This is a genomic window from Lichenihabitans psoromatis (genome assembly GCF_004323635.1).
Lineage (GTDB): Bacteria > Pseudomonadota > Alphaproteobacteria > Rhizobiales > Beijerinckiaceae > Lichenihabitans > Lichenihabitans psoromatis.
Map to the genome: position 1 here is coordinate 113,786 of NZ_CP036515.1, position 922,746 is coordinate 1,036,531.

Sequence of the window (922,746 nt, forward strand, 5' to 3'; positions counted from 1 at the left end):
ATAGATCGATATGATCGGTCTGCAGGCGACGGAGCGACCCCTCCACGGCCTGCGTGATCCAGCGCCGCGAACTGCCCTGCTGGTTTTGCTCTTGCCCCATCGGGCCGTGCACCTTGGTGGCCAGAACGACCTTATCGCGGCGGCCTTTCAGCGCCTTGCCGACGATCTCCTCGGACTCGCCCTGGCTGTATCGATCGGCCGTGTCGAGAATGTTGATGCCGGCATCCAGCGCCTTGTGAATGATGCGGACACAATCGTCGTGGTCGGAATTGGCAATGCCACCGAACATCATTGCGCCGAGGCAATAGGGGCTGACCTTGATGCCGGTGCGGCCCAGATTGCGGTACTGCATGCTCGTCTCCTTCGTAACTGGCGCCGTCGGTCGCATCGCGCTATACCGACGAACCGGAACGTTGTTCATCTTTATACGGAACGTTGTTCCGTTTTGCAATGAGGTTGGGCGTGAACGACGAGCCATATGCCGTGTCGGTTGAGCAATCTCGTATCGACGGTCGCCAGGAGCGGCCTGCTCGGGCCGATGCGCGACGCAACATGGATGCGCTGCTGCGTGCCGCGATGGCGGTGTTCGCGACGTCGGGCGTCGACGCGCCGGTGCGGGAAATCGCGGAAAAAGCCGGTGTGGGTGTGGGGACCGTCTACCGCCATTTTCCGCAGCGGTCGGACCTGATCAAAGCCATCGTCCGTCAGGAGGTGGAGACCGGCGTCGGGATGGCGGCTACCCTTGCGGCAGACCTCGGGCCTCTCGACGCCCTCTCGGCGTGGATGCTCGGGCTGGTCGATTTCGCCCTGAAAAAGCGTGGTTTGGCATCGGCACTCCATTCCGGCGACAAGGCCTACGAGGCGTTACCGGCCTATCTCGAAGGGCGATGGGGCCCCGCGCTTCAGGGGCTGCTCGACGCCGCCTCGAGGGCGGGCGCGGTACGGGACGACGTCGATGCAGGCGAATTGCTGATGGCCGGCATGCGGCTCGCGATGCCAGCGGGCGACGGCGATGTCGGGCAGGCCCGTCGTATGGTGGCCCTGCTGGTCGATGGCCTCCGCCATGGCGCTCGGCCATGAACGGCACGCGCTCTGCCACGCGGCAGCAGCGACCCTCGGCCGACGACGCCCGCAGAAGGTGCGGCGCACGCGGGGATTTAAGAGAGCGGCGACGTCAAAGCGCGATTTAAGCCGCTCTGACATCTTTGATTGGACGGATCCAGACTGGCTCGGCCTCAGCGTTCATTTCGTCGAGCAGACACACGGTGTCCTCGGCATCGCTGACGGGCCGAGCGTTCGTGACCGCCTTGGCTTTGTCGATCGCCTCGAGAAGGCTGTCGGCGAAGATCGCTTCAGAATGGATGAGAGTTGTGATGTCGGACCCTGTTCCGCCGCCAATTTGATATGTGTAAGCTCGCAAGGTTGGCCTCCTATCCTGATGGAATTGGAGCTACGCGTTTATCGCAACTTTGGTCAACCTGAGCGCGGGCCGGACTTTTCGGATGGATCGTTCCCACATTTGCTCTTTCGGGCAAGACTATCTTCGATGGCAGATGGAGACTCGCGCCCTATAATCCGATTGGGGATCACGCAACACCAATTCGAAGTCAGTTTGGCGTTGATGATCTGCAAGGCGGTAAGGCGCGGACCTCAGTAGGAATTGCGGACTATGTTGAATGCAGCCGTCCCGGCCATCATGTGCGCGCTCGCAGCTTTCGGCGTCGGTTGCTATCTGTTTCGGCGGGGATGAGCGTTCGGCCAAGACACCGTTTCGCGTTCACCACGGCCGATAATTTGATCGTCGCTCGACCTCGACAAGCACACGCGTCCACGAGCCGCGTTTGCCCGATTCGCCGGCTCTAAACACAGCGTGTCGCGCCATGAAGAGAGCTCCGTTTCCGTGGCAACGGATCAGCCGTTCGCACCCGCGTGACGCAGAGTAATCCAAGACCAAGAAGATGAGGCGACGAAGCGTGTTGGCGGCCATAGACCCCCCTTCGGATCTTCAGCACCTCAATCGCTTACTCAACCAAGACATTCAAAGCGCGGATCGTCACAGGCGGACACGGCAAAGTCGAAGGGCTTTGTCACGACGCAGAACATGCATCTGCAGCGCGGGTTGATCGGCCCCCATCGGGTGGTCCGGGTTGATTGTTAGTTCATGGTCGGCCTGGGCGCCACCCTGAGCATGGCCGGCGGAGATGGTCGGGGTTTCGCAGCCGGCCATGCGGCGAAGGCGGGCACGAAGACCTCCGGCGCCGGGGGCTTGTAGCCGATTGATCCGTGCGGGCGCACAGTATTGTAATGCCTTCTCCAGCTTTCGATGATGACCTGAGCTTCCTTGAGCGAGTAGAAGATCTCTCCGTCGAGCAGCTCGTCTCGGAAGCGAGCGTTGAACGACTCGACGTAGCCGTTCTCCCACGGGCTGCCTGGGGCAATATAGGCGGTCTTTGCTCCAACCGCCGTGATCCAGTCTTGCACAGCCTGGGCGATGAACTCGGGGCCGTTGTCCGAACGGATGTGACCAGGCACGCCGCGCAGGATGAACAGGTCGGACAGAACGTCAATGACGTCGGTCGAGTTGAGCTTGCGCGCGACCCGGATGGCCAGGCACTCCCGGGTGAACTCGTCGACGACATTGAGGGTCCTGAACTTGCGGCCGTCATGCGTGCGATCCTCGACAAAGTCGTACGACCAGACGTGATCGCGGTGCTCGGGCCGGAGGCGAATGCAGGAGCCGTCGTTGAGCCAGAGACGTCCCTTCTTCGGCTGCTTGGCCGGCACCTTCAGCCCTTCGCATCGCCAGATGCGCTCGACCCGCTTGTCGTTTACCAGCCACCCGGCATCGCGCAGCAACGCCGCGATCTTGCGATAGCCGTAGCGGCCGTACTGCCGCGCCAGCTCGATGATGTCGCCCGTCAACGCCTCTTCGTCGTCAAAGCCCCGCGGCGCCTTGCGCTGCGTCGAGCGGTGCTGACCGAGCGCCGCACAGACGCGGCGCTCGGAGACAGGCAAATGCTGTCGCACATGCTCGATGCAGACGCGCCGGCGCGCGGGGCTCAGAAGTTTCCCGAGGCCGCCTCCTTCAGAATCAGCTTGTCGAGCGTGAGGTCGGCGATCGCCTTGCGAAGCCGCATGTTCTCCGTCTCCAGCTCCTTCAGGCGCTTGACCTGGTCAAGCTTCAAGCCGCCGAACTCCTTCCGCCACCGGTAGTAGGTGACCTCGTTCACCCCGATCGAGCGAACCGAGTCCGCAACGGTCTTCCCCTGTGAGACCAACACGTCGACCTGACGCAGCTTGCTCACGATCTCTTCAGGCTTCGGTCGTCTTCCCATCGATCCATCCTCCAGGCTCGAAAGCCATACATCGGGATGGACCACTTCAAGGGGGGACGATCAGGGTCCAACGATGACGTGGCCGAATACGCAGTCTTAGGATACTGACTGTGCTTCACTTCAACATCGGCCGAGCACTGCCACCTAGATGCCGAATCCGAAGGCAGCGTCGGACGGTCGAGTGGCGGGCCCAAACTGATGCGGGAACGGGCTAAAACTGGACACCTTCAAGAACCTCGCGGTTTTGGCCGGACTATGATTCTCTGTCGATGATGGGGTTGGAGGCGGGGCGGGACTCAGAGCCCGGTCGCTCACATGTTCGCTCGGCAGGTGGCGCAGATCCCGAGCGAGCTGCAATCTCGATAAAAGTTAACTCGTCATCTTCCGTTTATTGTCCCCGGACTGCTCCCTCAAAAGCCCGCACTTTTTCTACAGTCCAAGCCGGTTCGTCGGCATCCTTAGTCGCACGTTCGCGCGCCTGCACCGCCATCCAGCGACGATATCTCGGTTCGGGATGTTCCGCCTCAAGAGCTTTGATCGCTTGATAGGCCTCGGAGCCTGGAACTTCCACGAGCATATTAAACAGCATACTACGCGCTTCCTGCGCATCATCCCGCAGCGTAGGCGAATAGCTACCCTTACCCGCGCGTTCTATATCCTCAGCAACCCGAATGAAACGATGCATAAGGATGTACAAAGTTTTCAAATATTTCGCATTTCGGTAGGCGCCAACTCTCATTCCAGTGCCGTGCCGATCGCTGTGAAGTTCAATGATAAAGTCCTGCGCGAAATCCGAAGCAATTTTAGGGGAGAGCCTCCCAAGCACCAGATCAAGCTGGGGAATGGCAGAGGCGGGATCGGTATTCACCCAAAGCGCAAACCAACTTGGACGCTGTTCAATGCACGTCGTGTTCTCCACTTTTGCGGCCGCCAATTTCGCTAGCGCTTGAGGTGAAGTTTCACCGCTCGTAAGAATGTTAAGACAATATCGCAGCCGGTCCGCGTTTTTTACCTCATTATTAGTAAGCCATTCAATTATCACAAGCGAAACATCTCTGTGAAGCCAGGGTGCGTAGTAAAAAATGTCGTGGATGATACTGTGGGCGGCACGATCAGCCGCACCATGTTGTAACTCCCACCTCAGTTCTAGCTCTACCGCCTTCCGACCAACTTCAGGAAAGACGCGATATAACTGTTCGAACCAGGGAGGAAAGCCGTTAAGCTCCCATGTAATATAACGGAACGCCAGCCGCGCCTCGTCCTGCGTCAAGCGCAGGGCGAACGCGCTATCTTCACTAGCTTCGATAGCCAAGCCCGTTATCGCAAAGATCAGCGCGTAGGGGGTAGAGCTGCTATTGGCACCCTCGGAACGCAACTCGGGACGATAGGCGCGCCAATGTGCAACCGAGGCATCCCGATATGCTCTTGCAACAGGCATTCCGAATTCCGGAATGAGCCCCTGCCAGTCGGCAGACCCGTGACGGTTCGTCGAGGTTGTGGTGGTGCTCATGCTGCTGACAAGCAGATGATATTGATCGCTGCTTAACTCTCCGGGCTTAATTCCGGAGGGATGAAGGATCCGATCGGGGTTCGCCTCTAGAGCGCGTATCCAGCCTGCACGGCCCTTTTTTTGCCTGCGCTCCAACAGTTCGTGCTTCCGCTTCCATCGACTGTCCTCCGCATCCAAGTCATACCAATCGGGCGAAAGCTTTGGATTGAGTCGAGTATAAAGAATCGTCTCAAGATGCTTGTCATCGCCGACTGCGCCTGTAAGCGCTGTAAACCAAGCTGCCGGGCGATCCCTATCGATGTATATTCGTACGCATAGGGAGAAAGCCACAAACCTGTCATCGCCTTTTTTCGAACCCACCCATTCGAGACAGCGCTCGAAGTCTTCCGGCCCAAAGCCCCAAAAATGTCCTAGGTAAGACACTTGCCAGTCATCTACTAGAGGCTGATTTTGACGCGCTAACAGAGCTCGTTTATCTGCAATGCTGGCCCAATAGAGAAGGTCGTTGAGAACAGGCCAACGCGGTACATTTTTCGAGAGTGCGTTTTCATATTCTCCGACAAATCTGTTCCTGTACTTGAGCGTGGACGCCATGAGCAAGACAGAGATCGCCGCTGGAGAAAGCGCCGGGAACGAACGAGCAGCCACTAGTCGGTCTACAGCATGGAGCGCTGGGGGGAGTAGCCAAGCGAACTCTTCGGATACATGACGCTCGCCGTACTCAATCAAGGAGTTACGCTCAAGGATGCTGCTCAGACCCTCAACTAAGCATCCCAATGGATGATGCGGCGCCTTGTCGGACATAAGCGGTAAACGAATGATGAGCCCTTGAAACCGAAAATCTACCCCGCGCGTGTTGAACTGCTGTAATGGCGCGGCATGCTCAATCGCGCGAAGCAGCATTTCAATCCCACGTAAGGTCGGCGCCACCCAATCAAACAACTCAGCGAGAACAGCGCGATGAAGCGGCCCCGAATCGGCGGCGATCGTTTCCCACAACCTTTCCTTCTGTCCGGCATCGCCGACAGCCATTACGCCTCGTATCGCGGCAATGCGTGCGTGTTCTCTTCTGGACGGATCTCCCGCGATCAAGGCGAGAGCCGGTGCGCAGTCCACCATCGCGCCTTGACACACCAGACGGCCGAGGAAGAAAATAACATCGTCATTCGTGCTGTAGGCTTCGATAAGTGCAAGGGCGTCGCTCGTAAGATCGGGGGTAGCGATTCTTTCGATTGCGCTGCTGTCCAGAACGCTCATTCTTCCCGTTCCTTCGCCATCCGCTCAACGAGTTCTCTAAGCATCGTCCGCCGTACCTCCAGCGGGAGCTGGGAAGGGTCACCTCCTTCGCTTGCGACCTCCGGCGCTAATGCAAGCGCCTTATCCCGCACCGCGTCGTCGAGCAGGATCAGCCACGTTAGCGTTGGTCGCATGCGCGGCACGATGATCTCTTCACCGTAGCTGTTGCGGAAGAAGAGGTGCTCAACCCTACTCCTTCCGTCCGGATAGCAAAGCAAGCCGTTCGCCCACTCCGCGCTTAATAGCTCGCGGATCTCACGGTGGCGGAACCGAACGGTCGTATAGACAATATCGTCGAACAGACCAGTGCGCAGCAGAACGTCAATCTCTGACTCAGTCCAGTCCGGCAACAGCACACGAGGGTCGATACGATCAGGGCTTTGCACGCCGTTTGGCAGGCAAATTACGGCCTTCCCGGTGAGCATAACCGCGCCTGCAAGTGTTCGAGCACCGTCTCGCGCTTTCGCCGGATCAATCCGCAACTGCGCTCTCGCGCCTGACATCGGCTCTAACTGAAGAGTAATCATCCTCTGCAAGACCTCGAAGCGGCTGCCGAGCTGGTGGTCGGCAATCCAGACACCAATGAGTGCCTTGAGGTCAAAGGGACGTTCGGCGAGCATCAACAAATTGCAGCGCTTTACGGTGTCGACAAAGCTGCCGACATCGCTGATGCCGTATTGACTAGCGAATAGCGCAATCTCATCCTCGGTAAGGCCGGCAAGCCGGAACAGCTTGAGCATGGGGTCGCGTTTACGGGCTATATCGGTTTCGTCTTCAGCAGGCAGGGGCTCGCCGAATGGCAGATGCTGTTCAATCAGCGTCTGATCGGGAAGGGCGCGCCAGGCGTCCTCGCGGCTGGTTATGAAGATGTGCGTTCGTTCAAGCGCGCTATGAATCCTTGCCCCGAAGACGCGCACGGCATTTTCTAGAGCCCGAGGGGTTTCCAGCTGCGCCTCATCGACGGAGTCGAGGAAAAACCAACCTTCTTCGGTTGAGCCTAGCCACGTGGAAAATTCTTCCGCTGTGCCGATTTCGAAGGCCCGGTCAAAGTCGATGTCAATTTTCTCGATCCGTATAAAGAAAGCCTTTTTGCCACGGGTCCGCATCTTTCCGGCGTGGGTCTTTGCCTCGAATGTTTTGCCCGCGCCGGGATCGGCGATGATCAATACTCGGTGCTCGTCCTTGATCTCTTCCCACCACTGCGACTGTCCGGTCCCTGGCGCGAGAAAATCCCACTCCCAGGAGCGCGACGACAGCGGCTTAAACCGGCGAATGAGTTCGACCGTCTCCTCTACCATGGTCGCAATCCGATGTTGGCAGGGTAGAGATTGGGGAACCAGCGCTCAGCAACGTCGGCAGGGAAGGCAAGGCGCAGCGGCGCGCGGTGGGTTGCTGCCGTTAGCATTCGGCGATCGACCAGCGCCGAGGTTACATTACGCGCGGTTCGTTCCCCGAAACCTATGAGCGCAGGAACCTTTGAGCGTTCGATCTCACCGCTCATGACGGCCTCACGCAGAACAGCGAAGCTTCCACGCAGTAAGCGTTTGGTCCGGACTTCTTCTTCGATATGGATTTCTATCCGTGTCAGCAACGTCGCGGGTTCCAGCAGATGGCTCATGAAGCGTATCTGGTCCACAGACTGCTTGATGAAGAACTTGCAGAACTCGATCAGTCCGCGTTCGGTAAGATTACCGCGACCATCGCGATCACCGTCGCGCGGTCCATCTGCCTGAGCAAGCAGCGCCTTGTAGCGAACCTCATCGCGGGCTAGCCCGCGAGCGACCGACCATAAACTCGTGCCGATGTCTAGCCGCTTAAAAAGAGCATGCGACATAAGCCGCGCCACTCGCCCGTTGCCATCAAGGAAGGGATGTATCCACAAAAAGCGATGATGAACTGCGCCCACGGTTTGAATCTGACGAGTCTTGCTTAGCGGCGGAGACCCGTAGGCGGTATTGAAGCGCGCCATGAAACGCGGAAGCTGGTCGTATTCCGGAGGAAAGTGCCGGCCGACCTGAACATCCCGCTTTCGCCACTCGCCAGGGACGATTTCAATCCGTTGTCTCGTTTTTTCGTCGGTGACAAATAGCATCTCAGGCGGAAGGCGTGAGCAGAATTCTTTGTGCAGCCAGGAGGCATAAGCTGCCGAGGCGGGCCATGCGTCCGGATCCCGACCGGCATCGATTAATTGCTGTACATGTATGTGGGCAACTGCTTCCTTCTGCAAGTCGCGCATTGTTGGCTCGGAGGAGAAGTCGTTGGCCAATGCGCGGTCAATGTCACGCGGGTGCGTATCGTGACCTTCGATCAGATTGGAGTAGTAACAATTCATCGATCGCACGAGATCGCCTATCGACTCGCGCACGATAGGATGCATTCTAGCTGCTAGTGCACTCGCATCGGCCACAAGAGCGAGGAAATCGTCGTCAAGCGCGCGTGACGCTTCGTCCGGGACCATCGGTTCCATGCTGCCAATATCCATCACCCGCTTATACCGGATGTTTTTCCGTTTCGAAAGTCACCTAGCTGACGCAAATTGCAGAAGATTCTGACTTCGTCGCTCAACTAAATTCCGGTTGTCTTGCCGGTTGACGATTGAAGTTAGGTGGTCGAGCGTTGCCGGGAGCGCGTCAATCAACACGTCTGCCGATTGCCTTGCGTTTTTCGACTCACTCCTGATGCCCGCGGCCAGTATACAGTCGTTCGCGGCAAGCGTGATCTGAACAAACGTCGCGGCCCGCATCGCAGCAGACTGTATGAGGCGCTCGACGGCCGGTGCCGACCATCTTGCCGTAATGATTGCTCGACTTTGCGCGCGTGGGCGGCAAACTTGTAACGCCGCTGCGAGCCCGATCGACGAGGGTGCTCATCTTGGTCTCCTTAGTCTCCAAAACGCCGCCTGTGACGCCAGATGGTCGATATTTCGTGGTTCGTGGACGCTTTTGGCGCACTTCAAACCCGGACCTGTCCGCCGCCGATCGCACACGCTTGGTCGCAGCTCTGATGTCGGCCCGACGAGCGGTCGCAGCCGCAAGACGAGACGCGGACGTCGATCAAGAGGCCCGAGCACACGCGGCGGTCGATCAAGCAAAGCACGAACTCGGCGAGCGAGGACCGGTTTGGTGGACGGACGGCGCACCCGATCTCAACCGCCACATGGTGCGGACGACGATCTATGCCGACTGGTTCGCAACGATGGCATGATCGGCTGTCGCTGATGCCTCCGAAACCAGGAAGGCAGAACAACGATTTCAGCAACGAGATACAAAATAGGGCTTGGGAAGCCGACTACTTCGCTGAAACTATCTGGTGCGCCCAAGGGGAATCGAACCCCTGTTTTCGCCGTGAGAGAGGGGAAACATGGGCTTTCTTGATCTATGGCGAACACCCGCGAACACCTGAACGCTTTGTAATATTTTGCTTATCCGTTCTTGATCGTTCGCAGGCATTCGCGTACATCCATTCCGTACATTTTCCGTACGCTCTGATTGGTAGCCAGTGGCCCGCACCGTCAAGAACCCAAAAACCGACTCTCGATCGGCCCGCACTAAGCTACCCGAGCGTCGCGAGCCGTATTGGACGGTCGTTTCCGCTGGCTGTGCTTTGGGATACCGGCGTGGCGCAAACGGCGGGACGTGGCTCACCCGATTCCGCGATGAAACCGGCAAGCAGCACCATGGCTCGCTCGGCGCTGCCGATGATGGTCGCGACCCTGACGGCGTCACGGTCTTTTCGTTTGCTCAGGCTCAGGAGCGCGCTCGTGACTTCTTCGGCCGAAAGGCGCGTGAACTGGCCGGCCACACAGAACCCGATGAGGGACCCTATGCCGTCGCCGCGGCTCTGGCTGACTACTTCGCTGAGCGGGAGCGTAAAGGGTCCAAGGGGGTCAGAGCGGATCGGTATGCGGCAGATGCTCGAATCTTGCCACCGCTCGGGACTGTCGAGGTTGACAGGCTAACCACCAAAGCCATCCGGGCTTGGCTGCTCAGCGTCGAGAAGGCGCCAAAGCTGCTCCGCACCAAACAGGGATCCGCGGTGCGCAAGACTGCGGATATTGACATCAACGACCCGGATGCCGGCCGCGCACGTAAGGCGACGGCAAACCGGCTCCTCACGGTGCTGAAGGCGGCACTCAACTTTGCCTTTCACGAGGGCAAGGTTGCCTCCGACGAGCCCTGGCGCAAGGTAAAACCTTACCGGGAAGCAGACGCGCCGGTGATCGCCTTTCTAAGTTCGTCGGAATGCGTGAGGCTCGTTTACGCCTGCCAGGGATCATTTCGAGATCTGGTTCGCGGCGCTCTTGTGACCGGCTGCCGTTATGGCGAGCTCACCCGCATGCACGTCGCCGACTTCAATCCAGACGCCGGCATGATCACCGTCCGGCTTTCCAAATCCGGCAAGTCACGACACGTCGCGTTGGCTGATGAGGGGCGCCAGATCTTCAACAGCCTCACTGTAGGGCGCAAAGGCCGTGACCTGATCTTCAAGCGGAATGACGGCAGGGCTTGGGGAGCGTCGCACCAACAGCGACCGCTCGAGGAAGCGGCTAAAGCAGCCCGGCTCGATCCGGCGCCGACGTTCCATGTTTTGAGACACACCTACGCGTCGTCTCTTGCCATGAAGGGCGTCTCGATGCGCGTGATAGCAGACCAACTCGGGCATGCCGACACGCGGGTCACGGAACGCCACTATGCCCGATTGGCGCCGTCATATGTCGCTGATGTCGTTCGGGCTGCCCTGCCCTCTATCGGAATCGCTGAAATGTTGGCAGCCGGCGGTGACGTCACGAGGATGAAACTGGAGTGAGGCCATTAGGACCTAAATGCGGCGCGGCTGATCGCTGTTTGATCTCTGAGGTCGTCATCGCGCCACACCGGCATGAGAGTGTGTCTGCCGATCGTTCATGTGTAAGATCGGCTTGAAGCTCTTATTTGGTTCCATCATCGCCGGTTGCTCAACATGACCACCATGCAATCGCTTTGGCTGGCCGGGCAGGCAGGGCTGGTGGGTTGGCTAACATAGCATGCAGCGACCGATCCGGATCCTCCGTACTCCCGTCCAGTCGCGATCATCGTCGGCTTCATCATCGCCTGGAGCGAAGGAGCATTGGCCTGTCCTACGGTTGGTGGTAGGAAGAGGGATGCGCAACGGCATTATGCGGCTGGCTCAGCGAGCCTTTTGGATCGTGTTTCAGACGTTTTTCACGGTTGAAGGGTTTATGGCTGGGTGGAACGGGACGCTCATAAAAGGATGGTCCCGCCCAGCCTGTCTTATCCTCGAAACAGCAACAGGCTTCTTTATGGGGCTTGCCCTCACGGTGGCCTGGGTCCTGCTTTACGAACTATTCCGCTTTACGCTTCCCCGCCTGTTGTGCAGCGGTGTTCAAAAGATACGCGCTGGCCATGTTTCGCGCCTGCGTGCTGGAAGGCCCCATGTGAGCGATCTTCGCAAAGACCTTAGCGGCATCGGGCCGGGTGAGAGCGGCGGCTAACTCGGCTGTGTTCTTACCGTAGCGCCAATTATCGTAAAGCTCTTGCGCTTTCCCCATCATTTTCGATGGCGATGCAATGGTCGCAGCAATCTCGCCCACGGGCGTGCCTTTTTGAAGCTCTTTCGCGATCTGCCTGTTCGGCTCCGTCATGGACCCTGGCGCTTGTCGACGCCCCATAGCCTCGAACACGTCAAGCGTCTTCTGGAAATTCGCCCATGTACCTGGACCTTGAAGGGCCTCAACGGCAGATTTCAGGTTGTCGGCCTGCTGGCTGTTCCCGCGCACGACCGCGTTAAACTTCGCGCCACCCCATTGGTTCGGGCCGCCCATGTTAGTTTGCGTCGCTTCATTGAAGATCTGGCGAATACGCTGTCCGGTCGTGCTGTTGAGCACGTTTGACGCGTTCGTAGCACCTTGCGAAATGTTGTTCTGCGCGATTTGGCCGTAGCCGGTCAGCGTCCCGTCGTTCGCCGTGCCGACCGCCTGAGAATAGCCGTTGGCCTAAGAAGTAGCGGCATTCTGCTGCGCGTTCGAGTTAAGGCCGAGCAGTGAGTCGAGAAAGCTCACGGTCAGGCCCCTACGGCGGAGATTGCCGGGCGGCTTCAAGATAGCAGTGACGCGCGCCTCAATAGCTTGACGGATCAGATCGGCCGACGTGGTGCGCTCGGCCTCGGCAGCTTGGCGAAGGCGCGTGCGCAGGCCGATCGGGGCCGCGACCGTGATTTTATCGGGAAAGCGAGGCGGCTCTGGATTGGGAAGGTTCAGCAAGTATGACATGCGATCTCCATGCATCTGGCATTAGAAAATCGCGGTTTTTGCCGATCATGAAAGGCCGAAACTGTCAGTTCTGTCAGCTCTGTCAAAGTTGTCGATTTTGACGGTGGATGCTTCAGGCCGCCGCCTCAGGGTCGTTATCTTCTATCGACTTCGAAACAGGCTTTGTCATGCGGTCGAAAAGGCTTCCATCAGCCAAACGAGCCGTCGACCTTTCTTGGGCAGCCTCATCAGCTATCGCCATTTCTTCAACGGAAATTGCCCATTTCTGGCGAGCCTTGTCTCTCATTTCGTCGATTGGGTCGACTCCCATAATGCGAGCCATCAGGATAACCGCGCGCCGATATACGTAGCGCGCAGCCCCCGTGCTTTTCGGCCAAGGCTTGCCGGTGATTGTCTGATTCACGGCGATCGAGATCCCGATCAAGTCGGCTAGCTGCTGTGTGTCCCGATCTATCAACTCATGACGAAATGACTGCTCAAGCCGGTGCTCTACTTCTTGCCCCAACGAGCGTCCCGAATCAGCAGCAGCCTGCTCTAGCTGCATGCGCAGCGCCGGTGTTGTGCGGCTGAGAAGAGCGATGCGCTTCCCCTCGCCCGTAGGCTTAGCTCTCCGTGCCACTCGTGCCTCTCCCGTTTTTCTGGTGAAGCGTTTCGCATATCATTCGCTTTCCTTGACCACAAGAACCGTCATGTGCTCTAACGAAGCGAATGACAGGAGATACGCTCGTCATGGATAACGATTTGAAACAAGATCTACTCAATAACCGGCCGGTAAGGGTAAAGCCGCTGGCAAGGGCTCTCAATCGCTCGGCTAACGCGATCTATCTCGCGATAAACCGAGGTGAAATTGCCTCGAGCCGCATCGGTAAGTCAGTCCGTGTCCCGCACCATGAAGCTGAGCGTCTGCTTGGCATGCAGGAAACATCAACGTCTAAGGCCGCCGCGTGAGCGCGACAGTCCCTGATACGGGGAACCTAACGTTAGCCGAGTTTCTCGCCTGGGCTCGTATTGGCAGAACGGCCACTTACCAAGAGATCCGAGCGGGCCGTCTCATCGCGATCAAGTGCGCCAAGCGAACCCTAATCCGACGCGAAGACGCTGAGGCTTGGCGATCTAGCCTTCCCCGCGTCGCTCCACGACCCTGAAACGAAACAACCTCCCAACGCGTGGCGTCAGAAGGCTGCTGTAATATCTCGTCTCGGCAAACTCGGGATATCAACATACGGCAGAACATTCAAGCGCCGCGCTCTAAAAAAGGCGCACCGCATGTCCGTCGTAACCTCATCTCCCCGCATCACCGAACCCCTTCATGTCGCAAGTCTTTGCGTTGCTGCACTGCGCCGTCGCATCGCCGCGTCCGAAGCAGTTGAGCGCCTGCTCGTCGAGCTCTGTTTCGGCACCCGCGGAGAAGCCCATGCAGCTCGTGCCGAGATGATGGGAGGCCGCTGATGAGCGAGATCAATCACATTGCTCGGCTTAATCGTGAAGTCGAGAAACTGCTCGCCGAGGCTGTCGCGCAGCGATCTGTGCGGCTGTGCCAGGACGGGGGTCGCAGGATCGGGCAGCTCGTCTGCAGGATCCTTAGTCAGCATAGGATGACAGCCGACACCCTCGACGGTGTCAGCGACACGATCGAGTTGTCGAAATCGTTCGTTGAGGCACGGTGCGCAGCGGAGCAAGTGCCGGAGAGCCTAGCTCGGGACTTCGCCGACGCCCCAGGCTCGGGGTTCTGGCGCATTGTCTCCCCTGCTATCGCTGCGTCTGTTCCGACAGGTGGCACAGCATGACCGCCACCCTTCACGCTCTCCCGTCGCGAAACTCGCGTGGCGAGCTGCTGGTCTACCCGTGTGAGGATGCCGGCGGCTCATGGGCCATCGACCATGTCTCGCGCACCGGCCGAACGTACCGCATAGGCGAGTGGCTGGCTCTTGACGCTGCAATTAAGGCAGCAAAGGCCGCCGCCGCCAAGCTCGGGGCCGACTTCATCGAAGGGGTGACACTATGAGCGACGCGGCCGCATCAGGCGGCGTCGTTCAAACCTTCTTCGCCAACATCCATGCGCCGACGCAGAGCCAGCTCGACATGCTGACAAAAAAGCTCGGCATCCCGATTATGGCGTTGGCACACGACCGCGATAGTGGCGGCACCTGCATGGGCATGATCCGGGTCGAGCGTTCCGGGCAGCGCTTCGCTTTCAGTGACGATCCTGTGCTTCGACCCATCTGCGGCTTCATCGCGTGGAACCGCTGGGACGAGCCGGAGGACATCGTGGGCTGGTCGCCCCGCGATGATTGGACCGGGAGCTGGCAAGGTCGAGCCGTGCTGTTGGGCGAACACGAATTGCAGTTGCCCCGGCTTGGAACACCGATGCCGGTCCACATCAATGTTGTATCGTGGCTACGCTCTCATCGCGAAGGTGTGGTCGCCATTGACCGCAAGCGGGCTTGGCGCACGCTGGACGGCTTCACTTTAGCCGCCGAGACAGTCGACGCCAGCCTACAGCTTCGCAAGCTTCTGACCCGTCCCGAGCCCCGCATCGTCGTGCGAGCACAGGCGATCGAAAGGGCGGCGGCGTGAGCAAAAACTTCATAGAGCTCACCGGGGCAAGGCGACAGCGAGCGAAAGCAAAGCCGGCCGCCGCTCCGCCGCGCGCCTTCTGGCTGAAAGAGATGATTTTGGACTGCAAAGGCCGGCCTTTACCGGTCCTGGCAAACGCCATGACAGCGCTTCGCGCGGCGCCGGAATTGAAGGAGGCTGTCGCCTTCGATGACATGCTGAAGGCTCCCTTGCTGATGAGCGCCTTGCCGATCGTGGAAGGGTCTGAGGCGGATTGGAACGACACCCTTGGGCGACCGGTTCGCGACACCGACGTGAGCCAGTTGCAGGAGTGGCTGCAGCACGCCGGCATCGAGAAGATCAGTCGCGAGGTCTGCCATCAAGCGGTTGACCTCCGGGCCAAGGAAAAGGCGTTCCATCCCGTTCGATCATGGTTGAACGGGCTGCGGTGGGACGGGAAGCGCCGGCTCGATCGCTGGCTATCTTGTTACCTTGGCGCGGAGTTGACGCCGTATCATGCCGGCATCGGTCGCCTGTTTATGATCGCCATGGTGGCGCGCATTCTCGATCCGGGCTGCAAATGCGACTACATGCTCGTTCTCGAGGGTGCGCAGGGCGCTCGGAAATCAACGGCATGCGCCATCCTTGGCGGAGAGTGGTTCTCCGACAACCTGCCGGACGTGACCGAGGGCAAGGATGTTGCCCAGCACCTGCAAGGCAAGTGGCTGATCGAAATCGCGGAAATGTCGGCCATGAACCGAGCCGAGGACGCCGCGCTCAAGGCGTTCGTCAGTCGCCCGGTCGAGCGCTACCGACCACCCTATGGGCGGAAGGAAGTCATCGAGCCGCGCCAGTGCGTGTTCATCGGCACCACGAACAAGGCAGCCTACCTGCGTGACGTAACAGGTGGGCGCCGCTTCTGGCCGGTGAAGGTCACCACTGTGGATACTGACGCCCTGTCCCATGACCGTGACCAGCTTTTCGCCGAGTCCGTCGATGCCTTCCGCAAGGGTGCGAAATGGTGGCCTGACGACGTCTTCGAGCGCGAGCACATCCGGCCGGAGCAGGACGCTCGGTTTGAAGCCGACGTTTGGGAAGAAGCCATACGCAAGTTCCTCGCGGGTCGAACCGTCACGACCGTAAGCGAGGTCGCGAAAGAGGGGCTGCTGATCGAGACAGCCCGTGTCGGCACGGCTGATCAGAGACGCATCACAGCAATCATGGAGCGTATTCGATGGCATCGTTTGCCGAAGGACTGTCGCGGGAACCGGCCTTGGGGGCCTGTGCAATGACCACGGCTCACGGCACACCACGGCTGACTTACTCAACTGACCCTATGTGTGCGCGCGCATATAGGACCTCTATGGAAAATGCGCCGAAAGCGCCGTGGTGCGCCGTGTGTGCCGTGGTGTCAGATCGAGGGCGGCTCGCATGAACATACTCGCGATCGACATCGGTAAGACTGGCGCCCTTGCGCTGCTGAGCCCGGCCGGCGACCTGATCGATATAGCCGACATGCCGACGCTCTATGGTGACGGCCCCGCTGATCGGCCTGGCATCAACGCTGCCTTGCTGGCCGGTATCGTCCGACGCTGGAACCCGACAAGCGCAATTGCCGAATATGTCTCGGCACGTCCCAAGGAAGCCCCGTCAGGCGCATTCTCGTTCGGCCGAAGCAAAGGCGTGATCGAAGGCGTGCTTGGCTCTCAGGCTGTCCCGGTGCGGTTCGTGACGCCAGCCTGGTGGAAACGCCGTGTCGGCATCCCGCCCGGCGCCGGCATGAAAGATCTCGCCCGCTCAAAGGCCATCGCGCATTGGCCTGCTCACGCCGATCTGTTCGCCCGCGTCATGGATCACGATCGCGCCGAGGCGGCGCTGATTGGGCTCGCCTCGCTTAAGGAAAGGAAAGCCGTATGAAGCTCTCAGTTTGCTTTCCCTTCAGAGCCTTGCGGCAATGGTTCGGCAATCAACAGAGCGCCTTCGATAGCAGCTTGCAGCGCTCGCAACCCATGCAGATTGGTGCGGAGGTAAGCTGTGACCTGCTCATCACTCTTGACCGTTCCATTCTGACCACGCCGCATCAAAATTGCCGACAGCGTGATGTGCCCAATGCCGTTGTAGGCACCGAACGTTCCGGCTTGATCAAAAAAGATGATCGGAGCGTCGCGATCGTCCGCAACGGGCGGGAGACTTTCATTTGCGGGATCAACCATAGCGTTCAGTCCTTCGTCGCGCAGTCTAATGGGGCTTTCGATCAACGCCAGGAAGCGATTGCCTCGGCCAACCTCGGCTCGGACGGTCAAGGTCTAGAGGACGCTTCGACCAGAGGCTCATTTGACAATGACTGGAGCGGAGCATGAACCGAACCAATGTAGCCGCGTACAACGCCGGCGTTCGTGCCGTGCTCGACCTGGCAGAGCGGACGGCCGCTCGCTTCGAAGCGTCCGGACAGCGGCAGCTCCATATCGGGTTCGCTGTGGAAGCTCTCCGGGCGCTGGTGGCCGAAGAGCCTGCCCTGCGGCTCAACGACCAGCCGGCCGCCACGATGGAGGAACGACATGATGCGAGGTGAGCCGCAGATCCTCGTTCCATATGACGCTCGCGAAGCTGTCTGCCTGAAAGAAGCGGCTGCGCAGGCCAGCCGAAGCCAGACGACCGTGAAGTCGTGGTGCGCCTTGCATTATATCGGCCGGCGCGTTGCGGGCGGCCCTTGGCAGGTGTCCCGCGTCGCCCTGGCGATGCTGCTCGACGGCGACCGGCCGGCGCTCCAGGCTTATTTGTCCGGCGACCGCGCTGGCTCGCTAGTGACCCCATATTTTGATCGAGCAGGACTGTCGAAAATCAACACGGATCGGCGTGTGTCTTAATTGAGTATACCTCAGCGCGACAAACGCATGAGACACTATTTGTGTCGCAATAGGGTTGTATTCCAAAATTTGCAACGATACACAGGAAGGGTCTAAACTCTAATGCAACAGAGACCCCCGATGATCTACGGCTACGCACGCGTCAGCACGACAGGCCAGGACCTTTCAATTCAGGAGGCTGCGCTCGCCGGCGCTGGATGCCAGGAGATCCGATCCGAGAAGGTATCTGGCACCAGCCGCGAGGGTCGGCGCGAACTCGACGCGCTGCTGACCTTCACGCGCAAGGGCGACACCATCGTGGTCACGCGTGTCGACCGCCTGGCGCGCTCAATCGGCGACCTACAGGACATCGTCCGGGCGCTGAAGGCCAAAGGCGTCGCGCTGAAGGCGACCGAGCAGCCGATCGACACCGGCACGGCCGCCGGCAAAGCCTTCCTCGACATGCTGGGCGTCTTCGCTGAATTCGAGACCAACCTGCGCAAGGAGCGCCAAATGGAGGGTATCGCCAAGGCCAAGGCCGAAGGCGTGTACAAGGGGCGAAAGCCTTCGGTCAATGGCGCCAAGGTGCGCGAGTTGCAGGCCGCCGGCCTCGGCCCGACCGAGATTGCGAAGCAGCTCAGCATCAACCGCGCGAGCGTCTATCGGGCGCTCGCAACCCAGACCACAACCTGAAAGAAAACCACCATGACGATTGGTAGGAAGACGGGCGGACGCCAATTAGGGACACCCAACAAAGCGACGGCGGACCTGAAAGCCGCGGCCGCTTTCTACACCAAGGAGATGCTGATCGTTCTCGTCGAAATTGCGAACAAGGGCGAGAGTGAAGCCGCTCGCGTCGCAGCCGCAAACTCGATCCTTGATCGCGCGCATGGCAAGCCGACGCAGACGATTGCAGGCGATAAGGACAACCCGCTGCTAGTTCCGGTGCTGAATGTCACGATCACCAGCCACGCTTGACCTCCAGCTCCACCCGAAGCAGGGCGATGCGCTGAACAGTCTGGCGACGGAGGCGCTGTACGGTGGCGCGGCAGGTGGCGGCAAAAGTCACCTGATGCGGGTGGCTGCGATCCTATGGTGTTCTGCGATCCCCGGCTTGCAGGTCTACCTGTTCCGACGCATTCGCGACGACCTGGTCAAGAACCACATGGAAGGTCCTAAGGGGTTCCGCGCGATCCTGGCGGGCTGGGCACTATGCGGCTTCGCCACGCTGGTGGAGGACGAGATCCGCTTCTGGAATGGCGCGAAGATCTATCTCTGCCACTGCAAGGACGAGAAGGACGTCTACAAATACCAAGGGGCCGAGATCCACGTTCTACTGATCGACGAGCTGACGCACTTCACTGACAGCATGTATCGGTTCCTGCGCAACCGTGTTCGCATGGTCGGCGTCACGATCCCGGACGCCTACAAGGGCCGCTTCCCCCGTATTCTGTGTGGGGCCAACCCCGGCAACATCGGCCATCTCTGGGTCAAGCAGACTTTTGTGAACTCCGCCGAGCCGATGCAGGTCACTCTCCGACCCGCCAATGACGGCGGCATGGTGCGCCAGTTCATTCCCGCGCGGCTCGAAGACAATCCCAGCATGGGGCAAGACGATCCCGGATATGAGAACCGCCTCGAGGGCCTCGGGTCTGAAGCCCTGGTCCGCGCAATGCGGTGGGGCGATTGGGATGTGGTCGAAGGCGCTTTCTTCGACTGCTGGGACCGCAATCGCCACGTAGTTCGGCCTTTCATGATCCCCAGGTCATGGACGCGGTTCAGGTCAGGCGATTGGGGCTCGGCCAAGCCGTTTGCATTCTATTGGTTCGCCGTGGTCTCCGATCCGATCAAGGCGGGTGACGTCCTGCTACCGCGCGGCGCTTTGGTGGTGTATCGCGAATGGTATGGTTGCCAGCATGGGAAAGACAATGTCGGGCTCAAGCTGACAGCCGAGGAAGTTGGGGTTGGCGTGCATCAGCGCCAAGAAGGTGACAAGCCAACCTACAGCGTGCTCGACCCAGCGGCCTTCTCGCATGACGGTGGACCTTCGATTGCAGAGCGCATGAACACCGGCGACCGGCCTGCCGATAACAAGCGCGTGGCCGGGGCTGGTGCGATGGGTGGTTGGGATCAGATGCGGTCCCGCTTCAAAGGCACGGAAGACGGTCCCATGCTGGTGTTCTTCTCGAACTGCCTGCATGCCATTCGTACTATCCCAGCGCTGCAACACGACCAGAGCCGCCCCGAGGATTTGGACAGCGACGCTGAGGACCACGCCGCCGATGCTGTGCGCTACGGCTGTATGAGCCGACCTTGGGCCGCGGTCGGAAAAAGCGAAAAGCAGCGGCGCCCCCTCGATTATGCGGAGCGGCTCGATGATGATGATGAGGAAGAAGTAGGCGACTGGCGCACCATGTGACGACCATTCGCAGTCGTCTACTCCCGTCTATTTTGGATGTGCGCCGCCGATGGGAAGTCGCTCCACTCTCCCTTGGTTATCTTGGCTGCTCGAATGCCTAATCGTTAGTTCGGCGAAGGGGGATTATCCGCTCGATACGGTTGCGATCCTTGTAGGCGTTGAAGTCGTAAGAGAGGGGCCTGCTTGCGGTTGGCCCTGGGCGGGATGATGTGTCGGTTCCCTTCATAAAGAGACTGCAGCGAACCGCGTCACTGTCGTAGCCCGTGTCGGCCAGCATCAGCCAAGGCTTTTCGACTGGCATGCGGACGAGGCGCTACACCGCTTTGTAGTCGGCAACTTCGCACAGGTCACCAAGACGCCAAGAGGGCATCCTTGACCGTCCAAAAGGGCGTGGATTTTCGACGTATAGCCGCCGCGGCTTCGACCAAAGCCCTACTCACTCTAGTCGACTTCCGCTCCGAGCCACTCGTGCGGCTCGCAAATTCTCCACTCCAATCTAATTTTGTCATCTAAGACCGCAAAGGTCGGAGTGTCACGCAAGCCGGCGAGGCTGGCCCTTTTCGCCAAGCGCGCACTCGAGGGCAGCCCGATCCCATCTTCCAGCATCGGCTGCTGCCGCATAGGAGGCCTGCAAAAACCCAAGTAACGCTGCGTCAGGGTCCGCAGCGGTGCGGACTGCCTCATATGGTAGGAGAAATTCACCCATCGCAGTCTCGAACCGTGCGAGCCCTGGCATTTTGGCGTCTCTAAATCCTGGCGGTTCGGGGTAGGCGTAGGAGTAGAAGGCAGCCTCTGGAAAGGCGTCGCTGCCAGGCCAGAAGCCCGCGCTGCTGACCTCGTGCGAGTAGGCCTCGCGTGTGACAACGTCAGGAAGACCTGGCACACCGCCGGGATGAAGTGGTGCTGGCCGACCCGAGAATCTGGTGACGGCGAGGTCGAAGCTCCCCCAGAAAAAATGGACGGGGCTCGCCTTGCCCACAAAGCCAGTGCGGAAGAGCTTCAAGATACGATCTGCTTGCAGGAGGGTCCGCCAGAATCGGTGCGCCGCGTCAGCATCATAGGTCTGGTGCCGATGATCATCCTGGAACCGCACTGGTTCCGACACTTCGTTTGGCATCGTGTCGATTGCGACCTGAATTCCCAAGACAGCTAGCATGGCCATGAGGCGTCGGTAGAAGGTGGAGACACTTTGCGGCTCTAAAAGCATCTTCGTTTGGTCGCCCCGGCTCGTTCGGCACGTCAGCCAATGAGCAACGAAGTCGAACTCGATCTCCAAGATTTCGTGAGCAATGGGGACCGGGGATGTTCCGAGACCTCTGGCCGTGACATAGAGCGGGACGTGCCAGCCATGATTTAGCCAAGGCGTGCAGGCCAGCCGCACCTTGCCGACCACCTGGGTCCAAAGCTGCAGGGTCGCCAGTGTGTCTCGCCAGGCGAGATAGTCTAGTCTCGGCCAGTCTTCCAACACTCTACCTCCTAGTCACGCAATGTGACCGTCACCGAGCCTTCGATCAGACGGTCGGCAGACCGCCTTCTTGGCAGGACGGCCACGTCTCTTAGCCAGAGGTTCGGCCACTTGAGCGTCGGTAGCCAAAGCATGCGCGGCCGCTTTCTGAAGCGCAACGGCGGTCTTGCGACGCGAATTGCCAAGTCCATTCCCCTTCGCAAGTTCCGAGCGAATAGCCGCATATCCGTGAGACACCATCGGATAGTCGCAGGGTAAGCCCCACTCAGCGCGATCCAGGTCGATGATTAGGCCAAAGGCGGTTTGCAAGTGACGCTTCAGCGACTTAAATCGCTTCCCGTGCTCTAGGCAGACTAAATTGTCGTTGGTGACGGACTTCGTTATCGGCACGGCTGGTCCGGCCACTTGAACTTCCGACACCTCCTCCTTTAAACTCATAACGCCCACGAGTGAAGAGTGTACGATTTCAATGAGCTCGGGGAAGGCGCTAACGCGCCCGACATCGTTGCTCACGAATGCCGCCACGCTATCAACAGTCATTTCCAAAGTGTGACCTGTGTCTGCCAACGGCGTCTCGATCTGTTGACACCCCCCCTTTTGGGTAAGTGCAGCGACGACAAGCCATGTATGCATGCTTTGGAGCGGGGAGAAAGCGGCTGGGTCCGGCAAGCTCCGAGCAATACGTCCGAAACAGCAGTTTTTCTCAATCTTTTAGCAACGGTCGTTAGTCATCTTTGGCGGGATTGCCATACCGGAGCAGAGCTCAATCAAGGTTAGTACGGGACCTGTTCAAGGCTAGGAAATCAGGAGGGCATGATGCGCGTTGATCACGATCCGACCTGCGTCGAGGGAATTTCAGAACGACCGCGGGCCTTGCTCAAGCTTTCCAGCATCACGTCACTCATGCAACCCATTGTGGAGCTGTCATCCGGACGCGTCGTTGGCTTTGAAGCGTTAGCTAGACTTCAAGACGGCAACCTTCTACTTGCCCCTGACCAGTTTTTACCCGAGCTTTCCGACGAAGAGCGGGTCTGGCTCTTTCGTGAGATGTTGCGCCAAGCCCATGACTTTGTGACAGCAGCACGACGGCGACGTCCTGATTTGATCATCTCGGTCAACGTAGAAACGTCGATTGTAATGCGAGATGATCTACCAGAGTTGATCGAGATGACCTTGGGTGCAGAAGCTAGCACAAAGGGTATTTACTTGGAACTTTTAGAGAGCGAGAAGATCCTCGATCTTAAAAAAGCTATGGTAAATCTGACGCGGCTTAAGAAGATGGCCATTGGCCTCTCGCTGGACGACGTCGGCTCTGCTTACTCGTCCCTTATCATGCTCAAGCGTCTTCCCATTGACGTGATCAAACTCGACCAAGCCTTTGCTCGCGAGCTTGCTCGCAAACCATCAGATCTGCAGTTCGTTCAAAGTGTGATGTCGCTGTCACGTGGCTTGCGTAAAAAGCTCGTGGTCGAAGGTGTCGAGACCCTCGAGATTTTGGATGCTCTCACCGTGTTGGGCGTCGACTATGTGCAGGGATTTACGATCGCCAAGCCGATGCCGGCTATTCGCGCTTTGGAATGGCTGGACGAGGCTCGGGAGAAGAAGCGGAGCCGCATACCCAACTCCTTGCTCGGCTGCTATTCCGCTCACCTGCTCGTTGTTGAGACCTGCCGCATCATTGATGATCAATCCTTGCCAATGCGATGGGATCGGCATGCCAAAGATCCGCATGCGTGCGGGATTGGCATTTACCTCAATCAGCGTGGATTGCACGACACTTCCTTTGGCGTCGCCCACAAGGCATTTCATGACGTCATCGATCGGTATGGATCAGATCGGGAAATCTGGGAGACCGCCGCTGAATTGTTTCGCCGCGAGTTAGAACACGCCATCCTAGCTGGCACTGCGGAGCAAAAAAGCGGCAGCGTAGTGCCCCTTCGTTTGATCCCCGTCTGTAGCTGTGTCACCTTCACAGAATCGGCGACCCGCCCGGATACTCAAACCATGAAGAAGACCGAGCCGAGTCGATTTGCCCCCGCCTTTCCTACGAGCCTTTTCGCACAACTTGCGGAAGCTACCAACGACGTCATCATCGTCACGACGCCCGACATGGAGCTCCCTGGGCCTCGGATCGTCTACGTCAATCCGGCTTTCACAAGACTGACGGGGTACACCGCTGACGAGGCGATTGGACGCTCTCCTCGCATGTTACAGCGGTCTGGCACTGACCGTGTGACGCTCGATGCGATCAAGCGTCGCCTTTTAGCGGGCCTGGAAGTCCATGAAAAACTCCTCAATTATGCAAAAGGGGGAGAGCGCTACTGGCTGGACCTCCGCATCGTCCCCTTGCGCGACGAAGTCGGCAAAATCACCCACTTTGCGGCGATTGAACGCGACGTCACGATGGATAAGCGGCGGCTGGATGAATTGGAGATGGTCGCCGATAGAGACGGTTTAACCGGGATACCCAATCGGCGAGCGTTGCTCCGCGTCATCGAGTCCGAAATCGCGGCATTGCGATCGCGCTCCATTGCGAGACCTTATGGCCGCGACGCCTGCTTGGCCTTCTTTGACGTCGACCATTTTAAGAGCGTCAATGATGCGCACGGACATGGCGTTGGAGATGCAGTGCTTCTCGGCATCGCCGACCGGCTCACCGAGAACCTACGTCGATCGGATGCGCTGGGCCGCATGGGCGGGGAGGAGTTCGCGCTGTGGATGCCGGGCGTCACTCTTCGGGATGCACAAGAGCTGGTCGACCGACTTCGCCGCATTGTATCAGAGCAGCCGTTTGAGACACCATCAGGTCCAGTGACGGTCAGCGTAAGTATTGGAGTTACGGCTTTCCAGCCGATCGATAACTTGGTCCACCTCATGAACCGTGCCGACAAAGCAATGTATTCTGCGAAGAAAGCGGGGCGCAACAGGGTAGTAGCGCTCGAAGGAACTTAGCGCCTGCGCCGCATTGAATGCGACTAAGTCTGGGCGTTTCAATGGAAGAGCAAGACGCCGATGTTCCGAGCCGCACCCACGTCGCGTTCCTGAGCCGGACCCCTGGCCCGTTACCGTTCTCAGCTACGAAGATGACGCCGGCGGCCTCAAGGGCATGCTGCAAACTTCCGACTGCCTCGGACGAAGCCTTCCTACGCTCCCTTTCGAAGCCCTATATTTTGGACCCGGGCTATTCACTGCAGCGTCACCATGGTGCGCCGAGTTGGTCTTCGCTTGGCACGCGGATCGTTCTCGATGCGAAGGGTGAGCCCTACAGTATTGAGCAAGTTGGCCAATGTCACAGCGTCCGCGAACTCGGTGCAGGACCGCAGCTCTATGGAGATGGTCCGCCCAGGCAGCCCGATGTCGTCATAGGCCACGAAGCGGACCACGAGCGGTTCGCTGTCTTCCTCACGGTTCATAGTCGCTACAAAATTGCGGTTCCCACCATCGGCGTCGAACTGCTCTTGATCCCCAACCATCATCTTTGTCCCTTCAACAGTGGCAGCCCCAGAACTATATTAAACGTCTCGTTTTCAAGGGGGCCGGCATGAACATCTGCGGTATTAGGTAGCAAAAACACCAAGGGCTTTCACGCCTGAAAGTGCCGCTCCAGGCTGCTTCGATAATGATCGGTGAGGTCAATGCCGCCCGTGAGGTTGCGATGGACAGACGTGATTGTCTTAATCGGTCCCCAGGGTAGTCCCCACCAGCCGGCGAGTAGGGTCAACACCGTCCACGGCAGGCCCGCCGTCAGCACGCTATCCGACGCACGAACTAGGTAGGGGTCTGTGCTACGGGTGAAGGTCAAGATTATGACCGAATAGCTATATGCGAATCTGACTACCCGACCTCCGGTTCTGAGTGCCTCGAAAATCTCTTGGCTTGATAACGATTTGACGTTTTCGGCCACGCGGCTCTCCACCCTCGTTCGCCTGTCATCACTTTAGACAGTGTACCCACCATAGCAGAAAGCCCCGGGCTTTCGGCCGGGGCTTTGTTGCGCTTCCTACGTAGAGACGGGTGCTGATCGAGCCGGTTCGGCCCGGCCCCCAAAGAAAGCGTCACGGAAAAGATTGGAGCCTCGCTGTATCCCGTCATGGTGGCGGAGCAGGTAGCCGAACTCCTCATCCTTGGCATACACTTGATGGGCTGCATGCAGGATGATCGAGCCGTTGATCTTCGCCAGGTGTGCCGGATCAATGTCGATCACAACACCGGGCTTCAGTTCGAAGCCGCCGACGATCGCCAAGTCGCTGCTGAGCGGCACCAGGATCTGCGTGTTCTTCAAGCCGAAGCTGATCGTCCCCCCTTGAAGTGGTCCATCCCGATGTATGGCTTTCGAGCCTGGAGGATGGATCGATGGGAAGACGACCGAAGCCTGAAGAGATCGTGAGCAAGCTGCGTCAGGTCGACGTGTTGGTCTCACAGGGGAAGACCGTTGCGGACTCGGTTCGCTCGATCGGGGTGACCGAGGTCACCTACTACCGGTGGCGGAAGGAGTTCGGCGGCTTGAAGCTTGACCAGGTCAAGCGCCTGAAGGAGCTGGAGACGGAGAACATGCGGCTTCGCAAGGCGATCGCCGACCTCACGCTCGACAAGCTGATTCTGAAGGAGGCGGCCTCGGGAAACTTCTGAGCCCCGCGCGCCGGCGCGTCTGCATCGAGCATGTGCGACAGCATTTGCCTGTCTCCGAGCGCCGCGTCTGTGCGGCGCTCGGTCAGCACCGCTCGACGCAGCGCAAGGCGCCGCGGGGCTTTGACGACGAAGAGGCGTTGACGGGCGACATCATCGAGCTGGCGCGGCAGTACGGCCGCTACGGCTATCGCAAGATCGCGGCGTTGCTGCGCGATGCCGGGTGGCTGGTAAACGACAAGCGGGTCGAGCGCATCTGGCGATGCGAAGGGCTGAAGGTGCCGGCCAAGCAGCCGAAGAAGGGACGTCTCTGGCTCAACGACGGCTCCTGCATTCGCCTCCGGCCCGAGCACCGCGATCACGTCTGGTCGTACGACTTTGTCGAGGATCGCACGCATGAAGGCCGCAAGTTCAGGACCCTCAATGTCGTCGACGAGTTCACCCGGGAGTGCCTGGCCATCCGGGTCGCGCGCAAGCTCAACTCGACCGACGTCATTGACGTTCTGTCCGACCTGTTCATCCTGCGCGGCGTGCCTGGTCACATCCGTTCGGACAACGGCCCCGAGTTCATCGCCCAGGCTGTGCAAGACTGGATCACGGCGGTTGGAGCAAAGACCGCCTATATTGCCCCAGGCAGCCCGTGGGAGAACGGCTACGTCGAGTCGTTCAACGCTCGCTTCCGAGACGAGCTGCTCGACGGAGAGATCTTCTACTCGCTCAAGGAAGCTCAGGTCATCATCGAAAGCTGGAGAAGGCATTACAATACTGTGCGCCCGCACGGATCAATCGGCTACAAGCCCCCGGCGCCGGAGGTCTTCGTGCCCGCCTTCGCCGCATGGCCGGCTGCGAAACCCCGACCATCTCCGCCGGCCATGCTCAGGGTGGCGCCCAGGCCGACCATGAACTAACAATCAACCCGGACCACCCGATGGGGGCCGATCAAAGCCAGGCGAGTGCATACGGTTGCCCCGCAACGCCGGGTTACACCACATAAGACATACGGGATGATCTGACGTTACGAACCCTGTCGTTTTTAAAGGCGCACGGATTAGCATCCACTTGCGGTCAGCCAGCAGCCCTAGAATGGTGTCAAAGGCCTCGGCCTCGAACCCAAGATGCGCTTCCGTCGTGACATCGACCCTATAGGCGTCCGTCTGAAACTTCCGGGCGTGCTCGTGGTCAAGCTCGGCATCAGCGGGGACGGCTCCCGCCGCTTTGGCTCGCCGCATTTGCGACGCCCATCGTTCAGGCGTCGCACTGGCAAGATCCATCATCATTTTAATAATGTCCTCATGAAGCTGGCGCGTTGCTTCCCTCCGCTCCGGGTTGGCAGAGGCCATATGAGCGATCAGGTTTAATACGTAGTTCATGTCATCGCGGCTCTCGATCGATCGCGCTTCTGCGATGCGCCTCAGAGCAACATCGAGCTCGCCTTCGAACTTCGCGAACTCCTTTTCAACGGCATCGGAAGGGTGCCCTTCGACATTGACCGTGTTGAAATCGCGCTCCTGCGCGACGTTTTTCGTGTGAGAAACGAAGGCCCGCTGTGTGCGAAAATCGACCGCGTAGACTTGGGGCTTATCGCGATCTGTCACAAATCCCTTCATATAACACTGCGGTACGTAGTGGTGCATCCGGGCTACCATGGCTACGCTCCAGCCATCCGCAAACGCACCCCCGCCCCGCCGCCATTTTCAGGAATAAACTCGACCCCAGCCGCTTCAAGGGCGCGAGTGATCACCACAAGCGTCGCATGGCGTGGGTCCGCGTTCGCACCCTCAAATTGTCGAATTGTGACGATGCCGACCGTGGCTGCTTTCGCAAGTTGGTCTTGTGTCCAATTGAGCAGCGCTCGAGCTGCACGGCACTGCGCGGGAGTGATCATGTTCTCACATGACCCATCTATCTATTTTCGTCAACTACATCGTAAATAGATTGACAACATCCAATCCGTATCTTATAAATTTATCTGTCGATTATAGATGGATTAAAGATCCCCTGCTACTCACTCCCGCTAATACCTACGACCACGCCGCCATCATTCGAGTAGCATAGTCGAACGCCAGATCGCCGAGGCCTATCTAGCCGCCACGAAAGCCATTCAGAAGCGCGGAAAGTCAGTAACGATCGCAGAAGAGCTTGCAGCAATCGTCAAATCCTTGAAATGGGCCGATGCCATCTACCCGCCTGACCTTCTCCCGGACGCCGGGCCGGTAATCCGAAATCAAACTTAGGAACCCGCATCATGTCGACCAATACCGCTTCGGCAGTAGCCTACTTGCCGACCTACCACAGCCTTTCGAATTTTCAACCAAGCGCCTACATTGCCGATCTTCGGTTGGCAGGGTTCGATCTGACCTTGCTGCCCGAACCAAACTTCGGGATCACCTATGCGATTACGCCGCGTAAGGGGCACGGGTTTGATCGTACCTTCCGCCAAGTTCTTGAGAAACACGGTTTTGCCAGCCGGACTAACCCCGACCTCGTTATACGCGTTTGCGAAGCGCTTCAGGATGAACAGTCTGACCTCTTGCTTGCCTTACACGGTACAGTCGTCAAATTGTAATCATCGTTTGCATCAACCTCGGGGCGTGCAAACGTTCGAACAATCTACCACCACATTGCGGGGCCGTTCCTCGCCGCTTATGCCGGTAAGATGCGTGGCGTGAGGACAGCCGGCGCGTGTCGAACGGTGAGCAGTCCGGCAGGCGGGTGATCTGAGCACCTAATTGAGTTCGCAGGCGTTCTTTGCCTCAGATCAGGTCGTTGTGACCTTGATGGCGTCAAGGAGTTTTCGATGCATCTTCCCGATGGAGCGACGATTGTCGTTGCCGATGGCGAAAAGCTCAAGGTGTTCCGTAATACCGGGCACGAGGGCAACCCGAAGCTGACCGCCGAGCAAGAGCCGAAAGTCGAACAGGATAATCATGGATCGGGAGGTCGGCATCATCTTAGCTCCGCCAACCCCGATCACGGCCAGGTCGAGGAGGATAGCCACTCGGCAGGGGTGGCCGCCATGCTGAACAAGGAGGCCGTCTCGGGAAAGATCAAGCACCTCGTGGTCATCGCCTCGCCAAGAGCTCTCGGCGAACTGCGTAAGCACTACAGCAAGCAGCTTTCGGCAGTGCTGGTGGGCGAGATCGCAAAGGACCTCACGGGACACTCGATCCACGATATCGAGAAGGCAATCGCTGCGGCTTGAACCATGCTGGCCGCGGGAGCGATTAGGCTCGATCAGGATCGTCCCGCGTGCCCTGCTCACTCATCATCATGGCGTCGGGCTCGCCATGACTCACAACCGATCGCGGATCGTCAAATGCGGTTAGCGACGACCGCTCTACCAGGGTCACCTTTGACGGGGTGAAGGGCCCGACCATGATCCGGCCGAGCATCGATACGGAGGAGGTCGGTGCCGAACGCTCTTGGTCCGCATGCGTACAGCAACTATTCAGTGCTTCGGACTGTAGCTTTACATCAACCAACTCAGAATCAGAGGAAGTGATGCCTCGTTTCTTCTTCGACATACACGACAGCGTTATGCGTATCGATAAGGTTGGGCTTGAGTTGGGAGATGTCTCGGACGTTCGCGGCGAAGCGATGCGGGCACTGCCATCGATCGCAAAGGACGAGATCCCGAAGGATGGCGACAAACAAGTGTTTACGGTGTTTGTTCGCGACGAGGACAGCCGCCCGATCTATACGGCGACGATCACCTTCGCTGGCTTGTGGGTCTAAGGCGGACGGCCGAAGTTAAGCCGGGTGAACTCTGTTGGTTGATATAGGCGATGGAGCAGCAGCGATAGTTGCTTATAGCGCGGCAGTTTCTGCCCGCGGCATTGCCTCACCGGCGCTCAGGCTGCATGCTACCGACATGTGGATAAAGCGCGTCAATCGATGGGGTGTCGGCCAAGCTAGGGCGCGCACCGAAGCCGAGGATCTTGTCACGAGCAGCGGCGATCTGGCCTCCGCGGTGGCTCGACGACTGGCCCGCGGCGAACGGCTTGGACGAGTTTCGGTCGTAGGTGTCCCGTTTGGGCACTGTGCTCGGGTCCGGCGAAAGGTCAAGCAGCGGGGACGCCGGCGACAATGATCAGATTATCACCATCGCCGGACCGTGATCGGATAGTCAGCGGTGTTTTTCGCCGATGGCGGTGACATCTGGTGCGTCTTTTGCAGGCGTGGAGATCGATCCACTCGTTCGGTGAGAACCGCTGACAGACCTGACGCGATCTAAACGCTTTGCTTCTTCGACACTAACAGCCGTGTCTCGGGCTCGGGCGTCTGCCGCCCTCGGAGTTGGGGTCATCTGTTCGATTGGCACGGCATTTTCTTCCTTACGGTTGGGTACGTCTTTTTTTGACTTATCGAAGACGACGAACTTAAGACTAAGGCGAGCATCGCTGTGTGGCTTCACTGCTAATTCGCATAGTGCATATTCGAATTAGCTTCGGTCGGAGCGACGCCTTTCCCCTCGTCGTTGCGTTGCGACGTACGACATAAGGCTGACACGGATGTTCCATTTGCTGCGACAACCGAACGGTCGATTATGCCGCTATATTTCTTCGACGTCCATGACGGCAAGATCGTACCGGATGAGGTCGGCACAGAACTCGCTGACCTTGATGCGGCCCGAGATTTTGCCTGTCACATGGTCCTCCGCATGGCGGCGAGCATGTCATTGAGACGAGACGGCGTTCAGATCAGGGTCAACGTGCGCGATGCGGCAGGCGCTCGCGTCATGACTGGGACTCTGATGTTCTTAATCGAGAAGACCGAGTGAGACGCAATCCATGGTTGATCGCGGAGACGTTCAGTACACTTCGTTGTGCATGACCGTTCTCTTACACGTCGCGCGTCACAGTCTGCAGCGCGGCCGGGTAACGTGAACGAGGCGACCTCGAGTTTCAGCGGGCCTTCCAAGCCCAGTGAGCCATCGCTGAACATGACATACGCCCCTAGCGGCTGATGGTTGGTACGAGTTGGTAGAAGGATTTCCGTGATGCCAAATTCAGAAACCGTCGTAACGCCGCCAAGCGTAGAGACGCGCGAGGGTCGCAGACGGCTTCCCGCCTTCATGTCCGAGAACATCACTCCGATCGTTGCCGAATGGGAAAACTTCGCTCGAACGTTGACGCCGACATCCGACGGTATGACCCCCTTGGCGTTGCGGGATCACATCCATCAGATCCTGCAATTCGTCGTCGTCGATATCCAGTCGGAACAGACGCCTAAGGAAGAGACGATAAAGTCTATGGGAAACAAGGCCCGCAAACCTGATAGTACGGCTGCGGAAACTCACGCAGCACTGCGTCTTTCGGGTGGCTTTAACATCGGCCAGATCACATCCGAGTACCGGGCCTTGCGGGCTAGCGTGATCAAGCTTTGGAGGAGAACGAACCCTCTGATGGACGAGAAAGATTTCGAGGATCTGACGAGGTTCAACGAGGCGATCGATCAAGAATTGACGGAGTCCGTGACCTACTACACCGACGAAGTTCTGAGGTCGAAAGACCTTTTCATCGGCATACTAGGGCATGACCTTCGCAGTCCCGTTCAGGCGATCACGTTGTCGGCCGAGTTGATGTCGCGTTTGGGGTCGCTCAACGAACGGCAAATCATGCTCCTGGGGAACATGTCCGACAGTGCCGGACGCATCAACGCGCTGATCGACAACCTCGTTGACGTCACGCGAGCGCGGTTCGGCAATTCACTCGCAATCATCAGATCCGTTATGGATTTTGGCTACGTCGCCCATCAGCTTGTTGACGAGACTCGGGCCGTGAACCCGTCGCGAGATATTAAACTTGATATCTCGCCCGGCAGCCTGAAGGGTGAATGGGACAAGGCCCGAATCGGGCAGGTCTTCTCGAACCTGCTCGGTAACGCTTGTCAATATGGCTTCAAGGACACCTCGATCGAAGTGGGCATCGCGAGCGACAGGGAGTCGGTTACGTTGACGATTAGTAACCGAGGCGTCCCGATTCCTGCTGAAAGAATAAGCTCGATCTTCAACCCCCTGACCCGCGCGACCGCAAAGACGGGTCAGCATGCGTCGATGAATTTGGGGCTTGGTCTCTACATAACAAATGAGATCGTTGCAGCCCACGGCGGGACGATCGAGGTCACATCGTCCGAGGACCAAGGAACCACTTTCACCTTATGGTTTCCGCGCTATCGGTCGAAACCAGCCTTACACTTGGCTTGAGCCGCGATCGATTTCGAGTTTAGACGACGCGGCAGCGTCGGCAGGACTATGCTGCAGCCTACTGCCGAGTACCACATGCCGAGGATGGAAAAATCTACCAGGTCCTCGGTCGCGATCATCTGCAAACCATGTGGCCGGAGAGGCGTCCTAAACGTAGCGGGACTGCTTGCCCGGCAAGGACTTGATCTGCCACTGACAGTGCTGATCAACATCTTGTCGGCCGACTGCCCAGGCCGACGTGAACACACGCCACGATGCAGCACGGTCTTCGAGGATCTGCCGAAACAGCGGTCATTCGTAGAGGCGATATCTGATCACGTCGGCTCCGTAATCCTTACCCCCGGCTGCTCGCCATTCACGAACTCGATCCCAGCTGCTCGGAACACCCGCTGCAACGATTTTTCCGCTATGGCCGAAATGGGATCATATGAGTCGCGAGCTTCGATGAGGACGATCGCATTAGTTTTTAAGTTCGACCGGCTGGCCAGTCCGTTGATGGACCACTTGAGGAGCAGACGAGCGGCTTTCACTTGGCCGCAGGTGAGGGTCACGGTGCCGTCCTCAGCCGAACGCCGGGATCGCGCTTGCTCGCCGTATCGGGTGATCGGTGCTTCCATAAGATAGTGGCCACTCCAGTGGTGCAGCCCGTCAGCACTGCGTCTGGCATCTCGAGTGCAGTTCAAGGCTCATCAATCAACAATCGTTCCAAATCGATACGCCAGCGTTCGTTTCCGGTTTGAGCGATACATTGAGAAGAGCTAGCGAGCAATGGTCGACCCCTTTTCGGACACTCCGAGCTGTAGCTCAGAGACCAGCGATCGTGCTCGCATCATCACTGCGGCTCAGCTGATTTACGCCCGCGGCGGCATTAACCTTCTCCAACGAACGACAGTTGCGAGGTTGGCGGGCGTGACCCCCGACACGGTGAGCCGACACTTCCGCAGCCGCTCACTGCTGATGGATCGCCTTACTCGCGAGGATTAAAGCCTGTCAAAAGCTTCGCTTCCGCAGCCAGGTAAGTGCTCACGGCGGCTTCCTCAACCGCACGCCGGGCTGGCCGTCAGCGAATTCGACGCCAACCGCCTCCATAAGCTGCTGCTAGGCCGCCAGTGCGTTGCCGTTCGTCCTCGTTCAAACACAGCTTTTCCGTATATTTTCCGTACGATGCACGAAGCCGTCAAATTTCGCGACGTAAGCCATTGAAATGACTGGTGCGCCCAAGGGGAATCGAACCCCTGTTTTCGCCGTGAGAGGGCGACGTCCTAGACCGCTAGACGATGGGCGCGGGCGCAAAGCGCAATGTCGATACAGCTCCGAAATACATCCGCCGCATCGATCTGCTGGTGCATAACCGGATTTCCACTGCTTCACAAGAGGCGCCCGCCACATGGGTGTGGAGCATCACGCGCGAGCCGGTTGCCGCCCCGGCAAGCGCGACGTGCCTATCATTCGTGCCGAATGCCTCACCTATCGGGTTGCGGAAAGTAGCGAACCATGAGACCGTCGAATTGTCATCAAACAAAGATGCGGGAGAGATCGCGTCCAGTTCGACAGAACAGGACGAGGCGCCGACGGAGCAACCACCCCGGAAACTCTCAGGCAAACGGACCGCATCCGAGGACAATCTGGAGAGAGGCGCTTGACTGCGTCCGCCGAAGGGGAAGCTCGATGGTTCTGCCCGACTGACGTCGGACAAGCGCCGCGGGTAAACTCTCAGGTACCCGTGACAGATGGGGATCGCGAAAGCCGGCCGCTCGACGGCTGTTTTCTGGTCCACCTGTCTACGGAAGTTATCCTCTCATGCGCCACATCGCCGTCATCGGAGCCGGGGTCACCGGCATCACCACCGCCTATGCGCTGCTCGAACGCGGCTATGCGGTCACGGTCTTCGACCGTCAACGTTACGCCGCGATGGATACGTCCTTCGCCAATGGCGGACAGCTCTCGGCCAGCAATGCCGAAGTCTGGAACGGTTGGTCCACCATCCTGAAGGGGATGAAGTGGATGATGACCCGGTCGGCGCCCCTGCTCGTCAACCCCAAGCCGAGCTGGCACAAACTATCTTGGATGGCCGAATTCATCGCCGCCATTCCGCATTACGAGCGCAACACGATCGAGACAACGCGGCTCGCGATCCTGGCGCGCGACCATCTCTTCGCCATGGCAAAACGCGAGCATATCGACTTCGATGCTGTCTCGCGCGGCATCCTGCACATCTATCGCGACAAGGCCGGGTTCGACCATGCCGACAAGGTCAACGGTCTGTTGCGCCAGGGTGGTCTCGAGCGACGGGCCGTCTCGCCCGATGAAATTCGCAGCATCGAGCCGACGATCCACGGCAGCTATTTCGGCGGCTTCTACACGGCCAGCGACACGACCGGCGACATTCACAAATTCACGACCGGCTTGGCCAAAGCCTGCGTCCGCCAGGGCGCCCGGATCGTCTATGATGCCGACGTCGATCGCGTGGCGGCCGATGCCTCGGGCGTTACGATCCAATGGAGCCCGGCCTCGGCAATCGGCATTGAGCCGAAGGTCATCGAAACCGTGCAGGCCGACGGGGTCGTGATCTGCGCCGGCGTCGGCAGCCGGGCGATCGCCGCGAGCCTTGGCGACCGGGTCAACATTTATCCCGTTAAAGGCTATTCGATCACGGTGCAGCTCGATGACGAGGTGAGCCGCCGCGCTGCGCCGACCGTCAGCCTGCTCGACGATGCCACCAAGATCGTGACGAGCCGCCTCGGCGACAATCGATTCCGGGTTGCCGGAACCGCCGAGTTCAACGGGTATAACCGCGATATTCGCGCCGACCGGATCAAGCCGCTGGTCGATTGGACCCGCCAGTTGTTTCCCGCCATCGATACCGAGAAGGTCGTGCCTTGGGCCGGTCTGCGCCCGATGCTGCCCGACATGCTGCCCCGCGTCGGCGCTGGCCGGAGGCCGGGGGTGTTCTATAACACCGGACATGGGCACCTTGGCTGGACCCTGTCGGCCGCCACCGCGCAGATCGTCGCCGAAACGATCGCGACCCAGATGCCGGTCGAAGGTCTGCTGGCCGCCGCTTGACGCGGCTCGCCTACCCGACGCGCTCGATCAGCCCCATGGCGGCGGCGGGCGCGCGGTGCTTGGCACCCGAAATCACATAGGCGAAGACGTCTCGCGTTTTAGCAAAGGTCTTCAGTCGCTTGGCCCATGCGTCGAGCGCCTCGGGTTCATAGCCGGCGGGCTGCTCGTCGACAGTCCCCTGAAGGCGCAGATAGACGAAATCGGCGGTAATATCCTCGCGCGGCGCGACGCCCTCCTTGTCGAGGATCACGCGGGCAATCCCGCGCTCGGAGAGCAGCCGAGCGACCGCTTCGGTGCCGAAACTCTCATGCTGCGCTTCCAGCGCATGGCGAAGTTTGATCCCGTCTCGCTCGGCCGGCAGCAGATCGAGAAAGCGGGGCAACGCCTCGGCATCGAATTTTCGGCCACCCGGCAACTGCCACAAGATCGCGCCGAGCTTGTCGCCGAGTTCCGTCACACCCGAGCCGAGGAAATGCGCGATCGCGGGGGCGGCCTCGGCCGGGTCCTTGCGGATGGCGGCGGCGCGATTGGCTTTGATCGAGAACACGAAACTATCGGGCGTGCCGTCGCGCCAGGACCGGAAGGTCTCGGGTGTCTGCGTCCGATAGAAGGTGCCGTTCACCTCGATCGAGGTCAGATGGGCGGAGGCGAAGCCGAGTTCCTCCGCTTTCTTCAGTCCCTTCGGGTAGAACAATCCGCGCCAAGGCGCGAAATCCCAACCACCGATCCCGATCCGCACGTCATGCATTCCGTTCGCCTCGCGCCTTGTCACCCACCCTAACGCCGCGAGGGCGCGCAGCGAAGCACGCGACCGTCACGGTTTATCGAGCAGCGCCACATAGAGATCGTCGACCATCAGGTCGGCATGTCCGTCGACCAGCAGTTCGATCGTGGCCGGCGTGTCGGCCTCCGCACCGCCGCGCCAAGGAATGTCGAAGCCAAGGCTGGTCCATTGCCCCGTGACGGTGACCGCATGTTCGATCCGCTGCGGCGGCTGGCCATCGGGGTGGAGCGTCAGCACGAGTTTGGCCAAGACAGGCGCACCGCTCTGGCTCTCGACCGACGCGCCCCAATGCAGCCCCGTCGCGGCACGGCCCGGTGGCACGACGATCTCCTGCCCGACGCCGGCCCCGGAGCAATCGACGCAATCGATCCGGAGGGCCGCATTGCCGGTGCGCGGATCGCGAGCGACATCGAGGCGCTGCCCCACGCCCTCCGCACGCCACCCTTTGCGGCCATCCGCGATGGTTCCGTTCGTCACAAGGTTGCGGTTGAACACATCGCCCGGCGCCGCATCATTGACGAGCGGATTGAACGGCTTGTCCGCGGTGGCGACGTAATAGGTCGAATCCCGGCAATCGAGCCGGAGATAGGCTTTGCCGAAGAAGGTGGCCTGATTGTCGCCGTTGCACATCGTCAGCGGCGATGGGGTACAAAGGTCGGCCACGGGCTTGCCGGCCTTGGCGGCGCGCTTCTGGCACCCGGCCGGGGTTTCCCACGCCTCCCATCGCGAAAAGCCATATTCGCGGGTGAAGTAAAACTTCTCCATACTGTCATTGTCGTGCGCGGGATTTTCGGGGTCGCCATAGGCGAAATGTTCGGACGTGATCGTGTCGAGCACCTTGCCGCTGGTGTAGTGGATCGGCTCCAGCGGGCGCTCCCAGGTGGTTAAATCCGGCGCGATGAACAGCAATTTCATGCGCGGACAGGCGGTCGACGGACCCGGCGTGATCTTCAGGGTGGAGCGCGCCTCGCCGCGCTGCCCGCGCTTGAGGCCAGGCGGAAACATGATCCAGCCGTCGGTTCGTTCGCAATTGACGTTGCGCCAGAAAATCTGGTCGCCGCCGCCCGGATCGCTGGTGCGGATGCCCGAAATATAATCCGGCCCGACATTCAGGAGATCGTAGCCGCTGCGGATGCCGAGATCGCCATAGGAGCCGCTCGTGTCGTTGCCACCAAACACCTTCTCGGCCACGGCCCGATATTCGCCATCGAGGCCGCGCACGGGATAAGAATACAGCGCCTGCCAATTGCCGGCATCGACCCGGCGATACGGGATGGCTTCGCCGACGCGGAGCTTGCGGCGTTTGCCGCAATGAGCCGGATCGCCGGTCACGGCTCGGTCGGCACCATCGACGCAAACCTGCTGGACGATGAAGTCATCCGGCTGATCGGCCCAGGCCGGCGCCCCAACCGGCAGCAGCATCGATATCGCGACCCAAGCCCATGTCCACGCCATGCAGTGAGTGTCCTTCGCGTTCGGCCGATCGTGTTTGCTCGCCCTCTATACGCCAACCGGTCATTTCAGGTAATTCGATGGTTCGCGGGCCCGCGCCCGGCCGTTTCGTTCGTCCCCTATCGGAGATTACGACCATGCAGACCCGTGCCGCCGTCGCCTGGGGCGCCAATCAGCCGCTTACCATTGAAACGGTCCACCTCGAAGGACCGAAGGCCGGCGAGGTGCTGATCGAAAACAAGGCGACCGGCATCTGCCATACCGATGCCTACACGCTCTCGGGGCTCGACTCGGAAGGGCTGTTCCCGGTCATCCTCGGACATGAGGGCGCGGGGATCGTGCGCGAGATCGGCGCGGGGGTAACGTCGGTGAAGGTCGGCGACCACGTGATTCCGCTCTACACGCCGGAATGTCGCAATTGCAAAACCTGCCTCAGCCAGCGATCGAACCTCTGCACCGCGATCCGCGCCACCCAGGGCAAGGGTGTGATGCCGGACGGGAGCAGCCGGTTTTCCTGCGAGCCGGCGGGTGGCGGCACGACGCCTTTGTTCCACTATATGGGTTGCTCAACCTTCTCGAACTTCACGGTGCTGCCCGATATCGCGGTCGCTAAAGTCCGCGAGGACGCTCCCTTCGACAAGATCTGCTACATCGGCTGCGGCGTCACGACCGGCATCGGCGCTGTCGTCTATACCGGCAAGGTCTGGCCGGGTGCCAATGTCGTGGTGTTCGGGCTCGGCGGCATCGGGCTCAACGTCATCCAGGGCGCCCGCATGGTCGGGGCCGACAAGATCATCGGGGTCGACATCAACCCAGCCAAGGTCGAGATCGCCAAGAAATTCGGCATGACGCATTTCATCAATCCGAACGAGGTGGGGACCGACAAGGTTGTGGCCGCGATTGTCGATGCGACGGATGGCGGCGCGGACTTCACATTCGATTGCACCGGCAACGTCAATGTCATGCGGCAGGCGCTCGAATCCTGCCACCGGGGTTGGGGCACTTCCATCGTGATCGGCGTCGCGCCGTCCGGGGCCGAGATCGCGACCCGTCCGTTCCAACTCGTTACCGGGCGCAACTGGCGCGGCTCGGCCTTTGGCGGCGCGCGGGGCCGAACGGACGTGCCGAAGATCGTCGATTGGTACATGGAGGGGAAGATCAATATCGACGATCTGATCACCCATACGATGCCGCTCGAGGAGATCAATACGGCCTTCGACCTGATGCATGAAGGCAAGTCGATCCGCTCCGTCGTGGTGTTTTGATGGACACGGTCTCGATCGCGAAGGCGCATGGTGGTCAGCAGGGTGTCTATAAACATGCGGCGATATCGACCGTCTGCCCCATGACGGTGTCGGTCTTCGTTCCGCCCCAGGCGGCGCATGGGCCGGTGCCGGTGTTATGGTTTCTCTCTGGTCTGACCTGCACGCATGCCAACGTGACCGACAAGGGGGAGTATCGGGCGGCGGCGGCCCGGCATGGTGTCATCGTCGTGGCGCCCGACACGAGCCCGCGCGGGACCGATGTTCCGGACGAGCCGGACAATTGGCAATTCGGCTGTGGGGCCGGGTTCTACCTCGATGCGACGCAGCCGCCTTACGCGACCAATTATCGGATGTATTCCTATGTGACGGAGGAGTTGCCGGCCCTGATCGCCGCCAATTTCCCCGCCGACATGGGTCGGCAGGGAATCTTCGGGCATTCGATGGGTGGCCATGGCGCGCTCACGATCGCGCTGCGAAACCCGCAGCGTTACAAGAGCTGTTCAGCCTTCGCGCCGATCGTGCAGCCCTCGACGTCGTTCTGGTCGCGCCCGGCGCTGGAGAAATATCTTGGACCGGACGAGGCGGCGTGGCGGCCATATGACGCCACCTTGCTGCTGGCCGATGGACACCGCTTTCGTGAGCTTCTGGTCGATCAGGGCGACGCCGACCCATATCTCGACAATGGCCTGAAGCCGTGGCTGCTGAAAGACGCCTGTGCGGCCGCAGGCGTGCCGCTGACCCTGCAGATGCGCGACGGCTACGACCATTCCTTTGCGTTTATCTCGACCTTCATGGCCGAGCATATCGCCTGGCACGCGGCACGCCTCTGAGACCGCGGCACGATTCCATGCTCAAGTTAGGGCTAGGCGCGCTCTCTTCGCTGCGTCACAACTATCGAGACCGATAGAAACCTGGCGCGTGCTGTCGCGTTGTCTTTCTTTTCGGCGTGTAAGGACGGGACCATGGCACACGACATTGAGATCATCGACGCGGAGCACACCCGCAAGAGCAAGTCGGGGGAGCGCCATCTCGCAAAAGGCCAGTCGATCTCGATGCGGATGTGGGACGCGGAACCCGCCGGCATCACCAAGGAGCCGATTCGCAGCGACTACGAAACCGTGGGTTACGTGATTTCAGGCATCGCCGAGATCACCATCGAAGGCGACTCCGCTGTGCTCACACCCGGATCATCATGGGTGGTGCCGAAAGGGGCCGAGCACACCTATCGCATCATGGAAACCTTCACGGCGATCGAGGCCAATTCGCCCCCGACGAACCGTTAAGACGACGCGTTAACGCGCCTTTGCGAAGCCCCGCTGTGCCATGATCTGGCGCAGCGGTCCGGCCACGACGCTGGCAAGGTAGATCACGCCAGACAGGATCGTGATCCAGAAACTCGTCGGCCAATCCGTATACCAGGCCAGAACGATACCGCCCCAGGACTCGATCAAGGCGAGGCCGGCCGCGAGCGCAATGCCGATGCCGAAGCGCGATGACAAATTATGAGCCGCGGCGGCCGGACCCACCATCAGGGTAAAGACCAGCAGAACTCCGACGATCTGAGCCGACTCGGCGACCGCAACGCCCACCACCGCCAGAAACGCAACCGACAGCAAGCGCATCGGCACACCCTTGGCTTCGGCCAGTTCGGGCTGGAGGCTCGAGAAGAGCAGAGGCCGCGCCATCACGCCCAGCGCCGCCAAACTCAAGGCCGCCAGGATCACCAGGCTGAGCAGCGCGGACGAACTGACGCCCAGCACATTGCCGAACAGCAGCGCCGTCGCCTGGGTCGCAAAGGCGGTGTAGAAATGCAGGAATAGCAGACCGAAGCCGAGCGCGAGAGACAACATCATCCCGACCGCGACATCCCGCGACGCTAATTTTTCGCCCAAGGCCCCCATCGCAACGCCGGCCAGAAGCGTGAAGCCGACGAGGCCCGCCAACGGCGACACACCGAGCAGCACCGCGCCGGTCGCGCCCGTAAAGCCGACGTGCGACAGGGCATGGCCCGCGAAGGTCTGACCCCGCAACACCAGGAAGTAGCCGACGATTCCCGACAGGATGGCGACCACGCCGGACGCCATGAAAGCGGTTCGCATAAACTCGTAGTCAAGCATCGTGCCGAACCGCTCCGACGCCATGAGCCGCGTGATGATCGTGACCGTGACGATCGTCATGGTCGTGGTCGTGGTCGTGCTGATGAGCACCGGTCTCGGCCTCGATGCCGCCGCTCATCACGAAGATGCGCGAGCCGAGACGAAGCACTTCGATCGGCGACCCATAAAGCGAAGACAAGATCGGCGCGGTCACAACGGTCTCGACATCGCCGAGCACCGCCCGCCCCTGGCCGAGATACAAGACGCGATCGATCGCGTTCAGCAGAGGGTTCAATTCATGCGCGCTGAACAGCACCGCCATGCCGAACTGCCGTTGCAATCGCATCACGAGATCGACGATGCTTTGCTGATGATGAGGATCGAGGCTGATCAGCGGTTCGTCGAGCAGCAGCAATTTGGGCCGTCCGAGCAATGCCTGCGAAATGAGAAGACGCTGACGCTCGCCCCCCGACAAGCTTCCGAGCGGGCGGCGGGCGAGGCCTGACGCCTCGACAGTATCGAGCGCCCAGGCCACATCCTCGCGCTCCGTCGCATTGAGGGTCGGCAGGCCCCACCGCCATCCCCCAACCGCGCTCGCAACGAAATCCCAGCCGGTGAGGCCTTGTCCGGAGGCGAGCTTGCGATGCTGCGGCATGTAGCCGACCGCCCGATTGCCGCGTGACGCCGGGGCGCCCATAACCCTGATGGTGCCACGGGACGGCGCGACCAAACCCAGGATCGCGCGGATCAACGTGGTCTTGCCGGCCCCGTTGGGGCCAAGCAAACCGATGAATTCGCCCGGTCGGATCGCAAAGCTGACGTCCGATAAAATGACGCGTTTGCCGAGCGACAGCCTGACCTGATCGAAGCTGATCGCTGTCAAGGTTTGGGGCTCGCCAGGGCCTTTTCGAGATCGGTCAATTGGTCGAGCATCCATGCCTCGTAAGTCTTGCCAGCCGGCTCGGTTTCGCTGACGCCGACAACCGGCACATGCGCCTCCTTGGCGATCCCGACAAGTCGCTTGACTGCCTGATCGTCGGCTTGGCTGTTGTACAGCATGGCTTTGACCTTGTGACCCTTGAGGTCGTCCTCGAAGGCTGCGACGTCGGCCGGGCTCGGCTCGGTGTTGTTCATCACGGCAAGCTGAAAGGCCTTATTCTTCATATCGAGACCCAGCGCGTCGGCCATGTAGCCAAACACCGGCTCGGACGCCGTCACGGGTTGGCCACCAAAGCGAGCCTTGATCTCGGCCATCTTGGCTTTCAGCGGTTTTAGTCCGGCCACAAAGCTTTCGGCCCGCCGGTCAAATTCAGCCTTATGGGCTGGATCGACTTTCCCCAGATCATCGGCAAGCCTGTTGGCCACAGCCTTCATGGTGGCAGGATCGTACCACAGATGCGGATTGTCGCCGGGCTTCTTCCCGACGAGATCGGCCGCGACGATCTCGATCCTGTCTTTGGCCTTTGAGGCGCTTAGCAATTTTTCCATCCAAGGATCGTAATCCGCGCCGTTTGAAATCACGGTCTTGGCGTCCGTCAAGGCCCGCGCGGTCGATGCGTCCGACTCGAACAGATGCGGGTCCTGGTCGGGGTTCGATAGGATGCTGGTCACTGTCGCTTGAGGGCCTGCGATTCGCTGGGCCAAATTGCCGTAGAAATTTTCAGCCGCCACGATCGTGATGGGCGCATTGGTCGCTGACGCGACGCTGCAGGACGCCGCGAGGATCGCGACGGCGGCCAAAAGGGAAGCTCGCATAGGGATCTCCTGGGGGCGGCGCCATCGACGGGCGCCGGGCCCAGACTGTTAGGTTATTACATTACACCGTACAAGGTATCATTTTGGCTCGAGTGGCTGGACGAGCGCACTCACGCTCTCCATGTCATGCTATAACGCCAGAATGCGATCGACGACCTGAGCCGAGAGACCCAACGGCTCGGTCCGGTTCGGCAACATAGAGGGTCATGTGTCCACGTCCCACGTCAACTCTCATGAGCCGAAGGTGACCGGCGGCTGGCTGCATCGCGTCGAGGAACTCTGTGGCAAGCGGGGCCTCCAATTGACGGCCCTGCGCCGTCAGGTGACCGAAATCCTGGCCCGCGCGCCCGCCTCGCTGACCGCCTATGAAATCATCGACGAACTCGGACGAGTCCAGGGCCGCCAAATTGGTCCGCCGACCGTCTATCGCACGCTCGATTTTCTGACCGAGAACGGTTTCGTCGTGAAGATCGAGAGCCGCAACGCCTTCGCGCGCTGCGATTGCCCGGGGCATCATCATCATGGGGCTTTGCTGATCTGCTCCACCTGCGGGCGGACAGATGAAATCGACAGCGACGCGCTCGATGGCGTGCTTCGGTCCGTCGCGACCGACAGCGGGTTCACGATCAAGCGCCAGATGGTCGAGCTCGAAGGGCTGTGCGACCGCTGCCGTCCGGCCGTTTAGGCTCGATCGCATCGCGCGACCGTCGAAGACCGGCCGATTTCACGGCACGTAGACCTCGATAGCGCGCGGCAGTACGCGAAACCGCGCCGGTGTCTTCGTGGTGATTTCACCATCGGTGTTGACCGACCGTTCGCGGCGGGTCCGAACGGTGATATCGGCGCTCGCCAAGGTGCGAACCTCTTTCCACCGTCCCTGCCGGCCATGCCGCATCGAGGGCAGCACCAACATCAATTGCCAGAGCTTGCGGACCTCGAGGCTGTAGACATTCAGGCGGCCATCGTCGATTGCGGCGTCTTCGGACACCGTCATGCCCCCGCCGTAGTGCCGGCCGTTGCCGATCGCGAGATGGATGGTGCGGCCACGCTGGACGGTGCCTTCCTGCTCGATCTCGATCGTGAAGGATCGCAGACGCTGGAGCGCGCGGACGCCCGCCACCAAATACCCTAACGTTCCCCATCGCTTTTTGGCATCTCGCGTCAGCGCGCGCGTCAGATCCACCCCGAACCCGATACTGGCCACGTTGAAGAACGGAACCTCATTGGCTTTGCCGATGTCGATCCGTTTGCTGTTGCCCGCCGCGATCACCTGAGCCGCTGCGACGGGATCGATCGGAAGTCCCAAGGTGCGAGCCAGATCGTTGGCGGTGCCGAGCGGGATGATGCCGAGTGGAAGACCCGTATGGAGCAGGCCGGGCAGCGCCGCGTTCAGCGTTCCATCGCCCCCGCCAAGCACCACGCGGTCGACCTCGCTCGCAAGAAGGCGGATCATGGCCGACACTTGAGACGCCTCTTCGCAGGCCTCCCGGCGGACCGGAATGCCAGCCGTTTTCAGGGCGTCATACACACGATCCGAGGCCGCCGCGCCATTTCGGCTTTTCGTGTTGACGATCAACAAAGCCGGTTTTGTCAGATGGTCGCTGGCGCTGGACGATGTGGGTCCGCTCGTGTCGTCATGCTCGTTCATGGCTGCCGATCGGGGCTCGTGCGGAGCATATCGATCCGGATGGCCTTCCCCCGATCGCTGCGGCGGGTCTCGCTGGTCGACCCCAAACATAGCGTGAGCTTGTCAAGGATCGTCCTCTTCAACCTGAGCGCCGCATCTACGAGGACTGGACCCTGTTCAAACATTGCCCGCTCTTTCCGTTGATCGCCCAGGTCAAACGTCCCGCTGTCGCATTAGCTGCATGCGAGAAGCCAGCGGCATTAACCGTGCAATGGTTTAGGCCGATTGTGCCGAACTCTGATGGCATGCAACGCGTTCCCAGTGTAAGCTCACGCTTGATTTTAAGCTTTGACGATATTGATGCTTTTCAACCGCCTGGCATCGGTGAGGATGCGCGACTGATATCAGGACCTCGCCAAGTGACCAATTGCGCCGAGACGACGATCGATATCGAGCGTGGTGTCGCGCTCCTCCGAACCTGCTTCGATCAAACCCGACAAGGCTTTCTGCTTCTCGACCAAAACAGAAACATTCTTGCTTTTAACGAGCATTTTCAAACGCTCGTCGGATATCCGCAAGACGTTCTCCACGTCGGAACAGCAAGTCTTGCGCTGATCGACTCGGCATTCGAGCTCGGATATTACCCAGGCCTGACGATCGACGAGGCGCGGTCGGGATGGGAGACCCGCTTCATCTCGCCTTTCGCGACCGAGCATCAACGAACCACCGCAAGTGGTAAAACGCTGTCCTTGTCCTGTATTCCGACCGAACAGAATGGTTGGTATATTATAACCTGTCGGGACATTTCGGAAGAACTCAACACACAGCGTGCTCTCGTGGCGCAAAACGATCGTTTCGACGCAGCGCTTAGCAATTCGCCACATGGGCTATGCATGTTCGACGAGCATAATCGGCTTATCCTCTGCAATCCGGCCTATCGGAAGCTTTACAATCTTCCCGAGGACCTTCTTCGTCCCGGTACGGCGCTGCAAGACATTCTCGCGTATCGCGCCACGATCAATAGCGGGCCTCGCAGCCTGCAGACCTATTTCGATGTCACGATGGCGGCGCAAACGCGCGGCGAGGCCGCCAGCACCCGCGTCGAACTGCAGGATGGTCGCACTATCCGCATCACGCATAACCCCATGCCGCACGGCGGCTACGTCGCCTCGCATGAGGACGTAACAGCTGCGATGGGCTCGGAGGCTCGCATTCGCTATCTGGCGAACCACGACAGCCTGACCGGCTTACCGAACCGGATCGCTTTGCGAGAGCGTCTCGAGGACGCCATGGGAGACGTGCGGCGCGGCGAGAAACTTGCGGTTCTATACCTCGATCTCGATGCGTTCAAAACCGTGAACGACACCCTGGGTCATCCGGTCGGCGATCGGGTCTTGATCGAGGTGACGACACGCTTGAAGCGCTGTTTGCGGGACGTCGACTTCGTCAGCCGCATCGGTGGCGACGAGTTCATCGTGCTTCAATTCGGATCGAGCACGGCCGAGCAGGCGACCGTGTTGGCGCTTCGCCTGATCGACGCGGTCTCCAACCCCTATGATATCGACGGACATCAAATCGTGATCGGCGTGTGTATCGGCGTTGCGTTCTGTCCGGCGCACGGTTTGACAAGCGAAGCCGTCATCAAAAACGCCGATCTCGCGCTGTATCGAGCGAAATCGGGCGGTCGCAATACGTTCCGGCTGTTCGAACATGCGATGGACATCCCGGTCCAATTGCGCCGCCAATTCGAAATCGATCTCAGAGCCGGCATCGCGAATGAAGCGTTCGAGCTTTACTATCAACCGTTGATCGAGATCGAGACCGGCGTCATCAAGAGCTTCGAAGCGTTAATTCGATGGAAGCATCCCGAACGCGGTTTGCTCTCCCCGATCGATTTCATCCCCCTGGCGGAAGAATCCGGCCTGATCGTTCCGCTCGGCGAATGGATTATTCGACGAGCCTGTCTCGATGCCGCCGCCTGGCCTGCGGAGATCGGTGTGGCGGTCAATCTATCGCCGGTTCAGTTCAAAGCCGGAAATCTGTTGCGGGTCGTCCGGGCGGCGCTCGCGGATTCGGGCCTTCCACCAACGCGTCTTGAGGTCGAAATCACAGAATCGGTGCTGCTGGTCGATAACGAGGTCACGGCCGCCTTGCTGCATGAATTTCACAATGTCGGGATCCGCATCGCGCTGGATGATTTCGGCACCGGCTATTCGTCCCTGAGTTACTTGCGGTCGTTCCCGTTCGACAAGATCAAGATCGACAAATCCTTCATCCGCGAACTCGGCGAGCGGCAAGACTGTGCCGCCATCGTCAAGGCGATCGCCGATCTCGGTTTGGCGCTCGGAATGGTGATCACGGCCGAGGGCGTCGAAACCGCCGAACAATTGAGCCTCGTTCGCCGGCAGGGTTGCGGCGAGGCTCAGGGCTACCTCTTCAATCGCCCCCGCCCTATAGCCGATATGCCTGCCATGCTCCGCATGGACGGCAGTTGGCGCGACGGCGTATCGTAATGTCCTGGTTTCGTGCCGCTGGTTGAATGCACGAGGCGATCAACTCTTCTTGCTGGCCGTCCCAACCGTCGAGGCCTTGATCAGCACATCGATCCGGTCGCGCCGTCGCGCGAAGGTCGCCAGAGCCTCGCCTTCGAGAATGCGGCCGGCCGAGAGCTTGATGCGAAGCGGATCGACATTGTGGTCGTTGATCTTTACTTCGTAATAAAGATGCGGTCCGGTCGAGAGGCCGGTCGAGCCGATATAGGCGATCGTTTCTCCCTGCCGCACCCGCGTGCCGACCCGGATGCCGCGCGGATATCCAGAAACATGCGAGTAGGTGGTCTCGTAGCCGAGATCGTGCCGCACGCGAATATATTTTCCGTAGCCGCCCTCGTAATCGATCTTCTCGACGACCCCTGCCCCGGCAGCAACGACGGGTGACCCATAAGGGGCCGCATAATCGACGCCCTGGTGAAACCGGCGGTCCCCCAGGATCGGATGCGTGCGCCAGCCGAAGCCGTCGCCGAGCCGTCCGTTGGCGACCGGCTTTCGCAGCAGAAATTTGGTCACGGAATGGCCATCGCGGTCGTAATAATCGACACTGCCATCGTCGGATGTCTCGAACCGATAGAAGCGATGCGTCTCGCCATCGATCGTCAGGCCGGTGAAATCCAGCACTGGATCGGTGTCCGGATCGGGCTTGTCGACGCTGTAGAGAAATTCGGCCGTATCGTCCGACGAGACCGGAACTCCCAGATCCGTATAGGCGCTCGATAGCCGCACCAGCTCATCGACCAAAGGCTGATCGGCGATATTGTGGCGCGATAACGCATAGAGACTGTCGCGCACGGATCCTTGGTCGGCGCCATCGTCGTCAGCGGCTTGAGGGTCCGTCTTGAACGCCACGGAGCGGATGCCGGGCGCAGCTTGGATCGGCACGGCGACACGCTCGTAATGGCCCGCATCCGACAGGGCCGCCTCGCCCACAGAGCCATCCGTGCGCTCGATCCGGATCGTCACGGGCCGCGCGGAGCTCGGCTGCGCGGTCGCCGCATTCTGGCGGATCACGATCGTTTCGCCGCCAACCAACACCATGCGGCTGAGGCCAGGCGGAGCGACGGCGGTCGCGATATCGGCCGCGTCGGTCTGCGACAAGCCGAGCAGCAAGAGCATCGGTTCGATCCGGTCGCCGCGTTGCGCCAAGATCACGCGATCGGGGTCGTCCGGCAGGTGGCGGGTCCCCACGATCGTGGTCACGTTCAGCGGCGTGCCGCGCGGACCCGTGTCGAGATCGAACCGCGCCTTGGCCGCATAGGCCGAGACGCCGACCGGTGTCGTGCGCGCCAGCCCCCCCATCAGAATTTCGGGCGGCAGGCTCGGAGCCGACGGCTCGGGGAGCGCCGCCATCGGGGTTGCGGGCTTGGGGCCCGGCGCTCCAACTTCGGTTGGGGCGTTCTTGCCGAGATGCGCCACGAGATAGGTGAACGGCACCACGGCCGAGCCCGAGGACCGGACCTGCTCGACGTGGACCTGCACGTTCCGCGAGGTCGGGGCGGGCGCGGCGGCGGTCGAGAGGCGGTTGCCACGGCCGAGCCCCTCGCCGGGCGCCAACTGGGCATCGGCCGAAACCGCGATCGTCGGCGCATAGGCTTTGGCCGTGCCACGCAGCGCGGCATGGAGAACCCCGAGCAGCAGGGAGGCGGATGCGATGGCGATGAGGCTCGTCGCCACCAACCAACGGATATTGACCGAGCGTCGATCGTGACGCGGATCCCAGCGCTCGCGCGCGGAAATCGGCGGCGTTCGATCGACAGGCGCCAGAAAGCGCGGAGACGACGCATGGGACGAGACGACGGCGCTCAAGAGATCGCGATGCTCCGCGATGCACGATCCCGTGTTCGGCTGACCGATACGGGCTGATGCCCCGGCAAGATGATGCAATCCGACATGTCGGCTCTTGGGTGATCCGTCGATCCGTCTACGCTGTGTGGCCCAAGCTTGACCTCAGCGCGGCAGGAAGCGGACGATATTGGGGCGCGTGGGCCGACGCAATCCCGCGCGCCCGCTGCAGGGCTGCCTTGCCGTGACAGCGCCGTCACCCTGGGATAGGACAGCGCCTCGCTTCGCCCCGGCGCGGCTTGTCGCAGCTTGATGACCATGACCTATTCGGTAAAAGAGATTTTCTACACGCTTCAAGGCGAAGGCCAGAACGCCGGCCGCGCTGCGGTTTTCTGTCGCTTTGCCGGCTGTAATCTGTGGACGGGCCGCGAGGCCGACCGCGCCACGGCGGTTTGCACGTTCTGCGATACCGATTTCGTGGGCACCGACGGAACGGGCGGTGGCAAGTTTCCCGACGCCTCGAGCCTCGCGGACGCCATCGCCACGGCTTGGGGTGCGGGGCGGGAGCGCCGGCTCGTCGTGCTGACCGGCGGCGAGCCTTTGCTGCAGGTTGACGAGCCGTTGATCGCCGCCCTCCACGCGGCTGACTTCGAGATCGCTGTGGAAACCAACGGCACCCTTGCGGCCCCGGACGGGATCGACTGGATCTGCGTCAGCCCCAAAGCCGATGCGCCCGTGCGGCTCGCTCAGGGAGACGAGCTGAAGCTCGTCTACCCGCAAATCGGGCAGGAGCCGGAGCGTTTCGCCGCGCTCGACTTTCGGCACTTCCTGCTGCAACCGATGGATGGCCCGAACCAAGCCGCCAATACGGCCAGCGCGGTCGATTATTGCATGGCCCATCCGCAATGGCGGTTAAGCTTGCAGACCCATAAGTTCCTCGGCATCCGGTAGATCGCATGGCTGAACACGCTCTCGTTCTCTTCTCCGGCGGGCAGGATTCGACCACCTGCTTGGCCTGGGCGCTGGACCGTTTCGATCATGTCGAGACGATCGGCTTCGATTATGGCCAGCGTCACCGCATCGAACTCGACGTGCGAGCGCCCGTGCTCGACGCGCTGCGGCTGCGCTTCCCGGTCTGGGGCGAGAAACTCGGCCAGGATCACATGATCGATCTCGCGGTGCTCGGGCAGGTCAGCGACACCGCTTTGACGCGCGACGTCGACATGGCGATGCAGACAAACGGCCTGCCCAACACCTTCGTGCCCGGCCGCAACCTCATGTTTCTGACCTTCGCTGCGGCGGTGGCCTACCGGCGCGGCGCCAAGCACCTCGTGACCGGCGTCTGCGAGACAGATTATTCCGGTTATCCCGACTGCCGCGACGACACGATGAAAGCCATGCAACTTGCGCTCAACCTAGGCATGGAGAGCCGGTTCGTCGTCCACACACCGCTGATGTGGATCGACAAGGCCGCCACCTGGGCGACGGCGCGGGATCTCGGCGGCGAGCCGTTGGTCGATCTCGTCCGCACCGAAAGCCACACCTGTTACGCGGGCGATCGCACCCATTGGCACGATTGGGGCTTCGGCTGCGGCCATTGTCCCGCCTGCGACCTGCGCGCCAAGGGATGGGACAAGTTTCGGATCGAGGCGGTTTAAGCCGCCTCGATCAAGGGTGGCTCAATTCTTCGGCGTTGCCGGCGGCGTCACGTTCGGCGTTGCCTGTGCGGCCGTGGTCGCAGGGGCCGGGATCTCGGTGATTGATGTCATGGAGTCCGGTCCGATCATCATCTCGACAGGGTCGCCCTTCTTATTGACGGCCTGCACCACGAAAGAGGATGGCATGACTTTGACGTTGGTATACCCACTCTTGGTCAATTGATCCTGGATCTGCTGTCTCATGCTCATCTGCGGCATGGCGGCCTGATCATCGGCCTTCATGGCCTGGGAATTGGCCTTCACCGGCCCGGCATCCACACCGGCCGCCTGCGCCGATAGACCACCGGCCAGCAACAGCAACGCCGCACCCGCGCTCATCATAATCTTGTTCATGTCTGTCTCCCGTTCGTTTGTCCCCTCGGATTGTAAACGGCGAGCGCGGACGACAGTTCTGCGTTCAAACATTAAAGGTTGGAGAGATTCAGACATGACGTTGCTGAGGTTGAGCTTGCATTAGCGTAGCTATAGTCACCTCGATCAAAGGCTCGCCGGAGATGACTTATGTCTGTCTTGTGTCGTCAACAGCCGATCTGATCCAATAACGAGCGCGACGCGTCGTGAATGATCAGTGGTGGCCCTATCAGATTGACATCACCAGTTGGAGAAACCTGTCTTGATTCAGACTAATGGATGGTCCATTTTCGTTGAATGACAGTGCCGATCTCCGAGGCAAAGGCTCAGTTGACCGAACTCGTCCGGCGTGCCGAAGCCGGTGACGACATTGTCCTGACCCGACATGGCCACTCTGCTGTTCGCCTGGTTCCAATTCGGACCGTTCCAGACAGGATGTCGCGACGCGCCTTGCTGGACGACGTGACGGCAGCAGGCGCCGCCAAAGCATCGTCCGGCGTCGGGGCAGCGCGAATGACCTCTATGGCCCGGACGGCCTACCAGGTTGATTGCAGTCGACACCTCCGCCCTGATGGCTATCGTGCTCGATGAACCGCAAGCGGACGCCTGCATATCGGCACTCGATCGCGATTTGGATTGTGTTATTTCGGCCGGGACGGTCTCAGAAGCCTTGATCGTGGCGGGCCGTCATAACGTCAAAGCCGAAGTCGCCCGCCTGATCGACGGGCTCGGAATGGAAGGTGTGGCCGTGACGCACGAGACCGCTCGTCGGGTTGCGGACGCCTATGCCGTGTGGGACACAGGCATCCACCCAGCCGGGCTGAACTTCGGCGATTGTTTTGCTTATGTGATGGCGAAAGAGCGAAATTGCCCTCTGCTCTTCGTCGGGGACGACTTCACGAAGACGGATGTGGAAAGAGCCGCTTAGAAGGATCGAGACCTTTTTCGGCGAGAAGCCTCGTGGCGGACGGACCGTCCCGATCAAGCCGCTCGTCCTAGGGCGCGACTAACCTCACCGCCGCCCCCGGCCCTTCTTCCACTGCGTCACGCCGGGATCGGGCTTCTCACGGCGGACACCCTCGCCGGAGAGCGGACGCGACTCGGTGTTTGGCCCCATCTCGTCGAGATTCGGCTTGCGGGCGCGGGTAAGCGGCGCGGCCTCGCCACCGCCCATATTATGCGGGCCCATTTCGCTGCTGCTGGGCTTGTGGGGCCGCGTCTCGGAGCGCGCATCGCCCGCTTTCGGACCGGACGGCATATTGCCGGCGCGGCCGTATTTCCGCTCGCCCGCATAGGAACCGGCCTTGTCTTCCACGGCTTGCTGGCGCGCCATCGGGTCGCTGCCGATGGTGAGTTCGGCCACCTGCATGCGCTTGAGTTCGTCACGCAGCCGCGCCGCTTCCTCAAATTCGAGGTTAGCGGCTGCCGCGCGCATCCGCTTTTCGAGATCCGCCACCGTGGCCTTGAAGTTGTGACCGATCGCCGGGGTCGCGAGCCCGGTATCGACTGTCACATGGTCGGCCTCGTAGACCGAACCGAGGATGTCCTGAATGCCGCGCTTGATGGTGGCGGGCGTGATGCCGTGCTCGGTATTATATTCGACCTGCTTGGCGCGGCGGCGCGTCGTCTCCGCCATCGCGCGCTCCATCGAGCCCGTGACCTTGTCGGCATAGAGCACGACACGGCCATCGACGTTGCGGGCCGCGCGGCCGATGGTTTGCACGAGGCTGGTCTCCGATCGGAGAAACCCTTCCTTGTCGGCATCCAGCACCGCCACGAGCGCGCATTCGGGGATATCCAGACCTTCGCGCAGCAAGTTGATGCCGACCAACGCGTCGAACACGCCAAGCCGCAGGTCGCGAATAATCTCGATCCGCTCGATCGTGTCGATATCGCTGTGCATGTAGCGCACGCGCACGCCATGCTCGTGCAGATATTCGGTCAGGTCCTCGGCCATCCGCTTGGTCAGCACTGTGATGAGGCTGCGATAACCGGCCTGGCTGACGGTCCGGACCTCGCCGAGCAGATCGTCGACCTGCGCGCGGGCGGGCCGCACCTCGACAGGCGGATCGATCAGCCCGGTGGGGCGGATCACCTGTTCGACGAAGACGCCACTGGTCTGGTTCATCTCCCAGGTGCCGGGGGTCGCCGAAACATGCACGGTCTGCGGGCGCATCGCCTCCCATTCCTCGAAGCGGAGCGGCCGGTTGTCGAGGCAGGACGGCAGGCGGAAGCCATATTCGGCGAGGGTCGCCTTGCGACGAAAGTCGCCTTTATACATCGCGCCGATCTGGGGCACCGTGACGTGACTCTCGTCGGTGAACACCAGCGCATTGTCGGGCAGATATTCGAAGAGGGTCGGCGGCGGCTCGCCCGGCAGCCGGCCGGTGAGATAGCGCGAGTAGTTCTCGATGCCCTGGCAGGAACCGGTCGCCTCGAGCATTTCGATATCGAAAGTGGTGCGCTGTTCGAGCCGTTGCGCCTCGAGCAGGCGGCCGGTCGCATGCAATTCGTCGAGCCGCATCTTCAGCTCGGATTTGATGGCCTTGATGCTTTGCAGCAGCGTCGGGCGCGGCGTCACGTAATGCGAATTGGCATAGACCTTCACGGCCGACAGATCGTTGGTCTTTTTGCCGGTCAGCGGATCGAATTCGACAATGCTTTCGATTTCGTCGCCGAAGAAGTCGATGCGCCAGCCCCGGTCTTCGTTATGGGCCGGGAACAGTTCCAGCGTATCGCCGCGCACCCGGAATGTACCGCGCGTGAAATCGATGTGGGTGCGCTTGTATTGCAGCGCCACGAAATCCGCGATCACCTGCCGCTGGTCGACCTTGTCGCCAACCTTCAGGCTGAACGTCATGGCCGTATAGGTCTCGACCGAGCCGATGCCGTAAATGCACGATACCGACGCGACGATGATGCAATCGTCGCGCTCGAGCAAGGCACGCGTCGCCGAGTGGCGCATGCGGTCGATCTGCTCGTTGATGGTGCTTTCCTTCTCGATATACGTGTCCGACCGCGGCACATAGGCCTCGGGCTGGTAGTAATCGTAGTAGGAGACGAAATACTCGACCGCGTTGTCGGGAAAGAAACTCTTGAACTCACCGTAGAGCTGCGCCGCCAGCGTCTTGTTCGGCGCGAGAATCAAGGCCGGCCGATTGGTGCGGGCGATCACCTGCGCCATCGTGAACGTCTTGCCCGAACCGGTGACGCCGAGCAGGACCTGATCGCGCTCGGAGGCCTGGATGCCCTCGACGAGTTCGCGGATCGCGGTCGGCTGATCGCCTTTCGGCTCATATTCGGATTGAAGCTTGAACTGGATGCCGCCTTCGGATTTCTCCGGCCGCGCGGGACGATGCGGCACCCATGGTCGGTTGGCGAGGCGCGGGTCGCCGCTCTCCAGCAGTTGCTTCAGCACGTCGGCGGTGGCGGCCGAGCCGCTGATGCCGCGCGGATGCTGCGGCTCGTCGGCGAGCGCCACCGCGCCACCGGCCGGCTCAAAGCGCGCCTGCGGCGCTTCGGCGAAACCGGAGCCGCGCTTCTCGTTCAAGGCCGGATTGAGCAACGCCGCGAGATGTTCGTCGAGCGGCTTCACGTCCGGACGCGACGCCTTGGGGCGCGTCGGGCGGGAGCTAGCGGGAGACTTGGTCGGCGCTGAGGTCGTCGGGGCGGGCTTGGGCGGCTTGGGCATGCGCTCAATATGGAATGTCCCGCCGCTTCCGGAAAGGCCGCGCGCGTCAGCTTTGGCGAGTCGATCGCATTAAACGCCGGGCAGCAACACGCCGAGCGTCAGAACCGCATAACCGGCTACGACCAGCCAAAACCGATGCTGGTTCACGAAACCGAGGCTGGCGGGCAGATGCGTGTAGAGCGACACCACCGCCAGGAGGACGAGCAGCAGCGAAATCACGAAGGTGACGATCTTGGGGGCGCTGAGCCCACCACCGCCGCCTCGGCGCGCAAAAGCCATCGTGGTCTCCCGTTTCACATTGTCCTGCGGCTCGGGCGAATCATCCTGCCCCACCGTCGCCATCTTATATTCATGCTGCAGACAGGCTGATGTCGCTAGGGTCGTCTTGTCTGCAAGGGAGGGCGTCATGGTCGACACCGCACCGGGACCCGGCTTAATCCTCTTCAATCGCTTCGGCATGGGCGCACGCCCGGGCGATCTCGCTGGCCTGCGACTGGACCCGCGCGCGGCCCTTAAGGCTGAACTAGCCAAGGCGGATGTGGCCCTGGTGTCGGAAGCGGATGCCTCGGCCCTCGGCCTGATGAGCACGACGCCCAATATCCAGGCCGCCTATGCGGCGCAGGCGGAGCGCAGCTTGGATAAGAAGCAGGCCGAGGATGCGACGCGGCTCGGCACCGCTCCGCGTGCGGCCCTCTGGGGGATCGGCAGCGATGCTGTGGCGGAGGCTCGCCCAAACGCGATGGCGATGACGGCCGCCCGACCGCCTGCCAAACCGGGGCCCCGCATCGAGCAGACGATCTACAATGCCGAGGCGCTGGCCAGGATCGACATGGCGACGCGGGCCGAGATCGGCTTCGTGGAGCGCCTCGTTGCTTTCTGGTCGAACCACTTCTGCGTCTCGGTCCGCAAAGGCGACATCATCCGGGTCACCGCCGGCTCGTTTGAGCGGGAAGCCATTCGGCCCAACGTGCTCGGCAGCTTTCTCGACATGCTGATGGCGGTCGAACACCACCCGGCCATGCTGTATTTCCTCGACAACAACCAGTCGATCGGGCCGGATTCGATCGCCGGTCAACGGCAGAAGCGTGGTCTCAACGAAAATCTCGCCCGCGAAATCATGGAGTTGCACACGCTCGGCGTGGGCAGCGGTTACGCTCAGGCCGATGTCACGTCTCTGGCTCGCGTCTTGACGGGCTGGACCTATGCCGGGCGCGAGGGGCGGCAGGGCGAGCCGGGGTCGTTCGTGTTCAACGTGCGGGCGCATGAGCCGGGCGACCAAATGGTCATCGGCAAGGCCTATCTGCAAGGCGGGCTCGGCCAGGGCGAAGCGGCTCTGACCGACTTAGCCCGTCACCCGGCCACCGCTCACCATATCGCCACCAAATTGGCCCGTCATTTCATTGCCGACGATCCACCACCCGCCATCGTCGACCGCCTCGCCAAGGTGTTTCGGGATCGCGACGGGGATTTACGCGCGCTCGCCGTGGCATTGATCGACAGCCCCGAGGCGTGGAGCGTGCCGCTGACGAAGATCCGCAACCCCTATGATGTCGCGATGGCCTCGGCGCGGCTCAGCGGCGCCGTTCCGCAAGAAGCCGGTCCCTCGCTCAACATCATGCGGAATCTCGGCATGCCGTTATGGGAAGTCGCCGATCCGAACGGCTATCCCGATACGGAGGCGGCCTGGGGCTCCCCCGAAGAGATGAAGCTGCGGCTCGACCTGTCGGTGCAGATCGCCCACGGGGTGCGGTCGGCCAAGGCGCCGCTCGACATGTTGGACGATCTGGCCGGACAGGAGGCGTCGGCAGATACGCGGCTTGCCGTGTCGCGCGCCGAATCGCGGGAGCAGGCGATGGCGCTGCTGCTCATGTCACCTGAATTTCAGCGGAGGTGAGGTCAATGGTTCAGCTTTGCGAGACCCCCAATGCAGCGCGCCGCGCGCTTCTCCAAGCCGGCGGCGCCATGTTCGCCTGGGCCTACATGCCCCGCTTCGCTTTGGCGGCAGAAGGGCGCGACCCGCGCCTCGTCGTCATCATCCTGCGCGGCGCGCTCGATGGTCTCTCCGCCGTGGCGCCCGTGGCCGACCCTGATTACGCGGCACTGCATGGGCAACTCGCCCTGTCGCTCTCGGGAGATCACCCGGCGCTGCCGCTCGATGGCTTCTTCGCGCTCAACCCGGCCATGCCGATCTTCGCCGCGCTCTTCGCGCAGCGCCAAGCCGCGATCGTTCATGCGGTCGCAACACCCTATCGTGATCGATCCCATTTCGATGGGCAGGATGTGCTGGAAAGCGGTCAGGCCGGCCCTGGCCTCGTCGATTCGGGGTGGCTGAACCGCGCCATGGCGGTGTTGCCGAAAGGCGACCGCATTTCAAAGATCGACGGGCTGGCTGTCGGCGCGACGACGCCGCTCGTGATCCGCGGACCCGCTCCCATCGTCGGCTGGGCACCTCAAATTATCCCGGTCGCCAACGAGGATCTCGCGTCGCGCGTTCTGGCGCTTTATCAAGCCCGTGATCCGCGGCTCGCCGATAGCCTCGTGCATGGATTGTCGCTCGACCGGATCGCCGGCAATGCCATGACCGACAAAACGATGCGCGGCGGGATGGATACGCCACAAGGGATGCGCCAAGCGGCGATCGGAGCCGCGCGGCTGCTGGCCGCAGAGGATGGCCCGCGCGTCGCCGCGCTCGCGTTCGATGGATGGGACACCCATGTCAACGAGGGCGGCGCCACCGGACGTCTCGCTCAACTGCTCGGCGGTCTGGATGGCGCAATCGGCGCGTTCCGAGATGGGCTAGGCGAATCCTGGCGCGACACGGCCATCGTGGTCGCAACGGAATTTGGCCGCACCGTCCACATCAATGGCACGACCGGAACCGATCATGGGACCGGAACAGTCGCGTTTTTAGCCGGCGGAGCGATTAAGGGTGGCCGTGTTTTGGCTGATTGGCCGGGGCTTGCCGCGGCTCGTCTCTATCAAAGCCGCGACGTCATGCCGACAACCGACCTCCGCAGCGTCTTTAAAGGGCTGCTTCAGGATCACTTGGGTCTTCCCCAAACGATCCTCGATACCACGGTCTTGCCTGGATCGATCGGGGTTCGGCCAATCCAAGGCCTCGTGGTCTGAAACTGATCAGCTCCGGTCCGGCTCGCCAGACTTCATTGCGGCATTGAAGTTGTGGTGACCAACCGCAGCAGCGTCCGACATGCTGGCCCGCTGGCTCGACACATCAAACCCCGTGGTCGGGCGGATCGCGAGGGCCGATCCACCGATCGCAAGGGCCAGCACAGCAACGACACCGAGCGACACACGAAGCTGTCGGCGCGCCGACAGCGGGTCGATGCTGCGGGTGAAACCGGGATGAGAGCTGTGATCAAAGTTCTGAGAGAGCGACATGGGAGCCCGTGCGAGGTCAATGACTGTTCACGCGCAACAAACGGCCGGCGCAAACCTGATTAAACTGTCAACATAGAAATCCTAAACAAGTTCCGATTTCCGGGGTCGGACGCATAAATGTCTCGGTTAGCCCGTAAACAGCCCTAACGAATTCCCTCGGGTTGCGACTTCGGTCCGCAGCCCATATGATAACAATCAATCGTTTTTTCAGCTTTTTGGTCAGTCATCGATGTCAGTCAACAACACCAGCCGGACGCTCCTGAACAGGGTCGGAACGACGGTTATGTCCAGCGGCGCGACGCCCGCTCAGGTCATGCAGGGCTGCCCGGTCCATGATCTCCGCGTAAAATTGCGTGACGCCGGGCTTCGGCCGACGCGTCAGCGCGTTGCGCTCGGCTGGCTTCTATTCGCCAAGGGCGATCGACATATCACCGCCGAAAAGCTGTACGAGGAGGCGACGGGCGCGCGCGTGCAGATTTCGCTCGCGACCGTGTATAATACGCTGCATCAGTTCACCGAGGTCGGTCTGCTGCGCGAAATCGCGGTCGACGGGTCGAAAACCTATTTCGACACGAACATCTCGAACCACCATCACTTTTTGTTCGAAGAAACCAACGCACTGGTGGATATTCCGGATTCGCACATCGCGGTTGGTGCCCTCCCCGAATCTCCCGAAGGCATGGAAGTGTCGCGCGTCGACGTGATCATCCGCCTCACCAAGAAGATTGCGTCGGCCTAAGCTGCGGATGATCTGAGCTCGCTGCCCGTGCTGGCGGCGAGCGGACGCGGCTTGCTGAGCCGAGCCTTCGGCCTCAGTCGATGTGTTCGTCCGGGTAGACGCCCCAGAGGTTTGTCTGCTGCATGTAGCCGTCGAACCCTTCACCAAAAATTCGGCACCAATGGCCGTCGCATCGCTTGACGTTGCCAAGCACGCCGGGCTGCAGATTGGCAACGACCCGCGCATCCTCCGCCGGGTTTTGGCGCAGCGGGAGCACGATATCCTTCTTCCATGGCGCAATCAGCGCTGTCCGGCGTCCGGAGAGAAGCGAGTGCAGCACCCAGCCCTCTGACCCTTCCGAGTCGCGGATCTTACGCCAGGTGTCGAATTCGGCCGTGATTTCGACCGGAAGACCGGCCCGCTGAAATACCCAATTGGTGCGATGGTCCTTCGAGGGCCCCTCGCGCAGGTTCACGCGATCCGATTTCAGGCTGACATAGCGGGGAAGTGCCAGCCCGGTCGATGTGCCGAGCTGTTCGGCGCGCGCCGGCGTCTGTCCGGCCAGCAGGACCACAACAGCCAAGCCCTGCAGAAAAGCTCCGATCACCCGTTTCGCCCCCGCGGCTCCACGTCTCCGCACCGTCGTGGCTCCCTCGTTCCGTCGCATTCCGGTTCCGTTCCACTTGATCGATCCGGCGATCATCTCGCTGGACACGCGCCGGCGGCCGATCGACACGGTCCCCTTCTGGCAACCTGATTTGTTATGCTTAAGGCAGCGTAAACGGCGCTGCCGATTGCGCCATGTTCGAGGTTGCCCGGGCTTGAACCCAAGCGGCCAACAGGTCTAATGCGACGAGACGCCGGACGAGGCGACCCTATCCAAGGCATCTCATGGCGCGCCATCGGCCTCTCGTCATCGTGACCCGTAAACTGCCCGAGAGCGTCGAAAGGCGGATGGGCGACTTATTCGACCTCCGACTCAACCCGGACGACCGGCCGATGAGCCGGGAGGCACTAGCCGATGCCATGTCGCAGGCCGACGTGCTGGTTCCCACCATTACCGACCGGATCGATGCGGCGCTTCTCGCAGCGGCAGGCCCGCGCCTGCGGTTGATCGCCAATTTCGGCACCGGACGGGACAATATCGATGTCGTGGCGGCGCAGGCGCACGGTATTACGGTCAGCAACACCCCCGGTGTGCTGACCGACGACACCGCCGATATCGTGATGGCGCTGATCCTGTCGGTGGCGCGGCGCGTCGTGGAAGGGGCCGCCATCCTTCCGAACGAGACCTGGGACGGCTGGTCACCGACCTGGATGCTCGGTCAGCGGATCACCGGAAAAAGCCTCGGAGTTCTCGGCATGGGCCGGATCGGCCAGGCGGTCGCGCGGCGCGCCGCAGCCTTCGGCCTGTCGATCCATTACCATAATCGCACGCGGCTCCGAAGCGAGGTCGAGACCGCTCTCAAGGCGACCTACTGGCCCTCGCTCGACCAGATGTTGGCCCGCATGGACATCGTGTCGGTCAATTGCCCGCATACCCCGGCGACCTATCACCTTCTGTCGGCACGACGCTTGGCCCTGATGCGCCCAACGGCGGTGCTGATCAATGCGGCGCGGGGCGAGATCGTCGATGAGGCCGCGCTGATCCGCATGTTGCAGACCCGCAAGCTCGCCGGGGCGGGTCTCGATGTGTTCGAGCACGAGCCGGCCGTCCCGGCCAAGCTGATCCGGCTCGCGAAGGCCGGCAAGGTGACGTTATTGCCGCATATGGGCTCTGCCACGATGGAAGGCCGGATCGAGATGGGCGCGAAGGTGATCGTCAACATTCGCGCCTTTATGGACGGCCATCAGCCGCCCGACCGCGTGTTGCCGATCGACCTTTGACGCATGGCCGCATGCAGCGTCGGTCATCTTGACGAAGGCGGCAGACGCCACCAACTTTCCAGCAACGGTGCGGTGCTGGCGCCCTGATGACCCCTCGCGGGACGACAGGCCAACACCGACAAAGAGGTTGCGGCCGCGACGAAATCGTGTGGCGGCAGCCAGCGGGTCCTCCGGGACCGCAAAGGAGCAGTTATGGAAGAGTTCAAGACCATCAATCCGCTGACCCCCGACGAATTCGCCCATCTCGGCCAGGGTGCGATCGCCTATGTGAAGCCGATCAAGTCCGACGAAGTGCCGCTTTTGTTTCCGCAGGCGCCTTCCATCCAGCCCGGCCTCGATCTGTTCATGCTGCTCGGCGCCGACGGTATTCCGATCATGTTGACGGATTCAAAGGATGCGGCCTTCGCCAATGCGTGGGAAAACAAGCTGGAGACCGTCAGCGTCCATTGACGGACGACAGTGCAACACATCCGGTCTTCGGGCGCACCGGACTATTGGGCGCCCGAAATCGGTGAGTCGAGACGATGAATTCCAAGGCGAAACAGCGCGCGGCAGCGACCGGAAGCGGCAAGCGCGTCGACTATGTCGAGGTCGAGGAGGCGCCGGCTCTCACGCCGGTTTGGGTCCCCCGCCCCGACACAACGACGAGCCCGACCGGCCTGCATGTTTTCGACATCCAGCCGGATGACCGAACCAAGCGGCTCGATCGCTTTCTGGCCGAGCATTTCACGGGCGATGCGGGCTTGTCGCGGACGCGGCTCCAGTCGCTGATCGGCGACGGTGCAGTGCTGATCGACGGGAAGCCCGCGACCACATCGAGCCTGAAGCTCGAAACCGGCACTCAGGTTTCGGTCGATATTCCGCCGCCGATTGCGGCCGAGCCCGCAGCCGAAACCATCCCACTCACGATCGTGTTCGAGGACGAGCATCTGCTCGTGATCGACAAGCAATCCGGCCTTGTGGTTCACCCCGCCTCCGGTCACGAGACAGGGACACTCGTGAACGCGCTTATTGCCCATTGCGGTGACAGCCTCTCGGGCATCGGCGGCGTGCGGCGGCCGGGAATCGTGCATCGTCTCGATAAAGATACCACTGGGCTGATGGTGGTGGCGAAGACCGATCCGGCGCATCGCGGCTTGGCCGACCTGTTTGCCGATCACGGCCGGTCCGGATCTCTCGAACGCGCCTACACGGCCTTCGTCTGGGGTAAGCCGCAGATGCAGCATGGCACGATCGACATGCCGCTCGGCCGTCATGCTCATCACCGCGAGAAGATGGCGGTTGTGTCCGAAGAGCGCGGGCGTCACGCTGTGACGCATTGGCGCCTCGATCAAAGCTATGGCGATGTTGCCAGCACGATCCATTGCGAACTCGAAACCGGCCGAACGCATCAGATCCGGGTTCATCTCACCGAACTCGGTCATCCGCTCATTGGCGATCCGGTTTACGGCACCGGATTCAAGACGAAGGTGGCGCGTCTTCCCGAGGCAGCCCGCGCAGCGGTGACGGCGCTCGGTCGCCAGGCTCTTCACGCCGCCGTGCTCGGATTCGATCACCCGATCACAGGGGAAACTCATTCGTTCGAGAGCCCGCTGCCGCCTGACCTCATCGCGCTGCAGGCCGGGTTGGAGGATTGATGATGGCGCGCCGGATCGGGCGCGCCACCGAAGGCTGAGCGCTAGTCTTCGTCGCCGTCGTGATGAGCCGGCTGCTTCGAAAACACGGATGCGAGATCGACACGCTCGTCATCACGCTTTTCGGCTTTCGCCGACGCCCCGAACACCTCGGCCTGCGTCGAAGCGGGCTTCTGGGTCGTATATTCGGCCGACAGAAGGGTCTGTCCGCGATCGGCCTCCGTGGCCGGTCGATCCTTGGCGGCGCGATTGACCTCGAAATCAAGATCGATCTGCGAGCAGAGGCCCAGCGTCACCGGATCCATCGGCGCGAGACCGGCCGAGTTCCAATGGGTCCGTTCGCGGATGGCCTGAAGCGTCGTCTTGGTGGTGCCGACGAGACGCATGATCTGGGCATCTTTCAACTCGGGATGGTTCCGCACCAGCCATAGGATCGCGTTTGGCCGATCCTGCCGACGCGACAGCGGCGTGTAGCGCGCGCCGCGGGTCTTCTTGGCCGGCGGCAGACGCACCTTCGAGACGGCGAGCTGCAGGTGATGGCTCTTGGTGCCTTCGGCCAGAGCGATTTCCTCGCGGGTCAGCTGGCCCGACGTGATCGGGTCGTGACCCTTGATGCCGGTCGCGACCTCACCATCGGCGATGCCCTTCACTTCCAGTGGGTGCAGCTTACAAAAATCGGCGATCTGCTCGAAGGTCAGCGAGGTATTTTCCACCAGCCAGACCGCGGTGGCCTTCGGCATCAGAGGTGCATTGCTCATAGTCGGTATCCTTTTCAGCCTGCGAGGGCATGGTCCCGATATCCTTGAGCCGAGCGAACAGGCGCCCCGGCCAAGCCGAGGCACAGCCTCTAACGTGTATCCATGAATGGGAATAACCCAATATAGAATCGCTCCTACAGGAACGCAAACCCGTTTGTGATGCGCCGCGCAGCACCTAAAGAGCGGTCGATTGACTTCGATTGGCAAGGCTTTTACGCCTTGAGTGATCGATGTGACTTCAACGAACAGTCAGGGCGACTCATGTCTCTCCGCGTTTCGGGCAAGAACCTTCAGATCGGCGAAGCACTTCAGGAGCATGCGCGCTCGAAAGTGGCAGCCGTTTTCGATCGCTACGTTGAAAGTGCCATCAACGGACATGTGACGGTCGAGCCGGAAGGCTCAGGCTATCGGTGCGAGATGATCCTGCACCTCGATTCGGGCATGACGCTCCATGCCGAGGGCCGCGCGCAGGAGCCCTACGCGAGCTTCGACCAAGCCAATCATCGCATCGAGACACGTCTGCGACGGTATAAGCGTCGCCTTAAGGGACGTCATTCCGTCGTCGATGAGATGCCCCGCGAGCCGATGATTGCCGATTACATGATCGAAGCGCCGGACGCCGACGAGGAGGAGCCGCAGGGTTTCGTGCCCATCGTTGTGGCGGAAGGGCGGGCCCCCTTCAAAACATTGTCGGTCGCGGCGGCCGTGACCGAACTCGATCTGTTGGGCGCGCCTGTGCTGGTGTTTCGCCACTCTGGAAACGACAACGTCAATATCGTCTATCGCAGAGCCGATGGGCATATCGGTTGGATCGATCCGTCCAGCCTGTCGGTTGCGCCTTAAACCGGGGAGACCATCGCGGTCTAGGCCGATGGATCAGGGGAGACCTCGACCGCGTTGACGTGCTACAGCGACGCGCGACGTGGGCCGAAGCCTCATACGAGCCACATGTCGTGCCTGGCCCGTATGTCCGCTGTCGAGCCACAAAGACGAAATTGGATTGTATGCCATCATGGCTTTGACCGACCTCATATCCGCCGCCGCGATCATCCCGGCACTGCGAGCCAATACCAAGAAAACGGCTTTGCAGGACTTGAGCGAGCGGGCCGCCACCGTGTCCGGCCTTCCGGCGCGCGACATTTACGATGCCGTTCTCCAGCGAGAGAAGCTCGGGTCGACCGGCGTTGGGAAAGGCGTGGCGATCCCGCATGGCAAGTTGGCGACCTGTGGCAAAATCTTCGGCGTCTTTGCTCGTTTGGAGCGCCCGATCGAATTCGATGCACTTGATGGCGAGCCGGTCGATCTCGCTTTCCTTCTGGTCGCGCCAGAAAGCGCCGGCGCCGATCATCTCAAGGCTCTCGCCAAGATCGCGCGGGTCCTTCGCGAGCCGCATGTCACGACCAAGCTTCGCGCCGCCCGCGACGCCGCCAGTATCTATGCGATCATCATGAGCGACGATCTCGCGGCCTCGCACGCGGCATAGCAGACGCTTGCTGGGACGGGGCCCGCGATCGTCTCGCCCTAGTCTGTCCCGAGTGCGCCCTTAGCGCCAAGCCAACCGGTCGTAATCCAGCGCATAGCCTTCCGGGAACGTCGCGATGGCGGACATGCCATCGAGCACGGATTCGCCATGGGTCACGAGCCTTGTCGGAATTCGCTGGGCCAGCGCTTCGACCGGCGCCTTGGCCTCGAAGGATTGACGGAAGCTCACGGGATCCAGCAGATCGGTGATCCGGGGCAGAATGCCTCCCGCCAACGTCACGCCGCCGGTCGCCTTGAAAGTGATAGCGATGTCGCCGGCGAAGCGGGCCACGAGGCGCCAATAGGCCGCCAGGGTCTCGGCCTCATCCGACATGCGGTTGACCAGCGCCATCGCGGTGATCTGGGCCGGTGTCTCAGACGCGATCGTCCGGCCGACCGCGGCCATCCGCGCACGATGTACACGCTCGATGCCGATGCCCGACAAAACGCTTTCGGTCGTGATGCGGCCATGCGCCCGCTCGAGATAGGGCCAGAACCGTGCCTCTTCTTCGGTTTCAGGCGCAAAACCGATGTGACAGGCCTCGCTGGCAAGCGCCACATAGCGACCACCGGTCTCGATCAGACAGCCGATGCCGAGCCCCGTCCCCGGACCGAGGATCGCTCGGGGCCCCTTCTCCTGGACCAGAGCCGGCCCGATCTGCAGCACCCACTCGGGTTGCAGAGCCGGAAGCGACAGAGCCTGGGCCTCGAAATCGTTCAAGAGCAGGCCCTGCACCAAGCCGAGGCGTGCCGCGATCGCCGGGCCATCGATGATCCACGGTGCGTTGGTCAATTTGAGCTGACGCCCTTCGACCGGCCCTGCCCCGCAGGCGATGACGGATTTCGGCACCAGTCCGGCTGTTGTGCTCGCGAAGGCGACGGCCTCGCCCAAACCCTCGAAATCGCCGGTCTTGAGCATGGCGATGGTTTCGGTCGGAGCCTCCGGATGCATCTTGACCGCAACGCGGCAATTGGTGCCGCCGACGTCGCAGACAACGACCGGGAAGGGAAATTCCACGACGGCACCTCTTGGCTTGGCTTTCGATGGTCCGATTAGGTCGGCCCGACAGAGCCTGTCAATCCGTATCAAGAGGTTCGGCAAGCCCCTCCGGTTCATTCGTCGAACCTCGAGCCTTGCGCGGGCCATGTTGCTGCCATCAACCGTCAGCATGGTTCCTCCATCGCTTGGGGTCATAGAGACGGGGTAAGCATGATCGGAACGAGGGCTCGCTTGGCCTCCAGTCTGTTTCGCTGGGTCAATCAAATCGCCATCTCGGTCCTCGCGACCGTCATTGCGACCTCGCTCTACTCCGCTTGGCGTCCGCCCGTGTCGCCGGCAGCCACATCTCAGATCATGGCTCCGCTCATGACGGCGGCCGGTAAGTTCGCAACCCGGATCGAAGGAGCCGAGACGGCAGAGGCGGCCTCGCCACGGCCTCCGATCCTCAGCATCGTCAACCCGGGATTGACACCGACCCGGACGAGCGGGCTGATCGACGAGATCGCGCGACAGCCGGCCTATGGGGAGTTGGCAGCCTCGGTATCCGCGGCAGCGGTGGAGGCTTCGCCCGCCCAGAAAATCGTCCGAGCGGCGAGCCACGAACCAAAACGCGCGGCGGCGGCGGCAGAGGTCGCTGTCGCGAAACGCGTCGCCAACCTCCCGCAACTCGACCTGCATACGATCCCTCTGGTCGACGTCGCGGCAGAGGAGCCTCACGGTCTGTGGTCGATGGCGCGCTCGGCGGTCGGGTTGGCTACGTCGATCCGCGGATCGCTCCTGACGCGCTTCATTCCGTAGATGGCGGTCCGAGCCGTCGCGGACACGACCGAGACGGCGCGTGAATCTAAACAAACGTTCATCTGGCAGCGGCTTGCCAAGCCTTGTAGGCATCTCTGGATCACGCCATATTCGAGGACGTGACGGTCGATCGCGTTTCGCATCGGCCGTCCAGTCAGGCAGGCATGTCGCTTTGTCTGCGCCAATGTGAGGGATCAATGTCCGACTTCGACCGCAACGCAACGACCCGCTTCGGCGGCAGCGTCGCCCGAGCCGGCGCTGCCGAGATCGACCAAGGGCTGCGCACATATATGCTCGGCGTCTACAACCACATGGTTCTGGGTCTCGCCATCACGGGCTTGGTGGCACTCGGCGTCAATATGTTGGCGATCGCGGCTCCGGCCGATGCGGTTGCACGCATGGGGAGCATCGGGCTGACCAGCTTTGGTGTCGCCCTTTACGGGAGCCCGCTCCGCTACGTGGTGATGTTGGCGCCGCTAGCCTTCGTGTTCTTCTTCTCGTTCCGCATCAACCAGATGTCGGCCTCGTCCGCCCGCACGATGTTCATGGCGTTTTCGGCCGCCATGGGTCTGTCTTTGTCGTCGATCCTGCTCTTCTACACCAAGACGTCGGTGTCGTTGGCCTTCTTCGAAACCGCGGCGGCCTTTGGTGCGCTGAGCCTCTACGGCTACACGACGAAGCGGAGCCTGTCGGCCATGGGCTCGTTCCTGATAATGGGCTTGTTCGGCGTCGTGATCGCCAGCGTCGTGAACATCTTCGTCGGCAGCACGGCGATGCAGTATGGCATCTCGATCTTGTCGATCTTGATCTTCTCGGGCCTCACGGCTTGGGACACGCAGACCATCAAGGAAATGTACGATCCGCGTGATGGCGTGGACGTCGCAACCAAGAAGTCGGTCAATGGTGCGCTGATGTTGTATCTCGACTTCATCAACATCTTCCAGAGCCTGCTCTATCTGACGGGCAGCCGGAACAACTAAATCGATCGGTAAAGATCGGTCGACCAAACGAAGCCCCGGAGTGATCCGGGGCTTTTTTTTAGATCACCACCAGCTTGGGGCGCTTGTCGATCACGCTGATGACCTTCGCAAGGTCCTGCCCGCGCTTGAGGATCAAGCCGGTCGCGGTCACGACCGAATAGGCGCCTTGTTTGCGAGCTAGCGTTGGGTCCTTTTCGATCCTGTAGAGCGGGACTTCGGAGGCACGGCGGTACACGCTGAACGTCGCCTTATGGGTTGTGAACGAGATCGCGTAATCCTTCCATTCGCCTTCCGCAACACGACGACCATAGAGGTTGAGAATTTCCCGAAGCTCGAGCCGGTCGAAAGAGACGACAGGCGGCGCGGCCGCCGGGGCCTTGTGCGGTTCGGTCTTGTGCGATTCGACGGCCGAAGACATGTCCCGGCGTGGAAACGGGTGGATGGCGGCCGATGTGGGGCCACTCTCTCGTTCCGGCACACGCGATCCCGATTGTTCATCCTGGCTCATTGGCCCTCCAACATGATCTCTCCTCAGATTAGGCCGATCGGCGGTCGGTTCAAGGAAGAGCCGGCACATCTCGCGCCGGCCGCGAATTTGTGAGGCCAGCCGCGCCGATAGGCTTGCATCCAAAACCCCGCGCGACGATATCGGGCGTGGTGGCGCGCAAGCGTCGTGGATCAGGCACGCAACGCGTGCCGTTCGGAAAGGTGGATTCGTGACCATGAACGAGGCTGAAGTGGCATCTGGTGGCTCCGCGCCCGACACTCACGTTTTCCAGGCCGATGTTGCCCGTTTGTTGGATCTCATGGTCCACTCGGTGTATTCCGAGAAGGACATTTTCCTCCGCGAATTGATCTCCAACGCGGCCGACGCTTGCGAAAAACTTCGCTATGAGGCGATCGCAAACCCGGACCTCATCGGCAATGGCGGCGCGTTCGGCATTACGATCTCGGCAGACAAGGACGCCAAGACCCTGACGGTCGCCGACAACGGCATCGGCATGAATCGCGAGGATCTCGTCTCGGCGTTGGGCACGATCGCGAGTTCGGGCACCAAGGCGTTTCTCGATAAGATCAGCCAATCCGGCGAGGCCCAGGGCAACCAGAATCTCATTGGCCAGTTCGGGATCGGCTTCTACTCGGCCTTCATGGTGGCCAGCAGCGTCCAAGTCGAGACGCGTCGCGCCGGCACGGACGAGGCGTGGAGTTGGACCAGCGACGGCAAAGGCTCGTATCAGATCGCGGCATTGCCGCTCGATGCCGCCCCGGTGCATGGCACACGCGTCACGCTCCACATCAACGACGACAATACCGAATTTCTCGAGCCCTACCGCATCGAGAGCCTGATCCGCGAACATTCCGGCGCGGTGGCGGTTCCGATCTCGGTCATCGACAAGCCGGGCGAGGACGCCCGCACCTTGACCGACGGCGCGGCGCTCTGGGCCAAGTCGAAGCAGGACATCACACCCGAAGACTATACCGAGTTCTATCGCGGGCTCGGCGGTCATTTCGACGAACCGGCGCTGACGATTCATTGGCGCGCCGAAGGTCGCTACGAATATAACGTGCTGGCCTTCGTGCCCGGCTCCAAGCCGTTCGATCTGTTCGATCCCGCCCGCAAGGGGAAGGCCAAGCTCTACGTCCGTCGCGTACTCATCACGTCGGATGCGGACCTTCTTCCGGGTTGGCTGCGGTTCGTGCGTCTCGTCGTCGACACCGCCGACCTGCCGCTGAATATGTCGCGGGAGTTGATCCAGCAGAGCCCCATCTTCGCGGCGATCCGCAAGGGCGTCACCAACCGCGTGCTGCAGGATCTCAGCAAGCTTGCGGAGACGGATGCCGAGACGTTCAAGACCGTCTGGGAGAATTTCGGCGCCGTGCTGAAGGAGGGTCTTTATGAGGATCCGGAGCGACGCGATGCCATCTACAAACTGGCGCGGTTCGCCTCATCGACCCATCCGGATGGCGATCGCAGCCTCGCCGATTACGTCGCCAACCTGCGGCCGAACCAGACCGCGATCTACTATCTTCTCGGCGATGATCTGAAGCGCCTCGGGATCAGCCCACAACTCGAAGGCTTCAAGGCGCGCGGCATCGAAGTGCTGCTGCTGCCCGACGCCGTCGATGCGTTCTGGGTTTCGACCGCGGCGGGCTACGAGGGCAAGCCGTTCAAGTCGGTGACGCAAGGCGCAGCCGACATCAAGCTGGTGCCGCTGAACGAGGGCGAGACCGAGAAGACCGCAAGCGACATCAGCCCGGAGGTCGCGACCTTGCTGGCCTTCATGAAGCAGACGCTTGCGGATGCGGTGGAGGATGTCCGCGCCTCGGACCGCCTGTCCGAAAGCCCGGTCTGCCTCGTCGCGCCCGAGTTCGGCCCCGACCGTCGGATGGAGCGCATTCTGGCGCAACATGGCAAATCCGGCGCCCTGTCGAAGCCGGTGCTGGAGATCAATCCGACTCACCCGCTCGTCACCTCGCTGGCGGCCCGTGTCGCAGCCGTTGGCGATAAGAGCCTGATCGAGGATGCGTCTTGGCTGCTGCATGACGAAGCGCGCATCATGGACGGCGAGATGCCGACCGATGCGGCAGCTTTCGCAGGCCGGTTGCGGCGTGTGCTCGAACGCGCCAGCGCCTGAACCATGGCGGCGCCGCGTTTCGATCCGTCGATCACGCGGCGCGACGCGTTACGGGAGGTTGAAAGCCTCCTGCAACATGCTGGGGTCGGCGAACCATCGGCCGATGCCGGCATCTTGGTGGAAGACGCCTTGGGACTGACGCGCTCGGCCCTGCGGCTTTCGGGTCACCTCCTCCTCGGCTCCGACGCAGCGCGGTCCCTCGAGGTGTCCGTGGCACGACGCTTGGCGCGCGAGCCCGTCTTCCGCATCATCGGACGGCGCGAATTCTGGGGGCTCGACCTTGCCATCGATGCGGCCGTGCTCGACCCACGACCGGACACGGAGACGATCGTGTCGGCGGCGTTGCGGGCCCTGTCGGCGCGACGGGCCGAACCGCTCCGAATTCTCGACCTCGGCACCGGCTCGGGCGCGATCCTCCTCGCACTGCTGACCGAACTACCGGGGGCGACCGGACTAGGGATCGACGTGTCGGACGCCGCCTGCGCGATGGCTCGCGCCAATGTCGCAGACTGCAGGATGAGCGACCGGGCCGAAATCCGACAAGGCGTTTGGACCGATCGCCTGTCGGGCCGGTTCGACCTGATCGTCTCGAACCCGCCCTATATCGAAACGGCCGTCATCGACACGCTTGAGCCGGAAGTCCGCCAGCACGACCCGCGGCTGGCGCTCGACGGCGGCCCGGATGGTCTCGATGCCTATCGTGCAATCTGCCCAGCCGTGCCGGCGATCCTGGCGGAGAGTGGCGTGTTGGTCCTCGAGATCGGCGCTGGTCAGGCGTCGGACGTCTCCCGCCTCATCGAACGATCGGGCATGACCATGATCCGCACCGAACGCGATCTTGGCGGACATGACCGCGCCCTCGTGGCAGGGTGGCCGACGCAACCACCAGGAACCTGCCCGCTAGGAACTTGCCCGCCAGGGCCATAACCGCAAGGGACGCCGCCATGACGCTCGCCCAGGCCAAACCCGCCGAAAGACCCCGTGTCGTCATCGTGGGTGCAGGCTTTGGGGGACTCGCGACCGCCAAAGGTCTCGCGGGCGTTCCGGTCGATGTGGTGGTGATCGACAAGACCAACCACAATCTGTTCCAGCCCTTGCTATACCAGGTCGCCACCGCGGCGCTTGCGCCCTCCGACATCGCGGTTCCGGTTCGTAGCATCTTCTCCGATCGACCCGAGGTCACGGTGCTGATGGACGAAGCCACCGGCATCGACACGAACCGCCGCGTGGTGCGGCTTGCCGAGGCGGGCGAGATCGGCTTCGACATGTTGGTGCTGGCGACCGGCTCTGTTTATTCCTGGTTCGGCCACGACGAATGGGCCGACCATGCCTACGTCTTGAAAACGCTGGAAGATGCGCTGATGCTGCGCGGCAGCCTTCTGGCCGCCTTCGAATGGGCCGAGAGTCGCACCGATCCCTCCGAAATCGAACGGCTTCTCACCTTCGTGGTGGTTGGCGGCGGGCCGACCGGCGTCGAACTGGCCGGCGCCATCGCGGAACTCGCCCATTCCAGTTTATCGCGAGACTTCCGCCATATCCGCTCGTCTTCCGCCCGTATCGTGCTTTGCGAGGGCGGCCCGAATCTCTTGGCAGGCTTCCCGCAGCATTTGTCGGATTATGCGCGCAAACATCTCGAGGATCTCCATGTCGAGGTGCTGACCAACACGGCGGTGCAAAGCGTCGATCATGACGGCGTCGTGGCGGGGGGGACGCGGATCAACTCCGCCAACGTGCTCTGGTGCGCCGGAACCGCCGCGACGCCGGCGGCCGTCTGGCTGCAGGCGGACAAGAGCCGGAATGGCGCCGTCAAGATCGCTCCCGACTGCACCGTGCCGGGCCATATCGACATTTTCGCGGTGGGCGATGTGACCGATATGACGGGGCCGAACGGCAAGCCGCTTCCAGGCGTCGGGCCCGTGGCCAAACAGCAAGGCGCCTATGTGGCCGAGGTGATCGCGGCGCGTGTGGCGGGCCGTCCCGCTCCAGCGCGCTTCGTCTACAAGGACGCCGGTTCGATGGCGATGGTGGGACGCTCGTCGGCGGTCGCGGATCTCGGCAAGGTCAGGCTCACGGGTTTCGTGGCATGGGTGCTGTGGAGCGCCGTCCACCTGTTCTTCTTGATCGGAACGCGGAACCGGATCGCGGTCTACCTGAATTGGGCCTGGGCTTGGCTGACCTACGGACGCGGCGCCCGATTGATCACGCGCCTCGATCCCCGCACGCGCCTCGAGTTGAAACAGCAGAACGACACGGGAAGCCGTCCCGTCTGATAAGATGGGCTCTTGCCGTCAGGTCAGTTCCCAGACCCGATCGGCCACGCCGTCGAGATCGTCTTCGGTCACATCGGCCAGTCGCTTCTCGACACGGAACAAGAGGCTCGTTCGCCCCTCGCGCATGATCAGAACGACGGTTTCGAGATCGGGTGAGCCAGGGTCGGAGCAGTCGACTTCGCTGACCTTGACGACATCATCTCGATCTAAGACCAATTTGTCGTGGAGAGACGTTGCGAGATCCGCACAATGCAACCGTGCGGCCAGAGGAGAGACCCGACGCTGCACAACTTGAAACATCTCGGGCCCCCACCGCCGATGTACTCCGCATCAAGATGTCGACCGCAATATACTGGTTTGTCAAGGCCATCGCAGCACAAAGCAGCGCAGGTCAGTAATGCGGGGGTGGAACCTGCGGATGCCCTGCCCCCGCGTCGCTTTCGGTTGCCTTCACCCGATCGCCGAGAGCCGCGACCTGTCGCGACAAGCTTTCGATGCGGCTCCACAGCATCGTGATCGTGTCGCTCAAGTCTTCGATCGCCTGCTCCTGGTAAGCGAGCCGCATCTCCAGCGTCTCGACACGGTTCGGCAGTGCCGTCGTATCAGTCATCAGCGGGTGATCCGGATTTGTCGCGACGCGTTTGTTGAAGACCATGCCCCAGGGCGACCCGCTCGTCGAAGACGAAACAGTCGCCCGACCACCGGCTGTTGGCCGGCTGTACCGTTTCAAGATATTTCAGGATCCCTCCCTTGAGGTGAAACACCTCGTCGAAGCCAAGCGACAAGAGATAGGCACTCGCCTTTTCGCACCGGATACCGCCGGTGCAGAACATGGCGATTGTTTTGTGCTTCTGAGGATCGAGCGCGCGCGCCGCGAAATCGGGGAATTCACCGAAGCGACCGATTTTCGGATCGATCGCACCGACAAAGCTGCCCATCTCGACCTCGAAGCCATTGCGCGTGTCGAGGACGAGGATATCGGGTCGATCCAGAAGGGCGTTCCAATCGGCGGGCTCGACATAGGTGCCGACACGAGCCGTCGGGTCGCCGCCTGGATGCCCGAGCGTGACGATTTCGCGCTTGAGACGGACCTTCAGGCGGCCGAACGGCATGGTCGCGGCGGTCGAATATTTTAGGTCGAGCCGATCGAGGCGGCCGCCGAACACGCCATCGCCTTGTAGCGTCTCGACCAAAGCCGCGATCGCCTCGGGAGAGCCGGCCACGGTTCCGTTGATCCCCTCGCGGGCCAACAGCACCGTCCCGTAAATCCCGAGGTCCGCACAAACGGCGAGCAAAGGCGGCCTGAGGTCGCGCCAATCGGGTAGCGGAACGAATTGATAGAAAGCGGCGACCCGGATCGGCATCGCGGCCGTATCGTCGTGATCAGCCGCCATGGGTCGGCGCCTCTCTGCCGTAAGCCTCGCCCATCGCCCGGATCGCGGTGATCTTGGCTTCGAACATCGACCAATCGTCATCCTTGTCGACGGCACCGAGGATCGTCTCGACCTCATCATGCTGCATGGTGCAGGGCGTGGCGCCGGCGAAATAGGCATGATCGAGCCGCAACCCCTCTGCGGGCGACGCATCCGCGAAAGCGGACCGCACCGGCGCGAAAGCGTCGGTCGCGTAAATGTGTCCGACCGGTCCGTGCACGGCCTTGTCGAACCTCGCCGTGCCGCCGTAACAATCGAAGATGACTTGCTCGAATGGCGCCTGGCTGGAAGCGAGGAACCCCCAGAAGGCATGGACGAGGTCGTCGTCCCGCTCATCGCCGCGCGCCGCAATCCCAAGCCGCCGCAACGATTGCTCGACGAACGCCCGGCGGAACGCTGGGGCGAACTCCGCCAGCGCTTGTTCGAGATCGGCTTGTGGCGCGAGCGGGAGAAGGCATTCGGCCAAACGCGTCAGGTTCCACAACAGAACGCCGGGCTGCTCCCCATAAGCGTATCGGCTCGTGTGATCGAAATAGGCGGCCGTAAAGCCCGGATCATAGGTGGGCAAGAACCGCCACGGCCCGTAATCGAAGCTCTCGCCATTGACGTTGATGTTGTCGGTATTCAGCACGGCATGGACGAAACCCGCCACCATCCATTGCGCGCCCATGCGAGCCACCTTGCCGCCGACGGCACGCAAAAATGCGATCGCCCTGCCAGCGACGGTCGCGGCCTGCACCTCCGGCATGTAGGTCGCGATCGTATAGTCCAGCAATCGCTCGATATTGCTCGTTTCGTCGAGCGCCAACAGGCGTTGGAACGTGCCGATGCGAACATGCGAATGGCCGAGCCTCACTAGAACCGAGGCGCGCGTCGGCGATGGCTCGTCGCCCCGCTGGAGCGCCTCGCCGGTCTCGATCAGGCTGAAGCTCTTCGACGTGTTGACGCCGAGCGCCTCCAGCATTTCGGTCGCCAGCACCTCGCGGATGCCGCCGTTCAGCGTGAGCTTCCCATCGCCGCCGCGCGACCAGGGCGTGCGCCCACTCCCCTTGGTGGCGAGATCGAGCAGCCGACCGTCCGTGTCATACAGTTGCGCGAACAGAAAACCGCGTCCGTCGCCGAGGTCCGGATTGTAGCTGCCGAACTGGTGACCGTGATACCGGAGGGCGAGCGGCTGCGGGAAGCTGCCTGGCAGCGGCTCGAACCGGGCGAAATGCGCAATCCATTCGGCGTCGGTCAGGCCCTCGAGCCCGACCCGCGCAGCCCATCGATCATTGCGGAAACGGATGCGCTGCGCCGGAAACGGTGCCGCCGACACCTCATCATAGAAGTCCGTCCCGAGCGCGGCGTGGCTGGTGGCGGGGCGGAAGGCGGGTGAAAAGACCATGGCGTGCTAGATAGACACCTGCGCGATCATCGGCAACGTGACGCATGACGATGGGGGTCGGCACGATCTCGGGTGGAAAGTCGGCCTTCGTTTGGCGTAGAAGAGCGGAGGTGATCGCGGGAGTGTCATGGTGGGTGCGGAACTGGATCTCGTCTGTCTCGGCGAACCGATGCTGGAATTCAACCAGCAGACCCGCTCCGCGGCCGAGCCGCAGATGTTTATCCAGGCGCACGGGGGCGACGCCTCGAATGTCGCCATCGCGGCCGCCCGTCAGGATGCGCGGGTCGCTTTCCTCTCGGCTGTCGGGGACGACATCGCAGGGGCGAGCTTTCTCGATCTGTGGCACCGCGAGGGCGTCGAAGCCGCTGCCGTTCAGACCGACCCGGACAACCCGACCGGCGTCTATTTCGTCCAGCATGACGAGAGCGGCCATCGCTTCTCCTACCTGCGGCGCGGGTCGGCCGCGAGCCATTACCGGCTCGACCAACAGGGTCACGCCACGATCGAACGGGCTCGCTTCACCTTCGCATCGGGCATCAGCCTCGGCATTTCGGATCAGGCTGCCGACACCGTGTTCGAGGCGTTCGCAAGCGCCCGACGCCACGGCCGTCAGATCGCATTCGACACCAATTATCGCCCCAAACTGTGGCCTGCCGCACGGGCCTCCGCCGTCATCCAGCAGGCCCTCCGCCACGCCGACATCGCATTCCCAGGAATCGAGGACGCGCAACTCCTGCTCGGGCTCTCCGATCCGGACGCGATCGTGGACCTCTGCCTCGACATGGGACCCCGCATCGTGGTGTTGAAGATGGGGAGTGCCGGATGCCTTGTCGCGACGCCCGAGGGGCGTAAGCTCGTGGCGCCCTTCCCGTGTCGGCCCGTCGATGCGACCGGCGCGGGCGACACGTTCTGCGGCAGCTTCCTCGCCGAAGCGGCGCGCGGCGCCTCGATCGAGGACGCCGCCACCTATGCCAATTGCGCCGCGGCGCTCGCCACCATGGGCTATGGCGCCGTCCCGCCCATTCCACGGCGACGCCTGGTGCTCGACACGCTTGCCGGCAAGCCGGCGTCCCTTTCTTTTTAGGAGTTACGAATGACCCCCACGCTTACGGCGCGACTCGACGCCATCATGACGGATGGCCCCGTCATCTCGGTCGTGACGATCGACGACGTCGCTCATGCGGTGCCGCTCGCGCGCGCGCTGATTGCCGGCGGTGTCCGCGTCATCGAGGTGACACTCCGGACCCCGGCGGGGCTCGAAGCCATTCGCCGGATCGCAGCGGAGGTGCCGGAGGCGGTGCTCGGCGCCGGCACGGTCCTGTCGGGCCAGCAGGCGCGTCAATCCGAGCAGGCCGGCGCCTCCTTCCTGGTGTCACCGGGCCTGACCGAGCGCCTTCTGGGCGAAACGGCAGAATTGTCGATCCCCTTGCTGCCGGGCATCGCCACGGCTGGCGAGGCCATGCTGGCGGCCGAGGGCGGCCTCACCCGGCTCAAGTTCTTCCCGGCCGAACCTGCGGGCGGTGTTCCGATGCTGAAGGCTTTGCATGGCCCTCTGCGCGATCTGGTCTTCTGCCCGACCGGCGGCATCGACATCGCCAAAGCGGCAAGCTATCTCGCCTGCCCCAACGTGGCTTGTGTCGGTGGCTCGTGGTTGACCCCCTCTCGCGCCATGGCGGCCGGTGATTGGGCCGCCATCACGGAGGGCGCGCGCCAAACGGTGCTGCAACTCGGCCCCAAGGCGGCCTGACCCCCGCTACGCGTCCGTCGCGACCGGCCGACGGTCGATCGCGACCCGCTTTCGCAGGAACACAGACAACCCGCTGCCGATGATGATGGCGATGCCGATCAGGATCGAGGGTGTCGGCACGTCGCTCCAGAACATCCAGCCCATCAGCACAGCCCAGATGATCGACGTATATTGCAGCGGCGCCAACAGGGACGCCGGTGCAAGCGCCAGCGCCTTGGTGATGCACATGAAACAGGCCGACGACACGATCCCGACCAGGAACATCAGGCCGGCGTCGACGAGACTTGGGGTCACCCACACGATAGTGCAAGTCGCGGCGCCGAATAGCCCCGTGCCGATGGTCTGATGCGTCACCAGCGTCAGCCAATGGGTGCCGCGGAGCTTGCGGGTGATCGTGATCGACAAAGCGAACATCGTCGCGCCGAATAGCGCCACCAGGGCCGATGGCGACAGGGCGTCACCGCTCGGATGGAGCGCCACCATGACACCCGCGAAACCGACCACGACCGCGGCCCAACCGCCGATGCCGACGCGCTCGCCGAGGAGTGGGGCCGAAAGCGCCACGATGATGAGCGGTGCCGCGAGATAAAATGTCATGACATCGGCGAGGGGGAGCGCCCGCGTCGACAGATAAAACGAGTAGGTATCGGCGATCGAGCAGACGATCCGCGCGGCGTGAAGCCAGAGTTGCCCATCGAGGCGAAGGCCGACGCGCTGGCGCAGCAGCATCGGCACCAGAAGCATGCTCGCACCCACGGCGCGCAACATCATGATCTGTCCGACGCTGTAGTCGACCACCAGCCATTTTCCGAGCGCGTCATTGACCGCGAAGAAAAACAGCCCAACCACATATAAGCTCATGCCGACGGTCGATCCCGCCGGTCGCACCATCTGCATGACCGTTACCGCGTTGAAAGTTCGGGGTCGATGCGAGGCGTTGTCCGGACCAAGCTTGGTTCGGACGAGGCTGATTCGCGACGTTCGACGGCCCTAGCATGGAAAGCTGCTCTGCGGCGGTGCAAGTGCCGATAAACAGGGCACTGGCTGATAGGTCGCCGTTCTCGGCCGCGAGAAGACGAAGCTTTCGCGAATCGCTTCTGTTAAGAAGATGGGCATGGGATATGTCGCATCGCTTCTGCAACGGCAGGTCGCGCCTTTCCGCGAGCGCGTTCTTCCGCCCGACATCCGTCGCGATCTCGCTCGCCTCCTCTTCAGCACCATCGCGCCGATCATCATCATGACGGTGATCTTCGCATCCGTGACGTCTCTGGTGGCAGTCCGGCTGGGCGATCCGATTCTCTGGATCTTGATGGCGGCCGGCGTGATCGCGGGTTTGGCGCGGCTCGCCGTGACGATTGCCTACCGGCGGGACAACAGCGCCGATGCGACACCGCCGACCTCGAAAGATCAGACTCAACTGGTTTGGGAACATCGCTACGCGACCGCCAGCTTCGTCTTCGCGGCAATTCTGGGTGTTACCGGCGCCCGAATCCTGTCGACGACAGACCCGGTCTGCCAGATGCTCTTCACCGGGGTGATCTTCGGATACGGATCAGGTGCGGTCTCCCGATTATCGATCCGTCCGTGGATCTGCATCCCCAGCGTGTTTCTCGGCGTCGTCCCGAGCATCGTCGCGATGTGCTGGCATGGCGGCCTGTACGACGTGGCCAATGGCCTTGTCATGGCGGCCTTCATGCTCGGAAGTCTCGAAACCGTGCGGCACATCCATCGGTCGGTGTTGGACGAGCTCTTCAATCGGCGAATTCATGCAACTCTGGCCCGGCACGATGCGCTGACGGGGTTGGCGAACCGCATTCAACTAACCGAATCGCTCAATGCCGGAATGGCGGCTGCGGCCAAAAACAACGTGCTGCTGGCGGTTCACGCGCTCGATCTCGACCGCTTTAAACAGGTCAACGATACCTATGGGCACACGGTCGGAGACGCTTTGCTGTGCGCCGCTGCTGATCGGATCGCCGCTAATTTACGAAACGGCGACCTCGTGGCGCGGATCGGTGGCGACGAATTTGTGATCGTACAGGTCGTCATCCACCACGCGACCGATGCCGAAATGCTGGCGCGCCGCGTCCTGAAAGCTTTGCGTTCGCCGTTTTTGATCACCGGCCATATGGTCCAGATCGGGACCAGCATCGGCATTGCCGTGGCGCCCCTCGATACGAGGGATCCGCTGGAGATCGTCACGCTGGCCGATCAGGCCCTCTATCGCGCCAAAACCGGCGGACGCAACACCTTCGCTTTCTATGCCGATATCGCGTCTCTGCCGACCAGCAAGAGCGCTGCGTCGTGACCGTTCGTCAGCCAGGGGACGCTGCCGTCAAACAATCGTGATCGTGGCCGGGAAAGCTTCGCTTGCCTATCTTCAGGATTCGTTTATGGTTGGCTTATCGATACTAGGCTGACGACTTGGCCCTCCGCGTCTTCGAACGCGCATGCTGACGAACTCCCTCGAAACAATCGATTGAATTTATGCTTCGCGGCATCTCGCCGTGTGGCATGTACGTACGACAAGGGTTTGTCATGAGCACTGGTACAGTTAAGTGGTTCAATGCCCAAAAGGGCTTCGGTTTCATCCAGCCGGACGACGGCAGCCAGGATGTGTTCGTACACATCAGCGCCGTCGAGCGCGCGGGCTTCAATGACCTTAAGGAAGGCCAGAAGCTCAGCTTCGAGCTCGCCGAAGACCGCAAGAGCGGCAAGAAGTCTGCTGATCGTCTTCAGGCTCTCTGAGCTTCTAGGTCGGTCATGATCGACGCCAAGCGCGTCGCGACTGGTTGATCAGAATCGTAAGTCTAAAGGGTCGGGGTTCACTCCCCGGCCCTTTTTCCGTTTGCGCGATGGTCTGTCGGCACAAACCACGATCGCCAGCCGAAAAACACGCATGAGCGAGTTTCCTAGAATGGCGATCGGGATCGCGAAGCACATATAGGCTGCAGGGTATGCGTGTGATCGCTCTTCGTCAGACGATCATGTCGCAATGTCGAGAGGGTAAGGGACCATGACCGAAATTCATTATGTGATCGTCGAGCACGATGGCGGCTGGGCCTATAAGATGGGTGACGTCTTCTCCGAAACCTTCCCGTCGCATGACCAAGCTCTCGAAGCCGCAACGGCAGCATCGCATCGCCAGGAGATCCCAGGCGAAAGCGAAGGCATTTCCTATCAGGACGCCAAGGGCACGTGGCACGAGGAACTCGCGCCCGGAAATGATCGACCGGAGGCGGACGTCGTCGACTAAGCGTTTGGGGCTCGCTTGGTCGCGGTATTGAACGTCTCGCGGGGCAGTCATCTCGCTTGATCACCGATCTAAGACACACCCGCCCTCGACCGTCTGGTCGAGTGTGACGCTTAGGCGAGGACCGGGTATCCGAGCGCCACTGCGTCGCGCTCCATGGTCACGCAAATCTCGTATGCTGATGGATCGACGCGCGCGAAGCCGGCCAGCATCAGGTCGGCACGTGCCGCCGCGAGATCGGGATCGGTCATCGCGCCCTCGATGGCGCGTCGCAATCCCTCGGCGTCCGCGGGCGACGTGCCGAGCGCTGTAATCAGCGGGAGAGAGGGAGCTTGCCCGGTCATACAAAGCACCCGTAGCCCTGCGACCAAATCGGGTTCATCGCGCTGCAGGAGTGCATAGGTCACGCAATCGATACTGGCGATGTCGGCCGAGCCACCCTGCACCGCCTCGACGGACCCTCGATGGCCACCGGTCTGCATCGTGGCTCCAAAGAATGCGCCGTTTCTCGCGTAAGGCGCCACCAGAGCCCGCAGGGTGTTGTAGCCCGATTGCGAGTCGATCGAATTATAAGCGACGCGGCGGCCCCGCAGATCGCCGATGGTCCGCGCGGGCTCGCCCTGCCGCACCACGACAAGGCTTCGGTAGAACACGCCATCGCATCCTGCCGCCGCATAGCATGGCGCGCCAAGAAGCTGGACACGCCCGGCCAGCGCGTGGGTCAATGGAAATCCGCAGGTCTGGCTCAGCAGCAGGTCTGGGTCGAGCCAATGGGCATCGAGATCCTCCGGTTCGGCCGGTCTCTCCGGCACATCGTCGAATCCCGCCGAGATCAGATGTCGCCGCAACCCACCCCAAAACGCGTGTTCGGCCCCCGCTGGCGCGCGATACATCGGCAACGACATCATTCGTCGAAACACTCGCGACGCTCCCATGGCCTACGATCCTTGTCGCGCTCTAATCGAGAGGACAGCCGACCGCAAGTGCGGCGCGCGATCCGCGTTTCTACTCCCATCAAAAACGTCGGCGACAATGACGATAGGCGAGCAACTTCAATTCCTAATAATGTATTAAAATAACTCTGCCATTATTTCGCAGCATTTTAGAACAACAAGGACCGCCCGATCGTAATTCGATCAGCATCGACCAGCACGATCTTGTGTTGAATTAAATGATGAAGAGGCCCCCGATTTTCAGATCATCAGAAATAACAAGGCGAGCATCACTCTCCCCCATGATGATCTTGGCGGCCTGATTTTTCCTGAAAGGTTAGTATATGCGTCACCTCGCCCTTGCGGGATCAATCCTGCTTGTCTGCCTCCTGGGCTTGGCATCGAGCGCCTCGGCGCGCGATCGCTATTCGGCCGTGCGGGACGCCATGCCGGTCGCCAGCGATAACCAACCCGACCTGCTGAGCAACCGGACGATCGAGCAGCAGCCTCCGCAGCGCCGATACCGCGCGCCTCTCTCGATCGCGCCGCGTGGTGCATCGATGGCCAATTACGTTATTGCGGCGGCGCGTCGTCACGGCGTTCCCGAAGCCCTCGCCTACGGGGTCGCGAGTGTCGAGAGCGGCTTCAACCCGCGAGCGCGTTCGCGGGCCGGTGCCGTCGGCCTGATGGGGATCATGCCGGCAACGGCACGAGGACTCGGCTGCAGCGGCGCCTTGACCAACCCGGCCGCTAATGCCGAATGCGGCGTGCGCTATCTCGCTTCGATCCTGAGCGATCAGGGCGGCGATTTGCACCGTACGGCGGCGCTCTACAACCAAGGCCGCTATGCTCATCGCATTTCCCGAGGCGGTTCTCGCTATGCGTCACTTGTCATGTCACGCGCCCGCCGTCTGTCTTGATCGGCATCGACGTGCTGGCACGCGGCAGCCGATTGGCGGAACCTTTTGCGGCTCGGCGCTGTTTTATGACTGTAAAACGACCACATGGGAGTTCAAATTATGGGCAGCACGTCAGACAAGGCCTCGGGTCTCGCTAACGAAGCAGTTGGCAACATCAAGCAGGGCGTCGGCAAAGTTGTCGGCTCCGACAAGATGCAGGCCGAAGGCATGGCACAGGAAGCCAAGGGCCACACTCAGAAGGCCGTTGGCGATGCCAAGGACGCCGTGAAGGACACAGCCGATAAGGTATCGGACGCGGCCCACAAGAAGCTCTGACCTCGATTATCGTCTCGACGATGGAAAGCCGGCCCTCAGGGCCGGCTTTTTTTATGTCGCCGCTGGTGCGAGAGAGATCGACCGAACAGGCAGCGGCGCGAACTTTCTCGAGCCATGGCCTCAATGCGAGGCGCGCTGATAGTCCTTGATGTCCGCAAACACGATGCCGGGCCACCGGTCCTGCTCGTATTTCAGCGTAAAGGCGGAAGAGGCCAGAAACACCGGCGCGCCGTCGAGATCCGTGGCGGTCGAAGACGGGTACGCATCCATGAACCGATCGAGTTCGGCCGCGTCGTCTGCGGTCACCCAGCGGCAAATCTCGAACCGGCTCTGCTCGAACGAGACCGGCAATCCGTATTCGGCCTGCAACCGCTCAGCCAGCACGTCGAGCTGAAGCGCTCCGACCACGCCCACCATCGCGCCAGAGCCGTCATGCGGCACAAACGTCTGCACGACGCCTTCCTCGGCCATCTGCTGAAGCGCTTCGCGTAATTTCTTGGCCTTCATGGCATCGGTCAGCTTCACGCGGCGCAGGATTTCGGGCGCGAAACTCGGCACGCCGCGGAACACCAGATCCTCACCCTCGGTCAGCGTGTCGCCGATTCTCAACGTGCCGTGGTTCGGAATGCCGACCACATCGCCCGGATAGGCCTCCTCGGCCAAGGCGCGTTCCTGCGCGAAGAAAAATTGCGGAGCATTCAGCGCCATCGGCTTGCCGGTCCGCACCAGCTTGGCTTTCATGCCACGCGTCAGCTTACCGGACGAGACCCGCATGAACGCGATGCGATCGCGGTGGTTCGGATCCATATTGGCCTGGATCTTAAACACGAAGCCGCTCATCTTTTTCTCATGCGCGTCGACGAACCGGCTTTCGGCCTGCAGCCCTTTGGGCGGCGGCGCGAAATCGCCGAGCGCCGCGATCAGATCCGCAACCCCGAAGGTGCGGAGCGCGCTGCCGAAGAACACGGGCGTCAGATGCCCCTCGAGATAAGCCGCGGCGTCGAAGGGGCGGCATGCCTCATGGGCGATCTCGAGCTCATCGATCGCCGCATCCGCCTCGAACTCCGACAGCAAGGCCCGGATCTGCGGATCGCGCGGGCCCGACACCGGGATCGTCGGAGCGGTGACGTCGGCATCGAGCTTGCGGATGACGTTACGAGTGAGATCGTAAGTGCCGGCGAAGGCGCGGCCTCGGCCGATCGGCCACGTGATCGGCGCCGTGTCGAGCGCCAGGACCTTTTCGATCTCGTCGAGCAGATCGAACGGATCGCGCGTTTCGCGGTCCATCTTGTTGATGAAGGTTACGATCGGAATGTCGCGCAAGCGGCAGACCTCGAACAGCTTCCGGGTTCGGGATTCGATGCCGCGCGCCGCGTCGATCACCATGACGGCCGAATCGACCGCAGACAGGGTTCGATAGGTGTCTTCGGAGAAGTCTTCATGGCCCGGCGTGTCGAGCAGATTGAAGACATGCCCGGCATGTTCAAACGTCATCACAGAGGTGACGACCGAGATGCCGCGTTGGCGTTCGATATCCATCCAATCGGATCGGGTCTGCCGCCGATTGGCCTTGGCCCTCACCTCGCCCGCGAGTTGGATCGCGCCCCCGAACAGCAACAGCTTTTCGGTCAGCGTCGTCTTGCCCGCGTCCGGGTGCGAGATGATGGCAAAGGTGCGCCGGCGCGCGACGGGATCGTCGATGGAGGTCATGGCCTGAACGTTGGAGACTGTCGCTCCGACCTAGCAGGGCCGGCCGGCGCCCGCAATGGAGCAGCCGCGATCAGGGTTGCGGTGCGACAGTCGCAGAAGCGTCGATGCGCTCGACCAGGGTCGCGCTTGCCGCGTTCAGCCCGAACACTTCCACCGCAACGCCGTGAGTGACAAAGCGTTGACGGACGCGATCGAGAGCCGCCACGGCGGTGATGTCCCAGAAATGCGCGTGCGACAGGTCGATCAGGACAGATCGGCCCGTAGCGTCCCGGATGTCGAACGCGTCGACGAAGAGATCGGCCGAGGCAAAGAACACTTGCCCGACCACCCGGTAGGTGAGCCGCTGCGCGCCATCGTCGGGCTCCTGCGTGATCCGCAGCAGGCGCGCGACCTTGAAGCTGAAGAAGACGCCACTGAGGAGCACGCCCACGGTGACGCCAAGCGCGAGATTGGACGTCGCGACCGTCACGGCCACGGTCGCGAGCATCACCGCGCTCGACATCTTCGGATGACGGACGACCGTCCGCAACGACGACCAGTCGAAGGTGTCGATCGACACCATCACCATCACGGCCACCAGGGCCGCGACCGGCACTTGCGACACCCAGGGCTTGAGCAACACCATGAGAATGAGCAGGAACGCCCCTGCGAAGAGCGTCGAGAACCGCCCGCGTCCGCCATATTTCACGTTGCTGACCGTCTGGCCGATCATGCCGCAGCCCGCTATGCCGCCGAACAGGCTGGAGGCCAGATTGGCGAGGCCGAGACCCGTGCATTCACGGTTCTTCGAGCTCGGCGTATCGGTCAGATCGTCCACCACGCTGGCGGTCATCAGGGATTCCAGCAGACCCACCATGGCGATCGCCAAGGCCGGTAAGGCTATGATCTGCAGCGTTTCAAGCGTGAGCGGCACCTGAGGCCAGGCGAAAACCGGCATGCCGTCGGGGAGATGACCGAGATCCGCGATGGTCCGTAGGGGCAGATGCAGCGCCATCGCGGCCGCCGTCAGCACGACGATGCAGATCAACGGTGAGGGGATCGCGGTCGTGAGGCGCGGCACGAGATAGATCAGCGCGAGGCCGGCCGCCAACACCGCATAGGTGAGCCACCCGCCTCCGATGATCTGTGGCATCTGGGCCGAGAAGATCAGGATCGCCAGGGCGTTGACGAAGCCGGTCCGCACCGATTTCGACACGAACCGAAGCAGCACGCCAAGCCGCAACAGACCGAACAGGACCTGCATGAGGCCGGCCAGGAGCCCGGCGGCGAGTAAATATTGCAGGCCATGGCTGTGAACCAGGGGCGCGGCCACGAGAGCGACCGAGCCGGCCGCGGCCGAGATCATGGCGGGCCTGCCGCCCGCGAAGGCGATCACGATACCGATCACGAAGGAGGCGAAAAGTCCGACCTGAGGGTCGACCCCGGCCGCGAACGAAAAAGCGATGACTTCGGGAATGAGAGCGACGGTGGCGACAGCCCCAGCCAGCATTTCGCGAACGGCATTTGTCAGCCATTGCTGGCGAACGGACGTCATGGTCATGAGGATTGATCTCGCAAGGGACAGCCGCCTGCTGTGCGATGAAGGAGCACAATCTGCGGGACGGGTCTGTTGCGTGGTCCGGCGGATTGGCGGCCGGAAGAGCCACCCGGAATTGCACCGGGTCCGATCGAATGGCGCGACCTTACGGGTTTATTGCTGCGGCGCAAGCCCCGATGCGATCGTTACTCCGCCGCGCGCGCCAACCCGTCGGGGCTGCTGGCCGGCACAATCAGATCGGCCCGGCCTCGGCCACGATTGTGATCGCGGGCCACGATCGTGTAGACCGCAGGCGTGACGAACAGCGTGAACAAGGTGCCGACGCTCATGCCGGCCGCGATCACCACGCCGATCGAGAACCGGCTCTGCGCGCCCGCTCCCGCCGCGAGGATGAGCGGGATCATCGACACGACCATGGCGGCCGTCGTCATCAGGATCGGCCGCAGCCGCACGCCAGCCGCATGTTCGATCGCGGCGCGACGCGACATGCCTTCCTCCTCCTGCATCCGGTTGGCGAATTCGACCATCAGGATGCCGTGTTTGGAGATCAGCCCGATCAGCGTCACGAGCCCGATCTGCGTGTAGATGTTGATCGAGGTGGCGCCCACCACGCCGCCGATGTTCAACGGCAACAGAGCGCCGAACAGCGACGTCGGCAAGGCGATCAGGATGATGAGCGGATCGCGGAAGCTCTCAAACTGAGCCGCAAGCACGAGATAGATCACGACGAGCGCGAACCCGAACGTCACCACCAGCGCAGACCCCTCCTGCTCATATTGCCGGCTATCGCCGCCAAAATCATAGGTATAGCCAGCCGGGAAGATCTCGGCCGCCTTTGCCTTGAGGAAATCGAGGCCCTCGCCGAGCGTGTGGCCCGGGAACGGCACGCCCGACAGGGTCGCCGAATTAAGCTGTTGGAAGCTCGTCAAGGCATTCGGTTGCACCGATTGCGACACCCGCCCAACGGCGGACAACGGGACGAGATCGCCGCCGAGCGAGCGCACCTGATAGCGGAGCAGCCAATCGGGCGTGTCGCGGAACTCGCGGGGTACTTGCGGGATGACCTCGTAGCTGCGGCCGTAGAGGTTGAAGCGGTTGACGTAATTTCCGCCCAGCAGCGTCGCGAGCGTTCCGCCGATATCCGACATGTTGATGCCGATGCGGTTGGCCTTGTCGGCGTTGATCTTGAACTCGATTTGCGGCGTGTCGAATTTCAGATCGGTATCGGTGAAGATGAAAAGACCACTGGCCTGAGCGGCTTTCTGGATCTGCTCCACCACGTCCGCGAGTTGCCGATAGTCACCCGTCGTCCGCACGACGAATTGCAGCGGTGGCCCACCGGTCGAACCAGGCAGGGGCGGCGGCGAGAAAGCCAGCACCTGGGCCGAGGAGATGCCGCCGAATTTAGGCTGCAATTCGGCCAGCACTTGTTTCTGGTTGCGGGTGCGCTGCTCCCACGGCTTCATCAGCAGGCCCGAGAAAGCCGCATGCACGCCACCCGACCCGTTGATCGTGAACACATGGGCTTTTTCGGCCACCGTATTAAAGACGCCGTCGAGCGCCTGCGTCGATTTCTCGAGATAGTCGAGGTTGGCATATTGCGGGGTTTTGACCAGCGTGAAGAGGATGCCCTGGTCCTCGTCCGGCGCCAGTTCCTTCGGGGTCGTGACATAGAGCACGCCCGTCAGCACCAAAACGCCCAACAAGATCAGCATCGTCAGCGCGCGAAAATTCAGGGTTCGGTGAAGCCGCCGCTCATACCGGCGACGCAGGCCCTCGAACATGCGATCGAGAAATCGGACAAAGCCGCCCTGCCCCTGCTGCGAGGTCAGCAGTCGCGAGCACATCATCGGCGACAAGGTGAGCGCGACAACGCCCGACACCACCACGGCACCCGCGAGCGTGAAGGCAAATTCGCGGAAGAGCGCACCCGTCAACCCGGCCACGAAGCCGATGGGCGCATAGACGGCCGCGAGCGTTATGGTCATCGAGATGACCGGGCCAGCGATTTCGCGTGCGCCTTTGAGCGCCGCGTCCCGCGGCGTCATCCCGTCCTCGATATGACGATAGATGTTTTCCACCACGACGATCGCGTCATCGACCACGAGCCCGATCGCGAGCACCAGCGCCAGCAAGGTCAGGAGGTTGATCGAATAGCCGAGCGCCAGCAGAACGATCATCACGCCCACGAGCGAGAGCGGGATCGTCACAATGGGAATGAGGGTCGAGCGGAGATTTCCGAGAAATAGGAAAATCACCACGATGACGATGACGGCGGCTTCGCCCAGGGTCTTGGCAACCTCCGAGATCGAGGCACGGATGAATTCCGTCGAATCATAGGCGATCGCGGCGCTGATGCCCGGCGGCAATTCGGCCTTGAGGCTCGGGAAGGCCGCGTTGACGTTCTCGATGACGGTCAGCGGATTGGCGGTCGGGGTCGCATAGATGCCGACGAACACGGCCTTCAACCCATCGAAGACCGAGGAGGATTCGACCGACTCCGGCCCGAGTTCGATGCTCGAAATATCGCCCATCCGGGTCAAGGCATCGCCACGCGACAGCACAACCAGTTGCGAGAAAGCTTTGGCGCTGTCGAGCGAGGTCTCGGCATTGATGCTGGTCTGGGTATAGTCCCCTTTGATCTGACCGGCGGCCGAGATGAAGTTATTGGCCACAAGCGCGACCCGTACGTCGTTGGCGGTCACGCCGCGCGCCGCCATGCGATTGGGGTCGAGCCAGATCCGCATCGCGAAGGTCTGGCCGCCAAGGATCTGCGCGTTGGCGACCCCGTCGATGGTTTGCAGCTTCGGCTGAACCACGCGGGTGATGTAATCGGTGATCTGCGCCGAATCGAGCACCGGCGAATTGAACGAAATATACAGCAGGGCGAACCCCTGCCCGGTTTGCTTCACCACCACCGGATCATTGGCGTCGCGGGGCAACACACCCTTGACCTGCCCGACCTTGGACAACACGTCCGACACGGCCCTGTCCGGATTGGCGTTGAGCCGCAGGTTCAGCGTGACGGTTGAGGTATTCTGCTGGGACGACGAGACCAGCGTATCGATCCCCTCCGTGCTGGCCACGGCCTGCTCGATCGGGGTCGTGATGAACCCCTTGATCAGATCGGCATTCGCGCCGGGATAGCTCGTCGTGATCGTGATCGTGGTCGATGATAGTTCGGGATATTGCCGGATCGGGAGCTTGGTATAGGCCACGTAGCCGACCAGCAGGATCATCAGGCTGACGACGCTCGCCAGAACCGGACGCCGGATGAAGAGGTCGGTGAAAGCCATGGATCTCCCCTCCTGCGGGACGTTACTGGCGGGGGAGTGTATCGCGCGGCGTCAGGCCGCCTGTCGTCTCAATCGTCACATGGGCGTTCGGCTGCAACTTGATCTGGCCTTCGGTCACGATCGTGTCGCCGGCCTGGAGACCGTCCGTGATGGCGATCCGGTCGCCCCGCGCCTCGGCGGTCCGCACAAAACGTCGCTCGACGATCAGGTCCGCGGTCGGGTCGATCGGTGCAGACGGCGAGGTGGCGGCGGGCGGCGTCGCGGCCTGAGCCGAACCACTGTCGGCCGTAGCGGGGGCGGGCTTCACCACATAGACGCTATCGCCGTAGAGCGAGTAGGTGACGCCGGTCTTCGGAACCGTCACGACGGCGCGCGCCTTGCCGGACAGAACCGACACGTTGGCGAACATGCCCGGCAGCAACAGCTTATCCTTGTTGGCAACCTCCGCCCGAACGATCACGCTGCGCGAGTCGGTGCTGACGCGGCTGTCGATGGACTTCACTACACCCGTAAAATTGTCGGATGGGAATCCATCGACCGCGACGTCGATCGTCTGGCCGGTCGAAACGAGCGACAAGGCTTGTTCGGGGATCGGGAAATCGACGTAGATCGGATCGAGCTGCGTCAGCGTCACGATCGCGGTTCCCGGCGACAGATATTGCCCGACATCAACCTTGCGGATGCCGAGACGCCCAGCGAACGGGGCCGCGAGGGTCTTCTGAGCGATGATCGCCTTCGAACGGTCGACACTGGCGGCAGCGGTGTCGCGGGTCGCCAGGGCAGAATCGACCGTCGCCCGGCTCGTATTGCCACCAGAAATCAGTTCCTGCTGACGCGACAGCGCGAGATCTGCGTTCCGCATGGTCGCGAGACCTGCCTTGAGATCGGCTTGTTCGGTCGAGGAATCGATGTCGACCAACACGGTTCCTTTGGTGACCTCCTGCCCGGACTCGAAGCGGATCGTCTGCACGATGCCGCCGACCTGAGCCGCCAGATCGATGCCCTGGTAGGGCTTGAAGCTGCCGATCGCGGGCACGCGCCTTACCCAGCTTTCAGTCGTGGCTTGTCCCACGACGACCGAGGTCGCCGGGTGTTTCATGCCACCGATGATGGTCTTGATCATCTGCGGCTTGAAAACGAACTGGAAGAACGACAACCCGCCGATCACCCCGACCAGCAGGATCAAAACGGCCACGAAGGCTATTGCGCGCTTCACCGATCAGCATCCTTCGCGTTAGGCGGGTCGCTTAGACCCTCGCCCCGATCGACGCGTCGCCCCTTGCGAGGCCACGACGGATCACGGGGTTGTGGCCCGGCCCATGTCGCGGCATCCTGATCCCATCGACCGCGTTGTGGTTTACCGCTCCGACGCGGCAAGCGCAAACGCCACGGTCAAGATCAAGCCGCGCGGCGCCCATAAGGACAAGAGGAAACAATGGCTCAACAGGCAGACGCGTCACACACCCATCCGGTCGCCATGGTTCGCATTCCGGACCTCGCCGGCAAGGCGGTTCTGATCACCGGCGCCTCGACCGGCATCGGCGCGGCCGTTGCCCGCGCTTTCGCGCAGCAGGGCGCCAAGGTCGGCGTGCACTATAACGCCAGCGCCGACGACGCCAAACGGCTGCAGCAGGAGATCGAGACGAGCGGCGGCACCGCCGTCCTGATTCGCGGCGATGTATCGGCGGAAGGCGAGACCGAACGCGTTGTCGAGGAGGCCGCCAAGGCCCTCGGCGGCCTCGATGGGCTCGTCAATAACGCGGGCGGCATGCTGGGCCGCGTGCCGACCGCCGACATGACCGACGCGCATTATGAAAAGGTGATGAACCTCAACGCTCGGTCAGTGCTGGCCGCGACCCGTGCGGCGCACCCGTTCCTGAAACAGCGCGGCGGGTTCATCATCAATACGACCTCGATCGCGGCCCGCAACGGCGGCGGCAATGGCGCGATCCTCTACGCGGCCTCGAAGGGCTTCGTCTCGACCATCACGCGCGGTCACGCCAAGGAATTCGTCGGCGACAAGATCCGCGTCAACGCCGTCGCGCCGGGCGTCATCGCAACGCCGTTTCACGAGCGCTACACGTCGGACGAGCAGATGGAGATGCAGCGCAAGACCATCCCGATGGGCTTTGTCGGCACGTCTGAGGATTGCGTCGGGACCTATCTCTTCCTCGCCTCGGAGGCGATGTCGGGCTACATCACCGGCCAGATCATCGAGGTCAACGGCGGACAACTGATGCCATGAGCGATCCAATCCTATCGGATGGCTTCACCGACGTTCCACACGGCAAGATCGTCTGTGTGGTCACCAATCTCGAAATGTGGGCACGGCCGGACATGACCGTGCTGCCGGCGCCGCCCGGCGTTCGGCTGCGGCACGTCGCAGATCCGGACCCCGATTGGTATCGCGTGCTGTTCCGGCGTGTCGGCGAGAACTGGCTCTGGCACGATCGTCTCGAATGCGACGACGTTGGCTTGGCTCAGATCATCGCCGACCCCGCCGTCGCGGTCTATGCGGTCGAGATCGAGGGTGTCGATCAGGGACTTCTCGAACTCGATTTCCGCGAGGCGGACACCTGCGAGATCGCCTATTTCGGGATCGCCGCTCCACTCTCAGGCCAAGGCATCGGGCGTTGGTTGATGTCGGAGGCCATCGATCGCGCGTGGTCGAAGCCGATCCGGCGGTTTTGGGTTCACACCTGCACATTGGATGATCCAAGCGCCGTGCGCTTCTACATGCGAAACGGTTTCGTGCCGTTTCGCATGCAGATCGAGATGACGGACGATCCGCGGCTCAAGGGCATCCTGTCGCCGGATGCAGCGCCGTTCGTGCCGCGAGTCTGAAAGACGCCGACCGTCGATGAGGCGGTCGGGCTTGGATCAGCGTCGCAGGGACGCTCCGGTTTTTTTCAGCACGTCCGCTTCGATCTTGAGGCTGATAGCCTCGAGATCCTGCTCCGTCATGGTGCGGTCGCGCGGCTGAAGCGTGACCGCGATCGCCACCGATTTCCGACCCTCCGGCACACCTGCGCCGCGGTAGACGTCGAACACGGAGGCATCCACGATCGAGGCACGGTCGGCGCCTTGCACGGCCTTCAGGATGTCGGAAGCCGCGACGGCCTCACCGGCCAGGAACGCGAAATCTCGCTCGACCGGCATCAGGTCGGGCAGATCGAGCTTGCCGCGCGCCTTGGTGGGTTTGGCTTTCGGCGGCGGCAAGGCGTCGAGCACGATCTCAAACACCGCAACGGGCCCCGCGCATCCCATCGCCTCGAGAACGGCGGGATGCAGTTCGCCAAACGATCCAATGACAGTTTTGGGACCGAGTTGCAGCGTTCCCGAACGGCCCGGATGGAGCCAGGCGGGGCCGCCGGGCACGACCTGGATGCTGGCCGCCGGGATGGCCAGGCTCGCCAGCAGCGCCAAAGCGTCGGCCTTGGCGTCGTAGACATCGACCGGCGTGTTGGCAGCGGCCCAATGGCGGCCCGCGCCGCCAATCTTCGCGGTACCGCGACGGACCGCAGCGGCTGCGAACCGCTGGTCCGTCTCACCATCGCTCAGGAAGATCTGACCGACCTCGAACAGGGCAACATCCCCGATGCCGCGATCGGCGTTTCGCTGCGCTGCCGCGATCAATCCCGGCAGCAGGCTCGGGCGCATGTCGGAGAGGTCCGCCGCGATCGGATTGGCCAGCGCCAGGGCGGCCGAGCCGCCGCCGAAGAACGTCGCGCGTTGCTTCGACACAAACGACCACGTGACGGCCTCGAGCAGCCCGCACGAGGCGAGCGTCCGCTTGGCCAGCCGCGTCCGGCGCTGCAGAAGCGTCAGCACGGGCTTCGGAACGCCGTCAACCAGCCGAGGCAATGGCACGGGGACGACGTGATCGAGCCCCGCCAGACGAAGCACCTCCTCGACGAGATCGGCCTCGCCGGCCACATCGGGACGCCAGGTCGGGACCCGCACGCTCGCGGTCGTCTCGCTGGTCTGCTCGACCGCAAAGCCGAGCCGTTCGAGGCTGTCGCGCATCGTGGCTTGCGGCAGATCGAGCCCGGTGAGGCGCTTGACCTCCGACCAGGGGAAATCGATCCGCAAGTCCGGGTCAGGCACGCGGCCGACCAAGACGAGATCGGATGGCATGCCGCCGCAGAGCTGCATCACGAGCGTCGTGGCCCATTCGGCGCCTGAGACGCAGAAGGCCGGATCCACCCCGCGTTCGAAGCGGTAGCGCGCATCCGTGTTGATGCCGAGCTTACGGCCGGTCTGCGCGATATTGCCCGCGTCCCACAAGGCACTTTCGATCAGAACGTCGGTGGTGTGCTCGTCGCAGCCGCTAGCCTCGCCGCCCATGATGCCGGCAATCGATTCCGGACCGCGATCGTCGGCGATCACGACCATCGTGGCATCGAGCGCATGGGTCTTGCCATCAAGCCCGACGATCGTCTCGCCCGCTTCGGCGCGACGCACCCGCAGGGTGCCCTGCACCTTGTTGGCATCGAAGACGTGGAGCGGGCGGCCACGATCGAAGGTGATGTAGTTGGTGACATCGACAAGAGCGCTGATCGGCCGAAGCCCGATCGCGCGCAACCGGCGCTGCATCCACTCCGGCGACGGGCCGTTCTTGACGCCGCGGACGAGGCGCAGCGCAAAGGCCGGCGCGAGATGTGCGTCGCCGTCCGAAAGATCGAGCGACACGGTGGCGGGGCACGGAAACGCCCCCTCGACGGGCGCAACAGGCACGGTCGTCATCGTGCCGAGGCCGGCGGCCGCGAGATCCCGCGCGATGCCGTGGATGCTCGCCGCATCGGGGCGGTTCGGGGTCAGGTTGATGTCGATCACCGGATCGTCGAGCTTCGCCCAGGTCGCATAAGGCTGACCGACAGACGCATCGGCGGGCAGATCGAGGATGCCGTCGTGATCATCCGAGAGGCCGAGTTCGGAGCCCGAACACAACATGCCGTTCGACTCGACTCCCCGGATCACACCCGAGCCGAGCGTGATGCCCTTGCCCGGAATGAAGGTGCCGGGCGGCGAGAAGACCGAAAGCATTCCGGTGCGCGCGTTCGGCGCGCCGCAGACGACCTGCACCGGCGTCCCCGACCCCGTATCGACCGAACAGACCCGCAGCCGATCGGCATTCGGATGCTGGACGGCTTCGATGACGCGGGCGATCACGAAGCCGCTGAGCTGCGCGCTTGGATCGTCGACCCCTTCGACCTCAAGCCCGATCTGCGTCAGCTTATCGACGATCGTGTCGAGCGAAGCCGTCGTGTCGAGATGGTCCTTGAGCCAGGACAACGTGAATTTCATGAGACTGACTTCAGCAAGACGGGACGGATGAGGCGGGTCGGCATGAGGTTGGGCAGACGCTGGCCCTGCTCTCCCCTCACCCGCTGAGCCCGCCAGCGAGCGACGGTACGTCGAGCGGCCGAAACCCATAGTGGCGAAGCCAGCGCACATCGCCGTCGAAGAACGGGCGTAGGTCCGTCATGCCGTATTTCAGCATCGCGATCCGGTCGATGCCCATGCCCCAGGCAAAGCCCTGATACTCGTCCGGGTCGATGCCGCAATGGCGGAGCACATTGGGGTGGACCATGCCGCAGCCGAGGATTTCCAGCCAGTCTTCACCCTGGCCGAAGCGAATCTCTCCGCCCTGCCGCGAGCATTGGATGTCGACCTCCATCGAGGGCTCGGTGAACGGGAAGAACGACGGACGAAACCGCATTTTCACAGTATCGACCTCGAAGAACGCCTTGCAAAACTCCTGCAGGATCCACTTGAGGTTGGCGAGGTTGGCGGTCTTGTCGATCACCAGCCCCTCCACCTGATGGAACATCGGCGTATGGGTCTGATCGGAATCGTTACGGTAGGTTCGGCCTGGGCAGATGATGCGGAATGGCGGCTTGCCGCCCATCATGGTCCGGATCTGCACCGGGCTCGTATGGGTCCGCAGCAACTTCCGGTCGCCGTTTGCATCCGGCGAGAAGAAGAATGTGTCGTGCATTTCACGCGCCGGATGGCCGGGCGGGAAGTTCAGCGCGGTGAAATTGAAGAAGTCGGTCTCGACGTCGGGGCCTTCGGCCACCGAAAAGCCCATGTCGGCGAAGATCGCGGTCAGTTCATCCGTCACCTGCGTGATGGGATGGATGCGGCCGGTGTTCACCGCGGCATCGCGCACCGGCAAGGTCACATCGACCCGCTCAGCCGACAGGCGCGCCGTCAAGGCGGCTTCGGCCAGCACGGCCTTCCGCGACGCAAGAGCCTCCGTGACGCGGTCCTTCACGGCATTGATGGCCGCGCCCTGCGTTTTCCGCTCGTCCGGCGACATCTTTCCGAGCGTCGCCAGCAGCGCCGAAACGCGACCCTTCTTGCCGAGAGCCGAGACCCGGACGGCATCGAGAGCCGCTTCGCTCGACGCGGCGGCGACCTCGGCCAGCACCTGACCCTCGAGTTCGATCACGTTGGACATCGGAACGCCGTTTCTGGACAAAAACCAAAACGCGGCCTCGAATGGGCCGCGCTTATCTTGCATCGGTCAGAACCGAAGGCCGGACCGGCCTCGGGCCGCCCCGACCAAACGTCTGCTTAGTTCACGGCCGCGACCGGAAGCGCGCTCTTGGCCTTCTCGAAAATGGCCTTGAAGGCTTCGGGTTCGTGGATCGCGAGATCGGAGAGGACCTTGCGATCAATCTCGATACCGGCGCGAGCCAGACCGTCGATGAAGCGGCTGTAGGGCATGCCCAATTCGCGGACAGCCGCGTTGATGCGCTGGATCCACAAGGCGCGGAACGTGCGCTTCTTGTTCTTCCGGTCGCGATACGCATATTGCATCGACTTTTCGACCGCCTGCTTGGCGATCCGGATGGTATTCTTACGACGGCCATAGAAGCCTTTGGCGGCCTCGAAAACCTTCTTATGCTTGGCGTGAGACGTTACGCCACGTTTAACACGTGCCATGGAAATTATCCTCGATCAAAAGCGGATTGGGTCGGCTGCGATCAGCCGTTCGGCAGAAAATACTTGATGATATTGTCACCATCGCTCTTGAAGAGCACGTTGGTGCCGCGATGATTGCGGATCTGCTTGTTGGTCCGTTTGATCATGCCATGGCGCTTACCGGCCTGCGTATAAACGACCTTGCCGGTTCCGGTGATTTTGAAGCGCTTTTTTGCGCCTGACTTCGTCTTCAGCTTGGGCATTTGCTCTCTCCACATAGGACGCGAGCCTCACCACCGGATGGTAGCGGGACGCGAGTATCGTTCGTTTTTGGACGAGCGAAGGAACCGCCACGGCAGCCCTGATGAGCCGGACGGTTCGAAGGGACGTGTTTATAGCCGCAACACCGCTTTTGGCAACACTCTTTCGCGGGGCTTGGGCGACTATGGTGCGGCGAGCGCGCTGAGCACGTTGGCGCCCCCGGCCATCTGCGGGTTCGACGGATCGAAGCCATCCTTCACTTCGCGGGCTCGCACGAGTTCGGCCGCATGGGCGAACACGCGGTCGAGCGGCTCCCGGCCCGCCAAGGATTGGCGCAGCGCCTGATTGAAGAAGGCATCGCCGAAATAGGTCCATCGTGCACCGGCCTGGCACCCGAAGGAGGGATGATCGGCATCGGCCGCGGTGATCACCACCATATCCGGATCGGCCAAGGACGTGTAAACGCCCGCAAAACACGCCGACACGATCAGGACCTTGCGGCGGATCTTGCTCGCGGCGAGCAGCCGCCCGAGCGCGGCCGGCGGCAGAATACCTTCCTGGTCGCCCCCCTTCTCGGCGATGCCCTGTGGCGAACCATGCGAGGTCAGAACTACGAAGAGGACATCGCGCGCTGGATCGAGGCCGCGTTCGGCGCTCCGAATGGCGCGCGCCATGCCGACCGGACCCGCGGCAAAACCCGTTCGGGTGTTGGAGCGGATCTCGACCGGGCCGCCGTGGCCATAGCGCGCCGCCAGCACGTGCGCGGCGCCCTTGGCTTCGGAGAGAAACACGCCTTGTTGGCTCCAGAGCGCCAGCGCGACCACACCTGCCTTGAGGCTCGGCGCCGCGAGGGCGCCGCTGACCGGATCGATCGACAGAGCGACAAGCAGACCGAGCACAGGCTTGCGGACGCGAGCGAACAGCCAAAACAGCATCGACGATCTCCATGGACGCGTGAACCTTAGGACCACATGCGCGACGCAGCCAATCGGAATCCACGAGATCACCGCCGCTCAAAATCTGGCCAAATTCGGAACAGCCTGTGCAGTTTTCGCCACAGATCCACGGACAGAAGTCGATTACTGAATTTATTCAAAGGTTTACGACCATACTGGCTTTCTTGACATGCCTATTGTCCGTCCATATGTTGCCGCCCGAAGCGGAGGAGTGTCGACGATCGCGACGCTCTGACGCCTGATAAGACAATGCTGCTGAATGCCGTCCGACTGCACCTTGGGGTTGGATGTCGACTTCGGCGAAAACACGGGCGTGGTTGGGAGGACATCCGGTGGCTGAACCCGACGATCATCGGGGCTTGCATGACGATGACGCCATGCGGACCCGTCTGTCGGAGTTGTCGCGGGATTTGTCGCGCAACGCGCCGAAGAAGCCAGACCTCTCATCCGGGTCGGGTCCCTCGGCGAACGGCATGGGACAGGCCATCAGCCTCGGCGTCCGGGTGACCTCGGAATTTGCTGCGGCGGTTGTGGTCGGGGCCGTCATCGGGTGGCAGATCGATCGATGGGTCGGTTCATCGCCTGCGGCACTGATCGCGTTTGTCGCGATTGGCACAGCGGCCGGGTTCTGGAACGTTTATCGCGTGGCGACGAAGACGGGCGGCAAGTAGCCGCTTCGAAGTTGGGTTAAGGCGGGTTGAGGCCCGTTTGTAGACGTGAGTGGGCGCGAGCCCACGGACTTTTTGCAGGTCGGGCAACGGTAACGATGCATCGACGTTTGGGAGTTTCGGCGTGCCGGAAAATGCGATCGATCCGATCCATCAGTTCAATATCGAGCGGCTGTTCACGCTGCATCCGTTCGGCATCGATGCGTCCTTCACGAATGCGTCGCTCTTGATGGTGATCATCCTCGGCCTCGTCACCATTCTGATGATCGTCGGAACGTCGCGTCGGTCGATGGTGCCGGGCCGGCTCCAGGCCGCAGCCGAGATGTCCTATGAATTCGTGGCCGACACGGTGCGTGGCACGGCAGGCGAAGAGGGCATGCGGTTCTTCCCCTTCGTGTTCAGCCTGTTCATGTTCGTGCTGTTCGCCAACATCCTCGGTCTGCTGCCGTTCAGCTATACGGTGACGAGCCAAATCGTCGTGACCTTCGCGCTCGCCGCGCTCGTCATGACGGTCGTGATCGCCTACGGCATCTTCAAACACGGCACGCATTTTCTGAATCTCTTCGCCCCTTCGGGCGTCTCGATCTTCATTCTTCCGTTCATCATCCTGATCGAGGTGATCTCCTTCGTGGCGCGGCCAATCTCGCTGTCGGTTCGTCTCTTCGCCAACATGCTGGCGGGTCACATCACCCTAAAGGTCTTCGGTGGCTTCGTGGTCCTGCTGCTGGGTGCCGGCGGCGCAGCGGCGCTGATCGCGCCTTTGCCCATGCTCGCCATCATCGTGCTTACGGCGTTTGAACTTCTGGTCGCGGTATTGCAGGCCTACGTTTTCGCCATCCTCACTTGCGTCTACCTGAACGACGCAATCCATCCGGGCCACTGATAAAGATCCTAACAACAAACGTTGCCCGATCTACCATCCGAACGGAGTTTCAAATGGATCCCACAACCGCCAGAGAACTTGCTGCCAGCTACATGGACGCCGCCAAATTCATCGGCGCAGGTCTTGCAGCGATCGGCATGGGCGCCGCTGCTATCGGCGTCGGTACGATTTTCGGCAGCTTCCTGACAGGCGCGCTGCGTAACCCCTCGGCCGCCGACGCTCAGTTCGGTCGGGCCTTCATCGGCGCAGCGCTGGCCGAAGGTCTCGGCATCTTCGCGTTCTTGGTGGCGATCCTGCTGCTGTTCGTGAAGTAACACCGACGCTTCGGGCCGACGCTCCTTATGGGGTGTCGGCCCCTTTCGCGTTATCGGATCGTGCGTCGTGGCACCCTGTTGCCAAGCACGCGATGTCGCACTCCTCCGACCACCGGATCATCGAAGGACCTCCATGGCCGCCCCCGTCTCCTCAGAGTCTCTGCCCGCCGGCATCGTGAACAATCCCGACGCAGGGCATCAGGTCGGGGTTTTTCCGCCATTCGATGCACATAATTTCGTCCCGCAGATCATCTGGCTCGTGATCATCTTCGGCGCCCTCTACTGGTTGATGTCCCGCATCGCTCTGCCGCGCGTCGAGAATATTTTGGAAGCCCGCCGGGGCCGGATCGAGGGCGACCTCTCCGACGCGCGATCCATGCAGGATCAGGCTCACGCAGCCGGCGTCTCCTACGACAAGACCCTTGCGGATGCCAAAGGCCGCGCGCAGGCGATGGCTCAGCAAACCCATGACGCGCTCCATGCCGAATCCGAGGCAAAGCGTCATGCGCTGGAGACGGCTCTGAATGCAAAGCTCGCGACGGCCGACGCTCAGATCAACGAGACCAAGACGCGCGCGATGAGCAATGTCGAAACGATCGCGCGGGACACGGCATCCGCCATCGTCCAGCATCTGACCGGGACGGCTCCGAGCGCCGAGGCCGTGGCTGCTGCCGCCGCCAAGCCGAACTGAGGCAGGATCACCATGCATTTCGACGCTGAATTTTACGTCGCCATCGGCTTTATCGTTTTCGTGCTCGGCCTGGGTTATCTCGGCGTGCATAAACAGCTCAGCGCCGCTCTGGACGGACGTGCCGATAAGATCCGGGCTGAACTAGCTGAAGCCAAACGTCTCCGCGACGAGGCCGATGCGGTGTTGCAAAGCTTTAAGCGGAAGGCCGAACAGGCCGGGGTCGAAGCGGCCGCGATCGTTGCCCAGGCGCGTGACGAAGCGGCCATGTTGGCGACCGAAACCGAAGCGCGTCTTGTCGACTTCGTGGCACGACGCACGAAACAGGCCGAGGCCAAGATCGCCATGGCGGAAAGTCAAGCCGCGGCCGACGTTCGCGCGGCAGCGGCTGAAGCTGCGGTTGCGATCGCGGGGCGGGTTTTTAAGGCCGATCCTCAAGGAACCGGGGCAGCTCATTTGGTCGATGCTGAAATCGGCCGGCTGCGCGCCAAGCTCAACTGATCGACGAGCCAGCGGGATCTGACGCTGGGCCTGGGGCCTCATACCGCATAAAAAAAGCCGGCCAATTGGCCGGCTTTTGCATCTCAGAAGGCAAAACCGTTACGGCTGCAAAAGCGGCGCTGCGTGATAGGCCGTCACCGCCGCCTGAAGCAGAATGACCGAGCCAAGGAGAGCCAGAAGAGCGCGTCCGGCGTTTGCGACGCGATCGGTCGCATTCTGGGATGCCGCAATCGCGATCGCGCGAGCGGGACGGCGGTGATTGGTGTGGTCCATTCGTCTACCCTCTCGAAGCGCACAATCGCGATGTCAAAGCGTAGACCTTGATATGGTTCCGGCGCAAGCGAACAGAAGTGACATTCTGACGCCTTGAAGCGGATGCGGTCAACGCCGTTAACGGGGTCCTGTTCCGGCGGGTTGACGCGAGCGCGTCACCGCATGTGCCGCCGACTTTTCTTGGCGATCGGTGCGGCGCCAGCGCCTTTTTCGTCGAAGCCGACCACGACCGTGTAGTCTTCCTGTGCTTGCGCCGAGACGAACTGAACCGCGATCGGGTCCGACACAAGAGAAAAGTCTCCCTGACTCTGGCCGCCCGGTACCGTCACCGGAATGCGATAGAACTTCGAAAGAATGACCTGTTGGGTCTTTTCGTTACGGATCGCGATGCGGATCGGCGCCGTGAACGAACCAGCCGTTCCGGCCGGGCCGATCAACACACGCCCCTCGAGCCCGACTTTCAGCACGAGATTGCTGCCGACGTGGGAGCATTCGCGAACGACGTCGCCAAGCGAATATTGATATTTGACCGACGCATTGGATTGGTCAGCGCCCGCATAGGTTCGGAGCGATGCCGTGCCGTCCAGTACCTCGACGTTCGGACATTCGAGCTTTTCCTCGATTGCGGCCGGCTTCGCCGGTCCCACGTTCAAGTTATTGAACGCAATCAGGTTGCCCAGCATCGTGCCGTTATCGGAGGTCTTCGGCTCGAAGCCGCTCGTCCCGCCGCACCCGCTCAGAACGATCGGGATGATCGTGCAAAAACCGATCCTGGCAATCCGCCCGGCAGCACCACTAACCGTCATCCTACGCTCCCGATTCCGACATCCTTGGGGGTCCGGCCAATCAGAAATCAGCCCGCCGCCAAAGGCTCAGCTTACGCCTCGCATCAGGCCCTTATACCAGCTTTGCGCCGCGTCACCAGACGAGGCCGTCGCGCTTGGTTGATTCTTGGCCCTGGCGAGCGACAGGCAAATCGCCTATATGGCCCGATCATGACATCAGCCGCTGCAGCGATCGACGCGCCTTTGCGCTTCGCGAAGATGAACGGAATCGGCAACTCGATCCTGGTCGTCGACACACGCGGCCATGCAGCGCTCGACGAGGCGACGGCGCGATTCCTCGGCGCTCGACCGGGGCTCGGTTTCGACCAATTGATGGCGATCGGGGATGGGCGCGGCGCGGGCCGCCCGCCCTTCGTCGATATCTTCAACCAAGATGGGTCAAAGGCGGGCGCTTGCGGCAATGGCACGCGTTGCGTCGCATGGTTCCTGCTCGAGGGGAGCGCCGACCAGTCAGTGACGGTTGAAACGGTTGCGGGCGAGTTGGTCTGCAGGCGCCAGCCGGACGGCCTTTTCACGGTCGACATGGGGGTCCCGCATGTCGGATGGCATGACATTCCGCTGCGTGACGCGATTGAGGACACGACATCCTTCGCCCTGGAGCCGACCTCGGCCTGGATCGAGGCGCTCGGACCGGTGTCGGCTGTAAGCATGGGCAACCCCCATGCAGTGTTCTGGATCGCCCCCGATGCTCCGCAGCCTCCGCTCGCGACGCTCGGCCCTGCCCTCGAACATCATCCCATGTTTCCGGACCGGGCCAATATCTCCTTCGCCCGTGTGATGTCACCCACCTTGATCCACCTCGATGTGTGGGAACGCGGTGCCGGCTTGACCAAGGCATGCGGCTCGGCGGCTTGTGCGACACTGGTTGCGGCGGTGCGTAACCATCGTGTCTTGCGGCGCGCCGATGTGGTGCTGCCGGGCGGAACACTGACGATCGAGTGGCGTGACACCGACCAGCACGTCTTGATGACAGGGGCGGTCGAGCTCGAACATCGGGGTCTGGTCGACCGGAATGCGACGGCTTGACGGCGATCGATGGCGACGCGCGCTCTCGCGCCTCTGTCGAGGTGGTGACGTTCGGTTGCCGCCTCAACATCGTCGAATCCGATGCCATGCGGTCGAGCGCGTCGCGAGCCGGTCACGCCAATCTCGCGATCGTGAACACCTGCGCCGTGACGGCAGAGGCCGTGCGACAGGCGCGGCAATCCATTCGGCGGCTGGCTCGCGACAATCCCGAGCGTCCAATCGTCGTGACCGGATGTGCGTCAGCGATCGATCCGGATGGATTTTCGGCGATGCCGGAGGTCAGCCATGTCGTGGCCAACAGCACCAAAACCGCTCTCGCCACGTGGTCGGGCCTTCCGCGAACGCAGGCAACCGCATCGAACGTCAGGGGTTTGGCGGCGCCGATCGAGACGATCCACACGCGAGGATTTCTCGAAATTCAGAACGGCTGCGATCATCGCTGTACGTTCTGCGTCATTCCATTCGGCCGTGGAGCGTCGCGCTCCATCGCACCCGCCACGATCCTCGAGCGCGCCCGAACCATGCTGGAAAACGGCATCCGCGAGATCGTCTTGACCGGCGTCGACATCACATCTTACGGCAGCGATCTTCCAGACGAACCGAAGCTCGGAACACTCGTGCGGACGCTGCTCGCCGCCCTGCCAGACCTGCCGCGCCTGCGGCTATCCTCGATCGATTGCATTGAGGCGGATTCCGACCTCATCACCGTCATCGCCGACGAGGATCGGTTCATGCCGCATCTTCACCTATCGCTGCAATCGGGCTCTGACCTGATCCTCAAGCGCATGAAGCGGCGGCACGGGCGCGGCGACGCGGTCGCGTTCTGCCAAAAGCTCAAAGCGCTGCGGCCCGACATGGTGTTCGGCGCCGATATCATCACCGGATTTCCGACCGAAACCGAGGCCCACTTCGCCGACAGCGTGGCCTTGATCGAGGATTGCGGGCTGACGCATCTTCACGTCTTTCCCTATTCGCCACGGCCCGGCACACCGGCGACCCGCATGCCACAGGTCCCGCGCGACACCGCGAGGGAACGGGCCGCGGCCCTACGCGCGGTCGGTGATGCAGCGCTCCATCGTCATCTGGCGGCTAAAATCGGCCGAACGACCGTGGTGCTCATGGAACGCGGTGGCAAAGGCCGCGAGGCCGATTTTACCGGCGTGCGCGTCGGCGCCCCGACCGATACGGCAGCCGTTGTCCCAAGGGCCGGGAGCTTCGTGCCGGTGCTGATCACGGGTCACGATGGCCGGAACCTCGCCGGCGTCCCTCTGGATCCCTGACGACCGGCAACTTGTTTAATGCGTCCTGAACCCTTTTGCGGCAAACAGATTGCGTTTCGATTCGCCGACGACGCGTCGTCGCGGGATTGATCTCAACCAAGTCGGCCGATCAGAAGGATCTTCCATGGCGGACGCATGCACCGCGGGCCTCGATACGGGGTTCGTCAGTCTCGGTTATGCCCGCGTCGCATTCCTGGGCGTTGTCCAGGGCCTGACGGAACTGATGCCCATTTCGTCGACGGCGCATATGCGGATCGTCCCCTCCCTCCTTGGTTGGCAGGATCCGGGGTCAGCCTTCTCGGCCGCCATGCAACTGGCCGCCCTCGCGGCCGTGGTCTGCTATTTTTGGAAGGACGTGCGCGGGCTCGTCGGCGGATCCATTTCGGCGGCGGTGCGCGGCGACTTTCAAGCCTGGGATTTCCGCTTCGCGATGTGGATTGTGCTCGCCACGATCCCGATCGTGCTGGCGGGCTTGGCGCTCTCGTCTCGTCTAAACGCCTGCGGATCGTCCTTGCGCAGTCTGCAGGTCATCGGCTTGTCCTGCATCGTCATGGGCATTCTATTGGCGGTTGCCGAACTCTACTGCCGGCACAGGCGCGTTCTGGCCAACATCACACTTCTCGACGCTATGGTGGTGGGGATCGCGCAGATCGGTGCGTTGATTCCCGGCGTTTCGCGCTCGGGCTCGACCCTGACCGCGGCTCTCTTCCTCGATCTAAAACGGGAAGAGGCCGCGCGTTTTTCGTTTCTGCTGGGCCTGCCGGCGATCGCGCTCGCGGGGCTCAAAGAACTCTACGAGTTGCATAAGGCGCATCTCGACGCGCATGGCTGGTCGATTCTCGCTGTCGGGCTCGTGGTCGGCTCGATCTCGGCCTTTCTGGCCATCTTCCTGCTGATGCGAATTCTAGAGAGGTTTTCGACATGGCCCTTCGTGGTCTACCGCATCTTCATCGGCATCGTGCTGCTCGCCGGCTCGGCCATGGGCTGGCTCGCCTGATTGTCAGACTCTGACGGCGCGATCTCGATAGCCGGCAAGGTTTGATTTAGGCCGCGTCGCGTTGCTGCGCCGGCGCGTCGGTTTCTCCTCCGAAGAAGGAGGAATAACGGCTGGCGATCTGCGCGATCGGCATGACCACGAAGACATCCGTCGTCCCGAATTGATGATCGACGACGGCCCCCTCCCCGAAGGTCGCGCCGCAGCGAAGATAACCTTTGACCAGGGGCGGGAGCGACGCGAGCGCCCGACGTGGATCGACGCTCTCCTTGGCCTGCATCCCCATGGCGACATAGCGCGACGGAAGGGCGCGGGCGTGCCATTCGGGCGGCGCCGACGCGTGATGATGCAGGAAGCTCAACTGCGTCGCCAGAGCCTTCACATCGGTGCCCTCGAGACTGGCGCAGCCAATCAGGGCATCGACGTGATAATGCTGTACGTAAGCCCAGATGCCGCGCCAGAGGAGCTCGATCGTTCGCTTCGTGCGATAGACCGGGAGGACGCAGGACCGGCCCAATTCCAGAAACTGGCTGCCTGGATGGCGGGCCAGCAAGGGGCCGATGTCGAACTCCCGTGAGGAATAGAATCCGCCGTGGCGCTGCGCCACATCCTGCCGCAACAGCCGATACGTGCCGACCACCTTCGGCCGCGCGACACCGAACTTGTTGAGGGCCGCGTGATCGACAACGAGGAGATGATCGGCGATTCGATCGAAGGCGCAGCGGTCGCGCCGCGTGAGTGCCGTCGTCCGGTCCGGAATGGCGCCGCCTTCCTCGTAGAAGGAGCGATAGCGGACACGCTGGGCGCGACGGACGTCCTTCTTGCTGGCCGCGAGCCGAACTTCGAGCGACCCGATGCGACCGAGCGAACCTTGCAGGTCGGGCCATCGACGCAACCCGTTCCACGCGCGGAAACGGCTTCCTGCCCATGCGATCGGTGCCGACGGGGAGGTCACACCATGCGGATGGAACATCGCGTTAAATCCTGGGGGCGTGAAAAGCCAAGCCAAAGCTCATCTGAGACATCACGATTCCGCCAAGCTTTTATGACGAGGCCGCCGAGAGTGCTGTCGCAGAGGGTCAATTGCGCCTGATGGAGGCGAGCGCCGCGTCACCAACCTGCATCCATCCACCCGTTGAAATGGCGGCTACGGCCGTCAGATCGCGGCTTGGCTTGGCTCGGGGTCCCCGACGGGCTTCTGCTCGGCCGGGCGCAACGCGGCGCGCAGGCGGGCGAGGTCGATCGGTTTGGTCAGGAACTCATCGATCCCGGCATCGAAACAAGCTTGGCGATCATCCTCGAACGCATAGGCGGTCAGCGCCACGATGCGGGTCGGCGAGGCGCCTGCGCCTTGTTCGGCCCGGCGCAGCAGACGAGCCGCCTCCTGCCCATCGAGACCCGGCATGGAGATATCGAGCAGGATCGTGTCGAACGGCTTGGTCTCACCCCGCATGGCCGCCAGCGCGGCGTTCAGCGCCACCGCGCCATCTGCCACATGGGTGACCTCCGCGCCGATGCGATCCAGCATCTTCAACATCACGAGCGTGTTGAGTTCGTTGTCCTCGGCCAGCAGGATTCGCAGGTCCTCGACGGAAGCTGGGGGCGTTGAAGCGAGCGGAGAACTGGCGGGCTCGGTCACCGGCGCGGCATCGCCGGTCGCGGCCAATCGTGTGGCAAGCGAGCGTGCCCGCACCGGCTTCACCAGCCAACCGTCGAAAATGGCCGTGAGTTTTTGACCGAAGGCTCGCCGCTCGAAGGGGGAGAACAGCAGGAATCCCCGCGCCACATGAGCCGCCACGGACGCATCGGCCAAGCGATGGGTCGCCTCCTGCCCCAAACCGCAATCGACGAGCAGAAGATCGAGCGGCGCATCGGCCCGGATCAGGGGCAGCGCCTGGGCCACAGAGGACACGATCGTCACCCTGGCGCCAGCCGCCCCGAGATTTTGCGCCAGGAACGGCGCCTGAAACGGCGAATCGGCGACGATCAGCGCCGTCGTTCCCTTAAGATCGGGCCAGACGATCGTTCGGTTCTCGATCGTCACATCGGCGATCGGGAGCTTGATCGTGAAGCCGAATACGGTTCCGCCGCCCGGACGATCCGACAGCGTCAAGCCGCCGTCCATCAACCCGACGAACCGGCGGGCGATCGACAGCCCGAGGCCCGTGCCACCGCTGCGGCCCGCGCGGGAGGCCGGACCCTGCTCGAATTCCTCAAAGATGGCGGAACGCCGGTCAGCCGGCACACCGGGGCCGGTATCGGCCACCGTGAAGGTAAACGCGCCATCCGCCGCAGCGGCGACCCGCACCCCGACCCCGCCTTTTTCCGTGAATTTAACCGCATTGCCGGCGAGGTTGATGAGCACCTGCCGCAACCGTGGGGCATCGCCGACCAGCATGGACGGCACGCCGGGCTCGACGTGAGCCGCGATCTCGAGGCCTCGTTCTTGAGCACGTGGACCGAGCAACTCGACCACGTCATCGACCAAGGCCTGCACCTCGAACGGCGCGAGCGTGAGTTCGAATTTGCCGGCCTCGATCCTCGACAGATCCAGCACCTCGTCGATCAGAGACGTTAGCGCGCGGCCGGAGGAATGAATCGCGTCGACATAGGCCTGCTGTTCGGGGTCGAGCGGCGTTGCGCCAAGCAATTCGGCCATGCCGAGAATGCCGTTCAACGGCGTCCTGACTTCGTGACTGACGGTTGCCAAGAAACGGGATTTCGCCTGCGTCGACGCTTCGGCCCGCGAGCGAGCCTCGCCGGCCGAGCGGATTTCCAACATATCGTCGGTCAACTTGTCCTGGGCGGCATCGATTTGGCGGCGGTCCCGTCGCAGACGTGCCCGGTCGAGCAACGAATGCAGGAACAGCACCGTTCCGATGACACCGATAATCCACGCCAAGGTGAGGCTACCGAAGAACGCCGCTGCGATTTTGAGCATGAGACAGATCCAAACGGCTTGGCGCGCCGCAACCGATAGGTTGCGTCCTAAAGCTTGCGATTACGTTGAGACGACGCTCTCCCACGGTCTGATCGCCTCACATGATCTCACTTGCGGTCATCCTATCGTGGCTGCTCGATGGTCGAGCGGGTTTGACGGCCTTGGCTGCGCCCGCCGTGTTCCGGCATCTTGGTGAAAGTGGTTCCCGACGCTAACTAGAGCCGAGACACAGGGGTATGCCCCGCAGGAGAAAGCTTTGAACCAAGCGATGTCGATGGAGAATGGCCTGACGGATCGGCAATTCGGTGTGATCTCGCGCGCGTTGGCGGAGCCACGGCGGTACGAGATCCTGAAGCAGATCGCCGGATCCGACGAGCCGACGGCCTGTACATGTCTCATCGGGTCGCATCAGGTCAGCCCCGCGACCATGTCTCATCATCTCAAGGAACTCGAAACCGCCGGTCTGATCCGGGTCGTGCGCGAAGGCAAGTTCATGAAGATGATCCTGCAGCGCGACATGCTCGATGCCTATCGTCGCCAACTCTCGCTGCTGTGACGATCGTTTCCGCCGGACGCGATAAAACGCGGAGCGCGGACTTGTAACGCTTCGATGCTTATCTAACTGTCTTACCATCAACCCATGTCAGGAGACGGAAAATGAGCAAGCTTACGGGTAAGGTCGCGGTCGTGACCGGTGCGTCGAAGGGGATTGGAGCCGGCATCGCCAAGGCTCTTGCGGCGGAAGGTGCTTCGGTCGCGGTGAATTACGCGTCGGATCGCGCCGGAGCCGAGAAGGTCGTGGCCGATATCGTCGCCAAGGGCGGCAAAGCCGTTGCGGTGCAGGGCAACGTCTCCAAGCTGGACGACGTGAAACGCTTCTTCGCCGAGGCCAAGACGGCTTTCGGATCGCTCGATATTCTGGTCAATAACGCGGGCGTCTACGCGTTCAGCCCGCTCGAGGCGATCACGGCTGAAGAATTCCACCGCGAATTCGACATCAACGTGCTCGGCCTGCTGCTTTCGACGCAAGAAGCCGTCAAGCATTTCAGCGCGGGTGGCGGCAGCGTTATCAATGTCGGCTCGGTCGTGAGCCGGATCACGCCGCCCATGTCGGCGATCTATACGGCTACCAAGGCGTCGGTCGATGCGATCACGCATGTGCTGGCCAAGGAGCTCGGACCGAAGAACATCCGGGTCAATTCGATCAACCCCGGCATCGTTGAAACCGAAGGCACGCATACGGCCGGCTTCATCGGGAGCGAGTTCGAAAAGCAGGCGGTGTCGCAGACCCCGCTCGGCCGATCTGGACAGCCGGGTGATATCGCGCCGGTCGCGGTCTTCCTCGCCTCGTCCGACTCGGCCTGGATCACGGGCGAGACGCTCGTCGTCTCGGGCGGTGTCCGCTAAGCGTCACACGACATCCGCGTCACGCCATCACCGCCGATCGGCGTTGGCGCGGTACGAGAGCGCTTCGGCCAGGTGCGCCCGGTTGACCTCGCCCGAGCCGTCGAGATCCGCGAGGGTTCGGGAGAGCTTCAGCACACGGTGAAAGCCGCGTGCTGTCAGCCGCAGCTTTTCACTGGCCTGCCGGAGCAGATCGAGGCCTTTTGCATCGAGCTTGGCGACACGTTCGACCACCGAAGCCGGCGCAGCCGCATTGGTCGACACCTCCGGCATTCCCAACGCCTCGTAGCGCGCGGTCTGCATGGCGCGAGCAGCGGCGACGCGAGCCGCAACCTCGGCCGACCCTTCGGCCGGCGGCGGTAGCATCAAATCGGCCGCCGTCACGGCCTGAACCTCGATGTGAAGATCGATGCGGTCGAGCAGCGGCCCGGAAAGTCGCGCCGCATATTGGGCCATGCAGCGCTCGTTCGGCTGTCGCTTGCAGGCATAACCGGGCTCGAGCGCATGCCCGCAGCGGCACGGATTCATGGCGGCCACCAGTTGAAACCGCGCCGGATAGGTGACGCGGTGATTGGCTCGCGCGATCGACACTTCGCCGGTTTCGATCGGCTGGCGGAGGCTATCGAGCACCGTCGTCGCAAATTCGGGAAATTCGTCGAGGAACAGCACCCCGTGATGGGCGAGCGATACCTCGCCGGGCCGGGCGCCCGCCCCGCCGCCGACAAGCGCGGGCATCGAGGCCGAATGATGCGGCGCGCGAAACGGCCGACGCTCGGTGAGTTCGCCGCCGCTGAGATGGCCGGCGACCGAGTGGATCATCGAGACTTCGAGCAACTCGCGCGGGGTCAGCGGCGGCAGGATCGAGGGCAGCCGCGCCGCCAGCATGGATTTTCCAGCGCCGGGCGGCCCGTTCATCAACAGATTGTGGCCCCCGGCCGCCGCGATCTCGAGTGCCCGCTTGGCGCTTTCCTGTCCTTTGACGTCTCGAAGGTCGGCCCCGCCGATCCCCTTCTGCCGCATCGCCGGTTCGGGCCGGCTCAAGACCTGCGTGCCCTTGAAATGATTGGCGAGCGCAATGAGAGAGGCGGGCGCGAGAATATCGAGATCGCGGCTGGCCCAGGCGGCTTCAGGCCCGGAGGCGCGCGGGCAGATCAGCCCATGGCCCCGGCCATTGGCCGCGACAGCGGCCGGCAGCACACCTGCGACAGCCGTGATGGTGCCATCGAGCGCGAGTTCGCCGATTACCGTGTAACCGGCGATCGCATCGGCCGGGATGGCCCCGATCGCCGCCATGATGCCGAGCGCGATCGGGAGATCGTAGTGGCTGCCCTCCTTGGGGACATCCGCGGGCGCGAGATTGACGGTGATGCGTTTGGCCGGCAGCGCCAAGCCGGACGCGGTCAGCGCGGAGCGGACCCGCTCACGCGATTCTCCGACCGCCTTGTCGGGCAGGCCCACGATCATGAAGACCACGGAGCCGTTGGCGATCTGCACCTGCACGTCGACGGGACGCGCCTCGATGCCTTCGAACGCCACCGTGGCGACCCGCACAACCATGGAGCCTCGCTTCATCCGCAGACGCGCGGCGCAGCAACTTAACCGAGGCGGGACGTAACGTCATGCACCGACTTGAGCCGAGGCGTGATGCCTTACTCGGCTTCGGCGGCGGCCTGCTGTTCCGGGGTGCGGAAATAGGGCTCGACGACGCCCTTCAGCTTGATGGTCATGGGATTGCCGAACCGGTCCTTGGCCTTGCCGGCCGTCAGTTTCACCCAACCTTCCGAGACGCAATATTCGTCCACATTGGTCTTTTCGTTGCCATCGAACTTGATGCCTACGCCCCGTTCGAGGATCGCGTCGTCATAGTGCGGGCTGTTCGGGTTGATCGAGAGGCGATCGGGCGGCATGTCGGTCATGATGTGTCGGTGTCCGGTGAACGTCTGCGGGGGAGTAGCCGCTGGGGCGACCGGGCGCAACATGTCGACGGCGCCCGCAGGCGTCTTCGCGCAAACGACGGCGGGATTAACCCTTGCGTTCCATCATAGTGGATATATTATCTACTATATGAGTATCACTGATTCATCGATCGACATCCAGATCGGACAACGCGTCCGGCAGTTGCGCGTGTCGCGCAATCTCACACTCGAGGATCTGGCCCAATCGGCCAAGGTCAGCCGTGCGATGCTGTCGCGCATCGAACGCGGAGAATCGAGCCCCACCGCGCAGCTTCTCGGGAAGATCTGCGTCGGGCTCGACGTGACGCTTTCGGCCCTTTTCGCCGAAGCCGCGACCCCGGCGCGCCCCTTGTCGCGTCGTGACGACCAACCGACATGGCGCGATCCGGCGACCCATTACCTTCGCCGCAGCGTTTCGCCGCTCGGTACCGGGTCGACGGTCGATATCGTCGAGGTCGAGTTCCCGCCCGGCGGCCGCGTGGCCTTCGATGCCCAGCGGCTTGCCGGCACGGATCAGCAGGTCTGGGTGCTTGAGGGCACGCTGGAGATGTCGCTCGGCGACGAGGTCTTTCGGCTCGATCCCGGCGACTGCCTGTGGATGCGCTTCGATCGACCGATCCAATTCCACAACCCGACGGAGCGCCCGATCCGCTACGCCGTCATCATCGCGCAGGGAGCGCCACGATCATGAACTATCCAGCCTCCGGGGCATCGCCGATCGCGATCCGCAGGCTCGATCCGGTTGAAGCGGAGGCCCGGATCGACGAGCTGGCCGACATCCTGGTCGACGCCGTCGAGGGCGGTGCCTCGGTCCATTTCATGGCGAATGTCTCGTTTGACGAGGCCCGACGCTTCTGGCGCGATCAAATCGATGGCCTCAAGGCCGATCACAAACGCCTGTTCGTCGCGGATGACGGGACGCGGCTGGTCGGCACCGTGCTGCTGATGTTCGCGCAACAGCCGAACGCGCGGCATCGGGCCGATATCGGCAAGATGCTGGTGGCCTCGTCGGCGCGGCGGCAGGGGCTCGGCAGCAGGCTGCTCGAGGTGGCCGAGACCGCCGCAGCAGAAGCCGGTCGCACGCTTCTGATGCTCGACACCGAAACCGGCAGTGCCGGCGACCTTCTTTACAGACGGTGCGGCTGGAGCGAGATCGGCGTGGTTCCGGGCCATGCGTTCAAACCGAACGGACGACTGGCCCCGACCACCATCTTCTACAAATCCCTGGCGTGATCGCCTCAGTGCAGGCGCACGCCCTGGCGGATGAGCTCCGCCTGCACATCCGCGAGATTGACGGCATCGAGCGCCCGCCCGCTGCGAACCGAGATCGCGGCCGCGACGCCTGCCCCCTGCCCGGCCACCGCGCAACAGGCCATATTCCGCGTCGCCGCGTGAGCGACCCGACTGCCACCGATCGCGCGGCCGGCGACCAGCAGAGCCTGCACGCCCTTGGGGAGCATGGCCCGATACGGCACGTGCATGTAGCGCCCGGTCGTCGGCAGAATGAGAATGCCGTAGCCATCGATGAATTCGGGATAGATGCCGATCGAATCCTCGAAACGGCCCTCGTGCCTCACATCCCGCTCGGTCAAATTATAGACCGCGTCGATCTTGCGCGTGTCGCGGATCCCGATCGTCATGCCGAAATTACGAAGGCGCGCGCTTTCGCAACCGGGCGTGTAGCGGCGCAAGACCTCGATGGCCGCCATGGCCTGGCTGCGCCCCTCCATTTCGAAGGCGGTGAGGTCGTCCGGATCGGTCCCGTCGCATTCCGCGAGGTGCACGAGGTTCATATAGGTGAGTTCGCCGCTATCGTGCGCCGCGCCCCAGGTGCTCGAGATCGTGTTGAGATGGGCCGGTAAAACGCCGTCGCGGATCGCCTGGGCGAAGGGCTTGCCCAGAAAGGGGGAGAACATGGCATCCTCCTTGCCGTCGGTCTCGACCTGCCATTCGCCGGTCGACCAGTCGCGATACGTCTGCGGATCAGCCCTCACGCCGTCCATGAAGGCGCGTTTGTCGACGCCGGCGAGGTGGAACATGACCGAGGCGGCCTGCATCTGTTCCTTCGGCGTCTTATGGGTCGGTGCGCCTGCCCGGTGGGCCACGTCCGCGTCGCCGGTCGCATCGATGACCCGCTTGGCCAGGATCGCTTCGCGACCCGCCTTCGACTCCGTGATGATGCCGACGATCGTGTTGCCCTCCATGATCGGCGCGACGAATTGCCGATGCAGCATCGGCCGCACGCCAGCTTCGCCGACAAGCCGGTCGGCGACGAGCTTGAAGCCTTCGGAATCGAGCTCGAAACTCAGCGACTGGCTTTCCGGTACGGCCGCCCCCATCGCCTTGGCGCGGTCCTCGAACTCCCGCCCGATGCCACCGGCCTCGATCGTCGCCTCGTGCCGATACCAGGCGAAGCCCTCGACCCCGACCGCCGTGATGTTGCCGCCGAAACATCCGAAGCGTTCCACCAGCGCGACCTCGACACCGGTACGGGCCGCCGCCAGCGCCGCCGCCAAACCGCCAGGGCCGGAGCCGACGACCAACACGTCGGTGTTGTGGATGACATCGATCTCGCGCGCAGGCTCGGAAATGGTCTTGGTCACGGGAGGGAGCTCATCCGTTCGATGATGAAAGCGCGTTCCGATCATCATAGGGATGCTCCGACGAGCGGCATAGCGCTTCCGCAACGGCCGACGACGAGGTCGCCTTCGCACAACCACGCGACGCCCTTGCGACGGCGGCATGGGTCCATGACCTTTACGCTTTGGACATGTTCCAACGTTCGTGTTTCCCTCGATGGGAACGCACCAACCCGCCGGGCCAGCCATGACCGCACGCCAAGACATGATTTCGCTTCTGAAGAACCGGAAAGTCGGCTTCTCGCTGCCGCAGCCGTTCTACAATGACCCGGAATTCTTCAAGCTCGACATGGAGAACATCTGGTACAAAGATTGGCTGTTCGCCGGTCACGATATCGAAATCAACGAGCCAGGGCAGTGGTTCACGATGCAGGTCGGCGCTTATCCGCTGATCATCATCCGTGGCCGGGACGGCGAAATCCGTGCCCTCCACAATTCCTGCCGCCATCGCGGGTCGATCATCTGCAAGACCGAGCATGGCTCATCGAAGCGGCTCGTCTGCCCGTATCACCAGTGGTCCTACGACACCGACGGATCGCTGCTCCGCGCCCGCCACGCCGCAGCGGATTTCGACAAATCCGGCTATGGCTTGAAGCAGGCCCATTGCGAAACGGTCGGCGGATATATCTTCGTCTGCGTCGCCCAGAACGCGCCGGATTTTGCTCCGTTCCGCGCCCAGGCGCTCCCCTATCTCGCTCCGCACAAGCTCGGCGGCGATGTTAAGATCGCGACCCAGAACACCATCGTCGAGAACGGCAATTGGAAGCTCGTGTGGGAGAATAACCGCGAATGCTATCACTGCGCCGCAAACCATCCGGAATTATGCCGCACCTTCCCCGAGGCCCCGACCGTTACGGGCGTGACGGGCGCGATGGATGATCCGATCATCAAGGCGCATTGGGACAAGTGCGAGGCGGCCGGCCTTCCCTCGACCTTCGTGATCAACCCGACCGGCCAGTTTCGCCACACCCGCGCGCCGCTGATCGAGGGCGTCGAGAGCTATACCATGTCGGGCAAGACGGCCGTCGCTCGGCCGCTCTGCGACGACGTCACGACCCCGCAGATCGGCACAATGCTGATGTTCCACTATCCCACCAGCTGGAACCACGTGCTGGGCGACCATGCCATTTCGTTCCGGGTGCTGCCGATCGACGCCACCCACACGGCCGTGACGACCAAATGGCTGGTCCACAAGGATGCCCAGGAAGGGGTCGACTACCATCTCGACGAATTGACGGCGGTGTGGAACGCCACCAACGATCAGGATCGCCGCGTCGTCGAAGACAACCAGTTCGGCATCAACTCGCCCGCCTACGAGCCCGGCCCCTACCTCGAGCCGGACGAAGGCGGAGTGGCACAATTCGTCGAGTGGTACACCAATGCAATGGACCGCTCGCTCAACGGCGATCGGGCGACGCTTAGCCGCGTGGCCTGAGACGCCGACGGCTTGCGAGAGAGCGGAGCACGAGTCGGGCCGTTGCCTTAGCGACCGAAGAAGCTCTGCTCGATCGCGATCCATTCGGGGCCGCTCGTGATTCTGATCAGAGCCTGATCGATCGACCCCTTGAGCGCGCTCCCCCGCGGCAGCGCGAACGCCATATAGGCGGGGGCCAACAAGCCGCGCGGCATCTCGAGCCGCCCTGAATATCGTTTGGCCACGCCATAAGTGAGGGCGCCGACGCTGTTGACGACGGCATCGGCGCGATTGTCGGCGACGGCGTCCAGCGCCTCCGGCAGGTTCTTGTAACGCGTGTAGGGCAGGCGGAGGCCGTCGAGATATTCGGCGCCCGAGGACTGACCGACGGCCGCGAGGTGTCGCCCCTCGAGATCGATCGTCGAACCCGCCGTGTTCCCCTCCACCCGCTCGGCCGTCAGGCGAGAAACGAGGCTCGTCGACAGCAGCGAGACGAGGATCAGGCTGCCGAACATCCAGAGCGTCGCCATGATCCGACCGGAGTTCGTCTTCGGCGTCTTATCGCCATAGCCCACCGTCGTCATGGTCACGACTGCCCAATACAGGCCATCGCGCAAGGTCGTGATGGCCGATTCTCCATGGTCGGCGGATCGACTCGAGCGCTCGACGAGCCACATGCCGAACCCTGCCGAGATCAGCAGAAGCAAAATGCCGACGAACATGATGCCGAGGTCTGAGACTGCGGCCCCATAGGCCATGACGGCCGACAGGGGGCCGGTGGCCTTGCGAACCGCGACGGCGACCCCGGACCGGTGCGCCGGATAGGAGAAATCGACGCGTGCATCGCGTTCCGGCGTAATCGTGATCGCGCCGATCGCGACATCGAAGCGATTCTGTTCCAGTCCGCCAAGAACGGCGTCCATGTCCGAAACGGGCGTCAGTTCGAAGGTTCTCTCGAGACGCTCCGCGACTCGGCGCCAGAGGTCGACGCTGACGCCCGCGATCGACCCATCCGGCTCTACATATCCGTAGGGCGGCACATCATAAACGGCGACCCGTAGCGGTGGCAGTCGCGGCTGTTGGGCCGAGCAGACTGAGACGAAGGCCAGCCCCGCGAGCAGCCCAATCACGACGCTGCACCCACTGGCCTTGGCCCACCGCACGGCCGCTGATCACGCGATTCTGCAGGACGCCACCGGCTACTCGATCGCCGCGATCTGATCGTGGCTTTTCACCCAGACATGAGCCGGGAGTTCGACGAAATGCTGGTCGTCGAGCGTCTTCTTGTTGGCCTCGTCGGGCGCGATGGCCCAGAGAAGGAAATTGCGGATGGCGGCTGCCGTCGCCTTGTCCTTCTGCTTTGTCGAGACGATCGCATATTCGTAATTGATCAGCGGGTAGCAGTTCTGGCCCGGCGCATTAACGAGGGTGAGACGCTCATCATCGGGGGTGCGCGGCGTCAGCGCATCGGCAGCCGCCTCGATCGTCTCGGGGGTCGGCAGGAGAAACTGTCCGGCGAAGCTCTTGACCGAGGCCGTCCCGAGCTTGGCCGCCTCGATCTGCTTTTCGAAGCTGACGCCAACGTAACCAATCGAATAGGGGCTCGCCGCGATGGTTGCGACCATCCCGTCGTTTCCGGTTGCATCGCGGTCGCCCGGCACCTTCGGCCATGCCACTGAGGTGCCGAAGCCGGTTTGGTCGCCCCAAGCGGCGCCCGGCAGTCGAATGACCGTCGAGGTATCCTCGTCACGCCCGGCGGTCGTAAAGGAGAGATATTGCGTGAACACGAACGTGTCCCCCGATCCTTCGGCCCGGTGGACCGGCACAATCTCATGATGGGGGAGGCTGACCCCAGGGTTCAGTGACGCGATCGCCTTATCGTCCCAAAAACGGACCACGCCGGCGTAGATCGCAGCCAGCGTCGGCCCATCGAGTTTCAGCGAGCCCGTCACGTCGGGAAGGTTGTAGTTGATGGTCAGGGCCGAGATCGCCATCGGCACGTCGACGATCTCGGGATGCGCGAGCGCATCGTCATCCGACATGTAGGCGTCGGATGTGCCGATATTCACCGTCCCCGAGACGGCTTCCGCGATCCCCTTGGCCGACCCCGTCCCGGCGGTCGCAATTGTCACGCCTGGATGCGATGCGGCGTAATCGGCCGCCCATGTCTTGAACAGCGGCAGGATCAGCGTCGACCCGGTCTCGGTCAGAGCGGTCTCGGCCTGAGCCGGGGCGCAAGCCATGAGAGCCGATGCGACCAACATCGTCGCGGCGAGCGTGGCAGTCGTATGGTTCAGAACCATGTCGCGGTTCCCGTGAGACCCATTCATTGCTGTTCCAACTCGTCGAGGTTGATGCCCGTGGTCTCGATCTTGAACAGCCATGTCACGATCGCTCCGAGGATCGATGTCACGATCAGCCCATAGAGGAGCGCAGTCGTTCCGATACTGGTCAGCAGGATCGGGAACAGGAAGGCGGTCAACACCGCGCCGACTTTGGCGAAGGCGGCCGCGAAGCCCGCGCCCTTGCCACGGATAGCGGTTGGGAACACCTCGCCGGCGAGCAGGTAGGTCTGCGCGTTCGGGCCGAGATTGGTCATGAAATTGAACAGCATGAAACCCGCAAAGATCAGCAGCGTGCTGGCCCCTCCGGACACCATCGACGAGAACGAGGCGAGCAGCAGACCCGCGGCACAACCGATGAATCCCAGCACCTGCAGCCGGATGCGGCCGACCACGTCGGCAAGCAGAACCGCAAAGATAATGCCGACGATCAGCAGCGTGGTGATCAGGGCCGCGCCTTTGGCGGCCGTGATGTCGTTCGCGATAATGTCGGCGACGCTCCGGGCATGGTCGGCATTGGCCCCGACGGCGGCGGCCAGAATGGTCGGCGTGAAAATACCGATGCCGTAGGTGCCGAGATCCTGGAGGAACCAGGGTACGGATGCCAGGATGGTGGCCCGCAGGTTGGTCTTGTTGAACAACGCCGCGTAGGACGTGCCTCCCCCGTGTCCGGAGACGGAAGCACCATCGCGTGTGATCAGCTTGATATCGGTCGGATATTGGGGCGTGCGGACGAGCAGGCGCTTGACGGCGGCCTCGGCGCGCTGGGCCTCACCGCGCGCGAACAGCCAATGGCGCTCTCGACGATGTAGAAGCGGCCGATCAGCACCAGGATGGCCGGGATGAGCGCGGAGGCATACATCCAGCGCCACGCTGAGAGTTCGGGCAAGGTCGCCAGGACCCCATAGCCGACCGCCGTTCCGGCCAGCGCACCCACGGCCTGGAACGCAAAGGCACCGAGCACCAGCTTGCCGCGCATCAGGCTCGGGATGCTCTCGGAAATGATCATATGGGCCGTCGGATAGTCGCAGCCGAGCGACAGGCCGAGGCCGAACAGGAAGATCACAAGGAGGTAATAATTCGGCGCGACACAGAGCGCCGCGAGAAAACCAACGAAGATCACCATCTCGATGATGAACATCGGCTTGCGGCCGAACCGGTCCGACAAGCCCCCGAGCGCGACAGCGCCGATCAAGATGCCGAACAAGCTCGCGGCGCTGATGATCCCATGCTCGGCGGCGCCGATGTGGAACTCGGCCGAGAGCAGCGGCAACGCGACACCGGTCATAAAGACAACGAAGCCTTCGAAGAACTTGCCCGCTGCGGCCAGCCCCCAAATCAACCATTGCATCGATGTCATGGGGACGGACGGGAGGCTCGTGCCGTCCGGCCAGATCGGACGCTCGTCGATCCAGCCCTGGACGGTTTTGGCGGATGGCGTTTGGCTTACGGTCGCGTCAGTCATGAGCGTCCCCCAACTCGCGCCCGTCGTCACCAGAAGCTGCGACGGTTAGACCGAGTGGGTAGAGCATCACCTGACTTGCTAACACGGATGTGACGTCGCCAAGCGGGAGCTAATCGGTCGCAGGCCGCCTGGCCTCAGCCGCCCTCGACACGCATCGGCGCGTCTTCGGTTTCGAGCGCGCGCTGGCGGCACAAGGCAGCTTGACGGGCGCGATGGTGCGCGCCCCAAGCGGATTCCCTTCCAAGGCGTCTCGCTCTAAGATGACCACCAGGACACGGGGAGGAGACGACACCATGACCGCAGACGCGGGCGCGACGCGCTGGCATCAGTTCAAGCCCGTGATCCAGGTCGCGAGTGGCAATTTCCTCGAAATGTACGACTTTTTCGTCTTCGCCTATTACGCGGCGGCGATCGGTCGAGCCTTCTTTCCCAGCCATGACGCCTTCGCCTCGCTGATGTTGTCGCTGGCGACCTTCGGGGTCGGGTTTTTGATGCGGCCGCTCGGCGCGCTCGTGCTCGGCGCCTATATCGACCATCATGGCCGCCGCGCGGGCCTGCTGCTCACATTGGGACTCATGGCGGTCGGCACCGTGTCGGTGGCGGTGACGCCGGGCTATGCGACGCTCGGCATCGCGGCGCCCCTGATCGTGCTTGCCGGCCGGTTGATGCAAGGCTTCTCGGCCGGGGCGGAGCTGGGTGGCGTGTCGGTCTACCTCGCCGAGATCGCCACGCCCGGCCACAAAGGGTTTTACGTCAGTTGGCAATCGGCCAGCCAGCAGGTCGCCGTCATCGTGGCGGCGCTGCTCGGGGTCGCGCTCCAGCAGGAATTGACGCCGGCCCAGATGGACGACTGGGGCTGGCGACTGCCGCTCTTGCTCGGCTGTCTCATTATCCCGATTCTGTTCCTGCTCCGGTCGGGTCTGCAGGAAACCGCCGAATTCGCGACCCGGAAAAAACGCACCGCATCGCTGTCGGATGTGTGGCGGTCGGTCGCGGCCAATTGGCCGATCGTGCTGGTCGGCGCCATGCTGGTCACGATGACGACGGTATCTTTTTACCTCATCACGGCCTACACGCCGACCTTCGGCAAGGAAACGCTCAAGCTCGACGCCATGGCGGCCCTGATCGTGACGCTGCTGGTCGGGGTCTCGAACCTGTTCTGGCTGCCGGTCATGGGCGCATTGTCGGACCGGATCGGCCGTCGACCTCTGCTGATCGGCTTCACGCTGCTGGCCCTCGTGACGGCCTATCCGGTGATGTTGTGGCTGACGGCCGCACCCTCGTTCGAGCGGCTGCTGGCGGTCGAACTCTGGCTGTCGTTCATCTACGGCAGCTACAATGGCGCCATGGTGGTCTATCTGACCGAACTGATGCCCGCGGATGTCCGCAGCGCCGGCTTTTCACTGGCCTATAGTCTGGCGACCGCGATCTTTGGCGGCTTTACACCGGCGATCTGCACCTGGCTGATCCACGTGACCGACAATAAAGCCATGCCGGGCGTCTGGCTTTCCTGCGCGGCGCTGATGGGCCTCATCGCCGCCGTGCTGGCCGAACGCGTCGGCACAGCGGCGGCGAACTCCCGACCGGAGGCGATGGGCGCAGAGCTCAGCGCGCGCCGCGCATCGTGAGCAGCCGCATCACGAACCAGATCGGCACGACGATAACGGCTCCGGCCAGCACGTAGCGACCCGCCTGCCCGAACGCGTCAAACCCCATGGCCCAGAGGCGTTCGCCCGCGCGCAGAGCGCCGCGAACGACCTCCATCGGCTCGACATTAAGCCACATCAGCAAAGCCCCGACGACGAGGCAGATGAAGATCAACCGGATCAGCACCGTCACCGGCGGGCCGCCGAAGAAGCGGTGGGCCAACGAAGGGGGCCGCCGATCGTGTCCGAACTCGACCTCTCTCACCGAATCATTCTGCATGGTCGATCTCCCTCGCCCTCATGTGTCGGCTACGATGGCCGTAGACAAGCTGAGCGGCCGTCGATGTTAAAGGGATTTACAAAATGTGAACCTATGCGGCTTAATTTTCGGCTATCGTGCCGCATCGTTTGACATCGTCGAGATCGGGTCGCGGAGGCTAGAACGCATGGGGCGGAAATATTTCGGGACGGACGGCATTCGCGGACGCGCCAATGGCCTGATCACCCCCGATCTCGCCATGAGGGTCGGTCAGGCGACCGGGCTGCTGTTCCAGCGCGGCGATCATCGCCACCGCGTCGTTATCGGCAAGGACACGCGCCTCTCCGGCTATATGATCGAATATGCGATGGTGGGCGGCTTCACCTCGGTCGGCATGGACGTGATGCTGCTCGGCCCGGTCCCGACGCCGGCCGTCGCCATGCTGACGCGTTCGATGCGGGCCGATGTCGGCGTGATGATCTCGGCCTCGCATAACCCCTACGAAGACAACGGCATCAAGCTGTTCGGGCCAGACGGGTTCAAGCTGTCGGATGAGGTCGAAGCCGAGATCGAGCGCCTACTCGACTGCAATCTTGGATCGCGGCTGTCGAAATCGAAACATCTCGGCCGTGCCAAACGCATCGAGAGCGTGCACGCCCGCTACATCGAATTCGCCAAGCGCACCCTGCCCCGCAACCTGTCGCTTGACGGCCTCCGCATCGTGCTCGATTGCGCCAATGGGGCCGCCTACAAGGTCGCGCCCGAAGCGTTGTGGGAACTCGGCGCTGAGGTGTTCTCGATCGGCATCGAGCCGGATGGCTTCAACATCAACCACAATGTCGGCTCGACCGCGCCTGACGCCCTGGTCCGCAAGGTCCGCGAAATGCGGGCTGATGTCGGCATCGCGCTCGATGGCGACGCCGACCGGCTCCTCATGGTCGACGAAAAGGGCAATGTGATCGACGGCGACCAGATCATGGCCGTGATCGCGCAAAGCTGGATGGAGGACGGCCGCCTCAGCAAGCCCGGCCTCGTCACCACCGTGATGTCCAACCTCGGGTTGGAGCGCTACCTGCAAGGGGTCGGGCTCGGCATGGTCCGCACCGCGGTCGGCGATCGGTATGTGCTCGAACACATGCGTCAAAATGGCTACAACGTCGGCGGCGAGCAATCGGGCCACATCATCCTGTCGGATTATTCGACGACCGGCGACGGGCTCGTCGCGGCCCTGCAGGTCATGGCCGTGGTCAAGCGCTCCGACAAACCGGTCAGCGAGGTGTGCCATCGCTTCGAGCCGCTGCCGCAGATTCTCAAGAACGTGCGCGTCAGCGGCACCGTCTTGTCGCAGCCAGGCATTGCCGAGATGATCGAGAAGCAGCGCACGCGGCTTGCGGCCTCCGGTCGCTTGCTCATCCGCCCCTCCGGCACCGAGCCGGTAATCCGCGTGATGGGCGAAGGCGACAACAAGGATCTGGTCGAGAGCGTCGTCGACGACATCTGCGATGCGCTGACCGCGAGCGGAACATCGTTGGCGGCGGAGTAAGGCAAGCCGATCGTTTCGACCGGCGGTCCAGCGCAGCGACCAGCGCAGCGCGTGACCGGACACGCCGGCTCTGTTAATCAAAGCGTCATGACCACCGACCCCGATTCCGCCTTGTCCAGCCCCGATCCGGACGCCCGCCACAAGGCCAAAATGGCCAATCGCAAAGCGGTGCAGGATGCCGAGGTCGCGTCCAAGACCATCACCGAGAAGGGTCTGCTGATCGTCCATACTGGCCCCGGCAAGGGCAAATCGACGGCCGCCTTCGGGTTGCTGCTCCGCGCGCTCGGCTACGGCTGGCCGGTCGGCGTCGTGCAATTCATCAAGGGCGCGTGGGACACCGGCGAGCGCCGCATGATCTTGGAGCGGTTTCCCGAGGTCCGATGGCATACGATGGGCGAGGGCTTCACCTGGGAAACGCAGGACCGCGCGCGTGATGTCGCTGCCGCCGAGGCCGCTTGGGCCAAGACCGTGGACCTGATGGCCGACCCCACGATCCGGCTGATCGTGCTGGACGAACTCAATATCGCGCTGCGCTACGATTACCTGTCGCTCGAGACCGTCGTGGCGGCGCTAAAGTCTCGGCGGCCAGACCTGCATATCGTCGTGACAGGCCGAAACGCCAAGCCAGCCCTGATCGAAGCGGCCGATCTCGTGACCGAGATGACGATCGTCAAGCATCACTTCGCGGCCGGCGTGAAGGCTCAGGCCGGCATCGAGTTCTGACCATGACGGCGCGCGCCCTGATGGTGCAGGGCACCGGCTCGGATGTCGGGAAAAGCCTGATGGTGGCGGGGCTCTGCCGCGCCTTCACGCTGCGCGGCCTTCGCGTGCTGCCGTTCAAGCCGCAAAACATGTCGAACAATGCGGCCGTGACGGCGGATGGTGGCGAGATCGGGCGGGCGCAAGCGTTGCAGGCGCGGGCCTGCCGCGTTCCGCCGACTGTGCATATGAACCCGGTTCTGTTGAAGCCGCAGAGCGAGATCGGCAGCCAGGTTGTGGTGCAGGGTCGCGCCATCGGCAACGCCAAAGCGCGCGAGTACCAAAGCTGGAAGCCTCGTCTGATGAGCGCCGTTCAGGAAAGCTTCGCCCTGCTGCGGCAGGAGGCGGATCTCGTCCTCGTCGAAGGCGCGGGCAGCGCCGCCGAGGTCAACCTGCGGGCCAACGACATCGCCAATATGGGATTCGCGCGGGCCGCCACCGTGCCGGTGGTCCTGCTCGGAGACATCGACCGGGGCGGCGTGATCGCCCAGATCGTCGGCACCAAGGCAGTGCTGGACCCTGCCGACGCCGCTATGGTGGCGGGTTTTATCGTCAACAAATTTCGCGGCGACCCGAGCCTGTTCGCATCCGGCATGGATCTGATCGCGCGCCACACCGGTTGGGCCGCGATCGGCCTCGTGCCGCATTTTTCCGAGGCCTCGCGCCTTCCGGCCGAAGACGCAATGGCGCTCTCGGCGAGGGCGGCCGGGCCGCGCGATCCGCAAGCCCCCGTTACGATCGCGGTGCCGACATTGCCGCGCATCAGCAACTTCGACGATCTCGATCCGCTGCGGCTCGAACCGGGCGTGACCGTCGTCATGGTGCGGCCGGGGGACACGATCCCGCTCGCCGATCTCGTCATCCTGCCGGGCTCTAAGGCCACGATCGCGGATCTCGCCGATCTACGGCGCTTCGGATGGGACATCGACATTTTGGCTCATTCCCGACGCGGGGGGCGCGTTCTCGGCCTCTGCGGCGGCTACCAGATGCTCGGACGCAGTATCGCCGATCCGAACGGTGTCGAGGGACCGCCGAGCACCGCCGTCGGCCTCGGGCTGCTGGACGTGGAGACCGTCCTTGGCGGCCTGAAGACGTTGCGGCGTGTGGCCGGACGATCGGTCGACGGAGGCGCGGCCTTCGAGGGCTATGAAATGCACATGGGCCGCACGCAAGGCCCGGACTGCGAACGCCCGATGCTGCGCTTCGAGGACGGCCGCCCCGATGGCGCCACCTCGCCGAACGGGCGCGTGTCGGCCGCCTATGTGCATGGCCTCTTCGCCGACGACAGGCAGCGCGCCGATTGGCTGTCGCGGCTTGGCGCTGCTCCGTCGACGCTCAACTACGAGGCCGATGTCGAGCGCGTGCTCGACGCCCTCGCGGCTCACCTCGAAACCCACCTCGATCTCGACCGGCTGCTCAGCCTCGCGCGATGAGCGCGAGCATCAGCAGCAAAGCATATTGAACGCCGCATGCGACACGATAGAGCCGCAAGGCGCGCCGAATATCGGCGGCGGTCGCATCCGCCCGGCCTGCCCCCATATAGCCATCCGCGATCAGGTCAGCGCCATAAACGCGCGGCCCGCCGAGCCGGAGCCCGAGCGCGCCCGCCATGGCGGCCTCGGGCCAACCCGCATTGGGCGAGCGGTGCTGGCGCGCATCGCGAAACACAGCGCGCCAGGCTTCCGCCGCCTCCTGGCCGGTCAGCGCCGCGGCGAGCACAAGCCAGAGGGCCGACAAGCGCGACGCCGGCAGATTGACGAGATCGTCGAACCGCGCTGCTGCCCAGCCAAAGGCGGCGTAGCGATCGTTACGATGGCCGATCATGCTGTCGGCCGTGTTGGCGGCCTTGTAGAGCGCAGCGCCCGGCAATCCCGCGACCGCCATCCAAAACGTCGGCGCCACGACCCCATCGGAAAAATTTTCGGCCAGGCTCTCGATCGCGGCCCGGGCAACCGCGGCCTCGTCCAGCGTCTCGGGATTGCGGCCGACGATCATCGCCACGGCCGAGCGGCCCGCCGCAAGGCCGCCCGTCTCGAGCGCCCCTGCGACAGCGCGGACATGTGTGTCGAGGCTGCGCTGCGCCGGCAGGCTGGCACAGAGCATAACCACAAGCATGAATCCGGCCCAGCCGCCCGGCACCACTGCGACGACGAGACCGGTGACGACGCCTGTCGTACCCAAGAGCAGGATCAGGGCCGCTACACCAGCGGCGCGCCTTTTTGCGAAAGACGCGTTCGACTGGTTGAGATGGCGATCGAGCCAGCCGATCAGCGCGCCCATCCAGGTGACGGGATGGCCGATGCTGCGATACACGACATCCGGATAGCCGAACGCCGCCTCGATCGCGAGGGCCGCGCATGTCACTGGGAGCGTGGGTTCGAACATCATGGCTGAGACGGTGGTAAGCAGAGTGGAGCGCGGGCGGTTGGCGCAACACGGTGGCGACCTCGCGGCGGCGCGCAACCTGTTTCCGGGCGCGCCCCTCCCGTGGATCGACTTGTCCACCGGCATCAACCCGCGCCCCTACCCGATCGGTACGATCACGCCGGATGGCGTCGCCCGTCTCCCCGGGCTCGACGCCCTGGCGGGTTTAGAAGCCGCCGCCGCCGAAGCTTACGGCGCGCGGGATGTGGCACAGGTCGTCGCCGCGCCGGGCACCCAGGCGTTGATCCAGTGGCTGCCGCGTCTCCTGCGGCCGGCCCGTCGCGTCGGGATCCTCGGTTTTACCTATGGGGAGCACCAGCGGGCCTGGGGCGCCGCCGGGGCGGAGGTCGTCACGGTCGAGGACGTCGACGCGCTTGCGACAGTCGACGTCGCGGTCGTGGTCAATCCGAACAATCCCGATGGGCGGCTGGTCGCGCCGGAGCAACTCCGGAGGCTCGCCGCCACACTGTCCGCGCGCGGCGGGCTCCTCGTGGTCGACGAAGCCTTCATGGATGTGATCCAGCCGGGCATGAGCCTCATCCCAACGCTGCCCGACCTTGGCGCCCTCGTGTTGCGATCGTTCGGCAAGACCTATGGGCTCGGCGGCCTGCGGCTCGGTTTCGCAGTGGCGTCGGACGATCTGGCGCGGCAGATCCGGACGGCCCTCGGACCCTGGGCCGTGTCGGGTCCCGCGATCGAGGTCGGCACCCGCGCGCTTTGCGACACCGCTTGGCTCACCGGCGAGACGCTGCACCTGAGCCGCGCGAGTCGGCGTCTCGACGATCTGCTGGCGTCCGCAGGCTGCGACATCGTCGGTGGCACCCCACTGTTCCGGCTCGCCCGATCGCCGGACGCGCCGTCCATCTTCGAGCATCTGGCGCGGCGCGGCATTCTGTGTCGCCCCTTCGCGCATCGGCCGGACTGGCTGCGCTTTGGGCTTTGCGACGGAGAGGCGGCCTGGACGCGCCTGTCCGATGCGCTGATGAAGCGTTGAGCCTTACGGCTCCTGTTCGAGGCGACGCCTCGCCTCGGCAAAGCTCGCGACCTGCTCGTCGGTGGGCATCACGGTCTTCAGGGCGAGCGCCTCCAAGGCGTCGTTGATGGCCGCGACGATCACGAGGCGCATGAACCATTTCTGATCCGCCGGAACGACGAACCACGGCGCCTGTTCGGTTGCGGTTGCGGCGATCGCTTCCTCGTAGGCCGCCATATAGTCGGTCCAATAGCCTCGTTCTTTCAGATCGCCGATGTCGAATTTCCAGTTTTTATCGGGATGGTCGAGGCGTTCGAGAAAGCGCTTCTTCTGCTCGTCTCGGCCGACATTCAGGAAGAACTTCAGCACGATCGTCCCTTGTCGTGCCAGATGCCGCTCGAAGCCTGCGATATCCTTCAAGCGATGATCCCAGAACTTCTTGCCGTCGATGAGCGATGGCGGCAGCCCCTGCTTTTCCAGGATGTCGGGGTGGACGCGGGTGACCAGCACCTCCTCATAATGCGAGCGGTTGAAAATGCCGATCATGCCGCGAGCCGGTAGTGCGCGATTGATCCGCCACAGAAAGTCATGCGCCAGATCCTCGGGGCCCGGCGCCTTGAAGGAGGTCACCTGAATCCCCTGTGGGTTGACCCCGGACATGACGTGTTTGATCGTGCCGTCCTTGCCGGCGGCGTCCATGGCCTGAAACACGATCAGCAGTGACCATGACGCATTGGCGTAGAGCAGTTCCTGCAGGTCCGATAATCGCTGCACACCTTGTTGCAGCAACGCCTTGGCCTGCGACTTGTCGACGATGTCCGGCAGAGGGTCGTCGGTCGCGTAATGTTTCAGTTTGAAGTCCGCCCCATCCGTCACGCGAAATCGGTCGACGATCTTGCGGATCTGCTTCGGGCCGAGTTCGGCTGGCTGGACCTCCGTGTCGGTGCTCGGATCGGGCATGGTCTCGGTCTCTCCTGGTTACGGGCTAACCACAGCTTACGACATGGAAGCCATGGCGTGGCTGCGCTATTCTCGAACGGTTTCGCGGCGTATAGCTTGTGGGATCAACGACGCGACCGTCCCGGACCATCTGTCCGGGACCCGAAAGTGATCTCCATGTTGGACGCCTCCTCCGGCCCATCCACCACCCCCCCGTTCGCCAAAATTCCGCCGACCCGAAACTTCCGAACCATCGCGCTCATCATCGCCAGCGCCATGTTCATGGAACAGCTGGACGCGACCGTCTTGACGACGGCCCTGCCGACGATGGCGCGCGATTTCGGCGTGACGGCGACGAGCATGAGCGTGGCGTTGACGTCCTATCTGCTGAGCCTCGCGATCTTCATCCCGGCCAGCGGCAAGGTGGCCGATCGCTTCGGCTCGCGTGTGGTGTTTCGCGGCGCGATCGTGGTGTTCACGTTGGGATCGATCTTCTGCGCGCAGGCCCCCAACCTGACCTTGCTGGTGCTGGCCCGCGTTTTCCAAGGGCTCGGCGGCGCCATGATGATGCCGGTCGGTCGGCTCGTGCTGCTCCGCAGCGTCGAGCGCCGCAACATGGTGTCGGCCATGTCCTGGTTGCTGGTGCCGGCCTTGATCGGGCCGATCATCGGGCCGCCTGTCGGCGGTTTCTTCGTGACCTATCTCGATTGGCGCTGGATTTTCTATATCAACGTGCCGATCGGTATTCTGGGGGTTGTCCTCGTCAGCTTGTTCATCGACGACGTCCCCGGCATCTCGATCGGGCGCTTCGACACGCTCGGCATGCTGCTGTCCGGTGTATCGCTCGGCTGCCTTTTCTTCGGCTTCGAGATGACGAGCCACGCGGGCGAGGGCTGGGTCGTCCTCATGATGTTAACGATCGGCTTGGTGTCGGGCGCCCTCTACGTGCGGCATTCCCGCCGCGTGACCGACCCGATCCTCGATCTTTCCCTGATGCAGGTGCCGAATTTCGGCCTCTCGGTCATCGCGGGCTCCTTGACGCGCATCACCCAGGGCGCTCAGCCCTTTCTGCTTCCGCTGATGCTGCAGATCGGCTTCGGCCTGTCGGCCGCCACCAGCGGCACGATCGTGATCGCCACCGCGATCGGCTCGATGTCGATGAAAGGGCTGGCGCCTCGCATCCTGCGGCGCTTCGGCTTCCGCACCAGCCTGATCGTGAACGGCATCGTGGCTAGCTTTGGCTATGCGATCTGTGCCGCCTTTCGGCCCGGCTGGCCGCATTGGGCCATGTTCGGGATCCTGGTCTTCTGCGGATTCTTCATGTCGTTTCAGTTCACCGGCTACAATACGGTGGCGTTCGACGAGATTTCCAATGCGCGGATGAGTTCGGCCACGAGCTTCTACACGACGTTTCAGCAGCTCATGCTGTCTGTCGGGATCTGCGTCGCAGTGCTGGCTCTCCAAGGATCCATGGTGGCGCGCGGTCACACGACGCCGCAACTCGGCGACTTCTCGGCCGCGTTCCTGATCGTCACGGCGATCTCGTTGACCGCGACGATCTGGAACCTCCGTTTCTCACCCCATGCGGGCGCGGAGATCAGCGGCCATCGGTTGCAACAGCAATCCGCCACCGACGTGACGGATGCGATCGACTGACACGACGATGCGTCTACTCGAGCGGAGCGACAGGCACATCCTTACCGGCGGGCTTGCGCGCGGCCGACGATGCAGTCGCGGTCCCCTTGCTTTTGTCGTCCTGCTCGCGTGTTCCCGGCAAGCTCAGCGGATTGGTCACGATGGACCGAACGGGCCTGTCGCCCGCCGGAGCCGCGACGGTCGGCGCCGATGCGGCGGGAGCGGAGACGGCGGGGGCCGAAACCACGGGCGTCGATGTCGCGGCTGGCGAAACCGACCCAGTTGCCGGAGCCGGTTGCTGATCGGGCGCCGCCAGGGGCGATGTTTCGATCGGGGATGACCGCGCGGGCTCGGGCGTGCGCTCGACCACACGCGGGGCGCGTTTGACGCGCGGCGGCCGTGGCTGCGCCGGGACCGGCAGTTCATGACCCTGGCTGGCGTTCGGTGGCTGCTGGTTGGTGTCGTCGTTGCCGCCCCCGAACAGCCGCGTGAACATGTTAGGCTGATTATCCTCGCTGGGGATCTGAGCGGGCGGCACCGGGCCGCGCGGGATCGTCGGATCGATGTTGCGACGGAAAGCGCGACGATCGTCCATCACGAACCGCTGGAGAATTTCACCATTGTCGGCGCTGACGACCAGCCGCTCGCGCCGACCGCGACGGTCGACAACATCGGCCAAGTAGACGCCTTCGTTGCGGACCGGCGGCGCCAGCGGTCGGAACCCCTTATCGATCACGGACCCTGCTGCATCGTCGGCCGACAGGCGCGGCTGATCCCAAAAGAATTGCGCGCTGGCCGGCTTCGGCGCCAACACGCCGCCCAGAAGAGCGGCCCAACTCGCGATCAACACCAGCTTCACGGTCTTGCCGGACAGGTCAGAGACCCGGGCACCATCACGCATCCGTCACTCCATCGGCCGCGCCTCAATCCCACGGTGGGGCAGCACGGCAGTTCACCACAAGCGTTGACGATTCATTACGGCGAGGATGCGACGGTTCATCGAGCCCCGCCGGCAATACGGATAAAATCGTCGACCTCTTGCTCGAGCGTCTCGAAGGAGCAGACAAGCCGGATGAAAACCTCACCGGCGCGTGGCACGTCGTCGGCCGATAGCCCAAGGGCGTCCCACTCGTAATAATGGGCGCCGGCCTGCTTCAACGCCGCGTCGATGTCTCCAGGCAGAACGGCGAAGATCTCGTTGGCCTGCCGGCTCCAAGGCAGACGGATCCCCGCAATTTCGATCAGGCCGTCGGCCAGCCGTTTCGCCATCCGGTTGGCGTGACGGGCGAGATCGAGCCAATGGTCGTCGGCCAGATAGGCATCCATCTGGGCGCCGAGGAAACGCCCTTTCGACAGGGTGTGGCCGGCGCGCTTGCGTTGAATCTCGAGGATTTCGGCCTTGCCCGGATCAAAGGCGATAATGGCCTCGCAGGCCAGAGCGCCGTTTTTCGTCGCCCCGAACGACAGGATGTCGACACCCGCTTTCCAGGTCATTTCGGCGGGCGTAGAGCGCAGGTCGACCAGAGCATTGGCAAAGCGCGCGCCATCCATATGGACCGAGAGGCCGGCGCCCCGCGCGACCTCGGCCAGAGCGCCGATCTCCTCGCAGGCATAGGCCGTGCCCGATTCGGTCGCCTGCGACAGACTGAGGGTTGCGGCGTGCACATGCCGCGTGCCGCCGCGCGGAAAGCGCGCCAGCGTTTCGGTCAGAGCCCGTGCGGTCATCTTGCCGCCCGGCCCCGCAACACCGATCAATTTGCCACCGGCCGTGAAAAATTCCGGCGCGCCGCATTCCTCATCGTTGATATGCGCCATGTCATGGCAGAACACGCCGCCCCACGGCGGCGTGACGGTCGCGAGCGACAAGGCATTGGCGGCCGTGCCGGTCGTCATCAACAACACCGACAGCTTGCGCTCGAACAGATCTTCGAGCCGCCGAACCGCCGATTGCGTCCAACGGTCGGACCCATAGGTGCCCTCGCGTCCCGCCCGCGCCGCCACGGCGATCGCTTCGACGATCGGGGCGCTCGCCCCAACCACATTATCGCTTCCAAATTCCATTCTGTGCCCGCCGCGTGTTTCGAGATTGGCGCCAAGCATCATGCACGGGCGACGGTGTCCAGCCTCAAGCCTTTTTGAGCGCTTCGGCTTTATGAGCCGCCTTGGCACCGGTCTTGTCGCTCTTGACCAGAAACTCCGGATTTTCGGGCGAGGCCGCCACCTTGTGGGTTTTGATCTTGGTCGGTTTGGTGAGCTTTTTTTCCACCGTTCCGGTGACCTCGCCCTGCGAGGACGACCAGGTGACCTTGTCGCCGGCTTTCGGTTCTTTCGTCATGATGGACCTCCTGAAAGACCAGTCAAACCGTCGATGCGCCAGCCGGTTCCGCGCGCAGATCCAAGCCCCGCAGCCGATAGCGTCGCACGGCTGTCGCCGTGCGTCGTTTTATTCGTGCGGACCGTCTTGTGCCACACATGTGATGCTGTAAAAGTCGAAGTCCTGATTTAGGACAGGACTACTGACCATTTCGGCTGACGGGCCTCTTCGACGGAGAGGGGCGGTGAGCGCGACATGTCAGGCGGCCCTGTCCCATGAGCCATGGGGGCAACGTCGATGAGCGAGAGCAGAGCAGCGGAACTTGCGGTCTTGATGACCACGCAGGCCGACGCCAAACGCGTCGCTGGTTCGGCAAAGACCCCGCCTGTGGTGCCGATGTACCGTGATCCCGGCTTGCCGGCCGCGCAAGGTCTTTATGATCCGGCACGCGAGCACGATGCCTGCGGCGTCGGCTTCGTGGCGCATATGAAGAACCAGAAGTCCCATTCCATCGTGAAGATGGGGCTCGAGATCCTGCTCAATCTGGATCATCGCGGTGCGGTCGGGGCCGATGCTCATGGCGGCGATGGCTGCGGCATGTTGGTGCAGATCCCGCATGACTTCTTCTGGTCCGAAGCCGAGCGGCTGGGCTTCTCGCTGCCGGAACCCGGTCACTACGCGATCGGCTTCATGTTCCTGCCGCGCGATGCGGGCGGGCGCGCCCTGATCGAAGACATCATCAGCCAAGTTGTCGCCGACGAAGGTCAGGTGCTGCTCGGCTGGCGCGACGTGCCGACCGACAGTTCCTGCCTCGGCGAAAGCATCAAGGCGAGCGAACCCGTGTGCCGGCAGGTGTTCATCGGGCGTGGCGAGGGCATCACGGATGATGCGACCTTCGAGCGACGACTGTTCATTCTCCGCAAGGTCATATCGGGAAATGTCTACAAGCTGACCGACGAGCGCGTGCGTGGCTTCTACCCCGTCTCGATGTCGTCGCGTACGCTCGTCTACAAGGGCCTTCTGCTGGCGACGCGTCTCGGCGCCTATTATGCCGACCTGACCGACGAGCGGTTCACCTCGGCGCTGGCGCTCGTGCATCAGCGTTTCTCGACCAACACGTTCCCGGCTTGGTCGCTCGCCCATCCCTACCGGATGGTCGCCCATAATGGCGAGATCAACACGCTGCGCGGCAACGTCAACTGGATGGCGGCTCGCCAAGCGTCGGTCGAATCGGTGCTGTTCGGCAAGGACATCTCGAAGCTCTGGCCGATTTCCTACGAAGGCCAGTCCGATACCGCCTGTTTCGACAATGCGCTCGAGTTCTTGGTCGAGGGTGGCTATTCGCTCGCCCATGCCATGATGATGCTGATCCCGGAAGCTTGGGCCGGCAATCCGCTGATGGAAGAGGATCGGCGCGCGTTCTACGAATATCACGCGGCCTTGATGGAGCCGTGGGACGGACCGGCGGCAGTCGCCTTTACGGATGGCGTGCAGATTGGTGCGACGCTCGACCGGAACGGCCTCCGGCCGGCGCGCTACCTCGTGACCGACGACGACCTCGTGATCCTGGCGTCGGAAATGGGCGTGCTGCCGATCCCGCAGGAGAAGATCGTCAAGAAGTGGCGGCTGCAGCCGGGCAAGATGCTGCTGGTCGATCTCGAACAGGGCCGCATCATCTCGGACGACGAGATGAAGAGCCAGGTTGCCGCCTCGCACCCCTATCGGGAGTGGCTGAGCCGCACGCAGATCGTGCTGGAAGATATGCAGCCGGTGGAAGCCCGCGCGGCCCGGACGGACGTGTCGCTGCTCGATAAGCAGCAGGCGTTCGGCTATACGCAGGAGGATCTGACGACCCTGTTGGCCCCGATGGCCGCGACGGGCCAGGAAGCCATGGGCTCGATGGGCACCGACACGCCGATCTCGGCTTTGTCGGACAAGCCGAAGCTGCTCTACACCTATTTCAAGCAGAATTTCGCGCAGGTCACGAACCCGCCGATCGACCCGATCCGCGAGGAACTCGTCATGAGCCTCGTGTCGTTCATCGGTCCGCGCCCGAACATCTTCGATCTCGAGGGCAATTCGAGCAAGAAGCGGCTTGAAGTGCGCCAGCCCATCCTGACCAACGACGATCTCGAGAAGATCCGCTGCATCGGGTTTCTGGAAGAGGCGTTCGACACGAAGACGCTGGACACCACCTATGCGGTCAAGCACGGCGCCGAGGGGATGGAAGCCATCCTGCAGCGCCTCTGCGAGCGGGCCGAGGCCGCCGTGCATGGCGGCTATAACATCATCATCCTGTCGGACCGGATGATGGGGCCGGACCGCATCCCGATCCCGGCTTTGCTGGCGACCGCCGCGGTTCACCATCACCTGATCCGCAAGGGACTTCGCACGTCGGTCGGCCTCGTGGTCGAAACCGGTGAAGCGCGCGAGATTCATCATTTCGCCTGCCTTGCCGGCTACGGCGCCGAGGCCATCAACCCCTATCTGGCGTTCGAGACCCTCACGGCGCTCGCGATCGAATTCCCCGAGGAGATCGACGGCACCGAGGCCGTGAAGCGGTTCATCAAGTCGATCGACAAGGGCTTGCTGAAGGTCATGTCCAAGATGGGCATCTCGACCTACCAATCCTATTGCGGCGCGCAGATTTTCGATGCGGTCGGGCTGGCCGACAGTTTCATCGATCAATATTTCCGGGGCACCGCGACCATGATCGGCGGCATTGGCTTGGCCGAAATCGCTCGTGAAACGGCGCGGCGTCACGCCGATGCCTTTGGCGACGCTCCGATTTATCGCAACGCGCTCGATGTCGGCGGCGATTATGCCTATCGCATCCGGGGCGAAGCACATTCGTGGTCGCCGCAGACCGTGTCGCTGCTGCAGCATGCCGTGCGCGGTAACAGCCAGGACAAGTATCGGGCCTATGCCAAGCTGATGAACGAGCAGGACGAGCGCCTGCTGACCGTGCGCGGGCTGTTCCGCGTGAAAGGCGCGGCCGAGGACGGCCGCACCCCGGTTCCGATCGAGGAGGTCGAGACCGCAGCCGAGATCGTCAAGCGCTTCTCGACCGGCGCCATGTCGTATGGCTCGATCTCGCGCGAGGCCCATACCACGCTGGCGATCGCCATGAACCGGATCGGTGGCAAGTCGAACACCGGCGAGGGGGGCGAGGAATCCGATCGCTTCAAGCCGATGGCGAACGGCGACAGCATGCGCTCGGCCATCAAGCAGGTGGCGTCGGGGCGCTTTGGTGTCACGACCGAATATCTCGTCAATTCCGACATGATGCAGATCAAGATGGCGCAGGGCGCGAAGCCCGGCGAAGGCGGTCAATTGCCCGGCCACAAGGTCGATGCGATCATCGCCAAGGTGCGTCATTCGACGGCCGGCGTCGGCCTGATCTCGCCGCCGCCCCATCATGACATCTATTCGATCGAGGATCTGGCGCAGCTCGTCTACGACTTGAAGAACGTCAATCCGGAGGCGCTCGTTTCGGTCAAGCTGGTGTCGGAAGTCGGCGTCGGCACGGTCGCGGCGGGTGTCGCCAAGGCGCGCGCCGACCATGTGACGATCGCCGGCTTCGAGGGCGGCACAGGGGCGTCGCCGCTCACCTCGATCAAGCATGCCGGCAGCCCGTGGGAGATCGGCCTCGCCGAAACCCACCAGACGCTGGTGCTGAACCGTCTCCGCTCACGCATCACCGTGCAGGTCGATGGCGGCATCCGCACGGGGCGCGACGTCGTCGTCGGCGCTCTGCTCGGCGCCGACGAATTCGGCTGTGCAACCGCGCCGCTGATCGCGGCTGGCTGCATCATGATGCGGAAGTGCCATCTCAACACCTGCCCGGTCGGGGTCGCGACCCAGGACCCGGTTCTCCGCAAGCGTTTCGTCGGCTTGCCCGAACACGTCATCAATTACTTCTTCTTCGTGGCCGAGGAAGTGCGTGAGTTGATGGCCGCGATGGGCTATCGCCGGTTCGACGAGATGATCGGCCAGATGCAGATGCTCGATCGCGAAACCGCGATGGATCACTGGAAGGCGAATGGCCTGGACTTCAGCAAGCTGTTCCACAAGCCGGATGCGCCCGAGGGCGTCGGCATCCGCTGCACCGAGACGCAGAACCACAATCTCGGCAAGGTGCTGGATCAGACGCTGATTGCCGAGACGGCCGAAGCGGTGGCCAATCGCACGCCGATCGTGGTGCAGAAGACGATCGCCAACACGGACCGCACCACCGGGGCGATGCTGTCGGGCGCAATCGTCAAGCGTTACGGTCACGCCGGGCTGCCGAGCGACACGATCCACATCAAGTTCGACGGCACCGCCGGGCAGAGCTTTGGCGCCTTCGTGGCCAATGGTGTGACGCTGGAACTCGAGGGCGAGGCCAACGACTATGTCGGCAAGGGCCTCTCGGGCGGCAAGATCATCATCTATCCGCCGAAAGCCGCGACCCAGATCGTCCCCGAGCAATCGATCATCGTGGGTAATACGGTTCTGTATGGCGCGATTTCGGGCGAGTGCTACTTCCGGGGCGTCGCGGGCGAGCGCTTCGCGGTGCGGAACTCCGGCGCGATCGCGGTCGTCGAAGGCACCGGCGATCATGGCTGCGAGTATATGACGGGCGGCATCGTCGTGGTGATCGGCGAAACCGGGCGCAATTTTGCGGCCGGAATGTCGGGTGGCATCGCCTATGTGCTCGACCAGGATGGCTCCTTCGCCAAGCGGTGCAACATGGCGATGGTCGATCTCGAACCGATCGAAGCCGAAGAGGACGCCAACGAGCGGTTCTACCACCAGAGCAACGACCTGCAGTTCCCGCGCCCTGTCGACATCATGTCCGACATGACGCGATATGATGCGGAGCGGCTGCGTCAACTGGTGGCCAACCATGCGCGTTTGACCGGCTCAACCAAAGCGAAAGCATTGCTGGACGACTGGGCGGCGGTGTTGCCCCACTTCAAAAAGGTCATGCCGACCGACTATCGTCGCGCGCTGGCCGAACTGGCGCCGCAGATGCAGAGCCGGCCCGTGTTGGCCGTGGCGGGGGAATAGAGCTGATGGGTAAGGTCACCGGCTTCATCGAGATCGATCGGCACGATCGGCGCTATGCGCCGGCTTCCGATCGCATCCGCCACTACAAGGAATTCGTGCTTCCGATGTCGGAAGCATCGACCAAGGACCAGGCGGCACGCTGCATGAATTGCGGCATTCCGTTTTGCCACAACGGCTGCCCGGTCAATAACCAGATCCCGGATTGGAACGACCTCGTCTATCGCGGCGACTGGGAGGAGGCGGCCAGCAACCTCCATTCGACCAACAACTTCCCGGAATTTACCGGCCGCATCTGCCCTGCCCCCTGCGAGGCCGCCTGTACGCTGAACCTCAGCGACTCGCCCGTCACGATCAAGACGATCGAGAACGCCATCATCGACCGCGCCTGGGAAGAAGGCTGGGTCAGACCGCAAAAGGCGACGCGCCAGACCGGCAAAACCATCGCGATCGTCGGCTCGGGGCCGGCCGGCCTCGCCTGCGCACAGCAACTCGCGCGGGCCGGACATGACGTCCATGTCTACGAGAAAAACCCCAAGCCCGGCGGCTTGCTGCGCTATGGCATTCCGGACTTCAAGCTGGAGAAGCGGCACATCGACCGGCGTGTCGCTCAGATGTCGTCGGAAGGCGTCACGTTCCATTGCGGCGTGAATGTCGGCGTCGACATCACGGCGCAGGAACTACAAGACAATTACGACGCCGTGGTTCTGGCAGGCGGATCCGAAAAGCCGCGCGACCTGCCGATCCCGGGCCGCGACCTCAACGGCATCCATTTCGCAATGGATTTTCTGCCTCAGCAGAACCGCCGCGTTTCGAAGGAGCCGGTTCGCTCCAACACGCCCATCCTGGCCTCCGGCAAGCATGTCGTGGTGATCGGCGGCGGCGACACGGGATCCGATTGCATCGGCACCTCAATCCGTCAGGGCGCCTTGTCGGTGACGCAGCTCGAAATCATGCCGCGCCCGCCCGAGAAGGAGAATAAGCTTCTGACGTGGCCGGATTGGCCGCTGAAGCTGCGGACTTCCTCGAGCCAGGAAGAAGGCGCCGAACGCGACTTCGCGGTGTTGACCAAGGAATTCACCGGCGATGGCGGCCAGGTGAAGCAACTGCATATCAGCCGAGTCGACGGCAAGATGCAGCCCGTGCCCGATAGCGGGTTCTCGCTGCGGGCCGATCTCGTTCTGTTGGCCATGGGGTTCGTCTCACCCATCGAAGATGGCTTGTTGGCCGACCTTGGCGTGCAACTCGATGCACGCGGCAATGTCGCGGCCGACACGAAGGTCTATCGCTCGAGCACCGACAAAGTCTTTGCCTGCGGTGACATGCGTCGCGGGCAATCGCTGGTTGTTTGGGCTATCCGCGAAGGTCGTCAAGCTGCTTCGTCGGTCGACGCCCATCTGATGGGATCGACCACGCTGCCGCGCTAAACGGGTCGAAATGGCGGATCTTTCCTCCTACCGCTACAATCCTCGCGCGATCGCCTTTCAGGGTCATCGCGCGATCGGGCGCTGGCGTGTCAAGGCGCATGTCATCACGGTGCGCGGAACGGCTGCTCACTTTCCTGACATCGTCGAGGCGGCTTGGGACAAAGTTTCGGTTGTGCTCGCCGAGGCGCCGGACCAGGGTCTCGATGTCGGGGTCGCGTTCGTGACGCTGCACCTTGGCCTCCAAGGGGTTTGGCTTCTGCTCGACTGGTGGCACCGCGCCGACATGACGATCCATCGGCACTTCCGCGCGCCCTTTGACGACCCGACGCGCTTCGTCGATGTCGGCGCGGAGCATCTTGGCCCATGCGTGTGGGAAATCGCTGTCGCGGCGCATGAACGACAGGCCTGGATCACGCATGTGCTCGACAACCGCGCGGGGGCCGACATCGACGCCTATCTGGACGACGGCCTCACTGCGACGATATAGGTCGCCTACCCTTGCGCGATACAGGCAGCCCCGATCGCAATCACGAGGCAGGCGGCGATCCGCTTCCCCGTGAGGGTTTCGCCGAGAAAGAGGCGCCCGAGAACGGCCGCGAACACCACGCTCGTCTCCCGCAAGGCCGAGACGGAGCCCATGGCGCCCATCTGCAACGCCCAGATCACGACCGCATAGGCCGCGAAAGAGACCGCGCCTCCGGTCGCCGATTTCAACACCTCGGGTGCCGGCGCATACACCGCCGCAACGCCTCTGCGCCAGACGAACCAGAGCGGCAGCAACAATTCCAGCGCAAACATCGCCCCTGAATAGGCGAGCCAATCGCCCGATAGGCGCACCCCGATGCCATCCACCACCGTGTAGCTGGCGATGGCGGCCCCCGTCGCAAGCGCGATCGGTAGGCTGCCCGCATGCAGGCGGCCCTTGGCCAAAGCGAGCAGCAGAATGCCGCCGGTGATCAGCAACACGCCCGCGATCGCGGCCACGCCGGGGTGCTCGCCGACCAGCACTAGGGCTCCGAGCGTCACGAGCGCGGGAGAGGAACCACGGGCGATCGGGTAGATTTCGCCGAGATCGCCTGTCCTGTAACTTCGAACCAGCAGGATATTGTAGAGGAAATGGAGCAGGCCCGAGGCGATCACATAGGGGAGGCTCGCGGCGGATGGCAGCCCGGTGAACGGCACCACGATGCAGCCGCCGGCCCCGAGCACGAGATCCATGATGGCCATGGACCAGAGCCGGTCACGACCGCCTCGAAGCAGAGCATTCCACCCGGCATGCATGAAGGCCGCAAGCAGGACCAGACCGATGATCGGAAGCGACATGCCTATTGTCGCGGCCAGGAAAAATCGTCCATCCGGCTCGGCTTGGGTTGGATCGGCTGGCCCTGAACCAAGGCACGCTCGGTCAGACCTTCCGCATCGCGATCAGCCGATCGTGGCAAGCCGGATGTCGCATCCGCGAGGCGGCCGCCGATCGTCACAACGGGCGCCGTGAGGCTGATGATTGGACCGATTTGCGGCGCGCCGGTTGCGCCCTGCGGCGCCGGGTCGGAGGACGGCAAAGCCGGTAAGCCCGCCTCCCGCCGGATCTGCGCGTTCACATCGATTTGCAGTGCGTTATCGAAGCCCGGCTGCGTCGGGATCATGACGGCGGACACGTTTGGCGCATCGGGCTTGGCTTTCTCCCGGTCGCGACGAAGATCGGCCTCGACGAAGCTCGCGAGCTTGCGTTCACCCGCGCGGGTGAAATCGATTCCATCGGACGCGCGCAGTTTCGCCGGCTGGCCATTCAGATCGGGACCGGACGCCGCATATTTGCCGGCCTCGTCCACGAAGGCTTCCCAACTGTCGACATAGGTCGCGCCGGCCTTGACGGCCCGGTCGCGGACGATCTCGTTGAGGGCGACGAATTGTGCCGAGAGTTCGTCGTCTTGCACGATCGGCAGGCCGACCCAGATCACGGGGATGCCCTTGTCGCGAAACAGCGCCACGACTGCGTCGACCCGCGCGCCATACATCTGGCGCCAGCGCGCCGTCTGCGGCTCGACTGTCGTCACGCCATCTTTGATCGGCATCGTATCGTTGGCGCCCATCATGATGACGGCAGCGTCGATCGGCTCTGAGGCGGCAAACATATTGCGAATGGCGATCGGCCACTCGAACCGGTCATCCTGTGACAAGCCATAGGGCGCATGCGTCTTTTGCAGGATGGACATGCCGGACGGGCCGGCAGCGTTGAGGCTCAAACCTTCCGCAAGCGCTTCGGCGAACCCATCGCCCAGCACCGCGACACTATAGGGTCGCGTTTGTGCGTCGGTCGATCCAGCCGTCGTCGGACGCAACTGATCCGGGCCGCGTTGCGGGCCAGGACTGTTGCGCCGCGCCGCCAAACCACCATCAGCGTCACCAAGCAGCAGGCAAAACGCCAAGGCCAAAGCGCCCACGCGGCGCTCGACGGGTGTTGCGGAGGCTGTGAAGAAATGACGAACGAGAGGCCACTGCATCCTCTCGTTTAACAAAGGTCGAGGCGGCCCGCATCCCCTATGGTTTGATCGAGGGCGATCACCCGTCAGCGCGACGCCATCGGCCATTGTCCCTTCAACGGGCCCCATCCGGCGATGCGATCACTCAGCAAGGCCACGCCAAGCGCATAAGCGGTCGAATTATTGTAGCTTTTTATCACCTTGAAATTTGGCGTGACCAGGAAGGCCGGTCCGCCGGCCCCCGCCGGCATCAGCAATTCCGCCTTACCGCTCCGAGGCATCTCGCCCCCATCTGCCCGCTGCACGCCGCGCTCGCCCCATGAGGCGAAACTCTTGTAACCGGCCTCCCCCGGGTGGCCAAAGCCGTTCGGCAGTTGAACCTCGTAGCCCCAGGTCTCGCCTGGGATCCAGTGATGCTTGTGCAGATAATTCGCGGTCGAGCCGATCGCATCCGGCACGCTGGTCCAGATATCGCGGCGCCCGTCGCCGTCGAAATCGACCGCATAGGTCTTGAAGCTGGTCGGCATGAATTGGGTCTGACCCATCGCCCCGGCCCAGGAGCCGAGCATATGGGCCGGATCGACATTCCGTTCCTGCAGAATGACGAGAGCCGCGATCAGCTCCTTCCGGAAATAATTGCCGCGATAGCGTTGGTAGGCCAGCGTCGCCAGCGAACGCACCACGTAATCATTCCCCGCGAAGCCGCCGAAATTGGTTTCGAGCCCCCAAACACCGAGCACGATGTAACGATCGACGCCATAGTCGTTCTCGGCTTTGACGATCCATTTCTCCCAATCGCGCGCTTTGGAGCGGCCGGTCTCGATCCGCTTTTGCGAGACGGCGGATGTCAAATAATCGCCGACCGGCTTGACGAACTCGGCCTGCTTGCGGGTCTTGTCGATCACGGCGGGATCGAGTGTGACGCCGGCCATCGCCGCATCGAATGTGGCTCGGCTGACGCCGCGACGCGACGCTTCAGGCCAAAGGGACGCCACGAACGACTCGAAGCTTTGGGTGCGGGACTGGAGGGCCGCATGGCTCGGGCGAACCACCATGTTGGCCTCGGCCGCAGCCGAGAAGCCCAGCGCCAGCGCCATCGCCCCAGCAAGAGCCCGGAGCGACGACGTCATCGCGAATGCGCCGAATTTGCGCGGGTCGATCGTCACCTGGTTGCTCCCTTGCCTTGCCGATCCGGGCGTCGCCTCAATCGAGACACGACGTCAGCAAGGTTTTAAGGTGAACAGGTTTCCGCTTGTTTACCACGTCGCGGCATCGACCCGGTCGCGTCAGCCGATCCCGATCCCATAGAGATCGTGAAGATGGAGGATGCCGATCGGCCTCTTGTCGTGATCGGCCACGATCAGTACGGACCGGCGGGTTTCCGTGAGCAACGCCAGAGCTTCGACGGCCAGCGCATCGGGATCGATCGTGGTGGGTGTGCGGGTCATGATATCGGCCGCGACCTGATGCATCAGAGTCGGGCCCATATGCCGCCGCAGGTCGCCATCCGTGATGATGCCGACCAGCAAACCCGCAGTGTCGATGACGCCGACACAGCCGAAGCGTTTGCCGGACATTTCGACGATCGCCTCCGACATGGCGGCCTGTGTGGAGACGCAGGGAATCTCATCGCCCTGGTGCATGACGTCGCGCACGAACGTGAGCCGCGCGCCGAGCTTGCCGCCGGGATGGTAGACCTTGAAATCGGTCGCCGAAAACCCGCGTGCTTCCAACAACGCCACGGCAAGCGCGTCGCCTAAAACGAGCTGCATGGTGGTGGAGGTGGTCGGCGCGAGGCCGTTCGGACAAGCCTCTTCGGCGCGCGGAAGCGTGAGACAGAGATCCGCCTCGCGGCCGAGCGCGCTATCGGGGTTCGAGGTGACGGCCAGCAGAGGGATGCGAAACCGCTTGGCATAGGTGATGATGTCGGCGAGTTCGACGGTCTCGCCCGACCAGGACATGGCCAGCACCACATCGCCTGACCGGATCATGCCGAGGTCGCCGTGACTGGCTTCGGCCGGATGAACAAAATAGGCCGCCGTCCCGGTCGAGGCCAGCGTTGCGGCGATCTTGCGTCCGATATGGCCGGATTTGCCCATGCCGGTCACAATCACGCGTCCATCAATCCCCCGCAGCAGATCGACCACCGCGGCGAAAACGTGGCCGAAATCCTGAGGGCCGGTGGCCGCCACGGCGGCCTCCATGGCGGCGATGCCGGCGCGCTCGGTCGCCAGCGTCCGCAATGCCGAGCTAATCGCAAGGGTGGATGAGGGCTGGAAGCCCGGCCCGACTGCACGCTGTTTCATGCTCATCGCCCCTCACTATCACCTTCGCGGCGGACCTGCATCCAGCGACAACTGAGCTCGCTAACGCGGCCTTAACTACAATTCCATTAACCATAGACCATGAATTTCGGCGGAGTGACCGAACGGACAGGACGGAACGTGGGTTCGAGGACCTCTCGCCAGACAGGAACAACTTGGGTGCTCCGCCTGCTTCGCGCAGCGGTGCCGCTGGTGCTTTGCGTCGCTCCGGTCGGGTTTGGGACGCGGCTTGCGCTCGCGCAGGATGCGACGCCTGCTCCCGAGGGAAGCGGCTTCGGCCCGGACACGTTTACAGGATCCGGCCTCCGCGGCAGCGGAGCCTTGACTGATGACGCTGGAACACCGGCGCCGCCTGCCGCGATTGACCCGAATACCGGCCTGACCCCTCCCGATGCGACGGCACCACAACGCCCGGCCCTTCGGTCGACCATCGCGCCCCAGCCATTGAGCACCGCGAAAGCCCGCGTCGGACCACCAAAACTTCCGGCTCTCGCGGCCTACCCGAGCCTGTCGGACAGTGCCAAACTGCGCGCGGCCACACTCGGCGCGTTCGTTCCCCCTGTCGGTCCGACCACCGCAGCCCTTCCGCTCGACGTCCGGCGGCGCCCGAAGCCGGATCCCGCGCCATTCGCCCCGATCGGCTATACGATCGGCACGGTGAGGCTGACACCCTTTATCGAGCAAAGTCTCGGGTTCGACAGTAATCCCGATCAGACCGCCGTTGGCGTGAAATCCTCGGCGTTCAGCCGCACCGAAGGCGGCTTCGACCTCTTGTCCTTGTGGTCGTCGAACGAACTTCGCGCCAATATGCATGGCGCTTACGACGATTTCTTTTCCAATCCTGCGGCGAACCGGCCGGATGCGGCCGGCACGATCGACTACCGCTTTGACGCAACGCGGGATATCGCGCTCGATGCCGAGGGCCGCTTTGCCATCACGACGCAGCGGCCGGGCTCGCCCGAGCTGAACGTCGCCGTGAAAGACCGGCCTCTCGTCTCAAGCTTTGGGACGAGCATCGGCGGCAGCGACACATTCGGGCGCCTTACCTTGGCGCTCCACGGCACATTCGATCGCACCATGTACGAGAATGGCATCCTGCCGGACGGTACCGTGATCCCGCTCGGCGACCAGACGTTCAACGCCTACGGGGTCATCGGTCGCGCCAGCTATGAGCTCACACCAGGGTTCAAGCCTTTCGTCGAAGTCGGTGTCGATACGCGTGTGCATGATCAGCGCATCGACAATTCCGGCTATGCGCGGGATTCCGAGGGGATCCTCGGCCGAGTCGGCTCAACCTTCGAGTTCTCGCGCCTGCTGGTCGGACAATTATCGGCCGGTTACGAAAACCGAAGCTACGACGATCGCCGCTTGCGCGACCTCAAGGGTCCGTTGGTCGATGGGTCGTTGAGCTACTTCGTCACCAATTTGACGAGCCTGACCCTGCTGGCCGCCACCAGCTTCAACGAAACCACCGTGGCTGGATCGCCCGGGTCCGAGTCGCGAAGCGTTTCGCTGCAGGTGTCCCATGCCCTGATGCGAAACCTGATCCTGACCGGGACGCTCACCTACCTGAACACCAATTACATCTCGTCTCCGATCGTCGAAAACACGCTGTCGGAGACCTTCAAGGCGAGTTACAGCCTCAATCGCTCCATCGTGCTCGACGCGACTTACAGCCATCAGCGTCTCAACAGCACGGCCGTTGCGTCGAGCTTCAGCCAGGATGTGTTCATGGTCGGGCTTCGGCTGCAGCACTGAGGCGAGACAATCTCGGCCGATCATTGACATCCTCATGAAAAAGGCCGGCTTGCGCCGGCCCTTTCGGTTTCAGATGCTGCTTGCGACGACTTATGCTGCCTCGTCGACATCCCCGCCGTCGGTCTCGGTCTCGGCATCAGCGTCGCCCTCGGCTTCACTCTCGGCATCGGCCTTGCCGGTGCGACGCGGGCCCTTCTGCAACTGCTCATCGAGCAGCTTCAGAGCTTCGCTGTCGGTCAGCTTTTGCACGGCCGAAATCTCACGGGCCATCCGGTCGAGCGCGGCCTCGTAAAGCTGCCGCTCGGAGTAAGACTGTTCCGGCTGTGCGTCGGAGCGATAAAGATCGCGGACCACTTCGGCGATGCTGACGAGATCGCCGGAATTGATCTTGGCTTCATATTCCTGCGCCCGTCGCGACCACATCGTGCGTTTGACGCGCGCCCGGCCCGTCAACGTGTCGAGCGAACGCTTGACCACATCCGGCTCGCTGAGCTTCCGCATGCCGACGCTGTGGACTTTGGGAACCGGCACCTTCAACTTCATCTTGTCTTTGGCGAAGCTGATGACGAACAGCTCGAGCTTGAAACCGGCGACCTCTTCCTCTTCGATCGCGACGATCTGACCGACACCATGCGCCGGATAGACGATGAATTCCTGCGCCTTGAAGCCATGCGCCTTTCCGGTCGGCTTGATGACCGGCTTGGCGGTCAAATCAGGCTTGAAGGCACCCGGCTTGCCGCCCATCGGTTGCCGGAACGTCGACATCCGATCGCCACCGATCTTATTGGCCGGAGCCCGTACGCTCTCACTCTTGTCCGTCATCGATTTCATCTCCGTCGCCGCATGCGTTCGCCTCGGCGATGCCATCACGCGGCGTAGCTGTTGTTCATCATTCAGGGCCGACTCTCGTCAGCGCCCCAGTTGCTCGATCCGTCCCGTCATCCCCACGTCCGGCATTCCCCCTGCCCCGCTCACCCCACATTCGATGTCGCTCGTCACCGTCTGGCGGACGACCCCTCGCCGCTGAACCTCATCGACCCCTGGAGCCCGCCGACGCGATGTCGAACAGGAGCCACGTCATTGCTCGGAAGGTCTTGCTTTCAGACTCAACATGCCGCATCTGCCGTGTGGACTGAGGAAGCGGACGCGAATCGCCTGGAGTGGCATCGAGCGTCTTCAGATCGTCGAACGAGCCTGCTTGACGCATCGTCGCGTCATGACGGCACCGTAACCGCTCCCAAGCAGATTGAGCTTGGTTGACATATGCGGTTGAACCACCTGAAACTGAACTCAAGAGCTTATGACCGAAGCGGGCGGGAAAAAGCCCGCAAAACTAGTTTTAAGTTCCTGTTGCTACCACAACACAGCCCGAAAATCAAAGGTTTTGCTGATCTCGATTCGGTTTCTCCATGTCGAGCGAGCTTTCGGTCCTGTGCGACAGCGCGCATTGCTTGCAAACTCACCCGGCATCACGGTCGGGCCATCGCATGACAGCCCTTGGGTCATGCTGCAGCAGAGGTCCGAGAAGAGGATGAAGCGGTTCGCTCGATTTTGAGCGATGCCCACCAACCGGGCGCTAGAGGCGCCGCCGCGCCGCCTCGGCCAGGTCGCGTAGAACGGCCCGAAGCGCGCCGGGATCGGTCACGCGATTGGGAAACACAACCCGCGCCGACATGTCGCCACAGATGAGATCGATCCCCTCCGGATCGATCCCGCTCGCTCGCCACGCGCCATCTTTGCCGCGCGCCAAGGCGGTGGCGTAAAGACGGAGCGCCTCGGTGTGGTCGCGGTTCATGTGATCGACCGCATCGGCTTCGGCCGCGAGCAAAGGTGCGCAACCTGCAAGATCGGTCAGCACCTCGGCCCCCGTGAACCGCGCCGCCCGGGCGAAGCCGCCGTTCAGATGCACGGCCGCGAGATCGAGCGTCCAGAAACCGAAATCCGGAAAGTCGACATAGAGCGCGGCCTTTGGGTTTCTGGCGAGAAAGCGTGCGCGAGCCTGTGCACGCTCACCCTCCGGCTCGAGCCGTCGCGCGCGGCCGACGATGCTGATCCGCGGATGCGCCAGCGGATCTCCCTTGCGGGTTTGGGTCAAGAGCAGTGAGCAGCGCGGATCAGTGTCGAGATGCCCGGTATGGGCCGCCAGCCGCGAGAGAAGCAGGAGTGGCGCGCCATCGGCCGCGGTCGCGACCGTGACGAGGCTCACAAACGGCTGATGATCGGCGTCCTGCGTCGCCAGAGCACCGGCCCGGACGTCCCGAAGCAGGCGCTTGGCTTCCCCCAGCGCATCATAAGCAGCGGCCGGCGGGGATGGATTGGGCTCAGTCGCCGGTTGGTTGTCGGGCATGGACAATCGATCCGGTTCCCATCAGTGGCGTTGCGTGCCGGAGATGAATTGCGTGAACCGGGGCGACGCACCGCCGCCGAAGAGCGCTGCGGGAGCACCATCGTCGCAGACATGGCCATGATCGAAGAACACCACGCGATTGGACACATCGCGGGCGAACCCCATCTCATGCGTCACCACCAACATCGTGCGCCCTTCGTCCGCGAGGGCGCGCATCACCCGCAGCACCTCGCCGACGAGTTCGGGATCGAGGGCGGATGTGGGCTCATCGAACAGCATCACGTCCGGTCGCATCGCCAGGGCGCGCGCGATAGCGGCGCGTTGCTGCTGCCCCCCCGACAGGTGCGCTGGATAGAAATGCCGTTTGTCGGCGATGCCGACCTTGGCCAGAAGCGCCTCCGCCTCTTCGATACATTCGGCCTTCGGCCGCTTGAGAACGTGCAACGGTGCCTCGATGACGTTCTGCAGAATGGTCATATGCGACCAGAGATTGAATCCCTGGAACACCATGCCGAGGCGGGTTCGGATGCGATCGACCTGACGGCGATCCTTCGGTTCGCTGGTGCCGCCGCTCCGTTTCCGCATCACGATGGTCTCGCCCGCGACCGTCACGGCGCCGGCATCCGGCGTCTCGAGCAAATTGATGCAGCGGAGGAATGTGCTCTTGCCCGACCCGCTCGCCCCGAGAATCGAGATGACGTCCCCCTTATGGGCGTCGAGCGAAATCCCTTTCAAAACTTCGAGCGCCCCAAAGCTCTTGCGAAGGTCTTTGACCGACAGCGCGATCGGGCTGGTGCTGTTCATAGGGGCTCCGAACGAAGTCGCGGTTCAACGAGGCGGCGAAGAAGCAATGCGCCGCGTAGCGGCGACATGAGACTGTCATTTATTATGCAAGCCGCTTGCCCGTAGCCGCCGACGATTCGCCCATAAAGCTGCAATTCGGACGCGCCGCCAAGCGCAGACATGGACCAATACGCGAATTTCCAGGTAGAATCCGGAGATTAACGTTTTGTAAGCATATCCAAGCGGTAGATCGTGTAGGATGCGATTTCGAAAGGCTGTCACATTTCAGCCTCACTCGAGATTGAGTCTTCGCGGCTCGTTCGACGCCGCACCCTCCCGGGCGATGTGGCTCGACGGCTTGTGAGAAGGAAAGTTCATGCCCGCCATTGCCCTCGTGGACGATGACCGCAATATTCTGACGTCCGTGTCGCTCTCCCTCGAGGCGGAAGGCTACCGCGTTCAAACCTACACGGATGGTGCGGCGGCGCTGGACGGTCTCAAGGCAAGCCCACCCGATCTCGCCATCTTCGACATCAAGATGCCCCGCATGGATGGCATGGAGTTGTTGCGTCGGCTGCGGCAGAAGTCCGATTTGCCGGTCATCTTTCTCACCTCGAAGGACGACGAGATCGACGAACTCTTCGGTCTCAAGATGGGCGCGGACGACTTCATTCGGAAGCCCTTTTCGCAGCGCCTGCTGGTGGAGCGCGTCAAGGCGATCCTCCGCCGCGCCAATCCAAAGGAAGCTGCGGCCCAGAAGGAATCCGAAGCCAAGCAACTCGAGCGCGGCGCCCTGAAAATGGACCCTGAGCGGCATACCTGCACCTGGAATAACGATCCGGTTACCCTCACCGTGACCGAGTTCTTGATCCTGCAGGCGCTCGCAACCCGTCCTGGCGTTGTCAAGAGCCGCAACGCCTTGATGGATGCGGCCTATGATGATCAGGTCTATGTCGATGATCGGACGATCGACAGTCACATCAAGCGCCTTCGCAAGAAGTTCAAGCTGGTCGACGATGACTTCGAGATGATCGAAACGCTGTATGGCGTCGGCTATCGCTTCAAGGAAGGCTGAATTTGCGCTTTTTGGGCGGTCACCTGCCGGGTTCGCTTCGGACGGTTCTGCTCGATCGGCATGGGGGAGATGGCGCGGGGTCTGCGACCGGCGGTCGCGACCGGCGGAAGATGAGACGAAGCGTCAGCCTCCGGATGCGGCGCTTCGTCAGAAGCGTCACCACACGCCTCTCGTCGTCGCTGACGCGCCGCATCGTGGTCTTGAACCTCGGCGGCCTTCTAGCGCTGTTGCTCCTGTTTTTATATCTCAATCAGTTCCGCGAAGGGCTGATCGACGCGCGGGTGCAGAGCCTGCAGACGCAGGGCGAGATCATCGCGGCTGCGATCGCGGCGTCCGCAACAGTCGAGACCGATGCGATCACGGTCGATCCGGAGAAGCTGCTGCAGCTCGCACCCGGTCAAAGCACCGGCGCCCCGGACGAAGACGCTTCGTCGCTGCAATTTTCCATTAACCCGGAAAAGATCGGCCCGGTGCTGCGTCGGCTTGTCTCCCCGACGCGGACCCGCGCCCGTGTGTTCGACAGCGAGGGCGAGTTGCTGCTCGACTCTCGATCCCTGTCCTTGCATGGCAACATCCTGCGATCCGATCTGCCGCCCCCCGATCCAAATGAAGCAACGCTGATCGAGCGCACCTGGAGCGAGGTCAAGCGCCGCTTCGGCCATACCGACGTCTCCCTGTTCGACGATGGCCGCAACGCCAAAGGCGTCGGCTTTCCAGAAGTCGCCCGCGCCCTCAAGGGGGCGACGCAATATGTCGTGCGGGTCAATAAGAAGGGCGAGACCATCGTCTCGGTCGCGGTGCCGATCGAACGCTTCAAAAACATCCGCGGCGCGCTGCTGCTGTCGACCCAGGGCGGCGATATCGACGCCATCATCGCGTCCGAACGATGGGCGTTCTTCCGCGTCTTTCTGCTGGCGGCCGGCGTGACCTTTCTGCTGTCGCTCCTGCTCGCCAATACGATCGCGGGTCCCATGCGCCGTCTCGCCGACGCCGCCGATCGGGTGCGCCGCGGCATCAATTCTCGCGAGGAAATCCCCGATTTCACGTCCCGCTCCGACGAGATCGGCCACCTCTCGGGGGCGCTCCGCGACATGACGGGCGCACTCTACCTTCGCATGGAGGCCATCGAGAGCTTTGCGGCCGACGTCGCCCATGAGCTGAAAAACCCGCTCACGTCGCTCCGAAGCGCCGTCGAAACCTTGCCGCGCATCAAATCCGAAGAATCGCGTGAACGTCTCATGTCGGTCATCCAGCACGACATCAGGCGTCTCGACCGTTTGATCAGCGACATCTCCGACGCGTCGCGTCTCGACGCAGAACTGGCGCGGGGCGCCACCGCCCAGGTCGATGTCAAACGCCTGCTGACGGCCGTCGTTGAAGTCGCAAATGGCGTGTCCCGCGATGACGGCGTGACGATTGCGCTCACGGTCGAGCCGAAGGCGACGGGCGAGCAGGATGACGACGCTTTCAAGGTCGAGGGCCATGATTCGCGCCTGGGCCAAGTCATGAACAACCTGATCGACAATGCCCGCTCGTTCTCGCCTGAGGGCGGTGTCGTCAACGTTCTGCTTCGCTCATGTTGTCTCGACGACGGTGACGAGGGAATAGCAGGCGTCGAAATCGTCGTAGAAGACGCCGGGCCGGGCATTCCGGCGGATGCGTTTGAGCGCATCTTCGAGCGCTTCTATACCGATCGCCCCGAACATGGTTTTGGGCAAAATTCCGGTCTGGGCCTCTCGATCTCACGTCAGATCATCGATGCACACGGAGGCCGCATCTTTGCGCGCAATCGGGAACCGCAGCACGACCTAGCCACGATGGGTGTCGACGATCATCCGGAGTGGAGCGACGAGTTCAAACGCGACATCGACGAGCCGGAGCAGAGCACGACAATCCCGAGGACCGCCGGTGCTCGCTTCATCGTCTGGCTGCCGCAGAGAGCCATTTGACCGACGACGCGACCCTCACATTCGTTCATGCGACGGCACTCGTGGTCGGCGAACAGGGCATTCTGATCCAAGGCCGCTCAGGAGCCGGCAAGTCCAGCTTGGCGCTGGCGCTGTTGGCGGAGGCATCGCACCATCATCGCTTCGCCCGCCTTGTCGGCGATGATCGCATCGGGCTAAGCCAGCAGAATAATCGCCTCATCGCACGACCTCACCGATCGATCGCCGGATCGATCGAATGGCGCGGGCTCGGCATCTGCGCAATCCTGCACGAGCCTGCCTGCGTGGTCAGTCTCGCGATCGAGCTCGACACCGAGGGTTTGATGCAGGCCGACCGCATTCCCGAGGCAACGCCGACGCTTTGCTTACTCGGCGTAAAGGTTCCACTGCTGACACTTCGCGCGACAGCCGGTTCACATGAAAACAGCTCTATAACGTTTCGTTATTTGGACCTGTGGCCTTCGCGCTGACAACGGAACAGTTCTAATATGCTTGCCAATTTCGCCGCAATGCACAAGATAGCGCCGGATAATCGGCGCGGGCGAGCATCTGGCATATTCGAGAATGATTGGTAACGCGCAATGATCGGGATGGTCCTGGTGACCCACGGCCGCCTCGCGACCGAGTTTCGGGCCGCACTTGAGCATGTGGTCGGCCCGCAACGATGTATCGCGACGATTACGATTGGACCGGACGACGATATGGAAGCGCGTCGGCAAGACATCGTCGATGCGGTCGCTGAAGTCGATCAAGGCAGCGGCGTGGTTCTGTTGACCGATATGTTCGGAGGAACCCCGTCGAATCTTGCCATTTCGGTGATGTCAGGCAACCACGTCGAGGTCGTCGCCGGCATCAACCTGCCGATGCTCATTAAACTGGCGTCCGTTCGGGACGTCGTCAATCTCGAGCAAGCGGTCATCCAAGCGCAGGATGCCGGGCGCAAATATATCAATGTGGCCAGCCGGGTGTTGAACGGCAAATGAGCCAGACCAGCGACGACGCGGTGTCACGCGAGCTCCCCATCATCAACCGGAAAGGGCTTCATGCGCGCGCGACGGCGAAATTCGTCCATTGCGTCGAGGCCTATGATGCCGAAGTCCGTGTCACCCGCGGGACCGACACTGTCGGCGGCCTGTCGATCATGGGCATCTTGACGCTCGGCGCCGCCCAGGGAACCAGCATCCTCGTCAGCGCCACGGGGCCCGATGCGGCTCGCGTCCTTCAGGCTCTCGCTGATTTATTGGCCAATCGCTTCGGCGAAGACGAATAAAACCTGTCGTTCGCAACATTGCAGCAAACAAAAAGGGCGCCCCTTTCGGGACGCCCTCGACACCGGTCTGACCGGGTCAGGCAGCTTTCGCCGCGACAATGCGCGGCCCGCTCGATCCGATGGCGATCTGACGCGGCTTCTGCGCCTCCGGGATCTCGCGGACGAGATCGACGTGCAGGAGACCGTGCTCGAGGATCGCGCCCGTCACCTGAACGTGGTCGGCAAGCTGGAAGCGTCGCTCGAACGCCCGTGCCGCAATGCCCTGGTACAGCACCTCGACCTTGACGGCATCGCCTTCGACGGGGGCCTTGGACCCGCGAATCAAAAGCGTGTTCTCACGCGTCTCGATCGTCAGGTCGTTTTCGGAAAAGCCGGCAACCGCGACCGAGATGCGATACGCGTTTTCGCCGGTCCGCTCGATATTGTAGGGGGGGTAGGATGGCGCCGCGCCTTCGACACCCGACATCTGATCGATAAGGGAAAACAACCGGTCGAAACCGACGGTCGAGCGGTACAGCGGTGCAAGATCATATTGACGCATGACATATCCTCCGAAAAGCGACATGTGCCCCGGGGCTTCGTGCTCCGAAGCAATCAGGTAAGCGCGTCCATTACGGCCCGCGCAAACCAGATTTAGGTGTGTCGATCCGGTGGTTCAAGAGGGTCGGATTGCACAAATTTCGCAAGCCGACCCTCACGTCAAACGTGGATCAGCCGACGTTTTCGCGCAGGAACGGCAAGGTGCGGCTCAGCGCGAGATCGGCACTGGCCTTATCGTAGCTGCCACGTTCATCGCAGTTGAAGCCATGCCCGGCCGGGTAGGTGAACACCGGTACGGAGGGCTCGGCGGCTTTGATTTTCTCGATGTCGCTCATCGGGATATGATCGTCGTGCTCGCCGAAATGCAGCATCAACGGCACGGTCGGCTTCTCATCCAGCATGTTGACGATCCCGCCGCCGTAATAGCCGACGGCCGCATAAACGCCCGGCAGGTCGCAGGCCGCCGCATAGGCCAGGGTCCCGCCCCAGCAATAGCCGATGACACCGACCCGGCCGGCTTCACTGGCCGCCGCGACCGCAGCCGCAATGTCCTTCATGGTATCCGCATGCTTGGTCTGCTTGTTGAGCGCGATGCCCTCCTGCATCCCATCCTGATCGTAGTTCAACTGCACGCCGGGCTTGGCACGATCGAAGATCGCCGGGGCCACGACGAGATAACCCTCAGCGGCAAAACGGTCCGCGACCGAGCGGATGTGATGATTGACGCCGAAAATCTCCTGCAGCACCACGAGGCCGCCCCGCGGCGTGGTGGTCGGCACGGCCTTATAGGCATCGAGCACAAAGCCATCGGAGGCCGTCAGCTTGATATCCTGTCCCATGATCATCTCCATTGGTCGGTCGCGCAGGAATTGCGCGAATCTAGGTCCTGCCCCGGCTTCAGGCTTTCGTGCCGAGCGAGGCTGCGGTTTGGCCGAACAGAATTTTCTTCTGCTCGTCGGTCATCTCGGCCGGGCGGTTCACAGCATCGCCTTTGGCATAGGCCGCCACCGTGGCCGGCTTGGCCTTGATGGTCTCGTGCCAGCGCTTCACGTTCGGGAAATCATCCAGCTGTTGACCCTGCCGCTGCCAGTTGACGGTCCAGGGATAAGCCGCCATGTCGGCGATCGAATAATCCCCCGCGACGTAATCGGCGGCCGCCAGCTGTCGGTCGAGCACCCCATAAAGGCGGTTCGTCTCGTTCACATAACGATCGATGGCATAAGGGATCTTCTCGGGCGCGTAAGCCGAAAAGTGATGATTTTGCCCCGCCATGGGTCCAAGTCCGCCCATCTGCCAGAACAGCCATTCGAGGACTTGCGTTCGGCCACGGAGATCCTTCGGCAAAAATTGCCCCGTCTTCTCGGCCAGATACACGAGAATTGCACCGGATTCGAACACGGAGATCGGCTCGCCGCCGCCGTCCGGCGCGTGATCGACGATCGCGGGCATGCGATTGTTCGGCGCGATCGTTAGAAAGTCCGGCTTGAACTGCTCGCCGGTTCCGATGTTGATGGTTTTCAGCGTGTAGGGGAGACCCGTCTCCTCCAAAAACATCGTGATCTTATGTCCGTTCGGGGTCGGCCAATAGAAAAGATCGATCATTCGGGGACCTCGCGCGGTGTCGATAGCCGGATCTGAAGCGTGCCTTTAGCACCGGATGGCGACGGCTTGAAGCCCGCGCTTGCGCGCCGAGGCGCGGCTGATCGCCCGACAGGCAGCGCGCCGTTGCCGAGGTGACCGATGGCGCGGAATCTCATAATCGTGGCACAACACCGCCGCGACGGTGACCCGATGGGAGGACCAGCCATGATCGACGGACGCAGTGAGACTTCAGGCCGACGCATTCGCCTCGGGATGGTGGGGGGCGGCGAAGGCGCCTTCATTGGCGCAGTCCATCGGATCGCCTCCCGCCTCGACGATCGCTTCGAGGTCGTGGCTGGCGCGCTGTCGTCCACGCCCGAGAAGGCCATGCGCTCCGCCGCAGCGCTCGGGCTCGCACCCGACCGGAGCTATGGCGATTTCGCCACCATGGCGCGGGATGAGGCCGCTCGCCCCGATGGCATCGAGGCGGTCGCGATCGTGACGCCCAATCATATGCATGCACCGGCGGCACGCGCCTTTCTCGAAGCCGGGATCCATGTCATCTGCGACAAGCCCATGACGACGACGCTGGCTGAGGCGCTCGACCTCAAGGCTTTGGCCGAGCGGTCCGGCCGCGTGTTCGTTCTCACGCATAACTACACCGGCTATCCGCTGGTCCGACAAGCCCGCGCCATGGTCCGCGACGGCGAACTCGGCGACATCCGCATCGTTCAGGTCGAATATCCGCAGGATTGGCTGGCTGAGAAGATCGAGGACAGCGGCCACAAACAGGCCGAATGGCGGTCCGATCCGGCGCGGTCGGGCGCGGGAGGCTGCATCGGCGACATCGGGACCCACGCGTACAATCTGGCCGACTTCATCACCGGCATTCCGGTCACATCGCTCTTGGCCGACTTGACCACCTTCGTGCCGGGACGCCGGCTCGACGACAATGCCCAGATCCTGCTCCGCTATGCAAATGGCGCGCGGGGCATGCTGTGGGCCAGCCAGGTTGCGCCGGGCCATGAGAATGGCCTGAAGGTGCGGGTCTACGGTAGCAAGGGCAGTCTCGAATGGGTCCAGGCCGAACCCAACCGGATGTTATGGTCGCCGCTGAACCAACCCCAGCAGATCCTGACGCGCGGAGGCCCGGGCACCGGCCCGGATGCCGCACGGGCGACGCGCATCCCACCCGGTCATCCCGAGGGCTACCTCGAAGCCTTCGCCACGATCTACTCGGAAGCCGCCGAGGCCATTCTGGCGGCGCGCGACGGCCATACGGCCGGACATGACGTCATCTATCCAACGCTTGACGATGGGGTGAAGGGACTGGCTTTCATCGAGGCCGCCCTGCGGTCGTCGCAGTCCGGGGCGACCTGGGTCGAACTTTGATGTCCTGGCTTCGGCGGGCCGTCATCGCCGGAGTCCTCGTTACGGCCGCGGCGCTGCCGGCGCGGCTCGATGCGCGTGAGCGGGCAGCGCCGGAACTCGCGCCGGAGCAGATGCGAATCGCCGGGGGGCTCCTGCCTCTCGCGATATCGGCGGATTGGTCGCGGCCGCTTCCAGCGATCACGCGCGCCGTCATCATCGTGCATGGCAAGAACCGCGATGCAGTTCCGTACTTCCAGTCACTCCAAGCTGCGGCGCAAGATGCAGCGGCAACAGCCGACACCTTGCTGATCGCGCCGCAATTTCTACGCGGCCATGATGAGCGTCAGATCGATCTGCCGCCCGGCACCCTTACGTGGCGCGGCAACGATTGGATGGACGATGCGCCGGACGAGACAGCCGGTGTCGCGAGTTTCGTGGCGCTCGACGCTATCCTGGCGCGGCTGGCGGATCGCGTACTGTTTCCACATCTCACCCGCATCGTCGTCGCGGGTCATTCGGGTGGCGCCCAGATGGTGCAGCGCTTCGCCATCGTCACGACCAGCCCGGAGACCCTGTCCAAGGCCGGGGTGGCAGTGCGGTTCGTCGTGGCCGATCCGTCATCCTACGCTTATTTCGACGAGGCGCGGCCCGTGACGACCGGCGGTTTCGCAGCCGCGGACACGGCCATGTGTCCAGCCGTAAACCGTTGGAAATATGGCATGGCGGACAGGCCGCCCGCGATCGCATCGCTCGACGTGCCGGCGCTCGAGCGCCGCTATATCCAGCATGATGTGACGATGCTGCTCGGGGGTGCCGACGACGATCCGGATCAGGCGGCACTCGACACGAGCTGCGCGGCCGAAGCGCAAGGCCCCGACCGCCTTGCGCGGGGGCGTCATTTCGCGGCGTATCTCGAAGCGCGACATCCAGGCCTGACCATCCCGGTGCTGATCGCACCCGGCGTCGGGCATGAGGGCGGCGCGCTGCTTCGTTCGTCCTGCGGGCTGAAGGCTCTGTTCAGTGTCGGACGCTGCCCGGACTAGATGTCCGGCTTGGGCCGGACCCCGAAGATCGCGCTGCCAACCCGCACATGCGTCGCGCCGAGTTGGATGCCAAGCTCGAAATCGTGGCTCATGCCCATCGACAGGTCGGATACGCCGTTGCGCTTGGCGATCTGAGCCAGCAACCCAAAATGCGGCGATGCCTGCTCGTCGGCGGGCGGAATACACATCAGACCCGACACGGTCAGGCCATAGCTTTGCCGACACATGGCGATGAACGCATCGGCGTCTTGCGGCAGTACCCCGGCTTTTTGCGGCTCGGCTCCGGTATTGACCTGCACGAGCAAGCGCGGGGTCTTTCCGAGGCGCGCGATCTCCGCCGCTAGCGCTTCGGCGATCTTCGGACGATCCACCGTTTCGATGACATCGAAGATCTCGACCGCCTCGCGCGCCTTGTTGGATTGCAGGGGACCAATCAGATGCAGCACGAGGTCGGGCGTCTGCTCCCGCAGCGCCGGCCATTTGGTCTTGGCCTCCTGCACCCGATTTTCGCCGAACACGCGTTGCCCGGCCCCGATCAGCGGCAGCATGTCGTCCGCCCCAAAGGTCTTGGAGACGGCCACCAAAGTCACGGTCGACGGATCACGGTCCGCGTCGCGCGCGGCCTGCACGATGCGGTGCTGGATGCCGTGAAGCCGGTCGAGGCTTGTTTCCGCAATCGACATGAGAGGCCGTCCTGATCCGTGACACGAGCCGAGACCTCAACCGGCATTTGGCTGGGGCGTCAAGGTCTGGCCGGGATCGGGCCGCTCGCGCGCACCGCCTCTCGCCAGGCGATCGCCGAATTGACCCGGCACCCCTTTCATGCTCACTGCCGCTGACAGCCACCACCACCAAAGTCCGGGTGCCGAGCACCCTCCGGGGATCGATTGACCGAACGTTACAACGCCCGCGAAGCCGAACCGCATTGGCAACAGGTTTGGGCGACGCGCGAAATTTTCCGCGCCTCGAACGACGATCCGCGCGAGAAATACTACGTCCTCGAGATGTTCCCCTACCCGTCCGGCCGCGTCCACATGGGCCATGTGCGGAACTACGCGATGGGCGATGTCGTGGCGCGCTACCGTCGCGCAAAGGGCTACAACGTCATCCATCCGATGGGCTGGGATGCGTTCGGCATGCCGGCCGAGAATGCGGCGATGCAAAACAAGTCGCATCCGGCCGCATGGACCTACGCCAATATCGCGACCATGAAAGGTCAGTTGAAAAACATCGGCCTCTCGCTCGATTGGTCGCGCGAGGTCGCAACATGCGACCCGTCTTATTACAAGCACCAGCAGCGGATCTTCCTCGAATTTCTCAAGGCAGGCCTCGTCGATCGTCGCAAGTCCAAGGTGAATTGGGACCCGGTCGATCAGACCGTTTTGGCCAATGAGCAGGTGATCGACGGTCGCGGGTGGCGTTCAGGCGCACTCGTCGAGCAGCGTGAACTGGTTCAGTGGTTTTTGAAGATCACGGATTATGCAGAGGATCTGCTGGTCTCGCTCGACCGGCTGGAGAATTGGCCCGAAAAAGTACGGCTGATGCAGCGCAACTGGATCGGCAAGTCGGAGGGGCTGTCGGTCCGCTTCGCGCTCGATCCGGCCACCACGGTCGACGGCGCCCCGGATGTCGAGGTCTATACGACCCGCCCCGACACGTTGTTCGGCGCGAGCTTCATCGCGGTCGCGGCGGATCACCCGCTCGCCGCAGCGGCGGCGGCCCGCGATGCGGCGTTGGCCGCGTTCGTCACCGAATGCCAGCGGCTCGGCACGTCGGTAGCGGCGCTGGAGACGGCCGAAAAGAAGGGCTTCGACACCGGCATACGGGCCGTGCATCCGCTTGACCCGAGCTGGACCCTGCCGGTCTATGTGGCGAATTTCGTGCTGATGGAATATGGCACGGGCGCCATCTTCGGTTGCCCGGCGCATGACCAGCGTGATCTCGACTTCGCCCGGGCCAAAGGCCTGCCGGTCGTCGCGGTCGTCTGCCCGCCCGATCAAGACGCCGCGACATTCGCGGTCGGAGCCGAGGCCTTCACGGGCGACGGCCTAATGATCAACTCGCGATTTTTGGACGGACTGACGACGGATGCGGCCTTCGATCAGGTCGCCTCGCGGCTCGAAGCACAAGTGATCGGCAATGCGCCGCAGGCCAAGCGCCAGACGAATTACAAGCTGCGCGACTGGGGTATTTCGCGGCAGCGCTATTGGGGTTGCCCGATCCCGATCATCCATTGCGATGCCTGTGGCACCGTACCGGTTCCGGTCGCCGATCTGCCGGTCAAGCTGCCCGAGGACGTCACCTTCGACCAGCCGGGCAACCCGCTCGACCGGCATCCGACGTGGCGGCACGTCGCCTGCCCGCAATGCGGCGGGCCCGCCCGGCGCGAAACCGATACGATGGATACGTTCGTCGATTCGTCCTGGTATTTCGCCCGCTTCACCGACCCGTGGAACGAGACGGACCCGACCACGCCAAGCGTCGCCAATCGCTTCCTGCCGGTCGATCAATATATCGGCGGCATCGAACATGCGATTCTGCATCTGCTCTATTCGCGCTTCTTTACCCGCGCCATGAAGAAGGTCGGGATGCTCGACCTCGACGAGCCGTTCGCCGGCCTGTTCACGCAAGGCATGGTGGTGCACGAGACCTATCGCTCCGAAGCGGGCGCCTGGGTCTCGCCGGAGGAGATCAATATCGAGGGCGTGGGCGCCGACCGGCGCGCCACCCTGATCGACGGCGGCGCTCCGGTGCGGATCGGCGCTATCGAGAAGATGTCGAAATCGAAACGCAACATCGTCGATCCGGACGACATCATCGCGACCTACGGGGCCGACACGGCTCGCTGGTTCGTGCTGAGCGATAGCCCGCCCGAGCGCGACGTGATCTGGACCGAGGAAGGCGTCCAGGGCGCCGCTAAATTCGTGCAGCGCCTCTATCGCCTGTCCGGCGAGCTGGCTGAACTCGGCAAAGCGGCAACCTCCGAGGACGCGTCGGTATCGCCCAGCGTCGAGGCGCTCGGCGTGCGGAAGGCTGCCCACAAGGCTGTGATCCGGATCGAGGAGGATCTCGCGCGCCTCCGGTTCAATCGATGCGTCGCGCATATCTACGAACTCTCGAACGCGCTGTCGGCCGCGATCGCCGCGATCGAGACGCCGGAACTCGCGTCAGGCCTCGCCGCCGCCTTTCGAGAGGCGGCCGACATCCTGGTGCTGGTGACCTCGCCGTTCATGCCGCATCTCGCCGAGACGCTGTGGGCCGCTCTCGGCCATGACACGCTGGTGTCCGCTTCGCCCTGGCCGGTTGCCGATCATGCGATCGTGGTGGAAGACAGCATCACCTTGCCGGTGCAGATCAACGGCAAGAAGCGGGCCGATGTCACGATCGCTCGCGACGCCGACAATGTCGCCGTGACCGCAGCCGCCTTGGGCCTCGAGAGCGTTCAGCGCGCGCTGGAAGGCCGGACACCCAAAAAGGTGATCATCGTGCCGATGAGGATCGTCAATGTCGTGGTTTAATCGCCGGATCGCCCTGTCGCGCTCCCTCAAGGCTGTCGCGGCGCTCGGATTGTCGCTCTCGCTGGCGGGCTGCTTCACGCCACTTTACGGCAGCATGAACGGGCACCTGAGCAGTGAACTCCAAGCCATCGCGATCGATCCAGCACCCGAATTGCTCGGCCATTACGTGGTCGATGAATTGATCACCGACCTCAACGGCACGGGGTCGAGCCCGGCGCCGAAATACCGTCTCGCCCTCACCACGAAGGAACGCGTGCAATCGGCGTTGATCGATACGGTGACGCGCCGCGCCTCCGCCGCCACGGTCGTGACCGATATTAATTACGTGCTGACCCCCGCCGGCGGTGGCAAGCCGATTACGCAAGGCACGGTGACGAGCGCCGCGACCTACAACCGCTCCGAACAACGCTTCGCCAACATTCGCGCCGCGCGCGACGCCGAGATCAGGAACGCCAAGGTGATCGCAGACCAAATCACCATCAGGCTGTCGACGGCGCTGGCGACGCGCAGCTAAAGCGCGCCGGAACACAGCGGAATGGTCGCGATCAAAAGCCACGAGGCGGACCGGTTCATGGCTCGCGATGTCGCGGGCTTTTCGGCCTATCTCGTCTTCGGCACCGACCTCGGCCTTGTGAGCGAACGTGTGCGCCGGATCGGCAAGCTGCTGGTCGACGATCCGAACGACCCGTTTCAGATGGTGCGGCTTTCCGGAGACGATGTGGCGAGCGATCCGGGCCGCCTCGCCGACGAGGCCAATACGATCCCCTTGTTCGGCGGCAAGCGCGCCATTCTGGTCGATGCGGGCGCCAAGGCGCTCGTTCCAGCGCTCGAGCATCACCTTGGGTCCGGCTCCCCCTGCCCGGTTCTGGTCGAGGCCGGCAACCTCAAGAAGGACGCGCCGCTCCGCAAGCTGTTCGAGCGCGGTCGGACCGCCGTCGCGATCGAATGCTATCCGGACGAGGAGCGCGACGTGCTTCGGCTGATCGACGCCGAAGCGGCCGAGGCGGGTATGACGATCGAGCCCGCCGCCAAGCAGATGCTGGCGGCTCTGCTCGGCGCGGATCGGCTGGCCAGCCGATCCGAGATCGCCAAGCTGACGCTTTATGCCCACGGCCGGCCCGCCATCACGCTCGACGATGTCGAAGCCGTGGTGGCCGACGCATCCGCCATCGCGACCGATGCGCTGATCGACGCCACCTTCACCGGCAATCTTCCGGCCATCGAACAGGCGGCCAGGCGGGTGCTTGGCCACGGCGGGGAGGCCGGCGTGCTGCTCGGCTTCGCCTTGCGACACGCCACATGGCTGCATCGCGCCAAGCTTGACCTCATCGGGGGCGCATCGCTGGATCAGGTGATGGGCACCGCGGCCCGCGTCGGCATCTCGTTTAAACGTAAATCGGCGATCGAACGCCAATTGAAGCTCGGCAGCGGCGAAGCACTGGGCCGCGCCGTGATGCGGCTCGGCGAGGCTGTCGGAAAGGCGAGGCGCGAACCGGGCCTTGCCCAGAGCCTCGCACTCCGCACGCTCTGGGCCATCGCCCTGTCGATGCAGGGCCGTCCCGGCGCCGGATGACCCAATCTCTCACGTCGGAACCCTGAATGATTCGATATCTCGCACCTGCCGTGCTGGCCAGCCTGCTGCTGCCCCAAGTCGCCAGAGCGGAGCCGCTGCGGCTCGACACGTTCTTCAAAGGGAGTCTCAACGGAACCGGCAGCGTCGATAACAATCGCGAAAGCACGCATCGCGAATTCAAAGCCACCATGAAGGCCAATTGGGACGGCCCGCGCGGTACGCTGATCGAAGACCTCCTCTATACGGACGGCGAAAAAAAACACATCGTCTGGACCTTCGAGAAGACCGCCGACGGGCGCCTCGTCGGTCACCGCGACGACCTCATCGGCGAAGCTGCTATTTCGCAGGAGGGAGACACGATACGGATGAAATATACCGCGAAGACGCGGCTCCCGACCGGCAAGATCTGGACTTTGTCGTTCGACGACCGGCTCGAACAAATCTCGTCCACGACCGTAACGATGACGGGCGACGTGTCGTATCTGTTCATAGGGGTCGGCACGACCAGAATGACGATCGTCAAATCGGGGCATTGAGCCGCAGCGGTGGAATAAACGCCACGTTTGCGCGTTTCTATTCAAGGCCCAACGTCAGCGCGCTTACGAGGACCAAAGATGCTCATCCGTCACCGTGAAACATGGTCGATCGCCGAGCGCGACGCCACACCCGAACACGTCTTCCTCAATCGCCGGTCCTTCGTGGCTGGTGCCGCCCTCGCAGGTGCGGCCATCGGCACCGGAATGATCGGGCTTCCCAGAAGCGCCATGGCGGCCGGCGAAGTCGATCCGTCGGCCTCGCTCTACCCGGCGAAAGCCAACCCGGCCTATACGATTTCGCAAGCTGTGACGCCGGAAGCCGTCAACACGAACTACAATAACTTCTACGAATATGGCGAGACCAAGCATATCGCCGATGCGGCGCAAGCCTTGAAGATCAGGCCTTGGATGGTGTCGATCGATGGAATGGTCGACAAGCCGAAGGAGATCGCGATCGACGATCTTCTCAAGGCAATGCCGCTCGAGGAGCGATTGTACCGGCACCGTTGTGTCGAAGCTTGGTCGATGGCGGTGCCGTGGACCGGCTTTCCGGTCAAGGCCCTAGTCGATTTCGCCAAGCCGCTCGGCTCGGCCAAATATATCCAGGTGCAAACGTTCCTGGATCCCAAGATGGCGCCGGGCCAGCGCGGTTTTGTGTACACGTGGCCCTATGTCGAGGGTCTGACGATGGCAGAAGCCACCAATGACCTCGCCTTCATGGTGACGGGCGCCTATGGCAAGCCGCTGCCGAAAGCCATGGGGGCGCCGTTGCGTTTGGCGCTGCCGTGGAAATACGGGTTCAAATCGGCGAAATCGATCGTCAAGATCACATTCACGGACAAGCGCCCGACGACATTCTGGCAGGGACTCGCCAGCAACGAATACGGCTTTTGGGCCAATGTGAACCCCGGTGTGCCGCATCCACGCTGGAGCCAGGCTACCGAGGAAGTGCTTGGAACGAGCGAACGCCGCCCGACGATGATCTACAACGGCTACGCTGAGAAAGTCGCGGCGCTTTACACCGACATCAAGGGCGAAAACATCTTCATGTGAGGATGGTTTCTGCCGCCGAGGCACGTCGGGTCGCGCGCCCGGCCGCTTCGGCGGCGGATTTCGAGACATGCGAGGCCCGGTTGATGGCCTGAAGGTTGGGGAACCCCCAATAGGCGAGAAGCGCGGGCCACTTCACCTCCCGGTGATCGCGCCACACCTCGAACAGCGGCGTCCGGTGATCGACCTCGGCGGCGCGCAAAAGGCGCGTTCCGGTTTCCGGGCATTTCCGCTTCTGCAGCCGCCGCAGCACTTTCGCCTGCGCGGTCGGCGCGAGCCAAAGACGCCAGGCTTCCACACAGCAGGCATGCCAGCGGGCACGGGTATTGGGCTTTCCATCGCCCCATAGATCTCGGTGCCAGCCAAATTTAAAGACCGGTTGACCGCAGACGCAGCAATGGCCCGCCCCGCGTGTCAGCGCGCTCTCGCGATAAGGCGCCGGCGGCACGCGAAAGCTCATCGGCAACCCCGATTCCGGCGCGGTCGACAGTCGCCACGTCCAGCCCTCGGGCGCGCCGCTGCGCTGCGCCAAAGCCCGCGACAACCGGTCGGCCCGCACCGGATGCGCGCGCCAATAACTCGCGACGGCGAGGCGCGGCAGCGGCGGAATGAGCGACCGGCCGAATGCGTGGACCGACACCGCCGTGGGAAAGATCGGCGGCATGGCTTTCAAAAGCCGTGCGCGCGCCTGTTCGTTCTTCTGGTCTCGCCATTGCGACATCGCGAATCGCCTTGATGCTGTTGCGCTCGTGCTTACGCCAGCAGGTCGCCTCGTCGCAACGCATCGTCTCATCCGTTATCTGGTTGACTCATCATACCAGTTTTGAATACGGTTGATGAGAGGCGCAAGAGCGGTGCCGAACAGGGATCGTGCGCCAAGCCCTCCCCGTGACACTCCGCTCGATTGTGCAGCATCGAGCGCAGCCGCCACGGCGATGCGCTTAGGGAGCGAGACGCGATGACCGTGATTGCATTGTTCGGTGCCGGCGGCAAAATGGGCTACCGGCTCGCCAGCAACCTCAAGGGATCACGGTTCGAGGTCAGGCATATCGAGGTCAGCGACGCTGGCCGCACGCGGCTGAAGAATGACCTTGGCATCGATTGTGTGCCGCAGGATCAAGCGCTCGACGGCGCGGACGTCGTCGTCCTCGCGGTTCCCGACACGATCATCGGCAAGGTGGCGCATGCCATCTCGCCCAGCCTCAAGGCGGGCACGATGGTGGTGGCGCTGGACGCCGCCGCGCCCTTTGCAGGGCATCTGCCGGAGCGCGCGGATCTCATTTATTTCGTCACCCACCCGTGCCATCCGCCGATCTTCAACGACGAAACCGACATGGAGGCGAAGACCGATTATTTTGGGGGCGTCGCGGCCAAGCAGCATATCGTCAGTTCGCTGATGCAGGGTCCGGATAGCGCCTACGCGCTCGGCGAGGAGATCGCCAAGGTGATTTGGGCGCCGGTCATGCGCTCGCATCGCGTCACCGTCGAGCAGATGGCATTGCTCGAACCTGGCCTGTCCGAAACGGTCTGCGCCACCTTGCTGGTCGTCATGAAGGACGCGATGGACGACGTGATCGCCCGCGGCGTGCCGAAGGATGCCGCCCGCGACTTCCTGCTCGGTCATATGAACGTGCTCGCCTCGGTCATCTTCGAGGAACGGCCAGGATTGTTCTCGGATGCCTGCAACAAGGCCATCGAATTCGGCAAGCCGGTGCTCATGAAGGATGATTGGAAACGCGTGTTCGAACCGCAGGAGATCGCGGCGAGCATCCAGCGCATCACCTGACGCGCCGGCACCGACCAAGCGGCCTCATCCCACGAAGGCCCGACAAGACAACCCACAACGATCATCACGGGAGGACCATAACAATGTTGAAGCGGGCAATTCTCGGTGCGCTCATGGCCAGCACCGTCCTGTTCGGGGCACAAGCCCAGGCCAAGGATCTCATCGCCATCATCACGCCATCGTTCGACAATCCGTTCTTCAAGGCGGAAGCGGATGGCGCCAAGGCCCGGGCCGAGGCGCTCGGCTACGACACGATCGTGCTGTCGCATGACGACGACACCAGCAAGCAGCTGCAGATGATCGACAGCGTCGTGACGCGCGGCGCAAAGGCCATCATTCTCGACAATGCCGGATCGGACGCCAGCGTCGCGGCCGTCCAGAACGCCAAAAAGGCCGGCGTTCCCTCGTTTCTGATCGACCGTGAGATCAATGCGACCGGCATCGCAGTGTCGCAGATCGTGTCGAACAACTACCAAGGCGCCCAACTCGGCGGCCAGGAATTTGTGAAGACCATGGGCGAAAAGGGCGGATACGTCGAGCTCACCGGCCGTGACGCCGACGTCAACGCGCATATTCGCTCAAAGGGCTATCACGACGTGATGGACGATTATCCCGACATGAAGATGTTGGCGACGCAATCGGCCAATTGGAGCCAGCCCGAGGCTTTCACCAAGATGGAAGCCCTGCTGCAGGCGCATCCCGACCTCAAGGGCGTCATCGCCGGCAACGACACGATGGCCATGGGCGCGCAAGCCGCTCTGAAGGCCGCGAACCGCCCGGACGTGATCGTGGTCGGCTTCGATGGCTCGAACGACGTGCGTGACCAGATCATGGCCGGCACCATCAAGGCGACCGTCTTGCAGCCGGCATTCCGCCAAGCCCAGATGGCCGTCGAGCAGGCCGACCAGTATCTCAAGACCAAATCGACGGGCCAGCCCGAGAAGCAGCTGATGGATTGCGTGCTGATCACCAAGGCGAATGCTCCGATGCTCGAGACCTTCCAGCTCAAGCCCTGAGACGTGACCGGGAGGCGCCCGTGCGGCGCTTCCCTCCCCCGCCCCTAAGCACGGTGATCGATGCGCGTTTTCCTTCTGCCCTGCCTCGGTGTCGCGGCCTTGCTTGCGGGTTGCAAGATCGAGAAGACGGCCGTTGTCGACCCCTCGCAGACCGCGACATCGGTCTTCATCAACGATGCGTCCTTCGATCCGGCCAAAATGGTCGATACGGATTGGGACACGACGATCCTTCCCGCGCTGCGAACCAAGGCCGGCCCTTATGATGAGGTCGCCGCTGCGATTGCGGCCAATCCAGATGCGGCCGGCGACCGTTTCGGCTTTCGCGAGACGGCAACGGGTGGCCCCTGGACCTATGTGGCCAAGCTTGACGGAACCGTGACGGCCGCCAACACCGAGTCCCGCGCCGCGACGCTCGACATCAAGACGGCAGCGGGGAAGCTCGTGACGGTGCAGATCGGGCCGGTGGTGCGCGGGACGACGATCCGCGACACGGTCACGACCAGACCGTTCGGTTCGTTCAAGAACCAGGTCGATTACGCCCAATTCGGCAAGTCGCTCAATGCGAAAGCCAATGCGACGGCGCTCGCCAAAGTGCCGCGACAGGATCTCATCGGCGCTCACGTGACCGCCCTCGGCGCGTTTCAGGCCGGAGCTGCCGGCGCCGCGCCGCTCTTCACCCCGGTCGAGATCACGGTCGGGGCCAAGCCGTGAGCGCGTCCGACCAGACAAGCGCCACGGCGGACCTCGATCTGAACGGCATCATCCTAACGCTCGATGACGTCTCCAAAGCTTACTCAGGCACGCTGGCGGTCAAACATGCGACGTTCCATGTCCGTAAGGGCTTGGTCAACGTGCTGGTGGGCGAGAATGGCGCCGGTAAATCGACCCTGATGAAGATCATTGCGGGCGTCGAGCAACCGACGCTCGGCCGCATCATGCTCGATGGCAAACAGGTACATTTCAACAAGACAGCTGATGCGGTGGCCTGCGGCATCGGCATGGTGTTTCAGGAACTCAACCTGTTCGGCAATCTCTCGGTGGCCGAGAACATCTTTGCGACGCGTGAAATCCGGCGCGGGTTGCGCGGCATCGATCATGCCGAACAGATTCGCCGCGCCGGCGATCTGATGAGGCGGCTCCAAACCGACATCGATCCCCGCGCTATGGTCGAGGATCTGCGGATCGGCCAGCAGCAGCTCGTCGAGATCGCCAAGGCGGTGTCGCAGAACGCCCGCATCCTCATCATGGACGAGCCGACCTCGGCGCTCAGCGCCACCGAGGTCGAGGTGCTGTTTCGCGTCATCGCCGACCTCAAGCGACAGGGCGTCGCGATCGTCTATATTTCGCATCGCCTCGAGGAATTGATCCGCATCGGCGACACCATCACGGTCCTGCGGGATGGTCGCATCACCGGCCACGACCGGATGGCCAACGTCGACACGCATTGGATCGTCCGCCAGATGATCGGGCAAGACGCGAAAGATTTCGCCAAAGGCATCGGCCATACGATCGGCGACGTCGTGTTCACGGCCGAGGATATCAGCCTGCCGCGCATCACCGGCGGCCTCGCGGTCGACCATGTGTCGCTCGACCTGCGCGCCGGGGAAATTCTCGGCGTCTACGGCCTCATGGGGGCGGGCCGCAGCGAATTGCTCGATTGCATCATCGGACGTCAGCGCAACTCAACCGGCAAAGTCACGGTCGAGGGCAAGGCCGTGCAGGCGCTCGATGTCGCAGGCCGCATCCAGTGCGGTATCGCGCTGATTCCGGAAGATCGCCAGCGCGAGGGGCAGGTCGGGATCCTGTCGATCGCCGAAAATCTGACCATGGCGAGCCTGTCACGCTACGTCCGTGGCATCCACATCCAGCGCGCCGACGAGCGGGCCGCCGTCACCGGCATCATCAAGGATCTGTCGATCAAGGTCGTCGACCCGGCGCTGCCGGTGAGTTCGCTCAGCGGCGGCAATCAGCAGAAGGTGGTGATCGGCAAGGCCCTGCTGACCCGTCCCAAGGTGCTGCTGATGGATGAGCCGAGCCGAGGCATCGACGTCGGCGCGAAAGCGGATGTGTTCCTCACCATGCGGCGGCTCGCGGCGCAGGGGCTCGGCATCATCTTCGTGACGTCCGATCTCGAAGAGGTCATGGCCCTCTCGGACCGCATCGCCGTCATGAGCAACGGCAAATTGACCGCCTTGTTCGACCGGACCGACGCGACCGAAGCCAAGGTCGTGGCCGCTTCGGCGCAGGGCCACGCACCCGCCCCAACGCCGCCCTCGATCGCTGTTGAAGGACCTTAAGATCATGACGGCAGTGCCGCAGGCCAATCCCCGCGCAAGCGCCACCAGCGGTTCGCTGCTGCTCAATGTGATGAAGCTTCGCACCTTCATCGCCCTTTTCGCCGTGCTGATCGTTTTCTCGATCCTCGCACCGAACTTCATGTCGAGCGCCAACCTGATCTTGATGGCGAAACATGTCGCGCTGAACGCTTTCCTGGCGATTGGCATGACCTTCGTGATCGTCACCGGCGGCATCGACCTCTCGGTCGGCTCGATCGTCGGCCTCTGTTCGATGGTGGCCGGCGGACTTCTCTTCAATGGGCTGGTGCTACCGGTCGGCTACACGGTCTGGTTCAGCGTCCCCGAAACCGTGCTGGTCACCCTCGCGGTCGGCATCTTCATCGGCTGGATCAACGGGCTTCTGATCACCCGGCTGAACGTGGCGCCGTTCATCGCGACGCTCGGGACGCTCTATATCGCGCGCGGGGCGGCGCTGCTGCTTTCGGACGGTCGAACGTTCCCCAACCTCGCCGGTAAGCCGCAACTCGGTAACCAGGGCTTCGACGTCATCGGCGGCGGCCGGTTCCTCAACCTGCCCTATGCGGTCTGGGCGCTGCTGGTCGTGGCGCTGGTGGCCGCCTATGTGGCCCGCTCCACACCGCTCGGGCGACATATCTTCGCGGTCGGCGGCAACGAACGCGCCGCGGCGCTATCGGGCATCCGGGTCAATTCCGTGAAGATGTTCGTCTACATGTTCTCCGGTTTCTGTGCCGCCATCGTCGGCCTCATCATCGCGTCCGAGCTCATGGCCGCTCATCCCGCCACCGGCGAGACGTTCGAGCTCAACGCCATCGCGGCGGCCGTCCTCGGCGGCACCTCCATGTCGGGCGGTCGCGGCACCGTCGGCGGCACGGTCATCGGCGCCTTCGTGATCGGCATTCTCTCGGATGGGCTCGTCATGATGGGCGTCAGCTCGTTCTGGCAAACCGTCATCAAGGGCCTCGTCATCGTTGCGGCCGTCGTGGTCGATCAAGCCCAGCGCAAGCTGCAGCAGCGGGTCGCCCTCATGCAGGTCGCCAAGCAGTCATGAGCACCCCTCTGCGCGGCGCCGTCATCGGCTGCGGGTTCTTCGCACTCAACCAATTGCACGCCTGGCGCGATCTTCCGGATGCGACGATCGTGGCGATCTGCGACCGCGATCCCGCGCGGTTGGTCGAGGTCGGCGACACCTTCGATATCGCAACCCGCTACACGGATGCGGCGGAGCTGTTCGCCCGGGAGCGGCTCGACTTCGTCGACATCGCCACGACCGTGCAAAGCCACCGCGCCCTGGTCGAACTCGCGGCGGCCCACCGCGTCCCGGTGATCTGTCAGAAGCCCTTCGCGGCGTCGATGGCGGATGCACGCGCCATGGTGGCGGCCTGCGACGCGGCGGGCGTGCCCCTGATGGTGCACGAAAATTTCCGCTGGCAGAGCGCCATCATGGCCGTGAAAGCCGCTATCGAGACGGGCCGGATCGGCCAGCCGTTTTGGGGGCGCGTGTCGTTTCGCTCCGCCTTTGATGTGTTCAGCGGCCAGCCCTACCTCGCGACGGGGTCGCGCTTCATCATCGAGGATCTCGGCATTCATGTGCTCGACGTCGCCCGCTTCCTGTTCGGCGACGTCACCCGCCTCACGGCCCGAACACGGCGCGTCAATCCGGCGATCGCGGGCGAGGACGTCGCCACAATGATGCTCGATCACGTCGACGGCCTGACCTCGATCGTCGATTGCTCTTATGCGACCCGACTTGCGGCCGAGCCCTTCCCCGAGACGTTTGTCGAGGTCGACGGATCGCTTGGCACAATCCGTCTTTCGCAAGGCTATTGCCTGACTATCACGACGGTGGACGCCACGAGCGTGGAGGATGTGTCGCCCCCGCTCCTGCCCTGGGCGTCACGCCCTTGGCACAATATTCAGGAGAGCGTGATGCTGATCCAACGTCACTGGCTCGCAGCCCTTCGCACAGGAACGGAGCCGGCCACGTCGGGCCGTGACAATCTCAAGACCCTGGCATTGGTCGAAGCCGCCTATGCCGGAGCATCCGAGGAGCGGTGGATCGCGACCGCTGAGATTTAAGACGATCGCTCAGGATTGCTGCCATGGTGGGTATAGAGGCCGCTCGATCGATCGAGATGACGGATCATCGCGGTTTCCGCCTGGTCGGGGTCACGTGCCGCGATCGCCGCGATGATTTCCGCATGTTCGGACAGGGTCAGGGTTTCTTTGCCGGTCCAGATCAGCACATGGGTGTGGTAGTGTTTCAGCCAGTTCAGCATGGCTTCACTGACGCCCGCATAGATCGGGTTGCCCGACAGCGCGGCGATTTGCGTGTGGAATGCCATGTCGGCGGCAATGAACGCCTCGGCCTGACCGAGGCTTTCGCGCTGCCGATCAACCACGGCGTCGAGCTGCGCGATATCGTCCGACGTCGCGCGCAAGGCCGCCTCCCGCACCATGCCGCGTTCGAAAAAGCGGCGCGCATCTTTAAGATGATCCAACGAGTCCGGCGATGTGGTCAGCATGATATTGGCCGCCATATCGACCTGCTGGATCAACGACCGAGCCGTCAATTGACGGACCTTCGCACGCTCACCATGCGAGATCGACAAGAGCCCCATGTTGCTGAGTGCCTGCATGGCTTCGCGGATCGCGGGACGCCCGACGCCGAACCGCTCCATCAGATCGCGCTCGGAGGGAATGGCCTCGCCCGGCCGGACGTCGCCACTGGTGATCATCGCCTTCAGTCGATCGAAGACCTCGTCGGACAATTTGCGCCGGATGATGGGATCGGGAACCGACATGGTTTGCGGCCTTGATTGATGCGGTCGACCGTCTGGACGGCGTCCGGTGCAACGATCGTTTATCGCGAAAGCGAGCCGAGACGCTATGCCGATCCTCGTTGACACGGGAGGAGCGGCTCCATCACAAAAGGCATGGTCATCATACCAGCGATGCGACCGGTATCGTCAAGGCTCGGCACGAGAATGGGAGGAGATCATGCCATCACCGCAGCCACACGAGGTGATCCGCGTCACCTACCGGCTCGAAACGTCGGGCGACATCGCCGCCATCGCGGCCAAGATCGCCAGCGATCAGTCGACCGGAACCTTCGTGGACGTGCCCGGCGAAACGCCTGAGCTCAAAGCCCGCGTCGCGGCCCGGGTCACGGCCGTCCGTCCGCTCGCATCAGTGGATCGGCCTTCATGGCCCGAGGCTTGCGCCACAGGCCCCGTTCGGCGGGCCGATGTCGACATCGAATTCCCGCTCGATGCCGTCGGGACCGATATCGCGGCGCTCACGACGATTGCGCTCGGTGGGGCCTTCTCGATCAAAGGTCTATCCGGCCTTCGCATCGTCGGCCTGACGCTGCCGGCCGCCTTCGGCCGCGATCATCCCGGCCCGCAATTCGGCATCGCGGGCAGCCGCCGACTGACCGGGGTCTACGACCGCCCGATCATCGGCACGATCGTCAAGCCCGCCCTCGGCCTCCGGCCGCTCGAGACCGCTGCTTTGGTGCGCGACCTTGTCGAGGCGGATGTCGACTTCATCAAGGACGACGAGAAACTGATGAGCCCGGCCTATTCCAGCCTGGAAGACCGTGTCGGTGCCATCATGCCGATCATTCTCGACCACGAGCAGAAGACCGGAAAGAAGGTGATGTATGCCTTTAACCTGACGAGCCACGACCCCGAGCGGATGGTGCGGGACCACGACATCATCGTCAAAGCCGGCGGCAATGCCGCCGTGGTGGCGATCCAGTCGATCGGCTTCGGCGGCATGGCCTTCCTCCGCAAACGATCGAGCCTCGCGCTCCACGCGCATCGCGCCGGATGGGACGTGCTGACCCGGCATCCAGGGCTCGGCTTCGATTTTGCGGTCTACCAGCAACTCTGGCGGCTGCTCGGCGTCGACCAATTCCAGATCAACGGCATCGGCGTGAAATATTGGGAGCCGGACGAGTCGTTCGTGGCCTCGTTCGAGGCCGTGACGACGCCGATCTTTTCGGACGCCGATCGGGTGCTACCGGTCGCGGGCTCGGGCCAATGGGGTGGGCAGGCGCCGGAGACCTATCGGCGGACCGGCCGAACGGTCGATCTCATGTATCTCTGCGGCGGCGGCATCGTCAGCCACCCCGGCGGCCCAGCCGCGGGCGTGCGGGCCGTCCGGCAGGCGTGGGAGGCCGCCGTGGCCGACATTCCGCTCGCGGTCTATGCCGAGACTCACCCGGACCTCGCCCAATCGATCGCAAAATTCGGAGGCTCCGCCAAGGATGCTTGATCCACATGCGCCGCTTCTCGCCTTCTACGGCGACGATCTGACCGGCTCGACCGACGCCATGGAGGCGCTCGCCCAGCATGGCGTGCCGACCGTCCTGTTCATGCAGCAGCCGACCGTCGAGCAACGCGCACGGTTCAGCGAGGCCCGTGCGATCGGCCTCGCCGGAACCAGCCGCAGCGAAACGCCCGACTGGATGCAGCGGCATCTCACGCCCGCCTTCGCGTGGCTGCATGGGCTCGGCGCAGAGATCTGCCACTACAAGGTCTGTTCCACCTTCGATTCCAGCCCGGAAATCGGCAGCATCGGATGCGCCATCGAGATCGGCGCCGAGATTTTCGGCCAAGCCAACGTGCCGTTGGTGATCGGCGCGCCGGAGTTGAAGCGCTACACGGCCTTCGGAACGCTTTTCGCGGCCTATCAGGGCGCCACCTATCGGATCGACCGCCATCCCGTGATGAGCCGGCACCCGGTGACCCCGATGCACGAGGCGGACCTGCGCCTGCATCTCGCCCGCCAGACGGAGCGCCGGATCGCTCTCGTCGATCTCGCCATGCTCGCGGCCGACGATCGATCGGCTCGCGTCGACGCGTTGCTGGCGGCTGGCGACGGTGTGGTGATGTTCGATGTCGCCGATGCCAGGACACAAGCAGCGGTGGGCCAAGAACTCTGGCGGCTGCGCCGGAAGGCTTCGTTCGTGGTCGGCTCGTCCGGCGTCGAATATGCGCTGCTGGGCGCCTGGCGCGCGGCAGGCTTGATCGGCGGCAGCATGGCCTTTCAGCATCCAGGCCGCGCGGAGCGGATCGCCGTCGTGTCCGGGAGTTGCTCCCCCACCACCGCACGCCAGATCAGCCATGCGGTCGACCACGGCTTCATCGGCCTTCACATCGACGCGCAAAGCCTCAGCGGCCCGGACCGGGAGACCGCGATCGCCAATGCCATCGATCGTGGGCTGGCGGTGCTGCAGACCGGCCGCAGCGTGATTCTCTATACGGCTCTCGGGCCCGAAAGCGACCTTGGCGCGTCGCTCGATCCAGCCCAGGGCGGCCGCCATGCCATCGGCGTCGCCTTGGGCCGTATTCTGCGTCGGCTCGTGGAAGCCGAAACGCTGACACGCGCCGTCATCGCAGGTGGCGACACGTCGAGCCATGCGTTGCGGGAACTCGACGTCTTCGCGCTCGAAACCAAGCTACCCTTACCTCAAACGCCGGGATCCCCGCTGTGCAAGGCGTTCAGCGACCAAGCGGCTTTCGATGGTTTGGAGATCGCGCTCAAGGGCGGGCAAGTCGGCAATGACGATTATTTCTGTCTGATCCGCGAGGGGGGAGCGTCTGCGCCAACGCCCTAAGGGGCAATCGGCGGTTTTGACCCGCTCGCTTCACGCCGGACAGGTGCGATCGGATTTGTGGTCACGGTTCCGCTTCAAGGCAAAGCTTGACGGAGCAGCCGGGTTGGGTGCCGAAGCTGGCTTGCTTTATCGACAATGTCGGTCAAACGACTATGTCTTGCCGGACTAGCGGCTGATCGGGCCACGAGCAGGTAGAAAAATGAGCGCACAATCGACGTTCCTCGTGTTTGGCGCCACGGGCGGGACGGGACAGCATTTCGTGTCGCTGGCGCTGAAGGACGGGCATTCGGTCAAAGCTTTTGCCCGTAGCCCGGCGAAACTCACGGTCCAGAACCCGAAGCTCAGCATTCATCAAGGGTCGATCACCGACATTGCCGATATCGACAGCTTGCTGGCCGGGGTCGATTTTGTTGTCGCGATGCTGGGAGACGTGGCCGTCCAACGGGTCACGAAGATCAACACGGCCTTCGTCCATACGCTGGTCCCCGCCATGCGGCGACAGGGCGTCAAACGCTTCCTCTATCAGGCCGGCGGCTTGAGCAGACCCTATAAGGGACACCTCTCGCCCATTCTATGGACCATCCGAAACACGCTCGCTCGCGGCTTCATCGGCCAGCACGAGGATAATGAAGCCGTGATGCAATATCTGGCCGAAGACGCCAGCGACTTGGAGTGGATGGTGCACCGGGCCGGCATCGGCTCCAACGGCGCCTCGAAAGGTGTGTTGAAGCGATCCACGTCGAAGTTCAGCGTGGCGACCTTCGGCGATTGCGCGGCTTACAACTACCGCACGGTCCAGGACGCGGCTGCGATTCATACGTGCGATCTAAGCTGCTATGCGAAGGGGGACCAACCTTAGAAGGTCAGGCGCGATGCAGGGATCGTCGACCGATCGACCGTCTCGTTGCATCGCCAGGCGCCCGATCGCCTCGATCTAGACTCATGCCGATCCCGGGAGGTCGCCGAGCGTGACGGGCTTGGCCCGGACCTCCTCGAGTTCGATCAGCGTACCGGCGCAATCCTTCGGGTGCAGGAACAACACCGGGCGGCCATGGGCGCCGATGCTCGGTTGGCCATCGCCAAGAACGCGCAGACCCTGCGCGAGCAGCCGGTCGCGTGTGTCGATGAGATCACCCACCTCATAACAAAGATGATGCATGCCGCCCTGCGGATTGCGGGCCAGAAACGTCGCGACCGGCGACGCATCGCCCAGCGGCGCGACCAGTTCGACCTTGCTGCCGGGCAGATCGATAAACACCACCGTGACGCCATGCTCCGGCAGATCCTGGGGTGCCGACACATGCGCCCCGAGCACGTTCTGGTAGAGCGACACGGCCTTGTCGAGATCCGGCACCACGATGGCGACGTGGTTCAAGCGTTTCAGCATGGTCGACCTCGTGGACGCGGCAGCGTTCGGCTGCTCTAGCAGAAGCCGCGCGAGCGCTCTACTCAACCATCCGTCGCGGGTACGACGCGAGAGGCCGTCAGGGTCGCGCCCGCCGAGGCGAGGATCACACAAGCGATGGCGATGAATTGGCGGAGCGTCAGATCCTCGCCGAGGATCAACCAGCCGAACAGCGCGCCCAAAGCCGGCTCAAGGCTCATCAGCACGCCGAACAACCGCGTCGGCAGCCGCTTCATCGCAACCATTTCGAGGTTGTAGGGCAAGGCGCTGGAGAGAACCGCGACCAGAAGCCCGATTGGCAACACCGACCACGACAGCAGCATGCCGCCCGCCTCGGCGACCCCGAACGGCAGCACCAGAAGCGACGCAATCCCGAGCCCGATCGCCGTGGCGCGTCCGCTCGGGACCGTCTCGCCCGCTTTCTGGCCATAGAGGATGTAGACCGCCCATGCGGCGGCGGAGCCGAGACAATAGACGACACCGATCGGGTCGAGCGCCGCAACGGACCCACCAATGGGGAACAGCAAGGCGATCCCGCATGCCGCCAAAATCACCCAAAAGCCGTCCAGCCACCGCCGCGAATAGCCGATCGCGACCGCGAGGGGCCCGATGAAGTCGATCGCGACCGCAATGCCGAGCGGAATGCGCTGCACCGCGAGGTAAAAGAACGAGTTCAGCGCCGCAAGCGCGATGCCATAAACCAGCAGCGATCGCGTTTCGGATCGGTTGAAGCGGCTGCGCCAGGGCGTCGTGAGACCCCAGAGAATCATGGCCGAGAGCCCAATTCGCAGCAGGGCCGCGCCTTGCGGACCGACCAGCGGAAACAGCTGCTTGGCGAGCGCAGCGCCGAGTTGAAACGAACTCATCGCCACGATCACGATGCCGATCGACACCGCACGCGAGGGGCCGCCGGCCGTTCGGATGTCTGCCGCGGATGCGTCCACGAACGTCAGGACACGATGTCGGCGGCCGTATAGCCCTGGGCGTAGAGAAGCGCCGAGAGATCGCCATGGTCGATCCGCCCATGCGCCGCCGCCGCGACGGCCGGCTTGGCGTGGAAGGCGACGCCGAACCCTGCCTCGTCCAGCATCGCGAGATCGTTGGCACCATCCCCGACCGCCATCGTGGCGTCGGCCGTCAGCCCGAGCCGATCCCGCAATTCGATCAAGGCGTGCAACTTGGCCTCGCGCCCGAGGATCGGGTCCGCCACCTGCCCGGTGAGCGTCCCATCCTTGATCAGCAGCACGTTGCCGCGGTTCTCATCGAAACCGAGGCGCTCGGCCACCGGCCCCGTGAACAGGGTGAAACCGCCGGACACGAGCGCGCAATAGGCGCCATGCGCCCGCATGGTCTGCACCAGCATCCGTGCGCCCGGGGTCAATGTGATGCGCTCGGCCAAGACTGTCGCGACAATCGAAACAGGCAGCCCGGCCAGCAGCCCGACGCGCTCACGCAAAGCGGGCTCGAACGCGATCTCGCCTCGCATGGCCCGCTCGGTAATGGCCGAGACATGCGCTTTCAGGCCGGCGAAATCGGCCAGTTCGTCGATACATTCCTGACCGATCAGGGTTGAATCCATGTCGGCGAGCAGCAAGCCTTTTCGTCGAGTTGCCTGGGGCTGCACAAAGACGTCGACCTCGTGTGATCGTCCCCAATGCTCCAGCCGAGACTTCACGGCCGACATTGTCTCATCGCCCGGCGTGAACGCGATGTCTGCGGCCTCGGCTGGCGCCAGCCATGTCGGTTCCGCCGCGTCGGGAAGCAGAGCGAAGGCCTCGGCGATCCGGGATCGATCGAGAAGACCCGAGCCTTTACGAGCGACGATCGTGGCGACACAAGGGGGAGTGATCGATGGCATGAAACAGGACGGCTCGATGAGGCGGGATGGGAACGGCGCAGCGGAGGCCATCCTCATCGCAGGCCCGACGGCCAGCGGCAAGTCCGCCCTCGCGATCGCGCTCGCGCAACGATTTGGCGGGACGATCATCAATGCCGACTCGATGCAGATCTATGCCGATCTCACGGTGCTGTCATCCCGCCCGGGAGCCGTCGATCTCGCCCAAGCGCCGCATCGCCTTTTCGGCCATGTCGACGGGGCCGAACCCTATTCCGTGGCGCGGTGGCTGACCGAGGTCGCAAGCGAGATCGAGGCGGCCCGCCAGTCGAGCAAACTCCCAATCGTGGTCGGCGGCACCGGCCTCTATTTTAAGGCGCTGACACAAGGGCTGTCGGCGATTCCGACCGTGCCGCAGGCGGTGCGCGACAGGGTCCGACGCGAGGCGGAGAGCCTGCCGGTCGCGACGCTTCATGCCCGCCTGGCGTTGCTCGATCCGGCCACGGCGGCTCGCTTGCGGCCAACGGACCCGCAACGCATCATCCGCGCGCTTGAGGTCTTCGAGGCAACGGGTCGATCCTTGGCGAGCTTCCAGGGTGATCGGGAGCCCCCCGTTTTACCGACCACCGCCGTCATCGGCCTTTGCCTGACGCCGGAGCGAACCGCCCTCAATGCCCGCATCGATGCCCGGTTCGACCGCATGGTCGCGGATGGGGCGCTCGATGAGGTCGCGACGCTGGGCGAGCGGCGGCTCGATCCGGCGCTCCCGGTCATGCGGGCACTCGGCGTCCCCTCGTTCCTGTCCTACCTCGATGGATCACTGACGCTGGACGAGGCGATCGCGGCCGCCAAGCTGCAGACCCGACAATATGCCAAGCGGCAGATGACCTTCGCGCGGCATCAATTGAATTTTACGGCGGTGCAGCCTGACGATGCGGCCGCTCTCGCGTTGCTGTTGGGCAATGTCGGCTCAGCGTCGAGCTAGTCGCACTTGGCCCTCGACCGAGACGTCCAGCCTCTGCTCGCGAAAGCCGTCGAAATATCGCCGGTCCAAACGGAGCGCCATCGGGGTCGGCCAGCCCATCTCACGCGCCACGATCAAGCCGAGCAGCAAGATCGCATCGGGTTCGTGCAGGATCAGAGCGGCCGGGGCGCGTTGGCCATAGACGAGTTCGAGCAGCACCGCCGCGGCCGATGACGAGCCGATCGTGCCCGGCAGACAGAGCACGAAACCTTCGATCGAGCGCCCGTGTTCGGGATGGCGAACATCCGCGATCAGCGCGGTCTTCGGATCGACCCCGCCCCAGAAGCTGATCGGCCCGCTGAGGACCAGCGCCGCCGCGCTCACGGGAGCTCCTGGCACCAGAATGTCGGCCGCGACCGTCTCCAACGTCGAGCCGCTCATTGCAGCGCCTGGGTCAAGACTACACGGCCGAGGACGGCGCTCTCGATACAGTCCGCCAGCGAGCCGTAGATGACGCCATAGCCGGTGTTACCGGGTGCGTAATGAGCGAATTTGCCCGAATTCGTCATCAGCACGGCGCCGGGCTTTTCGGGCAGGATCGGCGTCACCACCACGCAGGTGTCGGCCACGATCACGACCCCGGCGCGCTCGAGGGAATCGCGACGTCCGTTCGCCTCCAGCACCGCAAGGGCGTGGCGGCCGGTGCAGGCATAGAGCGGAACCGCGAGCCGTCGCCCCGCCAATCTCGCTTCGAGCCGGTCGAATTCGCCGACCGAGAGATGCGGACTGCCGATTGCGACCGCATCGATCGCGCCGGCTGCCCCGACGGTCGAGAGCCGCGTCCGCGCATCGGCCATCATGGCGGGCGTCACGACGATCAGCGCCTCGGGTGGTTCATGGCCCAGTGCTGTCTCGAGGTCCGGCGCCTCCGGCGTCACGCCGGCGACATGAAACAGCCCGACCGAACCGGCCGAGGCCGATGCTGCTCCGAAAGCCTTGAGCGCATCCTCGCCCGGATGACGCTGGACACCGGTCACGACCCCGACGCTCTCGCCGACGGCACGGCCGAAGAAGCTGCCAAGGATCGGCCACGCGACATCGGAGGCGAGGAACGCCGCTCCAAGCGCCGAGACGTCCACCACGACGCGCGCGCGGCGGTTCTCGGCGCGGTGCAGTCCGTAATCGGGCGCGCGGCCGGCGATCGCGCAGGCGATGTCGAGAAAATCGCCATAGCGGTTGGTGCGCGCGCCCAGCACCGAATTGCAGAACACGACGGCATTGGATTCGCCCCAGGCGACGTCGCTGCCCTGGGCCGGGCGATGGCCGGCCTGATAGGGCGCGCAGGTCCAGGTCGGCTCGCAGCCGAGTGTCCGATAGGCCGTCATCATCCGCCGCGCCATGGCGCGTTCGGCAGGCGGCAAGCGGTTTTGTGAGCAGCCGGTCAGATCGAGCGACCCGACGTTCAGGGTGGCCCGCACCGCGACTTTGGCGCCGCCTTCGACCAGTCGCTCGGCAAAGAGCGTGCCTGAATCGCCATGGTAGAGCGCACCGTCGATATGGGCGGAGGCGATCGGGATCAAGCGGGGTGCGCCCATCAGCCGAGCCGTTTCGACCACGATCCGCATCGCGATGGCCGGGCCATCGGCGCCAGCCGCGACCTCGCGTTCATGGTCGGAGAGGTGGAGCGCCATGCCAACAATCCTCGGTCAGCGGAACGGCGGCTCGTCGAAACTGCGCAGCTTGCGCGAATGGAGCCCCGACCGATCGAGCCGCAAGACGTCGAGCGCCGCGAGGCCGATCAGCAGATGTTCGGCGACCGCACGCTCGTAAAAAGCGCTGGCCGAGCCCGGCAGTTTGATCTCGCCGTGCAAAGGTTTGTCGGAGACGCACAACAGCGTCCCGTAGGGGACGCGTAGGCGGTAGCCCTGCGCCGCCACGGTCCCGCTTTCCATATCGACCGCGATCGAGCGGGACAGGTTGATGCTGCGACGCTCCTGCGAAAACCGGAGTTCCCAGTTTCGGTCGTCGTAGGTCACCACCGTCCCGGTCCGCAGCCGCTGCTTCAGATCATCCGGTGTCTCGCCCGTCACGGCGGCAGCGGCGGACTGCAGCGCGAGTTGCACCTCGGCGAGGGCCGGCACGGGCACGTCGGTCGGCACGAGGTCGTCGAGAATGCGGTCGCGCCGCAGGTATCCATGCGCCAGCACGTAGTCGCCGATGGTCTGCGATTGCCGCAAGCCGCCGCAATGACCGACCATCAGCCAGCAATGCGGACGCATCACCGCCAGGTGATCCGTGATGGTCTTGGCGTTGGACGGCCCCACCCCGATGTTGATCAGCGTCTTGCCATATTGTGCGCCCGAGGCGTCCCGCCCGACGAGGTGATAGGCCGGCATCTGGTAGCGGTGCCACGGCGAGGCGGCGATCACGGCATCCGGATCGGCGCCGGCGGCCTCGTGCTGCTCGACCGTCACGCCGCCCGGCAGGATCAGCCGATCGAACCCACCCTCGCCCCGCGCCAAGGTGGCGAGACCGACGCGAACAAATTGATCGACATAGCGGTGATAATTGGTCAGCAGGATCCAGGGCTGGGTGTTGCGCCAATCCGACCCCGTGTAATGAACGAGCCGGCGGAGCGAGAAATCCACCCGGACGGCGTCGAACAACGCCAGAGGCCGCGAATCGTCCCCTTCCGGGATCTGCCATAGCCCGTCGGCGATCTCGTCTCCCACGGCCGACAGGAGCGGGGTCGGAAAATGATGGGCGAGATCGGCCGAGGTCTTGCCGCTCCGGGCCAGATCGGCGCCGGGCTCGACCACGTAAGGATAGGGAATTTCCTGCGCGCTGACGCCGACCTCGAGCGTCGCGCCATAGTCGTTCACCAGTGGGTTCAATTGATCGAGCAGATAGGGCGCGAAAAAATCCGGCTGTGTGACCGTGGTCGAATAAATGCCGGGGCCCTGAAACTTGGCAGTCGCCCGCTTGATGCGCGGCATCGGGCCGCCCGGGGCGTAAGTGACGCGAAGCTCGGGATACCGAAACGTGAGGCGGGTGGTGTGATCGGGCGCTGCCCCACCATCGAGGAACGTCGCCAGCGATGACCGCAGCGCCTCTGTCGCATTGGCGTAGAGGGAGCAAAGCCGCCCGACCGCTTCGGCGGGCGAGTCCATCGTCTCCATCGGCCTGAGTTCGTCGGTCCGCACCCGCGCCCCCCTCTGGTTTGTCCCGCCGGATCGAAGTCGGTCCGACCACAACAACGAGCGCGGCCGCGTCGGGTCGCGCGCCAGAGGGATGCACCGGACCGAGCAGTGACGCAAGCCGCGCGCAAATGGCTGCGATGGTACGACATGGCGTTACTTGTCCGCTGCTGGTCCGCCGCATGTCTTTCGGGCTGGCGTCAGGAGACTATCGTGGCATGATCCTCGAACAAAGGTTCACGCTCATGTCGGCCCACGATACCGCGCTGCTCGTCATCGATGTCCAGCAATCCTTCCTGCATCGCCCCTACTTCGACGCGGCCGACGTCCCCGCCTTCATGGCCGCGGTGCAGGCCCTCGTCGATGGCGCGGTGCGCCAGTCGATCCCGGTGCTGCAGGTCTTTCATGTGGAGAAGGAGGGCGTGTTCTCACTCGCATCCGGCCACGTCCAGACCCTGTCGCCGCTCGCGATCAAGCCCACGGCGATCTTCCACAAGCAGCGGCATAGCGCGCTCGTCGGAAGCGGGCTCGACGTTTGGCTGGTGGAGCACGGCATTCGCCGGTTGATCGTTGCGGGCATCCGCACCGAGCAATGCTGCGAAACGACGACGCGGCAGCTGTCCGACTTCGGCTATCAGGTCGATTTCGTCTCGGACGCGACCCTGACGTTTCCAATGACGAACGCGGCCGGCAAGGTCTGGACCGCCGCCGACATCAAGGCACGAACCGAACTCGTTCTCGCGGATCGCTTCGCCCGGATCGCGACTGTCGATCAGGCGCTTGCCGGGGCCGGGATGCCGATCGCCGCATGAGCAGCGTTCGGCACATCCCCGTCATCGTGGTGCTCCCCCCGCGCACGCTGCTTCTGGATGTCGCCGGGCCGATCGAGGTTGTGCGGAAAGCCAATCTCGATCAGGCCGCCGTCGCATTCGACGTGACCTACGTCGGGCCGAGAGCCTCGCTCCCGACCTCGATCGGGCTGGAGATCGGCGGGATTGCACCTTTGCCGGACCGGCTTCCCGATGGTGCGATTGTGGTGCTGGTCGGCAGCGCCGATGTCATAATGAACGTCGGCGCCGCCGACGTCAGCATGCCGGCCCTGGACGAGCGAAGCCTTGCCGACCACGCCGACGACGGCCTGATCGTGACATGGCTGCGCGACACGATCAGGGATGGCCATCGGCTTGTGTCTATCTGCTCGGGCGCTCTGCTGGCCGGCCGGGCGGGGCTGCTCGACGGCTATGATTGCACGACGCATCACGCCTGCTGTGCCGACCTTGCACGGCTCGCGCCACGCGCCCGCGTCATCGAGAATCGCCTTTTCGTTGAGGATCGCGACCGGCTGAGCAGCGCCGGCATCACGGCCGGCATCGACCTCATGCTTCACCTCGTGGCGCAGCTCATCGGACCGGCCTGCGCGCTGGCGGTGGCGCGATATCTCGTCGTCTATCTCAGGCGCGGCGGCGGCGATCCGCAGCTCTCGCCCTGGCTGGAAGGCCGCAATCACCTGCACCCCGTGGTGCATCGCGCCCAGGATGCGATCGCCAGCGATCCGGCGCGGGCCTGGACCCTCGCGGACCTCGCGGCCGTCGCTTACGCGAGCCCGCGCCACCTGTCCCGTCTCTTCAACGACCATGCCGGCATGAGCCTGACGGATTACATCAATCGCTTGCGCGTCTCGCTCGCGCGCGAATTGCTCGGGCAGACGCGGCTCGATCTCGAGCATGTCGCCGAACGATCCGGTTTTGCATCGGCGCGCCAGTTGCGCCGCGCCTGGAGCCGTTTCGACGCGACGCCGCCAAGCCAGGCGCGTCGCAGCGCGGGTTAGGCGCGCCGCGCCAGGACGAGGCGCAGCCCGAAGGCGACGAAGACGAGGCCAGTCAGTCTGTCGAGCCACGCCACGATAGCGGGCCGCTGCAATTGCGGGCGGAGCCGATCCATGCCGAGGATCAGGAGTGACAGCCAAGTGATGCCGATGAGGTCGTGATAGATCGCGAGGCCAAAGATGTAGGGGGCCGGCGCATAGCCCACCGGCACGAATTGCGGCAGGAACGACACGTAGAACACGCCGATCTTTGGGTTGAGGAGATTGGTCAACAGCCCGCGCCACAGCCATGTCGTGGCCGGCATATGAGCCGGAGCATCGGCACCGATCGCGAACGACTGCCGCGGTCGCACGAGCAGCGTGACGCCGACATAGACCAGATAGGCGGCGCCAACCCAGGTCAGCGCCGTATAGGCGAGCGAGGAGGCCTGCAGCAGAGCCCCGAGCCCGACCGCGACGGCCGCGCCCCAGATCAAGCACCCAAGCTGGATCCCCACCATAGCCATCACGGCTGCGGTCCGTCCCTCACTGGCTGCCGTCCGCAGCACCAGCGCGGTGTCGAGCCCCGGCGTGATGGTCAGCAAACCGCCCGCCAGCAGGAAGGCGGCGAGCGATTGGACCAGGGTCATGACGCGACCTCTCGGATCAGATGTGGATGGCGCGCTTCTCGACCGCCATGGCGGCCTCCTTGACGGCTTCCGACATCGTGGGATGGGCGTGGCAGGTGCGCGCCAAATCTTCGGACGAGCCGCCGAATTCCATCAACAAGGTCGCTTCCTGGATCAGTTCGCCGGCCACCGACGAGATCATGTGAACGCCGAGCACGCGGTCGGTCTCGGCATCGGCAAGCACCTTGACGAATCCGTCGGGATGGCGCGTCGCACGGGCACGACCATTGGCCGTATAAGGGAACTTGCCGACCTTATAGGCGACGCCCGCCGCCGTCAGATCTTCCTCGGTCGCACCCACCGATGCGACTTCCGGCATGGTGTAGACGACCGACGGGATCGCGGCGTAGTTCACGTGCCCCGCCTGCCCAGCCAAGATTTCGGCGACCGCAATCCCTTCGTCCTCGGCCTTGTGGGCCAGCATCGGGCCACGCACCACATCGCCAATGGCATAAATGCCCGGGACATTGGTGGCGAAATGATCGTCGATCACTACGCGGCCGCGATCCATCGCGACACCGGCGTCATCGCAGCCGAGGCCGTCCGTATTGGGACGACGACCGATCGCCACCAGAACGACGTCGGCATCGATCGTCTGAGCGTCTCCGCCGGCCGCCGGCGCGAATGAGACCGTCGCGCCACGCTCGTTCGAGCCTTCCGGCTTCAGTGTCACGCCCGACACCTTCTGGCCGAGATGGAACGTGATGCCCTGCTTGGCCTGGATGCGCTGGAATTGCTTTGCGGTCTCGGCATCCATACCGGGCAAGATGCGATCGAGATATTCGATTACGGTGACCTCGGCCCCAAGGCGGCGCCAGACCGAGCCGAGTTCGAGCCCGATGACGCCGGCCCCGATCACCGCCATCGTCTTCGGTACGCCATCGAGCACCAGAGCGCCGGTCGACGACACGATCGTCTTCTCGTCGATGGTGACGCCCGGCAGCGGCGTGACGCTGGAGCCGGTCGCGATCACGATCGCCTTGGTGTCGAGGGTCGTGACGGTGCCGTCCTCGGCCGTGACCTCGACGGATCCGGCACCTTTCAGACGGCCAGTGCCGATCACACTGTCGACTTTGTTCTTCTTGAACAGAAAGGCGACGCCGCTGACGTTCGACGCCACTGTGTCGTCGCGATGCTTCGACATGGCAGCCCAATCGAGCTGCGGCGGCGGCGTCACGATGCCGAGCGGCGCGAATTCGTGGCCGGCCGCCTCGAACATTTCCGACGCATAGAGCAAGGCTTTCGAGGGAATGCAGCCGATGTTGAGGCACGTGCCCCCGAACGTCTTGTTCTTTTCGACCACCGCGACTTTGAGGCCGAGTTGGGCCGCACGAATGGCGCACACATAGCCGCCCGGGCCAGTGCCGATGACAACGAGATCGTAGGACATGAGTTGGATCTGCCTGAACGTTCTGAGCGGTCTCGGGAGGCGAGGCCGGAAGGACACATGCGCCGCAAATGGGCGCGAGCATGAGCCCCAGGGCGGGGCGCAGCCCTCATATACGCGAAAGCCGCGTCAGGTTTTAGGTGGGGACGGGTCGAATTCTGATGGTTCGAAGTCACGGTGCGTGCCACAGAACTCGCAGGTTACGCCGATCAGCCCGCTTGCACCGACCATGTCGTGCCGCTCGGTCGGCGTGAAGCTCTTCAGCATGGCAGCAATGCGGTCGCGCGAACATCGGCACGAGTCGCGCAAATCATGCGGGTCGAAGACTGTCACGCCACGCTCATGGAACAGCCGATAGAGCAGCCGCTCGCTCGAGAGCTGCGGATCGACCAACTCGTGATCCTCGATCGTGCCAGAAAGCGCCTTTGCCTCGGCCCACGCATCATCGTCGGCTAACGGCTCGGGCACGATACCACCCGGTGCATCGCCAGGCGGCAGATCGGATTGGCGTCGGCGATCGTCCGATTGCGGCAGGAACTGCACCAGGAAACCGCCCGCGCGCCAGGCTGTGCCCTCGCCTGTGACACTCTGGGCGACCGCGAGACGGACGACTGTCGGGATCTGTTCGGACTGCTTGAAATATTGGTCGGCGGCCGCTTCGAGCCCCTGCCCTTCGAGCGGCACGATGCCTTGATAGCGGCTCTGCTCGCCCCCTTGCTCGATCGTCAGCGCGAGATGGCCCTGACCAAGCAATTCGGCCGATGACAGCCGGCCGTCGGCCTCCGTCAGCCGATCCGCATCGAACCGCGCGAAAGCACGCAAGCGATCCGGCGCATCGAAATCCACCACCAGCATATCGACGATACCATCGGTCCGCGTCTGCAGCTGGAAGCGGCCATCGAATTTGAGAGATGTCCCAAGCAATGCCGTGAGCGCCGTCGCCTCGCCGACGAGCCGCGCCACCGGCTCCGGATAGCCATGCTTGCGGAGGATCTGGTCCACCGACGGACCGAGCCGCACGACGCGACCGCGCACGTCCAGCGGCGTCACGGTAAACGGCAAAGCGATGTCGTCCCGTCCGCTATCGGACACGGGACGCGTTTCGGCCGGCGTCATGGTCATGCTGGGACGACCCTTGACGCATGGCTGGCCCCGATCGACGGGACGGCGCCGAGGCACCAGGCCAGAATGCCCTTCTGAGCATGGAGGCGGTTCTCGGCTTCGTCGAACACCACCGACTGCGGCCCGTCGATCACCTCGTCGGTGACCTCTTCGCCGCGGTGCGCCGGGAGGCAATGCATGAAGATGGCGTCCTTCGCGGCTGCGGCCATCAGCTTGGCATTGACCTGATACGGCGCCAGCAGATTATGCCGGTGGCTCTCGTCTTCGTCACCCATCGACACCCAGCAATCCGAAATGACCGCCGACGCGTTGCGGACGGCCTCGAACGGGTCGTTCATCACCGAGAGCGCCGCGCCTTCACGGCGGGCCCAGTCGACGAGTTCCGTCGAGGGAGCGAGTTCGGGCGGTGTCGCGACGTTGATGGCGAAATCGAACTGCTTGGCCGCATGCACCCAGCTCGCCAGCACGTTATTGGCGTCGCCGCTCCACGCCACGGTTCGACCCTTGATGGGTCCGCGATGCTCCTCGAACGTCATGACATCAGCCATGACCTGACAGGGATGCGACGTCTTGGTCAGCCCGTTGATGACCGGCACGGTCGCATGAGCCGCAAATTCGGCGAGGTCCGCCTCGTCGAGAATACGCAGCATCACCGCATCGACATAACGCGATAGCACACGGGCCGTATCGGCGATCGTCTCGCCGCGCCCAAGCTGCATTTCGGCACCAGTCAGCATGATGGTCTCGCCGCCGAGCTCCCGCATGCCGACGTCGAAGGAGATGCGGGTGCGGGTCGAGGGTTTGTCGAACACCATCGCCAGCACCTTGCCATCGAGCGGGCGCTGCTTATCGAACCGGCCCTCGCGAGCGCGGCGGTGCTTCATCGCCGAGGCGAAGTCCAGCACGGCGCGCAGGTCTTCGGCCGGGATGTCGTTGAGGTCGAGAAAATGCTGCGCGCTCTTGCCTGCGTCCATCACGCGGCTCCCTTCGGCTCGGCCAATTCGAGATCGAGCATGGTGGCTTCGATATCCGAACAGGCCGCATCCATGCGCCGGACCGCTTCGGCGATCTCGGCATCCGTCACGATCATCGGCGGCAACAGCCGCACCACATTGTCACCGGCCGCGATCGTCAACAGGTGACGGGCTCGCGCCGCCTTGACGAAATCGACGTTGGGAACCCGCATCTTCAAACCCATCAACAGCCCGACGCCACGCACCTCCCCGACGACACGGGGATGGCGGTCCTGAAGTTCCGCCAGCCGCTGCTTCAGCGCCAATCCGGCCTGTTTCACGCGATCGAGAAATGCCGGTTCCAGCACGACGTCGAGTACGGCGTTGCCGACGCTCATGGCGAGCGGATTACCCCCGAACGTGCTGCCATGCGTCCCGACCGTCATGCCCCTGGCGGCCTCGCGCGTCGCCAGACACGCGCCCATGGGAAAGCCGCCGCCGATGCCCTTGGCGACCGACATGATATCCGGCTCGATCCCGCTCTGCTCATAGGCGAAAAAATTGCCCGAGCGGCCGACGCCGGTCTGCACTTCGTCGAGGATCAGCAGCAAACCGTGGCTGTCGCACAAGGCCCGGAGATCCCGCAGCATCTGGGCCGGCACGACGCGCACGCCGCCCTCGCCCTGCACCGGCTCGATCAACATCGCGGCCGTCTCCGGGCCGATGGCGGCCTTGAGGGCAGCCTCGTCCCCAAACGGCACCTGATCGAACCCATCGACCTTCGGCCCAAATCCATCGATGTATTTCTGCTGTCCACCGGCCGCGATCGTCGCGAGGGTCCGGCCATGAAAGGCGCCCTCGAACGTGATGATGCGGAACCGCTCGGGATGGCCTCCGGCCGCATGGTATTTGCGCGCCATCTTGATCGAGGCCTCGTTCGCCTCTGCGCCGGAATTGGTGAAGAACACCACATCGGCGAAGGTCGCCCCGGTCAGGCGCTCGGCCAGCCGCTCGCCATCCGGAATACGGTAGAGATTGGACGTATGCCAAATCTTGCCGGCCTGTTCGACCAAAGCCGCGACGAGATGCGGATGCGAGTGACCGAGGCCGGTCACCGCGACGCCGCTGCCGAAATCGAGATAGCGCTCCCCATCCGTCGACGTCAGCCAAGCGCCGTCTCCCCGCTCGAAGCTTAGTTCCGCTCTGGCATAGGTGGGCAGGATGACTGAAAGCACGGCTGGACGCTCCATTTGATGATCCAGAGATCGAAAGACCCCTGAGCCATGCCGCAAAAACCAATTTGCCGCCCGAGAGGACGGCAAAATGCTAGTCGGCATGATTACGGGTTTCACCAAGCGCCGTCAAACCTTTGTTCGCGCTCGGATTAATTCAAAAATCCCGGAGACTTGGCGGTCTTCGGCCCGCAGCCGACTGTTGAAAACTACAATGAAGTCACGCGGACTCTTGCGCCCGATTCGCGCCTCGGTATAGATTCTTGACAGCCGCATACGGGTTATGCGGTCACGTAAAAACAATCCCGAATAATTGCGTTGCGTGACATCGGCGTGAGCCGGTGCGGAGTATGATTCTCTTTTTCCGTGCGTAATCAACCACAGGAGAGGCCATGTCCTGGAATGATGAACGCGTAGAACTCTTGAGCAAATTGTGGCTCGAAGGGCGAAGCGCAAGCCAGATCGCAGCAGAACTGGGTCTCGGCGTCACGCGAAACGCTGTGATCGGTAAAGTGCATCGGCTCGGCCTGTCGGGTCGCGCCAAGATCGCGGCGCCAGCCGCGACACAGGGACGCTTGCGGCCCAAGGCTCCGCAAAAGGCGGAGCAGGATCGCATGCCGTCGCCCTTGTCGGCCCAACCGCTGGTCGAGCCGGAACCCGAGACCGAGACCGTCGCGGCGCCCGTTGCCACGCCGATCGCCGATGTCGTCATACCGTTTTCGACCCGGGTCACGATCATGGACCTGCGCGAAAGCATGTGCCGCTGGCCGATCGGCGATCCAGCCAGCGCTGAGTTCCGCTATTGTGGATCGAAGTCGGCGCTCGGGCCCTACTGCATGGACCATGCGCGTCTCGCGTTCCAACCAACGCAGGAACGCCGTCGCGTTGAACGTTTCGCTCGCATCGCCTGAGCCTGCGCGTCGGCTGCGCTCTCGGTTCGTTTGCGGCACATACGAACCGAAGGCGCCGTCCGACGCGACATCAGCCTGACGCGTGTCACGACAAACCGTGTGCCGGTATTTTGGCCGAAACCTTTTTCGGCTAGAACCGGCGCATGGCCGACCCGATCCGAACAGCTATGACCGAAGCCGACGCCAGCGCGGACCATGCGCGGTTGGCGGCCGAGATTGCGGGGCACGACAAAGCCTATCATCAGGACGACGCGCCGACGATCTCGGACGCGGATTACGATGCTTTGCGCCGCCGCCTTGTCGCATTAGAGACCGCATTTCCGGCCTTGCGGCCGCCGCCTGACGAGCGGGTTGGTGCGGCGCCGTCGGAAAAATTTGCCAAGGTTCGCCATAAAGTTCCGATGCTGTCGCTCGGCAACGTCTTCGCGGACGACGAGGTGACGGATTTTGTGGCGCGCGTTCGCCGCTTTCTCGGTCTCGCAGCGGACGCACCGCTTCCGATCACGGCCGAGCCGAAGATCGACGGACTGTCTTGCGCCTTGCGCTACGAACAGGGTGTGCTGGTTCTGGCGGCCACCCGGGGCGACGGATATGAGGGCGAGGATGTCACGGCCAACATCCTCACCGTGAAGGCGATCCCCAAGCGGCTGACGGGTCGCGACGTTCCACCCATCTGCGAAGTGCGTGGCGAGATCTTCCTGACCAAGGAGGATTTTGCGGCCTTGAACCACCGCCAAGCCGAGGCCGGCAAACCCACATTCGCCAATCCGCGCAATTCGGCCGCAGGCTCGCTGCGCCAACTCGATCCCGCGGTTACGGCGGACCGGCCGCTCAAATTCTTCGCCTATGCCTGGGGCGAGATGACGTCGCTTCCCGCCCCGACCCAGAGCGGCATGGTGGCGGCCTTTCGCCGATGGGGTCTGCCGACCAATCCGCTGACGGCGGTATGCGCCTCCGCCGACGATCTCATCGCGCATTATCGGGCCATCGAAACCCAGCGTGCGACGCTGCCCTATGACATCGATGGCGTCGTCTACAAGGTCGACGATCTCGCCCTGCAAGGCCGGCTCGGCTTCGTGTCGCGCGCACCGCGCTGGGCGGTTGCGCATAAATTTCCGGCGGAGCGCGCCACGACGCGGCTTGAGGCGATCGACATCCAGGTCGGCCGCACCGGCTCCCTGACGCCGGTTGCCCGGCTACACCCCGTGACGGTCGGCGGTGTCGTGGTGGTGAATGCCACGCTGCATAACGAGGATGAGATCGCTCGCAAGGATGTGCGGATCGGCGACATCGTCGCGGTGCAGCGGGCCGGCGACGTCATCCCGCAGATTATCGGCCCCGTGCTGGCCGAGGGCGAGGTGCGCGGCGAGCCGTTCCAGTTTCCCGACACGTGCCCGGCTTGCGGTTCGGCCGCCTTGCGCGAAATCGATCCGAAAACAGGGGTCGCCGACGTTGTCCGCCGCTGCACGGGGGGCCTGATCTGCCCGGCCCAGGCGGTCGAGCGTCTGAAACACTTCTGTTCCCGCAACGCGCTCGACATAGAAGGGCTCGGCGACAAGCAGATCGAACTCTTCTACGGCGAGGGACTGATCCGAACGCCGGCCGACATCTTCACCCTGGCGACACGCGACAAGGCGTCTCTGACCAGCCTGTCGGAGCGGCCGGGCTTTGGCAAGACCTCGGTCAAGAACCTGTTTGCGGCCATCGACGAGCGTCGGCGCATTCCGGTCAATCGCTTCATCTATGCGCTCGGTATCCGCCACGTCGGTGAGACCAACGCGCGGCGGCTGGCGCGGCATTGCGGCAGCTTCGATGCACTTCGTGCCTTGGCCGAGAGCGCCATCGAGCCGGGCTCGGAGGCATGGGCGGAATTGCGCGATATCGAGGGGCTGGGCGACGTGGTGGCGCAAGCCCTGGCCGACTTTTTTGCCGAGCCGCATAATCAAACTGTGGTCGATGCGCTTCTGGCCGAGGTGACGCCCGAGCCGATGGAGGCTGTCGCCTCGCAAAGCCCGGTGGCGGGCAAGACCATCGTGTTCACCGGCGGCCTCGAAAAGATGACGCGCGAGGAAGCCAAAGCGCGCGCCGAAGCGCTGGGCGCGAAGGTCTCAGGGTCGGTCTCCAGGAAAACCACGCTTGTGGTGGCCGGCCCGGGTGCGGGCTCGAAACTCGCCAAGGCGGCGGAATTCGGCATCGAGGTCATCAGCGAAGAGGATTGGATCGCGCTGGCGTCGGGATGATCGCCGCAAAAGCTACATGCCTGTCTTGCGGGCCTGACACAGAATGATCGGGCTCGACAGAGCATAGGTAAATCCATTGCCCGTGTAGACGGTCTGATTGGACGTCCCCGGCTGAAGCAGGAACGAGCCTTCGACGATGCTCTGCCCATTGCTGGTGGTCATCATGGCCCAACTGAAGGTGCAGAATTGCGCCGGAGCGTCAGGATTTGTGTGGCTGCACACGAGTTGCGCGCCGCCCATCATCGCAAAGCCCCCGCAGGTGAAGGTTGGCGCTGCGCCAGCCGGCACGCTCCAGATCGGCAGTTGAAGCAGCGTCAACGCGAGGCCGGCGCAGGCCCGCTGGGCGGTCGTCCATGTCGATGTCATCGCGTCCGATTTCCCAAGCCACGTTACCCCTCGGTTCAGTCGATATTCGTTTCTATCGACACCATAAGCTTGTATATGATTGAGGTCGCACTAAGTGGTTTACAAGTTTGTTGATGACGCGGCCGGCGCGCGGAGGAATGACGACATCCATGTCTACTGGGTCCGCCACAGTTGGTTTTCTGCTGCATGACATCGCTCGCATGATGAGGAAGCGCTTCGAGCAGCGCGCCTCGTCGCTGGGGTTCACGCGCTCGCAATGGCAGGTGCTGGTCCATCTCGCCAAGAACGAAGGCATTCATCAAGCGGGTCTGGCCGACATTCTGGAAGTTGAGCCGATCAGTCTCGTCCGCATTCTCGATCGCCTCGCGGCACGCGGTCTAGTGGAGCGTCGCCAGCATCCGACGGATCGTCGCGTCTGGCTTCTCTACCTGACGCCGGCGGCGCATCCGAGCTTGTCGCTGCTGCGCGAGATCGGCGAGGTAACGCGAGCCGAAACGCTGGCTGGGCTGCCCGACGAGGATCAGGTGCGGCTCGTCACGATGCTCAATCGTCTAAAATCGAATCTGGTCGTTGCCTGCGCGTCTCCGGTCGACGCCAAAGAGGTCAGTCATGGTTGACGGCGCACATCCCAATATCGCGGACGATCATCCCGATCTCGTCGACCTCGATGAGCGCGTCAGCCGGCTCGAAGGTCGGAACGAGTTGGCCACTCCGGTCCCTAACGCCCTCCGCCAGGACCCGAAGCCCGCCACCCCCGAGGCGCCCATGGTGGCCGAAGCCGTACCGGCCGAACCGGTCCCGCATGGCCCACCCGTCACCGAGGCACCTGTCAGTACGCCGAAGCGCAAACGACGTGTCTTGCGGCCGCTTCTGTTCGCGGCTTTGCCGGTGGCGCTGATTTACGGCGGTTACGTTTATGTAACGGGTGGGCAGATCATGTCGACCGACAACGCCTATGTCGCGGCTCAACGGCTTGGTGTCTCGACCGATGTGTCGGGGACCGTGGCGGCGGTCGCGGTTCACACGAACGAACATGTCACCAAAGGCGAGGTTCTGTTCCGGCTCAAGAGCGACAGTTTTCAGATCGCGCTCGATGCTGCGGAGGCGCAACTCGGGACGGTTCGCAATCAGGTCCTGACCCTGCAGGCGAGCTACAAACAGTCCTTGTCGATGATCGATCAGGCCAAGGCCGACCTGCCGTTTTACGAAACGGCGTTCAAGCGCCAAGTCGATCTCATGAATTCGTCGGTCGCCTCGAAAGCGATCTACGACCAAGCGCAGCATGATCTCGTTGCGACGCGGCAGAAGGTTTCCGTCGCGCAGGCGCAAGCGCAGGCCATGTTGGCGCAGCTCGGCACGGACGAGAACCAACCCGTCGAGCAGAACCCGTTCTACCTGCAGGCGAAGTCGGCCGTCGACAACGCCCGGCGTGACCTCAACGATACGGTCGTCAGAGCACCCTTCGACGGCATCGTCACCAATGTCGACGCCTTGCAGGTCGGCGGCTACCTCAAGGCGTCGCAAGCTGGATTCAGCCTGATCTCCGAAACCAATATGTGGGTCGATGCAAGCCCGAAGGAGACTGAACTGACCTATGTGCGGCCGGGGCAAAGCGCGAGCGTGACGGTCGACACCTATCCCGACGTCGTGTGGACCGGCACAGTGGAGAGCATCAGCCCCGCCTCGGGATCGAGCTTCTCGCTGCTCCCGGCACAAAACACGACCGGCAATTGGGTCAAGGTGGTGCAGCGCATTCCGATGCGGGTGCGTCTCGATCTCACGCCGGGCAAACCGCCGCTCCGGGTCGGCATGAGCGTCGTGGTCGATGTCGACACCGGACATGCGCGCGGCTTGCCCGATCTGATCAAGACCCTCCTCGATCGAGTCCACATCCATCATGGCTAGCGCGGCGAGCGGCAGCGGTTCGTTCGCGATCGTCGCCAATCGCGGCGCCATCACGGCCTCGATCATCCTGGCCGTGATCATGCAGGCGCTCGACACGACGATCGCCAACGTGGCCCTGCCCTACATTCAAGGCAGCGTCTCGGCGAGCGCCGACCAGATCAACTGGGTGCTCACCTCCTACATCACCGCCGCCGCCATCATGACGCCGCCGTCTGGCTATTTCGCCTCGCGGTTCGGTCGCAAGCGCGTCTTGCTGGTCGCGATCGCCGGCTTCGTGGTCGCCTCGGTGCTTTGCGGCATCGCTCAGTCGCTGCTGCAGATCGTCGGCTTTCGCTTGCTGCAGGGCTTCTTCGGCGCGGCCTTGGTGCCGCTGTCGCAATCGATCCTGCTCGATATCTACTCCCCCGAGGAGCGCGGCTCCGCCATGGCGGTCTTCGGCGTGTCGATCATGGTCGGGCCGGTGCTCGGCCCGGTGATCGGCGGCTGGCTGACCGATCACATCAGCTGGCGATGGGTGTTCTACATCAACGTCGGAATCGGCGCGATCGCGTTCGCGGGCGTCAGCGCCTTCGTGACCGAAACCAAGCTGGATCTCGCCGGCAAGCTCGATTGGCTCGGATTCGGGACCCTCAGCGTGACGATCGCGGCCTTGCAGATCTTCCTCGATCGTGGCGAGCAGCTCGATTGGTTCTCGTCCGGCGAGATCATCATCGAAGCGCTGATCTGCGCCTGCGCGTTCTATCTTTTCCTGGTCCATACGTTCACGGCCAAAGGCAACAGCTTCGTCAAGCCGAGGCTGTTCCTCGATCGCAATTTCGCGCTCGGCATGATCTTTATCTTCATCGTCGGCGTGACCTATCTAGCCTCGATGGCGCTCATGACGCCCTACCTGCAAAGCCTGATGGGCTACCCGATCGTGACGGCCGGCCTCGTCATGGGGCCGCGCGGCATGGGAACGATGGTATGTATGTTTGCGGTCGGCAAGCTCATCGGCAAGGTCGAGACGCGCTGGCTGCTGCTGATCGGCCTGGGCCTGACGGCCTGGGCCATGTGGGACATGACCGGCTGGACCCCCGATGTGTCGCAGGGAAGGATCGTGGTCACGGGCTTCATACAGGGTGCCGGCCTTGGCTTTCTCTTCGTGCCATTGTCGGTCGTGACCTTCGCGACCCTCCCGGCCTCGAGCCGTGGCGATGCGACGGGCCTTTACAATCTGTCGCGCAACATCGGCTCGAGCGTCGGGATTTCAGTGGTATCGGCGCTGCTGACCGAAAACATCCAGGTCAACCACGCCGACATCGCCAGCTACGTCACCGCCTTCAATCCAATGTTCCGGTTGCCGGCCGTGCTACAGACGCTCAGCCCGTTCACGGCGGCGGGACGTGCGGCGCTCGATAGCGTCATCACCGAACAAGCCACGACGATCGGCTACATGGACGATTTCAAGCTCATGATGATCATGGCGCTGGCCGCGATGCCGCTGGTGTTTCTGCTCAAAAAGGCAGCGCAGCCGGCGGCGATCGACCACAGTGCCGTGATGGAATAAGGCAAGCGCCGATCAAGCTTCCGCGAGCGGCCGGGTCGCGTGCTCCAGCCAGGATCTAACATCCGGCTCGACCAGCGGCGACACGATCGCCCGTACGGTCTCGTGATAGGCGTCGAGCCAGGTTCGCTCCTCCATCGTGAGCAGGCCCGCCTCGACGAGCTTGAGGTCGATCGGCGCAAACGTCAGCGTCTCGAACCCGAGCATCGGACGCTCCGCCCCTGAGATCTCCCGCGATTCGACCAACAGCAGGTTTTCGATCCGAATGCCCCAATGGCCCGCTTTGTAATAGCCGGGTTCGTTGGACAGGATCATACCCTCGACCAGTGCGACCGTGCCGGTTTTGGCGATGCGCTGCGGTCCTTCATGCACCGACAGATAGGCGCCGACGCCGTGGCCCGTGCCATGGTCGAAGTCGAGCCCGGCCTGCCATAGGAACTGCCGGGCGAAACTGTCGAGTTGGGCGCCCGATACGCCTTGCGGGAACACCGATCGGGCGATCGCGATATGCCCTTTGAGCACGCGGGTGAACCGATCGCGCATCTCCGCAGAGGCATCCCCCACCACCACGGTGCGGGTAATGTCGGTCGTGCCGTCTTCATATTGCGCGCCGCTGTCGATCAGAAAGATGCCCTGCCCGATCGATCGGTTCGACGCCGTCGTGACGCGATAATGCGGAATGGCGGCATGTGGGCCGAAGCCGGCGATCGTCGGAAACGACACATCCTTGAGAAGCCCCGTATCACGCCGGAAGCTCTCCAGCGCCTCGACCGCGTCAATCTCGGTCAAGCCGCCCTTTGGCGCCTCGCGATCGAACCAGGCTAGAAAGCGGACGACGGCTGCGGCATCGCGGCGATGCGCGTCGCGCGATCCCTGCCGCTCCGCCTGTGTCTTCGCCGCCTTCATCAAGGCAATCGGATCCGCCACCACATCGGCGCGACCGCCCGCGTCGGTGACGGCCGACTTCAACTTTTGCGGCGCCGTCGCGGCGTCGAACATCACGACACCGCCGCCGGCACCGAGCGCCGCGAGATCACCCGTCAGGCGCCTCGGCTCGACGATGTCGGCCAGAGCCTCCAAGGCATCGCGGACGCTGTTGGAAAGCTTTCGCCCATCGAGATAGAGGGTCGGGCGTCCCTCACGCGGCAGCAGCGCAAACCCAAGCGGCAGCGGCGTATGCCCGACGTCATCGCCTCTGATGTTGAAGGTCCAGGCCATTGCATGCGGATCGCTGACCAAGAGCGCAGCGGCGTCTTTCATCGCGCCACGAATGTCGGCGAACTTGCCCGAGACGTCCCGTCCGGCCAACGCATCGCGATACAGCGCGATCTGACCGAAACGCGGCGCGGGGCGATCCGCCCAGACGGCATCGATCGGATTACGGTCCAACGCCACGAGGGTCGCACCGGCTCCCGTCACCGCCTTGTCGAGCCGCTCGACCTGAGCCGGCGTGTGGAGCCATGGATCGTAGCCGAGCCGGTCCCCTTTTTTGAGATGGGTCGACAGCCATGTCTCCGGCGGGTTGTCGATCAGCGACTGCGGCGCCAACACCGTTCCATCGACCTGATCGACGACCTGGATCGTGTAGCGTCCGTCGACGAAGATCGCGGCACTATCGCGCAACACGATCGCGGTCCCGGCCGAGCCGGTAAACCCGGTGAGCCACGCCAGACGCTCGGCGCAAGCGGGTACATATTCGTTCTGATGTTCGTCGGCGCGCGGCACGATAAAGCCGTCGACGCCATGGCGCGCCAAGGCGGCGCGGAGCAAGGCAACGCGCGGGCCGCCTTGTGTCGGATCGGCGGTTTCGTCAAAGGATTGGAACTGAGCTTTGGACATGCGGTCAGATTAGTGCAGGTCCAGCCCAAGCGAAACGCCAATCGGCGGAAGGCCGTCACGATGCTCAACGCAATCCACCACGTTGCCCTGATCGCCTCCGACTATGAACGATCCAAGCGATTTTACAGCGAGACCCTGGGACTGCCGATCATCCGCGAGGTGTGGCGGGAGGCGCGCCGCTCGTGGAAATGCGATCTCCAGGTCGGCTCGTCACAGATCGAGTTATTCTCGTTTCCAGAAGCCCCGCCCCGGCCCTCATGGCCGGAAGCCTGCGGGCTGCGGCACCTCGCTTTTGAGGTTGACCGGCTCGACCCGATCATTCAGCGGCTCGACGATGCCGGCGTCACCGTCGAACCGGTTCGGATCGACGAGCACACGGGTCGGCGTTTCACCTTCTTCGCCGACCCGGATGGGCTGCCGCTCGAACTCTACGAACGGTGAGCCTTGGGCCCGGTCCCCGGTCGTTTCAGGATCAGCCCGGAAGCTTGTCGGCGAGGATTTCCATCTTGTGGATCTGCGGCGGTTCGGCGAAGAGATCACCGGCCGCAGCCTTTTCCATCAAAGCGGCAGCGACTTTGCCATTGAGATGAGCGTCGCGACCGGCTTCATCGTCGAACGTGTCGAAGATCGCGAAGGAGGACGGACCCTCCTTAATGGCGAACCAGGATCGGGTGCCGGGCTCCGCATTGACCAAAGGAAGAGCGGAGCGGAGAAATTCCGCGACTTCGTCTTCCTTCCCGGGCTTGGCTTTCAGCGGAACATAAAGTGCAAATTTGGTCATGGCGTTGTCCTCCAAGAGACACGATGAGCATAGGGCGGTGACACGCGATTGAAAGGCGCCCCGGTCCGAGCAGCGTCTTGACGCTTGCGCCGCAACCCCGTATAGACCCGCCTTCTGGGACGTGGCGGGCTCGTGCTCGCGACATCCCTATTCACTCGATTTTCGTGGCTGATAGGTCCCGGGTCACCGGTCCTTCGCATTTTTTTGCCGGCCGCAAACAACTGTCCCGAAGGATGAAGTCCATGGCCCGCCGTTGTGAACTGACCGGCAAAGCCGTCCAAAGCGGCAATCTCGTCAGCCACTCCAATCACAAGACGCGCACCCGGTTCCTCCCGAACCTGTGCAATGTCACGCTCATCTCGGAAGCTCTCGAGCGTTCGGTTCGCCTCCGTGTCGCGGCAGCTTCGCTGCGGAGCGTCGAGCATCGGGGCGGCCTCGATGCCTTTCTGATCAAGGCGGATGACAGCGATCTGTCGCAAAACGCCCGTGTGTTGAAGCGCGAAATCAAGAAGCGGACCGCCGCTTCCGCAGCGACCGCGTCGGCATCCGAAGCCGCTTGATCTAAAGCGTCTCAAATAAAACGGCCGGACTTGCGTCCGGCCGTTTTGCGTTGTTTCCGGTGCCTTACATGCTCTGGCTATTCGGCGCTTGTTGCTGCTGACGCTGCTGATCCTGCATCCGCTGCTGGTTGGCACGATGGCGACCATAGGCGCAACCCGCCGCTGCACCGAGAAAGCCGTGATGGCCGGCGTAATGCCCCGCGATGCCGCCGACAATCGCGCCTTTAATGCATCCCTTGGCCTGAGCCTCGGTCGCCACGAAGGCCGAGCCCATCATGGCCACGACCGCAATCCATTTCATCATGACATTCCCCCTGGTTATGTCTGGCTGGACAACGCGCGAGCGGCTCGAAATATCCGGCCAAGGCGCAGCTTGGATTTAAGCGTCCCGCATGTCGGATAAGGCGGCCATGAGGTCCTTCGTCTGCTGGTAGAGGGCCTTGTAGATCGGGAAGCGCCGATCATAGATCCTCTGCGTGCTTTCATCCGGCTGTTCGACCCGCACAGTTGCGTTCCATCGTTCGATGTCGCCCAGCACCGCATAGCCCGTGGCGACAGCGGCCAGGAACGCATCCCCGAGGCTCGCGCCCGTCGTCACCTCACGAAGAATTTGGGCATGGCCGCTCGCATCGGACACCGCCTTCAACCACACCGCATTGTTGGTGCCGCCCCCGACCGCGATGACGCGCTCCGGCGGCTGGCCGACGTCGGCATAGGTCTCGGTGATGTGACGGACCGCAAATCCGATTCCCTCGATCATGGCGCGATAGACATCCGCTCGCGTATGGGTGAGATCGAGGCCGAAAATGCAGCCCTTTGCCTTGGTGTCGTGGATGGGCGTTCGCTCACCGGAGAAATATGGCAGGACGACCAGCCCCTTCGCCCCGGGCGGGGACGTCGCGCCCTCCCGCGCCATAGTTTGCATCACCTCGGCGGGATCGATCTCACGGGCGAACTGGTCGGCAAACCACCGGGTCAGGGTGCCGCTCGTTGCCAACCCGGCCTGGCTCGCCTCGAGCCCTTCAAACAACCAGGGCGCGTACCACAGACGCGAGTCGCGCACCGGCTTGGCCGTCACCAAAATAACAAAGATGGTCGAGCCATACATCAGCATCATGTCGCCGGGGCCGGTGACCCCGACGCTCACGGCTTCGGCTGCCGCATCGATGGTGCCACACAGAACCGGCGTCCCCACCGCGAGGCCGGTTTCGCGTGCGGCCTGCTCGGTGACCGTACCGGCGATGTCGCTGCTCCAGATCAGGCGTGGCAGGTAAGCGAGGTCGACGATGCCGTCGGCGAAGTCCGAGCTCCAGGCATTTGCGGCGGCATCATAGAGCGGCGTGAACCCCGCCGCCGTAAAATGGTCCATCACATAGTCGCCGGTCAGGCGATACGTGATGTAGGGCGTCGCGCTGAGAAACATCCGGGCCCTGGCGTAAAGATCCGGCCGCTTGTTCTTCAGCCACAGGATCTTCGGGCCGACAGACTGGCTCGTCAGCGCGTTGCCGCAGCGAGCCAGCAGGGTGTCGCGTCCGATCGCCGTGGTGAGCTGTTCGATCTCGTCGGCCGCGCGAGTATCGACGCCGTAGAGCACGCCGTTGCACAAGGGCTGTCCCGCCTCGTCGAGCGGCAGCATGCACGGCCCGATGGCGCTTGCGGCCACCGCCTTGACGTCCGAAGGATCGACGCCGCTCTCGGCCAGCAGCTTGCGCGCGATGACGGTGAAATCCCCCCACCAATCCTCTTCGGCCCGATGTTCGGCCCAGCCCGGCTGCGGCACGATCATCTTGTGTGGCTGCATGGCGCGCGCGACGATGCGGCCATCCGCCGTGGTGAGGACGCCTTTCGACTCGAACGTGCCGATGTCGACACCCATGAAATAAACCATTCCGCCCTCCGTCAGCACCGGCAGCTTTACGGCGTTCGGGTCGGCGATCCAAGCCACACGACCCCATAAGGGCCGGCAAGCCCGCATGGTAACGACATGTTGACGGTGATCCGAAGTCGCGCGTCGCCGGTAACCAGCCGATCAGCATCGCGCCCGCATGACTAGCGGGCGATAGGCGATCCGGTGGGACCTGATGACGTCGATGAGGATCGAGACAGACATGTTGGACGGCTCGTTCGGGAGCCTCGGACGACCTGTGCGTCGGCGATCGCGCCTGCCTCTGGCGTGGCTGCTTGTCTTCTTCGCAACATTGCTCGGGCTTGTGAGTCTGGCGGCGCTTCCGTCGTTGAACGCCAGCGCCCGCGGCGTCGAGCCGGAACCCGCGCAAGCGGCCGCGATCCCGGCGTCGAACCCCGATGTCACGGCCGCGATCCCCAACGCGAGTCGAAGCTGGGTCGAGGTCAACCGGCCGATCCCGCTGTTCGAACTGGCCGGATCCGACTTTGCGAAGCTACCGGTGGTTTATGCGGCGCGGCGCAAGCCGGCCGGCACGGGGCGGCAGGATATGCTTCGCTTCGGCAGCTTCGGCGGCGAGGGGCCCTATCTCGATCTCTCGATCACGCGATTGGACGGCACGGCCGATGCGGCTCCGGGCTTGTTCGTCGACATGGCGCGGCTGGCGGCCAGCAGCAATCTCGCGGTCGTCCGAAGCGGCCTTGCGACCACGATGCCGACACGGTTCGGCGATGTCTCGGCCGCCGACCTCAGCGTGGCGCGCGGCACGACGATCGCTCCCTGTCTTGGTTTCCGGCTCGTGCAGGGAGCGGCCGACACCGGTCCGGTCGCGATCCTGGGTTTTGCCTGCGGAACCGACGCCAAACCGATGGACCGACACACGCTCGCTTGCGTCATCGACCGCATCGATCTCATCTCGGCGGGGGATGACGTCGCGCTCCGTGATTTCTTCGTTGCGGCGGAGCAGCGGCGCGGTCAGGAATGCGTGAGCCCTCACCTTCTTGCGGCCGGCTCGATCACGACATGGCTGGACGACAATGCTCCGACACCGCCGCTCAAGCGTCTTTCAGGCGGCGCGAAACGGCGCCGCTGATGGTGCGACGCAACGGAACCAATCAGGCAGTGGCCTGTTGACTTCACGAAAAAGACTTGGATTGGGGAATCTGACGATGCGACTCACATTGAAATTGACTGTAGCCAGCGCAGCTTTGGCGCTCACTTTGGTGTCCGGTGCCGCGATCGCGCAGAGCCGCACGCAGCTTCCCGGCCAGTATTATGATCCGATGAACCAGGCTCCCCCGCTGACGGTTCGCAAGCGCGCGTTCACCGATAGCGGCACGCAGGTGCCGGTTGGGTATGAGAACGATTATATGGTCGAGCAGACGACCCTGAATGAGCCGACCTATTCGTCGTTCCGTCCTGATCAATTCGGGCAGGATGTCCTGCCCGGACGCTTCGGTGGCATCGGCAACTGATCTTTTTCGATCTGTCGTCGGCTTTCTATCAAAAGCTCATCGAGCCGAAAGCTCGTTGAGCTTTCTGACGATTGCGTCCCCCATTTCGGTGGTCGACACCGTCGCCTGTGCCTTGCCCTTGATATCGGCGGTGCGGATTCCGTCGTCGAGAACGGCCGCAATGGCGCGATCGACCAAATCGGCTTCTGTGATGAGGCCGAACGAGTAGCGGAGTGCCATCCCGAACGACGCGATCATCGCGATTGGGTTTGCGATCCCTTTGCCGGCGATGTCGGGAGCCGAGCCATGCACCGGTTCGTAGAGCGCATGGCGCTTGCCGGTCTTCGGGTCGAGGTCTCCCAACGAAGCCGACGGCAACATGCCAAGCGAGCCGGTCAGCATCGAAGCGACATCCGACAACATGTCCCCGAAGAGATTGTCGGTCACGATCACGTCGAACTGCTTCGGCCATCGTACCAACTGCATGCCGAGCGCATCGGCCAGCATGTGGTCGAGCGTCAAGTCGGAAAATTCGCGAGCGTGCAGCGCCTTCATCGTGTCGTGCCAGAGCACGCCCGACTTCATCACATTGCGCTTGTCCGATGAGGTGACACGACCGCCACGCTTGCGGGCCAGGTCGAAGGCGACCCGACCGATCCGCTCGATCTCGTAGGTGTCATAGACCTGCGTATCGATGCCGCGCTTTTGCCCGTTTCCGAGGTCGATGATCTGTTTGGGTTCGCCGAAATAGACGCCGCCCGTCAGTTCCCGCACGATCATGATGTCGAGGCCCTCGACGATCTCGTGTTTAAGCGACGACGCGTCGGCCAGGGCCGGATAGCAAATTGCCGGCCGCAGATTGGCGAAGAGTTGCAGATCTTTGCGAAGCCGCAGCAAGCCGGCCTCGGGGCGAACCTCATAGGGGACGCCATCCCACGCGGGACCGCCCACGGCAGCCAGCAACACCGCATCGGCAGCTTTGGCTAAAGCCATGTCGCTGTCGCTGATGGCCTGACCATGCTGATCGTAGGCACATCCGCCGACCAGACCCTTCTCGATCTCGAAATGCGCAATCCCAACTTGCCCGAACCAAGCCGCGACCTTTTCGACCTCGGCCATCACCTCGGGGCCAATGCCATCGCCGGGAAGCAGCAGGAGACTATGGGTTGCCATCGTGGTCCTCGGAGGGGTTCGGCGACGCCGTCGAAAACGCCAGTGTCGCTCTTTGAAAGGAGCATGGGACAGCCGTGGTCGCCGACCCTGTGATCGACCTCGGTCTAATGACGTCTATAAAGGTTGGCAACATCCCGGCCGCCAACGCGGAAAACGATCGTTCGATGGAGAAACAGCATGCGGCTTCCCACCACCATGACGGCGATCGCGATCAGCGAACCCGGTGGTCCCGAGGCTCTCAAGCCGCAGACCCGCCCGCTGCCGCAGCCGGCGCCCGGCGATCTCGTCATCAAGGTCTTGGCCGCCGGGGTGAACCGCCCCGATCTCATGCAGCGGAGCGGGCAGTATCCGCCACCGCCCGGCGCATCGGATCTTCCGGGCCTCGAGGTGGCCGGCGAGGTCGTCGCGCTCGGCGAGCGCTCGACACGCTTCCGCATCGGGGATCGCGTCTGCGCCCTGACACCCGGCGGCGGCTATGCGGCCTATGCGGCCACCCATGAGGCGACGACGCTGCCGATTCCTGCCGGATTGTCTGTCGAGCAAGCCGCCGCCCTGCCGGAGACGTTTTTCACGGTCTGGGTCAACGTCTTCATGCGATCGCGCTTGAAGCAGGGTGAGACATTGCTGGTTCACGGTGGCACGTCCGGCATCGGCACGACGGCCATCATGCTTGGAAAGGCCTTCGGCGCCACGGTCCTCACGACGGTCGGATCGCGCGAGAAGGCGGATTTCTGTCTACGCCTCGGGGCCGATGTCGCGATCGACTACACGCAACAGGATTTCGTCGAGGAGGTCGGGCGCGCCACCAACCACAAGGGCGCCGACGTGATCCTCGACATGGTGGGCGGAGACTATATCGACAGGAACTATCGCGCGGCGGCCGAGAGTGGCCGCATTGCTCAAATCGCGTTCCAGAAAGGCCCGAAGGCCGAGGTCGATTTCACGCGGCTCCTGATGAAGCGTCTGGTCCATAGCGGCTCGACGCTCCGGCCTCGAACCGTCGCCGAAAAAGGCGAGATCGCGCGGGAACTCGAACAGAAGGTCTGGCCTCTGCTCGCGGCCGGAACTGTCAGCCCTGTGATCGACCGGGTCTTCGCCCTCGCCGACGCGGCAGCGGCGCACCGCTACCTCGATGGCGGGACGCATATGGGAAAGGTCGTGCTCGACGCCAAGTCCCTTCATGATTAACGCTGCATTAACCGTCCGGCGTTAATCTCACCTTGTTCGAATCGATGGGCTGAGAAGCGTGCGCTTTGATCCCTCCCCTGTTCGACGCCTTCCTGTTCAACCTTGAAAGACCGCCTTTGGGCGGTCTCTTTTTTGAGCGTCACCGGTTAAGGTTAACAAGACATAAAGGTTAACCGGTAACGGTTTGGCGTTAGATTTGCGGCATGATTCTGGTTCGGGGCCATCGGTCCCGAACTGGCACATGAGCCGATCGACGGGGGTCGCGGCAAGGAGCGCTTGGATGTCATTGTCGGTCAATCGGGTCGCGGAAGCCGACAACACGATCTCATTCGTCCACATCCTGGCCGGATCCGCTCGCTTTACCGAACTGTTCAGCGAGGGCATGCGCCTCGTCGAAGAGGCGGCCGCCTATCTCGACGGACCGGGTCGGGAGGAGGCGGACCTTCTGTCCAAGCCGCTCTCCAAAGCCTATTCGGCTGAGAGCATGCGCCTGACTACACGGTTGATGCAGGTCGCGTCCTGGCTGCTGATTCGCCGCGCCGTCAGCGCGGGCGAGATGTCACCGATCGTCGCCTCGACCGAGCGGATTAAGGTCCGGGTCTCCGCCCAGGCGATGGTGTCATCGCCCGCCATCTTCGCGCAGCTACCCGGCAACCTCCAGGCGCTGACGACGCGATCGCTCCGCCTCCAAACCCGTATTCTCCATCTCGACCGGATGGTCAACGGCACAGCCGACGACGCCGATCCGCAGATTGCCCGACGGGGGTTGGACCAGCAGTTCGACAAGCTGCGCCTCGTCTACCGCTCGCCGGCCTGACGATCTCGCGACAAAAAAAGCCCCGCACCGGATCCCGGTGCGGGGCTTTTTTCATGGGTCGTTTGTGTCGACCGTTATTTCTTGCCGAACGAAATGCCAGCGAAGCGCGAGTTGAACCGCGAGAGACGGCCGCCGCGGTCCATAAGCTGCTGCGTGCCGCCGGTCCAAGCCGGATGGGTGTTGGGGTCGATGTCGAGGTTCAGCGTGTCGCCATCTGCGCCCATCGTCGAGCGAGTGGAGAATTCGGTTCCATCGGTCATGACGACTTTGATGAAATGGTAGTTCGGGTGGGTATCGGCCTTCATGGTCGGTCCTTACAAAATCGCGAGCGATGGTGGAGGCCGGAAGGCACTCTCTGCTGACTGAGCTTGCGCGTGAAGCGGGCCTATTACCGCACCCTGCTTGAACCTACAAGGCCATACGGTGATTTAAGCGACATGAGCGTGTCGGAGCGCTTGGATCCCCAGCGTTTCCATCGCTCTCGATATTGCTCTAAGGGAAGGCTAGTCCGGCCCATCATCCGTACGCTTCTCGCCTCGATCGGGTCGGTTCGGTTGCTCAGGATAAGGCACAGATGTCCAAAACTGAAAAGCGGTCACGCGCGTCCGCCGCCTCGCTCCGTTCGCTCGTTCCTCTCCTGCCTTATGCCAAGCGATATAAAGGCCGCGCGGCTTTGGCGGTGCTGGCCCTGGCGGCTGCATCGGCCGCCACCCTGACGGTGCCAGAAGCGGTCCGTCGCATGATCGACTTCGGATTTTCTTCCGATAAAGCCGGGCTCATCAACGCCTATTTTCTGGCCCTGCTGGCCGTTGTCGGCGTGCTGGCCCTGGCGTCGGGCAGTCGCTACTACCTCGTCATGACGCTCGGCGAGCGCATCGTCGCCGATCTTCGTACCGCGCTGTTCGGCCATCTCAGCGGTCTCGACGCGCATTTCTACGATACCGCCCAGACCGGTGAGCTCGTCTCGCGCCTCACGGCCGATACGACGCAGCTGAAGGCGACCTTCGGGTCGTCGGCGTCGGTGGCGCTCCGAAACGTGTTCCTCTTCGTCGGCGCCATCATCATGATGGTGATCTCGAGCCCGAAGCTATCGGCGCTCGTGTTGGTGGCGATCCCCCTCATCGTTCTGCCGCTTGTGTTTTCAGGCCGGACGGTCAGCCGCCGCTCGCGTGCCGCGCAGGATCGTCTGGCCGAAGCCACTGCCTTCGCGTCGGAAAATCTCGGTGCGGTTCGGACCATGCAGGCCTTCGGCCAAGAGGCGGCGACCCGCTCGCGCTTCGCTGGCGCCGTGGAAAACAGCTATGACGCGGCCCGCGACGCGACCTTGGCGCGCGGACTGCTGACGACGGTCGCGATCTTTCTGTCGTTCGCCAGCGTCGTGGGTGTGCTGTGGCTTGGCGCGCATGACGTGATGAGCGGCGCCATGACGGCCGGCCTCCTGTCGCAATTCGTGCTCTATGCGGTGTTTGGAGCCGGCGCGCTCGGTGAACTCAGCCAGGTGTGGAGCGAAATCTCGGCAGCCGCCGGTGCGGCCGGCCGGATCGGCGAGTTGCTGGCCATCGCGCCCACCATCAAGGCCCCAGCCGCGCCTTCAGTGCTGCCGCAGCCCGTGCATGGGACTGTGCGGTTCGAAAGGGTCGCGTTCGCCTATCCGACCCGAGCCGCCGACGCGGTCGTGCGCGATGTCGATTTCAGCGTTGCACCCGGCGAGACTGTCGCGATCGTCGGCCCCTCGGGCGCCGGCAAGTCGACGATCTTTCAGCTGTTGATGCGGTTCTACGATCCCACGTCCGGGCGGATCCTGCTTGACGGCGTGCCGATCGACAGCCTCGACCCCAAGGCGCTGCGCGCGCAATTGTCCCTCGTGCCGCAGGATCCGGCGATCTTTTCGGGCACCGTCATGGATAATATCCGCTACGGCCGCGCCGAAGCGACCGACGCCGAGGTGCGCGCCGCCGCCGAACGGGCCGCCGCACATGGCTTCATCACGGCGATGCCGCAAGGCTACGAGACTCTGGTCGGCGAGCGCGGCGTCACCCTCTCGGGCGGCCAACGGCAGCGTCTCGCGATCGCACGCGCCATCCTCAAGGATGCACCCGTACTGCTCTTGGACGAGGCGACATCGGCGCTCGATGCCGAGAACGAGACGTTAGTGCAAGGCGCGCTCGATGATCTGATGGGAACCCGCACCACGATCGTGATCGCGCATCGGCTCGCGACGGTTCGCAAAGCCGATCGCATTCTGGTGATGGATGCGGGCCGCATCGTCGAACATGGAAATCACGCGACGCTGGCGGCACAAAATGGGCTTTATGCCCGGCTCGCGCGGCTGCAATTTGACGTTCAGGACGAACCGCATTCGGCGGCAGCAGCGGCGGAATGAGCCGTCGCGGCAAGGACGGTCGCGGATTCGCCGGAATTGACGGCGAAGACCTTCCGGTTCACAGGTCGGACCCTCACCGCTCGCATTGCCGGACCCATGCCTGAATTTATCGCCCGCCTTTTCCTGATCACGCCCGTGCTGACCGAGGCGCCCAGCTTCGTCGAGCAGTTTGCAGCCGCCCTGTCGTCTGCCGACGTTGCCTGTGTGCTCGTGCGGCACGGCACTCGCGATGATCGCGCCGCCAAAGCGCTGCTGCGGGAACTCGCCTCCGTGGCGCAGCTGCATGGCGCGGCGCTATTGGTCGATAGCGACCCGCGATTGGCCGCGCATGTGGATGCCGATGGCGTCCATATGGACGGTATTGGCGATGACCTCGCCGAAGCGATCGAACGCATGAAGCCGGACCGCATCGTCGGCTGCGGCAGTCTGCAATTGCGGGACGAGGCCATGACGGCCGGCGAGGGCGACATCGACTATGTGATGTTCGGGGAGCCGGACCGCGACGGCGCGCTGCCCACCCAAGCCGAGACGCTGGAACGCGTGCAATGGTGGGCCGAAATCTTCAACGTTCCCTGTGTCGGCTTCGCTCAGACGCTTGCCGATGTCACGCCGCTCGCTGAGGCGGGTGCCGAATTCATCGCGCTCGGTGATGCCGCATGGGGTGACCCGCGCGGAGCGCCGGTGGCGCTGAGCGAAGCGGTCGATGCGATGCGGGCGGTCGCCATGGCGGCCCGCGCGGCCGCCGCTAGCGAGGGCGCCGGCGCTTGAAGGCGATCCTGTCGTCACGGTTCAGCGGTGAGGCCCGGGCCGCCGCTTTGGTGCTCGCCCTGAGCAGCGCCCTCATCGACACGGCTGACGCACAGATCCCGACCCTGGCGCAGGCGCAGCAGATCCCCACTCTGGCGTCACCCACCCCGACCCTTGCGCCACCGATCGGCAACGTTCCGTTGGCGACCGCGCCCCTCCCCTCGGGTATCCCGACCCTGCCGTCGACCGTGTCGCCTGGCGCCGACAGCAATTCGCGCCCCGTGCCTCCAGATGCGGATCTCGCTTTCGGGGCGTTTCAGCGCGGATATTTCGCGACGGCGCTGAGCGAGGCCATGAAGCGACTGAAGCGAAACCCGAAAGATGCGCCCGCGATGGCGTTGATCGGAGAGATTTACGCGCAGGGTCTCGCGGTTAAGCCCGACCTGACCGAAGCCGCCAAATGGGACAAGCTGGCCAGCCAGCTCGGCAATCGTGAAGCGACGTTCTCCTACGGTCTGGCATTGCTGCAGGGCAAAGGCGTGCCGAAGGATAGAGCCGCCGCCAAGGCGATGTTCGAGAAGGCCGCCGCGCAGGGGCACCCCGGCGCACTTTACAATCTTGGCGTCATGGCGGTCGAGGGTGACGGCAAAGTCCGCGACTTCGGGCTCGCGGCGGCCTTTTTCCAGCGGGCCGCCGATGCCGGCGACATCGATGCGTTGGATGCGCTGGCGGCCTTCTTCAAGGCTGGGCGCGGGGTGGCGCAGGATACGTCCAAGGCAGCGGCCTTGCTCAAACAAGCAGCGGACCGGAAACATGCCGGCGCGCAGGTCGAATATGGCATCATGCTGTTCAATGGCGACGGCGTCGAGAAGAACGAGGCGGAAGCCGCGCGATACTTCCTGATGGCCGCCTACCAAGGCAATCCGGTGGCCGAGAACCGCTTGGCACGTCTCTACGCGGCGGGTCGGGGGATCGGCCGCGACCCCATCGAGGCGGGGCGCTGGCACATTCTGGCGCGGGCGGCCGGCATCGGCGACGCTTGGCTCGATAGTCAGTTGACAGCGCTCTCCCCTGGCGACAAAGCCAAGGTCGAGGACTTGGTCCGCAAGCAGCTCGGCCAATAGTCGCGATCCTCGCGCTTCGAAACTTTGCTCACGCGTCCGAGCACGACTCTGGAATGACCCGATGATCCGCTCCGCCCTCATGAACGTGATGACTGCCGCAGCCATCAAGGCGGGGCGCGGCCTCAAACGCGACTTCGGCGAGGTCGAAAACCTGCAGGTTTCTGTGAAGGGACCGGGCGACTTTGTGTCGGCCGCCGACAAGAAGTCGGAACAGACGCTGTTCGAGGAATTATCGAAGGCGCGGCCGGGCTACAGCTTCATCATGGAGGAAGGCGGCATCGTCGAGGGGACCGACAAGAGCCACACGTGGCACATCGATCCGCTGGACGGCACCACGAATTTTCTCCACGGCGTGCCGCTTTTCGCCATTTCGATCGGGCTCGAACGCGAAGGCGTGATCGTGGCCGGGGTGATCTACAATCCGGCCACCGATGACATGTTCATCGCCGAACGTGGCCAGGGCGCCTATCACAACAATCGCCGGATCCGCGTCGCGGCGCGGCGCGACCTCGACGACAGCCTGATCGCCTGCGGCATTCCCCCGCTCGGAGCCGCCGCTGGCCATCCGTTGTTCAAGGTCGAACTCGCGGCAGCGTTGGCGCGGGTCGGCAATCTCCGTCGCCTCGGGGCGGCAGCCCTCGACCTCGCCTATGTGGGGGCGGGCCGGTTCGACGCTTATTGGGAGCGCGGCATCAAGAGCTGGGACATCGCGGCCGGCATCGTGCTGATCCGCGAAGCGGGTGGGTTCGTCAGCGACGCTGACGGCACCGATAAGATGCTGACGAGCCGCAGCATTTGCGCCGGCAATGAAAACATCCACCGCCACCTCCTGACGCTGCTGCGCGACGCGTCCTGAGGGCGTGGTTTTTGCTGATTGATCGGCGAAAATCTGCTACGCACGGAAAAGTGTAGCCCGATGGGGCCGCGGGTCACGGGTAAGCCGGAATGGCGCAAGCAAACCGATCGTTGAGATTGTCGTCCCCGCACGTATTCCTGCTGCGTATGGTGGTGTTTCTGATCCTGGCCGGCTTCGTGGCCTTGATCCTCTATCGCCAGATCGCCACCGCGTTCATGGCCAACCCCGGCCTTAACGGTCTCATTCTCGGCGTCTTGCTGATCGGTATCATTCTTGGGTTGCGTCAAGTCATCCGCTTGATGCCAGAAATCCGTTGGGCCAACGGTCTCGTCGGCGTCGGCAAGCCGGGTTCGAGACCCCCGGTTCTGCTGGCCCCGATGGCGAGCACGTTCGGCGAAGGCGACGGTTTCCGCTCGATCTCGACCCTGACGCTTCGGGCGCTTCTCGATTCAGTCGGCACCCGTCTCGACGAATCGCGGGAGATCGCCCGCTATCTCACCGGCCTGCTCATCTTTCTCGGCCTGCTCGGCACGTTCTGGGGTCTTCTCGAAACGGTCGGGTCGATCTCCGGTGTCATCAAGTCGATGGGCGGCAGCGGCGACGCCGCCGTCATGTTCGACGACCTGAAAAACGGGTTGGCGGCCCCCATCGCCGGCATGAGCGTCTCATTCACCTCCTCCTTGTTTGGCCTGGCGGGATCGCTGATCCTCGGCTTTCTCGATCTCCAAGCCGGGCAAGCGCAAAACAGGTTCTATAACGAACTCGAGGATCTGCTGTCGGCCTCGACCGACAACACCTTCAATTCAGAGACGATCTCGACCGCCATCCCGCCCGACCTTCGGGCCGCGCTCGACAAGATCGCGGCCAGCACCGACCAATCCAATTCCCGGGCCGCCACAGTCGCGATGGCCAATCTCGCCGAGGGCATTCAGGGCCTCGTTCTCCACATGCGCTCCGAGCAGCAGTTGATCCGCGACTGGGTCGAGGCGCAAGCCAGCCGTGATGGCGAGATCCGCAACCTGCTCGAACGCCTGACGACAGAGCGCGAGTTGCGCTGATGGCGCTGGGCCGCGCGCGCCGCGTTCAACGCAGCATTGATTACTGGCCGGGCTTCGTCGATGCGTTGACCACGATGTTGCTGGTCATCATCTTCCTGCTCTCCGTCTTCATGTTGTCGCAATATTTTATGTCACGCGAAGTGACAGGTAAGGATACGGCGCTCACCAAACTGAACCGTCAGATCGAGGAACTGACATCGCTGTTGGCGCTCGAACGGGCCGGCAAGTCGGAGGCGCAGGCGAGCCTCGCCTCTTTGAATGCGACGCTGGAGAGCAGCGACAAGGAGAAAGCTCGCTTGCAGGGCCTGCTCGCCACTACAACGGGGAGCAATGCTGCGGCCGATGGCCGGGTGGCCGCCATTGGACGCGAACTCGATGTTCAAAAGGACGTCGCGTCCCGCGCCCTCGCCCAGATCGATATCCTCAACCAGCAGATTTCGGCGTTGCGTCGCCAGCTCGGCGCGATCGAGGATGCGTTGAACGCCTCGGAAAGCCGCGACAAGGAATCCCAGGCCCGTATCGCCGACCTCGGCTCACGGCTCAATCTGGCGCTCGCCCAAAAGGTGCAGGAGCTCGCACGCTACCGCTCGGATTTCTTTGGCCGCTTGCGCGAGATCCTCGGCGCCCGTCCCGGCATCAAGGTCGTCGGGGATCGATTCGTCTTCGAGTCCGAGGTGCTGTTCGACGTCGGTCAGTCGACCATCAACCCAGACGGCCGCTCCGAACTCGACAAGCTCGCGAGTGCCGTGATCGAGTTGGAACGTGAGATTCCGCCTGAAATTCCGTGGATCATGCGGGTCGATGGGCATACCGACAAACGACCCATCACCTCACCGCAATTCAAAACCAACTGGGACTTGTCGGCCTCTCGCGCCATTTCGGTGGTCGAATATCTCGTCACCAAAGGCGTCGACCCGACGCGGCTGCTGGCTGCAGGCTTCGGCGAGTTCCAACCGATCGATACCGGCGACAGCGACGAAGCACTCCGCCGCAACCGACGGATCGAGTTGAAGATCACAGAGCGGTGAGTCGAGGGCTCGCGGGAGTTCAGATCGCCCCCGTGGCAGATCTGTCGCCCAAGGCGCGTGAAGCGGTGCTGGATCTCTGGGTCGCGGCCTGGACGGATGCCATGCCGTCCATCGATTTTGCGGGCCGCCGACCCTGGTTCGCCACACGGCTCGATGATCATCTGCGCGATGGTGATCTCATGATCACGGCGGACTCCGACCAGGACGGCCTTCTCGGTTTTGCCCTGGTCGCGATCCGGACCGGCTATCTCGATCAGCTTGCGGTGGCCCCCCTCGCTCAGCGGCAAGGGGTCGCGTCGGCGCTCGTCGTCGATGCTCAACGGCGCTGCTCCTGCGGCCTCGACCTCCACGTCAATCAGGATAATGTCGGCGCGGTCGCGTTCTACCAGCGCCACGGCTTCGAGGTTGTCGGCACCGGCGCCAATCCGCGCTCCGGGCTTCCGATCTGGTCGATGGCGTGGCGCCCGCCGTCGACGTGACGAGCCGTCTTGTCGCACCGCTTTTGGCAGCGCTTGCGGCTATCGTTCAGCGAAGTTTGGAGACAACACCATGAAAGCCGTTTGGAACGACACGATCATCGCCGAATCCGACGACACCGTTGTGGTCGAAGGAAATCACTATTTCCCGATCGGTTCGGTCAAGCCCGGCCTCTTGAAGCCTAGCTCCCGCACCAGCGTCTGCCCCTGGAAGGGGACAGCCACCTATTTCACGATCCAGGCCGGCGGCGCCGAGAACCCCGATGCCGTGTGGCAATATGAGAGCCCGAAGGAGGCGGCCGCCAACATCAAGGGGCGCGTGGCGTTTTGGAAAGGCGTGACGGTAGCGTAACGACCGGCTTTTCGGACCGGCCGGCGGCAGGAACCGCCGGCGGCTTGTCGTCGAGCCGGCGGATCAGCCGAAAGCCGATGCTTTGATCGGCAGCGCCGGTCTCGTGAGCCGTGCAGGTGTTCAGGCTCACGACACCATCCACCGTCTCGTTACAGACGAAATATCTTGGTTTGCCGTCTCCGATCGCCATCGAGCTCGAGGTCCACTCAGCCAAGGGGCCGGACGTGTCGATCAGCCCGAGCGCATTCGGGGTAGGCACCGGCAAGGCTCCATAGGTGCCGTCAGTCAGCGCCTTGTCGGCACCCCGGATCGCGATCTGCCATTCGGGGATCGTCGGCAAGCGATAGCCCGTCAGGGTCGGTTCGATCACGGCGCGATCGATCCCCTCAGGCGGGACCGACGATCGGATCGGCTGACCGTCCTGACTGCGATAGACCGCGTCGAGCCCCTGCATCTCGCTCAGCGCATTGGCCCAGACGGCTGCGTCGCGCCACGACACGTGGGAGACGGGCTTGGCCGGATCGCTCCGGTCGCAAGCGCCACACGGGGGCTCGAATTGATAGCCGTGCAGGATGGCCCAGACCGTCACCTCGTCGAATAGGCGTGCTCGCACCTCGCCGCGCATCACGCGGTATCCAGCCGTATCGGCGTTGAACAAGGCGCGATAATCGCGCATGCCGCTGGCTCGACCCACGTAGTAACGGCCCGCCGGCACCGTATCCTCAACCACGCGCGGCTCCGGCGTCTCGGGCTTCGCGAGGGCGGGCTTTGGCTTGGCAGCCTTGAGATGCGGCTTCTGCTTGACCGTGATCGGTGGCGGATTTTGCCCCACAGCCGCGGCCTCCTTGGCCCAGGCCACGGATCCGCCGGTCGCCACGTGGAGCAGCGCCACCAGAAGAACGGACGCGAATGGCCTCATGCGGGCCGATTGTCCCGCAGGAAGGTGGCGATCCGGTCGAGCGCGATCTCGATATTGGCCGTGGAATTGGCGTAGCTGAGCCGCAGATAGCCTTCGCCATAGACCCCGAAATCCGGTCCGCCGATGGTGGCGACACCGGCCTGCTCGAGCAGCGCCGAGGCGAGCGGCTTGGCGCGCCATCCGGTCTCGGTGATGTTCGGAAAGGCATAGAACGCGCCTTTCGGCACGATGGCGCTCACACCCGGAATGGCATTGAGCCCGGCGACCGTCACGGCACGCCGGCGATCAAACTCGGCCACCATGTCGTGCGCCGCATCCTGCGGGCCCTCCAGGGCCGCGATCCCGGCCCATTGGGCGGGCGCGTTGGTGCAGGAAAAGCTATTCACGACAAGCTTTCGAGCCTTGTCGTAAAGCACCTTCGGCCAAACGCTGTAGCCCATCCGCCACCCCGTCATCGCATAGGTCTTCGACCAGCCGTCGAGAAGGATCAGCCGATCGCGGATTGCGGGATAGGACAGCAGGCTGCGATGCTCCAAGCCATCGTAGATCATCTGGCCATAAATCTCGTCCGACATGATCGCCACATCGGGAAACCGCGCGAGTCCCTCGACAAGCGCGTCGATCTCGGCCTTCGGTGTAACGCCACCGGTCGGGTTGGCGGGCGAATTCAGAATAAGCAGTCGGGTCTGCGGCGTGATGAGGCTCAGGGTTTCCTCGGCCGAAAACGCGAAGCCATTCGCCTCCCGCATCGGCACGGGAATCGGGCGTGCGCCCGTAAATTCGATCATCGAGCGATAGATCGGAAAACCCGGATCCGGATAGAGGATGTCGGCCCCCGGTTCGCCGAACATCAGGATCGCCATGAACATCGTGACTTTGCCGCCCGGCACGATCATGACGAGATCGGGCGACACCTCGACGCCGAGGCGGCGATGCAGGTCGGCCGCAACGGCTTCGCGAAGCGGCAGGATGCCGGTCGCTGGCGTATAGCCGTGATGGCCGTCGCGCAACGCCTTGATGGCGGCCTCGACGATATGCGGCGGTGTCGGAAAGTCGGGCTGGCCGATACCGAGATTGACGATGCTGCGGCCCTGACGCGCCAGCTCAGTCGCGCGAGCCAGCACCGCGAAGGCGTTTTCCTCGCCGATCCGATCGAAAGCCGCGACTGTTGACAGCAATGACGCCTCCCCGTTGTTCGTGCCGCACAATCGCGATTGATCAGGCGGAACGCAAGCCGGATGGCGACCCGTTGAGGGTTAGCCGGCTGGTTCAGCCGGCGCGGTGTACCGTTGCTCGATCGCGGTTCGGATCAGCTTGCGGGCCTCGGGGATCGCGATGCCCTCATGGGCTTCGATCCCGGCGACCTCGTCGGCGAGGTCGCCGTCCTTGATCGAGCTTCGCATCCAGGTCGAAAAATCCGCGTGCTGCAGGTGATGACGATAGGTCTCCTCGTCGACACCTTCGCCGATCTGCAGAAACAGCATCAAGTTCTGCGCCCTCAGATTGAGCGCCGCATGCTGGCCGCGGAAGAAAAAACTACGATCTTCGCCGAGCGTGCCTTCCGCGTATTTCCGCGTATGGCGCTTCATCGCGTTGCGGGGTTGGTCGACGCGGACCAGAAGTGGAGGGTTGTCGGTGCGGCATTCCCAGTAATAAGCCTCGCCCCTGTCGGGCGTGCGGTCGGGCATCGGCGGGCATGGCCGCCCGAGAACCTTACTGAGGCTGTCGATCAGCCCGGCGCTGTCCCGACCGATGCAGAGCACGATGCCGATGTTGCGCAGCACCTGCTTGGCCAATGTGTCTGGATGCACGGTGACGAAAATCGCGGGGATGTGCTCGCGCAGGTTCAGCCCGTCCCCCGCATCTTCGGTGCGGGGGAGCATGTGATGCGCCTCGTCGACCAGCACCCAATGCGGCCGGCCATATTTCGCATGGATGTCGAGGACCGGTGGAAACAGGCTGGCGAAGATCTGCGGACGATCCTCGACGCTGGATGCCAACAGATTGACGCAGACGTTGTTGCCGAGCTTCCGGACCGCATCGAGGACAGGCTCGGGCGTCACGACCGTCTTCGCGTCGCCGAAGGTGACGACGTCACCAAACTGGCCGTAATCGCCTTCCGGATCGAACAGGCAAAGCTGAAAGCCCGCATCCGACAGATGCTCGAGCAGAGCCGTCGCGAGGGTGGACTTGCCGCCGCCCGAGGTGCCGGTGATGAGGACGCTGCCTCGGTCGGGGCGCAGCAGGATATCCCGCTTATCGCCCGGTGTTTCGCCAATCCGAACCGAATGGCGCAGAATTGCCGCATCGATCAGGGCAGCCTCGTCGCTGAGCCAGGTGGCTATAACTTCGGCGACGCCGGCGCCCCGTGCCGCAGCCGTCACCACATCGGCCGCATCCTTCACGGCCGGAAGCGCATTGCCGACCGCCACGGCGCAACCACAGGTCCGCATGAACGCCAGATCATTCTCGGCATCGCCGGTCGCCACGACGTTATGGGCCGACAGGCCGAGATCCTCGAGCGCAGCGCCAAGGCCGGACGCCTTGTTGATGCCGCTCGGCAGCACCATCACGGCGCCCTTGTTGAAGATGATCTGCAAATCGAGCCCGAGGTCGCGGATCGCTTCGAGCACCGCGCCCTCGTTGGGCTCCCAGGTCGCCACGATCACCTCGCCAACCGAGAGCGGCTGGATCGACAAGCTCCGCAGCCGCTCGACGAATTCAGGTGGGGGCGGCGGCCCGAGCGGCCGCTTGTCCTTGGTGGCCGGTGTGTACAGCAAGGCACCGTTCTCGGCGACGACCCGGTCGAAGAGATCGAGGCGTGGACAGACGCGTTCAAGGTCCGGCAACTCCCGCCCCGTCACCATGATGAGGCGCCGACCGGCCTGCTTCAGGGTTTCAAGCGCCGTAACGGTCGCGCCGTCGAGCACGCCGTCATGCGCGATGGTTCCGTCGTAGTCCGTCGCCAAAGCCAGAAAATACGCCATACGGTCCGATTCCCAGCGCGACGACTTGCGCTCGTGCATCGTCGGCACGCCATCCGAACGGGGTGATGCTCAATCCGCTCGACAGGAACCAGGGCTCGACGCAAGACGCGATGCTGCCCAGTCTGCTGTTTCTTCATGACGCGCGAGCGACGTGCGGCGAACCGATGCGGACCCGTGCCGGAATGACGCGCGGAGCAGGTTCAATCCCAGGTGCCGGATCGAGCGCGCCGATCCGCTAGGGTTTCGCCAACCATGTCGATCGTCACGGACAGCGCTCGCGCCGCCGCAGGGTCCAGGCTTTCGAGATCGGCGCGAAGATAAAAAAGCGTCGTCAGAACAGTCTCCAGACGATCATCGTCGCTCATCGGCTGCGATGATTCATGCTCGGCCTCATCATCGTTCACCGCGTCTGTCCCCCGCGACCGCAATGACTAGGCCCAAACAACCCACTGACATCATGGCGGTCCCTGCCCTCATGTGGATGAATATGCCAGCGCGATGGGCAAACTGCTATCGGAGAGAGGAACAAACTCGTTTATCATTCGCTTGCGTTTTATTCTCACCACGAAGCGTCCGTAGGAGTGGCGCATAAGGCGCGGCACGATCTTTGCTGCCGCGTCTCCTGCCGCAAGCCGGCCTGGAGTCGCCTTGAACCAGAGTTTCGACATATCTTCGTCAACGACGAGCGGCTTGAAGCCTGTGCTGATCATCCTGCATCAGCCAACATCCACGCCTGGCCGGATCGGCCGCTTGTTGCGCGGGCTGGGCTATCGGTTGGACATCCGCCGACCTGTTCTCGGAGATCCGCTCCCCGACACGATGAAACACCATGCTGGAGCGATTATCTTCGGCGGCCCGATGAGCGCCAATGATCCGGACCCCTTTATCCGAACCGAGATCGACTGGATCAAGGTTCCGCTGCGCGAGAATGCGCCCTTTCTCGGCGTATGCCTCGGCGCGCAGATGCTTGCGTCCCACCTCGGCCAACGGATTTATCCCCATCCGGAGGGGCGCGTCGAGATCGGATATTACCCGATCACGCCGACACCGGCAGCCGAGGCGATGTTTGGCGGCGCCTTCCCGCGGCGTGTCTACCAATGGCACAACGAAGGCTTCGACAAACCAGCCGGGGCAACACTGCTGGCGACCGGGCTCGATTTCGAATGCCAAGCGTTCTGCCACGGCCCTGCCTTCGCGGTGCAGTTTCACCCGGAGGTCACCTACGCGATGATGTGCAAGTGGACCGTGATGGCGGCGCATCGGCTGACCGATCTTGGGGCACGCCCGGCCCGCGTGCATCTCGAGGGCTGGTTCCAATATGATGCGGCGGTGGCCCGCTGGTCCGAAGCATTTCTGCGCTCCTGGGTGTCGGGTGGGCGCGTTCCCGCACTCCCCGACCGGGCGATGCATGCGGAACATGCTTTTGCGGCGGACCCGGACGACGGCTCCGTGCTGATTCCCTAGGCCACGCGAGACAAGGTCTCGCCGTCAGTCGTTGGCGGCGGCCCGTTGCTTCTGCGGCATCTCGCTGACCTTGGCCGAGAGCCAAGCATCGAGCTTGTCGAGCGCCGGACTGGTGACCACCGGAGGCGGTGCGGGCACTCCGATGCCGATTGCCATAAAGCCTTTGTGGATCTCGAAAAGCAGATCGCTCGTGATCCGCTGCGACATCTCGACATCCTCGATGAAGCACATGAGCTCAAGCTTCATATTGGCTTCGCCGATCGACGCAAACACCACCTGCGGTGACGGAATGGACAAAATATGATCGTGGTCTTTCGCGGCTCCGATCAGGATGTCGCGGATCTGCTCGGGGTCGACCGCGATACCGACTGTGAATGGAATTCTGATCCGGCCAACATGGTCGTTCCGCAACCAGTTCTTGACGACGCCGCTCACCAGATTGGCGTTTGGGACAATCACGGTCGCGCGATCGAAGGTCTCGATCTCGGTCGACCGCACGTTGATGCGCCGCACATAGCCTTGCTCGTCGCCCACCACCACCCAATCGCCAACGCGGATCGCCCGCTCCCACAGGAGGATCAGGCCGGACACGAAGTTGTTTACGATCGACTGCAAGCCGAAACCAATACCGACCGACAAGGCGCCGGCGACGATCGCGAGTCGCTCGACACTCAAACCGAGTTGGCTGAGCCCGAGCGACACCGCCACCAGGAAGCCGAGATAGCCGAGACTCGTCTTGATCGAATTCTGCAGCCCGGTGTCGAGCCGCGTGTGCGGCAGGAACTTGACCTCGAGCCAGCGTTGAACGGCGCGGGTGACGCCGATGCCGCCGAGAAACAGCACGATCGCGATGGCGATCGAGGATGGCGAGATCGTCACGTCGCCGATCGAGAAGCCGAAGAAAGCAGCCTGGACGGTCGACAGCATGTCGCCCGATTCAATCCGCCATGGCGCGAGAGCCAGCAGGATCGCGATCGTGATCAGCACGACCCGAATAGCGCCGCTCAACAAAATGCCGATCAGATCGAGCGAATCGCGCCGTAAGCCGAGCGTCTGCGTCATGGCGCGCCCAAGCCGATGGTTGGGCAGGAACCCGGTCTCGATCCCCTCGTCGGTCAGCGTCAGCAACATGTAGAGCAGGATGCCGATCGCTGTGACGACCGCAATCTGCAGGACCAGAAAGGCCGCAAAAGCGATGAACCCGGTCAGCAGCGCCGAGACCAGAATGGCAATTAACAGCCAGAACAGCAGGCGCAGCGGATTGGACCAATCGCGTCCGGCCGTCTTCGCCCGCGGCGCCTTATCGGACGCATCGCTTGGCCCGAGCCCAAGCCGCTCCAAGGTCAGCAGGATCATGCCGGTCGCCGCGGCGGTCAGGAGCCCGCGCGACGCGATGGCGGTCGGGAGGCCGACCGAGATCGTGTCGTTGAGGGCTTCGACGAAACGCGTCAGAGCCACAATCGAACTGACGGCGATGACGAGATTGTAGAGGCGGATGGCGCCATTGTCGCTGATCGGCGGCAGGCGCCAGTTGCGACGGCGTGGCGACAGGAAACCTCTCGCGAGCCCCACATTGATGGCGACGATCAGCACGGCGCGGACGAAGGCCGATGCCATTCCTTGCAGCCGCGCGTTCAGAAGATCAAAGCCGATCAGCAAAGCCCCGATCAACATCAGAGCCATGATCGGGACGACGGCGGTCACGAACGCCACCCAGAGCGCCGCCGAAACCTTCCGCAGGCGTGAGGGGCCGACCGTATCGGTGTGACGCGCCGACACGCGTCGTCCGATCCGCTGGGCCGGTTCGTAAGCCGCCGCGATCAAGACCAAAAGGGCAATCACCACGGCGAGTTGCCAAGGCTCGATCTTTGCGGCGACGCCGGCATACCAATCCTGCGCCAGAAATCCGATCGCGCGGGCATCGGACGGCAATTCCGAGACGACCGGAATCCACAATCGTGGATCGAGCAAGCTGTAGGATTGGGCCAGCACCGACCGCGTGAACAGGCCACGACGCAGCGAACTCACCGTCGTTTCGAGCTGCGTGCTCTGGACGATCAGAACTTTGGCGCGTTTCAGGGTCGCGTCGAGGTCGTTGTAGAGCTTTTCCTGCGCGACCCGGTCGGCCGTAATGTCCGGCGACTCGGGCGCCGCTTTGGCGTCGGGCTTGGGACCAAGCTGAGCCAAGCGCGCTTTGGCGGCTTCGGCGCGCGGGGTCAATTCCGTCACGACCGCCTGAAGATCCGTCGCGACAGGGTCGATATCGTTTCGCAGCTTCTGCAACGCGGCATCGGACACATTGCTGCGCGTCAGAGCCGCTTCGATCTGGTCGAGCGTATTCTTAGCCGTATCGAGACGCGCGATGGGTGTTGCGGCCGGCGCCGACCCTTCCTGAGCCGACGCGACGAACCCCGAAACGAGGCACGCCAGGAGCGACAGGATGAGCAGAAGGGAGGAACGTTGCAAGGCACATCCATGACTGAGACGCGCGGCTTGCGCCACGATGACGCGACACGCGGGAGAGACCCTCCGCTTAAAACCTGCTCAATCGGGCGATCTTGCGACCGTTCACCCTTTTGGCGCAACCGAAACGACCAGCGCTTCGACGCTGGGCAGAATGTTTTGCACCAGCACGGCGACGCCCGCCTCGTTGGGATGGAGACCATCGGCGAGCTTGAGCTGCGGGTTTTGCGCGACGCCGTTGAGGAAAAACGGATAGAGCGGAACCCCGTGTTGTTGCGCCAAGGCCGGATAGATGGCTTGAAACTCATCGCCATATTGCTTCCCGAGGCTTGGGAGAGCCATCATTCCGGTGAGCAACACTTTTATTCCCCGCGCTTGGAGGCGGGTGATGATCGTGTCGAGCGTCTGCTTGGTCGTGGCCGCGCTGAGGCCGCGCAGCATGTTGTTGGCCCCGAGTTCCAGGATCACGGCATCGGTGCCATCCGGCACCGACCAGTCGAGCCGCTGCAGGCCGCCCTCCGCCGTATCGCCCGACACCCCGGCATTGGCGACCGTCACGTCGAGGCCGCGCGCCTGCAGCGCTTTTTGCAGGACGGCTGGAAAAGCCGCATCGGCCGGCAACATGTATCCAGCCGAGAGGCTATCGCCGAGCGCCACCACCTGCACGGGCCGTCCTGCCGCCTCCGCGGTCGAGGGATGCGCGGAAGCCGCACCAGAAACGAGGAGCACGACAAACGCGCGCAGCGCCTGACATATCGCCAAGGCTCCCCCATATGGGACACGAGCCGATCGGACGGCCGCGCTCCCGCACGGGATCGAAGCGGGGCGAGAGGATGCGGCAGGACAGGATGGCATGATGGCGGACCCGGTCGTTGAACTCGATGACGTCCATGTAAGTCTCGGACGCGGAGCCGCCAGGGTTCATATCCTCAGGGGCGTGAGCCTGAGCATCCCGCGCGGCCAAGCCGTGGGCCTCACCGGCCCGTCCGGTTCGGGCAAATCCACGCTGCTGATGGTGCTGGCGGGGCTTGAGCGCGCCCAATCCGGAACCGTGACGATCGACGGCACCGTTCTCAACCGCATGGACGAGGATGCACTAGCCCGGTTTCGTGGCGCGCGGATCGGCATCGTGTTCCAATCGTTCCACCTGATCCCGACCATGACGGCGCTCGAAAACGTCGCCGTGCCGCTCGAACTCGCCGGCGATCCCAAAGCTTTCGACAAGGCGCGCGCCGAACTCGCGTCGGTGGGGCTCGGCGAGAGGTTCTCGCATTATCCGGCGCAACTCTCCGGCGGCGAGCAGCAGCGTGTCGCGTTGGCTCGCGCCCTCGCGCCGAACCCCTCCATCATCGTGGCGGACGAGCCGACCGGCAATCTCGACGATGCGACGGGACAGTCGATCATCGATCTGATGTTCGCGACCCGCCGCGATCGCAATGCCACGCTGATCCTCGTGACCCACGACACCGACCTCGCGGCGCGCTGCGATCGCTCGATCCGCCTGCGTTCGGGCCTGATCGAGCCTCAGGCGACCCAGTCGGCAGATGCGGCGACACGCGTTGCGGCCCAATGACGGCCGCCTCGCTGCCCCGCGCAACGCCTGGTCGAACAGGGTCGTCGCTCGCGACGGTTCTCCGGCTTGCTGTCCGTGACCTGCGCGGCGGGCTGAGCGGGTTCTGGATTTTTCTCGCCTGTATCGCGCTAGGCGTGACCGCCATCACGGGCGTCGGCTCGGTCGCGGACGGCTTGGCGGAGGGGCTTGCTGTTCAGGGTCGCACGATCCTCGGCGGGGACGCCTCCTTCTCCCGGGTCGGAGCATTGTTGAGCCCGGAGGAGACCGCGCTCATCTCCGCTCGTGGTCGAACCTCGACGATTGGCGAAGTCCGCGCCATGGCGCGGCGGGCCGATGGCAATGCCACGCTCATCGACATCAAGGCGGCAGACGCGAGCTACCCGCTCGTCGGATCCGTGACGCTCGACCCACCTCAACCCCTTGCGGCCGCGCTCGACAAAGGCCCGGATGGCCTCTTCGGTATCGCGGCGGACGCCACGATTGCGGTGCGGCTCGAGAGCAAGATCGGCGACATTCTCGATATCGGCACCGGCCGTTTCGTGCTGCGCGCCACCTTGCGCCAGGAGCCGGACAAGCTTGCGGGCGGCATCGCACTTGGCCCGCGCGTGCTCATGTCGGCCGATGGCCTGCGGGCCGCCGGCCTTGCGGGTCCCGGCTCCCTCGTGCGCTGGACCACGCGCGTGGAACTCGCCAAGGCCGATGCGGCCCCGGTTGGTGACGCCGATCTCACGCGGTTCGTCGACACCGCCAAGGCGGCTTTTCCTCAAGCCGGATGGGACATTCGCACCCGCCGCAACGTCTCGCCGGAATTCGACCGCAACCTTGGACGGTTCACCCAGTTCCTGACCCTCGTCGGTCTCACCTCTCTGGTGATCGGCGGAGTCGGCGTTGCCAATGCGGTGCGAGCCACGGTCGAGCGGAAGCGCGCCAGTCTCGCGATTCTGAAATCGCTCGGCGCGCCCGGCGGGCTCGTCTTCGCCATCAGTTTGACGCAGGTGCTTGCAGTCGCGGCTGTCGGCATCCTGGCCGGTCTTGCGGCGGGCGCGGCGCTGCCTTTCGTGATCCTGGCTCTGTTTGGGCAATATATTCCGTTCCCGCTCGACCCGTCCGTCTATCCTCGCGAGTTGCTGCAGGGCGCGCTCTATGGCTTCCTGACCACCCTGGCATTTTCGCTCGGCGCCCTCGGCCGAGCGCATGACATTCCGGTTTCGGCTCTGTTTCGCGATCAGATCGACCCTGACCAGACGCGCCTTCGACGCCGGTATCAGATCTACGTCGGCCTCGCTGTCGCGGCATTGATCGGAACGGTGTTTCTTTTCACGCCCGACTGGCGGCTGTCGGCCATCTACATGGGGGCCACGCTGGTGGCGTTCGGCTTGCTCCGGCTCGTCGCTTTAGCCTTGATGCGGCTCGCGCGCGCCCTGCCCCATCCGCGCCGGATGGAAACCCGGCTGGCGCTCGGCAACATTCATCGGCCCGGCGCGCTCACGCCCTCCGTCGTGCTATCGCTTGGCCTCGGGCTCGCGCTTCTTGTCACGCTGACGCTGATCGACGTGAATATTCGCCGACAGATCGCCGATGCGGGTACCGGTGACGTGCCGAGCTTCTTCTTCGCCGACATCCCGAGCGACCAGCAGGACGCGTTCAAGCAATTCGTGACGACCCACGCGCCGGGCGTCAGCGTCGCAGCCGTCCCGATGATGCGCGGCCGGATCGTGGCGCTGCGGGGCGTGCCGGTGGCGCAGATCAAGCCGAAGCCGGGATCCGCCTTCGCGCTCGAAGGCGATCGCGGCATCACCACCTCGGATGTCGTGCCGGATGGCTCGACCCTGACGTCCGGCGCATGGTGGCCGGTCGGCTATAGCGGGCCGCCGCTCGTGTCCTTCGACAAAGGTCTGGCGGAGGGCCTCGGGATCGGGCTCGGCGACACGATCAGCGTCAATGTGCTCGGGCGCACCGTCACGGCCAAGATCGCCAGTCTCCGCCAAATCGAATGGGAAAAGCTCGGCATCAACTTCTTTATGGTGTTCTCGCCCAATACATTCGCGGGGGCGCCGCATTCGGATCTCGCGACCGCAACCTTCGCCAAGGGCGGCGGCGACGCGCCGGAAGTCGCCTTGCTGAAAGCCGTGGCTGGGGCTTATCCGACCGTGACGGCGATCCGCGTGAAAGACGTGCTGCAGACGCTCGATCATCTGGTCGGCCAACTCGCCTTGGCGATCCGGGGTGCGTCCGGTGTCGCGATCGTGGCCTCGATCCTGGTGCTGGCGGGCGCCCTGGCGGCCGGCCGCCGCGCACGCGTCTATGACGCCGTGGTGCTGAAGGTTCTCGGCGCGACGCGGCGCCGGCTTTTGGCGTCGTTGCTGATCGAATATGCGATCCTCGGCGGCGCGACGGCGCTGTTCGGCATCTTGGCCGGCGGCGGGGCGGCTTACTTCATCGTGACGCGCGTCATGGATTTCGGCTTCACCTTGGCGTGGGGTCCAGCCATCGGCGCGGCGCTTTCGGCCCTGGTGCTCACGGTGGTGCTGGGTCTTGCCGGCACATGGCGCATTCTTGGCGAGAAGCCGGCTTCGTTCCTCCGCGCAAGCTGACGACGCGGGCTCCTTCCAAACGCAGCCTGACGTGTTATGCGATGGGCCGCACCGCATCATCGAGGAGCCTAGCATGACGACCCCGCCCCGCCCCGTGATGCTGGTGATCCTCGATGGGCTCGGTCTGCGGAGCGATCGGGACGACAATGCGGTGTTACAGGCCCGCACGCCGACGCTCGATCGGCTTCGCGCCGGCGGACCGTCGGCCACATTGCGGACCGATGGTTTGAACGTCGGCCTGCCTGAGGGGCAGATGGGCAATTCCGAGGTCGGGCATCTTAACATCGGAGCCGGCCGCGTCGTGATGCAGGAGCTGCCGCGCATCACCCTGGCGGCGCAGGACGGGTCTTTGGCCCGGATTCCGACCCTCCGAGAGTTCATCACACGTCTGCAGCAGACCCGCGGTCGCTGCCATCTCGTCGGTCTCGTGTCGGACGGCGGCGTTCACTCGCACCAAACCCACGCCGTGGCATTGGCCGAGATCCTCACCCAAGCCGGGATCGGCGTCTATGTCCACGCCTTCACGGACGGACGCGACACCCCGCCCCGGTCCGGCGCGCACTATCTCGCGGCGCTCGAAGCCGCTCTGCCAAGCGGCGCTCGGATCGCGACGGTCTGCGGACGTTTCTATGCGATGGATCGCGATAATAGGTGGGAGCGGGTCGTCCAGGCCTATGATCTTTTGGTCGACGCCAAGGGTGCTCATGCAGCCGAAGCCGGCTCCGCGATCGTGGCAAGCTATGCGGCTGGATCAGGCGACGAATTCGTCCCCGCGACCGTGATCGGCGATTATGCGGGCATGCGCGATGGCGACGGTCTGCTGTCGTTCAACTTTCGCGCCGACCGCGTCCGCGAGTTGCTGGCCGCGCTTCTCGATCCGGCTTTCATCGGCTTCCCGCGCCAGAGGCAGGTGCGCCTCGCGGCGGCGGTCGGTGTCACGTCCTACGGCACCGAACTCGACAAGCATGTGGAAACGCTGTTTCCGCCACAGAACCTCGACAACGTTCTTGGCGCCGCGGTCGCCAAACTCGGCAAGACGCAGCTTCGCATGGCCGAGAGCGAAAAATATCCGCATGTGACCTATTTCTTGAACGGCGGCGAGGAGACGCCTTATCCGGGCGAGGAACGCATTCTGGTGCCGTCTCCCAAAGTGGCGACCTACGATCTTCAGCCCGAGATGTCAGCACCCGAACTGACCCAGAAAGCGGTCGACGCGATCGACGGCGGGCGTTTCGATCTGATCGTCCTGAATTTTGCCAATCCCGACATGGTCGGCCATACGGGCGATCTCGCCGCAACCGTCAAAGCGATCGAAACCGTCGACACGGGCCTCGGCCGGATTGCCGATGCCATCGCGCGGGCCGGCGGCGCCTTGCTGGTTATCGCCGATCATGGCAATTGCGAAGTGATGCGCGATCCGGTGACGGGGCAGCCGCATACAGCGCATACGACAAATCCAGTGCCGGTGATCCTCTCGGCCGGCAACGGGCTCTCCATCACCGACGGCAAACTGGCCGATGTGGCCCCGACCTTGCTTGACCTGATGGGCGTCGTTCAACCGGCCGAAATGACCGGTCGATCGCTCATCACGCGCGTTTAGGCCGTTTTCGGCGGTCAAATCCCGGCAAACCGACTGTGATGTCTTCCAAAGCGCACCATATTGGAGTAGCAGGCAATCGCGGCGTCGAGTCTGCGGCGAACGATCGCCGCCCGCTTTCCCATCGACCAGCACGCTAATCCAGGGACAATCTTGGCCAAGTTCAAAGACACCAATTTCACCGATCGCCAGCAGACGGCAGCTCAAGCCAAGCAGGCGCTGCTCGAAAAATTCCGTACGAAGCCGGCTGACGACGATCCAGAAGTCATCGCGCAGCGGGAAGCGCGCCGCGCGGTTGTCGAAGCGCGCGAGGCGCGTCAGGCCGCCAAGGAAGCCGAGCGCGTCGAGCGCGAACGGATTGCCGCCGAGGAACGAGCCGCAATGGAGGCTCTCGAAGCCGAGGAACGCGCCGCCCGCGCGTTGGCCGAAGAAGCCGAGCGTCTTGCCGAAGAGCAGGCGCGCGAAGCCACCAAGGCAGCCGAGGAAACGGCTCGTCTCGAACGCGCCGCCCGGATTATCGCCGACGAGGTATCCCGCAAGGCCCAGCGCGATGCGAAATATGCCGCCCGCAAAGCACGCGTGAAGTAAGGTTGGCTGACACTGGCGAGTTCGTCGAGAACGAACCCGCGGTCCTCGGTTGCGGCGGGCGTTAAGCGAAGATCTGCGGGTCGACGTTTCCGCCACAGAGCAAGACACCCACGCGCTCGTCTTGGTCCGGCTGATACACGCCGGCCTGCAAGGCCGCCCAAGCGGCGGCCCCGCCGGCCTCGGTGGCGATCCGCCATTCGTCCCAAAGAGACTGACGTGCCGCGATGATCTGCTCGTCGGACACGAGCGCGATGTGGTCGACATAGAGCTTGGCGATCGCAAGATTGAGATCGCCGGTGCGCTTGGCCCCAAGCGAATCCGCCGCGACCGATTGCACGGTCACATCAACAGGATGCCCTGCCTGCATCGCGGCATGCAGCGCGCATGACCCGGCGGGCTCGACGCCGACGACTTTGACGCGCCCCGCGAACCAGGCCGCGATCCCGGCGATCAATCCGCCACCGCCCACCGCGATCAACACCGTATCGAGCGGTCGGAGCCGCAGGCGATCGAGATCCTCCTCCCATTCCGGCGCAATCGTTCCCTGCCCGGCCACTGTCTCGGCGGCATCGAAAGCATGGATCTGCTTCGCGCCGGACGAGGCCGCATGCGCTTCGCAGAGCGCCAGAGCGTCGGCATAGCGGTCACCCTCGACGAGCACTTCGGCGCCATAGTGCCTGATCCGCGAAATCTTCACCGGCGACGCCATCGTGGGCACGAAAATCCGCGCCGGCACTCCGAGGCTCTGGGCCGCGCAGGCCACGGCAGCGCCGTGATTGCCGCCCGAGGCCGCGATCACCCCGGCCTTCGGCACCGTCCCCGAGAGGATCGCGTTGAAGGCGCCGCGCGCCTTGAAACTGCCGGTGCGCTGGAGCGATTCGAGCTTGATTGAGATCGGCGGCCTTCCGTCCTGGGCCGCAATCTCGAACAGTGGCGTTCGTCGGAGGTGAGGCGCGATCCGTGCCCGAGCGGCCCGAATATCGTCGTGGTTCAGCATCACATATTCCGCGTTAGACGTTGACGTTGGTGTTCCATCGGCGCTTTGGCACGTCATGGCAACTTCACCTGAAAGCCGACACCCATGACGATCCGTCTGCGTCGCAGTGCGCTCTATGTTCCCGGATCGAACCCGCGTGCCATCGCGAAAGCCGCCACGCTCGACGCCGATGTGATCATTCTCGATCTCGAGGATGCCGTCTTACCCGACGAGAAGGTGCGGGCTCGCCAAGCGGTCGAGACCGCCGTGCGGGCGCGGGCCTTCGGGTCGCGCGAGGTCGTGGTTCGCCTCAACCACGCCACCACCCGGTGGGGCGCGGACGATCTCACGATCATCGCAGCAGCGGCCCCATCCGCAATTCTTCTGTCGAAAGTCGAAACCAGCCTCGATATCCTGAACATCGCCCGAAGCCTCGGCGACATGGGTGCGGCCAAGGATGTCCGGCTCTGGGCGATGGTCGAAACACCAGCCGCCGTCGCGGAGATCGGGGCCTTGGCGGGCGCAGCGGCCGATCCGGCATCGCGGCTCGATGTCTTGGTGATGGGCCTGAACGACCTCGCGCGCGCGACCCGCGTCCGGTTTGTGCCGGGCCGGGCGCCGATGCATGCGTGGCTTTCCGCTTGCGTCCTCGCGGCACGGCGCCACGGCCTCGCGATCATCGACGGCGTGTGCAACGACCTCGACGATCCCAGCGGTCTGCGCGCCGAATGCGTCCAGGCGAGAGACTTCGGGTTCGACGGCAAGAGCTTGCTCCACCCCGGGCAAATCGGCATCTGCAACGCTGCTTTTTCACCGACCGACGCCGATCTTTCGGAGGCTGCGGCGATCGTCCGCGCCTTTGACGAGCCGGCCAACGCGGGCCGCGGGACGTTGCGGGTCGGCGGCCGAATGGTGGAGGTGCTGCATGCCGAGATGGCACGGGCGACCCTCGCGACGGCGGCCGCGATCACGGCCCGGAACCAAATCGAGACGCCCAACGTCAGGAGCGGGCTTTGACCCCGTGTCGCTTATCGCGGTAGAGAACACGGGAGAATGAATGCGATTTGGGGAGGATGAGCGCATGGCGGATGAAGAGGTTCGGGTCCCCCCGGAACCGCGCCCGTTCGGCCAGGCGATGCCCAACCGCGGGAAGCCGCGTGATGCGGCCGTGATCGAGGGAACGGCCGAAGAACTCTTGCCGGCCGACGTGCGGGCCACCGACATCGCGGCGAACGATATCAAGGCCGAGCAGGATGAGACGCTCCATCGCGTCGAATCCGCCGCCCCGACTGACGACATGCTGCGCGATGCCGGCGAACCCCCGACAGAACCCGCTCGCTCCGGCGCGTTCGGCTCGGTTCCGCCGACCGGCACAGCTTCCGGCACCGAGCGGGTGTCGACGTCACCCATGGTAGAGCCCGCGACACCGCGCCGCTCCCGCATGCCGCTCTTGCTATCGCTCCTCGGCCTTATGTTGATTCTGATGCTCGGGGCGTTGCTGTACCGTCTCTACGATCCAGCGCCCGACGACAGCGTCGCAGCTTTGACGACAGAAATGAGTGGTTTGAAGCAGCGTATCGCGGCGCTCGAGGCCCGTCCGACTGCCGTGTCGGCCGCGCCGAACTTGGCGCCGCTGCAGGACCGCCTCAGCGCGATCGAGGGGACGGTCGCGCAGCTGAAGACCGATCTGGCCGACACGCAATCCGCACGCGACGCGTCGAAGACTGCCGCGCCGGCCGAAACAGCCGCCAATGCGGCCCCCTCAGTCGATCTCGGCCCAATTCAATCAAAGCTGGCCGACCTTGGCCAGTCCATCACGGCCCTCCAAGGCACCGTTGCGGCGCTGCCCAAGGTCGATCTCGGGCCGATCGACGCGAAAGTGGCCGATCTTGGCCAGACCGTGGCGTCGCTGCAAGGCGCAGTCGCGGCCCTGCCGCATGTCGATCTCGCGCCGCTAAGCCGCGACATCGCGGCCCTCAATCAACGCGTGACGCCGCTCGAAACGGCGCTGTCGGCGCCGAAGTCGGACGCGCGAGCGACCGAAGCGCGGCAGGAGGGGAGCGCGGCCGAAACGCGCGCAGCTCCCATCGCGGTGACGGCCCAGGTGATTGAAGGCGCGTTGCATGACGGCCGGTCGTTCATGCCGGAAGTGACGGCTTTGAAAGCGCTTGGGGTTTCCGAGAGCAATCTCGCGCCTTTGACGGCCGTGGCCGATAAGGGTGCCGCGACCGACGCGATGCTGATCACCCTGTTCGGGCAGGTTCGCGACAAGATGCTGGGCGCGGGCGCACCGAAGCCGACCGGCAATGTGCTCGACCGGATGTTGGCCAGCGCGCAAGGCTTGGTCAAGGTTCGCCCAGCCGGAGAGACGGCCGGGAACGATCCCGATGCGGTCGTGTCCCGCATCGACGCCGATCTCAACCGGGCCGACCTGAACGGGGCACTGGGCGAATGGCAGAAACTGCCGGACGATGGCAAGGCTGCATCGCAGTCCTGGGCGGATCGATTGAAGGCTCGGGTCGACGCGCAGGACGCCGCCCGCGCGATCGTGGCGGGTGCGGTCACGGCGTTCGGATCGACGAAATGAGCCGATTGCCGGCGCGCTCCCTTAAGACGAGACCGCACACCAGCAAGGTTGGACCCCGATGATCCGTGCGCTTGTCTTCTTCGTCGTCGTGGCCGTGCTGGCCCTCGGTGCGACATGGCTCGCCGACCATCCCGGCACCGTGCTGGTGACCTGGGGCGGCCAGGATTACCAGTTTTCAACTCTCGTCGGCCTGCTGGCGGTGCTGGTGCTCGCTGTCGTTCTGATGATCGCGTGGGCGATCATTCGATTCGTCTTCAATGTGCCTGCTGTCTTGTCGGTCGCCAGCCGCACCCGCCGTCGCAATCGCGGCCTCAAGGCCCTCTCGCGCGGCATGGTCGCGGTGGGCTCGGGTGACGCCGCTGCGGCCAAGCGTCATGCCGCCGAGGCCGGGCGGTTCATGCAAGGCGATCCCATGACGTTGTTGCTGAAGGCGCAAGCCGCGCAGCTTGCGGGGGATCGCGATGCGGCGCAGGCGATCTTCACGCAGATGCTCGACACGAGCGAGACCCGCGCGCTCGGCTTGCGCGGTCTGCATATGGAGGCGCATCGCAAAGGCGACCACCATGCGGCCTATATGTTCGCGTCCGAGGCCCAAAAAGTGGCGTCGCTCCCCTGGGCCGGGCAGGCCGTGCTGCAACATCGCGCCGCTCAACGCGATTGGGCAGGCGCGCTCGCAGCCGTGGAGCGCAACGCGGGAGGCGGCCTGATCGACCGGCCGACCGCCAACCGCCAACGCGCCGTCCTGCAGACCGCCATCGCTCAGGACTGTGCCGAGAGGAGCCCAGACGAGGCCATCCGGCTTGCGCGCGAGGCTCTTCGCGTGGCCCCGACGTTGGTTCCGGCCGCCGCTTTGGCTGGACGTTTGCTGGCCAGCAAGGGCGACCTTCGGCGTGCCGCGAAAATTATCGAAACCGCCTATGCGGAAACGCCGCATCCGGACCTCGCCGCGGCCTACATCAATGCGCGCGTCGGCGATTCGGCTCTGGATCGACTGGGTCGTGCCGAGACGCTGGCCAAACGCGCCGCGGGTCAGCCGGAGAGCCGTTTGATCGTCGCGCGGGCGGCGTTGGAGGCGCGCGAGTTCGACAAGGCGCGACAGATTATGGCGCCGCTCATCAACGGCGAGGAGGGCAGTCGTCCGACGGCCCGGACCTGTCTGATGATGGCCGATATCGAGGAAGCGGAACATGGCGAAACCGGCGCCTTGTTCGAGTGGCTGCAGCGTGCCGCCCGCGCCCCACATGATCCGGCCTGGATCGCCGATGGCATCATTTCGGACACGTGGGCGCCCGTCTCGCCCGCGTCGGGCAGGATCGATGCCTTTGTGTGGGAAATACCGAACGAACAGTTGAGCGCGCCCGAGCAACGCCGCATGGCGCTCCCGCATGATCGACAGAGTGGCCCCGGCACGCCACCCGAAGCGGATGGTCCTACGCGCTCGATCGAGCAGTCCAGTTCTGCCGCACCGAGTAACGACAGCACCACGCCGATCCCAGAACGTCCGATCGCTGGTGAATTGCCCCCACCGGTGCTCCCCACCGGCCCCGTCGAAGCCGCTTATTTGCCGCCCCCCATCAAGCGCCAAGGCTATCGCTCTGTCGTGTTTCCGCTCGCTGGTGCTCCCGACGATCCCGGACCCACGCGGAGCCGATATGGGGCCAGCGGCCCGCGTGACGGTCTCGATTTCAATTGAGCCAAAATCACTCCATCAGGGTTTGATTTTGTCGTGATGGTCGGTTAGACGAAGGAATGGTTGTTCGAGCCGACCGTCGCTGAAGCGGCAGTCGTCGGACGACCGAGGACGTGAGCGGGCGTGGTGGAACTGGTAGACGCGCCGGACTCAAAATCCGGTTCCGAAAGGATTGTCGGTTCGATTCCGACCGCCCGCACCACGTTTCTCGTCTGATCGTCCCGTTCTCCCGCCCTCCTCTTCCGAAGCCTGTGATTGTCGAAGGTTTGCGGACCGTCAACGCGTCGGGTTCAACACGTCGGGATGAAGCCATGAGCACGATCGAATCCGCCATCGACATCAACGCCGATGCTTCTGCGGTCTGGTCCGTGCTGACGGACTTTCTGCGCTATAAGGACTGGAATCCGTTCCTGACCGCGGTGGACGGCGTCGCGACAGTCGGCGACATCGTGACGGTTCACATCAAGATCCTCGGCGCTCCGTCGGTACCGGTCCGGGCCGAGATCGTCACGGTGAGGCCCGAGGCTGAGCTGATGTGGCGGAGCCATTTTATCGCGACGGGCCTCTTCGATCGCGATCACGTGATGCGGATTGCGCGGACCGAGGGTGGCTGCACGGTCACGCAGGTCCAGACGTTTGGTGGTCCGTTTGCCGCCTTTGCGAGTCTTGTGACCGAGCAGGCCGTGAAAAGCGGCTTGAGCGACATGAATAAGGCGCTGAAGGCCCGCGCCGAAGCGGGCGCTTGATCGCTACTGAAGGATTTCCCACCGCACGCTGACGGTCGCCCGCAGTGTGAGAGCGCCGGGCTCGACTGGAATTGGGGGCGCAGGAGCCGCCATGATGGTCGAGCGCGCCATTTTCGAGGCCATCATCGGCGTGTCGGCCGAGGTGTTGCCCGGTACGATCTCGAGAACTCGCCCCAATCGCAGCCCGAGCGCCCCGACGTAGATTTGCGCTTGCCGCATCGCGTCCCGCGTCGCATCGGCCTTCAAATCGTCGAGCTGCTTGGCCTGCTGGCTCGACGTATAGGCGATCCCCTCGATCGAATTAGCGCCTTTGTCGACCAGATGCGACACGATCGCGCCGGCTCGCGTCGCTGGTTTAACCGTGATGCTGAGATCGGTCGAGGCGCGAAACGAGCGCGGTGCGCGTGAGGTCGATCTCGCCAGCGCGACGTCGTCAGGGTAAATTGGGGTCAACGCGATCGAGGTCGTGGTCACGTCTTTCGCATCGATCCCATCGGCCGTGATCTGGTCGACGATGGCTTGCGCTGCCTTGGCGACATCGCTTGTCGCGGCTGTCGCGGTCGGCCGATCACTGACGACACCGAGTGAAACGGTTGCCGTATCCGGCGTGATCTCGGCGGTGGCCTGCCCCTCTGTCGTGATGAATGGCGCGGGTGTGGGTCCGACCTGCTGCGCCTCGACCGGTGCGGCAGACAAGACCACCGCCACCGCACAGCCGCTCAACAGAATTCGTCCGATCATCGAGACCCCCGCGACTATGAAGCGATTGTCGCCGTTCGGACCAGACCGACCGGCAAACTGTCCTGTCCGCAAGGGCGGCCGGGGCCGCCCTCAACGATCAAGCCGCGCTGGCTTGCTTCGGGGTGATGAGCTTGCGGTTCACCAGCACCTCGGCGATCTGCACGGCATTCAGAGCCGCGCCTTTCCGCAAGTTGTCGGAGACGCACCAGAGCGAAAGGCCGTTCTCGACCGTCGGGTCTTCGCGGATGCGCGAGATATATGTCGCATCCTCGCCGGCCGCCTCGTGCGGGGTCATGTAGCCGCCGGGCTCGTGCTTGTCGATCACGAGGCATCCCGGTGCTTCGCGCAGAATGTCCCGCGCCTCTTCGGCCGAGATCGGGTTCTCGAACTCAATGTTGATGGCCTCCGAATGGCCGATGAACACCGGCACGCGGACACAGGTGGCGCTCAACTTGATCTTGGGATCGAGGATCTTCTTGGTCTCGACCATCATCTTCCACTCTTCCTTGGTCGAGCCGTCTTCCATGAAGACGTCGATTTGCGGAATGACGTTGAAGGCGATGCGCTTCGGGAACTTCCTGGTTTCGAGAGCATCCGACACGAAGACGGCGCGGGTCTGCGCGAAGAGTTCGTCCATCGCTTCCTTGCCGGCGCCAGAAACGGACTGGTAGGTGGCGACGACGACGCGCTTGATCTTGGCCTTGTCGTGCAGCGGCTTGAGCGCGACGACGAGTTGCGCGGTCGAGCAATTCGGGTTGGCGATGATGTTGAGCTTGCTGAACCCCTTGATGGCGTCGGCATTCACCTCCGGCACGATCAATGGGACATCGGCATGCATCCGCCACGCGGAGGAATTGTCGATGACGACACACCCTTGCTGGCCGATTTTCTGCGACCAGGCCTTGGAGATTTCACCACCGGCGGACATCAGGCAAATGTCGGTCTTGGAGAAATCGAAATTGTCCAGCACCTTGCATTTCAGGGTCTTGTCGCCGAACGACACCTCTGTTCCGAGCGAACGGCTGGACGCGAGCGCCACGACCTCGCTGATCGGAAAGGCCCGCTCGGCCAGGATGTCGAGAATTTCGCGTCCGACATTGCCGGTGGCGCCGACGACGGCGACCCTAAAACTCATTGATTCGATCCTTAAAGGCTGTTGCGCCACGATGACGCCGGCTGATCCATAGGCGAGAGCACAGGCGCAAGCAACGATGGCGCCCGTGAGGCGCACCTCGTCGGAAGAGATATCGTGACGGCGCAGCATGGATTAAAGAAGGGTCGGCGACACTCAGGGACGACCGATGACACTCCTGTTCCGCATGATCTTAGCCGGGCCTCTGCTTCTGCTCTGCCCCATCACGGCCGGAGCGGCGGAGCGCAGCCCGCTCAAGGCCTCGGCGATCCTGCCGCTTGAGGATTGTGCCGGATTTGGCATCGCGATCCCTGGGAGTTCGACCTGCCTGCGTTTTTCAGGCGACGTTCGAGCCGAGACGATCGTGCGCCCTCGCACCGCGCCATCGAAACTCACAGGACGGGATCTTACCCATAGCCGCGTTGAGGGACGGATCAATCTCGACGCCCGCGCGCCGACGGAGTTCGGTCCGATCCGGGCCTATGCGTCGGTCCGGGTCCCGCATTCGAGCGCGCCCGATCTCGTGGCGCGCTGAGGCGACAGGTGGCGCCGTCGATCCTGTGCGCCGTCCCTAGCGCAGCGAACGGAGTTTCGCGCGTGGGGCCTTGGCTCCGCCGTCATCGACGAGGCTCCGGGTTTGATGCGGCGAAGGGGGCAAGCACGTCTTCGGCACGCGTCCAGGCCCTCGTGCCGTAACGATCATTGTCGAGGGACGCGAGTTTGCCGCGACCGCTCGACATGTCGCGCATATATTGCATTCCCTGCCACACTGGGAATGGCGTGTCGGTTTTCGGGGTGAGCGTCCGGGCTATCGTAATGACCGCGCTCAGCAGCCCGATGCCGCCGGCACGAAACAGCTTGTAGGGATCACCGGTCAGCCGCTGCATTGTGATCGCAAGATCGCGCGCGCTCACGACATCTCCGGCTATGCGGAGAAAGCGGGGCGCCGCGGCATCCAATGCTGCATCCGCCGTGTAAGCGGCGACATCGTCCTTCGCCGTAAAGTCGAGAGCTTGATCTGCATCGCCCCAGTAGAGGATGCGACGGATTTTGGGCAGAACGATCGGAGCCTCACCCGTCAGCAAATCCGCGAAGGCGCCGTTCAATATCGAGGTCGCGTGGATCGGCGACGCATCGATACGCGCCATGAAGGCGCGTCGCAGGTCCATGTTGCGATTGTCACCGGGACGCGTCCGGGTGAAGTCGAGCGAGAAATCGGACGGGATGAAGCGCGGCACGCCCGCCGCGACGGCTGCATCGAGCAAACGGCCCTGCAGGCCAAGGATGGTCGGCTCGAGCCCATTCAGGGACGAGACGACGCAAGCCGCACCCGTGAGTGCGGTTTTCAGCGCCGCGGCATTTCCGAAATCGACCTCGACAGGCGTCGCGCCCGTGGCGCGGAGTCGGGCTTGTTTCTCGCCCGAGGTGCCGACCCGGATCAGCGCCTGGACCACCACGCCCTTCCGACTTAAAGCGGCTGCGATCCGATGACCCAAGTCGCCTGTCGCGCCGACAAGAGCGACGGTCTGAACAGTGTCGCTCATGATGCCGATTTCCCTCTCAAGCCAAAACTGAACGACATCGTTCAGTTTTATTCTGGCGCTTGATGGCGTATGTGATCCGGCGATGCAAGCGGAAAATACCTCCTCAGAAGAAACCAAGACCACCAAGCGGCGCCGAGGTGGCCGACCCTCCGTCGAGCAGGTTGGCGAGGTGGATCGACGGATCTTGGACGCCGCCCATCGTCTTTTTCTGCGTCTCGGGTTCGAGGCGGCAAGTTGCGAGCAGATCGCGGTCGAGGCCGGCGCCGGCAAAGCCAGCATCTACGCGCGCTATGCCAACAAGGAAGAGCTGTTCGCCGCTGTCGTGCGTCGCAATGTCGAGGGCTCACTGACGCCGTCGGGCGAGGTTCCGCTCGATCTCCCTCTGCACGCACGCTTACGTGCGGTGGGACATAGCATCCTGACCCATGCGCTTCGCCCCGAAATCGTGGCCTTCATGCGGGTCGTCATGACGACAGCCTATCGTCTTCCCGATCTCACGGTCTTGACGGACCGGATCGGACGGGATCGAGGCGTTCGTCGGATCGCCGAAGCGATCGTCGGTGATGCGTCGCACGAGGCCGACGCCATCGAAGCCGCGATGCCGGTCGCGGCGAAATTCATCGAGATCACCTTCGTGCCGCACCAGATGCGTGCGCTCGTCGGCGATGATCCGGGGACGTTGGAGGCGGACGCGCTCCGCCGGGTCGATGAGGCGATTCATCTTCTGTCGAAGGGCGGCTGGCTCGATCGGTGGGAATCGCCTGCGTGATCGAGCGATAACAAAAAAGCCGCCCCAGATGGGACGGCTTCAATCGGCAGGTCGAACAGACGTTTACTTCGGCTGCGCGTTTTGCTGCTGCTTCTTCTTGTTGGCGTTGTGGTGGCCAACCGCGCAACCGGCCGCCGCGCCAACTCCGCCATGGCCGACCATGTGACCGGCTACGCCGCCAACGATGGCACCGGTGATGCAGCCGGCCTGAGCCGTCGCAGCCGAACCGAGGAGACAAAGGGCCGCCGCCGACATGATGATGAACCGCATGATGCTTCCTTTCAGTGCGGGCGGCAGAGGATCATCTGCCGGCCGTTCTGATCATCAACGCGGCGCAACCAAAACCGTTCAACTCCGGCTGGCGCGTCGCAACGGTTAGACGAAAGCCAGACGCATCATGTTGGTGGCACCCGGCGAACCGAATGGAACGCCCGCCACGATGACGATGCGCTCGCCCTTCGAGGCAAAGCCCTCGTCGACCGACGCCGTGCAGGCCCGCAAGGCCATGTCGTCGACGTCCCGCGCATCGTCGGTCACCAGCGCGTGCACGCCCCAGACGATCGACAGGCCGCGAGCGGCGTCGATGTTCGGGGTGAGCGCGAGGATCGGGATGCTGGGTCGTTCGCGCGCGATGCGAAGCCCGGTCACGCCCGATGACGTCCAGGCCACGATCGCCTTGAGGTCGAGGGTTTCGGCAGCCGTCCGCGTCGAGTAGGCGATCGCATCGGCTCCGGTCGCCTCAGGCGGGGTACGCTGCGCCGAGATGATGGTCTGATAGAGGGGATCGCATTCGACCTCCTCGGCAATCCGGTTCATCGTCGCGACCGCTTCGATCGGGAATTGCCCCGAGGCGCTTTCGGCCGACAGCATGATCGCATCGGCGCCCTCGAATACGGCCTGCGCCACGTCCGACACTTCGGCGCGGGTCGGCACCGGGGACGAGATCATCGATTCCAGCATCTGGGTCGCGACCACCACGGGTTTGCCGAGGCGGCGCGCCATGCGGGTGATGCGCTTTTGAAGACCAGGCACCTTTTCGAGCGGCATTTCGACGCCGAGATCACCGCGCGCCACCATGAGAGCATCCGACGCCTCGATGATTTCGTCGAGGCGAGCGATCGCCTGCGGCTTCTCGATCTTGGCCAACACCAGGGCGCGGCCGCGCGCGATCTTCTTGACCTCCGCCACATCGTCGGCCCGCTGCACGAACGACACGGCGATCCAATCGACCCCCTCGTTCAGAGCCGCGTCAAGGTCGGAGCGGTCTTTCGGGGTCATGGCGGAGACCGGGATTTCCGTATCGGGCAGGCTGACCCCTTTCCGGTTCGAGATCCGACCCGCCACATCGACTACCGCGACCGAGCGCTCGGGCGTGGACTCGGTGATGTGCAGCTTGATCTTGCCGTCATCGATCAACATGACATGGCCGGGCCGTAGCGCCCGCAGGATCTCGGGATGCGGCAGGTGAACGCGATCAATGTCGCCGGGCGTGGGATCACTGTCGAGCACAAAGGTCGCGCCCTTCACAAGCTCGACCCCGCCGTCCTTGAACTGGCCGACGCGAAGCTTGGGGCCTTGCAGATCGACAAGAATCCCGATCGGGCGGCCGAAATCGGCTTCCAGCGAGCGAATCATTCGAATGCGATCGCGCATCGCATCATGCGTCGAATGGCTCATGTTGATGCGGAAGATGTCGGCGCCGGCTTCGAACAGTTTGGCCAACATGGCCCGATCGGACGATGCAGGACCCAATGTCGCCAGGATCTTCACACGGCGGTGGCGTCTCATACTCGGCCTCTTGATTGGAGCAGGATCGACCCGGCCCATGGTGCCCGGTCTTGCGATGATCCGCTCGGTTGTCGGCGCGTCCTGTTGGCCGCGCTTGTTAGGGTTTAGGCGCCCCGGGATTGACCGGGTCGGTTAGTTGCACGGTCCAGTTCTTGGAATCCTTGCCGGTATCGACCTCGAAGAAGCCAGTCCGATCGAAACCGCGCACGAAGCAATCCTGGCGGCCTTCGATCCGGAACTCGTGGTCGCGCGTGCACATGAAGGCTTTACCCTTCCACTCGCCGCCACCCTCGTCCATGCCATACACGTAGTAATATTCAGCCGCCAGGGGACCTCGCAAAAGCGTCTCGCAGACGTTGGCTTTCAGGTTCCACCAACCCTCGGTCAGCCACGCTTGCCCATCCGTATAGGCGAGCGCGATCGAGACCCGGCTCGATGTGTTGTTGCAGAGGCGAAAGTCCGCATGAGCGGCGACAGGGCATCCGAACGCAAGCGCGCCCGCGAGAGCCAGAAGGTGAAAGCGATTCATGGGGCTCGTCTTATTTGATTTCTGCGTCTTTGAACACGCGATCCTGGTCGACAACATGGCGAAGCGACGAACCGCCTGAGGTTTCGGTTACGGCGGGGGTGCGTGGACGCGCGATCCAGATCCCGAGAACGATGAAGGCGCCCCCAATCGCCTGCACGCTGGTCACCGCTTCACCGAGCACCGCCCAGGCGAACAGGGCCGCCACAATGGCTTCGAGAAAAATCACCAACGACGAAAAAACCGGAGGCAATTGCCCGAGCGCGATCGACAGCAAGCCTTGACCACCCGCATGGCTGATCCAGGCGATCGCCAACAGGGCCGCCCAGCCGCTTGCGTGTTTGGGGAGGAAATCATGGTCGAGAACCAGCGCCGCGACGAACAGGATCGCGACCGCGATGAGACTGAGTTCAAACGTGACGCGTGCGGCGCTCGACGTGCGGCGGGCCGCACCGACCGCAAGAAAGTATAGGCCGAACAGCACGCCGGTAATGACGCCATAGGCATCACCCTGCAGACGCGACAGATCGACCTGCATGCTCTGGATCACGAGCGCGGCGCCCCCGACGAGGCAGAGACCCAGCCCAATCATGACCGCCGAGGTCACGCGTTGACGGAACAACAGCCAACCGAAGACGACGACCCAGACCGGGGCCGCCGTCGCGAAGAATGTCGCATTGGCGATCGTCGTATGGGCGATGGAGAGGTGCCAAAAGAAGAGATCGGCGCCGAAGATGACGCCGGCCAGGACCGTGGCGCGCGGAAAGGACACGGGTTTGGATGTCCCGACCGGTCGGTTGCGCTCGGACAGCGTCATCCAGGTCCAGAGCAGCGGCATCGCGAGGCCGATGCGCCAGAACGCGCTGGTGAATGGCCCGACCTCCGCCAGCCTCACGAAGATCGGCGAAATGCCCATCGCAAGCGCTCCAAGCAGCAAGGCCGCGACGGGCGCGGCACGACCGGAACGCATCGATACGGAACGCATGAACGGCCTTGCGGGCAAAGGGACGATGGCGGGAGAACGACGCGGCGGCGAGAGGTCTCTATGGCAGATTGGCGAGGGCGTGACTATTGTGAGCTGGTCCCATTCCGCCGTGGCAGAGATCAGACGTCGGTCACAACAAGGTGTTTCGATTGATGCGTCATGCCTACCCCGACGTTCCGGTCGTTGCGATCGACGGCCGTCTCGATGGCGGGAGAACGACGCGGCGGCGAGAGGTCTCTATGGCAGATTGGCGAGGGCGTGACTATTGTGAGCTGGTCCCATTCCGCCGTGGCAGAGATCAGACGTCGGTCACAACAAGGTGTTTCGATTGATGCGTCATGCCTACCCCGACGTTCCGGTCGTTGCGATCGACGGCCGTCTCGATGGCGGTCTGCTGTTGCTCTGCGACCATGCGTCCAACGCGCTGCCGACCCGCTACGGCGATCTGGGATTGCCCGCCGGCGAGTTCGAGCGGCACATCGCCTATGATATCGGGGCCGCGGACGCGACGCGCCGCATGGCCGAGTTGCTCGACGCGCCGGCCCTGCTCGCCACCTATTCGCGGCTGCTGATCGACCCCAATCGCGGGGCCGAGGATCCCACGCTCGTCATGCGCTTGTCGGACGGTGCGATCGTGCCGGGCAATGCACGGATCGACGCGGCCGAAATCGAGCATCGCCGCCGCACCTATTGGCAACCCTACCGCGACCAGATCGATCAGACGCTCGACCGCATGATGGCGACCGGCATCGTTCCGGCGATCGTATCGATGCACTCCTTCACCCCGAGCCTGAAGGGGCACGTCCGCCCCTGGCACATCGGGCTGCTGTGGGATGCCGATCCCCGCTTGACCAAGCCCCTGCTCGACGCGCTGGCTCATGAGCCGGATCTGCAACCCGCGTCCGACCGGGTCGGCGACAACGAGCCTTACGACGGGGCCCTGCCCGGCGACACGATCGACACTCATGCGACCCGACGCGGTCTCGCCAATGTGTTGATCGAGGTGCGGCAGGATCTCATCGCGACGCCGCAGACCGCCGCCACCTGGGGCGAACGACTGGCGCGCCTTCTCGGCCCGATCCTGGCCAAGGCGCCTCTTCATGTCGTGTCCCACCATCCGAGCCGGGCCGGTCAACCGCCTCGGCCCGTCCCGCATGCCGATCTGCCCCGCCCGCGCCTAGAGGAGACCTTGCCATGACGATGGATGATACGACCCGCACCGAACTCGAAGCCGCCGCTTTCCGCCGCCTTACCGCCCTGCTGCGCCGGAGCGACGTTCAGAACATCGACCTCATGACCCTCGCAGGGTTCTGTCGCAACTGCCTGTCGAATTGGATCGAGGATGCGGCACGTGAGCGGGGACTGTCGGTCAGCAAGGCCGAGGCGCGGGAACATGTCTACGGCATGCCCTACGAGCAATGGAAGACGTTGCATCAGACGGACGCGACGCCCGAGCAAGCGACACGCTTCGCACAGGCGGCCCATACGCCCGACATCCCACGGCCGCATAGCCCCGACGCGGTCGATCCCGCGTCCCGGAAAGCGGATTGCTGAACGGTCGTCTGCGGTCGAGCGACTTTACGCTTCCGGCACATGACGCTCGATGTCGTCGAGCCAGACTCGCGCATTGCCGTCCGATGGTGCGCGCCAGTCGCCCCGCGGCGACAGTGAGCCGCCCGCCACGACCTTTGGGCCGTTCGGCATCGCCGAGCGCTTGAACTGGCTAAAGCCGAAAAAGCGCTGCACGAACACCTTCAGCCACGCGCGAATCTCGGGCAGGTCATAGGCGCGGCGCAGATCCTCCGGGAATCCCGGCGGCCACCCTCCATTTTCCACCCGCTCCCAGGCCCGCAAGGCCAGAAACGCAATCTTCGATGGTCGGAAGCCGTAGCGCAGTGTGTAGAACAGGTTGAAATCCTGCAACGCGTATGGACCGATCTTGGCCTCCGTGCTTTGGATCGCTCCGCCCGCTTCGACCGGGATCAGTTCGGGCGAAATCTCGGTCCCGAGGATCTCGTCCAGCATCTGCTTGACCTCGTCGTTGAATTGCCCCGACGCACCGACCCAGCGAATGAGATGCTGGATCAGGGTCTTCGGCACGCCGGCATTGACGTTATAGTGGGACATCTGGTCCCCCACGCCATAGGTGCACCAGCCGAGCGCCAGTTCGGACATGTCACCCGTGCCCATCACGATGCCATCGTGGAAGTTCGCCAGGCGAAACAGATAGTCGGTTCGCAGTCCCGCCTGCACATTCTCGAATGTGACATCGTAGACCGGCTCTCCGCGGGAAAACGGATGGCCGAGATCGGCCAGCATCTGGTTCGAGGCGGGTTTGATGTCGAGCTCGTGCGCCGTGACGCCGAGCGCTGCCATGAGACGGTGGGCGTTGGTTTTGGTCGCGTCGCCCGTGCCGAAGCCCGGCATCGTATAGGCCAGGATATCGGTGCGCGGAAAACCGAGAAGGTCGAAGGCCCGCGCCGCCACGATCAGCGCCTGGGTCGAGTCGAGGCCCCCCGAGACGCCGATGACGATCCGCTTGACCCCGATGGCGCGGAGGCGCTGGCGCAGGCCCGACACTTGAATGTTATAGGCTTCGTAGCAGTCCAGGGCGAGCCGCGCCCCATCGGACGGCACGAACGGAAACCGCTCGATCGGCCGCTTGAAGCCGATGTCGCCTTTGGGCGGTTCGAGCCGGAACGTGACGCGCCGAAAGCTGTCGGGCCACACGGCCTCGCCCCGCGCATTGTCGTCGAACGTGCCCTGGCGGGCGCGCTCCTGTCGCAAGAGATCGAGATCGACGTCGGCGGCGGCGAATTGGGCGCCGGCCGGGAAGCGATCCGTCTCGGCCAGAACGGCTCCGTTTTCATAAATCGAGGTCTGCCCGTCCCAGGCGAGATCGGTGGTCGACTCGCCTGATCCGCCCGCCGCATAGACGTAGGCCGCGAGGCAGCTGGCCGATTGCGCCTTGCACAGGAGATGGCGGGTTTCCGCCTTCCCGATCGTGATGTTGCTGGCCGACAGGTTGAACAGCACGGTCGCGCCCGCAAGCGCGCCGGAGGAGCTCGGCGGCGTCGGCACCCAGAGATCCTCGCAGATCTCGACGTGGATCGACAGGCCCGGCACGTCCTCGGCCACGAACAGAAGATCGGGACCGAACAGCGCCTCATGCGGGCCGATGCGGATCAGACCGCCTTCCAGGCCTCGGCCAGAGGCGAAATGACGGTGCTCGTAGAATTCGCGGTAATTCGGCAGATGGACTTTCGGCACCACGCCCAGAATGCGCCCGCGGTGGATGGCGATCGCGCAGTTGTATAAGCGGTTTACGTGCCGCAAGGGGGCGCCGACCAAAAGAACCGGCAGCATCGCCCGCGATGCATCGATGAGCCGGGATAGCGCCGCCTCGACGCCATCCAGCAGCGCATCCTGCAGCAGCAGGTCGTCGATTGCATAGCCCGAGAGGCTCAATTCGGGGAACAAGGCCACCGCGACGCCACGATCGTGACACTGACGTGCGACGTCGAGAATGGATGTGGCATTGCGATCGGGATCGGCGAGGGCGGTGTCGATCGTGCAGGCCGCGACCCGCACGAAACCGTGAGCGTAAATGGAGCGAAAGGTCATGCCCCGCTTTTAGCGGAAAAGCGGGGCATGGGCCAGTCGAGCGAAGGTTTACGACTTGAGATGCGGTCCGATCAGCGACAGATCGGCGGGGCCGAGTCGGTCGTTGGCGGTCTGCGCCTGATGCCAATAGGGATAGGCGAGCGGCATCTGGCTGACGGTGTCGAGACGACCGCGCTCCTCCTCCGACAGCTTGAGGTCGGCGGCACGCAGATTGCTCTTCAGCTGGTCGTCGGTTCGTGCCCCGACGATGACGGTGCTGACGCCGGGGCGGCCGAGGAGCCACGCGAGCGCAACTTCAGCGCCGGACACGCTTCGCTTCTCCGCGATGTCGACCACAACATCCACGATGTCGTAGAGCTTGCCTTCGTCATGGACCGGCGGTTCGCTCCACTCGTTCAGCTTGCGGCCTTCGGGCTGCGGCTGACCACGCCGATATTTGCCCGACAGCAGACCGCCCGCAAGCGGGCTCCAGACCATGATACCAAGGCCCTGATCGAGCGTGATGGGAATCAGCTCCTGTTCGGCCTCGCGTGCCTGGAGCGTGTAATGGATCTGCTGGCTGATGAAGCGCGGAAGCTTGTCGCGCGCCGCGATCGCGAGCCCCTTCATCAGATGCCAGCCCGAGTAGTTCGACGCGCCGACGTAACGAACCTTGCCCGAGCGGACCAGCATGTCGAGCGCCTCGAGCGTCTCTTCAAGCGGTGTCAGCCCGTCCCACTCGTGGAGTTGGTAGAGGTCGATCCGGTCGGTGCGAAGCCGCTTCAGGCTGGCCTCGCAGGCATTGACGAGATGGTATCGAGACAGACCACGCTGGTTCACGCCATCGCCCATCGGAAACCGCGCCTTGGTGGCGATCAGCAGATCATCGCGCTTGCCGGCCACGACCTCGCCGACGATGTCCTCGGAGGCCCCACGCGAATAGACATCCGCCGTATCGATCAGATTGATGCCGGCCTCGACGCACATGTCGATCTGCCGCTTCGCCCCGGCTGTATCGGTCGACCCGACCTTGCCGAATTCGCCCTGACCGCCGAACGTCATGGTGCCCATGGTCAGCACCGAGACCTTCAGGCCCGAATGCCCAAGTTGCCTATAGTCCATTCTTCACGCCCTCGTTTGCTCCCCACCGGATCGCGGCATCGCTCGTTGGCTCGGCTAGAAGCCAGCCAGAACGATCTTGCCTTTCGTGCGTCCGGTCTCGATCAACGCATGAGCCTTGCGAAGGTTGACGGCGGTGATTGGACCGAGCGTCTGGTTCAGCGTGGTGCGGATCTTGCCCGCATCCACGAGGCGCGACACCTCTGACAGCAACTCGTGCTGGGCGATCATATCGGGCGTGTGGAACAGCGAGCGGGTGAACATCAGCTCCCAATGCAACGCCACGCATTTGCGCTTGAACGCCATTACGTCGAGCGTCTTGGCATCGTCGATCACGCAAAGGTGGCCTTGGGGTGCGATGAGCTCGACAATGTCGGCGAGATGCTCCTCGGTTCCGGTCGTGGAAAACACGAAGATGGGGGCACCGATCCCGAGCTTTGCCACCTCGGCCGCAAGCGGCACATTGTGGTTTACGACGTGATGGGCGCCGAGGTCCCGGCACCACTCCTGGGTTTCCGGCCGCGATGCGGTCGCGATGATGGTCAAGTCGGTGAGCAACCGCGCCAGTTGGATCGCGATCGAACCCACGCCACCAGCGCCACCGATAATGAGGATCGCGTCCCCTTTGCGTTTTTGCCGATCGTTGACGCGGAGGCGGTCGAACAAGACCTCCCAGGCCGTGATCGCGGTAAGCGGCAGCGCGGCGGCCTCTGCAAAATCGAGAGAGGTGGGCTTCGGCCCGACGATCCGCTCGTCGACAAGATGGTATTCAGCATTCGTGCCGGGTCGATCGATGGCTCCGGCGTAGAACACATCGTCGCCCACCTTGAACAGCGACACCTCGGGTCCGGTCGCCACCACGATGCCGGCAGCGTCCCACCCCAGGATCTTGGGTGTCCCCGGTTCGGGTTTCACGCCCCGCCGGACCTTCGTATCGACGGGATTGACCGACACCGCCTTGATCTCGACCAACAGGTCGCGCCCGATCGGCGTCGGCTTCGGCATGTCGACGTCGATCAACGCCGTTTCATGATCGATCGACAACGGTTCGGTATAGGCGACTGCACGCATGGGAGGCTCCTCAACTTGCGATAGTGTCCATGTCGCGCTTCGGATAAGACGGGCAAGTACGCACATAAACCGCCCATAGGATCACAAAGGATACTATGCCCCGCCCGCGCCATGCTCGTTTCGATTGCTCGCCGGGATGCCCCGTCGAGGGAGCACTCGCCTTTATCGACGGCAAGTGGAAGGGCGTGATCCTGTTTCACTTGCAGGCGGAGACGCTTCGCTTCAACCAGCTTCGCCGCAAGCTTCCCCACGCGACGCAGCGGATGTTGACCAATCAATTGCGCGAGTTGGAGCGCGACGGCCTCGTGATTCGCACCGTCTATGCCGAAGTGCCGCCAAAGGTCGAATACCGGCTGTCGCCACTTGGTCAAAGCCTCGAGCCGGTCATCAACGCGCTCAAGTCCTGGGGCGACGAACATCTCGAGATCGTTCCCGCCGAGCCAGCCGAGCCAGAGGCGGCCTTGGTGATGTCGACCCAAGACTCGCAGGCCTAGTCAGGTGGATCTCATCCTTGGATTATTCGCCGTCGCGGTCGCGGCGGGGTTCATCGACTCGATCGCAGGAGGCGGCGGCCTCTTGACCGTGCCGGCGCTGGCGCTGGCAGGGTTCGATCCGCTGACGGCGGTCGCGACCAACAAGCTGCAAGGCAGTTTCGGGTCAGGGTCGGCGACCCTGGCGTTTGCGCGCGCGGGCCGGATCGATCTTAAAACAATGTGGCCCATCGCGGTGGCGGCCATGTCGGGCGCTCTCATCGGCGCGTTCACGCTGACCTACATCCCACGCGACGCGGCCACGATCGCGCTCCCGTTCCTGCTCGCGGCCGTCGCGCTTTATTTTCTGCTGTCGCCACGGATCAGCGATCTCGACGTGCACCAGCGGATGCCACGCCCGTGGTTTATTGCGACGATCGTGCCGCTTGTCGGCTTCTACGACGGGGTATTCGGCCCGGGTGCCGGCTCGTTCTACACGATCGGCTTCGTCAGCCTGCTCGGTTTCGGGCTGCTCAAGGCCACAGCCCATACGAAGCTCGCGAATTTCGCCAGCAACATCGCGGGTCTTCTGGTGCTGGCGTTGTCGGGCCATATCGTCTGGGGGGTCGGGATCGCGATGGGGGTCGGACAATTCGTCGGCGCCCGGATTGGCGTGTGGATGACGATCCGGCACGGCACGCGCTTGGTCCGGCCTCTGCTCATCACGGTCTGTTGCGTCCTCGCCGTTCGGCTATCGATCGCGCCGACGCATCCGATCGGCGCCTGGCTCCTGGCGCATGGCGTGATCTGATCTGCGGACGGCCTCCGTCGCCGATTGACGGCACCGCGGATTTGCGTCTATATGCGCCCCACTTCGGGCCGCAAGGCACCGTCTTCATTCGGCTATCGTTCGCGGGTTTTTCGCTGACGAGCCCTCCGTCCAAGGCAAACTCAATGGCGAATACCTCCTCGGCCAAAAAAGCCGTCCGTAAAATCGAGCGCCGCACCCGCGTCAATCGCGCGCGACGGAGCCTGATGCGCACGCAGTTGCGTAAGGCGGAAGAGGCTCTGACGGCTGGCGACGCCAAGGTTGTTGGTCCGATCCTCATCAAGACCGAAGCGGTCGTGATGCGCGCTGCCCAGAAGGGCATTATCCATAAGAACACGGCTGCCCGTAAGGTGTCGCGCCTCGCCCGCAAGGCGAAGGCTCTGAACCAGGCTGCCGCATCCTAAGTCAACGCGCCTCGTGAGAGAGCCGTTGTTTGACCTGTGATTTGATTGAACCGCGTGGCTCAGGCCGCGCGGTTTTGTCGTTGGTGCTGTTGGAAGGCTCGTGATCCGAAAGCGGCCGCGGCTCAGCCGATCCCGAGACGAGCAGCCTCAGCTTGTCCCTGTTCAAAGCCAGCCAACGCGACCTCCGCACCGCGATTGCGGTCCATGAGATTCGGTCCGAAAACCTCAAGCGACTTTTGGTCCGGCACGATCAGGCGACACTTGCGCACTCCAAGTTGCTCAGCCTCGTGCCGCGCCGCATGGGCCATGTGATCGGCAAATGGCAGGACCGTGACGGCGAGCATCACCACCTCGTCGCACCCGGCCGCGAGATCGGAATTGGTCGGAGAGCGCATCCCGCCGTCGAAATAGCGTGTGGCCCCGATCGTCACAGGTGGATAAAGGCCCGGCACGGCGCAACTCGACGCCACGGCCCGGTCGAGCGGGACGCGGGATGTTGCGTCCCAGACGCGGAATAGGCCGGTTTCGGCGTCGATGGCCGTGCAGGCAAAACGCGCCGGCCAAGTCTGGTTGGACAAGATCTGGTAGGACCCCGGCTTTTCGGGTTGGAGCAACCGCGCTATTCCGGCAACGAAACGCTGTTCGCCGACGGTCTTCGAGGCCAGCGCATAAGCGCCGATTTCGCTCAGCAAAGCCGTATCGGCGTAACCGCTAGGCGGCTTTCGCATGATGAATTGGATCAGCGGCGCGAGATCCTCGGCCACGAAAACGATATCCGGGTCGGCGTGCTCTCCCCTGCGCGCCACCTCCACGAAGGTCGTGTAGAGCTCGCTCGGGGGGCGGCCAGAACACAACAACGCCCCGACCACCGATCCGGCCGAGGTTCCGATCACCTTGTCGGCCTGAAGCAGATCGACGCCACTATCGGCCAGCCCGGCAATGACGCCAAGTTGCCAGGCGATGCCGATCGGGCCGCCACCGCCGAGAACGAGGGCGCGGGTCGGTGTCAGGGTCTGGTTTGTCATGGCGAGACAACGCCATTCACCCGACAACGATCCCGACGCGCCCTCTTCGATCGTCACGCGCGACGATGATTCATCGCGCGCCGATGTAGCGCTCCACCGGCTCGACCTTGTCGATCAGCCCCTTGGCCTTCAAAAATTCGGCGAAGCGGATGTAGCGCTCCGGGTCAACGGCGGCGGGGCTGGCTGCAAGCCGCGGAACCGTGTCCTTCCAGGCCTGCCGGTTGAGGTCGTCATCAAGCTTCGGATAGGCCTTGATGAACATGGCCCAGGCGTCGTCGGGATGGTTGAGAATATACAGCGTTGCTTGCTCGGTGGCGTCCAGAAAGGCGCGGACGGCCGGGCTCTTCGCCTTCTCGGGCGTCGTCACGTAGATCAGTTCGTCATAGGGCGGGAAACCATAATCCTCGGGATCGAAGACACGGCCTGGATGACCCGCGAGCTTCATTTCGGTGAGCTCGAAATTGCGGTAACCCCCGATCACAGCATCGACCTGCCCGCTGACGAGCGCCTGGGTCAGCGCGAAATTGACGTCGACGAGCTTCACGTCCTTGAGGGTCAGCCCAGCCGTCTTTAGCAAAGTCTCGAGCAGGGCTTGCTCATAGCCGGCGATCGAATAGCCGATCGTCTTACCCTTGAGGTCGGCCAGGGTCTTGATCGGGCCGCTTTCCAGCGCGATCAGCGTGTTGAGCGGTGTCTCAATGGCGGCGCCGACGCGCTGCAGGTTCATGCCGTCCTTCACCTCGAGGTAGAAGGTCGGCTGATAGGTGACGGCGATGTCGCCCTGCCCGGCCGCAACAAGACGCGGGGGCGTTGCCGGGTCGGCGGGTTCGATCAGCGTCACGTCGAGCCCGGCCTTCTTGAAATAGCCCCCCTCTTTGGCGATCACGATCGCGGCGTGGTCGGGGTTGACGAACCAATCGAGGATCACGGTCAGTTTGTCGTCAGCCCGCGCGGAGCCGGTCGACCAACCGACGCCAATCAGCAGCGCCAGCGCAATGAGAAGATTTCGATACACATTACTCTCCTTGAGGATTGAAGGGCGACAGGGTGTCGGGCGCCCAGAAGACCAGGCGCCGTGTCAGCAGGCCGACGGCGCCCCAAAGCGCGATCGAAAAAACGACGAGGATCGTCAGACCCGCGAAGACGAGGTCGGTCTGCATGCGTGCATTGGCATGCAGCATCAGCAGGCCGAGGCCGGAGGACGAGCCGACCCACTCGCCGACGATGGCGCCGATGGGTGCGGCCGCCGCTGCGACCCGAAGACCGGAGGCGAGCGCGGGAAGTGCGGAAGGCACGCGGATCAGCAGCAAGGTTTGCAGTCGGCCAGCGCGATTGAGCCGGCCGAGATCGAGCAAGCCGGTATCGGTTCGGCGCAGCCCCTCGAAAAAGGTCGTGGTCACCGGGAAGAAGATGATGAGCGCCGCCATGGCCAGTTTCGAGGCGAGGCCGAAACCAAGCCAGACCACCAGCAGCGGCGCGATGGCAAACACCGGCAGGGCTTGCGAAACGACCAGCAGCGGCCCGACGGCGCGCTCGAGGCGTGGCGATCCCGCCATCAGCAGCGCAGCCGCAATCCCGAAGACGGAGCCGATCAGCAAGCCGCCGATCATTTCGCCGAAGGTGACGAGAGCCTCGGGCAGGATGATGGACCAGCGGGTCGCCAGCGTCACGGCGATGCGGCTTGGCGCGGGCAGCAGAAAAGCCGGAACGGCGAAGAGCCAAACCGCGAGCTCCCAGGCCAACAGCACGCCGCAACCCGTAACGATGCCAGCGATCGGCACAGCGCGGCGGGCGGTGCGCCCCGCAGCTATGGCCGGGACAAAACGAGGCAGCATTCGTGAACGAGTGACAAGATTCGAGAGGGGTGCCCTCGACATTCGCGTTCCCTCCGCCGGCATGACCCGGTTCAGGTTCAACGGGTTTTTCTCGGCTTGCGAGAAGTCTCAGCCTGGCTCACGCCCAGGCACCCCGACGACTAAGGTTTGAGCCATAGCCGAACCATTCCTTGGCCGCAACCGTGTTCGGCGGCACGCTGTGCGGAAACGTCTCGAGCGACCGAGGCGCAAAGTCAGCCGTGAGCCCTATCTAGGTAGAGGATCTAGTTTTCGACGGGGGCTCGGCCTTGACCTTTACGTCTGTGCAATCCGACATCGCGCTGAAAACACGGCAGGGCCGTCCCGCCCCACGGGCGCCGGGCCCTGTGCCACTCGACCAGCCTCTCGGCCCTCTCGAGTTGCTTCGCGCCTTGCGCGACAATCCGATGACAACCTGGACCAAACGGCACTTCACCGAGAAAGTCGTGGGCGGAACCGGGCTCCTCGGCCGCGTGATGGTATTCAGCGATCCCGCCCTGATCCGGCATGTGCTGGTCGATAATGCGGCGAATTACTGGAAGGGCGACCTGCAGCAGCGCATGCTGTCCCAAGGGCTTGGCAAAGGCCTTCTGCTCGCCGAGGGCGAGCTTTGGCGGAGCCAAAGGCGCGCTATGGCGCCGTTATTTTCGCCGCGCAACGTCGCTGGATTTCAGGGCACGATGGCCGATGTCGCGCATAACCTCGTCGATCGGTGGCGACGGCAGCGTGATGGCCGCACTGTGGATGTGGCCAATGAGATGGCGCGCGGCACGCTTCGCATTCTGGCGCGGACCATCTTTTCGGACGGCTTGACGCGGACCACCGACGAATTCGCGAGGGCGGTCACCAGCTACCTCGACGTGATCGGCAAGCTCGACCCGCTCGACGTGCTCGATGCGCCCGAGTGGGTGCCCCGTGTCGGGAAATGGCAGTCCCGCCCGACCCTGACCTTCTTCGAGGATGCGATCGACGCGATGGTCGTGCGGCGGCAGGCGCAGATCAAGGCTGATCCCGCCTCCGCGCCACGGGACCTGTTGACCTTGTTGCTCGAAGCTGCCGACCCTGAGACCGGCGCCGGCCTCAGTGAACTCGAGGTGAGGGCCAACGTCATGACCTTCATCGCGGCAGGCCATGAAACAACATCCAACGCGTTGACCTGGGCCTTGTATCTGCTGTCCCAGGCGCCCGACGCGCGACGTCGTGTCGAGGAGGAGGTCGATGCCTTGTTGCCGGACGGCATCGTGGCGCCGGGCGTGCTCGATCAATTGGTCCAGACGCGAGCCGTGCTCGACGAAGCCCTCAGGCTTTACCCACCTGCGGCCACGATCAGCCGAGAGGCGCGAGACTTCGATCAGATCGGCGATATCCGCATCAAGGCGGGAACCGGGATCATCATCTCACCCTGGGTGCTACACCGGCACAAACTGCTGTGGGAGCAGCCCGACAATTTTCGGCCGGAGCGTTTTTTGCCCGAGGCGCGAGGCACAATCGACCGGTTCGCCTACTTGCCGTTCGGGGCTGGGCCGCGCGTCTGTATCGGCGCCTCCTTCGCCTCACAAGAGGCCGTGACCATGCTGGCCACCATCATCCGATCGTTCCGGCTGGACCTCGCCAGAGGGCACGAGGTTATGCCGATCCAGCGCATCTCGCTGCGGCCGAAAGGCGGGATGCCGATGGTCTTGCGGCGGCGCTGACGGTCAGCGCTTTGCGTGGACCGAGCATACTTTTGCGATAGCGCCGACGCTCAGCGTTTCGCATCGGTGAGTGGGAAGGCCCGCATGAACACCGCCACCACGGCCGTGACATGACGCGCGATGTCCTCGCTTGTCGGCGTCTGCTGAACGCAAAGCAGAACCGGCAGGAGCAAGTGTTTGCACATGTCGCAGAAAAAGCCGCCTGCGAGCACCGGATCGTCGATCGAGATCACGCCTTTATCGACCTGCGCCCGCAGATAGTCGCCGAGGCGTGTCTGGCCGATTTCTGGCCCGGCCTCGTAGAAGGCGCGTCCAATACTCGGAAATTTGGCCGCGACGCTAGCGACGATCCGAAGATGCGCCACCGAACTCGGACGCAACATGCGCTCCAGCAACCGTTCACCAAAAGCCTGCAACGTGGTCGCGACATCGGCATCGCGGTGATCGAAACGGCACATTTGCTCGGCCTGCTCGCGCTTGTCCTCGCGGATCAACGCCTCGAACAAGGCTTCCTTGCTGTCGAAATAGACGTAGAGCGTGCCCTTCGACACACCGGCCCGTCGCGCGATCTCGTTCATACTGGCCGCGTCGAAACCGTCCTGCAGGAAAACCTCGCGCGCGCCGTCGACGATCTGACGGCGTTTCGCGCCTTCGTCACGCCCCTTGGGCCCGTCGTCGGACGGTCGCTGCGGTGGTGATACGAGGCTCACGTCGGCTCCAAATTGTTTGACCGAACGGTTCAGTCAGTCTTGATCTACGAACGAAGACCCGCTAAGTCAATGCAAATGACCGAACGGTTCAGTCAATCCGTGCTGTTCGATCACATGTGTTGGAGCACGGCATGCCGGAACATCCTACTACCGAAACGTCGGCTGAGGTCGGCGCTGCACAGACCGTGCCGATGGGCGGCGAAGTCGTGGTGCAAAACGCGACCCAGGCACCAAGCTCTGTCGCGATGACGGGTCAGGTCCTTCCACCCAAGAAGAAGCGACGCCGTGTCGTGCTGCCGCTTGTGCTGCTGGCGGCCGTCGCCGGTGGCGGCTACGAAGGCTACAAGTGGTTCGTCGAAGGCCGCTTCCTCGTGTCGACTGATGATGCCTATGTCAAAGCCGACATGTCGATCATCGCCGCGAAGGTGGGCGGCTACGTGACCACGGTGCCGATCGTCGACAACGTTCACGTGACGAAGGGCCAGGTCCTCGCCACGATCGATGATGGGGACTACAAGATCGCGGTCGATAGCGCGCAAACCCGCATCGACACGCAGGATGCGACCATCGCTCGCATCGGCCAACAGGTCTCGGCTCAAAACGCCATGATCGATCAGGCCAAGGCGCAGCTTCTCTCGGCCAAAGCCGAAGCGCAGCGGACCGTGACCGAATATCAACGCGCCAGCAGCCTGATGCAGAGCAGCTACGGGACGCAGCAGCGGCTCGATCAAGCCTTGACCGACCGCGACCGCAGTGCGGCGGCGGTGGCGAGCGCCGTCGCAGCGCTCTCGTCGGCTGAGGCGAACGTCGGCGTGTTGCAGGCCCAGAAGCTCGAAGCCCAGAAAGTGCGGGCGGAGCTCGGCACCACGCTGGCCCGGGCGCAGCGCGACCTCGACTTCACGATCATCAAGGCTCCGTTTGATGGCATGATCGGCAACAAGGCCGTTCAGCCTGGCCAATATGTGCAGACCGGCACGCGTTTGCTGGCCTTGGTGCCGCTCGACAGCGCCTATGTGGAAGCCAATTTCAAAGAGACTCAGCTTGATCGGCTGAAGCCCGGACAGAAGGTGACGATCAAGCCGGATGCGTTCTCGAGCCGCACCATCGAGGGTAAGGTCGAGAGCGTCGCACCGGCATCTGGGGCGGAATTTTCGATGCTCCCCCCTGAGAACGCGACCGGCAATTTCACCAAGATCGTGCAGCGCATTCCAGTGCGGATCAAGATCCCGACCGCCGTTGCCGAGGAGCGTCTGCTGCGGCCGGGGCTGTCGGTGGAGGTTGAAGTTCATACCCGCGACGAAAATCAGCCGCAGCCCTCGCTGATGACCGCTCTCGGCCTCGACGCTGTCGCGTCGGCTGTGCGTCAGCACACCAGCAAGGCGGATTGATCCGATGTCGACTGTCAGCATCGCGGCGCGCCCCGTTGCGGCGCTGACGCCCACGCCCGCCGCGGCGGCCCCGGGGCTCGACACACGCAAGCTGATCACCTTCATCTTCATGGTGTTCGGCATGTTCATGGCGATCTTGGACATTCAGATCGTCTCGGCTTCGCTCGCCGAAATCCAAGCCGGCCTTTCGGCCAGTTCGGAAGAGGTTGCCTGGGTCCAGACCAGCTATCTCATCGCCGAAGTCATCATGATCCCGCTGTCCGGGATTTTGTCGCGCGCCTTCTCGACCCGCTATCTGTTTGCCTTTTCGTGCGCCGGCTTCACGCTGATGAGCTTCATGTGCTCGACCGCGACGGACATCAATCAGATGATCGTGTGGCGCGCCCTGCAAGGCTTCATCGGCGGAGCCATGATCCCGACCGTCTTCGCGTCGTCCTACATGATCTTCCCGAAGGAAAAGCAGCCGATCATTGCGCCGCTGATCGGGCTGGTGGCAACGCTCGCGCCCACGATCGGGCCGACTGTCGGCGGTTACCTAACGGATCTCTTCTCCTGGCACTGGCTGTTCTTGGTCAATGTGGTGCCCGGCATCATCGTCACGATCGCGACCTATTTCCTGATCGATTTCGACAAGCCCGATACGTCGCTTCTGCAGAAGTTCGATTGGACGGGTTTGTTCGGCATGGCGGTGTTCCTCGGCGCGATGGAATATGTGCTGGAAGAGGGACCGCAGAAAAACTGGTTCGACGAGAACGTCATCGTTTGGAGTGCCGCCGCGTCGGTTGTGGGCTGCATCGTTTTCTTCTGGCGGGCCTTCACGGCGCCTCAGCCCATCGTCGATCTCACCGTTTTTTCCAACCGAAACCTCGCGATGGGCTCGATCTTCTCGTTCGTGATGGGCATCGGCCTCTATGGCCTCACCTACATCTACCCGGTCTACCTCGCCGACGTGCGCGGCTATTCCTCGCTGCAGATCGGCGAAACCATGTTCGTCTCCGGTCTATGCATGTTTGTCGCGGCGCCGATCGTCGGCCGTCTCATGGGCAAGATCGACCCGCGCATCATGATCGGGGTCGGCTTTCTCGGCTTTGCGATCGGCACCTGGCAAGCCTCACTGATCACGAAAGATTGGGATTTCTGGGAATTGTTGGTGCCGCAGATGCTGCGCGGCTTTTCATTGATGACCGCCATGGTGCCGATCAACAATGTGGCGCTCGGAACGGTGCCGCCCAATAAGCTCAAGAACGCATCCGGCCTGTTCAATCTCACGCGTAACCTTGGCGGCGCCGTTGGGCTCGCCATGATCAACACGACGATCAACAACCGTTGGGATCTGCACTTGCAGCGGCTGCATGAAAGCGTCGCCTGGGGACATGTGCAGGCCGAGGAGATGATGACCAATCTGACCGGCGCCTTTGCGTCGATGGGATCGGATGCGGCGATGTCGGCCACCAAGCAACTCGCCCGCATGGTGCGGCGGGAGGCGCTCGTCATGTCTCTGGCGGACGTCTTCCTCGCCCTGACGGTGCTTTTCGTGGCGTTGGTCTTCGTCACGCCGCTGATGCAGAGGCCGGCCCGCAAGGGCGGCGGCGACGCGCATTGAGGCGACGACGACTGCCGTTTTAAAAAAGGCTCGCCGTTAGATTGATGGTCAGAGCCAGCACAACGGTGTTGAACGTAAAGGCGATCAAGCCGTGCACGGTACCGAGGCGCCGCAGCGGCTTCGACGTAAATTCGATGTCGGCGGTCTGGCAGGCCACGCCGATCACGACGGCAAAATGCAGGAAATCCCAATAATCTGGCTCCTGATCGCCAGGAAACTTCAGGCCGCCAATCACGTCGTCTTCTTGCGGTGTGCTTTCGTCCGGGGCGTAATATTCATGCGCGTAATGAAGCGCGAAGACGACCTGGACCGTGAACCAGGACAGCGCCACCGTGGCGATCGCGGCCCCGATGCGAAGGCCCTTTTCTAAACCGGCCGCATTTTTGGCCAACGATAATTCGATGCCGACGGCCGCCAAGCTTGCAGCTGCTGCGATCAACACGACCCCGAGAATCAGGCCCTTTCCTTCGTCTTGTTCGGCCACATAGGCCTGAATGTCCTCGCCCTGTTGCTTGCGCCAGTTCAACATGATGAGGACGACGAACCAGACGCAGGTAACGTCCCAGGACACCACGGCGGCAGAACTCGCTTGAAGCCCCGGCGCGAGGAGCGTGAGCGCCAGAAACGTCGCCAAACCGGCCACGATTCCACTCGTCAGGCGCGGGCGCCATGCAAACGGGCCGAGCCATCGGCGAAGCAGGGGGCGCGGGCGGTAAAATTTGCGAGTTGTCTTCATGCCCTCGTGTGTCGCATCACCGATGGCGACACCGCAAGCCGAACCTTTCACCCCTCACATCAGGCCGCTGCAGGAGCGGTCTGATGTCGGTCGACCTCAGCGCTTTATTGGGCGTCATGCGGATGCGGGGCCGTGCCGGTGGCCGGTTTGGCGACTTTGGTCGCGACCATCTTGGTGTTCATCGCAAAATCGGAAACGCGCGCCCAGGTTTGCGAACCGCACAGAAAGTGCAGCAAGCACCCTCTCACTTCGAGTTCGGCGGGTTTATCGATCGCCAACGTCACTTCATATTTTTTGCCATCGTCGGCATTGTAGATCTCACCCGCGAAATGCGTCTTGTCCTCGGGCTTAAGGTCCTGAATGATCTGCAAGCCGAGACTCGGGCGGCTCCGTTTTGCTGGATCGGGGTTCTTGATATCGGTCCGAGGTTGGCCTTTGTCATTCAGCGGGTCCTTCATCCACGCCACGTAGCCGCAAAGCCCGGAATTATCCGCGCCGCACTTCTCCAGCCTGATCTTGGCGCGACCATCTTCGGTCAGCCACGTCCCGACGGGATCGAGCGATGCGGGTTGCGCGAAAGCATGGGCGCTCATCAACACAAGTCCCAAAAAAGCAGAGCCGACTAGCAATCTCACGGAACGCTCCTCACTGGCGCGGTGTCGGAAAGATGTGCTTTCCGTACCGCAGGGGATCACCGAATTCCAACCGATCCCCAATTTGCATTGACGATTGGCGGATGAGCAGGTTTGAAACCAGCGTCATCGTCGAGGCCTATCGCAGGGCATCGTGGCAGGATGTTGGCTGTCGTCTGTCCTGGCATCTGGAACCAGCAGGCCGGCGACGAACGCAAGCGTTCGTCGTCATGATCGTCGCCTTCTGCCAAGCGGCGTCCTCTTTGGCGAAAGCAGGCATGTCTCAGCTTTTCGCAGGAACTCCCGCAACGAAGGCGGCTCCGTTGGATTGATGGTTATCCTTGGTGCCGCGTTGCTGTACCAGGGGTCGTCCTATCCCACTGCAATCGTGAATGGGGTTCAGGAGCGGAGAAACCGTTGCAGCCGAGCGATATCGAGGATCTTCTGCGCCGCGAGCGGGAGCTTCTTCAGGACATCAGAACCATTCGCGTCGCCCTCGCGGCGGCCGACAGCTCAGGCGTGACTCCGTCCGGCGAGACCGCGACGACATTCGACCAGACGCTGCTTTACCGGGCCATCCTCGAAAGCGCGACCGACTATGCCATCATCGCCGCAAGCCTCGAGGGGCGGATCGTCGAATGGAACGTCGGGGCACGGCGGGTTCTCGGCTGGTCTCAGGAGGAGATCGTCGGCCAGGACATTCGGATCATCTTTACGCCGGAGGATCGCGAGGCCGGCGTCCCCGAACGCGAGATGAGCACCGCCATCGAGGCGGGCCATGCGATGGACCTGCGATGGCACCTGCGCTCCGACGGATCTCGATTTTGGGCCGATGGTCGGATGATGCCGCTGAAAACCATCAGCGGCGAGATCACCGGTTACCTCAAGATCCTGAAGGACGAAACCGGGCTGAAATCCTCCGAAATGCAGATTTCGGCGCATGGCAATGTTCTCCGTACCATCACCGACACGATCGATACGGCGATCATTCAGGTCGACGCATCCCATCATATCGTCTTCGTCAATCCGGCTGCGGAACGGCTGCTCGGCTGGTCGGCAGCCGATCTCCACGGCCGGTCGTTCTACGACACGCTGTGCTTGTCGCCTGCCGCGGATGAGGCTGACACAAAGGCGCTCCGCGATGTCCTGCAGACCGGCAAGGTCGTTCGCGACATCGAGGCGACGTTCGCGAGGCGTGACGGCACCCCAGCCTATCTGAGTTGCTCGAATACGCCGATCCTGGTCGACGGTCTCGTGGTCGGGGCCGTGATGGCGGCGCAGGATCGCTCGGCGCGCCACCATGCCGACGAGGCGAACCGAGCCGAGTTGCGGAGACACGAAGCGCTCGCCGAGGTTCTCCGCGCGATAGAAGCGGGTGCAGGCGACCTCGACGCGATCGTGGCGGCTGTCGCCCATGGTGCCTTAAAGGTCATGCCGCAGGCGATGGGAGCCGCCGTCCAAATGGTCGAGGACGAGCATTGCGTCTATCGCGCTGTCGCCGATCCGGCTTTCGGCGCGGTCGGTCTGCGGCTTCCGCTCGATCGAAGCCTTTCGGGAGCAAGCCTTGCGCTCGGGCGGCCGCTCATCAGCGACGATACGGAATGCGACGATCGCGTCGACCATGATCTCTGTCATCGGTACGGCATCCGCTCGATCATCGCGGTGCCGATCTCGAGACATGGCGTGTTCATCGGTGTCTTTGAGGCGACGGCGACGACGCCCCAGGCTTTCGGGCCGCGCGACGTTTTGGTGGCACAAATCCTGGTCGGCCATCTCTCGACGGGGTTTGCCCAGGTCGACGAAGCGCGGGCCTTGCGAAACATGCGTCAAAGCGAAGAGCGGCTGCAGCTGGCGCTTCACGCTTCGGAGACGATTGGCATCTGGGATTGGGATGTGGCCAATGATCTCTGCTATGCCGATCCTCGCTTCGCCCGCCTATTTTCGGTTGATCCCGCCGCAGCGGCCGCCGGCCTTCCCATGGCCGATTACGCCCCCGGCATCTTTCCCGACGATCGCGTCTGGATCGGCATAGCGGTCCGCAAGGCGCTCGCCGAAGGCAGCGATTACGCGATCGAGCATCGCGTTCAACTATCGGACGGGTCCATTCGCTGGCTCGCGGCGCGCGGCCATTGTTACAACGGGCCGGACGGTCGTCCGAGCCGTTTTCCAGGCGCTGTCGTCGATATCACGGAGCGCAAGCGGATCGAGACCTCGCTCCGTACCGCCGAAACCAACGCGAAACTCGCGGTCCGCGCGGCTGGCCTCGGCTTGTGGGATTACGAGCCCGCGATCGACGTCATCACCTGGGATGATCGGTGTCGCGCGATTTTCGGCCTCGGCGCCGATGTCACGATGAGCATCGAACGCTTGATGAGCCATTTGACGCCGGCCGGACGCACCAATCTCCGCATGATCGTTCAAAACGCGTTGGCGGATGGACGGCTTGCCGATCAAGCGCATGAGTTCGAGATCCAGCGACCCGACGGCAGCGACGATCGCTGGATCGAAGTGTCGGCTCAGGCCTTCTTCACTGACGGGCGCTGCAGCCGCATCATCGGGACGATCGGCGACATCACCGACCGCAAGCGCCTGGAAGCGGCTTTACGGGAAGACGAGCAGCGGTTTCGCTCAATGGCCGAAACCATTCCGCAGCTGGCCTGGATGGCCGCACCGGACGGCAACATCTTTTGGTATAACGAGCGCTGGTTTGACTATACAGGCACGACGCTCGACGAGGTGCGCGGCCAAGGATGGCGCATCGCCCATCATCCCGACATGGTCGACGATGTGGCAGATCGGCTCCACGCCTGTTTTCGCGACGGCACACCCTGGGAGGACACCTTTCTGCTGCGCGGGCGCGATGGCTCGTACCGCTGGTTCCTCTCGCGCGCGATGCCGATCCGCGAGGAGAATGGCACGATCCTCCGCTGGTTCGGGACCAATACCGACGTCGACGACCAGATTCGGGCGCGCGAGGCGCAAGTACGATTCGGCGAGGATCTCGAGCGGCAGGTCGCATCCCGCACGCAGGAACTCAGCCTCGCCAATGCACGATTGGTGGCCGAAATGGCCGACCGACAGCGTGCCGAGGACGCGCTCCGCCAATCTCAGAAGATGGAGGCGGTTGGGCAACTCACCGGCGGCATCGCGCATGACTTCAACAATCTGCTGACCGGCATCACGGGCAGCCTGGACCTGATGCGAAAACGCATTGCCCAGGGCAGGATCGGGGAACTCGATCGCTACATGACGGCAGCGGGAACGTCGGCTCAACGCGCAGCCGCGCTCACGCATCGCCTGCTCGCCTTTGCGCGCCGCCAACCGCTGGACGCCAAGCCCGTCGACGCCAACGCACTTGTGGCCTCGATGGAGGATCTCTTCCAACGCACGCTCGGCGAAGCGATTGATATCAGCCTGCGCCTGTCGCCGGATCTCTGGACCACGTTATGCGATCCGCATCAGCTCGAAAATGCGCTTCTGAACCTCGTCATCAATGCACGCGATGCGATGCCTGATGGCGGTATGTTGACGATCGAGACCAACAATATCGAGATCGACGAGGCTGAAGCCCTGATCGATCCCGACCGACGGCCCGGGCAATATGTGACGTTGCAGGTCAGCGATACCGGCATGGGCATGGAGCCGGACGTCATGGCTCGCATCTTCGAGCCGTTCTTCACCACCAAGCCGATCGGCCAGGGAACGGGGCTCGGCCTCTCGATGATCTATGGGTTCGCGCGCCAATCCGAAGGTCACGTCAGGGTCGAGTCGGCGCTTGGCCTCGGCACGACCTTCACGCTGATGGTGCCTCGCTTCGCCGGAGCGAGCCAACCGAACGATCTCGCGTCACCCACCTCTCTTCCGGCGACGGCGGATGGCGAAACGGTTCTCGTGGTCGAGGACGATGCCGTGGTGCGCGCGCTCGTGCTCGATGTGCTGCGCGAACTCGGGTACCAGACCCTTGAGGCTCCGGACGGCATGGGCGGTCTCTCGATCCTGCAGGGTCGGGCACGGGTCGATCTCGTCGTAACGGACGTCGGCCTTCCCGGCCTGAATGGGCGTCAATTGGCCGAAATGGCACGCGCAAGCCGGCCGGGTCTGAAGGTGTTGTTCATCACGGGTTATGCCGAGAACGCCGCTTTCGGGCATGGCGCGCCCGACGCATCGATGCAGATGATCACCAAGCCATTCGCGATCAACGATCTCGCCACCAAGGTTCGCGAGATGCTGACACAATAAAAAAGGCCGGCTTTCGCCGGCCTCTAAAATCGCGATGGAGATCAAGTCCCCGCGTCAGCCCTTGGCGGCTTTCGCGGCCTTGGCGCGCTCGATTCCCTGAAGGATCAACTCACGCGCCTCGGCGGCATCGCACCACCGGACGATCTTGACCCATTTATTAGGTTCGAGATCCTTGTAGTGCTGAAAGAAATGCTCGATCTGCTCAAGCGTGATCGCTGGCAAATCGGTATAGTTCAGCACTTTCTCATAGCGTCGCGTCAGCTTGTTGGCCGGAACCGCGATGATCTTCTCGTCGCCGCCGCCCTCGTCCTCCATGATGAGCGCCCCGACGACGCGGCACGCCATCACGGCGCCTGGAATGATCGCCCGCGTATTGGCCACGATCACGTCGCATGGATCGCCATCATCAGACAGCGTATGCGGAATGAACCCATAATTCCCCGGATACCGCATGGCCGTGTAGAGAAAGCGATCGACCACGAGAGCGCCGGCTTCCTTGTCCATCTCGTATTTGATGGGCTCGCCGCCAATCGGCACCTCGATGATGACATTCACTTCATCGGGTGGATTCTTGCCGATCGATACGGCTTCGAGTTTCATCGTCACGCTCCGAATACGCCTAACAGACGGGCACTGCCCGAGGGGACCATAACCGTAGACGGCCTCAGTTAATAGACCACCTCGTCCGGCGAGCCGCCATTTGGCTTGAGCGTTCCAAAGCGTGCCGCTTCACTTGAAGCCAAATGCGACGCGGCCACGAACTTCGCTTCCAAACCGCTCCTCGGCCTCGCGAATGACCTGACCGCCGAGATGCCGATAGAACGACAATGCGCGTTCGTTGTCGGCCAGCGCCCAGACGAGCGTCGACGTATAGCCATGATTGGCAAGGTCCCGCCGCGCGGCGTCGAACAGACGACGGCCAAAGCCGAGCCCTTGAAATTCCGGCGCCAAGTAAAGCTCGAATAATTCGCCGCCATAGGGCATCGACGGCACACGGTTGCGGCCGTAGCTCGCATAACCGGCAATCGATTCGTCAAAGTCGAGAACAGTGAGCCGGGTGCCTCGAACGATCGCCGTGTGCCACCATTTGGGCCCCCGGCGCGCGATCATTTTTTCGAGTTCCCGCCCAGGGATAATACCCCGGTAGGCGTCCCGCCAAGCCGCATCATGAACCTCGGCGATGTCGAAGGCATCGCCGGTTCGAGCGCCTCTGATGGTGACCACAGTCTCGACCATGGCCGATGGTATGGCGGGCCGACGGCGGGAGGCAAGGCCTCACCGCCATTTTTTATGCCGGTCCGTTACCTGCTCCGTGGCCCGGGCCGTGATCGACACGGACCGGACATCGAGACCGCGATCAGCGACCCTGAAAGCGCGTCCGTTGGGCACCATCACGCGCCGGCCCGTTGCCAGGAGCGCGCGACGGACGCGGGGCGGCCGCTCCGGCACCTTCGACGGCCCGACGATCGTCGGGGCGACGTCCGCCACCATGGTTGGCATGGGCGCCAGCCGGGGCGCCCGAGCGGCGCGGCGGCCGCTGGCCGCGCGGTGATTCCTGACGCTCGGCTTCGACAAGTGCGGGAAGCACGGTCAGACCCTCGGGCAGCGGCATAATGTCGATGCGGCGACGGATGAGACGCTCGATATCACGCAGGTAGCTGCGCTCGTCATCCGCCACCATCGAGATGGCCTCGCCATCGGCACCGGCACGCGCTGTACGGCCGATGCGGTGGACGTAGCTTTCGGCAATGTTCGGCAGGTCGAAGTTGATCACATGCGTCACGCCGTCGACATCGATACCGCGTGCCGCGATGTCGGTCGCGATCAGCAGGCGCGACTTGCCGGACCGAAACGCCGCCATGGCCCGCTCGCGCTGGCCTTGCGATTTATTACCGTGGATCGCATCGGCCGGAATACCGGCTGCCGCGAGATGCTTGGCGATCCGGTCGGCTCCATGCTTGGTGCGGGAGAAGACGACCGCGCGCTCGATCTTCGAATCTTCGAGCAGCTTGTGCAACACGGCCTGCTTCTGCCGCGTCGGGCAGAAGATGATGTGCTGGGCGATGCGATCGACCGTAGAGGCAACCGGCGTCACCGCGACCTGAACCGGCTTGGTCAGCATCGAGGAGGCGAGATCGGCGATCTCCTTCGGCATGGTGGCCGAGAAGAACAGGGTCTGGCGACGAGCCGGCAGCTTAGTCAGAATGCGCTTGATGTCGCGCACGAAGCCCATGTCGAGCATGCGATCGGCTTCGTCCAAGACGAAGAGTTCGACCTCGCCGAGCGTCAAAGCGCGCTGGTCCATGAGGTCGAGCAGGCGGCCGGGCGTCGCGACGACGACATCGATGCCATTGGCGACGGCGCGGATCTGCTTGCCGATCGGCACGCCACCGAACACCACGGTCGAGGTGATGCGGAGGAACTTGCCATAGGTCGCGAAGCTCGCTTGGATCTGGCTGGCGAGCTCGCGGGTCGGGGCCAGCACGAGGGCGCGGCAAGCACGCGGGCCGGCCTGGCGGTTGATCTTGTTGAGATGCGTCAGCATCGGCAGCGCGAAGGCCGCGGTTTTACCGGTGCCGGTTTGAGCGACACCGAGAAGGTCGGAGCCGGCCAGCAAATGCGGGATGGATTGTTCTTGGATAGGGGTCGGGTTCTCGTAGCCTTCGGCCGCAAGCGCCTTCAAGATCGGCGCCGGAAGGCCGAGGTCGGTAAAAGTCGTCAAGATATGGGGTTCTTTCGTGGAGTTCAGGACGCAGCGATGACGCCGATCGGACACGCAGCCAAACAAAGGCTGCGATCCGTGCACTTGCCCTTGCGTGAGCCGGGCCGTCGTCAGGGTGCTTCGGTCATCAAGCGCGGAGTTATGGAACTCCGTTCACGCGGCTTCGTGCGCCAAGCACGTCTTCTGACCCGGCGCTGCTATGCGCGTTACCGTGCGATAAGTCAATGCGAGGGGAACTCTCGCCCGCCGCCGTCGAGAGCTCGGATCAGGGCTGGCTGGTCGCCGAGAGGTCGACATCGACATTCACCTCGAAGGCGACGTAATCGGCCGTCGTCCAAGCGCCCTGCCCCACACCAAAGGCAGTGCGGATCACCTGGGCCTTACCGACCGCGTGAGCCGTGTTGCCGCTGATCGACAAGGTGAAGGGCAGCACCACCGGCTTGCTGATCCGACGGATCGTCAGGGTGCCGTCCGCCTCATAGGCGTCGCCGCCCTTGGGCTTGAAGCCTGTGGCCTCGAACGTGGCTTGCGGAAATGTCGTCACATCGAACCAGTCGGCGCCGGGCAGCGCTTCGTCCCGCTGCTGATCGCCCGTTTTGGCGCTGGCCATGTCGATCGTGACCAGAGCGTGAGCCGCCTCCGGCTTGGCGGGATCGAAGTCGATCGTCGCCTTGAAGGTCTTGAAGGTCCCAGAGAAGGGCTCGCCCGTCTGGGTCCCCGAAAACGTGATCTTGCTTTTGGCCGGATCGACCGTCCAGGTCGCGGCCGAGGCAGCGGTTCCGGACAACAACGCGATTGCGACGGCAGTCGAAAGCATGCGGAGCATCATGTCATGGCCTCGTGGTCGATCGCGCACCGAACCGGGGCAGCCCCGGGATCATGCGCTGCAAAATCGTATCCTGCTCGATGAAGTAGTGCCGCAAGGCCGCACCTGCGTGAAGGGCCACGAAAGCGATCAGAACGTAAGCCCCGTAGGCGTGGACCATTTCCAGTACAGAACCGACGGACTTCTTGCTGGCGGCCGGAAGGCTCGACAGAAAGCTTAGATGCGGCCAGGGCAGCACCCCGTAGAGGACGGTTGGAAGGTTGAACGGCGATGCGGAAACGAGCGCCCAGCCGACCAGTGGCAATCCGATCATGAAGGCATAGAGCACCACATGGGTGCCTTCAGCGGCTCCCCGCTCCCAGGCCGGCATCTCAGCCGGCAAGGTTGGAGGCCGATGGCTGAACCGCCAGACGAGGCGGAGCACAGCCAAGATCAAAATGGTGAGACCGACCGACTTATGGAGTTGATAGAGCCGAAACTTGTTAGCGGGTGCCAACGAGCCATGAACCATCAGGAGGCCCATCACCACCATGGCGAGGATCGCCAAACCGATGAGCCAGTGCAGCGCGATTGCCACGCTCGTATACCGTTGGCCGCGCTCGACGGATGCACTCATGGCTGGCTCGCCCGTTGCTGTGAAGAAAAAAGGGGATCGTCTTTGCCGATCCCCTTCATGTCGCGTGTCGGTTTACTTGGCGTGTTCGAACGAGCCGCTGATGATCAGATCGACGTCGTCGCCGATGAGCGGCACGTAGGTCTTCACACCGAAGTCGCTGCGCTTGATCTTGCCCTTCGCTTCGAAGCCGGCCGTGTAGCTCTTGCTTAGCGGGTTCGTGCCAGCGTTGACGTAGGTCACGGCGAGCGTCACCGGCTTCGTCACGCCATGCAGCGTCAGGTCGCCGGTCACGTTGGCGGTGCTGGCGCCGGTCTTCGTCACCTTCGTGGATTTAAAGGTCGTGTCCGGGAACTTGGTGGCGTCCAGCCACTGGTCACCCTTCAACTCGTCCAGCAGCTTGGGGCTCGGGACCGAGACGCTCGCGGTCTTGATCGTCACGTCCAGCTTGCTGGCGTCGGGCTTCGCCGGGTCGAGATCGAGGGTGCCGGCCGTGTCGGTGAACGAGCCATAATAGGTGGTGAAACCCATGTGGTTGACGCCGAACAGAACCTGCGTGTGGTTCGGATCGACATTGTATTTGCCGGCCTCGACCTTGGCGGGCTCAACTTTGGTCTGCGCCAAAGCCGGGACGCTGAGCAGAGCCACGAGGCTCAGGGCGGATACGGTACGAAACATCACAGGACTTCTCCAATGCACAACCGAGGGGCGAGCCCTCGTGAAGACGACTCTCGATAGCGCAATCGGACCATCGTCAAAATCACCAAAATTTCGCGAACTATCATCGGAATTTTAGATAGTTCAACCGCGCAGCTTGCGGTCGCGCTTGGCCAGCGTGCGAAGCCGCAGCGCATTCAACTTGATGAACCCGGCCGCGTCGCGATGGTCATAGGCCACCGCGCCCTCCTCGAAGGTCACAAGATCCTGATCGTAGAGCGAGTTGGGCGACGAGCGACCGACCAGAATCGTATTGCCCTTGTAGAGCTTGATGCGGACCTGGCCCGACACGTGGGTTTGGCTCTTGTCGATCAAGGCCTGCAGCATCTCGCGCTCGGGCGAGAACCAGAAGCCGTTGTAGATCAGCTCGGCATATTTCGGCATCAACTCGTCTTTGAGATGAGCCGCGCCACGATCGAGCGTGATCGATTCGATGCCGCGATGCGCGACCGCCAGAATGGTGCCGCCTGGCGTCTCGTACATGCCGCGCGATTTCATCCCCACGAATCGATTCTCGACGAGATCGAGCCGACCGATGCCGTTGATGCGGGCAAGATCGTTGAGCTTCGCCAGCAACGTCGCTGGCGACAGCGCCTCGCCATCGACCGCGATGGGGTCACCCTTCTCGAAGTCGATCGTGATGTAGGTCGGCTTATCGGGGGCATCCTCTGGCGAGATGGTGCGGCTGTACACGTAATCCGGCACTTCCTCGGCGGGATCCTCCAGCACCTTCCCCTCGGACGACGCATGCAGGAGGTTGGCATCGACCGAGAACGGGGCATCGCCGCGCTTGTCCTTGGCGATCGGAATCTGGTTCTTCTCCGCAAACTCGAGCAACGCGCTGCGCGAGGTCAGATCCCATTCGCGCCAGGGGGCGATGACCTTGATGTCCGGCTCGAGTGCGTAATAGGCGAGCTCGTAACGCACCTGATCGTTACCCTTCCCGGTCGATCCGTGCGAAACGGCATCGGCGCCAAGCTTGCGGGCGATTTCGATCTGCTTCTTTGCGATCAGCGGCCGGGCGATGGACGTTCCGAGGAGATAAAGTCCCTCGTATTGCGCGTTGGCGCGGAACATCGGGAAGACATAATCGCGCACGAATTCCTCGCGGAGATCCTCAATGAAGATGTGCTCCGGCTTGATGCCCAGCAGCAACGCCTTGTCGCGCGCCGGGCCAAGCTCCTCACCCTGGCCGAGATCGGCCGTGAAGGTGATGACCTCGCAGCCATAGGTGGTCTGCAACCATTTCAGGATGATCGACGTGTCGAGACCGCCCGAATAGGCGAGCACGACGCGTTTAATGGCTTTGTCTTGGGTGGGCATGCGGATTCCATCCTGAACCTGACAGTGGCGCGGGTCTTTCGACCTTATAGGCGGTGAAAAACCCGATGCAACCGCGCCCCTTACGCAACGCCTAACGGGTCCGGACTGTCATAGCGAAAGGATAGCCGGGTTCACCCTTTATGGCCAAACGCCGCACTTCTTCGCCAGCTCGCTGGAAAAGATCCCTGCCGCCCGAAGCCTCGTCGAGGATCGATTTCAGCTCTCCCTTGAGCGCGAGGGTATCGGGCGGCGGGCGATGACGCCCATCCGGCTTTCGCGTAAATTGCGTCGCCTGATCATCGGCAACCTGTCGGAGTTCCGATATCAACGCCGGGCTTGACTGGAAGCACTCGCGCGTGAGGCTCAAGTAAGCAATGAGTTCGGCTTTCGAGCCGAGACGATGAGCGATGTCCATCGCATCATCTTTCGCGACCTTCTCACCCAAAAAGAGCGAAAAGGCGCTGATGACAAGGTCAGGAGACAGCGACAAGTCGTTTGACTCCCTGGTCGTAAGCGGTCCGAAGGTCGGCTTCGATCATCTGCGCCATGATCTCGACTGTATATTTCTCCTCGAAGGACGCCCGAGCTCCCCTGCTCAGTCGGCTGAGGCGTTTGCCGTCCCGAGCAAGGTCAATCACCTTATCGCAATAGGCAGCATCGTCGCCGGGGGCCACCAGCACACCATTTTGACCGTCCACTGGAGTGGGCCCCTTCCGGTGGACGGTTTTAAGCCGCCGACTTGACCGTCTGCCGGGTGAAGTAATCCTCGAACTGTTTTGGGCTGAGATAGCCGAGGGCAGAATGCAGCCTCGTAGCGTTGTAGGTCTCTTCGATGAAGCGGGGAAGGTGTTCGGCCACATCCTCGAACGTCTCGAAGGCCATCGGGTAGACCGCCTCGACCTTGAGGGTCTTCATGAAGCTTTCGGCCTTGGCATTGTCGTATGGATTGCCACGTCTTCCCATAGATCCTTTGAGGCCGCGGGCCGCGAGTTCGTCGCGGTAGACCTTGGCAGCATATTGCGATCCTCGATCCGAGTGATGCACGCAACCGGACGACGGTTTGCGATCCACAACGGCAGCCCTCAGAGCCGCCAGGGTCAACCGGGCATCGATCGATCGGCTCATGGCATAGCCCACGACCCTTCTCGACCAGGCGTCGAGGACAATGGCAACGTAGACGAATGAGCCGACCACTTGAACGTAGGTGATGTCGGCGACCCAGAGTTGGTCTGGCCCGTTCAGCGCCATGTCCTGTGTCAGATTGGCGAAGATGGGATGATCGTGATCACTGTCGGTCGTGATGGTTGTGCGCCGTCGGATCCGCGGTTGCAGGTCATGCTCGCGCATGAGCCGGCGGACCTTCTTGTGATTGACCACGAGACCCTGCTGCCCAAGAGCTGCTCGAACACGACGCCATCCGTAACGCTCGAACTCTTCGCAGATCCGCCACATCGCTTCGACAAGGGCGGTTTCGTCGACGGCAGCCACCGGCCCGTCATAGAACGTGGAGCGAGCAAGACCCATCAGCCGGCACCCCTCTGCGACAGACAAGCCGCAGGGCCTGCTAAGGACACGGGCACGCTTTTCGGCCGGAGAGATGCATGAGAAGCCCCCTTTAGAAAGTCCAGCTCGAGAGCCTGTTTTCCGACCAGCCGCTCAAGCGCTGCGATGCGCGCCTCATAGGCCTGCAGAAGGTCTGCCGCGCCCAGGTCCTGATCGAGCGCCCCCGCCTGAAACTTATCTACCCAGATCCGGATCAGGTTGCGTGACAGATCGTGGCGCTTGGCGAGACCATGCAGGGTCTCGCCAGCCAGGTACTCCTGGACAACCTGTCGCTTGAATTCGACGCTGTGGGTTCGGTGTTGACTCATGGACTTTCATCTTTCGAAAGCCCGACCTCCGGTCAATCGACGATCGCCAACCTGTCCATTGTCAGGGGCCCACTCCACACGACCACCTCTTTTAGTCCGCCCACAGCAAAGCAGATCGGGACCGAGCCGGCCGCCATCGCCTCGATCGCCACCAGGCCAAAGGATTCGTAGCGGCTCGGCATCAACACGATGTCGGTCGATGCGTAAAGGTCGTCCAGGTCGGACCGGGAGAGGAGCCCCTTGAAGATGACGCGTCGATCGGTGAACAGAGCCCCGTATCCAAGGCGACGAAGTTTTGCTGCGACGGCTCGGTCGACAACGCCACCGACAAAAATACACTCGACATCTTCAACCTGTGCCAACAACGCGCAAATGGCGCGCGCCGCGACCTCGTAGCCTTTCCGCGCCTCAAACCGACCAACGAAAGCGACTCGCAAGCTCTTCTTCCGGGCGGGGCGCGTCCGCGTCTCAAGAGGATCGAGAGTACCATGGACCGAATAGGTCACGTTCGGAGATGGATTGACCGCGAAGACTTGAGCCAGGTCCGTCACGATGGCCCTCGAGTTGGCAAGAAGGAGAGGCGCGTTTCTGAACAAACGCTCTTCTTGTCGAATGATCTTCTCAACGTGATGGTGACTAAACAAGGGGCGAACGTGCCACTCGTCTTTAAATTGCTTAGCCAGACTATACGTGGTGTGGAGGCTGGTGACGCTGATGAGATCCGGATCGTTTTCGACGCCGAGCCCCTCGAGATCCCAGATTGGCGCCGACACGATTTGGAGCCCGAATGACTTTAACTGACCAACGATGAGCCTGACCGCCGCGCTCCAGGCTGCAACATCGGATGGGACGTCGAATTCGGATTGCAGTTGCTCACCCAATGCTGGGTTCGGCAGGATTCGATGGATCCACATCTGATTGCGAAAAGCCGTCGACGCTTCTCCATGCGCTTCCGTGATGACATGCACATGGTGCCCCCGCCGCGCGAGACCACTCGCCAAAATAGACGTCCAGCGCGCAATGCCCGTATCATTGTGTGGCGGAAACCCCCGGCTCACCAAGGCCACGCAAAGACCGGATACCGGACGATAGGGCAAAAATAGAGTCGACGGGTCGGCTAAACTTACATCGTCGTGGCGGCTGAGGCTTCCATTGGCAGCCGCGTCCCGTCCATCGGCAATCCCCATCTCGACGTCTCGATCCAGAGATGCCTTATGGCCCGGCGAAATCTCGTTGTGATCAAGATGCCACTGGTTCGATCGTAGTAATTCCAGCTTATAACGCTCCATTTCTTCTGCGACAGCATGAAGAGACATGCGGCTCCCATGTTTCATGGCAAAGTACGATTTACTTTTTACGGATGGGTAGAGCGTCTTGTGAATATGTCGACGGTCACGGAGATCACTCGGCGCATATTGGTGATAGACTAACGCAGTTGGCTCGTAGACAACCTGAAAACCAGCATCGACCAAGCGGACGCAAACGTCGGTCTCGTCAAGATAGTAAGCAAATGTTGGATCAAATCCGCCTATGATGCGCAGCGCGCTCCGGCGAAACGACGCGTTGGTGCCCAAGAGACTTGGATAATATGGCGAGTAGGGCAAACAGAGCGCTCGTTCGTCAAAATAACGCGAGACGTTGTAGGCATTGCCAACCCGATCGCAAATGGTTTTGCAGACTTGAAATTTACTTCCTGTATTGTCGAGCGTAAATCCACCCACCGCTCCGACTTTTTCGTCGCCGTAATGCCTTGCCAAACTCTTCAGCCAGTTCGGATGTGGAACGGCGTCATCGTCGATGAATGCCACCACTTCACCGGATGCCGCATTGATGCCTGCGTTTCGCGAAACAGAGAGATTTGCTTGATTGACCTCGACAATCTTTATCGATCCTTCATAGCCCCTCAAGACGTCACCGGTTCGATCACTCGACGGCCCCGCCACGACGATGATTTCGAAATTCTCGTAATCGACACCAGCAAAGGATGCGAGCGTATCTTCTAGAGTTTCACACCGGTTTAGCGTGTTGATCACAACGCTTATGGACACTTGCATCAAGACTTTCCCCATCCCGTCTCGGCAATTAGCTTCAATAAATCTCTATTATTGATCGTAAAATCCCGCTGCGTGATCAGCGATCGAGCATAGTCTCCACGGCTTGCAAAGCGGCGCATAGCGTCAAGGATAAGCCAATGATCGACATTGGTTCTATTCAGCAAGACTTCGACGAGCGATCGGACGTCCACGACTCGAAGCGGAGTGTCGAGCGCCGCCGGCGAATGCTTGAACCAGAAGTGCGTGACACGATCGATCACTGAGAAATCGATATGGTGTCCCGTTTGATGAGCCACATAAGCAAGATGTTCTTGAACAGCGTCCAAGCTCTCGCCGAGTGGTAACGATTGTCGGTAGAACAACTCCGCATCGAGGTACTTTTCTTGATCCTTGAGAGCATGAGCATATTGTACCATGTAGCCCGAATGGAGCGGATAGAGTTGCAACGCTTTCCAGTAAAAATACTCGGCCGATGCTGGATTTCCTGCGTCACGGGCTGCATCACCATCAGCGACCCTGGCCGCAAATGTCTTGTCGCCTGCCGAAAGCGAGAGCGTTAATTGTCGTCCGACGACCGGATCGGTCGCAGAAGTGGAGATCGCTCTGGCGCTTGTCGCGTGGCGGGGTGATCGAGCCATCAGCCCAACACGAAAGCGGCTGGTGAGCCAGGGGATCTTGGCCTCACTCGGAACGTGACGTCGACCTCTTAAATAACTGACGCCACTCTCGTATTTTTTCTTGTCGGGCTCACTTGCAATTTCAGTCATAGTCCATTTTCACGCTGATGGGGCCTGCCCGACCGGTCCGTGGGCGATGCTTGACGGGCCCGCAAAACCGCAAGCTGCGCATCAGGAATCGGCACGTCGATGTGTCCCGGGAGGCAATATCGCGGCGACGTACATATTTCAATGGTTGTTATCGTCGTGATATACAACTTATACGAGAAATTGTCGTTACGGCCGGCTTAAGCTGGCGCCCGCCTTCCAGTCGCGACCTTGCGTCAAGATGCAAGGCTATTCGAGGATATGATGCTGGTTTTCTTGCATATGCACAAAGCAGGAGGAAGTGCGGTCGTGGCGGCGGCTCATCGATCCGGCCTCAAACTGCCCGCGGCCCATCAAAACGCCAACTTGATCGATGCACATGGGGGGCCGATTTACTTCGGTGATAAGTCTAAGTCTGCTCTAAAAGATATTTTCAAACAGCAGATCGACTCCGGTACCACATTCATGGCGATGGAGTGGGACTTCCCGAACATCGACAATCTACCAGACGATTTGGGGCTAAGGCTCTTTACTGTTCTGCGCGATCCGTTAGCGCGCGCCGTTTCGAATTACCGCATGGATAAGCTTAATGGCTGGGTCTCGAAGCGATCGACCTTTCCGTCTTACATGAATAATCATGGCCTTTATCGATCCGCCAATTATTATGTGAAAAAGCTGAACAATATCGGCTCGCGCGAACAAGTTCGACCAGAGCACTTGAGCTGCGCCCTTAATGCACTCAATCGGTTTGATCTGGTCTGCGTGCTCGAGCATCGCTCGATGGCATCAAACTTGGCGACACTCGGGATTGGTTTCGACCCAAGTCACTACGTCAATGACTTGCAATCGACCCCCCTGTTTGGAGATTCGATTCGCGCCTTACTCGCGATTGATCCAGTCGATGCGGCAGCTTTCGTGCGGCGGAATGCGGCTGACTACGCTTTATACCATCGATACGCGAAGATTACACAATTCAACATCGTATAAATGAGGACCAATCTTCAGACCGGCGTTAGAGACGGTGAATCATGGCCTTTGATGCCTGCAGGTTCATCGCGCCCCCCTCCTACTCCGCCGCCGCGGCGACCGGCTGACTGGGGCTGAACAGCCCGTCCCCCACGACCTTCATTTCCATCTGACGGTTGTGGAACGCCGCCAAGGTCGAACGATGTCCGACCGAGATCAGACCGACATTCGGGAGATGGTCGACGATGGTCTTGTAGATCTCGGACTCGCCGGCCTCGTCCAAGGCCGAGGTGGCTTCGTCGAGCAGCAAAAAGTCGGGTTTCTCCAACAGCACACGAGCGACGCCCAACCTTTGTTGTTCGCCGCCGGAGAGGCGCTGCGACCAGTTGCCGGCGTCGTCGAGTTCGGTCGCGAGCTTACCGAGGCCGACGGCCTGCAACGCCTCGCGTACGGCCGCATCGGGATAAGCCTGCAACGTTTTCGGATAGACGAGCGCCTGTCGCAGGGTGCCGAGCGGCAGATAGGTTCGCTGCGGGAGCACGAAGACCGACGCCGCGCTTGGGACTTCGATGCGCCCTTGGCCGAATGGCCAGATACCCGAAAGGGCGCGCAGCAGCGTCGTCTTACCCGAGCCGGAGCGGCCCGTCAGCAACACGCGATCGCCGCGACCGAGCGTGAGGTTGGCGGCGCCCGTCAACGGAGACTGGGTCGGCAGCATAACGACAAGATTGTCGGCCGAAAGGACGCCGGCGCCCCCGGCTTGGCGCGCGATATGGGGGGGCTGCGTGGCCGCTTCAGTTGCGAGTTGCATCGCTTCTTCGAAACCGACAAGACGCTGCACGACGGCTCGGTAATCAGCCAACGTGGCATAGGAATCCACGAACCACGTCAAACCATCTTGCACGCTACTGAACGTCGAGACCGCCTGCATCAGAATCCCATAGGTCGCCTTGCCGAAGAAAAAGGCCGGGCCGAGCAGCAGATAGGGGAAGATCACCGAGAATTGGCCGAAGAAACTGGTGAACCAGTTGAGCTTCTTCTGGCGTTGAATGACACCATAGACATTGGCCAGGATCGACCCGTAGCGCTCGCCCAATTCGGCGCGCTCGGCCGGTTCGCCGCCCAAAAGCGCGATTTGCTCGCTATTCTCGCGAATGCGGGCCATGCCGAAACGGAAGTTCGCCTCGTAACGCTCCTGATCATATTTCAAGCGGATCAGCGGCCGCCCGATCAGATGCGTCAGCAGGGTTCCGGCGGCCGCATAGAGGACGGCGAGCCAGATCAGATAGCCGGGGATGTTGAACGAGAGGCCGAAGCTGGTCATCGGGAACTGCTCGGACAATGTCCATAAGACGGTCAGGAAAATCCCGAGCCGCACGGTATTGCCGAAAAAGCCGATCCCGAGAACCATCGTCTGACCGACGAAGGAATGCACGTCCTCAGCGATACGCTGGTCGGGGTTGTCGGCCGGGCCGGTCACAAGGCGCAAGCGATAATGCTGCGCGGGCGCCAGCCAGCGGTCGACGAAGAAATCCGTCATCGACTTGCGCCAGCGGATCTGCAGCACCTGATTGATGTAACTCTTATAAACCGCAATGACGATGTAGATAATGGCCAGGATCGTGAAGATCTTGAAGCTGTCGAGGAACGCGCCCCAGTTCTTCTCCTGAATGGAATTGCCGAAGCCGACGTACCAGGAGTTGAATTGCTTCGCCATGTAGGAGAAGCCGATCTCGAGCAGCACCACCGCCGCGAGGAGGGATAACCCGATCACATTCTCGGGCATCTTGACCGGACCGATGACCCATAGCCTGATCTCTCCGGGCGAGCGCCGGAGAAAATAGGGATAGGCGAGCCGCCAGATATCTTTGAGGGCGGCGAAGAAGTTCGACATCGGCATCTCCCGCGAACGTCCCTCACGAGGGACGCTCGGGTTCGTGGATCTGGAATAAACGCTTTGCCTTTGCAAGAAAGCAAAATTGCGGGGGCGTGACACGTGAAGTTTCCGACACGTCGCCGCACCGCGGCGGCCGGCAACTGCAACCCGGCGCGCATCGTCGTTCGTCGACGGGTTGCATTTGGACCATTTTTGGCCAGAACGGTGGCGAAGGCACCATGCGCCGGTCACACCGTCGAGGGTTGAACATGTCCGACGAAGACGTTGTCGAGATCGGACCCGCGGCACCGCGGAGCTTCGAGGGTCTGCGCGATGCCTTGCTGTCGCGCAAGAAGGGCCTGCCAAAGCGGCTGGCGCAGGTCGCTGCCTTCACGCTCGCCAATCCGGATGAGGTTGCGTTCGGCACGGCCGCCAGCATTGCCGAACAGGCGCAGGTCCAGCCATCCACCCTGATCCGCTTCGCTCAGGCGCTCGGCTACCAGGGTTTTTCCGACCTGCAGACGATTTTTCGCGATCGCTTGCGCGAGCGCGTACCGACCTATGAGGAGCGTCTGCAGGCGCTCCGGACCGGGCCGGAAACGGCGCGCGCTGCCGCCCTGTTCGAGGGATTCGCGGAGGCGGCGGAACGGTCGATCCGCGCCGTGCGGTCGCAAATCGACCCCGCCACCATCGAGCGCGCGGTCGACCGGTTGAGCAAGGCGGAAACCATCTATTTGATCGGGCAACGGCGGTCGTTTCCGGTGACGTCCTATATGAGCTATGCGCTCGGCAAGCTTGGCATTCGCAACGTCTTGATCGGGTCGGCGGTGGGCACCGATGCCGAAACCGCCTCCTTTGCGACCCCGCGTGACGCGGCTTTGGCCGTCAGCTTCACGCCTTATGCCTCATCGGCCGTGATGCTGGCCCGGAAGATCGCGACGCGCGGTGCCGCCATGGTGGTGATTACCGACAGTCCCTTCAGCCCGATCGTTCCTGAGGATGGCATCTGGTTCGAGATCGTCGAGGCAGACTGTCAGGGTTTCCGGCCGATGTCGGCCACCATGGTGCTGGCCATGACCTTGGCGGTGGCGGTCGCTGAGGCTCGGCTTTAAATCGGCCCGGCTGGCAGTTGCTCGGCGGCACCGATCACGCTGAGCAGCCCGCCGGTCGCCGGAAACAACGGGATCAGATAGGCCTGCAGCGTGTGATAGATGTCCGGCTTGCCGGTAAACAGCGTCGATTTGGGCTTGAGGTCCGCATCGAGTTGCGGTCGCCACCCGGCATGCGACGGATCGATCAGGTTGGCGGCGCTCCAATCCCAGATCGCGCGATACCACGTCTCGTAGAAGGGATCGTCGGCATTGGCCCCGATGAACGAGGCGGCTGCGATTCCCTCGCAAGCCGGCCACCAGATCTTGTCGGTCACGAGGGGGTTACGGTCGAAATCGAGCGTGTAGAAGAAACCGCCGCGCGTGCGGTCCCATCCCTGGTTGATTGCATTGTGGAACAAAGCCGATGCGGCCTCAGGCATCCAATCGTGCCGGCGCCCTCCGGCGATCCATAATTGAAGGATGAGACGGCTCCATTCCAGCCAGTGGCCGGGCGTTGTTCCGGCCGGGCGGAACATCTCGGAACCCGCATAATCCCGATTGACCTCCCAGTTTTCCGAGAAATGTTCGGGCAAGGTCCAGGCATGTCTGGCTGTGATGCGCCGAATCAGCAGATCGGCGATCGACTCGGCCATAACGAGATATTGCCCGTCACCCGTCGCCTCGTGGGCCGCCATGAGGGCTTCGGTCAGGTGCATGTTGGAGTTCTGGCCACGGTAGGTGTCGATCGGCGTCCAATCGGCTGAGAATTCCTCCGCCGCTGCCCCGTGCTGCGGCTCCCAGAACTTGTCCCGCAGCACCTGTGTGACGTCGGCCAGGAGGCGGTCTGCGTCGGGGTGCCCCACCGTCTTGGCGCTGGCGGCCGCCAACAGCACGAAGGCATGTCCATAGGCCTGTTTGGTGGCATCGACCGGACCTTTGTCGTCGACGCTCCAAAAATAGCCTCCCTCGACTGCATCGCGATGGGCTGACCAAAGATAGGCCATGCCATGGTCGACAATGGCTGCGGCCCCTGGGTGGCCGAGCAGATGGGCGACCGAATAACAGTAGATCATTCGCGTGGTGACATGGATCGCGCGGATGTTCGAACCGGACGCATCGCGGATCGGCGCTCCGTGCTCATCGAGTTCGAAGAAGCCGCCACGCGGATTGATGGTGTCGTGCGCAAACGCGTCGAGCAGCCCATGCGCCTGGCCGAGCAACCACTGGCGATGATAAGAGCTCGAAGCCCACGGTCGCAACACGCGCCCCTCCTGGTTCAACATCTTCGCCGTCTCCCTACCCTTCGAGTGCGCCAGGACCATAACCCTGGGGAGATCTATGCAACGAGGAGGTCCTTGGTGGAACCCATTTTGATCGTCGGCGGCGCCGGCGGTATCGGCAGCGCCATCGCGCGGCGCTTGACCCAGCGCGGTGAGACCGTCGTGCTGATCGGCCGCGACGCCGCCAAGCTCGAGGCGGTCGGGCAAGAGCTCGGCGTCACGACCCGGCAGCTCGACGTCACCGATGCCGGGGCTGTGCAATCCACCATCACGGACATCATCTCGGCTGGCCCGATCAAGGGGCTCGTCTATGCGGTCGGGACCATCACGGTAAAGCCGCTGCAGTCTCTCACGACGGCGGAATTCGACATGGATTTCCGGGTCAACGCGCTCGGTGCCGCCCTGACGATCCAGGCCGCCGCGCCCGCCCTCAAGGCTGCGCATGGAGATGCCTCGATCGTGCTGTTTTCCTCCGTTGCGGCCACGCAGGGCTTTTCGGGCCATGCCTCGATCGGCATGGCCAAAGCGGCGGTGGAGGGGCTGGCCCGTTCGCTGGCGACCGAATTCGCCCCCAAGGTGCGGGTCAATTGCATTGCCCCATCGCTGACCCGAACGCCCCTCGCGGCGCCGCTGACGCGGAACGAGGCGCTTGCCAAGGCGGTCGCCGATCTGCATGCGCTGCGACGGCTGGGCGAGCCCGATGACATCGCCGCCCTGGCGGCGTTTCTTCTGTCCGAAGACGCCGGCTGGATCACCGGCCAGGTGATCGGAGTCGATGGGGGTCGCTCGACTTTACGGACGAAAGGCTAGGTCGCCTCAAATCGCGTAGTCGGCACCCCTGCGTGGCGCATCGGCGGCCGCTACCTGCATCAGCGCGGTTTCGGCCGCTGTGATGGACCGCTCTTTGTGACGCAACATGGTGAAGTGCCGACGCGGCAGCGCAAATCGCACTTCGGCCAGCGTTCCGGCACGCAGCGCCAAGGCGGCCACAAGCCGCGACAGCACGCTCGCTTCGGGGCCGGTCTCAATGGCGGTTCGCACGGCTTCGTTGGACGGAAGTTCCAGCCGCACCGTCAGTCGGTCCGGATCAACGCCGAAGCCGCGCAAAGCCTCCTCGAAGCGGGAGCGCGTACCCGACCCCGGCTCCCGCAAGACCCACCCGGTGTCGATCAGGTCCTGCGGGGCGATGCTGCGTCGGCTCGCCCAGGGATGGCGCGGCCCGACCACCATGATCAGTTCATCGTCGGCCACGGCGCGACTTGCGAGCGCCGGATCGTCGACGTCGCCCTCGACGAAGCCGAGATCCACTGTTCCGTCGCGAACCATCGTGGCCACACGGGCGGTGTTGTCGATCGTGAGATGCAGGTCGACGCCCGGATGAGCCTTGCGGAACAGCTGCATCTTCTCGGGTAGCCAATAGTTGCCGATGGTTTGGCTTGCGGCCAGCGCCAACGAACCGCGCTTGAGGCCGGCGAGATCCGATAACACCAACTCGGCCGCCTTTGCGCGGGCCAGGACGGCACGAGCCTCGACCAGAAAGAGACGGCCCGCGTCCGTCAGCGCGATGCGGCGCCCGACGCGGTCGAACAGCTTGGTGGCGTAGCGTTCCTCCAGCGCCGCGACGGCCGCACTGACAGCGGATTGCGTCAGGTTCAGCTCACCCGCCGCCTGCGTGACATGCTCGCGGCTCGCGACCGCGATGAAGATCCGAAGCTGTTCGAGAGTCATACCGGTCCGGCGGTCGTCAGAACCCGCAACCTCGCAGGTCAGGCGATACCGAGCAACCGGATCAAACCGAGACTGATGCCGCCGAGCGCCAGGAGCGAGACCACGACCGCTGCCGTGACCCGCAATCCCGCCCGAGCCACAACCCGCACGTCGACCCCAAGCCCGAGCGCCGCCATGGACACGATCGTGAGCCAGTTGGCGAGGGTGGACATCGGCGCCAGGGCCGCGCCGGGAACCAGGCCGGAACTCCGTGCCGCCACAAGGGCCAGAAAGCCGATGATGAACCAGGGGACGAGCTTTGCGATCGACAGGCGGGGCGGCGCGACCCCGGCAGCTCCGGCATGGCGCGACAGATGGCCCGCGCCGAGCGAGAGCACCAGCATGACCGGGCCGAGCATCAGCACGCGGACCAATTTGACGAGCGTTCCGATTTGTACGCTGAGAGCGCCGATCGGCGCCGTGGCGGCGATCACCTGCGGCACGGCATAGACCGTGAGCCCGGCCAGAACGCCATATTGGAGCTTGCTCATTCCCAGCACGGGGACCAACAGCGGCAGGCCGATTACCACCAGAACGCCGAGAACCGCCGTGAAGCCGATCGAAGCCGCGATATCGTCGCTTTCGGCACCGATGACGGGCGCGGTGGCGGCAATGGCCGAGTTGCCGCAAATGGAGTTGCCGCACGCCACCAGGATGGCCATCCGGCACGGGAGGCCGAGGACACGGCCGATCATGTAGCTGATGCCGATCGCCATCACGACGACGCCGGCGATCCCGAACAACAGACCCGGACCGGCCGCCACGATGGTGCCGATGCTGAGCGAAGCGCCGAGCAGCATGACCGCGATTTCGAGCAGGGTCTTGGCGCTGAAGGCGATGCCGGGAAGCCACCGCTCCGGTGGCGTCCACAACGTCCGCACCACCGTGCCGATCAGAATGGCGAGCACGAGCGATTCCAGCCACGCCCGCCCGAATAGCCGTTCCTCTCCGGTCTGCGCCACGAAGGCCAGCAGCGTCACGAGACCACAAAGCGCAAGCCCCGGAAGGAGGCGGCCGACATGGTGAGAGGCGGAAAGGACGGACGGATGAACGGACATGGGCGCAACCTCGATGCCGCATTTTGCATTTTCCGACCGTTCGATCCAACGCGTAGCTCTTCTGGTTCTGATCGATAAAATCGAACGAAGATGACGCGACCCCTCCATCCAATTTGCAGCCGGCGTTGCTCCCCTTGCGAAGTTCGGATATGGCCAAGACAAAGGCGATAATGTTGGGGTGGATGATGGCCAATTCGGATGATGTCCCGATGGACAGCCGGTATATGGATTATGCCGAGCACGAGCGCACCTACGTCGGCTTTCTCTGGGCCGCGAAATGGGGCACGATCGTGGTCGCGGTCATTCTCCTGCTTCTCGCCTTCTTCCTCGTCTGATCGATCCGACGCGACCCCTCTGGCGGCGCGTCACCCCCTGCCCGAATGGCCGATCACAGGCCAAAGGCGTCGCTTGTGCCCTTGCTCTCGCCGGCATCGGCTCATCGGAGGAACCCTATGCGTATCGCCGTGCCGGCCGAATCCGACCCGACCGAGCCGCGCGTCGGCGCGACACCCGACACGATCCGCAAATTCATCGCCCTCGGCGCGAGCGTGGCGGTGCAGAGCGGCGCCGGCACGAAAGCTGGTATCCCCGACCGCGACTTCGAGGCGGCCGGCGCGACGCTGGAACCCGATGCTGCAGGAACCTTGCGGGATGCCGATATCGTGCTGAAGGTTCGGCGCCCCGACGGGGCCGACCTCGCCAACATCAAGCGCAACGCCATCGTGGTCGGCATCATGGATCCCTACGGGCAGGATGAAGCTCTGCGGATCATGGCTGAGGCCGGCGTGACCGGCTTTTCCATGGAGCTGATGCCCCGGATCACGCGCGCGCAGGTCATGGACGTGCTCTCGAGCCAGGCCAATCTCGCCGGCTATCGCTCGGTCATCGATGCGGCCGAGCAATATGGCCGCGCCCTGCCGATGATGATGACCGCCGCCGGCACGGTTCCGGCAGCCCGCATCTTCATCATGGGGGTCGGGGTCGCGGGACTGCAGGCGATCGCAACGGCACGGCGCCTCGGCGCGATCGTGACCGCGACGGACGTCCGCCCGGCCACCAAGGAGCAGGTGGAGTCGCTCGGCGCAAAATTCGTTGCCGTCGAGGACGACGAGTTCAAACAGGCCGAGACGTCCGGTGGCTACGCCAAGGAGATGTCAGACGGCTACAAGCAGAAGCAGGCGGCCTTGGTGGCGGCCCATATCGCCAAGCAGGACATCGTCATCACGACGGCGCTGATTCCCGGTCGTCCGGCGCCACGTCTCGTTACGGCCGCCATGGTGCAATCCATGCGCCCGGGATCGGTGATCCTCGATCTCGCGGTCGAGCGTGGTGGCAATTGCGAATTGTCCCGGCCTGGCGAGGTCGTCGACCACGACGGCGTGAAGATCGTCGGCTACCTGAACGTGCCAGGACGGCTCGCCGCCACGGCCTCCAGCCTCTACGCGCGCAATCTCTACGCTTTCGTCGAAACGCTGATCGACAAGACCAGCAAGACGGTCGCGGTGAACTGGGACGACGATCTCGTAAAAGCCACCTGCCTGACGCGGGACGGCGCCATCGTCCACCCGAACTTCCAGCCCAAGGCGGCCTGAGGCAAGCTGCTCCTCGGAGCAGCTTGAACATAAGACGATGTGGCACGGGTGTGCCGGGGATGCCGGTTATTTTGCCGGACAAGATCAAGCCTAGAGGGCAGCATGGCCGTCGATACCGCCCAGCAACTCTACGACAAGGCGCAGGCTGCTGCCGCGGCGGCCCAGCAATCGGCCGATGCGGCTCATAGCTATGCGGCACAGCTGGCCGATCTGGCCGGCGCCGGAGCGCATGCGGCCTCTGGCGGCGCGATCGACCCCTTCGTGTTCCGCCTCGCGATCTTCGCCATGGCGGTCTTCGTCGGCTATTACGTGGTCTGGTCGGTGACGCCGGCGCTCCACACGCCTCTGATGTCTGTTACCAATGCGGTGTCGTCCGTCATCGTGGTGGGCGCTTTGCTGTTGATCGGCGTCGACACCGGCGAGGGTCATGCGGCCGGCGCCTGGGCGGCGCGCATTTTCGGGTTCTTCGCGCTCATTCTCGCCTCGGTCAACATCTTCGGCGGCTTCCTCGTCACCGAGCGGATGCTATCGATGTACAAGAAGAAGGGCTGACCCGATGACCGACAGCATCGCAGCCATTCTCTACCTCGTCTCCGGCATCCTCTTCATCCTGGCGTTGCGCGGCCTGTCGTCGCCCGCCACGTCGCGTCGCGGCAACCTCTACGGCATGGTCGGCATGGGCCTTGCGGTCCTCACGACATTGCTGCTGCGACCACCAGCAGACGCGGTGAGCTGGCTGATGGTGATCGCCGGCATCGCGATCGGCGGCGGCATCGGAGCCTGGCGGGCCCGCACCGTGCAGATGACCGCGATGCCTCAGCTCATCGCCTTCTTCCATGCGCTGGTGGGCTTTGCGGCCGTGATCGTGGCGGCCGGCGCGCTTTATGCGCCGCAAGCGTTCGGCATCGGGACGCCAGGCGCGATCCATGGAGCGAGCCTCGTCGAAATGTCGATCGGCGCCGCCATTGGCGCCATCACGTTCACGGGATCGATCATCGCATTCTTGAAGCTCGATGGCCGCATGTCCGGCAAGCCGATCATGCTGCCACAGCGTCACGCCATCAACATCGCGCTCGCGGTGCTTCTGGTGGTGCTGATCGCGACGTTTGTGACGACGGTCAGCAGCCTCGCGTTCTGGGCGATCGTGATCGTGGCCTTGGCGCTCGGCGGCCTCATCATCGTGCCGATCGGCGGCGCCGACATGCCGGTCGTCGTGTCGATGCTGAACTCTTATTCGGGCTGGGCCGCCGCCGGCATCGGGTTCACGCTCGGCAATCTCGCCCTCATCATCACCGGCGCGCTGGTTGGCTCGTCCGGCGCCATCCTCAGCTACATCATGTGCAAAGCGATGAATCGCTCCTTCATCTCCGTCATCCTCGGCGGCTTTGGTGGCGATTCGGCTGTCGCCAGCGGAAGCGTGGAGACGCGTCCGGTCAAGCAGGGGTCGGCGGAAGACGCCGCCTACATCATGAAGAATGCCGCGACTGTCATCATCGTGCCGGGCTACGGTATGGCGGTGGCGCAGGCGCAGCACGCCTTGCGCGAGATGGCCGATACGCTGAAGCGCGAAGGCGTCGACGTGAAATATGCGATCCATCCGGTGGCGGGGCGCATGCCGGGCCATATGAACGTGCTGCTGGCCGAGGCGAGCGTTCCCTACGACGAGGTGTTCGAGCTCGAGGACATCAACTCGGAATTCGCCCAGGCCGACGTCGCCTTCGTGATCGGGGCGAACGACGTCACGAATCCGGCGGCCAAGACCGACAAGACATCCCCGATTTACGGGATGCCGATTCTCGATGTCGAGAGAGCCAAGACGGTTCTGTTCATCAAGCGCGGCATGGCGGCGGGCTATGCCGGCGTCGAGAACGAGCTGTTTTTCCGCGACAATACGATGATGCTGTTCGCCGATGCCAAGAAAATGGTGGAGAATATCGTCAAAGCTCTCGCGGCGTGATGCGATAAATTCTGGACTCCGACAACGCAGGCCATTCACAATAGCGAGAAAAGATCATCGCCTGAGCGATTTTGCGCTGGGACCGAGATGGCAATATAGTATGATGAGTGGCGATCGAGTGATATCGCCGAGCGACAGACGACGGGGCGCCGAACGGGGCGTCGACAAGGGAGAGAAACGTGACGATTAAAACAACGCTTGTGGCCTTAGCGATCGGCGCGATGGCGCTGTCCAGCACGATGCTGACCCCCGCTTTCGCCGCCAAGGGCGACAAGATCGGTGTCGCGATGCCGACGAAGTCATCCGCCCGTTGGATCGACGACGGCAACAACATGGTGGCGCAGCTGAAGGCCAAGGGCTACGAGCCCGACCTGCAATATGCCGACGACGATATCCCGAACCAGCTCGCCCAGATCGAGAACATGGTCACCAAGGGCGCCAAGGTGCTGGTGATTGCGTCCATCGATGGCACGACCCTCTCGGACGTGTTGGCCAAGGCGCATGACGCCGGCGTTAAGGTCATCGCCTACGATCGCCTGATCAAGGGTTCACCGAACGTCGACTATTATGCCACCTTCGATAACTTCAAGGTCGGTGTGCTTCAGGGCACCAGCATCGTCGACAAGCTCGGCCTCAAGGACGGCAAGGGTCCGTTCAACATCGAATTGTTCGGCGGCTCGCCCGACGACAACAATGCCTACTTCTTCTACGATGGCGCCATGTCGGTGCTGCAGCCCTACATCGACAGCAAGAAGCTCGTGATCCAGAGCGGCCAGACCGGCATGAAGCAGGTGTCGACCCTGCGTTGGGACGCATCGGTGGCACAGTCGCGCATGGATAACCTGCTGAGCGCCTATTACACCGGCAAGCACGTCGATGCGGTTCTCTCCCCTTACGACGGTCTGTCGATCGGTATCCTGTCGTCGCTGAAGGGCGTCGGCTACGGCAGCGGCGGCAATGCCTTCCCGATCGTGACCGGCCAGGATTGCGAAGTGCAGTCGGTGAAGTCGATCATCGCAGGCGAGCAGACGTCCAGCATCTACAAGGACACGCGCGAACTCGCCAAGGTCGTGGTCAACATGGTGGATGCGCTGGAAACCGGCAGCAAGCCGGAGATCAACGACGCGAAAACCTACGACAACGGTAAGAAGGTGGTTCCGTCCTTCCTGCTGAACCCGGTCCTGGTCGACAAGGCCAACTGGAAGCAGGTCCTCGTCGACGGCGGATATTACAAGGCATCGCAGCTTCAGTAAGCTCTGATCACCCACGACGATTTCGATCGGCATCCGTGCGGGCGCAGGCCCGCACGGTTTCATTGGTTTTAGGGCTAAAAAGGTCGTTGCATGAGTGCGATCCTTGAGATGCGCGGGATCACCAAGACGTTTCCAGGCGTCAAGGCGCTCGATAACGTCAACCTGGCGGTGCAGGCAGGCGAGATCCACGCGCTCGTCGGTGAAAACGGAGCCGGCAAATCCACCTTGATGAAGGTGCTCAGCGGCGTTTATCCGTTCGGCTCCTACGACGGCGACATCTTCTACGAGGGTCAACTCAGCAAGTTTCGGGATATTTCCGAAAGCGAGCACCTCGGCATCATCATCATTCACCAGGAGCTCGCCCTGGTGCCGCTCCTGTCGATCGCCGAAAACATCTTCCTCGGCAACGAGACGGCTCGGTTTGGCGTCATCGACTGGGATCTGGCTTTCGAGCGAACCCGCGCCTTGCTGAAGACCGTCGGGCTGGATGAAAATCCAGAGACGCTCATCACCAATCTCGGCGTCGGGAAACAGCAGCTTGTCGAAATCGCCAAGGCTCTGTCCAAGAAGGTCAAGCTGCTGATCCTGGATGAGCCGACGGCAAGCTTGAACGAGAAGGATAGCGACGCGCTTTTGGCGCTGCTTCTGGAGTTCAAAGCGCAGGGCATCTCGTCGATCCTGATCTCGCACAAGCTGAACGAGATTTCGAAAGTCGCGGACCAGATTACGATCCTGCGCGATGGCACGACGGTCGAGACGCTGAATTGTCACCAGCAGGACATCAACGAAGATCGCATCATTCAGGGGATGGTGGGCCGCGACATGGCGCATCGCTATCCCCCGCGAACGCCGAAAATCGGCGAGCGGCTGCTTGAGGTCGCCAATTGGAGCGCTCATCACCAAAACCATGCCGATCGGCTGGTGGTGAAAAACATCAATTTCTACATCAAGCGCGGCGAGATCGTCGGCATCGCGGGCCTTATGGGCGCTGGCCGGACCGAATTGGCCATGAGCCTCTTCGGCAAGTCCTATGGTCAGGGCATTAGCGGCTCGGTGAAGCTCGACGGCAAAGAGATCGACGTCAGCACCATCGACAAGGCGATCGCGGCCGGCATTGCCTATGTGACCGAGGATCGGAAGCAGCTCGGCCTCGTGCTGGACGAGAACATTACCAAGAACACCACGCTGGCGAACCTGCCTGGCGTGTCGTCGCTGACCGTCATCGATCAGGATCGTGAATATGCGATCGCGTCCGATTATCGGACCAAGCTGAACATCCGCTCGTTCGGCGTCGAACAGCAGACCGTCAATCTCAGCGGCGGCAATCAGCAGAAGGTGGTGCTCAGCAAATGGCTGTTCACCAAACCCGAGGTTCTGATCCTCGATGAGCCGACGCGGGGTATCGACGTCGGTGCCAAATATGAGATTTACGCGATCATCAACCAATTGGCCGATGATGGGCGAGGTGTGCTGATGATCTCGTCCGAAATGCCCGAATTGCTCGGCATGTGCGATCGCATCTACGTCATGAATGAAGGCCGTTTCGTCGGTGAGTTCACGGCGGCCGAGGCGTCACAAGAAAACATCATGCGTGCCATCATGCGCTCGAAGGAACTCCATTGATGAGCAGGATTACGGCAGACGAAGGCCTGCAACCGGTTGCACCCGTTCCCACCGCGAAGACCGATCCGGGCACTCCGGGCTGGCGCGGCGTGCTGAAGCGCGGCAATTTCCGGGATTATGGTTTGTTGATCGCGCTTGCGGTCATCATGATCTTTTTCGAGATCAAGACGAACGGCGTGCTGTTCCAGCCGCTGAATCTCACCAACCTCATCCTGCAAAACAGCTACGTCGTCGTGATGGCGCTCGGCATGCTGCTGGTGATCGTGGCCGGCCATATCGACCTGTCGATCGGCTCCGTCGTGGGCTTCGTTGGCGCGCTCGCTGCGGTGCTGATGGTTCAGGGCCTGCATATCGGGCTCGATTTCATCGGCATCCCGATCGGCATCGACATTCCGCAGATGAACTACATCCCGGCCACGCTCATCTGCCTCGTCGTGGGCGGTCTGGTTGGCGCGGCGCAGGGATATTGGGTCGCCTATTTCAAGATCCCGAGCTTCATCGTCACTCTCGCGGGCATGCTCGTGTTCCGTGGATTGACGCTCGCGGTGCTGAACGGCGCCTCGGTCGGCCCGTTCCCGGACTTTTTCCAGCTGCTATCGAAGGGCTTCATCCCGAATTTTGCAGGCCCCTATACGTCCTTGCTGATCGGCGCGGTGCTGTTCTTGATCCTGCTTGGCGTCAGCCTGCGACGCCGGATGAACCGGCAAAGTCACGGCGTCGTGGTCGAGTCGATGGGCGCTTTCGCGCTTCGCAATGGCGTCATTGGCGTGGCGTTGCTCGGTTTCGCCTATCAGATGAGCGCTTATCGTGGCCTGCCGAACGTGCTGATCATCATGTTCGTGCTGATCATGCTGTATCGCTTCGTCACCAACCAGACCACGATCGGCCGACGCATCTACGCGCTCGGCGGCAATGCCAAAGCCGCCAAGCTGTCTGGCATCAAGACCGAGCGGTTGACCTTCCTGACCTTCGTCAACATGGGCGTGTTGGCCGGGCTCGCCGGCATGATCTTCGCGGCACGCCTCAACACCGCGACCCCCAAGGGCGGTCTCGGCTTCGAACTCGACGTGATCGCAGCCTGTTTCATCGGTGGTGCATCGGCCGCTGGCGGCGTCGGTAAGGTCACCGGCGTCGTCATCGGGGCCTTCATCATCGGCGTGATGAACAACGGCATGTCGATCCTCGGCATCGGTATCGACTATCAGCAGGTCATCAAGGGCTTGGTGTTGCTCGGCGCCGTCTGCCTCGACGTCTACAACAAGAACAAAGGCTGAGCGGCACCGAACCGCTGGCGGAGACCACCGACCTCTTAGTTGCGGTCGATTCGCGCGGCGTAGCAGCCGAAGGTCGCGTAATGGGCCTGAATGTAAGCGACGGACGGCAGCGCCATTAGCCGTTCGATCGCGATTTCGGCCTCGCCTCCGTCGGCCAACATGGCATCGACCAGCATATTGTCTTGGCCGAAGCCCCGAAGCGAGAGCATCCGAGCTCTGAGCGCCGGTGGAATCGCGTCAACAGCCTCGTATCGATGGCTTTCGCCTTCGAGCACGAAGATTGCGTGGCTCGCGCGATAAGGGGTGTCGGCTGGTTGGTGAACGTAGTTCAGCAGCAAAACATCTTCACCGGGTCGGGCATCGCGAAGCTCGATCCTGTCCGGCATCCCGGATACTTCGGTCGCGCGAAAACGGATGATGCCCTGCCGCGCGAGATCGGCCTCGCCAAGGCCGAAAAGAGGCCTGAAGAGGTCCGGCGACAAACCGGTTATTCTGAATGACATGGTTGTTCTCCGCAGATCGAGACCAACCAGTCGCATGACGGCTCCGGTCGAAAACTCCGTTTCTTGCGGTCAATAGGGCCCAAGAGCGGCCGATGCGACGGAGCAGATTGTGTTTTGTGGAAGAGTGCGCGATCGTTGATGACTGCTTCAGCGGGACACGACGATGTCGCTGGCCGAGTTTTTCACAGCCGCTTGGGCTGACCGTTGGCCAGGACTGGTGCCGAACGCGCCATCGCGAGGTTTAACAGACTGGTCCTCGCCGCCGGCGGATGCGAGCTACGACCTATACATCGTCGAATTCGACGACCAAGGCCGCCCCTTCGAGCCGCAGGCGATCGACCGCATCATCGATCGTATCGATCTCACGACAAGCGATAGTGATCCGCTGATCATCGTCTTCGTTCACGGCTGGAAGCATAGCGCCGCCGACAGCGACGAAAACATGGAAAGCTTCAAGAGGCTTCTTCATGCGAGCGGTCACATCGAGCAGCTCCGCGCCGTCCCGGGAGCAAGGCCACGGCGCATCGTGGGGGTTTACGTCGGTTGGCGGGGACTGACATTTCACTGGCTTCAGATCGCACAGAATTTCACGTTCTTCGGCCGCAGCGAGGGCGCGCTTCGGGTCGCGCTCGGATCGGTCCGCGAACTTTTTGGCCGCCTCAGCCATATCCGCAACCGATCGATCGCGACCCATTCAGGGGCACGCCTCGTTCTGGCCGGGCATAGTTTCGGCGGCTTGATCGTCTACTCCGCGGTCGCTGAATATTTGATCGGAAGCCTCGCTGCGGCGGATTCTGCAAGCGAACTCGTCAAGCCGTTCGGCGATCTCGTGTTGCTGATCAACCCGGCTTTCGAGGCGGCGCGTTACCTGCCGGTCCACGCCATGCTGCAGGCGCGGGCCTTTGCGCCGGGTCAGCAGCCTGTCTTTATGAGCATCACGGCCAGCAACGATCTTGCGACCGGCATGGCTTTTCCGGCTGGGCGCCTCTTTTGGCCCTACAAAGGGGCATCCACCAATGCGCTGGAACGCCAAGCTCGCGTCAACACGATGGGTCACGTGCCCTGGATGCGAACGCATGTCGTTTCCATGGGAACCGTGCAGCATCCAAAAGCCGGGAATGGACAGGGTCGTTTCGCCGATCTCCCAACGCTTGACGACGACGACCGTAGCCGCTTGCTCAGCGCCGAGGATGCCGCATTTCGCGCCTTCCGGGATCGCTATACCGGACCGGATGGACGACTCGTCGCCGGGTGGACCCGCACCTATAGCGCCGGAGCGGTTCTCCGGCAGACCGGGCCATCCAACATCGGCACCCCTGACCCGGAGTCGGCGGGCTCAGCCCCCGATAATCCATTCTGGGTCATCGAGGCTGCCCCCGAGATCGTCGATGGACACAACGGCATCTTCAAGATGGTGTTTCTGGATTTCCTGAGACAGGCGTTCGACGATACGATCCGCGCGCAAACGCCCGGCGAGACGCGCTAAGCATTCTTGCAACACGCTCGTTGGCCGGGCGCTGTGCTAGCCGCGAGTCGGGCCGACGCAGCCGCCGTTACGATGCCGGAGCGACGGGCGCCGGATGCTGGCCGTCGGCATCGTCGGCAACCCGCTTCGACCCATATTTGACGTCCGGATCGATGCCGCGACGTCGGTCGATCCACTCCGAGAAATACTGGAACGTCACATAGAGCATCGGGATCACAAAGATGCCGATAAGGCTGGCCGCGATCATGCCGGCAAAGATAGGCGTCCCGACGTCACGCCGGCTGACCGATGCTGCGCCATGGGCGATCACGAGCGGGACGAGCCCGAGCACGAAGGCGATCGAGGTCATGATGACGGCGCGGAAACGCATGCTCGCGCCGGCGATCGCCGAATCGATAATCGAATGTCCGGCCTCGCGTTGCTCCTTGGCGAATTCGACGATCAGAATGCCGTTCTTGGCCGCCAGCGCGATCAACACCACCAGACCGACCTGCGCGTAGAGATCGAGCACCAGACCACCCACGATGATGCCGATGAAGGCCCCGAACACACCGACCGCGACGGAGAGCAGCACCGGGATCGGGATGATCCAGCTTTCATAAAGGCTGACCAGAAACAGGTAGGCGAAGAGAATCGCTAGCCCGAGCACGACGCTGGTTTGTCCGTTGGCTTGATATTCCTGATAGGCCGTGCCGGTCCATTCGTAGCTATAGCCGTTCGGCAGAGTCTTGTTCGACGTCTCCGCCATGGCCGCGAGGGCTGCGCCGGATGAAACGCCCGCAGCCGGACTGCCCTGGATCGGGATCGCGCGATAGTTGTTGTAGCGCGTGATCACCTGCGGCCCTTGCACGACTCGCAGCGAGGCGAGCGATCGCAATGGCACGTCCGCGCCTTGCTTGTTCTTGACGTAGAGCTGCCAGATCGACTCGATGTCTCGCCGATCCTTGGCTTCACCCTCGATATTGACCTGCCAGGTACGGCCGTAGAGGTTGAAGTTGTTGATGTAGGTGCCGCCCAGCGAGGATTGCAGCACGTTAAAGATATCGCCGATATTGACCCCGAGCGCGCTGGCTTTTTCGCGGTCGATGTCGAGGTAAAGGGATGGGTTGGAGGCCGTGAACGTCGTGAAGACGCGGGCGAGCTGCTTGTCGCCGTTGGCGGCCGCCACTAGCCCCTGCGCGACATTGCCCATCACGGCCGGATCCTGACCTTCGAGCGCTTCGAGATCATATTCGAAGCCGCCGCCGGTCGACAGACCGATGATCGGCGGCAGGTTGAACGCGATCACGTTGCCGGTGCGGATCTGCTGCGCGGCCCCGAACACACGACCGATCATCGCCTGAACGGAATCCGCCGCCGCGGTCCGGTCCTCGAAGGGTTTGAGGCGCACCACCATGAAGCCGGCGTTCGGCTCACTCACGCTGTCGAGGAACGAGAATCCGATGACCGAGAAGGTGTCGGCGACCTGCGGCATCTTCAGCAGCATGTCTTCCATCGTCTTCACGGTTTCGCTCGTGCGCGACACAGACGCGCCATCCGGAAGCTGAATCACGACGAAGAAGGCGCCTTGATCTTCCTCAGGTAGAAACCCGGTCGGCGTTCGCGCGGCCGCAAAGTAGATGCCGACCGCGAACCCGCCGATGATCAGCAGGCTGATCACGCTGAATCGGACCAGCCGCTTCACCACAGATGTGTAGCCATGCCGCGTCTTATCGATCCCGCCCAGCACCTTCCCCATGATGCCACCCTTGTGGCTGCCAGGGCGAAGAAAGACGCCGCAGAGCGCGGGCGAAAGCGTCAAAGCATTGACGGCCGAGATCAACATCGCGATCGAGATCGTCACGGCGCATTGGCGAAAGAGGATGCCGGTCAAGCCCGGAATAAAGGCGATGGGTACGAACACCGACAGCAACACCAGCGTGATCGCGATGATCGGCGCCGTGATCTCCCCCATGGCCTTCTTGGTGGCCTGTTTCGGCGTGAGGCTCGGGTCCTCTTCCATGACCCGTTCGACATTCTCGACCACCACGATCGCGTCGTCGACCACGATGCCGATGGCCAGCACCATCGCGAGCAGCGACACCGTATTGGCCGAATAGCCAATGACCAGAAGCACCGCGAACGTCCCGATCAGGCTCACCGGCACCGCGACCGCCGGAATGATCGTGGCGCGGAAGTTGCCCAGGAACAGGAACACCACGATCACGACCAGAACGAAGGCTTCGGCAATCGTCTTCAGCACCTCGTGGATCGTGTCGGTCACGAAGGTCGTCGAGTCATAAACGGTCTTGTATTTCAGACCCTCGGGGAATCGCGGCGACAGTTTGGCCAGCGTCGCGTTGACGGCGGCTGCGGTCTGCACCGCATTGGCACCCGGCGACAGATAGATGCCGAGCGCCACGGCGGGCTTTCCGTCGAGCCGGCTGAAATTGTCGGAATTCTGGGCGCCCATTTCGACGCGCGCCACATCGCTGACGCGGAGCAGCGATCCATCCGGGTTGGCTCGAACCACGATCGCGCCAAACTCCTCCGGCGTGGTCAAACGGCCCTTTGTCTGAAGGTTGAATTGGAACTGCTGATCGTTGTCGATCGGTTGAGCGCCGATGCGTCCAACCGGAGCCTGGACGTTTTGCGACTCGATCGCGTTGATGATTTCAGAGGGCGCCATGCCGAGATTGTTCAAACGCTGGACGTCGAACCAGATCCGCATGGAATATTTGAGCTTGCCAAACAGCGAAGCCTGACCAACACCGGGCGTCCGCGACAACTCATCGAGCACGTTGATGGTGGCGTAATTCGTGATGAAGAGCGGGTCTTGCTGACCGTTGTCGCTATAGAACATCATGAATTGCAGGACCGCCGACGAGCGCTTCTGCACCGTCAGACCCTGCAGCTGCACCTCGCTCGGCAACTGGGACAAGGCGGTCTGGACGCGGTTGTTGACGTTGACCGTGTCGATGTTCGGATCCGACCCCAGCGCGAACGATACCGTCAGATTGTAACTGCCATCGTTGCCGCTCGACGACTTCATGTAGAGCATCTGGTCGACGCCGACGATCTGCGCTTCCAGCGGCTGCGCCACCGCGCTTTCGACGACCGAGGCCGACGCACCGGGATAGTTGGCGGTCACCTGAACCTGGGGCGGCACGATATCGGGAAATTGCGAGACCGGGATGCGGGTCAGCGCCAAGCCGCCCGCGATCGTGATGATGATCGCGATCACGATGGCGAGCCGGGGGCGATCGACGAAGACGGAAGAGATCATGGCGTGAAGATCCGGCGGGGCAGCGGGCGTGCGAAGCCGCCCTGATCGCGATGGAAGAGGTGGACGGGCGTGAGCGCCGTCACGGAGCCGGTTTCTGAGCCTGTTCGGCTGCCGTCGGCGCGGCCGGCGCCGGTGCCACGGTTTGACCCGGCTTGACCTTCTGAATGCCTTCCACCACGACCGACTGGCCCTCTTTCAGTCCCGCGATCACGCCCGCCATCGTTGGGGTCGACTGCCCAAGCTTGATCTGCGTCTTGATGGCCTTGTTGTCGTCGCCCACCACATAGACCGAGTCGCCGAGTTGATCGGTCATGATGGCGGCGCGCGGAACCGACAGCACCTCGACGGGTTGAACACCCTCGAGCAGGACTTGGATAAACTCGCCGTCGACGAGTTCGCGTGTGACCGACCCCTCCGTCTGCTGCGCCAGCGGCGGATTGGCGATGGTGCCGCGTAAGGTGATCGTGTCGGTCGACGCCGCGATCGTGTTGTCGACGAAATTGACGTTGCCGATCTGCGAATAGGTACGGCCATCGGGCAGAATGATCCTGATCTGAACCGCGGCCGTGCCCTTCCCCGCGTAACGCGAGCGGAGCTCGAGGGCACTGCGGACCGAGATCGGGAATACGACATACATCGGATCCTGCCGCACGATGGTGGCCAGCGTGCCGCTGCTCGGACTGACGACGTTACCGGCCGTGATCGCGGTGCGGCCGATCTTGCCGTCGATCGGCGCCGCGATCGTCGTATAGCCGAGCTGGATCTGCGAGGTCCGCAGATTGGCTTTGGCGGCGAGCAACTGGCCCTGAAGATTGCCCTGATTGGCCTTTGCGGTATCGACGTTGGATTGTTGTCCGGCCGGCGAACTCAGGAGCGTCGTCGCACGCTCCAAAACGATGTTGGCGTTTTGCAGTTGCGCCTGGATCTGATCGATCGTGGCCTGTTTGGCGGCCACATCGGCTTCGAAAGGCGGCCGCTCGAGACGATAGAGCACGTCCCCCTTCTTGACCTCCTGGCCTTCCTTGAACACGATCTGGTCGATGAAGGCGGTCACGCGAGCCACGAGGTTGACCTGCTCGACGGCCTGGATGCGGCCGATGAAGCGCTCGGTCTCCACGATCGGGATTTTGCCGACCTTGACAATACCGACGGCCGGCGGAGGCGCGGCAGGCGCCTGGGCGTGGGCGACGCCCGTCAGGAGCAAAGCCGACACACCAACAATCGTAAGCAAACGGACCATCAAGACCTCGTTACGAGAACGAACCGGTTTGACCGGGCGGACGAGCACATTCAGCGCGTCGCAAAACCATGAGATCCCGGCAGGACACTCGGGCATCACCCCCGCCCCTCACGCCTTGGCGGAGCGAAGGATCACCTGCCTCCTCTTGACCTGATCACCATTCCGGCCACCGGTAAAATCTTACGACGCCCGGCTGCTTTCGCATTTTCGACCGCCAAAGAAAAGCCCCGCCGAAGCGGGGCTCAAGGGATCGGTGATCAGCCTTAGCGGCAGACGCGGCGCGGCCCATACGGGGTCTCGCGGATAAAGCAACGCCGTCCGCCGTAGTAAGGGCGCGGACCGTAGAAGGGCCGCGCGTAGACCGGGCCGCCATTGCCTTTGCAATAGCCATAGTTGGAACGATGACCGAATGGTCCGCAACCATCACGAACCAAGGTCACCGCGGGAGCATCGCCGAGTTGCAACGCATTGCTGAGCGGCATCGCTTCGGCGCCAACCGCCCCGAGGCCGAACATCATTACGGCTGCGGCCGCCAATCCAAGGGTCTTGCGCATAATTACACCTTTCTTGCTCTGATCGGGTGCGCCCCGGTCGAGCCTAAGCTCCACACCCATAACACCGCAACCGGGCCTCTTGGTTCCCCGACGCGCCTGCGGTCGCGCGAAAGGTGCTTAAAAGTTTCTCAATTTTGGGGCTGTCGCAGGCGCATCGCCGCAAGCCCGCACCTTGAATTGACCACGAGCCGTGGCTTGATAAGACAAGGTGCCGGGTTGTCCGCGCCATCGCCCTCCCGAGAGCTCCCGTGTCTAATCTTCCGACCACCACCGCTATGCGCCAGCCCTCCGACAACCCATTCTTTGCCGAATGGGACACGCCTTTCGGCATTGCGCCCTTTCATGACATCCGGCCAGAGCATTTCGTCCCGGCCTTCGAGCGCGGCATGGCCGAGAATGCTGCCGATATCGCGGCCATCGTTGCTGACCCGACAGCGCCGAGTTTCGACAACACGATCAAGCCGCTGGAACGGGCGGGCCTGCTTCTCAGCCGCGTCAACCGCGTGTTCTGGAACCTGACGGGGGCCAACACCAATCCGGCGTTGCAGGCCATCGAACGGGAGATTTCTCCGGTCCTGGCCAAGCACTATCAGGCCATCACCATGGATCAGGGCCTGTTTGCGCGTGTCGAGGCGGTGGACCGTCTGCGCGGCACGCTCGACCTCGATGAAGAGCAGGCGCGGGTCCTCGATCTCACGATCGAGGGTTTCGTGCGCGGCGGCGCAAAGCTCGATGCGAACGACAGGCAGAAGCTGACCGCCATCGTCGAACGTTTGGCGGTGCTCGGCACGTCGTTCAGCCAAAATGTCCTGGCGGACGAAAAAGCCTATGAGCTCGTCCTCGAGGGCGAAGCGGATCTTGCCGGCCTCCCCCCTGCCCTGCGGGATGCCGCCGCACAAGCCGCGACCGAACGCGGTCACCCCGGTGGTTCCGTCATCACGCTCTCGCGGTCGCTGGTGGTGCCGTTCCTTCAATTCTCAAGCCGCCGCGACCTCCGCGAGAAGGCTTATGCGGCATGGACCAAGCGCGGCGAAAACGCCGACCAACATGATAACCGCGCCATCGTGGCCGAAACCGTCAAACTCCGCGCCGAGCGTGCGGCTCTCCTCGGGTTTCCGAGCTTTGCGCATTACAAGCTCGACGACACGATGGCGAAAACTCCTGACGCGGTTCGCGATCTTCTCGACCGGGTCTGGATCAAAGCGCGGGAGCGGGCCGAGGTCGAGGCGAAAGATCTTGAAGCCACGATCGCCGCGGAAGGTGGCAATTTCGCCCTCGCCGGGCATGACTGGCGCTACTATTCGGAGAAGGTGCGCCACGCCCGCTATGACATCGACGATGCCGAGGTCCGCGCCTATTTCGCGCTTGATAATATCATCGCGGCGGCCTTCGACACCGCACATCGGCTGTTCGGGCTGACGTTCACCGAGCGCCGCGACGTTCCGGTCTACCATCCGGACGTGCGCGCCTTCGATGTCACCGACGGCGATGGGCACCATGTCGCGTTGTTTCTCGGTGACTATTTCGCCCGATCGTCGAAGCGCAGCGGTGCGTGGAACTCCGGGTTCCGCGTCCAGGAGCGGATGGACGGCGAGGTGAGGCCGATCGTCGTCAACGTCATGAATTTCGCCAAGGGCGGGCAGGACGAACCGAGCCTGCTCAACATCGACGATGCGCGAACGCTCTTCCATGAATTCGGCCATGCGCTGCACTGCATGTTGTCCGACGTGACCTATCCGTCGATCGCGGGCACTAGCGTGTCGCGCGACTTCGTCGAATTCCCCTCGCAACTCTACGAGCACTGGATCATGCAGCCGACGGTGTTGAAGCGTTTCGCGCGCCATGCCGTCACGGGCGAGCCGATCCCCGATCACCTGATCGAGCGGATCAAGCAAGCCCGCAACTTCAACCAGGGTTTCGCCACGGTCGAATATTGCGCCTCGGCCTATGTGGATCTCGACTTCCATCTGCTGTCGCCAGAGGCGGCCGCCGCCGTCGATGCCGGACAATTCGAGCGGGACAGTCTCGCTCAAATCGGGATGCCGACCGCCATCGTGATGCGCCATCGCACGCCCCACTTTTCCCATGTGTTCTCCGGCGACGGCTATTCGGCCGGATATTATTCCTATCTCTGGTCAGAAGTGCTTGATGCCGACGGCTTCGGGGCGTTCGAGGAAGCCGGCGACATTTTCGATCCGACTGTCGCCAAGAAGCTCCGCGACTATGTCTATGCGGCGGGGTCGCGGCGCGATCCGGCCGAAGCCTATCGGTTGTTCCGGGGGCGCATGCCCGATCCGGCGACGCTGCTTGAGAAGCGTGGACTGAGCTGAGCGTGGCAAAACGGGATGGCGCCTCGCGCCGACGAGGCTCGCCATGAAATGGTCCCCCGAGCAGGATGCGGCGCTGCAAGCCGTATCGGCGTGGTTGAAAAGCGGCGAAAACCAGGTCTTCCGCCTCTTTGGCTATGCGGGAACCGGGAAGACGACGCTGGCCCGGACGCTGGCGGCGGATGTTGACGGCGACGTGGCCTTCGGCGCCTTCACCGGCAAGGCCGCTCTGGTGCTGCGCCACAAGGGATGTGAGAACGCCTCAACCATTCACAGCCTGATCTACCGCACGCGCGAGGCCGATACCGACACCCCCTCCTTCGTCCTCAACAAGGAAAGTGCGGCCGCCAAAGCCTCGCTGATCATCATCGACGAATGTTCGATGGTGGACGAGGATCTCGCCCGCGATCTCCTGTCGTTCGGAACGCCGGTTCTGGTGCTGGGCGATCCGGCGCAGATCCCGCCCGTCAAGGGCGGCGGCTATTTCACCGATGCCGAGCCCGACGCCATGCTGACGGAGGTGCACCGACAGGCGGCCGACAACCCGATCATCGCTTTGTCGATGCAGATCCGCGAAGGCGGACGGCTGACGCCGGGCGCTTACGGAGAGAGCCGTGTGATCCGGCGCGATCAACTCGGAGCCGCCATGGTGACGCGGGCCGACCAATTGCTGGTCGGCACCAACAAGTCGCGGCGGTCGTTCAACAAGCGAATGCGCGAGTTGCTGGGGTTCACCCATGCGATGCCGGAGGTCGGCGAGAAGCTCGTTTGTCTTCGCAACGATAAGAAAAAGGGCCTCCTGAACGGTGGGACCTGGCTTGTCGACTCCCTTCAACCGATGCGCGGCACTAAGCTCAAGATGACGGTGTCGCCGGAGGAAGAGCGGGGCAAAAAGGCCGTCAAGATCAGCGTGCTTCCGGCCTATTTCGAGGGCAAGGAGGACGAACTCTCGATGGCGGTGCGGCGCGAATCGGACGAATTCGACTACGGCTACGCCTTGACGGTCCATAAGGCGCAAGGCTCACAGTGGAATTCGGTCGTGCTCTTCGACGAGAGCTATGCGTTTCGGGAGCATCGGAGCCGCTGGCTCTATACCGGCCTGACCCGCGCGGCCGAAAAGATCATCGTGGTGGTCGACTAGGACCAGATTGCCCGGGCCCACTCGTTCGGGCCGCCCTGATGGCTGCAATGGCGAGGCTTCAAGGGCTGCAACTCGCTCCGGCTCCGCACGTTGACGATCAAACGGGGCGCATCTCGCCCTCTCGTCACAGGGTGGTGACACCCTCTCGGAGCCTTTCATGTCGGTCTTTACAAATGCGGTTCGGCCCCTCGTGGTCGCCGTTTCTTTCGCAGTTGCGGCGGCGGCTGCCGTCGGCTCGATCACTCCGGCCAACGCTCAAATTCTGCCGCATGGGGGCGGCGGCGGTTTTCACGGGGGGAGCGGTGGTTTCCATGGGGGGAGTGCAGGCTTTCACGGTGGCGGTCAGCGCTTTGGCGGCATGCAAGGGGCTGCCCCGTCTGGCCAAAACTTCGGCGGTGGCACCGTCAATCGGGGCGGCGGATCGCGCCCGCTGACGATCGGCGGAGCACAACGTCCGAATCAGGGCTTTGGCCGAGGCGGGTTCGGACGAGGCGGTTACGCTGGTGGTTACCATGGCGGCTACGGCGATCGTCGCGGCTATGGCGACCGTCGCGGCTATGGCTATGCCGGGCTAGGAGCCCTGGGTGGCTTTGGTTTGGGATACGGCCTCGCTGGCGGATATGGCTACGACGACGATGCCTATGGCTACGGCTATGGAAGCTCATTCGATGGCATCGGTCCCGGCTATGCCGATGGCACGACCTTCTATGGACAGGGATATGGCCCTGGCGATGTCTATGGCGGCAATCCAGACGCCTTGATTCAGGACGCACCACGCACGATCGCAGGTTACACGCCCGGCCCGGCGCAAGTCGGACCGGCCCATAACTCCGTTCAAGATGATGAGGAGCGGACCGCGATCGGCAATGCATGCCGGACGCCGGTTAAAACCTGCGATTTGTATGAACCCGCACAGATCGGCGGCGGCTGCTCCTGCAAAGTGGCGGGCAGATCTCGCGCTCGTGGCGCGGTTGTGCAGTGACTGTTAAGCATCAGTCCACGTCAATCTTGGAAAAACTGTGACAAGGCCGATTGTGACGCTTGATTGTCGGTGCGTCGTCGTCATCTTACCGGCGCGGTCACGTCAATGTGTAACCATGAAAACGCCTGATTGACCAAACCGATCGCGGTGCAACTTTTGTGCTTCACGTGCGTTCGCTTGGTGGGTTAAGCGTCAGCTTGACAGGTACGTCTCGAACAGGCGGCTTGTATGATGCGGCAGGCACTTTCGGTACGACGTAACCTGCAATGTTTTTGAACAGAAGGGGTTTAACATGAAGAATTCGAAGCTCGTTATGGCCGGCGTGGCTCTTGCCTTCCTTTCGGGCGGTGTCGCTTCTGCTTTCGCACAGGGCGCTCCCGATGACGTTTCCGGCGTCAAGAGTCGCAAGATGCATGTGCACGGCCAGGCCGCTCGCACCAACGTGAAGACCGAAGCTGGCTATCGTCCGCTCACGGTCGGCGCTCCCCGCGTTGCTCGCGTCCCGACCCCGGCTGAGTCCGTCAACGGTCTCGGCGCAGCTGTTGCTTCGCCCTTTAACGGCATTGCGGCTGTTGGCGGCCCGATCGGCGTTGGCGGTTCGGTGATCGGCGGCGCCATCGGCGGCGCGACCTCGATCGCGACGGCTCCCCTCGGCGCATTGCTCGGCGCCCCGGTCGGTATCTCGAATGACTTGGCTCCCCCGCTGCCGATCAAGGCTCGTTATGCTCACACCGGTCCGGTGACGACGACCCTCGACGACGGCTACGCTCAGGAAGTGCCGGTTGATCGTTCGGGCCCGATCTACATGATCGACAACGGCGGCAAGGATCGCACCGTGACCCCGTTCACGCTTCTGATCTTCCCGGTCACGGGCGCTGTCTCAGCTCTGACCTCGCCGCTGCGTCCGGCTCCGGTCGTCGCTCACTAAGCTCACTTTACTGAGCTGACATTAGAAGGGCTGGCGTTTCGCCAGCCCTTTTTTTGTCGAAGAGCGACATGCGCCGCCGCTAGAATAGTCCTTCGGTTTCGCCATCGACGACCCGAATGTCGAGTGCGGCCGGGCGACGCGGTAGTCCCGGCATCGTTCTGACATCGCCGCAGAGCGCCACCACGAAACCCGCGCCGGCCATCAATCTGAAACCCGTGATCGGGACGATATGGCCCGTCGGTGCGCCGCGGATCGTCGGATCCACGCTAAAACTATAGGGCGTCTTGGCGATACAGACCGGCAAATGGCCCGCTCCGGACGCTTCGATCGCTTCAAGCTGTTTGACGGCGGAGGATGTCATCTCGATATCGGCCGCGCCGTAGACCGTTCGTGCAACGACCCGCACCTTCTCGGCCAAGGGAAGAGCGTCGGCATAGGACAACTGCAACGTTCCAGGTTTGACCTCGACGCGCTCCACAACGGCTGCGGCGAGCGCCTCGATACCGGCCGACCCCTCGGCCCAATGTCGGCAGAGGATAGCATCCGTGCCCAGTCGCTCACGGCACAATGCCTGAAGCATGTCGACCTCTGCGGCCGTATCGGTCCCGAAATGGTTGATCGCAACGAGAGGATCAAAGCCGAACGTCCGCAGGTTGCCGACATGGCGCTGGAGATTAGCAAATCCGTGCTCGACCGCCGCGACATCGTCGCGCTCGAGGGCATCCTTGGCGACGCCACCGTGCATTTTCAGCGCCCGCACCGTCGCCACGATGACGACGGCAGAGGGTGCGAGTCCCGCGCTGCGACACTTGATGTTGAAAAACTTCTCCGCTCCAAGGTCGGCGCCGAAACCGGCCTCGGTCACGACGTAATCGGCAAGCGACAGCCCGGCCCGCGTCGCGATCACCGAATTGCATCCATGTGCGATATTGGCGAACGGGCCGCCGTGGACGATGGCCGGGGTTCCCTCCAACGTCTGCACGAGATTCGGCCGCAAGGCGTCCTTGAGCAGCGCCGTCATGGCGCCGGTGGCGCCGAGATCAGCCACCGTGATCGGCGTCCCATCGTTGGTCGCGGCCACGACGATGCGGCTCAATCGCCGCTCGAGATCATCGAGGTCCTGCGCGAGGCAGAAGACCGCCATGACTTCGGACGCGACTGTGATGTCAAATCCGTCCTCGCGGGGATAGCCGTTCGATGGACCGCCGAGAGACGATACGATCGACCGCAAGGCGCGGTCGTTCATGTCGACCGCCCGTCGCCAGACGATGCGGCGCGCGTCGATCCCGAGCGCATTGCCCCAATAGATGTGATTGTCGATCATGGCGGCCAGCAAATTATGGGCGCTGGTGATCGCGTGGAAATCGCCGGTGAAATGCAGGTTGATATGTTCCATCGGAGCGACTTGGGCGTGGCCACCGCCGGTCGCGCCGCCCTTCTGACCGAAGCACGGACCGAGCGAGGGTTCACGCAAACAGACGATGGCGCTCTTGCCGAGACGCCTGAGGCCATCGGCAAGGCCGATCGTGGTCGTGGTTTTGCCTTCGCCGGCCGGCGTCGGACTGATGGCCGTCACCAGGATCAGCTTGGCGTTAGGTCGCTCGGGGCGGTCGGCCAAGGCTTGCGGCGTCAGTTTTGCGATGAACCGGCCATAGGGATGCAGCGCTTCATCCGGGACGCCAAGGCGTGCGCCGATCTCCGTGATCGGGCGGAGAGGATAGAGGCGGGCAATCTCGAGATCGGACGACATGCGGGTCCCTTTAGCTCTGGCGAGATCGCGTGCATCGTTGCGCGTCTCGTCCCCTGACATCGCGCGCAGTTGCGTCGAGCCGCAACGGCGTAGCGTCGATTAACGTGGCGGTCCGATCCTGTCGCGCCTTTTCTGGCTAAGACCCGAGCGCCGCCTCAGAGAGGCCCGCGTGGTGGCTTGCTTAGGACAATCTGTCCGTCGTAAACCTGCCACAGACGATTTATCTCAGATCCACGTTTCGAGGGCAGCCTCCCGGGAGTCACGTCCTCCGGCCTGCCGTCTCCATCAACGCGGCAAGGTCCTCCTATGCGGTACCGGCATTATTTCGATGAGGCTCTGGATCGTCTGAGATCAGAGCGCCGATACCGCGTTTTCGCGGATTTGGCCCGCGACGTTGACCGCATGCCGCAAGCCGATCTCTGGATAGGGGGCACGGCCCGTCCCGTGACCGTGTGGTGCTCGAACGACTATCTCGGCATGGGTCGCCATCCGGACGTGATCGCGGCCATGCAGGCGGCCGTTGCGCGATATGGGGCCGGGGCCGGTGGAACGCGCAACATTTCCGGCAACAGCCATCCTGTCGTCGACCTCGAGCGGGACTTGGCCGATCTGCACGGTAAGGAGGCGGCGCTCGTTTTTACCTCCGGCTGGATCTCGAACCTCGCGGCCTTATCGACGGTGGCGCAACTGCTTCCAGATTGCCTGATCCTATCGGACGCCTGGAACCACAATTCCATGATCGAGGGCATTCGCCGTTCGGGTCGCGACAAGCAGATCTTCCGGCACAACGATCTCGCGCATCTCGAGCAATTGTTGCGCGACACGGATGTGAACCGCCCGAAGCTGATCGTCTTTGAAAGCCTGTATTCGATGGACGGCGATCTCTCTCCGATCGCCGGAGTCGCGGCCTTGGCGCGACGCTACAATGCGATGACCTATCTCGACGAGGTCCATGCGGTTGGGCTCTACGGTGCGCGCGGTGGCGGCATCGCCGAGCGAGACGGCGTCATGGGGGAGATCGACATCATCGAGGGTACGTTGGCCAAGGGGTACGGCACGCTCGGGGGCTATGTGGCAGCCGATGCATCCATCGTCGATGCGATCCGGAGCTATGCCCCGTCGTTCATTTTTACGACCGCGCTGCCGCCGGCCGTTGCTTGCGCGGCCCGCGCGGCGGTGCAGCATTTAAAGACCTCCTCGGTCGAGCGGACGATGCATCAACGTCAGGTGGCGCTGACCAAGGCCGCGCTTGTGGCCGCCGATCTGCCCGTGATGCAGAACCGGTCGCATATCGTGCCGTTGTTCGTCGGCGACGCCGAGCGCTGCAAGGCCGCATCCGATATGCTTCTCGATCAGCACAATATCTACATCCAGCCGATCAACTATCCGACGGTGGCGCGCGGGACCGAGCGGCTCCGCATCACCCCGACACCGTTGCATACGGCTCAGCATGTCGCGGCGCTCACGACCGCCTTGACCGACGTGTGGGAGCGCCTCGATCTGCCGACGGCGGCGCGCTACAACGCCCACGCAGCCGAGTAGTTAGACCGGAGGCCCCGCCTCGCGATCCTCCGGGGGTCGCGCCGCATCCTGTTCATCGGCGCCCCGGTCGTTGGCATAATGCGTATGTTCGAGGACCCGGAGCTCGTTGGCGATATCCTTCAGGCTCGTTTCGCCCTTGCTCAGCACCCGATCCGCCGCCGCCAACCGCTTGCGCTCGGCGTTGCTGATGTCGCGCGCGCTGAGAACCACGACCGGAATATCCTCGCCAAACGGCGTCTTGCGGAGGGCATCCAGAAACACGAACCCATCCATCACCGGCATCGTCAGATCGAGCAGGATCAGGCGCGGCCTCGCGACGGCGACACGCTCGAGCGCCTCGGCCCCGTTGGCGGCCTCTTGAACGGTCCATCCATTCTTTTCGAGCACGGACCGGAGCCTCTCTCGCGCGCCCCTGTCGTCGTCGACCACCAGAACGTCACCCTCGTGGTCGTGAAAACGATCCATGATGTGGCTGAGGCTGCTCCAATCCACCGGCTTGGCGAGATGCTCGTCGGCGCCGAGTGAGGCCGCCAGCCCATTGTCGGACACGAAGGTGATCATCACGACGGGCACGCCCGCGAGATCCGGGTCTCTCTTGAGCGCGCTCAAGACCGACCAGCCGTCCATTTGCGGCATCATGACATCGAGCAGGATCGCGCGCGGCTTCAAAGCTTTGGCACGTTCGAGCCCTTGCCGGCCATCGGAAGCCGTCTCGACAGCGAAATTCTGTCGCTCGAGGAAGCGGCTCATGAGGTCACGTTGCGCGGGATCGTCGTCGATCACGAGAATGAGATCTCGCGTTCCGGCATCGGCGGGACGCGCCTCGGCGGCATTGTCGGCCGTCTCGTCAAATTCCGGCCGGACCGGCATGATGGCGGGAATGCGGAGCGAGAAGGTCGTGCCTTCGCCCGCAATGCTGTCGACCGAAATGTCGCCACCCATGAGGCGGCTGAACGCGCGGCTGATGGCCAGACCGAGCCCCGTTCCGCCGAACCGTCGCGTCGTCGTCTCGTCGGCCTGCGAGAAGCGCGCGAACAGTCGCTGCAACTGCTCGGGCGTCATGCCGATGCCGGTATCGATCACGCGGAACGTGACCCAATCGGCCCCGCCTTGCTGCTCGCGCGAGACCGCCAGTTTGATCGTGCCGTTCTCGGTGAATTTTGCCGCATTGCTCAACAGATTGAACAGACATTGCCGCAGCTTGACGACGTCGGTCGTCATCGCGCCAAGATCCGGATCGAGCTCGAGCAGCGCCACGTTGTTCTTCTGCTTCACCAGAGCATCGACGGTCGAGACCACGTCGGTCGCCAGCGTCGCGACGTCGATATCCTCGGCAAACACATCCATGCGATTGGCTTCGATTTTTGACAGATCGAGCACGTCATTGATAAGACTGAGCAGGTGGCGGGCGTTGGATTTGATCTTGCCGAGATCGGCCAGAAGGCTCGCCTCGCCGAGTTCCTCGACCTCCTCCTCCAGCATCTCGCAATAGCCGATGACGGCCGATAGCGGGGTGCGGAGCTCATGGCTCATATTGGCCAGAAACACGCTCTTGGCCCGGTTTGCGGCCTCTGCCGCATCGCGCGCTGCCGAAAGCTCGATCTCCGCTTCCTTGCGCTCACTGACATCCGTATGTGACCCGATCCATTCGCGGATGCCTCCCGCGGGGTCGAGGATGGGCGCCGCGCTGACGTCCATGTGACGCCACGTCCCGTCGTGCCGCCGCAGGCGATGCTCCAGCGTGAACGGGACGCCAGCGCCGATCGCCGCCTCCCACCCATGTTGGGTGCGAAGCCGGTCGTCCGGATGCACCGCATCCAACCAACCCCACAGCATGGACGCCTCGGGCTCCTGGCCCGTGAAGGCTTGCCATTCGGGCTGCGCCTTGATGAAAGCGCCGGCCGCATCGGTAATCCAGATCATCGAGGAACTGGATTGGGTCAGCGTGCGGAACCGCTCCTCGCTCTCGCGTAGCCACCGTTCCGCCCGCTTGCGGGAGGTCACGTCGGTGATCACCATCCCGACACCCGCCCGGCTCTTGGCTTTGGCGCTCGGCGCAACGGCGCTGGCCAGCGGATAGAAGCTGACCTGATACTCGCGGATATCCTTGCTGTTGTTGGTGCTCTGCGCCTGCACTTCGACATTGGAAATCGGGCGCCCCCCCTCGACCACCGCTTGCAGGCGGTCGGTGAGCACATCGCGCAATTGCGGCATGACATCCCAGATGCTGGCCCCCAAGGCCGCGCTCAAAGCCCGTTCGCTCATCTTGGCGAGCGCGCCATTGATCTGCTCGACTCGCAGCGACGCGTCGAGAAAGCCGAGCCCGACCGGTGCATTTTCGAAGACGCCCGCCAGCAAGGCACTGCTTCTGAGATGCTCGCGACGGCGCTTCAACGCGATGTAAGCCGCGATGCCGAACGCCAGCAGCGTCGATATCAGCGAAACCACCCGCAAGAACGAGGTCCATTGTTGAAGACCGTTTTCCATCCGGCCGATCGACGCGGTCGCGCTCAGCTGCAGATCCGCAACTTCGCCGCGCACCTGATCCATCAGGGCTTTGCCACGCCCGTTCCGGACGGCCGCCATCGCCGCATCGCGCCCCTGGGTTCGAAGGATTTCGATCCCCTTGCCGGCGCTATCCAGCCGCTGCCGTGCGAGGTCGATGAGTTTGTCGGCCCGTTCTCCGACCAGCCGATGCAAGGCCGCCGTATCGGCTTCGAAGGCAGGGATCGCCGCCGTATAGGGAGAGAGATACGGCTCTTCGCCGGTGAGAAGAAAGCCGCGTTGGCCCGTTTCGGCATCTTTTAGGGTCGAAAGAACCCGTTCGGCCCGCAACACGACAGCATTGTCATGCGCGATCCGGTCGGCTTGGCGGACGTCGAGCCAATAATCCCAACCCGCTGTGACCACCGCGATGGCCAGGAAGATGCCGGCCGCGATGCTCAAGGCCCGCGTGTGGTTCCCCGTTCGTCCGTCCTCAGCCAGCATCCAGCTCCCCGATGTGAGATAGGCCAGCGCCGCGAGCCATGCTGGCCGACCGCCGACGGAGTTTACGTTCGATCCGCAAACTACGCTTCTTGTCTGAAGAAGTCGCCTCGCTTGCCGCTCGGAGGTCGCAGATCGAATTGGTGCAGTGCCAAATCGAATTCGGCTTGACGACCATCGCGCGCTGTGAAAATTTTTACAGCAGAAAAGAAATTTTACACGGGAGCATGATGGTTTGGCCTTGGCCTGGAACATGTCGTCAATCGAGGATGATGAAAGCTTGGCAACCCGCGCCGCCTGGCTTCATTTCATCGGCGGTTTGACGCAGGGCGAAGTCGCCACCCGCATGAACATACAAAGCGTCAAAGCCCATCGGCTCATCGCCCGCGCCAACCGCGACGGGTTGATCCGCGTGTTCATCGATGGCGAGGTGGCCGAATGTGTCGCACTCGAAGACAAGCTTCGGTCCCTGTATGGACTGGCGCTCTGCGAGGTTGCGCCGACCGTCGATCTCGATCCGTTGCCGCTCCGCTCGCTCGGCATGCTGGGCGCCCGCTTTCTCCGGGCGGCCCTGGAAAAGCGCGATGATCCGGTGATCGGCCTCGGACATGGGCGAACGCTGGCGGCCTGCATCAACCAATTGCCCCGCACCAAGGCCGGCGGCACGCGCTTTGTGTCGCTGCTCGGCGGGTTTACGCGAAAATTCGAGGCGAACCCCTTCGACGTCATCAATCGCGTCGCGGAACGCACCGACGCCGAGACCTACGTGATGCCGTTGCCGTTCGTGCTGAACTCAGCCGAGGATCGGGCCATCCTCATGGCGCAAAAAGGCATTGAAGCGGTGTTCGACCTCGCGCGCGAGGCGTCGCTGAAATTTGTCGGCATCGGCACGACGGACGGCGGCGATGCATCGCTGACGGCCTCAGGCATGATCGAGCGCTGCGAGATGACCGCCATCAAGCAGGCCGGCGCCAGAGGTGAAATTCTTGGCCATTTCTTCGACGATCGGGGCAAGCGGGTCGAGACGGATCTGTCAGCCCGGACCATGTCGCTGTCGTTCGAGGATCTTGCGCGCGGCAAATTGGTCGCGGTGGCGGGGGGACAGGCCAAACCGGCCGCGATCCGCGCCATTCTGGCCAGTGGGCTGCTGCATGGCCTTTTGACCGACGAACGAACGGCGCGCAGCCTCGTCGATCTCTCGCCGGACCCGTAAGGGTTCGGTTGCTCGTCCGGACCGGTGGTCCGGGCAGTCGTCCGGGTCAACGAACCCTCGACGATCAAAAACAAGAAACGATTCCAAGGGTCGAACCACAAGGACGGACACCATGCACGATAAAGAGAAAGATCTATTCGAGGCCTTTACCAAGAAGCGCCTCAGCCGCCGCGAATTGATGGACCGGACGGCGAAATTGGGGATCGGCGCTGCGGCAGCTCACTCGCTGCTCGGCCTCGCCTCGACCAACGCGATGGCGGCCGATTTCGATTGGAAAGCCAATAAGGGCAAGACGATCCGGCTGCTGCTCAACAAACATCCCTATGCCGACGCCATGATCGCCGACATTGAATCCTTCAAGACATTGACCGGCATGAACGTCACCTACGACGTGTTCCCGGAAGACGTCTATTTCGACAAGGTGGTGGCGGCCCTCTCCTCGAAATCCGACCAGTATGATGCGTTCATGACCGGCGCCTACCAGACCTGGACCTACGGCCCCGCCGGCTGGATCGAAGATCTGAAGCCCTATATCGAGAGTGCCGACAAGACCAACCCCAACTATAGGTGGGACGATGTGCTGCCGGGCCTCCGCGCCTCGACAGCCTGGAACGGCGTCCCCGGTGCGGCGCTCGGCTCGGCGGATGCCAAGCAATGGTGCATTCCGTGGGGCTACGAGATGAACAGCCTCACCTACAATAAGAAGATGTTCGACAAGCTCGGCATGAAGCCGCCGAACAACATGGCCGAACTGATGGACGGCGCCGCCAAATTCCAGAAGGACGCAGGCGGCCCCTATGGCGTAGGCGTGCGCGGATCGCGCTCCTGGGCCACCATCCATCCGGGTTTCCTCTCGGCCTATACGAATTTCGGCCAAAAGGATTTCACGGTCACGGACGGTAAGCTCAAGGCCGCCATGAACACCAAGGAGTCCAAGGCGTTCCATGCCGATTGGGTCAAGATGATCCAGGATTCCGGCCCCAAGAACTGGTCGACCTATACCTGGTATCAGGTCGGAACCGACCTCGGCGCAGGCGCGTCGGGCATGATCTACGACGCCGACATCCTCGGTTATTTCATGAACGGCGGCGACAATAAGGAAGCCGGCAGCCTCGGCTTCCATGCCTTTGCGCCCAACCCGGCCGCCAAGGCGCCGACCCCGAATGTGTGGATCTGGTCCCTCGCCATGTCGAGCTTCGGCAAGCAGAAGGATGCCACCTGGGCGTTCATGCAATGGGCGTCCTCGGTCGAACACGGCATGTTCGGCGCGCGGAAGATGGACTTCGTGAACCCCGTCCGCGCATCGGTCGCGGCCGACGGCGAATGGCGCACCAAGATCAATAAGAGCTATCCCGGCTACATCGACCAGCTCGATGCCTCAGCGCCGGGTGCCAAGATCTACTTCACGGCACAGCCCTTGTTCTCCGATCTCACCACCGAATGGGCCTCGACCCTGCAGCAGATGGTGTCGAAGGAGATCCCGGTCGACGAAGGCCTCGACAAGCTCGCGGCCAGCACCGACCAGCAACTGAAGGATGCCGGGCTCGGCTAAGCCGGAAAGCTCCATGATCGAGAACGAGGGGACGCCGTCCCCTCGTTCCGACACTGCTCCGGGTCGGTCGCATGTGCCGCTCCTTCGACGTTGGTCGGCTGCGCTGAAGCAGCCGACCGCGACGCTTCGTTCATTCGCCAAGGACCCGCCATGTCCACGCTCGCCGAAACCGCGCCGCCGCGCCGCAAGGGCTCCTCGCCCGCGTTCCGGCGCGCCCTTCCCTACCTGCTCAGTATGCCGGCGTTGCTCGTCTGCGTGGCCGTGCTCGTCCCCTTCGTGACGGCTGTCTATTATTCGATGCTGCGATACAGGCTGAACCTGCCGAGCATGAAGGGCTTCATCTGGTTCGGCAATTACATCGGCTTCCTCGGCGATAGCGAGTTTTGGAACACTGTCTATGTGTCGCTCGCCTACACGGTGCTGACCGTGGTGGTGGAGCTCCTGCTCGGCCTTGGCATCGCGTTGCTGCTCCGCAAACAAAGCCGCATCAACAACTTCATCTCGATCATGCTGCTGCTTCCGCTGATGACGGCGCCCGCCATCGCGGCGCTGATGTGGAAGCTCATGACCAACCCGAATTTCGGAGTCTTGTCCTATCTGGTCAGCCTCGTCGGCCTGAGTGACTTCCGCTGGGCCTCGAGCCCGACGACGGCGCTCTTCACCGTCGTGCTTGTCGATACCTGGGTCTACACCCCATTCATCATGATCCTGTTGCTGGCGGGCCTACGCTCGCTGCCGCCGCAGCCGTTCGAGGCCGCGGCGCTCGACGGTGTACCGACCAGCTTTGTGTTTTTTCGCATCACGCTGCCGATGCTAACCCCCTACATCATCACGGCGGTGCTGTTCCGGCTTCTCGACAGCATCCAGCAATTCGACATCATCTATGCCATGACGCAAGGCGGCCCAGGCAATCGGCTGATGGTCTTCCAAGTCGAGTCCTACCTGCAGTTCTTCCAATATACGAACGTCGGCAAATCGGCCGCGATGCTGATGATCCTGTGGGCCATCACCTATTTCCTGTCGAACGTCTTCATCAAGAACTGGCTGAAACTGCGCGAACGCGCTCGCGGCCACGCGTAAGGGAGGCAAAACCTATGGATCACTCATCGCCTCTCGTCCGCGTGCTCAAGAGCATCGCCCTGACTTTGATCGTGCTGTTCTTCATGTTTCCGATCGTCTGGATCTTCTTGATGTCGTTCCAGAACAACGACACGATCCTGCGTATTCCGCCGAGCCTCTTCTTCCAGCCGACGCTCGGCAATTACACCGCGCTGATCTCGGGCAAGCTGCAAAGCAGCGCCGGCACGCTCGACATTCCGTTCATGCATAATCTCCTCAACAGCGTGATCCTCTCGACCGTCTCGGTCGGCATCGCTTTGGTGCTGGGCGTGCCGGCCGCCTATGCGTTCGCGCGGTTCAAATTCATCGGCAAGGAAGATATCGCCTTCACGCTGCTGTCGTTCCGCTTCGCGCCGCCGCTTCTCGTGCTGCTGCCGCTCTCCCTGTATTTTCAGGAGATCCACCTCAGCGACACCTATATCGGTCTGATTTGGGTTTATCAGTTGATCGCTCTGCCGCTGATCCTTTGGATCGTGCGGGGCTATTTCGAAGATATCAGCCCCGATATCGAAAGTGCCTATCGCGTGTCCGGTCATAATTGGTGGCAGGCTCTGACCAAGATCGCGATCCCGCTCGCCGGCCCCGGCATCGCGGCGGCTGGGCTGCTGTCTTTCATCTTCTGTTGGAACAACTTTGTGTTCGCGCTGATCTTGGCCTCGGCCGACAAGCAGCCCGTCACGGTGGGAGCGCTCGCCTTCGTGACCGCATCCGGCATTCAATATGGACAGATCGCGGCCGCCATCGTGCTCTCGGTCACGCCGACGTTGCTGCTGGCTCTCTACGCTCAGCGCTATCTCGTCGAAGGCTTGTCGCTCGGCGCGGTGAAAGGTTGACCATGGCCCAGCTCGAACTCTCAGGCCTCACCAAGACGTTCAAGACCGGCACAGCGGTCGATGCGGTCGCGCTCAGGGTGGATCGCGGCGAGATCGTCGCGATTTTCGGCCCCTCCGGGGCCGGCAAGACGGTTCTGCTCCGTCTGATCGCCGGCATCGAAGAGCCGGATGGCGGATCGGTTCATATCGCCGGGCGCGATGTGACGACCGACAGCCCGGAAGCGCGCGGCATCGGCATGGCGTTTCAGAATTTCGCGCTGTTCCCGCATATGTCGGCTTACGCCAATGTCGCGTCGGGCCTCACCGCGACCGACACGCCGAAAGATCAGATCTATACGCGCGTCCAGGCCATCGCCAAGATGCTCAAGATCGACCATGTGCTCGGCCACAGCCCGCGCGAGCTATCGAACGGCCAGAAGCAGCGCACCGCCTTGGCGCGCGCCCTCGTGGCCGAACCCGAACTGCTGCTGCTCGACGATCCGTTGCGGAACGTCGACGCCAAGCTGCGCTACGAAATGCGCCTCGAATTACCCAACCTGCTGCGCCGCTACAACGCGACCGCGCTCTATGTGACGCAGGACTATAAGGAGGCGATGGCGCTGGCCGACCGAATCGTCGTGATGCTGAACGGCAAAGTCGCTCAGATCGCTGATTCGGAAGAGGTCTACAACGCCCCGGCCAGCGTCGAGATCGCGCGATTGTTCGGTGATCCGACCATCAACCTGCTCCCCTGCGAGCCGACCCGCAACGGAGCCGGCCTGACGGTCACGATCGCCAACACGCGCGTGCACATCGGCGACGGCTTCGACATGAAACCGGGGCAAGCCTGCATCTTGGGGATGCGGCCGGAGGATCTCGTGTTGCACGATGGCGCGGCCGATGACGCGATCCCAGTCGACGTTCTGGCGGTCACGCCGCTCAACGAGCGTTACGTGTTTCTCGTCAAAACGCTCGATGGCCGCGAATTGCTCGCCTCGTCGGGAGACCCTGCCAGCGCCGACCGCGCCCATGGTCGTGCCTATCTGACGATCGACCCCACGGCCGTCCTGCTGTTCGACGGCGCCAGCGGCACTCGCATGGCTCGCACAACGCCGACCGCCGCAACGGCCGGGAGGCTCCGATGACCGATACCGCCCTGGCTCTGACCGGCGTCAACAAGCTTTATCACCGGCGCGGCAAGGGGCCGGTTCACGCTGTTCGCCAACTCGACATGGATATCGCCAAAGGCGAGATTGTGGCCCTGCTTGGCTCGTCCGGCTGCGGCAAAACCTCGACGTTGCGCATGGTGGCGGGTTTCGAGGAGGTCTCGTCCGGCACAATCACCCTGGCGGGCCGGTCGATCAATGCGTTGCCGCCAGCCAAGCGCAACGTCGCCATGGCGTTCGAGGGCTACTCGCTTTATCCGCCACTGACGGTGCGAGAGAACATCGCCTTCGCGCTGAAGAGCGCCAAGGTCTCGCGCGACGAAACCGATAAGCGCGTGGCTGAGATTGCGGCCCTGGTCGAGATCGAGTCGATTCTCGATCGCTACCCATCGTCGATCTCGGGGGGGCAACAACAACGTGCCTCGCTGGCGCGCGCGCTGGTCCGCAAGGCCGATCTCTACCTGCTCGACGAGCCCATGGGACAACTCGAGCCACAGTTGCGATCGGTTTTGCGCGGCCGCATCAAGAGCCTGCTGAACCAGAACGGGATGACCGCCATCTTCGTGACCCACGACCAGACCGAGGCCAATGCGCTGGCCGACCGGATCGCCGTCATGGAAGGCGGCATCCTGCAGCAATTCGCCAGCCAAAAGGATCTGAAGGATCGGCCCGCCAATCTGTTCGTCGCGACCTTCATCGGAGAACCACCGATGAACGTGTTCGACGCCCATGTGGTCGAGACCGGCGGCATCGCCCGGCTCGCGATCGAAAACGGCCCCGTGCTCGACTTCGGAGGCGTGGGCCTCACACCGGCGGTTCGCGCTGCGGTCGGCCATCGGACCAAAATCGTGGTCGGCGTCCGGCCCCACAAGGTGAAGATCGGCTCGGGAGCCTTTTCGGCCAAGATCGTTTCGAACCAGTGGCTCGGCGACCAGACGCATGTGGCGGCCGAGGTGGCCGGCAAGCTGCTCGTTTCGGTGACGAGCGAGCGGGTCAGGACCAAGCTCGGCACCGTGACGCCGTTCGGCGTTGAGGCCGCCGACCTGCATCTCTTCGATCCAGGGACCGGCCAAGCGCTGGCGCATGGGATGACGCCGGCATGATCCGTGATCTCCTGATCGGGATCGATGCCGGCACCTCCGTCATCAAGTCGGTCGCGTTCACGCGACGGGGCGAGCAGATCGCCTGTTTCGCGCTGCCCAACACATACGAGAGCATCGACGGCGTTGGGGCCGAGCAGGACATGGCCCGCACGTGGAGCGACACCGCCGCGACGCTGCGGGGGCTGGCCGGGCTGGTGCCCGATCTCGAGCGCCGCACGGCCGCCATCGCGGTGACGGCGCAAGGAGATGGCACGTGGCTGATCGACGACGACGGACGGCCGGTCGCGCCCGCGTGGTTATGGCTCGATGCGCGAGCGGGCGACATCGCCCAGACGATCCGGGATGCGCCAGAGGGTCGTGCGATCTTCGAGCGGACCGGATCGGGCGTGAATGCCTGCCAGCAAGGCACCCAACTCCTGTGGCTGAAGCGCCACCGGCCCGATGTGGTGGCGCGCGCCGCGACAGCGCTGCATTGTAAGGACTGGCTCTACTTCAAGCTGACCGGCGTGCGGGCCTGCGATCCATCCGAAAGCATCTTCACCTACGGCAACATGCGGACCCGTGCCGTCGACCCCGCGGTGGTGGCAGCCCTCGGCTTGACCGACGAGGCACGGCTGATCCCGCCCATCGTCGATGGCATGCGCGAGGTCGGAGAACTGACCGACGTCGCGGCGCGCGAGATCGGCTTCGAGCCCGGGCTGCCGATCGTGCTCGGCTATGTCGATGTCATCACGACCATTCTCGGCGCCGGCCTGTTCGATCCCGAGGCGCAAGCGGGCTGCACCGTCATCGGCTCGACCGGCATGCACGCGCGGCTGGCATCCTCGATCGACGATGTCGTGCTCAACCCGGACTGCACCGGCTACACGATGGCGTTTCCGATCGCCGGAGCCTTCGCGCAACTGCAGTCCAACATGGCCTCGACCATCAACATTGACTGGTTGCTCGACCTCGCGCGCGGCGTTCTCAGCGACCATGATGTCTCGATCTCGCGGCGCGATCTTCTGGCCGGCGTCGATGCGCGCGTGCTCAGCGCCGAACCCGGAAGCCTGATCTTCCATCCCTACATCTCGGAAGCGGGGGAGCGCGGCCCGTTCGTCGACCCGACCGCACGGGCGCAATTCCTCGGCCTGTCGGTGCGGCACGGCTACAGCGACCTGATGCGTGCCGTCTTCGAGGGGCTCGCCTTCGCGGCGCGCGATTGCTACGCCGTAATGGGCGGCGTTCCGGCCGAAATCCGGGTGACCGGGGGCGCGGCGCGCAGCAAGGCCATGCGGACCATCATGGGCGGGGTGCTCGGCGCCCGGATCAGAACCAGCAGCCGCGAAGAAGCGGGCGCGGCCGGCGTCGCCATGATCGCGGCGGTCGCGCTCGGCTTCTACCCCGATCTGTCGGCCTGTGCGGAGGATTGGGTGCGCCCGCTGTTGCAACCCGCGCTCGACCCCGACCCGATCCTGGTCGACCGCTACGATCGCCTGTTCCCCGCCTATGTGGCGGGACGAAAGGCCAGCGCGCCCGTTTGGCATGCGCTGCACGAACAACGGAGAGAGCGTCATCATGGGTAAGGTCATCGCCATCGTGGGCGACCGTTTCATGCTGCCTTCGGTCTTCGCCGACAAGATCGTGGCGGCCTGCGGCAACGACCAGACGATCCGCACCCTCGAACAGCCCTGGCCGGACGTGCCGATGGAGCATGGCTATGCGGGCTCTGCGTTGAGCGGACTGAAGGAATATCTTGGCGACCCGGACGAGATCGTCGCGTTCGTCGGCGATGCCGAATTGTTCGTCACCCATCTGTCGCCCCTGTCGGGCGCCATGATGGATCGGATGCCGGCGCTGAAATTCGTCGCCGTGTCGCGCGGCGGTCCCGTCAACATCGACATGACGGCGGCCCGCGAGCGCGGCATCAAGGTGGTCAACACCCCCGGCCGCAACGCCAGCGCGGTCGCGGAATTCGCGATCGGCGCCATTCTGTCGGAAACCCGGATGATCCGCGCCGGGCATGAAGCGCTGCGCCAGGGTATTTGGCGCGGTGAACTCTACCGGGCCGACACGACCGGCCGGGAACTTAACGAGATGACGGTCGGCATCATCGGCTATGGCGCGATCGGCAGCCGCGTCGTCAAACTGCTGAAGGCCTTCGGATGCAAAATTCTGGTGGCCGATCCCTATGTGCAGATCAGTGCCGCCGACAAAGCCGATGGCGTCGAGCATGTCGGGCTCGAGACGTTGCTGGAGCAATCCGACGTCATCACGCTCCATTCGCGGGTCACGCCGGAAACGACGGGCTTTATCGGCCGCGATGCCTTCGCGCGGATGCGGCCCGGCACCATCTTCGTCAACACGGCGCGCGGCCCGATGGTCGATTACGACGCGCTCTACGATGTTTTGGCGAGCGGCCATCTGCGCGGCGCCATGCTGGAGACATTCGCGGTCGAGCCGGTGCCGCCCGATTGGCCGCTGCTCAAGCTGCCGAACGTCACGCTGACGCCGCATATCGCGGGCGCCTCGGTCCGGACCGTGACTTATGCGGCCGAACAGGCCGCCGAGGATGTGCGACGCTATATCAAGGGCGAGCCGCTGCTCAACCTCTGCTAACAGACGCGGCAACTTGGGTGAAGGATGGCGCCTCATGGTGGATTACGGCACGATCGATCTCGCGATCATCGGTGGAGGCATCAACGGAGCCGGGATCGCGCGGGATGCGGCCGGCCGTGGCTTGAAGACCCTGCTGTGCGAGAAGGGCGATCTCGCCGAAGGCACCAGTTCGCGCTCCGGTAAGCTCGTCCACGGCGGCTTACGTTATCTCGAATATTACGAGTTCCGGCTGGTGCGCGAGGCGCTGATCGAACGGGAGGTGCTGATGCGCGCCGCGCCGCACATCATCTGGCCGATGCGCTTCGTGCTGCCCCATTCGCCCGAACAGCGCGCCGCCTGGATGGTTCGATTGGGGCTGTTTCTCTACGATCACCTCGGGGGCCGCAAACTGCTTCCCCCCTCGCGTCGCATCAATCTTCGGCGCGATCCGGAGGGGAAATCGATCAAGCCCGCCTACAAGACAGCTTTCGAATATTCCGATTGCTGGGTCGACGACGCGCGCCTTGTGATCCTCAACGCCCTCGACGCTAAGTTGCGCGGCGCGACAGTGCTGCCGCGAACGGCCGCCACTTCCGCACGGCGCATCGATGGTTTCTGGCAGATCGAGATGCGCGGGCAGGACGGCACGACCAGCACGGTCAAGGCGCGCGCCCTGATCAATGCGGCCGGCCCCTGGGTCGAGGATGTTCTTGGCCGCATCGCAGGGCGTAACAGCCAGTATAAGGTTCGGCTCGTCAAAGGCAGCCATATCGTGGTGCCGAAATTCTGGGACGGGCCGCAGGCCTACCTGCTGCAGAACGACGACAAGCGCGTGATTTTCGTAAACCCCTATGAGGGTGACCTCTGCCTCATCGGCACGACCGACATCCCCTATGAGGGTCGACCCGAAGACGTCGCGATCGAGCTGAAGGAGATCGAGTATCTGCTGCGGGTCGTGAACCGCTACGCCGTGAAGCCGCTCACCAAGGCTGACATCCGCCACAGCTTTTCGGGCGTGCGTCCGCTCTACGACAATAACGCGGAAGCCAATGCATCGGCCGTGACGCGCGACTACGTGTTCGAAGTGGACGAGCCCGAGAACCAGGCGCCCATGCTGTCGGTCTTCGGCGGCAAGATCACGACATTTCGCAAACTCGCCGAACATGCGCTCGACAAACTCGCCACGACCTTCCCGGCCGCCGGGAAAGCCTGGACCGCGAAGGAAGCGCTGCCGGGCGGCGACATCAAAGATGCCAATTTCAACGCATTCCTTGCGACGCTGCAGGCCGAGACGCCCTGGCTGCCGCCCGCCTTGGCCGAACATTACGCGCATCTTTACGGAACGCGGGCGCGCGAGTTGCTGACAGGCGCGACCAGGCTCAACGATCTCGGCCGGCACTTCGGCGGCCTGCTGTATCAGCGCGAAGCGGAATTCCTGCAGCGTACCGAATGGGCCAAGACATCGGCCGACATCCTGCAACGCCGCACCAAACACAGCCTGCATATGACGCCATCCGAGCGTCAAGACTTCGAACACTGGATGGATGCCGCCGCATGATGCAGCTTCGCGAGACATCGCCCGAAAGCCTCGCCTTGGCGGCGCTCGCGGTCCGCGTCGGGTCCGATCCGTCGCTGGTTCAGGGTCCGGGGGGCAACGTCTCGATCAAGATCGACGGCGTTCTCTGGGTGAAAGCCTCCGGCACGTGGCTGGCCGAGGCTGAAACACGCGACATCATGGTGCCGGTCGCGCTCGAGCCGCTGCTCGACGCGTTGAAACGCAATGACCCGGCCTGTGAGACGAGCGTCGATTTCGTCCGGCAGGACCTCAACGACAACAAGCTTCGTCCCTCGATCGAGACGACCCTACACGCCGTGCTGCCGCAGCGGATCGTGGTTCACGTCCATTGCGTCGAGACACTCGCGCATGCGGTCCGCTCCGACGTGCGCGACCGCGTGGCGGCTCCGCTCGCGGGTCTGCCCTATGTGGTCGTGCCTTATGCGCGGCCGGGCGTGCCGCTTACTCAGGCGATCGTCGCGGAACTGAAGCCGGACACCACCATCCTTGTGCTGGCAAACCACGGCCTCGTGGTGGCGGCCGACACCGTTGAGGAGGCCGATGCCCTCCTGACCGAGGTGGTGCGCCGCCTGCGCGTCCCGAAAAAGCCGGCGAGCCCCGCCGATGATGCGACGCTCGCGGCGCTGGCGGAGGGCACCGCCTATGAGATCGCCGATGCGGCGCTGCATGGGCTCGGCGTGGAGGCGAGCGTGTGTCGCCTCGCGGCCGGCGGCTCGCTCTACCCCGATCATGTGATCTTTCTCGGACCCTCGATCATCACGTCACAGCCCGGCGAAAGCGTCGCCGAGGCTATCGCGCGCTCCGGCCGTACCAATCCGCCGATGCTGGTCGTACCCGGCGCGGGCGTGCTGTTCCGCAAGGACGCGACACCCGCCATGCGGGCGCTCGGCGGCTGCCTCGCCGACGTCATGTCGCGCCTGCCCGCCGACGCGCCGCTGGCCTATCTGACCCATGACGACGAAGCCGCCCTGCTCGGCTGGGACGCGGAGAAATATCGTCAGGCGCTCGACCGGACACCGGCATGACGAACGCCGATCGGCCGGCCGACACTCTCGTCCTCGGCATTGATATCGGCACGTCGGGCGTCAGGATCGTCGCGATCGACGCCTCGGATCGTGTCGTGGCAAGCGCCGCCGTGCCGATGGCGCCCCCCGACCGAGTCGGGGCACGGATCACCCAGGACCCGGAGGTCTGGTGGACTGCGACCGAGACGGCATTGCACCAGATCCTCGGGACGATCGATATCGCATGCGTGCGTGCCATCGCGGTTGACGGAACCTCCGGCACGGTGCTGGCGGTCGACGAGGCCGGTCAGCCGATCGGCAGGGCCAGCCTCTACAACGATACGTGCCCGCCCGAGATCGTGGCCCGCATCGGCGGCGTGGCGCCCGACGGCAATGCCGCGCGGGGCGCGACCTCGGCGCTCGGCCGAGCCTTGGCGCTTCAGGATCAGCCCGGGACCGTTCGTATTCTGCACCAGGCCGATTGGATCGCGGCGCGGTTGACGGGGCGGTTCGGCACCTCCGACGAGAACAACGCCTTGAAGACCGGTTATGACCCGGTCGAGCGGTGCTGGCCGGACTGGATCGCCGCCACCGGTCTCCGGATCGGTCTGTTGCCGAAGGTTGTGGCGGCCGGAACGCCGATCGGCCCGATCGCGGCAGAGGCCGAAGCAGCCTTCGGGCTCGAACCGACGACCCTGGTCGTGGCCGGCACGACGGATGGCTGCGCGGCCTTTCTGGCGACAGGGGCTACAGGTCTCGGCGAGGGCGTCACATCGCTCGGCTCGACGCTGGTCCTGAAGCTTCTCTGCGATGCCCCGATCTTCGCGCCTGCCTATGGCATCTACAGCCACCGGATCGGCGACATGTGGCTTGCGGGCGGCGCCTCGAACAGCGGCGGAACGGCCCTGCTCGGCTTCTTCACGGCCGAGCGAATGCGCGCTCTCGAACCGGAGCTCGATGCCGACACGCCGACCGGCCTCGATTATTATCCCCTGCCCGGCCCCGGAGAACGATTCCCGATCAACGACCCGGCGCTGCCGTCTCGTTGCGAACCGCGCCCCGCGTCGGACGCGACCTTCTTCCAAGGGCTTCTCGAAGGCGTCGCGGCGGTCGAAGCGCTTGGCTATCGTCGGCTTGCCGAACTCGGCGGGCCGCCGCTCGTGTCGATCCGCACCGTCGGCGGCGGGGCCAACAATGCAGCGTGGTCGCGCATCCGATCCCGCCTGACGGGCGTTGCTTTGCTGCCCCCAGCGCATGCGGAGGCGGCCTGCGGCGCGGCATGGCTCGCCCGCCGCGGATTGAATACGGCCTGAGACACGGCAAGAGGATCGAAACGGTATGACGATGTCGACGTTCATCGATGGTCTCGACGAGATCATGACCCGCTTCGATGCTTTTCTGATCGACCAATATGGCGTCATGCATGATGGCAAGACGCCCTATCCAGGTGCGGTCGAGGCGATGTCGCGGCTGACGGCAGCTGGCAAGATCGTCATCGTGCTAACCAATTCGGGCAAACGCACCGGCCCCAACATGGCCCGCATCGAGGCGATCGGCTTTCCGCGATCGAGTTATTCGTCGCTGGTCAGTTCGGGTGAGGTCACGTGGCAGGGCTTGCGGACGGGAGCGTTCGGCGAGCCTTTCGAAGCCGGGTGCCGGGTCCACATCATTGGCAAACAGGGCGACGATTATGGCCTCGACGGCCTCGACCTGATTGTCGTGGCCGAACCCGAAAGCGCGGATTTCATCGTCATGGCGGGCAGCGACTGTCCCCGGACCAGCCTCGACCATTACAGCAACATGTTGGTAGCGGCGGCAGCGCGTCACGTCCCGGCGCTCTGCGCCAATCCCGATCGCATGATGCTGACGAGCGAGGGGCCGCAGCCCTCGTCCGGCGCCATCGCGGCAATCTACGAGACCCTTGGCGGCCGTGTAACCTATGTCGGAAAGCCGTTCGGTGCGATTTATCGGCACGCCGCCAAGAGCGTCGGCAATGATCCGGCCCGCGTTCTCTGTATCGGTGATAGCCTTGAGCATGACGTGCTGGGAGGTGAGAGCGCCGGGTTCAAGACTGCGCTGGTCCGAACCGGCCTTCTGCAAGACATCGACGATGCGACCTTACGCGACATGCTGGCGGCAACCTCGCATAAGCCCACCTATGTGCTGCCTACCTTAAGTCTTACCTCACGATAGACCCCTCCGGTCGGTCACGTCGGCGGCGGGATGTCGCGCAAGATGCGTGGACCTAAGCGGAGCGTCCTCGCGTTCGACATCTAGATTGGAATGGTTCGCAACAGCGGCCATTGCCCGACGCTAGCCCTTTCTTCTTGGGAATATGTCCCGAAGGCTTGCGCTCCCGCCGGTACACGACGAGGAACATCATGAGTCTCGACGACGATACGCCGTTCGGCGTCACACGCCGGCAAGTGATCGAGGGTGGCGCGGCCTTTGCGGTCCTCGGTTTTGTCCGCCCCGGCTTCGCGGCCGAAGTGAACCCGGTGGCGCCTCCTGTTCTGCCGACAGACCCCGGTCTCTCAACGATGGCTGTCCGGTTGACGGTCAATGGCAGCGACAAGGCCTTGAATCTCGATACGAGAACCACGCTTCTTGACGCGTTGCGCGAGCATCTCGGTTTGACCGGCTCGAAGAAGGGTTGCGATCACGGCCAGTGTGGCGCCTGCACGGTGCTGGTCAACGGACGACGGATCAACTCCTGCCTGAGCCTCGCGGCGATGCATGAGGACGATAAAATCACGACGATCGAGGGTTTCGCCAAGGGTGATGTGCTGCATCCGCTGCAAGCGGCCTTCGTCCATCACGACGGATTCCAATGCGGCTATTGCACCCCAGGTCAGATCTGCTCTGCGGCCGGCATGTTGAGCGAGCATAAGGCCGGAATGCCGAGCGTCGTGACGGCCGATCTCACGCAGGATCCAGCACTGACCGATGACGAAATTCGCGAGCGGATGAGCGGCAATATTTGTCGGTGCGCCGCCTACCCGAACATCGTGGCGGCCATCAAGGACGCATCGGGAGCAACGCTATGAAGAGCTTCACGTTCGAGCGCCCAGATAGCGTCGTCGCCGCCGCGAAGGCGGTGGCCGACAATACCAATGCCAAATTCATCGCCGGCGGCACCAATCTTCTTGATCTGATGAAGCTCGAGGTCGAGACACCCACCCACCTGGTCGACGTCAATCGCCTGTCGCTTGCGGCGATCGACGACACGCCAGAGGGCGGTTTGCGGATCGGCGCCATGGTTCGAAACAGCGATCTCGCGGCCGACTCCCGCGTGCGTCAGCATTATGGGGTGCTCAGCCGCGCGCTCTTGTCGGGTGCCTCGGGACAGCTCCGCAATAAGGCGACAACGGCCGGAAACCTCCTCCAACGCACGCGTTGCTACTATTTTTACGACACGTCCAAGCCCTGTAACAAGCGCGAGCCCGGCTCGGGCTGTGCCGCGCTGGAGGGCTTCAACCGCATTCACGCGATCCTTGGGGCGAGCCAGGATTGTATCGCGACTCACCCGTCAGATATGGCGGTCGCGATGCGGGTGCTCGATGCGACCGTCGAGACGGTGACGCCCGATGGCCAGACGGCATCGATCCCGATTGCGGATCTCCATCGCCTTCCCGGCAACACGCCGCAGATCGAAACGACCCTGCAGCATGGTCAGATCATCACGGCCGTGACGCTCCCGGCGCCGCCGAAGGGCGTTCAAATCTACCGCAAAGTGCGCGATCGGGCCTCTTATGCCTTCGCGCTCGTCTCGGTAGCCGCCATCGTGGACGCCTCGGACGGCAAGATCGGATCAGCCAGACTGGCGTTCGGCGGCGTGGCCCATAAGCCGTGGCGCGAACCGCAGGCCGAAGCGATGTTGGCTGGACAGACGGCCAACAAAGCGTTGCTCGACCATGCGGCCGATGCCGTCCTCGTCGGCGCGAAGGGCTATGGCGAGAATAATTTTAAAATCCCGTTGGTCCGCCGCGCCTTGAACGCCGTGTTGACCGCCGCCACCCAATCGGCGTGAGGAGCCCATCATGATCAACATGAACAACCCGGTCGGTCAGACGCCTCTCGATCAGGCAGGCGGGGTCATCGGAAAATCGCTCGATCGTGTCGACGGCCCCCTTAAGGTCGTCGGCGCGGCGACCTATGCGGCTGAATATAAGGATGTCGGCGGCAAGATGTCTTATGGCTTCTTGGTTCAAGCCACGATCGCAACCGGCCGGATGAGTGCGATCGATACGGCAGCAGCCGAAAAGGCGCCGGGCGTCTTGCTCGTCATGACGCATCAGAACGTGCCCGCGCAGGGCCCGAAAACATCGACTAGCGCACCCCAACTCGCCAGTGACAAGATCTTGTTCTTCGGCCAACCGATTGCCCTCGTTGTCGCCGAGACGTTCGAGCAAGCACGCGCGGCGGCCTTCATGGTCAAGCCGACCTACGACGCCAAGCCCGGGACCTTCGACCTTGCGGCGGGGCGCAGCGACGCTGTCGTGCCGAAGCCAAACAATGGCAGCAAGCCCGATTCTGCTCTGGGTGACTTTGCCGGCGCTTTCGGCGAAGCGGCCGTGACGGTCGACGTGACCTATACGACGCCGCCGCAAGCCCATGCGATGATGGAGCCCCATGCGACGATCGCGGTGTGGAACGGCGACCAACTCACGCTTTACACGGCCAATCAGATGCTGAGCCGCGGCCTCGAAACGGTATCGTCGACGCTCAACATGCCGAAAGACAAGGTCAGGCTTCTGAGCCGTTACGTCGGGGGCGGTTTCGGGGCGAAGCTGCAGGTTCAATCCGACGCGATTCTGGCGGCGCTGGCAGCCAAGATGCTCGATCGGCCCGTGAAGCTGGTGCTGACCCGGCCTCAGGTGTTCCACGTCACGACGCATCGGACCGATACGATCCAGCGTCTGCGCCTTGGGGCAAAGGCGGATGGGACGATGGTGGCGATCGGCCATGAGTCCTGGTCCAACAACACGCCCGGCGAAGCTTTCTACGAGACCGCAGCAAATGCGACCCGCAGCATTTACGCGGCACCAAACCGGATGACGGCGCATCGGTTGGCGACGCTGGATCTGCCGGTATCGGCCTCTATGCGCGCACCGGGCGAAGCCGTCGGACTTCTGGCGCTGGAATGCGCCATGGACGAACTCGCAGTCGCGCTCAAGATGGATCCGATCGCTCTCCGCATCATCAACGAGCCGACCGAAGACCCAGAAAAGAAAATTCCGTTCTCCAGTCGTTCGCTTGTGCCCTGCATGCAGAAGGGCGCTGACCTGTTCGGCTGGTCGAAGCGGAACGTGACGCCCGCCTCGGTTCGGGATGGCCACTGGTTGGTCGGTATGGGGATGTCTGCGGCTATCCGCGGCAATCCGATGCTGCCCGCCAAGGCCCGGGTTCTTCTCGACCATGACGGCGTCGCGACGGTGCAGACCTCGATGACCGATATCGGCACAGGCTCCTACACGATCCTTGGACAGATCGCAGCCGATATGTTGGGCTTACCGATCGATAAGGTCCGGGTCGAACTCGGCGATACGGCGTTCCCGGCAGCCCCCGGCTCGGGCGGTTCGTTCGGCGCAAACTCGGCGGGCGCGGCGGTCTACGACGCTTGCGAGACGATGCGAAACCTGCTGGCGCAGCGCGCCAAGCTTGACGCGTCGATGGCGGTCTTCTCGGGTGGCACGATCCAAGCGGGCGGGCAGTCACAAACCTTGGCCGACCTTGTCGGGCCCACAGGATTGGTCGCCGACGGTGCGGCCGACCCGGGCGACTCGCGGAAGAAATACTCACAGGATTCCTACGGCGCGCATTTCGCCGAGGTCGGCGTCGACATGGATACGGGCGAGATCCGGCTTCGGCGGATGCTCGGCGTCTTCACAGCCGGGCGCATTCTCAACGCCAAAACGGCGCGGTCCCAGGCGATTGGCGGGATGACCTTCGGCGTGGGAGCGGCCTTGGTCGAGGATCTCGTCATCGATAAGCGCTACGGCACCTTCATGAACAATAATCTGGCCGAGTATCATGTCCCGGTCCATGCCGACATTCCACAGATCGAGGCGGTTTTCCTGCCTGAACTCGACGACAAATCCAGCCCGATGAAGAGCAAGGGCATCGGAGAACTTGGTATTTGCGGCGCCGGCGCGGCTGTTGCCAATGCGGTGTTCAACGCCACGGGCATTCGCATTCGCGACTACCCCCTGACGCTCGATAAAGTGCTGGCGGGGTGGGATGCCGACGACAAGGTCCAGCAGCGGAGCTCGACGTCGCCCGCGTTGATGCCGGGGTAAATAGCCCGCGCTAAAAACCCGCTCGCAGGCTGGTCGTCACGGCATCGACGATCCCAAGATAGCCGCTCGCGGCCCAGGCCGAGCGGCCGATGAACAACCCGTCGATATGCGGCTTGCCAGCAAGCTTGCGGCAATTGTCTGGATTGACGCTCCCGCCGTAAACGACATCGAGCGTCTCCCCCATGATCGCGGTCGTGAGCGCTTTGATTAGGCGATGCTGTTCGTCGGCGAAATCCGGATCGGCCGGTATGCCGCCCTCTCCGATAGACCAGACCGGCTCATAGGCGAAGACGATGGCGTTTCGGCTCTCCGGTCCAACCAGCGACAGCGCCGCGCGAACCTGACGTTCGAGCACCGCTGCTGTTTGCCCTGCGTCGTAGGCGTCTCGCGTTTCGCCGATACACACCAGGGCCAGAAGACCATGCCGAACCGCCGACGCGGTTTTCTTCGCCACGGTCTCGTCCGTCTCGCCGAAGAAAGTGCGCCGCTCGCTATGGCCGATCTCGACGAGGCGCGCGCCGCAATCCAGGATCATGGCGGCCGACACCTCGCCGGTCCAGGCTCCCGCTTCAGCCCAATGCATGTTCTGCGCCCCGACCGTAACGGGCGTCCTTGCAAGAAGATCGGCGACATCGGCGATCGATGTAAAAGGCGGGATCACGAAGAGCCTGGCGTTGGCTGTCTCGATCAGAGGGCTTGCGACCAGCGCGCGGGCGAAGTCACGGGCTTCGGCCCGGATCTTGTTCATCTTGAAGCTGGTGCCGATCCACGGTCGCTTGGCCGCCATGATGTCGTCCTTGGGTTTCTTGTGAGGTCAGCGCCCGACATCCACGAACGGCGCCCAGAACGCAACAGACTCTGCCATACTGCTCACGACGGCGCGGTCGGCCGGCTCACGCTCCCGAAAGGCCAGTTCGAGACAGAGCTCGTTGTCGGTGCCCCCACCCGACCGCACGGCAGCGATCAGACGCTCCGGCGTGATCCTGCCGTCTCGATTATAGGCCTCCGTGAACGGCCAATGGCCGCCCTTGTTCATGGAACTCTGCTTGATGTGGATGATGGGTGACTGAGCCGCGAAATCCTCCGCCCAGCGGTATGGGTCCGTATCGGACGGATCTGCGGATGAGATGTCGCCATGGTCGATATCGACCATCGGTTTCAGCGGGATCGGCAGCTTGGCCGCGTCAATCTCGTCTTGCAGGCGTTGCGTCTCGGCCAGGGTATGACCGAATTCACGCGCAACCGACATCGGCTCCCAAAACAGGTAGGTCAGCCCGCGCCGAGCCGCATGCTCCGCCACCTGTCGCCAACAATCCAGCGCCGCATCCAGCACGAGTTTGCGGCGCGCGACGTCGTCGAAGTCGCGATAGGTCAGAATGGCATATTGAGTGCCGATGGCCGGGCAACCGAGATCGGCTGCGATATCGGCCAGTTGCTTGAACCAGTCGACGTAATAGGCGCGCACGTCGGCATCGGGATGCCCGAAATGGTTCAAGCGCCCATAAGGGCCGGTCATCATCGACGTGATGTGCAGCCGCTCGGCCGCGCAAGCCTTCGCCATCCTGGCCGTCAGCCTTGCGATCAGCGCAGCTGGCCAACTCGGATTGATGAACTCATGCGTGAGTTGCACGGAGCCGATGCCGACGTCGCGCGCCAGAACCGCGACGAGATCCTCCGGTTCGGCAAAGCGATTGACGAACGGATTGGTGCTAAGCGAGAGTTTGAACGTGATGGGCCTATCCTCCGGACGGGCTCTCTCACGGAGCCTCATCAATCCTATCGATCGTGGTGTCGCGTGAAAATTCTTGCAAGCCTTGCAATATTTTCACAAACCTGTCGGACGTGCAAATGGCTTGTATTCGGTCGCGAACAGCCACACGTCAGGCGCACGACAACGATGCGAACCGCTAAGGGAGTCGAAGATGAAGCTTGTGATCGGGGCCGATAGCGCCGGACATCCTCTGCTCGAGGTGATTGCCAAACATCTCGCCACGAAACCGGATCTGCAGGTCACCGATTATTCGGTTTCGAAGGAGAGTGCGCCGGAGTTCTATGCCCATACGGCTGAACGCGCGGCCCTGGCGATTGCGGCCGGTACGTTCGATCGCGGTATTCTCTTTTGTGGCACCGGCATCGGCGTCAGCATTTCGGCCAACAAGGTTCCGGGCATCCGCGCCGCCTTGACCCATGACACCTACTCAGCGGAGCGGGCCGCGAAGAGCAACAATGCCCAGATCATCACGCTCGGCGCTCGGGTGGTCGGTCCGGAACTCGCGAAGGCCATCGTGGATAGCTGGCTCGCTTCAGACTTCGACGCTCAGGGGTCGTCCGCCGGCAATGTCGCGGCCATCGATGGTCTCGATCACAAATATTCCAAACCAACCGGCTAAAGCCGGTGTGACCATCCGCAACGCCGACCAGTGAGGGCGGCGTTGCGGGCGATGAACCGCGTCGGCGGGCGGTATATTAATTAACATGGATCAAGTCATAATTTTACCGGGCGGAATAACGTCGGCTGTTGTCTGTTGCCGTAGCATTGCCGTGAACGGGTCGGTCGCGCAGGATGGTGGTCAAGCGAATTCAGGGGCGCCCTGTGCGGGGCGAAGGGGATGTTGGCCGAGGCAAGCTGATCGAAGCTGCCCGGTCGCTTCTTAGAGCGCCGAGCGCCACGGATATATCCCGCAAAGCGGTGGCCGAAGCGGCTGGCGTCACGCCGGCTCTCGTCAGCTATTATTTCCGCGACAAGGAAAGCCTGCTGGCAGCCGCCACTCAACCGGTGATCGACGCGCGGATCACGCAACTCAAAACCATTATGGCGACGGCGAGCGACGCGACCACCACGCTGCGAGCCCTCGTGATCCTCTTCATCGACAGCAATCGACAAGATCATCAGATTATCGAACACCATCTGCGGACGTCGTGGAACCGGAACGACGCGTCCCTGAGAAGCGACGCGACGGTCGCGGCTTACGATTCCATCGTGCGGTTTTTCAACGACGGTGCCGACGCCGGCGCATGGAGCCGTTTTGATGTCCGGTTCTTCATCATCGCTCTCTGGGGCTTGTGTCGTGGCGCCGCTCAAACCCTCGGACCAGGGGAGCCGATCTCGGCGCTTGCCATGGAAGAACGGGCAGACTTCGTCATGAACTTGGTTCTGCATGGCATTACGTCGTCAGGATCAAATCCTATTGCAAAGCCTAAAGCCGATTAGTACAATTTTACCTATTCGATACGTAACAATACTGTTGCTTTCTTTTTTATCCGGTTGCGCGTCTACCTACATTGAAGTTAAGTCTCTGCTGGATTGACGGTTCTTTAATGCGGCGGTGTGGTTTAAATGTGTGCCAAAACTGTACTTGTACTCGAGCCAGACGCCACCGTGTTGAATGCTGTCGCGGCATGTCTGTCGAGTGCTGGATATGGCATGACGATACTCGACACGGCCGAAGCCTTGCTTGATTTCCTCTGGGAACAAGGCGACGATGTCGAAATGATCTGCATCGCTGCCAACGCGGTTCCGACGAGTGAACTGGACCCGCTCATCGCGATCGTGGCTGACGATTGGCCGACGATCCGGCTGATCGTCACGGGGTCGGCGACGCAGCAGCAGTCGCCGTCCGACCGGATCGAGATCTACTCTGGCCCGATGTCCGAGAGCTTGATGACTGAGATAGTTTCGCGCCTCGACAAAGACTGACCGCAGTGGCGTTGGTTAACGAGAGCCCGTCTGGTCCGTTCGACCGACGATCGAGCTTAAAACCGCCAACGCTGGGCGTTCGAGACGAGAAAGTCGCGGAACACCTGGACCCGAGCGACGCTTTTCAGTTCCTCCGGGTAGACGAAGAAACAATCGAGTTCCGGCATTTCGGCATGTTGGAGAAGTTGCACGACGCCGCTCTCGGGCTCGACCGCATAATCGGGCAGCACACCGATACCCGCGCCGCTCTGCACTGCCGTCCGCAACGCCACCATATTGTTGACCGTGAGGGCAGAGCTTCGCGATCCCTTTGCATCGCGGCCGACGATCTGAAGTGAATTCAACATCGGGGTCAGATAATTCGCGGTGCCGCCGCTATATTCGATCAAACGATGCTTATCGAGATCATCGGTAGATTTCGGCTGGCCGTGGCGCTTGAGGTAGCTGGTCGACGCATAGGCGTGATAGCGCACCGTAAACAGACGCCTCCGGATAAGATCGGGCTGGAGCGGCTCGCGAAGGCGCAACCCGACGTCGGCCTCCCGCATGCCGAGGTCCAATTCCTCGTCCGTGATGATGAGCTGGACGCGGATGTCGGGGTAGAGTTCAAGAAAGTCGCCGAGGCGCGGCGTCAACCAGAACGTGCCGAGCGCATAATTCGTGGTGATCCGAAGTTCGCCATTGGGCTTTTCCCGGCTGTCGGTCAGCCGCGTCTTCACGACGTCGAGCTTCAGCATGACGTCCTGAACGGTGCGGAGCAGCAATTCGCCCTGCTCGGTGAGGATCAAGCCGCGCGCGTGGCGATGGAACAGCGGAACCTCGAGATCCTGTTCCAAGGCGCTGATCTGGCGGCTCACCGCCGATTGGCTGAGATTAAGGCTTTGGCCGGCATGCGTGAAGGATCCCGCCTCCGCTGCAGCCTGAAAGACACGCAATCTATCCCAATCCACGGCTCACTCCTTCGGCGAGCATCTCGCGCTGCCCTGCGCTCGATCGACCATCGATGGAAGCGCCCGCGACGCGATATGCATCAAGCGCATCACAGACACGTTATATCGATGATTATGGATCGGTCGAGCCGGCGTTCCGGCTCATTTCAATCCCAAGCGCCGATCATCTGCTCTTCACGCCGTTCCTCGGCGCGCTCGCCCGGATCATGCGAATGCTCGGCCAGAAACTTCTCCGCTTCCAAAGCCGCCATGCACCCCATGCCGGCCGCCGTGACGGCTTGGCGGTAGATGCGATCCTTCACATCGCCGGCCGCGAATACCCCGGGAATGGACGTTGCGGTCGAATCGGGTTTGGTCAGGATGTATCCGTCAGGATCGGTCGGCACTTTGCCGACGAAGACGGATGTGGCCGGCGCATGACCGATGGCCACGAATACGCCGTCGACGGGCCGATGTTCTGCCGCGCCCGTGCGAACATCCCGCAACTTGATCCCGGTCACGCGGCTCGGTACGCCATCGCCGACGATCTCGTCGACGACCGTGTGCCACAGCACCTCGATCTTCGGGTTAGCGAATAGGCGGTCCTGCATGACCTTCTCGGCCCGGAAGGTGTCGCGTCGATGCACCATCGTGACCTTGCGGACGTGGCGGGTCAGATACAGCGCATCTTCCACCGCCGTATTACCGCCGCCGACCACCACCACATCCTTGTTCTTGAAGAAAGCGGCATCGCAAACCGCGCAGCCGCTCACCCCTTGCCCGAGAAAAGCCTGTTCGGACGGCAGCCCCAGCCACTTGGCCTGAGCCCCGGTCGCGATAATGACGGTGTCGGCCACATAGGTGTCACCGGCGTCCGACTGGCAGACGAAGGGCCGCTTGGAGAAATCGACCTCGGAGATGAGATCATAGACGAGCTTGGCGCCGGTATGCGCGGCCTGCGCCTGCATCTTGTCCATCAGATCGGGCCCGAGGATCGAGGTCTCACCCGGCCAATTCTCGACATCGCTCGTAATGGTCAATTGTCCACCGGGCTGCAGGCCCTGGACGACGATGGGCTCGAGGTTGGCGCGGGCCGCATAGATCGCGGCCGTATAGCCGGCCGGACCAGCCCCGATGATCAGGGCCTTGGTTTTGAATGTGGTTGCCATAGCCGGAACATTTCCGCGCCTCAACTCAGCGTGAGCGACGAGGCTTTGTCTAAAATGACGGGATCTCTGGCATTTTTAATAAGAAGGCGCGGGCGGTCGCGCAAGCATGCTGTCTCGCCCAACCGAGCCACCGCGCATCAGGGCACTGTCGAGGCTTCGCCGCCTCGCGCGCAAAAATCGTTGAAACTGGTCGCTATTGCGCGGGCAATCACCGGCGTCGCATCGAGGGGCGTGTAGGCAAACTTCTCAAGCTTGCCGCCCCAGCGCCGCGCCGCGCCAACCTCGATCAAGCGATCCACGAAGGCCGTGATCTTGCGATGGCCGCCACCGACCTCGATGATATGGATCGGCGCGCCGGTCATGGCGGCCTCTCCGATCATGTTGACGCTGTCGCCGGTCACGACGATGGACGACGCGAGCGCCAGCATCGCCAGATAGGGATTCGAGCCCTCCCCGGTCCAGACGAAACAACGGCCGGATACATCCGGCTGGCTTGAGAGCGCCAGCAACGCGCGGATCAACGCCGATGGGGTTCGACGAGACGGCGAGATCATCAGGCCATGGCCGGCGTCCAGCACGGTCTTCGCGACCGTCAGGACGCGGGCCACGTCGTCCGCGTCGAACCGATGGTGTTGGCTTGGGCCGCCGATCATCATCGCGACCCGGGGCTGCGGAAGGCCGGCCAGCCGCGCATCGGGTGACTGGCGTGACAGATCCAGCGCCGAGGTGGTCAGCCGATGCGGCGATGTCAGCGTCACGATCACGTTGGCTCCCCGCAACGGGTCGTGCTCCGGCACCCAGATCACATCGGCTGCCGTGACGCCGATCCGCGGATCTTTCAGGAAGGCCGTGAAGGTTCGCCCGCGTGACGCGCGTTTCAGCGCTCGCAGCGCCGGTACGGCCCGACGCCCTGACGCAAGCGCGATATCCGGCAGATCACCGGCAAGGGGTCCACCAGGCCGGCCGACTGCGTCTCTCGGGTCGAGCGGGCCGCGAGGCGCGATCCACGACCAGGGTGGACGCGGGCGGACGATGCGCTGCTGTGGATCGAGACCGAGCGCGGCCGCGACACCGAGGCATTGGATGAGATCGCCGGCCTTGCCGTCGGTGACGATCCAGCAGCTCGTCGCGGGGGGGAGAAGCGAGCTTTCAGGATCGAGAGCGAGGTCCGCGTCCGCCACCGGCTAGAGGTTCATCTCGCGGCGCAGCCAATAGGCGAACTGATAGGCGAGAGAATCGACCCGAATGGCATCGATGCCTTCGGTGTAATAAGCGCCGCTATAGCTCGGCGACAGGGTCGTCAGCACGTGCGTGGACGCGATCTCCCGTCCACCGCTCATCACGATGCCGTCGCCCTCGATGGTATCGTTGGGGCCGATCGCGTCGACCGTGTAACCGCCCGCATAGGACGTGAGAGACATGTAGCGAATCCGCGCCACCAGCGTTGGCGCCCGCGGATCCGTTGGTGTCAGCAGATCGGCGAAGACTTTTCGCATTTGGCCGGGCAGCACTCGTTGCAAGGCGGCCGCCGATCCGCCGCCGCCATATTGCAGCAGCGGCGAGGTATCGACCCCGATCGCGCGGAATGAAGTTGCGGCTTGCGCCGATGCGGAACCCGCGACGGCAACGAGCGGCACCGCGACGATTGCGCCTAAGAAGCGGCGGCGATCCAGCATTGACATCTCCACACGCGAGGCCGAAACCGGCTTACTTGAAGGTCACTTTCAGGATTTCGTAGCTTTTGCCGCCGCCGGGCGTGTTGACCTCGACGGTGTCGCCCGGCTTCTTGCCGATCAGAGCACGCGCTGTCGGAGACGTGATCGAAACCTTGCCGCTCTTCACATCGGCTTCGTTCTCGCCGACGATCTGATAGACCTTCTCCTCGTCCGTATCTTCGTCCACCAGCGTCACCGTCGCGCCGAACATGACGCTCGAGCCGGAGAGTTTGGAGACGTCGATCACCTCGGCGCGCGACAAGCGGTCCTCGAGTTCGGCAATCCGCCCCTCGTTATGCGACTGCGCTTCCTTCGCGGCGTGATATTCGGCATTTTCGGAAAGGTCGCCGTGCGAGCGAGCTTCGGCGATCGCCTGAATGATGCGAGGCCGTTCTTCCTGCTGACGCATCTTCAATTCCGCTTCCAGCGCGGAATGGCCAAATGCGGTCATCGGCACTTTATCCATGAGCTTCGTCTCTTTCGGCATCACATCGAGGTCGGTGCAAACGCAACGCCTCGCGCTTTCGTTCAAGTCCCGCGACCGGTCGCCGGCCGGGATGGATCCTCATCGGCGAAAATCGCTTCGCCGTCGTGGCCTGACAATAAGCCATCGCGGTCAAACCGTCATCAGCTTGACCGCGATTGATCAGGGTCGATGGAGCGGCAGGTCGCCGTCCCATCATGTTTTAGTGAAAGTAATCCTGCAAGGCGCGGATCTGCAGATCACCGCCGCGATAGGCTTGGATCCCCTGCGTGGCCGCCACCGCGCCCGCCAGCGTCGTGTAATAGGGCACTTTGTGAAGCAGAGCGGCCTGGCGGATCGAGCGCGAGTCAGACAGCGCCTGCGCGCCTTCGGTGGTGTTGATCACCAGTTGAATCTCGCCATTCTTGATGAGGTCGACCACATGCGGCCGACCCTCCGACACCTTGTTGATCTTCTGCGCCGACAGCCCGGACGCCTGCAGCGCCCGCAGGGTGCCACCCGTCGCCTGGATCTTGAAGCCGAGATCGAGCAGCAATTCGATGCTGGCCATGATGCGCGGCTTGTCGCTGTCCTTTACCGAAACGAACACCGTACCGGCGGTCGGCACCTTGGTGCCCCCGCCGAGTTGGCTTTTCGCGAAGGCCACGGCGAACGAGCGAGCAAGCCCGATCACTTCGCCGGTCGACCGCATTTCCGGGCCGAGCACGGTATCGACGTTGGGAAAACGAGCGAACGGGAAGACGGCTTCTTTCACGCCGACATGCTGTTCTTTGGCCCGAGATCCGAGATCGAAGGACGCGAGCTTCTCGCCCGCCATCACGCGCGAGGCGATCTTGGCCAGCGGCAAGTTGATGACCTTGGAGACGAACGGCACGGTGCGGGAGGCACGCGGGTTGACCTCGAGCACGTAGATCTCGCCGTCCTTGATCGCATATTGCACGTTCATCAGGCCGCCGACGTCGAGTGCCAGAGCAAGCTTCTTGGTCTGTGCCTCGATCTCGGCCATGACCTCCGGGGTCAGCGAATGGGGCGGCAACGAGCAGGCCGAATCGCCCGAATGGATACCCGCCTCCTCGATATGCTCCATGATGCCGGCCACGAACACCTCCGTGCCGTCGCAAAGCGCATCGACGTCGATCTCGGTCGCGTCCGACAGATAGCGGTCGAACAGCAGCGGATTGGTGCCCAGCACCGTGTTGATCTGACCGGTCTTGTCGTTCGGATAGCGCGCCTTCACGTCGGACGGCACCAGCCCGGGTAATGTGCCGAGCAGGTAATCGTCGAGCGCTTGCCCGTCCCGGATCACCGCCATGGCACGGCCGCCAAGCACATAGGAGGGTCGAACGACCAGCGGAAGGCCGAGGCTTGCGACGACGAGGCGCGATTGCTCGACCGAATAGGCAATGCCGTTCTTCGGCTGCTTCAATCCGAGCTTATCGAGCAGCCGCTTGAAGCGGTCGCGATCCTCCGCGAGATCGATCGAATCGACAGAGGTGCCGAGCACCGGAATGCCGGCCTTCTCGAGCGCGGTCGCGAGCTTCAGCGGCGTCTGGCCGCCGAACTGCACGATGACGCCCTTCAGGGTTCCGTTTTCCTGTTCCTTGCGGAGGATCGCCAGCACGTCTTCGGCCGTCAGTGGCTCAAAATAGAGACGGTCGGAGGTGTCATAATCGGTCGACACGGTCTCCGGGTTGCAATTGATCATGATGGTTTCGTAGCCGGCGTCGCTCAATGCGAAACAGGCATGGCAGCAGCAATAGTCGAACTCGATGCCCTGTCCAATCCGGTTCGGACCACCGCCGAGAATCACGATCTTGTCGCGATCGGTCGGGCGAGCCTCGTCGGCGGGAGCACCGGCGAGCGCGCCATGGCTTCCGAAAGGAGCCGCATAAGTCGAATACATGTAGGCGGTCGGCGAGGCGAATTCGGCCGCGCAGGTGTCGATCCGCTTATAGACCGGCACGACGCCGAGCGCGTGTCGCAAGGCCGCGATCTCTGTTTCGGCCATGCCCGACAGCGCGGCGAGCCGCGAATCGGCAAAGCCGGCCGCCTTGAGGCTTCGCAGGTTGCCGGCGGTCTTCGGCACCCCGAAACGACGGACTTTGGTTTCAAGATCGACGATCTCCTGCAACCGCTCGATGAACCAGCGATCGATCCGGCAAACCTCGTAGATATCGTCGTGGCTCATGCCGTGACGGAGCGCCTGCGCGACATTGAGCAGCCGATCGGGGGTCGGGCGGCCCAGCGCGGCCCGGAGGGTCGCCCGATCGTCGCCCCGTCCGAGCCCTTCGATCTCGATCTCGTCGAGACCCGACAAGCCGGTTTCGAGCGAGCGAAGCGCCTTTTGCAGGCTTTCGGCAAAGGTCCGGCCGATTGCCATCGCTTCGCCGACCGACTTCATCGAGGTCGTAAGGATCGGGTCGGCGCCCGGAAATTTCTCAAATGCGAACCGCGGGATTTTAGTGACGACATAGTCGATCGTGGGTTCGAACGAGGCCGGCGTGGCGCCGCCCGTAATGTCGTTGGCGATCTCGTCGAGCGTGTAGCCAACCGCGAGTTTCGCGGCCACGCGGGCGATCGGGAAGCCGGTCGCTTTCGAGGCCAAGGCGGAGGAGCGCGACACGCGAGGGTTCATCTCGATCACGATCATCCGCCCGTTCTCGGGGTTGATCGCGAATTGCACGTTGGAGCCGCCGGTTTCGACGCCGATCTCGCGCAGGACCGCGAGACTCGCGTCCCGCATGATCTGATATTCCTTGTCGGTCAGCGTCAGAGCCGGCGCGACCGTGATGCTGTCGCCCGTATGGACGCCCATCGGATCGATATTTTCGATCGAGCAGACGATGATGCAATTGTCCGCCTTGTCGCGGACCACCTCCATCTCGAACTCCTTCCAGCCCAGCACGCTTTCCTCGACCAACACGTTGCTGGTCGGGGAGGCGTCGATGCCGCGCTCGATGATGTCGATGAATTCGGCCTTGTTGTAGGCGATGCCGCCGCCGGTTCCGCCCATCGTGAAGGACGGCCGGATGATGGCCGGCAGGCCGATATCGTCGATGATCGCCAAGGCTTCGGACAAGGAGCTGATCTGATGCGAGCGGGGCGTATCCAGGCCGATTTTCGTCATCGCGTCGCGGAACAATTCGCGATCTTCGGCCTTGTCGATCGCGGCCGCCGTGGCGCCGATCAATTCGACATCATGCTCCGCCAAGGTGCCCATCTTTTCGAGCGCCAGCGCGCAATTCAGCGCCGTCTGGCCGCCCATCGTCGGCAGGAGCGCGAAGCCGCCCGGCACGGCGTGCCGCTCCAACGCGATAATCTTAGCCACGATGTCGGGCGTGATCGGCTCGACATAGGTGCGATCCGCCATGTCCGGATCGGTCATGATCGTGGCCGGGTTCGAATTGACCAGGACGATCCGATAGCCTTCCTCGCGCAGAGCCTTGCAGGCCTGGGTCCCGGAATAATCAAATTCGCACGCTTGCCCGATAACAATCGGACCGGCGCCGATGATCATGACTGTCGAGATATCGGTCCGTTTCGGCATCATGTCCCCAGGGCGGCAAGAGCCGCAATTGCGCGTCGGCCGCGATCAAACACGCGCCGTTCTAAGCGGGGGCGGAACGGCTGGCGATGAAAACGGCTGGTTTTTCTTAGCTCCGGACATGAGTCCGGCCGGCGGGTGTCAGTAGACGGAAAGTGACCAATTGGAAAGCGCGCTCGCGCGAGGTCGGCGCCTCGACACAAAAATGCCCGGCACGGGAGGCCGGGCATTCGGTTCAATGACGCGTCAGATCAGCCAGGCGGCAGATCACATGGGCGGAACGATACCGTCCTTGCCGACCGCCATGAAGCCCTTGTCGAACGTATCCGGCGCAGTGCCCGGAGCCGCCGCCATGAACACGGCCGCGCCCGGCTTCACGTCCGCCGCCGTTGCGCCCACGATCGTCACGATCGGAACGTTCGGCGGGATCGTCACTTTCTTCTCGCCACCCTTGTACGACAGCGTCACGGTCTGGCCGTCCACACCCTGAACGGGGTTGCTGACGGTGGCATTGGTCATCTGGCTGTTGGGCTTCAGATCCCACCCGTAATCGCCCTCACCGGTGCCGCGCATCGCGTCCGGAAACACCACGACTTCGAGGGCCTTGGCGCCATCCGGCCCGACCGTGTTGGCGGTGCCGATGAAGGTGCCTTGCTTGATGTCGGCCAGCGACGCCTTGACGACCCCGGCCACTTTCCAATTGTCGCCGAGCGTGAGCGTCACGTCCTTGCCTTCGCGGGTCTTGATCGTCACCTTCGCGCCATCGACGGACGCAACCGTGCCGCGAACGTGGACCGGGTCGGCCGCAAATGCGCTGACGCCGGAGAGAAGCAGGAGCGCGCCGGCGGCCGCCGCGACTGTTGAGTGTGAAAACGTCATGGGATGATCTTTCATTGGCAGAACCCCGGGCCTGCCGTCCGCTCGGTCGCGGGGCAAGCAACGGGTATGCGCGTTGGATCGGAGCAGGCCGAACGAGCCGGGCTGCTGAACGAGAACCGCTCGGTCATTCATACGAACGCCGAAGGACGATGATTACGTCGCCTTAAAACGAAAAAGAGCCGAACAATCGTTCGGCTCTGATCCCCTCCTGACACAACCGATCCGTCGGATCAGTGACCCAGCGGCTCGTCGTCGACTTCTTCGATCTCGGCTTCGACCAGACAGAACGCCGGAACGGTGCCGGTCTTGATGTCGTCGCTCATCTCGCCGTACCAGAGAACCTGGACGCCTTCGGCGCCCTCTCCCGTCACGATCATGGCCGGGCCACCGGCCTTGAGTTGAACGATATCGCCCTTTTTGAAGTCCATAGCAGATCCTCCGCATGGGGTGACGCCGCCCCGGTTGGGTTGACGCGCGCGGCGTCTAACACGACCCAACGCCGAAGCCTAATCCCCATCGTCGCATATAGCTAACGCCGCCGGCCGGTCACGGCCACTCGACGCGAGGAGGCAGCGACGACAAGATCGATTCGACGTTGCCTCCCGTTTTCAAGCCGAAGATCGTGCCGCGATCGTAAAGCAGGTTGAATTCGACGTAACGTCCGCGTCGAACGAGTTGCTCGCGCTCGTTGTCGCTCGTCCAGCCCGTTCCGAAGTTCCGCATGGCGAGTTTCGGATAGATATCGAGAAACGCCTCCCCAACCGCTTTCGTGAAGGCAAGATGCGGGTCGAAAGCATCTCCCGAGAGGTAATCGTAGAAAATACCACCGATGCCGCGCGGCTCGTTCCGGTGCTTCAAGTGGAAATAGTCGTCGCACCACGTCTTGAACTTGTCATAGGGCGCGACCGCCGCGTGATCCGCACAGGCTTGTCGGAAGGCGGCGTGAAAATCCTGGGCATCTGGATCGTCCTGCTGGCGTCGCTTGTCCAGCACGGGCGTCAGGTCGGCTCCACCGCCGAACCACGATTGCGTCGTGACCACGAAGCGGGTGTTCATATGAACGGCCGGAACGTTCGGGTTCCAGGGATGAGCGATCAGCGAGATGCCGGACGCCCAGAAGCGCGGGTCGGCTGCGGCGCCCGGGATCGTGGCGGCAAATTCCGGCGCAAAGGTGCCGAAGACGGTCGAGGAGTGAATACCGGCCTTCTCAAACACCCGCCCCTTCAGCATGGCCATCTTGCCGCCGCCGCCGGGTGCGCCGGTATGATCGCTGCGCGACCACGCCTTCCGTTCAAACCGGCCCGGCTCCGCTTGCGCCAGCGGGTGGCGGGGGCCGTCGGCTGCGTCTTCCAGCGCCTCGAAGGCGGCCACCAACCGGTTCTGTAACGTCTCGAACCATGCGCGCGCCGTCGCCTGTTGGCTGCTGGTTCGATCGGCAGCCGCACTCTCCGGATCCGCCATACGGTCGGAGCTTCCATCGACGTCAATCCGGTTCACACCAACCTCCCTCTGGTTTGCCGAAGCGCTTCCCCGAGCACCATCGCGGCCGTGACGGCGACGTTGAGTGACCGCATCCCAGGCCGCATCGCGACGCGCAACCGCGCATCCGCCGCCGCATGAACCGTGTCGGGCACACCCGCCGATTCACGGCCCACCATCACCATGTCGTCCGGCGCAAAATCAAAATCGAGATAATCCGTCTCACCGAGGGTCGTGAGAAGCACAAGCCGCCGCGGCCTCTCCGCAACGTCGGTTCGCATGGCCTGAAAAGCCGCGAAGGACGCGTAATGCGTCAGGCCGAGAGTATCGAGATAATCCATACCGGCCCGCCGGAAGTGCCGGTCCGACACCGGAAAACCGGCCGGCTCGATCAGCCCGGCCTCGATGTCGAGGCACGCGCACAGGCGCAACATCGTACCGGCATTCTGCGGGATATCAGGCTGAAAGAGGACCAGTTGCAACATCGACCGGCCCATACGCCGTTGACAGGAGATCGCCAAGTTCTTTCACGGGAGGGCCGACCGTCCTCACACCACTCTGGACACGAGTTTCGAACGATGCCAAAAAACAAAGGCGTCCACGTTCTGTCGCCTCAGGCGTCTCGGTCGCATTGCGCTGTTCACGCGGCGGATTTAAGACAACGAGCATAAAAATAAATTCAAGGTGAGGATCGGGCGAGAGTCGCCGAACGCGGCCCCCTTGTCAGGAATGGAGCAGGTTTTGACTTCTGCGACGATTGCGCCCGGAACCCCGACCCGCCGAGACTTCCTGTTCATCGCGACCGGTGCCGTGGGCGCGGTCGGGCTCGGCGCGGTCGTTTGGCCGCTGATCAACCAGATGAATCCCGACGCCTCGACGCTGGCTCTCGCATCGACCGAGGTCGATATCGGCAAGGTCGATGTCGGCCAGATCCTCACCGTCAAATGGCGTGGCAGCCCGGTTTTCGTTCGGCACCGTAATCCGAAGGAGATCGCGGATGCCGAAAACACGCCGATTAGCGATCTGATCGACCCGCAGACCGATCAGGAACGGGTGCAAAAGCCCGAATGGCTCGTTGTTGTCGGAGTGTGCACGCACCTCGGCTGCGTGCCGACCGGTCACGAAGGTCCCTACGAAGGTTGGCTCTGCCACTGTCACGGGTCCGTCTACGATACATCTGGACGGGTGCGACATGGGCCGGCCCCCAAAAATCTGGCGGTTCCGAGCTACGCCTTCCTGACCCCGACCAAACTAAAAATCGGCTGAGAGCCACCCATTCGCCGCAAGACCGCGCTCCGTTGAAAGAAGACCAGATATGAGCGGACCTTCGACTTACGTTCCACAGAACGCGTTCCTGCGGTGGTTTGAAAGCCGTTTGCCGATCATCGGCCTCGTCCATTCGTCTTTCATTGCGTTTCCGAACCCAAGAAACCTGAATTATTTCTGGACGTTCGGCGGAATGTTGGCCTTCATGCTGATCGCCCAGATCGTGACGGGCGTCACTTTGGCCATGCATTACACGCCCGAGTCGACGCTCGCTTTCGCATCCGTCGAGCACATCATGCGCGACGTGAATTTTGGCTGGCTGCTCCGCTACTTGCATGCGAACGGCGCCTCGATGTTCTTCATCGCGGTCTACATCCACATCGCACGCGGGCTGTATTACGGCTCCTACAAGGCTCCGCGCGAAATCCTTTGGATCCTCGGCGTCATCATCTTCCTGCTGATGATGGCGACCGCTTTCATGGGCTACGTGCTGCCCTGGGGCCAGATGAGCTTTTGGGGCGCGAAGGTCATCACCAGCCTGTTTTCCGCCATTCCGCTCGTCGGCGATTCGATCACGACCTGGCTTTGGGGTGACTATTCGGTCGGCAATGCCACGTTGAACCGGTTCTTCTCGCTGCATTACCTCTTGCCGTTCATGATCCTCGGCGTCGTGGTGCTGCATATCTGGGCGCTCCACGTTCCGGGATCGAATAATCCGGTCGGCGTCGAGGTGAAGAGCCAGAAGGATACCTTGCCGTTCCATCCTTATTTCACGGTCAAGGACGGCTTTGCGCTGGCCTGCTTCCTGCTGTTTTACTGCTACTTCGTGTTCTATGTGCCGAACTATCTCGGCCATGCCGATAATTACATCGAAGCCAATCCGCTCGTGACGCCAGCCCATATCGTGCCGGAGTGGTACTTCCTGCCCTATTACGCGATGCTGCGAGCCGTTCCGTCCAAGCTCGGCGGCGTCTGTGCCCTGTTCGGTTCGATCCTCCTCCTGGCCTTCCTCCCCTGGCTCGATACATCGCGGGTCAGGTCGTCCAACTTCCGCCCGCTCTATCGCGGCTTCCTGTTCATGTTCTTCCTGACCGTGATCGGCCTCGGCTATTGCGGATCGCAAGAGCCGGTCGGCGCGGTTGTGATCTGGTCGCAGATCCTGACCGCCTATTACTTCATCCACATTCTCGTCATCTTGCCGGTGCTCGGCCTGTTCGAAACACCTCGGAAATTGCCGACATCGATCACCGAGGCGGTTTTGGGACCACGAGGGTCGTCGGCCGCGATGATGGGTGCTCAAACAACCGCCGGCCCACCCACCAAGGGATGACCGATCCCCTTCGATCGAGACGCGACGTGGTCCGAACCGGAATTCAACGATGATCTTCAAAACGCCTCTGCTTCTCAGGACGGCCGTGTTGGCGGGGCTTATGGTCGGCGCCCTGCCGGCTCTCGCCCAGGAAGCCGAAACCCCGACGCCGGCCAAACAATCCTGGTCGTTCGGCGGTCCGTTCGGGAAATTCGATCCCGCGCAGTTGCAGCGCGGCTACCAAGTTTATCGCGAGGTCTGCTCGAACTGCCATTCGATGCACTACATGTCGTTTCGCAACCTGTCCCAGCCCGGCGGGCCGGCTTTTTCCGACAGTCAGGTCAAGGCCCTTGCCTCGACCTTCAAGGTTCAAGACGGCCCCAACGACGCCGGCGATATGTTCGATCGTCCCGGCCGCCCGTCGGATCCGTTTCCCTTGCCGTTCCCCAACGAGCAGGCGGCTCGTGCAGCAAACGGCGGAGCCTTACCGCCGGACATGTCGGTGCTGGCCAAGGCGCGTGAAACCTCTCAAGGCTGGTACGGCTTTCTGCTGACGCCTTTCACCCAGTATCAGGAAGAAGGCGTCGATTATATCGTCGGCATCCTGAACGGGTATGACGAGCCGCCAAAGGACTATGTTCTGCCGGCCGGGAAATATTACAACACCTACTTCCCGAATCACGCCATCTCCATGCCCAAGCCACTCAGCGATGGTCAGGTGGATTACACGGACGGATCGCCGAAAACCGTCGCGCAATATTCGCACGATATCGCGGCCTTTCTCATGTGGACCGCAGAGCCCAAGCTCGATCAGCGGAAGTCGACGGGACTGACCGTGATCGTCTTTTTGGCGGTCTTCGCGGGCTTGCTCTATGCCATCAAGCGACGCATCTGGGCCGGGCTTCACGACGTGAGCGGCACGCCGATCGACCACCGCGCCTGACCCCGACTCCGGCCCGACAAGCCTCAGGGCTCGTCAAACGCAAAAGCCTCATCGAGAACGATGAGGCTTTTTGTTGGATGGTCCTGGGAAGGTTTGAAAGGTGGGCCGTTTATGGCGCATTGATACCCGCTTCCTGTATTCGCCATCGAACGTTCATCTGCCACAGCCTAACTACGGTGGGTCAACAATCGATGGATGCGTTCCGTGCCTGACGACATACAACAGCCCTCACTTTCCAATCCGATGCCTTTGCGGCTCGACCCGACCTTCGTGGTGGGCATGGACCGAAACGGGTCCTGGCTCGCCATTGAGACGCATGGGTTGGGGGGCGGCATCTTCCTCGATCGAGACGCGGCGACCCATTACGCGGAATTCGAAACCGGGCATCGCCCCGGATCGGTGCTCGTTTCGACCGATCTCGTCCAACTGCGCTTCTGATCGCAACGGCGAGAGCCGGGCGACCTCGCTCCGTCAAAAAAAAAAGCCTGATCTTGGTCGCAACCGAGATCAGGCTTTTTTTTTATAACTGCGATCCGCTCATGCCATCACGTGCCGTAAGCGAGATTTTTTACTTCAAGCGTTTGAGGATCGCGCGGCTATCGCCGACCGCGGCGAGTTCTTCGGCGACGATCGCGACCGTGCGGCGGATCTGTTCGGCCGTATGTTCCGACGTGATGAAGAAACGGAGCCGGGAGGTTCGCTCCGGAACAGCCGGATGAATAATTGGCTGAACATTGACGCCGCGCTCGAACATTTTCTGGCTGAGCACCACCGCGACCAGCGAATCATAGACGATGACCGGGATAACGGCCAAGCCGGTGGTCGTGCCGATATCGAGATTGTGCTCGCGCGCGACCTGGCAGAACAGCGCTCCGTTCTCCCTCAGCCGGGCAACACGTTCGGGTTCAGCATGGAGCGCATCGAGCGCGGCCGAAGCGGCGGCCGCCATCGCCGGCGGGAGACCGACGCTGTAGACGAAGCCGCCCGACGTGCATTTCAGAAACTCGATCAAGGCCGCGCAGCCGGCGATATAGCCGCCGCAGCTCGACAAGGTCTTCGATAGCGTGCCCATCCAGATATCGACACTGCGCGGGTCGATGTCGGCGTGTTCGAACAGACCTGCGCCGTCATGTCCGAGGACGCCGAGCCCGTGCGCGTCGTCCACCATCAACCAGGCGCCATGGCGATGCTTGAGAGCGATCAGCGCCGCGAGATCCGGCACATCTCCGTCCATGCTGTAGAGACCCTCGACCACGATCAGCACCCGTTTGAACTGCGGGCGGAGCGAGACAAGAAGCTGTTCGAGCGACGCGATGTCGTTATGCGCGAACGAGCGACGTTCCGCGCGCGACATCGTCGCCCCCATGATGATGCTGTTATGCGCGAGTTGATCGTGCAAAATTAGGTCGCGCGGCCCCATCAGGGCGCCGATGGTCGACACGTTCGTCGCATGGCCGCTGACGAAGACCGCACAGGCCTCCTGTCCGTAGTGGGCCGCGAGCTTTGCCTCGAGCTCCTGGTGGACCGGTCGCTCTCCCGCGACGACGCGGCTTGCCGACGACGAGGTGCCATAGTCGTCGATCGCGCCTTTGGCGGCGATCCCAACCGACGGATGACCGTTCAGGCCAAGGTAATCATAGGAGGAGAAATTATCGTAGGTCGCGCCGTCGATGACGGTCGTGGCCCCGGCCCGCACCGAATGGGTACGGAAAAATGGATTGTCGATCCCAAGCGTTTCGGCGGCGGATCGTTGGATCTTCACCTCCTGGTAGCCAGGCAACGTGGTGAAGTCGGTCATAGCATGAAAACGCGAGACCGTCGGCAATTCAGGTTCGAAGACATCGGCGCCACGTCGTGTGGCAACAAGCTTTTCCAGAGATTGCCGCGCATTCACGGGCAGCGCGCTTTGACTACTTCGACCCATTACTCATTCCTTCTCGCGAAGAAGGATCGTACTGCAGTAAAGGTTGACGTTCCAGCATGCCCCCGCAACTGATTTTATCGGCGCGTCAAATAAGTCACACTTGGTGGCCTTGTTTTGGCTTCTCGGCCACACTGAACGGATTCATGCTTTAGGGACCTTTGTGTGAGAAGCCTATAAAATGCTACACGCCATGCGCGGCGTTCGACCACGGTCGGGCAAATGAAGTGAGGCTAGCTTGATGGTTCGTGGTCCGATGGTGTTGCTCGCACTGTGTTCGGTGTTGGCCGGCTGCTCGTCTTTACCGAGCGATGGACCATCCGCGAAGGACGTGCTGCAGCAATCGAAGCTCAACGGCGACGAAAAAGGGCCGAGCCGTTACGAGATCGTGGACATCGACTCGGCCGCCGTTTCGGTCCTGCGGCGTCGTGCCCCGGATGGGTTCTCGTCTCACTTCGGCGATTACCGACCCTCAGCCGATCTCCGCATCGGTGTCGGCGACTATGTGACCGTGACGATCTGGGAAGCCGGCGCCAACGGCTTGTTCTCTGCTCCGCTCATGACGGATCGCTTTTCGACCGGGGCGAAGAGCTCGACCATTCCGGATCAAGCGGTTGGTCGCGACGGCACGATCTCGGTGCCTTACGCGGGTCGCATCAACGTCAAGGGTCAGACGACCGAAGCCGTTCAGCACACGATCGAAGTGGCGCTCGAGGGCAAGGCCATTCAGCCGCAGGTGCTGGTCAACGTCTCGCGCCCCATCAGCAATACCGTCACGGTGACGGGTGAGGTCGCGGCCGGTGCCCGGGTGCCCCTCACGGCCAAGGGGGACCGCATTCTCGATGTGGTCGCGACCGCCGGTGGCGTCCGCGCGCCTGTCAACGAGACCGTGGTTCGCCTGTCTCGTGGGAGCACGACCGTCTCGGTGCCGATGACCCGCGTGGTCAGCAATCCGCGCGAAAACGTGTTCATGCGGCCTGGGGACGTTCTCACCCTCGTCCGCGACCCGCAATATTTCCTCGCCTACGGTGCGACGAATTACAGCCAGAAAGTCCCGTTCGAGGCCGACTCGATCAGCCTGTCCGAGGCAATCGCCAAGGTTGGCGGATTGCAGGATCAGCGCGCCGACCCATCGGGCGTGTTCGTCTTCCGCTACGAGCCGCCGGCCATCGCCCGCGCGCTTCGCCCGAATACGACCTTGGCGGTCAACGGCTGGGTGCCCGTCGTCTATCGGCTCGACATGCGCGACCCGGCAAGCCTGTTCGTCGCTCAGGGCTTCCCGGTGTTCAACAAGGACATCGTGTTCGTCTCAAACGCGCCGATCACGGAAGCCACGAAGGCCTTCCAGATCTTCAATCTGGTTGCGTCGCCGGTCTCGACGGGGGCCAGCCTTTCGACGGCACTCCGCTAGTCGGACCCACGTCCACGCGAAACTTCAACCCTGTTGCGGCGATGCAACAGGGGGTTTTCGTTTGTGCTTAGAAGCATTTAGCCCTCGCGGGCGACCGGGCCGTCATTCTTGTGCTTTGACAAAACGGTTCTGGCACGGCCTATCGTTGCGATTACGGCGCGGTTGAAGCCAAGGGGTTCCCCAGCACATGCAGCCGATGAAGCGGATTCAGGGCAACATTGTCGCCCGGCAAGAGCGGCGTTTCCTCAACTGGGCTTGCTCGGTCATGCCGGAGCAGGTCTCGTCCGACCATCTCACGGCCTTCGGCGTTTTCGGCGCTGTTCTGGTCGTCGTTGGCTATGTGGCCGGTCGCTCGAACGTCGACTTTCTCTGGATCGCCGCTCTCGGTTACGTCATTCACTGGTTCGGCGATTCGCTCGACGGTAGCTTGGCGCGGTACCGCAATGTCTCACGTCCGCGCTACGGCTACTTTCTCGACCATTCGCTCGACGTCTTCTGCATCGTTCTGATGGTGGGCGGCATGGGGCTGAGCTCCTTCGCCCGGATGGATGTCGCGATGTATGTCGTGGTGGCCTATCTGATCCTCGCGATTCATGTTTTCCTGAAAAACCATGTCACCGGCACCTTCCAACTGTCCTTCATCGCGCTCGGGCCGACCGAACTTCGGATGGTCTTCGTCGCCATCACGGTCTGGATGATCATTCAGGGCGGCGATAGCTACCATCTCGCGCTTCCGGGTGTGTCGGGCTACGACATCGCGCTGCTGGTCACCGGAACGGTGCTGTTCACGCTCTTCATCGTCAATTCGGTCACGATGGTACTGCATCTCCGCGCTCTCGAGGGCGACGGTCGCCGTCCGCTCCCCGCGATCGAACCCGCTCGCGCGGCCGGCGCGCGTCAAGCCTCCGACATCGCGCGCGATCGTCGCTCCGCCTCGGTTCAGGAATCGAGCGCCTACTAGCCAGACCTCTACGTCCGGCGGGTCTTTTCAGCTGCGACGTTTCGCCGAGACTTGAAACAGCGTCATGGCCCGCCGCAGCACCTGCTCGGGCACGAATTGCGACAACCGCGAGACCGTCGCCAAGGTCCAGGGAAATGCGATGGTGGCCTGATTTCGGGCGAGGCCCGCCACGATGCGCTCCGCTGCCTGGTCGGCGCTGATCTCGAAGGGCTTCCATCCCCCGAACGTCTTGGACATCGGCGTCGTCACGAAGCCCGGACAGACCACGTTGACGATGACGCCCTGCGCGGCCGAAACCTGCCGAAGCGCGAGCCCGAACGTCAGCAGCGCAGCCTTGCTGCCGCTATAGGCCGCAGCATCCGGCAACGGCGCATAGGCCGAGAGCGAACTGACCAGCACGATCCGCCCATGCCGCCTCTCCTGCATTCGCGGGAGCATCGGCATGACAAGGTTGAGGGTTCCGACCAGATTGACGTCGAAAATATCATAGACCTGCTGGCCGCGCTCGGGATGTCCGCCCTCCAGCGCGCCGGCCGAGATGCCCGCATTGGCGATGAGGCAGTCGATCCGGTGGCGGCCATCGAAGGCTTCAACCCATTCGGCCAACCCGGCCCGATCCCGCGTGTCGAGCGTCGCGGTCTCGACCGTGGCACCGCGAACGCGACAAAGGGCGGCGACGGTCTCGAGCCGGCCGGCGTCGCGCCCGACGAGCCCCAGAACGGCGCGCGGATAGGCGGCGAGGCGTGCCGCCAAGGCAGCCCCGATGCCGCTCGAGGCTCCGGTGAGGACAATGACGCGATCAGGCAGGTCTTTTTTCATGCGCTGGACCATAGGGACAGCCTTCACCTCCGCCTAGAGCCGCCTCGGACGAGAGCGGGTCAATCCACGGCTCGACCGTGCCAAAAAGGTGATCGCTCGTCGCACCGCGATCCAGTCTTTGCGGCCTCGCCTTGGATCGGAGTATGACCAAGGCATCGATCGTCACCGGCTCGGAGATCCATGTGAAAGCGCTCGTCAAAGCCAAGGCAGAACCGGGAATTTGGATGAGTGACGAGGAGGTCCCGACGATAGGGGCGGACGATGTGCTGGTGCGCGTCAACAAGACGGGCATCTGCGGCACAGATATCCACATCTTCCGGTGGGACGAATGGGCCCGGAAGACTATCCCGGTGCCGATGGTGGTCGGACATGAGTTTGCCGGTGAGATCGTCGAGGTCGGCAGCGCCGTCAGAGGTCTCGCGGTCGGGATGCGCGTGTCGGGCGAAGGGCATGTGATCGGCCATCGCAGCCGGGCCAGTCGGGCCGGGAAGTTTCATCTCGATCCCGAGACACGCGGCATCGGCGTCAATATCCCCGGCGCTTTCGCCGAATTCGTGAAGGTTCCGGCTTTCAACGTCGTGGCTCTGCCGGATGATGTCGATGACGAACTCGGCGCCATTCTCGATCCGCTCGGCAACGCGGTGCACACGGCCCTCAGCTTCGATCTCGTCGGAGAGGATGTCTTGATCACCGGCGCCGGACCGATCGGCATCATGTCGGCCGCCATCGCGCGCCACGTCGGCGCGCGCCATGTCGTCATCACCGACGTCAATCCCACCCGTCTCGCTCTCGCGAGCGAGGTGGCCGACTGCACGCCGGTCGACGTGTCGAAGGAGGATCTGCGATCGGTTATGGATCGGCTGAAGATGCGCGAAGGCTTTGACATCGGCTTTGAGATGAGCGGTTCCGAGGCGGCATTCAAACAGATCACCGACAACCTGCTGATGGGTGGAAAGCTGGCCATGCTGGGTCTGCCGGCGAAGCCGTTTCCGGTCGACTGGAGCAAACTGGTGTTCAAGATGATCACCATCAAATGCATCTACGGACGCGAAATGTTCGAGACCTGGCACAAGATGCTGGCGATGCTGCAGAGTGGTCTCGACGTTCGGGGCGTCATCACCCACAGGTTTGGTGCCGACGATTTTGAGCAAGGCTTCGATCTGATGAACCGGGGCGCTTGCGGCAAGGTCGTTTTAGATTGGACGGTTCAAGCGGCGCGGACGCCCCATCTTTGAGCGAATGCTTTCGAGTCGACGCGTTGCTGTCAGGCGACACCCAAGAGAGAAGATGCTGCGCCGACCGTCACTTTGCCACCGAACGCCGGATTGTGCGTTAGAGATGCTGTGGGCTCGCATCCATGGCCGACGGCCGGGCGAGCGGCGTCGGTTTATGGGCGCGAGCGAAGGGGAGACTTTATGTCGATGAAGGTTAAAGCCTGCGTGATCGCGGCCCTTACGGTGGTTTCAGCGCCGGCATTCGCGTGCAACGGGCCCAAAACACTTTTCACCGACAATTTCCGCGAGGTCGATGCAAGCTGGGGCCTTGATTCACCGGACGTGTCCGTCGAGGACGGCAAGGTCAAGGTCAAGGCTCAACCCGATATTTCGAACCTGCTGATCTACAAGGGTCTGTTGTTCAGCGACGCAGACTTCTGCCTGTCGTCGCGCATGCCGAACGTCGTGGCGAACTCCGACAATACGATGGCTGGCCCGATTTTTTGGGCACAGGATTATGACAATTACTACATGTTCATGATCACCCCGAGCGGTTATGCCGAGATCACCCGCAAGGTGCAGGGCAAGTGGATCGACGTCATCCCGTGGCGGCAGGATACCAACATCAAGCGGGCAGCCGGCTCGACGAACGTGCTCGAGGTGCAGACCCGCGGCGACAGCATCACGACCTTCATCAACGGGGCGAAGTTTCAGACCGTGAAAGGCCAGGTGCCGGAGGGCGGCGGACAGATCGGCATGCGGGCTCAATCCGAGAAGGATCAGGTCGATACGTGGAAGTTCAGCAATCTGAAAGTGACCGATCTTCCGCCGGTCGATGCGTCGGCCGCCACAAATCCGCCGACACCCGCTGCTGCGCCGACACCCGCTGCTGTCGTGACGCCTGCTGCACCTGCACCCGCAACGACGCCGACCCCCGCTCAATAAGCAACACCGTCCGAGAATCAGCCAAAGTCACGGAAGTACCTTATTCAAGACCTATCTGTGGCATTGGCCGTTGCTAGACATAGCTTTAAGCCTGCAGCTTCTCGGTTGCGCGCTTAAAGCTATCGTCACCAACCTTTCTCGCATTGGGTCTTGCGCCGCATGATGGGTCTCGCTTTCCGGAAACAGATCTGGTCGTCGTCCGTCGGACTGGCGTCCCTTGCGGCCGTTTTTTCCACGACGGCGATTGGCGGCCATGCTTTCGCGCAAGCGACTAGCGTTCCCGCCCCGATCACGGCGGCTCCGGTGCCGGCTCCGAGCGCCCCTCCCGCCGCAAAGACCGAAGCGCCCGCCCTGATCCCCGCCCCTGCGCTTCCGGCTCAGCCGGCAATTCCAGGCACGGCCGCATCGGTTCCGCCAGCGACCCTCGCAGCACCGGTCGCCCCGCCCGTGGCTGCAGCCTTGAAGCCGAAGCGCAAGGTGCCGATCGCACCGCCGCGTGAAACCGCTTTATCGACCGACCCGAATCCGACGTTGACCCCGGAGACGTTTTTCGCAACCGCAAAAGCGTCTGAGCGCTATGCCGCAATCGCGGACGCGGGCGGTTGGCCGGTGATCGAAGGACCGCTGTCACCGAGCAGCAAGGGTCGCCCCGTTTCGACACTGCGTCTGCGTCTTGCTATTGAAGGCGACCTCAATGCGGTCGGTCATTCCGGAGCGGGCGTCAATCCGCAAGAATCGCCAAGCATGTTCGACACCCGTTGGACACCTGACCTGACGAGTGCGGTCAAACGCTTCCAGATCAGGCATGGATTGAAGGACAATGGCGTCGTGGCCGGCGCCACGTTAAAAGCCCTGAACGTCTCGGCCCGAACCCGCTTCACCGAACTGGCATCGAGCGCGCAGCGGCTTGCGGGTCGGAATTTCTCGTTCCCCGAACGTTATGTGGTGGTCAACCTCCCATCGGCCTCGGTCGAGGCGGTCGAGAATGGACAAGTCGTGCATCGTTACGTGGCAGTCGTCGGCAATGCCGAACATGCCTCGCCGGAAGTCGATGCCAAAGTCGTCGCGGTCAATCTGAACCCGACCTGGACGGTCCCGACCTCGATTATCAAGAACGAGATCATTCCCAAGATGCAGAGGGATCCGGGTTATCTCGCGCGCGAGAAAATCCGCGTCCTCGACAATGCCGGCAACACGGTCAATCCGGCGTCGATCGATTGGAAGAGCCAGCGGGCGGTCAACTACACGCTTCGGCAGGATTCGGGAAAAGCCAATTCGCTCGGATCCATCCGCATCAACATGCCGAATAAATACGCCGTCTATATGCATGACACGCCCGCCAAGCACCTGTTTGGCGGCGATTACCGGTTTCTCTCGCATGGTTGCGTGCGGGTTCAGGGCGTCTACGATCTCGCGGCTTGGCTGCTGCGCGATAGCCTCGGCGCACCGGATGGACTGTGGAGCCGCGAGGCCATCGAGGCCCGGATCGCCGATGGGCAGCATGAGGAAGTGCGCCTGAAGCAGGCCGTTCCGGTGTCCTGGGTTTACTTGACCGGATGGGCCAACGGCGACGGCGTCGCCAACTTCCGCGACGATGTCTACGGCATCGACACGGTCGGCGCCCCGGCCGAAGCACGGGCTGACCCGGCGGTCGTCCCGTCAAACTGAGACGCCGATCGTCCGTGCAGGAGCGTCAGCACCTGAAAGCAACTTGACGATCGCGATAACCTGACGCTCGCGCTTTCTGTTGGCGCGACGTCGCCAACGCCCGGTTGCCGTCTTTACTCGGCTGGCATCCGCATCGGCTCGGCCGGCAAAGCTTTCAGGACGATCTCGACCAGCGTGCCTTCATGTTTGCGGCTCTTGATCGTGAGAGACGCATGGTTGGCCTCGACCAACGCGCGGGTGAGCGGAAGCCCAAGCCCGCTACCGCCCCGCACCGTCGAGGTCGCCATCTGACGGAACGGCTCCATGGCCATTCCGATCTCGTCATCCGACATGCCGACGCCCGTATCGCGAACCCGAACCGCGACATCACCGGCGTCGTTCACGGCCGTCGAGACAATCACCTGCCCGCCGGGCTCGTTAAACTTCACGGCATTCGACAAGATGTTGGTCACGACCTGTCGAAGCGCCTGCTCGTCGACGAGCGCGGCCGGAAGGCGGGACGCGAGCGACAGGCGCATGATGACCCGCTCGCGGTGAGCCGTCGCCTGCATCTGGCTCACACACTCGCCGACGACGCGATTGGCATCGACAGCCGCCATGCTCATCTCGAGCCGCCCCGCCTCGACCTTCGACAGATCGAGAAGATCGCTGACGAGATGCATCACATGTGCTCCCGCTTCGTGGATGTCCCGCAGGTAATCCGTGTAGCGCGGATTACCGATCGGCCCGAAACGCTCGTCCAGCATGACTTCGGTAAAGCCGAGGATGGCGTTGAGCGGTGTGCGAACCTCGTGGCTGACCTTGGCCAAGAAGTCCGACTTGCTGGCTTTCTCGAGGTCGAGGTCGCGCTGCGCCGCCGCGAGGTCCTGCGTCGCCGCCGTCGCGACCGTCGCGCTGTGAAAAAGGACGCAGATCGTCGTCGATCCTATCGATTTCGCGCTCATGTTCACGCTCGAGGGCGCGCCTCGCGTCCGGCCAACGACCTCGATGGACGCCGGCCCGTCGGCGTCGCCCGACGAGCGGTTCGCGATCACCTCGAGGGAGGCCGCGTGGCTCTCGGGTTCGAGCAGACGCGTGATTGATTGGCCTGCGACCTCGTTGGCGACGCAGTCGAACAGCCGTTCTGCAGCGGCGTTCATCTTGCGGAGACGGCCCTCAAGGTCGAGCACCACCACCACGTCGGAGACGAGATCGAGGATCTGCGACGCCTCGGCCGCTTCCGCATCGCGGCGGCGAAGCTCGAATTCCAAGGTTTGGAGTTTGAAGATCCGATCCGTGGCGAGCCGGAAGCTCGCCATCAACAGAGGTCGGTCGCCAAGCGCGATGGGCTGCACACGTCCCTCGACCGCCACGATCTGTCCGGCCGCGTCGGTGATCGGGAAGGCCCGATCTTGCGCGCCCGCTTCGACATGCTGAAGATCCAGTCCGCCCAGCAGATGTCTCAATCCACCAACCTCGGCCAAAGCCTCGGGGGACGCGTAGGATGTCAGGGTGCGGAAGGTCTGGTTGACGTAAATTGGTCGATCCGCATCCATCAGCAGAATGGCAGCCGGAAGCTGCTCGATGACGTCGAGCGCCTCGCGCGGCAGACCATCGAGCAGAGTCTGTCGCTCTGAAACGACCGGTGCGATGGTGTCGGGCAACACGGGCTCGTCGTCGACCTTGCCCCCGAGAGCTCGCGCGATTTCCTGAAAAGCAGACCGCTCGAGAGACGAGAGATCGCTTCGGGCGTCCTCGGTCCAAGCGTCGACCGGATCCAACGGCTTGGGTGGGCCCGACCAAGGCGCCATCTCGCTCCCGAGAAGATCACGGACCGGAGCCGGCGCGCCACTGGCCTGCTGGAGCCATTGGTTCGGCCGCAAGGCGACGACCTTCGAGGAATAGGACGAGTTTTGATGCGGTTCGGCAGACAATTCTTGTGGATCGGGCAGATTTGGCCCGGCCTTATTGTCCGGAGACGCAAGGGCCGCCGGGGTGATCGAACCCTCGTCACCCGTTGCTGCAGGCACACTGTCGCTCGACGGTTCATCGTCCGGCGGAACGGACAAACCGGCGTCCCTGTTCGAAAGCGGGGTTGTTGCGGCAGAATCGAGAGAGGCCGTATCGGGCGACGGAGCACGCGACACGGCGGTCAGATCGGCCACGCCGAAACCGCGAAATCCATTCGGGTCGCCGGCCTGATCGACGAGCGGCACGGCCCCGAGCGTCGCCTGCACGGCAAGCTTGCTCTCGACGATCGGCCATGGAAGCGTCAGCCCCTTCCACGTCGCGTTGGACGTGAATGCCGTAGCGAGCTTGCGATCGGGATCGCACCCAAGCGCCTCGAGTGATTTGGCCAAGGATTGTCCGACCAGCGATGTCGCGACATTCATGCCGAAGAGGTCAGCAAGCCCTCCCGACATATCGACCACGCGACCCTCACGGTCGGTCTGCCATCGGAACCGCGACGAAGGCTGCGCCGCCAAGCGAGCCTGCAGCGCGTCAGGCATGTCGAGCGGCTCGACCTGCGGCTCCGCCAGGTCGGGCGCGGCTCGCTCTTGCGCCAACGCGCGAGGCTCGCCCTGCTCTGCCGTCGAAGGGGCATCCTCGGGGACGGGGAGCGGAGCGGCAGACGACTCGGGTAACGCGGGGAGCGAGAGCGCATTATCCGCACCATGACGGCGATCCGGCGCCCCGGGCAGCAGCACACCATAGGCCACCTCGCCGGACGCGAGCAGGTGTCGTGTGAACGCGAGGGTCGCGTTCCGCGACCGCGACCCGGACCCGATGCGGAGACGTTCGAGGCTGCGGGAGTGATCGACCGGTAACGCGATCAAACGACGGCGTATCGCCTCACCGTCCGGTCCGCCGAGATAATCGAGAGCAGCATCGGGATCGTCGCGACCCACCAGATCGATGGCGGCGCGATTGGCCCAGACGACACGCAGCGGTAAACCAGCAAGGATCCAAAGCGCACCGGCCGGAACGTCGTCGCCCGCGCGGCTATGACCCGCCACGACGCGTTTCACGTCATCGCCGCTAAGCGACGGCTCGACCGTTTCTGAGCTCATGCCTGAGGCCACCTACTCCCGGCCAGCGCATACCGACCAACCGCCAGCATCACCCAAGAATGACTCGAGTTTTACTGAATGTCATACTTAACAAACTGTTAGGGGAACTGGCAACCTCGCCCAAGCGTCTATCTACGTGCTGCCGCAGTTATGAACGGCTTTCGCCGTCATGGTGCAGTGCACAATGACGTTGCACTGCAACAATTGGTGCATTATGGAGGTGACGCGCAAGGTCCTTGTCATTGAGAGGGGCCGCGCGCAGCGGCGGCTTCAATGTCGAAGCGCCTGTGCAGGGAGTTTTACGATGACGTCTTCGAATTACGAGATCCCCAACGAGATGCGCGACTTCGCTGAAAAGAGCGTCGATCAGGCCCGCAAGGCGTTCGAAGGTTTCATGGGAGCGGCCCAGAAGGCTGTCGGTCAGGTCGACGAGAGCACATCGTCGGTGCAGAACAATGCCAAGGCGGTCGGCGGCAAGGCGATGGGCTTCGCTGAAGAAAACATCCGCTCGGCTTTCGATCATGCTCAGCGCCTCGTTCGCGCCAAGGATGTGCAGGAAGTCCTGTCGATCCAGTCCGAATATCTGCGGACGCAGATGACGACCATCCAGGAACAGGCCAAGCAACTCGGCTCGTCGATCCAGGGCGCCGTTCACAACGCGACCGAAGCCAAGTAAGGCAAAGACAGACAACGGGTCGCCCCGAACTCGATTGCTTGCCCAAACGGCATGACACCGGCTTGGACGACCCGCCCGTCGTTACACTCTGAAGTCTGCCGCCGAAAGGCGGCATTTTTCGTATCGAGGGTCGCTCTGCCATCGCGCATCGGCGAGCGCCAGGGGTTCGTCGGCGATGATGCAAACTCGGCCTTGCGCTTCGCGGGCTTTGCTTTTAGAACGCGTTTCCTGTGTTGGCCGCCATAGCTCAGTTGGTTAGAGCGCTAGATTGTGGATCTAGAGGTCCCCCGTTCGAGCCGGGGTGGTGGTACCACTTTTCACGCAGATCGATCGTGGATGGCTTATCCGATCGACACGCGCCATCAACCCGAAGTGGGTGTTTGGCGGGATTGCTGGCCCAGGGTCACTCGGTTTCCGCCATAGTAATACGGGGGATAAGGCAAGCAGATCTTCGCAAATTGTGCTTGACCCTGCTTGCGTTGTTACTCTGGCGCCCTTATCTCGGTTCAAGCAACGGAGATCGAGATGAGCGAATCAGCCTCTACCGAAGACTATATCCAAATCGCTGCCGATATCGTCTCCGCCTTCGTCAGCAATAACGCCGTGCGAGTTAGCGAATTGCCCAGCCTCATCGAGGCTGTTCACACGTCGTTGGTGAAAGCGGCGGAACAGAAAGTGGAAGAGCCCGTCGCCGAAGCGAAAGCTCCGGCTGTTCCCGTCAAAAAGTCGATCACCGACGAATTCATCATCTGCCTGGAAGACGGCAAGAAGTTCAAGTCGCTGAAGCGTCATCTCAGCACCGCCTATAATATGTCGCCCGACGAGTATCGGACGAAGTGGGGTCTGAGCCCCGACTATCCGATGGTGGCTCCTGCCTATGCTTCGGCCCGATCAAGTCTGGCGCGCCAAATGGGTCTCGGGCGCAAACGCGACGATGCTCTCGAAGAGGTCGCAACCACGGCACCGACCCATATGGAAGAAGCTCCCCAGGCGGCTTTGGCCGCGGAGGCGCCACGCAAACGTGGTCGTCCGCGCTCGATGAAGACGGCCGCTTAGGATTGAAGAACCGCTTGATCGATCGCTAGGCGGATTTCCCGAGCGCCTCGATCTGCTCGATGAGCTTGGTAAAGTCGATCGGCTTGGGGTGGTAATCGTCGCACCCCGCCGCGATGGCCTTTTCGCGATCGCCGGACATGGCATGCGCCGTCAGGGCGATGATCGGGATATGCTTGGTGGTCGCATTCGATTTGATGGTTCCGGCCGCGGTCCAGCCGTCCATGATCGGCAGGTTCATATCCAGCAGGATCACGTCGGGTTTGTCGGACACAGCCTTGTCGACGCCGCTTTGGCCATCGGTCGCGAGCACGACATCATAGCCACGGCGCTTGAGACGCCGCGACAGGAAGTCCCAGATTTCCTCGTGATCTTCGACAAGTAGAATACGCATCATCCGGTCTATACAGGTTTCCGCCCAAATTGGTTGCATAATGAGGACCGATAGCGGCCATCGCGCTCTGGGGTCACCATTTCGAGATATGCCGCCTCTAGGTTAGGCTCTCGGTAAGGTTCAGACCGATGCCCCAGACCTCAGAGTTGCCTCATGACCGACAGCCGCGACGCACCAGGCCATCCCGGAATCCAGCCACGCTGGACATCCAGCGCCAAGACAGGCGTGGGGGCCGCGATCCAGGGCGTCAGCCGGGTCAGTTTCACGGTCAGCCACGGCATTCTGAACGAGATCTACTTCCCCAGACCTGACGAAGCTTGCCTGCGGGATCTCGGGCTGATCGTCACCGACGGCACGCATTACTTCTCGGAGGAGAAGCGCGCGACCGACAGTGAGGTCCGGCAGATCGCCCCCGGCGTCCCGGGCTACATCGTCACCAATCGCAGCCGCGATGGACGTTACGTGATCGAAAAGCGGATCATCGCCGATCCGGAGCGGGATGTCGTGCTGCAGCAGATCCGGTTCCAGGCGCTTGTCGGCACCAAAGCGGACTACCGGATCTTTGCGCTCGCGGCCCCGCATCTCGTCAATGCGGGTGCCCATAATACCGGCACGGTCGACAGCGTGAAAGGATGGCCGATGCTCTTCGCGGAGGGCAAAGGGCTCACCATGGCGCTCGCGGCGTCGACGCGCTTTCGCGCCCTGTCGGTCGGCTTCGTCCAGGAAAGTGACGGACACACCATCCTGTCGCAAAATTTCGTTTTGAACGATGGCTATACCCGGGCGGCGGACGGCAATGTCGCGCTCACGGGAGAACTTGATTTTCGGGACACCGATACGGTGGTGCTCGCCGTCGCGTTCGGCCGCGACAAGTCGGAGGCCGGGTTCCGCGCCCGCAGCAGCATCATGGATGGTTACGCGCTCGCCGAGGCCAGCTATGTGGAGGCGTGGCAAGCGTGGCAGAAAAACCTCGTGCCCCTCGACCGGACGGATCCGAAGAACCTCGGCTACGACCCCTATCGCGTCTCCACCGCCGTGTTGCGGACGCATGAATCGAAGAGTTTCGCGGGTGGCATGATCGCCAGCCTCTCGATTCCGTGGGGGTTCAGCAAAGGCGACGGCGACCTTGGTGGCTACCATCTGGTCTGGCCGCGCGATCTCGTCGAATCCGCGACCGCGCTGCTTGCCATCGGGGCCCACCAGGAGGCCCGCCGCGTGCTGACCTACCTGCAGGCCACGCAGGAAGACGACGGCCACTGGCCGCAGAACATGTGGCTGGATGGCCTCGCCTATTGGAACGGCATCCAAATGGACGAGACGGCCTTCCCGATCATCCTCGTCGACATGGCCGAGCGCGAAGGCGCGCTGCTCGAGGGCGATTTCGACCGCTTCTGGCCGATGGTCCGTCACGCCGCCCGTTACATCATCCTCAACGGACCGGTGACGGGTCAGGACCGTTGGGAAGAAGACGGCGGCTATTCGCCCTTCACGCTCGCGGTTGAGATCGCGGCTCTCGTGGTGGCGGCCGATATCGCGGAGCGGCTCGGCCACAAGGAGGATGCGGGCTACCTCCTCGATACCGCTGACCTGTGGAACGATTCGATCGAACGCTGGACTTACGCCACCAAGACACCGCTCGCCGAAGCCGCCGGGGTCGCGGGCTATTACGTGCGGATCTCGCCGGCCGGCACGCCGGAATCGGAGCGTCCCGTCAGTGGGTCGATCGACATCAAGAATGTCCCCGAAGCGCAGATGCGCCAAATCGCGTCCGAGGTCATCAGCCCGGATGCCTTGGCGCTGGTTCGCTTCGGCCTTCGTGCCGCCGACGATCCGCGCATTCTCGACACCGTCAAGGTCATCGACAAGCTGCTCAAGGTGGATCTGCCGCAGGGGCCATTGTGGCACCGCTACAATTCCGACGGCTATGGGGAACATGCCGACGGCTCCCCGTTCGACGGAACGGGCATTGGACGGGCCTGGCCGCTGATGGCCGGCGAACGGGCTCATTACGAACTGGCGCTCGGCAACGTCGCCGAGGCGCGCCGCCTCCTCGAAACCGTCGAGAAATCCGCCAACGACAGCGGCTTTCTGCCGGAACAGAGCTGGGATAGCGACGACATTCCACACCGCGAATTGTTCAAGGGCAAACCGGCCGGTTCAGCCATGCCGCTCGTTTGGGCGCATGGAGAACACGTCAAGCTGCTGCGATCGTTGCGGGACGGCAAGATTTTCGACATGCCCGCGCAGGTGGCCAAGCGCTATAGCGATGGCAAGCGGCGCTCGACGCTCCGGGTGTGGCGGTTTAATAGCCGAGCCACCAAGATCGACGTCGGCATGAAGCTTCGGCTGTCGTTGCTGGCGGCAGCCCGGGTGCATTGGAGCATCGATGGTTGGGCCACGGTGCATGACACCGACACCTGGGCCACCAGCTTTCATTTGCATGTCGCGATCTTGGACGTCTCCGCAGTCCCGGTCGGCGGCTGGGTCGATTTCACCTTTTACTGGACTGACGCCAAACATTGGGAGGGGACCGATTTCGCGATCGAAGTGGTGCAGCCGACCGATGATTTTTAAGGTCGACGGCCTGCCCAAGCTTGCGAAAACTTGTCGAGCGTTGCGCGATTGATTAGAGCACGGTCGTTCGAGCGGTCCTGCGACCGATACCATGCGCAGGTCCAAGCTCCCCTCAAACGATCGGTTCGCATGGCCGCTTCTTCGTTCGGCGTCGGCGGTTCGTCATGACGGCGCCCATCCTGGTGACGGGCGTCTCCGGTTTCGTCGGGTCCGCCGTCGCCCGCCAATTGATCGACGCCGGCCACCCCGTGCGTGCGCTCGTGCGGTCGACCAGCCCGCGCGGCAATCTCGAGGGGCTCGATCTCGAGATCGTCGAAGGCGACCTGCGCGATCCCGCCGCCATGGCCAACGCCTTGCGTGGGGTCGGCCACCTCTTCCATGTGGCGGCCGACTATCGCCTCTGGGCACCTGACCCCGAGGAGATCGTCCGCGCCAATGTCGAGGGGACCCGCGTCGTCATGCAGGCGGCACTCGCGGCCGGCGTCGAGCGGATTGTCTACACCAGCAGCGTCGCGACCCTGGCGCTGCGGCTCGATGGCGTTCCGGTGGACGAAACCGCGCCGCAGGATCCCGCTCGGGCCATCGGCGCCTATAAGCGGTCGAAGACGCTCGCCGAACGGTTGGTCGAACGCATGGTCGCCGACGACGGGCTCCCGGCCGTGATCGTGCTGCCGTCAACGCCGATTGGTCCGCGCGACATCAAACCGACCCCAACAGGTCGGATCATCGTCGAAGCCGCAAGCGGCCGCATGCCGGCCTTCATCGACACAGGGTTGAACCTCGTTCACGTCGACGACGTCGCGGCCGGCCATCTCGCGGCATGCCGTCTCGGTGTGGTGGGGCAGCGCTACATTCTTGGTGGGCAGGATGTCGGGCTCGGGCAGATGTTGGCCGATATCGCGGCCCTGATGGGCCGCAAGCCCCCGACCGTGACGCTGCCGCGTCAGGCGATCTATCCGTTCGCCTATGCGGCCGAGGCGATCGCGCGCATCACCAAGCGAGAGCCCTTCGCCACGGTCGATGCGCTGCGGATGGCGAAATACCACATGTTTTTCTCCTCCGCGAAGGCGGAAGCCGAGCTTGGCTATCGGGCGCGACCCTACCGGCAAGCCTTGGCCGATGCGGTCGCCTGGTTTCGTGAGGCCGGCCACATTTCTGGGAAGCGGTCCTGACGACACATGCAGCGGACTATCTTCAGAACGGCCGTGAGAGTAGAAACGCGCACGCAATCGGGCGACGGGTTGCCTTGCCGGGTAGACCGGCGTCGATATCTCGACCAGGGAAGGCGAAAGCCGATGCCGACACGCTCATGACGACTTCTGCCGACGTTGCCTCGGGGAAGACCCACACGGACGAGAATTTTCCCGTCGCGTCCCATCTTATCGCGGCGCGGCACCGACCCGCCATCATGGCCTTCTATCATTTCGTCCGCGCCGCCGACGACGTCGCCGATCATGCGACGCTCACGCCGGATCAGAAAATCGCACTGCTCGACGCCATGGAAGCGTCGTTGCTCGGGCAAACCGATAGCGAGGCGGTGGCGCTGCCGCTGCGACGGGTGCTGGCCGAACGACGCCTATCCCCCAAACACGCACAAGATCTGCTCGCGGCGTTCCGGCTCGATGTCGTGAAGAGCCGCACCGCCACTTGGGCGGAGTTGATCCACTATTGCAGCCTGTCGGCCATGCCGGTCGGACGTTTCGTGCTGGATGTCCATGGCGAAAGCGAGACGACGTGGCCGGCGTCGGACGCCATTTGCGCGGCGCTGCAGATCATCAACCACCTGCAGGATTGCGGGAAGGATTACCGCGATCTCGACCGGGTCTACATCCCGCAGGATATGCTGGCGGCGGCCGGTTTGCGGGACGACGCGCTCGCCAAGCCGACCGCATCGGTAGCGCTGATGGGGTGCTTTCGCGATCTGGCGGTCCGCACGGACGGCTTGCTGGACGAGGGTGAATCCCTGCCCCGGATGATCGGGGATTTTCGGCTCAGCATGGAGATCGCCTGCATCGCGGCTCTGGCGCGGCGGCTCACCACGATCCTGAAAACGCATGATCCGTTGAGCCAAAAGGTGCATCTCGGCAAATCCGCCATGCTTGGCGTGGCCTTGGCCGGCTGTGCCTCGGTCGCGTTGAAGCGATGGACGGGCGGATCGATCAAGCCAACGACACGGCCTGGAGTGCAGCGGTCATGAGCGCGGTCGACACTACCGCGCCGGTCGCGGCACAGGCCTCGGGGAGTTCGTTCTACACGGCGATGCGGCTGCTGCCCCGCGCTCAGCGCGATGCCATGTTCGAGGTTTATGCCTTTTGTCGCGCCGTCGACGATATCGCCGACGAGGGCGGCGCGCGGGATGAGCGGCATCGCGGCCTCGCCGATTGGCGCGCCGACATCGACGCGCTCTACCAGGGCCGCGTCGCGCCGCGCACCCGCGGGCTCAAGATCATCGCGGACCAATTCGGCCTCGCGCAGGACGACTTTGTGGCCATCATCGACGGGATGGAGATGGATGCGGCCGCCGATATCCAGGCCCCCGACGAGGCGACGCTCGACCTCTATTGCGACCGGGTCGCGAGTGCGGTCGGCCGATTGTCGGTTCGCATTTTCGGCCTGCCGCGGGAGCCGGGTATCCGCCTCTCGCATCATCTGGGCCGTGCTCTGCAATTCACCAACATCCTGCGTGACATCGACGAGGATGCGGAGATGAACCGGCTCTATTTGCCGCGTGAGCTGCTCGATGCGGCCGGCATCCGCTCCTCCGATCCAGCAAGCGTGGCAGCTGACCCCCGGCTCGGCGTGGTCTGCGCGCCGCTTTTGGCGCGCGCGCGCGACCATTTTACAGCCGCCGAAGCCATCATGGCGGGCCAGCCCCGCGCTGCCACCAAGGCACCTCGGATCATGGCGGCCGTGTATCGCATCATTCTCGACAAGCTCGAAGCGAGAGGATTTTCACCGCCGAGGCCCCGCGCCCGTGTGCCTAAGCTTCGCCTGATCATGACCGTGGCGCGGCACGGATTGTTTTGATGCAGGACGGCAAGCCAACCGTCCATGTGATCGGGGCCGGTCTGTCGGGTCTCGCGGCCGCGCTCGCGATCGCGCCGGCGACGCGCAACATTCTCGTGCATGAAGCGGCCCGCCACGCGGGCGGGCGATGCCGGTCCTATTACGACGCGACCCTCAAGTTGACGATCGACAACGGCAACCACCTCGTCCTGTCCGGCAACCAGGCGGTGCAACAGCACGTTCGGACGATCGGTGCCGAAGACAAGCTGACCGCACCCGACGGTGCGGCCTTCGACTTCGCCGATCTCGCGACGGGCGAGCGGTGGCAGGTTCGGCCCAATGCCGGGCCGGTACCATGGTGGATCTTCGTGCCGTCACGCCGCGTGCCCGGCACGCGCTGGTATGATTACCTCGGCCTCGCGTCGCTGATGCGGGCGAAGGGTCAGGCCACCATCGGCGAGACGATGCGCTGCGAAGGTCTGCTCTACGATCGCCTCTGGCATCCCCTGCTCGTCGCGGCCCTCAACACCGAACCGCGCGCCTCCTCGGCCGTGCTGGCCGGTGCGGTCATCCGCGAGAGCCTCGCCAGAGGCGGCGCGGCCTGCCGCCCTCTCATCGCCGCCGACGGACTCGGCGAAGCCTTCATCGATCCGGCCCTGACGACCCTCGCGGCGCGCGGCGTAACGGTCGGGTTCGACCGTCGGCTCCGACGCATCGACACCGCCGACGGACGCGTCACGACGCTCGATTTCGGCGACGAGACGATCACGCTCTCGCCCGGCGATCAGGTGATCCTTTCGGTGCCGGCGCCCGTCGCGGCGCTGCTGCTGCCAGGCCTCCGCGTGCCGACGGCGTTCCGTTCGATCGCCAATGCGCATTTCCTCATCGAGCCTCCGGCCGAGCTTCCCGGCATGCTGGGGATGATCAATGCGACCGCCGAATGGCTGTTCCGCTTTCCCGGCCGACTTTCGGTAACCGTGAGCGATGCTGACCGATTGCTGGAGATGCCCCGGGAGGATCTGGCCCGCCTCTTATGGCTCGAGGTCGCCAAGGTCACCGGTTTGCCCGAGACGCTGCCGCCTTGGCAGATCATCCGCGAGAAACGCGCCACCTTCGCGGCCCTCCCCGAGCAGGATGCGCTGCGCCCCGGCGCCGTGACGCATTTGACGAACCTGTTTCTGGCAGGCGACTGGACCGCGACCGGCCTCCCGGCCACGATCGAAGGCTCGCTCCGCTCCGGTGCGGTCGCCGCCAAGGCAGCGCTGGCCGCTTAAAACAGGGAGATCAGCCGATGCGGGTCGTGATCGAACGGGTCGAGACCGCTTACAAGGGCTGGCTGCGGCTGCTGCTGGCCCATATGCGAAGCGACGCGGGCGATAGCTTCCAGCGCGTCATCGAGGATCACGGCAATGGCGTCGCCTTGCTGCCCTATGACCGCGAACGCCGCGTCGCGCTGGTGGTGCGCCTGCCGCGCGCGCCCGTGATTTATGCGGGCGAGACGACGCTGTTGATCGAAGCACCGGCAGGGCTGATCGACGAGGGCGAGGATGCCGAGACCGCAGCCCGGCGTGAAGCGATGGAGGAGGCCGGCGTGCGGCTCAGCGCACTCGAGCCGCTCGGCACCATCTGGACCATGGCCGGCATTTCGACCGAACGCATGTCGATGTTTCTCGCGCCCTACGCGGCGTCCGACCGGATCGCCCAGGGCGGTGGTCTCGCGGTCGAAAATGAGAATATCACGGTGGAGGAGCGCCCGCTTTCGGAGTTGGCCGACCTCGCCGATGCCAATCAATTGACCGATATTCGCCTGCTGACGTTGTTGCTGACGTTGCGGGTCCGGCACCCCGCCCTGTTCGCGTAACCCGTCGTGCGTCACCCCTGCCTTCGCTTCGGGTCGCAGGTCGCCGGGCCGAAAAACGGCTCCACTTCCGGCCAACATGCTGTAACAGGGGTCTACGGTAGACCGGCTCATGCATCGCGACGCGTGCAAGCCGGGCCGATCTCGTCCGTTCAGGGTAACGATGGCCGTCTATACCGAAGTCACCTCCGACGCGCTCCGCTCGTTCCTGGCCACCTACGATCTTGGGGATCTGCGCTCGTTCAAAGGCATTGCCGAGGGCGTCGAAAACTCGAACTTCCTGCTGCAGACGACCGCAGGGCGGTTCATCCTAACGCTGTACGAAAAGCGCGTGAACGTCGACGACCTGCCGTTCTTCCTCGGCCTTCTCGACCATCTCGCGGAGCGCGGCCTCACCTGCCCGCGGCCGGTTTACAACAGGGCCGGGTCGGTCCTGGGTGAAGTGGCTGGCAGGCCGGCCGCGATCGTGACGTTCCTCGATGGAATCTGGATTAAATCGCCGGAGCCGCACCATTGCGCCGCGCTCGGGGGAGCGCTGGCGGGCTTGCACAAGGCCGGTGCGGATTTCGCGATGCGTCGTCCGAATGCGCTGTCGGTGTCGACATGGCCGACCCTGTTCGAGACGGCACGACCCCGCGCCGATGAGGTCGCCTCCGGGTTGACGCGCGATGTCGCGACGGAACTTGCCTTTCTCGAAACGCAGTGGCCGTCCGACCTGCCGACCGGGGTGATCCACGCGGATCTCTTTCCCGACAACGTCTTTTTCCTCGACGATCGCTTGTCGGGCTTGATCGACTTCTACTTCGCCTGCACGGACGCCTTGGCCTATGATCTCGCGATCTGCGTGAATGCGTGGTGCTTTGACACGGCCGGAGCGTTTCAACTGGCACGAGCCGAAGCGTTGATCGAGGGTTATACAAACGTCCGCCCTCTCACGCCGCGCGAGATCGACATGTTGCCGGTGCTGGCGCGCGGTGCGGCGCTGCGCTTCATGCTGACCAGGCTGGTGGATTGGCTCAATGTGCCGCCCGGCGCGCTCGTCAAGCCGAAGAATCCGCTGGAATATCTCGACAAGCTGAAATTCCATCAGGGTGTCGCGGATGCGCGCGCCTATGGGCTCACGTCATGACCGGCAAAGTGACGGTCTGGACCGATGGAGCTTGTTCGGGCAACCCCGGCCCCGGCGGGTGGGGCGCCATCCTGAAATTCGGCGACACCGAAAAAGAGCTCTGCGGCGGTGATCCGGCCACGACCAACAACCGCATGGAATTGATGGCCGCCATCGCGGCGCTCGAGGCGCTGAGCCGGCCCTGCGACATCGACGTGCACACCGATTCGCAATATTTGCGTGGCGGCGTGACCGGCTGGATCAACGGCTGGAAGCGCAATGGCTGGAAGACGGCTGACCGCAAGCCGGTCAAGAACGTGGAACTGTGGCAACGGCTCGATGCCGCGACGACGCCGCACACGATCGCCTGGCACTGGGTCAAAGGCCACGCCGGTCACGACATGAACGAACGAGCCGACGAGCTCGCGCGGCGCGGCATGGCGCCGTTCCTGACCAAACGCCCGGCCCGCTGATCCGGCTCGACCGCGCTCGCGCGTTATTGTTGCCGCATAGCCTCGTCCAGCACCTCGAAGATGCGCGGATGCGCGCAATTCGCCACGTTGAATCGCAGGTAGCTCCGTGACGCGTCCGACACACTGAAAACGTCGCCCGGCGCGAAGATCACGTCCCGCGCGAGCGCGTAACGCGCGATGTCAGCGGCGTTCAAGCCGTTCGGCAGACTGGCCCAAAGAAAGACGCCGGCTTTGGGTTCGATGAAGGGCGTGAGGCCGAGGGCCCGCACGCGCCGCAGAGTCTCGCCCATCGCGGCCGCGAGCTTGGCCCGCAGCCCATCCATATGACGATGGTAGGTGCCGTCCGTCAGCAACCGATGCATCAGAACCGCCGCGAGATGTCCGTTGCCGAGCGTCATCGCAAGCTTGAGATCGACCAGGGGCTCGAGCCAGTCGCTGCGCACCGCAATATAGCCGCAGCGGATGGCGGCCGACATGGTCTTCGAAAAGCTGCCGACCTGAATGACCCGGTCGAGCCCGTCGAAGCCTGCGAGGCGCGGCGATGGCTCCTCTTCGAAGTCGGCGAAGATGTCGTCCTCGATCACGATCGTCCCGTGATGCTCGGCGAGTTTCAGGACCCGATGCGCCGTGGCGGGCGACAGCGATGCGCCGGTCGGATTGTGAAGGCCGGAATTGGTCAGGTAGAAGCGAGGCTTGTGATCGAGCAAGGCTCGGCCAAAGGCCTCGACATCGGGTCCGTCGCGTGTGAACGGCACCCCGACAACGCGAAGTCGGTGGGCTCGCAGCAAGGCGTGGTAGTTGAAATAGCAGGGGTCGTCGACCAGCACCGTGTCGCCCGGTTCGACGAGAAAACGACACAACAGATCGAGCGCATGCGACGCCGAGTCCGTCAGCATGATCTGGTCGGCACCGGCCGTGACGCCGCGCTCGCCGAGCCGCCAGGCGAGCTGCTGGCGGAGCGGCGCGAACCCCAATGGCGTGTCGTAATGCACCCGAGCCGACGCATGTTCCCGAGCCATCTGACGCAAAGCTTTCTGCACGGCCGCATCGGGCATCAGGCTGGACGGCAACCATCCCGACCCCGGTTTCAGCACGGTGGGGCCAGCCTGTAGAGATTGCCGCGTCAGCCAGAGCGGATCGACCGCCCGGTCGAGTTGCGGCCCGATCGCCGCGAGCGACAACGGGCGCGTGGTCCCGGCCACGAAGAAGCCCGACCCGCGACGAGACACGATCGTTCCGGCTGCGATCAGCCGATCATAAGCCTCAACCACCGTGGATTTCGACACGTCCATGCTCGCGGCGAGAGCACGTATCGAGGGTAGCTTGGCGCCCGGCGTGAGGGTGCGGCTATCGATCCGCGCCACGATAGCGCCCATCACCGTTTCGACGAGGGTGGCGCCGGCTGACAATCTATCGGTTTTATCGAGCATCTGTACTGGCCGATCTCTTGGACAGTTTGATCGGATTGTACTGCTCTGTCTCTACACGAATGCCGCGCGTTTGGCGATCCTGCAATCAAGGAGGATGTCATGGACGAGACGATCAGATCGACAGAAACACGTACAGGCCAGGCTTTTCACGCCTTCCGGTGCGCCGTCGGCTATGCGATGGCATGGCCCGTGAGGGTTGCGGCAGCGCGTCGCGCGATGCACCAACTCGGCGGCATGAGCGATTGCGAACTGGCCGACATCGGCCTCAGCCGGCATGATATTCGCGACGCGACGGCGCTCGGGATCGATGGTGATCCGACGGTCCTGCTGGCGAAGCGGGCGCGGGAGCGGCAGCGATATTCGCTTGCCTCACGCGACGCTCGCGCCCGTCAGGCGATCCAGCGCCGTTTGTAACGTCGCCTCATGTTTGGCGAAGCAGAAGCGCACCGTGCTGGTCACCTTATGGGTCGCGTAGAAAGCCGAGTTCGGGATAGCGGCAACGCCATGCTGGCGCACCAGCGCCTCGCAAAATGCCACATCGTCCCGGCCTTCGCCGAGATCGACGGAGAGAAAATACGTCGCTTGGCTCGGCAAAACCGTGAAGCCGCGCTCGGTTAACCCGGTCGCGAAAACGGCACGGCTGCGCGCGAAGCCCGCCCGCATCTTGGTGAAATACTCGTCTGACTTGCCGAGCCCGTAAGCCACCGCGACCTGGAGGTTCGGCGGGGTCGTGAAGGTGATGAACTGATGCGCCTTGGCGAGCACGCGGAGCAGGTGTGGGGCCGCCATCACGAAGCCGACCTTCCAGCCCGTGAGCGAGAAGATCTTGCCGGCCGAACCGATCTTGACGGTACGGTCCGCCATGCCCGGCATCGCCATCAGCGGCAGGTGTGAGAGGCCATCGAACGTCACATGCTCCCACACCTCGTCGCAGATCGCGATGACGTCGTGAGCGACGCAGAACCGCGCCAACAGGGTGAGTTGATCGCGGCCAACCATCGTTCCGGTCGGGTTCAACGGATTGTTGAACAACACGACCTTGGTGCGCGGCGAAAAGGCGTCGGCAAGATCGCTCTCGGTGAAACGCCAGAATGGCGGCTTGAGCGTCACGAACCGGGGCACGCCACCGGCCCGGCGCACGAGCGGCAGATAGGCATCGTACATCGGCTGAAACAGCACGACCTCGTCGCCCGGCTCGATCAGGGCCAGCAGCGCGCCCGCCAGTGCCTCGGTTGCGCCCGATGTCACCATGATGTTGCGCTCGGGATCGAGATCGAGGCCCTGAAACCGGCGGTAATGCGCCGCGATCGCCTCGCGCAGAACCGGAAGGCCGAGCATCGGCGGATATTGATTCCAGCCATTGACCAGCGCCTCGGCAGCCGTCTCGCGGACGTCGAGCGGACCGGGGTCGTCGGGGAATCCCTGGCCGAGGTTGACGGCCCCGGTCTCGCGTGCCAATCGCGACATGGTTTCGAAGACGGAGGTTTCGGAATCGGCGAAAATCGGGTTCATGATCGGCGGGTAACTCGTCGCGTCGGTTCGATACGGGCCGCGATCATCTTCCAGAACACGGCATAAATCCATGATCGAGACGCCCTCACCGGCTCGCTTCGTCCTCGTGCTTGGGGGCGCCCGTTCAGGCAAGAGCGGATATGCCCAACGGCTCGCCGAGCGCTCAGGGCGACGCCTCGTTTATTGCGCCACCGCGACGATCTACGACGATGGTGAGATGCGGCAGCGCATCGACCGTCACCGCGCCGAGCGAGACGAGCGCTGGCGCACCATCGAAGCGCCGCTGAGGCTGGGAGAGACGCTCGGGGCCGAAGCAGGCCCGAGCCGATTGGTTCTGGTCGACTGTCTCACATTGTGGCTGACCAACGTGATGCTGGGCGGCGGCGATGTGGAAAGCGCCTCGGCCGATCTGGCCGAATGCGTGCAGAGCCTCCGGGGGCCCGTGATCTTCGTGTCGAACGAGGTCGGCTCTGGCATCGTGCCCGACAATAGGCTCGGCCGGGCGTTCCGGGACGCGCAGGGACGGCTCAATCAAGCAATGGCCGGCGTCTGCGATCATGTGGTGCTGGTGACGGCTGGCCTGCCGCTGCGCCTCAAGCCGCGGCTCGAACCCGACCTCACGATCGGGCCGGATTAGGTCTCGACCAACCCGCTCGTATTGCCCGAACCGGGCGACGTCGCGCTGCCGTGCGGCAGGCCGAGATAGTCGTCCGATCGCATCTCGATCAGGCGCGAGACCGTGCGGTCGAACTCGAAGGCCTCGCGCCCCTCGTCGGCGACGTAGAGATCCTGCGGCTCGGCTTCGGCGGAGGCCAGCAGCTTGACGTGTCGATCGTATAAGGTGTCGATCAGCGTGATGAAGCGCTTGGCGACGTTGCGCTCACTGGCGGCGATGATCCTGATGCCGTCGATCACGACTGTGTGGAAAGCCTGCGCGATCGCCAGGAAATCGGCCGCCCCGAGCGGTTGCTCGCAGAGATCCGCAAAGCTGAAGCGCGCCACCCCACCGGCCGCTTCCGGCACGTGGAGGTGACGGCCGAGCAGCGGCAGATCGCCTGGCTGTCCCGTCTCAGTGCCCGTCAAATCTAAAAACATGTGGCTCAACGCGCTATGAGCCGCGGCATCGACCGGCACCAGATAGGTGCTCGATCGCGTCAGCTTCAGCAGGCGGAAGTCGGTCCTCGCTTCAAGCCGCAGCACATCCATCCGCTCCTGCAAGAGCGCGATGAAGGGGAGAAACAAGGCCCGGTTCAGCCCGTCCTTGTAAAGATCGCCCGGATCGACGTTGGAGGTCGCCACGACCGTGACGCCGGCCGCGAACAACCGCGTGAACAGGCGGCCCAGAATCATCGCGTCCGCGATGTCGGTGACGGCGAATTCGTCGAAGCACAGCAGCCGCGCCTCGCCAGCCACCATGTCGGCCACCGGTGCGATCGGATCGTCACCCGCCCCCTCGCCCCGTTTCTTGCGCTGGCGCCACGCGTGAATGCGGGCATGGACCTCAGCCATGAAGGCGTGGAAATGGACGCGCCTTTTGCGCGGCACGGGCGCGAGGTCGAAGAAGAGATCCATCAACATGGTCTTGCCGCGCCCGACATCGCCGAAGATGTAGAGCCCGCGCGGCGCATCCGGCTTCTTGCCGAACAAGCGCGACAGCATCGATCCCTCGGCTTGCGTTTGCGCCACAAGGGTCGCCGACAAACCGTCGAGCGCCGCGGCCGCGTCCCGCTGCGCCGCGTCGGGCTCGAGGTGGCCCGCCGCTATCCGCGTTTTAATCGCCTCGAGAACCGACCCGCTCACGTTTCGCCTTGCGTTCCACCGCGCCAGGGGAGCATGTCGCGCGTCCGGCGCACGGCGTCAACGCGGCAGTGGTACGCCATCCTGAGCCGCAAGAGGGGATGAGGAAGGCGACACCGTTCCAGCGCCGATGACGCGCGGCGCGCCGCCGATGGCACGAGGCGCGACCGAGGTGGTCAACTCGCTCGGAAGCGGAATCGCATTGCCGATCACGGGAGTCGGCTCCTCACGTTGGACGACCGTGCGATGAACCGTCAGAGGCGCGCGACGAGCGACGCGTCGCCTCGAGACATGACGGCTCCGGCGCGGCGGCGGCGCGGCTTCCGTATCGTCGCTCGATTCGGCTGCCGACGTCATCATCGGCGCGCCGGCTGGGTAGGAATAGACCGGAGCGGCCAGCGGCGTGTAGCCCGTCGCGGCAAGCGGAGCCGGCGCGTAGACCGGCACGGGCTGGGGATAGGCATAGGTCATGGTTTGCGCCATCGGCGGCTGCGGCGTCGAGTAATAGGGCATTGGAGCGGCAGCAGCAGGCATGCCCGCCATCCCGCCGGCTGCCGTCAGCGCATCTCCGCCCATCGGGATCGCCATCGGCATCGGCGCCATGGCGATCGAGCTTCCGCTCGGCGAATAGACGACGAGTGCCCGCACGAGGCCGACAAGACTCGCTTCTGACGCATGCGGCTTGCAAAGACGAACGCGGACCGAGATCGGGTAAGGGTGCAACCCCGTCGCACCCTCGAGCAAGCTGATCGGATGCTCCGGCCCGATCCACTGCCAAGCGTAGACGCAGGTCGAGCCGGCGGGGCCGTGCCCGATCGCATAGCCGAATGGACCTTGCTGATTCTGCTCGAAGTTCGGCGAGATATGCATCGGCACGTTGGGGAACAGCGGCTCGATTTCATCCGTGATCGCGACGTCGGTCGGCTTCGGGATCTTGACGTCGCCTTCGGTCAAATTGCCCTTGGTCGGATCGGGCGGGATCAAGGCCGTGACCGCGATGTTGTTCTCGCCGCCGTTCACTTGCGAGCCGCCGAGCACGATATCCTGCAGGATCGCATTCGGCTTGCGGGTCTCATTCACGGCCAGGACCGGACCTGCCCCCGCCGGCAACATCGCCAAAGGTCGCCCCTGCGTGATCTGACCCGCGAGCGGGTAATTGGCCTGATAGCCCGGCGTCCCATAGGGCGCATTGGCGCAGCCAGCCATCATCAGGGTCGCGACGAGAACGAGAGCATGTTTGGTCATGGTGGCGTTCCGCACTGTCAATATTTCCGCCTGGGATCGATCGTGCCGTCGATAACCGCTAGAGCCCGCTGCGATTGAGCGTCGGACAATTGGCTATTGGCCTGTGTGAAGATCTGTTTGGCGCCGTCGTAGTCGCCGAGGTGAAACAGAGACCAGCCCCGTGCCATCCGGAGGTCGCGCGTCTCCGGCGCGTAAGCCGCTCGCTGGTTCAGCGCCGCCAACGTGTCGGCCCAGCGTTGAGCCCCATAATTGGTGTAGACCCGCTGGGTCAGAACCTGCACTCCAATGTCGTTGCGCCGGGACGCCGAGAGCGGTGCTCCGCCGGCCACCTGTGCGGCTGCGTCCGTCTTGCCGCTTCGCAGCAGCGACAACGATTGTCCGTAAGCGCTATCCTCCCGGAGCTTGCCCTGCTGCCCGTTTTGCGCCTGCCCGAACGCGATGGCGGCTTCCTCTGGCCGATCGAGACCGAGCAGGCACCATCCTTTGATCTGCATCAGATTGCCGGGCAGCCGGCCGCCGCGCTCGCCATTGCCGATCTGGGCGAGGCAACGCGTGTAGTCCTTGGCCTGCAACGAAGCGGCCGCGCCGCCACCTCCCCCGCCGCCACGGCTCGCCCGCTGCGTCAGCGACGCGCCACTCGCGACACGCGGCGCCGCCTCGCGGACCGGCATGACCAACCGCGCCTGCGGAGCTTCGGGCGTCGCCTCCGCCGTCATTTGCGTCATGGCTTGAGGCGAGGCCTGAGGCACTTGCGGCGGCGCATCGATCGAGATTGTGGAGGCCATCGTCGTCGGCACAGCGGGAGCCATTGTCTGCTGCATCGTTTGCGGCTTTGCGCCACGGCCGCCCCCGCCCTTCAACGCTTCACCGAGACGCGGAAATTGCGTCCGGTAGGTTTCGATGGTGGACGCGAAATTCGCGAGATCGCCCGCACGGCGATACGACATCGCCAGCCCGAGAGCTTCGCCCTCGCTCGGCTCCCAACTCAGCGCCTTGGTGAACCAAGCCAACGCCGGTTTGAACTGTCCGGAATTATAGGAATACCACCCGAGTGCCTGGGCGCCATTCGGCGATTGAATGGTCAGCACGGCGGTCGCGAACTTCTGCAAATCGTCCGTGCTCATCGCGACCGGCGGCTTGCTGCGGGCCAGACGCTCGGCCACCGTATCGACATAGAGGCTTCTCAAGGCAGCGCCGTCAGCGGCATTATACCAGGCATAGGCCACCGCCTGCGCCTCGTCGTAACGGCCGAGATTTCGCAACGCGCTCGCATAGCCTTCGGCGATCTTCACGTCGCCCTTGTGGTCGGGCGACCAGGTCGTGGCGGCGCGGAACCATTCGACGGCCGCATTCCAATCCTTGTGGGCCGTGGCATTCCAGCCGAGCGCGCGCGCGCCCTCGGACGAACGCTCGGCAGCGACCAGGCTGGTGATCTTGGCCATCTGATCGGGTGGCAATGTCACGCTGGAATCATTCTGCGACAGCATCTCGGCCACGAGACCGGGCACCTGTTCGCCGAGGCTTGGAATCCGCTCCCGCCACGCGGCCACGAACGTCAGCGCATCGGGATCACGCCCGAGCGCGCGATACGTCAAGGTCAGCCCCTCGGCGGCTTTCGGATCGACCTTGCCGTCAGTCGCCCAAGTCACGGCGAAGCGGAACCACGTCAATGCGTTCGGGAAATCTTTCTGAGCGTAGAAATAATACCCAAGCGAGGTCGCCCCGGACATGTTGCGGCTCGACGTCACGGCTCCCGTCAAATCGGCCAGCCGATCCGCCGCCACCGGGGTGGCTCCACCGCCGCTCAATTGATCGAGCGAGGTGTCGAGGTAGAGCGATGCCATAGCGGGCGACAAACCACGCAGAGTCGCCGCGATCGCTAAGGCTTCGTCGAAACGCTTGAGATGGCGGAGCGCCAGCACATAGCCGACCTGCACGTTAAGATCGGCAGTGGCTGTCAGGTCCGTACCGGTGCGCCAGTCGAGGGCCGACTTGAACCAGACCGCAGCCTCGGTCCAGTTCTGCTTGGCCGAGTTATACCATCCAAGCGCCTGGGCGCCCTTGCTGGACCGGTCCATCTCGAACATATCGGCGTAACGCTTGAGCCGATCGGGCGGGATATCCGCTACGGGGTTGGTCTTCGTCAGCGCCGTGACGGCGAGATTGACGAAAAGGTCCTGCATCGCTGGCCAGCGATCGCGCCAGTCATAGGCAATCTGCTCCGCTTCAGCCGTCCGGCCGATGGCGGTCAAAGCCATCACATAGCCGGTCCATGTCGTGGCGAGGCCGGTATAGGTATCGACATAGGAGCGGCCCTTGCGGCTGATCTCGGCCGTCCGACCACCATAGGCGCGTGGGGTGCGTCGGTAATCCGGCAGCACCAGTGCGAGCTTGGCCGTGACGGGCTGGTAGTCATCGACGACCGGATCGCGGATTTGCTCGCCTTCGGGCGTCAGCGGCGGCCACCAATCGAGCGCGGTCTTGAACCATTTGACCGCATCGGCATCCTCGGCGCGCGCGTGGCGGTACCAGGCGATCGCCTGAGCGCCGAGCGCGCTTCGGATCGGCGTGATGACGCCGATGAAGCGGCCGAGGCGCGGGTCGTCCATCGGCATCGGCGGATTGTCGCCCGTGAGTTCCGACACCACCACATCGACGTAGATGCTCTTCATGGTCGGCACACGATCGGCCCAGCCGTAGAGGACCTCTTCGGCCGCCGCGAGTTTCCCCACTTGGCGCAGCGACAATGCGTAGCCTTCGTTCATCTTGGCATCGCCGCGACGGTCTGGCGACCATTGGGCCGCCAGCGCGAACCACTGCGCGCCGTAACCGCAGTTGGTCTCGCGGTAGCGGTGCCAAGCTAGAGCCTGGGCGCCGTTGGCGGACTTCTCGGACGTGATGACCTCGGCATAGCGGCTCAGGCGCGCTTCCGTCGTTGCGATCACCGGCGCATCGCGGGTCAAAACATCGACCGCGATTTTGACGAACAGCGCCTTCATGTCGGGCGCCCGATCCTTCCAGGCATAGGTCAGCGTCTCGGCCTCGGCGTAGTGGCCGACCGTCTGCAACGCTTGGGCGAGCCCCTCGTTGACCTTGGCGTCGCCCATCTTGTCGGGCGACCACGCCACCGCCTTGTTGAACCACCCGACCGCGTAGCCGCAGCCGTTTTGATGCAATCGATACCAGCCCAGCGCCTGCGCGCCGCCGCCGAGCTTGTCACGATCGACCACGGCCGCGAAGCGATTCAGCCGCGCCTCGGACAGGTGGGCCGCGAGATCGTCCCGCGTCAGTTCGACCACGACCGTGTCGCGGTAGACGGCACGCATGTCGGTCGACTTTGGCATCCAGTCGTAAGCAAGGTCTTCGGCAGCCTCGAAGCGCCCTGCCCCCTTGAACGCCAGCGCTAAGCCTTCATTGGCTTTTACGTCGCCCTTATGGTCCGGAGACCACACGTTGGAGGCGCTGAACCAATCGATCGCATCGGCGAAATTGTCGGCCCCGAGCGCATGCCAGCCTAGCGCGGACGCGCCCTGCTGGGATTGCTCCTTCTTGATGACCTGCGCGAAACGATCGAGACGCTCGGGCGAAAAGGTCTGCCCCGGCTTGGTGAGTTGCGTGATCGCGATCGCGATAAAGATCTGCCGGACGTCGGCACTTCGATCGCAGGCCATGAATGCGATCGTTTCGGCCTCTTCGAAGCGCCCGAGATTTCGCAGCGCCAGCGCATAACCCGCGATTGTTTTCGGATCGACGTTGTCGATGGGCTGACCAGTCGCAGGCGGCGTCGGGGCCGCAGGCGGCGTGGGGGCCGCGGGCGACATTGCGGCTGTACCGGCGGGCGATCCATCGGCTGCGGCCATGGCGGATGCGGCCGGGGGAGCCGCGATCGTCCAATCGACCGCTAATTTGAACCAGGTGACGGCGGCTTGCCAATCCTTGCGATTGTAGCTGTACCAGGCCAGCGCCTGCGCGCCATCGGCCATATGGTCGGTCGTCACAACCGTCGTAAATTCGGCCAAATCAGCCGCCGAGATCGTTGGCGGCGGCGTTTCGCGCGTCAGTTGGGCGACCTCGAAGCCAAGATAAAGACCCCGTAGCGCCGGCGATTTCTGCCGCCATTGATAGGCAAGCTTCTGCGCCTCGTCCAAATGGCCAAGGTTGCGAAGCGAGAGCACATGGCCCTCTTGCAGCTTCGGGTCGTCGGGCAGCAAAGCGAGGCCCTGCTTGAACCACTGATCGGCGTCACCCCATTTTTTCAGCTTGTAGAAATACCAGCCCAGCAGCGTCGCATCGGCGGCATTGTTGCTGGCCGTCGCGGTGTCGCCGAACAGCCGCACCGAATCGGGCGGCACTTGGTCGGTCGTCTCGCCGCTCGCGAATTTCCCCAGCGCCCCACGCACGAGATCGACCCGAACCGCGTCGAACTCATGCGAGCCATCCGCGAGCACCGTCCCCATGCCGATCAGATCCTCGACCTTCGCAACGGGCAAGATCGCGACGGCCTTGCGGACCGTGGCGAGACGCTCGTCGCGATCGGTGCAACTGGACAGGATCGCTTGATAGACTTCGAAGGCCCGATCGATCGCGCCGGTCTCAGAGAAGGCCTGCGCGACGCGCCAGTTATTGTCGATGGCCGAGCAGATCAGCATCGATGGGGTCGCGCTGGCGATCTCCAGAACACGGGTCCAGGCCTTGGCGTCGGACGCCTGGACCAAGCGGTCGGTCGCGTCACGGATCTCGATCTTTCCAGCCAGATCCGCAGAGGGGCGCCAGCCATTATCCTGAAGCATCCGCAGCGAAATGGCGGCGCGCAACTGCGTCAGCTTATCGGCGGCGAACAGATCCCAAAGCGGCTGTTCGTTTTTGCCATTCCCGCCAGCGTCGGCCGTGTAGAGGTTGGTCGGCACCTTCCAACCCGGATTGAGGGTCTTGAGCCGACGGATTTCGGCATCGACGCGAGCGTGGTTCTTCTGCGACGCGTAATAGCGAAGCGCACTCTCATCGACGCGGGCCGCGGTTGGTCCGCCGTTCGCCCGGTTGAACACGGGTGCATCGTAGATGCCGCCGAACAGGATCGCGCGGGCCGGCTTCGCGGGGGCAGCCGTCTTCGTGGGCTCGGCTTCAATCCGTGGGGGCACGTCACCGGGCGACGGATCATTGCTGCGAGGCTCGTCAGTGGAGGATTTGGGGGCTGCTTCCGTTACGGAGGTCTGCGCTTTGTCGATCAGCAAAAGTTCGCCGGCCGCAACCGGGGTCGCGATACCGAACAGGAGAATGACGGCTGCAGCCTTTACCAATCGCATGGAAGCGACCTCTGACGAGCGGCGACCATCGCAAGCAGATGCAGCGTGGTCGAGTAATAACGTTCTAGCTTGACGGTCTTTAACGGAATCGGAATCGCGGTCCCCTTGACCGCACAGGCCGTCAAAGCAGCGACGGCTGCATAACCCTGGTCGTAAAACGGCTCGGTCACGCGGGCCGTCACGACGTCGACGACCGCCGGCATGCCGGAGGAGGTCGCACTCCAGGCCGACAGGAACGGCGTCAGCGCTGCGGTGCCGCCAGCATCACCCCACACCAGATAAAGCGGGATACGAATACCATTATAGCCAAAGGTGGGTGGGAAAGAGGCGGCCGGCACCGGCTCCGGCCCTTTCAGAGAAATCCAATCCGACGGCAGGCCGGTCGGTGCGAAGCGAGAGGCGTGCAGCAACGCCACTCCGCTTTCGGTCAAGCCGGCCCAGTTGATCTCGGGCGCCACCGCTTTCAATCTTTTGAAGGCCGGAAACACCCAGTAAGAGGGGTTCACGACCGGCCCATCCTTCATGTCGTTCGGACCGAAGCCCGACGCTCCCGGCAGAAGCGTCAAGCCGAAACGCCCCTTGAACGATCCGTGCTGAACGGCCGCGACAGCGATCGAATGGGCCGCCGCCTTGTATTCGGGGCTATCCCACCGCAGGGCGGCCTCGGCTAATCCCCACGCGATGAGGAGATCGCCATCGGTGGCATTATTGCCATCCGTGACGTGAGGCGTGCTGGTCGGGCTCCAGCGCCACGATGCCAACCCGTCGGGCCGGCGATAGAGTTCCCGCACGGTCCAACCCCAAATTCGCGAAAAGGAGAGGTCATCTCCCGCGAAAGCAGCCAGCAGCATGGCGTAGCCCTGCCCTTCACTGTGGCTGATGTCGCCATTCGCGTCATCGATCAGCCGCCCTTCCGGCGAAATGAAACGGGCCTTGTAGGTCTGCCAGATCGCCGGATCGAGAAGATTCTCGGAGGTTGTCGGATGGCTTGCCGGCATCGGCGGAACTCCCATAGGGGTTGGCGTGGCCATTTGGGCAAAGGCCGGGAAGCCAGCCACAAGGGCCGCCACGACGAGAGAGGCGGCCGTCAAACGCTTGTTCAAGGCTTCACTCCGTAGCGGCGCACGACCGCTGTTGTCGCGAGACCGAGGCACAGACTCATCGTCACGAGGGCAAGCACGTAATATTCTAGATACGAGGATAACCAGCCGGCGGCGATCAAACGGAGATTGCCGGGCGACAAAGGTGCGGTCTTAATGAAATAACCCTGCTGCGCCGGCACGATCGCCAGAGCGGGAGATTGCGGATCGTAGCTCGCGATCCGGCCTTCCAATTGGGTCCAGTAGCTCGTTCCCGTGACAACCCGCATGCCTTTGGACAATAACTCGGCCGATGGGGCGGTGATGAGGGTCCAGGTCGCGCCGTTGCCGCCGGGCGCGGCATGTTGAGCGATAAGCAGGCGCGACCTTTGGTCCGGCACATATTTGACTTCGGTCCGTTTCCAGGGCCTCAGGCTCTGGCTGGTCAGCCCAATTCCGTTGCCCAGAACGTGGCCGACCCAATCGACGGGGTCGAAATGCCATTGTCCGGTATTGACGTTGGCGGACCACTTCTGGAACAAATCGGGCTCGGCGCGGCTCTCAGGGCGCTCGGGCAAATTCGGGCGTCTGTCGGCGCCTGCCTTCTCCTTGGCGCGCAGCAGCCGAGCGAAGGCTTCAGACTTGGCTTCAATGTTCGACCAGACGTCTAACGTCTGCGACAGATCGATGCCGGCCTCGTCCACAATGGTCGCCGGAATGTCACTAATGGCGCCGACGATGATGGCTGAGTGATCGTCGATGTCTGGTTTCGACAGAACGATCCGGGTCGCCAGCGGCGCTCCGGCCGACCGCGCCGCATGAGCCAGGAAGGTTGCAACAGCGGCGATCGAATCCGCGTCCGGATGCGGCAGATAGAGTTGCGTGTCGGCATCTTCAGCCACGTAGGGGAAGCCGCTGGCACCCGTCGCTGACAGGCTCGGCATATGAGCGATCCGAGCAACGTTCGGCATTTCCAGCGTCGATGTTTCCAGCAAGACGAAGCGCTTCTTTGCATCGATGATGCCGGCGACATCGCAGGTCTTGTCAGACGGCGCGGCAACTTGCGCCTCGATCTGAACGTGGTTGTAGCCGGGACGCAGGTCGGCCAGCGACACGGTGATCGGTTGATTGCGAAAGACTTCGCCGTTCGGATTGCGGAGCGCTAGCGATGCGGCATCGCGATCGTTGACCCGAACAAGGATCTGACTCGACGGATCGAGCCCCGCCACATAGCCCGCATCGATCCGGAGCGTCATCTTGCCATAGTCGGCGGCATAAAAGTCGGGTGGCATCAGGAGATCGAAGCCGGCGCGGAAGAGCCGGCCCGAGAATTCCTGCGTGTTGACGCCAAGATCCCTGAAGCTGACCGTCAGTTCGCCCCGTATTGGTTTTGTTCGAAGCAGCAGAGCCCGAAGGCCAGCGGCGGTCCCGGTCGGCGGCTGAGATGTCGCCCCCCTGACGATATCCGCAATCGCGGTCTCGATCTCCGGCACACCGAGGCCGGAGATCACAAGCGTGCTTTCTCCTGACTTCGCTCCGGCGTGGAAGGCAATCGGCTGGTCGTCGGACACATATTGGCCGAAGCCACTGTTGCGGAGATCGTCGACGGTACCGACCATCAGGTCGAGACCCGGCTTGTCCTGCGGCTCCGAAACGATGTCGATGGTCGGATGGGTGAAGTTACCGCGGATCACCACCGCTTCCATGGCGCGCAGGATGCGGTCGAGCCCGTTTGCATCGAGCCCCTTCGGGACCACCACGCGGAGCGGCCGAACACCGGTCGGGTCTGGTGCGAGCGCCGGCAGGTCGACGAGGTCCATGATGGTTTCTTGCGGCAGATCGCTGAACGCAAGCCCGGACTGGGCCGGATCGAGTTGCGTCCAGAGCTCGTAGGTGGCCGGAAGCGAGCAATCGACGCGGTGGCGCTGTTGCACGACGACCTTGACGGCGTTGTAGCCCGGCTCGAGCACGCTTTCGGGCACTTCCACGTCCAACACCGCCGCACCGTTGGCGGCCGATGAGACGATCGGCGCGTCGGCGACCGTCACGTCATTGACGCTGACCGTCATATGCGACGCCTCGGGCATGACCGACACCGCGTTGGTATAGGTCAGATGCAGGCGGGCCTTGGCATTCGCTTGGGCCCCGGTCAGGAAGATCGCGTAGCTTCGGCTGTCATTTTCGCCTTCGAAACGGAGCCGCGATGCGCCGGCCTGAAATCGGTGCAGCACGCTGACGTCGCTCGCAGCGGCGACCGAACGCCCGGGTGTCGTAACAACCACCGGCTTCGGCAGGATCGGCGCAACCGCGGCAGCAGCAGCAGCAGCCGGAGCGTCTGGGGCGACCAGCATCTGCTGGGCGGCGGCGTGGCCGACCCAGCCTTGACCGAGAACGACCCCGAAACCGGTCAAGCCGGTGCCGCCCGCGATCGTCGCTGCGAGAACGACGGAAACGAGGCGGCGGATGGGTGTTGCCCCTCGATGGAGGCGCGAGACGAAAGGATCATGCATCATGGTCACGATGCCTTGGCGAGAGGGGGGGCGTTCGCGCTACCGCTTGGCTCGACACCGGGTTCGGCGGAGCTTTGCGTGATGGCCGCCAGGGAGGCTGCGAGTTTCGCCTTGGCGAGGCGAACCTCCTGGATATGTCCGTGCATCACGCGGAAGCCGCGCACCGGCTCGGTCAGGCCCCAGCGGAAGAAGCCGAAAATGCCGCCGAAGATGCTCTTCTGACGACGTCGCTTGGACCGGAACGCCTCGAGCCCGTCGCTGCCCGCATACATCAGATCGACCAGCAGCCGGTAATTGTCGGCCCGAAGGTTCTTAAATTCGAACTCGTAGTAGGATTCGCCATCCTCGACCCCACGACGGATCAATTCGACCGGAAGAGTCTGGGTTCCGGTTCCCTCCTTGCGGAGCGGCACGTCGAGGATACCAGCTGCTCCCTTTTGCAGATGACGGGGGATCAGCCCCTCCTCTACCTCAACACGGCAACCGCCGGTCGATACGTCGATGATGAGGACCGGCACGATCGCGGTTCCGACCGCGAGTTCTGCCACCCGCTTGATCGGCGTGCGGTTCGTCTTGCGTTCGGAAACCACGCCGAGTGCCGCGCCGGAGAGCAGCAGATTAAAGAAATTCCAGCCGCTCACGACAATCAGCAACTCGTTGGCATTCGGCTCGGTGAAGAGACGCAGAAGCGCCCAGAGGCCAGACGCCACCACAATGCCAAAGATCACGAAATACGGCATTGCCAATTCGGACAGATGGTCTTTGTCGAGCGTCAATCCCTTGTCGGTCACATTGAAGGTCGGTTTACGAGGGTTCAGAATGACGCTGAACAATCCCTGCACCAAGTAGATCGACTGAACATATTCATAGAGTTCGGACACCCACGGCCAACGTACTTTACCGTAAAGATAATTCTGCATCATCATATTAGCAGCCATGTACAACATGGTGTAAGCGAAGAACTCTCGCGTGTTCGCAACGTAAATCTGCATCGAAAACCAGATGTAGAGCAGCGGCGCGATCAAGAAGGGCAGACGAAAAATTGGAAAAAACCAATAAGACATATTGGACAGATAACAGATCTTCTGTGCAACGCTGAGACCACGCTTGAAGGCGGGGTTTTTTAGAAGGAAGATCTGGAACATGCCGCGGCACCAACGCGAGCGCTGACCGATGAAGGACGCGAAGGTTTCAGGTTGCAGCCCAGAGATCATCGGCTTGTCGACGTAGATCGAATTCCACCCGCGCGAATGCAGGTCGAGCGCGGTCTCACAATCCTCGGTGATCGAAATGCCCGAAAATCCGCCGACCTCCTCGAGGGCAGCGCGGCGCAGCACCGCCGCCGATCCGCAGAAGAAGGCGGCGTTCCACTTGTCGAGGCCCTTTTGGATGACGCCGTAGAACATTTCATTCTCGGACGGCATCGACGTGTAGGTTTGAAGATTATTCTCGAGCGGATCGGGATTGGCGAAAAAATGCGGGCTCTGGCACAGGAAAAGGCGCGGGTCGGTGCGAAAATGTCCGACGGTTTCGAGAAGAAAGTCCGGCATGGGAACGTGGTCGGCATCGAACACGACTATCAGCTCGCCATTGGTATTGGCGAGCGCGCTGTTCATGTTGCCGGCCTTGGCATGCAGGTTCTTGGCCCGCGTGTGGTAGGTCACGCCCATGTCGGCGGCGAGATCCATCAGATCGGCGCGACGAGCCTTAGCGACACGTGCCGAGGCCGCATTGTCCGAATTGCACTTTTGATCCGTTCCGCCGTCGTCGAGCAAATGCACGCGCAGCTTGTCGGCCGGATATTCGAGCCGCGTCGCCGCCGCGAGGGTTATGGCCAGCAGATCGTGATCTTCGTTGTAGGTCGGCACGAAGACATCGACGGTCGGCATCTCGTCATAGCTCAGCCGTCTGGCGGGCTTGCGCTCGAGCGGATCGGCGATGACGAACAGGCTGATGGCCAACATGATGGCGCTGTACATTTCGGCGATCCAGAGCGTCAGACCGCAGACGAAATTCAATGTGTCCGAGACGGGCGGTAGCGTACTCGTCGTCCGCCAATAGAAGTATCGGAGGACCACAGCGGTCCCGAGCGCAAGGAAGACGTTGCGCCACGGACCCGTGAGCCGCAGCGTCCGGATTAACGCCATCCCTAATATTGCTGTGGAACCTAGAACAAATTGTGCTTGTATACTCACAGGTTCTATGGCCAGCACGACGTAGAGCACGCCGATGATCAGCCAGTTGATCGTAGTTAAAGCCTTGATCACCGAGTTGCTCGCCTTCGACGGGTTGTCAGCCACTCTTAAGCGGGCGAGTTGAAGGATTCGTCTACGGCGGGCCGCCTCGTGTTGCGATGCGAAACATGGTTAAGCAATGCAAGCAAACTCGTGACGAAGTCGCATCAGTCGATGTTACGGTCGCCGCCAGAGAGGCGATGAGACTTGGACGGAGGCGAATTTTCGGGTATCAGCGTGGCAGGCGCCTGTAGCTCAGCTGGATAGAGCATCAGACTTCGAATCTGAGGGTCGGGGGTTCGAATCCCTCCGGGCGCACCAAACACTTCAATGACTTAATGTCCTGTCGCGTGGCGGATCGACAATTTGCGAACCCCTTGCGGACCTCATGTTGGATAGCTTTCGTCATAGAAATCTTTCTCATGACTTCGGCTTCGGAGCCGTCTCGAACAACGCACTGCACCGTGGCGTGTGCTCTCGCCGGCCGGGGCAGTGACGTTTTGGACGTGATGACGCTGATTAATACGGCGCCTGCCCGTACCTCGGGTTCAAAGCCCAAACGCAAGCCCGATCGAGCGGCAGCTTGATGCAGGCCAAGTGGACGTCTTGCTCGTCTCGCACGTCTTTCAGTTGAGCCACGACGCCAGCCCTCATCGGCATGCAATCCCCAGTCTTCTGTCGGTCCAAGTGGAAGGCCATGAATCCGGCCTTGTCGTTGGCGAGCTGACGAAGCCCCCTTCGCACAGCGTCGCTGATATCAAGACATGCAAAGCCGTCCCGCGAGTTAGAACACGCCATCCTAGCTGGCACTGCGGAGCAAAAAAGCGGCAGCGTAGTGCCCCTTCGTTTTATCCCCGTCTGTAGCTGTGTCACCTTCACAGAATCGGCGACCCGCCCGGATAGTTAAACCATGAAGAAGACTGAGCCGAGTCGACTTGCCCCCGCCTTTCCTACAAGCCTTTTCGCACAACTTGCGGAAGCTACCAACGACGTCATCATCGTTACGACGCCCGACATGGAGCTCCCTGGGCCTCGGATCGTCTACGTCAATCCGGCCTTCACGAGACTGACGGGGTACACCGCTGACGAGGCGATTGGACGCTCTCCTCGCATGTTACAGCGGTCTGGCACTGACCGTGTGACGCTCGATGCGATTAAGCGCCGCCTTGTAGCGGGCCTGGAAGTCCATGAAAAACTTCTCAATTATGCAAAAGGGGGAGAGCGCTACTGGCTGGACCTCCGCATCGTCCCCTTGCGCGACGAAGTCGGCAAAATCACCCACTTTGCGGCGATTGAACGCGACATCACGATGGATAAGCGGCGGCTGGATGAATTGGAGATGGTCGCCGATAGAGACGGTTTAACCGGGATACCCAATCGGCGAGCGTTGCTCCGCGTCATCGAGTCCGAAATCGCGGTATTGCGATCGCGCTCCACTGCGAGACCTTATGGCCGCGACGCCTGCTTGGCTTTCTTTGACGTCGACCATTTTAAGAGCGTCAATGATGCGCACGGACATGGCGTTGGAGATGCAGTGCTTCTCGGCATCGCCGACCGGCTCACCGAGAACCTACGTCGATCGGATGCGCTGGGCCGCATGGGCGGGGAGGAGTTCGCGCTGTGGATGCCGGGCGTCACTCTTCGGGATGCACAAGAGTTGGTCGACCGACTTCGCCGCATTGTATCAGAGCAGCCGTTTGAGACACCATCAGGTCCAGTTAAGGTCAGCGTAAGTATTGGAGTTACGGCTTTCCAGCCGATCGATAATTTGGTCCACCTCATGAACCGTGCCGACACAGCAATGTACTCTGCGAAGAAAGCGGGGCGCAACAGGGTAGTGGCGCTCGAAGGGACTTAGCGCCTGCGCCGCATTGAATGCGACTAAGTCTGGGCGTTTCAATTAATGAGCAAGACGCCGATGGACGGGCTCTATCAGCAGGCCTTTATCGATAGGACGGAATGTTGCCTTACGGTGTCACTGATCAGGCTAAGTTTGTCGTCGATGACGGCCAGCAAGGTTCGGAGCGCTGCGGCTCGGCTATCCGGCAGGAAGTCGGCCGTCGCCATGCTAGCCGCTTCGACTGGATGACGAACCTCGTCGATGTCGTCGGCGGTTTTGAGCCGGTCTAGTTCGATGGTTCGCTCAGACATTGTCGCCTCCGTTGAGAGTGTCGAGGATTGTTCGAGCTTGGGCCAAGAGGCGTTCTGCTTCTGGCCTGTCGCCGCGCAGATCTGCCGCTTCGCAGGCATGCAGGAGGTCGATGACTGGCTGATAAAGCCGAGCGGCTTCACGGGCGGGCGATGGCAAAGTCACGGCCGGCGATTGGCACAAGCGCGCCTGCAGATCGTGTGAAGGTGCGGCGGTTCATGCCTGCTCCCCATAGAAGGTCGCCGATAAATCCGCAGACTTTCGATGACGCGAGCGTGAGCGTGCGACAGGGCTGTCAATTGCTTCTCCAGGATCACTGGATGCAGAAGGCCATCGGCATCCCCCGGTCGAGCGCTGCACACGCTCTCGTCGATGTCGTCAATCGCTAAGGTAAGCAGCAGCATGTCGCCTTCGGCGTCGGTGATCGCGCATTCGAGTCCGATGCGGTTAGGGAGGGTGCGGGCCGCGCTCATGCCTGCACCCAATGAATGCCGGCTGCGCTCAACACGACGGCTGCGCGGGTCGATGGAGCGGGGCGGCTGAACATCCGACGTGAGCCTGCGTTCCCCATCAGCACGTAGTCGAACACGTCCCCCGTCGAGCGGTTGCGGTACACAATCTCGAAATCGCTCCCGAGTGGGCTGTTCTCTTGCGTGCTGTAGCGCTCAAAGCGGAGATGATCCCGCTCTAAGCTGAGCCATGTGTCATAGCTGTCGAGAAGGTCCGGCGTCACCGGCACAGCGACAGCGGTTGGATTGCCGATCAAGGTCAAGCCGCCGCCGATTAGCGGGAGCGATGCAAGGCCCGACAGGAAGGATCGACGGGTGGACGGCAAGCCGGTAACGTTCACCGGAACGGTGTTGTTTGACATGATTTGACTCAATTTCTGGGCAGTGAGCGGCTTCTCAAGCCACGTCGAAATCAGGCAGTCGGGAACAGTGCGGCCGAAGCCTGGGCTATGGTGGAAATTGCTTCCCACCCGATAGAGGAAACCTCGCCGAGACCGTCATCGAGGTCCGGTCCGACGAATGCGCTCCAATACGCCACATAGGCGGCCAACCCGGCGATCGTCTGCGGGACGACCTCGTGCATGTCGTGCCGGGCCTCAACTTCTGCCTCCGATGCTGCCTCGGTGGCCGCAGCCAGATCACTTGGGGGCCGCGACAGCCAAGCCGTCTTGTTCAAGGCTGCCAAGAACGCCGCATTGGCGGCCTTATGGTTATCGATGGCGGCAAAGATCGGATCGTGATGGTGCCCTGAATTGATGGACACGGGGGTTATGCCGCCAGCCTCTCGGCTTGTTCTGGCGTTTTGTAGCCGAGCGCAGAGTGGATCCGTCGTCGGTTATAATAGCCTTCGATGTAGGCGAACAGGTCGCGTCGGGCCTCGTCGCGTGTCGCCCAGTGACATTGGTGGACGAGTTCGACCTTCAGCGTGTGGAAGAAGCTCTCCATCGGGGCGTTGTCGTAACAGCAGCCCGTGCGGCTCATCGACGGCGTCGCCGCCATGACGGCCAGCTGCTTTCGGTAGACCTCGGCGGCGTATTGGCTGCCACGATCCGAATGTTGGATGAGCCCGGCCCCTGGGCGTTGACGCTGGGCGGCCATCATGAGCGCGGCGAGCGGCAGCTCGGTGCGCATATGATCGCGCATCGCCCAGCCGACGATCTTGCGCGTGGCGAGGTCGAGGACCGCAGCGAGATAGAGCCATCCCTCTCCGGTGGCGATATAGGTGATGTCCGCCAGCCAGACGGTGTTCGGAGTTGTTGCCGCGAACACCTGCTTGAGCCGGTTTGGCGCGATCGGAAGATCATGGCGGCTGTCCGTTGTGCAAGGCTTGAACCGACGCCCTGCCAGGCCGCGAATCCCGTGGTGGCGCATCAAACGGGCGACGCGTCCCCGGCTCACCGTCCGGCCTTCAGCACGAAGCGCGGCGTGCATCCTCGGTGAGCCATAGCGGCCACGATGCTCGGCCTCGAGACGCCGGACATCGCCAAGCAGATGACGGTTGGCGACGAGCCGAGCACTGTCGGGGCGATCCCGCCATGCATAGTAGCCGCTGGCAGAGACCTGCAGCACGCGGCACATGAGCCGGATCGGCCACGTGCCGACGTGATCGCGGATGAACGTGAACCTCATCTGGGCACCTCCGCGAAGATGCCGATGGCTTTTTTTAGGACGTCGCGCTCCATGCGCGTGCGATCGAGATCCCGCTTCAGCCGCGCAATCTCGGCAGCCTGGTCGGCCGGGGACGGGAGCTGCGGCACCCCGGCCGCGACCGCTCGCGAACGGGCAGCGCCGGTGTGGATGGCCGCTCGCCAGTTCCGCAGCATCGACGGCGAGATGCCGACCTCCGTGGCAACCTGCATCAACGGCCGACTGCTACTTTCAAGCAGCGCAACAGCCTCTCGTTTAAACTCGGGAGCGAACTCCCGCCTCGTTTTGGGCATCCAAACACCTTTCCCGCTCATCCGAGCGTATCAAAGGTGTCCACCAATGCGAGGGACCATCAATCGGGAGCAGACAATCCGGTGGCGACTGCTGGGATCGTGGTTTGCATGGCGTGCGTTCCTTGAACTGGAGTTGCCGGCCTGGCGGGCTTAGGAGAGGGTTAAGCAGTGATCTTCAGACGGGCACTCGCCTCGATGACATCGGCCCGTCTGAAGGCTTCATCGATCGCCGCTAGAGCCTGAGCGACGGTTCCTGACTGGCCGCGCTTCTGGATAGCTTCCAGGGCATCGAGATAAGCCTCGGCGATCTGGCGTTCGTGGCGGATCTGGTCAGCGTCGCTCATGGCTCAAACCGCCTGTTGGAGGGAAGCAAGGTGTGTCCATGCGGCAGCGACGAGCGCATGCGAGCCAATCGTGTCGTTGTGCTCGGCGATCAGCAGAGCGTTGCGGGCCTTGACGACCGCCTGGGCATCCGCAGGCAGAGCAGAAACACGGGCCGCTTCAGCATCCTGCTCGATGGCCCACATGGCATAGGAGCGCTCATGTCGAGCGTCGGCCGATGTGGCTTTCAGCGCGTCACCAAACTCAGCGCGGGCAGTAGTCTTGTATCGGGCAGCGACGTTGCGGGCCTTCGACCAGGCTGCTCGCATGATGGCGGCTCGGTCGTAAGTGTTTGACGGAGTGGTGTAACGGGGCATCTCTAATACATCTATAATAGACAGATACGGTTATAATAGATGCTATAAGCCGGGTCAATGGATTTACGATATAGTTGACGAAAATAGATGGATTGGGTTAGTGGGGGACATGATCACTCCCGCGCAGTGTCGAGCAGCCCGAGCGCTGCTGAATTGGACGCAAGACCAACTTGCAAAATCAGCCACGGTCGGCATCGTCACCATTCGGCAATTTGAGGCTTCAAACGCAGATCCACGCAATGCGACGCTCGTGGTGGTCACTCGAGCTCTCGAAGCAGCAGGCGTCGAGTTCATTCCGGAAAACGGCGGCGGGGCTGGCGTGAGGCTGTGTAAACCCCGTGTCTGAGATTTCCTCCTCCGATGAGCAAGCTACCAAGGCTTTAGCGTCTGCACTCCGTGCGATGCGTCTGCTCGGCACCAACCCAGTGGAGGAGAATTCGGCGATCGCTCAGAACGTTCTCCATCAAGATCTAGGATACTTTGGCGAGCATGATCTCAGGTACTACAATCTAAGCGACGCCACACGCGACCGACTGATTACACACGCTAGGCAGGATGCATCCGCGGCATCAATTCAGGCTTCTGAGGCTTTGAAATCGACCATGGCATCCGTGCGACTGCTTCGTCATTGCAGGTTACTTTTAATTTTTTGTCTGATGTTTGTCGCCTATATCGCTTTGCGCATTTCACGTTGAGATCTGACGTAGTCGGTCGTCCGACATTTCCAATTTTGCGACTGCGAAGCGGCAGCCATACGGCCACACCCTAGTTGATCTTCGAAAAGCCCCAGAAACGGCCGGTATTGAATTCATTCCTGAGAATGGTGGCGGCGCGGCGCTGGGGTGCTGTTGAGGAAGGTCGAGCCTTGAACAAGCCAGCTCGTTTCACAGTCGCCGACCTGCGTCGGGCATTGAAAGCCGCGAAGGCATCTGGTTCCGAATGGTGCGTTGAAGTCGCGCCAGATGGGACGATCCGCATCGTGAGACATGCAGGCGCTGTAGGCAACTATCTACAGCTTGAGTCAGAGGAAGTGATCGTGCTCTGATTGATTTGCACAGCGTCGGGACGCGGATCAGAACCTGTTGACTAGCTAAGGAATGAGTTTGTGAAGCCGGCTCAGTATGTTGAAATCGTGGTCCTCCCAAATATTTGTCGGTTCCTCAATGCGCGAGCAGACATAAGCTTGGCCTATACTGCATGTATTTTGACTTATCACCTTGCAGATCACCTAGCTTAGGCTGAAGGGATGTCGGACAAACGCAAGGTGATCGACAAATTACTCGGTTTTTGTGAGGGACCTTTTCGGATTGTTCAGGGCCTTTGCAACGGAACAAAGCATCCTAAGAAGCGAGATGGCATCAATCCCGGCGACGAATCAATCGTGGCGCAGTTCGACTTTGACAATGTTGGCGCATGCTGGGATCAGGGTAGGTTAGGGTCTGAGGGATTACGCGTTGGACCAATCGAAGATGATGTGTTTCTTGATCTCGTTGTACAAAGGGTGCTCCTCGCTATGCAGGCATTTTATCCATATCACTTGGGTGCTGTCGATATCGGCTGCCTTGACTTAGAGGTTAGACGCCAACACGCTCAGATTTGGCAGTGGCGTGATGGTACAAGGTCGTACCAGGAACGCGTCGGAGACATCGATCCGTATGTAATCAAGGGCGAGGTTTAGTTGAACCACATAGGTCCGAGACATATCAACATGCCAGAACCTAGAAGCATTGTTTTTAAGGACGATCGATTGATCGTTAAGGGGGACTGGCCAGACGGGGCTACAGTCCACGGAATTGAGGGTCCAGGGGCGGTGGAGTTCCGCCGACTGTCTTCTATCGACGCAGATATGCGTAAGGCAAAACGTTGGCTCGATCTGATTTCCTCGGACATCGCCCGGCCGGCGACCCCAACTGAGGAAGCGCTTTACGAGGCCTCACTGATCATTTTTTGTAGGTGCTTCAAGGGAGCAGGAGGCATTAGGCAGCGTCCGCTAAAGCCCAAACAAGTTTTCAGCCAAATTCAGCGTGGCCAATTCGAGCTTCTCAAAATTATTAGAGATCGGATGGTAGCCCATGACGAGCAGCTGGCAAGTGCAACCGTTGCTTTACTGATTAGGAGCAAAGAACATTACGCACTTGATGTTCTTTCCTCGAATTTCTCAGTTCCATTCTCGGCCATAATGGAACGCAAGTACCTGATTGGCTTAGTAGAAACGGTTTTAGATTGGCTTGATATAGAAAGGCACAAGTTGGCTTCTGACCTGAAATCATGGTTCGATCAAATGCCTGAAGACCGGGTTTCGGCACCTGCCTTCAAACTGGATATCATTGAAGGGGATCCCTTTAGACGTGGCACATGAATTTGTGCCTGACTGTTTGGATGTTGACGACTTAATGTTTGTTCATTGACTAGCGTAACCTCGGCAATGTCCGGGGCAGCTCAAACTCGAGGTCACGATTATGGCAAAGACACCGTCAAAGCCCAGCGTGGAGCCAATCACGTCATCAAAAATAAAGTCGCTGGCCGGTAAAGGCGAACGAGCCCCAAGTACGCTAACGACGAGGGAGACGCAGTCTCTTGCAGCATCGGTGCTGGCTCACATCGAGCCACGCAAAAAACCGAAGTAGATTTTACAAACTGATCATCTTGCGAACGGCAGTAGTGGGTATTCGTATAATGCCGCTGGCTTGTACACGGTCTTTGCTGAAGTCTCCAAGGTTCGGAGCGATTGCAATCGCATCGCAAGTCTCGGCTACGAGATACCCGACCGAAATGCACCCGACCGCAGTCGGAACTCTGTATTCGTCAAGCCATTGCCACGATGGGATCGGCTGTTGGCTGTCCTCCCATTCGACTAGCACAAGCTTGAAAGGCACAGTCGGTCTAAAAACCTTTGTTCGCTTCATATAAATGGCCTGCGAGATCTAAAGCGTCTTCGGCTGATGCCACGGCTGCGGCTTGATCCCGCCCGCGCCGTCAGAAGCGACGAACGAGACGATCATCAACCGCGCGTGCTTCCCAAACTCAGCCTGCTTCTGAGCTCGGAATACCCCGGGGTCTACGTCGGGCGGGCAAAACCCCAGGGTGTAGCTGCCATCGCTTGGCCGCGTGCTCCACGCCTCGACGGCAGCGATGCGCTTCTCAATGGGTCGCATGGGTGAAGTCCTTTCGATTGGGAAGGAAAGCGAGCAAGGCTTCGCTTTCCGTCCCACCTCAGCCCGTTCAACCATGATCGAACGGGATGGACGGCCACCGGAAGGTTGACCAAGAAGATCAAGCGCCAGCCGACGGCATCGATCAGCACCGGCGGTCACGGCGCCCACGTGCGCAAACCCGAACGTCCGCTTCGGGGCAAGCACCTAATGTCCGCTCCTGGCGCGACCCGGAACCGCAGACCCGCGACCGCTGCTTAGTCAGGGTTGGGTGGATAGCTGAAGTTGGCTTTCTGCCCGGAAACGGACGTTCGCTCGGCGCCCCGGGCAGTCGTTTGCGCCTCCTTGCCGGCGGCGTTCAGGATCCGTCATGCACCTGCGGTACAAACAGGACCTTTTCGCTGCCACAGTCGGGGCAGCGCCAATCCGTCGGTAGGGCCATCAATGCGGTTCCAGGCGGAATGCCCTGTTGGGGCACGCCCGCGCTTTCGTCGTAGATGTAGTAGCAGCCTCGGCAGATGAACTGCCGGCGCGGGCCTTCCGGTTCGGGCGACCGCGCAGGAGGGGCGGCGACGTATTCGATCGAGCCGGACGCCAGGACCGTGTCCCCGACCGCGATGGTGCCGTTCTGGCGGGCGATGAGATAGACCCCAAGGTTCTTATGTCCGAAGCTTGCCCGCAGCGAAGTGGGGATGTCGAGGTCCCGGCGCGCTGTGGCCGGGTTGACGTTGGTGGCCCCGCAGCGACCGTTGACTCGATCGACCAGGAACGTCGTTCCCCCGATCGTGACCTCGCTTCCTACCCAGTCGACCTCCTCGAAGGCCTTTGCGCCATCGATATAGATGTTGGCGCGAAAGCGCAGCGGGTCGAGCGAGACGCCCCAGCGCTCTTCGAGGCTGCGCAACGTGGCGAGGTTGATGAGCGAGATCACGCTGTCGGGTTTGTCCATGAAATGCCCAACGCGTGACCGAATGAGCACCGGCGGGTCCTTGAAGCTCGGCAGCAGCGTCCAAAAAAAGCGCTCCAGCTGTTCGCGCTGGGCGGGGTCGGTCAAGCAGCCTGCCGCGACCTGCCGGCCGGCGCGCCACGCCGTCAACCACATCGTATCGATGTCCAGGCTGGTCGCGACCTGGGCCAACCCCTCGTCCAGCATCAGCATGGCGAAGAGACCCTTCTTGGCCCATTTCGGATCGTCGCGGTCGAGGGGGGCCGTGGGCCGGGCGAGCGCAAAGACGCGATCGTATGGAATGGGCCTGCCTGCTTCTGTGTCGACCTGGGCGAGGGGCTGCGCGCTCAGTCCCTTGATTGGGTATCGATAAATGCTACTGACGCTCGCCATGGTGAGCCCGGGTCCTTGTGCGATCCTCGTCTTTGACGGTGCACGGGCACGACGTGGCTTTGGTAGAGCCGGTTGCTGGCGAAAGCGGGAGTCCAGATGCATCGGGGTGCGCCGAGCTCGGCCCGGCAGCTGGACCGATCCCTGCGGCGCCTCCACGAGATAAGTCGTAACGTCGGTCTTGAGATCGTCGACCGTATCGTCGATGGCCTCGGACAGCCGATCCATCGCCTGTTCGATCTGCTTGGGAAGCAGGGCCCCGAAGCCGAGCAGGAGAGCGCGACGATCCAGGAGGGACGGACGGATCGTCATGGCGCCACAGGAGGCGAGCGGATACACGCCGATGCGGGATCGTCGGGCCAGATTCTCAACCACTGCTGCGTCGGGCACGCCGGCCGGAAGGTTCCACAGGAGGTGGAGGCCACCCGTCTCGCCGCTGATGCTGACCTCGCCGAAGCTGCGACGCAGGGCGGCGAGGAGGCGGTCACGGTTTTCGCGATAGTGGGCGCGTACGCGGGCGACGTGGACCGCGTAGCTGTTGCCGGCCATCATGTCGGCCAGAGTAGCCTGGTCGAGCCAGGCATTGCCGCCATCGAGCAGTTCCTTGGCCGCGACCACGACCTCCGCGAGACGCGGCGGCACGACCATGAAGCCCAAACCAAGACCCGCACCCAGCGTTCGCGCGAAGGAGCCGAGGTAGATCGTGCAGTCCGGCGCATCGGCCGCGATCGCGGGCGGGTTCGAACCCTCGAACCGCAAGTCGGCGTCGGAATCGTCCTCGAGGATGTAGCAGCCGCAGCGGCGCGCCCAGGCCGCGATGCTGTCGCGGCGGCCGGCCGACAACATCACGCCCGTGGGAAACTGGTGGGATGGCGTGACGTAGAGCAGCGCCGTCGATCGGAGCGGTAGATCGCTGGGCACGAGCCCATCTTGGTCGACGGCCACGCCGACGGTCTCGGACCCGGTTGCCTCGAAGGCATAAAGGGCGCCCTGGGAGCCGGGGTCCTCCAAGGCTGCGAGCGTGCCGCGATGCAGGAACAGACGGCTCGCTAGGCTGATGCCTTCCTGGACGCCTGAAACGATGATGATGCGGCTCGGGTCGGCCGCGATGCCGCGGGTGGTGGCGATATAGAGCGCGATCGCCGAGCGTAGCGCGAGCAGTCCCGCCGCCTCGCCGCCCTCGGTCAGGCCCCGGGCCCCGCCAAACGTCAGGTTTTTTGCAAGGTGTCGCCGCCAGAGCTTCAACGGGAACAGCGCGTGATGAGACCGTCCGGGATAGAAATCGAAGGAAAGCCGGCGGCGTATTGTGCCGGACCGCTGCACAAGCCGCACCGGGAGCGAGGGCAAGGGCATCGACCAGGACGGTTCGCGCACCCCCTGTGGCGCGGTCGGGACCGGTGGTGCACATCCTGGGTCGGGCGCGGAGACGAAAATCCCCGACGCCGGTCGGGAGTCCACCAGGCCCTCCGTCATGAGGATCTCGTAGGCGCGCACGACGGTGTTGCGGGCCACCGCGAGCTGCTCCGAAAGCTGGCGCGACGAGGGCATCCGTGTTCCTACGGGCAGACGCGCATGCGTGATCGCACGCCTCAGCTGCTCCACGATCTGGCCCGTGAGGGTCTCTCCACTGGATCGGTCCAGAACCACGGGAACTTGCATCGATTCTCCACTGGACGCCGCAGAGCTGCTCGGGGTGATCCTATCGTAGGCCCTGGGAGCGCCCGCGCAATCGGTCCGCGTCTCTGGACCTATCGTTTCTGCCGCGACTGGACTAATGCTGGATGATCCGTGAGCAGGGCCGCGCGTGGCTCAGGCAGGTCCGAAGCGCCGCCTCGGGAATTTGCTCGATAAGCGCACAGCGCAATGCTGCAGCGTGACGCCAAGCCCAAGGCGGGGTGGACCCATCGCATGCGCACGGCTTGGCTCTCTGCGGCTGTGCTCTGCCATGCCAGCCTTTCGACGCCTTGAAGTGTCCGCACGTCCCCCGGGCGGCATCCGTGCAAGGCGGCGAAAGGAGCGGACAATGTCGAAGACACGACGATCTTGGCTGAAGGGGCTTGTCGCCTCGGCCATGCTTTGGACGACATCGGGCTATGCGGTCGCAGCCGACGACACGATCAAGGTGGGCGTGCTCCATTCCCTGTCGGGCACGATGGCGATCAGCGAGACGATCTTAAAGGACGTCATGCTGATGCAGATCGCCGAGATCAATGCCAAGGGCGGTCTTCTCGGCAAGCAGATCGAGCCCGTGGTCGTCGACCCGGCCTCCAATTGGCCCCTGTTCGCGGAAAAGGCTCGCGAACTGATCAGCAAGGACAAGGTCGCGGCCGTGTTCGGCTGCTGGACCTCGGTGTCTCGCAAGTCAGTGCTGCCGGTGTTCGAGGAGTTGAACGGCCTCCTGTTCTACCCGCTGGAATACGAAGGCGAGGAGGATTCCTACAACGTCTTCTATGGCAGTTCCGTGCCCGACAACAAGGCGATCCCCGCGGTCGAGTATTTGATGAGCCCCGACGGCGGCAACGTGAAGCGCTTCGTGCTGGAGGGGACCGACTATGTCTATCCTCGGACCAGCAACAAAATCATCCGTGCCTTCCTTAAGTCGAAGGGTGTCGCGGACGAGGATATCTTGGAGAACTATACGCCGTTCGGCTTCGCCGACTGGCAGACCGAAGTCGCCAAGATCAAATCCTTCGGGTCGGTCGGCCGGAAGACCGCCGTGATCTCGACCGTCAATGGCGACGCCAACATTCCGTTCTACAAGGAACTCGGCAACCAGGGCGTGAAAGCGACCAACATCCCGGTGATGGCCTTCTCGGTAGGTGAGGAGGAGCTCGCCGGCGTCGACACCAAGCCGCTGGTCGGCCATCTGGCAGCCTGGAGCTACTTCCAATCGGTCGACACGCCGGAGAACAGGGCTTTCATCGCCAAGTGGCGCGCCTATTCCAAGAAGCCGGACAACGTCACCAACGATCCCATGGAATCCGCCTACATCCTGTTCCACATGTGGGTTCAGGCGGTCCAGCAGGCCGGCACAACCGACGTCAATGCCGTTCGGCAGGCGATGATCGGCCAGAAGTTCAGTTCGCCCTCGGGTGTCGAGGTGACGATGCTGCCCAACCATCATATGGCTAAGCCCGTGATGATCGGCGAGATCCAGGGCAACGGCCAGTTCAGCATCGTCTACCAGAGCGCGGCACTTCCGCCGAAGCCCTGGAGCCCCTACGTCGACGCCAACAAGGGGAAGGTTGCCGATTGGTCTTGGCCAAATGTCTGCGGCGGATGCAAGGCGCCGAAATACTCGACCTTTTGAGTCGATCGTCAAAGCTGATGGGCGCGCCGAAAGGCCGCCCATCAGCCGTTCGAGACCGGCAGGTGCGAGAGACATCCCCAAACGCAATTTCTTTTCGGCCGACGCGCCCGTTGCCAAAAACTTCGAAAGCCACACAAGCGGACTCTCTGAAGGTCTTAGTCGGTTCGACTGCTGCCGGGACGCCATGACCGAACGAAGGTCCGCTTCCTGGCGGCCAGCCGAATCCCGCTCCTGGCGCATTCGAGACATCTGCTGAGGTCCGTTAGCTTCCGCTAAAGGACATTCCCGGAAGTGAATTCCGTGGCTAAAGTTCCAAACTGCTGCTGCTTCGGGAGGCAACCGTGACGCTGAGTACCGACCCTGGGCGCAGAGAACCGTCGCGCGCGGCTTCGTTGAGGAAGATGCCGACGACCTCGGTCCTGCGTTTGATCTCGCCGTTGAGCCGCTCTAGCGCTTTCGTCGAGTGGAGCTTGGTGGCGATGCACGAGTGGAAAAGTCATGTAGGCCAGCACGTCGGCTTCGCTGTCGTACATAAGATGGGGCGAGCTTTGGAAGCCTAGGCCTGCGCTGTCGGCGCCGCGAAGCGAACTGGACGCGATAGCTGCTGCAATATGGCGGCGAGCACCCTCAGGTCAGGCCCGAGGGCAGGCTCTTGACGGACGGCGGCCTTCAGCCCCTCGTACGCGTCCGAGATCACCAACTAGACCTCCGGAGGCCACGACGCGCCAGCTTGCGCAGGAACCCCGTCCAGAAAGTCTCGGTTTTGGACAGGTCTATGTCCATGCCGAGCACTTCGCGGTGCCCCTGTTCACTCCAACTGCCACGTCGACAGCAATGGACACGATCCCGCCGGACTGCAACCACGCTCAGGAACACAACCCGGCCTGGCTCCGGATTGCATGGGCACTGACGAGACCGTGAGTAAGCTCACGACCTTTCGCCAACCTTGAAGTCGTTCAGATATTCGGAAGCGGGCAGCACACCAGTCAGCAGCAGGTGCTCCCGGGCGCGGGTGCAGGCGACATAGAGAAGCCTTCGCTCAGTCTCGTAAATCTCATCGAGCTCGGCCTCGTCCGCCGCGTCGGCGATGCGCTCGTCGAGCGGCAGGATGCCCTGATCGCAAGCCATGACGATGACGGCGCGAAACTCCAGACCCTTGGCGAGGTGCATAGGGACAGTCGTGATCGCCTCGGTCCCCTTGAGGCCCTTGAGCGCCGAGCGGGCACGAGAGACCAACTCCGTGGTGCGGACGAAAATGCCGATCTCGTGAGCGGCGACACCCTCCGCGAGCCACGCCTCGACCACTGCGCCGACTGCCGCCGCTTCCTCGGCCGCACTCGCGACGATTCTGATCTCGGGAGCAGGGCCATGGAAGACCGAGACAATGCCTCGCCGCTCGTCCTCCAGGCCATCGACGTCCCGCAGCACGGTCGGCAGCAGACGATCGGCCGCTTTCCGGATTTGGTGAGATGTGCGGTAGCAGACTTTTAGGGTTTGCGACCGGCCGCGGATCTCGACGCCCAAATTGGCCCAGGAAAAGGGGTGCTGGAAGATGCGCTGGCCCATGTCCCCAGCCAGAAAAAGAACATCGGGACCGGCCGGCGCAAGCGCGGCAAAGAAACGCAATTCGGCCGGCGCGAGATCTTGCGCTTCATCGAGAACAATGTGGTCGAACGGCTTGCGCGATCGGCCTGCGAGCGCATCGGCAAGCCCCGTGAAAACCTGAGCCCAGCTTGTTGTACGCTCGGCAAGGAGCGCGGCACGAACGGCTTCGAAGACCGGCCACAGCCGCTCGCGCTGGTTGGGGCCGAGGCGGCTTTTGCGCCCCATGCGCTGCACGGTCGCATAAGCCTCTGAGGAGGTGATGCCCCAGGCATCAATGACATTCGTCCATTCCGACAGCAGAAACCGATCGGAAAAGCCCTTGAGCCGCACAACCTGGGCCGCCTCGCCCAGCCGCTCCCGCAGCACTAGGTCAGACGCGATGCGAGGCCTTGAACCATATTCGAGCTGGTACATCTGCTCGGCGATGCCGCGGAAGCAGGCTGTCGTGATCCGCGGCACGATTCCGCCAGTGTCCGGCGCCAGCACCACAAGCTTTTTGGCCATTGCGTCCGCCAACGGCTGCGAGAAGCTGGCGAGCAGGACACGCGCGTCCGGGTTGTCGCGAGCAAGCCGAACCGCGCGGTGGAGTGCCACGATCGTCTTGCCCGTGCCTGCGGATCCCGCGACACGCGCCGGCCCGGCAAAGCTGCGTTCCGTCAGGGCGCGCTGTGAGGGGTGGAGAAACACACCCCACTTTTCCCAAGGGAACGCCAGCGCCTGCTCGAGTTCCTCCTGGTTGGCAATCGGCCGGATACGCCGCAGGGCGTCGGGGTGCGCGAAGGGGTTGGCGACAACCGGCGCGGGCTTGGGCAAGAGGCCGGTGGCGGCATATTCGAGCAGCGCCTCGGAGGCCTCGGCCGGCAGATGCGCCGCTAGCGTGAAAAACGCATCTTCGGTCGCGCCGCGGACATCAGCCAGCCAATCCGCCGGCACGCCGACCGATAGCAGGGCGTTGTCGTCGAGCGAGGCGAAAAGGTATGGTTGAGGCGCGACGGCAGGTACCGCGTGACTTACGACGTCGAGCGTCCCGGGTGGCGCGACCTCCTCCACGCGCTCGCGAACTTCGACGATCTGAACCGCGCCGGTGCGCGGATGCGCCTCGATCCGCCGCCGCTCGGCCCAGTCATAGGCGTCGTCGTGATGATCGACATAAGCGACCAGCATAGACTCGCCGGTCTTGTGGACGATCAGTCGAACGTCGCGGTTGACGCGAGCGGACCAGAAGTTTTGGTCCTTGCTCTTGTCGATGCGATGAAGTTGGAGCCCATTCCCGGTTGGGTCCATCTGGAGATCGAAGACACTCGCCTTCACGGCCTTCTGGTCCTGACCGGACAGGCGATTGAAAGAGGCGGTGAAGGTTTCGGCGATGAGGAAGTTCACGACGATGACAGTAATGTTTTGACCGCCGCAGCGGCGGTCGGAACCATTGTCCATTCGAATTCGCGATCGGGCGGCTGCCAACCTTCGGCAATGAGGCTCATCCAGATCGGGCTGCCGTCGGCACGCCTGTCGACCGGCCATCCGAACATCTCTGCCACACGCCGAGCGAGTTTGCCGTAGAGCACATTGGCTAAACTCGGAGCGGTGCTGGCGAGCGCGGCGGTCGCGATCGCGCGCATGCTCATCCCTCGCGGAAAAAGTTGACCGCTGCCCAGTCGTCGCTCGATTTCGATACCTATAGCGAAAATGCCAAGATCAACGAGGTTCGCGGCTACCTCGCGGCATGGCGCCCGATCCCGAACCCTGGGGATTGGGGCGTTACCCCGACGACCCAGCGGCTGATTGAGCACTGGCGACGTCCGAAGAATGAATGGGCCGGTCCGCGCCCGTTCTTCTGCCAGATCGAGGCCGTCGAGACGATGATCTGGCTCACCGAGGTCGCGCCGAGACGCGCGGTGACCCGTATCCTGCTCCACCAAATTGCCAAGGACAATGAGGAGGCCAACCCGGCCCTGTTCCGGTTGGCATTGAAGATGGCGACCGGCAGCGGCAAGACCACCGTCATGGCGATGCTGATTGCCTGGCAGGCGATCAATGCCGCACGCAAGGAGACGAAGGACTTTTCCCGCGCCTTCTTGATCGTGGCACCGGGCATCACCATCAAGGACCGGCTGAGGGTCCTGCAGCCCAGCGAGCCGGGCAACTACTACGACACACGCGAGATCGTACCGCCGGAGATGTTGCCCGAACTGCGGCGGGCAGAGATCGTCATCACCAATTACCACGCCTTCCAGCATCGCGAGACGCTCGCTATGCCCAAGGCTGCGCGCAGCTTCCTGCAGGGCAACGATCCCGAGCCGATCCGGACGATTGAAACCGACGGTCAGATGCTGGGACGGGCCTGCGACAAGCTGCTTCGCTTCGACCGGATCAACGTCTTCAACGACGAGGCGCACCACTGCTATCGTCATAAGGTGGACGGCGACGTCGAGGGTGCCCTAACCGGAGACGATAAGAAGGAAGCAGAGCAGAACGAAGAGGCCGCACGCCTCTGGATCAATGGCATTGAGGCGCTGGATCGGCAGCTCAAGAAGGGCAAGCGCAGCGGGGGAGTGCGCGCGGTCTATGATCTTTCCGCGACGCCCTTCTTCCTTCGCGGATCTGGCTACCAGGAAGGCACGCTGTTCCCTTGGGTCGTGTCTGACTTCAGCCTGATGGACGCGATCGAAAGCGGAATCGTCAAGCTGCCGCGCGTGCCCGTCACCGACAATCTGGTCGGCACGGAAACGGTCGTGTACCGCGATCTGTGGAAGCACATCGGCAAGTCGATGCCGAAGTCGACCGCGAGCGCGAACAAGCTCAGTCCGTTCGACCTCAATCCGCTGCTGCTCACCGCGCTCAATTCCCTCTACAGCCACTATGCCGGCGAATTCGAGAGCTGGCGAAAAGCGGGCATCGGGGTGCCGCCCGTGTTCATCGTGGTCTGCCAGAACACCGCCATCTCGAAGCTGGTGTTCGAATGGATCGCGGGATTCGAGCGCGGCGATGCCGAGGAAGGCGAGCGCGCGGGCTTCCACGCCGGTCATCTAGAGCTGTTCCGCAACTATGACGAGCATGGTGGCCGGCTTCCCCGCCCAAGGTCGCTGCTGATCGACTCGCGCCAGTTGGAGGCGGGCGAGGCGCTGGATAGCGGCCAAAAGCCAATCAACAGGCAACTCAATGATCATCACACACCCAATCCAGGTCGATATCCGCGAGGCGGGACCACCGCTCGTCACACAGCCTGATCCGCTCCTGGCCCGGCTTAGGCCTGCCAAACCTCTCGGTCGATGGGAGATCGCCGATGGCAAGCATTCGTAAGCGCGAGTGGACCTACAAGGGGGACACGAAATCGGCATGGTGCGTCGAATACACAGACGTAAACGGCGCTCGAAAGCGGCAGACCCCTGCCTCCGGCTTAAAAAAGGACGCGGATAAGCTGCGCGTCAAAATTGAGCAGGAGCTTGAGCGAGGTGACCATCTTCAGAATAGTTACGCTGCAACGGTATCCGTGGTGTGCGACGATTTCCTTCGTCATTGCGAGATTCGGCTGAAGGAAGGTTCGATCGGGACCAACCGCATCCGGATCATGAGGCAGGCGGTCGATGGCTACCTCGTGCCTAAATTAGGCGGTGTGCTGCTCAATCAACTGACGTTCGTCCTCACCGACCGCTGGTACAACGATATGGTCAAGAAGGGGCTGAGTACCACGACGGTTAGGGCCTACCTGCTCGTCGCCAAAATGGTCGGCGACTTTGCAGTCAAGCGCGGCATGGCAAAGGGAAATCCTTTTGCCGAGGTCATGCGAGAGCATCGAGGCAACGCGCGAAGTCGGATCGAGACGCTCGATCTCGAACAGGTCCGCCTGGTCATCAAAAGCGTGGAAACTCCAGGCTACAACTGCAGCCGGCGGCAACAGGCGATGCTCAAAAGCGCCGTGCACTTGGCCGCATTCTGTGGACTAAGGTACGGCGAAATCATGGGGTTGACGCGAGACAACGTTAACCTGTCGTCCGGCATCATCCGCGTGCGTCACAGCCTGACAGTCGAGGATGAGCTTAAAGGACCGAAGACATCGGCCGGAAACCGCGACGTTCCGATGCCGGACCATGTTCAAATCATCCTTAGCGACTGGTTTGCCAACTGGGCTGTGCTGGATAGGCGCGGCCTCGTGTTCAGGCGGCCCGACGCAAGCATGTTCTTCTCTACTTCGTTCCGCAAGACGTGGCACCGCCTTCTGGAGCGATCCGGGCTCGGGCGGCCGAAGAACGAGTTCCACTTCCACGCTCTCCGGCACTTCGCCGCGAGCTTCATGATTGAACTGGGTTGGCCTGTCACCGAGGTCGCATCCCTGCTCGGCCATTCCACCTTCGACGTGACGCTTCAGATCTACGCCCACCCGGTTGTCGGCGGCCATCGTCGGCATGGCATGATGCAAGCCATGGCAAACCGAGCGTTGATCCTTGACCTGCACCCCGCGCAGACGCGACAAGAATGCGACATGGCCGCCTAACTTATTGTAGAACAACGCCGAATAGTCATGACCGAGAACGATGCTGCCATGACCCGGATGATGGACGCAATGACCGTCGCGCCGTCCGGTAATATCGATGCCGACTTTGCCGCCATGATGATCCCCTATCACCAGGGCGCCATCGCGATGGCCGAGGCGGAATTGCGGTACGGGCACAACGAACTCCTGCGCCGCATCGCCCAGGAGATCGTCGTTGAACAGCAACAGGAAATTGCAGCTATGCGCCTTGGGCTCAACCAAGCCCTGCCAGCATCTATGCCATCTCCAACCCGACCCGGCGCCATGGTCATGTCGCCTTCAGCGATGCCGATGAAAGTAACGATCACCCCATGACACATCCTTTATCCCTTCTGGTTCTCCTGGCGGCTAGCGTCCTCGCAGCCTGCGCCCCGGCGCTAGCCGGCCAAGCCCCCGGCGCGGCCGCGGAGGTCGAGATACCGATCAGCCATCGTGACCGCGTCTATGCGGCCGAGCAGTTCTCAAACACCGTGTCGGTGATTGATCCCGCCGATAACACGCTTCTCGGCGTGATCCGCCTGGGCGATCCTTCCCCAATGAACTTTAGCCCACTCTACAAAGGACAGGTCCTCGTCCATGGCATGGGCTTCTCCCCCGACCACAGGACGCTCGCGGTCGTCTCGATCGGCAGCAATTCCGTCACTTTCATTGATACGGCGACGAACGCCGTGAAGCACACGACCTATGTGGGCCGCGCGCCACATGAGGCCTTTTTCACCCCTGACGGCAAAGAGATCTGGGTGACTGTGCGGGGTGAGGATTATGTCTCCGTCCTGGACGCGACGACCTTCGAGGAGACCACTCGTATCAGGACGCCCAATGGGCCGGGCATGCAGATCTTTTCGCCCGACGGCACCTACGGCTATGTCTGCTCGTCGTTCAATCCCGAGGTGGATGGGGTGACGATGGCCGATCACAAAATCGTCGCCCGCGTGAAACAGGATAGTCCATTCTGTCCTAATATCGCGGCGACGCCCGACGGGACCCAGGTATGGTTCACGCTGAAAGACACGGGCGAGACGCAGGTCTTCGAGGCTAGGCCGCCCTTCGCCATTCTGAAGACGATTCAGACTGGCCCGATCACCAACCATGTCAACATCGTCCACAATGCCAAGGGGACCTTCGCCTATGTGACGATCGGGGGTCTCAACGAGGTGAAGGTGTTCCGCACCGACGATTTCTCCCTCGTTGCAACCATTCCGGTCGGCAAGCTGCCGCACGGCATTTGGCCGTCGGGCGACGGCACCCGAGTCTACGTCGGCCTCGAGAATGCCGACGGCATGACGGCCATCGACACGCTCACCAATCAGGTGATCGCCACCGTTCCGATCGGGCAGGCCCCACAAGCCGCTGTCTATGTGCCAAACGCCGTGCCGCAGGGCGGCGGCACCGAGAACCTCCAGCCGCTTGGTATCGCGGGCCAGACGGCTCATCTCACGTTGACGGCAGCCGGGACGACGATTGCAGCTGGTATGCAGGCGCCAACCAGTGTGTCGCTGTTTGACCAGGGGCTGGTTCAGGTGCTCGAAGCCTCCGTGACGGGGCTGGAGCCGAAACACCCCTACGTGCTCGCACTCTGCACACAAGCCAATGGCGGCGGCCTCATCCAGTCGTTGTCGGCCTTCATGACCAACCCGGCAGGGTCTGCAATCGTCAACGCGATCGGCCCCATCCGACAGATCGTGCAGGCCGATGTGGGCGAGGAGCGGCGCTACCTCGTCATCCTGAGTGGCACGGCGGCCAAGACCGGCGCACCCGTTCAGATTGAAGTCGACTGATCCTCGAGCCGGGATTGGGGAGGCGGTGCAGTCGTGAAAGCCATGATGCTCCTCGTCGAGCCGATGATCCCGGCCCTGCGCCGCTACGCCCGGTCCCTGCTCAAGGACACAACCGCGGCAGACGACCTGGTGCAGGACACGCTGGAGCGGACCATCACGCGCTGGCACCAGCGCGATCCGGAGGGGAACGCACGCACCTGGGTGTTCACGATCCTGCACAACCTCGCGATTAACCGGCTACGGCAGATCACCCGCCGCGGCCGGCCGGTCGACATTGATGACATGGACGAGTCTCTGGCCTCCCAACCGCCCATGCAGGAGGAACGCTTGCTGCATGCCGACCTGCTCAAAGCCCTCGATCGGCTTCCCGACGAACAACGCAGTGTCTTGCTTCTCATCTCGGTCGAGGACCTGTCCTACACCGAAGCCGCCAAGGTCCTCGGCGTGCCGGTCGGAACCGTGATGTCTCGTCTTTCGCGCGGACGGGAACGTCTGATGCGCCTGATGGAAGGCGACGCCCCCATTGCCACGCGGGTTCCCCATCTGAGGAGGGTCAAATGACCACTGAGCCTGTCGTGACCGAAGACGACATTCACGCATTTGTCGACGACGCCCTGCCGCTGGAGCGCCGAGCCGAGGTCGAGCGCTTTCTCGCACTTAATCAGGATGCGATGCAGCGCGTTGCCGCCTTCGCCGCCCAGCGCACAGCTCTGCGCGCGGCGCTGGCCCCAATCGCGGCCGAGCCGATCCCGCCCGCGCTCAATCTGGCCCACCTGATCGAACAGCAACGTCATCCCACGGTGTCGGTATCGTCCTTTCTTAGGCTGGCGATCCGCCGCTGCGGCGGTGCTGATCCTTGGCATAGGCGGTGCGGGCGGGTGGTCTATGCGCGAGGCGACTTAAAGCGAACCAAGCGGCATGATGGCCCTGGCGGAGGAAGCCAGCGATAGCCATGCGGCACGATGCGCCAGACCACCTGCACCCTGTCGAGTTTAAGGCCGGCGACAAGGATGACCTTCTCCGTTGGATCGACAATCGCCTGAACCGAAACGTCATTGCACCCGATCGATCGGCTGCGGCTATCGGTTCATGGGTGGGCGGCTGGTTGCGACGCCGCACGGACTGGCCGGCATGCCGATGTATGACGACGACCACGGCACGAGGATCGCTATGCTGGTGCGGCCGATGGCAACCGATGCCGCAACGCCCATGACAGAGCACGCACAGGGAAGCACGCGGGGCTTTGCCTGGGCCGACCGTGGTTTGCACGCCGAAGCTTCGCGTTTCAGACGACCTCGGCAGGAGAGGCGGGGGAGGAATTTCCAATCGTTCTTCGCGAAACCGAGAGGGTCGTGGGCATTGTTGACTTGACGCGGTGCCGCACTGGGCAAGCGAGCGGTGAGCTCCACATGGCGGACATGACACGCTCCTTCACATTGACACGCTCCGCGGCCCTCGGCCGGCTCGCTTCCGTCACGCCTCACCTCGGCCGCGCTTACACCTCCAACCGCAACACCGATATCGGATCGGAGCGCGAGCCGACCACCAGCGCCCTGTCGCCTTTCCTGCGTCGCCGCCTCCTACTCGAGGAGGAAGCGGTCGCAGCTGCTCTCGATGACCATGGGCCGGACGAGGCGAGCAAATTTATCGAAGAGGTTTTCTGGCGCTCCTACTTCAAGGGTCACCTCGAGACTCGGCCCACGATCTGGACCAACTACCTTGATCTGGTGGCAGAGGGACGGGACCAGCTCGGCGCAGAGCCGACATTGCGACGAGCCTTTGACCGGGCCGTGACCGGCAACACCGGAATCGACGGATTTGACGATTGGGCTCGCGAGCTCACGGAAACCGGTTGGCTGCATAATCACACGCGCATGTGGTTCGCCTCGATCTGGATCTTCACCCTGCGGCTGCCTTGGGCGCTCGGAGCGGACTTCTTTCTCCGTCACCTGATCGACGGCGATCCGGCCAGCAACACCCTGTCCTGGCGCTGGGTTGCGGGATTGCATACGCCTGGAAAGGCCTATGCGGCACGGGCCGACAACATCCGACGCTTTACCGACGGCCGCTTCTCGCCTCGAGGATTAAACGAAACCCCTGTGCCGCTCGAGGAGCCCGAACGGCGCGACGCCATCGCCCTGCCCCGCGCCGGCTTGGCACCGACTGGTGAGATCGCGCTCCTGCTGCATCTCGACGACCTGAACCCGGAAAGCCTCGACCTCGGCAGCGCGCGCGTCACACGCATCGGCGGACTTCTGGCCCATGCGCCTGATGCAGCGCCGTTGGTCCGACATGCCGACGAGCAGGCGATGTCTGATGCCCTGGCGCGGGCCGACGCTCACTTCGGCTGCGCGGCGCGTCCCATCACCGAGGGCTGGGCGGACGGCCTGCCGATCGTCACGCCTTGGGCCCCGGTGGGTCCATCGGCCACGGCGCTTCCCGCGACCAGTATCCGGCTCCGACGCCCATGGGACGATCTCACTTGGCCGCGATCGACGCGCGGATATTTTCAGGTCAAGACCGCGATCCCGACCATCCTTCGGCACGTGCTGGGTCGCTGACGGCGCTGGGTTGGGCCACGCTCGTCTCGTTTGGACAGCCACAACGCTGAGTCTGACGACGCCCTCAACCGTCGGATTGTCGCGGCGTCCAGCCGGCAAACCGAATTCGCTCGACGATGGCCATATGGGGAACCGTGAGGGCCGCCAGCCCGACGAAGACAATCCGGATGACGCGCGCGTCGATGGCGACCACACTGGGGAGCAACAGCGCCATCGCAAACATCCCGATAATGCCGATGATCGGAAGGCCGCCCGCAAGCAGCAGCACACGCCAATGCTCCGCCCCGACGTAGTAGACAGTGCGCAGAATATGGCGCGCGCTGTGCATGCCGCAAAAGAAGATTGTGAAGGCCGGCAGCGGTGGCGCAAGCGTCGCCAGCAACGTGACCGCCGCGAGCTCGCCTGCCGCGACACCATCGCGCCGGAGTGCAAGTAGACTGGCAATCCCAAGTCCCACCAGCCAGGGCCAAGCCAGTGGGCTTAGGATCGCCACCATGGTGGCGGCGGCCTCGGAGCCGACCAGCAGTGAGAAGAGCGTCGTCACGTCGTCGGCGTGCCACAAGGTCGGTAGCACGACGATCGCGCCGCCATATAGCAGACGCACCAGGAACGGTGTGTCCGGGGCTGGATCGCCGGAGAAGTGGAAGATGGAAATGAGCAAGAAGCCCACGAGGAACAGCAAGGGTGCCACGGTCCACAGCACGACGACCGCCACGACCGGAACGAAATACAGGACCACGAAGGTGGCCCACGAGCCAACATGGCTCATTCGATAAGCGCGCTGGGCGAAGACTGTATCCAGCGCGCCGTGTGGCACGCCGAGGAGAATGATGACGCCCGCCATCACCAGCAGCTGGACCTGCGGTTCCAACCGATACAGGTTCATGGCCAGCGGAATGAGCAGCAGCGAGCCGATGCAGAACAGCACGCCCTGGATGCGGAGCGCCTTGGTCATGTCCGGTGCCCCAACGCGGCCTGGTTGAAAGCCCGAGGGATCTGGCCGAGGAAGAGCCAGGCCGGCAGCGCAAGCGCCACGGATGTGTAATCGATCAGATTGCCGCCATCGCTCATGAACCGGATGAGGCGTCTGGTGTCGGCCTTTCCGAACAGCGCGACAAAGAGGCCAGGCGCGACATCGGGCCGGCTTCGCATGACAGAGAGAAACAGAGCGTCCATGGCGCGCAGCATGAGCGGGTCCTCGGCATGCCCGACGAGCGGCTTGCCAGTCGCGATCGCCGACGCGCAGGCCTGCGCCCAAGCTTGGATCCGGCGGAACGCATAGCCTGAACTCGGCCGCGCACCGCCGGCGTCGAGCCCCGCATGGATGAACGTCGGATCTTGGAGACGAGAAACGCGCGGCGTTCCCATCGGCAGCACCCCGTGCTCCTCTCGAACGATCGTGAAGGACTGTCCCCCAACGCGATCTGCGACCGCCTCATCCAGATCCGCCCTGAGGTCGGCCCGATCCCACGGATCGGCATCGAAGACCGTCGTTTCGATGAGGGCCCGCCTCGTCGAGACCGGCAACACATAGGTGAATTGGATGCGCCCCTTTTCGACCGGCGCGAAGTCCATCAGATCCACGCAGGCTGGGTTGAACACGCCGGCCTCGCAGTCGATCTCTCGGCCATAGAAGGATTGCCACAGCGTCGCTCCACCTCGGACGGGGCGGCGAAACGGGCGCGTATCGACGATCCGATGCGCCGTGACGGACCCCGTCGCGGTTTCGAGAGACCAGACTTCACCCGTTTTCCGCGGCTCCGCGCTGATCTCCGATCCAAGCGCGATCTCGACCCGGTCGCTGGCCTCGATGGCTCCGAGTGCCTCCGCGTAGAATGCGGCGGCTCCGAGCATCCGATACGGCGCGTCGCCGCACTCGACCAGAACTGCGGCGTCTTCGGTCTTGACCCGCATCGTGGCCCACGAGTGGCGAACCAGATGGTTCAATCCCATCGATCCGTCGTCCCAGAAGCACCAGGTTCGGTCGTCGGCATAGGCTGTTCGACGTTCGAGCACGAGCGTACGAGGCGCCTGACGGCCAAGCGCCGTGAGCCGCCGCGCGAGGCTCAGCCCGGCGCACCCACCCCCCAGGATAACGAGATCGAAGTCACCCTGCATGGCGTGCCTTTGCGAGGCTGGGGACATCGACGAGGTGGTGGTGCAGGCTGGCGTCATGCAAAACCGATCCTGGCCGAGGCACCAGGGTGCCGACCGTCTCCATCAAGGCCGATGCGGTCAGCCGGAGCTTCGCCTTTCGGCCGACGGTCACGCGCCCGTCCCAGCACGCATAGTCACGCGCTCGAATGCCGTCGCCAATGGCGTGATAGATCCGGGCCGCCGACAGGATGCCGGCGCGCGCCCGAACCGGAAGATAGCGCATGCCATCTTGGCCACTGCGATAGTAGAGATCGGCTTGGTCCAGCAACGTCGCGAGGCAAGCACGAAGGCGCCGACGCGTCGCCTCGGTCGGCGTCACCAGTTCCTGCGCCGAAAGATCGCCTAGTAGACTGGCAGGCAGGTACCGGCGCCCCAGCGCCGCATCCTCGGCGACATCGCGACAAATATTGGTGAGTTGCATGCCGATGCCGAGGTCGACGGCATGCGGGTATGCGGCCGGCTCGGTCACATCCAACACGTTGCACATCATCAGGCCCACCGTTCCGGCGACGCGGTAGCAATAGTGCAGAAGCTCTGTTTCGGTCTGCATGCAGACGACGCCGAGATCCGACTCGACTCCCGCTATGAGGTCCAGCACGACACCTGGATCGATCTTGCACTCACGGATGAGCGCGAGAGCATCCAGCAAGGCGGGGTCTTTGGTTTGCCCCGACCTTACGTCGTCGGCAATCGCGGCCAATCTAGACTTGGCGACGACATCCGACGCTGCTTCATCTGCAGTATCGTCGAGCAAGCGGCAAAACCCATAGAGGCGTGTCGCGTTGCTGGCGTGCCTGGTGCCGAGAAGGCGCCGCGCCCAATAGAAACTTTTCCCCTTGGCCTTCAGGATCGCAGTCGCCGACACGAGAGCCGCCACGCTCGACGAGGATGGGCCGGACGCCTCGATCATGTGGCCTCCGGGATCATGGCGTCGATGACCTTCGCCGAACAGAGGACACCCGGCAACCCGGCACCAGGATGCGTACCGGCCCCCACGAGATAGAGATTTCGAATGCTCTCGGCCTTGTTGTGAAAGCGAAACCAGGCGGATTGCCTAAACAAGGGCGCAATCGAAAACCCGGCGCCGTGCATGCTGAGATAGTCGGTCTTGAAGTCTTCCGGGGTCTTGAAGAAATCGGCCGTGATGCTGGCGGCGAGGCCCGGCAGGATGGTCTCATCGAGCGCCGCGACGATCTTGTCACGCAAGCACGGACCGTCTTTGGCCCAATCGATATTGCCCTGCAGATTAGGTACGGGACACAGCACGTAGAAGCTGTCGCAATGGTCCGGAGCGAAGCTCGGGTCTGTCGCGGTCGGGCGATGAAGATAGAGCGAGAAGTCATCGGCCAGAATTTTGCGGTCAAAAATGTCGGCAAGCAGGTCGCGGTAACGAGGCCCCATCCAGATCGTGTGATGGGCGACGTCGGGATAGGTCCGGGTCGTGCCGAAGTAGAGAACGAAGAGACCCATCGAATAATGGGCCGCCTTCAATTTCACTTTGGTCGATGCTGCCTGGACTTTGCGATCGATCATCGCGCTATAGAGAAACGCCGCATCGGCGTTCGACACGATCAGATCGGCCGCGATGTGGGTGCCGTCATCGAGCGTGACGCCCGTTGCGACGCCGTTCTCGATGTCGATCGCCCGGACCGTCTTCTCGAGCGACGTCGTCACGCCATGTCGATCCATGAGATCGCCGAGCGACTTGATGATCGCCCCCGTTCCGCCCATCGCAAAGTGGACCCCGTAGGCCCGCTCCAGGAAGTGGATCAGGCCGTAGATGCTGGTCGTATCAAACGGATTCCCGCCGACCAGGAGAGGTTGGATCGAGAACGCCTGCCGCAGTTTCGGACTCGAGAGATAGCGCGACACTAGGCCCCAGACCGTCTCGTAGCTTCTGAGCGCCAGAAGGCGCGGGATCTGCCGCACCATCGTCGTAAACCGGGCGAACGAGGCGCCGGATAGTTCGGTAAATCCGACATCGAAGAGCCGTTTGGAATGAGCCAGCAAAGCGAGGTAGCCGGCGCGATCCTTCGGCTCGATCCGGTCGATTTCCAGCAACGTTTCTTCGAGGGTGCCGCCATAATCGAACGTCTCGCCGTCGGAAAATCGGAAGCGATACCAGGGCTTGAGCGGGACGAGCGTCAGATGGGTGGCCAGCGTTTCGCCGAACAGCTCGAAAAGCTCTTCGAGCAGAAACGGCGCCGTGATGACGGTGGGCCCGGCGTCATGCCGAAAGCCGCCTCGCTCGAAGACCTGCGCGCGTCCGCCCAAGGTGGCACACCGGTCGAGCAGCGTGACCTCGTACCCCTTGGCGCGAAGTCGCAGCGCCGACGCGATCCCGCCAAAGCCGGCGCCGATTACGAGCGCCCGCATACCATGGCGCTTTCTCCGATCAGGGATGTCGACAGACGATCGCAGAGCGCGACCAGAAGGGCGCCGGATCCGTCCGGGAGGGCGAGCGCGAGATGGCGGCCGGTGGCCAAACGATCCTGAGCGCGACGTCGTGCGGCTCCAAAGGGGTCGGAGACACCGGCCGCAGTCAAGACCGACACGAGGTTGAGGGAGCGATCCCGATCGGCATCTGCGATGTCGTCGGCAATCTGATACCCAATCGCGAAAGCGCCAGCCGCTTGTCTCGCGAGACCGCACAGGTCGTGACGTCCAGCGACGATAAAAGCGAGTTCCAGCGGCAGGCTCAGCAAGACGCCGGATTTTGCGAACGCGATGGCATCATACGTCGTCGCGTCACTCAGGCTTCGCGTTTCAAAAGACAGGTCGGCGCCTTGCCCCCGGATGGCCGAGGCCACGCTCCTGTGCATCACCCTGACCGCCGCCGGGACGGAAGTGCCGATCGTGAGCGACGCGATCGACGCAAAGGCAGCCGAAATCAGGAGATCGCCCGTGCAGATCGCGACGTTGCTTCCATATCGAGACCAGACCGCGTCGTGACCGCGTCGCGTTCGATCTCGATCCTGGAGATCGTCGTGGATAAGCGACGCATTGTGCAGAAGCTCGACGGCAGCCCCGATCGCGACCGCGTCGGCGTCGGCGACACCAAGCGACAGACTGGCATGGACGCCGAGGCGAGCCCTCATGCGCTGACCACCGGATCTTAAATGATAGGCGGCCGCATCATCGCCATGGAACGGCGGGAGATCGTCATCATGCGCGACAGGCCCGACAAGATCGTCCATCGTCTGATCGACGCGGAGCAAACAATCCTCGAGTTGACGGCTCATCGTCTCTTATACCGGCTGTCATTGACCATTGCGGCGACCGTCTTCGGCTCTTGACAGACTGGCGGGGCCGAAGCCCCGCCGATCCTTCAAGCGTAGGCGGGCTTCACGTCTTTGACGCCGGCTTCAGCGGCGGATTTCCGAGCCGCAATCAGGAAGATCAGGACACCGAAGGCGGCCTTGGCGACGATATCGGCGATCGTGTACCCCACCTGGACCGACACGGTCGCGGTTCCGCCCGTCAGGCCGAACATGGGGAAGATGTAGACGATCGGGTAGAAGCTCCACGAGATGACGGTGACCCAGCGCGCCGCGCTGACCAGCCCGCGTGCGGCCGGAGGCTGCGACCCGATCGAGTTCCGAAGACCGATGAAGAGATCATAGACGATGATCAGGAACGGGATCATGGCGAGGACCCACCAGATCCAACGACCCGAAAGCGTCGAGGAGATCTCACCCGGATAGCCGAGCGCCACCATGAGGGCCGCAAGAATTCCGAGCTTCGTCGCCTTGGAGGCGGTCTCCTCGGGCGACAGGCGCATCACAAGGATCAGTTCGACGAGAAGCAGCGGGACGGTCAACAACCAATCGACGTAACGATAGGCATCGTTGAAGGCCACGCCGGTCGGCTTCACAACATCGCCAGTGACGCTGTAGGCCGCCTCCCAGGAATTGAAGATCCGGAAATAGTGATAGCACGCGATGAGCGTGACGAGACCCGTGATGGTCAACGCCGTTCTGTAGGCCGGCGCGACCTGCGATCGGCTCAGGAAAAAGAAGAGCGTCGCTGCTCCCATGACTGCGATCGTAAAAGAAAAGGCATTATAGACTAGCGCATACTGCCCAAGGCTTATGGTTTCCATTGCTGCGATCCGTCCCTACGCGGCATTGAATTATTTTTAAGCCGCGATACCGCGTTAGGCCCGAGCAAATCTTGGGTAAAGCGAGAACGACGCCGCACTGACAAAGTGTCGCATCTCTTCTGTACAATGCCCCGTCAGAAAGACGGCGTCGATCCAGCAACCCGATGCTCGCACCGACAATCTTGCCTCTTAAATTGGGTTTCGAGTTGGCCCGTCGCGCCAATCAAGCCACAGTTTCTCGTATGGTGCGTCATGGTACCGAGGCGTTCCCCGAGGCAGGAATAAACCGAAGTAGCCTAAATTACGGCATGGACGCGGTCGACGTCTGGGATTGACCCTTTTCTGACCTTCAGAAAGTCTGCTTTCTGGCAGCCCGATTCTCACAACATTGGCCGACCTTGCCGGGTTGTTGGTGCGATTTAGATGTCTCAGGGGCAAAGCTGACCCTGACCGCCAGCCGTGGAAGTCGACTCATCCGGCCGACTTCGAGGACCACGCGGGGTCCGCTGACTGCAGCCCCTAATCATCCGTCGAGATCGTAATCCCCACGCGCTGCGCCGCATTTGTGATGTGTCGCCCCATGGCCTCCCGCGCCGCATTGGGCGAGCCCGCCATAATGGCGGCATGGATATCCTCATGTTCGGCGATGGTGATGTCCACGATGGTGTCGATGGCAACGCCCGGCCGCATGCGGGTCGCAAAAATGCTCTCGCGCATATGCTCGGAGACGAAGCTCACCACTTTGGCGATATAGTCGTTGCCGGTCGCCAACGCGACGGCGCGGTGGAAGTCGAGATCGGCGTCCACCCCCGCGTCGCCGCGCTTCTCCTTCCCGCGCATGCGATGAAGCGCCGCCGTGATGGCGGCACGCTGCGGCGGCGTCCCGCGCTTGGCCGCGAGGCCGGCGGCACGCACCTCCAGCATGGCGCGCAATTCGAAGACATTGGTGAACAGCACGCGGTCGTTCAGCGCCTCGAGGTCGATGCGCAAACTGGGCGTCGCGGCACTGCGCACCACGAAGGCCCCGACCCCCTGACGCGATTGCACGACGCCATCCGAACGCAGCCGCGCGATGGCCTCGCGCACCACATTGCGGCTGACCCCGAACGTGACCGCCAGGATTTGCTCGCCGGGCAGCCGATCACCGAGTTGCAGGCGGCCTTCCGCAATCTCACGCTGGATCGCCTCGGCGATACGGGACGGGAGGTGGGGTCGGCGGTCGAGCGTGTCGAGAGCCATGGATGTCGCCTTCTACCCTTCGTCTTTCAATCGAACATACGCCCAGGATTCATCAAACGGTTCGGATCGATCACGGCCTTGATGCGGCGAAGAAGATCAAGATCGAGCGGGGCAGAGCGCTCCTGGAAGGCCGCCCGTTTGACCCGCCCGATGCCATGCTCGGCGCTGATCGAGCCGCCGAGGCGGTCGACGAGACCGAAAATCACCACCTCGCATCGATGCAGCAGTGCGGTCTTGTCGGCCTCGGACAAGCCTGGCGGCGGCACGACGTTGAAATGAATGTTGCCGTCGCCGAGATGGCCATAGGCGAGCGGCAGGACATCCGGTTCGGCACGCAGCAAGTCAGCGTGAGCCGCGTCGAGGAACGTCGTCAGCGACGAGATCGGCACCGAGACATCGGTGCGCAGATGCCGGCCGCGCCGCGCCTGGGCCTCGATGATCCCTTCCCGGATGCGCCAGAACTCTGCCGCCTGAGCGCCATTGGCGGCCAACGTGCCGTCGCTCAGCAACGCGCTCTCGACCGCGCCCTCCAAGAATGTCTCGACCAGGCCCTTGAGGTGGACGAGACCGCTCGCCGCCACTTCCATCAGCACGTAATAGGGTGAGGGCCCCGACAGCGGGTCGCGCAAGCCCGGCATCGCCTCGAGCGCGAGCTCGACGCCGCGACGGGGCAGAAGCTCGAAGGCCGAGAGGAGGTCGCTGAGATCGCGCCGGGCCCGGCCGAACAGGGCGACCGCCTGGTCGGGCGAGTCGACCGCGAGGAAGGCGGTCTCGATCTGGCTGGGTTTGGGGAACAGCTTGAGGCTCGCGGCCGTGATGATGCCGAGCGTGCCTTCCGACCCGATGAACAACTGCTTGAGATCGTAGCCGGTGTTGTTCTTGCGCAGCTTGCGCAGGCCGTTCCAGATCCGCCCGTCCGGCAACACGACTTCGAGACCGAGCACGAGGTCGCGCGTCATGCCATAACGCACGACGTTGAGGCCCCCAGCATTGGAAGCGATGTTACCGCCGATCTGGCAGGAGCCCTGGGCGCTGAGCTGCAGCGGAAACAGGCAATCCTCAGCGGCAGCGGCCGCATGGATATTCTCCAGGATGCAGCCGGCCTCCACCGTCATGGAAAAGTTGACCGGATCGATTTCGCGAACCGCATTGAGGCGTTCGAGGCTGATGACGACCTCGCTGCCGTCCTTGGAGGGGGTCGCGCCACCCACAAGGCCAGTATGGCCGCCTTGCGGCACGATGGGCAGACCCCGGGCCGCACATTCCCGCACCATGCTGGCCACATCGGCGGTGGTGCGGGGGCGGACCACGGCGCGAGGCGTGCCCGACAGATCGCGCGACCAATCGGTGCTGTAGCGGTCGAGATCGGCGGCAGGCACCCGCAAAGAAGGGTCGTCGAGCAGCATCGTCAAAGCGTCCATGGCGCCGCGTCCCCAAAAAAAAATCAGTTGTAGGACAATAGGGCAGTATGGCAGGGTGGCACAAGAAAGAAGACGGCCGACAGCGTCGCACCATCGGGAGAACGCCATGTATCTCACACCCACAGGCGAGAAGGTTTTCGTGGTCGATGCGCATATCCACATGTGGGATGCTCGTCCGGAAAACCGCAGAAACCGCTACGGCCTAACCTTCATCGAAAGTTTCTGGGGCTCGCATGTCGGCATGACGCCGGATGAGCTGCGGTGGAGTTTCGAGCGCTTCTGCCACTACGGCATCGAGGGCGCCGCAAAGGACCTGTTCGAAGACGGCTACGTCGACCAAGCCATTATGCTGCCGACCGACCTTCGCGAATTCTACGTCAACGGCTTTAACACCATCGACCAGTCGGCCGCCTTCAAGGCCGCCTATCCGGACAAGGTCGTGCTCAATGGACGCATGGACCCGCGCGACGGTGCGCGTGGCCTCGATCGCCTCGAAGCTGAGCATGCCAAGTATAAGTTCAAGGCCGTCAAGCTTTATACAGGCGAATGGAACGGCGCCTCCAAGGGCTATTCGCTCAAGGACGAGATCATGACGCCCTACATGGAAAAGCTGCTGGCGCTCGGCGTCAACATTATCCATGTGCACAAGGGTCCAACCATTCACCCGCTCAATCTCGATGCGTTCGACGTGCGCGACGTGGACCAGATCGCCAGCGCCTATCCGACGATGAAATTCGTCGTCGACCATTGCGGCATGCCGCGTATCGACGATTTCTGCTGGATTGCTGGGCAGGAGCCCAATGTCTACGGCGGCCTCGCTCTCGTCCCGTCCTTCATTCATGCGCGGCCGAAATACTTCGCCCAGATGATGTGCGACCTGTTGTTCTTCCTGGGTCCCGACCGGCTGCTGTTCGGCTCCGACTACGGCATCACCAGCCCCAAATGGATCATCGAGAAATTCATGGCGTTCGAATTCTCGGACGAGATGGCCTGGGAGGCCAAGACCCAGCTGACCCTCGAGGTGAAGCGCAAGATCCTCGGGCTCAACGCCGCCAAGCTGTACGATCTCGAAGTGCCGGCCGAATGCCGCCTCATCGATCCCTCGCCGGAGCATGACGGCGAGATCCTGCTGGGCCAGGCCGATTCACAGCCCCGGAGCCCGATCCATGTTGCGGCCTGAGGCGGTCGCGGAGCAGGCCACGCGCGACACAGCGCGGGAGCGCCGCCGCGCCGACGTTATGGTGGCGCTCGGCGACGTGCTCGATCCGGAACTCGACGAGCCCGTCACAGATATGGGCTTTGTCGAGCGCATCGATCTGGCCGATGATGCCGTCGAGATCGTGTTTCGCCTGCCCACCTATTGGTGCTCGGCCAATTTCGCTTTTCTCATGGCGACCGACATGAAGGTGGCGGCGGAGCGCCTGCCCTGGGTGCGCGAGGTCACCGTGCGCCTCGTCGATCATTTCGCCGCCAGGAAAATCAACCACGGCGTTGCTGCCGGCCAGGGCTTTGCCGAGGTATTTTCCGGCGAGGCCGAGACCAACTTGGATGAGATCCGTCGGGTCTTCCGCGACAAGGCCTATCTCGGCCGCCAGGAACGGCTGCTTCGCCTCCTCGTCGGGCGATGGGGCCTGGAGCGCGCCTTGCTGCTGACGCTGGCCGATCTGCGCGCGCTGGTGAGCCATGACGACGGTGAGATCCGTGCCCTGGCGCTGCGCTATCTCGGCATGCGCTTGCATGATGGCGGAGCGACCGACGTCACGGCCCTGGCCTTTACGGCACTTAATGGCACCGCTGTGACGCCCCTCGCCTATCCCGACCATTTGCGTGCTTTGCGGCGCGTGCGGGGAGCCGCGGACGCCAATGCCGAGATGTGCCGCCTCCTTCTGCAAGCCCGCCTCACTCATCCGGCGCCGGGCTGTGGCATCGACGACCGTGAGGAAGACACCGCCTGATGACCGACATCCCCGGCACGTTTCGCATGATGCACACGATGGTCCGCGTCCGCGACCTCGATGCCTCGCTCGACTTTTACACCTGGCTACTGGGCATGACGCTGCTGCGCCGCGCCGATTTCCCCGAGGGCCGTTTCACGCTCGCCTTCGTGGGTTATGGGCCGGAAGACAGCAACGCCGTGCTGGAACTCACCCACAACTGGGATCAGAACCAGCCTTACGATCTGGGCACAGGCTACGGCCATATCGCGCTCGGCGTCCACGACATCCATGGCGTGTGCAAGGATCTGGCCGATGCCGGCGCCAAGATCCCAAGGCTCCCCGGGCCGATGAAGCACGGCACCACCCATATCGCCTTCGTGGACGATCCGGATGGTTACAAAATCGAGCTGATCGATCTCGATACGATGGGCTGACGGCCCGCGGACGACAAACAAAAAAATCAGGAGGAAAGACTTTGATCGACAGACATCCCCTCAGCCGCCGCCATTTTCTCGGCGCGGGCGCCGTTGCAACAGCTGCAGCCCTGGCCGGCAAAACGTCGGCCTTTGCGGCCGACCAGAAATTCGTGCCCTATAGCAACAAGAGCCTCGATTACTATTTCTTCGTGGCGCAGGAAGAAGCGGTTAAACGCGCCGTCGAGGCGAAAGGCTGGCGCTTCCAGGCCGTCAATGCCAATTTCGACAATACGACCCAGCTGCAGCAGTGGGAATCGATCCTGCTCAACGGGCCGTCGGCGATCATCAGCGATCCGATCGACAGCCAAGCAATCGTCAGCGTCATCAAAAAATATGGCGCCAAGAAAATTCCGGTCGGCATCATCGATACGCCGGCCACCGGCGGCAACGTCGCCATTACGGTCGACTTCGACAATTATGCGGGCGGCGTCATGGCGGCCGAGGCCATCGTCGACCGGTTGAAGAAGAAATACGGCAGCCCGAAGGGCACCGTGCTGAATTGCTACGGCGCCCTGCAGAGCGTTGCCTGGCGCCTGCGCAAGGAGGGCATGGACGCCACCTTCAAAAAATACCCGGACATCAAGCTGCTCGATCGTCCGACCGAGGGCGAACTCAAGACCATGTTGAGCGTCACCGCCGCCACGCTGTCCGAATTCCCCGATCTCGATGCCGTTCATGCGCCCAGCGATACGCCGTCCCGCGGCATCGTCACGGCCCTGCAGCAGAAGGGCAAGTGGAAGAAGGTTGGTGAGGCCGGCCACGTCATCTTCATCAATATCGACGGCGAGCCGATCGCGCTGCAATGGATCAAGGACGGCTATATGGACGGCGTCGTCTCGCAGGATCCGGTCGCCTATGGCCAGATCACGGTCGATATGATCGCCAAATATTCGATGAACGGGCAGCCGGTGCCGCTCGGTCCCTATGAGAACAAGAACTATTTCTGGGAAAAGGGCGAGATCAAGCAATCGGAGTCCGGCCCGAGCCTCGTTATTCCGCCCTTCCTGATCGACGCCAGCAATGTCGACGATAAGCGCATGTGGGGCAATGTAACGTTCAACGATTGGGGTCTCAAGTACAAGTAAGAGCCACGCTTTTCAAACAATGTCGGCGCGCCGGTGGCGGGCCGATCGCTGCAACGAAGGATCGAAGACATGGCCGGGACGCCGCTCCTCCAAACCCGCGATCTCGTCAAGCGATATGGCGGCGTAAACGCGCTCAAGAGCGTCTCGCTGTCGGTCGACCCTGGCACCGTGCACGGGCTGCTGGGTGAGAATGGCGCGGGCAAATCCACCTTGGTCAAGATCGTGGCGGGCCTGACCCATGCGACCGAAGGCGAGATCCACCTCAACGGCGAGCTTCTCGGCGCCTGCGACGTGAGAGCCATGGAGGAACACGGCGTTTTCCTTGTGACCCAGGAGCCCGCCATCGTTAATCCGCTGTCGGTGGCAGAAAATCTCATGCTGGGCCGCTGGCCCCACAGGGGTCCGTGGGTCGACGTGCGGGCGATGGTTCGGTTGGCCGGCGATTATCTCGAGGGCACAGGGCTCGATCCGCGCGCCAGGGCCGGCAGCCTCTCGGCGGTCGACCGCCGCAAGCTCAATATCCTACGCGCCCTGCATAGCGGTGGTCGACTGATCATCCTCGACGAACCCACCACGGCCCTGACCATGGCGGATCGCCGCGTCTTGTTCGACTTCATGCGCAAGCTGAAGCGCGACGGGGTCACGTTCATGTTCATCTCGCATTACAACGAGGAGATCTTGGAGATCTGCGACACCGTCTCCGTGCTGCGCGACGGGGTGCTGGTCGCGGGCAATCAGCCGGTCGCCTCGGTCAGCTCCGATGCCTTGAGCGAAATGGTGCTCGGCAGAGGACTCCACCTATTCACCCGACACCAGGACCTCGCAGCCAACGAGCGGGCGGCGGCGCCGAACTGGCGGTTTTCAGATTTACGCGGGAAAGCCTTTGCGGTCGGGCGGCTCGACATCGCGCCCGGAGAGATCGTGGGCTTCGCGGGTCTCCCCGGCTCGGGCGCGCAGGAGCTCGCGCGCGCCATTTACGGCTTGCTTCCCGCATCCGGCTCGGTCGAGCATAGCGGAAAGACACAGAAGCTCGCCCGTGACCCCGCCGACGCCCTGGCGAATGGCATCGCGTTCCTCTCCGAGGATCGGCTGCGCGACGGCATCGTGGGCATTCATTCGATCGCCAAAAACATCACCCTGTCCAGCCTCAAGGCGGTCTCGACCGCCAACGTCATCTCGCTCAGTCGCGAGAAGGCACTCGTGGCCGACCTCTTCAAGCGGCTGTCCATCAAGGCGCGGGATTCCGCCCAGCCGGTCGGTCAGTTGAGCGGCGGCAACCAGCAGAAGGTGCTGCTCTCGCGCCTTCTCGCCACCAAGCCGCAGCTGCTGATCCTGAACGAGCCGACGCGCGGCATCGATGTAGGGGTTAAGGAGGAGGTCCATCGCATCGTCGATGGACTGACGCGTGACGGGGTTAGCGTCATCATCGTCACCTCCGATCTCGACGAGATGCTGCGCGCGGTGGATCGCGTGGTGCTGTTCGTCGGCGGCCATATCGTCGACGACCGGCCAGCCGCGTCCCTCACCAAGGACGATGTCCTGCGGATCGCCTTTTCGTCATCCCGCCCCGACACCATGGCGTCGCCCACGGATCTCGGTTTCCAGACCAGCACTACGCCAGCCGCGCGCGGAGCCCTTGCGTCATGACCATCCAATCCGATCGCTTCACCGCCGCCCCGGCCCTGCCGGACAAAGCCGTTTTGAGCGTACCCAAGCGCTCCCTGGCCTATCGCGTGCAGGGCGTGCTGCAGCATGTCGTCTGGATCTGGCTGGCTGGGCTCATCGTGATCTTCGGCCTGCTCAATCCCTTTTTTCTGTCGACGCCCAATCTGCAAAACATCCTCGTCCAGGCCACCGTGCTCGGGTTGTTGGGACTGGCCCAATCGCTGGTGCTGCTGGTCGGTGAAATTGACCTGTCGATTGCGGCCGCGACGGGCATTTCATCGGCTTTGGGCGCTCTGGCCATCCAGCGCCTCGGTCTGCCGGTGGCCTTCGGCGTGGCGCTCGGCATCGGGGTCGCGACCCTGATCGGCTTCATCAACGGGCTTTGCGTCACCAAACTCAAGATGGTGTCGCTGATCGAGAGCCTCGGCATGATGATCACGCTGCAGGGCGGCCTGTTGGCCATCACCCAGGGCAACACGCTCACCGACTTGCCCGACAGCTACAACTGGATCGGCCAGGCGACCGTGGGCGGCTGGCCCGTCATGCCGCTGGTGCTGCTGCTGGGCTTTCTCGCCATGGGCTTCACCTTGCGGCGCACGATCTTGGGGCGCAGCCTCTACGCCACGGGCGGCAATGCCGCCGCGGCCCTGGTGGCAGGCATTCGGGTGCAGCGGATCAAGATCATCGCATTCACACTGTCGGGCTTCATCTGCGGCGTCGCGGGCTATTTGCTGGCGGCTTGGCAAATGGCCATCACCTCGAACCAGGGCGACGGTTTTCTGCTTTACGCCATCGCGGCCCCGATCATCGGCGGCGTCAGTGTGTTCGGCGGCCGCGGCGGCACACTCGGCATTTTGGGCGGCGTGCTGCTGCTGACCGTCATCCATGTCGGCCTCGCCATCGTCTACGTGCCATCCTTCTACGTCACCATGATCGGCGGCGTGCTGATCTTCATCGCGGTCGCGGTGGATGCGCTGCGGGTGAACGTGTTGGGGGATGGCTGAGGATCGAAGCGCACCGGTCGACGTCCGCGGCGGCTAAGCCGAACGTCTGCAGTCGGATAGGTGGCCAACGGCAGCTTCTGGCGCAATCCGGACGCCAGGAGGCTGGTCCGGCATGGGTAGAAACCCGGACTCGCCGCTCTTTCGCGGGACATCCGCGTTTGCTCGTCTCGGAATCTGGTCGCGCTCCATAAACCGGACATTCTGCGCGACGCGACGTTGTCCTCCCTCCCGTACTGCGTGTCAGTCGCTCGACACGGACAGTCCCGCAAGCAACTGCGCATAGCCGGCGAACCTATGGGACGCGAATGCCATGAACAGTCGCACGCGCTTGGTTTTGCGCGTCTCGCCATAGGTCAGGAGCCAGAGCACGCCGTTCAGCTGCGGCCTGGTGCCTGGTGCTCTGGTCAGTTGAGGGTCGGAGTCGCCGACGAAGCACGGCAGCCTCGTCAGGCCGGCCCCTTGGCGAACCGCGGCGATCTGCGTCTCGGCGTCCGGGGCCCTGAACGGAACCTCGGTGGTCCGGATCTCGCCTGCGCGAGCCCAATCCGGGATGCCGTGATCGTTGATGACGATTGGCCGGATCGGGCCATGAGTGCCCGCCCGCCACGCTGCCAGCAGGTCGTGGGACAGGTAGATCCCGCTGGCCAGCTCCGGTCCCATCAGGCCGTGGACATTGAGTGGCAGGGTCTTGCGGTCGACGACGAAGCGGATCGCCACGTCGGCCTCTCGGTTTGTCAGGTTTGCGACCTCCCCGGTTGACCGGATTTCGATCTCAATCTCCGGATGCAGGCGCGCGAAATCGGAGAGGTCCGGCATGAACAGATGCGTCGCGAGGAAGGGCGGCAGAGTCAGCCGCAAGAGACCGCGCGCGCTCTGGTCGCGTCCGAACACGCGCGTCTCCAACTGGCGTGACGAGGCCTCCATCTGCTCGGCGAACTCCAAAACCTCCTCAGCTGCCGCCGTCAGGCGGTAACCCGACGGCAATTTCTCGAAGAGCTGCACCCCGAGCCGTTGCTCCAGCTGAGCGACGCGCCGCAGCACGGTCGCGTGGTTCACACCGAGGCGCGCGGCGGCGGCCCGCACTGAGCTGGCGCGCGCGACGGACAGAAAATAGCGGATGTCGTCCCAGTCGATCATGGGTGTAATCCTGCACCGGTCAGGCGATCGTATAAAGCCTAAACAAACTGGCATCACCGTGCCGTCCTTCCATCCGGATCGTTTTCGCACCACGGATGTGCATGCCTCCGCACTCACCGTCGTCTGAAGCGGGGACCATCTCGAGGCTGATGGGTCGTGCTTGAACGACCCGACAGAACCTAAAAAGGAGAAGGTCATGGGTAAGCTCGACGGCAAGATTGCGGTCATCACGGGCGGATCGAGCGGCATGGCGCTGGCGAGCGCCAAGCGGTTCGTCGAGGAAGGCGCCTATGTGTTCATCACCGGGCGGCGGCAGGATGCGCTCGACGAGGCGGTCAAGCTGATCGGCCGCAACGTCACTGGCGTGCAGGGCGACATGGCCAATCTCGACGACCTCGATCGGCTGTTCGAGATCGTAAAGCGGGAGAAGAGCAGGATCGACGTCCTCTACGCCAGCGCCGGCACGGGCGAGGCGGCGCCGCTGGGCGAAATCACGGAAGAGCTCTTCGACAAGACCTTCGGTCTCAACGCGCGCGGCACGCTGTTCACGGTGCAAAAAGCGCTGCCGCTTTTCAACGACGGCGGGTCGATCTTCATGACGGGCTCGGTGGCCTCGCTCAAGGGCTTTCCTGGCTACAGCGTATATGCGGCGAGCAAGGCGACGCTACACGCCTTTGCGCGCGGGTGGCTCAACGAGCTGAAGGGCCGAAATATCCGGGTGAACGTGCTGCATCCCGGACCGATCGCCACCCCGATGCAGGACCAGGTTCTGACTGAGGAAGCGAAAAAGATGTTCGAGGCCCTGATCCCGCGCGGGACGATGGGCCGTCCCGAGGAGATAGCGGGCGCCGCGCTGTTTCTGGCGTCAGACGATTCGAGCTTCGTGAATGGCATGGAGCTGTCCGTCGACGGCGGCTTCTCGGCCATCTAAAGGCCGCTGCCCGAACATCCTGAACCCGACCGAGACCAGATGGCCGCGCTGTTTAAGGCTGCGCCATCACTGCCACCCACATCGGAGACCATCATGAGTTACGCAATCATCGGCTTCGGCAAGATCGGCCAGGCCCTGGCCTCTGCCTTCGCCCGCAGGAACATCGAGGTGGCCGTCGCCAGCCGTCACTCGCCTGAGTCCTTGCTCCACAGGCCAAAGCGATCGGCCCGAACGTTGTCGCTCGATCGCTGCAGGAGGCCCTCAAGGCCGATATGATCTTTCTGGCGATCAGGTCAGAGTCGCATCCGGACCTCGCCAGCGCGCTGCCAAGCTGGGACGGCAAGACCATCGTCGACGCGACCAATTCCCAGGCACCACTTGAGCAAATGGGCGGTCTGCTATCCTCCGCCTTCGTGGCAAGGCTCTATGCCGGCGCCAAGGTGGTCAAGGGATTCAACCACCTTGGCGCTACGGCTTTGGCGATCGACCCGGTCGTAGTGGGCGGCCATCGGGTGGTGTTCTTGTCGAGCGACGACGAAGCGGCTGCCGCAAGCGTGGCGGCCCTGGCCAAACAGCTCGGCTTCGCCCCCATCAATCTCGGGCGTTTCGACGAGGGCGGTACGCTGGTTCACGCCCGCGAATCCGCATGGGGCCCGCTGATCTTCCAGGACATGTTCAAGAAGCAACAGTAGGGGAGTGAAAGTCGCGCGAGGGGTGGATCCCGTGCCCTTCCTGCCCCCCTACGTGGTCATGGGGCCAGACGCGCCCAAACCTCGCCGTCCGCGCTGAAACGGAAGCGGACCCTGTGAACGACGCGTGAGCTTGATATGAACGAGCACTCATGTCTGAGCAGGCTCGAGTGCTGTCGGAACGTCTCGACCGCAATCCAAGGTCCGCTTTCAGGCAAGTCGCAAGTGTCTGCTTGTGGCGCAATCCCGAAGCCAGCGAGCTGCTTGGACAGCATGGTCTCAGTCGGGCGGTTTCCTGGAGGACCAGGGCTTCGCCGACGTCAACGACGCTTGGCTTGGCAAAGTGCTGGTCATGGCGGGGATGACGGAGCCCCAGGGGAGCAAGGCAAGGGCACGGGCCATCTTCGCTGCGGTGTCCGGAGCCCAACGATACGCGAGGGAGGCTGTCGGCGGACAATTCCCGCCGACAGCCCGTAGCTCTACGCCGCTTCATGGGTGCGGATGACCGGGAAGTCGATCTCTGTGTCGGCGACGATGTTGACCATGTTGGTGAAGATGTTTTCGGCCACGACTGCGATGATCTCGATGATCTGCGCATCGTTATAGCCGGCCGCTCGAACAGCCTGGAGGTCGGCCTCTGTTGCACGTCCGCGACTTTCGACGATTTTGCGGGCGAACGCGACGGCCGCATTGGCTTTGGGATCCGACGACGCGCCATGGCGGTTCAGCGTGATCTCGGCATCGTCGATCTTGGCAAGATGCAGCCCGAGGTAGGTGTGCGCGGAGAGGCAGTAGTCGCATCCGTTAACCTGGGCGACCGCGATCGCGATCCGTTCCCGGGACTTGACGTCCAAAGCTTTACTCAAAGCGCCGTTGAGGCCCAGGAATCCCTGCAGGGCGGCCGGGCTCAAGGCGACGAGACGGAACAGGTTGGGAACAACACCCAATTGCTTCTCCACCGCATCGAGCAGGGGCTGAGAAGCGGCGGGAGCGGCTTCACGGGCGGGAACGGGTATGCGGGACATGGCATGCTCCAATCAGGGCGTCGACCGGGTAGCTCCGGTGTCCCGACACAGATACGACCACGACCGACCCGCGATAATCGCGATAGTTGAAAAGTCTTTATTGCCATATACGCAATGATGGATGGACCGACTTGAAACCATGCGGGCGTTCGTCGCCGTGGCCACCCGAGGCAGCTTCGCGGAGGCGGCGCGGCAATTGCGGCTCTCCCCGTCCGTCGTCACCCGCTCGGTCGCGGATCTGGAGGACAGGCTGGGGCTCGTCCTTCTCAATCGCACCACACGCTCGGTCCGTCTAACCGAGCGTGGCGAGCTTTTCCTGGAGAGCTGCCGCCAAGTGCTCGAGGACATAGAAGAGGCCGAACGCCGCGTCCGTGGCGAGACCGCAGAGCCCCGGGGAGTGCTGAAGGTCGCGGCACCCATCCTGTTTGGTCGTCTGCATGTGCTACCCATCGTGACCCGCATTTTGACGTACTATCCGGCCCTGGCCGTCCATTTGACACTGTCGGATCGGAACGCCCATCTGGCGGAGGAGTCGGTCGACGTGGCGGTCCGTATCGGCGACTTGGTCGACAGCAGCATGAGGGCGATCCGCCTCGGGTCCGTCAGCCGAATCCTGGTAGCGAGCCCCGGATATCTGGAGCGTCGCGGACTGCCGCAAGCACCGAACGACCTCTCGGCCCACGACACGATTGCGTTCGAGAGCCTCGACGCGACCAACGAATGGCGCTTCGGGCCGACCGGCAAGCTGGTTCGCGTCGAGCCGCGATTGACCGTGAATAGCGCCGATGCAGCGATCGCAGCCGCGGAAGCCGGCCTCGGCATTTCCAGAACTCTGTCCTACCAGGTGATGGCCAGTGTGCTCGCTGGCCGCTTGGTCCCACTCCTGGTCGAGTTCACCGTCGAAAAGCTTCCGGTCAGCGCGATTTATCCCTCGCGCTGCATCGCCTCGACCAATCTCGGCACCTTTCTCAAAAACGCCCGGGACTACTTCAAAGACAACCCGCTTCGTCCGCTCGAGGAGTGGGAGAGTCCGGTCAGCATCACTCGCGTACCGCATCGATAAAGCCCTGCACCCGATCAGGCGTATGCGAGCGGGTCGGGAAAACGGCCTAAATCCCAACGTCCAGCGATTCGACGTCGGCCAGGACGGGACGCAACAATTTTCCGCGCGCGATCTGATCCGGCCTGCTGACCTTCTCTAAGGCGACGTTGCTGGACCAGACTTCGATGATTGCCTTAGCGCGGTCGAAAACCTCCCGCTTGAGGACATCGCAGTCAATGTGGGCGTGCTCGGACTGTGGGTGTCTTGAAGGCGTCCTTCGCCGATGCGAGTGGGAGCCTCGGCCTCAGGATTCCACATCCTTGCGCGATGGCTTTCCGTCCAATACGAGCGATCGTCAAATATATTGTCAGGACAAGGTCGGTACGCGTTCAAAGAGGATTGCTGAAGGTCCCGGCTTGTTGCCAAGCTGACGCGATTGCCAGAGCCAAATTCAGCGAGGCTGTCGCTCCATTGTTGGCGCCTTTTTCAAAGTCGCCTTCAGCGAGGCCCATTTCGTTCGTCACATGGGCGAGACACACGACCGGGCGGTCGCAGGCTTCTGCAAAGGCAAGAAGGCCAGCTGCTTCCATTTCGACCGTCACGATCCCTTCGGCCTGCCGGGCCGCAATGGTCGCCGCCGTTTCTCGGAACGGTGCGTCGGTCGTCCAGGTGGCACCTCTCACGAGCGGAAGGCCCAGTGCTCTGGCGGCGCGGTCGGCGAGCTCCAACATCCCAGGTGCGGCGGCCACGAAGCGTGCAGGCGGGAGATAGTGGTGACTGGTTCCCTCGTCTCGCAGCGCCCGATCAATCAGGATGTGGTCTGACGGCGGCATCTCGGTCGCGATCCGTCCCGCCGAGGCGATACTGATCAGGAGTTCGCAACCGGAGGCAAACAACTGCTCGGCCACCAACACCGCGAATGATCCACCGACGGCCCCACCAACGATGCCGAAATCCTGTTTCAGCTCCGTCCATTGCCAAAGCACCGTATGATAGCAGGCCCAATGAGCCGCCTGCGTTGCCTCTTTCATTTGGCGAAGCAGGTGCACCATGTCGGCATCGGGGTCGAGAATACAGACCCGGGGCACGCGGCCCGCCGGCAAGACTCTTTGCCGGCGACATTCGCGCAGCATGTTCTCCGGACGAAAGACCGAAGGATCATCATAATCGGTATGACCCAGCAGAGGCGAAATCGATCCGAGCGCTGTCGCGGCTGGGTTGAGAGCCGGAAGACGATGTTCCGTCATGCATCACGCTTGATAAATCGCAGCCGGCGATATCGGCTCATATTCCACCAAACCAATTGTAGCCTCGGTCTTCCCAATATCCGTTGCGCCATGTATTCGAGACCAAAATTTCGGTGATCCACTTGGGATTTTTATAACCAAGCTTGATGGCTGTTCGCAGTCGCACCGGCGCGCCAAACGGGTCGCCAAGTGGCTCGCCTGCGTAGTGGGTCGCCAAAAGCGTTTGAGGGTGCAGCGCGGCCGCCATGTCGATCGAGGACGTGTAGCCGTCGAAACATTTGAAACCGACGTATCGCGCGGTGAGGTCGGCGCCGACCTTCTCGAGGAAGGCGCGGAGGGGCACGCCAGACCACTGCCCGATATAGTCCCACCCCTCGACGCAGACATGCCGGATGATGTCCTCTCGCTGCGGCATCGTGGCAAAATCCGCGGGACGCCAAGGGCGCTGGTCTTGCACAAGCCCCGTAACGGCAAGTTGCCACGTCGTGAGGTCGATCGGGCGAACCTTGTCGACAGGATAATAGGCGTTGTAGCGGGGCGGCTTTAAAACCTGATCGACCGCGTAAGTCGGCGCCAGCTTATTGGGATCGAAAAGCGCGGCTTGAACCTTGTTGTTCAGAGCCGAAACGGCCTCCAGGGCGCCGCGCACCTGCTCGTCGTCGGAGATGTCGCAGCCAGTCAGCATCGTCAGCGCGCCAAGGCTCACGGCACCCCGTAAGACACCTCGTCGGTTGAGCTGGGTCACGAGCTGCGATTGCCGCTTGAGCACACGCTGATCGACGCCGCCAAGAGGGCGGAACAAAGAGGTCGGGCGACGGCGCACCATTGCTATTCTCCCGCCATCAGATGGGCCGTGGGCTGAGAAGCCGGGACGCGCGGGCCGCCGAACACCATGGCCTTTATGGTGCGGGGCACCAGAAGCGCGAGGATGACATGGATGGTCATGAACGCGACGATTGCCACCATGGCAAGGAAGTGCACGAGCCGGGCGCCTTGGAAGCCACCGAAGAGCGCCACCAGCCAATGCAATTGCACGGGCTTCCAGATGGCCGCACCAGCCGCGACAATCACGATCAACGCCGTGAGGACGCCGACATACATGGCCTTTTGCACGGCGTTGTAGGTCGTCACATCTTCATGGTCGAGCTTGAGATGCAGAGCGTCGATGACCGCCGCCACGACCTCACGCGGACGGATCGGCCACCACATGCGACGAAATCGGCCTGTTATGAGCCCATAAGCGACGTAGCCGACACCGTTCAAGACAAGCAGCCACATGAACGTGAAATGCCACAGAAGCGCGTTGCTGAACCCCCCGTCGCCATGCAGATGATAGGCAAGGGAGGGCAGACCGCCGAGTGTCACGGGCACCGGAAAGTTGATTTGCGTGAAAATCGGATCGTTGTCGTAGATCCGCCAGCCGCTGCCGACCATCATGATCACCGCAATGGCGTTGACCCAATGCATCACACGCACCGGCCATGGGTGGAGGCGCTTGGTACCGTCTCGATTGGCTAATCGCATTCTCATCTCGCCGCGACGGTGGAGCGCGAGCCGCGCAGTCTCGTCTGACGCAACGTTCCTCCATCTCCAACGGCATTGGAAATGCCGTGTTGCTATCGTTTTGATGCGTCGCGATGGTGGATGGGATGGTAACGTTCGGGAGAGAGTTACGGCGCGGCCAATCGAGCCGATCGGGGATGGTTCAGCAGGGCGACATGGCCGAAACGGTCTGGATCAATGTCGACAGGGCCAGCGAGTGCCGTCGCCCCGCAACCGTGGCGAGCACCGTCCGATAACGCAGGGTGGTGCCCTCGATAGGGCGGCAGGTCAGGCCATGCTCCCGGGCGAGCGCTCGCGGCAGGATGGCGCAGCCAAGGCCGCTCCGCACGAGCGTCACGACCCAGAGCAGATCATTGCTGCGATGGCCAACGACGCAGTTCACGCCAAGGCTGTCCATCGTCTGGACCATATCCTCATCGAAGGCGTAGCCGGAATGCGAGATGAGCGCCTCACTCTCGAGCATATCGAGCGGCACGGATGCGAGTGCCGCAAAGCGATGTCCATCGGCTATGGCCACTGTGAGCTCTTCGTCGTGCAAGGGATGGCAATCCAAACGCTCGTGAACGTCCGCAGCCAGCGTCAAGACCGCCGCATCATATTCTCCGGCCAAGAGGCTCCGTTCTACCATGGCCGAGGGGGCCACCTCGACCGCCAAGCTGATGTTGGCCCGTTTGCGAAGGACGGCGAGCAGCAGCGCCGCAGGAGCCTCGACACCGCTGCCGGTACAGACACCGATCGTCAACGAGCCGATCGCCTGCATCTTCAAGCGACGCGCTTGCGTCTTAGCAGTCTCTGCCGCCGCAAATGCCGCCTGGAGATGCGGAAGCATCATGCGGCCCAGTTCCGTCAGATGCGTATTCAGCCGCTCACGCCGGAACAAAGGGCCTTGCAGCTCCGCTTCGAGCTTCTGGATCGCGCGCGTGAGAGACGGCTGTGCGACACGCAATTCATCCGCCGCTCGCGTGAAGTTGAGATGCTTCGAGACAGCGAGAAAATAGCGAACTTGATGCATCTCCATGGCATTTCCCCGAAGCATCATGACGGTTTAGACGTGGTCGAAGGGTTTTCGTGGGCTCAAGCCGACGTGTTACCGGCCAAGCGATCGAATACGAGGAAAATATCGGACGGTTTCGGCCTGTTGGGTTTGATCCACATCGACCGCCGCACAAGCGGTCACACGTCCCTGCCCGATCCCGAAACGGCCCGGTATCTTCAACGCGCAAAAGCCGTGTAGGCGCCCAATTTTTGTTGAAGCGACATGGCAAGTTCCACGACTGTTCCGATCTGTAGCGACCGATACAAGCTACATAGCTTGCAGTTGCACCTGTCAATCAAATTCCTTTAACGCCCGCTACAAATGACGTATTTCAGGTCATGGCGCACGCGATCGCATTCGACTACGGCGGGGTTCTCGACAAGGCCATGGGCCTGTTCTGGCGAGACGGTTATGCCGGCACCTCGCTGCGCGACTTACTGAAAGTCATGGGGATCGGCGAGGGGTCGTTCTACAACACTTTCAAGAGCAAAAAGCAGCTCTATGTGGCGTGCCTCAACCGCTATGAGGAGATCGAGGGCGCTAAGCGGGGGCGAGCGTTGATGTCCGCGCCGTCGGCTCGCGCGGGAATTCGGGCCCTCTTCGCCGCTCTGCTGGATTGCTTGGACGATCCAGAGACGCCGTCGCGACTGTGTATGATGGCCGCGATGGTATCCGAGGAGGTCCTTGCCGAACCCGATCTGCGGGAGAGGGTCGAGGCCGGTCTCTTCAACCTACAGGCACGGTTCATCGAGCGATTGGAACAAGACGCCGCCGCCGGTCTGCTGCCGCGAGATCTCGACAGCCAGGCGACGGCTGCGGTCGTCATGACCTACCTTCAGGGTCTCTGGCGCATGGCGATGGTGAGTTACGATCGGCACCGTTTCGAACGGCAGATCGACGTCTTTCTCACCAGTCTGAGTCTCTGAGCCTTCCAGACAAGGCAAGGCCAAACGGGTCCTCGCATCGGCATGGCGGCAATCAAGCCAGATAGCGGAGCGCTATGGAATTGATACCCTCGAATGGCTTCTCGCGGCACAGGCGAGGTTGGTAGTGCTTGCGCCAGAAGTGCCGCTGCGCCACCGAAGATCGATGCCCGCCGATGCTCAGTCGGACGTGATCGACGATGGGGTCAGCTCGTCCTGCACTTGCGGTACCGCGAGGCGAACGCGCCCATGCCATCCACTGCCGCCATCGCCATCATCTGCAAGGTTCCGCGAGCCGGGTCGAGCAAGACGCGGCTGATCCCGATCGTCGGCGCCGAAGGAGCGGCAGCGTTGTCGCGAGCCTTTTTGCTCGACTTGTCCGCCACGATCGTCGATGTCGCGGCAGAGGTCGGCGCCGAAGCTTATGCGGTATGCAGCCCAGCGGACGCCTCGATCGAGTTGGCGGACTTCCTGCCCTCGACGTTCGGATACGTCGTTCGCACCGATCCTGTGCTGGGCCGTGTCCTCGATGGCGCGGTCGCGGATCTCCTGGCGCTCGGGCACGATTGCGTGGTGCTCGTCAATGGTGACAGCCCGACTCTCCCCGCGACGCTTCTGACGGAAGCGATCGTGGCTTTGCGGCAGCCCGGCGATCGTGTCGTGTTCGGGCCGGCGCTCGACGGTGGTTACACCTTCGTCGGATTGAAGCGTCGCTGCAGCGCGCTCTTCGAGGCCATTCCTTGGAGTACCGCGACGGTGCTGTCCTGTTCCCTCGATCGCGCCGCGCAACTCGGTCTTCCCGTCATTCAGACGGCTCCCTGGTACGATATCGATGACGTGGATAGCCTCGAATGGCTGCTGAGCGAGTTGCGCGGCCTCATGCCGGCCGGGCTCGATCGCAGGGGCGCCGCAGCGCCGGAAACCCGTCAGGTTCTGGCGTATGATCTCGGACAATAAACGGGTCGTCGTGGCAGCGGTCGGGCTTGTCGTGATCACGGCGGGGCTGACCTCAGGGATGATGCTGGGTCGCGCGGAAAGCGATCGATTGTTCTACGCCTGCGCCTTCGCCCAGGCTGGGATCAGCCTGGCGGCTGGCTGGTTGGCTATGCTCTCAGGCTCGCGCCTTGTGCTTGCTGTGCTGATCGGTGGCGCCGTGCTTCTGCGGCTCTGGCTCGTCCTCCAAGTGCCCTCCTTGTCAGGCGACGTTTATCGCTACATCTGGGATGGGCGGGTCGAGAATGCAGGCTACAACCCCTACCTGCATGTCCCGGCCGACCCCGTCCTTCTTGGGCTGCGGGATCCGGCACAATACGGCCTCATCGATAAACGCGACTACGCCGTCACGATCTATCCACCGGTGGCCGAGGCCCTGTTTGCGCTCGTCACGCGCCTGTCCCCCTCCGTCTGGGCCATGAAGCTCGCCATGGTGCTTCTCGAAGGTGTCGCCGTATGGGCCACGGTTCGGCTCCTCGTGCGGCTCGGCCGTCCCTTGGGCTGGAGCGTCATCCTGCTGTTTCATCCGGCTCCCCTGTGGGAGATCGCCGGAAACGGCCATGTGGATGCGGCCATGATGGCGCTGCTTTTCGGCGCTTTCGCCTGGGGCTCGGTTGCGGGCCGGCCTGCACTTGCAGCGCTGATGCTGACCCTCGCGGCGCTGGTCAAACCGACCGCGGCCCTTGCGTTGCCGGCGGTGTGGCGCCCGTGGCAGATTTTACTGCCCCTCGCGGTTCTGGCCTTGGCCGTCTGCTGCTATGTTCCGTTCTTAGGCGCCGGCGCCGGCATCGTGGGGTTTCTGCCCACCTATCTGCACGAACAAGGTCTCGATACGGGTCAGGGCGTTTTCTGGCTCGCGCTGCTGCACCATCTCGGCTTGCTTCCCCCTTGGATGACGCTCGTTTATGGGGCAAGTGCGGCCGCGGTGCTCTTGGGGCTCGCCTTGCGGACGCGGTGGGCCGGCGCACGTGATCTCGAAACGATGCTGGGCGGCACAGCGCTACTCCTCGTCGTCAGTCTGCTGCTCCTCAGCCCAACGCTGCCCTGGTACTTCCTGGTCGCGCTGCCAATGACCCCGCTGCTCGGCCTGTGGAGTCCCTTCGCGCTCACGACGAGCGGTTTTCTTCTCTACGGCTTCAACGCGGATGCGCCCCCATTCTTTGATCGATGGGCCGTCATGATGGCTGTCGCCCTAGCGGCCGCCCTCGTCGATGCCCGGCATCTCTTGCCCAAAAAGGCGATCCCATGACGCTTGATCCCGATCTCGACGCGACGGAAGCATCTCGCTTGGATCCTCGACGATATCATGAGGCGGCCGACCCAAGCCGGACAGCCGTGGCGCCGCGGCCTCCCGTCTGCCTCTATCTCGAGGTCACGAACCGCTGCAATCTGCTGTGCACGACGTGTCCGCGGACCTATGTCGAGCTTGAGCCGCCGGCCGATTTGTCCTGGGACTTATTTCGTTCGATTGTCGATCAGATCCCGCAGCTTAGCCGCGCCGTTCTGCACGGTGTCGGCGAACCGATGCTGGTCAAAAATCTTCCTGAAATGGTGCGATACCTGAAGGACCGTGGAACCTACGTGCTGTTCAATACCAATGGCACCGTGCTGAACGATCGCAACGGACGGGCGCTGATCGATGCCGGGCTCGATGAACTCCGCGTCTCGCTCGATGCCTCGACGCGCGAAAGCTATCTTGCGGTTCGAGGCATGGATTATTTCGATCGCATCCTCAGCAACGTGGCCCGTTTCCGAGCCTTGCAGGAGCGTGAGGGCCACTCCACTCCACGCGTGTCGGCTTGGCTGACAGGTCTCAAGGAAACCATCGCCGAACTGCCAGCCTTTGTCCGGATGGCGGCGAACATCGGCGTCCGCGAGGTCTACCTGCAGCGCCTGGTGTTTTTTGATCGTGACACGGTCGGACTTGCGAGGCCAGATCAGGCCTTGTTCGAGCGTATGGATGGGGACGAGGCCCGCTTGCTGCATGAGGCCGAGACCATCGCCAGGAGCCTTGGCGTCACGTTTTCGTCGTCGGGCGCCGCATCAGAACCCGGCATGAGCCTCGAGAAGAAGACGAGCCGGAACCCTTGGTCGCTCTGCGGGCGGCCGTGGACCGTCATGTATTTTACGGCCAACGGGAGAGCGCTGCCCTGCTGTATCGCTCCTTTCGCTCAGCACGGCTACGAAAACTATACGTTGGGCGACGCCACACAGGAGACCCTCAAGGCGATTTGGAATGGCCCGCGCTATCAGGAATTCCGGAATGCCCTGCAGTCCGACCAACCGCCCACGGCCTGCAGCAACTGCGGCCTGCGTTGGAGCCTCTGAAGCGTGCGGATTGGAAACGATTCAGCCATCGTCAGCATCGTGGTCCCGTGTTTGAACGAGGAGCAGGCGATCGGCCCGCTTGTGGCGAGCCTGTGGGCTGCCGGGCTCGATGAAGTCGTCGTCGTCGATGGGGGCTCGACAGACCGGACTGCCGATATTGCCCGGACAAAAGGCGCGACGGTGGTGCTCGAGCCGCGGCGGGGCTATGGACGAGCCTGTGCCGCGGGGGCCCAGGCGGCGCGCGTGGATGCGACCATCCTGGCCTTCATCGATGGAGATGGCTCGGACGATCCAGGTTTCGCAAAGGTCATCATCGGCCCCGTCATGCGCCGCGAGGCTGATTTCTGCATCGCATCCCGGCTACGCGGAGCGCGCGAGGGCGGCAGTATGACGGCGAGCCAGATTGTGGCGGGTCGCCTCGCCGGCATCCTCGTCTGGGTCCTATACGGAGCTCGCTATACCGACATGGCGCCGTTCCGCGCCCTTCGCCGTGACACGCTGATGACCCTTGGCATGCGCGAGACCACATTCGGCTGGAACCTCGAAATGCAAATGCGGATCGCGGCTCGTCGTCTCGTCATTCGTGAAGTGCCGACCGGCTGTCGCCAGCGGAACGGCGGCGTTTCGAAAGTGTCGGGTGACCTCCGCGCCGTCTTGCCGGCCGCCGCTACCCTTGTGCGGACATTCCTACGCCTCGCTCTCGTGTTGCGGCGGTCGCCGGTCAGGTGATCTGTCGATCCATGGCTACGCGGCACGCCGCGTACCGGATCAGGTTGCATCCTCAGCGCCGAAGATCGGCTTGCCAAAACGCGATCGTCACATCGACGCGACGACACGTTCCAGCGTTTCGACAATCAGATCGGGGTCGAGACGGCGCGTGAAGTCGGCGTCGACGTAAGACAATTCGACGATCCCGCTTTGGCCAATCACGAAGTCGGCCGGGAGTGGCAACAACCAGGCTCGCTCTTCGAGCTCGCGCGACAATGCGGGATTCGATTGCAGATAGAAATCCCGCAACACGTCTGGCACGCGGTATACAAGCCCATAAGTCAGGGCCACGCCCAGTGCGGCATCCTCAATGAGATGTGCCCGGGCACCCAGACGCGCGACACGAACCGCAAGCTGTTGGCTTGGTCGTTCCGGCGAGATCAACAGCAAGGCCGCGCCGAGGCGTTCCATCGCAGGCTGGGCGATCAGAAGCGCGTCGAGTTCGGCCTGGCAGAATGGGCACCATTCGCCGCGGTAAAAGCTCAGAACGACTGGTCCGGCTCGCAGGAGGGTCGATAGAACGACGGAGCCGCCTTGCAGCATCGGAAGGGCGAAGTCGGGAGCGACGCTGCCAAACCCTTTGATGCCTTGCGGGATGCCCGCAACTTCAAGCCGCTGCGCGGCTTGCGCAATCCGATCGATATAGCCTGGTTTCGCGTCGCGACGCCGCTCGGCCAGTTCCATCAGCAGAGGCATGCGACACGCTTTCCTGAGCGCTGTTCGAGACCTGTCGCGACGGCGACAAAACTTGGCTCGAACCAAACAGAGCTTGACGAGATACCCGCATTGTTCGTGATTTGTCACAATACATCAACTCGATGCTCAATCGGTATTGGTCAACCACGGTCGGATCGCTTGTTTTGGTGCTCTGGACCCTCCCGGTTGCCGGCCAATCGGAGGACCATTGTCGGGGGCCTCGATTGACTCAGCAGATTGGCTTCACGGCTCAGTCCGGCGGCGTCGCGTTCGCCTCTCGATGCCGGGCGATCATTCAATCCTGCGGTGATGCAGTCGCCCCGTGGCTCGACGTAGCGGCACGGGTCTGGTTGGCTAAAGTCTTCCTTGTCGGAGCAGCCATTTCAGCGATGCGCGGGGCATTTCCCGCCATGAGCGGTTCCGGCCTGTTTGTCGCCGCACTCAACGCTCTAGTGGCTTCTCCGTTTGGGTTGCTGACCCAGTTCATCTGTCCAGTTCTGCTCATGATCGGCCTCGGCAGTCGCTTCGCGGCCGCTCCCCTGCTGATCCAGGTGCTGCTGCTGCACAGCCCAGGCGGGCTCACGATCGCCCATCCGATCTGGGCGGTCCTCTTAGGCTGGATCATCGTGTTCGGATCCAGCCTTGTTTCGATCGACGCCCTCATCGCTGAGGGGCTCGACTCCAGTGCCATACCCGGTGCTCGGACCGTGCGGCGTGCCTTTGCCTGGGTGACGCGGCGCGTCGGAGCCTGGTTTTTACTCGGCCTTCGCTTTGGCATTGCCAGCGCGCTTCTGGTGAACCTCGTTGGATCGACAGATGGACTGGGCACCGGCTTGCTGGCCGATTGGATCGTTGCCCCAGGATGGACCGCGTCGCTGCCGCAGGGCTTTGCGGCCGGATTGGCTGTTCTGCTTCTCACCGGGCTTGGAACACGCTTCTGTGCGCTCATTCTGATCCTCATCGTTCCGATCGGTCAGGCCGGGATGTCGGTCGACGACCGGCTCTACTGGACGCTCTTGCTTGGCATCTTGGCTTGTCGGGGGAGCGGGCCACTTGCCTTGGATCCTCTCGTGGCAATGCGCTTGTCCGATCCGAACCGACGCCTGTCGTCGCTCGATTTGACCTTGCCGCACGTCGTGATCCTCGGCGGCGGCTTTGGCGGGGTTGCGGCCGCACGGGGCCTCAAACATGCGGCGTGTCGGATTACCCTCGTCGACCGGAACAACCATCACGTGTTCCAGCCGCTGCTTTACCAAGTCGCGACCGCTGGCTTGGCCCCGACCGCGATCGCCACGCCGATCCGCAGCCTCTTCCGGTCGCAAGCGAATCTGCGGGTTTTGCTTGCTGAGGCGCGCGGCATCTCGGCCGAGAGCCGCGAGGTCATTCTCGACGGCAGTCGCCTCGCGTTCGACTATCTCGTGATCGCGACCGGAGCGCGGCACAGCTATTTCGGACGGGACGACTGGGCTCACGACGCTCCAGGCCTCAAGCGCATCGAGGATGCGACACAGATCCGTCGACGCCTGCTGATCGGTTTCGAGCGCGCCGAAAGCGCTGACGATCCCGGCGAACGCGCCCGATGGATGACCTTCGTGATCGTCGGAGGCGGCCCAACCGGCGTCGAACTTGCGGGTGCTCTTGCGGAATTGGCCCAACACGGCTTGACCAACGAGTATCGGACGATCGATCCCGCAAGCGCGAGGATCGTCTTGGTGCAGTCTGCGGACAGGCTACTGCCGACCTTTCCAGCAGTTCTGTCTGGCGATGCGCGTGACCAATTGGTCAAGCTGAAGGTCGAAGTCTTGACGGGCGCCAAGGTGGAGCAGATCGACGCCGACGGCGTGGTTGTTGGCGGCGCGCGGATCGAAGCGCGCACCGTGCTTTGGGCAGCGGGTGTCGCTGCATCGCCGGCCGCGGATTGGCTCGGTGCGGCCGCCGACCGGGCCGGCCGTGTCATCGTCGGCCCCGACCTCAAGGTCGGTTTGCACCCGACCATTTTCGCCATCGGCGATACGGCGTCGTCAGCAGCGTGGAAAGGTGGTGCAGTCCCTGGTCTCGCCCCCGCCGCCAAGCAGGGTGGCGCCTATGTGGCCAAAGTCGTTCGAGCAAGCCTCCGCAAAAAACCCGCTCCAGGACCGTTCTGCTATCGTCATCCCGGCAGCCTCGCCACCATCGGTCGACGCACGGCCGTCGCGGAGTTTGGCCCACTCCGCCTCCGGGGCGCTCCGGCATGGTGGCTATGGGGGCTCGTGCACATCCTTTTCCTCACTGAAGGCCGCAGCCAAACATCCGTGATTCTGGAATCGATTTGGGCCTATCTTACCGACCGAAGGGGAAGTCGGCTGATCACCGACGCCGGAGACCAATCGGTGACCAGCATAGCGGGAAAGTAGCGGATCGAGGCTGGTGCCATTCTCGACCGACCGCGCCCAACCATCGCATGGTCGCACCCGCTTGGGGTGGCGATCGCGGAGAGGGGCTGCTTCACCTCATGCGCCACAGATGCGGCGAGGTCCGCCCAACACCGTCGGTTGGGAGGTCCGAGCACGCTCGGTGCGCGCAGCACATCGAGCCGCTTCGCTCTGTTCCCGAAGCCGATTCTCCTGCACGAAGCCAAATAGCGACTAGTTTGATGGGTGCCTGGAGCTCGACAAAAGGAGGTGTCTCCGCACAGGCTGGGGCGGCGACGGACGGCCACTTGGATCGCCGTTGTGACCACTCATCCCGGGGTCTTTGCGGTCTGCGACGTTCGGTGTGAGTCGATCAAGCGTGTTGTGTCCGGCGTCGGTGAAGGATCGGGCGCGTTACGTCACGAAAGCCGGCTAGACGCAGGATCACACACGCATGTGGTTCGCCTCGCAAAGCCTCAAGAGTGACGTGAACCGATAAGCCGTCGCAGCATCCCTTGCGAGTTCGCCCGCTCGAACGCCTCGTTGACCCGTTCGAGGTCCTGCTTCATCGCCTTCAATTCCTCGACCCTGCGTTTCAGCTCGTCAGCAAGCTGCTCTCGTTCAGCCGTCGATCGGTCACGTTCGGCTTCAAGCTGCTCTTTTTCCGCAGCAACGCGGTCGCGCTCCGCGGTAAGCTGCTCCTTCTCTGCAGCGGCGCGGTTGCGTTCGGCTTCAAGCTGCTCTTTCTCCGCAGCAACACGGTCGCGTTCGGCGGTAAGCAGCTCCTTCTCGGCAGCGGCCCGGTTGCGTTCGGCTTCAAGCTGCTCTTTCTCCGCAGCAACCCGGTCGCGTTCAGCGCAAAGTCGATCGCGTTCAGTGGCACTCGCCTCGACTTGTTGTGCAAGATCGGACCGCTCGACCTCCGTCTGTCCCAGCAGATGTCTCAAATGTTCACGTTCCTGCTCGGCCAAGGCCGCGCGCTCGGTCTGTAGGCCGACCTCGCCGCCCAGCAAGGCAGATCGCGTTTCGGCAGCCCGCTCCTTGTCCTGAAGGATTCGATAAGCCTCGGCCCGTTCCTCTTCTTGCTTTTCGAGTTTGAGGAGAATGGGGCCGAACAACTCGGCTGCCCGATGAAACTCCACGCGCACGTCCTGCAGGGTATGCAGCGCATCTTCGGAGTGAGGCTCTCGCGCGAGCTGCTGCATCGCGCGGTAGGTCCGCTTAATCCAATTATTGATATCGGGATGGATCTCGAAATCCGCGTCGCTGACCACGTTGTGACGCAGATCCTCCGTGAGAAAATCCTCCATCTCACTGCAGTTCTTGATCGACTGATAAGGCCACGCTCGGCCGAGGTGCTCGCCCGCGCGTGCTAGCGTCAGCCGTGAGTCGGATAGAAAATCAGTCCAGTCGACAACAGCCCGCGCGCTTCCGCGGCTGTAGGCTTCCGCATCCAGCGTGTGTGTGAGCCACAACAGCAGCCCCAAGCTCAGGGAAAACCCGCTCCGCTTCCGCAAGGAATAGGCCACCTCGAGAGGATTACGAACCGGCAAGAGGACGCGAAAGATCGCCCCCGACTCGCCGAGAACGCGGATCCAGAACGGCAGAATGCGGCAGAGGCGGGGATCCTTGAACACGTAAAACGTCGAATGGTCGAATTCCGTGTCGAGCATGGCCCGTGCACGATCGCGGAAGCGAACCATGAAGCCCTCATCATCCCAGAATTCGCGGATCGGATGCCAATCGCTCCAACTCGACCCGACAGCGGCTAGGAGTTCGTCGTTCAGTTCCATCACGGCCCAGGATTCCCAGTGACCCCGCTCATTTCCCTCACTCGCACCCATAAGGGTTCGCGGCGCGGTGGCCCCCATTTTGACAAGTGTTCCGGCTAACGAAGACGTACCGCTGCGGTGCATTCCAGCAACAAGAATGGCTTCAACATCGCCCGGCATTCACTCGCACTCCCTGATTCAATCGCAGCTTGAGCTAAGCTCTCTCATTACAGCAACCGTTATAACTACTTTGCGGTGCGTGATGTTACAAGGGCGGTGCAGCATTTCTAAACAGCGCGATATGTTAGTAATGGTCGCAGAAGCAACGCTTGCCTCCGGATCAATCAAATGTTCGCTTCACATCGGTCGCTGCTTCCGTATAATGAAAAGTAAGGTCTTTGGTTTGCAACGACCAATCGCATCATAAATTGGTGATTTGATCTTCGCTCAACACGCGAATGAGCCATCGTTGCGGCGCAACATTATAACCTGCCGTAAAAAGGCGGAGACATCGAACGAGGCTTGCTGGGCACCCGGGCAACGCGAGCGAAGACGGCATCGACATGGTCGGGGTGGCAGCAAAGCGTGAGCCTCGCCTGACACGCGAACCGGTCGCGAGCGGTCGACATCAGGACGGACCGGGCTTCAGGACAAACAAGAAACGATTTTCAAAATCGAGAGGACGGGACCCTTACACTGGACGGGCTCACAGCATCGAAGCCGCCCGACCCTTGGCAATCCGCAGTCCGATGCTCGGCTGGCTAGCCGCGCGGACCGGGAGCATGGGCCATCAAGATTGCGCCGGCGAGATTGCCGCTTGCATGGTCAGTGGTCAGCCAAGACCACGACGGCGCGTCAAGACCAGCCATGACATCGGCCAATTGAGCATCCGGCGACGATCCGTGGGCGAAACTCTCACCATAGATCTTGCGTAATGTGCCAACCGTCACGGCGCCATGTTGACCGATCAGATCGTCGTGGCCTGCCGCGTCCAGCCCCTGCGATGCAGACAGCTCGAACGGAAGACCCTGGCCCGACGGAGTCAGATTGGCCGCGGGCGGCCTTATTTCGGCGCTGTCCTGCTCCGCCAGCAGAGAGGCTAGCAACTGCGTAACCTTCCCCATATTGGCCGGCTTCGGCACACAGGGCGCATTCGCCGAATAGGCCAAACCGAAATTCTCGTCTCCCGTCACGAGCACGTAAGGCGTGCCGCGCAAGACCAAAGCCGCGATGATGTCGCGCGCAGAGCCATCCTGAAGATGGGCGTCCAGCATGGCAGCATCGAAGACGGTATCACCGGCGATCACCTCGAGCGCATCCGCGATCGTCGTCACCGGACCGACGACGATCGCACCGGCGTCCTCCAAATGATCGACGACAACGACTCCGACGAGAGGATCATCCTCGATCAACAGGATGGTTCGTCCGACGAGGGCGCCAGCTTGATCGGGGATCGATGTCATGATTGCTCGCCTAGTGGACGCGGGACCAAATGGTCCTTACCCGATCAACGCGTCGCGCACAGCAACGTTCTGGACCTGCTTCACATCACGTTGCAGCGGCGTCACGCGTCCGAAAGCGTGCCTATATAAACGCAGGGCGACACGTATTCGAGGAAAGCGTCGTCCGACATCGTTTCGAGACACCATCCGCATCTCACGACCGAGGAACTACCACGTGAACGCCGAAACCGAAGCTCTGTTGGCCATGGCGCCGTTCTGGATCATGGCAGGCCTGTGTATCGTGCTCGCCTGCGGCATCCTGTTTCTGATCGGCGCCAAGGTGCTCGAGCATCGGCGCGGCCTCACGCCCGCCGACGAGCAGAACCGAACAAAGCCGTGACGGCATCACCAGATCGACTGTTTCGGCGCGCATAATCGGCGCATGCGACCGAGTGACCGGACCGCGATAAAACGCAGGTTGGTTGGAAACACTCCAAAGAGCTGAGGGTTACTCGAATGACAGTGGGCGATATGCGCCTGCTCGTTCCGGATCGTGATCCGTTTCGATCGTTCGAGGCACTTGCGGAGGCAACCATGCCGACAGACCATGACGACACGCCTGCAGTGTCGGTCAGCCGACGACATTTTCTCGGCGCAACGGTATCGACCGCTGCAATTCCCCTCGTCGGCGCCGGAGCCGCAAAGGCCCAAGCCCAGCCGGTACCGCTCGCCGACCCGCAAGCGCCGCTCGACGTCCACCTCTCGGTCAATGGCGAAGTCTATCGCATGGGCCTTGATGTGCGGACGACCGTGCTCGATGCGCTGCGCGATCATATCGGACTGACGGGCTCGAAGAAGGGCTGCGATCATGGACAATGCGGCGCCTGCACCGTGTTGCTCGATGGTAAGCGGGCGCTTGGCTGCCTTACCCTGGCGGTCGCGGCGCAAGGCAAGGAGATCACCACGATCGAAGGGCTCACGCGGGCGGATGGGCCGCTGCATCCGATGCAGCAAGCCTTCGTCGATCATGACGCTTTCCAATGCGGATATTGTACGCCGGGCCAGATCATGTCGGCGATCGGTTGCATCCAGGAAGGACATGCCGACAACGATGATGCTATCCGCGAATATATGAGCGGTAATCTTTGTCGCTGCGCGGCCTACCCCAATATTGTCGCGGCCGTTCGTCAGGCCAAAACCACGATGGAGGGCTGATCCGATGCGCCCCTTCACCTACGCTCGCGCGACCTCCACGATTGCGGCGACGCAATCTTACGGCGCATCAAATGCGCCGGAAGCTGATAAAAGCGGAAAGCTCGTTCAGGGCCGTTTTCCAGCCGAATATATCGCTGGCGGCACCACCTTGCTCGATCTGATGAAGCTCGACGTGATGCAACCGGCGCGGGTCGTCGACATCACCGGTCTGGATCAAAGCCACTCCGCTATCGAGGTGACCGAAGCAGGCTTGAAGCTTGGAGCCCTGGTCAAGATGTCGGCCGCGGCGGACCACCCCGCCATCATCAAGGCTTATCCGGTCCTCGCCCAAAGCCTGACGCTTGCGGCAAGCGCCCAGCTTCGGAATATGGCCACGCTCGGCGGCAATGTTTTGCAGCGAACCCGTTGTAACTATTTCCGCGATCCGTCGTGGACGGCGTGCAACAAGCGTAATCCGGGTTCGGGTTGCGCCGCGCTCCAAGGGGTGAACCGTCAGAACGCGATCCTTGGCACCAGCCCGGATTGTATCGCGACCTACCATGGCGATTTTGCTCAGGCCCTGATCGCGCTCGATGCGACGGTCGATATCGTCGGTCCGAAGGGCAACCGGATGATCGCGTTCAGCGCGCTCCATCGCGAGCCGGGATCCACCCCGAATGTGGAAACGACCTTGGCGCCCGGCGACTTGATCACGGGCTTGTCGGTTCCGGCTGGTCCCTGGACCCGACGGTCGCTTTATCTCAAAATCCGTGACCGTCAGTCCTACGAATATGCGCTGGCATCGGCGGCTGTCGCTTTGGATCTCGATCAGGGCGTGGTGCGGCATGCCCGCATCGCGCTTGGTGGCGTGGCGACGGTGCCGTGGCGCGCCAAGGAGGCCGAAGCCGCGTTGATCGGCAAGCCCCTCGATGAGAATGCCGCAACCAATGCGGCCCGGATTGCTTTTGCGGGCGCCGCGCCGCGTGAACATAATGCCTACAAGGTTGCGCTCGGTCAGAAGACCGTGGTGCGCGCGCTGCTTCAAGCCGCGACGCTGGAGGGTTGATGATGGTTGATGCAGCAGCACCCGCCCCGAAGGCCAATATGGGCCAACCCGTGCCGCGCTATGACGCCCGCGCTAAAGTCACGGGATCGGCGCTCTACGCGTCCGATGTCGGTCTGCCCGACGTGGCTTACGCCTACCTCGTCAGTAGCACGATCGCCAAAGGGCGCATCGCATCCTTCGATCTTAAGGCCGCCCTCGCCCTCCCGGGCGTGCTCGATATTTTGACCCACGAGACGATCGGCGACGCCATCAAGCCGGTGAAATTCTTCACCGAAGGCGGCCCGGCCTCGAATACGGTGGTGCCGCTCGCCTCGGCCGAGATCGCCTATGGCGGCCAGACGATCGCCATGGTGCTGGCCAACAGCTACGAGGTCGCGCGCGATGCCGCCCATCGCGTCATCGTGACTTATGAGATTGCCTCGCCATCCTCCACTTTCGACTCGAAGGGCGCGGTCGATCAGGAGCTGGCGAGCCAGAACAAAAAGCACGAGGACCCGAAAGTCGGAGATTTCGCGACGGCTTATGCCGCCGCGCCGGTCACGGTCGACGTCGCCTATTCGACCCCGACCCAGCATCACAATCCGATCGAGCTTTTCGCGACCCAATGCTCCTGGAACGGCTCGCAACTGACCGTCCATGAACCGAGCCAGAATGTTTACGGCATCAAAAACGGCCTTGCGGCACAACTCGGCATCGATGCTAGCCAGGTTCGGGTCATCAGCCCCTACATCGGTGGCGCATTCGGGTCGAAGGGCGGTTTGACACAGCGCACCGCGATCGTCGCGATTGCGGCTCGAAAACTCGGCCGCCCGGTGAAGCTCGTCGCGACGCGGGACCAGGGATTTACGATCGCGACCTACCGGGCCGAAACCAAGCATCGGATCAAGCTCGGCGCCGACCGTAACGGCAAGTTGCAGGCGCTCAGCCATGATGGCTTCGAGGTCACATCGCGGCATGATCCTTACGCGGTGGCCGGGACGGATGCCTCGACCCGCATGTATGCCTGCCCCAACATAGCCAGCAACGTCACGATCGTGCGGGCGGACCGATCGACACCCGGCTTTATGCGCGCACCGGCCGAGACGCCGTATTTCTTCGCACTCGAAAGCGCAATGGACGAACTCGCCGTGGCGTTGAAGATGGACCCGGTCGAATTGCGCCGGATCAACGACACGCAACACGAGCCGATCAAGGGGCTTCCATACACAAGCCGGACCTTGATGCCCTGCTTCGATCAAGCCGCTGAAGCGTTCGGCTGGTCAAAACGGACGCCACAGCCCGGTTCGATGCGAGATGGCGATTGGTTGATCGGCTATGGCTGCGCGACCTCTGCCTATCCGACCCAAATGGCTGCGGCGACCGCCCGCGTCAGCCTGTTCCCGGATGGGACCGCACGGGTCGAAACCGCAAGCCACGAGATCGGGAACGGCATCTACACCGTTGTGGCCCAGACGGCGGCCGAACGGCTCGGTTTGCCGTATGAGAAAATATCGGTCCTGCTCGGCGATACCATTCTGCCTCCGGCGCCGGTTGCGGGTGGCTCGATCTCGACTGCCAGCGTCTGCTCGGTCGTGGCGCAGGCGTGCGACGCGATCCGCGCGAAACTGAGCGATGGGCCGACACCGGTCACCGACCTCGTCGCAGCCCTGAAGGATCGCGGCATGGGGTCCTTGCAGGAATACGCCGAGTGGACACCGCATGGGGCACCGAAGGGCGCCGTACAGATGCTCTATCGGGGCGCGGCGCAGCCGACGGGCGGTGCAAAGCTGGCCGACCGCATCCAGTTCGCCTTCGGGGCGCAGTTCGTCGAGGTTCGGGTCCACGCACGAACACGGGAAATCCGCGTGCCACGCATCGTGGGAGCTTTCGCGTCGGGGCACATCATGAACACGCGGACCGCCCACAGCCAGTATATGGGCGGCATGATCTGGGGTATCGGCTCAGCCCTCCACGAGCAGACCGAGATCGACACCAATGCGGCTCGCTACCTGAACACCAACCTCGCGGATTATCTGGTGCCTGTGAATGCCGATGTGATCGACGTTCAGGTCATCATGGTGCCGGAAGAGGATAGCGCGATCAATCCGCTCGGCATCAAGGGCATTGGCGAGATTGGCATCGTGGGCACCTCGGCCGCGGTTGCTAACGCGGTGTTCCATGCAACGGGGCAGCGCGTCCGCGATTTGCCGCTTCGGATCGATACGCTGGTGGCCGGGGCATAGATTCGATCAGGACGGGATCGCATCGTCAAGCAAGACGCACGTCGCAGATCATCTCGGCGCGTATTTCAACATGGGCCTGCTCGACATTCCGGGCAGCCTTTCTTGATGTCCGAGGCACCCATCAAAGCGCCGTTTACGGGAGCGGGTCCACCCGCATGCACATCTCAGGCTGAGCCGTCAACACAAGGGGGGTCGGCTGAGCCGCGCACCAATTTGCAAAGCCAGACCGACTAGCCTCAAACTTCTCGGTCGGTATGAAGATGAGGTTTAGCTCGTTGTCGACGTCGATCACGCTATAGCGCAAGGGCAACAAGAGCGCGCGAAGCGCCTGTTTGGCCGGTTCGTTCAAAGCTTCGCAGATGATGAAGGGACGATGCTGCTCGATAAGCGTCATGGCCCCCTCGATCACGCGCGGCTCGACGCCTTCGACGTCGATCTTGACCGCAATGACATTGCGGGCCGGCATGAAGTCGTAGGAGGCTGAATCGACATAGTCTTTCAGGTCACTTCGCTGCGACACCAAACTATCTAACGGAATCGCCCGGGCCGACACGGTATGATCGACCTTCGCGAAGCCGAGAGCGCTTTCGCCCGGACACATCGTATAAATGCCGAACGGATGCTTGAACGTGATCTGCTCGTCCGTGTTCCAAGCAGCAATGTTCGCGGCCAGGATAGCGGGATCAAGGATATTGAGCTGTAGATTTCTGACAAGTCGTCCGTAGGTAATCGACGATGGCTCCATGGCCACAACTCTGTGATCTTGTCTTACCTTGGGAATGATCAGCGAATAAAGCCCGGAATACGCTCCGACATCGAAGAAAACACCCGGATCCGCTGCAGTCCTCGCGAAATACATCCACCAGGCAAGCGAGACATTTTCATCAAAAGACGCGTTGAGAGCATCGTTTAAAATCGGATCTTCGGGGCCCCAATCATTCTCGAACATTTCCATTCTGAACCTGATCGGTCCGAACGACACGGTCGCGATGATGTTTCGCCGCATTGCTGAATATCTTTCATCTTGGGAGCGTGTCGGACGCCTAAGCGCGACGAATGGTCCGGCCCGACAGCACGCCGATCGCCGCAACGGTCCGCCTAGGGGGGAGGCTTGTCTCATGCGAATAGAGCCAGCGATGTGCGGTGCGCGTCTTCTGCATCGGCGTGGTCTAGCGCGGCTGATTTCGCGTTGCTAGCCCTGGCGCCGCTGGTAGTCTGAAGCACAAGATGCTGCTGCGCGGGCCAATCAAGCGCCGTCCGATCGGTGCGGCGACTTCGATGCGAGATCCGCCGGGTCTTTCATCGCCGGGTCCCGCATCACGTCGCGCATCGTCGTCTCGAGCCACAGCAGGCCCGCGTCGCTGCTCGAGCGTTGGTGTCGGATCGACTCGACCGAAACGGCAAGCGGTTCGTGAGGCAGGTCGAGCACGACGAGCAAACCCTGCTGCACGGCCTGGAGCGCGAGGCGGCGCGGCAAAGTCGCGACCATATCGGTCACGGCCAGCATGGGCGGCACGGCGGCATAATGCGGAACCGAAACCGCGACGCGGGCGACCGGACCCTGGCTTTCCCGCTCGATCAGGATCCGCTCGATCCAGACGCGCCGCGCAACCCCTCGCTCATCGAGGAAGCCGTCAACGGCCTGGTCCTCGGTCCCGGTCAATTCGACGACGATATGCGGGAAGGCGAACACGCGCGCCAGCGTCACGTTTTCGGCTGTCAGCGGGTGACCCGCTCGGACCACGATCGCTTCGTGTTCGACCACAATCGTCGAGCGATTGATGCGATCGGGCAGTTCACCGAACCAGCCGAGGACGAGATCGACCCGGCCGCTGTCGAGCAATTGAACGACGTCGACGCGGTTCGAGGGCACGACGCGGAGGTTCGCGTCAGGAGCGATCGTGGCCAGGCGGCCGACCAGGCTTGGCAGCACCGTGACGGCGGCATAATCGGTGGCGGCGATCCGGAACGTTCGGGTCGTCTCAGACGGGGTGAACGGCGCGTCGGCGACAGCCGCAGCGATCCGCCCCAAGCCATCGCGGATGCTGGGCATCAGGTCGAGCGCCCGCGCGGTCGGCTCCATTCCGGCCGTACCAGAGACGAACAGATCATCGCCCAGCGCCAGCCGAAGCCGAGCCAGCGCATGACTGACAGCCGACGCACTCACGCCGAGTTCCCGCCCCGCATCGCTGACACTGCGGTGGCGCATCACGGCATCGAAGACGCGGAACAGGTTGAGGTCGATCTTCTGGACGGACATACGACGCCGTTCGGTTGTGCAGCAAATCCACATCTATGCCACGACGATCGATCGAGAGGTCAATCTTCCGATCGGTGATTTCAGATTTGAAGCATGATGACGATTGGTCATGTCGACCATGAATCAATTTCACAACTTTATGGCCGCTCGCAACGATGCTAGTAGAAGATCACGCCGATGCAGGTCTCTGCGCGATCCTTTCTCTCGATCACAGCAAGTCACGAGATCATCATGGATCAATGCGATCGTGAGGGAGGCTGCGAACGGATGATCGTCAGCCTTGTCCTGTTGGGAAAAGAACCGTCTGCGGCCCATCTCATGGTCAGGGAGTGCCAGCAGCAACAAGCCTCTCTTGTAGGATTGCCAGCGTGAGCCTCGAGACACCGGAGACGAGGACGGCGCCCATGTCGCCGCCATCAAGCCTCGGCCCAAGGCAAAAACCGCCGCTTGCGGCGGCCCTGATCGTCACGCTCGCTGTCGTCACGATTGTCGGTCTCTCGCTCTGGTATCTCGTTCAACCGCAGCCCCTGCTGGTCCAGGGCGAGGCCGACGCAACCCGGATCGACATTGCGGCGCGTGTCGATGGTCGCGTCGGTCAACGGCCGGTCGAACGCGGCGATACCGTCACCGCGGGGCAGCTTCTCGTCGCCATCGACAATCCGGAACTGCTGGCCAAGCTGCGCGAGGCCCAATCCGCCAAGGCGGTCGCGAGCGCCGACCTCGCCCGCATTCTGGTCGGCACACGGGCAGAAGTCGTGGCGGCCAAGAAGGCGGCCCTGGCGGCGGCGGAAGCCGATGCCAAACTGAATCAGCAAACGTTTGGCCGCACGCAGCAACTCACCCAGCGCGACTTCGCCCCGATCCAGAAACTCGACGAAGCGACGGCGAGCCTTGATGTCTCGCAACGGGCCGTCCAACAAGCGAAATTCGCTTATGACGAGGCTGTGGCCGGCTACACGCCCGAGGAACGCGGGGTTGCCCGAGCCAGCGTCGCCAAAGCGGACGCCGCGCTCGCGACCTTACAGGCGCAAGTCGACGAGATGACCGTGACGGCGCCGATCGCATCGCAGGTCTATCAAATCGGCGCGGAACGCGGCGAATACGTCTCACCTGGGGTCCCGCTCCTCTCCCTCATTGATTTGAGCGATGTCTGGCTCCGGTTCGACCTGCGCGAAGATCTCATCAAGGGCTTGAAGATCGGCGATCGCTTCGACGTCAAGATCCCGGCCCTCGGAGATCGGCAGATCACCATGGCGGTCCGCACCATTGCGACCCGGGGTGAATATGCCGGTTGGCGGGCCACCCGAGCCACCGGCGACTTCGATCTTCGAACATTTGAGGTTCGAGCCTACCCGACGGCTCCGATTGCCGACCTTCGCCCTGGCATGAGCGCTTATGCGGCATGGAGCGCGTCCCGTTGATCGCTCGGCCGGGCAGCGTGGCGGACTCGATGCCCGCCCGACCCGGCGTCGTTGCGGCCGCGGCGCGGGAGGTGCGCTGGATCAGGCACGACACCGTGGCCATGCTGCTGGTCCTGTGGATCCCGTTGATGGCGTTCGCGCTTCTCGCCGCAACCTTTAGCGACGCCGTCATCCGCGACCTCCGGGTCGACATCGTCGATCAGGACCAAACACCAACCTCCCTCACGCTGGTCCAGGCCATCAACGGCGCGCCCGGCGTGAGCGTCGCCCAGCGCTCGTCGGATCTCAGCGGGGCCATGCACGCCGTCAGATCCGGTGCCGCGATCGCGACGGTCTATATTCCCCAGGATCTTGAGCGGGACATGACGGCGGGACGCCGCCCGCAGGTCGTCATCTTTTACAACAAGCAGTATTTCACGCCGGGCAATGCGGCATCCAGCTCTTTGCAAGCGGCGTTGGCGGCAGCCGTCGCGGCCTTGCCGACGCCCCCTCACTCCAAGACGACCAGCCCCGGACCGCTCGTGGTCGAGCAATATGTCCTGACCAATCCCGCCTTCAACTATGTCCAGTTTCTGCTTCGCGCCATTCTGCCGACCGTGCTTCACGTCGTCATGGCCATCACGGGCGGCTACGCCATCGGATCGGAGTTTCGGCGCCGCGATCTTCGCGACTGGCTCGACGTCGGGGGAACGCCACTGGCGGCGCTTGTGGGCAAGCTTTTGCCCTATTGCGGCATCTTCGCTGTTCAGATGACGATTGGGCTCGGCATCATCCATGGCCTCTATCAGGTGCCATTCCGAGGCGACCCCATCCTGGTCGGCGCCGCAGCCTGCTTGCTGATCATCGCCTATCTGTCGATGGGCGCGCTGTTTCAGGTGCTGACCCGCAATCTCGCCAACGGGCTGACGCTGACCGGCATCGTCTGTTCGCCTGCCTTCGGCTTCGCCGGGGTCGGCTTTCCGGTTTTGGCCATGAACGCCTTCGGTCAGGCCTGGGGCGCGATGCTGCCGCTCCGGTGGTATATCCAGATCCTCTTCGATCAGGCCGCGCGCGGCGTGCCCGTCGCGGATTCGGCCCGGCCGTTCATGTTTCTCGGGGGATTGGCGACGGCCTTCTTTTTTCTCGCATGGCTTCGGCTCCGCGCAATCGCCCGGAACCCGCTGCCCGAGCCCGCACCGTCTCCCGCGCCCCACAGCCGCGGGCGTCTTGGCATCGTCCATGCCTTCGCGAGCGAATACGGCCGCGTGCTGCGCGATCGTGGAGCCTTCGGCTTGATGGTGATGGGACCGCTGCTCTACGGCGTCCTCTATCCGCAGCCCTATCTCGGCGAACTCATCCGCGGCGTCCCCATCGCGGTGGTCGACGACGATTCCACGCCTCTCAGTCGGACCATCGTGCAGACGCTGAATGCGGATGAGGCGCTCGAGGTCGCGATCCGGCCGGCCACGCTTGCCGCAGCCCAAATGGCATTGGCCCGACGCGAGGTCTTCGGCATCGTCGATATTCCGGCCGGCACCGAACGCGAGGTTCTGAAGGGCAACAAGGCGCGGCTGCCGGCTTTCGTCGATTCGGCTTATTTCCTCCTCTATAGCCGGACATTGCAGGGCATCGTCGACTCCGTCGGGTCCGTCACGGCTGACGTCATCTCCCGCGGTGCGCGACCCGATGGCAGTCTCTACAGAGCGTCCTTGTCGCAAAGCTCACCTGTCGAGATCCTCAACCAGCCCTTGTTCAATCCGACCGGCGGTTACGGCAGCTACATTGTCCCGGCCGCCTTCGTGCTGATCCTGCAACAAACCCTGCTGCTTGGGTCGGCCACGCTCGGCGGCGTCGCGTTCGAGACGGGTGGCCCCCGCGAACGGCGCCGACGCGGAGCGGTCGCGGCCGTTTTGGGCCAGGGCCTCGCCCATATGATGCTGACCCTGCCCGGATGCGCGCTGTATCTCGTTGTCCTGCCACGCATCTATGGCTTCTCGGCGACCGAACACGTGGTGGATCTGTCCATCGTGCTCATCCCGTTCCTGCTGTCGGTGAGCTTCCTCGGCCAGTTTGCCGGGGCCTGGGCCAAGCGGCGCGAAACGGCGGTTCTCCTGCTGATCGCGATCAGCTTGCCGCTGTTCTTTCTCGTGGGTGTCGCGTGGCCGGTCGAAGCCATTCCGCCGCTCCTCAAGACCATGAGCGTGATCTTCCCCAGCACCTCCGGCATCGATGCCTTGGTGCGGATCAATCAAATGGGCGCCAGCGTCGCCGATGTGTCGCGCGAGTGGATGACCCTTTGGATCCTGACGGGCGTCTACGCGCTCCTCGCCGTCGCAAGCGCACGGCTCGCCACAGCAGGGAGCCTGATCGATGACCACTAAGCCGTCGCGCGTCGTGCTTGTGGGGCTCGTCGTCGTGGCCGGGATCGCGGCCGCGACATTCGCCTGGTCCAAACGACAGGCCCCAGTGGCACGAGCGATCCCCGGCATGGTGCGCCAGACCGAAATCCGCATCGCGCCCGAAGTCTCGGGACGGCTGGGCTCCATCGCGGTGGCGCCGGGTCAACACGTCCATCGCGGCGACGTGGTGGCCGTGATCGACAATCCCGATCTCGTGGCGGCGGTCGGCGAGGCCCGCGCCGCTGCCGCAAGCGCAGAGGCCGATCGAGCGCGGGTGCTGTCGGGCACGCGTCCCGAGCAGGTCGCCATTCTGGCTCAGGCGCTTGCGACCGCAGAGGCCAACCTGCTTCTGGCACAGCAACAGAACGTCCGCGCCGTGACGCTCTCGTCGAACAGCTTCCTCAGCCGGCAGAAACTCGACGAGAGTATGGCGTCGCTCGCGAAAGCGCAGGCCGATGTCGATGTCAAAAAGAACCAATATGCGGCCGCGAAAGCCGGACCCGTGGACCAGGAGCGCGCCTTGGCAATCGCCAAAGTTGCGTTATCCCATGCGGCTCTCGATGATCTTCAAGCGCGGCTCGACAAGGTGACGTTGCGGGCGCCGGCCGATGGCATGATCGGCGTTCAAGTCGCGGAGATCGGCGAGATTATGGCTCCGGGCAAACCCGTCATGACGATGGTGGTCGATGGGGAGCCCTGGTTCGCGTTCACGCTTCGCGAGGACATGCTGCGCGGATCGACCATCGGACACCGGTTGGCTCTGGCGACCGCCGACGGACGCCAGGTCGATGCTCGCGTGACGGAGCTGAAGCCGCTCGGAGAATTTGCCACGTGGCGGGCGGCCCGCGCGGTCGGAGATCACGATCTCAACAGCTTCGGGCTGCGGCTCGAGCCGGTCGGGACCAGCAATCCGCCGCTGGAGCCCGGAATGACCGTTTGGCTTCCGGGCAGCTGACGGGCGCGACCCATTCTTAAGGCGTGCAACGCTAGTCGACGTCGTTGGGCGAGGAGGGGTCTTCCGACACGCGAAAACGCGTGTCGGCCATTATCCAGAAGCGCGGACGGAGCCGGGCTTTACCAGTCTTTGACGCGGTTGATCATGATGAAATCGTCCGCCTCGTTCTGGTTGAACGACAGCCACTCTTTCGCAGCATCCGATAGACGTCCGACCTTCTCGGTCTTGTGCTTCTTACTCTCAGGATCGAGGTCGAGGGTCGTAACGATCACCAAAAGGCGCCGGCTCTGGCCGTATACTCCGCTCGTGGGCCAAACCTTTGCATTTCGAGCGAGGGGATGCGTAAACGACATAAGATCGTGTTCTCCATTAGGTCCGGTTTTTGGACCGTCTGTTATATGATTGTCACAATCAACCTGCGCTCTGAGCTAAGATGAAGAAAGTCATCGAGCAATCGGGCGGATGACGCCCATTCGCGCTCACGAGCGACATGCATCGCTTGGGCAACGGGCGCTAGACGACCGTCGGCCAACCCCTCATCGCGGCTTCCACGATCCGGAGCAGCTTGTCGCGACCGGCGCCGTCCTTCGCAAGCGTCGACATGCCCTGAACCACCGCCATGGTGTGGCCTGCCAGCGCTTCGGCGTCACATGTGGCCGGCATGAGGCCGTCTTTCATATCGCGCTCGATCCGCGTCCGCAGCGCCGTTTCGATGCTGCGCCGGAGCACCGCCAGTTCCTCGCGAATGTCGGCAGCACCGGTCGATGCGGTCACGATCGAACTGGCGAGCAGGCACCCCGCCGGGGTCTGATCCCCGGTGTCGCCGATGGCGGCGGCGGTCAGCAGATCATGCGCGGCCGCATAAGCGCTTGAGGCCTCGTCGATGGTCCGGATGATGGTGTCGATCCCGCCCAGATAGAGATCGACGGCCTCTCGGAATAAGCCCCGCTTGTCGCCGAACGCCGTGTAGAGGCTCGGCGGTGAAATCCCCATGGCTTTGGTGAGCTCCGCCGTCGAGGTCGCCTCGAAGCCATGCTGCCAGAATAGCCGCATCGCGACGGCCAAGGCCGCATCACGATCAAACGAGAGGGGCCGGCCGATGCGGCGGCTCGGCTGCGTATTATGCGGTTCCATAGTGATCGATATATAACGGTTGACTGCGCTCGGCAATGCTGTACGGACACTTCCATAGTATCCACTATGGAATAGAGAACGATGTCGCTTGCTCAGTATCGCACTTTGGGTCGTTCCGGCTTGATCGTCAGCCCGCTCTCGCTGGGAACGATGACGTTCGGGGTTGCACGCTGGGGCATGGATCGACCGGCCGCCGAGGCGGTGTTCGACGCCTATGTCGAGGCGGGCGGCAACATGGTCGACACCGCGGATGTCTATGCGGGCGGCAGAAGCGAAGAGATACTGGGCGCCATGATCGCAGATCGTCGCCTCCGCGACAGTCTCGTGGTCGCGACGAAATCCGGTTTCGCTGCCGGCAAGGGTCCCCACATGGGCGGCAACGGCGCGAAACATGTCTATACTGCCCTAGAGGGTTCGTTGCGCCGGCTCAGAACCGACTACATCGATCTCTATTGGGTACATGTCTGGGACTCGGTGACGCCGGCCGAGGAGCTGCTGGAGACGATGTCGGCCCTCGTTCGGGCCGGTAAGATCCGCTATTGGGGCATGTCCAACGCGCCCGCGTGGTATGTCGCCAAGGTCGCGACCCTGGCTTCGGTACGCGGCCTGCCCGGACCGATCGCCCTACAATATTTCTATTCGTTGGTCAGCCGCGAGATCGAGGCGGAACATCTGCCGCTCGCGCGCGACATGAGGATGGGACTGATGCCGTGGAGCCCGCTCGCCTACGGTCTGCTGACCGGCAAATATGATCGCGCGACGGTGGAAGCGAGCGCGCCGCGTGCATCGGGCCTCCCGAGCGACGCCGGCACTGGCGCGGTGCGGCCGAACGGCGACAAGCGGCTCGACGGTGCAAACCCGTTTGGCGACACGCTCTTCACCGACCGGAACTGGCGCATCGTCGAGGCTCTGCGCGGCGTGGCGCATACGATGGGCGAAACCCCGGCGCGCGTGGCGCTGGCTTGGGTTCTGTCGCGGACGGGCGTCGCTACGGCGCTGATGGGCGTGAGCCGGGTCTCGCAATTGCACGACAACATCGCCGCCACGGAGCTTCGGCTCCCGATCGACCAGATCGCCATTCTCGACGCCGCCAGCAAACCCGAGGCGCCCATGATCTATGGTCTATTCACGCCGTCGGGGCGGCAGCATGTCGTCTTTGGAGGCAGCGCCGTCGCGTCGCGGGACTAAGGCCGAGATAGCGATGTCGGCGGCCCCGTGACCTGAGAAAACACGCTGCCCACGCACATGCGGGGGCAGCAACCCGCATCATCGCGTCGATACGCGTTGCCGCTCGCGTGCGACAACGCCACAGCGAACTCCGAGGCGGTCTCCGCGTTGTGCCCTCCGCAAGCCTTGAAGACGTCGGGCTGCTTTCTCATCACTTTCCCTTATCCGGAGACATCATGGCAGGCCGATCGGAGATCTCCGACCAGAAGCCCGATACACTCACGATGTTCGCGTTGCATTTTCTGGGCGGCAGTGCGCGCGAATGGCAGCCGTTGGTGGATCGTTTGGCTGGCCGTGTGGACGTGATCCCTATCGACCTTCCGGGGTTCGGCGATGCCGCCGACCTTTCCGGCTACACAGTCGATGCCATGGCCGCTTATGTAGCGGGCCGCATTCGAGAGCACGCGCCCGGTCGATGGATCCTCGCCGGTCACAGCATGGGTGCCAAAGTGGCATGCGCGATCTCGCGGATGTCCGAGGATGGCGATGCGGGGCTCGCGGGCCTCTCGCACATCATTCTCGTGGCGGGCTCGCCGCCTGGGCCGGAACCGATGGACGATGCGAAACGGCAAGAGATGCTGGGCTGGTTCCGCGGCAGCGAAGCCGAAAATCGTGCCGATGCCGTCCGGTACATCAAAGCCAATATCGGCGATGCTCTGCCTGATACACTCCAGGATGGAGCCATCGCCGATGTTCTGCGGACGCGCCACGCTGCTTGGTTGGCCTGGCTCGAGAATGGCAGCCGCGAAGATTGGTCTGCCCGCATTGGACGGCTGGATACGCCGGCCCTGATCCTCGCCGGCGAGACGGACGAGGGGCTCGGCGCCGATGCGCAGACCACCATGATGGTGCCCCATTTCCGCGCCGTTCAGATGACGGTGCTGCCGAGGGCAGGCCATCTGCTGCCGCTCGAATGCCCCGATGCGGTTGCTGATTGCATCCTCGATCATCTGGCGTCCCAGCCTCATGGGGAACCCCGTCTCGACGCGCAGTATCGCGCTCTCATCCAGTCGCCGCGCGTGAACGAGCGAACGCGGCAGGTCCTGCTTGACCGGCTCGAGACTGTTGCGCCCCATCCGGACGTGTTGGACGCCCCCGCGATGGCGCTGCTTCGGCTGGTCGTCGAGCGGCTGGTCCCGCAACAGGGCGAGCGGCAGATCGATCTTGCGGCACGCATGGTCGACGCGATGGCGACCGCTTCAGGGGATGGTTGGCGGTTCGCCGACCTGCCGGCCGATGCCGAGGCGCTTCGTCGTGGGCTGCGGATCCTCGACCAAATGGCCTGCTCGTTGGACCGAGGGGGCTTCGCCGCGCTGTCTGCCAAGCAGCGAGACACGTTGCTGGGCGATATTGCAAATGGTCGGTCGGGCTCGACGGGTCCCGAGACAAGTCTGTCTCCGCAGCAGATGAAGCGCTGGTTCGAGGATCTCTGCGCGGCCGCCACCCAGATGTATGTCGCCTACCCGGCGACCCAGGACCGTCTTGGCTACAGCGGCATCGCCAATCGGGGCGATGGCGCCGGGCCCGCCGGTTTCGTCCATGTCGGCCTCGGTGAACGCGAGCCGTGGGAACCTCTTTCCAAGGCGAAGACGCAGCCATGAACCTCCATGCGATGAAGAGCTACGCCGACGCGGATGTGGTCGACGCCGTGGTGATTGGAACCGGTGCCGGCGGCGCGCCCCTGCTGGCCAAGCTGGCGGAAGCGGGCCTGCGTGTCGTCGCCTTGGAGGCGGGTCAAAATCGTGACCCGGACACATTCACGCCTGACGAAACCGCAGCCAGCGATCTTTACTGGACGGGCGAGCGGCTCAGCGGGGGGCCGATGCCAGAGGCCTTTGGCGGCAACAACAGTGGCATCGGGGTGGGCGGATCGACGCTGCATTGGGGCGCTTTCGTGCCCCGTGCGGATGCGCGCGACCTTGTCCTTCAACGCGAGAGCGGCGTCGGTGTGGATTGGCCGCTGACGCTCGACGAATTGCGGCCCTATTATGAGGCCGTCGAGGCGTTCATCGGGGTTTCGGGCCCGACACCCTACCCGTGGGATGCCGGGCGCCGCTATCCGCTGCCGCCTGTGCCGCGCAATGCGCCCGCCGCCATCATGGCACGGGGTTGCGAGGCACTGGGCTATCGCACCGCGGATGCGCCCGCTGCCGTCGTCTCGCAGCCCTATCGCATGCCGGGCGCGACGCCCCGCAACGCCTGCGTGAATTGCGGCGCGTGCCACCAGGGTTGCTTCAATGGCGCCAAGACCAGCATGGACGTCACCTATCTGCCGCGTGCGGTGCTGGCTGGCGCCGAGATCCGGCCTGACAGCCCCGCGCATGGGATCGAGCGCGACGCCGCTGGCCGCGTCACCGCCGTCGTTTATCGCAAGGACGGGATCGATCGTCGCCAGCGATGCGCGGCGGTGTTCCTTTGCGCCGGCGCGATCGAAACGCCGCGGCTTTTGTTGCATCTCAACTTCGCGAACTCGTCCGGTCAGGTCGGCCGCAACTACATGGCGCATGTCGCCACGCAAGTGTGGGGAACATTCGAGCAGGAAACACGGCCCAATAAGGGCTATCCGTCCTCGCTCATCACGGAAGATTTCATGCGCCCCGCCGATGCCGACTTCGCCGGCGGCTACCTCGTCCAGAGCCTCGGTTCCATGCCGATGACCTGGGCCAATCTGCTGGTTCGCGGTTGCGGCTTGTGGGGGCAACGGCTGGTCGACACGATCGATCGCTACAATCACGTGGCCGGGATCGGCATCAATGGCGAATGCCTGCCCCACCCCGACAATCGTCTCGATCTGTCGGATGAGGTGGATGCGATCGGGGTGCCAAAAGCCCGGATCGCCTTCGGCTATAACGCGAATGAAACAGCCATGGATCGACACGCGACCGCGATGATGACGCGCGTTTGGGAGGCTGCGGGCGCGAAGGATGTCTTCTCGGCACAACGGTCCGCCCACACCATCGGCACGTGCCGCATGGGCCGCAGCGGAGACGAGGCCGTTTGCGACCCGTTCGGCCGCAGCTTCGATATCCCGAACCTGTGGATCTGTGACAATTCGATTTTTCCAACCTCGCTCGCGGCCAATCCGGCGCTGACCATCATGGCCTTGAGCTTGCGGACGGCCGACGCTTTTCTGAGCCGCGAGCCCTGACAGACACGAAAGTCTCCGCGTGCTTAGCGGCCGGCCCGTCCGCCAACGGCGAGCAGCTCATGCGGTGCGGGCGCACCCGCATGCTGAACGGCTGAAGGCCCGCCTCGTCAATTCGAAAGATCGAGCATGAAACGAGATGACGACGGGCGACGCGACGGATCGCGCGACATCCCCAACATGGGGCAAGATCACGCAAACCTAACGCTCGCCGACCTGTCGCCGAGCCAGGAACGGCAGGCCTTCGACTTGCAAGACTATGCGGCACTGGGCGATGGACGGTCGATTTCGATCGTCGCACCCAATGGGGCCATCACCTGGTGGTGCGTGCCAAACATCGACTCTGCGCCTTTGCTCGATGCGCTTCTCGATCCCCTTGCCGGGGGGCACTTCACCGTCGCCCCGACGGAACGGTTTGAAAGCGCGCGTCATTATCGCCGGGACAGCAACGTCCTGGAGACGACCTTCACGACAGCCGGTGGTGTTGTCCGGCTGACTGAGTCCTTGAACAGCACGTTGGCCGGGCGACTGCCCTGGTGCGAGCTCGCCAGACGGATCGAGGTCGTCACCGGCACCGTGACGATGCGCGCCAGCCTCGTCTTCGGGACGCGCGGCGACACGGTATCGCCGTGGCTACAACCCAACGCGAATGGCTGCATTTTCCACGTTGGACCTGTGCTCGGCCTGTTCCGCGCGACCGACAATCTCCGCATCATCGAGGAGCAGGACAGAACCATCGTCGCAGAGGGAACCCTGCACGAAGGCGAGCGAGCCCTCATTGCCGTGATCGCCGGCGAAGACCAGCCGCTTGCTGTCCCGCCCTTGGCCGATATCGATCGCCGCATCGAGGTGAGCGACGGCGCTTGGCGCGAATGGGCCGAAGGCCTCCACTATGAGGGCCCCTATCGCGAAGCAGTCCGCCGCAGCGCGCTGGCTCTGAAACTCCTGCTGTTTTCGCCGACCGGCGCCATCGCGGCAGCCGCGACGACGTCCCTGCCCGAACGGGTCGGTGGCGAGAAAAACTGGGACTATCGATATGCCTGGGTGCGCGATGCAGGATATACGCTGAACGCGTTTTTGCGCCTCGGGGTGCTGCCCGAAAGCCAGGCCGCATTTCAGTGGCTGATCCACCGGCTTGGCGAAACCGGTGCCAAGGTTTGCTATCGGCTCGATGGAGGCCCGGTGCCTCCCGTCCGGCATCTCGACATCCCAGGTTACCGCGACTCCCAGCCTGTGGTGGTGGGCAACATCGCGGCCGAGCAACACCAGCACGGCATCTATGGCGATATCTTCGAGGCCGCGTCGCAATTCGTCGCTGGCGGCAACATCCTCGATCAGCATAGTGCCTTCGTGTTGTCGGAATTGGCCGATGATTGTGCGGAGCGATGGCGGATCAAGGATTCCGGTCTTTGGGAGCTGCAGGAATTGCAGCACTACACGATGTCGAAGATCAGTGCGTGGCAAGCTTTGGCTCGAGCCGTCGAATTGGCCGACAAGGGACATCTGCCGTCGACCTCCGCACCACGATGGTCGCGTGAACGCGACAGGATTGCCACCTGGGTCAACGACCATTGCTGGTCGTCGAAAAAGGCCGCCTATACGTTCTTTGCTGGCAGCGAGCGGCTCGATGCATCGATTGCTCTTGCGGTTCGGTTCGGATTTCCGGACCCCGAGCGTTTATCCACGACCTTGGACGCGATCCGCCGCGACTTAAGCCACACGCCCTGGCTCGGACAACAAAGTCCTTGGCTCTACCGCTATTCGGGCGCCGAGGCCGAAGAAAGTTGCTTCGTGGCCTGCACGTTCTGGCTGGTGGAAGCCTATGCGACGCTGGGGCGGAGGGATGAAGCCGGCGCTTTGATGGACCAAGCTCTCGCAGCGCTCCCGGCCAGCGTCGGCATCATGAGCGAGATGCTGGACGTGAAGACCGGCAATTTCATCGGCAACATCCCGCAGGGCTTGAGCCACCTTTCCCTGATCCATGCGGCCGTGTCGTTGAACGACCGCGATGCCGCACCCCTGAAACCAGGGCGCCCAGCAAGTGTTGAGCAAGTCCGAGCCGTGGAGAACTAACATGACCGATCAGTCTGCCGAGCGCCTGCGTATGCAGGATCCCCGCACGCAATATCCGCAACCGCCTTTTCCGAAGCAGCCACAATCGGCTCCCGGACTGGCCTCGAAAATGGACCCAACCCCCGACCACGGCGAGACAAGCTATGTCGGCCATGGCCGTCTCAAGGGGCGAAAGGCTCTCGTGACCGGAGGCGATTCGGGCATCGGCCGCGCCGCGGCGATCGCTTTCGCGCGTGAGGGCGCGGATGTCGCGATCGTGTATCTGCCGAACGAAGAGGCCGACGCCAAAGAAGTGCTGGCTCTGATCGAAGCGGAAGGCCGGACGGCGCTCGCGCTTCCGGGCGACATCACCGATCAGGCGTTTTGCTCGACGCTCGTGTCCGACACGGTCAAAGGATTGGGCGGGGTGGATATTCTCGTCATCAATGCGGCCAAGCAGGTCTCGCAGCCGGAGATCGGCGACATCACGGCCGAGCAGTTCGACCTCACGATGAAGACCAATCTCTATGCGATGTTCTGGATCGCGAAGGCGGCCGTTCCGCATATGGCTCCGGGCGCCTCGATCATCACGACGACCTCGGTTCAGGCCGTCAGCCCGTCTGAGACGCTTTTGGATTACGCGACCACGAAGGCTGGGATCGTCGCCTTCACCAAGGCTTTGGCCAAGCAGATGATCGAGAAGGGCATTCGCGTCAACGGCGTGGCGCCCGGCCCCTTCTGGACCGCTTTGCAGCCGAGTGGCGGCCAAACGCAGGAAAAGGTCTCCAAATTCGGTGCCGAGGTTCCGCTCGGACGCCCGGGACAACCGGTCGAACTCGCTCCCGTCTACGTGCTGCTCGCATCGCAAGAAGCAAGCTTCATAACGGGTGAGATTTATGGCGCGACAGGCGGCAACGGCGTCGTCTGAGGCGCAATACGATGCAGGGAGCGCGAGGGAAACCGAGCCTCTCTGTGTCGATGCAGGAAGGGTAGCGTCGTTTCGATGTCGCCCGCACAGTCCTTATTCGGACCAATACCGGACAGGATGACCCAGGAAACTTTGGGTCATCCTGCGCGATTCAATCAACGCTGATGAAGGTCGATGATCCGGTTGAGAAACATCATATCGGTATCGCGAGTGTCGCGGTGCCTAATAGGCGCAGTTGCGGATGATATCGCTGAGAAGAAGGCGAGCCGTCTGCTGCGGCGAAAGGCAACCCTGAGGCCGCGACTTCTCGCTTAAGCGGTATTTGGCTGTCACGATAGCGGCCGGGCCGTCACCAACGACACTATACTGCCCAACGCGGCTTTTGCCGCGATAGGTCGCAGAAATCGGCAACACCATCGTCGCAATATTTGGAGCTTCGGACACGTCTCATACCTCACGCCATAGCGAAGAGTTAACGCAAGGTTAACGTGAGGCATAATTAATTATAAAGATCATTGCCTTACGGCTGTGCAAGGCGTCGTGTCTCGAGGGCAAGGATGCAAGCCTGTCCCCGGCCTCCGATCGCGGGGCGCTTTATAGAACTGAGAGCCTGTCCTGAGATGGCCCGCCTTGGCGCGGTGGATTGCCGTCGATCCGCGTCGTCCGACCCGCATTTCTCAAGGGTGAGCCGTCAGGGTTGAGCGCTGACTTGCGACAGCTTTGCGGTCCACAGGTTGAGCCACAAGTTCGCATTCCTCTGCACTGGCCGTCGAACGTTTAATTTTAAACAGAGAGCCAATTTCCGGTTTCGGAGGTTGGCAACGCCACGGACGCTGTCGGGGTCGATTCGAGATCCGTGATTGAAAGATCGCCGACGAGGAGTGGCCCGCGCGTCTCGTCGCTTGTGGACGTCAGCATCGATTTTTCTGGAAGGCGATTGTCATGCCAGGCGACATGAACCAAGCAACAAACAAAGGACCAACGGTACCGCCCCCGGTTCCCGCCACTCTAGCATCGGTCTTGAACCGTAATATTCACGCTCTCCAAGACCGCCGGAGAGCTGATGAACGAAAGTCCAGCACCCAGGAGAAGATTGCGGAAGCCATTACACACTTCACGGGAAGCATGGCTTTTGTTTACATCCATCTTGCTCTGTTTGGACTTTGAACTCCTGAACGTCGGATTGGTGCCCGGGTTCAAACCGTGGGACCCGACCTTCGTGATCCTGGCGACAGCGGCGTCCGTCGAAGCGATATTTTTGTCGACCTTCGTTCTCATCAGTCAGAATAGAGCGGCCGCTTTGGACGATAAACGGGCCGACCTCGACCTGCAGATCAACCTCCTTTCAGAGCATGAGGTCACACGGCTTCTGACACTCACCAAAGCCATCGCGAAACACCTCGGCGTCGACACGAGCGATCAACCCGAGTTGGAAGAGTTGGAACGCGACGTCGCGCCAGAAGCCGTGTTGGACAAGATCGAAGATCGAACGATGCGATCGGATCAGTGATCGGTGCAGACGAATCCAGGGCTTTGGACTGCTGAGGGGCGAAAGGTCGGCCTCATCGGCCGATTCCACCCCGCCATTACTGCATGGCCGTGAATCACCTCAACACCGACCCCGCCGTGATTCTGATTGGCAGGCGTCAGACCTCCGGAATATTTTCTTTGAAAATAACCTGAAGGCGAGGCGGGTGATAGTCATAGTCGACCCCCCGGATGCGATGACTGAGGACGTTCAGCGCCTCGCGGGCTTCCACACGTGGATTCTGGTCGATGACGGCGTCGAGGGTTCCATCGAGCAGGAGGTCCCGCGTTTCGTCGGTGGCTTCGTGTCCCACGAAGATCACCGAGCCATCGCGCCCGCGCTCCTTGAGGGCGCGCGCGATGCCGGTGTTGCCGGCGCCGACGTTGTAGATAGCCGAAAGGGCGGGATGCTGGTCGAGCAGCGCGGCGGCTTCGGCGTAGGCGCGTTCGCGGTCGTCGCCCATCTCGCGAAGGTCGACGAGTTGCAAGGATGGCGACATTTCGGCGATGACGTGCCGGAAGCCCATTTCGCGCTCCTCGTGCCCTCGATATGAGAGCGACCCGGCAAACAGCGCGACCTTGCCCGAAAGACGCTCGCTTAAGAAGCGGCTGACGAGATAACCGGCGAGCCGCCCCGCCGCCCGGTTGTCGATCCCGATATAGGCCGATCGGGGCACGTGGTGAATGTCGGACGCGATGGTGACCACTTCGACATTGCTCGCGGCCAGTGCCCGCAACGCTTCGCGCACTGTCGGATGGTCGAGCGCGACGACGCCGATTCCCTGGGTCTGACCGCGAAGGTCGAGAAGCGTTCGCGCCAGCGTGTCGGGGTTGAACCCCTCGATGGTCACGATGCTCACGTCGAGGTCTTGACGGCCGCGTGCCTGCTGCTCGATCTGCCGGTGCAAGGCGGCGATGAACGTATTGTCCCCCGCCGGCAGGACGAAGTGGAGCCGCGTCGCGCCACTCGGGGCGGGCATCGCGGCTGCTGGCGGTGTCCCCACGCCGATGTAGCCGAGCCGCTGTGCCGCCTCCAACACAAGATCCCGCGTTCGGCTTCGTGCGCCGGTCCTGTTGTTGAGAACCCGATCAACGGTCGCGGTGGAAACGCCGGCAGCCCGAGCTATGTCGATGAGGGTCGAGCGCAACGATGTTCCTCTCGTCAGACGTGTCCCGGTCCGACATCCGGGTGTGTAACGCATCATATCAGAGCCACAAGAGGCAACACATCGCAGGTACGATCAATCCAAAATACGCTTCTCCTAGACGATGCGTGATGATGTTTTTTGCTATGAAATGATTTGACATCATGAGCGCTGATCGTCAATAAACATCATAGCGATGCGCAAGACGTCGTTCATCCGGGGGGAAAACGCCATGCAAGACATGCGTTCGATCACGCGCCGTCGCCTGCTTTCGTCAGGCGCTCAGTCTTTCGCCCTCACGGCCGCGGTGGGTATCGCCCCCGTCTTCATCCGACCCAGCCGCGCGATGGCCGCCGATGCGCTCGCGCCCGGCATGATTGGCGGCCCGACAGGCTTCGCCGGCTGTGAACGATACCAATATGGGCCAGACACGCCGGAAGGCCGCGCCATTGAGGGGATCAAGGCGCTGAAAGGTGCAGGGAAAGCGCCGAGCAAGATCGTGCTCGGGCTCTCCGACGGCTCGATCGGGCAGCTCGCCAAACCGTTTCCTGCCGGCGCACCGTCCATCAAACAGCTGTGGGAGAAGGAAACCGGCATCCCGATCGAAATCGTTGGTCAGCCCAACGGTCAGGAATTCACCAAGACGATGCAGGACGTGTCCACCAAGGGTGGAGCCTACGACATCTATGCGGTCGAGTGGAACCGCCTGGGCGATCTCGCTGAAACCAACGGCATCGTCAAGATGGACGAATATGTCGAGAAATATAAGCCGGAGTGGGACGATCCGACCCGCGGCTATGTCGGCGGCGAAAAGGGCGTGACTCTCCTCAACAAGTATCGCGGCTCGGTCTTCGGCGTCTCCCTCGACGGCGACTTTCAGACTTGGATCTACCGCAAGGATTTGTTTGAAAACCCAGCCGAGCAGAAGGCCTTCAAGGACAAATACGGCTATGATCTCGCCGCGCCGCGCACCTGGAAAGCCGTTGACGAGGTTGCGTCCTTCTTCCATCGGCCGGACAAAGGCTTGTTCGGCTGCACGGATCTGCGCAACCAGGGCTGGGGCTATACCAACTGGTATCAGCGCTACACCTCGATGGCCTCACCCAACCAGTACCTGTTCAGCGACAGCGGCGCGCCGCTGATCAACGGCGAGCAGGGCGTCGCCGCCACGGCCGAATATGTCGCCTCGCTCGCCTACCATTCGCCCGATGCCATCAGCTGGGGATGGCCCGAGCAATATGGCAATTTTGGCCAGGGCGGCGCCGCAATGACCTGCGCCTTCTCCAACCTGCCGAAGTTCCTGGATTCGCCCGCCAACACTGACTCGAAGGTCACGGGCAAATTACGCACGGCGCTCCCGCCCGGGCGGGACATCGACGGCAAACTGATCCGCCGGTCGGTGCTGTGGCTCAACCTCTCGGCGTCGATTTCGGCACAAAGCCAGCATCCCGAAGCCTGCTACCTGCTTCTGCAATGGCTGGGATCGAGCCGGATTTATTCGTGGATGACGGCCAATCCGGCCGGGTATTTCGACCCCTTCCAGCTCGCGAATTTCAACGATCCGCTGGTGCGCGAAACGTATCACGCCTGGCACATGGACGTGGTGCGCGAGACGGTGCCGCGTGCCGTGCCCTCGATCAATTATCCCGGCGCGACCGCCTTCCACAACGCGCTCGACGAGAATCTTGTGGCGGCCTGCACCAAGGCCAAGACGCCCGCCGAAGCGATGGCCGATACCGAAAAAGAGTGGAAGCGCATTGCGCGGCGGGTGGGCGAAGAGAAGCTGGTCGAGGCGATCAAGACCAACAAAGCCGCCTGGCCCACGATCCTCGACCCGATCGCCTGAACCCACCAGGGCGAGAGCGGCCAAGGCTCGCAACCCCCACGGCGTGCGCCGACCCCGCAACCACCTCCCCTCGCGGGAGCGTTTGCCCCTAGGACCCCGCATGCAGCGTTCCATCGCCTTCGAGATCTTCCGCTACGCCGCGATCGCGGTCGCGCTGTCGATCACGCTCGTGCCCATCCTTTGGATGATCTCGATGGCGTTCAAGCCCATCAACGAATGGAGCACCACGGGGGCAGAGCTCACGTGGTGGCCGCGGCGTCCAACCTGGGACAATTTCCGCTTCATCTTCGGCCAGTCGTCGACGGCGCTGATCGTCGCGCTGGAGAAGACCGCGCTGAAGCCGATCGCGGCGTCGTTGCTCGCCTCCGTGTTCGGGACGATGATCGCCATGGTGTGCGGCACGGCGGCGGCCTACGGCTTGTCGCGGTTCGGGTCGGGCCAGAATCTGCCGCTCGCGCTGATCCAGCTGCGGCTGTTTCCGCCGATGGCTGTGATGATCCCGATCATGATCATGTGGGCCGCCCTCGGTATGATCGACACCTGGTGGGGGCTGGCGCTCGTTTACGGCATCGTGACTCTGCCGTTCGCATTCTGGCTGATGAAAACGTTCTTCGACGAAATGCCGCGCGAGATCGAGGAAGCGGCGCTGGTGGAGGGTTGCTCGCGCTGGCGCGTGTTCACCCGCATCACGCTGCCGATCATGCGGGCCCCCTGGCGAGTTCCGCGCTCTTCGTGTTCATCTTGAACTGGTCGGACTACCTGATCGGATTGCTGCTCACCCAAAAGGAGTGGGTGACGATCCCGGTCTACATGGCGTCCCTGTCGTCCTCCATGACGGGCCAGCTTTATGGCGCCAAGGCTGCGCTGGGCCTCATTGCCGCCATCCCGCCGGTCGTGCTCGGCGTGGCGATCCAGAAGCACCTGGTCCGCGGCTTGACCTTCGGGGCCCTCAAGCAATGAGCGCCGTCTCCACATCCACGGCCGCGAGCGTGGCCCCGGCGCCTCGGCGCGGCAGCGCGACGATGGACAGGGAGGGGCGGACGCTCGGGTTCCGCCTGACGCTTCCCACGCAGCTGCTGATCCTGTTCATCTCGGTCTTCCCGCTGCTGATGCAGCTCTACATCAGCGTCACGGACTGGTCGCCGCTCGAAGGCACGGGCTGGTGGAACGCTTATCGGCTGTGGAACGGCTTGGCCAATTACAGCGACCTGCTGCACGACATGCGCCTTTGGAAGGCCTTAGGGCGAACCGCCTTCGTGATGGCCGTGTGCGTGCCGGCGGAGTTTCTCATCGGCCTCTTTCTCGCGACCCTGTTCATCGACGATTTTCGTGGCAAGCGCGTGTTCTACTCGATCCTGCTGATGCCGATGATGGTCGTACCGGCCGTCACGGGGTATATGTTCTTCATCCTGTTTCAGTCCGGCGGCCCGATCAACGCGCTGCTGTCGACCTTGACCGGACAAGACATCCGCCTTGCCTGGCTGTCCGACCCGAGCCTCGCGCTCGTGGCCGTGATGCTTGCCGATATCTGGCAGTGGACACCCTTGATGTTTCTGATCCTGCTCGCCGGTCTCGTCGGCGTGCCGGACGATCAACTCAAGGCAGCGACCCTGCTCGGCGCCTCCTGGTGGTACCGTTTCCGCACCATCATGCTGCCACGCACCAAGACGATCATCATCATCGCTTTAGCGATCCGCGTCATCGAAGCCTTCAAGATCTTCGACACGTTGTTCATCATGACCGGGGGTGGACCCGGCGTCGCCACCGAGACCATCTCGGTCTATATTTACAAGATCACCACGAATGACCTGATCTGGGGCTATGTCGCCGCGATCGCGCTCGCGATCCTGATCTCCCTGTCGGTCCTCACGGTATTTGCCATGAAGCGCCTCGAGGCGGCCCGCATCGGAGCCGCCCGATGACCGAGATCCGGCTCGAACACCTCGTCAAGCGGTTCGGCGACTTCACGGCTCTGAAGACGATGGACCTCACGATCGCGGACGGCGAGTTCATGGCGCTGCTCGGCCCTTCGGGCTGCGGCAAGTCGACCACGATGAATATGATCGCCGGCATGGAGGCCCCGAGCGAGGGGCGCATCCTGTTCGACGACCGCCCCATGAAAGGCGTGCCCATGGCGCGGCGCGGCGTGGGCTTCGTGTTTCAGAACTACGCGATCTTTACCCATCTTAGCGTCAGCCAGAACCTCGCTTACGGCCTGATGGCGCAGGGGCGCCCGCGGCATGAAGTCGAGCGGCGCGTGATGGCGATCGCCGATCTGCTGCAACTCACTCCCTTGCTCGACAGAAAGTCGGCGGGCCTGTCTGTCAACATTCTCCAACGGCTCGCCATCGGGCGCTCGGCCGTGATGGAACCGGCGATCTTCCTGCTCGACGAACCACTGTCCAACGTCGATGCCGCCTTCCGGGCCGTGATGCGCACCGAGCTCAAGCACCTGCAACGCCAGTTCCGCCAGACCATGGTCTATGTCACGCATGACCAGCTCGAAGCTATGACCATGGCCGATCGCATCGCCGTGATGGATCACGGGGTGCTCCAGCAGGTCGGCACACCGCTCGACGTGTATAACCATCCCGCGAACCTCTTCGTCGCCCGCTTCATCGGCTCGCCGGGCATGAACCTGCTGCCTGGCACCCTCGTCCAAAGCGATCGCGGACTTGTGGCCGACCTCGGCCCCTTGGGCCGGACGGCACCGTTTCCCGCCGACCGCGCCGCGGCTCTGCTGCGGAGCGCGGCATCTGACGTCGTTATCGGGTTCCGCCCCGAGGAGGTCACGCTCGCGTCGGAGGGCCCTGGATTGCGCGGCGCCATCACCGTCGTCGAGCGCATCGGGCCCCGCACGATCGTGCATATCGGGTCGGGCACCGAGACCGTGAAGGTCGTGACCGATGCCGGCGCGGCCGCCACAGCGGGCGACATGGTGACGATCCAGCCCCATCCAGCCTCGGTGCGGCTGTTCGATGCCGTGACCGGCCAGACGATCACGGAGCCCCGCTGATGGCCGAGATCGCCTTTCACAACGTCACCAAGAGCTTCGGAGAGATCGTCGCGGTTGATAACGTCTCGTTCACGGTCGAGACCAACGAGTTCTTCTGCTTCTTCGGGCCGCCCTCGTCGGGCAAGTCCACCATCCTGCGGCTGATGCTCGGCCTTGAAACTCCCGACGCGGGCGACATCCTGATCGACGGAAAACCGGTCACGATGATCGGGCCTGCGGCGCGCAACGTCGCCATGGTGTTCCAGAACCTCGCCTTGTTCCCGCATATGACCGCGCGCGACAACATCCGGTTTCCGCTGGTCGAGCGGAAGGTGCCCGAGGCGCAGATCGCGGCGCGGCTCGCGACCGTGGTGGAAAAGCTCCACATCGGACACATCCTGCACAAGCCGCCGGCGCAACTGTCGGGGGGCGAGCGGCAGCGCGTGGCGATCGCCCGCGCCCTGGTGCGCGACCCAGTCGCCTACCTAATGGACGATCCCCTGTCGGCGCTCGATGCTCGGCTGCGGGAGGAGACCCGCGTCGAGCTGAAGCGACTTCAGCGCGACCTCGGCCACACGCTGATTTACGTGACGCACGACCAGGAGGAGGCCATGTCGGTGGCCGACCGCATGGCCATCCTCGATCACGGCAGGGTCAGCCAGATCGGTGCGCCGCAGGATATCTACGAGCGCCCCGTTAACCGCTATGTGGCGAGCCTTGTCGGTGCGCCCACGATGAACATCCTGCACCGCGATCGCCGGACGGACGGATCGAGCCAAGCCGCCGGGGGCGCCATCCTGCTGCCCGTCGCGACCCTACCGGACGACGCGAGCGAGATCGGCATCCGGCCCGAGGACCTGCGTGTCGCGGCCCCGGATGCCCCGACTGGCGCATCGGCCCGGGTCTTCGAGGTCGAGCCACTCGGCGGCTTCACGGTGGTGACGATCGAGGCCGCCGGGACGCTGCTGAAAGCGCTGATGCGGGGACAGCCGCGCGTCAGGGTTAACGACGCCGTCGGGATCACGGTGGATCCACGCGCCGTGCATGCTTTTGCATCCGACGGCCGAGCGCTGGCCCGATGACGAGCGAGGAGAGACAGATGGGCGATGCGTTGGGGTTCAGGCCGGACGTTGCGGTCCGCTGCCGTGACTACGCGATCGGGTGCATCGGCGCCGGCATGATCATGGCCGAGTGCCATCTCGCGGCCTACAAGGAGGCCGGCTTTCCGGTGACCGCGATCGCCTCGCGGACGCAGGAAAGGGCCGCCAAAATCGCCGCGCGCTGGGGTATCCCGACCGTTCACGACACCCCTCACGCATTGATCGAGGATGCGCGGATCGCGATTATCGATCTCGCCTTCCCGCCCGACCAGCAGCCGGCCCTGATCCGGCATGCGCTGACGCAGCCCCACATCAAGGCGATTCTGGCCCAAAAGCCGCTGGCCCTGTCGCTTGCCGAGGCCATTGCCCTGCGCGACGAGGCGAAGGCCGCCGGCAAGATCCTGTCGGTCAACCAGAACATGCGCTTCGATCAGTCGATGCGCGTGTTGAAGCAGATCATCGACGGCGACGAGCTCGGCGACATCGTCTTCGCCCAGATCGACATGCACGCGATCCCGCACTGGCAGCCGTTTCTGGCCAATTACGACCGGCTGACGCTGGCCAATATGAGCGTGCATCACCTCGACGTGCTGCGCTACCTGTTCGGCGACCCCGACGAGATCACTACGCAGACCCGCAAGGACCCGCGGACCCGCTTCGATCACGCCGACGGCATTACGGTATCGACGCTGCGGTTTCCCTCGGGTCTGCTGGCCGTGTCGATCGAGGATGTGTGGTCGGGGCCGCATCAGGAGGGCTACCGAGACGACCAGCATATCGGCTGGCGGGTCGAGGGCCTGGCCGGCACCGCCAAGGGCACGATCGGCTGGCCGACCGGCACCGCCTCGACCCTTCGCTATGCCTCGACCCGGACCACGGACGGCCAGTGGCGCGAACCAAGCTGGGAGACCATGTGGTTCCCCGGCGCCTTCATCGGCGTGATGGAGCAGCTGCAATATGCCGTGAAGAGCGGCGACGACCCGGTGCTCTCGGTGGCCGACAACGTCAAGACGATGGCTCTTGTCGAGGCTGGCTACCGGTCCATCGCCGAGGGCCGCACGGTCAAGCTGTCCGAAATCGCGATCAACTGAACCTCAGGAGGGACCACGATAATGATGCAATCCGGGATTTTCACGGGCTACTTCCCCTACGGTCTCCAGGAGACTGCCAAGCGGATCCGTAGCCACGGCTTCAACACCGTGCAGCTCGATCTGCATTTCAAAGATATCGATCTCGGCGCGGGAGAGATCACCAAGGACAAGGCCAAGACGGTGCGTGATGCCTTCCGGGCCAACGACCTGCCAATCTCCTGCATCTCCGGCTACACCAATATCATCCACCCCGATCTCGACCACCGTAAAGCCAATGTCGATCGCCTGAAGGAGATTATCCGCAACGCGCGCGCCTTCGGAACGCCTTACGTCATCTCCGAGACCGGCACCTACAATACCGAATCCGAATGGATGAGCGACCCGAAGAACAAGTCGGAAGAAGGCTTCGAGATGTGCCGCAAGATCATCGCGGAACTTGCTCAGGAGGCCTACGACCACGGGTCGATGTTCCTGCTCGAAACCTATGTGAACAACGTCGTCGGATCGGTGGAGGAAACCGTGCGGATGTTTGCACAGGTGGACCATCCCGGGCTCGGCCTGCTGATGGATCCGACCAACTACTTCGAAAGCCACAATATCGACGCCATGGACAAGGTGCTGAACCAAGTGTTCGACACCCTCGCGGACAAGATCAAGATCGCCCATGCCAAGGATGTGGCGCGCGCCGGTGATGATAAGAGCGAGAAGCATGCGGATATCGGCGACGACGATGCCCTCGCGTCCCACACGTTCCGCGGCGTTGGCGAGATCGTGCTCAACGCGCCGGGCACGGGCTCGCTGAACTACGATCTCTATCTGCAGCGCCTCGGCGAGAAACACCCCAACATCGCGGTCATCGTCGAGCATCTCAATGAGGCGGATGTGCCTCGGTCGAAGAAGTTTCTGGACGACAAATTCAGCGCAAACAGCCTGTGACCACCCTGCCCTCACGGTTGATGACAGCGGCGCCGCTGCGGTGGACGAAAGCCTTGATGGGCCAGCGCGAGACGTCCGTCGCGCTGATGATCCTGCTCGTGGTCGTCTACCTCAGCTTTGCCAACCCGTTCTTCCTGACGCCCCGCAACCTGCTCAACGTGGGGCGCCAGGCCTCGGTGGTCGCGATCGTGGCGCTCGGCGAAGCGCTCGTCATCATCGCCCGGGGGCTCGACCTCTCGGTCGGCTCGACGCTCGGCCTTGCGGCCGTCGTCGCGGCCTATGTCGACCGAACGGCTGGCAGTGCCGTGATGGCGCTGCTGGCAGGCCTTGGCGTCGGCGGCCTCACGGGCCTCGTCAACGGCACGCTGTTCACCCGGCTCAATATCAACCCGTTCATCGCGACCCTTGGCACCTTGTCGGTGGCACGTGGTCTCGCGCTGCTGATGACAGGCGGTATTCCGATCCCGTTCACGGCTGGTTTCGCCGACTTCCTCGGGGCTGGGCGTTTCTACACCGTGCCGATCTCGCTGATCCTGATGATCGTCCTCGCGATCGTGTTTCACATCTTCGCCTCACGGACCAGGATCGGGCGCAACATCTACGCGATCGGCGACAGTCCTGCCGCGGCCCGTCTGGCCGGCATCGATGTCGAAGGCACGCGATTGCTGGTCTTCATCCTGTGCGGCTTGTTGGCGGGACTCGGCGGCATCATTCTGTCGGGTAACCTCGCCAGCGCCAACCCGGACCTCGGCCGCGGCTATGAGCTCGATGTCATCGCAGCCGTGATCCTCGGCGGCACCGCGCTTGCGGGCGGTCGGGGCTCCATCCTCGGCGTCGTGCTTGGCGCTTTGCTGATGGCGCTGCTCAGCAATGGCTTCGTGTTGCTGGGCATCTCGGCCCATTGGCAGATCGTCTGCAAAGGTCTCGTCATCATCCTGGCCGTCGGTATCGACGGCATCCGGCGTGGCCGGGACGATTAACAAACAACATCTGGGGGGACCGACATGAATTTAACCAGGCGTATCCTGATCATCACTGCCACCGCTGGCCTGCTGGCCGGCACTTCCGGCCTGAAGGCGGCCGAACTGCCCAAGGGCGGTACGGTCGAGGCCGTCACCAACGCGAAGGGTCCGCTGAAGATCGCGTTCCTGTCGTTCCAGAACAATCCGTTCTGGGTGCCGGTGACGGAGGGCGCAAAAGCGGCCGCAGACTATCTCAAGGCCCAGAACGTCAAGGTCGACTACGTCGACCTGGGCGACAGCCTCAATGCGGAAGCCGTGATTGCCGGCATCGAAGGGGCGGTCGCTCAGAAATACGACGGCATCGTCACGGTCCCGATCTTCGACGGCACCGAACGGGCCATCAACGAGGCAGCGGATGCCGGCGTTCCGGTCTTCAACATCATCGCGGAAGGCTCCGTGCCCTCGAAGCGGATCGCATTCATGGGTCAGGACGCCATCGCGGCCGGCCAGCAGCTCGGCGCCTTCATGGTCAAGAAGCTTGGCGGCAAGGGGAAGATCGGGGTGATCACCGGCTATTTCGGCGCCGTCCAGCACAATAATCGCATGAAAGGCGCGATCGACTACATCAAGGCCAACGCCCCCGGCATCACGATCGTCGGACCGTTCGAGAACCAGGACAAAGCGGAGGTCGCCTACTCGCTGGTGCAAGACATGGTGACAGCCAATCCGGACCTCTCGCTGGTTTATGTCACCGCAGGCGGCCCATTCGGCGCCGCCAAGGCCATCAAGGACCTTGGCCTGGTCGGCAAGGTCGGCGTGGTCGGCTTCGACCATACACCCGACAATATGGCCTACCTGAAGACGGGGGAGATGTACGCGCTGATCGACCAAGCGCCGTTCCAGCAAGCCTTTGACTCGACCGTGACGCTCTACAATACGCTCGTAACCGGCAAGCCGCCCGCCGAGAAAATCATTGCGGTCAAGGGGCACATCATCACCCCGGCCGGTCCTCTCGACTGACCGCAGCCGCCATGACCGCTGCCATTCTCGACATTAAAGGCATCACGAAACGTTTCGGCGAGACGGCGATCCTGCACGGGATCGATCTCACGATCAGGCCGGGCGAGATCATCGGCCTCATCGGCGAGAACGGCGCCGGCAAATCCACGCTGATGAACATCATAGCGGGCAAGCTGCGCCCCACGGCCGGTACCCTCACGTTCGACGGCGTGCCGATGGACCTCGACGGCATCGGCCACGGACAGGCGCTCGGGGTCCGCTTCGTCCACCAGGAGTTGTCCACGGCGGGGTCTCTCAGTGTGGCGGAGAACATCTTCCTGGGGCGCTACCTCGCCAATAAGGCGGGGTTCGTCGACCGTAAACGACTGAACGCCGAGGCCCGGCGCGTTCTCGCACGCGTTGGACTCGATGCGATTGAGCCCGGCGTGCGGCTCGGTACCCTGCGCAGCGGCGAACAGCAGCTTGTCGAACTCGCCAAAGCGATCGCCGAGGAGCCCCGCCTCCTGATCCTCGACGAGCCGACCTCCTCGCTGACCCCCGTCGAGGGCGAGCGCCTCTTTTCCCTCGCGCATGAACTTGCCGCCAAAGGCACCGGCCTGATCTTCATCACGCATCGGCTCGAGGAAGCGCTCGCCCATTGCGATCGCATCGTGGTGCTGCGCGACGGGCGCCTGATCGTCGACCTGCCGGCCAGGACTGCGACCAAGTCCGATCTCATCCTTCACATGGTCGGGCGACCCACGACCTTCGCCTACCGGCCGCACGGACGGATCGAGACGACCACCCGTCTGATCGTTCGCAACCTCGCCGACGCGAGCCATCTCAAGGGGATCGACCTCGAGGCTAGGGGAGGCGAAGTCGTGGGACTCTTCGGCCTCGTCGGCGCCGGCCGCACGGAGTTCCTCGAAACGCTCTACGGTTACCGGGCAGCGCGCTCGGGCTCGGTCACGGTTGACGGGGCACCGCTGGCACTCGGCCGGGTCGGGCAGGCGGTACGCCGCGGCCTCTTCATGCTGCCCGAGGGCCGCAAAACGCGCGGCATCCTTCCGACCCATTCGGTGCGCCGCAACATCAGCGTCAGCGGATTATTTGGGTTCAGCCGCCTCGGTTTCGTCAATCGCCGCGCCGAAGCGGCCGCGGTGAGACGCCTCAGCGCCGCGCTGAACATCCGCATGGCGGACGATAGCCAGCCGATCACGGCCCTGTCGGGCGGCAATCAGCAGAAGGCCCTGTTCGCGCGGGCCCTGCTGGCGGCCCCCAAGGTGCTGCTGCTCGACGAGCCGACCCACGGGGTCGATGTCGGCGCCAAGGCCGAGATCTACGACATTATCAGCCGGCTCGCCGCCGCGGGGACGACCGTGCTGATGGCCTCCTCCGAACTGCCCGAGATCCTCGCGGTCGCTGATCGCTGCCTGGTTTTCGCGGGGGGACGGATCGCCGCCGATCTCGACCGCGCGGGGATGAGCGAGGAGAGCATCCTCGCCGGGGCCTTCGCGAGTGCCCCGAGCGAACGGCTTGCGGGGAGCGACGTCCATGGTTGAGCTCTACGGACGGATCTTGACGCGGCGCGACCTCGCCGAACGTTCCGGCGCGCTGTCGCAATTCGCCGGCGTGCGGCTCATGACGCTTGGCGATGGGGTGGAGCGCGGGATCCGGGTGCTCGAGTTCCGTACGGGCACCGGCCTGCGCTTTACCGCGCTGGTGGACCGCGCGCTCGACATCGGCGACTGCGAGATTCGGGGTCAGGCGATCGGCTGGCATTCGCCGAGCGGGTTTCGGCACCCCGGCCTGCACGAACCCGAGGGCGAGGCGGGGCTCGGCTGGCTCCGCTCCTTCTCCGGGCTGCTCGTCACAGGCGGGCTGGATCATATCCTCGGTCCGGCCGAGGTGTCGGCCGAAACCTACCACTATCCCGGTCGTTCGTCGGTCCGTCATGGCCTGCATGGCCGGCTCAGCGCCATTCCGGCCCGCCTGAGCGGTTATGGCGAGCGCTGGGAGGACGAACGGTGCGTGCTATGGGCCGAGGGCGTCATGCAGCAATCCACCGTGTTCGGGGAGGATCTTCACCTTCATCGCCGGATCGAGGCCGATGTCGGCGGATCAGAGATCCGCATCACCGACCGGGTCGAAAACCACGGCTTTGCCCGCACGCCGCACATGTTGTTCTACCACGTGAACCTCGGCTATCCTCTGCTCGACAAGGGCGCGCGCTTTGCGGCCCCTATCCGCTACGTGGTCTGGGCGTCCCACGCCGGCCCGGACTATCGGCGCCAAGCCGTCGGCTACCGGCGAATGCCCGACCCGCGTCCCGATTTCCGCGAGCAGGTCTGGCAACACGATCTCGCCGCTGACGACCAAGGCTGGACGTCAGCCGCCCTCATCAACGACCGCCTGGGCCTCGGCTTCGAGATCCGCACGCGCAAGGCGCAGTTACCCTGCACCTATGAGTGGCAGAACTTCCAGTCCGGCCACTACACGATAGGCATCGAGCCTTCGACCCATCACGTGCTGGGTGACGCCGCCGCACGCGAGCGAGGTGAAATGATCTGGCTGGAGCACGGCGACGAGCGACACTACGACGCTGTGTTCCGCCTCGTCGACGGCGCCGAGGCGATCGCCCAGTTTGACACCCGTGTCACGTCTTTGGGCAGCCAACCCGACGAGGACTATCCGGCACCCTCGAACGACTTCCCAAATCTGTCGCACCGTTGATCTTGCGTCTACAACTGATGTAAATTGCCGCATCTAGCTTGACGATAACATCATATAAGATCATAAATCATCAGATATCATCGATCTCGGCCGCACTGCGCTGCAAGATCCATTGATTTTAAAGAAAGGCGACTATGGTGAGCGCTGCCGCCGAGACCCTCGCGAAGCCACGGCGTGATTACAGCCTCGTCGGCGAGAGCACCCGGTCCGCCATCGAGACCGGGCTGGCCTCTGCCGAGTGGTATCATACCGATGTGCCGCGCAAGACCATGAAGGCGCTGATGCAGCGCTCCGATGGGCCCGCGATTCGGGACACCACGATCTGGATCGCGGCCCTGCTTGTCTCGGCCGCGGGTGGCGTTGCGTTGTGGGGAAGCGTGTGGTGCGTGCCCTGCTTCTTCGTCTACGGCACGCTCTATGGCTCGGCGAGCGACTCTCGATGGCACGAGTGCGGTCACGGCACCGCTTTCAAGACGCGCTGGATGAACGATGTCGTCTATCGGATCGCCAGCTTCATGCTGATGCGCAATCCGGTGACCTGGCGCTGGAGCCATGCTCGCCACCACACCGATACGAGCATCGTCGGGCGGGATGCCGAGATCGCCGTGATGCGGCCGCCCGATCTGGCGCGCACCGTCGCGAATTTTGTCGGCCTGTTCGACACGTGGCATTCGATGAAGGCGCTGCTCAAAAACGCCGTCGGAACAATCACCGAAGATGAGCAGAGCTTCATCCCGGAGATGGAACGGCGCAAGGCTATCGACGCCGCGCGGCTTCACATCGCCATTTACGCCGTGACGCTGGTGCTGGCGCTGGTCCTGCGATCCTGGCTCCCCCTGATGCTGATCGGTCTGCCTCGCCTTTACGGCTGCTGGCACATGGTCCTGGTGGGCCTGCTGCAGCACGGCGGCCTTGCCGACAATGTTGTGGACCACCGGCTGAACTCGCGCACCGTGTATATGAACCCGGTCAGTCGCTTTATCTACTGGAACATGAATTACCACGTGGAACACCACATGTTTCCGATGGTGCCTTACCATGCGCTGCCGCAGCTTCATGAGCTCATCAAGCATGATTTGCCGGCTCCGAATGCTTCGATCCTGGACGCATACCGCGAGATGGTGCCCGCTTTTCTGCGGCAGTTGCGCAACGAGGATTATTTCGTGAAGCGCGAACTGCCTCCGACGGCGCGGCCCTACCGCGAAGACTTCCACGCGATGAATGCTTTGCCTGCCGCTGCTGAATAGACCGTCAGACCGGAGCGCCGCAGGGTGCCAGGCCTGTCAAGATCAAAACCTGAGGAAGGAACCGAGATGGCCGACTGGGTCGACGCTTGCGCGGCAGGCGACATCGACGAAGAGGATGTGATCCGCTGGGATCACGCCGGCCGCACCTTTGCGATCTATCGCTCACCCGACGACGAATATTTCGCGACTGATGGACTATGCACCCACGAGCGCATCCATCTCGCCGAAGGGCTGGTGATGGACGACATCATCGAGTGCCCCAAGCACAATGGACGGTTCAACTACAAGACCGGCTTGGCCAAGGGGGCTCCGGTCTGCATCAACCTGCAGACCTACGCGGTGCGTGTCGAGGCCGGGAGAGTGCTGGTTCAGGTCGGGTAATGAGCGCGGCATCGAGCGGAGCACATGTCGTGACTGGGAATGACGGCATGGTGATCGTCGGCGCCGGAGATTGCGGCGTCCGCGCTGCCGTGGCGCTGCGCGACCTCGGCCATGTCGGGCCAATCACCCTCGCCGGGGCGGAGCGCCATCACCCTTATGAGCGCCCTCCGCTCTCGAAGACGACCTTGGATAACAGCGCCGACCCCCTGCCGAAATACATCGTGACGCCCGAGCGCCTGGCCACGGCAGATATTCGCTTGTGTACGTCCGTGACTGCCGAGGCCATCGATCGAACCCGCAAGCTGCTGCGGCTCGACGACGGCTCCGTGCTGGCCTACCGCAAGCTGCTGCTTGCGACCGGGGCCAGACCACGGCCGCTGCCGATGGCGGTTGGCCTGGCACGCTGCGTCACCCTTAGAACCTTTGACGATGCCCTGGCGCTCCGCGCTCATCTGCGCCCCGGCCGCCGTTTGGCGGTTGTCGGCGGCGGCTTCATCGGGCTGGAGTTGGCCGCGATGGCGCGCGAGGCCGGGGTCGACGTGACCGTGATCGAGGCGCTTCCGCGCATTCTTCAGCGCGGCGTTCCTCCCGCCATCGCGGCAGCCATCCATGCCCGCCATATGGCGGCTGGCGTCGTCATCCGCTGCGGGCATGCCATCACGAGCATGGTCGAGAATGAAACCGGCCTTCACATCACGCTGGCGGACGGCGACATGCTCATGGCGGACATCGCCGTGATCGGCATCGGTGCCTTGCCCAACACGGCTTTGGCCGAGGCGGCAGGCCTCACGATCGACAACGGTATCGCGGTCGACGACTGCCTCACGACGAGCGACCCCGACATTCTGGCGGCCGGGGACTGCTGCTCCTTCCCGCTCGCGCTCTACGGTGGCCGCCGCGTCCGATTGGAATCGTGGCGCAACGCGCAGGAGCAGGGTGCGCTGGCGGCCGGCACCATGATGGGGCAACACGACGCCCATCGGGCGGTACCCTGGTTCTGGTCCGACCAGTATGAACTCGGCTTGCAGATCGCGGGGCTAGCCGATGAGGCCGTCGACGTCGTGCGTCGCGACCTCGGGCCTGACGCGTTCCTCCTGTTCCATCTCGCGGCCGATGGTCGGCTCCTGGCGGCGAGTGGCCTTGGACCGGGCAACACTGTCGCCCGCGACATCCGGCTCGCCGAGATGCTGATTGCGCGAAGGGCACACCCCCCGCGCGACGCGCTGGCCGATCCCGGCGTTAAGCTGAAATCCCTCGTCGTGGCCGAGTCGCCTGCTGCGAGACATCTGGAAGGCGTCGTCACATGACATGCGGATCGTGCAGGCGGATCGAACCCATCCACCTCGACGCAGCGACAGCCGAGAGGTGTGCCCATGATTGAGACGGTGCGGTGGGAACGGCTGAAGCCCGAAGAGTTCGACCGCCGGATGGCGCAAAAACCCGTCGTCTATCTGCCACTCGGCCTCTGCGAGCCGCACGGCCATATCGCGCCCTTCGGACTGGACACGATCAAGGCCGAATATCTCTGCGACGCGGCGGCGCGGCGCTTCGGCGGCATCGTGGCGCCGACCCAAAGCTATCATATCCATGAGACCGGCTATCACGCGCCATGGCTGCGCGCCGTCATGGGCGACATCAATCCGCGTCTGGCCGCGTTGCCGCCGCATGTCGTCCTCGAGACCTTCCTGTACCAGCTTCGTGCCTTTCGGAATGCGGGCTTCGCGGCCGCCGTCGTGGTCTCAGGCCATCATGGCGGCAACCAGTTCGACCTGCGAACTGTGGCCGACGCCTTTTCGGCCGCCTACCCGTTCGAGATCTTCGCCTGCAGCGATCCGGAGCTCGTCGAGGGGGTCTATGAGGGGGATCACGCCGGCTACTACGAAGTGTCGCAGCTTCTGGCGATCGAGCCCGACCTCATCGACCTGTCGCGCGCCGGCCGGGTGGAGACGGACCCGCTTGGCCGCTTCGCGCAAAACCCCGACGCGGCTGACGGCAATGCCGAGGCCGGCCGCCACATGCTCGACCTCGCGGTCGAACGCCTGGGGCAGGTTGTGGCCGGCTTCTCCCTTACGTCCACGCAGGCCCGCTTCATTCCGATGGACGCCATCGAGCCAATCTGGGCCGCGATCGCGGCCTCCCGGGCCCACTGGCGGACCCTCAACGCCTGACGCTCGCTTCACTCGCACTGTTGAAGGCTCATCACGATGCATACCGCGCTCTTTCCTCGCACCGGCGACCGGGTCAGCCGTCTGGGCTTCGGCGCCATGGGCTTCGCCGGCTGGTTCGGCGCGCAGTCGGAGGCGGATCACATTCGCGCCCTGCATTATGCCTTGGATCGGGGTATCAATTTCATCGATACGGCGCGTGCCTATGGCGAGTCTGAAATGATCCTAGGACGCGGCCTCAAGCAATGGCGGGGCCCTAAGCCGTTTGTCGCCACCAAAGTCGAAGGGCTGGCGGGGGGCCCGCAATGGAGCACGAGTGTTCCGGTCGCGCTGTCACTGCCCAAGGGGCAAGTCACGGCGAGTTGCGAGGCGTCGTTGCGCGCGCTCGGGACGGACGCGATCGACCTCCTCCAACTCCATGCCTATTGGCCGGGTTGGGGCCACGAGGGCGATTGGATGGACGAATTGCGCGCCCTCAAGGCGGCCGGCAAGGTCCGGGCGATCGGCATTTCGGTGCCGGACCACCGTTCCGACATGGCGCTGCCGCTCGTCATGAGCGGCACGATCGATGCCGTGCAGACCGTGATCAACATCTTCGATCCGCAGGCGCTTGAAAACCTCGTGCCCTGCTGCCAACAGCATGGGGTCGGGGTCATCGCGCGCTGCATTCTCGACGAGGGCGGACTGACGGGCTTCCTGACGCTCGACACGGAGTTCGACAGCGGCGATTTCCGCAAAGGCTATTTCGACGACACGGTGCCGCGCGCTGTCTATCTCGCTAAGGTCGACGCCCTGAAGCAATATGTGCCGCAACAGGCCAGCAGCTTGGCGGCCTTGGCGCTCAAATTCGCGCTTCATCATCCGGGGGTCACCGTGGGCCTATCGTCCATGCACGAGCAGCGCTATGCCATGATGAACATCGCGGCCGCGGCCGAACCACCCCTGCGGCCAGAGATTTATAAGGCTTTGATGTTCAAGCACCGTTTCATCAAGGCCTTCATGGACGTGCGAAACTTCGCCGACCTCGATACGATTCCGGAGCCTGACGCGACCACGGCCTGAGCGGGGCGAGGCATGAGCCCACCCAATTGCATCTTCTCGGGGAACGATCAGATCGCACGCGGCATGGTCGATGCATTGCGCGAGTGCGGCCTGCGGGTGCCCGACGACGTCGCCGTGGTCGGCTTGCAAGATTGGAAGATCGTGGCTGCGGGTTCAAGGCCGCTGCTCGCGACGGTTTGACATGAACCTCGTCCGCTCGTGCGTAAGCCCGAAGCGCCAAGGGGCATGGCGCGGTTCTGGCTGATTACCCTGCCGCTTATCCGACGGACGAGCGCGCTATCCCTGATCCTCTCGGTCGCGGGCTCGGTGCTCACTTTGGACCAGTTTTACACCATTTTACGCTGGGGACCGAACAACCAGACGCTAACGACGGTCTACTAAAGCTTCGACCTGTCGTCCGTGTCCTTCAAGCTTAGCCGCGGGGCGGCGCTGTCCGTAGTGCTGCTCGCGATCCTGAGCGTCGCGCAACTGAACCTGCTTCGACCCCGGATGACCTCTGGTGAGCCTCGTATCCTCCGCGTCCAACCGTGTCCTGACCTTGCGTATAGCCGCCCGCTATGCCGTCGGCCTTGCAGCGGCGGGTGCTGTTCGTGGGACCTATCGCCTGGACAGGGTAGCCCAGCCTGGTGGGCTCGTGCCCATGCCGGCCGAGATCGAGGCAGATGTCGGCGGCGACTGGAACGGGACCTTAGATTGCTGCGACCGGCCCGCGTCGCTGAAGGCCGTGCCGTTTTTCGACTAGGAAAACGCGGGGCGGTCGCCATCGCGTGTGATTTGCCGGAGCCGCGTCCACCGTAAAACGCCTTGTAGCGGAAAGGCTGGAAGAGCTTTCGAAACGCCTCCGGCAGAGTGATCTCAAGTCGTTTGAGGCGGCGCGACGAAGCGGACCGTAATGCCATGTTAGCTGTCGTCTCCGTCGTTGAGGTCCTTGAGGCCGCCATAGGCACGGTCGATCAGCGCGTTGATGGCCGAGATCCGCGCCGCCTCGCTGTTGGCGTCGCGTGCCAATCGTGCAAGTTCGGCGATTGCATCGGGGATGTGGGCGCGGATCGAATCGCGGATCAGGGATGCGGCTTCGTCGAGCGGCTTCGGTCGCTTGCGCGAGATGCGAGGCGGCATGTCGGCCTCTCTGGTCGGGTGTTTGAAATGAAAAACCCCGGCAGCTAGAAAGCTCCGGGGTCTCAACCGCAACTCTGCAGTGAAGCTATATACACCAGATCAGCCGACCAAAGTCAACCAGAAGTTGCGGATGATTGTCGACGGCGAGAAAATTTCTTCATCGCCACGAGCGCCCAAATGGCTTCCACCAGGCCGAACGGCCATGCACCTTGCAAAAAGCCGTAAGTTGACCCGAGAACACAAGCCGCAGAAAAGCCGAGCGTGAACCACGGACTGCGGTCTTCGACGGCATAAAAGAGCAGCATGGCACTGACGGCGACGAGGCCGAACAGGGTCAGCGCGTCAAACGACAACAGTGGAACCGGCGGTTAGCGACGCGTTTCGGTCGCGGGCAGATATTGTGCATATTTGGCCTGCAGCTCGTCGCGCTCCTGGATGATTGCGAGATAAGCCTGCTTGGCCTCGGCCGAAACCGTGACGCTCTTCCCCTTGTCGCCCTTACGGCGTGGGATTTTTTTGAACTGCTCGGGTTGATCGTTCATGGTCGCTGTCTCCGGTGCCGCGGTGCACCATACAGCAAATGTCGAGACAGCGCTCCCACATACGCGGTTTTTTAAAGCTTAACGCCAGGAAGGATGCCTTTAATCCTTGGGCATATTTTCGCGTTCGGCCGCCGTGATGTCGTCGAGCGGGGTCGGACGAGCGGCTTCGGCCGAAAATTCGCCCATGTTCGGAACGTCGAGAACCGATCCCTGCCCATCTTCCGTCACGATCTCGTCTGCCGACACACCGCCGACAGGCGTGGTCCCAGAGGCGCGGCGGCTTTCGACCGGAGCGGTGTCGCGATCGTCCGGAACGCTGGTCTTGCTCGTCATGGCTTCACTCCCTTGTGTCGCCAATGCGGTCGCCGGCGTGGAGTTCCCGGATTGACGGCGAGGCTGCGACAGCGCATCCCCGCCATCACGGTTTTTGTCACGCGAGCGAGCAGGGTCATGCGCATCATCAACGTCACGGATCTGACCGGCGAGGCCTTCGAGGCCTATGGCGAAGTGGTCGTTCCGGCCCGGATCACCACGCGGGTGGATCGCGTCGCCCGGCTCGAGAATAAGCGGGACCATGCCGAGCCCAACCTGTTTATGGTCACAACCACAACGACGAGCGTGCCGCATCGTTTCGACAAGATGGAGAGCCATCCGGATTCGAGCCAGACGTTTTTGCCCTTCGCAGCGACCCCGATCCTGATCGCGGTCGCGCTGCCCGGCCCGGATGGGCAGCCGAACCTATCGACCCTGAAGGGCTTTCTCGCCTCGGGAGCTGGGTTCAGCTATCGCGCCGGCGTGTGGCATCTGCCACTGGCCAGCCTGGGCGAGCCGGTGGCGGCGGCCGGCTTCATGTATGAAGACGGCACACCGCGCGATTGCGTCTGGGCGGACGTCGAGCCCGTGACGCTGGTGCGCGACTAGCCGAGCCGATCAGTCCTTGGCGCGTTCGACATAGGAGCCGTCCTCGGTCAGGATCACGACACGGGTGCCGGGCTGAATATGCGGCGGCACCATCGTCTTGCCTCCATTCGAAAGCTTGGCGGGCTTGTAGGACGAGGACGCGGTCTGCCCCTTGAAAGCCGGCTCGGTTTCCGTGATCTCGACGGTGATGCGGGCCGGAAACTGGATCGCGACCGGAATATCGTTGAAGAGGCTGAGCATCACCTTCATGCCCTCTTGCAGGTAGAGGGTCTGATCGCCGATGACGTCGTTCGGCACGACGACCTGATCGTAGTTTTCCGAATTCATGAAGGTATAGCCTTCCCCGTCCTCATAGAGATAGCTGAACTCGCGGTCCTCGACGAAAGCGCGTTCGACCTGCTCGGTGGTCTTGTAACGATCCGTGATCTTCACGCCGTCGCTGATACGCCGCATATCGATCTGGGTCGTCGGCGTGCCTTTGCCGGGGTGGAAGCTTTCGGCCGTGAGAACGATGTAGAGCTGATTGTCCTTTTCGACGACGTTGCCCTTGCGGAGCGAGCTGGCGATGACTTTCACGAAACTGGTCCTTGATGCATAGATGAACGACGAAACGGCGGAAAGCGACCGAGCCTTGCGGCCGATCGCGAGTGGCCGGCACCATACCGAATTCCGCTTGTATTGCCAGTGCGCTCGGCGCCGGCTCGATGGTCCTGAGGATTGACGCGTTTGATTGAAGCCTCCCCCTGGTGGGACCCCGCACGGTTTGCGGATCGCAGACCCGTCCTGCACGCGCGTGGACAGGTGACGGTGGCGCTGCGCCAATGGTTCGCAACTACGGGCTTCACAGAGGTCGAGACAGCACTTCTGCAAGTATCCCCGGGCAACGAAACGCATCTTCACGCGCTGTCGACCGCGATCCATGCGCCAGACGGCGCCCCCCTTCCGCTGCACCTGCATACATCGCCCGAATTTGCGATGAAGAAGCTTCTGGCTGCGGGAGAGGACAGGATCTTCACGCTCGCCCGCGTGTTCCGGGATCGCGAGCGTGGTCCGCTGCATCACCCTGAATTCACGATGCTCGAATGGTATCGGGCCCGCGAGCCTTACGAACGCCTGATGGAGGATTGCACGGCTCTCCTCCGGCTCGCCTCGTCGATCACCGGCGCGACGCGCTGGCATTGGCGCGGCCGCGACGCCGATCCGCTCGCGACGCCAGACCGCGTGAGTGTCAGCAGGGCCTTCGAGCTCTATGCCGGCATCGACATCGACGCGACGCTTCGACCAGATGGCGCAGATCGCGGCGCCCTGGCGGCCGCTGCCCGGCAAGCCGGCGTTCAGATCGCCGCTGATGACGATTGGTCGGACATTTTCAGCCGGATTTTGGTCGAGCGTATCGAGCCGCACCTCGGAATTGGCCGCGCCACGATCCTCGATCGCTACCCGAGTGTCGAGGCGGCGCTGGCCCGCTCTTGCGCCGACGACCCCCGCTTTGCCGAACGCTTCGAACTCTATGTCTGCGGCGTCGAACTCGCCAACGGCTTTGGCGAACTCATCGACGCGGCCGAGCAGCGGCGCCGCTTCCAGGCCGCGATGACGGAACGACTGCGACGTTACGGATCGACCTATCCGATCGACGAGGATTTCATCGCCGCGCTCGCGCATATGCCGCCGGCCAGCGGCATCGCGCTCGGGTTCGATCGGTTGGTCATGCTGGCGGCCGGCGCAACCCATATCGAGCAAGTGCTTTGGACCCCGGTGGCGGGGCGATGAGCGAGACGCTCCGCAGCCCCTCCGCCTTGGCCGACGCCGGACTTCTCGCCCCCGATGCCGTCATGGCCCTGACCGAGATCGCGTCACGCTATGCCGTCGCGCTCACGCCGACCCTTGCGGCCTTGATCGATCCCGCCGACCCCGCAGATCCCATCGCCCGCCAATTTCTACCGAGCCTCGCCGAACGCGACACGACGCCAGACGAGCGCGCCGACCCGATCGGCGACGAGGCTCACACGCCGGTGCCCGGCATCGTCCACCGCTACCCTGATCGCGTCTTGCTCAAGCTCCTTCATATCTGCCCGGTCTATTGCCGGTTCTGCTTCCGCCGCGAAGTGGTCGGGCCGGGCGAGCAGGCGGTGCTGCCGCCGGAGGCGGTCGAGGCGGCGCTCGACTATATCGCGGCTCATGGCGAGATCTGGGAGGTCATTCTGACAGGCGGTGACCCGCTCATGCTATCGCCGCGCCGGCTCGACGCCATCATGCGGCGGCTCGCGTGCATCGCACATGTGCGGATCGTGCGGCTGCATACGCGCGTTCCGGTGGCCGATCCGGCTCGGATCAATGCAGAGCTCATCGCGGCACTTCAATCATCGCGGAAGACCGTTTACGTGGCGCTTCACGCCAATCATTCGCGCGAACTTACCCTCGAGGCCGGAGCGGCCTGCGATCGGTTGATCGACGGGGGCTTCGTCATGGTCAGCCAGACCGTGTTGCTGCGCAGCGTCAATGACAGCGTGGACGCGCTGGCGGATCTGATGCGACGCTTCGTCGAACTCCGTATCAAGCCCTATTACCTCCATCACGGCGATCTGGCGCCAGGGACGAGCCATTTCCGTGTGGGATTGGCGGAAGGGCAAGCCCTGGTTACGGCGTTGCGCGGGCATGTATCGGGGCTCTGTCAACCGACTTACGTGCTCGATCTCCCGGGTGGATTTGGCAAAGTCTCGGCATCCCGCGCGAGCCTGTCGCCGCGCGACGACGGCCGCTTCGACATCGAGGATTTTAGGGGCCAAGCGCACGTCTATCCGCCATCAACACCTTGATTACGCGGTGTAGAACCCCGTTGTTGAGGCTTGGCGAGGTTGCACGACGGAGGGCGCCTCCCTAAGCTTTTACCCGATGCAATGCAGGAGGTGGGTCATGCCGCGCTTGTTCACGGGCCTCGAAATCCCTCCCGAACTCGCGGCCGAACTGGCCTCCATGCGAGGTGGCTTGTTCGGCGCACGCTGGATCGACGTCGAAAATTATCATCTCACCTTGCGGTTCATTGGCGACATCGACGACGCGACCGCCAATGACATCGATCTCGAACTCGGCCGGATCCGGCGCGCTCCCTTCGAGGTCACGCTGCAGGGTTTAGGCTTCTTTGGCGGCGACAAGCCCCGCGCTATCGTGGCCAAAGGGCAAGCCGTCCACCCCCTCATCGAATTACAGGCCGAACAGGAACGGCTGATCCGGCGGGTCGGCCTGCCACCAGAACCGCGCAAGTTCACGCCACACGTGACGCTGGCTCGGTTGCGCGGCGCCTCGACCATGGCGGTTGCAGACTATCTTGGCGCTCGCGGATTTCTGAGCAGACGCTTCCAGGCCGATCGTTTCGTCTTGTTCTCGTCGCGCGATTCAGTCGGCGGGGGGCCCTATGTGATCGAGGCGACCTACCCTCTCGGATAGGTCGCCTCGTCGTCAGATCACAAGACGATTGAAGCGACGGAGCGACGGCCCCGCCGCTCTGTTAGTTACTCGAAGTGGTAGGCGAGACCGGCGCGGACGATATTGCCGTCGCGCTTCTGGACGCAGTCGCAACCATTCAGATTGACGATCTTCGAGTTCGACTTGAACTCGTAGAGATCTTCGACGCGAAGGGAGACGCGCTCGCTCAAGCGGTAATCGAGACCACCGCCGACCGTCAGGGCATCGGTCGGAACGCGACCGCGCTCCGATCCGGTGACACGATCGATCTGCTCGCTGCGACCGAAGCCGACACCGGCCGCGACGAAGGGCAGGAAGCTGCCGAAGGCGTAACCGGCGCGACCGCGGATGTCGGCCTGGATGTAGTTGCGGTAGCTGACCGGGTCGGCCGATCCGGGCAGACGGCCGTTGCCGGTGAAGTCTGCAAAGGACGTGCTGGCATCGAAGCCGAGCATGTAATGACCGAACATGAAGTTTGTACCGGCGTAGATGCCGCCGAGACCGCCATCCGCATCGGTGTTGGTGGCGCCGACGCCCGCGGTGCGGGTATGCGCCGTTACGCTGCCGTAGCCGCCAAGGATACCACCGTATCCACCGGCCCAGTTCACGTCGCCGGCCTGATCGATATAGGCGCGCGGTGCATAATCACCGAAGCGATAGATCAAGGCGGCGCGGAAGAAGTTGCCGTCCGACTTGGTGCGGAACGTCTGGCCGTTGAACGCGTAGGTCGAGTTCGGCAGGTTCTGGTAGAGATATTCGGCGCGGAGGATGACCGGGCCGAGCGCCCAGCTCGGCAGGTTCGGGAACAGAGCCTGCGGATTAAGCTTATATTCGAGACCCGCGCCGACCGTCCAACCGACGGTGCGGTTCACTTGGCCGTAGTAGTTCGGAATGCGGTTGAGGCCGCCCGTGCCGTATTGATAGGTTTCGTTGACGACGGCGCCGCCGGCGATGAACGGCATGAAGTTGCCGAACTCGTAACCGAGCAAGCCGCGGAAGCGGATATCGTAAAGCGAGTCGGTCTCGCTCGGCGTCAAACCGACCTGGCCCGGGTTGATCTTGCGGATGACGTTGAGGTCGATCGAACCTTCGACACCGTAGACGATATGGCCGGACTGGAAATTATAGCCGACCAGCGCGCCGCCGGTCTGGCCGCTCGCGTTGACCGAACGTGAGGTCAACTGGCTGTTATGGTACGAATTGAAGCCGTAGCCGTAGGTGGTTCCGACGTAGACGCCGGACCAATCGTTGTAGTTGATCGGCGCAGCCGCGAAGACCGGAGGTGCGCTGCGGGACGGAAGGTCTGCTGCCTGGGCAAGAGCGGAACACGTCAGCAGGCCGACCAGTGTTCCAACACCCTTCACGATTGAATTACGCATGTTTGATTGGCCCGCCGCGAATGAAGTTGTGCATCACGGTACACCCAGCGGGCCGATGGCAAAACATTCAACGGGGACTTCAGTCACCTATCGGCACTGGTGTGACTTTTACGACGCAGATCCAGCGGTGACCGAACCGGCCAGATGTCAGGACCGATAATCGCCGTTGATTTCGATGTAGCCTTTGGTGAGGTCGCAGGTCCACATGGTGAAGCGCCCCTTGCCGAGACCGAGATCCGCCCGGATCGCGATCGTGTCGCCGCGCATGTAGGTCGAAACCGCCGCTTCGTCGTAAGTCGGGTCGCGCAGACCATCGACCGCCACGCGAATGTCGCCGAACCAGATCGCCAGTCGGTCCCGCTCGGCGCGTTCGCCGGCTTTGCCGACCGCCATGACGACACGCCCCCAATTCGCGTCCTCGCCAGCCACAGCGGTCTTAACGAGCGGGGAATTGGCAATCGACGCGGCGACGACCTTCGCGGCCGCATCCGTATCGGCGCCCGTCACGCGGACCTCGACGAACTTGCGGGCGCCCTCCCCGTCGCGCACGACCTGCTGGGCGAGATCGAGCGTCACGGTCCGCAGCGCGGCCTTGAAATCATCGAGGCGCGGATCCGTGGCGGTATCGATTGGGTGAACACCGCGCGAGCGGGCCGCGCCCGTGGCGAAAATCAGCAACGTATCGGATGTCGACGTGTCGCTATCGACCGTGATGGCGTTGAATGAGTGATCCACCGCTTCGACCAGCATGGACTGCAACGCCGGCGCCGCGATCGGCGCATCGGTGAACAGAAACGACAGCATCGTGGCCATGTCGGGTGCGATCATGCCGGCGCCCTTGGCGATCCCGTTCAGCCGCACTGGGATGCCGTCAATCATCGCCTCGGCCGTGGCCAGCTTCGGAAAGGTATCGGTCGTCATGATGGCACGCGCCGCCGCGACGATCCCGTCCTGCGTCGCTTCTCCGGCGAGGCGCTCGAGAACCCCCTCGAAGCGCGAGGCGTCCAGCGGCTCGCCGATTACACCGGTCGAGGCCAGGAAGACGCTTCCTTCGTCGATCCCGAGTGCCGCCACCGCGAGGTCGGCGGTGCGCTGCACGGCAGCAGCCCCGACACGACCCGTGAAGGCATTCGCATTGCCGGAATTCACCACCAAGGCCCGCGCTTTGCCGCCGGGCAGCATGCTGCGGCACCAATCGACCGGCGCGGAGGGACATTTCGACTTGGTCAACACACCAGCGACGGTGGTGCCCTCGTCGAACAGCACCAGCGTGACGTCCGTCCGGCCCTTGTAGCGGATGGCGGCTTCACCGGAGGCGAAACGCACACCGTCGATGGGCGCAACATCAGGAACGCTTTTGGGAGCCAGGGGAGAGATCGGAGCAGCCGCAGCCATGGAAGCGCCTCGTGACGGAAAGAAGGGGACGAGAAGGGTCACCGGACCGTCGGAGACGGTCCGGTGACGAGTCGATCACGGCTTCGGAGCAGCCACATCCGGGGTGGCCGGAGCCGGAGCGGCCGGCATCGCGGGGGTCGGCGGAGCGACGGGCTCCATGCGCTCGATCTTCGCCGCATCGCGGAGCTTCATAATGGTGTCGCTCTGCGCCTTCTGCACGACGTAGCGGGCCACCTGGTCTTTGACGGCGTCGAAGGGGGGGAACGCCTTGTCGCGCTTGTCTTCCAGCTTGATGATGTGCCAGCCGAACTCGCTCTTCACCGGGTCGGAGATCTGACCCTTCTCGAGTTTGAACGCCGCATCGGCGAACTCCGGCACCATCTTGTCGCGCGTGAACCAGCCAAGGTCGCCGCCCTGCGAGCCCGGATCCTTAGAGACCTCATCGGCCACTTTGGCGAAGTCCTCGCCGCCCTTTACGCGCGCCAGCGCCGCCTTCGCCTCGGCTTCGGTCGGCACCAGAATGTGGCGGGCGTGGATCTCCACCTCCGGCTTCTGCTGCTTGGCGACGTCCTCATAAACCTTGCGCTCGGCCGCGTCGGTCGCGGCCGTCTTGGCCACGTTGGTCAGCACGCTCTCCATCAACGTCTTGTCGCGGTAGTAATCCATCTGTTGCTTGAAGGCCGGCGTGTCGGCGGCACCGTCCTTCATGCCCTGTGCGGCAGCGAGCTTCAGATCGATGAGATAGTCGAGCACGTAAGTGTCGCGGGCCGCACCCTTGAGCTGCTGCGGCAGGGTCGCGCCGAGGTCCTGCGTGGCGATCCTGACGTCTTCGTCGGTGATCTCGACGCCGTTGACCTTGGCCAGCACCTTCGCCTCGGCGACGGTCGCGCCCAAGAGGAGCGCCAGGGCGGCGCCGGCCAGGAGAGTTGATTTCAATCGTACGCGCATAAGGATGTCCGTTCGGTGAGAAGGCTCCGCGACGCCCGAAAGCAGCGTGGACCTTGGGCGGATGGCGTCTTTGCTTGTCTCGTGCTGTGGGCGTTGGTCGGGAGCCTTGACGAGCGATGCCCAGACCGGCCGACCCTCGGCCCGTCCAACCTTTGAGCGCGCCGGTTCGGATCAAGCCACTGGACTTTCGGCCTCTCTAACTCTCGTTGCCAACCTCCGCTGCATTGACAAGGTTTCCGGGCGCTCATATCTGCGATGGCGGAATTTTGCCATTGCTTTCTCGCGCGTCCGACTGCGGAACCGCCACAAGGGCCGCCCATCGCGTTGCATCCTTGCAGCGCGATCTCATCGCTTAGTGTATCACGCACGATCTTTGTCGCGCATTCGCCGTGATGCCGTGACACTGGTTCGAAAACGCATAACGCGAGCCGGTCCGCCGGCTTCGAAAGGTCTTCATCAATGTTCGGCTCGCTCGCAAGAAAGATTTTCGGCTCATCCAACGACCGCAGGCTGAAGACTTTCTCCTCTCGCGTCGCCGCCGTGAACGCGCTCGAGCCGGAGATCGCAGCGCTGACCGACGCCGATCTTGCGGCCCGCACCGCGACGTTCAGAGCGGAGCTCGCGGCCGGCAAGACGCTTGACGACATTCTGGTGCCAGCCTTTGCGACGGTGCGCGAAGCCGCGAAGCGCGTCCTCGGCCAGCGCCATTTCGACGTGCAGCTGATCGGCGGCATGGTGCTGCATGAGGGCGCGATTGCCGAAATGCGGACCGGCGAAGGCAAGACGCTGGTGGCCACGCTGGCGACGTACCTCAATGCGCTGGCCGGCAATGGCGTGCATGTGGTGACCGTGAACGATTACCTCGCCCGTCGCGACGCCGAATGGATGGGACAGATCTACCGCTTTCTTGGCCTCAGCGTCGGCATCATCGTGCACGGCCTCGACGATACCGCCCGGAAGGAGGCCTATGCGGCCGACATCACCTACGGGACCAATAACGAATTCGGCTTCGACTATCTCCGCGACAACATGAAATACGAGCTGAGCCAGATGGCGCAGCGCGGCCATTCCTTTGCGATCGTCGATGAGGTGGATTCGATCCTTGTGGACGAAGCACGGACGCCGCTCATCATCTCGGGCCCGTCGGACGACAAGTCGGACCTTTACAACAGTGTCGATAAGTTCATCCCGCACCTCGTCCGCGAGGATTACGACCTCGACGAGAAGCAGCGCACCACCAACCTGACCGAGGTTGGCAACGAGCATATCGAGGCTTTGATGACCGAGGCGGGCCTTCTGGAAGGCTCGCTTTACGAGGCCAGCAACGCGACGCTCGTGCACCACGTCCAGCAGGCCCTGCGGGCCCATAAGCTGTTCAGTCGAGACAAGGACTATATCGTCCGCAACGACGAAGTCGTCATCATCGACGAATTTTCTGGCCGCATGATGCCGGGTCGCCGCTATTCGGAAGGGCTGCATCAGGCGCTCGAAGCCAAGGAGCACGTGACGGTTCAGCCAGAGAACGTGACGCTCGCCTCGATCACGTTCCAGAATTACTTTCGACTCTACAAGAAGCTGGCGGGCATGACCGGCACGGCCGCGACCGAGGCCGACGAATTCGCGGAGATTTACAGCCTCGACGTGATCGAAATCCCCACCAATCGCCCCGTGTCGCGTCTGGATGGCGACGACGAGGTTTATCGCACTGCCGAGGAAAAGGCCCGCGCGGTGGTGCGCGAGATCGAGGCCGCGAATGCAAAGCTGCAGCCGATCTTGGTCGGGACCACGTCGATCGAGCGATCCGAGCAACTTGGCGAGTTGCTGGCACAGCAAGGCTATCAGCGCATCGACTTCACGGCTCCGAACGCACTCGACAAGCTGTATAAGTCCGCCCGGTCCGGGAGGCCGTCCAAGACCTTCGCGATCCTGAACGCACGCTTCCACGAGCAGGAAGCCTATATCGTGGCCGAGGCCGGTGTGCCCGGCGCCATCACGATCGCGACCAACATGGCCGGGCGCGGCACCGATATCAAACTCGGCGGCAGCGAGGAGATGCGGATCGGGGTCGAGGCGGGGTCGATGGAGCCGGGTTCCGCACGGGACGCCAAGGAAGCGGCCATCCGCGCCGAGATCGCCGCCTTCAAAACGAAGGCCATGGAGGCTGGCGGTCTCTACATCATGGGCACCGAACGCCATGAAAGTCGCCGTATCGACAACCAATTGCGCGGGCGATCCGGTCGCCAAGGCGATCCAGGGAGCTCTAAATTCTTCCTGTCGTTGCAGGACGACCTCATGCGCATCTTCGGCTCCGAGCGGATGGATGCGGTGCTGACGCGTCTGGGCCTGCAGGAAAACGAAGCCATCATCCATCCGTGGATCAACAAGGCTTTGGAAAAGGCGCAGCAGAAGGTCGAAGCACGCAACTTCGACATGCGGAAGAACGTGCTGAAATACGACGACGTCATGAACGCCCAGCGCAAGGTGGTGTTCGAGCAGCGTCGCGAGATGATGGCGCAGGACTCGCTCGAGGAACAGATCGACGAGATGCGGACCTCGGTGGTCGACGATCTCGTGGCGCGCTTCATCCCGCATGACGCTTATGCCGAAACCTGGGATACGGCAGGCCTCAAGCAAGCGTGCCTCGAAACCCTCAACCTCGATGCCCCGATCGACGAATGGGCCAAGGAAGAGGGCATCGGCGACGAGGAACTGAACGAACGTCTACAGAAGGCTGCCAACGAGGCCTATGCGGCGCGCGTGGCGCAAAATACGCCCGACGTGATGCGCTATGTCGAGAAGCAGGTCGTGCTCCAGATGCTCGATCATCTCTGGCGCGAACATCTCGTCGTGCTCGATCATCTGCGGCAAGTGATCGGGTGGCGTGGTCTCGCGCAGCGCGATCCGCTGAACGAGTATAAGTCGGAAGCTTTCGACCTGTTTAACAGCCTCGTGGCCCGTCTGCGAGAGAGCACCACCGCGCAATTGATGCGGGTCGAGATCGCCTTTGAGGCGCCGCAAAACGAACTTCCGCCTATGTTCGCCTCGCATACCGATCCGTTGACCGGTGACGACGATGTCGCGCTTGAAAACAACAACCCTCAATTCGGCAATCGAGATTTCGCCTTCAATACGGCTGCGGCCGGCGCGGCCGTGTTGACCGCGGACGCAGCTGTGCATCGCGATCCGCAGGATAGCTCGACATGGGGCAAAGTTGGCCGCAACGAGCTTTGCCCTTGTGGCACGGGCCGCAAGTTCAAACATTGCCATGGCGCCCTGCTTCAGGGCGGCGAATAGACGCCGTCTCTTGACCATCGCCGGGCCGCTTCCATCCTTCATCGGACGCGGCAATTGCCCCACCCGGCTCGAGGAAGCGACAGACATGCCATCCAACCCATTAAGCGATAAGGCGCGAGGGGTTTTCGCCTTCGCGGCCTATCACCAACTCACCTCCAGCGAGACGGTGATCGACGTCATTTTGAAAGACGATGCCGGGCATTCGGCGGACCCCGCCGCCATCAAGGAACTTGAGGATGGTGGCCTCGTCACGGTCAATGGAGCGCGCGCCGCTTTCACGAGCGATGGGCAGGCTTTTTTCAGTCGTGTGCTCGAGGCGATCCGAGGCGCAGCCTAACGATCGCGATCTGCGAGCCGTGGCGCACACCTCCGGGCGATATGTCGCGCGATCGCGACCATGCCGGTTGAACTCATGCCACCATCGCCGTGTCTAACGAGACGTTCACGAGGATCACGGGAGGCAGGTCATCCCAAGTTCGAACCGGCTCAGAGACGCGCTCGTCGCGGCTTCGCCTCGTCTATCGCCGCCACCGACGCCGTGGTCCAGCATCCTGATCCATGGTGGCATTTCGATGCTATGGCTCTTGCTGTTCGCGCGTGCCTTCGTGCTCGACGGCGTTTTTGCCTGGTCGATCGGCATCGCCTACGTCGGCTATGACACGGCGCTTTTGCTCTTTGTGTTCTGGCAGACACTTGGCTTGCGAAAGGCCGTTCCGGCACGCCCGGCAAATGGCGCGCCCGTCAGCCTCGGGGTTATCGTGGCGGCCCATAATGAGGCCGACATCCTTCCCGTAACGCTGGCGGCCCTCTTCGCTCAATCCGAGCCGCCCGACCGTATCATCATCGCGGACGACGGCTCGACGGACGGCACCGCCGCACTTCTCGAAGGCTCGTTTGGGCTGATCAGCCCAGAGATCGGCGCCATGAGCGCGTGTAGCACGCGATATTCCACGCTGCAGTGGTTACGACTGCCCCACGGCGGCAAGCCAGCGGCCCTCAACAGCGCTATCGTGTTGACCGACACCGATATGGTCCTGACGGTCGATGCCGATACGTTGCTCGACTCGGACGCGATCGCGGCTATGCGGAATGCCTTCGCGGCCGACCCCACCCTCGTTGCCGCAACCGGTATCCTGACGCCCGTCTGCGCCGCAACGACAGGCGGCCGCATCTTTCAGTGGTTCCAGACCTACGAATATATCCGCAACTTCCTCTCGCGCTATGCCTGGATGCAAGTCAACAGTCTCCTGCTGATCTCCGGAGCTTTCGCAGCCTTTCGCCGGATAGCCGTCATCGAGGTCGGCGGCTTCGATCCGGCCTGCCTCGTCGAGGATTACGAGCTCATCCACCGGCTCCGTCGCTACAGCGTGCGCGAGGGACGAGGCTGGACTACCAGCGTCGTCGGGGCGTCGCGCGCCCTTACCGACGCGCCTGGCTCGACAGGTGCCTTTCTGCGCCAGCGGCGACGTTGGTTCGGCGGCTTCCTGCAGACGCAATATTGGTATCGCGACATGGTCGGGAACGGCACCTATGGCTGGCTCGGCTTGTTGATGCTGCCCGTCAAGGCTGCTGACACGCTGCAGCCGATCTACGGCCTCACGGCTTTCGGACTTTTGGCCGTCTACGCCGTGACCGGACGGTTCTCTCTGGTCAATCCCGTGGCCGGCGTCATCGGGTTGAAAATCCTGATCGACTTCGCCTTTCACCTCTGGTCGATCCATCTCTATCGCCGCTGGGCCGCGCCCTCGGCGTCGGTCAGTTTCGGGTCCGGTCTCCTCGCCGCCCTGCTGGAGCCGTTCAGTTTTCAGTTGCTTCGCCATCTCGGCGCCGCCTGGGGATGGGTCATGTTTCTGACAGGCGAACGGACGTGGGGGGTGCAGCAGCGGCTCGGGCTCGTTGCCGTTCCGCATGGGCCGACACGTCACGTGGACGAGCCTGGACGGGACCCCTCGTGAGCGTCATGATCGGAGTGGAGGCTCGACGATGATCCAACGCTACACGCGCACCGCGATGGTGTTTCACTGGCTCGTCGCAGCCCTCATCGCAGCGAATGTGATCATGATCTGGGTGGTCGACAGCCTGCCGGACACCATGGCGCGTCCCGTGATCGACACGCATAAGTCTTTCGGCATCACGGTGCTGGGCTTGGCGATCATGCGCGTGTTGTGGCGCGCGACCCACGCTCCACCTGCGCTTCCGCCCGGCTACCCAAAGTGGGAGCGCTGGAGCGCCCATGCGGCGCATGGCGTGCTGTATCTTCTCATCTTCTGCCTGCCCCTGTCAGGCTGGATGCACGACTCGGCTTGGAAAGAGGCGGCGACGCATCCGATGTATCTGTACGGGCTGATACCTTGGCCGAGAATCGGATGGCTCACCGCCATCGATCCGGCCCAAAAGGATTATTGGCACGATCTGTTTGGCCGCGTGCATACGGCGTTCGCTTACGTGCTCTATGCGATGGTGGTCGCTCATGTCGCGGGCGCACTCAAGCACCAATGGTTTGATCGGGAGCCCGAACTTCAGCGCATGCTTCCCGGACGAGACGCCGTCGGGCTAAAAGCCGAAGAGCCGCGCTGAAGCGGCATTCCGCAAGCCAGATCGTGTCTCAATGCGGAGAGGAGACATGCTCCTTGACGCCCGACATCACGAGCCAGGCGATAAAGACACCGAGGACATTGACGCATAACACCGTGAAGGTGATCCAGGACCGGAGCGGAAGTGTCGCATGGTCGCTGAGGTTCGGCTCGACGATCCGCTCGATGTAAAGCTGCTTGCGGCGAACCTCGGCCCGCGCTGTGTCGAGTGACGAATTGGCGAGCGCCAGCGCCTTCGTGGCGAACTCGCGCTCAAGAGCCAGCCGCTCGTAAGTTCCCAACTTATCGGCAAGACCGCCATCGACGGTTGAGACGCGGGATCGCTCGCGGTCGATCTGGGCGCGGGTCGCGTCAGCCTGCCGACGAAGATTGATCAGCCCCGGATTGTTCGGCGATCCCGCCGTCATATCCGAAATCTGGGCTTGCGTCTGAGCCAAATCGTTCTGCAACTTAGCCACCAAGGTCGAGACCAAGACCGAGCTGGTCACGGGATCGATCATGGTTTCCTTGTTCTGGAAGGCCGTCACGGCGACTTGCGCGTCGGTCAACCGATCCTCGTTGCGCTTCACTTCCCGCTCGGCGGTCGTCACCGCATCCTTGTGGATGTTCGCATTCAACTGGTTGACAAGGTCCTCACCCAGATCGAGCAGCGCCACGGCGATCGCCTGTGCGTCGTCGGGTCGGAACGCCTGAACCTCCAGCGAGGTCACGCCGGTCGCGGTGCTGTAAACCACCGAGGTCATCTTTGTGTAATATTTGTACAATTCCTCCTGTGTGCTGCCGAACATCAGGGAGGGGTAGCGCGAGATAAAATCGGCTCCGCGACCATACATCTCCGCAAGCGGCAGATGCTCTTCCAGCTTTTTCACAGCATCGCGGGATTCCAAGAAATTCTGGACCGAATAGGTATCGTCGTCCGACCGGCTCATGCCCGCCATGCGAAGCAGCGAATTCAGGCCACCGCTCCCGCTCGGCTTGGAGGCTGTCCGCACGATGAAGGCCGCAGACGATACGTAACGATCGCTGGCGATCAAACCGTAATAAGCGCCCGTCACAAGCGTCGGGGAGAAATAAAACAGCAGCATCAGGTAGGGACGCCATTTGATACCGGTCCGGGCGCGCTTCAACACGCCTGCGATCGGGCCGCCCGCGCCGGGAGCACCACGAAGATCGCGCCCTTGAGCGGGGGTAAGGTCGTTGGGTCCGGTCCGCAGAACGGTGTCGTTTAGCTCGACCTGACGAACGTCTGTCATGAGGGACTCTTGGTTGCGGCGGAACCCGGAGGCCGAATGGGTCGCGCGGGAGTCGCGATTACGTCGCTAGTGGCCATGTCTCAGGCCTATGTCAATTTAAGGGCTTCGCGCCGTCAAGCGATGCTCGTGACGAGTCGCTCGTTGGAGAACCGGCGCGAGGCCTCTGGTCGTGACGGTTCGCATACGGCCGCAATTCGGCGCCAATCGCTTTGTATTGCACGCCTTTGGCGGTAGACTTGCGTCTGCGACGTCATTATCCCCCGTCGGCGTCGGTGTCCAGGGTCACCACGGTCCACTCGGGACGTGCCATATCGACGATCCATGCTATGGCACGCTCGTCTTGAGGGCTGAAGGTCTATGAAGCCGTTGCGAAGCGAAGAAATCGAAGTCCAGAACGTCAAGCTCATTCGCATCGTTCCTGATCAGGAGGGCGGCGACGCCTCCCTTCAGGCACGACAGCGCTCCCCCAGCGGCTTTTACAGAAACCTGCCCTTCCTGATCATCGTCGTCCTGCCGACACTTCTGGCTGCCCTCTACTATTTCGGCATCGCCTCATCCCGCTACCAATCCGAGGTCAAATTCGTCGTTCGGTCGCCCGGCAGCGCGGCGTCGAGCGAACTCGCATCCCTCGTCTCGGGCTCGAGCATCGTTCGAGCGGGCGACGATGCCTATATCGCCAAAGCCTATATGCTGTCGCGCGACGCGATGGAACAATTGGTCGAAAAGGACGGATTGCGGGCCGTGTTCGACAAGGCCGGATGGGACTTTCTCTGGCGCTATCCAGGCCCGTTCCGCTCGTCAGATACCGAAGGGCTGATGAAGCATTATTTGAAATTCGTCAGCATCGCCTATGAACAATCGAGCGGCATCCTGACGCTTGGCTTCCAGGCTTTCGAGCCGGAGGATGCAAGACGCATGGCTGGTGCGCTGCTGGCCCACACGGAAGTTTTCCTCAACGGCCTCAACGTGCGGGCCCAAAACGATGCGATCAAGTCAGCCGTCGCGCAGGTCGACGATGGAAAGCAGCGCGCCTACGATGCTCTCGACAAGGTGACGGCCTTCCGCAACCGGGAAAACGTCGTCGACCCGACCAAGTCCTCGACCGGCATCGTCGATAGCATCTCCCGCCTGTCGCTCGAGACCTCGAACAGCAACGCGCGTCTCGCCGAACTCGCGACCACGACGCCTCAAAGCCCCGAGATCCCGACATTGCGGACCCGCGTGGCCGCCCTGCAGGATCAGATCGGCAAGCAGCGTCAATTGTTGGGCGGCACCACCGCTTCGCTGGCGCCCCGCATCGCCGAATATCAGCGCCTCCTGCTCGAGCAGCAATTCGCCGAGCGCTCATTCATGTCGGGACTCGCATCGCTCGAGTCGGCGCGCCTCGATGCGGAGCGGCAACGCGTGTTTCTGGAACGTGTGACCGCGCCTGACCTGCCGGACTTTCCGGCTTATCCCTATCGCCTCGCCTCGGTGCTCGGGACGCTCGCAATCTCCTATGGGGTGTTTCGTGTGTTCAAGTCGGTGTCCAAGGATGTCTGGGATCACGCCAAGAAATGAGCAACGCCGCCCATAATCACCATCTCGTCAACAGCTTACTGGCCGGCAACGGCTTACCGGCAACCGGCGAGACGCCCGATCTTGTGCCGCCGCGTGCCATTGCTGCGGTCGATATCGTCAAGGAATTCGATACCGAGCACGGTCGCCGCCGCGTTCTCGACGGCATCTCGTTCAAGGTGCATATGGGCGAGCGGATCGCCATTCTCGGGCGCAACGGCGCCGGCAAGTCGACCCTGATCCAGATCCTCTCGGGTTTGCAGCGGCCGACATCGGGCCATGTCGATCGCGGCTTGCGGATGTCTTGGCCGCTCGCCTTCGCGGGCGGCTTCGAGGGGGATCTCACCGGCTACGACAACATTCGCTTCATCTCGCGCGTCTATAATGCACCCTTCCGGGAGGTGTTCGATTATGTCGATAGCTTCGCCGAACTCGGTCGCCTGCTTTACGAGCCGATGCGCTTCTACTCGTCGGGGATGAAGATGCGGATCGGCTTCGCGCTCTCCCTTGCGATCAACTTCGATTGCATCCTGATCGACGAGGTCATTCTGGTCGGCGACCGGCATTTCCAGGAGAAATGCGTGCGCGAGCTCTTCGAATACCGCAAACATTGCGCCATGATCATCGCGACCCACGGCATGGACGTCGTGACGCAATATTGCTCGCAAGCGCTGGTGATGAAGAATGGCCGCGGCCGGGTCTTCACCGATCTCGACATGGCCGTGAAGATCTACTCGTCGCTGTGATCGCGATGGTCCTCGGCCGACCCCTTGCCGTGTCGCCAGCTTAACCGGCGATGCGCGAGAACGTCACCTGACCCAGGGCCATGTGCCCCTCGATCGTGCCTTCGTCGTTCATAAAATGAACCTCGATATTATGTTCGGGGTCGTGGTGCTGCATCGTAAACGTGCCCTCGAAGGCGCCTCCATCGCTCGGACGCAGCAACACCTTCGCGATGGCTTTGTTGTCGCAATAGAAGGTCAACCGGAACGGCGTTCCTCGCGCCTCCATCGAAAAAGCCAGAATCAGTCGGACTTGCCAGGTCCCGGGCGGGAGATGGAAATAAGGTCCATAATAGATGATCCGCGCCGCACCCGTCACGTCCGCGACGGCCGGCGCGACCTCGTTGGGTTTGTCGCCCGAGAGGAACACCTTCGACGGCCATGTGATGATACCAATGTCGTGACTGATCGCGCCCAGCACCATCGGTGACAGAACCTGACGAGCCAGCATCGCCTCGTCGGCCGTGATGGTGTCGGCCAAGTGATCGAGCCGGACATAATGGGGCACTCGGCGTTCAAGCGCCGTCTCGAGGCTCCAGGGCGCATCGATTGGCCCAGCGAAGGCTTCGATCAACGCCTGCAGATTGATCGGCTCCAAGTCCAGGCGGAGATGCTCCACCACAAGCGCGACGATTTCCAGAGCCGACCCCTGGAACGCGCGATGAACGAGGGTGACGGCGGAATTGTTCGGCAACACGTGATTGGCTGCGGCGCATGAGGTCGACAGTCTCAAGGCATTCAGCACATCCGTTCCAGCGGCCGCCTTGGTGAAGCGAACGCTGTCGACGGGATCGTCCAGCACCGCAACGACCGGGATCGTCGCGCCCGCGACAGCGTCGGCGATGCGTCGGCCTGGATGTGTGACGATCAACGTTCGACGTGCGCCCTCGACACGCCCGAGGTCGGCTGGCGCCTGATCCCGGTCGGCGATTTCGACATCGACGGGCGGCGTCGCCCTGACGCAGGCTTCGCGCACCAAGTCCGAAACCCATTGGCCAAGGACGCTCGATCCGCTGATCACGATCGCATCGTGAACATCACCCGCTCTCAGCAATTCGTCATGCCCTCATGTGTCATCGCCAGCAGCACCATGACTGCAATCGGCATGTGGCTTCAAGTCGGTTTCGGCGGCCCTGGCACCAAGTTGGAGCCGTGCCGCTTGGTTCGACGGAACCCAGACCCTTGAAGAGAGCGAGCGATTCCGTCAAGGCACGCGGCGCCCGCACGCAAAGCCAGAGCTTCATTTCCAGCTGCTTTCATTCTAAACCCCGAGGCATCCGCGTTCGACGATGGTTGCGACACGTCTTTCCGGCATGTTCCGATCGGCCCGGTGAAGCGAGCCGGACGATCGGGTTGGGGGTCAGAACGACACGATGGCGACGATTTTATTCGACGGGCGAGATGCTTATCGCAAGGGTGGGACCGGCATTGCGACATACGCGCGGCTGCTCGGCATCCTGGCTCGCAAGCTCGGGTTCGACACGCAACAGGTCGTGTCCAGCGAATACCCGCCGGACAAGAAAGACCCGGTGCTGAACGAGATCCGCTTTCACGATGTACCAGGCAAACGGCTGACAATTTCGCAACTCGTCAAGGTCGGCTGGCGCGCCTCGTTAGGGGGCTTTTCGGACATTCGACCGACGAAGGTGCTCAACACGGGGGCGGTCGTCGATCCGACGCCTGAAAGCAAAAAAGCCTTTGCCAGCACATTCGCGAGTTTCAAGCTCTTTCTGATCGGCGAGGCTCTCTATCGTGTCCATGGCCGGCGAGCCGTGATGCAGTTCGATAGGACGCCAGACATCTTCCACGCGACCTCTCCGGTGCCGCTTCAGGTGCGCGGGGCCGCCAACCTCTACACGATCCATGACATCATCCCGATCCGGCTTCCCTACACCTCGCTGACCAACAAGAAGTTCTTCTACAATCTGACGAAGGAGCTTTGCGCCAAGGCCGACCACATCATCACGGTGTCGGAATTCTCGCGCCGCGACATCATCAAGCTGACCGGCATTTCCGAGGACAGGATCACCAATACCCACCAAAGCGTCAGCATGCCGCAGCATCTGCTGTCGCGCAGCGATGATGCCGTTGCGGCAGATCTCGCGCATATCTTCGAACTCGACATGGATGGATATTTTCTGTTTTTCGGTGCCATCGAACCGAAGAAAAATGTGTCGCGCCTGATCGATGGTTACCTTGCATCCGGCTCGAAGCGACCCTTGGTGATCGCCGGCGGCCTCGGTTGGCAATTCGAAGGCGACGTCAAACGCATGCAGGACGAACGCTTCTTGAGCTATCGCGTCACCGGGGAGCGGATCGCGGCGGAGCGGATGGTCCGACATGTCGACCATGTGCCGTTCGACCAACTCGTCAGCCTCATCCGGGGCGCACGCGCCTTGATTTTCCCCTCGCTCTACGAGGGGTTTGGCCTGCCCGTGTTGGAAGCCATGTTGCTCGGAACACCGGTGATCACCTCCAACGTATCATCGCTGCCGGAGATTGCAGGCAATGCCGCGCTTCTGGTCGATCCCATGGATGTCGCATCGATCGCCCAGGCGGTCCGGACGCTCGATAAGGATTCGGACCTGTGCCTCGATCTGACCGAGCGTGGACGGATCCAGGCATCTAAGTTTTCTGTGGAGCGTTACGAGACGAATATGGCGGCACTTTACGCTCGGTTTGCCAGTTGAGCATAAAACCAAGGGCGGCGGCCGTGGTGCTGGCGGGGCTAGACAATCGATCGCGCGCAAGTCAAACAAAACGGCGGAAGCCATGTGTGAGGGGCGATCGCAATCCATCGATGCAATTATGAGCGGCGTGACGTCACGAGACCGGGCATGACCCCGTTTGCCCAGCACATCGTCGCTACCTTGGGCGGACCGGCGACCCAGCTTTGTGCTGGTCGTTCGCAGGCCCGCACGTCGCCAGCCTGTCAAGCGTCCAACCTTGCGCAACCGACCCGAGCCGGATACCGCTTTGTGTTGCAATCGTGGATAGAGTCCGCGGACGCGGTCGTGGCCTGATGAGTTGGTACTGGATTCGCTTCGACAGTCAGCGAAAGAGGCACATTGAAAAAGAACTCTGAAATCGCAATTGTCGGAAGGGCATGTCGCCTCCCGGGCGCGAATTCTGTGTCGCGCCTGTGGCAATTGCTCCGCGATAACAAATGTGCGGTTACTCATATTCCCTCTGACCGTTGGTCGTTGGACCGGTTCGGCCATCCCCGGCATGGCGAGCGGGGCCGGAGCTACACTTGGGCGGCTGGCGTTCTCGACGACATCTGGGGCTTCGATCCGGCGGCGTTCGGCCTGTCGCCACGGGAAGCCGAGCAGATGGATCCGCAGCAGAGGCTGCTGCTTGAATTGACATGGGAAGCGTTGGAAGACGCTGGCATCAAGCCGTCCAGCATCGCCGGTACCGAGACGGGCGTTTTTGTCGGTGCATCCACGACCGATCACGGCAATTCGAAGATGTTCGATATTGCGTCGACCGATGGCTATTTCGCCACTGGCAATGCCGCCTCGATCTTGGCCAATCGTGTCTCCTATATCTATGATCTGAATGGCCCGAGTTTTACGGTCGACACGGCTTGCTCCTCCTCGATCGTGGCGCTCGATGCCGCCGTTCAGGCCCTGCGAAGCGGCCGCATCGAGACCGCAATCGTCGGCGGCGTCAGCATTCTGACGACCCCGTTTCAATTCGTGAATTTTTCGCAGGCTTCGATGCTGTCGCGCGTCGGCCTGTGCCAGGCTTTCTCGGCGAACGCCGACGGCTATGTGCGGTCCGAAGGCGGGGCCGTGCTGGTGCTGCGGGCACCTGGCAGTGTCGCAGAAGGGACGGACCGTATTCACGGCACCGTCATCGAAACGCGCGTCAATTCTGATGGGCGCACCAACGGAATCGCACTGCCGTCCAAGAAGCGTCAATCGCAATTGCTCGATCAGCTCTACGGCGGAGCGGCGATCGACCCCAATCATCTCGCCTTCGTCGAGGCGCATGGAACGGGCACGCCGGTCGGAGATCCGATCGAAGCGACCGCGCTCGGCGAAACGCTGGGACGAGGACGCATCGCGCCGCTTCCGATCGGCTCGATCAAGTCCAACATTGGCCATACGGAAGCCGCGGCCGGGCTGGCCGGCGTGCTGAAGGCCATGCTGGCGCTCGAAAACGATCTACTTCCCGCGTCGCTCCATTGCGATGAGCCCAATCCGAACATCGACTTCGACCGGCTCAATTTGCGGGTGGCATCGACGGCCATCCCCCTGAAGCGCGGCTCCACGCCACGGCTCGCCGGCGTCAGCTCCTACGGTTTCGGCGGCACGAACGCCCATGTGGTGCTCGGCGACGCTCCTCCGGTTGCCGACCGCGAATCGGCGACTGCGCCGAACGTTCTGATGTTGTCGGCCCATACGCGGGCCGCTTTGGCCGATCTCGCCGAGACCTACGCGCAGCGCATCGATGCTGCGGCACAGCGGAGTGATGCAGCTAAGCCCGACGCCGCGACTCTGATGGCCGCCGCCAATCATCGACGCGACACCCTGATCGAGCGTCTGGTGCTGCCGGTCGATCGCGATACGGACGTCGCGACTGCGTTGCGGGCCGTGGCGCAGGCCAATGGTGAAAACACGCCGCCTGCTATCGTCGGAACGGCAGTTGGTCGGGAGGCGCCGGTCGCCTTCGTGTATTCCGGCAATGGTAGCCAGTGGGTCGGCATGGGCCGCACAGCCTATCGGGACTCCACCGCCTTTCGGACCCGCTTCGACGAGGTCGACACCCTGTTTCGGCCGCGTGCGGGCTGGTCCCTCGCGACCATGCTGACGAGTGACGCGCTCGATGAGCATCTCGGCAAAACGAGCGTCGCGCAGCCGCTGATTTTCGCCATTCAGTCGGCCACGACCTTCGCGCTTAAGCAACTCGGGCTGGTGCCCGACTTCGTCTTCGGACATAGCGTCGGCGAGGTGGCGGCGGCGGAAGCCGCAGAGATCCTCGATCTCGCGACTGCCGTGAGAGTGATCTATTTCCGCAGCTTGCATCAAGAACTGGCCTTCGAGGCGGGCGGCATGACTGTCGTGATCGGCTCGCGCGAGGCGGCCGAGACCTTGCTAGAAACGATTCCCGGCCTGTCGATCGCGGCCTATAATAGCCCGCGCGCCTACACGTTTTCCGGCTCACTGGCGGCGCTCGACCAGCTTGCGGTTTCGGCACGCGGTCTGAAGGCGCGGGCGCAGAAACTCGATATCGCCTATCCGTTTCATAGCGCGCTGATCGCGCCGATCGAGCAACCGCTGCTCGCCGATCTCGGCACGCTGCCGAGCGCCACCGGCACCGCGACTTTCGTGTCCACCGTGACCGGCACGGCTCTCCCCGGTACCGATCTCGACGCGCTTTACTGGTGGCACAACGTGCGCGAGCCTGTGCTGTTCTCACAGGCAATCGAGGAAGCCACACGCCTCGGCGCGCGTCTTTTCGTCGAGATCGGGCCAAGCCCGATTCTCCTGTCCCATATCAACGACACGCTAGCGGCCGGTGACATCACGATCGCGACGCTTCCGGTGCTCGACCGCAAGGAGCAAAGCGCGGACGCCTTCCGCACCGCGGCCGCCGTTGCGTTGTCGCGGGGTGCCGTGCTCCGGCACGATTCGGTGCTGGGCATTGATCCCGGACCTTTATCCGACCTGCCCTCGTATCCGTGGCAAAGGAAAAGCTATCGGCTGGGGGATACGACCGAGGCCATTGGGTTCCTGACGGCTCGACCCTGGCATCCGCTTGTCGGCGCTCGTTATGCGCTCGATCAACTCGAATGGCACTCGCAGATCGATACAGCGCTGGTGCCGGCCCTGGCCGATCATGTGGTCGACGGTCACGTTCTTCTGCCGGGAGCGGCCTTCGCCGAAATGGCGCTTGCGGTCGCGCGGGACTGGCTCGGCACTGAGACGGCAGCGATCGCGGATTTCGAGATCCACCAGCCGATGATCCTGGCCGGGACGGCGTCTCGCGATGTCCGCTGCCGTGTTCAGCCGGTCACCGGCACGATCGAGATCATGAGCCGACCAAGGCTCGGTCAAGCGGCGTGGCAAACCCACGCGGTTGCCAAGATCCTCCGTTTCACCGGCGCCCCCGTCGATGTCCCAGATCGGTCTAACCCCGAGGGTCGTGCGACCATGTCGGGAAAAGATCTTTACCCGGCGGCCGCGATTTCCGGCCTTCAATATGGACCGGCTTTTCAGCTGCTCGAGAGCGTCTACCGAGTGGGGCCCGACGCGATCGTTGTTGATCTCGTCTCGGGGGAGGGCGACCAGCGCTTCGGGTTCGATCCGGCCCGCGTCGACGCATGTTTTCACGGATTGGTGCTGCTCTTCGCCGATCTTGCTGTTGCCGGTCGTTTGAAGCCCTATGTCCCGGTTGGGATTTCTGAACTGAAGCTCTTCCAGCCGCATGTTCCGGTTGCTCGTGCCTATATCGAGGTCGTCCGAAGCGACGAGCGAACCATCGTGGTGCATTTCACCCTGGTCGACGCCCAAAACCGCCCGGTTGCCCTGCTTCACAAGGCGCGCTTTCAAGCCATGAACGCGTTCCGCTCGTCCGAGCGGCCAATCGATTATATTGGGCAAAAAGCGATCCTTGCGGCCGAACCCCTCGCGGTTCAGGAAGAACCGGCGATCACGCCCGCGCAGGTCGTTTCGGCCGCGAAAGCCGCGGGGCGGTTGAGCGGCGATGACGCAACGGCTCCTTACGATTACGTTCTGCTCGATGGATGGGCCACGGCGGTCGCCTTCGGTCTGTTCGAAGCGCTCAGCCAGAACGGCATCATCGATCTCGAGGCCTTGGTTGCGGCTGGCACGATCGAGCCGAGACTGACGGAGTGGTTCACACGCCTGTTGGGCGCCTTGGAGCGCAGTGGCCTCGTCGTCAATGGCGACGCCGGCTACATGGTCGTGGCGAATTCCGAATTGCCCGATCCGCGCGACATTCTCCGCGCGCTGGCGGCAGATCATCCGGATCGCTCGGCAGAATTGCTGCTCGCGGCTCGGACCGGTGCTCTCATCGACACGATCGCGAAAGGCAGCTTCGGCGGCTCGGCGCCCGCCACCCTGACGGCCATCGACGGGTTTGAGTTCGGCGGTCATGCGGCGCTCGGATCGGCGACATTGCTGGCCGACATCCTTGCCCGCCTCGATGGCGCTTGGCCAAAGGATCGTGCCATGCGCGTCCTGCAGATCGGCGATGGGCCCCTTTCGGCCCATGCGGTGCGGCTCGCCGAAGCCCATTCGGCCGAACTGACGATCGTCGAGCCGGATCGTCGTCGCCTCGAACGGGCACGTCTGTCCTTCGACAAACACGATCGTCTCGCTTTCGTGGCGGGGGTCGATCAATTGGCTCCAGCCTCCTTCGACGTCGTGATCGCGGCGCAAAGCCTGTACCGGATTGCGGCCGACCGCACCGCTTGGCTGGGCGTCTCGGACGCCATGGCACCCAATGCCGTGCTGATCGCGGTCGAAGCCGAAGCATCGGTCTTCCGCGATCTCGTGTTTGGCTTGCATACGGTCCTGACCGCGTCGGCCGACACGGTCGAGATCCGCTACCCGGGTATCGCGTCAGAAGCCGGATGGACCCGTGCGCTCGCCGAGATCGACTTGACGGATGTCTCCGTTCTGCCGACGAACGACACGGATTATGCGCTTCTCTGCGTCGGCCGTAAAAGCGCGGCGCGAGCAGCCCGTGTGTTCAAAGGCGACGCGCTGGTCATCGGCGACAGTGGCCCGATGAGCGGAACCGCGAGCGCTTTGGCCACGATGCTGATGTTCTCGGGCCTCAAGGTCTCGAGCCTGGCGGATACAAGCGGCGCGGCCGAGACGCCGCTCGAGATCCCCGAAACGCTCGTTTATCTGGCTCAACCCACCGGCGATCTGACCTCCGCTGAACGGCTGGCGGAGCGGTGTCTCGACCTGAAGCGGCTGGTGTCACTGATCGGCGGGAAGAAAACCTCGCTCTGGATCGTCTGCCCCGGTGCGACGCGATCCGGACCGGGCGCGGACGCGGTCGAGGCCGGCGTGTGGGCTTTCTCGCGGACGCTCGCCAATGAGATTCATACCCTCGACATTCGGCGCATCGATCTCGTTCCAGGCCTGACGGCGGATGTCGCGGCGCGGCGGCTTCGCGATGTCATCTTGTCCGGGACGGCCGAGACGGACATCGTGCTGGACGAATCCGGCACCCATGTGCTTCGCTTCACCAAGGTCGATCCCCAACTCGGCGGCGCGATCGATCCGGACGTGTCCGTGCTCCGGCTCGTCAAGGGCGAAAACTCGAGCCTCGACCGGCTGCGTTGGGCCCACGAACTGCGTCGGGAGCCCGATGCTGGCGAAGTCGAGATCGCGGTCGAAGCCGCCGGCCTCAACTTCCGAGACGTGATGTGGGGCCTCTCGATCCTCCCAGAGGAAATCCTCGAGGATGGTTATGCGGGAGCGACCCTGGGGCTCGAAGGCGCCGGGCGAATCGTTCGCGTCGGGGCTGGCGTCACGCGGTTCAAGGTTGGCGATAAGGTCCTGGCTTTCGCCAAGGCAGCGCTGGCAACTCATGTGACCGTCACCGAAAGCGTCGTCGCTCCGATGCCCGACGGATTGTCGATGGCGGCGGCCGCGACGGTTCCGGTGGCATTTTTGACGGCCTATTATGCCTTGGTTCGATGCGCCCGCCTCGACGAAGACGAGTGGGTGCTGATCCATGGCGGCGCCGGTGGTGTCGGTCTCGCGGCCATGCAGATCGCGCGCTGGCGCGGTGCTCGCATCATCGCGACGGCCGGCTCGCCCGAGCGTCGCGACTTGTTGACTGCGCTTGGCGCGGAACATGTCTTCGATTCCCGTTCCAATCAGTTCGTCGACGATATTCGCCGCGTGACCGATGGTGGTGTGGGCGTCGTGCTGAACAGCCTATCGGGCGAAGCGATGGAGCGCAGCATTGCGGTCCTGAGGCCTTTCGGGCGCTTCGTGGAACTCGGTAAGCGGGACTATGTGGCCAACACCCACATCGGCCTGAAGCCGTTCCGCCGCAACCTGTCCTATTTCGGCGTCGATCTCGATCAGTTGATCCTGAAGGGGGACGCACCGGGCCAGAGCTTGTTCGATGACGTGATGGCCCTCTTTGACGAGGGGTCTTTGTCGCCCCTCCCCTACCGCATCTTCTCATCCGATGACGTCGTCGATGCGTTTCGCATCATGCAGCGATCGGGCCATGTCGGTAAAATCGTGATCGTGCCGCCCACGTTGCCGACGGAACGAACGCAATCCGCACAATCCTTTCTGGTGTCGCCCGATCGAACCCACCTGATCACGGGGGGGCTCGGCGGATTCGGCATTGCGACGGCGCAATGGCTGGTGGACCGAGGCGCGCGGCACCTGATCCTGATCGGGCGTTCCGGCGCCGCCAGTGAGGATGCGAAACAGGCCGTCGATGCGCTGACGGCGGCCGGTGTGTCGGTTCATATCGCCAGCCTGGACATCACCAACGAGGCGGCGGTGCTCGACCTTTTGGCCGAAACAGCACGGACGATGCCGCCACTTGCCGGTGTCATCCATGCCGCGACCGTCTTCGACGATGCGATCGTGGCGAACCTCGATCGGACCAAGCTGGATAATGTCCTGTCGGCCAAGATGATCGGCGCCGAAATTCTCGATCGAGCGACGCGGACCAGCACGCTCGATTATTTCCTGCTCTATTCGTCCGCCACGACCATGATCGGCAATCCGGGCCAAAGCGCCTACGTTGCAGCGAATGCGTTTTTGGAGGCTTTGGCGCGGCGGCGGCAAAAAGAGGGTCTGCCCGGCTTTGCGGTGGCCTGGGGTGCGATCGAGGATGTCGGCATTCTCGCACGCTCGGGGTCGAGCACGACCAATCTCCTCGCCCGGTCGGGCGTCCTCGGGATGAAAGCGAGAGACGCGCTCGATCATTTGGCCGACATCCTGCCGATTGCGGCCACGCTGCCGGATCCCGCAGTTCTGGCGGTTGCCTCGGTGAACTGGTCGACGGCTCGGGAACATCTCCCGGTGTTGCGGTCCAGCAGCTTCGCCGAACTGATGCATGGCGTGCAGGTGTCGGAAGCCGGCGATGTCGCGAAGATCGACGTCAAGGCGCTGGTCGAAAAGCTCGGACCGGCGGCTGCCTCTAAGGCGATCGTCGAGACGATCTCGGAGGAGATCGCGCGCATTCTTCGTCTTCCGCGCGACGACGTCAGCCGCAGCAAACCCTTGATGGAAATCGGCCTCGACTCGCTGATGGCCGTCGAACTCGGCATGGGCTTGGAAGAGCGCTTTGCCTTGGACTCACCGTTGTCGACCTCGGCCGGAGCCATGACGGTTCTGGAACTGGCGGATTATATCGTCGGCATGTCCGGCAGCGGCGACGGCAAGGATCAGGCGTCTGAAGCTCTGGCACTGCGCCACCTCGATGCGGATATCCGCAAGGAGATGGTGGATGCGCTTCCGGGGCTCGTCGACAGCGCTGACCGCAAGGAAATCGTGCAGCACTAAACCTAACACTGGTTCGACTGCGTCGGCCGGTCGCCACGCCGACCATCGGACCGGTTACGCCTAAACCCTTGCTGCGATCCGTCGTTTTGCGGCTGTAACCTCGCGCTCCTGCCGGATTGACGTCGACGTCACCCGGTCGCACGTCTAGATTGCTGCCATCGGAGCGGTCCCGCCCATCGTGCGGGGTTTCGCCACCGGTCAGGGCGGGGAGCATTCATGGAACCGAGCAAAGGTGAGCTTCGCAGCAAGGCGTTGCGAGAGCGCGACGCCTTGGACGACGCGTTGCGCAACGCCTTTGCGTCGCGTCTCTCTCGGATCGGACCATCCTTCGTCGCGGACTTCTCACCCACGGTCGCGAGGCCGGTGACCTCGCTCTATGTCCCCATCGGCAGCGAACCGGATGCGATGCCGTTGGCTTTGGTGCTGCACGCCGCGGGCATTCCGCTCGTGCTGCCTGTGGACTGGTCGCACGGAGCGCCCCTCATCTATCGGCGATGGGCGCCGGGAGAACGACTGGTGGCAGGCCCGATGGGGATCTACGAGCCCCTCGACGATGCGCCGGACGTCGATCCGGACGTTCTTTTCGTTCCACTCGCCGCCTTCGATCGGCTGGGACAACGTCTTGGCTATGGTGCCGGGAACGTCGACAGCACCTTACGGGCGATGCGGCGACGCAAGAACGTTCGTGCGATCGGCGTCGCTTATGCGGTGCAAGAACAACCGGCGATCCCTGTCGAGCGTCACGATGAACCGGTCGACGTCGTGATCACCGACCGCGAGGTCATCCTCTGTCAGCGTTGACGGGGCTTTTCCTTAACGATGGGTCGATCGACGTCCGAGATGATCGGCTCCGCCGGATCATCCGTTTTTTGCCCCTCCGAGACGGGACGCTGCGACTCGATCATTCGAGGAACCCCCGCAATGATCGCAGCGAGTTCTGGCTCTCTCACGGTTGCTGCGGCGGTCGCGACATCGAACCAAGCCGTTTTCCGCTGCCCCTTCTCGGGCCAGGATTTCCGCTGTCGCGAGACCTGCAGCGCGAATAGCGTCAGTTTGCAGGTGAGCGGCGGCTCATCCTCCATTGCCTTGCTGTAGAGATAATGACCGAGCGGCGCCTTGCCGACGATCTTGCCCCTCAGCCCCGCCTCCTCCCACGCCTCCTGCGCCGCCACCTGCCGCGGCTTCAGCTTGGAAATCGGCCAACCCTTCGGAACGATCCAGCGCCCCGTGTCTCGCGAGGTGATCAGCATGATCTCGATGTCGCCCGAGCGCTTGATCCGAAACGGAACCGCGCCGTACTGGCTGTATACTCGCGTTTTCGACGACATCCGAGCCGGGTCAACCTTTATAAGAGGATGACGGTTGAGGATCTCCGAATCGGTCGATCCGACAGTCGATACAGCCCCGTAAACGCCGACAACGTTAGCGATACGGCCGACCTTGTCATTCTCCTATGTTGGTTATGCGACGTTGCGCGGCGGCTTCGGTGGCATGTCGCTTGCAATCCTGGCAGGGTCGAGAAGGCGGTCTCGAGACGTCGCCATACAGGACCTTCAGCCATGTCGATCCTCCCGCAGCCTTCGTGTTCGTCTCGCACGCAGTCGCTCGGGTCGTGGCAAAGCCTGGTGTCCAAAACCTATTTCGACCTCGATCTTTCCAGCCCGACCTCCCAATCGTTCGAGGGCGTGCTCGGAAGTTGGGAATTTGGCGCCTTTGGAGTGTCGATCCTGCAGTCAACGCCGGTCATGTATCGGCGACGGCGGGAGAGTTGCGGAAGCCACGCGGCGCGGATCCTCGTGACGGTCCCGATCGAGGGTCGTATCGACTTTTCGCAATTCAATCGACAGGCGGTTTGCGGAACAGGCGGCTTCGTAATCGAAGCCAGCGACGAGCCTTACGTCTTTGCCCAGGCAATTTCCTCGAAGCTTTTGGTGTTTCGGGCGAATGAGGATGCGCTCCGCGATCGTGTCCACGATCTCCGAAGCGCGTTTGCGACGGTTGTCGACGGCCGGAATGGGCTCGGGGGCATGTTCGTGGATGTCCTCACGCTTGCGGCCGCGCGGATCGCACGCGATCCCGAACGCCTGCTGCCCCGCCTTGGGCCGCACCTCCTCGATCTTCTGGCGCTTGCGCTTGAGGGTGAGCCCAAGGCGCTCGGCTCGTCGCTGTCCTGCGTCAAAGCCGGGCATCTCGCGCGCGTCGATCGTCACATCGAAGAGCATCTCAGCGATCCGGACCTGTCGCTTGGCGATGTGGCACGCGCCTGCGGGCTATCGCTGCGCTATCTCCATCGCCTGTTTCACGATGCCGGATCGACGGGCCGACAATATATCCGCGACCGACGTCTCGATCTGGCCAACCACCTGTTGCAGCGCGCTCCCACGGGCGGCGGCTCCATCGCAAGCCTCGCCTATCGGGTCGGCTATAGCGATCAGGCGCATTTTTCCCGCGCCTTCAAGGCCAAGTTCGGTCACTCACCAAGCGAAAGTCGCGCCCGCCGAATAACCGACTGAGGCCGGCTTTGGCGCTGGCATCCAAGCTTTTGTGCACGCATCGGCAAGACCACGTGCCGCATCCCTGACTAGCATGGGGTCGTGACAGTTTTGGCGAGCTCGGTTCGCCATAAGAGTGTCCGAGGTGGGCGACGATGAGCTTCAAGATTTCGGTCGATACCGGCGGCACGTTCACGGATGTCGTGGTCAGCGACCCGAGCGGCGCCTTCACGATCGGCAAGGCGCTGACGACTCCGGACCGCATCTTCGAGGGCATGCGCGGCGCCATCACGGCTGCGGCCGAGCAGATGAACCTCTCCTTCGAGCATCTGCTGGCCGAGAGCGACATCCTGATCTATGGCACGACGCGCGCCACCAACGCGATCGTGACCAAGACGGTGGCCAAGACGGCATTCCTCACAACGCGTGGCTTTCCCGATACGCTGGTGCTGAAGGAAGGCGGCAAGTTCCGCCCGCATGATTTCAGCCAGGACTATCCCGAACCCTACATTCCCCGCCGCTACACATTCGAGATCGACGAGCGCGTCGGCTCCTCCGGCACCATCCTGACACCGATCGACATCGATCAGGTGCGCGAGACCCTGGACACGCTGAAGAGCCGTGACTTTCAAGCGATTGCGGTATGTTTTCTCTGGTCGGTGCTCAACCCCGCCCATGAGGAAGCCGTCGGCACCCTGATCGAAGAAAGGCTGCCGGGCGTCACCTACAGTTTATCGTCGCGTCTCATCCCGATCATGCGCGAATACCGCCGCGCCTCGGCGACCGCGATCGACGCCTCCCTGAAACCGCTGATGCAGCGCCACTTGCGCGAGCTCGAATCCGATCTCGGGGCAGCCGGATATCGTGGCAATATCTTCGTCAGCACCGCGGCGGGCGGGTGCAATTCCATCGCGGCCCTCGTCGAGCGCCCGATCTTCACGATCGGATCCGGGCCCGCCATGGCACCCATCGCCGGCATCACCTATTCGCGCATGGAGGGGTTGGGTGAGGACGTCATCATTTGCGACACCGGCGGCACCACCTTCGATGTCGGCGTCGTCCGCGGCGGCAGTCTGACCTATAACCGCGACACCTGGCTCGGCCCTCGCTACACCGGCGACCTTCTCGGAATCGCGGCGGTCGACATGCGGTCGGTCGGTGCGGGGGGCGGCTCTATCGCCTGGATCGACGACGGCGGCCTGATGCGGGTCGGCCCGCAATCCGCTGGTGCGATGCCGGGTCCGGCTTGCTATGGGCGGGGCGGCACGCTGCCGACCGTCTCGGACGCCGCTGCGGTGCTCGGTTATTTCGATCCGGATTATTTCCTCGGCGGCCGCATGACGCTGGATATGGGCGCGGCGCGGCAAGCGATGATCGAGGTGTCCACGACCCTTAAGCTCACCATCGAGGAGACCGCCTGGCGCATCCTGACGCTGGCCGGCGACCTGATGATGCGGGCGATCGTGGACGTGACCATCAACGAAGGCATCAACCCGCGTGAAAGCAGCATCGTGGCGGGTGGCGGAGCGGCCGGCATGAACATCATGTTGATCGCCAAGGAACTTGGCTGCGACCATGTGGTGCTGCCGAAGACCGCCTCGGCGCTCTCGGCGGCCGGCATGCAATATGCCGATATCGTGGCGGAAGAGGTCGGCAGCCTCTACAGCCTGTCGAACCGGTTCGACTTCGAGCGCGTCAACGCGCTGCTCGACATGCTCGAGGCCCGCGTTCTCGGCGTCCGCGACAAGCTTCCCGGGCAAGTCGGCGAATCCAGCCTCGAATTCTATGGCGAGGCTCGTTACCAGGCCCAGGTGTGGGAACTCGATACCCCATTCCCGGACACGCCCCTGCCGTCACGGCGGTTTCGGAGCCAAGAGGACCTCACCTCCTACACCGAGAATTTCCACGCCCTGCACGATCGCATCTTCGCGGTGAAGGATCTCGGAAGTGCGGTCGAGACCGTGAGTTGGAAGGTGCGCCTGACCATCAAGCTCGATGCGCCCGCAACGCGGCACGTCAGTGTCGTCGCGAGCGGGACCCCGACCCCATCCGGTCATCGCCGCTGCTTCTTCGGCGAAGCCGAGCCGGTCGATACCCCGATCTACAAAGCATCGGACATCCATCCCGGCCATACGATTGTGGGACCCGCCATCATCGAAGAGCCGACCACGACGCTCGTGGTCTATCCGACCATGTCGGTCCACGTCGGCAGCACCGGTCATTACCGGCTCAACATTCACTGAGGCGCGATCATGACAGACACCATCGAGGGCTTCGATCCCTACATGACCGCCATCCTCGCGAACCGGGTTGATGGCATCATCCGCGAGATGACCAACACGCTGCTGCGCGCCGCCCGATCGGGCGTCATCAACAGCGCACGCGACTTCTCCTGCTCGATCTGCACGGGCGACAACCAACTTCTCGCCTCTGCCGAAGGCCTGCCGATCCATATCTTCGGCAGCCACATGCAGGCCCGCACCATGACCGAGAATGCGGGAGCGACCCTCCGCGAAGGCGATTGCTACCTTCATAACGATCCCTATAGCGGCAACAGCCACGCGGGCGATCACGCCTTTCTGGTCCCGGTCTTCGTCGATGGCGAACACATGTTCACCACGGTCGCCAAGGCGCATCAGGCCGATATCGGCAATTCGTTGCCGACCACCTATATGGCCGGCGCGCGCGACCAGTATGAGGAAGGCGCGCTGATCTTTCCGGCCGTGAAGATCCAGTCGAATTACGAGATGGTCGACGATGTGGTGCGGATGTGCCGCTCGCGCATCCGCGTCCCGGATCAGTGGTACGGTGACTTTCTGGCCGGGATCGGCTCGGCCCGCATCGGCGAGCGCCGTCTGAAGGAGCTCTGTGACAAATACGGCAAGGCCACCATCAAGGCGTTTATCCAGCACTGGATGACTTACGCCGAGCAGCGTATGGTTGCGGCCATCAAGACCCTTCCGGCCGTGACGCTGCATAATTCCGGCAATCACGACCCGTTCGGCACGCTGCTTCCGGATGGCATCCCGCTTCAGGTGAGCCTCACGATCGATCCGGACACGGGCTATATCGACGTCGATCTGCGCGACAACGGCGATACCGTCGCGTGCGGCTTCAACCAAAGCGAAGCGTGCGCCGGCGCGTCCGTGATGGCCGGCATCTTTAATTCGATCGACGCGGACGTGCCGCGCAATTCGGGGTCGTTCAGCCGCATCCGGTTGCATATCCGCAAGGGTTCGGTCTGCGGCGGTGCCGTCTTCCCGAGCAGTTGCTCGCTCGCCACCACCAACGTCTCGGATCGGATGGTCAACATCGTCCAGGCCGCCTTCGCACAGATCGGCGACGGCTGGGGGCTGGCCGAGGGCGGCGTCGGCATGGGGGCGGGCTGCGCCGTGGTATCGGGGCGCGATCCGCGCCTCGGCGACAGCCCGTTCGTCAATCAGCTCTTCCTCACCAATTCGGGTGGCCCGGCGAGTGCCATGGCGGACGGATGGGTCACCTATGGCCTGCCGGTCGCGGCCGGCCTGATGTATCGCGATTCCGTCGAGATCGACGAGTTGAAGCATCCGATGGACGTCCAATATGTCCGGCTGATACCGGGCACGGGAGGCGCGGGTCGCTTTCGCGGCGCGCCATCGATGGAGACCGGCTACATCTCCCGCTGCGCCCGCATGGAGGCGATCTGGCCTTGCGACGGCACGCATTTCCCCGCGAAAGGCGCGCGCGGCGGCTTGCCCGGCGCCAGTGCCGAACACCGTCTGGTGCGCCTCGACGGCACCATCGAGCCTCTCCCTAACATTGTGGTGCTCACCCTAAAGGAAGGCGAGATGGTCGAGGGTCGACATGCGGCGGGCGGCGGCTACGGCCATCCGCATGAGCGCGATCCACGTCGCGTCCTGCATGACGTCCTGGAAGGCTGGGAGACGCTCGAACGCGCCGGCTCGATCTATGGCGTGAGCCTGACAGGACGCATCGACGACGATAGTCTGGCGCTCGACCTCGCGGGAACGGCGGAGCGCCGAGGCCGGACGGCGGCCTAGCCGGCAGTTTCAGCCGATCGTCGCCGGTCCCATCCCATGAGGATCGCGTCGCGATCCTTGTGGCTGTCGCGGGCCGCGAAGCCATCCAGCAACCGGCATGCGCTCTCGTAGGTCCGGAGGATATAGTGCCGGTTGTCGGGGAAGAGCAGGACTCGCCATTGATTGAGCAGCACGCGCGTCGTCAGCCGCCCGAGGATGAGGTCATAAAGGAGCGTCACCTCCGCCTCGGTGAGGAGAAGTTGCGCGTCGTATCCTGCAACGATGTCGCCGATCGCTGCGACCGGATCGTGCTCCATCGAAACGAAATAGCTCGACGCGACCGCGATCTCGTTGATGCGCGGCGCATGGACCATGTCGCCGAAATCGATGATGCCGGCCACGACGGACGGCGCGTGTCCCGCCACCATGACGTTACTGCCACTCATGTCGTTGTGGATAATCTGCCAGGGCAGCGTCGCGGCGCGCGGACGGATCTCGTCGACGAACCGAGTCATGAAAGCGACGATCCAGTCCCGCCGCGTCGGATCCTCGACCATCCTGGTGATCGGCCGCAGCTGATCGACCCGCATCAGATCCCACAGCAGAACCCGGCGGCCCTGCGGATGCTCGAAGGTCGCGAGCGCTGCATCGACCAGGGCGGCGGACCGGCCGAGGTCACGCCGCAACGTGGCGGTCGATCGTTCAGCCTGCACCTGCTCGCCCTCGATCAGCGAAATCAGAATGCCGGGCTGTAAGCACCCCGCGATGCGCGCGGTGCAGTGAGCCTCGCCATCCAGGGTGCGAAACAAGCGGGGAACCGGGCAACGCGTCGCGCTCCGCTCGATGTGCAACAAAGCCCCGTGCTGCATGTCGCGCGTCGCCGCATCATCCGCATCGTTGTAGAATTTCAGGATCCGCCGGGTGCCATCCCGCAGTTCGACGAGATAGTTGCGATCGCGTTCGCCGGACAACAGCGTCACGCTGCCAACGAGGCCGTAGTGGTGCCGAAGCGTTGCTTCAGCCGCGCGCGGATCGATCTGGGGAGGCGCGGTCGTCAGCGCGCGAGCGGCGACCTCCAGCGTCGGCCCGAGCGTGTCGAGGCCCGTCATGAATGCTCGCCCGCTCTGTTTCGTGTCTTCCGCATCATTGGTCCGGGTATCGTAATCGCACTCAAGGTGAGATCACAGCAAATAGCCTCGATCAAGAGCAAGGCTTGCGGCGCTCACAAAGGAAGGGACGCGGGCAAAAACTGTCGACGCCGAGGATGATCGCGGAGGTCGTCGCAGGAGCCGACATTGTCAAGGCTGGCGGCCGCCTGTAGTCTTGTGATCTCAGTCGAAGACTCGATTCACAGTAAAGGCGCGATCCTGGCGGTCCTCCGAACGGCCTCTCCGATCGTCGATCCCGACGCGGTCGACCTCGCTCCCTTTCAAAGCGACGCGCAAGCGGCCGCGAGCGACGACGGCCTGAATCTGCGGGCCTATCGTGTGTTGCGGGAGGCGATCTTGTCCGGTGCTTTCGCGCCCGGGGCGCATCTCAATATTCGCCCTCTCGCGGTTCAGCTGGGCATGAGCCCGATGCCGGTGCGCGAGGCCTTGGCGCGGCTGCGGTCGGATGGGGCGCTGGAAACCTTGCCCAACCGCGCCTTTCGCATCCCGGTTCTCGCCGTCGCGACCTTCCGCGACATCCTGTTGACGCGCATCCGTGTCGAGGCGCTCGCGTGCGAGCAAGCCGCAATCCGGGCGTCGGTGCAGGACGTCGTAGCGGTTGCGGCCCTGTTCGACGACCTCACGGCGGCTGAACGTGGCAAGCCCGACCGGTATCTTCGCCTGCATCGCAATTTTCACTTCGCCATTTATGCACTCGCCGGAATGCCGGTGCTGGTGGACATCATCGAGGGGCTTTGGCTTCGCATTGGCCCGCTGATCCTCGCCAGCAGCCGGGAACGGATGGCGGTCGATCGCAACCATCATGGGGCGATCCTGCGGGCTCTGAGGGCCTCCGACCCGACCGCGATCGCGCTCGCGCTGCGCGACGACATCGCGGACGGGCTCGCTCCCGTCTCCGCCTATCTGGCCGGTCAGGCAGATGCGGGAGCGCTCCGCCATGCGGTTTGACTTCTGCATCGTCGGTGGGGGCATCGTGGGTCTCGCCACGGCGCGGGAGCTGCTGCTCCGCCATCCTGGGGCCTCGCTGGTGCTGCTCGAAAAGGAAGCGGGTGTCGCCCGCCACCAGACGGGACACAACAGCGGCGTCATCCACTCCGGCATCTATTATGCGCCGGGCAGTCTGAAGGCCCGCCTCTGCCGCGAGGGGGCCGACGCGACCCAGCTGTTTTGCCGTGAGAATGGCGTTCCGGTCGAGCCATGCGGCAAGCTCATCGTCGCCACCACGACGCTGGAGCTCGAGAGAATGGAGACGCTCCGGAAGCGTGCGGCCGAGAATGATATCGCGGTGACGCAGCTTTCAGCGACAGGACTGCGCGAGACCGAGCCCGCCATCGTTGGTCTCGGTGCGTTGAAAGTGCATGCCACCGGGATCGTCGATTACCGGCTCGTCTGCCGACGCATGGCGGACGAGCTCGTCGCGCGAGGCGCCGACCTCCGCTTCGGCGAAGGCGTGACGAGGATCGCCGAAGAGGAGACCGTCGTTCGGATCACGACCGCGAACGACATGATCGAAGCGGGGCATCTCGTCGTCTGCGCGGGTCTGCAATCCGACCGATTGGCGCGGCTCGCGGGCCTTGACATCGATTTCCAAATCGTCCCGTTCCGCGGCGAATATTTCGTGTTGCCCCCGGAAAAATCGACCCTTGTGCGGCATCTGATCTATCCCGTGCCGGACCCAAACCTGCCGTTCCTCGGCATCCACCTGACCCGCATGGCCGACGGCACCATCACGGTCGGACCAAACGCGGTGCTCGGCTTCTCGCGTGAGGGCTATGCTCCGCTGTCGGTCGACCTCCGCGATTGTGCAGAGATGATCGCCTTCCCGGGCTTGTGGCGAACGCTGCGGCAGAACCTGTCGTCCGGCCTCCATGAATTCCGCAACTCTCTGTGGCGACGAGGTTATCTCGCAGAGTGTCGCAAATACTGCCCCGGTCTGGACATTTCGGATTTGCGACCCTATCCCGCTGGGATACGTGCCCAAGCGGTCAGGCGGAGCGGGGAGCTGATCCACGATTTCCTGTTTCTCCAAAGCGCACGATCACTGCATGTGTGTAACGCTCCGTCGCCGGCCGCGACATCGGCTATCCCGATCGCCCGCATGATTGCGGCCCGTCTGTTCGAAGAGGCTATGCCGCCTCATGCCATCCCGGCTTGAGGCGAGTCCGACGATAACCGGCGGCGCCATGCGTTCCGCCCTGTCCAGCAAGGTTTCATCATGTCGCTTGCCGTCAAAACCCCTCCTGCTTCCGCGCTGTCGCTCAACGACCCCTCGCTGCTGATCGAGAAAGCCTATGTGGCGGGCGAGTGGATTTCGGTCGAGCACAAGAGCTTCACGGTCACCGATCCGTTCGACGGCGCAGTTTTGGCAACGCTGCCCGATCTTGGTGTGGAGGATACACGCCGCGCGATCGACAAGGCCGCCGAGGTTCGGGCCGATTGGGCGAAACGGCCCGCCAAGGAACGCGCCAATGTGCTGAAGCGCTGGTTCGATCTCGTCATCGCCAATGCGGACGATCTCGCTGCGATTCTGACGGCCGAACAGGGCAAGCCGCTGACCGAAGCCAAGGGCGAGGTCGTATCGAATGCCGCCTATCTCGAATGGTTCGCCGAGGAAGCCAAGCGTATCGACGGCGAGATCATCCCCGGGCCGAATGCCGGACAACGCATTCTCGTGCTGAAACAGCCCGTCGGGGTCTGCGCCGCCATTACGCCGTGGAATTTTCCCAACGGCATGATCACCCGCAAGGTCGGGCCGGCGCTTGCGGCGGGGTGCACGATGGTGCTCAAGCCCTCCGAACTGACACCCCTGTCGGCGCTGGCGCTGGCGCTTCTGGGCGAGCGGGCCGGCGTTCCGAAGGGCGCTTTCTCGGTGGTGACGACCACCGACGCGGTCGCGTTCGGGACCGAGGTCTGCAAGAACCCGACGGTCGCGAAGATCACCTTCACGGGGTCGACCAATGTCGGCCGCTGGTTGATGCGCGAGGGGGCCGACACGATCAAGCGCCTGTCGCTCGAGCTCGGCGGCAATGCGCCCTTCATCGTGTTCGACGATGCCGACCTCGATGCCGCAGCCGATGGCGCGCTTTTGTCGAAGTTCCGCAATGCCGGCCAGACCTGCGTCTGCGCCAACCGCATCTATGTGCAAGAGGGTGTTGTCGAGGCCTTCACGCAGAAACTGCTCGATCGCGTCGCCAAGCTGAAGCTCGGGCGCGGGTCGGAGGCTGGGGTGTCGCTCGGTCCGTTGATCGACGAACGGGCCGTCGTCAAGATGGAACGGCACCTGGCCGATGCGGTCGGCAAGGGCGCTCGTGTCCTGTCCGGGGGCAAACGCTCGCCGCTCGCCCCTACCATGTTCGAACCAACCGTCGTGACGGGCGTCACCCAAGACATGATCGTGACGCGGGAAGAGACCTTCGCGCCGCTCGCACCGATCATCGCGTTTAAGGACGAGGCCGACGTGATCGCCATGGCAAATGCGTCAGAATTCGGCCTCGCGTCTTATTTCTACGCCAAGGATATGGGCCGGATCTTCCGCACGGCCGAGGCGCTCCAGTCCGGCATGGTGGGCGTCAACACGGGTGCGATCGCCAATGAAGTGGCCCCGTTTGGCGGCGTCAAGCAATCGGGCCTGGGCCGCGAGGGGTCTCACCATGGCATCGATGCATATCTGGAGCTGAAATACGTGGCTCTCGCCGGCCTTTGAAACACGTCGTCTGAGCCGGCCGTGAGCCATAGAGTTTCCGCAGAGTCCTGTCAGACCCCCTGGTCGAAACAGGAGCGTTTGGCGTGAAGCGATTGACTTGGCTCGGATTAACTTGGCTCAGAGTAATTTGGCTCGGATTGGCTTTCTTGATCGGGGTGGCGTCTGTTCCTGCCTCCGCCACGACGCTTTGCACAGTCGTGGCGGATGCGGCCGACGGGAAAGTTTTGCTCGAACAAGGCGATTGCCGCACGCGCGTCACGCCGGCCTCGACCTTTAAGATCCCCCTCTCGGTTATGGGGTTCGACTCGGGCGTGGTGCAGGACGCCCATACCCCGGTCTATGCGTTCAAGCAGGGCGATCCGGATTGGGGTGGCGAGGCTTGGAAACAGCCGACAGATCCAACGCGATGGCTGAAATATTCCGTCGTCTGGTACTCGCAGCGGGTGATGCACCAGCTCGGCGCCGCACGCGTGACCGACTATGCCTCCCGCTTCGGTTTCGGCAACGCCGACGTCTCGGGTGATCCAGGTCGAGACAATGGGCTCGATCGGTCGTGGATCATGTCGTCCCTGAAAGTCTCGCCGGTCGAGCAGATCGCCTTCCTGCGGCACCTCGTGAATCATGACCTGCCGGTCACACCGACCGCGATCGACAAAACCATGCAGATCGTCGAGGCCACGCCCGCTCCTGACGGTTGGACGGCGCACGGCAAGACCGGAGCCGCCTTTCCGCGTAACCCGGACGGCAGCTTCAATGAGGCGCGAGGCTACGGATGGTATGTCGGTTGGATCGAGAAAGCCGGCCGCAAGCTGGTCTTCGCCCGGCTCGATCAGGACGATCAGAAACAGGCATCGACGCCCGGCGTGCGGGCCCGCGACAGTTTTATCGGCGGCTGGCCGGCGCTCGCAACCTCCCTCAAGCTCTGACGGCCGACACTTTTAGGAGAGCGGCATGGCGACCGGCCGCATCGGTGCGCCGGTCGCGCCGCGCAGCTTGATACAGGCGCCAAAGAAGGCGAACTCATAAAGCTTTGCGGCCGCGAGTTCCTCGAGCCATGCCATTTCGAGGATCGGAATACCGGCTTCGGCCAGCAGATAGGTATGGACCGGGAAGAAGTTGAGCGGATGCGCCGAGGGCGTCTGCTCCAGCGTCAAATTATCGGCCCCGATCATGATGGCGCCGGCCTTCGCGAGATATTCGGCGCCCTCGCGGTTGAGACCGGGCGTATCGTTGGTGAAAGCCATGTCGGGCCAGAGGTTCATTTGGCCGGTGCGGATCAGCACGACATCGCCCGGCCTCAATTCGCTACCTTGATGTTTGAGGCATCCCTCGATGTCGGCTTGTCCGACCGCATGGCTCGGCGGCAGCGTTTGAACCCCATGTAGCCCCGCGACGTCGAGCAACAGGCCGCGCGCCAGGATCGGCGGATGCTTTTCAGGGCCGCATTTCTGCCAGGCGCGACTGCCGAGATGATCCTTGGCCGTAAAGCCGTTGAAGATCGCGCCGTTGTAGCCGAAGTGATTGAACGTATCGATATGCGTGCCGCAATGCGTGTACATCGAAATGCTGTCGCCAGAATAAGCGACGAGTTGGTTCGCGGCGGCGCTGACCCCCATCGTATTGGCGACGATTTCGCCCTGTGGCGTGTGGGTCATCCAGATCTGGTAGGGTTGATCCCCGGCGCCGAACCAGCCGGGCATGCCGACGAAGTGATCGACCGAGAGATCGAACATCGTCGAGGCATCCGCCCGGCTCAGGATAGCCGAGCGGGATCGCCCGTCGATCAGGTTCAGCATCCCGATCTCGTCGCCCTTGCCATAAGGGCTTTGCGTCACCTCGTGAAACTTGGCCCCATAGGCGATGATCTTCGCTTTGGTGGCTTCGTCGATCAGGCAGGCGACGCACATGGCTTGGCTCCCTCAGTGGCGGTTTGCGGTTCGTGTCACGCCGGCATGCCGGCTTCGACCCAAGCCGCGGTCTCGTCGAGACAGACCGAGAAGATCGCGATCATCTCGTCGATTTGCGCTTCGGTGGTGATCAGCGGCGGACAGAAACAGATCGTGTCGCCCACGGCCCGGATCACCAGCCCATGCTCGTGGCCGCGACCATACAAATACGGGCCGACGCGGCCGGGCTCGAAACGGGCCTTGGTGGCCTTGTCGGCCACCAGTTCGACACCCGCGATCAGACCGACGCCGCGCACTTCCCCAACCAGCGGGTGAGACGCGAAGGGTCGCAGTTTAGCCTGCATATAGGCCCCGACCTCCGCCGCATGGGCGACGAGCCCGCGCTCCTCGATGATATTGAGGTTTTCCATCGCGACGGCGGTCGCGACGGGGTGGCCGCTGGCTGTGAAGCCGTGCCCGAAGGTGCCGAGCTTGTCGGACCCGTCCGCGACGCCCTGGTAGATCGCATCGCTGAACAGCACGGCGGCCAACGGCAGATAGGATGAGGTGAGTTGCTTGGACAGCACCAGGATATCGGGCGTGATGCCATAATGCTCGCAGGCGAACATCGTTCCGAGGCGGCCGAAGCCGTTGATAACTTCGTCGGCGACCACCAGCACGTCATGGCGACGACAGACCGCCTGCACTTTTTCCCAATAGGTTGCGGGCGGAGGCAGCACGCCGCCGGCCCCGATCAACGGCTCGCCGATGAAGGCCGCGACCGTCTCAGGCCCTTCCTCGATGATTCTGGCCTCGAGTTCGGCCGCGAGCCGGTCCGCGAAGGCTTCCTCGCTCTCACCCGCTTCGGCATACCGATAATGATGCGGACAAGTGACGTGCTTCATCTGCGGTAGCGGCAGGTCGAAGCCGCGATGGTTGGCCGGCAACCCCGTCAGGCTGCCAGACGCGATCGTGATGCCATGATAGCCACCCTGCCGGGCGATGAACTTCTTCTTCTCCGGCCTGCCGATCGCGTTGTTGTAGAACCACACGAGCTTGATGACAGTATCATTGGCCTCCGACCCCGAGTTGGTGAAGAAGACGCGATCGAGTCCCTTAGGCGACATCGTCACCAGCCGCTCTGCAAGATCGATGGTGGGCTCGGAGGATTTGCCCGAAAAGCTGTGATAGTAGGGCAACCGGCCGAGTTGCCGGGTGGCGGCCTCGACGAGGCGGGGTTCGCCGAACCCGACAGCGACGCTCCACAAGCCCGCCATTGCCTCGAGATAGCGCTTGCCCGCATCATCGTAGACGTAGATGCCCTCACCCCGCGACATGACGATCGGGCCCGTCTTCTCATGTTTGCGGGCATTGGTGGCGGGATGCAGCAGATAAGCGACGTCGCGGGCCTGGGCGGAATTGGGCAAGAGGGTCATGATCTGTCCGATTGAGAGAAGTGACGCGTCGGCTAGCCGACTCGCGGGGGTTTAGGCTGCTTCTATTCTGCCATAGACCGAGCGGGCTTGCTCCAGCGTGATGAAACCATCGGCAAGATCGCGCTCGACCATGGCCGGATCGCGCTTCTCGGGTGGTCCCCACCCGCCGCCGGCCGGGGACGTGATCTTGATCCGATCGCCAGGCGCGATCGGCACGTTGGCGAATTTGCTGGGCGACACTTTGTTGAACGCCTGCGTGATCGTGAGCCAATCCCGGCTGCCATCCCGCATGATGAACAGCTCCGCACGGCCGCCCTCTTGCCCGCCGTGGATACCCCAGGGGCTGACCTTCTGGCGATCGCTCATGTAGCTGAAGGTCATCGCCGTATCGGTGCAGCGGACGGTCTTCGACAGGCCCAATCCGCCGCGAAACTCTCCGGGGCCCCCTGATCCCTCGACCAGCTTGAATTCCTCGACATGCCAGGGAAAGCGATATTCGAACACCTCGACGGGGATGTGCGGGCAATTGCCGTTGATGCCGCCAACGGCGTCATTGCCATCGGCGAAGCTGCGACCGCCCCAGCCGACCGGCGTAAGATCGTAGCAGCAGAAGAATTCCCCCGTTTTCCGATCCGTGCCGCCAAAGAGGAAGTTGCTATGCGTCGCGCCGTCGGTCGCGGCCGAGCGTTCCTTCAGGCCGGGCGCGAGCGCACCCATGACGACGTTGGCGATGCGGCAATGGGTTTCCGTATTGCCACCGACCGAGGGACCCGGAAAGTTGACGTTGACCATCGAACCGGGGGGCGCAAGCACGCGAATGGGCCGGAAGCAACCGGAATTCTTCGGGATTGTGGAATCCGTGAGTTGCAGCACGGCGTTGTAGGCGGCCCCATAAGCCACCCCGAGCGTGGCGTTGATCGGGCCTTTCGCCTGGGGTGAACTGCCGTGATAGTCGACCACGAGGCTGTCGCCATCGACCGTCACCTCAGCCTTGATCGTGTAGACTTTGTCTTCGATGCCGTCGTCTTCCATCACGTCCTGGAAGCGGTACCGCCCGTCCGGGATCTTGGCGATCTCGGCCCGCATACGGCGCTCGGAATAATCCATCAAGGCGCCGACATGCTCGGCAAAGGATGCCGCGCCATGTTTTCGGGCAAGGTCGGCCATGCGCCGCTCACCGAGATCGGTTGCGGCGATCAGGGCGCGGAAATCGCCATAATTATATCGCGGCGTTCTGACGTTCGCGAGCATCAGGCGCCAGATGTCGTCGACGTCCTTGCCGGCGCGTTTGATCTTGATCGGGGGAACGCGAAGCCCCTCATGAAAGACTTCGGTCGCCTCACCCGCGAAGCCGGCCGGGGCCATGCCGCCGACCTCGCAGACATGGCCGATCGAGACCGCGAAACCGATCAGGGTCTTGTCGACGAAAACCGGTTTGAAGAACGTGTGCTCCGGCGTGTGCAGACCGCCCCGATAGGGGTCGTTATGAACCAGGACGTCGCCGTCCTCGAGCTCGTCGAGCGCGATCTCCTGCACGCAGGATCGCAGCAGCAACGGCATGCCGCCGATCATGGAGGGGCAGAAATCGCCCGTCGCGATCAACTCGCCGGTCGGCAGCGCCAAGCCGCATGTGAAATCGAGCGACTCGCTGAAGATGGTCGAATAGGAGGTCCGCATGAGCGTCACGCCCATGTCGCGGCAGATCGAGACGAGGATGCCTCCGACGATGTTCAACGACACCATATCCATGGCTATACTCCGAAATGAAAGCCGTGGCTCATGCCACCGAGGCGGTGTCGTCGACCGCGATCATCAGGTTGCCATAGCGATCGACCGTCAGCATCTTGCCGCCGTCGAGCACCGTCACGGAGGCGCTTTCCTCGATCACGGCCGGGCCCTCGATCGTATGGCCCGCGCGAAGACCGTCACGGCGATAGACCGCCGTTTCGATCCAGCCTTTGTCGAACCAGACCGGCCGTGTCCCGACCGCCACCGCCGCCCCGTCGTGGTCGGGGAGGATCGGCAGCGACAGGCCGCCGGTCTGAGCGACGCCTGTCACTAGAAAGTTGACGATCTCCATATCGTCGTCGAGCCGGAAGCCGAAGCGCGCCTCATGCCCGGCGTGGAAGGCCTGCAGCAGGGTCGCCACCTCCCCGTCATCGAAACGGTCGGCGTCGACCGGGATCTCGAGTTCGTAATTCTGGCCGAGGTAGCGCATCTCGACCGTCCGGGTGATGGTCACGTCGCGATGACCTTGCGCCGCGAGTTCGGCCCGGCATTCGGCCACGAGTGCCGTCATGGCATTCTCGGCCCGTGTCCGGTCGAAGAAGCGCGAGTTGAGCTGCACGGTTCGGTAGCGATCGACCCGCGCATCCGCCATGGTGAAGCCGAACGCTGAAAATTGGCCTGGGAAATTCGGCACGAGGCCGCGCGGGATCGAGGCTTCGGTCATGAGGTCGCTAACGTGAGGCGGTCCGGCGCCGCCAAAGGCCACCAGCACGAAGTCGCGCGGATCGAGACCCTGCTCAGTCAGCACGGTGTGGAGGGCGCCGACCATGTTGTTGTTGGCGATGCGGACAATCGCATGCGCCGTGGCCTCGATCGACATCCCGAGCGGGTCGGCAAGCGCCGCAACGGCACGCCGGGCCGCATCGGAGTCGAGCCCCATCGAGCCGCCGAGGAAATTTGCGGCGCTGATCCGGCCCAGCACCACATTGGCATCCGTCACGGTCGGCTGCGTCCCACCGCGACCGTAACAGGCCGGACCGGGGTTAGCCCCGGCGCTCTCCGGCCCCACCACCAGCATGCCGCCCGTGTCGATGCGGGCGATCGAGCCGCCCCCTGCCCCGATAGTGCGAATGTCGATCATCGGGATCTGGATCGGCCGACCCCATTCGATTTCAAAATCGGTCGTGAACTTTTCTTTGCCGTTCACGACCGTCGACACGTCCGTCGAGGTGCCACCCATGTCGAGCGTGACGAGATTCGGCAGGCCGAGCACCTCGGCGGTGCGCTTCGCCGCGATGACGCCGCCGGTCGGCCCGGATACCGCGATCTGGATCGGCGCCGCGACCGCCGCGTCGAGGCTCATTTCGCCGCCGTTCGAGCGCATCACGACCACCTTGGCGGCGACGCCCTGCTGGTCGAGCGCCGCGCGCATGGAGCCGAGTTGACGGCCGACCACGGGCTTGATGAAGGCGTCGCAGATCGTGGTCGACGACCGGAAGTGTTCCTTCCACTTCGGCAGCACCTCGTAGGAAATCGACACCGGAAGGCCGGGTGCACGTTCGGCGAAGATCTGCTTGATGCGAATCTCGTGGTCCGGCGTCAGATAAGAATGCAAGAGGACCACCGCGACCGCTTCGATGACGCCGTCGGCCGCGAGCCTGTCGGCCAGCGCCTCGACCCCGGCCTCATCAAGGCCCGACAGGATGTCGCCGGAGGCCCCGACCCGCTCGTCGATCTCGTAAGCGTCCCGCCGCTGCAGGAATGGTTTCGGTTTCACCCAGGCGAGATCGTAATGATGCATGCGGTTCCCACGCCCGATGAAGGGAACGTCCCGGAACCCGCGTGTCGTCACATAAGCGACACGGGCGCCCTTACCTTCGAGCAGCGCGTTGGTCGCGACCGTCGTGCCGAGACGGATCCCCGAAATGTCGTCGATCTCGCCGAAGCTGCGGAGCCCGGTCATGATCCCCTGGATCGGGTCATGCGGAGTCGACAGGTTCTTCCAGGCCCGCAACGCCTTGCCGGCTTCGTCATAGGCCACGAAGTCGGTGAACGTTCCCCCGATATCGATTCCCAGGCGGTATCGCATAGGCGTTGCTCCCCTTGGTCCCATCAGTCTGCGGCGGAATAATCGACCGGCGTGCCGTGCCAGCCCTCGGCCCGGCGCGACCAGAAGCGCTCACGCAAGCCCGTCGAAATCGCGCCAGGCCGGTCGTTGCCCATGATGCGGCCATCGATACGAGCCGCCGGCATGATGCCGCCCGCCGTCGTCGACAGGAAGATTTCGTCCGCCTCGCGCGCCTCGGCGGCCGACACCCGCCGGGCTTCCCAGGGCAGGTCCATCTCGTCGCAGAGATCGAAGACGGAGCGGCGCGTGATGCCTTCGAGAACGCCGGCATCCGGCGTCACCACTCGTCCGTCGATCACGAAAAAGACGTTGAAGCCCGGGCCTTCTGTGACATTGCCATCGCGATCGAGCAGGAGACAGAAGTCGGCATCCCGATCATAGGCTTCGAATTGCCCGCGCGTCAGATCGGCCCAATGGAAATTCTTGGCGGTCGGGTCGACCGAATCTTGGGGAATCCGCAGCGTTTCGGCGATCACAAGATGGGCGCCGCGCTCCTGCACGGCGGGGGCCATGACCCACACCCAGGGAATCGCAAAGGCCGCGATGTAGTTGCGGGCATAGATCGGGTGATAGGGCATGCCGGGCCCGGGCCGGCCGCGCAAGCAATCCATCGCCACGTAGGCGTTCCGCAGACCGCTCAGCGCGACGCAGCGATGCAGAACCGCTCTGATATCGGCATCGCTCTCGCCCGGGCTGAACCGGAATTTGTCCATGGAGGCGCGGAAGCGAGTGAGATGCTCATCGAGACGGAAAAACCGGCCGTCCCAGACGCCGACCACGTCATAGGTCACGTCTGATCGGCGATAGCCCCAATCGGTGATCGGGATCGCGGCTTCACCGATCGGCATGTAGCGGCCATCAATATAGGCGGCACCGGCCGCGAACGGATTGTCGGCCGCCGGGGCTCCGGCGTGGAGGAGCTCGCTCATGGCACTCACCTCGCGTTGAGAGTGTTGGGATCGCTGGTCAGCAAAACCGCCCCGTCGGTGGCCTTGGCCGGCCCAGACCGAAGGACCGCCATTTCCCAGCCGCGGCTCAATCCGTTCGGTCGGAAGATCAGGATGACGGCGAGCAGAAGGCCGAGGCCGAGTTCCTGGCTGCCGGCTGGAAGCGCCAGCGTGGTTCCGCCGACCGGGATGCCGCGCTCGAAGACACGCAGAACCTGGACGATCGCGGTCACAACCACGACGCCGAGCACCGAGCCGGTGAGGCTCGACATGCCGCCGACCACCAGCATCGCGATCGTGATGAAGGAGAGGCCGAGATAAAACGGATCGACCGTGAGGATACCGAGGAACTGGGCATAGAGGCCGCCGCCCGCACCGACCAGCGCGGCGCTGAGCACGAAGGCCGCGAGCCGCATGCGGATCGTGTGAACCGCCGACGCGCGCGCCGCGACATCATCTTCGCGCGAGGCCCGGAGCAGCAGGCCGAAGCGCGAGATTTGGAAAAGATAGGCCGCAAGGATTGCGGCGGCCGCGAACCAGAAGGCCGTCCAGGGGCCGACCACGGTCGGGATGCCGATGATCGAACTGACGCCGGCCGTCACCGAGTCCCAGTTTGAATAGACGCTGTTGACGATGATCAGGAACGCGAAGGTCGCGATAGAGGCCGCCGTGCCGGCGAGCCGCATGATCGCGAGGCCGAACAAGGCCGCCACCAGCGCCGGCAGGATGATGGCGCCCGCCATGGCGACCGGGAATGGGAATTGGTTGTCCTGCAAAAGGCTGGGGAGCCCTTGCAGCATGATGCCCTTGAAGCTCGGCTCCGCCGTCGCCCAGGCGGCCGCATAGGCGCCGATACACATGAAGCCGATGTGGCCGAACGAGATGATGCCCGAATTGCCGATGAAGACATAAAGCCCGACCACGACGGTGACGCGGATCAGCATTTCGGTCAGCGTGACCTGAATATCGTCGGCACCGATGACGGCCGTGAGGGCGGCGATCACGGCCAGGGCGACGATCAGCAGAACCGGCGTTTGATGGCGAGCGAGAAATTGGCGCATATCCGGGTCTCGCCTACACGCGTTCGATGATGTTGCGGGCCGGGATCAACCCGCTCGGTCGCACCAGCAAAACCAGAATCACGAACGCGAACGCGAAGGCGTCGCGGAAGGCTCGAAGCTCCGGCGGCAGATAGGCCTGCAGCATGGTCAGCACGATGCCGATCAGGAATCCGCCCGCGACGGCGCCGACGAGGTTTCCCATCCCGCCGATCACCACAGCCACGAAAGCGAAGAGCGCGAGCGGCACCCCCATCGTATTGGTGAGCGAACCGGATTGCGTGATGGTGAGCAGCGACACGGCCGCCGCCAGAATACCGCTGATCGCGAAGGCGAGGCCGATCACCACATTGCCGCGCACGCCGAGATATTGAGCCGTTTTGAAATCTTCGGCCGCGGCCCGCATCTGTACCCCATAGGAAGTCCGCTTGAGGAACAGGCTCAAGCCCACCATTAGAACCAGCGTGACCGTGAGCGTGATGAGCTGCAGCATCGGGATCCGCAGGTCGCCGATCATCACTTGCGTGTTCGCGCCGCTCCAGAAGTCGACCGCTTTGGGACGCGCGCCGTAAGCGATCAGGATGCCGTTCTGGATGATGTAGCTGACCGCAAAGGAGGCGATCATCAGGGTCGGGGACGAGGCCCGCCGCAGCGGGCGAAACACGAGCGCCTCGGTCAGCAGGGCTGCCGCGACCACGATGACCGCGATGGCGGGAATCACCGCAAGGGGTGTCCAACCGCCGATGAGGAGATGCGCGGTCACATCGGCCGAGGGAACGATCAGCGCGTAACAGCCGATCGTGATCATGTCGCCATGAGCGAAGTTGATCAGCCGAAGAATGCCGAACAGCAACCCGATGCCGAGCGCCACGAGCGCATAGATGCTGCCGAGCGCCACCGCGTCGATGAGGTTTTGGATGAATTGGATCATGCCGCAGTCTCCGTCGTCTGCGACGCCCCGAAGCCGAAATAGGCATGTTTGATGGCTTCGCCGTCGCGCAGATCGGCAGCGCGCCCTTCGAGCTGCACCTGGCCACCGCGCAGCACATAGATCCGATCGGCATGTTTCAGGATGCGGGTCGAACTCTGCTCGTTGATCAGCAGCGTCAGGTTCTCGCGCTTGCGAAGATCGAGCAGTGTCTCGTAGATCTGGTCGACGATCAGGGGCGCAAGGCCGAGTGAGGGTTCGTCGACCAGCAGCAGCCTCGGCCGTGTCATCACGGCGCGGGCGACCGCCAGCATCTGCTGCTCGCCCCCCGACAGGCGGCCGGCCGGATAGGTCAAACGCTCCCGCAGCCGCGGAAAGATCATCAGAAGCCGCTCCATGTCGTCGAGCGCCTCGCGGCGATTGCCCCGCATATAGCCGCCGATCCGGAGGTTCTCCTCGACCGTCAGGGTGCCGAAGATATGCCGGCCCTCTGGCACCAGCGACACGCGGCGCCGCGCGATATATTCCGGCCGACGACCCACGACGCTCTCGCCATCGAAGCGGATCTCGCCCGCCGACGGTGCCACGCCACCGGCGATCGCCGCCAGGGCCGTCGACTTACCCGCGCCGTTCGGGCCGATGATGCAGACAACCTCGCCTTCGTTCACCCGGAGCGAGATGCCCCGGAGGGCGGCCAGATCGCCATAACGGACGTGGAGCCCATCGACTTCCAGCAGAGCCGACATCAGGCCTCCATTCCGAGATAAGCCGCCATCACGGCCGCGTCTCGCTGAATTTCAGCGGGCGTTCCTTCGGCGAGCGTGCGACCGCCGTCGAGCACGTGGATTCGATCCGAAATGCCCATCACGACCCGCATGTTGTGTTCGATCAGCAGCACCCCGCAGGTGAAGGTTTTCGGAATGGCCGCGACCAGCACCATCAGGTCCTCGCATTCGGCATCCGACATGCCGGCGGCCGGCTCATCGAGGAGCACGAAGGCCGGCGACAGGACCATGGCGCGGGCGATCGATAGCCGGCGCTGGTCCGTATAGGGGAGCGCCCCCGCCGGGAGAGTTGCTTTATCGGGCAGGCCGACCCAGGCCAGCATCTCATGCGCGTGGCTCGCGGCGGCCCGCCGACCAAGGCCGAGCCCAACGCCCGTGACCTCGACATTTTCGAGCACCGACAGCTCCTTGAATAGCCGACCGGCCTGAAACGTGCGGGCGACGCCACGCTCGCGAAAACGGACCGCCGACCATCCTGCCGTGCTCTCCCGACCGAGCAGCACGCGGCCTTCGGTGGGTGCCTGGAAGCCCGTCAGGCAATTGACCAGCGTCGTCTTGCCGGCCCCGTTGGGGCCGATCAGACCAAAGACTTCGTGGCGCTGAACCGTGAGGCTGACGTCAGCGATCGCGGCCAGGCCCTGGAACCGGACGGCCAAACGGTCGGCCGTCAGTTCCGAGGCATTGGTGTCGCCTGGGTCGGCCTTCGACAATCTGGTTAGGGTCGCGATCTGGGTCATGGCTTTCGCGAAAGTGGATCGATGAGAGGGAGCGCCGCGATGCGGCGAGGTCTCCGCCGGCCCGTGCAGGCCGGCGGATTTGTGGTGTGAGCCGGCTCAGTTCCCCTTCAAGCGGTAGAGGACCGCATCGGGGATCGTGTCCTTGATGCGCCATTCCTCGCCGGGCGTTTCCTTGCCGTCCGCGTAGGACATCACGAACATCGGCATGTCGATCTGCACATGCAGCTTCGGCGTAAAGGTGCGTGGCCCGAGCACTGTCGGCGCATCCTTCAGCTTGTTCATCTCGGCCACCACGATGGCCGCATCGGTGGTCTTCGCCTCGGTCACGGCTTTGGCCCAGAGATCAAGGAATGCGTAGATCGGATAGGCATATTGCGTGGTCGGCGGCTTGCCGAACTTCTTCTCGAAGGCGGCCGAAATCTCGTTCACGGCGGGACGCGGGTCGTTGACCGCGAGGGCCTGCGAGGGAAGGTAGAAATCCTTCAGGCCCGGCACCGAATTCAACCAATAAGTGCCATCCATCGCGGTCGCGCTGAAGATCGGCAGAGTGATGCCGGCGGCCCTCAGTTGGCGCACCGAGCTGGCGGCGCCGGGATTGGTCGAGCAGAGCATGATGTGATCGACGCCGTCGTTGCGGATCGCTTCGCTCAACCGCGTAATCTGCGAGCTGATCGTGGGGTCGAGACCCTTGAACGTATCCTGCCCGACGACCGTGCCCTTGTCGTTCTTGAGCGACCAATTGTAGCCGGCGCAGACCGACTTATTATATTCGATCGTCTCGTCGACCAGCATATAACCCTTACGCAAGTTCTTCTTCTGGTAGCCCCAATCCGCCATGATGGCGCCTTCGAGCTGGCCAGCGTTGTTGGCCGTGAACGAATACGGCCCGACCCCGACCACACCCGCCTTGGGATCCGACGCTCCCATGAAAACCGATATAATTTTGGCTTTCTGCGCCTGAAGCGCGGCCGGTGCGCCATAGTCGTAATCGGCCGACACCAGAAGCAGGTTGGCGCCCTGTTTGACGAGATCCTGGCCAACCTTGGCGCCCTCGACGCGGTCGGTCTTGGTGTCGCCCGAGATCACCTTGATGGGCTGACCGAGCAGACCGCCTTTCGCGTTGGTTTGCTCGATCCACAATTGAGCCATTTTGGCGGCTTCGCCATCATAAGCCTCCATCCAGCCCGAGAAGGCCACCGCCATACCGATCGTCACCCCGTCGGCCGCTGCCGCCCTCTGGGCGCCACCTAAGACGAGAACGCTGCAAGCCAGTCCCAGTATCGATGCTTTGATCTTCATCTTACCCTCCATGACGATAACGGCGCGGCGCCTTGCTGTTGAAGCCGATACGACCAGGCAGTCGCACGACACACCCCTCCGTTCACGGACACGCTGTCGTGCCGCCTCGGTTTGAGCTTCGATGAACCTGATCGAGAAAAAGAAGGCGCCTAGTTGGCGACTGCTTCAGCTTCGAGTCTTACAGTGCGTTCCGTTTCCCAGGAGACGCACCACGCGGAACAGTAACGAACTCCGTTCAACGTCACGGATTCGGTCTTATCGGTCAGCGATCCCTCGAAAATGAGGATCCCGCAATTATGACACTTGATGTAACTTTCGACATACATTCTGTTCTTTGCAAACTTCATTCCACCAACTCCCGCTGCTTGAGGGTGGGCGTTGATGTTCTTGCAGGTGGACGCGTCGTCGGCAGCGGCGCCGCGCCATCCGGATGCGCAAGGCTCACCTTTTTGTAGATGTCCCGAACGTCGGCCCAGGTCGACGCGATATGCCGCTCCATCGTCAAAACGGCAGCATCCACGTCGCCCAGCCGCAGCGCATCGACAATCGGAACATGAATCAGTGCCGAGTCCATCAGACTCTCCTGTTCGAGGTCCACGCAGGCGATCAGCATCGAAATTTCCGTTTCGATCCCGTCATACGCTCGAAGTGTTTGGCGGTTGTTCGACATCTCGCAAAGGCGACGATGAAACGTCAGGTCCCATTGCCGAACATCCCCGACGCGATTGGTCTCAGCAGCAGCAATCATCTCGCCCAATATCGCTTCGAGACTGACGAGATCGGTCTTGCCGATGCGCGGCATGGCTTGTCTGATCGCAAAAGACTCGACGCAGGTGCGGAACGCAAAAATATCCTCGACGTCCTCGATCGCAAAGCGTCGGAGGCAGTGGCCACGCCTCGGGAGAGCCACGAGATAGCCCCGTTCAGCCAATCCCGAGACGGCCTCGCGAATGGGATTTCGACTGATGCCCAACCGCCGCGCTAAACCCGCTTCGTTGATCCGATCGCCCGGCCGCAAAAGCCCGGTCGTCATCATTTCGAGAAGATGACGTCGAACCTGATCGGACAGCGTCAGCGTCTCCGCGATTGGAGACCTCCCCTGAAGCGATCCGTGGTCGAGAGCCGTGATCACAGGTTGCCTTTTCGATTGCGCGAGAGACAGAATGACGCGCGGACTGTGGACAGATTAGTTTGCCAGTTGCGAACGTCAAGTCGAATTGATGCAGAAATATTGCTCTATAATATGCTTATTTGCTGATCAATCTGACCGATTCTTGCTATTGGCTGATACGGCAAGATCACTTGCGAAGAATCGAAGAAAAACGCCACGAACGTTGCAAGTCTATAACCGCTTGAAGAGCGAATCAGTCATGGCTCTGCCGCGCGCGGTTCAGCCAACACACACGCCCGAGCGCGGCGACGTCGTCCACGACGACATGAGACCAAGCCTCGTCGCCGCTCGGTCAAGACTTGAGCGACACTTCGACGAGCTAAAAAAGGCGACGATTATACAGGACCGAGATGGTGCCGCACCGCCTCCAACACGCCCGCTCGCTCGCGCCGCGCCGCCAGAGCCGCAGCCATGTCGACCGGCACGAATTGTATTTTGGAATGCGGCTGTAACTGCCCGATGAAGTCCATATCGGCTGAGATCACAGTCCCGAGCATAAAATAGCCGCCACCCGAAACCGCATCGCGGTGCAGCACGATCGGTTCGGTCCCGCCCGGCACCTGGATCGAGCCATAGGGATAGCAGCTGTCGACGATGTTGCTTGGATCGGAGCCGGCGCCGAAGGGTGGCGTTCGCTCGACGAAAGTCAGCGGCGCCCCACCACGAAAGCGGTAGCCGATGCGATCGGCTTCCGGCGCGACCTTCCATGTATCGGCGAAGAAGCGCTTGGACGCCTCCGGCGTGATGCGATGCTCGTAGAGGCCAGGAAGCATCCGCAGGGTGGGGCTGGGCACGGCCCCACGCCGCAGATGCTCCGGAATCGATGCTCCCGGTGAAGAATTGCCTGCCGCTTCCCCCACGGCCACATCATCGCCGACCTTCAACGGACGCCCCTCGTAGCCGCCCAAAGCGCCGAGCGCATAGGTCGAGCGGCTTCCGAGCACCACCGGGACGTCGATACCGCCCGACACCGCCAGATAAGCGCGCGCGCCGCGTTTCAGAAAATCGAACGACAGGACCTGCCCGGCCTCGATCGGGAAGCTTGTCCAGGTCGGCTGCGCGACCCCGTCGACCTTGGGCGGTAGTTCGGCGCCCGTCACGGCCAGGACCGCAGGCGTCGTGAACAGAAGTTCCGGCCCTAGGAACGTGCATTCGAGCGCGGCCGCCCCCTCGTCATTGCCAACCAACATGTTGGCGCAACGCAAGGCGAAGCGGTCCAAAGCGCCCGAGAGTGGGATGCCGACGTCGTAATAGCCGGGTCGGCCAAGATCCTGGACGGATGTCGCGAGGCCGGGTTTTTGAACCTTAATGGCCATGGAGCGCTCCATCGAGGGTCTGATTATAGGCCGTCGGGTCCGTGCTGAACTCCCGCAGGTCGAAGGTCACGGGACGGATCAGCGGATCGAAGCGGCCGGCGTCGACCTCCCGCACGGCTTGATCATAGGCCTCGCGATCGACTGGTTTGAACCGAACGATGTCGCCGGGTTTGAAGAACGTCATGGTCTCGCGAAGGTAGCCGATCTCCTGCTTTGGATCGTAGATCGGCATCGGCGTAATGCCGAACATCTGGTATCCGCCGGCGCCACGAACCGAATAGATGCAGCCGAAGCAGCCGCCATGGCCGACCGTCAATTTCGGAGTGTCGGTGCGTGGACGCAGGTATTTCGGTACTTCGATCTGCCGCTGGCGTTCGACCATCTGATACATGAACGGGAGACCCGCCACGAAGCCGACCATCGAGACGAACCAGGGCGATCCCGCATGGGCCGCGATGAAGTCGGGCACGCTGGCATAGCCGTTCAGCTTGGCGGCATAGTCGAGGTCATCGCCGCCCGGTTCCTGATGCCGCTCGCGAAACCGCATCAGGGTCTCATGGGTCCAGGGGTCGTTGTAGAAAACCGGTATTTCGACGATGCGGGTGGCCAGCACCGGCTCGGCTTGCCCGCTTGCAGCCTCGAGAGCCTTGATCTCGCGCATAAGGTCGTCGGGCGCGATGATGTCGGGGTTGAATTTGACCTGAAACGACGCGTTTGCCGGGCAGATTTCTGTGACCCCGGTTATACGCGCTTCGCGGATGGCGTTGCAGAGGAACAAGCTTTTGAAGAAGGCGTCGAGCGACATGTCTTGATCGACCTCGACGAAGATGTGCTCGTCGCCGCCGAATGAGTAGCGTGGGGTCATGACGTGACACCTCCTGCGGTTGATGGGCTGTCGATCGACGCGGTCGAGAGCCAGCCTTCGAGCCAGCCCGTATGGACGCGGCCGGCCAGGACATCGGGGTCGCGCGCCAGCGCGTCATGCAGCGGCGCCGTCGTGGTGATGCCCTCGACCCTGAGTTCGCCGAGGGCACGGCGAAGACGCAGGATCGCGCCGTCGCGGGTGTCGTCCCACACCACCAGCTTACCCAGCAACGAATCGTAGAACGGCGGAACCGTATAGCCTGGGTAGAGCATCGTATCGAAACGGACGCCGAAGCCGCCCGGCACCGTCAAGGCCGTCACGGTGCCGGGATCGGGTTGGAAATTCTTGGCGGCATCCTCGGCGTTGATACGCACCTCGATCGCATGACCACGAAGCGCGATATCGGCTTGCGTTAGGCCGAGCGGTTCTCCGCCCGCGATACGGATCATGGCTTTGAGGAGATCGATGCCGGTCACCATCTCGGTTACCGGATGTTCGACTTGAATGCGGGTGTTCATCTCGATGAAGAAGAACTCGCGGCTGGCGTCGTCGTAGAGATATTCGAGCGTGCCGGCGCCCCGATAATGGCAGGCTTCCGCCAGCCTGACCGCCGAAGCGCAGAGCTTTGCCCGGATGTCCGGTGGCAGGGCGGCGGCGGGCGCCTCCTCCCACACCTTCTGACGACGGCGCTGCAGGGAACATTCGCGCTCGTGCAGGTGAATGGCCGAGCGACCATCGCCGAGGATCTGCACCTCGACGTGACGGGCGCGGGCCACGAAACGCTCGAGATACAGGGAGCCGTCGCCGAAGGCGGCGCGTGCCTCCTGGCTGGCCTGCGGCAGCAGGGCTTCGAGCTCGTCCTGGTTCCGCGCGACGCGAATACCGCGTCCGCCGCCGCCGGCCGCCGCCTTGATCATCACCGGATAGCCGATCGCCTCGGCCAGCGCCGGTGCGCTCGCGAGATCATCGAGAACGCCATCACTGCCGGGCACGACCGGCACACCCGCGGCCTGGGCGCTCGCGCGCGCCGCAGCCTTGTCGCCCATCGTCCGGATCGTCGCCGCTGTCGGCCCGATGAACACGAGCCCGGCGGCTTCCACAGCCTCGGCGAAAGCGGCGTTCTCGGCCAGGAACCCATAGCCGGGATGCAAGGCATCGGCGCCCGTCGCGAAGGCGGCCTGCAGAATGGCGTCGATCTTCAGGTAGGACTTTGCCGGATGCGCCGGCCCGATCTCGATCGCTTCGTCGGCAAGCCGCACCGCGAGCATCTGCGCGTCGGCCTTGCTGTAGACCTGCACGGTCGCGATGCCGAGATCCTTCGCGGCCCTGATGATGCGGACCGCGATCTCGCCCCGGTTGGCGACCAAGATCTTCTTGAGCGCCATGCCGCTCAGGCCTCGATATCGAAGAGCGGTTCGCCCGCCATGACGGGATCTTCGTCGTCGACATGGAACTTGGCCACGACCCCGGCAATCTCGGCCGTGATGGTCGTGAAGGATTTCATCACCTCCACGAGGCCGATCGTGTCGCCGATCGCCACGGTGTCGCCCTCGGTCTTGAAAGGCGGCTGGTCCGGCGAGGGGCGACGATAGAAGGTTCCCGGAAGCGGGCACGGAACGGTGGTGATGGCCATGGGCGTCCTTCGATCGACACGCTGGAGGGGCGGCTCAGGCGCGGCGGGCGCCGAACCAGAGTTGTGCGGCCGCCGTCAGCAGAGCGAGCTTCAGCGCCTCACCGAGCAAGAACGGGACCAGACCGACCGCGATTGCCCGGTCCCACCCGATCAGGGCCGCAAGCCAAGCAACGCCGATCGCGAAGACGATGGCGTCGGCGGCCGCAAGGGCCGCCAGCGTGGAAACCGGCGTCGTCAGCCAGCCGCGCCGCGCCGCAAGGCCAGCGACCCCGGCGGCCGCGACATAACCGATGAGGTAGCCGCCGGTCGGGCCGAGCAAGGTCGCGAGCCCGGCACCATGCGCGAACACCGGCAGCCCGGCCAAGCCTTCGAGCAGATAGGCCAGAACTGTCGCGACCCCGAGGCTTGGGCCAAGCACCATGCCGAGGCCGAGAACCACCAAGGTCTGCAACGTGATCGGCACCGGCCAGAACGGAACGGCGACATGCGCCGCAAGGGCCAGAAGCGCCGAGCCGATCGCGATGGAAGCAAGCGCGCGGAGCGCTCCGATGGAAGTGGGCCGTGCGACCGCGACACGGATCTGAGACGACGACGACATGCGTGGCTTCCCCCGAGACGATGGAACGGCACCGAACTTGCCACGCTGATCAGCCGTGTAAAATTGAAAAATTTGCGACAAGGCATCGATCTGATCGATATAGGACCTGGAGCCCTCGACGCCGATGAGTTTCTCACTCAAACAGATCCGCCACTTTCTCGCGGTCGCCGAGGCGCGGCAGATCAGCCGAGCCGCCGTCGAGCATAATATCTCGCAATCGGCACTGACGGCATCGATCCAGCAACTTGAAGCGATTTTGGGAGGTCCTCTATTCGAGCGGCGATCGAGCGGCGTGACTTTGACCCATGCGGGATCGCTGTTTCTGCCGCTGGCCCGTAAGGTCATCGCGTCCTGCAGCGAGGCGCTCGCCGTGTCGGGCGATATTCCCCGCAAGGTTCAGGGCCGGCTCGACATCGCCGTCACCTATACGGTCGCGGGCTATTTCCTCACGCCCCTGCTGATCCGCTTCCGCCGCATCTTCCCGCATGTGGAGTTCACGATCCGGGAAGCCTCCCGCGCCGTCATCGAGGCCGACGTGATGGCCGGAAGCGGCGAGATCGCCATCCTGCTCACCTCGAACATCACGCCCGATCCGCGCCTCGCCTTCAAGACGCTGTTTCGATCCAACCGCAGCTTGTGGGCGCCGGCCGATCATCCTTTGCTCAAATGCGAACGGATCGGCCTCGCCGAGATTGCCGCCTACCCCTATGTGGCCCTGACGGTCGACGAAGCGCTGGACACTGCCTCGCGCTATTGGGAACAGACGCCGCACCGTCCGAACATCATGTTCAGGACGGCGTCGGTCGAAGCCGTGCGATCGATGGTGGCGGCCGGACTCGGCGTGACGATCCTGTCCGACATGGTCTATCGCCCCTGGTCGATCGAGGCACAGCGGATCGAGACCCGCGACATCGCGGACCCTGTGCCCACGATGGATGTGGGTGTTGTCTGGAGGAAAGATACGGCGGTGACACAGGCGGCCCGCGCCTTCGTCGATTTCATGCAAGGCGCCTTTCAATCGAGCGGGGAAACTGTTGGCTCGCCCTGACGATATCGATTGGTCCGATGGACAAGGGTTGACAATCCGATTTGACCTCCGCGTTGGACACGGCATCGTTGAGTCTCGCAACGAGGCGTTTGGAAGGACCGCAGATGGCCATTATTCTTAATTGCGATATGGGCGAGGCCTACGGACTGTTTCGGTGCGGCGACGACGAGGGGATCATGCCCCTGATCCATGTCGCCAACGTGGCCTGCGGCTTCCATGCGTCGGACCCGAGCGTGATGCGCCGCACCGTCCGCCTCGCCAAACAGCACGGCGTCAAAGTCGGGGCGCATCCCTCGTTCCCCGATCTTCAGGGCTTCGGGCGTCGCGAAATGAAGATGGGTCACGACGAATTGGTGGCGTGCCTCATCTATCAGATCGGCGCCTTGAAAACCTTCCTGGATCTCGAGGGCATGCCACTCAACCATGTGAAACCGCACGGCGCGCTTTATGGAATGGCCAGCCGCGAGGCTGCGGTCGCCGATGCCATCGCCGAAGCCGTCGCGTTATTCGGGGTGCCGATCTTCGGCATGGCGGGCACGGCGCATGAACCCGCCTATCTGGCCAAGGGCTTGACCTTCGTTCCCGAATATTACACCGACCTCGACTATACAGACGAGGGCACGCTCATCATCACGCGGGAGCATGAGGCCAAGGACCCTACGGAAGCGGCACGCCGCGCCGTCCGGGTCGCGCAGGATGGACTCGCGACCTCGATCAACGGGCGCAGTCTGCCCATGACGGCGGAGTGTTTCTGCATCCACTCCGACACGCCGACGGCCGTTCCGCTCGCCAAGGCGGTCCGCGAGGCGCTGCAACCCTGGCTCGCCTGACGATACCGGACCGGTCCCGGCCGCAGGCGATCCCTTATTTGAACCCATCGGCAAAATTCGACCAGCGCCGCGCCAAGTAATTATACTCGTCCATCGTCGTGTTCCACACGGCAATATGCTCGGCCCGTTGCCAATAGGGGCCGCCGGGGCGCACAGCGCCTTGTGGGATCATCGGGCGTCCCTCGACGTCCGGGAGCGAGGCGGGCGCCGGCTGGCCCGCGTACCAATAGGCCCATTCGGCCGCCGGCATCGCGGCGCGGACGCGGCCCGGAACCGACATGTAGAAGCCCTGCCGCGCCAGAAGAGCGCCCGGCTTTCCATCGAGCCACCAGTTCAGATAGGCATAGGCGCTGTCGAGAAGATCGCCATCGAGGCGTGACGACAGGCAAAGGCCGGCGTGCCACGCGCGATATCCTTCGCGCGGTACCGCTTCGGCCAGGGTGCGGCCGGCCTGCTGCACGGCGGCGATGCCAGGCGACCACATGCTGCCAATCCCGGCCTGTCCGGACATCATATCGCTCGCAGACTGGGCCGCGGTCCGCCAGAGGCCCGCAAAAAAACCCTCCTTCTTGCGCGCCCAGAGCAGGCCCATCAGCCCGTCGATCTCGTCGATCGTCATATTGCCCATATCGCCAAAGCGGATGTCGCCGCGCGACTCGAACGCCATCGCGGCATCGAAGACGCCGATCCCCGGTTCGTCCACTAGCGCGAGCCGGCCCCGGATCTCCGGATCAAACAACCAGCCCCAGCTTGCCTCATCGGCCCGTCGGTCGGGAAACAGATGCGGCAAGTAGGCAAAGGCATCGAGATTATGAACGGTCGGGAGCATGGAGATGCGCGAGGATGGCCGTTCGCCGAGCGACAGGTCGGGTTGGACATAGAGAACCTTATTGGGGTTCTCCCCGCGCCCGAGCGAGGCGAGCGGGCTGATCCTGCCGCGTTTGGTCAGGTCGCTGACCTCGCTCCACCGCTCGATGCGACTGAGGTCGATCGGCTGGATCGCGCGCCAGAACCAGACGATATCGAGATTGTGGAAACACTGATCGTAGATGTCGTAGCTGTCCGGCTCGAGCGCCGCCTTCCGCTGCGCCGAGAGAAAATCAAGGCTTTCGAAGGAGAGCGAGATGCCGAGTTCGTCTTCGGCCATCCGGCGCAGCGGCTCGATCAGGGTGATCTCTGTCCCGAGCACACGAAGATGAGGCCGCGCGGCCTTTCCAGACGATCGCGGCGCGGCAAGACGGGGACGCGACCGATCGCGAAGCGCCATACGATCAGCCGGCCGACGAGAGAGCGAGCGGGTCGCGCAGGAGCCCGAAGGCAGCGAGCGACCGCTCGATCAGGCCAGGATCGAGCCCCCGCGTGATAAACACCAGCCGCGAGCGACGATCCGCGTTGGGCCATGCCGAGAGATGCGTGGGGACATGGACGAGTTGCTGCACGCCGTGGATCGCGACCGGCGTATCGGCCCCCTCGACGTTGAGCAAGCCCTTGACCCGCAGAATGCGGCGACCGTGCCGGTTGAGCAGCATGGTCAGCCACAAACCGAACAGCGTCCAATCGAGCGGGCCGTCCACCACCAGCGAAACGGACGAGACGTCCTCTCCGTGAGCCGATCCAACGCCCGTGCGGCTCGGTGCGGCGACACAGCGAAAACCGTCGATCGCCGCCGTAAGCGCGGGCCGCTCGCTCAGGATGCCTTCGGCATCCAGCGTGTCGGTGCGTGCCATCATCAACGGCGCATCCGGATTGATGACCCGAAGCGCAGCGACGACGGCCTCGATCCCTTCGGGGTCGCAAAGATCGGTCTTGGTCAGCACCAGGCGATCGGCCACGGCGGCCTGCGACACGCTCTCGGGCTGATGCGCCAGTTGATCGCGGCCGTTGACGGCATCGACCGTGGTGACGACGGCTCCCATGCGGAAATGGTGCTTCAGCACCGCGTCGGCCGTGATGGTGGCGATGACCGGAAGCGGGTCGGCGAGGCCGGTCGACTCGATCACGATACGGCGGAACGGCGGCACCTCGCCGCGCGCACGGCGCGACTGCAAAGACTTGATCGCATCGGCGAGTTCCCCCCGGATCGTGCAGCAGAGGCAGCCGGACGACAGCATCACCATGGTGTCATCGATGCGGTCGAGAAGGTGGTGGTCGAGACCGACCTCACCAAATTCGTTGATCAGCACGGCCGTGTCGGCCAAGGCGGGATCCTGCAACAGACGCGCCAGCAGGGTTGTCTTGCCGGAACCGAGAAAGCCGGTCAGCAGGATCACGGGCGTGAAATCGGGGATCTGGCTCACGCCTGCCGCTCCATCCGGTCGAGGAGCCCCGCGTCCAGCGGATCGACCGGACGGCCGAGAAGATGCTCGGCCGCCACCCAAAGATGGCTCAGGTTGTCGACGATCTCGGTCTTGCCGGTGCGGGTCGACAGCAGAAAAGCGCTGCCCTGCCAGTCCGACAGGCTCAAGCCGAAATGGCCGAGGATGCGATTGGCATGGCTGACGCGGCGAGCGCGCTCACGGCGCCGCTCAAGCGGCCCGGTGTTGCGGGTGAAAGCTCCGGGCCGCGCATAGGCATCGGCCCAATGCTCCGAACCACCGAGAACACCGCAGAGCGCGCACATAAGGGCTTACTTTCCGCGCGGGACGCGCTTGGCATAGTCGTCCGCCATCTCGTCCATGGTCACGAATTTCACGCCCGGATGCGAGATCATATGCTGATAGAGACGCTCCAGCATCATGAGCACATGCGGTCGGCCCGATACATCCGGATGGATCGTGATCGGAAAGACCGCATAATCATATTCCCGATACACCCAATCGAACTGATCGCGCCACATCTGCTCGATGTCGCGCGGGTTGACGAAGCCATGGCTGTTCGGTGCCTTTTTGATGAACATCATGGGCGGCAGATCATCGAGGTACCAGCTCGCCGGGATTTCGATGAGGTCGGTTTCCTCGCCGCGCTTCAACGGCACCATCCAGTCGGACGGCTTCTTGGAATAATCGATCTTGGTCCAGCTATCGCCAACCCGCACCCGGTAGGGTTGGTGATCGTGGTGCATCAAGGAGTGATCGTATTTGATGCCGCGTTCGAGCAGCAACTCGTTGGTGACGGTCGAGAATTCCCACCAAGGGGCCACATAGCCGGTCGGGCGCTTGCCCGACAGCTTGGTGACGAGCTCGATACATTTATCGAGAATTTCGGTTTCCTGCTCGCGCGTCATCGCGATCGGATTCTCGTGGCTGTAGCCGTGAATGCCGATCTCGTGACCCGAATCCGCGACAGCCTGCATCTCCTTGGGGAAGGTCTCGATCGAATGGCCGGGGATGAACCAGGTCGTCTTGATGCCGAGCCGGTTGAACATCTTGAGCAGACGCGGGCTCCCGACCTCGCCGGCGAACAGGCCGCGCGAAATATCGTCCGGCGAATCTTCGCCGCCATAGGAGCCGAGCCAGCCCGCGACCGCATCCACGTCGATGCCGAAGCCGCAGAGAATTTCTTTTGCCATAGGGTATCCTTTCTTCAGGTTTCTCGTGGCCCGGACGTGCCGGGAGGCCTTAGAGCGGGCTCGCGACGGGGCCGCGGATCAGAGCCTCCGCCGCAAGCCCGGTCGCCAGCAGATCGTCATCAAACCCCGGCCCGCCCGACAGCAGACAGGCGGTCGGCAAGCCCTGGTGATCGAATCCGGAGGGGATCGATAGGCCGCACCAATCCAGGAAATTGCCCAGCAAGGTGTTGCGAAGCGTCTTGGTGTTGGTCGCGACGAAGAGATCGTCATCCGCCTCGAGTGCCGCGATGGGAGGCGCCACATGGGGGATCGTCGGAAACGCCACGAGCGTTTGGCCATCGAACAGGCTCAAGGTTTCGTCGATCAGCCGCGTGCGGGTTGCCCGGATGTCCTGCTCGGCAGCGGGCCCAATCGCCCGGCCGCTTAAGAGGCGCTTGACGACCCGGCGATCCATCCGGGTCGCGGCATCGCTTGCCAGCCGGTCCTTGTGAAGCCGATAGGCATCGACGGCCGCTAGCGGGCCATGGCTCGCGTTCAGCGCCACGATCGCGTCCAGCACCGGCAGCGGACGTCGCACGATCGTCGCACCTGCAGCAGCCAGACGCGCGAGAGCCGCCTCGAAATTCTGCGCAACGTCCGGCTCCATCCCGTCCCACACAACGTTGGTCGGCACCACGAGCCTCAGACCCGCGATACGGCCGCGACGGAGATCGGGCACCACCAAGCCCCGCGCCGCCGCATCGACGATCACCGCATCGACGACCGTGCGGCAGAGCACGCCAGCCGTATCCAGAGTGAGAGACAGGGGAAAGCCGCCCGCCATGGGCCAGCGACCGCTCGAGGGTTTGAACCCGATCACGCCATTATAGGCCGCCGGAATGCGGACCGAGCCGCCCGTATCGCTGCCGATCGCGATCGGCACGAGGCCCAGCGCGACAGCGACACCCGAGCCGGATGACGAACCACCCGGGACGCGCGGCTCGTCCCGGCTCCACGGATTGATCGGCGTGCCGTAATGCGGATTGAGGCCGAGCCCCGAATAGGCAAATTCGGTCATGTTGACCTTACCGATCGTGACGGCTCCTGCTTCGGCGAGCCGCGTGACGAGGGCTGCATCCTGTGCTGCGGGACCCTCGTCGAGCACGACCGAACCGGCCCGCGTCACCTGGCCTTTCAGATCGAACAAGTCCTTCCAAGCGACCGGCACGCCGTCGAGCAGGCTGAGCGGACGTCCGTCACGATGGCGCGCCGCGGAAGCCGCGGCTTCCGCATTGGCCCGGAGGGGCGTCGTCACCGTAAAGACAGATCGATCCGTGCAGCCGTCAATCGCTTGCAGCGCCTGCTCGGCCGCTTCAACCGGATCGGGGCCACCGCCGGCAAAGGCCGCCGCGAATTGGAGGATGGATCGTCCGCGGAACGCCTCCATGTCTGCGCTCTCTTTCGTCATGCGGCGGCCGGAATGATCGTCGCCTTGGCTGCATCCCACGACACATGCACCGATGAGCCGGTCGGAAATCCCTGGCCATACCGCTCGACATGGCCTTCCAGCGCGACGGATTGGCCGCCTTCGATCGCGAGCAGGAAGCGGACGATCGGACCGACCATGTCACGGCTTTCGATCGTCGCCTGCAGCACATTGCCCCGTTCGCTCTTTGAGACCGCGAGACCCGCGCTGACGGCGTTCATGGTGAACGCCTCCGCCGGCACCACGAGGGACGCCTGAGCGCCAGGCACCACCGGCTTGTTCATCACGCCTGAAAAACGACCGAATGTCGTCAGCACCTGGCCGCGACCGTTCTCGACGCCCTGTAGTGACCCGGACAGGATCGTGTTGCGCCCGATGAACTGAGCCACGAAGCGGCTGTCCGGCCGGGTGTAAAGGTCGCGCGGGCTCGAGATCTGTTCGATACGCCCATTGTTCATCACCACGATCCGATCCGACATGGTGAGCGCCTCGGACTGGGCATGCGTCACGAAAATAAAGGTGATGCCGAGGTTCACCTGCAGCAGCTTCAGTTCCGCCTGAATCGCTTTGCGAAGATTGGCGTCGAGCGCGCCGAGCGGCTCGTCGAGCAGCAGAATGTCGGGCTCGACCACGAGACCGCGCGCGAGCGCGATGCGCTGGCGCTGGCCGCCGGAGAGACGATCGGGTTTCTGATCCGCGATGTCGGTCAGGCCAAGGGTCGCGAGGATGCGCTCGACCTTGGCGTCGCGTTCGATGCGGGGCATGCCCTTTACGTCGAGCCCATAGCCGACGTTGCGGCGCACGGTCATATGAGGGAACAGCGCATAATTCTGGAAGATCATCGAGGTCGGCCGGCGTTCCGGCGGCAGATCGTTGATCCGTTGGCCTTTGATGAAAATGTCGCCCGAGGTGATCGTTTCGAAACCCGCGATCATCCGCAAGGTCGTGGTCTTGCCGCAGCCGGACGGGCCCAGAAAAGCGATGAACTCGCCCTTCTGGATAGTGAGGTCGAAGTCGATCACGGCCGGCGACCCGTTATCGTAGGTCTTCCCGACTCCGATCAATTCCACGTCATAGGTCACGGCCGCTGTCCCTTTCCGCTCCGACCTTCCCCCGCTTGCGGGAGAAGGCACCCTGTTGTCGGTCTATGCGCTCAAAAACTCGTCCCACTTCGAAACGACAAGGTCGTATTCGTCCGGCCATTGGTGCCAGTAGGCGACATTCTGGGCGCGTGTCGCGAGCGATCCGCCGTCGCGCAAGTCGCCTTCCTTGATGCCGCGCTCACGCGCGCCCTTCCACGGCTTGCCCTCGTACCAGAAGGCATATTTGTCCGGCGACATCACCTTCTGGATGTTGGTCGAAGGCGAGTAATAGCCCTGCTCCGACACGGTGATGCCCGGCTCCCCCGACAACCAGAAATCCGCATAGGCGACGACGGCATCCTTGTTGGCCGTTCCGGCGATCATGGTCGGGCCGATCGCCCAGGCGCGGTAGCCTTCCTTCGGCACCGCATATTTGCAAGGCTTGCCCTGCGCCTTCACGGCCATCACGGCCGGCTGCCACGCATCGCACACCACCATTTCGCCCGAGGCCATGAGGTTCACGAGTTCGCCGAAGTCACCCCAAAGGGCGCGGAACTGGCCATCCTTCTTCTTCGAAATCAGGAACTTGGCACCCTCTTCGATTTCTTGCTTGGTCGGGTTGCCGGGGTTCTTGGATTCGAGCAGGCCCAAAGTATTCATCGCCATGATGGCCTGGCCGAAGGCGATCAGAGGGTCGGTATTGAGACCGGATTTGCCTTTATACTTCTTGTCGAAGATGGCGGTCCATGTATTGGCTTCCTCCGCGCTCAGCGCATCGGGGTTGTAGCCGATCGAGTCGTAATTATAGACCGCCGGCACCATCCAAAGCTTGGAATGCGCGTCGTTGACCCAGATCTGGCCGGTGATCTGCGCCTTGGGGGCCCATTTGGGATTGGGCTTGGTGAAGGTGTCGCGGATGTTCGACCAGTTTTTCACGTCGGCGACGGGGACCGGTTCCACGTTATTGGTCTGCACGACGGCCGGCAGACGCTCCGCGATGATTTCCCAGCAATCATAGTCCTTCGAGCCGGACAGAATCTTGGTCTGGGCGTCCGGGAAGGTCGCGGCCGTCCCCTGCGTCGTGCCGGTGCCCGATTCTTTCTTGAAATCGGCGAGGATGCGATCCTGCACGGTCACGCTAAGACCGATCGTGCGAAGCTGCTCGCTCGCCAGCCCACTCGCGGCCGCATAGGCCCGACCCGACCCCAGGAACGGCGTGCCGCCCCCGAGCGCGAGCGCCATGGCGCCGGCCGTCCCCTTAAGCAGGGTCCGGCGATCCAAATCCAATTTATCGACCATAAGCGCGTCTCCCGATGCAGAGTAAGTCAATCGCCGGTTCAATACCGGCCCACGAGCAATCCGCCGTCGACGACGATCACCTGCCCCGTGACGTAGCGAGCCGCTTGCGAGGCGAGGAAAAGCGCCACGTCGGCGATCTCCCCGGGTTCGCCGATCCGGCCCATGGGAATAAAGTCGCCGGCTTTCTCGGCGCCGGCCGGCCCAAGCGAATGTTCCTCGGACAGGAGTTGCGCGGTGCGGATATAGCCGGGCGCGATGCCGTTGACCCGGATGCCGGCGCGCGCAAGCTCGACCGCGAGGCCGCGCACGAGACCCACCACACCCGCCTTCGCGGTCGAATAATGCACGTGCTCGTCCCACCCATAGGCGACACCCATGATGGACGAGAGGCAGATGATCGACCCGGTCTTGGCAGCCTTCATGCCGGCAAGCGCCGGCCGGATTACGCGCAGCATGCCCTTGAGATCGATATCCAGCGTATGATCCCAGGTCTGATCCGTCATTTCGGCCATCGGAACGCGATGGGCGATCCCCGCATTGGCGACGATGCAATCGAGCGCGCCGAAGCGGCTCTCGACATCGGCGACGATCCGATCCGCGTCGGCGGTCGAGCGAACGTCGAGGGGGTGGAATTCGGCTTGTCCGCCGGCCGCCACGATCGCGTCCGCGACGGTCTGGCCGGCGTCCAAAATATCGGTGACGATCACGCGATAGCCGGCCTGTGCGAAAGTTTCGGCGGTAGCGCGGCCGATGCCGATCCCGCCTCCGGTGATGAGGACGTTGGGCGCGGACCTGCTCACAGCATCACATCTCCTGAATTGGGGCCGAGCGTCTGGCCGACATAGATTTTCGCGTCCGCCGAGGCCAAAAACGACACGGTGCCGGCGACGTCCTCGGGTTCACCGAAGTGCCCGAGCGGCAACTCCGCCGCCTTGGCGCGCCGCCAATCCTCCGACAATGCCTGCACCAGTGGCGTGTTGATCGGGCCGGGCGCGACCGCATTGACCCGCACGCCGCTGGCGCTGACTTCCCGAGCCAGTGCCTTCGTCATGCCGATGATGGCGGCTTTCGCGGCACTATAGTGAACGAGCTCGATGCCGCCGATCTGGCCAAGTTGCGACGCCATATTGATGATCGACCCCGCGCCACGCGCCAACATGCCGGGCAGCACGGCCTTGGTGCAGAGGAACGTGCCGCGGACATGGACCGCGACCATGCGGTCGAAATCGTGAGCAGTGAGGTCGATGAACCGAGCCTGATGCACATAGCCCGCATTGTTGACCAGCACGGTGCAAGGACCGAGCCCGTCGGCCAGGGCCGCGATCGCGGCGACATCGGCTTCGCGGGAGATGTCACCGGCCACGGCCTCGGCTTGTCCGCCGGCGGCCCGGATCGACACGGCAGCCTCCTCCGCCCGCTCGGCCGTCAGGTCGTTGACCACAACCGTGAACCCATCTCGTGCCAGGCGTTGCGCGACCGCAAGGCCGATCCCCGATCCCGCGCCGGTCACGATCGCGACGCCTTTAAGCTCCGCTCCCATCATGCCTCCTCCTGCACCAGCACCCGCTGGGCGCGGCGGATCGACATTCCCATCAGCACCGCATAAACGGCCAGCAGCGCCAGCGAGAAGAGCGTCGTCAACACGCCGAACGCGAAGATGTTGGGATGGATTTCGACCGAGAACGTGCCGTAGATCGCCAGCGGCAGCGTGAGGTCACGACCCGAGGCGAACAGCGTCCGCGAGAATTCGTCGTAGGAGAGCGTGAAGCAGAACAGCATCGCCGACAGAACACCCGGAAAGATCAGCGGGAAGGTGACTTTGCGGAACGTGCGGGCCGGCGTGACGCCGAGCGACCACGCGGCTTCTTCGACGGTCGGATCGAAGCGATTGAAGATCGCCAGCATGACCAGGAACGCGAAGGGAAATGTGTAGACGACGTGCAGCACGAAAGCCGTGCTCCACCAGTGTCGGTCGATGCCGAGCGTGTTGGCCAGCAGCGCTGTGCCGAGGCCGACCAAGACGCCTGGCACCATCATGCCGAGCACGATGAGGTAGAAGACTGCGCTCGATCCCTTGAACTTCTGCCGGAAGGCTTGCGCCGACATGACGCCCAGAACGGTCGAGACGACGGTGGTCATGAACGAGAGGACGAGTGAGCGGATCAGGCCGTCCTCGATCGGCAGTGGCGCGATGCGCGATGGCGGGTTCATGCCGAACAGGTCGCGATACCAATAGGTTGACCATTCGATGATGGGAAATTGCGGGCCACCTTCGGGACCCGACTGGAACGACAGGATACCCAGCACCAGCAACGGCCCGTAGAGAAACAGCAGGAACAGGCCGCAATAGACCGCGAGGATGGGTTTCAGCACGGGCGCGCGCATCTCAGAGCTCCCGCTTCAGATCGACGAGACGAAGCAGCGCCGCCACCACGATCCCCATGATGATCGTCAGCACGACGCCGGCCACGGCCGCGAAGGCCCATTTGAGCGACCCGACTTGCGTCACGATGATGTTGCCGAGCAGATTGACCTTGCGGCCCGACAGCGCCGCGGCGGTCGCGAATTCGCCCAGCACCATGACCGAAACAAAGATGGAGCCGACCACGACGCCCGGCAGGCTGAGCGGGAAGATGATGGTGCGAAAGATGCGCGTGAAACTCGCGCCGAGGTCTTGCGCCGCTTCGATGATGTTCGGGTCGATACGGCCGAGCATGAAGGCGATCGGGCCGACCATGAAGACGCAGTAGATCTGCGTCATGCCGATCACCACGGATAACTCGGTGAACAGCAAGGCGTCGATCGGCTGCGAGGTGATGTGCAGGGCCTGCAGGATGATGTTGATGGCGCCTTCCTTGCCCAGCATCGGCCGCCAGGCGAGCACGCGGATCAGGAACGAGGTCCAGAACGGAATGACGCACAGCACGAGGAGCGCCGTTGCGACCGTCTTGTTGCGGACGAAAAGCCCGACGAACAGCGCCGTCGGATAGCCGACCAGAAAGGTCGTGGCCAAGACGATCAGCCAGATGCGGATCGTGGTCCAGAGCGCGCCGAGATAGGTCTCGCTGGTGAAGAAGGTCTGCCAGCTCTTGGTGGTCAGGATCGGCTCGATCTTGAACGTGGTCTGCGTCCAGAACGACACGTAGACCATCATCAGAATGGGCAGCACGAGGAACAGCACCATCCAGATCACGCCGGGGGCGATCAGCCAGTAAGGCGTCCGCAGCGGCTTCATCGGAGTGGCGGGACTGGACACCTGTGGTGTCGTGGCTTCGATAGCCGTCATGACGAGGCTCCGGCACGGCGGGACAAAAGAAGCGCGTCGTCGACCTTCCAAGTCAGGCCGTAAGACCGCCCCGGCTCGAAGGTCTGCGGGTCGCGGTGGCTGAGGTGATCCTCGACCGTGACGACCGCGCCGCTCGGAAGCTTGAAGAACGAGGTCACGGCCGGCCCAGAATATTCGCTTGCCACGAAAATCGCACGCAGCAGTGGATCACCGGGAGCGGCCTCGCCGATCGCCTGGACCGAGATGAGGTCCTGGCGGATCGCGTAGATCGGGGCATCGTTCGGCGCGGCAGAGGCGCAGGGGAATAGACACCCCTCCGCTTCGAAGCCGCCGGCCGCGACCCTCCCCTCGATCAGGTTGTAGCAATTGAGAAAGCGGGCCACGCGGGCGTCGCGGGGCCGGGTGTAAACCCGATCCGGCAAACCGACTTGGGCGATATGGCCTTCGTCGAGCACGATGACCTCATCGCCCATGGCGAGCGCTTCGTTCTCGCTTCCGGTGACGTGCAGGAATGTAACGCCAAGCCGTTCCCGGATGCGGCGCAACTCACCGCACATGCGCGTTCGCAAATTGGCATCGAGCGCACCGAGCGGCTCGTCGAGTAAAACCAGCTGCGGCTCCGTCACCAACGTCCGAGCGAGAGCGACGCGCTGACGTTGGCCGCCGGAAATCTGCGTCACGGAGCGGCGCTCCAAACCGCCGAGACCAACGAGGTCGATCATGGCGCGGACGTTCGCCTCGATCGCCTTCGGCTCGATCTGGCGACCGGCACCATGACGGAGCCCAAACGCCACGTTGTCGAAGACGTTCAGATGCGGGAACAGAGCAAAATTCTGAAACACGACGCCGATGTTTCGGCGGTGGGCCGGTACCCCGTGGAGGGGCGCACCGTTAAGAAAAATCTCGCCTCGATCGACGGTCTCGAATCCCGCGATCGTGCGGAGCAGAACCGTCTTGCCGGAACCGCTGGACCCGAGCAGGGCCACATAGGCATTGTCGGGGATGCTGAGCGTGATGTCGTTCAGGGCCATCGCCGCCCCATACGCCTTGGTGAGGCCGTCGAGGCGCAACACCGGGGGACCGCGCATGGAGTCAGGAACTGATGGTTGAACCGCCAAGGGCAAATGGATCTCCCCGCACAACAAACGGTCTCAGCCGATTCGTCTTGATCGCAAGCCTAAGATAAACGTCTTTTGTACGCAAGCTCACTTTGTAAGCGTGTTTTTTGGAGTGAAGAAGTATGATTGTGCTGTTTTTTAATCAGCAACGCACAAATTTTAGAGTTTCTGACCCATGCTTCATATGTGTAACGTACACAATCAACATTAAACGAACGGCAAGGTGATGGTCACGGCAGAGACGGTCGGCTCATCCGAGAGAACAATGGTGAGCCAGCGCTTCGAGCGTCGCCATGAGTTGGTGCATCGTGTTCTGCACGCCAATATTGTGCGGGGACACTTTCCCGAAGGACTGGTGCTGCTCGAAGCGCCGCTCGCCGAACTGCTACAAACCAGCCGTGCGCCGGTCCAACGCGCCCTGCAGGATCTCGAGCGGGACGGTCTCGTGCACCGGTTTGAAGGCCGAGGTTTCCTGGTCGGCCGTCTCGACAACCCCGGCCAGCCGATCCGGATCGACCTCCGCGAACTCGGACTGGTGATGTCCGGCGAGATGGACGAAGCCCTGCAGACGCGAGGGTCCGGCGAATGGATCCTGGACGATCTCGAACAGGCCGTGTCGTCGTGCCTCGTCTTCGGCGAATTCCGAATGATCGAGGCCGAAGTCGCGGCCCATTTTCATGTGAGCCGTACCGTGATCCGCGATGTGCTCGGGCGGTTGCAGGAACGCGGCCTGCTTCGCAAGACGCAGACCTCGCGCTGGCTTGCGGGGCCGCTGACGGCCCATGCGCTTAAGGATTGCTACGACTTGCGCGGCATTCTGGAACCCGCGGCCCTGATGGCGGCCGCTCCGGCCATCGACCGCGAGCGCCTTGCGGTGCTGCGGGATGACTCGACGAGCCATGAGGGCGAGCCTGTGCCGGATGCGGCTGTGCTATTTGCACGCTTCATCGGGCTTTGCCTGCTGACGACGCCGAACGGACCGCTGGCCAGCATGGTGCGCCAGAATATGAGCGTTCTCGACGCCGCAAGCCGCTCGCTCGCCCGTCTCGGATTGCCACAAGACAATGCCGCCATCAACGAGCTCCGCGTCACGATCGACCTGATCCTGAACGGCTCGATTGGCGCAGCCGCAGAGCTCTGGCGCGACCACCTGAAAGCCGCCTGTCGGCGCAGCGTCGCGCAGTTGAAGATCGTCGCCATCATCGAACGGCCCCACGACCTCCCGCCCTATCTGGTCGCCGTCTAAGCGCAAGACCACAAGCAGGAAAGCGACAAACCATGACGACCCGGACAATCGACCTCAGCGTGACGATCGAAGACAATATGCCGGCCCATAAGCTGTTCCAGCGGCCGGTTCTGACCACGCATTTAAGCCATGAGAGCTCCAAGGCGCTTGGCCTCGGGATCGAGGGCGACCCGATGACGTTTCAGACCAATTTCATCGCGATGCTCGATCATGTCGGCACCCACGTCGATGCCTTTCGGCACGTCAGTCCCACCGGTGCGTCCGTCGACGAGATGCCGCTCGATATGTTTTTCGGCAAGGCGATCTGCCTCGACCTTCGTCACATTCCCGATCTCGGCGACATCACGGTGGCCGACATGGAAGCCGCCGAAGCCAAGAGCGGCGTCGCAGTCGATCGGCACATCGTGTTGCTCTGCACGGGCTTTCACGCCCGCCATTATCCCTCGCTCGACGCGGTCTGGAAAAATCCCTTGCTGACCGTCGAGGCGACGCGCTGGCTTTACGAACGCGGGTCGATGATGCACGGCGTGGAAGGCCCGTCGACCGACAAACCGACCGACGATCGTTTCGCCCAACATCGCCTGTGCCGCGAACTCGGCATCAGCCATTGGGAATGGCTGGTAAACCTCGACGCCTTACTGGGTAAGCGCGAGGTCCAGTTCTTCGGCGTGCCGCTCAAGTTCAAGGGTGGATCAGGCTCGCCTGTGCGAGCCTTCGCGCTTGTCGACGATTGAGCCCGATCAGGTCGTCGGGGCCAATTTGTCCTGCGTCTTGGTGTCGAAATCGGCCGCGTCATGCCGCTCGTGCAACTGGCTCGATGGCTCGCCGAACACGCGATTGACCATGCGGCCGCGTTGCACCGCGGGGCGCGCCGCGATCGTGTCGGCCCAACGTTGCAAATGGCGATAGCTGGCGACGTCCAAAAATTCCGCCGCGTCGTAAAGCCATCCTTTCGCAAGGCCGCCATACCAGGGGAAGACCGCAATATCCGCGATCGTATACTCGTCTCCACCGAGATAGGGGCTTTCGGCGAGGCGGCGATCGAGAACGTCGAGCTGGCGCTTGGCTTCCATCGAAAACCGATCGATCGCATATTCGATCTTGGTCGGCGCATAGGCGTAAAAATGGCCGAACCCGCCGCCGAGATAAGGCGCGCTGCCCATTTGCCAGAACAGCCAGGACAGGCATTCGGCACGCGCCGCCCCATCGGTCGGCAGGAAGACGCCAAACTTTTCTGCCAAATACAAAAGGATCGCACCAGATTCGAAAACGCGGACCGGCGTCGGGCCGCTCCGATCCGTGAGGGCGGGAATCTTGGAATTCGGATTGACGGCGACGAAGCCGCTCCCGAACTGATCGCCATCGCCGATCTTGATCAGCCAGGCGTCGTATTCCGCCCCTTGGTGGCCGAGGGCGAGCAGTTCTTCCAGCATGATCGTGACTTTGACGCCGTTCGGTGTCGCCAGCGAGTAGAGCTGGAGCGGATGTTTGCCGACAGGCAGGTCCTTGTCGTGCGTCGGCCCGGCGACCGGGCGGTTGATGTTGGCGAACCGGCCCCCGCTCTCCTTGTTGGGAGACCAGACTTTGGGCGGCACGTAAGCAGGCGTCTCAGTCATCGGAACAGCTCCGGTTCGAGGCTTCATGGCAACGATGTAGCACGCCGCATGCCGCAGATGGAGAGCAAGCGCGGGGCTTTGCTCACACCGGCAATGCCATCGTCTGCTTGACCTTGCGAAGCGATAGCGTCGATTGCAGGCGCGACACACCGGGCAATTGGGTCAAGATAGCGGTGTGGATGCGCTCGAAATCGGCAGGATCGGCATAAGCGATGCGGATCAAATAATCCGCGGCGCCCGCCAAGAGATAACATTCGAGGATTTCATGATGCAGCCGCACCGCCGCTTCAAACCGGTCGAGTGCCGTTCGTCCTTGTTGATCCAGCGTCACCATCACGAACGCGACTCCCGGCAAACCCATAGCCGTGTCGTCCAGCACCGCCGCATACCGTGCGATATAGCCCTCCTGCTCGAGCGCGCGCACGCGGCGAAGACAGGCAGAGGCCGAAAGAGCGACCCTCTCCGCCAGCTCGGCGTTGGTCAGCCGACCATCCGCCTGCAACAGTCGGAGAATGGCTTTGTCTCGATCATCGAGCGACATCGGGTTCAGCTTTCGCAGGATCTGTCGTGTTTCAGCCGAAAGGCGGCATATTGCGGCGTCGTTTTGCCGTAGGACTACCATAAATGGCGGATGTCTGCTTCAGCGCGGCCCTAATCTCATTTCGCGAGCCAGCAAGCGCTCGACTGGGAGATTGCCATGCACATCGGCGTGCCGAAGGAGATTAAGGACAACGAGGCCCGGGTCGGGATGATCCCGTCGGCGGTTGCCGAACTGGTACATCACGGCCATCGCGTCACCGTGCAGGCGGGCGCCGGGGTCGGGGCGGGCCTGACCGATGCCGACTACGCGGAAGCCGGAGCCGCGATCGAAGAGAGCGCCCCAGCGATTTTCGCCGCCGCCGACATGATCGTGAAGGTCAAGGAGCCGCTATCGGCCGAACGTCAAATGCTCCGGCCCGGCCAAATCCTTTTCACCTATCTGCATCTCGCGCCTGATGCGGCGCAGACGCGCGATCTGATCGCCTCTGGTGCAATTTGTATTGCCTACGAAACCGTGACGGCGGCCAATGGCAGTCTGCCGCTGCTGACGCCCATGTCGGAGGTGGCGGGGCGGCTGGCGCCGCAGGTCGGCGCCCATGCGCTCGAGCGAGCGCAAGGCGGACGCGGCATTCTGCTTGGCGGCGTTCCCGGCGTTCCGGCCGCCGATGTCGTGATCCTGGGCGGCGGCGTCTCCGGCAGCCATGCCGCGACCATCGCGATCGGCATGGGGGCGCATGTCACCGTGGTCGATCGCTCGGCCGATACGCTCAAGCGGCTGTCGGCGCAGTTCGGTGCATCGGTCACCACCGTCTTCTCGACACGCGCCGCCATCGCCGAACTCGTTAAACGGGCCGACTTGCTGATCGGGACGGTCTTGGTTCCCGGGGCGGCCGCGCCCAAACTCGTGACCGCCGATATGGTCAAGACGATGAAGCGCGGATCGGTGATCGTCGATGTGGCGATCGACCAGGGCGGCTGCGTCGAGACCTCGCGCGCCACCACTCACTCGGACCCCACCTATGTGGTCGACGGCGTCGTCCATTATTGCGTCGCCAACATGCCCGGCGCGGTCGCTCGGACATCGACCTTCGCGCTCGGAAACGTCACCCTGCCGTTCACCTTGGCGTTGGCCGACAAAGGTTGGAAGGCCGCGCTGCGGGCCGATCCGCATCTCCGGGCGGGATTGAATGTCTGTGACGGCAAGATCACCTGCGCGCCGGTCGCCGACGCTCAGGGATTGAGCGCCGTCGCGGCCGACACGATGCTGACGGACTGAACCAGGGCTGGCGATGGCCCGACGATCACGAGCGATCGTGATCGTCCTTGATCCCGTGTACAAATCGGCGAGTCGATGTCGACGTGGGACGGGAGTGCGCGTGCATGATGAGGATTGGAGCCGACGAGGTCGAGCGCTTGGCCGACTGGCCGCACCTCATCGAGGCGCTCTCGGCCATGTTCAAGGGGGATTGCGTGGCCCCGCCGCGTCATCACCACGGCTTCGACATCCCCGGCGAAGCGCCGGGCACCCTCTTGCTCATGCCGGCTTGGACGACGGGACACTACCTCGGCGTCAAGCTGGTCTCGGTGGTTCCCGGCAATGGCGCGCGGGGGCTGCCGGCCATCGCCGGATCCTACATCCTGTCCTCAGCCAAAACCGGCGAGCCACTCGCCATCATCGACGGCGTATCGCTGACGGCGCGCCGGACCGCCGCCGCCTCGGCGCTCGCGTCATCCGCCTTGTCGCGGCCGGACAGCCGGGCCTTGCTGGTCGTTGGCGCGGGCGCGATGTCGACCCGTCTTGCGGCCGCCCATGCCAGCGTGCGCCCGATCGACACGATCCAAATCTGGGCGCGGGACCAGAGCAAGGCCGAAGCAACGGCCGCATCGCTGCGATCGATCGGGTTTCGCGCCGACCCCTGTCGTGATCTCGAAGCCGCCGTCCGCACCGCCGACATCGTCAGTTGCGCGACGCTGGCGACGACCCCGCTCGTTTATGGCGCTTGGCTGAAGCCCGGCACGCATCTCGATCTTGTCGGCGCCTTTAATCCGCGCATGCGGGAAAGCGACGATGAGGCGGTGCGCCGCGCCTCGATTTTCGTCGATACGCGCGAGGGCGCCCTGACCGAAGCGGGCGATCTCGTGCAACCGCTCGCGAGCGGCGTGATCGGCGTGGAGGCCATCAAGGCCGATCTGCGGGAGCTTTGCCTCGGCCTCCATGCCGGACGGCGGAATGCAGACGAGATCACTTTGTTCAAATCGGTCGGCGCATCGCTCGAGGATCTCGCGGCCGCTGTCCTGGTCTATGAAGCGCGGATGGCCGAAACGAGCGCGCACCTTTGAGACAAGGTGGGGCTGAACGAGGCTTCGCCTTTTTGGCGCCCATTTCTTGCGATCAGCCTTTGCGCCGAACCGAGCCAATCTTATGATCCGGTTTGACGACGACCTCTCGCACCAACAAGGGACTGCCGGAATGAAGCGACTGAGCCTGGCTGTCCTGATCGGAGCGTCGCTGCTCGCGTCCGGCTCCGTCGCCTGGGCGGAGGACGCGCTGTCGCCCTCGGTTCTCGACCACCCCTTCGCGGTGCCGACCAACACGCCACATACCAAGACGGCCCGCAAAAAGGGGCAGAAAGCTCCGGTCACTAGCCAAACTTCGGCGCCGACGATGTCAGACGACAAAGCGGCGGCGCTGGCCCGCGGTCGCAAGAAATTCTTTGACCAGGGGCAAGACCAACCCGACAAGCCGGAGATGTATCCAGGCAGTGGTGCGCGGCCGACGCTGGGCGGCGGCAGCGGTGGCAGCGTCAGCCCCGGAATGTCCTTCGCGTTTTAAGGCTTGGTCTTACTTCGCGTCGTACATTTCGGCGCATTTCGGACTGACCAAGGGTTTCTTCTCCGACATGCAAGCTGTGACTTGGTCGACATTCGGGATGAAATCACCACACAGCTTTTGAACGTCGCCGAAACACGCGGCCTGTTGGCGATCCTGGAGAGTGGGATCCTTGGTCCGGGCTATGGCCGGAACCGCCGCCATGATCATCAACAAGGCCAGAGCGGAGCGGGTTGCGGTTATCATCGGTCGGCTCCATCGCGCGCAGATCGACCGACACGCCAGAACGGCTCCGGTCCTGCGGCTCTGGACCAAACGTCGCATCCATTCGGGCCCGGATCCAGTCCTGGCGCACAAATAGGCGTCGAGGGTGTGGACATCGTGGGCGCTTAGAACACGCAAACCAAGGTGAGGCCGCCGATCATCAACAAACATCCGGTGACGCGCCACAGGCTTGCGCTGTGTTGTTCGAAGCCGACCAAGCCGAAATGATCGAGCAGCACCGATGTGAGAATTGCGGCCGTCACGCTCAGACCGGTAAACATCGCCGAACCGAGTTTCTGCGCCAGAAACACCATGGCGATGACGTAAAGTCCGCCGAAGGCTCCGCCAATCCATCCCCACCACGGAACCTGAGCGAGCCGACCACTCTCCGGCCATATGAAGCCGACGACGGTCCCTGCGAGCAGGTAGACCACGCAATTCGCGGCCGTGACGGTGAACAGCGCAAAGACAGGCGCCTGCAGCACCTTGTTCAAGGTCGCGTTTGCGCCAGCCTGCACGGTGTTCAGCGCTCCGGTCAGGAGCACGATCACAGCAATGAGGACGGGCATGCGGTGCCCCTTGGATCAGTCGACCCGACGAAGATCCTGAAGCGCGACCTCGCCGGTCTGGCTGGAGAATGTCAGGGTTCGCCGTGAGCCATCCTGCTGCCCGACCCCGCTGATGCGGTGCTGACCCGTGTCATAGGTCTCGAGCGTCCCGTCGCGTTCGATCAACAGCCGCTGCTTCTCGCCAAAGAACGCGTAACGCGTGCCCTGTTGCGCCCCACTTGATGACGGCCGCCCAAGATCCGTCGGCCACCAAGGCTCACCGCCGTCCATCGGCTTCATCGGCTCCATGGGCTTCATCGGTTCCATGGGTCGCATCGGCTTCATCGGTTCCATATTGGCCTCCTCGGCATGCCCAATGCAGGGGCCACCCAGGCCAGAAACGTCGGACCCATCAAGCTGTTCCCGATCGAGGCGAGCGCGACGAAACGATCCTCTTCCGCCTTGACCCGGACGCCAGCCCGGACGACCTATTACGGAGAAAGCGGACTTTCCGCCGTTTCGCCCATTTCAACGTCGATCGAGGCCATCATGAGCGACGTGGTCAATATCCCTCGCACGGTCGTCAAACCGAAAACCGAGCGTCCGCGCCTTCACAAGGTGCTTCTCGTCAACGACGATTTCACGCCACGTGCTTTTGTGGTCACCGTGCTGAAGGTCGAGTTCCGGTTGGGCGAGGAACAGGCCGGTCATGTCATGTTGACCGCACACCGCAAGGGCGTCTGCGTGGTTTCGGTCTACCCGAAGGACGTCGCGGAAACGAAAGCCGCCCGCGCGACCGAGGCTGGGCGGCTGAAGGGCTTCCCGCTCCAGTTCACCACGGAGCCCGACGACTAGCGCCGAGGCCGACCACTTTCAGCGCACATCGATCGCGTAAGTCGCCTCGCGGCCCGTGCCGGATGCCGACAGGATCAGCACGCGCACATGATCCACGCCGAGGAAGCCCGACTGCGACTTATAGAACAGCTTTAAACCCGACAGGCGGCGGCGGTTGCAGACGTGGCGGACATTCGAGCGCGGAAAGGCCATGAAGTCGCGCCCCTTGTCGGTCGTGATGGTGCCGCGACTCGGACCGTCGACGAGGCGAACCGTGGGTGTTCCGACCGACGTGCAGTCGGGATTGACGCTAGCGAAGAAGTCGATCTGGCGGTTTACACCCGATGGCACAGCCTTCATCTCGTCCGCAAAGGCCGGGGCTGCAACCAGCATGCAAGCAAGCACTATCGCGGCAGGCGGAAAATTCGTGAGGCTCATACGATCATCTCTCGCAAAGACGCGTCCGACAGGAGCGACATTGCGAGGCTAGCCAATCGGGGTTGCGGCTTGGTTACCGCCCTGGCCAGCGGTCAGAGACATTAATGACCTTCACCCGCATCCTGGCGATGCCAGCCGCGGAATCAACATCCGAATGTCGATCACATTTGGACATATTCAGGATTGGTTCATCCACGGATCGTCATGGTATCGATGGCGATCCGGTTGACGTCTAAGCAGGACGTGGCGCGGCCAATGCAACCGTTAGTCGAGTTGGCGCATCAGTTCGAGAAAACGGTCCGGAACAGGCTGGTTTGCAACATCGTCGAAAACCGCACGGAGTTGTGACCCGATATAGGATTGTATGTCGACGGTCGGTACAGATGCGCCATCCCGATCGCCTCCCTCTGGAGGGACGTTGACGGGATTTTGTGCGGCTTCATCGGGCGGGGATGTCACTTTAGTCTTCACGGTCGGGTCTTGACCTCCGTCCGATTTACTCATCCCGCTCTCCTTGCGATCCGGAGCTGGCTTGCTCCGTCATCGACGATACCGTAGATACCAAATGCCTGCGCTCGTGACACTTTACCGTCTCACGAGGCCATCGCCGAGACACAACGCATCGGCGAAAATTAATGTTCCATAACGGAACTTTATTTTCCTTGGCCTGTTTTACAAAGCTATGCCAGGCGCCAAAATACTCAAGGATTACGGATGTCCATTTCGCAGGCGATTGCACCCCATCTTCCTCATCTTCGTCGGTTCGCGCGCGCTTTGACGGGGAGCCAACGGGGTGGCGATGCCTATGTGGTCGAGACGCTCGAAGCCATCGTCGCCGATCCGTCGAGCTTCGCCAAAAGCGCTGACATCCGCACAGATCTCTATAAGCTGTTTCTGACGCTCTGGGGTTCTGTCGCGATCAATGGACGGACCGACACGACAGCCGGCGCCGATCAGGGTGGTGTCACCCGGAGCCTCGAAGCCATCTCGCTTCGGCCGCGCGTCGCCCTGTTGCTAACGGCGCTTGAAGGGTTCGACATCAACGATCTATCGCGGACATTGGAATGTTCCGTCGATGAGGCAAAGGCCCTGATCGAGCGCGCCAATCATGAGATCGCGCAGCAGATTTCGACCGAAGTGCTGATCATCGAAGACGAGCCGCTTATTGCATTGGACCTCCAAAACTTGGTTGAGGACCTCGGTCATCGGGTTGTCGATGTTGCGCGCACTCATCGAGAGGCCTTGGCGGCGATCCATACGCACCGCCCCGGTCTCATCCTTGCCGATATTCAGCTGGCAGATGGTAGCTCCGGCCTCGAGGCCGTGAATGAAATTCTCGAGTCGCTGGAAGTGCCGGTCATCTTCATCACGGCCTACCCCGAGCGTTTTTTGACCGGTGCGCCGCCCGAACCGGCATTCCTCATCGCCAAGCCGTTCAGTGTCGAACAACTCCGGGCCGTTATCAGCCAGGTTCTGTTCTTCAACAAAACCGCTCATCGGCGTGGCGATACAGCCGCGGCGCAAGTATCGGCCTAAACCCGAGATCGACGAACTAAAAAAAGGGAGCGTCGCGGTTAGCGCGACGCTCCCTTTTTGTTGATGGGGCCTGCCGCGCCGCACGAGATTAAGATAAACGGCGGCCTCGTTTCGACCGGACTCCCGCAAGGAATCCGCCTAACAGCGCGAGCGAAACCAGTTGCACAGGCCGCATTTGGCTGGCGATTGCGATCCCGGCTCTCAGACCGGCTTGTTCGCGCCGGAAACCCGCATCGCCCAAGGCCGAAACCACGGCATCGAGGCCAGAACGCATCGCCTGATCTGGATCATGGCTCTTAAGCTGAGCCGTCGGGTCGTCTCGCACCTCGGCGGAGGCTGCCTCGACAGGCGGCTGTTGGCTGGCCGCCATCGCTCGCTGAGCCGCTTCGACGTCCTGCGTCGCAGCGATTGCTGGGGCCTTCTTGTCCTTGACGGTCGCGCTCGACGACATAGTCATCATCACCACGATCCCGGCGATGCCGAGCACGAGGAAAAGCGCCGCCATCGCCAGAAGAGCTTCGATCGGTCCCATCAGACTGGCAAGATAGTCATAGAGGGCAATCAGGCCGAAGATCACCGCCACGATCAGCATGACCCCCGCAAACAAGGCTAAGCCAGCCTTGATTGCGACGGTCTTCACCGTGCTCGTTGCGGTTCTCATGACATCGCTGACAACCTCCTGGCTGCGCGCCTTCACCGTGGCAGCGGCTTGATCGACGGCGCGCCGCCCCATTTCGGTGACGTTGACTTCGGCCTGCGCGATCAGCCGGGAGATCGGGTTCGTCATCGACGCGAACGGCTCATTGCGCCGATCAGCAAGCCACCCACAATAGCGATCATGATGGCGGTCATCGGGTTGCGTTCAATGCGACTCTCAATCTCGTGACCGGCGCCGCGCACACGCTCTCCAACGTCGCTGGCCTGGCTCGCAAAGCGATCGGCCACGTCACTGGCTTGGCTGGAAAAGCGATCGGCTGTCGACGAAAACCGGTCGCGAGCCCGATCCATCGCACTTTTGACGCTGCTGCGCGTCGTATCGGCCTGATCGCTTGCGAGGTCCGAGACCAGATTGGTCAGCTTACGAACATCGTCACGCAGCGCGGAAAAGTCCGAGCTCAAATCCCGTGCAACTTTCTCAAACCCACGATCAGCCATGATTGTCCCTCGACGATGGTAAAGGAGGGCGACACCCGGTCCGCGAAAGACCGTGCCGCCAATTACGCTACTGCAACGCTCGAGCCGCAGGTGGGTTCCTGCTCCAGCCATATCGCTCGATGCAGGGGCCCGCTCCTTTAAAGCAAAAACCCGCAACGGCCAGGGGCTGCCGTTGCGGGTTCTTGTGGCGGAGCAGAGAGATGGGAGGGGAGAGCACCACTCCGCTCACGCCTTCGTAAACGTGCTCGTCCCACCCTGGTTCCGTGCTCCCGGGCACCGAAATCCCGCCTGCGGACGCCTCAGCGCATGGCCCCTAGGTTGTGGACATCCTTTCGGGACTCTTTACCGATTCATGCGAATCCGCGACGGTCATCCCGCGTGCCGTTCACGATCAGTTAGGGTTATAACGATGCTCGACGCTGATTCGTCGTCACTATTTCGACTGGTCCGGCTGCTCGGCGTCCCAGCGTCCGCGCCCCTGGCTTTGTCATCCCCGCATGCAGAGGACCTCGCATGTCTCTTCTCCCGATCGAAGTGAACCGCGCCGAGCATCCCGTCGACGTCGTCGAGCGGATTGCCTCGTTCCATGACTGGGCCTTCGACCGCGATGACGAAGATGAGATCTCGATCTCGGTACAGGGCGGTTTTTCCGACTATCACGTGGCCTTTACCTGGCTATCGGATCTCGAAGCTTTGCATGTCGGATGCGCCTTCGACATTAAGGTGCCGGATCGTCGACGGACCGCTATTCTCGGTCTGATTGCGCTGATCAACGAGCATCTGTGGATCGGTCACTTCGATCTCTGGAACAACGAAAACGTCGTCATGTTTCGGCATTCGATTTTGATGTCGGGCGGCGCCGACCCGGATGGGCGTCAATGCGAGGCGATTCTCAAGATGGCGGTCGAGACCTGCGATCGTTATTATCAGGCGTTCCAGTTTGTGATCTGGGCCGGCAAGACCGCCCGCGAAGCGCTCGATAGCGCGATGTTCGAGACCCAAGGCGAAGCATGAGCGACCTGCCACGATCGATCCTGCTGGCCGGGGCTGGCAAGATGGGCGGCGCCTTGCTCCGTGGATGGCTCGATCTTGGCGTCGCAGCTGACCAGATCGCGGTCAGCGACCCGCAGGCCTCGGACGACCTCCACCATCTCGCGAAGGAGCGCGGCTTCTCGCTCAACCCGGACCTCGCGACCCTGACGCCCCCCGACATTCTGGTTCTGGCGGTCAAGCCGCAGATGTTCGGGACCGTCGCGCCCCTCGTGGCCCATTTCGATTATGCAGCAACCGTGCTGGTCTCGGTCATGGCCGGAAAGACGATCGCGGACATGGCCCGACAGATCCCGGCCAAAGCCATCGTGCGAACGATTCCCAACACGCCGGCCGCAGTCGGACATGGCATGACGGGCGCCTTCGCGAATGAGACGGTGACACCGGCTCAGAAGCGCAGCGTTCACGCGCTTCTGGCGGCAGTCGGACAGGTCGAATGGCTCGATCGCGAAGATCTCATCGATGCCGTGACGGCCGTGTCTGGCTCCGGACCCGCCTATGTGTTTCTGCTAACCGAATGCTTGGCCGAGGCGGCGGAGGCGCTCGGCCTCGATGCGGCGTTGTCGGCGCGTCTCGCGCGCGCCACCGTGGAGGGTGCTGGGGCCTTGATGGCGGCGGAACCCACCGTTTCGGCGGAACAACTGCGCCTTAACGTGACCTCGCCGGCCGGCACCACGGCGGCGGCTCTCGACGTTTTTGCCACCGACGATGCACTTCGGTCGCTGGTCACGCGTGCCGTCGCGGCAGCGCGCGACCGAGCCGTCGCTCTGGGTGGCTAAGTCGCGCCTGATTAAGCCTGCGTCGACGCAGAGGTTGGCCAATGTAGCACCGTCCTCTAGAATGGAAGGAGATCGACGGAGGTACTGATGGCTGAGAATAATGATGCCGGCGCGTTCAACCAGAGCGACAATCCCGCGCCATCTCCGATCGGCGTCCATGATGAGCCGCCGAAGGCCAAGCTGCCGTCGACAAAGGATCGCATCATCGAAGCCATGATGGAATTGGCGGCGGAGCGCGATTGGAGCGACTTCGGCATTACCGACATCGCCACCCGCGCCGGTGTCTCGCTTGCGGATTTTCGCGATGCCTTCCCGTCCAAAGGGGCTGCGCTGGCCGGCTTCTCCCGCAAGATCGACCGGATCGTGCTGGACGGGACGACCACGGATCTCGACGAGGAAACCGCCAAGGATCGGCTGTTCGACGTGCTAATGCGCCGTCTCGACGCCATGGCACCGTATCGGCTCGGCCTCGAAAGCGTGGCCGAGTGGGTCCGGAGTGACGGGCTTGCGGCCGCCGCGCTCAATCAGGTGGCGCTGAACTCCATGCGGTTCATGCTCGAAGCAGCCGGCATCGACAGCGAAGGCCGGACCGGGGCCGTGAAGCTCCAGGGACTGGTGGTCGCCTGGGCCCGCATCCTCAATATTTGGCTCAACGACGACGAAACCGGGATGGCCAAGACCATGGCGGCCCTCGATCGTGAGCTCCAGCGCGGCGAGATGCTGAGCGCACGGGTGGACGACCTCGATCGTCTTGCCTCTCCCTTGCGGCTGCTCGGGCGCGCCGTGATGGACACGCGTCGGCGCATGAAGGAGCGCAAGCGAGACACATCCTCCACGTCGCGTCGCGATGCGGAATTCGACGCGATCGACCCGGAGATCTAGGCGCGTGGGCGAACCCACCGCGCCAGGCGCTACAATCTCCTACGACGACTTTGTGACGGTGGATATCCGGGTCGGCACGGTCGTCAAGGCCGAGCCGTTTCCGCAGGCCCGCAAACCCGCCTTCAAGCTGCAGATCGATTTCGGTGAGCCGATCGGCGTCAAAAGGTCGTCGGCACAGATCACGGCGCATTATCGTCTTGAGGATCTGATCGGGCGGCAGGTTGCGGCCGTCGTCAATTTTCCGCCGCGTCAAATCGGCCCCTTCATGTCGGAGGTGCTGACCTTGGGGTTTCCGGATGCGACCAGCGAGGTGGTGCTGATCGGCCCATCGTTGCCGGTCCCAAACGGCGGTCGCCTGTTCTGACGACCGGCCGCCTCGCACATTCTACTCGGCCGCTGCTTCCAATTCGGCAACGGCGGCCGTGCCTTCCGCCGCTGGATGCTGCAGAACGTGTTTCAGACGCTCGGCATCCAACTCGCCTTCCCAGCGGCTGATCACAACCGTCGCGACGCCGTTGCCGATTAGATTGGTCAGGGCTCGGCATTCGCTCATGAATTTGTCGATCCCGACCAGAACTGCCAGCGATTGGATGGGAATGTCGGGCACGATCGCCAGCGTCGCCGCGAGCGTGATGAACCCCGCGCCCGTGACGCCCGACGCTCCCTTCGAGGTCAGCGCCGCCACCGCGATGATACCGAGTTCCTGCCCAAAGCTCAGCGGCGTGTTCGTGGCCTGCGCCAGAAACAGGATCGAGAGCGTCATGTAGATGTTGGTGCCGTCGAGATTGAAGCTATATCCGGTCGGGATCACCAGACCGACGACCGACTTCGATGCGCCGAGCCGCTGCATCTTCTGGATCATATGCGGCAGCACGGTCTCGGACGAACTGGTGCCGAGCACGATCAGCAATTCGTCTTTGATGTAGACGATGAAACGCAGGATCGAGAAGCCGCAGAGGTAGGCGATGCCTCCCAGGACGACCAGGATGAAGACCGCGCTGGTCAGGTAGAATGTGACGATCAGGAAACCGAGCCTGACCAGGGCGCCTGCCCCGAAGGCCCCGATCGTGAAGGCCATCGCGCCGAAAGCGCCGATCGGGGCGACCCGCACGATGATGCCGATGATCCGAAAAAACATCTGGCCAGCCGCGTCGATGGCCCCAGCGATCCGCTCCCCGGTCTCGCCCATATGGGAGATCGCGACACCGCTGAGGATCGCGACGAGGAGAACCTGGAGAAGATCACCACGCGCCAGGGCATCGAAGAAGCTGGTCGGGATGATGCCGAGCAGATGCGCCGTGATATTGTCCTGCTTGGCGGCCGTTACATAGGTCGAGATCGATTGTGCGTTGAGCTTGGCCGGGTCGATATCGAACCCACGTCCTGGCTGCAGCAGCTCGGCCACCGCGATCCCCAGCACCAGGGCGATCGTCGACACGACCTCGAAATAGACAAGGGCCTTGAGCCCGACGCGCCCGACGCGGCCAAGATCGCCCATCGTGGCGATGCCATGCACCACGGTGCAGAAGATGACTGGCGCGATCATCATGCGGATCAACGCCACGAAAGCATCGCCGAGCGGCTTCATGGCGGCGCCTGTTTGCGGGGCCAGCACGCCCAAAGCGATCCCGAGCGCGATGGCGATCAACACTTGAATGTAGAGGATCATATACCAGGGCTTAGCGATCCGTTCCGGACCGGTCCGCCTTGCGCTGACTGAAGCATCCATTCTCGTGTTCCCACCCACGCGTCGCGCCTATTGCTTTTGACTCATTCGATCATGATGGGAAGGGGTTCGCCAGCCTTTTCGCTTGTTTTCGCCTGCCCGCGGAGGGGGCGCTGCTGCATCAGCGCGAGCCAGAGCAAGGCGAGGATCAGGCTGATGTCGGCGGCCGCGAAGACGACCTGGAAGGTGCGCGAGAGTTGAGCGAGATCGGCTGCCCCTAACGGGCTGCTGTTCCCGATCCCGATCGCCTTGACGCCACCGCCCCCGATCACGATCGTCCCGAAGACAGCCACGATCAACGCGCCTCCGAGCGAGCGGAAAAAGTTCATGGTCGCGGTTGCGGTACCGAGTTGGTGATGCGCCACCGCGTTCTGAATCGCGATGGTGGCGAGCGGCAGGATCGTGCCGAGGCCCAGGCTGATCAGCAACAGCATCACTTCCAGCGCCGCCAGCGGCAGAGCCGGAGCCGCCAGCGCCAAGACCGCACATGTGACGACGCTGATCACCATGCCGATCAACGGCAGCCGCTTATAATGCGTGAAATACATCATCGACCGACCCGAGATAGTGGCGCCTGCGACCGTCCCGATCATCAGCGGAACGAGTGCGATGCCGGATTGACTGGCCGTGAGGCCCAGCACGCCCTCGAGATAGATCGGAACGTAGATCGTCAGTCCGATGAACGTGCCCATGGCGAAACACGCCGCCAGCGTCCCCGTGGCCACAACCTGATCGCCGAGCACGGCGAGCGGGATGAGCGGTTCGCGCGCCATCCGGAGACGAACCACGAAGCCGGCCCAGGCGACGATCGAAAGGCCCAACAGGGTGAGCACGCGCGGTGATCCCCACGGATAGCGGATGCCGCCCCAACTGAGCGCCAGCAAGAGACTGACGGTTGCGACAACGAGGATCGCGGCGCCGAGAAAGTCGATCGAGTGGCGCCTCTCATGCCGAGGTAGAAGCCGCAGCTTGCCGTTCGTCATCAGAAAAGCCGCTAGACCGATCGGCAGGTTGATCCAGAATATCAGTGACCAGTGAAAGTGTTCAGCGAAAAAACCGCCGAGCAGCGGCCCTGCCAGCGACGATAAAGCGAACACGCTGGCGATGAAGACTTGATATCGCGCTCTCTCGCGTGGTGACAGAATATCGCCCAAGATGGTCTGCGCCAGCGATATCAAACCGCCGCCGCCGAGACCCTGAACGCCGCGCGCGAGCGCGAGCGCCACCATGGTCGGCGCGAGCGCACAGGCGAGCGAGCCTATGATGAACAAGATGATGGCGATCAACAGCGCAATACGACGACCGTGGATATCGCTGAATTTGCCGTAGAGCGGCGTGACGGCCGTGGAGGCAAGCAGATAGGCCGTGACGATCCAGGGCAGATTTTCAGCGTCGCCCAATTCTCGTCCGATGGTGGGCATCGCTGTCGCTACGATCGTCTGGTCGAGTGCAGCCAGGAGCATGGCCATCATAAGCCCGATGATGATCGATCGGATCTCGTCGGGCTGTAGAGCGGGGCGTGGAGGAAACGCTGAATCGGTCATCGGTTGCCGTGCGGCCTTTGCTTGTGGAACCGGATTATCGAAGCTGGCATTCGTCTTTGTCGGTCGTCGGGCACGGGGGCTTCAGGCGATCCCGAACAGGTTCAGAATGGAACCATTCGGTCCAGTAGTCGTTCCGAATCAAGGCGTGTAAAAGGTGGCAATCTCGCCGGACATCAAGCCGGATTGAATGCTAGTCGAGCGCGATCGTCGGGAGTTCCGGATCGTGCCGCCCTGCGTGGTCAGATAGGCATCGTCATGTCCTTTGCGTCAGTTCAACACCTTAGCGTGAAGGGAAGCGTTCGAGACAAGGCTTGCCTCGTGCAAATGGGTTCGAACGACGTCGAGACGGCATTTCCAGATGGCACGACGGCAGTGGCTTCGGACTTATCCGGTCGGCGTTTCCTAGGTCGGCAATGACGGCGCGTTCTCGAGAGGATCAGATCCAGATCGCGGATGCCAATCGCATGTCGAGCGACACATCGAAAACGGCGTTGAACGATAAAGAGCGTCTTGAGTTCGCGCTGGACGCGACCGCAACAGGATTTTGGAGTTACGATCGCTCGACCGACACCTTTGATGTCGACCGTCGGATGCAGGCCCTCTTGGGAATGACGGGCAAAGCCTTGGTCACGAAAAACGAATGGCTTGAGGCCTTGTCGCCGACGGACGCTCTGGTGTTCTCTGCTTTTCTCAACGCGGCCTCGCGGGGAGAAGCAACGTCGGATGATCTGGAGCTTCGATTTCGTCGCTTCGATATGGGACCAGATCGTTGGCTGGCCTTACGGGCGAAGTCGATGCCACAACAGGATGGTGCTGAGATCGTCGGCACCGCTCGCGACATCTCGGACGTGCGGTTGCACCACGAACAGGTGCATGTGCTCATGCGCGAGGTCACGCATCGATCCAAAAACCTGCTGGCGATCATTCAGGCGATGGCGCGACAGACCGTGAAGGACAGCTTGACGGCGGCGGACTTCGAACGTCGCTTTTCCGCGCGCCTTCGTGGCCTGTCGTTTTCGCACGAAATCCTAGCGGCGCAGGACTGGCGCGGCGCCTCGTTGATCGATCTCGCGCATGGGCATCTCAGCGCCATGATCGAACAGCATGGAGAGCGCGTGAGCATCACGGGTCCGGCGATCTTCATTCGCCCCGAGGCGGCTCAGAATATTGGGCTTGCGCTCAATGAATTGACCAGCAACGCGATGCGGTTCGGCGCCTTGTCGGGCCCGGCGGGCCGGGTCGCGGTCGAATGGAGCCTCGAGGCCGACCAATCCGGCGAACCGCGTTGGCTGCATGTGCTTTGGAACGAATTCGGCGGCCTTGCGATCGAACCCCCGCTGCGCCAGGGGTTTGGGCATAAGGTCATGGAGCGCGTCGTCGCCCGCGCGCTGGATGGTATCGCGAACATGACGTTTGCGCCCACCGGGCTGCAATGGTCCCTGCGGATCCCACTTCACCACCTGATGATCGAGGACGACGTCTAGGGGCGAACGCGACGTCGCGCGCCACGCCCTTCGCGCCGTCAAACGCAATCGAGGCCGCATCCGCGACCTCGATTGGTTATCCCGCTGAACTCAGGCGATCAGGCGTTTGGATCTTTCGACCGCTCGGCGCGCTTGCGCTCGTTCGGATCGAGCTTGATCTTGCGAAGACGGATCGATTTCGGCGTCACCTCGACAAGCTCATCGTCTTCGATATAGGCCAGAGCCTTTTCCAGCGTCATGCGGATCGGCGGGGTAAGCCGAACCGCTTCGTCCTTGCCGGCGGCGCGGACGTTGGTCAGCTTCTTGCCCTTCAGCACATTGACTTCAAGGTCATTCTCACGGGTGTGCTCGCCGATGATCATGCCCTGATAGACCTTCCAGCCGGGCTCGATCATCATCGGGCCGCGATCCTCGAGGTTCCACATCGCGTAAGCGACCGCTTCACCGGAGTCGGTCGACAACAGAACACCGTTGCGACGGCCCATGATGCCGCCCTTCCAAGGCGCATAATTATAGAACAGGCGGTTCATGATCGCCGTGCCCTTGGTGTCGGTCATCAATTCGCTCTGATAGCCGATCAGTCCGCGCGTCGGCGCGTGGAACACCAGCCGAAGTCGATTGCCACCCGACGGCCGCATCTCGATCATGTCGGCCTTGCGCTCCGACATTTTCTGCACAACGACGCCCGAATGCTCCTCGTCGACGTCGATCACGACCTCTTCGATCGGCTCCATCCGCTCGCCACTATCCTCATCGGTGCGGAACACCACGCGCGGACGCGACACGCCGATTTCAAAGCCTTCGCGGCGCATCGTCTCGATCAGGATCGCAAGCTGCAATTCGCCGCGACCCGACACGACATAGCTGTCGACATCCGGCGAATCGGTGATTTTGAGCGCAACGTTGCCTTCGGCTTCCTTGTGAAGCCGATCGCGGATCACGCGGCTGGTGACCTTGTCGCCTTCGGTCCCTGCCAGCGGGCTGTCGTTCACCAAAAACGTCATCGACAAGGTCGGCGGGTCGATCGGCTGCGCGTGCAGCGCCTCCGTCACTTCGGGAGCACAGAGCGTATCGGCGACGTTGAACTTCGTCAGGCCCGCGATCGCCACGATGTCGCCGGCTTCCGCCACATCGATCGGCGCCCGCTCGATGCCTCGGAATGCGAGGATCTTGGAGACGCGACCCGTCTCGATCACGGCGCCCGAGGCGTCGAGAACTTTGACGGACTGGTTGGGCTTCACCGAACCGGCGAAGACACGACCCGTGATGACGCGGCCGAGATAGGGATTGGCTTCCAGCAGCGTTCCCAGCATGCGGAACGCGCCTTCTTCGATCTTCGGCGGCGGTACATGCTTGAGCACGAGCTCGAACAGAGGCGTCATGCCGTCCTGCGGCCCGTCCGGGCTATTCGCCATCCAGCCGTTGCGGCCCGACCCGTAGAGGATCGGGAAATCGAGCTGGTCGTCCGTGGCGTCGAGCGCCGCGAACAGGTCGAACACCTCGTTGACGACCTCGGTGACCCGCGCGTCGGGCCGATCCACCTTGTTGATCGCGACGATCGGGCGAAGGCCGAGCTTCAGCGCCTTACCAACCACAAATTTCGTCTGTGGCATCGGGCCTTCGGCCGCATCGACCAGCACGATCACGCCGTCGACCATGCTGAGGATACGCTCGACCTCGCCGCCGAAGTCCGCGTGGCCCGGCGTGTCGACGATATTGATGCGCGACTCATGCCACATCACCGACGTGGCCTTCGCCAGGATCGTGATGCCACGCTCTTTTTCGAGATCGTTGGAGTCCATCACGCGCTCGGCAACCCGCTGGTTGTCGCGGAACGAGCCGGATTGCTGAAGAAGCTTGTCCACGAGCGTCGTCTTGCCGTGGTCGACGTGGGCGATGATGGCGATATTGCGCAGGTTCATGATTCAAATCTTGATGTCGAGTGAGAGCGCGCGCACGGTTGACGCACCCGAAGGGTCTTTTGGGCGGAAACAAAACAGGCATCGGCCCGCAGACGCTTCTCGCAAATGCGAAAGTGTCCTAGCCGACACAGCAGGATTTGCAACCTCGATCGCGCGAACGGGGCTCAAACGCCGCCGAAAGCGTCGAATTTAGCTCTCTTTCGCTGACATCCGGCGCTGTCCCAAGCCGTGCAGGTGGAGACCAAGAGCCGCGACCACAAGAGCCACCCCGAACCAGCAAACCGCCGGCCAGCCACCCTGATGCCAGCAAATCGTAGCGCCGGCGGACCCTGCGGCACCGCCCAGGAACATCCCGCCGACCAGGATGGTGTTCAGCCGATTGCGCGCGTCCGGCCGGAGCGAATAGACGATATGTTGGTTCGACACCAAGGCGCCCTGTTCACCGATATCGAGCAAAAGGACGCCGACGATCAACCCAGCAATGGAGCCCCACAGTCCAAACACGGCCCATGAGAGCACCATCACGACGATCCCGAGCCCAATGGCGACATGTGGTCCCCGACGATCCGCCATCCGGCCCGCGACAGGCGCGATCAACACGCCAATGGCGCCGACAAGGCCGAACAAACCGGCGACATCGGCCCCCATATGATACGGCGGCTGTTCAAGCCGAAGCGCCAGAATGGTCCAGAACACGCTGAACGAGGCGAACAGAAGGGTCTGGATCGCCGTCGCGCGACCCAAGTCCGCCTCGGTCCGCAGCAGTCCCCATAAGGAGCCCAGCAGCGTCCAGTATGAGTCCTTGGTCTTTGGCGCACTACGCGGCAGCACCGCGGCCAGTAGTGCAGTGACGGCCAGCATGATGCCGATGGCGACGACGAACATCATGCGCCATCCAAACCAGTGCCCGATGAAGCCCGCGAGGGTCCGGCCGGAAAGAATGCCGCAGAGCAAGCCGCTCATGACAGTGCCGATCACGACGCCGCGCTTGTCCGGCTCGGCAAGCTCCGCCGCGAAGGGGACGATTTGTTGCGCCATCGTGGCGAAGATGCCCACCAGAATTGAACCGGCCACCATCAAGGCAGGGGTCGGGGCGATCGCAACGACCAGCAGCGCGAGGCACAGCACGGCGGACTGCACGAGGATGAGACGACGTCGCTCGACCCGGTCGCCGAGCGGGACCAAAAGAAAAATCCCCGCTGCGTAACCGAGTTGGGTCGCGGTCGGTACGAAGCCGACGAGGCCCTCTTGCCCCGGAAAGTCATGCTCCATCACGCCGAGTAACGGCTGATTGTAATAAATGTTGGCGACCGCCGCACCGCAGGCAAGCGCCATGACGAACGTCAAGGTGCGGCTCAGGCCCGCCCCTGCCTGAAGGGCGCCGCGCGGTTGCTGGTTCATGGTCTGCCGATCTCACGACGATCCGGAAAGCCGATGCCTTACATGCATTGGCGGCCAAGAACCAATGCCGGAACGCACCAGCAGCCATCCGAATGATCGATCGAGCTTTGGGCGTGGCGGCGCCGGTGCGACGCTTCGATCGTCAATGCGACGTCGGGGTGCCGGCCTTCGGATGAAACAGACGATTGACCGCATCGGCCGTGAGGCTGCCGGCCGATTCGGCTTCCGCGGCGCTCTGAACGTGGAAAATGAACTTTCCGTTCCGATCATAGACGTTGCCATTCCGGCAAGTCCCGATTTTCTGCTCGGATGCGTCATAGACGTCGCCGTCTTTCACGCGCGCCACAATGGCGCCTTCGCTGTCCAAAATGCGGTCGATCATGAGATCCTCCCCAGGGCACGGTTTGCCGGCGACACGATGGAGCTGTTGGCCGAGCCCTCCCTTATAGACTCAGGAGGAACGCCCCCGCTTGTCAATCGACAATCGCGATTGGGCCGATGAAGGATTGACGACACTGCGGCCATCATCGACGCGGTTGCCGATCCGGCGGCCAAGCGCGGGCCCTGCAACAAACCGCAGGGCTTCCAAGAAGCGGCGCCTCGCCAACGGCCTTCCCAACGACCCGCCCGCTCGGCTTGCTGCGCGGGAACGAACCGCCTAGGATCGATGGTCATAGTCGCAACATCGACGACGCAAGGCCGCTGATCGATCGAGCACGGCAGCGAAAAGACGGCGGAAGTCAAGACGAATGACGGTCGAACAGGATGAACCGAGGCCGGTGCGGTTGAGCGCGGCAGCGGCTGAACGCGAGGCGCGCCGGACCGTCGAGCGCGAGGCGCGCTTAGCCGAGGCGTTGCGCGAAAACCTTAAACGTCGCAAGGCGCAGGCGCGAACCCGCAGCGCCAACGACATCTAAGCGCCCCCTTTTAGGCCCGGTCACTCGAGGCGCCCCGCCAAGCGACGTGATGTCGGACGGGGCCGGACCGACAGCCAGACATCAAGCGAGGAACAATGGATCGAATTCGCATCGTTGGCGGTCACCAGTTGAACGGCAGCATCCAGATCTCCGGAGCCAAGAACGCCGCGCTTCCTCTGATGATCGCGAGCCTGCTGACCGACGAAGCTTTGACGTTGGAAAATCTCCCGCGCCTCGCCGACGTCAGCATGCTGGTCCGCATCCTCGGCAACCATGGCGTCGATTATTCGATCAACGGCAAACGGCCAGGCGAGGCCGCCATTGCGGGACAGACCGTCCATCTGAGAGCGGAGCGGATCGTCGACACAACCGCACCTTACGACCTTGTCTCCAAGATGCGGGCGAGCTTCTGGGTCGTGGCACCGCTGCTGGCCCGCATGGGCGAAGCGCGTGTGTCGCTGCCCGGCGGCTGTGCCATCGGCACTCGCCCGGTCGACCTGCTGCTGATGGCTTTGGAGCGGCTCGGCGCCGATATCGAGATCGAGAACGGCTACGTCATCGCGAAGGCGCCACATGGCCTTACGGGCGCCGAGATCGAATTTCCAAAGGTCACGGTCGGCGGCACGCATACGGCCCTGATGGCGGCGGTGCTGGCGCATGGCAAGACGGTGCTGATCAACCCGGCGCGTGAGCCGGAAGTCGTCGATCTCGCCGAATGCCTGATCAAAATGGGCGCCAAGATCAAGGGCGCCGGAACCTCGGTCATCGAGATCGACGGTGTCGCAAAGCTCGGAGGGGCTCGCCACACGGTGCTGCCCGACCGGATCGAAACCGGCACCTATGCAATGGCGGTGGCTATGACGGGTGGCGACGTCATGCTGCAAGGCGCGCGTCCGGAATTGCTGCAAGGCGCTCTCGACTCACTGGTCCAAGCCGGCGCCAAGGTGTCGGCCACCAACGAGGGCCTCCGCATTCAGCGCAATGGCGCGGGTATTTCGCCGGTCGATATCACGACCGAGCCGTTCCCCGGCTTTCCGACCGATCTGCAGGCCCAGTTCATGGCTCTCATGACGCGAGCCGGCGGCTCGTCCCGTATCCGCGAGACGATCTTCGAAAATCGGTTCATGCATGTCAGTGAGTTGAGCCGCCTCGGCGCGCGCATTCGGCTCGAGGGCGATGCGGCGATCGTCGATGGCGTCGATAAGCTGAATGGCGCACAGGTAATGGCGACGGATCTGCGCGCCTCGGTGTCGCTGGTGATCGCTGCGCTTGCGGCAGAGGGAGAGACGACGGTCAGCCGCGTCTACCACCTCGATCGCGGCTTCGAGCATCTCGAGCACAAACTCGGTCAATGCGGCGCGCACATCGAGCGGCTCTCCAACCCGGGCTGACGCGCTTTGGCGCGGCGGTCTTGAAACCGAGATGCGATCCGCTCATTCATTGTCGCGCGGGCACATGGCCGGCGCGAGGGGAACGGGACCGCGATGACCAATCGACAAGACGCCACGACAGAGACCGCAACCGACGCTGACGAACACCTGCGGCTGGTGGTGGTCGACGCGGACGATCTCGCGGTCGTGTCGGCCCACATGCAGGGTGCCGACGTGAAGATCGGCGACATGACTTACCTGCCGCGAACAAAGCGCTTCGCCATGGTCATGTCGCGTTTCGATTGGGCTCGCGCCATCGAGGGTCCCCTGGAGCGCTGTGTCGCGGGGCTGCATTTCGAGCGTGTCCTGCATGTCTCGCAATCGGGGTTGGACCGTTCCGATGCCGACCGGAACGAGCGGTTGCTGGCGATTTCGTTCATTGCCGATGACGCACCCTCCGGCACGGTGCTGCTCGCTTTCGCAGGTGGCGGTTTGGTGCGCCTGACGGTTGAATGCCTCGAGGCAGAAACGCGCGACATGGGCCCACGGTGGACCGTGACGTCACGACCCGACACGTCGCTTCCAGCAGCCATATCTCAGAGCTAGTCCGGCACGTCACCCTGCCGGACGGCATCCTTGCGCCACACGGCGCCAGCAACCAAAAGAGGTACGATGCCTGTTCGTCTCGACCGCCGCGACTCTGACTTCGAACAGCAATTCGCAGCCCTGCTGGCGTCGAAACGCGAGGTCGCCCAGGATGTCGACACCGCCGTGGCCGCCATCATCGCCGACGTGATCGCACGGGGCGATGCGGCGTTGCACGACCTGTCGCAACGCTTCGATGGTCTCGATCTCGGTCTGGTCGGCTTGCGGGTCTCCGAACAGGAGCTCGACGCGGCGACCGAAGCCGCGCCAGCGGACGCCATGTCGGCCCTCAAGGTCGCGCATGAGCGCATCACCGCGTTTCACGACCGGCAAAGGCCGATCGATCATCACTTTACCGACGCGCTCGGCGTCGAGCTCGGTTGGCGCTGGACCGCCATCGAGGCGGTCGGGCTTTATGTGCCGGGCGGTACGGCGAGCTATCCGTCCTCCGTTCTGATGAATGCGGTTCCGGCGAAGGTGGCCGGATGCCCGCGTCTCGTCATGGTGGTGCCGGCCCTGCGGGGCGTCATCAACCCGTTGGTTTTGGCGGCAGCCCGCCTCGCCGGGGTCGACGAGGTGTACCGGATCGGCGGCGCGCAGGCGGTGGCGGCGCTGGCCTTCGGAACTGCCAGCATCGCACCCGTCGCCAAAGTCGTCGGCCCCGGGAATGCCTATGTGGCGGCCGCTAAACGACGTGTCTTCGGCACGGTCGGCATCGACATGATCGCAGGCCCCTCGGAGGTCCTCATCCTGGCCGACGGAACCGCCAACCCCGCCTGGATCGCCGCCGACCTTCTGGCGCAAGCCGAGCACGATGCGTCCGCGCAATCGATCCTCATCACCGACGATCAGGCGCTCGCGGACGCGGTCGCGCGGGCCGTGTCGGACCAGTTGAAGACGCTGCCGCGTGTCGCCATCGCGACGGCGAGCTGGGAGGATTTTGGGGCCATTGTAGTGGTCCCGAGCCTGCGATCGGCAATCGACCTTGTCGACCGGATCGCACCGGAACATCTCGAGATCATGGCCGAGGATGCCGACAGCCTGACGGAAAGCGTCCGCAATGCGGGAGCCATCTTCGTCGGTGGCCACACACCCGAGGCGATCGGCGATTACGTCGGCGGGTCGAACCACGTTCTGCCGACCGCCCGCTCGGCACGGTTCTCTTCCGGCCTGGGTGTGCTCGATTTTATGAAGCGGACCTCGATCCTGCGCTGCGATGCCGCCTCTTTGGCCCAGCTTGCAGCACCCGCCATCGCGCTGGCGAAGGTCGAGGGCCTCGAGGCTCATGCGCGGTCGGTATCGATCCGCACCAATTCGGTCTGACCGATGGACCAATCGGACCCGACGCGATGCCGCCTCATGGCGGTCGATCTCGACGACGGGACGATCGGTCGTGGCACGCCGGATCAAGAGCACGAACGCCGGATCGCAATCTTCGACCTCGTGGAAAATAATCGGTTTGTGCTTCCCGGCCATGATGGTGGGCCCTACCGGCTCGGGATCGCGCTGAAAGGCACTAAGCTCGCGCTCGATATCCGCACCGAGGATGATGCGCCGGTGGTGCTGCACATGCTATCGCTGGCGCCGTTCCGGTCGTTGTTGAAAGATTATTTCTTCCTCTGCGAGCGTTATTATTCAGCCATCCGGACCGCGACCCCAAGCCAGATCGAGGCGATCGATATGGGCCGCCGCGGCCTCCACAATGAGGCTGCCGAGCTGTTGGCACAGCGCCTGCAAGGCAAGATCGTCGCGGATTTCGAGACGATGCGGCGGCTGTTCACGCTCGTGACGGCGCTGCATTGGAAAGGGTGAGCGGCATGCCGCAAACCCAAGCGAAAGGCTGAGCGGCATGCCGCAGAGCCCAGACAATCCGATGAACGGCACGCCGCGAAGCTCGGTTCAATCCGTGCTGTTCGCCTGTTCGGAAAATGCTGTTCGCTCCCCGATCGCCGAAGCGATTGCCCGGCGGCTCATCGGACACTCCACCCACCTCATTTCGGCAGGGGTCCGCCGGGGCGACGCCAATCCCTTTACGCTCGAAACGCTGGCCGAGATCGGCATCGATCTGTCGCGCCATCGTCCGCGCACGTTCGAGGATTTGGAAGAGTCCAGCTTCGACCTGATCATCACGCTATCGCCAGAGGCGCATCATCGAGCGCTCGAATTCACCCGCACCATGGCGGTCGAGGTGATCTATTGGCCGACCTTCGACCCAACGGCCGTCGAGGGCTCACGCAGCGCCGTGTCGAGCGCCTTTCGCCTGGTGCGCGACACGCTTGCGAAACGCATCGACCTCTGCTTTGGCGGGATGGTTGCGGCACCCTCCTGATCGCGGATCAGACTTTTCGCGGCAAGCCGCACCTTTGCGACCGCTCGACCGTTGAAACACAAGCGGAAAGATCAACATTCTGCTCTCACGGACCAACCACGTCGCCCATTAGGTACATTGATGATCGCAAAGTCCAAGGCTCGAGTCTCGACCGGTGTTTCCGGGCTCGACAACATCCTCGGCGGCGGGTTGACGCCGGATCGGCTCTATCTCGTTGAAGGGACACCCGGCACCGGCAAGACGACGTTGGCGCTTCAGTTCCTCATGGAGGGTATCCGCCAGGGGGAGTCTGGCCTTTACATCACCCTGTCTGAAACCGAGGAGGAATTGCGGGCTGGAGCCGCCACGCATGGATGGACGCTCGACGGCGTCACGGTCTCTGAACTCGTCACGGAGGATGGACTCGACCCCAACCAGGAGCAGTCGATCCTGCATTCGTCGGAGATCGAGCTTGGCGAGACGACGGGACGGCTGATCGATCTCGTCACCACGTTGCAGCCGCGTCGCATCGTCTTCGATAGCCTCTCCGAGTTCCGGCTTCTGGCGCAAAATCCATTGCGCTATCGACGCCAAATCTTGGCCCTCAAACAATTCTTCGCCAACCGTAAGTGTATCGTGATCCTGCTCGATGACCGGACGTCGGAACCGACGGACCTGCAGCTGCACAGCATCGCTCATGGCGTCATCCGGCTCGAGCAACACGCTCAGGATTATGGCAGCGAGCGGCGCCGTCTGCAGATCATCAAGATGCGCGGTACGAAATTTCGCGGCGGCTTCCACGATCTGAACATCGAGACAGGCGGCATCGTAGTCTTCCCGCGTCTGATCGCGTCGGAACATCATGCGGATTTTGTTGCCGTTCCGCTCGGAACCGGGTCGAACCAGCTCGATGCATTGCTGGGCGGCGGCTTGCTGCCCGGCACCAACGCGCTGTTCAGTGGTCCCTCGGGTGTCGGCAAGACATCGACGGCCGTGAGTTGCATGACGGCGGCGATCCGCAGCGGCAAACAGGGCGTCTATTATCTTTTTGACGAGGGACGGGCGACCCTCCTGGAACGTGCTGCCCACCTCGGTATGGATCTCGGCACCGCGATTGAAGCCGGCAAGGTGGACCTGCGTCAGATCGATCCGGCCGAGTTGTCGCCGGGCGAATTCGCCAATCACGTGAGGCGCGCGGTCGAGGAGGATGGCGCCAACTTCGTCGTGATCGACAGCCTCAATGCCTACCTGCACGCGATGCCGGGTCAGAAATTCCTGTTGCTTCAGATGCATGAGTTGCTGACCTACCTGAATCAGCTGGGCGTCGTCACGATCTTGATCCTCGGCCAGCACGGCATCGTGGGCGATGTCCGCAGCGACGTGGATCTCAGCTATCTCAGCGATACGATCCTTCTGTTCCGCTTTTTCGAAGCGCAGGGTGAGGTTCGCAAAGCGGTGGCCGTGGTCAAGAGCCGGGCCGCCAAGCATGAGCGAACCATCCGCGAGTTCAGGCTGACGTCGACCGGGCTTGAGGTCGGCAAAGCCTTACGGGACTTCGAAGGCGTGCTGTCCGGCCTGCCGAGCTATCGCGGCGAGCAGCCGATGCTGGGGCAAGAACCAAGCGTCGAGGCCTGAGATGGATCGACGGATGCTCATCCTGGCGCCGCGCGGTCGGGATGCTCAAGTCATCGAGCAGGTTCTCGGCAAAGCCAACGTTCGATGCGTCGTACTTCCCGATGCGCGGAGCCTGTCGCAGGAACTCGAGCGCGGCGCCGGTGCTGCCGTCATCACCGAGGAAGCGCTCTCGGACTCCGACGTCCGTGTCTTGCGACGCTGGCTCGATGCACAGCCCTCATGGGCCGACTTCCCGTTCATTATGCTGACTCTGCCACGCACCAGCCAAAAAGCATGGTGCGGCATGATCTTGTCGAAGCTCTCGGCAACGTCGTCCTGCTCGAACGGCCCATCAATGCCGAAACCTTGACCAGCGCCGCGGCGTCGGCGCTTCGCGCGCGGGACCGGCAATACGACGCTCGTATTCACTGGCTCGACCGGGAGAATGATGACAAGCAGCTTCGTATGGCGCTGATGGCCGGCAATCTCGGATCGTGGAGCCTGCATCCTGTCAGCAAGGCGCTGGTGGCGTCGGACCGGTTCAAGGCGCATTTCGGTCGCGAAGCCAACCGGGACTTCACCTATGAAGATCTGCTGGCGTCCGTCCATCCCGACGATCGCGAGAAACAGCGAGCGGCTGCCGAACCCACCTTCACGCGCCAGGAGGATTATAAAATCGAGCATCGGGTTGTCTGGCCCGACGGCACGATCCACTGGATCCAGGTGAGCGGACGCACCGTCTATGGCGACAACGGAAGGCCCACAACGATCAGTGGCGTGTCGTTGGACGTGACCGAACGGCGGCGGTCGGAAGATGTGCTTCAGCATCGCGTCGGCGAGGCGGTCGCCGAAAGCCAGCGCGCTCAAGCGGCGCTGGTTCAGGCCCAGAAGATGGAAGCCGTGGGCCAACTCACCGGAGGCATCGCGCATGACTTCAACAATCTCCTGACCGCGATCGTTGGAAACATCGATCTGATCAGCCGACGCACGGATGACGACCGCATCAAGACCATGGCCGGACGCGCCAAACACGCCTCCGACCGCGCCGCCAAGCTCACCAGCCAATTGCTCGCCTTTTCGCGGAGCCAGAAGCTGGACCTCCGACCGGTCAATATCGACGCCTTGATCGGCGGCATGGGCGATCTCGTTTCGCGATCGATTGGGCCGACCGTCGCGGTCAAGACCGCGCTCGGCGCCGCCGGGCGGCTGGCCTTAGCGGACGCGAACCAGATCGAGCTGGCTCTGCTCAATCTGGCCATCAACGCGCGGGATGCCATGCCGGCCGGCGGTACGTTGACGATCGGCACCACCTTGCAGACGAGCGCGCAGCGGGGTCAGGCCGAGAGCTTCATCGTCATCACGGTCGCGGATACGGGGTTCGGCATCGAGCCCGCGATCCTGTCTAAAGTGTTCGATCCGTTTTTCACCACCAAACCGGTCGGCAAGGGAACCGGCCTTGGTCTAAGCCAAGTTCATGGGATCGCCCATCAATCGGGTGGGTCGGTCCGGATCGAGAGCGAGGTCGGCAAGGGAACCACGATCGAGATTTGGCTTCGCGAAAGCGCGGAGCTTGAGCGTGAAGCCGACGCGGCCGGCGCGGTCGATGCGGAGATCACGAGTGGTCGCGGCCACGTCCTGGTGATCGACGATGATCCGGACGTTCGCCGGTTCGTCGTCGAGTGCCTCGAAATCCTCGGCTTCACGGTTACGCAGGCCGACCACGGCAAGGCTGGCCTCGACCGACTAGATCAAGACCATCCGGACCTCATGATCGTCGATTTTGCCATGCCGGGCATGAACGGCGCTCAGGTGGCGGCGGCCGCACGTGAACGGCAGGCCGGGCTGCCGATCATCCTGGCGACCGGTTATGCCGATACGGGATTGGTCGAGGGGGCCTTCGCGCAAGACGAAATCCTGCGGAAGCCTTTCTTGATCAACGACCTGTCGCGCGCCGTGCGTCACGCGCTGAACTTGACTTGAAGTCACGCCCTGGGGGTCATCCCTCAGCGCGCGCCACCGTCATCCAGCGTGCCGCATAGGCTTTGAACGAAGAGCCAAGCGGCTCCGACTCGAACACGCTCGAGGGTGAAGGAAATGCCGCCCCCTCGTGCGACTGCGAGCGATCCTTCAGGACCAGGAGTGCGGCCCCGCCGCTTGTGCCGGTGGTGCTGTGCGATCCCGTCACGCTCCGACTCGTCATCGCCTGCAACACGTCGAGATAGAGGATGTTGCGTGCGAATGGCCCCTCGACGATCGTCGGCCCGGTGGCTTGCAGCAGGTCGAGGCAGGTGGCGGTCATTAATCCGGCATAGAGGCTCGCCGCGACGGTGCGTTCGGCCGCGGACAGGCCATCGGCCGCATGGGTCCAACGTCCCACGCCGTGCGGGAAAGGGCCGTTCCCCGGCGCGAAGGTCGGCAGCACCATGATGCCGCGCTCCAGCACCTCAGCCAGCGCGACGCGATCGGACGAGGCGGGCTGCTTGCCGGCCAGGATTTCGAATTCCCGCCCGCCCATGAACCGAGCGGACGGCACGGGTCGCCCGAACGCGTCCACGTTGACGAGCGTATCGCGGGCCGCATCGAGATGCGCCATCGAGCCGCCGGTCGCAAAGACGATCACCCAGGTGCCTGTAGAGACGACCGACACCGGACCGGCGTCACCGATGATGTGGGGCAGCAGCGAGGCATTGGAATCGTGGATACCGCAGGCGACCGGGATCGAACGGTCGATGCCGAGCCGCGAGGCGATCTCCGGCCGAAGGTCACCGAGTATATCGAAGGCGGAGCGAAGCGGCGCCATCCTGCCGGACCAGCCGGCTCGCTCGACCAGCGAGGAGAAATTCCTCGCTTGAGGGTTCCAAAGATCGGTATGGGAGCCGAGCGACGTCGCCTCGTTGGCCGCGACGCCGGTGAGCCACCAGGCCCAATATTGCGGATACATCATGATCCAACGGGCGCGGTCGAAAGCGTCGGGGAAGGTCTGTTGCTGCCAGAAGAACTGCGCGCCCGCGTTCAACCCGCCCGGCAGGCTGGGCGAAAAAGTCTCGGAGAACGGCGGCCGGATCCGGTCGTAATCCGCGCGGGTCGCATCGACACCGCGATATTCGTAATCCAGCACCGGCAGCGCCAGCCCGGTCTCGCCGAGGAGGACGCCCGAGCCACCATGCGCCGTGATCGAAATCGCGTCGATCGGTTCGGCGCCCTCGCGGACGAGGTCGGCGAGGCCATCGAGGAAGAAGCTCTGCATCGCCACGATATCGAAATGTGGATAAGGCCCATTCTGCCGCACCACGTTGGGCGTCGTGCGAACCGCAAGATCGGTGCCGGTCGCAAGATCGTGCAGCAAGACCTTGACGTTGGTCTTGCCGATGTCGAGCACCGCGACGAAGCGACGGTCCGGCATGAGGCTCTCCTCAGGCAAGGTGAAACATGGGGGCGAGCGGGGTGACGACCGGCTCGTTCGAGGCATGCGTCTCCATGATGTCGGCCATATGGGCCCACCACCGCTGCATCACCGGATGAAAGGGGAGCGCTTCCATCGTGTGATCCGTCCGCCGCCACAACACGCCGAAAAGCGTGTGGGTCGCGGGATCGAGATGGATCGAATAATCCGACACACCCGCCTCGTGCAGCAGATCGACCAACTCGGGAAAGATCGCATCGTGTCGGCGCCGGTATTCCTCGGCTTTCCCCGGATGGAGCCGCATTGTGAACGCAACCTTTTCCAGGCCGACTGATGGCTCGATCATCGGGCGGGCCTCGGGCGGTTGGAGATCTTGCGCGCCAGGATCGGGGCCGCGATGACGGTGATCAGCATGGCGCCGATCACGATCGACATGATGATGCCGGGAACGTTCAGCAGCCCAAGACCGTAGGTGACGAGCCCCATGACGAAGGCCGCGATCACGACGCCACCGATGGTACCCGAGCCGCCGAGAATATTGACGCCGCCGAGCACCACGATCGTGACGACGTCGAGTTCCCAACCGGCCGCAATGGACGGGCGCGTCGAGCCGAGCCGGGAGGTCAGCATGACGGCCGCAAGCCCGCTCGCGAGGCCACTGACGAGAAACAGGATAAACTTGATCCGGCCGACCCGAAGGCCCGAAAACCGAGCCGCGAAGGGATTATTGCCGATCGCCCGCACGGCGCGGCCGAACACGCTTTTGTGCAGCACCACGGCGGCCACGACCGCCAGCAGCAGGAACGTCGCGAATTCGAACGAGATCATCTGCCAGACATAGCCCTGGCCGAAGAAGGAGAAGCCGGTGGGGTAATCCTTATAGGACCCATCGCCGAGCACGAGATAGCTGATGCCGCGAAACAGGCTCATGGTGCCGATCGTGGCCACGATCGAGGGCAGCCCGAGCCCGGCGATGAGCAGACCGTTGAAGCAGCCGCAGAGGGCGCCGACCACAAGGCCGATCGCGACCAGCTCCGGGACCGAAGCTCCGGCGTGAGCGGCAGCGCCCATCGCGGTCGAGGCCACCGCGATGATGCCGCCGACCGACAGGTCGATCTCGCCCGACATGATGATGAACGCCATGCTGAGCGCCACGATCGACTTTTCGGTAAAGTTGAAGGTGGCGTCCGACAGGTTCCAGATATCGAGAAAGAACGGCGACGCGAAGGAATTGGCGATGAAGATCAACGCCGCCACGACCAGCAACAGGGCTTCCCAGCTTTTGAGGAAGCGCCCAAAACCAGAGCCGGTCTGATCGGGAATCGCGCGCGGCATTGCGACAGTCGACGTCGGTAGAGCGGTTCGCGTGTCGATTGTGGTCATGTCGGCTTACCCGAGAGGACGGTCGTGTTGCGAAGAATGATGCGGCCCGCTTTGCGTTCGGAGCGCGTATTCAGCAGGACGGCCGCGATGATGATGGCGCCCGAGATCGCCATCTGGGCGAAAGGGGAGACGTTCACGACCGGCAGCGCGTTCTTGATGATGCCGAGAAATAGCGCGCCCAGAACGGTGCCGCCGACCGAGCCGATGCCGCCCGCGATGGAGACGCCGCCGATCACGCAGGCCGCGATGACGTCGAGTTCGAAGCCGGAGGCGACATCGACATAGGCCACCGCATAGCGCGACACCCAGAGGTAACCGCAAAGCCCCGCAATCGTCCCCGAAAAGCAAAACGCCATGAAACGCGCCCGACCCGGATCGATGCCCGCATAGAGCGCCGCGACCGGATTGCCGCCGGTTGCAAACCAAGCTCGGCCGATGGAGGTCCGGTTGAAGATCACCAGCGCCAGACCGATCATCGCCAGCGCGATCCAGGACAAAACCGGGATGTCGAGGATCAACGCGCGGGGCAGGCCCAGAAAGGCGGGCGACATCTGGAAGCTGTTGACCCAGGCGCCGCCCGAGAGGACGAAGGCCATGCCGCGATAGATCGTCAATGTCCCGAGCGTGACCACGATGGGCGGGATGTCGAGCTTCCAGACTAGCAGACCGTTGAAGGCGCCGAGCGCCAACCCGAGCCCGAGCGCCACAAGAACCAACACCACGATCGGCATGTCCGGATGCGCCGCGCCGAGCAACGACACGACCATGCCGGTGAGCGCCAGATTGGCCGCGACCGAGAGGTCAATCGACCGGGTCAGGATCACGGCCGCCTGCCCCAACGCCAAGACGATCAGGATTGAGGTATCGTTAAAGACATTGGCGAGATTGGCCGGCGTGACGAAACCCGGAAACCGAGCGGCAATCAGCGCCAGCAAAATCGCGCAGGCCCCGAGCAGCAGGACCTCGCGCGGCAAACCCGTACGGCGGGTGCGGGCCGAGGCGGTGGCGGTGGGTGATGCGATCGCGCTCATGCGGCCTGCGCCATATTGCCGGTCGCGGCTCGGACGAGCCGCTCGGGCGTCAGGCCCTCCCGCTCAAACGTGCCCGCGTCGCGGCCCTCGCGCATCACCATCACGCGGTCGGCCATGCCGAGAATCTCCGGTAATTCGGACGAGATCATCACGACCGCGAGCCCCTGGGCCGCCAGTTCGCTCATGAAGGCGTGAACGGCCGATTTCGAGCCGATGTCGATGCCCTTGGTGGGCTCGTCGAGAATGATGACCTTCGGCTGCGTGGCGAGCCACTTGCCGATCACCACCTTCTGCTGATTGCCGCCCGACAGGGTACCGACAGGCTGCGACAGCGAGGCCGCGCGTAGATCGAGCCGCGACGCGTAGTGCCGGGCGAGTTCAAATTCCTCGGCGGTGCGGATGAAGCCGTTGCGTGACACTTTCCGTAAGGAGGCGAGCGTGAAATTTTCGACGATCGGCATGGCCAGCACGGCGCCGTGCCGGCCGCGCTCCTCCGGCACATAGACGATGCCGGCCGCGACCGCGTCGGAGGAGGAGTGGATCGCGACCGCCTTGCCATCGATCGTAACTCTGCCGGACGCCGGTCGGGTGATGCCGAACAGGGACTGGCACAGCTCCGACCGCCCAGCCCCCACGAGCCCATAAAGGCCGAGGATCTCACCCCGGCGCAACGTGAAGGAAATGTCGTCGAATTCGGTCGCGTGGCTATAGTGCTCGACCGTCATGATGGTCTCGCCGAGCACGACCTCGCCCTTCGGGAACACCTGATCGACGGTGCGTCCCACCATCATCTGCACGAGTTGGCCGTGCGTGACGTCGGCAAGCCGGCCGGCCCCGACGGTGCGGCCGTCACGAAACACGGCATAATCCTCCGCGATCCCATAAACCTCCTCGAATTTATGGCTGATGAAGAGGATCGCCTTGCCCGCAGCCTTGAGCCGCTCGAGGATGCGGAACAGATCCTCCACCTCCTTGTAGGATAGTGCGGCGGTGGGCTCGTCCATGATGACGATGCGGCTGTCGATCGATAGCGCACGCGCGATGGCGACGAGATGGCGCTGGGCGATCGAGAGATTTTTCAGCAGGGTCCGGGCGCTGATCGGCGCATCGAGGCTATGCAAGATGGCGGTCGCGCGAGCGTTCATGGCGGCCCAGTTGACAAAGCCGAGCCGCGTCTTCGGCGCATGACCGAGATAGATGTTCTCGGCGACCGTCAAATCGTCGAACAACACCGTTTCTTGATGGATGGCCGTGATTTTGGCGTCTTGCGCGGCCTCGGCCGAATCGAACGCCACTCTTTGCCCGTCGATCAGGATGTCGCCGGCGTCGGGTCGATAGATGCCGGTCAGGATCTTGACGAGCGTCGATTTTCCGGCGCCGTTCTCGCCGATCAGCGCGGTGACGCGGCCCGCATGCAACGCGAGGTCGACCCCCTCGAGCGCTTTGACGCCGGGGAAGAGTTTCGAGATGCCGCGCATTTCTAGCAAAGGCGGCCGCAGGGTCGGCGGCGGATCGGCGGCGAGAAGATCGGACGGGAGAGACATGCGGGTCGCGTCCAGTGAGCGGAAGGGATCATGCGACGCATCCGGGCCGCGCGATGCGGACCGGATGCCGAGCTTGATGACGTCTGCGGTCCCGACGCCTGAGGTCGGGCGATCTTCGGCTCAGAAGATCTTGGCGAACTCGTCGACGTTGGTTTTGTCGTAGACGAAGGGGTCGGCCATCGCGCCTTCGTTGCCCGCGTCGAGCTTCAGCTTGCCCATGCGACCCATCGGCAGTTCTGCGCCCGGCTCGGCCTTAGCGCCCTTGACGAGATCATAGGCGAGTTCGGTCGCCGAATAGCCGAGGTCGATCGGGTTCCAGATCGCAAAGCTCTTGGTGGCGCCCGCATGGACGGCACCCGCCATTTCGGACGGAAGACCGAGCCCGGTCACATAGACCTGACCAATTTTGCCCGCATCCTTCACGGCCTGCGCGGCCGCCACGATGCCGACCGAGGTCGGCGCGATGATGACCTTGACGTTCGGGAACTTCTGCAAAAGCCCCTGGGTCTCGCGATAGCTCTTGTCGGATAGATCGTCGCCATAGACCGTGGTGACGAGGTTCAGGCCCGGATATTTCGGCAGCGCCTTCTTCATCTCCTCGATCCAGGTGTTCTGGTTGGTCGACGTGACGGTCGCCGACAAGATCGCGACATCGCCCTTGCCGCCCGGCAACGCATCGGCCGCCAGTTTCAAGCACATGTTGCCAATCAGCGCGTTCGACGACGGATTGAGGTGCAGCATCCGGCCCTCGGGCGCGACGGCCGAGTCCCACGAGATGACCTTGATGCCGCGCTGCATGGCGCGTTTCAGCACCGGCACGACCGCATCCTTGTCATTGGCCGAGACCGCGATGGCGTCGACCTTCTGGGAGATCAGCGAATTGATGACCTCGATCTGGCCTTCGGCGGTGGTCGTCGTCGGCCCCGTATAGACGATCTGAACGCCGCCGAGCTCCTTGGCGGCCTCCTCCGCGCCCTTGTGGGCGGCATCGAAGAAGCCGTTGCCGAGCGATTTGACCACCAAGGCGATCTTGACGTCGGCGGCATACGCCGTGCTAGCCATCAGCCCGGCGATCAACGCCGATGCCAAGGCGACTGTCCTGAATGAAGACATGCTTGTCCCTCCCGTTCGTTTCCTCGTTCACCGTGTGATGCCCTCGACGCCGTTCAGGCGTCAGGCCACCGACGCCGATGGGTTTCGCGTGCCGACCATCTTTGTGTCGGCGATCACGAGTTGGAGCCCGATGTTCTCGACCATGGTACGGGCCGCATCGGAGATCTGATCGTCTGTGATGATCGTCGCGGCTCGTTCGAGCGGCGCGAGGATCATGCTGGATTGGGTGGTGAATTTGCTGGAATCGATCAGCAATACGAGTTCGTCGGCTTGGCGCATAAGGCGCTGCTCGGACTGGATGATGAGCGGGTCACCCTCCATGATGCCGAGATGCGATACGCCTTGAGCGCCCATGAACATGCGGCGCGCGCGGAAATGCGAGATCCCGTCATCCTCGAACGGACTGAGAATGATGTTCTGCTGGCGATAGACCGCTCCCGAGGGCAGGAACACATCGCATTTGGAGTGGCGGAGTAGATGATCCGCGATACTGAACGAATTGGTCAGAACTTGGAGCCGCAAGCGCTGCAAGGGATGCACCATCTGAAACGTCGTGGTGCCGCCGTTGATGATGATGGCATCGCCATCCGCGCATAGTCCTGCGGCCTCGATCGCGATCGCGCGTTTCTGCGCGATATTGATGGTCTCGCTCAACGCGACGGGGCGCACCAGCAATGAGCCGACGGCGGTCGGGTGAATCGATTCAGCGCCGCCCCTCACTTTGCGAAGACGACCCTGCAAGGCCAGAACTGACAGATCGCGCCGGATCGTCGCTTCCGACGCCCCGGTCATCTCGACGATATCCCCGACGGTCGCGACCGCCCTGGTCTGCAATGCCCCGACGATGATGCTGTGGCGTTCTCGCTCGTGCATCGGTCCTCCCATTCGTCGACGCTATGGAAGCCGTCATCCTGTGTCAATCAAATGTCGTCATTTTCTTTCTTTTTGCACCGCAACATGACTGATCGTGACTGGTTTTGCATCGCACAAGGACAGAAATGATTGACGGGGGATCGGAATTTGAGCATACCGGATCGTAATAACCGTATGGATTCCGTCGCAACTCGGCGAGACGACCCATCGCGGAGTCAGCCGGTCCGTCGTCGGACCGGCTCCGGGCCGACAAGCGGCCCATCACAGGGAGGCACCATGGCTGACGCGGGCACACCACATCTGCTCGACAACAGGTGGGACGACGGCAAAGCGGCCGCGATGGACGAGCCCGGCCGGCTGCTCTACCGCTCCAATCTCCTCGGTGGCGACAAGCGGATTACGAATTTCGGCGGCGGCAACACGTCGGCCAAGGTCGCGATGGCGGACCCGCTGACCGGCGAAACCGTGACGGTCCTGTGGGTGAAAGGCTCCGGCGGCGATGTCGGCACCATGAAGCTCGATGGGTTCTCGACCCTCTACATGGACAAGCTGAACCAGCTCAAGACCATCTACCGTGGCCAGGACCACGAGGACGAGATGGTTGGGCTGCTGTCATTCTGCACCTACAATCTCAACCCGCGTGCGGCCTCGATCGATACGCCGTTGCATGCCTATGTGCCCTACCCGCATGTCGACCACATGCACCCCGACGCCGTGATCGCCATTGCGGCGACACGCGACAGCCGCGCCTTGACCCAACAGATCTTCGGCGACGAGATCGGCTGGCTGCCCTGGCGGCGCCCGGGATTCGAGCTCGGTCTCGACCTGTCGCGTTTCGCGGCCGACCATCCGAACGCCAAGGGCGTCGTGCTCGAAAGCCATGGCCTGTTCACCTGGGGCGACAGCGCCAAGGATTGCTACGAGACCACGTTGCGGATCATCAACAAGGCGATCGCCTGGTTCGATGAGCAGACCCGCGGCAAGGCCGTATTCGGCGGCGCCGTGACCCAGTCTCTGCCGGCCGACGAGCGCCGCGCCATCGCGGCCAAGATCATGCCGGAGATCCGTGCCCGCATCAGCGGCTCGGAACGCAAGCTCGGCCATTTCGACGACAGCCAGACGGTGCTCGACTTCGTCAATTCGAAGAACCTCCGCGCTCTCGCGGCCCTCGGCACCAGCTGCCCGGATCACTTCCTCCGCACCAAGATCTGCCCTTTGGTGCTGGAGTTCGACCCGGCGAGCGGCTCGATCGAGACGGTCATCGCCGGTCTCGACAAGGCGATCGCGGCTTATGCCAAGGATTACGCGGCCTATTACGACAAGGCCAAGCACCCGAACAGCCCGGCGATGCGCGACCCGAATGCGGTCGTCTACCTGATCCCCGGCGTCGGCATGATCACCTTCGCGCGCGACAAGGCGACGGCCCGTATCGCGGGCGAGTTTTATGTCAACGCCATCAACGTGATGCGCGGCGCATCCACGGTCGACACCTATGTGGGTCTGCCCGCGCAGGAAGCCTTCGACATCGAATATTGGCTGCTTGAAGAAGCCAAGCTGCAGCGGATGCCGAAGCCGAAGAGCCTCGCGGGCCGGGTCGGCCTGGTGACGGGCGGCGCGGGCGGTATCGGCCGAGCCATCGCGGCTAAACTGCTGAGCGAAGGCGCCTGCGTGGTGCTAGCCGACATCGACGAAACGGCTCTCGCCGATGCCGAAGCCACATTCGGTAAAGCCTATGGCGGCGATGTGGTCCGCACCGTCGTCATGAACGTGACCGATGAGAATGCGGTGATCGGCAAATTCGCCGAGGCCAGCGTCGAGTTCGGTGGCATCGACATCGTGGTGTCCAATGCCGGGATCGCCTCCTCAGAGCCGGTCGAGACCACCACGATCGCCATGTGGGATCGCAACATGGATATCCTCGCCAAAGGCTATTTCCTGGTCGCCCGCGAGGCGTTCCGGCTGATGCGTCGGCAGAAGCTCGGCGGTTCGGTCGTCTTCATCGCTTCGAAGAACGGTCTCGCTGCCTCCCCCAACGCCAGCGCTTATTGCACCGCCAAAGCGGCCGAGATCCATCTGGCGCGCTGTCTCGCGCTCGAAGGCGCCGACGCCGGCATCCGGGTCAATGTCGTCAATCCGGATGCCGTGTTGCGCGGCTCGAAGATCTGGACGGGCGAATGGCGTGAGCAGCGCGCCTCGGCCTATAAAATGAGCCCCGACGAACTCGACGACCATTACCGCAAGCGCTCGATGCTGAAACTCTCGGTGTTCCCGGAAGACATCGCGGAGGCCACCTATTTCCTGGCCTCCGACCTATCGGCCAAATCGACCGGCAATATCATCAATGTCGACGCCGGCAACGCCCAGTCGTTCACACGCTGACAAAGCCCCGATCGGAGAAGTCCATGGTCGATTTGCCTCTCAGCCAAGACCTCGTCGCGCGCCACAACGCCGAGCATGCCGCCGACCTCACGGCTGATTACGACGCGCTCGGCGCCAAGCTGGCGCGGCGCGGCGTCGATATAGCGGCCATCAAGGCCAAGGTTGCAGTCTTCACGGTGGCGGTGCCATCCTGGGGTGTCGGCACCGGCGGCACGCGATTCGCGCGCTTTCCCGGTGGAGGCGAGCCGCGCGGTATCTTCGAAAAGCTCGACGATTGCGCCGTCATCAACCAACTGACCCGCGCCACGCCGAACGTGTCGCTGCATATTCCGTGGGACAAGGCCTCCCCGGCCGAACTCGTCGCCAAGGCGAATAGCCTCGGGCTCGGCTTCGACGCGATGAATTCGAACACGTTCCAGGATCATCCGACCGATCCGAACCAGCCGCTGTCCTATAAATTCGGCTCGCTGTCGCATGCCGACCGCGCCGTGCGCGAGCAGGCGGTCGCCCATAATATCGAGACGATCGAGATCGGCGACGCGATCGGCTCGAAGGCTTTGACGGTGTGGATCGGCGATGGCTCCAACTTCCCGGGCCAGAGTCACTTCACCAAAAGCTTCGAGCGCTATCTCGAGGCGATGGGGAGCATCTACAAAGCCCTGCCGGACGATTGGCGCATCTTCTCCGAACACAAGATGTATGAGCCAGCCTTTTATTCGACCGTCGTGCAGGATTGGGGAACCAGTTACCTGATCGCGCAGACGCTCGGCCCCAAGGCGCTCTGCCTCGTCGACCTCGGTCACCATGCACCGAACGTCAATATCGAGATGATCGTCGCCCGGCTGGTGCAGTTCAAGAAGCTCGGCGGCTTCCATTTCAACGATTCAAAATACGGCGACGACGATCTCGACGCGGGTTCGATCGACCCGTTCCGGCTGTTTCTGGTGTTCAACGAACTGGTGGACGCCGAACAGACGCCGGGCAACGACCTCAATCTCGCCCATATGATCGATCAGTCGCACAACGTGACCGACCCGATCGAAAGCCTGATCCGGTCGGCCAACGAGATCCGTCGCGCCTACGCGCAAGCCCTGCTGGTCGACCGCCACGCGCTGGCCGGCTACCAGGACAACAATGACGCCATCTTGGCGTCGGAAGCGCTAAAGGACGGGTTCCGCATCGACGTCGAGCCGATCCTGGCCCAAGCCCGCGTCGATGCCGGCGGTGCAATCGATCCGCTCAAAGCCTATCGGGCCAGCGGTTACCGGGAGGCGGTTGCGGCCAAGCGCCCGGCCGTCAAGGGCTCGGGCGGCGGCATCGTCTAACCTCGCAGATCGGGGGCGTCAGTACGGCGTGCCTTGCAGCTTCTGGCGCTTCAACGCCGCCGCATACCACTCGAATTCATCGAGGAACCGATCGAGCGACTTGAGGGTGCGCTCGTCGGAGGGCGTGCCGTCATCGGCGAGCGCCTGCCCGATCTTCGGGATCGGCATGAGGCTCGGAATGCTCGGCATGCCGAGTTCGCTCAGCACCATGCGGAGTTGCATCGCGGCCCGGACGCCGCCGAACTGCCCGGCCGAATAGCAGACGATGCCGGACGGCCGCCAGAAATACTCTTCCAAGAAATAGTCGAGCAGGTTCTTCAGCGCGGGCGGAATACCGTGGTTATATTCCGCGCTGACGATCATGAACCCGTCGGCCCGTCGATATAGCGTCGCGAGCCGTTCGAGGTTGTCCGGGGCCTCCCCCTTCGGATGCTCCTTGTACATTCGGTCGAGCAGCGGCAGTTGCAGCTCGAGGGGATCGACCAGCACCGCCTCGTGGCCGCGCTTCGTCAACTCGCTCATGAGGAGACGCGCGGCCTTGATGCCTTGCCGGTCGCGCCGCACCGAGCCGAGCAGCACCGGGATCGTCAGCCTCGTCGAGATCTCGGTCATGCGTGTCACTCCCCTGAGGATGCGCGCTCACGCACGGCGCGGATGAGATCGGCCGAGGTGGCCAGCTTGGTATATTCGGGAACGCGCAACTCACCGCCCATGAAGACATGGGCGCGGCGTGGCACCATCGCGCTCGCGACGGGCTGCAGCGCCGCATAGTGGAGTTCGGTCGGCTTGGCGCCGGCGACGATCCGCTCGACGTTGCGCTCGGTGATGCCGCCGCCCGGCATAATGATGATCCGGTTTCCGGCGCGCTCGATCAACGCGGTGATCAGCGGCAGTCCTTCGAGAACGGTCGCGTCCTGGCCCGAGGTGAGGACCCGGTCGACACCGAGGTCGATCAACGTGTCCAACGCCTCAAACGGATCGACCGTCATGTCAAAGGCCCGGTGGAACGTCACGCTCAGCGGCCGCGCCGCTGTGATCAGCCTGCGGCTGCGCTCGACATCAATGCGACCGTCAGCGGTCAACAGGCCGATCACGACGCCGTCGGCGCCCTCCTGCTTGGCGGTCTCGATATCGGCCAGCATGGTCTCGACTTCGTCGTCATCGAAGAGAAAGTCGCCGCCCCGCGGCCGGATGATGACGTGAAGCCCGATGCCATCGACGCGCCGCGCCTGACGGATCATGCCCCGGCTCGGGGTAATGCCACCCTCGAACAAGGCGGCGCAGAGCTCGACCCGCTTGGCGCCCGCTGCGACGGCGGCCCGTACCGCCGCAACCGAATCGACACAAATTTCGACGATCATTCGATCCCTTTCGTGTCGCGCGAGCCCCAACGCAGAGGGGCGGAGCGGCCACAACGCCCACCCCGCCCCTGTCTACCTGAAAAGCGTGGTGGTGTTAGCCGAGAACGATGACCTTGGTGCCTTCGGGGGCACGGCTGTAGAGATGGATCACGTCCTGATTGACCATTCGGATGCAGCCGGACGAGACATTGCTGCCGATCGTCTCGGGCTCCGTGGTGCCATGGATGCGATAGCCGAGATCGCCGGTCTTGCCGAAGAGGTAGAGCGCACGGGCACCGAGCGGGCTGCGCGAGCCGCCAGGAACGCCGAGGCCGCGCTTGGTAGAGACCAGCTGGGCGCGGATGTCAGGGTCGCGATCGACCATCTCCTTCGGCGGGATCCAATCCGGCCAGCTGCGGCGCATGTTGATCTGCGCGACGCCGTTCCATAAGAACCCCTCGCGCCCCACGCCGACGCCATAACGGGTCGCCCGCTGATCCGGCTCGACGAAGAAGAGATACCGCGACTTCGGGTCGACCACCACGGTGCCGGGCCGCTCGGGGCCTTGATATCGAACGATCTGGCGCAGGAAGACCGGATCGACACGGGCATAATCAAACGCCAACACCGGAAATTGCTCACCGGAAAAGCTGCCGTAGATGGCCTGATAATCCGGCTTGCCGATCGTTGCGCCACCGACGCCTTGTGGGCCACCAAAGCCGCCGAACATATCCCCGAACGAGGGCATGTCCCGCCCGCCTCCGGCGCATCCGGCGAGGCCGGCCGCCGCGAGCGCGACTGCGCTGGAGGAAAAGAACTGACGACGACTGAGACTGACCATGAGCATGTTTACCAAAGCGACCTGATGCTCAGAATATGGCTCGCGTGGTTAAAATATGGTTTGACCGGCGCGCGGTTTCTTATCTTTCGAGATGTTGCTCAAGATCAACGATCGATTGCGCCGAACGGGTCGTCACATGACTTGGCCGGCTGCGTGAACCAGCGCGGTCCATCGGCCGCCATATAGATATGATCTTCAAGGCGCACGCCGAAGGCGCCCGGAATGCAGAGCATCGGCTCGATGCTGAAACACATGCCTTCTGCGAGCGGCGTCCGGTCTGTGCCGACGAAGTTCGGTGCCTCGTGGATGTCGATCCCGATGCCATGGCCGGTTCGATGCGGCAGGCCGGGGAGCGCATAGCCCGGGCCATAGCCGTTCCGTTCGAGATCGCCGCGGACTGCATCGTCGACCGCTCCGCACGGCTGCCCGATCCGAGCCGCCTCGAACGCGACGATCTGGGCCGCGCGCTCATGCTCCCACACGCGGCGTTGCTGATCGGAGGCTTCGCCGAACACATAGCTGCGGGTGATGTCGGATTGGTAGCCGAGCAATTTGCAGCCGGTGTCGATCAGCACCATGTCGCCTGCCTCGAGCGCCTTGGGATGTTTGACGCCGTGCGGAAACGCCGTGTCGGCGCCAAACAGCACGATGCAGAAGAACGACCCGTCGGGCGCGCCCGCCGCCCGATGCGCCGTGTCGATGAAGGTCTCGACCTCGCGGGCCGTGATGCCGACCCGGAGGATGCGGGCCGCCGCGCGCTGCACCACCAAGGTCATCGCATGGGCGCGTTGCATCAGCGCGATCTCGGCCGCCGACTTGCGGGCGCGGCAGCCGCTCGTCACCGGGCCGGCGCTGACGACCGCAAGACGGGGCGCCAGCGCGACCCGAAGCCTCTCGGCCAAGCCGAATTCGGTCGTCTCATCGAGCCCAATGGTGCCGCTCGCGATGCCGAGGTCCGCCAGGACGGAGGCGAGAAGCGCGCAGGGATCTTGATTCTCATGCCAGCCATGGAACGGCGCCTCGATTCGCATCTGCTCGGCGAAGGTGCCGGTTTCGAAGACCGGCAGCAGATAAGCGAGATGGCCGGAGGCCGTGAGGACCGCGCCGGCTAGGCGTTCGCTCGGGTGCCAATCGATTCCGGTGAAATACAGCAGGTTGCTGCCGGCATCGAGATAGACGGCCGCGAGCCCCTGCTGGCGCATCAGATGCTGCGCCTGCGCTAGGCGAGACCGATAATCGGCCTCGCCAATCGGTTCGACTCCGGCTGTCATGTCGCGGATGGACGCGAGTTCGACCTCAGCCGTCGAGCCGCCGATCCCAATACTCATGTCGATCGCGTCCTCATCGAAAAAGAAGATGGGCGCCCGAGGCCGCCCATCTCGTGCCGGTTTGGATCAACGCGCCGCGATGACCGCGATCTCGACCTTATGGGCCGGCGTCGCAAGCTTGGCCTCGACGGTCGCACGGCCCGGGGTCTGGCCGTCCAGCACCCAACCATCCCAGATCGAGTTCATCTCGGCGAAGGTGCTCATGTCGGTCAGCCAGATGTTCACCATCAGCAGCTTGGACTTGTCGCTGCCGGCTTCGGCCAGCAAAGCGTCGATGTTCTGCAAGATGTCCTTGGTCTGCTCGGCGACGGTGCCACCGACGGCCTTTTGGGCCACCTGGCCGGCCAAGTAGACGGTATCGCCATGCACGACGGCCTGGGACATGCGCGGGCCGACGCCGATACGGGTGATGGACATTGTCATTCTCCTTCAAGTGAGGCCGGGAGCGGCCGGATCAGCGCGCTCGGTTTGCGGGATCGAGGCGGTTGCGGTCAACCATCTGCCAGATGATTTCTCATGCTGCCGTGCCTGCGCCGGGCCATGTATCGGATAAACGATAGCCGGCCGGATAGGGATCGCTCGGGTCGAGCAGCAACTGGTGCGTGCCCGTGATCCAGGCCGTGCCGGAAATGGTCGGGATGATGGCGGGCCGGCCCCCCACTTCGGTTTCGGCCAGGATCTGGCAATCGAAGCGTGAGCCGATGATCGAACGCGCGACGTAGCGATCACCGGTTTTCAGGATGCCTTTGGCATGCAGCACCGCGAGCCGGGCCGAGCATCCGGTGCCGGTCGGCGAGCGGTCGATCTTGCCGGGGCGGATCGCGACCGCGTTCACGCCCGCCATCACGCCATCCTCAAGGCTGAGCGGCCCGGCGATCTGGCAGAACGAGAGATGGGCCCAGTCCGGATTGTCCGGATGTACGAAGCCGAGTTGTTCATTGGCGGCGCGCGTGATCGCCATGCCGGTCTCGGCCAGATCGCGGGCCTCGTCGGGCGTGATCGCAAAGCCGAGGGCGCGGCTATCGACGATGACGAAACTGTCCCCGCCATAGGCCGTATCGACCGTCAGCGTCCCGATGCCCGGCACCTCGATGACCGCGTCGAGCTTGGCCGCGAACGAGGGAACATTGGTGACCGTGATGCGCTCGGCCTTGCCGTCCCGGCAATGCGCCAGGATCTCGACGACGCCGCCCGGCGGTTCGAGCAGGAGCCGGGTTTCAGGCTCCTGCATCGGGATGATGCCGGTCTCCAGCAGCACCGTGGCGACGCAGATCGCGTTCGACCCGGACATCGGCGGTGTATCGGCCGGCTCCATGATGATCCAGCCCATCTGGGCGCGGGGGTCCTTCGGGGGCACCAGCAGGTTGACGTGCCGGAACACGCCGCCGCGCGGCTCGTTCAGCACGAAATTCCGCAGCGTCTCGTCCCGGGCGATAAAGCGGGACTGCTCCCAGATGGTCGCCCCCGGTGGCGGCAACACACCGCCCACGATGACGTCGCCGACCTCTCCGGCCGCATGGCAACTGACGACGTGAATGACCTTCGAGGATCGCACAAGCTTCTCCGAGAATGCGGGTCGGGCCGGCCTAGGATCGACCCAGCACCGGAACGGGGGAATCATCGAGACGCTCGCGCGCCACGGCGAATTCTGTGCGGAGGTCCCGCAACGTGTTGGCGATATGGGCCGAGGCCAGCGTAGCCGCAGCATCGGCCTGCCCCGCAGCCCAAGCACCGAATAGGGCCTTGTGTTCGGCCACGGCTAGGTCGTCGCGACCCTTGGGTTCGAGGTGTTTGCACACGTAGCGTTCGGCGATGACCTGAAGGCGCTCGACCATCTGCATCGTGACGAGCCGACCGCCCGGACGGATCAGCGCGAGATGAAAGGCGCGATTGAGCGCGCCCGCCTCCGGCCCGTGCGTCTCGATGGCCTGATTGAGCGCCGCCAGCGCCGTCTGAGCAGCCTCATGATCGTCAACAGTGGCGCGGCGGCAGGCCCAGGCGACCGCCTCCGGTTCGATCTTCAGCCGAAGGTCGAACACGTCATAGGCTTCGTCGGCCGAGAGCGGACGCACGAAAAACCCGCGATTGGCCTGCGACAGCACGAGGCCGTCCTGCTCGAGCTTGGCGAAGGCTTCGCGCAGCGGGATCTTGCTGACGCCAAGTTCCGCCGCCAGAGCGTCTTGCCGGATCGGCATGTCGCCCACCATCATGCCCGAAATGATGCGATCGCGCACGAGATCGAAGATTTGGTCGGCGAGCCCGCGCTTGACCAGCAGTGTCACGCGGATGGTCCGGCCCGGTCATACAACCTGAAAACCCTTCCAGAACACATCGGCCCGGTCGACCCAGATCGTGTTGAAGCCCGTCGCGATAGCCGATCCCTCGATCGAGGGAATGATGGCGGCCTGCCCGGCAAGATCCGTGGTTTTCTCGACACGACCGATGAACCGACTACCGATATAGCTTTCATGAACGAAGCGCTCGCCCGGCCGCAGCTTGCCCTTGGCGGCGAGATGCGCGAGCCGCGCCGAGGTTCCGGTGCCGCAAGGCGAGCGATCGATGGCCTTGTCGCCATAGAAGACGGCATTCCGCCCATCCGCGCCATCGCCGCGGGGCTTGTCGGCCCAGAGCACGTGGCTGACGCCGCGGATCGTTGGATCGAGCGGATGCACCGGCTCGAATTTGGCGCTGACCAGCGTCCGGACCTCCTGACTGAGGTCAATGAGGCGAGCGGCCCCGAGATCGTCGAGCCCCGTATAGGCCCCCTGCGGTTCGACGATCGCGTAATAATTGCCGCCATATGAGACGTCGACCGACAAAGGTCCGAAGCCCGGCACGTCGATCGCAATGCCGGTCGCGGCAAGATAAGCCGGCACATTGGTGATCTTGACCGAGGTGACCCGGTCACCCTCGCTCGTATAGGCGATGTCGATCACGCCGGCCGGAACCTCGACCCGCAACCGCCCAGGCTCGCGCGGCTGGATCAAACCGTGTTCCAGCCCGAACGTCACAAGGCCGATGGTGCCATGCCCGCACATCGGCAGGCACCCGCTCGTCTCGATGAACAGAATGCCGACGTCGGTGTCGGCCTGCGTCGGCGGATAGAGAAAACCGCCCGACATCATGTCATGGCCGCGCGGCTCGAAACAGAGGCTGGTCCGGATCCAATCGAAACGGGCGAGGAAATCCTGCCGCCGTTCCGACATGGTGGCGCCCCGCAACAGAGGCGCGCCACCCGCCACGAGGCGCACCGGATTGCCGGCCGTGTGACCGTCGATGCAGAAGAACGTATGGCGCATGGCTCAGGCCGCCTTGTCGATGAGAGCGCGGGTCGGGTCGCGGCTGCTTGCACGGTGCGGCTGCCGCAACCGGAAAACGTATACGATATACAGACGTCAGGCGGGTGTCCTGTCAAGCGCGTGTCCGGTTGACGCTCGCGGGTGGACCGATCATGTGTTCGATCGAAACGGGAACATCGCCATGCCGCACGCCGCCTCCGTCATCACTGAAACTCATAATCTCCTGTCGGCTCTCGGCGTCCCGCGTGAGCTCTACACGGGCGGTTCGCTGGCGGTGCGGTCGCCGATCACGGGCGAGATCATCGCATCGGTGGTCGAGACGCCCAAGGGTGCCGTCGACGGAGCGATCGGGCAGGCCCATGAGGCGTTTCTGCACTGGCGCCAAGTGCCGGGGCCGCGCCGGGGCGAATTGGTGCGCCTGCTCGGCGACGAACTCCGTGCCAACAAGGAAGCGCTCGGCCGCCTCGTTACGCTGGAAGTCGGCAAGGTCGTTTCGGAAGGCCAGGGCGAGGTTCAGGAGATGATCGACATCTGCGATCTCGCGGTCGGGCTGTCGCGGCAATTGTTCGGCCTGACGATCCAATCCGAGCGGCCGGACCACCGGCTGATGGAGCAATGGCACCCGGCCGGCGTGGTCGGCGTCATCTCGGCCTTCAACTTTCCGGTGGCGGTCTGGTCGTGGAACGCGGCTTTGGCGTTCGTTTGCGGCGACTCGGTCGTTTGGAAGCCGTCGGAAAAGACGCCGCTGACCGCCCTCGCGGTGCAGGCTCTATTCGAAAAGGCGGCGGCACGGTTCGGCGACGTTCCAGCCGGTCTCAGCACGGTTCTGGTGGGCGGGCGCGATGTCGGCGAACTGCTGGTCGATGACGTCCGGGTGCCGGTTCTGTCGGCGACCGGATCGACCCGTATGGGCCGCCTCGTCGGCGAGCGGGTCGCCCGTCGCTTTGGTCGCTCCATTTTGGAACTCGGCGGCAACAATGCCTCGATCGTGACACCCTCGGCCGATCTCGATCTGACGCTTCGGGCCGTCGCCTTCGCGGCGATGGGCACGGCGGGGCAACGCTGCACCACGTTGCGCCGCCTCATCGTGCATGAGAGCGTCTACGCCACCCTCGTGCCGAAGCTCGCCTCGGTCTATGGCACCATCGCGGTCGGCAGCCCGGTTGCCAGCGACGCGTTGATCGGCCCGCTGATCGACAAAGCCGCATTCGATGCGATGGAGGCGGCGCTGGCCGAAGCAAAGCAGGCGGGCGGCATCGTGCATGGCGGCGAGCGGGTCGAGATCACCGGGCCGGATGCCTATTACGTCCGCCCCGCGCTGGTCGAAATGCCGGGCCAGACCGGCCCCGTCGTGCAGGAGACCTTCGCGCCGATCCTCTATGTGCTGAAATACAGCACCTTCGACGAGGCTATTGCGCTGCAGAACGACGTGCTGCAGGGGTTATCGTCCTCGATCTTCGGCACCGATCTGCGTGAGGTCGAGCGGTTTCTGTCGGCGCTCGGCTCGGATTGCGGCATCGCCAACGTCAATATGGGCCCGTCGGGCGCCGAGATCGGCGGCGCATTCGGTGGCGAAAAGGAAACCGGCGGCGGCCGCGAGAGCGGGTCGGACGCCTGGAAGGCCTATATGCGGCGGCAGACCAACGCCATCAACTACGGCCGCACGGTGCCGCTGGCCCAGGGCGTCAAATTCGACGTCTAGGCGCGTTGGCCTCACCTTTGCGTCGTCTCCCAGTCGGCCGCCTGATAATAGGGTGCGTTGGAGGCGGCGAGCGGGGCCTTGCCGAGGATGATGTCGGCGGCCTTTTCGCCGATCATGATGGTCGGCGCATTCAGGTTGCCGGTCGTCAGCGACGGCATGATCGAGCTATCGACGACGCGTAAGCCCTCGGTGCCGATCACCCGCGTTTCCGGGTCGACCACCGCCATCGGGTCGCTCGGAAGGCCCATCTTGCAACTGCATGAGGGATGGTAGGCGCTTTCCACATGGTTGCGAATGAAGCCGTCGATGGCGGCGTCGCTCGTCACGTCGGTGCCGGGCTGAATCTCGCGACCGCGGTAAGGGTCGAAGGCGGCTTGCGCGAAGATCTCTCGCGTCAGCCGCACGCAGGCCCGCATCTCGGTCACGTCGTCCGGTTGGCTCATATAGTTGAAGAACACGCGCGGATGCTCGAACGGATCGGCTGATTTCAGCCGCACCCAGCCCCGGCTCTTAGTCCGCATCGGCCCGACATGCACCTGAAACCCATGCTCGCTCGCCAGCCCCTTGCCATCATAGGTCACGGCCAGAGGCAGGAAATGATATTGAATGTCGGGGTAGCGGACGCCCGCGCGCGAGCGGATGAAGCCGCAGGTCTCGAAATGGTTGGTGGCGCCATGGCCCTTGCGGCTCAGGAGCCATTGCAGCCCGATCGCCCCACGCGCCATCAGCCCCGTCTGGCCATACAGCGTGATCGGCTGCTTGGATGCCACCTGGAAGTAGAATTCGAGATGATCCTGCAGGTTCTCGCCGACCCCCGGCAGGTCGTGCACCACCGGGATGCCGAGGGCTTTTAATTCGGCGGCCGGGCCGATGCCGGACAGTTTGAGTAATTGCGGTGAATTGATCGGCCCGCCGCTGAGGATCACCTCGCGCCGCGCCGTCACGACGCGCTCGCGGCCATGCTGGCGATAGCGGATGCCGACCGCGCGCTTGCCCTCGAACACGATGCCGGTCGCCATCGCATGGGTCACGACCTTAAGGTTCGGCCGCTTCATGGCGGGTTTTAGATAGGCATTGGCGGCAGACCAGCGGATGCCGTTCCGCACCGTCATGTCCATGCGGCCAAAGCCTTCCTGCTGGCCGCCGTTGATATCCTCGGTGACCGGATAGCCGGCCTGCCGCCCAGCCTCCACAAAGGCGTGATAAAGCGGATTCTTCAGCACGCCATAGCTGGTCGATAAGGGTCCGTCCGACCCGCGATAGGCGTCGCCGCCCTCTTTGCGGGTTTCGGCCCGCTTGAAATAGGGCAAGACGTTGCGATAGCCCCAGCCTGCCGCGCCTTCCTGCTCCCACCGATCGAAATCATGCGGGTTGCCGCGCACATAGACGAGACCGTTGATCGAGGATGAGCCACCCAGCACCTTGCCGCGCGGGCAATGCAGCCGGCGGTTGTCGAGGCCGGGCTCCGGCTCGGTCTCATAGTACCAGTTGTAGCGCTTGCGGTTCATCGGGATCGACAGCGCGCCCGGCATCTGGATCACGACCGATCTGTCCGAGCCGCCGACCTCGAGCACCAGCACGGACTGTTTTCCGTCCTCGGACAGTCGCGCGGCCAGCACGCAGCCTGCCGACCCGGCCCCGACGATGACGTAATCGTAGCTGTCCTGTGCTGCCTCAACCATGAGAACTCCTGTCGGCGCGACCCTGGATGCTCTCCCCTAGCCGGTTTTTGTGGGATCGCCACGCCCGATCGCGACCGTTGCGCCCGACCCTGCGACATGACCCCTGGATTGTCTCGCGGCGGCTCGGCCCCGCCTTGTGCCTCCCCTCTGTACCGGTCATGTTGAAGGTTCCGACGACGTCACACGCGCAAGGTTCCCTTATGACGGCTGCCCTCACGTTCAGGAATGTCGACATCGTCTTCGGCAACAAGCCGAGGGCGGCGCTCGATCTTCTCGACGCCGGCAAGACTCGGGATGAGATTATCGCCGCGACCGGCCAGGTGGTCGGCGTCGCCGATGCGAGCTTGACGGTGGAGAGCGGCGAAATCTGCGTCCTCATGGGCCTGTCGGGCTCGGGCAAGTCGACGTTGCTGCGATCGGTCAATCGGCTCAACGAGACGGCGCGCGGCGACGTGATCGTGACGCATGAGGGGCGCGACATCAATGTCGCGACTTGCGACGCCAAGACCTTGCGTGACCTGCGTTCGCGCGGTGTCGCGATGGTGTTCCAGCAATTCGCCCTGCTGCCCTGGCGCACGGTGCGGGACAATGTCGGGCTCGGGCTCGAGTTGCGCGGTGCCTCAAAGGCCGAGCGCGACCGCATCGTCACCGAAAAACTCGAGATGGTCGGCCTCGGCCAATGGGCCGGCAAATACGCCCATGAACTGTCGGGCGGCATGCAACAGCGTGTCGGGCTCGCCCGCGCCTTCGCGACCGATGCCGATATTCTTCTCATGGACGAGCCCTTTTCGGCGCTCGATCCGCTGATCCGCGCCAAGCTGCAGGATGAATTGCTCGATCTGCAAGCCAAGCTGAAGAAAACCATCCTGTTCGTCAGCCACGATCTCGACGAAGCCATCAAACTCGGCAACCGCATCGTCATCATGGAAGGCGGCCGCATCGTGCAGGCCGGAACCGCGCAGGATATCGTGCTGCGGCCGGCCGATGGCTATGTGGCCGAATTCGTCCGCCACATGAACCCGCTCGAAGGATTGCGGGCCGCCTCGGTCATGACGCCGCTGGCCGATATCCCGCGCGATGGCGCCGTGCTGGAGCCGTGCTCCGTCTCGAAGCTTCGCCTCACGCTGCATGCGGATGGCACAGTCGCTTCGGTCACCCATGGCGCGACCGCCCTGCCCGGCACCATCGTGGCGGCCGCCAGCGTCAACGGCGCGCGGCAGGGTGCGGCCGCCGTCACGGTGCGGGGCGATGCGCCGCTCAAACAAGCCGTCGCGCTCCGCCATGCAGAAAACTGTCCGATCCTCGTGCTAGACGATGCCGACGCCCTGCTGGGCACGATCTGCGAGCCGGAGATTTTCCGCGCCTTGCTGCGCGTGTAGACCGGCCGGGCCGCCCCTGCTCCAGCGCGAACGGATGCCCATGCCGCCCGACCACATCGCTCGATCCATCGCGCTTTTCGGGGTGCCGCTCGATGCGGGGGCCGGCCGGGCCGGCTGCAAGATGGGACCCGAAGCCCTGCGGGTAGCGGGGCTCGCGCGCGAGTTGCGGCATCTCGGCCACCGCGTCGACGACCGTGGCGATCTCACGCCCGATCCGGTCGACGCTGCCTTTGCGCTGACCGGTAACGCCAAGAACGCGGCGCTGGTGGCGGGCTGGACCCGCACGCTTGATCGAGCTTCCTATACGACCCTCCGCGAGGGCGCCGTCCCGGTGTTCCTGGGCGGCGATCACAGCCTCGCGATGGGCACGGTGTCGGGCGCGGCCCGCTTAGCGCGGGAAGCCGGTCGGCCGCTAGCGGTGCTCTGGCTCGACGCCCATTCGGACTTCAACACCCCGCTGACTTCGCCGTCCGGCAACATGCATGGCATGCCGGTCGCGTTTTTCTGCGGCGGATCGGGCATGGCCGACATCCTCGACGCGGATCGCCCGATGGTTCGCCCGCAAGACGTTTATGTGTTCGGCGCGCGCTCGATCGACACGGACGAGCGTGAGGCGGTCCGACACGCCGGCATCAATGTCTACGACATGCGCTCGATCGACGAATTGGGCGTCGTGGCGCCGATCCGCGACATCCTCGACAAGGTCGAGGCGGCCGGAGCCATGCTGCACGTCAGCCTCGACGTGGATTTCCTCGACCCGGATATCGCGCCGGGAGTCGGCACGACGGTGCGGGGCGGCGCCACCTATCGGGAGGCCCATCTCGTCATGGAAATGATCCACGACCGGGGTCTCGCGACCTCGCTCGACATCGTCGAGCTCAACCCGTTCCTCGACGATCGCGGCAAGAGCGCGCTGCTGCTGGTGGAACTCGTCGCGAGCCTGTTCGGGCGGCAGGTATTCGGACGGTAGTGTTAAGCCGCCGCCGGGGCTGTCAGGCCGCTTGAGGTTTCGATGAACCGCAGGATCGCCTGGACGCCCTCGCCGCCCCGGATATTGGTCATCACGAACGGCCGCGCGCCGCGCATCTTTTTGGCGTCGCGCTCCATCACCGCGAGATCGGCCCCCACGAAGGGCGCAAGGTCGATCTTGTTGATGACCAGCAAATCCGAGCGGGTGATGCCGGGGCCACCCTTGCGCGGGATTTTGTCGCCGCCCGACACGTCGATCACGAAGATCGTGAGATCCGCCAGTTCCGGCGAAAAAGTCGCGGCGAGATTGTCGCCACCCGACTCGATCAAAACGAGATCGAGATCCGGAAACCGCGTCGTCATCGTGTCGACGGCTGCGAGATTCATCGAGCAATCCTCGCGGATGGCCGTATGCGGGCAACCACCCGTTTCGACCCCCATGATCCGGTCGGCCGGTAGCGCCCCGGTGCGGGTCAGGATCTCGGCATCCTCTTTGGTGTAGATGTCATTGGTGATGGCGCAGACCTGATAGCGACCCGCCATAGCCTTGCAGAGCGCCTCCATCAACGCCGTCTTGCCCGACCCGACCGGACCGCCGATCCCGACCCGAAGCGGGCCATGTGGCGACGAGGACTGCGAAAGCGACATGGCGTGAGGCTCCTTCATGACCGGAACAGCCGTGAATATTGGGTTTCGTGACGGATGGCCGCGAGATCGGACCGGAACGCAGACCCGCCAAGCCCATCGAGCCCGGCGGTCTCGCAACGCTGCGCCACATCGTGAAGGCTGGTCAGCAAGGCCGCCATGACTTTTTGTGCGTCGGTCTGCCCGACGATACTGAGCCGGATCGCGGCGGAGACCAGATTGGAGAGAACGCCGAGTAGAAACATGTCGATCGTCGCGCCGAGATGTTGGTCGTGGCCGGCCGCCACGAGCCCCACCGCCACCGGATAGGCAATGTCAGGCTCACTTCGCCGATCGATCAGGGCCAGGGTGTCGCAAGGCCAGGATTTGCTGATCTGCGTTAAGAACGCATTGCCCTGGGTCGCGGTTTCGAGGCGGCGCTCGCGGCTCGTCGCCAAGGCAAGACCAAGCTCCGACACGGCGGCGAGCCGGGACTTATCCCGGTCACGCGCCGCCCGGTAGGCTTCGGCAAGAACGATGGCGTCGTTGTAGGGAGCACCTTGCGACAGCACGGTCCCGAGCCAGGAGAGGAGAGCCTCCGCGTTGGGCAGATCGCCGGACTCGGCAGCCCATTCGAGACCATGCGAATAGGCGAAGCCGCCGACGGGAAACATCGGCGACATCCAGATCGCGAGACGCAGGGGCACCCCTGTCTCGGTCACGCGGCGCCGGATGTGTCGGACGGCTCGTCCCAGCCGGCATGCGTATGGCTATGACCATGACCGCCGCTTCCGTGATAGGCGCCCCGCTCGGGGCGAAACGGCCGCATGACGGTCGTGGCGCTTGCACCGAGCCCCCGCACCATCTCGGCCAGCACGTGGTCGTCCTCGAGGTAGATCGCCTCGGCCATGATTTCCGCAGGCGTGTGCCGATTGCCGATATGCCAAGCGACGCGCAGCAATCGCAGTGGATTTTCGGCGCGGATTTCGAGCAGCGCCTGGGCGGCCGCGACGACCAGCACCAAATCGCCACCGTCGAGCTTCAAGGCGTCCCCCTCCTCCAGCACGGAGGCTTTCTCGAGATCGACGAGAAAATCCGCACCGCCGTCGCTCGTCAGAACGATGCGACGGCAATGCCGCCGCTCGTGATCGAGCGTCACGCGATCGGTAACGCGGTCGGGCCGGACGGCAGCCCGACGCACGATCGATGTGGCGCGTTGCATACCGCCTCTCAGAACAGAAAGTAGCGCTGTGCGAGCGGCAGCACCTTGGCGGGCTCGCACACCAGCAATTCACCGTCGGCCGTCACCGCATAGGTTTCGGCATCGACCTTGATGTCCGGCATCGCGCCATTGTGGATCAGCGAAGCCTTGCCGATTCCGCCGCGCGTATTTTCGACCGCGACCATCTCCTTCGCGGTGCCGAGTTTCTCGCGCAGGCCGTTCTCGGTCGCGGCTTTCGACACGAAGGTGACGCTGGTGGCGGTACGCGCCTTGCCGAACGCGCCAAACATCGGGCGATAATGCACCGGCTGCGGGGTGGGAATCGAGGCATTCGGATCCCCCATCGCGGCCGCCACGATCATGCCGCCCTTAAGGATGAGATCGGGTTTCACGCCGAAGAATGCCGGCGACCAGAGCACGAGATCGGCCAGCTTGCCGGGTTCGACCGAACCGATGTGGTTGGACACGCCATGCGCGATGGCCGGATTGATCGTATATTTCGCGATGTAGCGCTTGATGCGGCCGTTGTCGTTGCGGCCGTCGCCCTTCAGGCTGCCGCGCTGCAGCTTCATCTTGTGGGCGGTCTGCCACGTCCGCATGACGACTTCACCGATGCGGCCCATGGCCTGGCTGTCGGATGACATCATCGAGAGTGCGCCGATATCGTGCAGGATATCCTCGGCCGCGATCGTCTCCTTGCGGATGCGACTTTCGGCGAAGGCGAGATCCTCGGCGATCGAGGGATCGAGATGGTGGCACACCATCAGCATGTCGAGATGTTCGTCAAGCGTGTTGACCGTGAAGGGTCGCGTCGGATTCGTCGAGGACGGCAGCACGTTCGGGAGGCCGGCCACCTTGATGATGTCGGGCGCATGCCCGCCGCCCGCTCCTTCGGTATGGAAAGCATGGATGGTGCGGCCCTTGAAGGCCGCGATCGTATCCTCCACGAAACCGGATTCGTTCAGCGTGTCGGTGTGGATCATCACCTGCACGTCATACTCGTCGGCGACCGTCAGGCAATTGTCGATGGCGGCCGGGGTCGTGCCCCAATCCTCATGAAGCTTCAGCGCGCAGGCGCCGGCCTCGATCTGCTCGACGAGGCCGCCCGGCAGCGCGGCGTTCCCCTTGCCCGCGAACCCGATGTTGATCGGAAAAGCATCGGCCGCCTCAATCATGCGGTGCATGTGCCAAGGGCCGGGCGTGCAGGTCGTCGCATTGGTGCCGGTCGCCGGACCCGTCCCGCCGCCGAGCAGGGTCGTGATGCCGGACATCAGCGCATCGTCGACCTGCTGCGGGCAGATGAAATGAATATGCGCGTCAAACCCGCCGGCCGTGAGAATTTTGCCTTCGCCTGCGATGACTTCGGTGCCGGGTCCGATCACGATCGTGACGCCGGGCTGGATGTCCGGATTACCGGCCTTGCCAATTGCCGCGATCCGCCCATTCTTCAGGCCGACATCGGCTTTCACGATGCCCCAATGATCGACCACGACCGCGTTGGTGATGACGGTATCGACCGCGCCGGCCGCATTGGTGACCTGGCTCTGGCCCATACCGTCGCGAATGACTTTGCCGCCGCCGAATTTCACCTCGTCGCCATAGGTCGTGAAATCCCGCTCGACCTCGAGCACGAGATCGGTATCGGCGAGGCGCATCCGGTCGCCCGTGGTCGGGCCAAACATGTCCGCATAGGCGGCGCGTGAGATTGTGTAAGCCATCAGAGCGCGCCCATCACGTCTTGCCGGAAACCATAGACTTTGCGATCGCCCGCCAGGGCTACGAGATTGACCTCGCGGGTCTGGCCGGGCTCGAACCGCACCGCCGTTCCGGCCGGGATGTCGAGCCGCATGCCGCGCGTCTTGTCCCGCTCGAAAGCGAGGCCGGGGTTGGTCTCGAAGAAATGATAATGCGAGCCGACCTGAATGGGCCGGTCGCCGGTGTTGGCGACCGTGACGGTCAGCGTCTCGCGACCCTCGTTGAGAATGAGGTCGCCCTCCGCCGCCATGATTTCACCGGGGATACGCTGGTCCTCCGCGCCACGGATCGGATCATGCACGGTCACGAGCTTCGTGCCATCCGGGAAGGTCGCTTCCACCTGCACGTCGTGCAGCATCGCGGCGATCCCGTCCATCACTTGATCGGGCCGCAGAACATGCGCGCCGGCTTCCATCAAATCGGCAACCGAGCGCCCGTCGCGCGCGCCTTCGACGATGAAATCCGAGATCAGCGCGATCGCCTCGGGGAAGTTGAGCTTGACGCTACGTTCGAGGCGTCGGCGCGCCACCATGGCGGCCATAGCGATCAGCAGCTTGTCTTTCTCGTGGGGCGTCAGTCGCATGTTTGTTCCAGTCGTCTACCAGGACCGCGGCATCGGCGAGCCGCGGAACGCTTCCACGAATCGAACGAGGTCGGATCGTAACATCTGCGCGTCTCGCGCCACAAAGCGGACCAGCAACATGCCGTTCCAAGCGCTGGCTCCAGCTTCGGATCGGGTTTCCTGCAGAAGCAAGCGCGCCTGGTCGAGCCGGTCCTCGGCATCGGGCGCGACATGCAAGACGGTGGCCAGCGCATGGGCGCCGCCGCCCGACGCGGGGCTGAGCAATTGCGCCACCGGCGCATCGAGCCGGATCTCGTCGGCGAAGACCAGCCGACCGGCGCGGCGAATGCGCCAGCGGTCGCGGCATAGGCCACGATCGACCACTTCGCGCATCGCGGTCCGGCCGAACATCACGCTTTCGATCAGGGTCAGCGACGCATCCGCGGCGATATCGGCGGACAGATCGCGCCGCCAGCGGCTATCGGCGAACAGGATCATCTCCTGCGGTAGCCAGGCGAGGCGGCTCCCCGCTTCGAGATGCAGCGCGACCTCGACGGACGTGTCCGGCCCTTGCGAGCGGTAGATCTTCTCGGCCGCCTGGGTGGTAACGACCGCCGAGGCGCCCGGCAGCAACCGAACCTCGGTCCGCATGCTGTCGCCGCCCGCCATGCCGCCGCCGGTGTTGATCAGCACGGCTTCGCAGGTCTCGCCATATTGAGTCGGAAAACGCGCGCGATAGCCGCCACTCTCGGCACGTTCGAGCGCCACGGTCCGGCCGCCGCGAGCCGCCAGAACCATGCGGACGCCGCCAGCGGCGCGCACGAAATCCGGGACGATCCCTAAAGCCTGCATGCCACCCGCTTCATCACACCGACAACCGCGCCCGAACCTCATGCTCGACCATCGTGTCCCTGGTGCCGGAGATCACCACGGCGCCTCGGTCCATGACCACGAAATCATCGGCAAGATCACGCGCAAATTCGAAATATTGTTCGACCAGCACGATGGCCATGTCGCCCCGGCCGCGAAGATAGTCGATGGCGCGGCCGATGTCCTTGATGATCGAGGGCTGGATCCCCTCCGTCGGCTCGTCGAGCACCAGCAGTTTCGGCCGCGTCACGAGCGCCCTGCCTATCGCGAGTTGCTGCTGCTGACCGCCAGACAGGTCGCCGCCGCGTCGTCCCATCATGGTCTTCAGGACCGGAAACAGCTCGAAAATCTCGTCCGGGATGGTCTGCAGCTTGCGCGCGACGGGCGCGAAGCCGGTCATCAAATTCTCGCGCACCGTGAGCAGCGGGAAGATCTCGCGGCCCTGCGGCACATAGCCGATGCCGCGCCGCGCCCGCTGATAGGTGGCGAGTTTCGAAATATCCTGATCCTGCCAGACGATGCGGCCGCCACGGATCGGCTGCTGCCCGACGATAGCGCGCAACAACGAGGATTTGCCGACCCCGTTGCGTCCGAGCACGCAGGTGACGCGGCCGGGGCTCGCCGCGAGCGAAACGCCGCGCAAAGCTTGGGCCGCGCCGTAATAGAGATCGATTGCCTCAACGTTCAGCATCGCCCGTCTCCAGACCTCAAGGGTGACACCCGAGCCGGCTGGCATCGCCGTGACACCAGGTAAAAGACAGCGTGAGGCTTGTGGCCCAGATCACGATCACCAGCGCCGAGGCCAGCATCGCCACCTTGGCGAACAAAGGTCGGCGAAAGAAGGCCGTGACGAGAGCGAGCAAGCCGCTGCCGATCAAGACGACCGGGAGTGCGAGCGACGCCAAAGCGGCGGTTACGATGATCGGTGTGCTGGCGGCTCCGGGCGCATCCGTCATCATGATGCCCGGCAGAGCCATGGGCACACTGAGCAGGCCCAGAGCAAAACACATGACCGCGATCCTGAAGCCGTTGTCGTGGCCGCGCATCAGTCGTGCCTCGCTGATCCAAAGGTGGGACCACATCGCAGGCAGGCGCGGAACGCAAGGCTCTCACCGCCCCAGATACACTTCGATGACGCGCGGGTCGGCGCTCACCTGATCGAGCGGCCCCTCGGCCAGCACGGCGCCTTCGTGCAGCACCGTCACCTTGACGCCGAGGTCACGCACGAAGGCCATGTCGTGCTCGACCACGACGACCGAATGGGTCTTGGCGATCTCGCGCAGAAGATCCGCGGTCGCGGCCGTCTCGGCGTCCGTCATGCCGGCGACCGGCTCGTCCACCAGGAGAAGCTTGGGGTCCTGCGCCAGCAACATGCCGATTTCGAGCCATTGCTTCTGCCCATGCGACAGGTCCGCCGCGGGCCGGCGACGATGATCGGTGAGCCGGATGGTCGCGAGGATCGCGTCGATTTTGGCGTCCTGAGTGGCCGGCACCCGGCCGAATAAGGTCGCGAGCGCCCCGCGCGGCGCCTTGAGGGCCAGCACGATGTTGGTTTCGACCGTGTGGTTCTCGAATACGGTCGGCTTCTGGAACTTGCGCCCGATGCCGAGCTCGGCGATGGCGGCCTCGTCGAGTTTGGTCAGATCCGTGTCGCCACCGAAATAGACCTCTCCCGTGTCGGGCCGCGTCTTGCCGGTGATGACGTCCATCATCGTGGTCTTGCCGGCGCCGTTCGGCCCGATGATGGCGCGCATCTCGCCCCGCTCGAGCGTGAGCGACAGGCCACGGAGCGCCTTATAGCCGTCGAACGAGACCCTCACGTCGTCGAGATAGAGCAGCGATTGCGTCAGCGCGTCCCGGTTCATCGCGCTTGCTCCGGCACCAGTTGCTCCTCAGGCGCGACCGGGCTTTCGGCGGGCGGGCTTGGCCGCCACCGCGTCGACGCCTGATCGATCAGGCCAAGGATCCCCTTCGGCAGGAAAAGGGTCACGAGCACGAACAAGGCACCGAGGCCGAACAGCCAATAATCGGGAAAAGCGCCGGTGAAATAGGTCTTGCCGAAATTCACCAGAACGGCCCCGAGCGCCGCCCCGACCAACGTGCCGCGACCGCCCACCGCGACCCAGATGACCGCCTCGATCGAATTGGCGGGTGCGAATTCGGACGGGTTGATGATGCCGACCTGCGGCACGTAGAGCGCGCCGGCGACACCCGCCATGGCGGCCGACAGCGTGAAGACGATCAGCTTATAATATTCGACGCGATAGCCGAGAAACCGTGTGCGACTTTCTGCGTCGCGGATCGCCACGATCACCTTGCCGAATTTCGACGCGACGACGGATGCCGCCAGAATATAGCCGAGCCCGAGTGCGATCGCCGAGGCCGCGAACAAACCGGCGCGCGTTCCATCTGACTGGACGTTGAACCCGAGAATGTCCTTGAAGTCGGTCAGGCCGTTGTTTCCGCCAAACCCCATATCGTTGCGGAAGAAGGCCAGCAGCAACGCATAGGTCAGGGCCTGGGTGATGATTGAAAGATAAACGCCGGTGACGCGCGAGCGGAACGCGAACCAGCCGAATAAGGCCGCCAGGATGCCCGGCACCAGCACGACCATCAGGGCCGCATAGGCGAAGTTCGAGAAGCCCCACCACGTCCAAGGCAGGGCGTGCCAATTGAGGAAGACCATGAAGTCCGGCAGATCCGGGTTGGCATAGGTGCCGCGCGACCCGATCTGCCGCATCAGATACATGCCCATCGCATAGCCGCCGAGTGCGAAGAAGGCGCCATGCCCGAGCGAGAGGATGCCGCAGAACCCCCAGACGAGATCGAGCGCGAGAGCCAGCAGGGCGTAGCAAAGATATTTGCCGAGCAGCGCCACGACATAGGGCGGCACATGGAGTGCCGATCCAGCGGGCGTCGCGAGTGCGAGCACCGGCACCAGAATGGCGGCGGCGATCAGCACTGCGAGGAAGATGAGCCCGCGCCGGTCCAGGATGGGGGTGTGGGTCATGTCAGGCCTCCACCGATCGGCCCTTGAGGGCGAACAAACCGCGCGGGCGTTTCTGAATGAACAGGATGATGAAGACCAGAACCGCGATCTTGGCCAGCACGGCACCGGCGAGCGGCTCGAGGAACTTATTGGCGATGCCGAGCGCCAGCGCCGCCACCAGTGTGCCCCAGAGATTGCCCACCCCGCCGAACACCACCACCATGAAACTATCGATGATGTAGCCCTGCCCGAGGTTGGGCGACACGTTGTCGATCTGGCTGAGCGCCACCCCTGCGATGCCCGCGATCCCTGACCCGAGGCCAAAGGCCAGCGCGTCGATGCGCCCGGTCGAAATACCCATGGCGGAAGCCATCCGGCGGTTCTGGGTGACGGCCCGCATCCGCAAGCCGAACGGGGTCGCGCGCAGCACGAGTTGCAGCGCCACAAAGACCAGGATCGTGAACACGATGATCCAGAGCCGCCCGGTCGTGATATCGAGCCCGCCGATGTGGAACGAGCCCGCCATGAAGGCCGGCGCGCCGACCTCCTTGTTGTTGGCGCCGAAGATGGTACGGACCGCCTGCTGCAAGATCAGCGAGATGCCCCAGGTGGCCAGCAGCGTTTCGAGCGGACGCCCATAGAGATGCCGGATCACCAGCCGCTCGATCGCGATGCCGACGACGCCGGACACCAGAAAGGCGAGCGGTAGGGCGATGAACAGCGAATAATTGAACAAACCCGGAGCCGAGGATCGGATGATCTCCTGCACCATGAAGGTCGTATAGGCGCCGAGCATCACCATCTCGCCATGCGCCATGTTGATGATGCCCATGACGCCGAACGTGATCGCGAGCCCGATGGCCGCCAGCAGCAGCACGGAGCCGAGCGACAGCCCATACCAGACGTTCTGAAGCGCCTGCCACAGCGCCAATTGCGTGTTGATCGACGCCATGGCGGCCTTCGCGGCGGCGCGCACGGGTTCGAGCGTCGCATCCTCGGGCGACAGCGTCGACAGGCTCGTCATCAAGCCAAGCGCACCCTGATCGCCCCTCAGCTTGAGGCGTCCGATCGCATCGAGCCGCATGGCCGGCGTCGCATCCGGCTTGGTCGCGAGGATCGCGGCGCGCGCATCGGCCAGGGCCGTCTTGACGGCCGGGTCCGTCTCCTTGGCGAGGGCCGTTTCGAGGCCCGGCAAAGCGGTCGCCTCATGCGAGCCGAAGACGGCTTGGGCGGCGGCGAGCCGCTTGTCGCGATCGGGCGACAACAGATCGAGCGATCCGCTCGCGGCCAGAAGCTTGCTGCGGACGGCGTTGTTCAGACGAACCTTCTTGAGCGCATCGGCCGACACGTCGGCGGGGGCTGGAGCGCCGCTCCTGGCCTCGTGCAGCGCGCCCGCGCTATCCTTGAAGTAGACGAGGTGCGAGGCGGGATCGGTGAGGAGCCGCCCATCCCCAAGCGCCTGCAGCACCGGGGTAGCGGTCGGGCTTCCGGTCGCCGACAGCGCCTCGATGCCCTTCTCGGTTTCGGGAAATTTATCCTGAGCGAAATGCGCGAGCGCATCGTCGATCGGGTCGGCATGGGCCGGCGTCACCGCGAGACCCGCCAGCAGCGTCCAGAGCAGCAAGGCCACCCGCGCGAAGGTCAGCGGTCGTCGTTCCATGTCGGCACCTCTCAGCGAAAGCTCCAGTCCTTCCAGGCGGAAGGCGAAACGGTCGGGGCGCGATGGCGGCCCCGACCAGAGTGAGCGAGCCCGTCCCAAGCTTGGGGACGGGGACACCGGATGTCAGCTCAGGCGGCGCCGCCGCATTTGCCGGTCTTCACATTGAAGTTGCCGCAGTTCATCGGCTTCCGCCAATCGCCGATCAGGTCTTTCGAACCTTCCAGGTAGGGCGACCATTCCTGCGCCACGACGAGACCCGGCGTCTGCCAGACGGTGTTCATCTGACCATCTGCCTGGATTTCGCCGATATAGACCGGCTTCGTGATGTGATGGTTCGGCATGATGGTCGAGTAGCCGCCCGAGAGGTTCGGGACAGAGACACCGATCAAGGCGTCGATCACCGGATCGGCCTTGAACGTGCCGGCCTTTTCGACGCCCTTCACCCAGGCGTTGAAGCCGATGTAATGGGCTTCCATCGGGTCGTTGGTGGTGCGCTTCGGATTTTTGGTGAAAGCTTTCCAGCGCGCGATAAACGCCTTGTTCTCGGGCGTGTCGATCGACTCGAAGTAGTTCCAGGCCGTCAGATGGCCGACCAGCGGCTTGGTGTCCATGCCGGCCAGTTCTTCCTCGCCGACCGAGAAGGCCACGACCGGAATGTCGGTCGCCTTGAGGCCCTGGTTGCCGAGCTCCTTGTAGAACGGCACGTTGGCATCGCCGTTGATGGTTGAGACCACGGCAGTCTTCTTGCCGGCCGAGCCGAACTTCTTGATGTCGGAGACGATCGTCTGCCAATCGGAATGACCGAACGGCGTGTAGTTGATCATGATGTCGTCTTGCGCGACACCCTTGAGCTTCAGATAGGCTTCGAGGATCTTGTTGGTGGTGCGCGGATACACGTAATCGGTGCCGGCCAGCACCCAGCGCTTCACGTTGCCGCCGTCTTCGCTCATCAGATAATCGACAGCCGGGATCGCCTGCTGGTTCGGAGCCGCGCCCGTGTAGAACACGTTGCGTTGGCATTCCTCGCCCTCGTACTGGACGGGGTAGAACAGGATCGAGTCGAGTTCTTCGAAGACCGGCAGAACCGACTTGCGCGACACCGACGTCCAGCAGCCGAAGGTCGCGACGCAATTATCTTTGGAGATCAGCTCGCGCGCCTTTTCGGCAAAGAGCGGCCAGTTCGAGGCGGGATCGACCACGACGCCCTCGAGCTTCTTGCCCAGCACGCCGCCTTTCTTGTTCTGCTCGTCGATGAGCATCAGCATGACGTCCTTGAGGGTCGTCTCCGAGATCGCCATCGTGCCCGACAGCGAGTGCAAGATGCCGACCTTGACGGTCTCGTCCGCCGCGAAAGCGCGGGAGACGCCGCCCATCGCCAGGGCCCCTGCGGCAGCTGTCGCGCCCAGCAAAGCTTGGCGGCGGTTCATTGCGAACTGATCCATGGTCTTGTCCCCTCTGGCGGCCGGAGGAGGTGGCCGCAACCCGAGCGGCCGCAGTCTTGGTCAGAACGCCGGTCCGGCCCATACGTCGTTTGACGTATGTTGCGCTGCGGCAGAGGCAGAACGCCGATGTTTACGGCCTCGCCTCAGCTGGATCGTTGCGGCAGAATGATCGGGCGCGTCGCGACACTGACGGCGCAGCCGGGGAGATCCGCCCACGATGAGCCAACTCGGCAGTTCGCTGCAAAACTTCCTTCTGGTCTTGTCGGCGCTGTTCTCCATCGTCAATCCGATCGGCTCGGCGCTGATCTTCAGCCAAGTCACGGCTGACCGCTCGCACGAGGAACGGCTCGACATTGCAGGAAAGGTCGGGCTGTACTCGGCCATCGTCATGCTGGTGGCGCTATGGGGCGGCGCCTATGTGCTGAATTTCTTCGGCGTGACGCTGGCGGCCTTGCGGATTGCGGGCGGGCTCGTGGTTTCGACCAGCGCCTGGAGCATGTTGTCGAAGGCGGAGGAAAACGAGGAACGCAAGCAGGAGCAGGCGTCGCATGCTACCGGCGCCTCCGACGTCGCGTTTTTTCCGCTGACGATGCCGTTCACGACCGGCCCCGGCACCATTTCGGTGGCGATCGCACTCGGGTCCAACCTGCCGACCGGCCCCAACGAGGGATATTCGTTTTTCCTCGGCGCATCGCTGGCCGCCTTGGCGGTCGCTGTGATGATCTGGATCGCGTATCGCTCGGCCGATCGGCTCGTCGCTTGGCTCGGCCACGCCCGTGCCCGTGTGCTGGCGCGGCTCGCGGCCTTCCTCCTGCTCTGCGTCGGCACACAGATCACGCTAAACGGTGTCGTCGATGCGCTGCGGCTCGTCGTCAAACCCTAGCGGGTCCGCCGCTATGCAGCTTAGACGAGGCTGCCGACCGGCCGTGACGCGTCGAGCGGCATCCCGACCTCCGCGTCGAGCGGCGGGATCGGCCCTTCGATCAGCATCCAATATCCTGCCGCGGCCACCACCGCGATGACGGCTCCGGTCAGCAACGCTGGGGAAAACCGCCCTGTCGCTTGCACGATGAAGCCGGTGATCGTGGGCGCGAGCGCCCCGCCGAAGAGAGGCGCCGCCACCGAAGCGTTTCGTGTGGGAAAAGCAGCGCTGCACGAGCGTCCTGGCGGCATGAACTATGCTAAGCGAAGATAAGCCACAGAGTACCCATGCCCGGACCGCAGCGAATTCTTCCCATCAGGCGCGATTACAATCGGTGGGTCGCCAACCAGACGCTCGAGGATTTCGCGCTGCGCTTCACTGCGAAAAGCGCGCGTCTCTGGTCGGCCTCGCGGGTGTCGCAAACCGCCATCGGGGCCATCTCGTTTCTGGCCCTCGAGGCGATCGGCGGCACCATCACCCTGAGCTATGGGTTCACCAATGTGCTGGCGGCGACGCTGGTGGTCGGCCTCATCCTGTTTCTCACCGGCCTGCCGATCGCCCGCGCGGCCGCTCGATACGGCGTCGACATCGACCTGCTGACGCGCGGGGCGGGCTTCGGCTATGTCGGATCCACTGTCACGTCGCTGGTCTATGCGGCGTTCACGTTCATTCTTTTCGCGGTCGAAGCCTCCATCATGGCGACGGCTTTGCAGCTCTGCTTCGGCTTGCCGCTGCCGGTCGGTTATCTCTTGAGCGCCGTCGCCGTGATCCCGCTGGTGACCTATGGCATCACCTGGATCAGCCGTTTCCAGCTCTGGACGCAGCCGCTCTGGATCATCCTCAATATCCTACCGGTCGGCTTCATCATGGTGCGCGACTGGCCGTCCGTGGTGGCCTGGACGACCTTTCCGGGTTTGGCGTTGCCCGCACCGTCGGGCGACCAACTCGATCTCCTGAAATTTGGCGGCGCGGCCTCGGTCATTCTGGCGCTGATGCCGCAGATCGGCGAGCAGGTCGACGTGCTGCGGTTTTTGCCGGCGCGGAGCAGCAAGGGCGGACGGCGGTGGAGCACCTTGTCGATCCTGGCGGCCGGACCGGGCTGGATCGTGCTCGGCGCGCCGAAGCTGCTGTTCGGGTCTTTGCTGGCCGTGCTGGCGCTGCGGCACGGCGTCCCCGCGGACCATGCGGGTGAGCCCGCCTACATGTATCGCGTCGCCTTCGGCTATGTGTTACCGTGGCCCGATGCGGTGGCGGTGCTGACGGCCGCCTTCGTGGTCGTGTCGCAGCTCAAGATTAACGTCATGAATGCCTATGCGGGGTCCCTCGCCTGGTCGAACTTCTTCGCTCGCCTCACCCATAGCCATCCGGGCCGCGTCGTCTGGCTGGTGTTCAATGTCGCGATCGCGGTCCTGCTGATGGAACTCGGCATCTACGCGGCGCTCGAACGCATTCTCAGCCTCTTCTCCATCGTCGCGGTCGCCTGGCTCGGCGCCATCGTGGCCGATCTCGCGATCAACAAGCCGCTGGGGCTCAGCCCACCCGGCATCGAGTTCAAGCGCGCCCACCTCTATGACATCAACCCCGTCGGCACCGGCGCCATGGGGCTCGCGACACTGGTGGCCCTTCTGGCCGCTTCGGGGCTGCTCGGCGAGGCGCCGCGGGCGCTCGCTCCGTTCGTGGCGCTCGGCGTCGCGCTCGTGACAGCACCGCTGATCGCCTGGGCGACCGGAGGTCGATATTATCTGGCCCGCCAGCCGGAGACGGACTGGCAGGCCCGCGAGACCATCGCATGCACCATCTGCGACCATGCTTTCGAGCCGGAGGACATGGCCTCCTGCCCGGCCTATGGCGCTCCGATCTGCTCGCTCTGCTGCTCGCTCGATTCACGCTGCCACGATCTCTGCAAGCCGCATGGGCGGGCGCAAACGCAGATGGCTGCCGTCATGACGGGCCTGCTTCCCAAAAGCCTTGGGCGGCACGTGACGCCGCGTGTGGTGCGATACATCTCGATCCACGCCCTGATCGTGGTGGCGATCAGCCTCGTCTTGCTGCTCATCGATTTCCAGGCCGCCTCCTACGGGGTCGCGGCCAAGGCTCTCGTTGACCGAACGCTGTGGACCGCTTTTGCGATCCTGTTCATCGTGGCGGGCGTGCTGGCCTGGTTCCTGGTGCTGGCGCAGGAGAGCCGCCACGTCGCCCAGGAAGAATCCACGCGGCAGACGGCGCTGCTGCTGCGCGAGATCGAGGCGCATCAACGCACCGACGCGGCGTTGCAGAAGGCCAAAGAGGTCGCCGAGGCCGCCAATCTCGCCAAGAGCCGCTATGTCGTCGGTCTCAGCCACGAACTTCGCACCCCGCTGAATGCCGTGCTGGGCTATGCGCAATTGCTCGAGCGCGACACCGATATCCCGGCGGCGCGGCAAACCGGCGTGCGGGTCATCCGCCGGTCCGCCGAGCATCTCTCCGGGCTCATCGACGGCCTGCTCGATATTTCCAAGATCGAGGCGGGACGGCTGCAGATCGGGCGCAACGACGTGCGGATCGGCGACTTTCTCGATCAGGTGGTCGACATGTTCGCCTTGCAGGCCCGCGCCAAGGGGCTGGACTTTATCTTCGAGTGCAGCCCCGCGCTGCCCCGGACGGTGCGGACCGACGAGAAGCGATTGCGGCAGATCCTCATCAACCTGCTGTCCAATGCCGTGAAATTCACGACGACCGGCCATGTCGCGCTCCGGGTGCGCTATCGCAATCAGGTCGCGACGCTAACGGTCGAGGATACCGGACCGGGAATCGCGGGCGATGACCGCGACCGCATCTTCGAACCGTTCGATCGTGGCTCGGTGACGGCGCACCATGCCCTCCCGGGCCTCGGCCTCGGATTGACGATCACAAAACTGCTGGCCGAACTCATGGGCGGCGAGATCAGCCTGCATAGCACGCCAGGGGTCGGCAGCCGCTTCGAGGTCCGGCTGATGCTGGCCGCCACGGCCGAAACCGCGCTACCGCCGTTGCGCCGGATCAGCGGCTATGGCGGCGCGCGGCGCACCATCCTCGTGGCCGACGACGACCAGGATCATCAAACCCTCATGCGGGAGATGCTGGAACCGCTCGGCTTCTCGATGCTGACGGCGCGCGATGGCCCGACTTGCCTGGCGCTCGTGGCCGACGTCGCGCCGGACCTGTTCCTGCTCGACATTTCAATGCCGGGCTTGTCGGGCTGGGATCTCGTGAGAACGCTGCGGGCCGGCGCCCATCCACGCACCCCCATCGTCATGCTGTCGGCCAATATCGGCGAGACGACTCCCAACCGAACCGACCTTGAAGACCACCAGCCCGATGCCGTTCTGCCGAAGCCGTTCGACTTCGGGCACCTGCTCGATATGCTGGAGCGTCTGCTGGGGCTCGATTGGATCTCCGACCCAACCCCAACCCCGCCCGAACCACCCCTTGAACCATTTGCACCGCAGCCGCTCGGCTCGGCCGACCGGGGCGAATTGCTCAGCCTCGGCCGCATCGGCTACTTACGCGGGATCGAGGCCAAGCTCGCTCAACTCGACCAGGACCCCGGCCAGCGCGCGATCGTCGCGCAATTGCGCCAGCACCTGACCGCCTTCGACTTCGACGGCTTCACGGCCGATCTCGAAGACCTCGCCGATGGTTGACCCCCAGCCATCCCGAGCCGCCGGCACGCGCGACATCGTCCTCTTGGTCGATGACACCCCCGATACGCTTGCGATGCTGACCGACGCGCTCGAACAATCCGGCTTCATGGTGCTGATCGCGACCGGCGGCAGCGCAGCGCTGTCGATCTGCGAGCGGGTCACGCCCGATGTCATCCTGATGGACGCGATGATGCCGGGTCTCGATGGATTTGAGACGTGCCGCCGCCTCAAGGCGACCGCAGCGGTCGCGCATGTTCCCGTCATCTTCATGACGGCGCTGAGCGAAACGGAGCATATCGTTCAGGGCCTCGGCGCCGGCGGGGTCGATTACGTCACAAAGCCGGTCGTGCTGGACGAAATGTTCGCGCGCATCCGCACGCATCTTCACAACGCACGCGCGGCGCAGAGCACCAGACTGGCGCTGGATACGGCCGGAAGCTTTCTCCTGGCGATCGACCAGAGCGGCACCCTGCTTTGGGCGACCCCGCAGGCGAGGCGTCTCTTGCAGCGGGCTGCGCCATTGTCAAACCCTGGCGCGTTGGCGCCCGAGATCGTCGCGTCGATCCATGCCGCGGCAGCCGGCGGCGGCCCGCAGACGCTCACGTGGCCCACCTCGCAGGCCGGTGTCGGTCACCTGCAATTCGGCTTTCTGGGCACGATCGGGGCGGGCGAATATCTCGTGCGTCTGACCAGCCTCGACGGGCGCAACGACGAAGACGCCCTGCGACGGCGTTTCAGTCTGACGGCGCGCGAAGCCGAGGTGCTGCTGTGGATCGCGCGCGGCAAGTCGAACCGCGACATTGCCGATATTCTGGCGCTCAGCCCCCGCACCGTGAACAAGCACCTCGAGGGGATCTACACCAAACTCGGGGTCGAGAACCGGGCTTCGGCCGCCGTGCTGGCCAACCGCGTCTGGAGCGGGAATTAAAGCCGAACTCGTCGGCCTATTTGCCGCCGTCGACGCTCAAGACCTGACCCGACACCCACCCGGCGAGGTCGGAGGCGAAGAACAATACCGCATTCGCGATATCGTCAGGCGTCCCGAGGCGGTGCATCGCGATGCTCGACAGCAGCTTGTCCTGCCCCTCTTGGCCGAGCGCCTCCCACTGGCGTTCGGTCGCCGGATTAGAGCGCACGAAGCCGGGCGCGACATTGTTGACCGTAATGCCGAAGGCGCCGAGTTCATGCGCCAGTTGGCGCGTCAGGCCGATCTGCCCGGCCTTCGCGCTGGCATAGGCCTGAATACCGGTGAGGCTCACGCCGAGCCCGGCTCCGGACGAAATATTGATGATCCGGCCCCAGCCCCGCGCTTTCATGCCGGACGCGACGGCCTGCGCCATCAGGAAAGCACCCGTGAGATTGACGTCGACGATCGCGCGCCAACTCGCGAGCGTGATGCTCTCGATCGGCCGGCCCACCTGTCCCAGCACGCCCCCCGCATTATTGACGAGGATGTCGGGCGACCGTCCGTCGGCCTCCAAGCGCTGTACGAACGCCTGGATGCCAACCGCATCGGTCACATCGAGAACGGCCGTGAGACCCATCGGACCGACGAGGCGGGACGTCTCCGGCAAACCCGCCTCGACGATATCACACGCCACCACGAAGGCGCCGGCCTTGGCCAGCGTGACCGCGATGGCTTGCCCGAAACCATGGCCTGCGCCGGTGACGAGCGCCGTGCGGCCCTTGAGAGCGAACGTCATGCTTGTCCCTGTTCACCGATGTGATCGAGCTGTTCGATGTTCCGCCTGTCGAGCGGCCGCTGGCCGGCCTCGATCTCGTGAATCATCGCGATGATGGCGGCCGTGATCGGCGTCGGGAGCGTATGTGTCGCCCCAGCGGACACGATCGGGCCGAGTTGGGCGTCGACCTCGGTCTTGCGCTTGCGGATCGCGAGATCGCGCCAAATACCCGAATGGGATTTCGCCGACTTGCGATTATGCGCCACCATCGCGTCGAACGAGGCCGCGGTCACCTCAGGCGCCGCCTCGGGCAGAAAGGCGGCCGGGTCGAAGCCGTTGAAGGCTTCGAGCGTCACGCCCTCGGCCCGCGCAACCGCGACGATCTCGTGTGCGAGGCGCGTCAGAACGGGCCGCGCATGCGGCATCGCCAGAACGTCGGCGATGCTATCGTCGGTAAGGGCGGTGGCAAATAATTGCGCGCCATAGATCAGTTTCGCCCAGAGATAGCCAAGAATGTTCGAGGTGACGATCGCGGCGGGATCGAAGGTCAGGAACAAGCGGTGCAGGTCGGCGATGCGCGGGCTCGCCCGTCCATCGAGTTCGCCGAGCACGACGGCGCCGCGTCCGCCATAGTGGATCACGCCGGGCTCGATGTAATCAGCGCCGAAATTGACGAAGCAGCCGATCGTGCGCGCGCGACCGAGGCGTGCGGCGATCACGTGTTCGTTGAGACCGTTCTGGGCCGAGACCACGTAACCCTCATCCGCCACATGGGGCGCGAGATCGACGAGCGCCGCCTCGGTATGGTGGGCTTTGACGGCCAGAATGATGCGGTCGAAGCGCCCCTCGACCTGCGCCGGCAGGCGGGCTTGGGCCGACACGCGCGTCGCGCCGATCGGCCCCGTGATGGTCAAGCCGTCCCGGTTCAGGGCATCGACATGGTCGGCCACGACATCGACGAAGAGCACGTCCTCGCCGGCGCGGATCATGGCCGCGCCGATCGCCCCGCCGATGGCTCCCGCGCCCCAGATCAGGATCGGGCCATTCATGCCCAGGGTCCTTCGAGCAAGGCCCGCGTCTCCTCGACCGCGACCTGCCAGATCGCCAGCATCTCCGTATCCGGCCGCTCGTAATAGCCGCCAAAGTTACCGTCACCCAGCAGCGTCTTGACACCATCCGGGTCGAGCACGCGCATGCGGTCGAACTCGACCATCGGCTTGCGCTGGCTCGGTGCCACGACGCCGGGCAACCGCGTCCAGGGGAAGTTTTCCATCCACGACGCGTGCGAGGCGACGGGATCGATCTCCTGCACTTTGGCGGCGGTCTTCGGCGCATTCCACCAATTATGGAATTTGACCGCCGTGCCCGCGTGGTCGGCCATCCATTCGATCGCGAGGGCGCCGGCCGGCTGGTTGCCGCCATGGCCATTGACGAAGAGGATACGGCGGAACCCTTGCCGATGCAGACTGTCGAGAATGTCGCGCACGACCGCCACATAGGTGTCGATCCGCAGGCTGATCGACCCCGGATAGCTGAGGAAATAGGGGGTAATCCCATAGGCCAGCACGGGGAAGACCGGCACGCCGACCGGCTCTGCAGCCTCGAGAGCAACCCGCTCGGAGAGGATCGAATCGACCGACAGGCTGAGGCCCGCATGCTGCTCGGTGCTGCCGAGCGGCACGATGGCGCGATCGTCGGTCTTGAGATAGGCCGCGACCTGCTCCCAGTTCATATCGCTGATCATCATGATGCTTTCCTGTCGGGCTGGATCGCAGGGCTGTCCGGGTCACGGAGCAGCGGAATGACGATCCGTTCGATCTCGCCGGGATCGGGAACGTGGCGATATTCCATGGCACGGACGCCGACCGGCAACTGGTCGAGGGCCGCCTCCGCGCCCGTCGACAGCACCACGATGCTACAGGCGCCCAGCAAGGCAGCAAGGTCCGGCCCGTCCAGCAGAGCGGCCGTCACGGCGGACACATGCGGCGCGAATTTTTCAACACCGGCCTTGATGACCGGCAGAAACTCGGGAAATCGCGACACGACCAGCACCCGCGCCCGAGGATCGAGCGAGGCCAGTCCACGCCGCGTGTCCTCGGACGGGATGAAGCTGATGGCGGCCACGCGCTGATGCGGCAGCAGGGCCGCGACCTCCCGTCGGCGATGCGCGAAGGTGAGCACGAGATCAGCCGCGGTGGCCCGCTGCATCGCCGCCTCGCGGCGTTGGAGCGCATCCACCGTCAGCGCCTCCACGGTGGTGCCAGGGCCAAGCGCGGAAGCCAACGATCGCGCATAGCTCGCCGCCGCGACCGGAAAAGTCCCGACCAGCACCACGACCTTGGTTCGCCCGCGCGCAACTCGGCCCGACAGCCTCGCTCCGATCGAGCCCGCGATTTCGCCACTCCGCAGGCCGATCGCCAAGCCTTCGTCGATCAAGGCATCGACCCGTTGCAGAAATGCCGCCATCCGGGCATCGCTATCGCCGACCGCACCACGATCGGTCACGAATGTTCCCGACCCCGGTCGGCCATGGATCAACCCGGCCTCCTTCAGATCGCGGTAGACTTGGCTGACCGTCATGGGAGCGACACCGATCTCATCGGCAAGCTCGCGGACCGAGGGAAGCCGAGCCCCGCCCGCGATCTCGCCGCAGGCGATGCCATATTCGATCAACCCGCGAAGCTGCGCTCCAAGGGCGACCGGCAAGGTCTTGTCGAGAGCCAGCCGCATCGTCATCCCATACGAAACCGTTCTAGACGATTAGCACGGTGCCCTCCGTTTCAGCAATCACCCTCTTTGACCGAACGTTAGTCGAGCCTTTAACTCAACAATTGACACAGAAGGCGCGGCGGCGTTAGCGTTCTAAAGAATTAGAACAGTGGCCCCTCACATCATCGGTAGCATCCATGAAAGCATCATTCAGGTTCGCGGTCACGGCTTCGCTGCTGCTGGGTGCGAGCGTCGCTGCGATCGGGTCAGGCTCCGCCGCGACCCGTGGCGGCATCATGACCTATGGCCGCTATGCCGATAGCTTGTTCCTCGACCCGGTCCTCAACGACGCCAACGTCGACATCTGGGTGCTGTCGAACCTCTATGACACTTTGCTGCTGCCGACCGACGACGGCAAGGGCGTTCAGCCCGGCCTCGCCACCGCTTGGACGGTCGCGCCGGATGGGAAGTCCGTCACGCTGACGCTGCGCGAGGGGACCAAATTTTCCGATGGGTCGCCGATCACGGCCGAGGACGTGAAATGGTCGCTCGAGCGCGCTCACGACCCGAAGAACGGCATCTGGAATTTTCTGCTCGAGGCACTGGATTCGGTCGAGATCAAAGACCCGAAGACCGTCGTCCTGGCGTTGAAACACACCGATCCGGCGATCCTGCCGGCGCTCAGCACCTTCAATGCCTCGATCATGCCGAAGAAGGCCTTCGAGGCGTCTGCGGGCGCGACCGACGCCGACAAGGCCAAGACCTTCGGCGAGCATCCGATCGGCTCCGGCCCTTTCATGTTCCAATCCTGGAGCCGGGGTTCGGAAATGAAGCTCGTCAAGAACCCCTATTATTGGCGCGATGGCGACGACGGGAAGAAGCTTCCCTACCTCGATGGCGTGACCTTCGAGGTCATCCCCGACGACGCAACCCGCATCCTCAAGGTTCAGTCGGGCGAACTCGACGGCGCGGAATTCATCCCATTTTCGCGTGTCGAGGAACTGAAGGCCAATCCGGCGTTCAACATGGTGCTGTTCCCCTCGACCCGCGTGTTCTACGGCAACCTCAACGTCCGCCCCAAGCTGACGGACGGAACCGCGAACCCGCTTGCCAACGAGAAGCTGCGGATGGCGCTGAATTATGCCGCCGACAAGGACGCGCTGATCGCCATCGTGACCCACGGGGTCGGCACGCCGATGAGCTCGTTCATGTCGACCGCGACACCGATGCATGTCGGTGAGGGAACTGAATTCCCGCTCGATGTCGAGAAAGCCAAGGCGCTGATGAAGGAGAGCGGCCTCAGCGGCGTCACCTTCTCGTGCCTGGTTTTGGCCGGCAACGTCGATCAGGTCAGCACCGCCACCGCCTTGCAGCAGATGTGGAGCGAAATCGGGGTGACGCTCAAGATCGAGCAGGTCGACAATGCCACCATCACGTCGCGCTATCGCGCCGGCGACTTCTCGATGCGGCTCAGCGTGTGGACCGACGACATCGCCGATCCGAACGAGGCAACGTCCTATTTCGCTTATTACCCCACGATCCAATCGCAGCATTCCGGTTGGAAGAACGACGAGGTCGACGCGCTTTACGAAAAGTCGCAGAGCGAACTCGACCCCAAGGTCCGGGCCGGCCAGTTCGCCCGCATTCAGGAGCTTTACAAAACCGGCCCGATCGTGCCGCTGTTCGAGACGCCCTATCCGGTCGTCTTGAAAAAGAGCGTCAAGGGCTTCGTGCAAATCCCGCTCGGCAACAACATCTTCGTGGCGACCTCGCTGGAGAAGTAAGACAAGCCAATCCGGCTCCGTTCGGGCAGGATCGTGATGACCTCCCGTTCGGATGGGAGGGGAGGTTGTCGCGCGCCTGATCTTCTGCAAAGTGAGCGTGGGCCGGCGACGATGCCGCCCCCGGAGACTTGAGCCGTGCTGAATCCGGGTTTCGTGATCCGCCGTATCCTGCAGATCATCCCGACGCTGCTGTTCATCCTTGTCGTGACTTTTGTGATCGTGCGCCTGCTCCCCGGCGATCCCTTGAGCGCGATCGCGGGTGATCGGGTGACGGATGCGGACGTGGCCCGCGCCAAGGCGCAATATGGGCTCGACCGTCCGCTGGTGCTGCAATTCGTGGCCTTCGTCGAACGCGTGCTGCACGGCGACCTCGGCCGTTCGTTCGTGATCCAGGTCCCGGTCTCGTCGCTGATCGCCGACCGGCTTCCGGTGACGCTGCTGCTGACCGGAATGGCGGCTCTCTTCGCGATTCTCATGGCGGTGCCGCTGGCTTTCGTGGCCGCGATGCGCCGCAACCGTCCGGCTGACGCGATCATCCGCGGCGCCTTTCAGGTCGGCCTGTCGATGCCGGTCTTCTACATCGGCCTCGTGCTGCTCACCGTCTTTTCGGCCACCCTGCGATGGTTTCCGGTCGGCGGCTATGGCAATGACTGGGCCGACCATCTCTATCACCTGTTCCTCCCGGCCTTGACGCTCGCCGTCAGCCTCGCAGCCGTGCTGATGCGAAATCTGAGGGCCGCGATCGTCGACGTGCTCGGGGCCGAATATGTCGATTTCGCCCGCGCCAAAGGCCTGCGCCCCCGGCTCATCATGCTGCGGCACGTGTTGCGGAACGCCTTGATCTCGACGGTGGCGTTGCTCGGCCCCACCATCGGCGTGTTGCTCGGCGGCGCCGTCATCACCGAGACCGTCTTCGCGATTCCTGGTGTTGGACGCCTGATGATCGACAGTATCTATGGGCGCGACTATCCCGTGATCCAGGGCCTCACGCTGGCGCTGGCCGTCGTGGTGTCGCTGATCTTCCTACTGACGGACCTGTTGCAGGCGGCGCTTGATCCGAGGGTGGCGCAGTGACGGCCGCCGAAGATCTGATCTCGTCGCCAATGCCCCGACGACGGACGCGCGCGCGGCTATCCTTGCGGGTGACACCGACTCTCGTGCTCGCGGTCGTGATCCTTGGCTTTGCCCTCTTGATGGCTGTCGAACCGCAATGGTTCGCGCCGCGCAGCCCCACCACCTTCGACTACAAGGCGATCCTTAAAGGCCCCTCGCTCGCCCATCCGTTCGGCACCGACAACTTCGGGCGCGATATTCTCTCGCGCACCATCTGGGCTTTCCGCATCGACCTGCAGATCGCGATTTTCGGCACGCTCTTCCCATTCGTCTTCGGCACGCTGGTCGGTGCCGTCGTCGGCTATTACGGCGGCTGGGTCGAGAGCGTGTTCGGCCGCTTCGTCGACGCGATCGTGACGTTTCCGTTTCTCGTGCTGGTCATCGCCATCGTGGCGGTGTTGGGCCCTGGCCTCATCAACCTCTATATCGCGATCAGCGCGGTCGGCTGGATCTTCTACGCCAGGATCATCGCGGCTGAATTCAAGGTGCAGAAGCGGCTCGATTATGCCTCGGCCGGTCGGGTCATGGGCTACAGCACGCCGCGTATCATCCTGCGCCACCTGCTGCCCAACGCGATCACGCCCGCGATCGTCTATTGGATGACCGATATGGCGCTGTGCATCCTGCTCGGCTCCAGCCTCGGTTATCTCGGGCTCGGGGCGCAACCACCCGCCGCCGAATGGGGCGTGCTGATCGCCGACGGAAAAAACTACATGTCGACCGCATGGTGGATCTCGATCTTCCCCGGCATCGCCATCGTGATCACCGGCCTCGGGTTCAGCCTGCTCGGCGATGCTCTGTCGGATCTCTTGAGACCGCGCCGATGACGACGCTGACGGTGCGCGACCTCACCGCCACCTTCACGGGCCCGGCCGGCCCGGTGCGCGCCGTCGACGGCGTGAGTTTCGAGATCGGCGACGGCGAGATCATCGGACTTGTCGGTGAGTCGGGCTCGGGCAAGAGCGTCACGCTGCGCTCGTTGCTGCGGATGCTGCGGCCACCCGGCACGGTCAGCGGGTCCGTCGTCTGGAACGGCGTCGATCTCTTGGCGCTGCCCGAGGCCAAGCTGCGCGCGGTGCGGGGTGGAGAGATCGCGATGATCTTCCAGGAACCCATGACGGCGCTCAACCCGGTCCTGACGGTGTTTCAGCAGATCGACGAGACGCTGGCGACCCACACCGATCTGTCGAAAGCCGCGCGCAAAGCGCGCGCCGTCGACTTGCTGGATCTTGTCGGCATTCCGGCCGCGACAGAGCGGCTCGATCATTATCCGCATGAGTTCTCGGGCGGCATGCGCCAGCGCGTTATGATCGCGATCGCGCTGGCGGGCGAACCGCGCCTGCTGCTGGCCGATGAACCCACGACGGCGCTCGATGTGACGATCCAGGATCAGATCCTGAAGCTCATCGTCGATCTGCGCGACCGGCTCGGCATGAGCGTCATTCTGGTGACGCATGATCTCGGCGTCGTGGCACAGACCTGCTCCCGCGTTGCCGTCATGTATGCGGGCCGCATCGTGGAAAGCGGGTCGGTCGCAAGCCTCTTCGCCGAACCGCACCATCCCTACACACGCGGTTTGCTCGGCTCGGTGCCGCGCCCGGGGCAGGAGCGGCAGCCCTTGCTGTCGATCGACGGGACGCCGCCGTCGCTGGCCGACATGCCGCAGGGTTGCGCCTTTCATCCGCGCTGCAGCTTCAAAACGGAAATCTGCACAGCGGAGCGCCCGCCGCTCGCCTCTATCGCGCCCGGCCGGCTGGTCGCCTGTTTCCATCATGAAGTGGTCGCGGCGGCGGGGCTGAGCCGATGACCGCCATCACGACCGCCCCGTCGATCCTCCGCATCGACGACCTCGTCGTGCGCTTTGCCATGGCGCGCGCCTGGACCGACCGGCTGACCGGGAAGCCGCAGCGGGTCGTGCATGCGCTGAACGGCATCACCCTCGATCTGCGGCGCGGCGAGACGCTCGGGATCGTCGGCGAAAGCGGTTGTGGAAAGTCGACCTTAGCGCGTGCCATCGTCCGGCTGATCGACCCGAGCGCGGGCCGCGTCGTCTTCGACGGAATCGATATCGCGACGCTCCACGGGAGCGACCGCCGCGCCTTCAATCGCCGCGTCCAGATGGTGTTCCAGGATCCCTACGGCTCGCTCAATCCGCGCATGACCGTCCGGCAGGTGCTGACCGAGGCGTTGAGCGTGCATCGGATGCGCCCCTCGGCCGACATCCCGGCCCGCGTCGCCGAACTTCTCGATCTCGTGCGCCTGCCGACCGATGCGGCCGACCGCCTGCCGCATGAATTTTCGGGCGGACAACGGCAGCGGATCGGCATCGCCCGCGCGCTCGCGGTCGAACCCGACATTCTGGTGGCGGACGAGCTCGTCTCGGCGCTCGACGTGTCGGTGCAGGCCCAGGTCGTCAACCTGCTGCTCGAATTGCAGAATCGCCTCAATCTGACGGTGCTGTTCGTGGCCCACGACCTGCGTCTCGTGCGGCATTTCTCGCACCGGGTCGCCGTCATGTATCTCGGCGCAGTAGTCGAGATCGGCGACGCCGAGGCTGTATTTTCGGCGCCGCGCCACCCTTATACGCGCGCCCTCATCGACGCCGCACCCGAGATGGACCCCGGGCGCCGCAGCCGCGCCCCGGCGGTGCGGGGTGAATTGCCGAGCCCCGTCAACCTCCCCTCGGGATGCGCCTTCCACACCCGCTGTCCGCATGCGTTCGACCGCTGCATCACCGAGCGTCCGGTGCTGACGACGCGCGGCGACGGCCATCTCGCGGCCTGTCACTTGAGCGCATTCGGCGATCCAGCCGCGAGCCCCGAGCCGGCGCCAACGAGGAGCGACCCATGAGCCTTGCGCCCTATGACAAGCAGATGGGGCAGATCGCCGATCTGCTCTGCGCCGTCAATGTGCTGCATTGGGATGCCCGCACCCTCATGCCAGCCGCAGGCGCGGCAGCGCGCGGCAAACAGATCGCCACGCTGACGGGTCTTGCGCGCGATCTTGCGACCGGGGAGGCGTTCCGGGCCGCCCTCGATGCGGCCTCGGAGGTGACAGCGGCGCTGCCGGCCGACGACCTGTCGCGCCGTGCCATCGATCAGACGCGCCTCGCCGTCGAGACGCTGCGTCGGATTCCGAAGAGCCTGATCGTCGAAGCGGCCGATCTTGCGGCGCGCGCCGAATCGGCCTGGGTCGAGGCGCGACGAACCAACGATTTCGATGGGTTCGCGCCCTATCTCGAACGCACGGTCGCGTTGCAGCGCCAGCGTGCCGAGGCGATCGGCTATGCCGAGCACCCTTATGACGCGCTGGTCGGTCAGTACGAGCCAGGCATGACGTTGGCCCGTCTCGATACGCTCTATGCGACGCTACGGGCTGGATTGCTGCCCCTCATCGAACGGGCCAGGAGCCTGCCGGAGCCACGGCTCGACCTGCTGCGCGGACCCTTCCCGATCCCGGACCAAAAAGCGTTCGCGTCCGCGATGGCGGCGCGCATGGGCTATGATTTCGCCTGTGGTCGGCTCGACGACACGGCCCATCCGTTCGAGATCTCGTTCGATCGGACGGACGTCCGGATCACCGGCCGGTTTCGCGACACTTGGCTGCCGAGCGGTTTCTTCGGCGTGTGGCACGAGGCCGGTCACGGCATGTACGAGCAGGGCCTCGACCCCGCGTTCAGCCGCTCGATCTTCGCGACCGATCTCGTCGGGCTTTACGCGGTCGGCGGCGCCAGCTTCGGGATGCACGAAAGCCAGTCGCGCCTGTGGGAAAACCGGGTCGGCCGGTCGCGGCGCTTCTGGGCGCTGCATTGTGCCGAAGCGCAGGCTGCGTTCCCACGCCAGTTGGCGGGCGCCCATGCCGACACCCTTTGGCGGGCCGTCAATCACGTCGCGCCGGGTCTCATCCGGGTCGAAGCAGACGAATTGACCTACGATCTGCACGTCATGTTCCGGACGGACCTCGAAGCCGCCCTGATGGCGGGCGACCTTGCGGTCCGCGACCTCCCGGGTGCCTGGTCGGACGTCGTTCGGCGCGACCTTGGCCTCGATGTGCCGAACCATCGGAACGGCGTGCTTCAGGACGTGCATTGGGCGGCCGGTCTCATGGGCTCGTTTCCGACCTACACGCTCGGCAATGTCATGAGCTCGCAGCTGTTCGCCGCCGCTGGCCGCGACGCCGGCGTCACGACCGGCCTCGAGTGCGGCGACTATGCCCCGCTTGCGGCGTGGCTCGGCGCCAACGTCCACCGGCACGGCCGCAGCCTCACACCCGACGCGATCCTGCGGCGCGCAACCGGCTCGTCGCTTGACCCCGCCCCCTATCTCGCCGATCTGACCCGCAAGGTCGATCAGTTGGCGGCGTGACCGAAGGAACAGTCTCGATGAATCAGAGCGTATTGGCGATCCACGGTGGCTGCGGCGTCCTGGCCAGGGAAGACCTCAGCGATGCGGAATGGAGGGAGGCACGTCAGCACCTCACCGAGGCGCTGCGGGCCGGCTGGGCTGTGCTGACGCGCGGCGGACGTGCGGTCGATGCGGTCGAGGCCGCGGTCGTCGTGATGGAAGATTCGCCGCATTTCAACGCCGGCCACGGCGCGGCGCTCAACCACGACGGCCTTCATGAACTTGATGCCTCGATCATGGACGGCGCGACCCTTGCGGCCGGCGCGATCGTGGCGGCGCAGCGGATCCGCAACCCGGTCAAGGCGGCGCGCGCCGTGCTGGAGAGCGGCACGCTCGCGATGCTGACCGGCCCATCCGCCGACCTTTATGCGGAAGCCCATGGGGTCGAGCTCGTCGACCAGAGCTACTTCACCACCGAGCGGCGCCGGGACGCGCTCGCCAGCATGATCCGGCGCGGACAGGATGGCACCCTCGCCTCGGCCAGCGAGGCCGAGAAGCACGGCACGGTCGGGGCGGTGGCGCTCGATCGGCACGGCCATCTCGCGGCCGCGACCTCGACCGGCGGCTACACCAACAAACCGGCGGGACGTGTCGGTGACAGCCCGATCATCGGTGCAGGCACCTATGCGCGTGACGGCGTCTGTGCCGTCTCCGGCACCGGCCAGGGCGAGTATTTTATTCGACACGTTCTCGGGCATGAGATCGCCAGTCGGATCGCCTATCTCGGCGAAAGCCTCGCGACCGCGACCGACACGGTGCTGGCCGATCTCGCGCCCTATCGCATCGGTGCCGGCTTGGTCTCGGTCGACGCCACGGGCCATGTCGCGGCGCCGTTCAACACGGGCGGCATGTTTCGCGGCTGGGTCATGGCCAACGGCGATGCCAGCGTCGGCATCCATGCCGAGATCGCGCCGGTCGGCAACTTCGGCTCTTAAAGCCTCAGGGCCGCTCCAGCACAGGCGGCACCATCACGAAAGGCCGTGCGATCTGCTCGGCCTCACCAAGCGCCGTAAACGCTTCCTCGATCATCACCTCGACGTTCTGCCGCAGCATCGAAACGTCGAACGGCAGCGAGGCGGCAAACGGGTCCCAGTCGAAACAACCGACCACGAGTTGTTCGAGCGACCGCGGCGGCAAGGTCGCGGCAAATTGGACGAGACCCTCGAAGACCGCGATCGAGCTGATGAAGAGCCCGACCGGAAGCCGGCCCTGAACCTCGAGATAATGCTGGAGGGCCGCCTTTGCGGCAGCTGGGGGATAACCGCATCGCATCAACATGCTGCCGGAGGGCCGGATACCCTGGGCCCCGAGCGCATCCGTGAAGCCGGCGACGCGATTGTCGGTCGCATATTCGCCGGCGACGCCGCCGAGATAGAGCAGGCTCGTGGGGTCGCCCCCGCGTGCCCGAATCTTGCCGATCAGCAGATCGGTGAGTTGGCGCGCTCCGGCCCGGTTGTCCGACACGACCGAGGGAGCCGCCTCGCCAGGCAGATCGATGTTGACGCATGGCGTGTCGGACGCCCCGCATAACCGGTTCAACGGCTCGGGTTCCGCCACGCCGACGATGAACAGAAATTCGACCTGCTGGGCCAGGAGGGTCTCGGTGACCTTGACCTCGGACGGGCCGTCGCGCTGCGTGCTGACCACGATCGGGCAGAGGGAGCGACGCCGCGCCTCGGCCTCGAAAGTTTCGGCCAGATCGGCGAAAAACCGATTGCGATAATGCGGCAGGATCATACCGGCGAGGCCGGAGCGGGACAGACGGAGCCCGCGCGCCTTCAAGTTGACGTTGTAGCCGAGCGTCCGCGCGCTTTCGAGCACGCGCTGCGCCGTGTCCTCCTTGATCCGATAGCGGGCCCAACTCCCGTTCAGCACGAGGCTGACGGTCGAGGCCGAGGCCTTCGTGGCCGTCGCGATATCGTAGATGGTTGCTTTTCGTCCGCCTGCGGCGCGTGCCATTGGGGTTCTTCTCCCGTTCGAACGGACTTGCCACGTTTCTTGCGCGAACGTCGAGCGATTGCCGTTTGACAGAGATTGCTAAATAGATTTAGCTATTCGTCAAGCGCGATGCGGATGAGCCGCCGCGCCGTCAAGATCGAGCGGCACAGTCGCCACGCACGACCCCGGAGGGGCGGGCGATTATCAGGGAGGATATCATGGTAAATCTGTTCAAGCGTGCTCTGTTGGCCGGCGCGATCGCGATGACGATCGTCGGCCCGGCGAGCGCCTCGCCCGACAAGCCGGTGATCGGCGTCGTGGTCAAGATCGGCGGCATCCCGTGGTTCAACGCCATGGAGGCGGGCATCAAGAAGAAGGGCGCCGAGCTCGGCGTCAAAGCCTTCATGATCGGCCCGACCAGCGCCGACCCCGCGCTTCAGGTCCGCGCTATCGAAGATCTGATCGCCCAGAAGGTCGACGTGATCGGTGTCGTACCGAATGATGCGGAAGTTCTCGAGCCCGTGCTCGAACGCGCCCGCGCCGCCGGCATCAAGGTCATCACGCACGAATCCCCCAAGCAAAAAAATGCCGATTACGACTTCGAATTGGCCTCGTCCAAGGGCTTCGGCGAAGCCTATGGCAAGCGCCTCGTCGATGCTCTCGGCGGCAAGGGTGAATATGCGGTGTTCGTCGGCTCCCTCACGGTGCCGCTGCATAACGCATGGGCCGATGCGGCGATCGCCTACATCAAAGCGAACGCACCCGACATGAAGCTCGTCGGCGACCGCTACGGCGTTGCCGAAAACGTCGATCAATCGCGCAGCACGGCGCTCGACCTGATGCGCGCACACCCGGATCTCAAAGGCTTCCTGGCTTTCGGCAGCCAAGGCCCGATCGGCGCGGCCCGCGCTGTCGCCGAAAAGCATATGGATGGCAAGATCCTCGTGATGGGTCCCTTCTCGCCGGGACAAGGCAAGAAGCTCGTGCATGACGGCGTCCTGACGGGCGGCTTCATGTGGAACCCGGAACTCGCCGGCGAGGTCTTCGTGACGCTCGGCACGATGGTGGTCAAGGGCGAGCCGATCAAGGACGGCACAACCATCCCGGGTCTCGGCGTGGTGCATCCCGACGGCCATAACCTGATCGTCGACGAATTGGTCGATCTCAACAAAAATACCGTGGACGATCTCGCCAAGATGGGCCTCTGACGGCATCCATCGTTCGACGCGAGGATCTTCGGACCCTCGCGCTCTGGAGCAGGCCGGCTTGCCGGTCTGCTCCGTTCTCATTCTGACCGAGCCTGACGGCGAGCAAAGACGGGCCGCGACCCGAACAGCGCCGATCCGGCTTTAGCGAGCGCTCTCGATGCCCGATCCAGCCTCTGCCCCATCCGACCCCGCATCGGCCGACACGACGCCCTTGTTGTATCTCGACAACATCTCGAAGCAGTTCGGCGGCGTCAAAGCCCTGCAGGACATCAGCTTCGAAGTGAAGCGCGGCGAGGTGCTTTGTCTGGCGGGTGAGAACGGCTGCGGCAAAAGCACGTTGATCAAGATCATCAGCGGCGTGCATGCGCCCGAGCGCGGTGCCGTTATGACCTTTGACGGCCGCTCGATCGAGGGTCTGAACCCGGGCACCGCCCGTGCGCTCGGCATCCAGGTCATCTGGCAGGATCTCGCGCTGTTCCCCGAAATGTCGGTGGCGGAGAATATCGGCTTTGAGAGCAATCTCGGCGCTCGCCCGCGCCTCGTCGATTATGCTGGCATGAAAACGGCCGCCAAGCGCATCCTCGACCGGCTTGGCGTCGACCTCGACCTCGACGCGCCGTTGCGGACCCTGCTGATCGCCCAGCGCCAGATCGTGGCGATCGCCCGCGCGCTGGTGGCGGAGGCGCGGCTCGTTTTCATGGACGAGCCCACCGCTTCGCTCAGCCAGGCCGAAACCGACGCGTTGCTGACGATCGTGCGGCGCCTGTCGTCGGAAGGTATCGCGGTGGTGTTCGTCAGCCATCGGCTCGCCGAGGTGCTCGACGTGTGCAGCCGGGTGACGGTGCTCCGCGACGGCCGTTATGTCGGCACCTTCCCGACCGCCGGCATGACGCAGACGCGCTTGACCGAATTGATGACCGGCAAAACTTTCGATTATGCGGTCCAATCGCGCGACCTCGAAACCCAGCCGGTCGTGCTCGCGGTCGACGGCCTGTCGCGCCCCGGTCAATATGACGACATCGCCTTCACGATCCGCAAGGGCGAGATCGTCGGCCTCACGGGACGGCTCGGTTCGGGCCGCACCGAATTGGCGCTCTCGCTGTTCGGCATGACGCGGCCCGCCGCCGGCACGATCGCGCTCGACGGCAAGACCCTGCAGCTTCGCAACAACCGCGACGCGATCGAGGCGGGGATTGCCTATGTATCGGAAGACCGGCTCCAGCTCGGCCTCGTTCAGCCGCAATCGATCGGCGACAACACCGTGATGGCGGTTCTCGATCGGCTGCTCGGCCCCGGCATTCTCATCAATCAGAAACGCCGCGATACACTGATCGACAAGTGGATCGCCGATCTCGGCGTGAAGATCGGCAAGCCCGACGACGCGGTCTCGACCCTATCGGGCGGTAATCAGCAGAGGATCGTGCTGGCCAAATGGCTGGCGACCGAGCCGAAACTCCTGATCCTCGACTCGCCGACCGTCGGGGTCGACGTCGGTGCGCGGGCCGGCATCTTCTCGATCATCCACGATCTTGCGGAAGCTGGCATGGCGATCCTGCTGATTTCCGACGAAATTCCCGAGGTTTATTTCAACGCGGACCGGATTCTTCACATGCGGGACGGGCGCATCGTCGAGACCTATCGGCCCGGCTCGACCGATATCGACCACATCGAAAAGGCCGTTCATGCCTAAGCTCCGCATCGGATCGACGGAACGTTGGTTGATCCTCGTGATCCTCGCCATGGTGGTGGGTCTCGGCTTCACCACCACGACGTTTCTGACCCTGTCGAACATCTTCGATCTGCTCAACACCAGCGCGGTCAACATTATCTTCGGGGTCGGTCTGCTGGTGGTGCTGATCGCCGGCGGCATCGACATCTCGTTCACGGTCGCGGCTTCCGTGGTGCAATATTTGACGGCGCTGACGGTCGCGCAGCTCGGCGGCGGCGACTGGGCGTTGGGCTTCGCGCTCGCGGCGGTTTTCGGCCTGATGCTCGGCTGCCTCAACGCCTTCCTGATCTATCAATTCCGCATCGTGTCGATCGTCGTGACGATCGCGACCTATAATCTGTTCTTCGGCGGCCTGATGTTCTTCTCCGGCGGGGTCTCGATCTATGACCTGCCGGATTGGTGGACCACACGCGTCGTCGTGTTCGGAACCGATATGGCGAGCGGCCGCGCCGAGCTCACACTGCCGGTGCTCGTCATGGTGGTCTGCGTCGTGGCGACCTGGCTGCTGCTCCGCCGCACGACGACAGGGCGGCAGCTCTATGCGATGGGCGACAATCCCGAAGGCGCGCGGCGCGTCGGCATCAGCATCGGGGCCATGCATTATCTCGCCTTCGGCTGGCTCGGTCTGATGGCCGGCATCGCCGGGTTGATGCAGGCCCATTATGCCCAGGAGGTGGTTCCCAACGCGCTCTATGGCCGTGAACTGGACGTGCTGGCCGCTGTGGTGCTGGGGGGCGCCCGCCTTGGCGGCGGACGCGGCACCATCCTCGGCGTCATTCTGGGCATCATTCTCGTGGCCATCACCCAGAACGGCCTGAACCTGCTCGGCATTTCGCCCTACGCGTTCAAGATGATCGTCGGTGCCATCATCCTGGTGGCGATCACGCTATCGAGCGAGGGGGCCGGTCGCCTCATCGGATCATGGCGCACCCCCGCCGCAAGAAGGATCGCCTGATGACGACCCAGTCGGTCTCCCCTCCCCGCATCGGTCGCAGCGGCGTTCTGGCCGATGGCGACGTGCTCGGCCTGCTCGGCTTTCTGCTCGTCGTCCTGGTTCTCTTCAGCGTGATGTCGCCGGGTTTCTTCTCGACAAGCACGTTCACGTCCGTCGCGTTCCAGCTGCCAGAACTCGGCCTGCTGACGCTGGCGATGCTGATGCCGATCATCTCGGGCGGCTTCAATCTCGCCATCACCTTTACGGCGAACCTGTCGGGCCTTGCCATGGCCTGGGTGCTGCAGAGCTATGGCGGCGTCGATGCCGGGACAGGCGCCTTCGTGCTCGGCGTGGTGGCGGCCCTGGCGACCGGCGCGCTGGTCGGTTGGCTGATGGGCACCATCATCGCCTATACGGGGGCGCACCCGATTCTCGTCTCGCTCTCGATGATGATCTTCGTGCGCGGTCTGGGCGAGTTCCTGACCAAGGGCGGCGATATCTCCGGCGTCCCGGGCTTCGTGCAGACAATCGGACAGGGAACGCTACTCGGCATCCCGGTGCCGCTGCTGGTCTTCGCGGCCTGCGTGCTGATCTGGAACGTTCTGATGTCGCGCACGCGGCTCGGCTTCGCGACCCGCATGATCGGCTCGAACATCGAGGCGACGCGCTATTCCGGTGTGCCGACCAAGCGCATGTTGACCCTGGTTTACACCCTGTCCGGCCTCATGTGCGGCATCGCCGGCATCGTCATGCTGGCGCGGTTTAACTCGGTGCGGGTGGGGCACGGCGAGTCCTACCTGCTCATCACCGTGCTGGCCTGCTTCCTCGGCCGTGTCGATCCCTTCGGCGGGTTCGGTCGCGTCATCCCGCTCACGATCGCGTTGGTGATCCTGCAGGTCATCGCATCCGGCCTCAACCAACTCGGCGCCAACCAGCATCTGGCAACGGCGCTCTGGGGCGCGTTTCTGCTGCTCATCATGATGATCAGATCGATCTGGTCGACCCGCTTCCTCCAGACATTTTTCACGCGGCGTGGCTGAAACCCCGATCGTGATTCTGTTCAGATCCGCGCAAGCCGGCGACCGACGCCGACCACGATCGTAGCGAGGCGATCGACCGTCGCGCTTAGCCGACTGAAATCCCAGCCGTAATTTGTGACGTCCGTGGCGCCTGAGGATTGACACACATCCGACGTATTTGGACGCGCCAATTGTGACCCTGAGCTGACGCTCATGCCGCGCGGTGGTTCGACAATATGTGACAGTCGGAAGGGGAAACGATGTTTGGCACGGACGTGATCAGTCGCCGGGAGCATGAGATGGAAGTCTCGCGCCTCGCTGGAACGATCGAACGCTTGAATGCGGAGCTTTCGGCCCTTGCGGCCTATCTGGTCACCACCGGACCCGCGCGGGGGCGCGGCGACAAAGACCGCGCCGTTAGCCTCGCGGCCCGCATGGGCTGCATCACCAAGCACGAGGCCGAGGAGCGCATTCGCCGCATCGACGATGCGATCAGCCTATCGGCCAACGCTTAGGAGCGTCGGCCGACCCGCGATCATCAAGCGGCGGATTTGATCCGACGCGGGTCGAGGCGACGATCGAATTCATCGTCGGAATCCTGACGCATCGCGAGCAGCAGCGCTAACGCGGCACCGAGACCCGCACCCGCCAGCAGCCCCAGGATCGCCAGCACGCTTCCGCGCGGCGGGAAGGATCGGTTGCGCGGCGGCTGGGCGCTGGTGACGATGCGGGCGTTGGTGGAATCGACCCGCTCGAGCTCGCTGGTTTCCCGCGCCCGGCTCATGAAGGCGTTGAGGAGGTTCCGGTTGATGTCGGCTTCGCGCTGCAGGCCTGCCAGTTGCACCAAGGCGGTGCCGGCGCTGGACGACTCGCCCGTCAACGTCTCCACAACCTGTTTCTGTGCCGTCTCCGATGCGACGGCTCGATCGTAATCGGCCTGAGCCGCTTGCGCGATGCGGCCGAGTTCGGCCGCGACGACGCGATTGATGTCGGCCACCTGCGCCTGCAGGTCGCGCACGCCGGGATAGCGGTCGCCATAGGTCGAGCGGGCGTCAGCGAGCTTGCGGAGAGCCTCCGATTGCTGGCCGCGCAAGATGCCGATCGTGGGCGACGCGATCGCTTCGGGAAGGCTGCCGTTATGGGCGGCGGTCGCCTGAAGGTTGCGGGTTTGGTCAAGGCGGCTCTTGGCCTGGATCACGCGAGAGCGGGTCTGCGCCAATTGGGTCGTCGCATCGGTGAGCTGTTGCTCGCTCACGAGTTGGGTCCGTGTGCCAACGAGGCCGTTCTTGCGACGAAAGTCTTCGGCCTTTGCCTCGGAGACGCGCAAACGCTCACGCAATTCGTCGAGCCGGTTGGTCAGCGCCGCATTGGCCCGACGCGCCGATTCCGACAGCGCCTCGGTCTGCGCGTCGAGGTAGCTCTGCGCGACCGCATTGGCGAGCGTCGCGGCTTTGGCGGCATCCCGCGACATCACCGAAATATCGATGATAAAGGTCCGCTCGGGCCGATGCACGCTGGTGCGATCATAGAGAGTCGTGAGGGCGTTGCGGGCGCGTGTCTCCTCATCGGTCGTGGCGGGTGGCGATCCGGCCAAGCCCAGCAGCGAAGCGATCAGGCCCCGGGCGGCGCCGTTGAACTCCGGATCATCGGCCAGATGCTGTTCGGCAACGACGCGAGACAACACGCTCTCCGAGGTCACGATGCGGGCCTGACTCTCGACGAAGCTATTTTCGGTTTGCGAATCTTCTTGGCGTACCGTGAGATCCGATTTCAGCACCTGAACGCTGCGCGGATCGACGAAAAGCTCAGACGAGGCGACGAAGCTCGGCGGGATGATGGTCGAGACGGCGTAAGCCGCCACCGCCCCGAGGGCCGCCAGCGCGACGATCAGACGCCATCGGGACAGCAAGGTTTGAGCGAGCGGGTTCGAGACCGGCGGCACATCGCTAACCCCGGCGTATGGAACGCTGGTCCGCACCGATCTCGTCTCGTCCAACATCGCCGCTCAACCCTCCGACCGTTCGCGGGATCATCAAACCTTGGCGCTGCAACACGTTGCTTTTGCCAAAGATACGGGGCAAACGCACGAACGTCGTCGAACCGACAAACCGACCGTAAAGGAACTTGGTTAGCGAAACGTAAGTGAAGCGGCACGCCGCGATAATCTCTTCAGCATTTATGTCGAATCTCGGTCGACGGAGCCCTGCGCCATCCGCTAAGGCAAAAGGACGCGCAGGCTGGGCCGTCGTTCAGCACGCGGGCGCCATTGAGCCGACATGACCGCATCCGGGTTCGAGGCGCCTCGCCTCGCCGTCCTTGTCTCGAGATCCGACGCACCCTGCGGTGTCGAGGCTTTTGCACGGCTGCTTGCGTCGACGGCTGGTCACCGCGCCACGACGCCGACGCTGGATCTCGACCTCGCGGCGCTCGGCAAAGCCCTCGACGACACCGATGCTGTGGTGCTGAACCTGCCCCTGGTGGCCTGGAAGACGCGGCTTGTCGAACCGGCCGTCGCGCTCGCCATGGCCCATGCCAAGGGGCGAGGTGCCATCGTCGTGCTGCACGAATGGGCCGATCTCGATTGGAAGCGCCGGGCTGCCTTCGCGCTGCCGCTGAAGCTCGCGGACGTGATCCTGTTCTCCTGCCTTGAGGTCTCGGACCAATTCGCCGCCAGCCCGCTGTCGCGATGGGTGACTCAACGGCGCGGCATCATCCCGATCCCACCAAACCTCATGCGGCCGGAGACGATCCGCGCCAGCGACGACAGCCGATATCTTGCCGCCGAACGCGCCAAAGGACGGCTCATCCTGGGGCATTTCGGATCGATCTATCCGAAGAAACACTCGGCCGAGGTGCTCGATATCGTGGCCGCGATTCGGAGGCTCGGCCGCGATCCGTTCGTGGTCTTTGCCGGCTCTTTCGTCAAAGGCCAGGATCGTGTCCAGGAGACCTTCGAGGCACGGGTTCGGGCGCTTGATCTTGCCGACCGCGTGCGCGTGACCGGGTTCGTGGCAGAGCCGGAGGACCTGTTCGGGATCTTCGAGGCCGTCGACGTCTTCGTCTATCGTTTCGCCGAGGGGCTGACGACGCGACGCGCCAGCGTGCAGGCTTGCCTGACGTCGGGCAAACCGGTGGTGGTCAATTCACCTCCCGACCGGCGTAGCGTCGACGCCTTTCCGGCCTATCGGGCCGCGATCGCCACCGGGCAATTATGCTTGGCCTCGCCGCACGCCGATGTGGACGAGCTCGCAGCGCTTGCGATCCGCGCGGCGGGGTCGCGGATCGCGGTGCCACCCGTCGACACGCAGGCCGCCTGGGCAGCGGCTTTGTCGGCGCTGGATGCAGCGGTGATGCGATGAGCGACGTCGATCGGCGGGGGCCGGCGCCAGCCGCCGCGCCACGGCTGCGCTGCCGCCTCATCGTCGAGGCGGACCTCCCAGCGGTCGCGGCTTTGCTCACCGCAGGCTTCCCGGACCGGACGCATGCCTATTGGACGGCAGGGCTCACCCGGATGGCGCGGCGCGACTCTCCGCCCGACCTGCCGCGTTTCGGCTATGTGCTGGACCGCGACGGCGACCTCGTCGGGGTAATCCTGCTGATCTCGGGCACGACACGCGCGGGCGACGCCTTCGTGACCCGCTCGAACCTATCGAGCTGGTATGTCGATCCGGCCTTCCAGGGCTATGCGTCGATCCTCATCAGCCAAGCCACGAAACATAAGCAAAGCACCTATTTCAACGTGTCTCCCGCCGAACATACGCGCCCCATCATCGAGGCGCAGGGCTTCATTCGATATAGCCAGGGGCGGCTTTTCGCGCTTCCGGCCTTTGCGCGCCGTCGGCCATCGGTGCGGGTCGAAGCGGTCAACGGGCCACGGAAGGGTCTCGATGCGCGTGACGTCGCGATCCTGGAGGAGCAGCGCCACTATGGTTGCCTGAACCTCGCGGCCATCGACGGCGAAGCCGTCTATCCCTTTTCGTTCCGGCTGCGGACCGTCAAGGGGGTCGTTCCGGCCGCACAACTCGTCTATTGCCGCGATATCGCCGACATGGTCCGCTTCGCTGGGCCGATCGGGCGGGCGCTGGCGCGGCGTGGGCGCGGCGTCGTGGTCATCGACGCGAATAGGCCGATCGCGGGCATTCCCGGCGCCTTCGTGGCGGGAGGCATGCCGAAATATTTCAAAGGCCCTGACCGACCGCGCGACGGCGATCTCTCCAACAGTGAAATCGTCGTCTTCGGGCTCTGACGGCGAGAGCGGCTTCGGATCACGCCCGTTGGCGGCGCAAGCCGGACAGACGCGACAAGACCGACCGGAGCTTGCCGCGCAACGACGCGACATCCAGCACCCAACATGCGGCCAGATAAGTGACGGCACCGGCCGGGATCAGCAAAGCCAGGACGATGGGCCGATCCGTGACCACGAGATGATCGAGGCCGACCACCACCACGGCCATCGCGGCGGTTGCGCCGCAGACCCGGGCGATGCGCCCGATCGGGGCCGGCATCGGGAACGCGATCGCGGCCAGCACTCCGGCATTGAGAAGGCCAAACACATCCGTCGCCACACGGCCCCAGGCGGCGCCGCCGACGCCGAACACATGAGTCAGCACCGCCGACGCGATGGCGCCAAACGCGAGCGTCGCAACCGTGTTGATGAGATAGAAGGCGTTGCGATTGGCCAGCAGGAAGCTGATGTGAACATATTGCTGGACGATGATCTGAAAGATCACCGCGATGGAGGCGGCCGGCATGACGATCCGCGCCACGGCGCGATAATCCGGCCCGAGCACAAGATCGGCCACATGGCCCGACACAAGGGCGAAACCGATGGCCGACGGAAGCACCACGCCGACCAGCAGTTCCAGGCACTCTTCGAGATGCGCCCGCGCCGCCGCCGCTCCGTCGTTTGCGAGGAAGCGGACAGCGATCGGCATGAAGGCCGCCGACGCGCTGATGGCCGGAATGATGAGGGCCTGGCGGACGAGATCGACGGAGGCGCCATACTGGCCCGCTGCGCCCGTGCCGAGCAGGCCCGCGATGATGAAGCGATCCACCGAGGTCGAAAGCGACAGCATCGAAATCGAGATCGTCAGCGGAAAACCCCACACGAAGAGGGGGCCGAGGTCTTTGTCGCGGAGCTTCAGGCGCGTGCCGACCCAGACGGAGCGCAGCGTCAGCCCGGCGCTCATCAGATAGGCGGCCGCGCTCGAGAGCAGCAAGGTGTGACCGCCGCCGCCGCCGAGCACGGCCGCAATGCCGAACCCCGAGACCAGGACGGCGCGCGTGATGGTGGCCACCATGTAGCGGAGCGCCAGCAGGCGCGCCCGGACAAGGTCTTGCCCGAGTTCAAAAAACCCGCTCGCGACGGTGAACGCCAAAGTGCCGAGAATCGCCAGCTTGTCGACGTCGGTGAACAAGGATGCCCCGACATAGATCAGCGGGAACAGGAGCAAGGTCGCCAGGAAGCCGAGCAGGATCGTGCCCCGCATGTCAGGCCCGTCGCCTTTGGCCTCCTCCCGCATGATCACCTGCTTGATCCAGGTGTAGAGCAGCGCTGCAAGCACGGCCGCATAGCCGCTGCCGAGCACGTAGACCCCGTAATCGGCCGTCGACAGCAGACGCGTGAAGATCACGACGTTCAACAGGCCGAACGCGGCCGAGGCAACATTGGCCACGAAATAGATCGAGGTCTGGCGAACGAGATTCATGGCGCGCCGAACCCCGTCACGTCGCGCGGCGACCGGCTTGCGCCCACCCCCACGTCCTCGATCGCGGCGCGAATCACGTCGATGGGCGTCGCGTTGAAGGATTGGACGCAAAGCGCGACCTGATCCGGGGCGGCGGCGCGGAGCATCTCGACGAGGGCGTCATGATCGGGCGTCGACCGATCCCAATGCGTGACGCAAAGGCTTTCGCTGGATTGGACGTGCCGTGACGCCGCCGTCGCGTCGGTCGACACGAAGGTTCCGTACAGCATATATTCCGAAAAGCCGTGGGCTTTGCAAAGCGCGACGGCCCAAGGCTGTCGCGTGGCCCGTTCGATGCCGGCCAACATGGCCTGAACGGTCGCCTGATCCCACACGATCATTTGGCCGATGAAGTCATTGGCCGGAAAGGTCGGGGGTGCCAGGCCCAAGAGATGATGCGCCGTCTTGAGCCAAGGCGCATGCCAAGGGGATGCGGCCTGAACCGCAGCGGGCTCGACGTAGAGCGGCACCGAGCCCGACCCGTCCACCGATGCCGCATCGAAAGGCCGGAAAAAGGCATTGTCGCTGTCGATCAGGCAGTAGCGCGTCGCCGGAAGCGTCGCGGCGGCCGCGATCTTGACCAGTTGCTGGGTGTGCCAGCCATAGATCGGCCACGCCTTGAGCGACCACAGATAACGCCGCCCGCGCCATTTCAGAAAACCCGGCATAGGGTGCAGCCAGGTGGGCAAAAAGCGCGACGCCGGCAGGATCTCGCGCCGGCCTCTCTCGAACCGCGCGAACAGCGGATAGTCGGTGTCACTGACGATGACATAATGCTTGTCGAATCCGGTGACATGACGATCGACGGTCTCGAACAGGAGCGCGGCACGCTCGAGATCCCCGTGATAACTTGGCGTGATGAGCGAGAGGGTCAACGTCGGGCGCCATTCTGGGGCGGTGTCGGATCAGACTGTCGAACACCGCGCCGACTAGTTATTTTTACGACAGATCAGGCAGAACCGACACAGCCGATCGCGTCTTGTCGGCAAGCATCGGGGGCGCCGGTTAATTTGGCGTTTGCCGACCCTCGGCTAAACCGCGCAACGGAAAGGATGCCGCATAGCGGAGGCCGAAGATTGCGAACAGGAACGTGAGCCAGACCGGGTCGGCCCGCAGGAACAGGAACGTTTCCATCGCCGAGAGCGAGAGGCCGAAGATCCAGATTTGCCGCAACATGGCCAGCAGGGCCGGGTCGGTTCCGTTGCGCTCGGCCGCCAGCACGTCGCGGAACGGCATCCAGGCCACCATGAACAGGCCGAAACCAAGACCCGGCAGCCCCATATTGACGATCAGGTCCAAATATCCGTTGTGAGCATGCGCCGCGGTTCCGGCCCAGCTGGCGTCCTCGCCGCCCGTCCAGGTTTTGGCGGTGTTCCAAAACGCCTGAAACCCATGGCCTGTCAGGTAGTGTCCCGGCAAACTATCGATCGCGAAAGCCCAGATATCGGTACGGCCCGTGAAGGTCGTGTCGAGCGGCAACGCCTTGGTTACGCTCCCGATATTGGGCCAGAGCACACTGCCGACGCCAAGCAGGTTGAGCAGCAACGCCGGGCCGAACGCCAAGAGGGCACGCGCCACGGGACCGCGCACGATCCCCCAGAGCGAGCTGACCCCAAGCGTGATGATGATCAGCATCAACGAGCTTTTCCCGCCCGAAAACAGCAGGAACACCACCGCGAGCAGCATGATGGCGCTGCCGGTCACGGGCATGCGGCACCGGGCGATGAACAAGCCGATGATGACGAACAGCGACATGACCGCGCTCGCATCATTCTTGTGCCCGAAGAGGCCGCGCCAGTTACCGGCGAGTTCCGGCTCGCCGAGATCGGTCGCCTGATGGATCGCAAGGCCCGGCACCAGGATCACCCCGAGATAACTCAGGATCAACACCGTCAGGGCGCAGATCGCCAGCAAGCGAGCCAGCTTGGCTTGGTTGTTGGGCAGTAGAAAGAGGCACGCCGCCAGGGTCACCACAAGGCCGGTCAGCACTAGGCGGCGAAGCGACGTGCCCGGATCCTCCGAAATGACCGACGTGACGAGCATCCAGCCCGCCATCGCCAGGATGGGAGCGACCATCAGGCATCGCCAGACGATGCGAAGTCGCGGCAAGACCACCGCCAAGGCGACGCCCGCCAGCGCCAGAAAGGCCGCATAGGTGAGGCCTTCATTGCCGCTCGATAATTCGACGGACGCGCTGGTCGAGAGACTTTGAAACGGATGCAGCGTGACCCACACGAGCAGGACGGTCGCGACAAAGACCGGACCAGACAGCCCGTGACGCCAATCCTGCCGCACCCCGGGGTTGGCGGGCGCGGCGGTTGCGGGCGTCAAGGTTCGGTTGGTCAGCGTCCGGTCGGTCATGACAGGGTTCCGGCTTTAGCTTTCGCCTCGGCCGTTGTTTTGGCTCGATATTGCTTCCCTTCCACCCCGAGGCTGGCGAGAATACGACCGAGTGCGATTGCCGGCGGGTGGCTCGCTTGTAGCAGGCTGCCCGACGCGATCAGTCGCTTGGCACCGCGATAGAGGCTGAGCGGAACCAGCAGGACGTTCTTGCCGATCGCCCGAATCGGGCCTCTCGCATCCGCGCTCTGGTCGAGCCGATAATTGATGGCGCCGATCCGCATACTCCTTTGCAACACCCAGCGCGCGTTGGCGCGCGTGGGCGGCACAGTCTCGTCGATCCGGGCTTCCTGGTTCCAATAGAAGCGAAAGCCCGCCCGCTTGCAGCGCGTGAAGAAATCGGTGTCACCGCCCCCGAGAAAGTTGAACGCGACATCGAATTCCGGGTTAGCTAGCCGTAACCGAGCCGCCTGCCTCACGAGAAAATTGCCGCTCCCATAGATCATCGGCACAGACCCGCTCCGGTCATAGGCGGGCCAGAAGACCGGATGAGCCGCAAGGCCCGGGTGCGGTTGGGTCGAAAATGTCGAAAAAACCGGCCCGCCGACGATATCGGCCTTCTCCGCCTCGGCGGTCGCGACCATGCGGTCCAGCCATTCGGGCGATGCGATCTCATCGTCGTCGATCATCAGGAGATAGCGCGCGTCAGGGAAGAGCTGCCCGGCCTGTCGCAACGCCGCATTGATCGCGTGACAATTTCCCTGCTGCGGCTCGAGCAGCGCGGCGCCCCGCAGAGGACCCTCGGCAAAGGTTGCCTCGGCGACCGCAAGACCGTCTCGACCATCGGCGTCGTTGTCGATCACCAGCACACGAAACGAAATCGCCGTGCGCTGCGCCGCAAGCGAGGCCAGCGTGTCGCGCAGCATGGCGGGGCGCCGGAACGTCGGCACGCAGACGACCGCGAGCACATCCGGAGCAGGCTGGGCCGATGCGTCGATCATCATGGACTCAGGCATCTCTTTGGGGTCGTGCTGCACGCCGGTTGGCTCCTGTTCGGCCTCTGGCAAGAGCCTTACCATAGCCGAATGTCGGTGTTGGCGCGCGTCACCGCGGCGTTTCAGTCGGCTGGCATTTGGCAGGGTTAATCGGCGGTTGCGAGATTGGGGGACCGGCCGGGCGTCAGAGCTTGGCGATGCCGGCGCGGTCGAGCGCGTCCGCGATGGTGCAAACGCCAAAGCCCTGCGCCGCGGCCCGCTGGATCGCGTAGGCGAGGAGAGCCGGTGTGCAGCCGTAAGGGCTCGGTTTGTCCGCAACGTCGTGAACGGTCAGGATCAACCAGCCGTTGCGACGCGCCGCCCGTGCGATCAGATGGTCGATCGCAGGCCGATCGGTCGCGGTCTGGCCCAGCGAGATCGACAAGAGAAAGTGCGGATCGATCGCGCCGTCGTTAATGCCGGGATGCGTGGTCCGGCTCGATCGAACACGGCGACCGAGATAGTGCTTCTGCGCCATGCTGCTGAGGCCGAACGGATAGGCGTAATTTTCGATCCGCGCGGTCGGCACGAGGGTCGCGAGAGCCGCCTGCGACCGATCGAGATCGGCGATGAAGTCTCGCATCGCCATCGGGGCGACCGGTTTGTGGCTGTGCGAATGCAAGCCGATCTCGTGGCCGCGTGCCGTCAGCGACGCGACCGCCTCGGCGTCGGCGACCTGCCAATAGGGCGTACGACGACCGAACAGCGAGGTCGCGATGAAGAAAGTACCTCGGGCTCCGGCCTGCTCGAGAATGCCGCCACCCTGCTGCACGGCCGACTCGGGCACATCGTCGAACGTGATGCTGAGCAGCGGCGTCTGATTGGTCATCTTCTGCCGGGGCGCGGGCATGTGCCAGGCCAGTCGGTGCATCGCCCGCATGTAAAGCGTCAGCGGCTCCGACGGGAGAATGTCAGAAGGGCTGTCCAAACCGGTCACCAAAGGCTCCCAACGACTGCCGCGCAGCGCGACGCGATCAGCACTAAGCCCATCTGGTTAAAAAGTCGGGCGCGATCGCGTCGGCACGCCAGTTTGGATCAGACGATGAGGCAGGCGGCTCCGACGAGCCCAGCGCGATGCCCGAGCGCCGCAGCCACAACCGGCACGGTTCTGTAAGCCTCGAGGGCGCGCGACGCGATGGTGCGCGCGATGCCGTCCTGCATCAGATCGAGCGCGGCGCCGAGGCCACCCCCGACGATTAGGCGTTCGGGCGAGTAGAGATGCAGGAGATTGACGAAGCCGATGCCGAGCAGGCGTGCTTCGTCGGCCAGCAGAGACAATGCGAGCAAGTCGCCGGCCCGCGCAGCCTCGACGACGTGGCGCGCCGTCATCTCGGAGCATCCGGCAAGCCGTCGCAGAACCGCACCGTCCCCTCCGTTAGCCCGCAGAGCAGCCCGCTTCCCCAGCGCCGTGCCTGATGCCAGCGCCTCCCACGCGCCGGGCGCGCCACCGAACAAGCTGTCGGTCGACTGTTCGGAGATGGTCATATGGCCGATCTCGGCCGCCATGCCGCGATGCCCCCGCAGGAGGCGACCATCCGCGATGACGCCGCCGCCGATGCCCGTGCTGACCGTGACGAACACCATGTGGTTGGTGCCCCGGCCTGCGCCGAAGCGCCACTCGCCGAGCGCCGCCGCATTGGCATCATTCTCGATCGCGACCGGCAGGCCGAGCCGCTCGCGCAGCATGGCGGCGAGCGGCACGTTCGACCAACCCTGCAGCGTGGGCGGCGCAATCACGATACCGGCCACCGGATCAAGCGGACCGGGAGCCGCGACGCCGACGCCGACAATGGCGATCAATCCCGTCTCCCATGTCACAGCCGCGACGAGATCGCCGATCTGAGTGAGGATCGCCTCCGGGCCGCCCATGCTATCGGTCCGGGTCGCGGCGAAAGCCAGGATCGCGCCGGTCTCGTCGACGACCGCGACGCGAAGATCGGTGCCGCCAAGATCGATCGCCAGCGCGCGACGGCTCATTCCGTCCTCACGGGCGCCGGTAGGCCGTGCAACCAAGCCGTCCGCGACGCGAGATCGGGCGCTCCGAAGGCCAGCGAGCCGAGCACGACGGTGTCGGCGCCCGCGGCTCGCAGCAGCGGCACGGTCGTGTCGCGGATGCCGCCGTCTGCCGCCAGGCGGATCGCCGTGTCGCGCCCCGCTTCGCGGAGCAACGCCCGAGCGGCCTTGAGGCGCGGACACGCCGTCTCCGACAGCCCCTGCCCCTTTACGCCGATCGCGGTGCCGAGCAGCGTCACGAAAGCGACGCGATCGAGCCAAGGGCGCAACGCATCGATCGGGGTTTCGACCCGAAGCACCACGCCGGCCGCGCAACCGAGATCGCGGATGAGGTCGAGTGCGTCATCGACGACCGCGCCATTTTCCGCATGAATCGTGACGAGATCCGCGCCTGCCTCGGCGAATTGCCGGATCTGGCTGAGCACGATGTCGCCCTCGACCATGAGATGCACGTGGAGCGGCTTTGAGGTCACGGTCCGGAGGCGGGCCACCTGATCGGGAAAGAACAGGAAGGATGGGGCGAAACGACCGTCGGCCACATCGACATGATAGAGGTCGGCATGTGCCTCGGTGCGGCGGAGATCCTGCTCCAGGTTGGCGAGATCGGCGGACCACAGCGAATATTCGCCAAGGATCCGCGAGCGCGGCAGGGCCTCGAGCCAACCGGCGGCGGGGTTTTGAGCAAGCGTCATGATGAGGCTCCGGTTAGGCGGCGAACCGCAAAAGAAAATCCGCCACGACGGCGCGGAAGGCGGCCACATGCGCGGCTTTTTGACCTCCCTTCGGCGGGATCTCTGCCAAACGAGCGTCGGGAATGATCTCGGCCAGGCGGCGCGCGTCGGCGAGCGGATGCGCGTGATCGACGGCATGGCCAATCACCAGGGTCGGGATCGTCAGGGCGCGCGCTTCGGCTTCGGTCACGCCAGGTCCGTCGGCCGCGATCTGATCCAACAGATCGGCCATCATGAGGGGGTTGGGTCGCTCGAAAAATTGAAGCAGCGAGGCGAGGTTGTCGGGTGCCTCGCTGGCCAGCATCGCTGCGACAGGTGAGGTCAAAAAGCGCTGCCGGGCCTCGGTTGGAGGGCCGGACCGCAGCGCCGCCGCCACGTGCCGATACGGCATCATCGTTTCCGGGCCATCGGCGAACAGCCAGGCGGGCCGTGCCAGGATCAGACCCCGCACCCGCCCCGGATGACGAATAGCGAGGCGAAGCGCGATGGCGGCCCCCATCGAGATGCCGCCGACGATGAGAGGTTGGCCCCCGATCCGCTCTTCCGCAAAGGCCCAGGCGTCATCGGCGAAAGTCTCGATCGAGAAGGGTCGAGCCGTGCCGGGGGTCGAGCCACCCTGCCCGCGACAGTCGAGGGTCAGGCGACGGATGCCCACCACATCCGGCACGTTCTCGTCGATTTGGAGGACCGAACCGCCAAGGCCATGCTGGAACAGCAAAGGCATGCCGGCGCCCTGGTCGAACCCCTGCAGCACGGCATCGTCGCGGCGGATCGTGATGGCGCTCATCGGAGACCCAACGCGGCGAGATAGGCCGCGACCTGCGGCGCCTCGGCCGCCGTCAGACCATGCGTCACGACCGGCCCGTCGAAGCCGACGGCCGAGAGCCGCTCGAAGAAATCGGCAAAATCGACCACGCCCGTTCCCGCCGTCGCAAAACGCCCATCCGGGAAGCGATCCTTGGCATGCGCCATGGCAATGGCATCGCCGGCGATGTCGATCGCGTCGGCCACGATGCGCCGTGCCTCCGCGGGTGTGGCCCGCTCAAACAAGTTGGCGGGATCGAAGACGATGCGGAGGCGCCGCGACCCCATATCGGCGATCAGCTGCCGCGCCTCGGATGCCGAGGTCACGACATTGGCCTGTTCGGGCTCGATCCCGAGATCGATCCCGTCCGCCTCGGCGATGGCGAGCGCGTGTTCCATCGCGGCGCAGAGGTCGAACCACGCATCGGGGCGGGCATTGTCGGGGTGGTGCCGCCATTGGTCGTCCGGGTCGCGCGTTCCCGTGCAGAGCGTGACGAGGGGAATGCTGAGCGATCGCGCGGCATCGACCAGCACACGCAGACAACGCAACCCGGCCTCGCGTATGGCGGGGTTGGGGTGGATCATGTTGTAGGTCGCAGATAGCGCGTCGATGCGGACACCGGTCTCGCGTGCGGCCGCCCCGATCGCCGCGATGACGGCCGGGTCGATCGCGTCCGGCATCGCCGGCAGACCGACGCAGGCCATGTTGAACTGGGTGCAGGAAAAACCTGCTTGGCGCACGGCCCGCAGCACGGTTGCGGCATCCTGGCCAGGAAAGGTTTTGGCGAAGATGCCGAGCCTCATCAGACCGCCCCGTTCATGCTCGGAACCGCGACCGCCTGGCCGGTCCGGACCGATTCGGCGATCGCCGCCATGGCCCGCACGGAGGCGAGACCATCCTCGATCGTCGCGCCGCGCTGCCGCGCGCCGGTCAGCACGGTATCGGCAAAGCCTTCGAGTTGCCGACGAAAGAAATGTCCGTCCGCGCCGAGCACCCGGCGGGTCGTCGCATCGGCCTCATGGAAGATCTCGACGTCGCTCGACTTGTAATACCAAGGATTATAGGTGCGAGCCAGGATGCTGCCGTTCTCGCCATAGAGTTGAAAGCCCTCGAACCAATCCATCCTGACCGCGACGGTGAGGTCGAGGTGGCCGAGTGTGCCATTGGCGAAGCTCGTCTCGACGAACCAGCACGACGCGCCGAAGCGCTCCGAGAGCCTGGCCCGCACCTCGGTGATCTCGCCACACAGAAACCGGGCCGTGTCGACGAGATGGCTTCCGTGCGCCAGCATATAGTAGCGGCGAAGGTCGGCTTTGGGGCTGTGGCTCGGCCTTTTTTGGGCCTCGCTTTTCAGCGCCAACGGCTGAACCGCGTCGGTCATCGTATAGCGATGCGTCGAGTCGCAGTACCACGCTTTCAGGGCAAGTTGCTGCCCCATCTCGTTATCGATGAACGCTTTAGCGGCTTCAAGGCCCGGATCGAAGCGCTTCATGTGGCCAACCTGCAGCACTCTTCCCGTGCGGCGGACGACCTCGCGCAGGCGCTCGACCTCCTCGACCGAGACGCCGATCGGCTTTTCGCACAAGACGGCCTTGCCGGCTTCGAGCGCCTTGATGGACGCCTCGACATGCCATGTATCCGAGGTGGCGATAATGACGGCGTCGACCTCTGGGTCGGCCAGCATCGCCTCGTAATCCGTGAACGTCCGGCGCGGCGCGTAATAAGCGGCGATTCGCTCGAGCAGGTCGGGCGCCGCATCGCAGATGGCATAAAGCTCGGCATTGCGAGCCTTCACGCAGGATTCGAGGTGGGCAAATTGCGCGATCGGCCCCGCTCCGAGCACTCCGATGCGAAGCTGTCGCGCGTCTTGCGCCATAAAATCCTCCTGCCGCATCGATCGCTGCCGATGCTTCTCAGGCTAGACTTGATGATGCTCTAATCGCGGTCAAGCACAAAACCGCATAATGACGCTAGAAAGCGCATCACATTTGCTGAAGCAAGCCCGAAGGAACCTTCAGCGTCGCCGCGCATAGAGTCGGCAGTTTCACTCGACCGAGACCATTGCTATGACCAAAGCCACAAAGACTCACATGATCCTCCTGGCGGGTTGTGCGTCGCTCGCGATCGGGCTGCTCGGAACGGGGGACGCTCAAGCGAACACGTCCCGCTATCATCATCGCTATCATGAGGTGCGGCTCCACCACCGACATCACGGGTTCGGTCGTCATTACGTTGCGCGCCCGCCGGTCTCTGAGACGCGACGGCCGGACTATCTCGGGACCAACACGTTGGGGGACGCGATCATCACCGGCAGCATCGGCGTGCATCGCTCGGATTTCGGCGTGATGGTGCCTGATTCGGATGGTCCCAATATGATTGCATCCGGCCGGGCGAAGGGCTCAGGTTTTGGCGCCGATGGCCTGCCGGTGGTGATCGACCAGAACTAGGCTTGCGGTGTCTCCGACGCCTGACATCGGCAATGCACGATCGGCATCGCGTTGCGATCCGGATTGAACCCCGGGCGTGGGGCCAAGGATGTCTCCTGCGTCACGACCATCGGTCCCATCTCATCCAAGCGGAGCAGCTTCCATCCCTCGGCCTGCCCGCTAACACGTCCGCCGCTCACCTGCCACACCAAGACGACCGGATGACCAATGGCCGTCGCGCCAACAGCATGGACTTCGACCGTGCGGGTGTATCCGCCATACTGAAGCTCAACGCGCCGCCCCTGGCGTAGCGCCACACAGGCAAGTGCGGCCCCGATCGTCTTGTTGTGACGCGTCACGCGTGTCCGCCCAATCCCATGTGGCTTCGATGCGAGACCTGCATCGTCGGCTAATCCCTTGCCCCGATCAACGCCGACACCGCGCGATCGATCCCCCGGACGGGGGCGTTGACCGGCCGTTCGGCCGAGCGCACTATTGGGGCTTGGTGTCGTTGAGAGGCTGGTCGTCGTGATGACCGACCCGGTTCAGCGGCCCTTCATCGACCTTATGACGCCGAATGGCGCATTCGCTCTCCGGGAGGCTTTCCATGTTCCAGCAAGCGCTCGACCAAGTTTCGAAACAAGTTCTGATCCGCGACCGCTACGACAACTTCATCGGCGGCAAATGGGTCGCCCCCGTCGAGGGACGTTACTTCGACAACCCCAGCCCGATCACCGGCAAGAAACTCTGCGAAATCCCGCGATCGTCGGCGGCCGATATCGAGCTCGCGCTCGACGCAGCCCATAAGGCGAAGGACGCCTGGGGCAAGACCTCGGCGGCCGAGCGGGCCAAGGTGCTGAACCGCATCGCCGACACGCTCGAGCAAAAGCTCGATCTCGTGGCTCTGATCGAAACGCTCGACAACGGCAAACCGATTCGCGAGACAACCCTCGCCGACCTGCCGCTCGCGGTCGATCACTTTCGCTATTTTGCTGGCGTCATCCGCGCTCAGGAAGGCAGCCTCTCCGAAATCGACAATGACACCGTCGCCTATCACTTCCGCGAGCCGCTCGGCGTCGTCGGCCAGATCATTCCGTGGAACTTCCCGCTCCTCATGGCGACATGGAAACTCGCCCCGGCCCTGGCGGCCGGCAATTGCGTTGTGCTGAAGCCCGCCGAGCAAACGCCGTTGAGCATTCTGGTGCTGATGGAATTGCTCGGCGACATCGTGCCGCCCGGCGTCATCAACGTCGTCAATGGATTTGGACTCGAAGCCGGTAAACCTTTGGCCCAAAGCAAACGCATCGCCAAGATCGCCTTCACGGGTGAGACGACGACGGGCCGCATGATCATGCAATATGCGTCTGACAATATCATCCCGGTCACGTTGGAACTCGGCGGCAAGTCGCCCAACATCTTCTTCGCCGATGTGATGGATCAAGACGACGATTTCTTCGACAAATGCCTCGAAGGCTTCTCGATGTTTGCACTCAACCAGGGCGAGGTCTGCACCTGCCCGAGCCGTGCGCTCGTCGACGCCAAGATCTACGACAAATTCATGGATCGGGCTGTCGCTCGCGTGAAGAAGATCAAGCAAGGCCACCCGCTCGACATGAGCACCATGATCGGCGCCCAAGCCTCGAACGATCAGCTTGAGAAGATCCTGTCATATTTCGACATCGGCAAGCAGGAAGGCGCCAAGGTGCTGACCGGCGGCAAGCGCGCGGATCTCGGGGGCGAACTCGGCGAAGGTTTCTACGTCGAGCCGACCATCCTCGAGGGTAACAACAAGATGCGGGTCTTCCAGGAAGAGATTTTTGGCCCCGTCGTTTCGGTCGTGCCCTTCAAGGACGAGGAAGAGGCCCTGTCGATGGCCAATGACACGCTTTATGGCCTCGGAGCCGGTGTCTGGACACGCAATGGCACACGCGCCTACCGGTTTGGACGCGCGATCCAGGCCGGCCGCGTCTGGACCAACTGTTATCATCTCTACCCGGCTCATGCGACCTTCGGGGGCTACAAGCAATCCGGGATCGGGCGTGAGAACCATCTCAAGATGATGGATCATTATCAGCAGACGAAAAACATGCTGGTCAGCTATTCGCCAAAGGCTCTCGGCTTCTTCTGACGTCGATTCAACGAGGAGGCGGTGCCGGACACCGCCTCCCGACCCAACAAGGATATGACGGGATGGTTGCGCGGGTCGAGATCACGGAGAAAGCTGCGGGAGTCTTGGAACGCCTCAAGCAACAACACGGACCGCTGTTGTTTCATCAGTCGGGCGGATGCTGCGATGGCTCCGCCCCAATGTGTTTACCGATCGGCGATTTCCGCGTGGGACCGCAAGACGTGCTAATGGGCCAGATCGGCGCCTGTAACTTCTATATGGGCGCCGCGCAGTTCGACTACTGGCGACATACGCAGTTGATCATCGACGTCGTTCCAGGCCGCGGCGCCGGATTTTCGGCCGAAGCGCCGGAAGGCGTGCGGTTTCTCACCCGCAGCCGCGTTTTCACCGACGACGAGGTGACGGAACTCGATGGGCTGGGCGAGCCGCCACGAGGCGAATGAGCCGACGCGTCAAGCTTATGCCCCGACGCTCGACGCTGGTCCCGACGGCAGCGCGAGCGAGCGCCGCATTTTCTTGACGGTCGTCGGCGAGCATCCCGTCGCCCGACTGATGTGCTGATCCGACAAATGCGGCGACTGCGTCAAAGCCGATCGAACCGCAGTGAGAAGATCGCTTTCGGGAAGAGCCGAGGCTGCAGGAGAGGCCAGCACGCCGGTCGATGGACGACGCACGGCCCTCATCGCATGCCTCTGCGCAGGCTCGACGCCTTAATCGATAGAAGAAGGTCACGACCCTCGTCGGGACGATGCTTGTGTCGAGGATCCATATGACTCATTTCCCAATCCGGCCCGCAGCGTAGCCGAAAAGCGTCGCTGGGGCGAGCGCGGGATCGAGGCGAAGCGCGACCTCCCAAGCCGCGCCGCGAATCGGGGTTACGCCTGCTCGTCGACCTCGAGCCGAGAGTGGGAATGCGCGCCATTCAGTGCCACGTTGTTGATGGCCCAGACGGCAGCCTGCGTTCGGTTGACCACTTCGGTCTTCCGCAGAATGGTCTTCAGATGGACCTTCACGGTCGCTTCGCTGATGTTACAGAGCCGAGCGATGACTTTGTTGGAATTTCCGGCCACCAAGCAGGCCAAAATCTCCAACTCCCGATCCGACAGCTTGCTGCGGCCCATGATTCTGGATTGCGCGATACGCGCATGACCCAAAGACAGATCGACCGCCTCGATTTCGGTCGAACCCTCTTTGACGATCGGACGGTGGCCCGTGTCGGTTTCTTGTTTGCCAAACCACTCGACATGCTTCTCGACTGGCTTTTCAGTGTTGATGGCCAACGGGATGCCAAAGACATATTCACCGAGACCGATCAACTTCAGGCTTGCGACCAACGCTTCGCTCGAAATCGACTTGAGAAGGACCCCTGCAACGTCAAGACGCTCCACCTGCCAGCGCCGCTCGTCCGAACACGAATCAAGGAGCACGACGGTCAAGCAGTTCGGAAAATGCTGCTTGATCTCAGCCACCATCGACATGTCTGACGCGCGATCAAGTTGGCCGGCGATCAGCAGTATAAAGCGAGAATCGACTTTAAACTTCGTCGCCTTGAGTTCGTCCAAGGTCGAATTTGAAGCCAATAAACGATAATTGGCTTCTTTAATAATAAGCGCGATGCCGTCTCTAAGGAGGCGGCTCTGCAAGCAAAGAGCAACGGGAAGAGGTTTCATCACCACCGAATCCCCAATTTGAAAACCGCTCTAATATGAGCGAGCGTTTCGAGCGTCCCAGCGGACAAATATTTATTTTGTAATTAACTCAACAGTAAAAAGCTAACTAGCAATATATATTGGAAAAAAATATGGACTTAAACTGTTTTTAATTACTCGCCGATTCAAAGTGATTCGACAACTACGTCATGTGGCTCCGGTGCCACCATTCGGTCGCCAACACCTGGAGGAAGCGGGGCACGATCTTGCTGTAGCGACCGTAGAGACGACGCGGCTCACTACACAGGCGATAGGCCCATTCCAGGCCGTTTTCGCGAATAAAGCGAGGCGCTTGCTTCTTGCTTCCCGAGAGGAAGTCGAAGGCCGCACCAACACCAATCGTCACGGGAACCTGCAATTGATCCCGGTGACGTAGCATCCACAGGTCTTGTTTCGGCGTGCTCAACCCAATCCAAAGAATGTCCGGCCGCGCCGCATTGATGGCCGCCACCATGGCGGCATCCTCCTCCGGCGTGACGGCGCGGAACGGTGGCGTGAGACATCCCACCACCTGAAGGCCCGGATTGCTGGCCGTGAGCACGTCGCGCAATCGTTCGGCGACGCCATCATTGCCGCCGAAATAGAAATGCCGCCGCCCGGGACGAACCGATGTGCCGCTCATCCGCAGCATCAGGTCGGGCCCATAGACGCGCCGCACATGGGACAGGCCGCGCAACCAGGCAACCCAGACCAGGGGCGTTCCATCCGGCGTCACAAGCCCCGCGTGCTGAAAGCTTTTTAGCAATTCGGGGTCGTCGCGGCTTTCGATGACGCCATGGGCGCCCGCGATACACACATACTGCCTGGCTCCCGCGTCGATCCAACCCTCGATCGTCGCCACGGCGACATCGGGGTCGATCGCGCTGACGGGAACGCCGAGGACGTCAAAGGTCGAAGGGGGGGTGATGACGCGATCACGATCGTGATCCGCTCCGAGAACAGCCGACATGGCGCGCATCACTCCGCTGCTTCGGCGATACGATCACGCCGGGGTTGAGACGCTGCGAGCTGCCCGGCAAAATAGGTGACGGTCCGCCGCAGACCATCTTCCACCGCCACGCGCGGCTCCCAGCCAAGAAGGGAGCGGGCGACGCCGATATCGGGGCAGCGTTGAGTCGGATCGTCCTGCGGGAGCGGGAGGCGCCTGATCGTGGCGGGGCGCCCTACCAGTTCGATCACCAATTCGGCGATCTCGAGGATCGTCAATTCGTGTGGGTTTCCAAGGTTGACCGGATGCGGGACGGAAGGGCCGCTCATCAAGGCCTCGAAGCCCGACAAAAGATCGTCGACATAACAAAGCGACCGGGTCTGCATGCCATCCCCGTAGATCGTCAGTGGCCGGCCACCGAGCGCCTGAACGATGAAATTCGAGACGACGCGGCCATCGTCCGGGTGCATGCGCGGGCCATAGGTGTTGAAGATCCGTGCGACCCTCACATCGACGCCATATTTCGTGCTGTAGTCGTAAAACAGCGCTTCGGCGCAGCGCTTGCCCTCGTCGTAGCAGGCGCGTGGCCCCCACGGATTGACGTTGCCGCGGTAGGTCTCCGGCTGCGGGGAGCATTGCGGCTCGCCATAGACTTCGCTGGTCGAGGCGTGAAAGACCCGCGCGCCGGTTCGCCGCGCCAGTTCCAAGACATTGATGGCGCCAAGCACGCAGGTTTCGGTCGTATAGACCGGGTCGATTTGATATTTTGGCGGAGACGCAGGACAGGCGAGATTGTAGATCGTGTCGGCGTCAACCCGGATCGTCGATCGGACATCGCCGATCATCAAGGTAAAGTTCGGGTCGCCAAGGAGATGCGCGACATTCTCCCGGTTGGATGTCGAGAAATTGTCGAGACAGGTGACGGTGTCGCCATTGCGAAGCAGGCGTTCGCACAGGTTGGCGCCGATGAACCCCGCCCCCCCGGTTATCAGCACATTGGACATTGCGATATTTCCCATAGGCAAACTTGCCGATGGGGCCCATATTCCGGCTGCTCGCGCGTGCAGCAATCCGCCCATACGGAGCACTACGATCGCGCAGGACATGTACCGCAACCGCGGCCATCAACACCGCTTGCGATGCCGTCCCGCGTCGGGCTTATGCCGCTCTTCCGTTGCGACACCCGGCGCGGCACGGTCGCAGGCTAAATCACCCCTGCGCGGCGACGTGAACCGCCCAATGGTGACCATGATGGCCGTGATGGTGGATCGCCCCACCGGTCGCTCCCGTTCCGTCGCTCGGGTCCGTCGCTCCGCCATCCGACGTTTGATCGCCGCTGCCCGCGGTCTCCGTTCCGGACGACGTGCTCCCCTGGTTCGGATCGATCAGCGGCGGGGTCCCGCCTCCCGACGCTGCGTCGGGCGCGGTGGTGGTGGTGGTACCGGTCGAGGTGGCCGGCGGATCCTGCAGCACAGGCTGTGGGTCCGATGCGAGCGGGGTCGAGGTGCCACTGGTGGGCGTGGTTGTGACGACCGGCGTGGACGCGGCAGTGCCCGGATCGGTCGGTGCGCCCGCGCCGCCATTCCAATCCGACAGCCAGGTCGCCGTATTCGGAAGAATAGGGCTGATGGTCGATCCCTGATCCTGTCCCGAATCTTTCTGATACTGAGCGAACGTATCGCCGACGGTCTCGTCGCCCCAACGCCAATTATCGGTCGTACCCGACGCGTTATAGGTGTTGTTGGCAAAGCTATTGCTGCCGTCCAACAGGCCCTGTTTGTCGTAATCGGCAAACCCGCCAGTCATGCCGGAGCCACTGCTGTTGACGATCGTGTTATCGTGGACGGAATTGTTGGTCGTCGTGTGCTCGCCATAAGCGCCGGAGCCACGATCCTGTTGAATCAACATGATCCCGTTCAGGCCACCCGACATATCCACTTTATTGTCGGAGACCTCGACATTTTGTGAATTCTGAATCTGGATCTGCGCGCCCCAAGGACTGCCTTCACCCTTCAGAGTGGCCCCATTTCCTTCGACCGTATTGCCGGTGATCTTTGCCGCATAGGAAATTTCATGCGTGATGCCGGCGCCGTCGTTATCGACGACGAGATTGCCGGAATAGGTCGTATTGATATTGTCGATATCGGTCCACAATCCGGGGCCATGATTGTCGTGGGAATAATTATTCTCGACCAAGAGATTGCTGGTCTGCGAGAATTTCTCACCGCCCCCTTCCCAATTGGGGTCGATGCCGGCCCAACCGCCGTTCGATGCGATGTCGTTATGATCGACGGTGATATTTGCGCCGCTTCCACCAAGGCCCATCTCGCCATTGTCGTGGACATAGTTGTCCTTGATGGTGCTGCCGTCCTGAACCTTGATGCCGACGCCGAAATTCGAGGCGACCTCGTTATTCTCGACCGTCCAGTTCTGGCCGCCCTGGATCGCGCCCTGTTGAACCGGTGAGTCAAAATGCTGGATCGTCAGGTTGCTGATCGTGACATTGGCGGCCGTGGACGCAAAGGCGGCCGAGGCGATGCCCGCCTGCACGGTGTGACCGGCAGGGTTATCACCGAGATAGACCTGTTTCGTATCGTAATCGAGGTAGAAGGTTCCGCTCTTGACGTCGGCTGTCGAGGCAACCGGTGTCAGGGGCTTGCCGTCGAGGAAAAAGGTTTCCGGGTAGCCGCCTCGTGCAGCGCCGGGGGCTGTGACGGCGGTATCGTTCCGCATGCCCTCTTGAGTCTGGCCACCCGCGACGTAGAGGCCATTTTGCTCGGTAAAGGACGTCAGCGTCCGTGATCCGTCGAGGACTGCACCGGGAGCCCCGAGAAAGGTTTGACCAGCAAGCGGCACGATCGGAGTAGTCAGATTGTGAACGCCGCCTGCGAACCAGAACGTCGCGCCAGGTCCGGCATCGTCGATGATTTGTTGGTAGTTTGCGCCCACGGGTAAGTCGATCGCGCCTGACGGCTTAGTGATCGCACTCGGTCCAAAAACATCGTTGCTCGCGACTGCCATTCATTCATCCCAGTTAATCGGATGAGGGAGCGTAAACTGGGTTTTTTGGTGAGCGCAACCTTAATATCCCAAAATGGAACTACTTACCTTAGGTCACAATAAGCCGGCATAATTGCCTCATTTTAATTTTCCTATACCTGATCGCAAGTTAGAAGATAATTTTTCAATTCCAAGACGGCTCGAATTTATTGATTTTTTTTCATTTTCCAATGTTGCTTTGTGCTGTTTAGCGCAAAGGACGTACCCCGTTCGGCTGGTCTTGCGCCCGTTATTGCCCTGCTGATTCGCGGAACTCCACGCTAATTTGAGTCGTGGCGACGCAACGAACACGCCCGATGACGTAAAGGCATTTTCTCATGATGCGACCTTCCTGGCTTCGTTCCAGCTTGCGATGCAGCGTGGCAGCCCTCGTTGGTCCACATCCGGCGCGGCGTTTCGTCATGTCGGTGGCCCTCGCGGCGCTGACCAGCGGCGTCCTTGCATCGGCGGCCTTGGCGGACGATCCTTATTATCTCTCGCCGGGCGACCGGGTCGGCATCACGGTGTTTGACCAGCCGGACCTTTCCGGGACCTATGTGGTCGAGCCCAACGGCGAGATCGAACTGCCTTTGCTCGGACCTTTGAACGTCACCACGCTCACGTCGCGGGAGTTGCAGGCGCAGCTTGTGGCCCGGTTTAGTGATGGCTACCTGCAACACCCCGTGATCAACGTGAGATTGTCAGAGTTGCGTCCCCTGACGATCGTCGGTGAGGTGCGCGGGGCCGGTCGTTACGCCTTCATCGATGGAATGACGGTCGAAACCGCGATGGCTTTGGCGGGCGGTAGCCTCAGGATCACGGGCGAGGAGACGGCTCAGCGGATCGAATTGCTCCGAACAGACGAGCGGCTTCGAGCCTTGATCCTGACGGATCTGTCGCAGCGTGTCCGAAAAGCGCGGCTCGAGGCGCAGGTCAAAAACGCCACAACGTTCACGGTTCAGAACAATGATCCGCAAAACGACGAGACCATCAAGCGTCTAAGCGCGGGCGAGCAAGGGATTTTCGACGCGGAGGTGAAATCTCAGGCGAGCCAAGTCGCGCTTCTGACTCAACAGATGCATTCGATCGAGGTCGATATCCAATCCTTCGAGCAACAGGTGACGCTCGAAAAGGAGCAGGTCGACATCATCGACCACCAAGTCGCCGATGTCAGTGGGCTTCTGGTCAACGGTCTGACGCGGCGTTCGCCGGTGCAGGACCTCCAGCGCGAACGGTCCCGAACCCAGTCGAGTTTATCGCGCGTGACGGGGGATCTGGCGCGGGCGAAATCGACCCTGGCCGAAGCCAACCTGAAGCTTCAGGATATCGGGAACGCCTATCGCAATCGGCTCGCGGCCGACCTCGTCAACGTCCAACTCACGATCGATACGACCGAAAGTGCTCTTCCTTTGGTGCGCGAGGATCTTCGCTTGCGGAAGGAACGCTTGCCCTTCGCGCTCAAGGACGACGACAACAAAGCGCTCGTGCTGCGGGTTTCCCGCTACCGCAAGGGCGTGATGGAAACCTTCGACGCCGACCCGAGCACGCCGGTTCGCCCCGGGGATATTCTGCAGGTCGGCACCGGATCCGGCGGTGTCATGGCTCTGCCCGGACGGCTGAGCGAACCGAGTGCAGCGGCACAAGATGCTGCGCCCCCAACGTTTGGCCGGTCGAGCAGCGCCGATAATCCGGCACGGACCGCGATGGGGAACGATCTCCTGAGCCAGCGCTGACCGATGCGGTGGACTCACGCGTCGACGACCCGTTTTGGCGCCATTGCGACAGCGTCTTTGCTCTTCGCATCCGCCACGGGCGTCGGAAGCGCCGATACCGCACCTATTCCCAGCGACCCGGCTCCTCCAGATGTTTCGCAAGCCGGGCCCCGGCCTATCCATTGTCCGTCGCCGGCCGTCCGCATCGAGCCGGGTCAATCGATCCAGGCCGTCGTCGATCGGCAAGGTCCGGGAACGGTCTTCTGCATCGCGGCGGGCCGCTATCGCGCCCAAACGATTGCGCCCAAGGATGGCCAAGCTTTTTATGGCGAAGCCGGCGCGGTGCTCGACGGAACATTACCGCTCACCGACTTCCGGCAGGTCGGAAACCTCTGGTCGGTGCCCAGCAGGGCTCCGCCGTTCGAGCCGCTCGCCAAGGTCTCCTATCGAAGATGCCTGACCTCCGTGCCGCTCTGCGAACACCCGGAGGTCGTTTGGCTCGATGATGTCGCGCTCGTTCGTGTCGAGACGCGAGCGGCGCTGAAGCCAGGCAGCTTCCTGATCGACGATGCGGGCCGCGTCGTGATCGCCGATGATCCAACCGGGCATCAAGTGTCCGAGACGGCGGCACGCTACGCGTTTCTCAGTAACCATGCCCGCGATGTCGTCGTGTCCGATTTCACGGTCCAACGGTATGGAAACCCGCCGCAACGCGGGGCGATCTTCGACGACCAGAACCGTGGCTCGACGGGTTGGACGATCCAGCACAACGACGTGCGCGAGAATAGCGGGCTCGGCATTCTAACGGGTCCGAGCTCTCGCATCCTCGACAACCGCGTCGATCACAACGGCCAGCTCGGGATCAGCGCGACGCTGCAGAATGGTCTCATCGACGGCAACGAAATTTCTGGAAACAACACGAGGGGCTTCGATCCGGGCTGGGAGGGCGGCGGTCTAAAGGCGGCCGTCACCACCAATCTGGTGATCCGACGCAATGTCGCCCGTCGCAATCATGGCCCCGGTCTGTGGTGCGACATCGAATGCCACAACACGCTTTATGAAAACAACCTCGTCGAAGACAATGATGGCGCAGGCATCTTTCACGAGATCAGCTACGCGGCCACGATTCGCAACAACATCTCGCGACGCAACGGTGTCGCCGATCAGAGTTGGTATTGGGGCGCCAATATTCTGATCGCGGCCTCGCAGGATGTGACGGTCGAGCATAATCTCGTCGTTGTGTCGGAGGGAGGAACCGGCATCGCTCTGATCGATCAAGGCCGTCCGCGCGATAATGGAGGGCTCTACAAGACCATGGGAAACCGGATCGAAGCCAATGTGGTCCGTTTCACCGGGTCGAAGGACGCTCGCATGGGTGGGGTAAGCGACGTGGCTCGCGGTTCGCCGAATGATCACATGATCGAGAACGGGCATAACCTCTTTACCGGAAATGTTTACGTCGTGCCGCCTCACTGCGAGGTCTCTTTTGGTTGGGGTCGACAAACCGTCGATCTGCCGGCCTTTCAGGCTCTCGGGCAGGATGTGACCTCGACGGTCGTCACGCAAAACGGCGGCTGATCTGGTCGCCGATCGCCTTAATGGGCCGCAGGCGAAGCAGGGTCAAAGGTAGGATCAAGGCAAGATGCCATGATTTTGGCGATCGCCTCTTCCGAACAGATCGCATTCCACCATTCCAGTGTCTTGAGGTGGAGGCCGAGAAGGCTACCCGGATCGGCCAGCAACCCATCGACTGTTTCTTCGAGATCATGCCAATCGTCGATCTGGATCGCCGGACATTGTTCGTAGAACCAGTGTGGCGGGAGGCGATCGCAGATGATCACGCAACCCTGTCGCATGGCTTCGAAGAAGCGATATGTTTCGACCGAGGACCCGCGCGGGGCAAGACAGATTTTCGTTTCGGCCATCAGCTCGGAATAGCGGTGCCCATCCGACAAAATACTGTCGTCGAATGATTCGGTACTGCCCAGATAAACAAGGTTCGGCATCCGGGCTGCCAAAGCCTGCAAACCGTCGACCATCACGCTCCGCGCGATACTCTTCGGCGTTCCCAGCCAGGCTTGTGGCGATAGAGGACTATATCGCCTCTGTTCCACGCTGCCGAGAAACGAAACGACATAGCGTCTCGCGTCGAAGCGTCGAACCGGCACATCGGTCTGCCGGGCGTAGCCGAGCGGCATCACGAGCCGGTTCGGTCCCGGTCGCAAATGTCGATTCCGCGTTGCGGCGCGGGCGTAATGACCGGCCCAATTCACCGCATCTTTCATGAATTTCAGCATCGTGACGAGCGACTTGCCACGCAACGTCGGGCTGAGCCACGGCCAAAATCCGTAATTCTTGAAAACGAACCGCACGCGATTGAGATAATGCGGCATTGCACAATATTCGTCGAGTAACAAAAGAGCGACGACATGCTCGCCATAAGACGGCAAATCGGGGATCTGCTGAAAATCCCAAACGACGTAGAAGGTCAGACCACTGAGAGCAGTCGCGGCTTCGATCCACTGGAAAATCCGGACCCAGTAGGTGAGATAGACATGATTAAAAGGATCATGATGATTAAAAATGTCGAGTTCGATTGGTTCGCGACCAACCGTGCAAAGGATGTAGGTGCATCGGTTGGGTGGAACCATGGTCTCAGCCTTGCGGCTCGATGGCCGACCCGTGCGGCAGGCCCGCGACCCGCGCCGCACCGTCGCCGCCGACGCCGGTCTGGTCGAGAGTCAGTTTTACAGCCTTGAAGCGAAACTGGAGCTTGCCTCGCACGCCATTCGCAGCATCGAGCAATGCGCGGCGCGGATCACGTGCGACTTGTTGCAGAAATCGCGGTGCTTTGAGGTAAAGCGCTTTCAGGCGCGGCTTGAGATGTTGGAAGTAACCAAGAACAAGATGACCCTTCAGGCTCGTGGCGACGCCATAGGTGTGGACCGGCACCGCTTCGGCCGCCCATTCGGTCTTGTGAGGCTGCGCCGGAGGCAGGAAGTCGAATGTCGTAATCTCCGGGTCGCCGTCCTCGAACAGCCGCCACAGCAGAATTCGACCTGGCCCATGGGCCGAAAACGATGCGTCGTAGCTCTGGATCATCGAGTAATAGTGACCTTTTTCAGTGGCTCCGATCTCGATCGCCGTGACTTTTCCGCCGACCCGAATCTGGCGCATGACAAAATTGCCGCTGCTCGCGAGGGCCAGGAGCGTGGCTTCGTTCGCCGGATGTTCATAGCCAGCGCTCCGCACGCCGCGCGCCTTCGACCAATCGTGCTTCAATGCGAGCGCGAGCTTCAGGGCAGCGACCTGGCCGCTGGGCGGGACCGTCTCGAACACGACGGGTCCACGCTTGCTCAATTGCTTGAGGTGGCGGCGAAGAGCGTTCACGCTTCGCCCACTGCGCTGCCGACGGCTGCCGTCGGCAGCGGCGCAGAGGTTGAGATAGGGCGCCACGCCGGTCGCCACGCGGTGCCCGTCGAGCCAGTGAGCCCCATAGCGCTGCAGCTCCGATCCTTCTCGGACGTTTCGGAGATGAACGAGGTCGACACCCGGCTGCGCCAGCACCAAAGCCCAAGCGATGCCGATCCAATCGGCGGCCTTAGATGAATGTTCGACCAACAGATCGCAATATTGCGTCGCCGGCTCGGCCAGAGCGTGCAAAACCGAAAAAGGACCCAGACGCCGCACCGCCAGTGGCCAGATCAAGACGAGGCGGCCGAAATCATAGACCGCGATGATCCTCACGTCTTCCGGCCGGCCAGCCGCCGCACAGGCCGCCACCCAGGCGGCACACCACTGCGGCGCCTGATAAAAGGCCGCATAGGTCACGCGAGAATGGAGATCGATCCAAGCGTCGAGGATCTCACCTGGGTCTTGGATCAAAGAGGCGCGCGGCCGATCGAACGGATCGACACGATCAAGCGTCAGCGACACCGACACAAACTCCAAATCGCGCCTCTCGGCGGTGTTTAGCACATCGGTCATGATCACTCTGTCATGCAGGAGGGAAGGCAGACTGGTGTTCGGAACTGAACTGCGGACTCGGGAACCCGTCGGATCGCGTCATGAGCACTCTGCCTGCAGCGCGCCTCTTCCAGCCGGCATGACGTCCTGGCGGCGCTCGGCCGAACCAGGGTCAGCCGCCTGCGGCTCTGCAATACCATCAGGGTCGGACGCCCCTCTCGCACGCGTGCCGCGGCCATCGACCCCTGGCTACGATAGCGTAATGGCTGAGTGTACATTTAAAATTCCGCAACTGCTAAAAATGCCGGCTTGGTAAATCGCGAATCATCGACCGCTAAAATTATTCCTCAATCTACATGATCGGTGCAGCAAAGGCAGAACAAGCAGTCAGACTACCTCCTAGGTTCCTTACGGCCAGACGGGCTACTCCCTAAGCTCGTCTTCTCTTCTAACGTCACTCTGCTTCAAACTTGCGGGACCGTGAGGTTGTCTGACCAGCCGACGCTCAGCGGCCGGCTCCTTTGTACGGAACAGCGCATGAATATGGCGTCCCCCCGCGAATTCTCGCGTCTTGTCTCCCCTCCACAAGATCTGCGGGCGCAATATGAGTCAGACCTCGTCAACATCTTCCGTGTGTTGTGGAGCCGCAAGCTTCTGATCGCCTCCGTGACGGCGCTCGTGGCTCTCGCCGCCATCGCGGCGGCCGTCTTGCTCGGACGAACCTATGTCGGCGAGGCCCTGGTCGAGCTCAAATTCGGGACCGATTCGGGGGCGATTGCCGGCACGCCCGTCGCAACGGTCGATGCCCTCGCGGTCGTCGAGGGCGAGGCCGAAATCCTGCGGTCGCGCGCCGTCGCGCGCCGGGTTCTCGAGCAGCTCGAACGCCAAGGCGAGGCAAAGTCCCCCGCAGCGGGGTCACAATCCGTGATCGCATCGCCCAAGACGACCGACTCCGCCGAAACGATCGCGACGGACCGGAAGCTGGTGGCTTTGCAGGAAGGCCTGACGGTCAAGACCGATGGAAAGACCTATCTGGTCCACGTGTCTTATGCGGCGAAGGATCCCGTCCGGGCCGCCATGATCGCCAATCTCTTCGCCGACGAATATCTGGCAAGTCGCGTCGAGGTGAGCGTCGACGCGGCCCGTCGGACCAGCGATTGGCTGGCCACGCAAGTGGCCCAAGCCGTTACGGCGCGCGAGCGGGCCGCCGAGGCGATCCGGGTTTTCCGTCAGCGCGCCGACGTCATCGCGGCCAATACGGCCAACCCACAAGCCAACGAACAACAGATGCGGGATCTCGTCAGCCAGATGTCGGCCGCGCAAGCCGATCAGTTGCGGCTCGAAGCGCGCTTGCAGCGCCTGACGGCGGCAGCGGCGGCGGGGCAGACCCCTTCGGCCCTCGACCTGCAGGGCTCGACCGACGCGCAGCGCTTGATCGACGCCGAAGTGACGGCTCGGCAGGAGGCCTCCCGTCTGGTGCAAATGATCGGCACCAAACATCCCCTCTACATCCGAGCCGAGAAGACACTCGAGGCGGCCCGTCAGCAGCTTGTCGATGCGGTTGCAGAAGCGATCCGGATCACCCAAGCCGACATCGACAGCATGCGCTCGTCCCAGGCCGCGCTCGACAAACAGCTGGCGGCTCTGAAGAACGCGGCTCTCGGAAGCCAGATGTTCGGCAATCATATGCGCTCGCTCGAGGCGGACGAGACCACGGCGCAAGCGAATCTCGACCGGCTGCGCGAGGCGCTTCGACAAGCTCAGGCGCTGACCCAATTAAAGCCGATCGCGGCGCAGTTGGTCAGCAGCGCCGAGCCGCTCGCCTTACCGGCCTCCCCCCGCCTGATCCTGGTGGGGATCCTCGGCGCCATGGCAGGGTTCGGCGCCAGCCTGCTCCTCGTGTTCCTTCTTCATCTGCGAGACACTGGTTTTTCGACAAGCGCAGAAGCCGCGCGCGACCTCGGGATCGCCTGCGCCGGAATGCTTCCTCGACGAACGAAAGCCGATCAGCCGCAACCCCGTCCAATCTACCTCAATGCCATGAAGGCGCTGGCGATCACGAGCGGCTTGGCCGAACCTCGCGATGGCTGCGTCGTCGTCGTTGTCACATCAGCGCGTCCCAGTGAGGGCAAGACCGATTTGGTGCGTGGACTGGCGACCGCACTCGGCGCACTTCAACGTCGCGTTCTGATCGTTGAAAATGCGGGGCGTCGGGAGGCCGGTCGACAGGACGGTGCCGCCGGCCAGCAGGAGCCTGAGCGGATCGCCGGGAGCGCCGTCTCGCTTTATCACCGCACCTCGGACGATCTTTCGGCGATCGTCGGATGCCGCGATCGGTTGCAGCCGTGGATCGATAAGGTTGGCTCGCATTTCGACGTCATGATCGTCGAGGCTCCGGCCATCCTGAGCGATCCCGAGGCGCTGCTGATCGCCCGCTCGGCCAATCTGGTGCTGTTCGCAGTGCAGTGGCGATCAACCCCAAGGCAAGCGGCCGCCTCCGCTTTCCAGCAACTGACGCCGGCCCCTGGCCAGAGTGCGATGGTGGTGCTGACCGACGTCGATCTTGCGGCACATCGCCATCTCGGCAAACGCGACCAGCTCTATTTTGCGGGTCGCTATGCCGCGCGCAACAGCGCGCCGGCCTGATCTTTCGTTGCGCAGGAGATTGTTCGTGACACGCTTTGTCGTCGCAGGCGGAAACGGAGACGTCGGCCGGCTGTTCGCAGCCCGTCGTCGCGAGCTCTCGCAATCGGACGTCGCGATCAGCCGCGCCACGATGAACCGGGGGACCTTGTGAGCTTTGTCTCGACTCTTCCCGCACCCGCTCTTGCCGAGAGGGTGCCGTCCAAAGGCCGGTATCACGACATTTACTTTGCCGCGTTGCTGCTGTGCGTCGCTGCCTATGGCCTGACCGGAAAGGGCTTTGCCTATGCCGGCATCGCCCCGTTCTTCCCCGGCGAAATCATGCTGCTGGCCGGAATGGTGACATTCCTGCTGCCGTTCCCGTCCTTGGCGGTGTTCATCAGCCCGCCCAGCATCTTGCTCGCGATGCTGATGGTGTTGACGATCGCCCGAACGATCCCGTTCATCGGGATCTACAAGATCGACGCCCTGCGTGACACCGTCATCGTCATGTACGGGATCTTCGGCTTCGTCATCGCCAATCTCATCCTCGAGAAACCCACCCGCATCGATCAGGCGATGCGCTGGGCCGGCACCTTCTTCACGATTTATGGTTTTTCGGCTGCCGTGATCTACGTGTCTCAGAAATATCTGGGGAACGTGATCCCGCATTGGCCAGGGTCGGACACGCCTCTCATCGCCTTGCGCGGCGGTGAGGTCGCGGTTCAGGCCGGGGGCGCGGCGCTCTTCGGGCTCCTTGGCCTGAAACGGTCGACGCTCGCCTGGGTCGTCATGTTGTTTCTGGGCGTGGTCGTCGTGTCGGCGCAGAGCCGGGGCGGCATGCTGGCCGTGGTGGTTCCGCTCCTCCTTGCCGCCGTCCTGACCGGGCGATTTAAGGCCTTGTTCCTTCTCATGCTTGGCGTTCTACCGATCGTCTTCGTGCTTTACGTCACCAATTTCGAAGTTCCGATGCAGTCGGATCGGCGCACCGTGACGGTGCCGCAATTGGTCGACAATGCGGTCAGTATCTTTGTGACCACCCATTCCAGCGATAAAACTCTCGACGATACCAAAGCTTGGCGTTTGCGATGGTGGAACAAGGTCATCGACTATACGATCCATGGCCCCTACTTCTGGAAGGGCAAAGGCTTCGGTATTAGCTTGGCCGAAAGCGATGGCTTTCTTGGCACGGGCGGCGTCGGCCCGCCGCTCCGCAGCCCGCATAGCGCGCATATGACCATCCTGGCCCGAACCGGAGTGCCGGGACTCACTTTATGGATCGCAACCGGGCTGGCGTGGCTCTGGACAATGGGACGCAGCATTTACCTGTCGCGTCGCAGAGGCGACGATCTGTGGTCCCGCATGCTGATATTCATATTGTGCGACTGGATCGGCTGCGTCATCAACAGCTCGTTCGACGTCGCCCTCGAAGGGCCGATGGTCGGCGTGCTGTTCTGGGTGCTCTTTGGCAGCGGCATCGGTCTATCGCTTGCCTATGAGGCGCTCTGCCGGGAACGAGTAGCCAATCTGAGAGCTGAGGCGAATCCGTGGTGACGACAGCATCCGCTTCGCTCGGCCGCTGGGCGCGACGCGCCCTTCGTCTCCCGACCATCGCGATCCCTCTGATGGATCAGGGCATTGTCAGCGCCGGGACATTTCTGTTCAACGTCCTCCTGGCCAGAGCGATTCCGCTCGAAAGCTACGGCCATTTCGCCATCGTGATCGGCATACTGGCTCTGATGCAAGCGGGCTGCGGCTCGCTGATCTTCTACCCGCTATCGGTTCGAGGTGCGGCTCAAGACGAGGTCGGGCGCAAGAACTTGATCGTCTCGGTCATCGCTTTGGCGCCGATGATCCTGCTGCCGATGGCGGCAATTTTGAGTTTAGGTTTTGCATGGTTGGTCGACCCGAATCTCTTGCTGCCGACCTTTGCGATGCTGGCGGCGAGCCAGGTTCAGGAACTGATGCGACGCGGCCTGTTGACCGAATTCCGGTATCTCTCGGCCATCCCGGGCGACATTCTCAGTTTCTTCGGGCAAGCGGCGGTTCTCACGCTCGTCTCTCATCGCATCGGGATGACTTTGCCGATTGCATTGTGGATCATGGCCGCAACATCGCTGATCGGTGCTGTGGCCCAGTGGTCGCAGCTTTCGCTGAGGAGCACACGCCTGTTGCCGCTCCGTCCGATGACGGCGGATTTCTGGTCGATCGGGCATTGGTCTCTCACCACGAACGTCCTCGGCATCGGCAGAACCATGTGTCTTCCATGGCTTCTCGTTGCTCTCTCCGGGCCTTCGCTCGCCGGCGCATTTCAGATCGGCATGAATCTCGTCAACGTCGTCAACCCGATCGTGTTTGGCGTCTGTAACGTCGTGCCTCAATTGGCGTCGCGTGCCATGCGTGGAGGCTATCGGGCTGCCTGGGGCGCCTCATGGCCCTCGATCGCTGCCGGACTCCCGATCGTCGGCGGCTTCGTTACGCTGCTGATGATCGCACCGAGTGAAATTCTGGCTTTTGTTTATGGATCACGGGCCGATCCGGCGATGCTGGTCTGGCCAATTCGAATCCTGGCCATCGGCGCGATGTTCTACTACGTCGGAAGTACGGTCTGCGCCTACCTGCATGGCGTTCTCGGTGGTCGGGATGCGCTTATCGCGGATGTCATCGCGACGCTGGCCATGGCCGTCGCCGGACCGGTCCTCGTTGGTCTCTATGGGCTGAAAGGCGCGTGTCTCGCACTTCTCGCGGCCTTCGCGATCCGCTCGAGCGTGCTGATTGTCTACACCGTCATCCGCCTGAGATCGGACGACGTTCAACGGCCGGTCGGCAATCTCGAGCATCGCGAGACGGCTGGCTGATGCTCGACGCTTTTGCCGACGAGATGGTCAGCAGACAGCTTCATATTGACAGATGACGACGTCTCTCCCGCGCAAGCGGGAGGGCAGGCGCGACATCGACGATAACCCGCACGACCGGTGTCACGCGGCACCACCCAGTCATCCATGACGCTTTTTCCGAGCCGGATGACCGCCTGTGCAATCGCGCCTCTCAATCCCGCGACATCCTTCTTCGTCGATGATGCGGCCGGTGATCCATCAGAGGCGCCGGCCAGAGCGCTCCATCTTCAGCTCTCGCAAACAACATCTGGCGAGGTACCAATCACGGTTCTCTCGAACAATACGGAATACTTTCATCCAGACCTCTCTTTTAGTTCCAAGACTGAATTGTCGCAGAGGAAATTCTGTCATGGAAAGGACTGAACGGAGAAAGAGGGCTACTCCCTCTGAAGGGCTTCAATCACCGCGCGACTCCAGCAAAGTTAGCGAGACGGTAACGAAAGGTTAGCCCCTATGTCGATTGCAAGCTCGAGGAAGAAAATTCTGGTCACAGGCGCAGGTGGGTTTATCGCTCATCACCTGACGACACGCCTGAAGGAAATGGGATGCTGGGTCCGCGCGGCCGACATCAAGCAACCCGAATATGAAGCCACGCATGCCGACGAGTTCATGCAGGTCGATCTCCGTGATCGCGTGAATTGCGCGGCGGCGGTCGAGGGGATGGACGAAGTCTACCATCTCGCGGCCGATATGGGCGGCATCGGCTACATCAGCCAATCGCATGCCGAAATTACCCTGAACAACACGCTGATCGACGTTGGCATGGTCGACGCAGCCCATAAGGCAGGCGTCTCTCGGTTCCTCTATTCGTCCTCGGCCTGCGTTTATCCGCAGTTCCTGCAACACGACGCCAATGTCGTCGCTTTGAAGGAAGAAGACGCGTTCCCGGCCGCTCCGGAAGAGGGCTATGGTCTCGAGAAGCTCTATACTGAGAAACTCTGCCAATATTTCACCGAAGATTTCGGCATGGCCACGAGGGTCGTGCGGTTCCACAATGTCTATGGGCCGCTCGGCACCTACGACGGTGGCCGCGAGAAGGCTCCGGCCGCGATCTCCCGCAAGATCGCCAAGGTTCTCGATGGCGACATGATCGACATCTGGGGCGATGGCGAGCAGACGCGCTCGTTCATGTATATCGACGATTGCGTCGAAGGGCTGGTCCGGATCATGAAGTCCGACTATTCGCTGCCGCTCAATCTCGGCACCGATGAGCTCGTCACCATCAACCAGCTCGTCGACATCGTCGCCGAAGCGGCTGGCAAGCGCATCCGCAAGAGCCACGATACGACGCGTCCGCAGGGCGTGCGCGGTCGCAATAGCGACAATACGCGACTGCGTGACGTCCTCGGGTGGGAGCCAAAGATCGATCTGAGGACCGGCATCGTGCCGACCTACACGTGGATTGCGGAGCAACTCAGCGCGCTCGACAAGGGTTCGGCCCAGTCGGCCTACCTACTGGCGGCCGTCGCGGCCCCCTCGCGCTGACCACGAGGTCATCGGGTCCTCGCGACCCGATGATGCGCGGTGATCACCGGCCCTGCGCTGGCGTCGTGTTCTCGGCGCAGGGCCGCTTCGCTCGGATCGGAGCCCGACCACGGAGCATCGGTCCCCCGACGACAACAGCCCAAGAGCGCTGGCTGGCGTCTCCGGACGCCGGGCTCATTCCGAAAAGACGCTGTCGGTCCGGACCGTATCGCTCGCACTGAACCGCTGTCGACACGACCGCAGATCCGACTTTCGACGACGGACCGCACGCCGCGCGCCCGCATCGACGCATGCCGTGCTTGGAGATTGGTAATGTCGGAAGTCGAAGTGAGGGCCGGACTTGGGCATCTGGACGCTCGTTCCTACACTGCCGCGAGTCCGAGCCTCCGTCACTTTCCGTCGATCAGTTATCGTCGACTGAAGGTCGTTTCCGTATTGGCTATCGGCGACGGCGTGGCCGCCATCGCGGCTGTCGCGATCGAAATTGGCCTGTTTCGCCTCTTTGGCACCGACAACACAACGCCGTTCGGCATGGCCGCCTTCCTGACCCCGGCGGCCTTTTTGATTTGCTTGAGCCTGCTGCTCGGTCTCTACGAGACATCGCGCTCCAATCCGGTCGAAATCTTTCGGCTTCGGGTCCTGTCGGCGTTCGTTTTCGCCATCGTGGTCGATCTCACGCTCGAGCGGTCCTTGAGCCTACTCGCGCAGGTCGCCGGCTGGGCGACGCTCGTGGTGTTGGTGGTGGTGCTCGGTTCGATCGCGAGCGGGTTAGCCCAAATGATCCTGACCCGGTTCGATATTTGGCAGACGCGTGTCGTCCTCGTGGGAGATGCGGCACAGACGCGAACGCTTGCGGCGATGCTCGAGACCGCCTCGACACTCGGGATGCGTGTTCTGGCGCGCGCGGCGTTCGACGATCCGCGTCTCCGCAACCCCGCCGGCTTCGCGGACCAACCGGCCGAACTTGCTGTGCTTTTATCATCGGGGGATGGTCACCTCGATGCACAGCGGGCCGAAAGCCTGAATTTCGCGTCGGTCATTATCGCCCGCGACGCGGGCGACATGCAGACGCTCTGGTTGAATAGTCGGATGATCGGAAGCGCGATCGGTATCGAGATTCGGCGCTCGCTCCTGGCTCGCAATCTGGTGGTCAAGCGGGCGATGGATCTCCTGATCGGGACGATCATGTTGCTCAGCGCTCTCCCGATCGTTGCGGCAACGGCCGCGGCGGTCTGGTGCGTCGACCGCCATAACCCGTTCTACGCACAGGCCCGGATCGGGCTGGGCGGTCGCATCGTGCGGGTCTGGAAGGTCCGCAGCATGTTCAACGATGCCGAAAGCCGGCTCGAGCAGCATCTCGCCAGCGATCCCGTGGCGCGGGCCGAGTGGGAGCGGAGCTTTAAACTGAGCCGCGATCCCCGAATCCTGCCGGGCCTCGGCCAGTTCATTCGCCGGACCAGCCTCGATGAACTCCCGCAATTGTGGAATATCGTCCGCGGCGACATGAGCCTCGTTGGGCCGCGCCCGTTTCCGGCCTATCATCTTGCGGGCTTCGACGAACCGTTTCGCGCTTTGCGCTCGAGCGTCACGCCCGGTCTCACCGGCTATTGGCAGATCACCTGTCGCAGCGACAGCACCCTTGAGATTCAAAAGAACGCCGACACGTTCTACGTGCGCAATTGGTCGATCTGGTTCGATCTCTACATCCTGCTTCACACGATGCCGGCCGTGGTCTTCGGCAAAGGCGCACGCTGACTTCAAGGATCGCGCGTCCGCGGTCTCCCTCTCGCGATACAAATCGGAGCCAAACCATGATGAAAGTCTGTGTCGTCGGGACGGGATATGTCGGGCTGGTGAGCGGCACATGCCTGGCTGAGATCGGGCATGACGTGATCTGCGTCGATTCCGACAGTCGCAAAATCGACCTGCTGCGGGATGGCCGGATCCCGATCTACGAGCCTGGCCTCGAAAACCTCGTCGTGTCCAATGCGGCTGCCCATCGCCTGCATTTCACGACAGATCTCGCGAGCGCCATGACGTCGCCGTCGCTCGTGTTGATGATCGCGGTCGGAACGCCGACGGGACGGGATGGAGCGACGGCCGAACTCGGCCCGCTGCTCGCGGCGGTCGAATCGGCGGCGAGGAGCCGACGGTCCTCGGGCTTGCGCGGCTTCGTGGCGTTCGTGATCAAGTCGACCGTGCCGGTCGGGACCAACCGCACGATCGAGGCGGTGATCGCGCGTCACCTCTCATCGGACGAATTCGCCGTCGTCTCCAACCCCGAATTCCTTCGAGAGGGCTCGGCCGTCGGCGACTTCATGGAACCCGATCGCATTGTCGTCGGATCGCGGTCCGCCGAAGCCTTGACGATGATGCGCGATCTGTTCGCACCCCTGACGCGCCGGGGATCGCGTCTCTTCGAGGTCTCGTCGGTCGAAACGTCCGAACTGATCAAATATGCCTCGAACATCTTTCTCGCGACGAAGATCGGGCTCATCAACGAATTCTCGCGGCTGTGCGAGCGGAGCGGTGCCGACGTCGAGGAACTGGCGGTCGGGATCGGGCTCGATCAGCGCATCGGTATGGCAGGATTGCGAGCCGGGCCAGGCTTCGGCGGCTCATGCTTTCCTAAGGATCTTCGCGCCCTTGTGGGTCTGGCAGCATCCATGGCCATGGCGATGCCGATCGCCGAAGCCGTCATCGCGTCGAACGAACGCCAGAAGCGTTTCACATCCGAAAAGATTATCGCCTTTTTCGGTGGCGACGTCCGCCAGTTGCGGATCGGGGTTCTCGGTCTCAGCTTCAAGGCCGGGACGGACGACACCCGCGAGTCGCCGGCTCTTTCGATGATCGGCGATCTCATCGACGCCGGCGCCGATGTCGCGGTCCACGATCCCTCGGGCAGTCACGATCAATATCGTCATCTGGCGGGACTGACCTGCGCCGAGAGTGCCGGGCAAGCCGTTGCGGGAGCCGATGCCATCGTGGTGGCGACGGAGTGGCCGGAATTCCGCGCCCTCGACTGGGAAGCGCTGGCGCTGCAGATGAACCGGCCCGTCGTCTTCGACCTCCGCAATTGTCTCGATGGGCCGGCGCTCGCGCGGTTCGGGCTCGAGCATGTCGGCCTCGGACGCCTCGCGGCCCCGTCCGCGGAGGGCGGCGACGACGCGCGTCATGGCGGCCATGTCGCCGGCTTGGGCGATCATCCAGGCGTGAGAGAACTCAATAGCGTCGCCGCGTAATTTCGTTGCTCTCTTACGACAAGGTGCCGACGTGAAGACCGATATCACAATCGTGGGGGGCGGCCTTGCGGGATCGATGGCCGCCGCCCTGCTTGGCCGAGCAGGACGCAATGTGATCGTCGTCGACCCGCACGAGGTTGTCCCGACCGACTTTCGCTGCGAGAAACTCGAGCATGGTCACATCGACCTGCTCGCCGAGACGGGCCTTGCCGATCAGGTCATCGAATCGGCGACCCGCACCGACATGCTCTGGATCGCGCGCTTCGGCCGCCTCGTCGACAAGATGCCGTTCACCCAATATGCCATGGCCTACGAGGGTCTCGTCGGTTCCATGAGGCGGCAAATCCCTGCGACAGTCCCGATCGTGCGATGCTGGGCGACCGGCTTTCAGACCAGCCCCGATCGACAGACGATCCAGCTGTCGAATGGCGATACGATCGAGACGCGGCTCGTGATCCTGGCCACGGGCCTCAATTGGAGCTTACGCGAATCCTTGGGGGTCGAACGCGAGCTCGTCAGCCCCTGCCACTCCATCACGATCGGCTTCAATCTCAAGCGTGTCGATGGCGCCGACTTCGCCTTTCCGGCCCTGCAATATAACCCTGAGGGGATCGGCAACCGCGTCGCCTATATTACGCTGTTCCACATCGGCAGCACGCTGCGGGCCAACCTGTTCCTTTATCAGCCGCTTAAGAGCCCGCTCGTGGCGGCCTTTAGAACCGATCCGGACGCGGCGCTCCGACGTCTTCTGCCGGGCCTCGCCCGCCTGATCGGTGAGACGGTTGTCCAGGGTCCGATGAAGGTCCGACCCACCGACCTCTACCGGATGCGACATGTCGAGCAGCCCGGGGTCGTGATGATCGGCGACGCCTTCGCGACGCCCTGCCCCGCGACCGGCACCGGCACGTTGAAGGTGTTCAACGACGTCAGCCAACTCTGCAACCGCTACATCCCTGAATGGCTGGCGTCGCCGGGCATGGGCGTCGATAAGATCGCGGCCTTCTACGCCGATCCGATCAAGACCGCGTCCGACACCGTGGCGATCGAGAAAGCTTTCGCGCTCCGGAGGATTTCGACCGACCCCAGTCGTTATTGGGCGTTGCAGCGCTGGCTCCGCTTCGTGGTTCGCCTAGGGCGATGGACGATGCGGTCGATGACGTCGACGCCGCGTCATGTCGTCGACCGCGTGCCGGTCGGTGCCGAGACGCGTGCCATCGCTCGCCCGGACGGTGCTGCGACGCAGGTTTGACGCCGCACGCTCGAGCCTTGCCGCCACGCGGTCTTGACCCGCACGTGTCGGCCGGGGATGCTTTGGCCATGATGCGCCGGCAACCCTGAGGAACAGTTTGAACCGAACACTCGAAACCGTCCACGTGGTGTTCGGCTGGTCCATCGCGGAGACACTTCGCGAAGCCTTGGGGTTGCTCGGCGTCGCGGAGCGCGTCATCGGGTTGCCGGATTGTCTCAGCGTCGGCCCGATCGACCCAGCCGATCCGATGATCCGGCGGGCATGGGGCGCGTCCGTTTTAAAGGCTGACGCCCTGAGTCAAGATGAACCCGATTGCGGTCCGATCGACGTGGAAATGGCTTGGGCGGAGGCGACGGCGCCCAGCATCCATCCGGTGTTTTGGGTCTGCCTCAGCTCTCCGATGGAGCATGCTTGCTTCCTTGCCTTCGCGGCGCGCCTGAATGGGCGGCGCTTCGACATCGTCGACGCCACCAATCTCGAAGTCGCGACGCGCGATGGAGTGAGACGTCCGTGGTCTCTCGGGTCGATGCGGGCGCAGGATATCGTGGCCTCGAAGCTCTACGAGAAGCGACGCCCTCTCGCCGATGAAAACTGTCGCGCGGCCGCGATGGCGTGGTCGGAGCTTCGTCGCGAGAACGCGCCGTTCCGGATCGTGACGGACGATCGTTTGGTGTCAGCACCCCTCACGCATTACGATGCCCTGCTGGTCGAACAAGCCGGACAGGATTGGGAGATCGCGGCCCGATTGATCGGGCGCACGATCGGCAAGCTGTCCTTCGGCGATGCGGCGACGGGTCAGGACACGTGCGACGTCGTTTTATTTGGGCGCATGCTTGCGCTGGGCCACACCGGCTCGCTCGAGGTCGCGGGGCCCGGGCCGGGTCTGCGCGACTATCAGGTTCGCCGGCCTCTACTTTAAAACCGGCAGCACCGGATATGCCGTGAACCCGTTGCCGGGAACACCCATGGACACGAGACAGTCAAGGCGCTATCCATACCTAGGTATGATTTAGGGCTGGACCCCATGACGGATTACATCGCCGAGCACGGCTATCTCTTTCTCGGCAGTCGGTTGAAGCGCCTTGCCGAGCAGATGCAGGAGGATGTCAGTCGCGTGTCGGACCGCGCCGGATTGGCGATCCCGCCCGGCAAATATCCCCTTCTCGCAATTCTGGCCGACCATGGGCCGCAATCGATCGGCGACCTCGCCCACGGCCTCGGTCTGAGCCAGCCAGCCACCACACGAGCGATCGGCAAGCTCGTCACCTCGGCTCTCGTCAAGGTTGATCGATCGCGCGCCGACGGGCGTAGCAGGATCGCGTCGCTCACCGATCTTGGAGCGCGGACGATCGACCGCTCGCGGGCGCTGGTCTGGCCTCAGGTCGAGGCCGCCGTTCGGCAAGTGGTCGCGCCCTTATCGGGCTCGCTGCTGGACCAAATCGACGCGATCGAACGGGCGATGGCAGACCGCTCGCTCACCGAGCGCGCCGCCTCGCTCGCGGCCGCCGACCTCGTCCGGGCCAAAGACTCCGACGTCGCCGGCATCGTCGCGCTGATGAACCGCGCTTATCGCGGATCGGGCGCCTCGTCGGGTTGGAACACGGAGGCCGGCTATATTACAGGCAGCCGGATCACGGAGCCGCTATTGCGCGCCGATATCGCCGAAAAGCCCGATGCGTCGTTGTTGACGTGGCTCGATCGAAGCGACGGCACGCTGATCGGTTGCGTGTGGCTGGAGCCGCTCGGCGACGGAGCTTGGTATCTCGGCTCCCTGACGGTCGACCCGCAGCGACAGAACGGCGGGTTCGGTCACGTTCTTCTGGCGTCGGCGGAACAATGGGTACGCGACCACGCTGGAACACGCGTTCGGATGACGGTCGTGAACATTCGGGAGGCGCTGATCGCGTGGTATATACGTCGCGGCTATGTCCAGACCGGCGAGACGAGCCCGTTCCCCTATGGCGACGATCGCTTCGGCACGCCACAGCGCGACGATCTCAGCTTCGTCGTTCTCGAGAAGGACTTGGCATCCTCGCCGCGACCGCGCTGATCCGACGGATCGACGAGCCATCGATCGAGATAGCTCTGTCGGTCGAACCCCTATAGACAAGATAGGGGGAGCGAACCGCATGAGAGGCGCCAAATCGACAGCTTTGGTCGGTGGTCACAGGCTCGTCGACACCGCGACAGGCTAGCTCTGGTGCGGATGCCTCGTCCGACCGACACGGATGCGCTCGCACCACATCAAAGCCGCGCTTTCTTGCGCCCCCTCTTGGTCGAGCCCAATGCGAACTGAACCCGGCGTAAAGGGAGTATGACGATGAGGGACGGATGCGTTTACGTCGCTGGAACCTGCGACACCAAGGGCCCTGAACTGCGCTATGTCCGCGACATCATCGCCCAAGAGGGTCTGCGGACTTGCCTCGTCGATCTCTCGACGAGGAAGTCCGGCGGCGATGTCGACGTCGCAGCCGCCGAGGTCGCGAGCCATCACCCCGATGGGCCGCAGGCCGTGTTCACGGCGGATCGCGGATCGTCGGTGAACGGCATGACGGTCGCGTTTCAGCATTTCATGATGGCGCGGGACGATGTGGCGGGCCTGATCGGCCTCGGTGGTTCGGGTGGAACGACGCTGGTGACGGCCGCGATGCGCGCCTTGCCGATCGGCACGCCGAAACTGATGGTGTCGACCGTCGCGTCGAGCAATGTCGCGGGTTACGTTGGGCCGAGCGACGTCACCATGATGTATTCGGTGACCGACATCGCTGGGCTGAACCGGATCTCGCGCGTCATTCTCGGCAATGCCGCCCACGCGATCGTCGGCATGGCGCGCAATCCCATTCCGCTCGAAACGTCAGACAAGCCGGCGATCGGCTTGACGATGTTCGGGGTCACGACGAGTTGCATCACCCAGGTGGTCGGCCTCCTCGACCGCGACTTCGATTGCCTCGTGTTTCACGCGACCGGGACGGGCGGTCAATCGATGGAGAAGCTTGCGACGTCGCGACTGGTCAGCGGGCTTCTCGATCTCACCACCACCGAGGTTTGCGATCTCCTGATGGGTGGCGTCTTCCCCTGCACAGAGGAGCGCTTCGACGCGGTCGCGACGAGCAGGCTTCCTTATGTGGGCTCCTGTGGGGCGCTCGACATGGTCAATTTCGGCGCGCGTTCGAGCGTTCCGCCGGCGTTCCGCGACCGCAACTTCTACGAGCACAATGCGTCGGTGACGCTGATGCGGACCACCGGCGAGGAGAATAGGAGGATGGGGCTTTGGATCGGCGAAAAGCTGAACCGCTGCGACGGCCCGGTCCGTTTTCTTCTGCCGGAGGGCGGCGTTTCGGCGCTCGATGCCCCTGGCCTTCCGTTCCATGACCCGGAGGCGGATGCGGCTCTGTTCGCGGCGCTCGAGGAAACGGTGCGGCAGACCGACGACCGCCGCCTGATCCGCGTTCCGCACCACATCAACGACGCGGCCTTCGCCGAAGCCGCCGCGTCTCAGTTCCGCGCCATCTTTTAGAGGCACAGTCATGCCTGCTCTCCCGCGACAAGCCCTGCTCCAGCACTTCAACGCCATGGTGCGTGAACGCCGCCCGATTGTGGGGGGCGGCGCCGGAACCGGCCTCTCGGCTCGATGCGAGGAGGAAGGCGGCATCGACCTCATCGTGATCTACAATTCCGGCCGCTATCGCATGGCGGGACGTGGATCGTTGGCCGGCATGCTGGCCTATGGCAATGCCAACGAGATCGTGATGGACATGGCCCGCGAGGTCCTGCCTGTGGTGCGCCACACGCCGGTTCTGGCAGGCGTCAACGGCACGGATCCGTTCTGCAATTTCGACTATTTCCTGGACCAGGTGAAAGCCATCGGCTTCTCGGGCATTCAGAACTTCCCGACCGTGGGTCTGATCGATGGGACGTTCCGGGCCAATCTCGAAGAAACCGGAATGAGCTATGGGCTCGAGGTCGACCTTATCCGCCTCGCGCGCAGCAAGGACCTCCTCACCACCCCTTACGTGTTCACGCCGGACGAGGCGACTGCGATGACGGAGGCTGGCGCCGATCTCGTGGTGGCCCATATGGGCCTGACAACGGGCGGCACCATCGGGGCCGCGACGGCCTTCACGCTGGAGGATTGCGTCGCTCGCATCAATGCCATCGCGGAAGCGGCCAGAACGGTACGGTCGGATGTGATCCTTCTCTGTCATGGTGGACCGATCGCGATGCCGGAGGATGCCGCTTCCATTTTGAGCCGCTGCCCCGACTGCCACGGCTTTTATGGAGCCAGCAGTATGGAGCGGCTGCCGACCGAACAGGCGCTCGTCGCGCAGACGCGCGCCTTCAAGGCCATGCGCCGACCACCCGCCCAGGAGGGCCACTGATCATGTCGAAAGCCTATGCAAGCACCATCGTCCCAGCGCCGGCCGACACAGTGTGGGCCATCATCCGCGATTTTGACGGACTGCCGACATGGCACACCGGCATTGTGAAAAGCAGCATCGACGACGGCCTGCCGCCCGATCGCGTCGGGTGTATCCGCACCCTCGTGCTGCAGGACGGCGCGTCGATCCGCGAAAAGCTGCTCGCCTTGTCGGACGTCGATCGCAGCATGAGCTACGACTTTCAGGCCAGCCCATTTCCGGTGCGCGACTATGAAGCCACCCTGCGGGTGCTGCCCGTCACGGATGGCGACGCGAGTTTTGTCGAGTGGTCCGCCACGTTTACGGCAGCCGAGTCCGACGAGGCGGCGATGCGGGACACCTTCGCGAAAGGGGTGTTCCAGTCCGGTCTCGATGCGCTCAAGCAGCATGTCGCAAAAACGCGGAAAGCCTAGTCGGCGCCGAAGCCTCCCGCAGCAACATCGATCGAGCGGAGCAAAGCCCTGCTCAACACCAAGGCAAGTCGGTCTCGATAGCGGCTGGTGGAGCTGAGCGGAATCGAACCGCTGGCCTCTGCAGTGCGATTGCAGCGCTCTCCCATCTGAGCTACAGCCCCAACGGTCGCGGTTCTAGGACTGCCCTGAGGGGCTGTCAACGTCGTCGCGGTCCGACCGGGTGATCGGTCGCCGGGAGTCGTCATGGGCGTTGCTCGGCGTAGCAAAAAGCCATCGGAGAAGCGGATCTCCGCCTGCTCTGCTCCGGCTCATCTGGGCTCAGGCATCCCGATCGGCATGCCTGAGCTTGTCTGCATCACTCAGTCTAAAGTGCCTCAGTTGATCTCGTACCAGCTGCGACCATCCCGCTCGGTCAGCGCGATCGCTGCGGAGGGTCCCCAGGTGCCGGCCGTATAGGGCTTCGGCGCCTCGTTCGAGGCTGTCCAGGCCTCGATGATCGGATCGACCCAAGACCATGCGGCCTCGACCTCGTCGCGGCGCATGAACAGCGTCTGATTGCCACGCACAACATCGAGGATCAGTCGCTCGTAGGCATCCGGATTACGCGCGCCGAACGATTGCTTAAAGCTCATGTCGAGCGGCACGTGCCGAAGCCGCATGCCGCCCGGGCCCGGATCCTTGATCATAATCCACAATTTGACGCCCTCGTCCGGCTGCAGGCGGATCACCAGCTTGTTCGGCTCCGGCGAGACACCCTCGAACACCGAATGCGGCACCGCCCGGAAATTGATCACGATCTCGGACAAGCGTGAGGGGAGACGCTTGCCGGTCCGCAGATAGAACGGCACGCCGGCCCAACGCCAATTGGCGATTTCGGCGCGGATCGCCACGAATGTCTCGGTGTTGCTGGCTTCTCCGAGTTCGTCGGCATAGCCCGGCACAGCCCCGCCGGCGGACGCACCGGCGCGATACTGCCCCCGCACCGTCATCTGCGCCGCGTTGGATGCGTCGATCCGCTTCAGGCTCTTCAGAACCTTCAGCTTTTCGTCGCGCACGGCATCGGCCGCGATCGAGGTCGGCGGCTCCATGGCGACGAGGCACAGCAGCTGCAGCATATGGTTCTGCACCATATCGCGCATGGCGCCCGCCGTGTCGTAATAGCCGGCGCGGCCTTCGACGCCGAGCTCTTCGGCAACCGTGATCTCGACGTGATCGATATGGGCCGAGGTCCACAGCGGCTCGAACAAGGCGTTGGCGAAGCGTAGCGCCATCAGATTCTGCACCGTCTCTTTTCCGAGATAGTGGTCGATGCGGTAGATCGCCTGTTCGGGGAAGACGCGACCGACGGATTCGTTGACGCTGTGGGCCGAAGCCAAATTCTTGCCGATCGGCTTTTCCAAAACCACGCGGGTGTTCTTATCGACCATGCCCTGCTGGCCGAGCCGGTCCGAAATCGGGCCGAACAAATCCGGCGTGGTGGCGAGGTAGAGCACCTTGATGTGGTTGGGCCGCTCTTCGAGCAGCGCTTTCAGATCGGGCCAGCCGGCGTCGGAGGTCGCATCCGCCGCCACATAGACGAGGCGTTCGACGAAACGCTCGAGCGAGTCGTCCTTCAGCTCGTCGGCTTGCACGTGGCTGTTGACCGCCTCGCGCGCCATGTCGCGGAACTCGGCGTCGGACATCTCACGGCGCGACACGCCGATGATCCGGGCGTCGGCGGGAATTTGCCCCGCGAGGTCGCGATGCATGAGCGCCGGCAGGATCTTTCGGCGCGACAGATCACCCGTGGCGCCGAAGACCACGAGCGTGAACGGCTCGACGGGAATTACACGGCTCGTCATTGGATATGCACCTCTTTGGTCCAAAACGCCTCGATGGAGGATCACACCGTTTCGGCTTGAAACCGATCCATCTGTCATGCGCAAGCCGCATCAGCCCTCGACCTTTGCGATCAATCTATACCGCGGCGCAGCACAGCGCGACAGTCTTCTGCGCTCCCCTGTCTCAGCCTCGGGCTCCAGCTTGGTCGTGACCTTTTCGCGTTTGCGCGCGTTGGCAGAGGCTCGCGTGAGCGTAAGAGAGAGAGGCCATCCAATGAGTATCTTCGGGACCATCATGTCGAAGATCTTCCACCACGACGCAGCGGCCGCTACGCCGACGCCGGGTGGATCGACCGCCAGCCCGCAGCCGAGCGCCGGCGCCGCCATGGACAATGCCGGCCGTCCCAGTACACCGGTGACATCGACATCGGTTGGTGGCGCCCCGACCCAGGTCGCCCAGAACGACAATCCGACCTCGACCGGCGCTTCGGCCTCCACCACAGGCGCGACACAGACCGTCGACGTCGCACGGGTGCTCGATGGGCTTGCGGCGAAGAACAGCCAGAAGCTCGACTGGAAACATTCGATCGTCGACATGATGAAGCTGCTCGATCTCGACAGCAGCCTCACAGCGCGGCAGGAGCTCGCCAAGGAGCTGAACTACACCGGCGACATGCACGATTCAGCCAGCATGAATGTCTGGCTCCATCAACAGGTCATGCAAAAGCTTGCGGCCAACGGCGGCAAGGTTCCGGATGATTTGAAGGCCTAAACGAGGTCGATGGAGTATCGGGCCAAAGCGGGCCCGTTCTCACTAACGTTACGATAGGCGGCACGCGTCGAAGACGGGCGTGATCGTGCCGCCCCAATCGCGGTTGAACAGATCAAGCAGATCGTCCGCACGTGTTCGACCGCGATCGACGATGTGGTGCAGCGGAGCCAGAAAGGTCGTCTCGTCTCGGCCCTGCGGATCGATCCGAGCCCGTCGCGCCAAACCGCCGTGAGCGAGGCCAACTACGTCGCGTGCGATATCGAGCACCGACCGGCCCGCCACCGTGGCACCCAGCGCCAACCGCGGCACATCATCCCGAAGCATCTGCCGATCGGACGCGGTCCAGCCCTTCACGATTTCCCAAGCGCCATCAAGCGCGAGATCGTCGTAGAGCAGCCCGACGAACAATGCCGGCAAGGCCGCCACCATGTCGGACGCGCCCATATCGGCGCCGCGCATCTCGAGGTAACGCTTCAGGCGCACCTCGGGGAAGATGGTCGACAGGTGATTGGCCCAATCCGACATGGTGGCGGTTTCGCCCGGCATTTGAGCGAGCCGACCCGCCAAAAGATCGCGGAAGCTTCCGCCGGCGACATCGAAATAGCGATCGCCGCGCTTGACGAAATACATCGGAACGTCGAGCGCATAATCGACGTAGCGCTCGAACCCCATCCCCGGCTCGAACGCAAAAGCCATCATGCCGGATCGTGCCGTGTCGGTATCGCGCCAGATCTCCGAACGGGCGCTCAGCAGGCCGTTCGGCCGTCCTTCGGTAAACGGTGAGTTGGCGAAGAGAGCGGTGGCGATTGGCTGCAAGGCAAGCGACACCCGAAGCTTCTTGACCATGTCGGCCTCGCTCGAGAAATCGAGATTGGCCTGAACCGTGCAGGTGCGGAACATCATATCGAGGCCGCGTGTACCGACTTTCGGCATGTAATTGGCCATGATGCGATACCGCCCTTTAGGCATCACGGGCGTCTGCGCAAGCGACCAGAGCGGCGACATGCCGAGACCCGCAAAGGCGATATCATGGTCGGAGCCGATCCGATTGGCCTCGGCGAGATGATCGCGAAGCTCGGCGACGGTCTCATGGATCGTCTCGAGGGGAGCACCCGAAAGTTCAAACTGGCCGCCCGGCTCCAGCGAAATGGCGCCGCCGCCGACCGGGTCGTGTAGGCCGATGATCTCGTCCCCCTCGCGGATCGGTTGCCAGACGCCCCCCGCCGCCATGCCATCGAGAATCGCCTTGATGCCACCCTGCCCCGAGCGGCCGAGATAGGGAACCGGAGCGTGGTCAGCGCGGTAGAAGCCGAATTTCTCGTGTTCGGTACCGACACGAAACTGATCGGCGGGTTTGTTGCCCTGCTCGAACCACGCCACCAAGGCATCTCGCGTGTCCAACGGAGCCGAGTCGGTAACATCACGCGCCATGCTTTGACCTGCATCTCACAAAGCGGTCATGGCGAACCGTGACCGACACACGGCGTCGCGCCGAATTTGAAACTAGATAGGCGGCGTAACCGCAACAGGCAATAAAGCCGCTTAGGCGAATTCATGTACCGTTCATCTGGCGAGCAACAAATTGTGGGGCGGACATAAGCCGCATTGGGCTGCAGTGGGTCCGGTACGTCTCGGAAGGCAGCCTCTTAGGGAGAAAAACATGACTTCGTTCAAGAAGACCATTGTTCTGGCTTGCGCCGCCTCGGTGCTCAGCTTCGGCGTCGCGATGGCGCAGACCGACCCCGCCGCTGCTCCGGCGGCACCGGCCGCAGGCGCAACCGCAGCCCCCGACGCCGCCGGTGGCGACGCGATGGCTCCCAAGAAGACCATGATGAAAAAGCACATGGCCAAAAAGCACATGAAGAAGAAGACCGCGATGTAAGCATCGCGTCTCGCGATGAGTTCGACCCGGTCCGCCTCGCGGGCCGGGTTTTTTGTTGCCCGCACGCCCGCACGCCGCGACGCAAAAGGGTTAACCCATCATTAGCATTTGGTTCTCGACCGCAATCGATCAATCAAAATGATCTCTGCTCGGATCATTCTGCCGCCATGGCGATCCGGTCCGCGAGGCTCGCGCCGGAGATATTGTCGAGACTTGTAATGATGTGGCCCGCCAGAGCATCGGCGAGCAGCGAGGGTTCGGCCTTGTTGCGCAGAAGCGCGATCTTGCAAGACGGGAGCGAGGGGAAATCGTCGGACGAGCCGAGCACTCGCATCCCCGGACGGACGGCGCTCTCGGGCAAGACCGACACGGCGAGGCCGGCCAGCACGGCAGCGCCCACGGCCGTCGAATTCCAGCTCGAGTAAAGGACGCGGAAGGGGCGCCCGATTCCCTCCAGCGCGACTGTCGCGGCATGCCGCCATGTGCAGAAGGAGCGACCGAGCGCCAGCGGCAGCGGGCTGATCTCGTGGATGTCGTGCCGGTTCGACGTGACCCAGAGAAGCCTTTCCCGCCGGATAATCGAGGCCGGACCTCGGTTTTCGGTGTGGGTGATGATCGCGAGGTCGAGATCGGAAGCGGAGATCCGTTCGACCAGCATCGGGGTCGGCTCACACATGACCGTGACCTCGACACGCGGATTGGATTGCGAGAAACGCGCCATGATTTCGGGGAGATAGCGATCGGCATAATCGTCGGGAACGCCGAGGCGCACGCGGCCGGCTAGCTCTGCATCGGCGAAACTGGCCAGGGCCTCGAGGTTGAGCCGAACGATGCGACGCGCATAGTCGAGCATCCGCTCGCCTTCCTCGGTCAACTTCGAGCCGCGCCCATCGCGCTCGAAGATCGGCTTGCCGAGGCGTTCCTCCAGCTTCTTCATCTGCATCGAGACGGCCGACTGCGTTTTATGAACGGTCTCGGCCGCGCGGGTGAACGAGCCCGAATCGGCGATTGCGATGAAGGTCTTCAGTTGGTCGACGTCCAGCAGGGCCGTCATGGGTTCGCCTCCGGTCCGGTGGCAGCGCATCGATGCGCCACGCTAATCATCATCCTAACGAATGTTTCGGATCACAAACATTCGTTTTATTCATCAAGACGAGCGTCGTACAGAGTGTCTGTCATTGATGACGCAGGAGGAGATCATGTCCGACACGACCAGCAGCCCATTCAGATTCCGAAATGCTTTCAAGGCACTCAGGGCAATTTTGGAGCGGCGTCGCGTTGTGGGGCAACTAAGCTCGCTCGACGATTACATGCTGCGCGATATCGGCATCACCCGCTTCGACGTCGCCTCGGTGCTCGCCGAGCCGCTATACCGGGACCCGTCCAAACGCCTTGCCGAACGGGCCCACGAGACCCGGAGGGCTCATCGCGCCATTTCGCGGGAGACGCGGGTCATGATGCCGCCCGCCGGCGTGACACGTCGCGCCGCCTGATCCGTAACGACAGGCGACGCCGAACGGCGTCGCCTCCACCAATTGCGGTCGTGAACGAGAGGGTAGCGGCCTTGTTTAACCGTGACGATCAGCCGTTGCGACCGAGGATATTGGCCAGATTGGCCTGATGTTGCGGCGAGGCGGGCGTTCCGGCCTCGAAAGCTTGGCTGAGATCGTTGAGCGCCGCTTGCTCCGATGTCGAACCGGCAGGCGCCATGCCGGTGTCGGATCGCGTCTCGGCGACGGAATCGTCGGCCTGCGCGCTGGGAGCATATCCACTTGGTCGTGGCGCCGTCTGCGGCCCTGCGCCACCCAGTAACCCGCCCAGAACGCTGCCGATCAGACCGCCGAGACCACTGTCCTGTGCCGTAGGTTGTCCTTGGGTCGGCGTCGCTGCACCGCCTTGGTTCGCTGCGCCACCCTGGCCGAAGATCGATCCGAGGCTGCCACCAAGGCCGCCAGTCTGACCGCCCATCGCGGCGCCGATGACCTGCGATAGGATCCCGCCCCAACTGCCGCTCTGGGCCGAGTGAAACAGACCGCCCATGATGATCGAGGCGAGAACCGGCAACATGGCCTGAATGACCGACGCCGAGACGCCGGATTCCGCCGAGGCCTGCTGGGCTACCTGCGTGCTGGCATGCTGACCACCGAAGAGGTCGCCGAGGACCGACGAGCCGGCTTGGACGGCCGTCGGCGACGTTGCGGTTCCGGCATCCGCAAAAGCACCCTGATGGGTGCTGCTGCCGAGCTGGCCAAGGATCGAGCCGAGCCCGCCCGCGCCGCCTTGCATCTTGTTCTGCAACCCCATCTGGAAGGCGGGCAGCAAAGCATTGATGGCGCTCTGGGTCTGTTCCGGCGTCAGGCCGAAGCGGCTCGAAAGATTGTTGACGGCTTCGCCGCCCTGCGCCGATTGGATGATGTCGTTGAGACTCATGCTGGCATCCTTCCCCTTGGTTGGGGCCGCGCTGTTCAGTCGGGCGCCGGCCGCGACAGCATGGGAATGCTACCGCTCCGTTCAGCTAAGGCAGCGCGTGCCGTTTGGCGAGTCGCCCGGATACCCCATAAGCGGTCGCCAGAGCCGAAAGCCCGAAGATCGCGGCCCCAAAGGCGATACCGAGTTGCCCGCCCTCGACGCCACCATAGGCGGCCCCGATCGTCACGAACGGAATGGTGCCGAGCGAGGCGCGTCCCCAGTTGAACACCAGAGACAGGATCGGATAACCGAGATTGTTGAACGACGCATTGGCGACGAACAGAAAGCCGATGAACAGCCAAGCCGAGACGCCGAAGGTACAGAAAAACTCGATATAGGTGCGCGCTTCGGCCGTCGCGTCGAAGAGGCTGGCGATCAGCGACGAGCACACCCACAGAATGAACCACACTGACAGCACATAGACCGCCGTCATGACGAACGAGGTCGTCAACGTGCGGCGCACCCGATCCAGCAACCCGGCTCCGAGATTCTGGCCGAGGATCGGGCCCACAGCGCCGGTCAGCGCGAAGATGACGCCGAATGCCACCGGCACGACGCGGTCCGTCACCGTTGTGGCCGCAATGGCGGCTTGGCCGAATTTGGCGAACACATGCAGCACGTAGCTGTTGGCAACGGGGGTCGCGAGATTGGTCGCCATGGCCGGGAGCGCGATATTCATCACGGGACGGAGATCGTCCAGCAGCGCTCCGACGCTCGGCCGGCCAACGAGGTTATGGACCCGCACCGCGCCCCAATAGCCGACGCCGAGAAACACCAGCCGCGACACCACCGTCGAAATGGCGGCTCCATAGACGCCAAAATGCAGGCCGAAAATCAGGATCGGATCGATGATACCGGTCACGATACCGCCGGCCAGCGTCACATACATGGCGCGACGGGCGTCGCCGACGGCACGCAGGATGCCGGACAGCACCATGCCGGCCGCGAATGCCACATTGGCCGGCAGGGTGATTTCCAAAAATCGCTCGGCGACGTCTCGAAGCGGACCCACGGCTCCGAGGCCGCTGAGGATCTGCCGGCTGTAAATCAGCACGACGCTCGCCACGACAGCGCTGAACAGACAAGAGAGAATGAGACCGGAGGCGGCCAGCCGCCGCGCCCGGTCGCGATCCCCCGCGCCGAGCGCACGGGCCACCAAGGCCGTCACGCCGATCGTCAGACCGATGTTGATCGAGACGGGATAGAACAGGACCTGCGTCGCGAACCCGACCGCTGCTGTCAGGTCGATCTGATGCAGATGCGAGACATAAACGAGAGAGAGGAAGTCGACCACGAAGATGGCGATCACGCCGATCGTGCTGGTGCCGGTCATCACCAGGACGTGCCGGAGGATCGAGCCTTCCGTGAAGGTGCCGCGATACGCCAGTCCCGTGATGGGCGCCTCGACGACCGTATCCGGGTCGGCGATCGCCCGGGTGGCCGCGTCCGGCGCCAGCTCTGGCTGCGTGTCGATAAGGCACCTCTGTTGTTGTCGAAGGCTCGACCCCGCCGTGTCGCGCTCCCGAGCCCCCGGCCTTACCGGAACGCGACGCGCGGCTCAACCGCGATGACCGGCATTTCATGCGCGGCTATATAGGTCATCTTCGTCGAATGACGGCCCTGCTTAAGTCGGGTTGACGGTTTAAAGATGCCATAAGAGGACACGGCGCCGCGCAAAGCCGCAGCGAAATTCGTATCGTCCTTGACCCTGCTGCACGCTTCCATCACAACGCCATCCGGGCGTGAACAACGTGGACGAACGAGATGACCAAGCCGCCGCTGAAAATTCTGCTCTGCGCTCCGCGCGGATTCTGCGCCGGCGTGATCCGCGCGATCGACGCTGTGGAGCGGGCGCTGCGGGTCTATGGCGCACCCGTCTACGTGCGGCACGAGATCGTCCATAACAAATATGTCGTCGAGAGCCTGAAGAAGAAGGGCGCGATCTTCGTCGAGGAGCTCGACGAGATCCCGCCGACCGACGCTCCGGTCATCTTCTCGGCCCATGGCGTTCCCAAAGCCGTGCCGCTGCATGCGGCGGAGCGCAAGCTGTTCGCCATCGACGCCACCTGCCCGCTGGTCACCAAGGTGCATCGCGAGGCTGAACTGCATTTTCGACGCGGCCACACGATCATTCTGGTCGGGCATGCGGGCCACCCCGAGGTGGTCGGCACTCTCGGTCAATTGCCGCAGGGCGCCGTGATTCTGGTCGAGACCATCGCGGACGTGGATCGTCTTGCCGATACGGCCGGACCCGAGCTGACCCGCAATCCCCTCGCCTTCGTCACGCAGACGACGCTGTCGGTCGATGATACGCAAGGGATCGTCGAAGCCCTGAAGCGCCGCTTTCCGGCCATCGTCGGTCCCCACAAGGAAGACATCTGCTACGCGACCACGAACCGGCAGGAAGCCGTCAAGCAGATCGCCGACAAGGTGGATGCAATGCTGGTGGTCGGTTCGGCGAATTCATCCAATTCGCAGCGCCTGAAGGAAGTGTCGGAGCGGGCCGGCTGCCGCAACAGCCAATTGGTGCTGCGTGCGAGTGATATCGACTGGTCGCCGCTCGGCGCGATTCGGACGATCGGCATCACGGCCGGCGCCTCGGCTCCTGAGGTGCTGGTCGAGGAGATCATCGACGCCTTTGCCGAACGATACGAGATCGAGGTCGAGACGGTCGCGACCACGACCGAGACGATGTTTTTTCCGTTGCCCCGCGAATTGCGCGAAGTGACCGACCGGGTCGCCTGATCCTCGATCGGACTGCGACGATGGCGTCGCGGTTCGGGCTCGGCTAAAATGCTGCGACGCAACCGGCTTTTCCGGCCCAGCGAGACAGCATCATGACAACAGCAAACAGCCGCACCGCCGATCACCCGATCGATCCGTCGTTCCTCAACCGCTGGTCACCGCGGGCTTTCGACGGTCAGCCCATCAGCGAAGCCGACGTCCTCACGCTCTTCGAGGCCGCACGCTGGGCCCCGTCGTCCTATAATTCGCAGCCGTGGCGGTTTCTTTACGCGCGCCGCGACACGCCGCAATGGACGACCTTTCTCGATCTGCTGAACCCGTTCAACCGGTCGTGGGCCGAGCGCGCTTCGCTTCTGATCGTGGCGGTCTCGAACTCGCTGATGCTGCCGCCCGGCAAGGACAAGCCGGTACCCTCGCATAGTCACTCCTTCGACGCCGGCGCAGCCTGGGCCAGCCTGGCGCTTCAGGCGAGCCATATGGGACTGCAGGCTCATGCCATGGTGGGCTTTGACCTCGATGCCGCCTTCTCGACCCTGAACGTCCCTGAAGGTCATCGAGTCGAAGCCGCCATCGCGGTCGGCCGTCCCGGCGATAAATCGATTCTGCCGGAGGCCATGCAGGCGCGCGAGCAGCCGAACGGCCGTAATCCCGTGTCGGCTTTCGCGTTCGAGGGCGGCTTTCCGGCCAAATAGGTCTACCGGTCGGCGTCTGGGGTCGGCAGCGACCACAGACGCGAGGTCGCGACCGCCAGCATGACCAGCAGGGTCGCGATAAAGCCGACGACGGCGGGCCACTTGCCGCTTGTCCAGAACAGGCCTCCGATCGAGCCGAGAAGGCTCGATCCGAGGTAATAGGCGAGGAGATAGAGTGAGGCTGCTTGTCCCTTGGCGGGGCCGGCCAAGCGACCGACCCAGCCGCTCGCGACCGCATGGCCGCCGAAAAACCCGACCGTGAATAGCCCGATCCCGACGATGATGGCCCAGAGCGGAGCCGCAAGCGTGATGATCAGGCCGATCAACCCGGTTGCGACCGTGCCGAGCAAGACGGTGGGACGCCCGATCCGGTCCGCCGCCGCCCCGGCCGACGCCGAGGCGAGCGTGCCGAGTGCATAGAGGCTGAACACCAGCCCGCTCTGCGCCTGATCGAGGCGATAGGGCGGTGCCTGAAGCCGGAAGCCGGCGTAGTTGTAAAGCGTCACGAAGCCGCCCATCCACAAGGCGCCGCAGAGAAACAGCCAGGGCAGACCGGGCTTGCCGAAGTTTTGCAGGAGACTGGCGACGTGCAACCCCAACCGGGCGGGCGGTTTTGCGGCGAAGTTCTTCGATGGGGGCAACAGCACCATAAAGCCGATGGCGGCCACGACGCCGAGCACCCCGATCGTGCCGATGGCGGCGCGCCAGCCGAAATGCTCGGCCACGAATCCCGTGATGACGCGGCCCGACAGGCCACCGATCGCCGTTCCGCCGACATAGAGCCCCATCGCATAACCGAGGCCGCCAGGATGGATCTCCTCAGCCAGATAGGCCATGGCGACGGCGGGCGCGCCGCCGAGCGCCATTCCTTCCAGCGCGCGGCCGAGCAGCAGCAGAGGCCAATTGGGCGTGAAGGCGATCGCGAGATTGAGGATCGCCGCGGCCAGGAGGGAGGCCGCCATCACGTTCTTGCGTCCGAGCGTATCCGACAGTGTTCCGGCCACCAGGATCGACAAGGCCAGCAGGCCGGTCGCGAGTGAAACCGCCAAGGAGCTTTCGGCGGCCCCAACCTGGTATTCGGCGGCGAAATTCGGCAGCAAGGGTTGTACGCAATAGAGCAGCGAGAAGATCGCCAGGCCAGCCACGAACAATGCCGCGTTGATTCGGCGATAATCCGGCGTACCGCGCAGCGTCCAGACCGGACCGCGCGCGATGGCGTCTCGCGCAGCGGATGATCCTGGGTCTCGGTCTGGCTTGGAGCGCATGATCGCCTTCTTGCACGGAATGGGATACCGCGCGATCCAATCGCGATCAGCCTCTGTGAAGCCTATGCCTGACCCTCTACATGTCGGAGGACGGCCGAGCCTCCGCATGCCATGCGGTCGCGCGCCGCATCATCGGAGGAACACCAGTGACCGAACTTTCTGATCTCGGCGTGCTCGGCCTTGCCGTCATGGGCGCCAATCTGGCCAGGAACGCCGCACGCAAGGGGTTCGGGGTCGCGCTCTACAACCGACATGGCGAGCGCACCGACAAGCTGGTCGAGGAGTTCGGCCATGAGGGCCGGTTCACGGCCACCAAGGAGCTCAAGGATTTCGTTGCGGCGCTGAGCAAGCCTCGCGTCATCATCATCATGGTCAAGGCCGGTAAGCCCGTCGACGACGTGATCGACGATCTCGTGCCCCTGCTCGAAGCCGACGACATCATCATCGATGGCGGCAATTCCCTCTTCACCGATACCAACCGCCGTTTCGACGCCCTGAAAGACAAGAAGCTCCGCTTCATCGGCATGGGCGTGTCGGGTGGCGAGGAAGGTGCACTCGAAGGCCCAAGCATGATGCCGGGCGGCGAGCATGATGCCTATCGGCGCATCGAGCCCATGGTCACCAAGATGGCGGCCCAGGTCGATGGCACGCCCTGCGCCGCCTATATCGGCGTCGGCGGTGCCGGTCATTACGTCAAGATGGTCCATAACGGCATCGAATATGCCGACATGCAGCTCATCACCGAAGCCTACGACCTGTTCAAGACGGTCTATGGTCTCGGCGCTCCAGCCATCGCCGACATTTTCGAGCAGTGGAAGTCGAGCGATCTCGATAGCTACCTCATCGATATCACCACCACGGTGCTGCGGAAGCAGGACGAGGCCACCGGCAAGCCGTTGGTCGATCTCATCGTCGACGAGGCCGAACAAAAGGGCACCGGCCGCTGGACGGCGCGCAACGCGCTCGATCTCGGTGTGCCGCTGACCGGCATCACCGAAGCGGTTTATGCACGCGCCCTGTCGGGTCAGCGCAAGCTTCGCGCCGAGGCCGAAAAGATCCTGCCGCACGAGGCTCCCGCACAGATGAAGCCGAGCCAGGCCGACATCGACGCGATCCGCGAGGCGCTCTATGCCTCGAAGATCATCGCCTATGCCCAGGGCTTCGAGCAGATGACCGCCGCCTCGAAGGAATATGGCTGGGACCTGAAGCTCGGCGAGGTCGCCACAATCTGGCGCGGCGGCTGCATCATCCGGGCCCGCTTCCTCGATCGCATCGTCGAAGCCTATGCCAAGGGGGGCGAGATCCCGAACCTCGTGCTGCAGGATTATTTCCGCGAGGCGGTGCTGAAGGCTGAAGCGTCCTGGCGCAAGGTCGTCGTGCTAGCGGTCCAGCATGGCGTCGCGATCCCGGCCTTCTCGTCCTCGCTCAGCTACTACGACGGCCTGCGCCGCTCGCGCGGTCCGGCTAATCTGTTGCAGGGCCTGCGCGACTTCTTCGGCGCCCACACCTATCGCCGCCTCGATAAGGACGGCTCGTTCCACACCCGCTGGGGTCAGGACGGCAAGGAAGAAGCGATCAAGTAAGGCGCAAAGCCGCCGCCTCGATCGTATCGGTCGAGGCGACCCGTTAAAGGCGGGTCAACGCGACCTTGTTGTCGTGGAACGCCGCGCCCCCGACCGGCGCCGGAGCATCGGCGCCCGTCAACGTGTTGATGCCTCGACCGTCCTCGTAAGCGTCGTTCGGCCAGATCGACTCGGCCACCAGCACACCGCGTCGCAACCCGGCAAACACCTTGGCGTGCAGCCTAACCGCGCCGCGTGTGTTGCAGAGCTCGACCTTGTCACCATCGACGATCGAGAGCGCGGCGGCATCGTCCGGGTGCACCAGAACGCTCGGCCGCACCTCTTTGGCGAGGCCCGTCGGCGCTTCGGTAAACGACGAGTTCAAAAAATTTCTGGCCGGGCTCGTGGCGAGCCGGAACGGATGCGCCGCATCCGCAACCTCGATCACATTCCACTGATCCGGAAAGGTCGGCATGTCGGTCGGCCACTCGGCGCTCTGGATCCCCGGAACGCTCGACCAATCCGGCTTGAAGCGGTAGCGGCCATCCGGCCAGCCGAAGCCGTCCAGAAAATGCGCCTTCTCGAACGGCTGCTGACAGTCGATCCAGCGATGTTGCTCGAGGTTGTCGAGCGTGCCGCGACCCGAGGCCTGCAGCGTCTGGTCGATCAACGCGCGCGGCGTCATGTCGAAGGCCGGATGCTCCACGCCGAGGCGCTTGGCCAGTGCCGAGATGACCTCGTGATTGTTGCGGCATTCGCCCGGCGGATCAATCAGCTTCGGCCCGAGCAGGATATGCTGCTGGCCGCCGCCTTGGTAGAGATCGTCATGCTCGACGAACATGGTGGCGGGCAGCACGATGTCGGCCATCCGGGCCGTGTCGGTCATGACCTGTTCGTGCACCACGGTGAACAGGTCCTCGCGGGCGAAGCCGCGCTTGACCACCTCCTGATCGGGCGCGACCGAAACCGGATTGGTGTTTTGGATGAACAGGGCCGCGACCGGCGGCCCATGCCGGAGCGCCTCGGCGTCGCCGGTCAGGACCGCGCCGATCCGCGACTGGTCGAGCTTACGGATGCTCGGATCGCGCAGATCAAGCCCCTCGATGGCTGTCTTGTCCCAGCCGAACATGCCGGAATTCGAGTGAAGGGCGCCGCCGCCTTCGTGCTGCCAAGCGCCCATCACGACCGGAATCGAACTCACCGCATGCAGCGCAACCGCGCCGTTGCGCGAGCGGGCAAAGCCGTAGCCGATGCGGAAATAACTGCGGGGCCGCTGCCCGAGCAGCTTGGCAAACGCCTCGATATCGGCCTCCGGCACGCCGCAGATGGCCGAAGCCCAGGCCGGGGTGCGGCTTGCGAGATGTGCCTCGAAGCCGACGGGATCGTCGGCGTAACGCGCCATATAGGCGTGATCCGCATGGCCATCGCGGAACAGCACGTGCATAACCCCGCAGGCCAGCGCCGCATCGGTGCCGGGGCGGACCAGCAGCGCGAGATCAGCCTGCTTCATGGTCGGATTATCGTAGATATCGACCGCCACGATCGGCGCACCGCGATCTTTCCGGGCCCGCACCGCATGGGTCATCACATTGACTTGGGTCACGACCGCATTGGTGCCCCAAAGGACGACGCAATCGGATTTGGCCATCTCGCGCGGGTCGGCGCCGGTCAGCCGCCCATGGCCCGCCATGTAGCCCGCCCAGGACAGGGCCGTACAGATGGTGGAATATTGGTCCGAGTAGCGCTTGGCGTGCCGCAGCCGGTTGATGCCGTCGCGCATGACAAGGCCCATCGTGCCGGCATAGTAATAGGGCCAGACCGCCTCCGGCCCGAGCCGCCGTTCGGCGTCGAGCAGGCCGTCGGCCGTGCGGTCGAGCGCCTCGTCCCATGAGATTTGGGCAAACTGGCCGGAGCCCTTCGGGCCGGCTCGCAGCATCGGGTGGGTCAGCCGATTCGGATTGTGGACCCGCTCGGCATAGCGCGCCACCTTGGCGCAGATCACACCCGCCGTGTAGCTGTTGTCGGCCGCGCCATAGACCCGTCCGATGGTGCGGCCGTCGAGAACCTCGACCTCCAGCGCGCAGCAGGAGGGGCAATCATGCGGGCAAGCGGATGCACGGCGGATGGAGCGGAGTGGAGCGTTCATGACGATAGACTAACAAAGGCGGCGCGACGTTGCATCTCTCTTGTCGCGCGCACCGACCCGCCATCGTGAGCGGCTCATTCGCGATCGGCTTCGGTCAATTCGTCCCGCGCGGACCGTTGCAGCAGCTTGGTTCGTCGCGTCAGGTAGAAGCCGACCACCCGGCCGATGCCGCCACTGATGGCCGGATATTTCGCCGCGACGTCGATCCATCGCTGCCGGGCGGCGGGGATCACGGAGGCGGGGCGCCGCTCATCGAAACGAAACAGCAGCGTCATGGCGTCCGCGGCGCGGCGATCGAGCGCCAGCATCAGCGCCCCGATTTCGATGGGGCCGACACTGCGGGGCAAACCCACGCGCGCCTGAGCGATCGCGCCCATGCCGTCCGCGCGGAGGCCGGCTCGCCACAAGCACCGGCCGCGACGGATATGCGCCAAGCCGAACAAGGGGTTGGCGGTCGCGCGTTCATGCCGCTCCAGCGCCGCCACACCCTGGCCGGCAGCCTCTAGCACCAGGGCGGAATAGCTCAGATAGACCGGCTCGAACGGTTGCGCCGCAAGCGCCAATTCCATGAGGCCGAGCTTCGTTCGCATGCGGCAGAGCGGCTGACGGCGCGCCAGCGTATAGAGATAATGGCCCGAGCGACGGCGGCGCTGCCGAACGGTGCGATACAGCGCTTCGAGGTCGATCCGACGATAGGCAGCGTCCAGGATGGCCGACGACAGAACGCCGGTCTCGGCCAGGAACGTCCCGGCCGGATGGCCCGCATAAGGCAAACTAACAATTCGAGCGGTGGGGATTTCGGCCGCGATCAGCATCGCGTGTCGCCCATCGCTCTCCCGGTCGTCGCAGAAGATCACGGCATCGTCGAAGGCCGGCAGCGTGTCGCCCGGATGTTCGTGCAGCCATTGCACGCTCTCACGCAGCTCGCGCCATCGCGTCTCGTGCGGAACGCGAGCGTCGATGACGGAATATTGCGGCGAGATCGCAATGGCGGTCTTGGCGCCGGCCCGGGCGCCGAAGCGCAAGGCGGCATAGCCCCCCATGCTCGATCCATAGGCCACGACGTTGTCATATCCGGTGACGAGGTCACGCACCTGATCGAGCACGGCGGGGAGATCGGCGTCCTGGTACCAAAGATTATTGGCCGACAGAATGTGGATCGAATCGATGCCGAGCCCAGCGAGGTAGGCCTCGGCGAAGGCTGGCCGATCGAGCGATAGATCGTCCGACATGGGATCGAAGGTCACGAAACACACGCGCGAGCCCCGCCCCAGATGGGCGCGAACCGCAAGATTGTCAGAGCGAAATACCAAGGGGACGTCCGATTGCATCAAGGGGCGTTCCATGCCCGATTGATCCGCCGGAGACCATCCCAGAACCTCGCTCATGGCGCGAGCGCCGCGCGAATTTCAGCTCCTATGGCCGAAAGAGCGATCGCGGCCGCCGGAATCAGGCCCGTCAAAGCCACGAAATGGTGGATCATGCCGGGGTGACAGGTATGGCGTACCGGGACGCCGGCCGCCGTCAGCCGCTCGGCATAGGCGAGGCCCTCGTCGCGGAGCGGATCGAAGGCGGCAGTGTGGATCAGGGCGGGACAAAAGCCGGCGAGATCATCCCGATGCAGCGGGGAAACGCGCGGATCGGCCGGATCGATGCCCGGCGGGAGATAAGCAGCAAGATCGCGATCCATCGTGACCTGATCCAGCATATAACCCTGCCCAAAGTCCAGCCGCGAGGGACGCCGAACCGCGAGATCGAGCACCGGGCAAAGCAGCACCTGCAGGCGCAAGCGGGGCGTCGCAGTGTCCGAGTCGGCAGCCGCCACGACCGTGGCCAGGGTGGCGCCGGCTGAATCCCCAGCGACGCCGATGCGCGCTGAGTCGAGCCCCCACGCCGACGCTTCGCCCAAGATGGCGCTGGTGGCCGCGACCGCATCGTCGACCGCTGCTGGAAAGCGATGCTCTGGCGCAAGCCGATAGGCGACCGCGATGACGCGGCATGCCGCCACCGCGGCGAGGCTGCGACAGAACGCATCATGCGTGTCGAGATCACCCGCCACGAGACCACCGCCATGGAAGAAGACGAGGCCGGGCATCGGGCCGTCCGGCGCATCCATCGGCGTGTAGCACCGGGCCGGCAAAGGTCCGTCCGCTCCCTGAACCGTTCCGTCCGTCACGGAGGCAACGACCTCGGCGTGCCGCGACAGGTTCATCAGGGCCGTGAAGCTGCGCCGCCGCTCAGCCGCATCGACGCCGGTTTCAGCCGGGTTCGCTTGGTTTGAAAGCGCCTGCGCTTGGTTCGAAAGCGCCAGCATGGCGAGAAGGCGCTGAGCGCGGGGATCGAGCGGCATAGAGGTCCGGATTTGTGGTGACCGCAACGAGACGGCAACGCGGGGCATGATAAACCTAGCATGGAATGATTGGCCGACCGTTTCGGACGGCACGAGGAAGGATCCGGCATGGCCCGCGTGAACACCAATGAAACCTCGCGGACCTGGACCTTCTTCGAGGAGGCGTGGCACGAGGGCAATGTCGGCATCATGGGGCCACGCACCCATGGCGCGTGGCTCGGATCGACGGTCTTCGACGGCGCGCGGATGTTCGAGGGCGTGACGCCCGACCTCGATTATCATTGCGAGCGGATCAACCGGTCGGCCACGAACTTCCTGCTCAAGCCCGTGGTGCCCGTCGATCGATGGATCGCGCTGGCCCGCGAAGGCATCGCCAAATTCGACAGGGAGGCGGCGCTCTACGTCAGGCCGATGTACTGGGCCGATGCGGGCGCGGCCGGGGGTGGCGTCCGGTTCGACCCGGACTCGACCCGATGGTGCCTCTGCGTCTACGAGGCGCCGATGCCCGACCCGGCGCGTGGCATCTCGGCGACCCTCTCGCCCTTCCGTCGCCCGACGGCCGAAACGGCACCGGTCGACGCCAAGGCCGGTTGCCTTTACCCCAACAGCACCCGCGCCTTGATCGAGGCGCATGAGCGGGGTTTCGGCAATTGCCTGCTGGTCGACATGCTCGGCCATGTGGCCGAACTCGCCAATTCCAACGTGTTCCTGGCCAAGGACGGCATCGTCTACACCCCGGCCCCGAACGGCACGTTCCTGAACGGCGTGACGCGGCAGCGCGTCATCGAGCTGCTGCGCCGCGATGGCGTGACCGTCGTCGAGACCAGCCTGACTTATGCGGCATTCCAAGCCGCCGACGAGATTTTCTCATCTGGCAATTTCGCCAAGGTCATGCCGGTCACGAAGCTGGATGACCGGGCTTTGCAGCCCGGCCCCTTCTATACCAAGGCCCGCGCGCTCTACTGGGACTTCGCCCACAGCTGAGACGCAGGCCGAAACGCCTTACTGATCGGCGTCGGGCGGCATCATGTCGTAGTTGGGATCGTAGGTCTGGTCGTCCTGCAGGACGGGCTGCGCCCGCCGGGCCTGCGGCTCCTGACGCGCCTCGAGGCCGCCATTCGCATTCGGTCCGAGAACCATGACCTTGGTGCCGACCGGAATGCGGCTGTAGAGGTCGATGACGTCCTGGTTGATCATGCGGATACAGCCGGACGACACGCTGGTGCCGATCGTCCACGGCTCGATCGTGCCGTGGATGCGGTAGAGCGTGTCCTTGCCGTTCTGGTAGAGATACATGGCGCGAGCGCCGAGCGGATTGCCCGGTCCGCCGCGCATGCCGAGACCGCCCTGCAGCTTCTCGACCGCTTGGATCACGTGGGGATCGCGAGCCATCATCTCCTTGGGCGGGTACCAATCCGGCCATTCCCGCTTCGCATTGATGGTGGCGACGCCGGACCACGAGAAGCCCTGGCGGCCGACGCCGACGCCGTAGCGGATCGCACGGCCATCGCCGTTGACGACGTAGAGATAGCGGGTCGCCGGATCAATGATGATGGTGCCGGGCGCCTCGTTGGAATTATACTCGACGACCGTTCGAAGGAAGTGGGGGTTGATGCGCTTGAGGTTGACGGCCGGAACCGCGAAGGGCTCGCCATCCACCTGCGCGTAGAGCTGCGCGGGATCGGCGAACTCCTGGGCCATCGCCCGCTTTGGCGAAAAGGCGGCACCGTAAGACGCGCCAACAAGGCTCGCGGCTCCCAACAACAAGGAACGCCGGCTCGGATTGACCATCGATTGAACTCCTACCGTCTGCTCGCGCTCGGTCCTGCGGGGTGCCGACCGAACGCCTCAGCTCGATGTGTTTGAAAGGACCGCGCCAACCTGCACCGACCCAGTTAACGCCTTGTCGATGCCGAATGTGTGCAACAGGTGGCGTGTTCCGCGGACGTGCCTTGGTTTTGGCATTTTTCCGCACCGCGAAGCAGATCGGCAACAGCTTTGGCGCTATTGGAGCGCTGCTTTGGCGCTAAAGCAGCGCTGCTTTGGTGCTGATCGCGCGCGACCCTAAGCGGTCTCGCCCGTCAGGATCTCGAACCCTGTATCGATGACGGCCGTCGCGCCATCGCGGTCTGGTTGCGAGAGGATCCGGTCGACCGCTGTCTTTCCGATCAGGAACCGGTTGGAGCGGATCGTCGACAGAGGGGTCGGGAGAGCCTGCCCGATATCGAGACCGTTGAAGCCGAAGAGCGCCAGATCGCGTTTCGGCGTAATGCCCTCGGCCATGCAGTGGAAGACACCGCCGACCGCCATATCGTCGTTCGAGAACATGACGACGTCGAGATCATGCGGTTTGCGAAGCAGCCCGGCCAACATCGTGCGTCCAGCCTGGGTCGAACTCGGCCCCTCGAACAAGGCTTCGGCTTCGAAGGTTAGACCCGTCTCGGCCAGCGCCTCCACCATGCCGTCCCAGCGCAAGCGCGCCCGACGGTCAGTGTCCCAGTCGTGACCGACATAGCCGAACCGCCGATACCCACGACCAACGAGATAGCGGATGCTCTCGTAGCCGGCGGCGCGATGCGACAGGCCGACCGCGAGATCGATCGGCTCGGAATCGATATCCATGAGTTCGGCCACGCGAAGGCCGCTTTGTTGTAAGCGACGCCGGGTGATTGGCGTGTGGTCGAAGCCGACCAGGATCATGGCGGCGGGCTTCCAAGCCAGCAGCGACCCGACCAGCTTTTCCTCCGTGACGGCTGCGTAGTTGGTAATGCCGACGACGGGCCGGAAGCCCGATGGCTCCAGCCCGGCATCGATGCCGCGCAACACGTCAGCGAAGACGATGTTGGACAAGGACGGTATGATGACGCCGATGAGATTCGAGGTCGCCGATGCGAGAGCGCCGGCCACCCGGTTCGGGACGTAACCGAGGTCGGCGACGGCCGCCAGCACGCGGTCACGGGTCGCATCGGCCACAGGTCCGATATTCCGCAGGATGCGCGACACCGTGATTTCGCTCACGTTCGCGAGCCGGGCCACATCGGCCAGGGTGACGGTGGTGGACTTGCCTGCGGCGAAACGCCTCTTCGGCCCGGTGGGCCCCATGCCGATGCTCTTGCGTGTCACGCCCGGCCCAGGTGGGCAGGGTTCCTGCTATCTCCCTCAGACGCTTCGGCATTAATCGCCCTCTGGTCAAGCTCCCTCATTGCCCACGCGGCGCACCCCTCTGTGCGTTAAGGAACAGATGGCAGCGCTGTCATATTTTTGATGACAGCGCTGCCATGCCGTGCATTGATGGTGTGAGCGGGCCGCTAGAGCCTGTCGAGAGAGCGTGATCGCCCAGCGCGACACGCTCCGGGTCACGATCGCGGGGGACAATGCCGATGAGCGGAACAGACGCGATTGCCGTGATCGGCCTCGGCTCGATGGGCCTTGGAATCGGACTGTCGATCCTGAAGGCGTCCATGCCGGTCAGCGGCTTCGATCCCAATACGGACGCACTCGGAAAATTTGCGGCCGCCGGCGGACGACCCGCGACAGATGCCGCGGATGCGGCACGGGATTCGGACATTGTGGTCGTCGTGGTCGTCAATGCGGCCCAGACCGAGACGGTTCTGTTCGGCGGCGGGGACCGCGAGGGCGCCGTTCACACGATGCGGCGAGGCGGTATCGTCATTTCATCGGCCACCATGGCGCCCGAGGATGCGCGCCGGCTTGGTCGGCGCTGCGCCGAAGCCGGCCTGCTTTACCTCGATGCGCCGATGAGTGGCGGCGTCGCACGCGCGGCAAACGGTGAGCTCACGGTCATGGCCTCCGGCGCGCCGGACGCCTTCGCGCGAGCCGAACCGGTGCTTCAGGCTATCGCGAAAACCGTCTATCGCCTCGGCGACGAGCCCGGCATCGGCGCGTCCTTCAAAATGGTCAATCAACTGCTGGCCGGGGTCCATATCGCGGCGGCTTGCGAGGCCATCACCTTTGCCAAGCGGCTGGGACTCGACCTCGATAAGGTCTTCGAAGTCATCACCGCCTCGGCTGGCAATTCCTGGATGTTCGAAAACCGCATCCCGCATGTGCTGTCCGGGGACTACAGCCCCGCCAGCGCGGTCGATATTTTTTCGAAGGATCTCGGCATCGTGGCCGATATGGGCCGCTCGGAGAAATTTCCGACGCCCCTGGCCGCCAACGCGCTGCAATTGTTTCTGATGACCTCGGCGGCCGGCATGGGGCGCGACGACGACGCGTCGGTGGCCCGAATGATCGCCAAGATGACCGGGCTCGACCTCCCCGGAATGACACCCACGACCTGATGCGGCAGACCGCCATCCACCAGAAAGGTGGAGGCTAGGGAGGAGAGACACCGTGCTCGAACGCCAAGCGACGGCCGTCCCGGTCGGCCCATCGCGCCTCAGCCTCGGCTGGACCGCCGTGCTAAAGGTGCGTGAATTGAACGTGCTGATGGCCCTCCTCCTGGTTGTGGCGCTCATCAGCTTCTCGACGCCCTACTTCATGACGACCGACAACCTCATGGGCGTCTTCCGGTCGTTTTCGCTCATCGCCATCATGTCGATCGGCATGGTTATGGTCATCATCACGGGCGGCATCGATCTGTCGGTCGGTTCGGTGATGGGGCTGTCGTCCCTCGTAACGGCGCTCGGCTTCCAGTCCGGCCTCCCGACGATCGTGTGCATCCTCGGCGGTTTGGTGACGGGCCTGCTGTTCGGCTTGTTCAACGGTGTGCTGATCACGGTCGTCCGGCTGCCGCCCTTCATCGCGACGCTCGGGTCGCTGAGCATCGGGCGCGGGCTGATGTACATCATCACGCATGGCGTACCGCTGACGCCGGATACTCCTGACATCTTCTCGCAGATTGGGCAGGGCTATGTCGGGCTGGTACCGATCCCGGTTGTCATCATGCTGGCCATGACGATCATCTTCTCGATCCTGATGCGGAAGACGCGGTTCGGACGGCACGTCTATGCCACGGGCGGGAACGAGTTGGCGGCGCGGCTCAGCGGCGTCAAGACGGCGCGCGTCAAGCTGCTGGTCTACATGCTGTCCGGCCTGATCGCTTCGATCGCCGGCGTCATCAGCTTCTCGCGTTATCTGTCGGCCGAACCAGCCTCCGGCTTCGGCGCCGAACTCGACGTGATCGCGGCCGCCGCTATCGGAGGCGCGAGCCTGGCCGGCGGCGTCGGCAGCGTCGAAGGCGCGATCATCGGAGCGGCGCTCGCCGGCATCATCGCCAACGGCGTCGTGCTGATGAATATCGACACCTACGCCCAACAGGCCATCACCGGCGCCGTCATCCTGATCGCCGTGAGCCTCGACGTGTGGCGCAACAGAGCCAGAGGAGGCTAGGGCCGGGGGCAGCGGCACGACACGACACGACACGACAGATCCAGACAACAATCCAAAAACGTCAAAGACCACAACGGGAAAAAAGGAAACGATCATGACCAAGGTTTTGAATATTTCGCTTTCACTTGCGGCTGTGTTGGCCATCCTACCCATCTGTGGCGCGCCTGCCGCGTTCGCGAAGGACGCCAAGGACATCACGATCGCGGTCGTGCCGAAAGTGGCAGTGCCGTTCTTCGACGATTGCAACAAGGGCGCCAGTGAAGAATCCAAGGCCCTCGGGGTCAACTACCAGTGGGTCGTGCCGCAGAACACGCAAGGCTCGACGCAGGTCAAGATCCTCGAAGATCTGATGAGCAAGAAGGTCGACGGCATCGCGATCTCGGTCAACGAGCCGAAGTCGGTGGAAGCCGTCATCAAGAAGGCCGTCGCCAGCGGCATCAAGGTGCTGACCTTCGACAGCGACAGCGCCAAAAGCGCGCGCAGCATGTATATTGGCACCAACAATGAATCCGCCGGCGCGACGATGGGCGAGTCCATGGCCAAAGCGCTCGACGGCAAGGGCGAAGTCGCCATCGTGACGGGTCAATTGGGTGCCTCGAACCTGAACGAGCGCATCACGGGCATCAAGAAGGCGCTGGCCAAATATCCCGACATCAAGATCGTGGCGACCGAGGGCACCGACGACGATCTCGCGAAGGCCGTGTCGGTCGATGAGGCGCTTCTTCGCGGGCACCCGGGCCTCAAGGGCATCTTCGGGGTCAGCCAGGTCGGCGGTCCCTCGGTCGCCAAGGTCATGGACACCAAGGAGTTCGGGTCCAAGAAGGGCACCGTGAAGGTCTTCGCCTTCGACGATCTCCCCGATACCGTGAAGGGCGTCAAGGACGGCTTCATTCAGGGCATCATGGTCCAGCGGCCCGTGACAATGGGCAAGCTCGCGGTCGAAAATCTCGTCAACCAAGTCAACGGCACCGAGAAGGATCCGGCCAACATTGACACCGGCGTGACCGTGGTCAATGCCGCGAACCTCGATGGCTACACCAAGTAGCATCATCGGACCGGCCGGGGGTGCGCCCCCGGCTTTCTCGGACCCGAGAAGTCAGCCTTCATGCAACCTTTTCTCGAAATGCGCGACGTCTCGAAGACCTTTCCGGGCGTGCGGGCGCTCGACAAGGTTGATCTCCAGGTGCGGCTCGGCGAAGTCCACGCCTTGGCGGGTGAGAATGGCGCGGGCAAGAGCACGCTGATGAAGATCATGACCGGGGTCTACAAGGCCGACCCCGGCGGGACGATTTTGATCGAGGGCAAGCCCGTCGAGATCACCGATGCGGTGCATGCGCGCTCGCTCGGCATCAGCATCATCTACCAGGAGCTCTCCATGGTGGAGAACCTGACGGTCGCCGAGAACATCTTCCTGTCGCGCGAGCCGCTGCGCCGTAGCGGGTTCCTCGACAAGGAGCGTATGAATCGCGAAGCCCGAGCGGTGCTGGCGACGCTCGACATGGCCATTGCGCCGACGACGCCCGTCGCCGACCTCAGCATCGGTCAGAAGCAGATGATCGAGATCGCCAAGGCGATCTCCTATCGATCCAAGATCATCATCATGGACGAGCCGACCGCCTCGCTCAGCCACCACGAGGCCGTCACGTTGATCGGGCTTATTCGCGCTTTGCGCCAACAGGGTATCGGGATCGTCTACATCACGCACCGGCTCGACGAAATCTTCGAGATCGCCGACCGTGTCACGATCCTGCGCGACGGCAGTACGGTCGATTCCCTGCCGATCGCGGCCGTAACCCGCGACATCCTGGTCCGCAAGATGGTGGACCGGGAGTTAAGCCAACTCTACGGCATCCACTCGTCCTCGGCCACGTCGCAGGAATTGATCCGCGTCAGCGGCCTCACCCTGAAGGAGCCTCGCCCGCATCAGGCCAAGGTGAAGGACATCGATTTCACCCTCCACAAAGGCGAGGTGTTGGGGTTCTTCGGTCTCATCGGGTCCGGCCGGACCGAGATCATGGAGATGATCTTCGGCATGCGGCCTTCGACCGGCCGCATCAGCATCGACGGGGCCGATGTCGCGATCAAAGAGCCGGCCGATGCGATCGCGCTCGGGATCGGCTTCGTCACGGAGGACCGTAAGGAGCAGGGGCTCGTGCTCGGGATGACGGTCCGCGAGAATTTCAGCCTGACCCATCTTGAGGCCTATTCGCCGTATTTCTTCGTCGACCGAACCCGCGAAACCGAGCGGTGCCGCGATTTCGTGACATCGCTCGGGATCAAGACGCCCTCGACCGAGCAGCGCGTCAACAATCTCAGCGGCGGTAACCAGCAAAAGATCGTGATCGCCAAATGGGTGGCACGCTCGCCCAAGATTCTCATTGTCGACGAGCCGACGCGGGGCATCGACATCGGAGCCAAGGCCGAGGTTCATGCGTTGCTCGGACGTCTCGCTCGCGACGGAATGGGCGTGATCGTGATCTCGTCCGATCTCCCCGAAGTGCTGGCCGTCAGCGATCGGGTCGTCGTGATCAAGGATGGGCGGGTCAGCCGCGTGGTCGAGCGGGCCGACGCCTCGCAGGAAAGCATCATGGAAGCGGCGACGGCTTGAGCCGCGCCGCCGACACAGACAGGGGAGCACACATGGCCAAAAATATCGTTTTCACCGGCGGCAGCGGCAAAGCCGGGCGGCACGTCGTCCAATATCTCGTCGAGCACGGCTACAACGTGCTGAATCTCGACACCAAGCCGCTCGACAATCCGAAGGTCAGAACCCTGATCACGGACATCACCGATTCCGGCCAGGTGTTCAATGCGCTGACCAGCACGCTCGAATTGCACGAATTCGCGCCCTCGCTGCGGGCCCCGAAGATCGACGCCGTCGTCCATTTCGCTGCGATCCCCCGCATCATGATCGTGCCCGACAACGAGGTGTTCCGCATCAACACGATGGGGACCTACGCGATCGTCGAGGCAGCCGAAAAGCTCGGCATTCGCAAGACCATCATCGCCTCGTCGGAAACGACCTACGGGCTCGTTTTCGCCAATGAGCCGCGCGACCCGGCCTATTTCCCGCTCGATGAAGACTATCCGGTCAATCCGATGGACAGCTACGCTTTGTCCAAGATCTGCAACGAGCGGACCGCTCATGCCTTCCAGCAGCGCACCGGCTCCGACATCTATGCGATCCGCATCGGCAATGTGATCGAGCCGCATGAATATGCCAACTTCCCGGCCTTCTTCGCCGATCCCGCCTTCCGCAAACGCATCGCCTGGAGCTACATCGACGCGCGCGACCTCGGCGAGATTATCCGGCTCAGCATCGAGACGGATGGTCTTGGCTTCCAGATCTTCAACGCGGCGCAGAACGATTGTTCCTCCGACCTGCCGACCGCCGAACTGCTCAAGCGCTACTACCCCAACGTGCCGGTGAAGCGCCCCCTCGGTGAGTATGAATCGCTGATGTCGAACAAGAAGACCCGCGAGATGCTGGGCTTCGAAGAGCAACATAATTGGCGCAAATACGTGTCGGCCTCCGCCCTGCAAGGACGCCAGCCATGAAGGAGAAGATCGGGTTCATCGGCCTCGGCCTCATGGGGCACGGCATCGCCAAGAACATCATCGAGAAAGGATGGCCGCTCGCGGTCCTGGCGCATCGCAAGCGCGACGCGATCGACGACCTCAAGCAGCGCGGCGCAACCGAGGTGACCTCACCGCGCGCCTTGGCCGATGCCTGCGACGTGGTTCTGCTCTGCGTCACCGGCTCGCCGCAAGTCGAGGCCGTGATCGAGGGCGAGAACGGGCTGGCCTCTGCCGGTAAGCCGCTGCTGATCATCGATTGCTCGACCGCCGAGCCGGCGTCCACGATCCGGCTCGCCGCGAGCCTCGCGCCGCGCGGCATTACGCTGATCGACGCGCCCCTGAGCAGGACGCCGAAAGACGCATGGGAGGGCACACTCGACGTGATGGTCGGGGGCGCAGACGATGCCGTCGCGCGGGCTCGGCCGATCCTGGAGGCCTTCGCGGGCCGCATCGTGCCGACCGGGCCGGTCGGCACCGGACATACGATGAAGCTGCTGAACAACTTCCTGTCGATGGGATACGCGGCGCTCTACTCCGAAGCGCTGATGATCGGCGCGAAGGCGGGACTGACCCCGCAGGTGTTCGACAGCGTCATCCAGAACGGGCGCATGGACTGCGCCTTCTATCAAACCTTCCGGCGCTACGTGATCGAGCGGGACCCGAATGCCCACAAGTTCACCATCGCCAACGCCCATAAAGACGTGACCTATCTGGCCGGCTTCGCGCAGGCACTCGGGGTCGCCAATCCTGTGGGTGCGGCGGTGCGCAACAGCTTTGCGCTCGCGGTCGGCGCCGGCCACGGCGAAGATTATGTGCCGATGCTGTCGGACATCGTCGCGACAATGAACGGAACGTCACTGACAAAATGACGCCGGCCGGGCCGGCCATAAGGCCGTCACCGCGCACTCTCAGGGAGGATTATCGATGATGTTATCACGAACGATCGCGGCCAGTTTGGCCGTTCTGGCAAGCTGCTCGGTGGCGGCGCGGGCAGATGATGCCGCGCTCGCTCCTCTGAAAGTTCCGGCCAAGACGCTGCAGATCCCGACGGCCGATATCAGCCCGGAGATGCAGAAGTTCATCGGCGCGCCGCTCAATCCGGGTTGGGATTTCCACCCCAAGACCGGTGAGGAATGGCGCGCGATGGCCGATAAGATCGCGGCCGGCGTCGTACCGGGCCTCCCCGCCATGGAGGCGCGCATGCACGTCAAGGTCGAGCCATCGACGATCGACGGCGTGCGCGTCTTTATCGTGACGCCGGACGAGATGCCGGCCGAGAACAAGGACAAGGTGATCGTCCACGTTCACGGCGGCTGCTACGTCTATTTTCCCGGCGCATCAGGCACCACGGAAGCCATCATGATGGCCGGGTTCGGTCATTATAAGGTGATCGCTGTCGACTATCGCATGCCTCCCGAAGCCTATTTCCCAGCCGCGCTCGACGATGCGATGACGGTCTATAAATCGGTGCTGAAGACCACCGATCCCAAGAACGTCGGCATCATCGGTACGTCGGCAGGCGGCGCGCTGACGCTCGAAATGGTCGTCAAGGCCAAGCAGGACAATCTGCCGATGCCCGGCGCCATCGCACCCGGCACGCCGATGGCGGATGTGACCAAGACGGGCGATAGCTTCTACACGAACGAATTTGTCGACAATGTCCTGGTCTCACCGAACGGGTTTTGCGACGATGCCGCCGCCTTCTACGCCCATGGCCACGACATGAAGGATCCACTGCTCTCGCCCGTCAATGCCGACATGAGCGGCTTCCCGCCCGCGATCCTGACCACGGGGACGCGCGATCAGTTGCTCAGCAACACCGTGCGGGTCCATCGCAAGCTGCGCCGCGCCGGCGTCGAGGCGGACCTCAACGTCTATGAGGGCGAGTCCCACGCGCAATATCAGTTCGACGACCGCGTGCCCGAGACCAAGGAAGCCTTCGGGGACATCACGGCCTTTTTCGGCAAGCATCTCGGACATTGACGAACGGCGGGTGCGCCGACTTTGGCGCGCCCGCGATATCTCTCATCTTCAGGGTGCCCCATGCTGCGCTTCTCCGCCAATCTCGGTTTTCTCTGGCCAGACCGGCCGTTGCTCGACCGGATCGACGCGGCGGCCCGGGCCGGTTTTAAGGCGATCGAGTTGCATTGGCCCTATGATGTGCCGGCGCGCGACGTGAAAGCCCGCTGCCTCGAGCACGGGCTGGTCTTGCTCGGCATCAACACGGTTCGAGGCAACGTCGCCGCGGGCGAGAACGGGCTCGGCGCACTTGCGGGTCGCGAAACCGAGTTCCAGGCCTCGGTGGATCAATCGATCGCCTATGTGGTCGAAGCGGGCGGCACCGCAATCCATTGCATGGCCGGGGTGGTCCCGCCGGACCAGCGCGCAGCGGCGCGCGACGTCTTCATCGCCAATCTGCGCGCTGCCTCCGCCAAAGCCGAGCCGCACGGCGTGACATTGCTGCTGGAGCCGCTCAATCCGCGCGATGCGCCCGGCTATTTCTATTCCACCGCCGCCGCGGGGGCCGCGATCATCGAGGCGACCGGCCGCGCCAACATCAAGCTGATGTTCGATTGCTATCATGTTGGGTCGAACGAGGGCGACGTGCTCGGCAATCTGGAGCGCTTCCTCCCGGTCATCGGTCATGTGCAGATCGCGGCGGTGCCAAGCCGGGCCGAACCCGACCTGGGCGATCTCGACTATCGCGACGTCTTCGCGGCCCTCAATCGCTTGCCTTATGCAGGGTGGACCGGCGCAGAATACAAGCCCGCCGCCGATACCGATGCGGGGTTGGGCTGGCCACAGGCACTCGGCGTCTCGCTCGGCCAGACCGCCTGAGCATCGCACCTGATCGAGGAGATGAACGATGCTTCTGGGCTGTATTGCGGATGACCTGACCGGCGCGACGGACCTGTCGCTCACGCTGACGCAGGAAGGGCTCCGCACCGTCCAATGCACCGGCCTGCCGTCCCCGGCCCTCAACCTCACCGGCATCGACGCGCTGGTGATCGCCCTCAAGTCGCGCTCCATCCCGGCCGCCGACGCGGTGTCGCAATCGGTAGCGGCCGCGCAAAGCCTGCGCGCCCTCGAGGCGCGTCAGCTTCTCTTTAAATATTGCTCGACCTTCGATTCGACCGACGAGGGCAATATCGGACCTGTCGCCGAGGCGCTGCTGGCGTTCGTCGGCGGCGGCCAGACGATCGCCTGCCCGGCCTTTCCACGCGCCGGACGCACCATCTATGCGGGACAGCTTTTTGTGAACGGCGTGCCGCTCAGCGAAAGCCCGATGAAAGACCATCCGCTCAATCCCATGCATGACAGCGACCTTCGGCGCGTGCTCGGCCGCCAGTCCCGGCAAGCCGTCGGACTGATCGGCTTTTCCGATGTCGCGGCGGGACCGGACGGCATCGCCAAAGCGCTGGCTCGCGAAGCGCGCGAGGGGCGTCCACTGTCGATCGTCGACGCGCTGACGGACCAGCATCTGCGGGACATCGGGGCCGCGATTGTCAACCTGCCTCTCGTGACCGGCGGATCGGGCATCGCCATGGGGCTGCCGGCGGCCTATCTGGCGGCCGGTCTCATCGACACGCTGACACCGCCACCGCGCACCATGGCGGCGCCGGCGGGGCGGGCCGCGATCCTGGCCGGCTCTTGCTCGGCCGCGACGCGGGGACAGGTCGCGGCTGCGGTCGAGGCCGGCGTTCCGACGTTCCGGCTGGATGCCGGGCAATTGGCGGATGGGCATCAGTCGGTGACCCATGTGCTCGACTGGGTGGACCAGCAGGCCGGCCCCCAACCGATTCTGATCTATTCGAGCGCCGACCCCGACGTCGTTCGCGACACTCAGGCGCGGCTCGGACGCGACGCCGCCGGCGCCCTGGTCGAACATGCCATCGCCGACATCGCCCTCGGCCTGCAGCAGCGCGGCTTCACGCGGCTGCTCGTCGCGGGCGGCGAGACCTCGGGCGCTGTGGTCCAGGCACTCGGCGCACAAGCTTTGGCGATCGGTCCAGAGATCGACCCCGGCGTGCCATGGACCCGGACGCTCGATGGTGTCCCGATGGCGCTGGCGCTCAAATCAGGAAATTTCGGCACACCGGATTTCTTCCTCAAGGCCTGGAGCAGCTTGACATGAGCGACGCGGCGCTGCGCGAACGCATCTGCACGGTCGGCGCTTCACTGTTTCGGCGTGGCCTGACCTTTGGCTCCACCGGCAACATTTCGGTGCGACATCCGGACGGCGGCTGGCTGATGACGCCGACCAATGCGTCGCTCGGCGAACTCGATCCCGCGCGCCTATCGCGGCTCGATGAGGCAGGAACGCTGATCGGCGGCGACAAGCCCACCAAGGAAGCCTTTCTGCACCGGGTCATGTATGCGCGGCGGCACCAGGCCGAGGCGGTCGTGCATCTCCATTCGACCCATTCGGTCGCGGTGTCGTGCCTGCACGGGCTCGATCCGTGCAATTGCCTGCCGCCGTTGACGGCCTATTACGTCATGCGGGTGGGACGGTTGCCGATCGTCCCCTATTGTCCGCCGGGCGACGAGAGCCTCGCCTGGGAGGTCGACAAATTGGCCGGCGAGCATCACGCCGTGCTGCTGGCGAACCATGGCCCCGTCGTGGCCGGCACCAGCCTCGACAATGCCGTCTACGCAACCGAAGAACTCGAAGAGACGGCGCGGCTGTTCCTGCTGCTTCGCAACCAGCCAATCAATCCCCTCACGCCCGAGCAGGTCGAGGATCTGCGGGCGCGCCTCGGCCTGTGGTAGCCAACGCGCCCTGCCCTTTACCGGACCGTCGGGAAGAACCGGTTCTCGGGGCGCGGTAGGCCAAGGTTCTCGCGTAAGGTTTTGCCTTCATATTCACGCCGAAACAGGCCGCGCCGCTGCAACTCGGGCACGACGAGATCGACAAAATCGTCGAGGCCGCTCGGTACCGAGGGAAACATGATGTTGAACCCATCGCATCCCTCGCCGTCGAGCCATTCCTGCATCCGATCCGCGATGCTGGCGGGCGTTCCGACAATCTCGTAGCCGCCATAGCCGCCTACGAATTGCGCCAATTGCCGAACCGTCAGGTTCTGATCGCGGGCGAGATCGACGAGCTTCTGCCGGCCGCTCTTGCTGGCGTTGCTGTCGGGAATCTCGGGCAACGGGCCGTCGAGATCGAAGCCGGACACATCGGTGCCGAGCCGCATCGACAGGTTCGGCAAGCCGCTGTCCTCATGCACGAGGCTGTCGAGCAGCGCCTTCTTGGCCCGTGCCTCCTCCATGGTGGCCCCGACGACCACCAGAACGCCGGGCAGGACTTTGAGATGATCGGGGTCGCGGCCGATTGCCGTCATCCGGCTTTTCACGTCGGCGTAGAAGCTCTTCGCCTCGGCGAGGGTGAGCGACACGCTGAAGATCACTTCGGCGGTTTCGGCAGCGATCTGCCGCCCGGCTTCGGACGCGCCGGCCTGCACGATGACGGGCCAGCCCTGGACGGGCCGCGCCACGTTCAGCGGCCCGCGGACCGTCAGAAACTCGCCCGTGTGATTGAGCACATGCAGCTTCTCCGGATCGAAGAAGATGCCGCTTTCGGTGTCGCGGATGAAGGCGTCGTCAGCCCAGCTATCCCACAAGCCGGTCACGACATCGTAGAATTCGCGCGCCCGCCGATAGCGCGTGGCATGTTCGACATGCTCCTCGAGCCCGAAATTCATAGCTTCGTGCGGGTTGCCGGAGGTGACGAGGTTCCACCCGGCCCGGCCATCGCTGATATGGTCCAGCGAGGCGAATTTGCGGGCAATGTGATAGGGCTCGTTATAGGTCGTCGAGGCCGTGGCAATGAGGCCGATATGATCGGTGACGGCGGCGAGCGCCGGCAGCAGCGTCAGCGGATCGAGCGACGCCACCGTGCCGCTCCGGCGCAATGCCGCCATCGGCATGTTCAGAACCGCCAGATGATCGGCCATGAAGAAGGCGTCGAACCGGCCGCGCTCCAACGTCTGTGCGAACCGCTTCAGATGTTTGAAGTTGCTATTGGCGTCCGGAAAAGCCCCCGGATAGCGCCACCACGCCGTGTGGATGCCGACCGGGCGCATGAAGGCGCCGAGCCTGAGTTGCTTCTGCAGGGTCATGGGACAAGACCTTCGATCAGGGCTAGCCGTTGAGGCATATCGGGCGAGTAGACGGCTCGCCGGAGACGCAAGTCAACGGCGGTCCGCGTCGCATCGGCACCGCGATCTCCAACGCCGGCGGCCAGACCGCTCAGTCCCGCCCGATGCTCCGCCGAAGCAATCCGGCCAACGCTTTGCCCATATCGGCCTGCAGCGGCAGATTGTCATTCGGACTTCGATAGAGGGCAACGACCATGTCGCGCCGCTGTGCTTCGGGAAGGCTCAGGCTGACGAGCAGATCCCGACCTCGGCTGAAGGAGACATGCCCCCCGACGGTTTGCAGACCGTCGAGCACGAGATCCACCGCCGTCCCGATCGTCAGGTCACGATGCTCCTGAGCGAGGCTGAGGCTGGCATCGACCGTCGAAAGGCGGTGAACCGAACAGGGAAGAAGGAGCCCCGTTTCGGTTCGCAATTGTCCGACATGATCGGTCTGGAACAGTTCCTCGCGATGCAGGCGAGGTTTTTCGAAACAGACGATACAGGCGACGCCGGCCAGCAAAGACGATATGCCCGCCCAAACCAGATTGAGGATATCGACAGGCGTCGCCTCCGTCGGGGCGTTCGGCCCGATCAACGCCCAGATGATGGCGCCGACCGACACCGCGCAGAGACCGCCGAAAATCCGCAACATGTCCCACCGCACGATCGTGCGGGAGCGGTCACCCCCCTTGTCGGTCACCTTGAAGGGGCGACCGAACGGGCGATACAGGCAAGTGATCAGCGTCCAGGTGACCGCCACGGCCGTGACCATGTGGGTCACCTCCATGAAGATCGGCAGGGTCCGCCGACGCGACACCCAACCGCTATAGGCGTAGAAGGCCAGCAGCGCCGGGACCGCATGGCCGAGAAAATCGACGTAGTCGGCCTCGAAGGCCGGAATGCCGAAAAACCAGTAGACGGCCGGTGCCAACAGCATCAGCACGATGAACGGCTTGCACAACCAGTTCAGAACGCCGTGCAGGTAATGGAGCCGCTGCACCATCGTGAAATTCGCGCCGCGAAACGGACCATTGCGGAGCAACGCGACCTGAATCGTGCCGAGGCACCACCGCGCCCTCTGTGTGATATATTCGGGCAAGCCCTCGGCCGCGAGGCCAACGCTGAGGCGCTCGTTCAGCCAGCGCGTGACGTAGCCGTGGCTCATCATCGTATAGGTGAGATTGATGTCCTCCGACACGGCTTCATGCGGGAAACCGCCGATCTCGTTCAGCCGGTCGCGGCGGACCAGAAATGTCGTGCCGACACAGAAGGCCGCGCCCCAGGCATCCTTGGCGGGCTGAAACACATCGAAGAAGATCCGCTGGTCGTCGATCCAGGCTTTCGACGCCATGAGATTATGCTGGATCGGGTCGGCGTTGAAGTAAAGCTGGGGGGTCTGCACCACCGCGATCTTCGGGTCGCGGAACAGGCCGACGGTCCGTTTCAGCAGGTTGGAATGCGGCGCGAAATCGGCATCGAGCACGAGAATCAGCGGGGCGGCCCGCGGCCCGGCGGTGAGGCGGAGGCCATTGTTGAGATTACCGGCCTTGGCCCATTCGTTGGAGGAGCGGGTCAGATAATTGACCCCGAGTTCGTTGCAATACTCGCGCAACCAGGGTCGCCGCGTGTCGTCGAGGACCCAGATGCGGACATCCGGATAATCGAGCGCGCGGGACAACAGCACCGACTTTTCCAGCACGTCGACCGGCTCGTTATAGGTGCAGATGAAGACATCCACCGGCGGCCAGCTGTTGGCGGCATCGATCTCGGCTTCCGCGACATCGGCGGTGGCGGAATGATCGGTGTGGCGCAGCAGGATGACGATCGACATCAGCGTGTAGAGGATCGCGATGGCCTCGAAGACGAAGTAGAACCGCTGCCAGATCGCGCCGAAACCGAACTCGAAGCCCGGGATGGTGTCGAAGAGCCGCCATGCCGTATAGGCCACGATCAGGATTGCGGTCAGGCCGCCAAAAATGGCGCGGTCGACCGCCCGCACCGGGTCGAGCAGCTTCGACAGCGCGATGCAGCCGCAGAGCACGCCGAGATCGGTCATCAGCACGGTCGCTGCGTCGGGAGAAGCATCGACCATGGTTCAGTTCACCTTACGACCGGTAAACGGATTCCAGCGGAGGGCCGCCAGCGTCGCCCATGCCGTCGCACCGATATGCGGACGGTGGAAATATTCGAAGTCGCCGCCGTTCTCGGCTTCGACCTTCAGCCCGGTCGGGACCGTGCCGGCACTCGTTGCATAGAGCAGGCCTGATGGCGCCGCATGAGCCGCCAAGCCATTGAGCAGGCCATCCGCGATCGCATCGGCACCGACGGACCGGAAAGCGAGCGAGGCTTGCGCGGATCCCTCGGTCCATCGGTTTGTGCCGAAGCCCGCGAAAGTCATACCATCGCCGCGTCGCAGATGCGCGTCGGCGAACCCGAGGGCTCGGCGCCAGGGGGTGGGCGCATCGGGGACGCCGAGGACCGGCCATAGCTGAACGTCAAGCGCGAGATGATCCCGCGCCGCATCCTGGCCCTCCGGCGTGGTCCCCAGCAGGAAGAAGCCCGCGTCCGGCTGAAAGCGGGATGCGACGAAGCCGGTCGCGCGGGTCGCCATGGCGGTTTCGGCAGGATCATGCGTCAGCCGGGACGCCCAATGCGCGGCGGCCGCAACATCGATATTATGTTCCGTCGACTGCCACGTCAGCACCTGCTGAGCCGTGTCGAAACCTGTCACACCGCCGGCATATCCGGGAGGCCCCGGGGCGTCGGTTGCATGAGCCCCGATCCATGTCAGCACATGCCGCGCCGTGGCGAGGTACGAATCCGCCGCTGTCACGGGGCCGGCGGCCGTCGCCTCGTGCATCGTGAGGAGGGCGAGCGCCACCCAGGCGACATTGCCCGTCGCGCTGCCGTCCTGATAGGCGTCCTCATACCAGCGTCCGGCGTCCCTGTCCCACCATCCCGGCAGGTTGGGAGGCGCATCGGCAACCAGACCGGCGCGGTAGCCGTTGCGGATGCGTCCATCGGTAAAGGTTCGATCTTTCCGCCCGGCGATCACGAAGGCGTCGGCGATGCGCCCCGCCCGCGCGCGGTCCCCACAGGCCACGAGCGCGATAACCGAAACGGCATTGTCATAGGAGAATGCCGTCGTCCGCAACGGACCAGGCAGATCCGTCTCGCCCGGGCCGGGTGAATAGCTGGCGACGAACACAGGACCGGAGGGAGCCGCCGCATCCACCGCGCGGGACAGAGCGCGACACAAGCCGAACGCGAGACCGCCAGCCGGAATCACCGGTCGTGTGTCGGCGATGGCCGGAAGCGTCAGGCCGAACGCGCCCATCGCGACCGACATTGCGGCCGCCGTTGCGGCCGCAATGGTTCGACCCATCAGTGCGAGCGTCCCGTCGTCGCGACGGAGGCAAACCGGGTCGATGCCGGGCGGGTCTGCGCGTCGGCGGTGTTCCAGAACAGAGCCCGGCTTGCCAGATGCCACAGCATCGAGGTCGACGGCACCCAGCCGTTCTGGCGGGTCACCGTCACCCAGCGGCCGACGTCGCAGGTTCCAGGGCCGCCATCGGCCGTCTGCGACCGCAGCGGCGCGTCCGGCTTGACGAGAACGTAGAGCTCACGCCGCTCGGTCTGCGGGAACGGGACCGCATAGGTTTCGTCGACCTTGTCGCTCGTCTTGGGCAGCACTTCCATCACGGTGCCGGCCTGCTTTCCGGATGGGCCGGCGTCGATCGAGACGCGCGTGCCCGGAGCAAGATTGCCGCCTTGGCGATACGAAAAAATGGCGACCACAAAGGAATTGTCGCAATCCACCATACGGGCCAACGTATCGCCGGCTGTGACGTGACGGCCGAGCGACGCGCCGACACTGAGCACCTCGCCCGAGTCCGGTGTGCTGACGGCGGAATGTTCGAGGCTGGCGAGCCGCATGTTTTCGGCTAGAATCAGCCGCGCGCGAACCGCCGCCTCGGACGTGACTTGGGCCTCCTTAATGGAGAGGCGCTCGATATCGAGCGTCATGTCGTTCTTCTTTTGCACCAGGGTCGCAATGTCGTGGACATCGTCGCCGACGAAAATGCCATGGCGAATGCTATCGAGTTGCGCCTGCTTCTGGACCAGCTTGGAGGTGACGCTGTCCTTTTGATATTTCGAGGCCGAATATTGCTGAGCGGCTGACTTCGCCATGGCCGGTGCCGCCACATTACGAGCCACCATGTCGGTTTGCCGCCCGGCCACCAACCGTTTTTCCTCGACCGAGGCGCCGGCCGAGCCGATCTGAGCTTGCAGATCCAGCACTTGTTGCGAGTAACGGTCCTCGATCGCCGTGGTCTGACGCGCGATCTCGTCGGTCAAATCCGATACGAACCGGACTTCGCCTTCGCGCTCGGCACGCAGGGCCGTCAAGCGGCTCTGTGCATCGTTGAACTGGCCGTCGAGCGTGATGAGAGTGGAGCGGTCAACCCGCTTGTTGACCACTTCGATGCGCGGGTGAACGTCCGAACCCGCTCGCGCCGACAACAGAGTGACCTCGCCGTCGATCGGCGCCGTCAGCAAGGAAACCGGAGCGTTGACGACGGCTCGGTCGGATTGATCCGCAACCAGGGGCGGAAGCACAGACGTCAGGATGAGCGCCGCAAGGGTTGCTGACACGGTCAGCGCGATCCCACGCTTGAGGTTGATCCAGCTCCCCGGATTGGTCGCGATTCCGGCAGGCTTCCCGAGATCGGGCTTCAGGGGTCGTGCGGCCTTAGCGTCCATCTGTAGCTCCGAGCGCGTGCGGCGCAGCAAGGGGCGTTTCCTACCAGTCGAAACGACAAGTCATTGATCCTTGAGCATCTTCGAGGCAGATCTCAGGATTAAGTTTTTATTAAAATCGTGTTTAAAGACATTAGAGAGCATGTCAATGCTGCATCGCGGCAAGATCGGCGTCGGCCTTCGGGTAAGCGGAGTAATCCATTATTTGTCGGATAAGATAATTAATCGGCAACGTGAGATTACGTTGCGTAACCTAGCGCTTTTTGAGATCACCAATACTGCATATGACTGATGTCACAGGCGACAAGCACATTCCAGCCTGAGCAAAATCTTACGTGAAGCTTAAGCTTGAGCTTGGCCAATATAGCCCGAAAGCGGCGATGTCGTCGAAATAGCTGACGACCGCGCGGGCTTGTTCAAGCCGGGCCGGCCTGTCGCCGAAGTGCTTGCTCGCGAATTTGGCTCAGCGACAGGCCAGGCGTGATCGCATCCGCATCGATCTTAAGATGGACGATACTCGGCATTTCGGAGGCACGCGCTGCCTCGAAAGCAGCCGGAAAGTCGGCCGTCCGCTCGACTGTGACGCCATAGCCGCCGAACGCCCGCGCATAGGCCGCAAAATCCGGATTGCGCAGATCGGTGGCCGAAACGCGACCCGGAAACTCACGCTCCTGATGCATGCGGATCGTGCCGTAGCTGCCGTTATCGGCAATGATCGTCACGATCGGCAAGCCATATTGGACCGCGGTTGCGAAATCCTGTCCGTTCATCAGGAAGTCCCCATCCCCATTGATCGACAGCACGAGGCGATTCGGGTGAAGCCGCTGCATCGCAACGGCAGCCGGGATGCCATAGCCCATCGAGGCGGAGGTCGGCGCGATGTGGCTGGCGAAATGACGAAACCGGTAGAAGCGATGAATCCAAGCGGCGTAATTGCCCGCACCGTTGCAGAGAATCGTGTCGGTCGGGACGTGGTCGCGCAACCACACCATCACGGCTCCGAGATTGACATCGCCAGGCTGCGGGGTCGGCACCTCCGACCAGGCGAGATAATCCCGATGCGCGTCAGCCGTCGCCTCGCGCCATGACGACACCTGTTTAGGTTGCAGGCGATCGAGCGCTGCTGCGAAGCGAACCGGGGTCGCATGGATCGCAAGATCGGGACGGAACACGCGCCCGAATTCGGACGGCTCGGCATAGATATGGACCAGCGTCCGCTCGGCCGATGGCGGGTCGAACAGCGTGTAGCCCTGGGAGGGAATTTCGCCGAAGCGGCCGCCGCAGAGCAGCACGAGATCGGCGGCCTTGACGCGGGCGATCAGCATGGGGTTGGGCGCGAGGCCGACATCCCCGGCATAATTGGGATGCAGCGCATCGAACAAAGGCGCGCGGCGGTAGCTGGTCGCGACCGGCAGGTCGAAACGCTCGGCGAACCGCTGCACGGCCGCGCAGGCCTCCGGCGTCCATCGCGTGCCGCCGAGGATCACGAGCGGCCGTGCGGCGCGGGCCAGAAGCGCCTCGAGCGCGTCGAGATCCTCGTGCCCGGGCGCCGTCTCAACCGCGCGATAAGGCGGAGCAGCCTCGAGCGACACGCGTTCGTTCAGCATGTCCTTCGGGAGGCTCACGACCACCGGACCGGGGCGTCCGCTTAGCGCGGCCCCGAAGGCCCGATTGACGATTTCGGGCACTCGAGACGCCTCGTCGATCTCCACCGTGAGTTTGGTCATCGAGCCGAATACGGCCTTATAGTCGAGTTCCTGAAACGCCTCGCGCCCCCGGACGCCGCGTTCGACCTGCCCGACGAACATGATCATCGGGGTGGAGTCCTGGTTGGCGATATGGATCCCCGCCGACGCATTGGTGGCGCCGGGGCCGCGCGTGACGAAACAGACGCCGGGCCGACCTGTCGCCTTGCCGACAGCCTCCGCCATCATGGCGGCGCCGCCTTCCTGGCGGCAGACCGTCACCGTGATGGCGCGATCCCGAAATGCGTCGAGCACGCCGAGAAAACTTTCGCCCGGCACGCAGAAGACATGCTCGACCCCATTGGCGATCAAGAGATCGACCAGGACCTCGGCGGCGGTTCGGCTGTTGGCGGCGTTCAACATCGCAATCTCGTCCTCTCAGCGCATCATACAAGATTGCGTCGAAACACAACGGCGACGCGCTTCAAAGACGACACATGCCTCACGCGGACAGATATTCGCTTCACCATGTCGGGCAAACCGTGTTGTTGGCCCCGTGCTGATGCAGTATAGACAATGTTAACAAAACCTTAGGCGATGCTTCCATGTCAGTACGGCCGACCATCCTGGCTCAAATCGAGCAGGTTGCCTCCGAGCATAAGAAAACCCTCGTGCCGCTCACCGACGACACGGTTCTGCTGGAATCCGGTCTCGATTCGCTGTGTTTCGCGATTCTCGTAGCGCGCCTCGAAGATCACCTCGGCTACGACCCATTTACGGCGTCGGACGACGTTTATTTTCCCGTGACGCTGGGCGACTTCGTCAAGTTCTACGACGATGGGCACCACTAAGCCCGCAAGCCTTCGCGACGCGCTGCGTCGGAGCGGACCGCCCGACGATGCGGCGCTGCTCGGAGCCGATGCGCGCGTACCGCTGACCGCGATCGCGACCGGCACCTGCTTCGACCACGATCCCGCTTTATTGGCGGGTCGCTCCATCATGCTGATCACGCGCACGCAATCGACGGCGGCCCTGGCGATGCTCGATTGCGACGGACTGGTGCGCCGCATGGTTTTGTGCCCGCCCGATCTCGATCCCGCCCACATGCGCTCGGTGATGGCCGACGCGGAAGTCGACACGATCGTGACCGACCGCGAGGTCGCGACCTTCAATGGCCTCGGGGTCAATGCCATCGTGCGTTGCGGCACCATGCTGCATCCCGCCGATTGGGACCGGATCACTGCGACCGCGCCGCACGTCTCGACCGAGTGGGTGATGGCGACCTCCGGCACGTCGGGCCTGCCGAAACTCGTCGTCCACGACATTGCGGCGCTCACCGGCGCGATCGCATCTTCGGTGGGTCAGACCCAGCAGGTCGTCTGGGGCACCTTCTACGACATCCGGCGCTATGGCGGCCTGCAGATCTTTTTGCGCGCCATCCTCGGAGGCCGGTCGCTGGTTCTTTCGCAGGCCGGCGAACCCTTGATCGATCATCTGACGCGCCTGAACGCGGCCGGGATCACCCATCTTTCGGGAACGCCGTCGCATTGGCGCAAGGTCCTGATGTCGGCCGAAGCCGCGATCATCGCACCGACTTACGTCCGCCTGTCGGGCGAGATCGCCGATCAGGCCGTCCTCGACAGCCTCGGCGAAACCTTCCCGGGCGCCAAGGTCGGCCATGCCTATGCGTCGACCGAGGCGGGTGTTGGCTTCGAGGTCAACGATGGCCTCGAGGGCTTTCCAGCAGCGCTGCTCGACGCGACGGGGGGCGCCCTCGCGATGCGGATCGAGGACGGCTCGCTCCGCATGAAATCGAACCGGATGGCGAGCCGCTACCTCGGCGCCGACCCGCCGACCCTGATCGACCCCGACGGGTTCGTCGATACCGGCGACATGATCGAGCGGCGCGGTGACCGCTGTTATTTCGTCGGGCGACGCGGCGGCATCATCAATGTCGGCGGCCTGAAGGTGCATCCCGAGGAGATCGAGGCGGTCATCAACCGGCACGATCAAGTCCGCATGTCGCTCGTGAAAAGCCGCCGCAGCCCGATCACGGGCGGGATCGTGGTGGCCGAGGTGGTCCTCATCGACGCTGCACTCGATGAAGGGACGGTGCGCGACGCGATTATCGCGACCTGCCGCGCCAGCCTGCCGCCCCATAAGGTGCCGGCGATGGTGCGTTTCGTGACCGCGCTCGAGGTCACGCCCGGCGGTAAGCTGGCCCGCCCCGGCACCGGGGCGGACCCCGCGGGGAACGCCGCAAAGGATCGGGCATGAGCGCGATGTCGAAACCGGCCAGGTCCGTGCTGGTCACGGGGGGGAGCCGCGGGCTCGGGCTCGGCATTGGCCGTCATCTCGCGAGCGAAGGCTATCGCGTGATCGCGGTGGCGCGCCACGACAGCGAGGATTTCGCGCGCATCCGGGCCGAGGCAACAGCGGCCGGACCGGGCGCCCTGCTGTTCGAGCCCTGTGATCTTGGTGACATCGACGCTCTCCCGGGGCTCGTGCAGCGCATCCGGCAAGCGGTCGGCCCAATCTATGGTCTCGTCAACAATGCGGCGATCGGGACCGAGGGTCTCCTGGCCATCATGCACCAGAGCCAGATCGAGACGCTGGTGCGGCTCAACACGCTCTCGCCGATCGTACTGACAAAATATGTCGCTCGGCAGATGATGTCCGAGCAGGAGGGCCGCATCGTCAACGTGTCGTCGATCATCGCCTCGACCGGCTATAGTGGCCTGTCGGTCTATGGCGCCACCAAGGCCTCGATGCTGGGGTTCACGCGTTCGCTGGCGCGCGAGGTCGGGCGGCTGGGGATCACGGTCAATGCGGTAGCGCCCGGCTTTATGGACACCGAGATGACGGCCGGTATGGACGACGCGCAGCGCCAGCAGGTCGCGCGCCGCAGCGCCTTGCGCCGCCTGCCGGAGATCGAGGATGTGGCCCGGATGGTGGCGTTTCTGATGGGCGAGGGCGGCCGCAACATCACCGGCACGGTCATGACGGTCGATGCGGGCAACACGGCCTGACGTCTCTCAGAGGCGAAGCTCGCCGCGGGCGATACGGGCCTGAAGCGGGACATCGAGCGGCACGTAGGCGCCCTGCGCCATGTCGTCGAACAGCAGCGGATCCTGTACGAGCGCGGGATCGAACCCCGCTGTCGCGAGCGCAACCGTCTTCTGCTTGAAGGTTTCGGTCATCTCGAAACGCGCGCAGAGCCGCAGGAAGAGCGGCCGCGCATAGGCGGGCAAGAGCGTGCCGAGATGCTGCCGCAAGTCGGCCGATTCGAAGTCTGGCGTCACGACCAGAGCCGCCATCCCGGCCCGGCCATCATGATGCGGGACGGCGACGCCGAACACCACGGCATCGACGATACCCGGACAGGAGGCGATGGCGGCCGCCACCTCGGTGGTGGCGACGTTCTCGCCTTTCCAACGGAACGTGTCGCCGAGCCGGTCCACGAAGGTGAAGAAACCTTGCCGATCCATTCGCATCAGATCGCCGGTGCGGAACCAGGCATCGCCCGGCTTGAACACGTCGCGCAGCACCTTGCGGTCAGTGTCCTCCACGTTGGTATAGCCCTCGAATCGACCCGCACGGGCGACCTCGTCGGCCGAGATCCGGCCGATCGCCTCGCCCGGCTCGTCGCGCGCGCAGCGGAGACAGAAACCCGTCTCGTCCCGCAGCGGAAGACCGGTCGACGGATCGTGTTTGACGATGGCGGCCGGGAACCGCGCCGCCATGAAGGACGGGATGCGGCCGATCGCGCCGGGCTTGCCCTCGACATTGTAGAGCGAAAAATTACCCTCTGTGGCGGCATAGAATTCGAGGATCTGCGGAATCGCGAAACGGCTCTTGAACGGCTCCCACACGTCAACCCGCAAGCCGTTGCCGCAGACCATCCGTAGCCGGTGATCCCCCTCATGGCCGGACGGCGGGGCCTTGACGAGATAGCGGCAGAGTTCGCCGATATACTGGAACAGCGTGCAGTCCCAGCGCTGGATCTCGTCCCAAAATCGGGTCACCGAGAATCGTTCGGCGATCACGACTGAGCCACCGTTGACCAGCACCGACCCGGTCGCCACGATGCCGCCGACGCTGTGGTAGAGCGGAAGACAATCGTACATGCGGTCTAGCGGCGTGGTCATCATCATGCCGGCGAACCAATGGCTCCACATCATCACGCGGTGATGGCTGACGCGCGCGGCTTTCGGCAGGCCGGTCGTGCCCGAGGTGTAGATGAGCAGCGCCGGATCCGCTGTGGTGACGCCGCCCCGCTCGACTTCGCTGAGCGGCTCACCCGACCGGCCGAGCAGATCGAGATCGAGCCGCGGCAGCGCCGCATCAGCATCGCCATGCAGCCAAACCACGGGAGCAAGACCGGCGGGCAGCAGCGACGCGGCTCCCTGCCAGGATGGCAGCAGCTCCGCCGCCACGATCGCATGGGCCGGCGCGGCCGCCGCGACGCTATGCGCCAAGGCGGCCCCCGTGAGATGCGTGTTGAGCAGCGCCACGACCCCGCCGACGCGACTGATGCCGATCCAAGCCGCGAGATATTCGGGGCGGTTCGGCATCAAGAGCGCGACCCTCTCGCCGGGCCTGATGCCCTGCGCCAGCGCCCATCGGGCGTAGCGGGCCGAGCCGTCGGCCAGTTGCCGGAACGTGTAACTCTCCCGATCGGACAGAACCGCCGGCGCATCGCCATGGATCGACGCGAGTTCCGCCACGACATCCCCGAACACGCGGTCGGGACGCTGGTCCACCTGAGCCGCCATGGCCAAGGCCGCGACCCAGCGGTCGAGCGTCGATGGCGGTTCGGCGGCGGTGCCCTCGGCTGAATCAGTGCTGGCGGTCGAGATCATTGAGACATCCGTCGGTCGAGGCGTCGATCTTGACCGGTGAGCCTTAAGACGACGTCTCGATCGGCCGACCAGCCGTCTGCGGCGTCATCCCGCGTCGCTCGATACCGTAACTTAACGATAGTGACGCGACACACGACAGCTCGATCGAAAGTAACGCTTGTTTCGGTAGGATGGCGTAGGGGTCGGGTCATCGGCACGCGCGTCCGAAACGACAAGCGCGGCCGGGATGGCGGATCACCCCCCGACAGGATTCTTCCGATGCGGAACGAAACGATTGCGATCCACGGCGGGTTCGACAACGATCCGGCCACCAAGGCGGTCGCGGTGCCGATCTATCAGAACGTCGCCTATACGTTCGACTCGGCCGATCATGGCGCCGCCCTGTTCAATCTCGAAACCGACGGCTTCCGGTATAGCCGCATTAGCAACCCGACCGTCGCGGTGCTGGAGAAGCGCGTCGCCGAACTCGAAGGCGGCATCGCGGCCCTGGCGGTCGCGACCGGTCAGGCGGCGCTCCACTATGCCTTCGTCAACGCGGCCGACCACGGCGGCAATATCGTCTCGGTGCCGCAACTTTATGGCACCACCCACACGCTGCTGGCCCACGTGCTGCCGCGTCAAGGCATCCACGGCCGGTTCGCGGCCTCCGACCAAGCCGCCGATCTCGAGGCGCTGATCGACGACGACACGCGTGCGGTGTTTTGCGAGAGCATCGGCAACCCGGCCGGCAATATTGCCGATATCGAGGCCATCGCGGCCGCAGCGCACCGCCACGGCGTGCCGCTGATCGTCGACAACACGGTCGCGACCCCCATCCTGCTGCGACCGCTCGATTACGGCGCCGACATCGTGGTCGAGTCGCTCACCAAATTCATGGGCGGCCATGGCACAACCATGGGTGGCGCCATCATCGATGGCGGCCGCTTCGATTGGGTCGCCAATGCCAAGCGCTTCCCCGCCTTCACGCAAGCGGACGACTCCTACCACGGGCTCGTCTATGCGGAGCATTTCGGCAGAAGCGCCTTCGTGGCGCGCTGCCGGAGCGTCTATCAGCGGACCACCGGCGCCGTGTTGGCGCCGATGAGCGCCTTTCTGCTGTTGCAAGGCATCGAAACGGTGGCGCTCAGGATGGAGCGGCATGTCGAAAATGGGCGGAAGGTCGCCGAGTTCCTGGTGAAGGATCCGCGCGTCGACTGGGTCAGCTATGCCGGCTTCGCCGACAGCCCCTATCATGCGCTTGCGCTGAAATATCTCGGCGGCCAGGGCTCCTCGCTCATGACGTTCGGGGTCAGGGGCGGCCTCGAGGCCGGCAAACGGTTCTACGACGCGCTGGGCCTCATCAAGCGCCTCGTCAACATCGGCGACGCAAAGTCGCTCGCCTGCCATCCGGCCTCGACGACGCACCGCCAGATGACGCTCGACGAGCAGCGCGGGGCTGGCGTTCGCCCGGAGATGATCCGTCTCAGCATCGGGATCGAGCATATCGACGACATTCTCGAGGATCTCGACCAAGCGCTGGGCGCGACCGCCAATGCAGCCCGTCTTGCGCGTTGAAGGGAGCCGCGAGAGTGCCGCTCTGCCTCGATGATCGTGCCGCCGAGCCGGTCGTTGGTGGCGTACCGCCTGACGATGTCGGCACGCGTCCGGCGCGGGAGGCCGACGCGGAGCGTCACTGCATCGACATCGGCCTCGTCAACAATATGCCCGATAGTGCGCTCCTCGCAACCGAGCGACAATTCGCGACTTTACTGGCTGCCGCCAGCGGCCGGCACCGCATCCGCCTGCATCGCTTGTCTCTGCCGACCGTCGCACGCGGCGACGCCGCCGCCGCGCATATCCAGCAGCATTACGTGCCGTTCGAGCGGCTGGCGGACCGGCCGCTTCGCGCCCTGATCGTGACCGGATGCGAGCCGCGCGCCGCCTCCCTACGTGACGAGCCCTATTGGGACAGCCTGAGACATCTCGTCGATTGGGCGGAACGCAACACCGTCTCGACTCTCTGGTCCTGCCTCGCGGCGCATGCGGCGGTGCTGCACCTCGATGGCATCGAGCGGCGCCCCCTGCCCCATAAACGCTCCGGCGTCTTCGCCTTCGAGCCTGACGGCGACCATCCCCTGCTGGCTGGCGCCTCGCCTCGGATCGAGGTGCCGCACTCGCGCTTGAACGACATCGCCGCGGCCGACCTTCGCCAGCACGGCTACCAGGTTCTGACCGCCTCAACCGAAGCCGGCGTCGACTTGTTCGTGCGCCAGGGCCGCAGCGCCTTCGTATTTTTCCAAGGGCATCCGGAATATGAGCCGGATTCCATTGCCCGCGAGTATCGCCGCGACGTGTCGCGTTTTCTGCGTGGCGAGCGGGCCGACTATCCGGCTCTCCCGCAGCATTATTTCGATCAAGCGACCCGCTTAGCCTTGGGCGCGTTCGAGCAGCTCGCGATGGCGGATCGCACCGCGCTCGCACTTCGCGACCTGCCGCGTCAGCTCGGGCTGCGCGATGGTTTGGCGGCACAATGGCAGGCGACCGTCTTGCCGATCTTCCGCAATTGGATCGACGGATTGGCCGAGGCCGTCTGACCGGCGCATCATGGGCCGTGTCTTACACGCGCACCTGCAAGAACCGGCGCTGGTTTCCTTCGAGCGCCACAGCCGTCAGCACGCCGCTCGCAAAGGCTTTGGTGTCGACATTGATGGCATTGGGCCGCACCTCCGGCGTTTTCACCGGCGTATGGCCGTGAACGATGATTTTTCCGAAATCGAAGGAGGATTTCAGAAAGTCCTCGCGGATCCACACGAGATCCTCCCGGCTCTGCTCATCGAGCGGCACGCCCGGTCGTGCTCCGGCATGACAGAAGAAGTAGCGGCCGACCGTGAAACTGAGCCGTGTCGCCTCCAGAAAAGCGCGATGGGATGGGGACACGCTGCCGCGCAGCGCCGCCTGCCGGTCACTCGTCCGCATGCGCTGCATGGCACGCGGATCAAGGCCGTAGGAGCGGAGAGTCGCGTCTCCGCCCATGCCGAGAAAGCGATCGAGACTGGCCGAACCGCGCAGGACTTGGCCGAAAATATCTTCGTGATTGCCCGTCAGCGTGACGATCGGGGTGGCGAAATCACTGCGCGCCAGCCGGTCGATGACCTCGGCCGATCGCGGTCCCCGATCGATGTAGTCGCCGAGCAGAACCGTGAGCGGCTGATCCACGGGCCGCTCCCGCACGTCATCGGCGATTTTGGACACCATCGCGTCGAGCAGGTCGGCGCGGCCATGGATGTCTCCGATCGCATAGACCCGTGTTCCATCCGGCAGCATGGCGTCGGGGTGATGCCGGTCCACAGCATCAGGATTGGACAGCCTCGCGATCAGCTTGAATGGATTTCCGAAACGCATCAGCACGCCTTTGGTCGAGACCTGTCGACGTCCAAAGACTCCGAAGGTTGCACCGAAAACACTCATCGTGGCCGCGACGCGACACGAAGGGTCGCGGTTATGCTCGTCTTCCGACAGGCGATGACTTAGCCTTCGCCAGCACGTCGATCAGCGTGCACGATCATTGCATCAGCGTGACGTCAAATAATCGGAACGGGAGAAGGCATATGAACAGGATCCTACTGTCGACGATGGCGCTCGTGACCGCGGCGCTCGCGTCGGCCGGCCAAGCCCGCGCGGCGGACCCCGAAAGCTGCAAGACGGTGAAGTTCTCCGACGTCGGCTGGACCGACATCACCGCGACGACGGCCGCGACGTCGGCGATCCTGAAAGGTCTCGGTTACACCCCGCATGTCGACGTGCTTTCGGTTCCGGTCACCTACACGTCGCTTCATAACAAGCAGATCGATGTTTTTCTCGGCAATTGGATGCCGACCATGGAGGCCGACCGCAAGCCCTATGTGGACGACAAGAGCGTCGACGTGCTCGGGGCCAATCTCAACGGCGCCAAGTATACGCTCGCGGTGCCGGACTATCTCTACGAGGCCGGGCTGAAGTCGTTCGACGACATCGCCAAGTTCAAAGATAAGCTCGACAATAAAATCTATGGCATCGAACCGGGCAACGATGGCAATCGGCTGATCCTCGACATGGTCAAGGACGACAAATTCGGTCTGAAGGGCTTCGATCTCGTCGAGTCCAGTGAGCAGGGCATGCTGTCTCAGGTCGAGCGCGCCACCAAGCGGCACGAGCCCATCGTGTTCCTCGGGTGGGAGCCGCATCCGATGAACACCAAGTTCAAGATCGACTACCTGACAGACGGCGACGCGGTGTTCGGGCCGAACTACGGCGGTGCGACGGTCTATACCAACACCCGCGCGGGATATTCGAAAGATTGCCCGAATGTCGGCAAGCTGCTGGCGAATCTCAAATTCACCCTGCCGATGGAAAATCAGATCATGGGATCGATCCTGTTCGACAGCCAGGAGCCCGACAAGGCCGCGACGGATTGGCTGAAGCAGAACCCCGCTGTGCTGACAACTTGGCTCGACGGCGTGACGACGATCGACGGACAGCCCGGTTTGCCGGCCGTGCAGAAGAGCCTCGGCCTCTAACCACCTCGACCTGATCCTCCCCGCCCCGACGCATCGCGCAACGGGGCGGGACCGCGACGCCATCATGGCGCGCTCAACGACACGCCCGGATGCCGCATGGATCAGCTGACGCAAGCCATCATAGGCCACAAGATCCCGATCGGCTTCTGGCTGAATGCCGCCATGAACGGGCTGAAGGACAGCGCCGGCGCGGTCTTCGACGTGATTTCGGACACGCTGAGCGGCCTCATCGACCATACGACGCTATTGGTCGGCATGGTGCCGCCGCTGGTCTTCTGTTTGATCGTGGCGGGACTGGCCTATGGGCTGCGCCGCTCCTGGGGCATCGCGGCCTTCGCGGTGCTGGCTTTGGTGTTTATCCTTAACCAGGGCTATTGGCGCGACACGCTCACGACACTGGTTATCACCTTTTATGCGACCCTCGCGTCCATGGCGATCGGGGTGCCGATCGGCATCGCGGCCGGGCATCGCCCCTGGCTGGCAAAATCGCTGCGGCCGATGCTCGATCTCATGCAGACGCTACCGACTTTCGTCTATCTCATCCCGATGCTGTCGCTGTTCGGCCTCGGGGTCGTACCCGGCATCATCGCGACCGTCATTTTCGCGGTTCCGGCGCCCATCCGAATGACGCAGCTCGGCATTTCCAGCGTGCCGTTGCCCTTGCGCGAAGCGGGTCAGGCGTTTGGCGCGACACCCTGGCAGTTGCTCACCAAGGTCGAGCTTCCGCATGCCTCCCCGGCCATCATGGAGGGCTTGACCCAATCGATCATGCTGGCCCTGTCGATGTCGGTGATCGCGACGATGGTCGGGTCGGGTGGCCTTGGCGTGCCAGTGCTTCGCTCGCTCAACCAAGTGCGGCCCGCCATGGGGTTCGAGGCCGGGATCGCGATCGTGCTCGTGGCGGTGCTGCTCGACCGGGTGTTCCGACGCCCGTCTCAGACGATCGGGGCCCGCTAAGCCGCGGCGGTCAGACCCTCGTGTCCAATGCGACGAGGCGGACCGCGCGCCGCCGCTCGAACCAGATCATCACCAGCGAACTCGCGATGATGAGGCCCGCCCCGGCAAACACCTGCGCCTTCGGAATATCGGCCCAGATCGCGTAGCCGTAGATAAAGGCCCAGAGCAGCCCGGTATATTCGACCGGCGCCACGACCGAGGCCGGAGCATAGCGGAACCCCTCGTAGAGAAGAAACTGACCGAGACCACCCGCGACGCCGATACCGAACATCAGGGCGAGGCTGAACCAATCCGGCGTCGTCCAGGTCCACAACACCATGATGGCGCAGGCACAAGCGAAGAAGCCGTTGCTGACCAGCATCTGATTGGCCGTCGTCTCCGTGCGGCTGATCATGCGAACCAAAACGACGCTGAGCCCCCAGCAGCAGGCGGCGAACAGCGCCATGCCGACCGGCACCAGGCCGCCAGTCGCGCTCGGGTTCGAGGCCAGCACAACACCGCAGAAGCCGCCAATCACCGCGATCCAACGCGGACCGTCGACCCGCTCGCCCAAGACAAAGATCGACAGGACGACCGCAATGATCGGTGCCGCGAAATAAAGGGTCGTCAATTGGGCGAGGCCGAGGAAAGGCGCGGCATTGTAGAACGACATCCATGCCGCGAGGATCAGGGCGGCCCGGACCACCAGAGCGCGTTTATTACGGCTGTGGGCCAGCGCCGAAAGATTGCGGCGGCCACCGATCGCCAGCGCGATCGCCACGATGACCAGGCTTCGAAACATCAGGATTTCGGGCACGGGATAATGGCTGACCAGCCATTTCACGGTTGCGTCCTGAACCGAAAAACACGCGTATCCCATCGCGCTCAAGCCAATCCCCTTCATGACCGGCAGGGGAGGCTCGTCCGAAACAGGAGGCATGATGCTGATGGGTCCAGGCCGTCCGTCTCGCTCCGATCAAGGGGCGCGGCGGACCGGGAGAAGCTAAAGGGTCGCGATGGCGCGGTCGATGTCGTCCTTGGTCGGAATGCTCGGCTGCGCGCCCTGCTTGGTGCAGGCGAGGCTGCCGGCCGCCGCGCCACGCCCAAGAGCCGCCTTGAAGTCGAGCCCGGCATCGAGCGCCGCCGCGAAAGCGCCGAGAAACGTGTCGCCGGCGCCGGTCGTATCGACCGGCACGATCGGGAGCGACGCCACCCGATGTTCGACACCGCCCTGCCAACCGGCTGCACCATCGGCACCGAGCGTCAGCACCATATCGACGCCGTGCCGCTCATGCAGGTGGCGCGCCAAAGCAGCCGGCTCGTCGCCGAGGTCGAGCGCCGCGCTGAGCACCGCCGTCTCGTGCTCGTTCATGACCAAAATGTCGAGTTCGGCGAGATAGCTTGTCGACACCGCGCCGGCCGGCGCCAGATTGAGAATCACGCGAGCACCGCGCGCCTTGGCGGATCGCGCCGCGATCTCGCCCTCCTGGTCCGGAACCTCCCGCTGCAGCAGCAGACTATCGCCCGGCTCGATCGGGAGACCCTCAACCTGCGCGGCTCTCGCAGTTGCATTGGCCCCGGCCGCCACCGTGATGGCGTTCTGGCCAATTGCGTCAACGCTGATAAAGGCCGCGCCGGTCGGCTGCGCGGTGCGGACGACGCCGGTCAGATCGACGCCATCGGACAGCAGCAGCGACAAGGCGATGTCAGCGAAGTCGTCGAGACCGGTCGCCCCGACCATGCGGACGGTCGCGCCTGCGCGCTTTGCCGCGAGTGCCTGGTTGGCTCCTTTGCCGCCCGGCACATGGGTGTAGCTCGGCCCGATCACGGTTTCGCCCGGTCCCGGGATCCGCTCCACATGCGTCACGAGATCGAGGTTGATCGAGCCGAAGACGACGATCATGGCGCGGTACCGGCCATGGCCCGCACGGCTTCGACCAGGGCGCGGGCGCGGGCCCCAACTTCCCCGGCCGTCAGACCGGGCTTATAAAGCGAGGAGCCGATCCCGAACCCATGCACCGGGCTGTCGGCCCAATCCTTCATGGTGTCGGTCGAGACGCCGCCGACGACGAGCATCCGCGTGCCTTTCGGCAAAACGGCCGCAATGCCTTTTGCGCTCTTCGGCGTCACCAATTCACCCGGAAAAAGCTTGATCGCATGGGCGCCTGCCGCCAGCGACGCGAAACATTCGGTCGGCGTGAAGCTCCCCGGCAAGGACACCAGACCGCGCTCGCGCGTGCGACGGATCACGGCCACATCCGTATTGGGCGACACGATGATCTCGCCACCCACATTGGCGACATCGTCGACCCCGGTCGGGTCCAACACCGTTCCGGCCCCGACGATCGCACGATCCTTCAGCGCCGCGGCAAGCCGACCGATGCTGACGAGCGGATCGGGCGAGTTCAGCGGCACTTCGAGGATGTGGATACCGGCCTCGACCAAGGCCTCGCCGACGTCCAGCGCCTCGTCGGGATGCAGGCCACGGAGGATCGCCACGATCGGCATCTTGGCGAACCAGTGATTGAAACGATCTTCGGACACGGGATGGCTACTTTCTCACTCGATGGCAGAACCTGCCGGCTCGGCCGGGCGACCTTGAGACGGGATGGACGCCACATGGTCTTGCAAGGTCTAGAAACAGATGCGTCGCCCCACAAGCCCTCGTATCGTCAGGGCGTGGGCTTGCTGGCGGCGTAAAGCCTCCGCAGACCCGACAGTGTGACCTCGGCGGGATCGAGCGTCGTCACGGCGATGCCATGTTGTTCGAATGCCGCCTGATAGACCTCGCGCTGCGGCGACGCCGCCACGAGATGCACGGACCGGCAAGGGCCGAAGAGATCCTGAGCCCCGATCAATTCCTGGCCGATCACGAGGCTCGATAGAAACGGCCGAACGGCGTGGCCATCGATGTCGCCACCCAGCACTTGGCTGCGGGTCTGAAACAGGGATCGGCTCAAACCGCCCTTGAACCGCGCCGCACGCGCCCCGGCCACATGGCCGCTCGCGTCGTCCGGCGCCTCAGCCAGACGGCCGAGGAACGAGCCGGCGATGGCGGCATAGAGTTCGCCTGTCACGAAGGTGGCGAACCGCACGATGCGGCCACCCGCCATTTCGATCCATTTGCTGTGGGTGCCCGGCAGGCAGATCATGCCGTCCGCGAGGCCGACGCCGATGGCCTGAACCTCCTCGCCGCGCATCACATCATAAGCGCCGTCAGGCCAGCGGATGTCGACACCCGGCGCGACGACGACATCGCGTGCGCCTTCGATCCGGGTGAACCCGGCCGCGAGGTCATCCGGCCCACAGGGGCAGGACACATAGGGTGCCTCGACCCAGCCGTTCCGGCTGCCGACCATGCCGGACATGACGACACGGAGGTGGGGATCAGTTGCGAACCAGGGCCCACAAGCCGCCTCGAGAGCAGCCGGGAAGCCGCCGGCCGCAATGCTTTGGACGCCCTGGTCGGAGGTGATGCGGTCGAGAACCGCGCCGTCCTGCCCGACGAGGCTGGCGCGCATGCGGGTCGTGCCCCAATCGACCGCGATCAAGGCCGGTTTGTCGATCTCGCTCATGATTTTGCGATCCTACACCCAGCCGCCATCGGCGACATATTGCTGATTGGTGCAGGCCCCCGATTCATCGGAGGCGAAGAAAAGTGCCACACGCGCCATGTCGTCGGGGACGAGCTTTCGCTTCAGGCACTGATGTTCCATCAGTTCTTTCTCGCTTTCCGGTGTCAGCCACAGCGACACCTGCCGCTCCGTCATGATCCAGCCCGGCGCGACGGCGTTCACGCGAATGTTGAATTTGCCGTAATCGCGGGCGAGCGAGCGGGTCAGGCCGAGAATGGCGGATTTCGCGGCCGTGTAGATCGGCATGCCGCCCTGCCCGACCATCCACGAGGTCGAGCCAAAATTGACGATGGATCCACCGCCCGCCGCCTGCATGTCGGGCAGCACCGCTTGGGCCGCAAAGAACTGGTGCCGCAAATTGACGGCGATCCGATCGTCGAAATACTCGGGCGTGACCTCGGGCGTGGCATGACGTTCATCATGCGCCGCATTGTTGATCAGGATCGTGATCGGTCCGAGCGCCTCGCGTATGGTACCGATACTGCGGCGCAGCGCCTCGATATCCTTCAGGTCGCAATGCTCGTAGTGAACCGTGTGACCCTGATCCTTCAACTCGGCAACGAGATCGTTGGAGGGGCCATCGGCGATGTCGATGAAGGCCACCTTGGCATGCTGCTCGGCCAACCGTCGCGTGATCGCCGCACCAATGCCACTGCCGCCCCCCGTGATCAGAACGACCCTGTCGCGCAGGCTTGGATAGGTCGCGATGGCTGTCGTCATAAGGGTCTCCGGCTCGGCACATGCCCGCTTCGGCGATCCGGCGGCACATTGATCGGACGCTTAACCCGGTCGGGACCGAGCCGCAATCCCGCCTCATCCGGTCGCGGCGCTCAGCCTTTGGCTTCGCCCAATGTATCTGCCATGGTGGCGCGGCGGCTTCCGAGCGGCTTTCCACCATGGCCGGTCGTATCCACCGCGGTCTGGTGCTCCATTTCGGCATTGATCTCGGCCCCCAGCAACACGATGGTAGTCGAAATCCAGATCCAGGTCATGAAGCCGATCGCACCCCCGAGTGACCCATAGGTCTCGTTGTAGCTTCCGAAGCTCGAGACATACCAAGAAAACAGAGCGGAGCCGCCAAGCCACGCGACGGCCGAAATGGCGCTGCCCCAACTCACCCACCGCCACTGCGCCTTGGCGCGGCTTGGTCCGTATCGATAGAGCAACGCCAATGCACCCGCCACGATGAGCAGCATCACGGGCCAGCGTCCGATCGCCAGGATGGTCACCAAAGCACCGCCCAAGCCGACGAGATTAAACAGGATGGGCAGGACCACGACCGCGGCGATCGCCAAGAGCAAGAACGCGATTGCGCCGAGCGTGAAGGTCAGCGAGAGCGCGTTCAGCACGACAAAGCTTCGCTTTTCCGTTTCGTCATTGACGACATTGAGAGCGTCGAACAGGGCCTTCATGCCCGCATTGGCGCTCCATAACGAGATCGCAAGACCGGATACGAGAGCGAAGCCGAGCGTGCCGCCGGGCTTCGAGGCGATACGCTTGACCTGTTCGCCGATAATATCGACAGCGCCGCCGGGCATCATACCTTGCAGCGAATTCAACTGGTCGTTGATGGTCGAGGCATTGGCGAACAAGCCATAGAGCGACACGAAGGCCGCGATGGCGGGGAACAAGGCCAGGAGCGCATAGAAGGTTACGCCGGCCGACACCGCCAGAATTCGATGGCTGCTGAGATCCTCGTAGGTCCGCCAGAGCACATCTGTCCAACCTCTCAGCGGAAGATCGGACGGCGATTTGGCGTCCCGACCTCTGCCGTCGTTGACGAGGTGATGGTTGGCGTTCGATCGCGGCTGGTCCTGCGATGAACCAGCATCGCGAGCGCCGCTATTGCTTTTATTGGGCAGGCGCTTCGCCTGCAGGTCGCCCCGTGCCGGACGCGTCGAGGCAACGAGGGCTAAGCCCGCAAAGGCCGCGACGGCCCACCATGAACCCGTCGATGACGTCGCTTCCAGACCCGACGGGCCAAAATTGGACGGCTTGGTGGCGCTCTTCTCAGCCATGAATCGACCCGATCGATAATTTCACTGGATCGATGTCCAGCCTTCGCTCGGGTCAAACCTCTTTTGCGCCGGTAAGTTGCCTTGATCGAACGGTGAAACCGCCATCCGACCACGACACTCTTGCTGTCGCCTCAGCTGCGCGGCGGCAGTTGGCCGTTCGGCGTATATTGATCGACCGCGCTCGGAAGCTCTTTCGTAAGCCGCGCCAAAATCTCGTCGCGCGAGAGCCCGGTTTGCTTGGTCAGCGTGTCCAGCGTGTCCTGACCAATCGCCTGTTCGATCTGATGCGGCGCGACGGGCTGATTGGCGCCCGACTGCACCCAGGAATTGGCTGTTTCGCCATGCCCGCTCTGCTTGAAGCGGTCGATGAGATCGTTCAGCCCCCCGCCGAGAAAACCGCCCACGTCGGACCCGCCGACATGACCGAGGACCCCGCCGAGACCTGGCTGCGGCGGCTGGCCCGGCGTTGCGGGCTTGGCCTGACCGATACCCCCGAGCATTTCCGCGATCTTGTCCCGATTCTGAAATCCTGCAACGGCCAGCAGACCCAGCAGCGCCGTCATCGATGGAAAGCCTTGGCTCATGATCGTTTTCTCCCTGGATGTTACATCGATTAATCGCCTCGTCGGAGCGGTTGTTCCCGGGTCGCCGACAAGCTTCACGGCCAATCGCTGCTCGAATCGGAGTTCCGATCCCCGCGTGACCGATAGGTTGCGGCCCCCTCAACGCCAAGATTTGGCCCATGCGCTTGCGGCGAAATGTCATCATGGCCATCGCCGAACGTTAATCGCTGGAAAAGCAAAATGTGATGGCAGATCATCCCGCCTGCGTAGCGGTGGCTGTGCCATCGACGTGCACCGATGGGGCATAACCATGGACACTCGTAAGTATGCTGCAGAAGCGATAGGGACCTTTTGGCTGACGTTGGGGGGATGTGGCAGCGCTGTGATCGCAGCCGGATTTCCGCAGGTCGGCATCGGGTTCGTCGGCGTGTCGTTCGCCTTCGGCCTCACCGTTCTCACCATGGCTTATGCGATCGGCCACGTCTCCGGTTGCCATCTCAACCCAGCCGTCACGGTCGGCTTGGCGGCGGGCGGACGTTTTCCAGCGGAGCAGATCCTGCCCTATGTCGTGGCTCAGGTCGTCGGTGCCATCGTCGGCGCCGGCGTTCTTTACGTGATCGCGAGCGGCGCGCCTGGCTTCGATATCGCCAAGGGGTTTGCGGCCAATGGTTACGGCGAGCATTCACCTGGGCAATATAGCCTCCTGTCCTGCCTTTTCACCGAGATCGTGATGACCATGATGTTCTTGTTCATCATCATGGGGTCGACCCATGGCAAGGCCCCTGCCGGTTTCGCCCCGATCGCGATCGGGCTCGGATTGACCCTGATCCATCTCATCAGCATCCCGGTGACCAACACGTCCGTCAATCCGGCACGCAGCATCGGTCCGGCCTTGTTCGCCGGGCCTTGGGCGATCGGCCAACTCTGGTTGTTCATCGCGGCTCCCCTGATCGGGGGGGCGCTTGGCGGCTTCATCTATCGTTGGCTCAGCGTCACCCCGTCGGGCGACGTGGTCGGCAATCCGGCGCCCGCCGTGTCGAGCTGAACCGAGGCGCGATTGCCTCTGAGAGTGTCGTCGATCCTGCGACGCGATTCACGCATGCAGCACCCATCGGATCGATTGAGGGATGCTGCCTTGTCGGACAGCGCCTGCGCTTTCCTAGGTGCAAGCCGTCGACACCGGACCGACAGCGGCGGTTTGGTGCCGGCGCTCTCGCGCTGTGGTCTCAACGCTATCGGTTCGGTAAGGCGATCGACGTCGGGGTTATGATCTATATGGTGCCGACGGGCGGCGCGCTGCCGCAGCCGAGCGTCCCGTGGAAGAGACCCTGCTATGATCGACCCTTCGCGCCTCGGCGCTGACGCTCTCGCCCATCTGCCGACCGGCGTCGCGCGGCCCACCTACGACCGGACGAGCGTCGAGAGCGGCATCGTCCATCTTGGGATCGGCGCCTTTCACCGCGCCCATCAGGCGATCTACACGGATGCCGTGCTGGCGGCAGGCGACCGACGCTGGGGTATTTTGGGCGCGTCGCTGCGTAGCCCTGAGACACGAGACGCGCTGACCTCTCAGGATGGTCTCTATACGATGGCGGTCCGCGATGCCGCTGGCGAGAGCCTCCAGGTTGTCGGCAGCATCACGCGCCTGCTGGTCGCTCCAGAGGACCCGGCGGCCTTGCTCGCCGCGATGGCGGCCCCCGCGACCCGCATCGTCTCGCTGACCGTGACCGAGAAGGGCTATTGCCACCGGCCCGCGACCGGCGAGCTCGATGAGGATCACCCGGATGTCCGGCATGATCTCGCCCATCCCGATCGACCGCGTTCGGCGCCGGGGTTCATCGTCGAAGCGCTGCGGATGCGCCGGGCCGCTGGCCTCCCAGCCTTCACGGCGCTCTGCTGCGACAACCTTCCCCATAATGGCGCCACGTTGCAGCGTGTGTTGTCCCGTTTCGCCGCGCTGCGCGATCCCGATCTCGGCCGCTACGTGGATGGCGAGTTGCGTTGCCCGTCGACCATGGTGGACCGGATCGTTCCGGCCACCACGGATGCCGACCGCGCCAGCATCGCGGCGGCTCTCGGCTGCATCGATGTCTGGCCGGTTGTCACCGAACCTTTTTCGCAATGGGTGATCGAGGATCGTTTCTCGCAGGGCCGACCGGAGTGGGATCGCGCGGGCGCCACCTTCGTGTCCGATGTCGCCCCCTATGAGCTCGCCAAGCTCCGCCTCCTCAACGGCAGCCACTCGACGCTGGCTTATCTCGGCTATCTGGCGGGTCACGAGACGGTCGCCGACACGATGGCGGCCCCCGGTTTCGCGGCACTCGTCCGCGGCTTGATGCTGCGGGAAGCTGCTCCGACCCTTCCGGCAGTGCCGGGGCTCGACCCAGAGAGCTATGCCGCCTCGCTGATCGAGCGCTTCCGCAATCCGGCACTTCGCCACCGAACCTGGCAGATCGCCATGGACGGATCGCAGAAACTGCCGCAGCGGTTGCTCGGCACGGTGCGCGACAGGCTCGCGGCCAGACAGCCGATCGCGCGACTGGCGCTCGGCGTGGCCGGGTGGATGCGCTACGTCATCGGCACCGACGAGCAGCAGAGGCCGATCGATGTCCGCGATCCTCTCGCCGACGATCTGCGGCGCCGAACCGCCGGCCTCACCAGCGCCGAGGCGATCGTCGCAGTGCTTTTGGCCGTCGAGCCGGTCTTCGGCCCCGATCTGCCGCAAAGCCTGGTGTTTCGCTCGGCCGTCGAGGCGGCACTATCGTCGTTGTTGCACGATGGTGCCGCCGCGACGGTGGCGCAGGCCAGCGCGTGAGACAACGGCAGCCGAGGCGCTGATCGGAAAAGCCCGACGCGGCTTGTCACCGCCGCTCGGGACGACACGACCACGGGATTTGGAAAGATGTGCGGCGGGACACCAGGACGCGTCGTCGGCCGATATCTAGGCCGGATCGCGTATGAGGGCCCAATCAAGGCTTAACTCAGGGCCGAGGTCTGAGAACGGCAGCCAACGTCGTCAATGCGACGACACTTGCTAATAAAGCTTGGAGACCAAGGTCTTCTACACAGTCCGCGATAGACTGTGTACTCAAATTTTTGGGGCGTGATGGTGGGCGCTTTAGGTCTCGAACCCACGACCCGCTGATTAAGAGACTATCAAAAGAGGAAGACAAGCCCAGACAATCAGTGACACGAACTTGTCCGATCTGGATCTCTGTCCTCTTGCAAGTGCCCGAATGTCAGCTATTGTCTACGACAAGGGGTAACAGCCAAATCTGTTACCCCGCTCCCACCCGCGTGGGAGCAACAGATTTTGCAGGTCGACATGGGCAAGGCTCTTACGGTACGCGCGATTGACACGTTGAAGCCGGGCTCGTCCCGGCGCGAGATCCCCGATGGATTGATCGGCGGCCTCTATCTCGTGGTTCAACCATCTGGAGCGAAATCGTGGGCATGCCGCTATCGGGCAAACGGGACCCCGCGGAAACTGACGATAGGCGCCTACCCCGGCATCGACCTGAAGTCGGCTCGAGAGCTCGCCCAGCGCGCTCTGGTCGATGTTGCGAGCGGCGGCGATCCCGCTGGAGTGAAGCAATCGGCGAAGACAAAGGCAATCCCGCCATCAGATCGTGATCTCGTCGAGAAGGTCGCCGCCTCCTTCGTGGAACGATACGTCAAGGCCAACACGCGCGCATCCAGCGCAAAAGAGACCGAGCGCATTTTGAACCGGGAGATCACTCCGAAGTGGAAGGGACGTCGTCTGGGTTCGATCACCCGCGCTGAGATTCACGAGCTCCTCGACGGTATCGTGGATCGAGGCTCGCCGATCCAGGCCAACCGGGTTTTGGCGGCGACCCGCAAGATGTGCGCCTGGGCTGTCGAGCGTGGCCTCATCGAGGCATCGCCGTGCGACAAGATCAAAGCTCCATCGGCCGAACGGAGCCGAGACCGGGTTTTGTCGGACGCAGAGTTGAGAGCTGTATGGGACGCCTGCGGAGCGATCGGTTGGCCCTTTGGCCCCTTGGTCAAGATGCTGGCCTTAACGGGGCAGCGCCGGGAAGAGGTCGGCAGCATGCGATGGTCTGAGGTCGATCTCGACGCCAAGCTGTGGACGCTGCCCCGCGAGCGATCCAAGAACGACCAGGCGCACACCGTGCCGCTCAGCGACCCTGCGCTCCAGATGCTCAAGGCCCTGCCCCATGTCGGTGAGTTCGTGTTCAGCACGAACGCTCGCAATCCCGTCGCCGGCTATTCCAAGGCGAAGATCAGGATCGACGCCCTGATCGCGGAAACCGCCGAGGGCAACGCCGCCCTCCCCGCTTGGGTCTTTCATGATCTTCGTCGCACTGCCGCGACCGGCATGGCGCGTCTGGGCATCGCTCTACCCGTCGTCGAAAAGGTGCTGAATCACACTTCCGGCAGCTTTGGCGGCATTGTTGGCGTCTACCAGCGCCACGGTTTCTCGGACGAGAAGCGGACGGCGCTTGAAGCGTGGGGGCGTTTCGTCGAACAACTGGTGAGCGGCACGCCGGCCGGGAATGTGGTCGAGATGAGGTTCGCTTCGTGAACCGCTACGACCACGCATATCGCGCCCTATTACAGCGGTTACCGGCTCCTGTTAACGACAGTGCTCGTATACGTCAAGATCAAGCCGAGATGGCGCTCGTTCAACATCGATTTAACGGGTTTGGCCCTGATGATGATGAAGAACTCTTTCGACAATTCGATTTCGAAAACGTTTCTGAGTATTGGATATGTGCTCTATCTGAGCCCATGATACCAGCTCTTTTTGCACATCAGTAAAGTAAACACTTTCTTTCTGCTCAACGCTGGAACAGTTTTCAGCCACATGTATTGGCGGCCTTACGAATCGCTCGTCTAGAAAATGAGCGTTGGTTTATTGAGGATCTTGCAACTCCTCCCGCAAGTCGGGATGATCTTTCGACTTTGAAATTGCACCCGCGCGAGGCCGCGTTGTGGATGCTTGGCAAACCGCGCCAAAAGCATCTCGTGCCACCAAGCTTGTCCCGCCACTTATTGCGACCATCGAGCAAAGAAGATCATACGGCTTCGGGAGGCCGACCACCGGGCACGGGGTACGATGCAGCCGACAAGCCGTTTGCCGAACAGATGCTGCGACATCATGCAAGCGGAAGGGCCTCATCGCTGACTGAAGCGGCAAAACAGGTGGTCGGGCGAGATGCTGCAAGAGCACCCGGCTATGGTACCCCAGATTCTAAGATCCGACGGCTAGTAAATCGGGCGAAGAGGCTTACGAACGGAGAATAACGCAGACTCCGTTTTGCAACATTTATTCTGCCGTTCGGTGCCATCCAGAGTGTGTCCGTCATCTTCAAGACGAGGCAGCACATGTCTACCGATAAGCAGAACACGTATCTTCCCCGACCTCAAACGGCACGCCGCTATGGCGTAACCGAACGCAGCATCGCGCGCTGGACACTTGATCCCGATCTCGGTTTCCCACAGCCGATGAACATCAATGGCCGCCTCTTCTTCGCGGTCGAGCAGCTTGAAGCTTGGGAAAAAACCCGCGCCGTGACCTTCAACAGGAAGGCAGCCTAAACTCATGCGCCTAAAAGCACGAAACCCCGCGAACACGGTGGTTCGGCAGGGTCTCGAATGGAATAGCTCGCCAGCAACATCCATCCGAGAAATTAGCTCCAACCACTCCGAAATTCAAGCAATCCGGTGGCTCGCCCGTCGCGCCAGCGTCTCATTCTCGACCGCCACAGCGATCGCAGCGGCGAATGGATTCGGGGAGGTGAAGCTATGAAGCGCCATCCCGATGCTTTCGAGATTGCCCTCATCAATGCGACTGTTCGTGTGTTCGCGCGGCGGGCCGACGCGCTTCGCAAGCGTGCCGCCGCCCTGACCACCACCACCAGCGACGCCGCAGGGCGGACTGTCACGATCTACGAGCCAGAGGCGGTCGTGATGCTCAGCACCGCCGCGCTGTTCGAAGCCTGCGCCTGCGATGTTGCGGGGTGCGCGGCATGAGCGCCTCCATCCTCCTCTTGCCGAAGGTCAATCGCTGCGTCTGGACTTTGCTCGACGTGGATGGCGTGCTTCGCAGTGAAGATCGGAGGATCTCTCAATGAGCCTCCAGCTCCTGCTCGCTCGCGCTGATTTCGTCCAAAATGCTCGATCCTCTGTCGGCTATTGCCGCGCAAGTGGGATCGATTGGAACGCAACCTTGCCGGCGACCGGCGGCATCTTCATCGCCAGCATCGTAGCCGAACCCAGACGGCGCTTCCGCTTTCAAGCTGATGGAACCAAGGCCGCGGTAATCGAAGCGATTGCGGCTGACGCGGAGAGCGTCACGGATATCGTCGCGTGGCCTGTCGACGACCCAAATTGCGTGCTCACAATGTTTGGCACCAGCGTGCTTGGTGAAGCCGCTGCAGCCAACCCCAGCACCTTCTTCGACAACCGGCCGCTGCGGTTGTTCAGATCGCCGCTCGGTTGGCTTCAGGCTGGCTGTGATGGCGCAGTGATCCTCGATCTCCCGCGCGCCGCTAGATGGCTGCGGGACATCGACGGTCGTCTCGCCGCTGAGGATACGGCTCACGCATTGCAGATCGAAATGGCTTTGCTAGCCACGATCAAAGTCGGCCGGATCCTGGTGCCTCGACGCCACCGGGTGGCCGCTTGTGATCGGCCCCCATCGGGTGGTCCGGGTTGATTGTTAGTTCATGGTCGGCCTGGGCGCCACCCTGAGCATGGCCGGCGGAGATGGTCGGGGTTTCGCAGCCGGCCATGCGGCGAAGGCGGGCACGAAGACCTCCGGCGCCGGGGGCTTGTAGCCGATTGATCCGTGCGGGCGCACAGTATTGTAATGCCTTCTCCAGCTTTCGATGATGACCTGAGCTTCCTTGAGCGAGTAGAAGATCTCTCCGTCGAGCAGCTCGTCTCGGAAGCGAGCGTTGAACGACTCGACGTAGCCGTTCTCCCACGGGCTGCCTGGGGCAATATAGGCGGTCTTTGCTCCAACCGCCGTGATCCAGTCTTGCACAGCCTGGGCGATGAACTCGGGGCCGTTGTCCGAACGGATGTGACCAGGCACGCCGCGCAGGATGAACAGGTCGGACAGAACGTCAATGACGTCGGTCGAGTTGAGCTTGCGCGCGACCCGGATGGCCAGGCACTCCCGGGTGAACTCGTCGACGACATTGAGGGTCCTGAACTTGCGGCCGTCATGCGTGCGATCCTCGACAAAGTCGTACGACCAGACGTGATCGCGGTGCTCGGGCCGGAGGCGAATGCAGGAGCCGTCGTTGAGCCAGAGACGTCCCTTCTTCGGCTGCTTGGCCGGCACCTTCAGCCCTTCGCATCGCCAGATGCGCTCGACCCGCTTGTCGTTTACCAGCCACCCGGCATCGCGCAGCAACGCCGCGATCTTGCGATAGCCGTAGCGGCCGTACTGCCGCGCCAGCTCGATGATGTCGCCCGTCAACGCCTCTTCGTCGTCAAAGCCCCGCGGCGCCTTGCGCTGCGTCGAGCGGTGCTGACCGAGCGCCGCACAGACGCGGCGCTCGGAGACAGGCAAATGCTGTCGCACATGCTCGATGCAGACGCGCCGGCGCGCGGGGCTCAGAAGTTTCCCGAGGCCGCCTCCTTCAGAATCAGCTTGTCGAGCGTGAGGTCGGCGATCGCCTTGCGAAGCCGCATGTTCTCCGTCTCCAGCTCCTTCAGGCGCTTGACCTGGTCAAGCTTCAAGCCGCCGAACTCCTTCCGCCACCGGTAGTAGGTGACCTCGGTCACCCCGATCGAGCGAACCGAGTCCGCAACGGTCTTCCCCTGTGAGACCAACACGTCGACCTGACGCAGCTTGCTCACGATCTCTTCAGGCTTCGGTCGTCTTCCCATCGATCCATCCTCCAGGCTCGAAAGCCATACATCGGGATGGACCACTTCAAGGGGGGACGATCAGAAGAGCCTAGCTAAATCTGCTGATCGCGGCGTGAACCGACTTCGCGCAGCCACTATGCGATTTCGCGTGCGATGCTACGCAAGGTATCGTCGTGGCGTCCGATGTAAGGACATCAACACCGCCCGTAACGGCCTGCGCTATCGTGAAATGCATAGGGTTCTTAGCGACGCGCCCAACTTTACTTCACGGGGGTTGTCGTCCGTCTCAGAACGACAGGCTGATTGCGACCTGCGGGCTGATGGACGAGCTCGTATTCTTGCCTGCCGCCGAAAATGCAGCACCCACGATGATGCCCGCTGAACTGGACCAGTTGTACTCGATCGCTGGTGCGATAACCGTGCTGCCGTTCGTCACGTTGCCCGTTTGCACGACGACATTCGCCAGAGTCGAGCCGGTTAAGGCGAACCCACGGCCGTAATTCTGGATGACGTCGAGAGCTAAAACCCATTTCTGGGTCAAGCCATACTCGGCACCGATGCCGACATCCGCGGTGAAGCCTGGGTTCACGCGACCGTTGAACCCGGGAAGCGTTCCGTACACGCTCCGTCCCCTGACCGATACGCCGTCGACGGCTTCGTAAGCCGCGCCAAACAGGCGGAGCCGCATCGGATGATCGCCCCAGGTGTCGAACAGCGATTGCAGCAGCAGGTCTTCCTTCAGCGTATAGGCGCCGGTCCCAAGTCCATCCAGCGCATTGCCAAGGTGATCGTAACTCCCGAGGGGGAAGCTCATCCCGAGACCGGCCGTAACAGACGGCGACCCGGTCTTGCCGTTCTGATCGATAAACCGGTACTGCAGTTCGACCGGGAGATCACCGAGGCCCGAACCTTGCGATGTACCTTGATCCGACTGGGCGCGCGTGAAGGATGGAAGCGTCTCAATTGTCAGGCGGTCCGTGAGGCCGTATTTGAAGAGGGTCACCGACTGCGCCTGGGTCGGATCGTGAGTCGTGGCGCGTTGGGTCCCTCGGCCGTTAAAGGCTCCCGTTGTCAAGTTGAACAAGCCGTAGGGTTCGATCTCGAACGCGCCCGCTTTCGACAGCGCCGGCGAAGGCGCTTCGAGCGATCCCGTGAACCATTGGTCCCGCACGGCCTGATCGGCCTCCTGGGCGAACGTCGAGCTGGACGCACCGGCGACCAGGGCCACGACGAGAGCCCTCACCAACCTGCATCCGCGGCCCATTCGATAACGGGGAGGAACAAGCGTAGGACCGAAGTGAGCCCCGGCGCCCCTTTGATCGTCAGTCATTATTCCCCCCCTCTGAGTTTCAAGCTGCCGCTTGCTCCCGCGAACGGGATCGAACTTGCGCGTTCGCGCGCGTCACGACGTCCGGGGCGGTCGGGCACGCCAAGGACCTGGAGACGACCCGGACCAGCGGAAGCCGTCTGCGCAGGCGATGCGGGGGATGATCAAGCATGCGGGCTGATCGCGGCGAAGGCGGCGACGAACAGGGGGCCTAGAAGCGGCAGCACCACGTTGGCAATGGCGTAGGTGACCGTATAGCCCACTACAGGAACCGAATTGCCGGCGGCGGCCTCGGTCGCCTTGATGGCGGGCGTGCTCGCCTGCTGGCCGGCGATGGCGCCGCACAGGATCGCAGGCTCGATGTGCAGGAGATAGCGGCCGATGTAAACGGACGCGATCGTCGGCACCAACGACACCAGGACGGCGGAGACCGGCAGTTCCCAGCCCCGGCTCTTGAGCAGCGTCAGGACGCTCGTCGCCGACGTCAGGCCGATTGCGGCGATGTAGACGGAAAGCCCGAGATCCTTGAGAACCTGCGACGCCGCCGGTGGGAAACGACCGAACGTCGGCCGCCTGGATCGGAGCCAACCAAAACCGAGCCCCGACAGGAGCGCGCCGGCGCTCCCCAACGAAAGCGGCACGCCCGCGACGGGAACGGTGATCATGCCGATCAGGATGCCGAGGACGAGCCCTCCTCCCAGGTAGACGAAGTCCGTGACGTCGCTGGGCGCCTCGGCCTCGCCGAGAAGACGCGCGGCCCGTGCGACATCTTCCGGCTTGCCGAACAAGCGAAGGACGTCGCCGGTCCGCACCTTCGAGCCGGGCAAGGGAGGAAGGCTGCGATCCAGACGCTTGACCCCCGCGAGGAACACACCGCGACAGTCGGACGCCCGGAGGAACTCCTCGATCTTGCCCACGTCGGTGTGATGCATTGCGCCACGCGTCAGCACCACATCGCGGGTTTCGACGATGAAATCGACGTCCCCAGGCGTGCCGAGTTCCGGTCCGAACACACGCGCCGCATCCGTGAGCGCCAGGCGAGCGCCCAAGACGGCGACCTCGTCACCGCTCGCAAGCAAGCCGTCGCCCTTCACCGCAACGGACGCGTTGCCTCGCCGGATACCTTCGACCGTCGCGTTGCCGCCCAAAGCGGCCTCGACGGCCGCCACGGATTTGCCGGCACCCGCGACGACGCGAAAGGCTCGGCTGCCGAATGCCGGGAATGAGTGTCCTTGATCCGGATCGAGATTCTCGTCCGCTCCGCCGAGCTTCGCCATCACGCGGCGCGCCTCGTCACGCAGGTTGACGCCCAACAGTCGGGGCGCGCCCTGGCTTGCAAAGAGCACAATGGTGATGAGGCTGAAGATATAGGACAACGCGTAGGCGGTCGCGACGTTGGCTTGTTGAATCTTGACCGCGTCGGCAGCGAGCCCCAACCGACCGATCGCCTCGCTGGCGGTGCCGACCATGGCGGATTCCGTCGCCGAACCTGCCAGCAGCCCACTCGCGGTGCCTACGTCCAGCTTGAAGAGCCAGGTCGCCACGAAGACTACGACGATGATCAGCACGACCTCGACTCCAACGAGCAAGCCCCAAGTCCACGTCGTGCGATCGACGCTGGCGAAAAATTGCGGCGCAACCGAAAACCCCAAGGCGTAGATGAACAGCGTGAACATGAACCGCTGGAGGCTTGGATCGATGAACACCCCGACCTGGCCGATGATCAGCGCCGCGATCAGCGTTCCCGCCACCCCGCCAAGTTGGAATGGGCCCACCTTCACGGATCCGATTGAATAGCCTAGTATTAAGGCAGCAAAGATCGCAAGCTCTGGCTTACCGGCTATGATCTCCTTCAGCGTGATCAGCACCTCATGCAACATCGCTTAAACCTGTATTTAGAGGGATGTTTGCGCGTGACCGTACCGGGATCGAACAAGTCCATTGCGGTTCAAGCTTCGATCATAAGGACGCTATTCAGCAACTGCACGCGCTTGCGAGAATTCCTGGAAATACTCGTCAGCTAATCGTCGGATTGTCGAACCGATTTTCGTGTAATCGTATTCGTTGAGGTTCGCGAGCGAAGCACGAGCCGAGGGATGCAGCGTCCCGAATCCCTTGCCGGGCAGCAGCACAACGCCTCCCTCGTCGGCCAGCCGGAACAGCATTTCCAGCGGTTCTTTCTTGGCGAGCATCCAGCGCGCGAATGCGGCGCCATGAAGCTCGGTTGCGATCGCTTCGAGGTCGAGCAAAGTGTAGTAATCCGTTCCGTTTGCATCGTGCGGCTTGGCGACGCCTAACTCGCGATAGAGCGCATCTTGGCGGCGGCGGATGATCCGCTTCATGGCCTCGTCGTACGACCCCTCCTCGTCCATCAGTGCGAACAGCGCGAAGAGCGCGATCTGGATCTGCTGCGGGGTCGACAGCCCTGCCGTGTGGTTCTGCGCGACGGTCCTGCTGTCGGCGACCATGCGGTCGATGAACTTGAGCTTCCTCGGTTCGACCACCAACGTGCCGTAGCGCGCATCCAGCATGGCCTTGTCGGCTTCCGGCAGCGCGGCGAGGCGGCGATCCAGGATCGTCTCCCGATGGGTCGCCACGACGCCGAGCCGCCACCCGGTCGCGCCGAAATACTTCGAAAACGAATAAACCAGGATCGTGTTGTAAGGGCACGTCGCGAACAACGAGACGAAGTCGTCGGCAAATGTTCCGTAGACTTCGTCCGCTATGATGAGGAGGTCCGGACGCTTGCCCTTCACGATCTTGCCAATGTGGCGCAGGCCGCTGTCGTCGATCTTAACGGACGGTGGGTTGCTGGGATTGACGACGAAAAACGCCTTGATCGTGGGATCGAGAAGCTTGTCGAGTTCAGCATCGGAATACTGCCAACCGTTGGACGAGTCGGCGTTGACATTGATTTCTACCAATTGAAAGTCGTTCAATTGAGGGATCTCGATGTATGGCGTGAAGATTGGCATGCCGATGGCGATCTTGTCGCCCGGCGACAGCAGCCTGTTCTCTCGCAGCGTCTCGAAGACATAGGTGATACCGGCGGTCCCGCCCTCGACCGCGAATAGGTCGATTCCGCCGCTCGGCAAAGGCGCGCCGAACAGCTCGCGTTCGAGATAATGCCCGACGACTGCTTCGGTGATCGAGAGCATGCGGGGCGGCGTCGGGTAGCTACAGGCAAGGATGCCAGACGCCAGTTCGTGCAGAAATGCCGCCGTCGAAAGACCGATCTGGTCGCGGACGTAGGAAACGGCCGCGTTGAGGAAAGCGACCCCGGCAACAGACGGATGGGCCGCCACGAAACGGTCGAAGCGCGCCTCGATCCCCTCCAGCCGTGGATGTCCCCCGACGCCCTCCGGCATGTAGGCGAAGGAGCGTTCCGCCTCCTGCATCGCGAACAGGCCGAGCTGGAAAAAGCCATGGCGCGGGACCGTCGCGAGGAAGTTGGGATTACCCCGTCCCGCATTGAGCATCAGGCGCTCCGCGTGGCTTGAGGCGAGGCTCGTCAACTTGTCCTTCAGCTCGAACGGACTGAGCTGAGAGAGGCTGCCGTAATCGATGGTCTTCATGGCAATGTCTTTCGGGCAGAGCATCGGCTCGTCGTCTCGGCGCTCGCTACCAGGTGTCGAAGTCGGCTTGAATTTCTGCGAGGGAGGACGGCTTCAGCAGTGCCAACTTCAACAGGATGCGGGCCTTCGAGGGCTTGAGTTCCGCGGAGGCGACGAAACGGTCCTTGTCGTCGTCCACCTCGGCGTTTCGCATGGTGAACCCAGCGACGACGCGGGTGCTGCGGACGACGACGACGCCCTTGGCGCTCGCGTCCCGCAAGCCTGCGAGCGCCGCCTCGGTGACGTTGCCGTCGCCGACGCCGGCCATGACGATGCCCTTGGCGCCGGCCAAGACGGCATGGTCGATGAGATCCCGGCCCATGCCGGCATAGGCGTAGAGGATGTCGACCTTCGGTAACGCCGAGATGCCCGCGATCGGGACCATGGGTTGCCGAAACGCGCTGCCGGCGCAGCCGTCGAAGACGACGGGATGGCCTGTGTCGACCGCGCCGACCGGACCGCGATCGACGGACGTGAAGGCGTCGGGCCGGGTGGTGTCGGTCTTGTAGACATAGCGCGCGGAATGGATCTGATCGTTGAAGACAACCACGGTGCCGCAGGCCCTGGTCAGCGTGCTGCCGGCCACGGCGACCGCGTCGTAGAGATTCGCGGGCCCGTCGGCGCCGATGGCGGTGGCGGGTCGCATCGCGCCGGTGAAGACGATCGGCTTGGGCGTGTCCACCGTCAGCGCGACGAAGAAGGAGGTTTCCTCCATCGTGTCGGTGCCGTGGGTCACCACGATGCCCGTCACGGCATCGGAGCGCTCCAATGTCTCAAGGCGCTTGGCGAGCGTGAGCCAAGCGGCGTCGTCCATGTCCTGGCTGGGGATGTTCATCACCTGTTCGCCGGTCACGTTGGCGATGTCGGTCAGTTGCGGCACCGCCGCGATGAGCGAGGCGACGCCCAGTTCGCCGGCCGTGTAGCCGTGCTGCTCGACGTTCGCCTGGGCGCCCGCGATTGTGCCGCCTGTGGCGGCGATGAACACGTCGGGCTTGAACGGCGCCGCGGCCCATGCCGGGGCCGGTGCCAGGGCGCAGGTCGCGGCGAGCAGGATGCCTCGGGAGAGCCGGATCACTTCGAGGCCGCCGCGAGCGGATAGCTGATCTTGGAAACCTGGCTCGGGCTGCGGCCTTCGGTCTCCCAGTCGAACGGCTCGAAGTCCGAATCCGTGGCCTTCCAGGCCTTGCGATGAAAGGCGAAGATGAGGAACGGGATCGCGACTTCGATGGCTGTGGCGGCGACGAGAAGGCCGACGTAGATGGCCGGGCTACCGGTCGCGATCTGCGCCGGCGGCATGAAGCTCAATCCACCGGCGATGACGGTGCCGAGCAAACCGATCACGCCCACGACCCATATGCCGACGTTGCCGCCAGGAATGCGGAACGGGCGCGGCTTGTCGGGCTGGGTGTAGCGCAATCGCAGCGCGGCGATGAACATGACCAGGTACATCGTCAGGAACATGATGTTCGAGAGCTGCCCGAGGATCTGGAACGTCGATTCGACGGAGGGCAACACGGTGAAGGCGAGGCAGAGGATGGTCCCGATGGCGCCTTGCAGAAGCAGGATTCCGACCGGGATGCCGTGCTTGTTGGCGCGTTGGAGAAAATGCGGCAGGTAGCCCGCCTTGGCGACCGCGAGCAGACCCGTGGAGGGGCCGGCGACGACGACGCTGACCTGCCCGAGCACCCCGAAGGCGACCATCGCGGCCATGACGTTGCCGAGCCAAGGCACGCCGAGCGAGGCCCAAAGATCACGGTAGGCGGTGAGCAGGCTTTCCGAGAGGTTGATCTGCTTGAGCGGAATGACGATGGCGACGGCGAGCGTGCCGAGAACGAAGATCACCACGGTCATGACAGTGGCAATGAGGATCGAGAGCGGGTAGTCGCGCGATGGATTCTTCAGGTGCTTCACATGGACGGCTTGCGTCTCCATGCCGGCATAGAAGAGGAAGATGCTCGCGGCCAGGACGAGGTTGCCGGGCTTCGTGAGGTCCGGGATGACCCCGGTGTCGAGCGACATCTGGATCGGCTTGCCCATGATGACGTAGACGGCGGCGAGCAGGATCAGGATGGCGCCGGGCACAATGGTGCCGAACGTGCCGCCGAGCGTGCTGAGCTTGACGGAGGCCTCCATGCCGCGAAAGGTGAATAGCGTTATGGCCCAGAAGGTGGCGAGCAGCACCATGACGGTGTAGAGCTTGTTCTCCGACAGCGCCTTGTCGAAGCTCTGCGGCCAGAACACGTAGGCCAGCGCCGAGGCGCCGAAGATGAGCACCGTTGGCAGCCACATCATCCAGGCCTGCCACTGCCAGTAGACGACAGCGAAACCCCACTTGGGACCGAAGGCTTCGCCGATCCAGCGGAAGACGCCGCCCTGTTGCGGGAATGTCGCGGCGAGTTCCGCCGCGACGAGGGCGACCGGCACCAAGGCGACGACCGCAGCGAAGATGAAATAGAAGATCGAGCTGAGGCCGTATTCGGCCTCGGCTGGAAGGCCGCGCAGGCTGACCACCGTCGTGAAGTTCATGATGGCGAAAGCCATCACGCCGATCACGACCTTCTTCTTGCCGATGGCCGGAGCGTTTGCGGCGGAATGGTGCGCAATCGCGCTTATGGGTGCGTCAACCGACGACATCGTGAACCTCTCGTCGAAGAAGGATTTGGGCCGGCGTTAAGCCGGCCTTCGATGGGAGTTGCCGTGACCGCTACGCAGCCGCCAAGACTCTGCTTTTCATCACTTCGTCGCGCGCCGCCTTTACGCAGCGGACCACGTGCTTCATGATCTGAGGCGTCACAAAGGGGTTCATCGGGAACGATTTTAACGCGAAAACCACCTCGTCTGAGTCATGCTCGTCACGATTGTATTCGGTGGTACGGAAGCCGGTAGTGAAGCTCATCCATGGCGTGAACTGACCGTCGATCTTCTTGCCGGTGCGATACCACTCGAACAGCAGATTTCCGACCGCTTCGGTCAGATGATTGTGCTTGATCAGATCGGGGCGACCGCCCGGATTCGTCAGTTCCTTGTGATACTGCGTCTTGGCATCGACGCCCTCGGGATAAATACGATAGAGATTGATCAGCCCGGTATCTTCGGCATTGACGCATACCATATCCGGCTCTTCTGCTAGAAGGTCATAGAGATAGTATTTAGTCTCCAGAATTCCACCAAGCAACGACTGGAAACCCTCGATGCCGAAATACTTCAATGTTGCCCAGGCCGCCAAGGCACCCTGCGCGGTCCTAGAAGTTTCAAGCGTATAGTACATCGGATTGAAAGGCGTCCGTACCTGAAGGTAAGCATCCTGACCGCGCCGATGAAGGGACTCGAATTCATCGGCATCCTTATAAAGGAAGCAGCTACTGATATATGGCGTATATCCCACCTTGTGAAAATCGATGCCAATGCAATCCGCATGCTCGATCTCCCTCATCATCTCTCCGTTCTGCTTGAGAATCGGCAGAATTCTTTCGGAAAAACCAAGGGGGTTCTTCTTGACGTCGTAATCCTTGAAATAAATCCAGGACCAGCCAACGACGGCATCGGCGTAGAGGACCGTCTTGCCGAAGCCTTCGGGGTTGGGATAGCGATCAAGCAGCACCCGCACCTTGCCGATCGGGTCGAAACAGCTCGAATCGGTTGTGCCCATCGTGCAGACGACCACGGCCACAGGCGTCTTGGACGCAGTCAACTCTTTCAGAATGCGCTCAAGATCGATCACATCCATCTGATTGGTGGCGATGTCTGTCTGCACGCGAATGACGTTGTCCTCGCCAAGGCCGGACCAGTCGCTGCAATTAGACTGACAGTAGTGAGCCTGCTCCGAACAGATGACCTTTGCATCCGTTCGAACACCTTTTTTGCGTGAGTCCGGCAGAACACGGGTGAGGCCGTATTTGAGTCCGTAAAGCCAACATCCGGTGCCGCCGAAGGTAAACAAGCCGCCCGCTGTTTGCGCGTCCCATCCGATCAGGTTTGCCAGCATGCCGGCGCTTTCGAGTTCGGCACGCTGGACGTTCCACGAATATTCACCCTCGATCAGGCTTGCGGCAAAGACCTGAGCCATCATCGATGCCATGATCGCAGCAGTATTTCCCTGCGGCAGCACGTTGCACATCGTAAGGGGACTGCCCCAGTTGCCAAGACCTTGGAACATGTCCACGACCTGATCGAGCACGTCATCGATCGGCCCCATCTCCTGGGCGATCTTGACGTCCTTGACCTCCGGATAGGTCCAGGTCAGCTCCGCATTGTCACCAAGATAGGCCGGACCGCCTTTTTCGGGACGAAGCATGTCGAGTTTAGCGGTGAACTTGCCGATTTGTTCGGCCAAAGGATCCTTGCCGCCGCGATATGGCAACGGAAACCCGCTGGTCGCCTCACTACGGTACTTCGCCCACTTCGGAGCGTGAGGATGAGCCAAACCGTCATGGTCCCAGTGGCGCTCATAGTCTTTGGGTTCCGCATGGCTCGGTGCGGCCAACGGAACGCCTTTATTCAGCGGAGTAATCTTGTTCATAGATGTTCTCGCTAAGTTGCTAGAAATGCCGCGCATCCAAGCTCATGGAGGGCGATCGCATGACGACAGAAGAAATTGTGAAAGGTCCACTTATGGTGACGACGTCATCCGTGGCGGCGACTCCGCTATGGGAGGACGTGACGCTCAGCTCCCAGGCTTACTCGTCCTGCGGACATCGGGAGTTGATCGTCCTTGTGCATGAGTCCCGCGTATGCAAGACGTGGGCGATTTGGCGCCTAGACGCAATTGCGGGATGCTCCTCTAAGAAGAAGCTAAACTGTTTACAAGTATCTGAGATCCTCTTTTTAAGAAGCGCCCAGAATCAGAGACTAACCAGAGTGCCTCACCAGGGCGCGTACCAACTTTGCGGAACGACTATGCGTAAATGCGTTCACTCGGGGTTTGTTTGATCGCGCCCAGCATCGAGAGATCAACCCGAACTGATCTCAAGCATGGGAACGATTGACCCGCTTCGAGCGGTTGTCGCCGCGCCTCTCTTGCTATGCGACTGCACACCGGGAACCGACCGATATCATTGTCAGAGGCCATTGGCCGAGATCGACGAGACTGGGTTCGGCCCGCCCTTCGCTCAGAACCATAGCGACGCCAACCGGAGTGGCTGTGGAGTTGCTTCTCGTAGAGTTGGTGGATCATGGCCACCCGGTCCCCAATACTGACTGCTTCTTGCCGTCTCGCGATCCAGGTCCAGCCTGATCTCCCGGCTCGTCCAATTGATTGCCTTTACGGTGTATGGCAAGATGAGAGGCTGCTGCAATGCCACCCAATTCCTGATGTCTACGATGATGTAGCTAACCTCACAGTTTGCGTGATCGCCGACGAAGTTCTCAACACGGCCGATCTAGCCGTCGATGGCGTGAATGTGGTAGCCGGTGATCTCAGCGAGACTGCGAAGTTCTGGGTCGCCTTCTTCGCCAACGATAAGGCAGACGTCAGCGCTTCCCCGGAGGTACGGATGGCGTCGTTATCAGAACAAAAATTCAGCCTTGTCGTTCTTCGAACTCTGGTCGTTCTCTACAAGCAACTGAAATGGGTAAGTAACGGTATCGAACGCCCCTCCAGATTAGCATCTCCGAAGGGCCGGACTCAAGGCTGAAGCCGTTGAGCGATCAGACGACTAAGATGTCGTTCTCGACGCCGGTCACGCCGGGAGCGCACCAAGCGGTGTTGGCCGCGACCCATTTGTCGTCGAAGGTCGGCACCGTTCCAGTGAGCCGGATTGCGCCGCCCGCAGCAGTGACCGAGACATTGTCCTGGTAGAAGGACCATGAGCGGTGGAGAGCGCGCTTGATGTCGGCTGAGATATCCGGTGCGCTGGCGCGCGGCCTGAGCGTGATCTGGTTGGACACGCCGACAACGCCGGACAGCCGGCGAAGATCGTCGTGTGCCGCATCCTTTTGATACTTCCAGTCGACTAAGCCTGTCAGCGTAAGCCAACCCTTCTCAACCCGTACCTTGATCGCGTCCTTGGGTACGGAGGTGTCCCATACCAATCGCTCGATCGCGGCGGCCCCGATCTCCTCGTCGGTCCGCTTCACCTCAAATGGGAGCCGAACATCGAGTTCCTCCGCAACGGCCTTGACGCCCTTGACTCTGCCAGCAGCCTTCTCAGCAGCATACTTCTCGGAATAGGTGCTGACGTGCCCGCTCAGCGTCACGACGCCGCCTTTTGCGGAAACGCCAATATGGGCGGCGGTCACGCTCGGCTCCCAGGCCAGTTCGTCTTGCACGAATTTCTGAAGCTGACTGTCGTTGTTCATGGGTTTTCTCCTGTGAAGATTATTGACGCTCTCAGTGCACGGGCGCTGGTTTGGCAACTTCCCGTCAGAAGGATGTCGAGGCCGCAAAAAGGACCGCAACGACTTTCGCTGCCTTTGCTGCCGTGACTCAAGCCTATGCAAATTGATCGACCGAGGTGCGAACCGACTTAGCGGAATGACTATGCGAAAATGCCTACGCTATCGCCGGGACGTCGCCGCGGCCGAAGACGCGATGCTAGATCACCTGGGATCGACAGAGCGCGGGAGAGCGGTCGATCCGCCACTCCGCGTCACGCCGAGACGAAGGGGGGTCCGTAAGGACGTCGGCGGCACGTATTGTCCCGCGCCTGCACTGCTTCACGGCTTGACCTTGATGCCGGATGAAGTCGGATTGTACGCCATCTCCGGAGCAGTATGAATATTCCAGCTCGTTCAGACATGCGTCACGCTAAAACGTCTTACATCAGTGGTCGAACCAAGCCTGTGTCCAAGCACAAAAGCCTATATCAAGAGCCTGTCGCGCATCGTGGGTTACCTGATCGAGAACAAGTCTTTTGCAATTCCGTTCCAGCCAGAATTCCAATAAGCAATTTCGCATATCGAGTATCGAACATTCGCGGGCCGTTGCCATGGATATTTTTGTCTATAATCGCACATTGGCCAGCGTCATCGGGAACCGAAAATAGGTCAAATGACATAATATTTTCTGCAAATGAACCTATCGGTTGTCTTCTCAAAGATCCGTGCGGTCTCGACGCAACCAGAATGATCTCACGTAGCGTTTTATACCTGCGATCGCCCCGCAAATCCCAACGTCTTTAACCAGGAGCTAGCTATGCTGGATTGGGACGATCTTCGTTTCTTTCTTTCGATTGCGCGTTCGGGGAGTTTATCGAGTGCCGCGAAGCACTTGCATGTGGCGCAATCTACCGTCGGGCGCCGCCTCGCTTCGCTGGAATCCAGCCTCGGCGTCCGCCTCCTGAACCGGACGCCGGACGGCTACGTAACCACGATGGCCGGAAATGACATTCACAAGCAAGCGGAACGCGTCGAGGCGGAGGCGCTAGCTCTGGAGCGCCAAGTGGTGGGCCGTGACACCCGCATGGCTGGCCTCGTCCGTGTCACATGCGCCGAGACGATTGCCAGCAATCTCATTGCGCCATGCCTAGGAACGTTCCCAGACTTGCAACCTGACATCATGATCGACCTCATCCCCAATCCTCGGGAGCTCAGCCTCTCGATGCGCGAGGCGGATATTTCCATCCGGCTCCGGCACCCCGACCAGCACGACCTCATTGTCCGGCGGATCGGCACGCTTGCCTTCGGGCTCTATGCCAGCCCCGGCTACCTCGAAAGGCACGGCGAATGCGACTACGATGCTGGCTGCGCTGGCCACCGCCTGATCACCCAGCTCGAAGGGATTCAAGACGCGACGCAGACGGACTGGCTCGCCGAGCTCGCGCCCCGTGCGCGCGTCGCTATGCAGACCAGCAGCCACGCCGCCGCACTTGCTGCCGCTAGACAGGGCGGTGGTTTGGCTAGTCTAGTCCGCTATTGCGGGGATAACGACCCCGGACTGGTACGGCTTCGGACCCCCCCGCTGCCGTCCAAAATCCCCAGCACCGGCATCTGGCAGGTCGTGCACAAGGACAATCGCGACACACCTCGCATTCGGGCAGCTCTCAACCACATCACGAAATGGGTTCGTCAACGCAGCGACGAACTTGATCCGATGCAGGATCAACTCGAACCCGCGTCAGCGTCTGCATGACGCGAGGGTCGTTGCGCTACGCGACGGATGCGCGACGGGCCGGTGAACGTCCCGAAACTGACCGAGTCCGAACCTCAGCACCTCCACATGATCATATCGTCTTACGGCGGCTTTGCTACGACCAACATCTGGGGGCGGAGCACACGAAGAATTAGAATACTGGCTCTCACTTGATGATCTGCTCCAAGCATCCAACGTCGACGATATTAGGTTCACGGCCGATATAACCGACTGACTCCAGTTAGCAGCAACGCGAAAATGCACATGTCGTGTCGCTTGGCGCCTGATACGTTACCCGAGCACCTCAGCCGAGCTGAGTACAACGATCCCTAATCAATCGGTCAATTGTCGCACATTCATCCTCTGGTCATTGTGGGACGAATACCCAGATTCCCGATCTGCAAAACGCAAATGCTCTGAGGTCGTATCTTGATAATAGAAAGTAAAAGCGTCGAAAGGGAGCGTCGAACCAAAGACGCACAAGCGCTTCATGAAAGCGAGGAGCGTTTTCGCCAAGTCGTCGAACACGCACCTAATGTAATGGTCATGACCAATCATCTTGGAAATATCGTGCTTGTAAACTCCCAAGCCGAGGTGACCTTTGGCTATAATCGAAATGAACTGATCGGCTGCCGGATTGAAATGTTGATTCCGGAGCGGTTCCGAGCCAATCACCCGAGCTTAAGAGGCGCGTTCTTTGGACACGCGACGTCTCGCCCGATGGGGGTAGGGAGCGACCTTTTTGGGCTGACTAAGGACGGCCGCGAATTCCCGGTCGAGATCGGACTGAACCCAATCGAGACAGAGACTGGTACCATCGTGATCTCGTCGATCGTCGACATTTCGGAGCGGAAGCGGCTTGAAGCCAGACTTCGGGTTGCGGATGAGGCCGTGCACCAAGCGCGAAAGATGGAATCTCTTGGACATTTGACGGGCGGTATCGCACACGATTTCAACAATGCCCTGACGATCATCATCGGAAATCTCGATATTGTTCGGCGGAGTGGTGAGATCAAGACACAGCGGATCCAGCTCGCTCTGCAATCCGCCACGCACGGTTCCGCGAACGCCGCGAAGCTCACGAAGCAGCTTCTCGGGTTTTCACGACAACAGAAGCTCGATCCTGAGCGCCTCAGCTTGAACGTGCTAATCAAAGGGATGACCGGCATGCTGGTCCTTACGCTTGGAACCGGTATCTCGCTTGAACTTGTTCTTGCCGAGGATGTCGGAACGATCTCGACAGATGCTAGCCTCCTGGAAAACGCGTTGCTTAACATAGCGATCAATGCGCGAGACGCGATGCCCGACGGCGGTCGATTGAAGATCGTAACATCGAATAGCTACTTAGACGCGAGCGACGCGATTACGGAAGACGCGTTGCAACGACCTTTCTGCTGTCTCGTCGTTACCGATACGGGCTCCGGAATGACCAAGGAGACGCGCGAGAAGGCGTTCGAGCCCTTTTTTACGACCAAGGGTATCGGAAAGGGGACCGGCCTCGGACTGTCGCAGGTCTACGGCTTCGTCAATCAGTCCGGCGGGTGCGTTCAACTAGAAAGCGAGATCGGGCTCGGTACAACGTTTCGGCTACACTTTCCACGCCTGGACTCCGAGGTCATTCCGGCAAGCTTTTGAGACGGAGCATTTCCAACTGCAATGCGAGCGAGCGGCGGTAACCCGCGTCGCTTCGCGCCGACGCAAAGTTTGCGACCGCAAGCAGGCAGGTCATGTTGGGACCGCTCACCCAGTCGGTCAGGACGATCGCCTCGCGCGCCATCAAGGGGGCGGCGGCGAACAGCATGGCCAAACCCGCGGCGATCAGCGGATGAACCACGTTCGCGGCCATGGTCTGAATGGCTGCACTCGCACCCATACGGATCTTCTTAGCGGAGAGGATCAAGCCGATCAGGAATAAGGCAGCACCACCGGACACTGGAGCCATCAAGGCCAAGGATTTGACGGTCAGGTCCGGCAAGCCGAAGCCGCTGATCGCAAACATCATCGCCAGGACCGAAGCCACCACGATCGGCTTGCGGAAGGCGCGCAAAAGCACTCCGGCGAAATCACGCCTGCGGGTTTTTGCGACGTAGCCACGAGGATCACCAGGGTTAGGGGCGAAAGCACAATTGCTCGCAGGCGATTGAGACCTCAACCGTCACGACGTAAGCGGGACCCAGCGAGGACGTGATCAGCGGCAGGCCGGCTGCGGCATAGTTTGGCAATGAGGTCGTGCAGGCTTGGACGGCGGCCTCGCCTGGCTCCACGTGGAAGACTCGGCGGGCCAGAAAACATAGATCGCCGCTAAACCAGCAGTATGAACAGGCAAAGGATCGCGGCCAGCGGTGCCTGAGCCAAAATGGTAGATCTGATCGCCTATGCGACGGTCGCCGGCGGAACCGAAAAATCCATGACCGTCGCGTTAATTTCGGCCACTTGGCTGTTGTCTACGTCGCGAGTCCAACCCTCCAGATAGCCAAACCCAAGACCAAAGACTACTAGGATAAGAGCGCCGAAAATGATGGTCAGCATGCCTATCCTGTGTAATGTTCGATAAAGCGCGTTCGCCATCATCGAATTTACTCCAATGAGCATCGCGAAAAATTTCGGGATCGAGTCACATAGCAACTCGATCGAGACCCCGTTAGTAATCCATGCCACCCATGCCGCCACCACCACCCATAGGCATCGCGGATGCGCTGTTGGGCTTGGGCGCATCAGCGATCATGCTTTCCGTCATGATCAGCAGGCCCGCTACCGAGGCCGCGTTCTGAAGTGCGGTCCGAACGACTTTCGTGGGGTCGACGATGCCGGCCTCGATCATGTCGACATATGTCTCGGTCTGGGCATCGAAGCCGTAGGTCAGCGAATCGCTTGCGCCAATCTTTCCGACCACGATCGAGCCTTCCAAGCCAGCATTGTCGACGATCTGGCGGATCGGGGCTTCCAGCGCCTTCAGCACGATCTTAATACCGGCTTGGACGTCCGGGATGTCGCTCTTGAGCTTGCCGACCACGCGCTTCGCCTGCAGCAACGCGGTGCCACCGCCGGAAACGATGCCTTCTTCAACGGCCGCGCGGGTGGCGTTGAGGGCGTCGTCGACGCGGTCCTTCTTCTCCTTGACTTCGACTTCAGTCGAGCCGCCAACGCGGATGACCGCGACGCCACCGGCCAACTTGGCCAGACGCTCCTGCAGCTTCTCTTTGTCGTAGTCGGAGGTTGTCTCTTCAATTTGCGCCTTGATCTGCGCGATGCGGCCTGTGATTTCCTCCTTGGACCCGGCGCCGTCGATCAGCGTTGTCGTCTCCTTATCTATGCGGACGCGTTTGGCTCGGCCCAGCATGTCGACGGTCACCGATTCAAGCTTGATGCCCAGCTCCTCGGAGATCATCTGCCCCTTGGTGAGAATCGCGAGATCCTCAAGCATAGCCTTGCGGCGATCGCCGAACCCAGGCGCCTTGACGGCTGCGATCTTAAGGCCACCTCGCAGCTTGTTGACCACGAGCGTCGCGAGAGCCTCACCCTCAATGTCCTCGGCGATAATGAGCAGTGGCTTACCGGTTTGCACGACGGCCTCAAGCACCGGCAGCATGGCCTGGAGCGACGAGAGCTTCTTCTCGTGGATGAGGATGTAGGGATCCTCGAGCTCGGCAACCATCTTCTCGGCATTGGTGATGAAGTAGGGCGAGAGATAGCCACGGTCGAACTGCATGCCCTCCACGACATCGAGTTCGGTGTCGGCCGTCTTGGCTTCCTCGACCGTAATGACGCCCTCGTTGCCGACTTTCTGCATTGCCTTGGCTATCATCTGGCCGATTTCCGTGTCGCCATTGGCCGAGATCGTGCCGACCTGCGCGACTTCGTCCGACGAGTTGATCTTCTTCGAGCGTGCTTTGATGTCCTCGAGGGCTGCCGTGACGGCCATGTCGATGCCGCGCTTGATGTCCATGGGGTTCATGCCGGCCGAGACGTATTTGACCCCTTCCTGGATCATGGCCTGGGCTAGGATCGTGGCGGTCGTGGTGCCGTCGCCGGCGATGTCGTTCGTCTTCGAGGCCACCTCGCGCACCATTTGGGCGCCCATGTTCTCGAACTTGTCTTCTAGCTCGATTTCCTTGGCGACTGTAACACCATCCTTGGTGATGCGGGGTGCCCCATAAGACTTGTCAATGATGACGTTGCGACCCTTGGGGCCAAGCGTCACCTTGACCGCATTGTTGAGTATTTCGATGCCGCGTAACATGCGATCGCGAGCATCGGCGGAGAAACGGACGGTTTTGGCTGACATAAGATACTCCTGAATCTTGTAGGTTCACCGAAAAAGGGGAAGGGAACCGGCGGTCAGCCGACGACGCCCATGATGTCGCTTTCCTTCATGATGAGAAGTTCTTTGCCGTCGATCTTGACCTCCGTGCCCGACCACTTGCCGAACAGCACCTTGTCGCCCGCCTTGACGTCGAGGGGCATCAACTTACCGCTTTCGTCGCGACCGCCGGGGCCAACCGCGATGATCTCGCCCTCCTGCGGCTTCTCCTTGGCGTTATCCGGAATGATGATGCCGCCTTTGGTCTTCTCCTCGCCATCAAGGCGACGGACAACGACGCGGTCGTGAAGCGGGCGGAACATCATGATGTCGTTTCCTTGTGGTGATCGAGGCGACACTTGGAACACGTCGCGAAGTCGGTCGGTCGATCCAGGACCCGACGCATGATCCCCGTTGCGATCATATTATCCCCGGCCGAGCCTTTTTGGGTCGAGCGAGTCCGGGGACTCGCTATGCATAAACGCACGCCACCGCGCAGACGCGATTTACGCTCGGTTACAAGCCGAGTCACGGCTGTACGGATCACGGATCCGAGGAAGCTTTCGCATTCTGATCGGGCTGCAAGGCGACCCAGGTGCTGAGATCTCCGACGGCAGCTCGAAACGCGACGTTGAGGGCCTTAACGGAGGCGAGGTCGTCCGAAGCGCTGCTGGGTTCTCGACCCTCAAAGAGCCGCATCGCGAGAACGTGGCCAGACGCTGACAGCAGCTTGGCCGAGAAGGTTACGTCGGCCATGCGGTCCGGATCGGTCGAAATATCAAAGCGCCGAAGATCGAGTTGCATGGCGAAGAACACGAGCAAACCATCACAAACGCCGACGACCCCGCGACCGAGGGCCTCGATCCAGGCCAGCTGTTGCGACCTAAGCGGCGGAACCGCTTGGCGCCCGTCAGCTTGGGTGACCATATCGAGAAGCGCTCGATACCGATCCGGGATGGCTTTGACCGACACCGACAGCCCGGTTGGTCGTGGGCCGGCGATCAGCCGGTTGAGCAGGCAGGCCCCGTCGGCTGTTAGGCACGATGCCGACATGGCACCGAAGGCCCGCCTTATATAACGACGATGTCTTTTACTACGTTGGATGATCAAAAGGTGTCGCTTTGCTGACACGCGAACTGACTTCGGTGAGCAACTATGCGTATTCGCACCGCCGGGAGACAGGACCATATAAAACGTTCGTCGGCTTAGGCCGCTTTCGGTGGCAACACGTTGCTCGATATCTTCTGAGGATGGGTCAGCCCACCTCCAATCGTCAGTCCAAGCGGGCCACGTCCGACCGAAACCGTTTGTCCGTCGTGGATTTGGCCCGCGAGGATCAGTTCGGCCATCTGGTCCTGGACATTCTTTTGGATCACCCGCTTCAGAGGCCTGGCACCGTAGGCCGCGTCGTACCCTTTGTCAGCCAACCAGGCTCGCGCCTCGAGACTAAGCTTGAGGATGAGTTTGCGGTCGTCGAGCAGCTTCTGAAGGCGTGCAATCTGGATATCGACGATCGCGCCCATTTCCGAGCGTTGCAGCCTGTGAAACAGAATGATTTCGTCGATTCGGTTGAGGAACTCCGGCCGGAAGTGCAATCGAACCACGCCCATGACTTCGTCGCGCACCTTATCTGTGTCCTGGCCTTCAGGAAGATTGACCAGGAACTCGGACCCAAGATTTGATGTCATGATGATAAGGGTGTTGCGGAAGTCGACGGTCCGGCCCTGGCCATCGGTGAGCCTGCCGTCATCAAGAACCTGCAGCAGCACGTTGAACACGTCCGGATGCGCCTTTTCGACTTCGTCGAATAGAACGACCTGATAGGGCCGGCGCCTCACTGCCTCGGTCAGTGCCCCACCTTCCTCGTAGCCCACGTAACCCGGAGGCGCCCCGATCAATCGGGAGACGGAGTGCTTCTCCATGTACTCCGACATGTCGATGCGCACCATCGCGGCATCGTCATCAAAAAGAAACGCGGCGAGCGCTTTCGTCAACTCGGTCTTACCAACACCTGTGGGACCCAGGAACATGAAGGAGCCTAGGGGACGATTGGGATCCTGGAGCCCCGCGCGCGCGCGCCGGACAGCCGTCGAAACCGCCCTGACGGCTTCTTTTTGCCCGACAACACGACGGCCGATCGCCTTCTCCATCTGCAAGAGTTTTTCCTGCTCGCCCTGCATCATGCGCTCAACGGGGATACCCGTCCATCGAGAGACGACCCCAGCGATGTGACTGGGCGTCACCGCCTCTTCCATCCCGCCGTGCATCCCGTCGGCGCTGCCGGCCTCGAGTGTGGCGAGATCCCGTTCGAGGCTTGGCACAACTCCGTACGAGAGTTCGCTGGCCTTTGCCCAATCGCTCGCTCGCTGCGCATTGGCCAGTTGGGTTCGGGCCTCGTCCAGTTTCTTCTTCAGGTCGGCAGCGCGCCCCAACTTGTCCTTCTCGGCTTTCCAACGGGCCGCAATCGCGTCGGACCGCTCTTCAAGGTCCGCGAGTTCCTTCTGGAGCCGCTGGAGCCGGTCTTTTGACGCTGCGTCATGCTCTTTCTTCAAAGCTTCTGCCTCAATTTTCAACCGCATCGCCTCACGATCGACGTTGTCGAGTTCTTCCGGCTTGGAATCGACCTGCATTCGAAGACGGGAACCGGCCTCGTCGATTAGGTCGATGGCCTTGTCTGGAAGAAAGCGATCGGCGATATAACGGTTAGATAGGGTGGCGGCTGCAACCAGGGCCGCGTCCTGGATACGCACGCCGTGATGCTGTTCATATTTCTCCTTTAGACCGCGAAGTATAGAGACGGTGTCCTCGACACTTGGCTCTGCAACGTAGACCGGCTGAAACCGGCGGGCGAGAGCGGCGTCCTTCTCGACGTATTTGCGATATTCCTCGAGCGTGGTGGCGCCAACGCAATGGAGTTCTCCGCGAGCCAAAGCGGGCTTCAGGAGGTTCGAGGCGTCCATGGCACCATCCGCCTTTCCGGCGCCGACGAGCGTATGCATTTCATCGATGAACAGGACGATGCCGCCTGCCGAGGAAACGACTTCCTGCAGAACGGCCTTGAGACGCTCCTCGAATTCGCCGCGAAACTTTGCTCCTGCGATGAGAGCGCCCATATCGAGCGAGAACAACTTCTTGTCCTTCAAGCTCTCGGGCACATCTCCATTGACGATGCGAAGTGCAAGCCCCTCAACGATGGCTGTCTTTCCAACTCCAGGCTCGCCAATCAGCACAGGATTGTTCTTGGTCCGCCTTGATAAGACTTGGATGGTCCTGCGAATTTCCTCGTCACGCCCGATCACTGGATCAAGTTTTCCGTCGCGCGCCGCTTCGGTCAGGTCGCGTGCATATTTCTTGAGGGCGTCATAGGCATTCTCCGCCGTTGCGCTATCTGCCGTGCGCCCCTTGCGCAACGCTTCGATGGCCTTGTTGAGCGCGAACGCATTAACGCCGACACGGGCGAGTATCTTGCCGACTTCGCTGTCCTTCTCAATCAAAAGGGCTAGCAGTAGTCGCTCGACGGTGACGAAAACGTCGCCTGCTTTCTTTGCCGCTTTCTCAGCGGTTTCGAAGACGCGCAGCACGTCGCGGGTCGCCTGTGGCTGGGACGCGCTTCCCGAAACCTGCGGCATTTTACCGACCTCAGCATCGACTAGTCGTCGTGCTTGCTGAGCATCTCCGCCGGCGTGGTCGATCAACCCGGCGGCCATGCCCCCAGGGTCGTCAAGAAGCGCCTTGAGAACGTGCTCCGGCCTAAACTGTGGATTCCCTTTACTCAATGCGATTGCTTGCGCCGCATGAAGTATACCTTGTGCCCATTCCGTGTATTTTTCGATGTTCATCGCACAACCATTCTTTGCTAGCTTGATAAATCTAAATCATTTATTTTCATCTTATCACGATTGCATATCAATAATTTTAATATCAACTGAGATAGGTTATTTAATACGATATAGGTATCGTAATTAAAATAAAACTCGCATATTCGTAAAATAAATATGTGAATCTACAACTTAAAAATTCTAAGACGCGCAAACTGTATCGAGTATTAGTACGTAATTATGACGTGAACATTTTTCACTAATATTATAAATGGCTCGCATTGCATCAATTGATACGAGTTACACAAGCAGTTATTTCGCGATAGTGCCTATTTTGCGCGCACCCATTATTCATTTCCGGATGGCTTAATTTTCTGCCTGAGCTGCATCACGTGACGGCGATGCTTTTGCCACGCAGGCGTGTCTCCCCGAGCACTTTATTCAACGCGACGAGCATCTTTGATGTACCTAAGAGCGCTGTTCTCAGAAACCGTAGCCCCGCCAGCCGTAATAGTTGTGCAGTTCCTTTTCATAGACCTGATCGATCATGGCGATCGGATCCCAGTGCGGGCTGGACTTGACGGTCGCAAGATCGACGTCGAGCATGATCCCGCGGCGTTTCCAACTCACGGCTTTGACCGCATAGGGAGATATCAGGACGTGAGCGCCGGGCCACCAATTTTTAGTATCCACGATAATGTAGCGGACATCCCAGGTGCCATCGTCGATTAGGAAGTTTTCGGCGTGGCCGATCATCCCGTCGGTGGCATGAATGTGATAACCAGTGACTTCCGCAAAACTGCGGAGATGCGGGTCGCCGCCATCCTGGAGCGGCTCCTCGTCGAGCACATCTCCTGGCGTGCCGCCGCCAAAATAGCCGGAAACCGCCAAGGGACCGCCGAGCGCGCCCGCCCCGAAGGAACTAGGTCCCCACATCGGGTCCGGCCCGTAGTATTCATAGAGGCCGGATTCCATTCGGACCGAAACAGGTTCGTCCAGCGCGGACGGCGGGCTCGCTTCGACCTGGGCTTTCGTCAAGCCGAGGCGCAGCACCTCGTTAACATAGTCCGACGTCCGAATGGCTGATGGATGGACCAGCACCTTGCGGCCGGTCAGCCAGGAACTAACGTCGACCACGAGCCATCTCATGATCCAAGTCCGGTCGTCGAACAAGACGTCGTGGATTGTCCCGATCGCGCCTTCGTCACTAACCTCGACGGCATAACCTTTGAGCGCTGAAATCGCGATAAGCATGAGTGTATCCTTTCGAGCGACTATATCGCCCGTCCTTGATGGAACGTTTTGGAGGGCTCGCAGGGCTGGCCCGTTTTCGCGTTCGCCCTAAGCGTTTCCGCATGTCGGAAAGCGCGTTTGGTGGCCGCAACGCCTGCACGTCGAGACTATGTTGAGGCGGTGGCGCCGCGCCGCATGTCCAGGCCTTCTGCCGCGGCTCCGCTCGCGGGGCCAACAAGGGTCATCTGTTTGTGACGAACCAAGTCGAATACCATCGATATATGGGATCTCCTTCACGGGCCCGCGATCACGACCGACGATGCGCCGTGAGTGCTGGGCGGTCACCACATGATCTTCTGGTCACTCCCAGCTACCACGCATTCATCTCGCATTGAGCTCCCAAAAAAGGCAATCGCCATGCATGCGATGATACTGAAGACGTTGCGGCAGCCGCTTCAATGGTGCGAGTTGGCGGATCGTGTGCCTGGGCCGGGCCAGGTCCGTGTCAAAGTCGCAGCCTGCGGCGTTTGCCGCACGGACCTTCACGTCGTCGATGGCGAACTGGCGGACCCAAAGGTGCCGATCATCCCTGGCCATGAGATCGTCGGCCGCATTGATGCCGTCGGGCCGGGCGTGATGCATCTGCGGGTGGGCGAGCGCGTCGGCGTGCCTTGGCTCGGCCATACCTGCGGCACCTGTCCGTATTGCGTCCGCCATGAGGAGAACCTTTGCGACGATCCGCTATTCACCGGCTTTACGCGCGACGGCGGCTTTAGCACGGCTGTGGTCGCCGATGCGCGCTTCGCGTTTCCGCTTGGCGAGAAGGGCGAGGACACCGCTCTCGCCCCACTGCTCTGCGCCGGACTCATTGGATGGCGCTCGCTATCGATCGCCGGCAGGGGCAAAAAAGTCGGGCTCTACGGATTTGGCGCAGCGGCCCACATCATCGCGCAAGTCATGCGTTACCAGGGTCGCTCGACCTTTGCCTTCACCAAGCCTGGCGATGTCGCGATGCAGGCCTTCGCGCGCGACCTCGGGGCCGTCTGGTCCGGCGGATCCAACGAGATGCCGCCCGAGCCGCTCGACGCCGCCATCATCTTCGCGACGGTCGGCGACTTGATCCCGCTAGCGCTAAAGGCCGTTCGAAAAGGTGGCCGCGTCGTTTGCGCCGGCATCCATATGAGCGACGTGCCGAGTTTTCCCTATCGGCTCCTGTGGGAGGAACGGCAGCTCTTCTCCGTCGCCAACCTGACCCGGCGGGACGGGCTTGACTTCTTGGGCTTGGCGCCGAGCATGGGGATCGACGTGAAAACGACGCTTTATCCGCTCCAGCAAGCCAACCAGGCGCTTGCGGATCTTCGTGCGGGGCGTTTCAAAGGCGCTGCCGTTTTGGTCCCCTGATGTCCTGGCCGGAAGGCGATGGGTCACGCCTAGCGTCGAAGGTCAGGCGGCTGCGTCGATCGAGGCGACGCGAACCAGCTTCTTGTTCACGAATTCTTGGATGCCCATACCCGACAACTCGCGACCGTAACCGGAATTCTTGATGCCACCGAACGGCAGGTCAGGGGTCGTCCAGGTTGGGTGGTTGACAAACATCATGCCCGTGTCGACACGGCGGGCTACCCGCTTGCCGCGTTCGACATCGCGGGTGAAGACCGACCCGCCCAGGCCGAAATCGGAATCGTTGGCGAGCGCGACGGCCGCATCCTCGTCCGCGACACGAAAGAATAGCGCGACTGGCCCAAAGAACTCCTCGCGGAAAGCCGGATTAGCGCGGCCTATCTCGGCCAAGATCGTAGGCTGCATGAAGGCGCCCTGACGATCAAGCCGCTTGCCGCCAAACACTACGCTGGCTCCCGAAGCGACAGCACGATCGACTTGGTCGAGCAAGGTCACCAGAGCCGCCTCCGTCGACAGCGGCCCAAGCGTCGTCGACGCCATCATCGGATCACCGGGCATTAACTCCGACAGCGCGGCTTTGAATTGCCGCAGGAAGGGGTCGGCGACCGCCTCGACCACAATGAAGCGCTTCGCGGCCACGCAGCATTGGCCCGTGTTGTTCATCTTGCCCCAGACCGCCCACGCGACAGTCTTCTCGATGTCAGCGTCGTCGAGGACGATGAAAGCGTCGCTGCCGCCGAGCTCCATGGTCGACTTTTTGAGATTCCGGCCGGCCCGTGCCGCGACGGCCTTGCCGGCCCTGACGCTTCCGGTTAGGGCAACGCCCTTGATGCGCGGGTCGTCGATCGCGCGACTGACTTGATCGTGCGTGATGAAGAGGTTGGTATAAGCCCCAGCGGGCGCACCCGCCTCCGCAAACAGGTCTTCGAACGCCAGCGCGCATTGCGGAACAGTCTCCGAATGCTTCACCATCACGACGTTCCCGGCCATCAGGTTCGGCGCGGCGAACCGCGCAAGCTGATAATAAGGGAAATTCCATGGTTCGACGCCGAGCAGGACTCCGAGCGGCGTGTTCTCGACCTCGGCCTCGCCCGTTTCCGGATGCAAGATTTCCGGCGCGAGGAAGCGTTCCGCGTTCTTGGCGTAGTAGTCGATGATGTCCGCACTGAGCATCACCTCGCCCCTGGCCTCTGCGATCAGCTTGCCCATTTCGAGCGTGACCGGGCGGGCGAATTCATCGACGCGCGAGCGCATGATCGCTGCGGCGCGACCGAGGATGGCGGCTCTCTTGGCAAAGGGGATGCCGCGCCAAGTTTGGAAGCAACGGTCCGCCGCTGCCAAGCGAGCCTCGAGTTGTATGTCGGTCAATTCGGGAAACGTCCGCAGGCGTTCGCCATTATACGGGTTCACGCTCTGGTAGTTCATGACATCGACCTCTTCGTTGAAGGTGCGCTTGCTCGATTGATGTCGCGGTCGGAGAACCCGCTCCACCTTAGCAACCGCGAGGGGCCGCTAAAGCCCACGCAGTCTGCAGCTGTGCCGGCGGTTAGGCTCCCGGCAAATCTGAAGCCAAGTCATACTCGACGTCGGACGACCTCACCCGACCGAGTTCGAAGACTGACTATGCGGATATGCACGCGGTTCGCCGAACCCCTAGAGGCATAAGGGATTTGCAGATGAGGCCGTAGTGATCGCATGATCTCCGAGACCTTGCGGGAGCGCAGACCAAATGGCGGACGATCCCTACAACGTGCTTGGCATCGCGCGTGCGGCGACCGACAAGCAGATCCGTGCCGCGTTCCTCAAACTTGCAAAGACCTCGCACCCCGATCTGCATCCAGGCGATGCCAACGCGGAAATTCGCTTCAAGGCCGCGACGGCCGCGAACGACCTGTTGTCGAACCCCGAACGGCGCGCCCGATTCGACCGAGGCGAAATCGATGCTGCCGGCCAGGAGCGACAGCCGCCAGGGCCGCCACCGGGACAACGGTCCTACCGCGAGCATGCCGAAGGCGCAGCCGGTACTCGCTACAGTTCCGGCTTCGACGATGACAATCTCGGCGACATCTTGTCCGGCATGTTCGGATCGCGGGGACGCGCCGCCCCGCGTCGGGAGGGCGACGACCGCCGCTACTCGCTGATCATCCCGTTCCTGGACGCCATTCGGGGCACGTCGCAGCGCCTTTCGCTACCCGAAGGCGGGAGCCTGGAGGTCAGCGTTCCGCCCGGCTTGGAAAGCGGCCAGACCTTGCGGCTGCGCGGCAAAGGCGGACCGGGCGAGCCGCCCGGCGATGCGCTCATCGAGGTCGAGGTTGCGCCGCATCCGCTGTTCCGGCGCGAGGGGCGCGACATCCATCTCGAGCTGCCGGTTTCTCTGAGCGAAGCCGTGCTGGGCGGCCCTGTGACCGTGCCGACCATCAGCGGCCCGGTCACGATGACGCTCAAGCCCCATTCGGATACAGGAGTGAAACTTCGCCTGCGCGGCAAGGGCATGCCAGCCAAGGGCAGCAATCTGGCCGGCGATGCCTATGTGACCCTGAAGGTGATGCTGGGGCCGGCCAACGAGGGATTGGCAACCTTTCTGCGCGACCGGACGGACTCGCCCGCCTGGGATCCGCGTCAAGGCATGGAGGCCTTCTCATGATCTCTTTGGACGTGCTGATCGTCACGATGGCTGGGTTGCATCGAGCAGAGGTCGAACATTGGATCGAAGCGGATTGGCTTCGTCCCGCCGCCCTGCAAGGAACGTGGCTGTTCGACGAGATCGACGTGGCCCGCCTCCGACTCATCCGGGAACTCCGGGACGATCTCGGGTTGCGGGAAGACGCGATCCCAATCGTGCTGCGGCTCCTCGATCAGCTCTACGACGAGCGCCGGCGGCTCCTCGTCTTGCGCGACGTCTTGGATCGAAACGCCAGCAAAGAGGTCCGCGAAGCCGTGCTTGAAGCCCTAGAGAGATCAGCCGAGACCTGATGACAATCCGGGTGATACGCTGAACGCGTGCTGTCGAGCTCTTTAACGGCCTGGACCACCTTGATCGTTTCCGCATATCCGGTCATCTTGTTTGCTTGTCTCTCAAAGGCGATCAACGCCTAGCATGGCGTTCTTGAGTCGATCAAAAGTCGAACGAACGGGCCATTTCACTCGGACCGTCGGCTTCACAACCTCCTGCAGCGCGCCTGTCGGCGGGTGCGACCCGGCGGTGACTAGATCGGAATGACACGCGATGGTTGAGCCAGGGATCGCCGATAGGATTGAACCAGCAATCAGCGTCTTACGGGCCAACTCGATGGATGCGTCGCAGGCCATGACCTTGTTCGTGATGATCGTGGCCACCCTTTACTTCGGCCGGGAGGTCCTGGTCCCGATCACACTGGCGCTGCTGCTCGCGTTCCTCCTCGCGCCGCTCGTCGCCCTACTCCGCCGCCTTCGCTTGGGCCACGTGCCGTCGGTGCTGCTAGCGCTTATAGCTGCGTTGTCGGTTATCCTGGCCCTCGGGGCCGTGATCGGTTCACAAATCGGTCAGTTATCGGTGGGTGTTCCTGAATATGTTGTGACGATTGAAACCAAGATTGCCAAGGTGAACGCTTACACGGTCGGCCGGCTGGCGGACCTTGCGGACCGCATCGGGTCGCAGCGATCCAAAGCGGCAGCGCCTCCGCCCGCCAACGCTCGCGAAGGTGTCTTTCCGACGCCGGATTCGACTGCATGGTTAGAGACGGGATCGACCCCCTTGGATTTGGCCCGGCGCTTCGTCTCTCCCGTGCTCTCCCCGTTTCTAACACTCGGCCTTATCTTCATCGTATCAGTGTTTGCGCTTCTGCAGCAGGACGACCTGCGGGACCGCTTGATCCGTCTGCTCGGTCCAGATGACATCGCGCTGACGAAGCTCGGGATGGAGGATGCCTCGCAACGCTTGAGCAAGTATTTCTTGTCCCAATTGCTGGTCAACACGGCGTTTGGCACCGTTGTCGCAATAGGCCTTCTCTTCGTCGGAGTGCCCAACCCGGTGTTGTTTGGGATCCTATCGGCTCTGCTTCGCTTCATCCCTTACGTAGGGTCGCTCGTCGCGGCCTTGCTGCCGATGTCGCTCGCTGCTGCAGTGGATCCAGGCTGGTGGCTCGTGCTCTGGACTGGGGTGCTCTATCTTGCGATCGAAAGTGTAACCGGGCAGATCATCGAACCGCTACTTTACGCGCACAACACCGGCCTCTCGCCTTTTTCGGTCGTGGTGGCAGCGATCTTCTGGTCGTGGCTGTGGGGACCGATCGGCTTGGTTCTATCCACCCCGCTGACAATGTGCCTCGTCGTCGTCGGACAACATGTCAGCCGGCTGAGATTCCTGGACACCATGCTGGGCGATTGACTGAGCGGCCGCCTACCCCTCCCGCGCGGACGCGGTTCGGTTGGAGCAGCCGGAGATGTGATCTCCGGCTGCGACGTGGCGCTCATGCCACGCGTGGTTCGACACAATCTGGTTGGCTCGCCACCTTCAAAGCCTGAACGCGCCGCTCGAAGTCCTCCACGCCTTGCTGGCCAACTGCGCTTTGTAAAAGCTGCACAGCGATCGCCTTCACAGACGCCAGCATCATTTCTCCGCGGTACTCGAGTTGCTCAAGATGAATCCGCAAGCGGCTCTCCACCTCCTTGTCGCGACTGATGTCGACGAAGGAGGCGAAGTGCTGGACGGTTCGGCCATCTCGGTCGCGGACGGCGGTCACAAAGACTGTGACCCAAACCGGCCCATGGTCTTTGCACCGACAACGAACCTGGGTCTCCAAGCCACGTCCGCCAGCGAATGCCGTTCCAATCTCGGTCAGGGCTTCGGGATCGGTGCCGGGTTCGAGCAAAGACTCGAAGGGCTTTCCAAGCAGTTCATTCTCATCGAAGGCTGTCAGAGTGAGAAAGGCTTGATTGACGAAGATGATGGGATGGTCCGACCCCTTGGCGTTGCTGAAGACCATCGGCATCCGGGTCGTTTCGGCAGCCACCACGAAGGGTCCAAGCTTCTCCCTATACGCTTCGACGTCAGCTTCGGCCGCCCTTTGTGCCCCCGTAGTGGAGTGGGCCCCTGACAATGGACAGGTTGGCGATCGTCGATTGACCGGAGGTCGGGCTTTCGAAAGATGAAAGTCCATGAGTCAACACCGAACCCACAGCGTCGAATTCAAGCGACAGGTTGTCCAGGAGTACCTGGCTGGCGAGACCCTGCATGGTCTCGCCAAGCGCCACGATCTGTCACGCAACCTGATCCGGATCTGGGTAGATAAGTTTCAGGCGGGGGCGCTCGATCAGGACCTGGGCGCGGCAGACCTTCTGCAGGCCTATGAGGCGCGCATCGCAGCGCTTGAGCGGCTGGTCGGAAAACAGGCTCTCGAGCTGGACTTTCTAAAGGGGGCTTCTCATGCATCTCTCCGGCCGAAAAGCGTGCCCGTGTCCTTAGCAGGCCCTGCGGCTTGTCTGTCGCAGAGGGGTGCCGGCTGATGGGTCTTGCTCGCTCCACGTTCTATGACGGGCCGGTGGCTGCCGTCGACGAAACCGCCCTTGTCGAAGCGATGTGGCGGATCTGCGAAGAGTTCGAGCGTTACGGATGGCGTCGTGTTCGAGCAGCTCTTGGGCAGCAGGGTCTCGTGGTCAATCACAAGAAGGTCCGCCGGCTCATGCGCGAGCATGACCTGCAACCGCGGATCCGACGGCGCACAACCATCACGACCGACAGTGATCACGATCATCCCATCTTCGCCAATCTGACACAGGACATGGCGCTGAACGGGCCAGACCAACTCTGGGTCGCCGACATCACCTACGTTCAAGTGGTCGGCTCATTCGTCTACGTTGCCATTGTCCTCGACGCCTGGTCGAGAAGGGTCGTGGGCTATGCCATGAGCCGATCGATCGATGCCCGGTTGACCCTGGCGGCTCTGAGGGCTGCCGTTGTGGATCGCAAACCGTCGTCCGGTTGCGTGCATCACTCGGATCGAGGATCGCAATATGCTGCCAAGGTCTACCGCGACGAACTCGCGGCCCGCGGCCTCAAAGGATCTATGGGAAGACGTGGCAATCCATACGACAATGCCAAGGCCGAAAGCTTCATGAAGACCCTCAAGGTCGAGGCGGTCTACCCGATGGCCTTCGAGACGTTCGAGGATGTGGCCGAACACCTTCCCCGCTTCATCGAAGAGACCTACAACGCTACGAGGCTGCATTCTGCCCTCGGCTATCTCAGCCCAAAACAGTTCGAGGATTACTTCACCCGGCAGACGGTCAAGTCGGCGGCTTAAAACCGTCCACCGGAAGGGGCCCACTCCATAGAGTAGTCTAAATCTGACATGGTCAGGTCCTCCCGTCGGGGCTGAAGCTCCGTTCGGCATCTGTGTCCTTCTCGTGAAGGTGGATTTAGCCGAGCAATTTTACTAAACGCATCGGCTCTTCGGCTTGCACCATGCGAAAACGCTTAGTCGCTTCGCATCGACCGTTCGTAACGGGGGCGCGCGTGCGTGTCATTATAGGTGCGAGGTCATGAGGCCTCTCACCGCACCGGACACATTGTCGTGCGGGCACTTTCCGCAGCATCCATCAAGCGAGCGGAAATTGCCGACCTGAACGACAGGGCCGCGACCTTAAGGAGAGGCCATGACCATCCGTCGAATCCTGATCCCCTCGACCACCGAACATGACTGCGACCAGAGGTTGGCGATCGGCCTGGAACTCAGCCGTAGGCTCGAGGCACATATTCAGCTGCTTTTTGTGCGCGACGATCCAGACCGAATCTTTCGCGACCTCCCGGATCTGATCCGCGCTACCGGCGTCACCGTGAAACAGATCGAAACCGATGGAAAGCAGGCGGCCGAGCGGAACAGGACGAGCTTCGAACGCGTATGCGACAAAGCCGGTATCCGCAGCGACGGCAAGTTCGAAGACCTACACGCAACGTTCGGCGACTGGATCGAGAGGGTTGGCGACATCGAGCCGGTCGTCGCGCTCGCGGGTCGGGTAAGCGACCTCATCATCGTCAACCGTCCGGCATCGACCGAAATGGGCTCGGAACGGATCTTCGATGCAGCGGTCTTCTCGACGGGCCGCCCCACTCTTGTCGTGTCGCGGAAAATTCCCGACTCCGTGCTTCGTCACGTCGTGATCGCCTGGAACGGAAGCCTCGAAGCGGCTCGCCTGATCGGGCATTCTCTAGACCTGCTGCACGCCGCCGATCGCGTGTCGATCATCACGGCCGCCATCGGGCGAAGCGCCGAGACTGTGCCCGCCGATCTGACCACATATCTAATGTGGCATGGGATCCGCGCCCACGAATTAACGGCGACATCGGCGTCGTCAAACGTGCCGGAAGCGATCCTCGCCTGTGCGACCCGTGTCGAAGCCACAATGCTGGTTATGGGCGCCTATACGCATAGTCGCATCCGGCAATTTCTCTTTGGAGGCGTGACGCATCACGTCCTGAACCATAGCGAGATACCGCTCTTGATGGAGCATTGAACCGGACGTGGGATGAGCGGATGCGCCTGTTACGCAGTTGTCCCGCCCCGCATACAATATCAAATCCCAAACAACCACACGGGGACGCCATGTACACGATGCACGACACGCCAGAACACAACAACGGCGGCGCGGCGGCCACACCGCACTTTCATGCGGTCGTCTGGCTAGATCACCACGACGCCAAGATCATTCACTTCAACTTGACCGCGTCGGACGAGGAGGTCGTCAAGCCCGGAGACATACCGCTCCACCTGCACATCAAGGCTGGCAGTGCGTCGGGAAAACATGGGACGTCGGAAAAGGGCTTTAACCGCGATATCGCGACCGCGATCGGAGGAGCGCAGGCGGTCCTCATCATCGGGCCTTCGACCGCGAAAACTGAGTTTATTCATCACCTGCGCAGACATGCGCCGCAGATCGCCGCCCATGTCGCTGCAGTGGAGACGTCGGCGCGGCTTACTGACCAACAGTTGCTTGCGGAGGGACGCCGCTTCTTCGTTGCAGCGGACCGGATGACCCCTCAAATCGTGTGATCGAGGAGCCATTGCTTTGGTCCGATCTCCACTTAGAAGAAGCACGCGATCGGGGTTTGCGTCGGGGTGAATTCAAGCCGCCGTCTCTGAGAGATCACAAGGGATTAATCGACTCTGGAGCTTTCAAAGTCGATCAGCCGCGAGGCAGAAACGCGGAGTGGGGCATCGCTGCTCTCCCCAAACATACCGGTCCAATCCGACGCGAGCAAATGCGCATAGTCGGAAGCCGAACTCGGCGTCTTGTAGCCACTCTTTCTGATGATCTGGCTGGCATCGACGAACCCGATCCTGAGCTAAATCCAGTAACGCGTCGGCGACCGACTGGCCGCCGTCCCGCACGCTTCACCAAGAACGGAGACATCATGGCATCGTACATGCAAGCGGCCGTTGTAGAGCGGTTCGGGAAACCCTTGGTATTTCAGGATGTTGTAGTGCCGACGGTCGGTCCCGGTCAGATCCTTGTCAAAACTGAAGCCTGCGGAGTCTGCCACACCGACCTTCATGCGGCACAGGGCGATTGGCTACTGAAGCCCACTCTTCCGTTCATTCCCGGCCATGAGGGGATCGGCCGGGTCGTCGCTGTCGGAGCCGGCGTGACGATCGTCAAAGAGGGTGACCGGGTGGGCGTACCCTGGTTGTATTCGGCCTGCGGCCACTGCGAACATTGCCTGTCGGCTTGGGAGACGGTGTGCGGCGAGGCGCAGTTCGGGGGCTATACGAAGAACGGAGGTTTCGCCGAATACATTCTGGCCGACCCCGATTATGTCGCCCATATTCCGGATGGTCTCGCGCCCCGAGAGGCCGCGCCTCTGATCTGCGCCGGCGTTACCACTTACAAGGGCATCAAGGTGTCTCACGTCCGGCCGGGTGAGTGGATCGCGATTTCGGGCGCAGGAGGCCTCGGGCATTTGGCAATTCAGTACGCCAAAGCGATGGGGCTCCAGGTCTGCGCGATTGATATCGACGAAGGCAAGCTAGCCCACGCAAGGAGGCTCGGTGCGGATCTCGCGGTCAACGCCCAATCCGAAGGTGCCGTTGAAGCGGTTCGGAGGGGGACCAAAGGTGGCGCTCATGGCGTGCTCATTACCGCGCCGTCGCTCCGCGCCTTCAAGCAGGGAATCGGCATGGCCCGGAAGCGCGGCACCTGCGTCTTGGTCGGATTGCCGCCCGGAGACTTCCCGGTTCCGCTTTTCGACGTCGTGGCCAATTGCATTACGATCCGCGGCTCGTTTGTCGGGACACGCGAGGACATGGCAGAAGCGTTGGCCTTCGCAGCCGACGGCAAGGTTAAGGCTGATATCGAGGTGCAACCGCTTTCCGCCATCAATTCGGTTCTGGACCGGCTCGAGCGCGGCGACGTGCCATCCAGGGTGGTGCTGGACTTCGAAGCGGCGGGATAAGCGGTGGTGGATCGGCGACATTGATGAAACTGCATGCCGGCGAGTCCGGATCGTTCTGGGATGACGCTCTAGTCGGTCGCGGCGGCTCCCAATCACGAACTTATCCACGTGAGCCGGCGGTCTTGGGTCGGCCTGATTTGGCGCTTCCTGTCTTCTTTCTAGGTATGGGTGTCTACATCTCGGCGCTCGGCTTGCACAAGCTGGTACCGGTGCAGACATCCATCTTAATGCAGTTCGCCCTGTAGACGCCGGTGTCATGTGGGCCGGCTGGCCCTTCTTCGCGCTCCTCTCTCCTCAGGGGATGTAGAGGTTGCCCGACTATCACGAACCGTTGTCTCGACCGCCACCGTTACAGCGAGGCTAGCGAGATGGGTTGACCGACGCGTGAATCGCCTTTGCGGAACGACTAAGCGAAAATACGGAGCCCCGAACGCGTGGGCGTCGTCGTTGTTGTTGCAAAGCAGGCGCCGACGATGCCGAACTAATAGAGCTCTTGCTACTAACAAAATAGGTCTACCAAAGCGCCTATTGACTCAATCCCGTGCGGGACAAGATCGAAGCTACGTAGTCGCTTTCCACGGCATCGTCTCAGTCACTAAATTCACAAAGTTACTAATAGATGTCTCCTTAGAGAATTTTACTTTAACTGCGCATTATAAGCGGGCACTTTGCTGCAACAATATCATGAGACTCCTTAACTACTAGATTTTTTTTGCCCACAAACGTTATAATAGTGCTTTTATATTCATCATGTGAATTAGGTCGTAAATAGATAATATTAGATGGATTGATATAAATCGGTATGTCGTTTTTGTCAGTTAACATGATCATTTTGATATCCTATCAAGCTGCTCTCGCCGTGTTCTTCGTCGCCTTGGCCGGCCCCCACCGATTGGTACAGGGATGATGTTAGTTCATAACTGGCCTGAGCGCGAGAGCTGGAGTGGCTGGCGAAGCTGGTCCGGGTTGCGCAGCCGGCCACACCAAGGCTTCGGGTGATGGCGGCTTAAAGGCGAGTGTTCAGTGCGGGCGGATCGTGTTGTAGTGACGCCGCCAGCCCTCGATGATGACCTTGACTTACGGGAGCGAGTAGAAGATCTCGCCGTTCAGAAGCTCATCGTGGAGCTTCGAGTTAAAGCTTTAGCAGTAGCCGTTTTCCCACGGACTTCCGGGCTCGATAGAGGCCGATCGTGCACCAACAGCGACGATCCATTCTCGAACCGACTTGGCGGCGAACTCCGGGCCATTGTTCAAGCGGATATGACCCGGAACGCCGCGCAGAATGAACAGATCCGACAGCACGTCGACGACGTCGGGGGCGTTCAGCTTGCGACTGACCGGGAACGCTAGGCATTTGCGCGTGAACTCGTCGATGATGTTCAGCATGCGGATCTTTCTTCCATTATGGGCGGCGCCGGCCAGAGGCTCCGCGCAGCGAAGCTGTGTGGAGTGGCAGGCAGCGGGCCAGACGCGCGATCACAAGACTGACCAGCGCACGCAAACGAGCGAGGCGCTTCATGTCGCTATGGCAGCCGACCCATGTGTCACGGCCGGGTGGCTGCTCCCCGAGATCGACCCGCTCGACGCTGGGGAGCGCATCCCCGAGCGGCCTTGGCAACACAGCCGCACCGACGCCCAGGACGCCTATCCGCCCCTGGACGTCACGGTTGTTGCTTCTCGATACGACATGCCCGCGGCAGGATCCGTTTGAGCCAGACGGCATCGGCCATACCCTCGAAGGCCGTGTCCATGGTGATCAGCGGCGTTCATAGTCTCCAAAAGGGAGGTCTAAGAATCGATAAAGTGTGGAAATCGGAAAAAATTGCGTAAATCAAAACTTTCGCAACGCTGCTCACGAGCAACGAAAACAGCCACTTAGTCCATGCGGAAGTCACTTGCGTAAGTCGGCTTGCTCAGCGACTTCAACATGGCTTCATCAAGCTGAGCGACGCGGCACAGCTCGGTTGGTCGCCGGGTCAGAAGCTGACCCTTAGCGGAAGCTGGGAACGTCTGCTCGCGTGCAATATCCCGAGGCCGTGGCAAGGCGGGTTGTGGCCGTGAGTTGCCGCGGTGGGGAAGCTTGGGCGGATGTTCCCTGACAGCCTTGCTCTCCGCCCGCCTTTGGTCATTCATCTCTCAAGCTGAAAAGCGACAAGATTTTCGCCTGAAGGCGTTCCGGCGAAAAGCAGGCACCGATTCGAACGTGCTTGCTTGGCGAATGAGCAACAACGACTGTCGAAAGGCACCCGACCTGCACTGTCGTGCCCTTTCGAACCGATCGGCAAGTGATCTCTGACGCCGTCATCAGGTCACCGACGCCGCGCACCGCCTGCGAGCGTCATCCTGAGGTCGATTGGATGATCACGAGCATCAACCCAGATCATGTCTCATCATGTCGGCAATGCGTTCAGCCATCATGATGGTCGGCACGTTTGTGTTCGCGCAGGGAATAGACGGCATGAGCGATGCATCGCAAACACGGAGGTTCTCAGTCCCATAGACCTGGGCCGCGCTGTCCGTGACCGCCAAAGGATCGTCCTTTGCGCCCATTCGGCAGGTGCAGGTCGGATGCCAGGTGCCCCCGACATTGCGGCTCACGAAGTCGGTCAGAACTGCATCGTCATTCAACAAGGCCTCGATTGTTGCGCCTTGCGTGATGAATGCGCGGACGAGAGCCGGGCGAAAGCCGGCACTCAGATCGAGGAGGCCCGAGAACAGGCCACGTTGGATTGCGCGGCTGCGGCCCGGCACCGCGATCCTTGCGACACGGGGTGAATAGCTCGTCGGAAAAACGGAGTTGCATAGCCCGCGCATCTCGGGCCGCATCAACGTTTCGGCTCCGAATCGAAGCGCCAACTTGAGCCGCTCCATATCCCGCCAATCGGACAGCATGCGGAAATCGACATGCGGCTCGGCTCGCGGATCGGACGAGGCAAGCTGAACGAAGCCCTTCGAAAACGACTTGTTAACCCAGAAGAAGACCGTGCCAAGTCGCCGGCCAATGCTGTGCCAGCCCGAGCGCGAGAGGATCGCACCATGCATATCGCCGTGCGGCGTGCCCTCAAGATCTGAGGAAAAGCGGACGATCGCCTGCTCGTGATGCTCGGCAGGATCGCGGAAACGGGCGGCCGGCTGCAGAAACGCCGACACCGCGATCGAGGGATGCTCCATCAGATTTTGCCCGACACCCGGACGGTCGGCCACGACCGGAATCCCGAGTGCCGCAAGGTTTTCGGCGGGTCCTACGCCAGACCGCATCAGCAGGGCCGGCGTGTGGATTGCTCCTGACGAAACAACCACCATGTCGGCGACCATATGTTCGGCAGGGCCGCCGATCGTCGGGGCCAGCAGAGCGCCCGTGGCTCGGGTTCCCTCGAAGAGAATGCGCTCCGCGATCCTGTCGGTCAAAATGCAGAGATTGGGGCGTCGGCGCACGGCGTCTGTGAGGTAGCCGACGGACGTCGGAACTCGTTCCCCCGCTTCGCTCGCAACAAGCGCGGCGGCATAGACGCCGTCCTTCCACTCGCCATTCTGATCCGGCCGTGTAGGAAAACCGCGCTGGGCGAGTGCATCGGCGACGGCCGCCACAAAGGGAGACATCCGGTCCGGGGTGATCCGACGGACCGGAAGCGGTCCTTCCAGCCCGTGCAGAGGGCCGATGAAATCACAATCCCGCTCGAGCTTGCGGAAATAAGGGAGGCAGGCCTCCCAATTCCAGCCCAAGGCGCCGAGCCGCTCCCATTCGTCATAGTCATTTGGAGAGCCGCGGTTGGCGAGCAGCGCATTGATGGCCGAACCCCCGCCGAGAATTCGGGCCTGCTCATATCGGCGGGTCGCTCTCGCAACGCTGTTGCTACGCGGCGATCCCATAAAGGCCTGCAGGCTGTTCCAGATGTTGCGGGTGTCGAGATAGGCACGGCCGGCATATCGACTACGGATGTCGGCCGGCATGGTCTCGAGAGAGATGTCTCGCCCCGCTTCGACCAGCGTGACGCGGAACCGCGGGTCTTCCGTGAGGCGGGCCGCCAAAACGCAGCCGGCCGACCCGCCGCCCAGAATGAGCACGTGGGTCAAGGCTTCCCTCCGGCCTTTCGTGCACTGAGCCAAACAGTGAGCAACAACATCATGGAGGCCACTGTCAGCAAGGATGAGATGGACGCGATGGTCGGATCGATCTCGTCTCGGAGAGCTGTAAACATCCGCTTCGTGAGAGGTTGGTTCGATCCTCCGGACACGAAGAGAGCCACGACCGTCTCATCCAGAGCCGAGATGAAGGCGAAGAGTGCGCCGGTGACGACGCTTGGCCGGATTTGCGGAAGTGTAACGATAAAGAAGGCGCGCAAGCGGTTCATCCCGAGGCTGCGGGCAACCATCTCTTGAGCGTGGTCGAATTGCCGGAAGCCCGCCGAAACCGCGGTGAGGACAAACGGGATACCGAGCATGATGTTGGCTAGTACCAGCCCGAGCCACGTGGCCAGTAGCCCGAGCCGGGCATAGACGAAGAACACGCCCACGGCGACGATGACGATCGGTGTCACGAGTGGCAGGAGCAGGAGAGCTTCCGCCATTCGCCCGAGGCGGCCGGTCATATGGCTCAACGCATAGGCAGCGGCGGTTCCGAGCACGGTCGCGCAGAGCGCCGATGAGACCGCGACCGTAAGGCTGACCTTTGTGGACTGCATCCACGCGGCCGACTCGAGATAGCTCTCGTACCAGCGCAACGACAGGCTTGGGGGCGGAAAGGTCAGGAAGCGGGTACTCGAAAACGACATCGGGACGATCACGAGCAGCGGCAAAATCAGGAATAACAGGATCAGGAGAACCGCTGCCCCGAGGAGAAGATGAAACGGGTTGAGGCGCGTCATTTCGCACCGGCGACGCTTTTGAGCGGCACGGCCAATCGGCCGACCGCCAGGATCAGCATGACCGCGACGAGCAGGACGACGCTGATGGCGCTGGCGGCACCCCACTGGTTGTAAAGTTCGATATTGCGGCTGATCAACATGGAGACCATGAGCGTGCGGCCTCCTCCAAGCAATTCCGGGGTGATGTAAAAGCCGAGGCAAAGCACGAAGACCAGGACTGTTCCGGCCGCCACCCCCGGCATGGACAACGGGAGGAACACGCGAGCGAAGACGGTCGCGGGCCGTCCTCCAAGGCTCGCACCGGCGAGAAGCAGATCGCGTGGGATCTTCTGCATGGCGGCATAGAGCGGCAGCACCATGAAGGGGAGCAGGATGTGGATCATGCCGATGAGAACGCCGATTTCGTTATTGGCCAGACTCAAGGGTGTATCGATGAGGCCCATTCCCATGAGAAGCTTGTTCACGACGCCGGTGCGCTGCAGCAGCACCAACCAGCCGTAGGAGCGCACGAGCACGCTGGTCCAGAAGGGCACGACCACAAGCGCCAGCACCCCAAGGCTGAGCCATCGGGGCAAGACTGTGGCGGCGTAAGCGACAGGATAGCCGAGCAGCAAAGTCGTCACCGTGACCTCGACGCTCAACCGGAATGTCAGCAGGAAGCTTCGGCCATAAAGCGGCTCCGTGTAGAGACGGCGATAATTCTCAAAGGTGAAGCCGTTATCCCAGACGGATTGCCACGCGAGCCACAGCAGCGGAACAAGCAGCAGTCCGACGACGACGAGCAAAGCTGGCGCGAGCAGCAGGAACAGCATCATCTGCTCCTGCCCGCGACCGCGAGGGGACGAGGTGGAGGTTTGCGTCACGTTGGTCGCCATAGCTCGGCCTCGTCCCGACGGATCATTGTTGAACGAAGGTCGCCCAACGCTTGAGCGCGGCGTCGCCGGCTGGCGACGACCACCACGCGCTGGCGATCAAGGCTTGTTTGGCTGCGTTTTCGGGCGCGCTCGGGAGGGTCTTGGCCAGATCCGCAGGGATGATTCCAGTCTTGAAGGCTTGGGGATTGCCCGGACCATAGTTGATCGCAAGCGGAAGATGCGCCTGGAGCTTGGGGTCGATTGCCTCGTTCAGAAAGCGCACGGCTGTCTTCAGATGCGGTGCATTTTTCAGGATACAGAGGGATGTATTCTGCAACAGGCCCTGGTTGAAGGTGAATCCGATATCAGGATTATCTTTCATCACGGACGTGACGCGGCCGTTCCACGCCATTTCCATATCGACCTCGCCGTCGTGCAGAAGCTGGGCCGATTGGCCGCCCGAGGTCCACCAGACCGTGATGTTTGGCTTGATCTCCTCTAGTTTTTTGAAGGCGCGATCGACGTCGAGCGGGTAAAGCTTGGAGGGCTCCACACCATCGGCCATAAGGGCCGCTTCGAGGGTCGCGAGCGGATGGTTCCGCAAAGCGCGTGTCCCGGGGAATGCTTTGACGTTCCAGAAATCGGCCCAGCTTTGGGGCGGGTGGCCGCCAAATTTTTTTGTGTTGTAGGTGAGAACGCTGGAATAGAACTCATAGGCGACCGAATAGGGCGTCTTATACGCCTCCGGCATATTGGCCGCGTTGGGGATCTGACTAAAATCGAGTTTCTCGATCAGCCCCTGATCGCCGCCGCGGACACAATCCTCCGTCGGCGTATCGACGACGTCCCACGTCGGAGCGCCTGTGGCGCCCTGTGTCTTAATAACCGGCCACGCATCCGGGCTGCTGTCCTGGTTGACTGTGATCCCAAGCGCCTTGGCGGCAGGATCGAGGATCGCCTTGGTCTGCGCCTCCTGGTAGGCGCCCCCCTGCGACACGAAAACGACCTGATCGGCCGCGGCCGCGAGCCCTGTCGTGGCCAGCAGCGCAAGAAGCGAGGCCGACAGTCTAACGTTTGACGATGCAAAACACCGGATCATGCTGCTCTCCCTCGTTGATTGCGACGGCCGCCTATCGGCCGGCGGAATCCAGAAGTTGGTACCAGCCGGCGGCGAGGCGCACGCCGGCTTCTCGGAATGGGTAGAACGGGACGGTTCGGAAGCGCTCGGCGTCGAGCAGCGCGACGTCGAGGTGCTCACCCCGAACCATCGCGGCCACGTATTTGCCCATGAGGGTCGACATCGCGACGCCTGCGCCGTTGTAACCCACGGCGAAAAGAGTTCGGTCGTCGATCCGGCCGACATGCGGAAGCGCGTCGAGCGTCATGCCCACAAGACCCGACCAGCGATAGTCGACCTTTGTCGCCGCGAGGGTCGGAAACGTCCGGATCATAGCCTGTTGTAGCGCCAGGAACGCGGTGTCCGAGTCGGCCTTGCCGAAGGCGCCGCGGCCACCGAACAGAACGCGTCCGTCCACCATGCGAAACCATCGCATCATGCGCCGGGTCTCGACATAGACGCGACGGGTGGGCATTACGGTGGCCGTCTGGGCCAACGAGAGCGGGGCGGTCGCGATCATGGCGCTGCGGAATGGAATGAGCTTTCGCCGCACGGCGGCGGTCGCCGGCGTCAGGTCCGAATAGGCGTTCGTCGCAAGCACCACATGTCGGGCGTTGACGGCACCGTCCGGCGTTTCGACGACGGTCCGTTGGCCATCCCGACGCAGGCGTAGTGCCGGGGATGCCTCGAAGACGTCGATGCCTTGTGCGGTCACTTCCCGCGCGAGACCACCGAGATAGTTGAGGGGGTGGATCGCGCCCGCATGGGGTGACAACACCCCGCCGACAAAGCCCGAAGACCCGGTTTCCCGCGCCACCTCGTCACGCGAAAGAGCCGAAACCGAGCTGTCCCCCATCTCGGCCCTCATCCAGTCCATATCGGCGATCGACGCCGCGAGTGAGACGGCATTGTGGGCGGCTTTGACCTGCCCGACGCGCGCATAGCCGGCGTCCGTCAAACCGAGGTCACTGACCAAAGCTTCGAGCACGTCGACCGACTCATGGGCGATCGCATACATCCGCCGCGCCACGTCCATCCCGTGCTGGGCCGCCGCCTGGGCAAAGGATAAGCGGAACTTCGCCGACACGACGCCGCCGTTGCGCCCGCTTGCGCCCCAGCCGAGGGTATTAGCCTCCAACACGACGGGTCGCAGACCGCCAGCCGCGATATGGTGCGCGGCAGACAGTCCCGTGTATCCACCGCCGATGATCGCCACATCGGCCTGCACCTCGCCCGCAAGACGGCGGCAAGCCGCCCTCGGCGTGGCGCTGGTCGACCAAAGCGATTGGACCGGCGTGGCGATCTGCATCAGGCGGCTCGGACCGCCGGCCCATCGAACGCCTCGTCGACGGCGTCGGCCAATTGAGCGAGCGTCGCGAAATGGTAGTCGGGTTTCGTAAACGTTTGAGGGGCCGGCGTGCCGCCGTAGCCGTCCTGGCCCTGACGACGCTCGATCCAGCATACCGTGTAGCCGAGCTGCCGGGCGATCCCGATGTCGTGATACTGACTCTGCGCCACATGCAAAATATCGCGGAATTTGTAACCGAAGGCTGATTGGCGCCCACGGTTGAAAGCGAAGAAACTGGGGTCGGGCTTGGCCACGCCGGTGTCGTCACAGCAGACGGTGTCGTCGAACGGGTCACTCAGGGTCTGTGCATAGCAAGACAGGGCCACGCGATCCGCGTTCGTCATGGCAACGAGTCGAAAGCGCCGACGAAGCCGTTGCAGCGCGTCGGCAGAATCTGCGAAAGCTGGCCATTGCAGCACCGCGGTCTGGAAGCCTTCGGCATGCTGGGTCTCGTTCGGAAACCCCAGTTCGGCCGCCACATGGCTATAGACGTGGCGCATGACCTCGCTTGAGCGGCTGTAGTTCCGGTCCCGCCCCGTCTTGTAGGACGCGAATATGGCGTCGTCGCTGACCTCAGCGGCCGACTTACCGGAGACGGCCCGAAAATAATCGAGGACGCCCTTTTCGAAGTCGATCAATGTTCCGACGACATCGAAGGTGAGAAGCTTGAAATCCCGAAGCGACATGTACGGTCTTTTCCTATTGGCGCGATGTTGCTGATTGAAGGCCATTCATGGTCCGGCCAATTGCCGGTCGTCTTCCGCCGCCACGATCACGGTATCGTTCGGGTGGAGCAGGAGATCGATGCGTCCGCCGGGCGCCGGAAGGTTGAGGCGGCCGAGATGGTGACTTGGCTGGCGAAAACTGACGGTGACGCCGCCGTCGAGGAGCACGAAGACCCGAAGGCTTTCGCCCTGATAAATTGTTTCCGTGACGGTACCCGAGAGTTGGTTCAACACCGGATCAGCCGATCGGGCCCCGACGACGAGCTTTTCGGTCTGCAACGCAAGCATCAGGGAACCCGTGGCCGGAATCGTTCGTGTGGACCGCAGGATTGTGGGCCCCAGGCTCACGCCATCGTGCCCGGCCCGCGTCACGGGAACGAGCGTCGCCTCTCCGATGAAGCTCGCGACGAAGCGGTTCGCAGGTGTGTCGTAGAGCCGCTCGGGCGTATCAACCTGTTCGAGACGGCCGCCCCGGAGGATCGCGATGCGGTCGCTCATGGTCAGCGCTTCACGTTGATCATGCGTCACGTAGACGATCGTCGCGCCGAGCTGGCGATGGAGGTGACGCAGTTCGATCTGCATCGTTTCCCGCAGCTGTTTATCGAGTGCCGAAAGGGGCTCGTCCATCAAGATCAGCTTCGGCCGAAACACGATCGCGCGGGCGAGCGCCACGCGCTGGCGTTGGCCACCCGAAAGTTGCGCTATGTTGCGGTCTTCGTATCCAGCGAGCTCCATCATGGCGAGAGCGCGGGATACGGCGTCTTTCTGATCCGCCCGTGGCACCCGACGTGCCCGAAGCGGAAAGGCGACGTTTTCACCGACGGTCATATGGGGAAACAGCGCGTAATTCTGGAACACGATGCCGATCCCGCGTTTGTGCGGTGGCGTGAACGTTACGTCGTTTTCGCCGAAAAAAATGCGTCCCGCGGAGGGCTGGGCGAAGCCGCCTAAAAGGCTGAGCAACGACGTCTTGCCGGAGCCCGATGGCCCGAGCAAAGACATGAACTCACCGGGAGCGATGTCGAGATCGATGCTGTCGAGCGCCATAAACGCGTTATAGCGAAGGCTCGCGGCCCGGATCGACACCCCGATATTTTCGGACGACCCCATTGTCGTCGAGAAGGAGGGATCGGCCGCAAAACTCATGCTTATACATCCTCCTCCGACGCTAAAAACCGGTCGCGGATCGAACGATACTTCGGCGTTTCACTGCTCTGTCACGCCATGGTGCGAAGGAGAGCTTCGCAACAGAAGCAGCACGCAGCAACGCTCAAATAAGCTGGCTGCGCATTACATAATGTAATGATCTAAGAGCCTTGCCTCATCGTTATGTTTTCTGCCCAAGCGCGGTGCAGCCGTGCCTGAAGTCAGGTCACAAACTGGCATCCCGAATCCCCCATCCAGGATGCAGGGTTTCGATCGCCTCGAGGTCCGCGCGCATTTCGGCCACCAGCCAATCGCGAACTTTCATCAAGGTCGGGCGACCTTCTTTGTGAGGGACGCACACCAGATGACAGCGTCGACTGGTCCGCACCAGCTTCGGCCCGGCCGGCACGAGGGCGCCTGTCTTCAGCCATTGCGACACGACGTTGATCCAGCCCAGCGCAATGCCCTGACCAAGCAGGGCCGCTTGTAGAACGACGGCATAGTCGGACACGTGCAGAAGGTCGGAATGCTGGCCAGGACGGAATTGTCCCTGACGGAGTGGGGCAATCCAGTCTGTGCTGCTGTCGGCGAGATTGATGAAGGTGTCCTGGGTCTTGCCCGCGACGCGTCCCGCGAGATAGGCGGGACTGCAGACCGGGACGGTCACTTCGTTCACGAAGAAAACAGAGCCGGGCGACGCATCCTGTCCCTCGACGAAGCGCATGCCAAGGTCGACCGTATCGACCGGCCCTTTCAGCGCGCCGGGGATGAGTTGGAATCGAAGGTCCAGGTTGGGACAAGCGGTCTGCAAGGCACCGATGCGTGGCATCAGCCAGTGCGTGGTGAAGCCGGACGACACGGAGAGCGTGACCGTTTCCAAGCCGGTCCTCCTCTGCCGAATTTCGTCGAGAGCCCCCTCGACGCCCCGAAATCCCGCCGCGATACTGCGGTAGAGGATGCGGCCGCTTTCGTTCAGAACCACACCCTGAACAGACCGTTCGAAGAGCCGCGCGCCGAGATGCCGCTCCAGGCGCCCCAACATGCGGCTGACCGCAGGTTGTGTGACGTTCAGTTCGGCAGCGGCTTTCGTAAAGCTCAGTTCGCGTGCGGCCGCCTCGAACACGAACAAAGCATTTGCTGAAGGCAAGAGCTTACGGAGAGACGTCATAAGCTGACACGTTACCCCCGAACAGGGTCGGCTCATAGTGTGACGTGACCCGATGCAAGATCGCTTTGTAAGTAAGGTCGGTCTGATCGGCCCCCATCGGGTGGTCCGGGTTGATTGTTAGTTCATGGTCGGCCTGGGCGCCACCCTGAGCATGGCCGGCGGAGATGGTCGGGGTTTCGCAGCCGGCCATGCGGCGAAGGCGGGCACGAAGACCTCCGGCGCCGGGGGCTTGTAGCCGATTGATCCGTGCGGGCGCACAGTATTGTAATGCCTTCTCCAGCTTTCGATGATGACCTGAGCTTCCTTGAGCGAGTAGAAGATCTCTCCGTCGAGCAGCTCGTCTCGGAAGCGAGCGTTGAACGACTCGACGTAGCCGTTCTCCCACGGGCTGCCTGGGGCAATATAGGCGGTCTTTGCTCCAACCGCCGTGATCCAGTCTTGCACAGCCTGGGCGATGAACTCGGGGCCGTTGTCCGAACGGATGTGACCAGGCACGCCGCGCAGGATGAACAGGTCGGACAGAACGTCAATGACGTCGGTCGAGTTGAGCTTGCGCGCGACCCGGATGGCCAGGCACTCCCGGGTGAACTCGTCGACGACATTGAGGGTCCTGAACTTGCGGCCGTCATGCGTGCGATCCTCGACAAAGTCGTACGACCAGACGTGATCGCGGTGCTCGGGCCGGAGGCGAATGCAGGAGCCGTCGTTGAGCCAGAGACGTCCCTTCTTCGGCTGCTTGGCCGGCACCTTCAGCCCTTCGCATCGCCAGATGCGCTCGACCCGCTTGTCGTTTACCAGCCACCCGGCATCGCGCAGCAACGCCGCGATCTTGCGATAGCCGTAGCGGCCGTACTGCCGCGCCAGCTCGATGATGTCGCCCGTCAACGCCTCTTCGTCGTCAAAGCCCCGCGGCGCCTTGCGCTGCGTCGAGCGGTGCTGACCGAGCGCCGCACAGACGCGGCGCTCGGAGACAGGCAAATGCTGTCGCACATGCTCGATGCAGACGCGCCGGCGCGCGGGGCTCAGAAGTTTCCCGAGGCCGCCTCCTTCAGAATCAGCTTGTCGAGCGTGAGGTCGGCGATCGCCTTGCGAAGCCGCATGTTCTCCGTCTCCAGCTCCTTCAGGCGCTTGACCTGGTCAAGCTTCAAGCCGCCGAACTCCTTCCGCCACCGGTAGTAGGTGACCTCGGTCACCCCGATCGAGCGAACCGAGTCCGCAACGGTCTTCCCCTGTGAGACCAACACGTCGACCTGACGCAGCTTGCTCACGATCTCTTCAGGCTTCGGTCGTCTTCCCATCGATCCATCCTCCAGGCTCGAAAGCCATACATCGGGATGGACCACTTCAAGGGGGGACGATCAGGTCACGCCGTCGCCTTGCAGTTGCCTTCGACGAAAGGCCGCGTGCGAGAACTGACGGAGGCTGCTGAATGACGATCTTGCGCCCAAAGTTGAATTTCCGCTTTTTGGCGAACCGCCAACTTCCGCTCCTGGCGCTCCGTCGGCAAGCCGCCCGACCGGTACGCGCGCGAACAGCGCGCCGAATGAGGCTCATCGCAATGTTCGAGAGCTGAGCATTTTAAGCGCCGTCAGGAGGCTGCCGCCACGGGGATCACCGTTCAAGGGGATGAGCGGCCGGGTACGCTGCGGGTCATCGAAGGTCCGCTTTCGACACGGCGTCAATGTCAGCTCTTGGAGCAAGGATGAAGCCCCAATCCGGCGCCGGCGATACCTCCCCAACGAACCTCAGCTGCTCCGCAGATTGCGGCGTTAATCGACAAGCCAGGCATGGGTGTCGAGTTAATCTGTATGAGGGGCGACGCGCGACTTAGGAATTCCCGTCCCGATTTCATCGGCGGCGATGGACGATTTCTGCCGATGATAGCCCCGAGCTATGGCGTAGGACCCGACGATGGCGGCGGCAAAGCCCGAAGCCGCTCCGACGCCGACCGCCCATCGCGGACCCAAAGAATCGGCCACCCATCCGACAATCGGCGCCCCAACGGGCGTGCCCCCAAGCGCCACGCCGACTCGCAGCGCCATCACTCGACCGCGCATAGCGGTCTCAGTGGACAGCTGCATCAGACTGTTAGTGCTGTTCGTGAAGGTCAGGGCCGCTACGCCGATGATGACCAATGCGCCAGCGAACAACCAGTAGTTGGGCGCCAACGCGGCCAGCACGCAGCCGATCCCAAAGACACCTGCGCCGACGAGCAGGACGCCAAACCGCGACTTGTGCCGACGCGCACTGAGCATGGCGCCACCGACCGTTCCGATCGCCATGATCGACGACAGCAAGCCGTAGCCGCGGGCATCGGCGTGGAAGACGCTGACCGCCATGGTCGAGATGAAGATTGGGAAGTTCAGCCCGAACGTGCCGATCAGAAACAGCATGACGAGGATGCTCATCAGGTCCGGCCGGCCGCAAACATACCGAAACCCTTCCGTGAAGCTGCCTTTGGAGCGCCGCGCACGGGGGGTGGGATAAAGCTCTGAGACCCTTAGTTTGGAGAGCGAGATCAAGACCGCGATGAAGGACGCGCCGTTGATAAGGAAGGCCCAGCCCGATCCAATCGACGCAATGGCCAAACCCGAGACCGCCGGACCAATCATCCGCGCAGCGTTAAACGAGGTCGAATTAAGCGCAACCGCATTGTGCAGATCGGCGTCCCCGACCAGTTCCGCGACGAAGGTCTGCCGCACCGGCGCATCAAATGCCGCGGCGCAGCCGAACAGGAACGCGAAGACATAGACGTGCCAGAGTTGTACCAGGCCCGTGACGGTGAGCAGGCCCAAGGCCAGGGCGAGCGCGCCCATGGTCGCTTGGGTGGCGATCAGCAGCTTGCGTTGGTTGAAGTGATCGGCAGCAAAACCTGTCCAGGGCAGGAGAAGCATCTGCGGGCCGAACTGCAGCGCCATGACAAGCCCGACCGCGGACGCGCTATGATGCGTGAGCTGAGCTAGGACCAGCCAATCCTGGGCCGTTCGCTGAACCCAGGTGCCGATATTGGAGACGAAGGCGCCGACGACCCAGGTCCGGTAATTGGTGCTGCTGAGTGCTCGGAAGGCGCCGCTTGCCGTATCGCTCACAAACGATCCGGCGTATTGCCGCCGTTAAAGCGGCCGAAATGCCGCGCCGCGAACAGGCTTATGACCAGCGCGCCCAGTCCGAGCGCTGCGACATCGCCTGTGTCCCGCAGGTTAAAACTGCCCACGCGGCAGACGAGCAGATAGCTCACGACAAGATTGAAGGCACCCCACAACACATTGACGGTCGACGACGAGAGCCCCTGGCCCGGCGGCTCAGCGAAGGGCGACTGGAAGGCTCTGCCCATTGCGCCGCTGACGATATGCGGGACCGCGTTGGCCAGAAAGACGCCGCCAAAGGCGTAGGAGACGAGATAAAGCCACGCCATATCAGCTTTACCTTGTGCCGAGTAGATCGATGATGTCCTGGGCCGTCCCCATCTCGCCGAGGCGCGGGAAGACGTTCGTCAGGCTATAGTCGTGTGCCTGAGGACGCGCGTCAGTCATGGCGTCAATGGCGAGGGTGACGTTAAAGCCTTGCTCGTAGGCCTGGCGCGCGGTCGCCTCCACGCCTGTTCCGGTCGCCACGCCGATGACGACGACTTGGGTGACGCCCAGCGCCCGGAGGCGGTCTTCCAGGTCGGTGCTCGCGAACGCGCCCCAGGTCCGTTTGGTTACTCGGATGTCGCTGGGCTGCGGATTGAGCTCCGCTATGATGTCGGTCCAGTCCGCGGGAGGCTCGCCCGTGAGCCGCGGCGGCTGCTCGGTGCGCCCTGGCGCGACGCCGGCGACATTGACGAGCACGATCGGTAGGCCGCGTCGACGGAAGGCGTCGGTCAGGGCCCGCGCTCGATCGACGATGTCGCCGATGGGATGTACGAAGGGATAACCGATCATTCCCTTCTGCAGGTCGATGATGAGGAGCGCGGTCTTCGGATCGAGCGTGGTGAGTGACATGGAGAAGTCCTCTTCAGGCATCTGTTTTTTTAGTGCACCGGTTGAGAGCCAGGGCGGTCAGTCGTCGACCAGCCTTTTGAGCAGCTCGACCGCTTTGGCGACGTCCACCTGCTGCTGCGTCGAAAGGCGGGCCTGGATGGTGCGCGCAAGCCAGTCCTGCCGCGCCGCACGGCCCTCCTGTATCCAACCCAGGCAAGTGTCTGTGAGCGATAGAACGGTTTGCCTGCCGTCATTCGGGTCCGGCGCGCCCGTGACGAAACCGGCGTCTTGCAAGGCGATGATGACGGGACGGACGGATTGGGCGCGCATGCCTTCTGCTCGTGCCAGGCTCGAGGCGGTGGCCGGCCCATCCGTTTCCAGGCGTAGGAGAATAGAAGCTTGAGATGGGGTCAGCTGCCCGACATTGGCCTGCTCTCGCAGCCGGCGCTTCAGCTTGCTCAGCAGCGTGCGGAGATCCTGCGCCAAGACCGACGCCTGCGTTTCAGAAAGATCATCGGGGGCGGCGTTCATGCCCAGAAGTTAGCATATTTACAGCCAACTGTAAAGTTTACCTGTCTAAATTCGGCTGAGTGCCAAGCGGCAGCTAAACTGGCCGGCGGCGAAGTCCTCGTTGCGCATCTACGCGATGCCCCGCAGACGGACGATCCAAGTTGCTGATTAGGGTGGACTCCGGTCTGATCGTTTATCGATCTTGAAGGTCCACAATCTGGCCGCGCCTCAACGTCAGCTACCGGCGCATAGCTGAGTCTGCTATTGCCCAGTGCGCTTAGCTAGACAGCCGCACTAATTGCCATTTTAACTCATTCCAGTCGGTTTTAAGCTTTGCTTTATCGGGCGGAGTCTTTTTGCGGGGTACAGCTTTCGCCGAGGATCAGGGCTGGTTGGAAAACAACATGACGGGGTGGCCCCCCGCTACCCCTGGTCATTCGATCGACGAGAAGGCGTAAGGCCTCATTCGTCATGTCGATCACCGGGTGTTCGGTGCGGGTCAGGCGGGGCCGAAGAGCCCCAATCCCCGGGATCGTGTCGGTCGAGGCGATCGAAATGTCGTCAGGGCATTTGAGCCCGAGGTCGGCCAGAGCCCGCATGACGCCTAGCGCCATGACACCACTCGCGGCGTAAAGGGCGGTGGGCCGGTCCGGACGATCGATGATCTCACGAGCGACCGAATAGGCGACGTCCTCGCGGAACTCGCCAGAGCGGACGTGTTCGGGGCGAGGCACCAGACCGCGTGCTGCCATCGCGTCCTGCAGCCCTTCCAGGCGTCCGCGCCCGGTCGTCAGATGGGGAGGCCCCGTGATGGTACCGATCGCGCGGTGACCGAGGTCGAGAAGATAGTTGGTGACTTGCCGCGCGGCCGACACGTTGTCGATTGTCACGCTATCGGAGCGGCCATCGTCGGCGAGACGCCCGAACTGAACCATCGGGATCGCATGGCCGTCGGGGTCACGCAGGTCGCCCCGGACAGTGCTGTCCACCGGGACCAGCAAAATCCCATCACACGAGAGCGCACGGATGCGGGCCAGGATCCGACGCTCTTTATCGGGCTTCTCGTCGCTATTGAAGATCACCAGAGAGTAGCCCCATGCCGCGACGGCGGCTTCGGCCGAGCACACGACCCTGGCGAAGAATGGATTGGCGAGGTCGGACACCACGAGGGCGATCAACTGACTGCGACCCGACTTCAGATTGCGGGCAGCTGATGAAGGCGCATAGGCGAGGCTTGCGATCGCCGCGGTGACGCGCGCGCGCAGCTCGGGGCTGACGAAGGCGCTTTCGTTGACCACCGCCGAGACGGTTGCGGTCGATACATTTGCGGCCTTGGCGACATCTTTGATCGTAGCCAAACAATCTCTCAGCTAATCGGTTCGCTCGCAGACTGGACAATCCACCACCGCAAGTCCAGGCTTTCCGTCTACTTCCTCTTGCAACGAGCGCATATTTCCGCAAGACTATCGAAACGATTAGATTAAGTTCGCTCAAGGCGACGGCGCGGGAGGGTGCAGTGCAGAACATAACAGTGATGGGTTTGATCGCCGGTTTAGCCATCACGGGCGGCATCGCCCATGCGGCCGACCAGCCGCTACTCGGCATCGTGTCGATCTCTGCGGTCGAGGCCAACAACGCGCGCTACATCGCGGGCGCGACGGCGGCCGCCAAGGAGGACGGCATGGCCGTCTCGGTCATCGATGCGGCCGGCAGCGCCGACCAGGCGAACTCGGCCATCCAGAACTTCGCAGGCCGAGGCGCTGCGGCGATCGTCGATATGGTGTTCCCGTGGTCCTCCATCGGGGCGGGTCTTGCGGCCGCCAAGGATGCTGGAGTGCCTGTGGTGACATGGGGCGGCGGGCTTGGCGGGTCGGTGGCGGCCACCAATGGGTCGGGTGCGCCGATCGCGCAGCCGGTCATCGACAAGATGGTCGCTGACATGGGCGGGAAAGGCGACCTTCTGGCGCTGACCTATCGCACCGGAGAGGTGTGTCGCAACCGCGAGACGTTGCTCGACCAGGTCCTCACCAAGGATCCGGACATTAAGGTCACCAAGAACGAAGTTCGCATTCCTGGCTATTTCGAGGATGGCGCGCAATACGCCAACGCTTGGCTGGCGTCGCATCCGGCAGGCGAGGGTAAGCAGGCTATCTGGGGCTGTTGGGACGATCCGGCCATCGGCGCCATCGGCGCCCTGCGCCAGCAGAGCCGCGACGATGTCCTCGTGTACGGCGTAAACGGCAACGCGCAGGCGATCGAGAATATCAAGAACGGCCACATGACCGCGACCGCCTGGGAGGACAGCTACAAGGAAGGCTACCAGATGGTGAAGTTGCTGAAAGACATCAAAACTGCCGGCGCCGGATGGACCGCGAAGGCAGTCGAGGTCCCGGCCGTCCTGGTGACCAAGGACACGGTGGAGCAGTTCGTCAAGGCGCATCCTGACGCCACGGGCCAATAGAGCGCCGGGGCTTCATGGCGGGATCGGCAGCAGCCGCAGTGGCGAAGTATTCAACGACCGCACCGTTGGTGAGCGCAGAGGGTATCGCTAAAGCATATGGCGGTGTTCAGGCCCTCAATGGGGTGTCGCTTTCGCTGTATCCCGGCGAGGTTCATGGGCTCGTCGGCGCCAACGGCGCCGGCAAGTCGACCCTCATTCGCGTGCTGGCCGGACTGGTGCAGCCGGATGCGGGGACCATTCGCTACGAGGGGCAGCCGGTCACAATCCCGACTCCCCAAGCGGCAGGCGCGCTCGGGATGAATTTCATTCATCAGGAGCTCGCCTTCGTGCCCAGCATGAGCGTCGTGCAGAACATGATGCTCGGCCTCCCTAAGAAGACTCGCTTCGGGCTGATCGACTGGCGGGCCGTAGCCCGGGACGTCGCGCCCGTGGCCGCCAAAGTCGGCATCACGGCGCCGTTGTTCGCCAATGTAAAGGGCCTGTCCACCGCCGAGAACTGGTTGATCAACATCACCCGGGCGTTGATCCGCCACGCCCGGCTCATTGTCATGGACGAGCCGACTGCCTCTTTGTCGGCAAGCGAGAGCGAAAAGCTTTTCAGCATCGTCGAGGAGCTCGCCCGTTCGGGCGTGGCTATTCTCTACGTCTCGCACCGGCTCGACGAGGTTCTACGGCTCTGTCACCGCGCGACGGCGTTCCGTGATGGGCTGTCGGTCGCGACGATCGACAAGCCCAACCTGACCCGCGCCGCACTCGTGCGCGCCATCGTGGGGCGACAAGTCGAACGCTTGGTCAAGACAGCAAGCGTGCCATCGCGGGAAACACCGGTGCTGAGCGTCCGCGATCTTGCGCGGTACCCGCGCGTGAAGGGGGTCAGTTTCAACCTCCACCGGGGCGAAGTGCTGGGTATCGGCGGTCTGGTGGGCGCCGGCCGCACCGAACTCGCCCGCCTCATCTACGGCGCCGATCGCAGCGATGCCGGATCCATGACGCTGGAGGGCCGCCCCTTCGCGCCGCACTCGCCGGCCGCTGCCGTCAAGGCGGGGCTTGGGCTCGTGCCCGAAGAGCGGCGGGCCGAGGGGCTGCTGCTGACCAAAAGCGTCGCCTTCAACCTGCAACTCGCCAACCTGGCTCGCATCGTCCGTCATCGGGCCCTGCCGCTGATCGACGGTCGGCGGCGCACCGCACTGTCTTTTGAAATTGTGCGCGATCTCGCGGTCAAGACCCCGTCGGTCGAGACCCCAGTCGGTCGGCTCAGCGGGGGCAACCAGCAGAAGGTGGTGATCGGGCGCTGGCTGCTACGCGGCCCCAAGGTGCTAATCCTCGACGAGCCGACGCGGGGCGTCGACATCGGGGCGCGGGGCGAAATCCACCGGCTGATCCGCGATCTGGCCACCAAGGGCATGGCGGTGCTGGTTATCTCGTCCGAGCCGGATGAGTTGCCCGACCTTTGCGACCGTGTGCTGGTCATGGCGGAAGGCCGCATCGTGCGCGAACTCGATGGCGACGCGGTCAGCCGCAATGCAATCATCGAAGCCAGCTACGCCGAACCCGTTTTTGCAGGACCTTCGTGATGAGCGCCATCGTGACTTCCAACCGCCGCCTATCGCCCGGTGCCAAGGCGTCGCTGGGGTTCTTCGCCCGTTACGCCACGATCCTGGGGCTTTGCGCCATGATCGTCGCCTTCTCGGTGCTGTCGCCCCGCGCGTTCCCGACCATCAACAACTTTACCAACGTCCTGAACCAGGCCTCCCTCGCAATGATCATCGCGGCTGGGCTGACGCTCGCGGTCGTGGTCGGTGAACTCGATCTGTCGATCGGCTTCGCGGCCAGCCTCCATGGCATCCTGGTCACAGGACTCATCGTCTCGAGCAAGCTGCCGATCCCGCTCGCGGTGCTGATCGTGCTCCTTGCCGGCGCGCTCATCGGCCTCGTCAACGGGCTGATCGTCACCAAGATCCGGGTCAATTCGGTGATCGCGACGCTCGGGGTCGGCACCATCCTGACCGGCCTTGCCTTCGCGTATTCGGCGGGTGTGCCGATCGTCGCGGGTGTCCCCGAGGCCTTCCTGCAGCTGTCGCTCGGCCGCTGGCTGTTCGGTATTCCCAATAACATCGTGGTGGTGGTCGTTATCGTGGGCGGGCTTTGGGTGCTGGTCGAGCGCACCGCGCTGGGCCAGGAGATTCAGGCAGTCGGGGGCAATCCGGCGGCCGCGCGCCTTGCCGGGATCGACGTCGACCACATCAAGATCCTCGGCTTCATGATCTCCGGCACCTGCGCGGCGCTGACCGGCATCCTGCTCGCCTCGCGCCTGGGCAGCGGTACCGCGAGCGCCGCCGACAGCTACCTTTTGACGGCTTTCGCGGCGGTGTTCCTCGGATCGGCCACCTTGCGGGATGGCGACTTCCACGTTCTGGGCACGCTGATCGGTGCTCTCATCATCGCGTTCGGATTCAACGGGCTGAACATTTTCGGGGCGCCGACCTTCTCGCAATACATGCTGCAGGGCGCCATCCTCATCGTCGCCGTGGGCCTGTCGAGCCTCGGCCGCTCCATCGCAGAGAGTTGAAGCCATGAGCGAACCATCCTCCCTCTGGGACGTCCAGGTCATCGAATTCGCCCGTTCGCGACAGCAGCGGATGGTAGGGCTGATCCATGGCGCGTCATTCGACGAAGTGCATGACCTGCCCTTCTCCTTCGTGCTGGCGCGCCGGGCGGATAGAATCGTGCTGTGCGACACCGGCTTCATGCGCGAGGGCAGCGGCGAAGCGATCGCGATCAAGTTCGACGTGCCGTACTGGATCTCCCCGCTGCGCATGCTGGCCGAGATAGGCGTCGGCCCCGACGACGTCACGGACATCGTTCTCAGCCACGCGCATTTCGACCATATGGGATCGATCGGCAAATTCCCAAAAGCGCGCCTCCACATCCAAAAGCGGGAGATCCTGAGTTGGCACGAGGCCTTGGCGCTGCCGCCGGCCTTCGGCTTCCTTACCGAAATCATCAATCCCGATGATCTGCGTCATGCATTTAATGCGGCGGTGGAGCATCGCCTTAATCTCGTCGACGGCGATGTCGATGATCTGCTCCCCGGCCTTCACGTGCGGCTCGGGGAGGGCCACACCATGGGCCAGCAGTTCATTATCCTCGAAACCGCCCGGGGCAGCCTCGTCGTGTCAGGCGATTGCGTCTATTCGAGCCGCAACATCTGCGGCCACGACCACAGCGGCGTCTACGTGCCCCTGACAAATGCCATCGGCTCCGCTTGGGACCAGCTCAAGACGATCGATCGCATCAACAAGGCCATCAAAGGCGATCTCGACCGCCTGATCATCCTGCATGATGTAGAACGATGGAAAGGGCGCCCCGTGATCAAAGAGATCGAGGGGTTCCGGATTGTGCAGGCATCCTGACGCAAGGCGGCGTGATCAGTGGGCAAAGGCAATCCACTGCTTCGGTCAAGCTGACCTTTGCAGGGAGACGAAAGTCTTTCGGTCAAACGATGGCAGAGGTGTCCTAAACAATGCCGGGTGGGCGAGGGTCATATATTCTGCCCATGGCGATTGAGATCGCGCTGTTCACGGTGTGATCCCCTAACATCCACGCCCTGCGGTCGATCAGTTCCTCCCGGACAGAACGGAACCTCCGGAGCTTCTACAAACCGCAGAAACGATGACAGTGGGCGGAGACAAAATGTACGGAGTCGGGCAAGTCCTCAATATCTTTTCCTGGCGCATCCTAGCCGAAAAGCGGAAAGGCCTTTTTGAGAAAGAGAACCAAGAAAGCGCCGTCTCAGCGGTGACCAGTAATTTCGGGAACATGGCAAAGATCGCATCCAGATTGCGCTCCTCTTTCGACCTCGAAAGCAAGACTCGGAATGTCGTTGCGACGCGCCGCAGCCATGAAAGCGTGCAACATAGACGGTCCCTACCCCCCCGCCGCTCAGCTTTTTGGCTGACACTCTTGGTCCGCTGAGTTCAAACCTTTCTCATGGAGCACGCATCTGGCTCAAGACGAGTTGGTTGGGTGAAATGACCACCAAGGTAACAGCTCGATGCTCTGGCGTCCGGCAGTTGCACGATGTCATAGTAGGTCCTGCCTCAAAATGTGATGTCACGCAGCAATGAGGAAGCGCACTATGCGAGAGTGCCTGACACCGCTCGCTAGATAAAGTGTTACCGGCCGTCACCGTGAGCCGAAGGCCGGCGGCCGCGATCGTATAAACGGATCGAGTTATCGGACCCCGATGCCCGCTGTCAGGCCACCATCGATCAGATAGTCGCCGCCTGTGCAGAAGCCGGCGCGCGGGCCAGCCAGGAAGACGATCATCTCGGCCACTTCCTCGGCTTCGGCGATCCGGCCGAGCGGGTGGGCGTCCCCGAACCGGCGGAACACCGCCTCGATATCAACATCCGGGCCGTCGAAATGCCGCGCCGCCATCGCCAGCATGGGGGTTCGCACCGAGCCGGGGCTGACAGAATTGACCCGGATGTTGTCGAATGCGTGATCGAGCGCCATGGCGCGCGTCAGCGCGTGGATCGCGCCCTTGGTGGCCACATAGGCGGCAACGCCCTGCTGGCAGGCGTGACCTTGGACGGAGGCCAGGTTGACGATAGAGCCCCCGCCGCGTTTGCGAAGGGCAGGAATACCGAAATGGCCGGTGAGGTAGATCGAGCCAACATTGACGGATAGGCACCTCGTCCATGTCGCAACATCGGTCTCGACAACCGTGCCGAAGGGATGGATGGCGGCCGCGTTCACAATGATGTCAATGCCGCCGAAGCGCTCGACGGTGTCCGCGACACAGCCCTCGACCTCAGCCGGCACCGCCATGTCGGCCCGCCGAACCACGGCATCGGGGATTCTGGCGACGAGGGCCGCGTTGGCGGCCTCATCAATGCCGCAGGCGAGGACACGCGCCCCGAGATTGACCAGACGAACGCATGTCGCGGCTGCCACCCCCGACGTGCCGGTAACCAACGCGATCTTGCCCTCCATCTCCCGTACCATCGCTCACTCCCTCATTCGCTATATCGTTGGACCACGCCGGCGTAGCCAACAGTCACTTGACGATAATGTACCTATAGAACCGACCCTCAGCAATGGACCAAACGGCGTTGACAGATTTTGGTCCAACAAATACCTTCGAGACACTCGGGCTGAGGGTCGAGATTCGGGAGATGCGCGTCCATGAAACTGGGCTTCGGGCTGTACCGTCACATGCTGGATGACGCGCATTTCGCCTTCGCCCGGCAATGCGGCGCAACCCACATCGTCGTGCATATGTGCGACTACTTCCGCGGCAACGACCAGACCACACGTGCCGACCAGCCGGTCGGCGACGGATCTGGGTGGGGCATCGCCGAGGGACGCGTGTGGGCGGTCGACGAACTCGTCGCCATCCGCGATGCGATGGCGCACCATGATCTGATCTTTTACGCGGTCGAGAATTTCGACCCTGCCTTGTGGTCCGATATTCTGTTCGGTGGACCGCGCCGCGATGCCCAGATGGAGGGCGTGAAACAGCTTATTCGCAATGTAGGGGCGGCGGGCATTCAGGTGTTCGGCTATAATTTTAGCCTCGCGGGCGTTGCAGGGCGCGTCACCTCCAACGGCGCCCGCGGCGGTGCGCCCTCGGTCGGACTGGACGGGCTCAACACCGTGACGCAGAGTCCAGTGCCCGCCAGCATGGCCTGGAACATGGTGGTCGACCCAGCAGCAGAGGGGGTTCGTGCCACTGTCCCCGCAGAGGCGCTTTGGGCAAACCTGCAATGGTTTTTGGACCGCATCCTGCCCGTCGCCGAGGAGGCCGGCGTCCGCATGGCCGCGCATCCGGACGACCCGCCACTCCCGATGGTTCGCCAGCAGCCTCGGCTGGTCTACCAGCCGCATCTTTATCAGCGCCTGCTTGATCTCGGAAGCAGCCGCGCCAATGCGCTCGAATTCTGCGTCGGCACCGTCGCCGAAATGGCCGAGGGTGACGTCTACGAGACAGTCGCCCGGCATGCCCGCCAGGGAACCATCGCCTATGTGCACCTACGCAACGTACGCGGTCGTGTCCCCCATTATCACGAGACCTTCATCGACGAGGGAGACATCGACGTCCCCCGCGTGATCGAGCTGCTACGCGAGGCGGAGTTCGACGGCGTCGTCATACCGGACCACGCGCCGCAGATGAGCTGCGGCGCCCCCTGGCACGCCGGCATGGCCTTTGCTATGGGCTACCTGAACGCCCTCATCAGACCGGGCATCGCGACCCCGCCGTCGCGCGTCGTGGAGACTCGGCCGTGACCGCCGCGCTCGGACGCTCCCGCCCGGTGCTGGACGGCGACAGGATCACCGTCCGCATGGTCCAGCGGTCCGGAATCGTGTGATGGCGGTCGCGAGACTTGCCTTGCCGGCCTCGCTCGTCGTCCCGCACGGGACGACCGTCGACGTTCTGGTCCAGAGAATCCGCGCATTGATCCGGGATCGTGGCCTGGGGGTCGGCGATCCGTTGCCCACCGAGCGCGAGCTCGGCGATTATCTCTCCGCAAGCCGCAACACCGTGCGCGAGGCCCTGCGAACGCTTAAGACCTATGGGCTAATCGATGTGCGCCCGAAGGTCGGGGCCGTCATTGTCGACCGAGGCGTGGCGGCGGCCTTCGACCTTCTGTCGGCCAACATGGACGTGTCGCTCGAGACCTTTGCGGACGTGCAAGGCTTCCGTCGGATCGTCGAGGTCGGCATCGGCGATGCCGTAATGACGGTCGGAGCGGCGGACCTCGATCAGCTCGAGGAACTGAATGCGACGATGCGAGTCGCACGCGGCATCGAGGCGGCAGCCGAGGCCGATTTCCACTTCCACAGCGCCCTGATCGGCCTCGCCAATAATCGCACGCTCGACGAGATCTATCGCTTTCTCAAGCCGGCCGTGCTGCGCCTCATGCTACTCGGCAAGTCGCGGAGGCCGGTGATCGACGGCACCTTTCAGGAGCACGACGGCATCGTGCAGGCGGTGCGGCGGCGCGATCGCACGGCCTACGCCTACCTGGTCAGCCGTCACCTCGAATACGGCGCGCAGTTCATCAGCGCGACGGACACGGTCGCCGAACCAATCGGCGACTGAACGCAGAAAACAACACGATCGGGAGAGGACAACTTTCATGACGAGGACATTCAAACATATCGCAGGTGCCGCTATCATTGCGGCCGGCATGATGGCCACTTCTGCCATAGCGGCGGAACTGCCCACGATCGGCGGGATCGTGTTCCAGCAAGACCAGTATTTCCGTGGAATCCAGCTCGGCCTGCAGGCCGGCGCCAAAGACCACGCGATTCTGCTGCAGGGCAATTCGGAGTCGAAGGCCGAGAAAGAAGCGACGCTGGTCGACACCTTCGTGGCGCGTGGCGCAAAGGCCATCGTGATCGCGCCGATCAGTGCCAAGGCCTCGGTGAAAGCCCTACAGCGCGCTAACGACAAGGGTGTCAAGATCGTGCTCTACGGCACCCACATGGACGCCGACTTCCCAGTCGCGTTCATCGGCACGTCGGACAGCGACATCGGGATGGGTTCGGGCAAGATCGCGGCAAAGTTCATCAAGGACAAGCTTGGCGGCAAGGCCAATCTCGGCATCCTGGCGTTCCGCTCGCAACTTGCCGAGCAGAGTGACGCACGCACCAACGGCTTCCTTGCCGCTGCCAAGGAGGGCACCACCATCACCACCGTGGCGCAGCAGGACGGATTTCTGGCAGAAAAGGCTGTCGCGGTTGCAAGCGACCTCATGACCGCTCATCCCGAGATCAACGTGATCTATGCGGCCAACGAGGGCGGCACGGTTGGGGCCGTCCAGGCCGTGCGGCGGGCCGGTAAGCAAGGCAAGGTCTTCGTGTTCGGCACCGACGGATCCGAGCAACTTGCCAACTTCCTGCTCGACCCCGACGGTGTGCTGATCGCGACGACCGCGCAGCAGCCAGTCGAGGTCGGCAAGGATGCAATTCAGACCGCACTCCAGGCTATCGACGGCAAGCCGGTCGACAAGCAGGTCCTGGTTCCGGCCCTGCCGCTCGCCCGAGACGACAAGGCCGGCATCGAGGCCTTCCTGGCCAGCGCCAAGTCGGTGCAGTGAAGGCGGCCTCGCGCCAAGCCGCTCTCGCCATGGCCCATCCATGACCCTGGGCGCCATCGAGCTCGACGGCATCGCCAAGGCCTATGGGCCGACCTTGGCGCTGGCGCCGTTCACCCACAGGTTCGAACCCGGCCGCGTGCATGCTCTGATGGGCAAGAACGGGTCGGGCAAATCGACCCTCATCAAGATCCTGGCCGGGGCGGTGCAGCCCACCCTCGGTCGGCTGACCATCAGCGGGCATCCGGTGGCGTTCGACAGTCCCAGCGACGCTTTTACGGCCGGCATCGTCACGGTCCATCAGGAATTGTCGCTCGTTCCCATACTGTCGGTTGGCGAAAACATCTACCTGGGGCGTCTGCCGCAGCGACGCATCCTAGGCCGCAGCGTGGTCGACTGGCCGCGCATCCACGCCGATGCCACGCGCCTGTTGCACGGCATGGGCCTCGACATCGATTCCAAGGCCCCCGTAGGCTCGCTCAGCGTTGGCCAGCAGCAAGTTGTGGAGATCGTCAAGGCGATGTCCTACTCGCCCGCCATCCTGCTCCTCGACGAGCCGACGTCCGCGCTCGCCTCGCGCGAGGTCGACCTCCTGTTCGAGCTGGTTCGGCGGCTGCGCAGCGATGGCGTGACCATGATCTACATCACGCACCGCATGAACGAACTGTTCGAGATCGCCGACACCTGCACGGTGCTGCGGGACGGAAAGTTCATCGGTACCACCGAGATGGCGGCCACGACCCCCGAGGGGATCGTCGAGATGATGTTCGGCAATGTCGCCCGCGCGGTGCGGCCTCCGCGTCGGACTGCCACATCGGGGGTGCCTGTTCTTGAAGTACGCGGCCTGACGCGCGTAGGGGCCTTTGCGGACGTATCCTTCGACCTCCATCGTGGCGAGGTGCTGGGCTTCGCTGGTCTCCTCGGCGCGGGCCGCACAGAGGTTTTGCGGGCGGCCTTCGGCGCCGATCGCTTCGATACAGGCCGTATTTTGGTGGAAGGCCAGGAGGTCCGACGCCCCTCGCTCCGCCGTATGAAGGCTCTCGGTGTCGGCTACACGCCCGAGAACCGCAAGGAGGCGGGGCTCGTTCAGGCCCGGTCGGTACACGACAACCTCTGTCTCGCCAGCCTCGGACGCATCGCCCATCACGGTTTCATCGACCGCGCGCGCGAACAGCCCTTCGTCGACCGACAGATTCAGGGGCTCGCCATCAAGGTGCCGAACGCCCTGCTGCCGGTGTCATCGCTCTCGGGCGGTAATCAGCAAAAGATCGTCATCGGCAACTGGCTCAATACGCAACCCAAGGTCATGTTTTTCGACGAGCCCAGCCGCGGCATCGATGTGCAGTCCAAGCAACAGATTTTCGACATTATGTGGCGGGAGGCCGACAAGGGCCTGTCCTCGATTTTCGTGTCGAGCGAGCCCGAGGAGCTGCTGGAGGTCGCTGATCGTATCCTGGTCATGCGGCTCGGACGCATTGTGGCCGAGGTGTTCCCCGGTGCGATCACGCTCGCCGGCCTTTATCGCCTTTGCATGGAAGGACACCCGACATGAGCGACACCGCCCGTCCCGTGGCGCGGCCGCGCCGGCACATGGGCACCACCATGCTCAAGATCTACACGATGGAGGCGATCCTGCTCGTCATCGTCGCGGTCCTCGTCATCTTCGCGCCCGGCTTCGCCTCGCTCGGCAATTTCTTCAACGTGCTGCGCACCGTCTCGATGCTCGGCATCATCGCGTTCGGCATGACGGCGGTCATCATCGCTGGCGAGATCGACCTTTCGGTCGGGGCCGCCGTGGCGCTGGCGGGATGCGTGGTCGCCTGGTTTTCAGGTGCCCTGTCGATGCACATCGGCTCGGTGGCGGCGGTGGCCATCGGCGTGCTGGTCGCCATGACAATCGGCTTCCTGACGGGAGTCTTCACCGGCAGCATGCGCCGCTGGTTCAACGTGCCGACCTTCATCACGACGCTCGCGCTCTTCACCGCGCTGCGGGGCGCCGCGAACCTTATCACGGGTGGCTTCCCGCTGACCGACCTGCCCGACTGGTTTGGGTTTCTCGGCGCAGGCGACCTATTTGGCGTCCCCTTCCCGGTCTACGTCTTCCTCACCGTTTTCGTGCTGATGCACCTGCTCATGACGTTCACGAGCTTCGGCCGCGCCGTCTATGCGGTGGGTGGCAATGCCGAGGCCGCTCGCCTGTCGGGCATCGACGTCTTCTTCGTCAAGACCATGACGCTCGCCATGACCGGGGTGCTCACCGCCGTTACCGGAACGCTCATCGCCTCGCAGATCGGGTCGGGCACCGGCAACACGGCGACCGGAATGGAACTCGACGTGATCGCCGCGACGATCATCGGGGGGACCAGCCTGTTCGGCGGCAAGGGCCGCGTCTGGGGTACTTTGCTCGGCGTGCTGCTGCTGGGCTGCATCACCAACGGGATGACGCTGCTCGATGTCTCCGAATACTGGCAATATGTCGTGCGTGGCGCCATCATCCTCGGCGCGGTCCTGTTGAACCAAGTGTTGGACACGGCGGATCGTTAAGCCTGTCGCATGAGACGGCGCCGGAGCCCCATGGAATTTCGCCCGCGAGCCTGAAACTCGGCGACCTGGATTGCCGACAATCGCGATCCCGTCTCATCGTGAACGCGGCAGCCGCAGCGATCGACTCGGCATTGGATGCGATGGGATCACACGTATCATGTCCCATCAGATCGCGGCCAACGTCGCGGCGGGGCCGCTGTTGCTGCTTCTGTTGGTCTACGAATCGCCGTAGATCCCGGTCCACCTCGTCATGCAAGCGTCGCGCTTCAAAGCAGACCGCGTTTTCCGAATTATCGTCTGCTACTTTACAGAAACAGCTCGCGAGCCTGCTCGTACATTTCGAGCACTTCGTCGATTAGAAAAACGGTTAGTCGGATTATTTCTGTCGCGCCTGCGGGTCAGCATGAACACCTCCTTGCTCGGAGGTACCCGGCCAAGGTGGCAAGGCCTCAACACAGGGTCGCTGCGGCCGATATAATGAAGGATAGCGGCGAGTCCGACTCCGGATCGCGCAGCAATCGATTGGGCAAATTGGTCGGTTGTGCGAAAAGCTAAACGGAGGCTCGAGAAGTGTCGCCCCAACCAGACCGCTTCGGGCAAATACCGATTCGCCTCGTCGAACCCGATGAAGACCGGATCGGCCCCCGCTTCGATGGAGCGACAGGCTTCCTCTGTTCCATAGAACCGGTAACCAGTCACAAGAGAAAGCGCCAACACGTCGCCATCCCCAAATCGCCTGAAGCGGATGGCCTTATCCGCCTCATGCCGCTCCAAGCTGATGGACGGTGGTTTGCGGCCAGTTCAATATCGAGTTTTGCAAATCGCGCCGCCAATACCGCGACGCGTGAGGCTAGGAAGCCGTTCAACATCGCGGGCGATGTGTTGATCCGCAGCAAGCCGGCAGGTGCTCCATTCGACATGCCGCGACCCAGAATCTGCGCCGCATGTTCCATGTCGCTCGCCGCTTCCAGCGCATTCGTCCCCGCTGACGTAAGGACATAACCTTCGGGTCGCCGCTCGACGAGCTTGTCTCCGAGACTCTCCTCGAGAGACCGGAGTCGGCGTGAGATCGTGGAGTGGTTCATTGCCAGCGTTCGTGCCGCAGCAGACAGACTGCCGTGGCGCGCGAGCGCCAGGAAGATCCGCACGTCCCGCCAGTCGATCTATGTGCGTTTCTGATCAGCCATTGATCAAAGATAGCGAATTTCCTGGCCTACGAAACCGCCTTAGAGACTGGCGACAACAGAACCTTGAAGGAAGATGCAGCAATGGCAGAAATTAAAAAGCTCGCGATCGTCACCGGCGCCTCTCAGGGGCTGGGTGAAGGCATCGTGAGGGGATTCCGTGCCCTCGGCTACGGCGTCGTCGCCACTTCCCGCTCGATCCGCTCCTCGACCGATCCGGATTTGATAACTGTTGCCGGCGACATCGGCGATGCTGCCACCGGCAAGCGCGTTGTCGCGGCAGCCCTCGAGAAGTTCGGTCGCATCGACACACTGGTGAACAATGCGGGCGTCTTCATCGGCAAACCCTTCACCGACTATACAGAGGACGACTATCGTCTCGTTTTGAAGACCAATCTCGATGGCTTCTTCTTCATCACCCAACAGTTCATTCCTGTGATGCTCAAGCAGGGAACTGATCATGTTATCCAGATCACGGCGTCAACCGCCGAGTTCGCCAGCTCGCGCTTTCCGTCGGGCCTAGCCATGCTGACGATGGGCGGCCTCAATGCGGCAACTCGCGCCCTTGCGATCGAATATGTGAAACAAGGCATCCGCGTGAACGCCGTCGCGCCGGGCGTCATCAAGACGCCGACCGCCGGACGCTCAAGGCTGCCGCCCGAGAAGCCGCCGTCGTCATACAAATCCCGAAGGAGGCGCCAGCCCTCATAGGCCTGACTCTTGACATAGGCTTCGGCGGCCTCGCGCTGGTTGTCGAGCGAGTTGAATTCCTGCTCGAGCCCGTTCTCGGTCGATTTGCGGGTGTAGATGGCGCAGCGGAGCGGCTTGGGAGCCCCTCCCCTGTCTCCGCTCGCAAGCGGCTGCTGGTCGCGACCATGGCGGGCGTGAGTGCTGTGGATGCTCACAATGCGCCTGCCTTATGGCTCGGCACGATGAGTGTCTCAGAACTTGCGCTCGACGCACCAGGCTTATCGCGCAAACCGAAGAACCGCGGGCCGTTCCAGCGCGTGCCCGTGATGGCGCGGGCCACTTCAGAAAGGCTCGTATAGCGGTTGCTTTCCCACGTGAAGCCATCGGCCACCACAAGGACCCGATGCATCGTCCCGAGATGTTCGCGCACCAGCAGCGTTCCGGGTTTAAGACCCCGGATCGGCGGCACCGGTGGTACCGTGGGCACCGCTTTGGCGCTGCGTTTTTCCGCGGCGTCGCGCTGACGGGCGTTGGCCTTGGCGATCTTGTCGAGAAAGCGCACCGCCTCGGGATCAAGGTCACCCAAGACCTTGGCCTGCAGGCGATAGGCTAGCAGGCGCAGCAGCAGCGGCCGGGTCAGGGTGGCAGGAGCTGGGCAGCGTAGCCGCTGCCGCCAGCGGCTGCGGAGGTTGTGAAGGTCGAGATCATGCAGGGACGCGATCTCTCGGCCGAGAGCGGTGTCAGGGTCCGTCGGCGCAAGGTTGGACATCGGTTCAGGGCAGATCATGGAGGGCTTAGCCAGCATCGGCATGGCCTCACGCGGCGCCGCTTGCCGGGCACATGCGCGCAACAAGCACGCGCGTCGTAAGCCGGTAGCAGGTTACACCAGACGCAGTGCGGTCCTTGTCGAGATGGTGCCCCTTCTTGCGCAGACCGGTCAGCGCCGCCCGGACCGTATGCGGCAGCCATCCGGTTGCGACCATGATGGCCGCAACGGTCGTACCCTCGTCCCGCCGCAGCATATCGACCAACATGGCTTGCTTCGTTCCGGGCCAGAGCTGCGAGCGGGTAATTTGAACGGGAGAGGCCTGATCTCCTCCGCAATCAGTATCACCCGCCGCGGCATCCGACGTCGTCAGCTCGCCACCCTCTGGTGAAGATTCAAGCGCATCTTCAGCGATGCCCAGCGCCGCCAACCCGGCAGCCGTGATACGAAGTCCGACCGCCTCGCCCACCTCGGTCACCGACCAGTGCGGTTGGTCCGGCTTGACCAAGGCGTGCTCGGCCAAACCGGCTGCAGTAAGCCGCGTGACCAGCCTTTCGAGTGCCTTGCCGAACAGCCGTTCAGGGCGAACAAGAAGGTGTTGGTCGTGCTGGGCTGCAGCGCTCAACAGCACCAGCTGGGTGTCGGATAGCGTCATCGTTAAGTTCCTTTGTCGCACGGGACGACCCTCGCGGCCGCCACCAGCACGACCCCGCGAACCAGGGTCAGCAGGGCAGGAACCCGCCGCTTCGATCAGCAGCTTGGGTCCGAGCAGTTCCGCTCCAATCCGAGCTGAAGTCCACTCCTGTTCGGCGCATGAGCGATGATTCTGGATGTGCTGAGCTTGCGGGACGCGAACCTTGGTCTCCGCAACCGCGCAAACCGGTCTCCAAACGAGGACCAGCGTTCGGCTCGGAAAGCCCAACAGGCAACCCGGAGAAATAGCCTTAAAGCAGGCCTCTTAACGGCCGGTATTTGGGCCCCAGAGAGAGCAGCGGCACGAAGCCATTTCGCCCAAGGTCCTGATAACGCGGAAGTCTCCCGCCAAAATGGACATCCGCCTGTTCGGGGAGATTGCGTGGTGGGCCGGGCAGGACTCGAACCTGCAACCAGACCGTTATGAGCGGTCGGCTCTAACCATTGAGCTACCGGCCCACGCGGCCGAGGATCGGAACCCAAGGGCATCCGACGCCGAAGACGTATCGCCGATCGGACCTGGATGCAACGCGCCGCAAGCCGGCAACGAGCACATCGGCCACCCTTGCGGGCTCGACAGGCATCTCGTTGAAACTACGCCCAAAGATTACGGCGGGAATGAGAACCATTTGACAGATCGTGCCGCCAGCACTGATGATACGATTAACCGGACGTCAGGCTTGGCGCTCCTCCGAATGTCTCGCCCGGCGGCCGAGGCGTGAAAAACAAGGGCTGGAACCAGATGAATGAACTGGATTATTTGAAGGTTCAACATGCACTGGGACGCCTGTCCCGCCGCGATTTTATCGGCCGAGCCATCGCGCTGGGCGCGTCCGCGGTAGCCGTCAATTCCCTTGTTCTCGGCGCAGAAGCGCTCGCCGCCGAAACCGCCCAGAAGGGCGGCACGTTGCGGCTCGGGCTTGGCGGCGGCAGCACGACCGACAGCCTCAATCCGCTGAGCTGGAACGACTCGGTCATGATCGATGTCGGGTTCGGCCTCTTCAACGGCCTCGTCGAGAATAGTGCCGAGAACCGGCCCGTGCCGGAGCTTGCCGAAAAATACGAGCCGAAGGACGGCGCCAAGACGTGGATCTTCACGCTTCGCAAGGGCGTCATGTTCCACAACGGCAAGGAATTCGACGCCGACGACGCCGTCTACTCGTTGAACCTGCATCGCGGTAGCGACACGAAATCGGGCGCGGCGGGTCCGATGAAGGCGGTCGCCGACGTCAAGAAGCTGGACAAAAACCAGATCGAAGTCACCCTGGCGTCGGGCAATGCCGACTTCCCCACGGTATTGACCGACTATCACCTCATGATGGTGCCGAACGGCTTTACCGATTGGGCCAAACCCGTCGGCACGGGTGCCTTCACGGTCGATCGGTTCGATCCGGGCGTCCGCATCGCGCTGAAAAAGGCCGGGCCTTATTGGAAAGCCGATCGCGGCCTCCTCGATGCGGTCGAATATAATGTCATCAACGACACCAGCGCGCGTATGAACGCGCTGATTTCCGGCCAGGTCGACGCTATCAACCGGGCGGATCCGAAGACGGTGTCACGGATCGCCAAGAGCCCAACGCTCGAGATCGTGCGGGCGGCGGGTGGCTGGTACCCGGTCATGGCGATGCAGGACGACCGCGACCCCTATACGAACCTCGATCTCCGCAAGGCGATGAAATATGCGGTCGATCGCGAACAGATGATCAAGACGCTGTTCAGCGGCTATGGCACGCTCGGGAACGACAATCCGATCCCGAAGAGCGATCCCTATTTCAACTCCCAGCTAGAGCAGTTGAAATACGATCCCGACAAGGCGAAATTCTACTTCAAGAAAGCCGGTCTGGCCGATGCCAAGATCGTGCTGCAGACCTCGGATGCGGCCTTCAACGGCGCGGTCGACATGGCGACGCTGCTGCAAGCGACCGCCGGCAAGGCCGGCATCACGGTCGATGTCAAGAAAGAGCCGGCGGATGGCTATTTCGACAATGTGTGGCTCAAGGGCGCTTTCGTGGCCAGCTATTGGGGCGGCCGGCCCGCCGCGACCCAGATGCTCGATATCGCCTATCAGAGCAAGGCGCCGTGGAACGAGTCGCATTGGAACAGCCCCAAGTTCGATAAGCTGCTGACGGACGCTCAGGGCGAAGTCGACGAGGCCAAGCGCAAAAGCTACATCTGGGACATGCAAGCCATGCTGACGGACGAAAGCGGGACGCTTATTCCGTGCTTCCGCGATTGGCTCGACGCAAAAAACAAGAAGGTGGGCGGCCACACACCCCATAGCGGTTTCGATATGGATAACGGCCGCATCGCCGAAAAAGCATTTCTGAAGGCTTGAGCCTTTGATCAAACTGATCGCCCAGCGTCTCGCCCTCGGATTGATGACGCTGTTCGCGGCCTCGGTGCTGATTTTCGCCGGCACCGAGATCCTGCCGGGCGATCTGGCATCGGCGATCCTGCAGACCAATGCGACCCCCGAGTCCCTCGCGGCCATGCGCAAGGAACTCGGGCTCGATCGGCCGCCGACGACCCGCTACGTCGAGTGGCTCTCGGGCGCAGCGCACGGGAATTTTGGGGTATCGCTCGCCAACAAACGGGACGTGGCTGAAGAAATCGCGCCCCGGTTGCAAAACACGATCTTCCTGGCGCTCTACGCCGCCCTTATTGCGGTTCCGCTCGCGGTCGCGCTGGGCCTGTTGGCTGCGGTCAACCAGGGCGGCTTTTACGACAGGCTCGTCAATGTCGTGACCTTGATGACCGTCTCGGTGCCCGAATATTTCGTCGCCTATATCCTGATCAAATATCTGGCCGTGCAGCTCGGCTGGTTTCCCTCGCTGGCGAATGTCACGCCGGATACCCCGCTGCTCGAACGCATGAATCTCACCTTTTTGCCCATGCTGACGCTGGTGCTGGTCATCACCGGCCACATGATGCGAATGACGCGCGCCTCGGTTCTCAGCGTCATGGCCAGCCCCTATATCGAAATGGCGCTGCTCAAGGGCCTGCCGAAATGGCGCATCGTGGTGCAGCACGCCTTTCCCAACGCGCTGGCCCCGATCATCAACGTGATCGCGCTCGATCTCGCCTACCTCATCGTCGGCGTCGTCATCGTCGAGGCCGTGTTCGTCTATCCGGGCCTCGGCCAATTGATGGTGGACGCCGTCTCCAAACACGATGTGCCGGTCGTGCAGGCCTGCGGCCTGATCTTCGCGGTGATCTACATTCTGTTGAACATGACGGCCGACATTCTGGCCATCATGAGCAATCCGCGCTTGAGGCATCCCCGCTGACGCGGGATCGCCGCCCTTGCCGGTCGCCGACCGGGTCTCCATCGATCGAAAGAGGGTCAGCTCGTGCGATTGTTCGGCCATAAACTCAGTCTGACGGCCTGGGTCGGCCTCATCATCATTCTGATCAACGTGGTGGTCGCACTGGGCGCGCCCGTGATCGCGCCATTCGGGCAGGCTGACATCGTCGGCGATGCCTGGGCCGATCCCGATCGGTTGCACCTGCTCGGCCTCGACAATCTCGGTCGCGACATCCTCAGCCGCCTGATCTACGGCGCGCGCCTGTCGATCGGCCTCTCCAGCCTGATCACGGTGCTGGCGTTCATCATCGGCATCATCACGGGCTTCGTGGCGGCCGCCGTCGGCGGCTGGGTCGACTCGCTGTTGTCGCGCATCGTCGACCTGCTGCTGTCGATGCCGATCCTAATCTTCGCCTTCATGATCCTGTCGGTTCTCGGCACCGACATTCCGGTGCTGGTCGGCACCATTGCGATCCTGAATTCAACGCTCGTGTTCCGCCTTGCTCGCGCGGTCGCGATGAATATCGCCAGCCTCGAATATGTCGAAGCCGCCAAGGTGCGTGGCGAGGGCCTGTGGTGGATCATCAGCCGCGAGATCCTGCCCAATGCGATCCCGCCGCTCGCGGCCGAATTCGGCCTGCGGTTCTGCTTCACGTTCCTGCTGATCGCGGCCCTCAGCTTTCTCGGTCTCGGCATCCAGCCGCCGCTGGCCGATTGGGGCAGCATGGTCAAAGACTATCGCGACATGATCAATCTCGACTCGGCCGCGCCGCTCTATCCGGCGGCCGCCATCGCGATCCTCACGATCGGCATTAACTTCGTGGTCGACTGGATGCTGTCGATCCACTCGAAGGGCTATGGGGAAAGCGCATGACCGACGCTCACGCCCGCAATCCGCTGGGTGACGATCTTCTCGTGGTCGACAAGCTCCGGATCGAGGTCAGGACGGATCGTGGCCATGGCCCGGTGCTGGTTGACGACGTCAGCTTCACGCTTCGGCGCGGCGAGGTGCTCGGAGTCATCGGCGAGTCTGGCGCCGGCAAATCCACCATCGGGCTCTCGACCCTCGGCTATTCCCGCTCCGGCTGCGTCGTCACCGGTGGGTCGATGCTGCTCGGCGGCCACGATATCCGCACCATGACGGCCGATCAGCGTCGCGGCTTGCGCGGCCGGGGTGTCGCCTATATCGCGCAAAGCGCTGCCGCCTCGTTCAACCCGTCGATGACCATCATGGACCAGGTGTGCGAAGTGGCCGTCCGGCAGGGCCTGATGAACCGGTCGGAAGCGGAGGTCGCGGCCAGGGGCCTGTTTCGCGAACTCGAATTGCCGAACCCTGACGCTTTTGGGGCGCGCTACCCGCATCAGGTATCGGGCGGCCAGTTGCAGCGCGCCATGGCTGCGATGGCGATGGTGTCACGTCCCGATCTCCTGGTCTTCGACGAACCCACGACCGCGCTTGACGTTACGACCCAGGTCGACGTGCTGGCCTCGTTCCGCAAACTGATCCGCGAGCACGGCACCGCCGCGCTCTACATCACGCATGACCTCGCGGTGGTGGCGCAGATCGCCGATCGGATCATGGTGCTGCGGCAGGGCAAAATGGTCGAGCTCGGTTACGCCGATCAGGTGCTGAACAGTCCGCGCGAGGAGTATACCAAACGGCTCGTGACCGAGAGGAGCTTCGCCCATTCCGGCAAGTCGGCCGAGCAGGCCGCCGAAAAGCCGCTGCTCAGCATCCAGCACGTCACCGCTAGCTACGCCAAATTCGCCAATGTGATCCAGGACGTCAGCATCGACGTGCGGCGACACGACACGGTGGCGGTGGTGGGCGAATCCGGGTCCGGCAAGAGCACGCTGGCGCGCGTCGTCATGGGTTTGCTGCCCCGCAAGGAGGGCGAGATCACCTTCGAGGGCCAGAGCCTTCCGGCCCGTCTCGCCGATCGGACCAAGGATCAGCTCCGACGCGTTCAGATGATCTACCAGATGCCGGATGTGGCGCTTAATCCGCGCCAGACGCTGCTGGATGTCATCGGACGGCCGATGACATTCTACTTCAATCGGTCGCGGAAAGAGGTGCGCGAGCGCGTCCTCGATTTGCTCCGTCAGATCGATCTCCCGGAGAGCTTCATCGATCGCTACCCGTCCGAACTGTCGGGCGGCCAGAAGCAGCGGGTCAGCATCGCGCGGGCGCTCGCGGCCGAACCCGATCTCATCATCTGCGACGAGGTCACGTCGGCGCTCGATCAACTCGTGGCGGAGGAAATCCTCCGCCTTCTCCAGCGCTTGCAAGACGATCTCGGGGTCGCCTACCTCTTCATCACGCATGACCTCGGCACCGTGAAGCGGATCGCCAATAAAGTGGTGGTCATGCTGAAGGGGCGGCTCGTCGCGGCGGGCGAAACCAGCGACGTCTTCGCGCCGCCCTATCATCCCTATACGGAACTTCTGCTGTCTTCGGTGCCCGAAATGCGGGGCGAATGGCTCGACGAGGTGCTGGTACGCCGCAAGGCCATCGCGGCGGCCGCGCGGGCCAGCGAGGCAACACTCACCGCAAGCGCTTGACAGCGAACCGACAATAAAAAACCCCGCTTGGAAGCGGGGTCATATCGACCAACGTCGATAACGGATGCGGCCCGATCAGGCCATCGCCAGTACATCCGTGGTTGACGGCGCCGGTCGAGCAAATCGCATCCGCGACATCCGGCCTCGGCCGTTTGTCTTGAGCAACAGATGGGCCCGCAACGCATGATTGCAAGGCCTACGGATCGTTGAAGGCCTACGGATCAAGGTCCGTGGCTGCGAGTGCCTTCAAGCCGGGATACAGCGTCCGATAGGCGCGGAAGCGTGACGCATAGAGATCGGCCAGCGCCGGATCGGGTCGATAGGCCAGGGTCGAAACCGCGTCTCCACCGGCCCGCGCCGGAAAGCCCGCCGGCTGGAAGGCCAAGAGAGCCGCGCCGTAACACGATCCGTGCGAGGGCTGCGGCACCGCCAGAGGCACGCCAAGCACCGAGGCGAGGATCGAACACCAGAGCGGGCTGCGCGCGCCGCCGCCGGTGCCGCGCAGATCCTCGACATGCAAGCCATTGCCCCGCAGCGTCGCGAGTCCATCCCGCAGCGCGAAGGCGACACCCTCGAGGATCGCGCGAACCATATCGGCTGCATCGGTGGAGCCCCGAAGACCCGCGAATGCGCCCGCAACGGCAGCGTCCATATGCGGCGTCCGCTCACCGGAGAGGTAGGGCGCGAAAAGCACGCCCCGCGCACCAGCGGGTGACGTCGCGGCGAGGTCGAGCAGAGCCTGGGCCGACACCAAGCCATGCTGGCTCGCGACGCGGCTGGCCCAAGCGAGCGACTCCCCCGCGCTGAGCGTCGCGGCCAGCGCGCACCATTGGTCGGGCACGACGTGGCAGAAGGTATTGAGCCGGCCGGCCGGATCGATCGCCGGCGCACCGGTCGAAACCAGCAACTGGCCGGACGTGCCGAGGGTGACGAGCGCCCGACCCGCGTCGCCGCCATCGATCCCCATGGCGAGCGCGGCACATAAGGCGTCGCCGCCCCCGGTCACGACCGGCACGCCGACCGGAAGCCTGAGCGCCGCCGCGGCATCGGCCGTGACATGACCCGCGACGGCCGTGCTCGGCAGCAGGTCCGGCAACAAAGCGGCATCGAGGCCACAGGCCGCCAGAAGGTCGGTCGACCATTGCCGCGTGCGGATATCCAGCATCGAGGTGCCGGAGGCGTCCGACGGGTCGCTCGCGAGCCGGCCGGTCAACCGATAGCGCAGATGGTCTTTCGGCAGCAGGACAGTTCTGATCCGGGCGAAAAACTCAGGCTCATGCTCGCGCATCCAAAGCAGTTTCGTGACGGTTCCGCTCGCATTGGCGGCTGTCCCCGTGATGGCGATCAGCCGATCGCGTCCGATCGTCTCCTGCAGCCACTGCGCTTGCGGACCGCTCCGTGAATCCGACCAGAGCAGGCACGGTCGGATGACCGCGCCGGCGGCGTCGAGCACGACGGGACCGTGCATCTGGCCCGATAATCCGATCGCCGTGACGCGAAGCGCTGCGACGGCGCCCTCGTCGGCCCACAGCCGTGACCCAACCTCGCGCAGCGCGTCCCACCACAGATCCGGGTCCTGCTCGGCCGCCTGGGGCGTCGGCGATGCGGTCGGATAAGCGGCCGCTGCTTCCGCCACCACCGCGCCGTCGCTGTCGACCAACATCGCCTTCAGGCTCGACGTTCCAAGATCGATCGCCAGCACGACGTCACGCATTCGGGTCTCTCCTCGAGGCCGGCCGGCCCCGCACGGTGCTGGCGCAAAAATGCGAGCGCGTCCAGTCAAGAGACCTTTTCAAACTCGATGTTCCTGTTATGTTCTCAATCAGGAGATTCGAAATGAGCGACCAAACCTTGTTCATCGTGCAACCCTATCGCGCCATGCCGCACCGCCTCATCGCGCTTGCGGCCCAGGTCTACGCCGACGAGACGAGCGCGCGCCGTGCCGGCAACCGCCTGGCGCGATTTCGGACCGGCGTCGTGGTCCTGTCCCAAGCGGTGGATGTCGAGGCGGCTCGGCGGAGCGTTCCGGCCACCCTGGCGATCCACGGTCAGGTGCCGGAAGAATGGCTTGATCGCCTGCCGCTCGGGCTGAAGCGCCCCGACCGCGAGTTCCGCCACGCGGCATGACGACACCCGATTGGTCGCGCCAACGCCATAATGATCGCGTTGGATGCGGGCATCCTCAGGGGTATCTGCATGATCGAGACGCTTGACCCGCCGGGGAGCCGCGCATGGCCCTACGGATGGGACGAAATCCTTGCCGACGGGATCATTCATGGGCTCGGACTGGTGCTGGCGGTCGTCGGAACGGTCGTCATGATGGTCTATTTCAGCCCGCGTGATCATGCCGGGCTTCTCCCGCACGCCATTTATTGCGGGACGCTGCTGATCACGCTGACGGCCTCGGCGGTCTATAATATGTGGCCCGTATCACCCGCTAAATGGGTGCTTCGCCGCGTCGACCACGCGATGATCTTCGCGCTGATCGCAGGCACCTACACGCCCTTCCTGATCCGGATCGGCAGCCTGCAAAGTAACCTGCTGTTGCTGGTCATCTGGACCGTCAGCCTGATCGGCATGGCGTTGAAACTCGCCAATCTCGGCCGGCGCGAGTGGCTCTCGACTTTGCTGTATATCGGGATCGGCTGGAGCGGGTTGCTGGCCATTCCGGCGTTGGTCGGAACCTTGCCGTCGATCAGCCTCTTCCTGATCTTCGGCGGCGGCCTGCTTTATTCGTTCGGCGTCATCTTCCATCATTGGCGCGCGTTGCGCTTCCAGAACGCCATCTGGCACGGCTTCGTTCTGGCGGCGGCGACCTGCCACTTCGGCGCGGTCGTCACCGCAATCAATGGAACCTGAAAAAGACACTCGCGCCGGACTGCTTCTTTGCCATAGGGCAAACCGTCCAATCGGCTTCGCGCGGTTTCCGCAACATATCCTCAGGGACGAATAGATCATGACGAGCCTCCGAGCTAGTCTGGCGCTCCCGCCATCTGTTCGTGGAGACTGTTGCCGTGTTCTCGCTCGACGCTTTGCAGCTGGCCCGAATACAATTCGCCTTCACGGTTGGCTTTCACATCATTTTTCCGGCCTTTTCGATTGGTCTTGCGGCCTATCTGATGGTCCTCGAAGCGGCTTGGCTGAGAACTCGCCAGCAAGTCTATCTCGACACGTATCAGTATTGGCTGAAGATCTTCGCTGTCGTATTCGGCGTCGGGGTCGTGTCCGGTCTCGTGATGTCCTACGAGTTCGGCACCAACTGGTCGCAATTCTCCTACAAGGTCGGCCCGATCTTGGGCCCGCTGCTTGGTTACGAGACCCTGACGGCCTTCTTCCTCGAGGCCGGTTTTCTCGGCGTCATGCTGTTCGGCATGAAGCGGGTCGGCCCCGGCTTACATTTCGCGGCCACATGCCTCGTCGTGATCGGGACCCACATCAGCGCCGCCTGGATCCTCGCGAGCAATTCGTGGATGCAGACGCCGCAGGGCTACAGGATCGTCGATGGGCGCTACTTCCCGGAGGACTGGGTGAAGATCATCTTCAATCCGTCCTATCCCTATCGCTTCGTCCATATGCTCGGTGCCACCTATGTGTCGGTGGCTTTCGTGGTCGGGGCCGTGGGCGCCTATCACCTGCTGCGCGACCGGAACAATCGGTCGGCGAGGCTGATGTTTTCGATGGCGATGTGGATGGCGTTGGTGGCGGCTCCGCTGCAGATCATCGCGGGTGACGTGCAGGGCGACAACACACTGCAATACCAGCCGCAGAAGGTCGCCGCGATGGAAGGCGACTGGCAGCGTCAGCCGGCGGGAGAGGGCGAGCCCCTGGTGCTGTTCGCTTTGCCCGATCAAGCCAATCAGAAGAACAACTTCGAGATCGCGGTGCCGCATGTGGGGTCGCTTTACCTGACCCATAGCTGGGCCGGCACCATCAAGCCCTTGAAGGAGTTCAAGCCGGACGAGATCCCCTTTGTCCCGGTGGTGTTCTTCGCCTTCCGCATCATGGTCGGCCTCGGCTTGCTGATGTTTGCGGTCGGCGGTGTCGGCCTGCTGCTGCGTCGCAAGGGTCGGATCTTCCAGGCGCGCTGGTTTCAGCGGATCATGGTCGCTATGGGCCCGGCCGGCTTCATCGCCATGTTGGCGGGCTGGACCGTGACCGAGGCGGGGCGCCAGCCCTTCACGGTCTATGGGCTGCTGCGAACCGCCGACAGCGTGTCGCCCGTCGGTGCACCCGGCGTCGGCATTTCGCTGGTGGCTTTCGTGGTGATCTATGCGGTCGTGTTCAGTGCCGCCGTCATCTTCCTGCTGAGGCTGATGGCCGTGCCGCCGCATCCGGGCGAAAGCGGGCCGCCCGCCATTCCGCACCGCAGCGCCGGCATCACTCCGGGTCCGGCCGGAGCCACGCAGGAGCCGGCCCTGACCCCAGACCTCGCACCGGCGGAGTGAGATCATGACGTTCGAGGGATATGATCTTGCGCTGATCTGGGCCGCCCTGCTGGGCTTCGCGGTTCTGGCCTATGTGGTGCTCGACGGGTTTGATCTTGGCACCGGCATCCTGTTCATGGCCGAGCATGGCTCCGACGAGCGGGACGTGATGGTCAATTCCATCGCGCCGGTGTGGGACGGCAACGAAACTTGGCTGGTGCTCGGGGGTGGCGGTCTCTTCGCCGTTTTCCCGCTGGCCTATGCCGTCATCCTGCCGGCGCTCTATCCGGTCATCATCACCATGCTGCTGTCGCTCATCATGCGGGGCGTCGCGTTCGAGTTCCGCTTTCGCACCAACACCAAACGCGGCCGGTTCTGGTGGGACGTCGCCTTTTGTGGCGGCTCGACCGGGGCAGCCTTCTGCCAGGGTCTGGCGCTCGGCGGTCTGCTGCAGGGTATCCACGTCGAGAACAATGCCTACGCGGGCGGCTGGTGGGATTGGCTGACGCCGTTCACGATCCTCTGCGGCGTCGCGGTTGTGGTCGGCTATGCGCTGCTCGGCTCGTGCTGGCTGATCTGGCGCACCACGGGGAGGTTGCAGGACAGCAGCCGCCTGCAAGCGCGGGCCTTGATGATCGCCACGCTGGCGCTCATCGTCGCCGTGAGTATCTGGACACCCTTCCTCAACCCGCGCTTCGCCGCACGCTGGTTCGGTTGGCCCGGCATTGCTTTGACGAGCCCGGTTCCCGTGCTGGTGGCGCTGACGGCCTGGGTCTTCTGGCGCAGCCTATTGCAGAAGCATCACCTGACGCCTCTGCTCTGTGCCCAGGCGCTTTTCGTCCTCTGCTACATCGGTCTCGGCATCAGCTTTTATCCCTGGATCGTGCCGCCTTCGATCACCATCTGGGATGCGGCGTCGCCATCCTCCAGCATGGCGTTTCTGCTGGTGGGCGCCATCGTGATGATGCCAATCATTCTGGCCTACAGCGCCTATGCCTATTGGATCTTCCGCGGCAAGGTCGAGGTCGGGATGAATTACCATTGAGGCGGGACATGGATCACTCATCGACCAAGGAGGCGAGCCGAACGCGTAAGCTGCTCTGGTTCGTGGGCATCTGGGCCGCCAGCGTGGTCGTGGTCGGCGGGGTCGCCGAGGTGCTGCATTGGTGGATCATGCTGGGCAGCAAGCCGTGATCAGCGCGGCTCGGACCGCCCGAGCGTAACGGGCGCGGCGGGCCGCGGTGGTGGGCTGCGGAACGCGATGCCCTTGCGCCAGATGCGAAGCGCCTCCCAATGGATGCCGGCCACGATCTTCATGGCGAGAAGGGGATGCGCCGCAAAGGTCTTGACGAGCGCTGCATCCGACAACGGACGGCGCTCGCCCGAAAAACACGTCGCGATCACGAGGCCCTGGGCATCGCTGGCCGTGACCGCAACCGACACGCGGGCGGCGGGCGGCTGCACTTCGAACCGATAGGTCAAGTCCATATCCATGAAGGGCGAAACGTAGAACCGTTTGTCGCAGGTTTGGCGCACGGTTCCGGCGTGGTCTGCCTCGATCGGGATTAGGTAGCTATGGCGCTGCCCGATGGTGTTGTTCACTTCGTAAAGCATCGCCGAAAGGGTGCCGTCGCGACGGTGGCAGAGGTAGACGCTCAACGGGTTGAAGGCGTAGCCAAGAAGGCGCGGCACGCAGAGCAGGCGGATCGGGCCTCCATCAGGTGCCAGCCCGGCGTCGGTCAGATAGCCCTCGATCTGCTGGCGCAAAGGGCGCGCGCTGCCCTCGAGGTGATCGCGATCGCGGAACGAGAACAGGTTGAAGCGATTGCGCGAGAAGAGCCGCAAACCGTGACCGAGCCGGTCGAGTTCATCGAGATCGAACAGCATCCAGAACATGCGGTAGCGCAACGCATGGCGGCGCGGCTTCACCCGCTTGTGGGTGACAGCGCCGTCGTAGAGGCCGGAGACCCACACGTCCGCCATGGCTCAAGCCGCCGTCGCGACAAGCGCGGGTTGGCCGAGAACAATGCGACCAGACTCGTTGGCGACCGTCCAGGGTCGACGCACGCCGCCGAGTTGCTCGGCGACCGCGAGCCCGGCCTGCAATCCATCCTCGTGAAAGCCCGCGCCGAAATAGGCGCCGCAGAACCATGTGTTGCGGGTCCCCTGCAAGGACCAGAGATGGTGTTGAGCCGTCATAGCGGCGCCGTCGAACATCGGATGGTGGTAGAGTTCTCGCCGAATTTCGGTGCCGGGCGCGGGATCGCGCGGCGGGTTGAGCGTCACGAAGATATCGTCGTCGCTCGGCAGACCCTGGAGTTGGTTCATCCAGTAGGTGACGCAGAGGTGATCGGCATCGGCCGCTTTCTGACGCCCGCCGAGGTAATTCCAACTCGACCAGACGGCCCTCCGCTTCGGCATCAGGGTCGGGTCGCGATGCATCACCCCGAGATTATCCGAATAGCGGAAGGGGCTCAGCGCGGCGCGCTCTGCAGCGTTCGCGTCGTCGAGCAAGGCGAGCGCCTGATCCGCATGAGTCGCGATCACGACATGATCGAACCGGTCGCGCGCGCCATGGCTGTCGACCACGGTCGCGCCACCCGGTTCGCGGATGACCTGCCGAGCCGCCGTCCCGAGGCGGATCCGGTCAGCATAAGCAGCGGTCAAGCGCTCCACATAGACGCGGCTTCCACCCTCGACCGTGCGCCACAAGGGCCGCTGCGAGATGCGGAGAAGACAATGGTTCTCGCAAAAACGAATGAAGGCTTCGGCCGGATAATCGAGCAGCGCTTTAGCCGGGACGGACCAGATCGCGGCCGCCATCGGCAGCAGATGATCGTCCATGAAGGCGCGGCCGTATCGCCCCTGTTGAAGATAGTCGCCAAGGCTAGTCAGCCCCAGCTTGCCGGCATGGGCCGGCGCCTCGCGGTAGAAGCGATGCAGGTCGCGCAGCATCGACCAGAACCGCAGGCTGAGAATATTGCGCCGCTGCGCGAACAGCCCCTTCACATCGGTGCCATTATACTCGAGCCGTCCCGCGTCGAGCGACACCGCGAACGACATATCGGAAAATTTGGTCGGCACGTCGAGATGGGCGAAAAGCGCTGTGAGGTTCGGATAAGCGAAGTCGTTATAGACGATGAACCCGCTATCGACCGGGAGGACGCCCCGGGCGCCCGCGACCGAAATCGTGTTGCTGTGGCCGCCGATGCGTCCCGCCTGTTCATAGACGGTGACCCGATGGCGCTTGCTCAAGAGCCAGGCCGCGCTCATGCCGGAAATGCCTGTCCCGATCACGGCAAGATCGAGAGACTTCACATCGTTGTTCATCGGAACCTTTGCTTTGCACCCTAAGCTACGATGGAATCGGCGATCGATGGCGACCGTGTCTCAAATTTTGTTGCATTTCCTCATTTGACGCGGCGACGGCGGTCGAGGCGGCCCGTATCTTACTCTTGGATTTGCCCCTGCGGCGGTCGCGGCGCATGCGCCCCAGTAAAGGATCAGTGTCAATGCCGACATCCCACCGTCTGCGATCGGTTCGTTGCCGATGATTGTCGTGACCTTGTGCCTCATGGTGGTTGGCGTCTCATTGGCGATGGTGGCGGCCTGGTTCATCGCGCAGAAGACCGGCAAGTCCGGTTTTGTCGACACGATCTGGACATTCGGCACCGGGATCGCCGGCATCGTCCTGGCGCTGCTCCCGCTCGAGGCGGGTGACAGCCCCTCGTTCAGGCAAGGGTTGGTGGCGATCCTGCTCGGGGTCTGGTCGCTGCGACTCGGGCTCCATATTCTGCGTCGCACGCTGAAAGGCGGTGACGACCCGCGCTATGCCAAGCTGAAACAGGATTGGGGCCGGAACGCCTCGAGCCGCATGTTCTGGTTTCTACAGATCCAGGCTCTCACCATGGCGCTGCTGGCGATCTCGGTCTTCGTGGCGGCCCGCAACCCCCGCCCGTCGCCGGATTGGCGCGATTGGCTCGGGGTTGCGATCGTGGCGATCGGCGTCTTTGGTGAGGCGCTCAGCGACGAACAATTGCGGCGGTTCGCGGCGGATCCGCGCCACAAAGGCCAAGTCTGTGACGTCGGCCTCTGGTCGTGGTCGCGTCACCCCAATTACTTCTTCGAGTTCTTTGGCTGGCTGGCTTATCCCGTGATGGCCATCAGCCTGACTGCCGCCTATCCCTGGGGCTGGCTGGCGCTGATCGGACCCGCGATCATCTATTGGCTGTTGGTCTACGCATCGGGCATTCCACCGTTGGAGGATTATATGCTGCGCTCGCGTGGGCAGGCCTTCCGCGACTATCAGGCCCGCACCAGCGCCTTCCTGCCGCTTCCCCCACGATCCCGTACGACGCCGGACAGACCCGCATGACACCGACGACACTCGCCCTGAAGGCCGCCGAGGGCTTGCCGCTTCCCGATGCGATTCTGCGAACCGGCGTTGGCCTCATGGTTGGCCGCACGGCCGAAAAACTCGCCGCCGCAACCGATGCCGACGATCGCGCTTTCGTCAGGCGCATGGCGGACTTCCCTATCGCGCTCCATACGGCGGACGCCAACGCGCAGCATTACGAACTCCCGTCGGAATTCTTCGGTCTGGTGCTCGGCCCCCGCCGCAAATACTCGTCGTGTTTGTATGACAAACCCGGCGACACGCTAAAACAAGCCGAGGAGCGCGCCTTGGCCGAAACGCAAGCCCATGCCGACCTCGCGGATGGTCAGGATATTCTAGAACTCGGCTGCGGCTGGGGATCGCTGACGCTGTGGATGGCCGAACAACTGCCGAAGGCCAACATCACGGCGGTGTCGAACTCTCGCCAGCAACGCGCGTTTATCGAGGCCGAGGTCATGCGCCGTGGGCTCTACAACGTCCGCGTCCTCACGGCCGATATGAACACCTTCGATCCCACGCGTTGCTACGACAGAATCGTCTCGGTGGAGATGTTCGAGCATATGGCCAATTGGCAGGCCCTGCTGCGCCGCGTCCAAACCTGGTTGAGGCCAGAAGGCCGGCTGTTCCTGCATGTCTTCACGCATCGCTCCGGCTCGTATCGGTTCGATCATGCCGACAAGGACGATTGGATCGCCCAGCACTTCTTCACCGGCGGCATCATGCCGAGCCAGGCGCTCGCGGCGCGTTTTCCGGAAGTCTTCGTGATCGAGGACGAGTGGCGGTGGAGCGGGGAGCATTACCGCCGCACCGCAGACGATTGGCTCGCCAATTTCGACCGTAACCGGCGCCAGATCGATGCGATCCTGCGCGGCCATTACGGCGCGGCAGCGCCACTTTGGCGTCGCCGCTGGCGGCTCTTCTTCCTCGCCACCTCGGGGCTTTTCGGCCACGCGGGCGGCGCGGATTGGGGCGTCAGCCATTATCGGCTGGCCCCCGTCGGTGCGTCCGCGATCAACCGAAGCGCTTGACCGCCATATCGGCGACCCAGAACGCGATGGCGGCCGAGGCACCGGTCACGATTGCGCCCCAGATCATGTCGGTGATGGCAAGCGCCACCGTGTAGTTCCGCAGCGTCGCCAGATTGGTGAGATCGTAGGTCATATAGGCGAAGAACCCGAGCAGCAGGCCTCGGGTTAGCGCCGTCGACCAGGATCCGGCGTCGAAGGCGGGCAAAAGCGCAAAATAGACGATGCCGGCGGCGTAGAGAAGATAGAACAGGCCGGCCGCGCCGAGCGAAAAATTCGGCGCGAGGCTATCGCCCAGCGTTCGCTTGAACAAAGGCCCGCCCACTGTTCCGAGCCATGCGAAATCCAACACCAGCATGGCGACGAGCGTTGCGGCATAAGCGGTTCCGAGGCGAAGCATGGGTCAATCCAACTGCAAGAGGTCGCTGAGGCAAGTAGGTCGCGCGCGGCCGAAGTCGACGCCGTGGCCAGTCGGACGATAGCCGAGACGAGCGCTCGCTTGCATCGGGTCCTCCGGCATGCGACCTCCCCGATCGACTTTTCCCCTCGTTCCCGTAACCAGAGCTGACGCCGTGCGCCTGACCATCACGTCCTGGAACATCAATTCGGTCCGGATTCGGCTGCCCCTCCTTCGCCAGTATCTCGAGTTGCACCAACCCGACATCCTGTGCTTGCAGGAGACCAAGTGCCGCGACGCCGAATTCCCGATGAACGACATCCGGGCGCTTGGTTTCGACCATGTCGAGATCAATGGGCAAAAAGGCTATCACGGCGTGGCGGTGCTTTCGAAGCTGCCGATCGCTTCGATCGACAAGGGACAATTCTGCCGCCACGGCCATGCGCGCCACATCGCGATCAAGCTCGCGCCCGAGGCGGGAGCGGCAGCGGGGCTCACAATTCACAATTTCTACGTACCGGCCGGCGGCGACGTGGCGGACCCGCTCATCAATCCGAAATTCGAGCATAAGCTGCACTTTCTCGACAGCATGATGGATGGTCCGGCTCGGCTCGTCGCCGAACGCGCCGTGCTGGTCGGCGATCTCAATATTGCACCGCTCGAAACCGACGTGTGGAGCCACAAGGCGCTGCTGTCGGTCGTCAGCCATACGCCGATCGAGGTGGATCGCTTCGGGCGCGTTCAGGCGGCCGGACCCTGGATCGACGCGATGCGGGAGAAGATCGTGCCGGCCGAAAAGCTATTTACCTGGTGGAGTTATCGATCGCCTGATTGGGCGGCGGCCAACAAGGGGCGGCGGCTCGATCATATTTGGCTTAGCGAGGATTTGCGCGGCGCGCTGGACGGGATCAGCGTTTGCAAGGAGGCGCGCGGCTGGGACAAACCATCCGATCACGTGCCGGTTACTGTCGATCTCCGATTTTGAGATCGGCCAGCCGCTCGTTGAGGTCGCGTGCGAGATTGCGGCGCACCCGGTCGGCGCTGCCCGGAAACTCGTTGAGGATCCGATAAAAGAGCCGCCGTGTGATCTTCAACACGGTGGATGGCTCGCGTGCGATGGCGGTCGTCGGCCGCGGCAGGGCCGAAATAAGCGCCCGTTCGCCGATCAGCGTACCGGGCCCGACGACCTGTCGCGCGGGTCGGCCATCGCCGACTGGATCGAGCGCGATCGATCCCACCAGGAGAACGAATCCGCCGTCAGCCAACTCGCCTCGACGGAACAAAACGTCCCCGGTGCGAAAAATGCGCGTTTCGCCCGAAAACGCGATGAGCCGGAGGGCTTCGGCTCCGAGATCGGCGAATAGCGGAATGGCCGACAGTCGCCGGATGTCTTGCTCGAGCGTCACGGCGCGCACCTTTGTCCCACGTGCCGCCAGTTTAGCTGGAAATGGTTGACGATTGTTAACGGGCGTCGGCAAGCCGAGCTGCACCCGTCAGGGGATCAGCCGGTAGCCCCCCGCTTCGGTGACGAGCAATTGCGCGTGGGCGGGATCGATCTCGATTTTCTGCCGAAGCCGATAGATATGGGTTTCGAGCGTATGGGTCGTCACGGCCGCGTTATAGCCCCATACCTCACGCAGCAGCGTATCGCGGTCCACCACCTGCTCGCGGGCGCGGTACAGATAGCGAAGGATCGCTGTTTCCTTCTCGGTGAGCCGCATCCGGTCGCCCCCCTCGTTGACGAGGTTTTTGGCGCTGGGGCTGAATGTATACGTGCCGATTTGGAAGAGAGCATCATGGCTGCCCTCGTGTTGACGTAGATGCGCCCGCACCCGTGCCAGCAGCACCGCGAAGCGGAACGGCTTGTTGACATAGTCGTTGGCGCCCGAATCGAGGCCGAGAACCGCATCGTCGTCGGTCGCATAGCCGGTGATCAGGATGATCGGTCCTTTGAACCCATTCGACCGCATGATGCGGACGACATCGCGTCCGTCCATGTCGGGCAAGCCGACGTCCATGACGACGACGTCGGGCGAATCCGCTTCGGTGAACGCCAGGGCGCGCTCAGCGGTCGCAGCTTCGCACGGGCTGAATTCATCGTGAAGGGAGAATTGCTCGACCAACAATTCACGGAGATCATCGTCGTCGTCGACAATCAGGATCTTTCGAGCCTGAGACATGCAGCAGTATCCTTGGTCCCCGTCCGGCCAACCCGCAACGAAGCGTGACGTCGGTCATAGAGGTCTTGTACGGCGGCCAAATTGCTCAAATGTACGCGCAAGCGCAAGCCTGAACCGCGATGCAACGATGGAGGACCTTCTTTGAACCCGTCTTCAACCCCTCCAAGACGGCAGTCCGGTGCCTCATCGATCCACCGAAACGACCATCGTTTGACGTCGTTACGCGTCGTCCCGAAGGCCGGCCATCCGTCGGAGGCTTGGCTTTTAGCGGCGTCGCTCGCCCTCCCCTGCATGCTCGGACCGTCCGGCATGACACGGCAAAAGCGCGAAGGAGATGGCGGCACGCCGATCGGCGTCTTCGCGATGCTGGGCGGTTTTTTCCGATCCGACAGAGCATCGCGGCCGCAGACGGCTCAGAGCATGCAAGCCTTGCGCGTGACCGACGGCTGGTGTGACGATACGACCTCGAGCCGATACAACCGCGCTGTGCAGCTGCCGGTCGCCGGGAGTCACGAACGCATGTGGCGCGAGGATCGCCTCTACGATCTCGGCGTAGTGATCGACTATAATATGAACCCGACCCGAAAGGGTCTTGGCAGCGCGATCTTCATGCACGTGATGTCGCCGGGCGGGACGCCAACGGCCGGTTGTGTGGCCTTGCGCCCGGACGATCTCCGACGGCTTCTGCCACGGCTCGCCCCTGGCTGCAGATTGCAGATCGGCTAGCCGGCCGCAGCGCATGGACAAATCGTCATCGAACAGATCGGCGTGCAAAGCGTTGATGCAGTGGACGGCTTGTTTTTTGAGCACGTCGGCGATTGAGGAGTTTAGAGCATGCGTGCGTTTCTGAGTGTTGGCGTGATTGGTTCGATGTTGGCGATGACGGCGGCCGGACCGGCCTCAGCCTTCACAATCGACACGTCGCCGAAGTTGGCGTCCGCAGGCACGTCGAACGTGGAGCAGGTCCAGTTTCGTCGGCATGGCGGCGGTGGGTTTCATCGGGGCGGCGGTTTTCGCGGTGGACGGCACTATGGTGGCGGCTATCGCGGCGGACGGGGTTACGGCGGCGGCGCCGCGATCGGGGCGGGTATCGCGGGTCTTGCGGCCGGCGCACTGATCGGGGGCGCAATTGCCAATTCCCAGCCGGCTTACGGTTACGGCGGCTATGGCGACGGCGGCTATTATGGCGCTCCCGCTCCGGTCTATGTCGATCCGGGTTACGCGCAAGCACCCGTATATGCCGACCAGGGCGGTGATACGGAGCAATATTGCATGCAGCGTTTCAAGTCCTACGACCCGTCCAGCGGCACCTACCTTGGCTACGATGGGCAGAGGCACCCCTGCCCCTGAAATCTTGACGTGAGAAGAAGCCGCGCTCCTCGGGGCGCGGCTTCGACGGGTTGGCGATCTGCTGAAATGTTAGCATTGACAGCTCCGCTCCCGTGCAGCACTCTCCAAAGGCCGGGGCATTGAACGCTTTCGTGCAGACGCCACAGAGCGTCGTTCAGGAGAGAAACGTCGATGAAGAACGCGCTTTTAGCCGCCTTGATGCTGTCGGTCGCAGGACTTTCGGCCCCCGCCTATGCGGCCGACGTGACCATACCGATCATCGTCAAAGACACCACATCCAACTATTGGCAGATCGTTCTGGCCGGCGCGCGCAAAGCGGGCAAAGACCTTGGCGTCAAGGTTCCGGAACTCGGTGCACAATCCGAAGCCGATATCGATGGCCAGATCTCGATCCTCGAAAATGCCGTCTCGGGCAAACCTGCCGCGATCGTGATCTCGCCGACGCAATTCGCGGCGCTGGGCAAGCCGATCGATGAAGCCGCTAAATCAGTGAAGATCATCGGCATCGACTCGGCCGCTGACTCGAAGTCTTTCTCGTCCTTCCTGACAACCGACAACACCCAGGGCGGGCGAGTGGCCGCTGACGCAATGGCGGAAGGCATCAAAGCCAAGACCGGCAAGGCGGAAGGCGATGTTGCCCTCATCACATCTCTGCCCGGCGTCGGCTCGCTCGATCAGCGCGCAGCGGGCTTCAAGGAAGAACTCGCGGCCAAATACCCCGGCCTTAAGCTGGTGGCCGACAAAGTCGCCGATGGCCAGGCCACGACCGGCCTCAACATCATGACCGACCTGATCACGGCAAGCCCGAACCTCAAGGGTGTGTTTGCGTCCAACCTTATCATGGGCCAGGGCGCGGGACAGGCGATCGCAGAGAACAGGCTCGGCGACAAGATGACCCTGGTGGCGTTCGACTCGGACGACAAGCTCGTCAAGTTGCTCACCGACGGCTCGATCTATGCCCTGATTGTCCAAGACCCCTATCGCATGGGCTACGACGGCGTGAAGACGGCGCTCGCCGTGTCCAAGGGCGAAAAGGTCCCGGTGACGGTCGATACGGGTGTCAATGCCATCACCAAGGCCGGGATGAACTCGCCCCGCTCGCAGGAACTGCTGAACCCCAAGCTGAACTGAAGCACGCGTTCTTTAGACAATTGGACGAGCCGCCATGCAGACCGCAACCGTCCAACCGAAACACGATGGCGCTTCTCCGGGAGCGTCACCCCTCTTCGTTCTCTCGAAGCTCGACAAGAGGTTCGGCGCCACCCATGCGCTGAAGGGCGTCGATCTCGCTTTCGAGGCCGGCGAAATTCACGCCATCGTGGGCGAGAATGGCGCCGGGAAATCGACGCTCATCAAGATCCTCACGGGCGTCCACCAACGCACCAGCGGCGATGTGATGTGGGAAGGTGTTCCGGTCGCGCTGGCGAGCCCCTATGAAGCGATCGCGCTCGGCATCAATGCGGTTCACCAGGAGGTGGTGCTCTGCCCTCATCTCAGTGTCGCGGCCAATCTGTTCCTCGGCGACGAGACGACACGCTTCGGCCTGTTGCGCCACACGGCCATGGTGCGCGCGGCTGAAAAGATCCTGGCCGAAATCGGCTTTGCCTTGCCGGCGGCTGCACCTCTGTCAAGTTTGACGATCGGGCAGCAGCAACTCGTCGCAACCGCGCGAGCGGCAACGCGCGGGACTAAATTCCTCATCTTCGACGAGCCGACCGGCTATCTGACCCGGCAGGAAGCGGCCCAGCTTTTCGCGTTGATCCGCCGCCTCAAGGCGCAGGGCGTCACGATCGTCTACATCAGTCATCGCCTCGAGGAAGTCTTCGAACTCGCCGATCGCGTGTCGATCTTGCGCGATGGTGCCCTGGTCTCGACCCAGCGCGTGGCCGACACCAACGAGCAGAGCCTGATCCGAGGGATGATCAACCGCTCCGTCGAGCAGATCCATTACAAGGAGACGGTGCCGTTCGGCCCCGAAATCCTCCGGACCGAGCACCTCAGCGGTAAAGGCTTCGAGGATATCTCGCTGAGCGTGCGGCAAGGCGAGATCGTCGGCCTCTATGGGCTGATCGGCGCCGGACGCAGCGAGTTCGTGCAAAGCCTGTTCGGTCGTTCGCCGGCGACCTCAGGGCAAATCGTTTGGTTGGGCGAGCCCGTCTCGATCCGCAAGGAAACGGATGCGATCAAACGGGGCATCGCGCTGGTGCCGGAAAGCCGTCGCGACCAGGGGCTCTGCCTCAATCTCGGCGTTGGGCTCAACGTCAATCTGCCGATCTTCGATCGACTGACGAATGGCATCACGCTCAATCCAAAAGCCGAACGCACCCATGCCGATCGCCAGATCAAGGCGATGCAGATCAAGACCGGATCACGCAACGCCGCCGCCTCGAGCCTGTCGGGCGGCAACCAACAAAAGATCGTGGTTGGCAAATGGCTGAACCACGGGGCCAAACTCTTCATCTTTGACGAGCCGACCGTGGGGGTCGACGTTGGCACAAAGGTCGAAATCTACAAGATCCTGGCCCGGCTTCTCCATGAAGGGGCCGGCATCATCCTGATCTCGTCCTACCTGCCGGAAGTCTATGACCTCAGCGACACGCTGCATGTGTTTCGGCGCGGCAAGCTCGTCGCAAGCCACGATGGCACCAAAGCCGACCCCGAAATCATCCTGACCGAAGCGATCGGGGTGTGACATGACGAGATCAAGGGCACACGCATGAGCATCGACGCCAAGAGCACCGCGCCGACCATGACGGTCGTGGTTCCCCGCCCGTCCCGGTTGGGGCTGATCCTTAGCCTGACGCTCGTCGGGTTGCTGATCGCGATGTGGATCGCGCTTAGCCTCTCGACGCCGAGCTTCCTGACCGAGAACAACCTGACCAACCTCATGCGTCAGGGTGCCATGATCGCGATTATCGCGGTCGGCCAGACTTTCGTGATCATCACGTCCGGTATCGACCTGTCGGTCGGGGCGGTGGTGGGCTTCTCCAGCGTGATCGTAGCTTGGTTGATGACGCATGGCTTTACGATCCTGCCGGCGATCCTCCTGACGCTCTGCGTCGGCGCGGCGATCGGGGCTTTTCACGGGTTCGGCATCACGACGCTGGGGCTGCCGCCGTTCATCATGACGCTTGCGACCCTGACGGCCTTGCGCGGAATCGGTTTGTTGATCACCAACGGGGCCACGATCTCGGGCCTGCCGGACGCGTTCACCAACTTTTCGCGCGGCGCCTTCCTCGGCATCCCGCTCCTCTTCTGGATGGTCGTTGTGGTCGCCACCCCGGCTTATGTGCTGTTGCAGCACAGTCGGTGGGGTCGCTACCTCTACGCAATCGGCTCGAACCGAGAGGCCGCGCGCCTCTCAGGCGTGAACGTCCGCGCGATGATCTATCTCGCCTATATGATTTCGGCGACGTTGGCGGCCTTTGTCGGCGTGCTGCTCGCGGCACGCATCGGCATCGGCAACGCGACCCAGGGTCAGGGCTGGGAACTGCAGGCGATCGCCTCGTCGGTAATCGGCGGGACGAGCTTGTTCGGCGCCGTCGGCAGCGTCCAGGGGCCGCTGCTCGGCTCGTTCATCCTCACGACGATCAACAATGGAGCCAACCTGCTCAACGTCAATCGCTTCTGGCAGGACGTGATCACTGGAGGCCTGATCATCGTGATCGTCTATTTCGATCAGCTCCGCAGCCGTAAACGCTAGACACGACGCGAGCTTCCGCAGATCAGCGGCGGCGAAGCGACACGCCGATATGATCCTCGATAATGGCGAGGTTCCGGAGATTGGCCTTGAAGGCCATATCGAAGAGATCGCCGACGATCGGGACGACGCCGACGACGGCCTCGATTCCCACGTTCCTCAGCATGACCAGCAGCTTGGCGTTGGGCACGCCCAGCCGGCGTGCCTCGTTCACGATATAGAGCGAGATCACGGCCAGCACGGCATCGCCGGCGGCGGGCGTCAATCCAATCATGCTGTTCAGGCCGAAGCGGAATCGTGTGAACGGCAGCCTGAAGGCGCCGTCGATCAGCCACGCGATCCGGCGCAGGTTTGCCAGACGCGCCTGCGTCGGGTCGGCATGGCCGCCATAGGCCTGCTGCGAATATGCATTCATGGTGACGCCTCCCGACCGAAACGTAGATGTGGTTGGCGATGACGCTGATACAATGTCTCCGTTCTGTCATATCGCACCCGTAGTGCATCCCGACCCGATCGGCTCGGGAAAGCGGCGGGAGACGCGAGTTGGGATTTGATTGGGCCGCGATGCCCGCCCTCATCCAAACCGCCGCCAGCCTGGCACTGGCCTTCGTCCTCGGAACGTTGATCGGTGCAGAACGACAATATCGGCAACGCAGCGCCGGACTTCGCACCACCGTGCTGGTCGCGGTCGGGGCGGCGGCCTTCGTCAGCATCGGCATGCGGCTCGGCGGCATCGCCGGCGCGGTCCAGATCGTCGCCTATACGGTGACCGGGGTCGGGTTTCTCGGCGGCGGCGTGATCATGAAGGAGGGCAAGACCGTGCGCGGGCTTAACACCGCCGCGACGCTCTGGTGTTCCGCCTCGGTCGGCGCCTTTAGCGGGGCCGGGCTTGGGCCCGAAGCGCTTTTAATGACCATCACGGTTCTGGCCGGCAACACGTTGCTGCGGCCACTGGCCGATCTCATCAACCGCACGCCGATCGGCGACGGCTCGATCGAGGCCACCTATGAGGTCAGAGCCACGACGTCGACCGCGGGCGTGGCACAAGCCCGCGATCTTCTGGTCGAGACGCTCGAGGTTGCGCATTATCCCGTCCGCGACGTCACGATCGAGGATCGAGGCGAGACCGATGTCGAACTTGTCGCGACACTCGCGGTCACGACGATCGAGCCGGATGAAATCGAAGCCGTCCTGCGCCTGCTCGAACGCTCAAGCCTGATGCGCGACGCGACCTGGACATCAAAGACGAGCGACTAACCATAAACAACGTCGTTCACGGCGTCATTCGGTCGAGCAGATCGTGCAGGAAGGGTTCCACACCATGCGGCTGGACGACAGCCAGCCGGATCAGGTCGTCGAAGCGGCGGGCAAACATGCGGATGTGATCTGAGCCGTTGAGCACGAGGTAGCTCGGCCCGAGGAAAACCACAGCGCGTTTGGGCCCAAAGACCGTGAAAGGCGCCGAATAGACCGTCTTCCGGTCATAGAGATAGAAGCGAAGTCCCGGATAAGCGCTCCGATAGATGGCGTTGAGATGCTCGATCTGGTCGCGACGCGCGTCCAGCGGCAGGTCGGACCAGATATCCTGTCCGTCGGCGAAAGCCTGAAGATCTTGCAGTGCCAGACAGACTTCGACGTCATTGTCGGCCTTAGACATATAGTCGAGACGTGCCCGTACGGTGTCGAATTGCACGGGCGCCACATTCTCCGTGCTCCCATACTCGAACTGAAGCACCGCTTCGGTCTTGACGAAATCCGGCAAAGCGACCGGCACCGTTCGGATGCGATAGCCTTCCGCTTCGTTGAGCCAGGCGACGAAATGATCGTCGGCCGGCCCGCGATCGTGCATTTCGATCTGCAGCATCGCCTGGATAATTTCAGCGCCGACTTCCTCGCGCTGACTGAGGCCGAGCAGCCAATCGGTCGACACATGCGCCGCGGTCGCGATGGCCATCAACGTGTCGGCCCGGGGAAGACGAGGATCGGTGTCGTCGAGAAGTTGCGACAGGGTCGAGCGATCGATGTTGGCAAGGCGCGCGAAGCCGGACGTCGTCAGCCCCGCACGACCGATCACGCTCTCGAGTCTCCGGCGGAAAAGACCAACGGTGTTGTTCCGTACCATGGCGGCTCCACGATGGAAATATCGTCAAATAATATATATCAATCAATGTTGTGATATTCGTCACCAGATGATATTTATTGCTACATCATCATCGTTGAATCGCATATCATGTCCGGTTCAAACTCCTCCATGCGAATCGTAACGTGAGGAGGCAAGATGTGACGGCGCACGTGTCGAGGGGAACAGTCGCGAGGCGACGCAGTCGGACCATCGAATGGCCGTCACTCGCGCTTTCGGCGGCGATCTATGGCGGTTTCGCGGTCGTTACGTTTTTTCATCAACACATGCCGACGCTTCTGGTTGCCATGCTCGGATCAATCCTGGTCGCTTGGCACTCGTCGATGCAGCACGAATTCATCCACGGTCATCCGACCCCTTCGCGCAAGATCAACCGCTTGCTGGGCTTTGTCCCCCTGTCGCTCTGGCTTCCGTTCGAATCCTATCGCATGTCGCACCTCGTGCATCATTGCGACGACGCGTTGACCGATCCGCTCGACGACCCCGAAACCTATTATTGGACCGCGGAGCAGTGGGCCGCGATCGGGCCTATCGGACGCGCGATCGTTCACATCCATACGACGCTCGCGGGACGGCTTGTGATCGGTCCGGCTTGGAATATCAGCCGCTATCTTCTGTCCGAAGCCAAGCTCCTGGCCAAGGGCAACCGGGTCCACAAGCGGATCTGGGCCTGGCACGCGCTCGGTTGTGCCGCAGTGCTGTTCTGGGTCGTCGGCGTCTGCCACATGAATATCGCGTTCTACCTGTTCTGCATCGTCTACCCAGGCACGGCGCTGTTGCTGTTGCGGTCCTTCGCCGAGCATCGGGCGGAAGAAGGCGTCTTCGAGCGCACCGCAATCGTTGAAAATAGCTGGTTCTTTGGGCCGCTCTTCCTTTTCAACAACCTGCATGCTGCTCATCACGAGCGCCCGCTCATGCCATGGTATGAACTGCCGGGCTGGTACAAGATCAACCGCGACCGGCTGCTCGCCGCCAATGGCGGGCTGGTCTATGACGGCTATGGTGAGGTTGTCAGGCGTTTCCTCTTCACGCCGCATGACGTGAACGTGCACCCGTTCGACAAACCCTGATGCCGATCGGCCGGGCCGACCTCAAACCCGACCGAAGCCGCTCCGTTTGAGCCGCATGATCGATCGGTCGAGTTCCTGCAGAAAGCTTGACCGATCCTTTGGCGAAAACGGCTTCGGGCCTCCCGTGATTTCGCCGGACGAGCGCAATTGGTCCATCAGGTCTCGCGTGGCAAGCGCCATGCCGATCGAGGCTTCGGTGAATGGCTTGCCGTAGGGTGCGATGACGCTGGCGCCGGTCTTCACGCAGCGGGCCGCGAGCGGCACATCGGCCGTGATGACGATATCTCCGTGGATCGCCCGCTCGGCGATCCAATCATCGGCCGCGTCCGGGCCGCTCGCCACCACGACCCGGTGGATGAACAGGTCGCGCGGCACGGCGATCGGGCTGTTGGCCACGACATGCACGTCGAGGCCGTGTCGCTCCGCGACGCGATAGACCTCGGCCTTCACCGGGCAGGCGTCGGCATCGACATAGATGACGATCGGCTTGGTCGAGGGCTCCGCGCTCATGCTCGGTGGACCGGTTCAGCCACCAACCGACGCGCCATGTCCAGCCTCGTGGAGCTTTCCTAGATCCAATCCGATCGCGACCTCCCGGGCGCGCCCGAGTTTGGTCATCAACCCGGCGAGATCGGGCCGACGGGTGAGATGACGCCGGTAGAGGTCGTTGGTGGCGGTTGTCAGGCGACCCGCGCGGCCGAGGCGCCGGTCCGCGAAGGCAATCATCAGGTGGTTGGGCCAGGCCTTGTCGCGAATGGAAAACACGCGCTCGACGATGCTCGCCTCGTCCTGGTCGGGAGAGGCCTGCGCCAGGATCATGATCATCGCGGCGGTCGAGCGGGAGATGCCGGCGTGGCAATGCACCAACAGATGCGCTTCGGGTGTTCCGCCCTCGGCCGTGATCGCACGCCCGAACGCCAGAATGGTATCCACGTCCGCCTCCGTCGGCAGCACCATGCCGGGCGTCGGATCGATGATGTCGTGAAAACGCAGAACCGTGCGGACATGCGAGGGCGGATAGGTCGTGAAATCGGGGTCCGGCCACTCGGGATCGAGGATCGACAGGACGTGCGTGACGTTTCGTGAGCGATGACCCGCGATTTCGTCGAGTCCGCAAATGGTGAGAAGCGAGAGAGCATCGATAGCCATCCGGCTGTTTATCATGCCGGCCCCTTGATCACCATCCGGCGCCTCAGGGAGAGGCCGCGACCTTGATCGGGAAGTCGAGTGTGAACACCGTTCCGGGCTGGGCTCGCGTCCAAGCGATCGCCGCGTGAAGATGTCGTGCCAGCGTCTCGACGAGCGTCGTGCCGAAAGTCGGGCCCACTGCCTTTTCGGTCGGGAGCCCCACGCCATCATCCGCGATCGTAATGATGCATCGGTCTCCCTTTGCGACGAGCACGACCGTCAGGCTGCCGTGCCGTCCGCTCGGAAAGCCGTGCTTGATCGCGTTGGTCAGAACCTCGTTGAGGATGAGCGCGACCGCCGCCGCCTGATCAGCGCCAATCACCACGGCATTCAAGCGTTGGTCGACGACGATGTCGCGGCGCCCGGATGCCCCGAGGATCGTGTCGAGGAGTTCGTGGATGAAGTCGGCGACATCGAACCGCGTCCGCTGCGACAATTCGTAGAGCCGCTTGTGAACGAGGCCGAGCGCATCGACCCGCTCCAGCATCTCCTGCAGCGTGCGTCGCAGCTCCGGGTCGGGGATGCTCATGGTTTGCAGCGTCAGCATGGCGCTGACCATCTGCAGGTTGTTCTTTGTTCGGTGATCGATTTCGGCTACCAGCAGATGCTGCACGTCGAGCGCGCTTTCGAGTTCACGATTGCGCGCCGTGAGGTCCTGCTCGGCCTGACGATCGGCCCGCTGCCGCTCGCGCGCCGCCGTCACGTCGGCCAGGGTTCCAACGAAAAGCGCGACTGCTCCAATGTCATCGAGCACAGGCGTGATCGACACCGCATTCCAGAAGGTCGTCCCGTCCTGGCGATAGTTCAGGATTTCGGCCGACACGTCGCCTAGTGCTGCGATACCTCGACGGAGATGCTCGACCGTTTCGGCGCTTGTCTCGGGTCCCTGGAGAAAGCGGCAGTTGCTACCGACGACATCGTGGCTCGCATAGCCCGTGAGTTGCAGAAAAGCGTCGTTGGCAAAGACGATGGGATTATCCGGAAGTGTCGGGTCGGTCATGATGATCGCGGTGCGGATGGACCTGAAGGCGGCCGCAAAGGCATCGTGCCGCCCACGCACGAGCGGCGCTGGTTCGGGGTGACGCACCGGAAGGTCCATGATCACGACCGTGCTCCCTGGCATTCTGTCGACACCGGCACGAGCGCTGGTGATCGGCGAGGACGCATTTGCAGTTCCGCCAAAGTGATCGGCTTTGTCTGAAAACCTTATGGATTCGACCGGAGATCCGGCCGTCTTATTGATCGTCCTGAAGATCATAGGCACCGCGATCGATGCCTCCGCCCACCAGGATTTCCCGCTTCCCGGCATGATTGGCGGGTGCGACGACACCCTCCTGCTCCATGCGTTCGACGAGCGACGCGGCCTTGTTGTAACCCACCGACAAGCGACGCTGGATGTACGAAGTCGAGCACTTCTTGTCGCGCAACACGATCGCGACCGCACGATCGTAGAGGTCGCCGGATTCCTCCGCATCCATCCCGCCCGGCAGCGCGCCACCGGCGGCGTCATCCTCCGTGCTGAGATCCGGCTCCTCGACCGTGACGTCGAGATAGTCCGGCTGGCCTTGCGTTTTCAGATGCGCCACCACTTTTTCGACCTCCCCATCGCTGACGAAGGGGCCGTGCACGCGGCTGATCCGACCGCCACCCGCCATGTAGAGCATGTCGCCCTGCCCCAGCAGTTGCTCGGCGCCCTGCTCGCCCAAGATCGTGCGCGAGTCGATCTTGGACGTGACCTGGAACGAGATGCGGGTCGGGAAATTCGCCTTGATGGTGCCGGTGATGACGTCGACCGAGGGCCGCTGCGTTGCCATGATGAGATGGATGCCCGCCGCGCGCGCCATCTGGGCGAGCCGCTGGATCGCGCCTTCGATGTCCTTGCCGGCCACCATCATCAGGTCGGCCATCTCGTCGACGATGACGACGATATAGGGCAGGACCGTGAGATCCATCGCCTCCTGCTCGTAGATGGCCTCGCCGGTCTCCCGGTCGTAGCCCGTCTGCACCGTGCGGGTGATGACTTCGCCCTTGGCCTTGGCGTCGGCGACCCGAACGTTGAACCCGTCGATGTTGCGGACACCGACCTTGGACATCTTCTTGTAACGCTCCTCCATCTCGCGCACGGCCCATTTCAGCGCCACGACGGCCTTTTTTGGATCGGTCACGACCGGGGTCAGGAGATGCGGGATGCCGTCATAGACCGACAATTCCAGCATTTTGGGATCGACCATGATGAGACGGCACTCTTCCGGTTTCAGCCGATAGAGCAGCGACAGGATCATGGTGTTGATCGCGACGGACTTGCCCGAGCCGGTGGTGCCGGCGACGAGCAGATGCGGCATCCGGGCCAGATCAACGATGACCGGCTCACCGCCGATCGTCTTGCCGAGCGCGATCGCCAGCTTATGCTTGGACTCCTCGAAGTCGTGCTGACCCAGCAACTCCCGGAGATAGACCGTGTCGCGACGCTGGTTCGGCAATTCGATGCCGATGGCGTTGCGACCCTGGACGACGGCGACGCGGGCCGAAATGGCCGACATCGACCGGGCGATATCGTCCGCAAGGCCGACCACGCGGGAGGATTTGATGCCCGGAGCGGGTTCGAGTTCATAAAGCGTCACGACCGGACCCGGCCGCACGTTGATGATCTCGCCGCGAATGCCGAAATCCTCGAGGACCCCTTCGAGAAGACGCGCGTTTTGCTCCAACGCATCTTCGGAAATGCGGTTGGCGGGCTGTGCCTTGGCTTCAGCGAGGATTCCGAGCGGCGGCAACTCATAGACGTCGCCCCGGCGTGAGGTTGGACGCCCGGAAAAGCCGTCTGTCGAGCGGGATGGGCTCGCCATCGCCGGCTGAATGACGCGCGGCCCAGCAAGGCCGTTGCCCATACCGGGCATCGGCGAGGGGGCGGTATCCGGCTTGCCTCGCGCGGCGCGCGGCGCCTGCGGGATGGCAGCGCGTGCCGGCGCGCCAAAGGTCGGCTCCACGCGAGATCGCGCCGCAGGCGGCACGGCAGCATCCTGATGAAGATCGGCGAACGGGCTGTCGTCGGGCTCGCGGCCGACCCAAGGCGCATATGGCTCCGGGCCCCGATCGTCGAATTGCCGGCGGCGGCGAATGAACCGGAGCACGGCTGATTTCAAGGTCAGGCCCGCGTGGATGGCGGCCCCGAGCGATACCAGCGCGAAGCCGGGCTCGCCATCGCGATCCTCCTCGGCCGAGCGGGACTGGCGCGGTGCCGACACCCAATCGAAAGTCGAGGCCGGCTCGTCCTCTTCGACCTGCTTGTCCTTTAGGCCAAAGCCGGCCGAGGCCGTCAGAGTCAGGATGGCGATGCCGGCCAGAATCAGCGCGAGAATGATGAAGACCGGCTCGGAATGACCGAAGAGCCGGCGCGGTACAGCCAGAAGCGCGTCGCCGGCGACACCGCCGAGCCCGGTCGGCAGCGGCCAGCGGTCCGTCGCGGGAAGCAAGGACGCGAGCGCGGCCGCCGCTGCGGCTCCGGCCGTCAGCAGGCCAAAACGAAGCTTCAAACGATCGAGACGCTTGCGGACCAGAAGCCGCCAGCCCCAGCAGGCGATGGGAGTTAGGATCGCGATGACAGCAACGCCGACGAGTTGCATGATGAGATCGGCCGCAACCGCGCCAGGAGCACCCATAAGATTATGGACAGCCGCATCCGTCGCATGGTTCCAACTCGGGTCGCGAATCGACCAGGAGGCGAGCGACAGGCCGATCACGACGGTGCCGACCAACAGCGCCAGACCGACGACTTCAGCCGTCCGCCGCGCCAGAAAATCGCGGGCGGCGTCGGACAGATAGTCGGTTGGCGATAAGGTCGAGGTGCGCATGAACCCTTCCGAGCCGTGAGGCTGGCCTCTCCGGGAATCGCGCATGGCGGACCCCACCAGAACCCTAGTCCCGAATGGTTAACGACATCTGGAGATTGCTTAACGTTTATCGCCTGCGCCGAGGCAGCGATGCAAAAAAGGCGGCCCCTGCGGGACCGCCTTCCGTAGTGTCATCAAGAGCGGCGGTGAAGCCGACCGGATCAATAATTGTAGGCGCGCTCGCTATGCTCGGCGATGTCGAGACCTTCGCGCTCCTTATCGGGCGAAACCCGCAGACCGATTACGAGATCGACGAGCTTGTAGAGGATCGCCGAGCCGACGCCGGACCACACCAGAGTGGCCAGCACGGCTTTGCCCTGAGCAATCATCTGGGTGGCCATGTCGTAGGTGCCGGCATTGCCGTTGCCGTAGTTGGTGTAGTCGGTCAGGCCGGTGCCACCGAAATACGGAGCCACGAGAATGCCGGTCATCAGCGCGCCGAAGATGCCGCCGATGCAATGCACGCCGAAAACGTCGAGCGCGTCGTCGTAGCCAAACCTGCTCTTCACGGTCGAGACGAAGAAGAGGCAGATCGGGCTGACCAACAGACCCAGAACCACTGAGCCCATGGGCCCAGCGAAACCGGAGGCCGGCGTCACCGCGACGAGACCCGCGACGGCACCAGACGCCATACCGAGCAGCGAGGGCTTCCCCTTGACGGCCCATTCGACGAACAACCAGGAGATGGTCGCGGCAGCGGTGGCCACCATCGTGTTGACGAAGGCCAGGGCCGTCGTGCCGTTCGACTCGAGGTTCGAGCCAGCATTGAAGCCGAACCAACCGACCCACAGAAGCGAGGCGCCGATCATCGTCATGGTCAGCGAGTGGGGCGGCATCGGTTCACGCGGGTAACCGATCCGCTTGCCGATGAAGAGCGCGCCGACGAGGCCGGCGATACCTGCGTCGATATGCACGACCGTGCCGCCGGCGAAGTCGAGCGCGCCAGCCTGCGCCAGCCAGCCCGCATTGCTGGTGATGGCATCGAGCTTGACCTGAGCGGCGGCCTTCGCGGTTGCATCGGCACCAGCGGCCGCAACGGCCTTGGCCGCATTGGCGACGTCATCGGGCGCCGCGACATACCAGACCCAATGGGCAATCGGGAAGTAGATAAACGTGACCCAGAGAACGATGAACACGACGAGCGCCGAGAATTTGATGCGCTCGGCGAAGGAGCCGATGATCAGCGCGGGCGTGATCATCGCGAAGGTCATCTGGAACACCATATAGGCGAGTTCCGGGATGACGACGCCGTTCGAGAAGGTCGCGACATTCGAGGACGGGGTCACGCCCATGAGGAAGACTTTGCTCAAACCGCCCACATAGGCGGTCATGCTGCCGCCGTCCGTGAAGGCTTCCGAGTAGCCCCAGAGCACCCAGATCACGCCGACCAGCGCCACGATCATCATGACCTGGCTGAGAACCGACAGCATGTTCTTGGTCCGCACCAAGCCGCCGTAGAACAGCGCGAGGCCGGGAATCGACATCATCAGCACCAGGGCCGACGACACCAGCATCCAGGCCGTATCGCCCTTATCGGGGGTCGGAGCCGCGGGGGGCGCGACCGGCTGCACGGTCGGGGTCTGTGCGTAGACAGCTCCCGCCGTGAGCAGGACCGCCAGAATACCCAGGCCGATGCTCGCTCGTTGTGGCGTTATCTTAGGCAAAAACTTCATTTCATGGCTCCAAATGGATAGGTCGCGACGGCGATCAGAGCGCGTCCGTGTCTTTTTCCCCGGTCCGGATGCGAACCGCTCTTTCGAGCGGCGTGACGAAGATCTTGCCGTCGCCGATCTGGCCGGTGCGGGCCGTCGCCGTGATGGCATCGATCACGGTATCGAGCAGCTCGGCCGCGACCGCGACTTCGATCTTCAGCTTGGGCAGGAAGCTCACGGCATACTCGGCGCCGCGATAGATCTCGGTATGGCCCTTCTGCCGGCCATAGCCTTTGACCTCGGTCACGGTGAGCCCGTGGACGCCGACCGCCGTCAGCGCATCGCGGACTTCCTCAAGCTTGAAGGGCTTGATGATCGCCATCACAATCTTCATCTCGGCACATCCTTTCGCGCGACCCGGATCAATGATTCCAGCGTCGCATGGTCAGCCTCCTCGGCTTTTCAGGCGAGCAGCGTTGGACCCTGTCCTTCAAAGCGTGTGCCAAAGAGTTCCGTCAGCAAAAAACTTTATTTCTGACGCAAAAAAGGCCCCGATCGAGCGATCGGAGCCTCATTGGTTCATAAATGATGCATGAATATGCCTATTATTTGTGCGCCTTAATTACCCGGCCGGACGCGAATGAGGCCCTCCTGCGCCACGGAGGCCACCAAAGTCCCCTCGCGCGTATAGATCAGCCCCCGCGTTAGGCCGCGTGCTCCGGATGAGCTCGGGCTATCTTGTGCGTAAAGCAGCCACTGATCCGCCCTGAAGGGCCGATGAAACCAAAGCGAATGATCGAGGCTGGCGACTTGCAGCCCGCCATCGAAGAGCGAACGATTGTGAACCACAAGCGATGTGTCGAGCAGCGTCATATCGGACAGATAGGCCAAAAACGCCCGGTGGATCGATGGATCGTCGGGCAGCGGGTGTGAAGCCCTCATCCAGATATGCTGCTTTGGCGAGCGGGGTTCGGCACCCGCCACCGGCAGGTATCGGCTGAGATCGACCGGCCGGAGTTCGACCGGCCGTTCGCGGTCGAAATAGCGCTTGATGCCCTCTGGCAGTGTCGACGGATTCAGCGCCATGATGTCGGCCTCGCTCGGCAGCGACTCCGGCGGGGGAACGTCAGGCATCTCGATCTGATGGTCGAGCCCGGGCTCCTCCACCTGGAACGAGGCCGAGAGCGAGAAGATCGGGCGCCCATGCTGGATCGCGACGCATTGGCGGGTCGAAAAGCTCTTGCCGTCGCGCAGACGATCGACCTCGAAGATGATGGGGGCCGCGGGGTCGCCGGGCAGGATGAAATAGCCGTGGAGCGAATGGGGTGGCCGATCCGGCACCGTTCGAGCCGCCGCCACCATGGCCTGGGCGATCACGAGACCGCCGAAGATGCGTTGCCACCCGATCTGCGGGCTTCTTCCGCGAAAGATATTCTCCTCGATTTGCTCGAGTTCGAGGATCGCAAGAAGATCGGTTACCGAGAAAGCCATTGCGTCTCATCCAGCATCAATTGCGCCTGTTCGGCCCGGCCGCATTACGCTCGGGCTTTTCGGCTGGCGGCCTATCTCTGCACGTCAAGCTCGGCCTCTGCCAACAAAACCTCATCCTGGCGTGTGATGTCGTCGATGGCTTGAGCGACAGCGAACGCCGAGTGATCTCGGTGACGGCGTTGGACCATGCCGCATCCACCTCTCTCGATCGGTCGTCATCAGCAAGGCAGGAGGGGCGAAACGCGCCTGACACGCGTGCTTGCATCACCGCTCTGGCAGGGCGGCATTGCGTAAGCCGGTCGAGATGCCTACATGCGAGCATGAAAGAGCTAAAGCCGACGCTCGTGCGATACGTTGTACTGGGTCGAGCAATCGCGTAAGAGGGGGTTGTTGGGTCGGTTGAGCTGATTTGCCGTTTGACCGCCATACGGCCACTCGGATGAACGAAATCTTTGCCTGCGCGAAAGCCAGACGGGATTTTTAAGCACAGGAGCCCCGGCCGCCCCATGGATTTCCTCAAGCCACGGTTGATCCCCATGAACCGCCGTCGTCGCATTTACGAGGGCAAGGCGAAAGTCCTCTACGAAGGACCCGAGCCTGGAACCCTCATCCAACATTTTAAAGACGATGCAACAGCGTTCAACGCCAAGAAACATCAGGTCATCGACGGCAAGGGCGTGCTGAACAATCGGATTTCCGAGTTCATCTTCCAGCACCTGAACAACATCGGCGTTCCGACCCATTTCATCCGCCGCCTCAACATGCGCGAGCAGTTGATCAAGGAAGTGGAGATCATTCCGCTCGAGGTTGTGGTCCGCAACGTTGCGGCAGGCTCGCTTGCGACGCGCCTCGGCATCGAGGAAGGCACGCAACTGCCGCGTTCGATCATCGAGTTCTATTACAAGAACGACGCGCTTAACGATCCCATGGTTTCCGAGGAGCATATCACGGCCTTTGGTTGGGCCAGTCCGCAGGAGATCGACGACATCATGGCGTTGGCGATTCGCGTCAACGACTTCCTGTCCGGCCTCTTTCTCGGCGTCGGCATCCGTCTGATCGACTTCAAGATGGAAACGGGTCGCCTCTGGGAAGGTGACATGATGCGGATCGTGGTCGCGGATGAGATCTCTCCGGACTCATGCCGCCTGTGGGACATCAAGTCGAACGACAAGATGGACAAAGATCGTTTCCGCCGGGATCTTGGCGGCCTCGTCGAAGCCTATACGGAAGTCGCGCGTCGTCTCGGCATCATGCAGGAGAGCGAAGCGGCTCGACCCGCCGGTCCCCAACTGGTTCAATAAACGTCAGGCTCACGCCCTACCGTCGCACAAAACAAGAGCGCCATGGCTTTCGCCACGGCGCTTTTTTTATGTCGAGCGTCTCAGCACCGAGCGTCGGTGGGCCGAGCGCGCTAGTTCTGGCGCGCCACCATCATGTTCTTGATTTCGGAGATCGCCTTGGCGGGGTTCAACCCTTTCGGGCAAGCCTTGGCGCAGTTCATGATCGTGTGACAGCGGTACAGACGGAACGGATCCTCGAGCGTATCGAGCCGGGAGCCTGTGGCTTCATCGCGGCTGTCGATCAACCAGCGGTAAGCCTGCAGCAACGCCGCCGGACCGAGATAGCGATCGCCGTTCCACCAATAGCTCGGGCAAGATGTCGAGCAGCAGGCGCAGAGGATGCACTCGTAGAGGCCGTCGAGCTTATGACGTGCCTGCGGCGACTGGATCCACTCCTTCTCGGGCTCAGGCGAGGTCGTGTGAAGCCATGGCTCGATGAGGGCATGCTGCGCATAAAAGCGCGTCAGATCAGGGACAAGATCCTTCAGCACTTCCATATGCGGCAACGGATAGAGCTTCACGGCGCCCTTCACCTCGTCCATGCCCTTGGTGCAAGCGAGCGTGTTGGTGCCATCGATATTCATGGCGCACGAGCCGCAGATGCCCTCGCGACAGGAGCGCCGGAACGTCAGCGTCGCATCGACCTTCGATTTGATCCAGATCAGCCCGTCGAGCACCATGGGGCCACAGGTTTCAAGGTCGACGAAATAGGTGTCGATGCGCGGGTTGCTGTCATCATCCGGATCCCAGCGATAGACACGGAATTCCTTCGTCCGCGTCGCCCCGGCGGGTTTCGGCCAAACCTTACCGGCCTGGACCCGGGAGTTTTTCGGAAGCGCTAGTTCGACCATCGACTTCGACTCTTCGGTAAAGTGGCTCTTTGATGAAAGCCTCGGGCGTGGCCCGATCGTGCAAGTGGCGGAGGTGGACGGCGCCCCCTCGGTGTGGACCTCGGCGGCGCTAGTAGACGCGCGCTTTCGGCTCCACATACTGAACGTCGTTGGTCATCGTGTAGGTGTGGACGGGCCGATAATCGATCGTCACCTTTTGGCTGCGCTCGTCGAGCCAAGCCAGCGTATGCTTCATCCAGGTCTTGTCGTCGCGGTTCGGGTGATCCTCGCGTGCATGTGCACCGCGCGACTCCGTCCGGTTCAATGCGCTGTCCATGGTAACGACGGCTTGGGCGATCAGGTTATCATATTCCAGCGTCTCGATCAGGTCCGTGTTCCAGATCAGCGAGCGATCGGTCGTCCCGATATTGGCCGAGAGGCTCCACACGTCGTGGATCATCTTCGAGCCTTCCTCGAGGATTTCGCCGGTGCGGAACACCGCGCAATTATTCTGCATGGTCTTCTGCATGCTGAGCCGCAGATCCGCCGTCGGCTGCGCGCCCTTGGCATAGCGCATGCGATCGAGCCGCGAGAGTGCCAGATCGGCGCTATCCTTCGGCAGTTCCATTTGCTTCTCGCCGGGTGTCACGAGCTCGGCGGCGCGCTGACCCGCCGCGCGACCGAAGACGACGAGATCGATCAGCGAATTTGATCCAAGCCGGTTGGCGCCATGAACCGACACGCAGGCCGCCTCGCCGATCGCCATCAGGCCCGGAACGACGGTATCCGGGTCGCCGCCAACCTTGGTCAGCACCTCGCCGTGATAGTTCGTGGGAATACCACCCATGTTGTAATGAACCGTCGGAAGCACCGGGATCGGTTCTTTGGTGACGTCGACGCCGGCGAAGATTTTGGCGCTTTCGGAAATACCCGGCAGCCGCTCGGCCAGGATCTTCGGATCGAGATGGTCGAGATGCAGGAAGATGTGATCCTTCTCGCGACCGACGCCTCGGCCATCACGGATTTCCATCGTCATGGCGCGCGAAACGACGTCGCGCGAGGCAAGATCCTTCGCGGAGGGCGCATAGCGCTCCATGAAGCGCTCACCTTCGGAATTCGTGAGATAGCCGCCTTCGCCGCGCGACCCTTCCGTGATGAGGCACCCTGCCCCATAGATGCCGGTCGGGTGGAACTGCACGAATTCCATATCCTGCAGCGGCAGGCCAGCCCGCAGCACCATCGCATTTCCGTCACCCGTGCAGGTATGCGCCGAGGTGGCCGAGAAATAGGCGCGGCCGTAGCCACCCGTCGCCAGCACCACGAGATTGGCGCGGAAGCGATGCATCGTGCCATCGTCGAGTTTCAGTGCCACGACGCCGACGCAGCGACCTTCATTCATGATGAGGTCGATGGCAAAGTATTCGATAAAGAATTCCGTCTTGGCCCGAAGCGCCTGCCCGTAGAGCGTGTGCAAAATGGCGTGCCCGGTGCGGTCGGCGGCCGCACAAGTGCGCTGCGCCGTGCCCTTGCCGTAGTCCGTCGTCATGCCGCCGAACGGGCGCTGGTAGATCTTGCCTTCCTGAGTGCGGGAGAAAGGCACGCCCCAATGTTCAAGCTCGTAAACGGCGGCTGGAGCATTGCGGCAGAGATATTCGATTGCGTCCTGGTCTCCGAGCCAATCCGAGCCCTTCACCGTATCGTACATGTGCCAGCGCCAGTCGTCCGGCCCCATATTGCCGAGCGATGCCGAGATGCCGCCTTGCGCCGCGACGGTATGCGACCGGGTCGGGAAAACCTTGGTGATGCAGGCGGTTCGAAGCCCGGCGCGGGCGCAACCGACGGTGGCGCGGAGCCCAGCCCCACCGGCACCGACAACGATCACATCAAAGGTGTGGTCGGTTATCGCATAAGCCGGCGCGGTGGACGAGGTGCCCGTGCTCGCAGTTCCATTGGTCGCCATGACGTTTCGTCCTCGTGCCTGCATCCACAATGGCCGCTTGGGCCAGCACAGGTCTGATCGGTTGATTGTTAAAAGTCGCTCGCGTTCAGGTGAAGCTCAGGCGCAGCACGGCGTAGACACAGGTCAAGCCGACCGCGACCGAGAAGAACATATTGGCCGCAAGCGCCCGATCCTTGCTCTGTTCACCGTGGATATAGTCCTCGATGATCGTCCGCATACCCAACTGCATGTGGTAGATGCCCGTCCCGATAAAAAGAAGCATCAGGATGGCCGGAAACGGCTGCGACAAGGTTGCATGAACCTCGGCATAGGGCCGGCCGACCAGCGAGAGCACGAGAAAAACGAAGCCGATCGTCAGCGGCAGCAGCGCCAGCGAGGTCAGCCGCATATGCCAAAGCCAGCCGGTGCCGGAGCGCGCCGCTCCGAGATGCCGAACCCGGCTCAGGTCGGATCTCATCGTATCTGTGTCGTTGCGCATGGTTAGTCCTCTCAGCGCAGGAAGTAGGAGACGGCCCAGACCACGATCGTCAGCACGATACCCCCGATGAGCGTGGCTTGAGCAAGCCACTCGCGTTCCGGATGATCCATGCCGTAGCCGGCGTCCCAAACGAAATGGCGCACACCGCCGAGGAGGTGATGAAACAAGGCCCAGGTGAATCCAAACAGGATCAATTGCCCGACAATGGAATCCAGGAACCACGCAGCCGTCGCGAACGACCGAGCGTCCGACGCCGCGGCGATGAGAAACCAGGCCAGCAGAAGCGTTCCGGCGTAAAGCGCAATGCCGGTGATGCGATGCATGATCGACATCATCATGGTCAGCATCGGCGTATAGATTTGCAGATGAGGAGAAAGAGGCCGCCTGGCCCGCAGAGCTTCGGCTTGGGACGTCGTTTCGGCCATCAGGTTCCATTTCCGTCTCGTGCCGCGGCATCCCTTGCTGGTGTGGGACGACGCTCGATCCGCACGGGTCGCGCTACGCTGTCGAATGCACGACCTATAACGATCCTGCTTTGCTGGTGGTAGTATAGAACAACACGAAACTAGGACAACAGGCGCGCTGGCGACGCAGGGTTGCGCTTGCCGCAGCAAGACACGAGAGGGGCCTAGCCACACGTGCCATTGTGGTGTATCGAGCAACCAGATTTTCTTGGCTGCCGATGCGTGGGCACGGCGGCCTATTCATACGTGGAGAGTACCAATGGCCGTTCCGAAGCGCAAAACATCGCCCATGAAGCGCGGCTTTCGCCGTTCGGCGGATGCGCTCGCTGCTCCGACCTACATCGCCGACAAGGATTCGGGCGAATTGCGTCGTCCCCATCATGTCGACCTGAAGAGCGGCATGTATCGCGGCCGTCAGGTGCTCACCCCCAAGAAGACCGCCGACGCCGAGTAAGACCGGCGCCGATCAGCGTGCCGATGAGAGTGGTGTGACGCGGGCACTTGGCCCGCGCCATGCGGCGAGGAGCGCTCCTGCAACGATAAGCGCGCAGGCGATCCACAGCGCCAATGTCGGACGAGCGAAGCCCGCGCCGACCAGCAGCAGCGTGGATAAAACGGGTGCCGCATAGGACGCCACGCCGAGCAGGCGAATGTCGCCGTGCTTGACCCCATAGTCCCAGACATAAAACGCAAGCCCGACCGGCCCAAGTCCAAGCCCGACGAGTGCAAACGCCTGCGCGCTTGTCTCGGGCCACACGGTCGTCTCGACGGTGACATGACACAGCAGCGCCAGCGCGGCCGTTGCGATGCAGAAGCCGGCAACCGCCTCGGTCGGGACGGCTTTGAGGCGACGCGACGCAACCGAATAAACAGACCACACCAGGGCGCAAAGCAGCGCGAGGCCGTAGCCGAGCATAAAATGAGAGTCGGGTCGAAAGCCGCCCTCCTGCCCGAGGATCAGCAGCGCGACGCCACCAAAACCGAGAAGCGCACCCAGCCAATGCTGGGGTCGCAACCGCTCACCTGGCAGGGTCGCTGACAGCAGGACGATGAGCAGCGGCCAGAGATAGGCGATCAGCCCCGCCTGCGCGGGTGGCGCCTGCTGCAGCGCCGCGAAATAAAGCGCGTGATAGCCGAACAACCCGCCGACCCCGACGGCCCAGACCCGCAGCGGCTGGCGAAGCGCGCGCAAGCGGCCCCGTGCGGCCGCGAGGACCAGACCGGCAGCGCCGCCTACCGCAAACGTCATAGCGGCGAGTTCGAAGGGCGGGATGCGGCCCGATGCGGACGTGAGCAACGCGAGGCTTGACCACAGGAGGATCGCGACCGAGCCCACAAGGGTCGCGCGCGCGATCGGGGCCATGCCGTCGCGGTGAGGAGGCGTCAACACAGATCTCCCGAGGCAGGACGATCCGAGGGTCTTACGACGAGATCGTCATGCGGCGCCAGAGCGCCGCATCGGTCAGGCGGAGCCTTCCACGAGGCGCTGGCCGAGGTAGCTATCCTCATGTTCGACGCCCGGCATCACGAAGAAATAACCGCCGCCGACCGGCTTGATATATTCCTCCAGCGGCTCGCCATCGAGCCGACGCTGCACCGTGATGAAGCCGGCCTCGAGATCGGCCTGAAAGCTCACGAACAAGAGGCCCATGTCGAGTTGGCCGGCGTTGGTCATGCCACGCGAGTAGTTGAACGGCCGACGGAGAATCAGGTTCTTGTCCGTTTCCGGCGTCCGCGGATTTGCAAGCCGGATATGCGCGTCGACCGGGATGCGGAGGCCCTGCGGGTCCGACGCATAATCCGGCGTGTCGCGCTCGTTCACCATGCCAAGCGGCGCCCCGGTTGCTTTCTCCCGGCCGATGATCGTCTGCTGTTCGCCCAGCGGCGTCCGGTCCCACCGCTCAACCAGGGTGCGGATCAAGCGGACCACCTGATATGTGCCGTTCTTCGCCCAGGCCGGTTCCGCATGCTGCTCGCCCGTCCAGACGATGCGGTCCATCAAGGTCTCGTCATGTGCATCGAGGTTGGCGGTGCCATCCTTGAAGCCGAGCATGTTGCGAACCGTGTCTTTGCCGAGAGTCTTGATCGTATGAGGGGGCAAGAACCCTTCCATCTTCCAGCGCAGCGCCAAAAGATCGGGGAAGGATTTCAGGATGTCGCGCAGGGCATGAATGTTCGTTTCGGCTGTGTTCGAGCAGATTTGCAGCAAGAGGTCGCCGTGGCATTGCTCGGCCACCAGCGCGTCGTTGGGGAACCGCGTCATCGTCACGAGGTGCTTGGGTTTCTCGGCCGCGAGCCCGAACCGCTCGTCGAACAACGAGGCACCGACCGCCACCGTGATGGTGATGTTGTCCGGGTAGACATCCGGGCCCATTAGCCCCGAATCGGGCGGCGGAAGGCCGATCGCGGCGGTCGCGGCCGGGCCGCCGCGCATCAGGAAGGCGATACGCTTCGTCAAATGTTTGAATAGCCGCTGCAGGTCCGGCCTCGCCGTCCCGAGCACGTCGAAGGCGACGATCAGTGCGGCGGCCGGCTGTGCCGTGACGACACCGGACTGCCGCGGACCGTAGAAAGGCTGGCGGTCACGCGTCCCGTCATTGTCGACGACCGGCGCGGTCTCGACGGGGGTCGGCGCGGCCTTTGCGGCTCCGATCCCCAAGGCCGTTCCGGCCGCACCAAGGCCGAGCAGAATCCGGCGCCGGCCCAGAGAGGGGCCGCCCGCCGTCGCGTCATGTCCGGTTACGGATGCGAAGCCGAAGGGGCAAGTTCCTGCAGGCCGGTCCACCATCATCGTCGCCTTAGTTGATGCCGAGCGTACCGCGCAGGGTCGACAGATCCTCGGCCAGGGTCGTGACCGGGCCTTTGAGCCCGTTGCGATCCTGCTCGGTCAGCTTCTCGTAGCTTTCGAAGCCGGTGGTGCCGACCTTATACTTGGCCAGCACCGCATCGACCTTGGCGAAATTCTCGCGCACACGCGCATCGAGTGCCGGATCTTGCTTTTCGACGAGCGGACGCAGCAGATCGACGATCTTCTGCGCGCCATCGATGTTGGCGGAAAAGTCCCACAGATCGGTGCGGCTGTAGCGATCTTCTTCGCCGCTGATCTTGGTGGCGGCCACTTCCTCGACGAGGCCGGCGGCGCCGCCCACCATCGCCTTCGGCGTGATCACGAGCCCATCGACCCGCTTCTGCAGATCGAGCACGTCGCTCATCAGCTTGTCGGCGAGCACGTCGAGCCCCTTGGTGGTGCCATCCGCAAAGATAGCCTTTTCGATCCGGTGGAAGCCGGTAAAGGCCGGGTCCGCCGCCTTTTTCTCGAAATCATCTTCACGCACGTCGATCGCCGTATCAAGGTCGCTGAACAGTTCTGCGACCGGCTCGATCCGCTCGTAATGCAGACGCGCGGGCGCATAAGCCGCCTTCGCTTCTTCGAGATTGCCGGCCTTGATGGCCGCCACAAAAATCCGGGTCTTGTCGACCAAGGCCGTGACTTCACTGGTCACGTAGACCTTATATTGAGCAATCGGGCCAACGAGGTCCATGGGCGAGGGCGGAGCGATCGGCGCATCGCTCACTGCCACCTTCAGGATCCCCTTGGGGTTGCTGAGCAGCCCGCAGGTCATCTGATAGTCGCCCGGATCGAGCGTCGTGGTCAGCGTCTGCACAAAGCCGGGAGCGATGTTCTCGCGTTCTTCGACAACCATGACGCCCTTGAGGATTTCCCACTCGAGGCGGCGCTGACTGTCATTCTTGATCTTGAACACGGTCTTGCCCGGCGCGACCGACACGGATGCGGGCGAGCAACCGGTGTTCGAGACCGTGATGGTGATCGGGTCCATCGTTCCGGCTTCGATCGCGGCGGCCTGCACGGCCCCGCCGATCAGAGCCACCACTGCGGCGGAACCGAGCAGAAGCGCGGTGATCCGGGGATGCGCGATCGAGACGAGACGGGTCATGTGGATAAACCTCAAGCGGGTCGAGAGAAATCAGGAGGCCCGGATCGCGCCGGCACCGGCCGGCTTGCGAACGGGGGTCGCGAAGAAGAAGAACAAGGCGGGGATCAGGAAAGCGAGATAGAGCGCGAGCGCCCCAACCGTCGGGGCCTCCTGATAGCCGAGGAAGCCGCCGAGGATCGTGCCGAGCACCGAGTCGGCCGGCAATATGCCGCTGAGGTCGAAGGCTTGCTGCTGCAAACCATTCCAGAGACCGGCTTCGTGGAAGGATTGCAGACCATTGGCCAGAAGCCCGGCCGCCACGAAGATGATGAACACACCCGTCCAGCGGAAGAACCGCCGCAGATCCAGCTTCACGCCGCCGATATAGATCGCGCAGCCGATCGCGGTTGCGGTCGCAAGGCCGAGCACGGCGCCGACCGGCACCCCCAAGCCGACGCTCTGCTGAAACGTCGCGAGCAGAAAGAAGACCGACTCCAGGCCCTCACGGCCGACGGCGAAGAAGGCCATCCCGACGAGTGCATAACCCTGCCGGTCACCCGGCTTCAAAGCGGCGTCGATCGAATCGTGTAATTCGGCCTTGATCGAACGGGCCGCCTTTTTCATCCAGAACACCATCGAGGTCAGGATGCAGGTCGCCACGACCGCAACGGCACCTTCGAACATCTCCTGCTGCTTTTGCGGAAACTCGGCACTGGTGGCGTTCAAGATGAGGCCGAGCGCAAGACAGAGAACCACCGCAAGCGCGACGCCTGCCCAGACCGCAGGCATGAAGCGCCCACGGCCCGTTTGGCGCAGATAGCTGGCCACGATCCCGACGATCAGCGCGGCTTCGACACCCTCACGGAGCATGATCAGATAGGCAACAAGCACGGCCCAGCCTTCATTGTCGACGATACACGTCACGGGCGAACCTCGCCCGTCTTTGATCATCGTGGCTTAGAGCACGAGAAAATCCGATACAAGATAATCTTGCCGACTGCTTATAAAAAACGACCGATATTAGAATGCTTTAAAAGAACTCTATTGTAGATCGGAACTATTCTTAACTGCAGTTTTGAAACGTTCTCAAATTGTTACTTCCACGACACGCCGCAGGGCCGGTTTCAGCGTCGGTCGGCTGCATCACGCGCACGGCGATGATCCCGCGTCGTCGCGGTGCCCGCGTGGAAGTCGGCAGGTTTGGTCTTGATCCAGACGAGGAACTCGGCCAGGGCGGTGTCTCGCTTCAGAACATCGATATCTGAGAAACGACGCGCGAGATCAGCCTCCGTATAGCGGGCGTGGATCGCGCTATGACAGATCTGGTGCAAAAGAACGGTGCTGCCCTTAGCGCCGCCTTTCAGTTTGGGAACGAGATGATGCTTGCTGGACCGCGCCCCCGGCGGGATCGGTCGGTCGCATAAGGGGCAAATCGGATCGAGCGGTCCATCGGACGCGGGCTCTTGCTCGACACCACGGTCGTGCAGATCGAAGCGAAGGCGTTTGGATGCCATCGACGTGCCGCTCGGCAGCCGTCGCGGGCGTCAGCTTACTGCTTCTTCCCGTCGGCGTTGAACTGCTTCAAATAGGCCACGATATTGTTGATATCGCTTTCCTTGGTGAGACCCGCGAACGACATCTTGGTGCCCGGAACCTTGGCCTTCGGATCCTTGATGTAGTCGCGGAAGGTCGCCTCGTCCCAGGTCAGACCGGAATTCTTGTTGGCGTCCGAATAATTATAGCCAGCCACCGATCCGGAATGTCGGCCGATCACGCCATTTAATTCCGGCCCGACGCTGTTGTGGGCATTCTCGCCGATCTGATGACAGGCGCGGCATTTCACGAAGACTTTTTCGCCGAGCGCAGGATCGCCGGCCGCAGAAGCGACGACCGCCGGCGCATCCTCGGCCCGGACCGACGGACTTACCAAAAAGCAGAGCGACAGGGTTGCGACGGTGAGGAGGAGCTTGGTCATACCGGGTCCATTCAATGCGAGGTCGAGCGCAGCCCCGACCAAAACGAAATCGTCACACCGCGGGCCGCGTCGGCGACGTCTGGTTCCCAACGGGACCGATCGCCAAATGGTCCAGCACGGCAGCTCCTGCCATGCGCGACGTCAACGAATGCGTGCGGCTTTCTCGACGAACGAGATGACTTCGAGCGGCTTCCAAGGTTTCGGCATGAATTGCGCGTTCTTCGGTAAGCGATAGGGGCGCTCCAGAGCAACGCCCGAGGTGACGCAGATCGCGATCGACGGCCACCGGACAGCCACGAAGGCCGCGAGTTCGATTCCGTTCAGCGGACCCTTGAGGCGGACGTCCGAGAACATCGCCGCGACATCGTCCGAATGCTCTTTGAGATAGTCGAGGGCCGCGTCGACGGAATCGACAGCCACGGCGGGCAAGCCGGTTTCCTCGATCATCTCCAAAGCCATGTCGGCCAGAAGCGAATCGTCCTCGACAATCAGCACGACGGAAGGCTGCCCCATTTGATCGCCCTTCTGTCCTCGGCAAGCCATGCTCAATCATGTGCCTTACCGAGTAAACCACGACATCGTAAATAATCGATCCATCCACAAGCGTTTGCCGCTGCGATGAATTCCCTCGGTCGTCTGCACCATGCCGGCCCATCCGCCTGTCGCGAATGGTCGAGCAACTCTCGGCGAGAATCGATCGTCATCGATTGCCACGCCGGAAATTTTCTGCATCTTTCGATACGGGTAAAGGCCGATAAATCCAAGCCCTTCCTGAGCGGTTCAGGAGGGGCTGCGTCAAACCTGTCGGCCGCCAAAACGGACGCCCGTCTGCGGAGACGTGCCCCCTTGGTTGCCTATCATCTTCGGCATCAGCATGTCCGAACCATGTTGATCGCCGACATTCGTCGGCAGCTTCACACGACCAGCAGAGCCTCGCTTTAGCATCACGGCCCACTTTGACCCAGGCAAGTGAACTTCGAATGAACACAAGCGCTTGTGCGAACCTCGGAGCGGTTCCGAATCGACCGCGAGCGAATGCGTTGTGACGCACGGGAATTGCGTTTCGGACCCAAAACTGGCAGAAACCATGCCTGTCGATGCCGTTCGGTGTCGCGCCGCTTTCGCATAATCCCGACAAGACCTCGACGACAAGACGCGACGCCTGCCCGACGCCTCATCGCGACCGATGGCTCGCCCTGCCTTTTCGGCTCACTCGACCACGGAGATCGCATATGAATTGGAATGGCATGCCTTCAGTACTGACGCGCCTCGCCCTTGTCGCGGGTGTCACGTTCGGTGCCGGATTCGCGGTATCGGCGCAGAGCGTCAAAGAGGGTCCTTTCGGCGGCCTAAGCGGCCAGTGGAGCGGAACCGGCACGATCGCCGTCTCGAACGGCTCGAACGAGCGCATCCGCTGCCGGTCGAGCTACTCGGTGACACCGAGCGGCGAAGCCCTTCACCAGGAACTCCGCTGCGCCAGCGACAGCTATAAATTCGAAGTGACCAGCAATGTGTTGGCAGACGCGAATAGCGCGCTGTCTGGCACCTGGACCGAGAACACCCGCCAGGTGACCGGTGCAGTAACGGGTCGCGTGACCCCGGGCCAGATCCAGACCTCAGTCAATGGATCGGCCTTCTCGGCCACCCTTCTGGTGTCGACCAAGGGCGGCAAGCAGGCCGTCTCGATCCATCCGCAGGGCACCGACATCAAGTCGATCGACATCGAAATGCGCCGCAACTGACAGGCGTCCGCGCGTCGAAGTAAGACAGGCACCGCCAACCGGCGGTGCCTCTTTTTATGCGTGAACAACGGCCATGAGAGCGAGACGCTAGGGGAGCGGCTCCGGCTGCGGCTCGATCATCTGCTTCGGCAGGTTCTTGTGGAACATGCGCTGCAGCACCGTGATGGTCGGACGCAGGATCAACAAATCCGCCACCAGCGCCATCAGCATCGCAAAGGCACTCAGCCAGCCGAAGAGACGCAGCGAGGGCAGATCGGAAAAGACCGTGACGGCGAGCCCGCAGGCAAGCACGACGGAGGTCAGGATCAAGGCCGGCCCGACCAGGATCGTGGCCCGCATGACGCCGATGGCGGGATCTTCGCCCGGCTGTTCCTCGAGCCGTAGCCGGTTGAGAAAGTGGATCGTGGCGCTGAGGCCCAGGCCGAACGACACCGTTAGGGCGACGACGCTGACGAATTGCAGCCCCTCGCCCAGGAACCACAGCAACGCCCCTGACATCACGACCGGGAAAATGCCCGGGAGGATACTGGCCAACAGAACTGTGAACGAGCGGAACGCGAGGCCGATGAAACAGGCCACGAACAGAAACTCGACCGTGAGCCCGAGGTTGAGCTTACCGATCATCTCGGAGCTGTTGCGCGCCGCGATGGCCGAGAGCCCGGTGACCGCGATCTCAAACCCGGGATTCGCGCTTCGCACCACGTCGAGCTGCTTGTTCAGATCGTCGATGACCGGAAGCAACTGACTTGCGTCCTTATCCGGGATGCGTCCCGACACGACGACCGCATCCTGATTCTGATCGATGAAGCGCCGAACGAGATGGTTCGGCAGGAGATCGACATATTCCTTGAGGGTCGTCGTGTCGGACTTGCCCTCTTTCTCGACGAGCCAGCGGCGTAGCGTCTCGAGCGACCAGACATTGCCGAGCCCGGCCGTCTTTTCCATGATCGTATGGACCGAGGCGATCACGTTCAGGGTCTTGGGATCGTAGAGATCGGCCCCCTTGGGGAACTCGATCAGGATATCGAGCGGATTGGCGCCTGTCAGTTTGGCGTCGAGTTGGCCGCTGGCCGCAACGGCCTGCTGCTTGTCGGGCACCTGATCGGCGAGCCGATAGCGCGGCTGCAGATTGGCGTAGAGCAACCCAAGGCCGATCACGATCGCGATGCTGATGAGGCTGTAGAGGCCCGGATGCGAAACCATCCGGGTCGCGATGTAAGAGCAGAAACGGCGCAGCGCGTCGACGCCCGTGTCGGCGCCCTTGAACTTGGCCGCGAACGTCTCCTCCTTGCGGACGAGAAGAACGCCAAACAGCGGCACCAAAGTCAGCACCGCCACGAGGGCGATGACGGTCGAGATCAGGCCCGCTTCACCGAAGGTCCGGATCAGGTCCGAGTCGGTGAATTGCAGCGCGATGAACGACAAAGCCGCCGTCATATGCGTGAGGACGCAAGCCGGGCCGACCACCAGAACGGCGTTGCGGAAGGCCGTGAACTTGTCTTCGCCTGCGATCAGCCGGTCGCGTGCCGCGAAGGTGAGCTGCATCGAATCCGAAAAGCTGATCACCATGATGAGCGGCGTCATGATGTTCAGAAACATGTTGAGGCGGAAATCCAGCCAACCCAACACGCCGAGCGAGAACAGAATCGCGAGCAGCGGCGGCCCGGCCGCGATGAGCATGAACGATACACGGCGGAAGAACAGGATGGCGATGAGGCAGCCGGCCGCGAAGCCGATCGCGTTATAGACCAGCCTGTCGCGCTCGACCGCGTTGCGGATTTCGAGCTGCATGACCGGCACACCGGAGAGTTCGGCCTTGAGGCCGGAATTGCCCAAATCCTCGGCCATCACCTTGCGGAGATTGGCCACCACGTCGTTCAGCTTGTTGCTACCGACGACCTTGGGATCCAGCGCCAAGACGACGAGCGCGAGTTGACCATCCTCCGACAGGAGTTTACCGCGGATGATCTCGTTGCTGCGAACCTGGTCGATCAGTTGATCGTAGGCGGCGCCTTCGGGAAGCTCCTCGGGGAACAGCGCTGCCGGCACCTCGCCATTCTCCGGCTTCTGGCGGGCCGAGAACATGGAGATCAAGGCCCGTGTGCCGTCCACCAATTGCAGGTCGGTCACGAGATCGCGAAGCTTCTGGATCGAGTCGCGCTTGAGAAGGTCCTTGCCGGTCACCACCACCAGCGCATCGAACTCGTTCGACGGGAAGCGTTGAGTGACGTCCTCATATTGTTTGAATTCGGGGCTGTTGGAGCGAAACAACTGGCTCAGCGAGTCATCGACCTTGAGCCGCTCGACGCCGAAACCCGCCGCAACCGCGAGCAGGATCAAGAGCAGCATTGAGATCACGCGGAACCGCATTGGCCCAAGACCGATCCGCTCGATCCCGAAGGCGAGTTTGGATCGGGCCACAGAGCCGTGTCCCGGCAACGGTTTCGCTTTAGTATCCACGCCGGAAAACCTCATGCAGTCGCCGAACTCGTGCCGAGGCTGCACATCAACTATGCATCACCGGCGCCGCAGCCCGCAGATCTTATACGCGTCGGAGGAGCCGACAGGCATCTCTTGTGGACCGAACTTCGGCTTTTGTTGGATCGCCTCTCCGACGAGGTGTCGGACATGAAGGCGGCTGGAAGGATCCCGGCTCGGTCGTCGTAGCGCGGAAATTATCAGAATTGTTCATTCATGCAATCGACGCGCGTCGATGACCCATCCCCTTGCGCTTCGGTTACGCGTCGGCGCGAACGATGTCGGCCGCCACCTCGCCGCCCCAACCGCAGCGCTGCAGGGCCTCACCCATGTGGGGCGGCACCGGTGCCTCGACTTCGATCGGGGGCTTGTTGGCCGAAATCGGGATGCTGATGGCCCGGGCATGCAGATGCATCGAGGCTTCGGATTTGCCGACCGAGCCATAGACCGCATCGCCCAGGATCGGCCAGCCCATCGCCGCACAATGCACCCGCAACTGATGCGTGCGACCGGTGAGGGGCGACAGCGCCAGCCAGCAGAGCCCCGCATCGCGGCCCATCACGCGCCACACCGTCTGCGATGGCGCGCCGAGGGGATCGACCTTCATCCACCAGCCCCGCGTGGCATCGAGCCGCCCGAGGGGCAGATCGATCAAACCGTCGGCTTCGGCGGGGCCGCCCTCGACCACGGCCCAATAGGTCTTATCGATCTTGCCTTGCTTGAACAGCAAGCCCAGCTTCGCCAGCGCCTTGCGATGACGGCCAAGCACAAGACATCCGGATGTATCGCGATCGAGCCGATGCGCCAAAGCCGGCGGACGCGGCAGTCCGAAGCGCAGGCTGTCGAACCCGTCTTCGAGGTTGGGGCCGCCTTTCGGTCCCCGATGAACCGGAACGCCCGCAGGCTTGTTGACGACGAGCATAAGCCCGTCCCGGTAGAGGAGCGACGCGATCAGGTCTTCCGACATCATGCCGAAGGGTTTATCGAGAAGCGCGGCTGGCGATCAATCCCCGATCGCTGCCGATTCGCAAAAGACATCCGGCGCATCATGACCTTCGACGACGATCAGAGCGGCAAGCCGTCGAAGAAGCCGGGGTTTCTGCGTCGTTTGTTCGGTGGCGGACGACCCGACGACGATGCCGTGCCGATCGTGCAGGACGATGCGGCGCGGGCGCTCACCGCCCAACGCGAGATCGATGCGCTGCACGAGGCCGGGGTTGTCGATCAACCGGAGACGCCGCACGACACCGACGCGGTGGATCACCCCATCGCTCCGGCCCCGCAAAGCCTGGAGCCCTCGGTCTCGACGCTGCTCGATCCGGATGCGCCTGCGCCAGAGTTAACCGCGGCCGAGCCGATCGACGCGAGCGATGTCGATGACGATCTGCTGTCGGATCGGGTCGAGGCGGAACCGCTGTCGACCCTTCAGGGTGATGACGACGACGCCATCGAACAGCCCGCACCCGAGGCAGCGCGGCCGAGCTGGTGGAGGCGGCTGACGACGGGGCTTGCCCGTTCGTCCTCGTCGATCACCCAAGGCATCGTCGACATTTTCGCCAAGCGCAAACTCGACGCCACGATGCTGGAGGATCTGGACGACATCCTGATCCGCGCCGATCTTGGTGTCGCTATGGCGACACGCATCACGGAGGCGGTCGGCAAGGGTCGCTACGATAAGACGATCGACCCCGACGAGGTCCGGCAGGTGCTGGCCGACGAGGTCGAAGCGACGCTCGCGCCTGTCGCGGTGCCGCTTGACATCGAGGTGGCTCGCAAGCCCTTCACGATCCTGATGATCGGGGTCAATGGTTCTGGCAAGACCACGACCATCGGCAAGCTGGCGGCTAAATTCACCGGGTCGGGCAAATCCGTGATGCTGGCGGCCGGCGATACGTTCCGGGCTGCGGCGGTCGAGCAATTAAAGGTCTGGGGCGCGCGGACCGGCGCCACCGTGGTGTCGCGGCCGCAAGGCGCCGATGCGGCCGGCCTCGCCTTTGATGCCGTGACGCAGGCTCGCGAGGCCGGCACCGACGTGCTGCTGATCGATACGGCTGGTCGGCTACAGAACCGCACCGAATTGATGGAGGAACTCGCAAAGGTGCTGCGCGTGATCCGCAAGCTGGATGCCGACGCGCCTCACGCGGTGCTGCTTGTGCTCGATGCCACTGTCGGCCAGAACGCCCTAAGCCAGGTCGAAATCTTTTCGCGCGTCGCGGGTGTCACCGGCCTGGTCATGACCAAGCTCGATGGCACAGCACGTGGCGGCATTCTGGTCGCTATCGCCGAAAAGTTTCGACTGCCGATCCATTTCATCGGTGTCGGCGAAGGCGTCGACGATCTCGAGCCCTTTGCGGCGCGCGATTTCGCGCGGGCCATTGCCGGCCTCGACGATGATCATGGCTGAGTCGGCACAGACCGCAATTTCACCCGAGTTCAAGGGCAATCATCGCGCATGAATCATTTCGACCAAAAGGTGGCGGCATCGATATCGGCCAGCCAATCGACGGCGGCACGCCGGATCAACCCGCTGGTCAAGCTGGCCCTGGAGTTCGGCCCGCTGGCGCTCTTCTTTATCGCATCGGCCCGCTACAATCTTTACGTCGCGACCGCGACGCTGATGGTCGGTGTCGTGGTGACGTTGGCGATTTCCTTTTGGCTCACGCGTCGCGTGCCGACGATGCCGCTGGTGACCGCTGTCGCCGTGCTGTTTTTCGGCGCCCTGACGTTTTACTTCAACGATCCGACATTCATCAAACTGAAGCCCACCATCGTGAACTGCCTCTTCGGCGCCGCGCTCCTCGGTGGTCTGATGTTCAACAAGCCGCTGCTCCCGATCCTGCTCGATTCGGCATTCAATCTCGATCGGGAGGGCTGGCAGAAGCTGAGCTTCCGCTGGGGCCTGTTCTTCTTCTTCCTCGCGGCACTGAACGAAGTGGTCTGGCGCACGCAGACCGATGTCTTCTGGGCCGCCTTCAAGGTCTTTGGCACGATGCCGATCACGATCGTCTTCGCGCTGTGCCAAGTGCCATTGATCATGAAACACGAGTTGAAGACGCCCGAGGGCGCCACCACCGACGAGTTCTAAGCCGTCTATTTCGTGTCGGGCTTGGCCCTGGGGTCGACGCCTTGCCCGGCCGGGCCTTTGACGCTCATGCCCTGGCCTTGACCCTCGGGATCGTTGGTGATTTTGCCGAGGCCTGTGCCTGCCACCCCCCCGTTGCCGGGCTCCACGAGTGGCCTTCCATCGAGGGGCGAGCGCGGCGCGGCCTGTTTGCTTTGTGTGTCGCCTCGCGCCGGCCCGCCGGCAGCGTCTCGATCGACGGATTGACCGGTTCCGAGAGCGCCATCGGCTGCGGCGCTGGGCGTTACGAAGCCGAGGACAACGCACGCGGCGACAAGCGCGACCATGGCTTGGCTTCGATCTTTGGTTCGACGCGGCGCGCTCATCGTAACGTTTCCAGTGGTTCGGCATCGAGCAAACGCGCGGCTAAGCTTTCGGTTCGCGTCACCCTCAGGTCCCAACGCGCGGGCCAGTAACCGGGCCTCGTTCGGCGCCATCAAAAGAGCCACGCAGGGGCGGCAATGCCTCGGCATTGCTCTTCACCGTTGTCGGTTTCTCGTCGGTCCAGAAGCCGACGCCCATCACGATCGGCATGGCGAGCAGCCCCGTGACGAGCGCGATATTGGCTTTGTTCGATGGCTGTCGTGGCCGCATCGAGGTGTCGTCTCCGCATGGCCGCCCTCTCCTCTGAGCGGCCGTTTGGCTATTGTCCACCTGTCGGCTTAAAAGGAGGTTGCTCCGGGCGGTCGCGTCGTGGCTGGCTCGGATGGATCAGCACCGCGAGCGGGGCTTTATCGAACACCTGCTCGCGATTCTGAGACGCAGCGGATTTCGCTATCCGGATCGGGACTGTTTCGCGCCGAAGGGTTGATTTTTCCGTAGGAATGGGGCATAGCGCCGCCTCTTGGCGCGGGCCGGTTCCCGCTCATAGGTTCGGGAACGTCGATGAAAGTCCGTAATTCGCTCAAGTCTCTCCGTCTCCGTCATCGGGACAACCAGCTCGTCCGCCGCAAGGGCCGCGTCTACATCATCAACAAGGTGCAGAAGCGCTACAAGGCGCGTCAGGGCTAATCTGCTCACGCCGTCCGGCGGCAAAGAGCTTACACTTTTGACGCGGTCGCCCGCTTTGACGTGAGGCGGTCGCGAGCCTAGTTTAGCGGTCATGCAGATGCTCATGACCGCTTGTTTGGTTTTTGTGGTGTCCGGAGCGCCGGGACCGGTGCTGGTTTTGGATGACGATGGGCTCCCCCCGTCCCTGACCCTACCGGACGGCCCCACCGTTCCGATGCCGCCCGGCACCGAGCTGTTCGGCCCGCATCGCTTCGACAGCAAGTCATTTCCCAACCTTCCAAGCCCGGAGGTGGCCCGCCCGGGCGACAAGGTCGTGCCGACGCCGCCACCCGTCGCTGACGATCCCGATGCGGGGCTTTCGCCGCAGGATCGCCGGAAACGACGGATCGACGATCTCTTCGCGCGCCTTGCCGATGCAAGCGACGAGACCGAGGCTCAGGCCATTACCCAGCGGCTCGACCGGCTCTGGCTGCAATCGGGTTCGGCGACAGCCGACCTTCTGACGTCACGCGCGCTTACCGCAATGGCCGGCAACGAGCATTCCGTTGCCGAAGAGCTGCTCGACAAGGTCGTGACCCTGCGGCCCGACTGGCCGGAAGGCTGGAACCAACGCGCGACGCTTCATTATCTCGACAACGACGACGTGACCTCGATGGCCGATATCGGACATGTCCTGTTGCTTGAACCTCGCCATTTCGGTGCCTTAAGCGGCATGGGCTTCATCCTGCATCGCAACGGCGACGACAAAGCCGCGCTCACGGTGCTCCGCAAGGCCGCTGCCATCAATCCACAGAACAAGGAGATCAACGCCCTGATCGAGCAATTGACGCCTGACGTGGAAGGCCACGACCTTTGAGGCGGCTGGTTGTGGTCGACGTGGTTTGAGATCGCTCGTTCGTGGTGCGGCCTGGGCCGCCGGCTTGGTGCTGGCGAGCAGCGCAGGCTTATTTGGCTTCTCGATGGTCGAGGCGGCCCGCATTGCCGCGCAATATCCTGCGACGGGCTCGTTTATGCCGGTCAGTGGGGGGCGCCTGCATTACACCGAACGCCGTCCGGACGGGCCGTCGCGCGGCACCGTCATTTTGCTGCACGGCGCGACCGGCAATCAAGCCGATGTCATGCTGCCGCTCGGCGATCGATTGGCCGCCCTCGGCTTTCGCGTCATCGCGCCGGACCGACCTGGACATGGATGGAGCGACCGCCCTGACGGCGAGAGCGATGCCTCGCCGGCGCGCCAGGCGATCCTGATCCGACAAGGGCTCGAGAGCCTCGGCATCCACCACGCCATCGTGCTCGGCCATTCCTGGTCCGGTGCGCTCGCGGTCAATTTTGCTCTCGACCAAGCCGATTTCACAGATGGTCTCGTTCTCGTCGCGCCCGTGACTCATCCGTGGCCCGGCGGCGTCGCGTGGTATTACGGGCCTGCTGCATCGCCCTCGATCGGCCCCATCTTCAACCACGTTCTGACGATGCCGGTGGGTTTGACGATGCTCGATGCAGGGGTGCGGTCTGTCTTCGAGCCGCAAGCGCCGCCGCCGGATTTCGCCAACCGTACCGGCGTCTATCTCGTGTTGCGACCCAGCGAATTCACGGCCAACGCGCAAGACGTGTTTCATCTCGAGGATTTCGTCGAGCAGCAGGCGCCCCGCATGGGCCGCATCACGGCTCCAACCGCCATCGTAACCGGCGATAGCGACAGCGTGGTGCTGACCCGGCTGCATTCCTATGGCAGCGAACGGGATATCCCCGGCGCGACGCTCAAGGTTTTGGCCGGCGTCGGCCACTCGCCCCATTGGGCGGATCCGGCCAGCGTGGTGGCGGCGGTCGTCTCGGTGGCGGACCGCGCTGACGCCAAGCGCCGCACGGTCCAGGATTAGCGCAACGCGCGGACGGACGCCGATCGCAGACCCGGAGTGTCGTGGGCGATCGGCGCTGGTCTCACTTGGCGTCGTACATGGCGCGGCAGCCTTCGCTGACCTGCGCCTTTTTCTCCTGCATGCAAGCCGTGACCTTGTCGACATCCGGCATCACATCGGCACAGAGTTTCTGCGCGTCACCGGCGCAGGCGGCTTGCTGCTTGTCGCGCAGGGTCGGAGCCGAGGTGGAGGCCAAAGCGGCGGTCGAAACAACGCTCAACAGGGCGACGCTCAGGATCATGCGGACATGCGGCATTAGTGGATCTCCAGTGGGGCTCAGCGGCACGATGCGGCTTATCGATCATCCAGCGCGGCGGATGAACATCAGCACAACAGCGCAAGCGGGACCGAAGGTCCACGCCACCTTAAATCGTCACGCTTAAGGTTCGACGACGCGCGGATCGTAAGTGGATCGCCCGGCCGGGCCCCCCGATCCGCGACCCCAGAGCTTCATCAAACCGGGAAGCGCGACGGCGAACAGCACGGCCGCCGCGCCGAACAAGAGCCCCGAGCCGAATGCTTTGTAGGCGACGACACCGCCCACCCCGCCGAGGCAGAAGGACAGCACGGTCGCGGCATGCAGCCGGAGTTTCTCCAGCACCGGCATGGCCTCCTCGGGAGGCCCGCGCCGCCACGCATGATCGACGAGCGTTCCGAGTTCGATGCCGATGTCGGTCGCCATGCCGGAGATATGCGTGGTGCGAACGCGAGCATTTGAAATGCGCGTCACGACGGCGTTCTGCAGCCCCATCAGGAAACTCAATCCGAAAATCAGGATCGGCCCCCGTTCGCCATCGGGGAGGAGAAGGTCGGCACAGCCGAGCCCGGTCAGCAACACCGCCTCGGCCACGATGCTGACCGCATAGATGCCCGCCATCGATCGCCGGCGCCCCACGCTGATCAGCAAGGTCGACACGAGAGCCCCGACCACGAAGGTCGCCACGATGGCGAGATAGAACAGGCCCCGGAGAAGATCGCCGAGCGCAACGTGATCCGCGAGGATCGAGACGTTGCCGGTCATATTGGCCGAGAAAAAGCCGACCGCGTAGAAGCCGGCGGAGTTCAAGGCGCCCGCCACCAGCGCCAATGTACAGGCGAGGCGGCGATCGATCCGGCCGTTCCGCGCATCGCCTTCCAAGATCAACATCGACGTGTCCAACCCGCACGGATAGCGCTCGGCGCCGCAATCGACTCGACGCGGCCGAAAGGATGAGCCAAAAGCCCATAATGGCGTCTTACCGTATCGTGCCGGGATTACGAACTCGCGGGCTGTGGAGTGCTTCCCTGGTGGCCCGGGTCACCGCCGATGTTTCGGCCGCCTGTTGTGGTCTTCTGGGTGGGTTTACGCTGCTCTACGGCGCCATGTGGGTCGCCGATGTCACGCTCGACCATCGCATCGATGCGGCTTTTCTTGCTGTTTATGACTGCGAGGCCCTCGGGCGGACCTTCAAGGCCTGCACGCAGACAGGTCTTGGCACCGATCTGCGCGGCATGCGGCCACCGCCGGAGTTGGCCCAACGCCCTTGATCGATTTCAGAGATCGATGTCCTCGATCTTGCCGAACCGAGCGATTTGCAGCGTCGTCTCACGTCCATCGTCGTCGCAATGGATTTCGAGAGCCACCGCTCCCGAAAACGCCAGCCCGTCGGCTTCAGCGGCCTGAATAGCGGCGGCAGCATCCCGGGCCGGCGTGGTGCTGACGATCCGCAGACTTTGGGGGCCGTCGGTTTCAAACGTCCGGACGAGATATCGCTTCTGAGACACGCTGCAACTCCACCTGATGGCAGAGTTACGGATTTATTGCCCCGCGAGTTTCAGAAGGATCCTGCTTTGCCGACGCTGACGGAGCAGCGGCAACACTCTTCGGCTTTCAGTCGGCGCGGGCGTCGACGACCGCCACCATATAGCGTGCCGTCTCTCCATAGGCCGCGAGTTTCGCCGCCATCGCGGAGACCGGCCGTAACTCGAAACCGAGAGCTGCCCAGACGGTCGTCGTGCCATAAACCGAGACGAGCGCCAGGGCTGACAAGCGGTCCCGCCGCGCCAGGGTTCTGATCCGCTCGACGAAAGCCTTGGATGCACCTTGACGGCGCGCCGCCGGAAGCAGCGCGACGTCATGGACGAAGAGGCAATCGGAATCGTCTGGAATCCGCGACATGATCGTATCTAAGGCTGGCGCCTCATCGAGACGCCAGGGATGCGACAGACCATAGCCGAGCACGATGCCGTCGCGGCTGCACAACGCGAGGCAGCCATCGCCGTAATGCCGAAGCTTGTCGGCGATGACCTCCCGCCGCTCGGGCAGGAGGTCATGCACAACGCTCTGGATATCCATGATGGCGTCGAGGTCATCGACGCCAGCGTGGCGCCACGTGGCGGCGTGGCTCACTTCTTCAGCTTGGTCCACACCCGATCCATCAGTTTGGTCGCGGCTTCCGGGCAAGCGGGCGTGAACTGCATTTTCAGATCGGCCGGCACCTTAAGTTCCGGCGCATCCTTCATGGCCGGATCGTAGAACTTCTCCGCACCCGCGATGCCACTGGCGTAATGGGTGAAGTTCGACGACATGGCGCTGTTCTCAGGCTGCATCATGAATTTGATGAACAGCTTCGCGTTATCGGGATCCTTGGCGCTGGTCGGCACCGCCATATTGTCCATCCAGCCGACCACACCCTCTTTCGGGAAGATGAAGTGGACGTCGGGGTTCACGGCGCGGGTTCGGGCCGCGTCGCCGTTCCAGGCTTGGTGGATCCAGGTTTCGCCCGACCCCTGTCGGTCGATGATGCCATCCGAATTATAGACCTTCACGGAGGGGGCCTGCGCCTCGAGCAGATCCGACACTTTCTTCATGTTGGCTGGATCGGTCTGGCACGGCGTCATACCAAGATAGACCTCCGCGAGAGCCATGACTTCGCTCGGCGCACCGAACATGCCGACCTTGCCCTTCGCGTCCTCCGGCGGGCTGAACAACAGCTTCAGAGAGTCACCCGGATCTTTGACGAATTTCGTGTTCACCGTGAAGGCCGTGACGCCCCAGTCATAAGGAACCGAATATTCGTTATCCTTGTCCCAAGCCGGGCTCTTCCACTTGGCGTCGATATTGTCGTAGCCGGGGATCTTGGGCCCATCGATCTTCTGGATCAGACCTTCCTTGGCAAAGATCGGCACGAAATCCGACGACACGACGACGATGTCATAACCGGCCGAACCGGATTTCAGCTTTGCCAGCAACGTCTCGTTGGAATCATAGGTATCGAGCGTGACCTTGATGCCGGTCTCTTTCTCAAACTTCTTGATGACGTCCGGCGCGGTATAATCGGTCCAATTATAGATGAAGAGGTCGCCCGCCGCATGGGCCGGCGCCACCGCCCCGCATCCCATCAGGGCTGCGGCCGCCAGAGAAATAACGATTTTGGTTTGCATCGGTACAGTCCTTTCGGTGGTGATCACGCTTTCACGGCTCGCGCACGAGCCAGCATGGTGGACAGGACGACGGCCGCGACCGACACCACCAGCAGAATGGTGGCAGCGGCATTGGCCTCGGGCGTCACACCGAGGCGCAGCATGCCGTAGAGATAGACCGGCAAGGTCGTGGACCCCGCCTGCGCGACCATCAGCGTGATGAGGAAATCGTCGAGCGATACCACGAAGGCCAGGGTCGCGCCGGCCACGATCGCGGGCGCCAGAAGCGGGAGCGTCACGCGATAAAAGACCTGCCATTTGTCGGCATAGAGGTCGCGCGCCGCATCTTCGATGACGCGTGGCATGTCGCGCAGGCGGGCGCGGATCGGCAGCATCGCGAACGGGATGCAAAACACGATATGGGCCACGATCACATTGCCGAGGCCGGCATGGAGGCCGATCGCTTCGAAGAAGATCAACGTCGCGATGGCCGTGACGATCTCGGGCGCGATCAGCGGCATGGCCACCAGCGCCTCGCCCGTGGAACGGCCGGGAAAGAAGGTGCCGCGTTCAAACGCAAGGGCCGCCGGAATGGAAAATAACGTCGAAACCGGGGTCGCGACCGCCGCCACGATGATGCTGTTCATGGCCGCGCGACGCAGGTCTTCGTTGCCGAAGGCTTTGACGAACCATTGCGTGCTGAAGCCGCCCCAGATCAGCGCCACGCGGTTGCTGTTGAACGCCAGCACCACGAGAACGACGAGCGGCGCATAGAGGAAGATCAACGCCGCAATGCTGAGCAGGCGATATTCCGGCATCCGCCGCCAGTCGAAGCCCCGCCGTTTCATCGGCCTTCTCCGCTTCTGGCGTTCATACCGACACCCCCGGATGCCGTCGTCGCCAAGCGCTCCACATCAGGGCGCCAAGCACGAAGATCATCAGGATCATCGACAAGGCCGCGCCAAAGGACCAATCGCGCGACGTGGTGAATTGCTGCTGGATCAGGCTGCCGATCATCAGCTTCTTGCCACCGCCGAGAATGTCGGGCTGCAGAAAGGCGCCGAGCGCCGGCACGAACACCAGAAGCGTTCCGGCCGCCACGCCGGGTTTGGCGAGCGGCCACACGATCTTTCGCATGATGGCCCATCGGTCGGCATAGAGGTCGTAAGCCGCCTCGATCAGGCGCGGATCGACCTTCTCGAGCGCGCCATAGATCGGCAGCACCATGAAGGGCAGGCTCGAATAGATGAGGCCGAGCAGGATCGCGCCATCCGTATACAGGAAGGTGATGGGCTGTTTGATAAGGCCGATCGCCTGCAAGGCTTGGTTGACGAGGCCCTGATCCCTCAGCAGCAAAACCCAGCAATAGGTGCGGATCAGCAGGTTGGTCCAAAACGGAATGGTGACGAACAGCACCAGAATGGACCGCATCTTCGGCGGCCGCGTCGCCATATACCAGGCCAACGGAAGACCGATCAAAAAGCAACCGATGGTCGTCAGCACCGCCAGGATGATCGAGCGCGAGAAGATCTGAAGGTAAGTCGTGTCGAAGATCAGCGTCTCGTCGAGATCGCGATCGTAGAAAAACCTGACCCAGGAGGCTGGTGTGAATGGCTGCTGCACCCCGCCATAGGGGCTGGGACTCAGGAACGAATACACAAGCGCGATCGCCATGGGCAACAGCATGAAGACCACGATGGTGATCAACGCCGGTGCGGCCAGCAGAAGCGCGCGATCTCGTTTCAAAGCGACAGCCATGACTCAGGCCTCGAGCGGCAAGAGTGCGCCTGACGGGAACACGCAGGTCACGGCTTGCTCGGGCGCGAGCGGCGGCAGATCGCCCCGCACGGTCTTGACCACGGTGCCGTCCGCCAGGGCGATCGCACAGGACGTGGTGGCACCGAGATAGGTGATGTCGATCACCCGGCCGGCGAGGCCCGCTTGTCCAGGCCCGGTTTCGGCCGAAACCACCACATGTTCGGGCCGAATGGCCGCAAAGGCGCTCGAGAGGCCGACGAGCGAACCGGGAAGTACGTTCGCCTCGCCGATAAAGTCGGCGACGAAGCGCGACACGGGACGCTTATAGATATCTTCGGGGCGGCCGAGTTGGAGCACGCGGCCGTGGTTCATCACCGCGATACGATCCGACATCGACAGCGCCTCCTCCTGATCGTGGGTCACGAGCACGAAGGTGATGCCTGTCTCACGCTGGATGCGCTTCAACTCGATCTGCATGCCGCGCCGAAGCTTCAGATCGAGGGCCGAAAGCGGCTCGTCGAGCAGCAGCAGGCGGGGCTGCGGGGCCAGGGCGCGAGCCAAGGCAACACGTTGCTGCTGGCCACCGGACAATTGATCCGGCCGGCGCTTGGCCAGGGCTTCGAGCCGCACGAGCCTCAGCATCGCGCCGACCTGGTCGGCGACCTTCGGGCCGCGCTGCCCTAGCCGCTGGAGGCCGAACGCCACATTCTCCTCGACGGTCATATGCGGGAACAGAGCGTAAGACTGGAACACCGTATTGACCGGCCGCTTGTTCGGCGGATCGTCGGCCACATGCTTGTTGTCGAGAAGGATGACCCCGGAGGTCGGGTGCTCGAAGCCCGCCAACAGCCGCAACAACGTGGTCTTGCCGCAGCCGGAGGGACCGAGAAGCGTGAAAAACTCGTTGGTCTTGATGGTCAGCGACACGTCGTCGAGCGCCTTCAGCGCGAGATCGCCCGTCCCGAAACTCTTGGTGACGTTCTGGACCTTGACCAGGACCATGGCGGCCTGTGTCGCAGCCTCGTCACGGAGCTCCATCGCGTCTAATGGAGCTGCCGAGACGGCGCGGTCGATCGCCGCCACACTCATGCGCCCACCACCTTGCCAATGGCTCTGGTCGATCTGGACGCCCGTCGAAACATCGTGGCCCGCATGCTGGTCGCCGCCTCCCATCCTGCTCGGATCGTGGGGTCCGTAGCAGAGATCGTGCCAGCGCTTCCGGCGGCTTCGATCCTTGTCGCAAGCCTATCCGGGTTGTGACAACAAGCAAGATTGGTTGGCGCTCCCCGCGCATAAATTAGTCGATTGACCAAAAATTTGACGCGACCTAGGCTGGACCAATCGGGCCTTCCGGTCCCATGGACGCCCCAACCGAGAGATCCCGGCCATGACGATGCTCGCTCCATCCCGCCCCAACGACACGCTGACGCGGCACATGCTCTACCCGTTCACCAATGCGAGTTATGCGGCCAAGAACCCGCCGCTGGTGATCGAGGGAGGCGAAGGCGTCTACATCATCGACAGCGAGGGACGGCGCTACATCGACGGACAGGCCGGCCTTTGGAACGTCAACGTCGGGCATGGCCGCGACGAGATCAAACAGGCGATCCGCGACCAACTCGAAAAGATCAGCTATTATTCGCAATTCGGCGGCACGACGACGACGCCATCGGTCGTCCTGGCCGAACGACTCTGCGCCATGGCATCCCATGAAGGAATGGCGCGGGCGTTCTATTCGTCCGGTGGTTCGGAGGCCAACGAAGCCGCCTTCAAGCTGGTGCGCCAATATTGGCGTCATGTCGGCGAACCCAATCGCCACAAGATCATCTCGCTGAAGCGCGCTTATCATGGCGTGACGCTCGGCGCCCTGTCGGCCAACGGAACGCCTGCCTACAAGGAGCATTTCGAGCCGCTGCTCGCCGGCTTCAGTCAGGTCGAGACGCCGCACGTCTACCGCAATCCGTTCACCGAGGACCCGGAAGCACTCGGTCGCCTCTGCGCCGAACTGCTCGACCGCGAGATCACCTATCAAGGGCCGAAAAGCGTCGCGGCCTTCATCGCCGAACCCGTGCAGGGTGCCGGCGGCGTCATCGTGCCGCCCGCGAACTTCTGGCCGCTGATCCGCGCCGTCTGCGACAAGCATGGCGTGTTGCTCATCTCGGACGAGGTGGTAACCGGCTTCGGCCGTCTGGGATCGATGTTCGGCTCGCGCCACTGGGGCGTCAAACCGGACATCATGGTGTTCGCCAAAGGCATCAACAGCGGCTACGTGCCGCTCGGCGCGACCGTGATGAACAAGCGGGTGGCCGATGCCTTCGTGACCGAGGATGAGAGCCAGTTCACCATGGCGGCCTTCTGGCACGGCAACACCTATGCGGGGCATCCGCTGGCCTGCGCCGCAGCACTCGCCAATCTCGACATCGTCGAGAGGGAGCATTTGGATCGGAATGCCGGCGAGGTCGGGTCCCACCTCCTGGCACGCCTCAGGGATGTGCAGCAGCGCCATCCCACCATGGGCGACGTGCGCGGCCTCGGGTTGATGATCGGTATCGAGCTCGTCAAGAATCCGGACACGAAAGAGGCCTTCGCCGCCTCGGCAAATTACGGCTCTCGGATCGCCGAAAAGTGCAAGCAGCAAGGCGTGCTGCTCCGTAACCTCGGCGACACGTTCATCCTTTCGCCGCCACTGGTCCTGACCAAGGCGCAGGCCGATACGATCGCGGATACGTTCGAGAGCGCCATCACCGACGTCGGGCGGATCTGAGTCAGACGTATGTCGACGGATCGCCCCAAACTCGTCATCCCGGCCGTTCCCGACCGGGCCGATCGCGAGATCCTGCTGTCGCGCCTCGCCGATTTCGAGGCCGAACAGGCAGGCCCGCTCGACATCAAGCATCTGGCGATCCTGCTGAAGGACGAGGCCGGAGCGACGATCGGCGGCCTCTGGGGCGTGTCGCTCTTCCGATGGCTGATCGTGGAACTCGTCTTCGTGCCGGCGCACCTGCGGGGCCAGGGTCTCGGCCGGGACATCATGGCGGAGGCCGAGCGCATCGCGATCGAACGCGGCTGTATCGGCATCTGGCTCGACACCTATGATTTTCAGGCGCCAGATTTCTACGAAAGCCTCGGCTTCGTGCCGTTCGGCGCGGTGTTCGATCAGCCGCCGGGACACAAGCGCATCTTCATGCAGAAGCGATTGGCGATCTGAGCACCGCTTTTGGCTGCTGCTGCGTGATGCAATGGATGTTGCCGCCGCCATCGGCGATGCCGTGGCCCGGTACGATCACGATCTCGCGGCCCGGAAAGACCGACGACAGGACCGTGGCCGCGTCATGATCAGTCGCCTCGTCGAAGCCTGGCATGACGAGGCCGCCGTTGGCGATGTAGAAATTCACGTAGGAGAGCGCCAGCACGTCACCGGCTTGATCGCGGCGACGCGGTGGCATCGGCAGGGTCGTGATGATCAGACTTCTCCCGCGCGCGTCGACCGCCGCTTCCAGCGCCGCTCGGGCCTCGATCAGGATGGCGTAATCCGGGTCGCTCGTATCGCCTGTCGCGGGCAGCAGCACGTGGCCGGGCGCGGCAAAGCAGCAGATATTGTCGACGTGGCCGCGCGTTTCATCGTTGGTGAGCCCCCGCTTCAGCCAAATCACGGTGTCGACGCCGAGCATGGCGCGCAGATGCCGCTCGATATCCGGCTTCGACAGATGTGGGTTGCGTCGGGGATCGAAGAGACATTCCTCGGTGGTGATCAGCGTGCCTTGTCCATCGACATGGATCGAGCCGCCTTCGAGGATCTGCGGCCCGACGATCCGGTGCGCGCCGGCGTGATCGATGATGTGCCGCGCCAGCCGAGCGTCGCGCGCGAATCCATCGTAGACGAGCCCCCAGGCATTGAAGCCCCAGTCGACGCCGGCAAGCGTGCCGTCGCCTGCGAGCACAAAGGTCGGGCCGGTGTCGCGTGTCCAGCTGTCGTCGAGTTCGGTTTGCACCAACGTCGCTGCGCTGCCAATCAGACCCCTCGCTTCGTCGAGATCGTCGACACGAACCATGACGGTCACGGGCTCGAACCGGGCGATCGCCTGCACGACGGCCGCAAAAGCCATGCGGGCGGATCCGAGGCCATGGCGCCACGCCTCGGCGCGGCAGGGCCACGCCATCCAGCAGCGCTCGTGCGGCTCCCATTCGGCCGGCATTCGCAGGGCTGGCTCGGCGCTTCTCATGCGGCCGCAATCCTCTTCAGTCGCGCGCCGCGAGGCGACAGCCGTGCCGCACGTGCCTGCACGCCAACCGTCAAGGCTTCGACACTTGCCCGCAAATCGCATTCCGATGCGCCAGCCAGCGATTGAAGGATCAGTCCATCAATGCCGGCGAGCATCAGCCGGGCCAAGTCCTCTGCATCCGCCGCCGCCAACTCCGGCGACGCACGGCCACCCGACAATAAATCCACATAGGCGCCGACATAGGCTTGATACTGGCGCGCCGCGAGCCATTCGCACCCCTTCGTGCGGACGGCGTAGAGTGTCAGTTCATATTGAACGATCTGCTTGGCTCGGGTCTGCTCGACATAGCTCCAGGACGCCCGCAGAATATAGGCGATCCGCGCGTCAAGCGCGTCGGAGGAGCGGGTCCGCGCCGTCAGGGTCGCGGTCATGTCGTCGATCATCATCTCGAGAACCGCGAGCAGCACCGCTTCCTTGCTGCTGAAATGATAATGCAGCGTCGCCAGCCGGATATCGCTCTCCTCCGCGATCCGTCGCGTCGTGGTCTGGCCGAGCCCATGCGTTTCGAGCGCCCGAAGCGCCCCGGCGACGATACGGGCCCGCGTTTCGGCACTTTTCGCGGTCGGTCGGCTTGGGCCGTGCTCGTCAGGCACAGCGGGTTCGGTGCGGCGGTCGTCAGTCATCGAAGGTCCAACACGATCATGATCGGATGATGCGGGCCGCCCACGTCTTGAGCAACCCCGAAGACGCGATGCGGCCGATCAGAATGGCTTCCGCGCCTCACGCACTCCCGCGTTGACATCACCGCGCCGGGTGCCGATCCTCCGGCGCATGAATGACAAAGCTACTCCCTCAAACCCAAAGACCGACGACCTCGCGCGACGAAGCGCCACGGAGTTGGCACGGCTCATCGCGTCCCGCACCGTCACGTCTCGGGCGGTCGTGTCGGCCTTTCTGTCGCGGATCGAGACGTTCAACCCGACCTATAACGCGATCGTGTCTTTGCGCCCGGCCGCCGATATTCTCGCCGAGGCCGAAAGGGCCGACGAGGCGGTCGCGCGTGGCCAAACGATCGGTCCACTTCATGGCCTGCCGATCGCCATCAAGGATCTCGCAGCCACCAAGGGACTGCGGACGACCCTTGGATCGCCCCTCTACTCCGACAACGTGCCGGACGCCGACGCTCTGGCGGTGGCGCGGGTACGGGGGGCCGGCGCCATCATCATCGGCAAAACCAATACGCCGGAATTCGGCCTCGGCTCGCATACCTACAACCCGATCTTCGGCGCGACCCGGAACGCCTTCGACCCGAGCCGCAGCGCCGGCGGCTCCAGCGGCGGAGCGGCAGTGGCGCTGGCTCTCTCGATGCTGCCGATCGCAGACGGCAGCGATTTCGGCGGCTCGCTCCGCAATCCGGCAGCCTGGAACAACGTCTTCGGCTTGCGGCCATCGCAAGGGCGCGTTCCCTCCACCGCTTCGCCCGACGCCTTCATGTCGCAGCTCTCGACCGACGGACCGATGGGGCGGCATGTCGAGGATCTGGCGTTGTTGCTCTCGGTCCAGGCTGGCCATGATGCAAGGGCGCCCCTCTCGCTGGACGGCACCGGCTTCCGCTACGAGCAGCATCTGGAGGGGTTCGGCCCGGCCCGGATCGCTTGGCTCGGCGACTTCGGTGGACATTTGCCGATGGAGAACGGGGTGCTCGACCTCTGCCGCAGTGGCCTGGCGCGCCTCGAAGCGCTCGGCTGCACGATCGTGCCGCTCGTCCCGGACTTCGATGCGGAAGCGCTGTGGCAAGCCTTCGTGGTGCTGCGGCAATTCTCCACCGGCGGCAAATTCATGGAGCATTATCGCGATCCCGCCAAACGGGCGCTGCTCAAGCCCGAGGCGCTGTGGGAATGCGAGGGATATTTGGCTTTGACGGCGCAGGACGTCTACGAGGCGGCCGTGGTCCGGTCGTCATGGTACGCCACCCTGCAGCAGATTTTTTTGGACGTCGACTTTCTGGCTCTCCCGGCCGCTCAGATGTTTCCGTTTCCGGTCGAGACCACATGGCCTCGCTCCATCGCGGGTCGCCCGATGGACAGTTATCATCGCTGGATGGAGGTGGTGGCGCCCGTCACTCTGTCGGGTTTGCCGGCCATCAGCCTCCCGGTCGGCTTCGGCGGCGAGGGAGGCCATCTCCCGATGGGTGTGCAGATCGTGGGGCGCCCGCGCGACGATCTCTCGGTGCTGCGGCTTGCCTACGCCTATGAGCGCGCCAATCCGTGGATCGCAGCCGCGCGGGGCTGACGTCTTACATCAGGGTTGCGAGCAGGCCGGCCAGCAAGCGGCCGCGCTGCAGCGTCGCCGCAATCGCGATATGCTCGTCGAGCCGATGCAGACCATCGCCGACGGCTCCGAGCCCATCGAGCGTCGGAATGCCGAGCGCGCCCGTAAAATTGCCGTCCGATCCGCCGCCCGCGCTGCCATGGCCGATCGTCAGCCCCATCTCGGAGGCAAGCCGCTGCACGGTCGCCACCATGGCGAGCGTTCCCGCCTTCGGCTCCCAAACCGGCCGCGTCACACCGCGCGTGACATCGAACGACACGCCGTTCCGCGATCCCGCCATCGCCAGCATCGCGGCGACGCCGCGATCGAGATCCTCCTGGCGCTTGGCCATGCTGAGCACTTCGGCCACGCAGGTCGTGGCGACGCAATTGACCCATTGGCCGCCCCGCACCACGCCGACGCTGAAGGTGCAATCCTCGGTCGTCATCTCCTCGATCGCGATGATCCGGTCGGCCATCGCCCGGATCGCAGATCGCCCTTCGGCCAGGCGGGCTCCGGCATGGCTCGGACGCCCCGTCGTGGTGACCACGAACCGCGCGATCGCATAGCGTCCTGTGACAAGGTCGCCGTTGAGCCGCGCGGGTTCGGGGACCAGCACGAAACGATGCCGGCGCGCTTCGGCTTCGATGAGATCGCGGGTGCTCGGCGTCCCGACCTCTTCGTCGCCCGTGAACAGGATCGTGACCGGCAAAGGCGTCGCGATGCCGGCAGCCGCGAGCTCCTCCATCGCCTGCACGGCGAGGCAGGCGCCCGCCTTCATATCGAGAATGCCCGGCCCTTCGCATCGGTCACCGTCGCGGCGCCAGGGTAGCGTCCCCAACGTGCCAACGGGGTGGACCGTATCGAGATGGGCTAAAACGAGAAGGCCGGGCTCAGCCGCCTTCGGGTGCGGAAACCGGCCTCGCACGGCGCCCCCGAACCCCATCCGCCCGGCAATCCGCTCCACGCTCGCGCCCGCAAGCACGAGATCGCGGGCCGCGATGTCGAGCATGCGGTCGATGGCCAATCCGTCCCAGGTGGGGCTCTCGCAGGTCGTCCACCGCTGCAGCCTTTCCAGAAAGGCGTCCTCCGCAAACGGCAAGTCAGCGCAATGCATGGTGGCCTCGATGCTTCTTTAAGGTCAGGCTTGTTGCCTTCAGATCCCGAGCATCTTGAGCCGGACCTTCAGGAGATGATCGCGGATCGCGACAGCGCCGCCGACGGCATCGCGATTCGACAAGCTCAAAGCGATCCGGCGATGATCATCCTGGTAGCGCTTCCAGTGGTCCAGATCGGTGTGGCCCTGTTTGGTCAGCAGCCAGGGTTTTTCATGCCGGATGCCGATCACCGCGTCGTAAACGCTGATCGCGAGTCGATTATGGGACGCGGCCACCACCAAGCGATGGAACGCGCGGTCCCACTCCTCCCATTCCTGCAGGCCACTGGCCCGATCGCCCTGGTTCACGCAATCGACGATTGCGGCGAGGTCGGCATCGCTCGCCTGCAGCGTGATCATGTCGGCTAACCCGGGCTCCAGCGCCAATCTGAAATCGAGCATGTCGGCCGGGCTCGTGTCGAGCAGGCGAAACGTATCGACGGGGCGCGGGAGTTGCGGGCTTTCCTGCACGATCGTGCCATGGCCGACCTTGCGGACGATCTTGCCGGCCTTGTGCAATTCGGCCAAGGCGCTCCGCACCACACTGCGCGACGCACCAAATTGCGCCGCGAGTGCCCGCTCGGTCGCGATCCGCTCGCCGGGTTTGATCCGACCTTGGTCGATCGTCCGCTCGATCATGGCATGCAGCTGATCGACCTGCTGCCGCGCCCGGGCGCGGACATTTGCGGCGGGTGCTGCACGTCCCGTTTCGTCCTTGCTGGGCACGCATCCCTCGCTGAATTCGATCGACACTAGACCAATTAAGGCGAATCCCATGTCGCGGCAAGCTGCAACATAACACAGTGTCAAACCGCCCTTTATTGCTGCATTGCGTCATGATATTGAGCAGTTCAGGTATAAATTTGCGCTTTCGACGATCGAACAACTATGCCAATCTTGAACCAATTGCAGCCAATCGAGCCGTTTGGTTATGCGGGATTTGGGAGAGTGTTCTTGGGGGCTGTGCATTCCGATCCGGTGACGTCGGTCGAACCTGGGCGCCCCTCGCGAGCCAGCAAGGGCATCGAGGCTGCCGTCGATTGCCGCGATCTCGTCAAGGCCTATGGGGCCATGCGGGCGCTCGATCAGGTCTCGTTGACGATCCGGTCGAACGAGTTTTTCACCCTCCTCGGCCCCTCCGGTTGCGGCAAGACAACGCTGTTGCGGTCGATCGCCGGTTTCTCGACCCCCGACTCAGGCTCGATCAAAGTTCACGGTCAGGCGCTCGACGGGCTTCCGCCCTACCGCCGTCCGGTCAATACCGTGTTTCAAAGCTATGCGGTCTTCCCGCACCTGTCGGTGGAGCGGAACATCGCCTTCGGGCTCGAAATGAGCGGCCATCCAAAGGCGAAGATCGGGCCGCGCGTCGCCGAAATGCTGGCCCTGGTGCGGCTCGAGGGGCTGGGATCGCGGATGCCTTCCCAACTCTCCGGCGGCCAGCAACAACGCGTCGCCTTCGCCCGAGCGCTCGCACCCGGCCCCCGTGTGCTGCTTCTCGACGAACCGCTCTCGGCTCTCGACCAGAAGCTGCGAACCGAGATGCAGCTCGAGCTGAAACGTCTGCAGCGCGATGTCGGCATCACCTTCGTATTCGTGACCCACGATCAGCATGAGGCGCTGACGATGTCGGATCGGATCGCGGTCATGAGCGGCGGCAAGATCCTGCAGATCGGATCGCCGGAGGACATCTATGAGCGTCCGGCCGCGCGCTTCGTGGCCGATTTCATCGGCGACACCAATCTGATCGAAGCCACGCGCATCGCGCCGCAGGTCTACCGCACCGCGTCCGGCACGGATGTCAACGTGGTCGAGACAGATGCCGGCGCGGGTCCGATCGGGCAGACCGTCGCGCTCGTGATCCGTCCCGAGCGGACCTGGCTCAGCGAGCGGGGCCTCGGCGCCTTGCCAGGAACCGTCGATCAGGTCGTCTACGAGGGCGGAGACACGACCTATTACGTCGCGCTCCAGCAGGGTGGCCGGTTCCGCATCTGCGAGCAGAACCGCACGAATTCCAAACCGCGTTTCCCGCAAGGGGCGGCCGTCAGCGTGACGCTTCCGCCGGACGCCATCAGGGTTCTTGGTGCATGACCCTCAAACTCGAGCGCACGGCCCTGCTGTTTCCGGCCCTTTTCACGGTGGGCATCCTCTTCCTCGTGCCGCTCGGCTTCATGGCCTATGTGTCGACGCTGCAGCGCGGGCCCGATGGCGGCGTGCTCTGGGGCCAGCATACCGCCGATGCCTATCTGCAGTTTCTGTTCGAGCGCGACCTCGAAGACAATCTCGTCGTCAATACCGACTACATCCAGATTTTCCTACGCTCCATCGGTCTTGCGGCCATAACGGCCGCCTGCACGCTGATCTTGGCCTTCCCGACCGCGCTCTGGATGGCATTTCAACCACCCTCGCGCCGAACGCTTCTGCTTTTTCTGGTGACGGTTCCGTTCTGGACGAACCTTCTCGTGCGGAACTATTCATGGGTGCTGATGCTGCGGAGCGACGGGGTCGTCGATTGGGTCCTGATGGGCCTTCATCTCCGGACCCAATCGCTCGAGATCCTTTACACGCCTCTGGCGACCGGCATCGGCCTTGTCTATTCGTTCCTGCCCTACATGATCCTGCCGATCTACGTCAGCATGGAGAAGATCGACCGCCGCTACGTCGAGGCGGCCTTTGATCTCGGCGCCAACCGCCTGCAGGCTGTCCGCCGCATCATCCTGCCGCTCGCGATGCCGGGCATCACCGGCGGCGTCATCCTGGTCTTCGTGCCCTGCCTCGGCTCCTTCGTCAGTCCGGAACTGCTCGGCGGCGCCAAATCGATGATGATCGGCAGTCTCATCCAGCAGCAGTTCGGGCAGGCGCGGAACTGGCCCTTTGGCTCGGCGCTGGCTTTCGTGCTGCTCGGGCTCATCCTTCTGGCGCTCTGGTTGCACGCGATGCGTTACCGCCGCGGCGGCGAGGCCGCCTCATGAGCGAGGGTCAGGCTCTCTGGCGGTTTCCCGCCACACGCTTCACCGCCATGGCGGTGTTCACGTTCCTCTATGTGCCGATCATCGTCCTCATCGTGCTGTCGTTCAGCGCCGGCGACAGTTCCCTCTCGCGCTGGGAGGGGTTCAGCACGCGATGGTACGGCGTCGTGGCCGGCGACGCCGACATGTTGCGGGCCCTGAAGAACTCTCTCGTGGTCGCAAGCGTCGCAACGGTGGCCGGTACCGTGATCGCCATCATGGCGGGCCTGGCGACCAGCAAGGCTCGGTTTCGCGGCCAAGGTGTTGCGGAGGCCAGTCTCGCCATGCCGCTCATCGTTCCCGACATCGTCGCCGCCATCGCGATCCTTCTCTTCTTTGTCGCGATTGGTATTCCGCTCGGCCTGTTCAGCTTGATGCTGGCCCATACGGTCTTCGCGATCCCGATCGCCTATCTGCCGATCCGGGCGCGCCTGCAGGGGCTCGACGCCTCGCTGGCCGAAGCCGCCGCCGATCTCTACGCGCCGCCTTGGGCGACGTTCCGGCGCATCATCCTGCCGCTCATCTGGCCCGGCATCATCTCGGGCGCGATGCTAGCCTTCATCGGATCGCTCGGCGATGTGGTGGTCAGCTATTTCGTGTCTGGACCGGGCTCCACGACGCTGCCGGTCTACGTGTTCAGCATGGTCCGGATGGGCGTCACGCCCGCCGTCAATGCCATCTCGACCATTCTCATCGCCGTCTCCGTCACCTTGCTGACGGCGTCCTATCTCATCGGCCGACGCTTTCAATGAAGGCGGCGCCTATATCCTGGAGGGTCTTAGCCATGCAAAGCCGGTTCATCGCAGCATATCTCGTGGCCGCCGCGACCCTGTCGCCGCACATCTCCGCCTTCGCCGAAACGAAGCAGATGGTGCTCTACAACTGGTCGAACTACATGTCGCCCGACCTGTTGAAGCGGTTCGAGGCCGAGACCGGAATTGCGGTCACGCTCGATACCTATGACACCAACGAGTCGATGCTGGCCAAGATCCAGGCGGGCGGCGGAGGCTATGATGTGGTGGTGCCGACCGGGCCGACCGTGCAAGCGATGATCCGCGACGGCCTTGTGCTGAAGCTCGATGCATCGACCTTTACGAATTACAAGAACATCAAAGCCCCCTTCGATCATCCTGATTTCGACCCGGCCCGCGCCTATTCGGTGCCCTATATGTGGGGCACGACCGCCATTGCCTACGACACCGCCAAGGTGACGGGCGGCAAGATCGACAACAGCTGGAAGGAACTCTTCGAGCCCCGCCCCGAACTGGTCGGCAAGATCGGCATGTTGAAGGATTCAGGCGAGGTTTTCGGCGCGGCTGCTTATTATCTCGGTTACGATTACTGCACCGCAGACCCTAAGGAAGGTCAGAAGATCCTCGAATTGCTGGAAAAGCAGAAGCCGGCCGTCAAGGTCTATAACGCCGAAGGCACCGTGGATCGTGTCGCGAGCGGCGAAGTCGCCATGCAGCAAATGTGGAACGGCTCGTTTCACCGCGCCCATAAAAAGCTGCCGACCGTCGCTTATGTCTTCCCGAAAGAGGGCGTGAACCTGTGGGGCGACAACCTCGTCATCCCCAAGGGGGCCAAGAATGTCGAAAACGCCAAGATCTTCCTGAACTGGATGCTCGAGCCGAAGAACGCCGCGGAAGCCACAAATTTCACCGGCTATAACAATGCGATCACCGGCTCCGATCAATTTATGGATGCCAGCCTGAAGGATGACCCGGCCGTCAATGTCTCGAAGGAGACGATCGCGCTGTTCCGTCCGGTCAAGGATTGCTCGAAAGCCGCGCTCGACCTGCGCGACAAGATCTGGACGCGGCTCCTACGCTGATGTCGCGGCCACACCGTCTTCCGAGGGATCATCGATGACCGAAATGACCGACCCTGTCCGCCCGATCCGTTTCGACGCGGGACAGCAGCCAGATGGTCAGGGCACGACCACGACGAAGCAATGGTACGCCGACCCGACCGGCCGTTTTCAGGCCGGGTTCTGGTCGAGCGAGCCGAGCCGATCCGAGGTGACCTACGCGATCGACGAGATTTGCTTCCTGCTCGAGGGCACCGTCCGATTGACGGATGCCGGCGGCCATGCCGAAATCTTCCGAAGCGGTGACAGCTTCGTGGTTCCGGCCGGCTTCAAGGGCACGTGGGAGAATCTCGAGCCCGTGCGGAAATTCTACGCGATCCACAAGCCGGCCACGGGCTGATCGACAACCCGGCGCAGTCCGCTGAAACGAAGCGCTGCGCCGGCCAACATCTGACGAAGGATCTTCGATCGCCATGGCGGATGTCGACAGCTATTATTCCCGCACGCGAACCGAAACGCGCGACTATCCACCTCTCGACGGCGACCTCGACGTCGAGACGCTGGTGATCGGTGGCGGGCTGGCCGGCTGCGCGACGGCGCTCGATCTCGCCGAGCGTGGGCATTCGGTTGCGCTGATCGAGGCCGAGCGGATCGGCTGGGGCGCCTCAGGGCGCAACGGCGGCTTTGCGTCCGAGATCTTCCCCAATGGCGGCGAGGCGCTCGTCGACCGGGTCGGCCTGTCGCGCGCACGGGAATTTCAGGCCATCGCCAGCCATGGCCTCGCGCTGGTCCGGAAGCGCATCACCGATTACGGCATCGATTGCGGGCCTGTCCAGACGGGAGCGCTGAAGTGCAATATCGCGACCAAGAGCGAAGATCTGCGAAAAACACAGGCCTATATGGCCGACAAGTTCGGCCTAACCTACGATTATTGGCCGGCCGACAAACTGCGTGACGCGCTGTCGACCACACAATATTCGGATGCGCTGTTCGTGCCCTCGACACTCGCGCTGCATCCCCTCAACCTCACCTGCGGTTTGGCGCGGGCCGGCGCGGAGCGTGGCGTGAAATTGTTTGAGCGCACCCCGGCGCTCGACCTCAAGACCGGCCCAGGCCGCAAGACGGTTCGCACCGCGCGAGGGACGATTCGGGCGGATCGCATCGTGATCACCTGCGGCGGCTATATCAACGGTCTGCAATCCGCGATCTCCGGCGCCACCGTGCCGATCGCCACCTTCGTGATGGCGACAGAACGGCTCGGCGAGCGGCTCAAGGATGCGATCCGGGTTCCCTACGCGATCTTCGACAATACGGTGGCGGTAAATTACTACCGCCCGCTTGCCGATACCCGATTGCTCTGGGGCGGCCGTGTCCTTGCCTGGCAGCCCGATCCGAAGCGGATCGCCGCCCTTCTGCGGCGCGACATGGTGAAATTCTATCCGGCTCTGGCAGAGGCGCATGTCGAGGTCGCTTGGGGCGGCATGATGCCGTTCACCCGGCACAAGATGCCGGTCATCGGGCAGATCGAGCCGGACGTCTGGTATGCCACCGGCTTCGGTGGCCTCGGCGTCTCGCTGACGTCGGCGGTCGGGAACGTGATCGCCAAGGCGATTGTCGAAGGCGACGAGACATGGACGCTCTTCGAGGCGTTCGGCCTGCCCTATGCGGGCGGCAAACTCGGCAAAATTCCAGCCCAGATGATCTACTGGACGCATCAGATGAAAGCTGCGGCCGGCTTCCCCTCGACCCACTGACGTTTCAGACTGACGGCGACAAGACAGATAAGGCGCTCCATGCCCGATCCCGACCTGATGGCCCGCTTGTCGGCCGCCATTGACGCAAATTTCGACCAGCAGACGGCCTGGCTGCAAACCCTCGTGGCATTCCCGAGCATCAGAGGCGAAGAGGCCCCCTGCCAGGATTGGCTGGCGCGCGATTTCGCTTCACGCGGCTGGAGCGTCGATCGTTATACGCTGAGCGAGGTCGCGATGAGCCACCTGCCCGGCTTCTCGCCGGTGATGGATACCGATTACACCAAGGCGGTGCAGGTGGTGGCGGCGCTGCGTGCACCCGATGCTGTTGGCAAAAGCCTCATCCTGCAGGGGCATGTCGATGTGGTGCCGCCCGGCCCGGCCGGCATGTGGTCGACCCCGGCGTTCGAGCCCGCGATCAGCAACGGCCGCATGAACGGGCGCGGCGCGCAGGATATGAAATCGGGCGTGTCATGCCTCGTCTTTGCGCTGCAGGCGTTGCACGACGCGGGCTACGCGCCCGGCTCGGACGTCTACCTGCAGACCGTCACGGAGGAGGAATGCACCGGCAACGGGGCTCTCTCGACCCTGGCGCGCGGCTATCGCGCCGATGCGGTGCTGATCCCCGAGCCGACCGGCCAGACCATCACGCGTGGCCATGTCGGAGTGATGTGGTTCCGCATCCGCGTGCAAGGCGCGCCTGTCCATGTGATGAACAGCCAGACCGGAACCAATGCGATCATGTCGGCCTATCGCGTGTTGACGGCGCTGGAAGCCCTGACGGCGCGGATCAATGCGCGAGCCAAGGACGATCTCGTCTTCCAGGGGGTCGACAACCCGGTCAAGTTCAATCCCGGCGTCATCCGGGGCGGCGATTGGCCGAGTTCGACGCCGGCGTGGTGCGAGGTCGATTGCCGGATCGGTCTGATGCCCGGCACGGCGCTGTCGGAGGCGCGAGCCGAGGTGCTGGAGGCGATCGCCGAGGCCGCCGGGCAGGATAGGTTCATGGCCGATCACCCGCCCGAGGTCACCTGGAACGGCTTTCAGGCGGACGGTTACGTGTTGGAGCCGGGCGGCGAAGCCGAGGCGGTCCTCGGCGCGGCGCATCACGGCGTATTCGGCGATGCCATGGAGCAGCGGGCTTCGACCGGCGTCAACGACACGCGATTCTATGGTCTCTACTACGGCATTCCCGGCCTCTGCTACGGCCCCAGCGGGTCGGGCCTGCACGGCTTCGACGAATGGTCCGACCTCGACAGCGTCCGCAAGACCACGCTGGTGATTGCGACCTTCGTGGCGGACTGGTGCGGCCTCGTCCCTCTCGACGGGAGCAAGGCCGCCTGATCAGAGGCCGAGCGCCATGCGGGCTCGCCCGTAGGCGATCCGCGCCTTGACGGCGACGGGCCACAGCGCATGCAGGCGCATCGGCTTGATGGGCGTCACCGGCATGGTGAGATCGGCCGCCGCCGTTCCCGTGACGCGCCGGGCGATCTCCCCGCCCATGGCGGTCGCCATCGCGATGCCGCGTCCATTATAGCCGAGGCAGGCGATCAGGTGCGGCGCCGGCTCGTGCAGATGCGGGTAGTGATCCGGCGTGATCGCGAGTTGTCCGTTCCATCCATGCGACCAGGCGGGGTCGCCGATGAACGGATAGAGCCGCTTCGCGTAAGCCGTGAGGTCGCGAAAGCCGTCCGGTCCTTCGAGATTTCGCAAACGGCTGCGGCCCCCCATCAACAGGCGGTTCTGTGCATCGAGGCGGAAATAGACCGTGACGGACTCATGCTCGTAGAGCACAGAGCGATGCGGCAGGATCCGATCGGCGATCGCGGCGGGGAGAGGCTCGGTCGCCACGATGCCGCTATAGACCGGCACGATCGATTGGCGAAGGCCGGGCCAGAGGTCGTCCGTGTAGCCGTTGGTGGCCAACACGACCCAGGTGGCGGTCACGACACCGTTCGGGGTCGAAACGCTCCAGCCGTCGCCCTGACGCGACAGCGCCGTCACCTTCGTCTGTCCGTGGATCGCGGCCCCGGCTTTGATCGCGGCATCGGCGAGCCCCCGCGCAAAGCCGAGCGGATTGACCGAGCCGCCGCGTCGATCGAGCGCCCCGAACTGATATCGATCGGTGCCCGACGCCCTTGCGACAGCATCGCGATCGAGCCCCTCGACCGGGAGGCCGCGCCGCTGCCACCCCTCGGTGGCGCGGCGAAGATAATCCGCCGAGCCTCGGGTGAAGGCGGCCCGGATGGTGCCGGATTGATTGGCCTCGCAGCGAATCTGATGGGTACGGATCAGGTCGAAGACGAGGTTGGGAGCGTCGCCCGAGAACGCCACCATGCGCCGCCCCCGCTCGGCGCCAAAATCGGACTCGATCTGATCCGGCTCGTATTTCAGGCCCGAATTGACCTGCCCGCCATTGCGACCCGACGCGCCCCAGCCGGGCTCGTTGGCCTCCAGCACCGCGACATCGACCCCGCGTTGCGCGAGATGCAACGCGGTCGACAAGCCCGTGAAGCCACCGCCAATCACCGCGACATCGACGCGTTTGGGTGCGACGACCGGGCCGGTGTCGGCCCGCTCACGCGCCGTCTCGGCGTAAAGGCTGCGCGGCAGCCGGCTTCTGGTCTCTGTCATTGCCGTATCGGTCGACATCGTCCCCATCCGATCATTGCCCGTCATGCCGTCCCCGATGCCCGTTCGATCGATCCGCGCCAGCCCTCAAACGCCGGAGGCTTTTGGATGCAAAATCGGATACAATTTTCGTGCTAGAGCGCGTTCCTTCGAGCGAAACTGCCGTTCGCCTGTCGAGCCGCTCCACCGTAGCCTTGGATTGACCATGGAAGACCTGTACCAGCCCGTCCACGAGATCGAAACGGGATGGTGTCGTGACCCCGCCATCGCGAGTGACATCGCGCGGCTCTTCGTGGCCGGTGCGGACCCCTCTTATATTTCCCATTCCGAGCTTCAGTTCGGCCGCGCGGAAACGCCCGATCGCTGGGCCTCCGACCTCGGCGCCATCATCCTCTCCTCGGCCACCAAAGCCATCGCGGACGCGGCCCGCCCGACCACGGACCCGCATACGAAACTGGCGGTCGCGACCGCGAATGGCACCATCGTCGGCTTCGCCTTCGTGTCCTTCATGCCGGGCGTCAGGACGCCGTTCGCGACCCTCGAGGATCTGCTGGTCACGGGCGCTCGTGGCCAGGGCGCCGGGCGCGCCATGCTGGATTGGATCGCAAGGACCTGCCGGACGGCCGGATTTTTGCGGCTGTTTCTGGAAAGCGGTGCCCGCAACGACCGTGCGCACCACTTTTTCGAGCGTCACGGCTTCGAGCAGGTGTCGATCGTCATGAAGCGAGACCTTCCAGGCCTGGACGATCAATCCTCGCCATAGCCCGCGATCCCCTTCGTCTCGACGAAATCATGGATGCCGAAATCCGCATATTCGCGGCCGTTGCCCGATTGCTTGTAGCCGCCGAACGGAGCGCGCGTGTCCCAATCGGGATAGTTGATGTTGACGAGCCCGGCGCGCAACCGGCCGGCGACGCGACGGGCCGCAGCAAGATCGCCGCCCTGAACGTAAGCCGCCAGACCATAGACCGTGTCGTTGGCGAGCCGGATCGCGTCCGCCTCGTCTGTATAGGACAGGATCGACAGAACCGGACCGAAGATTTCCTCGCGGGAGATCCGCATGTCGGGTTTGACGTGGCCGAACACGGTAGGCTTGACATAATAGCCGTGATCGAGACCCTCGGGACGCCCCAATCCGCCCGTCACCAGCGTGGCGCCTTCGGCGATGCCGGCTTCGATCATTCCCTGGATCTTGTCATATTGGGTCTGGCTGACGACCGGGCCGAGATCGGTGCCGGCGTCCAGCGGCGGACCCACCCGCAGCGCTTCGGCGGCCGCTTTGGCGAAGGCCAGCGCCTCGGTCTCGCGATCGGCCGGCACGAACATCCGGGTCGGCGCGTCGCAGGATTGCCCGCTATTGCCGAAACATGCGTCAACCCCCTTACGGACGGCACTTTCGAGATCGGCATCCGGCAGGATGATATTGGCCGATTTGCCGCCGAGCTCTTGGCTGACCCGCTTGACCGTATCGGCCGCCGTCTTCGCAACGATGATACCGGCGCGGGTCGAGCCCGTGAACGACACCATGTCAATGCCGGGATGACCCGCCATGACCTGCCCGACGTCCGGGCCGGTTCCGTTCACGAGATTGAAGACACCCTTGGGCAGAGCTGCTGCATCGATCACTTCGGCGAAGATGATGCCGCTGATTGGCGCGATCTCGCTCGGCTTCAGGACCATCGTGCAGCCCGCCGCGAGCGCCGGCGCGACCTTGCACATGATCTGATTGAGGGGCCAGTTCCACGGCGTGATCAGACCGACCACGCCGATCGGCTCCTTGACGACCCGGGTGGAGCCGCGCGTCTCGTCGAACGTGAAGGCCTCGAGCGCCTCGATCGTGGCTTCGAGATGGGCGCGGCCCACATAGGCCTGCGATCCGCGGGCGAACTCGATCGGCGCCCCCATCTCCTGGCTGACTGCCTGAGCGATATCCTCGTAGCGGGCGTTGTAGGCATCGAGCAGGCGGCGAAGCAGCGCGAGGCGATCGGCCCGGCTGGTCTGTGAGAAGGTCTCGAACGCCACTTGCGCCGCCGCGACGGCCCGGTCGACATCCGCGGTCGCGCCGCCCGAAATGCTCGTGTAGGGCCGCTCGGTCGAAGGGTCGATCACCTCGATCGGATTGGGCGTGATCGGATCGACCCAAGCGCCATCGATGTAGAACTGCAGATGATGGGTCATGAGGCCTCCTTCGATCCAGCCGGGGCTCGATCGCCCCGCCGCTGCCGACGATGATTGTAGATGTCCCGCACCTTGGCCATGTTGCGCAACGAGCTTTGCACATGGGCGCGGGCGGCTGCGGCTGCCGCCACGGCATCGCGCGCTAGAATGGCGTCCGCGATGGCCTCGTGTTCCGACAAGCCGACGTCTTCCCAATCGACCCACAGCACTTCGAGCCAAAGAGCGAGCCGCAGCTTCTGATAGATTTGGCCCGTCACCGTGATGAGCGCCTCGTTGCGGGTCGCGACCACGATCACCTCATGGATCAGCAATCCCAGATCGAGGTCGCGCGCGGCATCGGACGGCGTCGATTTGTTGGTCGCATGCAGAACGCGCATCTGCTCGACCAGCGCCCGAATGTGCTGCAGATCGGTCTCGGTTGCGTTGACGCAGGCGAGTTCCGCCGCGCAAACATCGAGAGCCTCGCGCACCGCGAGAAGATCGCAGACAGCCGCGACGTCGAGATCGAGCACTGTGTAGCCGACGTTGCGCCGGCCGACCACGAGGCCCTCTTGTTCGAGCTTCATCAAGGCTTCGCGCAGCGGCGTGCGGCTGACCCCGAGACGGGCCGCAAGCCGACTTTCGGAGAGATGTTCGGCCGAGCGGAGCTGGCCGCTGAGGATCATCTCCTTCAGGTCCAAATAGGTCGTTTCCCGAACCGACGGGCTCGACGCGACCGGCTTGATGGGCGCCGCACGGCCCGACGGCCGAGCCGGAGACGTCTTTGGCGGCGCTGCTCGCACGCTCCGCGTGACCGTCATGGTCGAAACATCCTTGTGGTGCGCCCGTAATTGGATACGATTTCGTATACTGGCATGTCTCGCAGTGTCGATCGAGTATGCTTTCTGCAAATCATGGGCCGGTGCAGCCGGGCGGAGCACACATGCGCGATTATGAAAAACCGGGCCGATCCTTGGTCATGGCCCGTTATGGCATGGCGGCCACATCGCATTCGTCCGCCAGTCTCGCCGCCGTCAATATGCTGCAGGCCGGGGGCAATGCGATCGACGCCGCCATTGCGGCCTGCGCGGTCCAATGCGTCGTCGAGCCCGGTTCGACCGGGATCGGCGGCGATTGTTTCGCGCTGATCTCGCCGGACGGCAGCGATCGCATCGTCGCCTATAACGGCTCGGGCCGCGCGCCCGCCGCCGCCACGACCGATTGGTACACACAGCAGGGCTTCACGACGATCCCGCGTCAATCGCCACATGCCGTCACTGTGCCGGGAGCGGTCGAGGCCTGGGCGCGCTTGCTGCAGGATCATGGCACGCGCAGCCTGGGTGAGGTTGTGGCGCCCGCCGTCGCACTGGCGCGGGACGGTTATGCCGTGAGTTCACGCGTCGGGCGCGACTGGATCAACCAGGAGGCGCTGCTGCGGGCCGATCCGGATGCGGCGCGGATCTTCCTGCCGGACGGCCATGCGCCGAAGGCCGGAACCGTGCATCGCCAACCCGAACTCGCCGCGACGCTGGAGGCCATCGGACGGGACGGCCCGGACGCCTTCTACAAGGGCGAACGCGCCGCCGACATGGTGGCGCATCTGCGGGGGCTTGGCGGCCTGCATACAGCCGAGGATTTCGCCTCCGCGCGCGGCACCTACGAGACGCCGATCAAGACCAGTTTTCGCGGCCACGACATTTTTGAATGTCCGCCCGGCGGCCAGGGCGTGATCGCCTTGATGATCCTGAACATCCTCTCGGGGTTCGAGGGTCGTGGCGACCCGCTCTCGCCTGATCGACTGCACATCGAGATCGAGGCCACGAAGTTGGCGTACTCGATCCGCGACGCCGTGCTGGCCGACCCGGCCAAGGCCGACGTGCCGATCGAGTGGCTCTTGTCGGACACGCTTGCGGCAGAGTTGCGGAGCCGCATCGATCTCACCTCATGCCTCGACGACATCCCGGCCTTCTTACCGCCGGACCACAAGGACACGGTTTATATCTGCGTCGTTGACAAGAACCGCATGGCGGTCAGTTTCATCAACTCGATCTTTCATCCGTTCGGTAGCGGCATCGTGGAGCCGAACAGCGGTGTGTTGTTCCACAATCGCGGCCAGAGTTTCGTCGTGGAGGCAGGGCACCCGAACGCCATCGCGCCCAGCAAGCGGCCGTTACACACCATCATCCCCGGCATGATGGCGCGCGAGGGGCGCGTCGAGATGCCGTTTGGCGTGATGGGCGGCCATTATCAGGCGATGGGGCACGCGCATTTCGTCTCGAAGCTGCTCGACTATGGCCTGAACATGCAGGCCGCGATCGATCTGCCGCGCCTATTCCCGAAGCCCGGCACACGCGAGGTCGAAGCGGAAGCAACGCTGCCGGCCGCAACCCGGATCGAGCTCGAACGGCGCGGCTTTAGAATCGTGCCGCCGTCCTGGGCGATCGGCGGGGCGCAAGCTATTTCGATCGACTGGGACACCGGTGTGCTGATCGGCGCCTCCGACCATCGCAAGGACGGCGCCGCGCTCGGCTATTGAGCCGTTTCAAACACAATCCGGGAGGAACCGACTATGTTCGATGCCGACAAACTCGCCGCGCTCAGGGCCCGATACGCGAACGCGACCGGCAGCGACATCTTCGATCCGACGTTTAAGCGCGTCGCCGATCTCGTGTTCAAGGAGGGCGACAAACGCCCCGCACCCTATGCCGGTGTTCCGACGCTCCTTCGTGCGCCTTACCGGCCCGACCGCGACCTGTCGGATCTCGACATCGCGCTGCTCGGCGTGCCGATGGACCTCGGCGTGACGCACCGCTCTGGCGCGCGGTTCGGCCCCAAAGCGATCCGCAATGTCGAGCGGATCGGCCCCTACGAACATGTTCTGAAGGCGGTGCCGGCCGGTGACGTCCGGGTCGCCGACATCGGAGACGTGCCGTTCCGCAGCCGCTTCGATCTCGCAGCCTCCCATGAGGATATCGAAACCTGCGTGGCGCGCATCGTGGCGGCGGGGGTCGTCCCGCTGTCGGTCGGCGGCGATCATTCGATCAGCCTTCCCGTGTTGCGCGCCGTGGGCCGAGATCGCCCGGTCGGGCTGATCCACATCGACGCCCATTGCGACACGAGCGGGTCGTTCGAAGACTGCAAGTTCCATCATGGTGGCCCGTTCCGTCAGGCCGTTCTCGATGGCGTGCTCGATCCGGAACGGACCATCCAGATCGGGATCCGCGGCAATTCGGAATTCCTGTGGGAGTTCTCGTATGCGAGCGGCATGACCGTGATCCACGCCGAAGAGGTCGATCGGATGGGTCTAGAAGCCGTGATCAAGCAGGCCCGTGCCATCACGGGGGATGGGCCGACCTATGTGACGTTCGACGTCGACAGTCTCGACCCAGCTTTTGCGCCTGGCACCGGCACGCCGGAGGTGGGCGGCCTTACGTCGAGCCAAGCGCTGGCGATCCTGCGCGGCCTGATCGGGCACGATATCGTGGGCGGCGACGTGGTCGAGGTAGCGCCGCAATATGATCCGACCACCAACACGGCCCAGATCGCGGCCCAGGTGTTGTTCGAACTCCTTTGCCTCAGTGCGGCGGCCGTGCAGAAACGACGCCGCATCTGAAGCACGCGACGATCAGGCGACCTGCTTCAGCACGTCGCCCAGCATCGACACGAGGGTCGTGATCTGCTCCCGCTCGATGATGAGCGGCGGTGACAACGCGATGATGTCGCCGGTGGTGCGGACCAGCAGCCCCTTCTCGAAGGCCTTCACAAACGCCTCGTAGGCGCGCGTGCCCGGCGCGCCGGCCCGGGGTGCAAGCTCGATCCCGGCGATCAGGCCGATGGTGCGGATGTCGATCACGTTCGGCAGCCCTTTGAGGCTGTGGATCGCGTCGTGCCACGTTTCGGCCAAGTCGGCGCCCCGGGTCAGCAGGCCCTCCTCGGCATAGATGTCGAGCGTGGCGATGCCGGCCGCGCAGCCGACGGGATGGCCCGAGTAGGTGTAGCCGTGGAAGAGCTCGATGGCATTCTCCGGCCCCCGCATCAGCGCGTCATGCACGGTGCGGCTTGCGAAGACCGCGCCCATCGGAATGCAGCCGTTGGTCAGGCCTTTGGCTGTTGTCATCATGTCGGGTTTCACGCCGAAGTATTCCGCCCCGAACGGGGTGCCGAGGCGTCCGAACCCGCTGATGACTTCGTCGAAGATCAACAGAATGCCGTGTTGATCGCAGATGGCGCGCAAGCGTTCCAGGTAGCCGTTCGGTGCGATCAGAACCCCGGTCGACCCTGCGACGGGCTCGACGATCACGGCCGCGATGGTTTCGGCGCCATGCAGCGCCACCAGCCGTTCGAGATCCTCGGCGAGGTCCGCCCCATGCTCGGGCTGGCCTCTGACATAGGCGTTGCGCGCCAGATCATGGGTATGCCGCAGGTGGTCGGTGCCCGGCAACTGCGGGAAAACCCGGCGGTTGTTGAGGATGCCGCCGACCGAGATGCCGCCGAACCCGACCCCGTGGTAACCACGCTCGCGACCGATGAACCGGGTGCGGGTGCCCTGCCCGATGGCACGCTGATACGCGATCGCGATCTTGAGCGCCGTATCGACCGATTCCGACCCCGAGCCGGTGAAGAAAACCCGATCGAGCCCGGCGGGCGCGATCTTGGCGAGACGCTCGGCGAAGTCGAACACGATGGGATGCGCCATCTGGAAAGTCGGCGCAAAATCGAGATCCATCAATTGCCGTTCGACCGCTTCGGCGATCTGGCGTCGGCCATGCCCGGCATTGACGCACCACAGCCCCGCCGTCCCATCGAGCACCGTGCGCCCATCGGCGCTCTCGTAATACATACCCTTGGCCGAGGTCAGCATACGGGGCGCCGCCTTGAATTGGCGGTTTGCCGTAAACGGCATCCAGAAATTTTCGAGATTCGGCTCGTTCGAGCCCGGGCGGTCGATGGCGTCGAGGGTCATGCGGTTGGGTTCCGGTTCGGACCCAACAATGCGCGGGGCCGGACGCCTCAACAAGATGGTTTCTGCTCATCGGCAACATGCTTCAATCGTAGAGACGCAGCTTCATGTGTTAGTCGATACGCACCACTTGCACCACGCGGAGGCGAGGCGAGGCATGACGTTCGACCCGGATTTCGACCAGACCCTCAAACTCGGGGCCCGTCTCAAAGCGGTCCGACAGTCGCACCAGCTCTCGCAGCGCGCACTCGCCAAGCGCGTCGGCCTTGCTCACTCGACCCTGTCGCTGATCGAATCGAACCAGATGAATCCATCGGTCGGCGCGCTCAAGCGCATTCTCGACGGCATCCCAATCGGACTCGCGGCCTTCTTCAGCTTCGAGCCGGAGCCGAGCCGGACCGTGTTCTATGCGGCCGAGGATCTGGTCGAGATCGGCAAGGGTCCGATCTCGTTCCGGCAGGTCGGCGACACGCTATTCGGACGCGCGCTGCAGATCCTCAAGGAACGCTATGAGCCGGGTGCCGATACCGGACGCGTCCCCCTGACCCATAAGGGCGAGGAAGGCGGGATCGTGCTGAGCGGCCGGCTCGAGGTCACGGTCGGTGACGAGCGGAAGATTCTGGGGGCGGGCGACGCCTATTATTTCGAAAGCCACCGCCCGCACCGGTTTCGCTGCGTCGGCCCGCAGGCCTGTGAGGTGGTCAGCGCCTGCACACCGCCAACGTTTTAAACATGAGCCCGCTTTGTTCAATCAACGCGGTTCGATCCGTCGTCGGAGCGGCCTCGGCTCTATGATAAGCCGCTCGCGCTCGTTACGATCGAGTCGCGACGACGTCGATCGAGGCGAGCGCGGGAGCAAATCGATGGCAGGCCTGGTGACGGCATCCGCGACGATCCAATGCGAACTCGGCCATCCGGTCGTGGTCCAGATCGTCGATGGGTTGGTCGAAAAAGACATGCACCGCGACGTCGTCGAGGTGAACACCGAAACGGGCGAAGAGACGATCACCTATTGCCCGAAATGTATCGAGGCCGCCGATCTCCTCCTGGCGAGTGGCCTCCAGCCCGCAGGGTGAGGCCAGCCGAGAGCTGTGAGGCCTTGCAACAAGCCGGGTGCGTCCTCCGTTTGCACATGCCGGGCCGCGACAATGCGGTTCAATGTTGTGGACTGAAACGATCGGGAGATCTTCGATGGTCGATTATACGCTGGCGGTCGGGACTCATGATCCGCAGGTCGTCTCGGCCGAGAACGATGGCGATGCGATCAGCCGCAGCGTTGGCTTCGTCGTCGGCCAATATGCCGACGACATGCAGAATTTCGGGCAGGAGGTCGTGACACTGCTCGGGCCAAGCGGTTTGCTGACGCGCCCGAGCGAGCGCCTGGATGAATTCGTGCACCGCATCCCCTCGGTCGCTGCCGCGATCGAGACCGACCGCCTGCAAACGGGCGATACCAACACACCGGATTGCAACGGCGATTGATCCCGAAGCAGTGTCGTCGCTCGCCTAGTTGAGCAGCGAGACCGGCTCGGCGATGATGATGTCGGCCGTGCTATAGGCGCACATGAACGCGTAGGTCGCCTTCAGATCGGCGACATCGACCGTGATGGTGACACTGCCTGAGCCGGACACCCGTGGCAGAAACGCGTCGATGATCGCTTGTCGCGCCGCATAATCGTTATGGGCCGCGATAAAGCCGTCAATCTGCTCGCTGACGGCGCTGCTCCCGAGGATCGCGAAGGTCTCGTCGAGGTTGCGGGCCGCCGCTTGCGCGGTTCGAAAGCTCCCGACGATCTGCGACACCGCCATCGCGTCGACGGCTGGTGCCACCGTCATGCCGAGGATCTTGAGGCCGGGGATCGGCGGCAGACGTTGCGCCGCCGCCAGCAGACAGGCTTTATCCTCGAGCGATCCGGCCCAGGCCGGGCCTGCGAGAAGAAGCATCATTGCGACAATCACGCGCACGGCAGACCCTTCCGAGGGCCGAGCCCCCTTATGGTCTGACTCTTGCCATAATCGACCTGGGCTGCCTAGCTGTGGGCCTCCAGCGATGCTGATCTAACACGAAAGATCCAGAGGCGCGACGCGCTAGAGGTGGCCAGACGCCCCGCGCGCAATGAAAGCGCCGCCATTCCGCTCGTCCGTGACCTTGCCATCGGCGAAGACGGTCGTGCCCCGGACGATCGTCGTGACCGGCCAGCCTGTCACCTCTAAGCCCTCATAGGGAGTGTAGTCGGCCCCGTGGTGCATCAGATCCTGCGTGATCGTCACCCGCTTGTCGGCGTCCCACAGTGCCAGATCGGCATCCGCACCGATCGCGATCGAGCCTTTCCGAGGATAGAGGCCGTACATCTTGGCATGGTTGGTCGACGTCAGGGCGACGAACTCCTGCAGCGAGAGACGCCCCGTCTTGACGCCTTCCGAGAACAGGATCGGAAGGCGCGTCGCGATGCCCGGAATGCCGTTCGGCACCCAACGAAACGACGTGCGCGCCTTCGGCCCGGTCTTGCCCGCGTCGTCGTCGTATCGGAACGGGCAATGGTCCGACGAAAAGGTCTGGAACACGCCGGTCTGCAGCCCGCGCCAAATCGCGTCCTGTGAGGCCTTGTCGCGCGGTGGCGGAGAACAGACATATTTCGCGCCGCTCATGTCCATGTTGAGGCCTTTGAGATCGTCGGCCGTCAGCACGAGATATTGCGGGCAGGTTTCGGCGAAGATCTTCAGGCCGCGGCGACGCGCCCATTCGATCTGCTCCATCGCCTCCCGACCGGACACATGGACGATCATGATCGGAATACCGACCAGTTCGGCATGCGAGATGGCGCGGTGGGCGGCCTCCCGCTCGACCAGTTCGGGACGGGAGACGGCATGATAATAAGGCGCGGTTTCGCCACCCTGCTCCAGACGCTCCGCCATGAATTTGATCTGGTCGTAGCCTTCGGCATGGACCATCACGAGCGCGCCTTCGCGCCGCGCGACGTCGAACACCTCGAGCAGTTGCCGGTCGGTCAGCACCATGTCGTCATAGGTCATGAAGACCTTGAACGAGGTGTAGCCATCCTTCACCAAGGCCGGGAGTTCCTGGCCGAGCACCTGCGGCGTCGGGTCGGTGATGATGAGGTGCATGCTGTAGTCGATCAGCGACTGCCCCTCGGCCTTGGCCCGATAGGCTTCGACGCTGGCGCGCAAGGATTCCCCGCGACGCTGCAGCGCGAAGGGGATGACGCAGGTATTGCCGCCCGCCGCCGCCGAGCGCGTGCCACTGGCAAAGCCATCCGCCATGACGATGCCATCACCGGAAAACTGGTCGAGATGGACATGGCTGTCGATACCGCCGGGCATCACCAAAAGGCCGGTCGCGTCGATCGTGCGGGTCGCGGGGCCGACATCCTCGCCGAGCGACACGATGCGTCCATCGCGGACGCCGACATCGCAGCGCGCCACATCGGCCGCCGTCACGATGGTGCCGCCACGAATGGCGAGGTCGAGGGTCATCGCGATCTCCAAAGTCAGCTCGGCAGACGATCGAGACTACCGATGAGTCGATCGACCTCGTCGAGCGTGTTGTAATGCACCAAGGAGACGCGCACCACACCACCATTGTCGGCTAATCCGAGATGCTCGATCAAGCGACGCGAGTGGAAGTCGCCGAACCGAATGCCGATCGAATCCTGGTCGGTGTGCTGGACAACCGCTTGGGACTCCCGGCCCTCCATCTTGAACGCGATGGTGGGGACACGAACGGCCGCGTCGCTCGTGCGATGACCGATGACGCGTGTGTCGTTCCGGGTGCGGAGATAAGCCAACAGCCGCTCGGCCAGTACCGCCTCGTGCGCCGCGATATCGTCGAAGGCGCGCGTGATGGCGGCGCGATCGCCGGTCCCCCCGCCAAGGTCGTCGAGATAATCGACGATCCCGGCTGCGCCCCAGGCAAGTTCGTAATTGGTGTTGCCGGGCTCGAGCTTCATGGGCACTTTGTCTTTGCCGTAGAAGTAGTGATAGAGCCCGTCCAACTCCAAAAGCTTGTCGTATTTGCCGTACAGCACCGCGAAATGCGGCCCATACGTCTTGTAGAAGCTGAACACGTAGTAATCGACGTCCCAGGCCTGAACGTCGACGGCGCGATGGGGCGCATAAGCCACGGCGTCGACCGCGATTTCGGCGCCCCGCGCGTGGACGCGGGCCGCGATTTCGGCCACCGGGTTGATGGTGCCGAGGATGTTCGACGTATGGGTGACGGCGACGAGCCGCGTCCGGTCGGTCATCAGCGCATCGAGCGCATCGAGATCGATCGTCAGCGTATCGGGGTCGAGGCTCCACGTCTTGATGACGATGCCGCGCTTTTCGAGGGCGCGCCACGGACCGATGTTCGATTCATGATCGAAGTCAGTCACGACGATCTCGTCGCCCGGCTGAAGCCTACCCTCCATCGAACGCGCCAGAAACTGGCAGAGGATCGTGCTCGACGGTCCGAGCACGATCTCCTCCGGCCGAGCCGCATTCAGCAGCAAGGCAATCCGGCGGCGGGCTTCGGCCAGGCGCTCCACGGCGCGTCGGGAGGCAGGATAGCTCGCCCCGGTCTGGACGCTGGTGGTCAGCAGATAGTCGCGAATGCGATCGGCCACGGAGCCGAGCACGAGCGAGCCGCCCGCATTGTCGAAATAAGCAAAGCCGTCGGCGAGAGCCGGAAACCGGCTGCGGACGGTGTCGAGATCAAGGGCCATGAAACATGCTTTCGAAAACGGCAGGGTTTAGATCAGTGGGACAAGACGGCTTGTAGGAAGCCGCGCAGACGCGGGTCCTTCGGCGCATCGAACATCGCGGCGGGCGGTCCCTGTTCGACGATACGCCCCTCGCACATGAAGAGAATACGGTCCGCCACGCGGCGGGCAAAGCCCATCTCATGCGTCACAACAACCATCGTGACGCCGGTGCGCGCCAAACCTTGCATGACGTCGAGCACCTCGCCGACCATTTCGGGGTCGAGCGCCGAGGTGGGCTCGTCGAATAAGAGCACCTTCGGCTCCATGGCAAGCGCGCGGGCGATGCCGACCCGCTGCTGCTGGCCGCCCGAGAGTTGCGTCGGATATTTGTCGACATGGGCCTCGAGCCCGACGCGGACCAGCAGCTTGCGGGCGCGCGCCTCAGCTTGCGCCCAGGTCAGGCCCCGCACCCGCACCGGACCGATCGCGACATTGCGGAGCACGCTGAGATGCGGAAACAGATTGAAATTCTGGAACACCATCCCGGTTTCGGCCCGGATGGCGGTGAGTTGGCGCGTGTCCCCGACCGTAAACCCATCGACGACGATGTCGCCGGCGTCATGCCGCTCGAGGCGATTGATGCAGCGGATCAAGGTCGATTTTCCAGACCCGGACGGGCCGATCACGACGAGTGTTTCACCGGCTTCGACGTCCAGCGTCACGTCGTTCAGTGCGCGATATTGCCCGAAGAGTTTGCTGACGCCGCGCAGGCTGATGATCGACGTCATTAACGCCCCCGTCGGTTGAGGCGCGACTCGAGCAGGCCGACGGAGCGCACGAAGGGCAGCAGCAGGATCACATAGATGACCGCCGCGCCGATGAGAGGCGTCGGATTAGCCGCAAGCGCCTGCGCCTGCGTGGCCTGTTTCAAAAGATCCGGCATCGCCACGACCGAGGCGAGCGCCGTATCCTTCATGACGTTGATCGAATTCGAGGTCAGCGGCGGAATCACGAGCTTGATGGCCTGTGGCAGCACGATGTCGATCATCTGACGGATCGGTCCGAGCCCCAGCGCGCGAGCCGCCTCGAACTGGCCTTGCGGCACGCCCTCGATGCCGGCGCGCAGAATTTCGGCCGAATAGGCGGCAGAGACGAGGCTGAGCGCGGTTGTGGCGGCCCAGAACGGCGACAGGCGAAGCCCGACGAAGGGCAGCGCATAATAGATGACGATCAGCAAAACCAGCACCGGAATCGACCGGAACACGTCGATATAGGCGATGCCGAGCGGCGACAGCGGCATGCCCCCATAGAGCCGCACCATCACCAGGATCAAACCACCGACGAACCCGATCACGATCGCGGTGAGCCCGAGCCCGACCGTGATCCACAACCCCTTGAGCAGCATGGGGAGCGCTTCGACGAACACGGACCAGTTCAGGAATGTGTCAAAGATCGACATAAAGCAGCTTCGAACCCCAACTCGCCAAGTGTCGGATCATGCGCGACCTGGGCCTTCTTGTCAGCAAAGCAAGAACGGCAGAGGTCGCCGACGCGACCCCTGCCGTTCCGACGACCCGCCGATCGCGGGATGACGCCCTCGTCAGAGCTTCGGGATATCGGCCTTCATGACCGTGCTGGTGGTGTCTTCAGGTTTCGCGCCGAACCACTTTTCGTGAAGCTTGGCGATGAAACCGTCCTGCTTCAGCTTGGTGATCTCGTCGTTCACCTTGGTCAGCAACGGGCTGTTTTTCGCGAACATCATGGAATAGCGCTCGCCGGTCGGGATCCGCTCGACCACCTTATAGATCGGCTTATCCTTGACGTAATATTGCAGCGCCGGGATATCGCTGATGTAGCCGTCGATGCGGCCCGCCGCGAGGTCGAGCATCGCGGGCGCGAGGCCCTCGTATTTGCGGACGTCGCTGAACTTGTCCTCGTCCATATGCTTGGTCGCATACATGTCGCCGGTCGAGCCGGTATCGACGCCCACGACCTTGCCGGCCATGCCCTTGAGGTTGGTGATGCCCGAGTCGGCCTTGACGGTCAGCGACTGGTCGCTGTCGTAATAGGGTTGGGCGAAGGCGACGCTTTCGAGCCGCTTCGGCGTGATCGTGATGGACGAGACCGCCGCGTCGATCTGGCCCGATTGCACGGCCGCGAACAGGCCCGTGAACGGGATGTTGACGAACGTGACATCCATGCCGAGACGCTTGCCGATTTCATTTGCGAGATCGACCTCGAACCCGACGGTGTCGCCTTTAGCGTCCTGAAACTCCCACGGCACGTTGCCGATGTTGGCCCCGACCTTCATCTCGGCCGCGTGAGCCGCGAACGAGGCGCTGAACGCCATTGCTGCGAGGGCGGCTCCGAGCGCACACCGCTGCAACCATCCTGAGACTTTGTTACGCGACATGCAGAACCCCTGAAATGGAAATGGACCAAATTGGCCAGACCGGTTTGACCAGATGGAGTTTGGAGCAGATAACGAAATGGCGCAACCGAAGACGAGGCTTTGTCACGACAATGAATCGGCAGGGTAGCTGAAAGGATGGGCAGTCAGGTCATGACCTGGGCAGCACGACCGAAAGGACCATGTCGCGATGGTTGACCTTGCCGCGCTACGACGCTCCGAGCCGCCGACCGGCGACATGTTCGCGGGCGACCGTCCCCTCGTACCGCGCGCCGTTTCCGATCATCTCCAGGCCATGATTCTGCGCGGCGGACTGAAGCCGGGAGAAAAATTACCGTCCCAGCGCGATCTTGCCGAACAGCTCGGCGTCAGTCGCCCATCGCTGCGCGAGGCGATCTCGGTTCTGGAGGCGATGGGGCTCGTCAACGTGCGGATCGGCAGCGGCGTCTATGTGACCCAGCCCGCCACCCGTGCGCCGTTGTGGCGATTTTCGGAACGCTGCAGCCCGCAAGACGTCTACGAAGCGCGTTACGGGCTTGAAAGTCATGCGGCACGACTTGCGGCCCTGCGGTGCGACGAGGCCGGCGTGGCCCGGCTGCGCGAGGCGACGGACGCGATGCGCGAGGCACTCGCGCTCGACGACATCCCCGCAATGGCGGGCGCCGACGCGACCTTCCACGATCTAGTCTTCGACCTGACAGCCAATCCGGTGCTGGCCGGCATGTATCGGCCGGTTCGCGACATGATGGTGGAGACGCAGCGGCTGCCGATGACGCTTCGGATCCGCCTTGGCGATACGCTGCGCGAGCATGAGAACGTCTGCAAGACGATCGCGTCGCGCGATGGCGATGGCGCCGAGGCGGCGATGCGGCATCACATTCGCGCCGCAGCCAACCGCTACGGGCTGACGATCGGCTGACGTCACGCCATGCTGACCAGCACCGCTCCGATCGTCACGGTCGCGCAAGCGCCGACCAGGAACGCAAGGGTTCTGATCACCGGAATGCCGGCCGCGTAGATGACGTAATGGACAAACCGCGCTCCGACATAGGTCCAGGCCGCGATGACGGTCGCGGGGGTGCTGATGCCGACGATCGCCGCGATCAGCACCAAAGGCGCGAAAACCGCAAGATTTTCGATCGCGTTGAGATGGGCCCGCCTCGCCCGGTCCATCCAAGGCCGGTCGACCGGATAGCCCGGCCCGGGATTGCCGATCGGCGCGAGCACGCCGAACGTCGCCATTCTGCCCACCACATAAGGAACCCACATCAGCGCGGTCGCGGTGGCGACGATCGTCAGGGCACGAAGCTCCGGCGTAAAGGTCACTGAAACATCTCCAAACAGGGCCATGAGGGTCTTCTCCCGGCGGGCGGCGGCGCGGCCTACCCCAGTCGCCTGCGAGACTCCCGGAGCCGAAAGCTCCGATCGTGGACCAGGACGTCAGGCGCCGCTTGGGATATCACGTGGTATGAAACGTCGGCACCGATGGCGCCAGCGCCTATCAATGCGCGTCCTCGTGGGCCCGGGTCTCGTACCCGGACCGACACGTTGGACGCGCGATGACGCGCCTGGAAAGATGCACTTGGAATGAACGACCCGCGATGACGGACGCGCGATGACCCACCAAACCTTACTCCTGATCGCGACGCTTGTGCTGTGCTGCGGCGTTGCGGTCCCGCGTCTTCTGCGACGATGGTCGCCCTTGGCGAAAGTCGGTTGGCGGGTTGTCCTGTTAATCATCTTCACGGTCCTGATGCATCGCATCGTCGGCTCGCCACTCCAGCCGACCTTCCATTCGGATCTCGGCGGTCAACGCTTATGGGAGCAATTGCTCGAGGCCGGCTGGTGGATGGTGACCGCGAGAGGCATCGTCGGGCTGGCCCGCCTCATCGTCGTCCTCGAGAATCGGCCGCGCGAGACTCAGATCATCTCGGACCTGATGGCCGCCACCATCTATCTTGCGACCGCGCTCGCGGTCGTCGATCTCGTCTTCGACGTCTCGATCGGCGGGTTATTGGCAACCTCGGGCGTGATCGCGATCGTGCTCGGCTTGGCGCTCCAGAGTACCTTGTCGGACGTGTTCTCCGGCATCGCGGTGGGGATCGAGCGGCCCTACAAGGCCGGCGATCTGCTGTGGGTGGAAGGCGGCATCGAGGGCCACGTTCTGCAGGTCAATTGGCGATCGACGCAGATCGCCACCGGCAACGGCAATATCGCGATCGTGCCCAATAGCGTCATCGCCAAAGCGCGGCTCATCAATCACAGCCGCCCAACACCGGTGCGCGGCGACGCGATCGAGATCCGGCTCGATCCGGGCGCATCCCCCGAGCTTTGTATCGCGACCTTGCATGCCGCCATCCTGGCCTGCCGCCTGCCGCTGACGACGCCGCCACCCAGTATCGCCAGAACGCAGCTCCGCGGCGACGGCGTCGTCTACGAGATCTATTTTTCGGTGCCGTCGACGGAGAAGCTCGGCGCGGCGCGCAGCGAGGTCTTCGGCCAGGTGCAACGGCATCTCCGCCACGCCGGCCTCTCGCTGGCGGTGGCCGGCATCGCAACGGTGCCGCGGCTCGCGGTTCCGACGCCGGCGGAACTCCTGGCCCAATCCGACCTGTTCGGAGCGATCGACCCCGAGGAGCGCGACCTTCTCGCCCGACACCTGACCCAGATCCATCTGGCGCGCGGCGACATGCTGATCCGGCAGGATGACGAGCCGCGAGCCTTGTTCATCGTCGCGTCCGGGACCGTGGAAATCACCCGGCGCACGCCGACCGGCGAAACCCCGGTGATTTTCCGCATGAGCCCGGGTGGGAGCCTGGGCGCGATCGGCCTCATCACCGGCGCTCCTTATGGCGCCACGGCGACGGCGCTGACGCAGGTGACGGCCTACCGCCTCGACAAGGCGGCCATCGCCGCCGCCGTCAAAATCAGGCCGGAGCTCGCAGCTGGCCTAGAAGCCGTCGCGGCGCGCGGTCAAGCGGCTTTGGCGGTTGATGTCGTGGCGCACCGCGCCGAGGATGTCACCCATCCCGAGCAGTTCCTGGACCGTATGCGGAGCTTCCTGCGAAAACTGGCGGTTCAGGACGCCGCGTAACCCGACACCCGGGCGTCGCGCCCCCTGCGCCCGTAATGCCGCGGCGGACAGCCCATCACGCGCTTAAAGGCCGTGCTGAACGCGCTTTCGGATTCGTAGCCCAGGGCCGGAGCGATGACCGAAATGGAATCGCGCGATGTCGAGAGCCGATCTCCCGCGAGCAGCATCCGCCATCGCGTCAGGTACTCCATCGAAGACACGCCGACCATCGTCTTAAATCTCAAAGCGAAGCTCGACCGGGACATACCCGCCACCGCGGCGAGCGCCTGCAGAGTCCAGCGGCGCGCCGGCTCGCGATGCATGGCCGATATCGCCGCGCTGATCTGGTGATCGGCCAGAGCGAACAGCCAGCCGACGCCACCGCTCGACCCTTCGGCGATATGCAGCCGCAAAGCCTGCAAGAGCAGCATGTGGACGAGGTGTTCGGCGATCAGCGCTCCCCCCGGCTGAGGTTCACGCAATTCCTGCCTGATCCGGTCGAGGCACCAACGGAGTGCCGCCTTGTCGTCTTCTTTCTTGATGTGGACGATGGGCGGCAGCGCGCCCAACAGCAGGTCGGCATGATTACCGGCAAATTCGAAATAGCCGCCGACGCCGAAACACTCGCCACCGCCGTTGATCGAGGCGACGCCCCCGGCTTGCACCTGAGGGAACACCGCCATCACGTCCACGGGTTGCATCGTCAAGTCGCTCGCAAAGCGGAACCAAAGCGGTCTCGGCAGCAGGAGGCAATCGCCCGCCGTCAGCCACAAGGGCTCGGCGGCGCCTTCGAGCTCAAACCAACATTGGCCCGACAGGAGCGCGTAGCATTTCAGGCCCTCGCCACGCGGAACTTGGAAGCTCCAACGGCCGCCGGCGTCCAAAGCGCGGCTCATGAAGGAGCGTGGTTTCAGAAGAGCAAGGATGTCTGAGAGGGGGTCCATCGGCGTCCGGGACGTTCGCGAAGATATAGCGGACGCTAGAGCATGGATCGTCCGCCATCAATCACCTACTTGTCCCGCCATCAGCGCGGGTTCGGTCAGCCCGGCCGCTCGATCCCGCACTCCCTATCCCGCTCTGCTCACGCAAAGGTCGGTCAAGATGCCTAGCAACACGGCCCTATGGTTGGTCGCGCAACGCGGCCCGTTCGAGCTCCGTTCCGCGCCCTACCCGGTTCCGCTCGACCGTGAGATCGTGATCAAGACGCGAGCGGTCGCGATCAATCCCGTCGATTGGCTCTTCCCCATCATCGGAAATTTCGCCTTTCCTTGGCTGAAATATCCCTTTGTCATCGGCTCGGATGCGGCGGGTGAGGTGGTCGAGGTCGGGACCGGCGTCACGCGCTTCAAAGTCGGAGACCGGGTGCTCGGCCATGCGGTCGGCGCCGATAAATCTCGCAATAATCCGGCCGAGGGCGCTTTTCAGGACTATACGCTTCTGCTCGAGCACATGACGGCCCCGATCCCTGACGCCTTGTCTTACGAACGTGCTGCGGTTCTGCCCTTGGGACTGTCGACGGCGGCCTGTGGCTTGTTCCAGAACGATCAGCTGGCGCTCGACCATCCGTCGGCGACCTCCAAGCCGACCGGAAAAACCCTTCTGGTCTGGGGCGGTTCGACGAGCGTCGGCAGCAATGCGATCCAGCTCGCGGTCGCGGCCGGCTATGACGTCATCACGACGGCGTCGCCGAAAAACTTCGACTATGTCCGACGGCTCGGTGCGGTCGCGGCCTTCGACTACAAGAGCAAGACCGTCGTTCGGGACATCATCCAGGCCTTCAGCGGGCGGACCTGCGCGGGCGCTCTCGCGATCGGCGTGGCATCGACCGCCCCGTGCGTCGACATCGTCCACGCGTGCAAAGGCGCGAAGGTAGTCTCCTTCGCCAGTCCTCCCGTTTCGTTCGATGACGCACCTCAGGGGCGCGGCAGGACCGTGTGGTTGGTGCCGAAGATCGCACGCATGCTGGCCTCGAACGTCGGCTTGATGCTGAAGACGCGGACACGGCGGATCCGCACCCAATTCATCTTCGGCAGTTCCCTGTTGGCCAACGAGGTCGGCCCGATGATCTATGTCGACTTTCTTCCGCAAGCCCTGGCGGACGGGCGCTATGTCACGGCGCCAGAACCCGTCGTCGTCGGACATGGGCTCGGGGAAATTCAACGCGGATTGGCGGCTCAGAAACAGGGCATGTCGGCCCAGAAAGTCGTGGTGTCGATCTAGCCGCCTCGATCCTGCAGCCTGTCCCGCGATCGCCATCCGGTGGGTTGTCTCGCGCGCTCCACCGCTTCGATCACGCCTGTGGCAGCGGCTCGATCCCGATGAAGCCCCTCCGCCAACTCCGATGTTGGCAAGGATCGTGCTTCATGTAGGTTGGGTTGCAGTCCACACGCGAATGCGAGGGACGGAGCGATCGAGGAGAGCCGCCATCCTGCCTTTGCTGATCCGTCGCTTGTTGCTCTCGCTGGTCACGTTGGGTGTCTTGAGCATCCTGGTATTCGCCGGTGGCCAATTGCTGCCCGGCGACGTGGGACGGTCCATCCTCGGTCCGCTCGCCGACGAGCGGTCGGTCGCGGCTCTCAACCATCAGCTTGGGGTCGACCGGCCCGTCCTCGTGCAATATTGGGATTGGATCAGCCATTTCGTTCGTGGCGACATGAGCCAATCCTACGCCTATCGCAGCCCGGTCGCGCCCTTCGTCGCGGCGGCCCTGGCCAATTCGCTCAAGCTTGCGGCCATCGCGTTCGTGATCGTGGTGCCGCTCGGCATCGCGGGCGGCGTCCTGGCGGCCCTTAAACGCGGCAGTGTCATCGACCGCACGATCACACTGGCGGGTCTGTCCGCAACTGTGATCCCGGAATTCGTGTCCGGCATCGTGCTGATCCTGTTGTTCGGGATCACGATCCGCCTATTCCCGATCTCGGCCACCCCGCCGCCGGGCGCTGGACCACTCGAGCAGATCTACTGCCTCATTCTGCCCTCGCTGCCGCTCGTGTTCCTGCTGTTCGGCTACATCGCTCGCATGGCGCGGGCCGGTACCGTGGAGGCGCTCGACAGCGATTATGCCCGTACGGCCGTGCTCAAGGGGTTGCCGTGGCGCACGGTGATTTGGCGCCATGTGCTTCGCAATGCTCTGCTGCCGACCATCACGGTCGTGGCCTCGCAGACCGGCTATCTCATCGGCGGCCTCGTCGTCATCGAAACGCTGTTCCATTATCAGGGGATCGGCAGCCTGATCTACGCGGCGGCGCGCGGCCATGATTTCCCCATGCTGGAGGCCGGCGTTCTGGTGGTCGGCGCGGTCTATGTCGTGGCAACCTTCGGGGCGGACCTTCTCTACACGACGCTGAACCCCCGCCTCAGGCGGTCGGCCTCATGAGCCTCCCCGCAACCCTCTCGACCGTCGCGGCCGCGCCGCCCCGGACGATCCGCTTCGAACGAACCCGGCTGTTGTTTCGGACCCCGACCTTTCTTGTCGGCTTCGTCATCGTGCTGTTCTGGATTTTCTGCGCCACGATCGGCCAGACGCTGGTCGACCCCCTTTCCGACGACATCTTGAATTCGCTGACGCCGCCGTCGGCCGATCACTGGTTCGGCACCGACCAACTCGGCCGCGACATGTTCGCCCGCGTGATCGCCGGCTCGCGCGACATTCTCGTCGTCGCGCCTCTGGCGACCCTGCTCGGCATCGTGGGCGGCACCATTCTCGGCCTCATCATGGGGTTCTTCCCCGGCGTCGTCGACGACATCCTGAGCCGCATCATCGAAGCGGTGCTGGCCCTGCCGCTGCTGATCCTTGCGCTGGTGGCCTTGACGGCGCTCGGCGCCTCCAACGCCACCGTGATCCTGTCGATCGGCCTCGCCTTCACGCCCCAAGTGGCGCGCGTCGTGCGCTCCGCCGTGATGAGCGAACGCCATCTCGACTATGTGGCGGCGGCGCGACTGCGCGGCGAAAATGCCATCTACATCATGGTGGCCGAAATCCTTCCCAACGTGCTGGCACCGATCACGGTCGAGCTGACGGTCCGGCTCGGCTATTCGATCTTCACGGTCGCGACGCTGAGCTTTCTCGGCGTCGGCCTGCAACCGCCCTCCCCCGATTGGGGCCTCGCGATCTCCGAAAATTACGCGCTGATCGGCGGCGGATATTGGTGGACCGTGTTGTTCGACGCCATCGCGATCGCCTCGCTGGTGATCGCCATCAACCTCATCGCCGACGCGCTGCATGGAGTGAGCGAATGACCGCTGCCGTGCCGGAGACCGATGCGCTCCGCATCGAGGGGCTCGACGTCGTCTATCGCGTGCGCGGCCGCGACCGTCAGGTGCTGCGAAACCTCAACCTCCGCATCGGCCCTGGCGAGACCTATGGGCTGGTCGGCGAGTCGGGCTGCGGCAAGTCCACCGCCGCTTTGGCGGTGATGCGCTACCTGCCGCGCAACGGCCGCGTCGCGGCTGGCCGCATCCTGGTCGATGGCGAGGATCTCAACGGCCTGTCCCAATCCGGCCTGCGGGCCTTGCGCTCGACACGTCTGTCGATGGTCTATCAGGACCCGGGCCGGGCGTTGAACCCGGCCATCGCGGTCGGGGACCAACTGGCCGAGGTCTATGCGCTCGCGGGGGCCGCGCCCACCGACGCGCTCGACAAAGCCGTCGCCATGCTCCGGCATGTGCAGATCACCGATCCCGAGCGAGTGATGGGGCGTTACCCGCATCAATTGTCGGGCGGCATGCAGCAGCGTGTCGTCATCGCCATGGCGCTCGCGGTCGACCGTCGGCTCATCATCCTCGACGAGCCGACGACCGGCCTCGACGCGACCGTGGAGGCAGAGGTTCTCGACCTCATCGACACGCTCCGCCGCGAGCATGGGACAGCGGTGCTGTTCATCGGCCACAACCTCGCGGTCATCGCCCGCATGTGCGAGCGGGTCGGGGTGCTCTATGGCGGCATGCTGGTCGAGGAAGCCCCGACCCGCACGCTGTTCGCGGCGCCGCGCCACCCCTACACGGTCGGTCTGCTGCGCTGCCTGCCGCGCCTCGGGCTCGACCGGCGCCTGCAACGGCTCGACACGATTCCGGGCTTCCCACCCTCCGGCCCCGAGGCCCCGACGGGCTGCAACTTCGCCAATCGCTGCGGCCTGGCGCGCGAGCGCTGCCGCACCGAACTGCCACCCCTGTTCGATCTCGGCGCGGGTCGTACCAGCCGCTGCTTCTATCAAGACGAGGCGGGCGACCTGCCCCGCAACGTGCCCGCCGAGGTGGTGGACCACGCCCCGCGCGCGCCCGACGCGCAGCCGCTGCTCTCGGTGCAGAATCTGGCCAAGACGTTCCGGTCCGGCCCGCACCTGATCCACGCCTTGCGCGACGTCTCGTTCGATCTTGCGGCCGGCGAAACGCTCGGTCTTGTCGGCGAATCCGGCAGCGGCAAGTCGACCCTCGCCCGCATCCTGCTCGGCCTCGAAACCGCCGACGCGACCAGCCGCATCGTCTATGATGGGGTCGCGGTCCAGGCGGGGCGACCCCGCAAGACCATCCAGATGGTGTTCCAGAACCCGGATTCGGCGCTGAACCGCGCGCATCGGATCGGCCGTATTCTCGGCCGCGCGCTGTCGCGGCTCGGTGGCTTGCGCGGCGCGGCACTGAAAACCCGCCTGTTGGCCCTGTCGCGCGGCGTCCAACTGTCGGATGCCTATCTGCAGTCGAAGCCGCGCCAACTATCGGGCGGCCTGAAACAGCGGGTCGCCATCGCGCGCGCCTTTGCGGGCTCGCCGCGTCTCGTCGTCTGCGACGAACCGACCTCGGCGCTCGATGTCTCGGTGCAGGCCGCGATCCTCAATCTACTGACCGATCTGCAGGGCGTCGAACATGTCGGCTACCTGTTCATCTCGCATGATCTCGCGGTGGTGCGTTACGTCGCCGACCGGATCGCGGTGCTCTACATGGGCCAGTTGATGGAGATCGGACCGGCTCTAAGCGTCTTCGACGGGCCGCATCATCCCTATACCGAGGCGCTGTTGTCGGCGACGCCCGCCCCGGACGGCACGCTGCGGCGTGTCAAGCTGAAGGGGACGCCGCCGAGCGCCACCATCAAGCCGCAAGGCTGCGTCTTCCACACCCGCTGCCCGCGCCATATCGGGCCGATCTGCGACACGCAGGAGCCGCCGCTGCTGGAGCGCGACCTCGGCCACGCCATCCGGTGCCACCTGCCGGTCGAGGCGCTCGGCCGCGCGGCAATGTTGTCGAGTGACGGAGTGCCGGCGGGCGCGCGGCAGGAGCTGCAGGGGGTTGTGGCGGTGTAGGTAGGGGGGTGTTCGCGTCGAACTCATCGCCGGATGGCTGCTGTCGACCCGACTAGAACATTCGCGCGTTCGGCCGCCTACGCCCCATTATCCCGCAGCAGCGACCGCTCGGCTTAGTCCGAAATTCAGCAGTTTTACACGCGCCTCCGGCTGTGCCGATGCCGGGGTCTCGGTTCGTCCAGAGCCGCGCAGGGCGCTTCTCAGCCCATTCGGGTCACAATCCTCACGCGCAACATACCGGCCGCCAACGCGGCCGTGCTGCCTCGCTCGGCCGCGCCCTCAATGACCATCCCTGCCTGAGCGATCTCGGCTCCTAATCGCCCGCTTCTCACTAAAAACCGATCACGGGCCGGATGCCCTACGTCCGGCAACCAGCAGCCTGAAGATCATGAGGTGCGAAACAACAACGAGGGGAGCGTAGAACGTATAGACATACCAAAAGGTCGCTAGATTGAAGCTCGGCACATTCAGCTGCAATACCCCGCGTACCCCGTTCAGCAGGTCCACGAATCCCCATGTGTTGGTCACCCACACAAGAGGAATGGCAAAGCGCCAACTACTCCGCAGGGCAAAGATGGAAACGAGAGCCAACGCCGCTGCCACAAGATCGCCGTAAGCCGCGCCGGACAGGAATTCTCGCGGCAATTTGGGATCGACCATGCCGGTAACCAAAAGGGTCATTCCCACATAGCGGGGTACATGCACCCAGAGCAGCGGAACTAAAGCGGAATTACGAGGCATCCTCGTCAGTGATGGCCAAACGTACCACGCCGTGACGATGGCGAAGACGACGCAACTCACAAGAAGCTGCATCCAGAATATTGCGGTGTCTTCCATTTTGACTATCCAATTTAAGCCATGGTGATCCCTGCCGTCACATCGCCAGCTCAGACTCCTTGATGTTGGCGATGGGTCCAAGGATCGTCGGATCGAAGTCGTTCAGGGCGCCTCGATCGAGCAGCCGCTTTGGCAAGTCGGGATTGGCCAGGGCCCCGCGAGCGATGGCGATGATATCGGCGCCGTCGTTCAGCGCCGCCACCGCCTGCTCGACATTGTGCAGACTGCCGTTGGCGAGGATCACGGCCTTGGGCGCGTAACGCCTAGCGAGGTTCATCAATGAAGGACCACCCGAAGCAAATGCCGGCTTCCAGGCCTCAAATTCGGTCACATGGATGAAGTCTGCGCCTGCATCGGCGAGGCCGCCGAAGATGATTTCGGCATCACGCTCCGCGTCGGCCCACTTGTGATGGTAGTCGTTCACCTTCCCTTGCGAAATGCGGACCCCGACTGGCGTCTTGGCCCCGAGCTTCCCACGAACCGCCTTGAAGGTTTCGAGGATTAATCGCACGCGGTTCTCTGTGACGCCGCCCCAGCGGTCCGCTCTGGTGTTGGTGTAGTCAGTCAAAAACTGGTCGAGCAAGTAGCCGTTGGCGCCATGGATTTCGATGGCGTCAAATCCGGCAACTTCGATTGCGCGCGCCGCCGACGCCGCCATGCCGGCGATGGCGTCGGCGATCTGCTCGTCCGTTATTGCGGCCGGCAGAGCGTAGCCACCATTCCCATGATAGAACGTCATCTGTTCGCCTTTTGGCTGAACTGACGACGGCCCAACGGTGGTGTCGCGAAAGCGGTTTGCCTGGCTTATGGCGCCGGCATGCATCATCTGGGCGATAGCAAACGCACCGTGTGACTTGATGTTTTTGACGACCGGCTTCCAGGCATTGGCCTGGACCTCATCAGTCATGCCGGGCTGCTGGACGTAACCCTGCGAGAACGCCTGGTCGGTATAGATGCCTTCAGTGATCACCGTCCCGAAGCCGCCACGCGCGAAACGCTCATAGTAGTGGCTCATTGTTTCGGTCGCCCGACCATCCTCAGTCGCTGAAATGCGCGTCATCGGCGCAACAGAGAGGCGGTTCTTCACGGCATGGCCGTTTATAATGATGGGCGCGAAAAGCGCTTCTGTATCAATGTCCATCTTCGAGTGCTCCAGAAGCATGCGATGAGGCGTTTCAGCCTAAAAAAAGGAAAAACACCCGGCTGGCGGGCACCGTGTGCAAATCTCAGGGTGAGTGGCCAAGACCCCCTCCCCACCGTCAGACCCGATCGTCGGCGCGCAAGGCGCCGACGATCCGATCGAGGATTGTTGGAAGAGATCAGGCGACCTGCCGGCGCCCCAGTTGCTCGAGCACCGGGTACATGGCCGACGGCTCGGGACGCCGGGTATAATCGGCGTTGACCTCGGCGTAAGCGATCGCGCCGTCCTGCGCGACGACGTACCGGGCCGGCATCGGCAGCGTCCAGCTATCCTCGCCATTGAACTGCGTGAGGTCCGCGCTGAGCGCTTTTTGGACCTCTCGCAGGTAGGCCGGCAGAGTCCAGCGAACGCCGAACTGAGCGGCAATTGCGCCGCCGTGGTCAACCAGGATCGGGAACCCGAGCCCGTTCTGCCGCTGCGATTTGCGGCTGTTGGGCGCTGTCTGTTGCGAGATGGCGACCAGGCTCGCACCGCGCGCCTCAAGTTGCGAGCGACCTTCTTCCAGCGCGCTCAGGTCGAAGTTACAGAAAGAGCACCAGGCGCCGCGGTAGAAAGTTACGACGAGCGGCCCTCTGGCGAGCAGGGTCTTGGAAGAGACGGGATTGCCGTCTGCGTCAGGAAGGGTGAATTTCGGCGCGATATCCCCCGCCTTCAGCGCCCGGTTCTGGGCGCCCGATGCGATCAATTCATCTGTGGCGCGATGCAGCGCCTCGACGGCTGCGGGCGGAGCACCAGCGTCAAAAGCGGCCCTTAGCGCATCCAGCTTACCTTGCAGCGGCAGACCGGATTTGGCGATTGAGGCGATGGTTTCCTGAGGGGACATTGGTATCTCCTGGTTGTCACAACGAGTGCGTTGACAGGAAATCGGCCCATTTGTCCGAATAGACTAGCCGGAGGGCGTGGCTTTAACTTATCCATTTCTGCTATGAGCGACCACCTCGAAGCCCTCCGACTGTTTATCCGCGTTGCGCGTCTCGGGAGTTTTTCCGCCGCTGGCCGGGAGCTAGGCGTGCCCCAATCCACGGTTTCGCGCACGATCGCCGCCCTAGAGCGGGAGATCGGGGCGTCGCTTCTTGTCCGGACTACGCGGGAGGTCACTGTAACGGATGCAGGATCTGACTTTCTGGCTCGAATTGAGCCGATCCTCGCCGATCTGGAAGAAGCGGAACACTCGGCGCGCCACTCCGACGAGCTGCGCGGCACATTGCGCATTGGCATCGGGACCAGCCTGGCGGCGCGCATCGTCATTCCCCATCTAAAGCCCTTTATCGATCGTCATCCGGCGCTGCACGTCGACCTGTTGCTCGATGACGAAAAGCAGGATCTGGTGAAGGAGGGCGTGGATGTTGCATTCCGTTTCGGA

The 922,746-nt window shown here is 63.1% G+C and carries 854 protein-coding genes, 6 tRNA genes, 13 pseudogenes, 2 riboswitches and 1 other annotated feature (2 of these 876 only partly in view); of the genes and pseudogenes, 442 read left to right on the forward strand and 431 right to left on the reverse strand.

The window, feature by feature from the left end:
• On the reverse strand, positions 1-352 hold the 5' portion of the coding sequence (locus tag EY713_RS00535) for an aldo/keto reductase (protein ID WP_131113080.1). It extends 680 nt beyond the left edge of the window; the window shows 352 of its 1,032 coding nt (coding positions 1-352); its start codon is at positions 350-352; its stop codon lies beyond the left edge, outside the window.
• A gap of 200 nt (positions 353-552) precedes the next feature.
• Between EY713_RS00535 and EY713_RS00540 the strand changes: the two genes are divergently transcribed.
• Entirely contained in the window at positions 553-1,080 is a 528-nt protein-coding gene (locus EY713_RS00540; protein ID WP_245573046.1) for a TetR/AcrR family transcriptional regulator, read from the forward strand.
• Positions 1,081-1,186: 106 nt separating this feature from the next.
• Here EY713_RS00540 and EY713_RS00545 read toward each other — a convergent pair whose 3' ends face one another.
• The 5 genes from EY713_RS00545 to EY713_RS00565 form a co-directional block, all read right to left on the reverse strand.
• Entirely contained in the window at positions 1,187-1,420 is a 234-nt protein-coding gene (locus EY713_RS00545; RefSeq protein WP_131113082.1) for a hypothetical protein, read from the reverse strand.
• A 734-nt stretch (positions 1,421-2,154) separates the two neighbouring features.
• A protein-coding gene (locus EY713_RS00550) for an IS3 family transposase (RefSeq protein ID WP_131113083.1) occupies positions 2,155-3,335 on the reverse strand; the annotation gives its coding sequence in 2 pieces (ribosomal slippage) (positions 2,155-3,074 and positions 3,074-3,335; 1,182 coding nt in all).
• 388 nt (positions 3,336-3,723) lie between these two features.
• Positions 3,724-6,102: a hypothetical protein gene (locus EY713_RS00555; RefSeq protein WP_131113084.1), complete on the reverse strand. Its 2,379-nt coding sequence runs from the start codon at positions 6,100-6,102 to the stop codon at positions 3,724-3,726.
• Entirely contained in the window at positions 6,099-7,439 is a 1,341-nt protein-coding gene (locus tag EY713_RS00560; RefSeq protein ID WP_131113085.1) for an NACHT domain-containing protein, read from the reverse strand. The genes EY713_RS00555 and EY713_RS00560 overlap by 4 nt, the downstream gene beginning before the upstream one ends.
• Positions 7,433-8,608 (reverse strand): Fic family protein, encoded by a 1,176-nt coding sequence (locus EY713_RS00565; RefSeq protein WP_245572837.1) that lies wholly within the window; start codon positions 8,606-8,608, stop codon positions 7,433-7,435. Before EY713_RS00565 ends, EY713_RS00560 begins: the two co-directional genes overlap by 7 nt.
• Positions 8,609-9,012: 404 nt before the next feature.
• On the opposite strand from EY713_RS00565, the gene EY713_RS23020 reads away from it, so the two are divergent.
• Positions 9,013-9,345: a hypothetical protein gene (locus tag EY713_RS23020; RefSeq protein ID WP_245572838.1), complete on the forward strand. Its 333-nt coding sequence runs from the start codon at positions 9,013-9,015 to the stop codon at positions 9,343-9,345.
• A 294-nt stretch (positions 9,346-9,639) separates the two neighbouring features.
• The gene (locus EY713_RS00575) at positions 9,640-10,947 is read left to right on the forward strand and encodes a tyrosine-type recombinase/integrase (protein ID WP_131113086.1); all 1,308 of its coding nucleotides are present in this window, start codon (positions 9,640-9,642) and stop codon (positions 10,945-10,947) included.
• A 535-nt stretch (positions 10,948-11,482) separates the two neighbouring features.
• Here the strand turns inward: EY713_RS00575 and EY713_RS00580 are convergent.
• From EY713_RS00580 to EY713_RS00590, 3 genes are all read right to left on the reverse strand, one after another.
• Positions 11,483-12,025 (reverse strand): hypothetical protein, encoded by a 543-nt coding sequence (locus tag EY713_RS00580; RefSeq protein ID WP_131113087.1) that lies wholly within the window; start codon positions 12,023-12,025, stop codon positions 11,483-11,485.
• A gap of 108 nt (positions 12,026-12,133) precedes the next feature.
• Positions 12,134-12,409, reverse strand: coding sequence for a hypothetical protein (locus tag EY713_RS00585; protein ID WP_131113088.1), 276 nt, complete (start codon positions 12,407-12,409; stop codon positions 12,134-12,136).
• A 112-nt stretch (positions 12,410-12,521) separates the two neighbouring features.
• On the reverse strand, positions 12,522-12,953 hold the full coding sequence (locus EY713_RS00590; RefSeq protein WP_131113089.1) for a hypothetical protein: 432 nt from the start codon (positions 12,951-12,953) through the stop codon (positions 12,522-12,524).
• 185 nt (positions 12,954-13,138) lie between these two features.
• Between EY713_RS00590 and EY713_RS00595 the strand changes: the two genes are divergently transcribed.
• The 5 genes from EY713_RS00595 (at position 13,139) to EY713_RS00620 (ending at position 16,882) form a co-directional block, all read left to right on the forward strand.
• Positions 13,139-13,357 (forward strand): DNA-binding protein, encoded by a 219-nt coding sequence (locus tag EY713_RS00595; RefSeq protein ID WP_131113090.1) that lies wholly within the window; start codon positions 13,139-13,141, stop codon positions 13,355-13,357.
• 835 nt (positions 13,358-14,192) lie between these two features.
• Positions 14,193-14,414: a hypothetical protein gene (locus EY713_RS00605; protein ID WP_131113091.1), complete on the forward strand. Its 222-nt coding sequence runs from the start codon at positions 14,193-14,195 to the stop codon at positions 14,412-14,414.
• The gene (locus EY713_RS00610) at positions 14,411-14,986 is read left to right on the forward strand and encodes a hypothetical protein (RefSeq protein ID WP_131113092.1); all 576 of its coding nucleotides are present in this window, start codon (positions 14,411-14,413) and stop codon (positions 14,984-14,986) included. The genes EY713_RS00605 and EY713_RS00610 overlap by 4 nt, the downstream gene beginning before the upstream one ends.
• 140 nt (positions 14,987-15,126) lie before the next feature.
• Positions 15,127-16,257 carry a virulence-associated E family protein gene (locus EY713_RS00615; protein ID WP_245572839.1) on the forward strand — a complete coding sequence of 377 codons (1,131 nt, stop codon included), beginning with the start codon at positions 15,127-15,129 and terminating at the stop codon, positions 16,255-16,257.
• Positions 16,258-16,396: 139 nt separating this feature from the next.
• A complete protein-coding gene (locus EY713_RS00620; RefSeq protein WP_131113094.1) occupies positions 16,397-16,882 on the forward strand; it encodes a RuvC family protein in 486 nt (161 codons plus the stop codon).
• 5 nt (positions 16,883-16,887) lie between these two features.
• On the opposite strand, the gene EY713_RS00625 is transcribed toward EY713_RS00620, so the two are convergent.
• A complete protein-coding gene (locus EY713_RS00625) occupies positions 16,888-17,178 on the reverse strand; it encodes a hypothetical protein (RefSeq protein WP_131113095.1) in 291 nt (96 codons plus the stop codon).
• A 143-nt stretch (positions 17,179-17,321) separates the two neighbouring features.
• On the opposite strand from EY713_RS00625, the gene EY713_RS00630 reads away from it, so the two are divergent.
• The 5 genes from EY713_RS00630 to EY713_RS00650 all read left to right on the forward strand — a co-directional run bounded on the left by EY713_RS00630 (position 17,322) and on the right by EY713_RS00650 (position 20,230).
• Complete coding sequence (locus EY713_RS00630; protein WP_131113096.1) at positions 17,322-17,537, forward strand: hypothetical protein; 216 nt, start codon at positions 17,322-17,324, stop codon at positions 17,535-17,537.
• The gene (locus EY713_RS00635) at positions 17,524-17,832 is read left to right on the forward strand and encodes a hypothetical protein (RefSeq protein ID WP_245572840.1); all 309 of its coding nucleotides are present in this window, start codon (positions 17,524-17,526) and stop codon (positions 17,830-17,832) included. The genes EY713_RS00630 and EY713_RS00635 overlap by 14 nt, the downstream gene beginning before the upstream one ends.
• Before the next feature lie 120 nt (positions 17,833-17,952).
• Positions 17,953-18,504, forward strand: coding sequence for a recombinase family protein (locus EY713_RS00640; RefSeq protein ID WP_131113097.1), 552 nt, complete (start codon positions 17,953-17,955; stop codon positions 18,502-18,504).
• A 12-nt stretch (positions 18,505-18,516) separates the two neighbouring features.
• Positions 18,517-18,789 carry a hypothetical protein gene (locus tag EY713_RS00645; protein WP_131113098.1) on the forward strand — a complete coding sequence of 91 codons (273 nt, stop codon included), beginning with the start codon at positions 18,517-18,519 and terminating at the stop codon, positions 18,787-18,789.
• Positions 18,764-20,230, forward strand: a complete 1,467-nt coding sequence (locus EY713_RS00650; protein WP_131113099.1) for a terminase family protein — start codon at positions 18,764-18,766, stop codon at positions 20,228-20,230. The genes EY713_RS00645 and EY713_RS00650 overlap by 26 nt, the downstream gene beginning before the upstream one ends.
• Positions 20,231-20,762: 532 nt before the next feature.
• Here EY713_RS00650 and EY713_RS00655 read toward each other — a convergent pair.
• Together EY713_RS00655 and EY713_RS00660 are read right to left on the reverse strand one after the other, a co-directional pair.
• Positions 20,763-21,698, reverse strand: a complete 936-nt coding sequence (locus tag EY713_RS00655) for a DUF5996 family protein (protein ID WP_342635970.1) — start codon at positions 21,696-21,698, stop codon at positions 20,763-20,765.
• Between the two features lie 12 nt (positions 21,699-21,710).
• Complete coding sequence (locus EY713_RS00660; RefSeq protein ID WP_245572841.1) at positions 21,711-22,262, reverse strand: Ros/MucR family transcriptional regulator; 552 nt, start codon at positions 22,260-22,262, stop codon at positions 21,711-21,713.
• Positions 22,263-22,508: 246 nt separating this feature from the next.
• Between EY713_RS00660 and EY713_RS00665 the strand changes: the two genes are divergently transcribed.
• Entirely contained in the window at positions 22,509-24,647 is a 2,139-nt protein-coding gene (locus tag EY713_RS00665; RefSeq protein WP_131113101.1) for a bifunctional diguanylate cyclase/phosphodiesterase, read from the forward strand.
• Between the two features lie 88 nt (positions 24,648-24,735).
• On the opposite strand, the pseudogene EY713_RS23500 reads toward EY713_RS00665, so the two are convergent.
• The 4 genes and pseudogenes from EY713_RS23500 to EY713_RS00685 all read right to left on the reverse strand — a co-directional run.
• A pseudogene (locus EY713_RS23500) lies at positions 24,736-24,810 on the reverse strand (transcriptional regulator); the annotation flags it as partial.
• Between the two features lie 70 nt (positions 24,811-24,880).
• Positions 24,881-25,171 (reverse strand): hypothetical protein, encoded by a 291-nt coding sequence (locus tag EY713_RS00675; protein ID WP_131113102.1) that lies wholly within the window; start codon positions 25,169-25,171, stop codon positions 24,881-24,883.
• Between the two features lie 107 nt (positions 25,172-25,278).
• Positions 25,279-25,497, reverse strand: a complete 219-nt coding sequence (locus EY713_RS00680; RefSeq protein WP_131113103.1) for a hypothetical protein — start codon at positions 25,495-25,497, stop codon at positions 25,279-25,281.
• Between the two features lie 198 nt (positions 25,498-25,695).
• Positions 25,696-25,977 (reverse strand): hypothetical protein, encoded by a 282-nt coding sequence (locus tag EY713_RS00685; protein WP_131113104.1) that lies wholly within the window; start codon positions 25,975-25,977, stop codon positions 25,696-25,698.
• Between the two features lie 71 nt (positions 25,978-26,048).
• On the opposite strand from EY713_RS00685, the gene EY713_RS00690 reads away from it, so the two are divergent.
• Positions 26,049-27,229 (forward strand): IS3 family transposase gene (locus EY713_RS00690; protein WP_131113105.1). Its coding sequence is split into 2 segments (ribosomal slippage): positions 26,049-26,310 and positions 26,310-27,229, totalling 1,182 coding nucleotides; the frame shifts between segments, so codons are not numbered across the junction.
• Positions 27,230-27,232: 3 nt separating this feature from the next.
• On the opposite strand, the gene EY713_RS00695 is transcribed toward EY713_RS00690, so the two are convergent.
• Entirely contained in the window at positions 27,233-27,967 is a 735-nt protein-coding gene (locus tag EY713_RS00695) for a DUF4238 domain-containing protein (protein ID WP_131113106.1), read from the reverse strand.
• A gap of 599 nt (positions 27,968-28,566) precedes the next feature.
• Here EY713_RS00695 and EY713_RS00705 point away from each other — a divergent pair.
• The 5 genes from EY713_RS00705 (at position 28,567) to EY713_RS00725 (ending at position 32,526) form a co-directional block, all read left to right on the forward strand.
• Positions 28,567-28,887 carry a hypothetical protein gene (locus tag EY713_RS00705; protein ID WP_131113108.1) on the forward strand — a complete coding sequence of 107 codons (321 nt, stop codon included), beginning with the start codon at positions 28,567-28,569 and terminating at the stop codon, positions 28,885-28,887.
• A gap of 231 nt (positions 28,888-29,118) precedes the next feature.
• Positions 29,119-29,523, forward strand: coding sequence for a host attachment family protein (locus EY713_RS00710; RefSeq protein ID WP_131113109.1), 405 nt, complete (start codon positions 29,119-29,121; stop codon positions 29,521-29,523).
• A 173-nt stretch (positions 29,524-29,696) separates the two neighbouring features.
• On the forward strand, positions 29,697-30,056 hold the full coding sequence (locus EY713_RS00715) for a DUF6894 family protein (protein WP_342635971.1): 360 nt from the start codon (positions 29,697-29,699) through the stop codon (positions 30,054-30,056).
• Between the two features lie 811 nt (positions 30,057-30,867).
• Entirely contained in the window at positions 30,868-31,101 is a 234-nt protein-coding gene (locus tag EY713_RS00720; RefSeq protein ID WP_131113110.1) for a DUF6894 family protein, read from the forward strand.
• A gap of 219 nt (positions 31,102-31,320) precedes the next feature.
• The gene (locus EY713_RS00725) at positions 31,321-32,526 is read left to right on the forward strand and encodes a sensor histidine kinase (RefSeq protein ID WP_210215296.1); all 1,206 of its coding nucleotides are present in this window, start codon (positions 31,321-31,323) and stop codon (positions 32,524-32,526) included.
• A 314-nt stretch (positions 32,527-32,840) separates the two neighbouring features.
• Here the strand turns inward: EY713_RS00725 and EY713_RS00730 are convergent, their stop codons facing one another.
• Positions 32,841-33,077 (reverse strand): hypothetical protein, encoded by a 237-nt coding sequence (locus EY713_RS00730; protein WP_131113111.1) that lies wholly within the window; start codon positions 33,075-33,077, stop codon positions 32,841-32,843.
• Positions 33,078-33,735: 658 nt separating this feature from the next.
• Positions 33,736-33,811 (reverse strand) — tRNA-Glu (locus tag EY713_RS00735).
• Positions 33,812-34,043: 232 nt separating this feature from the next.
• Positions 34,044-34,147: riboswitch (glycine riboswitch) on the forward strand.
• Between the two features lie 179 nt (positions 34,148-34,326).
• Here EY713_RS00735 and EY713_RS00740 point away from each other — a divergent pair.
• Positions 34,327-35,592: a D-amino acid dehydrogenase gene (locus EY713_RS00740; RefSeq protein WP_131113112.1), complete on the forward strand. Its 1,266-nt coding sequence runs from the start codon at positions 34,327-34,329 to the stop codon at positions 35,590-35,592.
• Between the two features lie 10 nt (positions 35,593-35,602).
• On the opposite strand, the gene EY713_RS00745 is transcribed toward EY713_RS00740, so the two are convergent.
• Both EY713_RS00745 and EY713_RS00750 read right to left on the reverse strand, forming a co-directional pair.
• Positions 35,603-36,340, reverse strand: a complete 738-nt coding sequence (locus tag EY713_RS00745; protein WP_131113113.1) for a DUF72 domain-containing protein — start codon at positions 36,338-36,340, stop codon at positions 35,603-35,605.
• A 66-nt stretch (positions 36,341-36,406) separates the two neighbouring features.
• Complete coding sequence (locus EY713_RS00750; protein ID WP_131113114.1) at positions 36,407-37,831, reverse strand: hypothetical protein; 1,425 nt, start codon at positions 37,829-37,831, stop codon at positions 36,407-36,409.
• 134 nt (positions 37,832-37,965) lie between these two features.
• Between EY713_RS00750 and EY713_RS00755 the strand changes: the two genes are divergently transcribed.
• The 3 genes from EY713_RS00755 (at position 37,966) to EY713_RS00765 (ending at position 40,376) form a co-directional block, all read left to right on the forward strand.
• Positions 37,966-39,093, forward strand: coding sequence for an S-(hydroxymethyl)glutathione dehydrogenase/class III alcohol dehydrogenase (locus EY713_RS00755; RefSeq protein WP_131113115.1), 1,128 nt, complete (start codon positions 37,966-37,968; stop codon positions 39,091-39,093).
• Positions 39,093-39,923 carry an S-formylglutathione hydrolase gene (fghA, locus tag EY713_RS00760; protein ID WP_131113116.1) on the forward strand — a complete coding sequence of 277 codons (831 nt, stop codon included), beginning with the start codon at positions 39,093-39,095 and terminating at the stop codon, positions 39,921-39,923. The genes EY713_RS00755 and fghA overlap by 1 nt, the downstream gene beginning before the upstream one ends.
• 132 nt (positions 39,924-40,055) lie before the next feature.
• On the forward strand, positions 40,056-40,376 hold the full coding sequence (locus tag EY713_RS00765; protein ID WP_131113117.1) for a cupin domain-containing protein: 321 nt from the start codon (positions 40,056-40,058) through the stop codon (positions 40,374-40,376).
• A 9-nt stretch (positions 40,377-40,385) separates the two neighbouring features.
• Here EY713_RS00765 and EY713_RS00770 read toward each other — a convergent pair whose 3' ends face one another.
• The 3 genes from EY713_RS00770 to EY713_RS00780 are packed head-to-tail and all read right to left on the reverse strand — an operon-like array spanning position 40,386 to position 42,944.
• Entirely contained in the window at positions 40,386-41,270 is an 885-nt protein-coding gene (locus EY713_RS00770; RefSeq protein ID WP_210215297.1) for a metal ABC transporter permease, read from the reverse strand.
• Entirely contained in the window at positions 41,203-42,072 is an 870-nt protein-coding gene (locus EY713_RS00775; protein WP_210215298.1) for a metal ABC transporter ATP-binding protein, read from the reverse strand. Before EY713_RS00775 ends, EY713_RS00770 begins: the two co-directional genes overlap by 68 nt.
• Complete coding sequence (locus EY713_RS00780; protein ID WP_131113119.1) at positions 42,069-42,944, reverse strand: metal ABC transporter solute-binding protein, Zn/Mn family; 876 nt, start codon at positions 42,942-42,944, stop codon at positions 42,069-42,071. The genes EY713_RS00775 and EY713_RS00780 overlap by 4 nt, the downstream gene beginning before the upstream one ends.
• A 208-nt stretch (positions 42,945-43,152) precedes the next feature.
• Between EY713_RS00780 and EY713_RS00785 the strand changes: the two genes are divergently transcribed.
• Positions 43,153-43,629: a Fur family transcriptional regulator gene (locus EY713_RS00785; protein ID WP_131196379.1), complete on the forward strand. Its 477-nt coding sequence runs from the start codon at positions 43,153-43,155 to the stop codon at positions 43,627-43,629.
• Positions 43,630-43,668: 39 nt separating this feature from the next.
• Here the strand turns inward: EY713_RS00785 and EY713_RS00790 are convergent, their stop codons facing one another.
• Positions 43,669-44,592 (reverse strand): lipid kinase, encoded by a 924-nt coding sequence (locus tag EY713_RS00790; RefSeq protein WP_131113121.1) that lies wholly within the window; start codon positions 44,590-44,592, stop codon positions 43,669-43,671.
• Positions 44,593-44,990: 398 nt separating this feature from the next.
• On the opposite strand from EY713_RS00790, the gene EY713_RS00795 reads away from it, so the two are divergent.
• The gene (locus tag EY713_RS00795) at positions 44,991-47,084 is read left to right on the forward strand and encodes an EAL domain-containing protein (protein ID WP_165490978.1); all 2,094 of its coding nucleotides are present in this window, start codon (positions 44,991-44,993) and stop codon (positions 47,082-47,084) included.
• Positions 47,085-47,123: 39 nt separating this feature from the next.
• On the opposite strand, the gene EY713_RS00800 is transcribed toward EY713_RS00795, so the two are convergent.
• Complete coding sequence (locus EY713_RS00800) at positions 47,124-48,929, reverse strand: M23 family metallopeptidase (protein ID WP_131113123.1); 1,806 nt, start codon at positions 48,927-48,929, stop codon at positions 47,124-47,126.
• 294 nt (positions 48,930-49,223) lie between these two features.
• Between EY713_RS00800 and queE the strand changes: the two genes are divergently transcribed.
• Both queE and queC read left to right on the forward strand, forming a co-directional pair.
• On the forward strand, positions 49,224-49,856 hold the full coding sequence (queE, locus tag EY713_RS00805) for a 7-carboxy-7-deazaguanine synthase (RefSeq protein ID WP_131113124.1): 633 nt from the start codon (positions 49,224-49,226) through the stop codon (positions 49,854-49,856).
• Positions 49,857-49,861: 5 nt separating this feature from the next.
• Positions 49,862-50,563, forward strand: a complete 702-nt coding sequence (gene queC, locus EY713_RS00810) for a 7-cyano-7-deazaguanine synthase QueC (RefSeq protein ID WP_131113125.1) — start codon at positions 49,862-49,864, stop codon at positions 50,561-50,563.
• Between the two features lie 21 nt (positions 50,564-50,584).
• Here the strand turns inward: queC and EY713_RS00815 are convergent, their stop codons facing one another.
• Entirely contained in the window at positions 50,585-50,956 is a 372-nt protein-coding gene (locus EY713_RS00815) for a hypothetical protein (RefSeq protein ID WP_131113126.1), read from the reverse strand.
• Between the two features lie 315 nt (positions 50,957-51,271).
• Here EY713_RS00815 and EY713_RS00820 point away from each other — a divergent pair.
• Positions 51,272-51,522, forward strand: a pseudogene (locus tag EY713_RS00820) (type II toxin-antitoxin system Phd/YefM family antitoxin).
• On the forward strand, positions 51,519-51,902 hold the full coding sequence (locus EY713_RS00825; protein WP_131113127.1) for a type II toxin-antitoxin system VapC family toxin: 384 nt from the start codon (positions 51,519-51,521) through the stop codon (positions 51,900-51,902). Before EY713_RS00820 ends, EY713_RS00825 begins: the two are co-directional and overlap by 4 nt.
• Positions 51,903-51,986: 84 nt before the next feature.
• Here the strand turns inward: EY713_RS00825 and uvrB are convergent, their stop codons facing one another.
• Together uvrB and EY713_RS00835 are read right to left on the reverse strand one after the other, a co-directional pair.
• A complete protein-coding gene (gene uvrB, locus EY713_RS00830) occupies positions 51,987-54,665 on the reverse strand; it encodes an excinuclease ABC subunit UvrB (protein ID WP_131113128.1) in 2,679 nt (892 codons plus the stop codon).
• A gap of 69 nt (positions 54,666-54,734) precedes the next feature.
• The gene (locus tag EY713_RS00835) at positions 54,735-55,073 is read right to left on the reverse strand and encodes a hypothetical protein (protein WP_131113129.1); all 339 of its coding nucleotides are present in this window, start codon (positions 55,071-55,073) and stop codon (positions 54,735-54,737) included.
• Here EY713_RS00835 and EY713_RS00840 point away from each other — a divergent pair.
• On the forward strand, positions 55,072-56,559 hold the full coding sequence (locus EY713_RS00840) for a DUF1800 domain-containing protein (protein WP_131113130.1): 1,488 nt from the start codon (positions 55,072-55,074) through the stop codon (positions 56,557-56,559). The two genes, EY713_RS00835 and EY713_RS00840, sit on opposite strands and share 2 nt — an antisense overlap.
• Positions 56,560-56,564: 5 nt before the next feature.
• A complete protein-coding gene (locus tag EY713_RS00845; RefSeq protein WP_131113131.1) occupies positions 56,565-57,794 on the forward strand; it encodes a DUF1501 domain-containing protein in 1,230 nt (409 codons plus the stop codon).
• Positions 57,795-57,800: 6 nt separating this feature from the next.
• Here the strand turns inward: EY713_RS00845 and EY713_RS00850 are convergent, their stop codons facing one another.
• Complete coding sequence (locus EY713_RS00850) at positions 57,801-58,064, reverse strand: hypothetical protein (protein WP_131113132.1); 264 nt, start codon at positions 58,062-58,064, stop codon at positions 57,801-57,803.
• Between the two features lie 283 nt (positions 58,065-58,347).
• Between EY713_RS00850 and irrA the strand changes: the two genes are divergently transcribed.
• Entirely contained in the window at positions 58,348-58,803 is a 456-nt protein-coding gene (gene irrA, locus EY713_RS00855; protein ID WP_281015377.1) for an iron response transcriptional regulator IrrA, read from the forward strand.
• Between the two features lie 73 nt (positions 58,804-58,876).
• Here irrA and EY713_RS00860 read toward each other — a convergent pair whose 3' ends face one another.
• Positions 58,877-59,518 carry an SH3 domain-containing protein gene (locus EY713_RS00860; protein ID WP_245572842.1) on the reverse strand — a complete coding sequence of 214 codons (642 nt, stop codon included), beginning with the start codon at positions 59,516-59,518 and terminating at the stop codon, positions 58,877-58,879.
• 155 nt (positions 59,519-59,673) lie between these two features.
• On the opposite strand from EY713_RS00860, the gene EY713_RS00865 reads away from it, so the two are divergent.
• The 3 genes from EY713_RS00865 to EY713_RS00875 all read left to right on the forward strand — a co-directional run bounded on the left by EY713_RS00865 (position 59,674) and on the right by EY713_RS00875 (position 62,306).
• Positions 59,674-60,669, forward strand: a complete 996-nt coding sequence (locus tag EY713_RS00865) for a 2-hydroxyacid dehydrogenase (protein ID WP_131113134.1) — start codon at positions 59,674-59,676, stop codon at positions 60,667-60,669.
• A 192-nt stretch (positions 60,670-60,861) separates the two neighbouring features.
• Positions 60,862-61,119 carry a BQ00720 family protein gene (locus EY713_RS00870; protein WP_131113135.1) on the forward strand — a complete coding sequence of 86 codons (258 nt, stop codon included), beginning with the start codon at positions 60,862-60,864 and terminating at the stop codon, positions 61,117-61,119.
• A 74-nt stretch (positions 61,120-61,193) separates the two neighbouring features.
• Positions 61,194-62,306, forward strand: coding sequence for an RluA family pseudouridine synthase (locus EY713_RS00875; RefSeq protein WP_131113136.1), 1,113 nt, complete (start codon positions 61,194-61,196; stop codon positions 62,304-62,306).
• Positions 62,307-62,347: 41 nt separating this feature from the next.
• Here EY713_RS00875 and EY713_RS00880 read toward each other — a convergent pair whose 3' ends face one another.
• On the reverse strand, positions 62,348-63,061 hold the full coding sequence (locus tag EY713_RS00880; protein ID WP_131113137.1) for a DUF1013 domain-containing protein: 714 nt from the start codon (positions 63,059-63,061) through the stop codon (positions 62,348-62,350).
• A 261-nt stretch (positions 63,062-63,322) separates the two neighbouring features.
• Here EY713_RS00880 and hpf point away from each other — a divergent pair, with 261 nt between their 5' ends.
• Positions 63,323-63,904, forward strand: coding sequence for a ribosome hibernation-promoting factor, HPF/YfiA family (gene hpf / locus EY713_RS00885; protein WP_131113138.1), 582 nt, complete (start codon positions 63,323-63,325; stop codon positions 63,902-63,904).
• Positions 63,905-64,073: 169 nt separating this feature from the next.
• A complete protein-coding gene (gene ptsN, locus EY713_RS00890; RefSeq protein ID WP_131113139.1) occupies positions 64,074-64,544 on the forward strand; it encodes a PTS IIA-like nitrogen regulatory protein PtsN in 471 nt (156 codons plus the stop codon).
• 60 nt (positions 64,545-64,604) lie between these two features.
• On the opposite strand, the gene EY713_RS22610 is transcribed toward ptsN, so the two are convergent.
• The gene (locus EY713_RS22610; protein WP_165490979.1) at positions 64,605-65,600 is read right to left on the reverse strand and encodes a glucokinase; all 996 of its coding nucleotides are present in this window, start codon (positions 65,598-65,600) and stop codon (positions 64,605-64,607) included.
• Between the two features lie 213 nt (positions 65,601-65,813).
• Between EY713_RS22610 and EY713_RS22615 the strand changes: the two genes are divergently transcribed.
• Entirely contained in the window at positions 65,814-66,380 is a 567-nt protein-coding gene (locus EY713_RS22615) for a hypothetical protein (RefSeq protein WP_165490980.1), read from the forward strand.
• 197 nt (positions 66,381-66,577) lie between these two features.
• A complete protein-coding gene (locus tag EY713_RS00900) occupies positions 66,578-67,360 on the forward strand; it encodes a Bax inhibitor-1/YccA family protein (RefSeq protein WP_131113141.1) in 783 nt (260 codons plus the stop codon).
• Between the two features lie 58 nt (positions 67,361-67,418).
• Here EY713_RS00900 and EY713_RS00905 read toward each other — a convergent pair whose 3' ends face one another.
• The gene (locus EY713_RS00905) at positions 67,419-67,868 is read right to left on the reverse strand and encodes a DUF2794 domain-containing protein (RefSeq protein ID WP_425374328.1); all 450 of its coding nucleotides are present in this window, start codon (positions 67,866-67,868) and stop codon (positions 67,419-67,421) included.
• Positions 67,869-68,082: 214 nt separating this feature from the next.
• Between EY713_RS00905 and htpG the strand changes: the two genes are divergently transcribed.
• The 3 genes from htpG to EY713_RS00920 are packed head-to-tail and all read left to right on the forward strand — an operon-like array spanning position 68,083 to position 72,266.
• Positions 68,083-69,996 (forward strand): molecular chaperone HtpG, encoded by a 1,914-nt coding sequence (gene htpG / locus EY713_RS00910; RefSeq protein WP_131113142.1) that lies wholly within the window; start codon positions 68,083-68,085, stop codon positions 69,994-69,996.
• A 3-nt stretch (positions 69,997-69,999) separates the two neighbouring features.
• Entirely contained in the window at positions 70,000-70,923 is a 924-nt protein-coding gene (gene prmC, locus EY713_RS00915; RefSeq protein WP_131113143.1) for a peptide chain release factor N(5)-glutamine methyltransferase, read from the forward strand.
• A gap of 17 nt (positions 70,924-70,940) precedes the next feature.
• Complete coding sequence (locus EY713_RS00920) at positions 70,941-72,266, forward strand: NAD(P)/FAD-dependent oxidoreductase (RefSeq protein WP_131113144.1); 1,326 nt, start codon at positions 70,941-70,943, stop codon at positions 72,264-72,266.
• Positions 72,267-72,284: 18 nt separating this feature from the next.
• Here the strand turns inward: EY713_RS00920 and EY713_RS00925 are convergent, their stop codons facing one another.
• The 4 genes from EY713_RS00925 to EY713_RS00940 form a co-directional block, all read right to left on the reverse strand.
• Complete coding sequence (locus tag EY713_RS00925) at positions 72,285-72,482, reverse strand: hypothetical protein (RefSeq protein WP_131113145.1); 198 nt, start codon at positions 72,480-72,482, stop codon at positions 72,285-72,287.
• A 175-nt stretch (positions 72,483-72,657) separates the two neighbouring features.
• Positions 72,658-72,876 carry a SlyX family protein gene (locus EY713_RS00930; protein WP_131113146.1) on the reverse strand — a complete coding sequence of 73 codons (219 nt, stop codon included), beginning with the start codon at positions 72,874-72,876 and terminating at the stop codon, positions 72,658-72,660.
• Entirely contained in the window at positions 72,869-73,630 is a 762-nt protein-coding gene (gene trhO / locus EY713_RS00935; RefSeq protein WP_131119097.1) for an oxygen-dependent tRNA uridine(34) hydroxylase TrhO, read from the reverse strand. Before trhO ends, EY713_RS00930 begins: the two co-directional genes overlap by 8 nt.
• A gap of 19 nt (positions 73,631-73,649) precedes the next feature.
• Complete coding sequence (locus EY713_RS00940; protein WP_131113147.1) at positions 73,650-75,086, reverse strand: protein adenylyltransferase SelO; 1,437 nt, start codon at positions 75,084-75,086, stop codon at positions 73,650-73,652.
• A 127-nt stretch (positions 75,087-75,213) separates the two neighbouring features.
• Here EY713_RS00940 and EY713_RS00945 point away from each other — a divergent pair, with 127 nt between their 5' ends.
• Entirely contained in the window at positions 75,214-76,170 is a 957-nt protein-coding gene (locus EY713_RS00945) for a sugar kinase (RefSeq protein WP_131113148.1), read from the forward strand.
• Positions 76,171-76,179: 9 nt separating this feature from the next.
• Positions 76,180-76,833 carry a bifunctional 4-hydroxy-2-oxoglutarate aldolase/2-dehydro-3-deoxy-phosphogluconate aldolase gene (eda, locus tag EY713_RS00950; RefSeq protein ID WP_131113149.1) on the forward strand — a complete coding sequence of 218 codons (654 nt, stop codon included), beginning with the start codon at positions 76,180-76,182 and terminating at the stop codon, positions 76,831-76,833.
• Between the two features lie 6 nt (positions 76,834-76,839).
• Here eda and EY713_RS00955 read toward each other — a convergent pair whose 3' ends face one another.
• Complete coding sequence (locus EY713_RS00955) at positions 76,840-77,694, reverse strand: DMT family transporter (protein WP_165490981.1); 855 nt, start codon at positions 77,692-77,694, stop codon at positions 76,840-76,842.
• Positions 77,695-77,947: 253 nt separating this feature from the next.
• Between EY713_RS00955 and EY713_RS00960 the strand changes: the two genes are divergently transcribed.
• From EY713_RS00960 to EY713_RS00970, 3 genes are all read left to right on the forward strand, one after another.
• Entirely contained in the window at positions 77,948-79,141 is a 1,194-nt protein-coding gene (locus tag EY713_RS00960; RefSeq protein ID WP_165490982.1) for a GGDEF domain-containing protein, read from the forward strand.
• A 230-nt stretch (positions 79,142-79,371) separates the two neighbouring features.
• A complete protein-coding gene (locus EY713_RS00965) occupies positions 79,372-79,581 on the forward strand; it encodes a cold-shock protein (protein WP_131113152.1) in 210 nt (69 codons plus the stop codon).
• A gap of 268 nt (positions 79,582-79,849) precedes the next feature.
• A complete protein-coding gene (locus tag EY713_RS00970; protein ID WP_131113153.1) occupies positions 79,850-80,089 on the forward strand; it encodes a DUF2188 domain-containing protein in 240 nt (79 codons plus the stop codon).
• Between the two features lie 110 nt (positions 80,090-80,199).
• Here the strand turns inward: EY713_RS00970 and EY713_RS00975 are convergent, their stop codons facing one another.
• Positions 80,200-81,021, reverse strand: a complete 822-nt coding sequence (locus EY713_RS00975; protein ID WP_210215299.1) for a phosphate/phosphite/phosphonate ABC transporter substrate-binding protein — start codon at positions 81,019-81,021, stop codon at positions 80,200-80,202.
• 341 nt (positions 81,022-81,362) lie between these two features.
• On the opposite strand from EY713_RS00975, the gene EY713_RS00980 reads away from it, so the two are divergent.
• Positions 81,363-81,938, forward strand: a complete 576-nt coding sequence (locus EY713_RS00980) for a lytic transglycosylase domain-containing protein (protein WP_131113154.1) — start codon at positions 81,363-81,365, stop codon at positions 81,936-81,938.
• Positions 81,939-82,037: 99 nt separating this feature from the next.
• A complete protein-coding gene (locus EY713_RS00985) occupies positions 82,038-82,253 on the forward strand; it encodes a CsbD family protein (RefSeq protein ID WP_131119101.1) in 216 nt (71 codons plus the stop codon).
• A gap of 120 nt (positions 82,254-82,373) precedes the next feature.
• Here the strand turns inward: EY713_RS00985 and EY713_RS00990 are convergent, their stop codons facing one another.
• The 4 genes from EY713_RS00990 to EY713_RS01005 all read right to left on the reverse strand — a co-directional run bounded on the left by EY713_RS00990 (position 82,374) and on the right by EY713_RS01005 (position 90,012).
• Positions 82,374-83,963, reverse strand: coding sequence for a peptide chain release factor 3 (locus EY713_RS00990; RefSeq protein WP_131113155.1), 1,590 nt, complete (start codon positions 83,961-83,963; stop codon positions 82,374-82,376).
• A gap of 70 nt (positions 83,964-84,033) precedes the next feature.
• Positions 84,034-85,503, reverse strand: a complete 1,470-nt coding sequence (locus EY713_RS00995) for a SulP family inorganic anion transporter (protein WP_131113156.1) — start codon at positions 85,501-85,503, stop codon at positions 84,034-84,036.
• Between the two features lie 72 nt (positions 85,504-85,575).
• Positions 85,576-85,631: a sequence feature (sul1 is cis-regulatory element that is thought to sense ions involved in sulfur or methionine metabolism; They are found in Alphaproteobacteria), on the reverse strand.
• A 54-nt stretch (positions 85,632-85,685) separates the two neighbouring features.
• Positions 85,686-88,796, reverse strand: a complete 3,111-nt coding sequence (locus EY713_RS01000) for an efflux RND transporter permease subunit (RefSeq protein ID WP_131113157.1) — start codon at positions 88,794-88,796, stop codon at positions 85,686-85,688.
• A 22-nt stretch (positions 88,797-88,818) separates the two neighbouring features.
• Positions 88,819-90,012 (reverse strand): efflux RND transporter periplasmic adaptor subunit, encoded by a 1,194-nt coding sequence (locus EY713_RS01005; protein ID WP_131113158.1) that lies wholly within the window; start codon positions 90,010-90,012, stop codon positions 88,819-88,821.
• A 219-nt stretch (positions 90,013-90,231) separates the two neighbouring features.
• Here EY713_RS01005 and EY713_RS01010 point away from each other — a divergent pair, with 219 nt between their 5' ends.
• Together EY713_RS01010 and EY713_RS01015 are read left to right on the forward strand one after the other, a co-directional pair.
• The gene (locus EY713_RS01010) at positions 90,232-91,041 is read left to right on the forward strand and encodes an SDR family NAD(P)-dependent oxidoreductase (RefSeq protein ID WP_131113159.1); all 810 of its coding nucleotides are present in this window, start codon (positions 90,232-90,234) and stop codon (positions 91,039-91,041) included.
• On the forward strand, positions 91,038-91,640 hold the full coding sequence (locus tag EY713_RS01015; protein WP_131113160.1) for a GNAT family N-acetyltransferase: 603 nt from the start codon (positions 91,038-91,040) through the stop codon (positions 91,638-91,640). Before EY713_RS01010 ends, EY713_RS01015 begins: the two co-directional genes overlap by 4 nt.
• Before the next feature lie 36 nt (positions 91,641-91,676).
• Here EY713_RS01015 and pheT read toward each other — a convergent pair whose 3' ends face one another.
• The 5 genes from pheT to EY713_RS01040 form a co-directional block, all read right to left on the reverse strand.
• A complete protein-coding gene (gene pheT / locus EY713_RS01020; protein ID WP_131113161.1) occupies positions 91,677-94,103 on the reverse strand; it encodes a phenylalanine--tRNA ligase subunit beta in 2,427 nt (808 codons plus the stop codon).
• 76 nt (positions 94,104-94,179) lie between these two features.
• Positions 94,180-95,262, reverse strand: a complete 1,083-nt coding sequence (gene pheS, locus EY713_RS01025) for a phenylalanine--tRNA ligase subunit alpha (RefSeq protein WP_131113162.1) — start codon at positions 95,260-95,262, stop codon at positions 94,180-94,182.
• A gap of 116 nt (positions 95,263-95,378) precedes the next feature.
• On the reverse strand, positions 95,379-95,750 hold the full coding sequence (gene rplT / locus EY713_RS01030; RefSeq protein WP_131113163.1) for a 50S ribosomal protein L20: 372 nt from the start codon (positions 95,748-95,750) through the stop codon (positions 95,379-95,381).
• Between the two features lie 41 nt (positions 95,751-95,791).
• Positions 95,792-95,992, reverse strand: coding sequence for a 50S ribosomal protein L35 (gene rpmI, locus EY713_RS01035; RefSeq protein ID WP_131113164.1), 201 nt, complete (start codon positions 95,990-95,992; stop codon positions 95,792-95,794).
• A gap of 180 nt (positions 95,993-96,172) precedes the next feature.
• Positions 96,173-96,925, reverse strand: coding sequence for a C13 family peptidase (locus EY713_RS01040; RefSeq protein WP_245504375.1), 753 nt, complete (start codon positions 96,923-96,925; stop codon positions 96,173-96,175).
• Positions 96,926-97,278: 353 nt separating this feature from the next.
• Between EY713_RS01040 and EY713_RS01045 the strand changes: the two genes are divergently transcribed.
• The 5 genes from EY713_RS01045 to EY713_RS01065 all read left to right on the forward strand — a co-directional run bounded on the left by EY713_RS01045 (position 97,279) and on the right by EY713_RS01065 (position 100,000).
• The gene (locus tag EY713_RS01045; protein ID WP_245572843.1) at positions 97,279-97,617 is read left to right on the forward strand and encodes an AtpZ/AtpI family protein; all 339 of its coding nucleotides are present in this window, start codon (positions 97,279-97,281) and stop codon (positions 97,615-97,617) included.
• A gap of 121 nt (positions 97,618-97,738) precedes the next feature.
• Positions 97,739-98,497 (forward strand): F0F1 ATP synthase subunit A, encoded by a 759-nt coding sequence (locus EY713_RS01050; protein ID WP_165490983.1) that lies wholly within the window; start codon positions 97,739-97,741, stop codon positions 98,495-98,497.
• A gap of 53 nt (positions 98,498-98,550) precedes the next feature.
• On the forward strand, positions 98,551-98,811 hold the full coding sequence (locus EY713_RS01055; RefSeq protein ID WP_413771128.1) for a F0F1 ATP synthase subunit C: 261 nt from the start codon (positions 98,551-98,553) through the stop codon (positions 98,809-98,811).
• A gap of 133 nt (positions 98,812-98,944) precedes the next feature.
• The gene (locus tag EY713_RS01060; RefSeq protein WP_131113165.1) at positions 98,945-99,502 is read left to right on the forward strand and encodes a F0F1 ATP synthase subunit B family protein; all 558 of its coding nucleotides are present in this window, start codon (positions 98,945-98,947) and stop codon (positions 99,500-99,502) included.
• A gap of 12 nt (positions 99,503-99,514) precedes the next feature.
• Positions 99,515-100,000: a F0F1 ATP synthase subunit B family protein gene (locus EY713_RS01065; protein ID WP_131113166.1), complete on the forward strand. Its 486-nt coding sequence runs from the start codon at positions 99,515-99,517 to the stop codon at positions 99,998-100,000.
• 99 nt (positions 100,001-100,099) lie between these two features.
• Here the strand turns inward: EY713_RS01065 and EY713_RS22620 are convergent, their stop codons facing one another.
• Together EY713_RS22620 and EY713_RS01070 are read right to left on the reverse strand one after the other, a co-directional pair.
• Positions 100,100-100,273, reverse strand: a complete 174-nt coding sequence (locus EY713_RS22620) for a hypothetical protein (RefSeq protein ID WP_165490984.1) — start codon at positions 100,271-100,273, stop codon at positions 100,100-100,102.
• Positions 100,274-100,428: 155 nt separating this feature from the next.
• Positions 100,429-101,079 carry a hypothetical protein gene (locus EY713_RS01070; protein WP_131113167.1) on the reverse strand — a complete coding sequence of 217 codons (651 nt, stop codon included), beginning with the start codon at positions 101,077-101,079 and terminating at the stop codon, positions 100,429-100,431.
• A 189-nt stretch (positions 101,080-101,268) separates the two neighbouring features.
• Here EY713_RS01070 and dapF point away from each other — a divergent pair, with 189 nt between their 5' ends.
• The 3 genes from dapF to uppP all read left to right on the forward strand — a co-directional run bounded on the left by dapF (position 101,269) and on the right by uppP (position 104,421).
• Positions 101,269-102,144, forward strand: a complete 876-nt coding sequence (dapF, locus tag EY713_RS01075) for a diaminopimelate epimerase (RefSeq protein WP_131113168.1) — start codon at positions 101,269-101,271, stop codon at positions 102,142-102,144.
• A gap of 86 nt (positions 102,145-102,230) precedes the next feature.
• A complete protein-coding gene (gene mtaB / locus EY713_RS01080; RefSeq protein ID WP_425374358.1) occupies positions 102,231-103,424 on the forward strand; it encodes a tRNA (N(6)-L-threonylcarbamoyladenosine(37)-C(2))-methylthiotransferase MtaB in 1,194 nt (397 codons plus the stop codon).
• Positions 103,425-103,548: 124 nt separating this feature from the next.
• On the forward strand, positions 103,549-104,421 hold the full coding sequence (uppP, locus tag EY713_RS01085) for an undecaprenyl-diphosphatase UppP (RefSeq protein ID WP_131113169.1): 873 nt from the start codon (positions 103,549-103,551) through the stop codon (positions 104,419-104,421).
• A 46-nt stretch (positions 104,422-104,467) separates the two neighbouring features.
• Here uppP and olsB read toward each other — a convergent pair whose 3' ends face one another.
• A complete protein-coding gene (gene olsB, locus EY713_RS01090) occupies positions 104,468-105,391 on the reverse strand; it encodes a l-ornithine N(alpha)-acyltransferase (protein ID WP_131113170.1) in 924 nt (307 codons plus the stop codon).
• Between the two features lie 183 nt (positions 105,392-105,574).
• Positions 105,575-107,359: an ATP-binding protein gene (locus tag EY713_RS01095; protein ID WP_131113171.1), complete on the reverse strand. Its 1,785-nt coding sequence runs from the start codon at positions 107,357-107,359 to the stop codon at positions 105,575-105,577.
• 256 nt (positions 107,360-107,615) lie between these two features.
• Here EY713_RS01095 and EY713_RS01100 point away from each other — a divergent pair, with 256 nt between their 5' ends.
• Positions 107,616-107,915, forward strand: a complete 300-nt coding sequence (locus tag EY713_RS01100) for an ArsR/SmtB family transcription factor (RefSeq protein ID WP_245504377.1) — start codon at positions 107,616-107,618, stop codon at positions 107,913-107,915.
• 101 nt (positions 107,916-108,016) lie between these two features.
• Positions 108,017-108,766, forward strand: a complete 750-nt coding sequence (locus tag EY713_RS01105) for an SDR family NAD(P)-dependent oxidoreductase (RefSeq protein ID WP_131113172.1) — start codon at positions 108,017-108,019, stop codon at positions 108,764-108,766.
• Between the two features lie 27 nt (positions 108,767-108,793).
• Here EY713_RS01105 and EY713_RS01110 read toward each other — a convergent pair whose 3' ends face one another.
• Positions 108,794-110,320 carry a YifB family Mg chelatase-like AAA ATPase gene (locus EY713_RS01110; protein WP_131113173.1) on the reverse strand — a complete coding sequence of 509 codons (1,527 nt, stop codon included), beginning with the start codon at positions 110,318-110,320 and terminating at the stop codon, positions 108,794-108,796.
• A 92-nt stretch (positions 110,321-110,412) separates the two neighbouring features.
• A complete protein-coding gene (locus EY713_RS01115) occupies positions 110,413-110,679 on the reverse strand; it encodes a DUF3297 family protein (RefSeq protein WP_131113174.1) in 267 nt (88 codons plus the stop codon).
• Positions 110,680-110,827: 148 nt separating this feature from the next.
• On the opposite strand from EY713_RS01115, the gene EY713_RS01120 reads away from it, so the two are divergent.
• A complete protein-coding gene (locus tag EY713_RS01120) occupies positions 110,828-111,409 on the forward strand; it encodes a helix-turn-helix domain-containing protein (RefSeq protein ID WP_131113175.1) in 582 nt (193 codons plus the stop codon).
• Positions 111,406-111,951 (forward strand): GNAT family N-acetyltransferase, encoded by a 546-nt coding sequence (locus EY713_RS01125; protein WP_131113176.1) that lies wholly within the window; start codon positions 111,406-111,408, stop codon positions 111,949-111,951. The genes EY713_RS01120 and EY713_RS01125 overlap by 4 nt, the downstream gene beginning before the upstream one ends.
• A 5-nt stretch (positions 111,952-111,956) precedes the next feature.
• Here the strand turns inward: EY713_RS01125 and EY713_RS01130 are convergent, their stop codons facing one another.
• A complete protein-coding gene (locus EY713_RS01130; protein WP_131113177.1) occupies positions 111,957-113,321 on the reverse strand; it encodes an FAD-dependent oxidoreductase in 1,365 nt (454 codons plus the stop codon).
• Positions 113,322-113,544: 223 nt separating this feature from the next.
• On the opposite strand from EY713_RS01130, the gene EY713_RS01135 reads away from it, so the two are divergent.
• A complete protein-coding gene (locus tag EY713_RS01135; RefSeq protein ID WP_131113178.1) occupies positions 113,545-114,792 on the forward strand; it encodes an aromatic ring-hydroxylating oxygenase subunit alpha in 1,248 nt (415 codons plus the stop codon).
• Positions 114,793-114,839: 47 nt separating this feature from the next.
• Here the strand turns inward: EY713_RS01135 and EY713_RS01140 are convergent, their stop codons facing one another.
• Genes EY713_RS01140 through EY713_RS23035 form a run of 4 tightly spaced genes read right to left on the reverse strand, consistent with a single transcriptional unit; the run spans position 114,840 to position 118,578 of the window.
• A complete protein-coding gene (locus EY713_RS01140; protein ID WP_131113179.1) occupies positions 114,840-115,934 on the reverse strand; it encodes a transporter substrate-binding domain-containing protein in 1,095 nt (364 codons plus the stop codon).
• A gap of 36 nt (positions 115,935-115,970) precedes the next feature.
• Positions 115,971-117,074: a phosphate ABC transporter substrate-binding protein PstS gene (gene pstS / locus EY713_RS01145; protein WP_165490985.1), complete on the reverse strand. Its 1,104-nt coding sequence runs from the start codon at positions 117,072-117,074 to the stop codon at positions 115,971-115,973.
• A 23-nt stretch (positions 117,075-117,097) separates the two neighbouring features.
• Complete coding sequence (locus EY713_RS23030; protein WP_245572970.1) at positions 117,098-117,901, reverse strand: MFS transporter; 804 nt, start codon at positions 117,899-117,901, stop codon at positions 117,098-117,100.
• Positions 117,811-118,578 carry an MFS transporter gene (locus tag EY713_RS23035; RefSeq protein WP_245572845.1) on the reverse strand — a complete coding sequence of 256 codons (768 nt, stop codon included), beginning with the start codon at positions 118,576-118,578 and terminating at the stop codon, positions 117,811-117,813. Before EY713_RS23035 ends, EY713_RS23030 begins: the two co-directional genes overlap by 91 nt.
• Before the next feature lie 293 nt (positions 118,579-118,871).
• Here EY713_RS23035 and tcuC point away from each other — a divergent pair, with 293 nt between their 5' ends.
• Entirely contained in the window at positions 118,872-120,206 is a 1,335-nt protein-coding gene (tcuC, locus tag EY713_RS01155) for an MFS transporter (protein WP_131113181.1), read from the forward strand.
• Here the strand turns inward: tcuC and EY713_RS01160 are convergent.
• Positions 120,184-120,504: a DUF6460 domain-containing protein gene (locus tag EY713_RS01160; RefSeq protein WP_245504378.1), complete on the reverse strand. Its 321-nt coding sequence runs from the start codon at positions 120,502-120,504 to the stop codon at positions 120,184-120,186. The genes tcuC and EY713_RS01160 overlap by 23 nt on opposite strands.
• A 166-nt stretch (positions 120,505-120,670) precedes the next feature.
• Between EY713_RS01160 and glmM the strand changes: the two genes are divergently transcribed.
• From glmM to EY713_RS01175, 3 genes are all read left to right on the forward strand, one after another.
• Positions 120,671-122,026: a phosphoglucosamine mutase gene (gene glmM / locus EY713_RS01165; protein ID WP_131113182.1), complete on the forward strand. Its 1,356-nt coding sequence runs from the start codon at positions 120,671-120,673 to the stop codon at positions 122,024-122,026.
• Positions 122,027-122,113: 87 nt separating this feature from the next.
• Entirely contained in the window at positions 122,114-122,749 is a 636-nt protein-coding gene (gene cobO, locus EY713_RS01170) for a cob(I)yrinic acid a,c-diamide adenosyltransferase (protein ID WP_131113183.1), read from the forward strand.
• A gap of 2 nt (positions 122,750-122,751) precedes the next feature.
• Positions 122,752-124,218, forward strand: coding sequence for a cobyric acid synthase (locus EY713_RS01175; RefSeq protein WP_170314061.1), 1,467 nt, complete (start codon positions 122,752-122,754; stop codon positions 124,216-124,218).
• On the opposite strand, the gene cbiB is transcribed toward EY713_RS01175, so the two are convergent.
• Positions 124,202-125,173: an adenosylcobinamide-phosphate synthase CbiB gene (cbiB, locus tag EY713_RS01180; protein ID WP_425374329.1), complete on the reverse strand. Its 972-nt coding sequence runs from the start codon at positions 125,171-125,173 to the stop codon at positions 124,202-124,204. The two genes, EY713_RS01175 and cbiB, sit on opposite strands and share 17 nt — an antisense overlap.
• On the opposite strand from cbiB, the gene cobD reads away from it, so the two are divergent.
• Positions 125,172-126,203, forward strand: coding sequence for a threonine-phosphate decarboxylase CobD (cobD, locus tag EY713_RS01185; protein WP_131113184.1), 1,032 nt, complete (start codon positions 125,172-125,174; stop codon positions 126,201-126,203). The two genes, cbiB and cobD, sit on opposite strands and share 2 nt — an antisense overlap.
• Positions 126,204-126,206: 3 nt before the next feature.
• Here the strand turns inward: cobD and EY713_RS01190 are convergent, their stop codons facing one another.
• The gene (locus EY713_RS01190) at positions 126,207-127,142 is read right to left on the reverse strand and encodes a polyphosphate kinase 2 family protein (RefSeq protein WP_131113185.1); all 936 of its coding nucleotides are present in this window, start codon (positions 127,140-127,142) and stop codon (positions 126,207-126,209) included.
• Positions 127,143-127,298: 156 nt separating this feature from the next.
• Between EY713_RS01190 and EY713_RS01195 the strand changes: the two genes are divergently transcribed.
• Entirely contained in the window at positions 127,299-128,777 is a 1,479-nt protein-coding gene (locus EY713_RS01195; RefSeq protein WP_131113186.1) for a DHA2 family efflux MFS transporter permease subunit, read from the forward strand.
• 13 nt (positions 128,778-128,790) lie between these two features.
• Here the strand turns inward: EY713_RS01195 and EY713_RS01200 are convergent, their stop codons facing one another.
• From EY713_RS01200 to EY713_RS01210, 3 genes are all read right to left on the reverse strand, one after another.
• A complete protein-coding gene (locus tag EY713_RS01200; RefSeq protein ID WP_131113187.1) occupies positions 128,791-129,657 on the reverse strand; it encodes a hypothetical protein in 867 nt (288 codons plus the stop codon).
• A 95-nt stretch (positions 129,658-129,752) separates the two neighbouring features.
• Positions 129,753-130,817 (reverse strand): threonine aldolase family protein, encoded by a 1,065-nt coding sequence (locus EY713_RS01205; protein ID WP_131119121.1) that lies wholly within the window; start codon positions 130,815-130,817, stop codon positions 129,753-129,755.
• Between the two features lie 64 nt (positions 130,818-130,881).
• Complete coding sequence (locus EY713_RS01210; RefSeq protein WP_131113188.1) at positions 130,882-131,091, reverse strand: hypervirulence associated TUDOR domain-containing protein; 210 nt, start codon at positions 131,089-131,091, stop codon at positions 130,882-130,884.
• Between the two features lie 276 nt (positions 131,092-131,367).
• Here EY713_RS01210 and gltB point away from each other — a divergent pair, with 276 nt between their 5' ends.
• From gltB to EY713_RS01225, 3 genes are read left to right on the forward strand one after another with little or no spacing between them, the layout of a single operon-like run.
• Complete coding sequence (gene gltB / locus EY713_RS01215) at positions 131,368-136,122, forward strand: glutamate synthase large subunit (RefSeq protein WP_131113189.1); 4,755 nt, start codon at positions 131,368-131,370, stop codon at positions 136,120-136,122.
• Between the two features lie 5 nt (positions 136,123-136,127).
• Positions 136,128-137,546 (forward strand): glutamate synthase subunit beta, encoded by a 1,419-nt coding sequence (locus tag EY713_RS01220; RefSeq protein WP_131113190.1) that lies wholly within the window; start codon positions 136,128-136,130, stop codon positions 137,544-137,546.
• Between the two features lie 10 nt (positions 137,547-137,556).
• Entirely contained in the window at positions 137,557-138,033 is a 477-nt protein-coding gene (locus tag EY713_RS01225; RefSeq protein ID WP_131113191.1) for a hypothetical protein, read from the forward strand.
• 5 nt (positions 138,034-138,038) lie between these two features.
• Here the strand turns inward: EY713_RS01225 and EY713_RS01230 are convergent, their stop codons facing one another.
• The 4 genes from EY713_RS01230 to EY713_RS01245 all read right to left on the reverse strand — a co-directional run bounded on the left by EY713_RS01230 (position 138,039) and on the right by EY713_RS01245 (position 142,335).
• Entirely contained in the window at positions 138,039-138,869 is an 831-nt protein-coding gene (locus EY713_RS01230) for an EamA family transporter (RefSeq protein ID WP_131113192.1), read from the reverse strand.
• Between the two features lie 2 nt (positions 138,870-138,871).
• Positions 138,872-140,050, reverse strand: a complete 1,179-nt coding sequence (locus tag EY713_RS01235) for an SGNH/GDSL hydrolase family protein (protein ID WP_165490987.1) — start codon at positions 140,048-140,050, stop codon at positions 138,872-138,874.
• Positions 140,051-140,115: 65 nt separating this feature from the next.
• Positions 140,116-141,195 carry a lytic murein transglycosylase gene (locus EY713_RS01240; protein WP_245572846.1) on the reverse strand — a complete coding sequence of 360 codons (1,080 nt, stop codon included), beginning with the start codon at positions 141,193-141,195 and terminating at the stop codon, positions 140,116-140,118.
• Between the two features lie 120 nt (positions 141,196-141,315).
• Entirely contained in the window at positions 141,316-142,335 is a 1,020-nt protein-coding gene (locus EY713_RS01245; RefSeq protein WP_425374330.1) for a KpsF/GutQ family sugar-phosphate isomerase, read from the reverse strand.
• Positions 142,336-142,512: 177 nt separating this feature from the next.
• On the opposite strand from EY713_RS01245, the gene EY713_RS01250 reads away from it, so the two are divergent.
• A complete protein-coding gene (locus tag EY713_RS01250) occupies positions 142,513-144,111 on the forward strand; it encodes an outer membrane beta-barrel protein (RefSeq protein ID WP_165490988.1) in 1,599 nt (532 codons plus the stop codon).
• A 90-nt stretch (positions 144,112-144,201) separates the two neighbouring features.
• Here the strand turns inward: EY713_RS01250 and EY713_RS01255 are convergent, their stop codons facing one another.
• The 3 genes from EY713_RS01255 to EY713_RS01265 form a co-directional block, all read right to left on the reverse strand.
• Complete coding sequence (locus EY713_RS01255) at positions 144,202-144,933, reverse strand: CarD family transcriptional regulator (protein WP_425374331.1); 732 nt, start codon at positions 144,931-144,933, stop codon at positions 144,202-144,204.
• Positions 144,934-145,687: 754 nt separating this feature from the next.
• On the reverse strand, positions 145,688-146,458 hold the full coding sequence (locus tag EY713_RS01260) for a HugZ family pyridoxamine 5'-phosphate oxidase (protein WP_131113197.1): 771 nt from the start codon (positions 146,456-146,458) through the stop codon (positions 145,688-145,690).
• Positions 146,459-146,479: 21 nt separating this feature from the next.
• Positions 146,480-147,262, reverse strand: a complete 783-nt coding sequence (locus EY713_RS01265; protein ID WP_131113198.1) for an ABC transporter ATP-binding protein — start codon at positions 147,260-147,262, stop codon at positions 146,480-146,482.
• A gap of 355 nt (positions 147,263-147,617) precedes the next feature.
• Here EY713_RS01265 and EY713_RS01270 point away from each other — a divergent pair, with 355 nt between their 5' ends.
• The 5 genes from EY713_RS01270 (at position 147,618) to EY713_RS01290 (ending at position 151,532) form a co-directional block, all read left to right on the forward strand.
• Positions 147,618-148,316, forward strand: coding sequence for a response regulator transcription factor (locus tag EY713_RS01270; RefSeq protein WP_131113199.1), 699 nt, complete (start codon positions 147,618-147,620; stop codon positions 148,314-148,316).
• A gap of 110 nt (positions 148,317-148,426) precedes the next feature.
• Entirely contained in the window at positions 148,427-150,265 is a 1,839-nt protein-coding gene (locus EY713_RS01275) for a stimulus-sensing domain-containing protein (protein WP_131113200.1), read from the forward strand.
• Positions 150,262-150,732 (forward strand): HPr kinase/phosphorylase, encoded by a 471-nt coding sequence (locus tag EY713_RS01280; protein WP_165490989.1) that lies wholly within the window; start codon positions 150,262-150,264, stop codon positions 150,730-150,732. The genes EY713_RS01275 and EY713_RS01280 overlap by 4 nt, the downstream gene beginning before the upstream one ends.
• Positions 150,733-150,843: 111 nt before the next feature.
• Positions 150,844-151,245, forward strand: coding sequence for a PTS sugar transporter subunit IIA (locus tag EY713_RS01285; RefSeq protein WP_131113202.1), 402 nt, complete (start codon positions 150,844-150,846; stop codon positions 151,243-151,245).
• Positions 151,242-151,532, forward strand: a complete 291-nt coding sequence (locus EY713_RS01290; RefSeq protein WP_131113203.1) for an HPr family phosphocarrier protein — start codon at positions 151,242-151,244, stop codon at positions 151,530-151,532. Before EY713_RS01285 ends, EY713_RS01290 begins: the two co-directional genes overlap by 4 nt.
• A 76-nt stretch (positions 151,533-151,608) precedes the next feature.
• Here the strand turns inward: EY713_RS01290 and EY713_RS01295 are convergent, their stop codons facing one another.
• The 3 genes from EY713_RS01295 to EY713_RS01305 all read right to left on the reverse strand — a co-directional run bounded on the left by EY713_RS01295 (position 151,609) and on the right by EY713_RS01305 (position 153,674).
• Positions 151,609-152,073: an Hsp20 family protein gene (locus EY713_RS01295; protein ID WP_131113204.1), complete on the reverse strand. Its 465-nt coding sequence runs from the start codon at positions 152,071-152,073 to the stop codon at positions 151,609-151,611.
• Positions 152,074-152,242: 169 nt separating this feature from the next.
• Positions 152,243-152,911: a dienelactone hydrolase family protein gene (locus tag EY713_RS01300; protein WP_131113205.1), complete on the reverse strand. Its 669-nt coding sequence runs from the start codon at positions 152,909-152,911 to the stop codon at positions 152,243-152,245.
• Between the two features lie 58 nt (positions 152,912-152,969).
• Positions 152,970-153,674, reverse strand: coding sequence for a glutathione binding-like protein (locus EY713_RS01305; RefSeq protein ID WP_131113206.1), 705 nt, complete (start codon positions 153,672-153,674; stop codon positions 152,970-152,972).
• 204 nt (positions 153,675-153,878) lie between these two features.
• Here EY713_RS01305 and EY713_RS01310 point away from each other — a divergent pair, with 204 nt between their 5' ends.
• Together EY713_RS01310 and EY713_RS01315 are read left to right on the forward strand one after the other, a co-directional pair.
• On the forward strand, positions 153,879-155,045 hold the full coding sequence (locus EY713_RS01310) for a Gfo/Idh/MocA family protein (RefSeq protein WP_131113207.1): 1,167 nt from the start codon (positions 153,879-153,881) through the stop codon (positions 155,043-155,045).
• A complete protein-coding gene (locus EY713_RS01315; protein ID WP_210215300.1) occupies positions 155,045-156,067 on the forward strand; it encodes an alpha/beta hydrolase in 1,023 nt (340 codons plus the stop codon). Before EY713_RS01310 ends, EY713_RS01315 begins: the two co-directional genes overlap by 1 nt.
• Here EY713_RS01315 and EY713_RS01320 read toward each other — a convergent pair.
• Positions 156,064-156,750, reverse strand: a complete 687-nt coding sequence (locus EY713_RS01320) for a YggS family pyridoxal phosphate-dependent enzyme (protein WP_131113208.1) — start codon at positions 156,748-156,750, stop codon at positions 156,064-156,066. The two genes, EY713_RS01315 and EY713_RS01320, sit on opposite strands and share 4 nt — an antisense overlap.
• A 204-nt stretch (positions 156,751-156,954) precedes the next feature.
• Here EY713_RS01320 and leuS point away from each other — a divergent pair, with 204 nt between their 5' ends.
• From leuS to msrP, 5 genes are all read left to right on the forward strand, one after another.
• Positions 156,955-159,585, forward strand: coding sequence for a leucine--tRNA ligase (gene leuS, locus EY713_RS01325; protein ID WP_131113209.1), 2,631 nt, complete (start codon positions 156,955-156,957; stop codon positions 159,583-159,585).
• On the forward strand, positions 159,572-160,099 hold the full coding sequence (locus tag EY713_RS01330) for a hypothetical protein (RefSeq protein WP_131113210.1): 528 nt from the start codon (positions 159,572-159,574) through the stop codon (positions 160,097-160,099). The genes leuS and EY713_RS01330 overlap by 14 nt, the downstream gene beginning before the upstream one ends.
• A 21-nt stretch (positions 160,100-160,120) precedes the next feature.
• Positions 160,121-161,158, forward strand: coding sequence for a DNA polymerase III subunit delta (gene holA, locus EY713_RS01335; RefSeq protein WP_131113211.1), 1,038 nt, complete (start codon positions 160,121-160,123; stop codon positions 161,156-161,158).
• 26 nt (positions 161,159-161,184) lie between these two features.
• Positions 161,185-161,694 (forward strand): DUF3833 family protein, encoded by a 510-nt coding sequence (locus EY713_RS01340; protein ID WP_131113212.1) that lies wholly within the window; start codon positions 161,185-161,187, stop codon positions 161,692-161,694.
• Positions 161,695-161,772: 78 nt separating this feature from the next.
• Positions 161,773-162,747, forward strand: a complete 975-nt coding sequence (gene msrP, locus EY713_RS01345; RefSeq protein ID WP_131113213.1) for a protein-methionine-sulfoxide reductase catalytic subunit MsrP — start codon at positions 161,773-161,775, stop codon at positions 162,745-162,747.
• Here the strand turns inward: msrP and EY713_RS01350 are convergent.
• Positions 162,740-163,465 (reverse strand): hypothetical protein, encoded by a 726-nt coding sequence (locus EY713_RS01350; protein ID WP_131113214.1) that lies wholly within the window; start codon positions 163,463-163,465, stop codon positions 162,740-162,742. The genes msrP and EY713_RS01350 overlap by 8 nt on opposite strands.
• A gap of 237 nt (positions 163,466-163,702) precedes the next feature.
• On the opposite strand from EY713_RS01350, the gene EY713_RS01355 reads away from it, so the two are divergent.
• The 6 genes from EY713_RS01355 (at position 163,703) to EY713_RS01380 (ending at position 169,940) form a co-directional block, all read left to right on the forward strand.
• Complete coding sequence (locus EY713_RS01355) at positions 163,703-164,530, forward strand: phosphogluconate dehydrogenase C-terminal domain-containing protein (protein WP_131113215.1); 828 nt, start codon at positions 163,703-163,705, stop codon at positions 164,528-164,530.
• 83 nt (positions 164,531-164,613) lie between these two features.
• A complete protein-coding gene (locus EY713_RS01360; protein ID WP_131113216.1) occupies positions 164,614-165,546 on the forward strand; it encodes a D-ribose ABC transporter substrate-binding protein in 933 nt (310 codons plus the stop codon).
• Between the two features lie 60 nt (positions 165,547-165,606).
• Positions 165,607-166,257, forward strand: coding sequence for a DUF2291 family protein (locus EY713_RS01365; RefSeq protein ID WP_131113217.1), 651 nt, complete (start codon positions 165,607-165,609; stop codon positions 166,255-166,257).
• Complete coding sequence (locus EY713_RS01370) at positions 166,254-167,843, forward strand: sugar ABC transporter ATP-binding protein (RefSeq protein WP_131113218.1); 1,590 nt, start codon at positions 166,254-166,256, stop codon at positions 167,841-167,843. The genes EY713_RS01365 and EY713_RS01370 overlap by 4 nt, the downstream gene beginning before the upstream one ends.
• A 4-nt stretch (positions 167,844-167,847) precedes the next feature.
• Positions 167,848-168,912, forward strand: a complete 1,065-nt coding sequence (locus tag EY713_RS01375; RefSeq protein ID WP_131113219.1) for an ABC transporter permease — start codon at positions 167,848-167,850, stop codon at positions 168,910-168,912.
• The gene (locus tag EY713_RS01380; RefSeq protein WP_131113220.1) at positions 168,909-169,940 is read left to right on the forward strand and encodes a Gfo/Idh/MocA family protein; all 1,032 of its coding nucleotides are present in this window, start codon (positions 168,909-168,911) and stop codon (positions 169,938-169,940) included. Before EY713_RS01375 ends, EY713_RS01380 begins: the two co-directional genes overlap by 4 nt.
• On the opposite strand, the gene EY713_RS01385 is transcribed toward EY713_RS01380, so the two are convergent.
• Positions 169,937-170,665, reverse strand: a complete 729-nt coding sequence (locus EY713_RS01385; RefSeq protein WP_131113221.1) for a transcriptional regulator NanR — start codon at positions 170,663-170,665, stop codon at positions 169,937-169,939. The genes EY713_RS01380 and EY713_RS01385 overlap by 4 nt on opposite strands.
• A gap of 196 nt (positions 170,666-170,861) precedes the next feature.
• Between EY713_RS01385 and oiaX the strand changes: the two genes are divergently transcribed.
• The 3 genes from oiaX (at position 170,862) to EY713_RS01400 (ending at position 174,346) form a co-directional block, all read left to right on the forward strand.
• Positions 170,862-172,142 (forward strand): 3-oxo-isoapionate-4-phosphate decarboxylase OiaX, encoded by a 1,281-nt coding sequence (oiaX, locus tag EY713_RS01390; protein ID WP_131113222.1) that lies wholly within the window; start codon positions 170,862-170,864, stop codon positions 172,140-172,142.
• On the forward strand, positions 172,135-173,487 hold the full coding sequence (locus tag EY713_RS01395) for a four-carbon acid sugar kinase family protein (RefSeq protein ID WP_131113223.1): 1,353 nt from the start codon (positions 172,135-172,137) through the stop codon (positions 173,485-173,487). Before oiaX ends, EY713_RS01395 begins: the two co-directional genes overlap by 8 nt.
• A 199-nt stretch (positions 173,488-173,686) precedes the next feature.
• Positions 173,687-174,346: an NAD(P)-dependent oxidoreductase gene (locus EY713_RS01400; RefSeq protein WP_131113224.1), complete on the forward strand. Its 660-nt coding sequence runs from the start codon at positions 173,687-173,689 to the stop codon at positions 174,344-174,346.
• A gap of 81 nt (positions 174,347-174,427) precedes the next feature.
• Here the strand turns inward: EY713_RS01400 and mce are convergent, their stop codons facing one another.
• The 3 genes from mce to serB all read right to left on the reverse strand — a co-directional run bounded on the left by mce (position 174,428) and on the right by serB (position 176,750).
• Positions 174,428-174,874, reverse strand: a complete 447-nt coding sequence (gene mce, locus EY713_RS01405; RefSeq protein WP_131113225.1) for a methylmalonyl-CoA epimerase — start codon at positions 174,872-174,874, stop codon at positions 174,428-174,430.
• Positions 174,875-174,936: 62 nt separating this feature from the next.
• Positions 174,937-175,836, reverse strand: a complete 900-nt coding sequence (locus tag EY713_RS01410; RefSeq protein ID WP_245572847.1) for an EamA family transporter — start codon at positions 175,834-175,836, stop codon at positions 174,937-174,939.
• A 5-nt stretch (positions 175,837-175,841) separates the two neighbouring features.
• Positions 175,842-176,750, reverse strand: a complete 909-nt coding sequence (gene serB, locus EY713_RS01415; protein WP_131113226.1) for a phosphoserine phosphatase SerB — start codon at positions 176,748-176,750, stop codon at positions 175,842-175,844.
• A gap of 16 nt (positions 176,751-176,766) precedes the next feature.
• Between serB and miaA the strand changes: the two genes are divergently transcribed.
• On the forward strand, positions 176,767-177,711 hold the full coding sequence (gene miaA, locus EY713_RS01420; protein ID WP_131113227.1) for a tRNA (adenosine(37)-N6)-dimethylallyltransferase MiaA: 945 nt from the start codon (positions 176,767-176,769) through the stop codon (positions 177,709-177,711).
• On the opposite strand, the gene EY713_RS01425 is transcribed toward miaA, so the two are convergent.
• Genes EY713_RS01425 through EY713_RS01435 form a run of 3 tightly spaced genes read right to left on the reverse strand, consistent with a single transcriptional unit; the run spans position 177,697 to position 180,893 of the window.
• A complete protein-coding gene (locus EY713_RS01425; RefSeq protein ID WP_131113228.1) occupies positions 177,697-178,131 on the reverse strand; it encodes an aconitase X swivel domain-containing protein in 435 nt (144 codons plus the stop codon). The two genes, miaA and EY713_RS01425, sit on opposite strands and share 15 nt — an antisense overlap.
• Entirely contained in the window at positions 178,128-179,381 is a 1,254-nt protein-coding gene (locus EY713_RS01430) for an aconitase X (protein ID WP_131113229.1), read from the reverse strand. The genes EY713_RS01425 and EY713_RS01430 overlap by 4 nt, the downstream gene beginning before the upstream one ends.
• Positions 179,382-179,396: 15 nt before the next feature.
• Positions 179,397-180,893, reverse strand: coding sequence for an AMP nucleosidase (locus EY713_RS01435; protein WP_131113230.1), 1,497 nt, complete (start codon positions 180,891-180,893; stop codon positions 179,397-179,399).
• A 239-nt stretch (positions 180,894-181,132) separates the two neighbouring features.
• Here EY713_RS01435 and EY713_RS01440 point away from each other — a divergent pair, with 239 nt between their 5' ends.
• Both EY713_RS01440 and EY713_RS01445 read left to right on the forward strand, forming a co-directional pair.
• A complete protein-coding gene (locus tag EY713_RS01440) occupies positions 181,133-181,699 on the forward strand; it encodes an isochorismatase family protein (RefSeq protein WP_131113231.1) in 567 nt (188 codons plus the stop codon).
• Positions 181,696-182,715, forward strand: a complete 1,020-nt coding sequence (locus EY713_RS01445; RefSeq protein ID WP_131113232.1) for a GlxA family transcriptional regulator — start codon at positions 181,696-181,698, stop codon at positions 182,713-182,715. Before EY713_RS01440 ends, EY713_RS01445 begins: the two co-directional genes overlap by 4 nt.
• Here EY713_RS01445 and EY713_RS01450 read toward each other — a convergent pair.
• The 5 genes from EY713_RS01450 to EY713_RS01470 all read right to left on the reverse strand — a co-directional run bounded on the left by EY713_RS01450 (position 182,712) and on the right by EY713_RS01470 (position 188,077).
• A complete protein-coding gene (locus tag EY713_RS01450; RefSeq protein ID WP_131113233.1) occupies positions 182,712-183,341 on the reverse strand; it encodes a LysE family translocator in 630 nt (209 codons plus the stop codon). The two genes, EY713_RS01445 and EY713_RS01450, sit on opposite strands and share 4 nt — an antisense overlap.
• A 16-nt stretch (positions 183,342-183,357) precedes the next feature.
• The gene (lpdA, locus tag EY713_RS01455; protein ID WP_131113234.1) at positions 183,358-184,770 is read right to left on the reverse strand and encodes a dihydrolipoyl dehydrogenase; all 1,413 of its coding nucleotides are present in this window, start codon (positions 184,768-184,770) and stop codon (positions 183,358-183,360) included.
• A 126-nt stretch (positions 184,771-184,896) separates the two neighbouring features.
• Positions 184,897-185,889: an Hsp33 family molecular chaperone gene (locus EY713_RS01460; RefSeq protein ID WP_165490991.1), complete on the reverse strand. Its 993-nt coding sequence runs from the start codon at positions 185,887-185,889 to the stop codon at positions 184,897-184,899.
• Positions 185,886-186,863, reverse strand: coding sequence for an ornithine carbamoyltransferase (argF, locus tag EY713_RS01465; protein WP_131113235.1), 978 nt, complete (start codon positions 186,861-186,863; stop codon positions 185,886-185,888). The genes EY713_RS01460 and argF overlap by 4 nt, the downstream gene beginning before the upstream one ends.
• A complete protein-coding gene (locus tag EY713_RS01470) occupies positions 186,863-188,077 on the reverse strand; it encodes an aspartate aminotransferase family protein (protein WP_131113236.1) in 1,215 nt (404 codons plus the stop codon). The genes argF and EY713_RS01470 overlap by 1 nt, the downstream gene beginning before the upstream one ends.
• Before the next feature lie 389 nt (positions 188,078-188,466).
• On the opposite strand from EY713_RS01470, the gene EY713_RS01475 reads away from it, so the two are divergent.
• Positions 188,467-188,985 (forward strand): GcrA family cell cycle regulator, encoded by a 519-nt coding sequence (locus EY713_RS01475; RefSeq protein ID WP_131113237.1) that lies wholly within the window; start codon positions 188,467-188,469, stop codon positions 188,983-188,985.
• Between the two features lie 167 nt (positions 188,986-189,152).
• Complete coding sequence (ligA, locus tag EY713_RS01480; protein ID WP_131113238.1) at positions 189,153-191,225, forward strand: NAD-dependent DNA ligase LigA; 2,073 nt, start codon at positions 189,153-189,155, stop codon at positions 191,223-191,225.
• 12 nt (positions 191,226-191,237) lie between these two features.
• On the opposite strand, the gene EY713_RS01485 is transcribed toward ligA, so the two are convergent.
• Positions 191,238-191,591, reverse strand: a complete 354-nt coding sequence (locus tag EY713_RS01485; protein ID WP_131113239.1) for a hypothetical protein — start codon at positions 191,589-191,591, stop codon at positions 191,238-191,240.
• 149 nt (positions 191,592-191,740) lie between these two features.
• On the opposite strand from EY713_RS01485, the gene EY713_RS01490 reads away from it, so the two are divergent.
• The 3 genes from EY713_RS01490 to EY713_RS01500 all read left to right on the forward strand — a co-directional run bounded on the left by EY713_RS01490 (position 191,741) and on the right by EY713_RS01500 (position 195,042).
• Positions 191,741-192,208, forward strand: a complete 468-nt coding sequence (locus tag EY713_RS01490; protein ID WP_131113240.1) for a MarR family winged helix-turn-helix transcriptional regulator — start codon at positions 191,741-191,743, stop codon at positions 192,206-192,208.
• A 148-nt stretch (positions 192,209-192,356) separates the two neighbouring features.
• Complete coding sequence (locus EY713_RS01495) at positions 192,357-193,496, forward strand: HlyD family secretion protein (protein WP_131119131.1); 1,140 nt, start codon at positions 192,357-192,359, stop codon at positions 193,494-193,496.
• The gene (locus tag EY713_RS01500; protein ID WP_131113241.1) at positions 193,489-195,042 is read left to right on the forward strand and encodes a DHA2 family efflux MFS transporter permease subunit; all 1,554 of its coding nucleotides are present in this window, start codon (positions 193,489-193,491) and stop codon (positions 195,040-195,042) included. Before EY713_RS01495 ends, EY713_RS01500 begins: the two co-directional genes overlap by 8 nt.
• A gap of 12 nt (positions 195,043-195,054) precedes the next feature.
• On the opposite strand, the gene EY713_RS01505 is transcribed toward EY713_RS01500, so the two are convergent.
• The gene (locus EY713_RS01505) at positions 195,055-196,878 is read right to left on the reverse strand and encodes an aminopeptidase P family protein (protein WP_131113242.1); all 1,824 of its coding nucleotides are present in this window, start codon (positions 196,876-196,878) and stop codon (positions 195,055-195,057) included.
• Between the two features lie 60 nt (positions 196,879-196,938).
• Here EY713_RS01505 and gloA2 point away from each other — a divergent pair, with 60 nt between their 5' ends.
• The gene (gene gloA2 / locus EY713_RS01510) at positions 196,939-197,319 is read left to right on the forward strand and encodes an SMU1112c/YaeR family gloxylase I-like metalloprotein (RefSeq protein WP_131113243.1); all 381 of its coding nucleotides are present in this window, start codon (positions 196,939-196,941) and stop codon (positions 197,317-197,319) included.
• A gap of 31 nt (positions 197,320-197,350) precedes the next feature.
• Here the strand turns inward: gloA2 and EY713_RS01515 are convergent, their stop codons facing one another.
• Positions 197,351-197,659 carry a putative quinol monooxygenase gene (locus EY713_RS01515; RefSeq protein WP_131113244.1) on the reverse strand — a complete coding sequence of 103 codons (309 nt, stop codon included), beginning with the start codon at positions 197,657-197,659 and terminating at the stop codon, positions 197,351-197,353.
• A 242-nt stretch (positions 197,660-197,901) separates the two neighbouring features.
• Here EY713_RS01515 and rpmB point away from each other — a divergent pair, with 242 nt between their 5' ends.
• Entirely contained in the window at positions 197,902-198,219 is a 318-nt protein-coding gene (rpmB, locus tag EY713_RS01520) for a 50S ribosomal protein L28 (RefSeq protein WP_131113245.1), read from the forward strand.
• Positions 198,220-198,283: 64 nt separating this feature from the next.
• On the opposite strand, the gene EY713_RS01525 is transcribed toward rpmB, so the two are convergent.
• Complete coding sequence (locus EY713_RS01525; RefSeq protein WP_131119132.1) at positions 198,284-198,520, reverse strand: hypothetical protein; 237 nt, start codon at positions 198,518-198,520, stop codon at positions 198,284-198,286.
• A 78-nt stretch (positions 198,521-198,598) separates the two neighbouring features.
• Positions 198,599-200,164 carry an FGGY-family carbohydrate kinase gene (locus EY713_RS01530; protein ID WP_245572849.1) on the reverse strand — a complete coding sequence of 522 codons (1,566 nt, stop codon included), beginning with the start codon at positions 200,162-200,164 and terminating at the stop codon, positions 198,599-198,601.
• Positions 200,165-200,309: 145 nt separating this feature from the next.
• On the opposite strand from EY713_RS01530, the gene EY713_RS01535 reads away from it, so the two are divergent.
• Together EY713_RS01535 and EY713_RS01540 are read left to right on the forward strand one after the other, a co-directional pair.
• Entirely contained in the window at positions 200,310-201,215 is a 906-nt protein-coding gene (locus EY713_RS01535; protein WP_165490992.1) for a hypothetical protein, read from the forward strand.
• A gap of 76 nt (positions 201,216-201,291) precedes the next feature.
• On the forward strand, positions 201,292-201,597 hold the full coding sequence (locus EY713_RS01540) for a hypothetical protein (protein WP_131113247.1): 306 nt from the start codon (positions 201,292-201,294) through the stop codon (positions 201,595-201,597).
• 36 nt (positions 201,598-201,633) lie between these two features.
• On the opposite strand, the gene leuB is transcribed toward EY713_RS01540, so the two are convergent.
• Complete coding sequence (leuB, locus tag EY713_RS01545) at positions 201,634-202,749, reverse strand: 3-isopropylmalate dehydrogenase (protein ID WP_131113248.1); 1,116 nt, start codon at positions 202,747-202,749, stop codon at positions 201,634-201,636.
• Between the two features lie 177 nt (positions 202,750-202,926).
• On the opposite strand from leuB, the gene EY713_RS01550 reads away from it, so the two are divergent.
• The gene (locus EY713_RS01550; RefSeq protein WP_245572850.1) at positions 202,927-203,937 is read left to right on the forward strand and encodes an NAD(P)H-quinone oxidoreductase; all 1,011 of its coding nucleotides are present in this window, start codon (positions 202,927-202,929) and stop codon (positions 203,935-203,937) included.
• Between the two features lie 280 nt (positions 203,938-204,217).
• Entirely contained in the window at positions 204,218-204,754 is a 537-nt protein-coding gene (gene rcdA / locus EY713_RS01555) for a protease adaptor protein RcdA (protein WP_131113249.1), read from the forward strand.
• A gap of 74 nt (positions 204,755-204,828) precedes the next feature.
• Here the strand turns inward: rcdA and rpmE are convergent, their stop codons facing one another.
• Positions 204,829-205,059: a 50S ribosomal protein L31 gene (gene rpmE, locus EY713_RS01560; RefSeq protein WP_131113250.1), complete on the reverse strand. Its 231-nt coding sequence runs from the start codon at positions 205,057-205,059 to the stop codon at positions 204,829-204,831.
• A 269-nt stretch (positions 205,060-205,328) separates the two neighbouring features.
• Between rpmE and EY713_RS01565 the strand changes: the two genes are divergently transcribed.
• The 8 genes from EY713_RS01565 to EY713_RS01600 all read left to right on the forward strand — a co-directional run bounded on the left by EY713_RS01565 (position 205,329) and on the right by EY713_RS01600 (position 212,778).
• Positions 205,329-207,137, forward strand: a complete 1,809-nt coding sequence (locus EY713_RS01565) for an ABC transporter transmembrane domain-containing protein (protein ID WP_131113251.1) — start codon at positions 205,329-205,331, stop codon at positions 207,135-207,137.
• 96 nt (positions 207,138-207,233) lie between these two features.
• Positions 207,234-207,905, forward strand: coding sequence for a thiamine phosphate synthase (locus EY713_RS01570; RefSeq protein ID WP_131113252.1), 672 nt, complete (start codon positions 207,234-207,236; stop codon positions 207,903-207,905).
• Positions 207,902-209,008, forward strand: a complete 1,107-nt coding sequence (locus EY713_RS01575; protein WP_131113253.1) for a tetratricopeptide repeat protein — start codon at positions 207,902-207,904, stop codon at positions 209,006-209,008. The genes EY713_RS01570 and EY713_RS01575 overlap by 4 nt, the downstream gene beginning before the upstream one ends.
• Before the next feature lie 61 nt (positions 209,009-209,069).
• Positions 209,070-209,864, forward strand: coding sequence for an inositol monophosphatase family protein (locus EY713_RS01580; protein ID WP_131113254.1), 795 nt, complete (start codon positions 209,070-209,072; stop codon positions 209,862-209,864).
• A gap of 89 nt (positions 209,865-209,953) precedes the next feature.
• Entirely contained in the window at positions 209,954-210,922 is a 969-nt protein-coding gene (locus tag EY713_RS01585; RefSeq protein ID WP_131113255.1) for a flagellar motor protein MotA, read from the forward strand.
• Entirely contained in the window at positions 210,922-211,950 is a 1,029-nt protein-coding gene (locus EY713_RS01590) for a peptidoglycan -binding protein (protein ID WP_131113256.1), read from the forward strand. Before EY713_RS01585 ends, EY713_RS01590 begins: the two co-directional genes overlap by 1 nt.
• Before the next feature lie 32 nt (positions 211,951-211,982).
• Entirely contained in the window at positions 211,983-212,429 is a 447-nt protein-coding gene (locus EY713_RS01595; protein WP_131113257.1) for a GNAT family N-acetyltransferase, read from the forward strand.
• 70 nt (positions 212,430-212,499) lie between these two features.
• Entirely contained in the window at positions 212,500-212,778 is a 279-nt protein-coding gene (locus EY713_RS01600; protein ID WP_131113258.1) for a DUF427 domain-containing protein, read from the forward strand.
• Here EY713_RS01600 and EY713_RS01605 read toward each other — a convergent pair.
• From EY713_RS01605 to EY713_RS01620, 4 genes are all read right to left on the reverse strand, one after another.
• Positions 212,735-213,697: a formylglycine-generating enzyme family protein gene (locus tag EY713_RS01605; protein WP_131113259.1), complete on the reverse strand. Its 963-nt coding sequence runs from the start codon at positions 213,695-213,697 to the stop codon at positions 212,735-212,737. The genes EY713_RS01600 and EY713_RS01605 overlap by 44 nt on opposite strands.
• Entirely contained in the window at positions 213,694-214,875 is a 1,182-nt protein-coding gene (locus tag EY713_RS01610; protein ID WP_131113260.1) for a pyridoxal phosphate-dependent aminotransferase, read from the reverse strand. The genes EY713_RS01605 and EY713_RS01610 overlap by 4 nt, the downstream gene beginning before the upstream one ends.
• A gap of 78 nt (positions 214,876-214,953) precedes the next feature.
• Positions 214,954-216,723, reverse strand: coding sequence for an HAD family hydrolase (locus EY713_RS01615; protein ID WP_245572973.1), 1,770 nt, complete (start codon positions 216,721-216,723; stop codon positions 214,954-214,956).
• Between the two features lie 161 nt (positions 216,724-216,884).
• Positions 216,885-217,088 carry a hypothetical protein gene (locus tag EY713_RS01620; RefSeq protein ID WP_131113262.1) on the reverse strand — a complete coding sequence of 68 codons (204 nt, stop codon included), beginning with the start codon at positions 217,086-217,088 and terminating at the stop codon, positions 216,885-216,887.
• A gap of 295 nt (positions 217,089-217,383) precedes the next feature.
• On the opposite strand from EY713_RS01620, the gene EY713_RS01625 reads away from it, so the two are divergent.
• Complete coding sequence (locus EY713_RS01625; protein WP_425374359.1) at positions 217,384-218,148, forward strand: glutamine amidotransferase; 765 nt, start codon at positions 217,384-217,386, stop codon at positions 218,146-218,148.
• Between the two features lie 24 nt (positions 218,149-218,172).
• On the opposite strand, the gene EY713_RS01630 is transcribed toward EY713_RS01625, so the two are convergent.
• Together EY713_RS01630 and EY713_RS01635 are read right to left on the reverse strand one after the other, a co-directional pair.
• Positions 218,173-220,614, reverse strand: coding sequence for a DUF3772 domain-containing protein (locus EY713_RS01630; protein ID WP_131113264.1), 2,442 nt, complete (start codon positions 220,612-220,614; stop codon positions 218,173-218,175).
• A gap of 102 nt (positions 220,615-220,716) precedes the next feature.
• Positions 220,717-221,355 (reverse strand): arylesterase, encoded by a 639-nt coding sequence (locus EY713_RS01635; protein WP_425374360.1) that lies wholly within the window; start codon positions 221,353-221,355, stop codon positions 220,717-220,719.
• Positions 221,356-221,467: 112 nt separating this feature from the next.
• Here EY713_RS01635 and EY713_RS01640 point away from each other — a divergent pair, with 112 nt between their 5' ends.
• The 4 genes from EY713_RS01640 to EY713_RS01655 all read left to right on the forward strand — a co-directional run bounded on the left by EY713_RS01640 (position 221,468) and on the right by EY713_RS01655 (position 226,963).
• Positions 221,468-222,184, forward strand: a complete 717-nt coding sequence (locus tag EY713_RS01640) for an ABC transporter ATP-binding protein (protein WP_131119139.1) — start codon at positions 221,468-221,470, stop codon at positions 222,182-222,184.
• Positions 222,181-224,778: an ABC transporter permease gene (locus EY713_RS01645; protein ID WP_131113266.1), complete on the forward strand. Its 2,598-nt coding sequence runs from the start codon at positions 222,181-222,183 to the stop codon at positions 224,776-224,778. The genes EY713_RS01640 and EY713_RS01645 overlap by 4 nt, the downstream gene beginning before the upstream one ends.
• A 73-nt stretch (positions 224,779-224,851) precedes the next feature.
• Positions 224,852-226,378 carry a 2,3-bisphosphoglycerate-independent phosphoglycerate mutase gene (gene gpmI / locus EY713_RS01650; protein WP_131113267.1) on the forward strand — a complete coding sequence of 509 codons (1,527 nt, stop codon included), beginning with the start codon at positions 224,852-224,854 and terminating at the stop codon, positions 226,376-226,378.
• 150 nt (positions 226,379-226,528) lie between these two features.
• Positions 226,529-226,963, forward strand: coding sequence for a DUF6481 family protein (locus EY713_RS01655; protein ID WP_131113268.1), 435 nt, complete (start codon positions 226,529-226,531; stop codon positions 226,961-226,963).
• Between the two features lie 61 nt (positions 226,964-227,024).
• Here the strand turns inward: EY713_RS01655 and EY713_RS01660 are convergent, their stop codons facing one another.
• The gene (locus EY713_RS01660; RefSeq protein ID WP_131113269.1) at positions 227,025-227,960 is read right to left on the reverse strand and encodes a threonine/serine dehydratase; all 936 of its coding nucleotides are present in this window, start codon (positions 227,958-227,960) and stop codon (positions 227,025-227,027) included.
• A gap of 84 nt (positions 227,961-228,044) precedes the next feature.
• On the opposite strand from EY713_RS01660, the gene EY713_RS01665 reads away from it, so the two are divergent.
• From EY713_RS01665 to EY713_RS01685, 5 genes are all read left to right on the forward strand, one after another.
• The gene (locus EY713_RS01665; RefSeq protein WP_131113270.1) at positions 228,045-228,956 is read left to right on the forward strand and encodes an HpcH/HpaI aldolase/citrate lyase family protein; all 912 of its coding nucleotides are present in this window, start codon (positions 228,045-228,047) and stop codon (positions 228,954-228,956) included.
• A 64-nt stretch (positions 228,957-229,020) separates the two neighbouring features.
• On the forward strand, positions 229,021-230,526 hold the full coding sequence (locus EY713_RS01670) for a COG4223 family protein (protein WP_131113271.1): 1,506 nt from the start codon (positions 229,021-229,023) through the stop codon (positions 230,524-230,526).
• 58 nt (positions 230,527-230,584) lie between these two features.
• Positions 230,585-232,219: a heme biosynthesis protein HemY gene (locus EY713_RS01675; protein ID WP_131113272.1), complete on the forward strand. Its 1,635-nt coding sequence runs from the start codon at positions 230,585-230,587 to the stop codon at positions 232,217-232,219.
• 114 nt (positions 232,220-232,333) lie between these two features.
• Positions 232,334-232,418: transfer RNA gene (locus EY713_RS01680), tRNA-Leu, on the forward strand.
• A 109-nt stretch (positions 232,419-232,527) separates the two neighbouring features.
• Positions 232,528-232,962 carry an SRPBCC domain-containing protein gene (locus EY713_RS01685; protein WP_131113273.1) on the forward strand — a complete coding sequence of 145 codons (435 nt, stop codon included), beginning with the start codon at positions 232,528-232,530 and terminating at the stop codon, positions 232,960-232,962.
• A 3-nt stretch (positions 232,963-232,965) separates the two neighbouring features.
• Here the strand turns inward: EY713_RS01685 and EY713_RS01690 are convergent, their stop codons facing one another.
• Together EY713_RS01690 and EY713_RS01695 are read right to left on the reverse strand one after the other, a co-directional pair.
• Positions 232,966-233,703 carry an SIMPL domain-containing protein gene (locus tag EY713_RS01690; RefSeq protein WP_131113274.1) on the reverse strand — a complete coding sequence of 246 codons (738 nt, stop codon included), beginning with the start codon at positions 233,701-233,703 and terminating at the stop codon, positions 232,966-232,968.
• Between the two features lie 97 nt (positions 233,704-233,800).
• Positions 233,801-234,838: an aspartate-semialdehyde dehydrogenase gene (locus EY713_RS01695; protein ID WP_131113275.1), complete on the reverse strand. Its 1,038-nt coding sequence runs from the start codon at positions 234,836-234,838 to the stop codon at positions 233,801-233,803.
• Between the two features lie 166 nt (positions 234,839-235,004).
• On the opposite strand from EY713_RS01695, the gene EY713_RS01700 reads away from it, so the two are divergent.
• A complete protein-coding gene (locus EY713_RS01700) occupies positions 235,005-235,370 on the forward strand; it encodes a porin (protein WP_131113276.1) in 366 nt (121 codons plus the stop codon).
• Between the two features lie 82 nt (positions 235,371-235,452).
• On the opposite strand, the gene EY713_RS01705 is transcribed toward EY713_RS01700, so the two are convergent.
• The gene (locus tag EY713_RS01705) at positions 235,453-236,379 is read right to left on the reverse strand and encodes an NmrA family NAD(P)-binding protein (RefSeq protein ID WP_131113277.1); all 927 of its coding nucleotides are present in this window, start codon (positions 236,377-236,379) and stop codon (positions 235,453-235,455) included.
• Between the two features lie 82 nt (positions 236,380-236,461).
• Between EY713_RS01705 and EY713_RS01710 the strand changes: the two genes are divergently transcribed.
• The gene (locus tag EY713_RS01710) at positions 236,462-237,148 is read left to right on the forward strand and encodes a TetR/AcrR family transcriptional regulator (RefSeq protein WP_131113278.1); all 687 of its coding nucleotides are present in this window, start codon (positions 236,462-236,464) and stop codon (positions 237,146-237,148) included.
• A 63-nt stretch (positions 237,149-237,211) separates the two neighbouring features.
• Here the strand turns inward: EY713_RS01710 and EY713_RS01715 are convergent, their stop codons facing one another.
• The 4 genes from EY713_RS01715 to EY713_RS01730 form a co-directional block, all read right to left on the reverse strand.
• The gene (locus EY713_RS01715) at positions 237,212-237,418 is read right to left on the reverse strand and encodes a hypothetical protein (RefSeq protein WP_131113279.1); all 207 of its coding nucleotides are present in this window, start codon (positions 237,416-237,418) and stop codon (positions 237,212-237,214) included.
• 105 nt (positions 237,419-237,523) lie between these two features.
• Positions 237,524-238,936, reverse strand: coding sequence for a pyruvate kinase (pyk, locus tag EY713_RS01720; RefSeq protein WP_131113280.1), 1,413 nt, complete (start codon positions 238,934-238,936; stop codon positions 237,524-237,526).
• A 97-nt stretch (positions 238,937-239,033) separates the two neighbouring features.
• On the reverse strand, positions 239,034-239,465 hold the full coding sequence (locus EY713_RS01725) for a DUF1036 domain-containing protein (protein ID WP_131113281.1): 432 nt from the start codon (positions 239,463-239,465) through the stop codon (positions 239,034-239,036).
• 10 nt (positions 239,466-239,475) lie between these two features.
• Positions 239,476-240,447, reverse strand: coding sequence for a DMT family transporter (locus EY713_RS01730; RefSeq protein WP_131113282.1), 972 nt, complete (start codon positions 240,445-240,447; stop codon positions 239,476-239,478).
• A 331-nt stretch (positions 240,448-240,778) separates the two neighbouring features.
• Here EY713_RS01730 and EY713_RS01735 point away from each other — a divergent pair, with 331 nt between their 5' ends.
• Together EY713_RS01735 and EY713_RS01740 are read left to right on the forward strand one after the other, a co-directional pair.
• Complete coding sequence (locus tag EY713_RS01735) at positions 240,779-241,645, forward strand: N-formylglutamate amidohydrolase (RefSeq protein ID WP_131113283.1); 867 nt, start codon at positions 240,779-240,781, stop codon at positions 241,643-241,645.
• Positions 241,642-241,926, forward strand: a pseudogene (locus tag EY713_RS01740) (DUF1244 domain-containing protein); the annotation flags it as partial. The gene EY713_RS01735 and the pseudogene EY713_RS01740, both read left to right, overlap by 4 nt.
• 99 nt (positions 241,927-242,025) lie before the next feature.
• Here the strand turns inward: EY713_RS01740 and EY713_RS01745 are convergent.
• The 3 genes from EY713_RS01745 to EY713_RS01755 are packed head-to-tail and all read right to left on the reverse strand — an operon-like array spanning position 242,026 to position 246,240.
• The gene (locus tag EY713_RS01745; RefSeq protein ID WP_131113285.1) at positions 242,026-244,071 is read right to left on the reverse strand and encodes an NAD(+) synthase; all 2,046 of its coding nucleotides are present in this window, start codon (positions 244,069-244,071) and stop codon (positions 242,026-242,028) included.
• Between the two features lie 48 nt (positions 244,072-244,119).
• Positions 244,120-245,172, reverse strand: coding sequence for an aldo/keto reductase (locus EY713_RS01750; RefSeq protein WP_131113286.1), 1,053 nt, complete (start codon positions 245,170-245,172; stop codon positions 244,120-244,122).
• Between the two features lie 54 nt (positions 245,173-245,226).
• Positions 245,227-246,240, reverse strand: a complete 1,014-nt coding sequence (locus EY713_RS01755) for a zinc-binding alcohol dehydrogenase family protein (protein ID WP_131113287.1) — start codon at positions 246,238-246,240, stop codon at positions 245,227-245,229.
• A gap of 95 nt (positions 246,241-246,335) precedes the next feature.
• Between EY713_RS01755 and EY713_RS01760 the strand changes: the two genes are divergently transcribed.
• From EY713_RS01760 to rpsT, 3 genes are all read left to right on the forward strand, one after another.
• The gene (locus EY713_RS01760) at positions 246,336-246,734 is read left to right on the forward strand and encodes a winged helix-turn-helix transcriptional regulator (RefSeq protein WP_131113288.1); all 399 of its coding nucleotides are present in this window, start codon (positions 246,336-246,338) and stop codon (positions 246,732-246,734) included.
• Positions 246,735-246,738: 4 nt separating this feature from the next.
• Positions 246,739-247,521: a TSUP family transporter gene (locus tag EY713_RS01765; RefSeq protein ID WP_131113289.1), complete on the forward strand. Its 783-nt coding sequence runs from the start codon at positions 246,739-246,741 to the stop codon at positions 247,519-247,521.
• Positions 247,522-247,664: 143 nt separating this feature from the next.
• The gene (gene rpsT / locus EY713_RS01770; RefSeq protein ID WP_131113290.1) at positions 247,665-247,943 is read left to right on the forward strand and encodes a 30S ribosomal protein S20; all 279 of its coding nucleotides are present in this window, start codon (positions 247,665-247,667) and stop codon (positions 247,941-247,943) included.
• Between the two features lie 122 nt (positions 247,944-248,065).
• On the opposite strand, the gene EY713_RS01775 is transcribed toward rpsT, so the two are convergent.
• The 3 genes from EY713_RS01775 to EY713_RS01785 form a co-directional block, all read right to left on the reverse strand.
• Entirely contained in the window at positions 248,066-248,968 is a 903-nt protein-coding gene (locus EY713_RS01775; protein ID WP_131113291.1) for a patatin-like phospholipase family protein, read from the reverse strand.
• Positions 248,969-249,038: 70 nt separating this feature from the next.
• Complete coding sequence (locus tag EY713_RS01780) at positions 249,039-249,983, reverse strand: ABC transporter substrate-binding protein (protein WP_131113292.1); 945 nt, start codon at positions 249,981-249,983, stop codon at positions 249,039-249,041.
• A 1-nt stretch (position 249,984) separates the two neighbouring features.
• Positions 249,985-250,803 (reverse strand): ABC transporter permease, encoded by an 819-nt coding sequence (locus EY713_RS01785; protein ID WP_131113293.1) that lies wholly within the window; start codon positions 250,801-250,803, stop codon positions 249,985-249,987.
• 31 nt (positions 250,804-250,834) lie between these two features.
• Positions 250,835-250,949, reverse strand: a riboswitch (TPP riboswitch).
• Positions 250,950-251,090: 141 nt separating this feature from the next.
• Here EY713_RS01785 and EY713_RS01790 point away from each other — a divergent pair.
• Entirely contained in the window at positions 251,091-252,515 is a 1,425-nt protein-coding gene (locus tag EY713_RS01790; protein ID WP_245572853.1) for a cytochrome P450, read from the forward strand.
• A 50-nt stretch (positions 252,516-252,565) separates the two neighbouring features.
• Here EY713_RS01790 and EY713_RS01795 read toward each other — a convergent pair whose 3' ends face one another.
• Positions 252,566-253,225, reverse strand: a complete 660-nt coding sequence (locus tag EY713_RS01795; protein WP_131113294.1) for a TetR/AcrR family transcriptional regulator — start codon at positions 253,223-253,225, stop codon at positions 252,566-252,568.
• 131 nt (positions 253,226-253,356) lie between these two features.
• Here EY713_RS01795 and EY713_RS01800 point away from each other — a divergent pair, with 131 nt between their 5' ends.
• Positions 253,357-254,613: an HlyD family secretion protein gene (locus EY713_RS01800; protein ID WP_131113295.1), complete on the forward strand. Its 1,257-nt coding sequence runs from the start codon at positions 253,357-253,359 to the stop codon at positions 254,611-254,613.
• A 4-nt stretch (positions 254,614-254,617) separates the two neighbouring features.
• Positions 254,618-256,216 (forward strand): DHA2 family efflux MFS transporter permease subunit, encoded by a 1,599-nt coding sequence (locus EY713_RS01805; protein WP_131113296.1) that lies wholly within the window; start codon positions 254,618-254,620, stop codon positions 256,214-256,216.
• A gap of 19 nt (positions 256,217-256,235) precedes the next feature.
• Here the strand turns inward: EY713_RS01805 and EY713_RS01810 are convergent, their stop codons facing one another.
• Together EY713_RS01810 and EY713_RS01815 are read right to left on the reverse strand one after the other, a co-directional pair.
• Positions 256,236-256,859, reverse strand: coding sequence for a DUF1345 domain-containing protein (locus tag EY713_RS01810; RefSeq protein WP_165490993.1), 624 nt, complete (start codon positions 256,857-256,859; stop codon positions 256,236-256,238).
• Between the two features lie 197 nt (positions 256,860-257,056).
• Complete coding sequence (locus EY713_RS01815) at positions 257,057-257,545, reverse strand: DUF2147 domain-containing protein (protein ID WP_131113298.1); 489 nt, start codon at positions 257,543-257,545, stop codon at positions 257,057-257,059.
• A 456-nt stretch (positions 257,546-258,001) separates the two neighbouring features.
• Here EY713_RS01815 and EY713_RS01820 point away from each other — a divergent pair, with 456 nt between their 5' ends.
• Complete coding sequence (locus EY713_RS01820; RefSeq protein WP_131113299.1) at positions 258,002-261,823, forward strand: PAS domain S-box protein; 3,822 nt, start codon at positions 258,002-258,004, stop codon at positions 261,821-261,823.
• 54 nt (positions 261,824-261,877) lie between these two features.
• Here the strand turns inward: EY713_RS01820 and ppa are convergent, their stop codons facing one another.
• The 8 genes from ppa to EY713_RS01860 all read right to left on the reverse strand — a co-directional run bounded on the left by ppa (position 261,878) and on the right by EY713_RS01860 (position 268,439).
• Positions 261,878-262,423: an inorganic diphosphatase gene (gene ppa / locus EY713_RS01825; protein ID WP_131113300.1), complete on the reverse strand. Its 546-nt coding sequence runs from the start codon at positions 262,421-262,423 to the stop codon at positions 261,878-261,880.
• Positions 262,424-262,552: 129 nt separating this feature from the next.
• The gene (locus tag EY713_RS01830; protein WP_131113301.1) at positions 262,553-263,059 is read right to left on the reverse strand and encodes a GNAT family N-acetyltransferase; all 507 of its coding nucleotides are present in this window, start codon (positions 263,057-263,059) and stop codon (positions 262,553-262,555) included.
• Positions 263,060-263,180: 121 nt separating this feature from the next.
• Positions 263,181-264,545 carry a DEAD/DEAH box helicase gene (locus EY713_RS01835; RefSeq protein WP_131113302.1) on the reverse strand — a complete coding sequence of 455 codons (1,365 nt, stop codon included), beginning with the start codon at positions 264,543-264,545 and terminating at the stop codon, positions 263,181-263,183.
• Between the two features lie 265 nt (positions 264,546-264,810).
• The gene (locus EY713_RS01840; protein WP_245572854.1) at positions 264,811-265,362 is read right to left on the reverse strand and encodes a YceI family protein; all 552 of its coding nucleotides are present in this window, start codon (positions 265,360-265,362) and stop codon (positions 264,811-264,813) included.
• Positions 265,363-265,375: 13 nt separating this feature from the next.
• Positions 265,376-265,987 (reverse strand): cytochrome b, encoded by a 612-nt coding sequence (locus tag EY713_RS01845; RefSeq protein WP_131113304.1) that lies wholly within the window; start codon positions 265,985-265,987, stop codon positions 265,376-265,378.
• Positions 265,988-266,059: 72 nt separating this feature from the next.
• On the reverse strand, positions 266,060-266,662 hold the full coding sequence (locus tag EY713_RS01850; RefSeq protein ID WP_131119143.1) for a YceI family protein: 603 nt from the start codon (positions 266,660-266,662) through the stop codon (positions 266,060-266,062).
• 123 nt (positions 266,663-266,785) lie between these two features.
• Positions 266,786-268,024, reverse strand: a complete 1,239-nt coding sequence (locus EY713_RS01855) for an argininosuccinate synthase (RefSeq protein WP_131113305.1) — start codon at positions 268,022-268,024, stop codon at positions 266,786-266,788.
• 91 nt (positions 268,025-268,115) lie between these two features.
• Positions 268,116-268,439 (reverse strand): hypothetical protein, encoded by a 324-nt coding sequence (locus tag EY713_RS01860; RefSeq protein ID WP_131113306.1) that lies wholly within the window; start codon positions 268,437-268,439, stop codon positions 268,116-268,118.
• Here EY713_RS01860 and EY713_RS01865 point away from each other — a divergent pair.
• Complete coding sequence (locus EY713_RS01865; protein ID WP_131113307.1) at positions 268,432-268,767, forward strand: hypothetical protein; 336 nt, start codon at positions 268,432-268,434, stop codon at positions 268,765-268,767. The genes EY713_RS01860 and EY713_RS01865 overlap by 8 nt on opposite strands.
• On the opposite strand, the gene EY713_RS01870 is transcribed toward EY713_RS01865, so the two are convergent.
• The 4 genes from EY713_RS01870 to EY713_RS01885 are packed head-to-tail and all read right to left on the reverse strand — an operon-like array spanning position 268,751 to position 272,716.
• Positions 268,751-269,575 (reverse strand): IS3 family transposase, encoded by an 825-nt coding sequence (locus tag EY713_RS01870; protein WP_245572688.1) that lies wholly within the window; start codon positions 269,573-269,575, stop codon positions 268,751-268,753. The two genes, EY713_RS01865 and EY713_RS01870, sit on opposite strands and share 17 nt — an antisense overlap.
• Entirely contained in the window at positions 269,548-269,895 is a 348-nt protein-coding gene (locus EY713_RS01875) for a transposase (protein ID WP_131113309.1), read from the reverse strand. Before EY713_RS01875 ends, EY713_RS01870 begins: the two co-directional genes overlap by 28 nt.
• A gap of 32 nt (positions 269,896-269,927) precedes the next feature.
• Entirely contained in the window at positions 269,928-271,949 is a 2,022-nt protein-coding gene (locus tag EY713_RS01880; protein WP_165490994.1) for a glycosyltransferase, read from the reverse strand.
• A complete protein-coding gene (locus EY713_RS01885; RefSeq protein ID WP_131113311.1) occupies positions 271,949-272,716 on the reverse strand; it encodes a tetratricopeptide repeat protein in 768 nt (255 codons plus the stop codon). Before EY713_RS01885 ends, EY713_RS01880 begins: the two co-directional genes overlap by 1 nt.
• 258 nt (positions 272,717-272,974) lie before the next feature.
• Between EY713_RS01885 and EY713_RS01890 the strand changes: the two genes are divergently transcribed.
• Positions 272,975-273,700 (forward strand): hypothetical protein, encoded by a 726-nt coding sequence (locus EY713_RS01890; protein WP_131113312.1) that lies wholly within the window; start codon positions 272,975-272,977, stop codon positions 273,698-273,700.
• A gap of 79 nt (positions 273,701-273,779) precedes the next feature.
• Here the strand turns inward: EY713_RS01890 and EY713_RS01895 are convergent, their stop codons facing one another.
• A complete protein-coding gene (locus tag EY713_RS01895) occupies positions 273,780-275,573 on the reverse strand; it encodes an ABC transporter ATP-binding protein/permease (RefSeq protein ID WP_165490995.1) in 1,794 nt (597 codons plus the stop codon).
• A 251-nt stretch (positions 275,574-275,824) separates the two neighbouring features.
• Here EY713_RS01895 and EY713_RS01900 point away from each other — a divergent pair, with 251 nt between their 5' ends.
• Positions 275,825-276,667, forward strand: coding sequence for a MurR/RpiR family transcriptional regulator (locus tag EY713_RS01900; protein WP_131113314.1), 843 nt, complete (start codon positions 275,825-275,827; stop codon positions 276,665-276,667).
• Here EY713_RS01900 and EY713_RS01905 read toward each other — a convergent pair.
• Positions 276,664-277,929 (reverse strand): AGE family epimerase/isomerase, encoded by a 1,266-nt coding sequence (locus EY713_RS01905; RefSeq protein WP_131113315.1) that lies wholly within the window; start codon positions 277,927-277,929, stop codon positions 276,664-276,666. The genes EY713_RS01900 and EY713_RS01905 overlap by 4 nt on opposite strands.
• Before the next feature lie 75 nt (positions 277,930-278,004).
• Here EY713_RS01905 and EY713_RS01910 point away from each other — a divergent pair, with 75 nt between their 5' ends.
• On the forward strand, positions 278,005-278,736 hold the full coding sequence (locus EY713_RS01910; protein ID WP_131113316.1) for an SDR family NAD(P)-dependent oxidoreductase: 732 nt from the start codon (positions 278,005-278,007) through the stop codon (positions 278,734-278,736).
• A gap of 6 nt (positions 278,737-278,742) precedes the next feature.
• Here EY713_RS01910 and EY713_RS01915 read toward each other — a convergent pair whose 3' ends face one another.
• Both EY713_RS01915 and EY713_RS01920 read right to left on the reverse strand, forming a co-directional pair.
• Positions 278,743-279,654 (reverse strand): LysR family transcriptional regulator, encoded by a 912-nt coding sequence (locus tag EY713_RS01915; protein ID WP_131113317.1) that lies wholly within the window; start codon positions 279,652-279,654, stop codon positions 278,743-278,745.
• Between the two features lie 38 nt (positions 279,655-279,692).
• Complete coding sequence (locus tag EY713_RS01920; RefSeq protein ID WP_131113318.1) at positions 279,693-280,751, reverse strand: YeiH family protein; 1,059 nt, start codon at positions 280,749-280,751, stop codon at positions 279,693-279,695.
• Between the two features lie 149 nt (positions 280,752-280,900).
• Here EY713_RS01920 and EY713_RS01925 point away from each other — a divergent pair, with 149 nt between their 5' ends.
• From EY713_RS01925 to mmsB, 7 genes are all read left to right on the forward strand, one after another.
• The gene (locus EY713_RS01925; protein WP_245504389.1) at positions 280,901-281,086 is read left to right on the forward strand and encodes an aa3-type cytochrome c oxidase subunit IV; all 186 of its coding nucleotides are present in this window, start codon (positions 280,901-280,903) and stop codon (positions 281,084-281,086) included.
• A 117-nt stretch (positions 281,087-281,203) separates the two neighbouring features.
• On the forward strand, positions 281,204-282,343 hold the full coding sequence (locus tag EY713_RS01930) for a Re/Si-specific NAD(P)(+) transhydrogenase subunit alpha (RefSeq protein ID WP_131113319.1): 1,140 nt from the start codon (positions 281,204-281,206) through the stop codon (positions 282,341-282,343).
• Between the two features lie 102 nt (positions 282,344-282,445).
• On the forward strand, positions 282,446-282,895 hold the full coding sequence (locus EY713_RS01935; RefSeq protein WP_131113320.1) for an NAD(P) transhydrogenase subunit alpha part 2: 450 nt from the start codon (positions 282,446-282,448) through the stop codon (positions 282,893-282,895).
• 4 nt (positions 282,896-282,899) lie between these two features.
• Positions 282,900-284,300 (forward strand): NAD(P)(+) transhydrogenase (Re/Si-specific) subunit beta, encoded by a 1,401-nt coding sequence (locus tag EY713_RS01940; RefSeq protein ID WP_131113321.1) that lies wholly within the window; start codon positions 282,900-282,902, stop codon positions 284,298-284,300.
• Positions 284,301-284,521: 221 nt separating this feature from the next.
• Entirely contained in the window at positions 284,522-285,553 is a 1,032-nt protein-coding gene (gene chvE / locus EY713_RS01945) for a multiple monosaccharide ABC transporter substrate-binding protein (protein WP_131119147.1), read from the forward strand.
• 90 nt (positions 285,554-285,643) lie between these two features.
• Positions 285,644-287,176: a multiple monosaccharide ABC transporter ATP-binding protein gene (gene mmsA / locus EY713_RS01950; protein ID WP_131113322.1), complete on the forward strand. Its 1,533-nt coding sequence runs from the start codon at positions 285,644-285,646 to the stop codon at positions 287,174-287,176.
• The gene (gene mmsB, locus EY713_RS01955; protein ID WP_131113323.1) at positions 287,176-288,450 is read left to right on the forward strand and encodes a multiple monosaccharide ABC transporter permease; all 1,275 of its coding nucleotides are present in this window, start codon (positions 287,176-287,178) and stop codon (positions 288,448-288,450) included. Before mmsA ends, mmsB begins: the two co-directional genes overlap by 1 nt.
• A gap of 35 nt (positions 288,451-288,485) precedes the next feature.
• On the opposite strand, the gene EY713_RS01960 is transcribed toward mmsB, so the two are convergent.
• Entirely contained in the window at positions 288,486-288,953 is a 468-nt protein-coding gene (locus EY713_RS01960) for a DUF1203 domain-containing protein (RefSeq protein ID WP_131113324.1), read from the reverse strand.
• Between the two features lie 163 nt (positions 288,954-289,116).
• Here EY713_RS01960 and EY713_RS01965 point away from each other — a divergent pair, with 163 nt between their 5' ends.
• Complete coding sequence (locus EY713_RS01965; protein ID WP_131113325.1) at positions 289,117-290,439, forward strand: alpha/beta fold hydrolase; 1,323 nt, start codon at positions 289,117-289,119, stop codon at positions 290,437-290,439.
• Positions 290,440-290,506: 67 nt separating this feature from the next.
• Here EY713_RS01965 and EY713_RS01970 read toward each other — a convergent pair whose 3' ends face one another.
• From EY713_RS01970 to EY713_RS01980, 3 genes are all read right to left on the reverse strand, one after another.
• Positions 290,507-293,704, reverse strand: coding sequence for an efflux RND transporter permease subunit (locus EY713_RS01970; RefSeq protein WP_131113326.1), 3,198 nt, complete (start codon positions 293,702-293,704; stop codon positions 290,507-290,509).
• Positions 293,705-293,783: 79 nt separating this feature from the next.
• A complete protein-coding gene (locus EY713_RS01975) occupies positions 293,784-294,944 on the reverse strand; it encodes an efflux RND transporter periplasmic adaptor subunit (RefSeq protein WP_131113327.1) in 1,161 nt (386 codons plus the stop codon).
• 263 nt (positions 294,945-295,207) lie between these two features.
• Entirely contained in the window at positions 295,208-295,498 is a 291-nt protein-coding gene (locus EY713_RS01980; RefSeq protein WP_131113328.1) for a GCG_CRPN prefix-to-repeats domain-containing protein, read from the reverse strand.
• 275 nt (positions 295,499-295,773) lie between these two features.
• Here EY713_RS01980 and EY713_RS01985 point away from each other — a divergent pair, with 275 nt between their 5' ends.
• The 4 genes from EY713_RS01985 (at position 295,774) to EY713_RS02000 (ending at position 300,876) form a co-directional block, all read left to right on the forward strand.
• Positions 295,774-297,828, forward strand: coding sequence for a M3 family metallopeptidase (locus tag EY713_RS01985; protein ID WP_131119149.1), 2,055 nt, complete (start codon positions 295,774-295,776; stop codon positions 297,826-297,828).
• A 43-nt stretch (positions 297,829-297,871) separates the two neighbouring features.
• Positions 297,872-298,966: an ATP-dependent DNA helicase gene (locus EY713_RS01990; protein WP_131113329.1), complete on the forward strand. Its 1,095-nt coding sequence runs from the start codon at positions 297,872-297,874 to the stop codon at positions 298,964-298,966.
• Positions 298,967-299,123: 157 nt separating this feature from the next.
• Positions 299,124-299,948 carry a hypothetical protein gene (locus tag EY713_RS01995; protein WP_131113330.1) on the forward strand — a complete coding sequence of 275 codons (825 nt, stop codon included), beginning with the start codon at positions 299,124-299,126 and terminating at the stop codon, positions 299,946-299,948.
• A gap of 292 nt (positions 299,949-300,240) precedes the next feature.
• A complete protein-coding gene (locus EY713_RS02000) occupies positions 300,241-300,876 on the forward strand; it encodes a hypothetical protein (protein ID WP_131113331.1) in 636 nt (211 codons plus the stop codon).
• Between the two features lie 79 nt (positions 300,877-300,955).
• Here EY713_RS02000 and EY713_RS02005 read toward each other — a convergent pair whose 3' ends face one another.
• A complete protein-coding gene (locus EY713_RS02005; RefSeq protein WP_131113332.1) occupies positions 300,956-302,626 on the reverse strand; it encodes a formate--tetrahydrofolate ligase in 1,671 nt (556 codons plus the stop codon).
• Between the two features lie 306 nt (positions 302,627-302,932).
• Here EY713_RS02005 and hemA point away from each other — a divergent pair, with 306 nt between their 5' ends.
• The gene (gene hemA / locus EY713_RS02010; RefSeq protein ID WP_131113333.1) at positions 302,933-304,168 is read left to right on the forward strand and encodes a 5-aminolevulinate synthase; all 1,236 of its coding nucleotides are present in this window, start codon (positions 302,933-302,935) and stop codon (positions 304,166-304,168) included.
• On the opposite strand, the gene EY713_RS02015 is transcribed toward hemA, so the two are convergent.
• Complete coding sequence (locus tag EY713_RS02015; protein ID WP_165490996.1) at positions 304,169-307,156, reverse strand: response regulator; 2,988 nt, start codon at positions 307,154-307,156, stop codon at positions 304,169-304,171.
• A 232-nt stretch (positions 307,157-307,388) separates the two neighbouring features.
• Between EY713_RS02015 and EY713_RS02020 the strand changes: the two genes are divergently transcribed.
• From EY713_RS02020 to EY713_RS02090, 15 genes are all read left to right on the forward strand, one after another.
• The gene (locus EY713_RS02020; protein WP_245572855.1) at positions 307,389-308,366 is read left to right on the forward strand and encodes a sugar-binding transcriptional regulator; all 978 of its coding nucleotides are present in this window, start codon (positions 307,389-307,391) and stop codon (positions 308,364-308,366) included.
• A gap of 112 nt (positions 308,367-308,478) precedes the next feature.
• On the forward strand, positions 308,479-309,918 hold the full coding sequence (locus EY713_RS02025; RefSeq protein ID WP_131113336.1) for an extracellular solute-binding protein: 1,440 nt from the start codon (positions 308,479-308,481) through the stop codon (positions 309,916-309,918).
• Between the two features lie 150 nt (positions 309,919-310,068).
• Positions 310,069-310,998, forward strand: coding sequence for a carbohydrate ABC transporter permease (locus tag EY713_RS02030; protein WP_131113337.1), 930 nt, complete (start codon positions 310,069-310,071; stop codon positions 310,996-310,998).
• A 14-nt stretch (positions 310,999-311,012) separates the two neighbouring features.
• The gene (locus EY713_RS02035; RefSeq protein WP_131113338.1) at positions 311,013-311,870 is read left to right on the forward strand and encodes a carbohydrate ABC transporter permease; all 858 of its coding nucleotides are present in this window, start codon (positions 311,013-311,015) and stop codon (positions 311,868-311,870) included.
• A gap of 2 nt (positions 311,871-311,872) precedes the next feature.
• Complete coding sequence (locus EY713_RS02040) at positions 311,873-312,994, forward strand: ABC transporter ATP-binding protein (protein ID WP_131113339.1); 1,122 nt, start codon at positions 311,873-311,875, stop codon at positions 312,992-312,994.
• Positions 312,991-314,118: an ABC transporter ATP-binding protein gene (locus tag EY713_RS02045; RefSeq protein ID WP_131113340.1), complete on the forward strand. Its 1,128-nt coding sequence runs from the start codon at positions 312,991-312,993 to the stop codon at positions 314,116-314,118. The genes EY713_RS02040 and EY713_RS02045 overlap by 4 nt, the downstream gene beginning before the upstream one ends.
• Positions 314,115-315,683 (forward strand): FGGY-family carbohydrate kinase, encoded by a 1,569-nt coding sequence (locus tag EY713_RS02050; RefSeq protein WP_131113341.1) that lies wholly within the window; start codon positions 314,115-314,117, stop codon positions 315,681-315,683. Before EY713_RS02045 ends, EY713_RS02050 begins: the two co-directional genes overlap by 4 nt.
• The gene (locus EY713_RS02055; RefSeq protein WP_131113342.1) at positions 315,676-316,716 is read left to right on the forward strand and encodes a 2-hydroxyacid dehydrogenase; all 1,041 of its coding nucleotides are present in this window, start codon (positions 315,676-315,678) and stop codon (positions 316,714-316,716) included. The genes EY713_RS02050 and EY713_RS02055 overlap by 8 nt, the downstream gene beginning before the upstream one ends.
• Before the next feature lie 34 nt (positions 316,717-316,750).
• Entirely contained in the window at positions 316,751-318,253 is a 1,503-nt protein-coding gene (locus tag EY713_RS02060; protein WP_131113343.1) for a glycerol-3-phosphate dehydrogenase, read from the forward strand.
• Entirely contained in the window at positions 318,250-319,296 is a 1,047-nt protein-coding gene (locus EY713_RS02065) for a class II aldolase/adducin family protein (protein WP_131113344.1), read from the forward strand. The genes EY713_RS02060 and EY713_RS02065 overlap by 4 nt, the downstream gene beginning before the upstream one ends.
• On the forward strand, positions 319,293-320,588 hold the full coding sequence (locus tag EY713_RS02070) for an FGGY-family carbohydrate kinase (protein ID WP_131113345.1): 1,296 nt from the start codon (positions 319,293-319,295) through the stop codon (positions 320,586-320,588). Before EY713_RS02065 ends, EY713_RS02070 begins: the two co-directional genes overlap by 4 nt.
• A gap of 25 nt (positions 320,589-320,613) precedes the next feature.
• A complete protein-coding gene (locus tag EY713_RS02075; RefSeq protein ID WP_131113346.1) occupies positions 320,614-321,468 on the forward strand; it encodes a TIGR01459 family HAD-type hydrolase in 855 nt (284 codons plus the stop codon).
• 188 nt (positions 321,469-321,656) lie between these two features.
• Positions 321,657-322,322 (forward strand): 2Fe-2S iron-sulfur cluster-binding protein, encoded by a 666-nt coding sequence (locus tag EY713_RS02080; protein ID WP_131113347.1) that lies wholly within the window; start codon positions 321,657-321,659, stop codon positions 322,320-322,322.
• On the forward strand, positions 322,319-323,305 hold the full coding sequence (locus EY713_RS02085) for an FAD binding domain-containing protein (RefSeq protein ID WP_131113348.1): 987 nt from the start codon (positions 322,319-322,321) through the stop codon (positions 323,303-323,305). Before EY713_RS02080 ends, EY713_RS02085 begins: the two co-directional genes overlap by 4 nt.
• A 13-nt stretch (positions 323,306-323,318) precedes the next feature.
• Positions 323,319-325,574, forward strand: coding sequence for a xanthine dehydrogenase family protein molybdopterin-binding subunit (locus EY713_RS02090; RefSeq protein ID WP_131119150.1), 2,256 nt, complete (start codon positions 323,319-323,321; stop codon positions 325,572-325,574).
• A gap of 10 nt (positions 325,575-325,584) precedes the next feature.
• Here EY713_RS02090 and EY713_RS02095 read toward each other — a convergent pair whose 3' ends face one another.
• The gene (locus EY713_RS02095; RefSeq protein ID WP_131113349.1) at positions 325,585-326,361 is read right to left on the reverse strand and encodes a triose-phosphate isomerase; all 777 of its coding nucleotides are present in this window, start codon (positions 326,359-326,361) and stop codon (positions 325,585-325,587) included.
• Positions 326,362-326,388: 27 nt separating this feature from the next.
• Complete coding sequence (locus EY713_RS02100; RefSeq protein ID WP_131119152.1) at positions 326,389-327,306, reverse strand: TIM barrel protein; 918 nt, start codon at positions 327,304-327,306, stop codon at positions 326,389-326,391.
• Between the two features lie 190 nt (positions 327,307-327,496).
• Here EY713_RS02100 and derI point away from each other — a divergent pair, with 190 nt between their 5' ends.
• The 3 genes from derI (at position 327,497) to EY713_RS02115 (ending at position 329,271) form a co-directional block, all read left to right on the forward strand.
• Positions 327,497-327,964, forward strand: coding sequence for a D-erythrulose-4-phosphate isomerase (gene derI / locus EY713_RS02105; RefSeq protein WP_131113350.1), 468 nt, complete (start codon positions 327,497-327,499; stop codon positions 327,962-327,964).
• Between the two features lie 173 nt (positions 327,965-328,137).
• A complete protein-coding gene (locus EY713_RS23505) occupies positions 328,138-328,785 on the forward strand; it encodes a TetR/AcrR family transcriptional regulator (RefSeq protein ID WP_131113351.1) in 648 nt (215 codons plus the stop codon).
• A gap of 213 nt (positions 328,786-328,998) precedes the next feature.
• Complete coding sequence (locus EY713_RS02115) at positions 328,999-329,271, forward strand: hypothetical protein (protein WP_131113352.1); 273 nt, start codon at positions 328,999-329,001, stop codon at positions 329,269-329,271.
• A 56-nt stretch (positions 329,272-329,327) separates the two neighbouring features.
• On the opposite strand, the gene EY713_RS02120 is transcribed toward EY713_RS02115, so the two are convergent.
• The 10 genes from EY713_RS02120 to EY713_RS02165 form a co-directional block, all read right to left on the reverse strand.
• Positions 329,328-330,221 (reverse strand): LysR family transcriptional regulator, encoded by an 894-nt coding sequence (locus tag EY713_RS02120; protein WP_131113353.1) that lies wholly within the window; start codon positions 330,219-330,221, stop codon positions 329,328-329,330.
• A gap of 146 nt (positions 330,222-330,367) precedes the next feature.
• On the reverse strand, positions 330,368-331,369 hold the full coding sequence (gene trxB, locus EY713_RS02125; protein WP_131113354.1) for a thioredoxin-disulfide reductase: 1,002 nt from the start codon (positions 331,367-331,369) through the stop codon (positions 330,368-330,370).
• Between the two features lie 137 nt (positions 331,370-331,506).
• Entirely contained in the window at positions 331,507-332,550 is a 1,044-nt protein-coding gene (locus EY713_RS02130; RefSeq protein ID WP_131113355.1) for a mitochondrial fission ELM1 family protein, read from the reverse strand.
• Between the two features lie 3 nt (positions 332,551-332,553).
• Positions 332,554-333,045, reverse strand: coding sequence for a hypothetical protein (locus tag EY713_RS02135; RefSeq protein WP_131113356.1), 492 nt, complete (start codon positions 333,043-333,045; stop codon positions 332,554-332,556).
• Between the two features lie 31 nt (positions 333,046-333,076).
• Positions 333,077-333,550, reverse strand: a complete 474-nt coding sequence (gene greA, locus EY713_RS02140; protein WP_131113357.1) for a transcription elongation factor GreA — start codon at positions 333,548-333,550, stop codon at positions 333,077-333,079.
• Positions 333,551-333,770: 220 nt separating this feature from the next.
• Positions 333,771-337,115: a carbamoyl-phosphate synthase large subunit gene (gene carB, locus EY713_RS02145; protein ID WP_131119154.1), complete on the reverse strand. Its 3,345-nt coding sequence runs from the start codon at positions 337,113-337,115 to the stop codon at positions 333,771-333,773.
• 264 nt (positions 337,116-337,379) lie between these two features.
• Complete coding sequence (locus EY713_RS02150) at positions 337,380-337,991, reverse strand: hypothetical protein (RefSeq protein WP_131113358.1); 612 nt, start codon at positions 337,989-337,991, stop codon at positions 337,380-337,382.
• 230 nt (positions 337,992-338,221) lie between these two features.
• Positions 338,222-338,419 carry a DUF2158 domain-containing protein gene (locus EY713_RS02155; RefSeq protein ID WP_131113359.1) on the reverse strand — a complete coding sequence of 66 codons (198 nt, stop codon included), beginning with the start codon at positions 338,417-338,419 and terminating at the stop codon, positions 338,222-338,224.
• A 118-nt stretch (positions 338,420-338,537) separates the two neighbouring features.
• The gene (hemF, locus tag EY713_RS02160) at positions 338,538-339,452 is read right to left on the reverse strand and encodes an oxygen-dependent coproporphyrinogen oxidase (protein WP_131119156.1); all 915 of its coding nucleotides are present in this window, start codon (positions 339,450-339,452) and stop codon (positions 338,538-338,540) included.
• Positions 339,453-339,484: 32 nt separating this feature from the next.
• Positions 339,485-339,955, reverse strand: a complete 471-nt coding sequence (locus EY713_RS02165) for a tRNA (cytidine(34)-2'-O)-methyltransferase (RefSeq protein WP_131113360.1) — start codon at positions 339,953-339,955, stop codon at positions 339,485-339,487.
• 256 nt (positions 339,956-340,211) lie between these two features.
• On the opposite strand from EY713_RS02165, the gene petA reads away from it, so the two are divergent.
• The 4 genes from petA (at position 340,212) to EY713_RS02185 (ending at position 343,426) form a co-directional block, all read left to right on the forward strand.
• Complete coding sequence (petA, locus tag EY713_RS02170; RefSeq protein ID WP_413771034.1) at positions 340,212-340,736, forward strand: ubiquinol-cytochrome c reductase iron-sulfur subunit; 525 nt, start codon at positions 340,212-340,214, stop codon at positions 340,734-340,736.
• A 49-nt stretch (positions 340,737-340,785) separates the two neighbouring features.
• Positions 340,786-342,066 (forward strand): cytochrome b, encoded by a 1,281-nt coding sequence (locus EY713_RS02175; RefSeq protein WP_131113361.1) that lies wholly within the window; start codon positions 340,786-340,788, stop codon positions 342,064-342,066.
• Between the two features lie 49 nt (positions 342,067-342,115).
• Positions 342,116-342,988: a cytochrome c1 gene (locus EY713_RS02180; protein WP_131113362.1), complete on the forward strand. Its 873-nt coding sequence runs from the start codon at positions 342,116-342,118 to the stop codon at positions 342,986-342,988.
• 204 nt (positions 342,989-343,192) lie between these two features.
• Complete coding sequence (locus tag EY713_RS02185) at positions 343,193-343,426, forward strand: hypothetical protein (protein WP_245572857.1); 234 nt, start codon at positions 343,193-343,195, stop codon at positions 343,424-343,426.
• Positions 343,427-343,556: 130 nt separating this feature from the next.
• On the opposite strand, the gene EY713_RS02190 is transcribed toward EY713_RS02185, so the two are convergent.
• Positions 343,557-344,912: an aminotransferase class I/II-fold pyridoxal phosphate-dependent enzyme gene (locus EY713_RS02190; RefSeq protein ID WP_131113363.1), complete on the reverse strand. Its 1,356-nt coding sequence runs from the start codon at positions 344,910-344,912 to the stop codon at positions 343,557-343,559.
• 238 nt (positions 344,913-345,150) lie between these two features.
• Here EY713_RS02190 and EY713_RS02195 point away from each other — a divergent pair, with 238 nt between their 5' ends.
• Positions 345,151-346,320 (forward strand): polysaccharide biosynthesis/export family protein, encoded by a 1,170-nt coding sequence (locus EY713_RS02195; protein WP_131113364.1) that lies wholly within the window; start codon positions 345,151-345,153, stop codon positions 346,318-346,320.
• Positions 346,321-346,507: 187 nt separating this feature from the next.
• Positions 346,508-347,281 carry a CDP-alcohol phosphatidyltransferase family protein gene (locus EY713_RS02200; RefSeq protein ID WP_131113365.1) on the forward strand — a complete coding sequence of 258 codons (774 nt, stop codon included), beginning with the start codon at positions 346,508-346,510 and terminating at the stop codon, positions 347,279-347,281.
• 27 nt (positions 347,282-347,308) lie between these two features.
• On the opposite strand, the gene EY713_RS02205 is transcribed toward EY713_RS02200, so the two are convergent.
• Complete coding sequence (locus tag EY713_RS02205) at positions 347,309-348,100, reverse strand: SDR family NAD(P)-dependent oxidoreductase (protein WP_245572859.1); 792 nt, start codon at positions 348,098-348,100, stop codon at positions 347,309-347,311.
• A gap of 143 nt (positions 348,101-348,243) precedes the next feature.
• Between EY713_RS02205 and tdh the strand changes: the two genes are divergently transcribed.
• The 3 genes from tdh to EY713_RS02220 all read left to right on the forward strand — a co-directional run bounded on the left by tdh (position 348,244) and on the right by EY713_RS02220 (position 351,927).
• Positions 348,244-349,335 (forward strand): L-threonine 3-dehydrogenase, encoded by a 1,092-nt coding sequence (tdh, locus tag EY713_RS02210; RefSeq protein ID WP_165490997.1) that lies wholly within the window; start codon positions 348,244-348,246, stop codon positions 349,333-349,335.
• A gap of 180 nt (positions 349,336-349,515) precedes the next feature.
• Complete coding sequence (locus EY713_RS02215) at positions 349,516-350,259, forward strand: hypothetical protein (protein WP_131113366.1); 744 nt, start codon at positions 349,516-349,518, stop codon at positions 350,257-350,259.
• Between the two features lie 159 nt (positions 350,260-350,418).
• Complete coding sequence (locus EY713_RS02220) at positions 350,419-351,927, forward strand: L,D-transpeptidase family protein (RefSeq protein ID WP_210215302.1); 1,509 nt, start codon at positions 350,419-350,421, stop codon at positions 351,925-351,927.
• Positions 351,928-352,040: 113 nt separating this feature from the next.
• Here EY713_RS02220 and EY713_RS02225 read toward each other — a convergent pair whose 3' ends face one another.
• Positions 352,041-354,977, reverse strand: a complete 2,937-nt coding sequence (locus tag EY713_RS02225; protein ID WP_131113367.1) for an ATP-binding protein — start codon at positions 354,975-354,977, stop codon at positions 352,041-352,043.
• Positions 354,978-355,281: 304 nt separating this feature from the next.
• Here EY713_RS02225 and EY713_RS02230 point away from each other — a divergent pair, with 304 nt between their 5' ends.
• From EY713_RS02230 to EY713_RS02240, 3 genes are all read left to right on the forward strand, one after another.
• Positions 355,282-355,653, forward strand: a complete 372-nt coding sequence (locus EY713_RS02230) for a phasin (protein WP_131113368.1) — start codon at positions 355,282-355,284, stop codon at positions 355,651-355,653.
• Between the two features lie 236 nt (positions 355,654-355,889).
• Positions 355,890-355,966: transfer RNA gene (locus EY713_RS02235), tRNA-His, on the forward strand.
• 212 nt (positions 355,967-356,178) lie between these two features.
• Positions 356,179-356,709 carry a Ros/MucR family transcriptional regulator gene (locus EY713_RS02240; protein WP_131113369.1) on the forward strand — a complete coding sequence of 177 codons (531 nt, stop codon included), beginning with the start codon at positions 356,179-356,181 and terminating at the stop codon, positions 356,707-356,709.
• 25 nt (positions 356,710-356,734) lie between these two features.
• Here the strand turns inward: EY713_RS02240 and EY713_RS02245 are convergent, their stop codons facing one another.
• Positions 356,735-357,103: a response regulator gene (locus EY713_RS02245; RefSeq protein WP_131113370.1), complete on the reverse strand. Its 369-nt coding sequence runs from the start codon at positions 357,101-357,103 to the stop codon at positions 356,735-356,737.
• 150 nt (positions 357,104-357,253) lie between these two features.
• On the opposite strand from EY713_RS02245, the gene EY713_RS02250 reads away from it, so the two are divergent.
• From EY713_RS02250 to rnhA, 8 genes are all read left to right on the forward strand, one after another.
• Positions 357,254-359,674 (forward strand): glucan 1,4-alpha-glucosidase, encoded by a 2,421-nt coding sequence (locus tag EY713_RS02250; protein ID WP_131113371.1) that lies wholly within the window; start codon positions 357,254-357,256, stop codon positions 359,672-359,674.
• 164 nt (positions 359,675-359,838) lie between these two features.
• Complete coding sequence (gene hpnA, locus EY713_RS02255) at positions 359,839-360,846, forward strand: hopanoid-associated sugar epimerase (protein ID WP_131113372.1); 1,008 nt, start codon at positions 359,839-359,841, stop codon at positions 360,844-360,846.
• Positions 360,847-360,983: 137 nt separating this feature from the next.
• Entirely contained in the window at positions 360,984-361,871 is an 888-nt protein-coding gene (gene hpnC / locus EY713_RS02260) for a squalene synthase HpnC (RefSeq protein ID WP_131113373.1), read from the forward strand.
• Positions 361,868-362,701, forward strand: coding sequence for a presqualene diphosphate synthase HpnD (gene hpnD, locus EY713_RS02265; RefSeq protein WP_131113374.1), 834 nt, complete (start codon positions 361,868-361,870; stop codon positions 362,699-362,701). Before hpnC ends, hpnD begins: the two co-directional genes overlap by 4 nt.
• Complete coding sequence (hpnE, locus tag EY713_RS02270; RefSeq protein ID WP_131113375.1) at positions 362,701-363,954, forward strand: hydroxysqualene dehydroxylase HpnE; 1,254 nt, start codon at positions 362,701-362,703, stop codon at positions 363,952-363,954. Before hpnD ends, hpnE begins: the two co-directional genes overlap by 1 nt.
• A gap of 17 nt (positions 363,955-363,971) precedes the next feature.
• Complete coding sequence (locus tag EY713_RS02275) at positions 363,972-364,541, forward strand: NUDIX domain-containing protein (protein WP_131113376.1); 570 nt, start codon at positions 363,972-363,974, stop codon at positions 364,539-364,541.
• 160 nt (positions 364,542-364,701) lie between these two features.
• Entirely contained in the window at positions 364,702-365,667 is a 966-nt protein-coding gene (locus EY713_RS02280) for a homoserine kinase (protein WP_131113377.1), read from the forward strand.
• A complete protein-coding gene (gene rnhA, locus EY713_RS02285; RefSeq protein WP_131113378.1) occupies positions 365,664-366,119 on the forward strand; it encodes a ribonuclease HI in 456 nt (151 codons plus the stop codon). Before EY713_RS02280 ends, rnhA begins: the two co-directional genes overlap by 4 nt.
• 23 nt (positions 366,120-366,142) lie before the next feature.
• On the opposite strand, the gene EY713_RS02290 is transcribed toward rnhA, so the two are convergent.
• The gene (locus EY713_RS02290; RefSeq protein ID WP_131113379.1) at positions 366,143-367,549 is read right to left on the reverse strand and encodes an aminotransferase-like domain-containing protein; all 1,407 of its coding nucleotides are present in this window, start codon (positions 367,547-367,549) and stop codon (positions 366,143-366,145) included.
• 99 nt (positions 367,550-367,648) lie between these two features.
• Between EY713_RS02290 and EY713_RS02295 the strand changes: the two genes are divergently transcribed.
• A complete protein-coding gene (locus tag EY713_RS02295; protein ID WP_131113380.1) occupies positions 367,649-367,963 on the forward strand; it encodes a YjiS-like domain-containing protein in 315 nt (104 codons plus the stop codon).
• Here the strand turns inward: EY713_RS02295 and EY713_RS02300 are convergent.
• A complete protein-coding gene (locus EY713_RS02300) occupies positions 367,919-369,061 on the reverse strand; it encodes an aminotransferase (RefSeq protein ID WP_131119168.1) in 1,143 nt (380 codons plus the stop codon). The genes EY713_RS02295 and EY713_RS02300 overlap by 45 nt on opposite strands.
• Positions 369,062-369,131: 70 nt before the next feature.
• Between EY713_RS02300 and cobU the strand changes: the two genes are divergently transcribed.
• Positions 369,132-369,698, forward strand: coding sequence for a bifunctional adenosylcobinamide kinase/adenosylcobinamide-phosphate guanylyltransferase (cobU, locus tag EY713_RS02305; protein WP_131113381.1), 567 nt, complete (start codon positions 369,132-369,134; stop codon positions 369,696-369,698).
• On the opposite strand, the gene zapE is transcribed toward cobU, so the two are convergent.
• Genes zapE through bcsA form a run of 6 tightly spaced genes read right to left on the reverse strand, consistent with a single transcriptional unit; the run spans position 369,695 to position 383,295 of the window.
• A complete protein-coding gene (zapE, locus tag EY713_RS02310; protein ID WP_131113382.1) occupies positions 369,695-370,861 on the reverse strand; it encodes a cell division protein ZapE in 1,167 nt (388 codons plus the stop codon). The two genes, cobU and zapE, sit on opposite strands and share 4 nt — an antisense overlap.
• A 57-nt stretch (positions 370,862-370,918) precedes the next feature.
• On the reverse strand, positions 370,919-372,103 hold the full coding sequence (gene bcsN / locus EY713_RS02315) for a cellulose biosynthesis protein BcsN (RefSeq protein ID WP_131113383.1): 1,185 nt from the start codon (positions 372,101-372,103) through the stop codon (positions 370,919-370,921).
• Between the two features lie 17 nt (positions 372,104-372,120).
• Positions 372,121-377,406 carry a tetratricopeptide repeat protein gene (locus EY713_RS02320; RefSeq protein ID WP_131113384.1) on the reverse strand — a complete coding sequence of 1,762 codons (5,286 nt, stop codon included), beginning with the start codon at positions 377,404-377,406 and terminating at the stop codon, positions 372,121-372,123.
• The gene (locus EY713_RS02325; protein ID WP_131113385.1) at positions 377,394-378,509 is read right to left on the reverse strand and encodes a family 8 glycosyl hydrolase; all 1,116 of its coding nucleotides are present in this window, start codon (positions 378,507-378,509) and stop codon (positions 377,394-377,396) included. Before EY713_RS02325 ends, EY713_RS02320 begins: the two co-directional genes overlap by 13 nt.
• Positions 378,506-380,998: a cellulose biosynthesis cyclic di-GMP-binding regulatory protein BcsB gene (locus EY713_RS02330; protein ID WP_131113386.1), complete on the reverse strand. Its 2,493-nt coding sequence runs from the start codon at positions 380,996-380,998 to the stop codon at positions 378,506-378,508. Before EY713_RS02330 ends, EY713_RS02325 begins: the two co-directional genes overlap by 4 nt.
• A gap of 2 nt (positions 380,999-381,000) precedes the next feature.
• Entirely contained in the window at positions 381,001-383,295 is a 2,295-nt protein-coding gene (gene bcsA / locus EY713_RS02335) for a UDP-forming cellulose synthase catalytic subunit (RefSeq protein WP_245572860.1), read from the reverse strand.
• 178 nt (positions 383,296-383,473) lie between these two features.
• Between bcsA and EY713_RS02340 the strand changes: the two genes are divergently transcribed.
• Positions 383,474-383,550: transfer RNA gene (locus tag EY713_RS02340), tRNA-Arg, on the forward strand.
• Between the two features lie 589 nt (positions 383,551-384,139).
• Positions 384,140-385,087 (forward strand): sensor domain-containing diguanylate cyclase, encoded by a 948-nt coding sequence (locus EY713_RS02345; RefSeq protein WP_131113387.1) that lies wholly within the window; start codon positions 384,140-384,142, stop codon positions 385,085-385,087.
• Between the two features lie 74 nt (positions 385,088-385,161).
• Here the strand turns inward: EY713_RS02345 and EY713_RS22970 are convergent, their stop codons facing one another.
• From EY713_RS22970 to EY713_RS02380, 7 genes are all read right to left on the reverse strand, one after another.
• The gene (locus EY713_RS22970) at positions 385,162-385,380 is read right to left on the reverse strand and encodes a hypothetical protein (RefSeq protein ID WP_131113388.1); all 219 of its coding nucleotides are present in this window, start codon (positions 385,378-385,380) and stop codon (positions 385,162-385,164) included.
• A 159-nt stretch (positions 385,381-385,539) separates the two neighbouring features.
• Entirely contained in the window at positions 385,540-385,851 is a 312-nt protein-coding gene (locus EY713_RS02355; protein WP_131113389.1) for a hypothetical protein, read from the reverse strand.
• A complete protein-coding gene (locus EY713_RS02360) occupies positions 385,848-386,249 on the reverse strand; it encodes a hypothetical protein (RefSeq protein ID WP_131113390.1) in 402 nt (133 codons plus the stop codon). Before EY713_RS02360 ends, EY713_RS02355 begins: the two co-directional genes overlap by 4 nt.
• Before the next feature lie 50 nt (positions 386,250-386,299).
• Entirely contained in the window at positions 386,300-386,650 is a 351-nt protein-coding gene (locus tag EY713_RS02365; protein WP_131113391.1) for a hypothetical protein, read from the reverse strand.
• A gap of 5 nt (positions 386,651-386,655) precedes the next feature.
• Positions 386,656-387,827, reverse strand: a protein-coding gene (locus EY713_RS02370; RefSeq protein ID WP_425374332.1) for an IS3 family transposase whose coding sequence is annotated in 2 segments (ribosomal slippage) — positions 386,656-387,542 and positions 387,542-387,827 — 1,173 coding nt in all. Because the reading frame shifts where the segments join, the coding sequence is not laid out codon by codon here.
• 161 nt (positions 387,828-387,988) lie between these two features.
• Positions 387,989-388,171: a hypothetical protein gene (locus EY713_RS02375; RefSeq protein WP_131113393.1), complete on the reverse strand. Its 183-nt coding sequence runs from the start codon at positions 388,169-388,171 to the stop codon at positions 387,989-387,991.
• A gap of 3 nt (positions 388,172-388,174) precedes the next feature.
• The gene (locus EY713_RS02380; RefSeq protein ID WP_131113394.1) at positions 388,175-388,477 is read right to left on the reverse strand and encodes a hypothetical protein; all 303 of its coding nucleotides are present in this window, start codon (positions 388,475-388,477) and stop codon (positions 388,175-388,177) included.
• Between the two features lie 817 nt (positions 388,478-389,294).
• Between EY713_RS02380 and EY713_RS02390 the strand changes: the two genes are divergently transcribed.
• The 3 genes from EY713_RS02390 (at position 389,295) to EY713_RS02400 (ending at position 390,884) form a co-directional block, all read left to right on the forward strand.
• A complete protein-coding gene (locus EY713_RS02390) occupies positions 389,295-389,570 on the forward strand; it encodes a hypothetical protein (RefSeq protein ID WP_131113396.1) in 276 nt (91 codons plus the stop codon).
• 201 nt (positions 389,571-389,771) lie between these two features.
• On the forward strand, positions 389,772-390,203 hold the full coding sequence (locus tag EY713_RS02395) for a hypothetical protein (protein ID WP_131113397.1): 432 nt from the start codon (positions 389,772-389,774) through the stop codon (positions 390,201-390,203).
• Between the two features lie 168 nt (positions 390,204-390,371).
• Positions 390,372-390,884 carry a hypothetical protein gene (locus tag EY713_RS02400; protein WP_131113398.1) on the forward strand — a complete coding sequence of 171 codons (513 nt, stop codon included), beginning with the start codon at positions 390,372-390,374 and terminating at the stop codon, positions 390,882-390,884.
• A 565-nt stretch (positions 390,885-391,449) separates the two neighbouring features.
• Here EY713_RS02400 and EY713_RS02405 read toward each other — a convergent pair.
• Both EY713_RS02405 and pdxR read right to left on the reverse strand, forming a co-directional pair.
• Positions 391,450-391,680 carry a hypothetical protein gene (locus EY713_RS02405; RefSeq protein ID WP_131113399.1) on the reverse strand — a complete coding sequence of 77 codons (231 nt, stop codon included), beginning with the start codon at positions 391,678-391,680 and terminating at the stop codon, positions 391,450-391,452.
• A 355-nt stretch (positions 391,681-392,035) separates the two neighbouring features.
• Entirely contained in the window at positions 392,036-394,672 is a 2,637-nt protein-coding gene (pdxR, locus tag EY713_RS02410) for a MocR-like pyridoxine biosynthesis transcription factor PdxR (RefSeq protein ID WP_131113400.1), read from the reverse strand.
• A 364-nt stretch (positions 394,673-395,036) separates the two neighbouring features.
• Here pdxR and urtA (EY713_RS02415) point away from each other — a divergent pair, with 364 nt between their 5' ends.
• A complete protein-coding gene (gene urtA / locus EY713_RS02415; RefSeq protein ID WP_131113401.1) occupies positions 395,037-396,323 on the forward strand; it encodes an urea ABC transporter substrate-binding protein in 1,287 nt (428 codons plus the stop codon).
• Between the two features lie 382 nt (positions 396,324-396,705).
• Here urtA (EY713_RS02415) and EY713_RS23045 read toward each other — a convergent pair.
• The 3 genes and pseudogenes from EY713_RS23045 to EY713_RS02435 all read right to left on the reverse strand — a co-directional run.
• Positions 396,706-397,177 (reverse strand): annotated as a pseudogene (locus EY713_RS23045) (transposase); the annotation flags it as partial.
• Positions 397,178-397,250: 73 nt separating this feature from the next.
• Positions 397,251-399,362, reverse strand: coding sequence for a 3'-5' exonuclease (locus tag EY713_RS02430; RefSeq protein ID WP_245572861.1), 2,112 nt, complete (start codon positions 399,360-399,362; stop codon positions 397,251-397,253).
• Complete coding sequence (locus EY713_RS02435; RefSeq protein WP_131113402.1) at positions 399,305-399,547, reverse strand: hypothetical protein; 243 nt, start codon at positions 399,545-399,547, stop codon at positions 399,305-399,307. Before EY713_RS02435 ends, EY713_RS02430 begins: the two co-directional genes overlap by 58 nt.
• A gap of 6 nt (positions 399,548-399,553) precedes the next feature.
• On the opposite strand from EY713_RS02435, the pseudogene EY713_RS02440 reads away from it, so the two are divergent.
• The 7 genes and pseudogenes from EY713_RS02440 to EY713_RS02470 form a co-directional block, all read left to right on the forward strand.
• Positions 399,554-401,059, forward strand: a pseudogene (locus EY713_RS02440) (DEAD/DEAH box helicase family protein); the annotation flags it as partial.
• A gap of 152 nt (positions 401,060-401,211) precedes the next feature.
• A complete protein-coding gene (locus tag EY713_RS02445; protein WP_131113404.1) occupies positions 401,212-402,420 on the forward strand; it encodes a tyrosine-type recombinase/integrase in 1,209 nt (402 codons plus the stop codon).
• A 27-nt stretch (positions 402,421-402,447) separates the two neighbouring features.
• Positions 402,448-402,774 carry a DUF305 domain-containing protein gene (locus EY713_RS02450; RefSeq protein ID WP_131113405.1) on the forward strand — a complete coding sequence of 109 codons (327 nt, stop codon included), beginning with the start codon at positions 402,448-402,450 and terminating at the stop codon, positions 402,772-402,774.
• The gene (locus EY713_RS02455) at positions 402,771-404,237 is read left to right on the forward strand and encodes a YncE family protein (RefSeq protein WP_131113406.1); all 1,467 of its coding nucleotides are present in this window, start codon (positions 402,771-402,773) and stop codon (positions 404,235-404,237) included. The genes EY713_RS02450 and EY713_RS02455 overlap by 4 nt, the downstream gene beginning before the upstream one ends.
• A 33-nt stretch (positions 404,238-404,270) precedes the next feature.
• Positions 404,271-404,798, forward strand: a complete 528-nt coding sequence (locus tag EY713_RS02460) for a sigma-70 family RNA polymerase sigma factor (RefSeq protein ID WP_170314062.1) — start codon at positions 404,271-404,273, stop codon at positions 404,796-404,798.
• Between the two features lie 14 nt (positions 404,799-404,812).
• Positions 404,813-405,187 (forward strand): anti-sigma factor family protein, encoded by a 375-nt coding sequence (locus tag EY713_RS02465; RefSeq protein ID WP_131113408.1) that lies wholly within the window; start codon positions 404,813-404,815, stop codon positions 405,185-405,187.
• A gap of 459 nt (positions 405,188-405,646) precedes the next feature.
• Positions 405,647-406,798 carry an FAD-binding domain-containing protein gene (locus EY713_RS02470; protein WP_342635974.1) on the forward strand — a complete coding sequence of 384 codons (1,152 nt, stop codon included), beginning with the start codon at positions 405,647-405,649 and terminating at the stop codon, positions 406,796-406,798.
• A 64-nt stretch (positions 406,799-406,862) separates the two neighbouring features.
• Here EY713_RS02470 and EY713_RS02475 read toward each other — a convergent pair whose 3' ends face one another.
• From EY713_RS02475 to EY713_RS02510, 8 genes are all read right to left on the reverse strand, one after another.
• Positions 406,863-407,753 (reverse strand): Brp/Blh family beta-carotene 15,15'-dioxygenase, encoded by an 891-nt coding sequence (locus tag EY713_RS02475; protein ID WP_131113409.1) that lies wholly within the window; start codon positions 407,751-407,753, stop codon positions 406,863-406,865.
• Positions 407,750-408,973, reverse strand: a complete 1,224-nt coding sequence (locus EY713_RS02480; protein ID WP_131113410.1) for a lycopene cyclase family protein — start codon at positions 408,971-408,973, stop codon at positions 407,750-407,752. Before EY713_RS02480 ends, EY713_RS02475 begins: the two co-directional genes overlap by 4 nt.
• Positions 408,906-409,865: a phytoene/squalene synthase family protein gene (locus EY713_RS02485; RefSeq protein WP_131113411.1), complete on the reverse strand. Its 960-nt coding sequence runs from the start codon at positions 409,863-409,865 to the stop codon at positions 408,906-408,908. The genes EY713_RS02480 and EY713_RS02485 overlap by 68 nt, the downstream gene beginning before the upstream one ends.
• Positions 409,862-411,331 carry a phytoene desaturase family protein gene (gene crtI, locus EY713_RS02490; protein WP_131113412.1) on the reverse strand — a complete coding sequence of 490 codons (1,470 nt, stop codon included), beginning with the start codon at positions 411,329-411,331 and terminating at the stop codon, positions 409,862-409,864. The genes EY713_RS02485 and crtI overlap by 4 nt, the downstream gene beginning before the upstream one ends.
• Positions 411,316-412,197 (reverse strand): polyprenyl synthetase family protein, encoded by an 882-nt coding sequence (locus EY713_RS02495; protein ID WP_131113413.1) that lies wholly within the window; start codon positions 412,195-412,197, stop codon positions 411,316-411,318. Before EY713_RS02495 ends, crtI begins: the two co-directional genes overlap by 16 nt.
• Before the next feature lie 86 nt (positions 412,198-412,283).
• Positions 412,284-413,057, reverse strand: coding sequence for a bacteriorhodopsin-like (locus EY713_RS02500; protein WP_131113414.1), 774 nt, complete (start codon positions 413,055-413,057; stop codon positions 412,284-412,286).
• Between the two features lie 519 nt (positions 413,058-413,576).
• Positions 413,577-414,296 (reverse strand): FadR/GntR family transcriptional regulator, encoded by a 720-nt coding sequence (locus tag EY713_RS02505; RefSeq protein WP_131113415.1) that lies wholly within the window; start codon positions 414,294-414,296, stop codon positions 413,577-413,579.
• Positions 414,297-414,322: 26 nt separating this feature from the next.
• On the reverse strand, positions 414,323-415,717 hold the full coding sequence (locus tag EY713_RS02510) for an FAD-binding oxidoreductase (RefSeq protein ID WP_131113416.1): 1,395 nt from the start codon (positions 415,715-415,717) through the stop codon (positions 414,323-414,325).
• Positions 415,718-415,823: 106 nt separating this feature from the next.
• On the opposite strand from EY713_RS02510, the gene EY713_RS02515 reads away from it, so the two are divergent.
• The 6 genes from EY713_RS02515 to EY713_RS02540 all read left to right on the forward strand — a co-directional run bounded on the left by EY713_RS02515 (position 415,824) and on the right by EY713_RS02540 (position 421,884).
• Positions 415,824-416,897: an amidohydrolase family protein gene (locus EY713_RS02515; protein WP_131113417.1), complete on the forward strand. Its 1,074-nt coding sequence runs from the start codon at positions 415,824-415,826 to the stop codon at positions 416,895-416,897.
• Positions 416,884-417,672, forward strand: coding sequence for an iron-sulfur cluster assembly protein (locus EY713_RS02520; RefSeq protein ID WP_165490999.1), 789 nt, complete (start codon positions 416,884-416,886; stop codon positions 417,670-417,672). Before EY713_RS02515 ends, EY713_RS02520 begins: the two co-directional genes overlap by 14 nt.
• Complete coding sequence (gloA, locus tag EY713_RS02525; protein WP_131113419.1) at positions 417,672-418,088, forward strand: lactoylglutathione lyase; 417 nt, start codon at positions 417,672-417,674, stop codon at positions 418,086-418,088. Before EY713_RS02520 ends, gloA begins: the two co-directional genes overlap by 1 nt.
• Before the next feature lie 41 nt (positions 418,089-418,129).
• The gene (locus tag EY713_RS02530; RefSeq protein ID WP_131113420.1) at positions 418,130-419,215 is read left to right on the forward strand and encodes a sugar ABC transporter substrate-binding protein; all 1,086 of its coding nucleotides are present in this window, start codon (positions 418,130-418,132) and stop codon (positions 419,213-419,215) included.
• A gap of 69 nt (positions 419,216-419,284) precedes the next feature.
• Positions 419,285-420,862 (forward strand): sugar ABC transporter ATP-binding protein, encoded by a 1,578-nt coding sequence (locus EY713_RS02535; protein ID WP_131113421.1) that lies wholly within the window; start codon positions 419,285-419,287, stop codon positions 420,860-420,862.
• Positions 420,859-421,884: an ABC transporter permease gene (locus tag EY713_RS02540; protein ID WP_131113422.1), complete on the forward strand. Its 1,026-nt coding sequence runs from the start codon at positions 420,859-420,861 to the stop codon at positions 421,882-421,884. The genes EY713_RS02535 and EY713_RS02540 overlap by 4 nt, the downstream gene beginning before the upstream one ends.
• A 240-nt stretch (positions 421,885-422,124) precedes the next feature.
• Here the strand turns inward: EY713_RS02540 and EY713_RS02545 are convergent, their stop codons facing one another.
• Complete coding sequence (locus EY713_RS02545) at positions 422,125-423,021, reverse strand: LysR family transcriptional regulator (protein ID WP_131113423.1); 897 nt, start codon at positions 423,019-423,021, stop codon at positions 422,125-422,127.
• A gap of 196 nt (positions 423,022-423,217) precedes the next feature.
• On the opposite strand from EY713_RS02545, the gene EY713_RS02550 reads away from it, so the two are divergent.
• Together EY713_RS02550 and EY713_RS02555 are read left to right on the forward strand one after the other, a co-directional pair.
• A complete protein-coding gene (locus EY713_RS02550) occupies positions 423,218-423,952 on the forward strand; it encodes an SDR family NAD(P)-dependent oxidoreductase (protein WP_131113424.1) in 735 nt (244 codons plus the stop codon).
• A 93-nt stretch (positions 423,953-424,045) separates the two neighbouring features.
• A pseudogene (locus tag EY713_RS02555) lies at positions 424,046-424,644 on the forward strand (NADPH-dependent F420 reductase).
• Between the two features lie 476 nt (positions 424,645-425,120).
• Here EY713_RS02555 and EY713_RS02560 read toward each other — a convergent pair.
• Positions 425,121-425,666: a carboxymuconolactone decarboxylase family protein gene (locus EY713_RS02560; RefSeq protein ID WP_131113425.1), complete on the reverse strand. Its 546-nt coding sequence runs from the start codon at positions 425,664-425,666 to the stop codon at positions 425,121-425,123.
• Positions 425,667-425,805: 139 nt separating this feature from the next.
• On the opposite strand from EY713_RS02560, the gene EY713_RS02565 reads away from it, so the two are divergent.
• Entirely contained in the window at positions 425,806-426,729 is a 924-nt protein-coding gene (locus EY713_RS02565) for a LysR family transcriptional regulator (protein WP_245572862.1), read from the forward strand.
• 368 nt (positions 426,730-427,097) lie between these two features.
• On the opposite strand, the gene EY713_RS02570 is transcribed toward EY713_RS02565, so the two are convergent.
• From EY713_RS02570 to EY713_RS02585, 4 genes are all read right to left on the reverse strand, one after another.
• Complete coding sequence (locus tag EY713_RS02570; protein WP_131113427.1) at positions 427,098-427,955, reverse strand: nucleoside phosphorylase; 858 nt, start codon at positions 427,953-427,955, stop codon at positions 427,098-427,100.
• Positions 427,956-427,992: 37 nt separating this feature from the next.
• A complete protein-coding gene (locus tag EY713_RS02575; RefSeq protein ID WP_131113428.1) occupies positions 427,993-428,781 on the reverse strand; it encodes a molybdopterin-dependent oxidoreductase in 789 nt (262 codons plus the stop codon).
• Between the two features lie 2 nt (positions 428,782-428,783).
• Positions 428,784-429,479 carry a cytochrome b/b6 domain-containing protein gene (locus tag EY713_RS02580; RefSeq protein ID WP_170314063.1) on the reverse strand — a complete coding sequence of 232 codons (696 nt, stop codon included), beginning with the start codon at positions 429,477-429,479 and terminating at the stop codon, positions 428,784-428,786.
• Positions 429,480-429,660: 181 nt separating this feature from the next.
• Entirely contained in the window at positions 429,661-430,536 is an 876-nt protein-coding gene (locus EY713_RS02585) for a LysR family transcriptional regulator (protein ID WP_245572863.1), read from the reverse strand.
• Positions 430,537-430,892: 356 nt separating this feature from the next.
• Here EY713_RS02585 and EY713_RS02590 point away from each other — a divergent pair, with 356 nt between their 5' ends.
• The 5 genes from EY713_RS02590 (at position 430,893) to EY713_RS02610 (ending at position 435,527) form a co-directional block, all read left to right on the forward strand.
• Positions 430,893-431,480: a TetR/AcrR family transcriptional regulator gene (locus EY713_RS02590; protein WP_131113430.1), complete on the forward strand. Its 588-nt coding sequence runs from the start codon at positions 430,893-430,895 to the stop codon at positions 431,478-431,480.
• 246 nt (positions 431,481-431,726) lie between these two features.
• Positions 431,727-432,434, forward strand: coding sequence for a TIGR04282 family arsenosugar biosynthesis glycosyltransferase (locus EY713_RS02595; protein WP_165491000.1), 708 nt, complete (start codon positions 431,727-431,729; stop codon positions 432,432-432,434).
• Positions 432,418-433,719 (forward strand): MptA/MptB family glycosyltransferase, encoded by a 1,302-nt coding sequence (locus tag EY713_RS02600; RefSeq protein ID WP_131113432.1) that lies wholly within the window; start codon positions 432,418-432,420, stop codon positions 433,717-433,719. Before EY713_RS02595 ends, EY713_RS02600 begins: the two co-directional genes overlap by 17 nt.
• Positions 433,716-434,798 (forward strand): radical SAM protein, encoded by a 1,083-nt coding sequence (locus EY713_RS02605; protein ID WP_131113433.1) that lies wholly within the window; start codon positions 433,716-433,718, stop codon positions 434,796-434,798. The genes EY713_RS02600 and EY713_RS02605 overlap by 4 nt, the downstream gene beginning before the upstream one ends.
• 3 nt (positions 434,799-434,801) lie before the next feature.
• Entirely contained in the window at positions 434,802-435,527 is a 726-nt protein-coding gene (locus tag EY713_RS02610) for a glycosyltransferase family 2 protein (protein ID WP_245572864.1), read from the forward strand.
• 87 nt (positions 435,528-435,614) lie between these two features.
• Here EY713_RS02610 and EY713_RS02615 read toward each other — a convergent pair whose 3' ends face one another.
• Positions 435,615-436,262 carry a peroxiredoxin-like family protein gene (locus EY713_RS02615; RefSeq protein WP_131113434.1) on the reverse strand — a complete coding sequence of 216 codons (648 nt, stop codon included), beginning with the start codon at positions 436,260-436,262 and terminating at the stop codon, positions 435,615-435,617.
• 1,076 nt (positions 436,263-437,338) lie between these two features.
• On the opposite strand from EY713_RS02615, the gene EY713_RS23510 reads away from it, so the two are divergent.
• Entirely contained in the window at positions 437,339-438,655 is a 1,317-nt protein-coding gene (locus EY713_RS23510) for an NAD(P)/FAD-dependent oxidoreductase (protein WP_210215335.1), read from the forward strand.
• Positions 438,656-439,128: 473 nt separating this feature from the next.
• Here the strand turns inward: EY713_RS23510 and EY713_RS02625 are convergent, their stop codons facing one another.
• On the reverse strand, positions 439,129-440,604 hold the full coding sequence (locus EY713_RS02625; RefSeq protein WP_131113435.1) for a hypothetical protein: 1,476 nt from the start codon (positions 440,602-440,604) through the stop codon (positions 439,129-439,131).
• Between the two features lie 581 nt (positions 440,605-441,185).
• A complete protein-coding gene (locus EY713_RS22955) occupies positions 441,186-441,887 on the reverse strand; it encodes a response regulator (RefSeq protein ID WP_131113436.1) in 702 nt (233 codons plus the stop codon).
• Positions 441,888-442,101: 214 nt separating this feature from the next.
• Between EY713_RS22955 and EY713_RS22635 the strand changes: the two genes are divergently transcribed.
• The 4 genes from EY713_RS22635 (at position 442,102) to EY713_RS02645 (ending at position 446,348) form a co-directional block, all read left to right on the forward strand.
• A complete protein-coding gene (locus EY713_RS22635) occupies positions 442,102-442,266 on the forward strand; it encodes a hypothetical protein (protein ID WP_165491001.1) in 165 nt (54 codons plus the stop codon).
• A 194-nt stretch (positions 442,267-442,460) separates the two neighbouring features.
• Complete coding sequence (locus EY713_RS23420; protein WP_131119182.1) at positions 442,461-443,081, forward strand: (2Fe-2S)-binding protein; 621 nt, start codon at positions 442,461-442,463, stop codon at positions 443,079-443,081.
• 4 nt (positions 443,082-443,085) lie between these two features.
• Positions 443,086-444,126 (forward strand): FAD binding domain-containing protein, encoded by a 1,041-nt coding sequence (locus EY713_RS02640; protein ID WP_131113437.1) that lies wholly within the window; start codon positions 443,086-443,088, stop codon positions 444,124-444,126.
• A complete protein-coding gene (locus tag EY713_RS02645; RefSeq protein ID WP_245572866.1) occupies positions 444,126-446,348 on the forward strand; it encodes a xanthine dehydrogenase family protein molybdopterin-binding subunit in 2,223 nt (740 codons plus the stop codon). Before EY713_RS02640 ends, EY713_RS02645 begins: the two co-directional genes overlap by 1 nt.
• Positions 446,349-446,481: 133 nt before the next feature.
• On the opposite strand, the gene EY713_RS02650 is transcribed toward EY713_RS02645, so the two are convergent.
• Both EY713_RS02650 and EY713_RS02655 read right to left on the reverse strand, forming a co-directional pair.
• Positions 446,482-447,303 carry an FkbM family methyltransferase gene (locus EY713_RS02650; protein ID WP_165491002.1) on the reverse strand — a complete coding sequence of 274 codons (822 nt, stop codon included), beginning with the start codon at positions 447,301-447,303 and terminating at the stop codon, positions 446,482-446,484.
• Positions 447,304-447,594: 291 nt separating this feature from the next.
• Positions 447,595-448,608, reverse strand: coding sequence for a LysR family transcriptional regulator (locus EY713_RS02655; RefSeq protein ID WP_131113439.1), 1,014 nt, complete (start codon positions 448,606-448,608; stop codon positions 447,595-447,597).
• Positions 448,609-449,012: 404 nt separating this feature from the next.
• Between EY713_RS02655 and EY713_RS02660 the strand changes: the two genes are divergently transcribed.
• From EY713_RS02660 to EY713_RS02670, 3 genes are read left to right on the forward strand one after another with little or no spacing between them, the layout of a single operon-like run.
• Positions 449,013-450,029, forward strand: coding sequence for an HlyD family secretion protein (locus EY713_RS02660; RefSeq protein WP_131113440.1), 1,017 nt, complete (start codon positions 449,013-449,015; stop codon positions 450,027-450,029).
• A 29-nt stretch (positions 450,030-450,058) separates the two neighbouring features.
• On the forward strand, positions 450,059-452,389 hold the full coding sequence (locus EY713_RS02665) for an ABC transporter permease (protein WP_131113441.1): 2,331 nt from the start codon (positions 450,059-450,061) through the stop codon (positions 452,387-452,389).
• Complete coding sequence (locus tag EY713_RS02670) at positions 452,379-453,362, forward strand: HlyD family secretion protein (RefSeq protein ID WP_131113442.1); 984 nt, start codon at positions 452,379-452,381, stop codon at positions 453,360-453,362. Before EY713_RS02665 ends, EY713_RS02670 begins: the two co-directional genes overlap by 11 nt.
• Before the next feature lie 119 nt (positions 453,363-453,481).
• Here EY713_RS02670 and EY713_RS22640 read toward each other — a convergent pair whose 3' ends face one another.
• Together EY713_RS22640 and EY713_RS02675 are read right to left on the reverse strand one after the other, a co-directional pair.
• Positions 453,482-453,634: a hypothetical protein gene (locus EY713_RS22640; protein WP_165491003.1), complete on the reverse strand. Its 153-nt coding sequence runs from the start codon at positions 453,632-453,634 to the stop codon at positions 453,482-453,484.
• 241 nt (positions 453,635-453,875) lie between these two features.
• Positions 453,876-454,496 (reverse strand): TetR/AcrR family transcriptional regulator, encoded by a 621-nt coding sequence (locus EY713_RS02675; protein WP_210215303.1) that lies wholly within the window; start codon positions 454,494-454,496, stop codon positions 453,876-453,878.
• A gap of 81 nt (positions 454,497-454,577) precedes the next feature.
• On the opposite strand from EY713_RS02675, the gene EY713_RS02680 reads away from it, so the two are divergent.
• The 5 genes from EY713_RS02680 to EY713_RS02700 all read left to right on the forward strand — a co-directional run bounded on the left by EY713_RS02680 (position 454,578) and on the right by EY713_RS02700 (position 461,848).
• Positions 454,578-455,684 (forward strand): aldo/keto reductase, encoded by a 1,107-nt coding sequence (locus EY713_RS02680; protein ID WP_131113443.1) that lies wholly within the window; start codon positions 454,578-454,580, stop codon positions 455,682-455,684.
• 215 nt (positions 455,685-455,899) lie between these two features.
• A complete protein-coding gene (locus tag EY713_RS02685) occupies positions 455,900-457,324 on the forward strand; it encodes an alpha/beta hydrolase (protein WP_131113444.1) in 1,425 nt (474 codons plus the stop codon).
• Positions 457,325-457,617: 293 nt separating this feature from the next.
• A complete protein-coding gene (locus EY713_RS02690) occupies positions 457,618-458,871 on the forward strand; it encodes a GMC oxidoreductase (protein ID WP_425374333.1) in 1,254 nt (417 codons plus the stop codon).
• A gap of 126 nt (positions 458,872-458,997) precedes the next feature.
• A complete protein-coding gene (locus tag EY713_RS02695; RefSeq protein WP_245572867.1) occupies positions 458,998-460,941 on the forward strand; it encodes a glycoside hydrolase family 15 protein in 1,944 nt (647 codons plus the stop codon).
• 1 nt (position 460,942) lies between these two features.
• Positions 460,943-461,848, forward strand: a complete 906-nt coding sequence (locus EY713_RS02700) for an SDR family oxidoreductase (RefSeq protein ID WP_131113446.1) — start codon at positions 460,943-460,945, stop codon at positions 461,846-461,848.
• A 222-nt stretch (positions 461,849-462,070) separates the two neighbouring features.
• Here the strand turns inward: EY713_RS02700 and EY713_RS02705 are convergent, their stop codons facing one another.
• Positions 462,071-462,292 (reverse strand): hypothetical protein, encoded by a 222-nt coding sequence (locus EY713_RS02705; protein WP_131113447.1) that lies wholly within the window; start codon positions 462,290-462,292, stop codon positions 462,071-462,073.
• Positions 462,293-462,802: 510 nt separating this feature from the next.
• Here EY713_RS02705 and EY713_RS02710 point away from each other — a divergent pair.
• Positions 462,803-463,358, forward strand: a pseudogene (locus EY713_RS02710) (DUF1003 domain-containing protein).
• 136 nt (positions 463,359-463,494) lie between these two features.
• Here the strand turns inward: EY713_RS02710 and EY713_RS02715 are convergent.
• On the reverse strand, positions 463,495-464,523 hold the full coding sequence (locus EY713_RS02715; RefSeq protein ID WP_131113448.1) for a LacI family DNA-binding transcriptional regulator: 1,029 nt from the start codon (positions 464,521-464,523) through the stop codon (positions 463,495-463,497).
• Positions 464,524-464,752: 229 nt separating this feature from the next.
• Here EY713_RS02715 and EY713_RS02720 point away from each other — a divergent pair, with 229 nt between their 5' ends.
• From EY713_RS02720 to EY713_RS22645, 20 genes and pseudogenes are all read left to right on the forward strand, one after another.
• Positions 464,753-466,366, forward strand: coding sequence for an extracellular solute-binding protein (locus tag EY713_RS02720; RefSeq protein WP_131113449.1), 1,614 nt, complete (start codon positions 464,753-464,755; stop codon positions 466,364-466,366).
• Positions 466,367-466,466: 100 nt separating this feature from the next.
• Complete coding sequence (locus EY713_RS02725; protein WP_245572868.1) at positions 466,467-467,111, forward strand: carbohydrate ABC transporter permease; 645 nt, start codon at positions 466,467-466,469, stop codon at positions 467,109-467,111.
• A complete protein-coding gene (locus EY713_RS23055; protein ID WP_245572869.1) occupies positions 467,108-467,326 on the forward strand; it encodes an ABC transporter permease family protein in 219 nt (72 codons plus the stop codon). Before EY713_RS02725 ends, EY713_RS23055 begins: the two co-directional genes overlap by 4 nt.
• Positions 467,323-468,288: a carbohydrate ABC transporter permease gene (locus tag EY713_RS02730; RefSeq protein ID WP_131113450.1), complete on the forward strand. Its 966-nt coding sequence runs from the start codon at positions 467,323-467,325 to the stop codon at positions 468,286-468,288. Before EY713_RS23055 ends, EY713_RS02730 begins: the two co-directional genes overlap by 4 nt.
• Positions 468,285-469,382 carry an ABC transporter ATP-binding protein gene (locus tag EY713_RS02735; protein ID WP_131113451.1) on the forward strand — a complete coding sequence of 366 codons (1,098 nt, stop codon included), beginning with the start codon at positions 468,285-468,287 and terminating at the stop codon, positions 469,380-469,382. The genes EY713_RS02730 and EY713_RS02735 overlap by 4 nt, the downstream gene beginning before the upstream one ends.
• The gene (locus tag EY713_RS02740; protein WP_131113452.1) at positions 469,382-470,443 is read left to right on the forward strand and encodes an ABC transporter ATP-binding protein; all 1,062 of its coding nucleotides are present in this window, start codon (positions 469,382-469,384) and stop codon (positions 470,441-470,443) included. Before EY713_RS02735 ends, EY713_RS02740 begins: the two co-directional genes overlap by 1 nt.
• Before the next feature lie 17 nt (positions 470,444-470,460).
• Complete coding sequence (locus EY713_RS02745; protein WP_131113453.1) at positions 470,461-471,552, forward strand: Gfo/Idh/MocA family protein; 1,092 nt, start codon at positions 470,461-470,463, stop codon at positions 471,550-471,552.
• 21 nt (positions 471,553-471,573) lie between these two features.
• Positions 471,574-472,488, forward strand: coding sequence for a sugar phosphate isomerase/epimerase family protein (locus EY713_RS02750; RefSeq protein WP_131113454.1), 915 nt, complete (start codon positions 471,574-471,576; stop codon positions 472,486-472,488).
• Between the two features lie 56 nt (positions 472,489-472,544).
• On the forward strand, positions 472,545-473,468 hold the full coding sequence (locus EY713_RS02755) for an ABC transporter permease (RefSeq protein WP_245572870.1): 924 nt from the start codon (positions 472,545-472,547) through the stop codon (positions 473,466-473,468).
• Positions 473,469-473,492: 24 nt separating this feature from the next.
• Positions 473,493-474,470 (forward strand): sugar ABC transporter substrate-binding protein, encoded by a 978-nt coding sequence (locus EY713_RS02760; RefSeq protein ID WP_131113455.1) that lies wholly within the window; start codon positions 473,493-473,495, stop codon positions 474,468-474,470.
• 11 nt (positions 474,471-474,481) lie between these two features.
• Positions 474,482-476,011: a sugar ABC transporter ATP-binding protein gene (locus tag EY713_RS02765; RefSeq protein WP_245572871.1), complete on the forward strand. Its 1,530-nt coding sequence runs from the start codon at positions 474,482-474,484 to the stop codon at positions 476,009-476,011.
• Positions 476,004-477,182 (forward strand): aldose 1-epimerase family protein, encoded by a 1,179-nt coding sequence (locus EY713_RS02770; RefSeq protein ID WP_131113456.1) that lies wholly within the window; start codon positions 476,004-476,006, stop codon positions 477,180-477,182. The genes EY713_RS02765 and EY713_RS02770 overlap by 8 nt, the downstream gene beginning before the upstream one ends.
• Before the next feature lie 134 nt (positions 477,183-477,316).
• On the forward strand, positions 477,317-478,429 hold the full coding sequence (locus EY713_RS02775; protein WP_131113457.1) for a fatty acid desaturase family protein: 1,113 nt from the start codon (positions 477,317-477,319) through the stop codon (positions 478,427-478,429).
• Positions 478,430-478,495: 66 nt separating this feature from the next.
• Positions 478,496-478,810, forward strand: a complete 315-nt coding sequence (locus EY713_RS02780) for a MocE family 2Fe-2S type ferredoxin (protein ID WP_131113458.1) — start codon at positions 478,496-478,498, stop codon at positions 478,808-478,810.
• Positions 478,811-478,857: 47 nt separating this feature from the next.
• Entirely contained in the window at positions 478,858-480,117 is a 1,260-nt protein-coding gene (locus EY713_RS02785) for an NAD(P)/FAD-dependent oxidoreductase (protein WP_131119195.1), read from the forward strand.
• A gap of 66 nt (positions 480,118-480,183) precedes the next feature.
• Positions 480,184-480,978, forward strand: a complete 795-nt coding sequence (locus EY713_RS02790) for a creatininase family protein (RefSeq protein WP_131113459.1) — start codon at positions 480,184-480,186, stop codon at positions 480,976-480,978.
• A gap of 36 nt (positions 480,979-481,014) precedes the next feature.
• A complete protein-coding gene (locus EY713_RS02795; RefSeq protein WP_131113460.1) occupies positions 481,015-482,037 on the forward strand; it encodes an aldo/keto reductase in 1,023 nt (340 codons plus the stop codon).
• A 21-nt stretch (positions 482,038-482,058) separates the two neighbouring features.
• Positions 482,059-482,214: pseudogene (locus tag EY713_RS02800) on the forward strand (substrate-binding domain-containing protein); the annotation flags it as partial.
• Between the two features lie 51 nt (positions 482,215-482,265).
• A pseudogene (locus tag EY713_RS23060) lies at positions 482,266-482,520 on the forward strand (carbohydrate ABC transporter permease); the annotation flags it as partial.
• Positions 482,521-482,536: 16 nt separating this feature from the next.
• On the forward strand, positions 482,537-482,779 hold the full coding sequence (locus EY713_RS22645; protein WP_165491005.1) for a hypothetical protein: 243 nt from the start codon (positions 482,537-482,539) through the stop codon (positions 482,777-482,779).
• A 158-nt stretch (positions 482,780-482,937) separates the two neighbouring features.
• On the opposite strand, the gene EY713_RS02810 is transcribed toward EY713_RS22645, so the two are convergent.
• The 4 genes from EY713_RS02810 to EY713_RS22655 all read right to left on the reverse strand — a co-directional run bounded on the left by EY713_RS02810 (position 482,938) and on the right by EY713_RS22655 (position 484,031).
• Positions 482,938-483,156 (reverse strand): hypothetical protein, encoded by a 219-nt coding sequence (locus EY713_RS02810; protein WP_131113461.1) that lies wholly within the window; start codon positions 483,154-483,156, stop codon positions 482,938-482,940.
• 113 nt (positions 483,157-483,269) lie between these two features.
• Positions 483,270-483,461, reverse strand: a complete 192-nt coding sequence (locus EY713_RS02815; protein WP_131119197.1) for a hypothetical protein — start codon at positions 483,459-483,461, stop codon at positions 483,270-483,272.
• 63 nt (positions 483,462-483,524) lie between these two features.
• Complete coding sequence (locus tag EY713_RS22650; protein WP_165491006.1) at positions 483,525-483,698, reverse strand: hypothetical protein; 174 nt, start codon at positions 483,696-483,698, stop codon at positions 483,525-483,527.
• A gap of 99 nt (positions 483,699-483,797) precedes the next feature.
• Positions 483,798-484,031, reverse strand: a complete 234-nt coding sequence (locus tag EY713_RS22655) for a hypothetical protein (protein WP_165491007.1) — start codon at positions 484,029-484,031, stop codon at positions 483,798-483,800.
• Between the two features lie 117 nt (positions 484,032-484,148).
• On the opposite strand from EY713_RS22655, the gene EY713_RS22660 reads away from it, so the two are divergent.
• The gene (locus tag EY713_RS22660; RefSeq protein WP_165491008.1) at positions 484,149-484,619 is read left to right on the forward strand and encodes an ureidoglycolate lyase; all 471 of its coding nucleotides are present in this window, start codon (positions 484,149-484,151) and stop codon (positions 484,617-484,619) included.
• 9 nt (positions 484,620-484,628) lie between these two features.
• Here the strand turns inward: EY713_RS22660 and efp are convergent, their stop codons facing one another.
• On the reverse strand, positions 484,629-485,195 hold the full coding sequence (efp, locus tag EY713_RS02825) for an elongation factor P (protein WP_131113463.1): 567 nt from the start codon (positions 485,193-485,195) through the stop codon (positions 484,629-484,631).
• A gap of 150 nt (positions 485,196-485,345) precedes the next feature.
• Here efp and epmA point away from each other — a divergent pair, with 150 nt between their 5' ends.
• The 3 genes from epmA (at position 485,346) to thpR (ending at position 488,063) form a co-directional block, all read left to right on the forward strand.
• Positions 485,346-486,389 carry an EF-P lysine aminoacylase EpmA gene (gene epmA / locus EY713_RS02830; RefSeq protein ID WP_131113464.1) on the forward strand — a complete coding sequence of 348 codons (1,044 nt, stop codon included), beginning with the start codon at positions 485,346-485,348 and terminating at the stop codon, positions 486,387-486,389.
• Complete coding sequence (locus tag EY713_RS02835; protein ID WP_131113465.1) at positions 486,386-487,435, forward strand: lysine-2,3-aminomutase-like protein; 1,050 nt, start codon at positions 486,386-486,388, stop codon at positions 487,433-487,435. Before epmA ends, EY713_RS02835 begins: the two co-directional genes overlap by 4 nt.
• Before the next feature lie 97 nt (positions 487,436-487,532).
• Positions 487,533-488,063 (forward strand): RNA 2',3'-cyclic phosphodiesterase, encoded by a 531-nt coding sequence (gene thpR / locus EY713_RS02840; protein ID WP_131113466.1) that lies wholly within the window; start codon positions 487,533-487,535, stop codon positions 488,061-488,063.
• A gap of 65 nt (positions 488,064-488,128) precedes the next feature.
• On the opposite strand, the gene EY713_RS02845 is transcribed toward thpR, so the two are convergent.
• From EY713_RS02845 to EY713_RS02855, 3 genes are all read right to left on the reverse strand, one after another.
• Entirely contained in the window at positions 488,129-489,460 is a 1,332-nt protein-coding gene (locus EY713_RS02845; RefSeq protein ID WP_131113467.1) for an outer membrane protein, read from the reverse strand.
• A 147-nt stretch (positions 489,461-489,607) separates the two neighbouring features.
• Positions 489,608-490,855 carry a bifunctional glutamate N-acetyltransferase/amino-acid acetyltransferase ArgJ gene (gene argJ, locus EY713_RS02850; RefSeq protein WP_131113468.1) on the reverse strand — a complete coding sequence of 416 codons (1,248 nt, stop codon included), beginning with the start codon at positions 490,853-490,855 and terminating at the stop codon, positions 489,608-489,610.
• Positions 490,856-490,930: 75 nt separating this feature from the next.
• On the reverse strand, positions 490,931-491,803 hold the full coding sequence (locus EY713_RS02855) for a peptidylprolyl isomerase (protein ID WP_131113469.1): 873 nt from the start codon (positions 491,801-491,803) through the stop codon (positions 490,931-490,933).
• Between the two features lie 459 nt (positions 491,804-492,262).
• Between EY713_RS02855 and secA the strand changes: the two genes are divergently transcribed.
• The 4 genes from secA (at position 492,263) to EY713_RS02875 (ending at position 497,674) form a co-directional block, all read left to right on the forward strand.
• On the forward strand, positions 492,263-495,097 hold the full coding sequence (secA, locus tag EY713_RS02860) for a preprotein translocase subunit SecA (protein WP_131113470.1): 2,835 nt from the start codon (positions 492,263-492,265) through the stop codon (positions 495,095-495,097).
• Positions 495,098-495,107: 10 nt separating this feature from the next.
• Entirely contained in the window at positions 495,108-495,434 is a 327-nt protein-coding gene (locus EY713_RS02865; protein WP_131113471.1) for a hypothetical protein, read from the forward strand.
• Positions 495,435-495,669: 235 nt separating this feature from the next.
• Complete coding sequence (locus EY713_RS02870; RefSeq protein WP_131113472.1) at positions 495,670-497,052, forward strand: glycosyltransferase family 2 protein; 1,383 nt, start codon at positions 495,670-495,672, stop codon at positions 497,050-497,052.
• A gap of 28 nt (positions 497,053-497,080) precedes the next feature.
• Positions 497,081-497,674: a cytochrome b gene (locus EY713_RS02875; RefSeq protein WP_131113473.1), complete on the forward strand. Its 594-nt coding sequence runs from the start codon at positions 497,081-497,083 to the stop codon at positions 497,672-497,674.
• Positions 497,675-497,702: 28 nt separating this feature from the next.
• Here the strand turns inward: EY713_RS02875 and EY713_RS02880 are convergent, their stop codons facing one another.
• On the reverse strand, positions 497,703-498,944 hold the full coding sequence (locus tag EY713_RS02880) for a KpsE/RkpR family capsule polysaccharide export protein (protein ID WP_131113474.1): 1,242 nt from the start codon (positions 498,942-498,944) through the stop codon (positions 497,703-497,705).
• Between the two features lie 357 nt (positions 498,945-499,301).
• Between EY713_RS02880 and EY713_RS02885 the strand changes: the two genes are divergently transcribed.
• The gene (locus tag EY713_RS02885) at positions 499,302-500,504 is read left to right on the forward strand and encodes a KpsE/RkpR family capsule polysaccharide export protein (RefSeq protein WP_131113475.1); all 1,203 of its coding nucleotides are present in this window, start codon (positions 499,302-499,304) and stop codon (positions 500,502-500,504) included.
• Complete coding sequence (locus EY713_RS02890; RefSeq protein ID WP_131113476.1) at positions 500,501-501,247, forward strand: ABC transporter ATP-binding protein; 747 nt, start codon at positions 500,501-500,503, stop codon at positions 501,245-501,247. Before EY713_RS02885 ends, EY713_RS02890 begins: the two co-directional genes overlap by 4 nt.
• A gap of 40 nt (positions 501,248-501,287) precedes the next feature.
• On the opposite strand, the gene EY713_RS02895 is transcribed toward EY713_RS02890, so the two are convergent.
• Positions 501,288-502,304 carry a hypothetical protein gene (locus EY713_RS02895; RefSeq protein ID WP_131113477.1) on the reverse strand — a complete coding sequence of 339 codons (1,017 nt, stop codon included), beginning with the start codon at positions 502,302-502,304 and terminating at the stop codon, positions 501,288-501,290.
• A 352-nt stretch (positions 502,305-502,656) separates the two neighbouring features.
• On the opposite strand from EY713_RS02895, the gene EY713_RS02900 reads away from it, so the two are divergent.
• The 3 genes from EY713_RS02900 to EY713_RS02910 all read left to right on the forward strand — a co-directional run bounded on the left by EY713_RS02900 (position 502,657) and on the right by EY713_RS02910 (position 512,610).
• Positions 502,657-503,973 carry a glycosyltransferase family 4 protein gene (locus EY713_RS02900; RefSeq protein ID WP_131113478.1) on the forward strand — a complete coding sequence of 439 codons (1,317 nt, stop codon included), beginning with the start codon at positions 502,657-502,659 and terminating at the stop codon, positions 503,971-503,973.
• Positions 503,974-504,351: 378 nt separating this feature from the next.
• Entirely contained in the window at positions 504,352-511,809 is a 7,458-nt protein-coding gene (locus EY713_RS02905; RefSeq protein WP_131113479.1) for a type I polyketide synthase, read from the forward strand.
• 216 nt (positions 511,810-512,025) lie between these two features.
• The gene (locus tag EY713_RS02910) at positions 512,026-512,610 is read left to right on the forward strand and encodes a 5-formyltetrahydrofolate cyclo-ligase (RefSeq protein ID WP_131113480.1); all 585 of its coding nucleotides are present in this window, start codon (positions 512,026-512,028) and stop codon (positions 512,608-512,610) included.
• On the opposite strand, the gene EY713_RS02915 is transcribed toward EY713_RS02910, so the two are convergent.
• On the reverse strand, positions 512,601-513,137 hold the full coding sequence (locus EY713_RS02915) for an NUDIX hydrolase (protein ID WP_165491009.1): 537 nt from the start codon (positions 513,135-513,137) through the stop codon (positions 512,601-512,603). The two genes, EY713_RS02910 and EY713_RS02915, sit on opposite strands and share 10 nt — an antisense overlap.
• A gap of 297 nt (positions 513,138-513,434) precedes the next feature.
• Between EY713_RS02915 and EY713_RS02920 the strand changes: the two genes are divergently transcribed.
• From EY713_RS02920 to EY713_RS02930, 3 genes are all read left to right on the forward strand, one after another.
• Positions 513,435-514,322 carry an AraC family transcriptional regulator gene (locus EY713_RS02920; protein WP_210215304.1) on the forward strand — a complete coding sequence of 296 codons (888 nt, stop codon included), beginning with the start codon at positions 513,435-513,437 and terminating at the stop codon, positions 514,320-514,322.
• 134 nt (positions 514,323-514,456) lie between these two features.
• Positions 514,457-516,544, forward strand: a complete 2,088-nt coding sequence (locus EY713_RS02925; RefSeq protein WP_131113482.1) for a hydantoinase/oxoprolinase family protein — start codon at positions 514,457-514,459, stop codon at positions 516,542-516,544.
• A gap of 9 nt (positions 516,545-516,553) precedes the next feature.
• Positions 516,554-518,341: a hydantoinase B/oxoprolinase family protein gene (locus EY713_RS02930; RefSeq protein WP_131113483.1), complete on the forward strand. Its 1,788-nt coding sequence runs from the start codon at positions 516,554-516,556 to the stop codon at positions 518,339-518,341.
• Here EY713_RS02930 and EY713_RS02935 read toward each other — a convergent pair.
• Entirely contained in the window at positions 518,338-519,429 is a 1,092-nt protein-coding gene (locus EY713_RS02935; RefSeq protein ID WP_131113484.1) for a phosphotransferase, read from the reverse strand. The genes EY713_RS02930 and EY713_RS02935 overlap by 4 nt on opposite strands.
• Positions 519,430-519,615: 186 nt before the next feature.
• On the opposite strand from EY713_RS02935, the gene EY713_RS02940 reads away from it, so the two are divergent.
• From EY713_RS02940 to blaOXA, 4 genes are all read left to right on the forward strand, one after another.
• The gene (locus EY713_RS02940; RefSeq protein ID WP_131113485.1) at positions 519,616-520,437 is read left to right on the forward strand and encodes a GntR family transcriptional regulator; all 822 of its coding nucleotides are present in this window, start codon (positions 519,616-519,618) and stop codon (positions 520,435-520,437) included.
• On the forward strand, positions 520,427-521,644 hold the full coding sequence (gene lhgO / locus EY713_RS02945) for an L-2-hydroxyglutarate oxidase (protein ID WP_131113486.1): 1,218 nt from the start codon (positions 520,427-520,429) through the stop codon (positions 521,642-521,644). Before EY713_RS02940 ends, lhgO begins: the two co-directional genes overlap by 11 nt.
• 60 nt (positions 521,645-521,704) lie before the next feature.
• A complete protein-coding gene (locus tag EY713_RS02950) occupies positions 521,705-523,192 on the forward strand; it encodes an NAD-dependent succinate-semialdehyde dehydrogenase (protein WP_131113487.1) in 1,488 nt (495 codons plus the stop codon).
• Between the two features lie 125 nt (positions 523,193-523,317).
• Positions 523,318-524,118 carry a class D beta-lactamase gene (blaOXA, locus tag EY713_RS02955; RefSeq protein ID WP_131119199.1) on the forward strand — a complete coding sequence of 267 codons (801 nt, stop codon included), beginning with the start codon at positions 523,318-523,320 and terminating at the stop codon, positions 524,116-524,118.
• Positions 524,119-524,130: 12 nt separating this feature from the next.
• On the opposite strand, the gene EY713_RS02960 is transcribed toward blaOXA, so the two are convergent.
• The 17 genes and pseudogenes from EY713_RS02960 to EY713_RS03035 form a co-directional block, all read right to left on the reverse strand.
• Positions 524,131-525,099, reverse strand: coding sequence for a cyclase family protein (locus EY713_RS02960; RefSeq protein ID WP_131113488.1), 969 nt, complete (start codon positions 525,097-525,099; stop codon positions 524,131-524,133).
• A gap of 35 nt (positions 525,100-525,134) precedes the next feature.
• The gene (locus tag EY713_RS02965; RefSeq protein ID WP_131113489.1) at positions 525,135-526,514 is read right to left on the reverse strand and encodes an aspartate aminotransferase family protein; all 1,380 of its coding nucleotides are present in this window, start codon (positions 526,512-526,514) and stop codon (positions 525,135-525,137) included.
• Positions 526,515-526,565: 51 nt separating this feature from the next.
• A complete protein-coding gene (locus EY713_RS02970) occupies positions 526,566-528,263 on the reverse strand; it encodes a hydantoinase B/oxoprolinase family protein (protein ID WP_131113490.1) in 1,698 nt (565 codons plus the stop codon).
• Positions 528,264-528,291: 28 nt separating this feature from the next.
• Positions 528,292-530,331: a hydantoinase/oxoprolinase family protein gene (locus EY713_RS02975; protein WP_131113491.1), complete on the reverse strand. Its 2,040-nt coding sequence runs from the start codon at positions 530,329-530,331 to the stop codon at positions 528,292-528,294.
• Positions 530,332-530,354: 23 nt separating this feature from the next.
• On the reverse strand, positions 530,355-531,299 hold the full coding sequence (locus tag EY713_RS02980; protein ID WP_131113492.1) for an aminotransferase class IV: 945 nt from the start codon (positions 531,297-531,299) through the stop codon (positions 530,355-530,357).
• Positions 531,300-531,304: 5 nt separating this feature from the next.
• Positions 531,305-532,378, reverse strand: a complete 1,074-nt coding sequence (locus EY713_RS02985) for a branched-chain amino acid ABC transporter permease (protein WP_131113493.1) — start codon at positions 532,376-532,378, stop codon at positions 531,305-531,307.
• Positions 532,379-532,391: 13 nt separating this feature from the next.
• Positions 532,392-533,306: a branched-chain amino acid ABC transporter permease gene (locus EY713_RS02990; protein ID WP_131113494.1), complete on the reverse strand. Its 915-nt coding sequence runs from the start codon at positions 533,304-533,306 to the stop codon at positions 532,392-532,394.
• Positions 533,303-534,049 carry an ABC transporter ATP-binding protein gene (locus EY713_RS02995; RefSeq protein WP_131113495.1) on the reverse strand — a complete coding sequence of 249 codons (747 nt, stop codon included), beginning with the start codon at positions 534,047-534,049 and terminating at the stop codon, positions 533,303-533,305. Before EY713_RS02995 ends, EY713_RS02990 begins: the two co-directional genes overlap by 4 nt.
• Positions 534,049-534,825 carry an ABC transporter ATP-binding protein gene (locus tag EY713_RS03000; protein ID WP_131113496.1) on the reverse strand — a complete coding sequence of 259 codons (777 nt, stop codon included), beginning with the start codon at positions 534,823-534,825 and terminating at the stop codon, positions 534,049-534,051. The genes EY713_RS02995 and EY713_RS03000 overlap by 1 nt, the downstream gene beginning before the upstream one ends.
• Before the next feature lie 96 nt (positions 534,826-534,921).
• Positions 534,922-536,124, reverse strand: coding sequence for an ABC transporter substrate-binding protein (locus tag EY713_RS03005; protein ID WP_165491011.1), 1,203 nt, complete (start codon positions 536,122-536,124; stop codon positions 534,922-534,924).
• A gap of 343 nt (positions 536,125-536,467) precedes the next feature.
• Complete coding sequence (locus EY713_RS23065) at positions 536,468-536,926, reverse strand: FCD domain-containing protein (RefSeq protein WP_245572873.1); 459 nt, start codon at positions 536,924-536,926, stop codon at positions 536,468-536,470.
• Positions 536,927-537,073: 147 nt separating this feature from the next.
• A pseudogene (locus EY713_RS23515) lies at positions 537,074-537,160 on the reverse strand (GntR family transcriptional regulator); the annotation flags it as partial.
• Between the two features lie 470 nt (positions 537,161-537,630).
• Positions 537,631-538,611 (reverse strand): 5-oxoprolinase subunit C family protein, encoded by a 981-nt coding sequence (locus EY713_RS03015; RefSeq protein ID WP_131113499.1) that lies wholly within the window; start codon positions 538,609-538,611, stop codon positions 537,631-537,633.
• A complete protein-coding gene (locus EY713_RS03020; protein WP_131113500.1) occupies positions 538,601-539,476 on the reverse strand; it encodes a 5-oxoprolinase subunit B family protein in 876 nt (291 codons plus the stop codon). The genes EY713_RS03015 and EY713_RS03020 overlap by 11 nt, the downstream gene beginning before the upstream one ends.
• Positions 539,473-540,861, reverse strand: coding sequence for an acetyl-CoA carboxylase biotin carboxylase subunit (locus EY713_RS03025; RefSeq protein WP_131113501.1), 1,389 nt, complete (start codon positions 540,859-540,861; stop codon positions 539,473-539,475). Before EY713_RS03025 ends, EY713_RS03020 begins: the two co-directional genes overlap by 4 nt.
• Positions 540,862-540,866: 5 nt before the next feature.
• Positions 540,867-541,109, reverse strand: coding sequence for an acetyl-CoA carboxylase (locus tag EY713_RS03030; RefSeq protein ID WP_131113502.1), 243 nt, complete (start codon positions 541,107-541,109; stop codon positions 540,867-540,869).
• A gap of 34 nt (positions 541,110-541,143) precedes the next feature.
• On the reverse strand, positions 541,144-541,707 hold the full coding sequence (locus EY713_RS03035) for a biotin transporter BioY (RefSeq protein WP_131113503.1): 564 nt from the start codon (positions 541,705-541,707) through the stop codon (positions 541,144-541,146).
• A gap of 124 nt (positions 541,708-541,831) precedes the next feature.
• Between EY713_RS03035 and EY713_RS03040 the strand changes: the two genes are divergently transcribed.
• On the forward strand, positions 541,832-542,755 hold the full coding sequence (locus tag EY713_RS03040) for a LysR family transcriptional regulator (protein WP_131113504.1): 924 nt from the start codon (positions 541,832-541,834) through the stop codon (positions 542,753-542,755).
• Positions 542,756-542,859: 104 nt separating this feature from the next.
• A complete protein-coding gene (gene pxpA, locus EY713_RS03045; RefSeq protein ID WP_131113505.1) occupies positions 542,860-543,585 on the forward strand; it encodes a 5-oxoprolinase subunit PxpA in 726 nt (241 codons plus the stop codon).
• Positions 543,586-543,619: 34 nt separating this feature from the next.
• Here pxpA and EY713_RS03050 read toward each other — a convergent pair whose 3' ends face one another.
• From EY713_RS03050 to EY713_RS03105, 12 genes are all read right to left on the reverse strand, one after another.
• A complete protein-coding gene (locus EY713_RS03050) occupies positions 543,620-544,852 on the reverse strand; it encodes an ABC transporter substrate-binding protein (protein WP_131113506.1) in 1,233 nt (410 codons plus the stop codon).
• 4 nt (positions 544,853-544,856) lie between these two features.
• Positions 544,857-545,882 (reverse strand): CobW family GTP-binding protein, encoded by a 1,026-nt coding sequence (locus tag EY713_RS03055; protein WP_131113507.1) that lies wholly within the window; start codon positions 545,880-545,882, stop codon positions 544,857-544,859.
• Complete coding sequence (locus EY713_RS03060; protein ID WP_131113508.1) at positions 545,879-546,205, reverse strand: hypothetical protein; 327 nt, start codon at positions 546,203-546,205, stop codon at positions 545,879-545,881. Before EY713_RS03060 ends, EY713_RS03055 begins: the two co-directional genes overlap by 4 nt.
• Positions 546,206-546,211: 6 nt before the next feature.
• The gene (locus EY713_RS03065) at positions 546,212-547,093 is read right to left on the reverse strand and encodes a polysaccharide deacetylase family protein (RefSeq protein ID WP_131113509.1); all 882 of its coding nucleotides are present in this window, start codon (positions 547,091-547,093) and stop codon (positions 546,212-546,214) included.
• 49 nt (positions 547,094-547,142) lie between these two features.
• The gene (locus tag EY713_RS03070) at positions 547,143-548,519 is read right to left on the reverse strand and encodes an amidase (RefSeq protein ID WP_131113510.1); all 1,377 of its coding nucleotides are present in this window, start codon (positions 548,517-548,519) and stop codon (positions 547,143-547,145) included.
• 17 nt (positions 548,520-548,536) lie between these two features.
• Positions 548,537-549,640 carry an ABC transporter ATP-binding protein gene (locus tag EY713_RS03075; RefSeq protein WP_131113511.1) on the reverse strand — a complete coding sequence of 368 codons (1,104 nt, stop codon included), beginning with the start codon at positions 549,638-549,640 and terminating at the stop codon, positions 548,537-548,539.
• Positions 549,641-549,703: 63 nt separating this feature from the next.
• Positions 549,704-550,939: an ABC transporter substrate-binding protein gene (locus tag EY713_RS03080; RefSeq protein WP_131113512.1), complete on the reverse strand. Its 1,236-nt coding sequence runs from the start codon at positions 550,937-550,939 to the stop codon at positions 549,704-549,706.
• Between the two features lie 38 nt (positions 550,940-550,977).
• A complete protein-coding gene (locus EY713_RS03085) occupies positions 550,978-551,739 on the reverse strand; it encodes an SDR family NAD(P)-dependent oxidoreductase (RefSeq protein ID WP_131113513.1) in 762 nt (253 codons plus the stop codon).
• Complete coding sequence (locus tag EY713_RS03090) at positions 551,736-552,479, reverse strand: SDR family NAD(P)-dependent oxidoreductase (RefSeq protein WP_131119201.1); 744 nt, start codon at positions 552,477-552,479, stop codon at positions 551,736-551,738. Before EY713_RS03090 ends, EY713_RS03085 begins: the two co-directional genes overlap by 4 nt.
• Positions 552,479-553,324, reverse strand: coding sequence for an ABC transporter permease (locus EY713_RS03095; RefSeq protein WP_131113514.1), 846 nt, complete (start codon positions 553,322-553,324; stop codon positions 552,479-552,481). The genes EY713_RS03090 and EY713_RS03095 overlap by 1 nt, the downstream gene beginning before the upstream one ends.
• A gap of 1 nt (position 553,325) precedes the next feature.
• On the reverse strand, positions 553,326-554,174 hold the full coding sequence (locus EY713_RS03100) for an ABC transporter permease (protein WP_227401870.1): 849 nt from the start codon (positions 554,172-554,174) through the stop codon (positions 553,326-553,328).
• 47 nt (positions 554,175-554,221) lie between these two features.
• Positions 554,222-555,313 carry an ABC transporter ATP-binding protein gene (locus EY713_RS03105; RefSeq protein ID WP_131113516.1) on the reverse strand — a complete coding sequence of 364 codons (1,092 nt, stop codon included), beginning with the start codon at positions 555,311-555,313 and terminating at the stop codon, positions 554,222-554,224.
• Between the two features lie 256 nt (positions 555,314-555,569).
• Here EY713_RS03105 and EY713_RS03110 point away from each other — a divergent pair, with 256 nt between their 5' ends.
• Together EY713_RS03110 and EY713_RS03115 are read left to right on the forward strand one after the other, a co-directional pair.
• On the forward strand, positions 555,570-556,589 hold the full coding sequence (locus EY713_RS03110) for a GntR family transcriptional regulator (protein ID WP_245504205.1): 1,020 nt from the start codon (positions 555,570-555,572) through the stop codon (positions 556,587-556,589).
• A gap of 32 nt (positions 556,590-556,621) precedes the next feature.
• Positions 556,622-557,323 carry a cyclase family protein gene (locus EY713_RS03115; RefSeq protein ID WP_131113517.1) on the forward strand — a complete coding sequence of 234 codons (702 nt, stop codon included), beginning with the start codon at positions 556,622-556,624 and terminating at the stop codon, positions 557,321-557,323.
• Positions 557,324-557,329: 6 nt separating this feature from the next.
• On the opposite strand, the gene yghU is transcribed toward EY713_RS03115, so the two are convergent.
• Both yghU and EY713_RS03125 read right to left on the reverse strand, forming a co-directional pair.
• Positions 557,330-558,205 carry a glutathione-dependent disulfide-bond oxidoreductase gene (gene yghU / locus EY713_RS03120; protein ID WP_131113518.1) on the reverse strand — a complete coding sequence of 292 codons (876 nt, stop codon included), beginning with the start codon at positions 558,203-558,205 and terminating at the stop codon, positions 557,330-557,332.
• A gap of 82 nt (positions 558,206-558,287) precedes the next feature.
• The gene (locus EY713_RS03125) at positions 558,288-558,746 is read right to left on the reverse strand and encodes an Lrp/AsnC family transcriptional regulator (protein WP_131113519.1); all 459 of its coding nucleotides are present in this window, start codon (positions 558,744-558,746) and stop codon (positions 558,288-558,290) included.
• A 156-nt stretch (positions 558,747-558,902) separates the two neighbouring features.
• On the opposite strand from EY713_RS03125, the gene ald reads away from it, so the two are divergent.
• The 3 genes from ald to EY713_RS03140 all read left to right on the forward strand — a co-directional run bounded on the left by ald (position 558,903) and on the right by EY713_RS03140 (position 561,578).
• Positions 558,903-560,021, forward strand: coding sequence for an alanine dehydrogenase (gene ald / locus EY713_RS03130; protein ID WP_131113520.1), 1,119 nt, complete (start codon positions 558,903-558,905; stop codon positions 560,019-560,021).
• A gap of 104 nt (positions 560,022-560,125) precedes the next feature.
• Entirely contained in the window at positions 560,126-561,085 is a 960-nt protein-coding gene (gene lhpI, locus EY713_RS03135; protein WP_131113521.1) for a bifunctional Delta(1)-pyrroline-2-carboxylate/Delta(1)-piperideine-2-carboxylate reductase, read from the forward strand.
• A gap of 130 nt (positions 561,086-561,215) precedes the next feature.
• Positions 561,216-561,578, forward strand: coding sequence for a hypothetical protein (locus tag EY713_RS03140; protein ID WP_131113522.1), 363 nt, complete (start codon positions 561,216-561,218; stop codon positions 561,576-561,578).
• 9 nt (positions 561,579-561,587) lie between these two features.
• Here EY713_RS03140 and EY713_RS03145 read toward each other — a convergent pair whose 3' ends face one another.
• From EY713_RS03145 to EY713_RS03155, 3 genes are all read right to left on the reverse strand, one after another.
• Positions 561,588-561,821, reverse strand: coding sequence for a hypothetical protein (locus EY713_RS03145; protein ID WP_131113523.1), 234 nt, complete (start codon positions 561,819-561,821; stop codon positions 561,588-561,590).
• A 143-nt stretch (positions 561,822-561,964) separates the two neighbouring features.
• Positions 561,965-562,408, reverse strand: a complete 444-nt coding sequence (locus tag EY713_RS03150; protein ID WP_131113524.1) for a DMT family transporter — start codon at positions 562,406-562,408, stop codon at positions 561,965-561,967.
• A gap of 15 nt (positions 562,409-562,423) precedes the next feature.
• Positions 562,424-562,741 (reverse strand): hypothetical protein, encoded by a 318-nt coding sequence (locus EY713_RS03155; RefSeq protein ID WP_131113525.1) that lies wholly within the window; start codon positions 562,739-562,741, stop codon positions 562,424-562,426.
• Positions 562,742-562,936: 195 nt separating this feature from the next.
• On the opposite strand from EY713_RS03155, the gene clpS reads away from it, so the two are divergent.
• Positions 562,937-563,242, forward strand: a complete 306-nt coding sequence (gene clpS / locus EY713_RS03160) for an ATP-dependent Clp protease adapter ClpS (RefSeq protein ID WP_131119205.1) — start codon at positions 562,937-562,939, stop codon at positions 563,240-563,242.
• A gap of 18 nt (positions 563,243-563,260) precedes the next feature.
• Here the strand turns inward: clpS and EY713_RS03165 are convergent, their stop codons facing one another.
• On the reverse strand, positions 563,261-563,659 hold the full coding sequence (locus EY713_RS03165; RefSeq protein WP_131113526.1) for a hypothetical protein: 399 nt from the start codon (positions 563,657-563,659) through the stop codon (positions 563,261-563,263).
• Positions 563,660-563,923: 264 nt separating this feature from the next.
• Positions 563,924-564,163 carry a NepR family anti-sigma factor gene (locus EY713_RS23520; RefSeq protein WP_131113527.1) on the reverse strand — a complete coding sequence of 80 codons (240 nt, stop codon included), beginning with the start codon at positions 564,161-564,163 and terminating at the stop codon, positions 563,924-563,926.
• Positions 564,164-564,373: 210 nt separating this feature from the next.
• Between EY713_RS23520 and EY713_RS03175 the strand changes: the two genes are divergently transcribed.
• A complete protein-coding gene (locus EY713_RS03175; protein WP_131113528.1) occupies positions 564,374-565,195 on the forward strand; it encodes a response regulator in 822 nt (273 codons plus the stop codon).
• 88 nt (positions 565,196-565,283) lie between these two features.
• On the opposite strand, the gene EY713_RS03180 is transcribed toward EY713_RS03175, so the two are convergent.
• Complete coding sequence (locus EY713_RS03180; RefSeq protein ID WP_131113529.1) at positions 565,284-565,982, reverse strand: hypothetical protein; 699 nt, start codon at positions 565,980-565,982, stop codon at positions 565,284-565,286.
• Positions 565,979-566,350: an ElaB/YgaM/YqjD family protein gene (locus EY713_RS03185; RefSeq protein ID WP_165491012.1), complete on the reverse strand. Its 372-nt coding sequence runs from the start codon at positions 566,348-566,350 to the stop codon at positions 565,979-565,981. Before EY713_RS03185 ends, EY713_RS03180 begins: the two co-directional genes overlap by 4 nt.
• Positions 566,351-566,863: 513 nt before the next feature.
• Here EY713_RS03185 and EY713_RS03190 point away from each other — a divergent pair.
• The 4 genes from EY713_RS03190 to EY713_RS03205 all read left to right on the forward strand — a co-directional run bounded on the left by EY713_RS03190 (position 566,864) and on the right by EY713_RS03205 (position 569,425).
• Positions 566,864-567,364 carry a type III secretion system chaperone family protein gene (locus EY713_RS03190; RefSeq protein ID WP_131113531.1) on the forward strand — a complete coding sequence of 167 codons (501 nt, stop codon included), beginning with the start codon at positions 566,864-566,866 and terminating at the stop codon, positions 567,362-567,364.
• On the forward strand, positions 567,361-568,179 hold the full coding sequence (gene proC, locus EY713_RS03195; protein WP_131113532.1) for a pyrroline-5-carboxylate reductase: 819 nt from the start codon (positions 567,361-567,363) through the stop codon (positions 568,177-568,179). The genes EY713_RS03190 and proC overlap by 4 nt, the downstream gene beginning before the upstream one ends.
• A gap of 87 nt (positions 568,180-568,266) precedes the next feature.
• Positions 568,267-569,061 carry a TetR/AcrR family transcriptional regulator gene (locus EY713_RS03200; RefSeq protein ID WP_131113533.1) on the forward strand — a complete coding sequence of 265 codons (795 nt, stop codon included), beginning with the start codon at positions 568,267-568,269 and terminating at the stop codon, positions 569,059-569,061.
• Positions 569,027-569,425 (forward strand): tRNA-binding protein, encoded by a 399-nt coding sequence (locus EY713_RS03205; protein WP_131113534.1) that lies wholly within the window; start codon positions 569,027-569,029, stop codon positions 569,423-569,425. The genes EY713_RS03200 and EY713_RS03205 overlap by 35 nt, the downstream gene beginning before the upstream one ends.
• Before the next feature lie 21 nt (positions 569,426-569,446).
• On the opposite strand, the gene EY713_RS03210 is transcribed toward EY713_RS03205, so the two are convergent.
• Together EY713_RS03210 and EY713_RS03215 are read right to left on the reverse strand one after the other, a co-directional pair.
• Positions 569,447-570,790, reverse strand: a complete 1,344-nt coding sequence (locus EY713_RS03210) for a dicarboxylate/amino acid:cation symporter (RefSeq protein ID WP_131113535.1) — start codon at positions 570,788-570,790, stop codon at positions 569,447-569,449.
• A gap of 41 nt (positions 570,791-570,831) precedes the next feature.
• Positions 570,832-572,331 carry an MDR family MFS transporter gene (locus EY713_RS03215; RefSeq protein ID WP_131113536.1) on the reverse strand — a complete coding sequence of 500 codons (1,500 nt, stop codon included), beginning with the start codon at positions 572,329-572,331 and terminating at the stop codon, positions 570,832-570,834.
• A 413-nt stretch (positions 572,332-572,744) separates the two neighbouring features.
• Between EY713_RS03215 and EY713_RS03220 the strand changes: the two genes are divergently transcribed.
• Positions 572,745-573,815: a sensor histidine kinase gene (locus EY713_RS03220; protein WP_131113537.1), complete on the forward strand. Its 1,071-nt coding sequence runs from the start codon at positions 572,745-572,747 to the stop codon at positions 573,813-573,815.
• A 98-nt stretch (positions 573,816-573,913) separates the two neighbouring features.
• Here EY713_RS03220 and typA read toward each other — a convergent pair whose 3' ends face one another.
• The 3 genes from typA to EY713_RS03235 all read right to left on the reverse strand — a co-directional run bounded on the left by typA (position 573,914) and on the right by EY713_RS03235 (position 577,520).
• The gene (typA, locus tag EY713_RS03225) at positions 573,914-575,737 is read right to left on the reverse strand and encodes a translational GTPase TypA (protein ID WP_131113538.1); all 1,824 of its coding nucleotides are present in this window, start codon (positions 575,735-575,737) and stop codon (positions 573,914-573,916) included.
• 189 nt (positions 575,738-575,926) lie between these two features.
• Positions 575,927-577,138 (reverse strand): MFS transporter, encoded by a 1,212-nt coding sequence (locus EY713_RS03230; protein WP_210215305.1) that lies wholly within the window; start codon positions 577,136-577,138, stop codon positions 575,927-575,929.
• A gap of 142 nt (positions 577,139-577,280) precedes the next feature.
• Positions 577,281-577,520 carry a DUF3659 domain-containing protein gene (locus tag EY713_RS03235; protein ID WP_131113539.1) on the reverse strand — a complete coding sequence of 80 codons (240 nt, stop codon included), beginning with the start codon at positions 577,518-577,520 and terminating at the stop codon, positions 577,281-577,283.
• Positions 577,521-577,887: 367 nt separating this feature from the next.
• Here EY713_RS03235 and EY713_RS22665 point away from each other — a divergent pair, with 367 nt between their 5' ends.
• The 9 genes from EY713_RS22665 (at position 577,888) to EY713_RS03270 (ending at position 585,972) form a co-directional block, all read left to right on the forward strand.
• Positions 577,888-578,055, forward strand: a complete 168-nt coding sequence (locus EY713_RS22665; RefSeq protein WP_165490971.1) for a hypothetical protein — start codon at positions 577,888-577,890, stop codon at positions 578,053-578,055.
• Between the two features lie 95 nt (positions 578,056-578,150).
• Positions 578,151-579,446 carry a UDP-N-acetylglucosamine 1-carboxyvinyltransferase gene (murA, locus tag EY713_RS03240; RefSeq protein WP_131113540.1) on the forward strand — a complete coding sequence of 432 codons (1,296 nt, stop codon included), beginning with the start codon at positions 578,151-578,153 and terminating at the stop codon, positions 579,444-579,446.
• 93 nt (positions 579,447-579,539) lie between these two features.
• Positions 579,540-580,031: a DUF2948 family protein gene (locus EY713_RS03245; RefSeq protein ID WP_131113541.1), complete on the forward strand. Its 492-nt coding sequence runs from the start codon at positions 579,540-579,542 to the stop codon at positions 580,029-580,031.
• A gap of 66 nt (positions 580,032-580,097) precedes the next feature.
• The gene (gene hisD, locus EY713_RS03250) at positions 580,098-581,393 is read left to right on the forward strand and encodes a histidinol dehydrogenase (protein ID WP_131113542.1); all 1,296 of its coding nucleotides are present in this window, start codon (positions 580,098-580,100) and stop codon (positions 581,391-581,393) included.
• A 3-nt stretch (positions 581,394-581,396) separates the two neighbouring features.
• Entirely contained in the window at positions 581,397-581,882 is a 486-nt protein-coding gene (locus EY713_RS03255; protein WP_131113543.1) for a UPF0262 family protein, read from the forward strand.
• Positions 581,883-581,919: 37 nt separating this feature from the next.
• On the forward strand, positions 581,920-582,399 hold the full coding sequence (locus tag EY713_RS03260; RefSeq protein ID WP_245572875.1) for an arsenate-mycothiol transferase ArsC: 480 nt from the start codon (positions 581,920-581,922) through the stop codon (positions 582,397-582,399).
• A 120-nt stretch (positions 582,400-582,519) separates the two neighbouring features.
• Complete coding sequence (locus EY713_RS03265; RefSeq protein WP_131113544.1) at positions 582,520-584,013, forward strand: ATPase domain-containing protein; 1,494 nt, start codon at positions 582,520-582,522, stop codon at positions 584,011-584,013.
• A gap of 13 nt (positions 584,014-584,026) precedes the next feature.
• Positions 584,027-584,362: a hypothetical protein gene (locus EY713_RS22670; protein ID WP_165491013.1), complete on the forward strand. Its 336-nt coding sequence runs from the start codon at positions 584,027-584,029 to the stop codon at positions 584,360-584,362.
• Positions 584,287-585,972, forward strand: coding sequence for a PAS domain-containing hybrid sensor histidine kinase/response regulator (locus EY713_RS03270; protein WP_165491014.1), 1,686 nt, complete (start codon positions 584,287-584,289; stop codon positions 585,970-585,972). The genes EY713_RS22670 and EY713_RS03270 overlap by 76 nt, the downstream gene beginning before the upstream one ends.
• Positions 585,973-585,988: 16 nt before the next feature.
• Here the strand turns inward: EY713_RS03270 and EY713_RS03275 are convergent, their stop codons facing one another.
• From EY713_RS03275 to EY713_RS03305, 7 genes are all read right to left on the reverse strand, one after another.
• A complete protein-coding gene (locus EY713_RS03275; RefSeq protein ID WP_131113546.1) occupies positions 585,989-587,395 on the reverse strand; it encodes an FGGY-family carbohydrate kinase in 1,407 nt (468 codons plus the stop codon).
• 10 nt (positions 587,396-587,405) lie between these two features.
• Positions 587,406-587,720, reverse strand: a complete 315-nt coding sequence (locus tag EY713_RS03280) for an L-rhamnose mutarotase (RefSeq protein WP_131119211.1) — start codon at positions 587,718-587,720, stop codon at positions 587,406-587,408.
• Positions 587,721-587,737: 17 nt separating this feature from the next.
• Positions 587,738-588,778 carry an ABC transporter permease gene (locus EY713_RS03285; RefSeq protein WP_165491015.1) on the reverse strand — a complete coding sequence of 347 codons (1,041 nt, stop codon included), beginning with the start codon at positions 588,776-588,778 and terminating at the stop codon, positions 587,738-587,740.
• Positions 588,775-589,809 carry an ABC transporter permease gene (locus EY713_RS03290; protein WP_131113547.1) on the reverse strand — a complete coding sequence of 345 codons (1,035 nt, stop codon included), beginning with the start codon at positions 589,807-589,809 and terminating at the stop codon, positions 588,775-588,777. Before EY713_RS03290 ends, EY713_RS03285 begins: the two co-directional genes overlap by 4 nt.
• Positions 589,806-591,353: a sugar ABC transporter ATP-binding protein gene (locus EY713_RS03295; protein WP_131113548.1), complete on the reverse strand. Its 1,548-nt coding sequence runs from the start codon at positions 591,351-591,353 to the stop codon at positions 589,806-589,808. Before EY713_RS03295 ends, EY713_RS03290 begins: the two co-directional genes overlap by 4 nt.
• Before the next feature lie 120 nt (positions 591,354-591,473).
• A complete protein-coding gene (rhaS, locus tag EY713_RS03300) occupies positions 591,474-592,466 on the reverse strand; it encodes a rhamnose ABC transporter substrate-binding protein (RefSeq protein ID WP_131113549.1) in 993 nt (330 codons plus the stop codon).
• Between the two features lie 60 nt (positions 592,467-592,526).
• Positions 592,527-593,339 carry a DeoR/GlpR family DNA-binding transcription regulator gene (locus tag EY713_RS03305; RefSeq protein ID WP_131113550.1) on the reverse strand — a complete coding sequence of 271 codons (813 nt, stop codon included), beginning with the start codon at positions 593,337-593,339 and terminating at the stop codon, positions 592,527-592,529.
• Positions 593,340-593,615: 276 nt separating this feature from the next.
• Here EY713_RS03305 and EY713_RS03310 point away from each other — a divergent pair, with 276 nt between their 5' ends.
• Entirely contained in the window at positions 593,616-595,718 is a 2,103-nt protein-coding gene (locus tag EY713_RS03310) for a bifunctional rhamnulose-1-phosphate aldolase/short-chain dehydrogenase (RefSeq protein WP_131113551.1), read from the forward strand.
• Between the two features lie 23 nt (positions 595,719-595,741).
• Positions 595,742-597,043, forward strand: a complete 1,302-nt coding sequence (rhaI, locus tag EY713_RS03315; RefSeq protein ID WP_131113552.1) for an L-rhamnose catabolism isomerase — start codon at positions 595,742-595,744, stop codon at positions 597,041-597,043.
• Positions 597,044-597,061: 18 nt separating this feature from the next.
• On the opposite strand, the gene EY713_RS03320 is transcribed toward rhaI, so the two are convergent.
• The 8 genes from EY713_RS03320 to EY713_RS03355 form a co-directional block, all read right to left on the reverse strand.
• Complete coding sequence (locus EY713_RS03320) at positions 597,062-597,655, reverse strand: NADPH-dependent FMN reductase (RefSeq protein WP_131113553.1); 594 nt, start codon at positions 597,653-597,655, stop codon at positions 597,062-597,064.
• A gap of 5 nt (positions 597,656-597,660) precedes the next feature.
• Positions 597,661-598,404 (reverse strand): copper homeostasis protein CutC, encoded by a 744-nt coding sequence (locus tag EY713_RS03325; protein WP_131113554.1) that lies wholly within the window; start codon positions 598,402-598,404, stop codon positions 597,661-597,663.
• Between the two features lie 94 nt (positions 598,405-598,498).
• Complete coding sequence (locus EY713_RS03330) at positions 598,499-599,230, reverse strand: L,D-transpeptidase (RefSeq protein ID WP_245504194.1); 732 nt, start codon at positions 599,228-599,230, stop codon at positions 598,499-598,501.
• 98 nt (positions 599,231-599,328) lie between these two features.
• Positions 599,329-600,552, reverse strand: a complete 1,224-nt coding sequence (locus EY713_RS03335; protein ID WP_131113555.1) for a M24 family metallopeptidase — start codon at positions 600,550-600,552, stop codon at positions 599,329-599,331.
• Between the two features lie 66 nt (positions 600,553-600,618).
• Positions 600,619-600,969 (reverse strand): RidA family protein, encoded by a 351-nt coding sequence (locus tag EY713_RS03340; RefSeq protein ID WP_131113556.1) that lies wholly within the window; start codon positions 600,967-600,969, stop codon positions 600,619-600,621.
• Positions 600,970-601,066: 97 nt separating this feature from the next.
• The gene (locus tag EY713_RS03345) at positions 601,067-602,107 is read right to left on the reverse strand and encodes a trans-3-hydroxy-L-proline dehydratase (protein WP_131113557.1); all 1,041 of its coding nucleotides are present in this window, start codon (positions 602,105-602,107) and stop codon (positions 601,067-601,069) included.
• Positions 602,108-602,138: 31 nt separating this feature from the next.
• A complete protein-coding gene (locus EY713_RS03350; protein WP_131113558.1) occupies positions 602,139-602,834 on the reverse strand; it encodes a GntR family transcriptional regulator in 696 nt (231 codons plus the stop codon).
• 18 nt (positions 602,835-602,852) lie between these two features.
• Positions 602,853-603,851: a 4-hydroxyproline epimerase gene (locus EY713_RS03355; RefSeq protein WP_131113559.1), complete on the reverse strand. Its 999-nt coding sequence runs from the start codon at positions 603,849-603,851 to the stop codon at positions 602,853-602,855.
• Positions 603,852-604,032: 181 nt separating this feature from the next.
• On the opposite strand from EY713_RS03355, the gene amaB reads away from it, so the two are divergent.
• On the forward strand, positions 604,033-605,553 hold the full coding sequence (amaB, locus tag EY713_RS03360; protein ID WP_131113560.1) for an L-piperidine-6-carboxylate dehydrogenase: 1,521 nt from the start codon (positions 604,033-604,035) through the stop codon (positions 605,551-605,553).
• 11 nt (positions 605,554-605,564) lie between these two features.
• Here amaB and betA read toward each other — a convergent pair whose 3' ends face one another.
• The gene (gene betA, locus EY713_RS03365; protein WP_131113561.1) at positions 605,565-607,235 is read right to left on the reverse strand and encodes a choline dehydrogenase; all 1,671 of its coding nucleotides are present in this window, start codon (positions 607,233-607,235) and stop codon (positions 605,565-605,567) included.
• Positions 607,236-607,435: 200 nt separating this feature from the next.
• On the opposite strand from betA, the gene choV reads away from it, so the two are divergent.
• On the forward strand, positions 607,436-608,614 hold the full coding sequence (gene choV, locus EY713_RS03370) for a choline ABC transporter ATP-binding protein (RefSeq protein WP_131113562.1): 1,179 nt from the start codon (positions 607,436-607,438) through the stop codon (positions 608,612-608,614).
• Positions 608,615-608,654: 40 nt separating this feature from the next.
• Positions 608,655-609,584 carry an arginase gene (rocF, locus tag EY713_RS03375; protein WP_131113563.1) on the forward strand — a complete coding sequence of 310 codons (930 nt, stop codon included), beginning with the start codon at positions 608,655-608,657 and terminating at the stop codon, positions 609,582-609,584.
• A 2-nt stretch (positions 609,585-609,586) separates the two neighbouring features.
• Here rocF and ureG read toward each other — a convergent pair whose 3' ends face one another.
• The 12 genes from ureG to urtA (EY713_RS03435) form a co-directional block, all read right to left on the reverse strand.
• Complete coding sequence (gene ureG / locus EY713_RS03380; RefSeq protein ID WP_131113564.1) at positions 609,587-610,231, reverse strand: urease accessory protein UreG; 645 nt, start codon at positions 610,229-610,231, stop codon at positions 609,587-609,589.
• Positions 610,232-610,245: 14 nt separating this feature from the next.
• Positions 610,246-610,914 (reverse strand): urease accessory protein UreF, encoded by a 669-nt coding sequence (locus tag EY713_RS03385; RefSeq protein ID WP_245572876.1) that lies wholly within the window; start codon positions 610,912-610,914, stop codon positions 610,246-610,248.
• A gap of 11 nt (positions 610,915-610,925) precedes the next feature.
• Positions 610,926-611,429, reverse strand: coding sequence for an urease accessory protein UreE (locus tag EY713_RS03390; protein ID WP_131113565.1), 504 nt, complete (start codon positions 611,427-611,429; stop codon positions 610,926-610,928).
• 8 nt (positions 611,430-611,437) lie between these two features.
• The gene (gene ureC, locus EY713_RS03395) at positions 611,438-613,147 is read right to left on the reverse strand and encodes an urease subunit alpha (protein ID WP_131113566.1); all 1,710 of its coding nucleotides are present in this window, start codon (positions 613,145-613,147) and stop codon (positions 611,438-611,440) included.
• Positions 613,147-613,767 (reverse strand): urease subunit beta, encoded by a 621-nt coding sequence (locus EY713_RS03400; protein ID WP_131113567.1) that lies wholly within the window; start codon positions 613,765-613,767, stop codon positions 613,147-613,149. The genes ureC and EY713_RS03400 overlap by 1 nt, the downstream gene beginning before the upstream one ends.
• A 15-nt stretch (positions 613,768-613,782) precedes the next feature.
• Positions 613,783-614,598: an urease accessory protein UreD gene (locus EY713_RS03405; RefSeq protein ID WP_131113568.1), complete on the reverse strand. Its 816-nt coding sequence runs from the start codon at positions 614,596-614,598 to the stop codon at positions 613,783-613,785.
• Positions 614,599-614,611: 13 nt separating this feature from the next.
• Positions 614,612-615,307: an urea ABC transporter ATP-binding subunit UrtE gene (gene urtE, locus EY713_RS03410; protein WP_131113569.1), complete on the reverse strand. Its 696-nt coding sequence runs from the start codon at positions 615,305-615,307 to the stop codon at positions 614,612-614,614.
• A 16-nt stretch (positions 615,308-615,323) separates the two neighbouring features.
• Positions 615,324-615,626: a hypothetical protein gene (locus EY713_RS03415; protein ID WP_131113570.1), complete on the reverse strand. Its 303-nt coding sequence runs from the start codon at positions 615,624-615,626 to the stop codon at positions 615,324-615,326.
• A gap of 99 nt (positions 615,627-615,725) precedes the next feature.
• Positions 615,726-616,481: an urea ABC transporter ATP-binding protein UrtD gene (urtD, locus tag EY713_RS03420; RefSeq protein WP_131113571.1), complete on the reverse strand. Its 756-nt coding sequence runs from the start codon at positions 616,479-616,481 to the stop codon at positions 615,726-615,728.
• Positions 616,478-617,626 (reverse strand): urea ABC transporter permease subunit UrtC, encoded by a 1,149-nt coding sequence (urtC, locus tag EY713_RS03425; RefSeq protein ID WP_131113572.1) that lies wholly within the window; start codon positions 617,624-617,626, stop codon positions 616,478-616,480. Before urtC ends, urtD begins: the two co-directional genes overlap by 4 nt.
• 1 nt (position 617,627) lies before the next feature.
• Positions 617,628-619,265, reverse strand: coding sequence for an urea ABC transporter permease subunit UrtB (gene urtB, locus EY713_RS03430; protein ID WP_131113573.1), 1,638 nt, complete (start codon positions 619,263-619,265; stop codon positions 617,628-617,630).
• 128 nt (positions 619,266-619,393) lie between these two features.
• Positions 619,394-620,707 (reverse strand): urea ABC transporter substrate-binding protein, encoded by a 1,314-nt coding sequence (gene urtA / locus EY713_RS03435; protein WP_413771054.1) that lies wholly within the window; start codon positions 620,705-620,707, stop codon positions 619,394-619,396.
• A 217-nt stretch (positions 620,708-620,924) separates the two neighbouring features.
• Between urtA (EY713_RS03435) and EY713_RS03440 the strand changes: the two genes are divergently transcribed.
• Positions 620,925-621,590 carry a MarC family protein gene (locus tag EY713_RS03440; RefSeq protein WP_131113574.1) on the forward strand — a complete coding sequence of 222 codons (666 nt, stop codon included), beginning with the start codon at positions 620,925-620,927 and terminating at the stop codon, positions 621,588-621,590.
• A 20-nt stretch (positions 621,591-621,610) separates the two neighbouring features.
• On the opposite strand, the gene EY713_RS23075 is transcribed toward EY713_RS03440, so the two are convergent.
• Positions 621,611-621,829 (reverse strand): hypothetical protein, encoded by a 219-nt coding sequence (locus EY713_RS23075; RefSeq protein ID WP_245572877.1) that lies wholly within the window; start codon positions 621,827-621,829, stop codon positions 621,611-621,613.
• Between the two features lie 87 nt (positions 621,830-621,916).
• Between EY713_RS23075 and EY713_RS03450 the strand changes: the two genes are divergently transcribed.
• Both EY713_RS03450 and EY713_RS03455 read left to right on the forward strand, forming a co-directional pair.
• A complete protein-coding gene (locus EY713_RS03450) occupies positions 621,917-625,291 on the forward strand; it encodes a hybrid sensor histidine kinase/response regulator (RefSeq protein WP_131113575.1) in 3,375 nt (1,124 codons plus the stop codon).
• Positions 625,284-626,219, forward strand: coding sequence for a response regulator transcription factor (locus EY713_RS03455; RefSeq protein ID WP_131113576.1), 936 nt, complete (start codon positions 625,284-625,286; stop codon positions 626,217-626,219). Before EY713_RS03450 ends, EY713_RS03455 begins: the two co-directional genes overlap by 8 nt.
• Positions 626,220-626,235: 16 nt before the next feature.
• On the opposite strand, the gene EY713_RS03460 is transcribed toward EY713_RS03455, so the two are convergent.
• From EY713_RS03460 to EY713_RS03475, 4 genes are read right to left on the reverse strand one after another with little or no spacing between them, the layout of a single operon-like run.
• Positions 626,236-626,994 (reverse strand): SDR family NAD(P)-dependent oxidoreductase, encoded by a 759-nt coding sequence (locus EY713_RS03460; protein WP_131113577.1) that lies wholly within the window; start codon positions 626,992-626,994, stop codon positions 626,236-626,238.
• Positions 626,991-628,022, reverse strand: a complete 1,032-nt coding sequence (locus EY713_RS03465; protein WP_131113578.1) for a ketopantoate reductase family protein — start codon at positions 628,020-628,022, stop codon at positions 626,991-626,993. Before EY713_RS03465 ends, EY713_RS03460 begins: the two co-directional genes overlap by 4 nt.
• Positions 628,019-628,720, reverse strand: coding sequence for a creatininase family protein (locus EY713_RS03470; RefSeq protein ID WP_131113579.1), 702 nt, complete (start codon positions 628,718-628,720; stop codon positions 628,019-628,021). The genes EY713_RS03465 and EY713_RS03470 overlap by 4 nt, the downstream gene beginning before the upstream one ends.
• Positions 628,717-629,703: a GntR family transcriptional regulator gene (locus EY713_RS03475; protein ID WP_165491016.1), complete on the reverse strand. Its 987-nt coding sequence runs from the start codon at positions 629,701-629,703 to the stop codon at positions 628,717-628,719. The genes EY713_RS03470 and EY713_RS03475 overlap by 4 nt, the downstream gene beginning before the upstream one ends.
• Positions 629,704-629,879: 176 nt before the next feature.
• On the opposite strand from EY713_RS03475, the gene EY713_RS03480 reads away from it, so the two are divergent.
• The 7 genes from EY713_RS03480 to EY713_RS03510 all read left to right on the forward strand — a co-directional run bounded on the left by EY713_RS03480 (position 629,880) and on the right by EY713_RS03510 (position 637,917).
• Positions 629,880-631,466, forward strand: coding sequence for an ABC transporter substrate-binding protein (locus tag EY713_RS03480; protein ID WP_131113581.1), 1,587 nt, complete (start codon positions 629,880-629,882; stop codon positions 631,464-631,466).
• Between the two features lie 135 nt (positions 631,467-631,601).
• Complete coding sequence (locus tag EY713_RS03485) at positions 631,602-632,540, forward strand: ABC transporter permease (RefSeq protein ID WP_207388255.1); 939 nt, start codon at positions 631,602-631,604, stop codon at positions 632,538-632,540.
• Positions 632,541-632,569: 29 nt separating this feature from the next.
• The gene (locus EY713_RS03490) at positions 632,570-633,406 is read left to right on the forward strand and encodes an ABC transporter permease (protein ID WP_131119223.1); all 837 of its coding nucleotides are present in this window, start codon (positions 632,570-632,572) and stop codon (positions 633,404-633,406) included.
• Positions 633,403-634,386, forward strand: coding sequence for an ABC transporter ATP-binding protein (locus EY713_RS03495; RefSeq protein ID WP_131113582.1), 984 nt, complete (start codon positions 633,403-633,405; stop codon positions 634,384-634,386). Before EY713_RS03490 ends, EY713_RS03495 begins: the two co-directional genes overlap by 4 nt.
• Entirely contained in the window at positions 634,383-635,429 is a 1,047-nt protein-coding gene (locus tag EY713_RS03500; RefSeq protein ID WP_131113583.1) for an ABC transporter ATP-binding protein, read from the forward strand. Before EY713_RS03495 ends, EY713_RS03500 begins: the two co-directional genes overlap by 4 nt.
• Positions 635,426-636,943 (forward strand): carboxypeptidase M32, encoded by a 1,518-nt coding sequence (locus EY713_RS03505; protein ID WP_131113584.1) that lies wholly within the window; start codon positions 635,426-635,428, stop codon positions 636,941-636,943. Before EY713_RS03500 ends, EY713_RS03505 begins: the two co-directional genes overlap by 4 nt.
• Positions 636,944-636,960: 17 nt before the next feature.
• On the forward strand, positions 636,961-637,917 hold the full coding sequence (locus tag EY713_RS03510) for an isoaspartyl peptidase/L-asparaginase family protein (RefSeq protein ID WP_131113585.1): 957 nt from the start codon (positions 636,961-636,963) through the stop codon (positions 637,915-637,917).
• Positions 637,918-637,921: 4 nt separating this feature from the next.
• On the opposite strand, the gene EY713_RS03515 is transcribed toward EY713_RS03510, so the two are convergent.
• Positions 637,922-638,941: a LacI family DNA-binding transcriptional regulator gene (locus EY713_RS03515; RefSeq protein WP_131113586.1), complete on the reverse strand. Its 1,020-nt coding sequence runs from the start codon at positions 638,939-638,941 to the stop codon at positions 637,922-637,924.
• 197 nt (positions 638,942-639,138) lie between these two features.
• Here EY713_RS03515 and EY713_RS03520 point away from each other — a divergent pair, with 197 nt between their 5' ends.
• From EY713_RS03520 to EY713_RS03540, 5 genes are all read left to right on the forward strand, one after another.
• A complete protein-coding gene (locus EY713_RS03520) occupies positions 639,139-640,128 on the forward strand; it encodes a substrate-binding domain-containing protein (RefSeq protein ID WP_131113587.1) in 990 nt (329 codons plus the stop codon).
• A 157-nt stretch (positions 640,129-640,285) separates the two neighbouring features.
• Positions 640,286-641,818, forward strand: a complete 1,533-nt coding sequence (locus tag EY713_RS03525; RefSeq protein ID WP_131113588.1) for a sugar ABC transporter ATP-binding protein — start codon at positions 640,286-640,288, stop codon at positions 641,816-641,818.
• Positions 641,811-642,812, forward strand: coding sequence for an ABC transporter permease (locus tag EY713_RS03530; RefSeq protein WP_131113589.1), 1,002 nt, complete (start codon positions 641,811-641,813; stop codon positions 642,810-642,812). Before EY713_RS03525 ends, EY713_RS03530 begins: the two co-directional genes overlap by 8 nt.
• Positions 642,812-643,831 (forward strand): ABC transporter permease, encoded by a 1,020-nt coding sequence (locus EY713_RS03535; protein WP_131113590.1) that lies wholly within the window; start codon positions 642,812-642,814, stop codon positions 643,829-643,831. Before EY713_RS03530 ends, EY713_RS03535 begins: the two co-directional genes overlap by 1 nt.
• Positions 643,832-644,070: 239 nt before the next feature.
• Positions 644,071-644,325 carry a hypothetical protein gene (locus tag EY713_RS03540; RefSeq protein WP_131113591.1) on the forward strand — a complete coding sequence of 85 codons (255 nt, stop codon included), beginning with the start codon at positions 644,071-644,073 and terminating at the stop codon, positions 644,323-644,325.
• A gap of 23 nt (positions 644,326-644,348) precedes the next feature.
• On the opposite strand, the gene EY713_RS03545 is transcribed toward EY713_RS03540, so the two are convergent.
• The gene (locus tag EY713_RS03545; RefSeq protein WP_131113592.1) at positions 644,349-645,809 is read right to left on the reverse strand and encodes a GumC family protein; all 1,461 of its coding nucleotides are present in this window, start codon (positions 645,807-645,809) and stop codon (positions 644,349-644,351) included.
• Between the two features lie 277 nt (positions 645,810-646,086).
• Here EY713_RS03545 and EY713_RS03550 point away from each other — a divergent pair, with 277 nt between their 5' ends.
• Entirely contained in the window at positions 646,087-647,169 is a 1,083-nt protein-coding gene (locus tag EY713_RS03550) for a glycosyltransferase family protein (protein WP_131113593.1), read from the forward strand.
• Complete coding sequence (locus tag EY713_RS03555; protein WP_131113594.1) at positions 647,166-648,056, forward strand: GNAT family N-acetyltransferase; 891 nt, start codon at positions 647,166-647,168, stop codon at positions 648,054-648,056. Before EY713_RS03550 ends, EY713_RS03555 begins: the two co-directional genes overlap by 4 nt.
• Positions 648,057-648,075: 19 nt before the next feature.
• On the opposite strand, the gene EY713_RS03560 is transcribed toward EY713_RS03555, so the two are convergent.
• From EY713_RS03560 to EY713_RS03605, 10 genes are all read right to left on the reverse strand, one after another.
• A complete protein-coding gene (locus tag EY713_RS03560) occupies positions 648,076-649,518 on the reverse strand; it encodes a lipopolysaccharide biosynthesis protein (RefSeq protein WP_131113595.1) in 1,443 nt (480 codons plus the stop codon).
• Complete coding sequence (locus tag EY713_RS03565) at positions 649,515-650,432, reverse strand: DUF6492 family protein (protein WP_131113596.1); 918 nt, start codon at positions 650,430-650,432, stop codon at positions 649,515-649,517. Before EY713_RS03565 ends, EY713_RS03560 begins: the two co-directional genes overlap by 4 nt.
• A gap of 130 nt (positions 650,433-650,562) precedes the next feature.
• The gene (locus EY713_RS03570; RefSeq protein WP_131113597.1) at positions 650,563-651,918 is read right to left on the reverse strand and encodes an O-antigen ligase family protein; all 1,356 of its coding nucleotides are present in this window, start codon (positions 651,916-651,918) and stop codon (positions 650,563-650,565) included.
• The gene (locus tag EY713_RS03575) at positions 651,915-652,901 is read right to left on the reverse strand and encodes a glycosyltransferase family 2 protein (protein ID WP_245572878.1); all 987 of its coding nucleotides are present in this window, start codon (positions 652,899-652,901) and stop codon (positions 651,915-651,917) included. The genes EY713_RS03570 and EY713_RS03575 overlap by 4 nt, the downstream gene beginning before the upstream one ends.
• 175 nt (positions 652,902-653,076) lie before the next feature.
• Positions 653,077-653,868: a polysaccharide deacetylase family protein gene (locus EY713_RS03580; protein WP_131113598.1), complete on the reverse strand. Its 792-nt coding sequence runs from the start codon at positions 653,866-653,868 to the stop codon at positions 653,077-653,079.
• A gap of 98 nt (positions 653,869-653,966) precedes the next feature.
• Positions 653,967-654,908 carry an ROK family protein gene (locus tag EY713_RS03585; protein WP_131113599.1) on the reverse strand — a complete coding sequence of 314 codons (942 nt, stop codon included), beginning with the start codon at positions 654,906-654,908 and terminating at the stop codon, positions 653,967-653,969.
• Positions 654,905-655,636 (reverse strand): ribulose-phosphate 3-epimerase, encoded by a 732-nt coding sequence (locus tag EY713_RS03590; protein ID WP_131113600.1) that lies wholly within the window; start codon positions 655,634-655,636, stop codon positions 654,905-654,907. Before EY713_RS03590 ends, EY713_RS03585 begins: the two co-directional genes overlap by 4 nt.
• A 13-nt stretch (positions 655,637-655,649) precedes the next feature.
• Complete coding sequence (locus tag EY713_RS03595) at positions 655,650-656,462, reverse strand: alpha/beta fold hydrolase (protein ID WP_131113601.1); 813 nt, start codon at positions 656,460-656,462, stop codon at positions 655,650-655,652.
• Positions 656,459-657,283, reverse strand: a complete 825-nt coding sequence (locus tag EY713_RS03600; RefSeq protein ID WP_131113602.1) for a sugar phosphate isomerase/epimerase family protein — start codon at positions 657,281-657,283, stop codon at positions 656,459-656,461. Before EY713_RS03600 ends, EY713_RS03595 begins: the two co-directional genes overlap by 4 nt.
• Positions 657,283-658,356: a Gfo/Idh/MocA family protein gene (locus tag EY713_RS03605; protein ID WP_131113603.1), complete on the reverse strand. Its 1,074-nt coding sequence runs from the start codon at positions 658,354-658,356 to the stop codon at positions 657,283-657,285. The genes EY713_RS03600 and EY713_RS03605 overlap by 1 nt, the downstream gene beginning before the upstream one ends.
• A 190-nt stretch (positions 658,357-658,546) precedes the next feature.
• Here EY713_RS03605 and EY713_RS03610 point away from each other — a divergent pair, with 190 nt between their 5' ends.
• Positions 658,547-658,927, forward strand: coding sequence for a hypothetical protein (locus EY713_RS03610; RefSeq protein WP_131113604.1), 381 nt, complete (start codon positions 658,547-658,549; stop codon positions 658,925-658,927).
• Here the strand turns inward: EY713_RS03610 and EY713_RS03615 are convergent.
• Complete coding sequence (locus EY713_RS03615; RefSeq protein ID WP_177525400.1) at positions 658,924-659,265, reverse strand: hypothetical protein; 342 nt, start codon at positions 659,263-659,265, stop codon at positions 658,924-658,926. The genes EY713_RS03610 and EY713_RS03615 overlap by 4 nt on opposite strands.
• A gap of 248 nt (positions 659,266-659,513) precedes the next feature.
• Here EY713_RS03615 and adh point away from each other — a divergent pair, with 248 nt between their 5' ends.
• Both adh and EY713_RS03625 read left to right on the forward strand, forming a co-directional pair.
• The gene (gene adh, locus EY713_RS03620; protein ID WP_131113605.1) at positions 659,514-661,034 is read left to right on the forward strand and encodes an aldehyde dehydrogenase; all 1,521 of its coding nucleotides are present in this window, start codon (positions 659,514-659,516) and stop codon (positions 661,032-661,034) included.
• A 62-nt stretch (positions 661,035-661,096) separates the two neighbouring features.
• The gene (locus tag EY713_RS03625) at positions 661,097-661,477 is read left to right on the forward strand and encodes a DUF779 domain-containing protein (protein ID WP_131113606.1); all 381 of its coding nucleotides are present in this window, start codon (positions 661,097-661,099) and stop codon (positions 661,475-661,477) included.
• A gap of 432 nt (positions 661,478-661,909) precedes the next feature.
• On the opposite strand, the gene EY713_RS03630 is transcribed toward EY713_RS03625, so the two are convergent.
• The 4 genes from EY713_RS03630 to EY713_RS03645 form a co-directional block, all read right to left on the reverse strand.
• Positions 661,910-662,704 carry a response regulator transcription factor gene (locus EY713_RS03630; protein WP_245504198.1) on the reverse strand — a complete coding sequence of 265 codons (795 nt, stop codon included), beginning with the start codon at positions 662,702-662,704 and terminating at the stop codon, positions 661,910-661,912.
• Positions 662,705-662,885: 181 nt separating this feature from the next.
• On the reverse strand, positions 662,886-663,692 hold the full coding sequence (locus EY713_RS03635) for a WecB/TagA/CpsF family glycosyltransferase (RefSeq protein WP_131113607.1): 807 nt from the start codon (positions 663,690-663,692) through the stop codon (positions 662,886-662,888).
• Between the two features lie 8 nt (positions 663,693-663,700).
• The gene (locus EY713_RS03640; RefSeq protein ID WP_131113608.1) at positions 663,701-664,690 is read right to left on the reverse strand and encodes a UDP-glucuronic acid decarboxylase family protein; all 990 of its coding nucleotides are present in this window, start codon (positions 664,688-664,690) and stop codon (positions 663,701-663,703) included.
• A 190-nt stretch (positions 664,691-664,880) separates the two neighbouring features.
• Entirely contained in the window at positions 664,881-666,692 is a 1,812-nt protein-coding gene (locus EY713_RS03645; protein WP_131113609.1) for a right-handed parallel beta-helix repeat-containing protein, read from the reverse strand.
• Between the two features lie 398 nt (positions 666,693-667,090).
• Here EY713_RS03645 and EY713_RS03650 point away from each other — a divergent pair, with 398 nt between their 5' ends.
• Both EY713_RS03650 and EY713_RS03655 read left to right on the forward strand, forming a co-directional pair.
• Positions 667,091-668,443, forward strand: coding sequence for a polysaccharide biosynthesis/export family protein (locus tag EY713_RS03650; protein WP_165491017.1), 1,353 nt, complete (start codon positions 667,091-667,093; stop codon positions 668,441-668,443).
• Between the two features lie 3 nt (positions 668,444-668,446).
• Complete coding sequence (locus EY713_RS03655) at positions 668,447-670,000, forward strand: right-handed parallel beta-helix repeat-containing protein (protein ID WP_131113611.1); 1,554 nt, start codon at positions 668,447-668,449, stop codon at positions 669,998-670,000.
• A 17-nt stretch (positions 670,001-670,017) separates the two neighbouring features.
• Here the strand turns inward: EY713_RS03655 and EY713_RS03660 are convergent, their stop codons facing one another.
• Entirely contained in the window at positions 670,018-671,073 is a 1,056-nt protein-coding gene (locus EY713_RS03660) for a glycosyltransferase (protein ID WP_131113612.1), read from the reverse strand.
• A 4-nt stretch (positions 671,074-671,077) separates the two neighbouring features.
• Positions 671,078-672,409, reverse strand: a complete 1,332-nt coding sequence (locus tag EY713_RS03665; protein WP_131113613.1) for a GNAT family N-acetyltransferase — start codon at positions 672,407-672,409, stop codon at positions 671,078-671,080.
• Positions 672,410-672,925: 516 nt separating this feature from the next.
• On the opposite strand from EY713_RS03665, the gene EY713_RS03670 reads away from it, so the two are divergent.
• From EY713_RS03670 to EY713_RS03725, 12 genes are all read left to right on the forward strand, one after another.
• Positions 672,926-675,034, forward strand: coding sequence for a GumC family protein (locus tag EY713_RS03670; RefSeq protein WP_131113614.1), 2,109 nt, complete (start codon positions 672,926-672,928; stop codon positions 675,032-675,034).
• A 147-nt stretch (positions 675,035-675,181) separates the two neighbouring features.
• A complete protein-coding gene (locus EY713_RS03675; RefSeq protein ID WP_131113615.1) occupies positions 675,182-676,564 on the forward strand; it encodes an O-antigen ligase family protein in 1,383 nt (460 codons plus the stop codon).
• Positions 676,561-677,868 (forward strand): MATE family efflux transporter, encoded by a 1,308-nt coding sequence (locus tag EY713_RS03680; protein ID WP_131113616.1) that lies wholly within the window; start codon positions 676,561-676,563, stop codon positions 677,866-677,868. Before EY713_RS03675 ends, EY713_RS03680 begins: the two co-directional genes overlap by 4 nt.
• Before the next feature lie 492 nt (positions 677,869-678,360).
• Positions 678,361-679,392 (forward strand): NAD-dependent epimerase/dehydratase family protein, encoded by a 1,032-nt coding sequence (locus EY713_RS03685; protein ID WP_131113617.1) that lies wholly within the window; start codon positions 678,361-678,363, stop codon positions 679,390-679,392.
• A gap of 435 nt (positions 679,393-679,827) precedes the next feature.
• Positions 679,828-681,147, forward strand: a complete 1,320-nt coding sequence (locus EY713_RS03690; RefSeq protein ID WP_131113618.1) for a sugar transferase — start codon at positions 679,828-679,830, stop codon at positions 681,145-681,147.
• Between the two features lie 56 nt (positions 681,148-681,203).
• The gene (locus EY713_RS03695) at positions 681,204-682,634 is read left to right on the forward strand and encodes a UDP-glucose dehydrogenase family protein (RefSeq protein WP_210215306.1); all 1,431 of its coding nucleotides are present in this window, start codon (positions 681,204-681,206) and stop codon (positions 682,632-682,634) included.
• Positions 682,635-682,665: 31 nt separating this feature from the next.
• Positions 682,666-683,883 (forward strand): FAD-dependent oxidoreductase, encoded by a 1,218-nt coding sequence (locus EY713_RS03700; RefSeq protein ID WP_245572880.1) that lies wholly within the window; start codon positions 682,666-682,668, stop codon positions 683,881-683,883.
• A 97-nt stretch (positions 683,884-683,980) separates the two neighbouring features.
• Positions 683,981-684,802 (forward strand): DUF3658 domain-containing protein, encoded by an 822-nt coding sequence (locus EY713_RS03705; protein WP_131113619.1) that lies wholly within the window; start codon positions 683,981-683,983, stop codon positions 684,800-684,802.
• Positions 684,803-684,907: 105 nt separating this feature from the next.
• Positions 684,908-685,933 carry a bifunctional helix-turn-helix transcriptional regulator/GNAT family N-acetyltransferase gene (locus EY713_RS03710; protein WP_131113620.1) on the forward strand — a complete coding sequence of 342 codons (1,026 nt, stop codon included), beginning with the start codon at positions 684,908-684,910 and terminating at the stop codon, positions 685,931-685,933.
• Between the two features lie 270 nt (positions 685,934-686,203).
• Entirely contained in the window at positions 686,204-687,400 is a 1,197-nt protein-coding gene (locus EY713_RS03715) for a Tm-1-like ATP-binding domain-containing protein (RefSeq protein ID WP_245572881.1), read from the forward strand.
• 10 nt (positions 687,401-687,410) lie between these two features.
• Positions 687,411-688,262, forward strand: coding sequence for a phosphoenolpyruvate hydrolase family protein (locus EY713_RS03720; RefSeq protein WP_131113622.1), 852 nt, complete (start codon positions 687,411-687,413; stop codon positions 688,260-688,262).
• 2 nt (positions 688,263-688,264) lie between these two features.
• A complete protein-coding gene (locus EY713_RS03725) occupies positions 688,265-688,714 on the forward strand; it encodes an SRPBCC family protein (protein WP_131113623.1) in 450 nt (149 codons plus the stop codon).
• A gap of 85 nt (positions 688,715-688,799) precedes the next feature.
• Here EY713_RS03725 and EY713_RS03730 read toward each other — a convergent pair.
• Both EY713_RS03730 and zwf read right to left on the reverse strand, forming a co-directional pair.
• Positions 688,800-688,875 (reverse strand) — tRNA-Ala (locus EY713_RS03730).
• A 213-nt stretch (positions 688,876-689,088) separates the two neighbouring features.
• On the reverse strand, positions 689,089-690,555 hold the full coding sequence (zwf, locus tag EY713_RS03735; RefSeq protein WP_131113624.1) for a glucose-6-phosphate dehydrogenase: 1,467 nt from the start codon (positions 690,553-690,555) through the stop codon (positions 689,089-689,091).
• 253 nt (positions 690,556-690,808) lie between these two features.
• On the opposite strand from zwf, the gene EY713_RS03740 reads away from it, so the two are divergent.
• Positions 690,809-691,306, forward strand: a complete 498-nt coding sequence (locus EY713_RS03740) for a DUF3597 domain-containing protein (protein ID WP_131113625.1) — start codon at positions 690,809-690,811, stop codon at positions 691,304-691,306.
• Positions 691,307-691,354: 48 nt separating this feature from the next.
• Here the strand turns inward: EY713_RS03740 and EY713_RS03745 are convergent, their stop codons facing one another.
• A complete protein-coding gene (locus EY713_RS03745; RefSeq protein WP_131113626.1) occupies positions 691,355-692,737 on the reverse strand; it encodes a glutamate--cysteine ligase in 1,383 nt (460 codons plus the stop codon).
• 229 nt (positions 692,738-692,966) lie between these two features.
• Between EY713_RS03745 and EY713_RS03750 the strand changes: the two genes are divergently transcribed.
• The gene (locus EY713_RS03750; RefSeq protein WP_131113627.1) at positions 692,967-693,188 is read left to right on the forward strand and encodes a hypothetical protein; all 222 of its coding nucleotides are present in this window, start codon (positions 692,967-692,969) and stop codon (positions 693,186-693,188) included.
• 154 nt (positions 693,189-693,342) lie between these two features.
• On the opposite strand, the gene EY713_RS03755 is transcribed toward EY713_RS03750, so the two are convergent.
• Positions 693,343-694,242, reverse strand: a complete 900-nt coding sequence (locus EY713_RS03755; protein WP_131113628.1) for a LysR substrate-binding domain-containing protein — start codon at positions 694,240-694,242, stop codon at positions 693,343-693,345.
• A 145-nt stretch (positions 694,243-694,387) separates the two neighbouring features.
• Between EY713_RS03755 and EY713_RS03760 the strand changes: the two genes are divergently transcribed.
• Complete coding sequence (locus EY713_RS03760; RefSeq protein ID WP_131113629.1) at positions 694,388-694,681, forward strand: DUF1127 domain-containing protein; 294 nt, start codon at positions 694,388-694,390, stop codon at positions 694,679-694,681.
• Positions 694,682-694,769: 88 nt separating this feature from the next.
• Here the strand turns inward: EY713_RS03760 and EY713_RS03765 are convergent, their stop codons facing one another.
• Positions 694,770-695,618 carry a DUF937 domain-containing protein gene (locus tag EY713_RS03765; RefSeq protein ID WP_131113630.1) on the reverse strand — a complete coding sequence of 283 codons (849 nt, stop codon included), beginning with the start codon at positions 695,616-695,618 and terminating at the stop codon, positions 694,770-694,772.
• 85 nt (positions 695,619-695,703) lie between these two features.
• Positions 695,704-696,990 (reverse strand): MATE family efflux transporter, encoded by a 1,287-nt coding sequence (locus EY713_RS03770; protein ID WP_131113631.1) that lies wholly within the window; start codon positions 696,988-696,990, stop codon positions 695,704-695,706.
• 431 nt (positions 696,991-697,421) lie between these two features.
• On the opposite strand from EY713_RS03770, the gene ispH reads away from it, so the two are divergent.
• Both ispH and EY713_RS03780 read left to right on the forward strand, forming a co-directional pair.
• Positions 697,422-698,402, forward strand: a complete 981-nt coding sequence (gene ispH, locus EY713_RS03775) for a 4-hydroxy-3-methylbut-2-enyl diphosphate reductase (RefSeq protein ID WP_131113632.1) — start codon at positions 697,422-697,424, stop codon at positions 698,400-698,402.
• Between the two features lie 92 nt (positions 698,403-698,494).
• Positions 698,495-699,094 (forward strand): nitroreductase family protein, encoded by a 600-nt coding sequence (locus EY713_RS03780; protein ID WP_131113633.1) that lies wholly within the window; start codon positions 698,495-698,497, stop codon positions 699,092-699,094.
• Between the two features lie 2 nt (positions 699,095-699,096).
• Here the strand turns inward: EY713_RS03780 and EY713_RS03785 are convergent, their stop codons facing one another.
• Entirely contained in the window at positions 699,097-700,359 is a 1,263-nt protein-coding gene (locus EY713_RS03785; RefSeq protein WP_131113634.1) for an MFS transporter, read from the reverse strand.
• Between the two features lie 146 nt (positions 700,360-700,505).
• On the opposite strand from EY713_RS03785, the gene gndA reads away from it, so the two are divergent.
• A complete protein-coding gene (gndA, locus tag EY713_RS03790; RefSeq protein ID WP_245572882.1) occupies positions 700,506-701,942 on the forward strand; it encodes an NADP-dependent phosphogluconate dehydrogenase in 1,437 nt (478 codons plus the stop codon).
• A gap of 43 nt (positions 701,943-701,985) precedes the next feature.
• Here gndA and EY713_RS03795 read toward each other — a convergent pair whose 3' ends face one another.
• From EY713_RS03795 to EY713_RS03805, 3 genes are all read right to left on the reverse strand, one after another.
• Complete coding sequence (locus EY713_RS03795; protein WP_131113636.1) at positions 701,986-704,067, reverse strand: molybdopterin oxidoreductase family protein; 2,082 nt, start codon at positions 704,065-704,067, stop codon at positions 701,986-701,988.
• A 74-nt stretch (positions 704,068-704,141) separates the two neighbouring features.
• Positions 704,142-705,380 carry an alpha/beta fold hydrolase gene (locus EY713_RS03800; protein WP_131113637.1) on the reverse strand — a complete coding sequence of 413 codons (1,239 nt, stop codon included), beginning with the start codon at positions 705,378-705,380 and terminating at the stop codon, positions 704,142-704,144.
• Between the two features lie 71 nt (positions 705,381-705,451).
• Positions 705,452-706,465, reverse strand: a complete 1,014-nt coding sequence (locus EY713_RS03805) for an alpha/beta hydrolase (RefSeq protein WP_342635977.1) — start codon at positions 706,463-706,465, stop codon at positions 705,452-705,454.
• 60 nt (positions 706,466-706,525) lie between these two features.
• Here EY713_RS03805 and EY713_RS03810 point away from each other — a divergent pair, with 60 nt between their 5' ends.
• Positions 706,526-707,401, forward strand: a complete 876-nt coding sequence (locus EY713_RS03810) for a branched-chain amino acid aminotransferase (RefSeq protein ID WP_131113638.1) — start codon at positions 706,526-706,528, stop codon at positions 707,399-707,401.
• A gap of 18 nt (positions 707,402-707,419) precedes the next feature.
• On the opposite strand, the gene EY713_RS03815 is transcribed toward EY713_RS03810, so the two are convergent.
• Both EY713_RS03815 and EY713_RS03820 read right to left on the reverse strand, forming a co-directional pair.
• Positions 707,420-708,208 carry a L,D-transpeptidase gene (locus EY713_RS03815; protein WP_131113639.1) on the reverse strand — a complete coding sequence of 263 codons (789 nt, stop codon included), beginning with the start codon at positions 708,206-708,208 and terminating at the stop codon, positions 707,420-707,422.
• A gap of 273 nt (positions 708,209-708,481) precedes the next feature.
• Entirely contained in the window at positions 708,482-709,519 is a 1,038-nt protein-coding gene (locus tag EY713_RS03820) for a LacI family DNA-binding transcriptional regulator (RefSeq protein ID WP_131119235.1), read from the reverse strand.
• A gap of 272 nt (positions 709,520-709,791) precedes the next feature.
• Between EY713_RS03820 and ltnD the strand changes: the two genes are divergently transcribed.
• The 10 genes from ltnD to otnC all read left to right on the forward strand — a co-directional run bounded on the left by ltnD (position 709,792) and on the right by otnC (position 720,121).
• Complete coding sequence (gene ltnD / locus EY713_RS03825; protein ID WP_425374334.1) at positions 709,792-710,721, forward strand: L-threonate dehydrogenase; 930 nt, start codon at positions 709,792-709,794, stop codon at positions 710,719-710,721.
• Positions 710,722-710,773: 52 nt separating this feature from the next.
• A complete protein-coding gene (locus EY713_RS03830; RefSeq protein ID WP_207388316.1) occupies positions 710,774-711,772 on the forward strand; it encodes an ABC transporter permease in 999 nt (332 codons plus the stop codon).
• A gap of 94 nt (positions 711,773-711,866) precedes the next feature.
• Positions 711,867-712,817 (forward strand): sugar-binding protein, encoded by a 951-nt coding sequence (locus tag EY713_RS03835; RefSeq protein ID WP_131113641.1) that lies wholly within the window; start codon positions 711,867-711,869, stop codon positions 712,815-712,817.
• A 60-nt stretch (positions 712,818-712,877) separates the two neighbouring features.
• Positions 712,878-714,380 carry a sugar ABC transporter ATP-binding protein gene (locus tag EY713_RS03840; protein ID WP_131113642.1) on the forward strand — a complete coding sequence of 501 codons (1,503 nt, stop codon included), beginning with the start codon at positions 712,878-712,880 and terminating at the stop codon, positions 714,378-714,380.
• Between the two features lie 32 nt (positions 714,381-714,412).
• Positions 714,413-715,330, forward strand: coding sequence for an NAD-dependent epimerase/dehydratase family protein (locus EY713_RS03845; RefSeq protein WP_131113643.1), 918 nt, complete (start codon positions 714,413-714,415; stop codon positions 715,328-715,330).
• Positions 715,327-716,220, forward strand: a complete 894-nt coding sequence (locus EY713_RS03850; protein ID WP_131113644.1) for an NAD(P)-dependent oxidoreductase — start codon at positions 715,327-715,329, stop codon at positions 716,218-716,220. Before EY713_RS03845 ends, EY713_RS03850 begins: the two co-directional genes overlap by 4 nt.
• Positions 716,221-716,275: 55 nt before the next feature.
• Complete coding sequence (locus EY713_RS03855) at positions 716,276-717,334, forward strand: alpha/beta hydrolase fold domain-containing protein (RefSeq protein ID WP_131113645.1); 1,059 nt, start codon at positions 716,276-716,278, stop codon at positions 717,332-717,334.
• A gap of 60 nt (positions 717,335-717,394) precedes the next feature.
• Positions 717,395-718,189 (forward strand): hydroxypyruvate isomerase family protein, encoded by a 795-nt coding sequence (locus tag EY713_RS03860; protein WP_131113646.1) that lies wholly within the window; start codon positions 717,395-717,397, stop codon positions 718,187-718,189.
• A 28-nt stretch (positions 718,190-718,217) separates the two neighbouring features.
• Positions 718,218-719,486 (forward strand): 3-oxo-tetronate kinase, encoded by a 1,269-nt coding sequence (gene otnK / locus EY713_RS03865; RefSeq protein WP_131113647.1) that lies wholly within the window; start codon positions 718,218-718,220, stop codon positions 719,484-719,486.
• Positions 719,483-720,121, forward strand: a complete 639-nt coding sequence (gene otnC, locus EY713_RS03870) for a 3-oxo-tetronate 4-phosphate decarboxylase (protein ID WP_131113648.1) — start codon at positions 719,483-719,485, stop codon at positions 720,119-720,121. Before otnK ends, otnC begins: the two co-directional genes overlap by 4 nt.
• Before the next feature lie 17 nt (positions 720,122-720,138).
• Here the strand turns inward: otnC and EY713_RS03875 are convergent, their stop codons facing one another.
• The 5 genes from EY713_RS03875 to EY713_RS03895 all read right to left on the reverse strand — a co-directional run bounded on the left by EY713_RS03875 (position 720,139) and on the right by EY713_RS03895 (position 728,363).
• Positions 720,139-721,473: an LLM class flavin-dependent oxidoreductase gene (locus EY713_RS03875; RefSeq protein WP_131113649.1), complete on the reverse strand. Its 1,335-nt coding sequence runs from the start codon at positions 721,471-721,473 to the stop codon at positions 720,139-720,141.
• Between the two features lie 130 nt (positions 721,474-721,603).
• Complete coding sequence (locus tag EY713_RS03880) at positions 721,604-723,586, reverse strand: glycosyltransferase family 2 protein (RefSeq protein ID WP_131113650.1); 1,983 nt, start codon at positions 723,584-723,586, stop codon at positions 721,604-721,606.
• Positions 723,587-723,589: 3 nt separating this feature from the next.
• Positions 723,590-724,879, reverse strand: coding sequence for a hypothetical protein (locus EY713_RS03885; protein WP_245572883.1), 1,290 nt, complete (start codon positions 724,877-724,879; stop codon positions 723,590-723,592).
• Positions 724,879-726,258, reverse strand: a complete 1,380-nt coding sequence (locus tag EY713_RS03890; protein WP_131113651.1) for an HlyD family secretion protein — start codon at positions 726,256-726,258, stop codon at positions 724,879-724,881. The genes EY713_RS03885 and EY713_RS03890 overlap by 1 nt, the downstream gene beginning before the upstream one ends.
• 413 nt (positions 726,259-726,671) lie before the next feature.
• Positions 726,672-728,363 (reverse strand): thiamine pyrophosphate-binding protein, encoded by a 1,692-nt coding sequence (locus EY713_RS03895; protein WP_131113652.1) that lies wholly within the window; start codon positions 728,361-728,363, stop codon positions 726,672-726,674.
• A gap of 182 nt (positions 728,364-728,545) precedes the next feature.
• Here EY713_RS03895 and EY713_RS03900 point away from each other — a divergent pair, with 182 nt between their 5' ends.
• Genes EY713_RS03900 through EY713_RS03910 form a run of 3 tightly spaced genes read left to right on the forward strand, consistent with a single transcriptional unit; the run spans position 728,546 to position 730,969 of the window.
• The gene (locus EY713_RS03900; protein ID WP_131113653.1) at positions 728,546-728,791 is read left to right on the forward strand and encodes an acyl carrier protein; all 246 of its coding nucleotides are present in this window, start codon (positions 728,546-728,548) and stop codon (positions 728,789-728,791) included.
• On the forward strand, positions 728,778-730,217 hold the full coding sequence (locus EY713_RS03905; RefSeq protein WP_131113654.1) for an AMP-binding protein: 1,440 nt from the start codon (positions 728,778-728,780) through the stop codon (positions 730,215-730,217). Before EY713_RS03900 ends, EY713_RS03905 begins: the two co-directional genes overlap by 14 nt.
• Positions 730,214-730,969, forward strand: coding sequence for an SDR family NAD(P)-dependent oxidoreductase (locus EY713_RS03910; RefSeq protein WP_131113655.1), 756 nt, complete (start codon positions 730,214-730,216; stop codon positions 730,967-730,969). The genes EY713_RS03905 and EY713_RS03910 overlap by 4 nt, the downstream gene beginning before the upstream one ends.
• 6 nt (positions 730,970-730,975) lie before the next feature.
• Here the strand turns inward: EY713_RS03910 and EY713_RS03915 are convergent, their stop codons facing one another.
• Positions 730,976-732,802, reverse strand: coding sequence for a long-chain-acyl-CoA synthetase (locus EY713_RS03915; protein WP_131113656.1), 1,827 nt, complete (start codon positions 732,800-732,802; stop codon positions 730,976-730,978).
• 258 nt (positions 732,803-733,060) lie between these two features.
• Between EY713_RS03915 and EY713_RS03920 the strand changes: the two genes are divergently transcribed.
• Together EY713_RS03920 and metA are read left to right on the forward strand one after the other, a co-directional pair.
• Positions 733,061-734,356: an O-acetylhomoserine aminocarboxypropyltransferase/cysteine synthase family protein gene (locus EY713_RS03920; RefSeq protein ID WP_131113657.1), complete on the forward strand. Its 1,296-nt coding sequence runs from the start codon at positions 733,061-733,063 to the stop codon at positions 734,354-734,356.
• Positions 734,357-734,370: 14 nt separating this feature from the next.
• Positions 734,371-735,375: a homoserine O-succinyltransferase MetA gene (metA, locus tag EY713_RS03925; protein WP_131113658.1), complete on the forward strand. Its 1,005-nt coding sequence runs from the start codon at positions 734,371-734,373 to the stop codon at positions 735,373-735,375.
• Between the two features lie 22 nt (positions 735,376-735,397).
• On the opposite strand, the gene EY713_RS03930 is transcribed toward metA, so the two are convergent.
• Positions 735,398-736,183 (reverse strand): metallophosphoesterase, encoded by a 786-nt coding sequence (locus EY713_RS03930; RefSeq protein WP_131113659.1) that lies wholly within the window; start codon positions 736,181-736,183, stop codon positions 735,398-735,400.
• Positions 736,184-736,389: 206 nt separating this feature from the next.
• On the opposite strand from EY713_RS03930, the gene EY713_RS03935 reads away from it, so the two are divergent.
• Positions 736,390-737,337 (forward strand): choline ABC transporter substrate-binding protein, encoded by a 948-nt coding sequence (locus tag EY713_RS03935; RefSeq protein ID WP_131113660.1) that lies wholly within the window; start codon positions 736,390-736,392, stop codon positions 737,335-737,337.
• Between the two features lie 96 nt (positions 737,338-737,433).
• Complete coding sequence (locus EY713_RS03940; RefSeq protein ID WP_131113661.1) at positions 737,434-738,294, forward strand: ABC transporter permease; 861 nt, start codon at positions 737,434-737,436, stop codon at positions 738,292-738,294.
• 10 nt (positions 738,295-738,304) lie between these two features.
• On the opposite strand, the gene EY713_RS03945 is transcribed toward EY713_RS03940, so the two are convergent.
• The 7 genes from EY713_RS03945 to EY713_RS03975 form a co-directional block, all read right to left on the reverse strand.
• Positions 738,305-739,213, reverse strand: coding sequence for a DMT family transporter (locus EY713_RS03945; RefSeq protein ID WP_131113662.1), 909 nt, complete (start codon positions 739,211-739,213; stop codon positions 738,305-738,307).
• Positions 739,214-739,276: 63 nt separating this feature from the next.
• On the reverse strand, positions 739,277-740,176 hold the full coding sequence (locus EY713_RS03950) for a ribokinase (protein WP_131113663.1): 900 nt from the start codon (positions 740,174-740,176) through the stop codon (positions 739,277-739,279).
• Positions 740,173-740,817 (reverse strand): 2-dehydro-3-deoxy-6-phosphogalactonate aldolase, encoded by a 645-nt coding sequence (locus EY713_RS03955; protein WP_245504342.1) that lies wholly within the window; start codon positions 740,815-740,817, stop codon positions 740,173-740,175. The genes EY713_RS03950 and EY713_RS03955 overlap by 4 nt, the downstream gene beginning before the upstream one ends.
• Before the next feature lie 128 nt (positions 740,818-740,945).
• Positions 740,946-741,848, reverse strand: a complete 903-nt coding sequence (locus tag EY713_RS03960) for a 2-dehydro-3-deoxygalactonokinase (RefSeq protein WP_131113664.1) — start codon at positions 741,846-741,848, stop codon at positions 740,946-740,948.
• A gap of 12 nt (positions 741,849-741,860) precedes the next feature.
• Positions 741,861-742,628, reverse strand: a complete 768-nt coding sequence (locus EY713_RS03965; protein WP_131113665.1) for an SDR family NAD(P)-dependent oxidoreductase — start codon at positions 742,626-742,628, stop codon at positions 741,861-741,863.
• A gap of 110 nt (positions 742,629-742,738) precedes the next feature.
• Entirely contained in the window at positions 742,739-743,926 is a 1,188-nt protein-coding gene (locus EY713_RS03970) for a YihY/virulence factor BrkB family protein (RefSeq protein WP_131113666.1), read from the reverse strand.
• Between the two features lie 131 nt (positions 743,927-744,057).
• Positions 744,058-744,510, reverse strand: coding sequence for a YidB family protein (locus tag EY713_RS03975; protein ID WP_131113667.1), 453 nt, complete (start codon positions 744,508-744,510; stop codon positions 744,058-744,060).
• Positions 744,511-744,799: 289 nt separating this feature from the next.
• Between EY713_RS03975 and aqpZ the strand changes: the two genes are divergently transcribed.
• The 6 genes from aqpZ (at position 744,800) to EY713_RS04005 (ending at position 751,192) form a co-directional block, all read left to right on the forward strand.
• Entirely contained in the window at positions 744,800-745,534 is a 735-nt protein-coding gene (gene aqpZ / locus EY713_RS03980; RefSeq protein WP_131113668.1) for an aquaporin Z, read from the forward strand.
• A gap of 288 nt (positions 745,535-745,822) precedes the next feature.
• Complete coding sequence (locus EY713_RS03985; RefSeq protein ID WP_131113669.1) at positions 745,823-747,304, forward strand: mannitol dehydrogenase family protein; 1,482 nt, start codon at positions 745,823-745,825, stop codon at positions 747,302-747,304.
• 510 nt (positions 747,305-747,814) lie between these two features.
• Entirely contained in the window at positions 747,815-749,056 is a 1,242-nt protein-coding gene (locus EY713_RS03990; RefSeq protein ID WP_131113670.1) for a tyrosine-type recombinase/integrase, read from the forward strand.
• An 803-nt stretch (positions 749,057-749,859) separates the two neighbouring features.
• Positions 749,860-750,072 carry a DNA-binding protein gene (locus EY713_RS03995; protein WP_131113671.1) on the forward strand — a complete coding sequence of 71 codons (213 nt, stop codon included), beginning with the start codon at positions 749,860-749,862 and terminating at the stop codon, positions 750,070-750,072.
• A gap of 207 nt (positions 750,073-750,279) precedes the next feature.
• Positions 750,280-750,507, forward strand: a complete 228-nt coding sequence (locus EY713_RS04000; protein WP_131113672.1) for a hypothetical protein — start codon at positions 750,280-750,282, stop codon at positions 750,505-750,507.
• A 97-nt stretch (positions 750,508-750,604) separates the two neighbouring features.
• A complete protein-coding gene (locus EY713_RS04005) occupies positions 750,605-751,192 on the forward strand; it encodes a hypothetical protein (protein WP_131113673.1) in 588 nt (195 codons plus the stop codon).
• Between the two features lie 3 nt (positions 751,193-751,195).
• Here EY713_RS04005 and EY713_RS04010 read toward each other — a convergent pair.
• The 7 genes from EY713_RS04010 to EY713_RS04040 all read right to left on the reverse strand — a co-directional run bounded on the left by EY713_RS04010 (position 751,196) and on the right by EY713_RS04040 (position 761,818).
• Positions 751,196-752,376 (reverse strand): IS3 family transposase gene (locus EY713_RS04010; protein WP_131113674.1). Its coding sequence is split into 2 segments (ribosomal slippage): positions 751,196-752,115 and positions 752,115-752,376, totalling 1,182 coding nucleotides; the frame shifts between segments, so codons are not numbered across the junction.
• 268 nt (positions 752,377-752,644) lie between these two features.
• Entirely contained in the window at positions 752,645-753,601 is a 957-nt protein-coding gene (locus EY713_RS04015) for a transporter (RefSeq protein WP_131113675.1), read from the reverse strand.
• Between the two features lie 248 nt (positions 753,602-753,849).
• Complete coding sequence (gene aspT / locus EY713_RS04020; protein ID WP_131113676.1) at positions 753,850-755,565, reverse strand: aspartate-alanine antiporter; 1,716 nt, start codon at positions 755,563-755,565, stop codon at positions 753,850-753,852.
• Between the two features lie 90 nt (positions 755,566-755,655).
• Complete coding sequence (locus EY713_RS04025) at positions 755,656-757,260, reverse strand: bifunctional aspartate transaminase/aspartate 4-decarboxylase (protein WP_131113677.1); 1,605 nt, start codon at positions 757,258-757,260, stop codon at positions 755,656-755,658.
• Between the two features lie 46 nt (positions 757,261-757,306).
• Entirely contained in the window at positions 757,307-758,374 is a 1,068-nt protein-coding gene (locus tag EY713_RS04030) for an asparaginase (RefSeq protein WP_210215307.1), read from the reverse strand.
• A complete protein-coding gene (locus EY713_RS04035) occupies positions 758,371-759,933 on the reverse strand; it encodes an amino acid permease (protein ID WP_131113678.1) in 1,563 nt (520 codons plus the stop codon). Before EY713_RS04035 ends, EY713_RS04030 begins: the two co-directional genes overlap by 4 nt.
• Before the next feature lie 70 nt (positions 759,934-760,003).
• Positions 760,004-761,818, reverse strand: coding sequence for a pyridoxal phosphate-dependent decarboxylase family protein (locus tag EY713_RS04040; protein WP_131113679.1), 1,815 nt, complete (start codon positions 761,816-761,818; stop codon positions 760,004-760,006).
• Positions 761,819-762,470: 652 nt separating this feature from the next.
• On the opposite strand from EY713_RS04040, the gene EY713_RS04045 reads away from it, so the two are divergent.
• Positions 762,471-762,932 (forward strand): hypothetical protein, encoded by a 462-nt coding sequence (locus tag EY713_RS04045; RefSeq protein WP_131113680.1) that lies wholly within the window; start codon positions 762,471-762,473, stop codon positions 762,930-762,932.
• A 13-nt stretch (positions 762,933-762,945) separates the two neighbouring features.
• Here EY713_RS04045 and EY713_RS04050 read toward each other — a convergent pair whose 3' ends face one another.
• Positions 762,946-763,536, reverse strand: a complete 591-nt coding sequence (locus EY713_RS04050; RefSeq protein ID WP_245504353.1) for a BON domain-containing protein — start codon at positions 763,534-763,536, stop codon at positions 762,946-762,948.
• An 895-nt stretch (positions 763,537-764,431) separates the two neighbouring features.
• On the opposite strand from EY713_RS04050, the gene EY713_RS04055 reads away from it, so the two are divergent.
• Entirely contained in the window at positions 764,432-765,367 is a 936-nt protein-coding gene (locus EY713_RS04055) for a LysR family transcriptional regulator (RefSeq protein WP_131113681.1), read from the forward strand.
• Between the two features lie 546 nt (positions 765,368-765,913).
• Positions 765,914-767,002: an ATP-binding protein gene (locus tag EY713_RS04060; RefSeq protein ID WP_131113682.1), complete on the forward strand. Its 1,089-nt coding sequence runs from the start codon at positions 765,914-765,916 to the stop codon at positions 767,000-767,002.
• On the opposite strand, the gene EY713_RS04065 is transcribed toward EY713_RS04060, so the two are convergent.
• From EY713_RS04065 to EY713_RS04090, 7 genes are all read right to left on the reverse strand, one after another.
• Complete coding sequence (locus tag EY713_RS04065; protein ID WP_165491019.1) at positions 766,983-767,414, reverse strand: AEC family transporter; 432 nt, start codon at positions 767,412-767,414, stop codon at positions 766,983-766,985. The genes EY713_RS04060 and EY713_RS04065 overlap by 20 nt on opposite strands.
• A gap of 326 nt (positions 767,415-767,740) precedes the next feature.
• Positions 767,741-767,896, reverse strand: a complete 156-nt coding sequence (locus EY713_RS22675) for a hypothetical protein (protein ID WP_165491020.1) — start codon at positions 767,894-767,896, stop codon at positions 767,741-767,743.
• Between the two features lie 112 nt (positions 767,897-768,008).
• Positions 768,009-769,652 (reverse strand): chaperonin GroEL, encoded by a 1,644-nt coding sequence (gene groL / locus EY713_RS04070; protein WP_131113684.1) that lies wholly within the window; start codon positions 769,650-769,652, stop codon positions 768,009-768,011.
• Between the two features lie 53 nt (positions 769,653-769,705).
• Positions 769,706-769,993: a co-chaperone GroES gene (gene groES, locus EY713_RS04075; RefSeq protein ID WP_131113685.1), complete on the reverse strand. Its 288-nt coding sequence runs from the start codon at positions 769,991-769,993 to the stop codon at positions 769,706-769,708.
• A gap of 217 nt (positions 769,994-770,210) precedes the next feature.
• The gene (locus EY713_RS04080; RefSeq protein WP_165491021.1) at positions 770,211-770,720 is read right to left on the reverse strand and encodes an ABC-type transport auxiliary lipoprotein family protein; all 510 of its coding nucleotides are present in this window, start codon (positions 770,718-770,720) and stop codon (positions 770,211-770,213) included.
• 152 nt (positions 770,721-770,872) lie between these two features.
• Positions 770,873-773,506 carry an ATP-dependent chaperone ClpB gene (clpB, locus tag EY713_RS04085; protein WP_131113687.1) on the reverse strand — a complete coding sequence of 878 codons (2,634 nt, stop codon included), beginning with the start codon at positions 773,504-773,506 and terminating at the stop codon, positions 770,873-770,875.
• Between the two features lie 462 nt (positions 773,507-773,968).
• Positions 773,969-774,739 (reverse strand): PRC-barrel domain-containing protein, encoded by a 771-nt coding sequence (locus EY713_RS04090; protein WP_131113688.1) that lies wholly within the window; start codon positions 774,737-774,739, stop codon positions 773,969-773,971.
• A 396-nt stretch (positions 774,740-775,135) separates the two neighbouring features.
• On the opposite strand from EY713_RS04090, the gene EY713_RS04095 reads away from it, so the two are divergent.
• Complete coding sequence (locus EY713_RS04095; RefSeq protein ID WP_131113689.1) at positions 775,136-776,119, forward strand: zinc-dependent alcohol dehydrogenase family protein; 984 nt, start codon at positions 775,136-775,138, stop codon at positions 776,117-776,119.
• A gap of 42 nt (positions 776,120-776,161) precedes the next feature.
• On the opposite strand, the gene EY713_RS04100 is transcribed toward EY713_RS04095, so the two are convergent.
• On the reverse strand, positions 776,162-777,544 hold the full coding sequence (locus EY713_RS04100; protein ID WP_131113690.1) for an NAD-dependent succinate-semialdehyde dehydrogenase: 1,383 nt from the start codon (positions 777,542-777,544) through the stop codon (positions 776,162-776,164).
• Between the two features lie 304 nt (positions 777,545-777,848).
• Between EY713_RS04100 and EY713_RS04105 the strand changes: the two genes are divergently transcribed.
• The 3 genes from EY713_RS04105 to EY713_RS04115 all read left to right on the forward strand — a co-directional run bounded on the left by EY713_RS04105 (position 777,849) and on the right by EY713_RS04115 (position 780,485).
• The gene (locus EY713_RS04105) at positions 777,849-778,763 is read left to right on the forward strand and encodes a DnaJ C-terminal domain-containing protein (protein ID WP_131113691.1); all 915 of its coding nucleotides are present in this window, start codon (positions 777,849-777,851) and stop codon (positions 778,761-778,763) included.
• Complete coding sequence (locus EY713_RS04110; protein ID WP_131113692.1) at positions 778,760-779,092, forward strand: chaperone modulator CbpM; 333 nt, start codon at positions 778,760-778,762, stop codon at positions 779,090-779,092. The genes EY713_RS04105 and EY713_RS04110 overlap by 4 nt, the downstream gene beginning before the upstream one ends.
• 334 nt (positions 779,093-779,426) lie before the next feature.
• Complete coding sequence (locus tag EY713_RS04115; RefSeq protein ID WP_165491022.1) at positions 779,427-780,485, forward strand: AI-2E family transporter; 1,059 nt, start codon at positions 779,427-779,429, stop codon at positions 780,483-780,485.
• An 82-nt stretch (positions 780,486-780,567) separates the two neighbouring features.
• Here the strand turns inward: EY713_RS04115 and EY713_RS04120 are convergent, their stop codons facing one another.
• A complete protein-coding gene (locus tag EY713_RS04120) occupies positions 780,568-781,113 on the reverse strand; it encodes a PAS domain-containing protein (RefSeq protein ID WP_165491023.1) in 546 nt (181 codons plus the stop codon).
• A gap of 142 nt (positions 781,114-781,255) precedes the next feature.
• On the opposite strand from EY713_RS04120, the gene EY713_RS04125 reads away from it, so the two are divergent.
• From EY713_RS04125 to adhP, 5 genes are all read left to right on the forward strand, one after another.
• The gene (locus EY713_RS04125) at positions 781,256-781,603 is read left to right on the forward strand and encodes a transposase (RefSeq protein ID WP_131113309.1); all 348 of its coding nucleotides are present in this window, start codon (positions 781,256-781,258) and stop codon (positions 781,601-781,603) included.
• Positions 781,576-782,400: an IS3 family transposase gene (locus EY713_RS04130; RefSeq protein ID WP_245572688.1), complete on the forward strand. Its 825-nt coding sequence runs from the start codon at positions 781,576-781,578 to the stop codon at positions 782,398-782,400. Before EY713_RS04125 ends, EY713_RS04130 begins: the two co-directional genes overlap by 28 nt.
• A 352-nt stretch (positions 782,401-782,752) precedes the next feature.
• Positions 782,753-783,610 (forward strand): universal stress protein, encoded by an 858-nt coding sequence (locus tag EY713_RS04135; protein WP_131113695.1) that lies wholly within the window; start codon positions 782,753-782,755, stop codon positions 783,608-783,610.
• An 89-nt stretch (positions 783,611-783,699) separates the two neighbouring features.
• Positions 783,700-784,146 (forward strand): translational machinery protein, encoded by a 447-nt coding sequence (locus EY713_RS04140; RefSeq protein WP_131113696.1) that lies wholly within the window; start codon positions 783,700-783,702, stop codon positions 784,144-784,146.
• Between the two features lie 362 nt (positions 784,147-784,508).
• Positions 784,509-785,546, forward strand: a complete 1,038-nt coding sequence (gene adhP / locus EY713_RS04145) for an alcohol dehydrogenase AdhP (protein ID WP_131113697.1) — start codon at positions 784,509-784,511, stop codon at positions 785,544-785,546.
• A 642-nt stretch (positions 785,547-786,188) separates the two neighbouring features.
• On the opposite strand, the gene EY713_RS23525 is transcribed toward adhP, so the two are convergent.
• From EY713_RS23525 to EY713_RS04230, 17 genes and pseudogenes are all read right to left on the reverse strand, one after another.
• Complete coding sequence (locus tag EY713_RS23525) at positions 786,189-786,377, reverse strand: flagellar FlbD family protein (protein WP_131113698.1); 189 nt, start codon at positions 786,375-786,377, stop codon at positions 786,189-786,191.
• Positions 786,378-786,455: 78 nt separating this feature from the next.
• Positions 786,456-786,953, reverse strand: a pseudogene (locus EY713_RS04155) (integrase core domain-containing protein); the annotation flags it as partial.
• Positions 786,949-787,312, reverse strand: a pseudogene (locus EY713_RS23080) (hypothetical protein); the annotation flags it as partial. The pseudogenes EY713_RS23080 and EY713_RS04155, both read right to left, overlap by 5 nt.
• A gap of 604 nt (positions 787,313-787,916) precedes the next feature.
• Positions 787,917-789,611, reverse strand: a complete 1,695-nt coding sequence (locus EY713_RS04165) for a GMC family oxidoreductase (protein ID WP_245572977.1) — start codon at positions 789,609-789,611, stop codon at positions 787,917-787,919.
• A gap of 5 nt (positions 789,612-789,616) precedes the next feature.
• Positions 789,617-790,411: an ABC transporter permease gene (locus EY713_RS04170; protein WP_131113700.1), complete on the reverse strand. Its 795-nt coding sequence runs from the start codon at positions 790,409-790,411 to the stop codon at positions 789,617-789,619.
• Positions 790,408-791,286: an ABC transporter permease gene (locus tag EY713_RS04175; RefSeq protein WP_131113701.1), complete on the reverse strand. Its 879-nt coding sequence runs from the start codon at positions 791,284-791,286 to the stop codon at positions 790,408-790,410. Before EY713_RS04175 ends, EY713_RS04170 begins: the two co-directional genes overlap by 4 nt.
• 22 nt (positions 791,287-791,308) lie before the next feature.
• Complete coding sequence (locus EY713_RS04180) at positions 791,309-792,364, reverse strand: ABC transporter substrate-binding protein (RefSeq protein ID WP_131113702.1); 1,056 nt, start codon at positions 792,362-792,364, stop codon at positions 791,309-791,311.
• A gap of 31 nt (positions 792,365-792,395) precedes the next feature.
• The gene (locus EY713_RS04185; RefSeq protein WP_131113703.1) at positions 792,396-793,691 is read right to left on the reverse strand and encodes an NAD(P)/FAD-dependent oxidoreductase; all 1,296 of its coding nucleotides are present in this window, start codon (positions 793,689-793,691) and stop codon (positions 792,396-792,398) included.
• Entirely contained in the window at positions 793,691-794,416 is a 726-nt protein-coding gene (locus EY713_RS04190; RefSeq protein WP_131113704.1) for an HAD-IA family hydrolase, read from the reverse strand. The genes EY713_RS04185 and EY713_RS04190 overlap by 1 nt, the downstream gene beginning before the upstream one ends.
• 45 nt (positions 794,417-794,461) lie before the next feature.
• Complete coding sequence (locus EY713_RS04195; protein WP_245572884.1) at positions 794,462-795,601, reverse strand: ABC transporter ATP-binding protein; 1,140 nt, start codon at positions 795,599-795,601, stop codon at positions 794,462-794,464.
• Positions 795,602-795,827: 226 nt separating this feature from the next.
• On the reverse strand, positions 795,828-796,769 hold the full coding sequence (locus tag EY713_RS04200; RefSeq protein ID WP_131113705.1) for a LysR family transcriptional regulator: 942 nt from the start codon (positions 796,767-796,769) through the stop codon (positions 795,828-795,830).
• Positions 796,770-796,886: 117 nt separating this feature from the next.
• Positions 796,887-798,067 (reverse strand): IS3 family transposase gene (locus tag EY713_RS04205; protein WP_131113674.1). Its coding sequence is split into 2 segments (ribosomal slippage): positions 796,887-797,806 and positions 797,806-798,067, totalling 1,182 coding nucleotides; the frame shifts between segments, so codons are not numbered across the junction.
• A gap of 501 nt (positions 798,068-798,568) precedes the next feature.
• Entirely contained in the window at positions 798,569-799,858 is a 1,290-nt protein-coding gene (locus tag EY713_RS04210; RefSeq protein ID WP_131113706.1) for an MFS transporter, read from the reverse strand.
• A complete protein-coding gene (locus tag EY713_RS04215; protein ID WP_131113707.1) occupies positions 799,855-800,184 on the reverse strand; it encodes a hypothetical protein in 330 nt (109 codons plus the stop codon). Before EY713_RS04215 ends, EY713_RS04210 begins: the two co-directional genes overlap by 4 nt.
• A 7-nt stretch (positions 800,185-800,191) precedes the next feature.
• Entirely contained in the window at positions 800,192-800,752 is a 561-nt protein-coding gene (locus tag EY713_RS04220) for an isochorismatase family protein (protein ID WP_131113708.1), read from the reverse strand.
• A gap of 57 nt (positions 800,753-800,809) precedes the next feature.
• A complete protein-coding gene (locus EY713_RS04225; RefSeq protein WP_131113709.1) occupies positions 800,810-801,262 on the reverse strand; it encodes a MarR family winged helix-turn-helix transcriptional regulator in 453 nt (150 codons plus the stop codon).
• 317 nt (positions 801,263-801,579) lie between these two features.
• A complete protein-coding gene (locus EY713_RS04230) occupies positions 801,580-802,599 on the reverse strand; it encodes a LacI family DNA-binding transcriptional regulator (RefSeq protein ID WP_131113710.1) in 1,020 nt (339 codons plus the stop codon).
• A 158-nt stretch (positions 802,600-802,757) separates the two neighbouring features.
• On the opposite strand from EY713_RS04230, the gene EY713_RS04235 reads away from it, so the two are divergent.
• The 4 genes from EY713_RS04235 (at position 802,758) to EY713_RS04250 (ending at position 807,115) form a co-directional block, all read left to right on the forward strand.
• Positions 802,758-803,702: a sugar ABC transporter substrate-binding protein gene (locus tag EY713_RS04235; protein ID WP_245572885.1), complete on the forward strand. Its 945-nt coding sequence runs from the start codon at positions 802,758-802,760 to the stop codon at positions 803,700-803,702.
• A 68-nt stretch (positions 803,703-803,770) separates the two neighbouring features.
• Positions 803,771-805,276: a sugar ABC transporter ATP-binding protein gene (locus EY713_RS04240; RefSeq protein WP_245572886.1), complete on the forward strand. Its 1,506-nt coding sequence runs from the start codon at positions 803,771-803,773 to the stop codon at positions 805,274-805,276.
• Positions 805,276-806,271, forward strand: coding sequence for an ABC transporter permease (locus tag EY713_RS04245; RefSeq protein WP_131113712.1), 996 nt, complete (start codon positions 805,276-805,278; stop codon positions 806,269-806,271). The genes EY713_RS04240 and EY713_RS04245 overlap by 1 nt, the downstream gene beginning before the upstream one ends.
• A gap of 4 nt (positions 806,272-806,275) precedes the next feature.
• Positions 806,276-807,115, forward strand: a complete 840-nt coding sequence (locus tag EY713_RS04250) for an N-acyl homoserine lactonase family protein (protein WP_131113713.1) — start codon at positions 806,276-806,278, stop codon at positions 807,113-807,115.
• Between the two features lie 820 nt (positions 807,116-807,935).
• Here the strand turns inward: EY713_RS04250 and EY713_RS04255 are convergent.
• Positions 807,936-808,712, reverse strand: a complete 777-nt coding sequence (locus EY713_RS04255) for an SDR family NAD(P)-dependent oxidoreductase (protein WP_131113714.1) — start codon at positions 808,710-808,712, stop codon at positions 807,936-807,938.
• Between the two features lie 180 nt (positions 808,713-808,892).
• Between EY713_RS04255 and EY713_RS04260 the strand changes: the two genes are divergently transcribed.
• From EY713_RS04260 to EY713_RS04280, 5 genes are all read left to right on the forward strand, one after another.
• The gene (locus EY713_RS04260; protein WP_131113715.1) at positions 808,893-809,993 is read left to right on the forward strand and encodes a mannonate dehydratase; all 1,101 of its coding nucleotides are present in this window, start codon (positions 808,893-808,895) and stop codon (positions 809,991-809,993) included.
• An 82-nt stretch (positions 809,994-810,075) separates the two neighbouring features.
• Positions 810,076-810,810: a FadR/GntR family transcriptional regulator gene (locus EY713_RS04265; RefSeq protein WP_131113716.1), complete on the forward strand. Its 735-nt coding sequence runs from the start codon at positions 810,076-810,078 to the stop codon at positions 810,808-810,810.
• Between the two features lie 37 nt (positions 810,811-810,847).
• A complete protein-coding gene (locus tag EY713_RS04270) occupies positions 810,848-811,810 on the forward strand; it encodes a substrate-binding domain-containing protein (protein ID WP_131113717.1) in 963 nt (320 codons plus the stop codon).
• Between the two features lie 40 nt (positions 811,811-811,850).
• Complete coding sequence (locus tag EY713_RS04275; protein ID WP_131113718.1) at positions 811,851-813,359, forward strand: sugar ABC transporter ATP-binding protein; 1,509 nt, start codon at positions 811,851-811,853, stop codon at positions 813,357-813,359.
• Positions 813,356-814,351 carry an ABC transporter permease gene (locus EY713_RS04280; RefSeq protein WP_131113719.1) on the forward strand — a complete coding sequence of 332 codons (996 nt, stop codon included), beginning with the start codon at positions 813,356-813,358 and terminating at the stop codon, positions 814,349-814,351. Before EY713_RS04275 ends, EY713_RS04280 begins: the two co-directional genes overlap by 4 nt.
• A 695-nt stretch (positions 814,352-815,046) precedes the next feature.
• On the opposite strand, the gene EY713_RS23085 is transcribed toward EY713_RS04280, so the two are convergent.
• Positions 815,047-815,499 (reverse strand): LysR family transcriptional regulator, encoded by a 453-nt coding sequence (locus EY713_RS23085; protein ID WP_245572887.1) that lies wholly within the window; start codon positions 815,497-815,499, stop codon positions 815,047-815,049.
• Between the two features lie 102 nt (positions 815,500-815,601).
• On the opposite strand from EY713_RS23085, the gene EY713_RS04290 reads away from it, so the two are divergent.
• Positions 815,602-816,246 (forward strand): SDR family NAD(P)-dependent oxidoreductase, encoded by a 645-nt coding sequence (locus EY713_RS04290; RefSeq protein ID WP_245572888.1) that lies wholly within the window; start codon positions 815,602-815,604, stop codon positions 816,244-816,246.
• On the opposite strand, the pseudogene EY713_RS04295 reads toward EY713_RS04290, so the two are convergent.
• From EY713_RS04295 to EY713_RS04310, 4 genes and pseudogenes are all read right to left on the reverse strand, one after another.
• Positions 816,156-816,344 (reverse strand): annotated as a pseudogene (locus EY713_RS04295) (recombinase family protein); the annotation flags it as partial. The gene EY713_RS04290 and the pseudogene EY713_RS04295 overlap by 91 nt on opposite strands.
• A gap of 92 nt (positions 816,345-816,436) precedes the next feature.
• The gene (locus tag EY713_RS04300) at positions 816,437-817,030 is read right to left on the reverse strand and encodes a DUF2924 domain-containing protein (RefSeq protein ID WP_245572889.1); all 594 of its coding nucleotides are present in this window, start codon (positions 817,028-817,030) and stop codon (positions 816,437-816,439) included.
• A gap of 10 nt (positions 817,031-817,040) precedes the next feature.
• Entirely contained in the window at positions 817,041-817,646 is a 606-nt protein-coding gene (locus tag EY713_RS04305; protein WP_131113720.1) for a DUF3489 domain-containing protein, read from the reverse strand.
• Positions 817,647-818,067: 421 nt separating this feature from the next.
• A tRNA-Ile gene (locus tag EY713_RS04310) sits at positions 818,068-818,143 on the reverse strand.
• 283 nt (positions 818,144-818,426) lie between these two features.
• Between EY713_RS04310 and EY713_RS04315 the strand changes: the two genes are divergently transcribed.
• The 4 genes from EY713_RS04315 (at position 818,427) to EY713_RS04330 (ending at position 823,550) form a co-directional block, all read left to right on the forward strand.
• Entirely contained in the window at positions 818,427-820,019 is a 1,593-nt protein-coding gene (locus tag EY713_RS04315) for an ABC transporter substrate-binding protein (RefSeq protein WP_131113721.1), read from the forward strand.
• Positions 820,020-820,023: 4 nt separating this feature from the next.
• A complete protein-coding gene (locus tag EY713_RS04320) occupies positions 820,024-820,971 on the forward strand; it encodes an ABC transporter permease (protein ID WP_227398717.1) in 948 nt (315 codons plus the stop codon).
• 63 nt (positions 820,972-821,034) lie between these two features.
• Entirely contained in the window at positions 821,035-821,862 is an 828-nt protein-coding gene (locus EY713_RS04325; RefSeq protein ID WP_170314065.1) for an ABC transporter permease, read from the forward strand.
• A complete protein-coding gene (locus EY713_RS04330; RefSeq protein ID WP_131113722.1) occupies positions 821,859-823,550 on the forward strand; it encodes an ABC transporter ATP-binding protein in 1,692 nt (563 codons plus the stop codon). Before EY713_RS04325 ends, EY713_RS04330 begins: the two co-directional genes overlap by 4 nt.
• A 214-nt stretch (positions 823,551-823,764) precedes the next feature.
• Here EY713_RS04330 and xylB read toward each other — a convergent pair whose 3' ends face one another.
• A complete protein-coding gene (gene xylB / locus EY713_RS04335; RefSeq protein WP_131113723.1) occupies positions 823,765-825,264 on the reverse strand; it encodes a xylulokinase in 1,500 nt (499 codons plus the stop codon).
• 122 nt (positions 825,265-825,386) lie between these two features.
• Here xylB and EY713_RS04340 point away from each other — a divergent pair, with 122 nt between their 5' ends.
• The 5 genes from EY713_RS04340 (at position 825,387) to EY713_RS22680 (ending at position 829,168) form a co-directional block, all read left to right on the forward strand.
• Entirely contained in the window at positions 825,387-825,677 is a 291-nt protein-coding gene (locus tag EY713_RS04340; protein ID WP_131113724.1) for a hypothetical protein, read from the forward strand.
• Positions 825,678-825,746: 69 nt separating this feature from the next.
• Positions 825,747-826,409: a PAQR family membrane homeostasis protein TrhA gene (trhA, locus tag EY713_RS04345; protein ID WP_131113725.1), complete on the forward strand. Its 663-nt coding sequence runs from the start codon at positions 825,747-825,749 to the stop codon at positions 826,407-826,409.
• 155 nt (positions 826,410-826,564) lie between these two features.
• The gene (locus tag EY713_RS04350) at positions 826,565-827,995 is read left to right on the forward strand and encodes a cytochrome ubiquinol oxidase subunit I (RefSeq protein WP_131113726.1); all 1,431 of its coding nucleotides are present in this window, start codon (positions 826,565-826,567) and stop codon (positions 827,993-827,995) included.
• A 4-nt stretch (positions 827,996-827,999) separates the two neighbouring features.
• Positions 828,000-829,019: a cytochrome d ubiquinol oxidase subunit II gene (cydB, locus tag EY713_RS04355; protein ID WP_131113727.1), complete on the forward strand. Its 1,020-nt coding sequence runs from the start codon at positions 828,000-828,002 to the stop codon at positions 829,017-829,019.
• Positions 829,020-829,027: 8 nt separating this feature from the next.
• A complete protein-coding gene (locus tag EY713_RS22680) occupies positions 829,028-829,168 on the forward strand; it encodes a hypothetical protein (RefSeq protein WP_165491024.1) in 141 nt (46 codons plus the stop codon).
• Here EY713_RS22680 and EY713_RS04360 read toward each other — a convergent pair whose 3' ends face one another.
• Both EY713_RS04360 and EY713_RS04365 read right to left on the reverse strand, forming a co-directional pair.
• Positions 829,169-829,957 carry a DUF1365 domain-containing protein gene (locus EY713_RS04360; protein WP_131113728.1) on the reverse strand — a complete coding sequence of 263 codons (789 nt, stop codon included), beginning with the start codon at positions 829,955-829,957 and terminating at the stop codon, positions 829,169-829,171.
• A gap of 3 nt (positions 829,958-829,960) precedes the next feature.
• The gene (locus EY713_RS04365; RefSeq protein ID WP_131113729.1) at positions 829,961-831,304 is read right to left on the reverse strand and encodes an NAD(P)/FAD-dependent oxidoreductase; all 1,344 of its coding nucleotides are present in this window, start codon (positions 831,302-831,304) and stop codon (positions 829,961-829,963) included.
• 220 nt (positions 831,305-831,524) lie between these two features.
• Here EY713_RS04365 and EY713_RS04370 point away from each other — a divergent pair, with 220 nt between their 5' ends.
• Together EY713_RS04370 and EY713_RS04375 are read left to right on the forward strand one after the other, a co-directional pair.
• Positions 831,525-832,349, forward strand: coding sequence for a DUF1295 domain-containing protein (locus EY713_RS04370; protein WP_131113730.1), 825 nt, complete (start codon positions 831,525-831,527; stop codon positions 832,347-832,349).
• Positions 832,346-833,398, forward strand: a complete 1,053-nt coding sequence (locus EY713_RS04375; protein WP_131113731.1) for an SAM-dependent methyltransferase — start codon at positions 832,346-832,348, stop codon at positions 833,396-833,398. Before EY713_RS04370 ends, EY713_RS04375 begins: the two co-directional genes overlap by 4 nt.
• Here EY713_RS04375 and EY713_RS04380 read toward each other — a convergent pair.
• A complete protein-coding gene (locus tag EY713_RS04380) occupies positions 833,382-833,795 on the reverse strand; it encodes a DUF2177 family protein (protein WP_131113732.1) in 414 nt (137 codons plus the stop codon). The two genes, EY713_RS04375 and EY713_RS04380, sit on opposite strands and share 17 nt — an antisense overlap.
• Positions 833,796-833,967: 172 nt before the next feature.
• Between EY713_RS04380 and EY713_RS04385 the strand changes: the two genes are divergently transcribed.
• Positions 833,968-834,777: an exodeoxyribonuclease III gene (locus EY713_RS04385; protein ID WP_177525401.1), complete on the forward strand. Its 810-nt coding sequence runs from the start codon at positions 833,968-833,970 to the stop codon at positions 834,775-834,777.
• On the opposite strand, the gene EY713_RS04390 is transcribed toward EY713_RS04385, so the two are convergent.
• Positions 834,755-835,198 carry a cyclic nucleotide-binding domain-containing protein gene (locus tag EY713_RS04390; RefSeq protein WP_131113734.1) on the reverse strand — a complete coding sequence of 148 codons (444 nt, stop codon included), beginning with the start codon at positions 835,196-835,198 and terminating at the stop codon, positions 834,755-834,757. The two genes, EY713_RS04385 and EY713_RS04390, sit on opposite strands and share 23 nt — an antisense overlap.
• Before the next feature lie 87 nt (positions 835,199-835,285).
• Positions 835,286-835,972 (reverse strand): response regulator transcription factor, encoded by a 687-nt coding sequence (locus EY713_RS04395; RefSeq protein ID WP_131113735.1) that lies wholly within the window; start codon positions 835,970-835,972, stop codon positions 835,286-835,288.
• Between the two features lie 210 nt (positions 835,973-836,182).
• On the opposite strand from EY713_RS04395, the gene EY713_RS04400 reads away from it, so the two are divergent.
• The 5 genes from EY713_RS04400 to EY713_RS04420 all read left to right on the forward strand — a co-directional run bounded on the left by EY713_RS04400 (position 836,183) and on the right by EY713_RS04420 (position 841,025).
• Positions 836,183-836,698, forward strand: coding sequence for a L,D-transpeptidase family protein (locus EY713_RS04400; protein ID WP_131113736.1), 516 nt, complete (start codon positions 836,183-836,185; stop codon positions 836,696-836,698).
• Between the two features lie 108 nt (positions 836,699-836,806).
• Positions 836,807-837,322, forward strand: coding sequence for a BA14K family protein (locus EY713_RS04405; RefSeq protein ID WP_131113737.1), 516 nt, complete (start codon positions 836,807-836,809; stop codon positions 837,320-837,322).
• 171 nt (positions 837,323-837,493) lie between these two features.
• On the forward strand, positions 837,494-838,453 hold the full coding sequence (locus EY713_RS04410; RefSeq protein WP_131113738.1) for an ABC transporter substrate-binding protein: 960 nt from the start codon (positions 837,494-837,496) through the stop codon (positions 838,451-838,453).
• Between the two features lie 34 nt (positions 838,454-838,487).
• A complete protein-coding gene (locus EY713_RS04415) occupies positions 838,488-840,014 on the forward strand; it encodes a sugar ABC transporter ATP-binding protein (RefSeq protein ID WP_131113739.1) in 1,527 nt (508 codons plus the stop codon).
• Positions 840,015-840,071: 57 nt separating this feature from the next.
• Positions 840,072-841,025: an ABC transporter permease gene (locus EY713_RS04420; protein WP_425374361.1), complete on the forward strand. Its 954-nt coding sequence runs from the start codon at positions 840,072-840,074 to the stop codon at positions 841,023-841,025.
• A 22-nt stretch (positions 841,026-841,047) separates the two neighbouring features.
• Here the strand turns inward: EY713_RS04420 and EY713_RS04425 are convergent, their stop codons facing one another.
• Positions 841,048-841,437, reverse strand: coding sequence for a DUF4112 domain-containing protein (locus EY713_RS04425; protein WP_131113741.1), 390 nt, complete (start codon positions 841,435-841,437; stop codon positions 841,048-841,050).
• 149 nt (positions 841,438-841,586) lie between these two features.
• Here EY713_RS04425 and EY713_RS04430 point away from each other — a divergent pair, with 149 nt between their 5' ends.
• Positions 841,587-842,279: an MgtC/SapB family protein gene (locus EY713_RS04430; RefSeq protein ID WP_131113742.1), complete on the forward strand. Its 693-nt coding sequence runs from the start codon at positions 841,587-841,589 to the stop codon at positions 842,277-842,279.
• A 16-nt stretch (positions 842,280-842,295) separates the two neighbouring features.
• On the opposite strand, the gene EY713_RS04435 is transcribed toward EY713_RS04430, so the two are convergent.
• Positions 842,296-843,144, reverse strand: coding sequence for a helix-turn-helix domain-containing protein (locus EY713_RS04435; protein WP_131113743.1), 849 nt, complete (start codon positions 843,142-843,144; stop codon positions 842,296-842,298).
• A gap of 158 nt (positions 843,145-843,302) precedes the next feature.
• Here EY713_RS04435 and EY713_RS04440 point away from each other — a divergent pair, with 158 nt between their 5' ends.
• Positions 843,303-844,232: a fatty acid desaturase gene (locus EY713_RS04440; protein ID WP_245572890.1), complete on the forward strand. Its 930-nt coding sequence runs from the start codon at positions 843,303-843,305 to the stop codon at positions 844,230-844,232.
• A 21-nt stretch (positions 844,233-844,253) separates the two neighbouring features.
• On the opposite strand, the gene EY713_RS04445 is transcribed toward EY713_RS04440, so the two are convergent.
• The 7 genes from EY713_RS04445 to tesB form a co-directional block, all read right to left on the reverse strand.
• Positions 844,254-844,742: a YaiI/YqxD family protein gene (locus EY713_RS04445; protein WP_131113744.1), complete on the reverse strand. Its 489-nt coding sequence runs from the start codon at positions 844,740-844,742 to the stop codon at positions 844,254-844,256.
• Between the two features lie 15 nt (positions 844,743-844,757).
• A complete protein-coding gene (locus EY713_RS04450; protein WP_131113745.1) occupies positions 844,758-845,381 on the reverse strand; it encodes a tyrosine phosphatase family protein in 624 nt (207 codons plus the stop codon).
• 43 nt (positions 845,382-845,424) lie between these two features.
• Positions 845,425-846,519 (reverse strand): sensor histidine kinase, encoded by a 1,095-nt coding sequence (locus tag EY713_RS04455; RefSeq protein WP_245572978.1) that lies wholly within the window; start codon positions 846,517-846,519, stop codon positions 845,425-845,427.
• Positions 846,520-846,655: 136 nt separating this feature from the next.
• Positions 846,656-849,271 carry a DNA translocase FtsK gene (locus EY713_RS04460; RefSeq protein WP_131113747.1) on the reverse strand — a complete coding sequence of 872 codons (2,616 nt, stop codon included), beginning with the start codon at positions 849,269-849,271 and terminating at the stop codon, positions 846,656-846,658.
• A 200-nt stretch (positions 849,272-849,471) separates the two neighbouring features.
• Positions 849,472-850,983 (reverse strand): ammonium transporter, encoded by a 1,512-nt coding sequence (locus EY713_RS04465; RefSeq protein ID WP_131113748.1) that lies wholly within the window; start codon positions 850,981-850,983, stop codon positions 849,472-849,474.
• A 34-nt stretch (positions 850,984-851,017) separates the two neighbouring features.
• The gene (locus EY713_RS04470; protein WP_131113749.1) at positions 851,018-851,356 is read right to left on the reverse strand and encodes a P-II family nitrogen regulator; all 339 of its coding nucleotides are present in this window, start codon (positions 851,354-851,356) and stop codon (positions 851,018-851,020) included.
• Positions 851,357-851,580: 224 nt separating this feature from the next.
• Positions 851,581-852,453 (reverse strand): acyl-CoA thioesterase II, encoded by an 873-nt coding sequence (gene tesB, locus EY713_RS04475; protein ID WP_131113750.1) that lies wholly within the window; start codon positions 852,451-852,453, stop codon positions 851,581-851,583.
• Between the two features lie 506 nt (positions 852,454-852,959).
• Between tesB and purC the strand changes: the two genes are divergently transcribed.
• Positions 852,960-853,754 carry a phosphoribosylaminoimidazolesuccinocarboxamide synthase gene (purC, locus tag EY713_RS04480; RefSeq protein WP_131113751.1) on the forward strand — a complete coding sequence of 265 codons (795 nt, stop codon included), beginning with the start codon at positions 852,960-852,962 and terminating at the stop codon, positions 853,752-853,754.
• 110 nt (positions 853,755-853,864) lie between these two features.
• On the opposite strand, the gene EY713_RS04485 is transcribed toward purC, so the two are convergent.
• From EY713_RS04485 to sdhC, 4 genes are all read right to left on the reverse strand, one after another.
• Complete coding sequence (locus tag EY713_RS04485) at positions 853,865-854,644, reverse strand: succinate dehydrogenase iron-sulfur subunit (RefSeq protein ID WP_131113752.1); 780 nt, start codon at positions 854,642-854,644, stop codon at positions 853,865-853,867.
• Positions 854,645-854,753: 109 nt separating this feature from the next.
• Positions 854,754-856,583, reverse strand: coding sequence for a succinate dehydrogenase flavoprotein subunit (sdhA, locus tag EY713_RS04490; protein ID WP_131113753.1), 1,830 nt, complete (start codon positions 856,581-856,583; stop codon positions 854,754-854,756).
• A gap of 85 nt (positions 856,584-856,668) precedes the next feature.
• Positions 856,669-857,061 carry a succinate dehydrogenase, hydrophobic membrane anchor protein gene (gene sdhD / locus EY713_RS04495; RefSeq protein WP_131113754.1) on the reverse strand — a complete coding sequence of 131 codons (393 nt, stop codon included), beginning with the start codon at positions 857,059-857,061 and terminating at the stop codon, positions 856,669-856,671.
• Positions 857,062-857,072: 11 nt separating this feature from the next.
• Positions 857,073-857,486, reverse strand: coding sequence for a succinate dehydrogenase, cytochrome b556 subunit (sdhC, locus tag EY713_RS04500; RefSeq protein ID WP_131113755.1), 414 nt, complete (start codon positions 857,484-857,486; stop codon positions 857,073-857,075).
• A 298-nt stretch (positions 857,487-857,784) separates the two neighbouring features.
• Between sdhC and rpmF the strand changes: the two genes are divergently transcribed.
• The gene (gene rpmF / locus EY713_RS04505; RefSeq protein WP_131113756.1) at positions 857,785-857,979 is read left to right on the forward strand and encodes a 50S ribosomal protein L32; all 195 of its coding nucleotides are present in this window, start codon (positions 857,785-857,787) and stop codon (positions 857,977-857,979) included.
• A gap of 12 nt (positions 857,980-857,991) precedes the next feature.
• Here rpmF and yddG read toward each other — a convergent pair whose 3' ends face one another.
• From yddG to EY713_RS04540, 7 genes are all read right to left on the reverse strand, one after another.
• Positions 857,992-858,888 carry an aromatic amino acid exporter YddG gene (gene yddG / locus EY713_RS04510; protein WP_131119261.1) on the reverse strand — a complete coding sequence of 299 codons (897 nt, stop codon included), beginning with the start codon at positions 858,886-858,888 and terminating at the stop codon, positions 857,992-857,994.
• A 99-nt stretch (positions 858,889-858,987) separates the two neighbouring features.
• A complete protein-coding gene (gene efeB / locus EY713_RS04515) occupies positions 858,988-860,316 on the reverse strand; it encodes an iron uptake transporter deferrochelatase/peroxidase subunit (RefSeq protein ID WP_245572891.1) in 1,329 nt (442 codons plus the stop codon).
• Positions 860,317-860,323: 7 nt separating this feature from the next.
• A complete protein-coding gene (efeO, locus tag EY713_RS04520; protein ID WP_131113757.1) occupies positions 860,324-861,481 on the reverse strand; it encodes an iron uptake system protein EfeO in 1,158 nt (385 codons plus the stop codon).
• Positions 861,482-861,511: 30 nt separating this feature from the next.
• The gene (gene efeU, locus EY713_RS04525) at positions 861,512-862,351 is read right to left on the reverse strand and encodes an iron uptake transporter permease EfeU (protein WP_131119265.1); all 840 of its coding nucleotides are present in this window, start codon (positions 862,349-862,351) and stop codon (positions 861,512-861,514) included.
• 233 nt (positions 862,352-862,584) lie between these two features.
• Positions 862,585-862,974, reverse strand: a complete 390-nt coding sequence (locus tag EY713_RS04530) for an HNH endonuclease family protein (protein WP_131113758.1) — start codon at positions 862,972-862,974, stop codon at positions 862,585-862,587.
• Positions 862,975-863,009: 35 nt separating this feature from the next.
• Complete coding sequence (locus tag EY713_RS04535; RefSeq protein WP_131113759.1) at positions 863,010-863,435, reverse strand: c-type cytochrome; 426 nt, start codon at positions 863,433-863,435, stop codon at positions 863,010-863,012.
• A gap of 141 nt (positions 863,436-863,576) precedes the next feature.
• Positions 863,577-863,948 (reverse strand): response regulator, encoded by a 372-nt coding sequence (locus EY713_RS04540; RefSeq protein WP_165491026.1) that lies wholly within the window; start codon positions 863,946-863,948, stop codon positions 863,577-863,579.
• A gap of 734 nt (positions 863,949-864,682) precedes the next feature.
• Between EY713_RS04540 and EY713_RS04545 the strand changes: the two genes are divergently transcribed.
• The gene (locus EY713_RS04545; protein ID WP_131113761.1) at positions 864,683-865,177 is read left to right on the forward strand and encodes a hypothetical protein; all 495 of its coding nucleotides are present in this window, start codon (positions 864,683-864,685) and stop codon (positions 865,175-865,177) included.
• Positions 865,178-865,264: 87 nt separating this feature from the next.
• Here the strand turns inward: EY713_RS04545 and EY713_RS04550 are convergent, their stop codons facing one another.
• Positions 865,265-867,652 carry an efflux RND transporter permease subunit gene (locus EY713_RS04550; protein ID WP_131113762.1) on the reverse strand — a complete coding sequence of 796 codons (2,388 nt, stop codon included), beginning with the start codon at positions 867,650-867,652 and terminating at the stop codon, positions 865,265-865,267.
• Positions 867,653-867,914: 262 nt separating this feature from the next.
• Positions 867,915-868,625 (reverse strand): RluA family pseudouridine synthase, encoded by a 711-nt coding sequence (locus EY713_RS04555; RefSeq protein ID WP_131113763.1) that lies wholly within the window; start codon positions 868,623-868,625, stop codon positions 867,915-867,917.
• Positions 868,626-868,703: 78 nt separating this feature from the next.
• Between EY713_RS04555 and ftsY the strand changes: the two genes are divergently transcribed.
• Together ftsY and EY713_RS04565 are read left to right on the forward strand one after the other, a co-directional pair.
• Entirely contained in the window at positions 868,704-870,059 is a 1,356-nt protein-coding gene (gene ftsY, locus EY713_RS04560) for a signal recognition particle-docking protein FtsY (protein ID WP_131113764.1), read from the forward strand.
• A 48-nt stretch (positions 870,060-870,107) separates the two neighbouring features.
• Complete coding sequence (locus EY713_RS04565; protein WP_131113765.1) at positions 870,108-870,740, forward strand: septation protein A; 633 nt, start codon at positions 870,108-870,110, stop codon at positions 870,738-870,740.
• 5 nt (positions 870,741-870,745) lie between these two features.
• Here EY713_RS04565 and EY713_RS04570 read toward each other — a convergent pair whose 3' ends face one another.
• Positions 870,746-871,102, reverse strand: a complete 357-nt coding sequence (locus EY713_RS04570) for a hypothetical protein (protein ID WP_131113766.1) — start codon at positions 871,100-871,102, stop codon at positions 870,746-870,748.
• Between the two features lie 64 nt (positions 871,103-871,166).
• Positions 871,167-871,370, reverse strand: coding sequence for a hypothetical protein (locus EY713_RS04575; protein ID WP_131113767.1), 204 nt, complete (start codon positions 871,368-871,370; stop codon positions 871,167-871,169).
• Between the two features lie 291 nt (positions 871,371-871,661).
• Here EY713_RS04575 and ykgO point away from each other — a divergent pair, with 291 nt between their 5' ends.
• From ykgO to EY713_RS04590, 3 genes are all read left to right on the forward strand, one after another.
• Positions 871,662-871,787: a type B 50S ribosomal protein L36 gene (ykgO, locus tag EY713_RS04580; RefSeq protein ID WP_131113768.1), complete on the forward strand. Its 126-nt coding sequence runs from the start codon at positions 871,662-871,664 to the stop codon at positions 871,785-871,787.
• Between the two features lie 103 nt (positions 871,788-871,890).
• On the forward strand, positions 871,891-872,643 hold the full coding sequence (locus EY713_RS04585) for a tetratricopeptide repeat protein (protein WP_131113769.1): 753 nt from the start codon (positions 871,891-871,893) through the stop codon (positions 872,641-872,643).
• A 25-nt stretch (positions 872,644-872,668) separates the two neighbouring features.
• Complete coding sequence (locus EY713_RS04590) at positions 872,669-873,664, forward strand: alpha/beta fold hydrolase (protein ID WP_131113770.1); 996 nt, start codon at positions 872,669-872,671, stop codon at positions 873,662-873,664.
• 61 nt (positions 873,665-873,725) lie between these two features.
• On the opposite strand, the gene EY713_RS04595 is transcribed toward EY713_RS04590, so the two are convergent.
• Positions 873,726-873,959, reverse strand: coding sequence for a hypothetical protein (locus EY713_RS04595; protein ID WP_131113771.1), 234 nt, complete (start codon positions 873,957-873,959; stop codon positions 873,726-873,728).
• A gap of 123 nt (positions 873,960-874,082) precedes the next feature.
• The gene (locus EY713_RS04600) at positions 874,083-874,850 is read right to left on the reverse strand and encodes a YoaK family protein (RefSeq protein WP_131113772.1); all 768 of its coding nucleotides are present in this window, start codon (positions 874,848-874,850) and stop codon (positions 874,083-874,085) included.
• Between the two features lie 140 nt (positions 874,851-874,990).
• On the opposite strand from EY713_RS04600, the gene EY713_RS04605 reads away from it, so the two are divergent.
• Positions 874,991-875,230 (forward strand): hypothetical protein, encoded by a 240-nt coding sequence (locus tag EY713_RS04605; RefSeq protein ID WP_131113773.1) that lies wholly within the window; start codon positions 874,991-874,993, stop codon positions 875,228-875,230.
• A 6-nt stretch (positions 875,231-875,236) separates the two neighbouring features.
• Here EY713_RS04605 and EY713_RS04610 read toward each other — a convergent pair whose 3' ends face one another.
• The 6 genes from EY713_RS04610 to EY713_RS04635 all read right to left on the reverse strand — a co-directional run bounded on the left by EY713_RS04610 (position 875,237) and on the right by EY713_RS04635 (position 879,901).
• Complete coding sequence (locus EY713_RS04610; RefSeq protein WP_131113774.1) at positions 875,237-875,467, reverse strand: hypothetical protein; 231 nt, start codon at positions 875,465-875,467, stop codon at positions 875,237-875,239.
• Positions 875,468-875,573: 106 nt separating this feature from the next.
• Positions 875,574-876,110 carry a GNAT family N-acetyltransferase gene (locus EY713_RS04615; RefSeq protein WP_245572893.1) on the reverse strand — a complete coding sequence of 179 codons (537 nt, stop codon included), beginning with the start codon at positions 876,108-876,110 and terminating at the stop codon, positions 875,574-875,576.
• Positions 876,089-877,126, reverse strand: coding sequence for an extracellular solute-binding protein (locus EY713_RS04620; RefSeq protein WP_131113775.1), 1,038 nt, complete (start codon positions 877,124-877,126; stop codon positions 876,089-876,091). The genes EY713_RS04615 and EY713_RS04620 overlap by 22 nt, the downstream gene beginning before the upstream one ends.
• A gap of 23 nt (positions 877,127-877,149) precedes the next feature.
• A complete protein-coding gene (locus EY713_RS04625) occupies positions 877,150-877,953 on the reverse strand; it encodes an ABC transporter permease (RefSeq protein WP_131113776.1) in 804 nt (267 codons plus the stop codon).
• A gap of 22 nt (positions 877,954-877,975) precedes the next feature.
• Positions 877,976-878,863: an ABC transporter permease gene (locus EY713_RS04630; protein ID WP_131113777.1), complete on the reverse strand. Its 888-nt coding sequence runs from the start codon at positions 878,861-878,863 to the stop codon at positions 877,976-877,978.
• Positions 878,864-878,866: 3 nt separating this feature from the next.
• Positions 878,867-879,901 (reverse strand): ABC transporter ATP-binding protein, encoded by a 1,035-nt coding sequence (locus tag EY713_RS04635; RefSeq protein WP_165491220.1) that lies wholly within the window; start codon positions 879,899-879,901, stop codon positions 878,867-878,869.
• A 349-nt stretch (positions 879,902-880,250) separates the two neighbouring features.
• Here EY713_RS04635 and EY713_RS04640 point away from each other — a divergent pair, with 349 nt between their 5' ends.
• Both EY713_RS04640 and EY713_RS04645 read left to right on the forward strand, forming a co-directional pair.
• The gene (locus tag EY713_RS04640; RefSeq protein WP_131113778.1) at positions 880,251-881,627 is read left to right on the forward strand and encodes an aminotransferase class III-fold pyridoxal phosphate-dependent enzyme; all 1,377 of its coding nucleotides are present in this window, start codon (positions 880,251-880,253) and stop codon (positions 881,625-881,627) included.
• A 9-nt stretch (positions 881,628-881,636) separates the two neighbouring features.
• Positions 881,637-882,071, forward strand: a complete 435-nt coding sequence (locus EY713_RS04645) for a GNAT family N-acetyltransferase (protein ID WP_131113779.1) — start codon at positions 881,637-881,639, stop codon at positions 882,069-882,071.
• Here EY713_RS04645 and EY713_RS04650 read toward each other — a convergent pair.
• Together EY713_RS04650 and EY713_RS04655 are read right to left on the reverse strand one after the other, a co-directional pair.
• Positions 882,046-883,086: an agmatine deiminase family protein gene (locus EY713_RS04650; protein WP_210215308.1), complete on the reverse strand. Its 1,041-nt coding sequence runs from the start codon at positions 883,084-883,086 to the stop codon at positions 882,046-882,048. The genes EY713_RS04645 and EY713_RS04650 overlap by 26 nt on opposite strands.
• On the reverse strand, positions 883,083-883,769 hold the full coding sequence (locus EY713_RS04655; protein ID WP_131113780.1) for a TetR/AcrR family transcriptional regulator: 687 nt from the start codon (positions 883,767-883,769) through the stop codon (positions 883,083-883,085). Before EY713_RS04655 ends, EY713_RS04650 begins: the two co-directional genes overlap by 4 nt.
• Before the next feature lie 148 nt (positions 883,770-883,917).
• On the opposite strand from EY713_RS04655, the gene EY713_RS04660 reads away from it, so the two are divergent.
• A complete protein-coding gene (locus EY713_RS04660; RefSeq protein ID WP_131113781.1) occupies positions 883,918-885,378 on the forward strand; it encodes an amidase in 1,461 nt (486 codons plus the stop codon).
• Between the two features lie 4 nt (positions 885,379-885,382).
• Here the strand turns inward: EY713_RS04660 and EY713_RS04665 are convergent, their stop codons facing one another.
• Positions 885,383-886,513: a M20/M25/M40 family metallo-hydrolase gene (locus EY713_RS04665; protein WP_131113782.1), complete on the reverse strand. Its 1,131-nt coding sequence runs from the start codon at positions 886,511-886,513 to the stop codon at positions 885,383-885,385.
• 39 nt (positions 886,514-886,552) lie between these two features.
• Positions 886,553-887,278, reverse strand: coding sequence for a FadR/GntR family transcriptional regulator (locus EY713_RS04670; RefSeq protein WP_165491027.1), 726 nt, complete (start codon positions 887,276-887,278; stop codon positions 886,553-886,555).
• Positions 887,279-887,623: 345 nt separating this feature from the next.
• Between EY713_RS04670 and EY713_RS04675 the strand changes: the two genes are divergently transcribed.
• From EY713_RS04675 to EY713_RS04705, 7 genes are all read left to right on the forward strand, one after another.
• Positions 887,624-888,640, forward strand: coding sequence for an ABC transporter ATP-binding protein (locus EY713_RS04675; protein ID WP_131119273.1), 1,017 nt, complete (start codon positions 887,624-887,626; stop codon positions 888,638-888,640).
• Positions 888,637-889,521 carry an ABC transporter permease gene (locus EY713_RS04680; protein ID WP_131113784.1) on the forward strand — a complete coding sequence of 295 codons (885 nt, stop codon included), beginning with the start codon at positions 888,637-888,639 and terminating at the stop codon, positions 889,519-889,521. Before EY713_RS04675 ends, EY713_RS04680 begins: the two co-directional genes overlap by 4 nt.
• Entirely contained in the window at positions 889,518-890,309 is a 792-nt protein-coding gene (locus tag EY713_RS04685; RefSeq protein WP_131113785.1) for an ABC transporter permease, read from the forward strand. Before EY713_RS04680 ends, EY713_RS04685 begins: the two co-directional genes overlap by 4 nt.
• A 32-nt stretch (positions 890,310-890,341) precedes the next feature.
• A complete protein-coding gene (locus EY713_RS04690; protein ID WP_131113786.1) occupies positions 890,342-891,391 on the forward strand; it encodes an extracellular solute-binding protein in 1,050 nt (349 codons plus the stop codon).
• 34 nt (positions 891,392-891,425) lie between these two features.
• Entirely contained in the window at positions 891,426-891,767 is a 342-nt protein-coding gene (locus EY713_RS04695; protein WP_131113787.1) for a cupin domain-containing protein, read from the forward strand.
• A gap of 73 nt (positions 891,768-891,840) precedes the next feature.
• Entirely contained in the window at positions 891,841-893,121 is a 1,281-nt protein-coding gene (locus EY713_RS04700; RefSeq protein ID WP_131113788.1) for an NAD(P)/FAD-dependent oxidoreductase, read from the forward strand.
• A 39-nt stretch (positions 893,122-893,160) separates the two neighbouring features.
• Positions 893,161-894,462: an ArgE/DapE family deacylase gene (locus EY713_RS04705; protein ID WP_131113789.1), complete on the forward strand. Its 1,302-nt coding sequence runs from the start codon at positions 893,161-893,163 to the stop codon at positions 894,460-894,462.
• Here EY713_RS04705 and EY713_RS04710 read toward each other — a convergent pair whose 3' ends face one another.
• Positions 894,463-895,752, reverse strand: a complete 1,290-nt coding sequence (locus tag EY713_RS04710; RefSeq protein WP_131113790.1) for an NAD(P)/FAD-dependent oxidoreductase — start codon at positions 895,750-895,752, stop codon at positions 894,463-894,465.
• Positions 895,753-895,954: 202 nt separating this feature from the next.
• Here EY713_RS04710 and EY713_RS04715 point away from each other — a divergent pair, with 202 nt between their 5' ends.
• Positions 895,955-896,512 (forward strand): GNAT family N-acetyltransferase, encoded by a 558-nt coding sequence (locus EY713_RS04715; protein WP_165491028.1) that lies wholly within the window; start codon positions 895,955-895,957, stop codon positions 896,510-896,512.
• Here the strand turns inward: EY713_RS04715 and EY713_RS04720 are convergent.
• Entirely contained in the window at positions 896,497-897,927 is a 1,431-nt protein-coding gene (locus EY713_RS04720) for an aldehyde dehydrogenase family protein (protein WP_131113792.1), read from the reverse strand. The genes EY713_RS04715 and EY713_RS04720 overlap by 16 nt on opposite strands.
• The gene (locus tag EY713_RS04725; RefSeq protein ID WP_131113793.1) at positions 897,924-898,727 is read right to left on the reverse strand and encodes a GntR family transcriptional regulator; all 804 of its coding nucleotides are present in this window, start codon (positions 898,725-898,727) and stop codon (positions 897,924-897,926) included. Before EY713_RS04725 ends, EY713_RS04720 begins: the two co-directional genes overlap by 4 nt.
• 122 nt (positions 898,728-898,849) lie before the next feature.
• On the opposite strand from EY713_RS04725, the gene ggt reads away from it, so the two are divergent.
• A complete protein-coding gene (gene ggt, locus EY713_RS04730; RefSeq protein ID WP_131113794.1) occupies positions 898,850-900,442 on the forward strand; it encodes a gamma-glutamyltransferase in 1,593 nt (530 codons plus the stop codon).
• 33 nt (positions 900,443-900,475) lie between these two features.
• Entirely contained in the window at positions 900,476-901,519 is a 1,044-nt protein-coding gene (gene speB, locus EY713_RS04735) for an agmatinase (RefSeq protein ID WP_131113795.1), read from the forward strand.
• 12 nt (positions 901,520-901,531) lie between these two features.
• On the opposite strand, the gene aptA is transcribed toward speB, so the two are convergent.
• Positions 901,532-902,869 carry an omega-aminotransferase AptA gene (aptA, locus tag EY713_RS04740; RefSeq protein ID WP_131113796.1) on the reverse strand — a complete coding sequence of 446 codons (1,338 nt, stop codon included), beginning with the start codon at positions 902,867-902,869 and terminating at the stop codon, positions 901,532-901,534.
• Between the two features lie 154 nt (positions 902,870-903,023).
• Between aptA and EY713_RS04745 the strand changes: the two genes are divergently transcribed.
• The 3 genes from EY713_RS04745 to EY713_RS04755 all read left to right on the forward strand — a co-directional run bounded on the left by EY713_RS04745 (position 903,024) and on the right by EY713_RS04755 (position 904,348).
• Positions 903,024-903,596: a cupin domain-containing protein gene (locus EY713_RS04745; protein WP_131113797.1), complete on the forward strand. Its 573-nt coding sequence runs from the start codon at positions 903,024-903,026 to the stop codon at positions 903,594-903,596.
• Between the two features lie 133 nt (positions 903,597-903,729).
• Positions 903,730-903,942, forward strand: coding sequence for a hypothetical protein (locus tag EY713_RS04750; RefSeq protein WP_131113798.1), 213 nt, complete (start codon positions 903,730-903,732; stop codon positions 903,940-903,942).
• A 115-nt stretch (positions 903,943-904,057) separates the two neighbouring features.
• Positions 904,058-904,348: a hypothetical protein gene (locus tag EY713_RS04755; RefSeq protein WP_131113799.1), complete on the forward strand. Its 291-nt coding sequence runs from the start codon at positions 904,058-904,060 to the stop codon at positions 904,346-904,348.
• A gap of 24 nt (positions 904,349-904,372) precedes the next feature.
• Here EY713_RS04755 and EY713_RS04760 read toward each other — a convergent pair whose 3' ends face one another.
• From EY713_RS04760 to EY713_RS04785, 6 genes are all read right to left on the reverse strand, one after another.
• The gene (locus tag EY713_RS04760) at positions 904,373-904,813 is read right to left on the reverse strand and encodes a hypothetical protein (RefSeq protein ID WP_131113800.1); all 441 of its coding nucleotides are present in this window, start codon (positions 904,811-904,813) and stop codon (positions 904,373-904,375) included.
• Between the two features lie 141 nt (positions 904,814-904,954).
• Positions 904,955-906,361: a dihydropyrimidinase gene (gene hydA / locus EY713_RS04765; protein ID WP_131113801.1), complete on the reverse strand. Its 1,407-nt coding sequence runs from the start codon at positions 906,359-906,361 to the stop codon at positions 904,955-904,957.
• A 14-nt stretch (positions 906,362-906,375) separates the two neighbouring features.
• Complete coding sequence (locus tag EY713_RS04770) at positions 906,376-907,590, reverse strand: cysteine desulfurase-like protein (protein WP_131113802.1); 1,215 nt, start codon at positions 907,588-907,590, stop codon at positions 906,376-906,378.
• A gap of 32 nt (positions 907,591-907,622) precedes the next feature.
• Complete coding sequence (locus EY713_RS04775; RefSeq protein WP_131113803.1) at positions 907,623-908,357, reverse strand: amino acid ABC transporter ATP-binding protein; 735 nt, start codon at positions 908,355-908,357, stop codon at positions 907,623-907,625.
• On the reverse strand, positions 908,357-909,028 hold the full coding sequence (locus EY713_RS04780) for an amino acid ABC transporter permease (protein ID WP_131113804.1): 672 nt from the start codon (positions 909,026-909,028) through the stop codon (positions 908,357-908,359). The genes EY713_RS04775 and EY713_RS04780 overlap by 1 nt, the downstream gene beginning before the upstream one ends.
• A gap of 141 nt (positions 909,029-909,169) precedes the next feature.
• Positions 909,170-909,982 (reverse strand): transporter substrate-binding domain-containing protein, encoded by an 813-nt coding sequence (locus EY713_RS04785; RefSeq protein ID WP_131113805.1) that lies wholly within the window; start codon positions 909,980-909,982, stop codon positions 909,170-909,172.
• Between the two features lie 187 nt (positions 909,983-910,169).
• Here EY713_RS04785 and EY713_RS04790 point away from each other — a divergent pair, with 187 nt between their 5' ends.
• Positions 910,170-910,898 carry a FadR/GntR family transcriptional regulator gene (locus EY713_RS04790; protein ID WP_131113806.1) on the forward strand — a complete coding sequence of 243 codons (729 nt, stop codon included), beginning with the start codon at positions 910,170-910,172 and terminating at the stop codon, positions 910,896-910,898.
• A gap of 2 nt (positions 910,899-910,900) precedes the next feature.
• Here the strand turns inward: EY713_RS04790 and EY713_RS04795 are convergent, their stop codons facing one another.
• Complete coding sequence (locus EY713_RS04795) at positions 910,901-911,329, reverse strand: MAPEG family protein (RefSeq protein ID WP_210215309.1); 429 nt, start codon at positions 911,327-911,329, stop codon at positions 910,901-910,903.
• Positions 911,330-911,594: 265 nt separating this feature from the next.
• On the opposite strand from EY713_RS04795, the gene EY713_RS04800 reads away from it, so the two are divergent.
• Entirely contained in the window at positions 911,595-913,073 is a 1,479-nt protein-coding gene (locus tag EY713_RS04800; protein ID WP_131113807.1) for a mechanosensitive ion channel family protein, read from the forward strand.
• Here the strand turns inward: EY713_RS04800 and EY713_RS04805 are convergent.
• On the reverse strand, positions 913,058-913,996 hold the full coding sequence (locus EY713_RS04805) for an AraC family transcriptional regulator (RefSeq protein ID WP_131113808.1): 939 nt from the start codon (positions 913,994-913,996) through the stop codon (positions 913,058-913,060). The genes EY713_RS04800 and EY713_RS04805 overlap by 16 nt on opposite strands.
• A gap of 157 nt (positions 913,997-914,153) precedes the next feature.
• Here EY713_RS04805 and EY713_RS04810 point away from each other — a divergent pair, with 157 nt between their 5' ends.
• The 4 genes from EY713_RS04810 (at position 914,154) to EY713_RS04825 (ending at position 919,345) form a co-directional block, all read left to right on the forward strand.
• Positions 914,154-915,272, forward strand: a complete 1,119-nt coding sequence (locus tag EY713_RS04810) for a zinc-binding alcohol dehydrogenase family protein (RefSeq protein ID WP_131113809.1) — start codon at positions 914,154-914,156, stop codon at positions 915,270-915,272.
• Positions 915,273-915,501: 229 nt separating this feature from the next.
• The gene (locus EY713_RS04815; RefSeq protein WP_245572894.1) at positions 915,502-916,428 is read left to right on the forward strand and encodes an ABC transporter permease; all 927 of its coding nucleotides are present in this window, start codon (positions 915,502-915,504) and stop codon (positions 916,426-916,428) included.
• On the forward strand, positions 916,425-917,291 hold the full coding sequence (locus EY713_RS04820) for an ABC transporter permease (protein WP_131113811.1): 867 nt from the start codon (positions 916,425-916,427) through the stop codon (positions 917,289-917,291). The genes EY713_RS04815 and EY713_RS04820 overlap by 4 nt, the downstream gene beginning before the upstream one ends.
• Positions 917,288-919,345 (forward strand): ABC transporter ATP-binding protein, encoded by a 2,058-nt coding sequence (locus EY713_RS04825; RefSeq protein WP_131113812.1) that lies wholly within the window; start codon positions 917,288-917,290, stop codon positions 919,343-919,345. Before EY713_RS04820 ends, EY713_RS04825 begins: the two co-directional genes overlap by 4 nt.
• A gap of 342 nt (positions 919,346-919,687) precedes the next feature.
• Here the strand turns inward: EY713_RS04825 and EY713_RS04830 are convergent, their stop codons facing one another.
• From EY713_RS04830 to EY713_RS04840, 3 genes are all read right to left on the reverse strand, one after another.
• On the reverse strand, positions 919,688-920,182 hold the full coding sequence (locus EY713_RS04830) for a hypothetical protein (RefSeq protein ID WP_131113813.1): 495 nt from the start codon (positions 920,180-920,182) through the stop codon (positions 919,688-919,690).
• 37 nt (positions 920,183-920,219) lie between these two features.
• On the reverse strand, positions 920,220-921,323 hold the full coding sequence (locus tag EY713_RS04835; protein ID WP_131113814.1) for an NADH:flavin oxidoreductase: 1,104 nt from the start codon (positions 921,321-921,323) through the stop codon (positions 920,220-920,222).
• 178 nt (positions 921,324-921,501) lie between these two features.
• Positions 921,502-922,164: a peroxiredoxin-like family protein gene (locus EY713_RS04840; protein WP_210215338.1), complete on the reverse strand. Its 663-nt coding sequence runs from the start codon at positions 922,162-922,164 to the stop codon at positions 921,502-921,504.
• Between the two features lie 144 nt (positions 922,165-922,308).
• On the opposite strand from EY713_RS04840, the gene EY713_RS04845 reads away from it, so the two are divergent.
• On the forward strand, positions 922,309-922,746 hold the 5' portion of the coding sequence (locus EY713_RS04845; RefSeq protein WP_131113816.1) for a LysR family transcriptional regulator. The gene runs 444 nt beyond the window's last position; only the first 438 of its 882 coding nucleotides appear in the window; its start codon is at positions 922,309-922,311; its stop codon lies beyond the right edge, outside the window.

Coding starts and splice junctions, on each gene's coding strand:
- EY713_RS04000 (WP_131113672.1), top strand. CDS start 750,280: ATGAAGCGCCATCCCGATGCTTTCGAGATTGCCCTCATCAATGCGACT.
- EY713_RS02685 (WP_131113444.1), top strand. CDS start 455,900: ATGGCAGGCCGATCGGAGATCTCCGACCAGAAGCCCGATACACTCACG.
- EY713_RS02815 (WP_131119197.1), bottom strand. CDS start 483,461: ATGCTGCTCTTTTATGCCGTCGAAGACCGCAGTCCGTGGTTCACGCTC.
- EY713_RS04395 (WP_131113735.1), bottom strand. CDS start 835,972: ATGTCTCAGGCTCGAAAGATCCTGATTGTCGACGACGACGATGATCTC.
- EY713_RS04200 (WP_131113705.1), bottom strand. CDS start 796,769: ATGACGTCTCTCCGTAAGCTCTTGCCTTCAGCAAATGCTTTGTTCGTG.
- EY713_RS01115 (WP_131113174.1), bottom strand. CDS start 110,679: ATGACCGACATGCCGCCCGATCGCCTCTCGATCAACCCGAACAGCCCG.
- EY713_RS02580 (WP_170314063.1), bottom strand. CDS start 429,479: ATGCGATTAGCCAATCGAGACGGTACCAAGCGCCTCCACCCATGGCCG.
- EY713_RS00695 (WP_131113106.1), bottom strand. CDS start 27,967: ATGGTAGCCCGGATGCACCACTACGTACCGCAGTGTTATATGAAGGGA.
- EY713_RS01160 (WP_245504378.1), bottom strand. CDS start 120,504: ATGCAGAATGATTCGGTGAGAGAGGTCGAGTTCGGACACGATCGGCGG.
- EY713_RS04040 (WP_131113679.1), bottom strand. CDS start 761,818: ATGAACAAGATTACTCCGCTGAATAAAGGCGTTCCGTTGGCCGCACCG.
- EY713_RS03540 (WP_131113591.1), top strand. CDS start 644,071: ATGTTTGGCACGGACGTGATCAGTCGCCGGGAGCATGAGATGGAAGTC.
- EY713_RS22650 (WP_165491006.1), bottom strand. CDS start 483,698: ATGAACGATCAACCCGAGCAGTTCAAAAAAATCCCACGCCGTAAGGGC.
- EY713_RS02660 (WP_131113440.1), top strand. CDS start 449,013: ATGTCGCCGCCATCAAGCCTCGGCCCAAGGCAAAAACCGCCGCTTGCG.
- EY713_RS01590 (WP_131113256.1), top strand. CDS start 210,922: ATGGCGCTGGGCCGCGCGCGCCGCGTTCAACGCAGCATTGATTACTGG.
- EY713_RS02915 (WP_165491009.1), bottom strand. CDS start 513,137: ATGTCGTCGAAAACGCGAGTATACAGCCAGTACGGCGCGGTTCCGTTT.
- EY713_RS03155 (WP_131113525.1), bottom strand. CDS start 562,741: ATGGAACCGATGAAGCCGATGCGACCCATGGAACCGATGAAGCCCATG.
- EY713_RS01015 (WP_131113160.1), top strand. CDS start 91,038: ATGAGCGATCCAATCCTATCGGATGGCTTCACCGACGTTCCACACGGC.
- EY713_RS01395 (WP_131113223.1), top strand. CDS start 172,135: ATGCTTGATCCACATGCGCCGCTTCTCGCCTTCTACGGCGACGATCTG.
- EY713_RS02395 (WP_131113397.1), top strand. CDS start 389,772: ATGTCGGACAAACGCAAGGTGATCGACAAATTACTCGGTTTTTGTGAG.
- hydA (WP_131113801.1), bottom strand. CDS start 906,361: ATGACCCTCGACCTCGCCATTCGTGGCGGCACCATCGTGACGGCGGCC.
- EY713_RS02730 (WP_131113450.1), top strand. CDS start 467,323: ATGAGCGCCGTCTCCACATCCACGGCCGCGAGCGTGGCCCCGGCGCCT.
- EY713_RS04660 (WP_131113781.1), top strand. CDS start 883,918: ATGAATGACAAAGCTACTCCCTCAAACCCAAAGACCGACGACCTCGCG.
- EY713_RS04715 (WP_165491028.1), top strand. CDS start 895,955: ATGGAAGACCTGTACCAGCCCGTCCACGAGATCGAAACGGGATGGTGT.
- EY713_RS03640 (WP_131113608.1), bottom strand. CDS start 664,690: ATGGGAAATATCGCAATGTCCAATGTGCTGATAACCGGGGGGGCGGGG.
- EY713_RS02990 (WP_131113494.1), bottom strand. CDS start 533,306: ATGATCCAATTCATCCAAAACCTCATCGACGCGGTGGCGCTCGGCAGC.
- EY713_RS01920 (WP_131113318.1), bottom strand. CDS start 280,751: ATGTCCGTTCATCCGTCCGTCCTTTCCGCCTCTCACCATGTCGGCCGC.
- EY713_RS02360 (WP_131113390.1), bottom strand. CDS start 386,249: ATGTCAAACAACACCGTTCCGGTGAACGTTACCGGCTTGCCGTCCACC.
- EY713_RS04095 (WP_131113689.1), top strand. CDS start 775,136: ATGCATGCGATGATACTGAAGACGTTGCGGCAGCCGCTTCAATGGTGC.
- EY713_RS03905 (WP_131113654.1), top strand. CDS start 728,778: ATGGGCACCACTAAGCCCGCAAGCCTTCGCGACGCGCTGCGTCGGAGC.
- EY713_RS03900 (WP_131113653.1), top strand. CDS start 728,546: ATGTCAGTACGGCCGACCATCCTGGCTCAAATCGAGCAGGTTGCCTCC.
- gloA2 (WP_131113243.1), top strand. CDS start 196,939: ATGCTCAACGCAATCCACCACGTTGCCCTGATCGCCTCCGACTATGAA.
- htpG (WP_131113142.1), top strand. CDS start 68,083: ATGAACGAGGCTGAAGTGGCATCTGGTGGCTCCGCGCCCGACACTCAC.
- EY713_RS04220 (WP_131113708.1), bottom strand. CDS start 800,752: ATGTCACTCACCACGCTCGATCCGAAGACCGCGCTCCTCATCATCGAC.
- EY713_RS01355 (WP_131113215.1), top strand. CDS start 163,703: ATGACCGTGATTGCATTGTTCGGTGCCGGCGGCAAAATGGGCTACCGG.
- EY713_RS01265 (WP_131113198.1), bottom strand. CDS start 147,262: ATGAACAGCACCAGCCCGATCGCGCTGTCGGTCAAAGACCTTCGCAAG.
- EY713_RS04090 (WP_131113688.1), bottom strand. CDS start 774,739: ATGCTTATCGCGATTTCAGCGCTCAAAGGTTATGCCGTCGAGGTTAGT.
- EY713_RS01900 (WP_131113314.1), top strand. CDS start 275,825: ATGTCCGACGAAGACGTTGTCGAGATCGGACCCGCGGCACCGCGGAGC.
- EY713_RS03515 (WP_131113586.1), bottom strand. CDS start 638,941: ATGGCACGCGCCGCAGGCGGACGAAAAGCAACCATCTACGATATCGCG.
- EY713_RS01805 (WP_131113296.1), top strand. CDS start 254,618: ATGTCGACTGTCAGCATCGCGGCGCGCCCCGTTGCGGCGCTGACGCCC.
- EY713_RS04760 (WP_131113800.1), bottom strand. CDS start 904,813: ATGATGCTTCTTCTCGCAGGCCCGGCCTGGGCCGGATCGCTCGAGGAT.
- EY713_RS03685 (WP_131113617.1), top strand. CDS start 678,361: ATGTCGATTGCAAGCTCGAGGAAGAAAATTCTGGTCACAGGCGCAGGT.
- EY713_RS03840 (WP_131113642.1), top strand. CDS start 712,878: ATGCAACCTTTTCTCGAAATGCGCGACGTCTCGAAGACCTTTCCGGGC.
- EY713_RS23420 (WP_131119182.1), top strand. CDS start 442,461: ATGCCGACAGACCATGACGACACGCCTGCAGTGTCGGTCAGCCGACGA.
- crtI (WP_131113412.1), bottom strand. CDS start 411,331: ATGCGGGCGCTCGTAATCGGCGCCGGCTTTGGCGGGATCGCGTCGGCG.
- EY713_RS02855 (WP_131113469.1), bottom strand. CDS start 491,803: ATGCGCGTACGATTGAAATCAACTCTCCTGGCCGGCGCCGCCCTGGCG.
- EY713_RS04820 (WP_131113811.1), top strand. CDS start 916,425: ATGAGCCTCCCCGCAACCCTCTCGACCGTCGCGGCCGCGCCGCCCCGG.
- EY713_RS01755 (WP_131113287.1), bottom strand. CDS start 246,240: ATGCGTGCAGTCGCCTATACCGAACCGTTGTCGATCGATCATGAAACG.
- bcsN (WP_131113383.1), bottom strand. CDS start 372,103: ATGACCAAACATGCTCTCGTTCTCGTCGCGACCCTGATGATGGCTGGC.
- argF (WP_131113235.1), bottom strand. CDS start 186,863: ATGGACGCAGGCAAGAGCGCGCAGCATTTTCTCGACCTCAACGACATC.
- EY713_RS03960 (WP_131113664.1), bottom strand. CDS start 741,848: ATGAGCGAGATCGACAAACCGGCCTTGATCGCGGTCGATTGGGGCACG.
- EY713_RS01660 (WP_131113269.1), bottom strand. CDS start 227,960: ATGCTGAACCACGACGATATTCGGGCCGCTCGGGCACGGATCGCGCCT.
- EY713_RS03950 (WP_131113663.1), bottom strand. CDS start 740,176: ATGATCGTCGTCTTCGGCTCGATCAACCTCGATCTCGTGACGCATGTG.
- carB (WP_131119154.1), bottom strand. CDS start 337,115: ATGCCGAAACGGACCGATATCTCGACAGTCATGATCATCGGCGCCGGT.
- gpmI (WP_131113267.1), top strand. CDS start 224,852: ATGACGACCCCGCCCCGCCCCGTGATGCTGGTGATCCTCGATGGGCTC.
- EY713_RS02950 (WP_131113487.1), top strand. CDS start 521,705: ATGTCGCTTGCCGTCAAAACCCCTCCTGCTTCCGCGCTGTCGCTCAAC.
- EY713_RS22680 (WP_165491024.1), top strand. CDS start 829,028: ATGGATCACTCATCGACCAAGGAGGCGAGCCGAACGCGTAAGCTGCTC.
- EY713_RS03020 (WP_131113500.1), bottom strand. CDS start 539,476: ATGACCCCACGCTACTCATTCGGCGGCGACGAGCACATCTTCGTCGAG.
- trhA (WP_131113725.1), top strand. CDS start 825,747: ATGATCGAGACGCTTGACCCGCCGGGGAGCCGCGCATGGCCCTACGGA.
- EY713_RS03185 (WP_165491012.1), bottom strand. CDS start 566,350: ATGGCTGATCGTGGGTTTGAGAAAGTTGCACGGGATTTGAGCTCGGAC.
- EY713_RS01380 (WP_131113220.1), top strand. CDS start 168,909: ATGAGCACCCCTCTGCGCGGCGCCGTCATCGGCTGCGGGTTCTTCGCA.
- EY713_RS03490 (WP_131119223.1), top strand. CDS start 632,570: ATGCCCCGACGACGGACGCGCGCGCGGCTATCCTTGCGGGTGACACCG.
- EY713_RS04360 (WP_131113728.1), bottom strand. CDS start 829,957: ATGGCGGACGTGTGGGTCTCCGGCCTCTACGACGGCGCTGTCACCCAC.
- EY713_RS04570 (WP_131113766.1), bottom strand. CDS start 871,102: ATGAGCGCGCCGCGTCGAACCAAAGATCGAAGCCAAGCCATGGTCGCG.
- EY713_RS02835 (WP_131113465.1), top strand. CDS start 486,386: ATGAGCGAGACGCTCCGCAGCCCCTCCGCCTTGGCCGACGCCGGACTT.
- olsB (WP_131113170.1), bottom strand. CDS start 105,391: ATGTTCCATCCGCATGGTGTGACCTCCCCGTCGGCACCGATCGCATGG.
- EY713_RS03190 (WP_131113531.1), top strand. CDS start 566,864: ATGTCTCTTCTCCCGATCGAAGTGAACCGCGCCGAGCATCCCGTCGAC.
- EY713_RS01400 (WP_131113224.1), top strand. CDS start 173,687: ATGAGCGCACAATCGACGTTCCTCGTGTTTGGCGCCACGGGCGGGACG.
- EY713_RS04825 (WP_131113812.1), top strand. CDS start 917,288: ATGACCGCTGCCGTGCCGGAGACCGATGCGCTCCGCATCGAGGGGCTC.
- EY713_RS04645 (WP_131113779.1), top strand. CDS start 881,637: ATGTCGACGGATCGCCCCAAACTCGTCATCCCGGCCGTTCCCGACCGG.
- EY713_RS04225 (WP_131113709.1), bottom strand. CDS start 801,262: ATGAACGCCGCCCCCGATGATCTTTCTGAAACGCAGGCGTCGGTCTTG.
- EY713_RS03850 (WP_131113644.1), top strand. CDS start 715,327: ATGAAGGAGAAGATCGGGTTCATCGGCCTCGGCCTCATGGGGCACGGC.
- ftsY (WP_131113764.1), top strand. CDS start 868,704: ATGACCTTCGACGACGATCAGAGCGGCAAGCCGTCGAAGAAGCCGGGG.
- EY713_RS01490 (WP_131113240.1), top strand. CDS start 191,741: ATGTCTACTGGGTCCGCCACAGTTGGTTTTCTGCTGCATGACATCGCT.
- EY713_RS02245 (WP_131113370.1), bottom strand. CDS start 357,103: ATGATGCGTATTCTACTTGTCGAAGATCACGAGGAAATCTGGGACTTC.
- rplT (WP_131113163.1), bottom strand. CDS start 95,750: ATGGCACGTGTTAAACGTGGCGTAACGTCTCACGCCAAGCATAAGAAG.
- EY713_RS03715 (WP_245572881.1), top strand. CDS start 686,204: ATGAGGGACGGATGCGTTTACGTCGCTGGAACCTGCGACACCAAGGGC.
- EY713_RS01220 (WP_131113190.1), top strand. CDS start 136,128: ATGGGTAAGGTCACCGGCTTCATCGAGATCGATCGGCACGATCGGCGC.
- EY713_RS04375 (WP_131113731.1), top strand. CDS start 832,346: ATGACACCGACGACACTCGCCCTGAAGGCCGCCGAGGGCTTGCCGCTT.
- EY713_RS04460 (WP_131113747.1), bottom strand. CDS start 849,271: ATGCGCACCTCGACCTTATCGCCAACCGACTATCTGTCCGACGCCGCC.
- EY713_RS02240 (WP_131113369.1), top strand. CDS start 356,179: ATGAGCGAATCAGCCTCTACCGAAGACTATATCCAAATCGCTGCCGAT.
- EY713_RS04260 (WP_131113715.1), top strand. CDS start 808,893: ATGAAACTGGGCTTCGGGCTGTACCGTCACATGCTGGATGACGCGCAT.
- EY713_RS04455 (WP_245572978.1), bottom strand. CDS start 846,519: ATGGACCTTCCGGTGCGTCACCCCGAACCAGCGCCGCTCGTGCGTGGG.
- EY713_RS00920 (WP_131113144.1), top strand. CDS start 70,941: ATGACGCTCGCCCAGGCCAAACCCGCCGAAAGACCCCGTGTCGTCATC.
- EY713_RS01500 (WP_131113241.1), top strand. CDS start 193,489: ATGGCTAGCGCGGCGAGCGGCAGCGGTTCGTTCGCGATCGTCGCCAAT.
- EY713_RS02775 (WP_131113457.1), top strand. CDS start 477,317: ATGGTGAGCGCTGCCGCCGAGACCCTCGCGAAGCCACGGCGTGATTAC.
- EY713_RS23505 (WP_131113351.1), top strand. CDS start 328,138: ATGGTGGTCAAGCGAATTCAGGGGCGCCCTGTGCGGGGCGAAGGGGAT.
- EY713_RS00980 (WP_131113154.1), top strand. CDS start 81,363: ATGCGTCACCTCGCCCTTGCGGGATCAATCCTGCTTGTCTGCCTCCTG.
- EY713_RS01580 (WP_131113254.1), top strand. CDS start 209,070: ATGATCCGCTCCGCCCTCATGAACGTGATGACTGCCGCAGCCATCAAG.
- prmC (WP_131113143.1), top strand. CDS start 70,000: ATGGCGGCGCCGCGTTTCGATCCGTCGATCACGCGGCGCGACGCGTTA.
- EY713_RS02225 (WP_131113367.1), bottom strand. CDS start 354,977: ATGAGCTCAGAAACGGTCGAGCCGTCGCTTAGCGGCGATGACGTGAAA.
- EY713_RS02995 (WP_131113495.1), bottom strand. CDS start 534,049: ATGTCGGCTCTGCTGGAAGTCGATGGGCTCCACGTCCGTTATGGCGAT.
- EY713_RS04250 (WP_131113713.1), top strand. CDS start 806,276: ATGAGCGAACCATCCTCCCTCTGGGACGTCCAGGTCATCGAATTCGCC.
- EY713_RS03145 (WP_131113523.1), bottom strand. CDS start 561,821: ATGATAACCGCAACCCGCTCCGCTCTGGCCTTGTTGATGATCATGGCG.
- EY713_RS01605 (WP_131113259.1), bottom strand. CDS start 213,697: ATGAGGCCATTCGCGTCCGTTCTTCTGGTGGCGCTGCTCCACGTGGCG.
- irrA (WP_281015377.1), top strand. CDS start 58,348: ATGTCCAGCGGCGCGACGCCCGCTCAGGTCATGCAGGGCTGCCCGGTC.
- queC (WP_131113125.1), top strand. CDS start 49,862: ATGGCTGAACACGCTCTCGTTCTCTTCTCCGGCGGGCAGGATTCGACC.
- EY713_RS01195 (WP_131113186.1), top strand. CDS start 127,299: ATGTTGGACGCCTCCTCCGGCCCATCCACCACCCCCCCGTTCGCCAAA.
- EY713_RS04105 (WP_131113691.1), top strand. CDS start 777,849: ATGGCGGACGATCCCTACAACGTGCTTGGCATCGCGCGTGCGGCGACC.
- EY713_RS01570 (WP_131113252.1), top strand. CDS start 207,234: ATGCCTGAATTTATCGCCCGCCTTTTCCTGATCACGCCCGTGCTGACC.
- EY713_RS03025 (WP_131113501.1), bottom strand. CDS start 540,861: ATGGCGCTCAAGAAGATCTTGGTCGCCAACCGGGGCGAGATCGCGGTC.
- EY713_RS00865 (WP_131113134.1), top strand. CDS start 59,674: ATGGCGCGCCATCGGCCTCTCGTCATCGTGACCCGTAAACTGCCCGAG.
- EY713_RS03505 (WP_131113584.1), top strand. CDS start 635,426: ATGAGCCTTGCGCCCTATGACAAGCAGATGGGGCAGATCGCCGATCTG.
- aqpZ (WP_131113668.1), top strand. CDS start 744,800: ATGGACACTCGTAAGTATGCTGCAGAAGCGATAGGGACCTTTTGGCTG.
- sdhA (WP_131113753.1), bottom strand. CDS start 856,583: ATGGCGACCAATGGAACTGCGAGCACGGGCACCTCGTCCACCGCGCCG.
- EY713_RS01285 (WP_131113202.1), top strand. CDS start 150,844: ATGATCGGGATGGTCCTGGTGACCCACGGCCGCCTCGCGACCGAGTTT.
- derI (WP_131113350.1), top strand. CDS start 327,497: ATGAAGCTTGTGATCGGGGCCGATAGCGCCGGACATCCTCTGCTCGAG.
- EY713_RS02765 (WP_245572871.1), top strand. CDS start 474,482: ATGACCGCTGCCATTCTCGACATTAAAGGCATCACGAAACGTTTCGGC.
- EY713_RS01925 (WP_245504389.1), top strand. CDS start 280,901: ATGGCCAAGACAAAGGCGATAATGTTGGGGTGGATGATGGCCAATTCG.
- yghU (WP_131113518.1), bottom strand. CDS start 558,205: ATGACTGAGACGCCTGCTTACGTGCCGCCCAAAGTCTGGTCTCCCAAC.
- EY713_RS02565 (WP_245572862.1), top strand. CDS start 425,806: ATGCGGGCGTTCGTCGCCGTGGCCACCCGAGGCAGCTTCGCGGAGGCG.
- dapF (WP_131113168.1), top strand. CDS start 101,269: ATGACATCAGCCGCTGCAGCGATCGACGCGCCTTTGCGCTTCGCGAAG.
- ggt (WP_131113794.1), top strand. CDS start 898,850: ATGCGCGATTATGAAAAACCGGGCCGATCCTTGGTCATGGCCCGTTAT.
- EY713_RS01360 (WP_131113216.1), top strand. CDS start 164,614: ATGTTGAAGCGGGCAATTCTCGGTGCGCTCATGGCCAGCACCGTCCTG.
- EY713_RS00780 (WP_131113119.1), bottom strand. CDS start 42,944: ATGCGAGCTTCCCTTTTGGCCGCCGTCGCGATCCTCGCGGCGTCCTGC.
- EY713_RS01055 (WP_413771128.1), top strand. CDS start 98,551: ATGGATCCCACAACCGCCAGAGAACTTGCTGCCAGCTACATGGACGCC.
- EY713_RS01440 (WP_131113231.1), top strand. CDS start 181,133: ATGTCGGCCCACGATACCGCGCTGCTCGTCATCGATGTCCAGCAATCC.
- EY713_RS02595 (WP_165491000.1), top strand. CDS start 431,727: ATGCCATCCACTGCCGCCATCGCCATCATCTGCAAGGTTCCGCGAGCC.
- argJ (WP_131113468.1), bottom strand. CDS start 490,855: ATGGCTGCGGCTGCTCCGATCTCTCCCCTGGCTCCCAAAAGCGTTCCT.
- EY713_RS04680 (WP_131113784.1), top strand. CDS start 888,637: ATGACCCTCAAACTCGAGCGCACGGCCCTGCTGTTTCCGGCCCTTTTC.
- glmM (WP_131113182.1), top strand. CDS start 120,671: ATGGGGCGGAAATATTTCGGGACGGACGGCATTCGCGGACGCGCCAAT.
- EY713_RS02115 (WP_131113352.1), top strand. CDS start 328,999: ATGACGATACTCGACACGGCCGAAGCCTTGCTTGATTTCCTCTGGGAA.
- EY713_RS01095 (WP_131113171.1), bottom strand. CDS start 107,359: ATGCTCAAAATCGCAGCGGCGTTCTTCGGTAGCCTCACCTTGGCGTGG.
- EY713_RS03785 (WP_131113634.1), bottom strand. CDS start 700,359: ATGCGCTCCAAGCCAGACCGAGACCCAGGATCATCCGCTGCGCGAGAC.
- EY713_RS03970 (WP_131113666.1), bottom strand. CDS start 743,926: ATGGCTGAGAAGAGCGCCACCAAGCCGTCCAATTTTGGCCCGTCGGGT.
- ptsN (WP_131113139.1), top strand. CDS start 64,074: ATGGCTTTGACCGACCTCATATCCGCCGCCGCGATCATCCCGGCACTG.
- EY713_RS01670 (WP_131113271.1), top strand. CDS start 229,021: ATGGCGGATGAAGAGGTTCGGGTCCCCCCGGAACCGCGCCCGTTCGGC.
- EY713_RS03890 (WP_131113651.1), bottom strand. CDS start 726,258: ATGGACGCTAAGGCCGCACGACCCCTGAAGCCCGATCTCGGGAAGCCT.
- EY713_RS02665 (WP_131113441.1), top strand. CDS start 450,059: ATGCCCGCCCGACCCGGCGTCGTTGCGGCCGCGGCGCGGGAGGTGCGC.
- urtA (WP_131113401.1), top strand. CDS start 395,037: ATGTCGAAGACACGACGATCTTGGCTGAAGGGGCTTGTCGCCTCGGCC.
- EY713_RS02970 (WP_131113490.1), bottom strand. CDS start 528,263: ATGGATATGGTGTCGTTGAACATCGTCGGAGGCATCCTCGTCTCGATC.
- EY713_RS04340 (WP_131113724.1), top strand. CDS start 825,387: ATGAGCGACCAAACCTTGTTCATCGTGCAACCCTATCGCGCCATGCCG.
- EY713_RS00555 (WP_131113084.1), bottom strand. CDS start 6,102: ATGAGCGTTCTGGACAGCAGCGCAATCGAAAGAATCGCTACCCCCGAT.
- EY713_RS04025 (WP_131113677.1), bottom strand. CDS start 757,260: ATGAAGACCATCGATTACGGCAGCCTCTCTCAGCTCAGTCCGTTCGAG.
- EY713_RS02215 (WP_131113366.1), top strand. CDS start 349,516: ATGTCGATGAAGGTTAAAGCCTGCGTGATCGCGGCCCTTACGGTGGTT.
- EY713_RS02345 (WP_131113387.1), top strand. CDS start 384,140: ATGAAGAAGACTGAGCCGAGTCGACTTGCCCCCGCCTTTCCTACAAGC.
- EY713_RS03665 (WP_131113613.1), bottom strand. CDS start 672,409: ATGACCGATGTGCTAAACACCGCCGAGAGGCGCGATTTGGAGTTTGTG.
- EY713_RS03295 (WP_131113548.1), bottom strand. CDS start 591,353: ATGTCTCTCCCGTCCGATCTTCTCGCCGCCGATCCGCCGCCGACCCTG.
- EY713_RS02770 (WP_131113456.1), top strand. CDS start 476,004: ATGGTTGAGCTCTACGGACGGATCTTGACGCGGCGCGACCTCGCCGAA.
- EY713_RS01725 (WP_131113281.1), bottom strand. CDS start 239,465: ATGAATCGCTTTCACCTTCTGGCTCTCGCGGGCGCGCTTGCGTTCGGA.
- EY713_RS22665 (WP_165490971.1), top strand. CDS start 577,888: ATGACGGTCGAACAGGATGAACCGAGGCCGGTGCGGTTGAGCGCGGCA.
- EY713_RS03845 (WP_131113643.1), top strand. CDS start 714,413: ATGGCCAAAAATATCGTTTTCACCGGCGGCAGCGGCAAAGCCGGGCGG.
- EY713_RS01310 (WP_131113207.1), top strand. CDS start 153,879: ATGATCGACGGACGCAGTGAGACTTCAGGCCGACGCATTCGCCTCGGG.
- EY713_RS02910 (WP_131113480.1), top strand. CDS start 512,026: ATGGAACCGAGCAAAGGTGAGCTTCGCAGCAAGGCGTTGCGAGAGCGC.
- EY713_RS02750 (WP_131113454.1), top strand. CDS start 471,574: ATGATGCAATCCGGGATTTTCACGGGCTACTTCCCCTACGGTCTCCAG.
- EY713_RS03780 (WP_131113633.1), top strand. CDS start 698,495: ATGACAACAGCAAACAGCCGCACCGCCGATCACCCGATCGATCCGTCG.
- miaA (WP_131113227.1), top strand. CDS start 176,767: ATGAGGCGGGATGGGAACGGCGCAGCGGAGGCCATCCTCATCGCAGGC.
- EY713_RS02355 (WP_131113389.1), bottom strand. CDS start 385,851: ATGAGCGCGGCCCGCACCCTCCCTAACCGCATCGGACTCGAATGCGCG.
- ppa (WP_131113300.1), bottom strand. CDS start 262,423: ATGAAACTCGAAGCCGTATCGATCGGCAAGAATCCACCCGATGAAGTG.
- EY713_RS01585 (WP_131113255.1), top strand. CDS start 209,954: ATGGCGCAAGCAAACCGATCGTTGAGATTGTCGTCCCCGCACGTATTC.
- ligA (WP_131113238.1), top strand. CDS start 189,153: ATGACCGAAGCCGACGCCAGCGCGGACCATGCGCGGTTGGCGGCCGAG.
- EY713_RS01730 (WP_131113282.1), bottom strand. CDS start 240,447: ATGCGTTCCGTATCGATGCGTTCCGGTCGTGCCGCGCCCGTCGCGGCC.
- EY713_RS03750 (WP_131113627.1), top strand. CDS start 692,967: ATGACTTCGTTCAAGAAGACCATTGTTCTGGCTTGCGCCGCCTCGGTG.
- EY713_RS02055 (WP_131113342.1), top strand. CDS start 315,676: ATGGGTAAGGTCATCGCCATCGTGGGCGACCGTTTCATGCTGCCTTCG.
- EY713_RS04180 (WP_131113702.1), bottom strand. CDS start 792,364: ATGATCCGGTGTTTTGCATCGTCAAACGTTAGACTGTCGGCCTCGCTT.
- groL (WP_131113684.1), bottom strand. CDS start 769,652: ATGTCAGCCAAAACCGTCCGTTTCTCCGCCGATGCTCGCGATCGCATG.
- EY713_RS00540 (WP_245573046.1), top strand. CDS start 553: ATGGATGCGCTGCTGCGTGCCGCGATGGCGGTGTTCGCGACGTCGGGC.
- EY713_RS04540 (WP_165491026.1), bottom strand. CDS start 863,948: ATGGGGCAGCCTTCCGTCGTGCTGATTGTCGAGGACGATTCGCTTCTG.
- EY713_RS01540 (WP_131113247.1), top strand. CDS start 201,292: ATGCGACTCACATTGAAATTGACTGTAGCCAGCGCAGCTTTGGCGCTC.
- EY713_RS00765 (WP_131113117.1), top strand. CDS start 40,056: ATGGCACACGACATTGAGATCATCGACGCGGAGCACACCCGCAAGAGC.
- hisD (WP_131113542.1), top strand. CDS start 580,098: ATGCCTGTTCGTCTCGACCGCCGCGACTCTGACTTCGAACAGCAATTC.
- EY713_RS00850 (WP_131113132.1), bottom strand. CDS start 58,064: ATGTCGCTCTCTCAGAACTTTGATCACAGCTCTCATCCCGGTTTCACC.
- EY713_RS04245 (WP_131113712.1), top strand. CDS start 805,276: ATGAGCGCCATCGTGACTTCCAACCGCCGCCTATCGCCCGGTGCCAAG.
- pdxR (WP_131113400.1), bottom strand. CDS start 394,672: ATGCAAGTTCCCGTGGTTCTGGACCGATCCAGTGGAGAGACCCTCACG.
- EY713_RS02515 (WP_131113417.1), top strand. CDS start 415,824: ATGTATCTCACACCCACAGGCGAGAAGGTTTTCGTGGTCGATGCGCAT.
- EY713_RS04465 (WP_131113748.1), bottom strand. CDS start 850,983: ATGAAGTTTTTGCCTAAGATAACGCCACAACGAGCGAGCATCGGCCTG.
- cobU (WP_131113381.1), top strand. CDS start 369,132: ATGATCGAGACGCCCTCACCGGCTCGCTTCGTCCTCGTGCTTGGGGGC.
- EY713_RS01965 (WP_131113325.1), top strand. CDS start 289,117: ATGTCGCTGGCCGAGTTTTTCACAGCCGCTTGGGCTGACCGTTGGCCA.
- EY713_RS00650 (WP_131113099.1), top strand. CDS start 18,764: ATGTCACGATCACCAGCCACGCTTGACCTCCAGCTCCACCCGAAGCAG.
- EY713_RS03885 (WP_245572883.1), bottom strand. CDS start 724,879: ATGGGTCGAACCATTGCGGCCGCAACGGCGGCCGCAATGTCGGTCGCG.
- EY713_RS04630 (WP_131113777.1), bottom strand. CDS start 878,863: ATGGCTGTCGCTTTGAAACGAGATCGCGCGCTTCTGCTGGCCGCACCG.
- sdhC (WP_131113755.1), bottom strand. CDS start 857,486: ATGGCCGAAACGACGTCCCAAGCCGAAGCTCTGCGGGCCAGGCGGCCT.
- EY713_RS03820 (WP_131119235.1), bottom strand. CDS start 709,519: ATGGGGCCCACCGGGCCGAAGAGGCGTTTCGCCGCAGGCAAGTCCACC.
- EY713_RS02295 (WP_131113380.1), top strand. CDS start 367,649: ATGGACGAGACGATCAGATCGACAGAAACACGTACAGGCCAGGCTTTT.
- EY713_RS03560 (WP_131113595.1), bottom strand. CDS start 649,518: ATGAATCTCGTTCGCCAGACCTCGATCTATTTCGTGGCCAATGTTGCC.
- EY713_RS04100 (WP_131113690.1), bottom strand. CDS start 777,544: ATGAACTACCAGAGCGTGAACCCGTATAATGGCGAACGCCTGCGGACG.
- EY713_RS22660 (WP_165491008.1), top strand. CDS start 484,149: ATGCGCATCATCAACGTCACGGATCTGACCGGCGAGGCCTTCGAGGCC.
- EY713_RS01860 (WP_131113306.1), bottom strand. CDS start 268,439: ATGGACATCGCTCATCGTCTCGGCTCGAAAGCCGAACTCATTGCTTAC.
- pstS (WP_165490985.1), bottom strand. CDS start 117,074: ATGGTTCTGAACCATACGACTGCCACGCTCGCCGCGACGATGTTGGTC.
- EY713_RS04445 (WP_131113744.1), bottom strand. CDS start 844,742: ATGAGCGCGGAGCCCTCGACCAAGCCGATCGTCATCTATGTCGATGCC.
- EY713_RS02205 (WP_245572859.1), bottom strand. CDS start 348,100: ATGAAAAAAGACCTGCCTGATCGCGTCATTGTCCTCACCGGAGCCTCG.
- EY713_RS02300 (WP_131119168.1), bottom strand. CDS start 369,061: ATGAACCCGATTTTCGCCGATTCCGAAACCTCCGTCTTCGAAACCATG.
- EY713_RS02615 (WP_131113434.1), bottom strand. CDS start 436,262: ATGCCTCTGCTGATGGAACTGGCCGAGCGGCGTCGCGACGCGAAACCA.
- EY713_RS01785 (WP_131113293.1), bottom strand. CDS start 250,803: ATGCTGCCTCGTTTTGTCCCGGCCATAGCTGCGGGGCGCACCGCCCGC.
- EY713_RS01450 (WP_131113233.1), bottom strand. CDS start 183,341: ATGACCCTGGTCCAATCGCTCGCCGCCTTCCTGCTGGCGGGCGGTTTG.
- serB (WP_131113226.1), bottom strand. CDS start 176,750: ATGCCATCGATCACTCCCCCTTGTGTCGCCACGATCGTCGCTCGTAAA.
- EY713_RS01600 (WP_131113258.1), top strand. CDS start 212,500: ATGAAAGCCGTTTGGAACGACACGATCATCGCCGAATCCGACGACACC.
- EY713_RS04265 (WP_131113716.1), top strand. CDS start 810,076: ATGGCGGTCGCGAGACTTGCCTTGCCGGCCTCGCTCGTCGTCCCGCAC.
- EY713_RS01760 (WP_131113288.1), top strand. CDS start 246,336: ATGCCCCGCCCGCGCCATGCTCGTTTCGATTGCTCGCCGGGATGCCCC.
- EY713_RS02330 (WP_131113386.1), bottom strand. CDS start 380,998: ATGATGCATGATCCTTTCGTCTCGCGCCTCCATCGAGGGGCAACACCC.
- EY713_RS03975 (WP_131113667.1), bottom strand. CDS start 744,510: ATGAGCCAAGGCTTTCCATCGATGACGGCGCTGCTGGGTCTGCTGGCC.
- EY713_RS04720 (WP_131113792.1), bottom strand. CDS start 897,927: ATGACCCATCATCTGCAGTTCTACATCGATGGCGCTTGGGTCGATCCG.
- EY713_RS02960 (WP_131113488.1), bottom strand. CDS start 525,099: ATGTGCGTCGCCTGCCTGATCGACGAAGCCACCAAAGCGAAGATCATC.
- EY713_RS03755 (WP_131113628.1), bottom strand. CDS start 694,242: ATGACGGCCCTGCTGGACGTCGACCAACTGAAGACCTTCATCGCAATC.
- EY713_RS04430 (WP_131113742.1), top strand. CDS start 841,587: ATGCCCGCCCTCATCCAAACCGCCGCCAGCCTGGCACTGGCCTTCGTC.
- EY713_RS04810 (WP_131113809.1), top strand. CDS start 914,154: ATGCCTAGCAACACGGCCCTATGGTTGGTCGCGCAACGCGGCCCGTTC.
- msrP (WP_131113213.1), top strand. CDS start 161,773: ATGCTCATCCGTCACCGTGAAACATGGTCGATCGCCGAGCGCGACGCC.
- EY713_RS03110 (WP_245504205.1), top strand. CDS start 555,570: ATGGTCACGGCAGAGACGGTCGGCTCATCCGAGAGAACAATGGTGAGC.
- EY713_RS03325 (WP_131113554.1), bottom strand. CDS start 598,404: ATGATCGTCGAAATTTGTGTCGATTCGGTTGCGGCGGTACGGGCCGCC.
- adhP (WP_131113697.1), top strand. CDS start 784,509: ATGGCATCGTACATGCAAGCGGCCGTTGTAGAGCGGTTCGGGAAACCC.
- EY713_RS02745 (WP_131113453.1), top strand. CDS start 470,461: ATGGGCGATGCGTTGGGGTTCAGGCCGGACGTTGCGGTCCGCTGCCGT.
- EY713_RS03760 (WP_131113629.1), top strand. CDS start 694,388: ATGTCCGACACGACCAGCAGCCCATTCAGATTCCGAAATGCTTTCAAG.
- sdhD (WP_131113754.1), bottom strand. CDS start 857,061: ATGCGCAACGACACAGATACGATGAGATCCGACCTGAGCCGGGTTCGG.
- EY713_RS03990 (WP_131113670.1), top strand. CDS start 747,815: ATGGGCAAGGCTCTTACGGTACGCGCGATTGACACGTTGAAGCCGGGC.
- EY713_RS04775 (WP_131113803.1), bottom strand. CDS start 908,357: ATGACGTCGATCATCAGCCTGCGCGGCGTCAGCAAACTCTTCGGGCAA.
- lhpI (WP_131113521.1), top strand. CDS start 560,126: ATGATGAGGATTGGAGCCGACGAGGTCGAGCGCTTGGCCGACTGGCCG.
- urtB (WP_131113573.1), bottom strand. CDS start 619,265: ATGGAACGACGACCGCTGACCTTCGCGCGGGTGGCCTTGCTGCTCTGG.
- EY713_RS02810 (WP_131113461.1), bottom strand. CDS start 483,156: ATGCCGCCTCGCATCTCGCGCAAGCGACCGAAGCCGCTCGACGAAGCC.
- mmsA (WP_131113322.1), top strand. CDS start 285,644: ATGAGTGCGATCCTTGAGATGCGCGGGATCACCAAGACGTTTCCAGGC.
- EY713_RS02045 (WP_131113340.1), top strand. CDS start 312,991: ATGACCGATACCGCCCTGGCTCTGACCGGCGTCAACAAGCTTTATCAC.
- EY713_RS01430 (WP_131113229.1), bottom strand. CDS start 179,381: ATGGCGCTCCACCTCTCCGACCATGAACGCGAGGTCGCGGCTGGCGCC.
- yddG (WP_131119261.1), bottom strand. CDS start 858,888: ATGGCCCCGATCGCGCGCGCGACCCTTGTGGGCTCGGTCGCGATCCTC.
- holA (WP_131113211.1), top strand. CDS start 160,121: ATGGTCGCGATCAAAAGCCACGAGGCGGACCGGTTCATGGCTCGCGAT.
- EY713_RS02590 (WP_131113430.1), top strand. CDS start 430,893: ATGGCGCACGCGATCGCATTCGACTACGGCGGGGTTCTCGACAAGGCC.
- EY713_RS01460 (WP_165490991.1), bottom strand. CDS start 185,889: ATGACCATGACGCCGGCCGAAACGCGTCCCGTGTCCGATAGCGGACGG.
- EY713_RS00835 (WP_131113129.1), bottom strand. CDS start 55,073: ATGACGCCCTCCCTTGCAGACAAGACGACCCTAGCGACATCAGCCTGT.
- clpS (WP_131119205.1), top strand. CDS start 562,937: ATGAGCGACGTGGTCAATATCCCTCGCACGGTCGTCAAACCGAAAACC.
- EY713_RS03035 (WP_131113503.1), bottom strand. CDS start 541,707: ATGTCGTCGTCGTCTCAGATCCGTGTCGCGGTCGCACGGCCCACTTCC.
- EY713_RS04080 (WP_165491021.1), bottom strand. CDS start 770,720: ATGTCGGCATCGTGCCTAACAGCCGACGGGGCCTGCCTGCTCAACCGG.
- EY713_RS03405 (WP_131113568.1), bottom strand. CDS start 614,598: ATGCAGGCTTTAGGGATCGTCCCGGATTTCGTGCGCGCCGCTGGCGGC.
- EY713_RS02700 (WP_131113446.1), top strand. CDS start 460,943: ATGACCGATCAGTCTGCCGAGCGCCTGCGTATGCAGGATCCCCGCACG.
- EY713_RS03520 (WP_131113587.1), top strand. CDS start 639,139: ATGGTAAATCTGTTCAAGCGTGCTCTGTTGGCCGGCGCGATCGCGATG.
- EY713_RS02180 (WP_131113362.1), top strand. CDS start 342,116: ATGATCTTCAAAACGCCTCTGCTTCTCAGGACGGCCGTGTTGGCGGGG.
- EY713_RS04330 (WP_131113722.1), top strand. CDS start 821,859: ATGACCGACGCTCACGCCCGCAATCCGCTGGGTGACGATCTTCTCGTG.
- EY713_RS03595 (WP_131113601.1), bottom strand. CDS start 656,462: ATGAGCGCCATCACGATCCGCCGCGACGATGCCGTGCTGCAGGGGTTC.
- EY713_RS02480 (WP_131113410.1), bottom strand. CDS start 408,973: ATGACGCCAGCCTGCACCACCACCTCGTCGATGTCCCCAGCCTCGCAA.
- EY713_RS02570 (WP_131113427.1), bottom strand. CDS start 427,955: ATGACGGAACATCGTCTTCCGGCTCTCAACCCAGCCGCGACAGCGCTC.
- EY713_RS03765 (WP_131113630.1), bottom strand. CDS start 695,618: ATGAGTCTCAACGACATCATCCAATCGGCGCAGGGCGGCGAAGCCGTC.
- EY713_RS04305 (WP_131113720.1), bottom strand. CDS start 817,646: ATGACGCTATCCGACACCCAGCTGGTGCTGTTGAGCGCTGCAGCCCAG.
- EY713_RS04270 (WP_131113717.1), top strand. CDS start 810,848: ATGACGAGGACATTCAAACATATCGCAGGTGCCGCTATCATTGCGGCC.
- gltB (WP_131113189.1), top strand. CDS start 131,368: ATGAGCGAGAGCAGAGCAGCGGAACTTGCGGTCTTGATGACCACGCAG.
- EY713_RS03340 (WP_131113556.1), bottom strand. CDS start 600,969: ATGTCCATCACCCGTATCGGCGTCGGCCCGCGCATGTCCCAGGCCGTC.
- EY713_RS04005 (WP_131113673.1), top strand. CDS start 750,605: ATGAGCCTCCAGCTCCTGCTCGCTCGCGCTGATTTCGTCCAAAATGCT.
- EY713_RS04625 (WP_131113776.1), bottom strand. CDS start 877,953: ATGAAACGGCGGGGCTTCGACTGGCGGCGGATGCCGGAATATCGCCTG.
- tdh (WP_165490997.1), top strand. CDS start 348,244: ATGACCAAGGCATCGATCGTCACCGGCTCGGAGATCCATGTGAAAGCG.
- EY713_RS03740 (WP_131113625.1), top strand. CDS start 690,809: ATGAGTATCTTCGGGACCATCATGTCGAAGATCTTCCACCACGACGCA.
- EY713_RS02935 (WP_131113484.1), bottom strand. CDS start 519,429: ATGACGGGCCTCGACACGCTCGGGCCGACGCTGGAGGTCGCCGCTCGC.
- EY713_RS04380 (WP_131113732.1), bottom strand. CDS start 833,795: ATGCTTCGCCTCGGAACCGCTTATGCCGCAACGCTCGTCGCCATGCTG.
- EY713_RS03645 (WP_131113609.1), bottom strand. CDS start 666,692: ATGGCAGTCGCGAGCAACGATGTTTTTGGACCGAGTGCGATCACTAAG.
- purC (WP_131113751.1), top strand. CDS start 852,960: ATGGATTTCCTCAAGCCACGGTTGATCCCCATGAACCGCCGTCGTCGC.
- EY713_RS00715 (WP_342635971.1), top strand. CDS start 29,697: ATGATCCGGCCGAGCATCGATACGGAGGAGGTCGGTGCCGAACGCTCT.
- EY713_RS03530 (WP_131113589.1), top strand. CDS start 641,811: ATGCCTAAGCTCCGCATCGGATCGACGGAACGTTGGTTGATCCTCGTG.
- EY713_RS00985 (WP_131119101.1), top strand. CDS start 82,038: ATGGGCAGCACGTCAGACAAGGCCTCGGGTCTCGCTAACGAAGCAGTT.
- rpmE (WP_131113250.1), bottom strand. CDS start 205,059: ATGAAGGCCGATACCCACCCGAACTACCATTTCATCAAAGTCGTCATG.
- EY713_RS03080 (WP_131113512.1), bottom strand. CDS start 550,939: ATGGTCGATAAATTGGATTTGGATCGCCGGACCCTGCTTAAGGGGACG.
- greA (WP_131113357.1), bottom strand. CDS start 333,550: ATGGATAAAGTGCCGATGACCGCATTTGGCCATTCCGCGCTGGAAGCG.
- EY713_RS04535 (WP_131113759.1), bottom strand. CDS start 863,435: ATGACCAAGCTCCTCCTCACCGTCGCAACCCTGTCGCTCTGCTTTTTG.
- EY713_RS04110 (WP_131113692.1), top strand. CDS start 778,760: ATGATCTCTTTGGACGTGCTGATCGTCACGATGGCTGGGTTGCATCGA.
- EY713_RS03245 (WP_131113541.1), top strand. CDS start 579,540: ATGACCAATCGACAAGACGCCACGACAGAGACCGCAACCGACGCTGAC.
- lpdA (WP_131113234.1), bottom strand. CDS start 184,770: ATGTCCTACGATCTCGTTGTCATCGGCACTGGCCCGGGCGGCTATGTG.
- EY713_RS04690 (WP_131113786.1), top strand. CDS start 890,342: ATGCAAAGCCGGTTCATCGCAGCATATCTCGTGGCCGCCGCGACCCTG.
- EY713_RS02250 (WP_131113371.1), top strand. CDS start 357,254: ATGACCGACAGCCGCGACGCACCAGGCCATCCCGGAATCCAGCCACGC.
- EY713_RS02675 (WP_210215303.1), bottom strand. CDS start 454,496: ATGGAACCGCATAATACGCAGCCGAGCCGCCGCATCGGCCGGCCCCTC.
- EY713_RS00705 (WP_131113108.1), top strand. CDS start 28,567: ATGTCGACCAATACCGCTTCGGCAGTAGCCTACTTGCCGACCTACCAC.
- EY713_RS03935 (WP_131113660.1), top strand. CDS start 736,390: ATGAACAGGATCCTACTGTCGACGATGGCGCTCGTGACCGCGGCGCTC.
- EY713_RS03100 (WP_227401870.1), bottom strand. CDS start 554,174: ATGAAGCCGCTGCGGACGCCTTACTGGCTGATCGCCCCCGGCGTGATC.
- EY713_RS00955 (WP_165490981.1), bottom strand. CDS start 77,694: ATGAGCTTATATGTGGTTGGGCTGTTTTTCTTCGCGGTCAATGACGCG.
- EY713_RS01295 (WP_131113204.1), bottom strand. CDS start 152,073: ATGCGTCAATATGATCTTGCACCGCTGTACCGCTCGACCGTCGGTTTC.
- EY713_RS02505 (WP_131113415.1), bottom strand. CDS start 414,296: ATGGCTCTCGACACGCTCGACCGCCGACCCCACCTCCCGTCCCGTATC.
- urtA (WP_413771054.1), bottom strand. CDS start 620,707: ATGGATCAGTTCGCAATGAACCGCCGCCAAGCTTTGCTGGGCGCGACA.
- EY713_RS02220 (WP_210215302.1), top strand. CDS start 350,419: ATGATGGGTCTCGCTTTCCGGAAACAGATCTGGTCGTCGTCCGTCGGA.
- EY713_RS01485 (WP_131113239.1), bottom strand. CDS start 191,591: ATGACATCGACATGGACGACCGCCCAGCGGGCCTGCGCCGGCCTCGCG.
- EY713_RS04665 (WP_131113782.1), bottom strand. CDS start 886,513: ATGCATTGCGCTGACTTGCCGTTTGCGGAGGACGCCTTTCTGGAAAGG.
- ispH (WP_131113632.1), top strand. CDS start 697,422: ATGACCAAGCCGCCGCTGAAAATTCTGCTCTGCGCTCCGCGCGGATTC.
- EY713_RS04470 (WP_131113749.1), bottom strand. CDS start 851,356: ATGAAGATTGTGATGGCGATCATCAAGCCCTTCAAGCTTGAGGAAGTC.
- EY713_RS03930 (WP_131113659.1), bottom strand. CDS start 736,183: ATGCGTTTCGGAAATCCATTCAAGCTGATCGCGAGGCTGTCCAATCCT.
- EY713_RS03550 (WP_131113593.1), top strand. CDS start 646,087: ATGACCGCATCCGGGTTCGAGGCGCCTCGCCTCGCCGTCCTTGTCTCG.
- EY713_RS00750 (WP_131113114.1), bottom strand. CDS start 37,831: ATGGCGTGGACATGGGCTTGGGTCGCGATATCGATGCTGCTGCCGGTT.
- EY713_RS03920 (WP_131113657.1), top strand. CDS start 733,061: ATGCGGAACGAAACGATTGCGATCCACGGCGGGTTCGACAACGATCCG.
- thpR (WP_131113466.1), top strand. CDS start 487,533: ATGCCGCGCTTGTTCACGGGCCTCGAAATCCCTCCCGAACTCGCGGCC.
- EY713_RS04635 (WP_165491220.1), bottom strand. CDS start 879,901: ATGGAGCTCCGTGACGAGGCTGCGACACAGGCCGCCATGGTCCTGGTC.
- EY713_RS00605 (WP_131113091.1), top strand. CDS start 14,193: ATGACCGCCACCCTTCACGCTCTCCCGTCGCGAAACTCGCGTGGCGAG.
- EY713_RS03015 (WP_131113499.1), bottom strand. CDS start 538,611: ATGGCCATTAAGGTTCAAAAACCCGGCCTCGCGACATCCGTCCAGGAT.
- EY713_RS04705 (WP_131113789.1), top strand. CDS start 893,161: ATGCCCGATCCCGACCTGATGGCCCGCTTGTCGGCCGCCATTGACGCA.
- eda (WP_131113149.1), top strand. CDS start 76,180: ATGACCCCCACGCTTACGGCGCGACTCGACGCCATCATGACGGATGGC.
- EY713_RS00870 (WP_131113135.1), top strand. CDS start 60,862: ATGGAAGAGTTCAAGACCATCAATCCGCTGACCCCCGACGAATTCGCC.
- EY713_RS02430 (WP_245572861.1), bottom strand. CDS start 399,362: ATGGACAATGGTTCCGACCGCCGCTGCGGCGGTCAAAACATTACTGTC.
- EY713_RS01505 (WP_131113242.1), bottom strand. CDS start 196,878: ATGTCCAAAGCTCAGTTCCAATCCTTTGACGAAACCGCCGATCCGACA.
- EY713_RS03105 (WP_131113516.1), bottom strand. CDS start 555,313: ATGCGCGGTCCCCCGGTGTTGCGCCTCGACGGCCTCACCAAGGCGTAT.
- EY713_RS03335 (WP_131113555.1), bottom strand. CDS start 600,552: ATGAGTATTGGGATCGGCGGCTCGACGGCTGAGGTCGAACTCGCGTCC.
- EY713_RS00625 (WP_131113095.1), bottom strand. CDS start 17,178: ATGGTTGATCCCGCAAATGAAAGTCTCCCGCCCGTTGCGGACGATCGC.
- EY713_RS04650 (WP_210215308.1), bottom strand. CDS start 883,086: ATGAGAAGCGCCGAGCCAGCCCTGCGAATGCCGGCCGAATGGGAGCCG.
- queE (WP_131113124.1), top strand. CDS start 49,224: ATGACCTATTCGGTAAAAGAGATTTTCTACACGCTTCAAGGCGAAGGC.
- EY713_RS02925 (WP_131113482.1), top strand. CDS start 514,457: ATGAGCTTCAAGATTTCGGTCGATACCGGCGGCACGTTCACGGATGTC.
- EY713_RS03140 (WP_131113522.1), top strand. CDS start 561,216: ATGAAGCGACTGAGCCTGGCTGTCCTGATCGGAGCGTCGCTGCTCGCG.
- EY713_RS03175 (WP_131113528.1), top strand. CDS start 564,374: ATGTCCATTTCGCAGGCGATTGCACCCCATCTTCCTCATCTTCGTCGG.
- EY713_RS02880 (WP_131113474.1), bottom strand. CDS start 498,944: ATGACAGACGTTCGTCAGGTCGAGCTAAACGACACCGTTCTGCGGACC.
- EY713_RS03575 (WP_245572878.1), bottom strand. CDS start 652,901: ATGATGATCGACGCATCGGCCCAGCCTGCTCCGGATGTGCTCGCGGTC.
- EY713_RS00875 (WP_131113136.1), top strand. CDS start 61,194: ATGAATTCCAAGGCGAAACAGCGCGCGGCAGCGACCGGAAGCGGCAAG.
- mtaB (WP_425374358.1), top strand. CDS start 102,231: ATGCGGTCGAGCGCGTCGCGAGCCGGTCACGCCAATCTCGCGATCGTG.
- EY713_RS00990 (WP_131113155.1), bottom strand. CDS start 83,963: ATGACCTCCATCGACGATCCCGTCGCGCGCCGGCGCACCTTTGCCATC.
- EY713_RS00665 (WP_131113101.1), top strand. CDS start 22,509: ATGATGCGCGTTGATCACGATCCGACCTGCGTCGAGGGAATTTCAGAA.
- EY713_RS01745 (WP_131113285.1), bottom strand. CDS start 244,071: ATGACCTTTCGCTCCATTTACGCTCACGGTTTCGTGCGGGTCGCGGCC.
- secA (WP_131113470.1), top strand. CDS start 492,263: ATGTTCGGCTCGCTCGCAAGAAAGATTTTCGGCTCATCCAACGACCGC.
- EY713_RS00940 (WP_131113147.1), bottom strand. CDS start 75,086: ATGGTCTTTTCACCCGCCTTCCGCCCCGCCACCAGCCACGCCGCGCTC.
- EY713_RS04060 (WP_131113682.1), top strand. CDS start 765,914: ATGACCAATCATCTTGGAAATATCGTGCTTGTAAACTCCCAAGCCGAG.
- EY713_RS02605 (WP_131113433.1), top strand. CDS start 433,716: ATGACGCTTGATCCCGATCTCGACGCGACGGAAGCATCTCGCTTGGAT.
- EY713_RS01865 (WP_131113307.1), top strand. CDS start 268,432: ATGTCCATCGCATCATCTTTCGCGACCTTCTCACCCAAAAAGAGCGAA.
- EY713_RS04530 (WP_131113758.1), bottom strand. CDS start 862,974: ATGGCATCCAAACGCCTTCGCTTCGATCTGCACGACCGTGGTGTCGAG.
- EY713_RS02550 (WP_131113424.1), top strand. CDS start 423,218: ATGGGTAAGCTCGACGGCAAGATTGCGGTCATCACGGGCGGATCGAGC.
- EY713_RS01915 (WP_131113317.1), bottom strand. CDS start 279,654: ATGACTCTCGAACAGCTTCGGATCTTCATCGCGGTCGCGAGCCGCGAG.
- EY713_RS01200 (WP_131113187.1), bottom strand. CDS start 129,657: ATGCGTGATGGTGCCCGGGTCTCTGACCTGTCCGGCAAGACCGTGAAG.
- EY713_RS04195 (WP_245572884.1), bottom strand. CDS start 795,601: ATGAGTTTTGCGGCCGATCCCTCCTTCTCGACGACAATGGGGTCGTCC.
- urtE (WP_131113569.1), bottom strand. CDS start 615,307: ATGCTGAACGTTGAGGCAATCGATCTCTATTACGGCGCGGCCCAAGCT.
- EY713_RS02585 (WP_245572863.1), bottom strand. CDS start 430,536: ATGGAGATGCATCAAGTTCGCTATTTTCTCGCTGTCTCGAAGCATCTC.
- EY713_RS02320 (WP_131113384.1), bottom strand. CDS start 377,406: ATGCGATTGGTAAAGGCTGCAGCCGTCATTCTCCTGTTCGGTATCGCG.
- EY713_RS01875 (WP_131113309.1), bottom strand. CDS start 269,895: ATGAGTCAACACCGAACCCACAGCGTCGAATTCAAGCGACAGGTTGTC.
- EY713_RS01060 (WP_131113165.1), top strand. CDS start 98,945: ATGGCCGCCCCCGTCTCCTCAGAGTCTCTGCCCGCCGGCATCGTGAAC.
- cydB (WP_131113727.1), top strand. CDS start 828,000: ATGACGTTCGAGGGATATGATCTTGCGCTGATCTGGGCCGCCCTGCTG.
- EY713_RS01000 (WP_131113157.1), bottom strand. CDS start 88,796: ATGGCTTTCACCGACCTCTTCATCCGGCGTCCGGTTCTGGCGAGCGTC.
- EY713_RS01890 (WP_131113312.1), top strand. CDS start 272,975: ATGATGCTGGTTTTCTTGCATATGCACAAAGCAGGAGGAAGTGCGGTC.
- EY713_RS01350 (WP_131113214.1), bottom strand. CDS start 163,465: ATGTCGCAATGGCGAGACCAGAAGAACGAACAGGCGCGCGCACGGCTT.
- EY713_RS01245 (WP_425374330.1), bottom strand. CDS start 142,335: ATGAAACAGCGTGCAGTCGGGCCGGGCTTCCAGCCCTCATCCACCCTT.
- EY713_RS02725 (WP_245572868.1), top strand. CDS start 466,467: ATGCAGCGTTCCATCGCCTTCGAGATCTTCCGCTACGCCGCGATCGCG.
- EY713_RS03495 (WP_131113582.1), top strand. CDS start 633,403: ATGACGACGCTGACGGTGCGCGACCTCACCGCCACCTTCACGGGCCCG.
- EY713_RS02165 (WP_131113360.1), bottom strand. CDS start 339,955: ATGTTGCAACTGGTCCTCTTTCAGCCTGATATCCCGCAGAATGCCGGT.
- EY713_RS02005 (WP_131113332.1), bottom strand. CDS start 302,626: ATGTCGTCCGATCTCGAGATTGCCCGCCTCTATCCTCTCCGCCCGATC.
- EY713_RS02195 (WP_131113364.1), top strand. CDS start 345,151: ATGGTTCGTGGTCCGATGGTGTTGCTCGCACTGTGTTCGGTGTTGGCC.
- EY713_RS03835 (WP_131113641.1), top strand. CDS start 711,867: ATGACCAAGGTTTTGAATATTTCGCTTTCACTTGCGGCTGTGTTGGCC.
- trxB (WP_131113354.1), bottom strand. CDS start 331,369: ATGGCAACCACATTCAAAACCAAGGCCCTGATCATCGGGGCTGGTCCG.
- EY713_RS22620 (WP_165490984.1), bottom strand. CDS start 100,273: ATGGACCACACCAATCACCGCCGTCCCGCTCGCGCGATCGCGATTGCG.
- EY713_RS01270 (WP_131113199.1), top strand. CDS start 147,618: ATGCCCGCCATTGCCCTCGTGGACGATGACCGCAATATTCTGACGTCC.
- EY713_RS00675 (WP_131113102.1), bottom strand. CDS start 25,171: ATGATGGTTGGGGATCAAGAGCAGTTCGACGCCGATGGTGGGAACCGC.
- efeO (WP_131113757.1), bottom strand. CDS start 861,481: ATGACCCGTCTCGTCTCGATCGCGCATCCCCGGATCACCGCGCTTCTG.
- EY713_RS02035 (WP_131113338.1), top strand. CDS start 311,013: ATGGATCACTCATCGCCTCTCGTCCGCGTGCTCAAGAGCATCGCCCTG.
- EY713_RS03545 (WP_131113592.1), bottom strand. CDS start 645,809: ATGTTGGACGAGACGAGATCGGTGCGGACCAGCGTTCCATACGCCGGG.
- EY713_RS01735 (WP_131113283.1), top strand. CDS start 240,779: ATGCGTCATGCCTACCCCGACGTTCCGGTCGTTGCGATCGACGGCCGT.
- EY713_RS01225 (WP_131113191.1), top strand. CDS start 137,557: ATGGCGGATCTTTCCTCCTACCGCTACAATCCTCGCGCGATCGCCTTT.
- EY713_RS03570 (WP_131113597.1), bottom strand. CDS start 651,918: ATGACCGACCGGACGCTGACCAACCGAACCTTGACGCCCGCAACCGCC.
- EY713_RS00845 (WP_131113131.1), top strand. CDS start 56,565: ATGGTTCAGCTTTGCGAGACCCCCAATGCAGCGCGCCGCGCGCTTCTC.
- EY713_RS03655 (WP_131113611.1), top strand. CDS start 668,447: ATGCGGTGGACTCACGCGTCGACGACCCGTTTTGGCGCCATTGCGACA.
- EY713_RS03945 (WP_131113662.1), bottom strand. CDS start 739,213: ATGCCTCCTGTTTCGGACGAGCCTCCCCTGCCGGTCATGAAGGGGATT.
- EY713_RS02015 (WP_165490996.1), bottom strand. CDS start 307,156: ATGCTGGCTGAGGACGGACGAACGGGGAACCACACGCGGGCCTTGAGC.
- EY713_RS02870 (WP_131113472.1), top strand. CDS start 495,670: ATGCTATGGCTCTTGCTGTTCGCGCGTGCCTTCGTGCTCGACGGCGTT.
- EY713_RS03940 (WP_131113661.1), top strand. CDS start 737,434: ATGGATCAGCTGACGCAAGCCATCATAGGCCACAAGATCCCGATCGGC.
- hpnA (WP_131113372.1), top strand. CDS start 359,839: ATGACGGCGCCCATCCTGGTGACGGGCGTCTCCGGTTTCGTCGGGTCC.
- EY713_RS01320 (WP_131113208.1), bottom strand. CDS start 156,750: ATGTCGATTGCGGAAACAAGCCTCGACCGGCTTCACGGCATCCAGCAC.
- EY713_RS04745 (WP_131113797.1), top strand. CDS start 903,024: ATGACGTTCGACCCGGATTTCGACCAGACCCTCAAACTCGGGGCCCGT.
- EY713_RS01010 (WP_131113159.1), top strand. CDS start 90,232: ATGGCTCAACAGGCAGACGCGTCACACACCCATCCGGTCGCCATGGTT.
- EY713_RS00610 (WP_131113092.1), top strand. CDS start 14,411: ATGAGCGACGCGGCCGCATCAGGCGGCGTCGTTCAAACCTTCTTCGCC.
- EY713_RS03210 (WP_131113535.1), bottom strand. CDS start 570,790: ATGGATGCTTCAGTCAGCGCAAGGCGGACCGGTCCGGAACGGATCGCT.
- murA (WP_131113540.1), top strand. CDS start 578,151: ATGGATCGAATTCGCATCGTTGGCGGTCACCAGTTGAACGGCAGCATC.
- EY713_RS03910 (WP_131113655.1), top strand. CDS start 730,214: ATGAGCGCGATGTCGAAACCGGCCAGGTCCGTGCTGGTCACGGGGGGG.
- EY713_RS04135 (WP_131113695.1), top strand. CDS start 782,753: ATGACCATCCGTCGAATCCTGATCCCCTCGACCACCGAACATGACTGC.
- EY713_RS01700 (WP_131113276.1), top strand. CDS start 235,005: ATGACACTCCTGTTCCGCATGATCTTAGCCGGGCCTCTGCTTCTGCTC.
- EY713_RS04255 (WP_131113714.1), bottom strand. CDS start 808,712: ATGGTACGGGAGATGGAGGGCAAGATCGCGTTGGTTACCGGCACGTCG.
- ald (WP_131113520.1), top strand. CDS start 558,903: ATGCACATCGGCGTGCCGAAGGAGATTAAGGACAACGAGGCCCGGGTC.
- EY713_RS01840 (WP_245572854.1), bottom strand. CDS start 265,362: ATGCTTTCGACTGCCGTCGCAATCGCGTTGTTGTCCGGAACCGCTGCC.
- EY713_RS01905 (WP_131113315.1), bottom strand. CDS start 277,929: ATGTTGAACCAGGAGGGGCGCGTGTTGCGACCGTGGGCTTCGAGCTCT.
- EY713_RS02065 (WP_131113344.1), top strand. CDS start 318,250: ATGATGCAGCTTCGCGAGACATCGCCCGAAAGCCTCGCCTTGGCGGCG.
- EY713_RS03535 (WP_131113590.1), top strand. CDS start 642,812: ATGACGACCCAGTCGGTCTCCCCTCCCCGCATCGGTCGCAGCGGCGTT.
- urtC (WP_131113572.1), bottom strand. CDS start 617,626: ATGACCCACACCCCCATCCTGGACCGGCGCGGGCTCATCTTCCTCGCA.
- aspT (WP_131113676.1), bottom strand. CDS start 755,565: ATGTTGCATGAGGTGCTGATCACGCTGAAGGAGATCATAGCCGGTAAG.
- EY713_RS23525 (WP_131113698.1), bottom strand. CDS start 786,377: ATGATCATGTTAACTGACAAAAACGACATACCGATTTATATCAATCCA.
- xylB (WP_131113723.1), bottom strand. CDS start 825,264: ATGCGTGACGTCGTGCTGGCGATCGATCTTGGAACGTCGAGCCTGAAG.
- EY713_RS04695 (WP_131113787.1), top strand. CDS start 891,426: ATGACCGAAATGACCGACCCTGTCCGCCCGATCCGTTTCGACGCGGGA.
- EY713_RS02510 (WP_131113416.1), bottom strand. CDS start 415,717: ATGGACGCTTTGACGATGCTGCTCGACGACCCTTCTTTGCGGGTGCCT.
- EY713_RS00945 (WP_131113148.1), top strand. CDS start 75,214: ATGGTGGGTGCGGAACTGGATCTCGTCTGTCTCGGCGAACCGATGCTG.
- EY713_RS01690 (WP_131113274.1), bottom strand. CDS start 233,703: ATGATCGGACGAATTCTGTTGAGCGGCTGTGCGGTGGCGGTGGTCTTG.
- EY713_RS04125 (WP_131113309.1), top strand. CDS start 781,256: ATGAGTCAACACCGAACCCACAGCGTCGAATTCAAGCGACAGGTTGTC.
- EY713_RS03465 (WP_131113578.1), bottom strand. CDS start 628,022: ATGAATGGCCCGATCCTGATCTGGGGCGCGGGAGCCATCGGCGGGGCG.
- EY713_RS01040 (WP_245504375.1), bottom strand. CDS start 96,925: ATGCTGTTTTGGCTGTTCGCTCGCGTCCGCAAGCCTGTGCTCGGTCTG.
- EY713_RS04415 (WP_131113739.1), top strand. CDS start 838,488: ATGCAGACCGCAACCGTCCAACCGAAACACGATGGCGCTTCTCCGGGA.
- cobO (WP_131113183.1), top strand. CDS start 122,114: ATGACCACCGACCCCGATTCCGCCTTGTCCAGCCCCGATCCGGACGCC.
- EY713_RS23510 (WP_210215335.1), top strand. CDS start 437,339: ATGCGCTTGTCCGATCCGAACCGACGCCTGTCGTCGCTCGATTTGACC.
- chvE (WP_131119147.1), top strand. CDS start 284,522: ATGGCGCTGTCCAGCACGATGCTGACCCCCGCTTTCGCCGCCAAGGGC.
- EY713_RS01695 (WP_131113275.1), bottom strand. CDS start 234,838: ATGAGTTTTAGGGTCGCCGTCGTCGGCGCCACCGGCAATGTCGGACGC.
- EY713_RS02735 (WP_131113451.1), top strand. CDS start 468,285: ATGACCGAGATCCGGCTCGAACACCTCGTCAAGCGGTTCGGCGACTTC.
- EY713_RS01070 (WP_131113167.1), bottom strand. CDS start 101,079: ATGACGGTTAGTGGTGCTGCCGGGCGGATTGCCAGGATCGGTTTTTGC.
- EY713_RS01525 (WP_131119132.1), bottom strand. CDS start 198,520: ATGAAATGGATTGCGGTCGTGGCCATGATGGGCTCGGCCTTCGTGGCG.
- EY713_RS00565 (WP_245572837.1), bottom strand. CDS start 8,608: ATGGAACCGATGGTCCCGGACGAAGCGTCACGCGCGCTTGACGACGAT.
- EY713_RS00590 (WP_131113089.1), bottom strand. CDS start 12,953: ATGCAGCTAGAGCAGGCTGCTGCTGATTCGGGACGCTCGTTGGGGCAA.
- EY713_RS02670 (WP_131113442.1), top strand. CDS start 452,379: ATGACCACTAAGCCGTCGCGCGTCGTGCTTGTGGGGCTCGTCGTCGTG.
- EY713_RS01665 (WP_131113270.1), top strand. CDS start 228,045: ATGACGATCCGTCTGCGTCGCAGTGCGCTCTATGTTCCCGGATCGAAC.
- EY713_RS01895 (WP_165490995.1), bottom strand. CDS start 275,573: ATGTCGAACTTCTTCGCCGCCCTCAAAGATATCTGGCGGCTCGCCTAT.
- EY713_RS01290 (WP_131113203.1), top strand. CDS start 151,242: ATGAGCCAGACCAGCGACGACGCGGTGTCACGCGAGCTCCCCATCATC.
- EY713_RS01995 (WP_131113330.1), top strand. CDS start 299,124: ATGTCGGTCTTTACAAATGCGGTTCGGCCCCTCGTGGTCGCCGTTTCT.
- EY713_RS02760 (WP_131113455.1), top strand. CDS start 473,493: ATGAATTTAACCAGGCGTATCCTGATCATCACTGCCACCGCTGGCCTG.
- EY713_RS01330 (WP_131113210.1), top strand. CDS start 159,572: ATGTCGTGGTTTAATCGCCGGATCGCCCTGTCGCGCTCCCTCAAGGCT.
- amaB (WP_131113560.1), top strand. CDS start 604,033: ATGCCGCACGCCGCCTCCGTCATCACTGAAACTCATAATCTCCTGTCG.
- EY713_RS03090 (WP_131119201.1), bottom strand. CDS start 552,479: ATGGGAGCGGAGCTTAAAGGCGTCGCGATCGTGACCGGCGCGGGATCG.
- EY713_RS04835 (WP_131113814.1), bottom strand. CDS start 921,323: ATGGACATTGATACAGAAGCGCTTTTCGCGCCCATCATTATAAACGGC.
- EY713_RS04785 (WP_131113805.1), bottom strand. CDS start 909,982: ATGTCGCGTAACAAAGTCTCAGGATGGTTGCAGCGGTGTGCGCTCGGA.
- EY713_RS01190 (WP_131113185.1), bottom strand. CDS start 127,142: ATGCCCGATCCGAGCACCGACACGGAGGTCCAGCCAGCCGAACTCGGC.
- EY713_RS04185 (WP_131113703.1), bottom strand. CDS start 793,691: ATGCAGATCGCCACGCCGGTCCAATCGCTTTGGTCGACCAGCGCCACG.
- EY713_RS04280 (WP_131113719.1), top strand. CDS start 813,356: ATGAGCGACACCGCCCGTCCCGTGGCGCGGCCGCGCCGGCACATGGGC.
- EY713_RS02985 (WP_131113493.1), bottom strand. CDS start 532,378: ATGCGCCAATTTCTCGCTCGCCATCAAACGCCGGTTCTGCTGATCGTC.
- efeB (WP_245572891.1), bottom strand. CDS start 860,316: ATGATGGTGGACCGGCCTGCAGGAACTTGCCCCTTCGGCTTCGCATCC.
- EY713_RS00930 (WP_131113146.1), bottom strand. CDS start 72,876: ATGACTGATACGACGGCACTGCCGAACCGTGTCGAGACGCTGGAGATG.
- EY713_RS02485 (WP_131113411.1), bottom strand. CDS start 409,865: ATGATCGAGGCGTCCGGCCCATCCTCGTCGAGCGTGGCGGCTCTCGTG.
- EY713_RS02930 (WP_131113483.1), top strand. CDS start 516,554: ATGACAGACACCATCGAGGGCTTCGATCCCTACATGACCGCCATCCTC.
- EY713_RS04685 (WP_131113785.1), top strand. CDS start 889,518: ATGAGCGAGGGTCAGGCTCTCTGGCGGTTTCCCGCCACACGCTTCACC.
- EY713_RS03320 (WP_131113553.1), bottom strand. CDS start 597,655: ATGACCGAGATCTCGACGAGGCTGACGATCCCGGTGCTGCTCGGCTCG.
- EY713_RS03880 (WP_131113650.1), bottom strand. CDS start 723,586: ATGGTCGATGCTTCTCCCGACGCAGCGACCGTGCTGATGACCGATCTC.
- EY713_RS04045 (WP_131113680.1), top strand. CDS start 762,471: ATGGCCACCCGGTCCCCAATACTGACTGCTTCTTGCCGTCTCGCGATC.
- EY713_RS01885 (WP_131113311.1), bottom strand. CDS start 272,716: ATGACTGAAATTGCAAGTGAGCCCGACAAGAAAAAATACGAGAGTGGC.
- EY713_RS03460 (WP_131113577.1), bottom strand. CDS start 626,994: ATGACGTTCGCTCTCAAGGGCCGCACGGCGCTCGTCACCGGCGCAGGC.
- clpB (WP_131113687.1), bottom strand. CDS start 773,506: ATGAACATCGAAAAATACACGGAATGGGCACAAGGTATACTTCATGCG.
- EY713_RS01550 (WP_245572850.1), top strand. CDS start 202,927: ATGCGGCTTCCCACCACCATGACGGCGATCGCGATCAGCGAACCCGGT.
- EY713_RS01135 (WP_131113178.1), top strand. CDS start 113,545: ATGACCGCACGCCAAGACATGATTTCGCTTCTGAAGAACCGGAAAGTC.
- EY713_RS00840 (WP_131113130.1), top strand. CDS start 55,072: ATGGTCGACACCGCACCGGGACCCGGCTTAATCCTCTTCAATCGCTTC.
- EY713_RS01375 (WP_131113219.1), top strand. CDS start 167,848: ATGACGGCAGTGCCGCAGGCCAATCCCCGCGCAAGCGCCACCAGCGGT.
- EY713_RS02470 (WP_342635974.1), top strand. CDS start 405,647: ATGGCGGACATGACACGCTCCTTCACATTGACACGCTCCGCGGCCCTC.
- ykgO (WP_131113768.1), top strand. CDS start 871,662: ATGAAAGTCCGTAATTCGCTCAAGTCTCTCCGTCTCCGTCATCGGGAC.
- EY713_RS22670 (WP_165491013.1), top strand. CDS start 584,027: ATGCTCATCCTGGCGCCGCGCGGTCGGGATGCTCAAGTCATCGAGCAG.
- tcuC (WP_131113181.1), top strand. CDS start 118,872: ATGACCGCAGACGCGGGCGCGACGCGCTGGCATCAGTTCAAGCCCGTG.
- EY713_RS00970 (WP_131113153.1), top strand. CDS start 79,850: ATGACCGAAATTCATTATGTGATCGTCGAGCACGATGGCGGCTGGGCC.
- EY713_RS01535 (WP_165490992.1), top strand. CDS start 200,310: ATGAGGATCGAGACAGACATGTTGGACGGCTCGTTCGGGAGCCTCGGA.
- EY713_RS02095 (WP_131113349.1), bottom strand. CDS start 326,361: ATGGCGGCCAAGCGACCGTGGATCGGCACCAGCTTCAAGATGAACAAG.
- EY713_RS02625 (WP_131113435.1), bottom strand. CDS start 440,604: ATGCCGGGCGATGTTGAAGCCATTCTTGTTGCTGGAATGCACCGCAGC.
- EY713_RS03285 (WP_165491015.1), bottom strand. CDS start 588,778: ATGACCACAATCGACACGCGAACCGCTCTACCGACGTCGACTGTCGCA.
- EY713_RS03555 (WP_131113594.1), top strand. CDS start 647,166: ATGAGCGACGTCGATCGGCGGGGGCCGGCGCCAGCCGCCGCGCCACGG.
- EY713_RS00995 (WP_131113156.1), bottom strand. CDS start 85,503: ATGACCATGACGTCCGTTCGCCAGCAATGGCTGACAAATGCCGTTCGC.
- EY713_RS02540 (WP_131113422.1), top strand. CDS start 420,859: ATGACCATCCAATCCGATCGCTTCACCGCCGCCCCGGCCCTGCCGGAC.
- rpsT (WP_131113290.1), top strand. CDS start 247,665: ATGGCGAATACCTCCTCGGCCAAAAAAGCCGTCCGTAAAATCGAGCGC.
- EY713_RS01985 (WP_131119149.1), top strand. CDS start 295,774: ATGCGCCAGCCCTCCGACAACCCATTCTTTGCCGAATGGGACACGCCT.
- EY713_RS01615 (WP_245572973.1), bottom strand. CDS start 216,723: ATGCACGAGCGCAAGTCGTCGCGCTGGGAATCGGACCGTATGGCGTAT.
- EY713_RS02405 (WP_131113399.1), bottom strand. CDS start 391,680: ATGCGACCCATTGAGAAGCGCATCGCTGCCGTCGAGGCGTGGAGCACG.
- EY713_RS01305 (WP_131113206.1), bottom strand. CDS start 153,674: ATGATCGATCTTTTCTATTGGCCGACCCCGAACGGACATAAGATCACG.
- EY713_RS03610 (WP_131113604.1), top strand. CDS start 658,547: ATGACCAAAGCCACAAAGACTCACATGATCCTCCTGGCGGGTTGTGCG.
- lhgO (WP_131113486.1), top strand. CDS start 520,427: ATGCGGTTTGACTTCTGCATCGTCGGTGGGGGCATCGTGGGTCTCGCC.
- EY713_RS03995 (WP_131113671.1), top strand. CDS start 749,860: ATGTCTACCGATAAGCAGAACACGTATCTTCCCCGACCTCAAACGGCA.
- EY713_RS02030 (WP_131113337.1), top strand. CDS start 310,069: ATGTCCACGCTCGCCGAAACCGCGCCGCCGCGCCGCAAGGGCTCCTCG.
- EY713_RS00720 (WP_131113110.1), top strand. CDS start 30,868: ATGCCGCTATATTTCTTCGACGTCCATGACGGCAAGATCGTACCGGAT.
- EY713_RS02795 (WP_131113460.1), top strand. CDS start 481,015: ATGCATACCGCGCTCTTTCCTCGCACCGGCGACCGGGTCAGCCGTCTG.
- EY713_RS03770 (WP_131113631.1), bottom strand. CDS start 696,990: ATGACCGGCACCAGCACGATCGGCGTGATCGCCATCTTCGTGGTCGAC.
- EY713_RS01645 (WP_131113266.1), top strand. CDS start 222,181: ATGACGGCCGCCTCGCTGCCCCGCGCAACGCCTGGTCGAACAGGGTCG.
- EY713_RS00635 (WP_245572840.1), top strand. CDS start 17,524: ATGATGCGAGGTGAGCCGCAGATCCTCGTTCCATATGACGCTCGCGAA.
- rpmB (WP_131113245.1), top strand. CDS start 197,902: ATGGCCCGCCGTTGTGAACTGACCGGCAAAGCCGTCCAAAGCGGCAAT.
- EY713_RS00595 (WP_131113090.1), top strand. CDS start 13,139: ATGGATAACGATTTGAAACAAGATCTACTCAATAACCGGCCGGTAAGG.
- fghA (WP_131113116.1), top strand. CDS start 39,093: ATGGACACGGTCTCGATCGCGAAGGCGCATGGTGGTCAGCAGGGTGTC.
- hpf (WP_131113138.1), top strand. CDS start 63,323: ATGTCTCTCCGCGTTTCGGGCAAGAACCTTCAGATCGGCGAAGCACTT.
- EY713_RS03270 (WP_165491014.1), top strand. CDS start 584,287: ATGGTGCGGCATGATCTTGTCGAAGCTCTCGGCAACGTCGTCCTGCTC.
- EY713_RS03220 (WP_131113537.1), top strand. CDS start 572,745: ATGACGGCGCGTTCTCGAGAGGATCAGATCCAGATCGCGGATGCCAAT.
- EY713_RS01340 (WP_131113212.1), top strand. CDS start 161,185: ATGATTCGATATCTCGCACCTGCCGTGCTGGCCAGCCTGCTGCTGCCC.
- EY713_RS01960 (WP_131113324.1), bottom strand. CDS start 288,953: ATGTCATTCAGAATAACCGGTTTGTCGCCGGACCTCTTCAGGCCTCTT.
- EY713_RS00620 (WP_131113094.1), top strand. CDS start 16,397: ATGAACATACTCGCGATCGACATCGGTAAGACTGGCGCCCTTGCGCTG.
- EY713_RS02695 (WP_245572867.1), top strand. CDS start 458,998: ATGAAACGAGATGACGACGGGCGACGCGACGGATCGCGCGACATCCCC.
- EY713_RS02455 (WP_131113406.1), top strand. CDS start 402,771: ATGACACATCCTTTATCCCTTCTGGTTCTCCTGGCGGCTAGCGTCCTC.
- EY713_RS02560 (WP_131113425.1), bottom strand. CDS start 425,666: ATGTCCCGCATACCCGTTCCCGCCCGTGAAGCCGCTCCCGCCGCTTCT.
- EY713_RS03725 (WP_131113623.1), top strand. CDS start 688,265: ATGTCGAAAGCCTATGCAAGCACCATCGTCCCAGCGCCGGCCGACACA.
- EY713_RS02400 (WP_131113398.1), top strand. CDS start 390,372: ATGCGTAAGGCAAAACGTTGGCTCGATCTGATTTCCTCGGACATCGCC.
- EY713_RS02050 (WP_131113341.1), top strand. CDS start 314,115: ATGATCCGTGATCTCCTGATCGGGATCGATGCCGGCACCTCCGTCATC.
- pheT (WP_131113161.1), bottom strand. CDS start 94,103: ATGAAATTCACGTTGTCCTGGCTCAAGGACCATCTCGACACGACGGCT.
- EY713_RS01940 (WP_131113321.1), top strand. CDS start 282,900: ATGACCGACAGCATCGCAGCCATTCTCTACCTCGTCTCCGGCATCCTC.
- rcdA (WP_131113249.1), top strand. CDS start 204,218: ATGTCATTGTCGGTCAATCGGGTCGCGGAAGCCGACAACACGATCTCA.
- EY713_RS00740 (WP_131113112.1), top strand. CDS start 34,327: ATGCGCCACATCGCCGTCATCGGAGCCGGGGTCACCGGCATCACCACC.
- uppP (WP_131113169.1), top strand. CDS start 103,549: ATGGCGGACGCATGCACCGCGGGCCTCGATACGGGGTTCGTCAGTCTC.
- EY713_RS02435 (WP_131113402.1), bottom strand. CDS start 399,547: ATGCGCGCGATCGCGACCGCCGCGCTCGCCAGCACCGCTCCGAGTTTA.
- EY713_RS00755 (WP_131113115.1), top strand. CDS start 37,966: ATGCAGACCCGTGCCGCCGTCGCCTGGGGCGCCAATCAGCCGCTTACC.
- EY713_RS01830 (WP_131113301.1), bottom strand. CDS start 263,059: ATGGTCGAGACTGTGGTCACCATCAGAGGCGCTCGAACCGGCGATGCC.
- EY713_RS01930 (WP_131113319.1), top strand. CDS start 281,204: ATGCGTATCGCCGTGCCGGCCGAATCCGACCCGACCGAGCCGCGCGTC.
- EY713_RS00745 (WP_131113113.1), bottom strand. CDS start 36,340: ATGCATGACGTGCGGATCGGGATCGGTGGTTGGGATTTCGCGCCTTGG.
- EY713_RS03400 (WP_131113567.1), bottom strand. CDS start 613,767: ATGCGACTGACGCCCCACGAGAAAGACAAGCTGCTGATCGCTATGGCC.
- EY713_RS03450 (WP_131113575.1), top strand. CDS start 621,917: ATGCCCGGACCGCAGCGAATTCTTCCCATCAGGCGCGATTACAATCGG.
- hpnE (WP_131113375.1), top strand. CDS start 362,701: ATGCAGGACGGCAAGCCAACCGTCCATGTGATCGGGGCCGGTCTGTCG.
- EY713_RS03510 (WP_131113585.1), top strand. CDS start 636,961: ATGAATCAGAGCGTATTGGCGATCCACGGTGGCTGCGGCGTCCTGGCC.
- EY713_RS03415 (WP_131113570.1), bottom strand. CDS start 615,626: ATGTGTTTTGCTCTGGGCCTGCTCAGTGTGCCCATGGCTCTGCCGGGC.
- rpmI (WP_131113164.1), bottom strand. CDS start 95,992: ATGCCCAAGCTGAAGACGAAGTCAGGCGCAAAAAAGCGCTTCAAAATC.
- EY713_RS02965 (WP_131113489.1), bottom strand. CDS start 526,514: ATGACCCTCTTGCCCAATTCCGCCCAGGCCCGCGACGTCGCTTATCTG.
- EY713_RS02545 (WP_131113423.1), bottom strand. CDS start 423,021: ATGATCGACTGGGACGACATCCGCTATTTTCTGTCCGTCGCGCGCGCC.
- EY713_RS01880 (WP_165490994.1), bottom strand. CDS start 271,949: ATGCAAGTGTCCATAAGCGTTGTGATCAACACGCTAAACCGGTGTGAA.
- EY713_RS02000 (WP_131113331.1), top strand. CDS start 300,241: ATGAAGAATTCGAAGCTCGTTATGGCCGGCGTGGCTCTTGCCTTCCTT.
- EY713_RS03050 (WP_131113506.1), bottom strand. CDS start 544,852: ATGGCGCTTCGCGATCGGTCGCGTCCCCGTCTTGCCGCGCCGCGATCG.
- EY713_RS03660 (WP_131113612.1), bottom strand. CDS start 671,073: ATGGTTCCACCCAACCGATGCACCTACATCCTTTGCACGGTTGGTCGC.
- betA (WP_131113561.1), bottom strand. CDS start 607,235: ATGGTTGAGGCAGCACAGGACAGCTACGATTACGTCATCGTCGGGGCC.
- ureC (WP_131113566.1), bottom strand. CDS start 613,147: ATGGCTTACACAATCTCACGCGCCGCCTATGCGGACATGTTTGGCCCG.
- EY713_RS03095 (WP_131113514.1), bottom strand. CDS start 553,324: ATGCGCGCGCCCGTGCTGAAACCCATCCTCGCGGTCTATTGCGGCCTG.
- EY713_RS04800 (WP_131113807.1), top strand. CDS start 911,595: ATGACCCACCAAACCTTACTCCTGATCGCGACGCTTGTGCTGTGCTGC.
- EY713_RS02175 (WP_131113361.1), top strand. CDS start 340,786: ATGAGCGGACCTTCGACTTACGTTCCACAGAACGCGTTCCTGCGGTGG.
- EY713_RS22955 (WP_131113436.1), bottom strand. CDS start 441,887: ATGACATCGATCCCCGATCAAGCTGGCGCCCTCGTCGGACGAACCATC.
- EY713_RS02600 (WP_131113432.1), top strand. CDS start 432,418: ATGATCTCGGACAATAAACGGGTCGTCGTGGCAGCGGTCGGGCTTGTC.
- EY713_RS01975 (WP_131113327.1), bottom strand. CDS start 294,944: ATGGTCCGTTTGCTTACGATTGTTGGTGTGTCGGCTTTGCTCCTGACG.
- EY713_RS00965 (WP_131113152.1), top strand. CDS start 79,372: ATGAGCACTGGTACAGTTAAGTGGTTCAATGCCCAAAAGGGCTTCGGT.
- EY713_RS00585 (WP_131113088.1), bottom strand. CDS start 12,409: ATGTCATACTTGCTGAACCTTCCCAATCCAGAGCCGCCTCGCTTTCCC.
- EY713_RS01365 (WP_131113217.1), top strand. CDS start 165,607: ATGCGCGTTTTCCTTCTGCCCTGCCTCGGTGTCGCGGCCTTGCTTGCG.
- EY713_RS00640 (WP_131113097.1), top strand. CDS start 17,953: ATGATCTACGGCTACGCACGCGTCAGCACGACAGGCCAGGACCTTTCA.
- EY713_RS03795 (WP_131113636.1), bottom strand. CDS start 704,067: ATGAACGCTCCACTCCGCTCCATCCGCCGTGCATCCGCTTGCCCGCAT.
- rpmF (WP_131113756.1), top strand. CDS start 857,785: ATGGCCGTTCCGAAGCGCAAAACATCGCCCATGAAGCGCGGCTTTCGC.
- EY713_RS01850 (WP_131119143.1), bottom strand. CDS start 266,662: ATGTTTCGTACCGTATCCGCCCTGAGCCTCGTGGCTCTGCTCAGCGTC.
- EY713_RS01065 (WP_131113166.1), top strand. CDS start 99,515: ATGCATTTCGACGCTGAATTTTACGTCGCCATCGGCTTTATCGTTTTC.
- EY713_RS02070 (WP_131113345.1), top strand. CDS start 319,293: ATGACGAACGCCGATCGGCCGGCCGACACTCTCGTCCTCGGCATTGAT.
- EY713_RS04485 (WP_131113752.1), bottom strand. CDS start 854,644: ATGGTCGAACTAGCGCTTCCGAAAAACTCCCGGGTCCAGGCCGGTAAG.
- EY713_RS03265 (WP_131113544.1), top strand. CDS start 582,520: ATGATCGCAAAGTCCAAGGCTCGAGTCTCGACCGGTGTTTCCGGGCTC.
- EY713_RS04300 (WP_245572889.1), bottom strand. CDS start 817,030: ATGCTGGCTAAGCCCTCCATGATCTGCCCTGAACCGATGTCCAACCTT.
- EY713_RS02575 (WP_131113428.1), bottom strand. CDS start 428,781: ATGGTGCGCCGTCGCCCGACCTCTTTGTTCCGCCCTCTTGGCGGCGTC.
- EY713_RS04805 (WP_131113808.1), bottom strand. CDS start 913,996: ATGGACCCCCTCTCAGACATCCTTGCTCTTCTGAAACCACGCTCCTTC.
- EY713_RS01210 (WP_131113188.1), bottom strand. CDS start 131,091: ATGACGAAAGAACCGAAAGCCGGCGACAAGGTCACCTGGTCGTCCTCG.
- EY713_RS03855 (WP_131113645.1), top strand. CDS start 716,276: ATGATGTTATCACGAACGATCGCGGCCAGTTTGGCCGTTCTGGCAAGC.
- EY713_RS04620 (WP_131113775.1), bottom strand. CDS start 877,126: ATGCAAACCAAAATCGTTATTTCTCTGGCGGCCGCAGCCCTGATGGGA.
- EY713_RS01275 (WP_131113200.1), top strand. CDS start 148,427: ATGAGACGAAGCGTCAGCCTCCGGATGCGGCGCTTCGTCAGAAGCGTC.
- EY713_RS04365 (WP_131113729.1), bottom strand. CDS start 831,304: ATGAACAACGATGTGAAGTCTCTCGATCTTGCCGTGATCGGGACAGGC.
- EY713_RS04790 (WP_131113806.1), top strand. CDS start 910,170: ATGGTTGACCTTGCCGCGCTACGACGCTCCGAGCCGCCGACCGGCGAC.
- EY713_RS03165 (WP_131113526.1), bottom strand. CDS start 563,659: ATGAGCCTCACGAATTTTCCGCCTGCCGCGATAGTGCTTGCTTGCATG.
- EY713_RS01685 (WP_131113273.1), top strand. CDS start 232,528: ATGAGCACGATCGAATCCGCCATCGACATCAACGCCGATGCTTCTGCG.
- hpnC (WP_131113373.1), top strand. CDS start 360,984: ATGACGACTTCTGCCGACGTTGCCTCGGGGAAGACCCACACGGACGAG.
- hemF (WP_131119156.1), bottom strand. CDS start 339,452: ATGGCGGATCCGGAGAGTGCGGCTGCCGATCGAACCAGCAGCCAACAG.
- EY713_RS03635 (WP_131113607.1), bottom strand. CDS start 663,692: ATGTCGGCTGTTCTCGGAGCGGATCACGATCGTGATCGCGTCATCACC.
- EY713_RS23520 (WP_131113527.1), bottom strand. CDS start 564,163: ATGAGTAAATCGGACGGAGGTCAAGACCCGACCGTGAAGACTAAAGTG.
- EY713_RS01445 (WP_131113232.1), top strand. CDS start 181,696: ATGAGCAGCGTTCGGCACATCCCCGTCATCGTGGTGCTCCCCCCGCGC.
- EY713_RS03235 (WP_131113539.1), bottom strand. CDS start 577,520: ATGATCGACCGCATTTTGGACAGCGAAGGCGCCATTGTGGCGCGCGTG.
- EY713_RS01980 (WP_131113328.1), bottom strand. CDS start 295,498: ATGCGCAAGACCCTTGGATTGGCGGCCGCAGCCGTAATGATGTTCGGC.
- EY713_RS04725 (WP_131113793.1), bottom strand. CDS start 898,727: ATGACGGTCACGCGGAGCGTGCGAGCAGCGCCGCCAAAGACGTCTCCG.
- EY713_RS03115 (WP_131113517.1), top strand. CDS start 556,622: ATGACGACCCGGACAATCGACCTCAGCGTGACGATCGAAGACAATATG.
- EY713_RS04700 (WP_131113788.1), top strand. CDS start 891,841: ATGGCGGATGTCGACAGCTATTATTCCCGCACGCGAACCGAAACGCGC.
- EY713_RS03805 (WP_342635977.1), bottom strand. CDS start 706,465: ATGCCCCGCGTTGCCGTCTCGTTGCGGTCACCACAAATCCGGACCTCT.
- choV (WP_131113562.1), top strand. CDS start 607,436: ATGACGGCTGCCCTCACGTTCAGGAATGTCGACATCGTCTTCGGCAAC.
- EY713_RS02780 (WP_131113458.1), top strand. CDS start 478,496: ATGGCCGACTGGGTCGACGCTTGCGCGGCAGGCGACATCGACGAAGAG.
- EY713_RS00630 (WP_131113096.1), top strand. CDS start 17,322: ATGAACCGAACCAATGTAGCCGCGTACAACGCCGGCGTTCGTGCCGTG.
- EY713_RS02790 (WP_131113459.1), top strand. CDS start 480,184: ATGATTGAGACGGTGCGGTGGGAACGGCTGAAGCCCGAAGAGTTCGAC.
- EY713_RS02845 (WP_131113467.1), bottom strand. CDS start 489,460: ATGCGTAATTCAATCGTGAAGGGTGTTGGAACACTGGTCGGCCTGCTG.
- EY713_RS04140 (WP_131113696.1), top strand. CDS start 783,700: ATGTACACGATGCACGACACGCCAGAACACAACAACGGCGGCGCGGCG.
- speB (WP_131113795.1), top strand. CDS start 900,476: ATGTTCGATGCCGACAAACTCGCCGCGCTCAGGGCCCGATACGCGAAC.
- EY713_RS00615 (WP_245572839.1), top strand. CDS start 15,127: ATGACAGCGCTTCGCGCGGCGCCGGAATTGAAGGAGGCTGTCGCCTTC.
- EY713_RS01315 (WP_210215300.1), top strand. CDS start 155,045: ATGTCCTGGCTTCGGCGGGCCGTCATCGCCGGAGTCCTCGTTACGGCC.
- EY713_RS01800 (WP_131113295.1), top strand. CDS start 253,357: ATGCCGGAACATCCTACTACCGAAACGTCGGCTGAGGTCGGCGCTGCA.
- EY713_RS01125 (WP_131113176.1), top strand. CDS start 111,406: ATGAACTATCCAGCCTCCGGGGCATCGCCGATCGCGATCCGCAGGCTC.
- EY713_RS01970 (WP_131113326.1), bottom strand. CDS start 293,704: ATGATCTCTTCCGTCTTCGTCGATCGCCCCCGGCTCGCCATCGTGATC.
- hpnD (WP_131113374.1), top strand. CDS start 361,868: ATGAGCGCGGTCGACACTACCGCGCCGGTCGCGGCACAGGCCTCGGGG.
- rnhA (WP_131113378.1), top strand. CDS start 365,664: ATGACCGGCAAAGTGACGGTCTGGACCGATGGAGCTTGTTCGGGCAAC.
- EY713_RS02475 (WP_131113409.1), bottom strand. CDS start 407,753: ATGACCAAGGCGCTCCGCATCCAGGGCGTGCTGTTCTGCATCGGCTCG.
- ltnD (WP_425374334.1), top strand. CDS start 709,792: ATGCCGATGAGCGGAACAGACGCGATTGCCGTGATCGGCCTCGGCTCG.
- cobD (WP_131113184.1), top strand. CDS start 125,172: ATGGCTGAGACGGTGGTAAGCAGAGTGGAGCGCGGGCGGTTGGCGCAA.
- EY713_RS01710 (WP_131113278.1), top strand. CDS start 236,462: ATGCAAGCGGAAAATACCTCCTCAGAAGAAACCAAGACCACCAAGCGG.
- EY713_RS03605 (WP_131113603.1), bottom strand. CDS start 658,356: ATGGCGCAAGACGCGCGACAGCTTCGCATCGGAGTGCTCGGAGCGGGG.
- EY713_RS04550 (WP_131113762.1), bottom strand. CDS start 867,652: ATGAGGTTTTCCGGCGTGGATACTAAAGCGAAACCGTTGCCGGGACAC.
- EY713_RS03710 (WP_131113620.1), top strand. CDS start 684,908: ATGACGGATTACATCGCCGAGCACGGCTATCTCTTTCTCGGCAGTCGG.
- EY713_RS03215 (WP_131113536.1), bottom strand. CDS start 572,331: ATGACCGATTCAGCGTTTCCTCCACGCCCCGCTCTACAGCCCGACGAG.
- EY713_RS02755 (WP_245572870.1), top strand. CDS start 472,545: ATGGGCCAGCGCGAGACGTCCGTCGCGCTGATGATCCTGCTCGTGGTC.
- EY713_RS00560 (WP_131113085.1), bottom strand. CDS start 7,439: ATGGTAGAGGAGACGGTCGAACTCATTCGCCGGTTTAAGCCGCTGTCG.
- EY713_RS04640 (WP_131113778.1), top strand. CDS start 880,251: ATGACGATGCTCGCTCCATCCCGCCCCAACGACACGCTGACGCGGCAC.
- EY713_RS01205 (WP_131119121.1), bottom strand. CDS start 130,817: ATGGAATTTGGAAGCGATAATGTGGTTGGGGCGAGCGCCCCGATCGTC.
- EY713_RS02040 (WP_131113339.1), top strand. CDS start 311,873: ATGGCCCAGCTCGAACTCTCAGGCCTCACCAAGACGTTCAAGACCGGC.
- EY713_RS04600 (WP_131113772.1), bottom strand. CDS start 874,850: ATGTTGATCTTGGAAGGCGATGCGCGGAACGGCCGGATCGATCGCCGC.
- EY713_RS03585 (WP_131113599.1), bottom strand. CDS start 654,908: ATGAGCCGTCGCGCGCTGGCGATCGATCTTGGCGGCACCGATCTTCGC.
- EY713_RS03815 (WP_131113639.1), bottom strand. CDS start 708,208: ATGGTCAATCCGAGCCGGCGTTCCTTGTTGTTGGGAGCCGCGAGCCTT.
- rhaS (WP_131113549.1), bottom strand. CDS start 592,466: ATGTCTTCATTCAGGACAGTCGCCTTGGCATCGGCGTTGATCGCCGGG.
- EY713_RS03965 (WP_131113665.1), bottom strand. CDS start 742,628: ATGACGACAGCCATCGCGACCTATCCAAGCCTGCGCGACAGGGTCGTT.
- EY713_RS02025 (WP_131113336.1), top strand. CDS start 308,479: ATGCACGATAAAGAGAAAGATCTATTCGAGGCCTTTACCAAGAAGCGC.
- EY713_RS01705 (WP_131113277.1), bottom strand. CDS start 236,379: ATGAGCGACACTGTTCAGACCGTCGCTCTTGTCGGCGCGACAGGCGAC.
- EY713_RS04830 (WP_131113813.1), bottom strand. CDS start 920,182: ATGGAAGACACCGCAATATTCTGGATGCAGCTTCTTGTGAGTTGCGTC.
- EY713_RS04190 (WP_131113704.1), bottom strand. CDS start 794,416: ATGTCGCTTCGGGATTTCAAGCTTCTCACCTTCGATGTCGTCGGAACA.
- EY713_RS03000 (WP_131113496.1), bottom strand. CDS start 534,825: ATGACCCAGATCGCGACCCTAACCAGATTGTCGAAGGCCGACCCAGGC.
- aptA (WP_131113796.1), bottom strand. CDS start 902,869: ATGACCCTCGACGCCATCGACCGCCCGGGCTCGAACGAGCCGAATCTC.
- EY713_RS04595 (WP_131113771.1), bottom strand. CDS start 873,959: ATGCCGCATGTCCGCATGATCCTGAGCGTCGCCCTGTTGAGCGTTGTT.
- EY713_RS03230 (WP_210215305.1), bottom strand. CDS start 577,138: ATGAACCAGCAACCGCGCGGCGCCCTTCAGGCAGGGGCGGGCCTGAGC.
- EY713_RS03470 (WP_131113579.1), bottom strand. CDS start 628,720: ATGATGATCAGCGATATGAACTGGGAGCAGGTCGCGGCCTATCTCAAG.
- EY713_RS04575 (WP_131113767.1), bottom strand. CDS start 871,370: ATGCGGCCACGACAGCCATCGAACAAAGCCAATATCGCGCTCGTCACG.
- EY713_RS01110 (WP_131113173.1), bottom strand. CDS start 110,320: ATGGTTGTGCGGGTCGCCACGGTGGCGTTCGAAGGCATCGAGGCGCGT.
- EY713_RS01640 (WP_131119139.1), top strand. CDS start 221,468: ATGGCGGACCCGGTCGTTGAACTCGATGACGTCCATGTAAGTCTCGGA.
- EY713_RS02740 (WP_131113452.1), top strand. CDS start 469,382: ATGGCCGAGATCGCCTTTCACAACGTCACCAAGAGCTTCGGAGAGATC.
- groES (WP_131113685.1), bottom strand. CDS start 769,993: ATGATGTTCCGCCCGCTTCACGACCGCGTCGTTGTCCGTCGCCTTGAT.
- EY713_RS01990 (WP_131113329.1), top strand. CDS start 297,872: ATGAAATGGTCCCCCGAGCAGGATGCGGCGCTGCAAGCCGTATCGGCG.
- EY713_RS01385 (WP_131113221.1), bottom strand. CDS start 170,665: ATGTCGGTTCCCGATCCCATCATCCGGCGCAAATTGTCCGACGAGGTC.
- EY713_RS04750 (WP_131113798.1), top strand. CDS start 903,730: ATGGCAGGCCTGGTGACGGCATCCGCGACGATCCAATGCGAACTCGGC.
- rhaI (WP_131113552.1), top strand. CDS start 595,742: ATGGTCGATTTGCCTCTCAGCCAAGACCTCGTCGCGCGCCACAACGCC.
- EY713_RS02280 (WP_131113377.1), top strand. CDS start 364,702: ATGGCCGTCTATACCGAAGTCACCTCCGACGCGCTCCGCTCGTTCCTG.
- EY713_RS03590 (WP_131113600.1), bottom strand. CDS start 655,636: ATGACGCTTGCTCAAAACCCCGCCGCCGGTTGGCTCGAGGCCCTGCCG.
- EY713_RS03310 (WP_131113551.1), top strand. CDS start 593,616: ATGGCTGACGCGGGCACACCACATCTGCTCGACAACAGGTGGGACGAC.
- EY713_RS02980 (WP_131113492.1), bottom strand. CDS start 531,299: ATGAGCGAGCTCCTCCACGCCGGAGCCCCGGCGGCCGACAATCCGTTC.
- EY713_RS04215 (WP_131113707.1), bottom strand. CDS start 800,184: ATGGCGTGGCTTTATCTCGTCTCCTACGCCTTTGGCGGCGTCTTTCTG.
- EY713_RS04410 (WP_131113738.1), top strand. CDS start 837,494: ATGAAGAACGCGCTTTTAGCCGCCTTGATGCTGTCGGTCGCAGGACTT.
- EY713_RS03070 (WP_131113510.1), bottom strand. CDS start 548,519: ATGGAGGCGTTCCGCGGACGATCCATCCTCCAATTCGCGGCGGCCTTT.
- EY713_RS01715 (WP_131113279.1), bottom strand. CDS start 237,418: ATGCGGTTCATCATCATGTCGGCGGCGGCCCTTTGTCTCCTCGGTTCG.
- EY713_RS03480 (WP_131113581.1), top strand. CDS start 629,880: ATGAAAGCATCATTCAGGTTCGCGGTCACGGCTTCGCTGCTGCTGGGT.
- tesB (WP_131113750.1), bottom strand. CDS start 852,453: ATGGCTTTCTCGGTAACCGATCTTCTTGCGATCCTCGAACTCGAGCAA.
- EY713_RS03810 (WP_131113638.1), top strand. CDS start 706,526: ATGGCCCGCGTGAACACCAATGAAACCTCGCGGACCTGGACCTTCTTC.
- EY713_RS04175 (WP_131113701.1), bottom strand. CDS start 791,286: ATGGCGACCAACGTGACGCAAACCTCCACCTCGTCCCCTCGCGGTCGC.
- pxpA (WP_131113505.1), top strand. CDS start 542,860: ATGGCCATTATTCTTAATTGCGATATGGGCGAGGCCTACGGACTGTTT.
- EY713_RS03455 (WP_131113576.1), top strand. CDS start 625,284: ATGGTTGACCCCCAGCCATCCCGAGCCGCCGGCACGCGCGACATCGTC.
- EY713_RS04405 (WP_131113737.1), top strand. CDS start 836,807: ATGCGTGCGTTTCTGAGTGTTGGCGTGATTGGTTCGATGTTGGCGATG.
- EY713_RS04555 (WP_131113763.1), bottom strand. CDS start 868,625: ATGATGTCGGAAGACCTGATCGCGTCGCTCCTCTACCGGGACGGGCTT.
- EY713_RS02275 (WP_131113376.1), top strand. CDS start 363,972: ATGCGGGTCGTGATCGAACGGGTCGAGACCGCTTACAAGGGCTGGCTG.
- EY713_RS03005 (WP_165491011.1), bottom strand. CDS start 536,124: ATGAAGATCAAAGCATCGATACTGGGACTGGCTTGCAGCGTTCTCGTC.
- EY713_RS04275 (WP_131113718.1), top strand. CDS start 811,851: ATGACCCTGGGCGCCATCGAGCTCGACGGCATCGCCAAGGCCTATGGG.
- EY713_RS03150 (WP_131113524.1), bottom strand. CDS start 562,408: ATGCCCGTCCTCATTGCTGTGATCGTGCTCCTGACCGGAGCGCTGAAC.
- EY713_RS04585 (WP_131113769.1), top strand. CDS start 871,891: ATGACCGCTTGTTTGGTTTTTGTGGTGTCCGGAGCGCCGGGACCGGTG.
- EY713_RS03670 (WP_131113614.1), top strand. CDS start 672,926: ATGAATATGGCGTCCCCCCGCGAATTCTCGCGTCTTGTCTCCCCTCCA.
- EY713_RS04565 (WP_131113765.1), top strand. CDS start 870,108: ATGAATCATTTCGACCAAAAGGTGGCGGCATCGATATCGGCCAGCCAA.
- EY713_RS02650 (WP_165491002.1), bottom strand. CDS start 447,303: ATGGAAATGTTCGAGAATGATTGGGGCCCCGAAGATCCGATTTTAAAC.
- EY713_RS03500 (WP_131113583.1), top strand. CDS start 634,383: ATGACCGCCATCACGACCGCCCCGTCGATCCTCCGCATCGACGACCTC.
- EY713_RS03630 (WP_245504198.1), bottom strand. CDS start 662,704: ATGAAACCTCTTCCCGTTGCTCTTTGCTTGCAGAGCCGCCTCCTTAGA.
- EY713_RS02445 (WP_131113404.1), top strand. CDS start 401,212: ATGGCAAGCATTCGTAAGCGCGAGTGGACCTACAAGGGGGACACGAAA.
- EY713_RS01775 (WP_131113291.1), bottom strand. CDS start 248,968: ATGACAAACCAGACCCTGACACCGACCCGCGCCCTCGTTCTCGGCGGT.
- EY713_RS01255 (WP_425374331.1), bottom strand. CDS start 144,933: ATGACGGACAAGAGTGAGAGCGTACGGGCTCCGGCCAATAAGATCGGT.
- EY713_RS01425 (WP_131113228.1), bottom strand. CDS start 178,131: ATGAGCGGCTCGACGTTGGAGACGGTCGCGGCCGACATTCTGGTGCCA.
- EY713_RS01235 (WP_165490987.1), bottom strand. CDS start 140,050: ATGCAGTGGCCTCTCGTTCGTCATTTCTTCACAGCCTCCGCAACACCC.
- EY713_RS01105 (WP_131113172.1), top strand. CDS start 108,017: ATGAGCAAGCTTACGGGTAAGGTCGCGGTCGTGACCGGTGCGTCGAAG.
- leuB (WP_131113248.1), bottom strand. CDS start 202,749: ATGGCAACCCATAGTCTCCTGCTGCTTCCCGGCGATGGCATTGGCCCC.
- EY713_RS04545 (WP_131113761.1), top strand. CDS start 864,683: ATGCCTTCAGTACTGACGCGCCTCGCCCTTGTCGCGGGTGTCACGTTC.
- EY713_RS23065 (WP_245572873.1), bottom strand. CDS start 536,926: ATGCCGCGCATCGGCAAGACCGATCTCGTCAGTCTCGAAGCGATATTG.
- typA (WP_131113538.1), bottom strand. CDS start 575,737: ATGAACCTGCGCAATATCGCCATCATCGCCCACGTCGACCACGGCAAG.
- EY713_RS01750 (WP_131113286.1), bottom strand. CDS start 245,172: ATGGACTATAGGCAACTTGGGCATTCGGGCCTGAAGGTCTCGGTGCTG.
- EY713_RS02885 (WP_131113475.1), top strand. CDS start 499,302: ATGAAGCCGTTGCGAAGCGAAGAAATCGAAGTCCAGAACGTCAAGCTC.
- EY713_RS02645 (WP_245572866.1), top strand. CDS start 444,126: ATGATGGTTGATGCAGCAGCACCCGCCCCGAAGGCCAATATGGGCCAA.
- EY713_RS03440 (WP_131113574.1), top strand. CDS start 620,925: ATGAGCCAACTCGGCAGTTCGCTGCAAAACTTCCTTCTGGTCTTGTCG.
- EY713_RS03985 (WP_131113669.1), top strand. CDS start 745,823: ATGATCGACCCTTCGCGCCTCGGCGCTGACGCTCTCGCCCATCTGCCG.
- EY713_RS02380 (WP_131113394.1), bottom strand. CDS start 388,477: ATGCGAGCAGCCTGGTCGAAGGCCCGCAACGTCGCTGCCCGATACAAG.
- EY713_RS02085 (WP_131113348.1), top strand. CDS start 322,319: ATGAAGAGCTTCACGTTCGAGCGCCCAGATAGCGTCGTCGCCGCCGCG.
- EY713_RS04795 (WP_210215309.1), bottom strand. CDS start 911,329: ATGGCCCTGTTTGGAGATGTTTCAGTGACCTTTACGCCGGAGCTTCGT.
- EY713_RS00645 (WP_131113098.1), top strand. CDS start 18,517: ATGACGATTGGTAGGAAGACGGGCGGACGCCAATTAGGGACACCCAAC.
- EY713_RS02900 (WP_131113478.1), top strand. CDS start 502,657: ATGGCGACGATTTTATTCGACGGGCGAGATGCTTATCGCAAGGGTGGG.
- EY713_RS02450 (WP_131113405.1), top strand. CDS start 402,448: ATGACCGAGAACGATGCTGCCATGACCCGGATGATGGACGCAATGACC.
- EY713_RS00815 (WP_131113126.1), bottom strand. CDS start 50,956: ATGAACAAGATTATGATGAGCGCGGGTGCGGCGTTGCTGTTGCTGGCC.
- EY713_RS03290 (WP_131113547.1), bottom strand. CDS start 589,809: ATGAGCGCGATCGCATCACCCACCGCCACCGCCTCGGCCCGCACCCGC.
- EY713_RS02785 (WP_131119195.1), top strand. CDS start 478,858: ATGGTGATCGTCGGCGCCGGAGATTGCGGCGTCCGCGCTGCCGTGGCG.
- EY713_RS03200 (WP_131113533.1), top strand. CDS start 568,267: ATGGCTGAGAATAATGATGCCGGCGCGTTCAACCAGAGCGACAATCCC.
- EY713_RS04370 (WP_131113730.1), top strand. CDS start 831,525: ATGATTGTCGTGACCTTGTGCCTCATGGTGGTTGGCGTCTCATTGGCG.
- EY713_RS03525 (WP_131113588.1), top strand. CDS start 640,286: ATGCCCGATCCAGCCTCTGCCCCATCCGACCCCGCATCGGCCGACACG.
- EY713_RS00880 (WP_131113137.1), bottom strand. CDS start 63,061: ATGAGCAATGCACCTCTGATGCCGAAGGCCACCGCGGTCTGGCTGGTG.
- EY713_RS01675 (WP_131113272.1), top strand. CDS start 230,585: ATGATCCGTGCGCTTGTCTTCTTCGTCGTCGTGGCCGTGCTGGCCCTC.
- EY713_RS01935 (WP_131113320.1), top strand. CDS start 282,446: ATGGCCGTCGATACCGCCCAGCAACTCTACGACAAGGCGCAGGCTGCT.
- EY713_RS02375 (WP_131113393.1), bottom strand. CDS start 388,171: ATGAGCGACGCTGACCAGATCCGCCACGAACGCCAGATCGCCGAGGCT.
- EY713_RS03180 (WP_131113529.1), bottom strand. CDS start 565,982: ATGACGAACCCGATCTCCCGGCTGATCGCGCAGGCCGAAGTCAACGTC.
- EY713_RS03915 (WP_131113656.1), bottom strand. CDS start 732,802: ATGATCTCGACCGCCAGCACTGATTCAGCCGAGGGCACCGCCGCCGAA.
- EY713_RS22970 (WP_131113388.1), bottom strand. CDS start 385,380: ATGTCTGAGCGAACCATCGAACTAGACCGGCTCAAAACCGCCGACGAC.
- EY713_RS03330 (WP_245504194.1), bottom strand. CDS start 599,230: ATGCTCATGGTCAGTCTCAGTCGTCGTCAGTTCTTTTCCTCCAGCGCA.
- EY713_RS03720 (WP_131113622.1), top strand. CDS start 687,411: ATGCCTGCTCTCCCGCGACAAGCCCTGCTCCAGCACTTCAACGCCATG.
- EY713_RS02890 (WP_131113476.1), top strand. CDS start 500,501: ATGAGCAACGCCGCCCATAATCACCATCTCGTCAACAGCTTACTGGCC.
- EY713_RS02200 (WP_131113365.1), top strand. CDS start 346,508: ATGCAGCCGATGAAGCGGATTCAGGGCAACATTGTCGCCCGGCAAGAG.
- EY713_RS02060 (WP_131113343.1), top strand. CDS start 316,751: ATGGTGGATTACGGCACGATCGATCTCGCGATCATCGGTGGAGGCATC.
- EY713_RS03875 (WP_131113649.1), bottom strand. CDS start 721,473: ATGACCCTGCAGAAGCAACTCAGGCTCGGCGCCTTCATGCGCCCGGTC.
- EY713_RS03745 (WP_131113626.1), bottom strand. CDS start 692,737: ATGGCGCGTGATGTTACCGACTCGGCTCCGTTGGACACGCGAGATGCC.
- trhO (WP_131119097.1), bottom strand. CDS start 73,630: ATGCCGATCCGGGTCGCCGCTTTCTATCAATTCGTTCCGCTACCCGAT.
- EY713_RS03305 (WP_131113550.1), bottom strand. CDS start 593,339: ATGCACGAGCGAGAACGCCACAGCATCATCGTCGGGGCATTGCAGACC.
- otnC (WP_131113648.1), top strand. CDS start 719,483: ATGAGCGACGCGGCGCTGCGCGAACGCATCTGCACGGTCGGCGCTTCA.
- EY713_RS02155 (WP_131113359.1), bottom strand. CDS start 338,419: ATGGACTTCAAAAAGGGCGATATCGTTCAACTCAAGGCCGGTGGCCCG.
- EY713_RS03895 (WP_131113652.1), bottom strand. CDS start 728,363: ATGTTGAACGCCGCCAACAGCCGAACCGCCGCCGAGGTCCTGGTCGAT.
- EY713_RS04055 (WP_131113681.1), top strand. CDS start 764,432: ATGCTGGATTGGGACGATCTTCGTTTCTTTCTTTCGATTGCGCGTTCG.
- EY713_RS00960 (WP_165490982.1), top strand. CDS start 77,948: ATGGGATATGTCGCATCGCTTCTGCAACGGCAGGTCGCGCCTTTCCGC.
- EY713_RS03260 (WP_245572875.1), top strand. CDS start 581,920: ATGCCGCAGAGCCCAGACAATCCGATGAACGGCACGCCGCGAAGCTCG.
- pyk (WP_131113280.1), bottom strand. CDS start 238,936: ATGAGACGCCACCGCCGTGTGAAGATCCTGGCGACATTGGGTCCTGCA.
- EY713_RS01845 (WP_131113304.1), bottom strand. CDS start 265,987: ATGAGTGCATCCGTCGAGCGCGGCCAACGGTATACGAGCGTGGCAATC.
- EY713_RS02290 (WP_131113379.1), bottom strand. CDS start 367,549: ATGCTCGATAAAACCGATAGATTGTCAGCCGGCGCCACCCTCGTCGAA.
- EY713_RS02680 (WP_131113443.1), top strand. CDS start 454,578: ATGTCGCTTGCTCAGTATCGCACTTTGGGTCGTTCCGGCTTGATCGTC.
- EY713_RS03475 (WP_165491016.1), bottom strand. CDS start 629,703: ATGCGGCTGGCTCTCGACAAGACCTTGCCGGTCGCCCTTGGAGCGCAG.
- cbiB (WP_425374329.1), bottom strand. CDS start 125,173: ATGATGTTCGAACCCACGCTCCCAGTGACATGCGCGGCCCTCGCGATC.
- EY713_RS04115 (WP_165491022.1), top strand. CDS start 779,427: ATGACCTTGTTCGTGATGATCGTGGCCACCCTTTACTTCGGCCGGGAG.
- EY713_RS23035 (WP_245572845.1), bottom strand. CDS start 118,578: ATGACTGACGCGACCGTAAGCCAAACGCCATCCGCCAAAACCGTCCAG.
- EY713_RS02975 (WP_131113491.1), bottom strand. CDS start 530,331: ATGCGATACCGCCTGGGAATCGATATCGGGGGAACGTTCACCGACTTC.
- EY713_RS04435 (WP_131113743.1), bottom strand. CDS start 843,144: ATGGTACGGAACAACACCGTTGGTCTTTTCCGCCGGAGACTCGAGAGC.
- EY713_RS03275 (WP_131113546.1), bottom strand. CDS start 587,395: ATGCCGGACCGTCGCTTCGTCGCGGTGCTCGACATCGGCAAGACCAAC.
- EY713_RS04655 (WP_131113780.1), bottom strand. CDS start 883,769: ATGACTGACGACCGCCGCACCGAACCCGCTGTGCCTGACGAGCACGGC.
- pheS (WP_131113162.1), bottom strand. CDS start 95,262: ATGTCCAACGTGATCGAACTCGAGGGTCAGGTGCTGGCCGAGGTCGCC.
- EY713_RS03355 (WP_131113559.1), bottom strand. CDS start 603,851: ATGCGCCATACGTTCTTCTGCATCGACGGTCACACGGCCGGCAATCCG.
- EY713_RS02655 (WP_131113439.1), bottom strand. CDS start 448,608: ATGTCCGTCCAGAAGATCGACCTCAACCTGTTCCGCGTCTTCGATGCC.
- EY713_RS02875 (WP_131113473.1), top strand. CDS start 497,081: ATGATCCAACGCTACACGCGCACCGCGATGGTGTTTCACTGGCTCGTC.
- EY713_RS03625 (WP_131113606.1), top strand. CDS start 661,097: ATGGTTGCGCGGGTCGAGATCACGGAGAAAGCTGCGGGAGTCTTGGAA.
- EY713_RS02075 (WP_131113346.1), top strand. CDS start 320,614: ATGACGATGTCGACGTTCATCGATGGTCTCGACGAGATCATGACCCGC.
- EY713_RS02520 (WP_165490999.1), top strand. CDS start 416,884: ATGTTGCGGCCTGAGGCGGTCGCGGAGCAGGCCACGCGCGACACAGCG.
- EY713_RS02495 (WP_131113413.1), bottom strand. CDS start 412,197: ATGAGCCGTCAACTCGAGGATTGTTTGCTCCGCGTCGATCAGACGATG.
- zwf (WP_131113624.1), bottom strand. CDS start 690,555: ATGACGAGCCGTGTAATTCCCGTCGAGCCGTTCACGCTCGTGGTCTTC.
- EY713_RS02135 (WP_131113356.1), bottom strand. CDS start 333,045: ATGCTGGATCGCCGCCGCTTCTTAGGCGCAATCGTCGCGGTGCCGCTC.
- EY713_RS03030 (WP_131113502.1), bottom strand. CDS start 541,109: ATGGCCATCACCACCGTTCCGTGCCCGCTTCCGGGAACCTTCTATCGT.
- EY713_RS04425 (WP_131113741.1), bottom strand. CDS start 841,437: ATGAATGCATATTCGCAGCAGGCCTATGGCGGCCATGCCGACCCGACG.
- EY713_RS01260 (WP_131113197.1), bottom strand. CDS start 146,458: ATGCCCGACAACCAACCGGCGACTGAGCCCAATCCATCCCCGCCGGCC.
- hemA (WP_131113333.1), top strand. CDS start 302,933: ATGCGGTACCGGCATTATTTCGATGAGGCTCTGGATCGTCTGAGATCA.
- EY713_RS04035 (WP_131113678.1), bottom strand. CDS start 759,933: ATGTCGTCGGTTGACGCACCCATAAGCGCGATTGCGCACCATTCCGCC.
- EY713_RS02640 (WP_131113437.1), top strand. CDS start 443,086: ATGCGCCCCTTCACCTACGCTCGCGCGACCTCCACGATTGCGGCGACG.
- EY713_RS04780 (WP_131113804.1), bottom strand. CDS start 909,028: ATGTCGATCTTTGACACATTCCTGAACTGGTCCGTGTTCGTCGAAGCG.
- EY713_RS04755 (WP_131113799.1), top strand. CDS start 904,058: ATGGTCGATTATACGCTGGCGGTCGGGACTCATGATCCGCAGGTCGTC.
- EY713_RS03125 (WP_131113519.1), bottom strand. CDS start 558,746: ATGTCGCTCGATGATCGAGACAAAGCCATTCTCCGACTGTTGCAGGCG.
- EY713_RS02535 (WP_131113421.1), top strand. CDS start 419,285: ATGGCCGGGACGCCGCTCCTCCAAACCCGCGATCTCGTCAAGCGATAT.
- EY713_RS02230 (WP_131113368.1), top strand. CDS start 355,282: ATGACGTCTTCGAATTACGAGATCCCCAACGAGATGCGCGACTTCGCT.
- proC (WP_131113532.1), top strand. CDS start 567,361: ATGAGCGACCTGCCACGATCGATCCTGCTGGCCGGGGCTGGCAAGATG.
- EY713_RS01475 (WP_131113237.1), top strand. CDS start 188,467: ATGTCCTGGAATGATGAACGCGTAGAACTCTTGAGCAAATTGTGGCTC.
- EY713_RS04420 (WP_425374361.1), top strand. CDS start 840,072: ATGACGGTCGTGGTTCCCCGCCCGTCCCGGTTGGGGCTGATCCTTAGC.
- EY713_RS04450 (WP_131113745.1), bottom strand. CDS start 845,381: ATGGCTATCGATGCTCTCTCGCTTCTCACCATTTGCGGACTCGACGAA.
- EY713_RS01120 (WP_131113175.1), top strand. CDS start 110,828: ATGAGTATCACTGATTCATCGATCGACATCCAGATCGGACAACGCGTC.
- EY713_RS03065 (WP_131113509.1), bottom strand. CDS start 547,093: ATGGCAAAAGAAATTCTCTGCGGCTTCGGCATCGACGTGGATGCGGTC.
- EY713_RS02500 (WP_131113414.1), bottom strand. CDS start 413,057: ATGGAAACCATAAGCCTTGGGCAGTATGCGCTAGTCTATAATGCCTTT.
- EY713_RS00710 (WP_131113109.1), top strand. CDS start 29,119: ATGCATCTTCCCGATGGAGCGACGATTGTCGTTGCCGATGGCGAAAAG.
- mmsB (WP_131113323.1), top strand. CDS start 287,176: ATGAGCAGGATTACGGCAGACGAAGGCCTGCAACCGGTTGCACCCGTT.
- oiaX (WP_131113222.1), top strand. CDS start 170,862: ATGCCATCACCGCAGCCACACGAGGTGATCCGCGTCACCTACCGGCTC.
- EY713_RS01565 (WP_131113251.1), top strand. CDS start 205,329: ATGTCCAAAACTGAAAAGCGGTCACGCGCGTCCGCCGCCTCGCTCCGT.
- EY713_RS04770 (WP_131113802.1), bottom strand. CDS start 907,590: ATGGCCCTTGATCTCGACACCGTCCGCAGCCGGTTTCCGGCTCTCGCC.
- EY713_RS03860 (WP_131113646.1), top strand. CDS start 717,395: ATGCTGCGCTTCTCCGCCAATCTCGGTTTTCTCTGGCCAGACCGGCCG.
- EY713_RS22655 (WP_165491007.1), bottom strand. CDS start 484,031: ATGACGAGCAAGACCAGCGTTCCGGACGATCGCGACACCGCTCCGGTC.
- EY713_RS00790 (WP_131113121.1), bottom strand. CDS start 44,592: ATGAACGAGCATGACGACACGAGCGGACCCACATCGTCCAGCGCCAGC.
- EY713_RS00900 (WP_131113141.1), top strand. CDS start 66,578: ATGTCCGACTTCGACCGCAACGCAACGACCCGCTTCGGCGGCAGCGTC.
- EY713_RS04675 (WP_131119273.1), top strand. CDS start 887,624: ATGCGGGCGCTCGATCAGGTCTCGTTGACGATCCGGTCGAACGAGTTT.
- uvrB (WP_131113128.1), bottom strand. CDS start 54,665: ATGCCCAAGCCGCCCAAGCCCGCCCCGACGACCTCAGCGCCGACCAAG.
- EY713_RS04710 (WP_131113790.1), bottom strand. CDS start 895,752: ATGACAGAGACCAGAAGCCGGCTGCCGCGCAGCCTTTACGCCGAGACG.
- EY713_RS02150 (WP_131113358.1), bottom strand. CDS start 337,991: ATGACGTTTTCACACTCAACAGTCGCGGCGGCCGCCGGCGCGCTCCTG.
- EY713_RS02720 (WP_131113449.1), top strand. CDS start 464,753: ATGCAAGACATGCGTTCGATCACGCGCCGTCGCCTGCTTTCGTCAGGC.
- EY713_RS03600 (WP_131113602.1), bottom strand. CDS start 657,283: ATGAGGCTCGGCATCTTCGCCAAAACCTTTCCTGGCCAGGATGCCGCA.
- rocF (WP_131113563.1), top strand. CDS start 608,655: ATGCCGCCCGACCACATCGCTCGATCCATCGCGCTTTTCGGGGTGCCG.
- EY713_RS01495 (WP_131119131.1), top strand. CDS start 192,357: ATGGTGGCCGAAGCCGTACCGGCCGAACCGGTCCCGCATGGCCCACCC.
- EY713_RS03390 (WP_131113565.1), bottom strand. CDS start 611,429: ATGCAACGCGCCACATCGATCGTGCGTCGGGCTGCCGTCCGGCCCGAC.
- EY713_RS02190 (WP_131113363.1), bottom strand. CDS start 344,912: ATGGGTCGAAGTAGTCAAAGCGCGCTGCCCGTGAATGCGCGGCAATCT.
- mce (WP_131113225.1), bottom strand. CDS start 174,874: ATGCTGAAACGCTTGAACCACGTCGCCATCGTGGTGCCGGATCTCGAC.
- otnK (WP_131113647.1), top strand. CDS start 718,218: ATGCTTCTGGGCTGTATTGCGGATGACCTGACCGGCGCGACGGACCTG.
- EY713_RS01855 (WP_131113305.1), bottom strand. CDS start 268,024: ATGCCCACCCAAGACAAAGCCATTAAACGCGTCGTGCTCGCCTATTCG.
- urtD (WP_131113571.1), bottom strand. CDS start 616,481: ATGAACCGGGACGCGCTGACGCAATCGCTGCTCTATCTCGACGACGTG.
- EY713_RS01230 (WP_131113192.1), bottom strand. CDS start 138,869: ATGTCGCTTCCGATCATCGGTCTGGTCCTGCTTGCGGCCTTCATGCAT.
- EY713_RS03255 (WP_131113543.1), top strand. CDS start 581,397: ATGGACCAATCGGACCCGACGCGATGCCGCCTCATGGCGGTCGATCTC.
- EY713_RS03695 (WP_210215306.1), top strand. CDS start 681,204: ATGATGAAAGTCTGTGTCGTCGGGACGGGATATGTCGGGCTGGTGAGC.
- EY713_RS01175 (WP_170314061.1), top strand. CDS start 122,752: ATGACGGCGCGCGCCCTGATGGTGCAGGGCACCGGCTCGGATGTCGGG.
- gloA (WP_131113419.1), top strand. CDS start 417,672: ATGACCGACATCCCCGGCACGTTTCGCATGATGCACACGATGGTCCGC.
- EY713_RS04315 (WP_131113721.1), top strand. CDS start 818,427: ATGAATGAACTGGATTATTTGAAGGTTCAACATGCACTGGGACGCCTG.
- EY713_RS00975 (WP_210215299.1), bottom strand. CDS start 81,021: ATGGGAGCGTCGCGAGTGTTTCGACGAATGATGTCGTTGCCGATGTAT.
- EY713_RS03040 (WP_131113504.1), top strand. CDS start 541,832: ATGAGTTTCTCACTCAAACAGATCCGCCACTTTCTCGCGGTCGCCGAG.
- EY713_RS22675 (WP_165491020.1), bottom strand. CDS start 767,896: ATGCTGACCATCATTTTCGGCGCTCTTATCCTAGTAGTCTTTGGTCTT.
- EY713_RS01815 (WP_131113298.1), bottom strand. CDS start 257,545: ATGAGCGCCCATGCTTTCGCGCAACCCGCATCGCTCGATCCCGTCGGG.
- EY713_RS02080 (WP_131113347.1), top strand. CDS start 321,657: ATGAGTCTCGACGACGATACGCCGTTCGGCGTCACACGCCGGCAAGTG.
- EY713_RS03060 (WP_131113508.1), bottom strand. CDS start 546,205: ATGTGCGCGCTCTGCGGTGTTCTCGGTGGTTCGGAGCATTGGGCCGAT.
- EY713_RS01300 (WP_131113205.1), bottom strand. CDS start 152,911: ATGGGACAGGATATCAAGCTGACGGCCTCCGATGGCTTTGTGCTCGAT.
- EY713_RS03205 (WP_131113534.1), top strand. CDS start 569,027: ATGCGGAATTCGACGCGATCGACCCGGAGATCTAGGCGCGTGGGCGAA.
- EY713_RS00725 (WP_210215296.1), top strand. CDS start 31,321: ATGCCAAATTCAGAAACCGTCGTAACGCCGCCAAGCGTAGAGACGCGC.
- EY713_RS04170 (WP_131113700.1), bottom strand. CDS start 790,411: ATGACGCGCCTCAACCCGTTTCATCTTCTCCTCGGGGCAGCGGTTCTC.
- adh (WP_131113605.1), top strand. CDS start 659,514: ATGTTCCAGCAAGCGCTCGACCAAGTTTCGAAACAAGTTCTGATCCGC.
- EY713_RS00770 (WP_210215297.1), bottom strand. CDS start 41,270: ATGACGATCGTCACGGTCACGATCATCACGCGGCTCATGGCGTCGGAG.
- EY713_RS01515 (WP_131113244.1), bottom strand. CDS start 197,659: ATGACCAAATTTGCACTTTATGTTCCGCTGAAAGCCAAGCCCGGGAAG.
- ureG (WP_131113564.1), bottom strand. CDS start 610,231: ATGTCGCTTTCGCAGTCCTCGTCGCCACATGGCCCGCTTCGGGTCGGG.
- EY713_RS00905 (WP_425374328.1), bottom strand. CDS start 67,868: ATGAGCCAGGATGAACAATCGGGATCGCGTGTGCCGGAACGAGAGAGT.